Genomic DNA, 914586 nt, shown 5'->3' on the forward strand with positions numbered 1-914586 from the left:
GAATGCGGTCAAGGATGCCGGCACCGACGATCCGCTCAAGGTCGCGGCCAAGATGCGCGAGAAGCCGGTCGAGGATTTCTTCGCCCGCAACGGCAAGCTCCGCGAGGACAATCTGATGGTGCACGACCTCTGGCTGGTCCAGGTCAAGACCCCGGCCGAGTCGAAATATCCGTGGGACTATTACAAGATCCTGGCGAAGATCTCGGGCGACGACGCGTTCGGCCCGCCGGACCCGGCCTGCTCGCTGGTCAAGAAGTGACGACCGAAGGTCGTCATTCCGGGGCGATGCGTCAGCATCGAACTATGGTGCGCACTTGCGCACCTGAGAATCTCGAGATTCCGGGTTCGCGCTTCGCGCGCCCCGGAATGACCGCTGCATAGACGCGATGACGCGTCCATGCAGTGGTCATTTCGCTACCCCGATCTCGCGGAAATATCTGAGCACGCCGGGGTGGATCAGATTGATGTCAGGCGCAGCGGCGACGGTGTTCGCCGCTGTTGTCTCGCAGGCCTGGGCGAGCTTCGTGCAGAACGTCGCCTCGACGCCGTGCAGCGTCTTCGCCAGCCGATAGGCGACATCGTCGGGCAGGCTCTCGCGCACCAGGATGTAGCTCCAGGAGCCGACCGAGGAAATTGCTTCCGTCTGCTTCGGATAGCTGCCGGCGGGGATCGTCAGCGGCTTGAGGAAGGTGTGCTTGGCACGGATGCGGACAATCTCGTCGGCATCAGGCGCGATGAAGCGCGCACCGCTCGCGCTCTCGGCCATCTTGCTGAAGCCGGGCCAGCCGATGCCGGCGCCCCACAGCGCCGCGGTGCGGCCGTCTTCAACCATCGCCGGTCCATCGCCGGCGCGATCGAGATAGATCGACTTGAAGTCCTCGTCCTGCTTCAGCCCGATGCCGTCGAGGATATAGCGCGACAGGATCGGCAGGCCCGAGCCCTTGGCGCCGAACGCGACGGGCTGACCGACCAAATCCTGGATCGTCTTGTAGGGGCTGTCGGCGCGGACCACGAACATGCCCGGGCTCGAATACATCGCGGTGAGGATCTTCAGCTTGGTGGCCTTCGGCCGGCCGATGCCCATCAAGGCCTCATAGGACGGCTCGCCGGCGACGGTTGCGATATCGATGCCATCGGCCTCGAGCAGCGGGATGTTTTCGTTGGAGCCCTTGGTGTTGCGCGGCTCGATCGACAATGTCGGATCGGCCGCATTCATCACCTCGGCAAACGCGTTGCCATAGAGCGGAAAGCCGCCGCCCGGCGTCGCCGTGGCGAAACTGATCGTGGTTTTGGAAATGGTCTTGCCCCCCTCTTGCGCCGCCGCGCCGCCCGCGAGCAGCAGCGCGCCGGCACAAATCATAACAGCGAATTTCATCTCGGGCCTCAAGCATTGCACGTGAGCAAGACTATCGTCGCACGGGCGGGGTCGTAGGCAAAGGCAGCGTTTTGTGAAACCATGCCGGCAACAGTCACAAGAAAATGACGGGAAGAAATGATGATCCGATTTGCGCGTGCCGCGTTGCTTGGTTTGATGTGTTGCATTGCCTCCGTTGCCCCTCCTCCGCATCCGACTATCCGAACCGTCCGGTACGCTGGCTGATCGGCTTTGCCGCCGGCGGCCCGGTCGACATCGTCGCCCGCATCATGAGCCAGTGGCTGTCGGATCACCTCGGCCAGCAATTCGTGGTCGAGAATCGCGCCGGCTCCGGCGGCAACATCGCAGCCGCCGCCGCGATCAACTCGCCGGCGGACGGCTATACGCTGCTGTTCGTCGCGCCGAACAATGCGATCTCGACCTCGCTCTACAAGAAGCTGCCCTACGACTTCCTGCGTGACACCACCCCTGTCGCCAGCATCATGCAGCTTACCAACATGCTGGTGGTCTCGAACGCGATGCCGGTGAAGACGGTTCAGGAGTTCATCGACTACTGCAAGGCCAATCCGGGCAAGATCGCCTACGCCTCGTCCGGCAACGGCACCTCGGTGCACATGTCGGCCGAGTTGTTCAAGGCGATGACCAAGTGCGACATGCAGCACGTGCCGTATCGGGGATCAGCGATCGCCTTCCCCGACATCATCTCCGACAAGGTGCAGTTGATCTTCGACAATCTGCCGTCGGCGCTTGAGCAGTCGCGCGGCGGCAGCGTCCGTGCGCTCGGCGTGACCTCGCCGCAGCGCTGGCCAAGCGTGCCCGACGTGCCGGCGATCGCCGAGACCGTGCCGGGCTTCGAGTCGGTCGGGTTCTACGGCATCTCCGCGCCGAAGGGGACGCCGCCGGAAATCGTCGACATCCTCAACAAGGCGGTCGGCGAGGCCTTGAAGGACCCCAAACTGGTGGCGCGCCTCGCCGAGGTCGGCGGCATCCCGAAGCCGATGACCCCGGCCGAATTCGGCAAGCTGGTGGCTGACGAGACCGAGAAATGGCGCAAGGTCGTCGAGTTCGCCGGCGTCTCGGTCGACTGACGCGGACGGTCAGGGAGCGCGAGGTGCGGCATTGCCGAAACCCCGCGCACCCTGTAAACGGAGCCCGCACCGTTGCCGGCCGCGCCATGCGGCCCGCAAGGCGGCGGGGCCTGTAGCTCAATGGTTAGAGCCGGCCGCTCATAACGGTCTGGTTGCAGGTTCGAGTCCTGCCGGGCCCACCAATGAGATCAAAGGGTTGTAGCCAGTCCCGCACAAGCCAAAAAAGCGCCGCCACAGTTTTCGCCACAGATACGCGCTCTGTCCGTTCCGGTGTCATGCCTGGACGAGCCTGGTTGGACGGTTCTTGTTTTTCCAATCTCGCGAGCTCTCACGACGTTGAGCAACGCAATCACCATCTCTCAGGTCGATAATAGGCACGGGCCTACGAACGATTAACGACTCAACTCTATTCCACCCGACATGATGATCCGCAAGCTAGGTAAGCTGTTGCTTCAGGGTGGGGTGCGCGTGGCAGTCGCGAGCCTGGCGACGCTGTGTATCGCCGGTGTCCTCTACCTCGTTGCAACCCACGTACAATCTGAAAAGCGAACGTTCGTCGAAGTGTCAACAAAGCCGAGCTGCCTGCCCAGCCACTGCCGAGCGAAAGCGCCGGGCGGTCGATGATCGTCCGACATCTGCTCTGAAAATTCGTGTAAGCGAGGCCTTCCCTGGCCAATCGGCCCGAGCGGCACCAGGATTCGCACTTTCCAGTCTCGGCCCGCACAAAGTCAGAAGGCTATAACCGCACCCAAACGGATGTAGCCGATGTTACGGCTCCACACGAACCGCTATATCCAAACTGCCGGCTGGGCTTTCAACCTTCCCTGGATGACATTCTGTCCGGAGTGCAGAACCCGTCCGATTGCGCGGAGCGATTGCGATGAGGAAGGCTATGATGGATTTTTTACGGATGTCGGATGGAATCCGGCTGCATCACGCCTCTCTTCACCACGATGGGTACGATGGTGACGATGAACCGGGCCCTGCGCCGAGCGCCCCGTTCGCGACTGACGCGGTCGGCGGAGCTGCTGCCCTGGTTCATGGCACCGGCCCACTTGCAGGCCTTGGAGCGCACCCGGCGAGCGCGCATACCCAGCATCATGACTCCCATCCGGTTCAATCCGAGCATCCCACCACGTCCGCTTCCGGCGCATCCCATCCCGGGACGGACATTGCCAAGGTCGAGAGCGGAGCGAACACGGCCGGGAACGGCGGAGATGGCTATTTTTACGGGGGGATCATTCACGCGTCGGTGCTGATCTATGAACCGATCAACATCTCTGTAAGCTTGGGATACGGCTCGGTCGCCCTCGCCAGCCAGTCCAACAATCTGAATGTCGATCAATCCGCCTTTCAGATGGCCGGCGTCGGCGGCCATGGCGGCAATGACAACATTGGATCGGGAGGGAGCGTCAGTGCTTCCTCGGGCTTCGACGTGATCGCGACCGGCCACAACAGCGCCGGAAAAGGCGGCAGCGGCTATTTCTCGGGTGCGTTGGTGGACGCTCCTGTGGTGATCTATCATCCGATCAATATTGCGGTGGCGGGCCCGGGCGGAACTGCGCAAGCAAGTCAATCGAACACGGTCGACATCGATCAATCGGCCATACAGATCGCGGGCGTCGGCGGAAGTGGCGGAAATGGCAACGTGGCCGCCGGCGGCAGCATCATCACGCTCGACCCCGGTTGGGGATCAAACGGAGGGGGCGTCTCGGACCTTCAAACGGGCGGAAGCCAGGCCGGCAATGGCGGCGACGGCGTGTTCTACGGCGGACTCGTCCATACCTCCTTCGTGCTGTACGCCCCGATCAACATCGCAGTCGCGGGCTATGGCTCCAACGTTCATTCGGTCCAGACGAATGACGCCGACGTGGATCAATCCATAGTTCAGATCGCCGGCATTGGCGGACACGGCGGCAATGGCAACGCCGCGACGGGCGGCCATGCAAACCTTCTCTCTCACGGCTTGTGGGGCGGCTCCGACACGATTGCGACCGGTTCGAACGGCGCCGGCAATGGCGGCAACGGCTATTTTGCCGGAAGCCTGGTCGATGTCAGCGTCGCCATCTATGCACCCATCAACATCGCAATCGCAGGTCCCCATTCGACGGCCCTGGCCGATCAGGTCAACAACGTGCACATCGACCAGAGTGCGGTGCAGATCGCCGGACTTGGCGGAGACGGCGGCTACAGCAATCTCGCGCTGGGTGGCGATCTTACCGCCCACCTTCTGTCAGACCTTCACCTGATGGGATAGCGCAATATCAAACCGCGCGCGCCGGCCCGGTCGGAAGGCGGCCCTGTGCATACGAGCTCACCCAAAGGCGCCGTCCCCGGACGTTTCGAGCCCGGATGTTGCGGGAAGAATGACATACTTTCGTACGTAGATCGACCGAACCGGATGGTGTCCGATTTGACATCTATCGTCATCGCGCATGGGCGGATCAGACTTGCCGCGCGCGTCCGCCTGATCGGGATGGATGATGCGAGACAGCCAACAGAAGCACGGAGGCTCACATGTTGCCCAAGGCGATTCACATCTCGGATTCGATCGAATTCAAATCGATCAACACCGGTGGTCAAAGTGTCGGAAATGGCGGCGATGGTACCTTCAAGGGAGCTATCATCAGCAAGCCGACGGTCAACTTCGATCCGACCAACAAGGCAGAAGGCGCCGATGTGCATGTGAGCACCGGCGATCACGTGACTCAGAAGGCGGATTGGGACGCCGGCGGCGCAAACGCGACAGCCTCGTTGTTTGCGAAAGCCAACGGCGGAGCCGCCGAGTCGAACGGAAGCCAGAAATCCTACAGCGGCCATGATACTTCCAAGGTATACGCCAATACGGATGCCACTCAGATCAACAAGCTCGCGGTGGACCAGCATCAGGAGGTCCTGGCCGGCATCGGCGGCAATGGCGGAGACGGCAACGCCGCGTTGGGTGGAGAAGTGAGCTTCCATCTCGATACGCTCTGACCACCGGTTCGTCCGACTGGCAGGACCGGTGGCCACCGCCGCCGGTCCTAGAGTTCAAGCGAATGCCCCGCCGATGCCGTTGGCAGATGACGCCGACCATCGAGCAAGTGCGTCGGACCTCGATTTCAGGCGGTGACGATCATGCTGATGCCGCCCATTCAGATGCCGATCCTGCCGCAGATCCGGACACCACTGCATGCGGCCCTTTGGTGCTGCGCGGGACCGCTCGGTCTCGTATTCGCGTATAGTTGCAGCTACAATCTGCTTCTGTTTGCTCCCTCCATCTACCTTCTTCAGATCTACGACAGAGTCTTGTCGAGCCGGAGCGGCGACACACTGCTCCTGCTCACGCTCATTGTCGCGATCACGGTGGTGGTCGGAGGGGTGTTCGATGCATTGCGCCGTGCACTGCTGGCGCGCCTTGGCGCCTGGCTCGACGATCGGCTCCGTCCTTGCGTGCTTTCGGCCGGCCTCGAATCGGCGTTTCGCAGCGATTGGACGCAAGCATCCGGGACATATCGGGATCTCACCGTGCTGCGCCAATTCATTGAGTCCGGCGCATGTCCGATGCTGTTCGACGCGCTCTGGACGCCCTTGTTCCTTCTTGTCCTCTTTCTCATCCATCCCTTGCTGGGCGTAGTCGGTGCCTGCTGCGTAGCCTTCCTGTTCGCTATCACCCTTGTCGGAGATCTGGTCACGGAAGACGTTCTGCTCAGATCCGGCACCGCACTGTCCAGAAGCTACGGCCGCCTCCAGGCTGCCGCTGGCAACATCCACATGATCCGCGCCATGGGAATGCTCGATAGCGCTGCGCGCATGATCCATCACGACGCGCAGGAGGCGCGCAGGGAGCACGATGCGGCAATCCGGCGGGGCGAGATCGTCATGCTGGTCACCAAGCCGGTCCGCGCGCTGTCGCAGGTCTTGATCATGGGGGCCGCCGCGTGGCTTGTGCTCGATCACGGGAAGAGTCCGGCAATCATCTTCGCTTCCATGCTGATGTTCAGCCGGGCGCTCGCGCCGGTCGAAAGTGCGATCGCAGGCTGGAAGTCACTCGCGACAGCCGCGAGCGCCTGTCAGCGGCTCGGCGCGCTTCTCGCCGCATTCCCCGCCGCCGGGCAGCGAGATACGGAGATTTCGCCGCGGCAAGCCCGGAGCGGGCTCGTCGTCGAGAATGTCGGCGTCAGGCTTGCAGGGACCAACCATCTTCTGCTGAACGGCGTCTCGTTCACGCTCGCGCCCGGAGAATGCCTCGGCATTGTCGGTCCGTCCGGGTCAGGCAAGTCCCTGCTTGGCCAGGTGATTGCCGGGCTGTCGATGCCAACGCATGGCCGTGTTCTTCTCGACAATACCGACGTCTCGCTGCTTCGCGAAGGCCGAAACGGCCACCATCTCGGCTATCTTCCTCAGGACATCGACCTGATCGGCGATACGATCAACGACATCATCGCACGGCTCGATGATGCCGATCGGCGGAAGGTCTCCGAAGCGGCCAAGCTCGCCGGAATCCATGAGGCGATCATGCGCCTGCCGCAGGGTTACGACACGGTGGTCCACAGTGAGAAAGTCTTCTCGCGCGGATATCGGCAGCGCCTGGGTCTGGCCCGCGCCTTTTTCGGCAGTCCACGCCTCGTCGTTCTCGATGAGCCCAACGCCAGCCTCGACTACGGGGGCGAGCGAATGCTGCTGGATGCCATCCAGCGCATGAAGCTCGCAGGTGCGATCCTTGTCGTCGTTACGCACCGCATGGGTCCGCTGGCAGCCACGGACAAGATCGCCATCATGGAAGACGGTGCGGTCGTCGCGTTCGGCGACAGCGAGGAAATTTTCGAACGGCATCTGAGCCGTCCCCAGCTTACATCGCAGATTGCGCCATGATCTCGAGCTTTTCTCACTATCTGGCGAAACTTCCAGCGGTCTCGAGACTTCCCGTGATCTGGGACCAGGTCATGCGAACGCCTGCAAGGCCCCCGTTCGCCGGACGACTTGGAGCCGTGGTTACCGCAATCGATGATTTCGAGCCTCTTGAATATCCATGGTGCTCGACACCCACGCCGACATCTCCGCGCCGGAGGCTTCGCGGTATCATGCTCGCGGGCAATCTGCTGGTGGCCTTCTTCATGCTGGGGCTTGGCACATGGGCGAGCCTCGCGCCTCTCGAGAGCGCCGCGATCGCGTCCGGCGTCGTGGAATCAGAATCGAGCCGCAAGACAATTCAGCATCTGGAAGGAGGTATCGTGAGGAAGATCCTGGTTTCGGACGGCGATGTCGTGCGAAGCGGACAGATGCTGATCGCGCTGGACGACACCCGAGCCGGTTCGGAGGTGCAAAGCCTTCAAGGTCAGTTGTGGGATGCAATTGCCCGTGCCGCACGGCTTCAGGCCGAGCAGCAGAGATTTGAGAGGATCGCAATCCCCAGCGCGCTGGAACAGGACAGCAGGCAGAATGGAGTGGCCGCCGCAGCGCTGTCGGCGCAGCAGTTCATTTTTCAGGCACGTCGGCAGGTTCACGAGTCGCAGCTTGCGGTCATTCGCGAGCGAATGCTTCAAGTTGAAAGGGAGATCGAAGGTCTCAGGGCTCAGGAGAGCGCTACCAGGCAGCGAATCGATATCGTCCGGGAGGAACTGGACATGGTCACGACCCTCGTCAACAAAGGACTCGAACGGCGGCCGCGGCTTCTGAACCTGCAGCGCGAACTGGCCGACGTTGAGGGTCGCCGCGGCGAGATCACCGCACAGATTTCCCGCGCCGGGCAGGTCATCAGCGAGCAGCAGGCCACATTGTTCAAGCTAGAGAGCGAAAGGCAGAGCGAGATCGCGCAGTCGATTCGTGAAGCGCAGAACCAGATATTCCAGCTCCGCGAGCGGTTGCTTGCGGCCAGGGATCAGCTATCGCGAACAGAGGTCAAGGCGCCTGAGGATGGCGTGATAACCGACCTGCGGATCCATACAGCCGGCGGCGTCATCGGGGCGGGTGCGCCGCTGATGGACCTGGTACCCCGGCAAGACCGCCTCATCGTGACCGCCCGCCTGAGACCCGAGGACATTGATGTGGTTCACGCCGGCCTCAATGCCGAGGTGCATCTCGTACCGTACAATCAGCGTCGCGTGCCGCGACTGAAGGGGACTGTCGTGCATGTGTCCGCTGACCGGCTTCTCGACAAGCGTACCGACCAGCCATACTACGCAACCAGGATCCGGATCGACGACGCGCAGATCGCAGAAAACGACATCCGGATCGTCCCCGGTATGCCGGTTGAAGTGTTCATCACGACAGGGCGCGGCACCGTCGCACTTTACGCACTCAGGCCCCTGCTCGATAGCTTCCGCGGTGCATTCAGGGAGGATTGATCCTGGTCAAGGTGACTAGGTCTCCGTCGTCAGAGCTGCGCCCGGCTCGAGATCACGACTCTGCGCGGGCAACCGGCCGCGCCAACGGAGGACCGCTTCCGTGCGATTGTGGGCGGCACATTTCCTCATGATGTGCTGAATGTGCATTTTGACGGTGCTTTCCGAGAGGTTCAATTTGGCGGCGATAAGCTTGTTGGGCAGGCCGAGCTCCAGTTCCGCCAGAACGTGCTGCTCTCGAGGCGTGAGATCGGCCACGCTCCTGTCGATAGCCAGCCTGGCTGCCTCGTTGATCAGATATGCGGACGCGAGCCCACGCGCGTTCGGCGGCTCGAAATCCGGCATTTTGTTCATCCCGGCGACGGGCAACGGCCTGTAGACGCCGCCGACGAGAACAAGGCGCAGGCCAGCTATGGCGATCTCGATTGGTAGCGAGGTGGAAAGAAAGCCGCGCACGCCCCGCTGCATCGCGGCCTGCACGGTCGGCTCGTCGTCATGATTTGACAGGACTACAACGGCGGCGTTGGGACAGCACTCCGCAACGAAGGCAAAATCGTCCTCAACCGAGGGATCGCCGATGGGTTTGTCCGCGATACTGAGCACCACCAGACGAACATCACGGGCTGACGTGCAGTCCAGGCTTTGGACTGTCGCCATGTCAAGGATCTCGAGTTCGTCGAGTTCCCGCCTGAGGACGTTCAGAATGCATGTGCGAGGCAACAGGAGCGGCTCGACGATCACCAGAACCGGCAAGTGAAGGGATTCATTGAGCCGCTTTGAGGAGTGCGCTATGTCGTGCATGATTTCCCCGAAGTTAAAAGAATTTCCGCGATATTCCCATTTCGCCTCTCGTGATGCTGCATTCGTCCCGAATGCGGTACTACGAGAGTACAGCGCCAGTGTTGGTGCCGTATCCACTACGGGATCGCTTGGCACGGGATCACTTGGCGCTTGGCTGGAAATTCTTTCCGCTCAAATCATTTGGGCGCATACCGCGCAGTGACGCAGTCGACGCATTCCCTAATTGCAGATATTTCGATACGCGATTGAAGCCGCCGACCCTGACTTGCCGTCGACGACATATGCTTCATCCTCCTTCACGAGATACAGAAACGGCATATCTCCAGTCTCGCTGCCTGACGCGCTTCTTCCTTTTACACGCCCGCAGATCGTATCCACGGGGCGTCCAAGCGTGTTCTTTCGCATTGCGCGCTTCATATCGCTAAATTCGACCGATCCTGGATCCTCCATCCTCGTCGCGATCGTGACCTTTGCCTTGTCCAGGACAGGATCTGATGTGCCCGCGGGGCGTTCGGATGGCGAGACGCTGATCCTCGTTCGCGGAGCTGCCGCTTTGGTGAGGTCGGCCGATCCCCGCTTCTTCGGGGGTTTCTTGCCGGACCTTGCCGGAGTGGCAGAATTCGATTTGACGATCGCAGGATCTGGCGCCGATGCCGCTGGCATTGGCTGCGCGGGTTGGACGACGGCAACCCTGTCGAAACAGGGTTGTGACGCGCACCCAAGGAAATATCCTCGGGAAGGCGCAACCCAGCCAAAGCCGATCAAGACTCCTGCCAGCACTCCAACAAAAAGCAGTCCCATCCGATTCCCCTCCTCGGGAGCTCGGCTCGCACTCGTAACTAGGACTAATTCCGCGCTGGTGGCCTTATCTGTTGCGCAAAAGCGTTAAGCGCTCATTAAGCGCCCGTGCGGCTGTTCGGCACGTGCCGGGACCGGCTGACCAGGGCCGCCAGATCCGCGACGATTTGCTTCAAAGCCGATCGTGAAAGCAATCATGGCAGATTTGGTGCGCTCTAAGGCTCCTGCCATTACGTTCTGCCGCGGGCCCATCAAGGACATCGATCGCTCATTCGGTCCTGCCTGGCCCGATCCGGCGTCTCCTCCCTTGTTCGCGCAGCCACCAGCCTCTCTAGGCCGTCACCAATGGCCTCAGCTTGCCGATGTCGTCGATCCGCTCGAGATTGCCGATCTGCTCGATCAGCGTCTCGGTCTTCTCGCTGCCCAGCACCGGCGCGATCAGGTCCCGCGTCTTTGCCGCCACGGCTTCCGTGCTCACCGGGCTCTCCCTGGTGCCCGGCGGATATTTGGTGAAGTGATCGACCTTCCTGCCGTCGTTGAGCGTCACCTCGACAACCGCGCCGCGCGGCGCGGCGGGGTCCATCAGCGCCTTGTCGCCGGCCAACGTCACCTTGGCGCGTTGCTCGAGGATCTTCGGGTCATGCATCAGCGCGGCGTCGTGGCTATCGTTGAACGACACCGCCCCCTTCACCAGGGCGACGGCCACAAGGTGCTGGCAATTGACGTCCGGCATCGCGCTCTCGCCGACGATTCCCATCGCATCGCTCGGAAGCTTGACCAGAATGCTGCGCACGTTGTCCGGTGTGAGGCCATGCTGCTTGCGCAGCGTCAGCGTGGCATCCAGCGGCGATTGAATGGGATAGCCGACCGAAAAGGTCTTGATCGCCGTCTCGGTAACGTAGAAGCGGCTACCGAGATCCTTCACCATCTCCTCCGGCTTCGGATCGGTCGAGAGCGCGATGAAGAGATTGTGGGTGCCGTCGAGCACATCATCGACGCCGGTCAACCCGGCGCGGACCATGTCGACGGCCATCACGCCGTTGCGCGCGCCCATGCCCGCGAAGTCGAACGCCTTCTCGACATGGTCGTGATCCCTAACCCAGCTCCACAGGCCGGAGACCTGCTGCGACGAATAGGAGATCGCATAGCGCATCCCCTTCTCGTCAAGCCGCGCCAGCGACGCGGCGGCGCCGAGCGCACCGAAGGTCGACGAGGTTCCTTCGGCACTTCGATGCGAGCCACGCACGAGATCCGGCCCCAGCGCCATCAGCAGGCGGCGGCACAGGTCGTAGCCGAGCGCGACGGCGCGCATGACGTCCTGCCCACTGCGATGTTCCCGCTCGGCAAAGGCGAAAGCTGCCGGCACGACCGAGCATCCCGGATGCGCCTTGGTGACGGGCTCGAAGTCGTCGGTCTCGTCGGCGTGGGCGCACATGGCGTTGGCCAGCGCTGCGTTGACCGCCGTGGTCCGGAAATCGGATCCGACGACGGAGGCCTGGGCATCGCCGCCGAGGCTGCGGACATATTTCAGCGCCATGATGCCCGGATTCATGCGCGAGCCCGACACCATGGCACCGAGCGTATCGAGAATGCGGTGCTTGCAGGCCAGCACCGCCTGCTCGGGCAGCTCCTGATCGCGCGCGGCGACCATGTACCGCGCCAGCCGTTCGGTGACGCCCGGGCCCGCCGCGCGCACCGGGCGGCCGCCGGCGGCGGCCATCGCGGCAACCGAAGCGGCGGATTGCAGGAAACGGCGGCGTGACGGCATGCTGCTTCCTCCGCGATCAGGCCGAAACCGACATCTTGGCAATGTCCGCCGCGTTCGGCAGGCTCTCGACATTCCAGCAAGCATCCATGACGCGCCGGATCATCGCGGCGGGAATGATGCCGTCCGCGAGGTCGGAGAACTTGGTCTCGAGCTGCTTGTCGCTCATCGGCACCTCGACGCTGCCGATCGCGTGCTCGATGAAGCGGTTCAGCTTGCGTCCGTCCTTGAGCACGATGGTCAGATCGACCTGCTCCGGCTTGATGCCGGGCGTGATCGCCGGCACAACCTTGCCCCGCAGCGCGACGATGGTTGGATCGGTCACCGCGCGATCGCTGAACTGCTTCTCGCCGCCGGCACCCTCGACGATCGCGACCGCAACGGCATGGTAGATGCTGAACTTGCCTTCAAGCCCCTGCCGCGGCGTCTTCTTGCCGGTGAGCTCCAGCACCAGCGGATGGACCTTCAACTCGACGCGCTCGATCTGGTCCGCGGTCACCTTGTTCTCGTTGCGAAGCTGGATTGCCGCGTCGATCGCAGGATGCATCACGATCCCGCAGGCGAACGGCTTGTAGGTATTCAGCGCCGCCTCGTAGCGCTTGCCGAGGTCGCCCAGGATCTCGTTGTAATCCTGCTTGGTGCTGATCGTATTGGCCCAGCCGCGCTTGGCTTCGATCATCGCGTCGGACGAGGTGAAATTCTTCGAAGCCAGAATGGCGGCGAAGATGCCGCTGGACGCGGCGCGGCCGGGGTTAAAGCTCTTGTTCATGGAGCCGAAGGACTCGCGCAGGCCGACCGGCTGCGACGCCGCGAGGCCCAACGCCCAAATCATCTGCTGCTCGTTCAGCTTCAACAGCTTGCCGACGGCCGCCGCCGACCCGAACACACCGGCGGTGCCGGTGATGTGCCAGCCGACATTGTAATGGTTCGGATAGACCGAGTTACCGATCCTGCATTCGGTCTCGACGCCGAGCACCAGCGCGTTCAGGAACTCCTTGCCGGAGACCGGCTGCATTTCCGACAGCGCAAGGATCGCCGAGGCGACGGGACCGGCGGGATGGATGATGGTCTTCAGATGCGTGTCGTCATAGTCGAAGATGTGGCTCGACACGCCGTTGATGAAGGCCGCATTCATGATGTCGAACCGCTCGCGCCGCCCGAACAGCGAGGCCTGCTGCGGACCCGAGAACGGACCGAGCGCGGCGACCGCAATGTCGACGGTCTCGTGATGCGATCCGCCGATGGCGACGCCGACCCAGTTCAGGAGCGTCCGAACCCCCTCCTTGCGGACATTGGCCGGCAGCTCGTCATAGCTCGCGGTGACGAGATAATGCGCAAGCGCGCGGGTGACCTCCTTGGGCGGCGCGGCCGCCGGCGCTGGCGCGGAGGCTTGCGCGAAGGCCGCGCTGCTGCCGACCGCCGAGAGCGGAAGCGCGGCGGCGGCCCGGATCAGGGTCCTGCGATCAGTGGGCATGGGATGTCTCCAAAGACTTCGTCGAGGATTTCATCGAGGCCAACTGCGCCGCGAGGCGGACGGCGCTTTCGAAGGCGCCGGTCTTCGCGACGCCCTGGCCGACAATATCGAATGCCGTCCCGTGCGACGGCGTGGTGAACACGGTCTCGAGCCCGGCCGTGACGGTGACGCCGCGGTTGAAGCCGCGCAGCTTGGTCGCGATCTGGCCCTGGTCGTGATACATCGCGACGACGCTGTCGAACTCGCCGGCAAACGCCCGGACATAGACCGTATCCGCGGGATAAGGTCCGCTGCAGGCGATCCCTCTCTTCGCGGCCGCTTCGACCGTCGGGCGGATCAACTCGATCTCGTCACGGCCAAACAGGCCGCCCTCGCCGGCATGCGGATTGAGCGCGGCCACCGCGATACGCGGCCTGGCGACGCCGGCCCTGCGCATCATCCGGTCGACCAGCTCGATCGCATCTGCGATACTTTCCGCATTGATGCCGTCCAGCGCCTCGCGCAGCGACTGATGTCCGGTGACCCGCGACATCCATTGGCCGTCGAGCACGTTCATCTCGGAGAAGTAGCTCTTGTGCCCGAGCAGGTTCGCGAACATCTTGTGTTCGTCGGGGAATTTCCAGCCGCCGTCGAACATCGCCCGCTTGTTGAGCGGCGCGAATGCGATGGCGTCGATCTCGCCGGCCCTGGCGAACTCGATCGCGCGCGACAGCGTCTCACCGGTCAGCCGGCCGGACTCGGCGTTGGACTTGCCGAGCGGAAATCTCGCGGGATCGGTGTTGCCGAGATCGACGAGCTGCACGGTGCCCTGTCCCCAGCGAGCCGCCTTGGGCGAGCTGATCCGCTCGACGTCAAGCTTCACGCCGGCATGTGCCATGCCCATGTCCAGCACACGGGCGTCGCCTATCACGACGAGGCGCGCAGCATCGCTGAGCCGGTCGTCGGAGAGGATGCGCGCGGTCTGTTCGGGGCCGATACCGGTGCAGTCACCCGGGGTCAGCGCCACGATCGGCAGTTCATTTGTATTGGTAGCCATGGGTCCTTACTTTGCTGTCTGGATTTGAGCGGAAGACCGAGCCCAGTCTTCGCTGTTGAATTCGCCATCCCATTTCGCGACCACGATCGCGGCCACGGCGTTGCCGATGGTATTGGTGATGGCCCGCGCCAACGACATGAAGCGGTCGATGCCGAGCAGCAGCGCCAGTCCTTCCGCGGGCAACCCGGCCGCGACCACGGTCGTCGCCAGCGCCGCGAACGCGCCGCCGGTGACGCCGGCCGCACCCTTGCTGGTGAACAGCATCACCACGAACAGGCTGAGCTGTTGCGCGGCCGTCAGCTCGACACCGTAGACCTGGGCGACGAAGATCGTGCTCAGCGGCAGCGTCAGCGCGACGCCGTCGAGATTGAAGGAATAGCCGGAAGGAATGACGAGGCCAGCCACCGCCCGCCCGACACCCGCCTTCGGCAGTTTCTCCATCATCCCGGGGATGGCGGTCTCTGACGATGAGGTGCCGAGCACGACGAGCAGCTCGGTGCGCAACAGGCGCAGCAGGTCCATCAGGCGAACACCCGCGATGCGGCAGATCGTGCCGAGAACGACGAAGATGAAGAACGCCATCATCGCCCAGGCCGTGCCGACCAGAAGCGCCAGCGCATAAAGCGTGGTGGCACCGAACTTCGCGATCGTGAAGGCCATGGCGCCGAAGGCGCCGATCGGAGCCAGCGCCACCACGACATGGACGACGCTGAAGACGAGCTCGGTCACCCGCTCCAGGCCCGACCGCAGCGGCGGCGCCTTGTCGCCGAGCAGGACAAGGCCGATGCCGCACAACAATGCGAGCACGAGCACCTGGAGCACGTCGCCGCTCGCGAACGCGCCGACAAAGCTTTCCGGCACCATATGCTGGATGTAGGCCGACAGCGATCCGACATGGGCTTGCGCGTAGCGGGCAACCGTCTCGGCCTGCTGCGTGGTGGCATGGGCCACACCCGCGCCGGGCTGGACCCAACGCACCACGACGAAGCTGAGCAGCAGACACAGGGTCGTGACGACCTCGAAATAGACGAGGGCCTTGAGGCCGATCCGGCCCACCGCCTTCATGTCGCCGACCTGCGCAATGCCGGTGACCACGACCAGGAAGATCAGCGGCGCGATCGTCATCTTGATCAGCGAGATGAAGATATCGCCGAGCGGCTTGAACTCGACGGCAACAGCCGGGAACAAAGCGCCGAATAGCGCGCCAAGCGCGGCACCGGCCACCACGAGCACATACTGCTCGCGCCAGAGCGGCTTGCGCCGCCGCTCGGACGCGGGCCTCGAGACGGACTCGGACAGCGGAGTTGTGGCGACCTGCAATTCGTTTCCCCCAAAAGTGTGTTCGCGCCATGCCGGATCTGGATGGCGCCTTGTTCTGGTTTTGCGATGGCGCTTACATTGGACCAGCAGCCTGTCCGGCGCTAATGCCGTATCGGCATGATTTGAGGACAAAACGTCATTATGGACCTGATTTGGCTGGAGGATTTCCTTGCGATCGCCGAGGAGGGCGGGTTCTCGCGCGCCGCTGAGCGCCGCCATGTCACCCAGCCGGCGCTGAGCCGCCGGATCAAGGCATTGGAGGGATGGCTGGGTACACCGCTGTTCGAGCGGAGCACCCATGTCGTGACGCTCACCTCCGCCGGGCAGAGCTTCCGTCCGATCGCGGAGGATGTGCTGCGCAGAGTCCTGAACGGCCGGGAGGAGGCACTGGAGGCGGCGCGCCTGAAAGCCGAAACCATCCAGTTCATCGCCACGCACGCGCTCTCGCAGTCGTTCTTTCCGGACTGGATACGAAAGACGGATCGTGCCCGGACCGGTTCGGCGGTGCAACTCGTCGCATCCAACTTTGGCGGGTGTGAAAGACTCCTCCTCGAAGCACAGGCGCACTTCCTGCTGACTCACTATCACCCAACCCTCGTCACACGACTGGATACGGATCGCTTTCAACGCATCGAGCTGGACACCGACGTGCTGGTTCCGATCAGCGCACCGGCTTCCAAGCACACGCCGCGAGGTGGCCGCCGACGCAAGCCGATGCCTCGCTATCAGTTGCCAGGTTCCACCAAGGCTCCGCTGCCCTACCTTGCCTACCATCCAGGATCGGGTGTGGGACGGATCGTCAACTCGTTCCTTGCGGCAAAGGAGCCTGCGGCCGTTCTCGTTCCGAGTTTCTCGGCGCCAGTGATGTTGCTGGTCGACATGGCGCGTGAAGGCCGTGGCATCACCTGGGCGCCCCGCAGCCTCGTTCAGCGCGAGCTGCAGAGCGGCCGGCTGCTAAGAGCAGGCGGGGAGGAATGGGACATTGCGATCAGCATTTGCCTGTTTCGTTCCCGATCTCGCCTCACCAACGCGGCTGAAAGTTTCTGGAACGGGATCAAGAAGCAACGCAACGGTTACCTCGAAGCCGCGGCGCACACTCCCGGCATCGCACCGAAACAGTCGCGCAAATGACTGGCGAGATGGCCCTGATCGGCCATCTACGCGTTGGAACGCGTCGCATTCCATTCCCGGCCATGGTCACCGGGGGCTTCCCAGCCCGTCTCGGAGACGATCAGCGTGTCCTCCAGCTTGATGTAGCCGCGCGCCGGATGCAGCAACGCAGTTTCGACCGAAATCACCATCCCGCTTTCGAGCGGCCGATCGGCATCGTACGGCGAATAAGGCACCGGGCCGGTCGCGGTCAGACGCGGCGCTTCATGACTGACTAACCCAATTCCGTGCGCGGTGTAGTCGAGCACGGCACGATGGGGAGACGATTTGACGGCGGCCTCGCCTGACGCAATCACGTCGCCACCCATGGCGCCCGGCCGGATGACGCGGCGCGCGGCCTGCTGGATGTCCTCGATCTCCTGCAGCAATTCGCGAAGCTCGTTGTTGGGCTCCCCCAGGATGCCCATGCGGCTGAGGTCGCCGATATATCCCCGGTAGTTTCCTCCGGAATCGATCGAGATCACATCGCCCTCCGCAAGACGCTGACTCGACGGCGCACGGTTGTGGCTCTTTCCCGCGGCGATCAGGCAATACTCGAAGACGAGGTCGCGTTCCTGTTCCTCGCGCCGCAGGCGAGCGACGACATCGTTCTTGGTCATACCTGGTGCACAGATCTTGAACGTCACCAGCATCGCATCGACGACCCGTTCGGACGCTTCCCTGATCAGCGCGAGTTCGGCGGGAGACTTCACGGCACGAAGGCGTTCGAGCGTGAAGTGGGCCTCGCGGAGCTCGACCTCGTCGAGGCCGGCGATCAGATGATCCCTGGCGTCAGCCGGCAGAAAGCCTGCCTCGACGCCGACGCGCCTTGTCCCGCCCCCGAGCTTCCGCACATGATCGATCGCAAGCCCGATCGCATCGATCGTGCCCCAACTGCCGGTTTTGACAATCGGCGCCGCTATCCGCCCAAGTTCATGCTCGAACTTTTCCATGCCGTTCCCGATGTAGATGGAATTGTCTGGATGTCCCTTCTGATAGACGAACACCGGCAGATAGCGGCTGGTGCCGATCGCCTCCATGACGTCGAAGAAGAAGCAACGATAGCCACCAAGGAGATATTGCACATTGTGCCGCGAGGTCGCGATCAGCACGTCAATGCCCGCCTCCTCCATCAGCCGATCGAGTTTTGCGGTGTTGAACGGCGCCGCTGTTGCGATCGGTTCGAGCGCATTGTCCATGGTCTGACCTTCCATCTTCCACTCACGCTGCCGTTTTTGCCGCCAGCGGCTTCGCTGCAGCGTTTGAACCGGCGTTTTCACCAAACAGGGCCACCGGGCGCCCATGCGGCTCGACGCCGAGGAAAGTGAAGGCAAGCCCGATCAAGAGGCCCGCGCCGGCAAGAAAGAAGAACGCCGGCCTCACCGCCGAGGCGGTCGCGCCTGGATGCACCAGATTGTCCGCACCGGCGATCAAGGCGAGGCACAGCGGCCCGACGATCTTGCCAACCCCGTTTGCGAGCTGGGCAAGGCCGACCGCACGTCCCGAAAGTTGCACCGGAAAGATCTCCGCGGGATAAGGCCCGATGTTCGAGAACCCGCCGTCGAAGAACACGGCGCCGACAATCAGGAACACCAGGAACAGCGGGACCGAACCGGCAAAGTCATTGTGAAAATAGGCGGCCAGTGCCAGCGAAACGGCGGTGCCATAGCCCATCAGCTGGCCGCAGGGCTTGCGGCCGATCCGATGCGCCAGGAACGCGAAGCCGGTGCGGCCAAGGACACCGGCGAGGCTGACGTAGATGAACATCTTTGCTGCATCCTGCGGCGCGACGCCGAGCAGCAGCGCCACGATCGTCGGTCCCCACAGGAAGACGCCGTAGTTCGCCGTGCTGGCGCCGAACCAGATCAGGACCGTCAGCCAGAAGCGCCGCTGTTCGGCAAAGAGATCGGCAAATGTCGCGGAGTTCGCCGGCGGCAGCGTGGGCAGGACGAACGCATCGCCGCCGACCCGATAGAGTTTTCGGATACTCGCCTGCGCCTCGCGCACGCGGCCCTTGCTGATGAGCCAGCGCGGCGATTCCGGCATGATGATCATGGTCAGAATCCCGAGGATGATCGGCAAGAAGCCGACTGCCGCCAATCCGCGCCAGCCAACCAATGGCAGCAGGAAGCTCGCCGTGACCGACGCGGCGAGCACGCCAAAGGCGACCGGAACGACCACGAGGCTCGTGACCAGCGTGCGGTGGCGGGTCGGCGCAAATTCGACGATGGCAGGAACCGCCGCTGCCGCGCCGGCGGCAAGGCCGAAGCCCACGAAGAAACGCAGGATCGCAAAGGCAACCCAGCCGTCCTCCGGAATCAACGCGATCGCGCCCGAGCTCACGCCGCAGAGCATGACGCCGGCAACCGCCAGCGGCTTGCGCCCGAAGCGATCTGCGAGCGATCCGGAAGCGAACGCCCCGAGCATCGCCCCGATCCCGGCGCTCATCAGCATGATCGAGGTTTGCCCGAACGTCAGATGCCATTTCGGCGCCAGCACCGAGACCAGAAATCCGACCACAAAGAAATCGAAGAAGTCGACCACGCCGGTGACGGCGAAGATGATGATCGATAGCCAATAACGCGTCGTCACCGGCGCCTCGTCGAACGACACTGCGCTCACTTGCTCAGCCATGGTCTCCCCCTGTCGTTGTCAAGCCGTCTTATTGTTTTGAATGCAGAAATGCTGTCACTGCCTCCGCCACCCGCTCGGGGGCCTGGATCGACGCGACGTGGCCGACGTCCGCGATGGTCTTGGTCTCAACGCATGCAAGATCGCAGGCGAGCGCAAATGTCTCGGCATTCGGGATCAGCCGGTCGTCGCTGCCGGCCAGCAGGAGCGTCGGACGATCGAAGTTGGCCAGATCGGCGGCGACGGGCTGCGCCAGCAGCGCGCCACGCCGCGCCTTCTGGCCGTCGTCGCGGCTCGAGCCCCGGAAGATGTCGATCAGTTCGGGCCGCGCGCGCAGGTAATCCGGCGGAAAGAAGAACTCCGCAATCTTCGGTGCGTTGGCTATGGTGTCCGCGCGGTAGGACGCGAGCGTGCGGAACGCAGCCGCATTGACGTCGAGCGGACTCTTGTTGACCTTCCAGGTGCTGCTCAGGATCAGGCGGTCGATCCTGCCGGGATGCCGGGCCGCCAGCATTTGCGCGATCAGGCCACCCAGCGAGGTTCCCATGACATGGGCATGATCGTAGCCAAGCCCCTCGATCAAGGCCGCGGCATCATCGGCCAGATCGGCCAGCGAATAGGGCGACGGAGGATTTCTGGTGGCGCCGGAATCGCGCTGGTCATAGGCGATCACGGTGAAATGCGCGGCCAGCAGAGGCGCAAGGCCGTCGAACATCGAATGATCGGCCTCACCGCCATGCAGCAGCAGAAGCGGCTCACCACGTCCGGTTTTCTCATATGCCGTGACGACGCCATAGGCTTCGAACGATTGCATTGGAGCCCCCGCTAATGCAGCAGCGTTGAAAGCGCGCCGGCCAATTCCTTCGCCGGATCCGACGGCAGCCACGGCATGCGCCACGCCACATGCCCATCGGGGCGCACCAGCACGGCGCCGCGCATGCCCAGCTGGAATCCGTCCGCCGGGTCGGCCGCCGGCAATTGCTTCAACGCGAGCGGCAAGCCGGTCTTCTCGGAGACTTGCTTTCCTGCCTCCAGCCATTCGCTGCCGAGCGGCCCCGTGACGACGGTGAACTCCTTGTCGAACCAGTCGAGCGTCGATTTCTTGCGCGACGGTTCGAGCCACATATGCGGAAAGCGCGCGCCGGGACGGTCCGTCGGCGTGTAGTAGCGGGAGTTCAGCGCCTTCGCGACGGTGCCATCGGGGATCACCGCGCCCTCCTCGTAATTGTGGCCGAGGTTCTGGCCGATACTGTGCAGATGATTGTCCATATCGTTGATCCAGAACTTGATCCGGTCCGGATTCCGCGATCGCACGGCGTCGTCGGTCAGCCCAAATCGCAACCTGTTCCCATAGCTGAAATTGGCATTGGACTGCGCGATCGGGCGGCGCTCGCTGGAATAGCTGTCGAGCAACTTCTCATCCGCCAAGCCCTTCAGCACGAAGGCAAGTTTCCAGGCGAGATTGTGTGCGTCCTGAACGCCGGAGTTCAGGCCAAAGCCGCCGGTCGGCGGAAAACGGTGCGCGCAGTCGCCGACCAGAAACACCCTCCCCTTCCGAAAGGTCTCGGCCACCTGCATGCTGACGCGCCAGATCGAGCGGTTCAGAAGCGTGACATCGAGGTCGGGAATGCCGACATGGCCGCGCGCGATCTCGATGAACTCCTGGTCGGTCCACGGCCGCTCGCGATCGTCCTTGGTCTGGCCGATTTGGGTCACGGTCAACCAGCGATCCCTGCCATTGGTGTTCAGGATGCCGGCGCGCGGCAGATCGGGCCTGTCCGGGATGATGATGAAGCCGGCGGCCTCGCGCGCGATCGGCAGCCGCGACAGGTCGGCACGCCAATACTCGTTCGACATCACCGCCAGCGTGGGCGGTCCGACCATGTCGATCCCGGCGCTGCGTCGGGTCTGGCTGCCGGCGCCATCGGCGGCGATCAAATAAGTCGCCGTCCACTGCGTCACCTCGCCGGTCTTTTCGCAACGTGTCGTGACGCTGACGCCGCTGTTGGTCTCCTCGAACGATTCACAGGCGGTGTTGAACAGGACCGTGGCGTGTTTGGACTTCTCTACCACCCGCAGAATTTCTTCCTCGACGGCGTCCTGGGCGACGAGGCTCTTCCAGGCGGGGGTATGGCCGACATTCGGTTCGGGACGGGTGCGGCCGAATTCGTGACCTGCGATGCTGTCGAGGAACACGAACATGTCGGAATTGTCCTGCAGGCCGCGGTCGCGGATCGCCTGCTCGATCCCCCACTGCCGGAAGATCTCCATGGTGCGGACCCAGCAGCCGCGCGACTTGGGATGATCTGTCGTCGTCGGGCTCTTCTCGACCACCACGCAGTCGATGCCGAAGCGATCGAGCAGCAGTGACATCGCAAGGCCGACCGGCCCGCCGCCGGCGATGAATACTGACGTCTGGCGTGCCTCGTCGGTGGCGATACCCATCCTCGTCTCTCCTCCGTTTGATCGTTGGCAGGAGACTGCTCTCTTTTTGGTATCTCACAAGAATACGTTTGATATGGTATCCATCTCGATTTGAGATGGAGCCCTCATCATGGACTTGCGGCAGATTCGCTATTTCGTCGCCGTCGCCGAGCGTGGCGGCTTCGCCGCCGCAGCGAGCACGCTGAATGTCGCCCAGTCGGCGCTCAGCCGCCACGTCAAGGAACTCGAGAACGAATTGGGCGGCGCGTTGCTCGAGCGCGGTGCGCGCGGTGTCTCCGTCACCGAATCCGGCAAGGTGCTGCTCGCGCGAGGGCGCTGGCTGCTTGGCACAATCGACGACATCAAGGCCGAAGTGCGCACGGAGAACCGCGAGCCCAGCGGTACCGTGCGGATCGGCGCGCCACCGAGTCTCGGCGACATCCTCTACGCACCGCTTGCCCAGATATTCGTGAAGCAGTTTCCGCGCGTGCGGCTGGAGTTGAGTGAGGGCCTGACGGAGAACGCATCCGACCGCCTGTTACGGGGTGAGCTCGATCTGGCGATCGTGACGACGCCCTCCCCCAACGATCACCTCGACTATGAAACGCTGGTTGTCGAGCAGGTGTTCCTGATCGGTCCGTCGCGCGATCCGCTGCTGAAGCGCGGCAAACTCACCCGCAAGGAGTTCGACGCCCTGCCATCGGCTATCGCCCCGCTCAGCCGCAACCCGTTCCCGTCGACCATGCTCTGCGCAGTACGGGTCGACAACAGCACCCCAATGAAGCGCATGGTGGCCTCGGGCCTCGGCTATGCCTTGCTGCCCTTCTCCGGAATTCACCAGGAAGTGGCTGCAGGAAGCCTTTCGGCGGCGCTGTTGCCGTGGATGCGCGCCGAGCGCGTGCTGGCGCTGCCGCGCGGGCGGCCGGTCAGCCGGGCAACACGTGAAGCGATTGCCGCGCTGAAGAAGATCTGCCGCGCCCTGATCGATGAGGGAATTATCCTGACCGCGCCGGCGCGCAAAGCCTGAGCGCTCCTCACCACTCCGGACGACCTGCTCATTCCGCACTGCGGCCGTCCGGGCAGGCCACGTTTGCTGCACCACCGCGTCCAACTCCGGTCTCGGCGAACCAATCGGCTTGACGATAGTTGTCATGACAACTATAGAGTCGTTCCAAGATTGGCGATCAAGCCGGCTATTCCCGCTGCGAAGGACGGGAGCCGTGAAGCTGCAATGATGCCGCGGGCGACCTCGGGTTCGTCCGCTCCTTGCGCATCCGGCGGTACGTCGAAGGGAGGACGTGATGAGCGCTGCTTCGCAGAACCATGTGCTGAGCGAGATTTCTCGGCTCGTCGACGACCGGCCTGCCGAGCGCGTCTTCGAGGTCGATCGCCGGGTCTTCACCGATCCCGCCGTGTTCGACGCCGAGCTACGCCATATCTTCGAGGCCACGTGGAATTTCATCGGCCTGGAATCCCAAATCGCTCGGCCCAACGACTTCGTCACCACGCATATCGGCCGGCATCCGATTCTGGTGATGCGGGGCGCCGACGGAAAAGTCGGCGCATTCCTCAACACCTGCCGGCATCGTGGAACGATCGTCTGTCCCTTCAAGCAGGGCCGGCAGAAATTCCACGTCTGCCGCTATCACGGCTGGGCCTACGATTCGAGCGGCCGCAACATCTCCGTGACGGAGGAAGCGAGCGGGCAGTATCCGCCGTCCTTCTCGAACCAGAACCATGACCTGCTCCCGGTTGCACGCCTTGGCTCGTATCGCGGCTTCCTGTTCGCGAGCCTGTCGGCCGACGTTCCGCAACTGGAGGAGTTTCTCGGCGACACCCGCGCCTTCCTCGACCTCATCATCGATCAGAGCGACAGCGGCGAAGTCGAGTTCGTGCCGGGCGCCAGCACCTACACGTTCGACGCAAACTGGAAGCTGCAGTTCGAGAACGGTCTCGACTACTATCATTTCGCGACCACGCACAGCTCCTACGTCGATATCCTGAAGAAGCGCAATGCCAGTGCCGGACCGGACGCCGGCTTCACTGCGGAGCCGGAGGGCGAGCAGGAAGGCCAAGGCAGCTTCAGCTTCGATTACGGCCACGCCGTGAACTGGTCGATCAAGCGCACCCAGCTCTATGGCCGGCCGCTCGGCATGGATACGGCACGTCTGGATGCCGTGCGGCAGCGCGTCGGCAGCACCCGCGCCAAATGGATGCTTCGCCAGCGCAACCTCACGATCTTTCCAAACCTGCAGGTCATCGACATCCTGTCCGCGCAGGTGCGGACCTGGCGGCCGCTGGCGCCCGACAAGACCGAGATGGTGTCGCATTGCCTGGCTCCGGTCGGCGAAAGCGCCGCGGCGCGCACGCTTCGGATTCGCAATTACGAGGACTTCTTCAACGCTTCCGGGCTCGCAAGCTCGGACGACAACGTGATGTATGAGTTCTGCCAGACCGGCTACGACGCGGCGACCGCGCCACCGACGCAAGGCTATCTGCGCGGCATTGCAGACGTCGGCCGCGGCGAGAGCGCGCATGCAAGCGAGCTCGGCATCACCCCGTCCGAATGGTCGTTCGGCCCCACCAGCTTCGGCGGCGAGACGAACTTCCATCCCGGCTACCGCGAGTGGCGCAGGCTGTTGCGGCACGCCGCGGGGGAGACGGCGTGATGGCAGCCGCTGCAATCAGGGAAACGGATGCCCACGCGATCGCATCCGCGACCATCTTCCGCGAGGCCCGCCTGCTCGACGCCGGCGAATGGGCCGATTGGGTCGCGATGTACTGCGAGGATGCCGTCTACTGGGTGCCGGCATGGCTCGACGAATACAGCACCACCAATGATCCCAACACGCAGGTCTCGCTGCTCTATCACCATGCCCGGCGTGGCCTGGAAGAGCGGATCGGGCGCATCGAGTCGCGCAAATCGATCACCGCGCTGCCGCTGCCGCGCACGGTGCACCAGATCTCGAACCTGGAGGCGTCCGAAGCCGGACCTGAGCAGATCATCTGCCACGCGGTGTTTTCCGTCCACGTCTACGACCCGCGCGTGCCAAAGGAGCATCTGCGCCACGGACGCTATCAGCACACGCTGCGACGTGAAGGCGAGACCTGGAAGATCGCGCGCAAGATCATCACGCTGGTCAATGACCGCGTCCCGACCGTTCTCGATTTCTACAGCATTTGAGAGGGCACAATGGCAGACCAAGGAACCTGGCACGCGGCCGCAACACTCGGCGAGCTGAACGAAGGCGAACCATACGGCGTCGAAATCGCCGGCCACCACATCGCGCTCTATCGCGTCGGCAGCGAGTATTACGCCACGAGCAACATCTGCACCCATGAGGAGGCGCTGCTGTCCGACGGCGTTCTGGACGGTTGCGAGATCGAATGCCCGCTGCATATGGGCCGCTTCGACATCAAGACCGGCGAGGCGCTGACCAGTCCGGTCGAGATCGACATCCAGACCTATCCGGTGCGCGTGGCAGGCGACCGGCTGGAGGTCTGCCTGCCCGCATAAGGCGACCATCAACAAAAAGAATCGGGGGAAACCGGGATGACCGAAGTCGTGATGGACAAGGCGGCGATAACGACCGCCGATCCGGAGATCGAACGCACCACGATCCGCAAGGTCGCACTGCGCCTGATGTGGTTCGTGATGGCGATGTACTTCCTCGCCATTCTCGACCGCGGCAACATCTCCTTTGCCGCGCTGCAAATGAACAAGGAGCTCGGGCTCAATGCCGAGATGTTCGGCATCGCGGTCGGCATCATGTACTTCACTTATTCCATCTTCGAGATCCCGAGCAACCTCATCCTCAGCAAATACGGCGCACGCGTCACGCTGACGCGGATCGCGATCCTCTGGGGCATTGCCACGGTGCTGATGGCCTTCACGCAGGGCCCGCTCAGCCTCTATGCATTCCGCGGCTTTCTCGGCTTTGCCGAGTCGGGCCTGTTTCCCGGCGTGATGCTGCTGCTGAGCCTGTGGTTTCCGTTCAGCTACCGCGCCCGCTACAATGCGATGTTCAATTATGCGGTGCCGATCTCCTACATTTTCGCCTCGCTGATCTCGGGCGCCATCCTCGAGCTGAATGGGACGTTCGGCATCTCCGGCTGGAAATGGCTGTTCATCCTCGAAGGCCTGCCGCCCATCGTTCTGGGGATCGTCGGCATCTTCTATCTGACCGACCGGCCGCAGCAGGCGAGCTGGCTGTCGACCGCGCAACGCAACTGGCTGATCGGCGCGCTCGAGCGCGACGCCAAGGCAACCGGCGTGGTGCATGCCGAGGGCGTGCTCAAGACCATCACCAAGCCGATGGTGCTGCTGTTCGGCCTGTGTAATTTCGGCCTGTTCTGCGGGCTGGCGTCGCTGTTTCCCTGGCTGCCGCAAATCATCAAATCCTTCGGCCTGCCGAATTCGCAGGTCGGTTTCGTGACCGCGATCCCGCCGGTCGCCGGCCTGATCGGCATGATCGTGTTGTCGCGGCACTCCGATCATGTCGGCGAGCGCTTCTATTATGCCGCGATGACCTTCGTGATCGCCGCATCGGGCTTCGCAATTGCCGCCTTTTCAACGTCGCCGCTCTGGATCATCATCGGTTTCATGGTTGCCAATGTCGGTGTCTATGGTACGCAAGCCGTGTTCTGGACTATCCCGCAGTCCTACATGTCGCGGCAGAGCGCGCCGGGCGCGATCGGCCTGGTCAGCACCATCGGCAGCATCGGAGGCGCGACGATCCCGATCGTGATCGGACGCGCCAAGGACGCCTCCGACAGCTTCACCACCGGATTCCTCGTGGTGACGAGCGTGCTCCTCGTCGCGGCGGTGCTGGTCCTGATCGCACGCTCTCAACTCGTAAAAGAATGAAAAGCCGGACCGCCACACCTCGTAGCAGAGCCCCCGACCAGCGTCGCGCCCCGCGCGAGGACGCGCGCTCGGAACTGGTGATCGACTTCGAGCGCTACGTGCCGACGGTGCTGTCGAGCCTGGTCGCGAAGCTGCGTGCCAATGCCAATGCCTTCTTTCCGCAAGCCTACGGCGTATCGCTCGCGGAATGGCGGGTGCTGTCCTTTCTCAGGGAGCACGAGCCGGCCAGCGCCTATGACATCTGGACCAACGCGCAACTGGACAAGGCGGTCGTCAGCCGCGAGACGACGTCGCTCAGAAAGAAGGGGCTGATCGAGCTGACGCCGGTCCGAGGCAGCGCCCGAAACCGGACCGAGATCCGGCTGACCAGACTCGGCGTGGCGCTGCTCGACCGCAGCCTGGACGAGATCCTGCGCCGCCACGGCAACCTCACGGCCGGCCTCGACACCAGGGCACTGGACGCCTTCTTCCGCGTCGTGGCGCATATCGAGCAGCGCATTCCCCACATGGGCGATCCGTCGGACAATGCCAAGCCGGCCCATGCGCCGGTCAAACGCCTTGCGAAGCGCAGGCCGCCAACCGGCGCCTAGCGGCGGTGGCCCGAGAGCGCGGCGGCCGAGCGGACCTAAATTCTGGTCATCCACCGCCGGGTGCATGAAGGAACCGGCCGTAATTTATGTTTCAGTAAGCAAGTTGTAGCTAGGATCGACGCGTACGTTGCGTATGGGAGACTTCCAGTGATCGACTTTGACGAACTTCGTAGTATCGCCGCGGATGTTCGTATCTTCATCGACGCTTCGGAAGACAAGGGCGGCGCCTTGAAGGCCATCGTCGAGGCCTACGATGTCGTGCTGGGCATTTTCCCGGCCGGCCCGGGAATGGACCTTCACGTGGTCAAGGGCACTGAGGTCCTCAATCATATTGCGCAGACCCAGGCCTCGTCCGGCTTTACGCATACCGCGATCGCATTCCAGACCCGTGAGCAGGCTGTTGCGCTTGAGCAACTGATGGCGGCCTAGCCACTGGAGCTTCACGCTCCCGTGACGGGCATCGCATTTCGCTTTGAGATCAAGCGATTGCCTGACGCGCTGCCCGTTTGACGCGCACCCTTCGCCAATCTTGACGCCAATCCTGTCCTCAAGGCGCCGTCCCAGCGCAAAGACGCGCCAAGCGCGTCAATCCGGCGCCATCGTCCGCATTGCTTCGCAGCGCAAAACGAGCGAAAATCCGCACGTTTGTAGAACGAGATCATGGTCTCGCCACGCGAATCAAATCAATCTGGGCAAGTTGTCGCGGGCGCACTTTCTTCTGACGTCGAGTACTTGGTATTCGTGAACTAATCGCGCTACAGTTGTGGGCGTGGATATGGGCGAGCACCTGACGGTTAGCACCGGCGAGCTCGACGGCTTCGAGGGACTTCACGACGCCGTCAAAGGTTCGCATGTCGAGGTCATGCAGCTTGAGCGCGGCAGGCTGCGCGGTACGCTGTCTCACGTCGGGATCGGCAATTTTTCGCTCAGCATCGGCGCGTTCAATGTCGGGGTTCGCACCCAGCGCACGTCCGCCGATGACAAGCTGATCATCGGAATGCTGCTGAACGCCACCGACCGCGTCACGCATTGGGCTTTCGACATGCAGCCGGCCGACGTGCTGGTGATCCCTCCATCGGTCGAGCACGACGGCGTGTTTCACAAGGCCTCGTCCTACGCCGCAATTCGCTTCGACATGGCGGATCTGCCCGACATATTCGGCGGTGACCCGCGGCTCGCCGATGCCGAAACATGGCAAGCGAAGAACCACTTTCGCGCCGACCCCGCGATCGGCATGGTCGGGGCGGACCGGCTGCCGCAGATCGTCTCGCATCTCGCTCGCTATCCGGACGCGCTGTCGGACGCATCGGCCGAATTCTGGAAGCGCGCGATCGTCGACTGCGTGAGAGCGACGGCGATCACGTCGCTGCCTCCAGATGGATCGAGCTATCTGCCGTCGGCGATGAAGCTGGTCCGCCACGTCGAGGATTACCTGCACGCCGCGGGCGCCCGCCCCGTCCATGTCTCGGAAATCTGCGGCGAGCTTCGGCTGTCGCGACGCAGCCTGCACCGCGCCTTCCACGAGGTGTTCGGCGTCGGCCCGGTGACGTTCCTGCGCTACAAGCGGCTCTGCACGGTCCGCGAAATCCTGCGCGAAAGCACGCCGGACCAGACCACGGTATCCAGGGTTGCGATCGAACAAGGCTTCATCGAGCTCGGGCGCTTCTCGCAATACTACCGCGCGATGTTCGGGGAATACCCGTCGCAGACGCTCGGCTACGCCGGGTAGAACGATCAGCCCGCGCTCAAGCGCGATGACGGCGCCAGGCTCGCGCAAGCTCATTTTGATCGCCCCGGATCGCCGTTACCCGACAGCACCTGCGCCGCGCCGCCGACGCCGCGGCGGAAGGCCTCGTCGAACGTGACGCCGCGAAATTGCCATCTGTAGGCCTTGCCGCGCCACGCCATCTGCCATTGCGTCGCCCAGCCGAGATCCTTGTCGTCCCAGACCAGCCGTCCGACCAGCGTGGCCTCGCCGCCCTGCGGCGCGACGATCGAGGTCAGCTTCGCCGGCGGCACTTTCAGGAGCTCGGCTGCGGTGACGTTGGCGCTCGTCAACGCGGCCGCGCTTGGCAGCACGAAGCCCATGCCGCGCTTGCCGGCCGCGGCTGCGAGCGCGTCGCGCTGCAGATCGGACTGCGTCCCGTCCGCGGTGACGACGTAATCCTTCGGGCCGTGCTGCATCTCGGTGAACACGCCGAGCACCGGCCGCTGCGACCGCCACGGCTTGAGGCCGAGCTTGCCGAGAATGCCGTCGATCTTCTTGTCGTCGAAATCCACCGTCAGATCATAAGGCCGGTCGCGGGTGCCCTGCTCGTCATGATGCGGCTTGCCGGCATACTGGTCGTGATAGTCGAAGCCACTGACGAATTCTTTTGCTTTCGATTTGTACGCGGCAAGCCGGCGATCGCCTGCCAGCATCGGCTGCCCGGAGACCTTGATCAGGACGTCCTCGAGACATGCACCGAAGCCGATGATGCGGTTCGGCTCGCCCTGGCCGGTGACGACGGTCTGCGCGCGGTAGAGGCTGTCGTCGGCCGCAGCCATCGCGCCACCGCAACAGATCAATGCAGCGGCAAGTAGCGCGCGAGCGAACTTGGCAATCAGATTACGCTTCGTCTCAAGCAAGGCAGCCATGGTCACCTCCGCTCGGTCACGTCATTATCGGCTCAGATTGGTATTTTTCGGCAGCGCCAACGCGTCCGGACATGGGCGCCATCGCATCGGCCGCTCCACACGCTCTGGCCACGCACGACGGGGCTGGCATATGCTGAGCGGATGCGCGGCGGCGGCGGGAGCGCTGCCCATCACAACAACATCCAGCAGGAGACGCCCCATGAAATGCTATGAGTTGCAAGGCCCCGGTGGCGTCGACGCGTTGGCGCTGGTCGACAAGCCGGTTCCGCAAGCCGGTCCGGGCGAAGTCCTGGTACGGCTGAAGGCCGCGACGCTGAACTATCGCGACCTGCTCACGGTCAAGGGCGGCTACGGCTCGCGCCAGAAATTCCCGCTGGTGCCGGTCTCCGACGGCGCGGGTATCGTCGAGGCGGTCGGCGCCAGCGTGAAGACTTTCGCGGCCGGCGATCGCGTGATCGGCAGCTTCTTCGAAAGCTGGCTCGGCGGCGAACCGAGCGAGGCACGAATGCGCGCGGCGCTCGGCGGCAGCGTCGACGGCGTGCTGACCGAGTACCGGGTATTTCCGGCGCATGCGCTGGTGCGCACGCCGGACCATCTCAGCGACATCGAGGCTGCCGCGCTGCCCTGCGCCGGGCTCACGGCGTGGAGCGCGGTGGTCAAGCTCGGCGACATCAAGCCGGGCCAGACCGTGCTGACCCAGGGCACCGGCGGCGTCTCGCTGTTCGCGCTGCAATTCGCCAGAATGTGCGGCGCCCGCGTCATCGCGACCTCGTCCAGCGACGCCAAGATCGCGCGGCTGAAGCAGCTCGGCGCCGATGTCACGCTCAACTACAAGACCACGCCCGACTGGGGCAAGAAGGCGCGCGAGCTGACCGGGCGCGGCGTCGATCTCGTCGTCGAGGTCGGCGGCGTCGGCACGCTGAACGAGTCGATCCGCGCCACCAGGATCGGCGGCACGATTGCCTTCATCGGCGTGCTCGCGGGTCCGGCAACGGCGGACTCCCGGCTGCCGCTGATGGTGATGCAGCAGCAGCGGCTGCAGGGCGTCACCGTCGGCTCGATCGAGGACCTGCAGGCGCTGTGCGACGGCATCAGCATGCACGGCGTCAAGCCCGTGATCGACAAGGTGTTCGCCTTCGACCAGGTCAAGGACGCGTTCGCCCACATGGCGAGCGGTGCGCATTTCGGCAAGGTCGCGATTGCAATCGGGTAGGACCGCCAAGGCTTAGCGTCCCGTGAACTGCGCCTTGCGCTTCTCGACAAAGGCCTGGCGGCCTTCCCTCGCGTCGGCGCTTTCGCGGATCACCGACTGCAGCTCGATCTCGCGGCGGAACTGATCCGCGTAGCTCGCGTGCTCGCTCTCCTCGAGCAGCTGGCGCGTCGCGACCAGCGCGCGCGTCGGTCCGTCGGCGAGACGGCGGGCGAGCGCCTTCGCCTCGTCGAGCAGTCTTGCGTCATCGACGACCTCGCGCACCAATCCCCACTCCTTGGCTCGCTCGGCCGACAACGGCTCGTTCAGCAGCATCAGGTCGAGCGCGCGCTGGCGGCCGATCAGGCGCGGCAACAGCCAGGTCGAGCCGAGATCGGGCACCAGGCCGATCCGGCTGAACACCTGGATGAAGCTCGCCGAGCGCGCCGCCAGGATGATGTCGCCGGACATCGCGAGGCTGAAGCCGCCGCCGGCCGCAACGCCGTTGACCGCGACCACGACCGGCAGGCTGCATTCGCGCAAGGCGCGCATCGCCGGCCAGTAATGCGTCATCACGCCGGTCACGATGTCGTTGCCGAGCGACTGGAACGCCTTGAGGTTCTGCCCCGAGCAGAAGCCGCGCCCCTCCCCGGTCAGGACCAGCGCGCGGATGCCCGTGTCGCTGGTCATCTCGCCGACGGCGGCTGCGAGATCGCCGAGCAATTCCGGTGTCATGGCGTTCAGGCTTGCGGGGTCGTCAAGCGTCAGGATGCCGACCTTGCCGTCCCGTTCGCGCTTCACTGCGGTCATTTTCCTCTCCCTGGAATTGCTTGTTATTGAGCTTCTTGTGCCGCTCTCTTGCGCTTACTGTGCCATGCTTGGCATGCTACGCCAACGTGCCCCGCCCGCAACAAGAACAGCGAAAGCAACGCCATGTCCGACCAGTTCTCCAACTCGCAAGTGATCCGAAAACCCGCCGTCAGCGCCAAAGGCGGCATCGTCGCGGCGCAGTCGCGCAAGGCGGCCGAAGTCGGCGCGGAGGTACTGGCAGCGGGCGGCGATTGCGTCGACGCCGTGATTGCAACCACGTTTGCCCTCGGCGTGCTGGAGCCCTGGATGAGCGGCGCCGGCGGCGGCGGCGCCATGGTGCTGTACCGCGCCAAGGAAAACCGCGTCGAGGTGATCGACTACGGCATGCGCGCGCCGGACGGCCTCCGCCTGGAGGATTATCCGCTGACCGGCGGCGCGGCCTCCGACCTGTTCCCCTGGGCGCGGGTCAAGGACGACCGCAATCTGCACGGCCCCGGCTCGATCGCAGTGCCCGGCGTCGTCGCCGGCATGGAGGAGGCGCATCGCCGCCACGCCAAACTGCCGTGGAAGGAGCTGCTGGCGCCGAGCGTCAAGCTCGCCGGCGAGGGCCTGCTGGTCGATTGGTGGACCACCGCGATGATCGCAAGCTCGGCCATCGATCTGCGGCGCTATCCTGCCAGTGCCGCGGCCTATCTGCTGGATGGCCTGCCGCCGAATGCACCGTGGGGCATCAAGTCGAGCGTCCGCATGCCGCAGGACAAGCTCAAGGCTTCGATGGCGCAACTCGCCGCGGCCGGTCCGCGCGATTTCTACGAGGGCGATCTGGCGCGCAGCATCGCCGACGACATCCAGGCTGCCGGTGGCGCGCTGTCGGTGCGCGATCTCGCGTCGTTCCGCGCCCATCTGCGCGAGCCGCTCAGGATTCCCTATCGCGGCGGCACGGTCTATGCGACGCCGGAGATGACCGCGGGTCCGACCATGGCGCGCACGCTCGGCCTGCTGCAGAAGGCGTTCGAACCTGCACAAGGCGGTCCGGATGCGGCCGCCTATACGGCTTACGCCGAGGCGCTGCAGGCCGCCTATCGCGAGCGGCTGAAGGAGATGGGCGACATCGACGGCCGCCGCGCGCTCGGGGCGGATGCGATCGCGCCGGCCTGCACCACGCATTTCTCGGCGGTCGACCGCGACGGCAACATGGCCGCGGTGACGCAGACCCTGCTGTCGAACTTCGGCTCGCGATTCGTGACGCCGAACACCGGGCTGACCATGAACAACGGCATCATGTGGTTCGATCCGACGCAGGGCGCACCGAACTCGCTGGCGCCCGGCAAGCGCTGCCTGACCAATTACACGCCGGTCGTGGCGGAAACGGCCGACGGTCGCCGGCTCGCCGCCGGCGCATCGGGCGGCCGCCGCATCCTGCCCGCGGTGTCGCAGCTGCTTTCTTTCGTGATGGATTTCGGCATGGATCTCGACGCCGCGATCCATCAGCCGCGGATCGACGCCAGCGAAGGCAATGTGGTGATCGGCAACGTCAGGCTTCCCGCCACCGTGCGCGACGCGCTGCGCGGCCGCTTCGACTTCGAGGAAGCCCGTACCCAGACCCTGCCGATGAAGTTCGCCTGCCCGAGCCTCGTGCTGCGCGACGGCACCACCAACAGCGGCGCCACCGAACCGTTCCAGCCCTGGGGCGATGCGGTGGCGGAGGGGTAGGAGCGCGGGCGGCACATCAAATTCGTCGTCCCGGCGGAAGCTACCAGACCCGTCATCCTGAGGAGCGCGGAACGCGCGTCTCGAAGGATGCACGGCCCGGCTAGTGGCCGATTCATCCTTCGAGACGCGCGCAAGAGCGCGCTCCTCAGGATGACGGTGATAGAGTTGAGTACGCGGAAATCGCCTCATCGTCATTGCGAGGAGCGAAGCGACGAAGCAATCCATCGCTGCGCATATGCGGAGAACTGGATTGCTTCGCTTCGCTCGCAATGACGGTGTGGGTTTCTGATTCAACTGTCAAACAGCTCGTTCGGTGTCATCACCCGCGCATGCGGGTGATCCAGTATTCCAGAGACGCCGGTGTCTGAGCCGAGAGGCCGGGGCGTACTGGATCGCCCGGTCGAGCCGGGCGATGACGGCTGTGGGTGGGACGCAGTTCCGCATTCTCGCGACGTAAATTGCCCGAGCTTTGCATCTCGTTTCGCCCTCTTGAACAGAGGGCGCAGGGAAAGCCGGGTGCCGATCGCACCCATGGGCCCCGAGCAATGGGTAGAAACCTCGGGGGTAGGACCACAGGTGTAACCGGAAACAACCCGGCTTTCCCTGCGCGATGGGTTACGGCTTACTTCGTGCTCTCCCCGGCGAGACTGGGCTTGTTTGTCACCGCCGTCGCAACACGCCTTCGCGTTTCGCAAGGGGACACCGGCCACTAGGGCGTCAGGACCACACGACTTCACCGTCCGCTTCGCGTGCTCTCGTCAGTCACACGCTCGGCGTCCATCGCATCCCACACCGCGTTCGTGACGACCGCGAAGCGCCCCTCGATCGGGTGAGACGGGAGATCTATAACACTGAGTTGCATTTCTGATAAAGCGAAATATTTTTGCCGCGGGGGCTTGCGCCGTCGGGCAACTCAGTGATTGGCGTTTTCGCGATAGCGTCTCACGCGCGAGCCCGCTCAGGCGGCCGGGCGCAGTCGGATCAGCAGCGAGGTATCCGGAACGTGAATCGTGTTTCGGCAGCGGAGGACGTCACCTCAAGTGTGCCGCCGTGGGCGCGCGCAATTTCAGTGGCGATGTAGAGGCCCAAACCCAGGCCTTCGTAGCTCGACTGGTGCGCAACGCGAAAGAAAGGTTGGAACAGCTTCTCGATGACAGCCGGAGAGATCGGTGCCCCGCCATTCGCGACCGACAATTCAAAGCCCTCGCTGTCGGCTACGGCGGACACCGTGATCGGTGAATTGCCATCGCCATGCTTCAGGGCATTGCCGACCAGGTTGGACAACAATTGCGCGATCCGGGCGGGATCGCAGTTGATGCCGCGATTGATGGCGAAGTCGGTTTGGACCACGCGATCAGGCCACGCCGCACGCAATTCATTCACGACCTGCTCAAGCGCCGGCAGCAATTGCGCGTCGGCGCTGCGCTTCAATTTGAAGCCGCCGCCGAGACGGACGCGTGCGAAGTCCATGACATCGTCGATCAGGGTCGCCATCCGCTTCACACTGTTCTGAAGCAACCCGACATAGGTCATCGACTTTTCGTTGAGCGGCTCCTTCAGCAACAGCCTCATGCCGGCATCGATCGAGGCGAGCGGATTGCGCAAATCGTGCGCGAGCACCGCGATAAACTGCTCGCGAAGCTCATCCGTCTGTCGGTGGCCCAGCAGCGCAGCCTCGCTGGTCGCGACCCTCTCCTGCGCCTGCAGGTGAAACGCGATCAGCGAAGCGAACAACTTGAACATGTTGACGACTTCCGACGTGTTCACTTTCGCCGGATGCGGATCGATCGCACAGAGCGTCCCGAAAAACGTGCCGTCGGCCAGGACGATTGGAATCGAGATGTAGCTCTGAAATCCGTACATCGCCGGCGTGCGGTGGTCGCGAAAAGCCGGGTCCTCGGCAACGTGGTCGATGACAACCCCGTGTCCGCTCGCCCTTATTTCGTCGCAAATCGTGGTCTGGACCTCCAGCTCACCGCCGGGCGCAAGTCCGAACGCGATGTTGTCCCGGACCGCGCACGCAATCCAGCGGCTTTCCGTGACCCGCGCCACCGCGGCAAAGCCCATGCCTGTGGTGCGGCACACGACGTCGAGGATGGTCGGAACCGCATCAATCCGGCCGATCGCAAGAATGTCGGCCTTCAGGTCAGCGGGGAGCTCGTTCGTCGCGGCGGCTGACGAATCTTTCAAGTCCGTTGCAATCAATTCGGAAATTCGGGCTTACTCCACGCAAACGCCGGGAACAAAAAATGCCCCATCGCGGGTCGCACACCATGGGATAGTCAACAATCTCAAGATGGCCCGAAACTTCGACCGCTGTCCACATCAAAGATGGTTCCCGGATTCTCCCAAACCTTGGATCGCACCGACGCCGCAGGGCTTGCGCCGTCGGGCAAATCAGTGATTGGCGCTTTCGCGATGGGCGCGCCGGGAGACGTTGCAGGCCGCAAGCGGGCTGATACATTTGGCCGGACAACAACCGAGGTGACCGGCTTGAGTGATGCAAGTGCAGACGTGCCGCCCGGCGCTCAACTCCTTGGACGCGAGTGGCTGGGCTTCGACGGCGAAATCGCCTCGGTCCGCTTCGCTGCGCAGCCTTTATTCACTAACCGGCATGGAACGATCCAGGGCGGCTTCCTCGCGGCGATGCTGGATTCGGCTACAGGCCTCGGCGCCCTCGCAGCGCTTCCCTCAACCAAGACCGTGGTGACCAAAACCCTCACCACGCGGTTTCTCAAGCCGGCGCGCGTCGGTCCGATCACGGCCAAGGCCAAGGTCATCTCGCAGACAGAGCGCGACATGATCGTCGAGGCCGACCTGATCGACGCAGAGAACGTGACGATCGCCACCGCCACGGCCGAGCTGCGAATTCTGGACAAGCGATAGCCATGCGTTGTCCTTCCTTGGTGTTGTCAGCCCTGTTGTTGCTTGCGGTCTGCGCGGCACAGGCGGCCGGGCTACGACACTTCGATGTTCCCGCCGGCGCCGACGGGCCTGCGATCAGAGGGGTGGCATGGCATCCCTGCGCCGAGCCCCCGCACGAGATCGACGCCCGCGGCGGCAGATCCTTCTTCGGCGTCAACGACTGCCCGATCGTGGGCGACAAGCTGCCGCTGATCGTGATCTCGCATGGAAGGCGCGGATGGCTCGGTGGTCATCATGACACCGCCGCGGCCCTGGCAGACGCGGCTTCATCGTTCTGACGGTCAATCATCCGACCGATACCGGCAGCGACACCAGCGGCACCGACAGCCTTGCCGTGCTGGTCGAGCGGCCGGCCGACATCAAACGCGCGATCGACTACGCGCTCGGCAGTTGGCCCGATGCGGCGCGCATCGACGCCGGACGCATCGGTCTCTACGGCTTTTCCTGGGGCGGTTACACGGCCCTGGCTGCGATCGGCGGTGTGCCCGATCTCCGCAAGGGCCTGCCCAACTGCCAGACATCGAGCTTGCGGGCGTGCAAGGAGCTCGAAGCCGGAGACAAGCCGAGCGGACCGGTCGTCCACGATCCACGGATCAAGGCTGCGGTCATCGTCGATCCCTATCCGGTGTTCGTCTTTCCGACGGAAAACCTGAAGGGAGTGATCCCCATTCAGTTGTGGAGCTCCGACCCCGCACAGAATGCCGACGGCCTGTCCGGGTGCTGCGCCGCTGATGTCAAAGACAGGCTTCCGTCAAAACCCGACTATCATTTTGTGGCGGATGCAAAGCACTTCTCATTCCTTGCCACCTGCACGTCGACGGAAGCGAAGGAGATTGCCCGCATCTGCACCGACGCACCCGGCTTCGATCGCGTCGCCTTTCATCAGCGCTTCCACGCTGCGGCCATCGCGTTCTTCAGGACGCATCTGGGCGAGGGCGGAACGCGATAGCGCGAAGCTACACCCCGAGCCTGTCCCGCACGCGCCCAGTCAGCACCGCCGTGGTGACGCCGACCCGCCAGAACGCGTGCATCGGGATCGGCTTGATGCCGGTCACCGGCATGTCGATCTCGGCCTTGCTGCCACCGATCAGGCGGCGCGCCAGCTGTGCGCCCATCGCGGTCGACAGCGCGACGCCGCGGCCGTTGCAGCCGAGCGAGATCAGCAAGTTCTCGGCGGGCTCATGGACATGCGGATAGTGATCGGCGGTGATGGCGAGGCGGCTGTTCCAGCCATGGGTCCAGCTGACGCCTTTGAGCTGCGGCCACAGCCGCTCGGCGTAGCGGATCAGATAAGAGATATCGGACGGGCCCTTGATCCAGCGCATCGGGCCGCGGCCGCCCATCAACAGCCGATTGTGCTGGTCGATGCGGTAGTAGACCGTGATGTGGCCGCTCTCGTAGAGCACCGGCCGCATCGGCATGATCGTGCGCGCGATCGCGTCGGACAGCGGCGCGGTCGCCGCGATCGAGGAGAACACCGGCACGATGGTGCGGCGAAGCGCCGGCCAGAGATCATCGGTAAAACCATTGGTCGCGAGCAGCACCTTGTCGGCGTGCACGACCGCATGCGGCGTCTCGATCCGCCAGCTTCTGCCGTCACGGCGCAGCGATAGCGCCGGGGTCTCGCCATGGACGGCGGCGCCGGCGCCGATCGCGGCGCGCGCGAGGCCACGCGCATAGCTCAGCGGATGCAGGTCGCCGCCGCGCGCATCCAGCATCGCGCAGAGATAACGATCGCTGCCGGTCATCTCGCGCATTTCGGCGGCGTTGAGCAGTTTGACCGGCATGCCGCGCCGGATGCATTGCTGTGCCGTCGTCTCGATCGCCGCCGCACTGGCCTCATTGTAGGCGGCGCGCAGCGTGCCGTTCTGCCGCGCCTCGCAGGGGATCTGGTAACGGCGGATCAGCTCATGGGTGAAATTGGTGGTGCCGTAGGAGAAGTCGATCATGCGGCGGCCAAGATCGGCGCCGAAATCCTGCTCGATCTGATCGGGGTCGTGCTTCAGCCCGGGATTGGTCTGCCCGCCATTGTTGCCGGACGCACCCCAGCCCGGCTCCTGCGCCTCCAGCACGGTCGCAAGCACGCCCTGCTCGGCGAGATGCAACGCAGTGGAGAGACCGGTGAAGCCGCCGCCGATGATCGCGACCGGCACGCTCTTGTCCGATGTCAGCGGCGGTGTTGGCGTCGCCTCCACCGCGGTGTCGGCATAGAGGCTTGGCGGCAGCGGCAGGCGGGTGGGAGAGGTCATGCGGGTTACCAAACCAAGATGAGATGTTGTGGCGAAGACCGGAGCAGCCACGGGCTCCCCTTACCTCTCCCGCTTGCGGGGGAGGTCGGATTGCATCGCAGATGCAATCCGGGTGGGGGCTCTCTCCCCAATTTGACTCGCGGTGAGACCCCCACCCCAACCCTCCCCCGCAAGCGGGAGAGGGGGTGGAGTGCCGATGCGGCAGCAGCTCGATCGAACGACGTCATGATCACAGCGGATGCAGCACGCGGCGCAGAAAGTCCTGGGTGCGCGGGTGCTGCGGTTGGTTGAGAACGGATTTGGCGGCGCCCTGCTCGACGATGACGCCGCCGTCGATGAACAGCACGCGGTCGGCGACGTCGAGGGCAAAGCCCATCTCATGGGTGACGACCACCATGGTCATGCCGTCGTCGGCGAGCTTGCGCATCACCGAGAGCACCTCGCCGACCAGCTCCGGATCGAGCGCGGAGGTCGGCTCGTCGAACAGGATCGCCTTCGGCTGCATCGCGAGCGCCCGCGCGATCGCGACGCGCTGCTGCTGGCCGCCGGACAATTGCGGCGGGTGCACCTCGGCCTTGTCGGCGAGCCCGACCTGCGCGAGCAGTGCGCGGCCGCGCGCGACGGCCGCCTCGCGCGGCTCCTTCTTCACATAGAGCGGGCCCTCGATGACATTCTCGAGCGCGGTGCGGTGCGGGAACAGGTTGAAGCGCTGGAACACCATCGAGACCTGGGTGCGGATCGCCACGATCGAGCGGTCGCCCTGGTCGACGCGCGCACCCTCGACGCTGATCTCGCCGCGATCGTAGCTCTCGAGCCCGTTGATGCAGCGCAGGATAGTCGACTTGCCGGAGCCGGACGGGCCGATGATGCAGACCACCTCGCTCTTGGCGACCGAGGCGGTGATGCCCTTCAGCACCTCGACCTTGCCAAAGCTCTTGTGCACGTCGCGAAGCTCGATCATTTGCGGTTCGCCTTGTTCTCGAAGTGCCGAACCAGCAGGATGAGCGGAATACTCATGGTGAGGTACATCAGCGCCACCAGCGTGAACACGCTGGTGTTCTTGAAGGTCGAGGAGGCGATCAGCTTGCCTTGCAGCGCGAGCTCGGCGACCGTGATCGTGGACGCCTGCGAGGAATCCTTCAGCATCATGATCATGATGTTGCCGTAGGGCGGCAGGATGATCCTGACCGCCTGCGGCAGCACCACGCGGCGCATGGTGAGCCACCAGCCCATCCCGATGGTCTGCGCCGCCTCGATCTGCCCCTTGTCGATCGCCTCGATGCCGGCGCGGAAGTTTTCCGCCTGATAGGCCGAATAGGCGATGCCGAGCCCGATGATCGCGGCCTGCAGCGCCGAGAGCGCGATGCCGAAATCGGGCATCACGAAATAGATGTAGAACAGCAGCACGATGATCGGGATGCCGCGGATCACGTTGATCAGCGCGGCGCTGAGGCCTGTGAGGATGCGAATGCCGGACACCCGCATCAAGGCCCACACCAGCCCGAGCACGGTCGACAGCACCAGCGAGCCGACCGTGACGACGATGGTCAGCCAGACGCCCTGCAGCAGGATCGGCACGAACTCGACGGCGTCATGGAAGAATTTTTGCATCGGCTCAAACGTATCCAGTCCCGTCATGTGCTCGAAATATTATCTCCGTCACCCTGAGGAGCGCGTAGCGCGTCTCGAAGGGTCGACGGCCACCAGCCGGGCCGTCGACCCTTCGAGGCTCGCTCCGCCCGCACCTCAGGATGACGGATCACTTCGGAGCACACACTCTCTCACGACGCGCTGGCCTTCTGGCCCCATTTCTCGAGGATCTTTGCGATCGTGCCGTTAGCCTTCAGCTTCGCCAGCGAGGCATTGATCTTGGCGAGCAGCTCGGTGTCGGTCTTGCGGACGCCGATCGCGACCGTGCCGACGGTGACGGGCTTGTAGCCGTCGACCAGGCGGACGTCGGCGAAATTGCCCTGCTGCAGATTGTAGGCGAGGATCGGATAGTCGGCGAAGCCGGCCTTGAGGCGGCCCGCGTTCACGTCGCGCAGGATGTCGGGAATGGTGTCGTAGACCTTCACCTCGCTGAACAGCCCGGTCTTCTTCAGCGCGTCGACGAAGGCGGTGCCGACCTGGGCGCCGACCACGGTGCCCTTCAGATCCTCCTGCGAGGCATAGGCCTTGGTGTCGGCCTTCGGCACCACGAGGCCCTCGCCATAGCTATAGACGGGATCGGAGAAATCGATCACCTCCTTGCGCGCGGCGGTGGCGAACATCGCGGCCGCGATGATGTCGATCTTGTTCGCGGTCAGCGAGGGAATCAGCGCCGAGAACTGCATCGGCTCGATCTGCACGGAGAAGCCGGCGTCCTTGCCGATCTCGGTGGCGAGATCGACCATGATGCCCTGGATCGAGTTGGTCTTGGTGTCGAGGAAGGTGAAGGGGATGCCGGTCGGCGTCGAGCCGACCTTCAACACCTGCTGCGCCTGCGACGGCGCGCTCAAGCCGAGGGCGAGCGCCGCGACCGCGGCCTGGACGAGACGCTGAAACGACATCGCAACACCTCCCGAAGCTGGCCGCCGGCGCCGCGTCGTCCGCTGTAGCAGCGGTTTCGGTTGCGGGCGACGCCGTTCCGGCCTATTTTCACTAATATGAAATTGTGGTCACGAAACCGCGGCCAATGCAAGCGGTTTTCATGCACATGAAGGAAGCGGACTGACGTGAGCGGCGGCAAGAGAATGCGCAAAGGTGCGGCAGCGAGGCCCGCGGCAGCACGCCGCGCCGCCAAAAAACCGGCGGTGAAGCCGGCCGAGCCGGCGATGGATCTCGCGGTCGGACGCCGCATCCGCGACCTGCGGCGAGCCAAGGAGATGTCGTTGGAGGTGGTCGCCGCACGCACGGACTTGTCGATCGGCTTCATCAGCCAGATCGAGCGCGGCCTGTCGTCGCCCTCGCTGCGTGTGCTGGCGACACTCGCCGACGTGCTCGGCGTCGGCATCGCCGCGCTGTTCGGCGCGACGCCGCGGGATGACGGCGCCGGCGGCGTCGTGACCCGCGAGGTGCAGCGCGCCGAGCTGAAACTGTGGCGCACCGGAATTTCAAAGCAGCTGTTGAGCCCCGCCGGCAGCGAGAGCCGGCTCAACCTGTTCCTGGTGCATCTCGAGCCCGGCGGCAACACCGGCGACGAGTTCTATACCCATGACGGCGAGGAGGCCGGCCTCGTGCTTCAGGGCGAGATGATTCTCACGGTGGACACCGAGACCTGGACGCTGAAACAGGGCGACAGTTTCAGATTCGCCAGCCGCCGCCCGCACCGGTTTTCCAATCCGGCTGATGATGCCAAGGCCGTGGTGCTGTGGGTGAATTGCGTGACGGCGGCGGGGTAAGCCACCTGCCCCATCCAACGTCGTCCCGGCGAAAGCCGGGACCCATTACCACAGGGTCGTGTTGTTGAAGCAGGCTGTGGCCCCAGCGTCGCCCAACAACCAACATTTGTGGTTATGGGTCCCGGCCTTCGCCGGGACGACGACGATGGTTAGCCCGCCATCGTGTCGAGCCGTGTCACCCCAACCCCATCACCAATTCCTCGATCTTGATCGGGAAATTCCGCACGCGGATCCCCGTCGCGTGCCAGACGGCGTTGGCGACCGCGCCGGCGCTGCCGGTGATACCGATCTCGCCGACGCCCTTGATGCCGAGCGGATTGACGTGCGGATCATGCTCGTCGACCGTGATGACGTCCATCGGCGGCACGTCGGCATTCACGGGCACATGATATTCGGCAAGGTTCGCATTGAGGATGCGGCCGGACCTGTGATCCATCACCGCCTCCTCATGCAACGCGAAGGAGAGGCCCCAGATCATGCCGCCGCGCAGCTGGCTCTGCACCATCAGAGGATTGATGATGCGGCCGGCAGCAAACGCGCCGACCAGCCGGGCGGCGCGGATCTGGCCGAGCTCGGGATCGACCTTGACCTCGGCGAAGACGGCGCCATGCGCGTGCATCGCATATTGCGATTGCGCCGCAGGATCGGCCGCGCCAGTGCCGCTGGCCTCGACCTCGGCGACGCCGGCGCGCGCCAGGATCTTGGCATAGCTTTCGCTGCGCGCGTCGTCGTCGCGGCGATGCAGCCGTCCCGCGCGCGCCACCACGCCGGCATTGCCGGCGCCGAACAGCGGCGAGCGCTCGTCCGAGGTGGCGAGCTCGGCGAGTTTTGCGATCGCGGCGGCACCGGCATTGTGGATCGCGGCGCCCACCGTTGCAGTGTGCGCCGAGCCGCCGGCGATGCCGGCATCCGGCAGATCCGATGTGCCCGACAGGAACGAGATCTGATCGAGATCGAGGGCGAGCGCATCGGCCGAGATTTGCGTGAGCGCAGTCCAGGCGCCCTGCCCCATGTCATGCGCGCCGCTTTCCATCACGCCGCGCCCGTCGGCGCGGATCACGGCGCGGGCATTACCCTGGAACATCAGCGCCGGGAACGTCGCGGTGCCCATGCCCCAGCCGACCAGAAAGCCGTTGTCGTCGCGGATCTGCTTCGGTTGCAACGGACGTCCCGCCCAGCCGAAACGTTCGGCGCCCTTCGCGTAGCATTGGCGCAGCGCCTTGGAGGAGAACGGCTTGCCGGTGGTCGGCTCGACCTCGGCGTAGTTCTTCAGCCGGAACTCCAGGGGATCGATGCCGCAGGCGAACGCCGCCTCGTCGATCGCGCTCTCGAGCACGATCGATCCGGTGGCTTCGCCCGGCGCGCGCATGAACAGCGGCGTGCCGGTGTCGACGCGCACCGCTTCATGCGCGGTGCGGATCGCAGGGCTCGCATAGAGCGTGTGCGAGGCGTCGGCAGCGGGCTCGTAGAAATCGTCGAAGCTCGAGGTCGTGATGCGCGCCTCGTGATCGAGCGCGGTCAACAGGCCCACATCGTCGGTGCCGATCCGGATGCGCTGCCGGGTCGCTGAACGATGGCCGACCGGGCCATACATCTGGCTCCGCCGCAGCACCAGCTTGACCGGACGTCCGACCAGCTTGGCCGCCATGACGCCGAGCACCTGCGGGCCGGAAACCAGCCCCTTGGAGCCGAAGCCGCCGCCGAGGAACGGGCTGGTGATATGGATATTCGCCGGCGGAATGCCGAACAGCCCGCCGATTCGCAACTGCGCCATCGCCATGCCCTGGCTCGGCGTGTCGATGAACAGACGGTCGCCGTCCCACACCGCGACGATCGCGTGCGGCTCCATCGCGTTGTGATACTGCGCCGGCGTCTCGTACGTTGCATCGATCCGTTTCGAGGCCGCTGCAAGGCCGGCATCGATATCGCCGTGGCGGACTTCGGCGGGATTGCCGATCCCGACCACCGGCGGTGCATAAGCCTCGCCGGCGTCGAGGCCGACGCGGGCGATCTCGACCTGATAGCGCGGCGACAGCAGCGCAGCGCCTTCGGTCGCGGCCTCCAGCGTCTCGGCGATCACGACCGCGATCGCCTGGTTGGCGTAACGCACCTCGTCGCTCTGCAAGAGCTCCATGCGGAAGGCGAACGGATTGCCCTTGGCGTCGGGGTCTTCCGCAAGAGGCGGCTTATGTGCCGGCGTCATCACGTCGATGACGCCGGGATGGCGCTTGGCGGCGGCGACATCGAGCGCGGTGACGCGGCCGCGCGCGATGCAGCTGGTCGCGATCACCGCATAGGCCATGCCGGGCGGATGATTGTCCGCTGCATAGCGCGCCTTGCCGGTCACCTTGAGCACGCCCTCGGTGCGGGTCAGCGGCTGGCCTATATTCGAGCCATGGCGGAGATGGGCGGGGTCGCGGGTCAGATTGAGTTCAGCTGTCATGCGTCACGCTCCTGCAACGGATGAGAAGGGAGAGCCCGGCAGCGCGGCAATACGGTCCGGCGTGCCTGCGGCAGCAAGGGTGAGCGCGCGCACGACGATGCGCTGCGCGAGTTCGATCTTGAAGGCGTTGTCGCCGGACGGTTTTGCATCGGCGAGCGCGGCGCGCGCCGCCTCGCGATAGCTGGCCGCATCCGCCGCGCGACTGGCGAGCACCTGCTCGGCCTCGCGCGTCCGCCACGGCTTTGCCGCGACGCCGCCGAGCGCGAGCCGCGCTTCACGGATTTTGCCATCTTCGATGCGCAAGGCCGCCGCGGCCGAGACCACGGCGAAGGCATAAGAGGTGCGCTCGCGGACCTTGATGTAGCGGGCGTGCCTGGCAAAGGCCTGTGCTTCGGCCGGCAGGCGCAGCGCGACGATCAGGTCGCCACGCTCCAGCGCGGTCTCGCGTTCCGGCGTCTCGCCGGGCAACCGATGCAGCGCCTCGAGCGGCAGCTCGCGCCGTCCGCTTTTGCCCTCGATCTCGACCACCGCGTCGAGCGCGACCAGCGGCACGCAGAAATCCGACGGATGGGTCGCGATGCAGCCCTCGCTCCAGCCGAGCACCGCGTGCAGGCGGTTCTCGCCTTTCAAGGCGTCGCAGCCGGCGCCCGGCCAGCGCCGGTTGCAGGCGCTGCCGGCGTCGTAGAAATAGGCACAACGTGTCCGCTGCATCAGATTGCCGCCGACGGTGGCGGCATTGCGAAGCTGGGCGGATGCGCCCGACAGCAGCGCTTCGGCCACCGCGGGATAGGTACGGGCGAACTCGGCGTCATGCGCCAGATCGGCATTGCGCACCAGCGCGCCGATGCGCAGGCTCCCGTCGGCGAGATGTTCGATGCGATCGAGCCCGGGCAGCCGCGTGACGTCGACCAGGCGGCTCGGCCGGCTGACGCCGCCCTTCATCAGGTCGAGCAGGTTGGTGCCGGAGGCGAGATAGGTCGCGCCCTTTTCCGAGGCCGCCGCGATCGCATCGGCGACGCTGGCCGGCCTGACATAATCGAAATTCATCATGCGGAGCGCCTCTGTTTTGCGGTGGTCATACTGCTCTGTGCCTCGAGCACGGCCTCGGTGATCCCCTGATAGGCGCCGCAGCGGCAGAGATTGCCGCTCATGCATTCGCGCACGCGCTCCGGATCATCGCCGGCCTGCCCCTCCTGGATCAGGCCGATGCCGCTCATGATCTGGCCCGGCGTGCAGAAGCCGCACTGGAAGCCGTCATGGGCGATGAAGGCGGCCTGCACCGGATGCAGCTGATCGCCGCGCGCGACGCCTTCGATGGTCAAGATCTCGGCGCCGTCATGGCTGACGGCGAGCGCGAGGCAGGAATTGATGCGGCGGCCGTCGACCAGGATGGTGCAGGCGCCGCACTGGCCGCGGTCGCATCCCTTCTTGGTTCCGGTGAGGTCGAGCCGCTCGCGCAACAGGTCGAGCAGGGTGACGCGGGGGTCGTCGAGGACAATTTCCCGGCGGACACCGTTGATGGTGAGACTGAGTGGGAGATTCATGCGGGGCTCCGATCCGTGTATGGTCGGTTGAATCAGGGCAACGCCGTCCCGTGGCCGCCGATCGGTGATCGGCGCGCCTTGTCAGGCCGGGTGCTGGTCGCCATATACGGAGGCGCCCTCCGTTTACAAGGGAGGGCGAGAAGAAAAAACAATGGCCGGTCCATCAACAGAAATTGCTCGCAAGCCGCGCGCCGACGCCGTGCGCAATCGCGAGCGCGTGCTGGAGGCGGCGAAGGCCGTGTTCTCGGCCGGCGGCAGCGAGGCGAGCCTCGAGGCCGTCGCACGCCATGCCGGCGTCGGCATCGGCACGCTGTATCGCCACTTCCCGACCCGCGAGGCGCTGTATGAGGCGGTCTATCGCCGCGAGGTCGAACAGCTCGGCGACCTTGCCGAGCAGTTGCAGAGCGCGCCCGAGCCGGTCGACGCGCTGCGGCGCTGGCTGCGCGCCAATGTCGAATTCGTGGCTACCAAAAAAGGCATGGTCGCCGCGCTGGCGCTGGTCGCGGCCGGCTCGAGCGAGCTGCACGCCTATTCGTTCGATCGCCTGACCAAGGCCATCGGCACCCTGCTCGCGCGCGCGGCCGCGGCCGGCGCGATCCGCAACGACATCAGCGCCGAGGACGTGCTGCGCGCGCTGATCGGCATGTGCTACATGCACGACCAGCCAGGCTGGCAGACCACGGCGCTGCGGCTGCTTGATGTGTTCGTGGACGGCTTGCGGGTGCAGCCGGCGGGCACGATAACGAAGCCCCAAGGGCCTGGGCTGGACGCGAAGAAAGCCAACCGCAAACCGGCGCGCTGACGCGCCGAAATTCGTTCACGCTGCCAGATTGAAGAGAACGCCGAGCGGCAGCCGGGGTCCTGCCGGATTGACATGAAGCACGGCGTCGATGGTGCGCGCGGCAGGGGATGACGGCTTCATCCAGTCAAGATGATCCGCGAGCCAGGATCGCGGCTCCCCGGCGAGCACGATCGCCGATGCCCAGGTAGCAAGCGGATTGTCGCGGGCCAGCGCCTGTTCGCGGCCGGGAATGGTTGCGCCGGCCGCGCCCATCAGATGATGCAGCACCGCCTTGGCAAGCAGGTCATCGAAACATCCGTCATCGACCCGTTCGCTCCCAACGGCATCGATCGCAAACAGCGCGTCGGCTTCGGCGCGACTGACCGAGCGCCCCGTGCGACCGGCAACGCAGAGAATGCGTGCGCATAGCGTGGCATCGGCGGCGTCGATCGTTCGCGAGAAGTGCGCCCGGCCGGCCACGGTGGGTCCCTCGCCCGCAATGATGTCGCAGCACACCAGCGCGAGCGCCGCCGCGCTGCGTGCCGCAGCGTCGGACGTTGACCTCGCGACTGCGGCCACAAGATCGTCCGCGCCGCAGGGCTCCCGCCGGGGCAGTTCAAACTCAGGGCCACGCATCATCGCTCTGTTGTTGATTGCAAGTGGCGGCGCTCAAGGACGCCCGGTGCGCGGCCGCAGCCACCGCATGATGATCGCGTGCGGCGTTCGCCGGCTGCGCGGCAAATCGTGCCGCTGCAGCGCCGCCTTTGCAAAGGCTGCAGCCTGCTCGCTGGAGTGCCGTTTCTCGCGCGCCAGCGTCATCCATTCGCGAATAACCGCGCGTCGTACCTTGGACATCGGAGTTTCCTTTCGGGATCAACTGCGCCTCAGGCCGCCAGCTGCATCGGATGGGCTTGCGACCGCCGCGCCGACAGTGCGCAGCCGTATTGATGCACGATGCCCTGCTCGACGACGAAGCCGCGCTGCTCCAGCGACGCGCGCAGGCTCTGGTTGGCCGAGGCCTTCTGCGCATCGACCCAGACCACCGGCACCGCCCGGGCGCTGAGGAAATTCGCCAGCCAGTCCAGGGCCGGCTCGAGCGCAGGAAGCGTGCGACGCCGCCAGTCGACCAGCGCGGCGTCGTACTGGCCGGCCGGACGGCCACAATTGCCGGTTGCCGCCGCGCGCAGATAGCCGCGCCGGTGCAGCTCGAACATCAACTCCATGCTCTTCGAGCCGGCCACGACGATACGCTGCTGGGTCGTGCAGCCGGCCAGCGCGATCATCGGCTCGATGATCCGGTCGCCGGCGGTAATCTGAAGCGAAGACATGACATCACCTGTTCCCGTTCGCGCTCGCGCGTGCAGCCGAGCCGCGGCGGCCCAGCGTCCGCGGGAGCGCTTGCATCGGGATCAATATCTTCAGCGTGGGATATGAATTCGAGAGCGCTGCACACGCCGCGGCATATGAACCGCATAAGCCCGCGCAAGTGTGCTGAAGTGCACAGACCGGACGGCGATAATCTCGTTAGATGCCGGTATTGCAAACTAGTGAATATTCATGATCCAGCCCGGCCGTCGTGCCGGGCTGTTTCGCGATGATGCAACAAGAAACCCCTCTTGAAGCGGGGCGCCTGGGACCGTGCGGGTCGGCTACTACGACGAGGCCCTCACCCGAACCGGTGATCGTAGCGCTTGATCGACAGCTCCTTGGTGTCGATGTCGGGCTTCTTGCCGGAGAGCATGTCCGCCAGCACCCGGCCCGAGCCGCACGCCATGGTCCAGCCGAGCGTGCCGTGACCGGTGTTGAGATGCAGATTGGCAAAGCGCGTCGCGCCGATCACCGGCGGGCCGTCCGGGGTCATCGGGCGCAGTCCGCACCAGAAGGTGGCCTTGGGAAGATCGCCGCCGCGCGGGAACAGATCGGTCAGCGAATGGTCCAGCGTCGCGCGCCGCGCGGCGTAGAGTTTGGTCGAATAGCCCGAGATCTCGGCGGTGCCGCCGACCCGGATGCGATCGCCGAGCAGGGTGATCGCGACCTTGTAGCTCTCGTCCATCACGGTCGATTCAGGTGCGCCGGCGGCGTCCTTGATCGGCACCGTGATCGAGTAGCCCTTCACCGGATAGACCGGAAGCCGGATGCCGAGCGGTCGCACCAGATGCGGCGAGTAGCTGCCGAGCGCCAGCACATAGGCATCGGCGGTCATCATGCCGGCGCTGGTCGCAACGCCGGTGATCCGGGTCGTGTCCGCATTCAGGCCGTCGATGCCGACGTTGAAGCTGAAGCGCACGCCGATCTTCTCGGCTTCCAGCGACAGCGCCTGCGTGAACATGTGGCAGTCGCCGGTCTCATCATGCGGCAGCCGCAGCCCGCCGGCGAATTTCTGCTTCACAGAGCCGAGCGCAGGCTCGGCTTTGATGCAGCCCTCGCGATCGAGCACCTCGAACGGCACGCCATATTGCTTGAGCACCGCGATGTCATCGCCGGTGTGATCGAGCTGGGCCTGCTCGCGAAACAGCTGCAGCGTGCCGCGTGCGCGCTCGTCATAGCGGATGCCGATGTCATTGCGCAGCGCCTGCAAGCAGTCGCGGCTGTATTCCGCGATCGGGATCATCCGGCTCTTGTTCACCGCGTAGCGCGAGGTGGTGCAGTTGCGCAGCATCTTCAGAAGCCACAGCCACATCACGGGATCGAGCTTCGGGCGGATCACCAGCGGGCCGTGCTTCATCAACAGCCACTTCACCGCCTTCACCGGCACGCCGGGACCGGCCCAGGGCGACGAATAGCCCGGCGACACTTCGCCGGCATTGGCGAACGAGGTTTCGAGCGCGGGCTTCGGCTGACGGTCGATCACCGTCACCTCGTGGCCGGCGCGCGCAAGGTAATAGGCCGACGTGACGCCGATCACGCCACTGCCGAGAACAAGGACCTTCACTTTTCCTCACATCCTGCAGCAACAAACGCAATCGCCGCTGCGAAACCACTCTGCTCCGCAACGGCGACAGCAATTTGTAGAGCTAGCGATTATCTCGCTAGCAATTATCAGGCCACGCGCTTGATGGCGTCGCCCAGGATCGAGACCATGTCGTCGATGTGCTTCTTCTCGACGATCAGCGGCGGCGAGACTGCGAGCGAGTCGCCGCTCATGCGCAGATAAAGCCCGCTGTTGAAGCAATCGACCATGAGGTCGTAGCCGCGCGCGGCGACGACACCATCGCGCGGCGCGACTTCGACCGCGCCCATCAGGCCGATATTGCGGATGTCGACGACGTTCGGCAGTCCCTTCAGCGAATGCAGGCCATCGCGGAAATAATCGGCGAACTGCGCACCGCGCGTCAGCAGGCCTTCATCCTTGTAGATGTCGAGCGTGGCAATACCGGCGGCGCAGGCCACCGGATGCGCCGAATAGGTGTAGCCGTGGAACAGCTCGATCATGCCCTCGGGGCCGGTCATCAGCGCGTCATGGATCTGACGGGTTGCGAACACCGCGCCGCAGGGCACGCTGCCATTGGTGATGCCCTTGGCGGTGGTCATCATGTCGGGCGTCACGCCGAAGAAGTTGGCGGCGAACGGCGTGCCGAGGCGGCCGAAGCCGGTGATGACCTCGTCGAAGATCAGGAGGATGCCGTGCTTGGTGCAGAGCTCGCGCAGCCGCTGCAGATAATTCTTCGGCGGCGGCAGCACCGCGGTCGAGCCCGGCACCGGCTCGACGATCACGGCGGCGATGGTGTCGGCGCCATGCAGCGCCACCATTCGTTCGACGTCATCGGCAAGCTCGGCGCCGTGATCCGGCATGTCCTTGGCGAAGGCGTTGCGCGCCATATCATGGGTATGGCGGATATGGTCGACACCCGGCAGATGGGTTGCGAACTGGCGGCGGTTGGCGACCATGCCGCCGACCGACATGCCGCCGAAGCCGACGCCATGATAGCCGCGCTCGCGGCCGATCAGGCGGGTGCGGGTCGGCTGGCCGGCGGCGCGATGATAGGCCAGCGCGATCTTGAGCGCGGTGTCGACCGATTCAGAGCCCGAATTGGTGAAGAAGATGCGATCCAGCCCCTTCGGGGCAATCTCGGCGAGGCGCTCCGCGAAATCGAACGCCAGCGGATGGCCCATGTTGAAAGAGGGCGCGAAGTCCAGCGTGGTCAGCTGCCGCTCGACCGCGGACGCGATCTGCGGGCGGCCATGGCCAGCGTTGACGCACCAGAGACCGGCGGAGCCGTCGATCACCTGCCGGCCGTCGACGGAGGTGTAATACATGCCCTTGGCGGAGGAGAACAGCCGCGGCGCTTTCTTGAACTGCCGGTTGGCCGTGAACGGCATCCAGAGCGATTCGGTCTTGATGGTGTTCGGAATCTGATGAACGGTCACGGCGCGCTCCATTGCTGACGATGCCTAGTCGGACCACTCTTCCCGGCACTCAACAAGTCCTTTTCTGTCGCACGGCAAGCCATTGATCTTGTTGAGGCGGTCTGCGAAGATTTGTTCGATCCGCAACACCTGCAACAGCGATTTTGCCAAAGGGACTGTCATGAGCGTCGACATCGGCGGGCGGCTGCGATTCATCCGCGCGCGGCACAAGCTGTCGCAGCGCGAGCTCGCCAAGCGCTCCGGCGTGACCAATTCGACAATTTCGCTGATCGAATCCAACCAGATGAACCCGTCGGTCGGCGCGCTGAAGCGCATCCTCGACGGCATCCCGATGGGGCTCGCCGAATTCTTCGCGATCGAGCCGGAGCGGCCGCGCAAGGCGTTCTACCGCGCCGACGAGCTGACCGAGATCGGCAAGAAGCCGATTTCCTACCTCCAGATCGGCGACAGCCTGTTCGGCCGGGCCTTGCAGATCCTGAAGGAGCGCTACGAGCCCGGCAGCGACACCGGCCGGGTGCCGCTGGTGCATGAGGGCGAGGAAGGCGGTATCGTGGTCTCCGGCCGGCTCGAGGTCACGGTCGACGACGAGCGTCGGGTGCTCAACGCCGGCGACGCCTATTATTTCGAAAGCCGCCGCCCGCACCGCTTCCGCTGCATCGGCGCCAAGCCGTGCGAGGTGATCTCGGCCTGCACGCCGCCGACATTTTGAACCGGGCGCGCGCGGCCGGCGACCCAAGGCGCAAGGGCCGCATGCCGCGGCCTCGCAGGTTGTAGCCCATGCCTCGCTCCTCTCGGCTCGCGGCCATTGCCGCGGCCATCACGATCCTGGCGTCCGGCCCGTCCATTGCGATGGACGACTATCTGCGCGCATCGAGCAACGCGCCGACCGCGATCAGGCTGTGCGGTGATACCGGCGACAGCACGATCAAGACCGCCGACTGCAAGAAGGCCGGCACCGACAAGCTCGTGGCGCAGATCGACAAGGCGTTCGATGCGGCGCTTGCAAAAATGCCGGCGACCATCAAGCCGCTGTTGAAGCGCGACCAGGCCTGGTTCAACGAGATGATCATCGACGCCGCGGAGGTTTTGGCCGATGCCGATGCGGACGAGCTGAAGGAGAGTTTCGCCGAGGCGCTGCGCCGCCGCGCCGCCGCGCTCGACGGAATGGCAACCGGCCGGCATGGCCTCGCCGGCAACTGGGTCAACGCCTTCGGCAACATCACGCTGACGCCGGCCGAGGGCGGCGCCTATCGCCTCGCCGCCGATCTCCGTGGCGACTATGGCGGCGACCGGCGACGAAGCTGCAAGCTGACCGCGCTGGTCAAGCCTGCCGCGAGCGGCTGGCTGTCCGGCCCCGCACTCACCGACCCGGCCAAGACCGCCGAACCCGCAAAGCCACCGTCGTTGAAGGTCCGCCGCCAGGGAGAGAGCTTGCGCATCGTTGCGATCCTGGGCGACGACGAGGGCGGCCTCGCCGCATGCGAATCCATGGGGCAGATCACCGGCAGCTATTTTGCCGCCGGCAAGGACGCAGCGTCCGACAAGGCCGATACCACTTTCGTCACCCCGACCTTCGACTGCACCAGGCCGGAGACCGCGACCGATGAGGAAATCTGCGCCGACCCTGATTTGGCCGACAATGACCAGCGCCTGAACCGGGCCTGGAAAGCTTTGCAGCCGCGGCTCGACGAGGCGACGCGGCGCGCGCTGATCGACGACCAGCGCAACTGGGTGAAGAGCCAGACTGAGGAGTACCCGGAATTCCTGCATCCCGCCTGGGAGAAGCAGACCTCGCAGGTGCACGACACCGTCGGTGCCCGCGACCATGTCGACGGATTGCAGCGCGAACGCCTCGCGCTGCTCGAAGGTTTTGACGACAAGCGCAATGGGCTCACCGGCGTCTGGCTCGCCTATAACGCCGTCATCAAGGTCACCGCCGACAGCGACGGCACCCTGAGCGCCACGGGATGGAAGTGGGACCAGGGCGACTGGAAGGCGGGCTGCGACTACGACATGACGGGCAAGATCGTAACCGGCGTGTTTCGCTCCGACGAGCGGCGCAAGAACCCCGATACGCTCGAGCGCGACCACGCCATGCTGATCGTCAACCGGCAGGACGACGTTTTTGCCAAGAAACGCACCGGCAAGGACGGCGCCGAGGATAGCGCCGACGAGGCAAAGTGCCGGCGCCGGCTCGACATCTCCTCAACCGCGCGGCTGTTTCCCGCCCGCCCTTCGCCTGACATCGACAAATTCAAGGGCGCGATCCGCTAAAGCGCGGACAGCGTCACAGATCGCGCGTCTGGCGGTCGCCCCACGCAATGACGATGGCAATGGTGGCGAACATCGCGGTGACGGCGATCATGACAAGGATGGTGTCGAGAGGCATGGGTCGTCTCCTGCTGATGATGGAGAGACCTAGCGCGCCTGCGCGCGCATCGCCTTGTGCTGGATCAAAACCGATGCCGCAGCCTCAGCTCGCGCCGCTCAGCTTGAGCCGTTCGAGGTCGAGCAGCCGCACGCCATCGGGCACGATCAGCACCACCTTCTCGCGCGCAAGCCGGGTCAGGGTGCGGCTCACCGTCTCGATGGTGAGACCGAGATAATCGGCGATGTCCTGCCGGCTCATCGGCAGCGGCACGGTAACGGACATGCTTCCGATCCGGGCGTGTCGCGTCTGCATGTTGAGCAGGAACGCGGCGATCTTTTCCTCGGCACTGCGCCGCCCGAGCAGCAGCATCTGGTCCTGCGCGAGGCTGAGCTCGTGCCCGGCGAATTCATGCAGGCGGCGCAGCAGATGCGGCTTGCCGTCGACATAGGCGAGGAACGTCGATCGCGCGAAACGGCAAACGGCGACCTGGTTCACCGCCTCCGCGGTGACGCCGTAGCGGTCCTGCAGCGCAAGTCCGAGGAAGTCGCCCGGCAGCGCGAAACCGACGATCTGGCGGCGGCCGTCGGGCAATGACTTGTACAGCCGCACGACCCCGTCGGTGACGTTGAACACGCTCCCCGCCGGCGCACTCTGCTCGAACAGCGTCGTTCTTGCCGGGACCTGCTTGGCATGGCTGATCCGGTCGAGCTCCTCGAGCTCGGACGGCTCCAGTGCAGCGCAGACGCTGAACAGCCTGACCTTGCAGTCCTCGCAGCCATTGGTGGCGCGGCCGTGCATGCAGTCGCACGGCGTCGTGCCGGCACACGAATCCTGCAGTGGTTCGGCGATGCTCATGGCTTCGGGGGTCCGCATGGTTTCGATGTCGACACTATCAGCCGCGATTTGATCTGGATCAACCGCCGGGGTCATTGATGCAGATCAATGCTGCGCCGCCCGTTCCCCAGCAATTTCGCCCGTGTTCGGGGAAACCGACGATGAACGAGCATTTCCAAGCACTTCCGATCGACCATCAGCACGCGATCGCGGCCTATCCGCTGGTGTTCATGCATGATGCCAGTATTACCACGGAGCAATGGCTGCAGTTCGTGCGCCGGCGCAGCCGCGGCAGTTCGCCCGAGACCGGGCTGATCGCGATCCGCGATCGCCGTGGCGTCATCCATGCCGTCTTCAGCTACCGCGTCGACAGCGACCTGCGCGTCCGCAAGCGGCTCAGCATCAGCGACCTGATCGTCGCCCATCTGCCCGGCTCACGGATCGACGACGCGGTGTCGAGCGTCGTGGCCGACGTTTCGGCGCAGCACGGCTGCCAGATCGTCACCATCGAGCGGCCCTTCGCGGCGCCCTCAGCGCGGCGGGCCGGATGCCCGACCGCCGAGGCGCTGCTGCACCGCAACCGGCGCGTCAACTGATGTGGCTCCTCGATCTGGATCGGTGCACGCCCGATAGTGGGCGACAGCTTCGTTCGAACCTGAGGCGATCCGGAAAGACCAATCCATAACAGCCCGACGTCCCGCCCCGCGGAGTGCATCACCATGTCCGGCCGAAACGGCATCCTGTCGCGCCTTATCGTCGCGGCATTCGTGCTGTGCATCGGCACCGCCGTTCAGGCCGAGAAGCGGGTCGCACTGGTGATCGGCAATTCCGCCTATCGGAGCGCGCCGAAGCTGCCGAACCCGGCCGGCGATGCCAGGCTGATCTCGGACACGCTGTCGTCGCTCGGCTTCCTCGTGGTCGGCGGCGGCGCGCAGGTCGACCTGACCAAAACCGGCTTCGACGATGTGCTGCAGGCTTTCGGCCGCGAACTGGCCGGCGCCGACGTGGCGCTGTTCTATTATGCCGGCCACGGCGTCGAGACCCACGGCCTGAATTATCTGGTGCCGGTCGACGCCGATCCCGCCAACGAGGGTGACGTGTTCATGCAGGGCATCGCCATGGCCGGCGTGCTCGACCAGATGGAGAAGTCCGGCGCCAGGATCAATCTCGTGCTGCTCGATGCCTGCCGCAACAATCCGTTTCGCGACCGCGGCGTGCGCTCCGCCACCGGCGGGCTGGCGCAGATGCAGGCGCCGGCGGGCACGCTGATCTCGTTTGCGACCCAGCCGCGCAGCGTCGCGCTCGATGGCGACAACGGCCACAGCCCGTACACGCGCGCGCTGGCCGTCACCATGCGGCATCAGGGCTATGGCCTGTTCAGGACCTTCGACGAGGTCGGGCTCGCGGTGGAGAAGGCAACCCATGGCCGGCAATTGCCCTGGGTCGCCGCCTCGCCGATCGCGGACCGGTTCTATTTTTCCGGCGAGCCGGCGGCGGCCAGGGACACCGAGCCTGCACGGGACGCCGGACTAGCGGCCAGGCCGCCGCGGGGCGTGCCGCGCTGATGCAGGCGACGCCTTTGTCGCTTGCAGCGGAAACCAGCCTGGGGTGTCATGCGTAACACAGGTAATCCGACATGTAGCCCTGTGGAGCCCCGCATGCGCGCGATCGCCCTCATTGCCGCCCTTCTGTTCGCTCTCGCCTCATCAGCTGCCGCCGACGACGTCGGCGCCGCGCAGGACGTGATCCGCGCCCAGGAGCAGGCGTTCGGCCGCGACGATGCCGCTTCCGCCTATTCCTATGCCGCGCCCGCGATCCGGCAGATCTTTCCGCAGGCCGACATCTTCATGTCGATGGTGCAGAACCAGTACGCGCCGGTCTATCGCCACAGGAGCTTCGAGTTCGGCGCGGCGCAGAGCGACGGCGACCGGATCGCGCAGCGCGTCCATATCGTCGATGCCAATGGCGAGGCGTGGGAGGCGCTCTACACGCTGGAGCGGCAGGCGGACGGCAGCTTGAAGATCACCGGCTGCTCGCTGCTGAAGGCCGGCCAGGCGGTGTGATCTGCTGGCCTGCTCCCGAGGCTGGAAAACCTCAGGACAAGTCCTTTCTCAGCCGGAGCCTGTCTTCCAGCCAGTCGAATATGACTTCATTGGCCAATGTGGGGTTATCGATATGTCCCTGCATGGCAGCCGTTTCAGCACAGCGAAACAGGATCAGCCGGGCGTCATGATGAATGCTGTCCAATTGATTGCCGAATTCGGTCAGGGCGCCGGGGAGAAGCCAGCCGCCTTCACCCGCGGTGACAAGCAGCGGACAATCGATCCGCCGTGACATCGAGCTGGCGTCTTCAAGCCATCCAGGCTGCTCCCGGCCGGCGGCATGCTGGTAAAAGAAGCTTCTCTCGTGCGAGTCCCAAATGCCGGCGTCGCACACCGCCGCGGCAAATCGGGCGTCGCTTGCGGCGGCTCGCGCGACCAAAGAGGAATTCCATGCATCGGCCACGATCGCGATCCGGCTGCTGTCGACACCCGGCTTCTCCGCGAGATAGTCCAGGATACGGCTCATCGCAGTCTCGAACTTCTGGCCTTCGAGCCGCTCCGGCGACAGAGCCATTTGAGTACCCAAGAGATCCACGGTCAGCAGCGACAGTCCGCGCTCGTTCGCGTGGCTGGCGTATTTGGTGATCAATTCTTCCTTGTAGGAACCCGGCTCGCCAATGCATACGATGACGGGCCCATTGTCGCGGAAAGCCGACGGCAAATAGTAGGCTTGAAGAAAAAGATCTTCAGTCCAGGGAATCGAGAGCACCTGACCGGCTGGCATCCTGTTCTCCAGGAAATTCGTTGCACATCGCCGCATACCGTCGACGGCGCATTTCAAAAGATTGCTGGAGCACCCGGGAAGCCTTGCGGCGGCGTGAAAGTAGGTCGTGGCCCGCAGCCAGTTGTGACGGGCGGTGATCAAATTGCCGTTCAATGACGAAAGATCGGCTCTCGCCTCGTTCAGTTCCGCGGTCCTGATCCATTCTTCGGACCAGGAATTTTCCGAAGCAAGGTCGATCCTGCTCAATGTCAACCAGCATTCGGAAACAGTCGAACCTCCCTCCTGCGCGGCAGCCAGCAGTTTGATGAACTCCGCCGACAAATCCTCTCGGCCCGGCCAGGAAGGCCAGCCCTTGTCGTCAAACTCGACGCCGCTTGACGAGGCGCCGCGCGCCCCCCGGTGGTCATGCATATTCCATCAACTCGTTCGCTTCTCGGAAGGGTCCCTGATCCTGCTTACCGGCAAGCCAACGATTTCGCCTCTACAGCTGAGATCTACGCGTGCGGTTGGTCGCGACAGTTTGCGTTTGTGGTAGGCAGCGGCGGCGCGAACGATACACGAGACGTGACCGGCGAAGCAAAAGCGCCCGGCACATAAGATCAGCAAGCTCGCGTCTCGATGTTGTGCATCGTGACCACAATCTCGGCACTCTGTGCCGGGCACATTGCCGTCAGACCGACAATATCGCTTCGACGCGTCCGTAGCGCTGACGTAACCAATGTGGATGAATGGTGTGGCAATCTGCTCCCTCCTACGACCGGCCTGCTCCGCTGCAGATGTGCGTTCTCGCATGCGCCAATTCGCATCCACGAGCCGCCGGTTCAGTAGCCGCGGAAAGCTGGCGCCGAAATCGCAAACGCCAATCACCCCGCTCTCCCAAGAAAATACACGAGCGCGTTTCATATAATTGAAGTAATTCGTCGGCGGCAAATGTTGATATGGCGGCGCAGGAATGCATTGCGCTTATGCCTGATAGCTGATTGCTGATTGTTGCCGCCGCAATCGTTACCGAGCAATTGCTCGGCAAAAGCGCACCGAGTCATGTGGCGAGCTTGCCGCCGGCGCAAGTCCGCTCACAGAATTGCGAGCAGCGGGATGTTGCCGGTCACTCGACCGTGACCTGGTAAGGCAACCTGGCAAGTCATGCCGCTAGAACGAGACGATGTCGCTGTCCCTGGCCAGATAGTCTTGCATCGCCAGCGCTCGATCGCTTGACCTGATGAAGCGCTCGACGAGATCGAGAAAGATGGAGAATTCTTCATCATTCATGCAGTCCAGCCAGACGTCGTTGACATTCGACTGCATGGGCGCGAGCGAGTCGAGAAGGATGCTGCCGCCATGTGTGACGGTCAGCCTGGTCCGGCGGCGATCATCCAAATCCCCGGCCTTCTCGACCAGTCCAAGCTCGGTCAGGTGCTGGATCGCTTTCGTAACACCCGCGCTGGCCAAGCCGAGATACTCGGCGACGGTCACCGGGAAGACGTCGCCTTTGGTCTCGAGATAACGGATCGTGGTCAGGATCGTGTACTGAATGCCGGCGATGCCGACATGCGCTGCATAGCCTTGGGTCAGATCGTGGTGGCGCGATGCCAGGGAGTGCAGACAGCCCGTGAGGCGCTGCAGCTGCAGTTCCGTTGCTTTCGCGACACGATGGGTTCGGGCAGTCGAGCGAACCGCCGCCGGCAAATCGGCAGTCGAAGGTTTACGGTGACGGCTTGATTGTGCGTTTGCCTTCGGCATGCCGAGCACGCTCCCGCAATTCTATGATAAAGTCATATAACTGGCATAAGACTTCCCGTCCAGATGATCCTGCCGCCTTGGCCGTGCGGCAGATCACGATTTCGCGGCCGCCTTCGATCCCGGGCTTCACGAACACGTGCGCCGCGCCTGCGCGCACCGAAAGGGCTTTGCACCGCCGTGTCGGCCGCGCGTGCTGGAACTCGCCGACAGCGCAATCGGACCGCGCACAAACGAAAACCTCCGGCAGGGCATTGCCGGAGGTTCGGGAGGTTCGTTCATGAAGAGGTTAGTTATCTCTCCATCAACATCGGCGGCAAAAGCCGCTGAGGGTTTGTATATGATTGAATAATGTTAGTAAATCATACAGTGGGCTCGTTTCGACAACGCCTCATTGCAAAAACAGAACCCCGACGGTTGCCCGTCGGGGTCCTTTTTTAAAGGTCAGATCACGTCAGCTGGAGATTACCAGTTGCGCTGGGCGCGGAGCAGCAGGGTAACGGTGTCCTGATCCTTCAGCTCGTACACCGTGGCCGGCTTGCCGATCGCGGCGCTGCCGGGATAGGTGATCGTGCCGGCGTACTTCTGATCCAGATGGGTGTAGGTCAAGTCTGCCGAGAAGGTCAGGTTCTTGACCGGGGTCCACTGGGTCTGCGTGCCGATCTGCGCGATGTTGTAGTCCGGGTTGCACGAGGTCAGACCCGCGGTCCCGAACACAGCACCGAACGAACCACCGACGCCGTTGCCGCCCGGTCCGCAAATCGCGCTCTTGGCCGTATCGTTGTAGTGAATGCCGGCGTAGGCACCGTAGACGCTGGTGTTCCAGTTGGGATTCCAGTTGTGGATGAATGCACCGCGCATACCCCAAGTCTGGATCAACTGCTGCTGGCCGCCGTTGACGAACACGCTGTCCGGAGCCATGCCGAACCCGATGCTCTGATAGGCGCCGGGCAGGTTGGTCCCACCGAAGTAGGTGACAGCACCAGCGATCGACAGATCCTGGATGTTGTAGCGGGTCGCACCGTCGGTGTAGACGCCCTGGATGTTGATCGTGTCGCCCGGCCCGGTCGGGATGTTCTTGATCGACAAGGCCAACTGACCGGCCCAGCCCCACTTGTCGTCCGGATGACCGGTCAACTCGGTGCCGCCATAGTAGGCTGCGTGGTTGTCATGGGCCGCGAACGATGCCTGGAACAGACCCCAGGCCTGGTCGACGCGGAGAGCGGCGACGAGGTCCGGCGCGATCGTGCCGGCATAGTCGCTCGCACCATAGGCACCGAGAGCGCCGGTACCGAGCACGCCGAGATTCTGCACGCCAGCCTGGTAGTAGGCCGACTGATCCTGGGCCGACAGCGACAGCGACACGCCGTTGCCGAACTGCGCGGTGTAGGTGAACTGGTTCACGCCGGTGACCGTACCGCCGCCGCCGACGAGACCGTCGAAGTTGTTGCCCGGGTAGTTGGTCCACGGCGCCGAGAACTGCGAGACCGCCTTACCCATCGTGAAGCCGGCGAACTGGATGAAGGCGTAGTAGACGCCTAGCGTGCCGGCAGCGACGCCGCCCGAGGTTGCGTTGTTCGGAGCCGCCGCCGTTCCGATCGGCGAGTAAACGGTCGCGCCGTTACCCTGCCCACCGTAAGTGTCCGACGTCCAGCTGAAGGTCAGGTCGACATAGGTGCGAACCACACCGTACTCGGTCGCGGTGCGGGTATCGACGTTCAGATCTTCACGCGAACGCCAGGTGTAGCCGTTCGTGAAGCGGTTCTGTGCGCCACCGGCGCCCGACGTGTTGCCGGACGCGTCCGAGTTGGTGTTGGCCAGAACGTCAGCACGCAGATAGCCGCCCAGCTTGATGCAGGTATCGGTGCCCGGGATGAAGTAGAACCCGGGACCATACAGCGAGCAAACCTTCACATACTCAACCGCCTTGGCTTTGACCGGAAGGTCGGCCGCCTGCGCGCCGCTGCTCGCGATGAGCGCCGCCACCGAGCCCAACAGAAGGCCCTTTACCATCTTCATGCTATCCTCCAAGTGATGCCTTGCGCTGCTGGCAAAGCGACAAAAAGTACCCCTCTCGAAAACCGCTGCAGCGCAGCCATTTTCAAGATGCTCGTGGTCAACTCGGCCACTGCAGGCGTGAGATGGCGGATGCCCCCCATCTACGGCGGGAAACTATGCATCCGGCGGTCGCATGTTCAACTTATATTAGTTAATCATTCTATGTTTCGGCCGTCATGTGTCATTCAGGCAACGCCTGGGTGAACATTTTCACCAGACCACCGCTTCAAAAAAAACCAGATATGAGCGAAGATGAATTTTTGTTAAGGAACGCCATGAGCGAGCGCAGATCGACCGACAAACTGCAGGACGCGGCTGAGGGGTTGGCCTGGGAGATCGTGTCGACCAGTATCCGCCTGGAGGAGTTGCGCAGCATCTGGGCCAAGATGATCGGAATCACCGGTCCTCAGTGGATGATCATGACGGTGCTGGCGAATGCCGAAGACCGCCACATCGGCCTGCCCGTTGGTGCAGTTTCGCGGGCGTTGCGTGTCGATCAGTCGTTTGTGGTGACGCAGTCGAAATTACTCGAAAAGAAGAATCTCCTGCGCCGCAAGAGTTCGACCGCGGATGCGCGGGTCGTGAACCTGTCCCTGACCGACCACGCCAACAAGCAGATGGCAAAGCTGTCCTCGCAGCGTAAAGCGTTGAGCGAGTTCGTCTATGCCGACCTCGATCTGCGGGAACTGCAGCAGCTGACCGGCAAGATGAATTCCATCAAGAGCCGGCTGGAAAAAGCGATCTTGAAGGTCTCGGCCGACCTTTAACGAGTCACCGAGACGCCCATCTCGCGAGAGAGGTGAGCTTCCGCAGCAGCGCCTGATCAGGCCCTCATTTAAGCGTGATCTTTCCGGAAAACCGCTTCGCACTTTGCGCTAACGCGGCCGTTCCGGTCCGGATCACGCTATCGCCAGCCGCTGCCGCGCCCGCATCAGGAGCAGCAGGATGATGCTGACATTGAGCAGGTTCCAGGCGAGGCCATTGGCGAAGGCCGCGGCATAGGAGCCGGTTGCGTCGAAGATCACGCCCGAGATCCAGCCGCCAAAGGACATGCCGAACACCGAGGCGAAGATCACGATGCCGATCCGGGTCGCGGCCTCCGACGCCGGCATCGCCTCGCGCACGATGATGGCATAGCTCGGCACGATGCCGCCCTGGAACAGGCCGAACATCGCGGAGATGACGTAGAGCGAGGTCAGGCTGTCGAAGAACAGATAGAACAGCAGCGCGGAGCCCTGCGCGATCGAGCCGATCAGCAAGGTGCGGATACCGCCGATCCTGTCGGCGAGGAAGCCGGAGCCGATCCGGCTGATGATGCCGAAGCCGAGCATCAGCGACAGCATCTCGGCGCCGCGCGCCACGCCATAGCCGAGATCGCCGCAATAGGCGACGATGTGGACCTGCGGCATCGACATCGCGACGCAGCAGGAGATCGACGCGAGCGCCAGGATCGCGGTCAGCGCGTTGGTGGAGAGCCGCAGATCGACCCGCGGCGGCGCCGCGTTGACATGGCTGCGCCTGACAGCCGCGCCCATCAACAGCCGCAGCACCATCAGCGCGAGCGTCATCGCGATCGCGGCGAAGATGCCGATCGCGATATGGGTGGTGCGCCAGCCGACGCTCTGCATGCCGAAATTGACCAGCGGCGGCCACACCGTGCCGCCGACATAATTGCCGCTCGCGGCGATCGCGACCGCCAGTCCCCGGTAGCGCTCGAACCAGTGCGACGCCTCCGCCATCAGCGGGCCGAAGGTCGCGGCCGACGACAGGCCGATGGCGAAATGCAGCAGGATGAAGGCCCAGATCGACGGCGCGTAGCCCGCGCCGATATAACCGAGGCCGAGGATGCCGATCCCGGCGCCGATCGCCGCGACGATGCCGTAGCGGTCGCTGATCTTGCCGGTTACGACCTGGCCGATGCCGAAGCCGAGCATCACCATGGTGAAGGCGAGCGAGGCCGTTCCGCGGGTGGCGCCGAAGTCGGTCTGCACCACCGGCAGCGCCACCACCACGGACCACATGCCGACGCTGCCGAGCGAGCCGATCGCCACGGCCACGGCAAGGCGCAGCCACGCCCGGCGCGAGTCGGGAATGAACGTTGCGACTTCAGGGGAAAATTCAGAAGAAATTGCCACGGCAGGCGGAACTTCGTCGGCATTTGCCTCCCGGTCAAGCCACATTGCCGAGAGATTAGGCATGCGCCAGCAACGGGACGCGCACCCGCGCCGGCATGCGAGACGGATCAGTTCCCGAAATTGGGATCCTGCGACTGGAATGCGCCGCACTTCGCTTGCCTGGCGAACCGCTGGTCGAAGTCGACGGTGCCGCCGGCGACGGGAATCCGGGTCGGCGGCAGGCCACGGAGGTATTGATCGACGGTCACGGTCTTCTCGTCGGCGCTCAGGGTGACGCGCACCGGCTCAAGCGGCTTGCCCTTGTTCACATCCGTCAGGTCCAGCGTGTAGTAGCCGATCACCGATTGTCCGCCCCGCATATGGCGATCGACCGATAGCGGTAGATAGACCTCCATCCGGACCCCCTCGCCTTCGCAGGCGATCATGCGGATCATCACGGCCTCGGCACCGGGCGGTTTCGCGAACGCCGCGGTCGCAACGCAAAGGGATATGGCCGCGACAAGTCCCCGCTTGACGAACCCGCGCCTGTCAATCATCGCAATGGTGCGGCGCATCTGGTTTGGCATTCGGCATCCACAATGACCTTTACGTTGCATTTGGTCGGCGCCGGGTCCGGCAAGTTCAATTCTCCGGCTCCGCCGGTTCGGGAATATCGCTGGTCGAACGGTGATCCATGCTGACGAAGAAAGCTGCTATAATGCGAACCGGTTCACACTGGCGGCGCGCAACCCGAACTATCATTTCGCCGGGATGTCACGCAGTTCGCAAGGTAAAGGATCGAAGCGCATACTGTCGGAGGGTCATCATGCATTCGTCGTCTGCAGAGTGGTTGCCCGTTGCCATTGCGCCATCTGACCGGGAGCTCGAGGTCTGTGTCCTCGACTACGACGGCATGGTCCACGCGCTCATGTTTCCGTGCCACCGGGACGGCGCCGAATGGGTCGATCATGCCAGCAGCAGGCATCTCGATATCCAGCCGACGCATTGGCGCAGATGGATGCATTCGGCCAATTAGGTGACAGGGCGCCGACGCTCTGACGAGCGCAGCGTCATCGCGCCCAGCATCATCGCCGCATCGGGCGTCGTGCTCTGGGATCGGCTGCCGTGAACCCGCCTCCGGAGCGGGCGGGCGGTCCGACCTGCCCTCCGCGGCCCAAATCCCTCCTGCCCGAGGCCTGCGACGACCCGCGCGGTCCCATCAGCGGCACTTATTAACCCTTTGCTAACCATACACCCGGCAAGAATTGCCGAGTGAAGTCGAGTGTCGTCGAACGCGTATCGCGTATAACGGGTGGAGATCCCCGTGGACGCCAGCGCGGTGCCTCACTTTCGGAACGGCGGCCCTGCGGCCGTCGCGCAGACGCTTGGCGGCCGCAGCCGCCAGTCGCGGGGGAGAGCGGCTACCATGGTCGACGTCACGGCGGGTCAGGGCACGGCGGGCAAGAGCGGATTGCCGAGCCTCGGCGAGATCGGCGACATCTTAAAGCGCGGCGACCTCGCGCTGGCGCTCGGCGTTCTCACCATCCTGGTGGTGCTGATCCTGCCGCTGCCCTCGATCGTGCTCGACCTGTTCCTGGCGGTCTCGATTACGATCTCGATCCTGATCCTGATGACCTCGCTGTTCATCCAGGCGCCGCTGGAATTCTCGTCGTTTCCGACCATCCTCTTGATCTCGACCATGATGCGGCTGTCGCTGAACATGGCCTCGACCCGGCTGATCCTGAGCCACGGTCATGAGGGCACGGCGGCCGCCGGCCACGTCATCGAGGCCTTCGGCAACTTCGTGATGGGCGGCAACTTCGTGATCGGCATCATCGTGTTCGCGATCCTGGTGATCGTGAACTTCGTGGTCATCACCAAGGGTTCAGGCCGCATCGCCGAAGTCGCGGCACGCTTCCAACTGGACTCGATGCCCGGCAAGCAGATGGCGATCGACGCCGACCTGTCCGCCGGCCTGATCGACGAGAAGGCCGCCAAGGAACGCCGCAAGGCGCTGGAAGACGAGAGCGGCTTCTTCGGTGCCATGGACGGTGCCTCGAAATTCGTCCGCGGCGATGCCATCGCCGGCCTTTTGATCGTCGGCATCAACATCGTCGGCGGCATCATCATCGGCGTCGCCCAGCAGGGACTCTCCTTCAGCGAAGCCGCCCGCACCTACACCGTGCTGACGGTCGGCGACGGCCTCGTCACCCAGGTGCCGGCGCTGATCGTCTCGACCGCCGCGGGCCTGCTCGTCTCCAAGGCCGGCATCACCGGCGCCGCCGACAAGGCGCTGATGCGCCAGCTCTCCGGCTATCCGCAGGCGCTCGGCATGTCGGCCGGCGTCATGCTGATGCTGGCGCTGCTGCCGGGCATTCCGACGCTGCCGTTCCTGGCGCTGGGCTCCGGCGCCGCCGCGCTGGCCTGGAACGCGCGCAAGCACAAGCGGGCGGCGAAGGCCGCCGAGGCCGCCGAAGCCGCCGCCCCCGCTGCGGCTGCGGCCGCGGCAGCAGCCGCCGCGGAGGAGCCGATCGCCGCCGCGCTGAAGATCGACGACCTCAAGATCGAGCTCGGCTACGCGCTGCTGCCACTGGTCAACGGTCCTGACGGCACCGACCGCCTCACCGAGCAGATCAAGGCGCTGCGCCGCTCGCTGGCCATCGAGATGGGCTTTGTAATGCCGGCGGTGCGCATCCTCGACAACGTCCAGCTCGAGGCCAACAGCTACGTCATCAAGATCAAGGAAGTCGACGCCGGCACCGGCAAGATCTGGCCGAGCCAGTTCATGGTCATGGACCCCGCCGGCAACCAGGTACAGCTGCCCGGCATCCACACCATCGAGCCGACCTTCGGCCTGCCGGCGACCTGGGTCGATGCCGGCCTGAAGGAAGAGGCCGCACTGAAGGGCTACACCGTGGTCGACGCCGCCACCGTGCTGTCGACGCATCTCACCGAGCTGCTCAAGACCAACATGGCGGACCTGCTGTCCTACGGCGAGGTGCAGAAGCTGCTGAAGGACCTGCCGAAGGAGCAGGGCGAGCTGATCAAGGACATCGTGCCGAGCCAGGTCACGGTGTCGGGCATCCAACGCGTGCTGCAGCTGCTGCTCGCCGAGCGCATCTCGATCCGCGATCTCTCGACCATCCTCGAAGGCATCGCCGACGCGCTGGCGTTCTCGCGCAATCCGGCCGCCATGGTCGAGCATGTCCGGGCTCGGCTGGCGCGGCAGATTTGCGCCCAGAACACCTCGCCGAACGGCTATCTGCCGTTGATCGCGCTGTCGGCGCGCTGGGAGCAGGCTTTTGCCGAGTCGATCGTCGGTCAGGGCGACGACCGCAGCCTGGCGATGCAGCCCTCCAAGCTGTCGGAATTCATGACCGCCGTGCGCAATGCCTTCGAGCAGGCCGCGCGCGAAGGCGAGGCACCGGTGCTGGTGACGTCGGCCGCGATCCGGCCGTTCGTTCGCTCCCTGGTGGAACGGTTCCGCTCGCAGACCACCGTTTTGTCCCAGGCCGAGATCCATCCGCGCGCCCGGCTGAAGACGGTCGGCAGCGTCTAGCGCGAGCAAATCATTCGCGTTTTCGCCTGTGTTTTCTCGCCACAGGCAACTGATTTGTGTGGAACCACCCGAAACGGCCCTATCTTGGTGATTGTCACCCGGCATTCGATCAAGCTACTGATATTACGTGCAGTTAATGTGATTTTGGGGTGGTGGAGGCGAGTTTCGATCGCGGCGGATCACGTCTCATCACCAGCTTGTGATGGCCTCTAGGGAACGGAATCGGCAAATCCTACGTTGGTGGGGCACGAGACGTTGAACCGGGCATAAGACCAGACCGACAGATTTACAGAGCAGGAAGGCGGCAGGAGACTTCCATGAACCACTCGATCTACAGCGCCGATCGTATGACGCACCTGAAGATTGTGGTCGTGGCGTTGTTCGCCGGTATCCTGGTCGCCGGTTTCGGCATCGCGGCGCACAATTCGTCGGACGACGGTTATACGCAGACGGCGCGGGTCATGAAGGCCGGCAAGCCGGTCGCGATCACAAGCTCGAGCAACTCGATGGTCCGCTGACCAGTTCGCTCGCTAACAGGAGAGTTTCACGAATTCACGTAGTGTTCTTTACAGCCCCCCAAAGTCGCTGCGTGGATATTTAAGACCCCCAACTACCCCCAAGTTGACTACCGAAAACGCCCGCTCCCCACGGGCGTTTTCTTTTTGTGCGGATAGCTGACGCGACGTTCTATCCACGTCGTTGCGAGCGAAGCGAAGCTATCCATTCCCGCCAACCCTAGCGGATAGATGGATTGCTCCGTTGCTTCGCTCCTCGCAATGACGAGCTGCAACAGCATCTTCCGAGAGGCCTGAAGTTTACCGCGGCGTCGAACCCGGCGCGCCCGGCACGGTCTCGATCAGCTTGCCGGTGAAGATCGGTGCCGAGGTCGGCTGGCCATTTGGCGACCCGCCGGCCTGCTCGACGGTCACCGCGTAGGTGGCGCCGTTGATCACGTCGGGGTCATAGCCCGACAACACCGGGCGTGCGGTGAAATCATCAGCGCCGATCACGCCGAGCGAGCGCGGCTGCGGCAGCTTGTCGGAGATCAGCCAGAGCTCAAAACTCTTGCCGGGCTCCGACGGGGCGCCGACCTTGCGGACCGTAAAGTTCTTGGTCGCGCCGTCGATTGTGAGGATGAATGCGGGCCCGCCATTCTGCCCCTGCAACAGCGCTACATATTGCGCGGACGGCGCGAATGCCGGCGCCGGGGTCTTCACTTCCACGGTCTGGATGCGCGGCTTCGGCCGGATCGCGTTCGGCAAGGCGTCGGGCCGGAAGATCTGCAGGCTGAGCGTCACCAGCAGCGCGGCAGCGATCGCGGTCGCAGCCGACGCGATGCCGCGCCAGCGCTTCACGCGGCTTGTCAGCGCGACCACGTTGCTGTCACCGAAGGTGACCCGTGGCCGCCGGATCTCGGTTGGCTGCCGTATCGCCGGCGGCTGCTGCGGCTCGTCCGGATCGAACGCTGAGCCGAACTCGGAATCGTCCATGATCGGCTTCGGCGGCGGCGGTGTCACCGTCGCGGCCGGCGTCTCGGGCAGCACCAGCGGCGCCTGCGGCGCGCTCACATGACCGATCGCCGCCTTGATGTTGTCCCAGACCACCGGGCGCGGCTCGACCGAGCCAACCATCTGGTTGAGCGGCCCGAGCCTGAACTCCCAGGCCTGCACGAGGGCTGCGAACTCGGCGTCGACGGCCATCATGCTCTCGACCTGCGCGCGCTCCTCGGCGTCGAGCGTACCGAGCGCATATTCCGCGGCGAGCGCGATATGGTCTTCGCTAGTGGCCATCAATCAGAGTCCAAGACACTCCCGGATATCCATCAGGCTGCGGCGCAGCCAGGTCTTCACCGTGTTCACCGGCGTCTCGAACTTTGCGGCGAGCTGTTCGCGGCTCCAGCCGTTGTAATAGGCGAGCAGCACGAGCTTCTGACGATCCGGCTCCAGACGACCGACGCACTCCAACAACCGCTTCAACTCTTCCGTCATTTCCCGTCGCGCCAGCGGATCGGGTGAGTCGGCGGCGACTTCCATCGCGGCCGGCTCATCTTCCAGCGAGGACTCGCCTCGCTTGCGCACGACGTCGATGGCGCGGTTGCGCGCGATCGACGTCATCCACGTGATCGGCGACGACAGGGCTGGGTTGAACTGCCCGGCGCTGTTCCAGATCTTGACGTAAGCCTCCTGAATGACCTCCTCGGCGAGGTCCTGTCGCCGCAAGATACGGAGCACGACGCCGAAGAGTTTCGCGCGGGTCGCGGCGTACAGCCGCTCAAAGGCGGCCTCGTCCCCCCTGGCAACGGCGGCGATCAGCCAGACCAGCTCAGCCGGCGTCAGCATCTTGCGCCCCCCAAGCCTGCATCAAGCCTGCATCCCCCATTGCCACCGTGCCGCCGATCGTCCGGTCCGGACCGGTGGTAGCATATTTTGGGACACCACGATCCGCCAAGTAGGCGCCAAGTGGCCGGCTTGTGGACAGCGCCCAACAAAAAGCCCGGGCGATCGGCCCGGGCTCTCAATCTGGTCAGCGGAGGGAGCGAGATATCAGGCGATGACGCCGAGACGCGCCCGCATCAGGCCGATCGAATCCATGTCGGCCTGTTCGCGGGCACTCTCCTCCGCGCGTTCGCGCGCCTGGTCGCGCTCGTCGAGCAGTTCGACCTTCTTCAGCTCCTCGAACGCCTCCGACAGCAGCGCCTTGGCGTCGTCGAGCTGGGCGCGCAGTTCGTCGGCCGAGCGGGTCAGGTTCTCGCGGCGCTGGATCGCGGCCTTGGCATAGGTCGGATAGGCGAAGTGCGTGGGGTCGTTGATCCCGGCGCGCTCCTGTTCGGTCTGGATCTCGCGCTCGAGTTCGACGGACATGCGCTGGAAGTCGGCGATCATGCCTTCGATCTGGGTAACCCGACGGCGCTTTTCATCGACCTGAAACTTCTTCAGGCGGATCAGCGTTTCACGTGACTTCATCGACTCATACTCCCCAGAAGTCCCAATTCTGAACGCGGGACAGAACCGGCTCCCCCCTGGGCCCCGCCGGCATAGCTATGGTGTGCCGGAGATGATGGCCTGACAAAGTTAGCGTTCCGTTTCCAAACCCGACAGGATTTGAGCGAGTTGCCGGTAGCCGTCGCCAAGGCTGGTCGCCTCCTCCTTGGCCTGGCGCAGGTAGGCCTCGAGCGGCTCATGCAGCCGGATCGCCTCGTCGACCTCGGGGCTGGAACCCGGCCGGTAGGCCCCGAGCCGGATCAATTCCTCCATGTCGGCATAGGTCGCCATCACCTGCCGCGCCTTGTTGATGTAGGGCAGGAAGTTCGGATCGGCCGACCGCGGCATCGTGCGCGAGACCGATTTGAGGATGTTGACCGCGGGATAGCGGCCGCGCTCGGCGATCGCCCGCTGCATTACAATATGACCGTCGAGGATGCCGCGCACCGCGTCCGCGATCGGCTCATTGTGGTCGTCGCCGTCGACCAGCACGGTGAAGATCGCGGTGATGGTGCCGTCGCCGGTACCCGGCCCGGCCCGCTCCAACAGCTTCGGCAGCTCGGTGAACACGGTCGGCGTGTAGCCCTTGGCGGTCGGCGGCTCGCCCGCCGAAAGGCCGATTTCGCGTTGCGCCATCGCAAAGCGCGTCACCGAGTCCATCAGGCACAGCACATCCTGCTCCTCATCGCGGAAATACTCCGCGATGGCGAGCGTGAGGTACGCCGCCTGGCGCCGCATCAGCGCCGGCTCGTCCGAGGTCGCGACCACCACGACCGAGCGCGCGAGCCCCTCCTCGCCGAGGTCTTCCTGGAGGAACTCCTGCACCTCGCGGCCGCGTTCGCCGATCAGCCCGATCACCGAAATCGCGGCATCGACATTGCGCGCCAGCATCGACAGCAGCACCGACTTGCCGACGCCGGAGCCGGCGAAGATGCCGAGGCGCTGGCCGCGGCAGCAGGTCAGGAAGGTATTGAGACCGCGCACGCCGAGGTCGAGCGGCGGACCGACCCGCTTGCGCGAATGCGCAGGGGGCGGCGAGTTGCGGTAGGACATCGGTGACGCGCCCTGCGGCAGCGGCCCCTTACCGTCGATCGGTTCGCCCATCGCGTTAACGACGCGGCCAAGCCAGGCCGGCGACGGCCGCACCTGGCTCGCCGCATTGGCGATGACGGCGCGGCAACCGCGCCTGACACCCTCGAGCCCGCCGAACGGCATCACCGCCGCGTTCTCGCCGGAGAAGCCAACCACCTCGGCCGGGATGAAGCGGCCTACGCCGACATCGATCACGATGCGGGCGCCGACCGACATCGCGTGAATGGGCCCCGCGATCTCGACCATGAGCCCGCGAACGCCGACCACACGGCCATAAATATTGACGCCGTCGATGTCGCCGATCTGCTCCGCGAGCGCCTTCATTGCGAAAACCTTAAGTTTCCGCGATTTTGCTCCAGCCGCTTAACTTCGTGTTTACCCGCATCATTAATCATTGCGTCACTGTCTTTGGTGACTGAGGTCGCTTGCCCATCAGAAGAAGGGCGAGTCGCGAGAGTCGGTTAGGCCCGCCTCTTAATCTGGAATCTGAACGAGCGCGGTTAGGAAAACCTACTTCTACGCAATATCTTAGGGCGATTCGACAAAAATTGCACGGTTAGAGCTTGCGTGAAGGAATCAGTTTTTGTTAACCATATCTCGTCAGGATCCGAATCAGTTGTTCAAAGGCGTTTTGAGTGCCGCAAGTGCGGCCGACCTGACGCCCGGAGCGGCGACTATAGGGGACTGGCATGCGCGTTTTGCTGATTGAAGATGATAGCGCCGTCGCGCAGTCGATCGAATTGATGCTCAAATCCGAGAGTTTCAACGTCTACACGACGGATCTCGGTGAAGAAGGCGTCGATCTCGGCAAGCTTTACGACTACGACATCATCCTGCTCGACCTCAACCTGCCCGACATGTCCGGTTATGACGTGCTGAAGCAGCTCCGGGTCTCGAAGATCAAGACTCCCATTCTGATCCTCTCCGGCCTCGCCGGCATCGAGGACAAGGTCAAGGGTCTCGGCGTCGGCGCCGACGACTACATGACCAAGCCCTTCCACAAGGACGAGCTGGTCGCCCGCATCCACGCGATCGTGCGCCGCTCCAAGGGTCACGCCCAGTCGGTCATCCAGACCGGCGATCTCGTGGTCAATCTCGACACCAAGACGGTCGAGGTCGGCGGCCAGCGCGTGCATCTGACCGGCAAGGAATACCAGATGCTGGAGCTGCTCTCGCTCCGCAAGGGCACCACGCTCACCAAGGAAATGTTCCTCAACCACCTCTACGGCGGCATGGACGAGCCGGAGCTGAAGATCATCGACGTCTTCATCTGCAAGCTGCGCAAGAAGCTCGCCAACGCCTCCGAGGGCCGCAACTTCATCGAGACCGTGTGGGGCCGCGGCTACGTGCTGCGCGAGCCGCACGAGGCCGACGAGCGCATTCCCGCCTGACCTTCCGGACGCTGCAGCGAACCCAGGGTTCGCTCCTCCCGACCTCAACCCCGCCGCAAATGGCGGGGTTTTTGTTTGGCATGCTACACGACCGGCGTTGCCGCAAGCGCCGCGACGAGATCTGCGCCCTTCGGGACACCCAGACCCGTGCAGGCGTTCCAACCGCGACCTGCATCGTAACCCTTGCCGCGGACGCGGTTGTTGCCCTGCTCGATCGGGCTGAACAGCGCCTGGTTGGCATAGAGCGTGAAATTAACGAAGCCGAGCGGCGCGTCACGCCCCGCATTGGCGATCGCGATCAGTCCGGCCCATAGCGGCGCGACTGCGCTGGTACCGTCCTTGATCAATACCGCACCGTTGAGGACGATGCGGTAGCCCGGCGTGGCGGCCGCTGCCGCGGCGACGTCGGGGACACCGCGCCGCACGGCTCCGTCATTGACGGACGCCGGCAGCGCGAGGGCGGATTGATAGGCCGGCACCGGAAAAACGTCGCTGATCCCGCCGCCGGTGCCGCTGACGCCGTCATTCCAGACGATTTCCCCATTGAGCGTCGCATCGGCGTCGCCGGCCGCAGGCTGCGTGCCGCCACAACTGAGCACATAGGGACTCGACGCGGGAAACCAGACATGCGCCTTGCCATCGTCCAATCCGCCGGTCGCAAGCTCGTCACCGGCCGCGAACAGCACCGTGACCTTCAAGCGCTGGGCGTCGGCCAACACCGCCTGCATCGCGTCGCGAGCGGACGAGCTCCAGAACATCTCGGCGCTGCCCCAACTGACGGACAAGACCTGCGGCCGGTTGACGTCGTCGAAGATCGCCTGATTGATTGCGCCGACCAGGCTCTGAATGGTGTTGCCGGCGAAATAGACCACGATCCGCGCCTTCGGCAGCAGGCCGGCCAGGATCTGGAGATCGAGCGCGATCTCCTCGTCGGACATCGTGCCGCCACCAAATTGATTGCCAATCCCCGGCGCCGCAGCAGCCCCGGCCGTGCTTGTGACCGCTTTGTCGACAACTTCAGGCGGGTCGCGCCCCATCGCCGTCAGCGCCTTCGCCAGGTCGGTGGCAAGATAACCGCCGCCCAGTGCGATGATGCCGACACAGACTTTCGAAACATCACGATCGAGCGGAATGCCGTAGCGCGCGGCGACATCCGTCGGCCACAAGCCTGCACCGGCTCCGGCCCCCGCGAGTGCGCGCAGCCGCTCCGGCGGCCTCGACACCGGCCGCTGGTCAAAGCCGAGGATCGCGCGGGTCCAGGGCGCGATGTCCTTCGGTACGACCAAGGCGCCGACGCGGGCGCGGAAGCGGCAATGGCCGTCGTCATAGACGCGAAGCGTGGCGCCGAGCACTTCGCTCAACAGGCGTGCCGTAGCCTCCAGCATGACGGTTCGCTGCGACAGATCGATTTCAAGCACCGTGACGCGATACCGCGCCGCCAGCTTCCTGATGCGCGCAGCGGCGCGGCCGTGGGTGCGGCGGCGCTGCGTTGCCAGCGCGTGCCGCGTGATCGGCTTCGCCAGCCGGGCAAGATCGCCGGCGCTGCCCGGCTGGAACGCGTCGGGCGTGCGCCGCTTCAGGTAGATCGTGACGACGATGCGTTCGTCCGGATCGACCTCGCCGACATAGCTCGCACCCGGCGGCTCGGCGCGATAGCTGCCTGCAAGCTGGATCTTTTGCCCGGTCACCGGCGCATCCAACAGCCTATTTCCCGGTGCAGCCGCTCGGCTGCGGCGGAGTCTGGGTGTCGTCGATCGCGCAGAACGGGATCGACCAGACGAAGTCTGCGGAGGTCGCAATCTGCGTCAGGCCGGGCATGCCCTGGAAGATCGGCGGCTGCGTGGAGAAACGCCAGAACCAGTTGGGCTGGATCGGGCCGAGCGGCGCGCCGTTGTTGTCGAATCCGGCGCCGGTGGTCGCAGCACCCGTGTTGTCCCAGGCCGCGCGGCCGTGGCAAGTCATGCACGAGGATTGATCGACAAAACCCCGCTCGGTGACCGAATTGCCGACACGGATGTCGAGGCCGGTCGCATCGGTGAAATCGGTCTGCGATCCCTTGAGACAATAATTGGCGAATGCCGGATCCCAGTTGGCGGATGCGATCATCGCCGCCAGCGCCGGCGTCTTCACGCAATCAGGATAGGCCTGGTTCGGCTGCGGATTCGGGTTTACCGGGTTGGTCTGCGCGCCGAATGCGTCGTGGCAGCCGATGATGTCGCAGCGTCCGGGACTGAACTTGTGCTCGAAGGTCGCCCACGTCCAGTTCGGGACCGCCTTGGAGATGATGTGCATGGAGACGAAGGCGTATTGCTGGCCGTCGGAGCCGGTGTTGACGTGATAGAGCTTGGGCACGTCGGCGAGCGAGACCCTGCCACCGCTGAATTCCGGAATATCCGTCACCAGCATCCAGTTCGCCTTCACCTCCATCGCGGCAACCGGGAATGACAGCGCCTTGCCAAACGCCGTGCGAAGACCGGACACCTTGTACAGGTTGTTCTGGACGATGAAGTCGAACGACTCCTTGTTGCGGCGGGTTTCCTCGAGGAAGCCCGCGCCGGGCGGGATCGCCGGCAACAGCTTGCCCGACTGCTGCAGTGCCAGGCGGCCCAGCCTCGGCACCGCGGGCTGGCGCAGCGCGAGCGGCGCTGGCGCCGTCGGGAATTGCGGATTGGTCTTGAACGTATCGGAATCGCTGGCCCAGGTCTCGAACAGGGCATTGCTGCCGCCGGCGCTCGTATTGACCTGAATGAAGAACTGCCAGGCCAGTTGATCCGGCAAATTCATCGCCGGGTTCGGCGTCGTTTGCGACACGGCCGGACCAACGGGAAGCAGACACAAGCCGCAACCGAGTACGGCGTTGACCAATCGTCTCATCGTCAGCCTCCTCGAGTATCGCAGGGTTCAGACACGGTCTGCCGATTGCGGATCGGCACGCATGTGGCCGGCGCCATCACCGAGGGTGACCGCGCGCCAATCACCAAAGGTTGCATTCTGTATAGAGGACGATTGCTGATTTCCGTGTGAAGCGGCTCACAGGCGGGCTCGGCATGTGGGCCCCTGATGTCCCTCACTGCATCGCAAACGGGATTTCGAACCGAAGCTTCGCGAACTGCGACCAATGGGCTATACGACGACCGAGAAGCGGCAGTTCGGGCGCATCACATGATCCTGCAATCCCTCGCCGGCCTGCCGGCGTTCCTGGTCTATTTCTGCACGGCGCTGATCGCCGTGGTCGCCTACCTCTTCGTCTACACGCGCGTCACGCCGCACGACGAATTCCAGCTGATCCGCGACAATGATCCGGCGGCGGCGATTGCGCTCGGCTTGAGCCTGCTCGGCTTCGTGCTGCCGGTGGTCAGCGCCATCGCCCACTCCGCCAATGTGATCGACTGCCTGATCTGGAGCATCATCGCGCTGATCGTGCAGATCATCGTCTATTACATCGTGAAGATCCCGGTGCCGAACCTGTCGGCGCGGATCGCCGCAGGCGACCTCGCGCCGGCGATCTGGCTCGGACTGTCCTCGCTGGCCGCAGGCGCGCTGAACGCGGCCTGCATGATCTACTGAGCCAATGAGCTAACCATGGCGCGCAAACCGAACCCGGATTTCGGCAAACGGCGGCCGGTCGTGCCGGCGGTGCCGCCGCGGCCGGATCCACCCTCCAAGCGCTCCAACCATGTCGCGCTGCTGATCATGGGCACGCTCGCGGTCGGCGGCAGCGCCTACGCGCTGATGCCGCGGCCGAATTGCCAGCCCGTGCCGCCGCCGCCACCGGGCGTCACCGCACCGGGCACCACTGCGCCAGTGCCCCCGCAACCCGGCGTCGATTGCACGGCGCGCAGCTCGTCGTCCGGATCGGGCGGCAGCGGCGGCTCCTCGCGCAGCAGCTTCTACAGCAGCAGCTCCTCGTCGGGCGGCTCGTCCTCCTCGTCGAGTTCGTCGTCGACCTCCTCGGTCAGCCGCGGCGGCTTCGGCTCGTTCGCGCATGCGTTCGGCTTCGGCGGCGGCGGATGAGCATCTTGTGGTGTCATCGGCGCGTCATCGCGCTTTCGCTTGCCCGGCCATCCCGGCTGGTGGACACTCGGCGCGGCTCCGCAGATGACAGGGATTGCGTCGATGAAACGCTCGCGCCGCGTATGGCTGAAATTGATGGGAAGCGTCGCGATCGGCGCGGCGTCGATCGGCCTGACGCCAGGTCAAGCTCGCAGTCACCACCATGCAGGGCACAGACCGAAGAAAAAGCAGCCCGAGCAATTGTCGCCCTCCGGCGGCTTCGGCGGCGCGCCGCGCAGCATCGCCCGCTTCGGCGACGGCGATCCCTCGCATGGCGGAAGCTAGAGCATGATCCGAAAAAGTGGACACCGGTTTTCCGCGCGACAAACGCGAAGCGTTTGCGCGGAGATCATGCTCAAGCAAATCTGACACCAAGCTGACACGCGTCGTCTGAAGATCACGGGCCACCCTCATGCAACGCATCGCATGCCCCGAGCGCGACGATTGGCAAACGACCGCCGAGAACGCCGGCTTCACCTTCCACAGCATTGACGGGGAACGGTACTGGGACGAGCGTGCCTATTACGCCTTCACGCTGGACGAGATCGAGCGCGACATCGAAGCGCCGACCGGCGAGATCGAGGCGATGTGCCTCGAGCTCGCCGGCCGTGCGGTCAAGGACGAGCGCTATCTGCGCCGGCTGAAGATCCCGGAGGCGTACTGGGATCTGATCGCTGTGAGCTGGCGCCGCAAGAACCCGAGCCTGTACGGCCGGCTCGACCTCAAATTCAGCGGCAGCGGCCCGGCAAAGCTGCTCGAATACAACGCCGACACGCCGACCTCGATCTTCGAGGCGGCGGTGTTCCAATGGACCTGGCTCGAACAGGCGATCGCCCGCAACATCATCCCGAAGCGCGCCGACCAGTTCAACTCGATCCACGAGGCGCTGATCGAGGCCTGGAAGAGGATCGGCGCGACCCACCCGCTGCACCTCACCGGCCTGACCGGAAATGCCGAGGACGCCGGCACGCTCGCCTATCTCGAGGACACCGCAGCGCAAGCCGGGCTGAAGACCACGCTGCTCGACATCGAGCAGATCGGGCTGCGCAACGACGGCCAGTTCGTCGACCTCGACGAATGCCCGATCAGGCTGGCGTTCAAGCTCTACCCGTGGGAGTGGATGTTTCACGACGCGTTCGGCAAGAATCTCGCGGCCGCGCCGACGCAGTGGATCGAGCCGCCCTGGAAGGCGATCCTGTCCAACAAGGGCATCCTGCCGCTGCTGTGGGAGATGTTCCCAAACCACCCCAATCTGCTGCCGGCCTATTTCGAGGACGACCCTCAGGCCGCAAGCCTCGGCACCTCCTACGTGCGCAAGCCGATCTATTCGCGCGAGGGCGCCAACGTCGAACTGGTCAGCGCCGGCCTTACGCTGGTCGCGGAGGAAGGCCCCTACGGCGCCGAAGGCTTCATCCGCCAGGCGCTGGCGCCGTTGCCGAATTTTTCCGGGCAGTACCCCGTGCTCGGCAGCTGGCTGGTCGACCACACGCCGTGCGGGCTGTCGATCCGCGAGGACGAGAACCCGATCACCGGCAACACCTCCCGGTTTCTGCCGCACGCGATTTTGTAGCTGGCAGAGACGCGCACATCTCGATTCCCGTCATTCTGAGGTGCGAGCCCTTGCGAGCCTCGAAGGATGCACGGCCCGGCTGGTGGCCGTCGACCCTTCGAGACGCCGCTTCGCGGCTCCTCAGGGTGACGGAACAGGCGGAGTCGCCTTCCTGATCCGGAGAGATCTAGCTCAACGCGAAGCCGAAGCCACCGCCTTCAGCACATGAACCGCGGCGCCGGCACGCGCGACGGGAGCAACGCTCGGCTGATACAGCCCGCGCCGGTCGGGATAGGGCCTGAACAAAGTGGTGATACCGACCACGGACTCTGCAGCGCCAAGCGCCAGCACGCCGTCGGGCTCGAGCATCCGCGCGATCTTGCCGAAGATGCCGGCCTTGGTCTGCTGATCGAAATAGATCAGCACGTTGCGGCAGAAGATCACGTCGAAAGTGCCGAGATGCGACAGGTCCTGCAGCAGATTGAGCTGGCGGTGCTGCACCATGCCGCGGATATCGGCGTTGAGCTGCCAGAGCTCGCCCTGCTGCACAAAATACTTCACCAGCAGCTGGATCGGCAGGCCGCGCTGCACTTCGAACTGGCTGAACAGGCCGGCCTTGGACTTTTCCAGCACCGCCTGCGACAGGTCGGTGGCGACGATCTCGATGCGCCAGCCGGCGAGCAGCGCGGTCATTTCCTTCAGCAACATCGCGATCGAATAGGGCTCCTGCCCGGTCGACGAGGCCGCGCACCAGATCCGCAGGCTGCGGCGGGAGGCGCGCGCCCGCGCCAGCGCGGGCAGCACCGCGTCCTTCAGATGGTCGAACGGGATCTTGTCGCGAAAGAAGAAGGTCTCGTTGGTGGTCATCGCCTCGACCACCTCTGACGTCAGCGGCTCGGCACCGCCCTTCATCCGCTGCACCAGATCGGGAATGCCGGCGAGGTTCGACCGGCGCGCCAGCGGCAGCAGGCGGCTCTCGACGAGATATTGCTTGTCGGGCGACAGATCGAGACCGGACCGCTCCTTCAGCAGCTTACGCAGATACTCGTAGTCCAGCGGCGTCACGCACGATCTCCCGAAAACACGCGAACAAGTTTCGGTGCGATCTGATTGAGCGGCAGCACGGCGGCGCAGATTCCGGCATGGACCGCGGCACCGGGCATGCCCCACACCACGCTGGTGGCTTCGTCCTGGGCGATTACGCTGCCGCCGGCGGCGACGATATCCTTGCCGCCGCGCATGCCGTCGGAGCCCATGCCGGTCAGGATCACCGACATGATGCTGCCCTGCCAGACATCGATCGCGGAGGTGAACATCGGGTCCACCGCGGGCTTGCAGAAATTGACCGGCGGTCCGTCGTCGAGCGCGATGGTGGCATCGATGCCGTGGCGAGCGATGCGCATGTGGCGTCCGCCCGGCGCCAGATAGATCTGGCCCGGCTTGATGCTCTCGCCGTCGATTGCCTCATGAGCCGGACGCTTGCTGGCGCGCGCCAGATGCTCGGCGAGAATGGTGGTGAAGGTCGGCGGCATGTGCTGGGTGATCAGTACCGGGAAGCGATCGATCACCGGTCCGATCTCGCCGACCAGCGTCATCAGCGCCTGCGGGCCGCCGGTGGAGGAGCCGATCAGCAGCACCTTCGGCGGCAGCAGGCCGAACGCGCGGCGCACAATCGGCGCCGCCGCGACGGGTGCAGCGGGCGTTCCCGGAGCCGCCGTGCGCAGTCTGTCATGTCCGGGCGCAAGCGGCGGGCTCGCCGTCGTGTGCCCGGTGCCGCGTCGCGCCTTGGCGCCGAGATGACGGATCTTCTGGATCAGGTCGTGACGGAAGGTCTCCGCGGCGGTCGCCTCGCGCGTGCTTTCCGGCTTCGGAATGTAATCGGACGCGCCGAGCGACAGCGCCTTCAGGCTGATCTCCGCATTGCGGCGGGTCAGCGTCGAGGCCATGATGATGACGAGGTCGCGCTTCTTCGCCAGGAGCTGCGGCAGCGCCGAGATGCCGTCGAGCTCGGGCATCTCGATATCGAGCACCGCAACGTCGGGGTTGATGCGCTCGAGCTGGTTGACCGCATCGAGGCCGGTACGCAGCGATGCCACCACCTCCATGTCGGGCTCGGCACCGATCCAGCGCGAGATCATCCCGCGGATCACCACGGAATCGTCGACCACCATCACCCGCACCTTGTCGGTACGGGTCGATGTCGGGACCGCAGCACTTGTCAACGCAATACTCATGACTTCACCAGCGACGCAACACGACGCACAACAAACCGTTGAGCCGAAGGCTTCTGCCGCCGGATCGAACGATCGACTTAAATCAGACCGACTTCCTGGAACTTCGCGGTGACGATGTCCCGGTCGAACGGCTTCATGATGTATTCGTTGGCACCGGCATGCAACGCGCGTGCGATATGCGCGACGTCATTCTCGGTGGTGCAGAACACGACCTTGGGCTGATCACCGCCGGGCATGCGGCGGAGATTGCCGAGAAATTCGTAGCCGTCCATGACCGGCATGTTCCAGTCGAGCAGCACCGCTTCCGGCATCGCCCGCTTGCAGGCTTCGAGCGCCTTGGCGCCGTCCTCGGCCTCGATGATCTGGAAGTCGAGCCCTTCCAGGATGCGACGGGCGACCTTGCGAATGACGCTTGAGTCATCGACAACAAGACAGGTTCTCATTTGCGACCTCTACTTCCTCATCCCCGGTGGGATGTTTCAGTTCTTCAGTTCTGGCGGCCCTGTTCACGCCGCTTTGGCGTCGGGCACCAGTTCGAGCACGCGATCGATATCGAGGACGACCATGAGCTGGCCGTCGAGGCGGTAGACGCCGCCGGCGAGCTTGGCCATGCGGGGATCGAGGTTGACCGGGTTGTCCTGGCGGCTGTCGTCGGGCAGCCGCAGCACTTCACCGATCTGGTCGATCAGGAGGCCATAGGATTCGCCGCGCTGGTCGACGCCGACCGCCATTGGCGGCTGGCCGTCAGCGGCCTTCGGCAGCCCGAGCCGGGCGCGCATGTCGACCACGGTGACGATGCGGCCGCGCAAATTGAGCACGCCGGCGATCTCGGTCGACGACAGCGGAACCCGCGTCAGCCGCTCCGGCATGAACACGTCCTGCACCCGCGAGATCGGTAAGCCAAACAGCTGCCCGCCGATCACAGCGGTGACGTATTCGGCCATCGCGCCTTCACTGGTCTCGGTCTTGCTGGTCATCGATCCTGTTTCCTTCGGGTCCTTCGTTTGAGCATGATCTGATCGGAAAACCGGTTCCCACTTTTCCGGATCATGCTCTAGGCCGCCCGGCGCAGTTCGGCGGTCTGCTCTTTCAGCGCCGCGATCAGTCCGGGACGGTCAAACTTGGCGACATAGTCGTGGAAGCCGGCCTGCCGGCCGCGCTCGATCGCCGCCGGCGACACCATCGCCGACAGCGCGATGATCGGCAGCCCGATCAGATTGTGGTCGCTCCGGATGTTCTCGGCGAACTCAAAACCGTTCATCTCGGGCATCTCGATGTCGGTCAGCACCACGTCGAAGGCCTGCCCGGAACGCAGCGCGGCGAGCCCTTCCTGGGCGTTCGGCGCGGTCCGCACCTTGTAGCCGGCGGCTTTCAAGACCGGCGCCAGCATGTTGCGAAAGAACGCGCTATCATCGACCAGCAGCACCGACTGCGCTGACGCCGACGGCCGCATCTCCTTGCGCGAGAACCAGTCGGCAAACGCCATCGGCAGGAAGTGGCCGACGTCGATCACCTCGGTGGCCTGTCCCTTGATCACCGCCGAGCCCAGAATGCCGTCCTGGCTACCTGCGACCTCGATGTTGAGCCGCTCCTCGACGATGTCGATGATCTCGTCGACCACGAGCCCCATCGAGCGGCCGTCGTCGGCGAACACCAGGATCGGCTGCGACCCTTGGGTCTGCACCTCGACACCGGCCATCTGCACCAGCGGCATCAGCTGCTCGCGGTACTGCACCATGTAGCGACCGTTACTGAGCTCGATCTTGTCGGTTGCGATCTCCTCCAGCCGGGTGACGAGACCGAGCGGCACCGCCTTGGGCTGGCTCGAGCCGGCGCGGAACACCAGCAGCGAGGTCAGCTGCTCGCCGCTCGAGGCGTGCGCCGCGGCATTGTCTTCGGCCATGTCATGGGCCGAGGAGCCGGAGGCGCCGAGCGCCTTGGCGATGCCGTTGGGGTCGATGATCATGATCACGGCGCCATCGCCCAGAATGGTGTTGCCGGAGAACATGTCGATGTGACGCAGTTTCGTCGACATCGGCTTGACCACGATCTCCTCGGTGTGGAACACGCCGTCGACCACGATGCCAAAGGTCTGGCTGCCGACTTGCGTCACCACAATAAAACCGTTCTCGGCGTCGGTGGTGGTCGCGCCGTCGTCGATCTTGAGCAGCTTCTTGAGATGGATCAGCGGCAGCAGCTTGTTGCGCAGCCGCAGGACCGCGGTGTCCTTGATCCGCTCGATGCGGTGCTCGGAGTTGGCGCGGGCCCGCACCAGCTCGACCACGGACAATTGCGGGATCGCAAAACGGTCGCCGCCGGCTTCGACGATCAGGGCGGAGACGATCGCCAGGGTCAGCGGGATCTTGATGGTGACGGAGGCGCCCTCGCCGGCCACGCTCTTGATGTCGATGGTGCCGCCGATCTGGTCGATATTGGTGCGCACCACATCCATGCCGACGCCGCGGCCGGACACCGAGGTCACCTGCGCTGCGGTCGAGAAGCCCGGTGCGAAGATGAACTTGTGGATCTGGGCTTCGGTCATCTTCTCCAGTTCAGCCTCGGTGACGAGGCCGTTCTGGAGCGCTTTGGCCTTGATCCGCTCGGTGTTGAGCCCGCGGCCATTGTCGGCGATGCAGATGATGATGTGGCCGCCCTCGTGATAGGCACTGAGGCGAATGGTGCCCTGCTCCGGCTTGCCGGCTGCGACCCGCTCGGTGGTGGTCTCCAGCCCATGATCGGCGGAGTTGCGCACCATGTGCGTCAGGGGATCCTTGATCAGGTCGAGCACCTGGCGGTCGAGCTCGGTGTCGGCGCCGTGCATTTCCAGTTCGATCTGCTTGCCGAGTTCGCCGGAGAGGTCGCGGACGATGCGGGGCAGCTTCTGCCAGGCATTGCCGATCGGCTGCATGCGCGTCTTCATGACGCCCTCCTGCAGCTCGGCGGTGACGTTGGAGAGCCGCTGCAGCGGCACCTTGAACTCGGTGTCCTCGTTGCGCCTTGAGATCTCGAGCAGCTGGTTGCGGGTCAGCACCAGCTCGGAGACCATGGTCATGAGGTGTTCGAGGGTGTCGACATTGACCCGGATCGACTGGTTGGCGATCTTGTCGCCTTCCTGGACGTCCTCACCGGCGGCCTTGCGGGCCGGCTTCTTCGCGGGCTCGGCGGCTTCGGCCGCAGGCGCTGCGGGAGCAGCGGCGACGAGCTTCACGACAGGTGCGGGTGCGGCGACTTCGGTCGCGGTCTCGCGGAAGGCGCGCTCGAGCTCGTCGAGCGAGACCTCGCCCGGACGCAGCGGACGCTCCAGCGTCTGCACCACCAGCGTGCCTTCAGTCATTGCTTGGGTCATGTCAGCCTGCACCGACGGCGCTTCGACGACAGGCACGTCTTCTTCGGCAGTCTCACCTGCAGCCATTGCGGCCATGCCGCGCTCGACCATCGCTTCCAGCTGATCGATCAAATCGCGGTCGTTGCCCTCAGGCTCAGCCTCGGTGGCCTCCAGCCCTGCAAGGATCTCCTTGATGCGGTCGATCGAGGACAGGATCAGCGTCACGGCTTCCGCCTTCACCGGCATGCCGTCGCGGAATTTGCCCATCAAGGTCTCGCCGGCATGCGCCAGCGCTTCCAGCCGCGGCAGCCCGAGGAAGCCGCAGGTGCCCTTGATCGTGTGCACCAGGCGGAAAATGTTATCCAGGATCTTCGCGTTGTTCGGGTCCTGCTCGAACTGCACCAGCTGGTTGTCGACCGTATCCAGGCTCTCGCTGCTCTCCGTCAGGAACTCACGCAACAGATCGTCCATGAAACCAACCTTCGAAAACGCAGCGGCGCGCGACATCGACGCGCCTGACGGAACCGGGCCAGCTTCTCCGCAAAGCGTTTAAGTTTGGTTGAGCAAATGGAAAAGAACGGGATCAACAAAGAGATAAGGCCGCGCGATCGAATCGCGCGGCCGGTCGTAACCTTTGATTAATGATGTTCCCGCGGGCCGCGTTCAGGACGCGGCGATAATGACCTTGTCGCCGTCGAGCGTGAGCGTCACTTTCAGCCCGCAGGCGTCCGCCAGCAGGCGGGTGTAATGCGGCTGCACCGCATGCGCATCGACCGTGTTCGACGAGGTCGCATTCAGGAGATCGACGATGTTCTGCGGCACGCGCGCATTGAGGCCCGCGGCCGTGATGCGGAAGCTCATCGCCTCGCCGTCGCCGACCGGATCGATGATCAGCGTGCCGCCGCGCGGGATCGTCTGCTGCGCGATGACCAGCATGTTCAGCAGCAGCTTGACCCGGTTCTTGGGCAGCAACAGCCGCGGCAGATTCCAGGTCAGCGTCACCTTGCCGTCCTCGATGTGCCCCTTCGCCATGTTCTGGGCATCGCCGAGATCAATCTGCGCACCGGAGGAACCGGCCGCGCCGAACGCCAGCCGGCAGAACTGCAACCGGGCCGACGCGGTCTTGGCGCTCTTGCGAATGAGATCGAGCGCGAAGTCGCGATCTTCGGGCTTGGGATTGTCGTCAAGGACCTCAAGCCCATTGACGATCGCGCCGACCGGGCTGATGAGATCGTGACAGACCCGCGAGCACAACAGCGCCGCAAGTTCGAGTGCATCGGGAGCGGGACCGGGAGACGAAGTGCCAGACATCGATTGTTTCCTGGAAAGCCGCACGCCGCGGGAGGAGTGCGAATCACGCATGCCTGTCGGCTTGATACACCGCGCAGACGGATGCTGCCAGCTTGCGGCGGGACTGATAAAGCATGATCCGGACGGGAACCGCCGCGTTCACGCAAAGTGGAAACCGGTTTTCCGAAAAGACCATGCTCAAACAAGGAGATGAGATCATGATGCGAGGCCGTGTCATCGCATCACGATCTCTGGGGAAGACGAACAGGATATGAGACCCGCCCATGAATAAGGCACAGCCGCCCGTGATCGGCTGCGAGGCCGCCGCCACGCTGCTCGAATCGCTGACCGAGCTGGCGATCCGGGCCGGCGAGGCGATTCTTGCGGTCAACCGTTCCGCGATGAATGTCACCGGCAAGAGTGACGGCTCGCCGGTGACCGAGGCCGATCTCGCCGCCGACCATATCATCGTCGAAGGGCTGACGCGGCTGGCGCCGCACGTGTCGCTGCTGTCGGAGGAGCGTGTCCATCTGGCGACGCCGCCCTACAAGGACAGTTTCTTCCTGATCGATCCGCTCGACGGCACCAAGGAGTTCGTCGCCGGCCGCAACGAATTCACCGTCAATGTGGCGCTGGTCACGCACGGCGTGCCGCTGCTCGGCATCGTGGGCGCACCCGCGCTCGGCCTGATCTGGCGCGGCATCGTGGGCAAGGGCGCCGAGCGGTTGACGCTGCAGAACGGCGCGGTTGCGCAGGCCGTGCCGATCAGGACCCGTCTCTGCCCGCCGCGCGGCGCGCCCTGGACGGTTGCGGTGAGCCGCTCACATGGCGACGCGCGCACCGAAGCCTTCATCGACGAACGCGGCGGCGCGGTCCGCGCCGTGCTGGGCTCGGCCGTCAAGTTCTGCCGTGTCGCCGAAGGTCAGGTCGACATCTATCCCCGCCTCTCGCCCACATCCGAATGGGACGTGGCGGCCGGTCACGCGGTCGTCGTTGCCGCCGGCGGCAAGGTAACCGATGCGAACGGAGGCCCACTGCATTTCGGGCTGGGCCGCGAGGACTTTCTGGTGCCGGAATTCATTGCCTGGGGCGACCCGGCCGCAGCGTCGTGATCACTGCGCGAGATTTTCTGCCAGCTCCGGCCAGCGCGCCGCGGCTTCGTTCAGGAAGTGCGCGGGATCGGCGGCGAAGGCATCGCGGCTGCGTTCCCGGTTGAACAGATAAAGCCGATTCCCGACCACCGCCCAGAATCGCGGATTGCCTGCACAGGTGACGCCGCGCACCAGGTCGGTCGGATCATAGCCGCCGAACTGCGGTCCATAGATTTCGGGATGCGCCACGAACGAGGCGCGGTTGCCCGCGTTGCGGAAGCGCCAGACGACGCCACTTGTGGCGGCCTCGAATTCGGGCCGCCCCTGGGTCGCAGCGGAGTCGGTGAAATAGGCGACGGGATCGAATCCCTCGATCGCTAATCCCGAGTAGCGGTTCGTCACCACGCGCTCGGTCGTGGCGGCCCCAACAGGCAGTGGCGGCCAGGTAGCCGCCAAAATGCCCGCCAACAGGCCGAAAAACGCCATCCCCCGGCACGATCCATATCTTTCCTGCCGTTGTACCGTCATAGTTGATACCGATAACATCCGAGTCGAGGGGACACTGGACGCAACCTAGAGCCGTGCCTGTTGGCATCAGGTTAAAGGGCAACGCCCGGATTTCGATAGCAGGGGTTCTTTATGAGTTTCGCATCACGCCTTGCCGCGGTCGCGTTCGCCGCGCTGATGTGCTGGAGCGCGGGGGCATCGGCACAGCAGGGGCCGCCGCCGCAATATCCGCCGCCGCAGCGTGAGCCGACCCCGTATACTTACGGGCCCGACGAGCTGGTCGGAGCTGGGCACAAGTTCTTCGGCAATGTCTCGCGAGGGCTCGCCTCGGTCATCGAGCGCGCGGTCAGCCAATGGGGTCTGCCCAACGGCTATGTGCTCGGCGAGGAAGGCTCCGGCGCTTTCGTGGCTGGGCTGCGCTATGGCGAGGGCACGCTCTACACCAAGAATGCCGGCGATCTCCGGGTCTACTGGCAAGGTCCTTCGGTCGGCTTCGACTGGGGCGGCGACGGCGCGCGGACCATGACGCTGGTCTACAACCTGCCCTCGACGCAGGCGATCTACCAGCGCTTCGTCGGCATCGACGGCTCGGCCTATATCGTCGGCGGCTTCGGCATGACGGCGCTGACCGCCAACAACATCGTGCTGGTCCCGATTCGCTCGGGCATCGGCCTGCGGCTCGGCGCCAGCGTCGGCTATCTCAAATACACCCCGCGCGCGACCTGGAACCCGTTCTAGGTCGCGGCCCTGATCGGGTGATGACGCCGGCGCTCCGGCACGGTTAGCGATTCAGGTTAACGCGGCGAACGGGCTGGCCTTCGGCCGGCCTGCCGTGGCATTGTGATTAACAATTTCCTTCTTTCTTGGAGTGACCCTTCATGATCGAGCCGATCATGTACGCGGCGATCGGTTTCCTGATCTCGATGCTGTGCGGCCTGATGATCGTGCCCCTGGTGCATAACCGGGCGGTGCGGCTGACCACGCGCCGCATGGAGGCGGCCACCCCGCTGTCGATGGCCGAGATCCAGGCCGACAAGGACCAGCTCCGCGCCGAGTTCGCGATGTCGGCCCGCCGGCTCGAGATGAGCGTCGATCAGCTCAAGAGCAAGACCACAAGCCAGCTCGCCGAGATCGGCAAGAAGACCGACGCGATCAATCGCATGAAGATCGAGCTGGGCGAGAAGAACGCCGCGATCTTCGCGCTGGAGGCGCGCGAGAAGGCGATGAAGGAGCAGCTTCGCGCCACCGAGGAAGAGTTTACCGCCAAGACCGAGCTGCTGCGCACTGCCGAGCAGGCGCTGACCGACAAGCAGAGCGAGCTCGGCAAGATCAACGCCGCGCTCAACGACCGCTCGATGACGGCCGACAGCCGGCAAGTCGAACTGGTCGCGGTGCGGACCCAGGTCGAGGAGTTGAAGAACCGGGTCGGCGATGCCGCCAGGGAGTTCGCGGCGACCGAGGCACGCCTCGCCCAGGAGCGCAGCCAGTCGGAAACCGCTACGCGCGATCTCACCGATGCGCGCGGCCGGGTCGAGAATCTGAGCCAGCGCGTCACCGATCTCGACCGCCAGCTGATCGTCCAGGTGAAGGAAGCCGAGATGCTCGGCAACCGCGTCACCGACCTCGAGGCGCGGCTCGCGACCCAGGGCAAGCTGCTCGCCGAGCGTGAATTCGAGAACGGCCAGCTCAAGCAGGCCAACGCCGCCGCGGAGCGGACGGTGCAGGAGCTGCGCGAGGAGATCGCGGCGGCGGGCGGCGGCAAATCATCCGCACTCGAGAAGCTGCGCCAGGAAAAGGCGGCGGCCGAGGAGCAGCTACGCATCGCCCGCGACGAACGCGGCAAGCTGCAGCGCGACATCAACGCGATCCAGCAGCAGGCCGAAAGCTCCTGGGCGACCGAGCGGATGGAGAACGCGCTGCTGCGCGAGCGCATCAACGACATCGCCGCCGAAGTGGCCAAGCTCGCGATCCAGCTTGAGGGACCGAACTCGGCGATCGAGGCCATGCTGGCGGCCGAGCCGACCGTGCCGGCCAAGGCGACCGCCAAGCCCGCCAACGGTGCCGCCAATGGCGTCTCGCCTGGCAGCGCGATGCCCGAAGGCGGCGGGACGCTGGCCGAACGCATCCGGGCGCTGCAGTCGCACGCCTCCCGCGCCCGCCAGCAGGGCGCCTGATCCCCGCAGGGTTTGATGTCCTGCAGGCCTTGATTCCTGAAGGTCTTGGCTTGACACCCCTACCCGGCACTTCGTAAATCGCACGCTCTGACGAAGCGCCTCTATCGACCGGCCGCCGACCAGCGGCCTTTGGCACGTCACATCCCGGACGCATAGCTCAGCGGGAGAGCGTTCCCTTCACACGGGAGAGGTCCAAGGTTCGATCCCTTGTGCGTCCACCATTCCCCTTCCTGCCAGCAGATCAATTAACGTCGCGGCGGTCTGAGCGCGGTTCGCCCGGCATCTCCCTCATTGCCGGCGGCGGTGCGGGGCCGATGACGGCTTGGCGGTGCGGCGGCTGAGTTCGCCGAGCAGGTCACGGACGGCGCCGTCGAGTTCGTCGGGCGGGGTGGCGTGATCGGCCTGTTGCGTGCCGGTCGGCCGATACCGGCCGCGCGCGGAAATGTCGTCATTGGCGGCCCGCGCCTTCGGCGCGTGAATGCGCTGCGGCGACCGGCGTCGGCGGCGCGAGATCAGCTCGCGGACGCCATATCCCGATACGAACCCGATCCCGGCGACGAGAACGACAATCAGAAGCTCCAGCATTGTGCTGTCCCCAATCACCTTGCCGCAATGCAATAAGCGCGACAATGCGGCAGGGGCTTGACCGGGCCGGTTCCTTTTCACGGTATCGAGCAGAACGCCGCCCCCCACGGAGTCCTACGGTGTTCTATTCGCGAGCCTCCTCGGCTACCTTCCCGGAACTCGCGGAGGCCGGGACGTCTCGATGCGCAAGGGCAATGACTACATTCTGAAGCTGCGGCCGTGGTCGTTGTCGACGTTCGTGGTCGCCCTGCTGGCCGTGGTGCTGGCCACCGCGACCCAGGAGATGTTCGCGACCTTCGGCATGCAGCTCTATTTCGCAGGTTTTGTGCCGGCGATCCTGATCGCGGGCCTGATGGGCGGCGCACCGGCCGGCGCCTTTGCGACGATCATCACGGTTCCGATCGTCTGGTGGGCGTTCATGCCGCCCTATTTCGACTTCGCTTGGCCCACCGCCGAAGACTATGACAGCCTGGCGATGTTCCTGTTGTCGAGCGCGCTCTTGGTCTGCTTCTCGCAGCTCTACCGGGAAGCGCTGGTGATCTTGCGGAAGTGAGTCGCCGACGCATGCCGATGCTGCTTGCCGGTGCCGGCAAGCCGCTGGGCTGCAAGGACCGTTCGCTGTCAGATTCCGAACATCCAGACCGCAACGATGGTCGCCAGGGTCGCCACGCCGCTGACCGTCCAGCCCACCGCGTAGAAGGTGTCTTCGGGGGCGGTATCGAGCATGGTGCCGGTGGTTTCCGTCATCGATCGCCAGCGCATGGCGCGTCTCCTCGGAACTCCTGCCCAGCGACATAACGCAGCTCGAGGTTCCCGGTTCCGCGGCCTGCACGAGGGTTGCGCCGTTCACGTGCTGCTCGCGGACTGCTGATCCGGGTTGCGGAACCTGCGACATTCTGTCCCGTTGAGGGGCGCCGGAGAAACCAACTTGGGAGAACCATCCGATGCGAACACTGATCCTCGCCGCCACGGCGCTTGCCTTCGTCTCGTCCGCCGCACTCGCGCAGGACAAGGCGGGCACGAGCCCGGCCCCCGCCGCAAGCGGCGACACCGCGGCCAAGGGCGAGGCGTCCAAGATGGCGCCGAAGAAGAAGGCGAAGAAAGCCGCAAAGAAGTCGAGCGCCAAGACTAGCGAAAAGGCTGGGGAAAAGACCGGCGACGACGCGGCCAAGCAATAGACAGAAGCAATCGCCCACAGAAACAATCGCGCTTTGCGATCTCTTGGCGATCTCGGCGATCACGGAAAAGGCCGCCCGAGGGGGCGGCCTTTTCTGTCTCGGTTCGCGGGCTGTCTCGACCCGTCACGTCGCAATCGGCTGCGCCGCCGGTTTGGGGAGCGAGAGCGGAGCCCGTGAATTCAAGTGCAGGAGGGGGAGCGAAACAGTTGCGGAGCCGGTAATCCGCACCGCCATCGGATCGTTCTGAAATTGACCACCAGCCCCAGTAATTGCTCCACCTCCCGCGCCTTCTGTTCTGCCGCGCATGCGAAGGTGGCGCATGATCCAAACGGGCTATCACGGCAATGCGGAGAGAAGATTCATCCATCAACTTAGTGCTGAGCGCCATTGTCATGCTTGCCCGCAAGCCCGCCCGCGTCCAGCCGCTCGGCAAACCAGCGTGATGCGGTGCTGTCGATGACGCCGCCGGCATAGACCTCGGACAGGCTCACCCCGTCCTTTCCCACGATCAGCAGTACGCCGATCGCGTAGGCGAACCAGACATTCGGATCGGTCAGCGCCTGCAGCTTGCGCTGATCGTGCTCGAGAAGCTGGTGATTGCCGTCCTTGCGCAGCTCGATGGCCAGCAGATTGTTCGGGATGTCGCGCTGATGCACGACGATATCGGGATAGATCGACTTGCCGAGATGGTCATCGGTCGAGATCGTCGAACCGCGCGGCAGCCGCAGCGTGCGCTCGCCGAGCCGGTCGTAGTTGCAATCGACCTGCCAGCCGGAAAACTGCCGCTCGACATAGACGGCCAGCCGGTGAGTAAGCGTTCGCTCGCCGAGATCGCGCTCCAGCAGGAACGTCTCCTGCGCATAAAATTCCTCGATGGCGGCGATCACCTTGGTCAGCTCGGTCTGCATTGGCGCCTCCGACTGGACTAAAGCGCGATGAGTTTCATCGCGGGCCGCCGCCGCGGCCTTCTAAAGCGGTGTGTCTACATCTGCACTTCGATCAGCCGCGGTCCCGGCTCGGCAACGGCTTCCGCCAGCGCCTTGTTGAACTCGTCGGCCGTCGTCACCACCCTGCCCGGCACGCCCATGCCCCTGGCGAGCGCGACGAAGTCGAGCGTCGGGCGATCGATCTTGAGCATGTCCTGTGCCCGCTTGCCCGGCTCGCCGGCGCCGACGCCGTCGAATTCGCCGCGCAGGATCTGGTAGATGCGGTTGGCGAACACGATGGTCACGACGTTGAGGCCTTCGCGCGCCTGCGTCCACAGCGACTGGATCGTGTACATCGCCGAGCCGTCGCCGACCATGCAGATCACCTTGCGGTCCGGACAGGCGACGGCGGCGCCGGTTGCGACCGGGGTCGAGAAGCCGATCGAGCCGCCCATGTTCTGCAGCCAGTCATGCGGCGCTGAAGCCGCCGTCGGCGGGAAGAAGCCGCGGCCGGTGGTGACGGATTCATCGACCATGATGGCATTCTCGGGGATCGCACACGCAATCGCCTGCGCGATCGTGGCGTGATTGAGCGCGCCGGTCGGCTTGGCCAGATCCTGCAATTGCTGCGGCTTGACGTCGTGCACTATGGCATGCAGCGCGCCCGCGAGCGCCTCGAGGGCTGCGACAGAATTCTCGCCCCAGGCGGTCATGCGATGCACCTCGCAGCCTTCCGCCTTCAGCATGCTTGGCTTGTTCGGATAGGCGAAGAACGCGACGGGATCGTTGGCCTCGACCAGCACGATGTGACGGAAATTCTTCAGGATCGGCAGCGCCTGCTCGATCACATAGGGGATGCGGTTGATCGAGAACCGGCCGCGGCCGCGCGCCATGCGCGGATGATAGGTCTGGCCCATCACGGTGCAGCCGGTCTTGCCGGCAATGCGCTCGGCGAACACCAGCCCCTGCTCGGTCAGCGCGCTGCCGGTGACCAGCAGCAGCGTGTGCGCGGCGTCGTTGTGCAATATCTTCGCGGCCCGCTCGACCGCCTGCGGCGAGTAGCTCGGACGCTGGGTGTCGACAGCCACTTCGGCGATGCCGTCGGCCTCGTTCCAGGCGGTGTCGGCCGGCAGGATCAGGGTTGCGATCTGCGGCGGCGCGCTCCTGGCCGCGGCGATCGCGGCCGCGCCATCGGCTGCGACCGACTTGGCATCCGGCGACGTGCGCACCCAGGATGACATCGGCCGCGCTAGGCCCTCGATGTCAGAGGTCAGCGGCGCGTTGTAGCCGATGTGGTAGGTTGCGTGCTGGCCGACGATATTGACGATGCCGGAATGGGCCTTCTTGGCGTTGTGCAGATTGGCAAGGCCGTTGGCGAGGCCGGGCCCGAGATGCAGCAGCGTCGAGGCCGGCGTTCCCTTCATGCGGAAATAACCGTCGGCCGCACCGGTCACCACGCCTTCAAACAGACCGAGCACGCAACGCATGCCCGGGACCTTGTCCAGCGCCGCGACGAAATGCATCTCCGAGGTGCCCGGATTGGTGAAGCAGACGTCCACTCCGCCCGCAACCAATGTCCGCACCAGACTTTCCGCACCGTTCATGATCCCGCTCCCGCCAGAGATGTTTCTTGAGGTTGATCCAGATCAACCATTCTTCATCCGCTTCGTCAAAGGCTTGGCCGGACAATGCAGGTATCGCTTCCGATCTGTTGCCTTTTTAAACCGTGTCGTCGGAAAATGGCTGGTGTCACGGCTTCGTCGCTTGCGAAACGCCGGCGATTGTGGCCTTTCTGGCTGCATATTTGATTGTTCGCGAGGACGATGACGATGCGCCCGATTGCCTTGATGTTTGCCGCGCTCACGATCCTGGCAGGTGCCGGCCAGGCCCACGCCCAGTTGTTCGATTCCCGTGGCTACCAGTCCGAGCCCCCGAGCTTCTTCGGCAACGGCGCGAGCCCGATCCCGCGCACCACCGTCAACTACCCGACCAACTACGCGCCGGGCACCATCGTAGTGAACACCGCCGAGCGCCGGCTCTATCTGGTGCAGGGCAACGGCCAGGCGCTGCGCTACGGCATCGGCGTCGGCCGCGACGGCTTCCGCTGGGGCGGCGTCCACCGCATCTCGGCGAAAAAGGAATGGCCGTCCTGGACGCCGCCCAGGGATATGCTGCGCCGCCGCCCCGATCTGCCGCGTCACATGAACGGCGGGATCGAGAATCCGCTCGGCGCGCGCGCGATGTATCTCGGCTCGACGCTGTACCGGATCCACGGCTCGAACGAGCCGGAGACGATCGGCCAAGCGGTCTCGTCGGGCTGCTTCCGCATGACCAATGACGACGTGAAGGACCTCTATGATCGGGTCTCGGTCGGCACCACTGTCGTGGTGAAGAACTGATCGCGTCGGTTTCACCGGAACCAGGCGCCACCGTCCGGCAGGATCGCTGATCTCGCCGCCTTGATCCCGTCTTGCGCTGCCGCAAGCATTGCGGCAGCGTCGTCAGAATGCCCCAGCACCGCCCTTCGATCCTGCTCGTTCTCGCTGCAGCGCTCGCCGCTTGCCTCACTGACGCCACCGTGCCCGCGGCCGGCGCCGAGGTGCCGGCCGTTGTCGTGCGTCAGCGCAACGAGAAGAAGCTCTTCACCGACGCCGAGATCGTCGAGGGTTTTCTGAAGACCGCATTCGGTGCCGAATATCATCTCGCCGGACGGGTCGATCGCATCCGCAAATACGACAGCCCGGTGCGCGTGTTCGCCGACGGCAGCCGCGCCGACCGCAAGGCCCAGCTCGCCAAGGTCATCGCCGACATCCGAGCCAAGGTGCAGCATCTCGACATCGCGATGACCGAGAGCAGCGACGCTGCCAATGTCGTGGTCAAGCTGGTGCGCGACCGCGAGCTCTACCGCACCATCGCGACCTTCTACGGCCAGGACCGCGCCAAGGAAATCCGCTCCTCGCTCGATCCGCAATGCCTGTCCGGCTTCCGCAAGAACGAGAACTACGAGATCGAGCATTCCGATGTGATCCTCACCGTCGACAACGGCGATTTCGTCTTCCTCGACTGCGCCTATGAGGAGCTGCTGCAGTCGCTCGGCCCGATCAACGATACCGCGACCGTGCCGTGGACCATGTTCAACGACAGCGTCTCGATGGGCTATTTCGACGTCTACGACCAATATCTGCTCAATTTGCTCTACGACCCCCGGATCAAGCCCGGCATGACCGTGCAGGAGGTCAAGGCCGTGCTGCCCGACGTGCTCACCGACGTCCGCGCCTGGGTGGCGAAGGTGAACCATCTGGAGTGAGTCTTGGTTTGCACGGAGCGCGCCGCACAGATCCGAGTATTGCGATAGCCACAGCTTGCCAGGCGCTCCGTCGTCTTCCTGGCGAAAGCCAGGACCCACCACCGCAGTTGATGATGAACGGGATCGCGGCCCAAGCATCGCACAACAATTTGCATTCGGGGTAATGGGTCCTGGCTTACGCCAGGACGACGCTGAGGATGGTTATCGATTCAACCTCTCAAACAGCTTGTTCGGTGTCATCGCCCGGCTTGACCGGGCGATCCAGTATTCCAGAGGAGCCGGTTGCTAAGGTGAGAGGCCGCGGCGTACTGGATCGCCCGGTCAAGCCGGGCGATGACAGTGTGGGTGGGGACATAGCTTCGCGTTCTCGCGACATGAATCGTCCGAGCTTTGCTCTTCGGCTTGCCCTCCTATCGATCAGAGGGCGCAGGGAAAGCCGGGTGCCGATCGCACCCATGGGCCCCGAGCAAAAGGTAGAAAGCTCGGGGGTAGGACCACAGGTGTAACCGGAAACACTCCGGCTTTCCCTGCGCGATGGGTTACGGCTTATTTCGTGCTCTCCCCGGCGAGACTGGGCTTGCTTGTCACCGCCTTCGCAAGACGCAATTGCGTCTTACAAGGGGACACCGGCCGCTAGGGCGTCAGGACCACACGACTTCACCGTCCGCATCACATGCGTTCGTCGCTCGCATGATCAGCGTCCACCGCATCCCACACCGCGTTCGTGACGATCGCGAGCCGCCCCTCGTACCGGGTGAGACCGGCGAACCATACACTGAGTTGCCATTCCGATAAACGGAAATATTTTTGTTGTGGGGGCTTGCCACGTCGGGCAACTCAGTGATTGGCGCGTCAGGGACGCACCGGCGGCAGGGTTCCCTCTCCCTTGCGGGGGAGGGTTAGGGAGAGGGGTGCCACACGACGTGCTCCTTCGTTTCTGCGACGGCGACAAGCGAACAAGTTGCGAGAGCGATGCGCTCATCAATCATCTCGCCCGGGGCCACCCCTCTCCCCGCCCTCTCCCGCAAGGGGAGAGGCAGCCCGAGATACGTGCTCACCTCACCGCTATCCGATAGATGAGGATCACCACCCTCCCCGCTTGACCTTGCCCCTGCGGCCGCCTCCATAAGAGACGCGGTCAGACGATGCGAGGTGATTCGATGAATGCTGCCGCCCGTTTTCTCAGTCCGTCCGAAGCTGCGAGGCAGCTCGGCATCTCGGCCAAGGCGCTGCGCCTGTACGAGGAGCGCGGCCTGATCGCGCCTTCCCGCACGCCGGCGGGATGGCGCGCCTATGGTCCGGCCGAGATGGCGCGCGGCGCCGAGATCGTCGCGCTGCGTGCGCTCGGCCTTGGCATCGGTGAACTGGCGCGGGTCCTGAGCGGCGATGCCGCCGTGCTCGACCGCGTGCTGGCTGCGCACGAAGCCACGCTCGAAGCGCGCGTCCGGCAATGCGGCGACAGCATCGCCAGGGTGCGGGCGCTGCGCGCCGACCTCGGCCGCGGCAAGATGCCCGCGGCGCGCGACGTGATCGGCGCAGTCAGGGCGCGACCGGCGATCGCCGTCGCGTTCGATCTGCCGTGGCCCTGGGGCGGCGAGCGCTTCGAGCTGCGCGACGTCAAGCCGCTGAACTACATCGTCGGCCCGCTCGGCAGCGGCAAGACGCGCCTCGCGCAGCGGCTTGCGGAAGCGCTGCCCAACGCCACCTTCGTCGGCCTGGACCGCGCAGCCGATGGCGGCGCGGCGGTTCGCGCGCGTCTCGATGCCGATCCCGCCCACAAGGCCAGGGTCGATGCAAGCCTTGCCGCTCATCTCGCTGACGGCGCCGTGGAGACACCGGCATTGACCACGCTGCTTGCAGAGCTCGAGGCCGACGGCGACGCGATCCCCGTGATCGACATGCTCGAGCACGGGCTCGATGCGGCAAGCCAGGAAGCGGTGATCGCGCAGCTGCGTCGTCGCGGACCGGAGGCGCGGCCGCTGTTCTTCCTGACGCGCTCCAGCGCGATCCTGGATCTCGACGCGGTCGGCGACGACGAAGCGATCATCCTGTGCCCCGCCAATCACAGCGTGCCGGCCTGCGTCACGCCGGTGCCCGGCGCGGTGGGCTATGAAGCGGTCGCGACCTGCCTCGCCTCGCCGGAGGTGCGCGCGCGGACCGAAGGCATGATCGCGTGGCGGCCGGCCTGATTTCTCGTCTTGGTTGTATTCTGATAATATAATAGTGCACGATGCCGGTCGATGCGCGGCGAAAAAGTGTGCTATAAGCCCACTCAATGACCGACCTCCCCCGTACCCAGGCCTTGCGTTGCTTCATCACGGTTGCCCGTGAGGGCACCGTGTCGCGCGCGGCATCGATGCTGAAACTGACCCAGCCCGCGGTCAGCCTGCAACTGAAGGCGCTGGAGGAAAGCACCGGGCTGCAGCTGTTCAACCGCACACCGGGCGGTTTTACGCTGACCGAGGCCGGCGCCGCGCTGCTGCCGCTGGCGCACCGGGCGGTGGCGGCGGCATCCGACTTCAAGGCGACGGCGGACTCGCTGAACGAGGCGCAGCGCGGCACCTTGCGCGTCGGCACCATCCTCGATCCCGAATTCACCCGGCTTGGACCATTCGTGCGCAGCCTTGCGATGTCCTCGCAACGCACCGAAGTATTCCTGCGCCACGGCGTCAGCGACGACGTGCTGGCGCAGGTCGGCCGGGGCGAGCTCGACGTCGGCTACTATGTCGACGCCACACCGCCGGAGCAGCTCACCCATCACAGCTTCACTGAACGGACCATCGCCGACGGCCGCTACCAGCTGGCGCCGCTGCTCAGCTACGACTACCGGGTGATCGCGCCGATCGCCTGGCGGGAGCGGGTGATGGGCAAGGGCTGGGCCGAGCTTGCCGAGCTGCCCTGGCTCGCGACACCGCCGCATTCCGGCCACCGCCGTCTGCTCGACGACATCTTCCGCCCGCTCGGCCCGTTGCCGAAGCGCATCGGCTACACCGATCAGGAAGAGGCGATGATCGACTTCGTCGAATCCGGCCTCTGCCTCAGCCTCGCGCGCGACAGCGTGCTGGCGCCGCGGATGGCACGCCCGCATCAGTTCGTGGTCGTCGACAAAGTGAAGCTCACCTGCGATCTCTCTTTTGCCTGCCTCGCCGCGCGCCGCCAGGAGCCGGTGATCGCGCACGCCTTCGCCAGCGTGCGGGCCGTGTGGAATATCAAGCCGGCGATCACCGGTGCCGGACCGACGCGGACGCGAAAGGTCGCGAAGAACGTGTGACGCGGCGCGCGCGGGCCACGATCGAGGCCGGACGACCTAGAGACAAACCGGATAAAGCTGCCCTGCTACGTCTGCGACCTTTCCATCTGTCGTCTGCTCGATCGTAATGGCGTATCGTTCGTTACACGGGCCTGCATGGCGATTCCATAGAAGCGCGACCGAGTTCGGTCAATCTGACTTTTCAACCCGAAAGCCACCTCCGGTGATCTGGGCAATCGCGCCGTTCGCGTCCGAGCCGACCGGAAATGCGCTCTTCACGAATTGAGAGGAGGCGCGCTTCGTCTCGTCGTAAGAGCTATGGCCCTTTGCAAGAATCCTTCTCCATGAAGGCTGGATAGGCGTCCACCCGCGTCAGTTGGTAAGCGAAGAGAACTGTCCCGGCACCGATCACAACGACCGAACCGCCGAACAATATGCCGAGGATGATCAAAGCGCGTCTCAACGAGGCTTATCCTTTGCAGTTGCAGCCCGCCAGCCAGGGGGCCGGAAGGCGCCGCAAGTCTGCGGCGCCGCGATTTCGGCATAGGCCAGGCCCGACATCGGACTTTCGGACACGACTAATGTGTCCTCGTGCTCTCTACTTCAAAGCCAGGCTGGTGCAATACGCGGAGACTTCACCGCTTCTCCAACCGTTATTCAGTCCGGTTTCCGTGCACTGAGTATAGCTCTTGAAGGGGATGCCGCCGGGCCCGATGTTTCGGCACCCGGTGTATGCTGACGCGCCGGCAGACCAGGAGCATCCGATCCAGGGGCGGTCACCTGACTTCATGCTCGTCATGCAACCGCCGATGCAAAACACTGAGGTCGAAGCCGTACGCGAAGACGAGGTGCTGCGGGCCGCCGCGCGCTGCGTCGGCCTGTGTTGCGTGCTGACGTGCCTCGGCGCCTCGACCGAAATGTTGGGAAGCGGGTTGATGGCAGTGTCCGGGGCTGGCGTGGGTTGCGACCACGCCGGGCCATTTGATGCACATACTAGCGGCACGATCGACAACAGAGCGACAGCGAAATTCGTGACGAAGAGCGACGAGCCTTTCATAGCCGTGTCCTCCAAAAAAGGCCGAGATGGCAATTCCATCCCGGGATGCAGGGTAGCACAGTTTCAACTAACTCAAATTCCTATTCGGCGCTGTCGCTTGAACCGGAGCAACGGGCTCCTCACCTGAATTCGGCGCTACGTGATCTGCCTCCGATACAATCAGCAACATAATGCGCTCAGGGCCAGTCGGAAATATTGGCTCATGCGGGCCGGCACGCTATGGTCCGATATTAAGATTGTTGCCCTATGGCCTAGACGACAGCGGCGCGAGAAACTGTTCGTGAGAAGTTATCGAAGCTCACACTTCATCGCGTTCGGTGCCGCATGTGCGATGCTGGCCCTCGATCAGCTGACAAAGCATTGGGCGGTTGGATCATTGGAAATTGGCACCACCGTCAAACTACCAGGTCCCATTGACCTTACCCTTGCGTTCAATCGCAGCAACGCATTTGGTCTGATTCCAGACTACGGTGAGTTCTCGCGATGGGCACTCGCTTCCATCGGCCTTGCGGTAGCGTCAGTTTTGCTCGGATCCATACTCTGGCGACCGACATCGACCATCAATGCTTTTGGACTCGCCTTCATCGGCGCCGGAGCAGCCGGAAACGCTATCGACCGTCTTCGATTGGGTGCCGTCGTTGACTTGTTCGACGCCTCGAAACTTCGATTTGTCTGGATTTTCAACGTCGCCGACGTTTCAATCGATTTGGGGATCGCGCTCATTTTGCTCGCTGCGCTCCTGCCGTCTTTGGAGGCCGCCAAGGTAGACCACGGCAACAGCTAGGTTGAGATATTCGAATGCGACCCTTGAGCGAGCGGAGGCGACCGATGGAATGCACGATCCGGCCGGCGCGCCAAGACGACGCCGGCGACATCAGCGCGGTCATCCTGCGTGCACTGCGCGAAACCAATGCCAGGGACTATGCAAGCGAGATCATCGAGCGGGTCGAGCGCAGCTTCAGTCCGGACGCCGTGCTGCAGCTGATCGGCAAGCGCACCGTCTTTGTTGCCGCGATTGATGGTCGTGTGGTTGGAACGGCAAGCCTCGACGGAAACGTGGTCCGTACGGTGTTCGTATCCCCCGACGTTCAGGCGAGGGGTATCGGCAGGCTGCTGATGGAAGCGGTCGAGCGCACGGCACGCGAGAGAAGTATCCCCAACCTGGCTGTGCCCTCATCGATCAGCGCCGAGACCTTCTATGCGCAGCTCGGATACAGGGCCGTGCGCGACAGCTACCACGGTGAAGAGCGGACCATCATCATGGAGCGATCGCTGGCGGACGGTGATTAGGTTCGGTCGGGGCCCACAAGCCGCACAGGAAACGGCACTGTCCGCATGGACGACGAGGTCGTCACCTCCGGTGCAGAGGCGCATCTCCTCCATCCGTGGCCTCTTGCGACCTCAATACCAACGGCGTAGCCCATTTGGGAGTTCAGTCGTTTGGATATTTGAGGTGCAATAATAGCGGCGATTGATCTCGCAGGCGCAACCAGAGGCAGAGGCTCGCCCGCTACCGGCAAAGAGCCGACAGGAGGGGAAGTTGGTTACCTACACAGGAACTCTGGCGGCCGACAGCCATACCGGCAACGAAGACGTCATGTATGGCCTGGACGGAGGCGATACCCTGACCGGGAATTCCAGCGCGGTCCAGCCAACCATTTACGGTGGTGAGGGCGATGACATCCTGACCGCCGGTGCCGCTTCTCCCGGTGGTATAGTTTACGGTGGCTCCGGCAATGACACGATAGCCGGCTACGGGACATTCTACGGCGACGCAGGGAATGATCGGATCACGGTGTCCGACTTTGGACCGGGCTACGGTGGTGACGGCGACGACACCATCAACTCCGTTCTGACCGCATCCTACAATGGCGTTGCGTATGGCGACGGCGGCAATGATCTCTTCACCGGCTTCGCCGTGCATTGGGACGGTGGCGACGGCAACGACAGCCTTTACGGCTCCTACGATCACGACGATGGCCCGCAGCCAGTGGTGTTGGGCGGCAACGGCAACGACGTGATCGTATTCACCGGCGATGGGCAGGTTGGCAAAGCTCTTTTCTACGGCGGGTTGGGCAATGACAGCATCTATGGTGGCGCAGCAGAAGAAACCATCGTCGGCGATATCGGAGTAGACCTGTTGGAAGGCGGCGGCGGGGACGATTGGATCTATCTTCCAACGGGAGGCGGCAACGCCTACGGGGGAGCCGGCAACGACGTGCTGCTGGGGTCGCAGGTCTTCGACGTCCTGATCGGTGATGATGGCAACGACATCATGTACGGCTATGGCGGAAACGATTACGCCTATGGCGGCAACGGCGACGACGTGATGTACGGCGGCGATGGCGGCGGTCCGGGCACCGGTGTGGGCAACGACACTTTTGTCGTCAACGACGTTCCGGGAGTGCAGGTCGTGCAGGACTGGACGCCGAGCCTGGACGTCGTGCAATTGAACGGCTCCGGTTTCACGTCCTTTGCCGACGTGCTGTCGCACTCGTATCAGAACGGGGCCTATTTCGTGGTTCAGGTCGACGCCGACACGGCGGTGTGGCTGAATGGCGCTACGGCGAACACGGTCACGGCGGCAAATTTCTCCATCGTGAGCTGATGCGGATTCGGCGCGAGGCGCGCCAAGCGGTACCTTATCCGCGCGCCTTGTGCCGACGTCACCGTGCGCAGGTCATAAGCCTAGGCTGCCACAACCAGTGGTCCCGTCATGTCGTCCATCGTCGGCACCAGCGACGGTGCGTCGCACTCCTGCTGGGCGAGCTGGTCCACGAGCTCGCGCAGCCTTGGCGGCAAATCGGCGTAATCGCCGCGCAGCGCATGGCGCAGTCTCCAGCCGATCTCCTCGCAGATGGCGCGCGCGTGCTCGGGCGCGATCGGATGGTGCTGAATCATGGACGTAAGCTGCCAGGACTTGAACTGCCAGGACTCGAACTGCCAGGACTCGAACTGCCAGGACTTGGACCGTTTGCGGCGACCGCGCCGTCAAACTGCATTTCCGTCAACACGGATCCCGCATACGCACATGCGATCAAGACGAGGATCCGAACAATGCTGGACATCGCTCGTACTCCCTTTTCCTCTCCTTCAATAGCAGCAGGTCGTTGCCGCCCGATTAGGGAAACTGGTTCGCGCGGCCTTTAAGGGAATGGTAAACGTGAAGTTCACGAGCGATCGGTGACCCCGACGCTTGCCGCCCGCCAGCGTCCCGGCTGGATGAAAAATCTGCGGGGCGGTGTCGGCCCTCGAAAACCCCGTTCGTCGTTCCGATGCCCCATGAGGCGGGGCTCAGATAAGGAGACGGACGATGCGCGTGATGGTGCTCGTGAAGGCCACCGAAGACAGCGAAAAGGGGCTGTTCGACACGGCCTGGCAGGCCGAGATGATGGCGGCGATGGGCCGGTTCAACGACGAGCTGCGCGATGCCGGCATCCTGCGCGCCGCCGACGGCCTCAGGCCCTCCTCCCACGGCAAGCGTGTCGCATTCGACGGCAACGCCCGTACCGTCACCGACGGGCCCTTCGCCCCGGCGCGCGACCTGGTCGCCGGCTTCTGGCTCTGGGAGGTCAAGGACATCGACGAGGCGGTTGCCTGGGTGAAGCGTTGCCCCAATCCGATGCCGGGACCAAGCGAGATCGAAATCCGGCCGCTGTACGAGATGGCCGATTTCGGCTGAGGCTTCGATGCCGGCGGGCGCGCCGCCCCGCTGATGCCGTGCCCTGATGTCCCCAATCAGGGGGACAGACGTATCGGGCGGAATCAATATGATGCGGAACCGGACGCCGGTCGGCTATCATCGGCCGCGCATAAGAAGAACTTGCTGGGAGGATTTGCAATGAAGCTGGCCATGGCCGGACTCTGGGTACTCGCGAGCGCGATCCTGATGGCGCCGGACGCACATGCGGACATCAAGGTCGGCGTCGTGGTGTCCGCATCAGGACCGGGCTCGGCGCTCGGCCAGCCGCAGATGCGCACCATCGCCGCGCTGCCGAAGGAGATCGGCGGCGAGAAGGTGACCTATATCGCGCTCGATGACGAGTCCGATCCGACCAAGGGCACACAGAATGCGCGGCGCCTCGTCATCCAGGACGGCGTCGACATCCTGATCGGCTCCTCGCTGACGCCTGTGACCATGCCGATGCTCGACATCGCCGTGGAATCCAAGACGCCGATCATCTCGCTCGCGGCGGCGACCGCGATCGTGCAGCCGATGGACGACCGCCGCCGCTGGGCGTTCAAGGTGGTGCCCAATGACGATCTGATGGCGGCGGCGATCCTGAAACATATCGCGAAGTCCGGCATCAAGACGCTCGGCTATATCGGCGTGTCGGACGGCTATGGCGAAAGTTACTACAAGGAGGTGTCGCGGTTGGCGCCGACGCTGGGCCTCACCGTCACGACGCATGAGGTCTATGCGCGCGCCGATACCAGCGCGATGGGCCAGGCGCTGAAGGTGATCGCGACCAATCCGGAGGCGGTGTTCATCGCTTCCGCCGGCACGCCGGCCGTGCTGCCGCAGGAGGCGCTGCGCAGCCGCGGCTATGCCGGCAAGATCTTCCAGACCCACGGCGTCGCGTCGGAGGAATTCATCAAGCTCGGCGGCGCCAATGTCGAGGGCGCGGTCTTCACCGGCGAGGCCTTCACCATCGCCGATGATCTGCCGGCGAACGATCCGTTCCGCCAGGCGCGCGACGAATTCGCGTCGTCCTACGAGAAGGTCAACGGGCAGAAGCCGAACATTTTTGGCGCGCATCTGTGGGATGCCGTCACGCTGTTCAAGCGGGCGGCGGCCAACGCGCTGAAATCGGCGAAACCGGGCACGCCGGAATTCCGCGCCGCGCTGCGCGACGAGCTGGAGCGCGGCAAGGACGTCTATCTGAACAACGGCCTCTCGACGATGAGCCCGACCGACCACAATGGCTATGACGAGCGGTCCGCGTTCCTGATCAAGGTCGAGGGCGGCAAGTTCCGGCTGGTGAAGTAGGCGCTCGAAATTGGCTAGTCGCCGCTCCATCGCCATCGCGGCGGCTCGCCCTTCCACCAGCACACGCCGGTGAGCAGGACGCTCAAACCGAGCACATAGGCAATGAAGCCTGTGTGAGAGTGCGGAATGATCATCGCCGCCCCGACCGCGATCAGAATCACGAAGCCTGCGACGACCGCCCAGCCTTGCCAGGAGACCGGCGGTCCCCAGCCCCAGCCATACCGCTTGGCGGGAAACCAGTAGTTGCTGTCATGCTGCATGAGAGTGCTCCAGCAAACGACAAGAGACCCTTCACACCTTGCCCGGTCCGCAGATGCCCTTGAGCGCCTGCCATTCGGCCGGGGAAAGTAGCGGCTGGCCGGTCGCCGGGTTGGCGGCGTCCGCCTTGCTCATGCGCGCGAGGCGGTCTTCGGTCAGCGGATGGCTGGAGACGATCGAAATCCCCTTGCCGCCTTCCTTGCCGGTGACGCGGAACATCAATTCGCCCATCGGCTTCGCCGGACGGCCGAGCCGGTGCATGGTCTCGATCGCGAAGGTGTCGGCATTGGTTTCGGCGTCGCGCGAATAGGATGACGTCACCAGCGAGCGCGAGGCGAAGATCAGCGCGCCGGAGCCCGTGATGTCGCCGAACAGCAGCCCGATCAGGAACGAGGTACCGCCATTGTGGATCAGCTCGCGCATGTTGTCGCGATGGCGGAGATGGCCGAGCTCATGCGCCAAAACGCCGGCGATCTCGTCCGGGTTCTCCGCCTTCTCAAGCAGCCCCTTGAACAGAAAGACCTTACCGCCCGGCAGCGCGAAGGCGTTCGGCACCGGCGTCGCCAGCACGCCCGACTGCACCGAATTGTCGAGGCCTGCGGACTCCCGCAATTTGCCGACGAGCTTCTCGAATGCCGCTTGCCCCGCCGCGTCGCTGCACGGCTTGCCGTCGAACAGCACCTTGACCTGCGCCTCCGCGACATCGCCGAGGCGGCGTTCGAAAGAGTCAGGCACCAACGGCGTCAGCCGGTCGGCGGCGAGCGGCACGCCGAACAGCACCACCAGCACGATCGACACCGCCGCCGCGAGCGACCAGCCGACGATCGCGGCGACGCCCTTGCGGTTCGGCAGCCCCTCCTCGAGCGTGTCGCAGCGCGCGACGAGCGCGGCGATCAGCTGCGCGTCGCGGATCTCGAGCCGCGCCAATTGTGGTGCGGTGAGGCAGCTCAGCCGCAACAGGCCGGACGGGCTGTCGGCGCGGCGGATGTCGGCATAGGCCCAGCGCGCGAGCAGCTCGCCGTCCTCCCTGATCTCCAGCGCATCGGACAGTTTGAGCGCGACCAGACGCCTCCGGCTCGACGCGCCGTCGAAGAAGACGCCGCCTTGTGCAGGCGTCGACGCGGGGTTTGTCTGGCCGGAATCGGTATCCATGTCGCTAGAAGCCCGCGACGTCGAGGCCGTCGGCAAAGCCTTCGCCGAGCGCATTGGCGAGTTCGCCGCGGGCGGTGACGTTGGCCGCCGCCTGGATGTTGTGCACGATGGTCGACGACAGCACCCGGACCCAGAGATCGCGCATCAGATAGACGCGCATCACCACATTCATCGCCAGCACGAAGGCGAGATAACCGACGCCCGCGAGAGTGATCAGCGGAATGCTCTTGGCGAACGCCTCGGTTTTGAAGAAGGTCTCGATCGAGGAGCCGTCCATGCTGGCGACCAGGAAGGTGCACAGCACGAGATAGGCAAGGTACACCGTGCCGAGCAGCATGGCCCAGCCGATCACCTTCCAGTACAGCCCGATCAGCGCGCTGCGACGCATGGTGGATTCCAGCCTAACCCCGCCGAAGCGGATGCCCGACAGCCACCAGCGCCACTCGATCGCCTTGAACGCGGCATAGATGAACGGCGCGAAGATCGTCATGTACAGCGCGAACGGCGTGAGCAGCCAGAGCCACCAGCCCTGCTTGAAGAAATCCCAGCCGCGGCCTTCGAAGGAACCCCGCAGATCGCCGTAATAGGAATGCCGCATCTTGTAGCGTTCGAGCGCCGCCTCGCGCCATGGCAGCGCGAGGCCGAGCGTGATCACGACCAGCAGGCCCCATAGCGAAGCTTTCAGCGCATAGATCCAGCCCGAGCCGCTCATCCAGAAGCGGACGCCGCGCCACACCGTGCGGGTCAGCCGGTAACGCCGCGCGCGATAGATCGCGAACTGGCCGAACAGGTAGAAGAACGCGACCAGCGGCAGCGAGAAGAACGTCTTGACGTGCTCGGCTTCAATGACGAGCAGGGAGTAGCCGAGATAGATCGGCACCAGGATCGCGAGCGCGACCAGGAAGCCGATCAGCAGTTCCTTGGCGCGGCCGGTATATTCCGGCGCGTCGCCATCGATCTGGGTGTTCGACCAGAGGTGACGGCGGATGTCGGTGGTGAGCCAGAACCGGTAGAAGCCGACCGTGACGAGCTCGAGCCCGGCGCCGCGCGCGACCAGGCGGAAGAACTCCTGCCGCTTCCCTGAAAACCCCACCGGCATCGGCGGCGGGACCGGCGGCGGCTGCGGCGGCCCCAGCGGGGTCCAGCTCATGTCGTTCACGGGATAGCTCCAGGACGGGACAATCTCTGCGTATCAAAACCACAGGTTTGTCGCTGCGAGTGTGATCCAGGTTTCACACAAGGTCGAGAGCGTGGGGGTATTTTTGGCGGCAGGCGGTTGGCTTTACCTTAACGGGATCGCCGGAAAAGGGTGCAGCCTTTGCTGCGGACATCGGCCGCGGGCTGAGCAAAGCCGGCCTTCCTTCCGACCCTCGTCCCAATCCTTGCGAGCGAGCCCCGCTCGCCTCGAACCCCCGCCAGAGATAAACCGACAGAACGGCTAGCAAAGACACCGCCGCAAAAGCGAGGAAACCTGGCGATGAACAAGTGGATATTGTCGGCATGTTTTTTGGCGCTGACGGCAGCTCCCGCCGCTGCCGCCGACGTGCGCCTGGAGTCCTATCGCAATCCAGCGAATGAGAATTTTCGCATCTTCAATCATATGTACCTGGACGGCGCGCGGGGCGGCATGATGGCTTCCAATGCCTGGCTGAAACGGCATGGCGGCCAAATGTTGTTCTGCATGCCCGACAACCTCGCGCTGAGCACTGAGCAAACCGAAGAGATCATGCTCAAGTCCGCCGACAAGCGGGCCGCGAAAGGCGACATGGCCGTCGCTTCCCTGCTGCTACGGGGCCTGCAGGATACCTTCCCCTGTGAAAAACCCGCCAGCCAATAAGCGCCCTCTCCACCCGCATTGTTCGCAAGCGCATAGCCAAATCAACCGCCGTTTCAAACAGACCCGCACGCCGCGCCCGCCCGCGGCCGGTGCAAAAGGCCCGGATTCGGCCGCTTTGGCCTGACATCAATGCGGCCAAATGCGCGTTGAGCGCCCTTGCGCAAAAGCCCGAATGAGAATGTAATTCGGTAAAACATGCCGCGCCGGCGATGCCCCGGCTGCGAAACGGTTGAGGAGCCGCTCATGCACGGGACCGCCGATCTCGTCAAAGATGTGAATTTGGACACCGCACGCGAGCGCGCCAATGCGCTTCCACTTGCCGACTATGATCCCGGCGATCCCGAGCTGTTCAAGACCGATACATTCTGGCCGTATTTCGACCGGCTGCGCCGTGAGGATCCGGTGCATTACTGCAAGGACTCGATGTTCGGTCCGTACTGGTCGATCACCCGCTACAACGACATCATGGACATCGAGACCAACCACGCGATGTTCTCCTCGGCCGCCTCGCTCGGCGGCATCACCATCCGCGACGTGCCGCCGGACCTGCGCCGCGAAAGCTTCATCGCGATGGACCAGCCGCGCCATTCCGCGCAGCGCAAGACCGTGGCGCCGATGTTCACGCCGACCCACCTTGACGACCTTGCGCTCAACATCCGCAAGCGCTCGACCGAATGCCTCGACAATCTGCCGCGCGGCGAGGTGTTCGACTGGGTCGACAAGGTCTCGATCGAGCTCACCACGCAGATGCTCGCCGTGCTGTTCGACTTCCCCTGGGAGGACCGTCGCAAGCTGACGCGCTGGTCCGACGTTGCGACCACCCTGCCCGGCGCCGGCGGCCTCGTCGCCACCGAAGACGAGCGGCAGGCCGAACTGATGGAGTGCGCGACCTATTTCGCAAGGCTCTGGAAGGAGCGCTCCGGCCAGCCGCCGAAGAGCGACCTGCTCTCGATGATGGCGCACAGCGACGCCACGCGGAACATGGACCCGAAGAATTTCCTCGGCAACCTGATCCTCTTGATCGTCGGCGGCAACGACACCACGCGCAACACGCTGTCCGGCAGCATCTATGCGCTGAGCAAGCATCCGGAGCAGTACCGCAAGCTGCGCGAGAACCCGGCATTGATCGACAGTTTCGTTCCGGAGGTGATCCGCTGGCAAACGCCGCTCGCCCATATGCGGCGCACCGCGCTCGCCGACTACGAATTCCGGGGACGCCAGATCAAGAAGGGCGACAAGGTCGTGATGTGGTACGTCTCGGGCAACCGCGACGAGGAGGCGATCGAGAAGCCCTACGAGTTCTTGATCGACCGCGCCCGCCCGCGCACCCACATCTCCTTCGGCTTCGGCATCCACCGCTGCGTCGGCCTGCGGCTCGCCGAGCTGCAGCTCAAGATCATCTGGGAGGAAATCCTGAAGCGCTTCGACACGATCGAGGTGGTGGAGGAGCCGCTGCGGGTGTATTCCAGTTTCATCAAGGGCTACGAGACGCTGCCGGTGCGGATTGCCGCCTGACGCCTCTCGAGCCAACCGGGATCAAGAGCCATGAACGTCCAGACCGCCATCCGTGCCGATCGGGTCGAGCTAGAGCGCCAGGCGCGCGAGGAAGCCTATGCGACGCCGCTCAGGGATTTCCATCCCGGCGCGCCAAAGCTGTTCCAGAACGACACGCTGTGGCCGTGGTTCGAGCGGCTGCGCAAGGAAGAGCCGGTGCACTACTGCACCAATTCGCCGATCGAGCCGTACTGGTCGGTGGTGAAGTACAACGACATCATGCATGTCGACACCAGCCACGGCATCTTCTCCTCGGATTCCACGCTCGGCGGCATCTCGATCCGCGACGTGCCGCCCGGCTACGACTATCCGAGCTTCATCGCGATGGACCAGCCCAAGCACGCCCATCAGCGCAAGACCGTGTCGCCGATGTTCACCCCTGATCATCTCGACGAGCTGGCAAAGTTGATCCGCCAGCGCTCGGCCAGCGTGCTCGACAATCTGCCGCGCAACGAGACCTTCAATTTCGTCGAGCGCGTCTCGATCGAATTGACCACCCAGATGCTGGCGACGCTGTTCGACTTCCCCTGGGAGGAGCGGCGCAAGCTGACGCGCTGGTCCGACGTCTCCACCGCGCTGCCGAAGAGCGGCGTCGTCAACTCGCCGGAACAGCGCCGGCAGGAGATGGACGAGTGCTACGCGTATTTCTCAAAGCTCTGGAACGAGCGCGTCAACGCGCCGCCGAAGAACGACCTGCTGTCGATGATGGCGCATAGCGACGCCACCCGGCACATGGACCCCGACAATCTGATGGGCAACATCATCCTGCTGATCGTCGGCGGCAACGACACCACGCGCAACACCATGAGCGGCTCGGTGCTGGCGCTGCACGAGCATCCCGACCAGTTCCAAAAGCTGAAGGAGAACCCCGGTCTGATCGACACCATGGTGCCGGAGGTGATCCGCTGGCAGACGCCGCTCGCGCATATGCGGCGCACCGCGCTGGTCGACACCGAGATCGGCGGCAAGACGATCAAAAAGGGCGACCGCGTCGTGATGTGGTACGTCTCCGGCAACCGCGACGACGAGGTCATCGACCGTCCCGACGAGTTCATCATCGATCGCGCCCGGCCGCGCATCCATCTGTCGTTCGGCTTCGGCATCCACCGCTGCGTCGGCATGCGGCTCGCCGAGCTGCAGCTCAAGATCGTCTGGCAGGAGATGCTGAAGCGCTTCGACCGCATCGAGGTGGTCGGCGAGCCGAAGCGGGTCTATTCCAGCTTCGTGCGCGGCATCGAGAACCTGCCGGTGCGCATCCCGGGCTGACGCGCTCCCCCGAACATTCTGCAAATCTGACCAGAGCGAAGCGCCTGCCCACGGGGCAGGCGCTTAGTCGTTCAATTACTGGATACTGCGTCACAATGGCCGCGACGTGGACGCGGTTGACAAAGGCTTTGACCCGGTGCGATGTAAACGGCAACGACGCAACCTCGACGTGTTCACGCAAGCTTTTCCGGCCTCATGCTAGGACCGCAGGCATCCTCGCCTGCTGGCGACGAACAGGATCAATTTCAAGATCGATCGTATTTGGCAAGCGGCGGCAGGCCAGGACGCCTGCGGTCCGGGTGCCGCCAAAGGGAAAACGCCAATGTCATCTCCACGTGCAGCACCGACCGTACTCGACGTCTACACGCAGGGAGCCCCCTGGACCAACGCCACTCCGAACCGCATTCTGAAAACCACCGCTGTACCGGTTTCATTGCCTTATATCGGAATGACCGCGTGGGACGCGAACACCGCACGGTTCAGCGCGGTTTCCGCTCCCGATCCAACAACAGGAATACAGTATTTTTGTCTTGTCCTGGACGATGGCGGCACGCCAACCGGGATGCGCTATGACTTTAGCCTCAATCCGGTCGCCATACCTGATCATCCAGACACAGCAGCAGGCGTCTTCATGACCCTCACTGACGGCTGTCAACTCTCCACGTTCTACGGATGGACCTACATCATCGATCCGGCGAGCGGCGGCCATTACTTCGTCTGCGCTGCATCAGGCACAACACCATCTCCAACGAACGGGCTGTACTGGATTTGCCTGACTGAAACCTACAAATTGCTTCCGCCGAGCATGCAGCCGTACCAACCGGCCTCCGGAATAGAACCGCAGGGGGTCTGGTCGACCGGCGACACCGTCTGGTTCACAAAACAGGACGGCTCACTTTGGCAAGTCTTGCTTGCTGATGTGCTCGCGAACAAAACCACCTCGTTGCAGCAGGTCAGCTCAACGGGAACTGTTCAAGGCGTCATTTCCGACGGCGCAGCTGCTCCGACGTATTATGTGCTTTCGGCGGTTGCCACCAGCGGCGGCTACAGCCTTGTCCAGTTTCAAGCGGGCAACCCGGCAAGCGCCGTGACGATCGAGGCGGGATTTAATCCTGGCGGAATCAAGACGACCCCGGACGGCGCCGTCTGGAAGGTCATTTCCGATTTAAACCCCGGCGATCTTCAGCAGCCGAAGTCGGAAGTCCGCTTGCTTGTCCCCAGCTATCCCGTGCGAGGCCAGCTCCCTGCGTGGGTCGATCCGTTTCTCACCGCCGATCCATCGCTTTATGCCGCCGGACTGACGCAATCCATCATGGATGCGATCCCACTCTCAGCCACGAACATTTTGCTTTTAACGACCCCGAATGCGAGCTCCTACAGCCTGAATCCCACCGATCCGACCATGCTCTGGCAGATGACTCGCGTTGGAATCGGAGTCTTCGATCAACCGGCGATTCCCTTGAATGTATACACCGGCACAGCACTCACCGCTTACTCCCAGATCAGCCAGGACTTGATCAACGCCGGCCCAAGCGCAAACGACATCAGGGCGCAGTATAGCCAGATGTCTTCAGCGCAGGCCGCTGACTACATCGCCGCTCTTTCAACGATGACCGTGCCCCCGGCCTTCACGGAACCTGCTGTGTGGAACGGCGTTCAGACCGACCTTTACAACGAGTTGAGTAACCTGGTGTCGACGTCGTCGTTTTGGACCGCGATTACACAGCTCGTCTGGGTGCAAAGTCAGGTCGAAAGCCTGGCGGCAGGTTCCGTCTCAGGCAATCTCGCGATCAAGACAACCGCAACCTTGATCAACAGTACCTCTCGTCAGGTTAACGCCTTGAACATTGCCAGCCTGACGACGGGCGGCACAGCCTCTGTTCTCACGTTCATCGGAGGTATCCTGGCGGTCAGCGCGCCGGCAGGCGCTGCGACACTGGGCCTGGCCACAGCAGCCGCGGCGATCGTCGGGCTGATTTGTGCGTTCTTCGGATCTCGAAATACCGACTATTCCATCAGCGTGAGCGATCCGATGTACTACATCAGCGCCAAGCTCGGAGAGATAGACAACGCCCTCGGCAAAGTCTTCACCGCGACACAGGATACAATGACGGCTTACGCCGTGGCCAACACCAAGGACGGCGGGATGTTGGCGACAGTCGGGGCCCTCTACCGAAGCGGTCTATGGACGGCGAGCCCGCCCGACTTCACAAAGGGTTCAACTCTAGTCCCCTCCGATTTTGAGGCCTACTACAACGCGTGCGTACTAACCTATCTCCAAGCGTTCGTGCCCCTCATCACCGGGATGAATCTCATCATTATCGGCGACGGGGAAAAGTGGAGCACCTACAAGGGTCAACCGGTCTATGTAAGTCCTGCGCACACCTGGTGGAATACGATGGGTGACAACTATCAGGGAGCATTGCTGCAATACGCGTCAAAAGACAATCAAAGCAAACCACTCGGCCAGGATCTTGACGCACTGCTGTTCACGACCCTGGGCGTTTCTTATGAGGAAGTGTTTCAGCAATGGAATATTCCGACAACGCCGTCCTGGACTTCGAGCGAATAGACAATGACCCGATAGCGCAGCGCCGGAGCGCTTCGACGATCATCGCGCCGCCGGCGGCGAGAGCATTGGCCGCACCTTGCGAGGCGCATCGTTCATCAGCCACATGGTAGATTATCCTTGGCTGTCAGCGCGGTAGGCCCTATGTCTGCCGGGCATGGGTGATGCGCCACGACGAGCTGCCGCCTTTTCCGGCGTGCTGTTTCGGCGGCGTCTTGCAGCTTGGACCAGTTGACGAGACATGAACCGAAAAGAACGCCGCGCGGCCAATAAGCGACGTGACGACTCCACAAGCAGGCCCGCCGCGCCTGGCTTCGGCTCGGCGGTCATCAGTACCGCTGACCTCGCCGCTCAGGCGAGTCGCTCCTACGGCGCGGGCCGCGTCAGCGAAGCGCAGGAGATTTGCCGGCAAATTCTCGCCCGCGAGCCGGCCCATGTGCAGAGCCTGAATCTTCTCGGCCTGATGGCGCAGGCCTCCGGCGATCACCGCGCCGCAGCGAAGATGTTCGTGAAAGCGATTGCTGCGGACGAGGTGAACGCCGCTTGCCATTACAATGCCGGCTATTCGTACCAGGCACTGGGCAATCGCGCCAAAGCGGCGACGCATTTGAGCAAAGCGCTTGCACTCGGCATGGACGCGAAGGCCGGCAGCCTCATCCTGCAGAGCCCTGTCATTACCAGCCATCTCGGGCGGATTGATGCCAAGTGGCCGCTGCCGGTAACGAACGTCGAATTGTTCGGCACCGAAGGCGTCGCGCCGCTTGCGAGCGACCTCTTCCTGCGCTGTGCGATGGAGACGACGACGCTGGCCAGCATGCCGATCGAGGTGCTGCTGGGATATGCGCGCGCCGAGCTGCTGCGGCTCGCCGGCAATCAAGGCTCGGAGGATGAGGATATCGTCGCCTTTGCGTGCGCGCTCGCCGGGCAATGCTTCATCAACGGGTATGTCTATGGACGGACTGAGGCAGACGCCGAAGGTGCGAGCGCCCTGCGCGATCGGCTGCTGCAGGACCTGGCGTCCGGGGCCGCCATCACGCCGCTCACGCTGGCGGTGGTTGCGGCCTATTTCCCCCTGCATGCCCTGCCGGCGGCGGAAACGCTGCTGCGCCGGGACTGGCCCGCGGCCGTCACCGGCCTGTTGCGGATGCAGCTGCGCGAACCCCTTGAGGAAATGGCCGAGCGCAGCGCCATCACGGCGCTCACTCCCATCAAGAACAGCGTCTCGGTCGAGGTGATGCGCCAGTACGAGGAAAATCCCTATCCGCGCTGGACCATCAACCCGCTGACGGCCCTCGTCGCCGATCAGGCGCGGGGAAAGATCGCCCTGACGGCAGAGCGGCAAGCCAAGCTTGATATTCTGATCGCAGGCTGTGGCACCGGCTCGCACGCGATCCAGATCGCGCAGGTCTATCCGAACGCCCGCTTGCTCGCGGTCGACATCAGCATGACCAGCCTCGCCTATGCGCGCCGCAAGACGCGTGAGCTGGGCCTGCGAAACATCGAATATGCGCAGGCGGATATTCTGGAATTGGGCTCGATCGATCGCACCTTCGACAGCATCGAGTCGGTCGGTGTGCTGCATCATCTTGCCGAGCCGATGGCCGGCTGGCGCGTGCTGGTCCCGCTGCTGCGGCCGGGCGGCACGATGCGCATCGGGCTCTACAGCGATCTGGCGCGCCGCGTGATCGTTGAGGCCCGCGCCCGCATTGCCGCGCGCGGCTATCGCGCCACCGCAGAGGACATCAGAAGGTGCCGCCAGGACATCTTCCGCGAAGCCGAACAGTGGAAGCCGCTGATCGGCGCCAAGGATTTCTACAGCATGAGCGGCTGCCGCGACCTGCTGTTCAACATCATGGAGCATCGCCTGACGATCCCCGAGATCGCGGCATTCCTGAACGATCATGGCTTGTCGTTCACGGGCTTCGAACCGTTTGACGATCCGACGGTGATGGAAAAATTTCGCAAGCAGTTTCCGGGCACGGCCGACGAGGCCAGCCTCGATCAGTGGCACCGCTTCGAGATCGAGCATCCGGAGACGTTCTGGGATATGTATGTCTTCATGGTGGGCAAGAACGCGAACTGAGGCTTCAGGGCGCCATCATAAGCGCACGCGATGCCTCCGACCGGCCGCACGCTCAGTTCGTGCGCCAGCGGCTTACTCGATCACCTCATCCGCGCCGCTGACAACTGAAGCAGAGAACTCGCGGCCAAGCAGCTTGGCGGTCTTCAGGTTGATCACGAACTCGACCTTGGTCACCAGTTGCACCGGAAGATCGGCAGGCTTTTCGCCCTTCAGAACCCGGCCGGCATAGATGCCCGCGCGCCGATGCGACTGCACAAAATCACCTCCATAGCTCATCAACCCTCCAGCCAGGGGGAAGTCGCGGGTCTGCGTGATTGCGGGCACGCCATACTTCGTCGCGAGATCGGCCAGTCGCTGGCTACGAAATGCGAAATAGGGATCGGAGGTGAATACGAGTGCGTTTGCCTGCTCGTTCGCCACGGCAGAGAACAGCGATTCAAATTCATCTTCCTTGCTTGCACTCAGGATCTGCAGCTGAACCCCCAGGGTTTCGGCGGCGGAGCGCAGCCTCTGCACTTGTGAACCGGCAGTGGGACTTGTCGGGTTGGTGACGACCCCCAATGTGGTGGCCGCCGGCAGCAGCTCGTGCATCAACTCAAGCCGCTTCGGCGACACGTCGACGCTCAGGCTCGAGACTCCCGTGATATTGCCTCCCGGCCGCGACAGGCTGTCCACCACGCCCAACTGGACCGGGTCGCCGCCCATCTCGAAGACGATGGTCGTGGTGGTGCCGGTCGCTTTGGCGGCAAGTGCGACCGGGGCGCCGCCGGGTGCGACCATCACATCCACATTGCGTGCGACCAGCTCGGCGGCCAGAGCGGGCAAGCGAGCATATTGCCCGTTGGCCCATCGATATTCGATCGCAACGTTGCGGCCCTCCACGAATCCGACTTCGGCAAGTCCCTGGTGAAATGCTTTCAGCCGACTGCCAAACAGATCAGGCGATTCCGGGCAAAGATAGCCGATGACCGGCATGGACGATTTCTGCGCATGCGAGGATGTCGCCCAGGTCGCGGCGGCGGCCATCAACGAGAGGAAGTCGCGCCGTCTGGCACGTCCGCGCAACGTTGCTGCTCCAGCGTCAACGCATCTCATGCTCACGAACTCGCTGCTCGCCGTCGATCGAAGCATATCTCAGGGGGCTCAGCCAGTCGCCAACGGATTGCGCCGAGCACCCGCGAGCCGGCATCAGCTAGGGCACATCAAAGGAAATTTCGGAGACCGGAACGGCCTCATCGAAGCCCTTGATTTGTCGATTCCCGATCTCCTGCACAGCCCGCTTGCCGCGCACGCTTGCGGCGATCTCGGCGTCGACCAGGATTTCCCGGTCTGCGGCAGATGCGCACAGGCGGGCCGCCAGATTGACCACGCTGCCGATCGCCGTGTAGTCGAGCCGGTCCTCGTACCCGATGCGGCCGACGGTGGCCGGTCCGCCGGCGAGCCCAACGCCGAAGCCGACATGGTAGCCTCGCGATCGCCAGCCGGCGATCAGCCCTTGCACGCGCTTCTGCATTTCGATCGCAAGGTCGACGGCTCTTAACGCCGGCTGCTCGACCGCAACGGGTGCGTTCACCAGCACCATCAGTCCGTCTCCGGAGAAGCTGATGAGCGTTGCTTCGAACTGCGCAATGACCCGGCCCAAAACCTCATAATATTCGGACAGCACGCTCATGACTGCCTCGGGCGCGACGCCGGCGGAAAACGCGGTGAACCCCCGCAAATCGCAGAACACAACGACGACGTCGGTACGGCGGCCATCCAGCACGCTGTCGTCGCCGGCCCGATCGACGAGATCCGCGACCTGAGGCGCGAGAAATCGCTTGAGCTTCGTGATACGCTCCTGGTGCTGCTGTGCGAGCGCGAGTTCGGCGGCCATCCTGTTGAAGCTGTTTGCAAGACGCTGAAACTCGTCTCCGGTCTGGATCGAAATGCGGTGCTCAAACGATCCGGCGCCGATCCGTTCCGTCCCCTCCTCGAGCAGCTTGATCGGCTCCGTCATCCGGTGCGCAAATGCATAGGCCAGCAGCCCTGCAAATAGGGTGCTACCTGCGAGAAGCACTGCGGTCCGCCGCAGGGCGGCATAGATCGGCGCGTAGGCTTCAGAGAGCGGCTGTGCCACCACAACAGTCCAGTCGGGTCCCGCCACAGGAGCCGCGCTGGCGGCAACCTGACGTCCCTGTGCGTCCCGGCTCGTTGCAAAGCCTGCTCCCGGGCCGATCGCGTCGCGTATGGTGCGAAATGGCTGTGAGGTTCTCTCTTCCATCCCACGGAGGACGAGGCTGATGTCGGGATGGGCAATCAGGCGACCCTGACGGTCCAGGACAAAGGCGAGACCGGTCTCACCCACCTTGATCGCCGAAACGACATCCCAGATCAGCTTGAGATTGACTTCGGCGATGGCTGCGCCGACCGCGGTTCGGTTACCCACCAAAGCAACCGTCAAATAGGGTTCCGAGCCCCTGTGATAGCTGACATCGCTGAACCAAACCTGCCTCGCGTGGGCGCCGATCACCGCAGGATCATTCGACCGGTCTGTACGACTTTCAATCCGATTGAGGCCGACCCGCGAGACATAGAGACGCTCCAACCCCTTGTTGTCGATGAGAGTCACGCTGACAATGGCAGGCGCTTGGCGAAACAGACGCAAGGCATCGGTCCGCCGCTCTTCATCCGCCTCGTCGGTCCATGGCAGCTGGACCAGCCACCCAAGCTGGACTGAAATATCGGAAATGAAGTTATGAATTTCGGCGGCAGCGGACGTCGCCTGAACGCCAAGCAGTTGGTCCAGCCTCGCGCGCTGATCACGGTAACCGAACCAGGCTTCAATGCTGCCATTGATCGCAATCGGAAACGCGACGGCCAGGAAGAGCACGAGAAAGTACTTTGGGAAGAGGCCGCGAAAGCGATCTCGGACAATCATGCCCCGATACCTGAAAATGCGACGGGTCTATCAATATGCCGAAAATGAAGCCTTGAAATGAAGCATGCCCTGCGGCCCGGCGGCGCCCGCCATTTTGCATTCTGAAGATAGGGAGCCGCTTTTTTGGCTGCAATGAGGCTGTCTGCCGATCCGGCCAAAAGACGCTCCGTCCGCCCTCCCCGCTCGCTTGGCGGCTATACAATTCTGGCATAGCTGCGCAAAGCAGATGCGAAGAGAATATAGCCCCCATCTGGCCTAAAGCCTGTGACGTGAGGCCGCGCCCATGCGCGCCCCTTGTACTGACGCGTTTTTCTTCGCGAACCGATACCCGGTTCGCTCGAAAACGCTACCGCCGAGGCCATGATGGACCAGATTGCCGTTCACCAGGACAACGCGACCAGCACCGACTGGCCGGTTACGATCTACCGCACGCTGAAGGATTTTGGCGTGGCGCAGGTGTCCTATGTCCCCGATGCGGGGCATTCCAAGCTGATCAAGCTGTCGCATGCGGATGCCGACATCAAGACCACCGTGCTGACGACCGAGGAAGAAGGCGTGGCGCTGTCCGCCGGCGCCTGGCTCGGCGGCGATCGCGCGGTGCTGCTGATGCAGTCGAGCGGCGTCGGCAATTGCGTCAACATGCTGTCACTGATGGCAAGCTGCCGCTTCCCGCTGCTGACCCTGGTGACGATGCGCGGCGAATGGGCCGAGTTCAATCCCTGGCAGATCCCGATGGGCCGAGCGACGCCGCAAGCGTTCGAGATCATGGGCACCACCGTGCTGCGGCTGGACAACCCTGACGATGCCGAGGAAGTGGTCTCGGCCGCCGCCTCGCTCGCCTATGACGGCGACCAGCAGGTCGCGGTGCTGATCTCGCAGCGGATGATCGGCCGCAAGAAGTGGACCAAGGAGACGCATTGATGTCAGCTGCAACAGGCACTCTCGATCGCCGCGCCGCCGTGAAGGCGCTGCTCACTGAGCGCGGCGACCTGCTCGTGATCTCCGGGCTCGGCTCCTCGTCCTACGATGTGTTCGACGCCGGCGAGCACCCCGGCAATTTCTATCTCTGGGGCGCGATGGGCGGCGCCGCGATGGTTGGGCTCGGCCTCGCGCTGGCGCAGCCGAAGCGCCCGGTGCTCGTCGTCACCGGCGACGGCGAGCAGCTGATGGGGATCGGCAGCCTCTTGACCATCGCCACCAAGCAGCCCGGCAATCTCTCGATCGCGGTGCTCGACAACGGCCATTTCGGCGAGACCGGGATGCAGCTCAGCCACTCCGGCCTCGGCGCCAGGCTCGAGGTGATCGCGAGCGGCGCGGGCATTGCCAGCATTTCCGATATCGCCGACATGGCCGGCGTTGAGGCCTTCCGCGCCAGCCTGCGCGATCTCGGCGGCGGCCCGCGGCTGGCGCGCATCCGCATCGCCGCCGGCGAGGTCGAGCGCGCGCTGCCGCCGCGCGACGGCACCTACCTGAAAAACCGCTTCCGTGGCCATCTCGGCTTCGCGGTGAAGTGATGCGCAAGCCGCGCTCAGGCGAGCTGGATATCCCAGAGCCCCTCGGCGCGCAGCGCGGCGACCTCGTCGCGCAACAGCTTTGCGAGCAGCGTCATCGCATTGGAGCCGGGATGCTCGACCGGCGAGGCCAGCGTCAGCTCGCGCCGCGGCGCCGGCCGCGCAATGGAGGCGGTCTCGAGCCGCCCCTCCGCCACCTCGGCGCGCACCGAGGACGGCGGCAGCAAGGTATATCCGAGGCCCTCCTCGACCAGGCTGGTCAGCACGCGAAACGAATCCGCCTCGAGCCTGACGTCGAGATCGATCTTCTTTTTGGCCGCGGCATGTTCGAGCAGCGCACGGAGCCCGTGCGAATGACTGGGCAGCACCAAGCGCTGGCGCATCAGCCAGCCGAACTCGACCTGCTTCTTCTGCTTCAGCCCGCTGCCGCGCGGGCCGACCGCGACGATGCTATCGCGGCCGAGGCTCTGCACCGTCAGATGCAGATCGACCGACGGCCCGTAGATCACCGCGAGGTCCATCTCGCCGCGATGCAGCCACTCGATCAGATGGCCGCTGTAGCTTTCGACGATGCAGAGCGAGATGCCGGGATAGCGCTCCACCGTGCGCCGCGCCAGCCGCGCCGAGAGCACGCAGCTCACCGTCGGCACCAGCCCGAGCACGACGCGGCCGGACGGTGCGCCGCCGGCGGACTGGATGTCGTCCCGGATCTGGTCGATCTGCCGCACGATACCGCCGGTGCGCGCCAGCAGCAGCCGGCCGGCATCGGTCAGCACCATGCCGCGGCCGTTGCGCGTGAACAGTTCGGTGCGCAGCTCATGCTCCAGGAGCTTGATCTGCCGGCTCAGCGCCGGCTGCGCGACCCGCAGCGTATCGGATGCCTTGCTCAGACTCCCGAGTTCCGCGACACACGCAAACGTCCTAAGCTGGCGGAAATCCATACTTGCCAATCCTGGAAGGCAGGTTGATACGCTATAACAAAACAGCATAGGGAGTTTACCGGGGCCCCACAACAGCGGGCAATTGGCCTGCTTCAGGCACAACCTCTCGGCAAGATGAAACAATGACCACACACGATCAACACACCGACGACCACACAGACATCCGCGACGCGGTGGCAAAACTCTGCGCGCAGTTTCCCGGCGAATACTGGCGCAAGCTCGATCGCCAGATGGCCTATCCGAAGGAATTCGTCGATGCGCTGACGGAGGCCGGCTATCTGTCGGTCTTGATCCCCGAGGAATATGGCGGCGCGGGCCTGAAATTGTCGGCCGCGGCGGCGATCCTGGAAGAGATCCAGCGCGCCGGCTGCAATGGCGGCGGCTGCCACGCCCAGATGTACACGATGGGCACCGTGCTGCGGCACGGCAATGATGCGCAGAAGGCCAAGTATCTGCCGAAGGTCGCGACCGGCGAATTGCGGCTGCAGGCGTTCGGCGTCACCGAGCCGACCAGCGGCACCGACACCTCGTCGCTGAAAACCTTCGCGCGCCGCGAGGGCGACCATTACGTCGTCAACGGCCAGAAGATCTGGACCAGCCGCGCCGAATATTCCGACCTGATGGTGCTGCTGGCGCGCACCACGCCGAAGGAACAATCGAAGAAGCGCACCGACGGGCTTTCGGTGTTCATCGTCGACATGCGCGAGGTCAAGGGCAAGGGCCTGGAGATCCGCCCCATCAGAACCATGATGAACCACGCCACCACCGAAGTGTTCTTCACCGACATGAAGGTGCCGGCGGAGAATCTGATCGGCGAGGAAGGCAAGGGCTTTCGCTACATCCTCTCCGGCATGAATGCCGAGCGCATCCTGATCGCGGCCGAATGCGTCGGCGACGCCAAGTGGTTCATCGCCAAGGCGACCAACTACGCCAAGGAGCGCAGCGTGTTCGGCCGTCCGATCGGACAGAATCAAGGCATCCAGTTTCCAATTGCAAAAGCCTACGCCTCGATGCGCGCGGCCGAGCTGATGGTGAAGGAAGCCACCCGCAAATATGAAGCCGGGCTCGATTGCGGCGCAGAGGCCAACATGGCCAAGATGCTGGCGGCCGACGCCTCCTGGGAAGCGGCCAACGCCTGCGTGCAGACCCATGGCGGCTTCGGCTTCGCCGAGGAGTACGACGTCGAGCGCAAGTTCCGCGAGACCCGGCTCTACCAGGTGGCGCCGATCTCGACCAATCTGATCCTGTCCTTCGTCGCCGAGCACGTGCTCGGCATGCCCCGCTCCTACTGAGTTCTGTGATCATGCTGCCGCTTGAGGGATTGACCGTCATCGCCGTCGAACAGGCGGTTGCTGCGCCGTTCTGCTCGTCACGCCTGGCGGACGCCGGCGCCCATGTGATCAAGATCGAGCGGCCCGAGGGCGATTTCGCCCGCGGCTATGATGCCGCGGCGAAGGGCCAGAGCAGTTATTTCGTCTGGCTCAACCGCGGCAAGGACTCCGCGGTGGTCGATCTCGCCACCAAAGAAGGCCGCGCCACGCTGGAAGAGCTGATCGCAGGCGCCGACGTGCTGTTGCAGAACCTCAAGCCCGGCTCGATGGACAAGCTCGGCTTCTCGCGCGAGCGGCTGCGCAAGGACTATCCGAAGCTGATCATGTGCACGATCACCGGCTACGGCGACACCGGCCCCTATGCCGACCGCAAGGCCTATGACCTGCTGATCCAGGCCGAGAGCGGCCTCGCCTCGATCACCGGCGGCCCCGAAGGCGCCTCGCGCGTCGGCATGTCGATCGTCGATGTCGCGACCGGCGCTACCGCGCATGCCTCGATCCTCGAAGCATTGATTGGCCGCGGCCGCACCGGTGAGGGAGCCGACATCAGGATCTCGATGTTCGACGTGATGGCCGACTGGCTCACCGTGCCGCTGCTCAATGCCGAGGACGGCAAGTCGCCGAAGCGGATCGGCCTCGCTCATCCGTCGATCGCGCCCTATGGCGTATTCCGCTCGAAGGACGGCAAGGAAATCCTGATCTCGATCCAGAGCGAGCGCGAGTGGAAGACGCTGTGCGCCAAGGTGCTGGGACAGCCTGCTCTGCCCGACGATCCGCGCTTTGCCAACATGGTCGAGCGGGTGCGCAACCGCACGCTGACCGACCAGATCGTCAACGACAGCTTTGGCAAGCTCACGCGCGAGGAATTGCTGGCGAAGCTCGCGGAGGCCGACATCGCCTTTGCCGAGGTCAACAGCATGGACGACCTCGCCAAGCATCCGCATCTGCGTCGCATTGAGGTCGACACGCCGAACGGCAAGGTCAGCTATCCGGCGCCGGCCGCGATCGTCGTCGGTGAAGACAGGCACTACGGCAAGGTGCCCGCGATCGGCGAGCGCACCAAACGTTAGGCTGCAATGAGATCAGGCGCGATCGCAATCAAGAACGAGCTGCGCCCCCTCTCCCGCTTGCGGGGGAGGGTTGGGGTGGGGGCTCTCTCCACGAATCCCACCGTGGAGAGAGCCCCCACCCGGCGCTGCGCGCCGACCTCCCCCGCAAGCGGGAGAGGTGTGCCGAGTTTGCCGTCACACCGACGCCATCACGCTCAGATTTCTCTCACCGCGGGCAAAATCTCATGACCGATAAACTCGACCTCGATCATCTCCGCCAGTGGATCGGCCGCTCCCAGGAGGCCTCCGACGTCGTCACCAAATATCTCGTGATGGGGCTGCGCGCGACGCTGTTCCAGGAGATCGGCGAGCCAAAGGCCGGCGATGCCGCGCCGTGGACCACGCATTGGTGCCTGGCGCAGCCGGTGTTTCCGATGTCGCAGCTTGGCCCCGACGGCCATCCGACCCGCGGCGGCTTCCTGCCGCCGGTGCCGCTGCCGCGCCGGATGTGGGCCGGCGGCGAGCTCGAATTCTTCGACGCACTGCGCATCGGCGACGACGCCAAGCGCACCTCGCGCATTGCAGACGTCACAGTGAAATCGGGCTCGACCGGCACGCTGTGCTTCGTCTCGGTCAACCACGAGGTCACGACCTCGCGCGGGCTTGCGGTCCGCGAGCGGCAGGACATCGTCTATCGCGAGATGACGACGCAGGCCGCAGCGCCCGCCAAGGCGCCGCCGCCTCCGGTCGCGCAGCATCGCGAGAGCCACGTCTCCGACCCGGTGCTGCTGTTTCGTTATTCGGCGCTGACCTTCAACGGCCACCGTATCCATTACGACCGCGACTACGTCACCAAGGTCGAGGGCTATCCGGGCCTGATCTTCCACGGCCCGCTGCAGGCCTCCTTCATCGTCGAGCTCGCCGCCAAGCTGCGCGACGGCAAGCCGCCGAAGAAGCTGTCCTATCGCGGCGTGCAGCCGCTGTTCGAGGGCAGCGAGTTCTCGATCAATGCCAACGACAAGGACGGCGGCATGGAGCTGTGGACCGCCAACGCCGAGGGCCAGCCGACCATGAAGGGCACGGCGACCTGGTAAGGTCCGCACGCGGCGCTGCTGATTGCGACACAAGATGAACGGCCCGCTTTCGCCGGCGTCTCGCATCCTTTACTGTGATCGCATTCAGCCATGGATCAAGGGATCATGAGTCGCTTCTGGAGTTCGGTCGTCCACAATCTGTCGCCATACGTGCCCGGCGAGCAGCCGAAGATCGATGGCCTCGTCAAGCTCAATACCAACGAGAATCCCTACCCGCCGTCGCCGCGCGCGCTGGCTGCGATCGCCGCGACGACGGATCGACTGCGGCTCTACCCGGATCCCCGTGCAACCGCACTGCGCGAGGCGATCTCAGCGCGCTATGGCGTCACGCCAGACGAAGTGTTTGTCGGCAATGGCTCGGACGAGGTGCTGGCTCACGCCTTTCCGGCGCTCCTGAAGCACGACGCCCCGCTGCTGTTCCCCGACATCACCTACAGCTTCTACCCGGTCTACTGCCGCCTCTATGACGTCAGCTACGAGGTGGTGCCGCTCGATGCCGCGATGCGGGTGAACCTCGCCGACTACCGGCGGCCCGGCAGCGCCATCCTGCTGTGCAATCCGAACGCACCGACCGGGATCGTGCTGCCACGCGCCGCAATCGAGGCGCTGCTCACCGAACATCCCGACCGGCTGGTGGTGGTCGACGAGGCCTATGTCGACTTCGGCGCCGAGAGCGCCGTGCCGCTGGTCACGCGGCACGACAATCTGCTGGTGGTGCAGACGCTGTCGAAGTCGCGCGCGCTGGCGGGCCTTCGGGTCGGCTTCGCGATCGGCCAACGCCCGCTGATCGAGGCGCTGGAGCGGGTGAAGGACAGCTTCAACTCCTATCCGCTGGATTGCTTTGCGATCGCGGGCGCGGTCGCCTCGATTGAGGACGAGGCCTGGTTCGAGGAGACGCGGCAACGCATCATCCGGAGCCGCGAGGCGCTGGTCCGCGGCCTCGCCGAGCTTGGCTTCGAGGTGCTGCCGTCGCTCGCGAATTTCGTGTTCGCCCGTCATCCTGGCCACCGCGGCGCGGATCTCGCCGCGAAGCTGCGCGAGCGCGGCGTCCTGGTCCGGCATTTCCAGAAGCCGCGGATCGAGGACTTTTTGCGCATTACGGTCGGGACGGACGATGAGTGCGGCCGCCTGATCGGCCTGCTGCGCGGCATGGTCTGATCGCCGTCCGCAAGCCACGCAACTTGCGATCGATAGCGGCAACCCGCATAGTGAGCTTCGAGCCGGCGGCGCGGCAAAGCAACTGAACGACGACGACGCGCCCCGCGGCGAGATGGCACGGTTCTCCGGGAAGGAGCTGTCATGCGATTTGCGATCGGCGACGCGACCGTCGACGTCATCGTCGATGACGATGATTTTGCGCTTCCGCTCTCCGAGTTCCTGCCTGGGTATGATCGCGGCCTGATCGAAGCGAATCGCGATATCCTGGAGCCGGTGTTCATCGATCTCGCCCGGGACCAGGCGAAACACGCGATCCAGAGCTTTGTGGTGCGAACAGGCGGACGAACCTTGCTGATCGACTCCTGCATCGGCGAACACAAGGACATCCCCGAGATCCCGGCCTGGCACCGGCGGAACGGCAGCGGCTTCCTCGATCGGTTGCGCGCGAGCGGCGTCGATCCGGCCGACATCGATCTGGTGTTCTGCACCCATCTGCATGTCGATCACGTCGGCTGGAATACGCGCCAGGACAATGGTCGCTGGCAGCCGACCTTTCCCAACGCGCGCTATCTGTTCGGCCGCCGCGAGCTTGCCGACTGGATGACGCAACACGATACTGGCCGGGCCGCGCCGATCCACGCCCGCGCCCTGGAACAGAGCGTCATTCCGATCGTCGAGGCAGGCCGTGTCGATCTGGTCGACGATGGCCATGAGCTCGGTCCCGGTCTGCGGCTCGTGCCCCTGCCGGGCCACACCAGCGGGCAGATGGGCCTGCTCGTCGACTACCCGCAACATCGTGCGATCTTTTGCGGGGATGCCGTGCACAATCCGGTGCAGGTCTTCCAGCCCGATCTCTCGACGTCATCCTGTGCCGACCCGCAGCTGGCGGGCGAGACGCGCACGAAAATCCTGGCAGAGGCCGCAGACAGCGGCCGGCTGGTCATACCGGCCCACTTCCGTGGCTCGCGTTGCGCCCATATCCGTCGAGACGGCAACGGCTACGCGCCGGTGTTCGACACCGGGCATGGGTGAGACCGCGATGCGCGGCCGCGTGGCTTACCGCGATGGAGAGGATACTCCTGTTTGCTCGCTCACTCCGGCAACGGCTGGCCGGCCTGCTCGCGCACGATGTAGTCGGCGTACCAATCCGGCCAGTTCGCATCGTGCCCGCCGGTGCGTTTCTCGTGCTCGCCATGCGCGGCTGCCGCACGGCGGAGCGCGGCGGCGAGATCCGCCGATGACGAGAAGGTCGTGCTGCTGGTATCGACGCGGCCGGGCAGGCGCTGCGTGACCTGCTGCAGCAGCCAGACATTGCCGTCGGGATCGCTGAACGTGGCAAGCGAACCGTAACTCGGCCGCTCCGGATCGGGTCCCTTGATGCGGCCTTGCGGTCCGCGGTGGAACACCTCGCTGACATCGACGCCGCGCGCGATCAGCTCGGCGCGCGCCGCCGCGATGTCGTTCACGATCAGGAAGCGCGGCAGCGCGGATCCCTTGTCGAGATGAACAGAGGTCGGCGAGCCCGGCGGCGTCAATTGGAGGGCACGCGAGCCGTCCGCCCTGACGAAATCGGCGTCGAGCCGCCAGCCCAGGTTCTCATAGAAGCGCTTGGCGCGATCGACATCGGACACCGGGATCACGACGACTTCGAGCTTCATGTCGACGCCCGGCTTCGAACCCATGCTTTCGGCACTCATGGCTCGCTCCTTGAAATGTGAGGGACCGGGCGGAAGATGCCCGTTGCACCCGGATCCACGATAGCGCATATTACTATGAATATCATAGTTACTTCGGATGAAGAAAACGTGATGGCAAAGCCAAAGGGCAACCCTGCTGACCGAACGCTCTGTCCGGTGGCACGCGCGGAGACCGTCGTGGGCGATCGCTGGACGGTGCTGGTGCTGCGCGAGCTGTTCGCGCGCAACCACCGCTTCGAGGAGATTCAGGCCTACACCGGCGCGACGCCCCAGATGATTGCTGCACGGCTGAAGAAGCTGGAGGCCGACGGACTGGTGACGCGCCGCATCTACAACAGGCATCCGCTACGCCACGAGTATCATTTGACGGAGAAGGGCGCGGCGTTCTTCCCCGTGATGTTCGCGCTGCGCGCCTGGGGCGAGACCTGGTGCAAGTCGCCCAGGGACGGTCTTTCGATGAACTACACCCACCTCACCTGCGGCAATCCGGCCGGACTCGGTCCGGTCTGCCAGGCCTGCGGCGAGCCGCTGCATTGGGCCGACATGGTCGCCGAGCGAATGCCCAAATACCAGAGAGAGCGCGACGCGCGCTGGGAGGCCTTCAAGGCGACCCGCTGAATTCCCCGACGCCGCCGGCGCAAGCGGACGACGCGAACGCCTTCGCACCGTCGCAGCATCTCGATCACACGGGGCCGACCCGGCCGAGCCCCGCACAACAAACGGAGACCATCATGCCATTCGTTCGTATCGACCTGAAGCGCGGCAAGTCCGCCGAATACCGCAAGACCCTGGGCGAGATCGTCTACAAGGCGATGCTCGACGTGATCAACGTGCCGCAGAACGACAAGTTTCAGATCATCACCGAGCATGATCGCGGCGACCTGAACTACGCCGAAAACTATCTCGGCAACACTTACAGCGACGATCTGATCTTCATCCAGATCACGTTGAATGCCGGGCGTTCGGTCGAAATGAAGGAGGGCTTCTACAAGCGGATCGTGGACGATTTCCAGAGCCAGTTGCAGGGCCGCCCGGACGATATCTTCATCAGCCTGGTCGAGGTCGCCAAGGAAAACTGGTCGTTCGGCAACGGCATCGCCCAATACGCGAGCTGACCCCGGGGAACAGGGACGCGGCGGACGGTTCGCCGCCTGCATGGCGGCTCGGCAAAATGCCGGCCGTCCGCCGCTTGCGATCGGCATTGTCAGCCCGCATAGTGCGCCCGCACGAACAACAACAAACAGGGAGGCAACCATGAGGACGATCGCAGCCGCGCTGTGTGCGCTCGCGCTGATCGCAACCGGTGCGCAGGCACAGACGCTCAAGGAATTCATGGCCGCGGTCATGAAGAAATGGACCGCGCCGTTCGAACCGTTCCAGCTGATCGGCAACATCTATTATGTCGGCACTGACGGCATCGCGGTCTACATCATCAAGACGTCGCAAGGGCTGATCCTGATGGATACGGCGATGCAGCAGTCGACCGGCATGATCAAGGACAACATCGCCAAGCTCGGCTTCAAGGTCGCCGACATCAAGGACATCCTCAACACCCACGCCCATCTCGATCACACCGGCGGCTTTGCCGAGATCAAGCAGGAGACCGGCGCGCAGCTGATTGCCGGCGAACGCGACAAGCCGCTGCTCGAAGGCGGCTACTATCCCGGCGACGAGAAGAACACCGATCTCGGCTTTCCGCCGGTCAAGGTCGACCGCACCGTGAAGGAAGGCGACAAGGTGACGCTCGGCGACGTGACGCTGACCGCGCACACCACGCCCGGCCATTCGCCCGGCTGCACCAGCTGGGAGATGACGGTGAAGGATGGCAACCAGGAGCGCAACGTGCTGTTCTTCTGCAGCGGGACGGTGGCGCTGAACCGGCTGGTCGGCCGCCCCACCTATGCCGGCATCGTCGACGACTACCGCTCGACCTTCGCCAAGGTCAAGGGAATGAAGGTCGACGTGCTGCTCGGGCCGCATCCGGAGGTCTACGACATGCAGGCCAAGCGCGCGCAGATGAAGGACGGCGCACCGAACCCGTTCGTCAAGCCCGGCGAAAACGCCAGCTATGTGGCGGGCCTCGAGCAGGATTTCGACAAGCAGCTCGACAAGCAGACGGCGGCGTTGCAGAAGGCGAATTGATCACGCAGTTTTTCGGCCGTTGCCGCGGCAACTATCGGCGCAGCGGCTTGACATCGCCGGGCAATCCATCGACAGGTGGATTGCCTTTCCGCTTTTGCCGCGCGCAATGACGGAACATAACAAGACAGAAATGGGAACCGCTCGATGTCGTCCCGCAAGCCCGCCGCCACAGGCAAAGCCGTCACCGTCAAAGACGCCACCTTCGGCCTGCTGCGAGCGTGGGGCATCCAGAAGGTTTTCGGTAACCCCGGCTCAACCGAATTGCCGTTCCTGAGCGACTGGCCCGACGACATGGATTACGTGCTCGGCCTGCAGGAGGCCTCGGTGGTCGGCATGGCCGACGGCTATGCGCTGGCGACGCGCAATGCCGGTTTCATCAATCTGCATTCGGCGGCCGGCGTCGGCAACGCGCTCGGCAACATCTACAACGCCTATCGCAACCAGACCCCGCTCGTCATCACCGCGGGACAGCAGGCGCGTTCGATCATGCCGCTGCAGGCGTTCCTCTATGCCGAGCGCGCGTCCGAATTCCCGCGTCCCTACGTGAAATTCGCCGTCGAGCCGGCGCGCGCCGAGGACGTGCCGGCGGCGATCGCGCGCGCCTATTATGTCGCAATGCAGCCGCCCTGCGGGCCGACCTTCGTCTCGGTGCCGATCGACGATTGGGCGCATGCGACGCAGCCGCTCGATGCGCGCCAGATCAGCCGCGAGGTCGGCCCCGATACGTCCGCGATGCAGGCGCTGGTGGCGGCGCTCGGCGAAGCCAAGCGCCCTGCTTTCGTCGTCGGCCCCTCCGTCGATCGCGCGCAAGCCGTCGATCTCATGGTGAAGGTCGCCGAAAAGACCAAGGCTGCGGTCTGGGCCAGCCCGTTCTCGGCGCGCTGCTCGTTCCCCGAGCGGCATCCGCAATTTGCCGGCTTCCTGCATGCCGCACCAGGCCAGCTCTCCGACGCGCTGCGCGATCATGATCTCGTCGTCGTGGTCGGCGCGCCGGTGTTCACCTTCCATGTCGAGGGCCATGCCGCGATCTTCGACGGCGCGACCACGATCTTCCAGATCACCGACGATCCGGACGCTGCTGCGATGACCCCCACCGGCCACAGCATCGTCGCGACCATGAAGCCGGCGTTGTCGGCGCTGCTCGAGATGCTGCCCGAGACCAGGCGCGCCGCAGCCGCGGGACGCGTCCTGCCGCCGGCGCCCGCGGCCGGCGATCCGATTCCCGCCGAATACGCGCTGCACGCGCTCGCGGCCGCGATGGGGCCACACGATGCGCTGGTCGAGGAAGTGCCGTCACACCGCCCGCTGATGCAGAAGGCGATGCCGATGCGCGGCCAGGACAGTTTTTACACCATGGCGAGCGGCGGCCTCGGCTACAGCCTGCCGGCCGCGGTCGGCATGGCGCTCGGGCGCAGCGCGGGCCGCACGGTATGCCTGATCGGCGACGGCTCGGCGATGTATTCGATCCAGGCACTGTGGACCGCCGCACAGCGCAAGCTGCCGCTGACGGTCGTGGTGCTCAACAATTCCGGCTACGGCGCGATGCGCTCGTTCAGCCAGGTGATGCAGGTGCGCAACGTGCCAGGCCTCGATTTGCCGGGCATCGATTTCGTCAAGCTCGCCGAAGGCATGGGCTGCGATGCAGTGCGGGTGACGAAATCGGCCGAGCTCGCGAGCGCCTACAAGCGCGGCTTGTCGCATCAGGGCGCGAGCCTGATCGAGGTGATGGTGGATTCCGCCGTGCCGCTGCTCTACACGCAGAAGGCGTAAGATCGCGCCGATCAAGTGGCGGACTTCTGACGCACGCAGTGAGGAGGGCACCAGCGGAAGGGTTCCCTCCCCCCTTGCGGGGGAGGGTTAGGGAGAGGGGTGCCACACGACGTGCTCTCTCAGTATGAGTCTCAACGATGCGCGATCGAAGTTGCCAAAGCGCAACGCACTTCAATCATCTCGCCTGGGGCTTACCGCTCTCCCCAGCCCTCCCCCGACGCAAGTCGGGCCTGCCCGACTTGCGCAAATTTTTAATGCGCAACCGGGGTACACCCCGGTTGCGTTGGGGGAGGTTGCCTGACGAGCGTGCTCACCTCACGAGTGCAGGCTCCTGCTCCAGCGCAGGCGCTGATGGCGCCGGCACCTCGCAGCCGGTGGCGCAGCAGCGGCCGGGCTGCTTCGACACCCGCTGTCCCTCGTCGACGAGACCGCGGCCGAGCAGGTTCTCGACCAGCTCGGCCTTCTCCATCACCGGATAGTTGCGCCAGATCTCGCGCTTCATCGCCTCCGGCGAACCGCCGCCATGCAGCGAGATCACCGAGTACCAGCCGGCTTGGTGCGAGACCGTGAGGTCCTCGATCAGCCGCGCCACCTCGGCGCGCTGCTCGGCCGGGATGTCGGGACGTCCGCCCATGACAGCGGCGAGCGAGGCGCGCGTCTCCGGATTGTGGTCCTCATCGGGCCCCGGCAGCGCGACGATCAGACCGCCAGAGACGTAATGCGCCACGCGGTGCATGTCGTAGATCTTGGTCGCAAGCAAAAGCTTGCCGATGTTCGAGAACACCGCATCCGGCATCACCGAACCGGCGGGGTCCTTCGTGCAGTAGACCGAGGACGCGACGCCGCACGCGTAGAAGCTCTCGGTGATGGTGATGAGCTCGACCATCGCCTCGCGAATGTGCGCATGCTGCTCGGCATCGAGCCCGTTGGCCTCGATCATCAGGGCGCCGGCGCCGATCAGAAGATCGCCGAACCCGGCGCGCGCGCCGATGCAGGAGTGGCGGTGATGGGTGGCGTAGGACGTGGTGAGGAAGCCGCCCTCCTCGGTCTCGCCGGCGAGGAAGACACGATCATGCGGCACGAACACGTCGTCGAAGATCACGACACCGACCGACTGGCCGTATTTCGCCGAGAATTTCGCAGCGGCATCGCCGGGCCGGCCGGCCGGGCGCGCGACGATGGTGACGCCGGGCGCATCGACCGGCACCGCGCAACATACCGCAAAATCCCTGTCGTCGGGCACATGGGTGCGGCACGGCATGACAAGGAATTCGTGCATATAGGGCGCGCCGGTGACGATCGCCTTGGTGCCGCGGATCACGATGCCGTCGGCGCGGCGCTCCTTGATGTGGACATAGACGTCCGGATTGGCCTGCAGGCCCGGCCGCTTGGAGCGGTCGCCCTTGGCATCGGTCATGGCAACGCCGAGCGTCAGGTCCTGGTCCTGCACCTCGTGCAGGTAGTTGAGGAAGCGCTGGCTGTAATCGGTGCCGTGCCGATCGTCGGTCAGCTTCGTCGCCTGACAGAGGCCGTTGAGCGCATCATGGGTGAGATAGCGTTGCGCGCAGCCCGATGTCCTGCACACCAGCCGCACCGCCTCGAGCTTGGTGAGCAGGTCCTGCGAGCTCTCATTGATGTGGAGCATGCGGTTGACCGTCTTGCCCGAGGTGCCCTGCCGCGCCGTCATGATCGGCGCGTGCTCGGCGCGATGCGCGAAATCGTAGGTCACGCCGACACCCGCCACGCCCGGCGCCAGCAACGGCTCGTCGGCGACGCTCGCGACCGCCTCGCCATTGACGAAGACCCGCGGCTTGTAGCGGCGCAGGGATTCCCGGTAGTCCGCAGCCGTCATCAGCATGGCGTTCTCCCTTGCTCATTTATTCTAACACTGTTAAATTATCTAACGGTGTTAGAATTGAGTCAAGACGGATTCGCCTGAACATGCAGATGCGCGAGAGCAGGAAGGAAGCGGTCAGCCGCCACAAGCGGGAGCTGATCCTCGATGCGGCGCGCAGCGTGTTTGTCGAGGAAGGCCTCGAGGGCGCGAGCCTTCGGGCGATCGCGACCCGGGCCGGCTACACCCCGGCGGCGCTGTATTTCCATTTCGATTCCAAGGAAGCGATCTATGCCGAGGTGCTGCGGCAATCGCTGGCCTCGCTCGGCCAGGCGTCAGCGCCGCGGTCACGACGACGCGCGGCGCCAAACAGAAGTTGCATTCCGCTGGCATGGCTTTCTTCCGTTACTACGCGGAGCATCCACGCGACCTCGATCTCGGCTTCTATCTGTTCCGCGGCGGCATGAAGCCGGCCGGGCTCGGCCACGACCGTGACCACGAGCTGAACGCCGCGCTGGAGGCTGCGCTGCATCCGATTGCGGAAGCCGCCGAGGCGCTCGGCGCGTCCAGGCTAAAGGCGAATACGGTGATGGTGGATTGCTTCGCGCACGCGACCGGCCTGCTGCTGTTGCTGCACACCGGCCGCATCAGAATGTTCGGCGCCTCGGCGCCCGATCTGATGGATACGTATTTGCGCGACAGGATCGCGCAACTCGGCAAGGGGTGAGCCGCGCGAGGCCATTGCGCTAGGAGGCCACCGGCGGACGGGTTCCCTCCCCCCTTGCGGGGGAGGGTAAGGGAGAGCGGTGGCCGCACGGCGCGCCCTCTCAATAGGTACTTGAACGACGCGCTGCCGAAATTGCCAGAGCGAGGTTTGCGGCGATCATCTCGCCCGGGGCTTACCCCTCTCCCCAACCCTCCCCCGCAAGGGGGGAGGGAGCCTGACCAGCGTGCTCACCTCACATTGCAGCGACATGCGCGGCGAGCCTTCGGCTGCGAGTCACTTCCCGTGCGTCTCGCGCATCTTGGCCTGGATCTTGGCCATGCCGCCGATCCAGCGGTCGTAGTTCTCGGTCTTCTTGCGCATGTAGCCGAGCACCTGCGGGTGCGGCAGGATCAGGAAGGTCTCCTGCTCGATGCCCTTGATCGCGTCCTGCGCGACCTGCTCCGCGGAGAGATCGCCGTCGCCGGATTGCGGGCCCCTCGGGATCGAGCGCAGCATGTTGGTCTCGACGCCCTGCGGGCAGAGGATCGAGACCTTGATGTTGTCGGCGCGGTGCGAGATCGCGAGGTTTTCGGCAAAGCCGACGGCGGCGTGCTTGGTGGTCGAATAGGCCGGGCTGCCGACCTGCGACAGCAGGCCCGCCGCGGAGATCGTGTTGAGGAAGTAGCCGCCGCCGCGCGCCTTCATGCGCGGCACCAGATGCCGTGCGGCATAGACATGCGCCATCACATGGATCGCCCAGCTGCGCGACCACGGCTCGTCCGAGGTGCCGCCGGCATTTTTCGACAGCGGATCGAAGCCGCCGCCGATCCCGGCATTTGAACAGAACAGCGCGATCGGGCCGAACATGCGCTCGGTCTCGTCGATCACGTGCAGGATGTTCTTCTCCTGCCCGACATCGCATTTGAAGGCGGCGCCGCCGACCGAGGCCGCGACCTTCTCGGCCGCCGCGTGATCGAGGTCGACCACCACGACCTTGGATGCGCCCGCGGCGTGGAACGCCTCGCACAGCGCCTTGCCGATGCCATTGCCACCGCCGGTGACCACCACAACCTTACCCGCCACCTGCATGGCCATCCTCCCGATATCTTTAGCTGGCACGCTATCGCTTTGCCCACCCTATCCCGTGCGTCCCGTCATCCCCGCGCAAAGGCTGCGCCTTTGTCGCTGGAGGAGCGCGGAGCGCGTCTCGAAGGATGCACGGCCCAGCTGGTGGCGTCGACCCTTCGAGACGCGCGTACCGCGCTCCTCAGGGTGACGGGAGAGAGCGGGCGGGCCTATCGGGATCATGATAGCCCATCCGCCGCAGATGGCGAAAGGCTCAGCTCGCCAGCACGACGTCGAAGACCGCCGTATAGTGGCAGGCGGCCCCGAGCAGCACGAAACCGTGCCAGATCGCATTCTGGAAGCGCAGCCGCCGCCAGGAGTGGAAGATCACCCCCAGGCTGTAGAGGATGCCGCCGGCCAGCACAAAGCCGAGCGCCATCGCCGGCAGCGCCTTGACGACGCGGTCGTAGAGCATGATGCCACTCCAGCCCATCGCAAGGTAGAGCCCGACTGCGACCCGATCGAAGCGGCCCGGATAGCGCAGCTTGAGCCAGATCCCGACGATCGCCACGCACCACACCCCGACGAGCAGCGCGAGCGCGAAAGTGCTGTCCTTCAGTTCCACGATGAACGGCGTATAGGTCGCAGCGATCAAGAGATAGATCGCGGAGTGATCGAAGCGCCGCAGCACCCATTTGGCGCGCGACACCGGCCAGAGATTATAGGTCGCCGACAGCACCAGCATCGCGAGCAGCCCCGCGACATAGACCGACACCACGGCAACGTCGAACGGACCGGCATAGACCGCGGTCAGCACGATCAGCGCGGTGGCGGCAACCAGCCCGAAACAGACGCCGATGATGTGGACGACGCCGTCGGCGATCAGCTCGGCACGGTCGTAGTTCCACAGAGCGGCGCCGGCCGCGTGGATCGAGGTCGAGGCGAATTGCTTCAGGCGGAAGACCGTCATGCAGGCTTTCCTGTGGGCCGACAGATTATGGGTATCGCTGATGTCGCGGCACGTTCAACCCCTCGCCTGCAAAGGCGCCGGAAATGTGAAGCTTGATTTTGCCCTGATAATCGCCACCTTGCGGGTGATCGCCCGCCCCTTTTGGCTCCTCCTGCCGGGTCCTTTCGTTAACCCTCCATGCCCCCCAGGTTTCGAGATATCGTCGAGGAAGCGCGTCTCTCGGCGCGGGCGCTGCTCGACTATGGCGAGGGCTTCTTCAACCCGACGGTACGGCTCGGCGTCACCGGGCTGTCGCGCGCCGGCAAGACCGTGTTCATCACCGCGCTGGTGCACGGCCTGACCCGCGGCGGCCGCTTCCCGGTGTTCGAGCCCTATGCCTCGGGGCGGATCGCGCGCGCCTATCTCGCACCGCAACCTGACGATGCGGTGCCGCGCTTTGCCTATGAGAGCCATGTCCGCACTTTGGTCGAGGAGCTCAAATGGCCGAGCTCGACCACTGACATCTCCGAGCTTCGGCTGGTGATCGAGTATCAGCGGCAAAATGGCGCGGACCGCACGCTGACCCTCGACATCGTCGACTATCCCGGCGAGTGGCTGCTCGACCTGCCGCTGCTGGCCAAGAGCTACGAGCAATGGTCGGCGGAAAGCCTTGCGCTGTCGCGCGAGCCGCTGCGCGCCAAACTCGCGGCGCCCTGGCACGCGCATCTGGCAACGCTGAAGCCTGAGGGCAAAGCGGACGAGCAGGCCGCGCTCGCCGAGGCAAAACTGTTCACCGACTATCTGCGCGCCTGCCGCGACGAGCGCTTTGCGATGAGCCTGTTGCCGCCCGGCCGCTTCCTGATGCCGGGTAATCTCGCCAATACGCCGGCGCTGACCTTTGCGCCGCTCGACGTGCCCGTCGACGGCAGCGCGCCCGACGGTTCGCTGTGGGCGATGATGCGGCGACGCTTTGAGGCCTACAAGGACGTCGTGGTGCGGCCGTTCTTCCGCGATCATTTCGCGCGGCTCGATCGCCAGATCGTGCTCGCCGATGCGCTCGCCGCATTCAATGCCGGTCCCGAGGCACTGCACGACCTCGAAGCCGCGCTCGCCGGAATCCTCGACTGCTTCCGGATCGGCCGCAGCACGATCCTGAGCGCGCTGTTCCGGCCGCGCATCGACCGCATCCTGTTCGCGGCGACCAAGGCCGATCATCTGCATCACCAGAGCCACGACCGGCTGGAGGCCGTGCTGCGGCGGATCGTGGCCAAGGCCGCCGAGCGCGCCGAATATGCCGGTGCTGCGATCGACGTGGTGGCGCTTGCCGCGGTGCGCGCCACCCGCGAGGCGCAGGTCACCCGCGGCCGCGACAGGCTGCCGTCGATCCTCGGCACCCCGGCGCCGGGCGAGGTCGCCAATGGCGAGCGGCTTGACGGCGAGACCGAGGTCGCGACCTTTCCGGGCGACCTGCCCGACAATCCGGAGGAGCTGTTCAACGGCGGATTCCGCGGCCTCTCCAGCGCCGGCGCCGAGGCGGCCGACTACCGCTTCCTGCGCTTCCGCCCGCCCAAGCTGGAACGAAACGGCGATGCGGAGCCGGCGCTGCCTCACATCCGCCTTGACCGCGCCCTCCAGTTCCTGATCGGAGACAAACTGCAATGAACGAGAAGACGCCCCCGCGGCGTCCGGCGACGTTCAAGCTCGACGATCCCGGCGTGGTCGTGATGGATCCGGACGACAGCGGCCGCCTCAGCCGCGGCACGATCCAGATCGTACCTGAGGCCGAGCCCGCGCAGCTCCCGGTGCCAACAGATACGCCGCTGCTGCCGGAACGCCGCGGCTTTCGCTGGGGCACGCTGTTCTGGAGCGCGGTCGCGGGCCTCGTGGTGCTCGGCACCGGGCTTGGCGTCATCAATTTGGTCGAGGATCTGTTCGCGCGCAACGAGGGCCTCGGCTTCCTCGGACTGGGGCTTGCCGTCATCGCCGCAGTGGCGCTGGTGGTCGTTACAATGCGCGAGCTCATCGGTCTCGCGCGGCTTGCGACCATCGAGAAGCTGCATCTGCGCGCCGCCGAGGTGCTGGTCAGCGACGACCGCGCCGCGAGCCGGGCTGTTGTCGCCGACCTGCTCAAGCTCGCGCACCGGACCCCGCAGCTCGCCCGCGCCCGCAGCGCGCTGCAGAGCCACACCGACGACATCATCGACGGCGCCGACATGATCCGCCTCGCCGAACGCGAGCTGATGACGCCGCTCGACGAGGAGGCGCGGCGGCTGGTCTCGACCGCCGCGCAGCGCGTCTCCGTGGTCACCGCGGTCAGCCCGCGCGCGATGATCGACGTGCTGTTCGTGTTCGTGGCGTCATTGCGGATGATCCGCCAGCTGGCGCGGCTCTATGGCGGCCGGCCCGGCGCGCTCGGCATGATCCGCCTGCTGCGCCACGTCATCGCTCATCTGGCGATCACCGGCGGCATGGCCGCGAGCGACAGCCTGATCCAGCAGATGCTCGGTCACGGCATCGCGGCAAAGCTCTCGCAGCGGCTCGGCGAAGGCATGCTCAACGGCCTGTTGACCGCGCGGCTCGGCCTCGCCGCGATCGACGTGACCCGCCCGCTCCCCTTCAACGCCTTGCCGCGCCCCGCGCTGACCGATCTGGCGAAAGACCTGATCCGCAAGCGCGAGGAAGAGGAATAGCTCCTCGCCTTTTCAACGCAGCACGATGCCAGTTGTTGCGCCCTCTCCCCTTGTGGGAGAGGGCAGCTCAGATACTCGTCACACACTCGCTTGGGTGAGGGGTATCCATCCACGCGCACCGCTCCCGCGGAGAGAGACCCCTCATCCGGCAGCCTTCGGCTGCCACCTTCTCCCACAAGGGGAGAAGGTGATCTCGCAAGGCTCCAGACGCATCGCCAGCACGCGCCAGCGGAAGAATGTGGTGTCCGGCGTCGGCGACAGATCGGGCGTCCAGCCGTTGATCTTCTCCAGCGCATAGGTGTCCATCACCATGCCGCGCCAGCTCCGCGTCACGCGCTCCAGCGGCTGACGCACTGCTGATGTCTCGCTCCACAGCGGTAGATTGTTCTCTGGCTCGCGCCCGACATAGATGCCGACATGGTCGCGGATCGCGCTCATGCCGGGATCGGCAAAGCCCTGGAAGCGGCCGCGCTCGTTGACCTCGATGACCGGCACGCGCCCGCGCAACAACCAGCGCAGCATCGCATAGGTGCGGTAATCCGTGGTCGCGACCCAGGTCGCGCCAGTCGCCTGCACCTGCGCCAGGGTGCGCGCGGCCACCAGATCGTAGCCGGCCTCGGTGCCGATCGGATCGGTGCGGCCGATCAGATTCCACGGCGCGAACATGTAATAGAAGAAGACGCAGACGACGAACACGATGCCGGTGGTGACAGCGGTTCGGGCCCAATAGACCGTCGATTTGATTAAGCCAACCGACCAGCCCTCGAACGGCATCCGCGTCACATTGATCGCAACCGCCGCAAAGCCGGCCGGCCACAGGAACATCGGCCAGGTGTCGCCGACCCGCAAGGTCAGCGACTTCCAGAGAAAGTAGCCAAACGGCACCAGCACCGCCGTCGCCAGCAGGATCGCGACCGGCTCGCGCCTGATATAGCCGCGCCACGCCGTCAGCACTGTTCCGAACAGCGTCACCGGCAGCAGCACAAAGCCGACCAGCCCGAACTGCATGCCGATGAACTCGCCCAGGGTCCGGAGCGTCAGATCGCGCTCGGCGGTGGCGCGCACCGCCTGGAAGCGGAACGAGGCCCAATCGTGCTCGGCATTCCAAATCAAGACTGGCGAGAACACGACGATCGCGATCAGCGCGGCGAGGTAAGGATACGGGCTGCGCAGCCAGCGCCAGCGCCAGTCCGGCACCAGCGCGAAGGCGAGCACCGCCGGCGCGAACATGATCGCGGTGAACTTCGACAACAGCGCCAGCCCGGCGAACAGGCCCGCGGCGAGCCACCAGCGCCCGTCATTGCTTTGCGCGAGCCGCACCAGCGACCACAGCATCGCCACCGAAAACGGGATCAGCGCGGTATCGGGTGCCACCTTGGCCATCAAGAGCCCGTAATAGAGCGCCGCCTCCGGCAGCAGCAGCGCCAGCATCACGGCGCGGACATTGTTGGATGTCACGCGGCGGACGATGTCGGCGAGCAACAGCTGGGTCGCCAGCATCGCCACGATGCCACCGAGGCGGACGCCGAGATTGGTGTCGCCGAGGATCGCGGTGCCGAAGCGGATGAACCAGGCCACCATCGGCGGATGGTCGAGGAAGGACAGCACGTTTTCCTTCGACCAGGTCCAGTAATAGGCCTCGTCGGTGCGCAGATCGAGCGCATGGGCATAGACCAGCCGCATCGCGGTCATGGCAGCGATCACGGCAATGACGCGGCGCCAATCCGGCGCGCGCGACCGGGCCGGCTTAACGCTGTTGTTATCGGCTCCAGGTTGGGCTTGGGCTATCGTCACGGCGGGCTTTTTGTTCGACTCTTAACGGAGTGTCAACGTGCTGCAGTGCCCGTTGTCACGGCCCGTCCGGACCCGTGGTGGTGTTCAGCGTGGGAATTAAGCACTAGACTTGCCGATCATGAATCACATGGCCTCCGCCTCGCGCGAGCACCTGCAGGATATGGCCCGCGGCGTCGGCCTGCGGCAGATCCGCCTGGTCACGGGGGCGATCATGTTCGCCTACCTGATCAGCCATTTCCTCAACCACGCGCTCGGCAATATCTCGACGGAGGCGCTCGCGATCGGGGTGTACTACCACACCGAATTCTGGCAATTCCTGCCGGTCGCGATCACCTTCTACAGCTCCTGCCTGGTGCACACCGCGCTCGGCATCTGGGCGCTGTATCAGCGCCGCGAGTTCCACTGGAAGACGATCGAGCCGCTGCAGCTCACGCTCGGCCTCAGCGTCCCGATGCTGATCGTTGCGCACGTTGTAGGCGTGCGGCTCGGCCAGACCCTGTACGGACAGGAGAAGCTCTACCCGCAGGAGCTCTACACATTCTTCATCTCGTCACCGAACCGGCTGTGGCTGATGCTGGCGGTGCTGGTGATCGCCTGGGTGCATGGCTGCATCGGCCTGTACTTCTGGCTGCGGCTGCGTCCATTCTTTACGCGCGCCGCACCATACCTGCTCGCTGCCGCGGTGCTGATCCCGACCCTGGCGATGCTCGGCATCTATCAGGGCGGCCGCGCCACGATGGAAGACTATCAAGATCCCGACTGGCGGCGCGAGGAATTGTCGGTGCAGAAGCTCGGGACGGCCGCGCAGGCGACCACGCTCGAGAAGATCACGGACCGCCTGACGATCGGCTATCTCGGCCTGCTCGGCCTCGTGCTGCTGGCGCGCGGCGCGCGTGCCCTGCTTGAGCGCCGCGGCGGCATGATCGCGCTGTCCTACGGCAACGGCCGCACGCTGCGGGTGCCGAAGGGGTTGAGCGTGCTGGAAGCGAGCCTGCGCTACAACGTGCCGCATGCCAGCGTCTGCGGCGGCCGCGCGCGCTGCTCGACCTGCCGCATCCGCATCATCGGCGATCATGCAGCCCTGCCCGAGCCCTCGCCGCGCGAAGCCTTCGTGCTGCACCGGGTCGGCACTGACGATCCGTCGATCCGGCTGGCCTGCCAGTTGCGGCCGACCGCCGACCTGACCTTCTTCCAGCTGTTCCTGCCGCACACGATGTCGGCGAATGCGCACGCCGCCCATCCGACGCGGGTCGGCCAGGAGCGTTATCTCGTCAGCATGTTCGTCGACATGCGCGGCTCGACGCAGCTTGCCGAGAAGCGGCTGCCGTTCGACACCGTGTTCATCGTCAACCGCTTCCTCGGCGCAGTGTCGCAGGCGGTGCTGGAGGCCGGTGGACGGCCGAACCAGTTCATCGGCGACGGCATGCTGGCGCTGTTCGGGCTCACCACCGAGCGGCAGGTGGCCTGCCGCCAGGCCTTGCGCGCGGCAGCGCTGATCGCGGCCAATATCGACGAGCTGAACCAGTTCCTCAGCCACGATCTACGCGAGCCGATCCGCTTCGGCATCGGCATCCATGGCGGCGAGGTGATCGTCGGCGATATCGGCTATCGCGACCACATGGTGTTCACCGCGCTCGGCGATGCCGTCAACGTCGCGGCAAGGCTGCAGGACATGACCAAGGCGCTGGCCTGCGAGGCGGTGATCTCGGACGAGGTGCGCGTCACCGCAGGCCTCGCCGACGATGCGCTGCCGGCCCAGGAGGTCGCGATCCGCGGCCGCAACGAGCCGATGACCGTGCGCACGGTCGAAGCGACGCGCATCCTGTCGGCGCTGGTCGACGACCGTCGCGCCGTCGCGGCCTGACCGGGTTCATCTGCACCCCACTCCGAGTGTGACCTGCCGCACATCCAAGCGCGCGTCCAGCAGAGATGCTCGAACGTGCCCGATGCCGGATGCGACTGACTGGCGATGGGTAACACTGCAACCGCGCCGCGACAGAGTTCAACGCGCATCTGAAGGAGACGACCATGCTTCGCAAAGTCACGCTTGCTCTCGCTACTGCCGCAACCCTCGGTGCCGCCGCGCTGGCGCCGACCTCGGCCTCCGCCAAGCCGTTTTTCTGGCATCCGCATCACCATCACTTCTGGGGTGGCCCGGGCATCGCCGTCGGCTTCGTCGATACCGGCTGCTACGCCACCCGCCTGGTGCTGACGCCTTACGGCTATCGCTATCGCACCGTGAACGTCTGCTACTGATCGAACCCTCCGGTTGGATCGAAATGCCCCGGTCGCCAATGCGACCGGGGCATTTCGTTGTTGCGTCGCAACGCTGGTGGACGCTGCGAAAGCTCAATTGACTTGCCCTTGTCAGGTGCGACATTTGCGGCTGCGCGCATTCCATGATGCGAAGGCGCGCAAAGGCAAGGGTGAGCCTGGTGATGACCAGCTCACGACAGAACAGCTTCGGAGGAAGCGGAATGCTCGATCGACGAGACTTGATGAAGCGCGCCGGGTTGGCCGCGTTGGTGACGGGGCTGGGATCAAGGGGCGCATTCGCCCTCGACACGGTGACGCTGCCGTTCGGCAATGGCGAACGGCCGCTGGTGCGCTACCCGCAGAAGCGCCCGATGATCGGCCTGACCAACCGGCCGCCGCAGCTGGAAACGCCATTTGCGATCTTCAACGACGGCCCGCTCACGCCGAACAACGCATTCTTCGTCCGCTATCACCTCGCCGACCTCCCCTACAATCTCGATCCGGACAAGTTCACGCTGGAGATCAAGGGCAAGGTCGACAAGCCGCTCAAACTGTCGCTGACGGAGATCAGGAAGCTGAAGGCGACCGAGCTCGTCGCCGTCAACCAGTGCTCCGGCAACAGCCGCGGCTTCTTCAATCCGCGGGTCGCCGGCGGCCAGCTCGGCAATGGCGCGATGGGCTGCGCGCGCTGGCACGGCGTGCCGCTGAAGACCGTGCTCGACATGGCCGGCGTGCAGGCCGGCGCCAAACAGGTCACCTTCAACGGCATGGACGGTCCGGTCAGCGACAAGACCCCGGATTTCGTCAAGGCGCTCGACGTCGACCACGCGCGCGACGGCGAGGTGATGCTGGCCTGGGGCATGAACGGCGAGGACCTGCCGTTCCTCAACGGCTTCCCACTCCGCCTCGTGGTGCCCGGCTATTACGGCACCTATTGGGTAAAGCACCTCAACGAGATCAACGTCATCGACAGCGTGTTCGAGGGCTTCTGGATGAAGTCCGCCTACCGGATTCCGGATACGCCGAACAACGCGGTCGAGCCCGGCACCGCACCGAAGGCGACGATCCCGATCAACCGCTTCACCGTGCGCTCGTTCATCACCAGCGTCGCCGACGGCGCCAGGATCAAGGCAGGCCGCACCATGCTGCGCGGCATCGCCTTCGACGGCGGCAAGGGCATCAAGGAGGTCGCGGTCTCGACCGACGGCGGCAAGAGCTGGATGCCGGCCAGGCTCGGCAAGGATCTCGGCAAATACGCGTTCCGTGAATGGAAGCTGCCGGTAAAACTCGCGGCCGGCCCCTCAGACCTGAAGGTGCGTGCCACCAACAATGCGGGCGACACCCAGCCGATGGATCCGTTGTGGAATCCGGCCGGCTATCTGCGCAACGTCGTCGAAACCGTGCGCGTCACCGCAGCGTGAGAGAAGCATCATGACCAGCAAGCTGCTTGCCTCACTCGCCGCGATCGCTGCGCTGTCGATCGGCGCCGCGATCGCCGCGCCCGTGAACTATAAGGTTCCCGAGGAGACCGCGGCGTTCAAGCCGGGTCCCAACCTCGAGGTGGCGCAGAACAACTGCACCGCCTGCCACTCGGCCGACTACATCAAGACCCAGCCGCAGGGCGAGAAGTTCAAGAAGGACTTCTGGCAGGCCGAGGTGACCAAGATGATCAAGGTCTATGGCGCGCCAATCGACGATGCCGACGTCGGCAAGATCGTCGAATACCTCACCGCGACCTATTGAGATGCGGTCGATTTGAACCCTCGCGCGCCGGCGGAAGACCTACGCGCGGGGCCATTGATCCAATATGGGTCGGTGGAACCGACACTTTTTTGCAGCGCAAAAATTGACCACGAAACAGGCAAACCGGCATCAAATCCCTGCAAAGCGAGTTGTTTCCGGTCAAAATCACACCGTCGTTTGATCTACCCAGCTTTTTCCAAACTGCTATCCTGTAGTTACGGACAAGCCGGTTTGTGCGGGGACCGGCTGGTCTGTTTTCGATTGATTCCGCGGAGACGACTGGAATGCCCAAAGGTACAGTGAAGTGGTTCAACCCGACCAAGGGTTACGGATTCATCCAGCCCGCAACGGGCGGAAAAGACATTTTCGTGCATATTTCTGCGGTTCAGAAGGCTGGTCTTCAAAGCCTGAACGAAGGCCAGACTGTCGAATACGAAGAGATCGCCAATCGCGGCAAGACGTCAGCCGAGAACCTTAAGGTCTAGCGCAACAGCGCCAGACCCGGCGGCGCACTCTCGGACGTCATCCGGGAGTGGGGGCCGATCCACACCAGACCACGTGACGTTCGGCGGAGCGGGCACGGTGCCCGCGCGCCACGATATTGATTTTTGTTGCGGGCGCCATCGCCAGCGCGCCGACGTTCATCATTTGCTCCAGGACGCGGGTACTAGCCGAAGTACTACCGCAAGCATCTTCAAGATGATCTACAGGGATGCGCCAAGCGATGCTGACGGCATGCCTTGGTCTAAGAATTAAATGAAAGAGGCCGCCAACTGAGGTGTGTCCTTTGGAACTAGAGGCCAATAGATGTGGAGGAAGTTTCTCAAGGGCATCGTACGGCTCATTGAGGCAGTTCTATTTGTCGCGGCGGCTGCATTCTTCCTATTGGCCTGCTTGGCATGGTCCCCGTATTGGGGACCATCGTTGCTAATTTTGATGTTTGCAGTGGTCGCAGGCTTTTTTGGGTTGGTATTTGACCTTGTGCGACGCGCCCAAGAATAAAACTAGGCCACTACCAAACATTCCGCGCAGAACAGATCGGGTCCCATGGAAAATGATGGGGCCAGAACATCTAATGGGCCGTTCAGTAGGATTGCTGAGAACATCGGCCAACCCTTGGTTCCCGCAGGGTTAAACCAAACTAGGCCATTCCAAAGATCAAAGCAGGCCACTAGGAATGCTAAGCAAGTACCAGGTCGCTCGCATGGCGCCATGTCGTGGCCGCCCATCATGAGTCACAGACACGTGCCGCCCTGACCGGTGCCGCATGGCACCTTCTTCGACAATTCCTGGATCTTGCGTTTGGACTCGGCCTGCGCGAGCACGTCGAACACGCTCGACGGCGCGAGCTGGGTGGCTTTGCGGAAATCCTCGGTCGCCTTGTCGGTGTGGTTGAGCGCCTCATGCGCCTTGGCGCGCGCGAAGACACCCTCCACGGTCTCCTTCTGCGCAATCGCCCGATCGAGATCCTCGACCGCCTTGTCGTAGTTGCGCAGCGTCGACCAGGTGATGCCACGCAACGTCAGCGCCGCCTGATCATTGGGCCGTGAGCTGAGGACCAGATTGAGATCCTTCATCGCGTCATCCGGCTTCTTCGCCCCGAGATAGGCCCGCGCGCGCAGCACATGCGCGAAGGGATCGTTGGGCGCCCGTGCGACGATCTGGTCGAACGCGGCGATGGCGCGGTCGTACTGCGCTGAGGTCAGCATCGCGAGCCCGCGGCCGAGTTGCGCCGTGGGATTGTTGGGGACTCGCTCCAGCACGGCGTTGATGTCGACCAGCCCCTCGTCGGTGCGGCCCTTGAGCATCAGCGCAAGGCCGCGCCACGATTTGGCGATCAGATTGGTCGGCACCAGCGCCAGCGCCTGATCGAAATCCAATAGCGCCTTGTCGAGCTGATTGAGGTTGAAATAGGCGAGCCCGCGTTCGGTGAAGGCCAGCGTCTCCTTGGTGTTGAGCGAGATCGAATGATCGTAATCGGCGAGCGCGTCCTTCACCTTGCCGGTGTTGGCCTTGACAAGGCCGCGGGCGAGATAGGCCAGCGAGTTGTTCTGATCGAGCGTGATGGCGCGGGTGGCGTCGGCCGTGGCATCGTCGAACTGCCGCAAGCTCGCGGCGTTGAGCGCGCGGAAGGCGAGCAGCTGGGGATCGTCCGGCTTGAGCTTGAGCAGGTCGTTGAGATCGTTGCGCGCTTCCGCCAACCGGTTGAGCCGTGAATAGGCCTGCGTGCGCAGCCGCAGCGCCGCCTCGTTGCGCGGATCGCCGCTCAGCACCTGGCCGAGATTGTTGATCGCGCCAGCAAAATTGCCCTGTGCGATAAACTGCTTTGCCTGCTCGATCTGCTGGTTGCTGGAAGCCGGCACCGCGGCGGACGGTTGCGCCGCCGGCGCGGCGGGAGCCGGCGTGGTCGGCGATGGCGCGGCTGCGCCCGATTTGGCGAGCTCGGCCTGCATCGCGACCGCCTGCTGGCGCTGCTCCTGGATCTCCTTGTTGCCGGGAAGGACCGTCAACAGCCTGTCGAAGTCGGCAATGGCGCGCGCATAGTCGCCCTTGGCGCTGTAGAGCTGGGCGCGGGCGAAATAGGCGTTGCGCTCGGTCTGCGGCGCCTGCGCGATCGCACGCGAAAAATCCTCGATCGCGCGATCGATGTCGCCCTTGCGGCGATAGGCCTGGCCGCGCCAGTAGAACGCGTTCGGCGTGCTTGCGTTGACGGCAATCGCGGTGTTGGCGTCGGCCAGCGCCGCGTCGGGCTGTCCGGATTCGACATAGGCCCGCGCGCGCCCGACATGGGCTGCGGGGAGATCCTGCCGCAGCGTGATGGCCTGGTCATAGTCCGAGATCGCGTCAGTCCAGGCGCGCTGGTCGGCGCGCAGATTGCCGCGCGCAAGGTAGCCGAACGGGCTCTTCGGCTCAAGCTCGATCGCGCGATCGAAATCGGCGCGGGCCTGATCCAGGCTGCCCTTGCGCTGCTGCACATAGCCTCGCGCGATCAGCGCCGACACGAATTGCGGATTGAGCTGCAGCGCGGCATCGGCATCGCCCAAGGCCTGATCGATCTTGCCGCGGGCGATATAAAATCGCGAGCGGCCGGCAAAGGCCTTGGACCGATCGTCGGTGGACCGTGCGGCATCGCTGATGATGGCCGAGCACGCCGCCTCGGCCTTGTCCGTCGGCGGCCCCTTGCAGTCCTCGACGTCGCCGGCGCGGGCTGGGCCGGCGAGCGCAGGCAGCAGCGCAAGCGCCAGCAACAGTTGGAAACGAACACCGCTGACAGCGGCATCGGTGCAGGTCGGACGTAAGCGCATATCGTGCCTCGGGTTGACCGAATGCCGTTCGTCTTATCGCGTCACTTGGTTCTTATGGTGGTGGGCGTGGAAGGTATTTGTCGAAGCTTGTTTCGAACCTTGGAGCTCGGTTCCAGCGCCAATGACGCAGCTAACTATCCCTATAATCAATGCGAATGGAACACCACGGAACGCGCGCGCGGCAACACCAAGCCGTTCAATCTTCCGTCACCCATTGGGCGACCGTCATGACGTCAGGCGGTTGCAGATAGCCGCGGGGCCAGAGATCGACGACCCATTCCACCTTGGTGGCGCGCTCGACCAGAACGGCGGTGTTGTGCGGCGTTTGCCCCAGTGAAAATCCGCGATAGTGGGGATCGCCGACGTCATGGAACTTGAACAGGTTCCAGGCCTGCATCACCAGCATCAGGCTGGTCGTGTTGCGGGTGGTGTCCCAGCAATCGTAATTGTGCTTGTCGTCATTGGCGCGGAAGTCCGCTTTGGCCACGCGCTTGTCGGTGCCGAGGATCGGCCCCATCCGGCGATCGAACCAGATCACGGCCTTTTGCACCGCCGCGCGCTCGGCGGCAGCATTGGCGCGGCCGGTGGCCATGATCTTGCCCAGGGCCGCCCTGTCGGCCGCGCTGAAATCCAGCATCTCGCGGCGCCGGCAGACGAAGCCGTAGCAGACCGTCATCGTCGAGGCGGACGGCGGATAGATCGAAACCGACGTGAAGAGCTGCATGATTCCCGAGCTGAGCTCGGCCGCGCGGGCCGGCGCCGCTGTTGGCAGGGACAGCATGAACACCGCCAGCGCGCCGGCGAACCCGGCCCGCATCGTTCGTATCGGCTGATCGACGTCTTTCATCACCACGGCCCCCAACTGAACCAGAGGATTATCGCGGGTGCGGCGCGATGCCAATACATCCCGCGCATGGCTGTGGATCACGTCGGGCGTATATCAGCCGACCGGCAACGGCGCGTCGCGCTTGACTTCTTCCATGACCGCGTAGGTTCGCGTTTCGCGCACGCCCGGCAGCGCCAGCAGGGTCTCGCCGAGAAACCGGCGATAGGCGGTCATGTTGGCGACGCGCGCCTTGACCAGATAGTCGAAGCCGCCGGCCACCATGTGACACTCCAGCACTTCCGGCGCGGTCTGGACCGCCTTGGCGAAGCGCTCGAACACGTCGGGCGTGGTCTTGTCGAGCAGCACCTCGACGAACACCAGCAGGCCGAGCCCAAGCCGGTGCGGATTGAGCCGCGCGCCATAGCCCTCGACGAAGCCGTCGCGCTGCAGCCGCTTCAGCCGCTCGCCGACCGAGGTCGGCGACAGGCCGATCCTTTCCGCCAGCTCCACATTGGCAATCCGTCCATCCCCTTGGAGAATCGAGAGGATTCTGCGGTCTATCTTATCGATCTCTGTCATATCTACGGCAGTTTTCTAACTAGCCCTGATTTTCTAAGGCAAATCTTCTAATTTGTCTATCGAACTACGGTTCGTGTGCGCGTAGGTATTCCCGTGCAACCCCGAAGGAACCGCCAAGGAACCACCATGCCAGACCCGCTCCCGCCCCCGTTCAGCGCGCCCTACGCCCCCGACGACGCCGCCATTGCCGGCCGCCTGCGTCAGGGGGGGACACTCGGCGCGGAGGCGGAGGCACGGATCGATCGCACCGCGACGCGGCTGATCGAGGCGATCAGAGCGAACGACGATCCGCTTGGCGGGGTCGAGGACATGCTGCGGGAGTTCGCGCTGTCGACCAAGGAGGGGCTGGCGCTGATGGTGCTGGCGGAGGCGCTGCTGCGAGTGCCGGACGCGCGCACCGCCGACCAGTTCATCGAGGACAAGCTCGGCCAGGGCGACTTCGTCAACCACGAGACCAGATCGAGCGCATTCCTGGTCAACGCCTCGGCCTGGGCGCTCGGCGTATCGGCGCGCGTGATCCAGCCCGGCGAGACCCCGCAGGGCACGATCGGGCGGCTGACCAAGCGGCTCGGCGCGCCGGCGGTGCGTGCCGCGACGCGGCAGGCGATGCGGCTGATGGGCAGCCATTTCGTGCTCGGCGAGACCATCGAGGCGGCGCTGGCGCGCGCCCAATCGCACACCGCGCGCGGCTCGCGCTATTCCTTCGACATGCTCGGCGAAGGCGCGCGCACCGCCGACGACGCCCATCGCTATTTCGAATCCTACGCCCGCGCCATCGAGGCGATCGGCAAGGCGGCCGGCGATCAGGCCCTGCCCGACCGGCCCGGCATCTCCGTCAAACTATCCGCGCTGCATCCGCGCTTCGAGGCGGTGAGCAGGGCGCGGGTGATGACCGAGCTGGTGCCGCAACTGGTCGATCTGGCGCGCCGCGCCAAGGCGTTCGATCTCAACTTTACCGTCGATGCCGAGGAAGCCGACCGGCTGGAGCTGTCGCTCGATGTAATCGCTGCTGCGCTCGCCGACCCGTCGCTCGCCGGCTGGAGCGGCTTTGGGCTCGCGATCCAGGCCTATCAGAAGCGCGCCGCCGAGGTGATCGACTACGTCGACGCGCTCGCGCGCAGCCTCGACCGCAGGATGATGGTGCGGCTGGTCAAGGGCGCCTATTGGGACACCGAGATCAAGCGCGCGCAGGAGCGCGGGCTCGACGGCTATCCGGTGTTCACCCGCAAGGCGATGACCGACCTGAACTACGTCGCCTGCGCGCGCAAGCTCTTGGCATTGCGGCCGCGGCTGTTTCCGCAATTCGCCACCCACAACGCGCTGACGGTCGCGACCATCCTCGAACTGGCCGACGATCCCGCGAGCTTCGAATTCCAGCGGCTGCACGGCATGGGCGAAGCGCTCTACACCCAGCTCGGCGAGGACAGGCCCGAAATCGCCCACCGCACCTATGCGCCGGTCGGCAGCCACCGCGACCTGCTCGCCTATCTGGTGCGACGGCTGCTCGAGAACGGCGCCAACTCGTCGTTCGTGGCGCTGGCCGCGGACAATCGCGTGTCCATCGTCGACCTGTTGCGCCGCCCGGCCGAGATCGTCGGTGCCGACAACAATGCCGCGCATTCCGGAATTCCGTTGCCGGCTGACCTTTATCGTCCGCAGCGCGTGAATTCGCATGGCATCGAATTCGGCGAACGGAAAGCGCTCGACGCATTGACGTCAACGATTGCCGTCGAACGCAAGGCTGCGCCCGGCGCGGTCGCGACGTCGACAACCGAACAGGCGAACGCCGCGGTCGCCGCTGCGCGGCACGGCTTCAAGGCCTGGAACGCCACGCCCGCCGCACGACGCGCGGCGATCCTCAACAAGGCCGCGGACCTGCTCGAGCAGCGCCGCGCCCACTTCCTTGCCCTGCTGCAGAGCGAGGGCGGCAAGACACTCGACGACGCGCTCTCCGAGGTGCGCGAGGCGATCGACTTCTGCCGCTATTATGCGGCACAGGGGCAAAAGTTGTTCGGCGACACCGAAGCGATGCCGGGACCGACCGGCGAAAGCAACGTGCTGGCGTTACGCGGCCGCGGCGCCTTCGTCGCGATCTCGCCGTGGAATTTCCCGCTGGCGATCTTCCTCGGCCAGGTAACGGCGGCGCTGATGGCGGGCAATGCGGTGCTCGCAAAGCCGGCCGAACAGACGCCGCGCATCGCGACCGAAGCCGTCGCGCTGCTGCATCAAGCGGGCGTGCCTGAAACCGCCCTGCATCTGGTCCAGGGCGACGGCGCGATCGGCGCCGCGCTGGTGGCGCATCCGGCGATCGCCGGCGTCGTTTTCACCGGCTCGACGGAGGTGGCGCGGTCGATCAACCGGACGCTTGCGGCCAAGGACGGCCCGATCGTGCCGCTGATCGCCGAGACCGGCGGCATCAACGCGATGATCGTCGATGCCACCGCGCTGCCCGAGCAGGTCGCCGACGACGTCGTGACTTCGGCGTTCCGCTCCGCCGGCCAGCGCTGCTCGGCGCTGCGGCTGTTGTTCGTGCAGGACGACGTCGCCGACCGCATGATCGAGATGATCGCCGGCGCCGCGCGCGAATTGAAGATCGGCGATCCCTCCGATCCTTCGACGCATATCGGGCCGGTGATCGATGCCGAGGCCAAGCAGCGGCTGGATGCACATATCGCGCGGATGAAGCAGGAGGCGCGGGTGCATCTCGCCGGCGCGGCGCCATCAGGCAATTTCGTCGCGCCGCACATCTTCGAACTGTCGGCGGCAAGCCAGCTCACCGAGGAGGTGTTCGGCCCGATCCTGCATGTCGTGCGCTATCTCGCCGAACGGCTCGGCGACGTGCTGGCCGCGATCGAGGCGACCGGTTTTGGGCTGACGCTCGGCATCCATTCCCGCATCGACGACACCATCGAGCACGTGATCGACCGCCTCCAGGTCGGCAACATCTATGTCAACCGCAACATGATCGGCGCGGTGGTCGGCGTGCAGCCGTTCGGCGGCAACGGCCTCTCCGGTACCGGCCCCAAGGCCGGCGGCCCGCATTACCTCACGCGCCTCGCCACCGAGCAGACGGTGACGATCAACACCGCCGCCGCGGGCGGCAATGCCGCGCTGATGGCGGGGGTGGAGTAGGGTCATCACACGCACGTCATTCCGGGATGGTCCGAAGGACCAGACCTCAGATGCACAATTGTGCATCGGGGAATCTCGAGATTCCGGATTCGATGCTGCGCATCGCTCCGGAATGACTTGGGTTAAATGACTTGGTTGCATCGTGCCCCCGAGATGGGTCAAATGGCGGTCCGATCGGGATCATCGCCTGCGATAATTCCAGCTACCGGAAAAACACCAACAAGCGCCACGGGAGCGACGGCACGATGGAAAAAGGCATTTTTGACGGGCTCAAGGTCCTGGATTGCGCGAGCTTCATCGCGGCGCCGGCGGCCGCCACCGTGCTGTCCGACTTCGGCGCCGACGTCATCAAGATCGAGCCGCCGGGCGCCGGCGACCCCTACCGCAATCTGCCCAACCTGCCCGGCTATCCCTCGAGCGAGCACAATTTCGCGTGGATGCTGGAGGCGCGCAACAAGAAGAGCCTGGCGCTCGACCTCACCAAGCCCGAGGCGCGCGAGGTGCTCTACAAGCTCGTCGCCGAGGCCGACGTGTTCATCACCAACATGCCGCCGCAGGTGCGCCAGAAGCTCGGCATCACCCATGATCATCTCGCCCATCTCAACGACCGGCTGATCTACGCCTCCTTCACCGGCTATGGCGAAAAGGGCGAGGAGGCCAACAAGCCCGGCTTCGATTCGAACGCCTATTGGGCCCGCTCCGGCCTGATGGACCTGGTGCGCGCCGACGAGGACACCACGCCGGCGCGTTCGGTCGCCGGCATGGGCGACCACCCCTGCGCGATGGCGTTCTACGGCGCGATCGTCACCGCGCTGTTCCAGCGCGAGAAGACCGGCAAGGGCTCGCATGTCGCGACCAACCTGATGGCCAACGGCGTTTGGGCCAATGGCGTGCTGGCGCAGGCCAAGCTCGCCGGCGCCAAGTTCAAGAAGCGCAAGCCGCGCGAGGAGGCGTTGAACGCGGTCACCAATCACTACAAATGCAAGGACGGCCGCTGGCTGATCCTGTCGCTGCTCAACGAAGACCGGCAATGGCCGACGCTGGCGCGCTGCATGGGCCGCGAGGATCTGATCGCCGATCCGCGCTTCGCGACGAAGCCTGATCGCCATGCGCGCTCGGTCGAACTGATCAGGATCTTTGACGAAGTGTTCGCCGGCAAGGATCTCGCCGAATGGCGCAAGATCCTCGATGGCAACGGCCTGGTGTTCGGCGTCGTCGGCATCCTCGACGACATCCCGAACGACAAGCAGATGATCGAGAACGAGGTGCTGGTGCGCTTCGAGAACGACACCATGCTGACCGTCAACAGCCCGATCTTCATTGACGGTGCCAAAAAGGTGCAGCCGCGCAAGCCGCCCGAGGTCGGTGAGCACTCCGACGAGATCCTGCGCCAGGCCGGCTACGACGAGGCCACGATCCAGAAGCTGCGCGCTTCCGGCGCGGTGGCTTGAGGCCAGCTGACGCGACCGCTCGTTAGGCCTTTGCGCCGATCAGGCTCTTGATCAGCGCCAGCAGGCTCGCTGCCATCTCTCGCCGAAATCCGCGGCGGGGGATTGCGAGCTGCTGCAGCAACATCCCGATCAACGCGGACACGAACAATTCCGCATGGCGGCGCGGCTCTGCGGAGCCGCCTGCGCGCAAGGCGAGCTCCGCGCTTTGCCGCCAGGTCTCGAACCATTCTCCGACCACGGTCCGATAGCGCTCGTTGCGCGCGGCCGCGAGGAACGCTTCGTAGCAGGCGATGTGGATCTCGCCCCGCGTCTTCAGCTCCTGGTCGTACCAGCCCACCAGGAATTCGAGCCATGCCTCGACATCGAACGCTTTGCCTTGCAGGCTGAGCGCCAGCGCCTGCAGCCGCCCGGTCTCGCGGACCAAAGCGAAGCGAAGGGCGCCGTCGATCAGCGCATCTCGCGTCTTGAAGTGATGGGTGATCGCGCCGAGCGACAGGCCGGCCTCCGCCGCCACCGCCCGGTGGGTCACGCCGTCGAGGCCCTTGCGCCCGATGATCCAAAGCGTCGCCTCCATCACGGGACGTTCGCGGTTGCCGCTCCCAGGTTCAGTTCGCTTCATCAATTGTCGCTCAGTCCTGCTATGCAGAATCGGAAGAACAAATGTTCTGTTTTGCGAAGTATACGTACTGACGGCTAGATCGACAAGCATCTCAGGAACCCGATGATGGCCCGCTATCGCCTGCATTACTTCCCGGAATCCGGCAACAGCTACAAGCTCGCGCTGATGCTGACGCTGTGTGGCGAGACGTTCGAGCCGGTATGGACCGATTTCGGCGGCGGCGTCACGCGGACCGCGGAATGGCGCGCGGATGTCAACGCGATGGGCGAGATCCCGGTGCTCGAGGTCGACGGCGAGCGCCGCACCCAGACCGCGCCGATCCTGCTGCAGCTCGCCGAGCAATACGGAAAGTTCGGCGGCGAAACGCCGGCCGAGAAATTCGAGCTGTTGCGCTGGCTGTTCTGGGACAACCAGAAACTCTCCGGCTACATGGCGACCTATCGCTTCATGCGCACCTTCACGCCGTCAGCCGACCCGAAGGTGCTGAAATATTTCCGCGCGCGGCTCGACGACTTCCTCGGCATCCTCGACCAACATGTCGGCAACAGCGCCTTCATGATCGGGGCGCGACCGACGATCTCGGATTTCTCGATGATGGCCTATCTGCACTATCCTGCTGACGAGACCGGCTACGATTTCGCGGCCAGCCATCCCAATATCAGCGCCTGGCTCGGCCGCATCGCCGCGCTGCCCGGCTGGAAATCGGCCTATGACCTGCTGCCCGGCCCGCGCCTGAAACACTACGCGTGAGGGATTATCGCTTCATCCAGGCCCAGACGATGGCCACGACGATGATGCCGATGATGACCGCGAGCCCGATCGCCCAGCTGCTGACGCGCACGGCGCTGACCGCCTGACGCTCGGCCTCGTTGGCCGCGATCTCGCGGTTGCGCTGCTTGTCCTGCTCGGGAGCATTCATCGGCCGGTCTCCGTCAAGGCTGGGCTGTTCGGGTCGTGGTCGCGAACCGCAATGTAGCATCAAATAATGACGCCCGGGCACATCGGTTCCCGAGATCGCTACCGCCCCTTCACGAAGCACATTCCCATGCGCGAGGTCTTGCCGGCCATCTGGCATGCGAGGCCCTCGGCACAGGTCCAGCCACGGAAGCTGCGGTCGGTCTCGGCCGGCCTCGTGCCCGGCAGATAGCAATGTGCGCCCCAGCCGTCGCTGTATTCGGTGCCAGCCAACTCAGTGCCGCCGCGCAATTGCGGCCGGTTGGAGAAGCCGCGCGAAAAATCCGGCGCCTTGCCGTCGCGGAGGCTCGTGAGGATATCGCGGCGGCGCACCTGGTCGCCGAAGAAATGCGGCGAGGCCGGCACCACGGTGGAGTTCGACGGCTTCGCCGCCATCCAGTCGACGCCGGGGACATGGAAGCCGCCAATGCCGCGGGTCTGGTGGCAGCCGGCGCAGGTGACGTCGTTGAGGCGCCGCTCGAAGCCGGCCAATGACTGGATGTTCTGCAGCTTCGTTCCGTCAGCCGCGGCCTTCTGCAAGGCGCCGACGACATCGCCGTCCGAGAACACCGCATTGCCGGCGGTCCCCTCGCCCTGGACCATGCCGAATTCGGGCTGCAGATCGCTGACATCGAAACCGATCGGGGTCGGCGCCACCGCCGAGCTTGCGAGGAAGCGATCGGGGATCAGCAGGGTGCCGCGATCGAGCTCGGCAAAATGCGCAGGATTCAGCAGCCACGCCTTGAACTCGCGCCGCAGCGCCTCGTCCGCCAGAATGCGATCGCGATCGATCTGGTTCTCCAGCGGCGCTTCGGTGAAGCGCTTCGCTGCCCGGTCATAGTCGAACACTTTCAGCAGATAGTCGGTGCGGAAGTCGCGCACGGCGGATTTCGGCGCATGCGCGATCTGCAGATTGGTCTCGATGCGATCGATATTCCCGGCGCCGATCAGGCCGAGCGGGCCGTCCTCGCCGAACAGTTTCTCCATCGCCGGCGGCGCGCTGCCGGTCGCCAGCCAGCGCCGTGCAAGCTCGCGGCAGCTGAGCGACGCGTCGTTGCCGTCGCCCTTCGCCTTCAGCACCAGGTTCAGCGTCATCGGCAGCCGCTGCGAGACCGCATTCTCGCCGATCAGCGGCACATCGGTCCGCGTCAACCGATAGATCAGCCGGATCTCGCCGCAGTTGTTCGGCGCGACATAGGCGCGGTCCATGCGGTTGACGATGCCGGCCAGCACGAAGCGAACGTCGGAGGATTGAAACAGCGCGCGGTCGAACAGCTGAAAGGCAAAGCCGTCGCCGACGCCGATGCTCTCGTTCGGCAGGCTTGCCTGATGCTTTGCGACATAGCGATCGAACTCACGATCGAGCGCCTCGCGCACCGGCACCATCGAGGGCAACGCAAACAGATCGCGGTTGGACAGCGGCGTGTCGGCGGAACGCTCCGGCGCAAGCATCCGGCCGAGGCCGAAACGGTCGTGATCGAGCTGGCGCAGGATCGCGGGATCGATGATCGCTGTGCCGCGCTCGAGCGCGCGATCCTCGGCGGCGCGTGCAGGCACCGCGCCGCAGAGCAGAACGGACATCAGCAGGAAGCATTTCAGCGCGCGGCTCATGCCCCCACTAACACCGCGCGGCAAACCCTATTCAAGAAAAAAGGCGCTTCACATCGCGGTGAAGCGCCTTGGTGTTGTCGTGTTTCGGCAATCAGCGCGAAACGATCAGGCCCTTGCTGGTGACGACCACCCAACGGCCGTCCTGCTTGCGGATGGCGTCGACGCGGCCGAGGCCGGGGACGGGATCGCCGGCGTACACCTCGTAGATGCCGCCGCGGCCCTCGATCAGCGCGCCGCCATTGCCGACGTCGCGCAGCGACCAGCCGTCGACCACCGGCATGCGGCCGACCTCGGGCTTGGGGGCGGCCGGCACAGCCGCGGCAGTCGCAGGCGGGACCGAGCCCGTGACCTCGCGGACAGGCGTCGCAGCGGCGACGGTCGTCTGCGGCGTGGCGCGCAGCTTGTCGACGGTCTCGGTGAGCTTGGCGAGCTTGGCGTTCGGCTCCGCCTGGGCCTTCTCGACCTTCTCGATCCGGTCGTTGGCCTTGCTGAACTGGGCCTGGCCGGCCTTGGCGGTCTGCTCGACGCTGGCCTTCAGCGCGGCGATTTCGGATTCGAGCCGGGCGAGCGAGGCGTCGGCCGCTTCCTTTGCGGCGGCGTCCCTGGCAGCCGTATCCTGGGCGGAGGCAATGGCGGGGCTGGCGAGATGGCCGAGGCCTGCGGTCGCGAGCGCACCACCGATGGCCCCTGCCACGGTCGCCAGCGCAATCACCGCGGCCATCGCCCCGAACCGGCGCGTGCCGGCCGGCTTGGCTGCTGTCTTGGCCGCCTGCTCGGCGCCCGGCTTGGAGGCAGTCGCCTCATGGTCCCAGGTACGGTCACCGGGCGCCATGATCATCAGCTTGCCCGGAAAACGCGGCTCCTCACGCTTGCCGGTCTCGATCTTTGGCACGTCCATGTTGGTCGGCTCGACCTTAGGGTCGATCATGGGATCGATCTTGGGCTCAACCACGGCATCAACCCGGGGCTCGACCTTTGCCTCGACCTTGGGCGGCTCAACCTTCAGGGACTCGATCTTCGACGCGTCCATCCTGGGCGCGTCGGCCTTTGGCGACGTCTCTTCCTGCCCGGGCGCAAGCCGGGGAGCCTCGGCCGCGGCCATCACGGGCTCGGTTTTCGCCGCCGCTTCGACGCCGGTTTGACCGCTGACCGGCTCGCTCTGCTGCTCACTCACCTTCAAAGTCTCCAGACTAGGTTGACAATTCGGTAACTTTTATTGCTTGCGAAATGGTTACCCGGCCCCGGCATTACCTAAATTTTAGGGAGTTTTCCGGGCCGGATTGGGGCGGTGCCGCGCTGCGGCAATCTGCGCGGGCTCCGTTTGCGCGCGGCGCTTTCCCGACTAACATACCGCCATCTTCCAGCCAGAAGGCAGGAGAGCGCCATGACGATCGAGAAATGCATCAAGGAATTTGGTGTCGATGACGTCATTTTCGAGGAGGGCTCGACCGGCCGCGAGCTGTTTGTCGTGCTCGACGGCAAGGTCGACATCGCCAAGATCGATGGCGGAAACAAGACTGTTATCGTCAGCCTCGGCAAGGGCGAGTTCTTCGGCGAGATGGCGGTGATCGACGGCTCGGCGCGCTCGGCGACCGCCATCGCCTCCGCGCCTGCGACGCGGGTGATGCGGATCAACCACGCCCGCTTCGTCTATCTGGTCAGCCAGCAGCCGGCTTTTGCGCTGATGGTGATGGACGCGCTCTCGAAACGACTGCGCGCCTCCAACGCCGTCACTTACCGGTCGGCAGCCACCCCATGAGCGAGCGCCAGCCAAGCCCCTTCAAGACGCTGTTCGAGACCGACGTCGCGTCGCTGATCCAGGCCGCCGACGACGTTTACCAGATCCGCTTCAAGAACCGTGCGGCAAATGCCTATTTGGTGCGCGGCAGCAAGCGGACCATCATGATCGATGTCGGGCTGTCCACCAACTATCCCGCGCTCGTCGCCTGCCTCGATCACCTTGGGGTGACGCCCGAGATGATCGACATGGTGGTGCTGAGCCACGAGCATCTCGACCACATCGGCGCGGCCTATCATTTCCACGGCAGCGCCTATATCGCCGCGCACCGGCTCGCCGCCAACAAGATCATGTTGCGCGACGACTTCTCGATGCTGCGCAAGATGTTCAACGAGCCGAACGTGCCGATCGATGTCGACATCTGGCTCGAGGAAGGCAATCTCATCGACCTCGGCAATTTCCGCCTCAACGTGATGTACACGCCGGGCCATACCTCGGCCTGCATCACGCTGTTCGATCCGGACAAGGGCTTGCTGTTCGCCTCCGACACGCTGATGCCCGGCGGCGTGATGGGCGGCGTGTTCGGCTCCGGCTCGATTGCCGACTACATCCAGTCGCTGGAACGGCTGAAGGGCCTCAATTCGAAGATCCTGCTGTCGGGTCATGGCCGGCTGTCCGACACGCCGCAGGACGACGTGCGGATCGCGCTGCAGCGCTCGCATGCCCTGCTCGAGGACACCGCGCAATTGTTCGATGCGCTCGATGCGCGCGCGAATTTCGAACCGATCATGCAATCGGTGCGCGACCTCAACAAGCTCGACGACTGACGCCCGGCCCCAGCCAAAGCCGCCCGTTGTGGCCCGCCACGACTTTGCACTAGGATCGGCTCACAACGATAAAAATCATGGGCTCGGCGATGCAGCCGTTGCTTGCCGACAACGGGGGAGAGGAAACGGATGCAGGTTGACGCGATGGCGCAGATGCGCCGCCGGGTGGTGATCTCCTCCACGATCGGCAATGCGCTGGAATGGTTCGACTTCACCGTTTTTGGCCTGTTCGCCGGCATCTTGAGCAAGCTGTTCTTTCCGGCGGACAATCCGCATTCCTCGCTGCTGCTGACCTTCGCGACATTCGGGATCGCCTTTGCAGCCCGGCCGTTGGGCGGTCTGGTGTTCGGGCTCTATGCCGACAAGCACGGCCGCAAGAAGGCGCTGGTCGTGATGATATCGCTGATGGCTGTTGGCACCGGCCTGCTCGGCTTCCTGCCGACCTATGGCGCGATCGGAATCGCGGCACCGCTATTGCTGCTGCTGGCGCGGCTGATCCAGGGCTTTTCCGCCGGCGGCGAGTTCGGCAGCGCCAGCGCGATGCTGATCGAGTTCGCGCCGCCTGGCCGGCGTGGCTTCTACGGCTCGTTCCAGATGGTGTCGCAATCGCTGGCGTTTGGCCTCGGTGCCGCGATGGCGATCGGTCTCAATCTCGGCCTGTCGCCCGACGCCTTCGCGAGCTGGGGTTGGCGCGTGCCGTTCATCCTCGGCATTCTGATCGGGCCGACCGGATGGTATCTGCGCCGAAGGTGCGACGAGTCGCCCGAATTCCAGGCGTATCTCGCCGAGAAGGCCGCGACGGCGCAACCGCGCAGGCAGACCACGCTCGGCCAATTGTTCTCCGAACATCCACGCGAGTTGATTGCTTCGTTTTGCCTGATCGCGGCCGGTACGGCGATCAACTATGTCAATGCGATCTTTCTGCCGACCTATGCGGTCGCCGAGCTGAAGCTGCCGCTCCTGAACGCACAGCTCGGCCTGCTCGTCGTCAGCGTCGTCAATGCAGGGGTGGCGGTGGCCTGCGGCGCACTCTCCGACCGGATCGGCCGTCGCGCGGTCCTCGTTCCGGCGCTGATCGTCTACAGCTTGCTGTTCTATGTGATCTTGCAGCGGCTCGTTGCCGCCCCGACCACCGCGAACCTCTGGGAGTTGCAGATCGTCGCGGTGCTGCTCGGAGCCTTGGCCGGGCCGATGCCGGCCTTCATGACCGAGATATTTCCCGTCGGCGTGCGCTCGACCGGAGCATCGCTGATGTACAATCTCGCCGTGATGCTGTTCGGCGGGTTGGCGCCGTTCATCAACACCTGGCTGGTCCAGGTGACGGGCGACAAGGCTGCTCCTGTCTACTACATCCTGTTCGCGGCGGCGGTCGGTCTCGTGGGTCTGTCGGTCTATCGCGGGCGACCGTCCGTGCCGGGAATCGCAACTCAACCGGCGCAATGACCCTCGCTTAGCCATGCAATCGGTGCGCGACCTCAACAAGCTCGACGACTGACGTTCACGTGTGACCGGATTTGTGACATCACCTTTATTCCAGGCCTCAACCTGACATCCGCGTGAGCCCGGCGCGGCAGCAAGTCATTTGACAAATCCGCGCGCGGCCTGTTCAAACAGCCGCAACAACAACGCTGAAAAACAGGGAGCGAGGACATGAAGCTGTACGACTCGATCGGACCCAACCCGCGCATCGTGCGCATGTTCATGGCGGAGAAGGGCATCGAGATCCCCAGGCAGGCCGTCGACCTGCGCAAGGGCGAGAACCGCGAGGAAGCGCATCTGAAGCGCAATCCGCACGGCCAGATGCCGGCGCTCGAACTGGACTGCGGCAATTATCTCTCGGAGATCACCGCAATCTGCGAATATCTCGAGGAGAAGCACCCCTCGCCCGCGATGATCGGCACCACGCCGGAGGAGCGCGCCGAATGCCGGATGTGGACGCGCCGCGTCGACCTCAACATCGCCGAGCCGCTTGCCAACGGCTACCGCTTCGGCGAGGCGCTTAAATTCTTCGAGAAGCGCATTCCCGTCGCGCCCGAGGCCTCGCCGGGGCTGAAGATGATCGCAGCCAACCGCATCAAATGGCTTGATGACCAGATGGCCGATGGCCGCGACTTCATCTGCGGCAAACGCTTCACCCTCGCCGACATGCTGCTCTATTGCTGGCTCGATTTCGGCAACCAGGTCGGCCAGCCGCTGGACCAGGCGAACGGCAACATCGTCGCCTGGTTCAACCGCGTGGCTGAGCGGCCGTCGGTCAAGGCGTAGGTTCTCACCCGACCGTCATTCCGGGGCGCGCGAAGCGCGAACCTCAGGTGCGCAATTGCGCACCGGGGAATCTAGAAGTAATGGCGCGAGATTCCGGGTTCGATGCTGACGCATCGCCCCGGAATGACGGGCTCAAATCACCACCGGCTTGTCCGGCAGCTCGTTCGGGCCGCCCTCTGCATGAGGGAAATGCTTCGCCAGCTCCCGCGACACCGCCGCGACGCCGTTGATCACGCCCTGCTCGAACCGGCCTGATCGAAAATCCGCTTCCATGGCGCGGCAGATCGCTTCCCAGCCGGCGTGACCGACCTTGGCGTCGATGCCGCGGTCCGCGACGATCTCGACGTCGCGGTCGGCGAGCAGGAGATAGATCAGGACGCCGTTGTTGTGATGGGTGTCCCAGATCCGCAAATGCGAGAATACGTCCAGCGCCCGTTCGCGCGCCGGCTGGTTGCGGAACAGCGGCACACCGTCGAGCGCGCCCTCTACGACGAAACGGATCTGGCCCGAATGGGTCGCTTCACCTTCCTTGATCGCGCGCTCGATGGCGTCGAGCACGCGCGGCGGAAAGTCACGCCGCACCCGCCAGCGATGTTCGAGCAGATGCCTCCCGATGCGCTTGATGCTCATGTGCCTACCAGCTCCCCGAGGCGCCGCCGCCGCCGAAGCTGCCGCCTCCGCCGCTGAAGCCGCCGCTGTCGCTCGAGCTCGAGCCGCTGCTCCAGCCACCGCCGCCGCCGGACCAGCCGCCGGAATAACCGCCGCCGCGCCGGTACGGTCCGGAGCCCGCCGCCGGGCCGCCAAAATTCAATCCGCCGAAGATCAGCGCCGCGACACCAGCGAACAAGCCGACCACCACGGCGGTGGCGAGCGAGCCGGCCAACAACCAGGTGAAGACACCGACGATGCCGCCGGTTGCGGCCGAGCCCAACAGCCGCCCCAGCATCGCGCGCAGCGCGCTCGCCACGATGATAACGACGAAGATCGCCACCGGATTGGCGAAGTCGACCAGGTTCGGCGCCTGCCAATGCTCGGCCTCCGGCGCCGGCAGCTGCTCGCCATTGACCAGCCGGATCATCCGGTCGACGCCGGCCGAAATGCCGCCGGCGAAATCGCCGGCCTTGAATTTCGGTGTGATGTCCTCGTCGATGATGCGGTGGGTGACGACGTCGCTCAGCACGCCCTCGAGGCCGTAGCCGACCTCGATGCGCAAATGTCGGTCGTTCTTGGCGACCACGAGCAGCGCGCCGTCGTCGACCTTCTTGCGCCCGATCTTCCAGGCCCCGGCGACGCGGATCGAGAACTGCTCGATCGTCTCCTCGCCAGTGGTCGGTACGATCAGGACAGCAATCTGGCTGCCTTTTCGTTTCTCGAGATCCTCCAGCTTTCCGTTGAGCGCAGCAATGTCGCCCGACGACAGCGTCCCGGTCTGATCGACGACGCGGCCGGTGAGCTGAGGCACTGCGACCTCGGCCCGCGCCGGGCAGATGAGGCCCAGCAGGAAAGCGAACAGGATGACGCGAATGGCGGCCATTGCGGTCGGCGCGCGCCGCCGCTACTTCGACGGCGCCGGCGTTGGGTTGAAGTCGACCTTCGGCGCGGTCGAAATCTCCTTCTCGTTCTCGACCGTGAAGTTGGGCTTCTCCTTGTAGCCGAACACCATCGCGGTCAGATTGTTCGGGAAAGTGCGGATGCCGACATTATAGTCCTGCACCGACTTGATGTAGCGGTTGCGCGCTACCGTGATGCGGTTCTCGGTGCCCTCGAGCTGCGCCATCAGGTCGCGGAACAGCGCGTCTGATTTCAGCTGCGGATAGTTTTCGGTGACGACGAGCAGCCGCGACAGCGCGCTGGTGAGCTCACCCTGCGCCTGCGTGAACTTCTGGAACGCGGCGGGGTCGTTGAGCACTTCCGGCGTTGCCTGGATGCTGCCGACCTTGGCGCGCGCGTTGGTGACGCCGAGCAGCACGTCCTTCTCCTGCTGCGCAAAGCCCTTCACCGAGTTGACCAGGTTCGGCACCAGATCGGCGCGCCGCTGGTACTGGTTCACCACCTCCGACCAGCTCGACTTGACCTGCTCGTCGTTGGTCTGGATCGCGTTGTAGCCGCAATTGGTCAGGCTCAACGTCGCCAGCGCTGCCAGCACGGTCCAAAGCTTGCGCATGAAATTGGTCCTCCCGGTGGATTCTTTGCCAGCTTAGCAGATTTTCGTCCGTTAATCCCGTGTGGCGGTTTTCGCGCCACCTTTTGCGGACGATGGCCCTTGCCTATCCCTCCCCGCGCCGTTCATCATGGCGAAAAATCGATCCGGGGAGGATCCATGACGTCTGAACAATTCGAGACGATTGTCGTCGAGCGGCCGGAGCCCGCGATCGCGCGGATCGTGATGAACCGCCCCGAGGCCCGCAACGCCCAGAACCTGCAGATGACCTACGACCTCAACGCCGCCTTCGACCGGGCGGTGCAGGACGACGCGGTCAAGGTCATCATCCTCGCCGGCAAAGGCCCGCATTTCTCGGCCGGTCACGATCTGCGGCCGGGGGCTAAGAACCAGGCGGGCGTCGATTTCCCGCCAGTCGGAAATTGGGGCGGCTTCGCCGAGCCGAACGCGCACGGCCGCTTCGCGCGCGAGCAGGAGATCTACCTGCAGATCACCCGGCGCTGGCGCAATCTGGCCAAGCCCACCATCGCGGAGGTGCACGGCAAGTGCATCGCCGGCGGGTTGATGCTGGCCTGGGCCTGCGACCTGATCGTCGCGAGCAGCGACGCCGAATTCTGCGATCCCGTGGTGACGATGGGCGTCTGCGGCGTTGAGTGGTTCGTGCATCCCTGGGAGCTCGGCGCGCGCAAGGCCAAGGAGATGCTGTTCACCGCGGACGTCTGGAGCGCCGAAGAGGCGCATCGTCTCGGCATGGTCAATCACGTGGTGCCGCGCGGCGATCTCTCGTCATTCACGCTGGCGCTGGCGCGTCGGATCGCGACGAAGCCCGCCTTTGCGCTGAAGCTTTCCAAGGAGGCGGTGAACCGCTCGATCGACATCATGGGGCAGCCCGCTGCGATCGATCATGCCTTCGCGCTGCATCAGCTCTGCCACGCGCACAATCTTCAGGAATTCGGAATGGTGGTGGACCCCGCGGGTCTGCATCCCTCCGTCAAGAAAACCGCCAATGTGAAGTAGAGCAGATGGACCTCACTCTCAGCGACGAGCAGCGCCTGCTGCGCGAAAGTGCCGACCGCTTCGTGGCGGAAACCTTCACATCAGAGCATCGCAAGAGGACGGCGAACGAGCCGCTCGGCTATTCGCCCGCGATCTGGAAACAATTCGCCGAGCTCGGCTGGCTGGCGCTGCCGATCAGCGAGGCCTATGGCGGGCTTGGCGGCGGCGCGATCGAGATCGGACTGTTGATGGAAGCATTCGGTCGCGGCCTGGTGTCGGAGCCGTTTCTCTCCACGGTCGTGATCGGCGTCGCGCTGGTCGCCGAATGCGGCACCGAGGCGCAGCGGCAGGCGATCCTGCCCAAGATTGCGGAAGGCGCGCTCACTCTCGCGTTCGCGCATTCCGAGCGCGCCGCGCGCTTCGACCTCGGCCATGTCGACACCACGGCCACCAGGACCGCCGACGGTTGGCTTTTGAACGGCAGCAAGATCGCGGTGCTCGACGGTGCGTCGGCCAACCAGATCATCGTCTCGGCCCGCGTCGCCAACGCCAATGGCGCATCCGGCAAGCTCGGCCTGTTCCTGGTGCCGGCAGGCGCGCCCGGCCTCACCTTGCGCGATTACGCGCGGCTTGGCGGCGGACGCGCCTGCAATCTCGATCTGAAGAATGTACAGCTGCCCGCCGACGCGTTGCTCGGCGATGGCCAGGACGCGTTGCCCGCGATCGAAACCGTGGTCGACCGCGCGATGGCCGCGCTCGGCGCCGAGGCGGTCGGCATCATGCAGACGCTGCTCGACACCACGCTCGAATACACCAAGATTCGCAAACAGTTCGGCCGGCCGCTGTCGGCCAATCAGGTGATCCGCCATCGCCTCGCCGACTTCGCGATGCAGGTCGACGAGGCGCGCTCGATGGCGCTGCGCGCCGCGTTGATGGCCAATGCCGAGCCGGCGGCGCGCGGCCGTGCAGCGTCCGGCGCCAAGGCGAAGATCGGCAAATGCGCGCGCTTCGTCGCCGAGCAGTCGGTGCAGTTGCACGGCGCCATGGGCGTCACCGAGGAGCTCGATATCGGCGCCTATTTCAAGCGGCTGCTCGCCTTCGACACGCAGTTCGGCGGCAGCGCCCATCATTATCGCCGCCACGCCGCCTTGAGCGGCCGCGCCCACGCGTAAACGGAGAGCGCAACATGGATCTCACCTTCAGTGCCGAGGAACGCGCCTTCGAGCAGGAAGTCCGCGACTACATTGCCGCGAGTCTCACGCCGGAAATGAAGCGCGCCACCGCGCTGACGCCGTCGGTGTTCTCCGATCCCGACATCGGAATGGCCTGGCAGCGCACGCTGCACAAGAAGGGCTGGGGCGCGCCGGGCTGGCCGGTTGAGCATGGCGGGCCGGACTGGACGCCGGCGCAGCGCTGGATCTTCGAAGCCGAATGCGCCCGCGCCGGCGTGCCCAATGTCAACGTGATGGGCGTGAAGATGGTCGGGCCCGTCATCATCGGCTTCGGCTCGCCCGAGCAGAAGAACTTTTACCTGCCGCGAATCCTCTCGGGTGACGACTACTGGTGCCAGGGCTATTCCGAACCCGGCTCGGGCTCCGACCTCTCCTCGCTGAAGACCCGCGCCGTGCGCGACGGCGACGACTACATCATCAACGGCACCAAGATCTGGACCACGCACGCGCATCACGCCAACCGCATGTTCGCGCTGGTGCGCACCAATGAGGGCGAGCGGCAGCAGGACGGCATCAGCTTCATCCTGATCGACATGAAGACGCCTGGAATCACCACGCGCCCGATCCTGACCATCGGCGGCGACCACGAGGTCAACCAGGTGTTCTTCGACGACGTCCGCGTGCCCGTCGCCAATCGCGTCGGCGAGGAAGGCAAGGGCTGGACCTACGGCAAGTACCTGCTCGAATTCGAGCGCGGCTCCGGCATCGCATCCGCCAAGCTGCGCGAGGCGCTGAAGACGATCTCCGATCTCGCTGCGTCCGACGTCACCGGCCGCGCCATCGAGGACCCTGACATCGCGATGCGGATGTCGGAGGTCGAGGTCGACATCGATGCGCTCGAGATGACCGAGCTGCGGGTGCTGTCGGCGCTGCAGACCGGGCAGAATCCCGGCGCGGTGTCGTCGCTGATCAAGCTGCGGGTCAGCGAGATCCGCCAGGCGGTGACCCGGCTCGGCGTCGACGTGATCGGCAATGACGGACTTGCCGTCGAGCCGGCGCGGCCGTTCTACCGGCTCAACCACGAGCCGGCGATCCCGGAAGAACTGCTGCCGGTGGTGCCGGAATATCTCAACGGGCGGGCGTATACGATCTTCGGCGGCTCGTCAGAGATCCAGCGCGACATTATTGCGAAGATGGTGTTGGGGTTGTAGCGTTCCGGGCAGGCACCTGGCCTCTACTCGTCATGCCCGGGCTTGTCCCGGGCATCCACGTCTTGTCGCCAGAAAGGAAGTCGTGGATGGCCGGGACAAGCCCGGCCATGACGGCGTTGTTGTCTATGCCCCCACCTTCGCGTCCTGGATCGCCTGCCAGATCTTGGCCGGCGTCAGCGGCGTGTTGAGCTGGGTGATCCCGACCTCGCTCAGCGCATCCATCACGCCGTTGGTGATGCAGGGCGGCCCGCCGATCGCACCGGACTCGCCGCAGCCCTTGGCGCCCAGCGGATTGGTCTTGCAGGGCGCGGAGGGATCGAGCGTCACCGTGATCGGCGGAATGTCCGAGGCGCGCGGGATGCAATAGTCCTGATAGCTCGCGGTCAGCAGCTGGCCTTCCTCGCTGTAGGACACGCCTTCATACAGCGCCTGGCCGATGCCCTGCACAACGCCGCCATGCACCTGCCCCGTCACCAGCATCGGATTGACCGCGACGCCGACGTCGTCGACCGTGGTGTAGCGCACCACCCGTGTCACGCCGGTCTCGGGATCGATCTCGACCTCGCAGATATGCGTGCCGTTCGGCCAGCTCGGCCCGTCGACCTCACCCTCGCTCTCGACCGAAAGCTTGGCGCCTTTTTCCTTGCTTGCGATCTCGAACAGGCTGATGCGCCGGTCGGTGCCGACCACGGTGAGGAATCCGTCGCGATACTCGATATCCTCGACGGAGGCTTCCAGCAGATGGGAGGCCTTGTCGCGCGCCTTGTTGATCATATCGTTGCTGGAGACCGCAACCGCGGTGCCGCCGACGAACAGCGAGCGCGAGCCGACGCTGCCGAAACCGGTGGCCAAGTCCGTGTCGCCCTGCACGACGTCGATCTTGTCCATCGAGATGCCGAGCGTATCGGCGACCATCTGGGTGTAGGTGGTGGCGAGCCCCTGCCCCATCGCCATCGTGCCGGACCAAAGGATGACGCGGCCTTCGGCGGTCGCGTGCAGCGAGACCTTCTCGGTGTGGGCGCGGCCGCCGGTCCACTCGATGTAGCTGGTCAGGCCGCGGCCGTAGAGCAGGCCCTTCTTCTTCGCCGCCTTCTTGCGCGCGGCAAAGCCGTTCCAGTCGGCGAGGTCGGAGGCGCGCTCAAGCATGTGCGCGAAGGCGCCGGAGTCGTATACCTGCCCGACCGCGTTGGTGTAGGGCAGCTGCGCCGGCTTGATGTAGTTGATCTTACGGATCGCGCGCGGGTCCATGCCGATCTGGCGCGCGGCGGCGTCGAACAGCCGCTCGACGATGAACACAGCCTCGGGCCTGCCGGCGCCGCGATAGGCGCCGACCGGCGCGGTGTTGGTCATCACCGACTTGACCTCGAAATGCACCAGCGGCAGGTCATAGACGCCGGTCTGCACGAACGGGCCGAGCACCAGCGGGATGATGTTGGCGGTACCCGACGAATAGGCGCCGGTGCCGCCGATCGAGCGCACCCGATAGGCCAGCACGCGGCCCTTGGCGTCGAGCGCGAACTCGCCGGTCGAGGTCAGGTCGCGGCCATGAGTGCCGCCGACGAACTCGTCGGTACGGTCGCCGCGCCAGCGGATCTTCTCGTTCAGCTTGGTCGCGGCGTAGGCGACGATGCCGTCTTCCGGATAGAGGCTGGTCTTCTGGCCGAAGCCGCCGCCGATGTCGCCGACCAGCACGCGCACGCTGTCCTTCGGCCGCTTCAGGATGGATTCCGCGAGCAGATCGCGGGTCGAGCCCGGGGTCTGCGACTGCACGTGGAGGATCAGCCGCCCGGTCTTCTTATCGATCTCGGCGATCGTCGAGCGGGGCTCCATCGCCGACGGCACCAGGCGCTGGCTGACCAGATCGAGCGACACCTTGTGCGCGGCGCTGGCGAAGGCTGCCTCGACCTTGGCGGCATCGCCATAGCTCATCGCGGCCACGATGTTGTCGGGCGCCTCCGGCCAGACCGCCGGCGCACCGGGCTTGATCGCCTCGACCGGATCGACCACCGAGGGCAGCACCTCGTAGTCGATCTCGATCGCTTCGGCCGCGGTCTGCGCCAGCACGCGCGAGGTCGCGACCACAGCCGCGACACCCTCGCCCGCGTAGCGCACCACCTCATGCGCCAGCAAGCGGCGCGGCGGCACGGTCATCGGCGAGCCGTCGGGCCGCTTGAAGATCGCGAGCGTCGGCAGCGTGCCGATATCGTCCTTCAACAGGTCCGCGCCGGTATAGACCGCCTTGACGCCGGGCATCGCCAGCGCCGCCTTGACGTCGATCGACTTGATGTTGGCGTGGGCATGCGGCGAGCGCAGCACGTGCAGCCAGAGCGCGCCGTCGGCCGGCTTGTCGTCGATGAAATGCCCCTTCCCGGTGAGCAGCCGCTGGTCTTCGAGACGCTTGACAGGCTGGCCCGCACCAAAACGCATATTGCCGGGAAGAATGTTCATCAGAGGGTCCTTGGATTGCAGAAATTTCGGCGGGTTTTAACGGATTTTCGGCGCGAGACAACACGTGGCCGTCATTCCGGGGCGATGCGCGAGCATCGAACCCGGAATCTCGAGATTCCGGGTTCGCGCTGTCGCGCGCCCCGGAATGACCAAGTGGTGAGAATCAATGCATCGCGCAAGCCAGTTTCAGCCGAGATCGCGCAACGCTGCCTCGACCACCTGGCGCTGCTCGGCCGTGAGCGGCGCCTGCGGCGGCACCGGGTCGCCGACGTCGTAGCCCTGGATCGCAAGCCCGGCCTTGATGCAGGCCGCGAGGTTGAAGCGGGCGAAGGCCTCGTTGATGCGCCAGAGCTTGCGCTGTAGCGCCATCGCCTCGTCCCAGCGGGCGCGGCGGCACAGGTTATGGAGCTCGACGCTCTGCCGCGGGATGATGCAGGCCGGGCCCGCCATCCAGCCATGGCCGCCGATCAGCATCACCGCGGCCGGAATATGGGCGGAGGCCGAGAACACTTTCAGGCTGTCGCCGCAGCGGTTCATGATCGACAGCAGCCGGCCGGTGTTGGTCGAGGCGTCCTTGATGTAGCCGATCCGCGGATGCGCGGCGAGGCGCGCGATGACGTCGAGCGTGAGGTCGGAGCGCTGGAAATTCGGATTGGTGTAGATCACCACGGGAATATCGACCGCATCGGCGATGGCGCGGAAATAGGATTCGACCTGCGCGTCGCCGACCGGGAAATACGCCTCCATGATCGCGAGAATGCCGGCAGCACCCCGCTTCTGATAGGCCTTGGCCTGCGCCACCGCATCGGCCGTCGAGGTCGAGGCGACGCCCGCCACTACCGGCACCCGGCCCTGCGCGGCCTCGATCGTGGTCGCCACCACCTGCATGCGCTGCGCGTTGTTGAGATAAGCGAACTCGCCGGTCGAGCCGAGCGGCGTCAGCCCATGGACCCCGGCCTTGATAAGATCGTCGCAGAGCCGGCCCAGCACCTCGGTGCGGACATGGCCTGCGGGATCGACCGGGGACACCAGATAGGGAAAGACGCCGTGAAAATCAGCCATTTGCGAGCCTCGTTGACGGCGAGACATAGTCGGGATCGTGCGCAAAGGGAAGCGGCTCGCCGCTGCGCAAGGCGCTGAGCACCGCTGCAAAATCGGCTTTCGCGCGGAAGCCGAGCAGCCGTTCGGCCTTGGTGGAATCGTAGATCCGGCCGATCGATCGCGGCAGGCGCCAGCCGCGCTGCGCGAACAGCGCCGGCGCATCGGGGAAAGTGCGCGCGATCACGCCGGCCGCGTCCGTCTTCAGGTCCGCGACATCGCTGCGCGCAAACGGCGTCGGCGCGCTGATCACGAACACCTCGAAGCCGCGGATCCGCTCCAGCGCCGCGACATGGGCATCGGCGGCATCCTCGACGGTAAGTCGGCGGTAGAGCAGCTCGGTCGCCTTCAGGTTCTGCCATGGATGTCGCGGATGGTGTCGTCGTCCTCGGGGAAGAAGCGGCCGGTGCGCAGCACCGCGCAGTTCAGCCCATGCTCGCGACTGTACAGCCGGCACAGCCCCTCGGCGGCAAGTTTTGTAACTCCGTAGATGTTGCGCGGCTCGAGCGGCCCCGAGGTTTCGTCGAGCCGCACCGCCGCATGGCCTTCGTCGTCGCGGATCGCCTGCGAGATCATCAGCGACGTGGTCGAGGTGAAGACGAAACGATCATGGCCGGCGGCGGCTGCCGCCTGCAGCAGATGAGCGTACCGGACACGTTGACGTCGACAAAGGCCTGCGGCGAGAACCGCGCAATGTCAGGCTTGTGCAGCGCGCCGCCATGAATTACGGCCTCGATATTGTGATCAGCGAACACACGGTCGACCACCGATCGGTCGGCCACCGAGCCGACGACATCGGTCGCCTCGCCCAGGACGACGTCGAGGCCGACCACGTCATGGCCGGCCTGTCGCAGCCGCGGCGCAAGGAAACGGCCGAGCCAGCCGGAGGAGCCGGTCAACAACACGTGCATGAATTCCGCTCGGCCCCGCGCCTTCAGAACACCTTGGCGATCGCAGCCTGCGCGTCGCCCTGGATCTGCTTCAGATGATCCGGCCCGCGGAAGCTTTCGGCGTAGATCTTGTAGACATCCTCGGTGCCGGATGGACGCGCCGCGAACCAGCCGGCCTCGCTCTCGACCTTGATGCCGCCGAACGGCTGGTCGTTGCCAGGTGCCTTGGTCCTGACCGCGCGCACGGGATCGCCGGCGAGCTCGGTCATGTTGAGCTGCTCGGGCCCGAGCGCCTTCAATGCGTTCTTCTGCTTCGGCGTCGCCGCCACATCGATGCGCTCATAATAGGGAACGCCGAGCTCGGCGGTCAGCTCCTTGAACAATTCGCTGGGATCGCGGCCGGTTTTGGCGATGATCTCCGCCGCCAGCAGGCCGAGGATGATGCCGTCCTTGTCGGTGGTCCAGGCCGAGCCGTCGCGCTTGAGGAACGAGGCGCCGGCGCTCTCCTCGCCGGCAAAGCCGAAGCCGCCGCTGCCGAGTCCGTCGACGAACCATTTGAAGCCGACCGGCGTCTCCACCAGCTTGCGGTTCAGCTTCTTTGCGACGCGATCGATGATCGAACTCGACACAATGGTCTTGCCGATCGCTGCGCTCCCGCCCCATTGCGGCCGGTGCGCGAACAGATAGGCGATCGCGGTGGCGAGAAAATGGTTCGGGTTCATCAACCCGTTCGAGCGGGTCACGATGCCGTGGCGGTCGGCGTCGGTGTCGTTGGCAAAGGCGACATCGAACCGGCCGCGCATCCCGATCAGGCTCGCCATCGCGTAGGGCGACGAGCAGTCCATCCGGATCTTGCCGTCCCAGTCCGCGGTCATGAAGCGGAAGGTCGGATCGACCGCCTCGTTGACGATGGCGGCGTTGATGCCGTAACGCGCGATGATCGGCTGCCAGTAATGCACCGCCGCGCCGCCAAGCGGATCGATGCCAATCTTGACGCCGGCGGATTTGATCAGCGCGAGATCGACGGTGTTGCCGAGATCGGCGACATAGGGCGTGATGTAGTCGTGCAGATGCGTGGTCGCGGCCTTGCGCGCGCGGTCATAGGGCATCCGCGCGACGCCTTTGAGGGCGGCCTCGATATAGCGGTTGGCGTTTTTCTCGACCACGGCGGTGACGTCGGTGTCGGCCGGGCCGCCATGCGGCGGATTGTATTTGTAGCCGCCGTCCTCCGGTGGATTGTGTGACGGGGTGATGACGACGCCGTCGGCAAGGCCTGTGCTGCGTCCCTTGTTGTAGCTCAGGATCGCATGCGAGATCACCGGCGTCGGGGTGTAACCACCCTGCGCGTCGATCATGATCTCGACGCCGTTGGCGGCGAACACTTCCACCGCGCTCGCCAGCGCCGGCTCGGCCAGCGCATGGGTATCGATGCCGATGAACAGCGGACCGGTGAGCCCCTTCTCGCGCCGGTAATCGCAGATCGCCTGCGTGGTGGCGAGAATGTGGTCCTCGTTGAAGGAATTCTTCAGCGACGAGCCGCGATGGCCCGAGGTGCCGAACGCAACCCGCTGCGCGGGATCACTGGCGTCGGGCTTGCCTGCAAAATAGGCCGTGACCAGCCGCGGCACATTGGCGAGCGAGGCGGGATCGATGGGTTTGCCGGCGGCGGGATTTGGTGCAGTCACGTGACCTCTCAGATCTGGTATCGCCGATCATCAGCACAGGAGTGATGCACTGGCGTGCTACCATGATGGCTTGCGTTCAATCAAGCCGAGCGCTTTTCGTTCCTTGCGAAACGCAGCACTGCGCTACGACACGTCGATCTGCTGCACCCTCTCGCGCAATTCGTCGACCAGCACGCGCTTGTTCTCGGTATAGTCGATCGGCACCACGACGAGATGCACGCCGCCGCCGGAGAAGGCCCGCTCCAGGGTCGGGACGATCGCTTCCGTGCTCTCGATCCGCGAACCCTTGGCGCCGTAGCTCTCGGCGTATTTGACGAAATCCGGATTGCCGAACGTCAGGCCGAAATCCGGGAAATTGTCGACCGCCTGCTTCCAGCGGATCATGCCATAGGCGGAGTCCTCCAGGATCAGGATCACGAGATTGAGCTTGAGGCGAACCGCGGTCTCGAGCTCCTGCGAGTTCATCATGAAGCCGCCGTCGCCGCAGACCGCGAGCACCCGGGTCTTCGGATAGAGCATCGCCGCCATCATCGCCGACGGCAGGCCGGCGCCCATGGTCGCAAGCGCGTTGTCGAGCAGCAGCGAGTTCGCGAGCAGCGTGCGGTAGTTGCGCGCGAACCAGATCTTGTACATGCCATTGTCGAGCGCGACGATGCCGTCTTCGGGAATGACCTGCCGCACATCGTGCACGATGCGCTGCGGTGTCGGCGGCCAGCGGCCCTCGGTGGCGCGATCGGTGATCTTCGCCAAAATGCTCTCGCGCAGGCTGAGCAGTGCGCTGGCTTGCGGCAGCTTTCCTTCGACCCGGTCGGCCAGCAGCTCGAGGCTCGGACCGACATCGCCGATCACCTCACATTGCGGGAAATAGACCTGCTCGACATTCGCCGCGGTGTAGCTGACATGGATCACCTGCGGCCCCTTCGGGCCCATGATGAAGGGCGGTTTCTCGATGGTGTCGTGCCCGATCGCGATGATGAGATCGGCGCGGTCGATCGCCTCATGCACATAGTCGCGCTCGCTCAGCGCGGCGGTCCCCATGTACTGATTGGTGCCGCCCGACACCGTGCCCTTGCCCATCTGGGTCGTGAAGAACGGGATTTTGGTTCGGCGCACGAAGTCGCCGATCCCGGCGGTAGAGCGCGGGCGCGATGCCGCCGCGCCGAGCATGATCAACGGACGCTGCGCCTTCAGGATCATCTCGGCGGCGCGGTCGAGCGCGGCGGCATGCGCGATCGGAATCTCGATCGGATGCGGCGAGATCATGTCGACCGGCGCGGTCTCCTCGCGTGCGATGTCCTCCGGCAGTTCGAGCAGCACCGGCCCCGGCCGTTCCTGCGTCGCGATCCGGAAGGCGTCGCGGACCAGCGTCGGAATGGTGGCGCCGCTGACGATCTGCAGCGAGAGCTTGGTCAGCGGGCGGAAGGTGTTGACGATGTCGACGATCTGGAACTTGGCCTGCCGGCTGCTCAAGATGCCCTTCTGTCCCGTCAACATCACCATCGGCATCGCGCCAAGCAGCGCGTAGGCCGCGCCGGTGGTCAAATTAAGCGCGCCGGGGCCGAGCGTCGTCATGCAGACGCCGGGCTTTCCGGTCAGCCGGCCATAGGTCGCCGCCATGAAGGCCGCCGCCTGCTCGTGGCGCGTCACGATCAGCTTGATCGAGGATTTGCGCAGGCTCTCGACGACGTCGAGATTCTCCTCGCCGGGGACGCCGAACACCCGTTCCACGCCCTCATTCTCGAGGGCCGCGACCAGCAAATCGGAACCTTTGACCATGTCAGCCTCGCATCGTTGATTGCATGCCGCCCACGGAGCATAGCCGCATCGCGCGCCGCCGGAAACTCCCTCGCCAGCTCACGGCTTGTGCGCCCTGATCCAGGCGTCGGCGGCGGGTAGCACGCGCGTGGTCAGATCGGCCGAGATCGCGATTGCCTGCAAGGCTCGCGCCACCATCACCCGTCCGCCGCTGGTCGATTGCGACGGGGCGAACGCAGCGAGCTCCGCCGCGTGGGCCTGATCGGTAAGATTGGTCATGAAGTTCGGCACGAACTGGTCACGAAAGTTCGGCCCCTGCCTTGCCAGCAGCGTGTCGAAATTGGTCTGGACGAAATCCCAGGCCAGCTGCGGCTGCTCGCCTGCGGACGCAACCGTGCTGATCATCCCGGTCACAATCGTGTCGGGCAACTCATTGGTCAGCGTCAAAGCCAGCGTCGCGCGCGCCAATTCGGCGTCGCGGGCGCTGGCCGCGGCGAAATAATAGCGCAGCCGCTCATTGGTCGCCGTGCTGTTGCGCGCCAGCGCCAGCAGCCTGTCATAGGTCGCCCGATCCGCCGTGATGCCGACGACATGGGTGACGGCATCGCGCAGCGTGGTTGGAAGCGCGTTGGGATCATCGAGGAACGCAGCAAAGCGCCGCTTCGCCTCAGTCACAACAGCGGCGTCACCGAGGTCGCCAAGCGTCGAGATCAGGCTCGCGCGCAGCAGCGCAGTGTCGTCGTCGCCCGATCCGCCGCCATCCCATCCGATCCGCTCGAACACCGGGCGCAGCTTGGCGCGGGCATAGGCCTGGATCACCCGCCGCTCGGCGCGATCGCGCGACAGCCGGTTGAGCGCGGCGAAGGTCGAGATCACCTGATCCCAGACCGCGCGATGATCGCCGGCATCGAGCGCATCGAGCAGCGCGAGATAGGATGCCGGCTCGGCGCGGCCGGCCTGCACCAGCGCCCAGCTGTCGGTCACGACATTGAGCCGGTCATCGACTTGCATTTGCGGGAATGCGTTCAGCAACGCCGCACGGTTCTTCGGGCCATACTCGACCCTGTAGTATCCGATGTCGCCGAGATTGACCTTGATCGCATCGCCGCATGCGCCTGCCGGAATATCGGCGCTGCCCTGCAGCAGGATCTCGTCAAACGGCTTGCCGCGCGCGGGTCCGACCGCAACAGGGATCTGCCAGATGCGCGACGCCAGCGGCGCCGTATCGGCCGGCGCGATCACGAAACGGTCCTGTCGCAATGTCAGGTGCTGCGCGGCGCCATCGCAGGCGGTCTCGGCCACGACTAGCGGCACACCGTCCTGCGCAGTGAAGGAGGCAGCGATGCCGGTGATGGTCTTGCCGCCGGACGTCTCGAGCGCCTGCCAGAGATCGGCGGTGGTGGAATTGCTGTAGGCATGCGCGGCCATGTATTTTCGGATGCCGTCACGGAACGCCGCTTCGCCGAGATAGGTCTCGAGCATGCGGATCAGCGCCTGGCCCTTGTTGTAGGTGATGGCGTCGAACGCCGTGACCGCTTCGCTGTGATCGGCGATCGGCTGCTGCACCGGATGCGAGGTGCGGCGCGCATCGAGCGCCATGGCAAACTGCTTCGCGCCGTAGCCGTTCAGCCAGCTCTGCCATTGCGGATAGAACTGCTGCGAGGCCTTGGTCGCCATCCAGCTGGCAAAGCCTTCGTTGAGCCAAAGATTGTCCCACCACGCCATGGTGACGAGATCGCCGAACCACATATGCGCCATCTCGTGCGCGATGATGGCGAAGATGCCGCGCCGTGCGGTCTCCGCAGAGGTCGCGGGGTCGAACAGCAGCCGGCTCTCGAAGAAGGTGATGCCACCCCAGTTCTCCATCGCGCCGCCGAACCCACCGGGCACGGCGATCAGATCGAGCTTCGGCAGCGGATATTTGACGCCGAAATAGTCGTTGTAGTAGGCGAGCAGCTTCACCGCGCTATCGAGCGCGAACCGGCCCTGCCCGCTCTTGCCCTCCGTTGTCACCACGCCGATGGTGACGCCGCCGGCATCCGCCGTAACGCGCTCGAGCTCGCCGATCGTAAGCTCGAACAGATAGGTCGACATCTTCGGCGTCGGCGCGAACGTAACTTTCTTGAGATCGCCGGCGGCCGGCGCCTCGCTTGCGATGGGCATGTTGCCGACCGCGAGCAGATTGCGCGGGATTACGACGGTCAGCGCAAAGCTCGCCTTGAACGACGGCTCGTCCCAGCACGGAAAGATCCGCCTTGCATCGGCCGGCTCGAGCTTGCTCGAGATCAGCCGCTTGATCCCGGCCTTGGTTGGATAATCGACCGAGAACAGACCGGTGCCGAATTTGTTGATCTGCGCCGTGAAGGCGATACGCAGCCTGTGGCGGCCGGCCGCGAGCGGCTGGGCAAAGGTCAGCGTCGCCGTCTGCGCCGTGGCGTCGGTCGCGACTTCCGCGCGCTGCGTACCGTCGTCGATCGTAACCTCGGCGAAGGTCGTGCTGATCGCATTCAGCGTCACCTGCGCAACCGGCGCGCGCAGCTCGATGTCGACGGTCTCGACGCCGGGTAAGGCGAGGCTCGTGAAATCCGGCGTCAGCTCGATCGCGTAGTTCAGCGGGACGACCGTCTTCGGCAGCTTTCCGGGTGTGCTGTCGAATGAAAATGTCTGCTCGGCCTGTGCGCCGGCGGCCATTGCCAGCAGCAAGCCGATCGCCGTGGCAAGACGACGCAGCAGCGCCGTTTGGACGTGGGTTGCAGGCTTGTTCATCGCGCGCGGCTCACGATATCGGAAATTTCGGGGTGGCATTGCGGAAGGACCTCACGGGCAATCTAGAGCAGAAAGTGTCGCCACAGAACTGACAACTCCGCGACATTGACATCACAACGGTTCGCATCGATTGGTGCGCGCTCGCTTCGGCCTGCCGTGTTGCTCATCGGCGGGGTGGAAGGTTAACTTACGGCCGGCATTCCAGCCGCAGCGACCGGCGACGGGAGATAATCATGTTCGGTCAATTCTCGCGCCGGCAGTTTGCGGGCCTTGCAGGCCTCTCGGCGCTCGGCCTGTCGGCGCCTGCCGAGGCCGCAAACCGCGCTCCGCGGCCGAATGGCACCAGCTTTCCGGCGGGCTTCGTCTGGGGCACCGCGACCTCGTCCTATCAGGTCGAAGGCGCGGTCAACGAGGACGGCCGCGGCCCGTCGATCTGGGACACATTCACCCACACGTCGGGCAAGATCGAGGACGGCTCGACCGGCGACCGCGCCAACGATCATTATCACCGCTACAAGGAGGACGTCCGCCTCATCAAGGAGCTCGGCGCCCGGGCCTATCGCTTCTCGATCGCCTGGCCGCGGGTGTTTCCCGACGGCACCGGCGCGCCGAACCCGAAGGGCCTCGACTTCTACAACCGCCTGGTCGACGAGTTGCTCGCCAACGGCATCGAGCCCTACGCCACGCTCTATCACTGGGACCTGCCGCAGGCGCTGCAGGACCGTGTGGGCGGCTGGCGGTCCAGCGATACGTCGAAGGCCTTTAGCGACTACGCCGGCCATGTGGCGCAGCGCTTGACCGACCGGGTGAAGAACATCTTCACCCTCAACGAGGTCGGGCGTTTCCTGCCGTTCGGCTACGCGCTCGGCGTCGACGCGCCGGGGCTGAAGCTGCCGCCGGCCGAGGTGAACCAGGCGCGCCACAACGTTGCGCTCGCGCACGGCCTCGCGGTGCAGGCGATCCGCGCCAAGGGGCGCGCCGGCACGCGGGTCGGTCCCGCCGAGAACATCACCGCCTGCGTGCCCGCGATCAACACGCCCGAGAACATCCGCGCCACCGAGATCGCGACGCGCGAGTTGAACGCGGGCTTCCTCGGCGTGCTCCTCGAAGGCAAGTACACCGATGCCTTCCTGCAATATGCCGGCGCGGACGCGCCCAAGTTCACCGCGGAGGAATTGAAGATCATTTCGCAGCCGAACGATTTCGTCGGGCTGAACATCTACGCGCCGCACTGCTATGTCCTCGCCACCGACAGTGCCCCCGGCTGGAAGCCGCTGCCGATGCCAGCCTCGTTCCCGCATATGAGCTCGGATTGGCTGCGGATCGCGCCGGAGACTATCTACTGGGCGCCGCGGATTGCCGCCAAGCTGTGGAACATCAAGAGCATCTATATCAGCGAGAACGGCACCTCCGGCGAGGACAAGGTGCATCCGGACGGGCAGATCTACGACCTCGACCGCATCATGTTCCTGCGCAACTACCTCGCCCAGTTGCAGCGCGCGACCGCCGACGGCGTCCCGGTCCACGGCTATTTCCTGTGGAGCCTGATGGACAATTTCGAATGGATCTTTGGCTACGAGAAGCGCTTCGGCCTGTACCGGGTGGATTTCGAGACCCAGGCGCGCGTGCCGAAACTGAGCGCGGCATTCTACCGTGACGTAATCGCGCGCAACGCGATCGGGGTGTGATCTATCCGGCCTGCGGCCGCGCGCCGGACCACGCGCGGCTGAGAAGGTCGCCGATACCGCGCTCCTCGATCGGCCGCGGATTCCAGTAGGGATTTTTGGTGGCGAGCGCAGCGGCCTTTGCGATGCCGTCTTCGGGCATCCCGATCTCGGCGAGCGAGCGCGGCGCGCCGAGCTTTGCCGACAGATCGAACAGGCCATCGGCGGCGTCAGCGCCGCCAAGCGCCCGGGCGGCACGGCCGATCGCCGCGCGTGCGGCCGGCGTGTTGTAGGCGATGGTGTGCGGCAGCAGCACCGCGTGGGTTTCGGCGTGCGGCAGGTCGAACAGCGCGCCGACCGTGTGGCAAAGCTTGTGGTGCAGCGCCATGCCGACGGTGCCGAGACACACCGCGCACAGCCATGCGCCATAGAGCGCATCGGAGCGCGCGTCGAGATCGCGCGGTTGCGCCACGACGTCGGGCAGCGATGAGGCGAGCTTTGCGATCGCCTCCTCTGCCATCAGCGAAGTGATCGGGTTGCCGTCCCGCGCATACAGCGCCTCGGCCGCATGCGCGATCGCGTTGAGGCCTGATATCGCGGAGAATTTGGCCGGCATCGAGACTGTCAGGTTGACGTCGTAGATCACGGCCTCGGGCAATATCTTCGGCGACGATTGCGTGGTCTTGACGCCGTCCACGGTCTCGCCGAGCACCGGCGTCATCTCCGAGCCGGCATAGCTGGTCGGCAGGATCAGTTGCGGCAGGTCGGTGCGCAGCGCAATCGCCTTGCTCAAGCCGGTCGCGGCGCCGGCGCCGATCGCGACCACGCCGTCGGGCTTCACATCGCGCACCGCCTGCATCGCCTGGTCGGTCACCGCGACCGGCGTGTGCACCACGGCACCATCGAACACGCCAGCCACGCGGCCGCCGGTCAAGACAGCGAGATCGCCGAGCTCGGCCTGCTGCCGCCGGCTTGCAAGCACCAGCGCGCGGCTGATGCTGAGCCGGCCGAGTTCGTCCGCCAGCGCGGCGACCGTGCCGACCCCGAACACGACCCGCATCGGGCTGACCTGATAGGTGAAGGATTGTGCCATCGTGAATTCCGAACTCTGCGTCAGTTCCGGCGCCAGTCGCGCGGCGTGCAGCCGAAGCGATGCCGGAAGCGCCGCGTGAAATGCGACAGATCGGAAAAGCCCCAGTCGAACGCGATGTCGCCGATCGCGCGTCCGGCCATCGCGGGCTCCTTCAGGTCGCGCGCGGCGCCGTCGAGGCGGCGGTCCATCAGATAGCTGGCAAACGTGGTGCCGGCCCGCTCGAACAGCTTGTGCACATAACGCTCGCTGATGCCGATCCCGGCCGCGATGGCGGCAACGCCGAGCCCGGGCTCGCGCAGCCTGCGATCCATGGCGCGGCGCAGCGCAAGCCAGGTCGCATCGGCAAGACCGGCGCTCTCGGCAACCCCGGCGCGGCCGCTGCGCGACAGGCTGAGCGCGACGAGATCGAGCAACACGCCGAACAGCCGGGCGTTGTCCGTATCCGATGCGCGGAGCGCCGACGTGTTGAGGACCTGCGCGGTCTCGGCGATCAGATGGCCGACGAACGGATCGTCCGAGACCCGCGCCGGTGCGACGTCCGGCGCCGACGGCAGCCGTTCATCGAGCGCCTCGGCCGGTACCCAGAACGAGGCGACCTGCAGCGCGGGGCCGCGGTCGTGCAGCAGCGAGAACCGCTGCCCGCTGTCGAAGATTCCGACCTGGCCCGGCGACAGGCTGATCTCGCGCCCTGCCTGCTGGATCCGGCAGCGGCCGGCGAGCTTGAGATTGAGGTAGTAGCAGCGCCGGCTCGACGCGGCGATGTCGGCAGCCGAGCGCCGCACGACATGCTCGGGGAAGCTGACCCGGTTGACCGCGCCGTCGCCGAGCGCAACGGTCTCGACGCGGGCGAGGAAGCCCGGCGTCGCCGGAGGTTCCGGCGTCAGGTTCATGAAGGCCTGGCAAATTGCCTCGCGATAATAGGCGAACTGCTGGGCCGGCCTAGTGTCCGCGGTATTCCAGCTCAGCCTGCGCGAGCGATCCGCGGCGGCGATTTGCTGCATCAGTTCACTCCGAGCCCAATCCGGTTCGGTTACAGCCAAGCGCGTTCCGTAGGCCTGGGTCAATATCCATCAGGAACTGCTCGAACTCGGCGCGTATCCCTGGCCGTCCGGGACGCCGCGATCGATCTATCCAAACCACGCAGGGAGGTACAACATGTCGACCTATGTTCTCGTCCATGGCGCCTGGCATACCGGCGCCGAGTTTGAGCCGGTTGCGGCTGCCATCCGCAGGGACGGCCATGTCGTCCACACCCCGACCATCAGAGGCAACCGCCCCGGCGACAGGAAGGATTCGGGCCTCCCCGAGGCGATCCGATCGATCGTGGATTATCTCGCCGAGCATGACCTCAAGGACATCGTGCTGGTCGGCCACAGCTATGGTGGCATGATCATCACCGGCGTTGCCGACGCCGCGGGGGATCGCATCCGCCGGCTGGTCTACTGGAACGCCTTCGTGCCGAACAATGGCGAATGCCTCAACGACATGGTGCCGCCACACTATCGCGGCCTGTTCGATGCCATTTATGCCGAACGCGGCGACGGCTCGGTGGTGCTGCCGTTCCCGATCTGGCGCGAGGCCTTCATCAACGACGCCGACCTCGAAACGGCGCAGCGCGCCTATGACAAGCTCAACCCGCATCCCCTGAAGACCTTCCAGGACAAGATCGCGCTGAAGACCAATCCGGCCGAGATGCCAATCGCGAAATCCTACGTCAACTGCACCGAGGATACGGCGATGCCGCACAGCCTGCCCTGGCACCCGCGGCTATCGGAGAAGCTCGGGCTGTTCCGCCTGGTCCAGGTGCCGGGCAGCCACGAGCTGTGCTTCTCCAACCCCGAGCGCCTCGCGCAAGCCTTCCTCGACGCCGGCCGCGACTGAACAACATCATGCTTTAGGCCACCGCCCTGTACTCCGGCGCGGTCGCCAGGAAGCGCGCATAGGCGTCCGCGTCCGGCGGCGTGAATTTTTCGACGAGCGGGTTGCGGCGCGACGCCTTGGTGCCGATGTCGGCCAACAGCTCGTCGAAATGCTTGAAGTGGTAGGGCGCGACGCACAGCCCGCCATAGACGCCTGCCGCCGGACGCTCGACGCGCTTGAAGTTCAGCATCATCGCGATGTTGTCGTTCATCTCGGCCGCGCTCGGCTGCCGCGCGAGCTGGCCGTCGGCATAGCGCACCAGCCAGTTCGCGGCGAGATCAGCGCACAGCACGGTGCAGAAGCTCGAATTGAAGCCGACGAATCCCATGTCGGGCAGGTCGGGATTGGCGATCAGCCGATAGAGCCGGTACTGCCCGTCGGGCTCGACGAGCTTGTTCTGATACTCCTCGGGCAGGAACGGCACCCCGAGCTTGTAACCGATCGCGAGCACCGCGACGTCGGCCGCGACACGCTCGCCGCCGCTCATCACGATCGTGTTGCCGTCATAATGACCGAAGGTGCCGCGCACCGCCTTGATCCGGCCGTCGGCGACCATCGGATAGAAATCGGGGGTCGCGATCGGCACCGCGCAATTGACGCCGTCCTCGATCCGCTCCTTCGGTACCATGTCGCATTGCTTCAGCTTGAGCTGCATCTTCAGCATGCTCTCGAGCCCGCGCCAGTTCGCCCAGACCAACGGCTTTGCAACAGCATGCGCAAGCCGCGCCATCGGGCCGATGCCCCAGCTCGCGAACATCTGCTCCTGCGCGCGGATGTAGAGGATACGCTTGAAGTTGACGAGGCCGCCGACGAAATAGGGGATCCGCCAGACCGGCTCGCGAAACACGATGGTGACTTGGCTGGCGCCGGAATTGACCGCATTCACGGCAATGTCGGTCGCCGATTTCGAGCCGCCGAGCACGACGACCTTGCGGCCCTTGGCCAGCGCCGGATCGCTGTATTGCGACGAATGCAGGATCTGGCCGCCCTGCGCCTTGAAGCCGTCCTCGCCGGCGAGCGGCAGCGTCTGCGGCTCGTTGAACTGCCCGGTGCAGACCGCGACGAAGTCGAAATCCTCATGGCCGGTGGCGCCGTCGGTCGAGCGCAGTTCGAGCGTCCAGCCCGGTCTGCCGTCGGCGCGGCGCTTCATGGCCTCGACCCTGGTGTCGAACCGCATCGCGCCGTCGAGCCCGTGGCTGCGCGCGTAGTCGCGCAAGTAAGCATGGACCTGCGGGCCCTTCGGCCATTCCGGATAGGCCTCCGGCATCGCTCTGTCGGTGTAACGATAGAGATCCTTCGGGCTCTGGGTCTGCACGTCGGGATAGGAGCGCGCCGGCTCCCAGACCCCGCCGAGATCGCCGCTGCGCTCGATGATGGTCACCTTGTGACCGCGGCCGGCGAAGGCCTTGCCGGCGGCGAGCCCGGAAATGCCGGCGCCGATCACGCACACATGCTTCTGCTTGACCATGAAACCGCTCCGAATTGAATGAACAGGTCTGCTTTCCGAGCGCACGCCCTCCCGTCATCGCCGGAGCCAACTCCGGCGATTGCCGCCTTGCGCGCGTATGTCTGTTCGGTCGTCGTCCTAGTCGTTGGCTTCCGGTGGCAGAAAGTCCACCTCGTGCTGGGCGGAGATGCGCACCACCTCGGTGGGGTCCTGCAGATTGTGCAGCTTGTCGAACAGCGCCTCGAGCTTCTGCATCGGCGACACCCAGAACAGCGCCCGCGCCGGCTTGTCGGACTTGTTGAAATAGCCGTGCGGAATGCCGCGCGGCATGCGCACGAGGTCGCCGGCCTTGGCCTGCACCCAGACGCCGTCGAGCTTGAGGTCGAGCACGCCCTCCTGCACCAGGATGAACTCGTCCTGGGTCGGGTGGACGTGCACCGGCACGAACTGGCCGGGATCGCTGTTGGTCTCGAACGCGAAGGTCGAGTCGGTGACCGCCTTCGGATAGTAGACTTGGCCCAAAATATTCCAGGTCTTGCCGCCGTAGCCGGTGCCGGTTCGGGTAATGCCTTTCTCGAGCGTGCCCATGTCAACCTCTCCAGTTTTGATGCGTCTTGTGGACACGGAGCCTGTCGCCAGCCAGAAGGGCTGTCTAGCCGATAAACGAATCCGGACCCGACACGATCATGCTGCAATGCGGGAGCGCCGAGCCGGGCGTCTGCCCAATGCCGCCGCATCGGCCTGCGCGCCGATCGGGCAGATTGCGCGACGAAACGGCGTTCCCCTTTGCCCGCGAATGCACTAGGCTGCATAATGTTTTAGACCTCAAACAACTCCGGACGGCCGGCGTGACAGCGACGGGCAACGAGGTTTCGGCAAGGGCAAGTTCGACAAGGACGAGGCTCACTGGCTTCGCGCGCGTCGCAACGGCGCGCGTCGACGACGCGGCCGAAGCGATCGGCCGCATCTTCTGCCCGCACGAGCTGACGCCGGTCGATCACTCCGAGCGCGATTTCTCCGCGCACCATAATTGCGCAGGCTTCGACGGGTTTTCGGTCAACTATGTCTCCTATGGCGGTTCGGTCGCGATCAATCCCGGCTGCCTCGACCGCTTCTTCCTGTTGCAGATGCCGCTGTCGGGCTCGGCTGCGATCCGCACCGCTGCGCGCGAGCTCACCACCGGACCACGGCACAGCGCATCGCTGCTGTCGCCGACCATTCCGACCGAAATGACCTGGCGCGGCGACTGCGCCCAGCTCATCGTGCTGCTCGACCGCAAGCTGGTCGAGCATCGCGCCGCGGCGCTCGGCGGCGTGGCGGTCCGGCCGGTCGAGTTCGATCCGGCCGTCGCGCTGGGTGGGCCGCTTGGGCAGACGCTCTCGGCCAGGATCGAGCAACTCGTCACGGTCGCCGAGCAGCTCGGGCCGCGCAAAACCTTGTCCGCGATCGCGGCCGCCGATTGGCGCGAGTCGTTTCTCAATGTCCTGCTCAGCGAGCAACGGCACAGCTTGAGCTCCGCGATCGATGTCTTCAACGGCCGCACCGAGGCCCAGCCGGCGGCGTTGAAGCGCGTGCGGGCCTATCTGGAGACGCGCGCGACTGAACCGCTTGACCTCGCCGAGCTCGCGGAGATCGCCGGCACCGGCATCCGCGCGCTGCAACTCGGCTTCCGCCGCCACTTCGGCACCACCGTGTCCGAGATGCTGCTCGACATCCGCCTCGCCCATCTCAACGCCCGGCTCAAGACGGCGCGGCCGGGCGAACGCATCGTCGATATTGCATTCGACCTCGGCTTTACCCATCTGAGCCGGATGGCGAGCGCCTACCGCGCCAAGTTCGGCGAGAGCCCGAAGGCGACCCTGCAGCGGCTGAGCTGAGCGGCGGTTCCGAACGATGTGGCCGGGCCCTGCCCATCCGGCCAGTATCGCGGTCAGCCGCGACATCCCAGATTGCGGGAAGCCAACGGAGTTTCCCATGACCGAACCGACCACCCTCGCCTCGCTGTCGTCAGCCCTTTCGGAGACCATTGCGCGCGCCGCGCCCGCAATCGTCTCCGTGCATTCGCATCGCGCGCGCGCATCCGGCTTTGTCTGGAAGACGGGCCTCGTCGTCACCGCCGACGAAGCCCTTGCCGACGAGGGCGAGGTCGAAATCCAGTTCGCCGACGGCAGCCGCAGGCCGGCGACCGTCACTGGGCGCGACCACACCACCGACGTCGCGCTGCTGCGCGTCGGCGGCGATGTCGCGCCGATCAAGCTCTCCACAGAGATCCCCGCGCTGGGATCGCTCGCGGTGATCGTCGCCGCCGACCGCGGCGCGCCGTCCGCTCGGCTCGGCATGGTCTCATTATCAGGCGCGCCCTGGCGCAGCCTGCGCGGCGGCGAGATCGACGCGCGGATCGAGCTCGACGTCCGGCTGCGGCACAGCCAGCAGGGCGGAGTTGCACTGAATGCCGCGGGCGAGCCGTTCGGCATGGCCGTGCTCGGACCGCGCCGCGTGCTGACGATACCGGCCGCGACCATCGAGCGGGTCGCGACGCAGCTGGAGAAAAGCGGCCGCATCGCGCGCGGATATCTCGGCGTCGGGTTGCAGCCGGTCCGTCTCGACGACGGCCTCGGCGCGATGGTGATGAATGTCGACAAGGCCGGGCCCTCGGCCGCCGCCGGCATCCGCCAGGGCGACGTGATCGTTGCCGTAAACGGTGAGAAACTGTCGGGCGTGCGGGCGCTGTCGCGCGGTCTCGGACCGCAAAGCGTCGGCACCGTGGTTGAGCTCACCGTGCACCGCGGCGGCGAGCCGCTGAACGTCAAGGTCACGGTCGGCGAGAGGCCCGAGACGTGAGCAGTGAGCCGGCCTCCGACATCGTCATCGCGCTCGAGATCGACGATCCCGTGCTGGCCGACCGGCTGGCGACGCTGCTCGGCAGCGTCGCCGGTCTGCGGTTGGCCGCTCCGGGCGAGCAGGCAACGGCTGCGATCGTCGCCCGCAACCGGGAGGCCGCAGGCGCCGGCGACTTCGAGCTGACGCCGCGCGAACTCGACGTGCTGGCGCTGCTGGCCGAAGGCGCATCCAACAAGATGATCGCGCAGCGGCTCGGGATCTCGGTCCACACCGCCAAGTTTCATGTCGGCTCCCTGCTGGACAAGCTCGACGCGACCGGCCGCACCGACGCCGTCGCCCATGCCGCGCGGCGCGGGGTGATTAATTTGTGAATTCCACGTTTCCGTCGTTATTGCGAGGAGCGAAAGCGATATCCGCAACCGCGGTGTCATCACTCGCGCATGCGGGTGATCCAGTATTCCAGAGGCTTCGGTGCTTGAGCCGAGAGGCCGCGGCGTACTGGATCGCCCGGTCGAGCCGGGCGATGACAGTTAGGGTGGGGACATAGCTTCGCATTCTCGCGACATGATTTGTCCGAGCTTTGCTCTTCGTTCCGCCCTCTGTTGAACAGAGGGCGCAGGGAAAGCCGGGTGCCGATCGCACCCATGGGCCCCGAGCAAAGGTAGAAGGCTCGGGGGTAGGACCACAGGTGTAACCGGGAACATCCCGGCTTTCCCTGCGCGATGGGTTACGGCTTACTTCGTGCTCTCCCCGGCGAGACTGGGCTTGCTTGTCACCGCCTCCGCAACACGCCATCGCGTGTTGCGACGAGACACCTGCCGCTAGGGCGTCAGGACCACACGACTTCACCGTCCACTTCATGGGCACTCGTCAGTTGCCCATTCAGCGTCCACCGCATCTCACCGCAACACCCGTGACGATGCGCAGCGCCCCTCGATCGGGTGAGACCGGCAGACCATACACCGAGTTGTATTTCTGATAAAGCGAAATATTTTTCACGCAGCCACTGGACAACGACCCCAACTCAGTGATTTGCGAAAATTCCGCTTAGACCAATTGCGTAAGTAGTCGTCCGGATACAGACGCCGTCGCGATCTGGCTATGCAGGCTCAGCTCACAAAAAGAAACGGCATGAAGAAGCTGATCGATCGTCATCGGGACATTGAATACACGCTCATCAACATCGAACCTGACACCTGGAGTTGGTCGTTCGACATCAACGGCAAGACCAAGCGAGGGATCACGCGCGCCAGACTCGACCTGTTGGCGCAGCGCCGGGTCTGCACGCTGATCAATCGCGAATTGAAAAGCGCAAAGCGGACGAAGCCGAGAGAGCCCGGCTAGGCCGCTCGCTTTGTCAGTCAGCGCACGCTGAAGCTTTGCTCTCCTCCTCCCACAGAGCTGAAGCCACCGCATCCGCTCAAGACGATGCGATGACGGCAGCCGCAATCTCGAGCCGCGGCCCGGCATATCGCTGGTCGTCCGGCCCGCCCTCGCCGCAGCCGACGCTCCAGACTGCGGGCCAGGAAAAGCGCTCAAGCCCGGTCGCCGAAATCGCCGTGCACGACGTCCAGCGCGTGTCGCCGCTGCGTCGCCACAGCACGCCGCCCGGTCCCATATCGGGATAGAAGGCAACATCGAGCGCGAAATCGGCGTCCGCGCCGAGATCGGGACCGATCCAGTAATGAGGACTGCGCCCCTGCTCGCGTCCCAGGATCAAGGTCAGCGTCTGTTTCGGCCCGCGCAAGCCTAGCCAGAGCGGTGCGATCATCCCGGGCGCGGGCGTGCAGAGCAGCGTTTGAGGCGCAGCGATGTCGGCTGCGGTGCGGCCCGACAATTTCAGGGCGATCATCGTTGTGGGCGCCGGCGTTCCCGAGAGTGGCGCAGGGCTCGTCCCGCGCGGCAGTGGCGACCACGAAGCCTGGTCGAGCGACGGCAGCGGCCATGCGAGCCGCTCGCGCACGACGCCTTCGGTGTCGAGCACCTGGTAGCGAAGGCCGCTCTGATCGAGCGCGGCCTGCACGCAATGCAGATACTCGACGCCTTCGGGCATCCGGTGCGCGGTGCCCGCGCCGGCCGTGCAGAGCTGCAGCACGCCGCGATGGACCTGAACGTCGAAGGCGAGGATGTGGCTGCACAGATAGGCGGTCACATCGGCGCGCACGAGGATATCCCAGAAGCGCGCACTGTATTCGTGGCCGATCTCGCGCTGATAGGCGCCGCTGTAGCCATTGATGGGGAATACCGGATGATGGCCCAGCACCAGTTTGTGCCTGGCATCCGCGTGCTGGGCGAGAACCGCCTCGAGCCAGTCGGTCTCGACATGCCCCTCGCCACCGAGCCCGCTCCACAGCGTGTGGACGAACACCATCAAGAGATCGTCGCGGCGAACCCAATAGGACAGCCCTTCCTGACCGGGCGGGCCGTTGCGCGGCAGCTTCAGCACCTCGCGAAACACCGCCTCGCTCATCGCATCATAGGTGGTGTGGTTGCCGGTGGTGTGCCACATCGGCGTCTCGCGCCGGTCGAGCCAGCCCATCTCGGTCTCGAGCCAATGCCGCCATTGTGCGCGCAGCGCGTCGGCGTCCGCCGTGAGGCCGATGATCTCGTCGCCGGGAAAGAGGACGAATTCGGGCCGCGGATGCAACCGGCGCACCACATCATTCACCGAGGCAAAGGTCCGCTCATGCAGCGCGCCCGCTACCCCCGAGCAGGAATCGGCATAGAGCACGAACTGGTGGCCCGGATTTCTCGGCAACAGAGACGGAATAGCATCATGCATGGTCGGACCACGTCCTCGCGAGCTGCATCATAGAGGAAGGCAGACTGATCGCTCAAGGCAGACATTCGCGCGCGCGAGGTTGCGGCCGGCAGGCGGTTTTGGGATCGTGTCCGCGCAGTGCATCCATCCGACGATAAGGAGTTCCGGCGTGGCCATCCTCAAGGATTTCACCGTGGGATTCTACAAGATCCAGCTTCCGGTCGTGCTGAGCGACAGCACGCATGGCGAGATCAAGGCGTTCGAGCTCGTCACGATCCGCGCCCGCGACGCCGACGGCGCGGAAGGCACCGGCTACACCTACACGGTCGGCCGCAATGGCGGCGCCATCGCCAATATCCTGCGCCGCGAAATCCCCGAGATCGCGCGCGAGATGGAGGCCGACGACACCGAGCAGCTCTGGTACAAAGTATGGTGGGCGCTGCATTATGGCGGCCGCGGCGGGCCGGCGGTGCTTGCGCTCTCCGCGCTCGACATCGCGTTGTGGGATCTCAAGGCGCGCCGCGCGTCGCTGCCGCTGTGGCGGCTGCTCGGCGGCTTCGACCGCCGCGTGCCCTGCTATGCCGGCGGCATCGATCTCGATCTGCCGCTCGATGGATTGCTCAAGCAGACCGACGACAACCTCGCCAAGGGTTTTCGCGCCATCAAGATGAAGGTCGGCCGTGCCAGCCTCGCATCCGACGTGGCGCGCGTGAAGGCGATGCGCGGCCATCTCGGCGACGAGTTTCCGCTGATGGCCGACGCCAACATGAAGTGGACGGTCGAGGAGGCGATCCGCGCCGCGCGCGCCCTGCAACCGTTCGACCTGACCTGGCTCGAGGAGCCGACCATTCCGGACGACGTCGCGGGACACGCCCGCATCCTGCAGGCCGGCGGCGTGCCGATTGCGGCCGGTGAAAATCTGCGCAGCCTGTGGGAGTTCAAGTCCTACATCGCCGGCGGCGCGCTGTCCTATGCCGAGCCGGACGTCACCAATTGCGGCGGCGTGACCAGCTTCATGAAGATCGCGCGGCTCGCCGAGGCCTTCAACGTCCCGGTGACCAGCCATGGCGCGCATGACATCACCGTGCATCTGCTGGCAGCCTGCCCGAACCGTTCGTATCTCGAAGCGCACGGCTTTGGCCTCGACCGCTACATCGCAAACCCACTGGTTCTGGAGCACGGACTGGCGATCGCCCCGGATCGGCCGGGGCACGGCATCGCCTTCGACTGGAAGGGACTGGAGCGGCTCAGCGCGGGATGATGGGACAGCTGGCTCTGCTATCGGTTGCACTGGCGGATGAATGTTACATTCCTGGCGTACAGGTAAGTGTAAGGGTCCACCTGTTCGAGCGCGTGGTGCCGCATCACCCAGTCGCGAACCTCGGGCGCATAGGCCGACATCATTAATTGGGTCTCGCCGGGGTTAATGCTGCGATCGCCGTGATGTGCAGCGTGAAACATGAAGTAGCCGCTCGGGGTAATGCAGATCTTGTTGAGGGGAACGGTCCCCAGGACCGTCGTGCAGGACGACTTGCAGCGACCATCGATCACCACGCGATCATACTCCGCATTGACTTGCGAGTACTTGTAGATGTGCGCGGCGGTGTTCCCGCCAGGGTCGTGAAGATAGTAGATCTTCTCCGCGTAGGCGGAACCGGCCATTACCAACGTGAAGATGGTGATACTGACCACGGCGAGCATCCGATACATATTACTTCCCCTCTTGCTGTCCCCTCTACTTCAACGGGCATTTCGGGATGAGTACTATGCGTGGGTCGCTTTCGCAACTTCCGCCGTAGGACCCTTTGTTGGACCCTTCGCGGACACGGTTGGGCAAGCCGACGATATCCGCTCTTGAAGCCAAGCCGGAAGACATAGCTTCGAGTCGCGGATCGGGTCTGCAAGCAAGTGCCCTAGTCGCGCTCGCGGCAAGCTGCTAGCCTTTTGTGCTTCAGATTGCTCAAAGCGCGATGAGATTGGGTTGAATCGTCATCGCGCTTTGAGCTCATTGTTTGAGCATGATCTTTTCGGAAAACCGCTTCACACTTTTCCGGATCATGCTCCAGCGAGTTAAGGGACCGAAGCAAATGGACAACCGTAGTGATGTTTGGCGCAGCGTCGACACGATCAAGCCGCGATTCATCGAATTGAGCGACCGGGTCTGGGCGATGCCCGAGGTCTGCTACACCGAGGCACGCTCCTCCGCCGAACATCTGGCCGAACTGCGCCATCAGGGCTTTCGCATCACCGAGAATCTCGCCGACATTCCGACCGCGGTGATGGGCGAATGGGGTGAAGGCGGACCTGTGATCGCCTTCCTCGGCGAATATGACGCCCTGCCCGGCCTCAGCCAGGAGGCCGGCGTCGCCGAACCTCGCCCGGTCGAGAGCGGCGGCCACGGCCATGGCTGCGGCCACAATCTGCTCGGCTCTTCCGCTTTGCTGGCCGCGACCGCAGTGAAGGACTGGCTCGCCGCCAACAAGGTGCCGGGCCGGGTGCGCTATTACGGCTGCCCCGCCGAGGAAGGCGGCGCGGCAAAGGCCTTCATGGTGCGCTGTGGCGCCTTCGAGGATGCCGACATCGCCATCACCTGGCATCCGCACAGTTTCTGGGAGGTGGCGGTGACGCCATCGCTCGCCAACACAAGGGCCGATTTCAGCTTCACCGGGCGAACCTCGCATGCCGCGGCCTCGCCGCATCTCGGCCGCAGCGCGCTCGACGCGGTGGAATTGATGAATGTCGGCGTCAACTACATGCGCGAGCACATGCCGAGTGACGCGCGCGTGCATTACGCCCTGCTCGACACCGGCGGCATCGCGCCCAATGTGGTGCAGGCGCATGCCCGCGTGCGCTATTCGATCCGCGCCCGCGACCTGCCCGGCATGAACGAGCTGGTCGAACGCGTGCACAAGATCGCGCAGGGCGCGGCGCTGATGACCGAGACCAAGGTCGAGATGAAGATCATCTCCGCGGTCTCCAACATCCTGCCCAACACGCCGCTGGAGCAGACGCTGCACCGGATCATGGAAGATCTCGGCCCGCCGCATTTCGACGATGCCGACAAGGATTTCGCCGGTAAGATCCGCGCGACCCTGACCGACAAGGACATCGCCTCGGTGTATTACGCGATCGGCATGGAGCCGACCGACCGGCCGCTCGCCGATTTCCTGGTGCCGATCGACGCCAAGCGCAATCCGCTGATCGGCTCGACCGATGTCGGCGACGTCAGCTGGGTGGTGCCGACCGTGCAGGTCCATGCACCGACGGTTGCAATCGGCACGCCGTTCCACACCTGGCAGGTTGTGGCGCAGGGCAAGACGCCGGCCGCGCACAAGGCGATGGTGCAGGCCGCCAAGGCGATGGCCGGCCTCGGCGTCAAGGCGCTGCTGGAGCCGGAGCTGATCGAAGCCGCCAAGGCCGATCTCAAGAAGCGGACCACCCGAACTCCTTATATCAGTCCGCTGCCGGCGAATGTTGCACCGCCGTTGGACATGTCGGTCGCCTGACGCGCCACATTTGCTGGCCGGGCTCCTCGGGGCCCGGCCAGAGCGCCGTTCCGACTGGATCGGAACAGAGCTGGATTTTGTTTTGACGCGTTTTCTTCGCGCCAACCGGTATCGCTATCCACTTCGCTCGAAAACGCTCTGGATTTTGTTTTGGCGCGTGTTCTTGACGCGAACCGGTATCCACTTCGTTCGAAAACGGGCCTGCGTGACAAAAAAGCATCTCGGAACAAAGGATAACGAACAAATTTTCCGCACTGCGAGGCGCGCAGAGACGGGCTTTGGCACCGAAATGCCGAACCGATGTGCGGCCGCGCGAGGTTCTGCACAAGCGATAGCCAAAAGACCTATGCGCCGAGCCCCGGGAGGCGTTGACCTTGGCGGTCATTCGGTGTGCCATCCTGCCGCCAAGACGGCGGCCGGTTCCCCGGCCCGCCGCAATCACACGTGAGCCGGACCGAGGGGACTATGTTCGACAACAATCTGCGTGGCATGATCGACGACGTAAGGGACGGGCGGATGGATCGCCGCGCCTTCGTCAAGCGAATGATTGCCGTCGGCCTCACCGCTCCGATGGCGAACCAGATCCTCAGCCTCGGCGGCGTTGCGATGGCGCAGAGCCCCAGCCCCTACAAGCCGACCAAGCGCGGCGGCGGCGGTCCGCTGAAGCTGTTGTGGTGGCAGGGCCCGACCCTGCTCAACCCGCACTTCGCCACCGGCACCAAGGACCAGGACGGCTCGCGGATTTTCTACGAGCCGCTCGCGAGTTGGGATACCGAAGGCAAGCTCAACCCGATCCTTGCCGCGGAGATCCCGTCGATCCAGAACGGCGGGCTAGCCGCCGACGCCAAGTCGGTGGTCTGGAAACTCAAGCCCGGCGTCAAATGGCACGACGGCAAGCCGTTCACGGCAGATGACGCCGTGTTCAACTTTGAATATTGCAGCGATCCGGCGACGGCGGCCGTGAGCGTCGGCTCCTATGGCGATGTCAGCTCGGTCGAAAAGATCGACGACCTCACCATTCGCGTCGTGTTCAAGAAGCCGACCCCGTTCTGGGCGAACGCGTTTGTCGGCGCCTATGGCTGCATCATCCCGAAGCATCTGTTCGCGGAGTACAAGGGCAGCAAATCCCGCGAGGCGCCGAACAATCTGAAACCGGTCGGCACCGGCCCCTATAAATTCGTCGAGTTCAAGCCGGGCGACCAGATCCGCGGCGAGATCAACCCCGACTACCATATGCCGAACCGGCCCTATTTCGACACGTTCGAACTGAAGGGCGGCGGCGATGCCGTCTCGGCGGCACGCGCCATCATCCAGACCGGCGAATATGACTACGCCTGGAACATGCAGGTCGAAGACGAGGTGCTGCTGCGTCTCGAGAAGGGCGGCAAGGGCAAGACCGTCTACGCCCCCGGCGGCGACATCGAGTTCATCGCCATCAACTTCACCGACCCGAACACCGAGGTCGACGGCGAACGGTCGTCGTTGAAGACCAAGCATCCGATCCTGTCCGATCCGCGCGCGCGCCAGGCGCTGGCGCTGCTGGTCGACCGCGACTCCGTCAAGAAGGCGATCTACGGCCGCGCCGGCCGCACCACAGCCAGTTACCTCAATGGCCCCGAGGAGTTCGTCTCCAAGAACACCAAATGGGAATTCTCGATCGAGAAGGCAGCCGCGCTGCTCGACGAAGCCGGCTGGAAGGTCGGCTCGGACGGCATCCGCGAAAAGGACGGCAAGAAACTCAAGCTGCTGTACCAGACCTCGATCAACGGGCCACGCCAGAAGACCCAGGCGATCGTCAAGCAGGCCTGCCAGAAGGCCGGCATCGACGTCGAGCTGAAATCGGTGGTGGCCTCGGTGTTCTTCTCCTCCGACGTCGCCAATCCCGACACTTACGCAAAATTCTTCGCCGACATCGAGATGTTCCAGATCCCGATGACCCAGCCCGACCCGGCGCTGCACATGCGCCGCTATCATTCGCGTAACATCGCCACCAAGGAGAACAAGTGGCAGGGCGGCAACTTCCCGCGCTGGGCCAACAAGGACTTCGATGCCGCGGTCGATGCCGCCGAGAACGAGATCGATCCGCTCAAGCGCGCCGACCTTTACATCAAGTGCAATGACCTGATGTGGCAGGACAACGTGGTGATTCCGGTCATGCACCGCATCAAGGTCGGCGCCGCGTCGAATACGCTGCGCCCCGTCATCAGCGGCTGGGCCAACGACCTGGATAATTTGCAGGATTGGTACAGGGACGCCTGACGACGTCAGTCGAACGGATTGCTCCCTCATGAGTCAGTATATCCTTCGTCGCCTGCTGATCGCGATTCCGAGCCTGCTCGGAATCTCGCTGGTGTTGTTCGTCGTGCTCGCACTCGCGCCCGGCGACCCGTTCTCCGAGCTCGCGACCAATCCCAACGTGCCGCCCGAAGTGCAGGCCGCGCTTCGGGCCAAGTTCGGCCTCGATGACCCGATCTATCTCCGCTACCTCCATTGGCTGGCGGCGATGGCGCAGGGCGACTGGGGCTTTTCCTTCGTCAGCCGGATGAATGTCGACACGCTGATCCTGCAGCGGCTGCCGGCGACACTCTATATCATCGGCTCCGCGCAGCTGCTCGCGCTCCTGATTGCGATCCCGGTCGGCGTCTATGCCGCCACAAGGCCCTATTCGCTGTTCGACCAGATCGCCAACACCTTCGCCTTCATCGGCTTTTCGCTACCGACCTTCTTCACCGGCATCCTGTTCATCCTGGTGTTTTCGGTGAAGCTGGACTGGCTGCCCTTCGTCTACACCGACGTGCCGGGCAGCGGGATCAAATGGGCGCTGGAGATGATCCGGCAGGCCATCATGCCGGTGATGGTGCTCGGCCTGTTCCAGGCGGCGTCGATGACCCGCTTCGTGCGCTCGGCGATGCTCGACGTCATCCGGCTCGACTATGTCACCACGGCGCGTGCCAAGGGCCTCGGGCAGGCCAAGGTGATCGTCAAGCATGTGATGCGCAACGCGATGATCCCGGTCGTCACGCTGATTGCACTGCAAATGCCTGCGGTGTTCGGCGGCGCCATCGTCACCGAGCAGATCTTCCGGATTCCCGGCATCGGCTCGCTCCTGATTTCATCCATCCTCGCCAACGACACGCCGGTCATCATGGCCGTCACCTTCGTGTTCGCTTGTCTCGTGGTGCTGTTCAACCTGATCGCAGATGTGCTCTATGGCTGGCTTGACCCTCGCATCTCCTTCCGCTGAGCGGCGCGGCTATTCGCCCTGGCGCGAGACCTGGCGCCGCTATCGCCGGCACAAGCCGGCCGTGGTCAGCGCCGTGCTGCTGTCGGTGCTGATCCTGGCCGTCGTGATCGGGCCATTCATCTGGCGCGTCGCCATCAACGACGTCGACGTCGTGGCAGGCCTGCAGGGCCCCTCGCTGGCGCATCCGTTCGGCACCGACGATCTCGGCCAGGACCTGCTCGCCCGCATGATCTATGGCGGACGCATCTCGCTCGCGGTCGGCCTTGCCGCGATGCTGGTCTCGGTGTTCGTCGGCACGCTGATCGGCGCGCTCGCCGGGATGTCGCGCGGCGCGCTCGGCTACGGGTTGATGTGGCTCACCGACCTGTTCCTGTCGCTGCCGCAACTGCCGCTGCTGCTGCTGCTGATCTATCTGTTCCGCGACGGCCTGAGGGCAGTGTTCGGCCCGGAGGGCGGCATCTTCATCCTGATCGTGCTTGTGATCGGCGGCCTGCGCTGGATGCCGGTCGCGCGCCTGGTGCGCGCCCAGTTCCTGTCGCTGCGCGAGAAGGAATTCGTCGAGGCGGCGCGCGCGCTCGGCGCGAGCCCGGTGCGGCAGGTGGTGCGCCACATCCTGCCCAATGCGCTCGGACCCGTGATCATCGCCGGCACGATCGACGTTGCCGCCGCGATCATCGCGGAATCGACGCTGTCATTCCTCGGTCTCGGCTTCCCGCCTGACACCCCGACCTGGGGCCGCATTCTCTATGACGCCAAGGACTTTCTCGACATCGGCCCGCATTGGGCGCTGTTCCCGGGTGGCGCGATCTTCATCGCGGTGGTCGCCATCAACTTCATCGGCGACGGGCTGCGCGACGCGCTCGACGCGCGCAAGGTGATCTGATGGCTCTGCTCGAGATCAAGGGCCTGAAAACCCATTTCACCACCGACGACGGCATCCTGCAGGCGGTCGACGGCGTCGACATCAGCATCAACCGCGGCGAGACGCTGTGCGTGGTCGGCGAATCCGGCTGCGGCAAGACCGTCACCGCGATGTCGATCCTCAAGCTGATCGCGATGCCGCCGGGCAAGATCGTCGCAGGCGAGATCATGTTCGAAGGCCGCGACCTCGTGCCGCTGACTAGCCACGAACTCGACGACATCAGGGCCAAGGAGATCGGCTTCATCTTCCAGGAGCCGATGACCTCGCTGAACCCGGTGCTGACCATCGGCGAGCAGATCTCCGAGAGCCTGCGCCGCCACGAGGCGGTGACCAGGAAGCAGGCGCTGGAACGCACCATCGAGATGTTGAAGCTGGTGCAGATCCCCAACGCCGAAGGCCGCGTGCATCACTATCCGCACCAGTTCTCCGGCGGCATGCGCCAGCGCGTGATGATCGCGATGGCGCTGGCCTGCCGGCCCAAGCTCGTGATCGCCGATGAGCCGACCACCGCGCTCGACGTCACCATCCAGGCGCAGATCCTCGACCTGCTGCAGGACATGAAGGAACGCCTCGGCATGGCGGTGATGCTGATCACGCACGCGATGGGCGTGGTGGCGGAGACCGCGCAGCGCGTCGTCGTGATGTATGCCGGCAAGGTGGTGGAGGAAGCGGGGGTTGACGAATTGTTCGCCGATCCGCGCCATCCCTACACCCAGGGCCTGATCCGCTCGATCCCGCGCATCGATCTCGACGCCGAGCACAAGACCCGGCTGGAGGCGATCGGCGGCTCGGTGCCGATCCTGATCAATCCGCCGCCCGGCTGCCGTTTTGCGCCCCGCTGCAAGCACGCCATGAGCATCTGCGGCGAACAGGAGCCGCGGCTGCGCGAGATCGCGCCCGGCCATCGCATGGCCTGCCACCTCGGAGACGCGTCATGAGCGAACCGCTGCTGCGCGTCAGCAATCTGAAGAAGCATTTTCCGGTGCTCGGCGGCCTGTTGTCGCGCGAGGTCGGCCAGGTCTATGCGGTCGACGGCGTGTCGTTTTCGGTCAATCGCGGCGAGACGCTGGGGCTGGTCGGCGAATCCGGCTGCGGCAAGTCGACCACCGGCCGCTGCGTGCTGCGCCTGATCGAACCGACCTCGGGCGAGGTCGTGTTCGACGGAAAGAGCGTGATGGGGCTCGGCGGCGGCGATCTGCGCGCCATGCGGCGCAACATGCAGCTGGTGTTCCAGGACCCGTTCGCCTCGCTCAATCCGCGCATGACGGTTGGTACGATCCTCGCCGAGCCCTTGATCATCCATAACCTCGTGAGCTCGGCCAGCGAGCGCGAGGACCGCGTCGCTCGTCTGCTGGTCAAGGTCGGGCTGAAGGCCGACCACATGCGGCGCTATCCGCACGAATTCTCCGGCGGCCAGCGCCAGCGTATCGCGATTGCCCGCGCGCTGACGCTGGAGCCGAAGCTGATCGTGTGCGACGAGCCGGTGTCGGCGCTCGACGTCTCGATCCAGGCCCAGGTCATCAACCTGCTGGAGGATCTGCAGGCCGAGCTGAACCTCACCTATCTGTTCGTGGCCCACGATCTCTCGGTCGTGGAGCACATCTCGGACCGTGTCGCGGTGATGTATCTCGGCCGCATCGTCGAGCTCGCCAAGGCCAGCGATCTCTACCGCAACCCGCAGCACCCCTACACCAAGGCGCTGCTCTCGGCGGTGCCGGTGCCGGATCCCAAGGCAAAAAAGTTGCGCATCCGGCTCAAGGGCGACGTACCAAGCCCGATGAATCCGCCGAAAGGCTGCCACTTCCACACCCGCTGCCCGATCGCCGAAGAGCGTTGCCGGCAGACCGCGCCGGAGCTGCTGGAGGGCAGCAACGGCCACTCCGTGGCGTGCCATCTGGCGTAGCGGGGATTGCTCTGCAGCGCACTCTGCTCCCCGACCGTCACCCCCGCGCAAAGGCTTCGCCTTTGTCGCTGGAGGAGCGCGCTCTTGCGCGCGTCTCGAAGGGTCGACGGCCACCAGCCGGGCCGTGCATCCTTCGAGACGCCGCTTCGCGGCTCCTCCAGCGACAACGGCGGAGCCGTTGCGCGGGGATGACGGCATAGAAAGCAAGCTTGAAGATCAGCGGCTCCGCTTCTTCGCGGCGTTCGTCTTGGCCTTTGGCTTGGCCTTCGTTTTTGCCTTCGGCCGTGAGACAGGCGCATCCGTCCCCTCCTCCGTCTCTCTCGCATCCGCCCGCAGCGTGTCGAGCAGCCAGTCGCGGAAGGCACGCATGCCCGGCGTCACCTCCCGCGACTTCAGCCAGGTCAGCCAGTAGGAGCCCGCCGGAACCTCTGCCGCGAACGGCCGCAGCAGCCGGCCGGACGCCAGCTCATTGCCAAACATCGCGATCGGTACCAGCCCGACGCCGACGCCGCGCGCCGCGGCCTCGGCCATCGCCACCGAACTGTCGAAGATCGGCCCCTGGATTTTTGGGCACGGCGCGCCGGCCACCGCAAACCACAACGGCCATTCCTCGGCGCGGTAGGAGCGCAGCAGAAACTCCTGCGCGAGATCGGACGGCTTGCGCAACCGGCTTGCCGCATCGGGGCAGCACACCGGCGAGAGCGGCGCGGACAACAGATGGATCGCCTCGGTGCCGTGCCACGAGCCGTCGCCGAAGCGCAGCGCAAGATCGAGCCCGTCGCCCGCGATGTCGACGCGGTTGTTGTTGGTGAGCAGCCGCAGGTCGATATAGGGATGCGCGCGCTTGAAGCGGTCGACCCGTTGCAACAGCCATCCGGTCGCAAACGTCGTGACGCAGCCGACGGTGACGACCTCGCGCGTGCCCTTGGCCTCGATACGGTCGATCGCAGCTCCAATCCGGTCGAGCGCATCGGTCAACACCGGCAGCAGCGCCAGCCCTTCGTCGGTGAGCACGAGCCCGCGCGGCAGGCGGCGGAACAGGCTGGCGCCGAGCGACTCCTCGAGCTGCTTGACCTGGTGACTGATCGCGGTCTGCGTCACGCGCAGCTCCATCCCCGCCCGGGTGAAGCTCAACAACCGCGCGGACGCCTCGAAGGCGCGCAATGCGTTCAGTGAGAGATGCCGGCGCACGGCATCATGACCAAGTTTTTCTCATGCCTGGCTGTATAAATGATTGTTGGGCTGCCGTCACGCCGTTCGGCAGGTTCGCGCCGCCAGCAGCTCCATTCCTCGGTCGCTACAACTTCTCAAGTCTCATTCCCAATTGATCCATCAGTTTGTCGACCCATTTTCTCTCCGCTTTCTGCTGCGGGATGCCTTCTCGCATAAGGAGACGATAGGTGATGGCTCCGCTTAACAGTTCTCGCAACAGCTCCTTGTCAGGCAGACGAGGCAGTGCACCGGTTCTACGTGCCTTTTCCAGGACGTTAGAAATTGCCTGCCACCGCGGTTCGACGAACTCGTCGCGATAGATCGTCAGCACCTCCGAATGATCAGGAAGCAATCCGATCAGCCGTGCAACAAGCCTGGGCAGCTCAGGTCGGGTCAATGCAGCGACGAATGCGTCGCGCAAGAAGTGCAGCAGCTCGGAAGGAGACATGTTCGCGAACGCCTCCGGGCTGTCCCTTCCCGGTCCTTTCGTGTGGCGTATTGCTGTTATGAGTAGTTCGTCCCTGCTTTTCCACCGCCGGTAGATGGTCGCGCGAGTAATCCCCGTGAGTTTGGCAATTCGCTCAAAATTCACTGCCTCGGCTCCGTTCTCGATGAACAGCTCAACAGCCGCCCTCAAGATGGCTTCGTCGGCATCCGAATCGCGAGGCCGACCGCGAGCGCGGTCTTGTGCGACGCCCTTAGTCATTCAATCCGTCCGTTATGAGCCATCCCGGGTTCCTTAATGCGACGCTCGCGACCAAGAGGGAAGTAGACCACCGGAGGACCGCTCCGCCGATTTCCAACGGTATCGGGCCAGAGCGGTTCTTTACATTAAAATACAATGCATATATGTATTGTAATTGTGAATGTATCCTTGCTGGGATGGCGCGTAACAGCGGCCCGACCCACAAATTACGGGAACATGTCCAGTGGCCGCGAAAGGTGGGTTGTCGACGAGGCGATTGAAAATTCTGCACGAGGTGATCGAGTCCAATTTGACGGGTCAGCTAAATATCGAGAGACTCGCCCGGGAAGTTGGGCTGAGCGTCGGCTATCTCAGTCGGGCATTCAAGCTCAGCAAGGGACTTTCGCCCCACCAGTACATTCTGCATGTTCGTGTTGAGCGTGCCAAACATTTGATCGAAACCAGCGATTGGTCTCTCGTTGAAATCGCTGAGCAGGTCGGCTTTGCCGACAGCAGCCATATGGCAACGGTCTTCGCCAGATTGACTGGTGAACCACCGTCGCGATTTCGCAACAGATGGGAAGAAGATCAGATCTTTGCAAAGTTCATGTCACGAACAAAAAAGCGCATCATGAATGCAAAAGTCGATTGATCGGAATCTAAAATAGCTTCTCCCGCCAGTCCGCGTCCCAGCAATTGGGACTATCAGGACGCAAACATGGGGGAGACGATGTTCGGAAAACAACTGGCGGCTTTGATTGCAACGCTTGTCGCGGTCACCTTGCCTCAAGCTTCGGTCGGGCAAACACTCTTTCAGGGATATTTTCCGAGTCCGGATTCTGCCGTTTCACCGTCGGCACAGTCGGTCGTTCCCAATGGAGGGATTCCGCTTGCGAACATTCATGCCGTCACCGGCTTCGGAGCAGTCTACGGCTTCGGATCAAGCTCGACCCAAACGCTCGTCAGTCCACCCAATGGCAATACGCCAGCTCAGTACGAACAGCAGTTCTCGCCGCTTATCGGCGCCATAAACACTCCGGGCTCGAATTTCCCGCCGGCGACAAACTTTGCAGCGGCCGGAACGACCGCCCAAACCGCATTGCTCGGAAATCCCGTTGGTTGCACATTAAAAGTCGACTGCATCTATCAGCCGCAGGTTCAGCAATTTCAGCGAAACTATGGGAAATTTTCTCCCAATGACATTGTGCTCCAGTTTTCCGGAATCAACGATTTTAGCGTTTCAGCCTTTGGCCTCATCACGTCACAGGCTGTCCTGAACCAGGTTGTTGCTCAGGACGTGCTTTATCAGACGGCGATGGTGCAACAGAACCTGGCGTTGGGCGCCCGCAACTACATTTTTCTCGGGCTACCGGACCTTGGAACGTTCTCGGCCTTCTCGGCTCCGGCAGTGAGCCTCGCGCCATTTGGCCTGCCCGGCTTTCTCGGTGGCGGCGACCCTGCTCTGCTGACCCAGGGTTCACTGCAGGTGAACCAGCAGATGTTGGCTAACCTGATTACGCTGCACAACCAGACCGGAGCAAACATTCACTACTTCGACACCGACCTGCTCGTGAAGGAAGTTCGTTCAAATCCAACGCTCTACGGATTCACCGTGGCAGGCGTCCAACCCAATGTTTCCTGTCGGTCGCTATTTGTTGATACAGCCTGCTCAACCGGACCGTTTAATGTTCAAAACCAGTATCTCAGCTGGGACGGTATCCACTACACCTATCGGTTCCACAACATTTTGGCGCTCGCGATTACGAACCAGCTGCTGGCGCCGTATACGATGGCCACTCAAGCTGAAATGGCCCAAGCTGGCAGCCTTGCATTTGCCGGCAGCCTGCTCGGGCGGCTCGACGCCTATCGTTATTCCGATGCAGCCTCCGACGCTCAACAAACCGCCTACAATTCGTATGCGATGGCTTTGAAGGCGTCACCGAAGGTGCAACCTGCGGATCCGCTGGCGCGCTGGTCCATTTTTGCCATGGGTACGTACACGCACGCGAACCAGAATGATCGCTTGGGAGCCGCTGGCTACGACAATGATCTCGGCGCTGGAACCGTCGGATTTGATTACAGGTGGAGCCGGAATCTACTGCTCGGTGGCGCATTCAACTATTCGGACACTTCGTCGAACATCAATCTTGTCGGAAACGCCCATACCGAAGTGAAGTCGTATCAGTTCGCTGGTTTCGCATCAGCCAACTACGCAAGTTGGTTTAGCGATCTCGTGATTTCCTACGGCGTGAACAACTACAACATCAATCGGTCTGGCGTCGTCGACGTAATTTCAGCTTCACCGCACGGTAGCAATCTTGTTGCTGCGTGGAAGGCTGGATATCTATTTGACACTCCGGCTGTCAGGGTGGGCCCAATTGGCGGACTGACCTACAGCCACGTGTGGATCGATGCTTATGTTGAAAGCGGCGACCCATTGCTCACACAGGCCGTCTCGAAACAAGGTCTCGACGGATTAACCGGGAGCGGGGGCATTCAATTCCGTCTTCCAGCGCAGGCCATGCCTCGCGGGCTCAATCCGTTCCTTAACCTGACCGTTGAACGCGACTTCAATGGGAATGCTCGTGTTATCACGACGGCTCAAACCTATGCGCTCGGCCTTCCAATCGCGACCCAAGTGACAGACGGCCATTCACAGACCTACGGCAAGATAGCTGGTGGCACCAGCGTCGATTTGGGTGGAAGATTCAGCGCACTCTTCAACGCCGAATCGACTTTTGCGCGGCAAGGCGGGAATCTTCGCGCGGTTACGGCCGGAATCAGCGCGCGGTTGTAGCGCCTCCTGTTGAACCGGCATGGCGCACCCGAGAAAGCATAAGCGCATTCAACGGGAGATGCCGGCGCACGGCGTCATGACCAAGTTTTTCTCATGCCTGGCTGTATAAATGATTGTTTGTCGATCGTCACGCCGTTCGGCAGTTTCGCGCCGCCAACGGAGAACGAGAATCGACATGCTGACGAGACGGACATTTGGATTGCGCGCGCTGGGCCTTGCGATGTCCTGCACCCTGCTGCGGCCAAGCGCCGCGGCAGAACAGAGCGCCGCGGCAGGACAGAGTGCAGCGGCGGGACCAAGCGGGCCAGCGCTGCGGCTGCAGCAGGAATTTGCACGCATCGAGCTGGCGACCAGCGGCCGGCTCGGCGTCGCCGCGCTCGACATGGAGACGGGATTGCGCGCGAGTCAGCGCGGCGACGAGCGGTTCCCGATGTGCAGCACCTTCAAGGCGCTGGCGTCGGCCGCCGTGCTGCGTCGTGTCGATCGCGGCGAATCCAGCCTCGACCAGCGCGTGCAAATCGAGGCCAAGGATATCTTGGCCAATTCGCCGGTGACCAAGGAGCATGTCGCGTCGGGCATGACGCTTGCCGAAATCTGCGAGGCTGCCATCACGCGGAGCGACAACACCGCGGGCAACATGATCCTCCGCGAGATCGGCGGGCCAGCCGGCTTAACCAGCTTCTTCCGCACCATCGGCGACAATGTGAGCCGGCTCGACCGCTGGGAGCTGGCGCTGAACGAGGGAGTATCACGCGATCCGCGTGACACCACGAGCCCGACCGGAATGCTGAAGAATCTGCAGCGCGTTGTGATCGGCGATGTCCTGCAGGCCACCTCGCGCCAGAGGCTCATCGACTGGATGGTCGCCAACAAGACCGGCGACGCCCGGCTGCGCGCCGGCGTGCCGCGCGACTGGCGGGTTGGCGACAAGACCGGCACTGGGGAGCGCGGCACCTATAACGATATCGGCGTGTTCTGGCCGCCCGGCCGCAAGCCGATCGTGGTGACGGTCTACCTGACCGGGGCGAGTGCTCCCGTGGAGACATGCAACGAGGTGATCGCCAACGTCGCGCGCGCCGTTGCCAATGCGAGTACCGGACAGACCGGCTAGAGCGGCAGGACAACGCCGCGCGGCACAACGGCGCTGCGCGGCTCTCGATCGCTGCGCGGCTTGGCAGCAACGAAGGATCATGCGACGCTCAATCGAATGGCGATGCTGTCAGCAGGCCATACGGAGGACACGTCTTGTATCGCCGCATCGCCCTCGCCGCGCTGCTTGTTGCCGGCAGCGTCCACGCTGGCTTCGCGGCGGCCGACCCGGCGCGGTGCCGCGAGCTGATCCGCAAATATGAAACCGACAAGGCGCAGCTCAGCGCAGTCGAGATCTCGCTGACCTTGTTCGCGGCGGCCAATGCCGATTGCATCAACCTCGCCACCGAGCTGCTCGATGGCGGCGCCTCGGTCGATGCACGGGACCGGCTGGGCGCAAGGCCGCTGAGCCACGCCGCCCGCTCCGGCCATCTCGACATGGTCGACCTGCTGCTGGCGCGCGGCGCGCCGGTCGATGCACGCAACCTCGCGGGATCGACCGCGCTGTATTTTGCCGCCGAGCGCGGCCATGCCGCGATCGTGCAGCGCCTGATCGATCGCGGTGCCGACGTCAATCTCACCGGGCGCAGCGGCGCATCGCCGGTCGCGGCCGCCGCCTATGCCGGCAGGGACATGGCGGTGCGCATGCTGCTGGCACACGGCGCCGACGGCCGCAAGGCTGACGACACCGGCAAGCCACCGGTGGTGTATGCGGCGGCCGGCGGTCAGCTCGGCATCGTCAAGCAGCTGCTCGCGCTCGGTATCGACGTCAACGCGCGCTACGCCAACGATCTCACGCTCTTGATGTGGGCCGCCGGACCCGACGAGACCGTGCCGGAGGCGCAGGCGCTCGAGATCGTTTCGCATCTGCTCGACGCGGGCGTCAGGGTCGACGATCGCGATGCGCGCGGACGCACCGCGCTGATGATCGCCGCCGAAGGCAATCATCCCGCGATTGCCAAGGCGCTGCTGGCCCATGGCGCCGACGCTGCGCTCGCCGACAAGGCCGGCAAGCACGCCGCCGACCTCACCATCCTGTCGGCGCTGCGCGAGGAACTGACGCCGCGCTAGCAAGCGCGAAGGCGACGCGCCCCCTCGCCCGCGCCGCTCACAGCCCCGCCAGATACTCCACCAGCGCGGCGAGGTCGTCGGGTGACGTTGCCAGCATCAGGTCGGACATGCCGGGATTGTTGCCGCGCGCGCGGGTGCGGAAATCGGCGATGGTTTTCGCGAGATAGTCCCGTCCCATCCCGGCAAGCCGCGGCACCGTGCCGTCGCCCTGGAAGCGGTCGAGATGGCAGGCCGGGCAGCCGACCGAGCGGCTGGCGCTGACCGCCTTCTCCGCGACATCCTTCGGCGCACTGGGCTGGCCGAGATCGGGCCACGGCTTCTGCGAGAAGAATTCCGCGATCGCCAGCATGTCGTCGCGCTCGAACTGCGTCGCGATCGGCTGCATGATCTCGCTCTTGCGGTCGCCGCGCTTGAAATCGCGGAGCTGGATATAGAGATAGCCGGCCTGCTGGCCCCAGATCGTCGGAATGGTCTTGTCGATGGGTTTTCCGTTCTCGCCGTGGCAGCCGGCGCAGACCTGCACCTTCTCCTCGATCGTCTCCGCGCGTACCTCGGCCGCCATCAGCAACAGCGCGGCGCTACAAATCATCAATCTGCCGAACATCTGCTCATCCGAAGAAAACAGAAGCGGGACCGAACCGGTCCCGCCTCGCCGTCACCATTTGCAGGCGCAATTATGCATCACGCCTCAGTCGAGCGTGAAGGCGATGATGTTGTTGCCGCGCTTGAAATCGATCTGGGTGTTGCCACCCGCGCCGACCACGACATATTGCTTGCCGCCGACCATGTAGCTCGACGGCGGCGCGTTGACGCCGGCGCCGGCACGGAAGCTCCACAGCTCCTTGCCGCTCGACGAATTATAGGCCGCGAACTTGCCGTTGCCTTCTCCGGTGAAGACCAGGCCGCCGGCCGTGGCGAGGATGCCGCCGATCATCGGCTCGGGGGTCTTGACCTGCCACTTGATCTTGCCGGTGTTGTAGTTCACCGCCGTGATGTTGCCCGACTGCTTCTCGCTCGGGATCACCCTGAAGGCGCCGCCCAGCCACAGCTTGCCGTTCGGATAGGCCGAGCTCTCGACGTGGTAGGTCATCGGCTGGTGCAGGTTGATGGCGTAGGCCAGCTCCTGCCCCGGGTCGGTTGCGATCGGCGACCATTCGACGCCGCCATTGGCGCCGGGCAGCATGCGGGCGCCTTCCTTGGTCGGCAGCACCCACATGTTCTCCTGCGGCACCATCGCCTCGGAGAAGCGGATCAGGCTGCAGTCCTTGCGATCGTGCACATAGATGTGCCCGGTCTTGCCGGCATGGATGACGCCGGGAATGGTCTTGCCGTCCTTGTCCTTGACGTTAACCAGCACCGTCGGGCTGACCGCGTCGAGATCCCAGACGTCATGGGCGATGTACTGGAAGTGGCAGACATACTTGCCGGTGTCGAGATCGAGCGAGACCAGCGAGTTGGTGTAGAGGTTGTCGCCGGGCCGGTTCGAGCCGTCGAGATCGGGTGACGGATTGCCGACGACGAAGTAGATCCGGTTGGTCGCAAGATCGACCGAGGGATTCTGCCACACGCCGCCGCCGAGCTTGGCATAGGGATCGCCGATCTTGGCGAGCATGTCCTTCTCGGCCTGGATATTGCGATGCATGTCGCGGCCGGTGGCGTCCTTGGTTGCCCAGACGCCGACGGAGTTTTCGGGAATGGTGTTGAAATTCCAGAGCTGCTTGCCGGTCTTGGCGTCATAGGCGCGCACGAAACCACGGATGCCGTATTCGCCGCCATTGGTGCCGATCAGCACCTTGTCCTTGACCACGGTCGGCGCCATCGTCTCGCTGTAGCCGAGCTCGGGATCGGCGATGTTGGTGGTCCAGACCACCTCGCCGGTCTTGGCATTCAGCGCCATCAGCTTGGAATCGAGCGTCGCCAGATAAACCCGGTCGCCGAGCACCTGGACGCCGCGATTGTTGGGGCCGCAGCAATAGACGGTGATCGGGCCCATCTTGTGGGCATAGTGCCAGAGCTGCTGGCCGGTCTTGGCGTCGAGCGCATAGACGTGGCTGAACGACGTCGTGACATACATCACGCCGTCGACGACGATCGGCGATGTCTCTAGCGACTCCTTGACGTCGGTCTGGAAAATCCAGGCGACCTGCAGGTTCTTCACATTGTCCCGGCTGATCTGCTTGCCCGGATAGAAACGCGTCTGGGCATAATTGCCGTTGGTGAGCAGGAAGTCTTTTGCGTTCTTGTCAGCAGCGTTGAGCTGCTCCTGGGTCACCGGAGGGACATTGGCGTTCCCCAGGACCGACTGCTTCTCCTGCTTGACTTCCTGTCCGATGGCGGCGGTGGACAACAGGCCAACGCCGACCGCTGCGGCGAATGCCGCCAGCCCTTTTGCAGTCATGATTTCCCCCCGTTATTTCTTGGTTGCACTATCAGGGATGGAGTTTGCTACTTCCCCTTCGAGGCCTGGCCGCCGTCACGAGCGCGCACCGCTGATGGCCTGGTTGCGCTGCAATAGATGATGAAAAAAACAACGACAGGTATCGATGGACAGGCTTCATGTTAGCGCTGTCGTTCATAAAGACAATCGATGCGCTCAATGCGAAGCGGGAACAGCATAGGTTCGCACTGCCGAACCGCAGCGATCGCGCGTCGGCATCAATCCAAGCGATATCGGTAACTTCCGGCGCCTTCAGCGTTGGCTGGACGAATTCGCCTTCGCAGCCGCAGCACGCAAAATGAGACTGCGCGTCAAGCGACGGCACCGCGCGCGAGACAATCGCGCCGGTTGAGGCCGCGACCTCCTCCGGCGCGACGGCCTGCGCCCAAAACTACTCCCAGGACCACGTCGAGAAATCGTTCTCGAACTGCGGCACTTCCTTCCACACGCCCTTCAGCTTCTTGCTGGCGATCGAGATGAATTGCGGCTGAAACAGGAAGCCGGCCACCGCGTCGGTCGCCAGCATGCGCTGCGCGTCGCCGAGCAGTTTCGCGCGGTCGGCCTCAGCTGGCGTCGCCATGATCTGCTGGTAGAGCGCGTTGAACGCCTCGGACTTGTAGCCGAGATAATAGTCAGGCTCGGTCAGCTTCACGAGATCGAACGGCTCGACATGCGCGACGATGGTGAGGTCGTAATTGTGCGGGCCGGTGAAGACCTGCGACAGCCACTGCGCCCATTCCACGTTCTCGATCTTGGCTGTGATGCCGACCTTGGCGAGCTGGGCAGCGAGGATCTCGCCGCCCTGCCGCGCGTAAGACGGCGGCGGCAGCTTGAGGCTGAGCTCGAGCGGCGTCTTGACGCCGGCCTCGGCCAGCAGCTTCTTGGCGAGTTCCGGATCGTAGGGATTGATGCCGGTGGTATCGACATAGCCGAGCGATCCCGGCACATAGAAGCTGCCGATCGGCGTGCCGAAGCCATCGACGGCGCCGTCGATCATCGCCTTGCGGTCGATCGCGGCGAGGATGGCGCGGCGGACGCGCACGTCGTCGAGCGGCTTCTTGCGCTCGTTGATGCCGACGATGGTTTTGGCCCTGCTACCGCCGATCAGGACGTTGAAGCGCGGATCGGCCTTGAACTGCGCCAGGCTGCGCGCCGCCGCAACCCGCGGAAACGCGTCGACATCGCCGGACAGCAGCGCCGCGACCTGGGCTGCGGGATCGCCGATGAAGCGGATCGTCACCTTGGCGAGCTTGATTGCGGCGGCGTTGCGATACTCCGGCCATTTGACCAGCGTGATCGACGAGCCCTTGGTCCAGCTGCCGAGCGTATAGGGCCCGGTGCCGACCGGCTGCGTCGCATCGGTCGGCGCGCTCTTCGGCTCGACGATCGAGCCCGACGCCTGGCCGAGCAGGAACGGCAGATTCGGCTCGGAGTATTTCAGCGCGACGACGATGGTCTCCGCATCCGGTGCCGTCACCGACGTGAAGGCCTGGTACAGGCTCCTGTCCTTGTTGGTCGAGGCCGGCGCCGCGGCACGTTCGTAGGTGAACCTCACCGCCGCGGAATCGAACGGCTCGCCATTGTGAAATTTGACGCCCTTGCGCAGCTTGAAAGTGTAGGTCTTGAGATCGGGTGAGGCCTGCCAGCTCTCCGCGAGCAGCGGCGAGACCGAACCGTCCTCGTTGATCTTGGTCAGCGTCTCATAGATGTTGTAGAGCGTGACTTCGGCGATTGCGGCGGCTGCCGCGTTGGTCGGATCGAGCCCCGGCGGCTCCAGCGTCATGCCCATCACGACGCTGTCCTTCTTGCCCTGCGCGAGGCTCGGCAGCGGCGCTGCGGCGAGCGCGGCAGCCGCCGCGATGACGCATAATTTCCTCAACATCGGCTTGCTCCCCGGACGTGCTCTTCCATCGACTTGGGTTGGTCCCGCACAAAGGACTAACCGGCCTCCGCGACCACAGGCGGCTGCGCCATCACGGCTTCGGCGTGATGGCAGGCGGCCAGGTGGGCCTCTCCCACTGTGCGTAGCGCAGGCGCGGTCTCGCGACAATGCTGGTCGGCCAGGGGACAGCGCGGCGCGTAAGGGCACCCGGTCGCAGCCGATGCCTGCGAGCCGATCGCCTGCGCGCCGCGGCGGCGCCTGATACCACCGGCCCGGGCGCGCGGAACCGCATCGAGCAGCGCGCGCGTATAGGGATGAGCGCCGTGGGCGAACAGATCGGCCGGCCGCCCCTGCTCGACGATCCTCCCCTGATACATCACCGCGATCTCGTCGCAGAGCAGATCGACCACCGCGAGGTCGTGGCTGATCAGGATGTAGCTGAGACCAAATTCGTCCTGCAGGTCCTGCATCAGATTGAGCACCTGCGCCTGCACGGAGACGTCGAGCGCGGAGACCGGCTCATCGGCCACGATCAGCTTCGGCTGGGTGATCAGCGCGCGCGCGATCGCGATGCGCTGGCGCTGGCCGCCGGAGAATTCGTGCGGGAACTTGTCCATGTCGGCGTCGCGCAGCCCGACCTGGCGCAGCACCGCGGCGACGCGCTCGCGCAAGCCAGCGCGATCAATGCGCCCGAGCGCGGTCAGCGGCTCGGCAACGATCCGCGCAATGGTCTGCCGCGGATCGAGCGAGCCATAGGGATCCTGGAACACCATCTGGAAATCGCGGCGGGCGCGGCGCAGCTCATCCGGCGGCATCTGGTTGAGATCGCGGCCCAGCAAGGACACCGTGCCGGACGTCGGGCGCTCCAGCGCCATCACCAGCCGCGCAAAGGTCGATTTGCCCGAACCGGACTCGCCGACGACGCCGAGGCTCCTGCCCGGCATCACCTGCACTGAGACGCCGTTGAGCGCGTGGACCTGCGCCGCCGGCCTGAACAGGCTTTCACGCGGCAGGGTGTAACGTTGCGCGAGATCCGTCACCGCGAGCAGCGGCGTCGCAGGCGCGACTGATGTTCGATCCAGCACCGTCATGCGCCAACGCCCCCGGCGGCCATCGAGACATCGGTCCTGATGCAGCGCACGCCATGCGCGCCGCCGACATCCACCACGGCCGGCAGCGCCGCGCGGCAGCGCGCCTCGGCGATCGTGCAGCGATCGGCGAACGCGCAGCCCGCGGGCAGGTCGGCAAGCTCCGGCACGGTGCCGGCAATGGTCTTGAGCCGAGTCCCATTGCGCGCGCCGAGCCGCGGGCGGGCGCGGAACAGGCCCTGGGTATAGGGATGGCCCATCCACGTGAACACGGCATCGGTCTTGCCGTTTTCGACGACGGTGCCGCCATACATCACCATCATGCGCTCGACATTCTCGGCGATCACGCCGAGATCGTGCGAGATCAGGATCATCGACATGCCACGCTCCGCGACGAGATCAGCGATCAGATCGAGGATCTGGCCCTGGATGGTGACGTCGAGCGCGGTGGTCGGCTCGTCGGCGATCAGCACATCGGGCTGGCAGGCCAGCGCCATCGCGATCGTGATGCGCTGGCGCTGGCCGCCGGAAAACTGGTGCGGATAGGCATCGACGCGCTTGGCCGCATCGGGCAGACCGACGCGGTCGAGCAAGGCGATGGCTTCGCCGCGGGCTTCGGCCGCCGAGATTCCGGTGTGACGCCGCAACGGCTCGGCGACCTGACGCCCGATCGTATGCATCGGATTAAGCGCGGTCATCGGCTCCTGGAAGATCATGCTGATGCGGTTGCCGCGCAGCTTGCAGTAGGCCGCATCAGGCAGGCCGACGAGCTCGGCGCCATCGAGCCGGATGCTGCCGCTGATCACGGCGCTGTCGGGCAACAGCCCCATCAGGGCGAGCGCTGTCACCGACTTGCCGCAACCGGATTCACCGACCAGCCCGAGCGTCTCGCCGCGGCGAAGCGCAAAGCTGACGCCGCGGACGGCCTGCGCCGGGCCGCGGCTGGTGTTGAGCCTGACGCCAAGGTCCTTCACCTCGATCAGCGGCGCGCCTGCCTCACGCATGCTCAACGCTCCCGCGCCAGACGGGGATCGAGCAGATCGCGCAAGCCGTCGCCGAGCAGATTGAGCCCGAGCACCGCGATCGCGATCGCCATGCCCGGGTAGACCGCGAGCATCGGCGACTGGAACAGCAGCGTCTGCGCATCATTGAGCATGCGGCCCCAGGACGGCTGCGGCGGCTGGGTGCCGAGCCCGAGATAGGACAGTGCGGCCTCGGCAAGGATCGCGAGCGCGAACTGGATCGTCGCCTGCACGATCAGGATCGACAGAATGTTCGGCAGCACGTGCTCGACGGTGATGCGGAACGAGCCCTTGCCCGCGGCGCGCGCGGCCAGCACGAATTCGCGGGCCCAGATCGCATTGGCCGAGCCGCGGGTGACGCGGACGAAGGTCGGGATCTGGAAGATGCCGATCGCGGTGATCGACGTCACCATGCCCGGACCTGCGACGGCGGCCAGCATGATCGCCGACAGCACCGCGGGAAACGCGAAGGTGAAGTCGCTCATCCGCATGATGAGCTCCTCGGTCCAGCCCTTGCGCGCGGCGGCGATCAGGCCGAGGCAGACGCCGAAGCTCAGGCCGATGCCGACCGCGATGACGCCGACCATGATGGTGGAGCGCGCTCCGACCAGGAGCAGCGAGACGATGTCGCGGCCGAACACGTCGGTGCCGAGCCAGTGCGCCGCCGACGGCGGCCGCAGTTTCGAGGCGACGTCGATGTCATAGGCGGACCACGGCGTCCACAGTAGCGAAAGCAGCGCCGCGCCGAGCACGAGCAGGCTGAGCACTGCGCCAAGCACGAAGCTGCGATGACGCGATGCGCGGCGCCAGAAGCCGGTCGCCGGCCGCGTGCCCGCTGCGATGGCCGGCGTGCCGGCGGAGGCGGTCAGCGGCGTGCTCATAGATTGGCCACCTTGATGCGCGGATCGATGAAGGCGTAGAGCATATCGACCACGAAATTGACGATCACGACCATCGCAGCCAGCAGCATCACGCAATTGCGCACCACGATCAGGTCGCGGTTGGCGATCGACTGGAAGATCAGCCGTCCGAGGCCCGGCAGATAGAACACGTTCTCGATCACGATGGTGCCGGCCAGGAGATTGGCGAATTGCAGGCCCATCACCGTCATGACCGGGATCATGGCGTTGCGCAGCACGTGGCGCCACAGCACCTCGCGCTTCCCGAGCCCCTTGGCGCGCGCGGTGCGGACGAAATCCTCGCGCAGCACCTCCAGCACCGCCGAACGGGTGACGCGGGCGAGGATCGCGGCCTGCACCACCGCGAGCGAGATCGCGGGCAGCAGCAGCGACTTGACGCCCGGCCAGATGCCGTCGTCCCAGCCGGCAAAGCCGCCGGCGGAGAGCAATTGCAGCTTCACCGAGAACAGCAGGATCAAGAGGATCGCGAACCAGAAATTCGGCAGCGCGATGCCGATTTGGGTCAGCGACATCACGCCGACATCACCGATTTTGTTGTGGTTGGCCGCGGTGTAGATGCCGGCGGCGAGCGCCAGCACCACCGTGATCGACATCGACATGATCGCGAGCGGGATGGTCAGCACCAACCGCTCCGCGATCAGGGAAGCCACCGGCGTGCCATAGACATAGCTGTTGCCGAGATCGCCTGCCACCATGCCCTTGAGCCAGAGCAGATAGCGAACCGTGAGCGGCTGGTCGAGCCCGAGCTTGACGGTGAGTGCGCGCACCGCCTCGGGCGAGGCATCGGCGCCCATCAGCATCTGGGCGGCATTGCCCGGCAGTGCGTCGAGCACCAGGAAAATGATCAGCGACGCCGCGAACAGCGTCGCCACCAGGGTCAGGATCCGCCGCAGGAAGAAAACGCTCATGCGCGCCCGGGGTGCAAGGAACGGAGCGCAGGTTTCACCATGTTCGCGAACGAATGCAAGCCCCTCGCCGCGCAGTTCATGACGCAATCGCCGGCCAACGGCCCAGCAGATCGCTCGCCTGCTCGAACAGCGCCGCAACGCGCAGCAGTTCCGCATCGGTCCGGAAGCGGCCGACGAGATGCAGTCCGATCGGCAGGCCATCGCGGCCGAAGCCGGAGGGGATGCTGACCGCGGGATGCCCGGTCATGTTGAACAGCATGGTCCACGGAAACCAGTGCGGCCGCACGCTGTCAAAACTCTGCCCGTCGATCTCGATGGTGCCGAACAGATCCTGGTCGATCGGCAGCGCCGTGCGGGTCAAGGTCGGCATCGCCAGCAGATCGCCGCGCGCGAGCAGCGACTGCACGCGGCGGAACAGCGCGGTGCGGTCGAACATCGCCTGCTGGTACTCGACGCCGCTGACCTCAGCGGCCAGCGCGAGCTGTTTCAGGAACGTGGCGCTGAGGTCGTCGGGGTGATCGGCCGCGAGCTTCTCGAAGCGGGTGCGCCAGACGGTGTGATTGATGGCGCGCCAGATCGGCTCGACGTCGAAGCCATCGCCGGAGAATTCCTCGAGTTCCGCGCCAAGGACCGCCAGCCGGTCGAGGCTCGCCTTGAAGTCGGCGGCGACATCCGATGTCACCGGGCGGCCCGGCGGCGACAGGCAGAACAGCACCCGCTTGCCCCTGAGATCGCCGCGCGGCGCCGCACGATCGAGATAATCAGGCACCGGCACACCGATCGACCACGGATCGGACGGGTCCTCGCCGGCCATCGCCTGCATCATCAGCGCGGTATCCGCGACGGTGCGGGTGGTCGGCGTGACATAGGTCTGGTTGCCGAAGGCGTCCTGCACCTGGCTGTGCGGGATCACGCCGTTGCTCTGCTTGATCCCGACCACGCCGTTGCAGGCGGCGGGAATCCGGGTCGAGCCGCCGCCATCGGTCGCAACCGCCAGCGGCGCGATGCCGCTCGCCACCGCCACCGCCGCGCCGCCGCTGGAGCCGCCGCTGGAGCGCTCCGCGCTCCATGCATTGCGGGTGCGGCCGAACAGCGGCGAGTCGGTCAGGCACTTGCTGCCGAACTCCGGCGTCGTGGTCTTGCCGATCAATATTCCGCCCTGCGCACGAAGCCGCGCCACCGCCACGGCATCATGATTGGGCACGTTGTCCTGATACGGCACCGCGCCGAAGGTCGTCCGCACGCCCCTTGTGCTGACGATGTCCTTCACGGTGAAGGGGATGCCATGCAGCAGGCCGAGCGGCTCGCCCGCCATGAGCTGGCGCTCCGCGGCCTTCGCCTGCGCCATCGCCTCGTCGGCGCACAGCGTGATGAAGCAGTTCAGTTCGCCCTGCAGCCGCTCGGCGCGAGCAACCACCGCGGCCATGACCTCGACGGGAGAAATTTCCCTGGCGCCGATGCGCGCACGCAATTCGGTCGCCGGCAACAGGCACGGATCTCCGCTCATCCCCAAAACGCTCTCCAAAAGTCGGCCGGCAACGTTCGACCGCGTTGACAGCCAGAATGCCTCCCATGTTTACTCGGCGTCCAATACGAATTTGAAGGCCAACCCATACGTTTTCGGTATGCCTATGGATTTGCGTCGGCTTCGTTATTTCGTCGCGGTGGCTGAGGAGCGCAGCGTCGGCAAGGCCGCCGAACGGCTGCGGATGGCCCAGCCGCCGCTTTCCGTGCAAATCCGTAAGCTCGAGGCCGAGCTCGGCACGCCGCTGTTCCGCCGCGGCACGCGCGGCATGGATCTGACGGAGGCCGGCCTCGCGCTGCTGACACGGGCGAGCGAGGCGCTGGCGCTGGCCGAGGAAGGTGTCGAGGCGGCGCGTGCGATCGCCTCCGGGCAACGCGGACGGCTCGCGGTCGGCTACATGTTCGTGCTGGCAAGCGCAGTGCTGCCGCGCCTGGTGCCGGAGCTGCGCCGGTCGCTACCGGGCGTCGATCTCGATTTCGTCGAGCTTTCCGCATCGACCCGCGAGACGCTGCTGCTCGACCGCGCCGTCAGCGTCGCCTTGTGCATGCCCGCGATCCATCACCCGGAAATCCAGGTGGCCCAGATCAGCACGCAGCCGCTGATGCTGGCGATGCCGGCGCGCTCGCCGCTCGCTCGCCTCTCCGCCGTGCCGGTCGGCAGACTGCAGGGACGTCCTCTGATCGCCCTGCCTCGACCGGAAGAGCAACCCACCTCGTCGGCGGTGTCGGCGATGCTGCGCCGGCATCAGGTGGTGATGCCGATCGTCAGCCGGGTGGAGACCGTGCACTCGGCGCTCAGCCTCGTGCTCGCCGGCGAAGGGCTCGCGATCCTGCCGGCTTGCGCGAAGCTCGGCGCGCCACCGGGGATCGCGTTCCGGCGCTTCGTCGACATCACTGATGCGATCGAGATCGCGGCCTGCTGGCGGCGCGATTCCGCGAGCCCGTTGATCCGAAGCTTCCTCAAGAGCGCCGAGAAGGTCGTTGCGCACCTGTAAGCACGGTCTTTGCCGTGACGGAGCGACTACCAAGTGTCCGCGGGCAACTCCCAGCTCCGCGGCGGATCGGCGCCGGCGCGCGTGCAGGTGAAGGCGGCGCATTTGCAGGCAAACGACAGCGCGCGGGTGAGCTCGGCCGCGCTGATCTCGCGCAGTTGCTGCCGTGCGATCCGGTTCAGCCGATGCAGCGCGGCGAGCAGCGCGGCCTGAAAACTGTCGCCGGCGCCGATCGTATCGACGACCTTCACCGCCGGCGACTCGACCTCGATCGCCCCCGCCTTGCGATGCCAGGCGCTGGCGCCATTGTTGCCGCGCGTGATGACGACGAGCGATGCGCCGTCCGACAGCAGCGCCGCCGCCCTCTCAGTATAAGCCTCGTCGCCGAACAGATAGGCGAAGTCGACGTCGGACATTTTTACGATGTCGGCCGTGCCGCAGAACGCCAGTATCCGCGTGCGATAGGCGTCCTTGTCCTTGACCAGGTTCGGGCGGCAGTTCGGGTCGAGCGAGATCGTCACCTTCGGCCTGATATCTTCGATGAAGGCCAGCGTCTCGGCTGCACCCTTGTCATGGACCAGCGTGGTCGAGCCGGTGTGAAGGCAGCTGACGCCATCAAGCGCGATCGCATCGCGCCGATAGACCCAGTTCCGTGACGCGGTATCCGCGTCATAGAACGCGTATTGTGTCTCGGTACCGGTCACCCGCGCAAAGGCCAGCGTTGCCTGGTGATCGCTGCGCGTCGCGCGGCCGAGATCGACGCCCGAGGCCGCGGCGTGATCGGCGATCATCCGGCCGAACGTATCGGTCGAGATGCCGCCGACGAAGCCGGTGGGAACGTCGAGCCGGGCACTGCCGATCGCGATATTGAGGCAGGAACCGCCGACCGCGGGCGTCAGGGCCTCGCGTCCATCCGCCGTCCGTGACGGCAGGAAATCGATCAGCGCATCTCCGCAACTCAGCAGCATGGTGCAAACACCCTAACTGGGCGCCTCGCCGGGCGCCCGCTTCATCGCCTCGCGGCTGTCGCGATCAAGCTCCCGCAGCATCTTGTGCACGCCGCGCTTCTTGCGGTGGAACTCGGCCAACTCGGGCCTGGTCGGCTCACTCAATCGCCCGAGTGCCGACATGCCGGCCATCGCCGCGTTGATCGAATTGTGCACGCCGCTGGCGACCGCGCCCAGCATCGCGGCGCCGAGCAAGACGGGTTCCTGCGTCTGCGGCAACGCCACCGTGTAGCCGGTGGTGTCGGCCATGATCTGGCGTACCAGCGGGCTGCGGCTCGCGCCACCGCCGATCACGATGGTCTTGCCACTGACGCCGTGCGCCTGCAGCGCGTCGATGACGTCGGCAAGGCCATAGGCAAGCCCGCACAGGCCGGCGATGAACAGCCGCTCCAGCGCCGACACGTCGGTGTCGAGATCGAGCCCCGCGATCACGGCGCGCGATCCCGGATCGGCATAGGGCGACCGGTTGCCGAGAAATTCCGGCAGGACGTGAACATTGCGCGCAAGCAGCGCCGTCGTGCTTCGCGGCGGCCAAAACCTCGGCATGCGCCGGGTGCGATTTCAGCAGGTGATCGACCGCCGCTCCCGCCGCGGACTGGCCGCCCTCATTGAGCCAGAAGCCCGGCACCATGCCTTCGAAATACGGCCCCCAGACGCCCGGCACGAAACAGGGCTCGACCGTCGTCGCCATGATGCAGGCCGACGTTCCCATGATGTAGGCGAGCCGCTTGCAGACATCGACCTCGGCACCCGAACCATCGCGGCCGCCGATTGCGCCGACGCCGCCGGCATGCGCGTCGATCAGCGAGGCCCCGACCGCGGTTCCCGGCATCAGGCCGAGTTCGCGCGCGGCATCCTCCGACACCCCGCGGCCAAGCGGCGAACCGGGCGGGACGATCTCGGCGCCGATCCGAGCAAAGCGGTCGGCTGCAAGCGCCTCGAGCCCGACCCGCTTGAGGAATGATTCGCTCCAGCCGCCCTCGCCCGCGACATAGGTCCATTTGCAGGTGACGGTGCAGGTCGAGCGCGCCTGCGAGCCGGTGGCGCGGAACGAGAGGTAGTCGGCGAGATCGAAGAAGTGGCCGGCGGCTTCGAAGGTCGCGGGCAGATGCCGCTTCAGCCAGAGGATCTTTGGGATCTCCATCTCCGGCGAGATGGCGCCGCCGACATAACGCAGTACGCGATCACCGGTCGCGTTGACGAATTCGGTCTCCTCCATCGCGCGGTGGTCCATCCAGACCACGACGTTGCGCGCGGGATCGCCGGACGGGCTGACGGTGAGCGGCCGCCCCTCGCGGTCAAGCACCACCAGCGAGCAGGTGGCATCGAAGCCGATACCCTTGACCTGCTCGGCGGCAACCGCCGCCTCGCGCATTGCATTGCGCACGGAGGCGACGCAGGCCGCCCAGATATCGTCGGACGACTGCTCGACGATATCGCCGCTCTCATGCCAAACCCGGATCGGATGCCGGGCCGAACCCAACAGCTTCCCGGCCTCGTCGAATACCCCCGCCCGGGCGCTGGTGCTCCCGACATCCACCCCGATATAGGCTTGCCGCATGACCGCTCTATCTTTTGTTGAGCCTGATCGTTCGGCGCAACCCTACCAGCAAGTGTAGCCGCCATCGACAAGAACGATGCTTCCGGTCATCAGGCTCGCGGCGTCGGAGCCGAGGAACAAAACGACGGAAGCGATCTCGTCGACCTGCCCCATCCGCGCCATCGGGGTTCCGCCGATCCAGGCGTCGTACATTCTGGGGCTGTTCTTCACGAACGCGTTCAGCGGGGTCTCGATATAGGTCGGCGCCACCGCGTTGACGCGAACCCCGCGCGCTCCCCACTCGGCCGCGAGCGATTTGGTGAGATGGTGCACCGCGGCCTTGGAGGCATTGTAGAAGCATTGTTCCTGCGGCTTGTTGACGATGAAGCCGGACATCGAGCCGACATTGACAATCGCTCCGGACTTCGCCTTCAGCATGTGGTTGCCGAAGGCGCGGCAGCACCAGAAGGTGCCGTTCAGATTGACGTCGATGACGTTGAGCCAATGCTCGTCAGTCACGGTCTCGGCCGGAGTCTCGCTGCGCGCGATGCCGGCATTGTTGACGAGAATATCGACCTTGCCGTATTTGCGGACCAGTTCGTCGGCGACCGCGGTGACGCGGCCGGAATCCGTCACGTCCATCAGCGCGATGTCGGCGTCAAAACCCTTGGCCTTCAGCGCCGCCTGCGCGTCATTGGCGACCTTGGCGTCGCGGTCGCCGATGATGACCTTGGCTCCGGCCTCCGCCAGCGCTTCGGCGCAAGCAAGCCCGATGCCTTGACCGGCGCCGGTGATGATGGCGGTCTTGCCGTCGAGTTTGAATTTCTCGAGATACATTTTCTTCTTCCTTTGCCTGAAGCCCGCGTTCTGGCTTCTTTTGAGCATGATCTGTTCGGAAAACCGCTTCACACCTTTCCGGATCATGCTCTACGCGTGGATCGATTTTCCGCTGTCGTCGAACCGATGGATGCGCGCCGGATCCGGGATCAGCGACACGCGATCGCCGGGATGCAGGTCAAGCTCGCCGACATAGCGCGTGGTCAGCATGCCCTGCGGCCCGGCGTCGACATAGAGGAAGGTGTCGCTGCCGAGATGCTCGGCGACCGAGACCGTGCCGGGCCAGCCGCCCTGCCCGTCGCGCTCGACCTTCAGATGCTCGGGCCGCACCCCGATGGTCGTGGCGCCCTGCTGTTTCGCGGGCTCGCCGGTGACGAAATTCATCTTCGGCGAGCCGATGAAGCCGGCGACGAACAGGTTGGCCGGCTTCTCGTAGAGTTCGAGCGGCGAGCCATATTGCTCGATCTTGCCGCCGTTCAGCACCACGATCTTGTCGGCCATGGTCATGGCCTCGACCTGGTCGTGGGTGACATAGATCGCCGTGGTGCCGAGCTGCTTCTGCAATCGCGTCACCTCGAGCCGCATCTGCACGCGGAGCGCGGCATCAAGGTTCGACAGCGGCTCGTCGAACAGGAACGCCTTCGGCTCGCGCACGATGGCGCGCCCGATCGCAACCCGCTGGCGCTGGCCGCCGGAGAGCTCGCGCGGCTTGCGGTCGAGATAGGGCGTGAGGTTGAGCGTGGCCGCCGCGGCCTCGACCTTGCGGTTGATCTCGTCCCTGGCGATGCCCGCCATCTTCAGGCCGAACGCGATGTTGCCGCGCACGCTCATATGCGGATAGAGCGCGTAGGACTGGAACACCATCGACAGCCCGCGCTTGGCCGGCGGCACGTCGACCACGTTGCGCCCGTCGATCAGGATGGCGCCGCCGGTGACGTCTTCCAGCCCCGCGATCAGCCGCAGCAGCGTGGTCTTGCCGCAGCCAGAGGGACCGACGAAGACGACAAAGGAGCCGTCGGCGATCTCGAGGTCGGCGCCCTTGATGATATGGACCGGCCCGAACGATTTTTGCACACCCTGCAGCGTAATCTGACCCATGGCAAAAGCCTTTCTGCTACTTGACCGCGCCGAAGGTCAGGCCGCGGACGAGCTGCCGCTGACTGAACCAGCCGAGCACGAGAATGGGCGCGATCGCGAGCGTCGACGCCGCCGACAGTTTCGCCCAGAACAATCCTTCCGGGCTGGAGTAGGATGCGATGAACACAGTGAGCGGCGCGGCCTCGAGCGTCGACAGGTTGAGGGTCCAGAACGCCTCGTTCCACGCCAGGATCAGATTGAGCAGCAACGTCGAGGCGAGCCCCGGCACCGCCATCGGCGTCAGCACGTAGATCAGCTCACGCCCGATCGTGGCGCCGTCCATCCGCGCCGCCTCGAGGATGTCCTTCGGGATCTCCTTGAAATAGGTGAACAGCATCCAGATCACGATCGGCAGATTGCCGAGGCACAGGATGAAGATCAGGCCGGAGCGGGTGTCGAGCAGGCCGAAGGTCCGGAAGATCAGGTAGATCGGCACCAGCACGCCGACCGGCGGCATCATCTTGGTGGAGAGCATCCAGAGCAGCACGTCCTTGGTCCGCTTGGTCGGCGAGAACGCCATCGACCACGCTGCCGGGATCGCGATCAGCATCGCGATCAATGTCGATCCGCCGGCGATGATGATCGAGTTGAGCGCGTGATGAATGTAGTCGCTGCGCTCCTGCACGGTCGCATAGTTCTCCGTCGTCCAGTGGAAGAACAGGAACGATGGTGGAATCGCGAAGGCCTCCAGCTCGGTCTTGAAACTCGCCAGCACCATCCAGAGGATCGGGAAGAAGATCAGGAAGCCGACCAGCCAGGCCGCCGCCGTCGAGATCACCTTGTTCCGTGTCGTGACCTTCCGTGCCATGACGTTACGCCTCCAGATTCCGGCCGACGATACGAACGAGGAAGAACGCGACGATATTGGCGAGCACCACCGCGACCAGGCCGCCCGCCGAGGCGCTGCCGACGTCGTACTGGATCAGCGCCTGCGAATAGATCAGGAAGGCGATGTTGGTGGTCTGCAGGCCGGGGCCGCCGCCGGTGGTGACGAAGATCTCCGCGAACACCGTGAGCAGGAAGATGGTCTCGATCAGGATCACCACCGTGATCGGGCGCGCCAGATGCGGCAGCGTGATGTAGATGAAGGTCGAGATCGCGCTCGCGCCATCCATCTCGGCGGCCTCCTTCTGCTCCTCGTCGAGCGATTGCAGCGCGGTCAACAGGATCAGGGTCGCAAACGGCAGCCATTGCCAGGAGATGATCAGGATCACCGAGAACAGCGGCGCATCGTTGAACCAGTCGATCGCCGGCAGCCCGAACAAATGTGCGATCCAGGCGAACAGACCCGACACCGGATGCATCAGGAGATTCTTCCAGACCAGCGCGCTGACCGTCGGCATCACGAAGAACGGCGCGATCACCATCAGCCGGACGATGGAAAGCCCGACCACCTGCTGATCGAGCAGCAGCGCCAGCGGCACGCCAAGGATGATCGTGATTGCGAGTACCGAGCCGACCAGCACCAGGGTATTTTGCAGCGAGGCGAGGAAGGCCGGATCGGTCAGGAAGTAGCGGAAATTCTCCAGCCCGACGAATTGTTCGGAGCCGGGATCGAGCAGATTGTAGTGCAGGGTCGCGAAGTAGATCGTGAGCGCCAGTGGCACGATCATCCAGATGAACAGCAGCGCCACCGCGGGCGTGAGCAGTGTCCGTGCGAGCAGTTGGGTCTGCTGGGTCGCCATCCCCGCCTCCTTCTGTCGAAAGGAGCGACCATCCCGTTGCGGGACAGGATGGTCGCGAGTGGCCCAGCCCGGGAGGTTTGAGCTGGTCGGGCGGCCAAGGCGCGTGCTGCGCCCTGGCTTTGTCTGGTGTGGCTTAGTCTGGCGTGGCTTATTTGATGTAGCCCGCGCGCTTCATTTCGCGCTCGGTTGCGGACTGCGCGGCTGCGAGTGCGGCATCGACTGTGGTGGAGCCGGAGAGCGCCGCCGAGAATTGCTGCCCCACCTGGGTGCCGATGCCCTGGAATTCAGGAATCGCCGCATACTGCACGCCGACATACGGCACCGGCTTCACGGTCGGCTTGTTCGGATCGGCCGAGTCGATCGAGGCCAGCGTCAGCTTGGCGAAGGGGGCGACCTTCAGATAGTCGGGGTTCTTGTACAGCGAGGCGCGCGTGCCAGGCGGCACGTTGGCCCAGCCGTCCTTCGCGGCGACGAGCTTGGTGTAGTCCTTGCCGGTTGCCCAGGCGATGAACTTCTCGGCCGCCTCGACCTTTTTCGAGCCGGCGGGGACCGCGAGACTCCACGCCCACAGCCAGTTGGCGTTCTTGCCAAGCCCGGTGTTCGGCGCCAGCGCAAAGCCGACCTTGTCGGCGACCTTGGACTCCTTCGGATTGCTCACGAAGGACGCCGCCACCGTCGCGTCGATCCACATCGCGCATTTGCCGGCGTTGAACAGCGCGAGGTTCTCGTTGAAGCCGTTGGAGCTGGCGCCGGGAGGGCCAGCCTGCTTCATCAGGTCGACATAGGTCGAGAGCGTCTTCTTCCATTCCGGCGAGTTGAACTGCGGCTCCCACTTCTCGTCGAACCAGCGCGCGCCGAAGGAATTGGCCATCGCGGTCAGGAACGCCATGTTCTCGCCCCAGCCGGCCTTGCCGCGCAGGCAGATGCCGTAGACGCCGCCCGACTTGTCGGTCAGCTTCTTGGCGGCGTCGACCACGAAGTCCCAGGTCGGGCTCTCCGGCATCTTCAGGCCGGCCTTGTCGAACAGGTCGGTGCGGTACATCACCATCGAGCTCTCGCCGTAGAACGGCGCGGCATAGAGCTTGCCGTCCACCGAGACCGCGTCCTTGATCTTCGGCAGGAGGTCGCCGACGTCATAGTCGGCGCCGAGCTTGTCGAGCGGCACCAGCCAGTTCTTCTTGGCCCAGATCGGCACCTCATAGGTGCCGATGGTGAGCACGTCGAACTGTCCGCCCTTGGTGGCGATGTCGGTGGTCACGCGCTGGCGCAGCACGTTCTCCTCGAGCGTCACCCATTTGACGATGATGTCGGGGTTCTTCGCGGTGAATTCGCTGGAGAGCCCCTGCATGCGGATCATGTCGCCGTTGTTGACGGTCGCAACCGTCAGCGTGGTCTGGGCGATCGAGGGGGCAGAGATCAAAAGACTGGCCGCGCCCGCAACGGCGCAAAGGACGTTTTTCAAGGTGACCTCCCTTATGTCACGTTGAGCATATGCCCACGTGTTGGGCGTATGTTCAACCTGTCACCAAATTTTGTCAAGCGCGCGGGTGCGCCGTCCCACGCGATTGCGGGTTCCACTGCAGCCTGGAATGGTGGTTCTTGCGGAGGCGAAGAGAGCGGCCGACTGGAATTGGATCGAGCTGGAGCAGCCACCCAATGTGCACCTCTCCCGCTTGTGGGGGAGGTCGGATCCGGGTGGGGGCTCTCTCCACAATACGACTCGAGGATAGACCCCCACCCCAACCCTCTCCCGCAAGCGGGAGGGAGTGCACCCGACTCGTCGCGTCTAGCGATCCAGCACCGCGCGCGCGGTCGCCTCATCCGTGATCAGGCCGTTGATCACCCGGCCCGCCAGCGCGGCCTTGATCGACGGCACCTTGGCGGCGCCGACCGCCGCCGCGATCGTGGTTTGCTCCGCTGGAATCTGCGGCGGAATGCTGGTCAGGCGCTTGTTGGTGCCGCCCTTGATGAGGCGCCCTTTGGCGTCATAGGCCCAACCGGTCACCTCGCCGATCGCGCCGAGCCGCATCATCTCCAGCAATTCCTCACGGGTGACGAAGCCGTCGACATGGACCTGGGCCTTCTGGTCCATCTGGCCGATGCCGATCAGCCGGAGATCGGCCTTGGCGGCGACCGCCCTCACCCGCGCGATCGGGTCAATGCGCACCATGCGGTTGCGCTCGTCCTCGCTCGACATCAAGAACGGCAGCGGCATCGGGTAATGGCGCGCGCCGGTGCGGTCGGCGAGCCGTCCCACCGTGTCGTAGAAGCTCGCCGAGCCGTCGGCGGAGATGTTGCCGACCAGCGAGACGATCTGGTGATCGGGCCGCTCGATCGGCGAGACCCGCTCGACCGCGGCGCGCACCGCGCGGCCGGTGCCGAGCGCGACGATGACCGGCGTCTCCGAGCGCAGCGTCGTCTCCAGCAGATTGGCGCTGCGTTCGGCAATTCCTGCATTCGACAGCGGCGCCGCAGGATCTGATGGCACCACGTCGCAATGCACCAGATCGAACCGCGCCTTCAGCCGGGACGCCAGCTCCATGCAGGCGGCAATCGGGTGCTCGAGGCGAAAGGTGATCAGCCGCTCCGCTAGGCACAGCGACACCAGGCGCTGCGCCGAGGCGCGCGACACCTGCAGCATTTTTGCAATTTCGTCCTGGGTGTGGCCCGCGATGAAATACAGCCAGCCGGCGCGCGCCGCATCGTCGAGGCGAGACTTTTCATTGTCGGGCGCAGCCATAATCCTGTGTCAGCCTTCCATCCAGAAATCCGTCATCGCGGCGAAGATTCGATCCGCCCCGGCCTGCCGCAGCAGAGCACTGCCATCCGCCAACCGATAGTGGGCGCCGCCGACAAATCCCCACACTTTCATGCCCGCCGCCTTCGCGGCCGTCACCCCGCTGACGCTGTCCTCGATCACAAGGGTGCGGCGCGGCGCGGCGCCCATCGCGCTTGCCGCATGCAGAAACAGATCCGGCGCCGGCTTGCCGTGCTTGACCATTTGCGAGGTGTAAAGCCGCGGCCCAAAGCTTGCCGCAAGGCCCGTCAGCTCCAGCGAGAACCTCACCCGCGCGAGATCGCTCGATGAGGCGACACAATACGGCAGGCGCAAATCCGTCAGCACCGCCGCGACGCCTGTGATCGGCTTGAGCTGGGATCGGAAGGTCTCGCGGACCTGCAACGCCAGATCAGGCAGGAAGCTCGCGGGCAGCGACTTTCCTGCGGCCGCGGCATATTCGATCACGGCCGCGGTGCTGCGGCCGAGGAAGAGTTCGAGCGCCCGCCCCGTGCTCATCGCGATGCCGGCCTGGACCATCGCCTCGGCGAGGCAACGGCAGCTCAACTCCTCGCTGTCGACAAGCACGCCGTCGCAGTCGAAGATGACGAGATCGGTCTCGGGCAGCCGCGGATCCATTCCGACATGAGATCATATGCTCACGCTATGAGCAATAGATCACAATTTCCGCGCGTAATGCCGCGCCTCAAATGGTCGCGGTGCACCACTGGGTATGCTGTGCGACAAGGCGAAATGCCGCATGACACACCTCTGATCGCGACCATCGTCGCGGGACTTGGCCTCGCTTTCGTCTTCGGAACCATCGCCCAGCGCTTCCGGGTTCCGCCACTGGTCGGTTATCTGCTCGCAGGTGTCGCCGTCGGTCCCTTTACGCCCGGCTTCGTCGCCGATCAGGCGCTGGCGACCGAGCTCGCGGAGCTCGGTATCATCCTCCTGATGTTCGGCGTCGGCCTGCATTTCTCGCTGAACGACCTGTTGTCGGTGCGCGCGATCGCGGTGCCCGGCGCGATTGCCCAGATCGCGGTCGCCACGCTGATGGGCCTCGGCCTCGCGCTGTTGATGGGCTGGACCGTCGGCGCCGGCCTGGTGTTCGGCTTGGCGTTGTCGGTCGCGAGCACCGTGGTGCTGTTGCGCGCGCTGCAGGAACGCCGGCTGATGGACACCGAACGCGGCAAGATCGCGGTCGGCTGGCTGATCGTCGAAGACCTCGCCATGGTGCTCGCGCTGGTGTTGTTCCCGGCGGTGGCGAGCTTCCAGGGCGGCGACGGCGCAGCGCTCGTGGCCGATCCGCTCGCCACCCGCTTCGGCCTCGGGCTGACCGGCGTGCTGGTGCTGACGCTGGTCAAGATTGCCGTGTTCATCGCCTTGATGCTGGTGGTCGGGCGGCGGCTGATCCCGTGGGTGCTGCACTACATCGCGCACACCGGATCGCGCGAGCTGTTCCGCCTGGCCGTGCTCGCGATCGCGCTCTGCATCGCGTTCGGCGCGACCAAGCTGTTCGGCGTTTCGCTGGCGCTCGGCGCTTTCTTCGCCGGGATGATGCTGCGGGAATCGCCGCTCAGCCAGCGCGCCGCGCAGGAAACTCTGCCGCTGCGCGATGCCTTCGCGGTGCTGTTCTTCGTCTCGGTCGGCATGCTGTTCGATCCGCTCAGCATGGTCCGCGAACCCTGGCCCTTGGTCGCGACGCTGTTCGTCATCGTGGTCGGCAAATCGCTCGCTGCGCTCTTGATCGTCGTGCTGTTCCGTCACCCGATGGCGACCGCCCTGATGATCTCGGCGAGCCTCGCCCAGATCGGCGAATTCTCGTTCATCCTGGCGGAGCTCGGCGTTGCGCTCAATCTGCTGCCGAAGGCCGGCCGCGACCTGATCCTGGCCGGCGCGATCTTCTCCATCATGCTCAACCCGCTGGTGTTCGCGGTCGTCGATTGGCTGACGTCGCGGCTGGAGAAACCGCAAGCGGCATCGCCGACCGTTGCGACCTCAGAGGCGATCCCGGTTACCGAGCTGCAGGACCACACCATCCTGGTCGGCTACGGCCGGGTCGGCAGCATCGTCGGCGATTCCCTGCATCAGCGCAACGCGCCGTTCCTCGCGGTCGAGGCGTCCGACGACATGGTCGCGAAGCTCAGGCAGCGTGGCATCGAGGCCCTGATGGGCAACGCCGCACGCGCCAGCGTGCTGCGCGCAACCAATCCCATCGGCGCACGATCGCTGGTCATTGCGATTCCCGAAGCGTTCGAAGCCGGACAGATCGTCGAGCAGGCGCGCGCGGCGAATGCCGGTATCCAGATCATCGCGCGCGCGCATTCCGACGCCGAGGTCGATCATCTGAAGGGGCTCGGGGCCGACATCGTGATCATGGGCGAGCGCGAGATCGCCCGCGGCATGATCGAGGAGCTCGACCGGCGATATCCGGGCGCTGCCACACCAAATATGCGGACGGCCGAGCAAGACTCGGCGGCCTGAGGGCGCAGCGGACGCACTCAACCGCCAAGAAAGGCGGGCGCCAGATCTTCCTGCACGATGATGTTGGCGGCTTCCGTCGTCAGCTCGCTGCCGACGAGATCGAGATTTTTCGCCGCCTCGAACAGCATCGCGCGGACATCGTCCGGCGTCAGCACGCCCTTGGCGATCAGCTTGCGCACCAGCGCCTGCAGGATGAGAACGTCGATCTCGCCATGGGCCAGCGGTGTCGGCTTGTCCGTCATGATCGTCTCCCAGGCTGAGTTCGTCGTTCGACCCGCAAGCGGGGCTGCTAGCGCGGCGGTGACGCGATGTCCTTGTGCAATTGCTCGAACGCGCGGCGCAGGCCATGCAACTGATCGACCAGATGCAGGATGACGTCGATCCCCTCGTCGTTGACGCCGAAATCGCCCTTCAGATCCTGGATCAGATGCGCACGCGCCAAATCGGTGTCGGAGAAGCTGATCTCGCTCGCGGTCTCTTCCGGAACCAGCCATTGCTGCTCGATCCAGAACTCCAGGGTCTGCACCTCCAGACCCGCATCGATGAGGAACTGCTGCTTGTTCATGACGCACCTTCCTCGCGCGGATTGAATGCCTTGCGATCCCAATTCGCAACAAACGCCTCGAGCTCGGGATCGGGTCCCTTGGGCAGCACCACCTTGAGCTTGACGAGCTCATCGCCCTGGCCGCCACTGAGCCGGGGCGCGCCCTTGCCGCGCAGCCGCATCGTGGTGCCGGTGTTGGATCCCTTCGGCACCGTCATGGTGACGGCGCCGGTCGGCGTCGGAACGCGGACCTTTCCGCCGAGCACGGCCTCGGACAGCGAGATCGGCAATTCCAGCGTGATGTCGTCGCCCTCGCGGGCGAAGCGCGGATCGGGGCGGACCTCGACTTCGATCAGCGCATCGCCGGGACCACCTTTACCGCTGCCGGGCATGCCCCTGCCGCGCAGACGAATGACCTGGCCATCGACGAGCCCCGGCGGGATCGTGACGTCGAGCGTGCCACCATCCGGAAGCGTCAGCCGCTTGCTCGCACCGTTGATCGATTCCGCGAAGTCGATCGCGAGGCTGTAATGCAAATCGCGGCCGCGGCGGTTGGCGCGCGCCCGCTCGCTGCGCCGGAGCAATTCGGCGAAGGCGTCCTCCTGGTCCATATAGTCGGCATAGCCGGAACTGTCGGCGTAGGGATGCCCCTCATCCGCGGTGGCGAAATCCCGATAGTAACGATGCTGCGGCCGCTCGGCGCCGCTGGCGTCGATCTCGCCGGCGTCGAAGCGCTTGCGCTTCTCGGCATCCGAGAGCAGATCGTTCGCGGCCGCGACTTCCTTGAATTTTTCCTCGGCCGCCTTGTCGCCCGGGTTGAGATCCGGATGCAGCTTCTTCGCCAGCTTGCGATAGGCCTTCTGGATATCGGCCGCAGATGCCGCAGGCGCAACGCCAAGAACCTCGTACGGATTTCTCACAACCTGCTCCGCAACACCGTGAGTGCACCTGCAATCATGAGGGCGCAAAAGCAGGCGATTTGCAAGAGCGCTCGCGCGGCGCCCGGCCATGGGCGACGCAGCATGCGTTCATGTCGCGCGCGTCAGGACGTATGCCCGGGGTCGAGATATTTCGGGATGTTCTTTTCCTGCTGCGGCGTCATCCTGGCGGGATCCGGCTTGCCCGGCACGCCCCGCGGACCGAGCAGAGCGCGCTGCATATCGTCCTCGCTCAGGCGCGGCTTGCCGTCGTCAAGCTGTCCACTGCCACCGTGACTCTGTGCCATGACTGTCCTCCAGTGATGATCACTTGCCCGTAGCCGGAACAATACCGCGCTCCGCCGGAACGAGCCAGCGGAGCGCGGATCTATCTTAGCGTTGCTCCTGCCGCTTCTCCTCTGCGGGATGACCTGCGGCCGGCGCAGCATGCGGCGCGGCCTGAACGTGCGGCTCCGGCCGTGCCGCCGGCTGCGGATGCGCCTCAGGGCGCGCCATCGTCTCCGGCCGCGCTGCTGGCTCCGGCCGCGCTTCCGGCCTTGCTGCGGGCTCGGGTCGCGGCTCCTCCTTGCGCACCTCTTCGGGCTTCCGCTCCAGCAACGGCTTGTTCTCTTGTGCGGCAGGCCGCGCCACTTCGGGTGCAGGTCGCGGCTCAGCCTTGGGCTCAACCCTGGGCTCGGGCGGAGGCGCTGCGCGCTTCTCTTCGACCGCGGGCCTGTTCTCCTGCGCGGGTGGATGGGCCGGAAGCCCCTTCTCCGGGACCGGGAGCGCGTGCTGCTCAGCAGGTGCAGGCCGCGGTTCGACCTTCGGCTCGGCAACAGGCGCGGCGCGCTTCTCCTCGATTGCAGGCTTGTTCGCCTGGGCAGGCGGAAGCTCCTTGCCCGGGACCGGGAGCGCATGGGAGTCCGCCGGCGCAGGTGCGGGCCCCGGCCGCCGCGGCTCCTCGGCCACCGGCCGTGCAGCGGCGGCGGGCACCGCCTCGCCGGCCGGCCGTGCGCGAACCACGCCCGGCCCCTTCAGCTCGCCCGGACGCGCCGTCGCGGCGACAGCGGGCACGCCGTTGTTGGCGCGCTTGAACAGGCTCGGATCCTGGCTTGCGGTCTCGACCTGCTTGCGCTGCAACGGCGTCGCCGCGAAGTGCTGCTCCTTGGCGATCGTACGTTCGGCAGCGGTCGGCCGCACCTCGATGCCGCCACGGCCGCCATTGTAGCTGACGTTGTTGATAGTGGTCTGATTGATCGTGACGTTCTTCTCGTAGACGTTGGTGATCCGCGCGCCCTGCAGATTGTTCACGGTGCGATTGTAGAAGAAGTTGCCATGATCCCAGCGGCCGCCTTCATAGCCTGCACCGCCGTATCCGAAACCGTAATTGATGCCGCCGTAGAAGCCGACGCGATCACCCCAATAGCCCTGATGGAAAATGAAGCCGCCGCCGAACGCGCCCCAATAGCCCGGGGTCCATAGCAGCCCCACGCGCGGCGGCTGCACCCAGGTGCCCGGCACCCAGTAATAGTCGCCACGCTCGTCGTCCCACGACCAATTGCCCGGCGACCACATGTAGCCGGGCCCGGGCACCGGCGGCTGATCATAGGTCGGCAGCGGCGGCGGCGCCGTCTCGACGGCAGAGACCGGCGCGCATGCCGCATCTTGTGCGATCGCCGGTGCGGCGGTCGCATGGAACAGCGCCGTGGCGATCGCGGCACACGACACGGTCGAAAGAAGACGAGTGGTCATTGGGAGCCTCTTCGATGAACGTGAGAACCGGAACAAAAGTTCCAGGCATCGGCGCGAACCGACGCACGTCATCGCTAGCGCTTTGACCTTACACCAGCCTGAAACGCATCGACGCAAAGCGGAAACACACTCGCGCAGCTATTCATCGGCAGTTCAGAGTGTGCAGCGACGCAGTGTCGTGCGATTCAGTGACGTGACGCGCGACGCTCGCCCGCATCATTCGGCCGCATCATCATTGCGTCATGCAGAGTGCGACGTCACCAGTTCCGAAACCGTCTCGAACATGACTCTGGCATTCGCACGATTGTAACGATCCGGACCCGTCGAGCAGCTCGACGTCGCAGCGCGCGGTGATCGGCCGAGCCGATAACGGCGTGATGCTACCCTGACGCGTCGACGCGTCCGTAGCAGTGCCTCCGGATGAGTGCCAGAAGCGCGCATCTGCAGCCGCAGGACCTCGAACGTGGTAGGCCAGAGGCCGCGCTCGGCGATTGACACTCCCTTGAAAGGACCACACGATACGGAAAGCGGCAGCGTCAGGCCCGCGGTTTCCGCCGGCGCAATTGTACTCGGCTGCCGCATGATGGATGTCATCGTTCCGCCATCTGTCGCCGGCTGGAATGCGTGGCATACTGGATCTCGACGAGCCTCTGTTTGCCTTGAGGTGCCACGATGAACATAGAGAAGTATACCGACCGCCTTCGCGGCTTCATCCAGTCGGCACAATCGCTCGCCATGCGCGAGGGACATCAGCAGTTCTCGACGCTCTATCTCCTGAAAGTTCTGCTCGACGACAATGAAGGCCTCGCCGCCGGCCTGATCGACCGCGCCGGCGGCAACTCGCGCGCGATCCTCAAGGCAACCGAGGATGCGCTGGCCAAGGTGCCGAAGGTCAGCGGCGCAGGCTCGGGACAGATCTACATGGCGCCCGAGACCGCGCGGGCCTTCGCCGCCGCGGAACAGGCCGCCGACAAGGCCGGCGACAGTTTTGTCTCGGTCGAGCGCCTGCTGCAGGCGCTGGCCGCCGACAAGGACAGCGAGGCCGGCAAGCTGCTCGCCAAGGGCGGCGTCAACGCGCAGAATCTCAACGCCGCCATCAACGCGCTGCGCAAGGGACGCACCGCCGACAGCGCGTCGGCCGAGAATGCCTATGACGCGCTGAAGAAATATGCCCGCGACCTGACCCAGGCCGCGCGCGACGGCAAGCTCGATCCAGTGATCGGCCGCGACGAGGAGATCCGCCGCACCATCCAGGTGCTGTCGCGCCGCACCAAGAACAATCCGGTCCTGATCGGCGAGCCCGGCGTCGGCAAGACCGCGATCGTGGAGGGGCTGGCGCTGCGCATCGTCAATGGCGACGTGCCGGAAAGCCTGCAGGACAAGGCGCTGCTCGCGCTCGATCTCGGCGCGCTGATCGCGGGCGCGAAATATCGCGGCGAGTTCGAGGAGCGGCTCAAGGCGGTGCTGCAGGAGGTGACCTCCGCCGAGGGCGGCATCATCCTGTTCATCGACGAGATGCACACGCTGATCGGCGCCGGCAAGGGCGACGGCGCGATGGACGCATCGAACCTCTTGAAGCCCGCGCTCGCCCGCGGCGAATTGCATTGCATCGGCGCCACCACGCTCGACGAATACCGCAAGCATGTCGAAAAGGACGCCGCGCTGGCCCGGCGTTTCCAGCCGGTGTTCGTCTCCGAGCCGACGGTCGAGGACACCATCTCGATCCTGCGCGGCCTGAAGGACAAATACGAGCAGCATCACGGCGTGCGGATCGCGGATTCAGCGCTGGTCGCCGCCGCCACGCTGTCGAACCGCTACATCACCGATCGCTTCCTGCCCGACAAGGCCATCGACCTGATGGACGAGGCCGCGGCGCGGCTGAAGATGCAGGTCGATTCCAAGCCGGAGGAGCTCGACTCGCTCGACCGCGAGATCATCCGGCTCAAGATCGAGCAGGAGGCGCTGAAGAAGGAGACCGATCTCGGCTCCAGGAGCCGCCTACAGACGCTCGAGAAGGATCTCGTGGATCTCGAGAAGAAATCGGCGGACATGACGTCGAAATGGCGGTCGGAAAAGAGCAAGCTCTCCGATGCGCAGAAGATGAAGGGCGAGCTCGAGCAGTTGCGCACCGAGCTTGCCAATGCGCAGCGCAAGGGCGAATTCCAGAAGGCGGGCGAACTGGCCTATGGCCGGATTCCGGAGCTCGAGAAGAAGCTCGCCGCGGTCGAAGCCAGCGAGACTTCGTCGGCCGGCGAGACCGTGACCGCCGACAATATCGCGCAGGTGGTGTCGCGCTGGACCGGCGTGCCGGTCGACAAGATGCTGGAGGGCGAGAAGGACAAGCTGCTGCGCATGGAGGAAATGCTCGGCAAGCGCGTCGTCGGCCAGGCCGAAGCGGTCCGTGCGGTGTCGACCGCGGTGCGACGCGCGCGCGCGGGGCTGCAGGATCCCAACCGGCCGATCGGCTCGTTCATGTTCTTAGGCCCCACCGGCGTCGGCAAGACCGAGCTCGCAAAGGCGCTCGCCGAATATCTGTTCGACGACGAGACCGCGATGGTCCGCCTCGACATGTCCGAATACATGGAGAAGCACTCGGTGTCGCGGCTGATCGGCGCCCCGCCCGGCTATGTCGGCTATGACGAGGGCGGCGCGCTCACCGAAGCGGTACGGCGGCGGCCCTACCAGGTCGTGCTGTTCGACGAGATCGAGAAGGCGCACCCCGATGTCTTCAACGTGCTGCTTCAGGTGCTGGACGACGGCCGCCTCACCGACGGCCAGGGCCGCACCGTCGATTTCCGCAACACGCTGATCATCATGACCTCGAACATCGGAGCCGAGTACCTCGTCAACCAGCCAGAGGGCCAGAGCACGAGCGCGGTGCGCGAGCAGGTGATGAACATGGTGCGGGCGCATTTCCGTCCCGAGTTCCTCAACCGGATCGACGAGATCATCCTGTTCCACCGGCTGCAGAAGAGCGACATGGGCCGCATCGTCGAGATCCAGTTCTCGCGGCTGCGCAAGCTGCTGGAGGATCGCAAGATCGAGCTGGAGCTCGAGCCGAAGGCGCGCGACTGGCTGGCGGAGAAAGGCTGGGATCCAGCCTATGGTGCCCGCCCGCTGAAGCGGGTGATCCAGCGCAGCGTGCAAGATCCGCTCGCCGAAATGATCCTCGCCGGCGACGTGCGCGACGGCTCGCAGGTGAAGCTCTCCGCCACCAAGACCGGCCTCACCTTCAACGGCAAGAGGCCGGAGACCGCCGCGGCGGACGAATACGAACCGGTGTGAGACAAGCCCGGATTGCGCCGACGACGCGCCGTCATCGCCGCGTCGTCTCGGCGCTTCATATGCAAGCTGGCCTTCAACCAGGGAGAGCGCCATGACGCAGAACATCAAGGACAACATGGAGGTCATCGGTGCCGATGGCGTGCATGTCGGCACCGTCGATCGCGTCGAAGGCAACCGCATCAAGCTCAAGAAAAGTGAAAGCGACGGCTTCCACAAAGGCCATCACCACTATATCGAGCTCGGCTTCGTCGCCGGTGTCGAAGGCACCAAGGTGCGGCTGTCAGCCAACGCCGCGATTGCGGTGACGCTCGAGGAGGAGAAGTCCGGCAAGCCCGTCGATTGACGCAGACACCTCTGCATTCGAGGTCTTGTAAAGGTTCCAGTTGCATGCTCCTCTGCCTCTCTCTGAACGTCGATCCGACGTCCAGAACCAGATGTTTTGTCGTCGTGGACTAGCCGTTTAGTAAGGAGAGATGCGTGCCATCAGCCGTTCCGCAACCGGTCGCTGCGAAGCTGACGCGCGCGGCCATCTTCCTTGCGGTCACGATCAAGCCCAATCCGGAGTATGATGCAGTGGTGCGGTCGCTGTGCGCCGATCTGGCCGCGCTGGTGCGCGCCGTGGGCTTCCGCGATCTCGAGGGCCGGCTGTCCTGCGTCATGGGGATCGGCTCCGACGCCTGGGACCGGCTGTTCGGTGCGCCGAAGCCGCAAGGCCTGCATCCGTTCCGCGAGATCCATGGCGTCCACCACGCCATCGCAACGCCGGGCGACCTGCTGTTTCACATTCGCGCCGTGCCGATGGACCTGTGCTTCGAGCTCGCGACCCAGATCATGACACAGCTCGGCGATGCCGTCGCCACCTCGGACGAAGTGCACGGCTTCAAATATTTCGACGAGCGCGACCTGCTCGGCTTTGTCGACGGCACGGAGAATCCCGAGGATCAGGCCGCCCTGGAGGCCACCATCATCGGCGACGAGGACGCGGACTTCGCCGGCGGCAGCTATGTGATCGTACAAAAATACCTGCACGATATGAAGAAGTGGAACGAGCTGCCGGTCGAGATGCAGGAGAAGATCATCGGCCGGACCAAGCTGTCCGACATCGAGCTCGACGATGCGGTGAAGCCGAGCTACGCGCACAACGCCCTGACGACGATCGTCGAGAACGGCAAGGAGCTCGATATCCTCCGCGACAACATGCCGTTCGGCAATGTCAGCGAGGGCGAGTTCGGCACCTATTTCATCGGCTACGCCAAGTCGCCGCACCGGATCGAGCAGATGCTGGAGAACATGTTCGTCGGCAAGCCGCCGGGCAATTACGACCGGCTGCTCGATTTCAGCCGCGCCGTCACCGGCACGCTGTTCTTCGTCCCGTCGGCGACCTTCCTGGAGGATGTCGCGAGCGCGCCGCCCGCGGCCTCGCCCGCCGAGCCGTCCCTGGATGATGCCGGGGCTGCCGACGCACCCGCACCAAGAATACCGCCGTCCGACGGCTCGCTCGGGATCGGCTCACTGAAAGGAGAGGCTGGACATGAATAATCTGCATCGGGGACTTGCCCCTATCTCGGACGCGGCATGGGCGCAGATCGAAGAGGAAGCCTCGCGCACGTTGAAGCGCCATCTGGCGGCGCGCCGTGTCGTCGACGTCGATGGCCCGAAGGGCACTGATTTCTCCGCGGTCGGCACCGGCCATCTCAAGAAAATTTCGACGCCCGGCGACGGGGTCGAGGCGACGCAGCGCGATGTCCGTGCGCTGGTCGAGCTGCGCGTGCCGTTCGAGCTCTCGCGCCAGGCGATTGACGACGTCGAGCGCGGCTCCAATGATTCCGACTGGGACCCGCTCAAGGCGGCTGCGCGCAAGATCGCCTTCGCGGAGGATCGTGCGGTGTTCGATGGCTACGCCGCCGCCGGCATCCAGGGCATCCGTCAGGGCAGCAGCAACCCGGTGCTGACGCTGCCGGCGAGCATCAAGAATTACCCCAACGTGGTGGCGCAGGCGGTCAGCCAATTGCGGCTCGCCGGCGTCAACGGTCCCTATACGCTGCTGCTCGGCACCGAGCCCTATACCGCGATCGGCGGCGCGACCGATGACGGCTACCCGGTGCTGCAACACATCCAGCGCCTGGTCGACGGCAAGATCATCTGGGCGCCGGCGATCGAGGGCGGCGTGCTACTGACCACGCGCGGCGGCGATTTCCAGCTCTCGATCGGCCAGGACCTTTCGATCGGCTATCTCAGCCACTCTGCGACCTCGGTCCAGCTGTATTTCCAGGAGACCATCACCTTCCTGATGCTGACCAGCGAAGCGTCGGTGGTGCTTGCGCCGGAGGCGAAGAAACCCGCCTAGTCTTACCGGCGTTGACTCATCCGGGAAGTTTCCGGCCGTTGCCGGGGCTTCCGCTAAACGTGAAACGGAGAGGAGGCGCGCAATGGACTACGATCTCTACATCAACCCGAAGAAGGCGTCGGTCGGTCTCTACGTCCGCAAGGGCGCGGGTCTCCCCGACCTTGCCGATGCCAAGGACTGGGTGTTCGACGGCACCTCGGCCCAGGCCAATCTGCCGCCGCAGCTCGTGAAGGAGATCGAGACCAACGGCCACGCCTTTCGCGACATGGATTGAGCTCGTTCGTCGGCGCCTAGAGCCTTTTCCGTTCCGATTGAATCGGAACGGGGCTCTAGATTCTTGCTTTGACGCGTTTTCTTCACGCGAACCGGTACCCACTTCGCTCGAAAACGCTTTACTTCTCGCCGACCTTCACCGGGGCGGTCTCGGGCATCAGGCTCATCGCCACGATGCCGACCGCTGCCGCGAGCAGCAGATACCAGGACGGCGCCAGCGGATCTCCCGTCGCGTGCAGCAGCCACGTGACGACGAGCTGCGCGGTGCCGCCGAACGTCGCGATCGCAACCGCGTAGATCGTGGCGAACACGCCGCCGCGGATGTTCTGCGGCAGCGCTTCGGTGAAGGCGGCATAGAACGCGGTGAACGGCAGTGATCCGATGAACGACAGGATGCCGAAGCCGAACAGCAGCGACCAGGCGCCGGGGTCGTGGACGATCCAGAGGAAGGCCGGGTAGGTCAGCACCAGCACGACAAGCTGCGGCCAGATCATGATCGGCTTGCGTCCGAGCCGGTCGGCAAGCCAGCCGCCCAGCAACGCACCGATGATCTGCAGTCCGTTGCTGACCAGCGATACCGTGAACGCCAGCGACGGCGACACATGCAGCGTGTTCTTGGCGTAGGTCGTCATGTATTGCGTCACGTAGGTCGAGATCGTGCCGCTGGCCAGGATCATCACCGCCAGCACGATCACGCGGAGATGCGCCCGCGCCTGCGCAACATGGCTCGAACTCTCGGCGCTCCCGGCAGCACGCTCGCCGTGAGGAACGGTTTCCGGCAGCGTGCGGCGCATCCAAATGCCGAACGGCAGGCAGACCGCCCCGAGCAGGAATGCGACGCGCCATCCGTAGGCCTGCAGCATGTCGGGCGCCATGGTGCTGCTCAGGATGACGCCGACCAGCGCGCCGATCGTGGCCGCGATCTCCTGGCTGGCGGGTTGCCATGCCACCACCAGGCCGCGATCCCTCGGCGCCGCAATCTCGATCAGATAGGCCGTGGTCGGTCCGACCTCGCCGCCGAGCGCAAATCCCTGCACCATGCGCGCCAGGATCACGATGATCGGGGCCACGATGCCGATTGCGGCATAGGATGGCGTCAGCGCGATGGTCAGAATTGCGCCGCCCATCAGCGCGAAACTCAGCAACATTGCCGGCCGCCGGCCGACCCGGTCTGAGAAGATGCCGAGCACGATGCCGCCGATCGGGCGCGTCAGAAAGCCGGCGCCGAAGGTCGCCAGCGACAGCATCAGGCTGCCGTATTCGCTGTGCGCGGGGAAGAAGGTGCGGCCGATCTCGGTCGCAAAGAAGCTGTAGGTGATGAAGTCGTAGAACTCCAGCATGTTGCCGATGGTCGCGGCAAAGGCTGCGCGCTTGACATCGAACCCATCCCTGCTCGCAATGTCCGGCAATGCTCTCGGTTCCTTGTCCGCCTGTCCCGCGCGAGTATTATTCCTCGGACCATGCAAGGCAAGGCGCAGCGCACAGCGCGATCTGCATGCGACGCAAGCGACAGGAAGGACAGACCCGATGCCCGCCGACAAACTCTTCATCAATGCCAGGCTCGGTGACGGCGCCAGCAGCGACATGCTGGTTCGCGATGGCCGCATCGTTGCGATCGAAGCGAGGGCCGAGCGCCCGGCCGGGGTCGAGATCGTCGATCTCGGCAACGCGCTGGTCGTGCCCGGCTTCGTCGAGGGTCACATCCATCTCGATACCAGCTTCTATGGCGACACCTGGCGGCCGCACCGTCCCTGCACCGACGGATTCAACGTCCATGAGCGGGTGGCGTTTCAGGCCGAAAACCTTGCTGCTGCCGCGCCGATGGACGTGCGGGCGCGGAACCAGCTCGACCTTTGTATCGGACATGGCACCACGCAGATGCGCAGTCACGTCATGGTCGACGGTTCGGTGGGCCTCAAGTCGCTCGAGACTATCCTCAGGGTACGCGACGAATACCGGGATCTGATCGACATCCAGCTCGTGGCGTTTCCGCAAAGCGGGATTCTCAGCAGCCCCGGCACGCCGCAATTGCTCGATGAGGCGATCAGGCTCGGCGCCAATGTGGTCGGCGGGCTCGATCCCGCAAGCTTCGATCGGGATGTCGAGGGGCATCTCAATGTCGTCTTCGGCGTTGCGCACAAGCATGGCGTCGATGTCGACATCCATCTTCACGATGGCGGCATGCTCGGCGCCTTCGAGGTCGAGCAGATCGCGGCGCGAACGCGTGCGCTCGGCATGGAGGGCCGTGTCGCCGTCAGCCACGCCTACGGGCTCGGCGACATTCCTGCGGACGCGCTGAAAAAGACTGCCGACATCCTGGCGCGCTCTGGGATAGCGATCATGACGAATGCGCCGGGCAGCCGGCCGTTCCCGCCGGTCGCCACGCTCAGGAACGCCGGCGTCACGGTGTTCAGCGGCAATGACAATATCAGGGACAGCTGGTGGCCCTATGGCGACGGCGACATGCTGGGCCGCGCGATGTTGATCGGATACCGCTCGGGCTTCTACACCGATGACGAGCTCGCGATCGCGTTCGACATGGTCACCGCGGCCGGCGCCAAGGCGCTGCGGCTCGAAGGCTACGGCCTGCGTGTGGGGGACAAGGCCGATTTCGTGACCTTGAACGCTGCGCATATCCAGGAGGCCGTGGTCGCGCGGCCCTCGGGACGTTCGGTGTACAAGGGCGGCGTGCTTACCGCGCGCGACAATCGCGTCGTCAAGGACGTCGACCGATCCTGAGGCGAAGGCCGCCGCGCAGCAGGCGGACTAGCGGACCGACGGAATGATCGCGCGGAGAATATCGCGGTTCCAGCGTTGCCGGGCGCCATCGAATGCCGCGAAATCGTGATCGAACTGCCAATAGGCCCACGCCCACCCGAAACTTTCGGCGCGTCTCGCCACGAACGACAGGTATTTCGCACGGCTCTCCGCCGGCGCGCGCTCGTAGACGCCGAACTCGCCGAGATAGATCGGACGCATCTCCTTCTCCGACCAGGACCGGACCTTGTCGAAATCGGCGGCGGCCTTCGCCTCGTCTTCCGCAGAGCCCCAGTTGAGCGGGCCGATCTTCGAGAATGTTGCTGACCAAGGCGCACCCTGGTGGGTGAATCGTATCGGCGCATAATAGTGGAACGTAACGATGAGATTTCTGTCGCCGGGTGGCAGTGCCAATTCATCAACCGGCAGCTCATCGGTGTTCAGGACGGCCGCAACGACACTGCGCGTCGGATTCGTCCGCCTGATGATGGCGAGACAATCGCCGAGCAGCGCATTCCATTCGGCCGAAGTCATGTTGCCGCCGGGCTCGTTCAGGACCTCGAACACCAGCTTCGGATACTTTCTGGCATAGCGCGACGCGATCTGGCGCCAGAACGCCTTGAGCTTCACCGTGCATTCCGGCACGTCGCGCTGGCAGAGGTCGGTGTCGTGCTCATCGAGGATCGGGATCAGCTTCCGCGCCAGCACTTCCTCGATCACGCCATCGAGGCGCCGCAAGACGGCTTCATCCAGGATGTTTCCCGAATCCATGTGCCTGAAGCCGAAGAAGTTGATCCTGACATGCGAGAAGCCGGCCTGGCGGATCGTATTGAGGTTTTCCAGGCGGAAAGGCGCGTTCTGGTGTCCTTCCCAGATGCCGTCATAGCCGAGAATATTGATGCCGCGCCCCAGTGCCGCGACGTCCGGCGACGCGCCTTGCCCCGCGGCATTCGCCGGCGAGATCAGCACCGCAGACAGCGCCGCCGCCACGAGCGCGCTGAAGGTTCCCTGCAAAATCGATCGGAACGCCGTCATGGTTGCTCCAGCTCGTGCGCACGCGATGACGGCACCGGCCGACAGACGGCAAGGAAGAACGCAATCAGCAGCACCGATGTGAACATCGTCGAACGAAGGAACACCGTCTCGGTAAAGTTGGTCTGGCAGTTGAGAAACACGAACCCGATGATCAGTGCACAATGCAGACGATCGATCGCGCGCTCCGCGATCAGGCAAAGCACCTTGTAGGAGAACAGAAAGACGCTTGCCGTGAACAGGAAATAGCCCAGGAATCCGGTCTCGATCAGAATGGCGATATAGCCATTGTGATAGTTGTCGAGCACCCAGCCGTGGTTCTGGTTGAAATAATCGTAGATAGCCGGATTGGTCCAGAACCCGTTGATGCCAAATCCGAACAGCGGCGCGTCGTCGAAATGGCCGATGGCGTACTGCCAGATGAAGGTTCTTTCGGTGAAATCGATCGTCGTATCGAAGACGTGGATCGAGTCGTATCCGGTCGCATAGAAATACAGGATCAGCAGCACGGCCGCGACGCACATCACGCATGGCAGGATCGCGTAGACCTGCATGCACCTGACGGACCACAGCGACGTCAGCACCAGCGCACAGGCAACCAGCGCCAGGGCGCCGGCGCCGCGCGACTCCGAGAGAATGACGCAGGTCGAGGCGAGCGCGAAGGTGACGAGGAAGGGCAACCATCCCTGTCCGGTTATCTTGCGATAACAGGCAAAGAACATCAGATAGGCACCGGCAAAGCCCAGGGTCTGCTTCGATTCGAAGACACCCTGCCACTGCCCCATGTGCATCCAGCTGTCATCGACCCCGATATCCGGGAAAACCACGGCACAGAGCGCAGAGGCCGCGATCAGCACGAAGAGGCCGCGGGTCGTCGCTTTCACGATGTCGTCGATGTCGACGCGGGTGATCATACAGAACGCGCCGAGCGTCGTGATCGCGAGCGCCGCGGCCTTCATCAGGGCGGCACCGCCCAGATTGGTCCAGAACACCGAAATAGTGGCGAACGCGTAGAACGCGATGACCGCAAGCGTGTCGAGATTGAAGGCCAGCCGCAGGCACGGACGGATGAACAGGCTGGCATAGATCAGCACGCCCCACATCAAGAGGGCTATGGCCTGCTGCACCAGCGTCAACTCGGTCGGAAGCAACGCGGCGTGGAAGGTCCCCATCGACATGATCACGTTGATGGTGATCGACCAGTTGACGACGGTCCTTGCGAAATTTTCCGCCTCGACGCTGGGCGCCTGCCAGGTCGAGCTATCGAGCGCACGTCCGTCCATATCGGTTGTACTCCGCTCATCAAATGAGCTCGGCACTCCGGTGGATCGGGCCGGAGTGCATATTGCACGCGGTAGGCTTCAGTCTTTGCTAGACGAGGATCGGGTCCGGTTGAACAGCAGATAAAGAGCATGCGGATTGGTCGTCAAATAGCGCCAGAACAACCGGCGCGGCTCGAGCCAGAGCCGCCAGGCCCATTCGAGTCCCACGATCTGCATCCACCTCGGCGCGCGCGGCCGCGAGCCCGACAGGAAATTGAACAATCCGCCCGACGTCTTGATGACGCCGACATTGCCAAGCTGCGGCATGAATTCATCGACGAAAGCCTGCTCGTAGGGCACGCCGAGTGCGACCCAGAGGAAGTCCGGCGCCAGCGCATTGATCTCGTCCACCTTGGCCCGCAGCGCGTCGCCGCGCAGATAACCGTGGGAATGGCCGACGATCTTGAGGTCCGGATAGGCCCGGCGGACATTGGCGATTGCCGCCTTGTTTTCGGCATCGTCGGCGCCGAGTAAATAGAAGGTGAGCCCGAGCTCCTCCGCCTTGCGCGCGACGTTATGAAACAGGTCGGTGGTCGCGACGCGCTCGGGCAGCGGGTTCGATGACCGGAGCTTGGACACCATGACGAGCGGTTGCCCGTCGGCATTGATCAGGTCGGCGGTGCGGAACAACCGATCGGTCATCGGCTCGGTCGAGCAGCGCGACAGCACCTCGCCATTGGCCGAGGTCAGATACAGCGGACGGTTGACCCGCCGCTGCGGGTGCACCATCTCGACCATGAAACCCGCAGTCTGCTCGCGATCGAGCACGGCGAGCCGCAGCCCGCCAATGGTTGCCCGGGGAACGCCGGCGGTCGCAGCCCTGCCGACAGGATTGATGCGACGCTCCCGCATTCCGCCTGGCAGCGATGAACCGGCCCGCGGATCCGCCGATGCAGCCGGCTGCTGGTCACCCGAAGTGTTGCAAATCCGGACAGCTGGAGCAGCCGTGTCTGAATTGAGACGCCGCGTCCGCTCGCGATCGGCGCGCGCGGGCGAAATTGCATCCGAAATGCGGGCGTTTTGGCTGTTAGTCAACATTTCACCAAGGGCTCCAGTGCTTACCTGCCCATAACTGCAATATCCGGTCCAGCCGCGTGCCAGCCGCGCGATGCGTGATGATCTCAGGCCGCAACCGGATTATTAACGATACCGACAGATGAGGCGTCACACGCGATCGGTTCACCGCGGTGAACCTTCGATCAGCAACAATGCGCAAAGGTCGACGCACTACATTAATACAAATCGTATTCTACCGGTGCCCGACGTCATCAGCCTTTGCTATAAGGGTATCCACGCCGGCTCGATCGGCACTTTGAAAACCCGTTTGTTTGGTTTCGCATGAATAAGAATGATGACGCGTTCGATGTCTGCATCGACGACGCATTCGACTTCCTGTCCGAAGAATACGCGACGTTGTTTGAAGGATCGGACGCGACCGCCTTCCAACATCCGCTGTGGCTGGACAGCCTCTATCGCAAGCTCGCGCCCGCCGCGGCTGCGAAGCCGCTGGTCGTCGTTGTCAGGCATCGCGCAAGCAAGGCGCTGGCGGCTGTGCTGCCGCTGCTGCGCGTGCGCCGCGGGCCGATGCGCACGATCGAATTCGCGGACCTCCGTGTGTCAGACTACCTGTCGCCGGTCTGCAGCATCGCGACATTTGCCGAGCTGCTGCGGGACGAGCGGGCCTGCGAGAGACTTCGACACCTGGTCCGGCCATTCGATCTGCTGCGCATACCGAAGCTGCTCGATGCCAAGATGCCGATCGAGAATCTGCTCGGAGCGCCTCACCGCAGCTTGATGGATACCAACGCCTACGCGACGGTCCTGTCTGCGCCGTTCGAGCAATGGCAGATCAACGCGTTGGGGAAGTCCTATCAAAAGGAGCTGGCAAAGAAATGGCGCCAGATCCACAAGAAAGGCACCCTCACCTTCTCATGTTGCGACGACAGCGCTTCCATCGGCGAGGCCATGGAGGTGATGAAGAAGTTTCGCGGTCCGCGGTTCCAGGCGCATGGTGATGGCGACCTGCTGCAGCGTCCGGAATATTTCGATTTCTATTCGAGCGTGGCGCTGCGCGGCGCCGGCGCCTTTGCGCGGCTCTATGCCATGAAGATGGACGGCGAGGTCATCGCCACCGCCCTTGGGCTATCTCACCGCGACAGCCTCCTCGTCGTCATGACGGCATTCGATATCGAGGGATACAAGAGCCAGTCGATCGGCGCGCTGACGTTCGAACGGGTCGCGCGGGACTGCATCGAGCGCGGCGATCGGGTGCTCGATTTCACCATCGGTGACGAACCCTACAAGAAGCAGTTCGGGGGACAGCCGACGCCGATGTCGAGTGTGACGCAGGCCGGCAGCGCGGCCGGCTCGCTTGCCCTGTTTGCGCTGAAACAGGCGCCGTGGATCAAGCAGGCCGCCAAGCGGGTGACCGACATCAGGCCGATCCGCACCTCGACCGGCACGCGGTAGCGCCGCCAGGAGTTTGCCAAGAGCTAGCCAGGCGTTTTTTGCGGGCGCCTCGCGCTACAGTTCAGGAAAAACTCAGTCGTCGTCCCGGACAAGCCAACGGGTCGGCGCGAAGCGCCGCCCGATGACAGGCTCCGCGCGATCCGGGACCCATAACCACCGATGGCTGTCGTTAGAACAAGCTGGGGCCCCAGCCTTTGCGCCACAAATATTTGTGGTTATGGGTCCCGGCTTTCGCCGGGACGACACCGAGTGTGCGGCGCCATAGCTCTGGGTTCTTGCTTTGACGCGTTTTCTTCACGCGAACCGGTGCCCACTTCGCCCGAATACGCTTTAACGCAGCGCGCTGCGGACGCGCATCACCCATCCCGGATGAATTCGGTCCACCCGATGCGCGATCGCGCGGCGCAGGAAGTGCAGCTTCCGCTGCATCGTCCAGCGTGCATCGGTGTTCGATGTCAAGTCCTGCCGGTAGCGCGCCAGTTGCAGCGAAAGCTGGTCTGCGGCGAGCTTGTCTCGATCGGAATAGAACTGCGCAATTTTCTCCGTGCCCATGCCGTCGGTCTCGAGCCAGCGCGGCACATGGTGCGTGCAAAGACGTTCGACATCCACCAGCAGACGGCTGACGCCGGTTCCGGCGGCCGGACAATTGGTCTGATAGGCATCGCCGATCAACACGACGCCCGGCTGCAGGTGGCCCTCGGTCGCGGTCAGGTCCATGACCCAGTTCTGCACCGGGCCGACAACCTGGAAGTCGCCGAGATAGGTCTCCAACCCCGGCATCAGACGAAGCAGCGTCCGCCTGGTGTCGCGGCGCAGCTCGCGCATGATCGGATCGGTCGGATCGCGGAACATGAACAGGTTCGCCCGCATGCCTCCCGACATCGGAAACAGGCTGAGATAGTCGACGCCGTCGGCCGCCTTCTTGCCATAGCAGGTGAGGGCATCGAAATCGAACGGCGCGTTGTCCGGCCGCGCGATCGTGAAGCCGAACGAAACCGAGTGGCGCGCGGCAAGCATCTGCCGGCGCATGCCGAGACTGTAGCCAAGCGCGCCCGCCATGCCGGTCGCCAGAATGACGAGACGCGAGACGACGCGTTTACCGGAGGCAAGCGTCAACTGCTGCTGATCGTCGCTGCAGCTGACATTGGTCACCTGGTCGAGCAGGAAGCTCGACGTATCAGGCGTCAGGTCGCGGGCCATGTTGACGAGGTTGGCATAGGAAATTCCGTAGGACCGGCCGACGCCGATATCGATCAGCCTGCCGTCCCTGATGTTGAGCACCCTGTCATAGGGCGCGGCGACGGCCTCGACATCGTCGATGAAGCCGAGGCGGCGCAGGATGTCGATCTGCCGTCCCGCGATCTTTTCGACGCGGAATTCGTCCGGAGGAATCGCGCGCTTGTCGATCAGGACGACCCGGTAGCCGGCCCGGGCAAGGACGGCTCGCGCAAGCGAGCCCGCCAAACCGGCGCCCACGATCGCGACATCCGCTTCGATGACCTCGGCCTCGCAGGTCGCGATCGGCATGGTCGTGCTTTCCTCGGCAATCATGTTTGTCCGCTCCAACGGCTAATTGATCGCAGAACTGCAATTTCCCTGCCTGCCGTGTCGCCTTCCCCAACGAACACGACGAGTTCCATTATTGAGGTTAATGAAAACGTGCCGACTGCGATCGGCCGGCTCTCGGCACATGGCTTGCACCAAAGACCGTCATGAAACCGATCTCTTGGAGGCTTACCAGCAGGATGGCGGGTCTATCGCGTGGCCATGGAGCCTCGACGGACGCCCTTGGCACGCAGACGCGGCCTCACCCGGCGCGCTCCTCGCCTTTGGACCGAACTTCGGAGAAACGCCGATCTGCACCGTTTGGAGACAGCGCGCGCGACGCCGTTCCAGAATGGAGCAAGGCGACGGATTGACCTGGTTCACAACCGCGAGGCGCGCGGAGGCCAGCCGGAAGGAACGGAATCTTAGCAAGACAACATTAACACTCGCGACTTGACCGATTGCTACGGTCGACAGCCTGACTGGATATTGAGATATCTCTGGTGATTGCCTCTGTTCTCCAACTGCTACGGCGCGATGTGACGCGCGGCGTTGCCGGGACCATCCTGCTCAAGGTTGGTAGCGGCGGGTTGGCATTCGCGCTGTTCTCGCTGGCCGCGCGGACCATGACGGCCGACGCGTTTGGAGATTTTGCTACCTGGCTTTCCGTCGCCCAGATCGCATCGGTTGTGGGCCTGGTCGGCCAGGAATTGCTGCTCGTTCGCTTCCTCAACGAATACCAGGTGCGCGGCCAGGCCGATCTCACCAAGGGCGTCCTGCTGTCGAGCCTGAAGTACTCCGCGGTCGGCATGCTGATTTCGATCGCCGCGATCGCGGCGGCGGCGGTCGTTCGCGGCGAGTGGTGGCTGCTGGTCCTGTCGGTCTCGGCGTTTGCGGCCGTCAATGCCGGGCTCATGCTCGGCAGCCAGATCGCGCGATCCCTGGTCAGCATTCTGATGGGGGAAGGCAACCGCGAGTTCTTCTGGCGGGTTGCCGTTGTCCTGTTCCTGATCGCGGTGCTGCTCGGCCACCGGCAGCTCACCCCGGCCGAGCTGTTCACCGCGATGTCGGCCGCGATGGCGCTAGGGCTTGCCGTGCAGATCGTGTCCGTCGTGCGCGCGCTGCCGAACCTGCGCGCGGTCACCGCGCGCCTCGAGACCGCACGCTGGAACCGGAGCGCGTTCCGCTTCTGGCTCTCATCCATTCTTGAAGCGGCCAACCAGTATTTCGACGTCATCCTGGTCTACTGGATGCTCGATCCGGCCACGGCCGGCGTCTATTTCGCCGCCTCGCGTCTGGCGAACATCTTCGCCATGCTCTCGGCTGCGCTCTACACGTTCGGCGCGCGTCGGCTCCCCTCGCTGTATTTCAGCAAGAATCACGGCGAACTCGAACATACGCTGAAGCTGATGGCCGAGGTGACCGCGCTTTGCGTGCTCAGCGGCCTCGTCATCGTCTGGGTCGGCGCCCCCTATTTGCTCGGCCTGTTCGGGCCGCATTTCGCTGCGCAGCAGTGGGTGTTGATCGTGCTCGCAATCGGAACGGCGTTCCAGGCGGCGGGCGGACCGTCCGCCGCGGTTCTGCAACTGACCGGGCATGAACGCGACTATGTTCCGGTCGTCGCCGCCAACGTGGCGTTGCGGCTGGTGGGATTTGTCGTGCTGATCCCCTGGCTCGGCGTGCTCGGCGCTGCGATTGCGGCCACCGTGTCGCTCGTGCTTACCACCATCGCCCTCAACGTGCTGTGCCGCCGCCGGACCGGCGTCGATCCGTCAATCCTGGTGCTGACGCATCTGGCGTCGTCGAAGAGTGGCGCCTACGCAGTCCGCGTCGCCGATAGCAAGGACTAAAGCGTTTTCGAGCGAAGTGGACACCGGTTCGCGTGAGGAAAACGCGTCAAAAGAAAGTTGGAGCCTCTTCAGCTTGCCAATCCCAGGGCTTCGCCCTGACGGCCGCGAACCGCGGCATTGCCGGCCACGCGGTTGACGACGAGCGCTGTCGGCACCGAACCGGACCTCGATAGATCAGCTCTCGCCTTGGCGACGGATGCCGCGTTGGCGGCACCCTCGCGAACCACCAGGATCACCAGATCGGCATGGGCCGCCAGCGCCACCGCAGCCGGCTGCATCGCAAGCGACGATGCATCGACGATGATCAGGCCGAAATCGCCGCGAATATCGTCCGGCGGATATGGCGGCGCCCTGCTGCTGGCGCCCAGCAGCTCGACGACGGACGGCAGATCGGCCTTGATGATCCCCGAGCCTTGCGGCGGCGCGGCCTCGGCACGCCTGGATTCCATCTCGATCAGGACGCTGAGCGTCCCGTTCTTGACGGCGGACCGGTTCAGCGACCGTGCGACGGTGCTGCCGCCCGCACCGGCCTCGACCGACAGCAGCAGCGCCACCTTGCCGTGGTCTCCGGGAAGCTGCTCGATGTTCTCGATCAGCAGCTGGAGATGCGGGCTGAGATCGGGCTCGGCCGTCGTTGCAATCGGGGTCTGCCAGACGCTCCTGACGGCATCCGGCGACACCATGTTGGGAATGCGGGCCAGCACCGGCAATCCCGGCAGCAGCGCAGGCTGCGGCGCGGGCGGCGCTTCGGCGCGACGCGGCACGGGAACGGCCTTGATCGGAAACGGCTTCAGACCGGGAATGGCGACAATCGCCGTCGACGTCAGCAGCGAAACGATCGCGAGTGCGACGAGCAGCAGAGGCAGCGGCGGAAGCGTCGAACGCACCGGCGGCGTCGCCGGCGATGCAACCTTGGTCTGCGAGCTCTGCAAACCGCGCTGCTCGTCGGTCGTCCTGTAGCGCGAGAGGAACTGCTCGTAGATGTTCTTGTTGGCGTCGGCGTCGCGCTGCAATTCCTGCAGCTTAACGAGCGCCTGACCATCGACCAGGATCTGCTGCTCGGCCGCCTTCAGCTGGTCTTCGAGCGCCTTCTGCTGGTCGCGCTGCGCCTCGTATTCCGACTTCGCGGTGTCGATGTTCTTCTTTCGCTCGATCTCGATCTGTCGGTTGAGGTCGCTCAACTGGCTGAGCGACATCACGAGGTCGGGATGGCGATCGCCGAGCACGGCACGCTTCTGCGCGATCTGGTCGTTGAGGGCGGACCGCTGGGCACGCAGCACGCTCAGCAGATCCTGCTTGACCGGGCCGTCGACATTGGCCTTCAGGTCGCGTTGCGACTGCTCATAGCGCGCCTTGGCCTCTTCGGCGCGGGCGCGCGCGGCGGCGACCTGCTGCGTCAGATCGGTGACGCGCAATTGCTGCGTGGTCGATTCCTTGCCGGCGTTGACGATCCGGTGCTCGAGCTTGAATTTGGCGACGGCATCTTCCGACAACCGCAGGCGGTCGTTCAACGCCTTGAGCCGGCTCTTCAGCCAGTCGGCCGCCTCGTCGGTCGCCACGCTGCGGGTTCCGCGCTGGCTGGCGACGAACGCCTCGGCCACCGCATTGGCGTAGTACGCCGCGCGCTGCGGGTCGTTGGACGTGAACTTGATGGCGATCACATAGGTTAATCCGCGCCTGGAGATATCGAGCCGGTTGCGAAACCGGTCGAGCAGGCGGGTGGGATCGGTCCTGCCGCCGGAGATGTCGCTGTCCTCGGCGATCTTGAGCTGGTCGATCAGCGGCCCGAGAAATCCGTCCGATTTGGCGATCTCGACATAGCTCTGCAGCGCTGCGGCGTCTTGCCCGATCCCCGGCAGCACGTCCTGATCGGCGGTAACGCGCTGCTCGCGCGGGTCGACCACGACAAGCGCAGTCGCCGCGTAACGCGCCGGGATCAACATCAGCAAGATGACACCGACCGCGAAGATCACAGCGGCGAGCATCAGAATGCGTTGACCGTTCTCGCGAAAAAAGCCGACCACGCCGGCAAGGCTAAGCACGCCCTTGGTGATTTCTGCGGAAGATTGGCCGGCCGGCACGCCGGCATTTTCCCACGACGCTGCGGGTTCCGTGGCTTCGGAACGTCTCGGGCCTACGCGGCTACCGAACTTCATGGGTTCAAACTCGAATTCAACTGACAGTACTGCTCCAACGTAAATATCTATGGTTAATCTGCGGTTACCCCTCCTTACGCGGCCGTAACCAATTAGTTAACGAGCCAGTTGTACCCTATGTGTGAGACAATCCCTTTTGATTGCGCTTTTGATTGCTGACCATGTCCGATCGCACTAAATGAGCAGTAACCTCAACCCGCGCTACCCGGTGCACGAGCACGCTTCGCGTGATAGGAACGCGCGCAAAAATGAAGGGGGCGAATCCATTCCTTCAACGGGTGAGGAATCCGTGCTCCAATACACGCCAAGCACAGCATTGCGCGAGGCATCGGCCGCGTCGCGCGATCGACCGAACGAGAGCAGGAAGAAGCTGCGTGTTGTCCTGGTGCAGACCCAGGCCGAGAACGCCGGCGCGCAGGAGATATCGCGGCTGCTCGGTGCCGGCCTCACCGCGCGCGGCTATGACGTCGCCAACCTGTTCTTCTTCCGCAAATCGGATTCCTTCGACGAACCGCCCAATACGTTCTATTGCGCGTCGAGCCGCCCGGGAAATCCGGTGGCGCTGCTGCGGATGCTGTGGACGCTCGCCGGACATCTCAGGACCATCCGGCCCGATGTGGTCCTGACCTTCCAGCACTTCGGCAACGTGATCGGCGGAGGCGTGTCGCGCCTCATCAGCCGCGCCCCCGTGATCGCCAACCAGGTATCCTCGGCGATGTCGATGAGCATGCCGGTGCGCGCCGCCGACATCATCATGGGCTCTACCGGCTTCTTCCAGTGCATCACGCTGAACTCGCGGGATATGGAGCGTGAATACGCCCGCTATCCGGCGCCCTATCGCGCGCGGATGAAGCACGTGCCGCACGGCTTCGACGACAAGTCGCACAGCCTGCCGAAGGACGTTGCACGACAGCAGTTCAAGCTGCCGCCGGACCGTACCCTGCTCGGCTGCGCGGCAAGGCTGCACCCGCACAAGCGGCTCGATGCAGCACTTCGTCTGCTGGCCGCCGACCCGTCCTGGCACGTTGCGCTCGCCGGCCAAGGCGCCGATGAAGCACGGCTCAGGGCGCTGGCCGATGAACTGAAAGTTTCCGACCGGCTGCACCTCATCGGCGAGATTCCGCCGCGCCAGATGGCCGACTTCCTGGCTTGCCTCGACGTCTTCGTGTTTCCCACGCAGGCCGAAACCTTCGGCCTCGCCGCCGTCGAGGCCGCGAGTGCCGGCATTCCCTGCGTCGTCAACGATCTTCCCGTTCTGCGCGAGGTGCTGTCCTGCCAGGGACAGCCCGCGGCGGTGTTCGTTGACGCTGCTGATGAGGCGGAGTTTTCGGCCGCCGTATCGAAGATCCTGACCGATCGTGTATTGAGCGACCAGCTGCGGCAAAGCGCCGTGGGCCTGAAGTCGCGCTATTCGTTGGATGCCATGATAGAGGAATACGTCCGCATTCTCGCCAACGCCGTGGGGGCGGACGCGCACTAGGAAGTTGGGCTGGACATGATTATCGAGTTCCGCTGCGATCGCGAGCAGCCGCGGCTCTGGATGTGCCGCGAAAAGCTGCGCGTCAACGATCAGGATATTCCCGTTCAAATCGCCTGGACCACGACGCCGGAGCCTCGACCGACCGGCCTCGACATGCTGTTCGAGCTCGAACGCATCGTCCTGCGCAAGGGCAAGGCCGGCGGCGCCGACCGGCTGAAGACGCTTCCGGAGCGGCCGCGCGCGGGCAACCCCGACGTGGTGGTCGACTTCACCAGCGTCGGGCGCGATCCGGACTGCGCCGCCACGCTCTATCTCCGTCCGCGGTTCAACGGCGGCGCTGGAGAGCATGCGGCGCTGGCGGCGATTCTCGCCGGCGACCTGCCGGTGATTGAAATCGTCAACGAGCGCGACGGCACGGTCATGGACCGCGGCCATCCCTCCGCGGAAATCGCAGCCGGCTTAAGTGGCGGGCTCGAAACGGTGATGGCACGCACGCTGTCCATGCTGCCTCCGATTCTGTCGGGAGTTCCGCGGCTGGTGCCGCAGTTCGCTGCTCCGGCGAGCGCCGGCGCGCCGCGCAACCCCGCGCCGTTTGTCGTGCGTGGCGTGGCGACTTCGATCGCCAAGGAAATCTATCGGCTGTGCTGCTACGCGCCGCACTGGCATATCGGATGGCGCTACGCCGAGAACGCGGATGTCTGGCGCACCGGTGACCTGTCCGGCCCGGCCTGGAAGGTGCTCGGCGATCCCGGCAACCACTTCTATGCCGATCCCGTCCCGGTGAAATGGCAGGGCAGGACGTTCGTGTTCTTCGAAGATCTCGATCACCGGGTCGGCAAGGGCATCATCTCGGCGATCGAATTCGACGGCAACGGCCCGGTCGGCACCGTGATGCCCGTGCTCGAAGAGCCGTGGCACCTGTCCTACCCGTTCCTGATCGAGGACAATGGCGAGCTCTGGATGATCCCGGAGAGCACCGCGCATCGGGACGTCCCGCTCTACAAATGCATCCGCTTTCCGGACAAATGGGAGCGGCACGGCACGCTGCTGTCCGGGCTTGAGCTAGCCGACGTGACTATCACGCAGCACGATGGTCTGCACTACATGTTCGGCGCCTGGCGCGATGGCACCGGCGGATATTCCGACACGCTGGCGATCTATTACGCGGACCGGCTGCTCGGCCCCTGGCAGCCGCATGCGAGCAATCCGATCCTGATGGATCGTGCGAGCACGCGGCCGGCCGGAAACTTCGTGACCGTCGACGGAAAGCTGTGGCGCCCGGTGCAGGATTGCAGCAGCGGCTACGGCGCGGCGCTGGGACTTGCGGAAGTGCTTGAACTGTCGCCGACGACATACAAGCAAGCGGTCCGCCACCTGCTCAAGCCCGGGCCGCCGTGGAGCGGACGGAAGCTGCACACGCTCAACCGGTGCGGCCAGCTCGAGGTGATCGACGGCTCGCGGGTGCAGCCGAAGACCACGGCGTTCATGGCGAGCCTGCGGTCGAGCGACCGATCATCGCAATGGAACTGGCACAGCGCGCCAGCGAAGCCGATCGCACGACGGCTCCACTAGCGCACCGGCCATCGATGTAACGGCTCAGTTCGGCTCGGCGCTCAGCACGCCGCCGAACTGCTCCCAGGAGCTCCCGGTCCAGCGCTGCAGCTGAAGTTGCGTATAGGCCATGCTGTTGTCGGGCCCGGTGTTGACCGTGATGCCGGGCATCAGCGTCGGCAGCACAAGCCCCTTGATGTTGCGCGCCTGCTTCACGATGTTCTCGCGCGACAGGTCGTTGCCGCATTGCTTCAGCACCTGCTCCAGGATCTGGCCCTGCTGGGTCCCGAACAGATAGTTGCTGTCGCCGATATCGGCACCCGAAAGATACTTCTCGAAATGGGCGCGATACCATTTGATGCCGGGATCGTCGGCCCATTTCTTGTCGTTCGGATCCTTCGCGATGGTCGCGACGACGACGCCAACCGCCTTATCCGCTCCGGCCGGCACGATGGTCGAGGACACCGAGCTCGACACGTAATTGACGATGGTGAGCGGCGACCAGCCGATCTCGCTCGCCTTCTTGATCGCTTGCGCGGCGAATTTCGGCGTGCCGGCGATCAGGAATGCCTGGGCGCCGGACGACTTCAGCGTCACGACGCGGGAGTCAATCGTGGGCTCGGTGACCTCATAGGGAGATGTCACCACCTTCTTGTCGAACTCGCCCTTCAGGGTTTCCTTGAAGGCGGTCACGAAGTCACGGCCGAGATCGTCATTCTGGTAGAGGATCGCGATCTTCGCGTCGGGCGCCGTCTGGGCGATGTACTTGGCGTAGATCTTTCCTTCCGTATTGTAGCTCGGCAGTCCCGTGGTCGTCAGCGGAAACTCGGCGAAGTTGGCAAACTTGGTCACGCCGCTCACGACAAAGAGGTGCGGCACCTTCTTTGCGGTCACGTATTTGATGGTTGCGCCGATGCCGGGCGTTCCCAGCGGGCTGAACAGGAACGCGACCTCGTCGCTCTCGATCAGCTTGCGGGTCTGTTCCACCGCCTTGGGCGGTGAATAGGCATCGTCATAGGTGATGAGGTTGATCTTGCGGCCGTTGATGCCGCCGCGATCATTGATGGAGTTGACATAGGCGATGAGGCCCTTGCCGGTATTGCTGAGCGGAGATGCCGGGCCGCTGAACGGGAATGTCGCCCCGATCTTGATTTCCGATTCCGAGATACCAGGCGTTTCGGCGCGGACGGGAGCCGCGGCAAAGGCCGCGAGAACCGCAATGCAAACTGCAAACTTTCTCAACAACATGCAACTCCCCTTGGTTTTATGAGTTTGAGGCAACCCGTCGCGTCGGGCCTACCAGGCCTCGCCGAACGGCCTGATCTCGACATTGAACGACCACGCGCTGCGATCCTGGTGCGCGACGTGCCAGATCTCGTCAGCGATCGCTTTCGGCTTGATGAAGAAATCGTCCGGCCGCTCCGGCCAGCGCTTCCGCGTCCACTCCAGATCGATCACCGCATCAATGACGACGTAGGCGACGTGAACGCCTTGCGGCCCGAGGTCGCGCGCCATCGCTTCGGCGAGAATCCGCTGCGCCGCCTTGGTCGGCGCGAAGCCTGCGAAGCCAGCCTTGCCACGCAACGCCGAGGTGTTGCCGGTCGCAACGATGGCGCCCTTGCCTGCCCCGATCATCGCCGGGGTAAAGCGCCGTGCCAGATACAACAGCCCCATCGTGTTGACATGGAAGTTGCGATTGAGAATCTGCGGATCGATCTCGCGAAAGGTGCCGAACGCGCCGCCGACGGCGTTGTGGATCACGACGCCGGGATTGCCGAGATCGCGCTCCACCTCTGATGCCACCGCCTCGACCTGCGCGGGGTCGGACACGTCGCATCGAAAGGCCTTTGCGCCCGGCAGTTGCTTCTCGAGCGCGGCGAGGCGTTCCTCGTTCCTGGCGAGCAGCGCCACGCGATAGCCGCCTTCGGCGAATCTCCTGGCGAGCGCTGAGCCCGTGCCGGGTCCTACGCCGGAGATCAAACAAACAGGTGCGGTCATGCGATCACCCCTCCGCGTTGTGGCCAACAGGTTTCATGCTCAGGCGGCCGCCTTCGACCGCAGCTTCTCGACATAGGGCTTGAGCTCCGGCGCAAAATGCGCGTGCTCGAGCAACCGCGCAAAGTGGGCGAACATCAGCGGATAGTCATCCTGCACGCCCGGGTGCAGGATTCTCTCCAACCCCTGCTCGCGCAATTGCTCGGCCCGCCCGTGCTCGTTCGTGAACAGCGCGAGTTCGGCGGCAAGGCAGATGTCGGCAATCGAGATACCGGTTCCCACCAGCGTCTCGCGTCGCGGCGACAATGCCTGCTCGATCCCGGAAGCATAGATTGCGAACGCGTCCTTGGCGCGCGCATGAATCGCCGCATCGACGGTGCCACCCGACAACGCCAACAGATAGATCTGCGTGTCCCGTGCGAACACCAGGCTGACGTCAAGGAAGCTGTCGATCCTGGACGCCTCGTAGGCGTCGCGCCCATAGAGGGCGAACTTCGCCTCACCGAGCCGCGCCACCGCGCGCATGATGCTGTTCGATTCGAAAATGCCGACCTTGCCGTCGGCGCCGAATGCGGCGGGCACATTGCCGAACGGCTGTGCTGCCATGAACGCATCGGTCTTGAACAGCTGTGCGCCGGTCAACCCGACCCGGCCGGTCCGCGCCAGCGACGACAGCGAGGCGCGTTCGTGCTCCGTCAGCGGATGGGCATCGTAATCCCACAGCCAGTCGCGCAATTCCTTGCCGGAGGCACCACGGACCTCGACATCGACGCCGCAGAACCGCGCCGCGATGGTTGCTTTCCAGACGCGTGGGTTCGGCAAGTAAGAGAATATACGCAGGTCAGCCATTGTGGACTGCTCCCGTTGCGACAGGCCTCAGGCGGCGAGCTTCAGGATCTTAACGACATCGCCGGGCTCGCGGATCGGCTGCGGGTTGGCCCGGGTGAAGATCGACAGCATGGCGTTGCGGCCGATCAGCTCAAAACGGTCCTCGCCGACGCCGACATCAGCCAGCCGTCGCGGCAGGCCGAGCTCGGCGATAAAGCCGGCGAACGCCTCGCCGGCGTCACGCCCCGGCGCGCCGAGCGCGGCGGCGATCGTCTGCTGGGCGGCCTCCGTCGCGGGACGGTTGTAGCGCAGCACGCTCGGCATCATCACCGCGGTGCAGAAATAATGTGGAACGTCGCAGGTGCCGCCGAGGACATGGCCGATGGCGTGGCTTGCGCCCATCGGCACCCGCGACTGCAAGCCGAAGGCCGACAGCCACGAGCCCAGTTGGCAATTCAGCCGCGCCGCCTCGTCGTCCGGATTGTCCTTGGTGCGCAGCAGGCCGTCGTGCAGATAGCGCAGCCCCTGCTGGCACACTGCGTCGACGAGCACGTTGGGACGGCTGGAGCAGATCGCCTCGATGCCGTGGTCCATCGCGCGGGTGCCGGAGCCCAGCCAGAGCTTTTCGGGCGTGTATTTCGTGATCGCGGGATCGAGGATGATGCTGCGCGGCATCATCATCGGGTGGTTGAATATCTGCTTCAGCTTGCGGCTGGTGTCGGTGACCAGCGCGCCGGAATTGTACTCGCCCCCCGACAGCGTGCTGGGGATCGCGATCATCCGGACCTTCGGGTTGCGGAACGGCCCGAAGCGGCGCTCCGGCGTAGTCTCGAAGCCGTCGAGCCCGGCAGCTTCGAAGATCTCGTGCTCCATGCACATCAGCACGATCTTCGCCGCGTCGACCACCGAGCCGCCGCCGATGGCGACGACCAGGTCGGCCCTGGCTTCGCTCGCCTGTCGCGCGATCTGCGTCACCACATCCCGCGTGGTGTGCTGCGGCACGCCGTCGAAGGTCGCGGCATGGCGATCACCGAGCGCTTTGCGGATCTTCTCGACCTCGTCGGTCGTGGTGTTCAGCGTCCGGCTCGCGATCAGATAGACGCGCTTGGCGCCCAGCCGTTCGGCCTCCTCGCGCAGCGCCTCGGCCGCCGGCCTGCCGTAGATCACGGATTCCATGCTGGGGTATTGATGGCTGCCGACGAAGCCCATGCTTTCACTCCCTCGATGTGTCCGTGAGTTACGCCGCCGGTCAGGCCGACAGCTTGGTGAAGTCCGGCTGACGCCGTTCGGCGAAGGCGGCAAAGGCCTCGCGCGCTTCCGGTGTCGTCAGCCGCTCCTTGAACAGCACGCCTTCCTCGGCGATCTGCGCCGCGATCCGCTGCTGCTCGCGCATCAGCTGCTTGGTCATGCTGAGCGAACCCGCCGGCCGTTTGGTCAGCGCGACCGCGGCGTCGTGCGCTTTCTTGCGCAGATCGGCCTGCGGCACCACGGCATTGGCAAGGCCGGATGCCAGTGCGCCCTGCGCATCCATCGGCTCGCCGAGCGCAAACATCGCATAGGCGCGCGCATGCCCGATCCTCAAGGGCAGCAGCCAGCTGGATGCGGCTTCCGGAACGAGAGCGAGATTGACAAAGGGTGTGATCAGTCGCGCGTTCTCGGCGAGATAGACCAGGTCGCAGTGCAGCAGCATGGTGGTGCCGACACCGACCGCATTGCCCTGCACCGCCGCGACGATCGGCTTGCCGACCTTGCTGATGGTTTCGATGAAAGTGTGGGCCGGACTGTCGACAGTGCTTTCACCGCGCGCCTGGCTTGCGAAGTCAGCCAGATCATTGCCCGCGGTAAAGCTGTCGCCGTCGCCCTGGAACAGGATCACCCGGACAGAGGCATCCGCCTCCACCTGCTTGAGTGCCGCGGACATGACATTGTACATGGCGCCGGTCAGCGCGTTCTTCTTTTCCGGCCGCCGCAGCGTCAGCGTCATGACGCCGGCTGCGATCTCAACCTTGACATGCTCGGTCATGGCACTCTCCGGTTAGGCGACCGCACGGGCCGGCCTGGTTTCAAATTTGCCGTCGAGGAAGCCGGTCAGCCGCTGCCGGATGATCGCTTCCGCCTCGGTCATGATGCGGTCGATCAGCTCCTTGACGGTCGGGATGTCGTGGATCAGGCCGACCACCATGCCGCAGCTCCAGGCGCCGGCATCCATCTCACCGTCGATCATCACCTTCGGATAGACGCCGGCGACCTGCTCGTGGATGTCCGCGATCTTCAACGTGGCGCCCTTCTCGCGCTCGATTTCGAGCAGCTCGTCGACGCCCTTGTTCTTCAGCACGCGCTCGGTGTTGCGCAGCGCGCGCATCACCAGGCGGGTATCGAGCTCGTCGGCATCGAGCAGCGCCTGCTTCACATTGGCATGGACCGGCGCTTCCTTGGTGGCGATGAAGCGCGTGCCCATGTTCATGCCGGCAGCGCCCATCGACAGTGCCGCGACCAGGCTGCGCGCATCGGCCATGCCGCCCGAGGCCACGAAGGGGATCTTCAGCTCGTCCGCCGCACGCGGCAGCAGGATCATGTTTGGGATGTCGTCCTCTCCGGGATGGCCGCCGCACTCGAAGCCGTCGACGCTGACCGCATCGCAGCCGATTTTCTCGGCCTTCAGCGAATGCCGCACCGAGGTGCATTTGTGGATCACCTTGATGCCGGCTGCCTTCAGCGCCGGCATGTACTGCTCCGGGCTACGGCCCGCGGTCTCCACCGCCTTGACGCCGCCCTCGCGGATCGCCGCGATGTATTCCGGATAGGGCGGCGCGGTAAAGCTCGGCAGGAAGGTGAGGTTCACGCCGATCGGCTTGTCGGTCATGTCGCGGCAGCGCGCGATCTCCTTGGCCAGCAGCTCCGGCGTCCTCTGGGTCAGGCCGGTGATGATGCCGAGGCCGCCGGCGTTGGAGACCGCAGCCGCCATCTCGGCAAAGCCGACATAGTGCATGCCGCCCTGGATGATCGGATGCTGGATACCGAACAGTTCAGTGATTGCTGTCTTCACAAGTCTCTCCCGCGTTTCCGATCAATGGACGATTTCGAACAGGCCGGCCGCGCCCATGCCACCGCCGATGCACATGGTCACCACGCCATACTTCGCCTTGCGCCGACGGCCCTCGATCAGGAGGTGGCCGGTGAGCCGCGCGCCGGTCATGCCATAGGGATGGCCGATCGCGATCGAGCCGCCATTGACGTTCAGCTTCTCCGGATCGATGCCGAGCTTGTCGCGGCAATAGATCACCTGCACCGCGTAGGCTTCATTGAGCTCCCAGAGATCGATGTCGTCGATCTTGAGGTTGTGCCGCTTCAACAGCCGCGGGATCGCGGCGACCGGGCCGACGCCCATCTCGTCCGGTTCGACGCCGGCGGCGACGAAGCCGCGGAAGATGCCGAGTGGCTTCAGGCCCTTCTGCGCGGCGATCCTGTCGCTCATGATCACGCAGGCCGAGGCGCCGTCCGAGAGCTGGCTGGCATTGCCGGCGCTGATGGTCTTGCCCTCGAACACCGGCTTGATCTTCGCGAGACCGTCCGCCGTGGTGTCCGGCCGCGGACCTTCATCCCTGGCCAGCGTCACCTCTTGATAGCTGACGTCCTTGGTGTCCTTGTTGACCACGGCCATTTTGGTCGTGATCGGCGCGATCTCGTCGTTGAAACGGCCGCCCTGCAGCGCGGCGCCGACGCGGCGCTGGCACTCCAGGCTGTATTCGTCCTGCTTGTCGCGGCCGATCCCGTAACGCTCGGCGACGACCTCGGCCGTCTCCAGCATCGACATGTACATCTCGGGCTTCATGGCCATCAGCTCGTCGTCGACGGCATGGAACCGGTTCATGTGCTCGTTCTGCACCAAGCTGATCGACTCGATGCCGCCGCCGATCGCGATCTCGACGCCGTCAAGCATCACCGACCGCGCGGCAACCGCGATCGCCTGCAGGCCGGAGGCGCATTGCCGGTCGATCGTGGTGCCGGCAACAGTGACCGGAAGTCCGGCGCGGATCGCGCCCTTGCGCGCGACATTCATCACCATGGTGCCCTGCTGCATGGCGCAGCCCATCACCACATCCTCGACCTCGCCCGGCGCAATGCCGGCGCGCTTCACCGCCTCGGCCATGACGTGGCCGGCCAGGGTCGGGCCGTCGGTGTTGTTGAGCGCGCCGCGATAGGCCTTGCCGACGCCGGTGCGCGCGGTGGAAACGATGACTGCATCCTGTGACATGCTTGCCTCTCTCTGGCTTAGGCGGCCGCGTCGAGCTGCGCGAAGCGCAGCACGTGGTAGGCGGGATCGCCGAACTGGATGTTGATGGAGGAAATCCGCTTGAAGTAGTGGCCGACATTGAGCTCGTCGGTCATGCCCATGCCGCCGTGCAGCTGCACGGCCTGGTCCGCCACGAACTTGGCGGCATAGCCAATCTTGGACTTGGCGCCCGAGGCGAGCCGGGAAATGCCGGCCTCGCCCTCGTTCAGGCTAAGGCTGAGATGCTGCATCAGGGACAGCGTCTCCTGATGCGCGATGAACATGTCGACCATCCGGTGCTGCAACACCTGGAAGCTGCCGATCGTGACGCCGAACTGCTTGCGCGTCTTGGAATAGTCCAGGGTCGCCGCGTTCAGCTCGCCGATCGCGCCGACCGTCTCGGCGCAGAGCGCGCCGATCGCCTGGTTGCGGCACGCTTCCAGCGCCGCGACGCCCCCACCTTCCTGGCCAAGCAACTCGCCGCGCACGCCGCGCAGGCTGATTTCCGCCGCGCGGCGGCCATCGATCGTCTTGAAGCTCTGCAGATCGAGATTGGCGGCGCGGCGATCGACCGCGAACAGGCTGACGCCGCCGCGATCGTGACGATGGCCCGAGGTGCGGGCGGAGACGATCAGATGATCCGCCCAGGGCGCGGCCATCACCGCCGTCTTCTCGCCGGTGATGACATAGTCGCTGCCCTCCCGGCGCGCGGTCGTGGTGACGGTGGCGAGATCGAAGCGCGAACCCTTCTCAGTCCAGGCCAGCGCCCAGAGTTTTGATCCAGCGATGATGTCGGCGATGTAGGCCTGCTGCTGCGCATCGGAGCCCACTTGCTCGATCAGGCCGCCGGCCACCACGACCGTCTCGACGAACGGCTCGACCACAAGATGGCGGCCGAACTCCTGCATGATGATCATGGTCGACAGCGGCCCGCCGCCGAGCCCGCCGGCGGCTTCCGAGAACGGCGCCGCGAGCAGGCCGAGCTCGGCGAATTCAGCCCATTGCCTGCGGCCCAAACCCTCCTCGCTGGCGACGATCTTGCGGCGGGCGTCGAAATCATACTGGTCGCGCAGTAACCGCTGGACGCTGGACCGCAACAATTCCTGCTCTTCGGTGAACTGGATATCCATCCGATCCTCTCGTGCCGCTGTTGCGAAAGCGCGATGAGATGCGCTTTAGCTTCTTGTTTGAGCATGATCTCCGCTTGTCCGGATCAGAGACCGAGCACCGCCTTGGCGATGATGTTGCGCTGGATCTCGTTGGAGCCGCCGTAGATCGAGAGCTTGCGTGAGTTGAGATATTTCTCCGACGCCGTGTGGCCGTAGTCCGGGCCTGGCATGAAGTGGTTGGCGCTAGCCGGATGCTCGCGGATCGCAAGCCCGTAATTGCCGATCGCGCGATGCGTCAGCTCGGTGATGTCCTGGAAGATCTCGGTGCCGCGGATCTTGAACAATGACGCCGCCGGTCCCGGATCGATGCCGCGGGCCATCTGGGCGACGACGCGCAACTCGGTCGCCTCCAGCGCCAGCACGTCGAGCTCGACGCGGGCGATGTCCCTGATGAATTCCAGATGCGCCGGATCGTCTTCCGGGATCTCGGCCTTCACGATTGTCTTCAACCGCTCGATGTAGCGCGTCGAGCGGCCGATGCCGGCCATGCTGGTGCGCTCATTGCCGAGCAGGAATTTTGCGTAGGTCCAGCCCTTGTTTTCCTCACCGATCAGGTTCTCGGCCGGGACGCGGACGTCTTCGAGGAAGACGTCGTTGACCTCGTGGGAGCCGTCGATGGTGATGATCGGGCGCACGGTGACGCCCGGCGATTTCATGTCGATCAGGAGGAACGAAATGCCGGACTGCGGTTTCGCAGTGGGATCGGTACGAACCAGGCAGAAGATCCAGTCGGCATGCTGCGCCAGCGTGGTCCAGGTCTTGTGCCCGTTGACGATGTAGTGGTCGCCGTCGCGCACCGCCTTGGTGCGAACGGTGGCGAGATCGGAGCCGGAACCCGGCTCCGAATAGCCCTGGCACCACCAGTCCTCGCCGGAGAGGATACGCGGCAGGAATTTTGCCTTCTGCTCCTCGTTACCGAAAGTGTAGATGACCGGGCCGACCATGGTGACGCTGAACGCCAGTGGCGGCATCGTGCCGGCCCGCGTCGTCTCCTGCTCGAAGATGAAGCGGCGGGTGATTGACCAGCCGGGCCCGCCATATTCCTTCGGCCAGAGCGGCGCGATCCAACCCTTGTCGTGCAGGATGCGATGCCAAAGCAGCATCTGCTCCTTGGAGAGGTCGGTCTCCGGATTGGGGACGCGCATCTCCGCCGGATAATTGTCCTTGATGAAGGCGCGGACCTCGTCGCGAAACACCGCATCTTCAGGGGAGAGCGCGAGCTCCATCTGCCGAACTCCCTACCACTTTTCGCCGAAGGGCCGGATTTCCAGCTCGAAGGTCCAGGCGCTCTTCGGCTGCTGGTAGAGCTGCCAGTACGACGTGGCGACCGAAGCCGGCGGCATCAGCAGATCGGGATTGTCGAGCGCGTTCGGGCCGAGCGCCTCGATACGGCGCTGCCGCACCCATTCGGTGTCGACGCCGGAATCGATGATCAGATGCGCGACATGGATGTTCTTCGGTCCGAGCTCGCGCGCCATCGCCTGCGCCACCGCACGCAGGCCGAACTTGGCGCTGGCGAAGGCGGCATAGCCGCTGCCGCCGCGCAACGACGCGGTCGCACCGGTGAAGAAGATGTTGCCCTCGCCACGCGCCGTCATCAGCCGCGCCGCCTCCCGCCCCGCCAGGAAGCCGGAATAGCAGGCCATTTCCCAGACCTTGCGGAACACGCGCTCGGTGGTCTCCAGGATCGGGAAATTGACGTTGGCGCCGATGTTGAAGATGCAGACCTCGAGCGGCGCATGCTTGTCGGCGTCGTTGAGGAAGGAGATGATTTCCTCCTCCTTGCGCGCATCAAGCGAGCGCGCGTGGATCTCGCCGCCTGCCGCCTCGATCTCCTTGACCAGCGGCGTCAGCTTGTCGCCGTTGCGGCGGCCGGCGAAGACGGTAAAGCCCTCCGAGGCGAACTTCTTGGCGATCTCGCCGCCGATGAAATCACCGGCACCAATGACGGCAACCGTCTTGTTTCTCTTCTGCATGGTGGTCTCCGGTCTTGTCTGAGTGAACTGTTCTGCGGACGACGCGTCAGCTTCAACTGCGCAACGATTCCGCAAGCTTGTGCTTCAGCAGCTTGCCCGTCGACGTGGCGGGCAGAGCATCCATCAGGATAATCTCCGACGGACGCTTGTACGAGGTCAGTTGCGGAGCAACATGGGCCATCAGGTCCGCCACGGTGACGGTTGAGCCCTTGATCAGCTGCACGAAGGCGACAACCTCCTCATTGCCTTCGACCGCCCGGCCGACCACGGCGCACTGCACCACGGCGTCGTGCGTGCTCAGCACCGCCTCGATCTCGGCGGGATAGACGTTGAACCCGGAGCGGATGATCATCTCCTTGGTGCGCCCGACGATGTAGAGGGCGCCGCCCTGGAAACGGGCGAGATCGCCGGTGTTGAACCAACCGTCGGGGTCGATCGCCTTGGCGGTCAGATCGGGGGCGCGGTAATAGCCGCGCATCACATTCGGGCCGCGGACGTGAAGTTCGCCGACTTCGCCGTCGCCCACGGGCTTGAGATCGCGGCCGACCAGCTTGGCCTCCAGGCCCGGCATGACAGTGCCGACCGCGTGGTCGGCCCGCGGGTTGTCGGGCCGGACGCCGGAGATGCCCGGCGAGCATTCGGTGATGCCGTAGCCATTGAGCAGCGACAGCCCGAGCTCCTGCTCGACCCGGGATTTGAGTTCGAGATCGAGCGGCGCGCCGGCCACCGAGATCACGCGCAACCGGCCGCGATCGAGCTTCGGCAGGCCGGCATTGCGGCGATATTCCAGCAGACGCTGATAAGTCGCGGGCACGCCGTTCAGGATCGTGATGCCCTCCTCGGCCATCGCCTTGACCAGCGCGGCCGGATCGTACTTGGCGACCAGGCGCACGGTGGCGCCGACCATCAGGGTCATCGTCAGCAGCGAGATGCCGACGATATGCGAGATCGGCAGCACGCAATACTGCACGTCATCGGCCGCCATCTTGCGGAAGGCCGCGGTGCCGCGGGCGCTGAACAAGAGATTGCGATGGGTCAGCATCACGCCTTTTGGCGCGCCCGTGGTGCCGGAGGTGTAGATCAGGACCGCGACCTGGTATGCGCCATCGGCCTCGACCGGCTCGGCAACCGTTGCCAGATTCAGGCCCGTGACCGCGATGCCGCGGAGCGGACCGACATCCTGCACGGAAGCCTCATAGCGCGCGGCGTGCGTGGCCGCCTCTTGCGAGACGTCAGCAGTCAGCAGCACCCGGCGGGCGCCGCTGTGATCCCTGATCTGATCGAGCTCTCGCGGTGATAGCCGCGGATTGACCACGATCGACCAGACATCGAGCCGGCTCGCCGCCAGCAGCAGGCAGGCCAGCGGAATCGAATTCTCGCTGACGATCATCAGGCGGTCGCCGGCGCGGATGCCGAGTGCCTGCAAGGCTTCGGCGACGCGGCCGACCGTTCGATCGAGCTCGCGATAGCTCAGCCGCATCTTGTCGTCGACCAGCGCCGGATGATCCGGCGTCGCCGCGACATGGTGATCGATCACCTCGTGGATGCGGTTCGGCAAGCCTTCCACACTTCCTTCAGCCACCTGCGTCGACGCCTGCACTGAAACCTCCCTGTCGCAGCCCTTCGGGCTTGATTTGTTGGCTTGAGGAATTTGCCGCTCAGGCAGTCTTTCGCTGCGGCGCAGCCAGCTGCGCGACGATCTCCTCCTCGACTTCGCGCAAGCGATCCTTGCCGAAGAAGATCTCGTCGCCGACAAAGAAAGTCGGCGAGCCGAACGAGCCGCGCGCCACGGCGTTGCTGGTGTTCTCGATCAGCTTCTTCTTCACCTCGTCCTGCTGCGCGCGGGCGATGATGCGATCGATATCGACGCCGGAGGACAGGAACGCCTCGCGGAACACCTGCGGATCGTCCATCTTCTTGGGCTCGGACCACATGTGGTGATAGGCCGCGCGGAAATAAGGCTCGAACAGCCCCTCGAAATCGGCCGCAACGACGCCGCGCATCAGCATCAGCGTGTTGACCGGGAAGAACGGGTTCGACCTGAACGTCGTGATGTTGTGGCGCTGCAGGAAGCGCTCGGTCTCGATCGCGTTGTATTCCGGCTTGTTCTTGATGCCGCGCAGCGACTCGCCGGGCGACATGTTGCCGGTCGCCTTGTAGACGCCGCCGAGCAGCACCGGGACGTAGTCGAACTTCACGCCGGTGCGCTTCTCGATCTCCGGCAGCGCCAGTTCCGCGAGATAGGCGTTCGGACTTCCGAAATCGAAGTGGAATTCGACCTTGAGCGGAGCAGCCATGGAACGCCCTTCCCTTCGATTTGTCGGCGGCCGTCTGCTCGGCCGGGTTGATCGTGGTTCGGACCATAAGTTCTATTTTAGAACTGTCAATATGATATTTGTCATCCTATAGCCGAACCATGGGCCTGTACGCGGCATCCTATTGAAATGATGTTAGTTCTGTTTTAGAATTTTACTTCCACTGTCGTCGCAGAGCGCTGGAGACGCTGATGAAATGGGATACCCTCGAGGAGGAGCCGTGCTCGCTGGCCCGCACCGTCGCGGTGATCGGCGACCGCTGGAGCCTGTTGATCCTGCGCGAATGTTTCCTGCGCATCCGCAGGTTCGATGACTTTCAGGCGTCGCTCGGGATCACCCGCCATCTGCTCGCCGACCGGCTGAAGAAGCTGGTGCGCTTCGGCGTGCTGCGCAAGATTCCCTATCAGGAGGCGCCGAAGCGCTACGAATACATCCTGACCCAGAAAGGCCTCGACCTCTACCCGATCATCATGTCGATCGTGCACTGGGGCAATATCCACATGGTCGACGCGCGCGGCCGGCCGATGCTGCACGAACACAAGACCTGCAGGAAGATGTTCGACCCCGTCATGGTCTGTTCGGAATGCGGCGAACCGCTGAGCGCGAAGGATGTCCACGTCCATCCGGGCCCCGGCGCGCGAAAGTCCTCACCCGTGCACGCAAGGGCGCAGGAGCGGGCCAGACGGGTCGCCGAATCGACCTAGAAGTGACCGTCGACCGCCGCGCGTTTCAGCGTGACGGCACAGCCATCAGCACGACATTGCCGCCAAGCAGGCAGCCGACCGGCCGGCCGCCGGCGAAGCCGATGCGGACACGGATCTCCGACAGGCGCCCCATCGCCCTGCCCTGCAGGATTCGAATCTCGTCGTCATCAGGCGTGATCAGGCCGTAATCGAGCAAGCCGAACGCCAGTGCCGCAGCCGCGATGCCGGTTGCGGCGTCCTCGCGATAGCCGGATGAGCGCGGGAATTGCCGTGCCTCGAACAGGCGCGCCGCGCGGTCGACCACCGCGAATGGATAGAGCCCGGTCGATCCGATCCGCCCGCAGACCGCCTCGACGTCCCCGACCGCGGGATCCAGCGCATTCAGCGCCTCCGGCGAGCGCATCGGGATCAGAGTCTTGATCCGCGATGTCACGGCATTGCAGGGCGTTTCGTCACCGATCGCATCCGGCCCGACCGCGAGCGCCCGCAGCACGTCATCGCGCTGCCCTGCGTCGAGCGGAACGGTCTTTCCGGCCGGCTGGGTGATCTCGACACGGGGCTCGCCGTTGCGATCCCGGCTGATGAAGCCGGTGACGGGACCGCTGCGCGTTGCGATCCGGATCGTATCGCCCGGCAGTCGTCCCTGGCGTGCAAGCAACCAGAGCGCACCGATGGTGGCGTGGCCGCACATTTCCATTTCGTGGTTCGGAACGAAGAAGCGGAACGCGACGTCGAAATCGTCACTCTCCGCCGGCAATACGAAGCCGGATTCATGACCATGGCGGCGCGCGACATCCTGCATGTCGGATGCGCTCATGCCCCTGGCATCGACCACGATCGGACAGGGATTGCCGCCCTGCCCGTCCACCGTGAACACGCTAACCAGCTCGACTGTCGTCATGATGCCATCCCCGAGGCTGCTACTTGACCAGCGTCGCGCCGGTCTCCGGATGCTGCAGCCAGCCGAGCAATGCCTCGTGGAAGCGCGCCGGCGCCTGGATCTGCGGCGAATGGCCGAGGTCGGGGAATTCGATCAGCTGCGCATGCGGAATCCGCTTCGCCGCTTCCTTGCCGAGCACCGGATAATTGCCGAGCGTCTTGCGGATTTCCGGCGGCGCGGTGTCCTTGGCGATCGCGGTGGTGTCCTTGTCACCGACAAACAGCAGGGTCGGCGGCTTGATCTGCTCGAATTCGTAGAACACCGGCTGGGTCGCGATCATGTCGTAGAGCCGCGCCGAGCTTGACGCGACCGCCGCGCGGCCCGGGCCGCGATACATGCCGGCCAGCATCTGCACCCACGGCTCGTAGGACGGATCCCAGGTGTCGGCGTAATAGGTGGCGCGCTCATAGGCGCGGATGCCGTCGGCGGTGACGCGCGTCTCGCGCTGCATCCAGCCGTCGAGGCTGAGCCACGGCACGCCCTTGGCCTTCCAGTCCTCCAGTCCGATCGGATCCACCAGCACCAGCCGGTCGGTGGCGTCCGGATACATCAGCGCGTAGCGCATCGCCAGCATGCCGCCGGTGGAGTGGCCGACCACGATCGAATGCTCAATCCCGAGCGAGGCGAGCAGCGCGCGGCTGTTGCCGGCAAGCTGCTGGAAGGTGAACTGGTAGCGTTCCGGCTTGGAGGATTTGCAGAAGCCGATCTGGTCCATCGCGATCACGCGATAGCCGGCGCCGCTGAGCGCCTTGATGGTGCCGTCCCAGGTGGCAGCACAGAAATTCTTGCCATGCAGCAGCACCGCGGTCTGGCCGTTCGGCGTCGCCGGCTTGACGTCGAGATAGGCCATGTCGAGCTCCTGGCCCTGCGAGCTGAAGCGATAATGCTCGACCGGATAGGGATAGTCGAAGCCTTGCAGCTCCGGGCCATAGGCCGGCTCGGCGGCCGATTGCGCCGATGCGCTGGACGCACCGAGCGCGACGGTCGCAGCGACGGCAAGGTGAAACAGGGCTCTCAGATGCATCTCTCAAGGTCCGGAAATCAGGGCTGATCCGTGATGCGTTAGCCGAACGGCCGGGCGCCAGCCAGCGCTACAGCGATGATTTGTTCGTGATCGGCTTCGAGGCAGCTAATTGAGCATGATCTTCCCGGAAAACCGCTTCGCACTTTTCCGGATCATGCTCGACGCCGGATCGAACGCCCGGATCGGCGGCAGATTGCCGTTGAAACGCTCAACTTCGACCGTCGTGAGCTGCCCGGTGCAGCCCTGCGCGAAGGACGACGTGCCGATGTCGCGCGTCAGCACGTTCGGATTGCCGTGAACGCAGAGCGGAGCTTCCTCCTCGGGATCCATCGGGTCGTACCAGGCGCCGGTCGGCAGCTGGACCACGCCGGGCGCGATGCCGTCGGTGACATGCACCGCCGCGAGGCAGGCGCCGCGCGCGTTGAAGATGCGGATGATGTCGCCGTCGGCGATGCCGCGCGCCTTGGCGTCGCGCGGGTTCATGCGCGCGACCTCGCGGCCGCGATGCTTGGCCTCCAGCGAGTGACCGCCGAAGTCGAGCTGGCTGTGCAGGCGCGTCACCGGCTGGTTGGCGACCAGGAAGCACGGCGCGCCTGATGTCGGCGTGTCGGTCTTCTCGAGCCAGACCGGATGGCCCGGACAATCCGCATCGCCGTGGTCGGCGATCTTCTGCGAGAATATCTCGATGCGGCCGCTCGGCGTCGGCAACGGCCGCGCGACCGGGTCCTCGCGGAAGCGGCGCAGCGCGCCGCCGTCGTCGAGATGTTGCGGCAGGACCAGGCTGCCGCGCTGCCAGAATTCCTCGAAGCCCGGCGCCTCGAGCCCGCTCCCGGCGAGCGCCTTGCGGGTCGGCTCATAGAGATGCGCCAGCCATTGCCGCGACGTGCGCCCTTCGGTGAAGGGCTCGCGGGCGCCGAGCCGCTCGGCGAGATCGGCAAAGATGTCGTAATCGTCGCGCGCGAGGCCGAACGGCTCGGCGATCCGGTGCATGGCGACCATCAGCGGATCGTTGGTGGAGTAGCCGATGTCCTCGCGCTCGAGCGTCATCGTCGAGGGCAGCACGATGTCGGCGTGACGCGCCGTCGCGGTCCAGGCGAGCTCGTGCACCACCAGCGTGTCGAGCCGCGCAAAGGCCTTGCGCAGGCGGTTGAGGTCCTGGTGATGGTGGAACGGATTGCCGCCCGCCCAGTAGACGAGGCGGATATCCGGATAGGTTCGCGTCTCGCCATTGTAACGATAGGTGGTGCCGGGATTGAGCAGCATGTCGGCGATGCGCGCCACCGGAATGAAGTCGGCGACGCCGTTGCGGCCCTGCCCGAGCGTCGGTCCCGGCACCGCATTGACGCGCCGCCCGTAATAGCCGATCGCGCCGAGCGAATAGGCATAGCCGCCGCCGGGCAGGCCGATCTGGCCGAGGGCTGCCGCCAGCACCATGCCCATCCACACCGGCTGCTCGCCATGCTCGGCGCGCTGCAGCGAATGCGACACGGTGATCAGCGCGCGCCGCCCGGCAAGCCGCCGCGCCAGCGTCCCGATGGTGTCGGCATCGATGCCGCAGATCGCGGCGGCCCATTCGGCGCTCTTGGGTTGGCCGTCGCTCTCGCCGGTCAGATAGCGCAGGAACACCGGCCAGCCCTCGGTGTAGCGATCGAGGAAGGCCTGATCGTGCAGGCCCTCGCTGACCAGGGTGTGGACGATGCCGAGCATCAGCGCGGTGTCGGTGCCGGGCACCGCCGTCATCCACTCGGCGCCGGCCTCGACGGGCAGATCGTCGCGCAGCGGGCTGACCAGGACGAACTGGCAGCCGCGCCGGTGCGCCGCGTCCATCGCGCCGCGCTCGATATGCTTGCTGATCGAGCCGCCCGCCACCATCGAGTTCTTCAGCGCCATGCCGCCGAATGCCAGCACGATGTCGGTTTCGGCTGCGATCTGTTCCCAGGTGACGTTGCGCTTGGTGATGTCCTCGTAACCCGTCAGAATCTGCGGCAGCAGCACCGAGGACGCACCCGAGGAATAGGTGTTCACCGAACGCACATAGCCGCCGAGTGCGACGTTGAGGAAACGGTGCACCTGGCTCTGCGCGTGATGGAAGCGGCCCGCGCTCGACCAGCCATAGGAACCGCCGAACACCGCGCCGGGGCCGATCGTGTCGCGGATCCGCGTCAGCTCGCCGCCGAGCAGATCGAGCGCCTGCTCCCAGCTGACCGAGACGAATTCGTCGCGGCCGCGGCGATCATCAGGCCCCGGCCCGCGCTCCAGCCAGCCGCGGCGGATCGCCGGTTGCGCAATCCGCGCCTGATGGCGCAGTGCGCCGGGAAAATTGTTGATGATGCGGTTCGGATCGGGATCGCCGCCATAGGGCTTGACTTCGAGACCCGCCTTGCCGAAACGCGCCGAGAACACGCCCCAATGCGAGGTGTGCGGCTTGAACCCATCGGACAGATCGAGGCCGGGATCGGGGTAGCCAATGGTTTCGCTCATCGCGTGTCCTTCATCCGCAGGCCGGCGGTAAGGCCACGCCGGTCGCAACGCTCCGGCCAGTATAACGCACCAATCGGCGCAAGGTACCCGCTGCCACAGATATCGCACCGCACCTTGCCGGCATAACCGCCGGTGGCGGTGGTGGAACTCCCCGCCGCAGGTGCGCGCTGCCAAAATATCGAAAACAACCCCATGCACAGTAGCCGGCGGCGGCCGGCGTTCGACAGGGCAACTTGACACGTCGGGCAACTCACGGGTATTTTTCCAATATTCCGAAATCGAGAAAGCGCCCCCTCGCCCGCAATCGCGGGCGCGCCGGTTGCGATTGCGGCCGAAAATCCTCACCCACAATTGAAATTGCACCGGCTCCCGCAGCGAGCGATCGCCTGCGCGCTTGCCGCGCGCATGCCAGGGAATATCGACATGAATACCGCACCTGAAATCGCCGTACCGACGATGGTCCCCGCAACCGACCAGACCCAGGCCGCCGCAACCCCGCGGATAAAACTCTCGTCGCGCGGTTTCTCCATCGATCACCCCGACCCGAAGCTCGGCGAACAGCTGATGGCGAACGCACTGGGGGCCGCCGATCGCGACGCGATGGAGGGCATCCTGCGGCAATTGGTGAAGGCCAGCGTGAACGGCGGCAGTCCCGACGAGGTCAACCTCGCTTTCATGATCTCGATGGTGAAGAGCATTCGCCCACGGGATTCCGGCGAGGCCATGCTGGTGGCGCAGATGGTTTCGGTTCATGTGATGGCGATGCGATGCGCCCATCACCTCGCGCATGCCGACGACCTCGCCCAGCACGACAGCGCCGCGCGCGCGTTGGGCCGGCTCGCCCGCACGTTTCCCGCCCAGATCGACGCGCTGAACCGCTACCGGAGCCATGGCGAGCCCGCCATCACCGTGCAGAACGTGAAGGTGGAGGACGGCGGCAAGGCCATCGTCGGCAACGTCACGCAGCATGCGAGCGTGATCGTTTCCGACAAGACACCGGCATCCGCGGCGCGGCCGCCGAAGGCCGCGGGCGCCAGGCGGCGGCCTGATGCCGCCGATGCCGCGCAGGACGCACAGGCATGAGCGCTCACATCAGAACCACCGGGGCGATGCTGGCGAGCCCGCGCTGTGGCGCCAAAACCCGCACCAGTGGCGCGTGCCGCGCGCCGGCGGTGCACGGCAAGACGCGCTGCCGCATGCACGGCGGCGCACCGGGATCCGGCGCGCCAAGGGCAAACCGGAACGCGCGCAAGCACGGCCTGTTCACGGGGGATGCGATCGCCGAGCGAAGGCAGATACGGGAGTTGTTGGGGGAAGCGCGGAAGCTGCTGGGAGTGATGAAGTGATTAGCCTAGCAACTGGCGCCCGTCGGCCGCGTGCCGCGCCCCAAGGTCTCTTCCCTACCTGTCCCGCGTCGCCGTATGTCGCGTAGAGCACTCCGAGCGACGTGATCTGAACCAGCGCCGCAGCTCTGCGAGAAATCGCGCGGCCGCATTCAGAAACCGCCAAAGCCCCTTGTGAGCTTCCCATAGCTGGCTTGAAACTCAAACATTGCGCGAGGATGACGACAGGGGCGAGGCGGGGATGAGTATGATGCAAGCAATGGCATCGACATCAATTGAGTGCACTTTCACCGTAATTCCAGATTGTCATCGCCGAAGGAAGCAACGCGGCCGTGAACTCGGTCTGCGAAGTCGGTCGCCGTGTAGGCGATCCGCGGGGCCGTGTATGAAACTTCAAGTTATGTCGCAACGTTCGGCCGGCTTTGAACAGCCGGCCAACGCACGGCCATGAGGGGATGCCGCGAGCTCGGCCGCGCGCGCCGCGACTGAGTGTCGCAACAGGCGGATACACGCAACAATAGGACAGCGACGCTCCTGCAACCGTGGTCACCCTCCTGCTATTAAGATCGTTTTTGCAGGGAGGTTCATATGCGTATATGGCTTTTGTCATTGCCCTTGGCCGCTCTGTCCGTATCGACGGATGCCATAGCGCAAGAGCAGCCCGAACCGGCGAGGCTCGAGGCAGCGAAAGCCTTTTGGCAAGCGCGACTACCCAAGTGCGAAGAATTCGTTTCAAAGGAGTTTTCCGAGAAAAAAGAGGCTGACGGAGAAGTCTTCTTCGAACCATGTAACGATGGCGACACAATCTTATTCAGCGGCCTTTCCTGCTCAGTAGGCGACACTGGCGGCTGTGAAGCCGTCAAAAATTCGCAATCGTCCGACGGACGCTGGTGGCGATCACCACGAAAACTTCGGCTTGCTATACCCGACGGAGGATCCGAAACCACCTTCAGTAACGATCACGCCGCGGGCGTATGGGCATACATTGCCGAAAACAAGGATAAGGATGCGTTTAAGAGCTGGACGAAATGGATTGATGATAACAAGAAGACGTTCGACTTCATTCCGCGGTATTGCCAAGACTCGCGTTGCACGTTCAAGCTTTTGGACTGTCCCATGCTTGATCGCCTCGCGGTCGTGCTCGGAACTTCCAATCAGCTTTGCGATACCGTCCCTGGCATTGGCGGTGTAAGTGGTCCGAATCCGTCGGATGTCGTTCGTGAAACACGTACCGCGTTGAACAATATCGAGAATGCACTGAGGACGCTACCGGGAATCGGTGATGTGCTTTCACTTGTACCTGTCCAACTAGCAAATGCCGCTCTCAATGACCTAGAGAATGCTGCCAAGAAGGTTGAAGAAAGAGCATCTCACATTCGCGTATTGGCAAGGGTTGCAACTGATACTACGGGAATTGTCGGCAGATTGAATGCCGTGGTAAACGATCCCGGATTTTCCAGGCACAACATTGCTGTTGATGCGTACCTCCTTCAAAAATACACCGCGATCCCCTCACCACTTACCTTGGACGCGGCCAAAAAAGTGGCAGCAGTAGAGCCTGAGAACGCATTTCTGCATTTTGTGGCGAATGGTCCATCGAGCGAGATGCTTGAACTCATCTACAAGAAGTGCAGGACAAAGGAAGACACAACTCCTCATCCGCGCTTCCAATGGATTTGGGAACGTACCGACAAGGATCAATCAAATCCCGCAGCCTGAACCTCCTCCGAATTGATGGACACCTGTAGTAGGCTCGAAGAGCCAGGAGAGGTGTTGGATGGAAGGACGTCAGCGTAGGTCGTTTACGGACGACTATAAGCGGCAAGCGGTCGATCTGGTCGCTTCGAGTGGCCGCTCGATCGGATCGGTGGCCAAGGAACTTGGCCTGCGCGATTCAGTTTTGCGGCGCTGGGTGGAACTACGTGGAACTGGGCGAGAGCCGACGGCTGCGGCGCGGCGCCCCACAACGCAAGCGACGCTGCCGTCGGCGGACCACGCGGCGGAGATCGCTCGTCTGCAGCGAGAGAACGAGCGGCTGCGCATGGAGCGCGACATTTTAAAAAAGTCGATCGCGATCTTTGCTGGGGGGCCGAAATGAGATTCCGCTTCATCGAAGATCGCCGCGCCGACTATCCTGTGACGATCCTGTGCGACGTGCTCGGTGTCTCGCCGGCCGGCTATTATGCTTGGCGCTCCCGGCCGGAGAGCCAGCGATCGGTCGCCAACCGTGAGCTTGTCGACGACATCAAGCGCGTCCATCGCGAGACAAACGGACGCTACGGCAGCCCGCGTATCCATGTCGAATTGAAGGCCCAGGGCCGCGGGGCGAGCCGTGGCCGCATCGAGCGGCTGATGCGCCATCACGGTATCAGGGCCATCATGGCACGGCCTCGCCGGGTGCGGACGACCGATAGCCGTCATGACCTCCCGATCGCGGCGAACCTGCTCGAGCGCAACTTCACCGCCACTGCGCCGAACCGGATCTGGCTCGCCGATATCACCTACATCGAGACCGATCAGGGTTGGCTCTATCTGGCCACCGTCATGGATTTGTACAGCCGCAGGATCGTCGGCTGGGCGATGGCGGATCATTTGCGTGCCGAGCTGCCGCTGGCAGCCTTGCGGATGGCCGTCTCAGCGCAGCGGCCTGGCGCCGGTCTGATCCATCATTCCGATCGCGGCGTCCAATACGCATCGGCGGAATACCGCAAGGTCGTGCAATCTGCCGGCTTGAGGGCATCGATGAGCCGCAAGGCCGACTGCTATGACAATGCTCCAATGGAGAGCTTCTTTCACACGCTCAAAATCGAGCTCGTCTACCACACTCACTATGCAACACGCGCAGAGGCCACACGTGATATCTTTGCTTACATTGAAGGCTTCTACAATCGAACTCGTCGTCACTCCGCCATCGGCTATGTCAGTCCGATCGAGATGGAGCTAAAAGCAGCTTAACCTTGTCCATTTTTTCGGGGGAAGATCAGCCGACACGATGTACTGGGACTGCTTGTTCGTAGCAAAGTTGTATAGCGGTGGCCCCATTCAAAAGGTACCGCTTCCCGATCTTCCGGGGATGACCAAGCTGTACGAAATCGAACAAGCGGCGTTTGACGCGGCCAAGTCCCGAGCAAATCAGGCCATTCACGACCTCGAAGAGCTAAGAAGGAACCCAACGGCAAAGGGACTCGTGAAGGTGATTACTGCACCCGATAGCATTGCAAAAGAGGCCGCGGGCGCCGTTGGGGCAAAAGTCGGGGGCGAGGTCGGTAAAACAATCGGCGGCGAGTCCGGCGAGAAACTGGGCCAGGCTGTAGGCGAGACGTTGGCGAATCCAACTAAGCCGCTCATAAAGGAGGCCGAGAAAATCATTCCGGACGTCAAGTTGGAGCCCCCTAAGCTTCCCGAGCCGCCCAAGCTACCTGAGTTGCCTAAGGTCCACTCGCCTTTCTAGTTGAGCAATCTTACAACCATCCTGCCGGTCATAGAATAGCGTTTGAGTGCATCTGAAAAGCACTCCAACCCACTGCCGGCGCTTCGAACAACCCGATCCCAAAGGCGAGTTGCCGAAGCCGTTGAACGAGCCGAGCGGCCAGCGGATGCCGGTGTTGCGGTTGCGGATCAGCGTGTCTTGCTGAGGCTGTGTTTGCGTGGCCTTCAGGTTGCGTTACGGTGTTCTCGAAATGGTCCACGCGCGGCGTTGCCGCGCTGGGTGACGCGGTGTAGTTAGTCGGGAATAACGGACACGGGCGAGGCGGGATGAGTATGATGCAAGTGATGGGCATCAGGCATCAATTGAGAGCACTGTCACCGTAATTCCCTTGCCATTTTACAGACTTGGAAGCAGCCTCTCACTCGGCGCGCTATGGCACCCCGGGATTTCACTTCTTCAGCAGTTCTTCCTCGGCTATCTTGGCTCCTGATGGTGAAATGCGAGCTACCCCTTGTTCGGCGTTAAACTCAATCAGACGGTCTTTATGCAGTGGCCGCAGCACCTTGTTGCGAAACATGCTCGCGTTGGAGTATTCAACCCAACTAAGAAGATCTGTTGCTGAAACCCAACCCGTGCTGTGATGCAGCAGCACGAGCACTTGGTTCTTCGCAGTCATCTTGGACTCCAGCACGCGCTTGATTTCGCCAACCGCCCAAATGAGCGGTGACTTTGGTTCCACCAAGGCATCAACGGTCTGTTGTGCTTCATCGGTCTTCACGCCGTGGAAGATGCGCACGAGTTCCGCCATCACCCAACTCGCCATGGCCTGCACCGCTTCCGCGTCCATATGGTTGGGGTCAACATCTCCGCCGACATGCCCAACACCCCGGTTATTGCGGATCTCGTAAAGCACCGGCAGTAACCGCGGGATAAGCACTCGCAGGCTGCGGTCCCCAACACGGGTTGGATCAGGACTTTGTTTTTCGAGTGCTTGGCAAGCTGCCAGCATGTTGCTGGGCTTGCTGGCGTTGGCCGGGAAGCTTCCTTTTAGCGCGCCATTGACGATCGAATAGACTACCTCGCAGAACTTTCCACCATTGAGCTCGGAGGGCTCCCAGCGGCGCTCAAGGTAGTTCGACATGATCTTCTGGTAGCTATCAAGCAACTCCTCCCGGAGGGCCTGCGGCAGCGCTGCAAGCACGCGAGATGGTTCGATCACGTCAACCGCCTGCTACTTCTTTCACGAGCGCCGCACCGCGCTTCACGCCAACATTCGTCAACGAGTAGCCTTTGGTCTTGTCTCCGGTGAATTCCCCACCTTTGTTCTTCTTCAGGTAGGTGGCGTGATTGGTCGGGTCGAAACAGCCAATCGTTTCGCAGAAACTGCGCGCTGTAGCGTCATCAAATGATCTGTCGTTCGCCACTAGGTATTTGCCCAGACCGGTCAAGATGTAGGTGTTGACCGCCTGGTCCTTCTTCGTCTTGCCGGGTGCGTGGAGCAGTTCGAATGTGGCGTCCTGATTGAAATGGAATACCCGATCTAACTGTTCCGCTGTGACCTCATTCTGCTTCATCCATTTGGTGATCTGCGGCGGGTAGTCGCCTTCTCCATCTCCATCGCCATTGTTGTTGCCAGTGCTCTCCCTTGACTTCTCCTGCCTTGGCTTTTGCAACGGCGCTTCGCCCAAGAACATCATTGCCGCCGCTACGGTTCTCTGACGCTGTGCAGAAGACAGCGGCTCGAGAAGTTTGATAATGGCGGTCAACGTTTCCGGAGTGGCTTTGACGTCAGCAGGCTCTGCATCAGACGCCGCGACCGGTCGTTTGGCGGCCGTAGTGCTCGTTTCGCTTTGATCGTCCATAACTTAGTTGCCCCGCATGGTCCTCTGCCTACGAAAATGGCATGCAGAAACCGCAACTGGAAGGGCAACTTAGGGATACTCACAACCCCTGCCCCGGAAAGGCGCGATGTGCTCTTCCTTAATTGGCGAGGGCCGCCAGATCAGCAGAAACATTGCCAATCGATACCCAGTCTCTACTCAGTCGGCAATTTCGGGAGAGGACTGCGCGCAAGCTAAGCGATTGCTTTTGCTGAATAAAACTGCAAACTCTTACACTATTGGGATTGCGATATAAAGTTCGAGCGCCCTTTACCCATCGGCGCTGCCGTCGGCCATCGCGCTCTTATCCACGTCACGGCTTCGCCACGCTCGTCGATCAATAGCTTCGCCAGCGTGAACGCTGGCTGCGCCGGCCCCTCTTCCGACTGCTGGCCGGTGACGTAGATCCTTCGATGAGCAGCAGCAGGGCGTCGCCGAGCACGGCCGGGTGACGCGCGCCCATGGCACCGGCGAGTGCGCGCAGGCGCTTGCGAAAGACCTTCTTGCGCGGGGCGGAGCCGCCAGCTTGACGCCCGGCCGGTCGAGACAATAGATGATAACTGTCATATAAACCAGACCCGACGCCCAAACAGTCTCGAATCCCGGCCATGCCGGTTCGCAGGAAGGGCGCGACAGGAGAACCATGCGGCGAATTGTTGTGACGGGCCTGGGGATGGTGTCCCCGCTGGGCTGTGGCACCGAATTGGTCTGGTCAAGGCTGCTCTCGGGGCAGTCCGGGTTGACGGCATTGCCGGAGTGGGCGGCGGCCCTGCCGGCGCGCGTCGCCGGCATGGTTCCTGATAAGGCCGAGGATCCGGAGGGCGGCTTCGATCCCGATTCCGCTGCCCCACGCAAGGACCAGAAGAAGATGGACCGGTTCATCCTGTTCGCGCTGCTCGCTGCGGCGGAAGCCGTGGCGCAGGCCGGTTGGATGCCGGCCGAGGCGCGTGCCCAGGAGCGGACCGCCACGGTGATCGCATCCGGCGTAGGCGGGTTTCCCGCGATTGCGGAGGCCGTGCGCACGGCGGAAAGGAGCGGCCTGCGTCGCCTGTCGCCATTCACCATCCCCTCCTTTCTGGCAAATCTCGCGGCCGGGCACATCACCATCCGATACGGCTTCAAGGGTCCGATCGGCGCGCCGGTGACCGCCTGCGCCGCGAGCGTTCAAGCGATTGGCGATGGAGCGCGCCTGATCAGGTCCGGGGAAGCCGACGTCGCGATTTGCGGCGGTGCTGAAGCCTGCATCGATCCCGTGAGCCTTGGCGGCTTTGCGGCTGCGCGGGCACTTTCGACGTCCTTCAACGACACGCCCGCCCGGGCTTCGCGGCCGTTCGACCGCGACCGGGACGGCTTCGTCATGGGCGAAGGCGCCGGTGTCCTCGTCATTGAGGAGCTCGAACATGCCCTGCGGCGCGGCGCCAAACCGATCGCGGAGGTTATTGGTTACGGCACGACGGCGGACGCCTATCACATCACCGCGGGCCCGGAAGATGGCGACGGCGCCCGACGCGCGATGGAGGCGGCACTCCGGCAGGCCGGGTTGCGGCCCGACCAGGTCCAGCATCTCAACGCGCATTCGACATCCACGCCGGTCGGCGATCTCAGCGAATTGGAAGCCATCAAGCGCGTCTTCGGGCGCGAGGGAGGGGTTGCCGTCAGCGCAACCAAGTCAGCGACGGGACATCTGCTCGGCGCGGCCGGTGGCGTCGAGGCAATCTTCACAATTCTGGCGCTGCGCGATCAGGTCGCGCCGCCCACGCTCAATCTGGACAACGGCGATCCGGCTGCGCAGGGCATCGACCTGGTCGCGAACGTTGCGCGGCCGATGGCCATCGAACACGCGATCTCGAACGGCTTTGGATTTGGCGGCGTCAACGCGAGTCTCGTCTTTCGACGATGGTCTTGAGCCGGTTGCCGATCAAATCCGCGCTGAGCTGCTCGGACACGCCGCTGCGCCCGGCAGCGAGCGGCCCCTTCTCGGGGTGCCTGCGGCAGAGCACTAAAGCGCGATGATTTTCGGTTTAATCGGCCGGACCGCAGACTCGCTTCGCCTCTCCCGCTTGCGGGGTCGAGACGAGCGAAGCTCGCTCTTAGGCCGACGCGCTCGGCAGCGCTCTTGCGCGCCTGAGCGCGGCGGGTGGGGGCTCTCTCCACGATGCGACTCGTGTGTTCAACCGGCATGATTCCCGACATTTTGGACCGGCATGATCCCCGACAGTTTGGGTTAAGCGGTCTGTTCGCCCGGTTCGCGCAGCCCCTCACGAGGCGGAGCGAACCGGGTGAACAGGCCGCGGCGGTCGATGAGACCGACGTCGAGGTCGCAGAAGCGGACGACGTGGTCACCGGTATCGAGTTCGGCGATGCCGACAAGTTCGTTCACCAGCGCCTGACCGATAAAGACGAACTTGCCTTTCCATTTAATCTCCCCATTGCCGCGAACACGGCGGGCCTGGTGATCGGCGTCATACCAGGGGTCTTGCTCGCGATCCGGCATGGTGCGTTGAGATGCTCGATAGGCGTCCTCCGGCGGCCGTTGGCCCAGCGCTTCGTGAGGACGTTCCTTATTGTAATGCTCTCGGAAGGCGTCAAAGCGGGCCTGTTGCTCGGACGCATTATCTGCCGGTGGGCTCGATGTTTGCGCCTTCAAGGTGCGATGCATGCGCTCATGGCGACCGTTCTCCTGCGGCGAGGCCGGACGGATGAAGTGCGGCGTAATGCCGAGCTTCAGCCACCAGACCGACAATGTGGTGAGACCGCCGGCGCCGCGCGAGCCGAACGGCGAACCATTGTCGCAGCGGATTGCCCGCGGCAGGCCATGCTCGCGGAAAGCCCTCTCGAAGCGGGGGCGGACGCCCTCGGTCGTCGGTGCGACGATCTGCAGTTCGATCAGGAAGCGACTGTGGCTGTCAGCCACCGTCAACGGATCAATCCGGCACTGGTCGCGGGTGCGGAACCAACCCTTGAAGTCCACGCTTATAGCGCGACAATCAGGATGAGAGCGGCGCGTCAATCAAGATGAGACGAGGCGGCCGAGTCAGGAGATAATTGACGCTGGCCGCCTACTTGGCAAGCGTTGATTGACGCTGCGCGACAATCAAGCGGCGCTGCCAGCGTCAATCACAGTCTTGTCGAGTTCGTTGGGGGTCGTGTGAACAGGTGGCCGGCCTGGACCGCGCTTGCGATCGAGGGCAACTTTTCGACGGTAACTTTCGACGTTCATCTCGAGGATCGTGGCGTGGTGGACCAAACGATCGATGGCAGCCAACGTCATTGCCTGGTCCGGGAAGATACGCCCCCATTCGCCAAATGGCTGATTGGCCGTGATCAGCAGCGAGCGTCGTTCGTAGCGGGCGGCGATCAACTCGAACAGCACACTGGTTTCCGCCTGATCCTTGCTCACATATGTGATGTCGTCGAGGATCAGGAGGTCATAGCGATCGAGTTTGGCGATCGCGGACTCCAGCGCCAGCTCGCGCCGCGCGACCTGCAGCCGTTGCACCAGATCAGTGGTGCGCGCGAAGAGAACGCGCCAACCGTTCTCGACGAGAGCCAGGCCGATCGCCGTGCCGAGATGGGTCTTGCCGCCGCCCGGTGGACCGAACAAGAGCAAATTGGCGCCGGCCTTCAACCAGGCGTCGCCAGCGGCGAGCGCCATCGCCTGTGCCTTTGATAGCATCGGCACGCTTTCGAAGTCGAAGGTGGCGAGCGTCTTGCCGGCGGGCAAACGCGCTTCCACCATGTGTCGCTCGATCCGACGGCGGGTGCGATCGGCCGCCTCGTGCTCGGCAAGGGCGGCGAGGAAGCGGGCGGCAGGCCACCCTTCCTTGTCCGACTGTGCGGCGAGCTTCGGCCAGATCGCCTTGACGCCCGGCAGGCGGAGCTCATTGAGAAGCAGCTCGACACGGGCAGCATCGACGGAGGTAGCGATACCGGTCATGCTGCCTCTCCCAGGTTCGAGCGGCCCGACATGACGCTGACGGAGGCGAGTTCATCGTAGACGTCGAGCGGCGCCAGCTTGACGGCGACACGCGGGATCGAGGCCGCCTCGGGTCGGAAGCGGTCGCGCAGCGCGGCAAGATCGGGTAACTGTCCGGCGTCCAGATCCATCGCGATCACCTCGGCGAGTTCTGCTTCGCAGGCGCGCTCGTGAGCCAGCGCCAGAAGCTCGACCGTCACCTTGCAGGCGCGCCGGTCATCACCATGCTCCCGCAAGGTCTCGAACAGACGTTTGTAAGCTGCACGCGGGAAGAGTTGGTCGCGATAAACGAGATTGAGGAGCGCCATCGGCTTGCGCCGCAGGGCATGGATGACGTGCCGGTAATCCACAACATGACCGCCCTGGCTCTCGGACACAGGCCGACCGCGCCGCAGCGTCACGACCGGCGTGACGCCAAGGAAGCATTCGAGCCGGTCGTCGAAGATGCGCACACGCAGGCGATGGCCGATCAATCTTGAAGGCACGGTGTAGAATACGCGCCGCAGGATGAAGCCGCCTGACGACGTCACCGGGATCACTTTCTCCTCGAAGTCGGTCGTGCGGCCTTTTGGCAGCGGCGCCAAGGCCTCCTTCTCGAGCGCGATCGGCTTGGCGAGGTTGGCGTTGCGCCGGCCGACAATCTCGTCGACAAAAGCCCGGTACGCATCGAGACTGGCGAACTCGCGCGTCCCCCGCAGCAACAGCGCATCTTCCAGTGCCCGCTTGAGATGGCCGTGCGCGCTCTCGATCGAGCCGTTCTCATGTGCGATGCCCGCATTGTTGCGCGTTGGCGCCATGCCATAGTGGCCCATCAGCCCGGCGTAGCGCTGCGTCAGATCCCCCCGTGCGTCGGCGGCCAGATTGCGGAATGCTGCCGACAGGCTGTCGCTGCGATGCTCCCGCGGCACGCCGCCAAGCGCCCACAGCGCGTTCTGCAAGCCCTCCGCCAGGGCGACGAAGCTTTCGCCGCCGAGCACGACATGGACATGCTCGAAGCCGGAGAACGCCAACCGGAAGTGATAGAGCCGGTGATCGAGCGGCTCACCCGCGATGGTAATACCGAGCGCGCTCACGTCGGTGAAGTCGGACAGACCCAGGCGGCCGGGCTCGTGCTGCTGGCGGAAGATCACGTCCTGTTCGGGGCCGTTGAGCGCCCGCCAGGCGTTGATGCGCCGCTCCAGCGTGCGGCGGATGTTCGGGTTCAAGTCATGATGCCGTCGGCGCAGCTCGTCCAGCACGCCGATCACGCGGATGCCGGGCGCAGCCTTCAGGATCGGAACGATCTCGGCGTCCCAATACTGCCCGAGCGGATCGGACCGGCGCCGGCCCCTCGGCGTCTTCTTCTGCGATGGCGGGCGACAATCGCCCTCGATTCGATACGCGCTTGCCTTCGAGAACCCCGCCTTGGCCGCGGCGGCCTCGGGGGACAGTGTCAGTCGGTACGTCATGTACAGCCTCATCTGGTGGTCGGTGATGTGGAGGCCAGGCAAGGCATCGATTCCCTCTTGTCGAGACGAACCAACAGCTTGCACCAGCCGCACCCGGCCGCCAGACGGGTCCAAAAACGCGCGACGCCGATGGGGACGGTCCTCCGGTCGGGCTGCGCCCTCCCTTCGGTCCGTCCCCATCGGCGCAGTCTCACCTTGATTGTCGCTGGAGTCTCACCCTGATCGCCGCCGCGCACACGCTCCACTCGTCGTTCGGCTCCTGCACCGGCGTGCAGGGACGCCGCTGGTCGAGCGGACGGCGGCGGCGCTTCACCGGCGAGATCAGCCCCGCGCGCTTGAGAATGCTCCCAATCGTCGACGCCGCCGGCCAATCGATCTCCGGCGCCTGGCGGTCAAGCAGGGCGAGCAGCTTGCGCGGTCCCAGATAGGGAAAGCGCTGCCGAGCCGCGATCACCTTCTCTGCAATCGCCGCATCGGTCGTTTGTCGGCATTGCTGCGGCGCGTGCGAACGGTCCCTGAACCACTCCGGATCGCCGCTCTGCTTCCGCTGGCGCCATGCGTAAAACGTGTCGCGGCAGATACCGTGACGGCGGCACAACTCCGACACGCTCCAGTTCCCGCTCTCGTACTCCATAAGCATCCGGATACGCTCTTCCATCCGACTGGTCTCTCTGAACGGCATCGTCGGGCCCTCCCGCCGATGCTTCTAGAAACCTGTCGGCAATCATGCCGGTCTAAACTGTCGGGTATCTATCCGGTCTGTACCGTGGAGAGAGCCCCCACCCCAGCCCTCCCCCGCAAGCGCAGGGCTATCGCATATGAGAGTGGGGTGATGTGGGCAGTGGCGTTGGGCTCCCTCTCCCGCTTGCGGGGGAGGGCGGGGTGGGGGTGTCTCCGCATGTTCAACCGGCATGATTCCCGACATTTTGGACCGGCATGATCCCCGACAGTTTGGGTTAAGCGGTCTGTTCGCCCGGTTCGCGCAGCCCCTCACGAGGCGGAGCGAACCGGGTGAACAGGCCGCGGCGGTCGATGAGACCGACGTCGAGGTCGCAGAAGCGGACGACGTGGTCACCGGTATCGAGTTCGGCGATGCCGACAAGTTCGTTCACCAGCGCCTGACCGATAAAGACGAACTTGCCTTTCCATTTAATCTCCCCATTGCCGCGAACACGGCGGGCCTGGTGATCGGCGTCATACCAGGGGTCTTGCTCGCGATCCGGCATGGTGCGTTGAGATGCTCAATAGGCGTCCTCCGGCGGCCGTTGGCCCAGCGCTTCGTGAGGACGTTCCTTATTGTAATGCTCTCGGAAGGCGTCAAAGCGGGCCTGTTGCTCGGACGCATTATCTGCCGGTGGGCTCGATGTTTGCGCCTTCAAGGTGCGATGCATGCGCTCATGGCGACCGTTCTCCTGCGGCGAGGCCGGACGGATGAAGTGCGGCGTAATGCCGAGCTTCAGCCACCAGACCGACAATGTGGTGAGACCGCCGGCGCCGCGCGAGCCGAACGGCGAACCATTGTCGCAGCGGATTGCCCGCGGCAGGCCATGCTCGCGGAAAGCCCTCTCGAAGCGGGGGCGGACGCCCTCGGTCGTCGGTGCGACGATCTGCAGTTCGATCAGGAAGCGACTGTGGCTGTCAGCCACCGTCAACGGATCAATCCGGCACTGGTCGCGGGTGCGGAACCAACCCTTGAAGTCCACGCTCCACTCGTCGTTCGGCTCCTGCACCGGCGTGCAGGGACGCCGCTGGTCGAGCGGACGGCGGCGGCGCTTCACCGGCGAGATCAGCCCCGCGCGCTTGAGAATGCTCCCAATCGTCGACGCCGCCGGCCAATCGATCTCCGGCGCCTGGCGGTCAAGCAGGGCGAGCAGCTTGCGCGGTCCCAGATAGGGAAAGCGCTGCCGAGCCGCGATCACCTTCTCTGCAATCGCCGCATCGGTCGTTTGTCGGCATTGCTGCGGCGCGTGCGAACGGTCCCTGAACCACTCCGGATCGCCGCTCTGCTTCCGCTGGCGCCATGCGTAAAACGTGTCGCGGCAGATACCGTGACGGCGGCACAACTCCGACACGCTCCAGTTCCCGCTCTCGTACTCCATAAGCATCCGGATACGCTCTTCCATCCGACTGGTCTCTCTGAACGGCATCGTCGGGCCCTCCCGCCGATGCTTCTAGAAACCTGTCGGCAATCATGCCGGTCTAAACTGTCGGGTATCTATCCGGTCTGTACCGCATTGGGAATCCCACCGTGGAAACACCCCCACCCGCCACGCATCTTGCGATGCGTGTCGGCCTCCCCCTCAAGCGGGAGAGGCGAAGTGAGCCCGCGGATAGACTCCCGTGCTTCATCTGCGATAGCCCTGCCCTTTGCGGGGGAGGGAGCGCAGCGTCTTCGCGGCCACCAGTTCGACCTAACTTCATCAAGCTTTAACTTGAACGGTCGCGCCGTGATCCGGATAAACACCACGGCCCGGCGATCCGGCCAATACCGGCAAATCATGTCTCGCGCTAAACCCTGTGCACAGCGTTGTCGCCGGTGGTGACCTTGATATCGGCATAGCGACACGCGCCGTGGCGGCGCTGGAACGGCGCCACGGCCAGCAGCCAGATTTTCGCGATGGCCTTCGCCGATCCACCGATATGGGCGGCGTAGTCCGCTGCGATGTCGCGTTCCTGCGCTTGCCAGGTCCCGAGGTCCGCCTTCCCGGAACGGACGATCATATGCGTCTCGATCGCATTCCAGCCGGGCAACGGGCAGCGGAAAACCTTGCCTTCTGGCAAATGTTCGCTCCAGATGTAGGTCAGATCCTGCCCGTCTTCGAACTTCACGCCGATCGAAAGATAGTCGTGGGTCGCAGCCTGGTCTTCCGCGACGGCGGTTGGCAATTGATCGATCTTCCAGCGCCATGCGAGCCGCGGACGCGAGGCCAGCGGAAGCGACAGCGGCCGCTCGATGATACTGACGTAGCCCGTGGTGTCGCAGATGATCTCACCGTCCGCACCCTGGCTGAAGACTTCCTGCCCACCTCCAAAACCGAGCAGGTTCGACCAGCCTGGCGGCAGCTTGCCGCCACGCTCAAGACGCGCAAGCTCGGACTTGAGCAGACCGCCCACGTCGCCATGCGCCAGCAGGCTCTTGACGCCCACGCCGGCATCGGCGCGCCACAGCAGGGCGATACCGGTCACCTTGACATCCGCCTTCTTGTAGATGTCTTCCGGCGTCGCCAGCACCCCGTCCTCACTGGCCCATTCCGCGGCCGAACGCGCGACCTCGATCCGTCCGTCGTGGGAGGCCGTCATGGTCCCGGTATCCAGCATCGGATTGTAGATCGGCCGGAGCCCGCGCGTGCGCGCGTGGAAGATCAGGCCGGGACCGAACCAGAGATCGTGTTCGCGTGACAGCCACATCCGACCGCTCAAGAGGAACGTCACCTGTTGGCCCTGCGCCGCGTCGAGCCCGAGATCGGTCCATGGCAGATCGCTGCCGTTGATCTCGAAAACCTTGTAGGCAACCAGTTCCGGTGAACTCGCCTTCGCAATGAGATCCTTGATCCCGCCCACCAAATCCGCCGGAGCCGGACCGCTCTGCTCGGCCGCTTGCGCCGTCCGCAACGCAGGCCCGGCAAAGGGCAGCACCAGACCGAGCGCCGATGCACGCAACATGACATCACGTCGGGAAATTTTCCCGATACGGCCGGCCGCGGACGACACGCCGAAACAAGCAAAGCACATGCATTCCTCCCTGGTCCCGGTCGACCGCCGGCGTTTGGCCGTGTTTCATCGATCGGGTTTCGAATGCTATGCTTCGGCCGCGAATTCAGCCTGCCATGATGTGCCGAAATGGCGGCCTGTTTGGCGCGTGAGGGCAGATGCACCAGACTGGTTACACACGCGCGAGCACGCTTGGTCCGATTGCCGACGTCGTGACGGCGGCCGGTGGATCGATCGAGCGGGTGTTCCGCCGCGCCGATCTTCCCCTCGGATTGCTGGAGGCGCCGGACACGCTGTTGCCGCTGCGCGATCACTTCCGGCTGTTGATGGTGACCTCGCGGGAATTGCACGACGAAGTCTTTGCGGTCCGGCTTGGTCGCCAGACGTCGATGGCGGGCCTCGGGATTTTCGGCAGATGGGTGGCCCAGGCCCCGACCTTGCTCGAGGCGATCCATCGCGCAGGAACGAGCCTGCCGCACATGCTGCAGAACGCCACCCAGCTGGTCGTCCGCCGTCATGGCAGCGAAATTCACTGGTCGTATGAATTGACCGACCCCGCGCGCGACGGACGCCGGCAGAACGAGATGCTCGCCATCTGGTACATGATCGCCGTGGTCAGGCATTTTGCCGGCGCCTGGTGGCTGCCGAGCCGGATCATCTTTGGCGACCTGCCAAACCGGCTGCGATGCCCGATCGGCGAGTTGACGTGTACCGATACTTCTATCGGCAACGCCGCCAGCGCAATCGTGTTCGATCGGCGGCTGTTGACGGCCGTCAATCCAAATCTCGGACAAGGCGATGGGCTGACCGCGAGCGAACTCGGACGCATTTTCGACCTGCCGGATCCGGAGGACCTGCCGGGCCGTGTTTCCGTACTGATCGAATTGGAGCTGCTCGATCGGCGTCCGACCCTTTCACGCATCGGAAACCGGTCGGGACTCACGAGACGAACACTGCAACGCAGGCTCAGCGAAGTCGGACTGAGCTATAGTGACCTGCTGCGAAACGCGCTGCAGCGACGTGCGGTGAGACTGTTGTGCCAGACAGACCGATCGATCGGCGAAATTGCATCGGTGCTCGGTTATGACGACCCGGCCCATTTCAGCCGGGCCTTCGAGCGCTGGAGCGGCGCGGCTCCCACCCGTTGGCGGCGTCTGCTTGAAGCGCGCGGGCGGGGCGAAACAAATGGCGCGCCACTCAGAATAAAATCGCGAACCGATATGTAATTGAGATTGCTACACAATCCTTTACGCCGTGACTTATCAGATCCAGCGCCTGCGAGAGCTCCCCAGCTGCAAGCATCGGTCAAGGGCGAGGGATATTTCAGAAGACAATTCAAATGGTTAGCTTTGCAGGCACGCGGATTCCTGGCGGCTCGACGGCCTTGAATTCAAATCGCCGTGCGAGCCTTGCCGGCGTCAACCAAAGCCGCACATCGCGCGACTAATGCAAAGGACGCTTCACATCGATCCGGAAACCGGCACCCGAAGACTTAAATCGAACCAGACCGGCCACGCAGCGACAAAACAGCCACCGAAAAATAAAACAATGAGCTTCCTTCCGAGCTGAAACACACAGCAACGCTGAACGATGCATAAAGAATGTCGCGACTTCGTTTGGCTCACGGTTCGAATTGAACGCCCCTGTGGTTGTGCGACAAAGGACTCGCATCTAGGTTCCGCACCGGCCGGATTTCTCATGTTTGCCGCCTAAGGACGATTTCCCGCGACGCGGCCTGGACGCCTGCGCCGCCCACGCGGCTCCCCTTCGGAGCCGCCAGACCAGGAGACGACTGCATGTCCACCTCACAATCCCCGAAACTTGCGGAATCGACCGCGGTCAACGAGGCCGTCAAGGCACGGATGGCGCCGAAGCAGGCGACACAGGCCGCGCCTGTCGACATCACCGCCAATCCGGTGGCGAAGATCGTCTTCAATCCCGAAGCCGCGCCGGAGGAGCGCAGCCGCCAGGTCGGAGCCCTGCTCTCGCCTGATCTCGCCGAGGAGTGCAAGGCGTCGATCAAGCAGCTCGAGGCCTACAAGGAATATTTGGCGCAGCAGCGCACGCTGATGCAGCGCAAGCTGATCGAGTTGTCGTCGACGACCGTCTTCGCCAAGATGAAGCAGACGTTTGCCGACATGAACAAGGGCGTTCTCGACTTCCGCGAGATGATCCGGCCGCTGGTCGACAATCTGGATGCGCTCTACACCCTGCGCACGGCCGGCGACAATGTCGTGCTGGATACCTTCGCGGAGATCGAGGAGGATCGCAAGCGCGAGGCCGATTGGGACCGCCGTACGTCGGAGATCGAATCCGAAACGCGGCAGGTCAACTCCGACAAGGAGATGCTCGATCGCGACATCGCCAAGCTGAAGACGCAAACCGGCCTGTTCGGCGGCATCAAGAAATCCGCGCAGGCCGAAATCGCCGCCAAGGAGCTGCTGATCGCCAAGCGGATGGAGGGCCTGAAGGCCTGCCGCGACAAGGCGCTGGCGATCATCACGGAGAAGGCCGAGCACGACGCCAAGCAGGGCAAGTTCAAGGCCGAGAAGGATCAGGTCCGCAAGATGCTCGACATCTCCGGTCCCGAGCACGTCAAGCGCGTCGAGGGCATCATCAAGGCGGCGCTCGGCTATATCGACAAGTCGCAGGTCTCGGTCTCGGAGCTGCGCGACGAACTCGGAGGGATCGAGGGGCAAGCCGACAAGCTGGTCAAGATCAACTCGCAGATGATCACGGTGGTCGCTATCCTCGACAAGGGCATCGACCTCGCCAGCGCGGCGAACAAGGAGAAGGTGCAGGCGCTGTCGACCGCCCCGGCGGGCGAGGATACCCTTGCCCGTCTCGAGCGCGAGCGCAAGAAGAACGATTTCGAGCGCCACGTCACCACCCTGCTGGACAGCGGGCGGAGCACCAAGAAGACCGTGGCCGATCTCGAGAAGGACGCGGTCGACGCCAACACCTTCCACGACGCTCTCGGCAAGCAGAATGTCAACCTGCGCGAGCTCTCCAGCGACGGCATCGCCAGTGTCGCCACCAGCCTGAACACCACCATCCAGGCGCTCAACAACTCGGCGCTCAACGAGGCCTCGGAGAGCGTGCGCGATTCGATGCGGGCGATGAACGCGGTGACCGACGACGTCGCCAACAAGGAAGTCATCCGCCAGGCGCTGCAGGTCGACGAGGCATCCAAGCGGATCATGGAGAAGGTCGAGTCGATGTCGAACATCGCCGAATCGCTGCAGGCCGCCAACAAGCTGCGGGAAGACGGGCTCTCCAACATCCAGAGCCGACTCGGCGAGCTCAGCGATGTCACCGCCACCGTACGTGCGCGGCTGCAGGAGAGCATCGGCATGGACGCCAAGGATCCCGGCGCGCCGGCCGCTTCAGCGGCAGCGAAACCGGTCGACGACAAGGAAATCACGTTCGGGCAAATCTGAGCACAAGTCTGAGCCCGCCCCGGACCGGCGCTGCCGGTCCGGCCTCCCCACCTCCACGCCTGACCGATGGAAATCTGAAATGGCCGACAACTTCCTGATCACCGGCAGCGAGGCGCTCGCCAACCGGAAGAACTTCAAGCTGGTTGGCTGCACGGAGAAGTTCGAGGAATTGTGCACCATCCTGACGCGGATGGAAGCCAACAGCGTGATCGTCTCCGGTCCGAGCGGCGTCGGCATCACCACGCTGGCGCTGGCGCTGCAGGCGCGCAAGGTCGACCCCGACGCGCCGTTCGACATCGTCAACAAGCGGCTGTTCTGGCTCGACACCGACGGCCTGTTCGGCCTCGGCGACAACGACGCTATCGTCAAGCAGTTCAAGGCGATATTTGCGACCCTTAACCGCACCCCGGACAGCGTTCTGATTGTGGAGGATACGCTCGATCTGATCGATGCGCTGCGCAACAGCGGGCTGATGCACATCGTCAACGCGTTGACGTCGATGGTGAAGACGAAGAAGACGCAGGTCTTCCTCGAGGTGCGTGAGGCCGACCTGACCCAGGTGCTCAAGTGTCATTCCGACTTCCGCGATCATTTTACGCTGATGGATCTGACCGAGCCGGTCGGCGCCGAACTCGAGGAGATCGCGCTGCACGGCGCCAGAGACCTCGAAGAGAGCTACGAGGTCCGGATCGATCCGGCTGCGGTCAAGGCCGCCATCGACATGTCGAGCAAGTACCGTTCGCTCGACACCGGCCTCAGCGCGGCGCAGCCCGCGCGCACCCGCACGCTGCTCGATCGCGGCATGGCGCGCTATTTGCTGCGGGCGCATTCGACGCCGCCGCTGCTCGCGGAGCTCGAGGCGGAGCTCGCGCGTCTGATGGCCGGCGGGCCGTCCTCCGGAAACGAGGAAAAGGCCGCCACCGTGCGCGCCGCCATCGCCCGCCACAAGGCCGAGTTCGCCGAATATCAGGCCAAGATCAAGGGCTACTACGCGGCGCAACGCGAGGGCGAGAAGTCGATCGCACACATGGAGGCCCAGCTGCGCAGCCTCGAGGAAGACGAGAAGAAGCGTCACCTCGACGATCCCGCCGGCAAGGCCTCCGCCGGCGATGCCGACTTCGATCTGATCGCCAGGGCGTCCGGCTATGCAACGCCAGAGATTCTCAAGCTGCGCGGCGACATTGCGCAGACCCAGGCGGCCGTCGATGAAAATCGGGTGAAATACAAGGCCGTCACCAAGCAGATCAACGATCGGCTGCTGTTCACCGCAGACATGGTGATCGACGAATTCTCGCTGATCTCCGGTATCGACGCCTCCAAGCTCAAGCAGAACGACGCCGTCAAGCTGCTCAATTTGCACGGCTCGCTGAAGCGGCGCGTGTTCGGTCAGGATGCGGTGATCGATCATGTCGATCGTGCGGTCAAGGTCTGGCGGCGCGGGCGGCGCACCGACAAGCCGCTGCCGTTCCTGTTCTGCGGCGCCAGCGGCGTCGGCAAGACCGAGGTCGCCAAGGGGCTGGCGGAAGCCCTGTTCGACACCGACAAGGCGCTGAACCGCTACGACATGGGCGAGTTCATGGAGAAGAACGACGTCACCAAGCTGATCGGCGCGCCTCCGGGCTACGACGGCTTCTCGGCCGGCGGCGAGATGACCAACTCGGTGCGGGCCAATCCGTATCAGGTCATGCTGTGGGACGAGATCGAGAAAGCTCACCCCGACATCTTCAACATCTGCCTCAACATCCTCGACGACGGGCGCTGCCGCGACAATCTGGGCCGCAAGGTTGAGTTCGGCGACGTGGTGATGCCGATGACGACCAACATCGGCGCGGAGCATGCGCTACGGGTCGGCACCGGTCCCGGCGACCTGAGCCAGGATGAGGCCTATGAGCTCACCATCCGCGACCTGAAGAAGGCCTTCCGAACCGAATTCCTGAACCGCTTCGAGGGACGCGAGAACATCATCCTGTTCCACAAGCTCAACATGGACACGATCGAGAAGATCGTGTTCCGCGAAATCTCGCGCATCAACGCCTTCTACGCGGCACAATCGATCGAGGTACGCTTCCCCGAGGCGCAGCTGCGGGAGTTCTGCGACAAGACCTACTCGCCCGAGATCGGAGCGCGCGGCCTGCCGGGCCGCATCAAACGCATCGAGGCCATGATCGTCGAGAAGACGATGGCTGACGCCGCCTTCAGCGGCACGCTCGACATCGGCTTCGATGCCACGAGCCGCAATTTCACGTCGACCTGGATCCGCCATGACAGAAAAGCCGCATGACGACGCCGATGCGTTGCTGCACGGCATCGACAAGACGCTGTCCGAGTTCAAGACCAAGGCCTATGAGGCCAAGAAGTCCTACGACCAGTCCGACCTCGGGCGCGCCCACCGGGAGCTGAGCATGCTCGGCCGGTTCTGGTCGCAGTTCGTCCGCTCCTGCGGCTGGATCTACCTGAAGCTGATCGCTCCGGTCACCTGGCGGCTCTACCGCTTCGTGCGCTGGGCGTTCGCCCGCTACCGCGCGCTTTGGGCGCGCTGCGTCTACGCCAAGGACGCTTATGGCGATCCGGAATTCAGCAAGGCGCGCGGCGGAATCATGATCCTCGCGACGATCGCCGTCTGCTACATCCTCTACTGCGCCGCGGCGGTCGCCGCGACCTTGCCCTGGTACCTTGCGACCGTCCGGCACGACGAGCAGCTATATCTGTCCAACTCCCAGAACCTCTCGAGTTCGCAAACCGAGGGACCGGAGGTCCACGAGGTCTACGGTTGCGAGACGCTGCCCTGCACCGACCAGAACACGGTGACCTTCCGGGTGCGCGCGACCTGGTTCAACGAACTCTGGAGCGTGCTCCATCATGGTTCGCTGTTTTATCCCGGCTACGTCGCAGCCGCCGTCAGCCCGGTGCTGAACCGCTGTATCATCACCTCCTACGGTGTCCGCAAGAAAATCCTGGTGCGATCGTGGGATATCTATCCCGACCTCGTGCAGGTCGAATGCATGCCGACCGGCGCCGATGAGGGCAAGGACAGCAAGGTGATCAACAACAAGGACTATCGCTAGATCCACTTGGTGCACTTCAATAGACAGGCAATCTTTGGCGCGCCGCTCAGAACAAAACCGCAAACTCTTACTCAATTGAAATTGCTTGTGATTTTTCCCTCCCCGATGATTCGGCAGCCGCCGGCGCCGACTTCGGCCTCACGCGCTGCAGCAGGCATCTCGGCACGTCTCACGACAGCATGCGCCTTGGATAGCTTTGGGATCGGAGTATTGTCGTCGGCAGCAGTCGAAGCTTTGAGACCGGGGAATTCGCGTACGCGCTCGATCGCGATCAAGGCAGTGGCGCTCGAAGCGATGCACTCCAGAATCAAGCCGATGATCGCGACTGCGGTCGGACGGCGCGGCAAATGGAGGACATTATGGCTTGGCGTGACGATAAGGCCCGTGCAACCCTGATCCGCGATGCCGCGGGAAGCGTGCAGCCGGGCAAGGCTCCCCGGAGCTTTGCCGAACTTCTGTTCGGCTACACCAATGTCGAGGACCTCGCCAATCACGATGCCTTGTCGCTGGCCTTCCTGGCGGAACAAGCCTGGGAGCACGTGCAGCAGCGTACGGCGGGCAGCGCCGATATCCGTGTCGTCAATCCGATGATGCCGGACGGGCGCGAGATTTCCGTGCTCGAGATTCTCAACGACAACATGCCCTTCCTGTTCGATTCCACGACGGCGGAGCTGGCCGAGCAAGGCATCGAAGTCACCCTCGTCGCTCACCCGATCCTCGCGGTGGAGCGCGATGATCAAGGCAAGCTCCTGCGCTTTCACGGCGAAACACTGCCGGAGGGAGCGAAGGGTACGCGGGAAAGCCTGATTCATCTCCACATCACCCGCCTGGACGCCGATGCCGATCGCCAGAAGCTGATCGACGGCCTCACCAGGTCGTTGAACGACGTCCGCGCCTGCGTCACCGACTGGCGTGCCATGCGCGACCGGGTCGAGGACGCGATCAAGACCTTCTCTTCCAATCCGCCGCCGCTGCCGATCGACGAGGTCGCCGAGGCCAACCAGTTCCTGCAATGGCTCTGCGCGGACAATTTCACCTTCCTCGGCGTGCGCGAATATCGCTTCTCGCCCGACGGCGATGCGTCCGACGACATCACGACCGGCAAAGGCCTCGGCGTGCTCCGCGATCCGGATGCGAAGGTCCTGCGCCGCGGCGGCGAAATGGTGGTGATGACGTCGGAAATACGCGAGTTCATGCACGACCCTACCCTGCTCATCGTCATCAAGGCCAACGTCTCCAGCCGCGTTCATCGTCGCATCCGCATGGATTATGTCGGCATCAAGCTCTATACGCCCGACGGCCGGCTGGAGGGCGAATTGCGGGTCGTCGGCCTGTTCACCTCGGGCGCCTATACCCGCTCCGCACGGCAGATCCCTTATGTCCGCCACAAGGTGACGCGGGCGCTGCAACGCGCCGGCTTCGACCCGAACAGCCATTCGGGCAAGGCGCTCATGCATATTCTCGAAGAATATCCGCGTGACGAATTGTTCCAGGTCGACGTCGACACGCTCTACAATTTCGTCATGGAGATCCTGATCCTCTACGAGCGTCCGCGCGTCCGCGCGCTGGCGCGGGTGGACAAGTTCGATCGCTTCGTCTCCATCCTCACCTTCATTCCGCGCGACAAATACGACACCGACGTCCGCACGCGCGTCGGTGCCTTCCTGGCGCAGGTCTACAAGGGGACGCTGTCGGCCTCCTACGTTTCATTCCCTGAAGGGGCGCTTGTGCGCGTCCACTACATCATCGGACGCTATGACGGCAAAACTCCCGTCGTCGAACGCGCCACGCTCGAAGCCGGGATCAGCGCGATTGCCGCGACCTGGGCCGACAAGCTGAAGGCCGCGCTCACTGCCTCGACCGATGGCATGCGGGCACGCATGCTCACGACCCGATATGCCCAGGCCTTCAGCGGCGGCTATACCGAGGTGTTCGGCGCGGAACAGGCGATCACCGATATCGCCACCATCGAAAAGCTCACGCCGACCCGCCCCGTGGCGATTTCGGTTCACCGTGACGAAAGCGAGGCCGATCCCAAGCGCTTCGGACTGAAGGTATTCTCGCACGGCGCGCCCCTGTCGTTGTCCTACCGCGTGCCCGTGATCGAAAATCACGGCCTGCGCGTGGTCAACGAACGCACCTATCAGATCGCGCCGCGCGCCACGCCGGCGCCTCCGCCGGTTTGGCTCCACGAGATGACGATCGAGACCAGCGACGGCCAGCCGATCACGATCAACCCGGAATTCAGCCATCGCCTTGAAGCCTCGATCATGGCGGTGGTCCGCGATCACGCCGAACCCGATGGATACAACGGCCTGATCCTGCGCACCGCCCTGGGCTGGCGGGAAGTCTCGACCATCCGGGCGCTGTCCCGCTACCTGCACCAGATCCGCGCGCCGTTCACCCAGGATTACATGTGGGAGACCTTGCGCAAGAACGCCGCGATCACGGCCAGCCTCGTCGCGCTGTTCCAGACCCGCCTCGATCCACGCCTCGCCTCCACGGAGGCCGAGCGCGCGGCACGCGAGACGGCCCTGCTTGCCGAGGTCGAGGAGCAGCTCAAATCCGTCGCCTCGCTGGACGAAGACCGCATCCTGCGCCGATTCACCAACCTGGTGCAGGCGACGATACGCACCAATCTGTGGCAGATCGGCGAGGATGGACATCCGCGTCCGGTGATCTCCTTCAAGTTCGACGCGCGCCGGATCGACGACCTGCCGGCTCCACGACCTCTGTACGAGATCTTCGTCTACTCACCTCGCGTCGAAGGTATTCACCTGCGCTTCGGCAAGGTTGCGCGCGGTGGCTTGCGCTGGTCCGACCGGCCGCAGGATTTCCGCACCGAGATCCTCGGCCTCGTGAAAGCGCAGCAGGTCAAGAATGCCGTGATCGTGCCGGTCGGCGCCAAGGGTGGCTTCGTGCCCAAGCGCCTGCCGCCGCCTTCCAATCGCGACGCCTGGCTCGCGGAAGGCACCGAAGCCTATCGCATCTTCGTTCGCTCGCTGCTGGAGCTCACCGACAATCTCGACGGCGACATCGTCGTGCCGCCCGAATCCACCGTGCGCCATGACGGCGACGACCCCTACCTCGTCGTCGCCGCCGACAAGGGCACCGCCACCTTCTCCGACGTCGCCAACGCGATCTCGGTCGAGAAGAACCATTGGCTCGGCGACGCCTTCGCGTCCGGCGGCAGCCAGGGCTACGACCACAAGAAGATGGGGATCACGGCGCGCGGTGCCTGGGAGACGGTCAAGCGCCACTTCCGCGAGCTCGGCACCGACATTCAGACCACGCCGTTCACCGCGGTCGGGGTGGGCGACATGTCCGGCGACGTTTTCGGCAATGGCATGCTGCTCTCGCCGGCGACAAAGCTCGTGGCGGCTTTCGATCACCGCGACATCTTCATCGATCCCTCGCCCGATCCTTCGATCAGCCTCGCCGAGCGCAAGCGCCTGTTCGACCTGCCGCGATCGAGCTGGCAGGACTACAACAAGTCGCTGATCTCGCCGGGCGGCGGCGTGTTCTCGCGCCAGCTCAAGGCGATCCCGCTCACTCCGGAGATGCGCACCCTGCTGGATCTCGACAAGCCGCAAGCCACGCCTTTCGAGGTGATGACGGCAATCCTGAAGGCGCGCGCGGATCTCCTGTGGTTCGGCGGCATCGGCACCTATATCCGCTCCGCCGGGGAAAGCGACGATCAGGCCGGTGACCGCGCCAACGATCCGATCCGCATCACGGGCGGCGACGTGCGGGCCCGGGTGATCGGCGAAGGCGCCAATCTCGGCGTCACCCAGCGCGGCCGCATCGAGGCGGCGCAGAAGGGCGTCAAGCTCAACACCGACGCCATCGACAACTCGGCCGGCGTGAACACGTCCGACGTCGAGGTCAATATCAAGATCGCGCTGGCGCGCCTCGAGCGCGAGGGGCGCCTCAGCCCCGCTGACCGCAACAGCCTGCTGGCCGCGATGACCGACGAGGTCGGCACGCTGGTGCTGCGCAACAACTATCTGCAGTCGCTGGCGCTCTCGCTCGCCGAACGCAAGGGCGTGGCCGAGACCGGCTTCCTCACGCGCCTGATGCAGTCGCTCGAGCAACGCAGCTTGCTCAGCCGCGCGGTGGAGTTCCTGCCCGACGACGCAGCGCTCACCGAGCGCACACGGCGCGGCCAGTCCCTCGCACGGCCCGAGCTTGCCGTTCTGCTCGCCTACGCCAAGCTGACGCTTTACGATGACCTGCTCGGCACCAGCGTGCCGGACGATCCCTATCTTGCCCGAGAACTATCGCAGTATTTTCCGCGCGAGGTTCAGGACAAATACCCGACGGCGGTCGAATTCCACCGCCTGCGGCGGGAGATTATCGCGACCAGCCTCGCCAATGCGGTGATCAACCGCGGCGGCCCGGCCTGTGTCGTGCGCCTGATCGACGAGACGGACGCCGATATCCCGACCATCGTCATGGCCTATGTGGCGGTCGATGAATGCTACGGGCTGAAGTGGCTCAGCGACGCGATCGACGCGCTCGATACCTGCATCGACGGGCAGGTGCAGCTGTCGCTCTACGCTTCCGTGCAGGATCTCCTGCTCTCCCGCATGGTCTGGTACGTGCGCAATGTCGATTTCAAAGACGGGCTGGAGGCCGTCGTCGCGCGCTTCGGCCCGGCTATCCGCGAGATCGTCGCCGGGCTCGACGCCGCGTTGCCGACGGACTTGCAGGCCGCACGTGCCAAGCGGCGGCAGGAACTCACCGATGCCGGTGTCCCGGCCGGCCTCGCCGGCGAACTCGCCGATCTCGACGCTCTGGTCTCGGCGCCCGATATCGTGACGGTTGCGGAGCGTACCAACCGCCCCATCGGCGACGCCGCCGCGACCTTCTTCGCCGCCGAGGCGAATTTCCGTCTCGACCGGATCGTCGCCGCCGCGCGCAGCGTGCCGGCAAACGATTATTTCGAACGGATGGCGATCGACCGCGCCGTCGAGCAGATCGCCGGCGCCGAAAGAAGGCTGGCCGCGGATATGCTGGCAACCGGCCAGTCCGGCCAGCAGGCTGTCGAGACCTGGCTCGCGGCGCACCCGGAAGCTGCGCGCATCCGTCGCTCGGTCGAGGAGATCGCGGCCAGCGGCCTGACGCTCGCCAAGCTGACGGTGGCGGCGAATCTGCTGGGGGACCTGGTCAAGGCCTGAGGCGTGCGAGGCAGCGATGTGAAACATGCTAGCGCAGGTTGCTAGCCGGCGAACGGAGGACTCCAATGATCCACGCCACTTGCCATACCGCCGATAATGTCCGCTGTATCGAGTTCGATGCCACGCCCTGGTTCAGCGAGGCTGACGCTCCGAGCATTATCGATTTGGCCCAGCGAGGATGGGCCAGCACGGCGATTGCAGATTCCCTCGAGCGCCGACGGGGCTATGAAGGCTTGCACGACCTCGTTGAGTATGCGGCGAAGCGACTGCAACCTGAATCCCTGGAGGACCCAAGCTGGGAAACCTTCGCATGCGTCGTCGATGGACCCGACGCCGTGGCCTGGCTCGAGGGCAACCGGCCCGACATTGTGGCAAGGATCCGGAACGCCATGTGAGGCGCCAGCAATTGCGACGATTGACCGGCGGCATCGCACGCGAAGCGGAAATGGCGCTTCCCAGGAAGTAACGGGGGATGCTCACCCCCCGAATGCTAGGGCGTGTACTCATAAATCCGGTACCCGCGTGCGGTGATAGCGAGGTCCGGATCACCCTCGAAAGCAGGCGTCGGACGATGCGGAAGTGAATGTCCGCTAAGGGCCAAGAACAGACATCACGTAGGTGGACCATCCTTTACTTGGCGTTCCCCTCTGATCCGCCTTAAGGTGCCTCTTGGTTGGATTGTGTGCCATGGTGCAAGAGAGGCCAGTCCGGGTCGAGCGCAGATTGTCGGCGATAATGGCCGCCGACGTGGCTGGCTACTCGCGGCTCATGCATAGCGACGAAGAGGCCACGCACGCCAGATTGACCTCTCTTCTAACGGAGGCCGTCAATCCGTCAATCACTGAACACGGCGGCCGCATCGTCAAGAACACCGGCGACGGGTTCTTGGCGGAGTTTCCGAGCGCAGTGCAAGCGGTTCGAGCTGCTCTACAATTCCAGACCCGGGTCAAAGAACTTACAATCGCCGATGCGGAAGACACGCGTATTGGTTTCCGTGTCGGCATCAATGTCGGCGACGTGATTGTCGAGCCGCATGACGTTTTTGGCGACGGCGTAAATATTGCGGCACGGCTTGAGAGCATCGCAGAGCCCGGCGGTATCTGCATTTCGTCTTCTGCTTACGACCATATCCGAGGCAAAGTCGGCATCGAATTCACCGATCTGGGCGAGCAAGCCCTCAAGAATATCGAACGTCCCGTGCGCGCCTATGCTGCTGTGGTCCTGGAACGATCATCCACGCCGGCAGCATCGGCCGAGCGCGCGAGGCCCAGCGCACTTTCAGCGCCTCGTCTTTCGATCGTGGTGTTGCCGTTCGCTAACCTCAGCGGCGATCCCGAGCAGGACTATTTCGTGGATGGCGTGACCGAAAGTTTGACAACTGATTTGTCGCGTGTCGCAGGTTCATTCGTCATCGGCCGACACACCGCATTCACTTACAAAGGTAAGGCGGTCGATCTCAAGCAGATCGGCCGAGAGCTGAACATCCGCTACGTGCTCGAAGGGTCTGTACAGCGGAACGGTAACCGGCTTCGGGTGAACGTTCAGCTTATTGAAGCTGAAACCGCCAGTCACCTTTGGGCGGACCGCTTCGACAAACCCGTCGCCAATCTGTTCGATATGCAAGACGAAATCGTCGCGCGGCTCGCTAACGCACTGAATACCCAACTCATTGAGGTTGAGGCACGACGAGCGGGTCGCTCGCTAGATCCCGATGCAACGGACCTGAACTTCCAAGGTACCGCGTGGTTAAATAAGGGCGCGACCCCCGAGCACTTGAGGCAGGCGCGTGGTTTTTTCGAACGTGCCCTAACCATTGATCCCCGAAGTGTGGGAGCGCTGGTCGGCATGGCAACCCTCGATATGATAGTAGGAATTGCCGTACTAACCGACGACCGCATCGGACGCTTTTCGGCCGCCGAAACAAATGCGATCAAGGCGCTTTCATTGACCCCAGATGACGCCTCCGCTCATTTTATCTTGGGTTGCGTCTACATGTTCACCAACCGCCATGCCCGAGGGATTGCTGAATGCGAACAAGCATTAGTGCTCAATCCTAATCTTGCCGACGCTCATGCCGCGCGTGGTTTGGCCAAATTTTTAATCGGTCGGGCCGCAGAGACCGAAGGTCACATACTTGAGGCTCTTCGTCTCTCCCCCCGGGACACCTTTGCTAACTGGTGGATGCATTGCCTAGGCAGGGCCAAGATACAACTAGGTGCGAATGCCGAGGCCGTCAATTGGCTACGACGAAGCATTGAGGCCAACCGAAATTTTCCTCTCACTCATTTTCAGTTGGCCGCTGCCTTGGGCTTGCTCGGTGCGCTGGATGAGGCGCGAGCTGCTGCAAAAGAGGGGCTTGCGCTCGATCCCGGCTTTACTATCCGCCGCTTCAGCACCGCGAAATCAAGCGACAATCTGACTTACCTTGCTGGGCTGGAGCGGGTCTGTCAGGGCATGCGCCTAGCCGGGGTGCCTGAGGGGTGATGTCGCAGACGGGTCACAAGGCGACATCCTTGCGGTCGGGCCGCCTGTCCGCTTTGCCTCTCCAAAGCGGACATCCTGGATTTATGAGTACGCGCCCTAATGCTGCACGCGGTCCGGAAATGCCGTGTAGACGAACCAGGGTTCTGGATCCTCGGCCGTCGGAACATGGTTTTGCCTCGGCCTGATGACGATGGTCACGCCCTTCAAGTGCTCGTCCCAAAACACGCCCTTGTCGAGCACCTGATCGTTCGGGTTCTTGTAGACCTTCTTGAGCCATCCGCCGCCGGTTTCGTAACCGACGGCCTTGTTTTCTCGGACCCACTCCTTGCCGCCGGCCGTCGTTGTCCGGATCTCATCGATATTGTCGTGGATGATCTGTCCGATCGCCTTCATCATCGTGTCCTGATCGCGCCACCTCGAAGCTGCCTTGGTCTTGCCTTGACCCCGCCAGACACTGAAATTTGTCGGCTGACCGTTGGTTTCCGATGGTGGCACCGCGAGCTTCTTCTCGCCGACGACCCTCTCCAGGAGTTTCGTCTCGGTCAGGTGCTCGTTGTGTCGTCCCAAAAGGTGCCCTCCCTCCTTTTCCCATATCAGCAGCTCGCGCGCGCCGACCTGCTTGTATTGCTTCGGCAAGCGAGGGGTGACGCTCGGCGGTGCGCCAACCGGCTTCTTCGGTGGGCCGGGCTTCATCGCCTGCACGAACAGGCCGCCCGGCTCCGAGCCCGTCGCCATGCTGAAGTGCAGGAAGGAAACATTCATGCCGACGTAGCCCGCGAACGTATTGGTCAGCATCGCCAGTTCGAGAAGCTCGTGGCGGCGCCGGATGTTGAATTCGATCGTGGTTCGGAAATCGACCAGGTCCGGGGTGGTCGATCCGTTCAGCATCATCTCGTCGCGGGCGTTCATGGGGATGATGGTGCCGTTTCGCCGCACGTAATGATCGATGATCGGCGGCTCATAAGGCTTCAGCCGCACCAGCCGCATTCCGGGAATGCTGGTCCGGACCGGGACGTCGTCGAGCGAAAGCTCGAGCTTTCGTCCGTCGTCGTAGTAAACGACCATCGTATGGAATTCGAAGGTATTCGGATTCGGATCGCTGGTGACGTTCGAGATGTTATGGTTGACGAAGCGCTCCTGATATTCCGGGTCGGAATGGGCTATCGTGCGAACGGTCTTGGCGTCTTCATCGACCAGTCGATATTGCTGGCTCCGTGGCTCCGGCTTCGGCGCCGCCCCCTTCACCGCCGTCAGGATTGCGAGCAGATCGTTCCGCGCGCTCGGCGACACACGAGTGTTGAAAGCGGTGGCAAGCGCATCGCTCGCATCCGGCGTGGAGAGACGTTCGTACAGCTTCAAGGCCAGTGCCGGATCGTCGACCGCCTGAAAGGCCGTTTTCAGCGAATTCAGACGCCGCACCCCGTCCGGCCCCGAAAGCGGCGCGCGCAGCAGCGCCATCACATCGGTCTCGAATTGCTGCTCTGTCATCTCTGGTCTCCAACAACCGCCCGGCAACGTCCTTTGGACGTAGCGGGCGTTGCGTTGGTTCGAACGGTCGCGACATGTTGAACGGCCCGGAGGCTCTCGTTCTGTCTGTGATCTCGACGCACACTGAGGGCCACACGCGCGCGCGCCGAAGATCAGGTAGACGCGGCGAGACCGAGGAGTTTCGCGCGTGGACCGACGCTGAAATGATGGCGTTCGAGAAACGTTGGCGTTACGGCACGAAGCAACACGCCGCCTACGAACTCAAGCCTATCCTTCAAAGGGGCGCGCTGCCAAAATATCGAAAACAACCTCTGGATGGCGCGCCACTCAGAATAAAACCGCGAACTCTCATATCATTGAAAACTGCGACATAAAATTCAAGCGGGCCTGACCATCGGCTTTGCCGTTGGTCATCGGACCTTCATCCGCCTCACACCTTCACGCTCGCATCGATCAGCAGCTTGGCCACCGTGAACGCCGACTGCGCCGGCCCCTCTTCGGACTGCTGGCCGGTGACGTAGATGCCTTCGATGAGCAACAGCAGGGCGTCGCCGAGCACGGCCGGGTGACGCGCGCCCATGGCGGCGGCGAGCTCGCGCAGGCGCTTGCGAAAGACCTTCTTGTGCGCTTCGGCGACCTGCCGCGCGGGATTGTCCCGCGACGGGTATTCCACGGTCGCGTTGCTGAGGCCGCAGCCGCGATAACCCTTGCGCACGGCGCGCGTGGACAGCTCACGGATATAGGCGAGCACGTGCTCGCGCGCATCGCCGTAGGATTTTCCGCCGGGCTTCTCGAATTCCTCCCAGAAACGCAGGTCATAGTCGCGCATATAGGCGGCGGCGAGATCGTCCTTTGACGCGAAGCTGCGATAGAGGCTCGGCTTGGTGACGCCGGCTTGCTCGACCACCTCATCGACGCCGACGGCGCGGATGCCCTCGCGATAGAACAGCTCGCTCGCGGAGGCGCGGATCCGGTCGGCGGCCCGGACCGGGCGTTCCGCGGATGGTTCGACGGTTTTCTTCATGACGGCTTTTCCGGATTCTCCCGCACGGCAGGCTTGACAATGTTACTTACCGGTACGTATACACACCGCATCGCAATACGTACCGGTAAGTAACATGCCCAATGCCTCCATTCAACCCACCCCCGTCCCGAGACGCCCGTTCGGCCAGAATTACGTATTCGTCGTCGTCGCCGTGATCTTCCTTGCGCTGCTCTCTTCGGCGGGCCTGCGCGCGACGCCGGGCGTGCTGATGCTGCCGCTGCAACAGGCGTTCGGCTGGAACGTCGGCGTGATCTCATCGTCCGCCGCGATCGGCATCTTCCTCTATGGCCTGGCGGGCCCGTTCGCCGCGGCCGTGATGCAGCGCTTCGGCATCCGCCGCACGGTGCTGGGCGCGCTCGCGCTGATGTCGGCGTCGACCGGCGCCAGCTATTTCATGACCGCGCCGTGGCAATTGTTCCTGACATGGGGATTGCTCTCCGGCATCGGCTCGGGCGCGGTCGCCAACGTGCTCGGCGCCACCATCGTCAATCGCTGGTTCACCACCAATCGAGGCCTCGTCATGGGACTGCTGACGGCGAGCACCGCGACCGGCACGCTGATATTCATGCCGGGCCTCGCGGCGTTGGTGGAATGGGGCGGCTGGAAGCCGGTGGTGCTGACAGTCGCTGCGTGCTGCGCGGCACTCATTCCGCTGGTCTATTTTCTCGTGCCCGAGCGGCCGGCGTCGGTCGGCCTGCGCTCATTCGGTAGCCAGCACGACGATCATGCCGCGCCGGCGGCGCAGGGCAATCCGTTCACCGCCGCGTTCTTGAACCTCGCGCGCGCAGCGAAGACGCGGGCGTTCTGGTTCCTGTTCGCCACCTTCTTCATTTGCGGTTTCACCACCAACGGTCTCGTCGGCACCCATCTGATCGCGTTCTGCAGCGACCATGGCATCGTCGAGGTGCATGCGGCGAGCCTGCTCGCGTTGATGGGGTTCTTCGACCTGTTCGGCACCACCTTCTCAGGCTGGCTCACCGACCGTTTCGATCCGCGCAAGCTGCTGTTCCTGTATTATGGGCTGCGGGGCCTGTCGCTGATCTACCTGCCCTACTCGGATTTCTCGCTGGTCAGCCTGTCGGTGTTCGCGGTGTTCTATGGTCTTGACTGGATCGCGACCGTGCCGCCGACCGTGCGCATCGCCAACGAAGCATTCGGTGACAAGAACGCGCCGCTGGTGTTCGGCTGGGTGGTCGCCGGCCATCAGCTCGGCGCCGCCTGCGCCGCGTTCTTCGCCGGCTTCATGCGCTCCGCCCAGGGCGATTACCTGCAGGCCTTCATGATCGCCGGCGTCACCGGCATCATCGCGGCCGTCCTGTCACTGATGATCGTCCGGCGCCCGGCGCAAGCCGTGCTCGCCGCGGCGTGAGAAGGGGCACACAGTGGTGCGACGTACAGCCGCTATTCGGCGCGCACGTAAGTCGAACGGAAATAAATATCCGGACCGCCGGTCGGATCCTTCATCGGATCCGACGTCATCGTCAGGTCATTGCCCTCGATCTCGAAACCAAAGGTGATCGGCTGCAGGTACTGCACCGCGGACACTTCGGGATAGAATACCACCTTGTTGCCGCCGATCGACTCGAAGGGACCGGCGGCACTGGCCATGGTTTTCGACCATGCGATACGGTCGGCATCGGTCACGGCGCCGACGCTGGCTTTGCGATCCTCGGCGAAGAACATGTAGATCATCCGGTGACCTGTGGTGTGGATGCGATAGCCCTTGGGGTGCTCCCCGTAGGTCTTCACCACGGTCTCGACGCCGACCTGCCGCCGCTCGAAGCTGACCAGCTTCCAAACGCCGATGAATTGCAACGGCACGTCGTCGGTCATGGCGTCCATCAAGGCCCCCTGGTGGCGCTGAGCGTCCGGCTTCGTGCGCAGACGCTTATTCGTCGTCTATTCGACGAACGCGCCTCGGCATTCGAAAATCCTTGATTTTGCTGGCGCTCCCTAGGGGAATCGAACCCCTGTTTCAGCCTTGAGAGAATTGCATCGCGCACGTTGGCGAACGTCAGCGAACGAGAATAACACATTTGATTTCAATTGCTTAGTTCGTACTCGTTTGGTACTGTTCGTGACCATCTTCGACCGCCTGTTGAAGAAAACTTGAAGAAATGGGGAACGGCAGTTGGCACGCTCGGCGCGGCACTCGTCGCTTGAAACGCGCACCGCTCGCGCGAGACTGAAAGTACGCCGGACGCCCTACTTCGCCAAAATCGCGAAGGGCCTGCGTCTAGGCTACTACCGCGGTGCGAACTCCGGGTCGTGGGTCGCCAGCTTCTATTGTGGCGCCAAAGGCTATGTGACGAAGGCAATTGGTGCAGCCGATGACACCGTCGATGCCAACGGCGCAACTGTCTTCGACTTCTGGCAGGCCCAGGACCAATCCCGAACCTGGGCAGAACGACAACGTCTTGTCGTTGCAGGCATTGTTCGGAACGGACCGTATACGATCAAAGATGCAGTCGAAGACTACTTGTCGGGAACCGCCGCTGAAAAGAAGCCTGCTGCAGTCAAGGGCGCGAAGTACGTGTTCGACGCTTGGATCCTGCCCGAACTTGGGTCACTCAAGATCGACGAGGTGACGACCGAGAAGCTGGTTCGGTGGCGCAACAAGATCGCAACCGCGCCTAAGCGGGTGCGGACCAAACGCGGCGCGGCTGAACAGGCTACGCATGAAACTGCTGATGATGACGATGCGCGCCGTGGCCGCAAGGCGACCGCAAATCGAATTCTCACCATGCTGAAGGCGGCACTCAACCGAGCGTTTTATGCCGATCGCGTCGCATCGGACAGCGCCTGGCGCAAGGTCAAGCCGTTTAAGAATGTTGACGGGCCGATCGTGCGATATCTCAATTTGCGTGAGGCGCGTCGTTTGGTGGATGTCTGTCCGCAAGATTTTCGGAAGTTGATCGAAGCGGCACTATATACCGGCTGCCGCTACGCGGAGCTCGGCCGCCTCAAGTATGAAGATTACAACAATGACAGCGGCACCTTGTCGGTCAGGTTGAGCAAGGGCAAGAACCGTCACGTCTTCCTCACGGAGGAAGGAAAGCAGGCCTTTCGTCAATGGACGGCCAACCTCGAAGCCGGCAAGCGAATTTTCTTGAGGCGTGACGGCAAGCCGTGGGGCACCTCTCATCAACAGCGGCCACTCGATGAGGCCAGTGATCTTGCTGGAATAGCCCCTGCAGTTAACTTTCACATTCTACGACATACACACGCGTCCTACCTTGCCATGGCCGGCGTTCCGATGGCCGTGATCGCCAAACAACTAGGCCATGCCGATACACGAATGACCGAAAAACATTATGCTCACCTCGCGCCAAGTTATGTCGCGCAGACGATCCGAGAAAACTTCCCCGTGCTTGGCTTGAGCGCGTTCGGACAGGTTGCGCAGTTTCGAAGTCGAGCGGCCACGCAACCTAAGACCCCTGCGTCCCGAACGTAAGCATCAGTCGAAAAAATCAACAAAAACAATGAAGCTCGATCCTGATTGACCACCTTTGTCGCCCTTTGTTCACGGGGTTTCGGTGGTCAATCGGTGGTTGGCGTCTGATCCCAGACGCGAGAGTTGCTTGTCAAATCGGCTACCAACGAAGCCGATCGTGGACATAACGATCCGTCGGCACTTGCAAGTCCGTCGGGGGTTCGAGTCAGGAGACCGCTACATCGCTAGACCCATTATTTCGGAGGCCCTGTTTTCTTATCGACGCGCAGCGTAACCGGCACGGTGGGCGCTTCGAAAGTCCGCCAGATGCCACCTTTTGTGCGCGATCTAACTACGGCTTCGAAAGCTACCTTTGGACCACCTGGAGCCAGCACTAACGTTCCAGGGTCAACGGTACTGCTTCACGGGGACCTTCAATTTTGGTTGCCGCAAAGAATGCGAGCGCGCGGTCGCAGACCTAGGAGCCGAGGCGGGACCCCTAACTCAGAAAACGAGAGTTCTGGTGGTCGGCGTCTACGCGACCGACTCGTGGAAGCACTCCTCCTTTGGCAATAAGGTCATGAAGGCTTGCGAGTGGCGCGATAGCGGTTGGCCTATTTGCATCGTCTCCGAGCCTCATTCGAGGGGGTACCTTTCAATCTGATCGTGCAATCACTCAGCTTCAAGATCCATCGTCGCGACGGTAGGCTGCCGGTGAGACCACGATCCCCGCTACATAAATGGCGAGTTCGAACTCGCCTAATCGCGCTGGTGACCTAACGCAATGCAACAACATTAAGGTTCGATGCCGGACCAATGACTGTCCCTCTTCTCGTCGCCATAGTCCTATCGCTCTTTTTTGCAGGATCGGCAGCTGCGGAATACGGCGAACGAGGCGGTCCTGGTTATCGTGGCCCGAATAGTAAATGCGTCGGCTGGGCAGAGATGGGGCGCGTATGTGGCACCTGAAACTCGGTGCAGAGCCGAGGCTGTAGCACCGAATGCGTCCGAGGCCGCCGGTCACGGCGCCAAGATTGAAGAACTGCGCCAATTGCAGAAGAAATAAGATGTTCTTCATTGGCATCGGTCATTCCTACCGGAGGGCAGCCTAACTCGGGACGTCGTTGCCGCTATTTGTGCGCGGACCTTCGCCGAAAAAGTCGTCCCGGGTACGTTCAAATCCGGAGGATACCGGATTTGCGGATGGTGGCTTTGACGCCCTGATTGGGCTCATCACCACGAAGGAATCGAAACCGTAGCGAAATTGAATTTCGAGAGGTTTCGCCTCCATTCGATCAATAGGCTACAAGGCAGTTCAGAATGAACTTCGATCAACAAATTCCAGATTTGATGACAAGCCCCGATGACACCCGCCGGGGCACCAAACCGGCTGCGAAACTGAGGTCACCGACATAGCCAGCGGGCAACGCGGACGTGCAGGAGACAATAAACGCGGAGATTTCCTGCACCAAGCAATGCGCTTGGACGAGCTTCCGAGCACAACCGCCCTTGGCCGATCGTCTCTTTGTGATAGTCGAACGGCGCGAGATGTCCGGGCGCCAATTTGTCAACAGGGCCGTGACCGAAGTCGCCGACTAGTCAACGATGCGCTGAGAACAGTCGCTCGCGGTAGGGCGAACATAGCTTGGCGTTGTGAGCGCGGTGGCGTCTCGTTGGCGCACCCTCACGGCCCCAGTTGCCTCGAGGCGTTGGACATTGAACAGAGCAGAGGAGAATCCGGCCCGCGGCAACTTAATGGACTATCAGCGTGGATGCGTTTGCGGCTATCCACAATGCCCAGATAGCCAAGGCAAGCGACACGATCCACGTGCCCAGCGCGCCGATGAATTGCATGGTAAATTTGGGTCGCTCGATACCTAGCGCGTGAACGATTCGCGCGAGCACGTAGACAATTCCTACTGCTTCCAACACCCTTGATGAGCCACCGGCGTATTCGATCAGCGCCATCAGGATCAGGACGAAGGGCGTGTATTCGACAAAGTTGGCGTGTGCTCGCATGCGGGCCCGCAATATTGCGATCCCGAGATCGCCAACACCCCCGGGCCCCTTTAATCGAACTTGTACGCAACGATAGGCGAGCCACAAGTTGAGCAAGCCTAATGTCCCAGCGAAGACAAGGGCGATCGGCAACGGCATTACGGAACGTTTCCCTTTATTCGCCATGGTTGGCGCCCCCAGGGGCCCGAAAATTGCCGTGGTTCGCTCGGGCAGCTCGAAGCCGGGCCAGATCCCTGCGCACGTGAGCAGCGTACTTAACAGCCGTATAAGCACCGCCGTGAGCTACGCGCGGCGGCTAAGTCGTCCAGGATACATTGGATGGTGTATCATCCGTGTCTAGGAGGAGACATCTCTCATATATTACAGACATCATCTAATGACTACAAGCGCGATAATCGTTCACCGCAAGGATTTGGCTGCGGTGCATACTTCGCGCTGACCGGCGTGCTCCAGTTGCCTGGAAGAATCTCGCGATGAATCCATGACACAATCGCCCGCCCTGCCTTGAGCACTGCGCCATGTCCAGAAGCATTTACTGCTCATACCCCACGACGGCGGCTAACTTTGGCAAAAAATTGCAGGCAATGCTGTCTTGGATCAATGTCGCCTCGGGGGCTACGCGCGGGCTAGTACTCGGGCGGCGATCCACGGCGCTGCAGTTTTGCTAAACGAGCAGATCTGTCTGCCTTCGCGAAGCGTTTCCTGTTGAACGGAACCGCGCCGGCGCCTGCAACGACCTCGATATCCTCCAGGCGAAGCGTTCGTCCACCCGGCTTGAGCAATTTCGGCGACTTATCATCTTTGCCTGTCTCGCGGTCGCGGAACACCACCTGAGGTCCGTCGGATCCAGCGAGCCAGTCGTCACCCCATCGCTTCAGAGCAAGATAAGCCGGAAAGAAGTCGCGCCCCTTGTCGGTCAACAGGTATTCCCAACGAGTCGAATGGCCGGCCAGCGGAACGCGTCGCATGATACCGGCATCGACAAATCGCTTCAGCCGATTGCTCTGGATGTTGGAGGCAACGCCGACGTAGTATTCGAACTGGTCGAACCGCTTGATGCCGTAAAAAGCCTCGCGCAGTATCAAGATGGACCAGCGGTCTCCAACGATTGCCATTGCGCGGGCGACTGAGCACTCGGCGTTGGCAACACGGTTGTTTTTGCGGTTCGTATTGGGGCGCCCCATGTCTTGATCGGGGGAGCGCTACCAACGTTCCCCCCGCGCGCTTTCCGCTGAATGTTTTGTATCCGTGGCCTAAAGCGCGAGCCTCTAGCGGCGCGTTGCTTAATTTCGCATCCAGACCGGAGCACCAATCTAGAACGACAGCTCCACATTGAAACAAAATTTGATGGGATAAGTCTAAAAGACGACTTGATCTACTATCCTTCTTTGAGTGGCGACGTTCCAGCCATTCGATGGGTAAGTAGTGATGACCGATCAACAATTGGCTCTTCAGGCCGTCAGCGAAGCCCAATGCATCCTGAACGAATACCTTCAGCCCCGCCCCCACGACAATGAGCGCATCCTCGACAGGTTGGTGGAGGTTCTTGAGCGGCCCGGTTTGATAATTGCAGTGAGCCGGTTGCAGCAACGAAGTAGTCTCTGAGTGCTCAGATGACGAAACAATCTCCATTAATTCCTTTGGCCGCTTGCATCGCTACATTCTCGTTGGGGGGAACGCCAACTGCGCAGGCGAAACAACAATGCAGTGCCGCGATGCCACCAAATCGGCACGAGTATTGGTCTTGGCGCCTCATCGACGGACGAAAATGCTGGTACGAAGGCAAGCCCATGCTTTCAAAATCATTATTGGAGTGGCCTGTGCAGGTTTCGACGCAGCCGCGTCTCACTGAAGAGCTTGCAAGTGCCCTCATAGAGAAGCCTAGCGATCCGATAGATTCAGAAGAGTTGGCGCCGACGCACGAGAATACTTTCGATGCACTGTGGCGCACCAGGGTTGAACAGCGGTAGACCTTGACCTTCGACGTATGCCTACTTCCACAATGGCATTGCGGCGATGAAAGGTAAGCGTCGTTCTCAGGCCACAGCTTTGAGGTCTTGACGACAATAGGCCCACGGAAGCAGCTGATCGATGTCGCTGTTTGGATGGCCGTTGACGATCCTGGTGAGGGCGTCGGTCAGGTAAGCGAGCGGATCGACGTCGTTCAGCTTACAGGTTTCGACCAGGGAGGCGATGGTGGCCCAGTGCTCGGCGCCGCCGTCGGAGCCTGCGAACAGCGCATTTTTCCGGTTCAGCGTGATCGGACGGATCGAGCGCTCGACGACGTTGTTGTCGAGCTCGATGCGGCCGTCATTGATGAAGCGCGTCAGGCCCTCCCAGCGTGAGAGCGCATAGCGAATGGCGTCGGCCAACTTGCCCTTTTGGCTGATCAACGCGAGCTTTGCGCGGAGCCATCGCTCGAAGGCTTCCGCCAGCGGCCGGATTTTCTGCTGCCGAACGAGACGGCGCTCCTCGGCGCCGCGACCACGGATGTCCTTTTCGACGGCGTAGAACTCGGCGATATGCTTGAGCGCCTCGCTGGCAATGGGCGCGGGACCGGGTGTGGCAAGTTCGTAGAAGTTACGTCGCATGTGCGACCAGCAGAATGCAAGTTGGACATCGCCACGCTCGGCGAGCTTGCCATAGCCGGCATAGCCATCGACCTGCAGGATCCCTTCGAAGCCTGCGAGATGGGCGATCGGCCGATCGGCTTTGCGATCGGGGGCATAGACATAGGCAACGCCCGGCGGATCGGCACCGCCCCACGGCCGGTCGTCCGCTGCATAGGCCCAGAGCTGACCGGTCTTGGTGCGCCCGCGGCCGGGATCGAGCACCGGCATCGTCGTCTCGTCGGCGAACAGCTTTGGCCGTTGCCTGAGCTTGCCGAGCAGACGGTCATGCAGCGGACGCAGGTGGAAGGCAGCTTGTCCTACCCAGTCCGCCAGCGTCGAACGATCGAGCTCAATGCCCTGGCGGGCGTAAATCTGCGCCTGCCGGTAGAGCGGCAGGTGATCGGCATATTTGGAGACCAGGACGTGGGCGACGGTGGCCTCGGTCGGCAATCCGCCCTCGATCAGCCTAATCGGGGCCGGCGCCTGCATGACCCCGTCCTCGCAAGCCCGGCAGGCGTATTTGGGACGCCTGGTCACGAGGATCCGGAACTGCGCCGGGACCAGGTCCAGCCGCTCGCTTCTATCCTCGCCGATCCGGTGCAACTCGCCCTGGCAACAGGGACAGGTCTTGCCCTCGATGTCGACGACGACCTCGATCCGCGGCAGGTGCATCGGCAAGGCGCCACGGTTGCCGCGGCGCGTGCGAGCCCGCGCCTCACGGCCTTCAGGTGCGCTCACGTCCTGTGCCGTCTCGTTGTATGCGGCAACCTGCTCGACGTCTTCCAAGCCCAGCAGCATCTGATCTTCAGGCAGCGTCTCTGCCCGCCGGCCAAACCGATGCCGCTGCAATTCCTTGATGATCTGACGCAGCCGTTCGCTCTCGCATCGTTCGGCAAGCAGCATCGCTTTCAGCGTCTCGGGATCGTCAGGCAGGGCGTCGCTCACACCCAATTCAGAGCATATTCGCCGCCATCTGGCGACGCGTCCGACGCTCCTGATTCATTTCGCCGCAGCGCTGCCAACAGCTATCCGGCCTGCGTTGGCGTCGACGTCTCCCGCGCCTCATGCACAAGCCGCCAGTCGAGCCCTTCCAGCAGCGCCGACAATTGCGCCGCCGACAGGCGCATCACGCCGTCCTCGATCTTCGGCCAGCGGAAGATCCCATCCTCGAGCCTCTTGGCGAACAGGCACAGACCCGTTCCGTCCCAGAACACCAGCTTGATCCGATCCGCCCGCTTGGCCCGGAACACATAGACAGCTCCCGAGAATGGATCTGCCCGCATGCTCTCGCGCACCAGGGTCGCGAGCCCTTCCATCCCCTTACGGAAGTCCACCGGCTTGGTCGCCACCATCACCCGGACCGCACCCGACGGACCGATCACCGGCTCGCCTTCAGCGCCTGGACAATCGACGCAACCATCGTCGTATCCGCACCACGACCGGCCCGGATCATGATGCCGTCGACTTCGATCTCGATAATCCCGGCATCGCAACGGCGAGCCCGGGTATCCGCTTTGGCCTTGCAGCGCACCGCTTTGCGCTCCCGGTCAACAGCGGGCGCCGGCACCGCGGCATCCACCACCGCCGGCACAAACTGTACTTCTTCTATTGCGGAATGACCGCCTGCTGCTTCTCGCAACTGACGTCGCCAGCCAAACAACTGCTGCGGTGACAATCCATGCCGTCGGGCTACCGAACAGACCGAGTCGCCGCTCGCCACGATCTCCGCAACGATCCGCGCCTTGTCCCCATTGCTCCACTTCCGCCGACGGCCGGCTCCGGTGAAGACTTCAAGCCGCCGCACCGGCTCCGTGATAGCACTATGCTCTGTGTCCATTCTAAGCCTAACGGTCCAAACCGAACCGCAGACTCGCAGATCACCCCGTCATCCGGAAGGTGGCCGCTGAACAGCGCTTACGATGAAAGAGGCTCCCAGCGCTGAGAGCTAGGGTGCGGACTGGAGCACCAGCTGCCCTAGCCTGGGCGCAATGACCAGTGCGAGCCGGACGTGCCGTGAACCATTGGGCTGGTGCGCTCTGTGCGACACCTTCGGGGGATGAAGCCGCCGCGGTGGTTGTTTGTCCATGACCCGCGCTGAATCGAAACAGCCCCGGCAGGGCTTGGGGAGCACACCGGGGCCGCTTCGTGGGACGCCCCTTTCCGGAGGAGCGCAATTCACAGTATCGGGAAAAAGTGGCAATCGGTACTGCGCTAGCGGGCTACTCCGGAAGGTGTCCTAACGGTTCCGTCGCCGTAGAATTCCGTAAGGAAGGGCTGAAAGCTGAGTGAGAGCCTTGGCGACGACGTTGCCGGACGACACCACCAAGGCTCAACCACAAAACGGATAGCCCTTGAATGGATCGTGCCAGCATGCGGACCATTTCGGCCAAACTTTGGCAGCGCCGAAATAGGCCAAGCTGGCTGACCATCATATTTTAATGCGAGCTTCCGAGCGAAGCATGCTTCGTGATGAGCCTCTCTTGGCCTCGGCGTGTGCCCCCTCGCTGGGGCCATTCTTTGGGTAGGGCGGATCGCCAACCCCTCGCCAGCCTGCTGCTAATATTATCCTGATGGACCTCTTCCTCCGCCCCACCGTCATAGCCGGCGACATTGACCTAGTCCTTGTGAGCGGCCGCACGTTGCCCGATAGCCCTAGCGGCTTTTCCCTAGAGGGATAGGGCGCGATCATGGGGAATGGGATCCAAGTCTCGCGAATACATGTTCGGCGCGACGGTCAGGCACCGTAAGCGCTGTTTTCAGGCCACAGCTTTGAGGTCGTGACGGCAATAGGCCCACGGCAGCAGGTGATCGATCTCGTTATTCGGATGACCGTTGACGATCCTGGTGAGCGCGTCGGTCAAGTAGGCAAGCGGATCGACATCGTTCAGCTTACAGGTTTCGACCAGGGAGGCGATGATAGCCCAGTGCTCGGCACCACCGTCGGAGCCTGCGAACAGCGCATTTTTCCGGTTGAGCGTGATCGTCGTGCCGCCCTGCACAAGGAGAATGTGCTCCTAAGGACAATGCCGCAAGCTTCAGACCCTCCACGGTGGTCAGATAGGGGAAGATGGTGCTGGCAAGCTGTTGAACCGTCAGGCCATGGCGCGCAGCGAGTGCGCGCGACACCTGGTCAAGCCCGATCGTTGAGACGCGAACCGCGTATCCGGCGCCGCGCGCGGCAGCCTCTGTCAGTCCGACGCTTGCCACCTGTGGGTCGCTGAACAAGATACCGGGCATCGCGCTATTGTCGTGGCGCAGGCTATCACCGTTTAGGGCATTCTTCGCCGCGATTTTTGCGCTGTAGGCCGCCATGTAGACGAACTGATCGCGGCCGGTGACGTCGCCCGCTGCATAGACGCCATTCCGGCTTGTGCGCATTCGGTCGTCGACGACGATGCCACCCTTTGGCGAGACCGCTATGCCACATTCGACCAGCCCAAGGCGTTCGACATTAGGCGTCCGACCTGTGGCGATCAGCGCCCGTTCGGCGTCGATGGTCATGTCCTGGCCGTCGCGGATAACGTCAAGTGCAATGCCGGTTCCGGTCTTACGGATCCTGCGGTAGGTGACGCCGGCGACTACGGCGATTCCTTCGCCCAAGAAATATCCGGTCAGCGCCCCACTGATCTCGGGCTCAGCTTCGGGGAGCAGGCGGCGGCAAATGCCGGCTGACGTGTGGTTCGTGATGTCCTCCTGCTCGAGGGGCCATTCCGGGGTCTCGCTCGAGCTGATGCCGCAGATGACGTCCCTGCAGCGCAAGCGCTCATAGGGGCTTCTAACAAGAAGCACGGGGCTAGGCCTTTTTCACGAACTCTGATTTCAAATTCATCGCGCCGATCCCGTCTATCTTGCAGGCGATGTTGTGTCCGTCGGTCGCCTCTGTCAGGCGGACGTTCTTGACTTTGGTTCCTCCTTTGACGACCGATGACGACCCCTTGACCTTCAGGTCCTTGATCACGATGACGCTATCGCCGTCCGACAGCACGTTGCCGTGCGCATCGCGCACGCTCGTCTCTCTCGAGGTCGCCGCTATGCCGTTATTCTCGGCGCTCCATTCATGGGCGCACGCCGGGCAAACCCATAGACCGCGATCTTGATAAGCATGCACAGAACTACATTTCGGGCATATCATTCCATCGTCCATCATCGACCTCACTAGTAAATTGTCGGAATTTCGAAGACAGGATGGAGCACGTCCCAATTCGCTTCCGAGCAAAGGGCAAAATATGATTATAGTTCACTACTGATTTATGATGAAGATGTTGAGGCCGTTGACTACCGCGTTCTTGCTCGCAGCAGCGTTGCTGTTGCACAGCACCCGCGATGGACGTCGACGTCATGTAGCTGGCCCACTCGGCCAACAGGAACACTATCTTCGACGCCTCAAAGAGCATTTACGGGGGTTAGACAGTCTGGATCTATAACCAAGGTTGTTTTTGACTAATGGTCGGCCTTGTCTACCAATCTGAGCCATTCCGCTGCCATCTCGCGCAGATTGGCCCGAGACTCCCGATCATTTGTTTGTCTCGCCAACTTCACGCAATGCTCGGCGTAATCGACGTATTTCTCGCGCTCTTCAATTGTCGGAATTGCCATGCATGACCTCGCTCGATCTTGCGGTCCGCGCAGTGCGCCGCCAAGTTTCTCGAACTCCCATTAGCATTCTACGGGCCCCACGGCCGAATGTGTAATAGGATCGCACGCTCAATGTCTGCCTAGCCCCCAGATGTACCAGATGTCTATCCCGGCTCACGTCGTATGATGAGCGATACATTTTGGCCGCCGAATCCGAACGAATTCGACATTGCGGTAGCGATGCGCGCATCTCGTGCCTTGTTAGGCACGACGTCGAACGGAATGGCCGGATCCGGAATATCGTAGTTGATGGTGGGTGGAATGCGCTGGTGTTCAAGCGTCAAAAGAGTAAACACCGCTTCTATGATCCCCGCCGCGGAGAGAGTGTGTCCGATCATCGACTTGTTGGATGAGACCGGAATCTTTCGGGCATAATCGCCAAATACAGCGGCGACGCCGAGATATTCCATCTTATCGTTTTCTGGCGTACTCGTTCCGTGAGCGTTGATGTAGTCGATCTGATCGAAGGTCACGCTTGCATCGGCAAGAGCGATGCGGATGCAATCGGCGATCGGAACCCCGTCCGGCTTGGGACGGGTACGATGGAAAGTGTCCGCCAATTCGCCGCAGCCAGCGATCACGCCCAAGATATTTGCGCCGCGCGATTGCGCGGCGTCCAGGCTCTCCAGCACGAGCGCGCCGGCCCCCTCGGCCATCACGAATCCTTGCCGGCTCTTCGAAAAGGGCTTCGATGCCCTACGCGGGTCGTCGTTTTGGGTGGATAGCGCCGACAGGAGGGAAAATCGCACCATAGCCTCGGCATTGACGGAACCGTCGGTTGCGACGCATAGCGCGGCGTCGGTTTCTCCGCGCCGAATTGCCTCGACGCCAAGTTGGATCGCTGTTGCGCCTGACGCACAGGCCGTCGATACTGAGATGGGCGATCCCTTTGTGCCGAAGGTTTCGCTGATATGGTCCGCAACCGAGCCGAACAGATAGCGGGCGTGGACCTGCGTGAAACGCCCGCCGCCGCTCGTTCGCAGCAGGATGTCGTAGTCTATGGAGCCCGCTTCGCCGGAAGCCCGTGCGATTTCTTCACGTCGTGGCCACTCGACTTCGACCGGTGCCAGACCAAGAAACAACGGGCCTGGAAAATCGCCCTTTCGCCCAATTCCCGATTGGCCAACAGCCTCTTCGATGACGATATCTGCCAGACGCTCGGCCAACGTTGTCGAGGAGAACGGCTTGACCTCGACGAAGTCGATGGTGCCAGCGATGCGCGTCTTCAGTCCATGGGTGGAGAAGCGCCGGATCGTGCCTATTCCAGACTCTCCGGCAGTGATTTTCGTCCAATTCTCAGTCTTGCTCTCGCCAAGCGACGTGATCACTCCCATGCCGGTAACGACGACGATAGGACGATTGTGGCCGTCACGCATCGTTGTCTTCGCGTTACGGAGCTTTGTGGACGCCAAGCCGGAGTCAAGGAGCGTCGTCATGAGACGACCTCTATGAGCGCCATTCATTCGCCGCGCCAATGACCGACGCCGACGGCCACTATCTGGGCCGGCATCACGTCGATCTCGGTCTCTCGGCCAGATGTATCGTTTGGGGGGACCAACGCACCGCGGGATGCGCTTAACGAAGCAAGGGCCAATGCTAACGGGAATTGCGCCTCGCTGAGGTGTCCGAAGGACGTGCCGACGGCGCGGACGGGGACATCCCCGTGTGCCGACAGGAAGGCGGCCTCTTCGTCGGTGGCAACCGCCGCGCCTGTCGCTGCCGTGTAGATTGCGGTTGCATTCTCGGTGACCCCTAGGGACGCCCAGAGACCTTCCAGAACGCTTTTGATTCCGCCCGGGGCTGATCGGGACGAATGACCCGAGACGACGTTGACGAGCCGTGCAAACGGCTTGGCGCCTCGGCGCTCCGCATGAGGTCTCGACTCGATCACCAGGAACACGCCACCCGACCCCAAGGCAAAACCACTGCCGTTACGCGACCAGACCGATGCGAAGTCCTTCTTGAGATTGAAGCCGCCACATTCGTAGAGCATCAGCATTTCTTTGCGCTCGCCATTGTGCGCGGCGCCGACCAGGGCAATCTCGCTCTGTCCGGAGGCGATCTTCGCCCATGCAATCCGGACGGCGTCTACACCTGCGGCCTCCTCACCCATAAAGGTCCGTGACGATCCGGACACGCCGTGGACGATCGATATGTTGCCGGCAAGCAGATTGGATAGCTGCGCGAGGAACAGCGTAGGGCGCAGGTCGTTCATCAACCGTTCGTTGAGAGCCCCCGACCTTGCGTCCGCACGAGCGGTCAAGATCGCGGCGTCGACATCGAGGTCGCGCTCGCCGCCGCCGGCTGCGACGATCATGTCGGTCCGAGTCAGGATTTCCTTGTCGTCCTTGATGCCCGCAGAATCCAGCGCGAGGCCGGCTGCGTACGTGCCGATGCGCCGCCACGCTTCCATTTGGCGCTGGTCGCCCTTTTTCGGAATCTGGCTGTCCAAATTGAGTGGCGCCAAAGGGTGGATGATTCATGGCGCATATTTTTCCAGGTCGACGTTTACGCGGCCGCTGCGGAGGGCGCTCCAATTCGCTTCCAACCCGTCCCCCAGGGAGGAGACGAGCCCTATGCCGGTTATCCACGTCTCGCGTCGGCCTTCCGGAAGCTGCGACATTAGCGCAATCCAAGAGCGAGATCGCGGCTTCGCAATCTTCCCCGGCGGATCGCCCATCGTTCATGGCTGTGGCGCATCACGCGATCGAGCGCCGGCCGTGAACCCAACGTCTTCTCGGAGATGCAGGCGATAACTGCATTGCGATCCTCGATGAATTGCTCATCGACGATCCATGTCCGCAGGTCCTCACCGGCGAGCCTGGCTGCGATCCGATCAGGTGTCGGATCGATATCGTTTGATACCGTCACATTCATCACGATCCGACCGCCCGGTGCCAGCCGAGCACGGATGGCGTCGCAGGTCTCCGCATCAAATTCTTCCGCGTATCGGAATCCCGGTCCGCCGACGTCGATCGCAATGCCGTCATAGTAGGCGCCGTCATCGAACACGAATTTTCGAAAGTCGGAGACGATGCACGGCAATTCGTCCGGCAAATCGAAATACTTGTGTGCGAGCACAAAACTGATCGGGTTAATGTCGACGACGGTCAGTCTCTTCCCGCGACGCGACAGCCTTGTCGCAAGATTTCCTCCGCCGCAGCCCAAGACGAGGATTTGTTCGGAGCGCGATAGGAGTTCGTCCATGAGCTTGACATAGGTGAAGACGCTTTCGCCGTCGGGCGTTGCCTGACTTTGCCTTATGCCTTCTTCGAAATACACCCGTGTCCCATCCCATGAACACTCGACGATGTCGATCTGCCCGTTCTTTCCTTGATAACGCCCCAGCAATTTCACGGTAGGCAACTATCCCAAGATTAGAGTATTAGAACACATGCATTAAACATCTCTTATCATGTAATTTGTGGAGCGCCAACTGTTTCGGATGCTGCTGATAATGTTTCCGCATTTCGCCGAGCAAAATTCGGTACAAGTCTGCGGCCTGATCCGTTTCGAACAACGCGAACTGTGCGGTGATATATTTTGTATCTAGACTGATGCTTGAAACAGTAATTCGGATGGTGTAACTATATTTGACGAGAATCTTACTGGAGCCCGCCATTTCATGATCACGGCCAACCAACTTAGGGCCGCCCGCGCGCTTCTTAATCTAGACCAGCGGCAGACGGCCGAACTCGCTGATCTTTCGGTCCCTACCATTCAGCGCATGGAAGCAAGTGACGGAGTTATCCGCGGGAACGTCGATTCCCTGATGAAATTGGTTTCTGCACTGGAGAATGCCGGGATCGAATTGATCAATCCGGGTGTCGCGAGTTCTGCCGGCGGTCGAGGCGTTCGTCTCAGGGAGCACGTCACGAAGCCAAAAATGAAGAACGTGAAGCAGCCCAAGCATTCTTCGTCACGGACTTTGGAACGGACGCGATGACCCCCCCGGGCGATCCGCAAGATGGGTTTCCCGATCGAAGATGATGAAAACGCTGAAGACAAGTGTACTCGCAAGCGGATTTTCGTGCCTTGAGGCGCCTAGATGGCATCTGGGTGCCTTATGGGTATCCGACGTGCGCGCGGGAAAGATCTTCCGCATCGATCTAGACGGCAAGGTTACGATCGTTGCCGACGTACCAGGTCGCCCGTTCGGGCTGGGCTTTTTGCCCGACGGTAATTTATTGGCCGCCTCGATGACCCAGAGGGTCATCCTGAAATTCGGTGGCGAGAAGCCGGTGATCCATGCCGACTTGACCGATCTGGCGTCAGGACATCTACGGGACCTGGCCGTCGCTCGCGATGGAAGCGCCTACGTGACGTCTTTCGACGCGGATGCCTCCGGACCCGACGGTTTCGCGTCGGCTCGGGTTCTTTTGGCAATGCCCGACGGCAATATCCGATCGGTTGCCGACAACATCGCGCATCCAAACGGACTGGCGATCACAAGTTCGCATGACCTGTTGGTTGCGGAGACGCTCGGAAATCGCCTTCTTGGATTCGAAATCGACAGCGACGGGGCATTGCTGCATCGAAAGATTTTCGCCAACTTCGTGGGGATGAGCCCGCTCGGCATCTGTGCGGACGCTGAAGGCGCCGTCTGGGCGGCCGCAGCCCGACAGTCGCTTTTTGTCCGTGTGCAACAGGGCGGGCGGATCACACATCGCGTTCACGTATCGGGCAGACATGCAGTCGCGTGCCAGTTGGGCGGACAGGACGGTCGGACGCTTTTCTGCCTGACGGTAGCCTCCAATCTTGACGACTTCCCCAATCGTCAGCAGACGGCCCGCGTCGAGGCGACGGTGGTCGACGTGCCCGGAGCCGCGAGCTCCGTGCGCTTCGCGGAAACTGGTTCGCCCTAGCGTTCCGGGCTGGCTTGGTTAGTCGCCGCCCAATCGAAGTGCAGAAAGTCAAATATGGAATTCTCGGACAAGCAGTTCTCGGAAAGAACACCATCGCCATATGTAGCTGGGCTTCTGTGTCGATGTCCGCGCTGTGGCAAGGGAAAGTTGTTTGTGGGGTTCTTGACCTTAAAGCCCACGTGCAACGTGTGCGGCCTCGATTTCAGCTTTGCCGACGCCGGCGACGGGCCTGCAATATTCGTCATCATGATCGCCGGTGCGATCGTCGTGGGAGCCGCCTTGATCACCGAGGTCAAGTATCAACCGCCGTATTGGGTCCACGCGGTGCTGTGGATCCCTTTGATTCTGACAGTCACGCTTTGGCCCCTGCGAGGACTGAAAAGTCTTTTGATCGCATTGCAGTATCATCACAAGGCGTCGCAGGGAAAGCTCGTTCCGCGAGCCGAGGAATAAGCCAGCCTGAGCAGATCATGTATCGATAGGCGGCGACTCCTGCGAGGCGAGCCAAATATGCTCGGCTGCGCTCTCGTTCACATATAGAATTCCGAGAGCGGCAAGAACATCCGGCCACATCGTTCCTGACGCCCAAGTCAAAAAGGCGGCTACAACGACGACGGCGTTCATGATCGCATGATTGCGAACGTCAGAGAGCGAGCCCACCAGACGCGCGAACATACCGCGTTTGAGCATGACAAGACAGGCGGTGTTGGTCAGCAGGAACGCCGTACCGGTCGCGGCCAGCGGCGTCGCGAACGGGATCGCGGCGCCTTGATAGTTCGCCATAATCATCCAAAACAGAAAGCAGATCGGAATGAGAATGATCGTGCGGGAGAATCGCGCAAATGCCTCCCGGCCCGGCATGCTCCAGTTGCGTCCAGACGACAACAGGACGCTCACACTCGCACCTTCAAGAAAGGTGATACTGTCCGCGAAGAGCGACGCGGATCGAGTTTGGATGGCCAAAATGAATTCGAGGCAGAAAAACAGAAGGTTAGCCGCAGCGAGAGGCGAAAGAGACCTTGGGATGCGTCCTTGCTCTACGTCCTTGTTTTGGGTCATTCGGTCAGACCTCAAAATTGAGTCGTTCAAGCTGCGGCGCGCTTCGGAGCGATACTGCCGGGTCAACGCTCACGCGAGCTTTTGGGAGACCGGCAGTGTAGAAACCGCGAATACGCTGCTCGACCTTCCCTCCCCGGAACACGATTGCGACGAATTATGTGCTTTTAGCCACATCATTCGAAACCTGGAGCCTTCATCGCCCAGATAGCGGCGATGAAAATCGCCTTTGCACGTGGCAGAAGAGCCAATGTTAACGCCACCGCCGTCAGCGGCCAGACTGTTATGCTCACCCAAAGCGGCCAGCGAAAGACTGTCTCGGCATACAATACTGACGGCACCACCAAATGGCCGACAATGATGATTGTCAGCCATGCTGGCCCGTCGTCAGCATGAATTTTGCCGAAGTGCTCACCACAGGGGGAGCAGTTTTCCACCTGGTCCAGATAGCTCCGGAACAGCTTTCCCCGACTGTACGCGGGACACTTTCCGGCTACAACTCGAACGATTGCTGGCCAGATGCGCACGGGCAAATGTGAATCGCTCACGGACATCCGAGTTTTCCGGCTTGAGGCGACCGAGCAGCGCCCCTGGAGATTGATCGGCTAAAACATTCGATCGTTCCGTTCGAACTTACGTTGACTTCGCGACTGCCATGACGCCCGCTTGGAAGTCGCTTTTGAACTTCGCAAAATTATCCTGGAACATCTGGACAAGCTTCGTCGCAGCCGCGTCGTACGCCTCCTTGTCGCTCCATGTCTCCCGGGGTTTCAAGATACGGCCGTCGACGCCCTTGACCGACGCGGGTACTTGAAAGCCGAAATTCTTGTCGGTGTAGAATTCGCCGTCGTTGAGCGTGCCGTCGAGTGCGGCCGTCAGCAGAGCACGGGTCACCTTGATGGGCATCCGTTGGCCGACTCCATAACTTCCCCCGGTCCAACCGGTGTTCACCAGCCAGCAGTTTACGTTGTGCTCTGCAATGAGCGACCGCAGCAGATCGCCGTAGACTGAGGGCTGCCGGGGCATGAATGGGGCACCAAAGCAGGTCGAAAAGGTCGCTTCGGGCTCGACCACACCCTTTTCCGTTCCAGCAACCTTGGCGGTGTACCCCGACAGGAAGTGAAACATGGCTTCCGCCGCGGTCAGCTTGGCAATCGGAGGCATTACGCCGAAGGCGTCCGCGGTCAGCATGACAAGATTCTTCGGGTGCCCGGCGCGCCCCGTCTTCGAGGCGTTGGGGATGAAGTGCATCGGGTAAGCAGCGCGCGTATTCTCGGTCTTCGATCCATCGTCGAAATCGCAGACACGGGTAGCCGGATCGAAGACGACGTTTTCCAAGATCGTTCCGAAGCGCTGGGTGGTTGCATAAATAGCCGGCTCGGCTTCAGCACTCAGCTTGATTGCCTTCGCGTAGCAACCAACCTCGAAATTGAAGATGCCTTTGGAGCCCCAGCCGTGCTCGTCGTCACCGATCAGCGTGCGCTCCGGATCAGCAGACAAAGTTGTTTTGCCGGTTCCCGACAAACCGAAGAAGATGGCCGCATCGCCCTGCGGACCGACGTTTGCCGAACAATGCATCGGCATGACGTTTTGAGCTGGAAGAAAGTAGTTCAACGTCGTAAAAACAGCCTTCTTGATCTCGCCGGCATACGAACTTCCGCCTATCAAGACGATCTTTCGCGAAAAATCGATCGCGATCACCGTATTGCTGCGAACGCCATGGCGCTTGGGATCCGCCCTGAAGCTTGGGCAGGAATAGATCGTGAGCTCAGGAGCGAACGTCGCGAGTTCGCTGCGGTTGGGCCTGATCAATAGGGTGCGTATGAAAAGCGAGTGCCAGGCAAGCTCAGTGAAAACGCGCGTCCGCATCCCGAATTCCGGATCAGCGCCGGCGCGCAGATCCTGAGCATACAACGTCTTACCGGCAGAGTGAGCAACGAAATCCTGGTATAGGCGCGCAAACTGCGCAGGGGTCATCTTGCCGTTGTTTTCCCACCAGATGGTTTCCTCCGTCTGGTTGTCACAGACAATATACTTGTCCTTTGGGCTGCGGCCGGTGTGCACGCCGGTCTCTGCACACAACGCCCCACCCGACGTGAGTTGCGCTTCACCATCCTTGAGGGCGCACTCGTACAGTTCGGGTTCAAGAAAATTCCACTTGATCCCTTTGAGCTCTCTGAACCCAAATTTGTCCGCCCCGAATTCCGGGTTACGTGTGCCTTGTTCCAACATCTCGTTTCTCCCTGGGCGCGAATTAGGACGTGCATGCTATGTCGACGACGACAGCACCACTTTCCTGCGAGGGCCGGCGTGGGCGCCGCAACGCCCAACCACAGCCGACCGTTTTGGAAAACTTCGCCATATAGCGCCGATTGGCGGCCCGACGCACCCTTGGCAGGCAGGCGATGACGACATTTCGGTGTAGGCGACCCGGCTGGTCGAATATCCATGAAGCCATGTGGCCTTCGGACAGATCGCCGCCGATCAAGTCAGGCGCCGCGTCGAAATCGGTCGCGACAAGCATGTTCAGGATTGCGCGTCCGCTAGGTTTCAGCCGTGCCGTGATCGAATGGCAGGTTGCCGGATCGAACTGTTCCTCGAAACAAAATCCGGGCCCGCCGACGTCGATCGCTATACCGTCGAAACTACGCGTTTCGGCCAAGAGATAGTCCTTAAAATCCGCGACGACGCAGGGAATTGCCTTTGGCAAACCGAAAAAGCGCTCAGCGAGTTCGAAGCTGAGTACGTGGTGGTCGACGATGGTCACGCACTTGCCTTGGCGTGCCAGCATCGTCGCGAGGTTGCCTCCGCCACATCCTAGAAGCAGTATACTTTTCGCGTCGCTTAGGAACGCTTCCATCATCTTCACGTATGGAAGGCGGCTCTCCCCGGACGCTGAGCTTTGGCTCTGGAAAAGCTCGCCTTCGCGATACAGACGGTCGCCCGTCGACTCGCTTTCCCAGATTTCGATTTCGCCCAGCTTGCCTTTGTATCTGCCGAGGATCTTCAACGCAGGCTCTCGTTAATTATGATGTATCTGACATCAGTAACGATCTTCCATATTTGTATAGCCAACGATCAGAGTTGAGTCGAGTCGCATCTCCGGGATCGCGAACTGTGCGGATCCGGGATTCGGCGATGAGGAGCGGCAGAGGTCGACGTATGGGCGCATCCCGTTCCGTCGAAAGCGAAAATTTGCCAGCGCCAATTAGCTGTCAAATGGATACGCGTCGACGGCGGCATGCGCGTTTGCTCCGAAACTGGCCACGCAGACGCTCATTAGTGCCGACCACAGCAGGGGCGCCGCCGCGTGGGGGCCGAGATGCCAGTTCATAGCTACCAGAATGGCGGGAGGCGGCTGCAGGGCAAACGATGCGCAACCAATGGACGCATAAAAGAAACAGATGGCAAGCGTTCCGGTCGTGCGATCAGGCTGGGTCGGTGAGATAAGGCGCGATGCGCGGCGAATTCGAGTGCTCGTCCACGTAAGATAGCGGTGCTTCGTCATAGCCACCCCCGCAGCGAGCATGACGTAGATCAATGGCAGCAACGAGACCACTGACAAGTTTGGATCGCGGCCAGACGCGCCAGTATCATCGTCTCGATACTGAGCAAAAAGGATCACCAACGGCGTCGTCGCAAAGACGATTGCGGTTTGAACGCACCCTGCGATCAAACCGGCTTGGAAGAGCCGAACTCGTCCTCGAAGCCTCAAGTGGGCGTGGCGCTTTTGGCCGTCCGATCGAGCAGGGCGAGAAGTCCCTGCAGGATCGTAACGGGCGGTGGCGGGCAACCGGGAATATGAAGGTCGACCGGAAGGACTTGCGAGACCCCTCCAACCACCGCATAGCTGCCGGCAAAACACCCACCGTCCCGGGCGCAATCACCCACAGCGACAACCCATTTCGGATTGGGAACCGCATCGTAGGTACGCTCCAGCGCTTCGCGCATGTTCTTGGTCACTGGCCCGGTCACCATCAGTACGTCGGCATGGCGCGGCGAAGCAACGAACCGGAGGCCGAAGCGCTCCACATCGTAGTAGGCGTTGTTGAGCGCGTGGATCTCGAGCTCGCATCCATTGCAAGATCCGGCGTCGACCTCGCGGATCGAGAGACTTCGGCCGAGACGCCGCCGCGCAGCGCGACCAACCGCTGCTGCGATTTCGTATACTGCGGCGTCGTTCGAAGACGGCGCTTGCTCTGTGAATGGCCGGCGAAACAGACTTTCAAAAAGCAGCTTGCGCATCCTGTACGTTCCTTAGAGATCTTGGCCCGAATAGGAGCAGTTGAACGATTTATTGCAGAGCGGAAAATCCGCAACGATATTGCCCTCGATTGCAGCTTCAAGAAGCGGCCATTGAAACCACGACGGGTCGCGCATGTGACATCGTTCGACGCGCCCGTCCCGCAGGCGGAGCCAAACCAGGATGTCACCGCGAAATCCCTCGACGATCGCCATGCCCTCCCGCGCCTCCCGCCTATGCCCCGCATGTGTTCCTAACGGGCCATCGGGAAGCCGGTCCAATATCTGGTCGATCAGCAAAAGTGACTGCTCTACCTCGCGCACGCGAATCCAGACGCGTGCGTTGACATCGCCGTCGTTCAGGACCGGTACTTCGAAGCGCAGTGCGTCATACGGCGGATACCCAAGTGTGCTTCGCGCGTCGAAGGACCGACCGGATGCCCGGCCTGTGTAGCCTCCAGCGGCATATTGTTTTGCCAGTGCCGGTTTGAGCACACCCGTATTGACCGTACGATCCTGCAGCGATGCAGTATTGTCGTAGAGCTCGACTAAAGCAGGAAACCGCAAGCGAATGGTATCCAGCGTCGCCTGGATGACTTTTTTCCCTTTATCGCTGAGGTCACGAGTCACGCCACCGGGCACGATAACATCCCGCATCAATCGATGACCGAATGCGGTATGGGACGCGCGCAGAATGTTCTCTCGCAACACGCTGCAAAGAGCGTGCATCAGCGCAAAGGAGGCGTCGTTGCAGATTGCGCCGATGTCGCCGAGATGATTGGCAAGCCGTTCCAGTTCAGCAAGCAACGCCCGCAGCCAAACCGCCCGATCAGGCACGGCAAGCTCCAAGGCTGCTTCGGCCGCCCGCGAAAATGCAAAGGCATAGGCAACTGTGCTGTCGCCTGACACGCGCCCGGCGAGCTGGACAGCCCGTTCAAGATTGGCTCCAGTCATGAGACCCTCAATACCCTTGTGGGTATATCCAAGCCGCTGTTCCAGCCGGACGACGGTCTCACCGCTCGCCGTAAACCGAAAATGTCCGGGCTCGATAATTCCTGCGTGCACCGGACCGACAGCGATTTGATGCAGGCCGTCCCCCTCCACCGGCAGGAAGTGATAAGGCGACGCCTGCGACAACGCGATGATACGGTTTCCCAACGGGAAGCGTACGCCCCAACGGTTGTGATCAAGCCACGGGCGAGTATCCGGCAAGCCTTCCGCTGACAATCCGAACAGATCGTTGACGGTGCGCTCCAATCGAAGCGCCGGCGGGTGATGCTTGCCGACTGAAGGATAGCGGTGATCAGGACAATCCAGGCTGATGGTGCCGATTTCTGCCGTATGCCCATCCATGATGGCCATGTGCACCGCTGAGGGTTCTCCCCAAAGGCCAAGAAGGCTCCACCGTCCGTGTGCCAGTTCGCTTGCCGCAAATGTCCAAACCGAAGCATCAACTGTAACCCGCGGCCACGGGCTGTGTTGCTGGACCTGGCGGCCCTCAAGCATGAGATCGATCAGCGATGGCATATCAGGCTAATCCCCGAACTATCCCAAAAGGCGAGCTACGTGCTGGAACCAGACGACAAGCGGCGCGGGAAGATAGATGCCTGCCATCAGAACCAGTGAAAGATGCGCAAACATCGGCACATAGGAAGCCTCGGCTGACTTGGTGCTGCCGCGAGGCTCGCCGAAGGCGACGCTCGTTAGGCGCAACGTCAATGCGCCGAGCGCCAGCAACAGCCCGAACACCAGTACAATCGCGAGTAGCGGCTGACGTACGAAGGTCGAGCTTACAACCAGGAATTCGCTCATGAAGATGCCCAGCGGCGGCAAGCCGGCGATCGCGACGACGCCCATCACCAGACCCCAGCCGAGCGCCGGATGGGTCACGGTCAGGCCCCGGATCCTACTGATCCGCTGCGTTCCCTTGATCTGAGAGATGTGGCCGACAGCGAAGAAGATCGCCGACTTGGTGAGGCTGTGCATCACCATATGTAGAAGCCCGGCGAAATTGGCCAGCGGTCCGCCCATCCCGAACGCAAAGACGATGATACCCATGTGTTCGATCGAGGAATAGGCGAACAGGCGTTTGATGTCGCGTCGGCGGTAGAGCATGAACGCCGCGAACACGAGTGAAAGCAGGCCCATCGTTACCATCAGGGGCCCAGGAGCAATTGCCGCCGGATTTGCGGCAAGCAGTATCTTGAAACGCAAGAGAGCATAGAGCGCGACGTTCAGCAGCAGGCCCGACAATACCGCCGATATTGGAGTCGGGCCTTCGGCGTGAGCGTCGGGCAGCCAGGCGTGCAGCGGCGCCAGACCGACTTTGGTCCCATAGCCGAGAAACAGGAACACGAAAGCGACGTTGAGAAGAGCAGGATCGAAGTTCGCAGCATGTTCGATCAGCAGGGTCCAGACCATGCCGTCCTGGCCCTCGCCCACGACCGGACGCGCTGCCATGTAGACCAAGATCGTGCCGAACAGGGCGAACGCTATTCCGACGCTACCCAGAATGAAATATTTCCATGCCGCTTCCAGAGCTGCGTGGGTACGATAGATGCCGACCATCAGCACCGTGGTCAGCGTGGCGATCTCCACCGCGACCCACATCAGACCGATGTTGTTCGACACGAAGGCGAGATTCATGCCGAACATCATGGTCTGATACATGGCATGGTAAAAGCGCAGATAGGCCGGTGTTAACCGGCCAGTTTCCAGCTCGTGAGCGATGTAACTGGCGCTGAAGATACTGGTCGTAAAACCCACGAAGGTGTTGAGCACGATGAAGACGATGTTCAGATCGTCAACAAGAACGTACGGCCCCGGCTGCGGACGTTCGATGACGAACAGCGAGAGGGCGGAAAGAAATGTCGCCAAGCTCGCGACGACGTTCAATTGCGCCGTCAGCCGGTAGCCAGGCAATACAGCCAGCAACGCGGCTGAGCCGATCGGGATCAGAAGGACGGCAGCCACCGGGTCGAAGGACTGCACGTTCATCGCCGTTCGCCCCGGTAGTCGTCGAGTGCGGAGACATCAACAGAATCGAAGCGTTCACGGATTCGAAATAAGAATATGCCGATGACGATGAAAGCGATCAGGATCGAGAAGGCTACGCTGATCTCGACGACGAGCGGCATGCCCTTGGCGCCGGTAGCCGCCAAGACCAATCCGTTCTCAAGTGACATAAATCCGACGACCTGACTGACGGCATTGCGGCGTGTCACCATGACCAGAAGCCCAAGCAACACCACCGATAGCGCGAAGGCCAGATCCTCGCGCGCCAAGGGGTCGGCGTCCGCGGTCACCCGCAGCATCAGCACCATGGAGAGGGCGACCAGTCCCATCCCGGCCAGCATGGTCGGGCCAATCCCCACGGCCGACTCGATGTCGCGGTGAATGCCAAGCTGCTTGACGATGCGGTGAAGCGCGACGGGAATGACGATTGCCTTGAACACAAGCGCAATTGCCGCGGTTACGTAAAGATGAGGTGCGTTCTGCACGAAGGCCTGCCAAGCGACGGAAAGCGCCAACACGAGGGCGTGCAGCGCAAACACATTGAGCAGCGAATAGAGCCTGTCCTGGTACAGCATCAAGAAGCTGATCAGGACGAGCCCCCCTGCGAGCATATGCGAGATGTCGAAGTCGAGGCTGTGCAACTGCATCAGAAGCTCTTTGACACGAATAGAAGGAGGGTGCCGAGCAGGCCCAGCATGAGGGCCGCGCCGAGAAATTGCGGAACGCGAAAAACTCGCATCTTTGCCGTGGCGGTCTCGAACAGTGCGAGGAAGAAGCCGGCAGCCGCGAGCTTGACGAGGTAGGCGCCGGCGCCGATGGCGTAGGACAAGGGGCCGGCACCGAAGGCTGCCATCTTCCAAGGTAGAAACACGCATGCGATCAGCGAGATATAGAGCAATAGCTTGAGGAAGGCGCCGAATTCGATCATCGCGAGGTGACGACCTGAATATTCGAGAACCATCGCTTCGTGCACCATGGTGAGCTCCAGGTGCGTGGCGGGATTGTCGACCGGAATTCGCGCGTTTTCCGCGAGCGCCACCATGATGAGCGCTATCATCGCCATTCCCAGCGATACCCGTAAGCCGACATAGGACGAGGCCATGAAATTTGCGACCGTCGTAAGTTGAGTCGAGCCGGCAACCAGCGCCATGCAAAATACAAACAGCAGCATCGCCGGCTCCGCAAGCGCCGCAATCATGACCTCGCGGCTGGAGCCGATGCCGCCAAAACTGGTGCCGACGTCCATTCCGGCGAGCGCAAGGAAGAAGCGTGCACTTCCGAGCAGCGCCACGATGGCAATCAGGTCCGCCGTCCAGTTGAAGAGGAGGCCCGTGGCGAAGGTCGGCACCAGAGCGGCGGCAACCCAGATCGCGGCAAAGGTCACATAGGGCGTCACGCGGAACAGCCAGGAGGCGTTGTCCGCCAGCACCACTTCCTTGCGGAGCAATCGCAGGAGATCCCGATACGGTTGAACGACCGACGCTCCCTGGCGACGCACCAGGCGGGCCTTCATCTTGCGCACAAAGCCGGTCAGCAGTGGCGCCAGCAGCAGCACAAGAAGCATCTGCAGGCCTTGCACTAGAATGTCCGACATCATGACCATATCGCGAGGACCAGCAGGAGTGTGACGAGGGTGACAAAGACCAGGCTGAGATACCGCCGTATGGTCAGGAACTGCAGGCGATTGAGTTTACCGGCGGAGAAGTCAATCACGCCCGCAACCGGCTCATACATTCTCTCCCAGATCAGATCGTGCAATTCGATTCGCAGCCGCGCCGGCCTAATATCTCCGGGGGCCGGCATCTCGACATGATCGCGGGCACGGAACACGAGCGTACCGAAAACGCGGCGAATGGGCTGGGCGAAGCTTCCGGCCGAATATTGGGCCGCGGGTGTCGGTTCGGAAAAGCCGCAGCCCCAGGCCGGGCCCCGTCTCAGCGCGTGCGAGGCGAAGCGATGGATGAAATAGACGGCCAGCGATGCGGATATCGTGATGAATACCATCACCAGCAGTCCGTTATACGAGCTCCGGCTCTCTGCGATCGGCGCAATCGAAAGCCAGGGCTCGTTGACCTGGATCGGCATGCGGCCACCGAGAATCTGCAGCGTGATCGGCGAAAGCGCGTCGATCACCAGCCCTGGCAGAATTCCGGCCAGCAAGCAGAGCGCGGCGAGGATGAACATTGCCGAAAGCGAGTAACGGTCGACTTCCCCCGCGGTTTCCGCCGCTAGGCTGCGCGGCCGCCCGAGAAAGGTCACGCCGTATGCCTTGACGAAACACGCCGCTGCCAACGCAGCAGCCAACGCCAATAGCGCGCCGACCGCAGGCACAGTGATCTTCAGCGCCCATTGCGGCAATTCCGGACTCTGCAGCACGGCCTGGAACATGAGCCATTCCGAGACGAAACCGTTGAAGGGCGGAAGCGCCGAGATCGCGACACAGCCCACGAGAACGACGAAGCTCGTAAAAGGCATCCGGTGAATGAGGCCTCCCAATTTTTCCATGTCCCGTTCGCCTGTCGCGGTCAGGACGGCACCAGCGCCAAAGAAGAGCAGACTCTTGAAGAAGGAATGATTGAGAACGTGAAACAACGCCGCGGTGAAGGCGAGCGCTGCCAGTAGTTTCAGCCCGTTGGCCTGGAAGGCCAATGCAAGGCCGAGGCTCGCGAAGATGACGCCGACATTTTCGATTGTGCTGTAAGCGAGCAAGCGTTTGAGATCGCTTTCCATCATGGCGTACAAAATCCCCATGACAGCTGTGATGCCGCCAAGAATGAGGATGACCACACTTGCCGGCCACGATGGCGGTCCCAGCAGATCGAACACAACGCGAATAAAGCCATAAATCGCGACCTTGGTCATGACGCCGCTCATCAGCGCCGAAACGTGGCTCGGAGCAGCGGGATGAGCGAGCGGCAGCCAGACATGCAATGGCACCAGGCCGGCCTTTGAACCGGCTCCGAGTAACATCAGGATCAACACCAGCGTGGCCACGTAGGGCGGATGTTGAGCCGCGCGAATGGCGGTAAATCCGTAATCGCCCGCCGGTCCCGCGAGCAAGCCAAAGGCCAGCAGAAGTGCGAGCGTGCCGAAGCTTGCCATCACCAGGTAGACGTAGCCGGCCTTTGCGTTGCCCGCTTCACGGTGGTGCGCCATCACCAGCGCCCAAGAGACCAGCGACATGAATTCCCAGCACAGTAGATAGGAAAACGCATCATCCGCCAGCACCACGAGATTCATGCCGGCCAGAAATGCGGGGAAAAAGGGAAGCACACGGTGCGGCACCGGCTCGTGGTGACCGTAGCCGAGACCGTAAAGGCTTGCCGCAGTTCCTCCGAGATTGACAACAACAAGGAAAAACGAGGTCAGCGGGTCGAGGCGGAAATGGGCGCCAAGCCATGGCAATCCGATCGGGAGGGTCAGATCGGTGGTGTTCGCCGTGCCGCCAAGCAACCAGTGGATGGACCCAAACAATGCGATCGCAGACGCGGTCAACGTCGCGCAATACATGATGGTCGTGGCAATCTTTAAGCGACTCAGAACAATCGCCAGAACTGCCGATCCAAGCAATCCAGCAACACACAGCATTTGCAAAACGACAGCTGACATTACGTGCGCGCCTTCGTCCCGCTTGACGCTCTGTTTTCTATCTGATTGTCCAAATAGATATTTGCTGATCCGGCATTGAGTTTTAGCCGCACCCCGCGCCCATCGGTGCTACTGACTGCCCCTTCGTCTATCAACTCAATGCCGGCGGCGTTGAGAGCTGTAATCAGCTTCACTAGTGAATTGACGTTGCCCCGAACCATTGCCTCACTAGCCTCCATACGCTGGATGGTTGGCACCGAAAGCCCGGACAGTTCTGCGAGCCGGCGCTGATCGATGCCGAGGAGCACCCTGGCCGCCCGCAATTGAGCCGCTGTGATCATCGGATTGACCCGATACCCGGATTCGAACGAGCACCAAACATCATCCTTGTATCCTAACTAGTCATGTTGTATTGTCAATTAGTGATATTTAAAACATCTAATCTAAGTATCCCGCGAGTTGTCGGCATCCAATCCTAGTGAGTCGAGGGACAACGTGAGTTCGACACGCGCCTACGAATTCATCGACCGTACGTTTGATGTGGTTGTCGTCGGCGCCGGGGGGGCGGTTTACGCGCCACCCAAGGTGCCGTCGAAGCTGGCTTGACGACTGCCTGCATCACAAAAGTGTTTCCGACACGCAGCCATACGGTCGCGGCCCAGGGCGGCATTGCCGCCAGTCTCGGCAACCTCGGCGAAGACAGTTGGCAATGGCATATGTACGACACGGTCAAAGGGTCCGACTGGCTCGGCGACCAGGACGCCATCGAATATATGTGCCGACAGGCCGTCCCGACCGTCATCGAACTGGAGAATGCGGGGATGCCCTTCTCCCGCACCGACGATGGAAGGATCTATCAGAGGCCGTTCGGCGGTCACATGAGTGACTTCGGCAAGAAGCCGGACCCCGCGCTTGCGCAGCGGCGGATCGAACGGGGCACGCTTTGATCCACACGCTATATGGCCAAGCCCTGCGGGTCGGAGCCGAGTCGTCTATGTCGCCGCCGAAGATGTTTATCGCTGTCCCGCCGGCGAGCGATTAACTTATCACTACACGAACGTAGAGGACGGAAAGACACTGCGCCGCTATTGGACAAGCAACTGCAAAACCTGCGCGCTCAGAGTTCAGTGCACGACAGGCCCCGAGCGCCGCATCTCACGCTGGGAGCATGAGGCCGTTCTGGAAAACGTTCAGGATCGGCTCGACCACAACCCCAATGCAATGGGTGTCCGCCGCCGGACAGTGGAGCATCCGTTCGGCACGTTGAAGTGTTGGATGGGAGCAACGCACTTTCTCACGAAAAAGCTGCCAAAGGTGGCCGCCGAGATGGCGCTCAACGTGCTCGCCTACAACATGAAGCGCGTGATGATGATCCTGGGCGTAGGCGGATTGCTGGAGGCGATGCGGGCGTGAGGCCGACGTCCGCGCTACCAAGTCCGCGCCTACGTGAAGTTCCTTGAGGTCGCTTCCACCGAATTAGAAGCTCGGCGGCCGCGAAATGCACCAGTGCGCCGCAGGTTACACGATTTTCACACGGCCTGGGCCAGAAGCCGACGAAAACACCTCGCCTTCCGTCAGCATCGCACATGTTGGCGCAGTGGTACATTATACTACAAGTGGGCAGCGAAGGAACGAGCGGATCGCCGGTTATTGGAAGGCATTTGTCGGCTTTGCCAGGATTCAGCTCGGTGCCCGTGACGAAGCGGTTGATGGCTCAGGAATGGCCTGAAAGACAACTATAATTATCTGCTTGCGCATTTCCATCGCGCCGCCGCGCTGGCACTTCAGGGCTCGCTGGGCGAAAGCACGAGAAGCGGCCCAGGATGGACTTGCGCTTGATCCGACCTTTATCATCCAACGACTGCGGGCCAATGCCGAGCTAAAATCCTTCGGGGCGCGAACGTCTCTATGAGGGCATACGCTTATCCGGTGTACCGGAACGATGATGCCTGCTTCAGGTCACTCCCGTCGATTTGACAGTCGAGCAATCACTCCCAATCTACCCACAACTCCGGACATGACGCTGCGCCGCGACAATTGTCGCTTTGGCCCAATAGCCGACGCCTCGAAGAGGAAAATTAGGACACAGAACGTCGGTCGGTAGCCACCCGCTTCGGGCTTGGGATTTTTGATCGTGGTCAAGTTCTGTCGGCACCGATGGCCTAGTTTATCCTTTATGATTTGGCACCAGATTGAAACCGCGCCCTTTAACCGCATTCTGGAATTGGCCGTAGTGGACTCGGACGGCCTGCACTCGCTTATTTTTCCCTGTTGCCGAGTTCTCGGCGGATGGGTCAAGGCCGATTCAAATCGACCCGTGCTGGTTCATCCGACCCATTGGAGAGAGTGGAACATCGGCCTGACTACTCCCTATTCGACCTACCACTGATCCATCCTTTGTGGGCCGCGCGTGAGCGGCTCGGCGCCTTTGATTGCCACCGCGTCCGGATTACTCCACCTTCTGCCAAGTCTGTTCTGACTTGGAGGCTAGTGGTGAGCGATTTTAGGGACCCACCCCGGTCCGCTACGATCGTCAATCCCTGCAGTCACGGCCTCGAAAGGGCGAGGCGGAATCATCTCCCCGTCTGCCTGTTTCCCAGGGCGCGTGTCCATCACGGCTCCTGCCATGGTGACGCTCTGGCGCGGCAAGACGGCGAGTGCCGCGAAACAAGTAACGCCGCCAGCCCGGGGCGAGAAGCAAGTGTCTCGATGCCCTAGGTGTTTAGTCCCGGCATTTGCTGGAGCGGATTGAGGGTGAATCGTTCGGGCTCTTTTGTCCAGGCTTTGCAGATGTATTCGTAGGGCGTGAGGCCCTTCAGGGTCTTCAGCCGCCGAGCGTAGTTGTAAGCGTTAATGAAGTCGGCAAGGTGTGCTTCGAGCTGATCGTGTCGGTCGTAATGATAGCGTTGGACGGTCGCTTCCTTGATCGTGCGGTTCATGCGCTCGACCTGCCCATTAGTCCAGGGATGCTTGATCTTGGTCAGCCGATGTTCGATGCCATTCTCTTGGCAGCGCATATCGAACATATGTGTCACGTATCTTGCCGTCGGGCCGTCCGCGTAGCGCGGCAAGAAGGTGAACTGGATCCCATTGTCGGTGAGAACCGTATGGATCTTGTAGGGCACAGCCGCGATCAGAGCTTCGAGGAAGGCGGAGGCGGAGGTCCTTCCCGTCTTCCTGACCAGTTGCACGAAGGCGAACTTGCTGGTGCGATCGATGGCGACGTAGAGATAGAGCTTGCCTTCAGCGGTCTGGAGCTCAGCAATGTCGATGTGGAAATAGCCGATCGGATAAGCCTTGAACTTTTTCTTCGGAGGCTTACTGCCTTCGACCTCCGGCAATCGACTGATGCCGTGGCGCTGGAGACAGCGATGCAGGGATGATCGCGTCAGATGTGGGATGGTCGGCTGAAGCGCATAGAGGCAATCGTCGAGCGGCAATAGCGTATGCCGCCGGAAAGCAACAATGATCGCCTCCTCCTCGATGGAAAGCACGGTCGATTTGGCTTCCGTTGGGCCTGTCGGGAGATCGGCGACTGCCTCGCGACCCTTCCACTTCCCGACGGTCTTTTGGTTGATCCCGTAGCGCCTGGCGAGCGCTCTCAGGCTCTCTTGACTATTATGTATTGCTCGACGGATTGCCTCCGTCGTGGTGGCGCAGCCGTGTAAAACCTGTCCCATAGCGCATCCTTCGAATCGTGCGATAAGAATGCACCATCAAAGCTCGGGACTAAACACCTAGCACTTTTGACATTTGGGGTCATCCCGGCGGACGGGACGAGTGCCACCCCTCACACTGCTCTTTCTTTCGGAAAGGAGTGCGGGACGGCGGTGACCCTTACGAGAACGAAGCAAGCAGCGGGGCAGGCCGTGAACATCCACTACCGGGCATTATCTCCGGCGCGTTTAGTTGACCCATCGAGCGGTCTGCACATTCATTGACAAACCAATACGGGGGTTTTCGCATGCGTCAGCACCTTGTTTGTCACACTGCCGATTAGAAGCGCGGAAAGTTCGCTGCGCCCATGCGATGACATAACAATGAGATCGCAGCCTCTGTCCTCGGCTGCTGCGATAATGGCTTGATGAGGTTGCCCGTTCTCCACTTGAATTGTCTTGCAGGAAACACCAGCCTCCCTGGCCGCATTTGCCGCGCGATCCAACACGCTGGTGGCCTGTTCCTGGCGCAGCTCAGCATATTTTGCGAGTGTTTCAAGGAACGGAGACCCTCTTCTCATTTCTGAAAGCGGTTCCACAACGAAGATTACAGATACTTTGGCTCCAAGGGATTTCGCCAGCGCCAACCCCTGCGCCACCCCATGCTCCGCAAGCTCCGACCCATCTGTCGGAATGAGAATATGCCGGTACATGCTTCACTCCCGATTGTCTGGACGTATCGCTGCCTTCCGAATGTAAAGCTGGGCCCGCGTTTCGGATACGTCCTTGAGATAGATCAATCTATCGGCCCATCGTGGCGCGAACAGATGTCCACACATGGGGAGCGGCTCACGCGCGTCAGGCAAGCGTGGTAACTGCTTCGCTTTCGCCATTTCCTCGGCAAGCAACGTCAGCGGCATTGCATGCCAGTCCTCAACCCGTCACGGATCGCTTTCGCTTTCCGCGATCAGCTTGCGGTAAAGCGCTAGTTTTCGTCGTGCAAGAAGGAATTCATTCCGACCTCCCAACAGAGGGTAAGGTGTGGGCCCCAAGCGGCCATAGTGTCTGGTTCCCGACACAACGCAAGGCTTATTAAGGGACACGGCAAACAAGATGGAGCAGCATTACTGTCGAGTCGCGTTCTACCAACGCCTCGTCATGTCTCTCCCTCCCGGAGACATCGCGGAGTCGCGAGGCCCACAGAAACCTAACAAATTATGGCACTTCGCGAACAACACCGATCGCTGCGACCGCCTGCGGGCGAGGCCTAGAATCCGACGAGCAGTAGCTCGACGAAGTGCAGCACCAACGGCGGCGGGTTCAAGCAGCGGCGCCGATGTGTCGTGAAAAAGCTGGAAGGTCGGGCTGACTAACGCCTTTTTGAACCGTGTCAACTCGGCTCGAACCGTCGCGTGTCATTGCGTTGCCGAGCGGCCAAAAAAATACGTCGCGTGACGGCGAGATGCGAAACGTGGCATCCATTGGATGTCGAATTCGGCCACACGCGACCTTATCGATTCGGGCACCATGAGCCTATCAAGGGTAAACATAACTCACGAATTATGAACGCGTGGAGGGTTCAAACAGCCCCTGAGGCTATCGCGGGAATGCGCGGTTGTGGAGTGATCGCGAAGCAGTCATTGGCAAACAGCAATTTGGGCTAACGGGGTGGATGTACGGCGGACTCATTTGAGGAACGCTTAGTTCGAACTGCTATCTCTGCGGCCCCGACAAGTTCAATTCGCGTTCTGCCCGAAACACATTGCTGTGCATTGGCGATCCATTGCCGGCCACGGGACGTGATGTTCAGATAGCGGATCGCAAGCCGGATCTGCGGTGCGACGTTGGTCCAGTAGAATTGCGGGAATTTATAAACGATATCGGCGGGCGTAGCGTACCCCCAATGTCTTGTTCAGCCCGATCTCCTCGAACTCGTAGAACAGCGCATTCGACTTCCGCATGTAATTTGGGTCGCCGAGCTGGCCGATCAGATCGGCGGCGCGCAACAGCACCCCTTCCTCTTCGGTGAGATCGTCTGTGTCGGCCTTTGGTGTCGTTGTATAGGGAAAGCGCGTGTACGCGTCGACTTCCTCCACGGCGTCGAGCCGCTCAATCACGAACAACTTTGAGCGGTCAACATGGTAAGGCGCGAGCGCGGCATCTGACGACCCAACCGGCAACCGAACCTTCCGGCCCTTGAGGTCCGCAACATAGGCATCATCTTCGTCGCCCTGGACGATGCCGCGGATATATCCGATGTCGTGGCTGAGGCAGGCCAGAATGAAGTTCGCATAATCGTCGGCCGTGACGGTCCGCTGCAGCGCCCGCCCAGCCAGGATGTCATGCCCAACGAGCATCACGAGCATGGTATGCTCGATGTCGTGGTAAAGTGCATCGCTATTCCCAACAGTTTCGCCAGATCGGAGTGGGAGGAGCGGAACTGGCCCTCTGTTTCTCGCGATAGGAACGAACCCAGGGCTTGTGCGGTCAGTTGCGGAATCGTGATCATCGGCACCTCTCCGGTCCGGCTGTGGTTCGCGTCATAGTCAAAACCGGTTTGGCCCCATCAATTTCCATTGGACGCTATTCGTTCTTGATCCAAATCAATGAGCAGCGCGGCAACAGCTTCAGCGTTCACGGAATGAAATGGGACGGGATAACGATAGCCGGTTGCGTCACAATCGCACTTTCCGTGCTGACCCAAATGTCATCCTTATGATGCAGGCGGGCGCCCCCCTGCAAGGGAGGAAAAGTGAGCAATTTTGCTCAGACGAAAGCTAAGCCGTGTGCTGATCCAGCAAGTGCCGGAGGATTGCTCGATTCGGGCTAGCCCAACCACCAGCGTCCGCATAACTGCAATTTGCGCTCCTTGCATTCTCTAGACCGGGGTGAGCTCTATGCGAGAGATTGTTTTTTGCATCGGCGTTGTCGTGCTGGGAGTTTGCCCGGTCGCCCTTACTGCATTCGCTTTCTTCGTCTGACCACCTGGGCCGCCTGCTCCGAACGGGTTGGTAGACGGCCCCAGCACTGCCTGCCCCCTACACAGGCCCCCAAGGTTGCTGGGGCCACTCTCAATGAGAGACCGCCTCAGTTGCTGGACTCCTTTTCGGCTAGGAAGTTGTGCTGCGTCAACCGTTCAAGCGAGCGACCATGCGAGGATCAATGCTTGAGCGGAGTAATTTACAACATGCGTCGGCTTTTCGCTTCATTGATTGGACGACTGACGTTTCTAGGATGGCACGCCATTGCGTCTGCCCCGTTCGGCTGCGCGATCGAGCTCGCAGTAATCGATGACGATCAACATCCGCTCGGCTTCCCCTGCATTCGGCAGGCCGGCGGATGGCTCGATGCAGCGACCATGCAACCCGTCGCAGTGTCGGCGACGCATTGGCGCTATTGGCAGCCCGACGCGCTGCCCATGTGTTGTTGCTGATGATGGCGCGGTTCGGTTCCATCAACCGGCTGGTGTCGACCCTGCTCTTCTCTTCGCGTGTTTCGCGGTCGCGGTGGATCGACTGGACACTCGCGCTGGCGCTAGCCTGCACGGCGCTGACCGTCGCATCAGCCGTATCACTGATGCATTTCCACTACTTGGATCGGCCCTGACCGCGGACGGGCTCATCGTCGGCGATGGCGCGCCAGGCCGCGCCATCGAGATCGTCATACTGGCCGCTCTTGAGTGACCAGAGAAAGCCGAGTAGGCCGGCAAAGCCGAGCGCGAGCGCCAGCGGCACCAGAATAACCAGAATTTCCATTAGACTGCCTCCCTCGTTCGCGCTCGCAGCGCATTGAGCATCACGATCACCGAGGAGCCTGACATGGCCGCTGCGGCGATCAGTGGTGTAACCAGGCCGGCGATCGCGATCGGCACAGCCAGCACATTGTAGATCACAGCGAGCCAGAGATTCTGCCGCATCAGCCGAAGTGCCTTGCGGGACACCCTGACGGCTGCCAGCACCGGCGCGAGGCGTTCACCAAGGAAAACAGCGTCCGCGACCGCCTGGCTGACATGCGTGGCCGTGACGGGCGACATCGAGGCGTGCGCCGTAGCCAGCGCCGGAGCATCGTTCAGGCCGTCACCGACCATCAGCACCTTGCAGCCCTGGCGTGCCAATTCCTCGATCCGGGTGATCTTGTCGACTGGAGAGACCTCGGCGCGCCATTCATGCACGCCAAGCATCTGGGCCGCCAGCCGAACCGCAGGCTCACGGTCCCCCGACACGATCTCGACGGCGAAGCCCATGCGCGCCAAACCAGCCACCACATCGGCGGCGTCTGGCCGCAACCGTTGCCGAACCGCGAAAGCGTATCTGGTCTCGCCATGGCTGAATGCGACGACGGATGCTTCCGGATCGTGGCACAGGATTTCGTTGGCGAGGTCATTGGCGCCGCAGAATGACGGGCGGCCCAGCCGGATCGGACGCCCCTCGTGAAAGCCGTGGACGCCCTGGCCCGGCTCTTCCTGAATATCAGGCAGTGGTGAGGCCGCGCCCGCCTTGCGCGCCACCGCGGCAGCGACCGGGTGCCGGCTCGCAAGCGCCAGCCGGCCGGCGAGCCTCACGACATCGTCGGGAATGTCCGAGAGATTGGCCACATCGAGCTCCGGCTGAGTCAGGGTTCCCGTCTTGTCGAAGATCACCCGGTCAATCTCGGCGATCCGCTCGATCGCATCGCCGGCGTTGAGCAACACGCCTGAACCGAACAGCGCGCCGGACGCCACGGTCTGCACCGCCGGAATGGCAAGGCCCAACCCGCAGGGGCAAGTGATGATCAGGACTGCAATCGCCGTCACGATCGAATCATGAAAGCTGGCGCCATACGCCAGCCAGCCGAGCATCGTCAGGAGCGCGGTCGCGTGCACGACCGGAGCGTAGAGCCTTGACGCGCGCTCGGCCAGACGCAGATAGCGCGAGCGCGCCTGCAGCGCGTGCTCGAGCAGGCCGGAAATCTCGTCCAGCAGCGTGCCGCCCGAGGCTGCCGACGCACGGACGCGCAACGTGCCGGAACGCAGCAGCGTGCCGGCGAACACCGCGCTGCCGGGCGCGACCATCGCCGGCAAGGTTTCGCCGGTGATCAGGCTCTGATCGACTTCGGAGCGGCCCTCGATCACGTTGCCGTCCACCGCGCAGCGTTCGCCGGGTCGTAGCAACACGATATCGCCCGGCCGGATCGCGGCCGCCGGAACGGTTCTGATCTCCGTTGGGCTGACGAACTTCGTCGCAGTTTCCGCCTTCAGGGCCGCCAGGTTTCCGGCAAACGCGCGGGTGCGCCGCCGCATGTTCTGATCGAGGTACCGGCCCGCAAGCAGAAATGCGATCAACATAATCGCGGCATCGAAATATGCATGATCGGCGTGATTGACGGTCTCGATCACCGAGGTTGCCAGCGCGAGCACGATACCGATGCTGATCGGCACATCCATGTTGACACCGCGCGCTCGCAGGGCTGACAACGCCGACGAGAAGAACGGCTGCGCCGAATAGGCCGCCGCCGGCAGCACGATCAGCGCCGACAGCCAGTGGAAGAAGTCGCGCTGCTCCGGCAGCATGTCGGAAACATTGCCAGACCACACGGGAATCGACAGCATCATCACGTTCATCGCGGCAAAAGCGGCGACGCCCAACCTGCGCAACAAGCCCTGCGCCCGCTGCCCTTCCCGTGTTTCGGCATCGTCCCGTTCGAATGGATAGGCCTTGTAGCCGAGCTCCGCGAGCCGATTCACAAATAGCGACGGATCGAGCGCGCCAGCCTTCCATTCCAGCGCAAGGCGGCTGTCGGTCAGATTCACGCGGGCCAAGGTGACGTCCGGTATGTTGGTCAGACTGCGCTCGATCTTGGCCATGCAGCCCGCACAATTGATGCCCTCGACCGCGAGATCGAGATGGACGATCCCGGTGCCCGCGTTCTTCAGATAATGGGAAAAATCGATATCGGCTTGCATGCGGATCGCCCTCAGTTCAGCAGAACACGATTTCTGGACAGGAACATGCGGTGGCCGTCGGCATCGCCTTCGATCACAAGATCCCACTGCCCTGCCGCGACGCCGTCGACGCGACCACGATAGCTTCCAAAGCCGGCCTCACTGACCTCGATTGATCGATCGGCGCGACGATCGATCGGCCGCTCGAGCCGAGCCAGAAACTTCATCCCCATCAGAGGTGCGCCGGCGTGGTCATGTGCCTCGAGGACGATTGCGGCGGCGCCATCAGGCCGTCGATCAATGTGCGCCTGTACCTGCCAGTCGCGCTCGTTCTGCTGCCTCGCCGCCACGATCTCGCGCTGATAGGCGAGGCTGGCGCTATAAGCGCTGTCGACCTCGGTTCCCGACAGCGTCGTGATGGCAAAGCGCATCATGACCATGTTCACGCTGATCACGACCGCAAAGAACGCGATCGTCGTGACCAGGACGAAACGTCCGGTGATGGGGCGAGCGGCTGTACTCGAGGCTGCCATGGTGACAATCCGTCGTTATGGAAGAACAAAATGGTCGGTCGCGGAGGCGACTTCTCCGAGACCAATGTCAGTGATACGGAATGTGATCGGCACGGACTTCTCTGCCTTTTCATCGATCGGCGCCGTCACCAGCACTCGCAACTCGGTGGTAGTGTCGCGCGCAAGGACGATCATCGGCCGATCCGGTGTTACAGAGTCCGCGCCGATGACGTGCAGCTTTGCATCGGGCGGACCGTCGACATCGATTGCGATCACACGGTCAAAGCCGCGCTTGTTGAGGAGGCGCAACGTGTACCCGTTGCGGATTCCTCCGTCGCTGAGACGGACCGCGACCGGATTGCGGTCGTGCAGCACGTTGACGTCGAGCAGGGTCCGCGACATCAGAGCGTAGAGCATCACCGCGCAGACCACGGTGATCAGGCTGGCATAGACGACCGTCCGTGCACGAACGGGCTTGAAGATCTCTTTCTTGCCGGCGAGACGGTGCTGGATATTGATGTCGTTGTCGTAGCCGATCAGGCCGGCCTTGCGGCCGACCTTTGTCATGACTGCGTCACAGGCATCGATACAGAGGCCGCACTGGATACAGTCGAGCTGGGCACCATCGCGGATGTCGATACCGGTCGGACAAACCGCCACGCACTGGTTGCAATCGATGCAATCGCCTGCCTTCTCGCCAAGCGCGCGGATGTCAAACGCCTTCTTCACTGAGCAACGCGGATCGCCGCGATCATATTTATAGGTGACGTTGAGCGCCCATTCGTCGGTCAACGCGGCCTGGATCCGCGGCCACGGGCACATATAGACGCAGACCTGCTCGCGCATGTAGCCGGCCAGAAAATAGGTCGACGCGGTCAGGCTCGCGATCCACATATAGGCGATCGCCGGGGCCTGAAAGGTCGCCAGATCGCGTACCAGGGTCGGCGCATCAGCGAAGTAGAGCACCCAGGCTCCGCCGGTCCACCACGCGATCATCAGCCAGATCGCGTGCTTTAACACACGGCGACCAGCGCGCTTTACGGTCATCGGCCCGGCGTCGGCCTTCATTTGTGCGCGGCGGTCGCCTTCAACCAGGCGCTCGACGGCGTAGAACAGATCGGTCCAGACCGTCTGCGGGCAGAGATAACCGCACCAGATCCGGCCGCCGAGCGCATTCATCAGGAACAAGATCAACGCTGCGAGCACCAGAAGGCCGGTGAAGTAGTAGACTTCCTGTGGCCACAGCTCGATGAAGAAAAAATAGAAGCGGCGGTTTGGAAAATCGATCAGCACCGCCTGGTTGGGCGCACCGAGGCCCCGATGCCAGCGTACGAAGGGCAGCAGGTAGTAGACGCCGAGACAGACGGCCATCAGCCGCCATTTGATCGAACGGAACCGACCCGAGACGCTCTGCGGATACACCTTCTTGCGCGCCGCGTAGAGCGGCCCGTCTTCGTCGGTTATGAATTCATCAGGCGACACGGGCTTGTTCATGGGTCTGCTCGAATGAGGCTCCTGTTCAAGCCTACAGCCCCGCGCAGGGCTCGGATTTGACCTTGGTCAACGATCCGAGGCTCAGCCCGCGACGGCGGCTACTTGCCGCCGCCTAGCGAGTGCACATAGACCGCCAACGCCTTGACTGTGACCGGGTCGAGCCGGCCGACCCAGGCCGGCATGACGCCGGCACGGCCGTTGGTGATGGTCTCGACCAGCGTCTCCTCGTCGGAACCGTAAAGCCATATCTGGTCGGTCAGGTTCGGCGCACCGAGCTCCGGGTTGCCCTTGCCGTTGTCGCCGTGACAGCTAGCGCAATTCTCGGCAAAGACCTTCTTCCCTGCGGCGGCGTCGAACTTCGGTGCGGTGGAAAGGCCAGAAAGCGAGCGCACGTAATTGGCGACGGTGACGATCTCGTCCTTCTTGAGAACCCCGTCGCGACTGAACGCGAGCATCTGCCCTTCGTGGGTCTTCGCGTGCCCTGAGCGTGCGCCGAACTGGATCGTCTGCATGATCTGGTCAAGCGACCCGCCCCACAGCCAGTCGTCGTCGTTCAGGTTCGGGTAGCCCTTCGCGCCCGCGCCACCGCTGCCATGGCAGGGCGCGCAATTGTCGGCGAACACGGTCTTGCCGCGGGCACGCGCCAGCGCCAGCAGAGCCGGATCCTTCTCGATGTCGGCAAGCGACGCGTTGCCTAGCACGGCCATCTTCTCGCCGCGCAGCTTTTCCAGATCGGCAAGGTCGGTCGCGACGCTCGCCCGGGTCGAATATTGGAACAGACCCGTCGTGTAGCCCGAGACCAGCGGCCAGGCCGGGTAGACGACCCAGTAGCCGATCGCCCAGATGATCGTCGCATAGAACGTCAGGACCCACCATCGCGGCAATGGCGTGTTCAGCTCCTTGATGCCGTCCCACTCGTGACCGGTTGTGCTGCGGCCGGATACACCGTCGATATCGTTGCGCTCGCTCATGTCCATCAGTCCTCACGCAGCGGCATACGCGCTGCGGCATCAAAGAGAGATTTGTTGCGTGGCCAAAGCGCGTAGGCGACGATGGCGATGAAGATCCCGACGAAGATCGGGGTCCAGAGCGTACCGACCAGGCTCGACGCGAAACTCTCGATTTGAATGATCGCTTTCATCTTCATGCCTCGTCAGCGCAGATTGGCTTTTTCGTTGTAGAGCTTGAAGTCGACGAGCGTGCCGAGCATCTGCAAATAGGCGATCAGGGCGTCGAGCTCGGTTGGATTGCCGGCCTTGCCATCAAAGTTGCGTACCAACGCCTTCGGGTAGCGCTTCTGGAACGCATCGGAGCCGGGGCTGTCGGGGTCGACCTGCACCTTGAGATCGGCGGCCGCGTTGGCAATCTGCTCGCCGGTATAGGGCACACCGACCGCACGATTCGTTCGGAGGTGGGCCGCAGCGTCCGACGGGTCGAGTTCCGTCTTCGCAAGAGCCGGATATCCGGGCATCACGGATTGCGGGACGATCGATCGCGGGTTGATCAGGTGCGTGACGTGCCAATCGTCGGAGTACTTGCCACCGACGCGCGCGAGATCTGGCCCGGTGCGCTTGGAACCCCACTGGAACGGATGGTCGTACATGCTCTCCGCGGCAAGCGAATAGTGGCCGTAGCGTTCGACCTCGTCGCGCAGCGGTCGGATCATCTGCGAATGGCAGAGGTAGCAGCCCTCGCGGACATAGATGTTGCGACCGGCGAGTTCGAGCGGCGTATAGGGCCGGACGCCATCGACCGCTTCGATCGTGCTCTTCAGATAGAACAGCGGGGTGATCTCGACGAGTCCACCGATGGCAATGACGACGAGAATGCCGGCGATCAGGATGATCGAGTTCTTCTCAAATATCTTGTGTCGATTCCGGAGAGACATGTCGTGACCTATTCGGCAGGCTGGAGGACAACGGCGCCCTCAGATTCGCTGGCTTGGCCGGCATTGACCGTCATCCAGAGATTGAAGGCCATGATCAGGGCACCGGCCAAGAACAGCGCGCCTCCGGCCGCACGGATGATGTAGAACGGATGCATGGCTTCGACGGACTCGATGAAGGAGTATTCGAGGAAGCCGAGCGAAGTGTACGCACGCCACATCAAGCCTTGCAGGATCCCCGACACCCACATCGCGGAAATGTAGAGCACGATGCCGATGGTCGAGATCCAGAAGTGCCAGTTGACGAGCTTCAGGCTATAAAGCTGGCGATTCCAGAGCCACGGGACGAGGCAGTAAAGTGCGCCGAAGGAGACGAAGCCGACCCATCCCAGCGCGCCGGAATGCACGTGACCGATGGTCCAGTCGGTGTAATGGCTCAGCGAATTGACCACCTTGATCGACATCATCGGGCCTTCGAAGGTCGACATGCCGTAGAAGGCGACCGACACCACCATCATGCGCAGCACGGGATCGGTGCGCAGCTTGTCCCAGGCTCCCGACAGCGTCATCAGGCCGTTGATCATGCCTCCCCAGGAAGGCATCCAGAGCATGATCGAGAATGTCATACCAAGGGTTTGCGCCCAGTCCGGCAGCGCCGTGTAGTGCAAGTGATGCGGGCCAGCCCAGATGTAGAGGAAGATCAGCGCCCAGAAATGGATGATCGAAAGCCGGTACGAATAGACCGGACGCTCCGCCCGCTTCGGAATGAAGTAGTACATGATCGCCAGGAAGCCGGCAGTCAGGAAGAAGCCGACAGCGTTGTGGCCATACCACCACTGGAACATGGCATCCTGCACGCCGCCCCAGGCAATGTAGGACTTCGAGCCGAGGAAGGAGACCGGAACCGCGGCGTTATTGCCGAGATGGAGCACCGCGATCGTGACGATGAACGCCAGATAGAACCAGTTGGCGACGAAGATGTGCGGCTCCTTGCGCTTCACCAACGTCATCAGGAACACGAGCAGATACGTCACCCAGACGATCGTCAGCCAGAAGTCGGCATACCACTCCGGTTCGGCGTATTCCTTCGACTGGGTGACTCCCAACAGATAGCCGGTGCCGGCGATCAGGATGAAGAAGTTGTAGCCGACCACGACGAACCAGGGCGCGAGGTCACCAGCAAGGCGCGTGCGGCAGGTCTTCTGCACGACGTAGAACGAAGTTGCGATCAGGACGTTGCCACCGAACGCGAAGATAACAGCCGATGTATGCAGCGGCCGCAACCGGCCGAATGTTGTCCAGGGCAAGTCAAAATTGAGCGCGGGCCACGCCAGTTGCATTGCGATGATCAGACCCGCGGTGAAGCCGGCAATGCCCCAGAACATCGCTGCGGCGGAGGCAAACTTGATCGGTCCGAAGTTGTAGTTGGGACGCCCGCCGATCTCCGCCGGCGGCAATGCTGCGGGACGGTCAAGGTAGCGATTGCCGATCACGACCACAGCGATCAGGCTGGCGGCACAGGCTAGGAATGCATGAAACGAAAATGCCGTATCGCGCCCCATCGCGGCCCAAGAAAGCTGGCGCAGGCAAAAGCCGCGAGTGCCAACAACAGGCCGGCCTCGCCCATCGTCATCGACTTTGAAACAGAGGATGGACTTATCATGTGGAAGCTTTTCCCTGGATGCGGTGACGTCATGGAAACCACGATCTCGCTGGCAGCCGCTTGATCGGCATCAATTCCTGCGCTAGGTCGCGCGCCACTGGCACCGCGACTCAGAGCGGTGAGTGTCAATTCGTTCGGACAGTACCGGGCCGGACTGGCTCGCCTTTCCCGCGCGAGGTCGGTAGCGCAGCGCCTCTTCTCTTGGCACAGGCCACACACCCGCTGCAGATCGCGCAGCACATCACTGTGAGACGTAGCGAGCGCCTCTTCTGACAAACCTGCATGTTTGAAACGCTCACTCAGCGATTCAGGCGAACCCCGGCCTCGAGCCAGCGCTCGAAGGTCCGATGTGGAAAGATTGAGCTCGTGGGCAATCTCATCGACCTCCCGAGCAGTCATCAGATCGAACTCGTGTCGACGAGCAAAAAGCGCTCGCAAACGGGCGAGAAGATTCTCGAATTGCGGCGAGTTATTGCCAGCTGATCGATCGGTCATGGCCCACACACCTTTTTGCTTTCCGTAACCTTGCCGATTTGATCTTCGTCAATTGCGCAATGTCGCGGCGATCAAACCTGATCGCCACTCAAGGCCACTAGCCACCCCATGCGGACGGCAAAGACGACGGCATTCGAAGCTCCATCGAATCGGCAAAGATCGTCCAATCGCGGATGCCCTTCTGTCTGCAGAAGTCGGCTTCCGCGAGCTGTGCGGCCACGGACAGCGAAGCGGCATCGACCTTGAATGCGGCCTGACAGGCGCGATGTTCATGGCCGGTGTCGTCGCAAACGGTCTTGATGAAACGAACGTCAAATGATGGCATGGCACCCTCACGTGGGCTGATTCCTTGATGCCACGTTGCCATTGATGCAAGAGGCCCGTATTGACCTGTCGCAACTTTGCTCTGAGGTGCAGCCGTCGTATTGCGGAGGATATCGAAACCGAGCAGAGCTTTGAGCGACCACGAGGACCACGAGCGGCACGATTTTCGCGACGTGCGGCTCGCATGATCCGCAACTGCGACCGGACGAGGTACTATTCGTGGTGAGATTTCCAGTCTGAGGATGACGGCCGGACTGCCGGTATTGACGTCGTCTTGCTGCTGACGGACCATCCAGAGGCGGCGATCGCGAAGCCAACGATCGCGCAGATCGTAAGCAGCGTTGCCGCGAATCCCAGGACATCTGCGCTGACCACAGCGGTCACGATCAACGGGATCAGCAGGATTGCGGGGCGAGCGATCATCCTGCCGTCTCCTGCGCAGTTTTGGCGGCAGCCGCTCGTTCGTCTTCCGCGGATTGGATGTAGAAGCCGGAATAGGTGTCGACATAGCACAGATGGTCGTGCAATTCCCTGACGCCGGAGGTATTTTCCCCGGCAACGATAGCCGCTTGCCTCGCCCGCTCATCCATGATGATCCCTCGGAGGTGCACCACGCCATTGCGTACCGAAACCTGCAGACCAAGCGGACACCAGTTTGCGGAGTCGAGCGCCCGCACGATGCGGTCGTGGATGTGCTTGTCATCCGCCGTGGGGTCCGGGATCTGGTGTGCGATAGACGCAACTGCCCGTAGCAGATCGGCGCGTGTGACGATGCCGACGAGACGCCCGTCGCGCATCACCGGCAGCCGTTTGACTCCCTTCTTCTCCATGAGCTCGACTAAATCCGGCAGAGGCGTTTCTTCCGTGACGGTGACCGGATCATAGGACATGATATCTCCGACCTTACGCCCGCGTTCATGGGCAAAGTCCGTGGCCGCATGGCCGGAGCCGAGAAGGAACTGAAGCCAGCGGGCGCGCCGGCGCCGCGTCCCGATCTCGCTCCGCCGCAGAAAGTCACCTTCCGACAGGATGCCAACTAATCGTCCGGCCGCATCGACCACCGGGAGGCCGCTGACTCGGTGATCCATCATCAGTTTGGCGGCGTCCATAATCGATGTGTCGGTTCCGACGGTGACGACATGTCTTGCCATGATCTGATGTGCGCGCATTGCCAGTTTCCCTTTCTCGCCAGGCACGTTCGCATCAAATCGGCTTGTCGGTGTTGATCTCCCTCAACGGCCTCGTTTGACGGGGATCAAGGCGTAGCGACGTTAATCGGACGTACATGTCACGTTGTCAGGAGAAGAGGATCATGCTGCAGAACCTGCTTGCCTCAATCGGAGTACTCACGATAATTATCGTGACTTTTGCACGGATGACCTTCCAGGCAAGGCGCCCCCCGCAAGAGCAGTTGGCCAGGTCAAAGACGCTGCAAACGCTTCGTCGCCGGCGGCCGTTCTAGGGCCCTTTCACCTGTCGTAACCACCTGTCCGAAATTTGACCTGCATCAATGCGGGGCGAGTGCCGCCGCTTGAGATTGTCCGTCCGTCAGGATCGTGCAAATGGCAGACAGAAGGGCTTGGCGCCCCATTATCTTTTCGTGTCCAACTACCGGCGATCGGGTTCAAGGCCTGCTTCCCGACGACACGTCCGAGCCAGCGGCTGACGATCTGCACTCAATCTCCTGCGCCGCGTGCGACGGCGTCCATTTCTTCAACCTGAGGACCGGGAAAGTCATCGGTCCCAAGCCCGTTTGAGTAGATCGTTAGCTCCGGTGCAGGCCAGAAGCTGGCCGGTTGACACATATCAACACACCCGCACCGGCGACATGGGAGATAGCAACTTCCCTCAACAAAGGATGTTGAACATGACAGATCTTAGCGATTCCCGTCCCATTGCCGACGCCATCCAGAGCTGCGCGAAGCGGGCAATGGTCGTCCAGTCGAATTTCGCGGAAAAGCTGATTGAGGCAAACCGGCACTGGTTCGAACAGGTCCAGATCGAATCGACCGAAGCCTGGGAGCTCTTCCGCAAGTTCAATTCCGTTGCTACCGTGGCTGAAAAAATCACGGCTTTGCAAGACTGGACCAAAGGTGTCACCGCGCGCAGCGCAGAAGACGCGACGTACGCGATCGAGACCGCGCGTTCATTGGGCACCATCGAGCTTAACCTAGTTGCTCGAAAGACCGGCGGTGCCGACGAGGCAACTCAGAAAGCTGCCTGACGTGCCGACACACGACGCCCCAGAGCGCCCGGAGGCCGGCGTCAGCGAAACATGGGAGGGGGTCGCGACCGCCCCCTTCGATCGAGACCTTGAGCTCGCCGTGATTGAGGGCAACGCCATTCACAAGCTCGTCTTTCCCTGCCGCCGCATCCTGGGTGGCTGGCTGAAGGCGGAGACTGCTGAACGCATCTTGGTCCAGCCGACACATTGGCGCGCTTGGGTGAAGTAGCTCGCGACCCTTGCCCTGGATAGAACCGCCAGTGGCTTCGAGCGTCCGAACGGTGTAATATCTCACGGTTTGAGGGCTCTGCCCGGGGGAATATGTCTGACCGCATCTGGTACCGCTATGGCACTGCTGCAGCAGCAGCCGCGCTCGTTTTCGCAGTGCGCGCGGGACTCGATAACTATTTCGAAGACCGGACCTTCACGATCATATACGTTCCGGCGGTGCTGTTTGCCGCCTTCGGCGGCGGCCGTGGCCCGGCGATTCTCACCACCCTACTCTGCCTCGCCATCAGCGCTAAATTCCTCGGCAGAAGTCTGGTCACCGAACCTGCCAATCTCATCGACATCGCATGTTTTGCGGTCCTCGGGCCCATTCTTGGATTCATGGGCGACCGGCTACTGAGGGAAAGCGATCAAGCGCGAAATCGCCAGACCCATCTGCAATCCATCTTGGACACGGTCCCTGACGCCATGATCGTGATCGATGATCATGGCATCATTCGCTCCTTCAGCGCAGCCGCGGAGCGCCTGTTTGGCCGAAAGACCGACGAGATCGTCGGAAAGAATGTTTCGAGCCTGATGCCCCAGCCGTATCGCGGCGAGCACGACCGGTATCTCGAGCGTTACCTTACGACCGGCGAACGGCGTATCATCGGTATCGGCCGCATCGTGGTCGGAGAGCGGAGTGATGGCTCAACCTTCCCAATGGAGCTTGCCGTTGGGGAGGCCCGGGTGCGCGGCGAACGTTTCTTCACCGGCTTCATCCGAGACCTCACCGAGCGTCGCGCGCAGGAGCGACGGCTTCAGGAGCTGCAGTCCGAACTGGTCCACGTGTCGCGGTTGACCGCAATGGGCGAAATGGCGTCCTCCATCGCCCATGAGATCAACCAGCCGCTGTCAGCCATCACAAACTACATGCGCGGCGCAAAGGTATTGCTGACGTCAGAGACGCCGGACCCTACGCGAATTCGCGACGCACTAGAGCGGGCCGCGCTGCAAGCGTTGCGGGCCGGCGACATCATCAAGCGCCTGCGCGAGTTTGTTGCCAAGGGCGAAACCCAGCATTCCCTGGAGAACCCTGCTACCCTGCTGGAAGAGGCCGTGGCGCTTGCACTACTTGGCGCCAAGGAGCAGGGAGTCAGGGTAGCGATCCGCAGCGACCGGGACATGCCCTCGATCGTCGTCGACAAGATCCAGATCCAGCAGGTCGTGCTGAACCTGATTCGCAACGCGATAGAGGCTATGGCCTCCGGTCCGCGCCGCGAATTGACCGTCGGAGTTGCCAAGATTGACGGCGATGCGACGTTCACCATTTCCGATACCGGTCCGGGCATCAGCCCTGATATCGCCGATCGCCTGTTTCAACCCTTTATCACGACCAAGGAGCATGGCATGGGAGTCGGCCTCTCGATCTGCCGGACCATCGTCGAATCCCACGGCGGGCGCATCGACGTGATGCCAAACGCTGGCGGCGGCACGGTTTTTCAGTTCACCCTCCCATTTGCGGAGGACGGAGACGCATGACTACGCGGCGCACGATTCTTGTGATTGACGATGACCCTGCGATGCGTGACTCGCTCGCCTTCCTTCTCGACGTCAACGGCTTTGCCGTAATGACTTACGAGACGGCCACCGATTTTCTCGATCATTTCGCCAGCAGTACGGTCGACTGCATCGTATCTGATATCCGCATGCCCGGCATGAGTGGTCTCGAACTGGTCCGAAAACTGAAGGCAGACGCGGCGGCATGTCCCGTCATTCTGATGACTGGCCATGGTGACGTCGCACTTGCGGTCGAGGCGATGAAGGCCGGTGCGGTCGACTTTATTGAAAAGCCCTTCGAGGACGAGACGCTGCTGCGTGCAATCGGCGAAGCCTTGCGAACACAGTCGGCAGTGCCAGCCGACGGCTCGGCCAGGCGTGAGGCTGAAGCTCGCCTGGTGGACCTCTCTCCACGCGAGCGCGACGTCCTGCGGGGGCTCGTGGCGGGAAAGATCAACAAGGTGATCGCCCACGACCTTGGCATCAGCCCCCGAACCGTCGAGGTTTACCGGGCGAACCTGATGGCCAAGACCAATGTGCGCAGCATGTCGGAACTCATGCGCATCGCGATCGCTGCCGGGCTCTAGACGTTCGCAGAAAGCGATCATTCAAAGCTTTTTGTCCACGGAAATTGAAGACACGCCAAGCTCCCGTCGGTGAGGCAGAACATCGCCAAGCGTATCCTGGAATTTGAACCAAGGGCCGCCGCTCGCAGAGGCATAGGTAGTTATACGTAATTCCAACTGGAAGCAGACGGTACGATAGTGCGCGGATTGATTGAATCGAGTTGCAGGGAATGCTCTTCAACGCGCTGTCGTCGTCGCCCGCGCTCGACCTGCAGGCCTATGCCGACATCGATCATTTCCGTAAAAGCTAGCGTTACTTGCAGGCTTCGAGCATCCCGCTCACGGCGGCACTGTTTTCCATCCTACGGGCCAGCCTGTCGTTGCCCTCATCGGCCGCCACAACCGCGAAACCGCCGCCAGCGATCCCGGCTCGCGCTGCTTCGATCGTGGCATTCAATGCCAGGAGGTTTGTCTGGCCCGCGATTTCGCTGATTAGGCTCGTCACAGTTCCCACCTTTAACGCAGCTTCCGACAGCTTGGCGATTGTGGCCTGGGCTTGCGTCGATGCCGTCACGGCCTCCAGCGTCAAGGAACGCGACGTCCCCACCTGATCGGCGATCTGCGATATCGACGCGGCAGCTGCGAGGATGCTCTTGCGACGGTCTGGGCGTTTGTAAGTGCCTCTTCGGCAGCCGCAGCGACACTGCCGCTGTTTCTCTCCACAGTGAGTGCCGTATCCCTCATCATCGAAGCGTTTCTTGCCATCCGATCCGTACCGGAGGCGACTTCGCCGACAGCGACTTTTGTGGCATTCTCGACATTTGCTGCCATCTGAGCCCGCGCTTCCTCGGTCGCACGCCGTCTCTCTTCGTCTTGCCTTAGCTCGTCGCGTGCCCTTTCGGCTGCCCTGCCCCGGAATTGTTCGATTGAACGCGCCATGTCGCCCAGTTCATCGTGCCGGTCGAGTCCCGGGAGCTTCATGTCAAAATCTCCGCCGCTCAAACGGTCGAGGGCGCCCGTCATTGTGACGAGAGCTTTGGATACTCGTCGAGCAAGCAGCAGTGTTACCAGCCCGACGGACACTACGACCGCGGCAGCAATCATGATGATGCTTTGTGCCCGTGCCCAAACTTGAGCCTGGAGATCGTCGACATACACTCCTGTCCCAATGACCCAATTCCACGGTTGAAATCCCGCAACAAACGATAGCTTGGGCTGAGGCGCATCCAGCCCCGGCTTCGGCCATTGATAGTCGACGAACCCTTCGCCCTTCCGCTTAACGATCTCGGCAAACTCGACTAAGAGCCGCTTGCCGGTCGGATCCTTGATGTCACGCAAGTCCTTCCCATCGAGTTCCGGCTTGATCGGATGCTTGACCATCGTGGGGCCGAGATCGTTGATCCAGAAGTAATCCCCGTTCCCGAACCTTAGTGGGCCGATTCTGGCGGCGCGTTGCGACGGGCAGTGTCTCCATCTGTCCCGCGGCCTGCGACAGCGACATGCTCTTCCTGTGCAATGCTCAGAGCCTTCAGCTCGCTCTGCCGCTGCCCGCGCAAAGCGTCCGCCAAATTGCTTATTTGGATAGCGGCCAGGCCGGTGAGCCCGCGATGCGTCCGAAATGCGCCGCTTCCGCATTGATCTGGATCACGCGAATTGAGCCGATAAGGATGAGATAGATCAATGCGGCCATCGGCCTTCCCTGCCTTTATAAAGGAAGAAGAGCGGAGAACAGCAATGTTCATATTGGCGCGCATCGTCGTGACGGGCTCCGCGATAGACCCAGGTCATCTGACAGCCCTCCGTACGAGGATAGGAGAAGCATCGATGGACGAGATCACACATTTCATCGCGGTGCCTTACGATCGCGCGGATTGCCGCCTCATTCCCGGCCAACAGCTCAAATGCGCCAATCCGTCTTCGGCAATAGAACACGCCAAGCACATGTGGAAAGTACTGGGCCACGCCGGCGCTGCTGCAATCATCCGTGCCGGCCATCCGGAGACCGAAACCACCGTGCTGAGGACATACGGGATGGTGCCAAACGACCTGGAACATCTCCAGCGTTAGACCGAGCCACCTGCAGGAGCACCTACGTATAGTTACGTAGGTGGATTCTACTTAGGGGAAACATCCAAATTTTCTACGGCCCCAATTGCGATCAATCTGCACCCGTCATCCACGATGGAGTGCCGCTATGCAGACCCAGGCCGCCGTTTCCTTCGAGACCGCACGTCATCCGGTCAGAGCCATTCCAGCAGCAACTCCCGCGACCGGCCCGTTCGGCGCGATGGGTACCCCAATGCGGTTTGCCCGCTGCACCGAGATCTACGGCGAGGACGAGGACGCGGAGTATCTCTATCAGGTCATCGCCGGCGCAGTGCGGACCTACAGGATCCTGGAAGACGGACGCCGCCAGATCGGCGCCTTCTATCTGCCCGGAGACATTTTTGGTCTCGAGGCCGATGAAATCCACATATATTCCGCCGAGGCGGTCTGTGAGACCCGCCTCGTGGCAGTGAAGCGCAGCGCGCTGATCGCCCGTGCCGCCCAAGAAAAGGAGCTTGCGCGCCAGCTCTGGAATGAAACCGCGCGCGAGCTGCGCCGCTTCCAGGAGCATCTGAGTCTCCTGATCAGCACCGCTGAAGAGCGGGTCGTCGGCTTCCTGCTCGACATGAAACGCCGCGTCGCTAAGAATAACGTCGTCGAACTGTCGATGTCGCGGCAAGACATCGCCGACTACCTTGGTCTGACGATCGAGACCGTATCGCGCACCTTCACCCAACTCGAGCAAAGCGGTGCGATTTCGCTGCCGACCTCGCGTCGTGTCGAGCTGCATAGGCATGCGACGCTGAATCGTCTGGCCGCAGCGTAGGAACAGCGAGCGGCCATCGCGACCAAGGCAAGCACGAAAACCGGCCGCCAAGCCGCAATGCGACACCCCGCCAAATGGGGGTCGTGAGCAAGTCACGAACACCGATTGCGGTGTCCGCGTTGTCGAAGGCGCGCATCGCGCCTACATGACCGACTTCATCCGGGATCCGAAGTCGGGCGGCTGCGCGGCCGGCGTTCAGCCGACCAACTGGGCTTCCGGCTGGTCGTTGAGCGCCCCGGCACCGTCTTGGCCAACGCAATCCGGAAGGCCGCGAAACTGGTGCGTCGGACGTAGACGATGCGCACGGCGCGTCTTCGGTTTTGAGCTGGCGCAAAGTATCGGCACGATCCAGGCCATAAAAATGGGTATCGGCGTAACCAACGGGCCACAGCGTCACTAATAGCGCGGAAAGACATGACACGTAAGCAACGGCGGCCGGTGATGATCGGCAGTTCCCTAGCGGTACTCGGCATCGCGGCGGGACTGGTTCTCAGCGGGCCTCGTGATTCCATCGTGTTCTTCACTACTCCCACGATGGCAGCCGAGCGGCACATCGGAGCGGGCAAGCGCTTCCGGCTCAGCGGCTTGGTCCAGCCGGGCTCGCTGGTGCGGGAGGGACGGTCTGGCGACAACGTTCCTTATCGCTGACGGCGGAGCCAGCGTCCCGGTCAATTACGGAGGGATTCTGCCGGATCTGTTCAGAGAGGGACAAGATGTCGTCGCCGAAGGCGCGCTCGACGCATCGGGCGTGTTCCGCGCCGACACGGTTCTGGCGAAGCACGACGAAACTTACATGCCCAGGGAAGTTTTGCTGATGCCTTGAAGAAGCAGGGCCATTAGAAAGACGATAACCGTTAACCCCAGGTGGAAATGTGCTCGGTCGTGATCCGCGTCGTCGCCAAATCCTTCCCAGCTTTGCCGAAGTTGACCTGACGCAACGTTCGCGAATGCGATTTCCTGCAACGTTCGCCCCAGAGGAAAGGCAGACAATGCGCTCAGATCTCGCTAGACGATACGGACCGGACCGGCTCCCCCGCTACACCAGCTATCCCACGGCTCCGCACTTCAATCCGACGATCCGCGGGGTTGACTACCGTCGATGGTTGAAGTCGATAACGCCGCGGCACCCCGCCTCGATCTACCTACATGTTCCGTTCTGCCGATCCATGTGCTGGTACTGCGGTTGCCACACCTCGGTCACCAAACGCGACGATCCTATCGCCGTCTACGCGTCGAGCCTACTTACCGAAGCGCACCTGGTTGCGGATACCATCGGTCATCGGCAACCGATCTCGCACATCCACTTCGGTGGCGGCACGCCGACGATCATGACGCCGGAAACCTTCGCCGATCTCGTCGGCGCGTTGCGCTATTCCTACTTCGTGCTGCCCGACGCCGAGATCGCCGTGGAGATCGACCCGCGGACCTTGACCGAACCCATGTCGGAAGCTCTGGGTTTCAGCGGCGTCAACCGCGCGAGCCTCGGCGTTCAAAGCTTCGATCCGGCGGTCCAATGCGCGATCAATCGCCTCCAGAGCTTCGATCAGACTACCAGGTGCATCGAATTGCTGCGACGCGCGGGTATCGGGAAGCTGAACTTCGACTTGCTGTACGGATTGCCGCTACAGACGGTGGATTCGTGCCTGGACACCGTCGCCAAGTGCATCGAGCTGCGCCCGGACCGGTTCTCGGTGTTCGGCTACGCGCATGTTCCCTCGTTCAAGAAACACCAGCGCAAGATCGACGAGGACGCCCTGCCCGACAGCATCGAGCGTCACCTTCAGTCCGACGCGATCGCGGATGCACTCGTCGATGCCGGCTACGTGCGGATCGGCTTCGACCACTTCGCCCTTCCCCATGACAATCTCGCCATCGCAAGACGGGAGGGCCGGCTACGGAGAAACTTCCAGGGCTATACCGACGATGTTGCGGACACGCTGATCGGAATCGGAGCAAGCTCCATAGGCCGCATGCCGCAAGGGTTCGTGCAAAACGCGGTGGCCACCCGCGACTATCTGGCACGCGTCGCCGACGATCGGCTTGCAACCATCAAGGGCTACGCCTTCACGGAAGACGACCGCTTCCGCGCCGACATCATCGAGCGGGTCATGTGCGACATGGCCGTGGATCTATCCAGAATAGCGAGGTCGCATAATAGGGACCCGGGGACTGCCGTCATTGATCGGGCGCGCTTTCTCAGCCTCATCGCGGACGGTGCCGTGAGCATGAAGGACGATCGGATCTCCATGAGCGACGGAGCCGAATTCCTGGTCCGTAGTTTGGCTTCCACCTTCGACGCCCATCTGGCTCGATCGAGCGCGACCCACAGCCGCGCTGTCTAGCGTCACGCTAATTACGATCTCAGCGCGTCTCTTCGGCGGAGTGTTCTTACGACTTCGGTGCGCGACGTGCCGACGAGCCGAAGCCGACACTCGACAGCCGGGGGATCGGTTTATCGCGATCGTGCTTGCCCGGCGGCGGTTGTGCGGCCCATGCATCGAACGCCCCCCAGAAGCGTGTCCAACCGCAGCCCCGACTTACATTGAATCCTTTTGCGCAAGCTCAAAAACTTCGAAGGACCGGGTGGGGTTAAATACCTGTCACGAGGCGAGCGACCCATCCTCCCTTGCGGTTGTCTCGAGCGCGCCAAACTTTCGCAAGGTCGGCTACCATAGATCGAATACATCACCGCGACGCGGCGCCTCGACCCGCTGTCCCGACAATTGGTCGGAGAGCAGCTGCATCGCGGGTTCTTCGCCATGGACAAGAAACGTTGTTTCGCATCCCTCGATGCGCCGCCGCCATGCAAGAAGTTCGCTCTGATCCGCATGGGCCGAAAATCCATTGATCGTGTAAATCGTACTGCGGACAGGAATGTCCTCTTCAAACAAGCGCACGGACTTGGCTCCATCGATGATTTGCCGCGCGATCGTGCCGGATGCGGCGAATCCCACGAATATGATTGCCGCTTCCTTTCGCCAGATGTTGTGTCGGAGATGGTGGCGAATCCTGCCCCCTGTGCACATGCCCGATCCGGCCATAATGACAGCACCACCAGATATCCGGTTGATCGCCACAGAATCGGCGCTCTCGCGAACGAGGTGCAGATTGGCAAGGTGCAGCGGGTCTTGCCCTTCACGAAACAGACTAGCCGCCTCGGAGCTGAGGCATTCGAAATGCCGCTTGAATATCTCGGTTGCCTCGATCGCCATTGGCGAATCCAGGAAGACCTGCATGGTGGGCGGAAGCCGGCTGCGCTCCACGCTCTGGCGCAGGATATAGAGAATTTCCTGGGCCCGCTCGAGCGCGAACGTCGGAATGATGACGTTGCCACCTCTCGACAACGTGCTGCTGATCGCGCCGTGCAATTCCTCGATGGAGTCCCCGATGGATCGGTGAGGTCGGTCTCCATAAGTCGATTCCATCACGACAATGTCGGCCCGAGCCGGTGGTTGGGGGGGACGCAGGAGCGGACGGCCGGCATTGCCGAGATCACCTGAGAACAGGATCGATCGGGTGCCGCCGTGGTCGCCGACCTCCATCAGAATGCTCGCGGAACCGAGAATATGTCCGGCATCGAAGAATGTCGCGCGAAGGTCCGACGCAAGCTGCAGCGGCTGGCCATACTCGGCCGTTCTTCCAAAACGATCGAGGCAATTGAACGCATCGAGAACGGTATAGAGCGGCGGTGGCGCGTCCTCTTCTCCGCGCCTGCGACGTTGGCGGGTTCGCCGCCGCGCCTCTTCTCCCTGCAGATGCGCGGCATCAACGAGTACCAGGCGCGACAGCTCACGGCTGGCCGACGTCGTGATCACCTCGCCCTTGAATCCCCGTTTGACGAGCAATGGAAGCCTGCCGCAATGATCCAGATGAGCGTGAGTCAGGAGAACATAGTCTATGGTCGCGGGATCGAAACCAAAGTCGGCGGCATTCTCTTCACCGACGTCTCGGCTACCCTGAAACAGGCCGCAATCGATGAGGATGCGCCGGTCCAGGCATTCAAGCAGATGACAGGATCCTGTCACTGCCCGATCGGCGCCGTGGAAGGATAATTTCACGATTGCGGCTCCGGGCCGGTGGATTCGGCACTTGAAGCGCCCTCTCGAGCCGGAAGAAGCGGCCGGCCCGCAGTCTCATACCAAAGTAGAATGTCCTGCCACGCTTGCTCGGCCGACTCTGCAAACCAAAAGAGATCTCGGTCTTCCGGATCGATGACTCCCTCATCCACCAGGAAGTCCGGATCAAACGCGCGACGCCAATACGACTCGCCAACCAATATGACCGGCACCAGTGCGATCTTTCGCGTTTGGGCCAACGATAATACCTCGAACAGCTCGTCCATGGTTCCGAACCCGCCAGGAAAGGCCACGAGCGCCCGGGCACGCATCAAAAAATGCAGCTTTCGCATCGCGAAATAGTGGAATTTGAAGCAAAGCTCCGGCGTGACATATGGATTCGGGTACTGCTCTTTCGGAAGAGAGATGTTGAGTCCGATCGATTCGGCACCCGCATCGTGCGCGCCCCGGTTGGCGGCCTCCATAATCCCAGGTCCGCCGCCGGTCATGATCATGGTACGGCCGCCGATCGTCCTTTCGCTTGCGGCACCGACGATCTGGCCGAACCTACGTGCCATCTCATAGTACTTGGCTTTTCCCGCGATGCTTCTCGTGCTCTTGAGACGACGCCGCAGCCCTTCATCTTCGGGATTCGACAACAGCCGTCCAGCTATCGCTTCTACCGTCCGTTGGGCCGCTTGCGCCTCACAAACGCGCGTGCTGCCAAAGACGACGATGGTATGGGCTATCTGTCGCTCCCGGAGCAGGGCTTCTGTCTTGAGGAAATCGAGCTGAAGGCGGACGCCGCGCGTCGCCTCGCTCTGCATGAAATCGGCATCCTGATCCGCCTCCTGATAGCTTGGCGACATCAGTATCCTGCGCAAGGCCTCGGGCGCGCGCGAATCAACTTCAGCGCTCTCGGGTTGTTGACCTGGAAGCGCATCAGCTCTGTCGACGTGATGCTCGGGGCTCGGCATCGAACCGGAGCGAGCGGACCGGGGACCGGTCATATGCCCCCTCCTATCCACTGTTTCGCTCAAGCACCGCCCCAACCTGTTCTGTGTGGCAAGGGGCGAGTGCCGCGCTGCCTTTCAGGGCCTCGCGAACTTCGTCATCTTCCAATTTGTCCAGGAACCAGTGGCGATCAGCGGGCTGCTCCGCGCGACTGACAGTTGGAGTGTCTTGGTGAGGCTCTGCTTGTTCGACAATGGGCAATTTCGCTTGATCGGCCATGGTGACGCTCGTCAGGAGGATGAGAATACTGGCAGCATCCGCGATTGCCCGAACAGACGCATTGAGCAGGGTCAATCCGCAGCAGAAGACGACGGGAACTTTCCGGAGGGGCAGCGTGGGGCCTGTCTTTTCCACTTTCGGCCGTCGGCCGTCTGAGCGGCTTCGCGAAGGCGTGATAGCCCACCGTTGCCGGGAACAATGAGGCTCGGGCGAGCATTGGCCAGCATCTTTGAGCTGGCTCAAGCTATTCCCGTCACATTGGCCTTTTAACTCGGAACCGATTAGCAGATTTTGAGGTCATTCCTGACCCCTTCCTCGGGAGAGCGGCATGCAATCAGTCACGGGTCCAAATGAGCGAGCGCAGGTCAAAGATCTCGAGTTGCTCGACCGTTACTGGCGAGCCGCCAATTTCCTTTCCATTGGCCAGATCTACCTGCTGGCAAACCCACTTCTGAGCGAGCCGCTTAAACCCGAGCACATCAAGCCGCGATTGCTTGGTCATTGGGGCACCACACCGGGGCTCAACTTTATCTACGCTCATCTCAATCGTGCGATCCAAGCGTCCGATCTCAACGTCATCTATGTCTGCGGTCCCGGGCATGGCGGTCCCGGCATGGTCGCCAATACCTATCTGGAGGGCACATACACGGAAATCTATCCGGAGGTGACGCGCGACCTGGATGGCTTGCAAAAGTTGTTCCGTCAGTTCTCCTTCCCCGGAGGCATTCCGAGCCACGCGGCGCCGGAAACGCCGGGTTCAATTCACGAAGGCGGCGAGCTGGGATATGCGCTGGTGCACGCGTATGGCGCAGTGTTCGACAACCCTGATTTGATCGCCGTTTGCGTCGTCGGCGACGGCGAGGCGGAAACCGGCCCACTCGCGGCGTCCTGGCACTCCAACAAGTTCTTGAATCCGATGCATGACGGCGCAGTGCTGCCGATCCTGCACCTCAACGGCTACAAGATTGCAAATCCTACCGTGCTGGGGCGGATGGATGACGAGGAAGTCCGCAGCCTCTTCATCGGCTACGGCTACGAGCCGCTGTTCGTCGAAGGTGACGATCCGCACGCCATGCACCGGCTGATGGCCGACACGCTAGACGTAGCGCTCGCCAATATCCGTTCCATCCAGCAACATGCACGCCAACAGGCTGCGGGCTTTCGGCGCGCCAAGTGGCCGATGATCGTACTGCGCAGTCCAAAGGGCTGGACGGGCCCGAAAGAAGTTGATGGATTGAAGGTTGAGGGATTTTGGCGCGCCCATCAGGTGCCGATCACCAATCCGCGAGGCAATCCCGAGCATTTGAAGCTGCTTGAGCACTGGATGAGGAGCTACGAGCCGGGCAAGCTGTTCGATGGGGACGGCCGGCTCGAACCGGATTTGCAGGCGCTCGCTCCGGCTGGCAACCGCCGGATGGGGGCCAATCCGCACGCCAATGGCGGCATGCTCAAGCGTGAGCTCAAGCTACCGGATTTCCGCAGCTATGCCGTCGACGTTCCGAGCCCCGGGGGCGTGGTCGCCGAGGCCACTCGCGAGCTCGGCAAGTTTCTGCGCGAAGTCGTGAGTCTCAATGCGAACGCCCGCAACTTCCGTATCATGGGCCCGGACGAAACCTCGTCCAACCGGCTGGACGCGGTGTTCGAAGCCACCGACCGGGTCTGGATGGAAGGGATCGAGCCCTACGACGTCCACCTCGCGCACGACGGCCGCGTGATGGAGGTGCTGAGCGAGCATCTCTGCCAGGGCTGGCTCGAAGGCTACCTGCTCACCGGCCGTCACGGCTTCTTCTCCTGCTATGAGGCTTTCATCCACATCGTGGATTCGATGTTCAACCAGCACGCCAAGTGGCTGAAGGTTTCGCGCGCGCTGCCGTGGCGGCGTCCTATCGCCTCGCTGAACTATCTCCTGACCTCGCATGTCTGGCGACAGGATCACAACGGTTTCAGCCATCAGGATCCCGGCTTCGTTGATCTCGTCACCAACAAGAAGGCCGATATCGTCCGCGTCTACTTTCCACCCGATGCCAATACTCTGCTGTGGGTCTCCGATCATTGCCTGCGCACCTACGATCGCATCAACGTGATCGTCGCGGGCAAGCAGCCCGCTCCGCAATGGCTTTCGATGCGTGAGGCGATCAATCATTGCGAGGCGGGCATCGGCATCTGGAAATGGGCCGGCACCGAGCCGCCCAACGCCGAGCCGGATGTGGTAATGGCTTGCGCCGGCGACGTTCCAACGCTGGAGACACTCGCCGCAGTCGATCTGCTGCACAAGGCGCTGCCGGACCTAAAGATTCGCGTGGTGAACGTCGTCGACCTGATGACGTTGCAGCCGAAGGAGCAGCATCCACACGGGCTGTCCGACCGCGACTTCGACAGCCTGTTCACGCGAGACAAACCGGTGATTTTCGCCTATCACGGCTATCCCTATCTGATCCACCGCCTGACCTATAACCGCGCCAATCATGCCGGCATGCATGTGCGCGGTTTCGCTGAGGAAGGCACCACCACGACACCATTCGACATGGTGGTGTTGAACGGGCTTGACCGCTTCCATCTTGCGATCGAGGCGATCGAGCGGGTGCCGGGGCTCGACATCAGCGCGGCCCACGTCAAGCAGGGATTCCGCGACAGGCTGACCGAGCATTCGCGTTACGTGCGCGAGCACGGCGAAGATATGCCGGAGATCCGAGACTGGGCGTGGTGCAACGGCGCAGGTGGTACGACACTGCGGTGATCGAGGATTTGAAAGGCCGCATCTGCAGCGAGCACGAAAGAGACCGCCGATGTCCGATCATGTCCTGGTGCTGAATGCAGGCTCTTCCAGCATCAAGTTCGGCTTGTTCGACATTGAACCCGTCGAGCCGGAACTGAAGTGTAAGGGCCTGATCGACGAGCAGCAAACGGCGCCACACATCGTGGTGACCGATGCGTCCGGAACACAGCTGTTCAAGAAAGGCCTTCCCGGCGGCGAAGGACAGCGGGTCGATCTGCTCAGCGGCATCTTGACCTGGATTGCTGACGGGCATCTCGCCGGGAACAGGCTTGTCGCGGTTGGCCATCGTGTCGTGCATGGCGGACGCGACTTCTTTCGCCCCATCATGATCGACGACCAAGCTCTCGCCGCGATGGACGCGTTGACCCCGCTCGCCCCGCTGCACCAGCCGCGCTGTCTGACACCGGTTTGTGCGGTGCAGTCGCTGCGGCCAGGCCTCGCGCAAATCGCCTGCTTCGATACAGCCTTCCATCACAACCTGACGCCGCTTGCGAGCCGCTTTGCCATTCCGCGCCATTTCGAAGACTGCGGCATCCGGCGCTATGGTTTTCACGGGCTCTCTTTCGAATATGTCGCGGGCCGCCTCGCCGCACTCGCACCGACGCAGAAGCACACGGTGGTGGCACATCTCGGCAATGGCGCCAGCCTCTGTGCCTTGCACGAGGGCAAGAGCGTCGACACCACCATGGGACTGACCCCACTCGACGGTCTCGTCATGGGAACACGCTGCGGCACGATCGATCCGGGCGTGCTGCTCTATTTGTTGCAAGAAGCGAAGATGTCCGCCGACGAGGTCCAGCATTTATTGTACGAAAAGTCGGGCCTGCTTGGCGTGTCCGGCATCTCGGCCGATATGCGCGCCCTGCTGGCAAGCCCGGAAGCCGCCGCACGCGACGCGATCGATCTCTTCACGTTCCGGGTTGCCGCGGAGGTCGCTGTGATGGCGACCTCGCTCAGCGGACTTGACGGCCTCGTGTTCACCGGCGGCATCGGTGAACACGCCGCTGAAATAAGGCAACGCATCTGTGATCGTCTCGCCTGGCTTGGCGTCAAGATGGATATGGCCGCAAATGCGCTGAGCAAGCAGCGTATCGCTGCGAAGGGCAGCCCGGTGGATGTGCTGGTCATTCCCACCAACGAGGAGATCAGCATTGCGCGGCACTGCCGCAGCCTGCTGTCTGCAGGTTGCTAGGTTGCGCCCACTACAACCGCCCTATTCAATCCGTCGCCGCAACCCACATCACGAGCTCGCGTGCGAGCGCGCCGAAGGCCCGATCAAATGCGGCTGCCGCCTCAGGCGGCGTCAGTGAGGTCATCTCTTCGGAGTCATCGAGAATCTTTGCAACCTTTACCTGACCATTCTGGTCCACTATCTTCGCAGAGAAGGAGATGATCGCGCGCGGCTGGGTTCCGAGCACGATTTCAAAACGACGGAGATCGATCAGCAGACGTGACGCACCTTCTACGCCGCTGTCGGCGCGGAACGGCGCATGTGCGATGTCGTAATTCTCGAAGCTCTGCAGTAGTCGCGCCTGCACCAGCGCCGGAAGGCTGTCGCTCCATTGCACGGCCTCAAACCCTTGATTTTCTTCATCCGGCGAGAACAGAAAACGCTGGGTCTGCAGGTGGGTAATCGCGGTCGGCTCAGCTATGATCAACGGCGCAGGCAGAGCTGCATGGTGTTGCAACCCGAAGCTGTCCACGGCGTGAAGGTCGTAGACTACCTTGCGCGGCGCGGGCGTACCGCCGCCCGTCATGCGCTCCAGCCCTGCCACGATGCCGTCAAGCTTGGAGGTGTTGCGCGCGAGTCCTTCAGCAAACGTACTTAGATTATCGATCGTGCTATGCAGCGGCGCCGCATTTTCAGACAGAACGGCATCCACCCGGCGCAGGGCATCGCGCGCGGCCTGCGTCATGCTCCGAACGGCGCCCTTTTCGGCCACCAGCGGCCCGCGCGCCGGCGGCGACGCGGGATCATCACCACCTTCCAGCGCAATCACGGGAACACCAGTCAACCCCTGGAAATCGAGACCAACGCGCGTGTCGCTATGCACCGGCGTGTGCTCAGCGACCGCGATCTTGGCGCGAACCTCGCGCGGGCGTTCCGGCACCAGCTCAAGTGCAGTCACCTCGCCGACGCGGATACCGTTGAAGAGGACGCCTGCACCAACGAGGAGCCCAGACACGGGATCGGTGAAAACAAGCTGATACGTCTCCCGCTTGCCAATGCCACCGACATTGTTCAGCCAATAGACAAAGCCGAACACCGCGACGATTGCCGATAATACGAATGCACCGACAATAATGTAGGGCGCGCGAATTTCCATGTGTTTCTCTCTCGTCTAGCTGCCCAAGCCGAGCATTTGCGCGCGGGCACCATGAAAGTAGGCCTTGACCCAAGGATGATCGGACTCGAGCACGGAGGGCAGCGATCCGATCGCTGCGATCCTGCCGTCTGCGAGCGCGGCAACGCGATCGCAGACGGCTTGTAGGCTGTTCAAATCATGCGTCACCATGAAGACAGTGAAGCGCAGCGTCCGGTGCAACGTCCGGATGAGGGCGTCAAACTCGCCGGCCGCGATCGGATCGAGGCCGGATGTCGGCTCATCGAGAAAGAGCAGCGCTGGATCGAGCGCCAGTGCCCTGGCAAGCGCAACACGCTTGGTCATGCCGCCCGAGAGCTCGGACGGAAACTTGTCCCCGTCTTCGCGCGCGAGGCCGACCATCTCGAGTTTTGCGTCCGCAATTTCGTCAAGCAGCCGCGGCGAAAGCCGCGCGCGCTCGCGCAGAGGAAACTGAATGTTCTGTCGAGCCGTCAGCGCCGAGAACAGCGCTCCCTGCTGGAACAGGATGCCCCAACGACGTTCAAGGCTGCCGCTTGCGAAATCGATCTGCCCGCTGCGCTTTGGCAGCAATCCCACCAACGTTCGCATCAGTACAGATTTTCCGCCACCGGATGCCCCTACGAGGCCAAGAATTTCCCCGTCCTTCACATCGAGGTCGAGGTGATCGAGGATGATCTTCTTGCCAAAGCCGACCACGAGGTCCCGTATGTGTATCGCCGGGGCGTCGGTCATGGCTACATCCCGATCGAGGCGAAGAAGACTGCAAACAGTCCGTCGAGCACGATCACCAGGAAGATCGATTTCACCACCGAGGCGGTCGTTCGCTCCCCGAGCGACTCCGCGCTGCCCTTGACGCTCAGCCCCTCCACGGCCGCGACAAGCCCGATCACGAGCGCCATGAACGGCGCCTTGATGATGCCGACCTCAAAATGCCTGACGGAAACCGCCTCATGGAGACGTGCGATGAAGATTGCAGGGCTCATGCCGCCATAGAGCCAGGCGATGAGCCCGCCGCCATAGAGCGCCGCGAGCGAGCCGAGAAAGGCAAGGATCGGCAACGCCACCACGAGCGCCAGGATTCGTGGCAGGATCAGGACTGCAACCGGATCGAGCCCCATGGTGCTGAGGGCATCAATCTCCTCACGCATCTTCATTGCGCCGATCTCGGCGGTATAGGCACTCCCCGATCGTCCCGCCACCATGATGGCGACGATCAACACGCCGATCTCGCGCAGCACGAGGATGCCGACCATGTCGACGACATAGGATTCCGCGCCGAAGCGACGGAAATGGAAAATCCCTTGCTGGGCGATGATGGCCCCGATCAGGAACGTGATCAGGGCTATGATCGGTACCGCTTGCCACCCCACTCGGCCGAGCTGGTAGACGGTTGATGTCAGCCGAAACGACCGCGGATGCCTGAGAATGCCTAGCAGGGCTGCGCTGACGGTACCGAGCATATGGAGGAATGCCCCCGAATCGGACGCCAGCCGCCGGCCGCCGCGGCCGAGCTGATCGAGCCTCTGCAGCAAGGGGTTGAACGATTTGCGTTCCGCAGGGCCGCCGCGGTTCAGTCCTCGCACCTCTTCCAACAAGTCATCGTGCGGACCGTCGGCACCGGTGAGGGCTGCTCTGGTTGCGCCACCGCGGGCCAGCTTTTCAAGCAGCCAAGCCCCGACTGTGTCGAGCGTGGTGATGTGACGCAGATCAATCGCCCCGATGTCAGTGCGCGCCGCCCCCTCGCACAGCTGCTCCAACTGCTCGACATTGGCAACGTTCCAGGCGCCGCATGCTGTTAGCAGGCGTGGATCGTCTGCGTTCGCTGTCAATGCCGGTACGCTGAGCAAGGGAACCAACTCCAAGTTTGCCTATCAAGCATAGGAGGCTGGCGGCGGCGGTGTTTGACACAACGCAATTTGCTTCAACGGCCTCCAGGTCGTTCTTGACGCAAATCAAACGGCTTTGCGGGCGGGAGGCCTATGATTTGGCATGTTTGGCCCGTCAGCACCGGGCACGCTCAGGAAGATTTCGATGAACCGCCCCGCTTTCAAGCCTTTGCCGAATACTGCGTTACCGCACTCATTCAGACAGGTCCGGCTCGAACGTGCACGCGAGCACGATCACCCCGAGGGCGCCTCCGCGATCGGCTATATCATCGTCGCTCCGCTAGACACGGCGTCGCGGATCGATGTCGAGACTTGGAAAACCCATCGCGAGGCCTGCCGTGTCGTTCGTCAGCGGCCCGACGAGGACGATGAACTCGGCCACCTTGTGCACGGACCGAGCGACAGCTGGCGATTCCACTACGACGTGGCAGGGGCAGCCGCCGATGAAGCCGGATATCATTTCGGCAACGAGCGCTTTCGCCTCGGCGAATATGTCTCTGTCCGCGAGGCGGATGGCATGCATCCCTATCGGATCGTTGCGGTCTCGCCGCTTTGATCGCGCCCACGCCGGATCAGGATGTCGGTCCCCAAGGCATCCATCGCCGGAAGGGAGAGGTCTAGGACGACATTGATGATCCTGTGGTCGGTGGGCACTGCGGCGGCCGTGAAACCGAGCTCATGGCACATGTTCAGCATGGTCGTGTTCTCGGCCAGCACTTCGCCGGACAGCCGCTTGAGTCCTTCCGACCTCGCATAATGGATCAGGAGCTGCATCAACGCCCATCCCAGTCCTTTGCCCTTGAGGTCTGACTGCAGCAGGATAGCATATTCGGCATTCTCGTAGAGCGAGTCCGAATGAAGCTGGACTGCTCCCACCATCGCGCCAGTACTCGGATCCAGCGCCGCAAAGGCCATCGCACGCGCATAGTCGAGCTGAGTCAGCCGTGCAATGAACGTGTGCGAAAAATTCTTCATTGCCTGGAAGAAGCGAAGCCTAAGGTCCTCGGCGGTCACTCGCCTGAAGAAGTTCTCGACCATTAGCTCATCTTCCGGCCGCAACGGCCGTATCACGACGCGCGAGCCGCCCCTGAGGGCAAGCTCTCCTTCCCATTGAGACGGGTAAGGCCGCACCGCGAGCCGCGTCTGGCCGGCAAACAGCCGCACTGGTCTGCGGACTGCCACGCGCGCGTCGAGCGCAATCACGCCGCTCTCGTCTGCCAGTAGCGGATTGATGTCGAGCTCTGCGACTTCCGGAATATCGGCCGCCATCTGCGCCAGCTTGACGAGGGTGAGCGGCACGGCGTCGCCGGGGACAGCGGGCACGTCGCGATAGGCCGCAAGCAGCCGCGAGACCCGAGTCCGCCCCACCAGGTCGCGCGCCAGGTTCATGTCGAGCGGTGGCAGCGCCAGCGCCTTATCGTTGATCACCTCGACCGCGGTGCCACCGCGGCCAAACACGATCACGGGGCCAAAGGTAGGATCGTCGGCAATGCCGACGATCAGTTCGCGTGCCGCCCTCCGCTCGATCATCGGTTGGATCGTCACCCCCTGAAGGGTGGCATCGGGACGCGCGTTCCGGGCACGCGCGAGCACCGTCCGGGCCGCCTCGGCGATGCTTTCGCGAGTCAGCAAGCCGAGAATGACGCCGCCGATATCCGACTTGTGACGGACGTCGCGGGAAAGCAGCTTGACGGCCACCACAAGTCCCCGGGCCAGGAACGGCACGGCCTTCTCCGCGGCATCGTCGGCATCGCGCGCGGCAATCGTCGGCACCATCGGAATATCGTAAGCCTCAAACAGGGCGGCGATCTCGGCCGGGTCAAGCCATTCCCGCCCTTCGGACAGCGCCTTCGCGATTATGCGCCGCGCCGCAGCCGTTTCCGGCTTTAAGGTCGAGGCGATACCGGGCGGCGTTGCGGCCAGTGCGACGGAGGCTTCGCGGAATCTCACCAGATACGTGAAGGCGCGCACCGCATCATCCTCGGTCGGAAAATGCGGGATGTGGGCAGCTTCAAAGGTCGCCGCCGTGCGGTCGTCGGCACCATCCCACGATGCAAGCACCAGCGTGCCAACGTCGCTCTTCCTGGTCCGACGATCAAGAACACATTGTGCCACCGCTTCGGCGATTCCTTCGGCCGGCGCGACCGCCGTTTCCACGTTCATGACCAGCACCGCGTCACTGTTCGTGTCCTCGAGCAATGCGTCGAGCGCGGACACGTAGCGAGTGGCATCGGCGTCGCCGGAAATATCGACGGGATTGGCGCGAGACCAGCCTCGCGGCAGAACCCGATCGAGCCGAGCAATGATCTCCGTCGTCAAGTTCGCCGGAGTGCCCCCGAGTTCGGCAAGCCGGTCGATCGCTAGGATACCGAGCCCGCCGCCATTGGTCAAAACCGCCAGCCGGTTGCCGCGTGGAACAAAACCGCGGCCGAGCAACTCGGCGCAATCGAACAGTTCGCGCAGGTCGTACACACGCAGTATACCAGCACGGCGGAATGCTGCATCAAAGACGGCGTCTGAACCGGCCAGCGCGCCGGTGTGGGTGGCAGCGGCCTTGGCGCCCTGGGCCATCCTCCCCGCCTTGACGACGATTACCGGCTTGAGCCGCGCCGCGGAGCGCGCTGCGGACATGAACTTGCGCGCATCCTTGATGGCCTCCACATAGAGCAGGATCGCGTTGGTATGGTCGTCCAATGCGAAATAGTCGAGCAGGTCGGCAACGTCGACGTCGAGCTGGTCGCCGATCGAGACAATGCCGGAAAAGCCAAGCCGCCGTTGCGCAGCCCATTCGATCATCGCGGCAGCAATGGCGCCGGACTGCGAGATCAGGGCCATCCGTCCGTCGAATGGACGATGGGCCGCGAAGCTCGCATTGAGCTTCGCCTGCGGGACCATCAGCCCGATACAGTTGGGCCCGATCAGGCGTATGCCGTGCTTGCGCGCCGTCCGCGCAACCATTTCGGCAAGCGAGCCCGCGCCGTGCCCGAGACCCGCCGACAGGATCACCGCGCCGCCGACGCCGACCGCGGCGGCGTCCGAGATGATCACGGGTATCGCAGCCGCCGGCGCCGCGATCACGAGGAGATCCGGAACGAACGGTAGCGACTTGATGTCCGGGAACGTAGCTTCGCCGCCGATCTTAGCGTAGTTTGGATTGACCACGGCGATCCGGCCGACAAAGCCGCTCGCCTTGAGATTCCTGAGAACAGCCCCGCCCAACGACGACGGACGCGAGCTACCGCCGACAAGTGCTATTGTTCGCGGCAAAAGAACCCGCTCTAAGCCAAAAGTAGACATCGAACGGTCTCGCAGGGAACCAGCGGAGGCGCCTGTCGATTCGTGCAGCGCGCCAGAGCCCGCATGACGTCCTCGCGAGCGATAATTCCGAGCAGGTGGTGATGTCCGTCAACCACGGGCAGGCTCTTGAGCCGATGTGCGACCATCAGCTGCAGAACACGCTGCAGATTTGTGTCCGGCTCGACTGCAATCACATCGCACGACATGATCTCGTCGACTGTCGTCCCCATGCGATCGTCATAATGTGGCAATATGTGATCCGTCGTGAGCGCGAACACCTTAAGGGCGTCGAGTTTCGTGACGAACCCAACCACGATATCGTCGCGCAGGACGGGATAGGCATCATAGTCGTCTCTTGCGAACAGCCGGTAAAGATCGCCCACGCTCATCTCGGGAGCGACGCTCCGGACCGACTTCGTCATATTGCTCGCGACGGTTTCCTGAAGAAACTCGTACATGGCTGATCCCCTGGGTTGGATGGCACTTCGCGGAGGCACCGCGCCTGAGCAACTACCCCGCGAAGCGCTTACGCCACCGTCTTGATGTCGATCGCCTGTTCTACTTGGCGGCCAGCCTCTTGACGGTGGTCTTGAGCAGGCCCTTTTGGGTCTTGATTGCGAAGCAAAGCTAATCCGGAAGAGCCAATCGGCCGTTGACCAGGATCAAAACGGAGTCAAATGATGTGATCAAAGAATGGTCATCGAGCTAAAGCGAGTTTCGGTATGCACGCCATGATCTTGACCGCGCGCGGCGCGACGCTGCAACAAGTGCAACGGCCAGACCCAGTCCCTCGTCCCGGCGAGGTCCGCGTGAAAGTCAGCGCCTGCGGCGTTTGCCGCACCGATCTGCACGTCGTCAACGGAGAATTGCCAAACATTTCCTATCCGATCGTTCCCGGGCACGAAGTGGTCGGCCGCATCGACGCGATTGGTGACGGCGTAAGCGGCGCGCAGCTTGGTACGCGCGTTGGCGTTCCCTGGCTCGGGTCGACCTGCGGGCACTGCCCTTATTGCCGGGAGGGTAAGGAAAATCTCTGCGATGACCCACTGTTCACCGGTTATACGCGGGACGGCGGCTTTGCCACCCACCTGGTGGCAGACGCGCGTTACTGCTTTCCGCTCGGTGAAGACGGCGAGGACGCGGAGCTTGCACCGCTGCTCTGCGCCGGCCTGATCGGCTGGCGCTCCCTGGTGATGGCTGGCGACGGCCGCAAACTCGGCATCTACGGTTTTGGCGCGGCGGGACATATCGTCGCACAAGTGGCGCGTTGGCAAGGGCGGGATGTGTACGCTTTGACCCGTGCGGGCGACACCGAGGCCCAGCACTTGGCTTTGTCGCTCGGCGCATGCTGGGCCGGCTCTTCGGGCGATCGACCGCCGGCCGAACTTGATGCCGCGATCATCTACGCACCCGCGGGGCCCCTCGTCCCGCTTGCATTGCGCGCGCTGCGCAAGGGCGGACGCGTGGTCTGCGCCGGCATCCACATGTCTGATATTCCGAGCTTTCCCTACAACATTCTCTGGGGTGAACGGCAGATCATCTCCGTCGCCAACCTCACCCGACAGGATGGCGTCGACTTTCTCAGGATCGCGGCGAAGGCCGCGATCCGAACGCACGTCACCGTCTTCCCCTTGAATCAGGCGAACAAAGCGCTTGCGCGCCTGCGCGACGGCAAGCTGGTCGGCGCTGCTGTGCTGAGACCGTGATGACAGCGGAATCGCCTACCGACGCGGCCACGGGTGAAGCCAGCCAGGACGCCGTATTGTCGTTTCTGGCCGGATCGGATCGACCGAACGTTGCCGTGCGGCGGATCGACACGCATTGTTCGAGCGTATTCCTGGAGCCGTCGCGCGCCCTGAAGATCAAGCGAGCGGTCAAGCTTCCTTACCTCGACTTCTCGACGTTGGAGAGCGGCGCTTGCGAAGATGAGATTGCCATCAACAAGCGCCACGCCCCCGCAATCTATCACAGGGCGGTCCCAATCACGCGCGGGCGCGAAGGTCTTGCGATCGGGGGGACCGGACCGGTTGTCGAATGGGCCGTCGAAATGGCTCGCTTCGACGAAAACAAGACGCTCGATCATCTTGCCGAGCAAGATCCAATCCGGCCGGAGCTTGGCGAGAGACTGGCCGCCATCCTGCTCGAATCCCATCGGACCGCAACCGGACGCGAAGGATCCCGATGGCTTGCCTCGCTCCCTGTCATCATCGATCGCAATACGAAGCAGTTTTGCGCCGAGCCAGTTCTCTCCCGAGAGGAAATCGATAGATTGCACGAACTGAGTCATCAGGCCCTCGCACGCAACCTCGAACTGCTGCGCCGCCGCGCCGCCGCTGGACAGGTCCGGCACTGTCACGGCGATGCACATCTCGGCAACATCGTCCTGCTCGACGGCCGGCCCGTTCTATTCGATGCATCGAGTTTGATCCGGTCATCGCGACAACCGACGTCCTTTATGACCTCGCGTTCCCCGTGATGGATCTGCTGTACTTCGGGCAAGAGCCGACAGCCAACAGACTGTTCAACAGCTACGTGCAAACCACTTGGGATGCACAGTCGAACGCGCTGTCGTTGCTGCCGCTGTTCCTGTCGATGCGCGCAGCAATACGCGCCAACGTGCTCTTCACCACGCGGCGGCAACACCAAAGCGACCAAACGATCACCGCCTACGCAAAACGGTATTTCCAGCTTGCACGCCGGCTCATTGAACCGAGGCCGTCCCGCCTGCTTGCAATTGGCGGGAAGTCCGGTACCGGCAAGAGCGTGCTTGCGCGCGACATGGCGTATCTGATCGTGCCACCTCCGGGCGCCCTGGTTCTGCGATCCGATGTCATTCGCAAGCAACCCAACCAGGTCACCGAACACACCACACTGCCGCCTGAGGCCTACACTCCCGAAGCATCTGACCGCGTTTACCAGGCCATGCTCGATCGTGCCGGCCACGCCGTGGCGCAAGGAATCTCAGTTATCCTCGACGCAGCATTCCTGCAGCAAGCCGAACGCGACGCCGCAAAAGCGGTTGCCCGCAGCGCCAAAGTCGAATTCAGCGGGATATTTCAGACTGCCAATGACGCCGCGCGGCTGCAACGTGTCGCATCGCGACGGCACGATGCCTCCGATGCGACGATCGACGTTGTCAACGCCCAAGCGACGATTGATACCGGCCACGTCGATTGGGAAATCGTGGACGCCTCCGGTTCGCCCGCCACGACTCTCCGCCGCAGCATGTCCTGTCTGCGAAATGCATCGTGCCCTTCCGGCGTGCGGACCGCCCCCTAAGGGAAGATCCGGAATTGGTCGAGCCGGCGAAGTCTGTCAGCATCCTTTCGCCAGAACAGGAGGATGCTATGAGCCGCGCACTGGGTCTTCTTTTTGCCGGAAGCGCCATCTCGACGGCGGCGCTTCTTCTATTCTACAACTGGTTCTTCCCCGACGCGATTCCGCTTGCCTCAACCGAGCCGCTTCTGGCTTGGCGATTTGAGGCGGCCTTTGTCGTATCGGCGGCAGCTTGGACCGCAGCCTTTATGGCAGCGACGTCCGCGCTGTCGTTGCTGCTGATAGCCTTCACCGGTCGGGACGAAGGGCGCTAGAATTCGGGCTTGGAATGCAAGATGAGTGCATTCGCTTAACTTGCCTTGACATCTGCTATGAATCGAGGGTGACCTTGCAGGGCCGGCCCTCAATGCCTTCGCATGAAGCATCATCCGCAGGCTAGCGATCGGCCGCTGCGCTCGAAGCTGACGTTCAGGCCTCGCCTGACATAAGCCGATCCGGCGGCGCCGCCAAGCGCAACGGCTATGCAGGATTCAGCGAGCTGAGCGGCCATGTTGGAACGCCACCGCCACTCGCACCGGAAGGTCACGCCTGCCGCCGCCACACACTCCAGAAAGCACCAACCATCAGAAGCCCGGTTACGAAAAGGACGACGACGAACATTTGCATGATGTCGAAATTGAGAGTATCGCGCGCGACAAACAGCGCTGCGATGAACCCTGCTATTATGAAGAGAATTCGAATAATGAGACTCATGGCTCCCTCCTGCAGACGAGCGCGGCTCATTGACCCGCGACTTTTGCCCTGAACCACCGGGCCGACTCCTCAACCCCTGCGGCGTCGCCGCTACCATAGAGACCGGACACCGGTGGAGCCTTGCGGCAGATCAAGCCCGTCCACGGCAACAACTGGCCGGCTCAATGCTGCAGGACGTACCGTCCTGGCGCATCGTCGAGCGGCGGCCCGCCCTGGGGCGCGTGAAGCGCCGACTGCGCCGGCTCCCAGGCTCCCGAATGCGCGATGAGGAAACGAACCCACTCCAGCCACCGATTCGCCGCGATTCATCGCCTTCTGCAGCCACTCGTCGGGGCCGACATAGGGTTGATCCGCCCTCTTTTCCAGCAGCTGATAGCTGTGCCCCTCCTCCGACGGCGGAGCAACGATGCCGGCGTTGTGACCGCCGCTCGCCAGCACGAAGGCGATATCGGCATCAGCCAGCAGGTGAATCTTGTGAACCGACCGCCAGGGCGCGACGTGATCACGAACGGTGCCGACCACGAACATGGGGACGCGAAGGTCGGAGAGTGCCACCGGCTGCCGGTCCGCCAAATAACGGCCTTCGGCAAGGTCGTTGTTGAGAAACAGCTTGCGCCGATAGTCTGAATGCATCCGGTATGGCATGCGAGTCGCGTCCGCGTTCCATGACATCAAATCACTCGGTGCGGCGCGCTCGCCCATGAGATAGTCGCGGACCAGGCGCGACCAGATCATGTCATTCGAGCGCAGCAACTGGAACGCACCGGCCATCTGCGCCGTCTCGAGCACGCCGCGCTGCCGCATCATATCCTCGAGGAACGCGACCTGGCTTTCATTGATGAAGAGCGTCAGCTCGCCAGCCTCGGCGAAATCAACCTGGGCTGCCAAGAGCGTCACCGAGCGCAGGCAGCCGGGCCGTTCCTTTTGCAGCCGAGCAGCCGCAATTGCCAGTACCGTCCCGCCAAGGCAGTAACCAGCCGCATGGATTGGACGTCCGGGACCAAGCTGATCGATGACGTCTATGGCGGCGTCGATCCCGAGCTTGCGATAGTGATCAAGACCAAGTTCGCGATCGGCCGGCCCGGGGTTGCGCCATGAGATCATGAACACCGTAAACCCGCGTTGAACCGGGAAGCGCACGAGCGAATTTTGCGGCGAGAGATCGAGGATGTAATACTTCATGATCCACGCCGGCACCACAAGTATCGGTTCGGGGCAAACGGCGGCCGTCTGGGAGCGTATTGGATGAGTTCGGTCAGCTCATTCCGGTAGACAACCTTGCCCTTGGTAGCGGCAACCTCCTTGCCGATTGGCGGACGGTGAAATCCACAATTGCCGCATTTCCCTTCGAGACGCCGTGCAGGCCGCTCGCCGCCGAATGCCACCACTGGTCGCCCAGCAGGAATGCCTGCGCCATGACGTTAAAGGGCCGGTAATGTCCAATCCCGGCCGGCGAACCGGTTGTCACCCGGTTGAGGCTTGACCATGAACCAGGGCTGCCAGACAGCATGCGGCGTCGACACCATCCGCGCGAAGCGCCAGCCGTCAGCAACCGCGTTCAGCGCCAGCTGAAGCCGTTTGCTGGGTGAGGCCGCGAGATGGAGTTGCCAATCGGCGAATGCGAGCGCAGGCTGGCGCCTGAAAGCCCCCCGGTCCATCGCGCCATTGCCGCGTGGACCAATTGGTCGATCGACTCGCCACCCGCTATTGCCTGGCTCTCGGATGGCACCGACGCAGGCGCTCTCGCAGTCGCCACATCGTCGTTAGCGGCAGATGTGGGCTGGTCGAGAACTGCATGGACTGTCATCGCTCGCCTCCAACTCGAGCCGGATGGGCTCGGGCGCAATCTATCTTTTCGACCTGGCAGCTGTTCAGACGCCGGGCCTTTGCCGCTCAGCCAAGGTGGAACCGCTTCCGACCCAGCGCCACGATCTCCGCGTCGGTCGGATGATCGCTCGGCTCAACATGCAACTGGAGGTCGGGCCGCTCGGCCCTGAGATACTGCGTCAGCTCGGCCTTCTCGATGCCTGGACCGATGACGAGCAAATCGCTGCAACCGCTTACGGCCTCGCCCACCCTGGCAAGAAATGTCGCATCGGCCTGGACGAGACCATCGCCAGTATTCGCCTTATGATGCAGGTGCTGCGACGCCAAATGCACATGGACGGCCGTCGCGCTGACGCCTGTTAACCCAATGCCGAAAACCTTCGCAACAAGGTGATCGATCCAAACGACGGCGTGCGCATGTGACTGCAGGGTCATCTCGCTCATGAAGTAACTCCAATGCTTTCTTTTTCTGCTTCTCTCAATCGGCGCGCCAATGCCGCAAGCAGTTCCCTGCGACTGATAATACCGACGACGGTTCCGGCGCCGAGCACCGGAATCTGGGCGACGTTGTAAATATCCATCTGCGCGACGACGTCCTCGATCGATGCCTCGACATCGACGGTGATCGGCGCGCCACTCATGAGCGAGCCGACCTGCAGCGTGCGCATGCGCTCGCGTTCAGGTGTATTCTCCGCAATGCCAAGCAAAGACTCCAGCCAGTTTCCTGATGGCGGGCTGATGCCAAGCTCATCGCGGTGGAGGAAATCGCCCTCCGAAACCATGCCGACGAGGTCGCCGGCGTCGTCGATCACTGGCAGGCCACGCTGATCGGTTTCAAGCAGCAGCTCGACGGCATTGAGTACTGTGGCAGTCGGCTTGATCGTTGCGAACGAACTGCGCATCACATCGGTTGCGAGCATTGTCATGTCTCCCATTCACTATGCTGGCCGCCATTGATTGACAGCGTCGACCCGGTGATGAACCCTGCTTCGTCGGCAGCAAGAAAGGCGACGGCACGGGCGATCTCCTCCGGCTGCCCCAGCCGCCCGACCGGAATCTGCGGCAGAATAGAGTTCTGCATGACATCGGCCGGCACCGCAGCCAGCATCTCGGTGTTGATGTAACCGGGGCAGATTGCATTAACAGTGATCCCAAACCGCGCGCTTTCGAGCGCGAACGCGCGGGTGAAGCCGAGCTCGGCGGCCTTCGCCGCGGCATAGTTCGTCTGGCCGATCTGGCCCTTCTGCCCATTGATCGACGAGATGTTGATGATCCGCCCGAACTTGCGCGCCCGCATGCCCTCGATGAGGGGCCGGCACATGTTGAACAATGAATCGAGATCGGTCCGGATCACCGCATCCCACTGCGGCTTGGTCATTCGATGCAGTGTGACGTCGCGCACAATACCGGCGTTGTTGACCAGGATGTCGATTGGGCCCAGCGCCGCCTCCACCTCGCGGACACCGGCTGCACAGGCCTCGTAGTTCGCGACATCCCACTGGAAAACGGGAATTCCGGTCTGATCCTGAAAAGACCACGCGGCTCCTGCATTCCTAGCATAGCAGGCCGCAACGCGGCATCCGGCAGCAGCGAGGGCGCGCGCAATGGCGGCCCCAATTCCCCTACTTCCACCCGTAACCAATGCGACGCGCGCCATGCCGGCTCCTGCAAGCTGGGGCACAACATTTGCGCGAAAAGCACGCTCGATGAATTGATCTCGCTCAATCAGAATCCACGAACGCGCATGAGGCAGATCAAATTGGCCCGCCTCGACCGGTGCTTTGATGGCACTTGCTCTTACCTCTTTGGAGAACGGCCCATGTTCAAGAACATCTTGGTCCACATTCCGACGGATCTGTCGCCGCGCCCCGCAGTCGACGGATCGGTCTCGCTCGCGCTCAGCACCGGCGCGCATCTTGACGCGATGGCAATCGGCTATGAGACTGCCAATGTCCCGATCGTAGTCGGGGGTGGAGTGGCCGTCGCCTCGCTGTTCGAGGTCGAACATGCACAGGCCCTGGAGCGCGCCGAGGCGGCGCTGCGCGTCTTCGACATCGAGGCTCGGAATGCAGGGATATCCTACGCGACCCGCGCCGTGGGCGCGCTCCCCATCGATGCTCGCGGGATCATCTGCGCGAGCGCGCGACTCCACGACCTGACCGTGGTAGTGCAGCCGCGCGGCGAATACGACAGCTACGACGACGTGATCCCGCGGGAGCTATTGTTCCAGAGCGGCGGTCCCGTCCTGTTCATGCCTTACACGTTCCACGGCGCATTTTCGGCGAAGCGAATCGGGATTTGCTGGGACGGCAGCCGGCTTGCTGCCCGCGCCCTCCATGACGCAATGCCGCTGTTGCACGCAGCCGATGCTCTCGCCGTCATCACTATCGATGGTGCTGATCCGATTCCCTCAGAAAGCTCCACCGACCATCTGGTGCGTTATCTTGCAAAGGAGGGGCTTCCGGCCGAGATCACGTCGTTGCCGGCGTCCAAGTCAGAAGTTCAGTCGATCCTGCTGTCGATCGCGGCTGATGAGAGCCTCGACCTTCTGGTAATGGGTGGATACGGCCACTCCCGGCTGCAGGAAACCGTGCTCGGCGGCGTGACGCGCGATATGCTTCGTGCGATGACCGTCCCGGTCCTGATGTCTCATTAAACGCCAATCAACGTGAGGCATCCCGCCATGACGTTCCGGCATACTATTGGTTGCGGCCTCGTCATCGCCAGCGCGATCTGCGCCGCGCTGGCTCCAGCCGCCGCGGACCAGGAGCAAGGCCGTCGCCTTGCGCAGTTCTATTGCGCCCGCTGCCACGCGATCGATCGGGTGAGCCCCAGCCCGCTGAGGATAGCGCCGCCGTTCCGGACGCTGCACGAGCGCTATCCGGTCGAGATGCTGCAGGAAGCATTGGCGGAAGGAATCATCACTGGCCATCCGACCATGCCCCAATTCAGCTTCGATGCGGACCAAGTGGGCGACTTCATGCTGTTCTTGAAGTCTCTGGAGCGCGGCCAAGCAGTCCGTTGAGCCACGTCAATATGCAGGGCGCAAAGAGCTTTAATATTTGATTTTCAACATGGAGATTCGACATGCGCGCGCATCAGATCATGACCAAACATATCATCGCCGTCAGCCCGCACACGAAGATTCTGGACGCGGCCAACATCATGCTGCGATGTCACCTCAGCGGTCTGCCGGTGATGGACGAAGATGGTACGCTCAGGGGCATGATATCGGAGGGAGATTTCCTGCAGCGCGCCGAGATCGGAACAGGACACAAACGATCGGCCTGGCTCGAGCTTTTCACCGGGGTCAGCCGTGCCGCGACCGATTTCGTGCACGAGCGCGGCCGTAAGGTCGAAGATGTCATGGCTACGAATCCGATCACCGTCGGCGAGCAGACGCCGCTCGACGAGATCGTGCATTTGATGCACAAGCATGGCGTGAAGCGGGTACCGGTTGTGAATGGCAAGACCATGGTTGGGATCGTCACCCGAGCAGACATCCTGCAAGCCGTCGCGTCGCTGGCGCGCGAAGTGCCTGACCCGACGGCCGATGATACCCATATCCGTGAACGAATGCTGCGCGAAATCAACGCCACCGGTTGGCGTCCCGCCGGCTTCCAGGTCTGGGTGCGCAACGGTGTCGTGCATCTGCACGGCCTGATCTTCGATGACCGCGCGCGCCAGGCCGTGATCGTGCTCGCCGAGAACACCTCGGGTGTCAAGGAGGTCCATGATCACCTCTGCTTCGTCGGCGGCTATTCCGGCTACTATGTGGAATCGCCGGAAGACATCAAAGCGGCCGGCTGATCAGATCGAGGAGCCCAACATGGCAATGAGCACACTGCTTGTCGTCGCAGCCGTCTGTCTCCTCCTCTCGATCTTTGCGCTCGTGCTCGTCCTCGCCGATCGCAGCACGACGCGCTGGCGTCAGGAACAAGACGAGAATCGAGCCACCACACGCGCTGCCTATCCCGACAAGAACGGGACCTAGCGTCGCTTTTCGCCCCGCGCGCCGAGACACTGAATCTGGGCGTACGAACACCGTCTATTCCTCCTCTGTATCTCCTGGACTTACGTACAGATACGTAAGTGGCTTCTACTTAGGGGAAACATCCAAATTTCCCAATCCAGGAGATGCGATCAATCTGCCTCCATCGATCTTCCCATCCATGGAGCGTCGCCATGCAAACCCAAGACGCCATTTCTCGCGAGAGCAGCCGTCACACGACCAGCATCCTCGCCCGACAGGCGCATGTCGAAAAGCCGTTTGGCATGATCGGGGCGCCGATGCGGTTCGCACGCAACAGCGAGATTTACGGCGAGGAGGAGGCTGCGGAATACCTCTACCAGGTCGTCTCCGGTGCCGTCCGCACCTACAAGATCCTGGAAGACGGACGCCGCCAGATTGGCGCGTTCTATCTGCCCGGAGATATCTTCGGCTTCGAGGCCGGTGAAAGCCATATCTCCTCGGCCGAGGCCGTCTGCGAGACGCGGGTCGTCGTCGTAAAACGCGCCGCCCTCATGGCCCGCGCCGCGCACGAAAAGGATCTGGCGGGACAACTGTGGGACGCGACGGCGCAGGAGCTGCGCCGGTTTCAACAGCATCTGATGCTCCTGATCTGTAGCGCCGAAGAGCGTGTCGTCGGCTTCCTGCATGACATGGCGCGCCGCGCCACCAAGAATGCCGCCGTCGAGCTTCCGATGTCGCGACAGGACATCGCCGACTATCTTGGCCTCACGATCGAAACGGTCTCGCGCACCTTTACCCAGCTCGAGCGGAACGGCGTAATTTCTCTTCCGACCGCGCGCCGGGTCGAGTTACGAAACTGCGTGAAGCCGAATCGGCTCATGGTGGCGTAAGCGGCAGGATTGATTGTCTCCTACAAGCGATCGCGGGACAGAGACGAGAAGCATCTCTTACAGCAGTTTCGGATGTTGCCGGCTTCGTTTGCCGATCCAGGCCATGCATGTCGCAAACAGGACGAGCGTCGCGACCCCTGTGGCGCTCACCACGAACTGCGCCGCGATGCTGTCGGATACTTCAACGAGATACCAACTTGCCAGCAGGGAAAGCACGACGGCTGCGCAGTAGGTTTCGAGCGAACGTTCGCCGCAATGAATCAGGCCGACCATAGTAAATCCCCGCCAATTCGGTGGCACGAACTTCGCCACGACGATGGCAATGGCCAGGAAATGCAGGAGCCGCAAAAGGCCCAGGTCCGGCTTGTCGATCGGATAAATTAACCGCGTAATATAGCCTGGAATCGCGGCTGCCAATGGCTCGACCTCCCAGCTCAATGTGATCATGAGGCCAAAGCCGAGATACGCTGTCGCGAGTAAAACGACGGGCCACGACACGATTTTTGGCCAAAACATCCGATAGCCCCGGATCGCCCACCACGCCCCAAGGACGACCAGGAATTGCCAAGCAAGCGGATTGAAATACCACTGATTGACAGGCCACTCCGGCAAGTTCCAGCCGTACAATTGCACCAGCGCATAGATGGACGCGGAGGTCAGCAGGGACGCATTGGGAAACTTCAGTATTCCCCAGAGGGCGGGAGCAAACGATAGATGGAAGAGCACAAAGGTCGGCAGAACATCCGTGTTCATCGGGCGATACATCAGGATGGCAGCATGGGTCAGTGCGGCACCCGGCTGTTGCAACAGAATCTTCACGTTGGCTTCGTCCGCGAATCGATCGCTGCCCGAGGCGTGCACGACCACGACAAGCGTAATAGTCAGGATGAGAAAGGCCGCATAGATCTCCCAGCCTCGCAGCAGCGTATGCGCGAAGACTGCCCACCACCCCTCGCGACGGCGGACAGCGCCGTAGCTCAGCGCGCAGGTCACGCCGGACACGAACATGAAGACTTCAGCCGCATCGCTGAAGCCATAGTGCCGCAGGGTCAACCAGCTGAAGACATTGTTGGGGATGTGATCGAGGAAGATGCACCAGAGAGCAATCCCTCGGCATACATCGAGCCGGAGATCGCGCCCCAAGGCCAAGCCGTCGCCTCTCCCCGGATCTTGAGGGGAGTTCTTGTCGTTCAGGCGAGCGGTCAGGCTGTCAGGAACCATAGGCGGTTACCAGCTGTCGGCGTCATTCCGGCCCGGCGCCCGCCGCGCCGGCGGCATATCAGCGTGATTAGCCGACCGCTTGGTTGATAAGGATCAACGCACCTCATTGTTTCCGGGAGTTAGCTGAACGTGTCAGCGCCATTGGGAGGAATTTCGCCGTGCACGTACGGGAGATCATGTCACGGAACGTCATCACAATCGACGCTGACGCATCGGTGATCGACGCTATCAAGACGATGCTGTCCCATGGCGTCAGTGGCCTTCCGGTCACCGATCGGGATGGAGTGCTAGTCGGAATCCTGTCAGAAGGAGATTTCATCCGACGCGTGGAAGTCGGGACGGAAAGGCGCCGCGGCCGCTGGCTTGCGATGCTTGCAGGCGCGAACCAGGTCGCACTCGACTTCGCCCGCCAACACGGCCGCAAGGTTAGTCAGATCATGTCGCCCAGTCCGATCACGGTCGAGGAGGACACACCGCTTGAACAGGTCGTCCAACTCAAGAAATCGCACGGCGTCACACGATTTCCTGTGATGCGCGATAAAAGGCTGGTCGGGATGGTCACGCGCACTGACTTCATCACCGCCATCGCGAACCTCCGCCTCGATCGGCCATCCCCTTCCGCCAACGACGACCAGATCCGCGCGTCGGTTATTGCCGCACTGGCGCGTGCACCTTGGCGGCCCAACGCGCTGCATGTCAGCGTGCATGACGGGGTCGTAGGCTTGCGCGGCGGCATCCGGAGCGACAACGCCCGCAAAGCCGCTGTCATCGCCGCGGAGAACGTTGCCGGCGTGAAGCGGGTCGAGGATCAGCTCTCGAAAGTCCCGCCGCCAGAGGAGGACTATGGCGGCGGTGACTTTGTCTCGCTGCAGGAGGAGCCCTCGACGGAGGACGATCAGCCATTATAGCACTCGTGCTGCCTGACTGGCACTGCCGTCTACACTACGTCGGTACAGCGAGCACTTGGCTCAGGCCTTACCTGAAGAAATCGGCTCCCGATGGATCTCCCTACCCGGCTCATCGATGACCGCGACATAATGATCGACAGATGCGGTCGGATTCTCATGTCGGATCTTGCTCGCCGTTTGCTTGCTGTGTGTGATCACAGCTGTATCGGCTTGCGAACTCCAGTCCGATCCGATCACAGACCGGGACACCATCCTTCAGGTCGAAGTAATAGGTTGCCATCGGGAGCTTCGCGGGACCCGCGTGCCTGCGATCAAACAGTTGAAGCTGCCAGCTATTGGCAACCGGCAAGTTCAGGGAAACGAATGACGAAGGAGCCGACCTTGGTCCAGGTCAATCGGCCTTGCGATCCTCTTTCGCGTTATGCGGCGCAATCTGCCTCGCCTCCTCATCCGCCAGCAGCTTGTGCACGATCTTGCGCTCCCCGTCCGTAAGCCGCGGATCAGCGAGCTTCTTCCTGAACAAGGCCAGGTTCTTGTTGTGAACAAACTGCTCCATGGGACGGTCTTCTGCTCCCATTCACGTACAGGGTCCGTCATCCTAGCTGTGCGTACGCAGGTTAACAAGTGACGGGCGCTGTCCGATCCTGGCGTGGCAGCCCCTTGAAGCGGGTTTGCGAGCCTGACCAAGGGATTAGCTTCGTCGGAATAAGGCATACGCGGTCCGGACGGCTTGAGCCACATCAACCTCGAGCCCATGCGGCCGCGCTATGACTTGCCGCAAATCCTTTCCAGCATCGCGAGACTCTCATGCCGCTCAAGCCGTCAACGTATGGGCCAGCCGTTGAGGCGTTCTGGCGGGAGCCAACCAGTTCGCTGTTGCGTACTCTCGATGCACCACGGCGCGGCCTGCGCCAACAGGAGGCCGAAAGACGGCTGGCGCAAATCGGTCCGAACCTCGCCGAGCCTTCCCAGACGCGATCGATGCTGCAAAAGGTCGTGCACCGTCTGATCAATCCGCTGATTGCCATCCTGATCGTGGCGGCAGCAGTGTCAGGATTCAGCGGCGACCTGGGAAGCTTTGCGATCATCGTCCTCGTGGTGGGCCTGTCGCTGACGCTGGATATTGTGCAGGAACATCGCGCGGAAGTCGCTGTCGATGCCTTGCGACGATCGGTTGCGATCCAGGCTGATGTCATTCGCGATGGCGCGATCGTTGCGCTGCGGGTGAGTGAGCTCGTCCCCGGAGACGTCGTGCAGCTCCGGACGGGCGATCTCGTGCCGGCCGACGGGGTCGCGCTTGAGGCCCGCGATCTCCGACTGAACGAAGCCCTTATGACAGGCGAACCGTTTCCGGCCGCCAAGACGACCGAGCCCTGTATCACCAGTCTGCCCGCGGAAGCTAGCAATGCCCTGTTCGCCGGCACCAGCGTCGTCGGCGGCAGCGGAACCATGCTTGTCGTCGAGACCGGGCGCCGTACACGCTTCGGCATGATCAGCGCCGCGCTTTTGGCGAACGATCCGCCAAGTGCGCTCGAGCAGGGCGTGCAGAAGCTCGGTATGCTCATTCTGAGACTGACGATTTTCCTCACGCTGTTCGTGCTGCTCGCCCATCTCGTGGCGCATCGGGCGGCCATGGAATCGTTCCTGTTCGCCGTCGCGCTGGCCGTCGGCCTGACACCTGAGCTGTTGCCGATGGTGATGACAGTGACGCTGGCGCGCGGAGCGCAGCGGATGGCCAAGAGACAGGTGATCGTCAAAAGGCTCTCCGCGATCCACGATCTTGGCGCGATGGACACGTTGTGCGTCGACAAGACCGGCACGCTGACGGAAGCGAAAATAACGCTTGCGGCGCATATCGATCCCGCGGGGCGCTGTAGCGAGCGAGTGCTCCAACTGGCCCGATTGAACAGCGCGTTCCAGACCGGCATCCGCAGCCCGCTGGATGAGGCCCTGCTCGCCGTGGATATCCCGTCGGGAAGCAGCGCCTGGACCCGGCTCGCTGAAATCCCCTTCGACTTCGAGCGCCGCTGCCTCTCGGTCCTCGCGGCACGCGGCAATGGCCGATTTCTGATCGTCAAGGGCGCACCGGAAGCCGTCATGGCTCGTGCGGTCGCGGTCGAGGTCGACGGCTTAGCGCGACCGCTGGATGACAGCCATCGCGCCGAGCTTGTTCGCCTGCAAGATGACCATGCCCGGCAGGGCTTTCGGCTGCTAGGCGTCGGCATTCGGACTATGGCTCCGAATCAAGCGGATGTTACGACGGAGGACGAGGGTGTCCTTACGCTGGTCGGCTTCTGCGCCTTCGCCGACCCACCCAAGCGCGATGCAGCTGAAGCCGTCCGGGAACTCATGGCACTCGGCGTCCGCATCAAGGTGCTCTCCGGTGACCACGCGGCGGTGGTCGCTCACGTCGCGGATGCCGTCGGATTACCCTCACGCCGCATCCTGACCGGCAACGAGATCGCCGATTTGAGCGATCGGGCGCTCGCCGCGCAGATCGAGGATGTCGACCTGTTCGCCAGGGTCGATCCGGAGCAGAAGAGGCGGATCATCCGGGCCTTGCGCCAGCGTGGTCACGTTGTCGGCTTCATGGGCGACGGCATCAACGACGCTCCGGCAATTCACACGGCCCATGTCGGGATTTCCGTGGCCGGCGCGACCGAAGTGGCACGCGCCGCGGCGGACATGATCCTGCTGGCTCCGGATCTCTCGGTGCTGGGCGCCGGCGTGATCGAGGGACGGCGAACCTTCGCGAACATCCTGAAATATGTCCGCATGGGAACCAGTTCGAATTTCGGCAACATGCTCTCGATGGCGCTGGCGTCCATCATCCTCCCGTTCCTGCCGCTCTTGCCGCTGCAGATCCTGCTGAACAACCTGCTCTACGATCTCTCCGAAATCGGCATTCCCTTCGACGAGATCGACGAGGAGGATGCCGAGAGGCCGCAATCGTGGAATATAGCCGGTATCCTGCGATTCACGGTCGTCATGGGTTCGATTTCATCGCTGTTCGACGCCGCGACGTTCATCATTCTTCTGAAGGTCTTTAACGCTGACGCGGCCGCGTTCCAGACCGGCTGGTTCCTGGAATCCATCGCCAGCCAGATCCTGGTCATCTTCCTGATCCGCTCACGGCGACTGCCATGGTGGTCCAACCGGCCGCATCGCGTGCTGGTCCTGGGCTCGCTGGGCGCCCTTGCCGCCGCCGCCTTCCTGGCGCTGGGGCCCGTCCGATCCTTATTCGGGTTCGCGGGCCTGCCGCCTGTGCTTCTAGGCGCTATTATTCTGATAACGCTCGGCTACCTCGCCGCCGCTGAGGCCGGAAAACATTTTGCGCTTCCTGCGGTCGCTCGGCGCGAGCCAAATCGCGCCGCATTGGGACGACAACATCCTGCCGGCGATGCCGCCTTGAATGGATGACGACAATCTGGCGTGCCGGCGTGCGGCCGGACCACAGTTGATCCGCATTTGCGATCCTTCATGTCATTTGGTGCAGGGCTGGCCGGCAAATGGATCGACCACGGCAGCAGAACCGGCAGAGGTTTGAAGAGGCAGTTGGCGGCAGTGATCGCGTCGCTACGGCGGACGCTTCGATGCCGACGTTCGAAGACTCCGCGCGGCGTCTCGTCAGTGCTCCATCTGCGGAAGTACACCGCATCTGCGCCCGGGATGCTCACGCAACGATTCGTCCCGGCAAACTGCGCGACCTTGGCGGCAGCGACCTCGTTGATTCCAAACAACCGCTCATAATCGTGCTCGGAGAGACTCAGAACAGCGCCGGGGTCGAGGCGATCGAGCCGTGATCGCAGCTCAGCAAGAGTAAATTCTATGCTCATCAACGTTGCCAGATCTCTAGACCGAGCTGGGATTCTGCCGGGTGTTCACTCCCAGCAACGTGTAGAACGGACAATACGAGAAGAATGCGGTCGCGATCAGGATGAAGCCGAGGGTCCCGGCAACCAGCCAGCCTATCCCGAACGAGCCATCCTTCACGGTATAAGCGGTCAGAGCCAAACCGATGATGATTCGGGCATCTGATCAACGCGTCCGACGTTCCGGGTCATCATGGTAGCCTCCTTGCCTGTGAACCGCATCTAACGTCGGCCAGCGTGCGCTGGAGTTGATCCGGATCAACCGCGCGTTGCCACCCGGTGGGGCGCAGCTCAATCCGTCGTCGATCTGCTGAGGCTTTGCTCGAGCGCCAGGAGCAACTGCGCACGGCCCACAATGCCAACGACCCGCGTGTCGCGAAGTACCAGCACCTGCGAGATCTGATGATTGTCCATTTCGGCGACGATCTCGTCTACCGTTGCATGCTCGTCGACGAAAACGGGCTTGCGGCTCATGACAGCATCAACACGGAGAGCCCGGGTCCGCTCGCGTACGAGCCTTCCCTCCTCCTTGCTGAGAAGCCATTCGAGCAAGAACCCTTCGGGGCAATGCACGCCGAGTTCCCTGCGATGGAGAAAATCGCCTTCCGAAATCACGCCGACTAGAGATCCGGAGCCGTCGAGCACGGGCAAGCCTCGTTGACCCGTTTCCAGCAGCAGCCGAACAGCATCAAGCAACGCCGCGCCCGACTCGATTGTCGCGAACGAGGCGCGCATCACATCTTTTGCGAACATGCGCTATCTCCATTTAGCGATTCTAGTCTAGGATGGGCACAGCGCGCCGGCCTTGATGCACGTCAACCTTGAGACTGTGGCGGGTCGATGCTTCCGGGCCGACGGCGAGCGGCAATCAGCCCCACGGTTGCCGACCTGGCGCGGCAAGCATCACCTGCCGACGCGGCCTGGCGGATTGACGCGGATCAAGCACCAGTCGCCCTGCAACGCTTATCAGTTCAGAGATCAGCTACGGGAGGTTTCTGTGCGAGTTCATCAGATCATGGCTCGGAACGTCATTTCGATCGCTCCCGAAGCCGATATGGCGGAAGCCGCAAGCCTCATGGTCCGGCATCACATCAGCGGGTTGCCGGTTGTCGACGGGCGGCACGCGCTGGTTGGCATCCTGTCCGAGAGCGATTTTCTGCGGAGAAGTGAAATCGGCACGCAACGCAAGCGCGCCCGCTGGCTCGAATTGATCCTTGGCGCAGGCGAAGCCGCCGAAAACTACGTTCACGAGCGCGGTTGCAAGGTGGCCGAGATCATGACCGCCGCTCCGATCACGGTGGACGAACAGGTCACCTTGGCTGAGGTCGTCGAGATCATGGAGAGAAACAACGTCAAGCGCGTTCCGGTCGTGCAAGACGGGAAGCTCGCTGGAATTGTGACCCGGTCAGACCTGATGCAGGCAGCGGCAAGCCTGGCCGGCCGGGTGGCGGACCCTACCACTGACGATGAACGTATTCGCGCACAAGTCGTCGAGGAGATCGAGAACAAGGACTGGTGCCCGTCCGGACTGAACGTGATCGTCAAGGATGGAATCGTTCATCTCAGCGGCACGATTTTCGAAGAACCTTGTCGGACGGCCTCCATCGTTGCCGCAGAGAACGTCAAGGGCGTAGTCAAGGTCCATGATCACCTGCGGCGGTTCGGTTCCGTATATGGGCTCGTGTCTGCGCGCTCGCCCGAGGTCGAGGAGTGGGCGCAGGTGGATTGACGGAGATCAACATTCCTTATCACTCGAATGATACCTTCCGCTCCCGATCCAAAATCATCTGCCACGCCACGCCCAGGAAATCTATCGCGAGGCCCTCAATCACGGATTTGCCGCGCATGCGGACGACCGCAGGCAGGAAAAACTCGCGTACCGGACCGCGTGGTCGGCGGTCAAGCGATCCCATGTCAAGGATGGTGATCATTGGGTTGCGCGCGCGCCTCCCCGATGGCCCGTCAGGCCGATACGCTACAACTACTCAACGGGGAATTGCGCTGACTGTGGTGATCAACCAGCGTCGGAGGGTGGCGAGAACAGCCGCTCCTGCGGCTCCCGACTTAAGCGATTAGTGCGACATCAGCAGGCAGATTGGAGCTTGCTGCAGCAAGCGCGCGTCATGCCACCGAACATCCATTCACCCAGTCGAGTGTGCCCATAGCCACCCGTAACGATAAGATCGGCGCCTTCGGTCCTGGCCAGCCTGATGAGGTACTCTGCGTCTGGCTCCGCGGTGTGGACGCGAACCTCGAACTGGCAATTGACGCAGTGCCGTTCAAGGTAGCCCGCGACATCGCGCAAGCGGTGCGCGGCTACATCTTGCTCATCCGACGCGCAGATTTCGGCGATTGTCACCTTCGAAGCCCGGATCAGGAAGGGCGACGCGTCTCGAACCGCCTGACGTGCCGCGCGGGTGTCTTTCCAACCGATGACGACGCGGTCGGCCGATAACTTGTACCTTCCGGCACTGACAGCGTGGGACGCCCCATCCGCAGAATGGCCTCATCCGAATCGAGGTAGTGAAAGTAGTCGGACTGAATTTTCCTGCGTTTGAAAACAACGAGATCTGCCGCCACGGCCTGCTCCGCCAGGAACGCGGTCGGGGATTCCAGCGCACGCTGCCACTCCACCTTATCGCGCTCCCGCCCGCACCTTCCTCAACCATTCGCTCTTCGCCGCAAGATCAGCGCGCATCCGCTTGATATCCTCTTCAGTAGTCTGATCGATGATCACCCCCTCGGCGACAAAGGGAGGATCGATGGCGGACGCTGAAACGCCGATCATAGATGCGTGAAACTTATCCGCGATGCTTTCGGCCACGCGAATCTGTCCCTAATCCTGCCGCTGTGGGTCCGCGTGAATGGGCATCCCCTGCACGCCGGGGGCACGCTTGCCGCAACAGCAACACCCGGGCGGCATACGAAGCTGGCACTTCTCTGACCAAGAGCGGAGTTTTCTTTGCGCTACATCAAAAACACGGTTGCCGTATCACGCTAGACAAGCGGTGTAGCCGAACAACCTGCCTGTCTAAAGCTGTTGAGGCTATGGGCTCGGGCCAACAGGTACTCCGAGTCCGCTACGTCCGAGCAGGAGGCGCGCATGTCCGGAACCTATTACGCGGATGATCTCGGTTCAGCCGTACACTACGCGCTGGAAACGACCCATGCCATAGCGGTTTGCCCTTTCCACCTGGACCAGACGATCCGTATTGGCGACGACGCGGCTGAACGCCATGCTTTCGCGCGCGCCAGAAAGCTCGTCAAGCGCGATGGCACGACGTGGCAGGGAGAAGCCCTTCGGAAAGAATTTGGATGCCAACTCGGCAAGGCCGCCGACCGGTACTGTCCTCGCTGCGTCCTTAAGGACGATCCGGGGCAAAGCCACGGGCTTTTCGGTTCCAGTCCTCCCGGTCCTGCTTCCGGCCATGGATATGAGTACGCTTTGCCGGGCCCTCACGACGAACCACAATTTGCCTGCGAGGGCTGCGGTGATCTCGTTACGCTTGAGAAGGCGAAGCTGCGAGAATAGTCAGCCGCAATCGTAAACTCTTGATCTAACGCAAATGCCGACTTGACTGCACGAGCGAAGGCTTTCGATACCGGATGTCGCCGATCTTTAAGTGCGCGGCAATTATCGCGCGGCTCATCTCTCACGAGCAATCTTGATACAGATCATTCCGAAACTACCAGGAATGGCACGCTGCACAATGCGAAACGAAGGAGGTTCCACATGACATTGATCTCAACACCACAGTGTCCTCGGTGTGGTTCTGGGTTAGTCCATCTCGAATGGTATGAACGCGCCAACGCGCAGGAAGTCCAGGATCTTTGGCACTGCTGGAACTGCAAAAACGAATTTGTCACCGTTGCCGCTTCTAACGAGAAGGAGCCGTCAGTCAGTGAGGTCACCGAATCATTCTTTACGAGCCTGCTAGTCTGATCGATGAGACCTGAGCAGGTCCGATCTTATTAGGAAATCGTTCGATGCGATGTGGCCGATCCGTCGCGACATCGCCGACCTGGTACAGCCGGTTCGCCGGGCCGCACGCGACAAGCAAGTCGCCTTGTAAGGATTGCGGTGCGCGCCGGTGCGTGGCCCTCGAGCGGTTCCTGCGATTGCGGACGGGCAAGCCGCTCAAACCTGGATCCGGGTTTCGCGGAAAACGCGGAAGAGGCTGTCGAACACCGGCTTCAAATGGCACTTTGGTCGCAAAGGCGCCGCTTCTAAGTGCAGCAGCGATCGACGCGCATTTTGGATCCGACACATGATCATCGGGACACCAAGCTTCGGCAGATGACCAGAATGTCCTCGTCTTCGGCATAACACTTGACGGTCTCGCCATCGTAAGTTTCTTCGAGAGGATGCCTTGTTCTTGTGGTGCTCGGCGAAAGTAGAGATGGCGTGGAGCAATTGGAGATTTTCGGTATCCTGCGGATTGGCGATGCTGCGTCCGGCTGGACGCGTGCGAGCGCCAATCCCCGCGCGAAGGTGCGGCAGGCCTGCGGATGATGCTCGAGATGCTGTTCGAGGAGGTCAGCGTTCAACGGGGCGCCGACTTCGGCTCGGGCATGAGGGCGGGTGGCATAGGTCGAAGATTGAGTCCATGACGGTCTAAAGTAGGTGTATCCCTACTGATCGCCAGCGGTCTTTCGGTAAGCTGTTTCGCCACACTTCGATCTTGTAGTTTCAGGTCGGCACGGATGGTGCGCTCAAGCCGAGCGGCCAGTTCAGTTTCTAGAGCGGCCGCTGGCGGAATTTGTTTAGCGTTGTTCATCCAAATCAATAGGCCCGGCGCTTGCCTGTTAGGGCTGTTGCCGGTTCTCGCAATGGAGTGACAGCCGGCGCATAGCTTTTGCAACATCTCTTTGCCATGCCGCTGCTCCTCAGCCCGCGCATGGGCGACGGCGCCCGACAAGAGACACATTGTCAGTACCAGCAAGGATCGCTCTATCGCAGTCTTTCCGCGGTTCTGTCGCATGCTTCGCCTTCCAAATGTTCGCAACGTGACAAAACGGGTGGGTGAAGCTGTGTCCTGAACTCAACAGGATGGCCCTGCGCAGTCCAAGTAATCATTTTCACTCAAGAGCCAAGCCAATCCCAAGTTTTCGCGACCCGAAGCTAAGCCCGCTTGTTGTCGTGAGGGATGTGCCGCTGCCTCCGCCGTTAGAGTGCGCTATTAGCTCACAATGCTAAAGTTCGCTGCCGTTAGCGTGTCCGCTGTGGCTCCATTGAGCCAAACCGCCGTGTCGGCATCGACCTGAACCACGAAATAGGCGCCGTTCTGGTAGGAATGTGAGAGCACATCGGCGAATGAACCGAAGCCGGAGCCGTTCAGTTGCACCGCGTCCGTTGCGGCAGCCCAGTCCTGGACGACTTGCACGCTCGGGACACTGTTCGAGACGAAGGTGTCGCTGCCGCCGCCTCCAAAGTAATAGTTCACGCCGGTTCCGCCGTCGAAATAGTCGTTGCCCGCGCCGCCGAGAAGCACGTCGACCCCATCCCCGCCGAACATCTGATCATTGCCATCCCCCATGTAGAAGTAGTCCTGGCCGTCACCGCCGTAAGCAAGATTGCTTCCGGACTGCATGACGAAGATGTCGTTACCCGCCTCGCCAGACGCCGTGGTGCTGGGGCCGCCATACGCATAGAAATAGTCGCCGCCATCACCCCCGAACATGCTGTCGTTCGTCCCTTCGGAGATCAGCACGTCGACGCCGTCCTCGCCGATCAGGATATTTGTGCCACTGCCTCCGTATACATAATCATCACCGGGACCTGCATACAGTTCATCGTCGCCCTCCTGACCGAGCAGGACATCGCTTCCGCTGCCGCCGACCATGATATCTCGGCCCGGACCGCCGTACAGCCAGTCGTTGCCGTCGTCTCCCCACATCCAATCGTCACCTTGTCCTCCGACAAGAACGTCACTGCCCGGGCCGCCACTCAGCAAATCGTCGCCGTCGAGACCGGAAATATGATCATTGCCGGAATTGCCAGTTATGACATTTCTAAGCAGGTCCCCAATGACGGTGTCGTCGCCCAAGGAACCCACGACGTTTCGGAAGCTGTCGACCACGTCGTGGCCGATCGTAGCACCTTGTGCGAAGCTGTTAAGCAGGTCGAGCCAGATGCCGGTGCCGGTGCCTGAATAGCTGATCGTATCGGCTCCAGCGGCGCTGTCGCCGGTTCCGATCCCGCCGCAAAAGACATCATTGCTGCCATCGTCGGTCCCTGCGGAAATGTAATCGTCTCCGGTGCCGCCGAACACGGTGTCGCTGCCCTGGTTCGCGAATATGATGTCATTGCCGTCACCGCCCGATAAGGTTTGTGCGAGTGCAGCGCCCGCGAGAATGTCACCTCCGGCTGAGCCGGTGATAGAAGAACCTGAACCACTCCAAACAAACTGATGCAGCGATGTGTCGGCTGCAAAGAATTGATTAAAGAGATAACCCGTGCCGCCAACGCCGCCCGGCGCCGCAAGCTCTGAGACAGCGGTGCTGCCATCAAACACCGAAATATCGCGACGGGTCCGCCCGTCAGGTGGATCCAGCCAATCGATCATGGTGGAGATCTGGAACAACGAGCCAAGAAATTCGACCGTTGGATTTGCAGGCGCGCCGCTAAACACAAACCAGGACATGAGCATCTCCTCACATTGCACAATGTCGCAAACGCGGCCCCGGCAGTGACCCGGATCAAGAATACGGGCCGCAGATTGCTACTTGGAGGTCTAGCTCTGGCAAACCTGTGGGGCTGCTCCGCAGACTACTTCGGCGCCGAAATCGGCGCTGCCGGAATCGGCGCACTCGCCTTGAATCCCGTCCAGAACGCCCAAACGCCGCCGCTCGCGGCCGCGCCAACCACACCGGCTCAGATGGCGCGCCGCGTAGCATGTCGCAGGAAGGAGAATTGCCCCTGCACGGAGATCACCGCCAAAGGTACGATGCCAGATGCGGCTGGCTTGATATCGCTCAGCGTGCCGTTCAGCTAGCTTGGCGCGCCCCTCCGCGATCAACTTCTGGATCAAGCTACCAGCACCTAAGCCACTGGGCCGACGGCCTTACTCTGCCGCATTTGGTTTTGGGTGAATGTCCGCTGGCTCGGCCAATCAACGCGCCACTTTCGTGCAAATAGGCCTATTCTTCCTCCATCCCAACATTGCGGATGTCATTCTCGGCGGCGCTCAATCCCACGCGCGTTTGGTCGTCAGTTCGAACTTCGGCTCCACCACCTGTATCATCATCCCGACGGTCAACATGGACTCTCCTCATAGGTCAACCGTTCGCTCGCCAACGTAAGAGTGCGACAGCCGCTAAGAAGGAAATTCCGCATCCAAAACACAAATTCGGTCTGCATGGATCGACCAATTCTTTAGATGCTCCGTTTCGCAAAATTTCGTTTTCGCCAGTTCGGCCGCGCTGCTTTTATCTGGCGCGTCCACCTCAACGAAGCGTTGGCAAATTTCGGCTTCGTGCCCGTTGTCGCCCGAAACGGTCTTCATAAATCGCACAACATATCGAGGCATTATGGTCTCTCCTTACCCGAACCGCCTTGCGTTTCTGTACAATGTCGCTCCGTGGCGACGTGCGCGGCCGCAAACGCGTCGTACCTGAGCAGGGCCTGCAAGGCAGAGGTCTCCTGGGACAGTCGGCGCTCCACGTAACGGCGCTCTATACCCGTGACAGACGTTCTCAACAATCGCCGGTACCGTTCAATGCAATCTTTGTGAACTCTAACACGACCATAATCGACGACGCTCATCGACACCTCCCGCTCCATTCATCGCAAAGTCTAGTCCACACCAACGCACGGCAGATTGATGCGCATCAAGGGCGCCCATATTGCTCGCGCATCTGCTTCTTTGCCAGCACGCCCTCCTGTTCCACGGCGACCAAGAGCGAATCTTCCCGAGGATTCACGGTCATTTGAGACGCCGAAACGGGCAACGGCCTCTGTTTTGCTTCAGAGTGACCTGACTTAAAAAAGCAGTGGCCGCATTTGATAGGGGTCAAGGGGAGGCCGCCGAAGGGGCGCTAGAGATATCTCAAAGCCAACGGTGATGTGAAGCATGGCCTCTGGATCGTACAAGGGAATTGAGTACTCAATCATTCAGTCGATTAATCCGAGAGGGTGGCGATGGACGATCCAGGTCAGTCCCGATCGCGTTCAATGCGGCACCGCTCTTACGCAGCACGACGCTAAAGTGGAAGCATTTCGGACCGTTGACCAGGTTACAGCGCCCCCGCGTTGCGGCGATTTGGACCTGCAGCATTACTATGTATCGCGCGTTTAGCATCCTAAAAGCGTTACAGCTGTTTGCCCGAGGCGATGGTCCGAACTCGGGTTCCGTTGCAGGCCAGACCGCAACGAAGGCCGCTCCTTCGGAGCGAGCGGCTTACCTCCCTAGGCAATTGGTTAGGGATGAGGCAATTGCGTCTACCGCAAGCGCCCCCTGAAGCGTAGGCCATTTACTTCGGCCGCTTGATCCCGATCAAAGTCCATCCCCTCGCATGAGTAGAGTATGTCGCTCCAACTCCCAATTGCGGCGAGACATTATCGACGAACTCGACCTCGACCCGAACCGCGAGCAACCATCGTGAATTTCAAGGATGTCCTATTGGTCTTAACTACTTATCCCAACGCATCGGATATTGAAGCCGTGAAGTGGGCCACCTCGTTCGCAGAACTCGTCAATTGCCGGATAGCGGCCTTCGTCGCCGACGTGAAAATTGAGATTCCCGGCAGTTTACTTGGGAACTCTCTAATGAATGTCTCGGCGCTCGTCGGCGCTGAGATGAACAAAAGCAAGGAGAACGCCAGGAGCCTGCTTGCGACCTTCGGAGAAGAAGCTGACAAGCGTGGCGTGATGCATGAACCCATCCACGAACGCTGCCTGGCCGGCGCAGTCCCCGATCTGATGGCTGATTACGCACGCTTGAAGGATCTGACGATCATTCCGGTTCCAGCGGACGACAGCGCCAACCCAGGTTATGCGGAAACGGTCGTTTTCCAATCGGGTCGACCTGTTCTCATCGTTCCCCAGGAGTTGCCATGCACTGAAGCTAAACTCGATGCAATCGCGGTAGCCTGGGATTTCAGTCGGACCGCCGTCCGCGCGGTCGCTGATGCTATTCCGCTTCTTGAGCGAGCAAAAACAGTACGGATTGTTTGCGTGGTCAACGAGAAGTCTTTCAATTCTTCTCGCGCCAGCTCTGAACTGGCCACGCATTTGGCCCGACACGGGATCAACGTCATTGTCGACGAGGTTGATTCCGAAGGCCGGGCCATCGGCGACGTTCTGACGCAATTTGTTTCCGCTAACAAGGTCGATCTCCTGGTCATGGGTGCATACGGTCACTCCCGCTTTCGCGAGTTCATTTTGGGTGGCGCCACCAGGTCGATCATGTCGAGACCATCGGTGCCAACGCTCCTTTCGCACTGATTTTTTCTGGAGTCGTCATGAGCCAGGACTCCTCGGACGCCCCCCGAAGACAAACGGGTCTGACCGAAGCAGAAGCCAAGCTGCTGATCGCGCAGGTCGGACCGAACGTTATTCGTACCGAACAGATTCGCACAGTCTTTCACATCATCTTCGAGACGTTGCGGGAGCCAACATTCGTTTTGCTTCTCGTTGCTGCCGGCCTTTACCTCATTCTCGGAAGCCTTGGCGAAGGCCTGTTTGTAAGTGCGGGTGCGCTCGTGTCGCTCGGGATGGTAATCCTCCAGGAAACGCGAAGCGAGCACGCGTTGCAGGCCCTGCAGGCACTCTCGGAACCCGAGGCGAGGGTCATCCGCAACGGCCGCGAACGGCGGATCCGCTCTCGCGAGCTGGTCCCCGGAGATCTCATGCTCGTAACCGCGGGTGAACGCGTCGCGGCAGATGGACGGATCACGTCCGCCGGTGTCATTACAGTCGACGAATCTTTGCTGTCCGGGGAATCCGTGCCGGTATCCAAGTCTGCGCGGATCAGCACTACTCCCGATCAATCCGGCGCGCTGGTCTTTGCGGGTACGCTGGTCGTGGCCGGCGAAGGTATGGTCGAGCTAATAGCCACCGGCATGGCCACGAAATTGGGACAGATCGGCTCGTCCCTGCAATCGATCCAGCCTGAGCCGACGCCACTGCAGCGCGTATCGGCGCGCTTGGTCGCGCGGCTTGGGATCTTCAGCGTCGTCATTTGCCTTTCGGTAGTTCTCGCTTATGGCATTCTGAGGCATGACTGGATAGCGGGGCTGCTTTCGGGCATTACGCTGGCGATCGCCATGGTGCCGGAAGAGTTTCCGATGGTTCTAGCGATCTTCATGGCCCTCGGCGCCTGGCGGCTGGCCCAAAACAAAGTTCTCGTCCGACGTGCCGCGGCGGTCGAAACACTGGGAGCTATAAATTTCCTTTGCGTCGACAAGACGGGTACGTTGACGGAGAACCGGATGACGGTGGCCGCCATCTGGGCCGGTAGCAAGATGCACCTGCCTGATGACCGGTCCTCCAATCCGGACGTCACCAATGTGCTCACCATGGCCGCCCTTTCCTCGGCGGTGTACCCGGTAGATCCAATGGATGTCGCGATCCGCTCATTGGTTCCGAACGTCCAACGGGATAACAACATTGTCGGCGATACGCCACACAAAACCCAGCCACTTCGCCGGGACCTACTCGCGGTCATCAATGTTTGGAGAAGCACGGACGATCTGGTGTTCGGGGCCAAGGGAGCTCCCGAGGCAATCTTCCGGATTTGCCGGCTTCAACCGGAAGTCCAACAACAAATGCTTGCCGTTGTCGCGGAGATGGCGGATCGCGGCCTGCGGGTGCTCGGGGTCGCATTCCATAGGCAGAGCGAGCCCGCGCCGTCGGATGTGACGGACGCGCCCTTCCAATTCGCTGGTCTGATCGGATTTCGAGATCCGGTTCGTGACGGCGTGCATGACGCCCTCGCGATTGCGCACCAGGCCGGTATTTCAGTCGCCATGATCACCGGAGACTATCCGGCAACCGCCTTAGCGATCGCCCACGAAGCGGGTATTCCGATTGAAGCTGGCGTACTCTCGGGGCACGAGATCGCGGCGATGGATCCGGCGATCCTTCGCGAGCGTTGCAAAACCGTGCGCGTGTTCGCTCGAGTGATGCCGGAACAAAAGCTGGCATTGGTGGAGACGCTGAAGGCGAGCGGGATGATCGTGGCGATGACCGGCGACGGCATCAACGACGCACCAGCCCTTAAAGCGGCGCAGGTCGGCCTCGCGATGGGCAAACGGGGCACGGACGTGGCGCGCGAGGCCGCCGACATCGTCTTGCTCGACGACAGCTTCTCATCCATCATCGGCGGCATCCGGCTTGGGCGTCGGATTTTTGCCAATCTGCGCAAGGCGCTGATCTTCATTACCGCAACCCACATTCCCATTGCGGGACTGGCATTGCTGCCTATTCTCTTTGCGCTGCCTCCCCTGCTCTTTCCCGTGCACGTCATTCTGCTAGAGCTCGCTATCGATCCCGTGTGTTCACTTGTGTTTGAAGCCGAGCCATCAACACCGGAGATCATGCGACAGCGTCCACGCAAGAATACGTCGCTGTTCGGTCGACGAGAACTGCTGCTAAGCGTTGCCCAGGGATCGATGATTCTGATCACCGCGTTCTCCATCTACTATGGCCTACTTGGGTTTGGATATCAAACGACTGAAGCGCGCGCCGCTGCCTTCATCGCTACTATTCTTGGGAATTTGACGCTGGCATTTGCCAATTCAGCTGAGGTCGGAACGTCGTTCTTCGACGCTCGGCGCTTCGTGTTCTGGAGCATATTTGCTTTGACGACCTTCGTCGTTACGATCTTGCTGACGATTCCCCAGGCGGGCGCGCTTTTTCAAATCACCGCGCCGCCGCTCCCAGTGCTCGCTTTCACCATCCTCGCTGGCCTCGCCGCCGGCAGCTGGTTTGGCTTTGGGAAGCTCCTTACCCGCCCGGCGCCATAGCGAATCACCAACTCTCGCCTTTTTCATGCATCGAGCGCTTCCAAGAGCGAGTTTGCTACCTTGTTAATCGATTGCAGACCATTGATGCTCTTCAGAAGTCCTTGGCCACGGTAATAGTCGGCGAGCGGTCTGGTTTGGCCGCGATACTCCTCCAGGCGCATTCTCAGTGCAGCTTCGGTATCATCTGCTCTTGCGAAGCCGTTAACTTTTGCTTCGTCCGCCCGGTTGAGGATGCGGACCAGCAGAGCGGCTTCGTCAACGTCCAATTCCAGCACGCGGTCAATTCGAAGGTCTGCCGCTCGCAAAATGTCGTCGAGTGCTGTCGCCTGAACAACGGTGCGGGGAAAACCGTCCAAAATAAACCCCGATTTGGCATCGGGCAGCGATATGCACTCGGCAACAATGGCCACGACAAGGTCGTCGGGAACAAGTTCGCCGCGTTCCATTGCCGCCTTTACCCTTGTCCCGATTGGTGTTCCTTCGGATACTGCCGCTCGCAACATATCGCCGGTCGACAGTCGGGGAATGGCCAACCGCTTGGCCAGCCGCGCCGCTTGAGTACCCTTCCCGGATCCAGGAGCTCCCAACAGAACTAATCTCACAGCGTCATAGGTTTAGACATCTGGCGTTTCGTGGTCCCGCGGGTAGCTTCCTAGATGTCCCGATCTTGCGGTCGCCGGATTACTTCTTGTTCTGCCGGTTCTGCACGAGGTCATCGACCACGGCGGGATCGGCCAATGTCGAGGTATCGCCGAGGCTCGACGGCTCGTCCTCGGCGATCTTGCGCAGGATACGGCGCATGATCTTGCCGGAGCGCGTCTTCGGCAGGCCCGGCGCGAATTGAATGAGGTCCGGCGAGGCGATCGGGCCGATGTCCTTGCGGACCCAGGCGACCAGCTCCTTGCGCAGCGCTTCCGTCGGCTCGGTGCCCTTCATCAGCGTGACATAGGCGTAGATGCCCTGGCCCTTGATGTCGTGCGGATAGCCGACCACGGCGGCTTCCGACACCGCCTCATGCGCGACCAGCGAGCTCTCGACTTCGGCGGTGCCCATGCGGTGGCCGGAGACGTTGATGACGTCGTCGACGCGACCGGTGATCCAGTAATAGCCGTCGGCGTCGCGCCGGCAGCCGTCACCGGTGAAGTACTTGTTCTTGTAGGTCGAGAAGTAGGTCTGCTCGAACCGCGCATGATCGCCATAGACCGTGCGCATCTGGCCGGGCCATGACTTGGTGAGGCAGAGGTTGCCCGAGGTCTCGCCGTCCAGGGTCTTGCCGTCGGCGTCGACGATCTCCGGCACCACGCCGAAGAACGGCCGCGTCGCCGATCCCGGCTTCAGCTTGGTGGCGCCGGGTAGCGGCGTGATCAAAATGCCGCCGGTCTCGGTCTGCCACCAGGTATCGACGATCGGGCAACGGTCGTCGCCGACCACGCGGTAGTACCATTCCCAGGCTTCCGGATTGATCGGCTCGCCGACCGAGCCGAGCAGGCGCAGCGATTTGCGCGAGGTCTTCTTCACCGGCTCGTCGCCGCCCTGCATCAGCGCGCGGATCGCGGTCGGTGCGGTGTAGAAGATGTTGACCTTGTGCTTGTCGACCACGTTCCAGAAGCGCGAATTGTCCGGATAGTTCGGCACGCCTTCGAACATCAGCGTGGTCGCGCCGTTACAGAGCGGTCCGTAGAGGATGTAGCTGTGACCGGTGACCCAGCCGACGTCGGCGGTGCACCAGTAGATGTCGCCGTCGTGATAGTCGAACACGTATTGATGCGTCATCGAGGCGAACACGAGATAGCCGCCGGAGGTGTGCAGCACGCCCTTCGGCGTGCCGGTCGAGCCCGAGGTGTAGAGGATGAACAGCGGATCCTCCGCGTGCATGTGCTCGGCCGGGCATTCCGTCGTCACCATCTCGGCGGCCTCGTGATACCAGAGGTCGCGGGTCGGGTTCATGTCGATCGCACCACCGGTGCGCTTCACCACCACGACCCAGTCGACGCCGCCGGTCTTGGCGATCGCGGCATCGACATTGGCCTTCAGCGGCACCTTCTTGCCGCCGCGCAGGCCTTCGTCCGCGGTGATGACCACCTTGGAATCACAGTCCTTGATGCGCTGGGCGAGGCTGTCAGGCGAGAAGCCGCCGAACACCACCGAATGGATGGCGCCGATCCGCGCGCAGGCCAGCATGGCGTAGGCGGCTTCCGGAATCATCGGCAGATAGATCGTGACGCGGTCGCCCTTCTTGACGTTCCGGGTGCGCAGGATGTTGGCCATCTTGCAGACTTCGTCGTGCAGCTGGCGGTAGGTGATGTGCTTGGATTCGGAGGGGTCGTCGCCCTCCCAGATGATCGCGGTCTGGTCGCCGCGCTTCTCGAGATGGCGGTCGATGCAATTCCAGGCGACGTTCAGCACGCCGTCCTCGAACCATTTGATCGAGATGTTGCCGGGCGCGAAGGAGACGTTCTCGACCTTGGTGAAGGGCTTGATCCAGTCGATCCGCTTGCCGTGCTCGGCCCAGAAGCCGTTGGGGTCCTTGACCGAGTGCGCGTACATCTCGCGATATTTGGCGTCGTTGACGTAAGCGCGCTTGGCCCAATCGGCCGACACGTCATAACTCGCTTCCGGCGAAACAGTATTCGCTGACTTTGCTTCCATAAGCCCATTCCTCCGAGATCGTCTTCTTTACGACGACAACCATTCACAAGACCAGGTAAGTCTGCGCTCTCTTCTCGGAGGCTAGGTGGACCGCACGCACCGCACGGGCAGCCGGTTTTGCTTCTTCCAGCTTGCTACTCACACGTTTACATATGGCAATGTGGTCGATGCCCGTTTGATCTTTATCAAGAAGCACCGGTTTAGGGGTTCGCTCTTGGACCACGGCAGACATCTCTGCATCCAACACCTGCAAATGAACGGGACGACGCAACATTTTTGATCTGCGTCAAGATCTCCTTATTTCGATCGTACATACGTAGCTTGAATAGCAATTTCGGTGAGCTTCGCTCGGCTCACGTCTACACGTGCCCGACACTGAATACGCAGGAAATGGACGCTGACTTCTGCGGACCGATATTCCTCCACTCATCCTGAAGGGACCAAAACATTGAGCACCTACGAAAAGATTGAGCAAGACCCAAACTATCAGGAACTAGTTCGTCGACGTTCGTCGTTAGGCTGGACCCTGTCGGTGATCATGCTGTTCGTATACTTCGGCTTCATCCTGCTCGTCGCCTATGCTCCACACTTCCTTGGCACACCAATGGGGACAGGCGTCACGACCATTGGCATTCCGATCGGCCTATTGGTTATTGTTTCGGCATTCCTGCTGACGGGCATCTACGTCAGCAAAGCGAACTCAAAATACGACCCTCTGATCCGCAAGATTGTTGGAGCGCGCCGCCAATGAAAAAGATACCCCACCTGTTGGTGACGCTGTTCGTTTGCATTCCTTCGGTCGCACTTGCGGCTGGGACGATTGATGGCGGTACCAAACAAGCGGTTAATTGGGCCGCCATTGGTATGTTCATCGGATTCGTATCCCTGACCCTTGCAATAACCTATTGGGCATCGAAACGGACGGTGTCGGCAGCGGATTTCTACTCCGCAGGTGGCGGCATCTCGGCCGGCCAAAATGGGCTTGCGATCGCCGGCGACTACATGTCGGCGGCATCCTTCTTGGGCATCTCTGGCCTTGTTTACACCTCAGGGTACGATGGCCTGATCTATTCGGTAGGCTGGCTTGTTGGTTGGCCTGTCGTCACATTCCTGATTGCCGAGCAACTCCGCAACCTCGGCAAGTTCACATTCGCCGACGTCGCCTCATTCCGGCTCGGCCAGACGCGGATACGCATCCTGGCGGCGTGCGGTTCGCTGGTGACTGTCGCTTTCTACCTGATCGCGCAGATGGTCGGCGCCGGCAAGCTGATCCAACTGCTCTTCGGATTGGATTATTGGATAGCCGTCGTCCTGGTCGGTGGCCTCATGATGATCTACGTGACCTTTGGCGGCATGAAAGCCACGACCTGGGTACAAATCATCAAGGCTGTGCTGCTGCTGCTCGGCGCAACGTTCATGGCGGGAGCTGTGCTTTACAAATTCGGGTTTAGCCCGGAAGCACTGTTCGCCAAGGCAACCGAGGTACATCCCAAGAAGCTCGCCATCATGGAGCCCGGCAGCCTGATCTCAAATCCGCTATCGGCAATTTCGCTCGGCTTGGCCCTTATGTTCGGCACCGCCGGCCTGCCACACATCCTGATGCGCTTTTTCACGGTGAAAGACGCCCAGGCCGCACGCAAGTCGGTATTCTACGCAACCGGCTTCATTGGCTATTTCTACGTCTTGACCTTCATCATCGGATTCGGTGCCATCACGCTCGTCTCGACCGATCTGGCGTTCCTCGACGCAGGGATTCTTGAGAAGACCAAAAGCGGGATCGCCGCGATCAAGGGCGGGTCGAACATGGCCGCGATCCATCTGGCCGACGCAGTGGGCGGCAATCTGTTCCTCGGCTTCATTTCGGCCGTCGCCTTCGCCACGATCCTGGCAGTCGTTTCCGGCTTAGCGCTCGCAGGAGCATCCTCCATCAGCCATGATATCTACGCCATGGTGGTCAAGGGCGGACATGCCAATGAACAGGACGAAATTCGTGTCTCCAAGATAGCGACCCTGTTCTTGGGGGGGCTCGCAATCGTGCTTGGCATCATCTTCGAAAACCAAAACGTCGCTTTCATGGTTGGCCTTGCCTTCGCCATCGCGGCGTCTTGCAACTTCCCGGTGCTCGTGATGTCGATCTTCTGGAAGAATCTCACGACAAGAGGCGCACTGATTGGAGGTTTGCTCGGCCTGGTAAGCGCTGTGGTCGGCGTCATTCTGTCGCCAGCGGTGTGGGAAGCGACTCTCGGCTTTGCAAAGGGATCGGCCCCAATCAAGCTGGACAACCCCGCTTTGTTCTCGATGGCTATTGCATTCGTATCCATCTGGCTGATCTCGGTCCTGGACCGTAGCGCGCGTGCCGGCAAGGACCGCGACGGATTCGACGCGCAGTTCGTGCGGAGCCAGACTGGCATCGGAGCAGCAAGCGCCACCAGTCATTGAAATTTACGCTTTGCGGAACCGATAGGCACAACGGCGAATGCCCAAGGCTTTTGATGCCACGAATCCACCGTTCGATCGATTGACGCCGCATGAAGTGGAGACGCTTCGTGCGGCGCTGGACATTGTCTACTTTCGTCCAGGCGAATCAATCATCGATCAGGGCGGCTCGTCTCAGGCGCTCTTCGTCGTCATCAAAGGCACAATAGAGGAACGCGACGGGACCGATCTTCTGGCTTTGCTCGGCCCCAACGATAGCTTCGATAGCCGTGCCCTCGTGCACGGTAAGAGCGGGCATGCCTTTCTCGCGCGTGATGAAACGCTGTGCTACTCCGCTCCGAGACCTGCGGTTCTCGACCTGATCCAGAACAATCCGAGGTTCGCCTCATTCTTCTACCGCGATATCGCGCGCAAGTTGGATGAGTTTGTCAGGGACCAGGATGAGCAGAGGCACGGATCGATGATGCGAGCTCGCATATCAGAGCTTTTTCTGCACCCTGCCGCCTTCATTGGCGCTGACGACACTATAGAATCGGCGGGCCGCAAGATGCAGGAAGTCAACAGCAATGCTCTGTTTGTTCGCGACGGGGAGCGGACTGGCATCATCACCGGAATGAACTTGTCAAAAGCCGTCGTGCTACAGCGCAAATCCACTCAAGCAGCGGTTCGCGATCTTGCACACTTTGATCTGGTTACACTGCGGTACGACGACTTCGTTTCTTCAGCGCTTGTGCTCATGACCAAGCTCAACAAACGTCGGGTCGCCATTCGCAACGACGAGCGCTTCGTGGGCATCTTGGAGGACATCGATCTACTGGGTTTCATCGCCGGTAGCGCCCAGGTCGTTGCCGGCCGCATAGAGCGCGCCTCGAATGAGGACGACCTCGCGGCTGCCGCACGCCAAACAGCGGCGCAGGTGCGGATTTTGCGTCGCCAAGGGATCGGTGTCGAGTTGATTGGTGAAATCGTCTCCGATTTGAATCAGCGCCTATTTTCCAGATTGTTCGAGTTAGTGGCGCCAGCCGAAATTCGCACGAGTGGATGCCTCATGGTTATGGGAAGCGAAGGCCGGGGTGAGCAAACCGCCCGCACAGATCAGGATAACGGTCTCATCCTGTCAGGGACAGTCGAAAAGGTGAAGCTGGATGCGTTTCGAGCCGCATTCTCCCGCGAACTGGCAGGCTTTGGCTTCCCCCCTTGCCCCGGACACGTGATGGTGAGCAATCCAGCTTGGTCCAAGCCACTGTCCGATTATGTCGCAGATATCCGCAATTGGGTCACACTGCCTGATGACACCGCTCATCTGAACGTTGCCATACTCTTTGACGCGCGCTGCGTGGCCGGCGACGCAGCGCTGCTAACCAAAGCCAAGACAACGCTGATCGACATGGTGCGCGGGGAGCAGGCCTTCCTGGCGCATTTCGCGCGATCCATAGACCTCTTCGCGACTCCGATTGGCTTGTTCAAGAACTTGATCACGTCTGCCGGCAATGGCGACGCGATCGACCTGAAAAAGGGCGGTCTATTTCCGATTGTACATGGCATTCGCAGCCTTGCTCTCGAACGTGGTTTGGTGGAGACCGCAACGGATAAGCGCATCAATCGCCTGCGCGATATGGGCGTGCTGCATGCAACATCCGCCCGCGAGCTTCACCAAGCTTTCCACTTCATGCTGATGCTGCGTCTCGACGGACAATTGGCGGAGTCTGCCGGCACGGCGGGTACGCTGGTACGACCTTCATCGTTGTCAAGTATGGAGCGTGACCTGTTGCGTGACGCATTCTACGTCGTCAAGAAGTTTCGTGAGTTCATTCGCCATCACTTCAATCTCAGTATCTTCTGACGTGATCCCGCGTGCAATCAAACGGCTGTTCCATCAAGCGTCGATAGGCGACCAGTCATACCGGTTCATGTTCAAGCGCGAGCCCGCGGACGAAGTTGTCGCTATCGATTGCGAGACCACCGGGCTAAACGTACGTACGGACGAGATCATAAGCATCGGTGCAATCAAAATCAGAGGCAACCGCATCCTGACAAGCGAACGCTTCGAGAGGGCGGCACGCCCTGATGCCAGCATAGGGGCAGATGCTATTAAGATACACCGTCTTCGTCGAGTCGACGTTGAGCATGAAGCGCCGATCCGGAAGCTATTGCCTGATTTCCTGCATTTTGTCGGCGGACGGCCGCTGGTGGGATACTATGTCGATTTCGACATCGCGATGCTGGACAAGTATATCCTTCCCTTCATTGGAATCGAACTACCAAATCCTCGCATTGATATCTCCAACCTCTACTATGAGCGGAAGTATGGGAATGCGCCGCCGAACGTCGCGATTGATCTCTCCTTCTCAGCAATTCTTGCGGACCTCCAAATCCCTTCGCTTCCGCAACATGACGCGTTCAACGATGCGTTAATGACCGCCATGATGTACGTCATCCTACGTGACAAGAAGAAGAGAGGAATGCGGATCTCACGGTCAAACAGTCAAGCCGTTCTCTATCCGACCGGCGCTTAGAGTCTGTTACAGGGTCAGAAGACGCCTCGCCTCCAGGTAACCATCTTGGCTGTCCGTCGTCAGATAATTTGAGACTAATCAGGCTTTTCGAGAAGGGAGGCTCTGGCTCATCTGTTGTTGGAGTTTAAGCGGCCTGCAGTTGGTGCTGCAAGCGGCGGTTTGCGATGGTCTCACGCTTGATGCGCTGTCGTTCGGTTAGGATGGTCTCGGCTCTGCCGAAGTAGACGTCAGCCGGGGTCAGGTTTTTGATGCTCTCATGATAGCGGACGTGGTTGTAATGCTCGACGAAGGCGCCGATCTGCCGTTCGAGGTGGCGAGGTAGATAATAGTTCTCGAGCAGAATGCGGTTCTTCAGGGTCTGATGCCAGCGCTCGATCTTTCCCTGGGTTTGGGGATGATACGGAGCGCCGCGCACGTGCTGCATGCCCTTGTATTCGAGCCACCTGGCCAGATCGTCCGCGACGTAACTCGAACCATTGTCGCTGAGAAGCCTCGGCCGGTGCGCGACGGTGATGTGGTCAAGGCCGGAGGCCGCGAGTGCCTGGTCGAGTGTGGCCGTGACGTCGGAGGCACACATCGTGGGACCAAGCCTCCAGGCGACGATGTAACGCGAGAAGTCATCGAGCACGGTCGACAGGTAGTACCAGCCCCAGCCGGTGATCTTGAGGTAGGTAAAGTCGGTCTGCCAGAGCTGGTTGATGGCGGTGGTCTTGTCCTTGAACTCGTTCGCCGCCTTGATCACCACATAGGCGGGGCTGGTGATGAGGTCATGCGCCTTCAGCAGCCGATAGACCGATGCCTCGGAGACAAAATACTTCCGTTCGTCGGTGAACCGCACGGCCAGCTCGCGCGGCGACAGCTCGGGCAGCTCCAGCGCCAGGTCGATGATCTGGCCCCGCACATCGTCGGGGATGCGATTCCATATCCGGTCAGGTCGAGACCGGTGGTCAGCCAGCGCCTCGACGCCGCCATCACGATAGCGATCATACCATCTATAAAACGTGGCGCGTGGGATCCCGAGCTTGTCCAGCGTGCGCTTGGCCGGCAGGTGCGACTGCTCGACCAACTGGATGATCTCGGCCTTCTCGGACGCAGGATATCTCATGCCTCGTCCTCCCCATCCCCGTTCATGCTTTTTTTGAGTAGGCGGTTCTCAAGGGTGAGGTCGGCCACGACTTCCTTCAATGCGGCCGTCTCACGACGGAGATCCGTCACCTCGCCGGAGGTCGCCGCACGCGCCGTATCGCCCGCCAGGCGGCGCTTACCGGCTTCGAGGAACTCCTTCGACCAGCCGTAATACATTGAGGCGGCAATGCCCTCACGCCGGCAGAGCTCGGAGATGTTCTCCTCGCCCCGCAGTCCTTCCAGCACGATGCGGATCTTCTCTTCCGCCGAATACTGCCGGCGGGTCTGGCGCCGAATGTCCCTTAGTACCTGTTCTGCCGGCGCTTTGCCCGGTCCGGATTTCTGCTTCATCTTCGCTCCTGGTGGCTACGATGAACCAGAAATCCTCCCTCCGCAAAATCCTTCAATTTGTCTCACACGCCCTGACGGCAAACAAGGACGCCCTGATCCGCTCCGTCAGAACACTCGAAGAAACGCAGATAGGTCATCGATCTATCGGCACAGGCCGAGCCGCAGATTGCCCGTCCTTTGGCTCCGTTGACGAGGTCAATCGCTCAGCCTCGGCGGCGACCTAGCGTTATAAAATGCGGAGCTACCTCCAGATTTGAGGCGACACACTCTTCTGATATCCACATTCCCGAGAGATCCGTAGTGGATCGACAGGATCTAGCCAACGCATCATTCTTTCAACCGTGCCCTCACCATCCTTGGGCGTTCGGGCACCTTGATCAGCCTCTTTCACAAGCGCATTGAAAAACTCCGGCGCACTCCACATACGTTCTCCCACGAGATAACCTGTCACGCCCTCAGCAAGCAACCGTATCAGCACCTTTCGCACGACGGCGGGTCTGCGTGTCGTGGCCAGAACAGTCAATTTCACCAGAATTTCTTGAGAAAGAAGCGAGAGAGTATCGAGCAATAGCTCCATATGCCCTAGATGCCGCTCCCGATACTGCTTCCACTCTCCTCTCTTGTATGTGCGGGGGAAACACGCTCGCCACAGCTCATCCGCACGGACTTGATCAAGCGCGACCGCACCGTAGTAAGCCACTAACAACGCCGCAATGTCGTCACGAGTAAGGAGGGGACCAGAAAGTTCTTTCGCGAGCGCACTGTTTGACTCTGTACTCATTTGAAGCTCTCATCATGTGAATGCTTCTCATTAGAGAAGTGAAGCACCGTGCTTCGGCCATCATTTACAAGATGGACGCGCGCAACACTTTCGATGACTCCTTGAGTTACAACCCTGTTGGCCAACGTGCGGCACTTGATTCATGATTTCAGCTCCAGGATTGCGTTGAACTGATTTTCATGAAATGCGCCACGCGAGATGATACCAAAATCATCATCTCGCTGACCGCCGTCGCGTATCGCTTCGTCACACGGGCTTTGCAGGGCCAACGGATGAGCACACTCTCATAATCTTATCAGTTTACGGTGCGGTTCGTTCCGTATCGCACAAGGCAACCTAGTTGGTTAGCTGCACGCCGCCCAGACGCGCGAAACGATCTACGACTAGCATGAGCGTTTTCTTTGCACGCGCCGCCACAGCCTACTCAAGAATTGCTGTCATTTAAATTCATCTTCCGCGCATCCTGACGCGGAGCGTAAAGTGCTGGCTCCTGAGTCAGCGGATCCATTGTTAATTCCAAATTTGAATACTGTCGGCATCAACGCGGCCATGCTTGAACGTTTTCAGCATGTAATCGGCCATGGTGCCCTCAGTGATCGGCGTAGCGTGAATCCGAGCCAAGACGTCGTTGCTGTAGAATTTCGGCTGCGCTCGAAAATGCTCGTCGAGCGGCACCGTCAATCGCGATTGTTTGCCCCACAGCAGCTCCTGCACCTTTATGTGCATGTCAGTTCGTGCTGGCGGCCGAGTGAGGGCTATGGCGTTGAAGTGCCATCCATTATTGATGAGGAAGTCCCGAATTGGTCCCTTGGTATGCTTCCACACCGGTAAATCGTGGCAACCTAGAAAGATCGGCCGTAGAAATTGCCACGCTTCGGCATTCGGCCTCCGAACCATGTGCCTGCACAGAATATCGTGCACCCTCGTTACTTGCGAGACCATAATTTCCTGTCGTTGACCGTTGCTGGCTGCAATTGGATTAAACATGAAGTTGAGAAAGAACGGCTGGTAGCCATCGACAACGTAATTCTCAATGAGCTCGTTGTAGCCTCTGACGATACTTTCGCGAATCTGACGGTTTCTCATGTGCGTTCAGTTGGATGAGTGAGATTTTGTTGAGCCTTGAAGACAAGTGAAGTCATATGGAGAGTGCAAATCTCCACGTTGTCGTACGTTCCGCTCCGTGGGCAACCATCGGCGCTTCGGCTATGTTCTCAAGAATTAGTATTTTACAAGTTGGTCCGGCGCGCCTCGCGAACCACGCATCAAGCCCGGCTACTCACAAGGGTGAGCAACTTGCTCACCCTTTGAACCGTGACCCGGTTGGGCGACGCGCCCGGCACCTCCGGGTCACGGTTCCAAAATTATAAGCCGCCGGCATCGCGCACATCGCGAAGTCGCGCACAAAATCTTATCAGTCAACATTTGCTGAACTTCCGCTTGCATGACAACACTTGGCCGTTAAACTCTTCTCTGCACGTAGTTGAGAAAGATGGCAGGCAAGCAGGCAAAGATTCTTTCGGCAGATCACATCGACGATCTCTTGTTCTTCGTCGCACAGTCTCGGCATCCACTTCGTAACCGCCTCATCGTCTTGTTTTCGGTACGCGCTGGTCTGAGGGCCGCTGAGATCGCTCAGCTCACCTGGCAAATGGTCTTGAATGCCAGCGGCGACGTCGGCCCTGCCCTTGAACTCGAAGATAAGATCGCCAAAAAGCGTAGCGGCAGACGCGTCCCGTTGCACGCAGAGTTGAGACAGGCTCTCATTGAGGCGCGTGAGCTGTGCGATGGCACTGGTCCGATCATCAGATCGGCGCGCGGCGGTCCAATGACGCCTCTCAGCATCGTCGTGTGGTTCAATCGCGTTTATCGCATCGCGAGCTCGGGTTTGCTGGCTGTTCGTCTCACTCCGGTCGCCGAACCTTTATCACCCGTGGCGCGCGGCTCGTTCATGAAGCGGGTGGCTCGCTCCGCGACGTGCAGCTCCTCGCAGGTCATCGATCAATTCAAACCACGCAGCGGTATGTTGATGGCGACAGCGATGCCCAGAGAAAGCTGGTGTCGTTGCTATGACGGTCACGCTGCTCCCCTACCCTACCCCCCTTTACAAGTTGGTTGAGCCACTATCGTCCGACCAACGCGCAGAACAGCTGCTGACCGCGACCTGCATGCTGGCTGGCTCGATGTCGTTTCTTGACGAAATCGACGACGAATTTCGCTCGAACGGGTTAGACCGCGCCATAGCAACGAACAACTCTGCCCCGATCTTCGATTGGCTTCTGACGATCTTTAGCTACCAAGGCATTTCGGACCGCGTGGCGCGTGACTATGCTGCGAAGCACGGCACCGCCAGCTGGTCGAATATACAGAAGAGCTTTGGCCGCAGTGGCACTTGCCCAAAGCTTCGTAGCTACTGGCAATATTCAGAATGCCGGTTCGACAAGACGAGCCAGACCTGCGCCGAGCCCGATCATTTTGATAGTTGCTCCTTGCCGCGGCTTCGGCTGCGCAATGGCCGGTTGAACCAGACGGCTTACAGCTTTTTCTTGTTTGTCCGCGATGTCGCGGGCGGCGACTTGTTGGGTTGGATCAATCATCGCCTGCAGACCGCGATAGCAGGGCCAGAGCTGGACTTGCAGGCCGCGCGCCAGGAGGCACTATTGGGTCCGCTGAGGAACGTCTACGGCATCTCCGATAAGGTGCTATCGATGGCACTCTCTACTCTGCTGATCGGCGCTCGCCACCGGCGCCCGAAATGGTTTGAGACTGGCAGATCGATGGTGACAATTGACACGCTCGCCCACAATTTTTTGCACCGGACAGGTATTTTACAAGAGTGCGGAACGCCACATGCTTATGGTCGCGGATGCTATGCCAGGGACGGTTGCGCCTCGATCATTCGTAACATCGCCAGCCTGATCGACTGCCGCAGATTCAACCGCGCCTTTCCTTCGGATTTTCCGAGATTCGTGCAACATGCGATTTGGCGCTATTGCGCGGCCGACGGCCTCAATGTTTGCAACGGCAACCAAATTGACGACCGGTTGGCCTGCCAAGACTGGTACTGCCGCCTTGGCCAAAAATGCCGACGAAAACCATTAAAATAGGCGTTTTATCAATGCCTTACGCTTCGTTTTGCACTTGACGGTATTATATTACTCCGGTATTATACATCGCCGACGTTTTTCGGCACGACGCAGCAACCAAACAGGTGAGCAACATGACCGCAGTTTATCGAAGACGGCCACGACCGCGCACAACGCAGAGATTTTCGATCCAGCCAAAGGGCCCCACCTCCGGGGCCCTTCGCTTTTTCGGGAGGGTGCAATGAAGAAGAAGCAAGACAAGCCAAAAATCGAAGAGCTGTTCGTAGTCGGCTTTGACCTCGACAAGAAACCCAGAGGTGGCCGGTTCGAAGGTATCGACGAGCGCGCAGCGAATGTTGCGTTCGACCTCGGCCTCACCGCCGTGATCAAGGCATCGTCAGACTTTGCCGAGGCAGCCAAGAAACTGCCAGTCGGTCGCGTCTACGCCAGCGGCAAAGCGTTCATCCCGAACATCAAGGAAGCGCTTGTAACCGAGCTGATGGCCATTCTGCGCAAGCCTGGCGACTGTTCCGAGGCTTACCGCCTCGATAAGCGATCAAACATGAAAGACGGTACTGAAGGCGACACATCGCAGGTCCGATGCAAGTCGCCGATTACGTCGGGACTGCCTCGATCTTGGAACGATATTGACGCCGGTCACCTGGTTCTAGCCCATGCCGGTTATGAGGACGGTTGGTGGGAGGCCGTCGTCGTGAATCGAGAAGACGACATTCTCACTCTTCGTTACCGAGATGCACCCAAGCTGCCGACGTTTGTGCGGCACCTCAATACGGTTGCCCTGATCAATCCGGGCCCGCTCTGCGACAACGATTAGCTGAACTGGGGAGGCTTGGTCTCAGCACCAAGCCTCCCGGCTCCCGACCTTTCCCATAAAATTTTGGAGAAACAACCATGTCCAAAGGCACGGATCGGATTCGCACGCTCAACGACGACCTTCGCAAGGATTTGTTCGGCGGCCACGCCATCATAACGACAGGATAGCAGCACTAGGCCCTGAAGCCTTCTTACGCTTGGCAAAGACAATTGCTGTGTTCGACGATTTTCATCACGCGAACGATCCGCACTCAGAGCACGACGCCGGCGTATTTTCCTTCGATGGCCAGCAAATATTCTTCAAGATTGACTATTACGACAAGTCGCTGTCGTTTCATTCGCCCAACCCGGCGGATCCCGCCGTTACGGAACGCACAATAACGATAATGCTCCTCGAAGAATACTGACGCGCGTCACTCGCTCACGAGCTTGACCAACGACACTGACAATGCGTCCGCAATCCTGGCCATCGCAAGTAGGCTAGGGTTGCGCTTACCTCGCTCGATGCCGCCGATATAGGTCAGATCAAGATCGGCCTCGAACGCGAGCTTTTCCTGCGTCATCCGACGCTGCAGCCGAAACTGCCGAACATTCCTACCGACAATCGTGCGCCAGTCCCGCATTGCAGGATTGGACATGATCGGGCATATAGTCTCTATGGATTATAGTCCTTATCAGCATTTCAGCCAAGGCGTCGGACCAATTTTCATCATGTCAAAAGGAAAACAGAATGACCGACGGACAAGTTATGCCACCCCCACTCCCACGCAGTGAGACCGCCGCCGAGTGGTTCGTCATCAAGGATGGCGCACGGCTCGGGCCCGTCACAGCATCCGCGATCAGAGCGATGATTGGGCGAAAGGAGATCGAAGCAGACGCCCAAGTATGGCGCAGCGGCATGCCGGAATGGAAACGGATCCGGGACAGCGAGCTGGCTGATCTAGTCGCTGCGGAGCCGCCGCCGATATCGTCAATGCACATCGGCAGCGGTTATGTCTGGGTACTGGCGTTCCTGCCGCTGGTGTTTTGCTTCATCGAAGCATCTATCGCGGCGAGCAATCAGCAGGCCGCGGCCCGCACGGTACGCATCGGGCGAAGGCCCCTGGCTAGGCCTTTTTTGGCGGAAGGCTGATCGCGCTTAAGCGGCGTGAGCGACGCTCTGAGGCCGCCAATTCCAAGGCAGCAGTTGGTCAATGCGCTTGGCAGGGTGATCCGGTAGGCGCGCCAGCACGTCGGCGAGCCAAGCCTGTGGATCGATGTCATTGAGCCTGGCGGTGGCGATGAGGCTGTAGATGGCAGCCGCACGCCGGCCGCCCTCATCGGACCCGGCGAAGGTCCAATTTTTTCGTCCCACGGCGACCGCCCGTAGCTCACGCTCAGCAGCATTGTTCGACATGCAAAGCCGTCCGTCATCAAGGAAGCGGCTAAATGCATCCCAGCGGCTGAGGCAGTAATTGATCGCCTTGGTCGTGTCGTTGTTCCTGGAGAGCTTGGCGCGCTGCTCGCGCAACCACGCCTCCAGCTCGACCATCAGGGGGCGGCTACGCTCCTGGCGCACACGCAAACGCTCCTGCGCGGTAAGACCGTTGATCTCGCGCTCAATGGCGAACAGAACATCGACGCGCTTGACCGCCTCGGCCGCGATCGGCGCCTTGCTGAGCCGCGCGAGATCAAAGAACTTGCGCCTGCCGTGCGCCCAGCACGCGGCCTCGATGATCGGGCCGCCCTTGCGATTGGCCTCGTAGAGTCTGCCAAAGCCGGCGTAGGCGTCGGCCTGCATCAGTCCGGCATAGCCCGCCAGATGCTGCTCCGGATGCGCACCGCCACGATCGGGCGAGTAAAAGAACACGGCCGCCGGCGGATCTGGGCCGGCAAACGGACGGTCGTCGCGCACGTAGGTCCAGAGCCGGCCGGTCCGGGTCTTGCCCTTGGCCAGGACCGGCACCGTAGTGTCATCCGCGTGGATGCGCTCGGCTGCAAAGACGTGGCTCCGGATCGCATCTACCAAAGGCATCAGGGTTGCCGCGGAGGCACCTACCCAGTCCGCGAGCGTCGATACGTCGAGGTCGATGCCTTCACGCTGGTAGACGTCGCTCTGACGATTGAGCGGCAGGTGTAGGCCGTACTTGGCAAACAGAACATGGGCCAGCAGTTTGGGCCCTGCACGCCCGCGCGCAATCGGATGCGAGGGAGCCGGCGGCTGGGTGATCGCTTCGCAGGCCCGGCAGACGAGCTTCTCGCGCACGTGCTGGATCACCTTCCACTGGCGCGGAACGAGCTCCAGCGACTCGGTCACGTCTTCGCCGATCTTGCGCAATCGGCTGTCACCACAGCATGGGCAGATCGCAGGTGTCGGATAGACGATGCGCTCCCGTGGCAGATGCTCCGGCAGCGGCCGGCGGGCTGGCTTGCGGCGCTCGAACGATGGCACCGCAATCTTCTCGGCTGCCATCTGCGCCGTGGTCTCAGCTTGCGCGGCGTTCTCCTCCAGGTCGGCGAGCTGTAGCTCGAGCTGGTCCAGCAATGCGCCTCGCTCGGAGGACTGTCCGAACTGCTCGTGCCGGAGCTTCCTGATCGTGAGTTTGAGCTTCTCGATTAGCAAGGTCCCCGCCTGGGCCTCGGCTTCCGCGGCCAACCGGGCCGCTCGCTCGGCGCGCAGCATCGCCTGCAGCGTGGTCACATCGTCGGGAAGAGAATCATCAGCGCCCATCGCCGACCACAGAATCACAAGACGCGGTCTCTGTCCGAACCGCTGATCGTGCCACCGATTCAAATCCCAGCGATCAGCCGGCCGCCTGCGGTCGCCAGGTATGTTGCGGCATCCGCCAGTCGATGCCCTCCAGCAGGTAGCCAAGCTGGGCGGGGGTGATCGTCACCACGCCATCAGCCGACGACGGCCACAGGAAGCGGCCGCGCTCCAGCCGCTTGGCATAAAGCGACATGCCCAGTCCATCGTGCCAAAGGATCTTAATCAGCTTGCCGCTTTTGCCACGGAACACATAGAGGTCGCCGCCGTGCGGGTCTCGCGTGAACGCTTCCTGCACCAGCAAGGCCAGCGAGTTCATGCCGCGACGCATATCGGTGTGGCCGGTCGCAATCCACACCCGCACGCCCGACGCAATGGGGATCACCGTAAGCGTCCATCTGCCAGCACCGCCACGGCGGCCTTCAGCGTCGCCGCGTCGACCGGACCCGTGATCCGCATCCGAGCCCCGGCAGCAAACTCGATCTCGATCGACCCGCCGCTGTTGGCCGGCGCGACTGGACAAGGCGGCGGCCCAGATTCCGCGACCACCATCGCCGGTACGAAGCCAGGTTGACGGGCGGTATCCTTCGGCTCAGGCCGAAACGAGCGTCGCCATCGCAGCAGCAATGAGCGCGAAACGCCATACCGCCGCGCTGTTGCCGCGACTTGGCGCGGCGCCTGTAAGCTCTCCAGGACGATCTTGAGCTTCTCATCCTCGGACCAGCGCCGTCGCCGGCCCGTGTCCACCACTTCAAGCCGTTCGACTTGGGCACTGCGCCTATCACTGTCCATAAGGACAGTACTCAACAACTCGCCTCATTCGGCAAGGCGGCCTTCACCGGACGGATACCCCGCACGCTGTCGTTAGGCTTTCCATATACCCCTTACCGAGGGCTGCCACCACAGATCCCGCTGCTACTCAACGCCTTATTAGGCTGGCTAGACTATCGGCGGCTTGAGAAAGCTGGCTACAAGTCTTGGGGACTGCGCGCAGCCGCGGTGCTTTTGACGCCAGTCTATCTGTTCATGAGAGCAAGCCGTCTGAAACAGCGGCCGTCCTACGCCATCCTCTGGCTGGTCTGCCTTTTTGTCGGCGTCCTCACCTATGGCGCGAGCTAACGTCATCGAAATTGGACATCAGTGCGGCCTCGGGCTGAACAACTCAAGGCCGCACTGATGTCAAAGCAGCCCAATATCTATCTGAGGAGCTTTAGTGCTGTCTTCAACGCCTTGAGGTGCTCTTTTGTCTCAAAGACGCAGTCGCCAACGCCGACACTATCGAACGCTTTCTTCTCCGCATTCGCCGCATTGTTGAACGCTATCAGCCGCTTCAATATCAAAGCGATCTTGTTTCGATTTTCGGGCTCCAGATTCTCTCCTGCGATCTTGTATGCATCCTTAACGTCATAGAACGTACTATTAAATTTAAGGGCATCCTCCGAAAGGTCGGAAAGTGATTCGCGCAAATCATCAATCCAACCAATGACCATTCCTTGATCTGCGATTGAAATCAGTCGTTTCAGCTCTCTGTGAGAAATTACACCACCGGCTTTTTGTCGCGCCAACATTAGTCATTCTCCTTTCTTACGAGCATCTGCCCACTCGCGGATACTTCTGATCAGATCTCCTGAATGCTCGATAGCTCCAAACTCCGTTTCGAGGTCGAGGCGGCTCTGTGAGCAGCCGGTGGCGTCAAGCCAATTGAAATCGACGTGCGCTTTGCTGAACGCTTCTAGCCCAGTGAGCTTGGCCAACACATCACGGCAGGCCGCACGCGTTAACTGCTCCGCTGGAATCTGCTGTATGTTGAACCGCATGTCTTGCAGAATCTTTTTCGTTCCTTTCGTCCGCTTTCCAAGGAACTCGAATTCCTCGCAGTTTCGGATGAAGGCTGTTCGTTCGAATGCTTTTTTCGCTAGATTCAAACGTTGAAGTAGCAAATCCTTGCCAGTCGGGAATTCTTTCATGAATAGTCCTTTCACCCATCTCTCGCTTATTCATTTACAAGACATCGTTAGATCCGCTCTCAGCGTACGCGAACTCACCAATCGCACCGCCAATTGTATTCTCGCGATGTCTTCCTGTCGCTTCCACTCACCCTGCCGCGACGTGGTCACATGATCACCGTTGTCCGCTGCAACCTGTCCAGAGACTTTCGCTTCAAATGCGGTCGTGGTAATCATTTGAAGGTGACCAGACGCTCTTCGCTGTCATCGAACGTCTCTTCGGTGCAAATGGTACTGGCCAGAACCACTCAATCGACGAAATCACTTATCCAGCTCCGCGTCTTCGGGGTTTGTCGTACTCTGGAGTACAAACAAACTCGTGCGGCGAGTTCTCGCAGCATTCCAAGATGACCTGTGCAGATTCACACAATGACCGCTTAGATTCAGCTCGATAGTCATCGCGCGATCTCCTCTATGAATCCCGATGCGAACTCCGCAGATTGTGCCAAGGCGGCAATGTGCGATCACGACGTCATTTACAAGATCGATCTTGGTGGGAAGGTCGAGCCGACCACGATGTTCCGCGGCGATGCGAAAAGAACTCGCGCCAATACACGCAGTTCGGAACACCCGGCGAGGGCGTGCGAGGTGGTCGAGCAGCGCGCTTGGCTGCGGCCAGTAGTCCTCGCCCCTCCCCGCCAGCCAGCGCGAGTTCATCGAGGTACAGGTGGCGCATAGTGAAATACAGCGTCAGCCGCTCACCGGGTCGAAGTTCTGATTTGGTCTGCTTGAACTTGCGCTGCACCACGCCGTTCTTGTCGACCACCGATTTTCCGTCTCGGATCCAGTCTACTGCTGAAACCCGATAAGCTGAGATTGGCGATTTGAGCAGGTAACCAACTGTCCTTGGAAGTCGCCCCAGCTGGACTACTTTCACGTGGGTTGGCCTCAGGCCACGTTCGAGCCGCTCGTACCACCCCTCCCTTCTGAGCTCGCGCAATCGCTTCTGCATCCGGCTTTTCGAGATCCCCCACACGAGACCGTGCAGATGCCATGAGACACACTGTTTCTTCTCATCACGCTGGTAGGCGATCTTCCAGTTGAGATAGAGAGCAGGCTCGACGACTGCGAAATAATGGAGTCCGCGCAGTCCATACCGAAGCCGATCCTTGATCCTCGACAGGTCCTCCTGGGTCAGAGATTCCAGAGAGCGCACACACTGCCTATCGCACAAGGTGACGAAAAGGATCCCCTGGTTGTGCTCAGTGCCGTCACCGTCATCGCAAAAGAACCGGGCCAGCTCTCCGCAAATTGCCCGACCCCAATTAATCCTGGAGCGGCTATTGACGGCTAGTAGCTGGTCGAGCCCATGAGGTTTTATACGGTGTCGATCTACAGGCGTTAATCTGTGCCGATTCCGAGCCACCTCAAACGCAGTACGCTGGTTTCTACGCTCGATGCCCTGCCACTGAGCTATTCTGGTGTTGTCGAAGAAGGTAGGCATATTCGATATCTCGGTGTGTGGGACTGAGCATCATTTACAGGATGGTCGCGAAACCGAGATTCGGCAGTTGAGGCCTCTAACTCCGGAATTGAGGGTTCTAACTGGTGAATTGAGCTGATTGAGTGTGTAAGCAGCAGCAGCGGCAACAGGACCACCAGCAGGAGCCTGTTCTGCCGCACTCGTCCAAACGCGCAAGTGGCCGACGAGTGAAAATATTTTCTCTTTAAGAGAAGAGCTGGCGGCATTCTCTTAAAGAGAAACGTAGTCAGAATTCACAGATTCATACGATTCACACCGCACATCGATCAGCGCGCGCAGATGTGCTTGGCCAGCATCGTCGACCGCATAGATATGCAGTGTTCTAGTGTTCTACAATTGATCGACCAAAACCCTTATTTCAAGCCACTAACTCCCCACTTGACGGCCCCAACTGAGCTTTCGTCGTGCATTTCTCATTGACAGCTCGCCACACCAATTCAAGCGCCATCTTCGCCGCTTTGATCAATCACACGACCTTGTAAAGGACTGGGTGTGAATAATTCAGAGGTTGGCTCAATGGCGAACTCAACATCACGGGCTCTCGACAAGATCGAGATTGTGGGTCACGGCGTTGACGATCATCGCCAAAAGTACTGGAAGCTCAAAGTAGCAGGTTCGCGAATTGACTTGCCACCCTATTCATCGTTGGAGTTGCTCGAACCCAGAAAACGGCTCTATCCGGAATTAGCGGACGCAGGTTGCAGCTTGCTATCAAGTGGCTCGCAAAAAGCCCTGCTGCATATGCTGGAGAACTACGAGCACGGCGCAACGCCAGACTTTTACGTGGTGCCACGGTTAGGTTCGTTCGGCGAATTTTACGTCCGACCTCGTTCAATAATCGGCAACCTCGCCCAGCCGGTCGAACGCGCTCTTGGTTCTCTCGACGCCGATATGCTGCAAAAATATCGGTGGCGGGGATCGCTTCGACGGTGGCAAGAGCAAATTGGCTCGCTATGCGACGGCAATTCTCGGCTTATGTTCGCAGCCAGCATGGCGTGCACGGGCCCGATCTTGCCTTTTGTCGCTGGCCCTCGCACCGGCGGCTTCCAGATCACCGGCCCTGCCGAGACCGGCAAGACGACCGCCGCGATGGTAGCAGGTTCGATTTGGGGCTGCCACCGAGACTCGGCACGGGCGGACAAGGGGTTTGCTGAGAGCTGGAACACCACCATCAACAAGCTTGATGAGACCGCGCAAGCTCATTGCGATGCGCTGCTTATTCTCGACGAAACCAACCTCGCCGGTACTGATGACAAGAGCCGCGCCCATGCTGTTTTCAACGGGGCGTTCCGACTCTCGGAAGGAACGAAAAAGAAGCGCTTCAACGAGCCAGAGACGGCCGCGTGGCGGCTGTACTTCTTGAGCACCTCGAACCTCAGCCTTGATCAACTGGCCGCGGCCGGTTGCGTCGCCCTTGATGACCAGCACCGCGGCCGTCTTACTGATGTCGTTCTTCCCCGCGGTGCCGATACTCACGGCATCTATGAAGACCTGCATGGCTATCGTGATGGCGCCGCCCTGACTGACGCGATCAAAGACCGGTGCCGAGCAGTATTTGGTGCGCCTGGCTATCAGCTCGTCCGCCGGATCTACAAGAACAAGACCAGCCGGTTCGTCGCCAAGAACTTTGTCGCTAAACGACGTAACGTCTACATCGAACTTGCCCGCCGCAAGGCCGCCAAGACCGGCAGTAAGCCGCTTGAGCGTGCCACGGCGCGGTTCGCCACCGTCTACGCCGCGGGCTGCCTGGCCATTCACTATGGTATTTTCACCTGGCAACGAGCAGACCTCCTACGTGCCGTTCTTGCCTGCCAGTTCGACAGCTTGAGCTCGAATACGGTCTCTCTACCCGGTTCGCCCCTGCAAGCACGCCTGACTGAGTACTTTGCCAAGAACCGCGCGAACTTCGTCGATCTCGATCAGGGCAAACTTGACCGCGCCCGCCACCAGTTTGGCTCGGTGCCCGGCTATCTGCACACCCACAAACGCACGGCGTGGCTCTACCTCACCGCCGACCAGCTCAAGCGCATTATCGGCACCGGGCGCGCCGCAGACGAGTTCAAGCGTCGGCACGTCAACGACGGCACCTTGGCGGCAAGTGGCAGCCGTAGCCTAGTGCAGCGCCCGGTGTTCAAGGGGAACGGCAACAAAGGCTATGAATGGGTTCATGCCTTCCGCCTGTTCTCCGTCAACTTGATGGTCGGCCCGTAGCGCCGTGCGTTGAATAGGAACAGGTGATCGGTGAACTCGTGCTGCGCCATCCAGCTCAGCAACTCGTAGTGCTCCGAGGGGTTCAGCGGCACTGCTGGCGACTTCTCGGGACCCGTCTGCTGAAAGGGCCGATGATAGGTGGTGAACTTCAGCAAGTACGACAGCTGCTCAGCCGCGTCCATTAGCTCGACCGTCTCCACCGGGCGATACAGCCCGGTGTCCGAACACGCCGCTTCGAACGCTGCTAGGGCGTCAGGGTCGCCACCAAAAATGGCTAGGTTGATGTGCAAGACCCAGATTTTCTCTCGAGCGCGATAGCTGACCTCAAACCCACCGATGACGGCTGCATCGCCAAGGCCAGCACGAACAAAACGCTTGCGCAGCGCATGGCCGTGTCGCGCAATTTCCAGAGTACCCAGCTCGCCCTTCGTCACCGTCGCCAACAGCACCGTGCTGATCTTGATGCCGCCGTTGAACTTGCTGCTGAGGCGCAGCAGTTCACCAATGAGATGCCGACGGAAAGCGCGGGCACACCTCGGACAGTATGTCCGTTCGCAGCTGTAATGACCTTCTCGGCATTCGGAGAGGTAGACGGCGAACTCGGTGCGCGGTCGTTGGCCGACGAGAACCCTCTCGCTGCGGATACTCTCGATATCGACGTCTGCTTCGGTCTCAAAACGCTCGGCCTTTTGGAGAGAACTCGGCAGGAGCCCAACAATGTCGAACTCGGCAGCGGGATTCAATCGCCTCCAAAACGGAACGTTGCGGCGAGGGTTGGTCATTTCGGCATCTCTTAGTTGGCCCAGGTGACACGGCCGAGCTGCTCTCCAACAGTGCCCCCGGCCGCTTTCTTTTATTTCTTGAGTCGACGGACCCTTTGGATTTCAGCTACGGCTGGGGACGAAGGGTCATGGTCGAGGCGCGTACAAATCAACTTGATACGACGACTGGCTTTGACGCCCATCACCTCGGCGAGCAGCTTGGTATTAAGCTGCAACGTTACGGTTGTTAAATCCTGCTTTTCGTCGGTATCTAGCTCGTCCCAATCGTCCTGTTCCGCTTTGCTTTTCTTTGACTTGGCAATTCTGTTTCGCCGTGGGCTATCTTGTGCGGCTGCCTTCACAATCGCTTCAATACCTCCGCGCTTAGGAATTTCGGTGGCAATATCCTTCGGGTCAACACCTTGGTCATCGATCAGATAGTCTAAAGCACGTGCCTGTTTCCAAACCTGCTTGACGGCATTTTCGGACTTAGCGCAAGTGACGTAGCAGATGAGGGCAGCGGTCAGATTTTTGCGTAGATTGCTGCCCGGCACTTTCGGCAGCTTCTTGTCAGCCAACTCATAGAATGCCTTTGTTTCGGCGGCGTCTCCTCGAAGTTGCACGACAAGCGCCATAGCCTCTGCGAGCCTGCGATATTTCTTTTTGCGATAGCCCGCACGGTCTTCCTTGTATTCGCGCCGCAACGCTTTGACGTCATCGCTGATCACGAGATCGCTCCTTCATCGCAGGAGCGGGTCTTGTGCGTCAGCTTCTTGGTGCCTTCCGCGGTACCGAGGAATGCTTCAATAGACCTCGCGCTGATAAGGGTTCGGCGGCCAACCTTTATGACGGTTAGCTTTCCATCGGCGATGAGTGTGTACAAAGTTGTGCGCCCAACGCTGAGGAGGCCGCAGACTTCCTTGACGCTGTAGGTTAATTTCATAGTACCTCGCGTGTGGTTGAATCACGGTCGTGCCGTGACGACAACCATTCACCGAGGTCCATCGGCGTTCAACGAATCAGAGGGCTCAATTGAGCTCAACGAGGGGGCCTGGCCAACGCTCTTTCGGCGCGCACCTTTTCAAATGCGCGTTTGATCGTGGCATCTGATACTTTGGTGTACCCATTGCAGGACAGCCATTCGTTGATGCGATCGTTGCGCTGCTGCCAGTACATTCCTGCTTCACCGTCTGGCCAAAGGGCGGAGATTGCTTGTTTCACGGCGTTCTTCCGCCAAGCACCAGCGCGCTTTGGAACGAGCCCATTCTTGCTCATCCATGTATCGAAGGTAGACCGCCAGACGTAGACCTCGTCCATAGCTGTTCGGAGGTAATCGCCATCAGCGCGCGCCACGCTAAAGGGATGGCACAACGGGAATAGGAGAGGGAGTTTTTCGGCGTCCGCTGAACTCATCCAGTGCTCCGGCTCTACGCGGACCTCTCGATCAAAGTCAGGATCGCGAACGAAGGCGGGAAGTTGACGCCGCTCGAGCGCAAGCCGCAGAAGAAGCCCGGCCTTAACAGAAAGAAGTGACTTTGCAGCATTTGCGTGATCCAAACCAGATTGCCTTAGGTCGCGATATTCGGCTTCCAATTTCCTCTTCCAAGGCTCATCCCAAACTGGCTCATTTTCCTCAATACGCCTCTTTAGTTCTACTGAGGCGGTTGTCAGGAAGATGATGTTAAGGGTGATATAGCTAGGCATCTGCGTCCACTTCCATGCTCAGAGCTACATAATAAAAAATGATCCGCTGTCTGATCGATACCTTTCTATTTGGCGGTTGCGTCTGCCTCAGTGTTTTTGCCTCCGTTGAATCGCTGAGCGCGCGTTCTCGGTCCAGGCACCAGCGTGTGCGGGACCAACGCTAGTAAAGAACTCGAAAGCTCAGATTTGACTTGAAGAAAACTTGAAGAAGCCAACTTCGCAGCGCGCTCGATGGCCGCTAACACATTGAATTTATTGGCGCTCCCTAGGGGAATCGAACCCCTGTTTCAGCCTTGAGAGGGCCGCGTCCTAACCGCTAGACGAAGGGAGCGTTGAGGGGGAAGGCAATAGCCTTGAAATCGGCCTGCCGCAAGATGGCTTGTGCATTGCGGTGGGGATTTTGTCGGCCATGCTTGACGCGCCGGGCCGCTATTTCCCGCGGAAGCAGCCCCAAACCGGCCTGCCATGAGGGACCCCCGGCGCGGCCCGCCTGCACGGACCAGCGATGCGGCCGGGCCGATCGCATGACGGCCACCTCCGGATGTCACGTCTCCATCGTGCACGGCCCTGCTTTCGCCAAACGGAAATGCAAAACACTTGCCTGTGAAGTCACGCGGCGCCCGGCTCTGCTAACATCGCAGCCATTCACCACGCTGCGCGCCCGGCAAGGCGCTCGAGAAGCAAGAGGAGTGCTTGGAACAAAGCGCAAATCCTTGGCGCACGGCAATTTGGCTCACCAACATCTTGGCAAAACAAACATCATCGCGGCCGCAGGCCATGGAAGACGTTCCGCCCTGCCCGCATCGGTCAATAGCTTAAGCAGAGCGAGGACAGACCATGATCAAGCTAAAAATCAACGGCCAGGAACAGAATTGGGATGGCGACCCCGACCTTTCGCTACTCTGGTATCTCCGTGACGAAGCCGGCCTCACCGGCACCAAGTACGGCTGCGGCCAGGCGCTGTGCGGTGCCTGCACCGTGATCGTCGACAAGGAGGCGGTGCGCGCCTGCATCACCTCGGTCTCCGACGTCGTCGGCCGCGAGGTCACCACCATCGAGGGCCTGCACCCGACCGGCGATCATCCGGTGCAGAAGGCATGGCGCCAGGTCAATGTTCCGCAGTGCGGCTTCTGCCAGGCCGGCCAGATCATGCAGGCCGCAGCGCTGCTGGACCAGAACCCGAAGCCCAACCACGACCAGATCCGCGAAGCCATGGCGGGCAATATCTGCCGCTGCGGCTGCTATCAGCGGATCGAGAATGCCGTGCACCTCGCATCGACGGGGGTGTGACATGAACATTCGCACCAATCCGGGTAAGCTTCGCGGCTTCGAGAAGCACGTGAAGGTCGAGAACGTTTCGCGCCGCAGCATCCTCAAGGGTCTCGGCATCGCCGGCTCTTTCGTGCTCGCCGCGCCCGTGATGACGCGCCAGGCGTTCGCCGCCTATGAGACCGGCGCTGGCAAGATGCCGCATGGCGTCGTGGTCGACCCGCGCGTGTTCGTCGCGATCGCCCCCGACGGCATCGTCACCATCGTGGCACACCGCTCCGAGATGGGCACCGGCGTCCGCACCAGCCTGCCCCTGATCGTCGCCGAGGAGATGGAGGCCGACTGGTCGCGCGTCCATGTCCAGCAGGCGCATGGCGACGAGGTCAAGTTCGGCAACCAGGACACCGACGGGTCGCGCAGCACGCGGCACTATCTGATCCCGATGCGCCAGATCGGCGCCTCGGCGCGCTCCATGCTGGAAGCCGCCGCCGCCAAGAAATGGGGCGTGCCGGTGACCGAGGTGAAGGCGCAGAACCACGAGGTCGTCCACAGCGCGAGCGGCCGCAAGGCCGGCTTCGGCGAACTCGCCGCCGACGCCGCCAAGCAGTCGGTGCCGAGCATTGAAGGCCTCAAGTTGAAGGATCCGAAGGACTTCCGCTATCTCGGCAAGGGCCAGGTCTCGATCGTCGACCTGCACGACATCACCACCGGCAAGGCGCATTACGGCGCCGATATCCGGCTGCCCGGCCTGAAATACGCGGTCATCGCCCGTCCGCCGGTCACCGGCGGCAAGCTCAAATCGTTCGACGACAGCGCGGCGATGAAGATCCCCGGCGTCGAGAAGGTGATGGAGGTCAAGGGCTGGCCGTGGCCGTCCAAGTTCCAGCCGCTCGGCGGCGTGGCTGTGATCGCGCGCAACACCGGCGCCGCGATCAAGGGCCGCGACCAGCTGAAAATCGTCTGGGACGACGGCGCCAATGCCAAGTACGACTCCGTCACCTATCGTGCGTCACTCGAAGAGGCCGCGCGCAAACCGGGCCTCGTGGTGCGCAAGGAGGGCGACGTCGATGCTGCCCTGAAGAGCGCCGACAAGGTGATAACCGGCGAATATTATCTGCCGCATCTCGCCCATGTCAGCATGGAGCCGCCGGTCGCGGTTGCCGACGTCAAGGGCGACAAGGCCCAGATCTGGGCGCCGGTGCAGAGCCCCGGCGGCACCCGCGAGGACGTCGCCAAGACGCTCGGCATCCCCGAGGACAATGTCACCGTCAACGTGACGCTGCTCGGCGGCGGCTTCGGCCGCAAGTCGAAATGCGACTTCGCGCTCGAGGCGGCACTGCTGTCGAAGGAACTCGGCGCGCCGGTCAAGGTGCAATGGACCCGTGAGGACGACGTCCACAACGGTTTCCTGCACACGGTCTCGGTCGAACGCATCGAGGCTGGCCTCGACAAGAGCGGCAAGGTGACTGCGTGGCGGCACCGCAGCGTGGCGCCGACCATCGCCTCGACCTTCGCCGCCGGCGCCAATCACGAGGCGGCGTTCGAGCTCGGGATGGGGCTGGTCGACATGCCGTTCGAGATCGCCAACATCCAGTGCGAGAACCCGGAAGCCGCCGCGTTCACGCGTATCGGCTGGTTCCGCTCGGTCTCCAACATCCCGCGCGCCTTCGCGGTGCAATCCATGGTGGCGGAGATCGCGCAGGCGACGGGGCGCGACCCGAAGGACATGCTGCTGGAGCTGATCGGGAGCTCCCGGATCGTCAAACTCGATTCGGTGAAGGACCTCTGGAACTACGGCGAGCCCTATGACAGCTACCCGATCGACACCGCGCGGCTCCGCAAGGTGGTCGAACTGGTCGCGGAAAAGGGCGAGTGGGGACGCAGCGTGCCCAAAGGCCACGGTCTCGGCATCGCGGTGCACCGCTCCTTCGTCAGCTACATCGCGACCATCGTCGAGGTGGCGATCGACGACAAGGGCAAGTTCACGGTGCCGCGGGTCGACACCGCGATCGATTGCGGCACCTACGTCAATCCGGAGCGGATCCACTCGCAGATCGAAGGCGCCGCGATCATGGGGCTGAGCCTCGCCAAATACGGCGAGATCAGCTTCAAGGACGGCAAGGTGCAGCAGAGCAATTTCGACGACTTCCCGGTGATCCGGATGGACGAGTCACCTGCGATCACCAACGTCCACATCGTGCCGCCCGGTCCGGACACCCCGCCGAGCGGCGTCGGCGAGCCCGGCGTGCCGCCGTTTGCACCGGCATTGATCAACGCGATCTTCGCCGCAACCGGAAAGCGCATCCGCGCCCTTCCGATCGGCAAGCAGCTGGAGACCTGAGGAACGTTAGGCAAGACGGGAAGTTCTCATCGATCTGAGGCATGATCCGGAAAAGTGCGAAGCGGTTTTCCGAAAAGATCATGCCCCAACAAACAGCTAAAGCGCGATGAAGATCGCGCTTTAGAGGAGCAGACCGATGAAAACCCCACCCGTGAAGTTTCAAGCGCTCGCGGCAACCGTGGCCGCGGGCGCTTTTCTTTTTGCGACGCAGACAGCGCTCGCGCAGACCGCTGCGCCGCCAAGCACAGCGACGCGGCCGGCCAAGGTGCTGCCCGACCAGACCTCGGTTCCGAGCAACGCCCCGCCGGCGACCACCGGCCAAGCCACCGGCGAGGCCAGCCGTGACCCGATGATCAAGAAAATGAATGAGGACGAGAAGCAGAAGGTCGACACCAAGGGCAAATAGCGGGAACAAGCAGCGGAAGCGGACCGGGAAGCGGCGGTCTCCCCAGCCGCCGCTTCCCGATCGCATCGCCCCCTGTCTGCTAAAGCGTTTTCGAGCGAAGTGGACACCGGTTCGCGTGAAGAAAACGCGTCAAAACAGAAAGCCAGAGCTTCGGTTCTGATCAGAACCGAAGCTCTGGTCGCGCGCCTTACTTCTTGTTGAGCGCGAACACCCAGATCACGCCGCCTTGCGGCACGTTGTTCTCGAAGCCCGCGACCTTGCCGGCAAGCGCGTCCTGGATGCGCTGCGCGTCGACGCCCCAGCCCGACTGGACCGCGATGTATTGCGTTCCATCGACCTCATAGGACATCGGCATCGCCATGATGCCGGAGTTGGTCTTCTGCTCCCACAACAGCTCGCCGGTCTTGGCATTGAAGATGCGGAACATCCGGTCGTTGGTGCCGCCGGCCAGAACAAGGTCGCCTGCGGTCGCCGTCACCGATCCGAACAGCTGCGAGGTCTTGAAGTCGTGCTGCCAGACCTTCTTGCCGGTGGCCGGATCCCACGCCTGCAACTCGCCAAAATGATCGGCGTTCGGTGCCGGCGTCAGTCCGATGTCCTCCGGCTTGGTGCCGAGCCAGAGCTGGCCAGGAACCAGCGGTTGCTTCTCGCCGGTGAAGCCGCCGCAGAAATTCTCGTTGGCGGGAACATAGACGAGCTTGGTGCTCTGGCTGTACGCCGCCGACGGCCAATCCTTGCCGCCCCACAGCGACGGGCAGAACTCGACGCGCTTGCCGATCACCGGCTTGTGGTCGGGATCGACGATCGGCCGGCCGGTCTCGGCCTCGATGCCTTTCCAGACATTGGTCTTCACGAACGGCCAGCCGGACACGTAGTTGATCTTGTCGGGCTTGTTCTCGAGCACCCAGAAGATCGCGTCGCGACCCGGGTGGATCAGGCTCTTGAACGAACGTCCGTCACGCTGCAGGTCGACCAGCATCGGCGCATCGACCTCGTCCCAGTCCCAGGAATCGTTCTGGTGATACTGGAAGTGCTTCTTGATCTTGCCCGTCTCGGGATCGAGGCCAATCACCGAACTGGTGTAGAGGTTATCGCCGGCGTGAGCCGAGCCCGGCCACGGCGCAGCGTTGCCGACGCCCCACAGGATCGTCTTGTTGTCCCTGTCGTAGACGCCGGTCATCCAGGCCGATCCACCGCCCGACTTCCAGTCGTCGCCGGTCCAGGTCTCATGGCCGGGCTCGCCTTCGCCGGGGATGGTGAAGGTGCGCCAGAGCTCCTTGCCGCTGTCGGCATCGTAGGCGACGACATAGCCGCGCACGCCGAACTCGCCGCCGGAGCCGCCCACGATCACCTTGCCGTCAACCACCAGCGGCATCAGCGTCAAATATTGCCCCTTCTTGTAATCCTGGACCTTGGTGTCCCAGACCACCTTGCCGGTCTTGGCATCGAGCGCGACGACGTGGTCGTCGGTCGTGGCAAAGTAGACCTTGTCCTGCCACAGGCCGACGCCACGGCTGGTCGGGTGCAACTGGAACAGATCGTCGGGAAGCTGGCGCTTGTAGCGCCAATATTCCTCGCCGGTCTTGGCGTTGAGTGCGATCACCTGTCCCATCGGGGTCGCGGCGAACATCACGCCATTGTTGACGATCGGCGGCGCCTCATGGCCCTCGATGACGCCGGTGGAGAAAGTCCAGACCGGCTTGAGATCCTTGACGTTGGAAGTGTTGATCTGATTGAGCGGACTATAACCCTGTCCGTCATAGGTCCGGCGATAGAGCATCCAGTTGCCGGGTTCGGGATTTTCGAGACGCGCTGACGTCACCGGACTGTAGTTTTCGATCGGCCCTGCGACGGCGTAGGTCGAGACGAGACACGTGAATGCGACGCAACCCGACAGTAACCACTGCTTGCTTGTCATGAGATGCTACCTCCCTGCTCTGTTTTGTTTTTTCAGCTTAGGTCATGCAGAAATCCCGGTGTGGCCTCATCCTCCTTGCTGAGCACCCACCTTCCCAACGAATGGCGCTGCGACCGTGATCGCGCCGTCGGCCACCGTCAGCGGCAATGCCGCGAGGCGACGTGGCGCCGGCCCGAACACGACTTGCGCATTCTGCCGCGGATCGTATTCGGAGTTGTGACAGAGGCATTTCAGGACGTTCTTGTCGCCCTGCTCTTCCTTCACCCAGGCGGTGATCGGACATCCGGCATGCGAGCAGATGATGGAGTAGCAGACGATGCCGTCAGGCGCGCGGGCACGCGTCGCATCGTCCAGTTCGTTCGGATCGAGCTTGACCAGCACGACCTCATTCAGCCGCGAACCTTTGCGGACGACGGAGGATTTCGGATCCTTCGGCCAGGCGCGAATGGGCGGTCCACCGAGCGTCAGATCATCCGACTTGATGACCTCGCCGGCCTTGTCGCCTTCGGCGCGCACCAGGAGGTCGGCCTTTTGCGGTCGCTCACTGGCGCCAGGCTGATCTTCGTCGTCGGCGGCTGCAGGCTCGATCGCGGCAAGACAGGCGCAACCCGCGAGCGCGGTCAACAGCGCGCGGCGCGTCGGGTCGGCGCACGAGCCCGACGCATCGGACTCACTGGTCTGTTCGACGGAAGCGCTGGGATTGGACTCCGACATGGCGCAAGCTGAGCGTGCAACTCAGCCGAAAAGATGGCGGCACACCTTCTCGATGCACGAACGCATGCGCAAAAAATACGCTGCAGCTTTTGGTTGATTTAACTGCGCCGCTTCGCGGTTGCGTCGATCAGGGTTCGTTGACGAAGGTCAGCCTGCCGACAGGTTTCAGCGTCTTTGCATCAAATGTGCGGATCTCTGTTGCACCGCCTATATCAAGCGTCAGCACCAACCGCTCGCCGGCGACGCCGGTCGAGACGATGCGGGCGTCCTTCGGCAGCGCAGCAGTGACGTCGGACACCGAAACAGGGCTTCCCTCGCTGCGATAAAGGCGGTAGCCGATGGCGATCAACACGACGGCCACGGCCAGTGCCGAGGTCAGCCCCGCGATCAGCATCATGCGCCGCACCCGCGCGATCAGCGCGGCCTGGTCGGGGGTCGGTTCGGTCACAGCGGTGTCGGTCATCACAAGGCTCTATATCTTTGCAACACGTCTCTTCGAATGGCGGTCGGAAGCTGGAGGTCATCGTCGCGGGCGACGAGGGCTCGGCCCGGCTTGACCGCGTGCTCGCGCAGCGCACCCCGGAGCTGTCGCGGTCCCGTCTGAAGGCGCTGATCCTCGCCGGTTCCGTGACCGTCAAGGACGCCGTCGTCCGCGACCCCGCTTATCATGTCGCCAAGGGCGATACGATCATAATCGACGTGCCGGAGGCCGCCCCTGCCGAGCCCCAGGGCGAGGACATCGCGCTCGATATCGTGTTCGAGGACGACGACATCATCGTCATCGACAAGCCCCGCGGCCTCGTCGTGCACCCCGCGGCCGGCCACGCCACGGGAACGCTGGTCAACGCGCTGATCGCGCATTGCGGCAGCAGCCTGTCCGGTATCGGCGGGGTCAAGCGGCCGGGCATCGTGCACCGGCTCGACAAGGACACCACGGGACTGATGGTGGTGGCCAAGAACGACCACGCCCACCAGTCGCTGACCGCGCAGTTCGCCGACCATGGCCGCACCGGCCCGATGGAGCGCGGCTACATGGCGTTCGCCTGGGGCGTGCCGAACCGGCCCCACGGCACCATCGACGCGCCGATCGACCGCCATCCGCACGCCCGCGAGAAGATGGCCGTCCGTCAGAGCGGCCGCGAGGCGATCACGCATTTCGAGGTGCAGCGGAGCTTTGCCGGCCGCGACGGCAAGCCGGTCGCCTCGCTCCTGGCCTGCCAGCTCGAGACCGGCCGGACCCATCAGATCCGGGTGCACCTCGCCCATCTCGGCCATCCGCTGATGGGCGACAGCGTTTACGGCGCCCACTTCAAGACCAAGGCCGGGCAGCTCAGCGCGGAAGGTAAGGACGCACTCACCGCCCTCGACCGGCAGGCCCTGCATGCCTATCTGCTGGCTTTGGAGCACCCCCGGACCGGGGAACTTTTGCGCTGGGAACAGCCTTTGCCGGAGGATTTGCTTCTCCTGCGACGGGCGCTGGAAGCGGCGGTATGACGCACCCCCTGATGAAAAGCTTCGTTATGACAACAGGTTATACCAGCCACACGGGGACGTGACGTCAGCAATCCTTCCCTATCACGGACAGTTTGGTGTATGTTGCACCTGCGTTGAATATCCAACGCGGAACATCGCAGCATGGCCGGCTTTAACCCAGCGGCCACCTGCCTGGCCCGCCGCTATCGGGGGCCTGAACCACTGGAGGGCGCAAGTAATGGCCCGTACAGCTACCTTACCGGTTCTCAATGGAGAGTCCGGTCTTTCCAGATACCTCGCCGAGATCCGCAAGTTCCCCATGCTGGAGCCGCAGCAGGAGTACATGCTCGCCAAGCGTTGGCGCGAGCATGACGATCGCGACGCGGCGCATAAGCTCGTCACCAGCCATCTCAGGCTCGTGGCCAAGATCGCCATGGGCTATCGCGGCTACGGCTTGCCGATCTCCGAGGTGGTCTCGGAAGGCAATGTCGGCCTGATGCAGGCGGTGAAGCGATTCGAGCCCGAGAAGGGCTTCCGTCTCGCCACCTACGCCATGTGGTGGATCAAGGCGTCAATACAAGAGTACATTCTGCGTTCCTGGTCGCTCGTGAAGATGGGCACCACCGCGAACCAGAAGAAGCTGTTCTTCAACCTGCGCAAGGCGAAGAGCAAGATCTCCGCTCTGGAAGAGGGTGATCTCCACCCCGACCAGGTGAAGCTGATTGCCAAGCGCCTCGGCGTGACCGATCAGGACGTGGTCGACATGAACCGCCGCCTCGGCGGTGACGCGTCGCTCAACGCCCCGATCCGCGACGACGGCGAAGCCGGCGAATGGCAGGACTGGCTGGTCGACAACTCGCCCAACGCCGAGGCCGTGATGGCCGAGAGCGAGGAGTTCGATCATCGCCGCCAGGCCCTGAACGGTGCGATCGGCGTGCTCAACCCGCGAGAACGCCGCATCTTCGAGGCGCGGCGCCTGGCGGATGAGCCGATGACGCTGGAAGACCTCGCCGCCGAGTTCGGCGTGTCGCGCGAGCGCGTGCGGCAGATCGAGGTCCGCGCGTTCGAAAAGGTGCAGTCGGCCGTCAAGGGCACGATTGCCCGGCAGGAAGCAGCGCTCGAGGCCGCGCACTAAGCGCGCGGTGGGCGAGCCAACAGACACGAAAGCCGGCGGCAACGCCGGCTTTTTTGTTGTTTGCAAAGTGGTGCTCGGCACGCACCTCGATCCAGGACGTATACCCATAGATCCGCCTGCCGACGAATGTCCGCATCAGCCTCGGGATCGGACAAACGAGGCGCACTTCGTCATGTCGCCTTCGGGTCAAACTCGGAAGTCAGAACGCGCAATCGTGACGTCCGCTCCACCCCCGACATCGGACTTTCGACAGCCAGCGCGGCACTTCCGAAAAGGGCCAATAACGGACTCATCCACCGCAACAATCCTTTGATCTAACCGAGGGTGTCATTTTTCGGAAAAATGCCAGACCCCGTCCCAACCGGCTGGCGGCGGAATGCTGCGCAATTGGCAGACGCGGTCGACAAATAGCCGCGAAGGTCCATCCTCCGCATCATGGAGGAGGCACCTTTCGAAGCACCCCTGCGCCTCGTCCCAATCCTGCCGGCGATAGCTGGCGAGACCGTCCGAGAACATCTCGCGAAGCTGAATCCGCTCCGGCTCGAGCTCGCCAACGCGACCCATTGCTTCGAAGATACGGACCGGCTCGGTCTTGCCGGCGACAGTGATGAGGTCAAGTTCGCGTGCCTCAACGACTTGTTGGGCCATTCGATAGGTCTCCTCGCTGAGGATGAGCGAGGTGCCATAGAGTTTGTTGATGCTCTCGAGACGCGAGGCGAGGTTCACCGTATCGCCGATCACGGTATAGGATCGCGCCGCATCCGAGCCAATGGTCCCGACCACGGCTTCGCCGGTGGCGATTCCCATACGGATAGCAAGTTTGGGTGGATTGCGTCGCATCCCGGTGATCTCAGGCAACTGGGCGCGAAGCAGGGTGATCGCATCCTGTTGTGCAAGCGCCGCGAGGCAGGCATCGCTGGCATGATCGTCGCCAGCAGAGAAAGGCGAGACCCAGAACGCCATGACAGCGTCGCCGATATATTTGTCGATGAAGCCGTGATGCGCATGAATAACGTCGGCGACCGTTCCGAAATAGCTGTTCAGCAGGTTGACGACGGCGCTGGCGGTTAGTTGCTCGCTGATGCCGCTGAAGTCCTTGATATCGGAAAAGAAGATAGTGAGCGTGCGGCGCTCGGCCTGTTCGGCACCGCTGCCGATCAAACGAGTGACGATGCGTGGGTCGACAAACTTGCCGAACGTATCCTTGATGCGCTCCCGCGAGCGAAGCTCCTCGACCATGCGATTAAACGATAGAGCGAGTTCACCAACCTCGTCGCGCGTGAGAATCGACAACGGCTCCGAATCCGTACCGGACTCGATTGCACGGGTGCGGACCACAAGCTGGCGCAAACCTCCAACCACACGGGCCGATCCCACTGCGCTTATGCCGAGGCCGATTCCACAGGCGGCCAAGAACAGGCCAAAGCTCAAGTAGGTATTAAGCCGTTGTCTTGCGAGAACAGTGCGGGTTGCCCGATCTGTAAGACTGGCAAGGCTACGGCGAATCTCGGACAGGTCCGGTCCGAAAGCTTGTGCAAACTTGCTGAAGCCAAGTGAGGCCGTCCGGGCATCCTCGCGTCGGCCATCGGCTAGGGCCGCCATTGTTAGCTCACCGGTGGCTAGAAATTCCTCGAGGCTGCGGCTGAGGTATTTGAACGATCCCTCTATGCGCGCCAGCTCGATGCGTTCAGTGGTCTGGTAGCTCGGGTCTTGAATGGCCTTAGCGAGCAACGCAGTGGCCTTGTCGACGTCGGTGCGCAATTCCTCCGTCATCGCCTGCTTGGTGGAAATTGCCGCTGCGAGTTCTGGAGGATTCAAGGGATCAAGGCGCAGCGCACGCAAAATGCCGAGTTCGTACCTGTCGGTATCGACATCGATCTCTGCGACCAGCCGCGTCAGCGGCAACTCGTATTCGACAATGTTGCCTATTTGATCGCTGTCCAGCTTTTGAATAACGGCGAGTACGCCGACCACGACGCCAAACAGCGCAAGCAGAATCCCGGCGAGAAGAAAGATTTTCTTGCGGATCGTCATTAGGGCGGGTCCGGGCAGAGCATGACGTAGGTCGCATAGTTGGGCTTAGGCAGGGAGCCCCCAATAGGCGACATCGCTTGATCACCTCGCAAGGGCTGCGGAGCGCTCTGCTGTGCGGCGACGGGCATTACGGCCACGAAGCAACTTCCCAGACCTGCGAGCACAGAGGCCACCGTGAAGTGTGTTGCCCTCATATCGTGATCCCCTTCACAGCCTAGGTCAAACCCAGAAGTCCTGGAGAGCAACCGGGAAGTCCGCTTCGCCCTCACGAACGGACATGGTCAGCCTGGCCTGTCAGGTCGGAAAAGTGACACAAGCGGTCGTCAACGTCACAATCAATCTTGAAGACCCGGCTGGAGCATATCGATCGGCCCGCGCTGAGACGCCTGGTGCTGGGTGACATTGCCCGGCTGAAGGCACGGCGGCTCGCCCAGATCCGTTACCTTGCCAGGCAACTACGCGCTCACCGCGATCTCGCTGCCCGCCTTGACCTCGTGCTCAGCATTCCCGGGATCGGCGAACGCGCCGCACTCGTGCTCTTGATCCGCATGCCCGAGCTCGGCCGTGTCAGCCGCGAGGAGGCTGCGGCCCTCGCGGGGCTCGCGCCCTTCGACAACGACAGTGGGCAACATAAAGGCCAACGGCGCATCGCCGGCGGTCGGGCTCGGCTGCGACGTTCGCTGTTTGCTGCGGCGCTTCCGGCGGCATTCCGCTGGAACAAGGCCCTCATTGTGCTCTACACACGCCTAACCGCAGCCGGAAAGGCCCACAACGCAGCTCTCATCGCTTGCGCGCGAAAGCTGCTGATCTATGCCAACACTGTCATCCAGCGCGGAACGCCTTGGCGCGAACAGGCGTCCGCGACTTAATGGTTGCTACGGGGCTGGTTTTTGGCATGATCCTTCGGCACGCACCTCGATCTAGAACGTATGCCCAAAGATCCGCCTGCCGACGAATGTCCGCATTAGCCTCAGGAGCGGACAAAAGAGGCACTCTCGGCCATGTCCGCTAAGGGCCCAGGAGTGGACTTTCACAACTCTAGCTGGAGGTGATTATTGCGTCATTCCGGGAGACCCGCCTTGCGAAGGGCGTCTCGGAAACGTTCCGCGTCCGTTGCATTTCTGAATGGTATTGGTGGCAAATTGCTCACGGTTGTGCTCGGGATCGCGAGAAGCCAATCACCGATCGCCGCGCGCGCCGCATCTTGCTCGCCTAGCAGCGCAAAGCTAACGGCAAGAAGGGCATGGCCTTGCCACCAGTCTCGCTTACGCTGCACGGCTTTTTCGGACCACTCGCGAGCTTTGACGTAGTCCTGGGCAACAAAATATGCCAGCGCAAGCCCAGAGAAGCGGAAAAAGTTGCCCGGTTCGCGCGGGTTCAATCTGAGGCATGTCTCCGAATTTTGGATACTCTCTTCTGCCCGTCCAGCGAGGGCAAGCACCGTGCCGAGACTGCCAAAAGCAATCAAGAAATTTGGATTGAGCTCAAGGGCTCGTCGATAGGCCGCGATGGCCTTGTCATGGTACCCAAGACCCTGACCCAGAATACCACCGAGCATCCAATACGAATATTCATCGGCATCATCGAGCCGGATCGCTTGTTGGGCTGACTGCAAAGCTGCCTCAAGCATTTCCCGTGGGTTGCTGGAAAAGCCCATCAACGCCAAATGATATGTCGCAGCAGCAAGAAGCTGATGACCCTTCGCAAATGATAGATCGATGCGCGTGACTTCGACCCCGATCTCGCGCGCTCTTGCGATGCTTTCCGACGTCAGCCCGTAAATTTCCTTCCACCCGCGCTTGGCGAGATCCCAAGTGCGAAAATCCGGTCTCTCGCTTCGTTCAGCCAGAACCCCTTCGCTAAAGACAACTTGACATTGGGTCGAGCCCACGACGCTGCGCGTGATTTCGTCCTGTATTTCAAAGATGTCAGCGAGATCGCGGTCGTATTTCTCGGCCCATAGGTGGCGCCCCATTGCGGTCTCGACTAGCTGCGCAGTGACACGAACACGCCGGTCTATGCGCCGGACGCTGCCCTCAAGCACGTAACGGGTACCGAGGTCGCGTCCAACCTGCTTCACGTCGACAGCCTTGCCCTTGTAGACAAATGTCGAGTTGCGAGCGATTACCGACATCGTGCTGGTATGGGCCAGTTCTGTTATAATATCTTCTGTGAGCCCATCAGCGAAATATTCCTGCTCGGGATCGCCGCTCATGTTCTGGAACGGCAGCACGGCGATGGATGGTTTGTCGGGAAGCGAGAGCACCGGAGGCTGGCTCACAGCCGAACCTGATCTTACTTCGGAAGGGGTTTGACCAGACGGCCGAACCCGCCACGCCCGCATAGGCTCGGCAATGTTTTTGAGGGACTGCTGTCCTATGTCATCATAGGCAATTTCAACTTTGCCCCGCACCTGCCGATAAGCATCATCGGACATGCAGATCCCGCCCGGTTCGGCGATGCTCTCAAGGCGGGCGGCAATGTTGACACCATCGCCGAAGATGTCGTTGTCATCAAAAATGACGTCACCGACATGAATACCGATCCGGAATTCGATCCTTTGATCGGGCGGCACGCCGGCATTCTGCTCGGCCACACTGCGCTGGATTTCAACTGCACCGCGCACCGCATCGACGGCGCTGGCGAACTCGATCAGCATGCCGTCACCGGTCGTCTTGACCACGTGGCCTCGATGGGAGGCTATGGTGGGGTCAACGGTGGTCTTCCTTACAGCCTTTAGCCGGGCCAGCGTCTCTTCTTCGTCGGCCCCCATCAGCCGACTATATCCCGCAACATCCGCCGCCAGCACCGCTGCCAGTCGCCGTTCCACGCGCTCGTTGCTCAAGACGCACCTCGGACCGGAAAATCAAGGGCCAGCTTAGCAGAAAAGTGGGCCAATGTCCGATAGGTCCAGTGTCCGAGATGGGTCAGAAGGCGATAGGCCTGAGGTCGGATCGGGTTTCTGCTTCGTCTCCGAAAGCGGGCCTCCCGGATTTTATTGGAGTACGCGCCCCACTCGCCCCACTGCCGCGCCATCGCCGCGAGCGCAGCCCTCGCAGTAGCGGGCGTCCTTGAAGTCGATCCAGTTGTCCCGCGCGTTGGAGAAGGTGTAGCCCGCCGTCAAGGGCACGATTGCCCGTCGGAAAGCTGCTCTCGGAGCCGCGCACTAACGCGCGGAGTCGAGCCAAGAGACGCGAAAGCCGGCGGCAACGCCGGCTTTTTTGTTTGGGCGTGATTTTCAGCACGCGCTTCGCCGACGCCCACGAACCTCCGCTCCCCCTCGATCGACCAATCGGGAAGCGATCGCCACGGGGGCGGGCGCGGATGCGAGGTTGTGATGCCGATCACACTGCAATCGACCGTCGGCGGCTTCTCCGCCGAGTTCACGAGCAAGCTGCCCGCACTGGAGCGGGCGATGACCGAGGGCGGGCTCGAGCCCTCCGACTTCGTGTTCTCGAAGGACTCCGCCGCGCCGGCGGCGATGCCGTTCGTCGGTCCGTTCTTCTACGACTACACCGTGTTCACCGGCGGCGAGAGCTTCACCGTCACCGAGCCGAACGACATGCAGTTCCTGGCCTACATCTCTGACCGCTTCCTCGCGGCCGAACGGCCCGATGAGCCGGAGGTGGCGCGGCCGCCCGGCGCCATCAGCCGGTTCTTCCGCTGGATGGCGCAGCCGATCTGAGCGAGCGTCGCATCTCCGAGGCGCGGCCTCCAGTCGGCGCGCTTGTCGCAAGACGGCCGCTGGTGTATGTCCTGCGCCCCCGGCGCGACATCGCGCCTTTGTTCAACGCTCGCAAAGGGAGGCGGCATGAAATGCAGATCGACACGTTCTGAACGCCGCCGCCCATCGGTGATCGGCGACCGGTCATGAGTTGAACGCCGCGTTGCGGCTGTTCTTCCGTTCATCCAATTTGGCTACGAGGGGCGTGACGCAACACGGCGTCGCGCCGTGTCGTCATGTATTTGCGGTTCGTTACACCGCTCATCCACCCGCACAGCCGCGTGGAGAGCGGCTTCTTTCGTGCGTCCTGGCATATCTATCGGAACGACTGTCCCGACTGGATCCGGCAGGAGCTGTCGGACCAGTTCGACTGGTTCGGAGAGCATCTGCCGATCCCGGGACGCATCGCGCGGCACTTCAAGCGGCGCGATTCGATCTGGGGCATCTGCTGGTTCGATCCTCAAGCCCGCGAGGCGGTGAGCCGCGCGCGTTACTGCGCGTGGCTGCTTGAAGAGGGCGGCCTGCCGGTGCGCACGATCACCACCTCGCGCCAGCGTGAGGTACTCTGGCGCGATGCGCACCAGATCGTCACCAAGCCCTCGGCCGACCTTCCCAAGGCATTTTCCTGAGGAAGGCCCGGCGGGCTTGGATCACGACCAAACTCGATCGTGGTCGCTTTTGATCGCCGTCCGGGCACCGGTGGTTTCGGCCCCCGGTTGCCCGGACCCGCCCTGCGGAGGAATCCAGTCTGTAGGATGGGTGGAGCGCAGCGATACCCATCATCTCACCGCGCAGCACAAGGTTGATGGGTATCGCTTCGCTCCACCCATCCTACGAAGCTCGTTTTTGCCATGATGCTTCGGCACGCACCTCGATCCAGAACGCATGCCCAGAGATCCGCCTGCCGACGAACGTCCGCATCAGCCTCGGTAGCGGACAAACGAGCCGCACTTGGTCATGTCAGCTAAGGGCCAGTGCGGACGAATTATTGCGCTCCGGCGCGGAGACGGCTTGGCCAACCGACACGGACCAATGTTTCATCTGGGTCAGAGATCGCAAATTCGTACATCCCCCACGGCTTGTCTTCGGGTGATTGCTGAAATTCGCGCGCCGCAGCATCAACACTCTCGAGGTATAGATAAAGCCCAAAAGGGTTTCTGCCCGGCGTTAGCCATCCCTCGACCGCGTCCGTCAGATGTAAATATCCGCCCTTCCCGTTCGACAGCATGCGATAGGTGTCCGGCTCTCCCGGAGCAGGCCTTTCGCTGTCCGGGCGCGCAAAGCCCAGCCGATTGTAGAACCGCTCCGACGCATCAAGGTCATTACACGGCAGGATCGCGATCAAAGCTCCAGAAGGGCTCATTAGTACACTCCGACGTCATGCAACAACTTCGTCCGCTCTTCTCAATGCGGGCGTCCTTGAAGTCGATCCAGTTGTGCGCGTAGACGCGCTCCAGCGGAATGCCGTAACGCGCGCGCAGCACCTGCACCTGCACCCGCCACGCCGCGAGACCCGGGACAGAGGAATCAAGTTACTGGGCCTCGGCCATCTTCGGTCGAGATGATTGCATCTGCGCGCTGGTTGCCGAGGGCCGGTTCGACGGCGGTACCAGATCCGGTGATCGGACGGCGGCGTCGGGCGGCGCGCCCTGGGACGGCCGATTGGCCGCGGGGGCCGGAAGCACGATGACTTTCGCTCCGACTTTCACTCGTTCATAAAGGTCCACGACGTCCTCATTGGTCAGCCGGATACAGCCGGACGAAACCCGCTTCCCGATCGTATCGGGCTTGTTGGTGCCGTGAATTCTGTATTCGGTATCGCCCAGATACATCGCCCGGGCGCCGAGCGGATTGCCGGGCCCCCCTGCCATGAACCGCGGCAGATAAGGCTGGCGCGAAATCATCTCTCCCGGCGGACGCCAATCCGGCCATTCTGTCTTGCGGGCTACGGTCTGTTCACCGGACCATGTGAAGCCTTCGCGACCGACACCGATGCCGTAGCGCATCGCCTGTCCGTCGTTCAGAACGAGGTAGAGGAACGTGTTTCCGGTATCGATGACGACGGTGCCGGGCGCCTGGTGACTGGCGTAATCAACCACCTGCCGAACAAATTTTCCAGGAGCGTCAGCGGCTTTTGGCGTTTCGATCCGGGGCGCGGGGACCGGGATTGGAACCGGAGCTGGCGCAGGAGCCTGAACCGGCGCCGCTACGTGAATAGGAGCCGATGGCACCGGAGCCGATGGCGCCGGGACCTGGTGCGCGGCTTGCTTCCGTATCGGTTGGACGCTCGCCGGACGCCACAGCAAACCGTACCCCAATGCGACAGCCGCCACGGCGCCAATTGCAACTCTTCCCGCCACCGGTAGCGCGAGCGCCTCAGTCTTCCCACGTTTGGCCCGCTTGCCCATATCTTCTCTTCCCCTGATCCCTTGCTGGCAGAGGTACCCAGCAAATTTTAACAAGCTTCGAAGCGATTTCGCTCAGGCTGGAAATCGCCAAGCGTCGTTAACGCGAGCGCTTGTTCCGTAAGGTTGAGCGAAATCCGGGCAGTCGGTAGGATGGGTGGAGCACAGCGATACCCATCATCCCACAGCGCGGCACGAAGTTGATGGGTATCGCTTCGCTCCACCCATCCTTGTATTAGCGCGCTGGGTTAGACTGGCCTCGTTCCGTGAGGAATGGCCCAGCTCGGGTGGCCGCCCGGGCTGGGCCGCTGATCGATCGGATCGTTACCCATCGAAGCCTTGAGGGCTGTTATTCGTAGCAAGATCGCGATCGGCACTTCATCGGGACCCGCATGGTTGAACGAACTTTAGGTTCGCATCACAAGGGAGGGTCGAGGAAGATGGCCAAGCGTACCACAATCTGTGCCGGGATCGATACCGGCAAACGGAAGCTCGACGTGGCGCTCGATGACGGCTCGGAGCAGCTGCAGGTGGAGAACACGGCGGAAGGTTACAAGACGCTGTTGGAGTGGCTTGGGCGCCATAAGGTCAGGCGAATTGGGATCGAGGCGAGCGGTGGCTATGAGCAAGCCGTCGTCGCCGAGTTACGGCGCAAGCGGTTTGTCGTCGTGGTGTTCCAGCCGGCGCAGGTGCGTGCCTATGCCAAATACCGCGGGCAACGTGCCAAGAACGATCGGATCGATGCCGCGCTGATCGCCGCCTGCGCCGCTGCGGTCAACAAGATCCACCCGGCCCCTGACGCAAGGTTATCGCCCTTGGCCGGGCAGCTGACACTGATCGATCAGATCGGAGAGGATATCACGCGGTTCAAGAACCGGCTCGAGAGCTGTCGCGATGCGCGTATCCAAAAGCTCTGGAAGGAAGATATCGTCCGCCTGGCCAAGCGCGAACGCGTCGAGTTCAAGGCTTTGGTGGCAGCGATCCGCGAACAGCACGATCTCGCTGCCCGGCTCGATCTGATCTACAGCGTCGGCGGGGCCGGGCTGCCGACTGCGGTCGCCATTCTGGTGCGCATGCCGGAGATCGGCCAAATCAGCCGCGAGCAGGCCGCAGCTCTTGCGGGCCTTGCGCCTTATGATGACGACAGCGGAGAGCATATTGGCGCTCGTCACATCATCGGTGGACGCAAGCGCCTGCGAGAGGCGCTCTATGCTGCAGCGCTGGCGGCGTCGTTCCGCTGGAATCCGCAGCTCATCGCCCTTTACAAGCGACTGATCGCCGCCGGTAAGGGTCACAAGCGCGCGCTGATCGCCTGCGCCAGGAAGCTGCTTGTCTTCATCAACGCCGTGGTGGCCCGAGGCACCCCTTGGCAAGCTGACATGTCAGCTGTTCCAGCAGCCTGAAGCGTTTCTTTGTTCGACCGGGGCGCCGTTTCTTCGTCCCGACCTGCCGTCACCAGGACGTCGCGCACAGCGGCCGTCAAGGATGGCCGTCGCTCAAATGCCACCACATCCTCATCCTCAACAGGCCACGCCTTGATGGCCGCGAGCACGGCGTCAGTCTCAACGGCGATCGGACAATTCAATCGCACACAACCGAAAGAGCTCATGGTTGCTACGAAGCTGTCGTCCTGCTGCGAAAGCGGGGGACCCCGTACGGCGCGGGGTCGAGAGAGGACGCGCAATAACTGCTGTCTCTGGAATACTGGATCGCCCGGTCGAAGCCGGGCGATGACAGCTGTTTGCTAGCCCGGGCGTCCTCGTCCACACATGACGCGTACGCGCCCCTACTCGCCCCATTGCCGCGCCATGGTCGCAAGCGCGCAGCCCTCGCAGTAGCGGGCGTCCTTGAAGTCGATCCAGTTGTGCGCATAGACGTGGTCGAGCGGGATGCCGTAACGCGCGCGCAGCACCCGCACCAGCACCCGCCACGCCGCGATCTGTGCATCGGTCGCGCCCTTCGTGACGTCGGGATAGTTGCCGGCGAACTCGACGCCGATCGAGGTGTCCTTGTTCACCTGCCGATAGGTCTTGCTGTTGTCGACATACTTGTTGTCATTGCGGTCGGCGCCGTCGGTGTGGGTCGGGACCAAATTGTCCGCGACCGACCAATAGACCGTGCCGTCGGTTTCGACCCAGACCATGACGCCGCGCCGGGTCGGGTTGTTGTGCTGCTCTGCTGCGCCAAACCGCGCCGAGCCCTGCGGGCCCTCGGTCTGGTGCACGATGATGTTGCGCCAGGGATGGGACTTGGCGACGTCACCCCAGGGCGACAGCCAGACCATTTTCAACCCGGGAATCTCAGGCGTGCCTTGCGATCGCGCGATGGTCGCGAGATCGGACATTTGAGCTGATGCCGCGGAGGACAGCACGAGCGCAGCAAGTACGGCGAGCAGGCGAGACATCATCACGGAAGGATCCAGTGTCGTCCCTCGATAGCATGCTCAGGCGCGCTTGCGCAGGGTCGCTTCCACGAGATCGGCGATCTCGGGCGGCAGCTTGGGCTCGTAGGTCGCATAGCCGTTCTTGCCGCCTTTCTTGGCGTCGTACAGCGCGTGGTCGGCGGCGGCGATCAGGCGGTCGGGATGCATGCCGATCTCGCGGCTCCATTGCGCAACGCCGATCGACACCGCGATCGGAATGTCCTGGCCGGTGCACTGCTCGGCATCGGCGCGGCAGACCTCCAGCACGCGGCGGGCAATCATCGCGCCCTCGCGCAGCGTCGAGGACGGCAGCACGATGCAGAACTCGTCGCCGCCGGTGCGGGCCAGCATGTCGCCGGGGCGGAGCCTGGTCTGCGCCATCAGCGTGAAGTGCTGCAGGCAGGCGTCGCCGGCGGCGTGGCCATGGGTGTCGTTGATGCCCTTGAAGCCGTCGAGGTCGATCACCAGCAACGCGAACGCCTCGCCGTTGCGGTCGGAGCGCGCGCATTCCTCGGTCAGCCGCTGCAGCAGATGGCGGCGGTTGCCGACGCCGGTCAGGTCGTCGAGCAGCGCGAGGTCGGCGACCTCGTTGCGCAGCCGGTCGATCGCCATCAGCAGAAAGCCGAAATTGAGCGCCATCGACAGGAACACCATCAGCAGGATCACCAGCGACTGGCCGGCACTGAAGCGGACGAAGGAGAATTCGCCGGGCTGCAGCAGGGCGCCGACTAGGCGCAGCGCATAGATGCCGATCAGCAGCGAAGCGACGATGCCGGCAAGCCGCGCGCCGGGACTGACGCGGCCGTTCTCGGGCGACAGCAGCAGCTTCAGCGTCAACGCGAACGGCGTGACCTGCGCGATGGTGTAGACCAGGATGCGCATCGGCATGCTGTCATAGGCAAAGATGAAGACGGTAAGGCCGGCGAAGGTGAGCGCGGTGGTCAGCATGGTGCTGCGCCAGCCCACCGGCTTGCCGTAGAACCGCTCGATGCCCATCGCGGCAAGGCCGGCGGCGAACACCATCAGCGTCCCCGCCGCCAGCAGCGGCAGCAGCGAGTCCGTCAGCACCACGCGGAGCATGGCACAGGCGGCACCGGCCGCCGCGGCGAACGCCGACGCGGTCCAGAATTGCGCTGTACCGAAGGCAGGATAGCTGCGCGCGACATAAGCCCAGATCAGGCCGAGCGCGAGAAAATTGATAACGAATACCGTCCAAAGCGTCGGAACGCTCAACATCGCCCCTGTTCGAGACCCCTATCGGTCTCGCCTCTCCTGAAATGACCGCCGCCCCTAGGGCGCTTCCCCAATGACAATCCCCGTTGTCTTGCGGGACAGGATGCGGCCGCGCCGCTTAACGGACTGTCACCCGCAATGCTCCAATCCAAGCTGTGGTTTTGAATTGATGAAGATGCGCGCATCGGCCGTTTGCGCATCGTTAAGCATGACGGATGTGACGCGCGGCGCACGTAGCGCGGCAAAAAGCTGGCGAAAACAGCTAACAACTGTGGATAACACAATGACAGCGCCGTGACAGCACGCGGCAGCCGCCTCCGAATCTGCTGAGTTTGCTACTGAGGATGTTGCGAGGCTGGCCCTCCGCCAAGCATGCCTCGGAGTCGCGTTTCAATCCATGAAACCTTGAGAGGATACTATGGCTAAGAAAGCGAAGAAGGCGAAGGCGAAAAAGGCCCCCAAGAAGAAGAAGGCCGCCAAGAAGAAGTAACCCGTTTCTTGCCCGGGTAGCGGCTCTGCCCTGCCCGGGCACCCAGATCGGGACATCCAGATCAGGACCACCGGTCGCAACAATATCAACTTCAAATACACCATCCAAATGAGTCGGCCCCGGACGGATGGGGCAACACCGCAGGCGCAAGGCCTGCTTTTTTATTGCCTGCATCAGCGCAGGCTAGGCGCAGTCAGCGCTCCGCGAAGGCAAGCTTGGCGCCGAGCAGGGCAAAGCCCGCGGCAAAGCTCCGCCGCAGCCAGGCCATCACCTTCGGCCGGGTGATGACGCGGTCACGCACCGACGCCGCGAACAGCCCGTAGACCGCGAACACGGCAAAGGTCATCGCCATGAACACACCGCTGAGCTCGACCATCCGCGCCAGCGGATGCGGCTCGTCGACGGCGATGAACTGCGGCAGGAAGGCCAGGAAGAAGATCGACAGTTTTGGATTGAGGATGTTGATCAGGATGGCCGTCACGATCACCCGTCCGCTCGATCGCGGCTTGATCTCGGTGTCGACGGCGAGCGCGCCGCGCTCGCGCAGCGCCTGCCAGGCCATGTAGAGCAGATAGACCACGCCGCCCCATTTCAGCGCCGCGAACGCCAATGCGCTGGTGTGCAGGATGGCGGCGAGCCCCAGCATCGCCGCGATCATCTGCGGCACGATCCCGAGCGTGCAGCCGAACGCCGCCGCCACGCTCGCCCGCGAGCCCCGGGTCAGCGCGACCGCGAGCGTATAGAGCACGCCGGTGCCGGGCGAAGCGACCACGATCAGGGTGGTCAGCAGGAAGGACCAGGTCATTTCAAATCCTCACGGGGGCACGTCATTCCAGATGTTGCTTCAGATAGTCCAGCACGCGGGGAAAGGCATCCTTGCGCGCTTCGGGATCGGTCCCGATCACGGGAATTGAGCCGTCGTGCATCTGATATTGCGGCAGCTCGGTGCGCGGCAGGTTCGGCGCGTCGAAGGCGTGCACCGCGCCGGGATAGCTCTTCAGCTCGACCGGATTGCCGCGCGCCTTGGCCGCCGCGATGAAGGCGTCGCACGGCTTGAACGGCGTCCAGACGTCGGCCTCGCCGATCAGCACCAAGAGCGGCACCCTTGTGGTCCAGCTGTCCGGCTCGACATTGGTGTACGGCCTTGACTGGTAGATGTCGGCGCACACGCCGGGATAGAACGACACCGCGACCCGAAAATCCTGCGCCAGCGTGGCGGGCCGGCCGATGCTCTTGTCGTTGATCGAGAGCAGCGCCACCCCGCCGCCCTGCGACCAGCCCATCAGCGCGATGCGGTCAGGCTTCACGAACGGCTGCCCCTGCAGATATTGCAGCGCGCCGTAGGCGTCCTTCGGCCGGTCGCGCCACATCCGGCGGGCGTCCGGCCCGCGCGAGCAGGTCTGGCCGAGACCGCGCGGCGTCGCGCTGTCGACGATCAGCGTGACATAGCCCTGCACGGCAAGCGCGCGCGCCCAGGCGCGGTAGAGACCGAAGATGCGGCCCTTTTTGTCGTTGAGGCCGGAGCAGCCGTGCATCAGGACCACCGCCGGCCGCGGCGCGTCGCCCTCGGGACGGGTGAGATGGCCGATCAGGTCGGTCGCACCGTCCAGCGACGGGAAATTGACAATCGCCTCCGCCGCCGCGGCAGGAGCCGCGACCGCGAGCACGAACCAGGCCAGTGCGATGATTGACCACGGGCGGGACATCAGCCGCCAATATCACGGCGTCCGGGGCGGCGGAAGCGGCGGCCGGCCGGCCGCAGCTCGCCCGCGCTGACAACTCCGTTATGACGACCAGCGTTATGAAGACCCGCGCGGCCCACGGCCGGACAGCGCCGACGCCGTCGTCTCGGCAAGGCGGATCACATCCAGCGGTGCCCAGGGTTTGGCCCAGAACAGCGCGCCATCGGGCAGGCGCTGCCGCAGCGGCCGGCCCGAGGTGACGACGACATCGAGATCGGGGTTGTATCGCTTGGCGGCATAAGCGAGCTCGACGCCGGTCATGTTTCCGGCCAGCTCGACATCCGTCATCATCAGCACGACATTGTCGCCGTTGCCCTGCAACACCAGTTCGGCGGCTTCCGCGCTCGCGCAGGCGATGACGTCGAACTCGCTCTCCTCCAGCAGTAATTCGATCATCTCGCGCTGCATCGGGTCGTCCTCGACGACCAGGGCCTTCGCACGGTGGGGCCTCGACTGTCCCATAGAATATCCCATGGCTGGGCCTCCCTTTTGATTGCAGTTTTTCAGAGCGAGCACGGGTTCAATGCCTAAAATCACTGGATGGTTCGGTTCCAATTTGAGAAAAGTGGGGACAGCCGCCGTGTTCCCGCACGGCCACCGCGCCCCCTGTTGAGATGGAGCTGACCCGACATGACCGCGATCGCTGGATCCGCCGCCGCCGTGACCGGAGCCGCCAGCGGCATAGGCCGCGCGCTTGCGCTCGAACTTGCGCAGCGCGGCTGTGATCTGGCGCTCGCCGACCGCGACGAGGCCGGCCTGCAGTCGGTGGCTGCCGAGATCGCGAAAGCAGGCCCGCGCAAGGTCAGCGTGCACCGTCTCGATGTCAGCGAGCCGGAGCAGATCACGGCGTTCGCGCACGCCGCCGTATCAGCGCATCCCGGCCTCAACATCCTCGTCAACAATGCCGGCGTCGGGCTGCTCGGCGAGTTCGGCGAGATCGGGCAGGCGCAGATGGAGTGGCTGTTCAACATCAATTTCTGGGGCGTGGTGCACGGCACCCGCGCCTTCCTGCCGCTTCTGTCGCGGCAGCGCGAGGCGCATATCGTCAACATCTCCTCGATCTTCGGCATCCTCGCCCCGCCCGGCCAGAGCGCCTATTGCGCGGCCAAGTTCGCGGTGCGCGGCTTCTCGGAAAGCCTGCGCCATGAGCTTGCGGTGGGGAACAGTCCCGTCCGGCTGTCCGTGGTGCATCCCGGCGGCGTCGCCACCAACATCGCGCGCAACTCGCGCACCGGAAGCGGCATCACCGACAATGCCCGCCGCGCGCAATCGATCGAGCGCTTCGATTCGCTGGCCAGGACCACGCCGGCCGACGCCGCGCAATGCATCATCACCGGCATCGAGAAAAACCAGCCGCGCATCCTGATCGGCAAGGACGCTCGCCTGATGGACCTTCTGCAACGCTTCCTCCCCGGCACCTACTGGAAGGTGATGCAGCGGCAGATGGAGAAAACCGCAGCGCGGCGGATGGCGCGGGATGCGGCGCGAGCGAGTTGAATGCGCGACGGCAGCGCGCAAGGGCGCCGCGTACACCATCGTCGTCCCGGCGAAAGCCGGGACCCATAACCACGGGGGTTGGTTGTTGAAATCCGCTGGGGCCACAGCGTCGTACATAACGGGCATTCGTGGTTATGGGTCCCGGGTCGCGCTTCGCTTGCCCGGGACGACGCTCAGGGTGTTGCAGCATGTGAGTCACGCCCCCGCAGCTCGCCTCACCCGCCCAACTGCTTCTTCACCCCAAGCGCCAACCGGAACAGCGGATCGCTCTTCTCCGACGGATAGAGCGCGCTCTTCGTCACCTGCGGAAAATTGTCGTTCTTCCAGAACGACGCCGGCGCGAACGCGAATTTTGCGACCAGCCGCCGGCCGAAATCCATCTCATAGGGAAAATAGTTTTCCTTCTGCGCGGTGCCTGACATCTCCGGATACTCGCCGAGCAGATAGCCCTCCTGGATATGCGGCCGCACCGCCGACGGCGGGCAGACGCTGGAGAGGCGCACGATCTGCAGGCCGGCCTCGGCGCTGGCGGTGATCGCGCCGCTCAAATTCGGCACGCCGAGCACATAGAGGAACGCGGTGCCGGTCTCCGCCAGCGAAGCGAACGACGCAGCGATCCGGATCGAATGGGTGACGTCGAGCAGCGGCGTGGTGCAGACCTCGTAGTGCTGCAGGATCGACCAGCGCAGGATGCGATGCCGCTTCAGCCGCTCCAGCCCGAGCAGCTTTGCCTTCGCATACTCCGCGATCAGGACCTGCTCGGCACGAGCGAGCGTCGCGAACCGCGCCACCAGCGTCGCCTGATCCGGATTGCCATGGCCGCTGCGAAACAGCGTCGGCTTCAGCGACGAGTTGCGCTTGACGTTCCTGAAGTCGGCGCCCTGGCCGCGAAACAGCAGCACATGGTCGCGGTTGAGGAATTGCAGCTCGGCGATTTTTGTGGCGAGTTCGAGATAGGAGCCGACGCGATGGCCCGGCCCCTCCCGCACCGCCGCGTTCTTCGCGATCTGGCATCCGCGGCGGTCGAAGAACGACCAGATCTTTTGGCTGCCGATGGTTTCCATGGAGGGCCACTCATTCCGTCATTCCGGGGCAGCCCGCAGGGCTGAACCCGGAATCTCGAGATTCCGGGTTCGCGCTTCGCGCGCCCCGGAATGACGACGGCGGGATATTCCTCACCGCCCCACGAGCTGATCGGCAAAATACCCGATGGTCTTGCGGTAGATCACCGCCCTGTTCCACTCGCGCATCGCCTCGAAATTGGCGCTGCCTTCGCCATAGGGCGCGCCCATCTTGAAGCCGTTGGTGTGCAGGAGGTTCGCGGTCGAGGCCAGCACGTCGGCGACCGAGTGGCGCAGGTCGACGTGGCCGTCGCCGTCGAAATCGACGCCGTATTTGATGTAGGACGACGGCAGGAATTGCGTCTGCCCGATCTCGCCGGCATAGGCGCCGATCATGTCGTTCAAACGAAGATCGCCGCGCTGCACGATCTTGAGCGCCGCCAGCAGCTCGCCCTGGAACAGGTCGGTGCGGCGGCAATCATGCGCCATCGTGGCGAGCACGCGGAACACCGGCAGCTTGCCCATGTCGCCCTTGCCGAAATCGGTCTCCAGCCCCCAGATCGCGACCAGGATCTGGCGCGGCACGCCGTATTGCTGCTCGATCTTCGACAACAGCGCGGCGTGACGCTGCAGCATGGCGCGGCCGCCATTGATGCGCCCGGCACCGACGCGGGTTGCGACATACTGCTCAAAGGTCTTGTTGAAGGTGTAGCGCTGCCGCCGGTCGAAGGCGAGCACCCCGCCATCCTGCTGCACCCCGCCGAGCGCCGACGAGATCACGTCCTGCGAAATGCCGGCCGCCGCCGCCTCCTGCGAGATGGACTGGACGAAGGTGGGAAAACTGCCGCCGCAGCGGGCAGCATAGGATGGGGTGGCAAGCAGCAAGGCGCCGAACACAACCGCTAAACGACACCTGAGCATGCAAAAATCCCCCTGCTTCGAATGGCCGATCATGCCCGGTAAAACCAGGCCCGTCAAAATAGTCGCTGTGCAAACCAGCGCGGTCGATCTCCCTACCAACCTTCGGTCACGAGATAGAAATGACCGTCGAGTTTCCTGACTGTAATTGAGAAACCTGAAGAGGGGTCCAACGCTGAGCACAGGGGCGTGCCTGGGCATCGCCGGTTCGCCCGATCGTGCCACGCAAGCGAGCGCTGTGCAGGCGCGCGGGCGATTTCGTCAGCCTCGTCAAAAACGAGCGTATAGATGAAGTTTGCAACGCCGACCCCGCCGGTTTGCCCCCAATCGAACGTCGCCAGGCGGGGCTCACCCGCCTGTGGGAGCTTCTCGACCTGCGCGATATAGTAGTGCCTTCCGATCTCAAAGCGTATCAGCTCGGAGCTAATGCCGGCCGCTCGCGCGCCCGCGAAGATGAGACAGGCAGCGATCGGCGCCACAAGGATTGAGGTCACGCGCCGCCACCGCCACCGCCAAAGATTGCGGATCAGAGCGGCCGTGCAATAGACCGTGACGGCGATAGCCGGCAAGAAAAGCACCGGTACCAGTGCCAGATAAAGATTGAAGATGCGGTCCAGATCGCGACCGAATGCAAAGAGAAGCCCGACCAGCATCACCCATATGAAGTATGTCAAGCTGAACCGGTCGGCCGCACCCGGCTTTTGATACGAGATGTTGCGCGTCATGGGTTCGGGACGGTCGGATGGCTGCGCCGGTCGGTGATGCACGCCGCGCAGGCTGGCGGCGGATCAGGGTCGCAGCGCGGCGGAGTTGTGCAGATTTCCCTCAATCCCTGAGCTGCTGCTCCAGCCCGGCGAAATCAATCTCGGCCCAGCGCTCGGAAATCCTGCCGTCCCGGATGCGCCAGAACGTCATGCCGCGGAATTCGACGTGGCGGCCGGTTGGGGCAATGCCGCGCCACGGGCTGCGGTGCCGGCCGCGCCAGACGAAGCGGCCGGCGACGATGTCGCGGTCGGCCACCAGGCATTCCGCCACCGCCGACAGGTCGCCGAAGGTCTCGTGCAGCGCAGCCGAATGCGCGATCACCTCCTCGGCGCTCATCCGCTTGCCCGCCGCATGGTCGAAGAAGTCGGGCGCCAGCTGCGCGCAGATCGCCTCGGGATTATGCCGGTTCGTCACGGCGTCATAATGCGCAAGCACGAGCGCCTTGTTGGCGTCGAGGGTGGCGTTGGACATCGGCGATCGGCTCTCAAAAATGAGAAGTTGTAGTAAAGGCAGGATGCGCCTCATACGCGAATCGGACGTAGACACGCAAGTGACGATGGTCAGAAAGATCGGGGCTTTCGGCCCGCGCGCGTTTCGAGCCCGATGCGAAAGGCGGTTGCCGGCAGGCCGTTCATCTGCGGGCGGTAACATCGTCCGATGGCAGGCAGCGCCGCCGGCATGCAAGCGACGCCGCGCCCAACCAACTGGGAAACCGTTCGGGGCACGGCGGATGAACGCCGAAGGCACCGTCCGCGACCAACGAGGACACATGCGGCGAGACGGTTCCGCGCTAACGCGCGACCGTCCGCCGTGTCTTGTTCATGCAAGGCTGCGCCGCTAAAGCAAGGCCGGCTGGCTGCAACGACGCTGTCATTCGGGCGACACCATCCGATGACGGACTTCACGACGAGGATGTGCTGCCGATGACATCAGCCGGAGGATTTGTGCGCGCGCGCCGGGCTGCCGCATCCGTCGGCATCGTCCTCGCGCTCGGCGCGACCTTCGCCGGAGCAATCGACACCGCCGCCGCTCAGGACTCCCCCGCCAAACGCGCGCCGGCGCAGAGCGCAGGCAGCGCCCAGGCGATCACCGCGCAAATGAACAACGCCATCGCGCTGACGCGCGGCGGCAAGATCGACACCGGCTATGCCCAGCTCAATGCCGCGCTCGACGCCGCGGACAGACTCGACGACGCCCAGTTCGTCATGAGGCAATATTACCAGGCGACCGCCACGCTGCGCGCGGTGAAGCGCGACGATCTCGCCGAGAAATTGTTCGCACGGGCGCTGCAGGGCAAGGCGGCGGCGCAATCGCCGCCCGGCAATGCCGACGTGCTGCTGTCATACGCCATCCTGATATCCGACCACGCCAGGATCGCGGAAGCGGTGCCGCTCTACATGAAGGCGATCGCGGCCTACAACGCCTATTGGGGCGAAGGCTCGGAGGAATCGCTGATCGCCAACGACAAGCTCGCGGTCGCGCTGTCGGCCAACGGCTCGGCCGCTTCGGCGACGAATTTGGGCCGGCACAATTTCGAGCTTTCGGAGAAGGCGCTGGGGCCCGACCACCGCACCACCTGGAAGCTCGCCAACAATTATGCCGACATGCTGCGCGAGATCGGCGCGCCGGCGAAGGCGCTGGAGCTCGATCTGTTCGCGATCGAGAAGCGCGCCAAGCATTATGGCGAGAACCACCTCAACACGCTGGTGACGGTCAACAATGCCGGGCAGGATTTTCTCAATCTCGGCCGCTTCGACGACGCCCGCCGCTATTTCCGCCGGCATCGCGCGATCGCGACCGTGCTGGCGCCGAAGGATCCGACGTTTGCGGGACAGGCCGACGCGTGGCTGTTCTACACCGACATGCTCGCGGGGCGATGCCGCGATGGCCCCGACCGATCTGGAGCGGCTGGAGGCGATCGTTGCCAACGAGGAGAATTTCGCGGATTTCCTGCGCATCAAGGCAGCTGGGCTGGCCGCCGGCAAACGCGAGCAGCGCGGCGAGCCCGACAAAGGCATGCGGCTGCGCGAGACCGCGCTTGCGATCTCGACGCGGGCCTTCACCGCGCAGCATCCGGTCAGCTTCGAGATCAAGCTCGGCATCGCGACCGCGCTGATCGCTGTTGATCCGAAGCGCGCGCTACAGGCCTTCACCGCGCTCGATCGCGAGATGTTCGACTGGATGAAGCGCGAGGTCGGCACATCAGGCGATCGCGCCGTAGCCGAAGCGATCCGCGCCCATGCCGACCATCTCTTGTTCGCGTTCGGCCGCTTCGCCGCCGGCGCCGATTCAGCGGTGGCGCAGCCGGCCTTTGCGAGCGCCGTGCTGCGCTGGAAGTCGCTCGGCGGCGGCGACGCCACGGCGCTGCGCCGGCTCGAGACGGAGGTCGCCGGCAAGGATGCGGAGACCGCGGCGCTGGTGCGCACGGCGCTGCAGCTCAATGGCGAGAAGCAGGAGCTGTTCTCCTCGGGCAATATCGACGACTGGGCGCGATCGGCGTGGCAGCGGCAGGACGCGGCCGAGAAGGCGCTGAACCAGCGGCTCGATGCGATCGGCGCAAAATTGCCGCGCGATCCGCTCCGCCCCGCCCAGTTGCTCGCGGGCGATGAAGCTGTCGTCAACTATTTCATCACGCGGCAATGGAAGGCGGATCGCCAGTCGAAGCAGCCGCTGGCGGCGACCGTGCTGTACGCCATCGTCGAGACCGCGCAGGGCGCGCCGCGCGTGGTCGATCTCGGCGATCCCGGCCGGATGGTCGATACCGGGGTGCGGACCGAGATCGCGCGGCTGCGCGCGACAAAGACGACCGTGCCTGATCTCGATGCCAGGCCACTCGATGCCAAGCCACTCGATGTCAGGGGCCGCTTCCAGAACCTGCGCGAGCGGCTGTTCGCGCCGCTGGAGCCGCTGCTGAAGGACAAGACCACGCTCTACGTCGTGCCTGATGGCTTCCTGTTCGCCGTGCCGTTCTCGCTGCTGCCTGATGCCGACGGCGGCCTGCTGGAAGACCGTTACACGATCCGGATGCTGACCAGCCCCGACGCGCTGATCGCGATCCATGCCCGCGAGAAGCTCGACACGACCGGCGCGATGCTGCTCGCCGGCGGCATCGAATACGGCCAGCCGGGGCCGATGCCGCTGCCCGGCACAAAGATCGAGATCGAGGCGATCGCAAAACTTGCCCGCGGACGCGGCGCGCCGGTCGAGATGCTGAGCGGACGCAGCGTCAGCGAAAGCACGTTGCGCGAGACGATCGGCAAGGTCCGCATCGCGCATCTGGCGACGCACGGCTTCTATCATGACAGCACGGCCTCCGGCCTCGACACGCTGTGGCAGAGCGGCATCGTGCTGTCGGGCGCCGGCGACAGCCGCTTTCCGCTGCGCGACGACGGCGACGGCTATCTCTATGCCTTCGAATTGATGGACTGGGATCTGTCCGGGCTCGATCTGCTGGTGCTGTCGGCCTGCGAGACCGGCCGCGGCGACGAGAGCTTTGTCAGCGGCCTGCGCGGCCTGCCGACCGCGCTCGGCATCGCCGGGGCGCGCCGCGCGCTGCTGACGCTGTGGCCGGTCGCCGACGAAGGCACCGCGAATTTCACCGTGCGCTTCTATGAGCACCTCGCTGATGGACTGACCTATTCGGACGCGCTGCGCCAGACCCGGCGCGACGCGCGCGACGGCAAGATCGCCGGCGCCCGGGATTCCAGCGTGTGGGCGGCGTTCGTGCTGTTCGAGGGCTGAGGCGGGCGCCTGATCGCACGGCTGGCGCGCGGTCCGAAATGAGCTGTGGGTTGCGGTTTACATGTCGCAAGACCGTCACCGTGCAATGGTGCAAGGCAGATCGGCGCGGAAATCCGCGTGATTTGCTTTGACAGCGCTGCCGGTATCGGGGACAAGCCGCCATGCCGAAAAAACCCGGAACCAATCCCAAAGGCGAATTCGCCTTCTTCAACGTCTTCTATGAAGACGGCTCGCAGCGCTCCAACCGCCGCGTGCCATCGGAGCTGCTGGGCGGGCTCGACGGCGACGAGCCGGTTCGCGCCTTCCTGCGCGACCAGGACCGCGAGATCGCCGAAAAGGGCGGCCGCCCGCCGCTCGAGATCAAGACCATCGAGCGGGTCGGGGCGAAGAAGAAGTAGCCGACGTCCTGAAGCATCAAGGCCGCTCGCCTTCAACACTTGGTGGACCCATCGCTCGGACGATTTCAGGCCGACGATCGAGACTTACGGCAGCATTTTGCGTGAGAACCCATCTAGTTAGGTAGTTCCTAGTCAAGGAACTGAGAGGGCGTAATATTCATCGGTCAGCGCCCAATTGTGCACCTTCTTGAGGTTAGCGACCGCCGTGGGCGCAATATCGGGATTATTCAACAATGATAGCAACATCAGAAATTTTGGATGAGAGATTGCGTTCGGTAGAGAGGAGTTCTTAGCCAGAATGAAAGCCTTGATTGCGCCGTACCCGACCGTCCCACTGGAAAGATCATTGTGAAATTGCAGAACGGATGCAGACCAAGCGTTTCCAGCTCGACGGACGATGGCCTCGAATTTTATTCGAAGCGGAGAACCAACAAACCGCGGGTAAAGCCCGGCAACCAATCTCGAGAGATGTTCTTGCGTTACCCAAAGTGAAACCGTGCTCTCGACCAAACTCATGACCTCGGTATCAGAGCCATATTTCGAAAGTAACCAAAGCTTTGAATAGAGACCCCAGCTAGAGGTGTGACCCGAATCTCGGCCCAAAGCGCATCCGAGAGCGTTTGGAGTATTAGCGCGTCCTTGACTGATGGAATGACTAGCTGACGGCAAAGCCCTTTGGATTTCTCAGAAAGAAAGCGGGTCGGGCTATTTGGAATGTATGCGCCCGTCAGGACTTCGGCCTCAATAGTCGTACAGATCGCATTCAGACGAACGTGAAAGTCTAAATTCTCGATCGAATCTGGAATTGGCTGGCGTCGCATTGCATCACGCACCCTCGCCTTCCAAGTAGTTTTGAGCCGCGAAACGTTTATGACGTCACGCAGGCTTTTTGCTTTGATAGGAAATTTGGGCGAATGCATCCTATGTCAGTCGCGGTAGAATTATTAATGCTCAACTTTTGCGTGCAGCTAACCAGAAAAGAAAGACGGGCCGAAGCCCGCCACTTTGATCGCGAACTACATTGTCTTGCTCCCAGACGCCGCACTTTGCGCGCGGCGCTGGAAACCTAATCGAATCAGTTATCCAGGAAGCTCCGCAGCTTGCGCGACCTCGACGGGTGCTTCAGCTTGCGCAGCGCCTTGGCTTCGATCTGGCGGATGCGCTCTCTGGTGACCGAGAATTGCTGGCCGACTTCTTCCAGCGTGTGGTCGGTGTTCATGCCGATGCCGAAGCGCATGCGCAGCACGCGCTCCTCGCGCGGGGTGAGCGAGGCCAGCACGCGCGTGGTGGTCTCGCGCAGGTTGGACTGGATCGCAGCATCAATCGGCAGGATCGCGTTCTTGTCCTCGATGAAATCGCCGAGATGCGAGTCTTCCTCGTCACCAACAGGGGTTTCGAGCGACAGCGGCTCCTTGGCGATCTTGAGGACCTTGCGGACCTTCTCCAGGGGCATGCCGAGCTTCTCGGCGAGCTCTTCCGGGGTCGGCTCGCGGCCGATCTCGTTCAGCATCTGGCGCGAGGTGCGGACGATCTTGTTGATCGTCTCGATCATGTGCACGGGGATGCGGATGGTGCGGGCCTGGTCGGCGATCGAGCGGGTGATCGCCTGCCGGATCCACCAGGTAGCGTAGGTCGAGAACTTGTAGCCGCGGCGATATTCGAACTTATCGACCGCCTTCATCAGGCCGATATTGCCTTCCTGGATCAGGTCGAGGAACTGCAGGCCGCGGTTGGTGTACTTCTTGGCGATCGAGATCACGAGCCGGAGGTTGGCTTCCACCATCTCCTTCTTGGCCTGACGGGCCTCGCGCTCGCCCTTCTGCACGCCGTGCACGATCTTGCGGAATTCGCCGATCTCAAGGCCAGTGAGCGCCGCCAGCGACTGGATTTCGTGGCGCAGGTCCTTGATGCGGTCCTTCTCGTGATGGACGAAGTTCTTCCAGCCCTTGGCCGACAGCTTCGAGACACGGTTGAGCCAGCGCGGATCGAGCTCCGAGCCCTGATAGTTGCGAAGGAAATCCTCGCGCGCCACGCCGTGGCTGTCGCCGAGACGCAGCAGGCGGCCTTCGAACGAGACCAGCTTCTTGTTGATGTCGTAGAGCTGCTCGACCAGCGAATCGATGCGGGCCTGATTGAGGCGCAGCGACTTCACCTCGACGATGATCTCGTCCTTCAGCTTCTTGTACTTGCGCTCCTGCGAGGGCGACAGCGACTCGCTCTGCAGCTGGTTGGCGATGTCCTGCTCCTGCAGGCGGCGCAGCTTCTTGTATTCGGACGCGATCTTGTCGAAGGTTTCGACCACCTTCGGCTTCAGCTCGGCCTCGATGGCGGCGAGCGACATCTGGTTCTCGAACTCGTCGTCGTCCATGTCGGCTTCGGCCGCGGCCTCGCCGGGATCCTTCTCCTCGGTGGCGGCTTCGCCACCAGCAGGCGCGGCGCGGAACGGGGTCGGCGACGGCGGCGCGGCGGGCGGCGCGACAAGGGCGGGCGCGGCCGCGTCAGCGCCGTTGGCTTCGGCGGCAGCGCCCTCGCCGGCGTTGTTGCCGATCAGGTTCGGATTGATGCCGCCCTTCGACTCCGGCCCGGCATAGGTGGCTTCGAGATCGATGATGTCGCGGAGGAAGATCTTTCCTTCGTTGAGCTCGTCGCGCCAGATGATGATGGCCTGGAAGGTCAGCGGGCTTTCGCAGAGGCCCGCGATCATCGCCTCGCGGCCGGCCTCGATGCGCTTTGCAATTGCGATTTCGCCCTCGCGGGAGAGCAATTCCACCGTGCCCATCTCGCGCAGATACATCCGCACGGGATCGTCGGTGCGCTCGCCGGGCTCCGATTTCTTGACCTCGGTGACGGCCTTCTGCGTGACTTCGACAAGCTCGTTGTCGGTCTCGTCGTCGCCGTCGTCCTTCTCGTCCTCGCCTTCGGAGTCGTCAGCCTCGGTGACGTTGATGCCCATGTCGGACAGCATCGACATGATGTCTTCGATCTGTTCGGGCGAGGTCGTATCGGAGGGAAGCACTTCGTTTAGCTGATCGAAGGTCACGAAGCCGCGCTTCTTGGCCTGCTTGATCATCTTCTTCACCGCGGCATCCGACAGGTCGAGCAACGGCGACGGCGCGTCAGCGGAATCCTTCTCAGGAGCGTCCGCTGCCTTGTCGTCTTTTTCCTTGTCCTTAACCTGAAGCGTCTTTGCCTTGGTGGCCATTCACTAAGCTCCCGAAACGCGGTCGTGCAAAATGGTGCCACGCACGCATGTTTGCACGCTATCTAGAATTACTCTCGACGCACAAAGGGCGGCGCAACAAATCGCCACCCCTGTCATCCGTCTCGATGGTTTCCATCTGCAATAGCCGCGAGGCTATTAAGTTTCGCTTAACCCTGTTTTTGCAGCCAAACCATGGATTTGGCGAGTCTTTTTGCGGGTTCGGCCGGCGCCGTCCGCAGCATTTTTGTTATCAGACATTACGCTGGAACCGGCCCGATAATTCCCCGAACCCCTCGATCAGGGCTTCGGTCCCATCGGCTTCTGCCATCCGGGCCTGGATATCCTGCAACCATGCCAGATTGGCCTCGCTGGAGTCCTCAGCCAAGGCCACTTCCGCATCTTTTCTCTCCCTAAGTAGGGCGTGGGTTTTCTGATGCAAGGCAACGAGTTGACGCCAGGTCGATAAAACATCCTCGCGCGCTGCGCCGATCTGCGCGCCCCACACCGCCTGGGTTGTGATTGATCGATCAACCCTTTGAAGAATCTGTAATAATCCGCCTGCTTCGAGGTCGGCCCGCATCTTTTCGGCCTGCTCCTCGACATCAGGGGAGTGGTGATGGTCGTGGGCAAAGGCCGCGATGATGGCCGCCCGCAGCTTGTGGACCTCGGGATGGGCGAGCTCGAGGGCGGCGACCTCCTCAAGATGGTCGTGCAGCAGCCAGGGGTGGTTGATCAGGGATTGCAGGATCAGCGCCTCGCGGCGGGAGATCGCGCTGCGCTGGCCGCGCATGATCGGGCTGTTGGCAAGCTGAGGGCTCGCCGCCTGATAGGGCCCCCGTGAAATCCCGGGGGTGACGCCGCCTTTGGCGCCAAACCGGCTAGCTTGGCCCCCTTGGGCCGGGCCGCGGGGGGCAAACTGGCGGGGTGATTCGCCGCCCCGGCCGCCGCCGAAATTGCCCCTGCCGTAGCCGCCGCGGCCATAACCGCCGCGGCCGCCCTCCGGGGCAAAATTGCGTTGCAGCCGCTCCTGCAGGTCCTGGCGATAATAGCGGCGCACCACCTCGTCGCGGATGCCGTTGGTCAATTCGCCGATCCGCGCCTCCAGTGCCGCGCGGCGCTCCGGCGTGTCGAAATTGCCACCCTCGATCTCGCGCGACCAGATCATCTCGGCGAGCGGCCGCGCGGCTGATATCACGTCCTCGACCGCGCCACGTCCGCCGGAGCGGGCGAGATCGTCGGGGTCCTGGCCTTCCGGCAGCAGCGCGAAGCGCAGGCTTTTTCCCGGCTTGAGCTGCGGGAGGGCAATGTCGGCCGCACGATAGGCCGCCTTCTGCCCGGCGCGGTCGCCGTCGAAGCAGAGGATCGGCTCGTCGACCATCTTCCAGAGCAGGCCGAGCTGGTTCTCGGTCAACGCTGTGCCGAGCGGCGCGACGGCGCCGGGAAAGCCCGACGTGACCATCGCGATGACGTCGACATAGCCCTCGACGACGATCAGCTGTGCGCCGTCATGCGCGGCCTGCCGCGCGGTGAACAGATTGTAGAGATTGTCGCCCTTGTGAAACAGCGTGGTTTCCGGCGAGTTCAGGTATTTCGCCGGAACGTCCTTCTCCAGCGCGCGGCCGCCGAACGCGATGACGCGGCCGCGGGCATCCGTGATCGGGAACATGACGCGGTCGCGGAAGCGATCAAACGGCACCGGCTTGTCCTCGCCGGACACCAAAAGCCCGGCCTCCACCATGTCCTCGGTGGAGATGCCCTGCCCGCCGAGATGCTCCTTCAGCGCGAAGCGGTCCGGCGGCGCATAGCCCATCCGGAACTGGAGCTGGGTTGCCGGCGAGATGCTGCGGTCGGCGAGGTAGCCGCGCGCCTTGGCGCCGTTGCGCGAGGCCAGCGTGTCGGCGAAGAATTTTGTCGCGAGTTCCATCACGTCGTGCAGGGTGCGGCGATGCTGCTCGTGCCGCGCCGCATCGGGCGTCACAGCCGGCAGCGGCACACCGGCCATCGCGGCAAGGCGTTCCACCGCCTCGGGGAACGTCACGCCCTCGGTCTTCATCAGGAAGTCGAAGATGTTGCCGTTCAGCCCGGACGAAAAGTCGAACCAGGCCTGCTTCTGGTCGTTGACGAAGAACGACGGCGTCTTCTCCTGCTGGAACGGCGACAGCCCCTTCCACTCCCGCCCGGCCTTTTTGAGCTTGACGCGCCTGCCCACGACTTCCGAGACCGGAAGCCGGGCGCGCAACTCATCGAGGAATTCGGGCGTGAAACGCATCAGTTTGATTCTGGGCTCGGGCGACGAATCGCGAACAACCGGTTAGCCATATAGCGGGACGGCCCGGCATGACGAACAATGTGGGGCTTTTCCGGGCTATTCACAGGCTGGTCTGTCGGGCCCGGTCGAGCGGGCTACCCCCAAATCCACGGTGGAGAGCCGTTTCGGCCAACTTGAACCTTCCCCGCTTCCGGGATTGGATAGCGCCATGTTCACGACGTTCAGAGGCGGACAGAGCGGCGGCTGGAAGGTCACTTCCATCACGCGGGTGAAGGGCGAGACCTTGCCGAAGGTCGAGGCGCTCTCGGTGATCTCGAGTGACGCGATCGCGCTGCCGCTGTTGCCGGCGCAGACCTCCTGGCGGCTCGCCGGCGTCGCAAGCCATCTGCGCTACACCGAGAAGGAGGAGCGCGAGAAACTCATCGCCGTGCAGGCCGCACTCGGCCGCAGCGAGGCGACGCATGCGGCGCTGATCCCGATCAGGAAATCGGCTGCCTGGTGGGAGCTCACGCAGGAGGAGCGCCGCAAGATATTCGAGGACAAGTCGCACCACATCGCAGACACCATGAAATTCCTGCCGGCGATCGCCCGCCAGCTGTTTCACGCCCGCGACCTCGGCATGCCCTTCGACTTCCTGACCTGGTTCGAATTCGCGCCCGAACATGTCAGCCTGTTCGACGAACTGGTCGGCGTGCTGCGCGCGACCGAGGAATGGACCTTCGTCGAGCGCGAGGTCGACATCCGCGTGGTGCGGGAAGTGTAAGCCCTTGCCCCGGACGCAGCGCGGCACGCAGTGATGCGCTGCTGAGCCGGGGCCCATGATCGTGACACAAATGGGCCCCGGTTCTGCACAGCGGCACTTCGCGCCGCAGGGCGCCCGGGACACGAGCGTCAATGCTCGAGAAACTTTCCTGACGCGATCCGCGGCAACTCCGTGACCGGCCAGTTGTAGAAATAGGTCCACGCCTCGCTCGCGCTGCCGTCGGCGCGCGTGACCTTCAGCATCTCGCGGACATATTCGGTCGGCGGCGGAAACCCTTCGCCGCAGGCTTCGTACATGTCGAACTCGCGCAGCATGGCCTCGCGCTCGCGCAAGCGGAACAATTCACCGTGTACGATGTCGGCGGGATCGTCCGATGCCACGAGGCCCGGATAATGCTTCACCAGATAGAGCCGGCCGCAGCACTGCGCCGGCCCGAGGAATTCGGCATTGCCCGCGAGCAGCTTCGCCATCGGATGGTCGAAGCCGCGCATCAGCGTGCCATAGACGAAGAGAAGATCGGAGATCATGTGAGTTCTATGTCATTGCGAGCGAAGCGAAGCAATCCATCGTGCCACGAAATGGATTGCTCGCTGGCGATCTCCCGTCATCCTGAGGAGCGCGGAACGCGCGTCTCGAAGGATGCACGGCCCGGCTGGTGGCCGTCGACCCTTCGAGACGCGCTTCGCGCTCCTCAGGGTGACGGCTCTACATCAAGCCGCCGCCACCTCATCGGTCATGACGACGAACTTCGCCAGCGTCATGCGGCCAAAGCTCGTGGTGAGGGCTACGTCGGCGGCGTCGCGGCCGGTCGCCATCAGGATGCGGCCGATCCGCGGCGTGTTGTGGCGGGCATCGAAGGTGTACCACTGGCCGGACAGATAGACCTCGAACCAGCCGGAGAAATCCATCGGCGCGGGATCCGGCGGCACGCCGATGTCGCCGAGATAGCCGGTGCAGTAACGCGCCGGAATTCCCATGCAGCGGCAGAAGGTGAGCGCCAGATGCGCGAAGTCGCGGCAGACGCCGGCGCGGCTTTCATAGACGTCGTGCGCCGACTTCATGTGATGGGCGTGCTCGTAGCCGAACGTGACGTGGCGATGCACGAAATCGGTGATCGCCTGCACCCGGGCCCAGCCGGGCTGTGTATTGCCGAACAGCGACCAGGCGATATCGGTCAGCTTGTCGGTCTCGCAATAGCGGCTCGGCATCAGATAGAGCAGCATATCATCAGGCAATTGCTCGATCGGGACCTGCTGCGCTGCCGGATTGACGACGTCAGCCAGCCCGGAATCGCGCACCAGTGCGCTGCCGCGGAAGGTGACGCCACCGGCGGGCGCGACCAGACGCCCACAGACATTGCCAAAGCCGTCGCGATACAGGCCGAACGGCACGTCTGGCTCGGTCACGATCTGCTCTGTACCTACGATGTCAGCGTAGCGCGACGGGTGGATCGACAGCATCATCACCATCGGCGTCGGCTGCGGAGCCGTGTAGGTGATCTCGAAGCCGACCCTGATCTGCATCGTCAGACTGTCTCCCGTTCTGCCGCGTCCTCACCGACCGACACGACCTTGATGTCGACGTCCATGCGCCGGAAAGCGTCAGGCGGACCAAGATAGACCCCGTGCAGCGGGACCGCCTGGCGCGGATCGCGCGCCACCGCGACGCGGATCAGGTCGCGCGTGCCGACGATGCCGTTGGTCGGATCGAACTCGATCCAGCCCGCGCTCGGCAGATAGACCTGCACCCAGGCATGGGTCGAGCCGCCGCCGACATAGCCATGCGCGCTGTCTGTGGGCATCGCGAGATAGCCGGAGACGAAGCGCGCGGCGAAGCCGAGCCGGCGCAGCGCCTCGATCATCAACAGCGCATAGTCGCGGCAGGTGCCGGACTTCGTCTGCAGCGTGTCGAGCGGATGCTGGGTGCCATGTTCGTGGCGCTTGCGATAGCTAAAGCTCTCGCGGATACCATGGGTCATGCCGCTCAGGATATTGAAAGTCGGCGTCGGAGCCTCGACATCCAGGAAGCGCCGCGCCCAGGCCGACAGCTCGCCGTTCGGGTCGCCATATTGCGGCGTGACGAACTGCTGCAGATCAGGGAATTCCTCATCGTCGTAGAGAAACGGATAGAAGTAGGCGGCATCGTCAGGCGTCAGCGCGAATGTGTCGGCCGGATTATGCTCCACCGTCGCGGTCGAGACGAATGTCAGCGTGTCGGCGCGCTCGTCGAAGGCGGCGATCGCCGTACTGTTACCGAACACATCGTGGATCCAGCGCAGCGACATCGGCTGCGGATCGATCACAAGCGCACTGTCGAGCACGCGCAGATCGTGGCCGTCGCGGGGACGCAGCATGATGCGGTGTTCGCCGAACGCCACCGGGCGCGCGTAGCGATAAACGGTCTTGTGATGAATGGTCAGCAGCGGCATCTTCAAACAATCATCGTGATTTCGGACCGCTTAATCTATAGAGAATGCTGCTCGATTCCAGACCAGCATGCCCCTTGAATAGGCAAAGTTGAGGAAAAGGCCCTTGAATTACGGCGGTGATCCATCGTTCCTGCTCGCAAGCACCGACGTTTCACCGGTTCTTGAACATAATGCCTCCGGCCGCTCGCCGTTCCTGTTCACCTGCGACCATTACGGCAGGCTGATTCCCTCTCCGCTCGGCGACCTCGGCCTGCCCGAAAGCGAGCTCGTGCGGCACATCGCCTGGGATGTCGGCATCGCCGGCGTCGCGACCCAGCTCTCCGACCGGCTCGATGCGCATCTGATCGCGCAGCGCTATTCGCGGCTCGTGATCGACTGCAACCGTCCGCCGCATGTCGCAAGCGCGATCCCGCTGATCAGCGAGGCCACCACCGTTCCCGGCAATGAGGGCCTGTCGCGCGAGGCCGCCGAGATGCGCCGCGCGCAGATCTTCGATCCCTATCACCGGCGCATCGACGAGATCATCGACGCACGTGCGCACCAGGGCATGGCGACAGTGCTGGTGTCGCTGCACAGCTTCACGCCGGTTTATGCCGGCATCGCCCGTCCCTGGCACATCGGCACGCTCTACCACCGCGACACGGTGCTGCCGCCGCGGCTCTTGAAGCAGCTGCGCAACGAGGGCGATCTCGTGGTCGGCGACAATGAGCCCTATGCGGTCAGCGACGAGACCGATTACACGATCCCGGCGCACGGCGAGAAACGCGGCCTGATGAATTCCGGCATCGAGATCCGCCAGGACCTGATCTCCGATCAGGCCGGCGAGACGGCGTGGGCCGAGCGGCTGGCGCGCGTGCTCGGCGAGATCGAGACGGCGCTACGCGCGGAGGCGCTGATCTAAGACGTAGAACGGGCAGCTAGGGCGTGTATTCATAAAGGCCCGCTTCTGAGGGTGAAGCGGATGCTACTCGGCTCGACCGTCATCGGCGGCTTTTGACCCACGGCGGACTTCCGGCCAGCTACGGAAATGGTTTTGGAAGATGTTCTGGGGCCCCAGCAAAGTGTGAGTCGACTTACTCAAATGAAAGGCGCCTAGTGCCCGGATCATCGCCCGCCCTCGGCATCCATCGGTGACTGAGAGTTTTGTGCTCCCGCCCATACCGCGAGAGCATTCATGCCGAAAAATGCGCCCCACCTCTCGCATTTGTCCGTGTGGCGCCCGTTGAACCAGTAACGCCTCGTTCGGACGTCGCGATATCGCTGGCTGGCCAAGAACCGATTGTATTTTGCCAAATCGTGCTTAGTTAACAAGCATCGTCTTTTGTCAAAGACGGCCGAGAGTTCGGCGCTCCCACAGCAGAGTGACTTCCTCAGAATGGGGCAAAAAATGACAGAACTTCGAATTGACGCGGGCAAAGCAGAACGAATAATCGCGCAAACCTTGCGCGCCGAAAAGGGCATACCCCCAGCCGATGCAGCCGCCATGGCTGCAAATATTTGTCGGCGGCTTACGATGGCGATGCCGACGAGCCCGTCATTGGATCGCTATCGGATCATTTCGAGAGAGCCTCCAGTCGGCGACGGTTTCGCGAGTGCAGTGGCCAAAAAGCTCACTGAAGGGAAGAGTGAGCTTTGGAACGCCAGCGAGCTTTGGGAGCTTGTTTACAATCAAGGTCGCCATCTTCGGACGAACTAGTAATAAACCGCGTTCAATGCCTGCTACTGCTCGGACCCAACTGCGCGAAAGCATCGCCCACCAGACGCCGCGGCTCGACGACATCGCGATATCGCTTCAGGCGTTGGCCCTGCATAGTACGCTCTAGCATGATAGTGCCTGCGCAGGTGCACCACGACCCGGACATCAGCTCCAAGTTCCGACTTCCGAGTTTGACCCGAAGCGGACTTCCGGCCAGCTACGGAAAATGGTTTTGGCCGATGTTCCGGGGCCGCAGCAAAGCGTGAGTCGACTTACTCAAATGAAAGGCGCCTAGTGCCCGGATCATCGCCCGCCCTCGGCATCCATCGGTGACTGAGAGTTTTGTGCTCCCGCCCATACCGCGAGAGCATTCATGCCGAAAAATACGCCCCCACCTCTCTGCAGGAAGTGCAGCGAGCCCATGAGATGGCTGCTAGCGAAGACGGGCGGTCGGGAGTTCCGCTGCAGTGATTGTGACGGTCCATATCCACTAAAGTCGCCCGAAACAATGAGACTGATCTTAGGCCCATTGAAGCCACCCCACTAAGATGAGTAGGCCGCCTCATGCTGAGGGCCATGGACAGGCCCGGCCGGAAGTGAGCGGCCCGGCCGGGCTTGGGGGCTGAAAGCCGGGACCGCCCGGATCAGGCACGCCCAGCGCGGAAGGCACCCAACTATTCTAACGGTTCCCCGAGGGTTCCAAAGAGGAGCCATGCAGAGAGAACGATGCCGGGTTAAGCAGATTCATTCTCTCGAAGAGCGCCTTGCCGAGGAAGCCAAAGACCTGCAAGAGCGCGCCAACCAGCTTCCACCAGGTCCAGAACGAGAGTCGCGACTGCGGAGAGCGCGGCACGATGAAGCCGCCGCCCACATGACTGAGTGGCTGGCATCTCCCGGACCAAGATCACCCTTCTAAAAATGAAAAGTGAGCAATTTTGCTCAGACGAGAGCTAAGCCGAGTGCTGATTTAGCAAGCACCGGAGGATTGCTCTATCCGGGGCTAGCGCAACGCCACCAAGCACTATTCGGCTTGGGGGCGTTGTGAGCCTCCCTAGGTGGTGAGTTGTCCCGCATATATCTGCAATCTGCCCTGCGTGGTCATTCGCAGCCTGCCCGATAATTCGACCATGTAACCCATTGCGATCAGCCGGGCGCTGTGTTCGGCCGGGATCACTGCTGGAGGGCTGGTTACGCCAGACGTGTTGCCGACTATAAGCAAGGAAGCAAACTCTTCCGGGCTAAGCGGTTTCGTTTTTGAGACCATGTTCGAGTATGGCCATATCTCGGCAGTTCCGGACGTTCAATTTTGACCATATCAGCAAATAAGGCCGCCTCAGTTGGCGACCTCTTTCATTGATTGATGCGATACCATTTCGCCTCGTGGCCCGAGGCCGACTTGCATTCAGACCGGATTCTATGTCGCCTTTTTGAGGGCTAGCGGACGCGCCCTTCATGAGTACACGCCCTAGTCGCTCGGACGTCGCGGACGAAGCCGCCGCTTTTTCGGCGAACGGTTGACCGACCTCGCCTTGCGCTTTCGGACGGCTGCGCGCGCGACTCTGGACTTGCGAACGGCCTCGATCGCGGCGGCCGTGCCGATGCAGCCGTGGCAGATGATCCTTGGGGCTCGCACCGGCGCAATCCCGCACGCCAGGCATTTGCGCGGCGGCGAGCGCTTGTTCGATTGCTTGTTCGATTTCTTCCGCATCTCCGCGGTTGAGACACCACAGAGATGCGCATATTCCGATCAATCCGTCCGGCGCCGCCAGATGAACGCCAGATAGAGCAGCACGGGCAGGCCGAGCGCCGCCCATGAGACGGCATCCCACCAGCCGTCACCGACGAGTGCGCTGACCAATCCCACCGTGCTCACGATCGCGATGACGAGAGGCGCGGCGAAGATCTGGGTCACGGAGCGATGCGAGACCATGCTGATCACGACGAGAGCGCAGGGGTATCGATCGAGGCGGCGTTGGCGATGGCGCGTTCCTGGCTCACGCCCGCCTTGCGGCGGCGCCACCACAGATAGACGCCGGTCACGAGGATGAAGATGGTGAGGATGTCGAGCAGCGCCCAGACGATCTTGAGCGGCATGCCGCCATAGTCGCCGAAATGCAGCGGCTGCGAGACGAACAGCGTCGTCACATACCAGGGCATGTCGCGGCTGTCGGTCAGCTTGCCGGTTTCCGCATCGATCAGCGCCGGCTTCAGCAGCCGTGAGGTCAGCGGCGTATCGCCGCGCAGGAAGACCGCGTAATGGCTCTTGCTGCTGAAGGTCGTGCCTGGGAACGCGACGAAGCTCGGCGTCATTCCGGGCACCGCATGCTTGGCCACCTCGACCGCCGCATTCAGCGAGGTCAGTTTCGACGGCACCGGCCGGTCGCGATACTGCGCGGTCATTTCGGCGAGTTGGCCGAATTGCCACATCTTCACGACGAGATCGGCCCAGGTGTTGATGACCCCGGTGAAGCCGACGACCAGCGTCCAGGCGACCAGCAGGATGCCGGCGAGGTTGTGGACATCGAGCCAGCGCACGACGCGGGTGCGCTGGGCACGGTAGGCGCCGAAACGCAGCTTCCGCATCGACGGCGCATAGACCACGATCCCGGAAATGATCGCGACGCAGAACAGGATCCCCATCAATCCGAGGAACAGCTTTCCGGGCAAGCCCGCGAACATGTCGGTGTGCAGCTTCAGCATGATGTAGGTGAAGCGGCCGGTCACATCGGGGGAATCGAGATAGGCGCCGCTATGCGTGTCCATCCGGATCAGCAGGTTGTTGGTCGGATCGGCATCGATCGTCGGACCGACGCTGACCCACATCGCGCCGGGTTCGTCGCGATCCCAGATCAGGAAGTGAGGCACCTTGCCCGGCGCCCGCGCCAGCGCGTTGCCAAGCAGATGGTCAAGATTGGCCGGCGGCGTGCCTGCCGGCACCTCGGCCGGCTTGACCTGGTTGTGCAGGAGGTCATCGATCTCTTCGTGGAAGATCAGCGGCAGGCCGGTGATGCACAACAGCAGCATGAACAAGGTGCAGATCAGGCTGGTCCATTTGTGGACGGCGCCCCATCGCCGCAGGGAAGTGGTGGTCGCAGTCAATTTCCGTCGCCTAATTCCAGGTACGCTTTTGCTCGCCGTCACTAACACGACGAAGGATGCGCACAGCCGCTTGCGGATTAGAACTCGTCCAGTGTTGGACTTATCGTTGATCGTGTTGCGATCTCGCAACGAGAGCATCAGGGAACTGCGACGATGCGTCCCGTCTTTCAATGCAATTCTTAGGATTGTTCTAAACTGAATCGAGGCGAGCGACGAACGACAACCGCGCAGCGAAGCGACCCTGCGCGCGAGAGCGGCGTGCATGCGGATCCCGGGTGCGACCTCGACCGCAGTCACCGCACCGCGATCGCAGCGCACGCCAGTGCCGCGGGTAGCGACCAGGTCCAATCTCCGGCCAGCGAAACCGCCGCCGCGGCAATCACACAGCCCAGAAGGAACCCGGCCAAGCGGCCAAGCGAATGCTTCAACGGCGTCGCATCACGCGGCATCAGAGGATGACGGACCGAAAGCAGGTCCATCACCGACAAGACGGCATTGGCCAGATTGCCGGTCATCACGGCAGTCGAGATCGCGCCCCGCACCGCGAGGCGCAGGGCGCGTACTGACAGGCCATGGCGGACACCGCCATCATCGCCGCCGTGCCCGCCAACCATCCAGCCGGATCGATGGATGGCCTGGCGATGATGCTGAAGGCCAGCAACGCTGCAAGGATCAGAAACTGAACCAGCAGCAATAGCCGCACCAGTCTTGCACCGTGCAAGCGTGATGCGCGAGCAATCAGCCAGACGGTTGCCAGCGCCAGCATGAAGACCGGGATGGTCAACAACTGCGCCCAATGGAACGAGCCGCCGTCGACGGCAACGCCCGCTGCCAGCACGAGGTTGCCGGTCACGTGAGCCGTGAAGACGTGACCCAGCGTGAAAAAGCCGGTACAGTCGACCATTCCGGCGATCACGCTGAGCAAAGCCGGCAGTCGCGCCTCCATGCGCGACAGCTCCATGGTGTCATCCGCGGAATCATCCGGCCCTTGGAAGGCGAGCAAGCCTCTGGCGAGCAGTGACATGGGCGATGGCCATGCGCTATCGCGCCGTCCAGCCGCCATCGACCGAGATCGCGGTTCCCGTGATCTGGTCGGCTGCGCCCGAGCACAGGAAGGCGACGGTGCCGCCAAGCTGTGCCGGAGAGACGAACTCGAGCGACGGCTGCTTTTCGGCGAGCATATCTCTCGCAGCATCCTGCTGGCTGATGCCGCGCTCCGCGGCGATGTCGTTGATCTGCTTGTCGACCAGCGGCGTGCGCACCCAGCCGGGACAAACCGCGTTGCAGGTCACGCCGCTGCCGGCGGTCTCCAGGCCTACCACCTTGGTCAGGCCGATCAGACCGTGCTTGGCCGCGACATAGGCCGCCTTGTGCGTCGACCCAACGAGGCCGTGGGCGGAGGCGATGTTGACGATACGGCCCCAGCGCTGCTTCTTCATCTGCGGCACCGCGGCGGCAATGCTGTGGAATGCAGCCGACAAATTGATCGCCAGGATGGCATTCCAGCGGGCGGCCGGAAATTCCTCGACCGGCGCGGTGAACTGGATGCCGGCATTGTTCACGACGATATCGAGGCGGCCGAACTTGGCAACCGTCGCGGTGACCAGGCCGCGCACGGCATCTTCCTTCGACATGTCGGCGCCGTCGTAGCTGACGCGCACGCCATGCTCGCGTTCGATGCCGCCGCGGATCGCCTCGATCTCGCTGGCGTCGCCAAAGCCGTTCAAGACGATGTCGGCGCGCAGTCTGGCGAGTTCCCTGGCAATGCCGAGCCCGATGCCGCTGGTCGATCCGGTGACGATGGCAACCTTGCCTTTCAACATGGGAGTTTCCTTTCGATGCTGTGAGGATGTGAGGCGCCGCAACTCAGTCGCGGCGGTGGATGTCGTGGGTGACGATGCCGCGCTCGGGCGCCGGCCGGTCGAGGCGGCTCGGATCCGCCAGGGTGCGGCGGATATCCTCCAACCCGCTTTGCCAGTGCGCGCGCATCGCGCTCAACCCGAACTCGTAGTCCTTGGAGTGACGCTCATGGATCTTGGACTGGTAGATCAGGTGAATGATGTTGCAGGAGCGATGGCGGGCCATCTCGGCGATCTCGCGAATTTCCGGATCCTGCCTGACACTCTCGGGCAGCAGTGCGAGCGTCCGCTGCAACGCCTGACGCATCTTCTGCATTCGCAGCGCCTGGTCGGTGATGGCGCGAGTGCGGCTGGAATACTGGATGTCCTTCTGCCGGCTCGATACCTCCATCAGGTCGTTGGGCACGCGGCCCTTCGCCGACCACAGATCGATCTGGAAGGTCAGCGTGTCGCGCGGCTCGCTGGACAGCACGCGGGACAAGGGCGTGTTCGAAACCACGCCGCCATCCCAATAGTGCTCGCCGTCGACCTCGACCGCTGGGAAGCCTGGCGGCAGCGCACCCGACGCCATGAAGTGCTTCGGTCCGAGCCGGCGCTCGGCGGTGTCGAAATAGGTCAGATTGCCGGTGCGCACGTTGACCGCGCCGACGCTGACGCGCACTCCTCCCGAGTTCAGCCGATCGAAGTCGACGAGCTGTTCCAGCGTCTGGCGCAATGCGGAGGTGTCGTAGAAGCTTGTCGCGGCGGCGCCCGAGAATGGCGACAGGAACGGCGGCGGGAAGCGCGGCTTGAAGAAGCCGGGCTGCCCCTGGAACAAGGCGCGCATCGCCGCCAGCGCATTGTGCGCCGAGCGCATGTCGAAGGCGAACGGCAGGGCATTGGCGAGCCCCTCGCCGGCCAGCCATTCCACCGACGCGGCACAGATGCCTTCCCAGAATTTGCGCAGCCGCTCGACGCGCTCTCCCTCGGGCGAGCCGGCGATGATCGCGGCGTTGAGCGCGCCGATCGAGATGCCGGCGAGCCAGTTCGGCCGGATGCCCGCCTCGTGCAGGCCTTCATAGACGCCGGCCTGATAGGCGCCGAGCGCGCCGCCGCCCTGTAGCACCAGCGCCACGACATCGTAGGGCAGCGACATGGTCTGCTGCGACAGCGGATTGATCTGCTCGCGCATCACGTTCAGCATTGCTGGATCTCCTGATGGACGGGTTGCGGCCGGTCAGCCGGCATTCGCGGCGGTCAAGACGTCGCCGCCGCGATGCGGTGTCGCCTGGCTCGTGGCGAGATAGTCGTGCACCACGTCGCCAAGCCCGAGCGTGAGGTCGGCAAGTATGTGCTTGGCGGAGAGAACCTCCAGCACCGGCAGCTCGGCGACAGGCGCCAGCGCATGCGAGTACAGGTCGAGCGCAGCCGGTCCGGTCCAGGCGCCCTTCACTGTGACGTCCTCGAGGTGGTAGCGCACCAGCTCGCAGATGCGCGGCGTGCCATCGACATGCGGAATGATCTTGAGGAGGAAGTTCGGCGCGGCGAGCTTCTTGGCTTCGGCAGCGATGTCGAGCGCGCGGTGCTTGTAGCCCATGGTTCCGGTCGCGATCCGCACCGAACCGTAGTTCAGGGTGCCGACCAGCGTGTCGATCTCGACCTCGAGCTTCGGCTGCGCCAGCTTCTTGGGAAAACCCCACAGCTCACGCCCGCCCGCGATCGGCGGATGATCGTTGAGGAACATCTGATGAGTGAAGCCGCCGAGCTGACCGTTGTACGACACCGGAATGACCTGGCCGCTCTCGGTGTAGTCGCCGAAGCCGGTCGAGTCCGGCATGCGGATAAACTCGTAGTTCACCACCGGATCGGTCAGCTGCAGCGGCTCAGGCACCACGCGGCGCAGCGCGTCGGGATGGGTCCGGTACTGGATGATGAAATACTCGCGGTTGATGAAGCGGTACGGCCCGGGCGGAAAGGCCGGACTGGTCAGCGGCATCGCGAACGACGATGTACGCACGGTCTCGTGTTTCACTTTGGTGAGCTCCAGATATGGCGGTCGAGGGTGGCCGCGCCCCGTGCAGGGCGCGGCCGATGTCGGGAGTGTTAGACTTCGGTGACGTGCTCCGGATCGGCGGATGCGAGCGCGGCGGCGCGCTCGGCGCGCGGCGGATAGATCCAGACGGTGTTGATCTCCCGCTTGGTCTTCTTGGCGACGTCGCCGACCATCTCGACCTTGCGCTCCCAGCCGCGGGTGAACAGCGCGCCGGCCTCGCCGAGATCGAGGCAGGTGACATAGGCCTTCTGGTGATACGGCTTGGTCGGGACGCCGAGCAGCTCGGCGGCGGCGTTGTTGCCGGCAAAGGCGCCCATCCGCGTGGCGTGCTGGCATGACATCAGCGCGTAGTTGCCGTCGTCGTCGCATGCGGCGCGCGCCGCATCGCCGGTGGCGAACACGCCTACGACCGCCGGCACGCGCAAATCGCGGTCGACCAGCAGCCGGCCGGAATTGTCGCGCTCGGCCGGGATCTGCGCGGTCAGCGGCGCGGCGCGGATGCCCGCCGCCCAGACCACGGTCGCGGCCTCGATATGCTCGCCGCTGGAGAGCGTGACGCCGGACTTGCTGACCTCGGCGACGCCGGCGCCGAAGCGGCCCTCGACGCCGAGCTTGCGCATCGCCTCCTCGATGATCGGACGCGGCTCCTCGCCCATGTCGGGCGCGATCGCGGCGTTACGCTCGACGATGATGACGCGCGGCCTGGCGTCGTTGCCGAGAATCTCCTTGAGCCGCGCCGGCATCTCGGTCGCCGCCTCGATGCCGGTGAAGCCGCCGCCGGCTACGACCACGGTGTCGCGCGCCACCGAGGCCGGCTGCTTGGCGAGACCATGCAGATGACGGTCGAGAGCGATCGCGTCCTGAAGGTTGTCGACGCTGAAGCCATGCTCAACAAGGCCCGGCACGTTCGGGCGGAACAGCCGGCTGCCGGTCGCCACCACCAGCCGATCGTAGGGCAGCGTCTTGCGTGCGTCCTTGGCGGTGACGATCTGCACGGTACGCGCCTTGGTGTCGACGGCCTCGGCGCTGCCCTGCACATAGACGACGTCGATCGCGTTGAAGACGTCGAGCAGCGGTGCGGTCAGCGTCTCCGGCTTGGGCTCGTAGAGCCGCGGGCGGACCACCAAAGTCGGCTCCGGCGCGACCAGCGCGATCTCGAGCTCCTCGGGCGAAACGCCCTTGATGTCGCGCAGGCGGGCTGCGGAAAGTGCGGCGTACATGCCGGCAAAGCCGGCGCCAATGATGACCAGTCGCATGGGATATCTCCTCTGGGTTGACAGTCTCTGATGTCCGCGCGTCGCCGCCGCCGCTTGCCGCTGACGGTCAAACCTGTCGCGAGCTGCGACGCGAAGCTGTGAAACGAACGTGAGTGCCTATTGACGGACTGCGCAGCCCGATACGAACGGCGTGCGCGGCGCCGGCCCACGCGCCGCACGACAGCCGCGCGTACCGGGTAGCGAACCGCGGTGAAAGCTGATCGGCTGCGCGGCGCCCGGATAGAGGTTCCGGGTGAGCCCCTGAGCCGCGTCGTTGATCATCACCGAGGTCATCGGATGGACGCCGTGAGCGGCCTGCGCCGGGGCGTCGGCATCGTCGCCGGTTGCCGTGGTGAAGCGGACGGTGAGCGTAAGCCCGTACATCAGTGCGGTCGCGACGGCCCGGCGTCGCCGCGTGATTGCGAGGGAGCCGCCGAAATCCTTCCAGGCCATCGCTTGTCTCCGTTGTTGGCGTGGGCGCCACGGTGATCTAGCGAATTGGGCTTGTCGGTGCCCCAGAGCGATTGCCCGACCTGAAGAGCGATTGCTGCTACCGCAGACGACGACGCCAATCGCTCGGGGTTTCGCCGGTCAGCTTCCTGAATGCCGCGGCGAACGCGGTCTGCGAGCTGTAGCCGAGCGCCGCCGCGATCGAGACGACGGATGTATCGGTGTCGCGCAGCATGTTCATGGCCTGCTCGAGCCGGTGCTGGCGCAGCCAGGCATGCGGCGAGAGCCCGGTGCTTTCCTTGAAGGCACGGCAGAAGTGAAAGCGCGACAGGCCGGCGTCCATGGCCAGCGCCGCAAGCGAGACGTCCGCATCGCTGTCCGAGCGCAACCGCTCGGTGGCGCGGCGCAGCGCGGTCGGCGACAACCCTCCCATGGTCGCCTGAACGGCGGCGGGCACGCCGGCATGCGCCGACAGCAGGCGGTTCGCCAGAAGATCGGTCAGCTGGTGTCTGAACAGCGCATCCAGCGCCTGGCCGCCGTCGAGAGCGTCGGCGGCGCTCAACAACAATCGCGATGTAATGGGATCGGGATGCGCAGTGCGCTCCAAGAGATCGCCAGGCGCGGCAGTGTCGGCTTCGCCGGCCACGCGCTGCAGCGTCGCATGCGGAAGATAGAGCTGAACGACATGCATCGACTGGTGGATGTCCCATCGCGAGGTCGAGCCGGCCGGAATGATCGTCACGACGCCTGAACGCGCCGTGCCGATCGAAGTCACCTTGCCGGTGCGCCGCTCTAGCTGCTGCGAGCCGGCGGGATAGGTCATGATGACGTGGTCGACCATCGGCCGGACGACGTCGTGCAGGGCCTCGTGCTTCCAATAGGCGATCGCGCCGCTCGACGGGTCGGCCGCGATGCGCAGCGGCCGCGTGTGGAGCACACGGGCCATCTCCTGGTCGGCGGGAGCGCGCGGGCCGACCGGCGTCTCGGGCGGCTTGGCATCGGATGCGGCGGACGAATCCCGCAAAGGATCGTGCAGGATCGGCTTAGTCATGACCTGTGCTCGCGTTTGAAAGCTCATGCGCTACCTCCCTGCGGGCAGGGTCTACGGACCGATAAGGCGCGGAACTGTCGGCGGGAACTAAGCGCCGCGCAGTACGAATGTCTTTCCTGAAACGGCCACGCTTTATCCAATCCTGCTGCAAGCGCGCCGCCGCGACATTCTGCATCCCACAAAGTCGATCGTACCAAAGCAATTGAAATTGTTCTGGAATAGCACTGCCGTGATCGACGCGGTGCGGGTCGTTCATCATCGCGTGAGGAACTGGACGGCACCGCAGCAATCCGGATAATAAGCCACGACCACGCGAGATGACGGTGACGGTATCCGAGGTCACCCACTACAGTCGGACTTGATCGATATGGCACAGGCAGGCGTCTACGGACGGAGGCTCGGGCGGCCGCTGCAATTGGCGGAAGCGCCCTCGCTGATCACGCGCTCGCTGCGCAGTGCGGAGCTCGCGGTCACCGAGACGCGGAACGACAACCCGGTGCGCGACCTGTCCGGGTCGCTGCCCGCCGACGATGCCTATCTGCTCAGCCTCAAGTTTCGCGATTATCCGGACTGCGAGTGCTGGGAACGCGGCCGGTGCGTCATCAAGTCGGATATCCGCAGCGGCGCAACCTACCTGTACGACCTGAAGCGCGATCCGCGTTATGTGATCGACAAGCCGTTCCACTCGATCTTTTTCTATCTGCCGCGCTCGGCGCTCGACGACATTGCCAGGCAGGCCGGCGCGCCGCGCATCGATGAACTGGCTTATCAACCCGGTATCGGCCATGACGACGCCATCGTCCGTCATCTCGGCGCTTCGCTGCTTGAAGCATTGCGCCGGCCGGAGGAGACCAACCAGCTGTTCATCGATCACATGATGCTCGCCTTCACCGCGCACGTCACACAGACCTATGGCGGACTGCGGAGCATCACCGCCCCGACCCGCGGAGGCCTGGCCGCCTGGCAAGCGAGGCAAGCTTGCGAACGGCTCGAAGCCGACCTCGGCGGAAAAATCCCGCTGAAGCAGATCGCGGCCGAGTTCGGCTTCTCGGTCAGCCACTTCTCGCGCGCCTTCCGCATCTCCACCGGCCTGCCGCCGCACCAATGGCTGCTGCGGCAACGGGTGACGGCGGCCAAGCAATTGATGGCGGTGCGCGACCTGTCGCTGTCCGAGATCGCGATTTCGGCCGGCTTTGCCAATCAGAGCCATTTCACGCGGGTGTTTTCGGCCGTGATCGGCGTCAGCCCAGCGGTGTGGCGCCGCGAGACGCATCGCCCGACGAAAGGCGAGAGCTGAACCGGTCTGCGTTCAACCGGCCGGGGCGGCTTGGACGGCATGCTTGGCATGCCATTTGGGGCCCGGCCCGCGCATGTAGTGGCGCTCGGGCCGGTAGGGATCGCGAATTCGCTCGATCAGATTCTGCCAGCCGGTCGTGATCGCGTGCAGGCCGCGGCGAAAGGGCAGCAATGCTGGCTGCAGCGACGGCATGGCGTCCTCTCAGTGTGGTTTGCCGAGAACGGATGCGAAGGACAGGATGACGATCTCGTCGCCGGCCTCGTCGCTGACATGCACGGCCCAGTCGCGCCAGTCTTCCAGGCTGGCCGTTGCGACCAACGATCGCATCATGCACGTCGCCGCCTCGCAGGCCTCGGAAAGGCTGGTCACCGCGGTGCCGCGGCGATCCATCAACACGCCGCGCGTAGTCGAGCAATGGAAATAAACCTGGGCCATGTCAGTGTCCTTGCAAGCTCCGGGCGAGCAGGCTCGCCTTTAACAAGCTCTACGTTTCTTGGACGCGACCATCCGTGATGCGGTTCACACCGGTGCCGGCGGCGCGGCGACCTCGCGGAATGGTGATCAGGGGCGCCAGCACCACCCTCACCAAATCGCGATTTGACAGTTCTTCTATATTTGTCAAAATCGTCAAATGGGACCGAAGACCCGCATTCTCGATGCCACGATGCTGGTGTTCCGCCGGCACGGCTTTCGCCGTTCCTCGATCGAGCAGGTCGCCGAAGCGGCCGGCCTGACGCGGCAGGCGCTCTATCACCATTTCGAATCCAAGGAAGCGCTGTTCCGCGCCGTGATCGAGCGGGTGCATGAGTCCGCGATCGCGGCCGAGGACGCCGCTGTTGCCGAAGCGGAGACGGCGGGCGGCGATCTCGGCGACATTCTTGCCGCGGGCATGATCGCGCGGATGTCGACCATGATCGCGTCGCTGGACGGCTCGCCGCATCTCGAGGAGCTGTATTCCGAGCACCTCGTGCACGCGCGCGACCTCTACCAGACCTATGCCGCGCGCTACGCGGAGCGCATGGTCGCGACGATTTCACGGATCGTGCGCAAGCAGCAGCTTGTGCTGCCGCAGGGCCTGTCGCCGGCCGAATTCGCCCGGCTGGTCGAAATGGCGATGTACGCATCGAAGTCGCAGTACCCGGCGATGCAGCCGGCCGATGCGTTCCTGAAGGACATGGCGATGATGGTGCGGACGCTCTGCGCGGGCGCCGTGCCGAAATCCATGCCGAAATCGCAAAAGCCGCCCGTCAAGAAGGCGGCGATGAGGGAAAAGCCGACACGCAGGACGACAGGAGGACATCCATGAGCACGACGACCATCAACGGCCGCGTTGAATCCCTGCCCGACGATCCCGACGCGCTATTGATCGACGTCGTGCGCGACCAGCTCAAGCTCACCGGCACCAAGCTGGTGTGCGGCGCCGGCGTCTGCGGCGCCTGCACGGTGCTGGTCGACGGCGCGCCGGTCGCAAGCTGCCTGATGCCGGCGCAGGCCGCCGCCGGCAAATCGGTGACGACGGTGGAAGGCATCGGCGCCGCAACGCTACATCCGGTGCAGAAGGCGTTCATGGCGCACGACGCGCTGCAGTGCGGCTTCTGCACGCCGGGCTTCATCGTGGAAGCGACCGCGTTCTGCGACCGCTGGCGTGCAACCAAGGGAACGGCCGTGCCCTCGCGCGAGGAGATCGGCGTGGCGCTGTCCGGCCATCTCTGCCGATGCGGCGCCTATGACGGGATTTTCCGCGCGGTGGCGGATGCCTGCGCCGGCCGCTTCGACGGCGACAATGTCACAGCGCCCCGCATCGAGGCGCGCGACAAGGTGACGGGCGCGGCAAAGTACACCGTCGACATCAACCATGATGGTCAGCTCGAAGGCGTGATCTTGCGCTCGCGCGAGGCGCATGCCCGCATCACCGCGCTTGATCTGGCTCCGGCGCGGGCGCTTTCCGGCGTCACCGCGGTATCGCTGCTCGGCGACGACCGTATCGTGCGCTATGTTGGCGAGCCCATCGCGGCGGTCGCAGCGAGGGACCGCAAGACCGCGCATGCCGCGCTCGCCGCGATCAAGCTGACCAGCGAACGCCTGCCCGCGGTGATCGGGCTCGACGCGGGACGCAAGGATGGCGCGCCCGTCGTGTTCGACAAGGCGAGCCGCAAGCGGGCCGGCAATGTCTCGGAAGCGGCCGGCGGGCCGGCGCCCTGGAAGCAGAACATCCGCGGACCGACCGCAGTGTTCTCGACACGCGCCAAAAAGGCCCGCAATTGGGTGGACGAGGCGCGCCAGGCCAACAACCGGCTGCTCGTCGAGGCAACCTTCCGCACCGCCACGCAACAGCACGCGTGCCTCGAGCCGCATGCCGCGGTGGCGCGCTTCGACGGCGACCGGCTGACCCTGCACGCCTCGACCCAGCAGGTGTTTCACCTGAAGGAGCAGATCGCAAAACGCTACAAGCTCGGTCACGACAAGGTCCGCGTGATCGCCGATCACGTCGGCGGCGGCTTCGGATCGAAGGCGAGTCTCGGCGTCGAGACCATCGCAGCGATCGAGCTCGCGCGCGAGGCGCGGGCGCCGGTGCGGGTCGCCTACGACCGCCAGGAAGAGCTTTCCGTCGCCGGCTATCGGCCGGCCGCGGAACTGAAGGTCGCGCTGCTTCCCTCCGAGAAAGGCGGCCTGAAAGCGCTCTCCGTCACCGCGCATGCCGATACGGGGGCCGCGACCAACTCGACGATCGCGGGCCTGGCGCGGCTGATCTACCCCGCGGAGGCGAAGGACCTTTCGGATTTCGACGTCATCAGCAATTTGCCGCCCGGCGCGGCCTTCCGCGGCCCCGGCGGTCCGCCGATGGCATTCGCGGTGGAGCAGGCGATCGACGAGGCCGCGCTGCGGCTCAACGTCGATCCGATCGCCCTGCGCAAGCGCTGGGATCCTGACCCCAACCGTCAGCGGCTCTACGACTGGGCATCCGGGCTCGAGATCTGGCGCAACCGGAAGCCGGCGCAGACCGGGCGCTATCGCCGCGGCGTCGGGATCGCGACGGGTTACTGGCTCTATCTGTGGCAGCCCAATGTGAAGGTCGAGGTCGCGGTCAAGGCCGGCCGCATCATCGCCAGCACCGCGACGCAGGACATCGGCACCGGCACCCGCAGCGTGCTTGCCGACACGATCGCGCGCGAGTTCGATCTCGAACCCGGCGACATCGAGGTGCGGATCGGCGATTCGTCGCTGCCCGAGGGGCCCGGCTCCGGCGGCAGCCGCGTCACCGCCTCCGTGCTGCCGCCGACGCAGCAGGCGGTGCGGAAACTGAAGGCCGCAATCCTCGAACAGGCCACGCGAAAGCCCGCGCCGGGTTCGAACGCGCCGTGGCGCGAGCTGATCGCGCGCTCGCCCGACATCGCTGTCACGGAGACGCGCGGCGAGGACGGCAAGAACACGGCGCCCGGCATCCGCTCGCCGCTGCGCGAAGTCGGCCTGATGGGATTTGTGTTCGGCTGGATGATGCGCCGCTTCTCGAACATCGCGGTCGGCGCCGGCGTGCCGAGCTCGGTGCAGGTGATCGAGGTCGAGGTCGACACCTGGCTCGGCCATGTGCGCGTGCTCAACGTGCATACCGGGATTGCGGTCGGCAAGATCGCAGCACCCGCGCTGGCGCACAGCCAAGCCTGCGGCGCGGTGATCCAGGGCCTTGGCTACGCGCTCTATGAGGCGCGCGAGCTGGATCCGACCAGCGGCGACGTCCTGACCGCGGGGATGGAGGATTATCGCATCCCGGGCATCGCCGACACGCCCGAGATCGATGTGCATTTCGACGAGGCCGGCTTCGACCATGTGCTCGGCAACAGCGTCGGCATCGGCGAGGCGTCGACGGTGCCGACCTCGGCGGCCGTCGCCAACGCGATCCACAATGCGATCGGCGTCCGCCTCACCGAGATTCCGATCCGTCCCGACCGCATCGTCGCCGCGCTGAAAGAGAGGGCTGCCGCATGAGTGCCGCAACCGCAGAGGCAATGTACGCGCCCGAATTCCGTGCCGCCGGCACCGACCTGTCGGAGCGCCGCCGCAGCGGCCTGTCGTGCGGGTCGATCATCGATCTCGCCGCCAGTCCCGATACGATCGGGATCGCGTGGAACGCCGACGGCTCGGCGCGCATCGGCGCCCTGACTGCGATCGCGACCATCGCATCCGACGGGCGGCTGGCCCAGGCCTATCCCGGCATCGCTGCCGCGGCACAGGGCCTTGCCACGCCGCAGATCCGGCACATGGCGACGCTCGGCGGCAACCTCGCCCAGCGTTCGCGCTGCTGGTATTTCCGCAATCCGCAGATCGCCTGTCTCAAGAAGGGTGGCTCCGACTGTCCGGCGCGATCGGGCAACCATCTCTATCACGTCGCGTTCGATCTCGGCCCTTGCGTGGCGCCGCATCCGTCGACGATGGCGATGGCGCTGTTGGCTTATGATGCGAAGGTCACCACGGACCGGCGCAGCGGATTGTCGATCTCCGACCTGCTCGGCGACGGCAGCAACGGCACGGCCGACAATTTGCTTGCGGCAGGCGAACGGATCGAGCGGATCGAGCTCCCCGCCCCGCTGGCCGGCGAACGCGCGCTCTACAAGCGCGCCATCAGCCGCTCGCATGCGGAATGGCCGCTGGTCGAGATCTGCGTACGAACCGTGATATCCGGCGGTGCATTCCAGCAAGTCTATATCGCCGCCGGCGGCATCGCTCCGGTGCCGCTGCGGCTTGCGGCATGCGAGGCGGCGCTACAGGGCAAGCCAGCCAACGCGGCGACCATTGCGCAAGCCGCCGAGCTCGCGACATCAGGCGCAAAGCCGCTGCCGATGACGGGATACAAGCTCGATCTGCTGGTGGGTTTGCTGCGCGATGTGATGGAGCGGACGCTCAACGTCAACGAGACCGCGCGCTAGAGCTTCGATTCTGATTGAATCAGAACCGAAGCTCTAGATTCTTGGTTCGACGCGTTTTCTTCACGCGAACCGGTGTCCACTTCGCTCGAAAACGCTCTAGCCGCCACGGGTGGCAGCAAACAGCGCGGCCGCGAAAAAGAGTGCTGCGATGGTCCACAGCACCCAGGCGAGCCGGCCGTCGCCGCGCGCGTCGAGCGACGCTTCGGCGGGATTGGCGGGATTGACGTAGACCTCGACGGCGGCGCCATCCTGGTAGCGCGACATCAGGCGCTGCAGCATCTTGTTCGAACTCGCGGCGGATTCCGCGCCGACCCGCGCGCATTCGTTGGTGTAGCTGACGTTCTCGTAGGTGTAAGTGTAGGACACGCGCTTGCCGAACATCTCCATCCCGCGCCCGTCGCCATCGGGGGCAGCGCCACGATACTCCTCCATCTCGGACACATGGATGATGCCTGATACCACCGGCCAGTGGCTGGCCGTCGACGCCTGCCGCCGCACGGCGAGCGCAAACAGCCCGACGACGACGCCGAACGCACCGAAGCCGATCACCATCCCCGACAAATCGGGCCGCGCCATGTGGTGCGAGAGAACATCGTGGATCCGGTTGAGACCGAAAGCCGAGCCGAACACGATCGCGAGCACGATCGCACTGCCGATGCCCAGACATCCCCAGATGCCCTTCGGCAAGTCACGCTCCAGCACCGCCTGATCGGGATGTCGCGGATTGTAGTAGACGGTCACGATACTGCCGGCCGGATACTTCGCCAGTGTCTCCGCAACCTGGAAATTGCCGAGGTCCTCCCCGATGCTGACGCGGTTGTTGCGCAGCTTCCTGCCGTCCACCTGGTATTCGTAGACCACGTTGGCGAAGTTGCGCTGCTCCATCCGATAGCCGTCCTCGCGCTCATCGTCGGAGACCCTGACCTCACGTACCTCCGCGGCCGCGGTCACGACCTTGCCCGATGTGTCCGGCCAGCCCCTCGCCTCGCGCACCTGCCAGGTCTTGACGGCGGCGGCGATCAGGATCAGCCCGAGCGGCGCGAGCAGCATCGCATAAACAAGCCAGGGCAAATCGGGCACGGGTCGGGTCCTTCATCGGTGGCGCCGCCGGTTTGACGCGCCACCCCTGTGAAGGGTTCAACCAGCCGGCGAGGTTTATCGAGCCCTGGTCAGCGCCAGCCAGATGCCGCCGCCGATCATGAAGCCGCCGGACACGCGCGACATCAGTCGCGTCCGCTCCTTGGAGAAGAATTTTCGGGCGCGGCCGGCCGCCAGCGCGTAGGCGGCGTCGGTCAGCACAGCGGTCGCCATGAAGGTGACGCCGAGCAGCGCGACCTGCGGAATGTGCGGCTTGTCCATGTCCATGAACTGCGGAATGAAGGCGCCGAAGAACACCAGGACCTTCGGATTCGAGAGCAGCACCAGAAAGCCCTGCAGGAAGAAGCCGCCGCGCGGCGGTGGCGGCGTCTCGTCGGTGCCGACGCCCTCGACCGGCGAGCGGATCAGCTTGATGCCGAGCCAGACCAGATAGGTCGCGCCGGCAAAGCGCACCCAGTCGAACCAGTACCCCATCGTCGCCATCAGCGAGGTCAGGCCGACCGCGACGATGCCGATCACGATGGTGAGTCCCACCTGCGCGCCCAGCACGTTGGTGAGCGCGGCGCGCGTGCCGTAGCGCAGGCCGTTGGCGATCACCATCGTGACGATCGGACCGGGCAACAGCGCCAGCGCCATGCAGGCGGCGACGAAGGCGAAATAGGCTTGCAGGGACATGGAAATCTCACTGACGGTGAGGCTGAATTATGCACGTAGGACGGGCAAAGAGGAAGCGGTTCCTGCTCATCTCTGTCGTACCCCGCGAAGGCGGGGGTATCCAGTACGCTGCGGCCTATCTGCTGAACGTCAGGGCCTCTGGAATACTGGGTCACCCGCTTTCGCGGGTGACGACACCATTTCCGCAAGCGAGAGACGGGCTCCTCAATGGCCCTCCATGGCCGCAGTCATCCATTTCCGAATTTCTCGCGTATCCAAAAACTTCAGCATCGCCCGCTGCACACCTGCAGCATCGCCGCTGCCCTGCGCCGCCACCGCCATCAGATCGCAACGATGCGAGGCCGCGATGCCGATCGCGGTGCGTTTCCCGTCGGGCATGTCGAGATCGTACGCCCTGATCCGCCCGGACATGCCCGCGACATCAACCACATCGCCCGCCCTTAGCGGCACGAAGCGCGGGCTGATCATGTCGACATCGGAAACGCGATCGACCTCGTCGTCATCGGCGACGCCGCTGTCGCAGTTGCAGAAGCCGAGTTTTGGCCTGAGATAGACCTCGACGTCGGCGCCGCACTCCGCCACGCCGCAACGGAAGGCACGGCCGGCAGGCCAGCCGTCGCGCGGGAACGGCCAGGCGATCTCGCGCCACGCGGCTGCCCGCGGCGGTGCCATTTCGTAGCCCGCCACGGCCGAGAGGCCGCCGAGCGCCAGGAACATCGCCGCGATGATCGGCCACGCGCGCATCAACGCGCTCACGGCGGACCGGCGATGGCGCGCGCCTCGCCGGTCAGTTCGAGGATGTGCAGGCCGGTGTTGGCGCGGTCGACCGCGTAGATGTAGCCGCGCTCATCGGTCTCGACATTGTTGGTCTGGATCGCGACCTTGCAGCGCTCCTTGCCGCCGATGGTGACGCAGCGCTTGTCGGTCGCCGACGTGATCGACGGGATGAAATAGCCGACTTCCTTGGGGTGATAGGGATCGCGGATGTCGAGCGCGCGGACGCCGGCGTTGAAGAAGGCGATGAAGGCCATTTTCTTGTAGTAGACCGGCGCCATGCTCTCGTTCGATGAATGCGAGCCGAACCTGCCGCCGCGCTCGCAGAACGCGCTGGAGGCTTCCGGTACCGTGTAGCTCGAGATCAGCATCGGCCGCGCTTCGGTGGTAATATCGGCGAACCACACCATCTGCCGCGCCTCGCCGCATTCGTTCTGGATCGCCTCGTCGACGATCATCACGATGTCGCGGGTCTTGCCGTCCTTGTCGTGCGCAAACTCGGCGATCGGCATGTCCGGCATCGGGAACACCGTGTGTGCGCCATTCATCGCCGACAGCGGCATCCGCGCGATCTCCGGAAATTTCAGATTGTCCGGCGTCGGCTCTTTCGGTCCGTTCAACAGCTTGTCGCGGTCGACGATCTGCAGGAAACCGCCCTTGTTGGTGCCGTAGCCGAAATAGACGCGGTTGCCCGTCGGCCCGGTCGAGATCGGCCCGTGCAGTTCGGTCGGCACCGCGCCGGTGGCGCCCGGCTCCTGCCCGGGCAGGCCAAAATCCCTGATCTTCTTAGGCTGTGCGGGATCGGAGAGATCGTAGACCTGCGTCATCCGCCGCGTGCGCCAGTCCGGCGCGCCCGACACCAGGAAGGCAATGCCGGTGCCGCATTCCCAGAAATTCTTGTGCGTGTCCTTCAGCCCGCCGATCCGGGTCACGAGCACGGGATTGGCGGGATCGGCGACGTTCCAGATCTCATGCGCCTCGCTGCCGAAGGTACGCAGCATGTAGACCGCGTTGCGATCGCCCTTCGGCAGATCCTTGCCGTCGCAGATCCGCACCATCTGCGCGCCGCCGGATTCGTATTTGCCTTCCTGCCCGGGAATGTGCCGCAGATATTTCGGATGCGCGGGATCGGTGACGTCGACGATCGAGGTGCCGTTCGGCTCGGCCTTGCCGGTCATCGGATTGACCGGACCGGGAATGTCGTCGGTACCGCCGTGATGGCCGATATAGGCGATCCACCTGTCGCCCTGATGATGAATGGTCGGCTGATAGGCGCTGCGCGCCTGCAAATCGCTGGTTCCAACCAGCCTCATATTGGAGGCTTCGGGCGGGTCGCCGATCTTCGGCTGCTGGGCGCCCGCAGCATTTGCGAGCAGGACAAGAACAAACGTGCAGCAAACTGCCGTAACGCGACCACCCATGCGCACCACCTCGTATTCCCTGCCAATCTGCGTTGGCTGTCAGTGACGATAGCATGGCGAAATGACCGCCCAAACACACGCTCTTGACATGCAACTGTTTGGTTGCCTATTATCCGAGCCATGGATGAAGTCTTCAAAGCCCTCGCGGATGCCTCACGGCGGACGCTGCTTGACCGGCTTCACGATCAGAACGGGCAGACGCTCGGTGAGCTCTGCGACGGCCTCGACATGACGCGTCAGGCGGTCACCAAGCACCTTGTGATTCTCGAGGAGGCCAACCTCGTCACCACGATCAGGCATGGCCGCGAGAAGCTGCATTACCTCAACCCAGTTCCGATCCATCAGATCGGCGAGCGGTGGATCAGGAAGTTCGAGCGCGGGAAACTTGCCGCGCTGAGCGAATTGAAAAGACAGTTGGAGAAGCGTGATGAGTAAACCGGAATTCGTCTACACCATCTATATCGCCTCGACACCGGAGAAGGTGTTTGCCGCGCTGACCGACGCCAAAATGTCGGAGCAGTACTGGCACGGCAGCTCCGTCGTCTCGGACTGGAAGATCGGCTCGCCATTCGCGATCCGGATGCCCCGGCACAACAAGGAAATCACCGGCGAGGTGCTCGAATACGATCCGCCGAGGCGGCTGTCCTATTCGTTCCTTGCCCATGACGGCTCCGATGGCGGCAAGGCTTCACGCGTCACCTTCGAGCTGGAACGTCAGAGAGATCAAGTCAGGCTCACGGTGATCCACGACCGCTTCGAACCCGGCAGCGTGGCGCTCGAAAAGATCAGCCTCGGTTGGCCGCTGATCCTGTCGAGCCTGAAGAGCTACGTCGAGTGCGGCCGGGTGCTGCATGCGCCCTGGTACGAGAACGAGGCAACGACGGAGCAGGCGCGATGAGCAGGCCCGAATTCGTTTACGTCACCTATATCGAGACCACGCCGGACAGACTGTGGGATGCGCTGACCGACAGCGCGTTCACCAGGCAATACTGGTTCGACACCGAGGTCCGATCCGATTGGAAGGTTGGCTCGCCGTTCGCATTGGTGATGAGCGGCAAGATCACCGACACCGGCAAGATCCTCGAGGCGGACCGGCCGCGGCGGCTGTCTTATACGTTCAAGCACGAGATGTTCGACGGCATGCGCGACGAGCCGGCGACGAAAGTCATCTTCATCCTGCAGCCGTTCGGCGATCTCGTGAAGTTGACCGTAACCCACGAAGGCTTCTCCGCCGGCAGCAAACTGCTCGGCGCTATCTCCAAGGGTTGGCCTGCGATCCTGTCCGGGCTCAAGAGCCTGCTCGAGACCGGCAAGGTGTCACCGATTCCGCCGGAGGCGCTCGGGATCGAGGGCTTCGAGTGACCATGAGAATCTATCGAAGGACACGTGCGGACATGAACGTCGAAAAATTCAAGCCGGCGATCGTCTATGCGATTTACATCGCCGCCACGCCCGAGAAGGTGTGGCAGGCACTCACCCAGGCCGAGTTCAGCCGGCAATATTTCTCCGGCCACGCGGTCGAGGTCGATCTGCGGGTCGGCGGCGCCTACATCGTGCGCACGCCTGACGGCGCGCTGCATATCTCTGGCGAAGTGATCGAATGCGATCCGCTGAAGCGGCTGACCGTCACCTTCAACGTCAACTGGCCACAGCTGGTCGAAAAGCTCGGGCCGACACTCGTCACCTACGAGATCGAGCCAGCCGGCGACGGCGTGAAGCTGACCTTGCTGCAATCGCATGACCGCCCGATCAGCGACGACATCCTCGAAGGCGGCCGCACCGGCTGGCCGGCGATCCTCTCCAGCCTGAAGAGCCTGCTGGAAACCCGCAAGGCCATGGTGATCCCGATGCAGCCCCCGCAACGCATGATGGCCGCGCTGAAGGAATTGGGAATCGCGCTGCCGTGAACATACTCCGCCGTCGTCCCGGCGAAAGCCGGGACCCATGACCACCGCTCTAAGCGGTTAGAGCTCGCTGGAGCCACGGCGTTGCGTAACAACTTCACCCTGTGGTTATGGGTCCCGGGTCGCGCTTCGCTTGCCCGGGACGACGGTGGAGGAAGTTATCTCAATGCCCGCAATGGCGCGCGTGAGTGGCTAGACGAGCAAGAGGGCGACAACAAGATTGGCCACGAACAGCGTCGCATCGATGACGAAGATCCTGAGCATCGGGCCGGTCAACACGGGCCAGTAAGCCACCCCGACGCGTCCGCCGCGCATCAGGACCGGAAGGTTGTAGGCGAACTGGCTGAAGTGACATGCGGCGAAGAACAGGAACAGCGCGAGCTGCGCGTCGCCGGCCTGGAAGAACGGTGGCCTCGCCGCGAGGAGATACAGCGACAGCAGCCCGATCGGCAGATTGATCCCGCCCAGGAACGCCACGCTGGCCGACAGGGTTGGCGCGATCGGATTTGCACGCTCTTGCCGCGGCACCAGGATCTTCAGCGTATTGCCCTGGGCAATGCTGAACTGGATGAATGCGCCGCCGAACCAGAGTACGTTGAGCAGCAGGACGAAATCTGCAAATCGCATGGCTATTTTCCGTAGAACGCTTCGCTGCGCACCACACGGCCGGCATCGTCGAAGTCCATGAACTCGCTGGCGCGGGTGTCGCCCAATTGCCACCACACCGTCAGCCGCGCGATGGTGTCGTCCCAGCTCCAGTTCAGGATTTTGAGGTCTGCGCTCTCGATGCTTCCATAAGCTTGGCGCCAGTAGGCGCGGATGTTCTCCGCACCGGAAACCACGGGGGAATCCGTCAATTTAAGTGCCAGGGGGCTGCGCATCTCGGCGTTCTCAGCGAAATGCGCGACCACGGCGTCGATATCGACCTTGCACCAGTTGGCGCACCACGCCGCGACAAAGCGTCCGACGGCTGCCCGGTCCATTGCCTGTTCGCCCACGCTCCCGCCCTCCTCCGCTGCTTCTGACGGAAGTGTGACACGGCGAGATCCTAACGTCAACTATATTGACGTGAAGCGCGATCAGGTGCTGTCGGCGATGGCCTCCATCACGGCCATCCAGGCGGCGGCGCCGGACTGGCCGACACGATCGAACGCCTCGCGCATCACCTTGCGTTCGTAGCCCGATGCGCGCTGCTCGATGCGTTGTCCGGCCGGCGTCAGGCGCAGCAATTTGGAGCGATGCTGCTCGGGCGACCGTTTCGATGTCATGAGTTCACGCTGCAGCAGCAGGCCGAGCGGCCGATTCAAGGCCTGCTTGGAAATGCCGAGAACGTCGATCAACGAGCCGATCGAGATGTCGGGTTGTCGCGCAACGACGTAGAGAATGCGGTGGTGCGGGCGCGACAGGCCAAGCGCGGCAAGATACTGGTCGGCCGACAGCGTCATCCCGCGCCAGCCGTAATACATCAGCTCCAGCGCGGCGTCCAAATCGTGGACCTTGTTGAGCGAGGCGCGATGCAAGCCCGCGGCGCGCGTGGCGGCTTTCTTCATTGATCCCCCGAACCGAACTTATCCCAGCGCCCGCAATTCCCTTCGCAGGACTTTTCCCGTCGCCGTCATCGGCAGGCTGTCGGCGAACTGCACGAAGCGCGGATATTCGTGGGCGGCGAGCTGGATCTTGACGAACTCCTGGATCTCGCGCGCCAGTGCGTCGCTCGGCGCGTAGCCCGGGCGAAGCACGATCCAGGCCTTGATCGACTCGGTGCGGATCGGATCGGGGATGCCGACCACTGCAGACATCGCAACCGCCGGATGCTTCATCAGCGTGTGCTCGATCTCGGACGGGCCGACGCGATAGCCAGCTGTGGTGATGACGTCGTCCTCGCGGCTGACGTACCAGAAATAGCCGTCCTCATCCTGCATGCCGAGATCGCCGGTCAAAAGGAATTCGCCGGCATATTTCTTACGCGTCGCCTCAGGATTGCGCCAGTACTCGATCATGGTGCAGGGGCATGGCTGGCGGACGCCGATGATGCCGCGCTGTCCGCGCGGCAATTCCTCGCCCTTGTCGTTGACGATGCGGACGTCGAAGCCGGGCGTGGCGCGGCCCATCGAGCCCGGGCGGATCGGAAACAAATTGGAGTTGCTGCCGATCACGAGATTGCATTCGGTCTGCCCGAACACCTCGTGGGCATCGATGCCGAAGGTATCGCGCACCCAGCCAAGCAATTCGCCGCCGAGCGACTCGCCGCCGGTGAAGATGCTGCGCAGCTTGACGCCCGAATTTTTCACATCGGCCTGCCGCATCAGTTTCAGCGCGGTCGGCGGCAGGAACACGTTGCGGATGCCGAGCTCGGCCATCATCTGCATCGCCGCCTGCGGCTCGAACTTGCGGGCGCGGTGCCCGACCATCGGGATGCCGTGGTACCAGAACGCGAACAGGCCGTTGATCAGGCCGCCGATCCAGGCCCAGTCGGCCGGCGTCCACATCAGATCGCCCGGCTTGGGGAGGAAGTTGTGGCACATCTCGACATTGGGCAGATGGCCGAGCACGACGCGATGCGCATACAGCGCGCCCTTCGGATTGCCCGTGGTGCCCGAGGTGTAGATGATCAGCGCAGGATCGTCTGCCGATGTGTCGACGGTGGCCAACTCGGGAGATGCCGATCCGATCGCGCCCCAGAAAGATTTTGCGCCGGCCGGCGTCTTTTCGCCGACGATGTAGACGCTCTTCAGCTCGGGCAGGCGATCGCGGATCTTTGCGACCTTCTGCCAGCCGACCTCATCGGTGATGATGGCCTTGGCTGCGGAGTTCGACAGGCGGAAATCGAGCGCATCTTCGCCGAACAGTGCGAACAGCGGGATCGAGATCATCGCCGCGCGGAATGCCGCGAGATGCGCGACCGGCAGTTCGAGCGATTGCGACAGGAACACTGCAACGCGGTCGCCGCGCACCAGGCCGTCGGCTGCGAGCACATTGGCGAAGCGGCGCGAGGCGTCCGCGACTTCGTCGAACGAGGTACGCGCGGTGCCGCCATCCTCGTCGACATAGACCAGCGCGAGCCGGCCGGTGCCGTCCGCATGACGATCGCAGCAGGCGGTCGCCATGTTGAAGCGCGCGGGAACGTCCCAGCGAAAGTTGCGATAGAGCTCGTCGTAGGTTTTGGCTTCCTGAAGCATGGCTACAGAGTAGACCATCGCCGTCAGACCACAAACCCCTCCTTGAGGGGAACGCGGTCAGGCTGCCGCCCGCTCCATTGCGACCTCGACCTTGAGGCTTTCGAGGTCGCGATAGATCGACGCGACCGCGAGCACGCGCCCGCCGCGCTTGTAGCAGAGCACGCAATCCCTCGCGGCAATGCTGCCGTCCACCGCGATCTCGTCCCACTGTTCGGCGTGGCCGACATAGTTGATCGGCACGTCGTAATGCTGGCTCCAGAAGAACGGCACCGCGTCGAAGACCTCGCGGTGCCCAAGCATATTCCGCGCGGCGGTCTGGCCCTGGCGCTCAGCCACCACCCAGTGCTCGACCCGGATATTCTCGCCGCTGTGCCGATCGGGCCAGCGCGCGATATCGCCGGCCGCGTAGATGCCGGAAACACTGGTCTCGAGATAGGCGTCCACGTTCACGCCGCGATCGATTGCGAGCCCAGCCCCTTCCGCCAGCGCCAGCCGCGGCTTCACGCCGACACCGACCACGACGAGATCGGCATCAAGCACGGGCCCACTCTTCAGGCGGGCGCGGTTGCCGTCGATCGCGGTCACGGTGTCACCGAGGTGGAATACGACGCCATGTTCTTCGTGCAGCGCGCGGACGAAATCGCCCATGTCAGGCCCGAGCACGCGCTCCATCGGCCGCTGTTCCAGCCCGACCACGTGAACCTCGATCTCCCTCGCGCGCAACGAGGCGCAACCTCGAGCCCGATGAAGCTTGCACCGATCACAACCGCGCGGCGTGCTCCGCTGGCCGAGGCGATGATCGCCCGGCAATCGTCGACGGTGCGCAACACATGAACGTGGGGCTGGTCCGCGCCCGGGATCGGCAGCCGTACCGGCTCCGCGCCGGTCGCCAGCAGCAGCCGGTCATACGGCAGCGCTTCGCCGCCGGCGAGCACGACATTGCGGCGGCCGGCGTCGATCGACTTGACCTCGGTCCCGAGTTTTAGCTCGATCGCCGCGTCAGCATAGAAATTGTCCGGCTTCAGCGGTAGCCAGTCTTCCGGCGCGCTGCCCGCGAGGAAGTCCTTTGACAGGTTCGGTCGATCCACCGGCGGCGCGGCCTCGCCGCTCAGCATGACGATGCTGCCGCGATAATCCTGCCGTCGCAGCATTTCGGCCGCGGCAAAGCCTGCCGCGCCTCCGCCGACAATCACGATCCTGCCGGGTGCATCGACCGGGCCCTTGATGCGGGGCTTCGGCTGCTCGCGCTTCTCCCGCACGATGATGCGATCGCCCTCGCGCTCGACCTTCCAGACGGCGAGCGCGTTGAGCGCGGGCGCGGCGGTCGCTTCACCGGTGCGAACATCAAAACAGGCGTGATGCCAGGGGCAATGGACAGTCTCGCCCTCCACCAGGCCTTCGGCGAGCGGGCCGTGGTAATGGCTGCAATGAGCATCGATGGCGAAGATATCCGCCCCCGAGCGCACCAGCAGCACGTCCTCGTCGCCGACATGGCCGAGCAACATCGTGCCCGGGAATTCGGAGAGTGCCACGCCTTGTGTCAAATCTGGACCGGAAGGGGCTTGCTGATCGGCCATGGCCTATCTCCAGTTTATCCAGAACTTCACCCCGATGGCGCCGCTTTCACGGGGCCCCGCCCCTTTTCGGCAAACTGATATCAGCTTCCCTGCATATAGCGGACCGGGTTCTCCTTATCCGCCTTGAAGATGTCGGCGGCCTCGGTGAACAGCGCCGCAACGGCAGGCGCCTTCAGATCAACAAACGCCTCAAAGCTGAAATTGTTGCCGCCTGTCCGCAATGCGCCGAGCTGGCCGGCGTAGCAGGACACCAGCGGCTTGCCGCCACGGGTCAGCGCGACATAGACGCTGATATAGTTCTTCTGCAGCGCCACCCCGATCACGGGCCACGTTGCCGTCTTGCCGGATTTGATCGCATAGCGAAACTGGCCGTAGCCGATCATGCACATGCGCATGCCGGCCTCGCCGGCCGGCGAGCCCGCATGAAAGTGCCGCTTCAGCGAAGGCGCGGCCTTTCGCATCACCGCATGCAGTTGTTCGAAATCCGCGGTCCGGGCGGGATCAAAGGCGAGGTAGGCTTCCAGACTGTCCGCGGCGACACGAAACATCGGAAGCCTCCGCCGCTATCCCGCAAGCGCCGCCTTCACCAGGCCGCTGGCCTTGCCGAAATCCATCTGGCCGGCATACTTCGCCTTCAGCGCCCCGATCACCTTGCCCATGTCCTTGATCCCGGCGGCACCGGTCTCGGCGATGATGGCCGAGATCGCGGCCTTCACGTCGTCGTCGGACATCTGCTTCGGCAGATAGGCGGAGATCACCGCGATCTCCTCGCGCTCCTGGGCGGCGAGCTCGGCGCGGCCGCCCTTGTCGTAGAGCTCGACCGACTCCTGGCGCTGCTTGATCATCTTCTGCAACAGGCCGAGCAGGTCGGCGTCCGCAAGCGGCGGCTTGCCCTGCCCGCGCGCGTCGATATCGGCGTTCTTGATGGTCGAATTGACCATGCGCAGCGTGGAGAGCTTGCGCTCGTCCTTTGCCTTCATCGCTTCCTTGACCGCAGTATTGATGTCGTCGCGCAGCATCTCGGTGTCCTTAAACTGGCAATTCCCTCATGTAGGCAGTTTGCAGCTGCCGAACAACCTAGTTGCGCAACCATTCGACCAGCGCGTCGGCGCAGGCCTGCGGCTGCTCCAACTGCGGAAGATGACCGCAATTGGCGAGCACGACGAGCTTGGCCCCGGGAATGCCGTTGGCCATCTCGTCCGACAGCGCGTTCGGAACGGTGTTGTCGGTGTCCGATGTCAGCACCAGGGTCGGGCACTTGATCCAGGCCATGCTCGGCCGCGAATCCGGCCGGCCGAGCACCGCGTTTTGCTGGCGGATGAAGGCCTCGGCGCCGACGTCCTCGCTCATGTCATTTACAATCTGGCGCAGGCTTGCGTCGCCCTGCCGCGACGGATGCACGAAGCCCGGAAACAGCTCGTCGACCACGCTCCGGTATTGGCCGCCTCTCGCGCGCTCGATCATGCCACGGCGGCGGGCGGTCGCTTCCGGCGTGTCGGCGCGCGCCTGGGTGCTCATCAGCGCCAGTTTCGCCACCCGCTCCGGCGCCTGCCGCATGATCTCGAAGGCGATGTAGCCGCCCATCGAGTGCCCGGCGAGCGCGAAGCGCGGCGGCGCCTCGGCCAGGATGCGGCGGGCGATCGCCCCCATATTGTCGTCCCTGACGTGGTTAGCGACCGTGACCGGCCCGAACCGCCACAGCGCCGGGATAACCGGGGCAAAAATCCGCGGCGAGCAGATGAGGCCCGGGACGAGCAGGATCGGCATCGTGTTGTCCATGCGGGGCTCCGGATCGGGTTATTTTCGGCAAGCAAACGGCCGCTTCAGGGAACTTTAGATTAAAAGGCCGTTCCGGCCTGTCAAATCGACCGGGATTGCCGTGTGAATCCGCGCCGTTTCGCTTTGACGCCGCAGGGTGCGGCGACTATTTAAAGGGCTCATGACAACCCCTGAAAACGCTCCCGCCTGGCCGGACCATAAACCGACCGCGCTCCTTGTGCTCGCCGATGGCACCGTGCTGGAAGGTTTTGGCCTCGGCGCGGAAGGCCACGCCGTTGGCGAAGTCTGCTTCAACACCGCGATGACCGGCTATGAGGAGATCCTCACCGATCCGTCCTATGCCGGCCAGATCATCACCTTCACCTTCCCGCATATCGGCAATGTCGGTACCAACGAGGAAGACATCGAGACGGTGAACATGGCCGCGACGCCCGGTGCGCGCGGCGTGATCCTGCGCTCGGCGATCACGGATCCTTCAAACTACCGCGCCACCCGCCACCTCGACCAGTGGTTGAAGGCCCGCGGCATCATCGGCCTCTCCGGCATCGACACCCGCGCGCTGACCGCGCTGATCCGCTCCAAGGGCATGCCCAATGCCGTGATCGCGCATGCCAGGAACGGCGAATTCGACCTGCACGGCCTGAAGGAAGAGGCCCGCGAATGGCCTGGCCTCGAGGGCATGGACCTGGTGCCGATGGTCACCTCCGGCCAGCGCTTCACCTGGGATGAAACGCCCTGGGAGTGGGGTAAAGGCTTCGGCCAGCAGACCGCTCCGGAATTCAATGTGGTCGCGATCGACTACGGCATCAAGCGCAACATCCTGCGCCTGCTCGCCGGCGTCGGCTGCAAGGTCACCGTGGTGCCGGCGACGACCACAGCCGAAGATATCCTGGCGATGAAGCCGGACGGCGTGTTCCTGTCGAACGGCCCCGGCGATCCGGCCGCGACCGGCAAATATGCGGTGCCGGTGATCCGGAAAGTGATCAATTCGGGCACACCGACCTTCGGCATCTGCCTCGGCCATCAGATGCTCGGCCTCGCCGTCGGCGCCAAGACCATGAAGATGCATCAGGGCCATCATGGCGCCAACCACCCGGTCAAGGACGAAACCACCGGCAAGGTCGAGATCACCTCGATGAACCACGGCTTCGCGGTGGACCAGGCGACGCTGCCTGCTGGCGCGACCCAAACCCATATCTCGCTGTTCGATGGCTCCAATTGCGGCATCGCGCTCGACGGCAAACCGGTGTTCTCGGTGCAGTACCACCCCGAGGCCTCCCCAGGCCCGCGCGACTCGCACTATCTGTTCCAGCGGTTTGCCGATCTGATGCGGCAGAACAAGCGCGCGGCGTAAGGTACTCTGCAGGCCATCTCCAAGATCGTCATGCCCGGGCTTGTCCCGGGCATCTACGTTTTTGGCGCCCAAGACGCGGATGGCCGGGACGAGCCCGGCCATGACGACGTGCTATGTTGCTTAGCGCCTTGGCAGGATGGCGCGTTGTTTATGACCAACCACGATCAAATCACGGGAAATGCCCACATGACCGACAGCGCCGCCCCGAAGCCGGAATACGGCGTCTCCTCGCTGGAGGTGATGGCGTCGATGTCCGGGCTCGACTTCGTGCGCGGCATCTTCGCCCGCACCCTGCCGGAGCCGCCGATCATGGAGAACGTCGAGCCGTTCGACTGCACCGCCGAGACCGGCCATGTCGTGATCCACAGCGTGCCGGGCCTGCGCCACTATAACCCGATCGGCTCGGTGCATGGCGGCTACGCCGCGATCCTGCTGGATTCCGCGATGGGGCTCGCGGTGCAGAGCACGCTGCCGAAGGGTTTTGGCTACACCACGCTGGAGTTCAAGATCTCCTTTGTCCGCGGCATGAGCCAGGACACCGGGACGATCCGCACCGAGGGCCAGGTGCTCAATGCCGGCCGTCGCGTCGCAACTGCTGAAGCGCGCATCACCGACGACAGGGGCAAGCTGATCGCGCATGCCACGACAACCTGCCTGGTGTTCGAACTTCCCAGGAATGGCTGAAGGCAATCGCGTCTTGGCATAAGGTCTTGGCGCATTGGAGGCATGACGAACAGCGCTGGATTGGCGCCGGCGTTCTGTGATTGAGTTTCCGTCTCCGAGATCAGGCAAACCTGATCCGGCCAGAAAAGGGAAACGCCCGATGATGTCAGCCAGTTCAGACATGACCATCCGCGACATCCGTGTCACGATGCTGCGGCTCCCCTGGGCCGATGATCGCTGGCTGAAGGGCGCAGCGCTGGGTGAGACGCGCGACATTCTGATCTGCGAGGTCGAGACCGCGGGCGGCATCACCGGCATGGGCTATCTGTTCGTGTTCCGCCCGGCGATGAAGTCGATTGCGGCCTGTCTGGACGAGTGCATCATCCCGCGCGTGAAGGGCAAGGACGCCACCGCGATCGAGGCGATCTGGCGCGATCTGTGGACGGCGACGATGACCTATGGCCGCGGCGGCATCGCCGCGATGGCGATGTCGGCGCTCGACATCGCGCTGTGGGACGCGGTGGGGAAGCGCGCCGGCCTGCCGCTGCACCGGCTGTGGGGGCATTATCGCTCCGAAATCCCGATCTACGGCTCCGGCTGCTTCCGCGGCGCCGGCGGCGACGGCATGATCGAGAAGGCGCTGCATTTCGTGAAGCAGGGCTACAAGGCGATCAAGATGCAGGTCGCGCATGTTCACACGCCCGCGCAAGACCTCGACAATGTGCGCCGCATGCGTGAGGCGCTCGGGCCCGACATCGACATCATGATCGATGTCAACATGGGCTGGAGCGCCGATGTCGCCATCGAGATGGGACGCAAGTTCGAGAAGTACGATATCTACTGGCTCGAGGAGCCGGTGCCGGCGGACGATTTCGCCGGCTATCAGCGTATCGCGGCGGCACTCGACATGCGCGTCGTCGGTGGCGAGACCCATTTCACGCGCTACGATCTGCGGCCGTTCTTTCTCAATCCTTGCCTGCCGATCCTGCAACCCGACCCGATGCGCGGCGGCATGACGGACCTGCGCAAGATCGCAGCGCTCGCGGACACCTTCGGCATCACCATCGCGCCGCATCTGTTTCCCGAACTCAATGTGCACCTGCTGGCCTCGATTCCGAACGGCATCTGGTGCGAGAACATGGCGCTGATCGACGACCTCTGGGTTGATCCGCCGGAGGTTGCCAATGGCATGATCACGGCGCCGGAACGGCCCGGGCACGGGCTCAGATTCAAGGACGAGGTCCTGAAGTTCAAGATCTAGCGGGAACGGTTTCCGGACCGACGGCTTGGTTTGTCCGGAGACCACTGCCCTCAAAACCACGGAGAGCCACCATGTCGGTCGTCAGGCCCGATGCCGAACCCCTGACCTTTGTCTTTCAGGACGACGGCCTGGTGCCAAACAATCCGATGCCGTTCCTGGTCTACAAAGGCGCGATCGACGTCCGCAAGAATCCCGAGGCCACGATCGAGCAGCTGTTCGGCGGCAATGGCTGGGGCGCGATGTGGCGCAACGGCGTCTACGACTTCGCGCATTACCACGCCACCGTGCACGAGGTGCTGGGCGTCGCCCGCGGCAGCGCGCGCGTGCAATTCGGCGGCGCGCACGGGCGAGCGCTGGAGATCGCCGCCGGCGACGTCGCCATCCTGCCGGCCGGCACCGGACATCAATGCCTGGCGGCGAGCGACGATTTCAGCGTCGTCGGCGCCTACCCGCCGGGCCCGCCGATGGATCTGCAGCGGCCGACGCCGGAGAACCACGCCAAGGCGCTGAAGACGATCCCGCTGGTGGCGACCCCCGCGACCGATCCGGTGATGGGCAAGAGCGGGCCGCTGCTGCAGCTGTGGAAGCAGTAGGATGATTGTCGAACGGGCTGCTCTTCCCTTCTCCCCCTTGGAGAAGGTGACGGGATACAGGCAACTTAAATTGATAATCGGAATTGCATAGCCCAATCTTTATGCGTGCGACGTTTTTGCGCGCTCAACGGTTTCCCGAAACGGGGCCGCTGACCATTCGGCCTGTCGCCATATTGAGCGCTACTCGCTCCCGCTTCCTGGCCATGCTAGAGTGCCACGCGTGGAGGTAGTGCAGGCCCTCTTCAACGTTAAGCCTGCTGGCATCACTTTTCCAAGAACCTTGATTTAAATCAGCATGCGCCGCGGCGATTTATGCCGCTGATGACACGTTAAGACACGCGATTCATCTGCGGGAGTTACAGACTTCCGCGTCCACTGCCGCATTTCTTGCAGGAGCAATGGAGGTCATACGCATCACCTGACGGCATCCGATGCTCCGCGCTTCCCACAAGCAACCACAACAGACATCAGAAGAGGAGAATTCGATATGTTTCGAGGAATTCTGACGCTGACATTGTCTCTCTGCATCGGCACCGCGGCCGCGCCTGCAGCGCTGGCCCAGACGGCCCCGGCAATCAACGAGCAGGAGGCGCACGCGATCGCGGTGGACGCCTATATTTACTTCTACCCGCTCCTGACGATGGACATCACGCGAAAGCAGTTCACCAACGTCGAGCCCGGCAAAGACAGCTTCAAGGGCCCAATGAACACCTTCGTCAACGTGCCCGAATACCCACCGGCGAATTTCAAGGGCGTGGTGCGGTCCAACTTCGATACGCTCTATTCCGTTTCATGGCTGGACATGACCAAGGAGCCGATTGTCGTCTCCGTTCCCGATACCGATGGACGCTTCTATTTGCTGCCCATGCTGGACATGTGGTCGGATGTGTTCGCCTCACCCGGCTGGCGCACCACGGGGACCAAAGCGGGGACTTTTCTGGTGACGGCCCCGGGCTGGCGGCCCGATCTGCGCGACAGGTTTGCGGAGGAGTTCAAGCTTCCGAAGGACACCCAGCGCATCGACGCGCCGACGCCTTACGTCTGGGTCATCGGCCGCACCAAGACGGACGGCCCGCCGGATTATGATGCGGTCCACAAGATCCAAGCCGGTTACAAGGTCGCGCCTCTTTCCGAATTCGGCAAAACGCCAAAGCCGATCGAGGTCAGGATCGATCCCGGCGTCGATATGAAGACGGCGCCAAAGCTGCAGGTCGACACAATGTCGGCCGGCGTCTACTTCGCGCAGGCCGCCGAGTTGCTCAAACTTCACCCGCCGCACATCACCGATGAGCCGATCATCGCGCAGATGAAGAAGATCGGCATCGAGCCCGGCAAGAGCTTTGAAATCAGCAAGCTCGACCAGGTCCTGCAACGGGCACTGGAGACAGCGCCGCAGGACGGGCAGAAGCTGATGGCGTGGAAGGTGCCGACGCTGGCGCGCGTTGTGAACGGCTGGTCGATGAACACCGACACGATGGGTGTTTACGGCAACTACTACTTGAAGCGTGCCATCGTCGCGCAGGTCGGGCTAGGCGCCAACCTGCCGGAGGACGCTATTTATCCGCTCAATCTCGCCGACAGTACCGGCAAACCGCTCGACGGCGCCAACAAGTATACGATCACGTTCGAGAAGGGCGCCACCCCGCCGGTCAATGCCTTCTGGTCGATCACGCTCTACGACCAGGACGGATTCCAGGTCGGCAACCCGCTGAACCGGTTCGCGGTCAGCAGTTGGATGCCGTTCAAATCCAACCCGGACGGTTCGCTCGAACTTTACTTCCAGAACGAGAGTCCGGGCGCGGACAAGGAAGCCAACTGGCTTCCGGCGCCAAAAGGAGCCTTCAATCTGACCATGCGCCTCTACGGTCCGAAATCGGAGGCGCTGACCGGAAAGTGGAATCCTCCGCCGATCGAGAGATCGCAGACGACGGTGGGTCTGTCGGCTCAGTAAGCTTCAACCGCACTGACCGCTGCCGAGCGGCAAGACGGCGAGTTTAGCGAAGCAATCCGGAGCAAAACAGCTCTGGATTGCTTCCTCGCGGGTGTGGGCGCGCAGCTTACGCGGCGTTGCTGCCTTCCTGGCGGCTGGCCTCGAACAGGAACCAGGTGCGCCGCTCGGTTTCGTCGATAAAGGTTTCGAGCAGGCCGGCGGTGCCGGAATCCTCGTGGTCGTCGGCGATCTTGTGCGCCTTGCGCATCGCTGCCGCCATATGCTTGTTGTCCTCCATCAACTCGCGCAGCATCTCGCGCGGCGGCACATAATCCTCGTCATTGTCCTTGACGGTCTGGTGCCTGGCGATGTCGCCGATCGACCTCAACGTCGCGCCGCCGAGCTTGCGCACCCGCTCGGCGAGCTGGTCGGTGGTGGCGAAGATCGCATCCGACTGCTCGTCCAGCAACAGATGGTAATCATGGAAATGCCGGCCGCTGACGTGCCAGTGGAAATTCTTGGTCTTGAGGTAAAGCGCGAAGGCGTCCGCCAGCAGCGTATTGAGCGAGGCCGAGATCGTGTCCACCGCAGCCTGCGGCAGGTCGCTCGGCGTGTCGAGGTCGGGGGAGATCTTGTCAGTCTTGGCTTTGCTCACGTTGGACCTTCCTGTTAGGAACCCGTATTTCGGCGCATTGAACATTGGCCGCCGGACCGCTAACGCATCATCAGCCCACCCGTTCCTGGGGCCAGGAACCCGTTCTGCCGGATACCAAACGCGATGGATGAATGGATCGATTATTACGATTCCACGCATACGATCTATGCAAGCCGACTGCACCGCGACCTGCATTTCCAGGTCATCGCAAACGACATCGTCGGCTACATCACCTCACCCGACGCGGTGGTGCTGGACTATGCCTGCGGCGAGGCGCTGTCGGCCACCAAGGTCGCCAATGCCTGCGCCCGGCTCTATCTGGCGGAGCCGGCGCCCGGCGTCCGCGGGCGCCTGGTCGCGCGTTTCGCGCACGACACCAGGATCCGCGTTCGCTCGCTCGATGATCTGAAGAACATGGAGGCGGATTCGATCGACCTCGTGGTGATGAACTCGGTGGCGCAATACATGACGCCGCAGGAGCTCGACAACGCATTCGACGTGATCCACCGCCTTCTGAAACCGACGGGCCGCTTCGTGCTCGGCGACATCCTGCGGCCTGAGGTCGGCATGCCCAGGGACGTCGTGGCGCTGCTGCGCTTTGCGGCGACCCACGGCTTCCTGCGCGATGCCTTGATCGGACTGGCTTCAACCGCACTGTCTGATTACCGGCAGTTGCGCACCAAGATCGGGCTGCAGCGCTACCGCGAGGACGAGATGATCGCGAAGCTCGGCGCCGCGGGGTTCAGCGCAACGCGCGCGCCGCGCAACATCGGACACAATCCGTGGCGGATGACGTTCGTGGCGCACCACTGATCAAGGGTTGCACCAAATATTAACCTTAACCAAAGGTAAACGTGGCCGGCCCTGAAATAATCGGCAATGATCCACTCGGCCCGGTGGCGGAAGCGTCGACGCGGCAGTGGTGCAACACTGTTTATCCTGGTTCAAATCCAGGCCGGGCCTCCACGCTTCGCCCTGACGGGCTACGCGTGGCGCAGCCACGCTGGACCGGCGGGGCAAAGCGTGTCCGGCGTAGCTTGAGCCTAGCGAAAGCGTAGACGGACTGGGCAGCGAGCCCGCAGGGCGAAGCCGGGCCCCGGCAAGCCCTCCCCGCATCCCGAGCCTCCCCAATGGGCCTCCCTTCAATGAGGAATTTCCCCCAGAATCGCGGTTGATTGGGCGTTTTTGGGGGTTTCGCAGGTGCGGAAACTGGTCTAAAGACCACCCGCGCGCGAGGGATCGCGCTTCCTGCGCTACAAGATGTAGCGCATGGCCCGAGGGACGCGCGACCAGCGCGCCCTTTTTTTGTGCCCAGAATCCAGTCCGCGAGAGCTGATGCCCAAAAGAACCGACATCTCCACCATCCTGATCATCGGCGCCGGTCCCATCGTGATCGGCCAGGCCTGCGAATTCGACTATTCCGGCACGCAGGCGGTGAAGGCTCTGAAGGAGGAGGGTTACCGCGTCGTCCTCGTCAATTCCAATCCGGCCACCATCATGACCGATCCGGAACTGGCGGACGCCACCTATATCGAACCGATCACACCCGAAATCGTCGGCAAGATCATCGAAAAGGAACGCCACGTCATTCCCGGCGGCTTCGCCCTGCTGCCGACCATGGGCGGCCAGACCGCATTGAACTGTGCGCTGAGCCTGCGGCGCCAGGGCACGCTTGAAAAATTCGACGTCGAGATGATCGGCGCGACCGCTGATGCCATCGACAAGGCCGAGGACCGCCAGCTGTTCCGCGAGGCCATGACCAAGATCGGGCTGGAGACGCCAAAATCGCGGCTCGCCAACGCCTCGGCGCTGAAGAAGTCCTACCGCGACAAATACCACGCCGAGCGGGAGAAACTGTCCGGCGAGGCGCTGGAAGAACTCGAGCGACAGTGGACGCTTGGCGAGAACGATCGCCGCAAACGGTATCAGGAGCACGCGTTCGGCGAGGCGCTGATGGCGCTGTCGGAGATCGGGTTGCCCGCGATCATCCGGCCCTCTTTCACGATGGGCGGCACCGGCGGCGGCATTGCCTACAACAAGGAAGAGTTCCTCGACATCATCGAGCGCGGGCTCGATGCCTCGCCCACCAACGAGGTGCTGATCGAGGAAAGCGTGCTCGGCTGGAAAGAGTACGAGATGGAGGTGGTGCGCGATAAAAAGGACAATTGCATCATCATCTGCTCGATCGAGAATCTCGATCCGATGGGCGTGCATACCGGTGATTCCATCACCATCGCGCCGGCCCTGACGTTGACCGACAAGGAATACCAGGTGATGCGCGACGCCTCGCTGGCGGTGCTGCGCGAGATCGGGGTCGAGACCGGCGGTTCCAACGTGCAATTCGGCATCAACCCCGTCGACGGCCGGATGGTCGTGATCGAGATGAATCCGCGCGTGTCGCGCTCGTCGGCGCTGGCTTCGAAAGCCACCGGCTTCCCGATCGCCAAGGTCGCGGCCAAGCTTGCAGTCGGCTACACGCTCGACGAAATCGCCAACGACATCACCGGCGGCGCCACCCCCGCCTCGTTCGAGCCGACCATCGATTACGTCGTCACAAAGATTCCGCGCTTTGCGTTCGAGAAATTCCCCGGCGCCTCCTCCACGCTGACCACATCGATGAAGTCGGTCGGCGAGGTAATGGCGATCGGCCGCACCTTCCAGGAAAGCCTGCAGAAGGCGCTGCGCGGGCTCGAGACCGGGCTGACCGGCCTCGACGAAATCGAGATCGAGGGGCTCGGCCGCGGCGACGACAAGAACGCGATCCGCGCAGCGCTGGGCACGCCGACGCCGAACCGCATCCTGCAGGTCGCGCAGGCGATGCGGCTCGGCTGGACCGACGAGGAGATCTTCAACTCCTGCAAGATCGACCCCTGGTTCCTCGCGGAGATGCGCGCCATCGTCGAGATGGAGGACAAGGTCCGCCGCAACGGCCTGCCGGCGAACGCGTTCGCGATGCGGATGCTGAAGGCGATGGGCTTTTCCGATGCGCGGCTCGCCGTGCTCACGCAGACCACCGAAGCCGACGTCACCGCCAAGCGCCACGGGCTCGGGGTGCGCCCGGTGTTCAAGCGCATCGACACCTGCGCGGCGGAGTTCGCTTCGCCGACCGCCTATATGTATTCGACCTATGAGCGGCCGTTCGCGGGCAAGCTTGCCGACGAGAGCGCGCCGTCGGACCGTAAGAAGGTGATCATTCTCGGCGGCGGGCCGAACCGCATCGGCCAGGGCATCGAGTTCGACTATTGCTGCTGCCACGCCTGCTTCGCGCTCGAGGACGCCGGCTACGAGACCATCATGGTCAACTGCAATCCAGAGACGGTGTCGACCGACTACGACACTGCCAATAGGCTCTATTTCGAGCCGCTCACCGGTGAAGACGTGCTTGAGATCATCGCGACCGAGCGCAAGAACGGCACGCTGCATGGCGTGATCGTGCAGTTCGGCGGCCAGACCCCGCTGAAGCTTGCCCGGGCGCTGGAAGCCGCCGAAGTGCCGATCCTCGGCACCTCGCCTGACGCGATCGACCTCGCCGAGGACCGCGACCGCTTCAAGCGCGTGCTCGACAAGCTGCGCCTCAAGCAGCCGAAGAACGGCATCGCCTATTCGGTCGAGCAGGCCCGCCTGGTGGCCGCCGATCTCGACCTGCCGCTGGTGGTGCGTCCGTCCTACGTGCTCGGCGGCCGCGCGATGCAGATCATCCGCGAGGAGACCCAGCTCAACGACTACCTGCTGGGAACGCTGCCTGAGCTGGTGCCCGCCGACGTCAAGGCGCGCTACCCGAACGACAAGACCGGGCAGATCAACACCGTGCTCGGCAAGAACCCGCTGCTGTTCGACCGCTATCTGTCGGATGCGACCGAAGTCGACGTCGACTGCCTCTCCGACGGCAAGGACACCTTCATCGTCGGCATCATGGAGCACATCGAGGAAGCCGGCATCCACTCCGGCGATTCAGCGTGCTCGCTGCCGCCGCATTCGCTCGACGCGAAGACCATCGAGGAGCTGGAGCGGCAGACCCGCGAGCTCGCGCTCGGCCTCGACGTGGTCGGCCTGATGAACGTGCAATACGCCATCAAGGACGGCGAGATCTACGTGCTTGAGGTCAACCCGCGCGCATCCCGCACCGTGCCGTTCGTCGCCAAGGTGATCGGCATGCCGGTCGCCAAGATCGCGGCGCGGATCATGGCCGGCGAAAAGCTCGCCGACTTCAAGCTGAAGAAGAAGAAGCTCGGCCATGTCGGCGTGAAGGAATCGGTATTCCCGTTCGCGCGCTTCCCGGGCGTCGACACCGTGCTCGGACCGGAGATGCGCTCGACCGGCGAGGTGATGGGCATCGACCGCTCCTTCGAGGTCGCATTCGCAAAGAGCCAGCTCGGCGGCGGCACCCGCGTGCCGCGCCAGGGCACGGTGTTTGTTTCTGTGCGTGGCGACGACAAGATGCGGATCGCGGATGCGGTGCGGCTGCTGCACTCGCTCGGCTTCAAGGTGATGGCAACCTCGGGCACGCAGCGCTACCTCAGCGACAACGGCGTGCCGACGGAAAAGGTGAACAAGGTGCTCGAAGGCCGGCCGCACATCGTCGACGCCATCACCAATGGCGACGTCCAGCTGGTCTTCAATACCACCGAAGGTCCGCAGGCGCTGGCCGACAGCCGTTCGCTGCGGCGGGCTGCCCTCTTGCATAAAGTGCCATATTACACCACTCTTTCGGGTGCGGTGGCGGCCGCACGGGGGATCCGGGCCTATCGGGACGGGGACCTTGAGGTCCGCACGCTTCAGAGTTACTTTTCCGAAAGCTGACCGCTGCCCGGGCTGAAGGCTTGACGCGGTCAATTAGCCGAATGGCTGGAACTCACCGCGCGATTGGATGTTGTCACGGCCCTTAGCGGGGCCGAATATCACTAGGCTTCCGGGCGCGTTTGGCGCCCTGATTCCTGCGTTAGCTGAACTGGATATTCGTGCACGCCGCCGGGTGCGCACGATGAAGGACCAAGATGATGGATAAGGTTCCGATGACCGCGGGTGGATACGCCGCGCTGACGGACGAGTTGAAGCATCGCCAATCGGTGGATCGTCCGCGCATCATCGAACACATCGCGGAGGCGCGCTCGCACGGCGATCTCTCCGAGAACGCCGAGTATCACGCCGCCAAGGAAGAGCAGTCGCACAACGAGGGGCGCATCGCCGAGCTCGAGGACAAGCTCGCGCGCGCCGACATCATCGACATTTCGAAACTGTCCGGCGACACCATCAAGTTCGGCGCGACGGTGACGCTGATCGATGAGGACACCGAGAAGAAAGCCGTGTGGCAACTCGTCGGCGAGGTCGAGGCCGATGCCAAGAAGGGCCGCATTTCCATCACCTCGCCGCTCGCGCGCGCGCTGATCGGCAAGAAGAAGGGCGCCACCGTCGAGGTGATGGCGCCGGGCGGCGCCAAGGCCTACGAGATCACCAAGGTCGAGTGGCGATAGTTACTCTCAAGTGACTGATGTAAAAAGGCCGCGTGTCGCACGCGGCTTTTTTGTGCGCGCGTTTTTGCGCCCGTCTGACAGCAATGTGAGTGGAGGCCGTGACATGTTTATGAAGTATAATCATGTCGGAGACTGGAATCAGACTGATGATTGCGCCGCAACAGGTGTCGCTGCGCGCGTCACCCTGTCGCTCTCGCGGTTTCGATCACGCGAGGAATGATTCCAGATGCAAGGTGTTGACATCACACTCTGGTGGCGAACACCGTGCGCTTCCGCTTCGTGCAATGTTCCAGCGTGTCACAGGGGGTAAATGACAATGGACCAGATGTTCTCCAAATGGCAGCCGACGGTGCTGAGCCTGTTCCGGTTCATCACCGGGCTGCTGCTGTTTCAGTACGGCGTCGCCAAGATCTTCAAGTTTCCCGTGGTCGCGTACTTCGCCAATATCCCGCCATTGATCCAGGCTGCCGGCTGGCTCGAACTGGTGCTCGGCGCGCTCTTGATGATCGGCCTGTTCTCGCGGCTGGTCGCATTCATCCTGTCGGGCGAGATGGCGTTCGCCTACTTCCTCGGCCACATGTTCAAGAACCCGGCCGAGCCGCAGTTCCTGCCGCTGCTCAACAACGGCACCGCGGCGATCCTGTTCTGCTTCGCCTGCCTCTACCTCGCGACCTCGGGCCCAGGTCCGATCAGCGTCGACGCCGCGATGGGCAGGAAGTGACAACGCTGAGATCCGTCCCGCTCAGCCGGGACGGATTCTTCGCGGCGGCGCCATACGACCGACAGCGGCAATCCCGTCGAACAATGAAGGAATAAGCCAAGAGAGCCTGAGGAGGCTGTCCAAGCGCGATGGGAGCAACCCGAGGAGGGTTGCAATGGGCAGGACCCCGGGGCCGATCTTCCAACCGGCCCAGACAGCGCCCGAACCATCCTTGACGAGAAAGCTAACGGTCCGAAGCGAAACGGTCCGAAGCGAGTTGCACCGTCTGGCGCCCGTCGTTCATGTCTCTCAACTGGTTTACGTAGTCCTCAGGCTTCTGCAAATGAAATGGAGTCTTCAAGCCCATGAAGCTGGCTATGCGACCAATAAAAGCCGTGCAATTGGTCGTTTCCGCGTTCCAGAGGGGCGAGGTCGCCTGAAGATGCTTGATGTACGCAAAGACCTTCTTCGCGTCGGCCTCACTTAGGTACACGCGATAGCTGGCCAACAAATACTGCACGTCAAGGTCGCCGTAACTTGCCCCCGTCTCGGAGGGCACCCAGGTCAGATGTCCCAGCATATAAGGCAGAACGTCGCCCGCCGGGTGCAGCCCGGCGACGTCGACCATCTTCTCGCTTGTCTTGCCGTACCAAACGAACGCATGCCCGTAAGAGGCAGCGGTTCGGGCACGAAAGTCCACATAGTACGGCCCTTTGGCCGCAGACCTTCGAACCGGTTTCGCGTCTGCTCCAGAAACGGAAGCACCCGGTCCAGCAACGGCCGCCGCCACAACCGACCTTGACGATGGTTTGCGCGGCTTTTCCTGCTGCAGCGGGGCTTGATCCGTTTGCGCAGCCAATTGCTGCGCGTGGCTGATGCCGCCCCCCAAAGTCACGGAAGCCGCAACGATACCGATTCCGGCAAGCAGCCGCAGGCCGATCCGTGTCCGCTTCGATTTTGGCACCTTCAGACCCTCACAAGGGCAAAGACATCCCCCAGACAGCGCCGTCCGCAAAAGCTGCAGGAATGCGCTGCCCGGGCGATCCTCGGATTAACCCTTGGTTACGATCGGGGCCGGAGCCTTGCCGACCGGGTACTTGCCGACCGGGGACTTGCCGACCGGGTACTTGCCGATTGGCGCCTTGCCAATCGGAGCCTGTTCGGCGACCGGCTGCGGGCGGGGGAGGTCGGCCGCACTGGCAGCAGCCACGAAACCAAATGTCGCAACTCCAGCAACCAGAAACTTCAGCATCGTCATCTCCGAGATGGAAAACTTGAGTGTGAACACCATACCCTCTGACGGGTGCGGTGTAATTAACGCTGTGCCGAAGGTTGTGGTCGTGCGGTCGTTTCTTTGCCGGATGTGGCAAAATCGACACGGACGATTGCTTGGCCTCGGTATCTGAATGCAGATTCGGGCAAGACTCGACCTGGTACAGCCGGCTTAGAACAACCTCGGCATAATGCGCCCGGTCCGGGCCATATACTCCCGATACTCGTTGCCGAACGTTTCCAGCATCATCTGCTCTTCTCTGGCAACACGGCCGAAAAACAGCACGCCAAATCCGATCAGGCCGGCAAAACCGGCTACCAAATTCGGCAACAGCAATGCCTGGGCGACAGCCCAAAGCCAGAATGCGGAATACATAGGGTGCCGAATCTTTCGATAGATCCCGATTGTGATCAGGTGATGATTTTCCCGCACGTCGAGGCTTAACGACCAGTTTCGACCGAGAGCGCGATGGGTTAGCCGGAACATGACCAGCGCTGCGATCGCCACGACAACGCCCAGCCAGGCTTGAGCTGGCTGGAAGTCGTACGATGCGAAATGAGGTATGGCCGTTGCCACATAGATGAACGGCACAATGCCAAGACCCGTGAGCGATATCAGCAGCAGGGTGTTCTCGCGAGCGCCGCGGACGCTCCGCACGACCTTTTCACGGCGAGCACGACGCGCGTATCTGTAGCGGATCAGATACCAACCAACCGCCATCATAACGAACACGAACTTGGCAATGCCAGGCGTCATCGTGGGCCAAGGGCTCGCTTCGCTGGCGCGCCATCCTTGCCGACCATCGAAACGGCGCCGTCCTTAGCGAGCGTCTGAGATTTGACCGAAACAGATCCACCGACCAACATGAAGCAATCATACAAGGCTTGCAGGTCGTTGCCACTGATAACTTGACAGTGGACGGGTAGAATCCAAGGCGGACGCGTCGCCGGCTTCGCTCTTTTGGGACGGTTGACCCAACGCGGCGGGCGGCGGTGGTCGTGTCAGCTCTTTCTATCTCGCCTGCGGCGAAGCCACGATGGCTCTCCGGTCTATCATCGCCAACACGCGCGGGAGTAACCGCGACGCAATGAAAGCATGGCCGTCAGCCGTGAGGTGGATGAAGTCAAAAGCGTAGTACTGTGGAGGAATTTCTTCGTCATACACGATCACTTTGATGGCGCGATCACGCAATCGCCGCTCCATCGCCGCGATATTGGCCGCCCGCTGCTCTTTCGTAACAAGGAAACGCCTGTCATTGCCCCCGGGCTGCAGGATGACGATGTCGGTTCCCCTTGGCACGTCGCTGTCGATGCGCTTGAGCATGCCGGCCGTGGTATCAAATGGAACGCCGGCATTGACGACGTTCGCACTGACGCCCTTCTCTCTCAGCAGGACCTCTAACTTGGCTGGGTAAGCGCCCTGCTTCCCGACGTACCAGCCTTGCGTGTTGCTTGCGCCGACCGCCACGACACGAATCGGCTTTGTAAAGCCGGCGCACACGATCGCCAGGATACACATGGCTATGGCAATCGAGACTTTCCTGAACGTCATCACCAGTTGCCTCACCGGCTGAAGCCTAAAGAAAAATATACACCGACACCGGGCTTCAGCAGAGGTGCGACGTCCAGCCCCGCTCGTTGCGTCGAACAGCGCCTTCAAACTGCCTTTCGGACGTCATGCTAGGAATTGGAGGAAGCTCCGGTTGCAGGCAAAACCAGGTTCGAAGGACTCTGGTGTTGCCGCGGGCGGGCGGATCCGATCGCCCTGATCTTTCGTATGACCATGCTATGCAGCGCCGCGCTTTTGTCGATGTTGAAGTGACTGACGTTTGCATCACGAACATAAAAGTTTGTAAGCTCGCCACGGAAGCCGGGGCCGCGGCTTATTCGGACGCCTTCATTCTTGTACAAATTCAGAACCCGCGCGACATTCGCCGTCGCCACGTGAGGCGATGTTCCGTCGAATGGCACAACCAAGGCGACCGGCACGCCCATTTGGCCAAGGTACTCCGCCATCGACATCACGGCATCCGCACCAAGAGAGTGCCCGACCAGTATGATAGGCCCACGCTGGCCCGCTCGATATTTTGCGACGATGTCGTCGGCAACGCTTCTCCACTGAGTGTGATTGGCGACAGCCGCGGCGATGCCAGCCGCTCGCAGCTGGGCGGCAAGGCCGTCCATGCCCAAGGAAAAGACGTTCAATAACCCGCGGAACAAATAGACGTGCGCCGTGGAAGAATGCAGTCGAGCGGGCGAACCGGTCGATCTCATTGCAACGGATATTGCAGGACTCGCCTGAGCCGCGCCGTTCAAATGCAAGCTGCTCGCAAAAAGAACCGCCAAGACGGCGCATACCAGCGCCGCGCTGTAACGCAATCTCTCCATTTCTGGATTCCCCGCCAACCCCAAGTCCAGCGGCATTAGATCAGACTTTGGAATCGGACAATCAAGAAACCATTGCTGGAAACGTGTTGAGGCACGCCAATTGGCTGGCTGTCACGGATTTGCCACACCGAAAGAAGCGATCAAGCGACGACCGTTCGTCACCACCCGGCTGTCACTTGGCTCTCATTCTAGCGCCGTCAGCCGTATTTTTTCAGTCAAGGCCAATCTCCATGGGTGCACCAAGCAGATCGAGTGGTAAATTCGTAGGCTGAGATCCACATGATCCATGTCAAGTTCACCTGGGATTTCAGGATCAGCGTCGTAAGATTTCCCGGTAAACTATCGATCCGTTTGCAGATTCGAGTTGCTGGATGATTCAACGACGGCACGTCTTCCACATTGGTGGTTACGATCCAATCACTCCAGAAGAGCAGGTTGAACGCTTGCGCCGCTCGCTGTCGAGCTTCGAAAAGATTTGGGGCGCTTCTTCACGGCTGTCGGAAATCTCGAACGCATCTGCAATCAATGCTTCATGCAACCTGGAAGCATGGGGACCGAACTGGAAAACCTGCATCACCTTCGAGATGCTCCGCTGGGACGATCTCATCCGGCGCGATTCCGGAGTCGGGATGGTACCTCGGCTGGTTCAGTCCACGGTCGCGCTATTCGACTTCATCTTGACCGGAACAATATTCAGATATGCGATCGCAAGCTGGAAATACGCTCTCTTCTTCCTCTTTCCATATTGCTGTTTGCTGTTGATTGCACTTTGCAGCGCCGGGCTATCCTATCTGGTGGTCAGGCCGATACCCGCTACATTCTGGGTAGAACAGTTGCTGCTTGGCATTTTTCTATCACTTGCCATCTTCATCAGCGCGGTGCTCTGGATTGGACCCAAGCGTCGGATAAATCACATTCTCGACGACGCTATTTTTTCCCACCAGTTTCTTTACGGGCAAAGAAGCGAAGTTGATGAACGACTCAACGATTTTGCGGCCGTGATATCAAGAAAAGCTCGGGCCGCAGACGTTGATGAAATTCTGATTGTTGGCCATTCCCTCGGCGCTGCGCTCTCGATAGCGGCGGTCGCGCGCGCGCTAAAGTTGGATCCTCTGCTTGAAACGCGAGGACCGAAGTTGTGCATTCTCACTATAGGCGCCACTATTCCCAAATTCTCGTTGCATCCGATGGGCAACCAAATACGGGAAGCGGCACAACTTGTAGCTGGAACGCCTGCCGTCGGCTGGGTCGAATATCAGGCACGAGATGACGCAATCAGTTTCTATCGCTTCGACCCCGTCACGCTGAAACGTATCGGTCGAGACCATTCAGAAGGGCGCCCAAAGATTCGGCGCGTCCAAATACATTCAATGGTGGATCCGATCCGCTTCAGACGTCATCGATTCAACTTTATGCAGATGCATTATCAGTTCTTGATGGGAAACGACCGGCGCTCGGTCTACGACTACTGCGTGATTACTTGCGGCCCGCTCGAGTTCAACGTCGCGACTTCACCGTCCGGGGCTGTTGAACTATTCGAGGCAAACGGTTCGGTGATGACAGCCCGAAATTGAGTAGACTCTTCGCTCCAGCCAACGCATCGCCCCGAAATGACGCGCCACGGCGCTAGCCCGCCGCCTTCAGTCCCAGCGGCACTGCGGCTTCGTACTTCGAATTGTGCAGCACCAGCGAGGTCCTGACGTTGCGCACATGCGGCGCGGCCGTCAGGTGCGTGACGAAATCCTGGAACGTCGCCATGTCGGGGGCGACGCATTTGAGGATAAAATCAACTTCGCCCGACAGCATCCAGCATTCCCGCACCAACGGCTCGGCGCGCACGAAATTCTCGAAGGCGCGCAGATCGGCATCGGCCTGGCTCGACAGATGCACCGAGGCGAACACCGTGACGTCGTAGCCGAGGCGGCGCGGATCGAGCAGACCGCGATATCCCTGGATGTAGCCTTCCTCCTCCAGCGCCCGGACCCTGCGCAGGCAGGGCGGCGGCGAGATACCGACGCGTTTGGCCAGTTCCACGTTGGTGATTCGGCCATCAGCCTGGATCTCGGCGAGGATTTTGAGGTCGATCTCGTCAAGGTTCTTCGACACGCGACTACAGTTCCCCTGGGGTTTGGAAGGCTTGGCAGGTCTGCCGGTAACTCTCATAGCGCAGCCAGCCCACCTTGCGCAATTTTATTGCGCGTGCAGCGCAGGATTTCGCGATTGTGACCTTCAGTTCCGGGGAAAAATCGCTGCCATGGATTGCAAATCTTGCATAGCTTCCCAGATATCCTAGACTTGGATTTGACACTTTTGGCGCCGCCGTGACCGTTTCCGGGGCGCTTCCCGCACAAGTCCTTGATCAAAATCCCCAAAAGAGAGGGATCTCGCAATGCCCGCGCCTACCCATGCCAAGGTCGTCATCATCGGGTCCGGCCCCGCCGGTTACACCGCAGCGATCTACGCGGCGCGCGCGATGCTCGAACCGATCCTGATCCAGGGCATTCAGCCGGGCGGGCAGCTCGTCATCACCACCGACGTGGAAAACTATCCCGGCTTCGCGGACGTTATCCAAGGCCCTTGGCTGATGGAGCAGATGGAGAAGCAGGCAGCCTATGTCGGCACCAAGATCGTCACCGACCTCGTCACCAAGCTGGAGCTCGGCCAGCGGCCGTTCCGCCTGACCTGCGACTCCGGCGACGTCTATCTCGCCGAGACCGTCGTCCTCGCCACCGGCGCCCAGGCGCGCTGGCTCGGGCTACCCTCGGAAGAGAAATTTCAGGGCGGCGGCGTGTCGGCCTGCGCGACCTGCGACGGCTTCTTCTACCGCGGCAAGGAGGTCGTGGTGGTCGGCGGTGGCAACACCGCAGTCGAGGAAGCGCTGTACCTGACCAACCACGCCTCCCAGGTCACCATCGTGCATCGCCGCAATCATTTCCGCGCCGAGCGCATCCTGCAGGAGCGGCTGTTCAAGCATCCCAAGATCAAGGTGGTGTGGAACTCCGCGATCGACGAGATCTGCGGTTCGGAGAATCCGAGCAAGGTCACCCATGTGCGGCTGAAGAACGTCAAGACCGGCGCGCTGACGAACCTCAAGACCGACGGCGTCTTCGTCGCGATCGGCCATGCGCCGGCGACCGAGCTCGTCAAAGGCCAGATCAAGCTGAAACCGTCGGGCTATGTCGAGGTGGCGCCGAACTCCACGGCGACTTCGGTGCCCGGCCTGTTCGCCGCAGGCGACGTGGCGGACGAAACCTTTCGGCAGGCGGTCACCGCCGCCGGCCTCGGCTGCATGGCAGCGCTCGAGGCGGAACGCTTCCTGGCTCTTCGCGCGAGCGATCGCGCAGCGGCGGAATAATCATGGCACGATCTCGCGACGGATTTACAGATATGGATTGGGACAAGCTGAAGGTCTTTCACGCAGCGGCTGAGGCTGGCAGCTTCACGCATGCCGGCGAACAGCTCGGCCTGTCGCAATCGGCAGTCTCCCGCCAGGTCAGCGCGCTGGAGCAGGAGCTCTCGGTTTCGCTGTTTCACCGCCATGCCCGCGGCCTTATCCTCACCGAACAGGGCGACCTGTTGTTCCGCACCGCGCATGACGTGTTCATGCAGTTGCAGGCGGCCCGCGCCAAGCTCACCGACAGCCGCGAGCGGCCGAGCGGCGACCTCAAGATCACGACGCCGCCCGCGCTCGGCATCAACTGGCTGATCCCGCGGCTCGACGAGTTCGTTGCGCTCTATCCGGACATCCGGATTTCGCTGATCGTCACCGACGAGGATCTCGACCTGTCGATGCGCGAGGCTGATGTCGCGATCCGCACCCGCAAGCCGACCCAGCCGGACCTGATCCAGCGCAAGCTGTTCTCGATCGGCTTCCATGCCTATTGCTCGCCGGAATACATCAAGCGCTTCGGTACACCGCGGACGCTGGATGATCTCGACTCGCACCGCATCATCATGCTCGGTGACTCGCAGGTGCCGCCGCATCTGCAGAACCGCAGCTGGCTGATCGATGCCGGCCGCAACGGCTCCGGTCCGCGCGAGCCCTACTTCAAGGTCAACAACATCCTCGGCCTCGTGCGCGCCTGCCAGCAGGGCCTCGGCATCGCCGCGCTGCCGGACTATCTGGTCGAACAGAACAACCTCGTGCAGCTGTTCGGCGAGTCCGACTCGATCGCGCTCGACACCTACTTCGTCTATCCAGAAGAGCTGAAGACGGTGGCCCGGGTGCAGGTGTTCCGCGACTTCGTGGTCAGCAAGGCGCAGCGCTGGCCGTCCTGATTAAGCCGCCCTTATGGGCTGGGTTATGGGCTTTCCGCGCTGCCCCAAGAGGCCCCTGAATCTCCGCATGACTGACATGCGACCTGGATAGTTGCTGCAGGGCGCCGATGGGGATCATATTGTTTACACGCTGAGCGGTCGCGTCGCGCATATGTCCCCCTCCTCCAGTGGCGCGGAAGTTCAGTAATCCCTCTTGGAAGGTGATTGTGTCGGCCTCACGTGGCCAATACCTTAAGCCGGGCTCTCTCGAGCCCGGCTTTTTTTCATCGCCGTGTCTTTTCATCGCTATGTCACGCTCAACCCTGCCGCACGCCCCGGTCAGCGCGTGCATTGACAACAACCTCGCAGCGCAGCATCATTGTCCCATGATCACGACTTCGTGCGCCGCTCTGTCGTCGAAAAAAGGTCCCCTCCCGGGGACACGAGATCGCGCGCGATAAGATCACCTTCGCATTCAAACCGATCCCGAAACCCCGCCGCCTGGACGGGGTTTTTTGTTGGTCCCGTCTCCGGCTTTGCCCCCTTAGGAGATGGAACATGACTGACTTACACCAGCAATTGCAGGGCCTCTGGCTGCCCCTGATCACGCCGTTCCGCGACGGCGAGCTCGACGTCACCTCGCTGCGCCGCCTCGTGCGGCACTACGCCAGCGGCCCAGTCGACGGCTTCATCCTCGGCGCAACGTCCGGTGAAGGCATGGCGCTCAGCACGGATGAACTCGAGGAGCTGGTGAGCGTCGTGCTCGCCGAGCTCAGTGCCAGCTCCCGCCATTTGCCGGTCGTTCTCGGGCTCTCCGGCGCCTCAACCGCCCGGATGAAGCATGCGCTGGATGACACCGCCGACTGGCCGATCAACGGCTATCTGATCGCGAGCCCCTACTACACCCGCCCGTCGCAACGCGGGCTCGTGCAGCACTTCAACGCGCTCGCCGATCATGCGGCATGGCCCATCGTGCTCTACAACATTCCCTATCGCACGGCGGTGAACCTCACCAACGAGACGTTGCTGACGCTCGCGGAACATCCCAACATCGCCGGCATGAAGGATTGCTGCGCCGACCGCGCGCAGTCGATCGACTTCCTCAGCCGGCGGCCGTCGGGCTTCCGCGTGATGACCGGCGAGGATGCACAGACGTTCGATGCGCTCTCTGACGGCGCCGACGGCGCGATCCTGCTGTCCGCACATCTGGAAACAAATATTTTCGCTTCGATCCGCACGTTGTTGCGGCAGGGCCAGCGCGACGCGGCGCTGGCCGCCTGGCAGAGCGTGGTCGGCCTGACCCGGCTGCTGTTCGCCGAGCCGAGCCCCGCGCCGGCCAAGCACTGGCTGTGGCGGCAGGGGCTGATCGACAGTCCCGAGGTGCGGCTGCCGATGGTGGAGGTGAGCGAGGATCTCGCAACCTGGCTTGATGCCGAGATGGAGCGGCGCGCACAGCTTCTACTGCCGGCGTGAATGCTCTTCTCCCTCTCCCCGTTCTTACGGGGAGAGGGTCGGGGTGAGGGGCCGTCTCCGCGAACGTCGTGAGAGACGGACTCGGGGAGATCTCGCGATGCGATCCGACCTCTCCCCGCAAGCGGGGCGAGGTACGAGACGCCTAGTCCAGCTTGACGCGTGAAAGCCTCAGCGCGTTGCCGATCACGCTGACCGAGGACAGCGCCATCGCCGCGGCGGCGACGATCGGCGACAGCAGGATGCCGAACAGCGGATACAGCACGCCGGCCGCGATCGGTACGCCGGCGGCGTTGTAGACGAAGGCGAACGCCAAATTCTGGCGGATATTGCGCATGGTGGCGACCGACAATCGCCGCGCGCGGACGAGGCCCATCAGGTCTCCGGTCAAGAGCGTGATGCCGGCGCTCTCGATCGCGACATCGGTGCCGCCACCCATCGCGATGCCGACATCGGCGGCGGCCAGCGCCGGCGCGTCATTGACGCCGTCGCCGGCCATCGCGACGACACGGCCCTCGCCGCGCAGCCGCTGCACGACCTCGCTCTTGCGCTCCGGCAACACGCCGGCCTCGATTTCGTCGATCCCAAGCCTGTGCGCCACCGCGCGCGCGGTGGTCTCATTGTCGCCGGTCAGCATCACGATGCGCAGGCCCTCAGTGCGCAGCGCCTGCAGCGCGTTGGCTGCGGACGCCTTGACCGGATCGGCAATCGCGATCGCGCCGGCGATGCGGCCGTCGACCGCGACATAGATCGCAGTGGCGCCGTCCCGGCGTGCCGCCTCGGCGGCCTGGTCGAGCGCTGCCGTGGCGATCTTCAGGTCGCCCATCAGTACGGCGTTGCCGAGGGCAATCTGCCTGCCCTCGACGGTGCCAGTCGCGCCCTTGCCGGAGGGCGAGGCGAAGTTGCTCACGGTGACGGAACCGAGCTTGCGCTCCTTCGCCGCAGAGATGATCGCCTGCGCCAGCGGATGCTCGCTGCCCTGCTCGACGCCGGCGGCAAGGCGCAGCAGATCGTTCTCGTCGAACCCTTCGGCGGCAATGATGCGCACGACCTTCGGCTTGCCCTCGGTCAGCGTGCCGGTCTTGTCGATGACCAGCGTGTCGACCGCCTCCATCCGCTCCAGCGCCTGCGCGTCGCGGATCAGGATGCCGGAATGCGCGCCACGGCCGACGCCGACCATGATCGACATCGGAGTTGCCAACCCGAGCGCGCAGGGGCAGGCGATGATCAGCACGGTCACGGCAGCAACCAGCGCAAAGGTCAGGCGCGGCTCCGGACCGAACACCGTCCAGGCGATGAAGGCGAGCACGGCTGTGGCGATCACCGCCGGCACGAACCAGCCGGCGACACGATCGGCGAGCCGCTGGATCGGCGCGCGCGAGCGCTGCGCCTTCGCCACCATGTCGACGATGCGCGACAGCATGGTATCGCGGCCGATCTTCTCGGCACGCATCACGAGGCCGCCGCTCTGGTTGACGGTGCCGCCGATCACGCTCTCGCCCTCGGCCTTCGTGACCGGCATCGATTCACCCGTCACCATGGATTCGTCGATCACCGCGTTGCCCTCGATGACGACGCCGTCGACCGGAACCTTCTCGCCCGGGCGCACGCGCAGCCGATCGCCGACCTTGATCGCGTCAATGTCGATGTCCTCGTCACCGTGATCGGTGATGCGCCGCGCCGTCTTGGGCGCAAGGCCGAGCAGCGCGCGGATCGCGCCCGAGGTCTGGGCGCGGGCGCGCAATTCCAGCACCTGGCCGAGCAGCACCAGCACCGTGATCACGGCCGCCGCCTCGAAATACACCGCGACCGCGCCGTGCATGCCGCGGAAGGCCGGCGGGAACAGCTGCGGCGCCAGCGTGGCGACCACGCTGTAGACATAGGCGACACCAACACCCATCGCGATCAACGTGAACATGTTGAGATTGCGCGTGACCAGCGACTGCCAGCCGCGCACGAAGAACGGCGCGCCGGCCCACAGCACGACCGGCGTCGCGAGCACGAAGGAGATCCAGTTCGACCAGTCCTGCGGCACCAGATGCCCCAGCCCGAGATGGCCGCCCATCTCGAGCACGAACACGGGCAGCGTCAGCGCCAGCGCGATCCAGAACCGCCGGACCATGTCGATCAATTCGGGATCCGGCCCGTCGTCGAGCGAGATTTGCTCGGGCTCGAGCGCCATGCCGCAGATCGGGCAGGAGCCGGGGCCGACCTGACGTACCTCGGGATGCATCGGGCAGGTGTAGATCGTGCCCGCGGGCGCCGGCGGCTCCGGCTCGCGCGGCTTCAGGAATTTCTCCGGCTCGGCCTCGAAGCGCTCGCGGCAGCGGCCGCTGCAGAACAGATACTCCTCACCCTTGTAGCTGAAGCGGTGCTTGGCGGTCGCCGGGTTGACCTTCATGCCGCACACCGGATCGATCGCGAACGCCGTCTCGGCCGGCGCGGCGTCGTGATCATGCTTGCCGCCGCAGCAGGCATGCGCGGCCGCCCCATGATGGTGATGATCCGCGTGCGAATGGTCGTGCTCTGCGTGTGCCACGAGACTCTTCCCGGCCGGTATCCCGGCCTCTTGATTAATATACCCTAGGGGGGTATATGAGACCTATGAGAGAAGAGGTCAAGACATCCTGTTTAAAACGGCTCAAACGGATCGAGGGTCAGATCCGCGGGTTGGCCGCCATGGTCGAGGACGACCGCTATTGCATCGACGTGGTGACGCAGATCGCCGCCGCGCGCGCGGCGTTGCGCCGCGTCGAGGAGGAGGTCCTGCGCGATCATGTGGCGCATTGCGTGGAGCATGCGATCTCGTCCGGCGACAAGGCCGACCAGCGGCGCAAGATCACCGAGCTGATGGACGTGATCGGCCGCGCGGACCGTTAGGGCGCAGCCGTTCTACGGGCGCTAACCTCGCCGCTTCCGACGGAGTCGAGAGCGGCGCCTCACATTCCGTGTCGTCCCGGCGAAAGCCGGGCGGTGGATTCACACTCGAAGTGCAACACTTGGGAGAAGGCCTCGGCGGGAGTTTGGAAGTCAAGAGATTTGCGCGGGGTGTTGTTGTAGGCGTTGAAGGACTGATGGAAGCGGCGGGTCGGGAGGGTTGCGAGGTCGGTTTTGCGCGGGATGAAGCGCCGCATTCGACCGATCGCATTCTCGATGCCGCCCTTCTGCCAGGGCGCGTGCGGATCGCAGAAGAAGGTCTCGATCGCGAGGCGGTGCAGCGCCGTGTGGCAGGCGAACTCGGTGCCATTGTCGAAGGTGACGGTCTGGCACAGGTCCTGTGGCAGGGATGCGAACAAGCGAACGAGATGACGGGCGACCCCGCGCGCAACCTTGCTGGCGAGGCGGATGCCGAGCAGCAGGCGCGAGGTGCGCTCATGCACAGTCAGGACGGCCTGACCGTATTTGGAGAACATCATCAGGTCGGCTTCCCAATGACCGGGAGTGCTGCGATCGGCGGCCTCGATAGGCCGTTGATCCAAGGAAACACGGCCTTCGATGAAGCTTGCGGGGCTGCCGCCCTTCTTGCCGCGGTAACCGCGCTTGCTCTTGCCGCGCGGCAGATAACGCCGCCAGCTGAAGTCCGAGGTGCGTCGGATCTGGGCGTAGATGAAGCGGTAGATGGTCTCGTGGGAGATCACCTTGCGGCCGTGTTCGCGGGCCAGCCGGCCGGCGACCTGCTCGGGCGACCAGCCCCGACCCAGGCGTTCCAACACCGCACGGCGCAGGCCGGGCTCCCGTTCGAGGCGTACGCCCGTCCAGCGCCGTGCTCGCATCTGTTGCTGGGCATAGCTGGGTTTGTAGCCGACCTGGACGCCTCGATTGCGGGTCAGCTCCCGAGAGATCGTTGATGGCGAGCGATCCAGAGCTGCCGCGATTTGCCGGACCGAGCTGCCATTGGCCGAAAGCCGGGCAATCTCGCATCGCTCGTCCAGGGATAGCTGCTCGTAACTCCGCCCCATCGCAACACCTCCTCAAGGAAGTGTTGCACTTCGTTTGTGAACTCAGGGGCCCCATAACCACAGGGAGTGGTTGTTTGTGCGAGGTGGGGCCCCAGCGTGCTTCATAACCACGGCCGGTGGTTATGGGTCCCGGGTCGCGCTTCGCTTGCCCGGGACGACGTGGGAAAGATCAAGCTCAGGTGTTGAAGCGGAAATGCATGACGTCGCCGTCGGCGACGACGTAGTCCTTGCCTTCAAGCCGCAGCTTGCCTGCATCGCGCGCACCGGCTTCGCCGTTGCCGGCGATGTAATCCGCGTACGCGATGGTCTCGGCGCGGATAAAGCCCTTCTCGAAATCGGTATGGATCACGCCGGCGGCGGCCGGCGCCTTGGTGCCGCGGTCGATGGTCCAGGCACGCGCTTCCTTCGGGCCGACGGTGAAATAGGTGATGAGGTCGAGCAGCTGGTAGCCGGCGCGGATCAGCCGATCGAGCCCGGCCTCTTCGAGGCCGAGCGTCTCCAGGAAGTCGACACGCTCCTCGCGCGACAGCGTCGCGATCTCGGATTCGATCTTGGCCGAGATCACGACCGCGACCGCGCCCTCCTCCTTGGCGCGTTCGAACACCGCCTTCGAGAAATTGTTGCCGTCCTTCGCCGAGCCTTCCTCGACGTTGCAGACATAGAGCACCGGCTTCGAGGTCAGGAGCCCGAGCATGCGGAACGCACGCTCCTCCTCCGGCTTGCGCTCCAGCCCGCGCGCCGGCTTGCCGTCGCGCAGCAGCACCAGCGCGCGGTTGACGAGCTCGAGCTGCTCCTTGGCTTCCTTGTCGTTGCCCTTGGCCTTCTTCGACAGGTTGTCGACGCGCTTCTCGAGGCTGTCGAGGTCGGACAGCATCAGCTCGGTCTCGATGGTCTCGATATCGGCGAGCGGCGCGATCTTGCCTTCGACATGGGTGATGTCGGAATCCTCGAAGCAGCGCACCACATGAGCGATGGCATCGACCTCGCGGATGTTGGCGAGGAACTGGTTGCCGAGGCCTTCGCCCTGCGACGCGCCGCGCACCAGGCCCGCGATATCGACGAAGGTCAGCCGGGTCGGGATGATCTGCGCGGACTTGGCGATCGCCGACAGCTTCTCCAGCCGCGGATCGGGCACCGCCACCTCGCCGACATTCGGCTCGATGGTGCAGAACGGATAGTTCGCCGCCTGGGCAGCCGCCGTCTCGGTCAGCGCATTGAACAGCGTCGACTTGCCGACGTTAGGCAGCCCGACGATCCCGCATTTGAATCCCATGTCTTCCTCAACGTTCTCTGGTTTGTCATGGCCGGGCTCGTCCCGGCCATCCACGTCTTTCTGCGCAACTGGCACCAAAGACGTGGATGCCCGGCACAAGGCCGGGCATGACGACAAGGGAAATCAGGCTGGCTCGCCGCCGTTCTCACCCTTGTCGAAAAATCCCTTGGCCTGCATCGTCAGATGCACCTTGTTGGCGAACGAGGCGTCGTGCCCCGTCGCCAGCAGGCCGGCATTGTCGGCGATGGCCTGGCACAAGGCCTCCACCCACGCCCGGTCGCTCTTGGCGAAGTCCGACAGTACGTGGCTGTGCACGAGCTCCCTGACGCCGGGATGACCGATCCCGATCCGCACGCGCCGATATTCGTTGCCGATATGCGCGGAGATCGAGCGCAGCCCGTTATGGCCGGCGATCCCGCCGCCGATCTTGACGCGCACCTTGCCGGGCGGCAGTTCGAGCTCGTCCTGGAACACGGTGATGTCGGAGGGGGCAAGCTTGAAGAAGTTCGCCGCTTCCTGCACTGCGCGCCCGGAGTCGTTCATGTAGGTGGTCGGCTTCAGCAGCACGACCTTCTCACGGTCGACCACGCCTTCGGAGGTCTCGCCCTGAAAGCGACGGCGCCATGGTGCGAAACCATGACGCCGTGCAATCTCGTCGACCGCCAGGAAGCCGATATTGTGCCGGTTGCTGGCGTATTTCGCGCCGGGATTACCGAGACCGACAAAAAGGCGCATGGCGCGGCATCCCGCGTCGGCGCGCCATCAGATGATTGCGCGCCGACCTGATCGATTACTTCTTCTTGTCGCCACCGCCGGCGGGAGCCTTGGCACCCGCGGCCGGGGCCGCAGCACCTGCAGCCGGAGCCGCCGCAGCGGCCGGAGCAGCACCCGCGGCCGGAGCCGCAGCGCCACCTGCAGCCGCCGCAGCCGCGGCCTTCTGCTCTTCGGCGTAGCCGGACGGCGGCACGATGGTGACCAGCGTTGCGTCCTCGCGGGTCAGCGACTTCACACCCGCGGGCAGCTTGACCTCGGAGAGATGCAGCGAGTAGCTGATCTCAAGCGCGCCGACATCGGCCTCGATATATTGCGGGATGTTGTCGACCGAGCACTCGAGGTCGAGCGTGTGGGTGACGATGTTGACGGTGCCACCGCGCTTGACGCCCGGCGAGCTTTCGCCGTTCACGATGTGCAGCGGCACGCTGACGCGGATGGTGGCGCCTTCGCCGAGCCGCATGAAGTCGACATGGAGCGGGAAGTCCTTCACCGGATCGAGGTGGAAGTCGCGCGGAATCACGCGGTGCTTCTTGCCCTCGAGGTCGATGTCATAGATCGTGGTCAGGAACCGGCCCGCCAGGATGCGCTGGCGCAGTTCACGATCGTCGACCGAGATGGTGACGGGGGGTTGGTTGTCTCCGTAGATCACTCCGGGAACTCTCCCGGCGCGACGCTCTGCCCGGGCGGCCCCCTTGCCGCTCTTCGGACGCGCGGTCGCCTTCAATTCCTTGACGGTCGCCATAGCGTTAAGTCCTTGTATTTAAAAAGTTAAAGGCCGCAGCGCGGCCCATGCTCAGGTCCACAGCAAGCCTCCAGGGGTGCGGGGGCCGCGGACGTGGCGGGCTTTTAGCCCCAAAGGGCCGAAATGACAAGGAAATGAAGGGATTTTTCTGCGGGCCTAGCTGCGCCCCCAATCTGTCATGCCCGGGCAGAAGCGCGAAGCGCGTCTTCGCACTAGATGACCCGGCATCCATCAAAAAGAGGACTCTCTCGTAGGAGGATGGATGGCCGGGTCAGGCCCGGCCATGACGATCGGAGCAAGATCAGCTCGCGCCGCCTACCCCGAGCTTGGCTTCCAGCGCCGCGATCCGGGCCTTCAGCGCCTCGTTCTCCTCGCGTGCCAGGCGGGCCATGTCCTTGACCGCGTCGAATTCCTCGCGCTTGACCACGTCGAGGTCGCGCAGGATGCGTTCGGCCTGGTTGCGCATGACGGTGTCGACCTCGCGCTTGACGCCCTGCGCGGCGCCGGCGGCGTCGTTCATCAGACGGCCGATCTCATCGAAAAACCGGTTGCTGGTCTGGGTCATCTCGCAAAACTCTCCGCGTTCACTGGATTGCCAGAAGACAATGGCGATCCCCGCCATCCGGTTCAAGTCCGCCGCGAATGGCAGACCTTGCGGCAGCTTGCCTTGTCATGCTCCGGTTTCCTTGCAATCGTATGAACTCACAACAGAAATCGCACACATAACGCGAGCAGGAACGCCATGATCGAGCATACCGTCGAGATCGAGACCAAGGACGGCAAGACCACCACCTTCATCACCCATCCGGAGCGCGGCGGCCCCTTCCCTGTCGTCATCTTCTACATGGATGCGCCGGCGATCCGCGAGGAGCTGCGCGACATGGCGCGGCGGCTCGGCACGTCAGGCTATTATGTGATGCTGCCCAACATGTATTACCGCGCCGGCGTGATGGAGCTCGGCCCAATCAATCCCGATCCGGAATCGCCGGAGCGCAAGCGCATGTTCGAGCTGATGCACTCGCTCAACATTCCGCTTGTCATGGAAGACACCAGGGGCCTGCTCGCCTATGCCGAGACGCAGAAGGCCGCCAACACCAAGATCATCGGCACGGTCGGCTATTGCATGAGCGGCCGCTACGCCGTGAACGCGGCGACGCATTTTCCCGACAAGGTCAAGGCCGCCGCCTCGGTCTACGGCACGCATCTGGCGACCGATCAGCCCGACAGCCCGCATCTCGCCGCGCAGAAGACCAGGGCCGAGCTCTATTTCGCCTGCGCCGAGACCGACATCTACGCGCCGGCGGAGATCATCGAGCAGGTGAAGGCCGGCATGAAGGGCACGACCAACGAGGTCGAGATCTATCCCGGCACCCATCACGGCTTCGCCTTCCCCAAGCGCCCGGTCTATGACCGCGACGCCGCCGAACGCCATTGGGAGCGGCTGCTCGCGCTCTATCGCCGCAATCTGGTTTGAGGCCTGAACCACGCGGATGGCCGACAGCGTACGAATTCGAGATTATCGAAGCTCCGATGCTGACGAGGTGAACCGGCTTGCGGTTACAGCCTTCGACCAATTCCGCGATGCCTTCCACGACTGGCCGGCGATGCGCACCGGCCTGTCAAAAACCTCCGAGCTGAGTTCCGGCGGCGAGATCATCGTCGCCGACCTTGGTGACCGGCTTGCCGGCGCGGTGGGCTATTTTGGGCCCGGCGTCAAAAAGGCCGCATTCTTCGATCAGGCATGGCCGATCATTCGCATGCTGGTCGTCGACCCCGTCGACACAGTCGACAGGAGGAAAGGACTCGGGCATGCGTTGACGTCGGAATGCTTTGCCAGAGCGCGGCGCGACCGGTGCCAGACCATCGCGCTTCACACGAGCCCCATCATGACGGTCGCCCTGCCGATGTATCTCAGGATGGGCTTCAGCAAGCTGCATGACGCCCCGCCCATTCACGGCGTGCCCTACGCCGTCTACACGAAAGCGCTCTGATCAAAATGCCATTCCTGCTGATCGACTTTCCGGTGTTCAACCCCGTGGCGCTCTCGCTCGGGCCGATCGTGATCCGCTGGTATGCGCTCGCCTATATCGTCGGCATCGTGCTGGGCTGGGTCTATGCCCGCTCACTGATCAAGAAAGAGCGGCTGTGGGGCGGCCCGGCGCCGATCACGCTGCCGCAGCTCGACGATTTCATCCTCTGGGTCACGATCGGCATCATCGTCGGCGGCCGCACCGGCTATGTGCTGTTCTACAACCTGCCCTTCTTCATGGCGCATCCGGGTGAGATCCTCGAATTGTGGAAGGGCGGCATGTCGTTCCACGGCGGCTTCCTCGGCTGCGTCGCCGCGGTGATGCTGTTTGCCCGCCGCAACAACATTTCGATCCTGTCGCTCGGCGACATCACCACCGCGGTGGCGCCGATCGGGCTGTTCCTCGGCCGGCTCGCCAATTTCATCAACAGCGAATTGTGGGGCCGTCACGCCGAGGCGAGCCTGCCCTGGGCCATGATCTTCCCCAATGGCGGACCGCTGCCGCGGCATCCGAGCCAGCTCTACGAGGCCGGGCTTGAGGGCATCGTGCTGTTCGTGGCGCTGGCCATCATGATCCGGATGGGGGCGCTGAAGCGGCCCGGCCTGATCCTCGGCAGCTTCATCACGATCTATGGCATTGCCCGCATCATCGGCGAGCACTTCAGGGAGCCCGACCCGCAGCTCGGATTCCTGTGGGGCGGATTAACCATGGGTATGCTGCTGTCGGTGCCAATGATTATTGTAGGCGTCATCATCATCAGGGCCTCCGTCCGTCGCAAGGCGAACGGACCGGCCCCGACTGCAACCTAAGCAAGTTCAATCCAAGGAACGCCGTGAGCGAACCCTCCCCGTTGCTGGACGAGATCAGGAAGCTGATCAAATTGTCCGGGCCGATGCCGGTCTGGCGCTACATGGAATTGTGCCTGATGCATCCGCAGTACGGCTACTATTTGTCGCGCGATCCGCTCGGCCGCGAGGGCGATTTCACCACGGCGCCCGAGGTCAGCCAGATGTTCGGCGAACTGCTCGGGCTGTGGAGCGCCTCGATCTGGCGCGCGATCGGCTCGCCGGAGACGCTGCGCCTGATCGAGCTCGGGCCCGGCCGCGGCACCATGATGGCCGACGCGCTGCGGGCGCTTCGCGTGGTGCCGCCGCTCTACCAGTCGCTCAGCATCCACCTCGTCGAGGTCAATCCGGTGCTGCGGGAGAAGCAGTACGAGACCCTGACGGGCGTGCGCAACATCACCTGGCACGACAGCATCGACGACGTGCCCGAGGGGCCGGCGGTGATCCTCGCCAACGAATATTTCGACGTGCTGCCGATCCACCAGATGGTCCGCCGCGAGACCGGCTGGCACGAGCGCACGGTCGGGATGGATGCCAATGGCAGCCTGTATTTCGCTCCCGCTCCCGAGCCGACGCCGCACTTCGAGGTGCTGCTGCCGCCGCTGGTGCGCGCCGCCCCGCTCGGCGCGGTGTTCGAATGGCGGCCCGACAACGAGATCATGAAGCTCGCAACGCGGGTGCGTGACCAGGACGGCGCCGCGCTGATCATCGATTACGGCCATCTGCGCAGCGACGCCGGCGACACCTTCCAGGCGATCGCGCGCCATAGCTTCGCCGACCCGCTGAAGAACCCGGGACAGGCCGACATCACGGCGCATGTCGATTTCCAGGCCCTGGCGCGCGCCGCCGAGGATGTCGGCGCGCGCGTCCACGGGCCGGCGACGCAGGGTGACTTCCTCAAGCGCCTCGGCGTCGAGGCCCGCGCCGCCGGACTGATGGCGAAGGCAAGCCCCGAAATGTCCGCCGACATCGCCGGTGCGCTGAAGCGCCTGACCGATTCCGGGCGCGGCGGGATGGGCTCGATGTTCAAGACGATAGCCATCTCCGACCCGCGCCTCACCTCGATCGCCGGACTGAGCGATCAGCCTGACGAGACCGAACAATGACATTGGGATCACCGCTGCTGTCGGCCATTCCGGGCCTGCGCCACGCCTTCTTCTCGCGCGAGGGCGGCGTCTCGGAGGGCATCTATGCCGCCCTCAACGGCGGGCTCGGCTCCAACGACGATCCGGCCAGGGTCGCGGAGAACCGGCGGCGGATGGCCGCGCAACTCGGCGTCCCGCTGGATCACCTGATCAGCGTGCATCAGGTCCACTCGCCCGACGTCGTGGTCGTGGACGGCCCTTGGAACGGCGCACCGCGCCCGAAGGCGGATGCGCTCGTCACACGCACCGAAGGGCTTGCGATATCGGTCACGACCGCCGACTGCGGCCCGATCCTGTGCGTCGATCCCAATGCGCGGGTGATCGGCGCTGCGCATGCCGGCTGGAAGGGCGCGCTGACCGGCATCCTGGAATCGACCATCGATGCGATGGAGAGGCTCGGCGCCCAGCGCAGCGGCATTGTCGCGGCGATCGGGCCGATGATCCGCAAGGAGTCCTACGAGGTCGGCAACGAATTCGTCGAGCGCTTCATCGAGGCCGATGCCGAGAACGGCGTGTTCTTCCTGCCCGGCGAGCGCGACGGACACGCGATGTTCGATCTCGCCGGCTTCATCCGGATGCGGCTGGAGAATGCCGGCGTGCTGATGATCGACGATCTCGGCATCGACACCTATTCCGACGAACGCTGCTTCAGCTACCGCCGCTCGGTGCATCGCAAGGAAGCCGATTACGGCCGGCACGTTCACGCCATCGCGCTGGAACGCTGAGACGAGCATTTTTAGCCGTCGCTGTGCGATAACGTCTTGACTCTCCACCTGCTGGAGACCGGACAAGCGGCGCATGACACAACGCACCTACAGCATCGGCGAGGCGGCGCGGCTCAGCGGCATCAGTGTCCGCAAGCTCCGCTTCTATTCGGACCAGGGATTGCTGCCGCCGGCCGGCCGCACCGCGAGCGGCTATCGCGTCTTCACCGACGACGAACTGGTTCGCCTCGACCTGATCCGCTGCCTGCGTGATGCGGGGCTCGGTCTCGACGCCATTCGTGAGGTCCTGACCAAGGAGCTCTCGCTGGTCGAGGCGCTCAAGCTCCGCCTCGAGACGCTGGAAGCGGAGATCGCGGCACAGCGCCGCGTCGCCTCGGCCCTGCGGGCTGCGTTGCGTTCACCGCAACTCACCGAAGCAGACTTGAGGAGATACCTGACCATGACCCAGCTGTCCCGCGCCGAGCGCCGCAACGTCGTCGAACGCTTTTTCGAGAAAGTGTCCGACGGCATCAACATCGACCGGAATTGGGTCCGGCAGATGATCGAAACCAGCGTGCCCGAATTGCCCGATGAGCCGACGCCCGCGCAATGCGACGCCTGGATCGAGCTTTCGGAGATGCTCAATGATCCCTCCCTTGTCGCCAACATCCGCGCCAACGCGGAGGACGTCTGGAATCACCGCGTGCTGGATCTCACCGCCTGGCAACAGGCCAACGAGGCCGTGCTGGCGAGGGCCAAAGAGATCATCGCGCGCGACCTCGGACCGACGTCGGAGGCGGGCCAGGTGCTGGCGCGCGATTGGCTCGAGACGTCGGCGCGATTGCTGAAGCGCGAGCCCGATCTGGAATTCCGCAACTGGATCCGCGGCAAATATGCGCTGCACGACGACCGCGCGGCCCGTTACTGGGAGCTCGTCGCCATCATGCGCGGGCAGTCGCCGGACGCCAGCCCGAACCGGGAATGGGCCTGGATCACCGCAGCCATGCGGCACCATCTCTCTGACTGAGCAAGGAAATCCGAAACCTCGTGGCGCAGCCGCCGGATCGGTTAAGGGCTGTGGCCGTCCTGCCCTAGACGTTAAGCCATTTTAACGATATCGCAGGACGCAATGAGGGAAGCGTCAAACCACCAGTTTCAAACTGGGACAGCCGTGCGCGCCGCGCTCGCCGTCACGTGGATTGCGATCGCGTGCGCGCTTGGCGGATGCGCGGCCGGCGGCAATGTGGCCGATTCCTATGCCATGGCCACACCGGCGACGAGTGGCGCGACCGTTTCGTTCGAATCGATCGACGGCCCGCCGCCCCAGGTGTTCGACCGCATGGTCGGCGTGCTCGATAGCGAATCCAAGCTGCGCAGCCTGTCGGTCGTGTCGCGCCAGGGCGCCGCGGCCTACCGCGTGCGGAGCTATCTGTCGGCACAGGTGGTGCGCGGCCGCACGATGATCGCGTGGGTGTGGGACGTCTACGACAGCAATCAGCAACGCGCCCTCCGCCTCTCCGGCGAGGAGCCCGCAGGCAAGCCCGGCCGCGACGCCTGGGCCGCCGCCGACGATCTGGTGCTGCGCAGGATCGCCCAGGCCGGGTTCAGCGGCCTGTCCAGCATGATCAATGGCGGCCCGGCGCCCGCCCCGGCCCCGGAGCTCCGCGGGCCGACCGTCGCGAGCGCCCCGGCCCCCGCCATGGCCGAGACCGTGGCGCTCGGCTATTCCGCCAATTAGACCCCGTTATGTCCCGGAGACAGGCGTTTTTGCCCAGGAAAACGGCGGCGAAAGCGGGCTAATGGGTTGCCAGCCAAGCCGCCTCCCTGATATTCCCTCGCGCACCGAAAACCCGCCGGTTCTGTAAGGACTTGAGATGCTGAACGTCGTATCCAGCAAGGCGCGGGGGGAAGCATCGATGTCGGCAAAGAACGGATCAATCAAGCTCGTCGCCGGCAACTCCAATCCTGCGCTGGCGCAGGACATCGCCAAGGGCCTTGGCATCGAACTGACCAAGGCCGTGGTCCGGCGCTTCGCCGACATGGAGATCTTCGTCGAGATCCAGGAGAACGTCCGCGGCTCGGACATGTTCATCCTGCAGTCGACGTCGTATCCGGCGAACGACAATTTGATGGAGCTTTTGATCATCACCGACGCACTGCGCCGTTCCTCGGCGCGCCGCATCACCGCGGTGGTGCCCTATTTCGGCTACGCCAGGCAGGATCGCAGGTCCGGCTCGCGCACGCCGATCTCGGCCAAGCTCGTCGCCAATCTGATCGCGCACGCCGGCGTCGATCGCGTCATGACGCTCGACCTGCACGCCGGCCAGATCCAGGGCTTCTTCGACATCCCGGTCGACAATCTGTTCGCGGCGCCGCTGATGGTGCGCGATATCAGAGAAAAGTTCGACCTCGCCAAGGTGATGGTGGTGTCGCCGGACGTCGGCGGCGTGGCGCGCGCGCGTGGGCTCGCCAAGCGCATCAACACCCCGCTCGCGATCGTCGACAAGCGCCGCGAGCGCCCCGGTGAATCCGAAGTGATGAACGTGATCGGCGACGTCGCCGGCTACAATTGCATCCTGGTCGACGACATCGTCGATTCCGGCGGCACGCTGGTGAACGCGGCCGAGGCGCTGATCGCCCACGGCGCCAAGGAGGTCTCGGCCTACATCACCCACGGCGTGCTGTCGGGCGGCGCCGCCGCGCGCATCGCATCGTCGCGGCTGAAGGAGCTGGTCATCACCGACTCGATCCTGCCGACCGAAGCCGTCAACAAGGCACCGAACATCCGCCAGATCTCGGTCGCCGGCCTGATCGCCGAAGCGATCGGCCGTACCGCGGCGGAAGAGTCGGTCTCCAGCCTGTTCGATTAAGGTCCATACTTGCTGTCGTCTTGGCGAAAGCCAGGACCCATTACCCCAACTGGAAAATGCTTTGCTCCGCTGGGGCGATAACCCCTTTCACTCCCTAGAACGGTGGTTATGGGTCCCGGCCTTCGCCGGGACGACACCGAATTTGTGGCAGCGGCCCCCAACTCAAAACCCCGGCCGCGGCACGTGGCTCATCAGCGTCCGCGCATAGCCGCCATCGACGATGATCTCCTCACCATTGACGTAGGACGAGCGGTCGCTCGCCAGGAACAGGATCGCATCCGCCATATCCTGCGGCGCGCCGATCCGGCGCATCGGCACCACGGCGGTGCGCCGCTCGGTGACGCCAGGCGTATCGTAAAAGGCCTGGCTCATCGGCGTCAGGACAAGACCCGGGCTAACCACATTGCTGCGGATGCCGTGCGGGCCCCATTCGGCGCCAAGCTGCTGCGAGAGCATCACGACGCCGGCCTTGCTGACGCTGTAGGCGCCGCTCTGCCCCTGCGCATTGCTGGCGGCGATCGAGGCGACGTGGATGAGGCTGCCGCCGCGCGCTTTACGCATCCGGCCGCCGAATGCCTGCGCGCAGATGAAATAGCCGGTGAGATTGACCGCCAGCACCGCGTTCCATTCTGCGAGCGGGAGCGTATCGAGCCCGCCCGGGCGCAGCACCGCCGCGGTGTTGACGAGGACGTCGCAAGCCCCAAGCGTGCGCTCGACGGCGCCAGCGGCCGCCGCGACACTTTCAGCGCTGGTCGTGTCGCAGCGCGCGACGAGGTGACCATCGCCGAACTCGCCAAGCTTTGCCTTGGTCTCGGCAAGCCCGCGCTCGTCGCGATCGAGGGCTGCGACCCTGGCGCCCGCGCGCGCGAAGCTGACCGCAGTGGCGCGGCCGATGCCGCCGCCTCCGCCGGTGACGACGGCAACGCGTCCCGACAGGCCGAGCCAGTCGGAGGAGCCTTCCTTGGTCATGGTCCGATCACTCCCATCCAGTGAGTTTGTTACCGGACAGCTTAACCGAAGATGCGATCAGACCAAGGCCGCTGTACCAGCTCAGACGCCGACCGCCGCTGCCCCGCCGACGACCTCACCAAAGGATTTGAAGAACTCGCCGGCAAGCTTCCTCGCGGTGGAATCGATCAGCCGGCCGCCAAGCTGCGCCAGCTTGCCGCCGATTTGCGCGTCAACCGCGTAAGCCAGAACGGTCAGGTCTGGCGCTTCCGACGTCAGCGTGACGATCGCGCCCCCCTTGGCGAAGCCGGCGATGCCGCCAGAACCTTCGCCGGAGATGCGATAGCTGTTCGGCGGATCGAGATCAGACAGTGTCACCTTGCCTCCGAAGGTCGCTTTCACCGGCCCCACCTTGAGCACGACGGTGGCGGTCATTTCTGTAGGTGAGGCCATCTCGAGCGACTGGCAGCCGGGAATGCACCGCCGCAGAATCTCGGGATCGTTAAGCGCGGCCCACACCTTTTCTTTTGAGGCCGGGATACGCTGGCTGTCGTTCATCTGCATATTGCGGCTTACCTCCCTGCAATGGAACCGGTGGAACGCTGGCCACGGCGGCGTTCAATGGTGATTTCGGCAAGGATCGACATCGCGATTTCTTCCGGCGTGATGGCACCGAGATCAAGCCCGGCCGGCGCCTTCACGCGATCGATCACGGCGGCCTCAAGACCGTCGGCAATCAACTTGTCGCGCAGCGCCGCCATCTTGCGTTTGCTGCCGACGAAGGCGTGATAGGCGGCGTCGATCGCGACCGCCATCTTCAGCGCGATCTCGTCACCCCTGCCCTGGGTCGAGACCACGACGAAGCGACGAGCCTGATGGAGATCTTTGGGTTCGAAACCGTCGAAGATCACATCAGCATCCGGCTGGACAATGAGGTCGGACGCGGGTGCGGCAAGCGTCACGTGATAGCCGAGTTGGCGCGCTTGGGCGGCAAGCGACAGCGCGACCGGACTTGCGCCCAGGATGACCAGCGAGGGATGCGGCACGACCGGCTCCACGAAAATGTCCATCGTCCCCTTGCTCGGGCACATATTCGAGGCGAAGCGCACGCCGTCTCTGCTCTCGCCAGCCTTCACGCCGAGTTCGGCGAGCAAATTCTCCGGCTGCACCGAGACCATGCGCGGCTCGCCATCGATCAACGCCTCGCGCGCCGCCTTCAGGACTGCTCCTCTGGCACACCCTCCTCCGATCCAGCCCGCCACGATCGTGCCGTCCGGACGGATGATCGCCTTCGCCCCCGCCTTGGCCGCGGTCACCGAGACCGTCCGAACGACGGTCGCCAATACGAACGACTGCTCCGCGGCCTTCAGCTGCGCGACCAGATCCATGATCTCGACATGCACGCCCATCAAAGCCTCGCCAGATAGGGCTCGAGCGCCGTCAAGCTCGCAAGCGTGTTGGCCGGCGCATAGAGATCGACATGCGGCAGCGCCGCCTTGATGCCGCGCGCCTCGGGCGCGTAACCTTGCCATCCCATCATCGGGTTGAGCCAGGCGATACGGCGGCAACGCCGGCCAAGCGCCGCCATCTCGCGGCCGAGCAATGCAGCGTCGCCCGTCTCGTAACCATCGGAAACGATCATCACACAGGTGCGCGAATGAACCACCCGCGCTGCGTGCCAACGATTGAATGTCTGCAGACACTCACCGATCCTGGTGCCGCCACCCGCTCCCTGCGCCATGATCGAGAGCCGGTCGAGGGCGCGGCCGGCATCCCTCTCCTTCATCGCGTCCGAGACGTGAGCCAGCCTGGTATGAAACAGGAACGCCTCGGCCTCACGAAATTCGTCGAGCACGCCGTGGATGAAGCGGAGGAAAACGCCCGTGTACATGCTCATCGAGCCGGAGGCGTCGAGCAGGACCACCAGGCGTAACGGCTTCGGCTTGCGCTGGCGCCTCACCAGACTGAGCGGCACGCCGCCGTGACTGATGTTGCCGTGAATCGTGCGACGCAGATCCAGACGATAGCCCCGGCGACGCGCCAGATCGCGCCGCGTCAGCCGCGTGCGCATGACGCGCGCCAGCTGCGCCGCAGCGAGATGGGCCAGCTCAACCTGCTGCGGATCGGCCAGATTGCGGAAATCCACCTCGGCGAGATTGTCCGCGCGCGACGCGCCTTCCATGCGCCCATCGCCCGAGCGTTCATTTTCGACCCCATCAACCGAGGGAATCTGATCGATCGCCGTGTCGGCACCGGCTCGGGGCTCGGCCGATTGGTTGGGCAGACTTTTCAGCGACGGATTGTTCGCGGGTTTCGCGGCGCCCGTCGTGATCGAACGCGACCGCACCCGCTTGCCGAGCCAGAAAGCATCAAAAATTCCGTCGAACCTGTCCCAATCGGCCTTGCGCGTCGAAAACAGATGCTTGAGTGCCGCACGCAGCAGGCCCGGCCGTGCTGCGTAGCCCGCAGCCATCAGGGCGGCGGCGTCCTGGCCCTCGGCAAGACCGACGGCGAAGCCGCCATCCCGCAGGGTCCGCAGAAACGCCGCGAGCTTGCGGGACACGAGACGGGACACCTCGTTGATGTCGTCAAGATCGGGCGGTGCGCCGCAGCAACTCATGCGACCCTTCCCAGCAAACGTTGCGTGACCTCGCGCGAGACCCGCGCCTTGTCTTCCTGCGTCTTGAGCAGGCACATCAGGGTTTCGTGCACGGTCTCGGGCGCATCGTGCAGATCCTTCACCTCGAGCCCGACCAATGCAGCGGCCCAATCGAGGGTCTCGGCGACCCCGGGCACCTTTCGCAATTCCTCTTTCCGGATGCACTCGACCATGCGCGCGATCTGCAGCGCCAGCGAGGCGCTGGTGCCTTCGAGCCGCGTCGTGATGATGCGCGCTTCCCGGTCGACGTCGGGATAGTCAACATAGTGATAGAGACAACGGCGACGCAGCGCATCCGAGAGCTCCCGCGTACCGTTCGACGTCAGCACGACATGAGGAATTGCAGTCGCCCTGATCGTGCCGAGTTCGGGTATCGTGACCTGGAAATCGGACAACAACTCAAGCAGAAATGCCTCGAACTCATCGTCGGCGCGATCGATCTCGTCGATCAGCAGAACCGGCGATCTCTCTCGGCGAATCGCAGCGAGCAATGGCCGCTCGAGGAGATACTTCTCGGAAAAGATCTGGTCCTCGACCGCATCCGCATCGGCGCCGCGGTGCGCCTGGATCGACAGCAATTGCCGTTGGTAGTTCCATTCATAGAGTGCCGCGGACTGGTCGAGCCCCTCATAGCACTGCAGGCGAATCAATTCGGTAACGTGAACGGCGGCCAACGCCTTGGCGACCTCGGTCTTGCCGACGCCCGCCTCGCCTTCCAGCAGAAGCGGACGCCGCAATTGTTGCATCAGCGCGATCGCAATCGCGAGCTCGCCGTCGGCGATATAGCCGGCGTCGCCGAGTGCGCGCGCGATCTCGTCACGGGTCTTCATGGTGCAGCGAACACGCCGAGGTTCTTCGCCGCCAACCAGTTCCGCCAGAAATCATGCGGCATCTGGATGTGGGTCGAGCCAAGAAACGAGAATGCGTCGTTGACCGCGTTCGAGAACGCGGGCACGCCGCCGACATTCGGGCTTTCACCGACACCCTTTGCGCCGATCGGGTGATGCGGTGACGGAGTGACCGTGAAATCCGTCTCCCAATGCGGCGTCTCGACCGCGGTTGGCATGAAGAAATCCATGAACGAGCCGGTCACGACATTGCCCTCGGCGTCGTAGCGAATCTCCTGTCCCATCGCGATCGCAAATGCCTCGGTGAGGCCGCCATGCACCTGGCCCTCGATGATCATCGGGTTGATCCGCGTGCCGCAATCATCGAGCGCATAGAAGCGCTTGACCTTGTACACGCCGGTGTCGACGTCGATGGTCATCACGCAGATATAGGCGCCGAACGGATAGGTCATGTTTGGCGGATCATAGTAGCTGACCGCCTCCAGCCCCGGCTCCATGCCCGGCGGCACCGAATTGTACGCGGCCCAGCAGATATCCTTCATCGACATGACTTTCTCGGGCAGTCCCTTGACGCGGAAGCCATCGATGTCCCATTCGAGATCGTCCTCGTGGACCTCGAGCTTGTAGGCCGCAATCATCTGCGCCTTGGCCCTGATCTTGCGCGCGGCCATCGCAATCGCGGCACCCGCGACCGGGGTCGAGCGAGAACCGTAGGTGCCGAGGCCGTAAGGCGCGGTGTCCGTGTTGCCTTCCTCAACCATGATGTTGTCGGCGGGGATACCGATCTCGGTGGCGATGATCTGTGCCCAGGTCGTCTCGTGCCCCTGGCCCTGGCTTTTGGTGCCCATCCGCGCGATGCCTGCACCGGTCGGATGCATGCGTATCTCGCAGGAATCGAACATCGCAATTCCCAGGATATCGCAGTTCTTCGACGGGCCGGCGCCAACGATCTCGGTGAAGAAGGAGACGCCGAGACCCATGATCTCGCGGGTCTCGCCGCGCTTGAACGCCGCGCGCTGCTCCGCCTGCTGCTTGCGCAAGCCGGCGTAGTCGACCGTCTCCATCATCTTGCGCATCGCGGTGTGGTAGTCGCCGGAGTCATATTCCCAGCCGAGTGCGGAGTGATAAGGGAATTGCTCCGGCTTGATGAAATTCTTCAACCGAAGTTCGGCCGGATCCATCCCCAGCTTCTGCGCCAGGATATCCATCGCGCGTTCGATGCAGTAGGCCGCCTCGGTGACACGGAATGAGCAGCGGTAGGCAACCCCGCCCGGGGCCTTGTTGGTGTAAATGCCGTCGACCGCGAGATGCGCGGTCGGGAAATCATACGACCCGGTGACGATGTTGAAGAAACCCGCCGGCCATTTCGACGGATCGGCACAGGCGTCGAATGCGCCGTGATCGGCCAGCACATGGACACGCAACCCCGTAACCTTGCCCTCCTTGGTCGCGGCGATTTCCGTCGTCATGTGATAGTCGCGCGCGAACGACGTCGCGGTGAGGTTCTCGATGCGATCTTCAACCCATTTCACGGGCTTGCCGGTGACGATGGAAGCGACCGCGGCGCAGATATAGCCCGGATAGGCCCCGACCTTGTTGCCGAAGCCGCCGCCGATGTCAGGCGCGATGACGTGGATCTTCTGCTCGGGAATTTTTGCGATCAACGCCACGACGGTGCGGATCACATGCGGCGCCTGGAAGGTGCCCCAGATCGTCAGTTCACCCTTGATCTTGTCGAAGGAACAGACGCACTGGCAAGTCTCGAGTGGCGACGGATGGGTGCGATGGTAGGAGATCATCTCCTTGATCGTCACCTCGGCCTTCTTGAAGGCGGCATCCGTCAGGTCCTTGTCGCCGACGGTCCACTCGAAAATGTGATTGTGGTGCTTGCGCGGGCCGTGGGCGCCGGTGGTCTTGCCGGCGAGATCTTCGCGCAGCACCGGTGCATCTGCGTCCATTGCCTTGAAAGGATCGATCAGCGGCGGCAGTGGTTCGTACTCGACCTTGACCTTGTTGACACCGTCATCGGCGGCGTAGCGGTCCGTCGCGACGACGAAGGCCACCTCCTGGTTCTGGAACAGCACCTTGCCGTCGGCCAGCACCATCTGCACATCGCCTGCCAAGGTCGGCATCCAGGCAAGATTCACCGTCTTCAGCGTCTCGGCGGTGATCACCGCGAGCACGCCCGGCACCTTCAACGCCTCGGAATCGTCGATCGACTTGACGCGCGCATGCGGATGCGGCGAACGCACGAAATCGCCATGCAGCATGCCCGGCAGCTTCACGTCGTCGACGTAATTGCCTTTGCCCTGCGTAAAGCGGATGTCTTCGACCCGCTTGCGCTTGCAACCCATACCTTCGAGCGCAGCGCTGCGTTGTTCCCGCGTGGGAGTCATATCGTTCATTCTGCGGCCTCCCGGAATTCCACGCCGTTGATCTTGGCTGCGGCGTATTGAATGGCTTTGACGATGTTCTGGTAGCCGGTGCAGCGGCAGAGATTGCCGGAGATACCCATCCGGATCTCCTGCTCGGTCGGCGACGGATTCTCCTTCAGAAGCCGATGCGCGCGCATGATCATGCCCGGCGTGCAGAAACCGCATTGCAGACCGTGCATCATGCGGAAGCCCTCCTGCAGCGCCGAGAGCGAACCGTCGGGGTTCGCCATGCCCTCGATCGTGGTGATGTCGGAGCCGTTGGCCTGTATCGCGAACATGGTGCAGGACTTCACCGACATGCCGTCGATATCAACCGTGCACGCGCCGCAATGCGTGGTCTCGCAGCCAATATGGGTGCCGGTCATCTGCAGGTTCTCGCGGATGAAGTGCACCAGCAGGGTACGTGGTTCGACGAGGCCTTCGACCTCGGCGCCGTTCACCTGCATCGTGATATGCGTCTTTGCCATCTGGTCCCTCCTCAGGCCGCATTGGCGGCGGCGCGCTGCAGCGCTCGCATCACCATGATGCCGCCGACGTGCTTGCGGTATTCGACGGGCCCCCGCGCATCCGCGGCTGGAGCCATGATCGCCTCCGCCGCGGCCGCAGCCTTCCTGAGCGTGGCTGCGTCGAGGCTGGTGCCGATCACCACCTGGGCGGCGGCATCGGCCAGTAGCGGCGTTTCCGAAAGATTGGTCAGTCCGATCGTGCAGGTCGCAACCTTGCCGCTGGACATCGTGAGCACCACCGCCGCGGCAGCGGTGGCGTAGTCCCCGACCTTCCGCTTCAGCTTCTCGTAGGCGTAGCCGTGACTCGCGGGCGGGACCGGGATGGAGATCGAGGCCAGAAGCTCGCCTGGCTCGATCGCTGTGAAATAGGCCCCCTGATAGTAATCGGCGGCTGCAACCTCACGACCGCCATGCGGCCCCTCGAGATGATAGGTCGCGCCAAGCGTCATCATCAGCGCCGGCATGTCGTTGCCCGGGTCGCCATTGGCGACATTACCGCCCACGGTGCCACGGTACCGCACCTGAGGATCAGCGATCAGAAGCGCGGCCTCATGCAGAATGGGGATGGATTGGGCGATCTCGACGGAGGTAAGCAAGTCGTGCTGGGTGGTCATGGCCCCAATCAGGACCTTGCTGCCTTCGCGACGGACGCCTTTCAGGTCGGCGATGTCATGCAGGTCGACAAGGTGCTCGGGGGCAGCCAGCCGCAGCTTCATCATCGGGACCAGGCTGTGGCCACCAGCCAGCGGACGAACCTCATCGCCAAGTGTCGAAAGCAGTTTCACCGCGTCAGCCAGCGTCGCCGGGCGGTGATAGCTGAACGAGCCGGGAATCATCGTTTCCTCCATGTCGTGCTGCGGCCCTTAGGGTCCGGCGGACGTTGGAGGGAGGCTGGCTGGGCGCGGATTCGCCCGCAACAGATGCGGCACGGGCACGCAAAATTCGCACGAAATGCCGTCCGATGCGCACGAAATGCGTCAGCGCCTACGTCCCATCGGGCCAGGGAGGCGTTCAGGCGGTGCGGCGGGCAAGCCCGAGTCGGGCCTTCACCTCAGCGATCTTGGCTCGGCTCACCGGAACGCGATGTGGCGACGGACCGTCCAGTTCAATGACCGCGCCATCGCCCTCCTTCCGAACCAGGGTCACATGCGGTATCGCCACGATATGGCTGCGGTGCACACGCAGAAACAGGCGGGGATCGAGCAGCGCCTCGGCCTCCGAGATCGACCAGGGGCACATCCTCTCCCGGGTCCCGTCATGCACCTTGGTGTAGTGGGCATCCGCCGTCACGCTGCGAACGTCTGCGGCATCGATGAAATGGGTGCCGTCCGCCCCTTCTAGAGGCAGCCGACGTGCCGGCGGGGCGCGGGGCGGCTGGCCAATTCCACCCAAGGGGGTCGGCCGAAGCGGTGGATCGGCCTGAACAGTGGCGGCACCCGCCAGTTCGGCTGAATCGGAGCTTCCCCCGGCGGCGCCGGCAATTGCCACGGCCGTTTTCCGCGGATCAGGCACCAACGACAGCAGGAAGCCTGCGGCAATAACGAAGCACAGCAACGTCACGACCAGCGACAGCATCTGCGACGACGCCGCCAATCCATCCATGTGGTGATGAGCCTCGCCGCCAGATGGAGCTATCTGCATGCCGGCCATTGCCGTGTAGTGCATCCCGGAGACGGCAAAGCCGAAGGCCACCGCACTCAACATCAACTGGACGCCCCCGTGCCGCGCCAGGAATGCGCGTAAGCCGCCATAGGCCGCGGCGATCGCGATCGCGATCGAGAGCACAACCAGTCTCGGAGCGTGCGTCATCGCGAAGTCGCCGGACAGCCCGTGCATGCCGACATAGTGCATGCTGGCAATGCCAAGGCCGAGCAACACGGCCGATGAAACAACGCGGAGCATCGACGGCTCGCCGACGCTGACGAAGAACAGCGATATGCCGACCACCAGCGCGCAGATCAGAAAGGAGATAATGGTCGGCAACACCAGATAGACAGTGCCCACCGGCAATGGTGCGGCCAGCATGCCGACAAAATGCATCGTCCAGATGCCGACGGCGAAAAAGAATGCTGCACCCGCGAGCAACAGGCGATGAGCGGAATCCGGTCCGCCGCGGATGCGCGCGGCCAGGCCGAAACCGGTGTAACCTCCCAGAATCGCGATCACCACCGAGAGCGCGACGAGATAGGGATCGTGTCCTTCGAACATGATCGTCTCGGCCAAGCCGTCGTCACGGCGAGGCCTCCTCCCACCGCCGACTTTATAGAGGCGGCGGTGGGAATGACAATCAGACGATTGGAAGGCGCTAGCCGGGGATCCCCGCCGCGACCTGGCCGCGCAGACGCTCCAGGCTGAGCAGCGTGTTGGCGCAGGCTTCCGCGACCTCGATCCCCTTGATGACGAAGTGCTTGCGGAAGAAGTCGTAATGCACCTCGGTCTCGTGGAATTGCTGCGGCGTCAGCACTGCCGAGAACACAGGCACCTCGGTGCGCAGCTGCACGTCCATCAGCGCCTTGATCACGGTGTCGGCGACGAATTCGTGGCGATAGATGCCGCCATCGACGACGAGCCCGGCCGCGACGATCGCGGTGTAACGGCGGGTCTTCGCCAAGAGTTGCGCGTGCAACGGGATCTCGAACGAGCCCGGCACCTCGAACACGTCGACATTGGTGATGTGGCGCGCCTCGATCTCCTTCAGGAAGGAGATGCGGCACTCTTCCACCACATCGCGATGCCAGGACGACTGCACGAAGGCGACGCGCTGCGGCTTGGCGAAGTGCGGATGCTCCGGCGCCGGCGGAATTGCCGGCGTATCGGAAGCGCTATCTGCTTCGGAGGTTTGGACTTGAGAAGCTTGAACGTCTTGGTCTTGCAACATCTGATTCATGGCTTTCCTCTTTCAGGACCAGAATCAGGGCACACGGACAACGACACGAGCCGACGCGAAAATCGCGTTGGCCGCCGCAACCGTTCTCTTTCATCCGGACTGTAACCGTCGGCTTCGGAATTGCACCGAATCTGCTGACCCTTCTCCCGGCTTCGCGGAAGAAGGCGCTCGCGGGCTTGGGCTCATCACCCTTACCGCCGGTGGGGATTTTCACCCCGCCCTGAGAACATCGGCACGCCCGGGATGGACGTGCCTGAGACGAAATATGACCAAACCGCGACAGCCGGGCAAGGTCCTTTGGCATGGGGAATCGGCATGTCCCCATGAGCACGATGCGGCTCTTGCAGGGAGGGTGCGAGCGCTCGAAGGCTGATTCACGCGTGCGGCGAAGCGCCTGCAAATGGTTAACAAATCGTTACGCGCGCACCAAGATTCCGATTTGTTCGCAAAATCACAAGTGTGGCGGAGATCAGCTGTGGACGATGCGCGCTTTGGCTGTGGACGGACTCGGCGTGCGGTTGCGCGGATTCCGCAAATCACATCACTTCATCGGCGTCAGGTCCAGGAGCATCCGGAAGCCCGGTCAAGGAACTGCACTCGGCCACGACGCAGTATGTCGCAGGTGCCGGCTTCCGTGTGCGTATCAAGCGATCATAAGAACAAGGTCCGAGACGGCATGTCCCTCCTCGAAAGCATTATCGATTCCCGGAACAACCCGCTTGCGGTGGTCGAAGATATCGCCACCGACAACAACTGGGCGTTCGAGCGTTCCGGCGAAGACGAGGTGACGATCGTCTCCAAGGGAGACTGGATCGATTATCAGCTCTCGTTCACCTGGATGGGCGAGATCGAGGCGCTGCATCTCGCCTGCGCCTTCGACATGAAGATGCCGCAGGCGCGACGCGCCGAAGTGCAGCGACTGGTTGCCGCGATCAACGAACAATTATGGGTCGGCCATTTCGACCTGTGGACCCACACCGGCATGGTCATGCACCGCCAGGCGCTGGTGCTGCCCGGCGGCCTCACCGCCTCGACCGCGCAATGCGAGAGCATGGTGGTCAACGCAATCCACGCCTGCGAGCGCTACTACCCGGCGTTCCAGTTCGTGGTGTGGGCGGGCAAGTCGACCGCCGAGGCGATGGCGGCTGCGATGTTCGATACCGAGGGCGAGGCGTAAGCCTCAACGGATTCAATCGTCATGCGCGGGCTAGACCCGCGCATCCATCCGGCAAAAGCTGCTTTCGTTCCGATGGATTGCCGGGTCGAGCCCGGCAATGACATCTGGGTGCTTGTGGCTCGCTCCCTGCTTCACTAGAACCCTTGTGGTTATGGCGCCCGGCCTCCGCCGGGACCACGAGCGGTGACACCTGTGAACGCAAGCAGCGCATTGACAAACACGACCGGCACCATCGCGCTTGCGGGCGCGGGCAAGATGGGCGGCGCGATGCTGACCGGCTGGCTCGCACAGGGCCTCGCGCCCAAGCAGGTCGCGGTGATCGATCCGTATCTCTCGCCGGAGATCTCCGCGCTCGCCGCAAAGGGTGTGCAGCTCAATCCGCAGGCAAAGGATCTCGGCACCGTCGATACGCTTGTCGTCGCGGTGAAGCCGCAATCGTTCCGCGACGCTGGCGCCGCGCTGAAGGCGCTCGTCGGTCCGTCGACGCTGGTGGTCTCGATCATGGCCGGCACGACCATGTCAGCGCTGGAAGAGGTTGTCGGCGGCGCGGTGGTGCGCGCGATGCCGAACACGCCGGCGGCGATCGGCCGCGGCATCACGGTCGCGGTGCCGTCAAAGCGAGTCACCGCCGCGCAGCGCGCCACGACCGATGCGCTGCTGAAGGCAACCGGGCTCGTCGAATGGGTCGACGATGAGAGCCTGATGGACGCAGTGACCGCGGTCTCCGGCTCCGGCCCGGCTTACGTGTTCCTGCTCGCCGAGGAGCTGGCCCGCGCCGGCGTCGCGGCCGGCCTGCCCGAGCAGCTTGCGACCACGCTGGCGCGGGCGACCGTCGCCGGCTCCGGCGAGCTGCTACATCGCTCGGATCTGCCGTCGGCGACCTTGCGGCAGAACGTCACCTCGCCCGGCGGCACCACGGCTGCTGCGCTCGAGGTTCTGATGGCGAACGACGGCATGCAGCCGCTGATGACCCGCGCCATCGCCGCAGCAACCCGGCGCTCGAAGGAATTGGCGAAGTAGCCGTCTGTTAATCCCGTCACCCTGAGGTGCGAGCGAAAGCGAGCCTCGAAGGGTGCACGGCCCGTGGCCCATTCTTCGAGGCTCGCCCAGCGGCGCAAGTGCGCCGCAAGGCTCGCACCTCAGGATGACGCGGAGTATTTGGCCTAAGCCGCCCCAAGCCTTTTGTTGAAACGCTCCACATTGATCAGGCCGCGGGCGTGGCGGCCTTCGCCGAGCTTGCGCGGGCCTTCAAAGGCCTCGACCTCGAAACGGATCACGCGGCGCTCGACCGCAATGACCTTCGCTGTGGTTCGCACCGTGGCACCGACCAGCGCCGCCGCGAGGTGGCGGATGTCGACCTCGGTCCCGACCGTGACCCAGCCGGGCTGCAGCGCGCCGCGGATGGCGTCGCCCGAGGCCATCTCCATTTCGAGGATCATCATCGGGGTCGCATAAACCATCGGCATATCAGGCACGAAATGCCCGACCGTGCGCTCCGGCGGCACCACGAGCGTGCGCTCAGCGCTCATGCCGACCTTGATGAAGTCGCGTGCGTCCATGTGGCCTTGCTCGTCATTCCGGGGCACGCGAAGCGTGAACCCGGAATCTGGAGATTGTTGATCGAGATCCCGGGTTCGCGCTCATGCGCGCCCCGGGATGACGCGCTTTCGCGCGTCATTTCTTCGCCGCGGCAGCGCGCTCGACGAAGGACTTGCCGCCCTTCATCTTGTGATGCAGCGGCGCTTCATTGATCTGGATCACGACCGCGTCGGCATCGACGCCGAGATTCTTCACCAGCGCCTGGGTGATGTCGCGCATCATGCCGAGCTTCTGCTCGTCGGTGCGGCCGGCGGCCATGCTCACGGTAATCTCAGGCATTGGAAGAACTCCCTTGTTATTGTTGACGCGCAACTGCAGCTGACCGGGCTTGGCCGGACGCGCCATCTTTTTGAAGATGGATGCGCGGGTCAAGCCCGCGCATGACAATCCAGCTATCCCCAGGTCACGTCATGCCGCGCCAGGACCTCGCGGACCTTGGCGACCAGATCGGCCTCTGCGCAGGAGAACTGCGCGGGACGTGTCTCGCGCCATTCCTGGTTCGAGGCGATCGCCGCTGCGGCCTTGGCGCCCTCGATCAGATCCTTGATCTGCAGCTCGCCGCGCGCCTTCTCGTCGGAGCCCTGGATGATCACGCAAGGCGAGTTGCGGCGGTCGGCATATTTGAGCTGGTTGCCCATGTTCTTCGGATTGCCGAGATAGAGCTCGGCGCGGATGCCGGCCTGCCGCAGCTCGGCGACCATCTTCTGGTAGTCGGCGACACGGTCGCGGTCGAACACGGTGACGACGACGGGGCCGAACCCGGCCTGCGTGTCGAGCTGGCCGAGCATCGTGAGCGCCGCCTGCAGGCGCGACACGCCGATCGAGAAGCCGGTTGCCGGCACCGGCTCGCCGCGGAAGCGCGAGACCAGGCCATCGTAGCGGCCGCCGCCACCGACCGAGCCGAACCGCACGGGACGGCCCTTCTCGTCCTTGGTATCGAGCAGCAGCTCAACCTCGTAGACCGGGCCGGTGTAATATTCGAGGCCGCGGACGACGGAGGGATCGATGCGGATGCGATCTTCACCATAGCCCGCCGCCGCCGCAAGCTTCGCTATCTCAACCAGTTCAGACCTTCCCTGATGAAGCAGGTCTGTTCCCTCCTGGCCTTCGAGGAAGATGCTTGGCGCATCGATCACGAGAGATTGTCTCTGAATTCCGTCAGAACTTTCGCTAGTCTCGACTCTGAACTTTAAGGCCTGAAAGACGGTCTCAATCTGAGCCTCGTTGAGCTGGGCTCCCTTAGTAAAATCCCCGCTCTCGTCCTTACGCCCCTCGCCGAGCAGAAGGCGAACTTCTTCTGGCTTAAACTTATCAAGCTTATCGATGGCTCGGAGTACCGTCAGCCTGCGAGACGCATTCTCCTGTCCGCTAAGACCGATGCGGTCTAGAACTCCGTCGAGCACCTTGCGGTTGTTCACCTTCACCACATAGCTGCCGCGCGGAATGCCCAGCGCTTCCATCGTGTCGGCCGCCATCATGCAAATCTCGGCGTCGGCCGCCGGCGTCGCCGAGCCGACCGTGTCGGCATCGAACTGCATGAACTGGCGGAAGCGACCGGGACCGGGCTTCTCGTTGCGGAACACGTAGCCGAAACGATAAGACCGATACGGCTTCGGCAGCGCGTCGAAGTTTTCCGCGACATAGCGCGCGAGCGGCGCGGTCAGGTCGTAGCGCAGCGAGATCCACTGCTCGTCATCGTCCTGGAACGAGAACACGCCCTCGTTGGGACGGTCCTGATCGGGCAGGAACTTGCCGAGCGCGTCGGTGTATTCCATCGCCGGCGTCTCCACCGGCTCGAAGCCGTAGAGCTCATAGACGGCGCGAATCTTCTCGACCATCCGTCGCGTGGCATTGATCGCGGCGGGACCACGATCTTCCAGCCCGCGCGGCAGGCGCGCCTTCAGTTTCTGGGGTTTTTTGGGTTTCTCGGCCATGAGCGGCCGTTTACCAGCCGGCGCGCAAGGCGGCAACCGGTGCAGTCTATTCGTCCGCCGTCATTCCGGGGCGCGTCGAAGACGCGAACCCGGAATCTCGAGATTCCCCGATGCGCAATTGCGCATCTGAGGTGTGGTCCGGCGGACCATCCCGGAATGACGCCAAATAACATATCCGGCGGTATCGAGTAGGCGCCAATTACTGGACGTTTCTGATCCAGTTATGCGGGTCGTTGGTGCGACCGTACTGGATGTCGACCAGCTTCTTGCGCAGGCCCATCGCGACCGGGCCGGCCGCGCCGCCGCTGATCTGGAAGTCGCCGCTCGCCGAGCACACCTTGCCGATCGGCGAGATCACGGCCGCGGTGCCGCAGGCGAACGCTTCCTTCAGCTTGCCGCTCGCGGCATCAGTGCGCCACTGCTGGATCGTGTAGGGCTCCTCGCGCACGCGGGTGCCGGCATCCTTGGCAAGCGCGATGATCGAGTCGCGGGTGATGCCGGGCAGGATCGTGCCGAGCGGCGGCGTCAGCAGCGAGCCGTCGTCGAACGCGAAGAAGACGTTCATGCCGCCGAGCTCCTCAATATAGCGGCGCTCGACCGCATCGAGGAACACGACCTGGTCGCAGCCACGATCGATCGCCTCGGCCTGCGCGCGCAGGCTTGCCGCGTAATTGCCGCCGCATTTGACTGCGCCGGTGCCGCCGATCGCGGCGCGCGTGTAATTTTCCGACACCCAGATCGACACCGGCGCCGGGCCGCCCTTGAAGTAGGAGCCGACCGGCGAAGCGATCACCGAGAAGATGTATTCCGCCGACGGCTTCACACCGAGGAAGACCTCGCTCGCGATCATGAAGGGCCGCAAATAGAGACTGCCCTCGCCGCCCGGGATCCAGGCGCGATCGATCCGCACCAGCTGCTCGACCGCGTCGATGAACACGTCCTCGGGCAGCGGCGCCATCGCCATGCGCTCGGCCGAATTATGGAAGCGCCGGGCATTGGCGTCGGGACGGAACAGGTTCACGCCGCCATCGTCGCGCTTGTAGGCCTTGAGACCTTCGAAAATCTCCTGGGCGTAGTGCAGCACCGCGCCGGCCGGATCGAGCGGGAAATTCGCGCGTGCCTCGATGCGCGCGCTGTGCCAGCCCTTGCCCTGGCTGTAGCGGACGATCGCCATGTGATCGGTAAAGACCCGGCCGAAGCCTGGGTCCACGAGCCTGGCCGCGCGGTCCTTGTCGGGCGTCGCATTCGGCGAAGGCTGGATGTCGAAGTTCAAAGTCATTTTTCTTGCTTTCCGCTGTCGGAACCGACGCAATGTCCGGCGCCGGCCTGTTTCCCCCGGAGCCTCCCGGCTCGGCTTGGCCCGAACTTCACCACCACCGGCCCTGCGGCCGGTTGCCTGCGCCAACATGCCGTTTAGACATGCTTTTGCGGAATGCTGAAGTCCAGTATGTTTGCCGAAATGCCGCTCGACAATCGCACGGTAGTCCAATTTGCGGTCCAAACCGCCTCACAGGCTCTTTCAGGCCGCCTCAAACGCTGTCGAAGACAAAACGACCTAATGTTTCGTCGTGACAGGCAGTTTTGTAACATTGAACCCAAGATACGTCAATATGACTGACATAAATTTCTCAGGCATGGCTGCCAAGCCCGATTCGCAGGGAGACGACCACGCTCCCGCGGCGGGCGGGCGCGACCTGCGCTGGGACATCATCGAGCTCTTGTTCTTCGCCTACCGCGACTTTGTCGGCGACGCCGACCAGGAGCTGGAGGCGTTCGGCTTCGGCCGCGCCCACCACCGCGTCATCCACTTCGTCACCCGCTATCCCGGCCTGAAGGTTGCCGACCTGCTCGACGTCCTGCGCATCACCAAGCAATCGCTCGGCCGCGTGCTCAAGCAGCTGCTGGACGAGGGCTACATCGTGCAGAAGACCGGCAACAACGACCGCCGGCAGCGCCTGCTCTACGCCACGCCGAAGGGCGAGGCGCTGGTCGCCAAGCTCGCTGGACTGCAGACCGACCGCATCAACCGCGCGATCGCCGGGATCGATCCGGCCGGCGTCGAGACCGTTCGCCAGTTCCTCCGCGCGATGATCGACCGCGACGATCCCGACAAGGTGCTCGAAGCGATCTTCGGCGTCGGCAAAAAAACAAGGGAGTGAACCTGGTGCAGGCTGCAACCATGCTGCGGACACCGGCCGAGCCGGCCGACGACGCACCGCATCTCCTTTTGGTCGACGACGACCGGCGTATTCGCGACCTGTTGTCGCGCTTTCTGTCCGGCGAGGGCTATCGCGTCACCACGGCGATGAGCGCCACCGACGCCCGTGCCAAGCTGCTCGGGCTGCATTTCGACCTGCTGATCCTCGACGTGATGATGCCTGGCGAAAACGGCTTCGACCTCGCCCGCTTCATCCGCAGTTCCTCGACGGTGCCGATCATCATGCTGACCGCCCGCCACGAGGCGGAAGCCCGCATCGAGGGCCTGCAAATCGGCGCCGACGATTATGTCGCCAAGCCGTTCGAGCCGCGCGAGCTCGTGCTTCGCATCGGCAATATCCTCAAGCGCACCACGCCGCCGCAGGTCGTAACCGTCGAGCAGATCGCGTTCGGCCCCTACATCTTCCACATCGAGCGCAGCGAGCTGCGCCAGGGCGAGGAAATTATCCATCTCACCGATCGCGAGCGCGAGATGCTGCGCATCCTCGCGAGCGCGCCCGGCGAGACCGTGCCGCGCGCCGAATTGACCTCTGGCGGCACCGTCAATGAGCGCGCGGTCGACGTGCAGATCAACCGCCTGCGCCGCAAGATCGAGCACGATCCCGCCAATCCGCTGTTCCTGCAGGCGGTGCGCGGCATCGGCTATCGCCTGGTGGCCTCGCCGTAAGATACAGCCATGAGCACGCTCGACACCGGCCTGACCCTGATCAAGAACGCCTCGCAGCGCGTCTCGAAGGCGAACGGCTGGATGGGCAATGCGTTCAAGAGCTGGATGCCAACCGGCCTCTACGCCCGCGCGCTGCTGATCATGATCGTGCCGATGGTGATCCTGCAGACCGTGGTCGCGTTCGTGTTCATGGAGCGGCACTGGAACACGGTGACGCGGCGGCTGTCGGCCGCGGTGGTATCCGACATTGCCGCGCTGATCGACGTCTACAAGACCTATCCGCAGGACAAGGATCGCGCCCAGCTGCGTCGCATCGCCCAGAAGCTGCAGCTGGTGGTCGACTTCCTCCCCACCGGCGACATGCCGCCGCCGGGACCGAAGCCGTTCTTCTCGCTGCTCGACCAGACGCTCTCGGTGCAGCTCGGCCGCCAGATCAGCCGTCCGTTCTGGATCGACACCGTCGGCAAGTCCAACCTGGTCGAGATCCGCGTGCAGCTCGACGATTCGGTGATCCGGATCTTCGCCCAGCGCAGCGCGGCCTACGCCTCCAATTCGGAGATCTTCATCTTCTGGATGCTCGGCACCTCGACGATTCTGTTGATCGTCGCAGTGCTGTTCCTGCGCAACCAGATCAAGCCGATCCTGCGGCTTGCCGACGCCGCCGAAAGTTTCGGCAAGGGCCGCGAAGCGCCGAACTTCCGGCCGCGCGGCGCGCGCGAGGTGCGGCGCGCGGCGCAGGCCTTCATCGAGATGAAGGCGCGCGTCGAGCGCTCGATCGAGCAGCGCACCGCCATGCTCGCCGGCGTCTCGCATGATCTGCGCACCATCCTGACCCGCTTCAAGCTCGAGCTCGCCTTGATCGGCGAAGGCCCCGAGATCGACGCGATGCGCAAGGACGTCGACGAGATGTCGATGATGCTGGAGGATTATCTCGCCTTTGCGCGCGGCGATTCCGGCGAGGTCGCGCAGCCGACGGACATGGCGCTGGCGCTTGAGGAATTGCGCAGCGACGCCGAGCGCCACGGCCACACCGCAACCGTCGCATTCCACGGCCTGCCGGTCGTCACGGTGAAGCCGGCCTCATTCAAGCGCTGCCTCGGCAACCTTGTCTCCAACGCGGCGCGCCACGCCAACACCATCTCGATCACCGGCCACCGCGACCATCGCTATCTCAACGTCACGATCGACGACGACGGGCCCGGCATCCCCGCCGCGATGCGCGAGGAAGTGTTCAAGCCGTTCCTGCGGCTCGACGATGCGCGCAACCAGGACGAGGGCGGCAGCGGGCTTGGCCTTGCGATCGCCCGCGACATCGCCCGCTCGCATGGCGGCGACATCTTGCTCAGCGAAAGCCCGATGGGCGGCTTGCGGGCGGCGGTGCGGGTGCCGGTGTAGCAAAGCTCTGCCTTCGGCTCGAAGCTCAGGAATGGCCGCTACCAGCGATAGGACAAGGTGCCGATGACCTGACGCCGTTCGCCGGCATAACAATAGCCGGACTGGCAGGTCTGATAGTGCTTGTCGAACAGGTTGGTCGCGTTCAGCCGCATCGTGGCTCCGAGCAATCGCCGGTCCAGCTTGCCGAGATCGTAATCGATCACGGCATCGAACAACGTTGTCGCCGCATTCTGGAACGTGTTCTGGTCGTTGCCGAAGTTGGTCCCGATGTAACGGACACCCAGGCCGAGCCCGAGCCCTTCGACGGGGACACCGGACTGGAACGTGTATTTGCCAAAGGCGGCGAAGGAATTCCGCGGAATGCCGGAGAGCTCATGGCCGGTCGTATCGGGATTGCCCTGGGTGATCACCACGTTGAGATGGGTGTAGGCAGCGGTGAGATCGAATCCCTGCTTGAGCGCGAGCTTCGCCTCGAGCTCCACGCCCTTCGATTCGACCTGACCGGTTGCCGCCTGGAATGCCATGTTGTTGGGATCGGTGCGCAGCACATTGTCCTGCGTGATGTCGAACACCGCGGCGGTCAGCAGCACCGGAACGTGCGGCATCTGGTACTTGATGCCCGCTTCCGTCTGCTCGCCGGTGGTCGGCTTGAACGGCAATCCCGATGCGTCGACGCCGACCTGCGGGCTGAATGCCGTCGCGTAGCTGACATAGGGCGCAAGGCCATTGTCGAAGACGTAGCTGAGGCCCGCACGGCCGGTAAAGGCGGTCGCCGTTGACGGAATGCCGTCGAGACCTGCGGTCGTGGTCTGCGATACCCAGCTCTGGCGCCCATTGAGCGTCAGAATGAAGCCTCCGAGCCTGGCCTGCTCCTGGCCATAGACACCGACCTCGTCGGTCGACTGCTTGTTGAAGATCGAGAAAGCCGGCGTCGCGATGGCCTGAGCGCCGTAGTTCATGGTCGAAAGATTGAGATCGGGCGCCGCTCCGTAGCCGATCTTGTCGCTGTAGTAGGAGTGGCCGTAGTCAACGCCGAACAGCGCCGTGTTCCTGATCGCGCCAAGCATGAACTTGGCTTCGGCCTGATTGTCGAGCGTCACGGTATTGAAGCTGTCCAATATGCGCCAGGCGGAGCGCGACGCGAGATTGGTGCTATAGTCGATCGAATCGATCTGGGTGTATTTCGCGTCCACGTCGACCTGATAGAAGCGAAAGTTCTGCCGCACCGTCCACACGTCGTCGACATTGTGCTCGAACGCGTAACCGATCCGATACTGCTTCTGGTCCATGGCGCTGAAGGCCGGATCATTCGAGTAGATGTTGGTCAATTGTCCGTCAGCCGTGCGGAAATTGCCGATGCTCGCGGCGGTGCGGCTGGTTTGATATTCGCTCAGGATGGTGAAGGACGTATCGGCGTCCGGCCGCCAGGTCAAAGCAGGCGCGATGTAGGCGCGATCGTCGTCATTGCCGGGATACCACGTCTTCGCGTCGCGGAGCAAACCGGTCAGCCGGTAGTACAGTTGATCGCTGCCGGGCACCGGACCACCGATATCGAAACTGCCCTGGTAACGGTCATAATTGCCGGCCTGCAACTGCACCTCGCCGAACGGCGTCAACGTCGGCCGCTTCGTAGTGACATCCACGATGCCGCCCGGAGAGCCAAGGCCGTAGAGGCCCGAGGCAGGACCACGGAGGATCGACACGCTGTCGAGACCGTAGGGTTCGATCTTCGGAATGGCGAAGTTGCCGCCGCCCTGGCGCAGGCCGTCCCGATAGATCCCCGTGTAGGTCGCATCGAAGCCACGGATGTAAAAACTATCGAACCGCGGATCATAACCGAATGCCGTGGTCGTGACGCCGGGCGTGTAGTTGACGGCGTCCTTGAGTGTCTGAACGTTGCGATCCCTGAGCTCCTTCTGCGTCACGACCGAAAGCGATTGCGGCGTCTCGAGCAGCGGCGTATTGGTCTTGGTGCCGGCGGTGCTGTTGGTTGCCACGTATCCGGTCGTCACGCCGATCGCGCCTCCGGCGCCTTGCGCCCGCGGAGCCTGGCTCTGAACGGGCGCCGCATTGCGGCGCTGGTTCACAGCAGTCGTTCGCGAAGTCCTGGTGCGCTGACTTGAAGCGACGGCGCCGCGCTTCTTTGCCACATCAGGTTGATTCACCGTCACCGGAGGGAGCACGCTTACATTGTTCGGCGGAGCACTGGTTTGCGCCTGAGCGTTGGCGACGTTTGCCCCCGCTGGCACGAGCAACACCGAACCGAGAAACGCCGCATTGATCGCAGCCGTTGATCCGAGCAAGCCGCGCTTGCTCCGCGACGAAGCCATTCCCACCAAACAATCCCCACACTGCCCAGGAAATCTTGACCGAGCCGCGCGTTCGCAACTCAGCGGGCATCGATTGGGGCGGACTTCTATCGGCGGGTTGAGCGAAATTCCACACGCGCAAAATAGAATCCATTGAAGCGCACACGATGCGAAACACTGGAACGATTCAAGATGCGCAACACTGGAGCGATTCAAAACGACATGCTGTCGCAGCACGCTTGCAGCGCGAAGAATTCGATGCGCGTCTTCGCTTTCTCAGATTGCTCGAGCGCGAGGCACGCAGCGATCGTTCAATGATGTTGATTTCGTCCTGCAATACCCTTGGCATTGTGCGCGATCAAAGCCAACACCTCGCAAGTGATGCGCGCTATCCATGTCATCGCATCTAACGGGGCGAGCGAACGTGCGCTCGATGTTAGGCTGCGCGAAGCAGCCATCGCTCCTCGACAAGCAAGCTGCGAATTGGATTGCGTCCGCCTTCGCCGAGCTTCGGCGGACAAGTCGTCGCTTCAGCGCAAAATTGCTTTGCAATTTTGTCGCGAGCTTCTCGCAATGGAGGTGGTGCAAAGCGTCACAGCCTCTCGAGATGAGAGGCGATACATTCAGGCGCGCGACGTCAATGCGCTGCGCCCTACTTCTGCTTGGGCAGCAGGCCCTTCAGCTTTTCCATGTCCTTGACGTTCATCTTCATGCCGCCGGGCATGACGATGTCACCGGGCTTCTGGTCGGCCTTGCAGGCGCCAAGCCATTTCGCCTCGATGGTCATCGTGGTGTCGCGGGTGCCGGCCGCGCCGCCCTCGGAATGCGAGGTGCTCTTGACCGTGTAGGCGGAATTGAAGTCGCCGACGATCTCGGCGTGGCTCTGCACCGTCATGCCGGCGACGCTGCAGATGGAATCGCTGACATAGCCGGTCGCGGTCTTCTGGATATCCTGCTTGGAGCAGACTTCCTTGGCCATCGGCGATGCCGCCGCGCTCATTTCCTTGTCGGTGGTCTCGTCGGTGCAGTGCTGCATGGTGATTTCCGGCATCGGCCCGCCGGTACGCAGCATCTTCATCTCCCACAGCCCGGCCTTGCGGGTCGGCAGGTCGACGGCACTTGCGGCGCCGGCGGACAAGACGAGGCAAACAGCCGAACCAAGCAAGGCAAGCTGTCGGGTCATGCGGTGAGCTCCCGGCTGAACGATCGGAGAATGGAGCGGCGCGCTCAGTAGAGCGTGCGCACTGGCCTCTCGGCCGCGCCGTAGGGCACCCAGCGGCAGGCAAAGGAGAGATAGCCACCCGGATAGCGCTGCACCGCAAGGAACTTCACCACCTTGCCGTAGGAGGCGCAGTGATCGACGGCGAGCTGCCGGGCGTCGCTCTGGACCGCCAGCGTATAGGCGATGATACCGCCGGTATCATTGCCCTTGAACGGCGGCACCGGCTGCAACCAATCGGCCCGCGCCGGTACAACGGCCAGCATCCCGCAAACGGCAACCAGGCACGCGGCCAATTTCCTTCGCATCGCAGACTCCATTTCGCTTGAAGCAACATAGAGTGCGCCGGCCACCGTGAAAAGAACGAGCCGGCCGCTAGAAGTGGACTTCTCTGCAGGTGTTGCCGCGCTGCACTTGACCTTGCCAGGGCTTCGCGGCACCGTCCGCGCATCGGATCATCGGGTGGATTCCCATGCGCAACCTGTTCAACTCCCGCAATAAACTCGGCCAAAAGCTTGGCCTCGGCGCCGCACTCGTGGTCGGCCTGCTGGCTTTCGGGGGTACGGCCGAGGCCGCCAATCCGTTCGAGCTGAATTTCTGGCTGTCCGGCCCGCGCTATGACGGCAATGTGGCGCCCTGCGAGAGGGCGCTGAGGGTCATCAGCGAGCAATTCCAGGAAAAGGAAGCCACTTTCTGGAATTCGCCGCTCGTGATCACCGGCTTCAACCGGATCCACGAAACCGCCTTCCGCCCTTGGCAGGCCGACAATATTCCGCGCCGCTATTGCTCGGGCGACGTGATGTTGAGCGACGGCAAGGTGCGCGGCGTACACTATTCGATCATCGAGGACGGCGGCTTTGCCGGTGTCAGCGACTCTCTCAGCCTCAGCCCGGGCGTCGAATGGTGCGTGACCGGCCTCGATCGCAACTGGGCCTACAACCCGTCCTGCAAGGCCGCCCGGCCCTGATCTCCGACCAGATTGCTGACAGCAGAAGCCGCCGCCATTCAGACGGCGGCTTTTGTTCTTGAAATGTTCCGGTGGCCTGCTAGGCTCCGGGCGGTCGAGTGAGGGGAGCGTTTGATGCCGCGGTTGGTCACAATTTCCCGATTTCTGATTTCGATTGCCTTTGTTCTATGCGGTGCGGTGGGGGCCTCGGCCCAGGATCGCCGCCAGAATGCGCCGGGTGAGTTCGATTTCTACGTATTGTCGCTGTCGTGGTCGCCTTCGTTCTGCGAGGCGGCGAGCGAGCGCGGCAACAATGGCCGCGGCACGCAGGCCCAGTGCAGCGGGCGGCCGTATTCCTTCGTGGTCCACGGCCTGTGGCCGCAATATGAGCGGGGCTTTCCCGAATACTGCCAGCGGCCCTCGCCGCGGCTCGCCCGCAACATCATGACCTCGATGCTCGACCTGATGCCGGCGCCCGGGCTGATCTACAACGAGTGGGACAAGCACGGCACCTGCTCCGGCCTCGGCGAGCGGGCCTATTTCGAAGCCATCCGCAAGGCCCGCGCTGCGGTGAAGATCCCCGAGGAATTCCTGCAATTGTCGGAGCCGAAGACGATCGCGCCCGACGAGCTGGAGGCGGCGTTCATCAAGGTCAATCCGGGACTCAGCAGCTCGGCGATCGCGGTGACCTGCGACAGCAGGCGGCTCAGCGAGGTGCGGATCTGCCTCAGCAAGGACCTGCAATTCCGTTCCTGCGAGGAAACCGACCGCCGCGCCTGTCGCCGTGATCAGGTGCTGATGCCGCCGGTTCGCGGCGGCTAGCGCGTTTTCGAGCGAATTGGGCACCGGTTCGCGTGAAGAAAATGCGTCAAAACAGGAAGCTGGAGCTTCGGTTCTGATCTCAATCAGAACCGAACATGCTCCAGCCCATCGCTTCCCGTCATTGCGAGCAACTCGCGACAAAATTGCAGGGCAATTTTGCGCTGAAGCGACGACTTGTCCGCCGCAGCCTCGGCGAAGGCGGAGGCAATCGATACTTTCTCGTGGTGAGATGGATTGCTTCCGCCTACGCTCCCCGAGCTTCGGCGGACAAGTCGCTCCCCCCGCAATGACGTGGTAATTGCTATCCCATGAACTACCGTCACGCCTTTCACGCCGGCGGCTTTGCCGATGTCATCAAGCACATCGTGCTGGTGCGCATGCTCACCTATCTGCAGGAAAAGCAGGCGCCGTTCCGCGTCATCGACACCCATGCCGGCGCCGGGCTCTATGACCTGACATCGAGCGAAGCGCAGCGCAGCGGCGAATGGCTCACCGGCATCGCGCGGCTGATGCAGGCGCGACTCTCCGACAAGGCGCTGCCGCTGATCGCGCCGTATCTCGACATCGTCAGGGCATTCAATTCGAGAGGCGAACTGAAAACCTATCCCGGTTCGCCGCTGATCGCGCGTGCGCTGCTGCGGCCGCAAGACCGCCTCACCGCCTGCGAGATCGAACCGACGGCGCGCAAGCAACTGATCGATGCGTTGCGGCGTGATGCGCAAGCGCGCGTCGTCGATCTCGATGGTTGGACGGCGCTGCCCGCATTCGTGCCGCCGAACGAGCGGCGCGGTCTGGTGCTGATCGATCCACCGTTCGAGGCAAAGGATGAGTTCGAACGACTGGCCCATGCTTTCACTGAAGCGTTCGCGAAATGGCCGACTGGCGCGTATCTTTTGTGGTACCCCGTAAAATCCCGGAGGGCCACCGACGAGCTCGCGCACAGCGTCGCTGCAGCGGCAGCAACAAGCCGGCCTGCCGGCAAATGCTTGCGTTTGGAATTCAGTGTGGCACCGCAAGAAACCGACGGCGGCCTCGTATCCACCGGCCTTTTGATGGTGAATCCGCCGTGGACGTTGGCAGGTGAGCTGAAGATCATCCTGCCCGAACTCGAGAAGCCGCTTGGTCAAGGCGGCGCTGGCCGCTTCAGACTCGAGACGCTCAAGGCTTAATCCGCAGCACCCACTGAAAAGTTCGAATTGATCGTAGGCAACGCGCGCGGAACCGTATTATGCTCATCCTGTTACGACTGGCTTTACGTTCCGCTTCCGCGAATGGTTGCGGCGGAGTGACAAGGCCGAAATAAATCCAGGCAGACCGGCGGCGTGACACCGGCCTGTTCAGGTGGCCAAGCTTCCGACAAGCGAATGTCGGTCAACCGTTACGCGGCGTGCGCGTAGCGGTGGAGCAATACGGGGGAGGAGTTTTCCCGATGGCCATGACTGGGACAGTCAAGTTCTTCAACGGAGAGCGTGGCTACGGCTTCATCAAACCTGACGATGGCGGCCGCGATGTGTTCGTTCACATCACAGCTGTCGAGCGTGCGGGATTGAAGGACCTGACTGAAGGACAGCGCATTACGTTCGAGGTTGAACCGGACAAGAAGGGCAAGGGCCCGAAGGCGGTCAACCTGGTGGTTTCATGAGGAGCGCTTGCGGCGCGCGGCTCGTGATGAACGCCAAATGAAGCGTTGCGTGTGAGTTGACTGCCGGGCGCGCGGCTCGCGCTCGCTGCGTGACCACCTGCATGATGCGGACGCGACTGGCGGTGCCCGCATAACCGACACGTGCGGCGCGATTGGCTTCGCGAACGCCGTGGCGCGCGTGCCGCTGCGCATGATGTCCACGTCATCAGCACGAAGAAAAACCCGGCCGCGCGAGGCGCGACCGGGAGTTGATATCTAACGTTTTCTTGTTCTCAGAAGTGATAGTTGATGCCGGCGCGAACCAGGCTGAAGCTGTAGCCGTTCGACGCGCCGCCGGTGATCGTGAAGTTGCTGTTGGCGAGATCGACGTAGAGATACTCGATCTTGGCGCTCCAGTTCGGGGCAAAGCCCATTTCGGCGCCGGCGCCGACGGTGAAGCCCGCATTGGTATGCGTCTCCGAAATGCCGAAGGTTTCGCCGCGCAGCTCGCCGAAGGCGAGACCGCCGGTTGCGTAGAACAGCACGTTGTTGACCGCATAGCCGGCGCGGCCGCGCACCGTGCCGAACCACGGGTTGGAGAACTTCCAGGGCGCGAACCGATCGTCCGCGGCGGAGCCCTGGATATCGGCTTCGATACCGAACACCCAGGGGGTGCCGTTCTGGAAATTGTAGCCGGCCTGCACGCCGCCGGCGAAGCCGGACGGCTTGGTCGGGTTGTTCTCGACCGAACCCCAGCCATAGCCGATGTTGCCGCCGAGGTAGGGGCCGGCCCAGCTATAGGCGTTGAGCGGCTGATGGACGGTATAGGGCGATCCGTAGTTGAGGTCGGCCGACGCCGCCGAAGTCGTCCAGCCTGCGACGATCAGTGCCAGCGCACGCGCAACCAACCGGGTCATTGTACTCTCCACCACGCAACTGCCGTAGCCCGCCGGCCAAGGCCAGCGTGGTTACGGAATTCCACTTTTTTCGCTAAGGTTTATCGAGAGTTTTAAGTTAAAGGGCTGTTAAGCCCCGTTACCGGCCCGCTCATCAATCTTAACAATGTGTTACCCACCCGCCCGGGTCAGCCCGCAGGGTCGGTAACCTCCTGCGATCGGGGTTGTTTTTCCAGTAACGCCAACGCTGGCGAGCGGTCGCCCGAGCGCTTAATTTACGGCCCATGGTTCACGATTCTCCCGAACGTCCGACGCCGGCCCCGAAGCCACGGCGCGGTTCAAAGTCCGACCTGCCGCAGGACGATCTGACGCTCGACACGAGCGACGTCGATCCGGAAACCTCCGCAGCCGAGGAGGAGGATGAGGCGCGTCTGCCGGACGCTTCGGACGACGCCACCGAGGCGGTTGCCGAAGGCACGCTCTCGGTCGGCCATGCCGCGATCGAGAACGCGGTTCGCCTCGCGCCGACCTCGCCCGGCGTCTACCGCATGCTCAACGCCGCCAACGACGTGCTCTATGTCGGCAAGGCGAAGAACGTCAAAAAGCGGCTGTCGTCCTATGCGCGGGCCAACGCGCCGCTGCCGGCGCGGATCCTGCGCATGATCGCAGCAACCACGCATGTCGAGATCGTCTCGACCACGACCGAGACCGAAGCACTGCTGCTCGAAGCCAATCTGATCAAGCAGCTTCGCCCGCGCTTCAATGTGCAGCTACGCGACGACAAGTCGTTTCCCTATATCCTGATATCAGGCGATCACTGGGCGCCGCAGATCCTCAAGCATCGCGGTGCGCAGTCGCGGCCCGGACGCTATTTCGGTCCGTTCGCCAACGCCGGCGCGGTCAACCGCACCATCACGGCGCTGCAGCGCGCCTTCCTGATCCGCTCCTGCACCGACGGCTTCTTCGAAAGCCGCACCCGGCCCTGCCTGCTCTATCAGATCAAGCGTTGTGCCGGCCCGTGCACGCGCGAGATCGATTTCCCCGGCTACACCGAACTGGTGCGCGAGGCGACCGAATTCCTCTCCGGCCGGAGCCACGCCGTGAAGGAGTTGCTCGCGGCCGAGATGGAGAAGGCCTCCGGCGAGCTCGAATTCGAGACCGCGGCACTGTATCGCGACCGTCTCGCGGCGCTGTCGGCGATCCAGTCGCAGCAGGGCATTAACCCGCGCACGGTCGAAGAGGCCGATGTGTTCGCGATCCATCAGGAAGGCGGCTATTCCTGCGTCGAGGTGTTCTTCTTCCGCACCGGCCAGAACTGGGGCAACCGCGCCTATTTCCCGCGGGCGGAAAAGACCTTCACGCCCGAGGAGGTGCTGTCCTCGTTCCTCGCGCAATTCTACGACGACAAGCCGCCGCCGAAGCTGATCCTGCTGTCGCACGAGATCGAGGAAAGCGCGTTGCTCGCCGACGCGCTGTCGGTCAAGGCCGGATCCAAGGTCGAGGTCTCCGTGCCCAAGCGCGGCGAGAAGAAGGAGCTGATCGGCCACGCGCTCACCAACGCGCGCGAGGCGCTCGGCCGCAAGCTCGCCGACACCGCGACGCAAAGCCGGCTGCTCGAGGGCATGGTCACCACGCTTGGCCTGCCGCACACACTGAGGCGCATCGAGGTCTACGACAACAGCCACATCCAGGGCACCAACGCGGTCGGCGCAATGATCGTGGCCGGGCCCGACGGATTCATGAAGAACCAGTACCGCAAGTTCAACATCAAGTCCGAGGGCCTGACGCCGGGCGACGACTACGGGATGATGCGCGAGGTGCTGGAGCGCCGCTTCAAGCGGCTGCTGAAGCCGCCGGAGGGCGAGGCCTCCGCCAAGGACGGCGCAAAAACTAAGGCGGACGACGATTCGTTCCCGCAATGGCCCGACCTCGTCATCATCGACGGCGGCCGCGGCCAGCTCAACGCGGTCAGGGAAATCTTCCAGAACCTCGGGCTGACCCAGGTCTCGCTGATGGCGGTGGCCAAGGGACCGGAGCGCGATGCCGGGCGCGAAACCCTGTTCATGCCGGACCGCGAGGCCATCAAGCTGGAGCCGCGGGACCCGGTGCTCTATTTCATCCAGCGGCTACGCGACGAGGCCCACCGCTTCGTAATCGGCTCGCACCGCAAGCTGCGCAAAAAGGACATCCGCGAGGCCGGCCTGCAGGAGATTCCCGGCATCGGCCCATCGCGCAAACGTGCCCTGCTGCACCACTTCGGAACTCTCAAGGAGATCGAGCGGGCCTCGATCGCCGACCTCGGCAAGGTTCCCGGCGTCAGCGCCGAAAGCGCCCGCAAGATTTTCGAGTTTTTCCACGCCCAGCCGGGTTAAACGAAAGACGAGTCATCAGGGCGTCGCCTGCGACGGGGCATCTGGGGCATGATGCGGGCAATGTTCCCTCGCGACAAACGCGAGGCGTTTGCGCGGAGATCATGCATAAACAAGGAGCTAAAGTGCCATGAGGATTCGGCGTAATCTCACCGCGCTTTGGCCTGCGCACGGTTGACCTTCTTGCTTCAGCGGTATTGGTAGAACGGATGAACATCGCCACGACCCGGGGACAGCCCAAGACCTTGTCCCTCCCGAATATCCTGACCTATGCCCGGATCGCCGCCATCCCGGTGGTGATCGGCTGCGTCTACTGGCAATCGATCCTGGACGGCCCGCTTTGGCTGCGCTGGGTGGCGCTGGCGGTATTCATCGCGGCGGGGATCACCGATTATCTCGACGGTTACTACGCCCGGATGTGGGACCAGCAGTCGGCGTTCGGCCGGATGCTCGATCCAATCGCCGACAAGCTTCTGGTCGCCTCCAGCCTGTTGATGCTGGCCGCCGACAACTCGATCCATGGCTGGACGCTGTGGGCGGCGATCGTGATCCTGTGCCGCGAGATCCTGGTCTCGGGCTTGCGCGAATATCTCGCAGGACTGCGGGTCAGCGTTCCCGTCACCAAGCTTGCGAAATGGAAGACGACTATCCAGCTGGTGGCGATCGGTTTCCTGATCGCCGGCGAAGCGGGCGAGCAGGTCGTTCCGGCGACCACCCTGATCGGCATCGTTTTGCTTTGGATGTCGGCGATCTTCACCATCTACACCGGCTGGGATTACTTCCGCGCCGGCATCCATCACCTCATCAAGGAGGATGAGGGATGAAGCTGAAATATTTCGCCTGGGTCCGTGAACGCGTCGGCAAGGCCGAAGAGGTCATCGAGCCGCCGGCCGAGGTGCGCACCGTCGGCGACCTGATCGGCTGGCTTGCCGCGCGCGACGATGCCTACGCCTATGCCTTCGAGAAGCCCGCGGTGATCCGCGCCGCGATCGACCACGCCCACGTCAAATCGGACGCAGCGATCTCCGGCGCCCGCGAGATCGCGTTCTTCCCGCCGATGACCGGCGGCTAAATCTCATCATGGCTGTCGCAGCGACCATCCGCATCCAGGAAGCCGACTTCGATGTCGCGCGGGAGATTGCGGAGTTGAGCATGGGGCGCACCGATGTCGGCGCGGTCGTCAGCTTCAGCGGCATCTGCCGCGGCAGCGAACAGGGCGAGCCGATCGCGGCGCTGACGCTCGAACATTATCCTGAGATGGCGGAAGCCGAGATTGCACGCCATGCCGACGAGGCGCTGTCGCGCTGGCCCTTGCAGGGCCTCACCATCATCCATCGCTTCGGCCGCATCGCGCCGGGCGAGAACATCGTGCTGGTCGTGACCGCCTCGGCGCACCGGCAAGCCGCGTTCGAGGCAGCCGAGTTCCTGATGGACTATCTCAAGACCAACGCACCGTTCTGGAAGCGCGAGGAAAGCGCGCGCGGCACGAGCTGGATCGAGGCGCGCGACCATGACGACGCGGCCGCCGCGCGCTGGACCAAATCCTGATGGCCAAGCGCAGCAAAGTGCCGGCCAGGCGCGGCCCCGTCGCGCCGAAAGCGCCCAAGGTCGGCGCCGGCGAGCTTCACACCCTGTTCGATTTCCTGCGCTACGCGGTCAGCCGCTTCAACGCGGCCAAGCTCGTGTTCGCGCATGGCACCACCGATCCGGTGGCCGAGGCCGCGTTCCTGATCTGCGAGTCGCTGCACCTGCACCCCGACCAGTTCGAGAACTTTGCCAACGCACGCGTCACCATTGCCGAGGCCAAGCAGATCCTCGACCTGATCGAGCGGCGGATCGCGACGCGAAAGCCGGCCGCCTACCTCGTCAACAAGGTCTATATGCGCGGCCTGCCGTTCTATGTCGACGAGCGCACCATCGTGCCGCGCTCCTTCATCGGCGAATTGCTGGACTCGCATTTCGGCGGCGACGAGGACGGCACCTCATTGATCGGCGACCCAGAGGACGTCGAAAGCGTGCTCGACCTCTGCACCGGCTCCGGCTGTCTTGCGATTTTGGCCGCCAGGCATTTCGCCAACGCCGCGGTCGACGCGGTCGATATTTCGAAGGATGCGCTGGAAGTCGCCGCGCGCAACGTCGCCGACCACGGCCTCGACGATCGCCTGACGCTCCATCGCGGCGACCTGTTCAAGCCGCTCGGCAGCCGCCGCTACGATCTCATCATCTCGAACCCGCCCTATGTCGACGCTAGAGGCATGGCGGCGCTGCCGCGCGAGTGCCGCGCCGAGCCGAAGATCGCGTTCGATGGCGGCACTGACGGGCTCGATATCGTCCGCCGCCTGCTCGACCAGGCCAGGCAACATCTGACCCCGCAGGGCGGCCTGCTCTGCGAGATCGGCCGCGGCCGCGACAATCTCGAGGCTGCCTATCCGAACCTGCCGCTGCTCTGGCTCGACACCGAGGACTCCGAGGGCGAGGTATTCTGGATCGCCGCCGCGGACCTCTGACCGGCGCGCCGCGGCCGGGTCCGGATTATTGCGGAGCCCGGCTTCCCGAGCCCGATCTGGACGAAGCGAAAATCGTGTGCAGTTCCAGCCGGTTCCGAAGATCGCAGGCCCGTCGAATCAACAATGGTGCTAAGGTTGCGGTCCGGGGACATTCGGAGAGAGGGCGCGGGCGCGCGACATGATTCGCATTTCGACGATCTTCATCGCCATCTGCATGGTGCTCCTCGCAGCCTCGCTGGGCTTCGTGCTGTATTCGGTGGCGGGCATCAGCGGATCGGAATCGGCGATCGTGGCGCTCACCGCCCTCACCTGCCTGATCCTCTACAACGCCGTCTCGATGCGGTTGCGCGACCGCAGCGATGTCGGCGGCCAGATCGCGGATCTGTCGCGCGGCACCGCCGACCTCGCCCGCCAGGTCGCCGAATTCGGCCGCCGGCTGGCCGCGGTCGAAGGCCGCGTCGCTTCGGCCAACTCCACCGGCGCCGACCGGATCCAGGGCATGGCCGGCGAGATCAGCGAGCTTGGCGGACTGGTGAAGCAGCTTGCGGCGTCCGTCGCCCATCATGAGGATCTGCTGGCGGCAGGTCCCGTGGCGCAGCCGGTTGCATCATTGCGCGACGATCTGCTGCAGCCGGTCCCGCCGGCACCGACCGTCGTGTTTGCGCCCCCGCCGCCACCTGCACCTCCGTCAGCGATCTCACGCAGCCAGACCCAACTCATCGGCGCGATCAGGCACGCCCTCGATGAGAACCGCCTCGACATCTACCTGCAGCCGATGGTGACGCTGCCGCAGCGCAAGGTGCGCTACTACGAGGCGGTGACGCGACTGCGCGACGAGCGCGACCAGGTCCTTGCCGCCGACGATTTCATCGAGGCCGCCGAGGCCGGCGGCCTGATCGGCCGTATCGACCACATGGTGATGCTTCGCTGCGTCCAGGTGCTGCGACGCCTGATGATCCGCAGCAAGGATGTCGGCGTGTTCTGCAACGTGGCGTCGGCGACGTTGTCCAACCCGGCGGATTTCACCCAATGCCTCGATTTCCTCGAGGCCAACCGCGCGCTGGCGCCGTCCTTCGTGCTCGAGTTCAAGCAGGCGACCTTCCGCAATCTCGGCCCGGTCGAAAGCGAGAACCTCGCAGCGCTGGCGCAGCGCGGCTACCGCTTCTCGATCGACCATGTCAGCGACCTCCGCCTCGAGCCGCGCGAGCTCGCCGATCGCGGCGTCCGCTTCATCAAGGTGCCGGCCGCGCTGCTGCTCGACGCCAGGCAGAGCGCGACCACCGATATCCATCCCTCCGATCTGTCCGACCTGCTCGGCCGCTACGGGATCGACCTGATCGCCGAACGGATCGAGGGCGAGCGCTCGGTGGTCGATTTGCTCGACTTCGATGTCCGGTTCGGCCAGGGCTTCCTGTTCGCCCCGCCGCGGCCGTTGCGGCCGGAAGGGGCATCTGCTACCGCCGAGACTGCACAGACCAAGCCCCAGGACCTCAATGGCGCCAGCACTTCCGCACCCGTCTCCAGCCCCGCAGCGCCACCGCGCACCACCGGCAGCGCTGCGCTGGCGCGCCGCGCGCTCGGTCCGAACTAACCAACGGTTCGCCTCATGACGCTGCGTTTTGTGGAGCGGCTGCGCGATCTCGTCGACGGCGTCGACGTCGTGCTGTCGGACATCTGGGGCGTCGTGCACAACGGCCTCGAATCCTTTCCCGAGGCCTGCGCGGCGCTGCACACCTTCCGCCAGCAGGGCGGCACCGTCATCCTGATCACCAACGCGCCGCGGCCGGCCGATTCCGTGCAGCGGCAGTTGCGCAAGCTCGGCGTCGCCGACGAGACCTATGACGCGATCGTCTCCTCGGGCGACCTGACGCGTCATTTTGTTTCTGATCATCCCGGCCAGAAGATCTTCTGGATCGGCCCGGAGCGCGACAGTTCGATCCATCGCGGCCTCGACGCCACCATGGTGCCGCTGGAGCAGGCCGACTACATCATCTGCACCGGCCTGTTCGACGACGAGACCGAGTCCGCCGAAGACTATCGCGACACCCTGCTGAAGGCACTCGAGCGCAAGCTCACGCTGATCTGCGCCAATCCCGACATCGTGGTCGAACGCGGCGACCGGCTGATCTATTGCGCCGGCGCGGTCGCCGAACTCTATCGCGAACTCGGCGGCGAGGTGATCTTCTACGGCAAGCCGCACCGGCCGATCTATGAACGCGCCATGGCGCTGGCCACTGAGCGCCGCGGGCGTCCGACCGAACTCAGCCGCGTGCTCGCGATCGGCGATTCCGTGCGCACCGACCTCACCGGCGCCCATGGCTTCGGCATCGATCTGCTGTTCGTCACCCGCGGCATCCATTCCGATCAGTTCGAGGGCATCGAGCAGCTCGATCAGGCCTCGGTGAAGGAATTGTTCGGCCATCCGCCGCGCGCGCTGATGCGCGACCTGAAGTGGTAGCGGCGCTTCACAGCCAAAATATCGAAAACAACCCCATGCAAAGTAGCCGCCGGCGGCTGACGGTCGACCCGGCGACTTGACACGTCGGGCAACTCAGGGACATTCTTCCAATATTCCGAAATCGTGCAGGCACACCCTCCCGGCAGGACTATCGCATTGGCATTTGACGCAAATGCCCGGGACATCTAGCGCGAAGACGCGCTTCGCGCTTCTGCCCGGGCATGACGAGATATTCAGTTGGTGCGATGAACGGTGCTTACGCCGTCGCCATGTCCGGGAAAACCGCCTCGATCTTGGTCTTCAGCGTGGCGGCGTTGAACGGCTTGACGATGTAATTGTTCACGCCGGCCTTCTTGGCCGCGATCACGTTCTCGGTCTTGGATTCCGCCGTGATCATGATGAAGGGCGTGGTCGCGAGGTTGGGATCGGCGCGGACTTCCTTGAGCAGGTCGTAGCCGGTCATCGGCTCCATGTTCCAGTCGGAAATCACCAGGCCATACTTCTTGCCGCGCATCTTGTTCAGCGCCGCCGAGCCGTCGGAGGCATCGTCGATATTCTCGAATCCAAGCTGCTTGAGAAGATTCCGGATGATGCGGATCATGGTGCTGTAGTCATCAACCACCAGAACCGGCATGGACAAATCAACCGCCATCTTTTCCCCCAAAACAACTGACGCAACTGGCTTCTGCGCAAACGCAGCTTTCCGCCAACGACTAACAGCAGGCGTTAAACAGCGCGTTAACCGGCTGAATCCGGATTGTTACGGATTTGACGCGATTTTCGCTACGCTTGACTTCCACGCCGCCGCCGCGTCACGGTCCGGCCCGCAACAATCATGCTTAAGAATCCTTGAAGAATCCCTGAAATGAGCACCGGCTTTACCGTTATCCGCGACAACACCCCCGCCAGCGCCATTCCGAAGGGCGCCGTGGTCGCGATGGGAAATTTCGATGGCGTCCATCTCGGTCACCGCGCCGTGATCGGCGCGGCGCTCGCGATGGGCAAGGCACATGGCGTGCCCGCGCTGGCCGTCACCTTCGAGCCGCATCCGCGCTCCTTCTTCAGCCCGAACACCCCGCAATTCCGCCTCACGGACGAGACCAACAAGCTGCGGCTGCTCGCGGCCACGGGGCTTGCCGGCGCGGTCGTCATGACCTTCGACAAGGCGCGCGCCGGCACCACGGCACAGGACTTCATTCATCATGACCTGATTGACCGGCTCGGCATCAGCGGGATCGCGGTCGGCTACGACTTCCATTTCGGCAAGGGCCGGGTCGGCTCGCCGAGCCTGCTGGTCAGCGAAGCGCCGCGGCTCGGCATCGAGGTCGATGTGCAGGCCCATGTCGATATCGAGGAGCGTCCGGTTTCCTCCAGCGCCATCCGCATGGCGCTCGCCGAGGGCCAGGTCACTGACGCCACCACGATGCTGGGCGGACCGTGGTTCGTCACCGGCAAGGTGATCCACGGCGAGAAGCGCGGCCGCGACCTCGGCTACCCCACCGCCAACATCCGCCTCGACAAGCATTGCGGCCTGAAGCACGGCATCTATGCGGTGCGGGTCGGCAAGGGCTCGCAACGTTTCGACGGGGTCGCAAGCTTCGGGCGGCGTCCGACCTTCGACAACGGCGCGCCGCTGCTCGAAGTGTTCCTGTTCGACTTCAAGGGCGATCTCTACGACACGGTCCTTGATGTCGCATTCATCGGTTTCATTCGCGAAGAGCTGAAATTCGACACCATCGAGGCGTTGATCCGCCAGATGGACGACGACAGCGCCAAGGCGCGCGCGGTGCTGGCCGCGGCACCCGATGCGTTCCCGCAGCTCGGAGCGATTGGTTGAACAGGACTGAGAAGCAGAAGATGCTGGCGGGCGAACTGTATCGCCCCGATGCCGAGCTCGCCGCCGACCATACCGCGGCGGAACATTGGATGACGCGCTACAACGCGTCAGGCGCCTCTTCCGCAAGCGAGCTGCACGCGCTGCTCGCCGAGCGCTTCCGCAGGGTCGGCAAGGATGCCGTGATCCGCCCGCCGTTCTTCTGCGACTACGGCAGCAATATCAGCCTCGGCGACGGCGTGTTCCTGAACTTCAATTGCGTCATCCTCGACGTGGTCGAGGTCGCGATCGGCGATCGCACCCAGATCGGGCCCGCGGTGCAGATCTATACCGCCGACCACCCGCGCGACGCCGCGACCCGGCGCGCCGGGCTGGAATTCGGCCGCCCGATCCGGATCGGTAGCGACGTCTGGATCGGCGGGGGTGCCATCATCCTGCCCGGCGTCACGATCGGCGACGGCGCCCTGGTCGGGGCCGGCAGCGTGGTCACCCGGGACGTCGCCCCGGGCGCCATCGTGGCCGGAAATCCGGCCCGGCCGCGGCAGGCCTAGAACACCCCGGCGGTCCGGATTTGCCGGCGGCGGGGGGCTTTGCGATTTCCCTGCCCGGCTGCTATGGAAACCCCATGTTTTCGCGGCGCATCATACGGATTAGCGGCCCGGCTTCCGCCTGAGCCTGAAGGCTCGGCGCAAGACCGGGACTTTCGCCGTTTCACCCGCGATTGATCGCGTATCCGCGCCCTCACCTGCCAAATCAGAGCCTTCATGTCCGACAAGCCGCAAAAGACCGACGCCAACGACTATTCCAAGACCCTTTACCTGCCGCAGACGGAATTCCCGATGCGCGCCGGCCTGCCCCAGCGCGAGCCGGAAATCCTGAAATACTGGAACGACATCGGCCTCTACACCAAGCTCCGTCAGGAAGCCGAGGGCCGCGCCAAATTCGTGCTGCATGACGGCCCGCCCTACGCCAACGGCAACATCCATATCGGGCACGCGCTGAACAAGATCCTCAAGGACGTCGTGACCAAGAGCCAACAAATGCTCGGCTTCGACTCCAACTACGTGCCGGGCTGGGATTGCCACGGCCTGCCGATCGAATGGAAGATCGAGGAGGAGAACTACCGCTCCAAGGGCAAGCAGAAGCCCGACTTCCGCGACTCCGCCGCGATGGTCGCATTCCGCAAGGAATGCCGCGCCTATGCGACGCACTGGATCAACGTGCAGCGCGAGGAGTTCAAGCGGCTCGGCATCATCGGCGACTGGGACCATCCCTATCAGACCATGAGCTATCCGGCGGAAGCTGCGATCGCCCGCGAGCTGATGAAGTTCGCCGCCAACGGCACGCTCTATCGCGGCTCCAAACCCGTGATGTGGAGCGTGGTCGAGAAGACCGCGCTCGCGGAAGCCGAGGTCGAATACGAGGACTACACCTCCGACATGGTGTGGGTGAAATTCCCGGTCACCTCGCCGGCGCATGGCGCGCTGGCCAATGCCTCGGTCGTGATCTGGACCACCACACCGTGGACGCTGCCCGGCAACCGCGCGATCTCGTTCTCGCCGAAAATCGCCTACGGTCTCTACAAGGTCACGGATGCGCCGGCCGACAATTGGGCCAGGAACGGCGATCTCCTGATCCTGGCCGATGCGCTCGCCGCCGAGGTGTTCAAGCAGGCGCGCGTCACGGCCTATGAGAAGGTCCGCGATATCCCCGGCGACACGCTCGACGCCGTGGAATGCGCCCATCCGCTGCGCGGGTTCGGTGGCGGCTACGAGTTCACCGTGCCGCTGCTCGCCGGCGAGCATGTCACCGACGACACCGGCACCGGCTTCGTCCACACCGCGCCGAGCCACGGCCGCGAGGACTTCGACGTCTGGACCGCCAACACCCGCGAGCTCGACGCGCGCGGCATCCCGACTGCGATCCCCTACACGGTCGACGAGAACGGCGCCTACACCGCACAGGCGCCGGGCTTCACCGGAAAGCGCGTGATCAACGACAAGGGCGAAAAGGGCGACGCCAACGAGGCCGTGATCAAGGCGCTGATCGAGGCCGGCAAGCTGCTGGCGCGCGGCCGCCTCAAGCACCAATATCCGCATTCCTGGCGCTCCAAGAAGCCGGTGATCTTCCGCAACACGCCGCAATGGTTCATCGCGATGGACAAGGACATCGCGGAGAACGGCCATGCGAAGAAGGGCGACACGCTGCGCGCCCGCGCCCTGCACGCGATCTCGGTCACGCAATGGGTACCGCCGGCCGGCGAGAACCGCATCAACGGCATGATCGCCAACCGTCCGGACTGGGTGATCTCGCGGCAGCGCGCCTGGGGCGTGCCGATCGCCGTGTTCGTGCGCGAGAACAGCGACGGCTCGGCCGAGATCCTGCAGGACGAGGTCGTCAACCAGCGCATCGCCGAGGCGTTCATGGAAGAAGGCGCCGACGCCTGGTACATGGACGGCGCCCGCGAGCGCTTCCTCGGGGCCCGCGCGTCGGAGAACTGGAAGAAGGTCGACGACATCTGCGACGTCTGGTTCGATTCCGGTTCGACGCACGCCTTCGTGCTGGAAGACCGCCAGAACTTCCCGCAGCTCGGCAACATCGTTCGCAAGATCGATGGTGGCGACGACACCGTGATGTATCTGGAAGGCTCGGACCAGCATCGCGGCTGGTTCCACTCCTCGCTGCTGGAAAGCGCCGGCACGCGCGGGCGCGCGCCGTACGACATCGTGCTCACCCACGGCTTCACGCTCGATGAGAACGGCCGCAAGATGTCGAAGTCGCTCGGCAACACGGTCGAGCCGCAGAAGGTGATCAAGGATTCCGGCGCGGACATCCTGCGGCTGTGGGTTTGCGCCACCGACTATGCCGATGACCAGCGCATCGGCCCGGAGATCCTGAAGAACACCATCGAGACATATCGCAAGCTGCGCAACTCGATCCGCTGGATGCTCGGCACGCTGCATCACTTCAAGCCGAGCGAGAAGGTCGGCTTTGCCGAGATGCCCGAGCTCGAGCGGCTGATGCTGCACGAACTGGCCGGGCACGCCGAGACCATCCGCAAGGCCTATGCGGAGTTCGACTACAAGACCGTGGTTGCAAGCCTCGCGGCCTTCATGAACTCCGAGCTGTCGGCGTTCTATTTCGATATCCGCAAGGACACACTGTATTGCGATCCGCCGTCGTCGGTGGCGCGCAAGGCGGCGCTGACCACGATCGACCTGTTGTGCGACGCGATCCTGAAATGGCTGGCGCCGATCCTGAGCTTCACCACCGACGAAGCCTGGCGGATGTACCGACCGAACGCGGAGCCCTCGGTGCACCTCACGCTGTTCCCCGAAGGCCTCGAGCAGTTCCGCGACGACGCCCTCGCCGCAAAGTGGGAGACGACCCGCAACGTCCGCCGCGTCGTCACCGGCGCGCTCGAGCTCGAACGCGCCGCCAAGCGGATCGGCTCGTCGCTCGAGGCATCGCCGGTGATCTACGTCGCCGACCGGCAGATGTTGGCAACGCTGTTCGACATCGACCTCGCCGAAGTCTGCATCACCTCGAACTACGAGGTGCGCGAGGGCGAGGCGCCGGCCAATGCCTTCCGCCTCGATGCCGTGCCCGGCGTTGCCGTCGTGGTCGAGAAGGCGGTCGGCACCAAATGCGCGCGCTCGTGGAAAATCCTCCCGACAGTCGGCGAGGATCGCGAATATCCCGACGTTTCGCCGCGCGACGCGCAAGCGCTGCGCGAATGGAAGGCGCTGGGGGTCAGCATCTCCTGACTGTCCGTTGTCCCGGCCTAGTGCGCAATTGCGCACGGGGGCCGGGACCCATAACCACCGCTGTCTCGAATGGACGAAGGTTGATGACCCCAAGTCATTCAAACAATACCCGGCACGGCGTATGGGTCCCGGCCTTCGCCGGGACGACGCCTTTGGCGGCAAGCCGATGACCCCTGCTGTCCGCACCGGCGTGATCGCGGCAGTCATCACCCTGATCGCCGACCAGGCCTCCAAGCTCTGGCTGCTGTACGTCTTCGGCATTGCCCACCGCGGCGCGGTGCAGGTGACGCCGTTCTTCGACCTGGTGCTTGCCTGGAATCCCGGGATCAGTTTCGGCTGGTTTCAGAGCGAGACCCCGGCGGCCCAGATTCTGCTGATGGTGGTCAAGGCCGCCGCCGTGATCGCCCTGGCGATCTGGATGGCGCGGTCGCGGACCCGGCTGGCGACGCTGTCGCTGGGGCTGATCATCGGCGGCGCGATCGGGAACGGCATCGACCGCTTCGCCTACGGCGCCGTGGTCGATTTCGCCCTGTTTCATGTCGAGATCGGGGGAAAAACCTTCAATTGGTACGTATTCAACCTCGCCGATGTGGCGATCGTTGCTGGCGTGGCGGCCCTATTGTATGATTCCGTGATGGGGACCCCCGCCGTAAAAGCGCCCTGATCCCGGCCGATACGAGCCGGTCGGCGGCCGACTTGCACCCAGCGGAACTGAGCGCTAAGCCAGTGATCGCTCGGGCGAATTTTGAGATGGGAATAGCGCGATGCGCAACACCAAAGCCCGCGGTTACCTGATCGAGACCTCCCGGATGCCGCTGATGCGCGGCCTCCGCCTGGCGTTCGTTGCGGCCGGAATCGGCCTCGTCATGACGGCCGGCCCGGTGCGCGCCGGCGACGATGACGACGATGGCGATGACGGCCTGACCTTCGAAGAGCGGATCGTCGACAATCTGATGACCGGGCTCGGCGCCAAGAGCGCGGCCAGCAAGGGCATCGACTACCGCGAGCGCTCGCCGCTGGTGGTGCCGCCGAAGCTCGACCTGCCACCGCCCGCTTCGGCCGCCCAGGTCAATGCGCCGAACTGGCCGAAGGACCCCGATATCGCCAGGCGCAAGGCCGCGATCGCGGCGCGCAAGAAGGAAGTCAAGAAGGAGTCCTGGGAGTCGGCGATGCCGCTGACGCAGGCCGAGATCGAGGCCGGCCGGAAGCAGCAGACGGCCACCGACGGCCGGAAAGAGCCGCTCGAGCCTGGCGTGAGCACGAATCCGGCGCTGTCGCCGAGCCAGCTCGGTTACAATGGTGGCCTGCTCGGCATATTCAAGGGAAACAGCAGCGAGTCCAAGCCGTTCAAGGGTGAGCCGACGCGCGAATCCCTGACCGAGCCGCCGCCCGGCTACCAGACGCCATCATCGGGCTTTGCCTATGGCACTGGACCGATGCAGCCGGTGGCGAAAGAGGGCCAGTACGACGTCATGTCCGGAAAACCGGTGCAGTGATCGATTGGCCCGATCACTTGGCCTCTGCGGGCGAAGGCTGACATGAGCAAAGCTTAATGCGGGGTGACGCGTGTCTCTCCGCTTCGTGACGACGGGCACGGATGCGACCGTGTACGATGGCTTGCTTTCGCGCCCCGGCTGTGTGTCCGGGCTTCAACAAGGATCATGATGCCCTCACGCCGATCGATTGCCCTGTTTGCTGCCGCATTTGTTTCCACGATCCCGCTGTCGGGCGCCAGCCTCCGCGCCCAGACCACCGTCACCTCGGAACGCCCCGCCAGCTTCACGCTCGATAACGGCCTGCAGGTCGTGGTGATCCCCGATCGCCGCACGCCGGTCGTCACGCAGATGATCTGGTACAAGGTGGGCTCCGCCGACGAGACGCCCGGCAAATCGGGGCTGGCGCATTTCCTCGAGCATCTGATGTTCAAGGGCACCGCCAAGCATCCGGAGGGCGAGTTCTCGAAGACCGTGCTGCGGGTCGGCGGCAACGAGAACGCCTTCACCTCGGTTGACTATACCGGCTACTTCCAGCGCGTGCCGCGCGAGCAGCTCGCCTCCATGATGGAGTTCGAGGCCGACCGCATGACCGGCCTGATCCTGAAGGACGAGAATGTGCTGCCCGAGCGCGACGTCGTGCTCGAAGAGTACAACATGCGCGTTGCCAACAACCCGGACGCCCGGCTCACCGAGCAGATCATGGCCGCGCTCTATCTCAACCATCCCTACGGCCGGCCGGTGATCGGCTGGCACCAGGAGATCGAGAAGCTTGACCGCGAGGATGCGCTCGCCTTCTACCGGCGCTTCTACGCGCCGAACAACGCGATCCTGGTCATCGCCGGCGACGTCGACGTCAAGGATATCCGACCGCTGGTCGAGAAGAATTTCGGCCCGATCGCGGCGCAGAAGGCGATCCCCGAGAAACGCGTCCGGCCGCAGGAGCCGACGCCGGCCGCACCGCGCACCGTGACGCTGTCCGATCCGCGTGTCGAACAGCCGGGCCTTCGCCGCTATTATTTGGTGCCCTCGGCGACCACAGCCGCATCGGGCGAAAGCCAGGCGCTCGATGTGCTCGCGCAGTTGATGGGCGGCGGCGCCAACTCCTACCTCTATCGCTCGCTGGTGATCGACAAGGGCCTCGCGATCTCGGCCGGCGCCGGCTACCAGGGCACTTCGCTCGATCCGTCGCAATTCTCGATCTCGGTGACGCCCAAGGCGGGCGTCGAGTTCGCCCAGATCGAGGACGCGATCGACAAGGTGATCGCCGACCTCGCGCAGAACCCGGCCCGCGCCGAGGACCTCGAACGGGTCAAGACCCAGCTCATCGCGGAAGCGATCTACGCCCAGGACAATCAGGCGACGCTGGCTCGTTGGTATGGCGGAGCGCTGACCACCGGGCTCAGCATCGACGACATCAGGAGCTGGCCGGATCGCATTCGCGCCGTGACCGCCGAGCAGGTGCGTGCCGCGGCCGCCACCTGGCTCGACAAGAAGCGGTCGGTGACCGGCTATCTGATCAAGGATACTGCGCCGAAACGCGAGGAGAAGCGCTCGTGATCTATTCCCTGACCCGCCGTGCAGCGCTGATCGGTGGCGCCTGCGCCGCGCTGCTTTCGCTGTCATCGGCGCCCTCGCAGGCCGCGGCCAAGATCCAGCGGCTGGTGTCACCCGGCGGCATCGAGGCGTGGTTCGTGCAGGATGCGACCGTGCCGCTGATCGCGATGGAATATTCCTTCAGCGGCGGCGCCAGCCAGGATCCGCCCGGCAAGCCCGGCGTCGGCAATCTGGTCGCCGACCTACTCGACGAGGGCTCCGGCGATCTCGATTCCAAGACCTATCACGAGCGGCTCGAGCGCCGCGCCATCGAGCTCAGCTTCCAGTCGAACCGCGATCAATTCCGCGGCTCGCTGCGCATGCTCAAGGACAACAAGGACGAAGCCTACGACCTGTTGCGGATGGCACTGACCTCGGCGCGGTTCGAGCCGAAGGACGTCGAACGCATCCGCGCTCAGGTGATCTCGAACCTGCGCCGCGAATCGACCAATCCGTCGTCGCTGGCCGGCCGCAAGTTCCTCGAGCTCGCATTCGGCGATCATCCCTATGCCAGGACCGCCACCGGCACGCTCGAGAGCGTACCGACCATCGAGATATCGGACCTGAAGGACTATGTCCGCCGCATCATCGCCAAGGATACGCTGCGCATCGCCGTGGTCGGCGACGTCGACCCTGAGACGCTCGGCAAGCTCCTGGACAAGACCTTCGGCGGCCTGCCCGCGAAGGCCGAATTGGCGCCGATTCCCGACGTCGCGGCGACCAAGCCGCCACAGCGCGCCTTTGTCCCGCTCGACGTGCCGCAGACCGTCGTCACTTTCGGCGGCCCCGGCATCAACAGGCACGACCCGGATTTCATGCCGGCCTATGTGGTGAACCACATTCTCGGCGGCGGCGGGTCGTCGTCGCGGCTCTACAAGGAAGTGCGCGAGAAGCGCGGGCTGGCCTATTCGATCTATGAAGCGCTGGTCTGGATGGATCACTCCGCGCTGTTCATCGGCAACACCGGCACCCGCGCCGATCGCGCCGGCGAGACCGTCGATGCGATCGACGCCGAAGTCCGCCGCATCGCCGAGGAAGGCCCGACGCAGAAGGAACTCGACGAGGCGAAGTCCTATCTGAAGGGCTCGCAGATGCTGGCACTCGATACCTCCTCCAAGCTCGCGCAGGCGATGCTGCAGTACCAGCTCGACAAGCTGCCGATCGATTACATCGAGAAGCGCAACGCCATCGTCGATGCGGTGACGCTCGACGACGCCAAGCGGGTCGCCAAAAAGCTCTGGGGCAACGGCCTGCTCACCGTGATCGTCGGCCGCTCCCCGCAAGCCGCGGCGCAGCCGGTGTCGGCGCCGCCGAAGGCGAACTGACGCGCTTCGGCACGTACCGACTTCACACCTCCGTTGTGGCCACCCCTCTCCCCAACCCTCCCCCGCAAGGGGGGGAGGGTTGGGGAGAGGGGTGGCCCCGCACTCCGGTAGCAGACGTCACGAACGCTGCATCAACCTAGGCCAAGCACAGCCAAACCCGCTATCCTGCGGCCGCCGATTCTTGCCCACCGGGTGATGTCATGCTGCGGGTGTCCCGCGACCTTACGATCGACGAGAACGACATTGAGATCGTGTTTGTCCGCGCCTCCGGACCGGGCGGACAGAATGTCAACAAGGTCTCGACCGCAGCGCAGCTCCGCTTCGACACGCACAAGATCACGCTGCCGCCGGACGCGGCGCAGCGGCTGGCGCGCCTCGCCGGCAGCCGCATGACCAAGGACGGCGTGATCGTGATCCAGGCCTTCCGCTTTCGCACCCAGGACCGCAATCGCGCCGACGCGATCGAGCGGCTGCTCGAGATGCTGAAGGAAGCGATGGTGCGGCCGACACCGCGGCGGCCGACCAGGCCGACGCTCGGCTCCAAGCAGCGCCGGCTCGAAGGCAAGAAGCACCGCAGCGACATCAAGGCCGGCCGCGGCACCCGCCGTTTCGATGATTGAAGAGCACCGGACGCAGCGCACGCGCGGCGCTGCATCCGGTATCCGATCATTGCGGGATCAATATTTTTTGGTCCCCGGCGCCATCTCGGAACCGCTGGACTTCGGCGTGGCGTGGCCGCTGCCGACCGTTCCCTTGCTGCCCGCCTTGGCGTTGGCCCCGCTCTTCTGCGTCGGAGCAGTCGGTTGCGCTGCCATCTCCTCATCGCCGCTGCCGGACATGCCGCCGCCTTGCTGCATGGTACCCCTGCCCTGTGCACCGCCGCGAAGCTGGGTATCCGATGCAGCCCCTTGCGCCAGAACGGGGCCGGCCATCGCGGCTGAGACGGCAAGGGCGAGCACGCTGGTTTTCACAAACGTCATCCATTTCTCCTGGACTTTAATTGACGATGGACGGAGCGGCGCAGGACGTGCGCCGTTTGCAGCGCCGACCCTGAACCCCATCGCGCGAGACTGAATTTTCCGCAAACGGCGCACGCGCAATGCAAGCTGCGTCGTGTGGTGATCGTGCAGGGATTTCGCGGTCATTTTGCGGATTTGTCGTTCGCATATGCGGCAACGATCGGTTCCGCGCCAGATCACCGCCCATCTTTGTTCTGCGGTGAAACAGCCCGCTACTACCAATGGCCGATTTCAGCCTCCTACAGTCACCGCACAGAGGCGGTGATGTATATGACAAAGCTGCGGGCCAAGTGGACGTTGGCGCTGGGATTTTGCAGCGCGATGTTTGCAGTGCAAATGGCCGGCGCGCAAATGCCATTGCCTGCCGCCAAGCCGCCCGACGGGGCGACGCTGTTCAAGCAGCAATGCGCGACCTGCCATACCACCAACACATCGGATCCCGTCCGGCAGGGACCGTCGCTCTTCAAGATCGTCGGCCGCCATGCTGGCCAGGCCGACGGCTTCAAATATTCCGCGGGCTTTACCAAGGCTGATTTCGTCTGGGACGACGCCAGACTCGATGCCTGGCTGGCCAATCCGCAGGAGGTGATCCCTGGCGCCGTGATGGCCTATCGGCAGGCCAAGCCGGAAACTCGCGCCATGATCATCGCCTATCTGAAGGAGCTGAACTGAATGGCGAAACCCGTGCACTCGATGATCCGCGTGTTCGACGAGGCCAAGGCGCTCGACTTCTACAAGCGCGCGTTCGGCCTCGAGATCGCGGACAATCTGCGATTTCCCGATTTCGCGCTGATCTATCTGCGCCATCCCTCCTCGCCGTTCGAGGTCGAGCTCACGGTCAATTTCGACCGCAAGGAGCCCTATGCGCTCGGCGACGGCTACGGCCATCTCGCCGTCGTGGTCGATAACGTCGACACCGAGCACGCACGCTTCGAAAAGGAGAAACTGTCGCCCGGGCCGCTGCGCGACTTCAAGCATGACGGCAAGACGCTGGCGCGCTTCTTCTTCGTCTCCGATCCCGACGGCTACAAGATCGAGGTGATCCAGCGCGGCGGGCGGTTCGGTTAGAGCATGATCCGGAAAAGTGGGTACCGGTTTTCCGGCAAGATCATGCCCAGACAAAATGGTTCAATTACAAAAAATGTTGACGGAGGAAACCCATGAGAGAAATCGATCGACGCAGCAAATATGACCGGCGTGTCTTCCTCAAAGGCGCGGCCGCGACCGCACCGGCAGTCGCGATCGCGACCTCCACCGGGCTCGGCATCACCGATGCGTGGGCCGATGACGCCTCGACGCTGACGCCGGCCACGCTGAAGACGCTGTTGAAGATGGCGCGCGACATCTATCCGCACGACTTCCTCGGCGACAGCTATTACATCACCGCGGTCAAGCCGTGGGATGCCAAGGCGGCGAAGGATCCGGCGGTCAAATCGCTGATCAATAACGGCGTTATCAGGCTCGATCAGGCGGCCAACGACCGCCACAAGATGCCCTATGTCCAGGTCGCCTGGGAGAACGATCGCGTCGCGCTGCTGCAGCAGATCGAGGGAAGCGCGTTCTTCCAGCAGATCCGCGGCGACCTCATCGTCTCGCTCTACAACAACAAGGAGGTGTGGCCGAGGTTCGGCTACGAGGGCTCCTCCGCCGAGCATGGCGGCTACATCAAACGCGGCTTCGCCGATATCGACTGGCTGCCGAAAGCCTGAATCGGACAACGAACGCTCGGGAGGAAACAATGGCAAAATTCGATCTGAATGACAGCGGCGTTGTCGTGATCGTCGGCTCCGGCGCCGGCGGCGGAACGCTCGGCAATGAACTGGCGCAGAAGGGCGTCAAGGTCGTGATCCTGGAGGCCGGTCCGCGTATCGAGAACCAGGACTTCATCAACGACGAGTGGGACAGCTTCACCCAGCTCGCCTGGGCCGACGCGCGCTCCACGTCGGGAAGCTGGCGCGTCGCCAAGGACTTTGCGGGCCTGCCGGCCTGGATCGTGAAGGCGGTCGGCGGCTCGACCACGCACTGGGCCGGCGCATCGCTGCGCTTCGACGAGCATGAGTTCAAGATCAAGTCCGCCTACGGCAACATCCCCGGCGCCAACTTGATCGACTGGCCGATCACGCTCGCCGAAATGGAGCCGTGGTACGCCAAGGCCGAGGACAAGATGGGCGTCACCCGCACCAACGGGATCCCCGGACTTCCCGGCAACAACAACTTCAAGGTGATGGAGGCCGGCGCCAAAAAGCTCGGCTACAAGGAAGTCCACACCGGGCGGATGGCGATCAACAGCGAACCGCGCGATGGCCGCGGCTCCTGCCAGCAGATCGGCTTCTGCTTCCAGGGCTGCAAGTCGGGCGCCAAATGGTCGACGCTCTACACCGAGATTCCGAAGGGCGAAGCCACCGGCAATCTCGAGGTGCGGCCCAGCAGCATGGTGATCAAGATCGAGCACGACCAGTCCGGCAAGGTCACCGGCGTGGTCTATGCCGACGCAACGGGCGCGATGCAGCGCCAGAAGGCACGCGTGGTCGCGGTCGCCGGCAACTCGATCGAGAGCCCGCGGCTCTTGCTCAACAGCGCCTCCAGCATGTTCCCTGACGGGCTCGCCAACTCGTCCGGCCAGGTCGGCCGCAACTACATGCGGCACATGACCGGCAGCGTGTATGCGAGCTTCGAGAAGTCGGTGCACATGTATCGCGGCACCACGATGGCCGGCATCATCCGCGACGAGGCCAAGAACGATCCGAAGCGCGGCTTCGTCGGCGGCTACGAGATGGAGACGCTGTCGCTCGGCCTGCCCTTCATGGCGGCGTTCCTCAATCCCGGCGCCTGGGGCCGCAGCTTCACCAGCGCGATCGAGGGCTATCCGCGGATGGCCGGCATGTGGCTGGTCGGCGAGGACATGCCGCAGGAGACCAACCGCGTCACGCTGGACCCGAAGATCAAGGACAAGTTAGGCATGCCGGTCGCCAGCGTGCATTTCGACGATCATCCGAACGACGTCGCGATGCGCGATCACGCCTACAAGCAGGGCTCCGCGGTCTATGAAGCGGTCGGCGCCACCGTGACCTATCCGACGCCGCCCTATCCCTCGACCCACAACATGGGCACCAACCGGATGAGCGAGAAGCCGCGCGACGGCGTGGTCAACAAGTTCGGCCAGACCCACGACATCAAGAACCTGTTCGTCTCCGACGGCAGCCAGTTCACCTCGGGCGCGGCGTGCAACCCGACGCTGACGATCGTGTCACTGGCGATCCGGCAGGCCGACCACATCGCCGGCGCAATGCAGCGCAAGGAGATCTAGAGCGTTTTCGAGCGAAGCGGGCACCGGTTCGCGTGAAGAAAACGCGTCAAAACAAGAAGCTAGAGGTTCGGTTCTGATTCAATCAGAACCGAACCTCTAGCACGAAAATCCAATTCCCCTCTCACTGAAACGGCCTTGCCCAACAGGACAAGGCCGCTTTTCTCTTGCGTGATGGGTTGGCGCGAACGCCTATTCCGCCGCGTCCAGGATCGCCGCTGCCGTGCCGCGATAGTCGGGGACGACCGCCGGCGCATTCGCCTTGGCGCGGTAGATCAGGCAGGAGCAGCGCAGCAGCGACGCGAAATTGTTCACCTCGCCGTGGTGGTCGAGCACCTCGTTGTGCAAGGTGGTGAGGAACTTGGCCAGCGTCATGCCTTCCTTGGCCGCGATCTCCTCCAGCGTGTCCCAGAACGACATTTCCAGCCTTATCGAGGTGCAATGGCCGTCGATCCGCAACGATCGGGTGTGCGATTCATAGTCGCGTTGCGGCTGGTGCGCGAAAAGATGGCACATGGCGTTCCTCCGGCAAGAACTTATAATTTTTCTAAACGATATACCGGCGCGCGCGGCCCCACAATCGCGACGTAGGGGGTAACGCGCCGGTCGCTGAAGATGAGCGTCTTCAAGGCGATAGGCCGGAATCGTCCCCAGCTGGATCGGGCAGGCGCAGCGCTCCCATGCATTTGCCGGCGCGGCCATTTATAGTGGCGACCAGGCTCGAATCGCTCATCCGACATCCAATCCATGCCCGTCCGCCAGCTCCCAGAACAGCTCGTCAACCGCATCGCCGCCGGCGAAGTGGTCGAACGCCCCGCGAGCGTGGTCAAGGAACTGGTCGAGAACGCGATCGACGCCGGCGCGAGCCGGATCGATGTTTTCACCGACGGCGGCGGGCGGCGCCGGATCGGCATCACCGACGACGGCAGCGGCATGACTCGCGCCGACCTTGCGCTGGCGGTCGACCGCCACGCCACCTCCAAGCTCGACGACGAAGATTTGCTGCGCATCCGCACGCTCGGGTTCCGCGGCGAGGCGCTGCCGTCGATCGGCGCGGTCGCAAAACTCGGCATCACCACGCGTCATGCCAGCGAGCCGCACGCCTGGTCGCTGTCGGTCGAGGGCGGCGAGAAGACGCCGATCATGCCGGCTGCGCTCGGCCAGGGCACCCGCGTCGAGGTCAACGAACTGTTCTACGCAACGCCGGCGCGGCTGAAGTTCCTCAAGACCGACCGCACCGAGGCGGAGGCGATCCGTGAAGTGGTGCGGCGGCTGGCCATGGCGCGCCCCGACATTGCCTTCACGCTGGCCGGCGAAGAGCGCGCACCGGTGACCTGGGCCGCGGCGCTGCCCGGGGCGGCCGGCCGGCTGACGCGGCTCGGCGATATCCTCGGTGCGGATTTCCGCAGCTCCGCCATCGAAGTCCGCTCCGAGCGCGAGGGCGTCGTGGTCGAAGGTTTCGCCGCCGCGCCATCGCTGACCCGCGCCAATGCGCTCGGGCAGTATCTGTTCGTCAACGGCCGCCCGGTGCGCGACAAGCTGATCCTCGGCGCCGTGCGCGCGGCCTATTCCGACTATCTGCCGCGCGACCGCCATCCCGTCGTGGCGCTGTTCGTGACCTGCGACCCGCAAGAGGTCGACGCCAATGTGCATCCGGCCAAGACCGAGGTGCGCTTCCGCAATGCCGGCCTGGTCCGCGCGCTGATCGTGCACGCTTTGAAGGATGGCCTCGCGCGCGAGGGCAGACGCACCGCGGCCAACACCGCCGACGGCGCGACGTTGCAGGCGTTCCGGCCTGCCTTCACGCCGCCGCGCCCGGGCAATTGGGACTGGCGCGGCTCGCCGTCATATCCGGTCAATCCGATGCGCGCGTTCGAGGGGACGGCGGCGCCCGCGTTCGCCGAGCCCGGACAGGCCGCCTTCGATGTCGGCACGCCGAGCGCCGATGTGCGTTTCGAGGCGGCGCCCGCGCCCGATCTGCTCGACCGTCCGCTGGGCGCCGCGCGCACCCAGATCCATGAGACCTATATCGTCTCGCAGACCCGCGATGGCCTGATCGTGGTGGACCAGCATGCGGCGCATGAACGCATCGTCTATGAGAGACTGAAGGCCTCGCTGGCGAAGAACGGCGTGCAACGCCAGATCCTCTTGATCCCCGAGATCGTCGAGCTTGATGAGGCGACCGTCGAGAAGCTGCTCGACCGCGCCGAGGAGCTGGCGTCGTTCGGGCTTGCGATCGAGTCCTTCGGTCCCGGCGCGGTCGCGGTGCGCGAGACACCCTCGCTGCTCGGCAAGGCCAATGCGGCGGGCCTGTTGCGCGACCTCGCCGAGCACATGGCGGAGTGGGACGAAGCGCTGCCGCTGGAGCGCCGGCTGATGCATGTCGCCGCCACCATGGCCTGCCACGGCTCGGTCCGCGCCGGCCGCCGCCTCAAACCGGAAGAGATGAACGCGCTCTTGCGCGAGATGGAAGACACGCCGAATTCCGGCCAGTGCAACCATGGCCGGCCGACCTATGTCGAGTTGAAGCTGAGCGATATCGAGAAGCTGTTCGGGCGCAGGTAGGACTGCACACTCCGCTGTCATCGCCCGGCTTGACCGGGCGATCCAGTACGCCGCGGCGATCGTGATCAGTCGAGAGGCCTCGGCGTACTGGATCACCCGCATGCGCGGGTGATGACAGCACAGCAAGCGGTAACATCACGGCCTGCGCAAAAACACGAACTCGGTGTCGTCATACACACGGCGCTCGAGCTCCTCGAAACCCGCGGGCGGCGCGAACGCTGCGGCCTTCGCCTCCTCGACCACGAGCAGCGCGCCCGGCGTCAGCCAGCCGCCATCGCGCAGCGAGGCGAGCGCCTTGTCCGCGAGCCCCTTACCGTAGGGCGGATCGAGAAACACCAGCGAGAACGGCTCGACCGGATGCGCCGGTCCGAGATCGGTGGCATCGCGGCGATAGACCTTGGTCGTGCCGCCAAGCCCGAGCGACTCGACATTGTTGCGCAGCAGCGCCCGCGCCTCGGCGCCATTGTCGACGAACAGCGTGAACTTCGCGCCGCGCGAGACGGCCTCGATACCGAGCGCACCGGTGCCGGCAAACAGGTCCAGCACGCGCGCGTCCGCGATCGGATTGTCGTAGGCGTGGATCAGGATGTTGAACACGGACTCGCGCAGGCGATCCGCGGTCGGGCGGATCTCGCGGCCCGACGGCGACGCGAGATTGCGGCCCTTCAGCCTGCCCCCGACGACGCGCATCGACCGTTACTTGTCCTTCGGCGTGAGATCGCGCTTGCCGTGATAGCCGCGCTTGGGACGGCGCGGCGGGCCGTAGCCGCTGGCCTCGTCCTCGTTGCGCGCGCGGGCTTCCTCGCTGCCGGTGCGCTGCACCAGCACGCGGCGGCCCTTGCGGTCATTGATCACCGCCCGCTTCGCCACCGGCTTGGACGGCTTGCGCGTATCGTCACCGTCGCCGGCGTCGCGCTGCTCCGGCCGCGCGAAATCGGCGCCTGCGACCTTGGCGATCTTCTCGCCGAGCTGTTCGCGCAGCACCCGCGTCTTGACCTCCTCGACCTTACCCTCCTCGAGCTCGCCGAGTTGGAACGGACCGTAGGAGATCCGGATCAGCCGGTTCACCTCGAGCCCGAGATGCGCCATCACGTTGCGCACCTCGCGGTTCTTGCCCTCACGGATCGCGAACACCACCCAGACGTTGGAGCTCTGGTCGCGCTCCAGCGTTGCATCGATCGGCCCGTATTTGACACCGTCGACCTCGACGCCGTTCTTGAGCTGGTCGAGCTGGCCCTGCGTCACCTCGCCATGCGCGCGCACGCGGTAGCGGCGCAGCCATCCGGTGTCGGGATGCTCCAGCGTCCGCGCCAGCCCGCCGTCATTGGTCAGCAGCAGCAGGCCCTCGGTGTTGAAATCGAGCCGGCCGATCGAGATCAGCCGCGGCAGGCCCTCGGGCAGATTGTCGAACACGGTCGGCCGTCCCTCGGGATCGGCATGCGTCGTCATCAGCCCGCGCGGCTTGTGATACATGAACAACCGCGTCCGCTCGCGCGGCGGCAACGGCTTGCCGTCGACCGCCACGACATCGTTGTCGGTGATATCGAGCGCCGGCGAATTGATCACGCGTCCGTTGACGGTGACGCGCCCCTGGGTGACGATCTCTTCGGCATCGCGGCGCGAGGCGAGACCGGCGCGTGCCAATACCTTGGCGATGCGCTCGCCGAATTTCTTCGGCTTCGGCTCGGGACGCTCGCGGCGATCGTCGTAGGAACGTTCACGATAGGCGCCGCGGCCGCCGAAGGCCGGACGCTTCGCAAAAATCTCGCCGTCGTTTTCATTGTCGCGGCGCGGGCGATCGCCGAAACGGCCCTCGCTGCGCGGATGCTCCTGCCAGTCGGTGCGGCCTTCGGGCCGTTCGCGTCGGCGCTCGCCGCCTTCCTCGTCACGACTCCAGCGCGGCCGGCTGAACTTCGGCCGCTCATGACGGTCACCTTGCTCGCGATCGTCGCGGGAACGCGAGAACCTGGGCCGCTCGCCGCCGCGATCATCGCGCGGCTTGTCGTAACGCGGCTTGTCGAAATTGCGCGGGCCGTCGCGGAACGGACGCGAACCACGCTCGGGACGATCGGAGCCGCCCTCGCGCTTCTGCCACGGCTTGGATTCGCCGCGCGGCGGCCGATCGCCAAAGTCCTTGCGCGGGCCGCGGTCACCACGATCACGATCGCCCCCGCGATCCGCCGCACCGCGCTTGAACTTGCTGTCGCCGCCGAATTTCCGTTCGGGCCGATCGCCGCCGCGCGAAGGACGGTCGCCAAACGATCGCTCGCCACGCGGCGTATAGGGCCGCTTCTCCCCGTCACGCTCGCGCGATGCGTAAGGCTTCTTGTCACCGAACTTCCGATCGGAAAAGCGCCCCGCCGCGCGGGCGTCATCGCGATCGCGACGCGGCGCGCGGTCGTCGCGATTAAAGTTCGGGCGGTCGCCACGCGGCGTGTAGGGGCGCTTTTCGCCGCCGCGGTCGTCGCGCGGTTTGAACGAACGCTTTTCGCCATCGCCGCCGCGATCAAATCTCGGCCGGTCGCCACGCGGCTTGAAGCTGCGCTTCTCGCCGTCGCCGTCACGCGGCGGCCGATCGCCGCGGGGGCGGTCGTCGCGGTTGAATCTCGGCTTGTCGCCGAACTCGCGGCGCGGCGGACGGTCCTCGCGGTCGCCGCGATAGGGCCGCTTCTCGCCATCGCCCTTGCCGGCAAACGTCTTGTCGCCAAAGCCGCGCTTGGCGAATTTCTTGTCCGGTCCGCGGGCAGCGCCGGAGCGGCCCTTGCCGCCGCCGGGCCGATCACGCCGGCCGCGGGAATCGTTGTTTTTGTCGCTGTCGCGGGGCATGAATAATCTCGCTGGACGTTCAATTGGGGTGCAAGGGGACGGGCCGTACGCGCCTGTTGGCAGCGCATTTGACGCAAAACCGGCATCCACTTTTGCTGAAGGCGAAGCTACTAGCAGGTTTCTGGCAATGATACGAGGCATGACAGCCCCTTCTTTCATGGATTTGGCGCTGAAAACGGCCGAAAACGCCGGAAAATCGGGCGAAGTTCCGATCGGATGCGTGATTGTCAGGGGTTACGAGGTGATCGCCACCGCCGGTAACCGCACCCTGACCGACCGCGACCCCACCGCCCATGCCGAAATCCTGGCGATCCGGCAGGCCGCGGACGCGATCGGCACCGAACGGCTGGTCGACTGCGACCTCTACGTGACGCTGGAGCCCTGCACCATGTGCGCCGGCGCGATCTCGTTTGCCCGCATCCGCCGACTGTATTACGGCGCCGCCGACCCCAAGGGCGGTGCGGTCGAGTCAGGTGTGCGGTTCTTCGCGCAGCCGACCTGCCACCATGTGCCTGAGGTCTATGGCGCCGTCGGCGAGCGTGAGGCCGCGCGCCTCTTGCGCGAGTTCTTCAGGGAGCGGCGCTGACGGCTCGTAGCCCGGATGGAGCCAACGGGTCGCGCGAACGCGCGCCCGATGACAGGCTCCGCGCAATCCGGGGGAAGTTCCTCCGCGAAGACGATCCCGGATTTCGCTTCGCTGCATCCGGGCTACGCAATTCTCCGCATACAAAATATCGATCCCGTCATCCCCGCGCAAAGGCTTCGCCTTTGTCGCTGGAGGTGCGAGCTCTTGCGAGCCTCGAAGGATCGACGGCCACCAGCCGAGCCGTACATCCTTCGAGGCTCGCTTCGCTCGCACCTCAGGATGACGGTGCTAGAGCAGATTCATCCCGGCAGGAAAAACTCCCGCAGCAGCTTCGCCGTCACCTCCGGATTTTCCTCAGGCAGAAAATGCCCTGACGCCACCGGCGCGCCGCAGACATTGGTCGCCCAGTTCTTCCAAGTGTCGAGCGGCGTCGTTGCGGCGCTGGCAACCCCCGCATCGCCCCACAACGCCAGCATCGGGATCGTGATCTTCTTGCCGGCGTCGACATCGGCCTTGTCGATCTCGTAGTCGGCATAGGCGCCGGCACGATAGTCCTCGCACATTGCATGGATGCGGGCGGGATCGCGGAACGGCGCGAGGTAATGCTCGAGCGCGCGCGGATCGATCGCATCGAGCGTCTTGCTCCTGGTCTGGCTCGCCATCTTCTCCTTGAGGAAGAATTCGCCGTGGCCGGAGATCAGCGTCTCCGGCAGCGGATAAGGCTGCGCCAGGAAGGCCCAGTGGTAGATCTTCAGCGCCGAGAGGCGATTGAGCTTCTGCCAGTAATCATAGGTCGGCGCGATATCGAGCACCGCGAGCTTCGACAGCCGACCGGGATGATCGAGCGCGAGCCGATACGACACCCGGCCGCCGCGGTCGTGACCGGCAAGTGCGAAATGCACATGGCCGAGCCGCTCCATCACCTCGACCATGGTCTTCGCCCAGACCCGCTTGGTGTAGGGCGTATGGTCCTTGTCGCTGTCCGGCATGTCGGACCAGCCATAGCCCGGCAGGTCGGCAATGATCAGCGTGAACTTGTCGTCGAATTTCGGCGCCACCGTGTGCCACATCACATGGGTCGAGGAGAACCCGTGCAGCAACAGCAGCGGCGGCCCCTTGCCGCCGACGCGGGCGAAGATGCGGCCCTGCGAGGTGTTGACCCATTCGGAGGCATAGCCGGGAAAAAGATCAGCGAGATCAGGCATCGGTGGCTCCCTTCCCTGTCGCGGCCGCGCTGCTTCAAACTTTGTTCGGCGTTGCCGCTGCTTTCGGCGAGGTTTATGCCATCCTCAAGCCAAGCCAACAACAACATGAAACGAGGAAGTGCCATGTCGATCGATTTCGAGATTCCAGCCGAAGCCAAGGCGATCCGCGAGAAGGTCCGCAAATTCGTGCACGACGAGTGCATTCCGGCGGAAAAGGAACTCGACACCAAGCCGCTTGCCGAGGTGCTCGGACCGCTGCGCAAGAAGGCCCGCGCGCAGGGTCTGTGGTGCCCCTTCGTGCCGAAGGAGTATGGCGGCATGGGCCTCGGCCCGCTGGCGAACGCCCTGGTGCAGATGGAGCTCGGCGAGAGCATGCTCGGCGCGCTCTCGATGAACACGCAGGGGCCGGACGACGCCTCGATGATGACGATCCTGGCGCACGGCACCGAGTACCAGAAGGAGAAATTCCTTAAACCCCTGTTGAACGGCGAGAAGCGCATCTGCTTTTCAATGACGGAAAAGGCCGCCGGCGCCGATGCCACCGGCATGCAGACCACGGCCGTGAAGGACGGCAACGAGAACTACATCCTCAACGGCGAGAAATGGTTCTCGTCGTCGGCGAGCGTCGCCGACATGGCGCTGGTGATGGCGAAGACCGATCCGAACGCGCCGCGCCACAAGCAATACTCGACCTTCATCGTCGAGCTGCCGAATCCCGGCTACCGCATCAAGCGCAACGTCGCGAACATGGCGATCGAGGGTCCGCACGACGACGTGATCCATGGCGGCCACTCCGAGATCGAGATCAAGGATCTGAAGGTGCCGGCCGACAATCTGCTCGGCGGCGAGGGCAACGGCTTCAACATGGGCCAGCACCGCCTCGCCTACGGCCGGCTGCGGCACGGCATGCACAACGTCGCCAAGGCGCAGCGCGCGCTCGACATGGCGGCGGCCCATGTCACCAAGCGCTCGACCTTCGGGCAGTTGCTGGCCGACCGCCAGGCGGTGCAGTTCATGCTCGCCGACTGCGCGAGCGAGCTCTATATCGGCCGGCTGATGCTGCTGCACATCGCCTACAAGGCGGAGAAGGGCCTCGATATCCGCCAGGAGAACTCGATCGCAAAGATCTTCCACGCCCACATGGTGCACAAGGTGATCGACACCGCGATCCAGCTGCACGGCGCGCTCGGATTCAGCCAGGATACGCCGCTCGCCAAATGGTACACCCAGGTGCGCTCGCAGCGGCTGGTCGACGGCCCCGACGAGGTGCACAAGTGGAAGATCGGCAAGAACGTCATCAAGGCGTTCCGCGAGCACGGCACCACCGCATCAGCGGCGGGCGGGGATTTGCTGTAGTTCGCTCTGTCATTCCGGGGCGCCGCAGCGCGGCGAACCCGGAATCTCGAGCTGAGGGACGACGGTGCTTACAACATCGAGATTCCGGATCGACGCGCGATGCGCGTCGTCCGGAATGACGAGTTAGCCCCTCTCCGCCTCTACCGCCTGCCACGCGATGTCGCGGCGGCAGAAGCCGTCGGGCCACTTGATGCGATCGACCGCCTGATAGGCGCGGTCGCGCGCCTCGGTGACGGTCTTGCCCATCGCACAGACGTTCAGCACCCGCCCGCCGTTGGCGAGAATGGCGCCATCCTTCGCCACCGTGCCGGCGTGGAAGATCTCGACGCCCTCGACAGCTGCGGCGTCATCAAGGCCTTCGATCCGCGTGCCCTTGATGTAGTCGCCGGGATAGCCCTTCGCCGCCATCACGACCGTTAGCGCCGGTTCGTCGTACCAACGCAGATCGAAATGTTTCAGCTGCCCCTCGCAGGCGGCGAGCAGCGCCGGCACGATGTCCGACATCATCCGCAGCATCAGCACCTGGCACTCGGGATCGCCGAAGCGGACATTGTATTCGAACAGTTTTGGGCCCTGCGCAGTCAGCATCACGCCGGCGTAGAGCACGCCCCTGAACGGCGTACCGCGGCTCTTCATCCCGGCAACCGTCGGCAGGATGATTCGCGCCATGATCTGGTCGTGCACCTCAGGCGTCACGAACGGCGTCGGCGAATAGGCGCCCATGCCGCCGGTGTTCGGCCCCTTGTCGTGATCGAACACCCGCTTGTGGTCCTGCGCGGTCGCCAGCGGAATCGCGGTATCGCCGTCGCACAGCGCGAAGAAGCTGATCTCGCGCCCCGACAAGAATTCCTCGATCACCACCTCGGCGCCGGCCGAGCCGAACGCGCCCTCGAACATCATTGCGATCGCGGCTTCCGCCTCGGGCAGCGTCTGCGCCACCACGACGCCCTTGCCGGCCGCAAGCCCGTCTGCCTTGACCACGATCGGCGCGCCCTGCGCGCGGACGTAAGCCACCGCGTCCCTGGCATTGTCGAAGCGGCGATAGGCGCCGGTCGGAATGTTGAACTCGCTGCAGAGGTCTTTTGTGAAACCCTTGGAGCCCTCGAGTTGCGCGGCCTGCTTGCTGGGCCCGAATGCCTTGATGCCGACAGCGGCTAGATCATCGACGATGCCGGCAGCGAGCGGCGTCTCCGGACCGACCACCACCAGATCGACCGCATTGCGCCGGCAGAATTCGATCACAGCGGCATGGTCGGCGACATCGAGCGCGACGCATTCCGCCTCGCGTGCGATCCCGGCATTGCCCGGCGCGCACCACAGTTTCGTCACCAGCGGGGATGCTGCGATCTTCCACGCCAGCGCATGTTCGCGGCCGCCGGAACCGAGCAAAAGGATGTTCATCTGATACGGGCTCGAAAGGGTGCAAGAAACGGGTGCAAGACCCGTGTCGGTCGCACGAATCCCCGCCGGCCTGCAAGGGGCGAGGCGGCCGATTCCCCGTCATTCCGGCTCACGGCTGCTTGCCGGCGATGATCTCCTGCAAGGTCGCGACATGGCGGGCGAAGGCGCCACGGCCGGCCGCGGTCGCGGTCACCGTGGTCTGCGGCTTCTTGCCTACGAAGGCCTTGTCGACCGAGACATAGCCGGCCCTGGCCAGCGTCTCGATATGGGCGCCGAGATTGCCGTCGGTGGCGCCCGTCAGCTTCTTCAGCCGGGCGAATTCGAGCCCGGTCGAGACCGGCAAGGCGTTGAGCGCCGCCATGATCCGCAGCCGCAGCGGCTGGTGGATGATCTCGTCGAGTTCGGCCATCGCGTCAGATCCGGCGCATCCAGAGGCCGCCGAGCATCAGGCCGCCGCCATGCACCACCGCCATCCATAACAGGAACGCCGGCCCGATATAGTAGTAGCCGATCAGCGTCAGCGCGCTGGTGCAGGCCGCGATCACGATGAAGGCGTAACCGAACCACACGCCGGCGATGGCGTAAAACAGCATGCCGTAGAGCACCCAGAACACGATCATCTGGCGCGGTCCGAAATGGCCGAGCATGACCGAACAGTAGACGCCGAATACACCGATCAGCAGGAAGCTGATCGTCGAACGGATCGGAAAGGTGCGATTGCCGGAGCGGAGGTTGATGACGAAGCCAACCGCGGTGCTGAACGCAAGGCCGCTGAGATTGGTGACGGTCCAGATCGTGTAACCCTGCCGGGGCCAGAGATGGTTGGCGATGTAGGCCACAAATAGCAGCACGCCCCATAGCGTGATGATGATGCTCGCGATCTGATAGATCTGCGACTGACGGACGCGCTGGACGACGTCGTTGATGTCGGCCAGCGCCGCGCTGGCCTGCTTGCTGTCGATCATATCGGCGCCCCGCTTTGCTCGGCGAGTTCGGCGGACACCGGCGGCGCCTCCGCCGGCGGGCGATATTTGCCGATCAGGATATAGCCGATCGTCATCGTCACGATCGACAGGACGAAAGCCATCAGCCCAATTTGCCCGCGCGTCATCGGCGGCAGCAGACGCACCACGATTTCCGTCGACGCCGCCGACATCAGCGACACATAGGACCAGGAGATGAAGTAGTAGTGCTTCAGTTTCCAGTTCGCCGGCCGCGGGCTGCGCAGCAGCGGAACAATCGCTGCCACGATGCAGGCGAAGTTCACGATCGCGCCAACATGGAACAGGTTGAAGCGGCCGCTGAACTGATAGACCAGCATCGCCGTCCCGTCGGCGACCAGCATGGCGTAGACGTAGAGATAGCCGCGCGCCCGGTGGCCCGCACCGCGCTTCGGGCGCAGGAACTGGATCAGCCCGACACCGATGCAAAGGATTGCCACAACGGCATGCACCGCGCCCGCCGCGGAATGGACAAAACCTGCCAACGTGACATGCGGGATCATCGGTCTGCCCCCCAAACGAGGATCGTCATCGGCTTTATGCAGAGAACTCTGTATCACAGAGTATATGGACAAACAAGCCCTCGGATTGGCGATGTCGGGCAAAAGTCCCTACGTTGCGTTGAAGCTCACAAACAGCCGAATCACCTGCAAATGACTGCTGCCGCGCCTAATCTCGTCAACGCGCCTGAATTCACCGTCTCGGAACTCTCCTCCGCCCTGAAGCGGACGGTGGAGGACCGGTTCGGCCATGTCCGCGTCCGCGGCGAGATTTCCGGCTTTCGCGGCCCGCACTCCTCCGGCCACTGCTATTTCGCGCTGAAGGACGAGAACGCCAAGATCGAGGCCGTGATCTGGAAGTTCGCCCACGCCCGGATGCGCTTCAAGCCGCAGGAAGGGCTTGAGGTCATCGCCACCGGCAAGCTGACCACCTATCCGAACTCCTCGAAGTACCAAATCGTCATCGACTCGCTGGAACCGGCCGGCGTCGGCGCGCTGATGGCGCTGATGGAGGAACGCAAGAAGAAGCTCGCGGCCGAAGGCCTGTTCGACGAGGCGCGCAAGCAGCTGCTGCCGTGGCTGCCCGAGGTGATCGGCGTCGTCACCTCGCCGACCGGCGCGGTGATCCGCGACATCCTGCATCGCCTCGAGGACCGCTTTCCCCGCCGCGTGCTGGTCTGGCCGGTCAAGGTGCAGGGCGACGGCTCGGCCGAACAGGTCGCGGCCGCGATCCGCGGCTTCAACGCGCTGCCGGAAGGCGGCAGGATTCCCCGGCCTGATCTGTTGATCGTCGCACGTGGCGGCGGCTCGCTGGAGGACCTCTGGTCGTTCAACGAGGAGATCGTGGTCCGCGCTGCGGCGGAGAGCCATATCCCGCTGATCTCGGCGGTCGGCCATGAAACCGATATCACGCTGATCGACTTCGTCGCCGACAAGCGCGCCCCAACGCCGACCGCCGCCGCCGAAATGGCGGTGCCGGTGCGCAGCGAGCTGTTCGTCGAGGTCGAAAGCCTCGCCCGCCGCACCATGGTGTGCTGGCAGCGGGCCCAGGAGGCCCGCCGCACCGAGCTGCGCGCCGCCGCGCGTGCGCTGCCGGCGGCGAACGAGCTGCTGGCGATCCCGCGGCAACGGCTCGATCATCTCGGAGCCGGGCTGCCGCGCGGGCTGAAGGCCAATACGCACGCGCATTTCCGCCGCTTTGCCGCGACGAGCTCCCGGCTCACCATCGGCGTGCTGCGCGGGCAGGTCGCGCATGCCAGGCAGCGGCTCACCGCCTCCGGCGAACGCATCACGCTGTCGGCGCGCGCGCTGCTGCATCGCCGGCGCGAGCGTTTTGGCGGGCTCGAGATCCGGCTCAAGGCCTCGAAGCTCGCCAATGCCAAGGCCCAACGCAACGCGATCGCGCGCGATCTCGAGCGCACCCACCGTCTCGCCGAACGCGCCCGGCGCGCACTGCTGACGACGATGCAGCGGCTGGAGGCGCGGGTCGTCCATCGCGGCCAGCTGCTGTCGGCGCTGTCCTATCGCGGCGTGCTGGCGCGCGGCTTTGCGCTGGTGCGCGACGATCAGGGCCACGCACTGCATTCCGCCGCGGCGGTCGGCCCGAATGCCGGCCTGTCGATCGAATTCGCCGATGGCCGCGTCGCCGCCACCGTGAATGCCGATCAGCCGCCGGCGACGGTGGCGCCCGAGAGCCAGGGCAAGCCGCAGCCGCGCGAGGCAAAACCTGCTGCGCCGAAGCGGGTCGCAAAGCCGGTCGATCAGGGCAGCTTGTTTTAGCGCGCCAGCCACTCGGCGACTTGCTTCTGCGCGTCCTTGCGCGCGTCGGTATCGGTGCCGATGTGACCGCGCTCGGCGATGTCGGCATCGGAGGCCGCGACCGCGTGCAGCGGCAGGTTAGCGCGGTCGAAGTCGTGATACGCCTCGGGATAGACCACGATCCGCGCCAGCGCGCTGCGGCCATGCGCGGCCTCGACCATCTGGTGGCAGGCCGATGGCGATGTGACATCGTCGCGCGCGCCGATCAACACCAGCGTCGGCACCCGCGCGCTCCAGCCGAGACCGAACGAGGCGCGGCAATCCGGATAGAACGCGACCGCCGAGCGGAAATCCGGCTCGGCATTGCGCGACCCTAGCTGCGGCCGCACCGCCCACAGCAAGGCGGCCGCGCCATTGCCCCAGCCGATCAGGCTGATGCGGCTCTTGGCGACCCATTTCTGCTGCACCAGCCACTGCCGCGCCGCATTGATGTCGGCGACCCGCGCGCGGCGGGTCTGAACCTGATGCTCCCTGATGCGGCACTGCGGACCAAGCTCGCGCGAACCGTAGCTGTCCGGCAGCAGCACCGCGTGGCCGGCGGTCAGCAGCTGTTCGGCCCAGTCGCGATAGCGCGGTGCAACCTGCTCGGAACGGCCAGCGAGACCGCCGCAGCCATGCAGCGCGATGACCGTCGGGAACGGTCCGTCGCCATCAGGCCGGTAGAGCTGCGCGTGCAGCGTGACATTGCCATCTGGAATCTCGACCTGATGCGGAGCCGGGAGCGGCGCTGCGGCCGCAGCCGGCGCGGCAAGCATCGCGAGACACATGAAAACTGACTTGAGGCGCATCCGATCCGGCCGGCTCGTCATGGCGCTGCAAACGCGGCGAACCACGCGTGCAACGCTACCATGCGCTTCCGCCGCCAAATCATCACAAGTCGGTGGTTTAACGGGCGGACATGCCCGCCTATCTGTGATAGACGGCTTCATGAACATTTAAGGCTGCCTCGTCAGAGGCAAGGCGGAGAGCTCAATCGTGCTGAACAAGTTCGGTCCCTCGGGCCATGGCGAAGCGCAGGTGCAATATCTTGACGGCGATTTCCGCGTGATCTCGCCCGGCACCTTCGTGCGTTGTGCGATCACCGATGTCCGGATTCCGCTCGACGAGTTGAAGTACTGGAGCGTCGACCTGCAGGAGGCCTACGCCACCCCGACCGCCGTGCTGCAGCGCCACCATCCCGGCGTGCTCAAGCCGCAGGCCTAAGCTCGAGGCCAGGTTCACTTGCGCAGCCTCCTGTCCCGCGCCTTGAACAGCTGATCGGCCACCAGGCGCCGCAGCGCGCCAACGTCGGCGAATTGCAACGTCACCGCGAACGGCACGATCGTCTTCGCCGCATCGGTGCCGCGCAGGCGCGCGAAATCCTTCTCCGTCGTCACCAGCGTCAGGCCATTATCTCGGGCATCAGCGACGAGCTGATCGATCTCGTCCTTCGTGAAGGCGTGGTGATCGGCGAAAGCCCTGCTGCGCACGACATCGACGCCGCTCGACCGCAGCGAATTGAAGAAGCGCGCGGGATCGCCGATGCCGGCAAAGGCGAGCGCACGCGTGCCGCGCAGCGCCGCCAGCGAAGCCGCGTCCGGCGTCAGATGCGCCGGCAGCACCGGCTTGCCGCGGGAGGCGATCTCGGCCGCGATGTCCTGCGCCGCACGCCCCTCGCCGACCACGATCAGCGCGTCGGTCCGCTCCAGCTGCGGCGGCAGCGGCGCGCGCAACGGTCCGGCCGGAATGACGCGGCCGTTGCCGATGCCGCGCGTGCCGTCGACCACGATCAGGCAGCAATCCTTCGCGACCGACGGGTTCTGGAAGCCGTCATCCATCAGGATCACGCTGGCGTTCTGCGCCCGCGCCAGCGCCAGACCCGCGGCGCGGTCGCGCGACACCACGACCGGCAGGCTCGCCGCCATCATCAGCGGCTCGTCGCCGACATCTGCCGCGGTGTGGCTGTCGGAATCGACCTTGACCGGGCCGGCAAGCCTGCCGCCATAACCGCGGCTGAGCACGACCGGCCGTTCGTCGAGCTCGCGCAGCAGTTTTGCCAGCGCCAGCACGGTCGGCGTCTTGCCGGCGCCGCCGACGTGGTAATTGCCGACGCAAAGCACGGGGATGCCGGCGTCGATGCCGGCGCGCTGCATGCGCCGCGCGGCCACCGCGCCGTACAGCGCGGCAAGCGGTCTCAACAGTTGCGATATCCAGGACGACGGCCGGTGCCAAAAGGCCGGCTCACGCATTGGCGGCTCCCATCTCGAGCCGCAACTGCAACAGATAGGGCTCGAGAGCGGTCACCGTGCGCTCCAGCGCACCACCGAGTTGTTCGACGACGCGCTCGGAGGCACCCAGCGAGGTGTCGCGCGCCGCGGGATCGGCGAGGAACTGGCCAAGCTGCTTGACCAGCGCCTCGCGATCGTCGGCGCGCCGCGCGCCGCCGGCACGATCGAGCGCGTCATAGACGTCGGTGAAATTGAAGACGTGCGGACCGTGCACGATCGCAGCGCCAAGCTTGATCGCCTCGATCGGATTCTGGCCGCCATGCGCAACCAGCGAGCCGCCCATGAACACGATCGGCGCCAGCCGGTAGAACAGGCCGAGCTCGCCCATTGTGTCGGCGACGTAGATATCGGTGGTCGCAACCGGCAGGTCCTCATGCGAGCGCATGCCGGGGCGCAGGCCAGCCTCCGTCACCAGCCGCGCCACCGCCTCGCCGCGCGCGGCGTGCCGCGGCACGATCACCGTGAGCAGCCCGGGGAAGAAGCCGGCGAGCGATTTGTGCGCCTCGATCAGGATTTCTTCCTCACCCGGATGGGTCGAGGCGGCGACCACGATCGGGCGGCCGCGCGTCACCGACATCAGCCGCTCCAGCTCGGCGGGATCGGCCGGCGGCGCCGCGACGTCGAGCTTGAGGTTGCCGGTGACGACGACATTGGGGCTGCCGAGCGCGGCAAAACGCTCGGCGTCGGTGTTCGACTGCGCGAGGCAGATATCGAAGCGTCCAAGCAGCGCCCCGATGGTGTTGGAGACCCGGCGCCAGCGCGGGAACGAGCGCTGCGACATCCGCCCGTTGATCAAGACCATCGGCAACCGACGCGCCGCGCACGACAGGATCAGGTTCGGCCACAGGTCGGACTCGATGAACAGCGCCAGCGACGGATGCCAGTGATCGAGGAAACGCGTGACATAGCGCGGCGAGTCGTACGGCACATATTGGTGGATCACGTCGGGCGGGAAGCGCTTGGCCACGATCGCGGCCGAGGTCACCGTGCCCGAGGTGAGCAGGATGCGCAAATTGAGCGCGCGCAACCGCTCGATCAGCCCTGCCGCCGCCAGCACCTCGCCGACGCTGGCGCCGTGGATCCACACCAGCGGCCCCTGCGGCCTGACATCGGCGCTCATGCCGCGCCGCTCGCCGACGCGCTCGGGATCTTCCTTGCCGAGCTTGAGCCGCCGCTTGATCAGGGCAGGCGCGAGCGGCACCATCGCGGACGACAGCTTGCGGTACACACGCAACGTCATCGGTAGCGAGCTAGCCAAGCGTTGCCTCCGGCCGCCCGACGGCTGCATAGGCGCGTCGGGTCGCTTCGTTGAGAAGGTTCTCCACGTGCTGCCGAAGCTTCTCCATCGTCGCGGCATCGGCATCGGGCGGCACATAGACCGGCTCAATACCTACCACTGCGCCGCGCCCGAATGGCAAATTGATGGTGGTCGAATCCCAGTTTTTCAACCGGATGAATCGGCTGGTGACCATCGCAAAGGGGATGATCGGCCGGCCGCTCTCCCGCGCCAGCATGATGGCCCCGAGACCCGCCACCCGCGCCCGCTTCGGCACGTCGGCCGTGGTCGCCATGTTGCAGCCGTCTTCCAGCGTCCGAACCATCTCCAGGAAAGCGCCGACACCGCCCTTGCGATGGAACGCGCCGGAATGGTCGCCGGAACCTCTGATCGTGCCGATCCCGAGCCGCTCCACCGCCAGCGCGTTGAACTCGCCGTCGCGGTGGCGGGAGATCAGCACCTTGGCGCGGTAGCTCTCCTTGGTCTTGATGAACGGCGTCATGAAGTGCTGGCCGTGCCAGAACACGAAGATCGCGGCATCAAGGGCTCGACGATCCCATACACGTCAGGCGGCTGGTAGCTGAAGCGGTTGGTGTGCCAGACCAGCCGCAGATACTCGGCCGCAAGCACACCCAGCACGCGCTGCACGAAGCCGCTGCGCAGCAGATCGCGAAGTAGTCGTTTCAATGGGAGTGCTTTGCGTCCTGCTCAGGATCGAGCAACCGGTGGAGGTGAACGACGAAATAGCGCATCTGGGCGTTGTCCACGGTCTGCTGCGCCTTCGCCTTCCAGGCCGCATGCGCGGTCGCATAGTTCGGATAGACGCCGACGATCTCGACTTCGTCCAGGTTCTTGAAGGTGTTGTGCTCGAGATCGGTCAACTCGCCGCCGATGACGAGGTGGAGCAGCTGCGGCTGGGCATTGTCTGACATGATGGTTTTTCCTAACGAGATGCCCGGCAAAGTCGTGGTCGTCACAAGTCTGGTCGTCACAGGTCTGTCGTAACAAGTCTGTCGTAACGTCTGGTCACAATCGGAGGAACGGCGCGGATCGGCGGGGTCTCACGGCAATGGACGGTTGCGAAAATGCTCGACAATGCGTGCATGACGTTCGCGTCCTGCTGCCACCAGCACCCCATGCGTCACCTCCCGGCGATTGTACTCAATCGCTTCCCCCGAGAGCGCGGTCATCTTACCATCCGCTTCCTGCACGATCAAATTCGCGGCGGCAAGATCCCAGTCGCGGCTTTGCCCGCCCGCAAAGGCGGCGTCAAGTCGACCTTGTGCTACACGGCACAACCGAAGCGCCAGCGATCCGATCCGCGGAAACAGCGTGATCTCGTCCGATGTCGGGCTGAGCCGCTGCACCAGCGGCTTCGGTCCGGCCATGCGGGGGAAATCGAATTCAGTGCCTGCGGTTGCATGCACGGCGCTATCGTTCAGCGTCGCCCCCTGCCCGCGGGCGGCAAAGAAGAATTCCTCGCTCACCGGCGCATACACCGCCGCGAGCACCGGAGCTGCATTTTCAACCAGCGCCACACTGACGCACCAGTCCTCGCGGCCGGCGAGATAGGCGCGGGTGCCGTCGATCGGATCGACGATCCAGGTGAAGCGCTTGCCGAGCCGGGCCGTGTTGTCGGCGCTTTCCTCCGACAGCCAGCCATAGGCTGGCGTTGCCGAACGCAGCTGCTGCTCCAGCAGGTCATTGACCGCGATGTCGGCCTCGGAGACCGGCGAGGACGCGCCCTTGGTCCAGTTCTTCAATTCGGTGCGGAACAGCGACAGCGCGAGCCGACCAGCCTCCTGCACCGACCGGGTCAGCAAGGCAGCATCGCGCGCCTTGGTCCAGTCGTCCGTATCAGCGTCCGCCAAGCGTCAGGCCCTCGATGCGCAGCGTCGGTGAATTGACGCCGTAGCGGAATTCCAGATCGTTGGCGGCGACCAGCGACTTGAACATCGGCAGCAGATGCCCGGCGATGGTCACTTCGCTGACCGGATAGGTGATCTCGCCGTTCTCGATCCAGAAGCCGGACGCGCCGCGGCTGTAGTCGCCGGTCACGCCGTTGACGCCGGAACCAATCAGGTCGGTGACGTAGAAGCCCTGCTTGATGTCGGAGATCAGCTCCTTCGGCGTCACCGCACCGGGCTCGAGATGCAGATTGTAGGTGCCGGGCGACGGCGAGGACGACACGCCGCGATGCGCATGTCCCGTCGTGACCAGGCCGAGCTCGCGCGCGGTCGCCGAGTCCAGCACCCAGGTGGTCAGCACGCCCTCGTCGATCAGCGCCGTTCGCTTCACCTTGACGCCTTCGGCATCGAAGGTCTGCGAGCGCAGGCCGCGTACGCGCAGGGGATCGTCGATGATGCGGATATCTTTGGAGAACAGCTGCTCGCCGAGCTTGTCCTTCAGGAAGCTGGTCTTGCGCGCGATCGAGGCGCCGTTGATGGAGCCGACCAGATGGCCGACGATCGAGCCGGCAACCCGCGGATCGAACACGACGGGCACCTTGCAGGTCTCGACCTTGCGCGGATTCGACCGTGCCACTGCGCGCTCGCCGGCCTTGCGGCCGACGGAAGCGGGTGAATCGAGATCGGACCCATGCGGCGCGCTGGTGAAATCATAGTCGCGCTCCATGCCGGTGCCCTCACCGGAAATCGCGGTCGTCGAGATGCCGTGGCTGGAGCGCAAATAGGAGCCGTGAAAGCCGGTCGACGTCACCAGCACCATGCCGCCGATCCCGGTCGAGGCCGACGCACCGCCGGACTTGCTGACGCCCTTGACCGCGAGCGCCGCAGCCTCCGCCTCGATGGCACGCTGCTCGAGCTCGGCCGTGGTCGGGACCTTGCGATCGAGCAGATCGAGATCGGGGAAATCATGCGCGTGGAGCGCAGGATCGGCCAGACCGACATATTTGTCGTCGGGCGCCACGCGCGCCATCGCCACCGCACGCTCCGCAAGCTTTGCGATCCCGTCGCCGCTGATATCGTTGGTTGACACCACCGCCTGGCGCTGGCCGACGAACACCCGCAACCCCACGTCATCGCCTTCGGAGCGCTCGGTTTCCTCGACGCGGCCGTCGCGCACCTCGACGCCTTGCGAGACGCCGCGGACCGCGATCGCATCGGCCGCGTCCGCGCCGGCGCGCCTCGCGGCCTCGACGAGACGATGCGCGAGGTCGCTGAGGCCGGATTGGTCGAACAGATCGGTGGAATCGCCGTGTCGCGACGACGATGCAGATGGTGAAGGGTTCACGAACGAATTCCTGCGGATTGAGGGGAGGCCCGGAACGAGGTCGACAGACCCACCAGATGTGCAGGATTCACAGGGATTTCAAGCACTTTGCACCGGCGGGCAACAAAGATTTGAGTGATCGGCGCAACGCTTCGTCAATCATGCGGGCCAACCTCTTGTCAATCATGGCGCCAGGTGAGGATGGGTTAACCAGGCTTTTTAAGCCGAAACGGCCATCGCTCGGCTAGGCTCTCACACATCGACCGGGAACATAATCCCGGCGGGGAGATAAGGCTTTGAGGCGTCAAACACCAACAAGCGGAATCAATTCCGCCGGGTCGAGCTGCGCGTTGCGGCTCGACCCTCTTTCCCTTCCGCTCTCTTTCCACGCGCAGGATGCGCGCGCGGATGGCGGCACGCGGCAGGTCGAGCTTCATCGCGAACATGTCGTGCTGCGCCGTGCCGTTCTCGGCATGCGGATGGCGGTCAATGTTCGCGTCAGCGATTTCCTCGGCGTCGCGTTGCGCGGCATCGACGACGCGCAGATGCTGGTGCTGGTTCACCGCGATCCCGCGCTCTCCATTCCGCTCGGCACCAGTTCGGATGCCGAGGAGATCACGTCCGCCTGGCAGATGTGGAGCGACATCTTCCGTCTCCCGCAACTGACCGAGCCGGCGCCGCGCCAGCCGGCGGCGCGCCGCCGTCGCCGCAACGCGATCCGCGCCCGCCGCCCGAAATTCCTGGTCCGCCGCCGCGCCGGCGTCCAGCTCAACGAAGCCAGCGTGCATCGCGACGAGCGCGAGATCATCGCGCGGAATTGAGGTCGTTTCACAGCGCTCCACGCCATTCACCATCGCTGTTGTGCAAGCAGGGATAACGCGTCGTTGCAGTTCGGATCTGCATTTCAAGCATCGCGGTGTCATCACCCGCGCATGCGGGTGATCCAGTATTCCAGAGACGCAGCGATTGAAACGATAGGCCGCGGCGTACTGGATCGCCCGGTCGAGCCGGGCGATGACACCCGTCCGCTTCACATGCTTCGTCGCTTGCATGATCAGCGTCCACCGCATCCCACACCGCGTTCGCGACGATCGCGAGCCGCCCCTCGATCGGGTGAGACCGGCGAACCATACACCGCGTTGCATTTCTGATAAAGCGAATTATTTTTGCTGCGGGGCTTGCGCCGTCGGGCAACTCGGTGGCACACGCGCGTGAGGAACGCACCGGCGGAAGGGTTCCCTCTTCCCTTGCGGGAGAGGGTTAGGGAGAGGGGTGCCACACGGCAAGCTCTCTCCACTCGATCGAGCACGCACGACACGCGGTCGAATTGCGCGTGCGAGTTTCACTTCGATCATCTCGCCCGGGGCCACCCCTCTCCCCACCTCTCCCATCGCAAGTCGGGCCTGCCCGACTTGCGCAAATCAATGATGCGCAACCGGGGTAAACCCCGGTTGCGTGGGAGAGGGAGCCTGAGTAGCGTGCTCACCTCACTCGTCACTCCCCGTCGCGCAATTGCGCACCGGGGAATGACGAGGGATGTGCGTCACCCCGCCCGCATCACCGCATCGACGACCAGGCTCGCGAACAGGATGAAGCCGGCGTCGCGGTTGGACTTGAAGATGCGCAGGCAGAGCGCGGGATCGCTGGTGTCGAGCCGGCGGACCTGCCAGGCGAGATGCAGCGCAAATGCGGCAAGGCCGATCCAGGCCGGCCAGCGTGCGCCCGCGAGCGCGAACGCCGCGCCGATCAGCAGCACGGCGAGACCATAGAAGATCACCAGCGCGCGGTGGGTGCGTGCGCCGAACAGGCGCGCGGTGGATTTGACGCCGATCAGCGCGTCATCCTCGGCGTCCTGGTGGGCGTAGATGGTGTCGTAGGCGATCACCCAGGCGATCGATCCGGCATAGAGCGCAATCGCCGTTGCATCGATGCGTTCGAGCGTCACCGCAAATCCCATCAGCGCGCCGTAGGAGAAGGCGAGGCCGAGCACGACCTGCGGCCACCAGGTGATCCGCTTCATGAACGGGTAGATCGCAACGATCAGAAGCGAAGCGATGCCGGTCATTACCGCAAAGCGGTTGAACTGCAACAGCACCGCAAGCCCGATCAGCGCCTGCAGCACCATGAAGACGACCGCCTGCGTCACCGTCACCTGCCCGGCCGGGATCGGCCGCGACCGCGTGCGCTCGACCTTGGCGTCGAGATCGCGATCGGTGATGTCGTTCCAGGTGCAGCCCGCGCCGCGCATCACGAAGGCGCCGATGAAGAACAGCAGCACGACGAGCGGCAGCGAGCGGACATCATGCGCGACGCCAGCGGCGAGCGCAGCCGACCACCAGCACGGCATCAATAGCAGCCAGGAGCCGATCGGCCGGTCGTAGCGCGCAAGCCGCAGATAGGGTCGCGACCAGACCGGCGCATGGGTGTCCACCCAGTTGCCTGTGGAGTCGGCAACGCGGGCGGAGACATCGCTCATGAGCAGTCGATCATCGGGCGGTCCCTTATCGGGTGAGGACGTTGCCGTTCAGCGTGTCGAAGGTGCTGCCGCCCTTCTTGGTCGGGGTCGCTTCGGGCAGCGAAGCGGACGAACCCAGCACGTCGCTCAGCGACGGCCCAGCGGGGCCGCGCGGCTGCGCCGCCGCCTGCTCTGCGACATTGCAGACCTTCTTCAGCAGCGCTTCCGTGTTCTTGTGGCCGTCCTTGAGCTGGTTGGCGATCTGCGGCGGAATTCCGCACTTGGCCGCGTTGGTATCGACATATTTGATCATCTTGACCTCGGCCTGGCTGTAATTGCCGATCAGCTTGCAGGCCTCCTGCGGGCTGGCGTGGCGATCGCTCGCGGCCTTGATCGCCTTGCCGCGCTTCTCAGCTTCCTCACGCAGCGGCACGAAATTCTTCATGCAGGCCTCGCTGGCGCCACCCGCCTCGCTCGGCGGAGGCGGCGGCGAGGACAACCCGCCACCGGCTATGGGCGCCGCACCATTGCTCGGGAACGCCGACGGCGCCGCGCCGACCCTGGCTGCCGGCGCGCCATTAACCGGCGGGAATGCGGAATCCGAGGCGGTTCCGGCCTGGCTTGGACGCATACCATTGACCGGCGGAAACGCCGGATCGGACGCGGTGCCAGCCTTGCCGGCCTGATTGGGCAGCGGAGCCGGAAAGGCGCTCTGGGCAGCGGCCTGCCCCACAGACAGGGCGGTCGCGGCAACGGTCAGCACGATCAGGCGGCGGATCATCGAGGGTGTCTCTCCGGCAAAAGGTCCAGGCAACCCCAGCGCAACAAAAACGAAGCAACCAATTTGGGGGCGTTTTACGATTCCTGTGGCGCCTTAACAACCCGTCGATTTGGGCGACAGCGCGGCGTAGGGCCACGCCGGCCACATTAAATTGTTCCTCGTTTATAAGCCTTTAGGCTACGAACGGCGGTAAAACCGGACCATCAAATATACCTGATCCCGATTTTCGGTCATGCCACAGTCTGGATTTGCGACCCCACGCCGCGCAGAGGTGACTGAAAAGCAAAAGGGGCCGCGTGCAAGCGACCCCTTGGACTTAAGAACTTTGGACTTAAGAACTTAACCAATGACTTGGTAACAGAAGCAATACGTCGACAGGTCCTTACTACGCTGGTCGGCGAGTTCCTGACGAGTCCGCGGGACTACGGTCTTGCTCAGCTTGGTAAATTTGCCACGGAGCAATAAGGCCGCCTTGCCTTTTGGGCTAAAGCGCGGTCCAGAATCGGACATGCCCGAACTCGATTTTCGCAGCCCCCGCCTGTTTGTCGATGCGCCGCTTGGCGCCGGCGCGACCGTCGCGCTCGAACGCGACCAGAGCAACTATCTCGGCAATGTGCTGCGGCTTGGCGCCGGCGACAGCGTGCTGGTGTTCAACGGCCACGACGGCGAATGGCGCGCCGAGATTGGTGGCCGTAAGCGGCCCGATACACTCGCGATCATCACGCAGACCCGCGCGCAAGACCGCCTGCCCGACGTCGCTTACGTGTTCGCGCCGCTGAAGCATGCGCGGCTCGACTACATGGTGCAGAAGGCGGTCGAGATGGGCGCGGCGCGGCTGGTGCCGGTGCTGACACGCTTCACCCAGGTGTCGCGGGTCAATGGCGAGCGGATGCGCGCCAATGTGGTCGAGGCCGCCGAGCAGTGCGGGATCATCTCGCTCGCCGAGGTCGCCGATCCGCTCCCGCTGGAACGTTTCCTCGCGGGGCGCGACCAGGCGCGCCTGCTGGTGTTCTGCGACGAGGCCGCCGAGGTCGCGAACCCGGTGCAGGCGCTGCAGGCGGCAACGGCCACGAAGGCCGGGATCGATGTTCTGATCGGCCCGGAAGGCGGCTTTGCCGAGGAGGAGCGCGCCCTGCTGCTGCGCCAGCCCAGCATCCTCCGTCTCGCGCTCGGCCCGCGCATCCTGCGCGCCGACACCGCTGCCGTCGCCGCACTGGCCCTGGTGCAGGCGGCGCTCGGGGATTGGGGGGCGAACTCGTAGCCAAGAAGGGACTGCGCCCCCTCTCCCGCTTGCGGGGGAGGGTTGGGGTGGGGGTCTCGCCGCGGTACAGACCGGATAGATACCCGACAGTTTAGACCGGCATGATTGCCGACAGGTTTCTAGAAGCATCGGCGGGAGGGCCCGACGATGCCGTTCAGAGAGACCAGTCGGATGGAAGAGCGTATCCGGATGCTTATGGAGTACGAGAGCGGGAACTGGAGCGTGTCGGAGTTGTGCCGCCGTCACGGTATCTGCCGCGACACGTTTTACGCATGGCGCCAGCGGAAGCAGAGCGGCGATCCGGAGTGGTTCAGGGACCGTTCGCACGCGCCGCAGCAATGCCGACAAACGACCGATGCGGCGATTGCAGAGAAGGTGATCGCGGCTCGGCAGCGCTTTCCCTATCTGGGACCGCGCAAGCTGCTCGCCCTGCTTGACCGCCAGGCGCCGGAGATCGATTGGCCGGCGGCGTCGACGATTGGGAGCATTCTCAAGCGCGCGGGGCTGATCTCGCCGGTGAAGCGCCGCCGCCGTCCGCTCGACCAGCGGCGTCCCTGCACGCCGGTGCAGGAGCCGAACGACGAGTGGAGCGTGGACTTCAAGGGTTGGTTCCGCACCCGCGACCAGTGCCGGATTGATCCGTTGACGGTGGCTGACAGCCACAGTCGCTTCCTGATCGAACTGCAGATCGTCGCACCGACGACCGAGGGCGTCCGCCCCCGCTTCGAGAGGGCTTTCCGCGAGCATGGCCTGCCGCGGGCAATCCGCTGCGACAATGGTTCGCCGTTCGGCTCGCGCGGCGCCGGCGGTCTCACCACATTGTCGGTCTGGTGGCTGAAGCTCGGCATTACGCCGCACTTCATCCGTCCGGCCTCGCCGCAGGAGAACGGTCGCCATGAGCGCATGCATCGCACCTTGAAGGCGCAAACATCGAGCCCACCGGCAGATAATGCGTCCGAGCAACAGGCCCGCTTTGACGCCTTCCGAGAGCATTACAATAAGGAACGTCCTCACGAAGCGCTGGGCCAACGGCCGCCGGAGGACGCCTATCGAGCATCTCAACGCACCATGCCGGATCGCGAGCAAGACCCCTGGTATGACGCCGATCACCAGGCCCGCCGTGTTCGCGGCAATGGGGAGATTAAATGGAAAGGCAAGTTCGTCTTTATCGGTCAGGCGCTGGTGAACGAACTTGTCGGCATCGCCGAACTCGATACCGGTGACCACGTCGTCCGCTTCTGCGACCTCGACGTCGGTCTCATCGACCGCCGCGGCCTGTTCACCCGGTTCGCTCCGCCTCGTGAGGGGCTGCGCGAACCGGGCGAACAGACCGCTTAACCCAAACTGTCGGGGATCATGCCGGTCCAAAATGTCGGGAATCATGCCGGTTGAACACACAACGAGATTCTTTGAGTGGAGAGAGCCCCACCCGGATTGCATCTCCGATGCAATCCGACCTCCCCCCGCAAGCGGGAGAGGTGGACCGCCCGTGCCGCAGCGCGTAGCCAGGATGAAGGAAAACATCTTTCCCTAGCCAAGCCGTCGCAAAATCGTTAACGAACCCAATCATTAAGCCACTTGGCCGATCCCTGTCGAAAGCCCGGGCCGACCATGCTAAGGGCTCCGCCAACACCACCCATGGAACCCGCTCTGGAACCGCGATTTCGGGGCGAATTGGACACTGAGATGACCGAAGCTGCCGCACCACGATCCGCCGCCGGATCCGCCGACTGGGCGAATGCGTTGCTGGCCTCGTTCGCGCAGGCTGGGTATCTCAGGTCCGAGCCGGCGATCCTGCAGCCGGCCGAGCCGTTCCTCGACCTCTCGGGCGAAGACATCCGCAAGAGCCTGTATCTGACGACCGACCCGAGCGGCGAGGAGCTCTGCCTGCGTCCGGACCTCACGATCCCGGTGGCGCGCGACTACCTCGCCTCCAACAGGGCCGGCCAGCCGGCGGGCTTCAGCTATCTCGGGCCGGTGTTCCGCTATCGCGGCGGCCAGCCCAGCCAGTTCCTGCAGGCCGGCATCGAATCGTTCGGGCGGCAGGACCGCGCCGCGGCCGATGCCGAGATGCTGGCGCTGGCACTGGAGGCGACCACGGCGTTTGGCTTGAGCGATGTCGAAATCCGCACCGGCGACGTCGCGCTGTTCAATGCGTTGATTGATGCGCTCGAGCTCTACCCGGTGTGGCGGCGCCGGCTGATCAAGGATTTCAACCGCAAGGTTTCGCTGACCGACGACATCGAGCAGCTGACCCTCGCGACCGCGCCGGGCCGCAACGAATATGAGGGCGTGCTCGCAGCTCTGGCCGGCTCCGACCGCAAGGCGGCGCTGGCGCTGGTCACCGATCTGATGTCGATCGCCGGCACCACCAATGTCGGAGGACGCACGGTCGCCGAGATCGCCGACCGCTTCCTCGAGCAATCGACGCTGAAGGCCGGCGCGCTGCCGCGCGACGCGGTCGCCATCATCAAGCGCTTCCTTGCGATATCCGGCGATCCCGACGACGCGGTGGCGCAGCTGCGCACGCTGGCCGACGACGCGAAGCTGAATCTTGCCGCCGCGATCGACCAGTTCGAGAGCCGGGTCGGCTTCATGGCGGCGCGCGGCATCGACACCAGGAAGACGCGGTTCTCGACCGCGTTCGGCCGCGGCCTCGACTACTACACCGGCTTTGAGTTCGAGCTGCACGCCAAGGGCAACGGCGCCGAGCCGCTGGTCGCGGGCGGCCGCTACGATGGGCTGATGACGCAGCTCGGCTCGGCGAGCCCGATCCCGGCGGTCGGCTTCTCGGTCTGGATCGAGGCGATGACCCGGCATGGCAAGGCCGCCGGCCGCGGAGGCGCCCCATGAGCACGCCGTTCGTCGTCGCCGTCCCCTCCAAGGGACGCCTGCAGGAAAACGCGGAAGGCTTCTTCGCCCGCGCCGGGCTGACGCTGTCGAAGGCCGGGGGCGCGCGCGACTATCGCGGCACCATCTCAGGCGTCGACAATGTCGAGATCGCCTATCTCTCGGCGAGCGAGATCGCGGCCAATCTGGCGCGCGGTTCCGTGCATCTGGGTGTCACCGGCGAGGACCTGGTGCGCGAGAGCATTCCGGATGCCGACAAGCGCGTGCTGATGATCGAAGGCCTCGGCTTCGGCTATGCCAATGTCGTGGTCGCGGTGCCGCAGGCCTGGATCGACGTCCGCACCATGGCCGACCTCGACGACGTCGCCTCCGGCTTCCGCGAGCAGCACAATCACCGTATGCGGGTGGCGACCAAATACATCAATCTGACGCGCGGCTTTTTCGCCAAGCACGGCGTCGGCGACTACCGCATCGTCGAGAGCTCCGGCGCCACCGAGGGCGCGCCCGCGGCCGGCACCGCGGAATTGATCGTCGACATCACCACGACCGGGGCGACGCTCGCCGCCAACGGGCTCAAGGTGCTCGACGACGGCGTCATGCTGCGCAGCCAGGCCAATCTGGTGGCGTCGCGGGATGCCGACTGGTCGACCGGCGCCCGCGAGACCGCGCGCGTCATCCTCGACCACATCGCCGCGCGCGCCCGTGCCAGCAAGTATCGCGAGGTCCGCACCCGCTTTGCCGGCTGCAACGATGCGCTGCTCTCCGAGGCGCATCACCGTTTCGGCGTGGTCGCCCCGTTCGGGGGGCCGACCTCGTCGGGCATGCTTACGCTGCACTGCCCACCGGGCAAGCTCTACGCGCTCGGCAGCTTCCTGCGCGACCACGGCGCGGAAACCGTGTCGGTGGTGTCGCTGGACTATGTGTTCGACCGCGAGAACCCGCTCTTCGCCAGGCTCGAGGCGTTCCTGCGACAATGAGCCGGCAAGGCCATTCATCTTGGCGACAGCTGCCCCGCGGTACCATATTCTGTTCAAGCTCTCTTGTTTGACGTGTTTTCCTCACGCGAGCCGGATGTCCGCTTCGCTCGAAAACGCGCTTAGTTCTGGAACCTGACCGATGATGCTGGGCTCTGACGTTTCCAGCCTGACCACAACCGCCAAGACCGCCGCCGCGCAGGGTCTGTCCATCGTCGTGCCCGTCTACAACGAGGCCGCCGGGCTTGCGGCGCTGCACCAGCGGCTGATCGATCTCGCCAAGTCGCTGCGCGCCCGCTACGGGCTTCCTTGCGAAGTGGTCTATGTCGACGACGGCAGCGCCGACAGCACGCTCGCCATCGCCCGCGGCCTGCCCGCCGATGGGCTGGACCTGCAGGTGGTGTCGCTGTCGCGCAATTTCGGCAAGGAGGCGGCGCTGATGGCCGGCCTCGACCACGCCCGCCGCGGCGCGGTGCTGTTCATGGACGGCGACGGCCAGCATCCGCCCACGCTGGTGGAGCAGCTGGTCGCACACTGGATCGATGACGGCTACGACGTCGTCTACACGGCGAAGGCGCATCGCGACAATGAATCGGCGTTCCGGCGGCTGGCCGGGCGCGGCTTCTACGCGCTGATCAACTGGGGCGCGCGGCAGAAGATCCCGGAGGATGCCGGCGACTTCCGCCTGCTGTCGCCGCGCGCGGCCGCGGCGCTGCGGCAATTGCCGGAACGCAACCGCTTCTTCAAGGGGCTCGCGAGCTGGATCGGCTTCAGGCAGATCCGCGTCGACTACGAGCCGGCGCCGCGCGCGCATGGCGTCACCACCTTCAATGCCGGCCGGCTGATCGGCCTGTCGATCGAAGGCCTGACCTCGTTCTCGGTGGCGCCGCTGCGCTTCGCCAGCCTGCTCGGCGCGCTGCTCGCGGGCGCGGCCTTCCTGTTCGGTCTCTCGATCCTCTGGGAAGTGTTGACTACCGGCAAGCAGGTTCCCGGCTATCCGTCGCTGATGATCGGCGTGATGACGATCGGCGGCGTGCAGCTGATCATGATCGGCATCGTCGGCGAATATATCGGCAAGATCCTCTCCGAATTGAAGGCGCGGCCGATCTACTTCGTCGCCGAGCACACCGAGAAGCACGCCGACGGCGGCGCGGCGCAAAGCGCCGCCGAGCGGACCGCCGCCGAATGAGCGATGCCGCTGCGCCACGCCGGATCTGGCTGTGTGCTGACGATTACGGCCTGAGTGACGGCGTCAACCGCGCGATCCGCGACCTGATCGAGCGCGGCCGCCTCAACGCAACCTCGGTGATGACGGTGACGCCCGCGATCGGCCGCGAGGCTGCGGCCGCGTTGCAGGCTTCGGTCGCGAACAGCCCGCGCTGCGCGATCGGGCTGCATGTGACGCTGACCGCGCCGTTCCGGCCGCTGACGATGCATTTCCGCCCGCTCGACGGCGACATGTTCCTGCCGTTCGCAAAACTGTTGCGCGCCGGGCTGATGCGGCGGTTGGATGCCGAGCTCGTGCATGCCGAGGTGCTGGCGCAGCTCGACGCCTTCCACGACCTGTTCGGCCGCGCGCCCGATTTCGTCGACGGTCACCAGCATGCGCAGCTGTTCCCGCAGGTGCGCGACGGCTTCCTGCGCGCGGTGAAGGAGCGCGCGCCGCAGGCCTGGGTGCGGCAGTGCGGACGCGACGGTCCGCTGGCACGGCTGGTCGGGCCGAAGGCTCTGGTGCTGAACGTGCTCAGCACGCAATTCCGGGCGAAAGCGACCCGCGCCGGCCTGACGTTCAATCCGGCCTTCGCCGGTGCCTATGATTTCATGCGCGAGCATGATTTCGCGGCACTGATGCGCGGCTTTCTGGATGGCATGCCCGACGGCGGCCTCGTGATGTGCCATCCCGGTTTCGTCGATGACACGCTGAAAAACCTCGACCCGCTGACGACGCAGCGCGAGACCGAACATGCCTATCTGGCAGGCGACGATTTCCCGGCCCTGCTCGCCCTGAATAAAGTTACACTGGCCTGACAGGGTTCAGAAAAAACCGACGGTCGTATTGTCGCATACATAAATTTAATTCGGCCCCCCACTCCTTGCGCCACAAAGCCCGTCCTACATCTCGGGCGCGGCGATTCGATCGACGCGATGGAGAACGCCATGACACCGCAAGAACGCCAACTGATCGACGATCTCTTCGACCGGCTCGCCAAGCTGGAGAATGCCCCGCGCGACAGCGAGGCCATGTCTGCGATCATACAGGGCCTGCGCAGCGCGCCGAATGCAGTCTACGCGCTGGTACAGACCGCATTGGTGCAGGACGAGGCGTTGAAGCGCGCCCATGATCGCATCCAGGAGCTCGAGGCCGCGGTCGGCCAGCAGCAGGGTGCACAGCAGCAAGGCGGCGGCTTCCTCGATTCGATGCGCGACGCGATCTTCGGACAGGGCCAGCCGCACGGCTCGGTGCCCCCGGTCCGCGCCCCCGATATCGGCGGCAGCCGCCCGGTCTGGAACTCGGGCCAGGCGACGCAGCAGGCGGGCGGCTACGGCCAGAACTACGGCCAGCCGCCGCAGCAATACGGCCAGGGCCAATACGGCCAGCCTTACGGCGGCCCGCAGCCCCCGGCCTTCGGCGGCGGCACTCCCGGTAGCGGCGGCGGCTCGTTCCTCGGCACGGCGGCTGCAGCCGCGGCCGGTGTGGTCGGCGGCGGGCTGCTGCTCTCCAGCATCCGCGGCATGATGGGTGGCGGCAGCCATCAGTCGCTGGCCGATGCCGGCGGCCTGGGCAGCGGTTCGCGTCCCTGGGGCGGCGACCAGTCGTCGAGCGACCTCGCACGTGACGCCGGGATCAACGACGTCGGTTCATCCGGCCGCGGCAACGACAATTCCAGCTCGCGCTCAGGCCTGTTCGACCAGGCCTCGAACAACAGCAACAACAGCAACAACAGCAACGACGACAACTACAACACCGACCACGATTCCGACGGCTTCGACAATGATGACGATGATGACGGCGGATTCGACGGCGGAAGCGATGACAGCAACTACGCGTAAGCGCGTGCGCGTCGTCTAAACGCAAACGGCCGCTCTCATCGAGCGGCCGTTTTATTTTGATCAATCCGTAGCCCGGATGCAGCGAAGCGAAATCCGGGGAAATCTCTCAGCTTGCACAACTGTCCCGGATTACGCTGTGCTGCATCCGGGCTACGCAGACAATCTCACATCACGACGACCTTGGCGCCGACATTGACGCGGCCGTAGAGGTCGATGACGTCCTCGTTGCGCATCCGGATGCAGCCCGACGACACGTTGGTGCCGATGGTCCAGGGCTCGTTGGAGCCGTGAATGCGGTACAGCGAGGAGCCGAGATACATCGCGCGTGCGCCGAGCGGATTCTCCGGCCCGCCCTCCATGTGCCGTGGTAGATCGGGGCGGCGCGCCAGCATTTCCGGCGGCGGCGTCCAGGCCGGCCACTCCTTCTTGGCCGAGATCGTCTTGACGCCGGCCCAGGTGAAGCCGGGCCGGCCGACGCCGATGCCGTAGCGCATCGCACGGCCATCGCCCTGCACCAGATAGAGGAACTTGTTCGGCGTATCGACCACGATGGTGCCGACGCCTTCCTTGCCGTGATAGTCGACCAGCTGTTTTTCATATCGCGTATCGAACGGACGCTGCGCCGGATCGCCCGCGGCCTCTTCCTGCTGGCGGATCATCTGCTGCTGCGGATCCATCGGCGGCAGGCGGTTGCCGTAATAGCCCGGCTGCTGCTGATACATCTGCGGCGAATATCCCTGCGACGACGGAGCATCGCCGAACAGGAATTCGATGAAGCCGCCGCCCATGCTGGAGCGCTGCGGCTGCACATAGGCGGTGCGCATCGGCGGCTGCGGCGCGCCCTGGTTGGCGTAGATCACGGTGGGCTCGGCGGGCGACACCGCGTCGATCGCCATGGCGTGATGAGGGACGGCAATAAGAGAAGAGGCGCCGGCAAGCAGCGCAAGCGTGGTTTTCCTGAACATCGACGTACTCTGTACTGGTTTCGTCGTGAGGTGATGCGCGAGGGCGCGACGAGCGCCGTTGCACGTGGTCAATAAGCAATGAAAACCGCATCGGTTTGGTAAACGGATCGGCGGTTTCGATTCACCATCCCGGCAATAGCGCGCGGTTTTGCCGGGTAGCGTTTATTTTGCGTGAACGCCGCGGCAACATGGTTAATCGCCGGTAGCGCTGGCCGCCGCGCGCCGTGCGCGCAAATTGTTCCGCGTGAACCTGACGTTAAATCACCTCTCGCTAGAACGGACCTCAGTGAAGGGGCGGGAATGAAATCATGTCAGTGAAGCGCAAGCGTTTTCGTGTCGAGCAGGCGATGGGCGAAGTGGTGATGGCGGAGCCGGAGGCCATCGGCGGCGCCGATCTTGGTCCGATGCATCGCGAGATCATGGCCGAGCTTCGCTCGATCCGCGCCCAGATGGCCGCAGCACCGGCGCAGCGCACCGCCGACAGCGTCGATTCCATCGTGGCCCGCGAGGTCGCCGAGACGCATAAGATGCTCGAGACCTATCGCGCCCAGGTCGAACAGTGCGAGAAGCTCAAGGTCGAGCTCGACCTGATCCACGACGCGATCAGCCGCACCAAGCGCGAGATCGCCGTGCTGCACGGCAAGAGCTTCAACGGCGAGGAGATGGCCAAGGTCAATGGCGAGCTCGGCGCCGTGGTCGGCGGCACCGAACAGGCCACCCAGCAGATCCTCGAGGCTGTCGAGGCGATCGACCAGGCCGCGTCGGCGCTCGCCAACAACGTCACCCCCGACCAGCAGAGGCGGCTCAGCGAGGATATCCAGGAACGCGTGGTCTCGATCTTCGAGGCCTGCAACTTCCAGGACCTCACCGGCCAGCGCATCAACAAGGTGATGCAGACGATGAAGTTCATCGAGCAGCACATCAACGAGATGATGAACATTTGGGGCGGAGTCGACGCCATCAAGACGCACGTCCCGCCTGTTGTCGACACTCGCGAGGGCGACGCCCGCCTGCTCAACGGCCCGAAGCTCGACGGCGACGCCGGCCACGCCTCGCAGGACGACATCGACGCGATGTTCAACTGAGATTTGTCGGATCCGAATAAAAAACGCCGGCCTTCGGGCCGGCGTTTTTTATTCGGGCTGGCGGCGACCCTTCTTCCCTTCTCCCCTTGTGGGAGAAGGTGGCATAGGCGGCCTTCCGGCCGCCGTCTTTTGAAACGCCGATGCTTCGCATCGGCTATGGCGCCGGATGAGGGGTCTCTCTCCACGCACTCAGATCGAAGAGATTCACTCGCGGAAACAGACCCCTCACCCGGATCGCATCTATCGATGCGATCCGACCTCTCCCACAAGGGGATGAGATGCACCGTCATTGCAGCATGGATTGAATGCGAGGTGACGCATTAGTCAGAACCTCTGTCACGACAGCATGCAGTTTGTGCCAATTGCGACACTTGGAAATTGCGACTCTTGGAAATTGACTGGCAGGTTTGCTGTCGCGGACGCATACTGTGTCTGAGGGAAATTGTCATGCGTATGCCGGAAGCCAACATTTGGTGCCGGTTGCATGGGACTTCCGGAGTGAATCCGGTCGCCCCCGAGCGGGTTTTGTACTTCCACAAGCACACAGACAGGTTCGCGGCCACTCGCCGCGCGCATCCGACGAGGGCAAGCTGGCTTCTCTCGAGCGATGCCGTACGCCTCGTTATCGGATCACTGATTGGGGGGAGCCACCGGAGTACTCAACGCTGGAGATTGAACATGACGCAAAGAATGGTCAGAAATATTGCAATTGCGCTCTCGACTTTCGCTTGTGCGACACTGTTCTCCATCACCTGGTCTGAGCGGGGCGGCGTTTCGGCGTCAGTCGAAAGCGCCCAGGCGCGTGTGGGCCGACCGCTGACGCCCATGAGCGTCGCAGGCGTTGCGCGTCGCCAAACCCGGCGCGCTGCGTATGGATACGGGGTTGGCGCGGGGGTCGCCGCTACGGCGGCGGTCGCCACGGCGGCCGCTACCACGGCGGCCTATTCCGGCTGGGGCACAAACAATTGGACCGATGCATATGCCGCCCAGACGGATCCCCGCTTTGGCCAGCCTTACTATCCGGCACGAGCCTATCAACGGGTCAGTCCGTATTACGGTTATTCCGGATGGGCAGACTACAAGGCCGCCAATGGTATCGCCTGCGAACCCGGTACGATGACGAAAATGCCTGACGGGAACATGTACGTCTGCCAGTGAAAGCGGCGCAACGGCACCGCACGAGGGCGGCTCCTTGAGCCGCCCTCTTGATCTTCATGACGGACCAGGACGTGTACTCATAGCGTCGGCTTCCAACTACGAGGCAGAACTCGCCGGGATCGATCGTCATCGGCGGCTTGTGACCCCGAGCGCACCTGACCTCCGGCTAGGCCCGGGCCGGTATCCCGCTCTATTATCACGAGACCTCAAGCGCGCTTTCATCCGGCCATTCTTTGGACAAAACTGACGGGAGTGCTGGGGGCTGATCGACCCTAACGGATAGCCGGGTCGGCATGCTTGGGTGACATTGGACGGAAAGGGAAACGTCAGTGAACTCCACACCCACTCCGAACGCAGTTGAATCGAACGATAGCCTGACCGCGCCCGCCGACGAAAGACTCGCGGAAGCCCGCAAGCAAATCGCGCGCGCCGATGAAGAGCTCACGCGTTTGAGTGAACAGCTTGCAAGAATGGAACGCGATGCCGCGTCCCCACCTTCGGCGCAACCTAACCCCCCTACGGCCGGAACTAACCCTGCTTCTTCCGGGCCTAGCCCTGCCTCTTCCGCGCTTGGCTCGCAATCGCCGCCTGGAAGGCCGGCGTTCCGAGCCCTCGCCGGCTTGTCGCTGGCAGCCTGTATCGTTATCGCTGCCCTGGCTTTGCAGTCGTCTTATGGTGGGGAAGCCAAGCTGATTGCTGCCCGTTGGGCGCCGCAGCTTGTCTCAACTCCATCATTGCCGCCTGATGATCCGCCGCTCACGGCGCGGCCCGCTCCACCCACCGTTCAGGTCGCCGCGGCGGACGCCGCTCCGCCCCAAGCGACGCCCATGGTTCAAACCGCACCGCCGCAGGACGCCGCGCCGACAGCCAACACAGCCCTTCCCGATCAGACGCAGTTGCTGCAAACGATCGCGCGCGACCTCGCAAATATGGAGCGAAATATCGAACAGCTGAAGGCGGACCAGCAACAAATGGCCCGCGAGAACTCCAAGGCCATTGAGGAACTCAAGGCGAGCCAGGAAGAAATGAAACGGGCGCTCGCGAAGGCTTCTGAGCAGAGGGCGTTACCGCCTCCGACACAGCCGGCTCCGGCCGTGCGCAAGCCCGAGCGGACGTCTCAGCCACCGTACGCAAGATTGCGGCCTCGAATCCCAAGGGAGTGGTTCTACGACGAATGGTGACCGTCGATGCAGTGATCATCGACGTCTTGTCCCGCAACAACGCCTCGATTTAGAATGCGGCGCGGTGTCACTTCCGGTTTTGGCCCAGGCAGACATTGGGCCCGATAACGAGGGTGGCCTAAAGCCCCAAGCGGACCGAAGCGCGCATGCAACCGCCCCTGCCTCCCCACTTCCGTCAATTTTGATCGCCATGTCAGATGTGGAAATTTTCGCCGAAGCGTGGCTACAAGAGTCACGCAATCAATTCTTTTGTCCAAGTGATTTGCAGGACGGCAATGAAAAACGCTACGCTGTTTGCCCTTGGTTTATTGGCGGCGGGAGTTTGGTCACACGACAGCGCGAGATGTCAGACGTCGCTGTCCCCGCCGCTTTCGCTTGCGCCGCCGTCTCCGTCGAATGAGGGGTCGGCATCTCCGGCCGCGACCAACAGCGTTTGGCCGCCGATGGCGGCACCCAGCGTGTCGCCGCCGCGGGCGGCGGCCGAAAGTCCCACACCATCGGCAAAGAGCAATGTTGGTTCGTCACGGGCGACGGATGACGTTCCGCCGCCGACGGCGACCGCCAAGGGAGCCAAGGGTCCGGTGCCGCCCCGAGCCGCTAAAGATGTGCCGCCACACACCACCGCCCCACGATCTGCCACTGTCGAGCACACGCCGTCAGGGTCCGACAGTGTTTCGCCAGCACAAGTGATCGACAGGTCGCCGCCGTCGGCCAAGCCGGCCCCCGATTACGATGGCTTTAGCGTCGGCATCGACGACGACAATGACACGTCAAGCCGGACGACACGCCCCGTCAGGTCGCGCCGGGCAAAGCAGCCCAAACTCAATCAAGAAGCAGATCGTGTCTCTGGGCAGCAATCGGTCGATCCCGGGGAAGATGACAAGCTAAAGGGCAAGCTTACGATTTGCCGCGGCTGCAAGTAGCAAGTGCCACTCCGGGCGGACGATTAGATTGGCGCGTCATTTTTGGGGGACTTCTTGCGATGCAAGAGTCCGGAAATGGCCCAGGGCCGACATCCAGCGATGCCGGCTTCAATGTCAGCTTACGAGACCAAGGCGGACGCGACGAATTTGTGAGTACACGCTCTGGATCGATCTCGCATGGCGACGGGGCGCGCCCGGCGTTGATCCATGTCAACATCACTCATCCTTTGCCACCGACAATATGTTGGGCCGCATCTGCAGCGGCTTCATCACCTTCGGTTCGCGTGCGACGAGGAGGATCACCATGTGTCGGACGAACATTTTTTCGACCAGATCAGTGACCGTTGCGGGAATTGCGGCCAGCCTCGTGCTGGGGTTTGCAGGTGTTACTCTCAGTCCGGCACCGGCTAAGGCCGTCATTTATTGCCAGTACGTCGGGTATCCGGTGGGTTGCGTGGCGAGAGCAGGCGTGGTGCTCAGGCCTCGTCCGGTGGCGCGTGCTGCGGTTCGTCATAACGCCGGCGGCAATTTGAATGGCGGCGTCAATCGCGTCGGAGTGCGGCGGTAGCAGCTGTTTGCGGGTCACGACTTTGGGCGGCAGACGGCAAGCCAGGTTCGTCCGTGTCCCCCTGAAGTTCGTTCATAGACAGACGAAAACGCCGGCCCTCGGGCCGGCGCTGGATGCGGTAATCAGCGACTTCAAAGAAACCTGAAGGCGCGGCGGAAGTGCCCGACCTGATTCCGAATGGCCTCGACGTGCAACATCGTCGGGCCATTGCTTATCTCAAAATGCAGCATTGCGTGTGATACTGCTGGCGCCTCAGTCCGCGAAACATCACGCATCATCCCAGTGCGGTTGAGTGAGGCTCTTCGTCAACGACGCTGACCCATCTGCGTCAATTGGTCGAATTCGTCAACTTGTATGGAGCAATGCAGGGTTGTACGTTCCGCTGCGTGCTCCACGAACAGGAGCGCCTGCAATTTACTGCAAGCGGTTCGTTTGCCAATCAAGTTATCGCTCGACGCAATTAGTTCTCAAACGCCATTATGGGAGGGAACAATGTCAATTACTCACGTACTTGTCGCGTTGTCCTCGATTGCTGCTGTTCTCACGGCTGGCAACGCCCAGGCTCAGAGCATGCCACCGGAAGGGCCCGTCTCGGTGACATTTACTGCGACACCAATCCCGCCACCAAAGCCGATGCCGATCGGCGGCGGTAGAGAGTTTGACCTGCTGAACCAAGCGATGGCAGCAATGAACGACGCGGGAAACCCGGTGCTCAATAACATGGGTGGACGATGCCAGTTTAGTCGGCTCAGAGATACATCGGCGAAGACCGTCGAAGTCCGCGGGTTCTGTACTTACGTCGACAAGGACGGCGATCAAACATTCGAACAATGCGATTTCCTGCCGGGGCAACCCAACAAGTGCAACATAACCGGCGGGACCGGCAAATTCGAAGGGCTCCAAGCCGAACTCATCATTTCCATCGAGCCTCTTAAGAGCAATTTCGAAGGCATCGGTCAGGTCATTGGCCACAAGAAGGGCACGTATCGGATTGCAAAGACAAACTGATGCATCCGGCCGCGTTCTGGTTGGCGCAAGCGCGAGCTGGCCGCGAGCCGCTTTCGCACGGAATGTGATTACCTCGATGGAGCGATTGCCACATCCAGCCCTGACCAAGTACCGTGATCAGCGACGCTTATGATCGGATGGTCCGGCGGATGTACCCGTGGCCGATGATCTCGAATGGCCCCGACGTGGATATCGTCGGGGCCATTTGTCTAAGGGCGTAATCCCATAGGCAAGTGCTGATTGGGGGCTCGCGACTCAAAGCAATCTATCGCGGCGGCATGGATTGCTTCGTCGCCTCGCTCCTCGCAATGACGACAACCTTCCCTTCTCCCCTTGTGGGAGAAGGTGGCATAGGTGGCCTTCCGGCCGCCGTCTCGTAGAACGCCGATGCTTCGCATCGGCTATGGCGCCGGATGAGGGGTCTGTCTCCACGAGTTCAAATGACAGAGTTGGATTCGCGGAGAGAGACCCCTCACCCGGATTGCATCTGGCGATGCAATCCGGCCTCTCCCACAAGGGGAGAGGCGGACTGCCGATGTGGCGCTAGCCGGAGATAAAACGGATGCCCCGCCGTTACGCCCGTGGCGCGCAGCGGACGTAGACCATGTTGCCGTAGCGGGTGGCGGCGTCCTTGTCGACGAAGCGGGTGATCAAGACCCGGCCGTCGAACGAGATGATCTCGCGGTCCTGTTCGCCGGGCACAGGTCCTGGCGGGCCGATATAGTTCTTGCCGCCGGGGGAACCCTTCAGCCGCAGTTCCTGCGGGGTGGCCTGGTCGGCCAGATGCATGATGACGCCGCCGTTCTGGCCGGCGCCGATCACGTAAGGCTGCTTGCACTGGCCGCGCGCCGCGGCCTCGGTGCGGGCGCGGTCGGCGGGATTCTGGAACGAGGCGAGACCCCAGCGGCCGACGATCTCATCGGGGCGGATCGACGCAGGCATTTCCGGGGCCACCCCGGGTTCGGAGGGCGCCGGCTCGGGGTTCGACGACAACGACGGCAGGCTGAAGCTGCTGCACGCCCCCAAGAGTGCCGTCAGCGCCGAGACAGCCGCGAATCGTGCGACCAATCGCGCGTTGAGTGACCTGATCATATGCATCCCCCGACTATGTCCCGGCCGCACCCGTCCTGCAGCCAAGCGTAAAACTTAAGGCGGAGCAACGACGTCTGACAAAATTACGTCATCGCTACGATTTGGTTTCCGGTCCACCATCCTATATTGGCCTCACCAAGGCCTTAACCACTTTGCTTGACAGAAAACCCGCCAAGCCATATTTCCCGGCCCGCAATTGGCACTCTCGCACCACGATTGCTAAATGCGCCGGGCGTCCTGCCTGGCGCCGACCGGGCCGGCATTCAACGCCGGTCTCGATGAACCGGACCTGAAACCGAGCCTCCAAGAGGGAAAGTCATGGCTAAATCCACCTTCCGCCCACTGCATGACCGCGTCGTGGTCAAGCGTATCGATGCCGAGGAGAAGTCCAAGGGTGGCATCATCATTCCGGACTCGGCCAAGGAAAAGCCGTCCCAGGGCGAGATCGTCGCCGTCGGCCCGGGTGGCCGCGACGAGGCCGGCAAGCTGATCCCGATCGACCTCAAGGTCGGCGACCGCGTGCTGTTCGGCAAATGGTCGGGCACCGAGGTCAAGCTCGACAACCAGGAGCTCCTGATCATGAAGGAGTCCGACATCATGGGCGTGCTGGCTTAAGCCCACCTCTTTTTCCGTCACCCTGAGGAGGCAGCGAAGCTGCCGTCTCGAAGGGTGAACATCCACAAACTCATCCTTCGAGACGCAGGCCAAGGCCCGCTCATCGAGCAATAACGGCAAAGCCGTTATGCAAGGGATGACGGCTTTCCAGGAGTTGAAAACAATGGCTGCCAAGGACGTAAAATTCGCCGGAGACGCCCGCGAGCGCATGCTGCGCGGCGTCGACGTGCTCGCCAACGCCGTGAAGGTGACGCTCGGCCCGAAGGGCCGCAACGTCGTCATCGAGAAAAGCTTCGGCGCGCCCCGCATCACCAAGGACGGCGTCACCGTCGCCAAGGATATCGAGCTCGACGACAAGTTCGAGAACATGGGCGCGCAGATGCTGCGCGAGGTCGCTTCCAAGACCAACGACACCGCCGGTGACGGCACCACCACCGCAACCGTGCTGGCGCAGGCCATCGTCCGCGAGGGCGCCAAGTCGGTCGCCGCCGGCATGAACCCGATGGACCTGAAGCGCGGCATCGACACCGCGGTCGCCGCCGTGATCAAGGACATCGAGAAGCGTGCCAAGCCGGTCGCCTCCTCCTCCGAAGTCGCCCAGGTCGGCACCATCTCGGCCAATGGCGACGCCGCGATCGGCAAGATGATCGCGCAGGCGATGCAGAAGGTCGGCAATGAGGGCGTGATCACCGTCGAGGAGAACAAGTCGCTCGATACCGAGGTCGACATCGTCGAGGGCATGAAGTTCGATCGCGGCTATCTCTCGCCCTACTTCATCACCAACGCCGAGAAGATGACCGCCGAGCTCGAGGATGCCTACATCCTGCTGCACGAGAAGAAGCTGACCGGTCTGCAGTCGATGCTGCCGGTGCTGGAAGCCGTGGTGCAGTCGGGCCGTCCGCTCCTGATCCTCGCCGAAGACGTCGAGGGCGAGGCGCTGGCGACGCTGGTGGTCAACCGCCTGCGCGGCGGGCTCAAGGTCGCTGCCGTCAAGGCGCCGGGCTTCGGCGATCGCCGCAAGGCGATGCTGGAGGACATCGCGATCCTGACCGGCGGTCAGTTGATCTCCGATGACCTCGGCATGAAGCTCGAAAACGTCACGGTGAACATGCTCGGCCGCGCCGGCAAGATCGTGATCGACAAGGAGAACACCACGATCGTCAAGGGCGCCGGCAAGAAGAAGGACATCGACGCCCGCGTCGGCCAGATCAAGGCGCAGATCGAGGAGACCACCTCGGACTACGACCGAGAGAAGCTGCAGGAGCGCCTTGCCAAGCTCGCCGGCGGCGTTGCGGTGATCAAGGTCGGCGGTGCGACCGAGATCGAGGTCAAGGAGAAGAAGGACCGTGTCGAGGACGCGCTGAACGCGACCCGCGCCGCGGTGCAGGAAGGCATCGTGCCCGGCGGCGGCGTCGCGCTGCTGCGCGCCAAGAAGGCGGTCGGCCGTCTCACCAACGCCAATGCCGACGTCCAGGCCGGCATCAACATCGTGCTCAAGGCGCTGGAAGCTCCGGTCCGCCAGATCTCGGAGAATGCCGGCGTCGAGGGCTCGATCGTGGTCGGCAAGATCCTCGAGAACAAGTCGGAGACCTTCGGCTTCGACGCCCAGACCGAGGACTATGTCGACATGGTCGACAAGGGCATCATCGACCCCGCCAAGGTGGTGCGCACCGCGCTGCAGGACGCCTCCTCGGTGGCCGGCCTGCTGGTGACCACCGAAGCCATGGTCGCCGAACTGCCCAAGGACGCTGCGCCGGCGATGCCGGGCGTCGGCGGCATGGGTGGAATGGGTGGCATGGGCGGCTTCTGAGCCCGGTCAGCGCATCAATATCGAGATCGAAGGCCGCCTCCGGGCGGCCTTCTTTTTGTCAGAGGCAGCAGCCTCCCTCACCTCTCCCGCTTGCGGGGGAGGTCGGATCGCATCGCAAGATGCGATCCGGGTGGGGGCTCTCACCGCAATATGACTCGCGGTAAGACCCCCACCCCACCCTCCCCCGCAAGCGGGAGAGGGAGCCCAGCATCGAGCCAACCTCACCGTGCGCCTACGCGACGCAGACGCCCGGCACCGCCACCTTCCGGAACAGATGCGGCGACGCCACCGCGGACGCCGGATAGGCCGAGAGCTTGGCCCTGAACTCGGGATTGGCGAAGGCAGCCCGAAAAGCCGCGGTCGATTCCCAGACCGCGTAATTCAGATAGGCCGGGCTGTCGCCGAGCGCGCGGTGCAGCTGGGTCGAGATGAATCCGGGCTGCCGCTTCATGATGACGGCGTCGTCCTGCCACGCCTTGAGGAACGTGTCCTCGTCGGCAGCATCGAGCGTGAAGAGGTTGACGAGCACGACGGCGGTGGCATCGACCGCGAGCTGGCGGTCGATCGGGAATGCGGGGTCGAGGGGGCGCATCTGCGGCATGGCTGGCTCCGTGATATGGTGCTATGATGTCATTCCGTTACGATGGATACATATCAATATTGACATCATGATGTCAATATACTCTTATGGTGACAAATGCCGCAGACCAAGCGCACCCCGGCCGGCGAGGCCCTGAGCAACCTGATTCTCGACCTGTTCAGGCTCAACAGCCTGCTGTTCACTGCCGGCGACCGGCTGGTGGCCGGGCTCGGGCTGACCAGCGCGCGCTGGCAGATCCTCGGCGCCATCATCGCCGCCGAACGCCCGCAACCGGTGGCGTGGCTGGCGCGCGACCTCGGCGCTGCCAGACAGAACGTGCAGCGGATCGTCAACGACCTCCAGCGGGACGGGCTCGTCACCTTCGAGACCAACCCGCATCACCGCCGCGCCCAGCTCGTGGTGCTGACCGGCAAGGGACAGCAGGCCTTCGACGCGGCCATGCGCCTGCAACTGCCCTGGGTAAACGGCCTCGCCGACGGTCTCTCGACAAAGGACATCGAAACCGTGAGCCGCGTCGTGACCGCGCTGCGCGGCAGGCTGGAAAGCAGTGAGGAGCCCGGTGCACGCGTATGACGCGCACCGGTACCCGCTTCGCATGAAAACGCTCTCAGGCCGCCGTTAGGCGGCCTTCTTTTTGGCCAATGACACACAGGTTTGCTAGTTACGACGGAACCGATTCTGCCCTTCGAGGACTTATCGTATGCGCGCGCTCCCGCTCCTGCTGCTCGGTCTTGCCGTCGTCTCGGCGCCCGCTCTCGCCCAGATGAAGCTGCAGCCCAAGGCGGCGCCAGGCGGCGGCCCCGAGACGCGCTACTTCAACTCGATCATCGGCCTGATGGACGGCAATGCCGACGTCATCCTGAAGGAAACCCGCCAGGGCAAGACCGTGACCGCGGCCGTGCTCGACGTCTGCTATCCCGTCGAGAAGGGCTCCGACCGCAAGGACCGCTTCATCGCCAACCTCGCCGTCAGCGGCCAGACCCTCGCCGGCACCAGCCAGAGCATCGCCGACAAGCAGCCGGTCACCGTCAAGCTGACCCGCAAGCAGACCGGCGACGATTTCGAGTTCCGCGGCCAGATCACGATCGGCCAGGCCGTGACCGAGGTCGCCTCGACGGACAATTCCGATCTCAGCGAGAAGGAATTCCAGGACAGCCAGGCCAGCCAGGACGACATCACGCCGCAGCCAAAGGATTTCACCGACGTCTCGCCGGAATCGATCGGCGTGCGGGTAAAGCTGGATGCGGCGGCCGAATTCCTGAAGAGCCTGAAGGGCGAGGCGGTCGAGATCGGCACCTCCAGCCTCGCGGTGACCTGCGACGAGATCCGCGCCGGCGAGCAGACCATCAACCTCACCGTCGATCCCGAGCGCGCAAGCGCGCTGCTCGCCAAGGCCAAAAGCACGCCCGGCGTGACCGCAGCCGGCTGGACCAGCGGCGCGTTCGAGATGGACCGCACGATCCGCTTTGCCGCCGCCGACTGGCGCGACGGTGACAAGATCAACAAGGACAAGCTCGCCTCCGCCGTCGCCGGCGTTCTGGCGAAGACGCTTGCTGCGAAGCCTGCCTCCGCCACATGGAACGCGAATACCGGCAAGCTGAAGCTGGTGCTGAAGCGGCCGAGCGCGGTCTATCCGGCGCTTGGCCTGATCCAGAACTACGAGGTCACCGCCCTCGTCTCGCCCGACAAGCCCGGCAGCTCGGACAAGCTGATGCTGTGGGTCTCGACGCCGACCGTCTCGACATCAGACGACAGCAGCGGCGCCAAGCTCAATCTTTCAGACGATTCCAGCGGCAGCGACGAGGAAGGCAGCGAGCCGAAGGACGACAACGGCGCGATCGACGCCCTGATCAAGGAATTTCGGGGCCAGCGCTGGGACGCCGACAAGTCGGTGTGGCGCTAACGCCGGCGCGCTAGACCGGGATGACTTTTCTTCGAGTCGTCATCCCGTTCCAGGTCTTTGATTTGAGCATGATCTCTTCGGAAAACCGCTACACACTTTCCCGGATCATGCTCTGGTGATTCAAGCCGCCCTGCTCTTCAGCGGCACGACATTGTCGCGCGCCGCTTTGGGCGTGGCGTCCGGACCGGACTGAAGCATCCCGTCGCTTCTGACGAACAGTTCAGAGCGAGGCTCGATCGCAACGCGATCGAGTAGCGCCCGCAGTTCGGGACGAAGTCCGTCGCCGCGCAGCGCGGCGATCGCATCAAAATTGCGCATGATGTTATCCATTGTATTTGAGACGATGATTTCGCGTTCGCGTTTTGCGGACCACCCGTTTCCCGATTGAGCGACGACGCACAAGAATCTGCGCCAAGCACCATGCCGACACAGCGGAATCTCGCTCGATGTCCGAGCGCACGCCCGATCTGGAATCGGGTGGCACGACACGCGTCTTCGAATGCTTATTGCGCGCATCGAGACAGCGCCGGTCGCGATACCGGCAACGCGCAAATGGAGACGATCCGATGTCAGAGGAAAACAAGAACGTGGTAGGCCGGTGGTTCAAGGAATTCTGGGGCAATCCCTGGAATCCGCGCATCATCAACGAGCTCGCCACATCAGACATTGTCGTGCACTACCCGATGCACGAGCCGAAGCGCGGCCGCGCCGCGGTCACGAAATTCATGACCGAGTTTCGCGAAGCCTTTCCGGATCTCAATTTCTGGGGCGTCGGCGATCTCATCGCGGAAGGCGACCTCGTCGTCGGTCGCTGGGAAGGTGGCGGCACCCACACCGGACCGGCGTTCAGCGACTTCCGCCTCGGCTCGCTGCCCGCAGCCTCGGGCCGCAAGATGACGTTCGCCGGCACGACCGTGCTGCGCGTGCGCGAGGGACGGATCGCCGAAGAGCTCGGGCAGGAAGATGCGCTGACCGCCATGTTTCAGCTCGGCCTCATTCGCTTGCCTGAACACAATGGCACAGCGACGCGGCCCGGCGGCGAGTTGCCTGCCGGATGGAACAACATGCCGGGATATCCGGAGGGACCGCGCTGAGCACGGCTGTGCGGCGTGGCTTCGTCGACGATCGCATCCTGGCTACCCGAACGCTATTCCCATAGCGTTCGGGTAAGCCAATCGATCGGTTCAGTGAAATTGAAGGTCTCTAAGTCGGTGCCTCGCTGGACACGTTCCAATGTTGCTGCGCCGGTATCGCATCTACAGATGCAGGCCGGCGCAGCCTCTCCGCGCGAACAGCGTTGCTCTACGACGGGAAGATCAGGCACGTCGTCGTGCCATGTGCAAGCAACCGTCCCTTGGTGTCGGTGACCCTGCCCTCGGCGGTGCCGATGCGGCGGCCGCAATTGAGCACCCGGCCTTCCGCCCGGATCGCGCCGGTGTCCGGCGTGATCGGACGCACCAGCGAGATCTTGAATTCGAGCGTGGTCTGGCTCGTGCCGGCGTCGAGCGTCGACTGCACCGCAAGCCCCATGCAACTGTCGAGCAGCGTGGCGGTGAGCCCGCCATGCACGGTGCCGGCCGGATTGAGATGCGCGTCCGTCGGCTCTAGCGTGACCACGACGCGGCCGCGCTCGGCCTCGGCGACGTCATAGCCGAGGGTCTGCGCGATGGTGTTGAGCGGTAGCGCGCCGGAGGCGAGCCCCTGGACGAATTCGAGGCCGCTCATCTGCGCTTTGCGTTCCGCACTGACGGTGCCGTAGCTCTTGGCCATTGCTGATCTCCATCGAGGTTATTGCATCAAGACGCGTGGCTGCCGCTTGCCTCGCAGCGAGGCGGGCGAGCGGCCGTAGAGCCTTGCGAACGCAGCGTTCATGCGCCTTGCACTGGAGAAGCCGGCGCGCTGCGCCACCAGAGAGAGCGGAAGATCGCTGCCATCGATCAGGCGCTTGGCGCGCTGCACGCGCAGCGACAACGCGATTTGCAGCGGCGAGGCATCGAGATGCTCGGCAAACAGCCGCGACAGATGCCGCGTGCCGATGCCGAGCCGGTCGGCCAGCGCCGCGACATCGCCGCGATCGAGTGCGCCCTCTTCGATCAGCGCCAGCGCGCGCTCGACCGTCGTCCGAGTGCCCCTCCACGCCGGACAGAACGGCGCCGCCTCGGGACGGCAGCGCAGGCAGGGCCGGAAGCCGGCGCGCTCCGCCGACGCGGCGCTGCCATAGAATTTCACATTGCGCGCCAGCGGCGTGCGCGCCCGGCAGACCGGGCGGCAATACACGCCGGTGGTCTTGACCGCGACGAACACGATGCCGTCCCAGGCCGGGTCGCGGCGCTGAAAGGCGGCATATTGTGCGGCGAAATCGAGCATGCGATCGCTATAGCCGCGCACGCACGCCGCGACGACCCGGTTTGCGGAGACGACGTCCGGAAACGACCGCTGCGTCCTGAGCCCCGCACTTTTACGGGGACTGCGACCAAAAGACTTCGTGCTGCCGCAGTTCGGTCACTGAAAATTAAGGCTCGATTTAGTTTCGGGGATCATCCTTTGCGTCACCGAACACAGGTCACGCCATGCAAGACCGCGAGCCGATCAGTGCTGCGAGCATCTGGCCAACAGATGTGACGGAGGGTCATTCGCCGGCGCAGACGGCGGACCTCTGGGACGTCTCCAACGAGAACCACGACGCCGCCCTGCTGCTGCGGGAGCCATTCGCCGATCGCATCGGCACCGCGCTGCTGGCAGCCACGGCCCTTGCCGCAAGCTTCGTGCTGGGCTGGACCGGCGGCGCCAACTGGCACGACTTTGCGGCGCCCGCCCCGGTCTCGGTGGCTCAGAAGGAAGCGCCTGTCCCCCACGTCGCGGAGACGCGGCCGAGCCCCAAGATCGAGGGGAGAATCGAGAGCCCGCGGCGGACCGCGTCCAACGCGGACCCCGCCGTCACCGGCAGCATTCCCAAATCCGTTGCCAATCCGCGCCCGCAGGTGCTCGGTGCCGCGCCCACGACGTTGAGCGCGCAGGCCATGGCGCTCGGGCCGAAGCAGCCGCTTCCGGCAGCACCCGAGACGCGGCCAAGCACCATCCCCGGCTGGTCAGTGGTGGAGGTTCGCGACGGCACCGCCGTGCTCGAAGGGCCGGAGGGTGTCAAGATGGCCGCGCGCGGCGACGTCGTCCCCGGACTGGGACGGGTCGATTCCATCGTACGCTGGGGCAACCGCTGGATCGTCGCCACCGCCAGCGGATTGATCGCGACGCCCTGAGCGGGTGCGCTCGACGCGCCAGCGCGTTACGCCGCCATCAGTTACTGTTGATCACGAAACGCAGCGACTTGCTGCCGATGAACGTGACCTGATCACCCTGCCGGCGCCAGGTCGTCATATCGCCGAGTGCTGCGAGCAGATCCTTGTCGGCCTGCGCCCGCTCCGGCGCGCAGCTGCGGTTCTCCATCGCGCCGGGAACGAAGACGATGGTGTTGCCGGCTACCGAGAACTGGCCCTTGCCGCCGTCGCACCACAGCTCGAGGATCACCTCGCCATTGTCGCCGACCTCGATCGAGGGGATTCGCTTGGAGCCCGGCATGCGCGCGGCATCGAGCGTCATCACGAAGCCGAACGGGAATTCCTCCTGAGCCTCGGCCGGAACCGCGACGACAGCCGCGGCAAGCAGCGCCAACGCGGCGATGCCGCCATTCAGAATCCGTTTCATCGACATCATGCCAGTCCTCGAAATACCCGCGCAACGCCGCCCTTGTATGGGACGAGGCTGCGATTGACCAGAATGGCGGCGCCAGAAAAAGCGCTTGAAACGCAAAATCCCCGCGGGCTCGCCGCCCGCGGGGATCTCTGGTCCGACGACGCGTCGCGATGCTATTTCAAAACCATCGCCGTGAACGGATAGACATAGGCCTGCAGGGTCACGAACAGGCCGACCAGGCACGCCAGCACGATCGAGTGCAGGAACACGTAGCGCAGGATCGAGCCCTCGTGGCCGTACCAGTTGGTCGCGGTCGAGGCGACGACGATCGATTGCGCGTCGATCATCTTGCCCATCACGCCGCCCGAGGAGTTCGCCGCTGCCATCAGGATCGGCGACAGGCCGAGCTGCTCGGAGGTGATCTTCTGCAGATTGCCGAACAGGATGTTCGAGGCGGTATCCGATCCGGTCAGCGCCACGCCCAACCAGCCGAGCAAGGTGCCGAAGAAGGGATAGAGCACGCCGGTCGCCGCGAAGGCGAGACCGAGCGTGGCGTCGACCCCCGACAGCCTGGTCAGCGTGCCGATCGCCAGCATCGCCGAGATCGTGATCAGCGATATCGCGCACAGTTTGATGGTGCGGCCATAATCGGCGATCATCCGTAGTGGCGAAAAGCCCGCCAGGAACCCGGAAATGATCGCGGCGATGAGCATGCCGGTGCCGGTGAACGACAGATAGGTGAAGCCGAACACGGCGCCTTCCGGGGTCGGCTTGGCCGCCACCGGCGGCATCTTGTTGATCATCTTGTCGAGCTCGGGGATCGGATAGTTCACCGTGAAGATCGAGTTCGCCCAGGTCTTGAAGGCGCCGTTGCCCCAGATCAGCATCACGATGCAGACGATGATCCACGGCAGCAATGCGGTCCAGAGCTCGCGGTTGGTGAGCGGCGTCTTGTCCATCGGCTTCGGTGCGGTCATCGTCGCCGCCGATTCATCGCGCCCGCGCAGCGCCGGCGACAGCCAGAGCTGCTTCGGCTGCCAGATCTTGAGGAACAGGATCAGCGCGCCCATCGAAATCAGCGAGGCGCCGATGTCGACGATCCAGGGGTTGATGTAGTTCGAGATCACAAATTGCGGGACCGCGAAGGAGACGCCGGTGACCAGGATCGCTGGCCAGACCTCCTTCATGCCGCGCCAGCCCGCGAATGCCCACACCACCCAGAACGGCACGATCAGCGAGAACAGCGGCAGCTGCCGGCCGACCATCGCGCCGAGGATGTAGGGATCGAGCCCGGTGACCGAGGCGAGACCCTGGATCGGCGTGCCGAGTGCGCCATAGGCAACCGGGGCGGTGTTGGCGATCAGCGACAGGCCGGAGGCCGCGAGCGGTGAGAAGCCGAGCCCGATCAGCACCGAACCGGTGATCGCGACCGGGGTGCCGAATCCCGATGCCCCCTCGAAGAAGGCGCCGAACGAAAACGCGATCAGCAGCAATTGCAGGCGGCGGTCCTCGGTGACGCCGCCGACCGCGCGCTTCAACAGCTCGAACTGGCCGGTTGCAACCGTGAGCTGGTACAGGAAGATGACGTTGAGAACGATCCAGCCGATCGGGAAGAAGCCGGAGACGATGCCGAGCACCGAGGCGCGGATCGACATGTTGGCCGGCATCGTGAAGATGAAGATCGCAATCAGATTGGTCAGGATGACCGCAATGATGGCAGCGATATGCGCCTTCACCTTTCCGCTGGCGATCAGGATCAGCAGCGTGACGACGGGAATGGCGGCCGCGATCGTCGACAGTGCCGCATTACCCAGCGGATTGTAGATTTGATTCCAGGTATTCATCTCGGGTCCTCCCCATGTTCTTATGCAGCGCGCCGGCCTGCCAGCAGGCCGGGCGCTGGTGCGATTGCGGGAGTCCGTCTACAAAACTTGAAGCCCCGGCTCGCGAATGAACGATCGGTAAGGATCGCTCACATCCTCGCGAAAATCGAAGGTCCCCCGCCCCTCGCCGTTGACTGCCATGCTAGGGTTGACTCGCTCGCCGGGACAAGCCAACGCTTGCATGCCAGGCTTACGACTTTAGTCGATGTCCACTCCGATTGTCCCGATTCTTCAGGCCTTTGCGGCCCCCTTCCCCGGAGACGATAATCTGTGAACAACATTCGCTCGACACTCGCGACGGTGTGGCGCATCGCATCGCCCTTTTTCAAATCCGAGGACAAATGGGCCGGCCGCATACTGCTTGGCGCGGTCGTCGCGATCGAGCTGTCGTCAGTCCTCATGGACGTGCTGATCAACCAGTGGCGCAACCGCTTCTACACCGCGCTGCAGAACAAGGACTGGGACACGTTCAAGCGCGAAATGCTGGTGTTCTGTGCGATCGCAGCCGTCTCGGTGGCCCTCGGCGTCTACCAGCTCTACCTGAATCAGTGGCTGCAGATCCGCTGGCGCAAATGGATGACCAGTAAATATCTGCGCGACTGGGTGCATGACGCCAACCACTACCGCATGCAGCTCGCCAACGATGCGGCCGACAACCCCGACCAGCGCATCACCGACGACGTCAAGCTGTTCGTCGCCCAGACGCTGGCGCTGGGCCTTGGCCTGTTGAACGCGGTGGTTTCGCTTGCCTCCTTCGTGATCATCCTCTGGGGGCTCTCGGAACTGCTGCCCCTGACCCTGTTCGGCATCGATCTCTCGATTCCCGGCTACCTGGTCTGGGCCGCCTTGGTCTACGCCATCTTCGGCACCATGCTGACGCAATGGATCGGTTCGCCGCTGGTCGGTCTCGATTTCAACCAGCAGCGGCTGGAAGCGGACTTCCGCTTCAACCTGGTGCGGGTGCGCGAAAACTCCGAGCAGATCGCGCTGCTCAAGGGCGAAGGCGCCGAGCGCGGACGGCTGCTGGATCGGTTCGGCCGCGTCGTCGCCAACTGGTATGGCATCATGAGCCGCACCAAGCGGATCACCGCCTTCACACAAAGCTATGCGCAGGCGTCGGTGGTGTTTCCCTTCGCGCTGGCGGGCCCGGCCTATTTCGTCAGCAAGACGGTGCAGCTCGGTTCCCTCATCCAGATCGCCGAGGCCTTCGGCAAGGTGCAGGACTCGCTCTCGTTCTTTGTCTCGGCCTACCGCACCTTGGCGGAGTGGCGCGCGACCGTCGCCCGTCTCGACGGCTTCGAGAACGCGATCGCGGCCGCAGAAAAGCTGGCCGACGATCCTGCCGCGATTCACGAAAAGCCCGCGGCCGGCGGCGAGATCGCGCTGCCGCAGCTCTTGGTCAAGCTGCCGAACGGTACGCCGCTGGTCGCGGCCGAGCATTTCAGCTTCCGTCCCGGCGAGCGGACACTGGTGACCGGCCCCTCCGGCGCCGGCAAGTCGACGCTGTTCCGTGCCGTGGCCGGCATCTGGCCATTCGGCAACGGCGCGGTCGAGATCCCGGCCAATGCCAGCCTGATGATGCTGCCGCAGCGTCCCTATCTGCCGATCGGGTCGCTGCATGACGCCGTCGTCTATCCGGGCGAGGCCACGCAATTCGAGGCGGGCCGGGTTCGCGACGTCCTCACCGCGGTCGGACTGCCTCAGCTCGCGGCGCGGCTCGAGGAAGAGGCGCACTGGAACCGGATGCTGTCGCTCGGCGAGCAGCAGCGCCTCGGCATCGCGCGGGCGCTGTTGCATGCGCCGCAATTCCTGTTCCTCGACGAGGCGACGGCCTCGCTCGACGAGCCGTCGGAAGCCGCGCTGTACAGGCTGATCGCCGAGAAGCTGCCCAACACCACCGTGGTTTCGATCGGCCACCGCTCGACGCTCGGCGCCTTCCATGAGCGCAACGTCACGCTGGTCCGCGATGGCGACCGCTTCAGCTTGCGTGACACGGTCAAGGTCGCCGCGTCGTAGCGGGGACTACTGGCTCAGCCGCGGCCACGGCCTGCGGCTGACCCAGCGGTGCCAGCCATAGGCGAAGGCCGCCAGCATCAGGACGCCGGCGAGCACCGGTGCGAGCAGGAACGCCCACGGCAAATTGCCGGAGACGATCAGGAGCGGACTGATTCCCGCCGGCGGGTGGAAGGTGTCGGTCACGACCATCACCAGGATTGCAACCCCGACCGCGGCGGCGGCCGCCCAGGCATGCGGCCCGGTCAGGCACAGCACCGCAAAGCCGGCCAGTGCGGACACCAGGTGTCCACCGATCAGGGCGCGCGGCTGGGCCGGCTCGGCCTCCGGCGATCCCACCACCAGCACGATCGAGGTTGCGAACGGGATCACGCCCAGCGGATATCCGGCCGCAACGGAGAACCACTCCATCGTGCCGATCGCGATCGCGCCGCCGAGGCCCGCCACCGCGCCCGCAAGCAGGTCGCGCCGCCCCACCCGCATCAATGCCTTCACCGCGGTCCGGTCCGATGCCATGAGCCCTGCCCACAAAAACAAAGGGGCGGCAGATTACTCTGCCGCCCCGCGATCTCCGAAAGGAGAAATTACTTCAGGCTGGACGCCGCCGTCAGGTCGACCGAGAGCTTGGCGATGCCTGCCGCGCCGCACCAATTGGAGCCGGTGCCGAGCGGGTTGATCGGGGTCACGTTGGTGGTGCCGCCCGCGGTAAAGTCGCTGGTGAAGGCGCTGCAATTACCCTTCGACAGGTCGGTGTCGGAGTAGCGCAGATCGAGCGTGAACACCTTGTAGGTGAAGCCGATGCCGATGTTCCAGGTGTTGTAATCGGCATACTTGATGCCGTTCGGGAACGCCGGAACGCCGTAGAAGCTGTCCGAGGTGCCGAGCCACTGGCGGCCGAACTCGCCCGAGACATACATGCCGACGCCGCTCGACCCGAACGTGGTGCTGGGCGCGGTGTACTTGCCGATGATCGAGGAGTAGTTGCCCCAGGCGCCGGTGTTGAGGAAGTTCGGCGAGTAGTATTCGTTGATGGTGAACGCCCAGTTGTCGTTGATGGTCCAGGTCGCCTTGCCGTAGACTTCGAAGAACGAGACGTCCTTCTTCATGACATTGCCGTTCGGCAGGAAGTTGGCGGCGCACTGCGCGCTGAGCGGGTTGCCGGCGGTGTCGAAGGGGCCGCCGAAATAGCAGGTTCCACCCGGATACAGGTAACCCCAGACACCGATGTCGAAGGCGAAGGCGCCGAAGGTCGGGCGGATACCGCCGTAGACGTCGACTTCGGCCGCGGCGCGGTTGGCGAAGGAGATGCTTTCGGTCGAGGTACCGATGTAGAGCTGTAGGTCCTTGTTGACGTTGTAGCGCGGCTCGAAATACGCGGTGACCGACGGATTGTGGTTCGACTGGGTGACGCCGCGGAAGATGTAGTCGTTCATGATGCCGGCGCCGAAGGCGATGTCCCAGGGATCGAAGGGAGCCGGCGGCGGCGCCTTGACGGCCTTCACCGCCATGTCAGCTGCCATTGCCGAGCTCGAAATCATTGCTAGCGCCGTTGCTAACAAGGCCAGTTTCTTCATGACGATCCCCATCTACTTGTCCAGACAGCCCAGCTCCGTGGCCCCCCAGGGCGCGCGATAACGGACTGCAACTAAATCGCGTGGGTTCAATCTGCAGGTCGTGCACGGTACCGTGAAGCAAAAAAGACATGCATGTGCCGACTTTTTAGGCGTTCCAGCCATTTCGCCGCACGTTGACTTGCGGGTGTTGCATTTGCACCACAAAACAGTCGCTCCCGTAGCGGTTGAGCCGGGCACCGGAAGTGGGGGATGAGCAACAGCCGGCCTGCAGCGAAAGCGCCAAAGCGAATCGCCGTACCCGCAAAAACACGGGCCGCCGTCGTGGAACGGAATCGTGGAACGGAAAAAGCCGCAGCGGCGTCCGCTGCGGCTTCGGTCAGGTGAACCTCTCCGGGAAAGCTGCGGCTAGTGGTGCTCGCCACTATCAGAGCTGCCGGCGCTCCAGCCCGGCGCGGGTTCATGGCTTGGCGTCGCCCAGCTCGGGGCCGGCTGCGGCGCGGGCTCGGGGGCCGGGGGCGCTGCGACCGGCGCAGCCGGCTTCGGCGCGGCGGCCTTCTTCGGAGCGCTCTTCTTGGCGGCTTTCTTCGCAGCCTTGGGGGCGGCTTTCTTGGGGGCCGCCTTCTTCGGAGCAGCCTTCTTGGCCGCTTTCTTTGCAGTCTTCTTGGCCGACTTCTTGGCTGACTTCTTCGCTGATTTCTTCGCCGCCTTCTTGGCGGATTTCTTCGCGGCCTTCTTGGCCGACTTCTTCGCCGCTACGGCCTTCTTGGCCTTTTTGGCCTTCTTGCTTTTCTTCGCCTTCTTCGACTTCGCCATCGTGGTCCTCCTGTTGCCGCTGATTTGAGTCCACCGGGCGTATTGAAGTGATCGCTTGCCGGTCGTTGGCTGCGCCTCGGAGAGAGGCCCCTCCACTTCGCTTGTCGGGCATGATGGCCGCGCGATCGCTTCGCGTCTGTGGCAAGGAAGCGCCGGTCCTTCACGTTGCATCAGGGCAAGGCTGGGGTCCGGATCATGCTCGAGTGGCAGTCGATCAATTCAATCCTGGCCGGGGACCTCCTGTCGCCCAATCGAGAAGCTCAATCGTGTGCACCACAGGAACTGACGTACCGCCGGCAATCTGAACCATGCACCCAATATTGCCCGCAGCGATCATGTCCGGTTTGACAAGCGCAATATTGGCGACCTTGCGATCGCGCAATCTGCTCGCAATGTCGGGCTGGAGAATGTTGTAGGTCCCCGCCGAACCGCAACACAAATGGCTCTCAGGCACATCTTTCACCACGAATCCATTCTTGGAAAGCAATTCTTTCGGTAGCTGAGTTATTTTCTGTCCATGCTGCAACGAACAAGCCGAATGATAGGCGACGGTGACGTCGCCTATCTGCGTTGAAGGCGCGAGCTCGAGGCCAGCGAGATACTCGGTGATATCCTTTGCCAGCGCCGAGATTCGCGCGGCAGGCTCAGCGAATGTTTTGTCCTCGCGCAGCAGGTAGCCGTAGTCTTTGACAACTGTCCCACAGCCCGAGGTCGTCACCAGGATGGCGTCGAGCCCGTTCTGGTCCGCTTCCCTTTGCCACACCGCGATGTTGGCTTTCGCGCGCGCCAGCGCGTCGTGATCCTGCCCCATGTGATGGGTCAGCGCGCCGCAGCATTGCTCGTCCTTGACCAGCACCACCTCGACGCCGTGCCGGGTCAGGACGTTGATCGCGGCCTGGTTGATACGCGGCGCCAGCACCTGCTGGGCGCAGCCCTGCAGCAGCGCGACCCGGCCGCGGCGCCGGCCGGTCGGCGCAAACACGGTTCCGGCTGATGGACCCGGCTGCGGCAGGCCGCGCGGCGCGAGCGCCAGCATCGCCTTGATCCGCCGTAAGAGGCCGGGGTTCGACGCGCCGACCGAAGGCGTCGGCAGCAGCGCCGCGAACGGACGGGCGAGCCCGGCGAGGATCATGCTGATCCGGAACAGGCCCGGCCGCGGCAGCACGAAGGCGAGCACCGACCGCAGCAGCCGCTCGGCCAGCGGCCGCTGGTAGTCCCGCTCGATCCTGACCCGGGCCTGGTCGACGAGGTGCATGTAATTCACGCCCGACGGACAGGTGGTCATGCAGGCGAGGCACGACAGGCAGCGGTCGATATGCTTGACCACGTCTGCTGTCGGCGGCTTGTTCTTCTCCAGCATCTCCTTGATCAGGTAGATGCGGCCGCGCGGGCTATCGAGCTCGTCGCCGAGCAGCACATAGGTCGGACAGGTCGCGGTGCAGAAGCCGCAATGCACGCAGGCACGCAGGATCTTGTCGGCTTCCTTGATGTCGGGATCGGCAAGCTGCGCCAGGGAAAACTCGGTCTTCATGCAGCCCCGCCTCGCCTCATCCGGCCGCGGTTGAGGATCGACCTCGGATCGAAACTCGCCCGGACCCGTTCGCCGAGCGCGGCAAGGCCGGCCGCCTGCGGCTGGAACACATCGACCGCACGGCGCACCTCCTCGCCGGCGCGGATCAGGGTGGCGTGCCCGCCGATCGCCTCGACCTGGCCGCGGACCAGCGCGGCGTGCGCGTCGGCGCTCTGCGGCAGTGCAGCCCAGATCAGCCCGCCGCCCCAGTCGTAGATCACGTCGCCGCCGGTTGCGCGCGACAGCGCCTGGCCCAGCGCGCCGCCAGCGGCCGGCGGGCAAACGATACGCCACACCGGCCAGGCCCCGAGCGCGCCGTTCGCCGCAAACGGCACCACGTCGCGCAGCGCGCTCCAGATCGCAGCCGAGGCGTCGTCCGCGAGGAAGTCGACCGCTCCATAAGAAGATAGTGTCTGGGTCAGCGAGGCCGCCCGGTGTGCCACTGAGGCCGAAATGCCCTCGAGCCGCACCAGCGTGACTGCCTGGCCGGAGGCGCCAAGGCTGCCGAGCGCACCGATCCCGGACCGCAACGCTGAGCCCGGCAGATGCGCGGCGCCTGAAACGTCGAACGGCGAGCCCAGTGCCGTGGTCATCGCCCGGTTGGCGGTGACGTCGTCGAGGGAGCGCAGCACCAGCGTCCGCTCGGCTTCCGGCTTCGGCATGACCTTGAGCGTCACCTCGGTCATGACCGCGAGCGTGCCCCAGGAACCGGTGAGCAGCTTGCAGAGGTCGTAACCGGTGACGTTCTTGACCACCCGTCCGCCGGTCTTGAAACTGTCGCCGAACCCGGACACCGCGTGCGCCCCGAGCAGATGGTCGCGGGCGCCGCCGGCCTTGATGCGGCGCGGACCGGCCAGCCCAGCGCCGATCATGCCGCCGATCGTGCCCGCTCCCGCAGTGCCGAGCAGCACCGATGTGTCCATCGGCTCGAAGGCGAATTGCTGGTTCTTGGCGTCGATCAGGGATTGCACGTCGGCGAGCGGCGCGCCGGCCTGCACGGTGATGATCAGTTCGTTCGGCTCATAGGAGGTGACCGCGTTGAGCACCGAGACGTCAAGCACCGCATTGGTCGCCATCGGATGACCGATGGCGCGCTTCGTTCCATGGCCAATGACCTCGAGCGGCTGCTCGCCGGCGACAGCCGCGCGCACCACCTCTTCGACGTCCTGGGCATCCCTGACTTTGAGCGTTTCCACACGCTAGGCGGTATCGAAATTCGGCTCCGAAATCAAATGCGCGCCGAACAAATCTCTGAATGCGACAAGCCCGGCCTCGGTGATCTCGACGGAACGGCCCGGTGGCGGGGGCCTCGACCGTGGAAACGGCGTCACGCCGCCTTACCCGGAACGTCCCGCTCAGCTCAATAATCCGCCGCCCTGCGAAAGGCAGGAACACGATATTTCCGCCTGCTGGTCGGCACCGCAAGCCCCGATGTCGGGACGCTCGCAGTGGTGCGGTTTCCGCCGCGACACTTCGGCCATGGTCGAAGCATTTTCACGACATCGACATTTCGGTCACCACCGAACTGAGTTCGCCGGAAGGTCCATTATCTCTCGCGTCGCGGTTCGGCCCGGCAAGACGGTTGGTACGAACCATCTGGAGGCGATCATGAAACGTTCGGAAGTCACGACCACGACGATGATGCTTACCCGGCGATCGGCCATCGGCTCGTTCGCGATCATGGCGATCGCCGGCGTCTCGCCCTGGGTCGGATCGCAAGCTCGATCGGAGCAAAGCAACGGAGGAATGCAAATGAAGCACTATGCGATGAGCACGAGAACCATCAGCGATGCAATCAACACATCAGGCCTTCTGGTGGTGGCGCAATGGGAGGCAAAGGAGGGACAGGCCGACAAGGTCGCGGCAATTCTCGACGGCTTCCTGCCCGAAGCGCAGAAGGACGCCGGCACCAAGCTGTTCCTGATCGGCCGCGGCAAGGACAATCCGGCACAATTCCTGTTCTACGAATTGTTCCAGGACGAAGCGGCGTTCAAGGCGCATCAGGAGAGCGCCTACTTCAAGACCTACATCGCGGAGCAAGCGCTGCCGCTGCTCGCCAAGCGCGAGCGGACGCAATACGCCCTCCTGTAACGGGACGCCGCCGCGGGGAGGAAGCTAAGCGTTTTCGAGCGAAGTGGACACCGGTTCGCGTGAAGAAAACGCGTCAAAACAAGAAGCCAGAGCTTCGGTTCTGATTCAATCAGAACCGAAGCTCCATTCCTTCCCGCGGACGCGGATCAGATCGATGCGCTGCTGTTGCCGAGCCTTGCGCGCAACTCGACCCGCTCGGGCGAGCGGCGCCAGAAGCCTATGATCGAGCTCCGCGCCAGCGCTGCCGCCTCGAGCTTCTCGACCTGGCCGCGGAGCCGGAGTGCGTGTTTCTCGACCAGGTGCCAGGACGCGACGGCGACGCCGAAGGCGAGCGGCAGGCTGATCAGGATGTTGAGATACCAGTGCTGAACCAGCGGGCCGAAGGTCGCAATGCACTGCTGGATGACGAAGCCATAGAGATAAAGCCCGTAGGAGTAATCGCCCGACGAGACGATCCAGCTCCGCCGCGGGTTCATCAGGCCGAGATAGCACGCGACATAGGCGGCCGGCACCGCCGCCAGCGCGTCGCCGCGCCCGGTGGCCATCGCGGCGGCGCACAGCACCAGCGCGAACAGGAAGACGGTCCGGTTGAACGGCACCTTGTCGCGCCAGAGGTAGAAGCCGACGCCGGCGAGGAAGCAGAACACCAGAAGATGCGGGCGAAGCTGGATCGGCACCTCGTCCCAGCGGTAGAGGTCGTAGCCGGCGAGCCCGATCTGGGTGATCACCATGAACACAAGATACGCCACCCTGTTGAAGCAAATCGTGGTCACCGCGAGCAGCGCCAGGATGACGTAGCACCACAATTCATACGGCACCGTCCAGAGCTGGGCATTCACCAACTCAGGCAGCGGATTGTGCAGGAATACGCCCGGCAGTTCGTAGTGGATGTCGCCGACGATATTCAGGAAATAGGCGTGGAATTTCGGGTCGGCGAGATATTGCGCCAGCGGCAGCTCAGTGAAGAGCGAACCGATGATGACGGCCGACAGCGTGGTCTCGACCGCGAGCGCCGGTCCGATCCGCAGCACGCGCAGGCCGAGGAAGGAAATCAGGCTCTTGCACCTCAACAGGCTCGCCGTCACCAGAAAGCCGCTCAGGGCAAAGAACAGCGCAAGGATCATCGCGACGCCGATGCGAAGCGTGCTCTGGATTTCCAGCGCGCGGCCGAGCCCGAGCGTCACGTTGAGGCTGTGCAGGCCGATGATCGACACCGCCAGCGCAATTCGCATGTAGTCGAACCCTGCGGGCCGATTGCGCGAAAGCGCCAGCTGATCGGCCAGGCTGGGCATCGATGTGTTGCCGAAGACATGCATCTTGGGAAAATACCGAGGAACAGTCTAAGGCCGTGTAAACGGTCCCCGCTGCAAATTGCAGCGACGCGCGATGGGCCCTGTCGGCCATCGCGGAAAGCATCGGTTAAGGTTATCGGCTGGTGAGCGCGATCCGTCGAATTGTATCGACCGGCCTCGCGGCTGATACATCTCCTGATGCCCGAAGGAACAGACTTGCGTCATCGTAACTCGGCAACCCCGTGATCACGGCTCAGCGGCCGCAGGCAGAACGACCATGAAGATCAAAGTGCCAGCCATCGCACTGCTTGCGATGATCGCACCAGGACAGGCGCGCGCCCAAATGCTCACCGATGCCGAGGCGACGTTCCTCGACCAGCTTGTCACCGCGGCCGCGGTGCTCGAACAACGATGCATCGGATATGAGGCCGATGGCGCCGGCGGCGTTCAACTCGGCGCCAGACTGCTCGGCAGCCCCAATGCAGCGATGGCAATGATCAGCGCCTTCGACGCGGCCATCAAGGCCAACGACGGCAATGACTACGATCCGCGTAAATTCCGCCCCGAGGTGACCGAAGCGGCCGGCAAAACGTTCAAGCGAGTCCGGGCGGAGTTAATCAAAGACCCGGAAGGAGCCTGCGCCGAATATGGCGATACCAGCGCGGCGCTGGGTCTGCTGAGACGCTACTAGAACCGCGGGATATCCGGAAACGCCAGCTTGCCGGCGTGGACATGGACGCGGCCGAGTTCGGCGCAACGGTGCAGGGTGGGAAACACCTTGCCGGGGTTGAGCAGCCCCTCCGCATCGAACGCGCATTTCAGCCGCTGCTGCTGGTTGAGGTCGATCTCGGTGAACATCTCCGGCATCAGGTCGCGCTTCTCGATGCCGACGCCGTGCTCGCCGGTCAATACGCCGCCGAGCTCGACGCAGCAGCGCAGGATGTCGGCGCCGAACGCCTCCGCCTTCTCGATCTCGCCCGGCTTGTTGGCGTCGTAGAGGATCAAGGGGTGCAGATTGCCGTCGCCGGCGTGGAACACATTGGCGACGCCGAGGCCGTATTTCTCCGAGAGCTCGCGGATCCGCGCCAAGGCCTTGGGCAAGGCGCCGCGCGGGATCGTGCCGTCCATGCAGAGATAGTCCGGCGAGATGCGCCCGACCGCGGGGAATGCCGCCTTGCGGCCGGCCCAGAACAGATTGCGTTCGGCCTCCGAGTTGGAAATCTGCAGCGTTACCGAGCCGCAGCCCTTTGCGATGGTCTCGACCCGCGTGATCAGCTCGTCGACCTCGATCTGGGGACCGTCGAGCTCGATGATCAGGAGCGCCTCGACATCGAGCGGATAGCCGGCATGGACGAAGGCTTCCGCGGCATGGATCGCGGGCTTGTCCATCATCTCCATGCCGCCCGGGATGATGCCGGCGCCGATGATGGCAGCCACGCATTCGCCGGCGGCTTCCACCTCGGCGAAGCCGACCATCAGCGCGCGCGCGGTCTCCGGCTTCTGCAGGATGCGCACCGTGATCTCGGTGATGACGCCGAGCAGCCCCTCGGAGCCGGTGATGATCCCCATCAGATCGTAGCCGGCATTCTCGGCCGACTTGCCGCCGATGCGCAGGATCTCGCCCGACATCAGCACGATCTCGCAGCCCAGCACGTTGTTGGTGGTCATGCCGTATTTCAGGCAGTGCACGCCGCCGGAATTTTCCGCGACATTGCCGCCGATCGAGCAGGCGATCTGCGACGACGGATCGGGCGCGTAATAGAAGCCGGCATGGGCGACCGCCTGGCTGATCGCGAGGTTGGTGACGCCGGGCTCGGTGACAACAACGCGGTTGTCGAAGTCAATCTCGCGAATCCGCTTGAACTTGCCGAGCCCGAGCAGCACGCCGTCGGCCAACGGCAGCGCGCCGCCGGACAGCGAGGTGCCGGAGCCGCGCGGCACCACCTTGATGCCCTGCCCGTGGCAATATTTGAGGACCTTTGCGACCTGTTCGGTGGTATCGGGCAGCACAACAACCATCGGCGGCTGCCGATAGGCGGTCAGGCCGTCGGATTCATACGCCAGCATCTCGGCGGCGCTGTCGATCACGCCCTCGCCAGGGACGATTGCGCGCAAGGCGGCCACGATTTCGGCGCGGCGGGCAAGGACGGCCTGGTCGGCCGCCGGCATCATGATGGACATCGTTGTTCCCTCGGAGGGCTTTTGCCCTTTGCCGATTTTGTTACGACAAATCAAGCACGTCTGCACCTGTTTCAGTCAACCGGCCGAAGGTCGGATTGCCCCGCCCCGCAATGGCGAGTTCTCTCTGGGACAAGCGGGCGGCCATGAAACCTGTCAAAGTTTCGTGGCTTGTCCTGTCCAAGCCGGACATGCCACAAACGATCACTACCCCCCGGGACGAAACGAAGAGAACCCCATGAACCTAAAGACCTTGAGCGCGCTGGCGGTCGTCACATCGCTGGCCACCGCATCCTCCGCGCTGGCGCAGGATGCCGCCGCCGGCAAGACCTCGTTCAACAAATGCCTCGCCTGCCACGCGATCGGCGAAGGCGCCAAGAACAAGGTCGGCCCCGAGCTCAATGGCCTCGACGGCCGCCATTCCGGCACCGCGCCGGACTACAATTATTCCGACGCCAACAAGAATTCCGGCATCACCTGGAACAAGGACACCTTCCTCGAATACATCAAGGATCCGAAGGCCAAGATCCCCGGCACCAAGATGGCGTTCGCCGGCGTCAAGAACGAGACCGAGGCCAACAACCTCTGGGCCTACGTGTCGTCGTTCGACAAGGACGGCAAGCCGAAGTAATCGACCGTAACGGTCTGAACTCCGCCTCAAACCCGCCCTGGCGCAAGCGTCAGGGCGGAGTCACCATCGCGATCAGCGCGGCAATTGGTCTTGGCGAGATCGACCACCTCGTCGCCGCGGCCGCTCATCACGGCGCGCAACACCCACAGGCTGAAGCCCTTGACCTGCTTCAGCGTGATAATCGGCGGCATCGACCGTTCCTGGGTCGCGGTGACGACGTCGAGCTCCCCAGGGTCCTCGACCCTACATCAGACTCCGCCAGATCACGCGGAGCTTGTTTGGCACGTTACGCCGTCCGAAACGGCCGCGCCGCCTCCACGGCCCAGTCGCGCAGATGATTCAGCAGGTGGAGGGTTCGGGCGTTGGGCACGTTGACAAAATAGTAGCCGGTCTGGAGTTGCAGGGGACGTTCCGCGAGCTTCTCGAGCCTGCCTTCGTCCACGGGCGTCGTAATATAGGCCATATCCATCAACGCAACGCCGGCGCCGGCCATTGCGGCATCGAGCGCCTGCGCGCGGGTTTCCACCGTCAACCATTTGATCCGCCGTTGGGCCAGCGTACGATCGTGCTGCTGCCAGATCGACCAATCCGCGAATCGCGATCGGGCCCTAATCAGTGGTGTGCCGTGCCAGATCTTTGCAAAATTTGTCTTGGCAGAATTTGCCGGTTTGGCGCTCGTCGCGGCACGGGCCACGACATCAGGTCTGGCAACGGGCATCAGGGTTTCCCGGAACAGTAGCGTCGAGGAAAGCCCTTTCCACGCCCCGCGGCCGTGGCGGATGGCGCAATCCATGTCTTCCGTTTTGAGGTCGACAGCTCTCGTCGTTGTAGAGATAGCGACCTCGATCAGGGGATGCCGCGCCTGAAATTGCGAAATGCGCGGGATCAACCAGTGAGAAGCAAAGGTCGCGATCGTGCTTACACGGATCTGCCCGCGATAACGTTGAAATGGTTCAACCGCCGCCTCCAACCGGTCGAGCGCGTCGCCCATGCCGGCGACCAATCGTTCGCCGTCCTCGGTCAGCGAAATTCGCCGGCCGACTTTTCTCACCAATGCCACGCCGAGGCGCTTTTCCAATTCGGCAATCCGGTGCGACAACGCCGACCGGGTAACGCCCAGTTCTTCGGCCGTCTCGGTCAGGGTGCCGAGCGTGGCGAACAGCGAGAGCGCTGTGAGTGCACGCGCCGATGGTGGAACCGACCGTCCCATCGAGTCCTCCTGATTGGTGAGATATTTTCACCAATTGGGGGATGTGGGCAAGTTATCATCCGCTATCGTTTCGAACAGGACAGCAAGATGGGAACCGAAAACTTCCGGCAGCTCGCGGCCTATAATCATTGGGCCAACCTGCGGCTCTACGGCGCCGCGCTTGAACTGCCAGAGGAAGCCTATCGCCGTTCAACCGGCGTGTTCTTTGGCAGCCTGCACGGGACGCTCAATCATTTGCTGCTGACGGATCGGATATGGTTGAAGCGATTGACCGGCACCGGCGAGCATCCGGATCGCCTCGACGCGATTTTGCACGACGATCGCCGCGATCTTCTTCGCGCCCGGATGGCGGAGGATGCGCGCTTGAATGAGTTGGTCGAAAGCTATACCGGCGCCGATCTCATGGAGCCCATCGCCTATCAGACAACGTCGGGCAAACCCTATCGCCAGCCGCGGCAGGATATCCTGCTGCATCTCTTCAATCATCAGACCCACCACCGCGGCCAGGCGCATGCGTGCTGCTCAATCCTGACCGGCAGCGAGCCGCCCTCACTCGACCTCTTAGCCTTTCAGCGCGGCGTGCCTGCGCCGAATTTAGGTTGAGCCGACGCAAGAACGGGGCGACGGTCAACCCTAAAGCGCGATGAGATCAGGTAGAATCGTCATCGCGCTTTAGATTCTTGTTTAAGCATGATCTCTTCGGAAAAACCGCTTCGCACCTTTCCGGATCATGCTCTAGCTAGCGCGGCAGCAAATTGGTCTTGGCGAGATCGACCACCTCGTCGCCGCGGCCGCTCATCACGGCGCGCAGCACCCACAGGCTGAAGCCCTTGACCTGCTCCAGCGTAATGGTCGGCGGCATCGACAATTCCTGGGTCGCGGTCACGACGTCGAGCACCGCCGGGCCGTCATGCGCGAGCACGTTGCGGATCGCGCCCTCGAGCTCGCCGGGATCCTCCACCCTGACGCCGTGAATGCCCATCGCGCGGGCCATCGCCGCGAAATCGGGATTCTTCAGATCGACCCCGGTCTCGATGAAGCCGGCGGCCTTCATCTCCAGCGCCACGAAGCCGAGCACGCTGTTGTTGAAGATCACGACCTTCACCGGCAGCTTGGCCTGGGTCAGCGTGATCAAATCGCCCATCAGCATGGCAAAGCCGCCGTCGCCGGACATCGACACCACCTGCCTGCCGGGCTGCGCCGCCTGTATGCCGATCGCCTGCGCCATCGCATTGGCCATCGAGCCATGGACCCAGGAGCCGATTAGCCGGCGCCGGCCGTTCATCTTCAGATAGCGGGCGGCCCAGATCGTCGGCGTGCCGACGTCGGCGGTGAACACCGCATCCTCGGTGGCCTGCTCGCTGAGCAGGCGCGCCAGATATTGCGGATGGATCGGCTTCGAGCCGGGCTTGCCGCGGGCCAGATCGTCGAGCCCGGCGCGGGCGTCCTTGTAATGCGCGAGGCTGGCGTCGAGGAACTTGCGGTCGGTCTTGACCGTGAGCTTCGGCAACAGCGCGGCGATGGTCTCGCCGACGTCGCCGACGATGCCGAGGTCGAGCTTGCAGCGGCGGCCGAGATTTTCGGGACGGAGATCGACCTGGGCGATGCTGATGCCGGTCGGGAAAAACTGCTTGTAGGGAAAGTCGGTGCCCAGCATCAGCAGCACGTCGCAGCCATGCATCGCGGCGTAACCGGAGGAGAAGCCGATGAAGCCGGTCATGCCGACGTCATACGGATTGTCGTACTCGACATATTCCTTGCCGCCGAGCGCGTGCACGATCGGGCTCTTCAGCGTCTCGGCGAGCTTGAGCAGACCGTCATGCGCGCCGGCGCAGCCGCGGCCGCAGAACAGCGTGACGCGCTTGGCGCCATTGAGCAAAGCGGCCAGCGCGTTCAATTCGGGTTCGGCCGGACGCACCACCGGTGCCGGCGGCAGCAGGCCGGCATTCGGCGCGATGTCGCGCTTCGGCGCCGGCCGCATCGCGACGTCGCCCGGCAGCACCAAGACGGCAACGCCGCGCTTGCCGATCGCGGCGCGGATCGCGTTCTCCAGCATGTAGGGCAGTTGCGACGGGTCCGACACCAATTCGCAATAATGGCTGCATTCGCGGAACAGGTCCTGCGGATGGGTTTCCTGGAAATAGCCGCCGCCGATCTCGGCCGACGGGATCTGCGCCGCCAGCGCCAGCACCGGTGTGCGGCTGCGATGCGCGTCGAACAGGCCGTTGATGAGATGGAGATTGCCCGGGCCGCAGGAGCCCGCGCACACCGCAAGGCCTGCCGTGATCTGGGATTCGGCGGCGGCGGCGAAGGCGGCCACCTCCTCATGGCGCACATGCAGCCAGTCGATCGTGCCGCGCTTGCGCAACGCCTCGGTGAGGCCGTTGAGGCTGTCGCCGACGACACCGTAGATGCGCTTCACGCCGGCCTGGGCAAGGGTTTCAGCGATGAGGTCGGCGACGTTGTCGATCCGCATGGGGCTTATCCTTTGGGTGAGATCTGAAGAACCGCGCGGCCGCATGATGTTCGGCGCGATGGACCCGCGCAAGCCTTAGCCGATCACAGATTCGCGGGGGCGGTCTTGTCCTTTGCTGCTGCCGGTTGGACCAACTTGCCCGCCACCGCCTCGACCTCGGACGCCACAAGATCGGGCACAGCGTACTGCACCATATGACCAACGCCCGGCATCACGATGAGCTTGGCGTTCGGCGCCGTGGCTGCAAGCGGCCGCGAATGGATGCGGGTCGAGACCGTCTTGTCGACGTCGCCCGCAATGATTGTGACCTGTGCCTTGATCTCCGCGTAGCGCGGCGCCTGCTCGACGACGGCGGCCTTCAGCGTGACGAGGTCGCGTGCATTGGCGATGAACTCGCGCGGGCGCAGCAGGAGCAATGTCGCGCTGTCGCGGACGAAATCGTCCGGCATCTCTTGCGGCGCGAACACGCCGCGCGAGCCTGAATTGGCGACGAGATAACCGAGCGGCAGCGTGACCGTGTGCGCCAGCATCGGCCCGATCAGCGGCGTCGAAATCACGTCATTGTAGCGGCCGGCGCCGCCGCGCCACGGATAGGCGACGGGGGCGAGCAGCACGAGGCCCGCGACGCGGTCCGGATGATCGAGCGCAATGCGCAGGCCGAGCGCGCCGGCCCAGGAATGCGCCACCACGATCGCCCTGTCGATGCCGAGCCTGGTCAGCGCCTCCATGATCATCCGGCCCTGGACCGCGGGCGTCGAATCCGCGACGCGCTCGCGGGTGCTCCAGCCATGGCCCGGCCGGTCGATCAGGATCACCCGGCGCGTCCTTGCGATGCGATCGCCGAGCGGCTGCATCGCGCGGAGGTTGGAGCTCGCGCCATGCAGCAGCACGACCGGCGGCCCCGCGGCATCGCGCGGGCCGAGCTCGACGACATGCAGCCGCGCGCCGGCCACCTCGATCATGCGGCCCTGAGGCGGAAAGGCGCGCTGGATCAGCGTGACGCCGATTTGCGTTGCCAGGGCCAGCGCCAGCCCTGCGGCCGCCAGCGCGATGATCACGGTTAACATCGAGGGGATCCGAAGGGTGTTGGGCACCTGGTAACTACGAGGTACCTAAAGCCAGGTTTCGCCCGATACTGGATTTGCGTCCTCCCGAGCATGCTTTTGTCCGGAAAGCCAATTGTCGATTTTCCCGGTCGCGCCCCGGCGCGGAGTTGTCCACAGCACGCCCAGCCTGTGGATAGCGGGTTCATACCGGCGTCATTAGTAATTTCATAGTTTGGCGGTGGCAATTTCGCCATCAGGCGCGAGGCTTCATCCAAACCGGGACGCACCCGGAAACACTTCTTGGCTTGTGCACAAGATCCACAGGAACCTGCGTCCGCACGACGAGTTCAACGGGAAGTAATCGGAGGAGTACCATGATTTCCGACCCTAGCGATGCGGACATCGATCAGATCGTGGCGAGCTGCAATGGCGACCTGCGCGGTGCGCTGAAGGCGCTGTTGCTCGTGAACGAGCACCTGGAAGCCGAGCTTCAGCAATTCTATGCTGCCGTGGCCGAGGACTGCGCGTCCCGCGGCAAATTCCTGCACTAGCCTCCTGCGCGGGACCGTATCGCGGGCAAGTCCCAGCTCGCGAGTCACGTGCCCATTCGCGGCCATCCGACCGCGATCGCGATCAATCGCACGCAATCAGATGTCGCGGCCTTCGACCTTCTCGGTCAGCTGCTTGACGATCTGCGGCACTTTCTCGAGGTAGGGATCGACAGCCAGCGCCTTGCGGAAGGCGTTCAGGGCGCGCTTTTCGTCGCCCATGTCCTGCATGATCATGCCGACGCCCGCCAGCGCGCCGAAATGGCGGGGCTCACGGGTCAGCACCTGCTGCAGGTCTGCGAGCGAACGGACGTAGTCGTTCTTCAAATAGTAGATCGTCGCACGCCGGTTCCAGGCCTCGACATAGTCGGGCCGGAGCTTGATCACCGCGTCCAGCAGCTGCAGCGCGACATCGATGTTCTGGGCGTCGATCGCGGCCTTGGCGCGCACCATCAGTAGCGCCGCGGTATCGCTCGGGGTTTGCAGCCACAGCGCCCAGATCCGCGCCTCGACATGGCGGGCACTGTCCTCATCGGGCGCGGCCTTCAGCGCGCCGAACAGGAAATCCAGCCCGCGGGTGCGGTCGGCCGGCACCTTCGGCAGCTTGGTCGGCGCTTCCGGCAGTTTCTTCTGGGCCCGCGGCGGCGGGACCACCCGGGGATCGTCCTGCGCGGCGGCCGCGCCAGGCAAAGTCAAAACAGGTCCGGCCAGAAGCGCGGCGATCAAGATCGCCAGCCGGCGGTTGGGGGGGCCAAAGAAGTTTAATCCCATGACCGAAGTCTAGACGCACAACGCCGCACTGCAAAGCAGCACGGCGTCAAAGACCTGTGAAAGAGATGTGTTGGATCAGCGCAGCGGGCCGATCCGCGCCGAAATCAACCCTGGCGCGCCTTGAAACGGCGCTGGACCTTGTTGATCACGTAGACGCGGCCCTTGCGGCGGACCAGACGGTTGTTGCGATGGCGGCCGCGCAGCGACTTCAGCGAGTTACGGACCTTCATGGGACAATCCTGTTACTTCGAAAGGCCCGTGTTGGAGGCCGTGCCTGATCAATGCCGAAAGGTGGCAAAATGGGATCTATCCCGACAAGCGGCCAACCGCCCGGGACGGCCGCCTTCTAAGCCATCGGACCGTTAAATGTCAACCGAGACGGGCCGATTTTCGGCCCGTGCCCGGCATGGAACGGGCTTTTGGCTCCCAGCCATGCCATTGAGATCGCTTTGGAAACGGCGGCAAGCGCGATTATCCTGTACCGCGATCCCGTCCGCCGTCACATCATGTCTGCAGCGGCGCGAGAGCGAATCGTGCGTTCCCACCCGGCTGAAGCCCACCGCACGCCACCGACCGGACCGGACCGGACCGGACCGGGAGTTTGCGGCTGCGACCCAACCTCGCACATCCGGCCTTCCCAAACACCAGCGCGCTTGCGAAAATCGTTATATCCTATAATTATTTTCCATCGCCAACAAACCGGCCGCCGGGGAAACCGCAATGCCCAAGCTCAAACTGCCCGACATCGAAAAGGTCACAGCGATCGACATCCACACCCATGCCGAGGAGCCGTGCGGCATGCATGGCGACGACGGCTATGACGACTTCCAGGCGCAGATGGCCGATTACTTCAAATCGCCGCACAAGCATCCGCCGACCGTGCCGGAGACCGCGGCCTACTACCGCGCCAAGAACATCGCCGCGGTGATCTTCCCGGTCGATGCCGAGCGCGAGACCGGCTTCCGCCGCTATAAAAATGAAGAGATGCTGGAGATTGCCTCCGATCATCTCGACGTCTTGATCCCGTTCGTCTCGATCGACCCGCACAAGGGCAAGCTCGGCGTCCGCGAGGCGCGCAAGCTGATCGAGGAATACGGCGTCCGCGGCTTCAAATTCCATCCGACCATGCAGGGCTTCTACGCCAACGACCGCATGGCCTATCCGCTCTATGAGGCGATCAATGAGGGCGGCGCGATCGCGCTGTTCCACACCGGCCAGACCGGCGTCGGCTCGGGCATGCCAGGCGGCATGGGAATGCGGCTGAAATATTCCAACCCGATGTACATGGACGACGTCGCGGCCGACTTCCCCGACCTCAAGATCATCCTCGCGCATCCTTCCTTCCCCTGGCAGGAAGAGGCGCTGTCGGTCGCGACCCACAAGCCGAACGTCTATATCGACCTCTCCGGCTGGTCGCCGAAATATTTCCCGCCGATCCTGGTGCGCTACATCAACTCGATCCTGCAGGACAAGATGCTGTTCGGCTCCGACTGGCCTGTCATCACGCCGGACCGCTGGCTCGCCGATTTTGCAAAACTCGACATCCGCGAGGAGATCCGCCCCAAAGTCCTGAAATCCAACGCGCGCAAGATTTTGGGGATTTAAGGGAGTATCATCGGCCGCACGCTTGCGGGGCGGCCGATGACGAACTGCGCCGGACTTGCCACCGTCCTCGCCGTGCTCCTGATCGGAAGCGCGGGCGGCAAGCCTGCGGCGACAGCCGAAGCGCCTTCCGTGCTGGTCGAGTTCGAAAGCCCGCTTGCGAGCGCGCAGCCGCTGCAGGGCCTGTTGCGGCGGCCGGAGCGACCGGGTCTCCTGCCCGCCGTGGTGTTGCTGCACGGCTGCAGCGGGCAGTGGCGGGAACTCGACGAGCGCTGGGGCAAACGGCTCGCGGCCTGGGGCTATGTCACGCTCACCGTGGACCGGTTCGGCCCGCGCGGCATCAGCGACACCTGCACCGGCGGTGTCCCGGCCGCAACGGTTCACGACGCCTATCGCGCGCTGAGCTTCCTGAGCCGGCAATCCCTGGTCGATCCGACACGCATTGCGGTGATCGGCTTTTCGCAAGGTGGCTGGCTCGCATTGTTGTCGGTCGAGCGCGGCGCGATCGAGGTCAACGCGACGGAAAAATTCCGCGCCGCCGTCGCCTTCTATCCGCGCTGCCTCGGCATCAAGGGCAACATGACCGTGCCGACCCTGATCATGGTCGGCGAACTCGACGACTGGACGCCGGCGCAAGAGTGCCGGAACCTGGCGGAAGGCCACGACGATGACGGCATCTCGCGGCAGCAGGGCCTCGGCTATCCGATCGAGCTGATCGTCTATCCCGGCGCCCATCACGATTTTGACGTGCCGCAATATCGCACGCCGGGGCGGCTGCTCGGTCATCACCTCGAATTCAACGCGCAGGTCCTCGATCAGTCCATCGACGCTCTCAGGAAATTCCTGTATGCGACCATTGGCGGACAAGAGAAAACCCAATGACCATCAAGGCAATCGTGTTCGACGCCTACGGCACGCTCTACGACGTCCAGTCGGTGGCCGATGTCACCGAGGATGCGTTCCCCGGTTATGGCGACATCATCACGCAGATCTGGCGCCTCAAGCAGCTCGAATATTCCTGGCTGCGCTCGCTGATGCGGCGCTACCAGGATTTCGCTGCCGTCACCCGCGACTCGCTCGCCTACACGCTGCGCTGCCTCGGCCTGCAGTATGACGAAGCGACCTTTGCCCGCATCATCGACAAGTATCAGCATCTCGCGCTGTATCCGGATGCGGTCGCAGCCCTCGAGGCGATGAAGGACAAGAAGCTCGCGATCCTCTCCAACGGCAGCCCTGACATGCTGAATGCGCTGGTGCGCAATTCGGGGATCGACCGCCTGCTCGATGCGACCATCAGCGTCGATGCCCACAAGGTGTTCAAGCCGGCGCCCGAGGCCTACACGCTGATCGAGGAGGTGCTGAACGTGCCACCCGCGGAAGTGCTGTTCATTTCCTCCAATCCGTGGGACGCCTGCGGCGCCAAATCGTTCGGCCTCACCGTTGCCTGGATCGAACGGGTGACGCCGGAAGCGATGGCGCTCGCCTGCGTCGAGAGCGAGACGGTCGCCCCATTGACGATGTTCAAGGCGCTGCGTACCCAGATGGACGAGCTCGGCGTCGTGCCCGATCACCGGATCCACGGTCTCTCCGAACTCCCTGCCCTGGTGTCTGCAAGGTCCTGAACCGTATGAGTCTCGCCTCTGTCCGCGCCTTCTTTGCCGAGAAGGCGCCCGAAATTCCCGTGATCGAATCCACTGTGAGCTCCGCGACCGTCGTGCTGGCGGCGGAGGCCTATGGCGTCGAGCCGGCGCGGATCGCCAAGACGCTGAGCCTGCGCGTCGGCGACCGCGTGGTGCTGATCGTCGCCAGCGGCACGGCGCGGATGGACAACAAGAAGGTGAAGGCGGCGTTCGGCGGCAAGCCGAAGATGCTCGGCCTCGACGAGGTCGCCGAGATCACCGGCCACGAGGTCGGCGGCGTCTGCCCGTTCGGGCTGAAGACGCCGCTGCCGGTCTATTGCGATGTGTCGTTGAAGGCATTCGACGTCGTGGTGCCGGCCGCAGGCTCGACCCACAGCGCGGTGCGCATCACGCCCGACCGGATGGCGGAGCTGACCGCGGCCGAATGGGTCGACGTCTGCGAAGTCCGGTCCCAGACAGAAGTCACTGCCTAAAGCGCGATGAGGTTAAATAGAAGCCCCGACGGGGCTGCGACTCCCTCTCCCGCTTGCGGGGGAGGGCTGGGGTGGGGCTCTCTCCACGAGTCACATTGTGGAGAGAGCCCCCACCCGCATCGCATCTCCGATGCGATGCGACCTCCCCCGCAAGCGGGAGAGGTGAAGCCAGTCTGCCGCAAGGTCGATTCGACCTGACTTCATCAGGCTAGCCGCTAATCCTCATCGTAGTCGGGCGACGGCCGCGGCGGCGCGAGCGGGGCCGGCTGCATCTGCTGCGGCGCGCGTTGCCGCTGTTGCATCTGCGGCTGCGGTGCGCGCCCCTGGGTCTGCGCCTGCTGCGCATTGGACTCGAACACCGCGCGGCAGGAACTGCCAAGCAGCGCCGTGTTCTGCCGCAGGCATGCGACGATCCGGTTGGTGTCGGGAATCTGATCGCTGCACAGGCGCATCACGTCCGGCGTGCACGCCATCTGCTGTTCCCAGGTGCCACGATACTCCTGCGACGACGCAGGCCCCGCAGCGCCGAGGCCGCCGATCGCAATCGCTATGCTCAGGACAATCCGCTCCGTCTGCATGCCAAATGCCCTTGTTTGATTTGATCCGCGCACGCGCGGGTTCCGCGCCGCGATTTGCCTGAAATTGGCAAATGAATGCGGCCAAGGATCGTTCTCGCAGACAACTAAATGTGAAGGCAAGGGAGCCAGGTTCCCTACTCGACCTTGCCGATCTTCTTCACCGCCGCAATCAACCGCGCGCTGTCGTCTGCAACAAATTTTGAAAACTCCGGCGCGTCCAGATAGGCGACGGGACTGCCCGCGGTCTCGAAGGTCTTGATCACCTCCGGCGCCTTGACCGCGTCGGCCATCGCCGCGCGCAGCCGCGTCATGATCGGCGTCGGCAGCGCGGCCTGCGCGAACAATCCCGCCCAGATGTAGAACTCGACGTCCTTGCAGCCGAGCTCCTTGAAGGTCGGCAGATCGGGGAAACTCGCGATCCGCCCGGCGCCCCAATTGGCTAGCACGCGCATCTTGCCGTCTTCGACCTGCTGCTTGAGCGTGCCCGGCGCCGACGCCAACGCCTGCACGGTGCCCGAGAGCAGCGCGGTGAGCGCGGGACCTGCGCCACGGAACGGCACATGCAGCAATTTGATTCCTGCGCTCGCCGCGAACATCTCCATCGCGACATGCAGCGTGCCGTAGGGGCCGGACGAGCCATAGGGGATCTGTCCCGGGCGCTTCTTCGCGTCGTCGACGAACTCCTGCAGCGTTGTCCACGGCGCCGAGGCCGGCACGGCCAACAGCGTCGGGTCCGCAAGCACACGCGCGACCGGCGCGAACTGCGACACTTCGTAGGCAACCGGACGATCGAAAAGCCGGTCGGCCTCCGGCAGCACCGCAAGCGAGGACAAGGTCATCAACAGCGTATAGCCGTCCGCCTCGGCGCGCGCGGCCTGCGCATTGCCGATCGATCCGCCCGCGCCGCCGGCGCGATTGTCGACGATGACAGGCTTGCCGAGGATCCGCTCGAGCGCCAGCGCCACCGGACGCGCCGCGAGATCGGCCTGGCCGCCGGCCGGAAACGGCACGATCATCGTGATGTTGCGGCTGGGATAGGCGGCTTGCGCGAAGGCGGAATTGGCGAGCGCAGTGTGCGCGAGCGGCAAAGCTGCAGCGGCGCGCAGGAGTTCGCGGCGGTTCATCGAGCGTTTCTCCCCGGTCGTCTTTTTTGGCGATCGCAGCCGATCGCGATGCCGCGGTCAAAGCCGCGGCTGGTCGCATCGTGCAGGAGCGGGACGCCGATCTCAAGCGTCCCGCTTGCCGCATCCGATGCGGCCTGACCGACGAGGAGGATCAGGCCTGCCAGATTAGGTCCTAGTGCTTGCGCGACGCCTTCCGCGTCTTTGCGACGGATCGCTTCCTGGCGGCGCCGCGCTTGGTTGCGGTCTTCTTGCTGACAGCGGCGCGGCGGACCGGAGCAGCTGCAGCCGGACGCTTGCGCGCCACCGCCTTCTTGAGCGGTTTCCTGGCCGTATTCCTGGCTGCCTTCTTGGCCCCTTTCTTCGCCGCCTTCTTCGCAGCTTGCGGGCGTGCGCGTCGTGCCGTCGTCGCGCTGCGGCGCCGTGCACCGCCGCTGCCTCCGATCGGAACGATGTGGTCGTCGGCATCCAGCGTGAGCTGCTGGAGCGGATATGCCGGCAGGAAGCTCGGGTCGTTGTAGAGCTTGCTCAAGCTGTCCTGGTCGAACTTGCCGCCCTGCCCGCGGTCCTCGCCGGCGCCGGCGCGCCAGGCGGCCTCCCAGACCCGGGCCAGGGTTTTCGCGCCGTCCTGCATGCAGGCCGCCGTCGCATCCTTCAGCTTCGACCACAGCGTTTCGACCTGGCCGCTGCCCATATGCGAGTTGAACAGGTTGACGATGGTCATCGGCGGCAGCCGCTTCACGGTTCGCTGCATCAGCGCGACCACGGCGACCGCGGCGTCGCGCCCGGTCGGCGTTCCGCCCGGCGCAATCTCCGCGACGTCGCTGGTCCTGGCATCAGGGATCATCTTGATGAGATCCTTGCCGTGGCGGCCGATCATCGTGGTCTCGTACACGCTGTGCACCTTGGCGTGCGACTTGTCGCTCGGATCGAGGCCGTGGTGGAATTGCGAGATGTGCAGCGGCTGGCAGGCATCGCCGATGTAATGCGCGACAATTCCGGCGGCGCAGACGAACTCCAGCTTCTTGTTGGCGGCGGCGTACTCGACCATCTCGTCGAAGATCTGCCAGACCCGGAACGGCAAGGCACCGCGCCGGTCCTCGCCGATCCCCTGGTAATAGTCGTTCCAGACCTTCGGATCGACGTTGCGCGTGGACTCGGCGCAAAGATCGAGCAGCGTCTTTCCGTCGCTGCCCGGCTTGTCCATGTCGGCGAAATGGTTGCTCTCGTCGGTGTGCCGGGTGAAGCGCCAGACCAGGTCGGCGACGTCGGCCAGCGGCGAGAACGTGCCTTTCTGATGCGGCTTGAGGTCCTGCAGCAGCTTGTCGTCGAGGCCGATATTGTCGGAGTTGGCTTCCATCATGGTGGCGAGCTTGGAAAGCTTCGCATCGATCAGGCCGGTCGCGTAGGCGCCGATCTTGACGTGTCCCCATTCGCCCCAATACTCGGTATGACCGGCGTTCCAATCGCCGATCAGCTCGACGTCGAGCTCGCGGCACAGTGTTGCCATGCAGATGCCGAGCGCGACCTGCATCGGGACCTTGCCGCCCGATCCGAACAATTCCTGGCCGCCCCATTCCAGCGCCACAGGGCTGAGGATGCGCGCGCCGCCGGCGTTCTTCTTGGCGTCCGGATCGTCGAGAAACCAGACCGTGCCGGAGTCGCCGGGATAGTTGTTGAGCGGCGTGTCGCCGTCGCGCGGACCGATCACGAAATCGCTGACATACTCCAGGCCGCCGACGGTCTTGTAGCGATAGAACAGGCCAAGGATCTTGCCCTTCATCAAGCCGCTGGTCGCACCGAAGGCAATCAGCGGCTGGTCGATGATGTCGAGACGGAAAGTGCCGACATTGAGATCGACAACGTCGCCGACCTGGCCGACGCCGTAAACCTGCGCGGTCCAGCCCTTGACGTCATCGACGCGGATCAGTCCGGCATCGAGATTGGCCACCACGCGCGAGCCGGGCCAGCCGGGATAGACCTCGCTGAAGGCGCGCTTGCCGAGTTGCAGCGTATCGCTGACTCCGAGACGCCGATCCGTGTTCTTGAAGCCGGCAAAGATCTCGCGTCCGGCCGCGCCGACCACGTGACGGTTGGACAACGCAAACACCGTCTCGCCATTGGTGACCAGACAGCCGATCGAACCGCGATGGATCTTGCCCTGGATCGTGGTTTGAACCGGAAAGCCGCCGCCGACCAGATCGCTCTTGAACACCGGCGGGTCGACGGTGCCGGGGCTTTCCTCGTTCGGATCGACCTTGACCACACAGGTGGGCACGACACGACCATCAGGCAGATACAGGAACGGCGGCACCAGCTGATCCTGCTTCTCCGGATGGTTCTTCAGCTCCGAGCGCTTCATCCAGTCGCGGACAAAGACCAGGATGCAGGGCCACGACCAGTCCTTGACCGACGAATTGAACAGCGTGCGCGGTCCGAGCGCCTGCGGTTTGGAGTGGGCCTTTCTTTCCGTCGCGTTGCGATCGTTGTCGCGGATCAGATAGCGGCCGATCGCAGTGGCGTAGACCGACTGCAGATGGGCGAGATGCACGTGATAGGCCTCGCGGGCATCGAGCAGGTCCTTCACCGACAATGACGTGAAATCATGCTTGGTCAGGTCAATCATCTGGTTCCTCCGAAAATGCGCTTTGTGGCAGCACCGGCTCAGGACGCAGAAATAGACGATCGCAGCCGCCCGCGATCGTGGGTTAGTTCACACAAGTTATACAATTTAAAAGGGATGACACGAATGTGACGGGTCACACGGCCTTCGGCCGGTCCGCGTGCGGAGTTCTATTTCCGCTGAGCGTGCCGCTCTATTTCCGCTGAGCGCGGCCCTCTATTTCCGCTGGGCGCGGCTCTCTATTTGCGCTGCGCGCGCCCTTTGGCGAAATGCCGGGCGAGGAAATCCGCCAGCACCTCGACACGGGCGGGCCGCGGGCCGCCGGGCGGGGTGACGAGATGCACGGCGCCTTCCGGCTGCTTCCAGCCCTTCAGGATCACCTCGACCTCGCCGCTTGCGATCGCATCGCCGACGATGAAGTCGGGCAAATCGGCGATGCCGAGCCCGGCCAGCAGCGCCGGCATCACGGCCTCGCCATTGTTGACCCTGAGCTGGCCGGCGGGCCGCACGCTCGCCTGCTCGCCCGACGCGTTGGTGTAGTGCCAGACGCCCTGGGTCGAGAGATAGGCGTAGCCGAAGCATTTGTGCTCGGCGAGATGCATTGGATGGGTCGGCCGGCCGTGGCGCTTCAGATAGGACGGTGCGGCCACCGTGTAGCGCGGCATGCCGCACAGCCGCCGCGCGATCAGGGACGAATCCGGCAGCCGCGCGATGCGCAGGCCGGCGTCAAAGCCCTCGCCGATCAGATCGACCGTCGCGTCACTCAGATGCAGGTCGATCGCGACCTCCGGATAGGCCTCCATGAACTCGGGCAGCAGCGGCGCCACCGTCTTGATGCCAAAGCTCATCGGCACCGCGAGACGCACCAGGCCGCGCGGCGTGGTCGATTGCGCCAGCGCCTCGTTCTCGGCGGCCTCGCCATCGGCCAACAGCCGCGCGGCGCGCTCCGACAATTTCTGGCCGGCATCGGTCAGCGCCAGCCGCCGCGAGGTGCGGTTGAACAGCCGCGCGCCGAGCCGCTCCTCCAGCCGGCTGACCGCCTTGGACACCGTCGCCTTGGACAACGAGAGCTCGGTCGCGGCCGCCGCAAACGACCGTAACTCCACGACTTTTGCGAAAATCGCGAGCGCCTCGAAGTCCGGAAGTTTCGCCATGGGCCGCTGTCCTGATTGCTCAATAATAGAAACAATGAGTTTCAATAGTTTCTATTTCTATACCACAGCTGGAGGCATATCCAAGTGCCATCAAGTTCAACCGCACTTCAATCGATGGAGAAATCCAATGACCAAGAAGCTCTCGGGCAAGGTTGCCCTCGTCACCGGCGGTTCGCGCGGCATCGGCGCAGCCAGCGCCCGCGCGCTCGCCGCGGAAGGCGCCAACGTCGCGATCAGCTACGTCGCCTCTCCCGAGAAGGCCGAGGCCGTCGTCACTGAACTGAAAGCCAAGGGCATCAACGCCCGCGCCTACAAGGCCGACCAGGCCTCGTCATCCGATGTCGACCAGCTGGTGAAGACGGTCGCCAAGGATTTTGGCCGGCTCGACATCCTCGTCAACAATGCCGGCGTCGCATCCGGCGGTGCGGTCGACGATCCCAAGGCCGATACCACCACGCTCGCCCGCCAGGAAGCGATCAACATCGACGGCGTCATCACCGCGATCCGCGCCGCCTCGAAGCTGATGGGTGAAGGCGGCCGCATCGTCACCGTCGGCTCCATGCTGGCCGACCGCGCCTCGTTCCCGGGCCTTGCCGACTACGTCGCCACCAAGGCGGCCGTCGTTGGCTACACCAAGGGCGCGGCGCGCGACCTCGGACCGCGCGGCATCACCGTGAATGTGGTGCAGCCCGGCTCGATCGACACCGACATGAACCCGAAGGACGGCGGCGAGTTTGCCGAGACGCAACGCTTGCAGCATGCGCTGCAACGCTTCGGGCGGCCGGAGGAAGTCGCGGCCGGCGTCGTGTTCCTTGCGAGCCCGGACGCCTCGTTCGTGACCGGCACCGTGCTCAACGTCGACGGCGGCTTCGGCGCCTGATCGCAGAATTTTCTGGAGACGCCGGGTGAAGCCCACCCGGCCGCTCCGCAACATCGAAAATCAAAGAGGAATAACCATGATCGAACTGAGACCATTTGCTGAGCTTGGCGGTGCCGACCACGGTTGGCTGAAGGCGAAGCATCACTTCTCGTTTGCGAGCTACTACGATCCCGACAATGTGAGCCACGGCGCGCTCCGGGTGTGGAACGATGACGAGATCGCACCCAACTCCGGCTTCCCGGCGCATCCGCATGCCAACATGGAGATCATCACCTATGTCCGCGAAGGCGCGATCACGCACCAGGACTCGCTCGGCAACAAGGGACGCACCGAAGCCGGTGACGTTCAGGTGATGAGCGCCGGCAGCGGCATCCGCCACTCCGAGTACAATCTGGAACCGTCGAAGACCAAGATCTTCCAGATCTGGATCGAGCCGACGACGAAGGGCGGCCATCCGACCTGGGGCTCAAAGCCGTTCCCGAAGGCGGACCGCTCGGGCAAGCTCGTCACCATCGCCTCCGGTATTGACGGCGACAACGACGCGCTCCCCATCCGCGCCAACGCGCGGGTGCTCGCCACCACGCTGAAGGCCGGCGAGAGCGCGGAATATTCCGCCGACAAGGCCCGTCACCTCTACCTGGTGCCGGCGGCCGGCAGCATCGAGGTCAACGGCGTCCGCGTCAATGCACGCGACGGTGCCGCGATCCGCGACGAGGCCAAGCTGAAGATCACCGCGCTCGAAGATGCCGAGCTGGTGCTGGTCGACGCCGCCTGATCACCACTCACCCATGCGCGGACGGGTGTCCGCGCATGCCCCTCCCCCAAACCAACTCCCCGATCCTCAACCTAAAAGGAGGCCATCATGGCCAAGGTTCTCGTCCTCTATTACTCCGCCTACGGTCACATCGAAGCCATGGCGAATGCCGTCGCGGAAGGCGCGCGCGAAGCCGGCGCCACCGTCGACATCAAGCGCGTGCCCGAGCTCGTGCCGGCCGAAGTCGCGAAAGCCTCGTACTACAAGCTCGACCAGGCCGCGCCGGTCGCAGAGATCAACGATCTCGCCAACTACGATGCGATCATCGTGGGCACCGGCACCCGCTTCGGCCGAATGGCCTCGCAGATGGCCAACTTCCTCGACCAGGCCGGCGGGCTGTGGCTCAAGGGCGCGCTGAACGGCAAGGTCGGTGGCGCCTTCACCTCGAGCGCGACCCAGCATGGCGGCCAGGAGACCACGCTGTTCTCGATCATCACCAACCTCCTGCATTTCGGCATGACGGTGATCGGATTGAACTACGGTTTCGCGGGTCAGATGAAGCTCGACGAGGTCACCGGCGGCGCGCCCTACGGCGCCACCACCATCACCGGCGGCGACGGCAGCCGCCAGCCGAGCGAGAATGAGCTCGCCGGCGCACGCTACCAGGGCCGCGCGATCGCGGAGGCTGCCAGGAAACTGCACGGCTAAGCTCCACGGCCAAGCCTCACGGTTGGGTTTCACGCCTGGCTGGAGGGCTATGCGATAGGGCGGCAGTCGCTGAAGATTGCCGCCCAATCTGCTGCTTTTGGAAGCGATGATTCCCGAGGTCATCGGGACTATTTTCGTGATATGCCGCAAGGCTTCTTGTCGGCGCAGCCCTGGGGTTTGCCATGACCAACACACAGAAGACCCGCTGGCCGGAACTGCCGACCGCGGCGTGGCGCGACAGCTGCGCTACGGTCCAGCTCTTCACCCAGATCGCCGGCAAGATCCGGCTGGCGAAATCGCCCTGGCTCAATCACTCCTGGCACGTCACGCTCTATGTCACGGCGCGCGGGCTGACGACCTCGCCGATCCCCGACGGCGACCGCACGTTCCAGATCGACTTCGATTTTATCAATCACATGCTCCGCATCTCGACCAGCGACGGTACCGAGCGGCAATTCGCGCTGGCCGGTCAATCGGTCGCGAGCTTCTACGCGGCGACCACGACCAATCTGAAGGACCTGGGAATCGACGTCGTCATTGACGAGATACCGAACGAAGTCGCCGACCCGATCCGCTTTTCTCAGGATACGCAGCATGCCTCGTACGACGCGGATGCCGTGCGCCGCTTTCACCAGATCCTTGTGAACTGCGACCGCGTGTTCAAGCAATTCCGGACCGGCTTTCTCGGCAAGGCGAGCCCGGTGCACTTCTTCTGGGGCAGCTTTGATCTCGCGGTGACGCGCTTCTCCGGCAGGACGGCACCGCGGCATCCCGGCGGTGTGCCGCATTTACCCGACGAGGTGGCGCACGAAGCCTATTCGCACGAAGTGAGCAGCGCCGGCTTCTGGCCAGGCGGCGGCGCAGTCGATTATCCCGCATTCTATTCCTACGCCTATCCGGAACCCGCGGGCTATCGCAGCACGCCGGTGCGGCCCGACGCTGCATTCTTCAGCGAGGCACTCGGCGAATTCATCCTGCCCTATGATGCCGTGCGGACGGCTGCAGATCCGGACAAGGCGCTGCTCGAATTCCTGCAATCGAGCTATGAGGCGGCGGCCATCAACGCCAACTGGGACCGTGCTGCACTGGAATGCGCACAGGGCCAGCCGGGCGTGGTCAGGGGGGCCTAGCGCTGGCGCGCCGCACCAGTGGCTCAGTCCTCTTCGCGCGACGGCGTCGACTTGCCGAGCGCCTCTTTCAGCCGTGCTGAGAGTTTTGGATAGTGACGCACCGCCAGCACGGCACGGTCACGCAGCGCCTGGGGTTGTCCGCGCCAGCTCAAGGCGGCACCAAGATCGACCAGCGGCGTACGCTGCGGTCCGAACCGCCGCTTGTAGCTGTAATTGCCGACCGAGAACTCGAACTCGCGCACGCCGTCTTTGTGCAGCGCCTCGATGGTGCGATCGATGATCAGCCGACCCGGCGAGCACATCGACCACTTCTCGCCCGCATTGCTGATGCGGATCATGATGTAGCGCGAGCCGGTGCGGATACCGAGCAGCGTCGCCACCACCTCGTCGCGCGTCGTGAGCGCAGTCATCAGCGCATAGCCGCGGCCAGCGCCCTCGCGCACGAGGTCGCGATAGAAGGCGGTGGTGTCCGCATTGTCGAGCACGTAATTGAGCCCAAGGCCCAGCAGCCGATCGCCCTGCTGCGCCTCCGTGACCGAAAGAAGCTGCAATGCCGCGTCGGTGTCGGCAGCGAATCTGAAGGCCGCGGACGGTTCACGCGTGAACACGCGCCAGCTCCGTTCCAGCTCCTTGCGGACCTTGCGGTCCAGCTCGTAGCGCCAGGCGTTGTGGTCGTCGCCGATGGTCAGCAGATTGCCATTGACGAGCGACGGCCCGACGCCATCGAGCAACGCCAGCGGATTGGATCGCGCCGCGAGCCTGACCGGCATCTTGCGAAAACGAATGAGGTCGGCACCGCCCTGCACCTTGCGGAGCGCCGCCTTCAGGTCGCGCCAGAACTGCCTGGCGGCGACGTCGTCGCGAGGGGCGGCCGGGCCGAGCAACGGCGCGTTGAAATCGGTGAGGTTCAGATCGGCGAATTCGATGATGCGGAGGCTGGCGTGGCGGTGACGGATCAGCGGCAGCAGCGCGGCGCGCTCGCCGGTCGCAGCATCGCTGACGATGGCGATCAGCGGCTCGACGCCGTCGGTCGTGGCAAAGGCCCGGTACCACGACGTGTACCATTGCGGATGCTGGAACGCGGTGAGCGGATCGAATGCCCCCCAACGGGCGGCGGCCTGCGCCCAATCGTCAACCAGCTCGACGCGATAGCCGACCGCATAGGAGGAGACCCGCGCCCCGGATTTCTCAACCGCTGTCGTCAATACTGTCATTCCAGCACCTGCTTCCGGCGCAACGTTGTTACGCCGCTTCCAACGCCGCCTTGGGCAGGTCGACGATCTTGCCGAGATCGCTCTCGTCGAGACGGAAATCGATCGTGCGCCGCACCGCGCGTTCGCGCTTCACCCATTTACCGTCGCGCAGCAGCTTCTGCATCACCTGCTTGGCGAAGAAAGTGGGACCGCGGATGCTGCGGCTGCGCGGCGCGTAGCCGAAGCGGTGACGCAGCATGCCGTTGGCGAGGTGCAGGATCTGGGCACGGCGGATGTCGTCGTTGACATAGGAGATCGTCATCGAGATGTTGACGGTGTCGAGATTCTCGACGCGGTGCAGCGCATTGAGCGGCCAGTTCAGCATCTGGCCGGGTTCGAGATCGATCACCTGCGCGTGCCAGTCGTACCAGGGCTCATAGGGGATATCGACCTCGACATCGAACAACGCGATGTTCTCCAGATGCTCGGGCCGGATGAACGGCTGCGTGTTGGGATAGATATAAACCCGCTTGCGGCCGGCGATCTGCACCAGGCCCTGCCCCGGCAGATCGGCGTGGTAATAGACCTGCGCGTCGGGCGACGAAATCAGGATGCCGGCCTGATGCGTCGGCGCGTCGAAACCCGGGACCTTGGCGGCGATCTCGCCGAACATCCGCTCGATCATGTCGCGGTAGCGATGATCGACCGCGGTGACGTTGCGCAGGTTCAGCCACAGGCCGCCGCGCGAGATCGCCTCGATCACCTGCTGGCCGCGCAGCCTGCCGATCTCGCCCTCGCGCCAGACGCGGCTCGATCCCCTGGCGCCGGTCTTGACCAGGCTGTAATGCTCGCGCGGATAGTGCTCGATCAATTTCGCCAGATCGTCCATCGAGAACGCCGGCTGCTTGTGCATGGTGTGCTCGAGCCGGATCGGCTGATGGCTCCAGAGCTTGGAATGGTTGTCATCCCAGTTCGTGAAGATCTTGCCCGTCGTCATGGTCGCACTCCTGGCTGCTGCACCGTTTCGCTTCATCCGATGTCCCGTTCCGGGACGCGCCGGCAGCTCTTGAGCGGGAATTGGCAAGAAGGATGCCGTCGCGTATGTCCGCGCGGTTACCCGAAGCTAATGTCTCGCCGATATGGCTAACCGCGATTTTTCCGGAGCCGGCCGCCAAGGCCGACAGCACTGAATGGCCGAAAAACCCCGATATCGCGCGCTGTTTCTCGGCGCCGGACCGCAGATGCACTGCGGCGTCGGGCAATTCACCCGCCTGCTGCAGCAGACGATCGAGAAGATCGAGCCCGGCGCTAGCACGGCGTTAACCCTGACCCAGACCGACGGCAGGATCGCCGAGACCTGGCGCGCGGTCGGCAGCGCCGACAGCGTGGTCTGCAACTTCCCGATCGTGGCCTGGAAGCGGGTGATCCTGCGGCCGCTGCTCGCGCTGCTGTTCGCCCGGCTGCGCCGCCGCAAAGTTGTCCTGATCCAGCACGAATGGGCCGGCCTCAACGGGATCCGGCGGCTGACCTATATCCCGGCATTGTGGCTCGCCAATACCATCGTGATGTTCTCGCCGCTGGTGCGCCGCGAGCTCGCCGACGATCCGATCATGCGCGGCATGGTGCGGAAATGCGTGCTGGCGCCGCTGCCGCCGAACATCGCAGCGCCGGCGGACACCGCGGATTCGACCCTGCTGCAGCGGCTGGTCGCGGCACGCGGCGACGGCCAGCTCGTCATCGGGCATTTCGGCTCGATCTATCCCGGCAAGCAGCCCAACGGGCTGCTCGAGATCGGCGCGATCCTGAAGCAGCGGGGCTTACGGCCGCTGATCGTCTATGTCGGCTCCTTCATCCGCGGCGTCGAAAATATCGAGCAGAAATTCCACGTCCGCGTTGCCGAACTGGGCCTGAAGAGCGACGTCATCGTCTCCGGCTACGTCGCTTCCGATCTCGAGGTGTTCGGCCTGCTCAGTGAGATCGACGTGTTCTGCTACTCGCTAGCCGAGGGCCTGAGCGCGCGGCGGTCGAGCATTCTGGCCTGCGTGCAGTCCGGCCGGCCGCTGATCGTCACCGGCCCGGCGCTGCCGGACGAGTTCGATCACCATCCGCGCTTCAGGGAGCTGATCGACCGCGGCGCGATCCTTTTGGTGCCGCGCGACGCCAACAGCGCGGCCTATGCCGACCAGATCGTCGCGGCGCTGAATCGACCGACCGCGCAGGTGCCGTTCGATTTCGAGGGCTGGTGGACGGACGTCGCGAACGCAATCCGGGCGCAGCTTTAGGCCCGCATCCGGAACCGGGCAAGATAGTGCAGCCCGAACACCGCGATCAGGAACGTCACCCAGATCGTATCGGCGCGATCCAGAAAGAAGCTCTCCATCGACGACAGATAGAGGCCGAACAGCCAGATGCGCAGGAACAGCATCGTCAGCGGCGCATCATTGCCGCCGAGATCCGCGGCCTGGAAGTCGCGCAGCGGCTTGATGACAACGGCCGCGATCAGCAGCACGAGACCCGGCAGGCCGGTTCCGAGCGCGGTGTCCAGATAGCCATTGTGGCTGTGCGAGGCGTAGCCCGCCCACTCCTTGCCTTCCTGCAGGTTCTGGATCGCGTTGCTGCCCCAGAACGCTTCGAAGCCATAGCCAGTCCATAGCCGCTGGTGCAGCGAATCGAGCGCGAACGCCCAAATGTCGGCACGGCCGGTGAAGGAGGTGTCGAGCGGCATCCGGTCGGCGATCGCAGCCAGCGCATCGCTCATGACAGTGCCGACGCTGAACAGATTGAGCAGCACGAGCGGCGTCAACAGCAGCAGCGCCCGCCCCCAGAGCGAGCGGATCACGGGCAGCAGCGAGGTCAGCATCAGCACTGCGACGCACAGCACGATCGCGCTCTTGCCGGCGGTGAAGAACAGGAAGATCGCGGCCAGCACGGCGACGGCGATGCCCGACAGCCAGCCGCCGGCCCGCATCAGATAGATGCCGAGGAAGATCAGCATCGCCATCATCGCGGCGGCGACGTTCTTGTGGCCGAACGCGCCGCGCCAATTGCCGGCGAGCGCCGGCTCCTGCGGGTCGGTGGCCTGGTGGATCGACAGATTCGGCGCCAGGAAGACGCCGAGATAGCAGGTCACGAGCAGCACCAGCGCGGCGATGCCAAACCAGCGCATCAATTCGCTCTGCGACTTCGGCAGCAGCAGCAACGTCGCCGTCACCACGATGACGAACACCGAGAGCGCCAGCCGGCGCAGCGAGGTGGCCGGATCGAACGACAGCACGACGGTGACGCAGATCCAGCCCGCGAACAGCAGGAAGGCCGGCGTCAGCAGCGACTTCAACGCCGGCAGATTGTCGCGCAGGGTCAGCGCCAGCATCGCGACCATCAGCACGCCGAACAGGCCGTAGAGAAACGCTTCCTTGCCCGAAGTCACCTCGCCGACATAGAAGCCAGAGAGATCGGCGAACGGACGCAGCGAGATCCAGACCAGCAGGAGAATGCCGACGAAGAAAGCGCAGCGCACGATATCCATCACCGGCCGGCGCGCGATGTCGGCGATCAGCGCCCGGCTTTCGGCGGTGGCGGACAAATCGCTCACGACGCGATCTTGGAGGCCGCGTAGGGCTGCGGCTCGATGCCGAGCACCGCAAGCGCGCTGCCGATGGCGACCACCATCGGGTGCATGGCGATCACGGCCTGATGCTCGCGCAGCACGATGCGCGCGAAGCGATACAGCGAGAATGGCACGAGGCCGAACATCTTGGCCTTCACGGCGGCGCGCGACCACACCGTCTCCGCCGCCTTGCGCTCGATATGATAGTTGATCGCACCGATCCGCAAGCCCCGCCGCACGATCCAGCCGAGATTGGTCCGGGTCGAGGGCACGGTCTCGCTGATTGTGGCCTCCGTCACCCAGAAGAAGCGGAAGCCCGCGCGGCGCGCCCGCGCGAAGAAATCGTGGTCGCCGCCGCCGAGGAAGTTGAAGCGCAGGTCGAAGGCAGGACTGCCGAGCCGCTCGAACACCACGCGCCGGATCAGGCAATTGCCGCAGCCATAGATCACCGGGACCGGGCCGCTCGCATGATAGGCCGGCGCGAATGCCGGATGGCGCTTGAGCCCGCCCTTGTGCTTGTCGTCGAAGTCAGGCCACACCGGCCCGCCGATGATGTCGGCGCCGGAGGTCCCGGCCGCCTGCACCATCCGCTCCAGCCAATCCGGCGCGGCGACCTCATCGTCGTCGATCATGAGGAAATTCCTGGCACTCGGGAAGGTCTCGAGCGCGGTCTCGAACGCCGCGTTGATCGCCTGGCAATTGCCCTGCCGGGGCTCGACGATGCAGATGCCGCTGAGACGCCCGGAGTTGAGGAATTCGGCCGCAACCGGCGCGCTTTCGCATCGTGCGCATCGTTCTCGACCACGACGACCGCGAAGCCGCGTTCGGTGCGCTGCGCCGCGACGGATGCCAGCGTCAGCCGCAGGTGCTTCGGCCGGCGGAAGCTCGGAATGCAGATGACGGTTTCGACGGAGCAATCTAGCGCGGGCGAGGCAGTGACCCAGGCGCGTTCCACGGCGGCAAGCTCTGTCGACATCTCGATGCCCTCCTGGCAATCGCGATCCGCAAAGCGCGCATCATCCCGGCACGGATCGGAATGGGACATCGCCGTCCCAAAGTGACCGACACTGGCGGCAATACGGTCGCGGATCGAACGTTACGGCGACCTCATGGCAAAATCCGCTCCAGCCGCGGCGCGCTTCACCGCAACTTCGTCGCAAGGTTAATTTGAAGTCTAATGAAGCAATTTACGCGAGGAGACGGCCGCGCGAGAGCCATGGCTCGCGATCGCGGCTACGCCGTTAGCGAGTCCTTATGGTTAAGGGCCGCCACGCGCTGGCGAGGCGCGCTTCAAGTCTCCGGCTGGCATCCAATTTGCTGATGAACCTATAAATCGTCCCTCGATCCGACCGCGGCAACGATAACAACCATCTGAGGTTCACCTTGAAAGCCCTCGACCTCGTCTCGCTCGGCACCAAGCATGTTCGCAACGCCCTCTCGGAAGAGCTCTATCTGCGTACCGGACGCGACGTCACGCGCCCGGCCGCGATTTTCGCGGAGGTGGTCGAACGCTGCAATTACAAGTGCCGCTATTGCGACTATTGGCGCCGCCCGAACTACCGCGACGAGATGTCGATCGGCGAATGGCAACGGGCGCTCGCGAGCCTGAAGGAATTCATCGGCGCCTATCACGTCGAGTTCGCCGGCGGCGAGCCCTACATCAAGAAGGGCTTTCTCGATCTCTTGCGGTTCTGCCGCGACAACGACATCCATTGGGGCGTCACCACCAACGGCGGCGCCTATCTCAACAAGAAGATCGTCGCGCAAACCGTCGAGGCGCGCCCGTTCAACATCAATATCTCGATCGATTCCACGGACCCCACCATCCACAATTATTCGCGCGGCGTCGAAAACTCCCTGAGCGACATCGTGCAGGGCATCCGCAATGTCGCCGAGCAGCGTCGCGCCGAAGGTCTGGACTTCCCGATCATCATCAAGCCGGTCGTGCACAAGCTCAACTTCCGTCGCCTGCCCGAGATGGTCGACTGGATCCAGCAGATCGGCGCCACCGCGCTGAGCTTCCAGCCGGTCGAGCAGGGCACGCAGGAGGTCGAGGACGAGCTGTGGATCGGCGAGAGCGAGATGGACGATCTCATCAAGGTCCGCGACGAGCTGCTACGCCTGAAGCGCGCGGGCGCGCCGATCCTCAACGGCGAGGCCGTGCTGCGGGCCTGGCCGAACCATTTCCGCCGCGAGAAGGCGCCGAAGGAAGTGATGCCGTGCCGGGTCGGCATGCGGAACTATTTCATCCGCTCCGACGGCCGCCTCGAAGTGTGCTGGTTCTTCAAGCCGATCGGCAACGTCCGGACCCAGACCGCCCGCGAGATCTGGTACAGCGAGGAAGCGCAGGCCCGCCGCAAGGAAACCATCGCCTGCGACAAGCTGTGCCTGTTCACCTGCCTCGCCCAGCGCACGCTGCAGGACAAGCTGAAGATGGGCCTGACGCTGCTGACCAACACCAAGGCAGCCTGACGCCGCAAGAGAGAAACAACAAAGCCCGATCGGTCCAGCGGACGGATCGGGCTCTTGCTTGAGCGGATGAACGCAGCCGGTCAGCCCGCAAACAATTTCCGAAACAGGCTGGCGGATTCCGGAAACTGGCCGTTGTCGATCTGCGTCGGCCACAGGCCATCGACATCGAAATAGGCCGCATAGGCGATGGCGGCCTGATTGGCGGCGAACCAGTCGTGCATCTGCTGCACGAAACTGGCGTTGTCGCCGGAATGGCCGACGCCCCATTCCGGATAGCTCATCAGCTTGCCGTGCTTTGCCGCGAACGCGCGTTGCCATTCCAGGCCGAACGGAGCCTTAAGATAGGAATTGGTCCAGCGCTCGGCCGCGCTACTCTCCGATTTGAAGTCGTAGACGTCGAGGCCGATGAAATCGACGACGTCATCGCCGGGATAGGCTGTAGCGGCCGGCATGTCCTGCGGCCCCCAGCCCGGGCACCAGTCGAACTTGAAGCTGCTTGAATGCCGACGGAAGATTCCCACCACACGGCGGAACGCCTTGACGTAGTCGTCCTCATGCCCCCCGGCGAACCAGCCCATGTTGGAGATGTTCATCTCCCAGCCGAGGCGAATGATCGCCTTCGGATGTGCTGCCGCGATCGCGAGCGCGGCCGCCTCGAACTCGGCGTCGTGCGCGCCGCCGGCGACATCGGCGAGCGGCGTGCCGGTGATGGTGAGCGGCACCGACCAGACCACATTGCGCGCCGGATTGAGCTTCTTCCAAAGCCCCGGCACCCAATCCAGTTTGTGAAAATCCTCCCAGCTGGCCTGACCATAGAAGTCGACGCCGAGCACCGACGAGCGCGGCCGACCGAGCCATGTCTCCCAGGCCTGCAGCACGTGCTCGCGGCCGGTCTCGCCCCAGTTGACGAACGCACCGGCGAAGCGTGCTGAATTCGACCCAAGCCACGACCGGCCTGACGGAGCGGCGCGCGCAGTCGACAGTCCGCTCAGGGCAAGCGCCGCGACGGCGAAGACGTCGCGCCGCGTGAGTCCGCGATCAGTTGGCATGACGTGCTCCGACAAACTCGCGCGCAGCGCGCGTCCCAAAAGCGCACAGCGCCGACAGCGCGGCTGTCTCGAAATGGACTGATGGCGCCGCCTGCGGTCTGACCGCGCCACTCGTCCGCTGGAAATGCCACCAAATCTGCATGCGCACCTGCCTGCGCCGACCTCGTCGGCAATCGAGCCAGTAACACTGCAATATCCGGGCAACGTCGCGATCCAGCGTCAAAATCGCGCAGCCGGACGTTTCCTTCCGATCCGTTAACCGATGCTGCGCGCCGCCATTTACCATTGCTTAACCATCAGCGCCGTCGATGGGGTCATCAAAATCCTCCGGCACCGATCTTGCTGAACTGGGGTTCAGGACAAGTCTGGCGGCCACGATGTTCCGCCCTGAAACGGTGACGCCGGAGAGAGTTACAAGATGAACCCTGTCGCGTTGCTGACCCCGACCTACGGGCGCGATCTGGAAATCTGCACGCTGCTCTGCGAGAGCGTCGATCGCCACGTCACGTCCTTCTCCAGGCATTATCTGCTGGTGCCGGATTGCGATCTGCCGCTGTTCGCGCCGCTCGCCAGCGAGCGCCGCATCATCATCCCCGCTTCCTCGTTCCTGCCCGACTGGCTGCGGCCGCTGCCGCGCATGATTCAGCGCAAGCGCCGGCAGTTCTGGTGGTCGCTGCGCGCCAAGCCGGTGAACGGCTGGCATGTGCAACAGATCCTCAAGATCGCGGCGACGATCGCACTGCCCTATGAGCGGTTCTGCATCCTGGATTCCGACATCGTGTTGTTCCGCGATTTCGATCTCGCGCGCTTCCAGTATCCGAACACGATCCCGCTCCTGAAAATGGCCGACGCCGTCACCGCCGACCAGCCGCGTCATTCGCGCTGGCTCGCGACCAGCCATCAGCTCATCGGCCTGCCGACGCCGCCGTTCCCGGCGCCGGACTTCATCGGGCACATCATCTTCTGGGACAAGCAGACCACCCGCGCGCTCGCCGAGCGGATCGAGGCCGTCTCCGGCATGAGCTGGATCGAGGCGCTGTGCCGGACCCGCGAGTTTTCCGAATATCTGCTGTACGGCTTCTTCGTCGAAAACGATGAGGCGTCTGCGCTGCGTCACTCCGTCGTGCCCAAGACGCAATGCGTCAGCTACTGGGATGATCCGACCCTGAGCAAGGACGAGCTCACACGGCTGCTGCTGCGTGCCAACAGGGACGACGTCGCGTTCTCGATCGCGTCGTTCTCGGGCACGCCGGTCGCGACGATTCGCGAGGTGGTGGCCGAGAGCGACGCCATCCTGGGCTCAATGGCGGCGACACGGCCTGCGGAGCTCGCCGCATCATGCTGATCGGACAGGCCAGCATCAATTTGACCGCCAACGTGCTCTCGGCGCTGCTCGGCCTGTTCAGCGTGTTCATCTTCACGCGGTTGTTCGCGCCGCATGATTATGGCGTCTACCTGCTGGGTGTCGGCTTCGCCTCCGTCATCTCCGTCTTCCTGGTCGGCTGGTTTCGCAACCTGATCCTGAGCGGCCACGGCCGTGACGACGGCACCAATGTCCGCGGGCCGGTGGCGTCGGGCTATCTGATTTGCTGCCTCACCGCGCCGATCGCCTATCTGCTCGCCCGTCTCGTCGGCCTCGATGGGACCGCTGCGCTGGCCGCGGTCGTTCTCGCAATCGCGATCGGCCTGTTCGAGCTGACGCAGGACCTGCTGCGCGCCCGGCTGCAGGCACTCTCGGTGATGAAGGCGACGCTGGTCCGCGCCGGCGCCCTGCTCGGCTTCGGCGCCGTCGTCGCGCTGGTCAGCCCGACCGGCATCCTGCTGCTGCTCGCGGCCGCCGCGGCCTATCTTGTCGCCGTGATCGTGCAGTCGCGCCGCGCATGGCGCGGCACCATCGTGAGTTTCGACCGCACCGACCTGCGATCGCTGGCCCGCACCGGCCTGCCGTTGACCGTCTCGCTCACACTGCTTGCGATCTCGAGCGTGACCGACCGTTTCATGATCGCCAACCTGATCGGCGCGGCCGATGCCGGCAAATATGTCGCGGCGCTCGACCTGGTGCGCCAGACCCTGATGATGCCGGCGATGAGCATGGCCGCGGCGTTCTTCCCTATGGCCGTGCAAATCCAGGCCCGGCAAGGCGACGCCGCGGTCAGGAGCCACCTCGCCGACTGCCTCGAACTGCTCGCCGGCGTCACGCTGCCGGCCTGCCTCGGCTTTGCGCTGATCGCTCCGCATGTCGCCAACATCATCCTCGGCGTCGATTTTCGCGCGATCGCGGGCGAGATCATGCCGATCATCGCGATCGCCGTACTGTTCCAGGTGCTGACGCAGCAATATCTGCATGCGAGCTTCCTGCTGTCAGGACGCAATTCCTTCTATCTGATCAACACCGCCTCGATCATCGCGGCGAATGTGATCCTGTCCTACGCGCTGGTCAGCCTTGACGGCACGGTCGGCGCAGCCTGGGCGCGGCTCGGCGCCGACATCACCGGCTTTGCCTGCGCCCTGATCCTGAGCCGCTCCGCTTTCCGGATTCCAATCCCGCTTGGCCGCCTCGCTTTGATCGTCATCGCCGCACTCGCGATGGCGCTCACCGTCGGCGCGCTGGACCGCGCTCTGCACCTCGCCGATCTGCCCGCCAGCATCGTGCTGATCGGCGCGGGGTTCGCCGTCTACGCCGCGCTCTGCTGGCTGTTCGACATCGCGCGCCTGCGCAGCCGGCTGAAGCAGGGCCTCGCCAAGTTCCGTACCAAATTCGCAAACAGCAATGTCGGGTGAGCCGATGAACAAATCCCTTGCGCTTGCTACACGTCCTGCCTCGCGCGCCGAAATCGCGGCGCCGGTTCCCGCTGAGATCCATCCGGAATCGCTGCTCGCCCTGCCGCCCGGCGAGGCCAAGCAGAGCCTGCTCACGGTTCACAGCATCCTTGAAGCCCGGTTGCCGGCCGGGCCGCTGTCGATCTACGAAGCCGGCGGCGGCTCGACCAGCTATCTGCCGCTCGGCGTGCTGCGCCGTGCGCATGTGACCGTCGTCGACATCGACGCCGATCAGATTCGCAACAACAGCTATGCGCAGGAAGCCGTCCTGGGCGACATCCAGACCTATCGTTTCCCGCCGCAGCGATTCGACCTGATCATCTGCTACAACGTCATCGAGCACATTCCCGACGTGGAGGCCGTGCTGAGCGGATTCTGCGAGGCGCTGAAGCCGAACGGGCTGTTGCTGATCGGCGCGCCGAACCCGAAGTCGCTGTCGGGCATCGTCACGAAGTATTCCCCGCACTGGTTTCACGTCTGGTTCTATCGCACCATCCGCGGCGAGAAGAATGCCGGGCTGCCGGGCGAGGCGCCGTTCCCGACCCATTTCCATCCGCTGGTGACGCTGGCCAATCTCGAAGCGTTCGTGGCCGACCGCGGGCTGCAGGTCATCTACCGGAAGAAATACGAGAGCCCGCGCTATCCCGAGATGCGCCGGCGCAAGCCTGTTCTCGCGGCCGTGATCGACGCGGCGGCGAAGGCGATGAATGCATTGCTGCCGGGCAAGATCGACGTCCGGCACGGCGACTATCACGTGATCTTGCGGAAGCTCGGATCATGAACGCACTGTGGTCAGAAGCCAGGGTCAAGGTCAGCCATCGGCTGGCGATGCATGTGCAGGTCGAGCGTTTCCGCCTGAACAATGCGACGCCGATGGTGACCTTCACCTTTGATGATCTGCCGAAGAGCGCGGCGACGTTCGGCGCCGACATCCTGGAATCCTACGGCGCCCGCGGCACATTCTACGTGTCGGGCGGATTGGTCGGGCTCGACGCGCCGGACTGGAGCAGCGGCAGCGCCGACGATGTCGTCTCGCTACATCGCCGCGGCCACGAGATCGGTTGTCACACCTTCTCGCACCGCCGCGCCTGCGATCTCGACGAGACCTCGCTGGCCGCGGAGATCGCGCGCAACCGCACCTATTTCCATTCGCTCGATCCGACCATGCCGGTCGAGACCTTCGCCTACCCGTTCGGCTACGGCTCCTATGCTCGGAAGCACCAGCTGAAGTCCGAATTTCGCACCTGCCGCAGCATCGTGCCGGGCGTGAACAGCGGCGAGGTCGATCTGCAATTCCTCCGCGCCATGCCGCTGATCGACCGCCAGATGCCGCGCGAGCGGATCGACATGGCGTTCGCCGAGGTGGCAAACATGAACGGTTGGTTAATTTTCTACAGCCACGACGTCGCCGACGTGCCGAGCCTCTACGGCTGCTCGCCTGACCTGATGACTTACGCGCTGGAAGCCGCGGCGCGGCGCAATGTCCCTGTCTTGACGATGGCGGAGGCATTTCGATGCGGCCGCGCTTAAACCCTTTGTTTGCCTTTCTGGTGAATAGTTGGCGAATGAGTATGGTTAATTTTTCGTGTTGCGTTTTTTCCGCGTCGTCTCGTGCGCGTTGCGTGGCCCGAAAGAGTGCTCCTCAGCCGATGCGTGCGGCCATTCAGATGGAAGCTGGGGTCGATGCTTAGCTATGACCAGCCGATCAACCGGGCCAGTCCGGAGCCGCGCCGGGCCGCAATCCCGGCCGGCTTCAACGTGCTCGAACTGATCCGGTTGTTGTGGGCGCGCAAGGTCGCGATTGTCTCAGTCGCCCTGCTCTGCGCCTGCATCGCGGTCGCGATCGGCAAAAGCCTGACACCGAAATATACCGCCGGCGCCCAGCTCTATGTCGACCCGCGCGAGTTGCAGCTCGTCGAGCGCGAACTGACCCCGCGCGCCCAGGACGTTTCCGGCCTCTCGATGGTGGTCGAGAGCCAGTCGCGCCTGATCACGTCAAACAATGTGCTGCTGCAGGTGATCCGCGACACCAACCTGGTCAAGGATCCCGAGTTCGGTGGCGGCGCCGCAAGCAAGGGTCTGCTCGCAGCGCTGCTCGGCCTGTTCGGCATCGAGCCGCGGCAGACCGCGGAACAGCAACAGCAGATCGAGATGAACACGCTCGATACGCTGAACCGCCATATCAACGTCAAGAAGACGGATCGCACCTTCATCGTCGACATCGATGTGTGGTCGCACGACCCGGTCAAGGCGGCGATGCTCTCGAACGCGATCGCCAAGGCCTATCTCACCGAGTCCAAGAAGTCGCAGGCCGACGCTGCGCGGCGCGCCACTCGCGACCTGTCCGGCCGCCTGAAGGAGCTGCAGCAGCGCCTGCGCAACGCGGAAGAGGCACTCGCAACCTATAAGGCACAGAACAATTTCTTCGGCTCGCAGGATAATCTGCTCACCGACCAGCAGCTCTCGGTCGGCAACCAGCGGCTGGCCGGGGCACGCGCGCTGACGCTCGATGCCCAGGCCAAGTACGACCAGATCGAGGCCAGCCGCCGCGGCTCGATGGATCCGGGCGCGATTCCCGAAGCCCTGCAGTCGCCGACCATCGCCAATCTGCGCTCGCAATATGCCGATGTGAAGAAGCGGCAGGCCGAGCTGCAGGGCGAGCTCGGGCCACGGCATCCGGCGCTGCGTCAGATCGAACAGCAGGTCGAGGATCTGCGACGGACCATCAAGGAAGAGATCGACCGCGTCGCGCTGTCGGCGAAGAACGATCTGACCCGGGCACGCGACTACGAGGCCTCGCTCAACAAGGCGCTGGATGTCCAGAAGCATCAGAGCGTGCAGATGAGCCAGGCGTCGGTGCGGCTGCGCGACCTGGAACGTGAGGTCGATGCCAGCCGCGATGTGTACCAGTCCTTCCTCAAGCGCTCGCGCGAGACCGAGGAGCAGGAGAGCCTCAACACCTCCAGCGCGCGCGTGATCGGCGATGCCACGATCCCGCAGCAGCGGACCTTCCCGCCGGCGATGAGCCTGCTCGCGATGATCGGCTTCATATTCGGCGGGCTCGCCGCCGCGGCCTGGATCGTTGCCGCCAGCCAGCTGGCGCCCGGCGCCGATCCGGTCCGCGCCAAGCTCCAGCCGAAGCAGGACGCCGCACCGGAACGGCAGCCCGTCATCGCCAAGGTGAAGCCGCCTGTGCAGGCACCGTCCGCGGCACAGCCGGCGGCCGTCGCGATCGACAAGCCCGTGATCGAGAAGCCGCTGATCGCCGAGCTGCAAGAGACCGACGTCATGCGCACGCTTGGCGTAATCCTGACCGGCGACCATCCTGCCGACGTCACGCATTTCGGCTGGCCGACGCTGCGCACCAGTTCGGCACTCGGCCCGTTCTCGAACACGATGCGCCAGATCCATGCAGCACTGGCTGCGGGAGTTGCCCCCAAAGCCGTCCCCGTGCTGGCCGTGATCGGCACGGGCGACGACCCGGATCGCAGCGTCGTCGCGTTGAACATCGCCCTCGTCGCCGCGCGCGACGGCGCCCGTGTCCTGCTGATCGATGCCGACACCACCGCCCACACCCTGACCGACTGCGTCGCGCATCCCGGCCAGAGCAAGCCGAGCCGCCTCGACTGGCTCACCATCGGCAGCAAGGCGTCCCGCGCCGTCAACACCGCAAACGGCATCGCGATCCTGCCGGCGATCAAGGACAATCCCGCCAAGGCCTGCGAGGCGATCCGGAAGGCGATTGCGCAGGCGCGCTCCGCCGGCGGCCATGACCTCGTGATTCTGGACGGGCCGTCCATGACGTGGGGTGCCGACGAACGGCGGCTGTTCGAGGTCGCCGACGGGTTGATCGCCGCGCTGCCGGTGGATCGCGACATCAACGCGTCGATGGAAGACATCATCGCCGCGCTCGGCGAAGCCGAACGCAAGCTCGCCGGCGTCGTTCTCAACGAATTGCAGTCCACCGTCGCAAGTCGGCAGCACGACAAGCAGTATGCCTGAGCGACGCGCCGGCCGCGTCGCGTTGTGCTCCGCCCCTGCAACAGCGATCGCGAGTTGATCGTCAATGACACGACCGTCGATATCAGCCATCATCGCCGCAGCTTCCATCCTGCTTTGCAGCGCGGCACAAGCTTGCCCTGACCTGATCGCGGGCGTCCCGGCGGATCGGCTCAAAGCCCTGTCACGCGGCGTCAACGCCGATGGCTGGATCGCCGATCCGCGGTCAGCGCCGCCGCGCCGCCTGCTGCTGCAACTGCGCAAGGCCGGCATGACCCATATCCGGCTGCCGGTGCCCGCCGACTTCGTCATGCCGCGCTTCGCGGCGAAGGCGGATATCGACCGGCGCCTGCACACCGTCGACGCCGCGCTGAAGACCCTGCTCGCGCTCGGCTATGCGGTGTCGGTCGACCTGCATTCCGGCGAGCGCTTCAACGCCCTGCACAGGGACGATCCGCCCGGCGCGATGAGCGAAATGAAAAGCGCATGGACCGGGTTCACGAGGCTGATGCAGCGCTATCCCTCCGATCGCGTCTTTGCGGAGCTGTTGAACGAGCCTGACATCGACGCCACGCAGTGGCAGGGCGAAGTCCGGGAGCTGGCCGGCTTCATTCGTGGGCTGCTTCCGCAGACGACGCTGATCACAGGGCCGGTCAACTGGCAGCGCGCGGATTCCCTGCCGGGCTTCACTCCGCTCGACGATCCGAACGTCGTCTACGCCATCCACTTCTACGATCCGATGGTGTTCACCCATCAGGCGCATTGGGATCCAGCCGAGCCGCTCCACGACGTCACTGGACTGCCCTATCCGATGCGGGCCGACGATCCCAAGGTTCAACAGTTGCGGGAGCAACTCGCCGCGCTCGACAAGCGCAAGGCGCTCGCCATGCTGGACAGGGCAATTCCCGATCGCGGAATCGACAAATGGCTCGCGCCTGCAGCCGCCTGGCAGCAGCAATATTCGCGTCCGATCATCATCAACGAATTCGGTGCGCTCAAGGCCGGGGCTCCGCGCGACAGCCGTCTGCGCTGGCTCGCCGGCGTGACGGACTACGCCCGGCAACATTGCTGGGGCTGGACCCATTGGGAAATGATGCAGGGTTTTGGCCTCGCCGTCACCGGCAAGGCCGACCCCGAAACGCTGAAAGCGTTGCTCGGGACGCGCTAGCTCACTTGGTTAACTTGATCTTACACAATGCACGGCTAGATCGACGATGCGGAATTGGCACGCCGGACGTCCGGTCATTTTAGGTCAGAGCTCGTGCGCGCAGAGATAGCCCCGCGGCCGCTGTTGGCCGGCGACCTCGTTCCTGCACTCGGCATCGCCGTGGCATCGATCGCGTTCGCGCCGATCCTGCAGGCGGCCAACGCCGGGCTCGCAATCGCCGTCGAAAGCCTGATCGGCTGCGCCATCGTGCTCGCGGCGCCGGCCTATGCGCCGTCGATCGCCATCTTCATCATCTTCTTCCAGAATCTGTTCGTCTCGATTCTGTCGTCCTACATGACAACCGAGCAGGAGATGGATTTCGTCAAGGGCTACAATTTCCTCGTTTGCGCGATGATGTGGCTGGTCACGCTGGCGCTCTATGCGCTGCGCGAGCGCAAGCATTCGCCGGAGATCGACCGGATCATGAAGTGGGGGTTAGCTACCCTCGCGGTCGTGACGGCGTATTTCCTGCTCGGCGCCGTGCAGGACTCGCATGCGGCACTGGTCTATCTGCGCAACATCGCGCTGCCGCTGTTTCTGTTTCAGCTGTCGCTGCTCACGGCTGCAACGTTCGAGATCCGCATCACGCCCTTCCTGGTGACCGTCGCCACGCTGCTGATCGTCTGCGGATATGTCGAACTGCTGTTCCGCGATTTCTGGCTCTCCATCACCAACGGCTACACGTTCTGGCACTTCGACGAGTTGAAGGCGAGCCGCTCCGGATCCTGGGAAGCCGAGATGCGCGCAACCGGCAACGTCCCGGTGGATCTGATCGACCGCTTCCGCTTCAGCTTTCTCAACAGCCCGCTGTTCGAGGATCTCGGACTCTCATCGTTGCTGCGCATCTTCGGGCCGAACATGAGCCCGATCAGCTTCGGCTACGGCGTGGCCTTCTCCATCCTGTTCCTGTTCGCGGTCGGATATCGCTGGCTGGCGCTGGCCGCGGTCCCGCTGCTGATCTGCTGCAGCGTCAAGGGCGCGCTCGTCCTGGTCATCTTCGTAGGCCTGGCTTGGACGGCAACCTGGCTGCTCGGCGCGGTCAGCACCCTTGCCGTCGCGCTCGTTGGGCTCGTGCTGTACGCCATCGCGGCCATCCATATCGGACTCGAGATCGGCGATTTCCACGTGATCGGCTTCATGGGCGGATGGGATGGCTTTCTGCAGAACCCGATCGGCCGCGGGCTTGGCGTCGGCGGCAATCTCTCCGAGGGTTACTTCTCGATCGACTGGAACGCCGCGCAGGCGGCCGGCACGATGGACGGCGCGGTGGAGAGCGCCGTTGGCGTCTTGCTCTACCAGATGGGCATCGGCGCAGTGGCGCCGCTCGGCTTCTTCTTCGCGATGGCGCTGAAGGCCTGGCGCCTTTACGCGTCCTCCGGAATTCTGATCCAGGGGCTGGCCGCGTTCGGCACGATGGTCGTGCTGGTGAACGGCATCTTCCAGGAAGAAGCCCTGTTTGCGCCGCCGGCGCTCGGGCTGTTGCTGTGCCTGACCGGGCTCGTGCTCGGCCATCATTTGCGCACGCAAGGCGACGAGGGGAACGCCTCCGCGCGATAGCGCAAGGCACGCAAGCAAAAGCCCGGCCGCACGGCGACCGGGCTTTTCTCGACTTGCGCCGTCAGAGCGCCTTGATCTGCACCTTGCGGAACTTGACCACGCCCGAACCATATTGGAGCGCGACATAGCCGTTGGCGTGCTTGGAGTCCTGGGCGTCGACAGTTTTCTGGCCGTTCAGCGTCACCACGAAATGCGGGCCCTGCGCCGTGATCTCGTAGACGTTCCACTTGCCCGCCGCCTTCGGCATCGGATCGACCTTGCCGACGTCGACGATCGCGCCGGTACCGTAGGTCGGATCCGGCCGCTTGTCGAAGATGTTGACCTCGTAGCAGACCTTGGAATCGATCACCTTGTTGCCTTCGCAGCGGATGAAGACGCCGCTGTTGGCGTCCTCGTCGGTCCAGAACTCGGCTCGTATCTGGAAGTCCTTGTATTGCGTCTTGCTGACGAGATAGGAGAGATCCTTGCCGTCGAGCTTGTCGGCGACCAGCGCGCCGTCCTTCATTTCCCAATTGGCCTTGCCGACCTCGTCCCAGTCGCCCTTCCTGGAGCTGTCGAGCAGCGTGACCCAGCCGTCATCGCCCGATGCGGTGGTGGAAAATTGCAGCGCGGCAGCACCGATCACAAGTCCTGCGGCAAGTATCGACAGATGCTTCTTCAAGGTCATCCTCCCGTTTTTGTCGGCGCGCAACCTATCATCGTCTGCAGCGGCGTAAATCCGTTTTTCATGTTGCAGCTGCGTTGTGTCACGGACCGATGTCGCAATCTTGAGAGCAGACATGCGCGGACGCGTCTTGTCCGGCGCAAGCGAGAGCGACTAGCATCGTGCGACATACGGGCGCGGCAGTTGCCCGGCTGACGAGAAACTGATCTGGGAGAATGCAATGACGGCGTCGAACCGGGCCTGGCGATACCTGATGATGCCGCTGGGCCTTGTGATCTTGCCGGCGCTTGCCGGGATGCTGAGCGTCAGCTCCGCGGCTGAGCTCAATCCGGCCGCCGTCACCTACACGCTGCCGGACCAGATTCCCTGGAGCCCGGCCGATGCGCGCGGCGCGCAGAATGCCGTCGTGGTCGGCGATCCGTCGAAGCCCGGTTTCTACATGGTCTACACCAAATGGACCAAGGGCAATCATTTCAGCCGTCCGCATTTCCATCCCAACGATCGCTACATCGTCGTGCTCAAGGGCACCTGGTGGGTCGGCTCGGGCCCGAAATTCGATCCCGATCACGGCACCGTGGCGATGCCGGCTGGAAGCTTCGTCACCCATTTCGGCAAGCAGGTGCATTGGGACGGCGCCAAGGACGAGGACGCCGTGCTGCTGATCATGGGCGAAGGCCCGGCCACCTCGACCGAAGTGGAACAGAAGTAGCCGCGTTGCGCGCGGTGGCGGCGATGCTATCATCGCGGCCCGAGGAAGGGCTTTCGATGCATCCCGCCGCCAAGCTGCAATTCGCCCGCATTGTCGACGAGTTCGCGCGCTGGCGCGCCATTCCCGAACCGGAACGGCCGCCGGCGCCGGCCTGGTGGTGGGGCCCGGCGTTCGAAATGCGCGATGCCGCCGAACCCCTGCCGGCCGCGTGGAGCCGCCGGTTCCGCCTGCCCGACGGTGCGCGCTTTGCGGAGGCCTCGGTGGCACTGCGCCAGACACTGGCGGGCCAGGCAACACCGTCCTGGCCGTATGATTTCTCGCGCATGATCGCTTCGACCGATTCCGACGTCCGCGACCTGCCGGTGCAGCCGTCAGACGACAGCGCGTTTCCGCCCTAGATCGGGCTCGGCCTCGCTCATCGCCGCCTCATCCAGCGCCGGCTGCAGCGGCGGCGACACCAGCGCCGGCGACGTCTTCAACAGCTCGGCGAGATCGCGCGGCGGCAGCGGCCGGCTGAACAGGAAGCCCTGCATCTCGTCGCAGGCGTGCGCGCGCAGAAACTCCTGCTGCTCGGAGGTCTCGACGCCCTCGGCGACAATGGTCATGCCGAGCGCCTTGCCCATGCTGATGATCGCCTGCGCGATCGCGACGTCCTCGGAGTCATTGGGCAGATCGCGCACGAAAGAGCGGTCGATCTTGATGGTGTCGATCGGGAACTGCTTCATCAGCGACATCGACGAATAGCCGGTGCCGAAATCGTCGATCGCCAGCCGGATGCCGCGATTCTGGATCGCGTCGAGCACGCGGACCGCGCGCGTCACGTTGCGCATCACCATGCTCTCGGTGACCTCGAGCTGCAGCAGCGACGGCGGCATGCCGCTCGCCGCCAATGCTTGGTCGATGTCGTCGAGCAGATGCGGGTCGCCGAACTGCCGCGGCGAGAGGTTGACCGCCATGGTCACCGCCTTGAGACCGCGGTGCTGCCACGCCATGTTCTGCGCGCAGGCTTCCTTCAGCACCCAACGGCCGATCGGCACGATCAGCCCGACTTCCTCGGCGAGCGGAATGAATTGCCCCGGCGAGACCTTGCCGAGCTCGGGATGGGTCCAGCGCAGCAGCGCCTCGACGCCGCTGATCTGCCCGCTCGCCATGTCGATCTTGGGCTGATACTCGAGCGAGAATTGGTCGCGCTCGAGCGCGCGGCGCAGCGCGCTCTCCATCGTCAGGCGCTCGATCGACTGCGCCCTGACCTCGTTGGAGAAGAAGCGGAAGCCGTTCTTGCCATCCTCCTTGGCGAGATACATCGCCATGTCGGCATTCTTGGTCAGCGTCTGCACGTCGGAGCCGTCGGCCGGATACATCGCGATCCCGATCGAGGCCGTGGTGTGGCACTCATGCCCGCTGAGCTGCAGCGGCTGGCTGAGGGAGACCAGGAGATCGCCGGCAATACGCTCGACGTCGTGACGTTCGGTGGTCTCCTCGAGGATGACCACGAACTCGTCGCCGCCGAGCCGCGCCACCACGTCGCTCGCGCGCAGGGATCCGCGCAGCCGCTCGGCGATCGCCACCAGCAGCATGTCGCCGGCGTCATGGCCGAGCGAGTCGTTGATGATCTTGAAGCGGTCGAGATCGATGAACAGCACCGCGAGCTGCCGGCGATGGCGGTCCGCCGCGGAGATCGCGTGACGCAGCATCTCGTTGAACGTCTCGCGGTTCGGCAGATTGGTCAGGCTGTCGTGCGAGGCGAGATATTCGATGCGCTCGTCGGCCTTGTGCTTCTCGTCGGCGCGGTCGAAGCTTTCGAGCGCGAACGCCAGATTGTCGGCGAGGCGCTGCAGCAGTTCGGCGAACTCCGGCGTGAACGTGTCCTTCTCGATCGCGACGAAGATCATGACGCCGACCACCCGCCCGCTGACGATCAGCGGGAACGAGGCGCCGGACTGCGTTCCGTCGAGGCGAGCCCGCTCATGGAAAGCGGCGGTCTCGCTATCCGCAAAGTAGTCGTTGATGATGCAGGCCTTGCCGGAGCGGAACGCCCGGCCGCAGGCGCCGCGCCCCTCGGGATGCGCCTCGCTGGTCGAGAGCGTCACCTGGCGCGCGCCCTCCGCCGCCGGGCCCGCGATCGCAACCATCCGGAGATAGTCGCTTCCGGGCTGCGCCAGCACGATGGTGGTCGAGGTGAACTTGCCGCCGGTCGCCGCCGCCTCGCAGACCAATTGATAGAGCTCGGCGCGGGACTTCGCCCGCATGATCGCCTCATTGGTCGCGCTCAGCGCCGCGAACATCCGTGACAGCCGCTCCTTCTGCTCGTCGGCCCGCGCCTTCTCGTCGGCGCGGTCGAAATTGGCCAGCGCAAACGACACGTTTTCCGCGAGCCGCTGCAACAGCGCCATCATCTCCGGGCTGAACGTGCCGAATTCGCTGGACAGGAACACCAGCGCGCCGATCGCCTCGCCGTTCTTGAGCAGCGGCAGCGCCGCGCCGGACTTGCTGCCGCTGTCGCGGACGACCGGGTAGACATGCGAATCGGGGCCGAAATCGCTGAGATAGTCGTTGCTGATGCAGGGCCTGCGGGTCCGGATCGCAACGCCGGTCAGCGTCTGCCCCTCCGGACGGGTCGCGTCGGCCGACAGCAGAACCTCGCGCGCCCGCACACGGTCCGGGCCGGAGGCCGCCACATTGTCCAGGAAGGCTTCGCCCGGGCGCACCAGCCTGATGGTGGCCGAGATGAACTGACCGCCGACCGCCGCAGCATCGCAGACCAGATCGAACAGCTCGCTGCGGGATTTCGCCCGCATGATCGCCTCGTTGGTCGCGCTCAGCGCCGCGAACATCCGCCGCAGCCGCTCTTTCTGCTCCTCGGTTCGCGCCTTCTCGTCGGCGCGCTCGAAACTGCCCAGCGCATAGGAGACGTTGTCGGCGAGCCGCTGCAACAGCTCGCCGAACTCAGACGAGAAGGTGTTGCGCTTGGCGGAGATGAACAGCATCACGCCGACCGGCTCGTCGTCGACGATCAACGGAAATGCCGCGCCGGATCGCGCATCCTCGCGGTCGATGACGTCGCGGAACGGGTTGTTGGCGACGTCGCCCAGGAAATCATTGTTGATGCAGGCACGCCGGGAACGGTACGCCCTGCCGCAGACGCCTCGTCCCTCGGGCCGCGCCTCGCTGCGCGAGACGTTGAGACGGCGCGCATTCTCCGCGGTCGGTCCCGCGACCGCCATCATCTCCAGGTAATCGTCGCCGGGCTTGGCGATCAGGATGCTGGTGGAATTGAAGCCGCCGCCATGCGCCGCCGCCGCGCAGACCAGCTCGAACATCTCGAGCCGCGACCTCGCACGCATGATCGCCTCGTTGGTCGCGCTCAGCGCGGCGAACATCCGCGACAGCCGCTCGCGCTCGGCATCGGCCCTGGCCTTCTCGGTGGCGCGGCCGAAATTGTCGAGCGCGACCGAGACGTTCTCGGCGATCCCGGCCAGCAGCGTGATGATCTCCGGGTCGCGCGCCCAGGAATTGCCGGTAAAGAAGATCAGGACGCCGACGCTCTTGCCGAACCGGGTCAGCGGCAGCGCGACGCAGGCCATCAGGCCGCTGCCGCGGGTCGGCGCCGCGCTCGCCGAGATCGGAATGTCGTGCTCGACGCACGGCCGCTGGGTCCGGAACGCCTCGCCGCAGATGCCTTTGCCGTAGACATTATCCGGATCGGCCGAGAAGCGCGTCTGCGTGATCAGCTCGAGCGCCTCGCCGGTGCCGGCGACGGGCTCGAGCCAGTGCGCGTCGGGTTCGGCCAGCAGCACCACCGTAGCGAAGGATTTTCCGCTGAACACCGCGGCATCGCAGACCCGCTGATAGAGATCGTGCTCGGTCTTGGCGCGAAGGATGGCCTCGTTGGTCGCGCTGATTGCGCCGAACATGCGGTTCAACCGGCGCATCGCCCGCTCGCCGCTCTTGCGCGAGGCCTCATGGTCGAAATTGTCGAGTGCGTAGGACACGTTTGCGGCCATGCGCTCAAGCAGCGAGACGATCTCCTCGCTGAGCGAATTGACCTCCCGCCGCGTCACCATGAAGACGCCGACGCTGCGTCCGTTGCAGACCAGCGGCATCGCCGCCGCCGCCCCGACGCCGGCCGCCGCGGCGCCGCGGCGCCAGGCCACTGAGCGGGCATCGTTGACATAGTCGTTGCTAACGCAGGCGCTCTGATCGCGGAACGCCCGCCCGGCAACGCCTTCCCCTTCCGGCGCGTTGGCGAGCGTGGAAATCGTGATGCTGCGCAGACGCGCGACATCGTCGCCGTAGCCGGCCGCGAAGGTCAGCAAACCGGTACCCGGCTCCAGCAAAAACACGGTCGCAGCCAGGAAGCCCCCGCTCGTGAACGCGGCTTCGCAGACCTGTCCGTACAATTGTTCTGGTGATTTCGCGTACAGGATCGCTTCGTTGGTGGCGCTCAACGCCGCGAATGTACGCCCGATGCTCGACTGCACGTTCCCTGAAGGCCCCGGGGCCCACCCCTCCAATCTGGCGGGGAACATTGCCCGCGAGAGGCCTAAGTGGTGGTTAGCGTATCCGGCAAGTTGCGCGACAAAGTAAACGGCTGACGAACGCGCCAAGCCGTTTTCAGGGATAATACGGACCCCCGTGTACCAGGCTGAGGCGGAGGGCCGCGAGGCGCGGATTGCCGCCCGGCCCGGGCCGTCGGAGCCGTCAAATTCCGCATCGCGACCGCGCCCGTTCCATTCGGTGAAATCACGCCTACGAGCACCCTGCTCCCGGTATGGCGGACCGGATTTTCTGGCCTTGCTCGGTAAGCCGCGCTTTGACAGCATGACGGCGACAACAGCAAGCAAGACCCGCGCATCACGCGGGCAGACCGCGAGGAAAGCCCCATGCCGATCGTCCAGGCCGACCGTCTCACGCGCATCGGCGCGGCGCTCCTCAGGGGCGCCGGCGCATCGGAGGAGGAGGCCAGCGCGGTCGCCTCCGGCTGCGTCAACGCCAACCTCGCCGGCCACGATTCCCACGGCGTGATCGCAATCCCGACCTATATCGACCGCATCAAGGCCGGCCACATCGTCCCCGGCGCCAAATGGACCGTCGTGCAGGAGACGCCGACCACGACCGTGATCGACGGTCATTGGGGGTTCGGCTTCCACGTCAACGCCAAGGCGATGGAGATGACCATCAACAAGGCGAAGACCGCCAATGTCGCGGCCTGCACCGTGTTCCGGCAGAGCCATGTCGGACGGCTCGCGCATTATCCGCTGATGGCGATGCGCGAGGGCATGATCGGGATCGCCGCCGCCGATTCCGGCCGCTCGCCGAAGCATGTCGCCCCGTTCGGCGGCCGCGAGGCCCGGCTCGGCACCAACCCGCTGTCGATCGCGGTGCCGTCCGATCTCGAGGCGCCGTTCTATCTGGATATGGCGACCTCGGCGGTCGCCGCCGGCAAGATCCAGCTCGCGGTGGCGCGCGGCGAGACCATCCCCAAGGGCTGGATCATCGATGCCGACGGGCGCGACACCACTGACCCTGCGGACTACCGCAAGGGCGGCGCGCTGCTGCCGCTCGGCGGCACCGAGGGTTACAAGGGTTCGGGCCTCGCCGCGATGGTCGAGGTGCTGTGCGGCCTGCTCACTGGCCTCGGATTCGGCGTCGAGCCGACCGGCCGGCACAATGACGGCTGCTTCATGGCGGTGTTCAACGTCGCCGCGTTCCGCCCGCTCAAGGACTTCAGACGCGAGGTCGCCGACTTCGCCCGCTATCTGAAATCGACCCCGCCGTCGGAGGGAAGCCGCGGCGTGTTCTACCCGGGCGAGATCGAGCATCTGCGCGAAGTCGAGCGGCGCAAGAGTGGCATCGAGATCGAGGACGCGACCTGGGAGAAGCTGAAGGCGCTCGCCGCCGATTACAAACTCACCGAAGAACTCGACCTGCGCTGACACGTCGGGCCACAGGAGAACGACATGACACGGCAAATGGCGCTGGTTGGCTTCCTGCAGGCGCAGAACTGCACCAATCTGCCGGGTTCCTGGCGTCACCCGGAATCGCGCGACGATTCGATGTCGGCGGACTACTACCAGGAGATCGCGCGCATCCTGGAGCGCGGCAAATTCCACATGGCGTTCTTCGACGACCGCCTGGCGATGCCCGACCGCTACAACAACGATCACGCCCACACCGTCGAATACGGCATCCGCTGCGTGAAGATGGATCCGATCGTGGTGCTGACCACGATGGGCATGGTCACGACCAAGCTCGGCCTCGCCTCGACCGCCTCCACCACCTATTTCGAGCCGTTCGACGTCGCCCGCCGCTTCGCCACGCTCGACCTGATGACGAACGGCCGCGCTGCCTGGAACGTGGTGACTTCGGTCAATGACGGCGAAGCGCTCAACATGGGCAAGGCGCAGCATCTCGAGCACGATCACCGCTACGATCGCGCCGACGAATTCATGGAGGTGGTGCTCGGCCACTGGGATTCCTGGGAAGACGGCGCGCTGGTGATCGACAAGACAAGCGGCCGGTTTGCCGATCCGACCAAGGTGAAGCGGCTCGACCACAAGGGCGAGTTCTTCGCCTCGCGCGGCCCGTTCACGGTGCCGCGCTCGCCGCAGGGTCATCCCGTCGTCATCCAGGCCGGCGCCTCCGGCCGCGGCCAGCGCTTTGCCGGGCGCTGGGGTGAGGTGATCTTCACCGCCTCGCGCAACCTCGCCAGCGCCAAGCAGGGTTACGACGCAATCCGCGGCGAGGCCGTCAAGGCCGGGCGCGATCCGGACCAGATGTTCCTCTGCAATTTGATCACGCCGATCGCCGGCGCCACCAAGGCCGAAGCGGAGGATCGCATGGCCGTGATCCAGAAGCTGCCGCTCGAGATCGACGCGCTGTCGCTGCTCGCCGAAGCGCTCAATTTCGATTTCGGCGCCAAGCCGATCGACGAGCCGCTGACGACCGAAGAATTGCAGGGCATGCAAGGCATGATCGGCATGCGCGACGGCGTGTTGCGCGCCTCCGGCAAGAGCAATCCCTCGACCCGCGATTTCATCACCTTCTCCGGCCGCGCCCAGGTGCAGGACGCCATCGTCGGCGGCCCGAAGGAGATCGCCGACCGGCTGGAAGAAATGTTCGTCGGCCGCGGCTGCGACGGTTTTGTGGTCGCGGCGAGCTATGTGCCGGGCTCCTATGCCGACTTCGTCAACCACGTGGTGCCCGAGCTGCAGAAGCGCGGCCTGTTCCACAAGGACTACGCCGGCACGACGCTGCGCGAAAATCTCGGGCTCAAGCGCCCCGCTGCGGGCGCCTGGAAGATGCGCGCGCAAGCCGCCGCAGAATAGAAGGACATCATCATGCGTTGGCTGAAATTCACCGCCGCAGGCACCACCTCCTGGGGCCTCGTCGAAGGCGACACCGTCATCGCCGTCAACGGCGATCCGTTCGGTGAATGGAGCAGGACGTCGAAGACCCACGCGCTTGATGACGTCAAGATCGAGCTGCCGCTGATCCCGCGCACCTTCTACTGCGTCGGGCTGAACTATTTCAAGCATCTCAAGGAAGCCGCCGACAAGGCCGGCACGGTGCCGAACGTCCCTGATCGTCCCGAGATCGGCTATCGCGCGCAGAACGCGCTGATCGCCCACGACGATGATGTCGTGATCCCCGCAAGCGCGACCGAGAAGATCCATTATGAGGGCGAGCTCGTCGTGGTGATCGGCAAGAAAGCCAAGCATCTGACCGAAGCCAACGCGATGGACTGCGTGTTCGGCTACACCATCGGCAACGATGTCTCCGAGCGCAGCTGGCAGAAGGCCGATCGCGGGCTGTGGCGATCGAAGAACGCCGACACCTTCAAGCCGATGGGCCCGTGGATCGAGACCAATGTCGATCTCGACCGCATGGAGACCGCGATCCGCGTCAACGGCAAGGAGACCGGCCGCTTCCACACCAACGACATGATCTTCGGCATCGTCCCCTTCCTGGTCGAGCTGACGAAATATTTTACGCTGTCGCCCGGCGACGCGATCTGGATGGGCACCGACGGCGCGTCGCCCGACCTCAAAGACGGCGACGTGGTCGAGATCGATATCACCGGGATCGGGACATTGCGGAATCGGTTCGTGAAGGAGACGGTGTGAGGGCGGGTGGCTTGACCACCAGAGTCCATCGCGCACAATTGCTCGTCCCGTCATCCCCGCGCAAAGGCTTTGCCTTTGTCGCTGGAGGTGCGAGCCTTGCGGCGCACTTGCGCCGCTGGGCGAGCCTCGAAGGATGCACGGCCCCGCTGGTGGCCGTCGACCCTTCGAGACGGTCGCTTCGCGACCTCCTCAGGGTGACGGTGGTAGAGCCCAAGTGCGCGCTTCTCTCCATCTCGTCGTCCCGGCGAAAGCCGGGACCCATAACCATAGGGTCGCGTTGTTGAAGTGAGCTGCGGCTCCGGCGTCGCTCAAAGAATTACCATTCGTGGTTATGGGTCCCGGGTCGCGCTTCGCTTGCCCGGGACGACACTGTGTGTGGTCGCTTGTGAGTCACACGTCCACATTCTCGCGACATGATTTGTCCGAGCTTTGCATTTCGTTTCGCCCTCTCTCGTGAAGAGGGCGCAGGGAAAGTCGTATCCGCGGCACGATGATAGGTATCGCTGCGCTCCACCCTTCCTACATTTAGGCTAGCGCGTAGCCCTCGGCCGGCTCTTCACGTGATCGATGAAGGCGCGCAGCTTCGGCATGATCTGGCGATGGCCGGGATAGTAGAGGAACACGCCCGGCGTCAGCGGCGCGAACGGCTCCAGCACGCGGACGAGCTTCTTCTCCTTCACGGCGGCGGTGACCAGCGGTGCCGGCACCTGCGCCAGCCCCACACCTTCGATGGCTGCGCCGACCAGCGTCGGGAAGTCATGGCCGATGAAGGATCCCGATACGGCAAGCTCGATCGAACGTCCCTGGTCGTTTAGCGACCATGGCGCCAGCCCGCCGTTCGATCGCCGCAGCCGCAGGCAGGTGTGATCGCGCAAATCGTCCGGACGCCTGGGCCGGCCGCGGCGCGCGAGATAGTCCGGACTGCCGACGATGGCAAAAGGGAACGGCTTGGTCAGGCGCACCGCGACCATGTCCGGGTTGATGAACTGGCCCATCCTGATGCCGGCATCGAACCCTTCGGCGGCGATGTCGACCAGTTCCTCGCTGGCGGCGAGCTCGACCTCGATTTCGGGATACGCCTTGCAGAATGAGGCGATCAGTGGCTCCAGCAGGATCGGCACCACCGAGCGCGGCACGGTGAGACGCAACAGCCCGGCCGGCTTCTGCCCGAGCTCACGCGCCGCCCCGCTTGCGGCGACCAGTTCCTCGAAGGCAGGCCGCGCGCGCGCCAGAAATCGTTCGCCGGCTTCGGTCAGGCCGACGCTGCGGGTGGTGCGGATGAAGAGCACGGCGCCCACGCGGGCCTCGAGCGTGCGCACCGCCTGACTGATCGCCGACGGCGTCACCCCGAGCTCGGCGGCGGCGCGACGGAAACTGCGGTGCTGCGCGACGGCCAGGAACGCCTCGACCCCGTCAAGGGCACCGTGCCGGACTGTGAAGTTCTGCTTCATGGCCCGTCAACATTATCGCGAATAGTCGCCCACGGAAAGCGGTCGTACATCGGAGCCACAAGCAGCCGCACCGCGACGCGCGCTGCTCCATTCGACATCACGACATCCGTCGTGAGCGGAGACATGCGACCGATGAAAGCATTCCCTCACACCCTCCTCGCCCTCACCCTCACTTTGACAGGCGCCACTTCCATGACCGCTCCTTCCCTTGCCCAGGCACAAGCCACCTCCACCATCACCACCGGCGTGATGGTCATCCTCACCGTCAAGCCGGGCGTCACCCGCGAACAGGTGATGGCCGTGATGCCGGATGAAATCCGTCAGACCGTGCAGCTCTATCTCAATGGCAAGGTCCGCGAATGGTACTCGAAATCCGACGGGCGCGGCGTCGTCCTTTTGCTCGATGCCAAGGATACCGCCGAGGCGCACGCGATCATGGAGGGCCTGCCGCTCGCCAAGCAGGACCTGATGGACCACGACTATATCGCGGTCGGCCCGCTGCTGCCGCTCCGCCTGCTGTTGGCCAAGCCTTGAACGTCAAGGTCTTGAACGCAAGCCAACCGAACCGGATCGACAATCACCCAGGAAACCGACCGTGCCCCCCAGCTTCAACCTGCCATTCGTCCTCAGCGTCGCTGGCGCCTTCCTGACCAGTGCCGTGGTCGCCGTCATTTATGTCTGGCCCGCGCTCCGCGCGATGCCGCGTTATGACGCGTTGAGACTTCTCGCGGCTTTCCATGCGTTCAGGTTTTTAGGCATGAACTTCATGGTGGCCGGGTTCGTGTCTCCGCAGTTGAACGCGGATTTCGCCGGCCAGGTCGGCTGGGGTGATCTCATCGCTGCCGCCCTCGCGCTCATTGCCATGGCGGCACTGTCCTGGCGCTGGTCGATTGCCATTCCGATGGTCTGGATCTTCAACGTCTGGGGCACGCTGGATCTTCTCAACGCCTACTATATGGGCGTGAAGATCGGCGATCCCGGCCTGTTCGGCGCCGGCATCTATATTCCGGCGCTCTACGTGCCGCTGCTGCTGGTCAGCCATGTCATGGTGTTCATGATCCTGGCGAGGGGTGCATCGGCAGAGGCGCGGGATGGATCGAGCGATGCGACACCGGTCAACGCATCCGCGGTCCGATGATGGGTTTCGCTTCCGCCTTCGCTCTTCGAGCCACGGCGGACAAGTCGCTCTACCTGGACCGTCATCCTGAGGTGCGAGCGGAGCGAGCCTCGAAGGATGCACGGCCCGGCTGGTGGCCGTTCGCCCTTCGAGACGGCCGCTACGCGGCCTCCTCAGGGTGACGGGACTAAGAGTTGAGCCCGCGGCCCGGTCGTCGCCATGGCAGCACTTCCATCAGAACGGCAGCGCCACGCCGGTCTTGATCTCCTTCAGGATCACGTTGGTGCGGACGTGGCGGATGCCGGGGATGCGGAACATGAACTCGTCCAAGAATCTATTGTAGGCGTCCATGTCGCGCACGACGACGCGCAGATGATAGTCGGCGTCACCTGTTGTCGCGAAGCATTCCAGCACCTCGCGGCGCTTCATCACCCGCGCGACGAACTCGTCGACGAATTTGACGTCGTGCCGCTCCAGCGAGACGTGCAGGATCGCCGAGGTCGCAAAGCCCGCCTGCTGGCGCGCGACCAGCGCGGAATAGCCGGAGATGACGCCGGACTCCTCAAGCGCGCGGACCCGGCGCCAGCACGCCGAGGTCGACATGCCGACGGTCTCCGCAAGCTGCTGGTTGGTGGCGCGGCCGTCCCTCTGCAGCTCGGCGAGGATTTTTTCGTCTTGCTCTTCAACCATTGGGCAACTCTCGTTTCGGTAGAAAATACCGATACTCCTTCAATTTCGGAATAATCTACCACAATTGGTCCTCGCAGAGAATAGATGGGTAAGACCTACCAGGCATCCGGGCATAGCGTTGTCGGATCAGACATTGCGATTCCAGGAGGCTCAGTCATGGGCCAGATGCCGCTGCTCGACGCCTACCAGCTCTCCGAGCGCTACAGCCGCGAACGCGGCCGCGTCTTCCTCACCGGCACGCAGGCGATCGTCCGCATCGAGCTCGACCAGATCAGGCGCGACCGCGCCGCAGGCCTCAACACCGCGGGCTTCATCTCCGGCTATCGCGGCTCGCCGCTCGGCGGCGTCGATCTCGAACTGTGGAAGATCGGCGAGCGGCTGAAGCAGAGCCGCATCGAATTCCTGCCCGCGGTCAACGAGGACCTCGCGGCAACGGCCGTGCTCGGCTCGCAGCAGGTCGAGACGCAAAAAGACCGCGAGGTCGATGGCGTGTTCGGGCTGTGGTACGGCAAGGGCCCCGGCGTCGATCGCTCCGGCGATGCGCTGAAGCACGGCAATGCCTATGGCTCCTCGCCGCATGGCGGCGTGCTGGTCGTGGCCGGCGACGACCATGGCTGCGTGTCGTCCTCGATGCCGCACCAGTCGGATGTCGCCTTCATGAGCTGGTTCATGCCGACGCTGCATCCGGCCGATGTCGGCGAATATCTTGCCTTCGGCGAGTATGGCTATGCGCTGAGCCGCTTCTCCGGGATGTGGGTCGGCTTCAAGGCGATCTCGGAGATCGTGGAATCCGGCGCCTCGGTCGAGCTTGCGCCGCCGCGCGTCTTCGCGCTGCCGGAGTTCGTGCCGCCGCCCGGCGGCTTGCATTATCGCTGGCCCGATCTGCCGGGGCCGCAGATCGAGGAGCGGCTGGAGGCCAAGAAGCATGCGGTCTACGCTTTCGCAAAAGCCAATCCGATCGACCGCCGCATCTACGACATCAGGAACGCGACCTACGGCATCGTCACCACGGGCAAGGCGCATCTCGATCTGATGGAAGCGCTGGGGCTGGTCGGCCTCGATGAAGCCGCCTGCCGCCGCTTCGGCATCGACATCTACAAGGTCGGCATGGTGTGGCCGTTGGCGCTACACGATGCGATGGAGTTCGTGAAGGGCAAGCGCGAGATCCTGGTGGTCGAGGAGAAGCGCGGCATCATCGAGAGCCAGTTCAAGGAGTATTTCTACGACTATCCCGGCTCCAAGCCGGAGCGGATGGTCGGCAAGCATGACGAGCGAGGGGCGCGGCTGATCTCCTGGATCGGCGAATTGTCGCCGCTGATGCTGGCCGACGTGCTGGCGCGGCGGCTCGATCCGATGTTCCCCGAGCTGCAACTCGCCCGCCGCGTCGCCGCGCTCGCGCCCGAACGGGATCGCACGATCGCCGTGCCGGGCGCGACGCGGACGCCGTATTTCTGCTCGGGCTGCCCGCACAATACGTCGACGAAAGTGCCCGAAGGATCGAAGGCGCTGGCCGGCATCGGCTGCCATTTCATGGCGAGCTGGATGGACCGCGAGACCTCGTCGCTGATCCAGATGGGCGGTGAAGGCGTCAACTGGGCGGCGTCGTCGAGATTCACCGGCAACAGCCATGTGTTCCAGAATCTCGGCGAAGGCACCTACTATCACTCGGGCTCGATGGCGATCCGCCAGGCGATCGCCGCCAAGGCCAACATCACCTACAAGATCCTGTTCAACGACGCGGTGGCGATGACCGGCGGCCAGCCGGTCGACGGCCCGGTCAGCGTGCAGGCGATCGCGCACAGCGTCCGCGCCGAGGGCGTCGCGCGGATCGCGCTGGTGTCGGATGATCCCGCGCAGTTCGCTCCGGCGGATTTGCCCGGCGGCGTCACCATCCATCCGCGCGAGGAGATGGACGCCGTGCAGCGCGAGCTGCGCGAGATATCAGGCGTCACCGTGCTGATCTATCAGCAGACCTGCGCCACCGAAAAGCGCCGGCGACGCAAGCGCGGCACGATCACGGATCCCGCGCGTTTCGCCTATATCAACGACCTCGTCTGCGAGGGCTGCGGCGACTGCTCGGTGGAATCCAACTGCCTCAGCGTCGAGCCGAAAGAGACGCCGCTCGGCCGCAAGCGCAAGATCAACCTCTCGACCTGCAACAAGGACTTTTCCTGCCTCAACGGCTTCTGCCCGAGCTTTGTCACCATCGAAGGCGGCAAGCGGCGGGCGAAGGGCGCAAGCGCGATCGATCCGCTCGCGCGCGCGGCGGCGCTGCCCGCGCCGGAGCTTGCGGCACTCGACAAGCCCTACGATCTGCTGGTCACCGGCGTCGGCGGCACCGGCGTGATCACGGTCGGCGCGCTGATCGCGATGGCCGCGCATCTCGAGGGCCGCGGCGTCTCGGTGCTCGACTTCACCGGCTTCGCGCAGAAGTTCGGCCCGGTGCTGAGCTATCTGCGGCTTGCGGCGGCGCCCGAGGCGCTGCATCAGGTGCGGATCGACCAGGGCGCGGCCGACGCGCTGATCGGCTGCGACCTCGTGGTCAGCTCGTCAGCCAAGGCCTCCGGGACCTATCGCAGGGGCATGCGCGCCGCGGTGAATTTGGCTGAAATGCCGACCGGCGATGTGGTGCGCTTTCGCGACGCCGACCTCGCCTCGCCGGTGCGGCTGCGCGCCATCGAGCGGGTGATCGGATCAGGCAACCTCACCGCGATCGACGCCAATGCGCTGGCCGAGCGGCTGCTCGGCGACAGCGTGTACGCCAACATCATGATGCTCGGCTTCGCCTGGCAGCAGGGCCTGGTGCCGGTCTCGCTCGACGCGCTGACCCGCGCGATCGAGCTCAACGGCGTCACGGTCGAGCGCAACAGGCAGGCGCTGGCCTGGGGCCGGCTAGCCTTTGCCGACCCGGATTTCTTGCCGAAGGCCGAGAATGCCGACGCCAACGCGCCCGAGACGCTCGACCAAATGATCGCGCGGCGCGCCGATTTCCTGCGCGATTACCAGGACGAGGCCTATGCCGCGCGCTATCGCGCGACAGTCGATCGGGTGCGGCGTGCCGAGGTGGCGCTCGGCAGCGACCGCGAACAAGGTGCGCTCCCTCTCCCGCTTGCGGGGGAGGGTTGGGGTGGGGGTTTCTCCACGAGTCGTATCGCGGAGAGAGCCCTCACCCCTAACGCATCTATCGATGCGTTACGGCCTCCCCCGCAAGCGGGAGAGGCCGACCGAGCTCGCGGCGAGGCTAAACTCCCCCTGACCGACGCCGTGGCGCGGTCGCTGTTCAAGCTGATGGCGTACAAGGACGAGTATGAGGTGGCGCGGCTGCATATGCAGACGGGCTTCCTCGACGAGCTCAGCAAAGAATTCGATGGCGACTTCACGGTACAGTACCATCTTGCGCCGCCGTTGCTGCCGGGCCGCCACGATGCCCGCGGACGACCGCGCAAGCGCGCGTTCGGCCAGTGGATCCAGACGCCGCTGCGGTTGCTGGCACGGCTGAAGGGGCTGCGCGGCACGCCGTTCGATGTGTTCGGTTACACCGCGGAGCGCCGCGCCGAGCGCGAGCTGATCGGCTGGTACCAGACGCTGATCGATACGATCATCGGCAATCTCGACAAGACCCGCCTGCCCGATTTCGTCGCGATTGCAAAAGCGCCGATGGAGATCCGCGGCTATGGGCCGGTGAAGGACGCCGCGATCGACAAGACCAAGGCGGAAGTCACGCGGCTGACCGCGCGACTTGTCGCCATCCCACCGGATGCCGGCGACGGCTCAGGCCGCCGCGCTGCGCTTGGCGGGTGATATCAGGCCGACCACGACCGTCGCCGCCACAGCGACCACGATGTTGAGCAAGAGCGCGCCGAGCCCGACATAGAAGCTGTAGCTGGAACCGCCGAGCGAGATGCTGGCGAGCGGCTTCAGCCCGTTGCTCCATGACGTGTACGTCCCCCAGCCGATGCCGACCGCCCAGCCGAGCAGCAGGCCCTCGGCGCGGAACCAGACGGTGAACAGGCCGAACACCAGCGCCGGCAGCGTCTGCACGATCCAGAGGCCGCCGAGCAGTTGCAGGTCGAGCGCATATTGCGTCGGCAGGAACAGGATGAAGGCGAGCGCGCCGACCTTCACCACCAGCGAGGTGATCTTGGCCACCGACGCCTCACCGGCATGCGAGATGTCCGGATTGACGTAGGACTTCCAGACATTGCGGGTGCCGGCGTCCCGTCATCAACGACCCCAGGAGCAGTTCGTTGCGTCTAGAATCACAGTTGCTCATGGCGATGCTAAAAGGTGTGATCGCTGTGCTGTGCATGCCGCCTATTCGGCCTTGATGCCGGCGTCCTGGATCACCTTGCGCCAGCGCGCCTCCTCGCCGGCAAAGTAGCGGTCGAGCTCGGCCGGCGGCTGGGCCACCATCACGAGGCCCTCATTGACGCTGAGCCTCTTGAAGGCCTCCGCCTGCACGGCCCTGGCCGCGGACTTGTTGAGGCGGTCGATGACATCTGACGGCGTGTTTGCTGGCGCGTAAAGGCCGTACCAGGATTCCGCGGCGTAGCCGGATACGCCGGCTTCCGAGACCGTCGGCAGTTGCGGGAACGAGGCCGAACGCTCGGCCGAAGTGACTCCGATCGCGCGCAGCTGCCCAGCCTCGACCAGCGAGGCGCAGCTTGCGACCGTGGTGAACATCACCTGGATCTGGCCGCCCATCAGGTCCGTGATCGCGGGCGCCGCGCCCTTGTAGGGAACGGTGGTGAAATTGACGGACGCCATGTGCTTGAACAACTCGCCGGCCAGATGCGCCGAGGTGCCGGTGCCATAGGTCCCGTAGGAGAGCTTTTCCGGATCGGCCTTCGCGGCCGCGATCAGGTCTGCGATCGACTTGATCGGCGAAGCCGGATTGACCACCACGACGTTGAACGAGCGCGCCACCAGCGCCACGGGCGCAAAGTCCTTATGCGCGTCATAGGGCAGCTTGCGGTAAAGGCTCGGATTGACGGCGTTGGCGAAGGTCGCCATCAGCAGCGTGTAGCCGTCGGCCGGACTGGTCGCGACGCTCTGGGTGCCGATGATGGTGCCCGCCCCCGGCTTGTTCTCGATGATGATTGTGACGCCGAGATCCTTCTGCATCTCCTGCGCCAGCGTGCGCGCGACGACATCGGTGCCGCCCCCCGGCGCGAACGGCACCACGATTTTCACGATATGGTCGGGATAGCCGGGGAGCGCCGGCGCCTGCAGCAGCACATTTGCTGCGATCGCGAACAGGATGGTGGTCAGGTATCGCAACATCATCAACGGCCCCGGCGCAGCTGCTGCGTCCTTCATACACGCAGTGGCCATGCAAGGGATGCCGGGCGGTCATGACGCGGAAGGAAACGCTGTGCTGCCAGACCCGTCATCCTGAGGTGCGAGCGGAGCGAGCCTCGAAGGATGAACGGCCCGGCTGGTGGCCGTCGATCCTTCGAGGCTCGCAAGAGCTCGCACCTCAGGATGACGGAGATAGATTTGGGATCGTAGTGTTAGCAAGCACGAACACACCGCTCCTCACGAATACGGATTGATCAGCTTCTGCTGCTCGGTGGCGTGATGCACCAGGAGGTCGATGAAGGTGCGGACCTTGGCCGAGAGATGATGGCGGTGCGGATAGACCGCGTTCATCGTCAGCTCGACCGGCCGGTACTCCGGCAACAGCCGGACCAATTCGCCTGACTCCAGCTCGTCGCGCACCAGGAAGCCGGCCGCCAGGTAAACGCCGACGCCCGCCATTGCGGCGAGCTTCAGCGTCTCGCCGCTGTTGGAGATCAGATTGCCCGAGGCCCGGACCGATGCCGGCGCGCCCTTGCGGTCGACGAAGCGCCATTCGTCGAAGGGATAGCTGATGTGACGGATACAGTTGCGATCAGTGAGGTCGGCGAGCTGCTCGGGCTTGCCGTGCTGCGCGATGTAGCTGTGCGAGCAGCACAGCACGTGCCGCCAGGTTGCGATGTTGCGCACGATCAGGCTGGAATCGGGCGGCGGGATCATCCTCACCGCGAGATCGAAATTCTCGTCGATCAGGTCGACATTGCGCTCGCCAATCGCGAGATCGACCTTGACGTCGGGATACGTCGCCAGGAACTCGACGACCGCGGGCGAGAGGAACTGCACGACATGGGTGTTGGTGTAGATGCGCAGCGTGCCGCGCGGCACCGATTGCTGCGCACTGGCGACTTCATCGGCCTGCTCGATATCGGCGAGGATCTGGACGCAGCGGTCGTAATAGGCCTGGCCGATTTCGGTGAGGCTGACCTTGCGCGTGGTGCGGTTGAGCAGCCGCGCGCCGAGCCGGTCCTCCAGCGACTGCACGTGGTTGCTCACCATGGTGGTGGACATGTTGAGCTTGCGGCCGGCTGCGGAAAAACCGCCGGAATCCACGACCCGGACGAAGGCGGTCAGGCTGGTCAGGCGATCCATTCGGCAGGTCCGGATTATCAGCGCTGGCTTGATAATGCTTCCAGTTTTATCGGGATTATCACAGCCGGGAGGATATTGCATCTAGGGGGCCTGGCAGGCGCCCTTTCTGGAAGGACGCAGATTTCGACCAGGAGGACGCCATGTCGACCACGACCTATATCCCTGAAGAATCTCCTAAAATTGGTCTTCGCCCGTCCCGCAAGGCGATCAAGCGGGTGGCGCTCGGCCTCGCCGCGGGACTGGGCATCATCGCCGCCGCCGACTTCGGCTACGACTACCTCACCACCGGCCGCTACCTCGAATCGACCGACGACGCCTATGTGAAGGCGGACTCCACGATCATCGCGCCGAAAGTGTCGGGCTACATCGCCCGCGTGCTGGTCACCGACAACCAGCCGGTGAAGGCCGGCCAGTTGCTGGCCCAGATCGATGATCGTGACTACCGCACGGCGCTCGGCCAGGCCAAGGCCGATGTCGACGCCGCTGGAGCCTCGGTGCGAAATCTCGATGCCCAGCTCGAGCTGCAACAGCCGATCATCGATCAGAGCACCGCCGATGTCGAAGCCGCCGAGGCCAATCTGAAATTCGCGCAGGAAGAGCAGACCCGCTATGACGGGCTGATGAAGTCCGGCTCCGGCACCATTCAGCGTGCGCAGCAGACCGACGCGGCGCTGCGCGCCAACACCGCGCAGCTGCAGCACGCCAAGTCGGCGCTGTTGGCGGCGCAGCGCAAGGTCGACGTGTTGACCACGCAGCGTGCCCAGGCTGTTGCGCAGGTGGATCGCGCCCGCGCAGTCGAACAGCAGGCTGAGCTCAACCTGTCCTACACGAAAATCACGGCGCCGGTCGACGGCACAGTCGGCGCCCGCACGCTCCGGGTCGGGCAATATGTCCAGGCCGGCACCCAGCTGATGGCGGTGGTGCCGCTCGATGCGGTCTATGTGGTCGCCAATTTCAAGGAGACGCAGCTGACCCATGTGCGCAACGGCCAGCCGGTCGAACTCACCGTCGACAGTTTCCGCGGCACCACGCTGAAGGGCCATGTCGACAGCCTGTCGCCGGCCAGCGGTCTCGAATTCGCGCTGCTGCCGCCCGACAACGCCACCGGCAATTTCACCAAGATCGTGCAGCGCGTGCCGGTCAAGATCGTGCTCGACGACCGCAGCCTCACCGGCCTGCTGCGTCCGGGCATGTCGGCGATCCCGACCGTCAATACCAAGGCGACCGTGCTGGCCGATCGTGAAGAGAAGCGGCGGCTGGCATCAGTGACGCGGCCGAGTGGCGGGTAGGACTTTCCTTTTCTTCGACAACCAAACGCGATCGATCGTAAAGATTGGTCGCGTTTTTGCTGTGTTCGTTCCACAGCGTCCCTTCTTCGTGCCGCGATCACCGGCGACAGGGCTCCCTCCCCCCTTGCGGGGGAGGGTTGGGGAGAGGGGTACCGCTTGCTCTGACGTCAGACGGATCGCGACTGCCGCTGCTAGTAACGCGTCAGCAGGATTGAAGCGGCTCGCGTAGTCTCCGGCACCAATGCCCGGGGCACCCCTCTCCCCACCCTCCCCCGCAAGGGGAGAGGGAGCCTGAGAGGCGTGCTCACCTCACGAACCAATCGCCTGCGCGAGCTGAGCCCGTGTTGCAGTGGCCGCTGCCGCAGTCACGAGCGCAAACCACAGCGCGATTATCAATTACAAGAGGACAATCCTTCCAGTCTTTCCCGGATTATCGAAACCGGCCGCCTAATGCATCTTGCGCGGGCAAGCAGGAAACACTCCGATGACCGCGCTCCAGCCCACCGTCAATGCAGCCGACGCTGCTACCCTCACCCCGCCCGCCGCGCCGGCGACGCCTGCGATCCCCACGAAAACCTGGATCGCGGTGATCGGCGCCACGCTCGGGGCGTTCATGGCGGTGCTCAACATCCAGATCGTCAACGCCTCGCTTGCCGACGTGCAGGGCGCGATCGGCGCCGGGATCGACGACGGCGGCTGGATCTCGACCTCTTACCTGATCGCCGAGATCGTGGTGATCCCGCTCTCCGGCTGGCTCGCGCAGGTGTTCTCGGTGCGCATCTATCTGCTCACCAATGCGTTCCTGTTCCTGGTGTTCTCGGCGGCGTGTGCGCTGGCGCAGGACCTGCCGCAGATGATCGCGCTGCGCGCCATCCAGGGCTTTACCGGCGGCGTGCTGATCCCGATGGCGTTCACGCTGATCATCACGCTGCTGCCGAAGGCCAAGCAGCCGATCGGGCTCGCGCTGTTCGCGCTGTCGGCGACGTTTGCGCCGGCGATCGGCCCGACCATCGGCGGCTATCTGACAGAGAACTGGGGCTGGCAGTACATCTTCTATGTCAATCTGGTGCCCGGCGCCGTGATGATCGGGATGCTGTACGTCTCGCTCGATCCGAGCCCGATGAAGCTGTCGCTGATCCGCCGGGGCGACTGGCTCGGCATCATCACCATGGCGATCGGGCTTGCCGCGCTGCAGACCGTGCTGGAAGAAGGCAACAAGGACGACTGGTTCGGCTCGCCCTTCATCGTCCGCCTGTCGGTGATCGCCGCCGTCGCGCTGACAGCCTTCCTGATCGTCGAATTCACCGTCGAGAAGCCGCTGCTCAATCTGCGCCTGCTCGCCCGCCGCAATTTCGGCTTCGGCATGCTGGCCAACTTCCTGCTCGGCATCGCGCTGTACGGCTCGGTGTTCATCCTGCCGCAGTATCTGGCGCGCATCCAGGGCTACAACGCCGAGCAGATCGGCATGGTGCTGGCCTGGACCGGCCTGCCGCAGCTGCTGCTGATCCCGCTGGTGCCGCGGCTGATGCAGCGCTTCGATCCCCGCATCATCATCGGCATCGGTTTTGCGGTCTTCGCCGGCTCCAACTTCATGAACATCTTCATGACCAACGATTACGCCACCGATCAGCTGTTCTGGCCCAACGTGGTCCGCGCCATCGGCCAGGCCCTGGTGATGGCTCCACTGTCGGCGGTCGCGACCGCGGGCATCGAGATGGAGAACGCCGGTTCCGCCTCCGCTCTGTTCAACATGATGCGGAACCTCGGCGGCGCCGTCGGCATCGCGGTGCTGCAGACGCTCTTGACCAAGCGCGAGCAGTATCACTCCAATGTCCTGATGCAGTCCGTCTCGCTGCTGGAGCAGGCAACCCGCACCCGGATCGAGCAGATGACGCAGTATTTCATGAATCACGGCGTCGCCGATCAGGCCACCGCCGCCCACCGCGCCATCGCCGCGATCGGCAACGTCGCGCAGAAGCAGGCCTACATCCTCGCCTTCAGCGACACCTTCTATCTGCTCGGTGTGGCGCTGATCGTAGCGCTGGCTGCGACACTCTTCCTCAAGAAGCCGGGCCAGCTTGCTGGCGGCGGTGCACATTAACTACCCCAACCCCAACCAAGGAGAAGGACCATGAAGCCCCGCATGAATTTCTACCAGGCCGCACCCGAGACGATCAAAGCGCTGGTCGCGGTGGAAACCCAGATCACTGCGAGCGGTCTCGAGCAATCGCTGATCGAACTCGTCAAGACCCGCGCATCGCAGATCAACGGCTGCGCCTATTGCATCAACATGCACACCGAGGACGCCCGCAAGCACGGCGAGACCGAGCAGCGGCTCTATCTGCTCAACGCCTGGCGCGAGTCGCCGCTGTACTCCGAGCGCGAGCGCGCGGCGCTGGCCTGGACCGAAGCGCTGACGCTGGTATCGGAAACGCACGCGCCCGACGCCGACTATGAAGCTGTGCGCGCACAGTTCTCGGACAGCGAGCTCGTCAACCTGACCACGCTGATCGGCGCCATCAACGCCTGGAACCGGATCGCGATCGGCTTCCGCGCGGTGCATCCGGTGAAGGTGAAGGTCGCGGCGTAAGGGGCGGCCGCAACCCTTCTCCGTCATCCTGAGGTGCGAGCTCTCGCGAGCCTCGAAGGATGCACGGCCCCGCCGGTGGCCGTCGACCCTTCGAGGGCCGCTAAAGAAGCGGCCACCTCAGGGTGACGGGTTTGGCCTCTGCGCTAGCAGCAAGCCATCTATCGAAGCGCAATGGCTTGCCGGGTCAAGCCCGGCAATGACGGATCAAACCGCCGTCGCGCGCGCGAACTCGACATAGATCTCGCGCAGGCGGTCGGTGATCGGGCCGACCTTGCCGGTGCCGACCTTCTTGCCGTCGATCGCGACCACGCCCTGCACGAACACCGAGGCGCTGGTGATGAAGGCTTCCTTCGCGGCGAGCGCTTCCTCGACCGTGAAGGCGCGTTCCTCGATGCGAAGCTGGCGCTCCTCGGCGAGCTTGACCACCGCCTTGCGGGTGCAGCCGGGCAGGATCTCGTTGCCGTTCTGCCGGGTCACGATGACGTCGTCCTGGGTGACGATGAAGGACGAGGACGAGCCGCCCTCGGTGACCTTGCCGTCCTCGATCATCCAGGCCTCGCCGGCGCCGGCCGCGGCCGCCGCCTGCTTGGCCAGCACCTGCGCCAGTAGCGCCACGCTCTTGATGTCGCGCCGCTCCCAGCGGATGTCGGGCACCGTGATGACGTTGATGCCGGTCTTGGCCGAGGGCGCGTTGATGATGTCCTTCTCCGAGGTGAACATCACCAGCGTCGGCTTGACGTCGGCCTTCGGGAACGGGAAGTCGCGCCCCTTGTCTGCGCCGCGGGTGACCTCGAGATAGACCATGCCGTTGACGAGGTTATTGCGCGCAACGAGCTCCTTCTGGATCGCCTCGATCCGCTCCAGCGTCTCCGGCAGCGCGAGCTGGATCTCGCCGACCGAACGCTTGAGCCGCGCCAGATGCGAGGCGTTGTCGATCAGCTTGCCCTCGAGCACCGCGGCCACCTCGTAGATGCCGTCGGCAAACAGGAATCCGCGGTCGAACACCGAGACCTTGGCCTCGGAATGCGGCACGAACGAACCGTTGACGTAAGCGATCTTTTCCACGCGAGTTCTCCTGCGGACGAAGGACTAGTTTCAGGCCTTCGTATACGCAAATTGTTAACGGGGATAAACCCCGGCCGCCGTCATTCCGGGATGGTCCGAAGGACCAGACCCGGAATCTCGAGATTCCCCGGTGCGCAATTGCGCACCTGAGGTTCGATGCTTCGCATCGCGCCGGAATGACGGCTGAGAGATCAGTGCTGCAAGATCTTCGACAAGAACTTCTGCGCGCGGTCGCTGCGGGGCTTGCCGAAGAAGTCGACCTTCTTGGCGTCCTCGACGATCTCGCCGCGGTCCATGAAGATCACGCGGTCGGCGACCTTGTTGGCAAAGCCCATTTCGTGGGTCACGACCATCATGGTCATGCCCTCGCTGGCGAGGTCGACCATCACGTCGAGCACTTCGCTGATCATCTCGGGGTCGAGCGCCGAGGTCGGCTCGTCGAACAGCATGGCGATCGGGTTCATCGCGAGCGCGCGAGCGATCGCGACGCGCTGCTGCTGGCCGCCGGACAATTCTGCGGGGAATTTCTTGGCGTGGTCCTTCAGCCCGACGCGATCGAGCAGCTTCATGGCGGTGACCACGGCGTCGTCATGCTTGCGTCCCAGCACCTTCTCCTGGGCGAGGCAGAGATTGTCGATGATCCGCAAGTGCGGAAACAGCTCGAAGTGCTGGAACACCATGCCGACGCGCGAGCGCAGCTTCGGCAAATCGGTATTGGGGTCGTTTACCTTGATGCCGTCGAGGATGATGTCGCCGCCCTGGATCGGCTCCAGCGCGTTGACGCATTTGATCAGGGTCGACTTGCCCGAACCGGACGGGCCGCAGACCACCACCACCTCGCCCTTGGCGACACTGGTGGTGCAGTCCTTCAGCGCCTGGAAGCTCGGCCCGTACCATTTGTTGACGTGATTGATCTCGATCATGATGGCTCAACTTGTTTGTTCAGCGAACAATGGCAATACGCGCCTGCAGGCGCCGGACGAAGAACGACGCGACACAGGAAACGACGAAGTAGACCAGCGCGGCGAACAGGTACATTTCGACCAGACGGCCGTCGCGCTGCGCGACCTTGCTGGCGGCGCCGAGGAAATCCGGGATCGACAGCACGTAGACCAGCGAGGTGTCCTGGAACAGCACGATGGTCTGCGTCAGCAGCACCGGCAGCATGTTGCGGAATGCCTGCGGCAGCACGACGTAGCGCATGGTCTGGCTGTAGGTCAGGCCGAGCGCGTTGGCGGCGGCCGGCTGGCCGCGCGAGATCGACTGGATGCCGGCGCGCATGATCTCGGAGAAATAGGCCGCCTCGAAGATGATGAAGGTGATCAGCGAGGAGGCGAATGCGCCGACCGTGATCGGCCGCGACGCACCGGTCACCCACTGCCCGATATAGGGGACCAGGAAGTAGAACCAGAAGATCACCAGCACCAGCGGCAGCGAGCGGATGAAGTCGACATAGAAGCCGGCGATGCGCCCGAGCACCTTGTAGCTCGACAACCGCATCAGGGCGATCAGCGTGCCGAACACGAGGCCGCCGAACGCGGCGAGCGCCGTCAGGGTCAGCGTGAAGCGCATGCCCTCGAAGAACAGATAGGGCAGCGAGCGGCGGATGACGTCGAAATCGAAACTGCCGAGCATGGTCATTTGCCCGTGATGTAGCCGGGGATCGCGACGTAGCGCTCGAGGAAGCGCATCGCGGTCACCACGACGAAATTGAGGAGAAGATAAAGCACGGTGGCCGCCGTGAAGGCCTCGAACACCTGGAACGAGAATTCCTGCATCGAACGGGCCTGGCCGGTCAGCTCGATCAGGCCGATGGTGATGGCGACCGCGCTGTTCTTGATGGTGTTGAGGAATTCGGAAGTCAGCGGCGGCAGGATGATGCGGAACGCCATCGGCAGCAGCACGTAGCGATAGGTCTGCAGCGTGGTTAAGCCCAACGCCGTTGCGGCCTGCTTCTGGCCGCGCGGCAGCGAGCCGATGCCGGCCTGCAATTGCACGGCAACGCGCGCCGACATGAAGAAGCCGACACCGATCGCGGCGGTCCAGAACGGCGCATTCGGCAGCTGCTTCATCCAGAGCCCGGCAGCCCTCGGCAAAAGTTCGGGCAGCACGAAGAACCACAGGAACAGCTGCACCAAGAGCGGCATGTTGCGGAAGAACTCGACCCAGCAGAAGCCGATCCACGACGCGGTCTTCGACGGCAGCGTGCGCAGCACGCCGACCACGGAGCCGAACACCAGCGCGATGATCCAGGCGAGCACCGACACCTTGATGGTGACCACCAGTCCCGCCAGCAACATGTCGAGATAGGTGCCGGTCCCCATCGGGTTCGGCTCGAGAAAGATGTGCCAGTTCCAATTGTAGTTCACAGGTCCCCCGCGCTCCCGCGCCAATCACGCATTACGCCGACATCACGCGCGGCGTCTACGTCGCGCTTGGCGACTATGCAAATGTCCGGCCATTCTCCTCCAAAAATGGCCGGACATACTTAACTCTCAGGATCCGCCGCCGAGAGGCGACGGGTCAAACGCAGCATTACGATCAGTTGACCAGATACGCATCCGGATCGGGCGAGTCCGACGGCTTGGTGAACTGCTTCTTCAGCTCCGGCCCGAGCGGCACGTTGAGGTTCAGGCCCTTCGGCGGGATCTTCTGGTTGAACCACTTGGCGTAGATCTTCTCACCCTCGGCGCTGGTGTAGAGCGCGGCGGTGGCGGCATCGACGACCTTCTTGAACGGTGCGTCATCCTTGCGCAGCATGATGCCGTAGGGCTCCGGCTTGGAGAACGCGTCCTTGGAGATGACGTAGTCGTCCGGCGACTTCGAGCCGGCGACCAGGCTCGCGAGCAGGATGTCGTCCATCACGAAGGCCACGGCACGATCGGTCTCGACCATCAGGAAGGCCTCGGCATGATCCTTGGCCGGGATGATGTTGACGCTCAGCCCGCGCGCGAGGTTGGCCTCGGTGAGCTGCTTGATATTGGTGGTGCCGGCGGTCGAGACCACCGTCTTGCCCTTCAGGTCGTCGATCGAATTAATCTTGCTCGCCTTCTTGGTGACGTAGCGGCTCGCGGTCAGGAAGTGCGAGTTGGTGAAGGCGACCTGCTTCTGGCGCTCGGCATTGTTGGTGGTCGAGCCGCACTCGAGGTCGACGGTGCCGTTGGCCATCAGCGGAATGCGCGTCGCCGAGGTCACCGGGTTGAGCTTGACCTCGAGCTTGTCGAGCTTCAGCTCCTTCTTCACGGCATCGACGATCTTGTAGCAGATGTCCATGGCGTAGCCGATCGGCTTCTGGTTGTCGTCGAGATAGGAAAACGGGATCGAGGAATCGCGGTAGCCGAGCGTGATCGCGCCGGTGTCCTTGATGTTCTTCAGCGTTCCGGTCAGATCCTCTGCCTGCGCCTGGCTCGCGCCGAGCGCGGCGGCGAGCGCGAAGCCGATGAGATAGTTGCGTGTCATACGTCTACTCCTTGCGTGGAAACGATCGATTTACTGCATGAGAATGTCGGCGAGGACGGGTGCGATATAGCGGCGAAACTGTTCGGGATTCTCGCTCATCGGAAAATGACCGAGCTTCTCCATGATCGTAACGCTGGCGCCCCCTATTGCCGCTGCCGTCCGCCTCGTGTCCTCAGGCGTGCAGGAGAAATCATACTCGCCCGTGAGCAGGTACAGCTTGCATACTTTAGTATCGATTGACGCGACCCGACCGCGCAGGTCGCCATCGACACGGTAGAAATACAGGTCGCCCTTGAACACGCCGGGGCCGCCCTGCTTGTAGGCCCACAGCGTTTCCATCCGCGCAGGCTGCGGGCTCTGCGGGGCAATGAGCCCGGACACCAGCGCAGCGCAGACTTCGCCGCCGTGGACGTCCGGACGGTTCAGCCAGTTCGTATCATACCACGGCGCCTGGAAATCGGCGGCCTCGAGCCCGATCAGCGCGCGGAATTCGGCGGCATGTTCGATCGCGAGGTTGAGCACGATGCGGCCGCCGATCGAGCAGCCCATCACGACAGGCTTCTCCAGCCGCAGCGCACGGCAAAAGGCGCGGATGGTCTCGGTGTAGCGCGCAGTGGTGAGTTGGTATTCATCGCCGGTCCAGCTCATCGGCGGATTCGACTTGCCATGCCAGGGCATATCGAAGGCAATGATGCGGAAATTTTCGGCAAATTGCGCGTCATCGAGCAGATGCCGCCACTGCCGCGCGTCGGCGCCCGCCGTGTGCAGGCAGACCAGCGGGATGCCCTTGCCGTTCTCCTCGAAATAGATCCGGTGCAGTTCGCCGCCGATCTCGACGTGAACGTAGCGGCCGACCATCGGCTCGATATGACCGTTCATGGGACGGCCGCTCATGATAGGACCGCCGCAAAATGCTGCCGCGGCAGCGCCAGCAGGTCCTTGAAATATTGCAGATGCGCCATGAAGGGATGCAAATCGCCTTCCAGCACCGCCTCGCCACGCTTGGTCAGCGCCAGCAGATCGTGCCAGCCGGGTTTCGGCTCGACCTGCCAAAAGACGGCCCAGGCCTGCGGCGTCGCGCGATAGGAGAAGCGCCACGAGCGCATCAGGACCGGCGATGGCGTGAGCTCGACGATGCGGCCGCTGCGGATCGCGGCATGAAACGGCCGCGCCATCTCCCCGATCAGGCAGTCGCAATCGAGCAGCCGTCCCCGCGAGACCAGCGAAGGTGCCTGGTCGAGCAATGCGGCAAGGCCGGCAAACGCCCTCGTCACAGCGTCGTCGGTGGCGTCAGGCGATAGCGTCATCTGTCGGGCGGCGTTCCTGCAGCGGGGCGGCACCATGATGACGGCAAGCGCGCGATCCCGCAAGGCACCGATGCCCTTGGGTTCCCTGGATTATTCGCTTGACCAAACGCGGCTTGCGAGTCCATGGCGCGGACCTCCGCGCCCTCCCCGCACGCCTTGTTCACTGCTGTCTGAGCGGCGTAGAATGGCTGTGCCCCGCACGGCCCCACAAAATGACCCGGATCAGCATCCGCTTTCGCCGCTCGCATTGAAGATCAGGATCGCGCTCCGCGAGACGGGCGCGCGCTTCGAGACTGCGCCCTTCACCCAGGCCGCAACCAGGCCGAAAGAGAGCAAGTCATGACGGCAGATCAAAACGCCCTGATTCTTCACCAATACGACATCTCGCCGTACTCGGAAAAAATCCGCGGCGCGCTCGGCCTCAAGGGCCTCACCTGGTGGGCCTGCAACCAGCCGTCGATCATGCCCAAGCCCGAACTGATCGCGCTGACGGGAGGATACCGCCGCATCCCGGTGCTTCAGATCGGCCGCGACGTCTATTGTGATAGCGAGCTCATTCTGGACGAGATCGAGCGCCGCTTTCCCGCCCCGTCGATCTTTGCATGCGGCCGAGCCACCGCGGAGACCTATCGTCTGTGGGCGGACGAGAAGCTGTTTCCGACGGTCGTGGGCTTGCTGTTCTCAGGAGATTGGGATGTCAGCGAGGCCTTCATCGCCGACCGCTCGGCGCTGCGGGGCCGGCCGTTCGATCCCGAGGCGTTCCGCGCGGCAGTACCTGGCTTGACCGAAGCGCTGCATCGGCACTTGAGGCTGCTGGAGATGCAGCTTGAGAACGGCAATGCCTTTCTGGCGGGCGAGCAACCGGGTGCAGCCGATCTTCAGGTCTTCCACAATGTCGCGTTCATTCGCTGGGGGAAGGGGCGTACGACAGCGTTGCTGGACCAGCATCCGGGCCTGCGCGCCTGGGAGGCGAAAATGCGCGCGATTGGACATGGCATACGCCATGACATCGGCAAGGACGACGCGCTCAGAGTAGCCCGCGAAGCACCGGTGTCTGCGGCCGTTGGCGGCGCACGCGTGAGCTACCAGATCAACGACGCCAATTCGCCGCCGATTGCGGGCAGATTGGTTGCGGAGGACCCGCAGCGGGTGTCGATCCTGCTGGAAAATCCGTTTGCCGGCACCGTCGTGGTCCACCTGCCGACGACCGGCGGCCGGCTGCACCGCCTCGACTGAACCGCTTGCGTTCCTGACAAAGCGCGACGTTGATCTTGCGCGGGTTTGCTTGGTGCTCACCGCGCCAGCCCGGCGCTCGCGTGGCGTTGGATGAAGGGGCTCTGCGGAAAGTCGAGCTGCAGCCGCGTCGACGCTGTGCTCCCTCGCCCCGTTCTTACGGGGAGAGGGTTGGGGTGAGGGGCTGCCTCCGCGAGTCGTGCACGCCGTCGGACCTGTACCCCCTCACCCGGAGCGCATCTGACGATGCGTCATAGCCGAAGCTTCGCTTCGGCGTCTCTTTTTACGAACGGCCGCCTAAGGCGGCCTATGCCTCTCCCCGCAAGCGGGGCGAGGTGAAGCCCCGGCTAACCCGCCTTCACCACACGCCCGTTCTTCGGCGCCTGGGCCATCGCACGGGCCAGCACCTGGGCTTCCTTCTTCAGCATGTCGGCGAGCTCGCCTTCGCGGCGGCGGATGCGATCGCTCGCGGCACCGATCGAGAGCGCGGCGACCACCTCGCCGGCATCGTCGCGGACGGGAACGCCGACGCCGCCCATGCCGGGGAATGCGGCGTCGATCAGCACGGTGTGGCCGGCCTTGCGCGCCACGGCGATCCGCTCGCGCAGGAATTTTGGCGTGATGCGCGGCGATTTCGCGAGCCGCGGCACGATCACCTCGATCACGGCCTCGATCTCGGCATCCGGCAGCCAGACCAGAAGCGCCAACGCGCCGGCGCCGACGCCGAGCGGACGGCGGCTGCCGATCTGCAGATAATTCGGCTGCAGCGGATGGCTGCCAACCGAGCGCGCCAGATAAAGCGCCTCGACACCGGAGCGCACCGACAACAATGCCGTATCGGCTGAGCGCTCCGACAGCCGCAACAGGCTCGGCTGCGCCAGCTCAGCGATGTCGACCGAACGCCGCGCGCCGACCGCCATCACCCGCGCCTCCTGGCCGAGCTCATAGGTCTTGGCGCCGGCGACCCTGGAGACAAAACCTTCCTCGATCAGCGAATTGAGGATGCGCAGCGCGGTCGCCTTGTTCAGCGAGGTGGTGTCGGCGATGTCGGTGAGCCGCAGCGGCGAGCGCTGCGCCAGCACGCGCAGGATCGCGCAGACCTTCTGGATCGCGTTGAACTTGTCGGGTTGGCCCGGCTCCGGCGGTGGCCTCTTGCGGCTGGTCCGTGCGGTCGCAGTCGTGGAGGCGTTCATGCCTTGGCCTTCCTTGCCCTCAATCCGAATTCTGAACCGGACACGACCAATGGAACGCGTCCGGCGAAGCGTCATCCTAAAACGGATGACGCTCGCCGGACATCGTATACTTTCGTCAGATGAAACTTTGATTTCAACTATCTACGGTGCTGTGCAGCAACAAAGATTTTCGAATTTCGCATCACGAAATCAAGCCAACCGCAAGGATGCACGGCCCCGGTGGTGGCCGTCGACCCTTCGAGACGCCGCTTCGCGGCTCCTCAGGGTGACGGGGAAAAATGCAGATGCCCGGGTCGTCTCGCGAAGCCGCGCTTCGCGCTTTGGCCCGGGCATGACGAAAGCAAAAATACGGGCGAGCCCTTCAACCCTTACGCGCCGTCTCGCCGAGATCCCAGAACAGGCCGGCCATGATGGTCAGCGCCTCCTCGGTCACCGGCAGCAGGATGTGCTCGTCGGGGGCGTGCTGCGAGCAGCCCGGATAGGAATGCGGCACCCAGATCGTCGGCAGGCCGAGGCCTTCGGAGAACACGTCGTTCGGCAGCGAGCCGCCGAAGTTCGGCAGCACCGCCGGCGCCTTGCCGGTGGTGGTGCGGATCGAGTTCGCCGCCCAGTCGATCCACGGGCTGTCCATGTCGGTGCGCGAGGCGCCAAAGCGCTGCGCGCCCGAGACTTCGACCATCGGGAAACCGTTGTTGTGCAGATAGTCGCGCACCCCATCGATCACTTCGAGATATCTTGTGCCGACCACGAAGCGGAGCTGCAGCACCGCGTTCGCCTTGCCGGGAATGGCATTGGCCGGCTTGTCGATATTGCCCGACGACATCGCCAGCACTTCCAGCGTGTTCCAGGCATAGAGCCGCTCGGCCGCGGTCAGGCCCTCCTCGCCCCAATCCTCCGCCAGCTGCGGTTCGTCCGCCGTCGGCTCGACCTTGACGTCGGCCAGCGCGGCGCGAACGCGGTTGGAGATCGGCGGCGGTTTGAGGATCTCGAGCTTCATGCGGCCCTTGCCGTCGACCAGGCTCGCGATCGCGTTCACCAGGATCGTGGCGGGATTGGCCAGCACGCCGCCCCAATTGCCGGAATGATTGCCGCCCTCGCGCAGATTGACGTCGAGATGGATGCGGTTGCCGCCGCGGCAGCCGAGGAAGATGGTCGGCCGCTCCGCCGACAGCCGCGGCCCGTCGGAGGCAATGAACAGATCGGCCTTCAGCTCCTCGCGATGCGCCTCGCAGACCTCGCGCAGATCCGGCGAGCCGATCTCCTCGCCGGTCTCGATGATGAATTTGGCGTTGAACCCGAGCTTGCCGCCGCGCGCCTGCTTCACCGCCCGCAGCGCCGCCATGTTGATCGAGTGCTGGCCCTTGTTGTCGGCGGTGCCGCGGCCATAGACGCGATCGCCCTTGACCGTGGCCTGCCAGGGATTGAGCCCGTCACGCCATTCGCCGACCATGCCGTCGACGACGTCGCCATGGCCGTAGGTCAGCACGGTCGGTCGCACGGCGTCTTCCTGATAGCCGGCGATCAGATAGGGCCCGCGGCCGGTCGGCGATTCGATCAGCCGGGTCGTGAAATCGAGCTCGGCGAAGGCCGGCTGCAGATTCTCGACCAGATAGGCGCGCAGCGCATTGGCCTTGTCGGCATTCAGGCTCTCGGTCTGGTAGCCGACCCTGCGGTCCAGCTCCCGCAGGAACTGTCCCGATTGAAAATGCTCTCGCACCGTTGCGATTGCGTCGGCCCGTGTCGCCATGATTGTTCCTTCGTCCGGTCCCGTCTTGGCATGATCCCGCCGGACAGCTGTGTTGCACATCCGGATCATGCTCTGGAGAGGCGCAACCTATCGGGATCGGATCACGTCCGGAAGGGCGTGAAATGCGAATGGGCCTTGCCAAAACGTGGGAAGTCGCAACAAGTTGATGCAGGGACGCCCGGCATCCGACCGGGCAGCAATCGAAGCGACGCGCTCAAGGTTTCGACAATGACAAAGCAAATCCGGCTCAACGCCTTTGCCATGAATTGCGTGGCGCATCAGTCGCCGGGGTTGTGGACTCATCCGCGCGACCGCACCAAGGACTACAACAAGCTGTCCTACTGGATCGATCTGGCGAAGACGCTGGAACGCGGGCGGTTCGACGGGCTGTTCCTTGCCGACGTGCTCGGCGTCTATGACGTCTATGCCGGCAATCCGGATGCGGCGCTGCGCAACGCGGCGCAGACCCCGGCCAACGAGCCCTTGATGCTGATCCCGGCGATGGCCGCGGTGACCGAAAATCTCGGCTTCGGCGTCACCAGCAATCTGTCCTTCGAGCCGCCCTACCCGTTCGCCCGGCGGATGTCGACGCTCGACCATCTGACCGGCGGCCGGGTCGGCTGGAACGTGGTGACCGGCTATCTCGATTCCGCCGCGCGCGGCGCCGGCAAGGACAAGCAGACCGCGCATGACGACCGCTACGAGCTCGCCGACGAATATATGGAGCTGGTCTACAAGCTCTGGGAAGGCAGCTGGGAGGACGACGCCGCGATCCGCGACGTCGCGCGCGGCATCTTCACCGATCCGAGCAAGGTGCATCGCGTCGAGCACGAAGGCAGCAATTACCGGCTCAACGCGATCCATCTGTCGGAGCCGTCGCCACAGCGCACGCCGGTGCTCTACCAGGCCGGCACCTCGCCGCGCGGCCGGCAGTTCGCTGCCGAGCACGCCGAATGCGTGTTTATGTCGGGGCCTTCAGCGAAAGTGATTGGCCCGCGGGTCTCGGCGATCCGCGAACTCGCCGCCGAGAAGGGCCGCAACCCGGCCGAGATCCTGATGTTCTCGATGATGTGCGTCGTCGTGGCCCCGACCGAAGCCGAAGCCAAGGCAAAGTACGACGAGTATCGCAGCCATATCAGCCATGAGGGCGCGCTGGCGCTGATGTCGGGCTGGACCGGCGTCGACTTTTCGACCTATTCGCTCGACCAGGAGGTGCGCCACGTCCAGAACGACGCCGGCCGCTCCGCGATGGACAATGTCACCCGCGCCGATCCCGATCGGGTCTGGACCGTGCGCGAGGTCGCCGAGCATGTCGGCATCGGCGGCGCCGGCCCGGTCGTGGTCGGCTCACCCGAGCAGGTCGCCGACAAGATCGAGCAATGGTTCGAGGACACCGACGTCGACGGCCTCAACGTCGCGTTCGCGATCTCGCCCGGCGATTTCGAGGATATCGCCGACATGCTGGTGCCGGAGCTGACCAAACGCGGCCGCTACAAGCGGGAGTACGCCAAGGGCACGTTGCGCGAGAAGCTGTTCGGTGCGGGGCGTGCAAGGCTCGACGCGACGCATCCGGCGAGCCGATATCGGGTGAAGCCGCGGGAAGCGGCAGAGTAGACACTGTTCGTCCCGTCATCCTGAGGTGCGAGCTCTTGCGAGCCTCGAAGGATCGACGGCCACCGGCCGGGCCGTCGACCCTTCGAGACGCGCTTCGCGCTCCTCAGGGTGACGGTGAGAAAGCAATCGCGCGTCGTACGCTCAATTCACCGAATTGCTCACCATCACCTCGATCAGCTTCGCGCCCGGCCTGCTGAACGCGGACTTCATCACGCCCTTCAGGTCCTGCGGGTCGGTGACCTTGATCGCCTCGAGCCCGAGCGAGCGCGCGACGCCGGTGAAGTCGACCGGCGGATCGATGAAGTCCATGCCGACGTAATTGTCGTCGCCATGGAAGGCGAGCAGGCGCTGCTTGATGATGCGGTAGCCGCCATTGTTGACGATGACGAAGGTCAGCGGCAGCTTGTGGTTCGCTGCGGTCCATAGCGACTGGATCGAATACATCGAGGAGCCGTCGCCGGAATAGCACACCACCGGGCGCTGCGGATTGGCGAGGCTGACGCCGACCGCGGCCGGCAGGCCCCAGCCGATGCCGCCGGAGGCGAGCGCGTGATAGCCGTAGCGGTCGCGATGCGGCCGCAAGCCGATGATCTGCCGCGACGAGGTCAGGCCCTCGTCGACCAGGATCGCATTGTCGGGCATCGCCTCCACGACCTGCAGCGCAAGCCAATCCGGATCGATCGGTGATTTCTGGCTCGCCTTCGAGATCTGCTCGACCAGCGCCTTGCGCTTCGCCGCCCAGTTCTTCGTCGACAATGCCGCGAGCCCCTGCCTTGCACGCGTCTCAAGCGCGCCACCACCAAGCTCTTTCAGAGCTGGTACCAGCGCGCGCAGCGTTTCCTTGACATCGGCCTTCACCGCGATCTCGGCGCCATAGTTCCTGGCAAGATCGCTGTCGACCAGCCCGACCTGCACGATCGAGAGCCCGTCCGGCAGCGGATCGACCTCGCTGTAGACCGACATCCGCAGGGGATCGCCGCCGAGCGCAATCAACAGATCATGCGGCGCCAGCACGTCGCGGGCGACCTTCTGCAGCCGCGCGATCGCACCCATGAAGCTCGGGCTTTCGGAGGGGAAATGCGAACCATAGGGCGTCGGCGATTGCCAGGCCGGACAGCCCAGCGTCTCGGCCAGATCGGCGGCCTCGCGCAGCGCATCGCTCTTCACGATCTCGTCGCCGACGACGATCACCGGACGCTCCGCTTTCAGGATTCGCGCGGCCAGCGCTTTGAGCGAATCCTCCGACGGCCTGACGCGGGTGTCGATGCGGGTGGAGCGTCCGAGCTCGATGCCGGCCTCGGCATTGAGGATGTCGCCGGGCAGCGAAATGAACACCGGCCCGGTCGGCGGCGTGGTCGCGATCTTGGCGGCGCGGCGCACGATGCGCGGCAGGTCTTCGAGGCGCGTCACCTCGACCGCCCATTTCACCAGCGGCGTTGCCATCTGCACCAGCGGGCCAAACAGCACCGGCTCGGTCAAGCCGTGGCCCTGCTCCTGCTGGCCGGCGGTGAGGATCAGCGGCGTGCCGGTGAAGCTTGCATTGTAGAGCGAGCCCATCGCATTGCCGAGGCCCGGCGCGACATGGACATTGCAGGCCACCAGCTTGCCGGAAGCGCGGCTGAAGCCGTCGGCCATCGCGACCACCAGGCTCTCCTGCATCGCCATCACATAGGTGAGGTCGGGATGGTCCTTCAGCGCGTGCATGATCGGCAGTTCGGTGGTGCCGGGATTGCCGAACAGATGGGTGACGCCTTCATCCTTCAGCAGCGCCAGAAATGCCGAACGGCCGGTGATGCGATTCTTCATGTTCCCTCCGAGCCCATCAGCGCGTTGGCCGATGGGACCGGGGGAGATGACCAAACTTGCGCTGTGGGAGCAATCGAGCCGCCGGTCATGGCTGCATTCCGCAGGCGCGCGCCTGAGGCAAAACGCTCTCTAGAACATCCCCTCGCGATCGCTGCGCTTCTTCTTTTTAGAACGCTGCCAGACCACGCCGGGATAGCCTTTCAGCGGCACCAGCGGCTCGCCGGCATAGGCCCATTCCTGCAGTTCCTCGATCGCGATGTGATAGAGCGGCTGCCGGCCGGTGCGGCCGGAGAACAGCGCGCGTGGGATGTTGACCATGTGCGGCGAACGTGCGCGTTCGTAGGAAATCGGCGTGCCGCAATTGGCGCAGAAGCTGCGCACCGTTTTGCTGGCGGCATCCTCGTAGCGCGAGAGCTCGCTCTCGCCTTGCGTGATACGGAAGCGCTTCTTCCAGCTGCCGACATAGGTCGCGTAGGCCGCGCCATGGGCGCGGCGGCTGGCGGCGGTGTGATCGTGCCAGGCCCAGCGCGCCGGCACGTCGATCTCGAACCGCACCTTGCCGCACAGACATTGCCCTGCCGCGGGCTTTGCGAGTGCGACGGGTTTTGGCTTTTTGCTCGATGCGAACTCGTCGTCTTCCGGAAACATCGGGGTCTCCCATCAAGCCATTGTAGCCCGGATGCAGCGAAGCGACATCCGGGAACGGCCTCACGTTCGGCCCCGGATATCGCTTCGCTCATCCGGGCTACGAGAACAACCGCGCGTCTATGCCTGCGCCATCTCGTCGTGGGCAGGATAATCCGTGTAGCCCTTCTCCTCGCCGGCGTAGAAGGTCGGGCGATGATACGGGGTCAGCGGATAGCCGCGCTGCAGGCGGCGCGGCAGGTCGGGGTTGGAGATGAAGTAGCGGCCGAAGGCGATCGCGTCGGCATGACCTTCAGCGAGCGCGCGCTCCGCGCTGTCACCGACAAAGTTGCCGGCTGATATCAGCACACCGCTCCACATCGGGCGGTACAGCACCATCGCCGACGGCACGTTCTGCCAGTTGACGTCGGCGCGGCCGGTGCCCGACGCGCGCGGCTCGATGAAATGCAGATAGGCGAGCCCGAGCTTGTCCAGCGCCTTGATGGCGTGGCTGTAGAGCGGCATCGGATCGGCCTCGCCGCTGCCATTGGCGATGCCGTAGGGCGACAGCCGCACGCCGACGCGGTTGGCGCCCCACACCTCGGTCACCGCCTGCGTCACTTCCATCAGGAAGCGGACGCGGTTCTCGATCGATCCGCCATATTGGTCGGTGCGCAGATTGCTGCGCGATTGCAGGAACTGCTCGATCAGATAGCCATTGGCGCCGTGGATCTCGACGCCGTCGAAGCCGGCGGCGAGCGCGTTCTTCGCGCCCTCGCGGTAGGCCTCGACCATCAAGGCGACCTCGCCGGTCTCGAGCGCGCGCGGCGTCTCGTAGTCGACCACCTTGCCATCAGCAGTCATCGCCCTGAACTCGGGCAGGATCGCCACCGCCGACGGCGCCACCGGCAGCGCACCATCGGGCTGGAACGAGGAATGCGAGACGCGGCCGACGTGCCAGAGCTGCAGGAAGATCAAGCCGCCCTTGGCGTGCACCGCATCCACCACCTCGCGCCAGCCCGCGATCTGGGCCTCGCTATAGATGCCGGGGACGCCGGGATTGCCGAAGCCGCTGGCGACCACGGGTGAGGCTTCCGCGATGAGCAAACCGCCCGGCGTGGCGCGCTGCGCATAATATTCCGCGTTCAGCGGCCGCGGCGCGAGACTCGGCCGCGCCGCCCGCATCCGCGTCAAGGGCGCCATCACGACACGGTGCTTCAGCTCATAGGGCCCGACCTTGAGCGGCGAAAACAGCGACGGAGAACTCATGCCTACCCCGATTATTCTTTGTATTGGACCGTTATCTCACGGGTTCATCTTGTTCGCAAAAGCAGGTAGTGGCAATCTGTCGAACAGACTAGCAGGCTTGCCATGTCGAAACAGAGCGCCACATTGCTCCCCTCGTTGAGCGTCCGCATCGATCTCGATGCCGAAGACCGGATCGGGCCGGGCAAGATTCTGCTCCTCGAACGGATCAAGGAGTGCGGCTCGATCTCGGCTGCCGGCCGCGCCATGGACATGAGCTACAAGCGCGCCTGGGACCTGGTCGACGAGATCAACCGCATCTGCCGGCAGGCGGCGGTGGAACGGCAGACCGGCGGCAAGAATGGCGGCGGCGCGGTGCTGACCCCGTTCGGCCTCTCCCTGGTGGCGCGCTACCGCAAGATCGAGCGCGATGCGGCGACCGCCGTGCGCAAGGACCTCGAAGCGCTGCGCAGCGACATCGGCAAGCCGAAGAAGGCCGCGGGGCGGTAGACGCAAGAACCGGCGGCCGTCGCAGGGACACGCTACGAAAATATCGAAAACAACCCCATGCAAAGTAGCCGGCGGCGGCCGGCGTTCGACAAGGCAACTTGACGCGTCGGGCAAATCAGGGATATATTTCTAATATTCAGAAATCATGCAGGCATTGAGGTGAGGGGCTTCCCTCCGCGCATGACCTATTGGCGAGACCTGTACCCCTCACCCGGATTGCATCTGGCGATGCAATCCGACCTCTCCCCGCAAGCGGGGAGAGGTAAGAAAAAAGCGAGCGCTAACCCGTCTTGATCCAGACCGCCTTGACGTTGAGATATTCCTCGACGTGCTGCTTGCCGGACTCGCGGCCGTAGCCGCTCATCTTGTAGCCGCCGAACGGCACCGCCGGATCCATCGCCTGGTAGCAATTGACCCAGACCGAGCCGGCGCGCAGCGCCTTGGCGACCTGGTGCGCCTTGCTGACATTGGTGGTCCAGACGCCGGAGCCGAGGCCGAAGGTGGTAGCGTTGGCGCGCTTGATCAGCTCGTCCGGATCCTTGAACGAGATCGCCGAGATCACCGGGCCGAAGATCTCCTCCTGCGCGATGCGCATGTTGTCCTGCACATTGGCAAACACCGTCGGCTGCACGAAATAGCCCTTCGACAGCGCGCCCTCGGTGAGGCGGCCGCCGCCGGCGAGCGCCTTGGCGCCTTCCTTCTGGCCGATGTCGAGATAGCCGGACACCCGCTCCATCTGCTGCTGCGACACCAGCGGGCCGATCTGGGTGTTGGGATCGAGGCCGTTGCCGACCTGCAGCTTCTTGCCGAACTCGGCGACACGGCCGACGAACTCGTCATAGACCTTCTGCTCGACGAACAGCCGCGTGCCGGCGCTGCAGATCTGGCCGGAATTGGCGAACACCGCCATCGCCGCACCCGGCACCGCCGCGTCGAGATCGGCATCGGCGAACACGATGTCCGGCGACTTGCCGCCGAGCTCGAGCGAGACGCGCTTGAGGTTGCCGGCCGAGGCGCGGATGATCGACTGGCCCGTGATGTGCGAGCCGGTGAAGGCGACCTTGTCGACATCCGGATGCGAAGCGAGCGCGGCGCCCGCGGTCTCGCCATAGCCCGGCACGACGTTGACGACGCCGGGCGGGATGCCGGCCTCCATGCAGAGCTCGCCGATGCGCAGCGAGGTCAGCGGCGATTCCTCCGCCGGCTTCAGCACCACGGTGCAGCCGGTCGCGATCGCAGGGCCGATCTTCCAGATCGAGGCGGTCAGCGGCCCGTTCCACGGGATGATGGCGCCGACCACGCCGATCGGTTCCTTCAGCGTGTAGGAGAAGATCTCGCCGGGCAGCGAGTTCTCGATGGTCTCGCCGTGGATCGCGGTCGCCTGTCCGGCATAGTAGCGCAGCATGCCGAGCGCGCGCAGCTTGTTGCCGCGGGTGCGGCTGATCGGCGCGCCCATGTCGAGCGTGTCGAGCTGGGACAATTCCTCGAAATTGGCTTCGACCAGCTCGGCGAGCTTGAGCAGCAGGTTCTGCCGTTCGAACGGCTTGACCTTGCTCCACGGCCCTTCGAAGGCGCGGCGCGCCGCCGCGACCGCACGGTTGATGTCCTCGGCATCGCCCTCGGCGACGGTCGCGAGCAACTCGCCGGTCGCGGGATTGTGTGTCTCAAACTTCTTGCCGGAGGCGGCGTCGACCCATTTGCCGTCGATCAGCATCTTCTTGTAGGAGCCATCGGCATAAGGATGGCGCGTGATCGGAATAGCCTGCGAAACAGCCATGTTTGCACTCCCTGTAAAATGTCGGCTGAGGTCTTTTGGAAGCGTTATATCGGCGATTCTACAGCGCAGGCGCGAAACCGTAAAGCGCAGCCGGCGTTGTCGAGGGCGGCACGCATGAAAACCTCCCATGCGCCAGCGCATATGGTTCGCGCGCTATGATAAGATTTGAACGTCAGCCACACATGTGTCCGGAGACCGCCGATGCCCCACCCCGTGATATCAGCCAATCATGTTGCCGTGATCACCGGCGGCGCGTCCGGCATCGGGCTTGCCGCCGCGTTGCGGTTCGCCGAGGCCAGTATGAAGGTGTGCATCGCCGATCTCGGTGATGACAGGCTGAAGGCGGCTGCGACAAAACTGTCATCTGCAGCGCCGGGCGGCGCAGCCGATATCATGACGGCTGCTGTCGACGTCAGCCGCGCGGAGGCGGTCGCGGAGCTCGAGGCCAGTGTCGCCAGGAAATTCGGCGGCACCGATATCCTGATGAACAATGCCGGCATCCAGCCCGGCAGCGCGATGTTCGGGCCGGCGGACAATTGGCAGCGCATCCTTGGCGTCAATCTGTGTGGCGTGATCAACGGCACGCAGGCCTTTGCGCCCAACATGATCAAGCGCGGCCGGCCGGGGCTGATCATCAACACCGGCTCCAAGCAGGGCATCACCACGCCGCCGGGCGATCCTGCCTACAACGTCTCCAAGGCCGGTGTGAAGGCGTTCACCGAGGCGCTCCAACATGAATTGCGCAACACCGACGGCTGCAGGATATCAGCGCATCTGCTGATCCCGGGTTTCGTCTTCACCGGGCTGACCGCGCGCGGCCGCACTGAGAAGCCGGCCGGCGCCTGGACGGCAGAGCAGACCGTCGACTTCATGATCGAGCGCCTCGATGGCGGCGATTTCTATGTCCTCTGCCCCGACAATGACGTGCCGCGCGCGCTCGACGAACGCCGCATCCTCTGGGCCGCCGGCGACATCGTCGAGAACCGCCCGCCGCTGTCGCGCTGGCATCCGGATTTCGGCGACGCGTTCGCCGCCTTCGTGAAGGGGGAGTAAGAGGCAGGGAATCGTAGGTGGGTAGAGCGAAGCGAAACCCATCATCTCGCCTGCGGCCCGCTATCTGATGGGTATCGCTTCGCTCCACCGATCGGCTATTTATCCCGTCATCCTGAGGTGCGAGCGGAGCGAGCCTCGAAGGATGCACGGCCCGGCCGGTGGCCGTCGATCCTTCGAGACGCGCGCAAAAGCGCGCTCCTCAGGATGACGGTGATAGTCCGGAGCGTGGGTTGGCCGAGCGTAACCCACCAACCCTCCGCGTAACGAAAGAAGACGGTGGGTTACGGCTTCGCCTAACCCACCCTACGCACCTTGCTCAATTCGCCCGCACGCGAACCGGCGTTACCGGCTGCGCCACCAGCGCCTCGCCGAGCTCGCTTTGCTGCGCGCGTGGGATCGAGAAGCAGACGCTGAAGCCGTCCGATGTCTTGAGCGTCACCATGCCCTGGGCCGGATCGGTCGACTGCTCGATCACCCATGAATCCAGCGGATAGGCGTAACGCAGGGTCTGGTCGCCGAAGCGGGTCTGCAGCGCCTTGCTGATCAGCCCGGGCAGCGTCATGACCAGCGCGCCGACCTGGTTGATCGACAGGCGGATGGTTGCGGGGTCGCCCTTGCCGTCCACGAAGCCAAGCGAAATGGCGCAGCCGTCGGGCGCGACCTCGCAGGTGGTGAGCTCCTGGGTTTCGATCTGCATACCGGTACTCCGGATCATCGTTATATTCCGTTCAATATATCGCTGGGACGGCCAGCGTCCAGCCCCAATGTATCCTGCGACCCGTCCGGCGCAGTCGCGCGCGGCGTTAGAATAGATTGAAGCTCGCGGCTGCCCCGTTGACGCTGGGCCGGCAACCGCGAATAAATCACCACAAAGATCAGGCTGATTTTTTCTTCGTCATTTTCCAGAGAATTGACTCGGTTCGGCAGTGAGGGGCGGGCCGTGGATGGCCGTGGCTTCCTTCCTGCGACCGTGATATATACACGGATATAGCGAGGCCTATAAGGGCCCGTTTGACCAGGGAGAGCAAAGCCTATGAGTGATTACAAGCTTCTCATCGACGGCAAGATGGTACCCGGCGACCAGACCATGCCGGTGCTCAATCCGGCGACCGAAGAGGTGGTGGCGCAGTGCCCGCGCGCCTCCAAGGACCAGCTCGACAAGGCAGTCGCCGCCGCGAAAGCCGCCTACCCCGCCTGGGCCGCGCCCCCGATGGAAGAGCGCCGCAAGCTCATCATCAAGATGGCCGAGGCGATCGAGGCCAACACCAACGAGCTCGCCCACATCCTGACCAGCGAGCAGGGTAAGCCGCTCGCGGATGCCACCGGCGAGGTCATGGGCATGGCCGGCTTCTTCCGCTATCTGGGCTCGCTCGATCTGCCGATGCGCGTGGTCGAGAATTCCGGCGACCGCAAGGTCGAGGCCTACCGCCGCCCGCTCGGCGTGGTCGGCGCGATCATTCCCTGGAACTATCCGCTGCTGATCCTTGCGTTCAAGCTGCCGTCGGCGCTGCTCGCCGGCAACACGCTGGTGGTGAAGCCCGCGCCCACCACGCCGCTGGCCTCACTGCGCTTTGCCGAGCTGATCAAGGATATCCTGCCGAAGGGCGTGCTCAACTTCATCGCCGACGCCAACGATCTCGGCGATCACATGACCAAGCACCCGGACATCCGCAAGATCTCCTTCACCGGCTCGACGGCGACCGGCCAGAAGGTGATGGCGAGCGCATCGCAGACCCTGAAGCGGATCACGCTCGAGCTCGGCGGCAACGATGCCGGCATCGTGCTCGACGACGTCGATCCGAAGAAGGTCGCGCCCGGGATCTTCGAGGGCGCGTTCCAGAACTCCGGCCAGGTTTGCCTCGCCATCAAGCGGCTCTATGTCCACGATTCGGTCTATGACGAAATCTGCAACGAGCTGGTCGCGATCGCCAAGAACACCGTGGTCGACGACGGCTCCAAGCAAGGAACGAAACTCGGGCCGCTGCAAAACAAGATGCAGTACGAGAAGGTGAAGGCATTTCTCGACGACGCCCGCAAGAACGGCAACGTGATCGCCGGCGGCGCCGCGATGGACCGTCCCGGCTATTTCATCGAGCCGACCATCGTGCGCGACATCAAGGAAGGCTCCAAGCTGGTCGACGAGGAGCAGTTCGGTCCGGTGCTGCCGGTCATCAAATACTCCGACAAGGATGACGTGATCCGCCGCGCCAACGCCACCACCTATGGCCTCGGCGCGTCGGTGTGGTCGTCGAACATCAAGCGCGCGCATGAGATCGCGACCCAGATCGAGGCCGGCACGGTGTGGATCAACAAGCACCTCGACATGGCCCCGAACATTCCGTTCGGCGGCGCCAAGCAGTCGGGCATCGGCACCGAATTCGCCGAGGAAGGCCTGGCCGAATTCACCCAGCTGCAGATCATCAACGGCCCGCCGGCCGCCTGATCGCCCAACACGCGGCCGCGACGCCCTGGCGCCGCGGCCGCCTTCCCCGTCCACAACGAACAGAGCCCATCATGTTCGACGCCCAATGCGATCTTGCTGCCCTGGTCTATGACGAGCACGACGATCCCGATGCCATCCTGCGCGACTTCGCCTGTCATCTGAAGGCGCAGGGCGCGCGCGTGGTCGGCATGGTGCAGACCGGCCAATGCGCTGACGCCAGCCTGTCGGCCGTGCTGGTCCATAGCGGCGAGACGCTGCTGCTGGCGCAGCCGCCGAGCCCAAGTACCACGAGCCCTGGTGCCAGCGGCTGCAAGCTCGATCTGTCGCGGCTGCAGGATGCCGGCCTCCGGGTCGCCGACGCGCTTTCGGCCGGCGCCGATCTCGTCATCGTCAACCGCTTCGGCAAGCGGGAACGTGACGGCAAGGGCCTCGGCTTCCTGATCGAGCGCGCGCTCGACGCCGACATTCCCGTCGTGATCGCGGTGTCGCGCTCGAGCTTTGCCGACTGGGTCAAGTTCGCCCGCGGCATGAGCGTGAAGCTTGCCTGCGACCGCCACGCGCTCGACGCCTGGTGGCGCAACGTCTCGCTGCGGACCGCGGCCCGGGTCGCGCCGGATCACATCACGGTGTGCGAAGCGTTCAAGTAACTTCGGGTGGGTGAACCGTAGGCGTAACCCAATCTCCGCACTGTCACCGTCATCCCCGCGCAAAGGCTTCGCCTTTGTCGCTGGAGGAGCGCGCTCTTGCGCGCGTCTCGAAGGATCGACGGCCACCGGCCGGGCCGTGCATCCTTCGAGGCTCGCTCCGCTCGCACCTCCAGCGACAAAGGCGAAGCCTTTGCGCGGGGATGACGGGACAACGGAATCGGAGGATGGGTTAGCTAACCCACCCTACAGATCACGGCCGCGTTCACAGCGTCTCCTGCTTGTGGCCGCACTCCTTGCAGGCGAACTTGACGCGGGACTGGCCCTTTTCCGCCTGCACCCGGTTCGGCGCACCGCATTTGCCGCAAACGGCCTCGATCCGGGTCGTGCCCTGCTTGATGACGAGGTTCCGCTTTTCCATGGTCTCGCGGATCAGGCGCTCGGCCTCCTCGCGCAGCGATTGCTTCGACATCATACCCACCGGTCATTGGTTAGCGGGCGGCGTCATAGCACGACCCGATGAAGCTTTGACAGCGGGTATCGCAGCTAATTTTCGGCAATGCTAGACGATGAGACGGTCGACCGGCAGGCGAAAATGCCGAGGTTTCAGCGGTTTCGGCGGCCGACCGACGCGGAACACATTGACGAGGCGCAGATCGCCGCCAACCTTGCCGAGTTTTCGCAGCCGATCGTTGAAGTCAGGATGGTCTGATAGCGCCGAGATCGGGCACGCCGCGAACCCGGCGCGATCGATCTCCAGCCAGATCCGATAGAAATGCCGTCCCGTCGTGAGTGGATCCTCACCGACCGGGCGGCAGAACAGAACGATCGCCGATGCCGACGCGGTCTTGGCGCGGTCGGCGAGCAGCGATGCGGCGATGCCGAGACGATCAAGCGGCCTGAACAGGCCGCCAAGCACGAAGCGGGCTGCGGTCGCCTCGACCGCATTCATGGCGAGCGCGTCGCGGTTGAGACCGTCCAGCAGGTAATGCGGATGGCTCGGCGACAGCCGCATCCATGCGAGCAGCTCGCCGCGGTAGTCGTCGTCGCGGACAAAGGAGAACTCGGCCTGGTCGGCCCAGCCGGCGATATCAGCGATCACCTGGCGATCCCCAATGCAGATCACGTCGTCGCGCGCGGCGGCAAGCTGCGCCAGCGTCGCCGCATCATCAGGCGCCCCTACGAACCTGCCGCGCCACGACATGCGGTGCGTCACATGGCCGGCTAGCGGATCGGGCGCAACGCCCTGCCGGACCGCAAAGCTGCAGAGCGCGGTAAATTGCGGCGACAGCGGCTGCTCGATCGTCGTCATACCGGTGATGGCAAGGCCGCGGCGGTTGAGCGCGAGGCTCATGCCTTCGAGCGCCGCGCCGTGCGATACCAGCACGTCGTGCCCCGCGGGGTCGGCGACCGGCGCGCGTACGCTGACGTCGTCGACCAGCGCCAGCCGCCCGTCGGCAAGCAGCCGCCAGCGCGTCGGCTGGATATTGTGGACGCTCGGCGCCAGCCGCGCCTCCGCGACCAGCTCGCGCAACAGATCCGGCGTCAGCTCGCTCATGCCGCCGCCAGCCGTTTGGAGAACAGATGCAGCCGGTGCAGCGGCTGGGCGCCGACCTTCTCGACCTGGCGCAGCGACGGACCGTTGATATCGGCGATCCAGGTGCCGCCGAGCGTGCGGTAGCCGGCCTCCTGCAACGCCAGCGCCGTGCGATAGAGCATCGCGCCGTTGAGACCGCGATTGTGCAGGTCGCGGCAGACCGACTGATAGATCAGCACGGCGCGCGTGTTCATGATGCGGTGCTGCACGAACCTGAACAGCGCTGATAGCCCGATCCGGCCGCCGATCGCCTTGATCAACGGATTGAGATCGGGGATCGCGATGATCGCGCCGGCGGGCCGGCCGCGGTGATAGACCACGGTCGAAATCCGCTTGTCGATGATCCACATCATGTCGCCGGCCTGGAACAGATATTCGGCCGCGGTCGGCGGCACGAACATCGGGTTGTCGGCAAAGCCGTCATTGAGGATGAGGCGGGCGTCCTCCAGCCGCGCCTTGAAGGCGGAACGCCTGATCGGTTGCCAGACGAAGTCCTTGTCGGCAAGCACCGCGCGCTGCCTGTCGCCGAGCAATTGCTCCGGCTTGCCGCCGTCGAGCGCGATCTCGAACGTCGTCATCGGGAAGGTGGCGGCATAGCCGGCGCGTTCGAGGTGGCGCGCGATATGCGGCGGCGACCACATCATGTCGGCGAATGGTGCATGGTCGAATCCGTCGGTCATCACGCCGATCTGTTGCATCGCCGTCAGATTGAAATTGCCGGCGACGCGGCTCATGCCGCGCGCGGACAGCCATTGCTCGGCGGCGCGCAGCAGCGCGTCGGCCACCTCCGGCTCGTCGATGCAATCGAAGAAGCCGAATGCACCACGGCGGGTGCCGTGCTTGCGGTTGGAGGCGTCATGAATCGAGGCGGCGATGCGGCCGACCGGCCGTCCGTCGCGATGCGCGGAGAACAGCGCGTAGCGGCCGTGGCCTTCGGTGACGAACGGATTCTTCGCGGGATCGAACATCCGCTCGAAATCGCTCCACAGCGGCGGCACGTAGAGGCTGTCGGGTCCATAGGCATTGAGCGCCGCGTCGAATGCCGCTTTGCGGTCACCCTCCCTGATCTCGAGCGTCATTTGGCCTCCGGGGTCAACGCCAACAGCCGCCGCACCAGCGCCAGCGCGGTTTCGGTGGCAGGATCGGCCGCGGTCACCGGCACGGCGAGCACGATCAAGTCGAGCGGATCATGCGCGAGCACGATGACATGGGAGGCGCTGTTGGCCGTCATCAGCGAGACCATGCGTTCGGCCGCAGGATCAACCGCCGCCAGCCCCCACGGCGCATCGGACCGGCGCAGCACGCGCCTTTCCGACAGGAAATCGCGCAGCAGCGGCGGATCGTAGATCCCGAGCTCGCTCTCGCGAAAGTGCCGCGCGCTTTCGAAGATCGGATGCCGCGCGAGCTCGGCGATCAACTGCTCCCTTGTCTGCGCCGGCGACGCCGCCACCGAGTTGAGCACGCCGGGCTCCTGCGATTCGAACAGCGCGCGCAACGCGTCCGTCATCAGCCCGATGGTCAGCACGCCGGCAATCGCGACCGCGACGAACCGGACGATCTGCGCGGCGTCGACGTCGGGCGCCATGAAGGCGGCGGCGAGGCCCAGCAGGCCCGAAGAGATCAGCCGCAGCGCCATCATCGCTAGCCCATGGCGGCGGGTCTCGGCGCCGCCGCCGGCGATCAGCATCACGGTCACGGTGAGCAGCGCACCCAGCGCGCCGAGCCGGACTGGAATGTCCGGGAACAGCGTGCGGAAGTCGGTCAGGATGAACGGGATCACGACCAGCGCGCCGACCGCCATGCGGCCGATGCTGCGGTTTTCCGAGGCCATCAACGATGCGCGATCGCGCGTCGCCAGCAGCAGCGCGCAGGTGGCGAAAGCAAGCAGCTGAAACAGCGCAAGCGTGATCGCGTAAGGCATCGCGAAGCGCTGCAGCCCGAACAGGCCGCCGAGGCCGAGCAGGATGCCGCCGCCGAGCGCTGCGATCTTGACTGCGCGCGGCGCGTGGCGCCGCAGGATGCCTTCGGTGACGATCAGGGCGCCGAGCGGGATCAGTGCGGCCGGGATCACCGAGAGGCGGTCGAGCAGGCGGCTTCCGGTCCACCACGCAAGGCCGCGGTCGAGGAACAGGATCGCGATCACGCCGAGCGCAAGCAGCAGGCGGCGGGTCAGCGGGCTCCTTGGATCGCGCCGGTAGAACGTCATCATCGCCACCGCAAGGCCGATGGCGCCGCAGAGATTGACGATGGAATCGGCAATCGCCCCCGAGGTCATGTGCTGCCCGTCAATTGCTCGATCGCCCGGCGCACCAGCGGGCGCATCAGGGCGGCAACCAGCGCATTGCGCGGCCGCTCGATCGCAGGCCGGTGCGGATTGAGGAACCAGCCGCGGCAATCGGTGCCGGAGGTGCGGCCCAGGATCAGCGCCACCGCCTCATAGGCCATCAGCATGCCGGTCGAGATCACCATCGGCGCGAACGACATCCGGCTGCGGCGGCCGGCTGCGACTTCGCCGGCAATGGCGAGGTCGACATAGTTGCGCGACGAGGAGTGCAGCATCACGTGCTCGATCTCGGCACGCATCGCGGCGCGGCGGTCGTCCTCGGTGATATCGGTCCAGTCCTTGCCCGTCGTCGGATAGCCGAGGCGTTCCTCGGGCCTCGGATCGTGCGGCCGCACCACGATCACCGACGGCAGCGGCGACATATAGGCGTCGATCACGGTTGCATCAGCGGCTTTCGCGGTCCGGTACAGATGCACGCCGGCGGCGATGTCGTCCATGCCGTTGACGATCACAGGGCAACGCGCGGCGATCCCGGCGAGCTCATCGGTCCAGTTCTCGCCGAGCACCTCGATCTCGATGGTCGGGTTGATGCGTTTGGCGGCTTCGGCGGCGACCGCCGCCTTCTCGCGTCCGACCTCGTCGGCGAAAGCGAACACCTGGCGGTTGAGGTTGGAGACCTCGAAGCGGTCGATGTCGGCGATCACGAACTTGCCGACGCCGGCGCGCGCCAGCGCCATGAAGGCCGCGCCACCCATGCCGCCGACGCCGCAGACGAACACCCGCGCCTGGCGCAGCAGCTGCTGCTCGTGCTCGTCGATGAAGCCGATGTTGCGGCCGGTGAAGGAATAATAGTCGAAATTCATCGTGCCCCCCCGCTCTCCTGCCTGCGCGGCCGCAGCGTGCCGAAGGCGCGGCTGTCGTCCAGCCAATAGACCACCGGCAGCACCAGGCGCTGCAGCGCCAGCATCGCGGACGCCGCGAGCAGCGCCGGCAGCGAGCCCGACGGCACCTCGCGCATCAGGTAACGGCGCGCGCCGGCAAGATCGACGCGGCCGAGCTGCAGCACATCGTCGCCGCGGCCGTAATCCAGCTCGCGCGCGCAAAATTCGTTGTAGACGGCGTCGCGATGTTTCGCTGCGATCTCGAAGGTCTTCTTCAGCGCGTCCGAGCCGCCGGTATAGGCATTGGTGATGACCGAGCGCGCCTCGTCGAAGCCGGCCTCCTCGCCGACGCCGAATACCGCGCGATGCCGTGCCATGATGCCGCGCGCCAGCTGCAGATGCGCAAAGCTCTGCCGCGCGCCCGGCTGCGGCGACGGGAACACGTCCGAGAACGTGTCGCTGACCATGCCGACCACCGCCGGCACCTGGGTGACGTTGGAAATCCATTTCGGCCGCAGCCCGTCGCGGGCGAACAGCACCAGCGCGGTCAGGCCGTAAAGCACCCAGGACAGCCCCTGCCCGCGCACATCGGGATCGACCATGACGAGGCCGAGATGGGTGACTTCAGCGGGTTCGCCGTCGAGCGGCACGTCCATCACCGACAGCGCGTTGAAGGCGATCGGCCGCCCGCTGTCCTCCTCGGAGATCAGGGTGACGACGGCGCGCGACAGCCGCTCCGGCTCGCCGGAAAAGATGCCGTAGGTCAGGCTCTCCTCGGGCAGCGTCTTGGCGGCAACGATGCGCAGCTGCGCGACCAGTGCGTCGAGCTCGTCCTTCGGCAGCGACACGCCGGGCGATTCGACGATGCGGGTGCGCTGGCCGGCCTGGGTGCGCAAGGTGAGATCGATGGTCGGCTGCGACAACGCCTTCAACCAAAAGCCGGCATGGCTGCGCAGGCCGTCAAAGGCCGCGCGCGCCTTCGCAAAGCCCCTGCCGCCGCGCGAGGCCGGGGTCGGATCATCCGTGGACGCCATTTCTCTGTCCCTCGGGCGCGATCTCTGCACTCAGGCTTGTTAAAGAGCCATGAGCGCAACCTGCCGCTGTTGGCCGCAGGGTAAACAAGCCGTTCCGGAAACGGAACGAGTTGACCGCAACGGGTGGCGGCCTGTCTCGTCGTCATCGCGACGAGTGAAGCTCGTTGCTGCAACGGCGCTCGCTCCTTCACTGTCACCCCCGCGCAACGGCTTTGCCGTTGTCGCTGGAGGAGCGCGGAACGCGCGTCTCGAAGGGTCGACGGCCCGGGTGGTGGCCGTGCATCCTTCGAGGCTCGCTCCGCTCGCACCTCAGGATGACGGGACTACCAGGTCTGGCGCCCGATCGGCGCAAAGCGTCTGAGGCAAAAGCGGCGGGTGAAAGACACCCGCCGCTTCCGTCCTGCTCCGGCTCACGCTGCCTTGGAGACTTCCATCAGCAGGCGCTCGGCCTTGGCGTCCTCGATGCGGTTGACGAACTTGCTGCTCTCGTAATTGTCGCGCACGGTCTTGGTCATCGTCACGCAGGTCTGGATCAGCATCACGATGCCCATCGTCAGATAGCCCTTCATCCAGAGATCGATCGGCAGGAAGAACACGCCGATGCCGACGAGGAAGGCGGAGCCTGCGAAGGACGCGTAGGTGAAGGTGACCCAGGCGCCGCTGTGGGGTTGGATGGTCGGGTTCATGGTCGTCTCCTTGATGATAATTGGTTTGAAGTTGGCTTGGTTTCAGGCTCGAGGTTTCAGATTTGGGGCGGGCGCTTGGCTTTCAGCCGCGCCAGCACGTCGTCGGCAGTCGATTTCATGCGCGGGCCAAAGCCCTGCTCGGCGAGCCTCTCGGCGACGACAAGCGGTCCCGAGGCGGTATCGATTTCGAACAGCGCGTCGTCAGCCGCCTGGATCTCGATCTGCCGCTCGCGCAGCCGCTTCAGCGTGGCTTCCGCTTCCGGCAGCGTCGATTCGTAGGGGCGCGCCGCCTCGATGCCGCTCCGGCGCAGCGAGCGCACCGCCTCCGAGGCGCGGGCGAGGCGCCGGCCGCGATCGAGCTCGGCGATCCGCGCCTCGGCGCTGCCGACGTGACGCTTCAGCCGTGTGATCTCGGTGGCGAACAGGGTGCGCGCGGTCATCGCGGCATCGCGTTCGGCTTCGAGGTTGGCGATCGCCTGCGCGGCTTCGCGGGCGAGGTCTTCCCGGCCGCCCTCGAGCGCCGCTGACGCGCGCACCTCGAGATCGGCGATGCGGGCATTGGTGGCGTCAAGCCGCCGGCCCTCCTGCTGGTCGCCGGCGATCGCCAGTGCCAAGGTCCGCTTCGAGCGGTCGACGGCGGCGGCCGCATCGCGCATCTGCTGGTCGAGGATGACCAGCGCGGTCCGGTCTTGCAGTTCCTCTTCGGCGACCGCCACGCTGCCGCGGAAAAGTGTCAAAACAGTTTTGAACATTTGGTCACTCCCTGTTATGAGCATCGCTCATGAATCTCTTGTACCACATACTGAGCATTGCTCAAGTATTATTTGAGCGTCGCTCAAGCATGTGGTTAACGGCGGGTAAAACATGTCCAAAGCATTGGAACGACGTGCGAAACTGCGGGAAGCGCTGATCGAGGCGGCGGAACGGGCGATTGCGACAAAGGGTCTCGGCGGCCTGAAAACGCGCGAACTGGCCCAGGAAATCGGTGTCGCCAACGGCGGCGTCTACAATCTGGTCGAGGATGTCGACGAGCTGATCCTGCGCGTCGGCTCGCGCACGCTCGCCCGGCTCGACGCCTCGCTGTCGCTGGCCGAGATCGGCGGGGCGGCGGCGCCGCGCGAGATGCTGGTGCGCATCGCGGTGGCCTATTGCGACTTCGCCGCCGACAATCTCGAATTGTGGCGGGCGCTGTTCGAGCACCGCATGCAACCCGGCAAGCTGGTGCCGGAATGGGCCATCACGGAGCAGATGGAATTATTCCGCCACATCTACAAGCCGCTCGCCGCACTGTTCCCGCAGCGCTCGCCGGCGCAGCTCAGCGTCACCGCGCGCAGCCTGTTCTCCGCGGTGCACGGCATGGTCGCGCTCGGGCTGGAGCATAAGCTGATTGCGGTGCCGATCGGCGCGCTGCGCAGCGAGATCGGCACCCTGACACGCGCGATGGTCGACGGGCTGACGGCGAAGAAGGAGTAGCGCACCCGCCCGATGCCCCCGCTGTGCGGTCAAGCAGACGACTTGCCGCAGGGAGACGTGGATTTCAGCTGTTGCCCCAGGAGCAAGGGCGACGTAGCGATTGAGGTCAGGACGGCAGAAACCACTTGCGGAATGATCGGATAGTAGCCATTTACCTCAGATGGAGTTTCGGCCGAACGACTTGGCCTCGCCGCTGATAGCGCGCCTGACTGACGACCCTCCCCCCAAAACTTCGAACTAGAGCGTTTTCGAGCGAAGTGGCTACCGGTTCGCGTGAAGAAAACGCGCAAACGCGCATCTATTGAAGGACGAACTCCCATGAATACGGGAACTGTGAAGTGGTTTAACAGCCAAAAGGGTTTCGGCTTCATTCAGCCGGACCAGGGAGGCCAGGATGTTTTCGTTCATATCAGCGCCGTTGAACGCGCCGGCATGAGCACCCTCAACGAGGGGCAGAAGGTTTCTTTTGAAGTCGTTGCAGACCGCCGGACTGGCAAATCTGCTGCGGACAATCTGCGCGCCGCGTAAGCTGCCGCAATCGGCGCCATGCTGCTTTGACCACGGATGTACTGGCAGAGCCTCTGGTTTCGCGACCCCGCGACTGGTCACCCAGCCGCGGGCTTCTCTTTATCGCACCGCGCGCAATGCCCGCCAAGACCAGGACCTGAGCCGTCCGCTGGCGAGACGGCCCGCACATTGAAGCAATCGAGGTCGCGAGCGTGTCCACCAATATCGATCCAGTGTCGCAACACGACGACATCATGTACCCGCAGGTCCTCCCGTTCCTGCTGGTCCACGCAGGGTGTCTGGCGGCGATCTGGTCGGGCATCTCATGGCAAGCGATTACAATCTGCGTTGTTCTCTATTGGCTGCGCATGTTTGCGATCACGGCGGGCTATCATCGGTACTTCTCGCATCGCGCTTACTCAACAAGCCGGGCCTTTCAATTCATCCTTGCCTTCCTTGCCCAAAGCAGCGCCCAAAAAAGCGTGCTTTGGTGGGCTGCGAAACATCGGCATCACCATCTCCATTCCGACACCGAGCAGGATGTGCATTCCCCTCTGCACACGGGCCTCGTGTACAGTCATCTCGGCTGGATCTTCTATCGACAGCACGACGCAACCGATCTGACGAAAATCTCGGATTTTGCCGCGTATCCAGAGCTGATGTGGTTGCACAGATTCGAGGTTTTGCCAGCGGTCGTGGTCGCGGGCCTGTGCTTCCTCATTGGCGGATGGCCGGGGCTCGTGGTCGGTTTCCTCTGGAGCACCGTGCTGGTGTATCACGCCACGTTCTGCATCAACTCCCTCGCACATGTTCACGGAGGCAAGCGGTATGTGACGGGCGACGACTCCCGCAACAACTGGCTGCTGGCCCTGATTACGATGGGTGAGGGTTGGCACAACAATCATCACGCCTACCAAAGCAGTGCGCGGCAAGGCTTCCGCTGGTGGGAGATTGACGTGACCTATTATGTTCTGGTGGCCTTGTCCTGGCTCGGCGTTGTCTGGGATCTGAAGGCGCCGCCCGCGCTGGTTCTCCGCAACGAGCAGCGCCTGGGATCACGTGTGATCAAGCGAACGGCCGAGCAACTCGCGGGTCGCTTTAATCCCGAATACATCGCGCTGGCGATCAAATCGTCGGTCCATGAGACCGGAATGTCGGTGCGGGACGCGCTTTTCCTGTTGCAGCATCGTGCCGACCTGCATCTGCCCAGCATGCCAACGCGTGACCAGTTGCTGGCTGAAGCCCAGGCCATGTTCGCGAAGACGCCATCGCTGGACGATATCGTCGACCGTGCCCATGAACTCCTGGTGGAATCGGTTTGTTTTCTTCTGGCCGTTCCGCCTCCGGTGGCCGCCGTAAATCCGAAACCTTGAGCGGACGGTAGCATTTTGCCTCGGGCATCCCATATAGGGTCAATGACCAACTGGCAAAAGCCGAGCAAGCGAGAACCACCCAAGACCAAGGCTGAATTGCGCGAGATGCTGACCGAGGCTGTGCGCAACACGCCGAGCCCCGACCAGGTGCCGCAGCGGCGCCCGGCAAAGGCCAAAAAGATCGCGGCCGGGACGGCTGACGACTAACCCTCGCCCGCCACCCGACCGGATCGCCCGGCCCGGGATACGACCGTACTCCATTGGCGACGAGCGCGAAGATTTTCGCGAAGGAGTAGTATGCGCAAATTTCCCAAGCCGACCGAACAAGAGATCAATGAGGGACCCCAAGCGGTGTCTTTTCAGATCGCGAACGGAAACGCGCGGCAAGACTGCATCCTGCAAACCACATTCCCAACGAGGATGCAGGCGCACAAGTATCTGCTCACGAATTGGCCGACCATCGAAAAGATGGCTCGCGACGCCCTTGCGGCGGGAACCATCGAAGGCGGCCAGATCAAGCTCGTGATGATCTGAACAGCCCGTGGGAAACGCCTGAGCCTCACGGCTCCATCGTGTAGGCGCGCCCGGGTTCGAGCGCGTAGATCGTCAGAAAGCGCAGCGGACGTTCCGGGTCGCAGTTGCGAAACAGCGTGTGCGGAAGGTCGGGGCGATCCTGCAAGGTCTCGCCTGCCCGATACCGGCGCGGAGCCTCACTGCCATAGGCGGACTCGGCGACACCTTCGACGATGAAGATAATTCCCCCAACCGGATGCCGGTGCAGCGGCGCGACCCCGCCGGGCGGATAGGTCACCTCGGCAACGACGAGCTCGCGATCATCGCCGGGCAAAGCGAGACGCTCAAGGGTCTTGCGCGTCACCCCGGCAAACCCGGTCCGTTGGGCGTTTGCCTGACCGTCCTTGCCATCAGCCATTGGAATCCCTTTTCTCGTCACGTGAGCCGTCCCCCCGATCAAGTCGCGATGACCATGAGGGCGCCTCACCACGGCAACAAGATGTCGGAGCGACGGTTCAGCACGTCGGCTCCCGAGCAACACAGAATGGCCGAAGGCCTTGCCACCCTCGCTCCGACGTTGCAGGATTCTTGCACCGAAGAAACCTTCAGCAGTGGGCCTTGCATGGGAATGAGCATCGTGACGACGCGGTTGCCGGGGATCGCCGCCCTGGCGCTCAGCATTGCAGCATCAAGTGTCATGCCGGCGTTTGCGGCGCAAGCCGTATCCGAATGCTCGATGTCGGTCACATTGGCGGATTGGGGCGAGAACTCGACCGGCGATATCGACGTCGCGTCAGGCCAAAGCTGCCTGATCCCGATCGGGATCCGCGGCACGGTGACGGACTCCGCGATCTCGCAAAAGCCGACCTACGGCAAGTTGAAGAAGATCAACGCATTGACCTTCGAATACAGGGCGAAGGCCAAGTACAAGGGCAGCGACACCTTTGCCATCAAGGCAACGGGTCAAGGACCGAAGACTTCAGGCACCTCGGTCATCACCGTGCGCGCGACGATCAAGTAATTGCCCCCTTCGCGCGCCGAACAAGCACGGCGCGCGACAGATTCCTTGATGAACGGGCGTCAGGCCGGACGCGCGCCGGTGCGGATGATCGACCCGACATGCTGGCCGCGCAGTGCCGCGGTGAGCCGGCCGGGAACGAGGCCGTTCACGACCTGCACGCGCTCGATATGGCGGGCGTTCTTCATCACCTCGAGCAGCGCGGGATCGAACGGCAGCGTGCCCTTCAGCTTGGCAAGATCGGCGACGCTGGTCTCGCGCAGCAGCTGCGCCTTCTTGCCGTCGGGACCGTTCGGATCATCGGTATACACGCCGTCGACGTCCTCGACGATGGTGAGACCGGCCGCGCCGAGCGCATCGGCGAGCAGGAATGCACCGGTGTCGGCCCGATGCAGCGGGATGCGCGAGTCCGGAAATTCGTGATGGTGATAGGGCGGAAAGCCGCTGCCCACCACCGCGCGGGCCGCGGAGAGGTGGATCGCAAGCTGGCTCGCGATGGTCGGGTGCTCGATATAGGAGACGCCTTCCGGCGCGAGCAGGCAGGCCAGGATATGACCGTTCTGGCCGGCCTCGCTCGCCGCGAGCGGCGCGAGCGAGCCGACCGGCAGACCGAGGTCGAGGCCGACGCTGTAGAGGTGGCGGGCGCGGATGCCGGCGCCGGTCAGGATCAAGAGGCGGTGCTCCGGCAACAGCGAGCGCAGCTCGTCGACGATCGGCAGGATCGCTTCATGGCCGCGATCCATGATCGAGCGGCCGCCGATCTTCACCACCTGCACCCAGGGCAGCAGGGGTATAGGGCGTCCGCCGGCAACGGGACGGGTAAGATCGCTGTCGAGCAGGGTCTGGCGCGCGAGCGGCGAGGCGACGTGCTTGGTGGTATCATCCATGGTCGTGTCTCTCTCAGCTCGCGGTGATGATGGTGCCGACATGCTCGCCCGCGAGCGCGCGGGTGAGATTGCCGGGGACAAGGCCATTGACGACCTGCACCTCGCGGACATGGCGTGCGGCGGCGAGCAGATCGAGCACCGGGAATTCGAGGATCGAATCCTGCAATCCCTTCGCCTTCATCTCCGCGACCGAGATTTTCGGAATGAAGGTGGCGCCCTTCGAGGTCTTGGGGTTCGCGGTATAGAGGCCGTTCTCGTCCTTCACATAGATCATCGCCTTGCAGCCGAACTGCTCGGCGACCAGGAAGCATCCGGCGTCGGTGCGGTACGGCGGGATCATGCCTTCGGGTGCGGGGCGCATCCACAAGCCATAAGGCGGCATGCCGCTGAAGATCACCGCATTCACCTCGGCGAGATAGAGCGGCACGGCCGATAGCCCGGCGCCGCTGACCGCGGAGATGCCGTGCTTGGCAAGCAGCTGCCCCAGCATCACGGCGTTCTGATCGGCGACCGAGGCGCCGAGTTGCGACAGCACGCCGGCCGGCAGGCGAAGCCCGGCCGCGATCGAATAGAGATGCCGGGCGCGGGTGCCCGCGCCGGTCCCGATCAGGAGCTTGTGGGCCTTGCGGGCCGCGACGATCTCGTCGACCAGCGGATAGACGGCGGCGCGGCCGCGGTCGATGACGCTCTGGCCGCCGATCTTGATCACGGTCGCATCCGGCAGGATCCGGAAATCCGACGCCGCTTCCGCCGCCGCCAAAAGCTGCGGATCTGTCAGCGACCGCTGCATCAGGAGCCCTTCAAGCTCTGCCGTCGTGTTTGCCATGAGAAACGTTCCTTTTCCGATGCGCCTGGCATCGCTTCCGAATTGCACTGGTAGCGGTAAGCCGGCCGGGTCTCAAGATGCAATGGCAATGATGGCGCACCCCGGCGGTCGTGGCGCTGACGTGCTAAGCTTAGATAATCACATGACCATCCCCGCCTGGCGCGACGCGCGGTCAGCCAAACCGAACGGTGATGTCTTCGAGGGGAATGCCGCCGGCCAAGCGTGATGCCGCCAGGCCGCGAGGAGAATGTCGGGATCTGGGAATGATTGTTCAGGGAGGCAATGACCTCCCCGGCAATCGCTTCGAAGTTGGCTTGCGCCGTCATGCGACATGTCTACACCGGGGTGCCTGATCTTCCCCCGAAAAAATGGACAAGGTTAAGCTGCTTTTAGCTCCATCTCGATCGGACTGACATAGCCGATGGCGGAGTGACGACGAGTTCGATTGTAGAAGCCTTCAATGTAAGCAAAGATATCACGTGTGGCCTCTGCGCGTGTTGCATAGTGAGTGTGGTAGACGAGCTCGATTTTGAGCGTGTGAAAGAAGCTCTCCATTGGAGCATTGTCATAGCAGTCGGCCTTGCGGCTCATCGATGCCCTCAAGCCGGCAGATTGCACGACCTTGCGGTATTCCGCCGATGCGTATTGGACGCCGCGATCGGAATGATGGATCAGACCGGCGCCAGGCCGCTGCGCTGAGACGGCCATCCGCAAGGCTGCCAGCGGCAGCTCGGCACGCAAATGATCCGCCATCGCCCAGCCGACGATCCTGCGGCTGTACAAATCCATGACGGTGGCCAGATAGAGCCAACCCTGATCGGTCTCGATGTAGGTGATATCGGCGAGCCAGATCCGGTTCGGCGCAGTGGCGGTGAAGTTGCGCTCGAGCAGGTTCGCCGCGATCGGGAGGTCATGACGGCTATCGGTCGTCCGCACCCGGCGAGGCCGTGCCATGATGGCCCTGATACCGTGATGGCGCATCAGCCGCTCGATGCGGCCACGGCTCGCCCCGCGGCCCTGGGCCTTCAATTCGACATGGATACGCGGGCTGCCGTAGCGTCCGTTTGTCTCGCGATGGACGCGCTTGATGTCGTCGACAAGCTCACGGTTGGCGACCGATCGCTGGCTCTCCGGCCGGGAGCGCCAAGCATAATAGCCGGCCGGCGAGACACCGAGCACGTCGCACAGGATCGTCACAGGATAGTCGGCGCGGCGATCTTCGATGAAGCGGAATCTCATTTCGGCCCCCCAGCAAAGATCGCGATCGACTTTTTTAAAATGTCGCGCTCCATGCGCAGCCGCTCGTTCTCTCGCTGCAGACGAGCGATCTCCGCCGCGTGGTCCGCCGACGGCAGCGTCGCTTGCGTTGTGGGGCGCCGCGCCGCAGCCGTCGGCTCTCGCCCAGTTCCACGTAGTTCCACCCAGCGCCGCAAAACTGAATCGCGCAGGCCAAGTTCCTTGGCCACCGATCCGATCGAGCGGCCACTCGAAGCGACCAGATCGACCGCTTGCCGCTTATAGTCGTCCGTAAACGACCTACGCTGACGTCCTTCCATCCAACACCTCTCCTGGCTCTTCGAGCCTACTACAGGTGTCCATCAATTCGGAGGAGGTTCAGCCGACAGCGTCCAATCAACGGCGAAGTGCTAGGGCAAGATGAGTTTACTTCAAATCGAGCAACGGACTCCACCTCGCCCCGCGTGCGGGGAGAGGTCGGAACGCATCGTTAGATGCGTTCCGGGTGAGGGGGAGCCTCCGCAAGCGCAGCTATCGCCGAATACGCGGAGACGGCCCCTCACCCCAACCCTCTCCCCGTTAAGAACGGGGAGAGGGAGCGCAGCGTCTTCGTGGTTGCTATCCAACCTAATCTCATCACGTCCTAGTTGGGCGTGAAGATCACCTTACCCTTGAACGCCGCGGCCTTGGCGATCGCTTCCGAAAATCCCTCGAGGCCGTAGGTCCCGACGACCGGCGCGCTGATCGCGCCGGATGCGACCATCGGCACCAGATGATCGTACATCGTGGCCAATGCCTCGTCGGTTGCGGTCTTGCCCCAATGTCCGAGCCAGAAGCCGCGCACCGACACCTCATTGAAGATCACGCTCAGGGCCGAACCTGAGAACGGCTGTCCGCTCATCGCGCTGTAGATGACCAGCACGCCCTTCGGCGCGAGGCAATTCATCAGGTTCAAGGCCGACGTGCCGCCGACGACGTCGAGCGCGAGCTGGATCGGCGCCTTGCCGGTCTCCCTGGCGACGCGCTTGGCGAGATCGGGTCCATCGACCAGCACGATATCGCCGCCGATCGCCTTGACTTCATCCACGACCTCTTCGCGCCGCACGACGTTGACCGTCTTGAGGCCGAGCGACTTGGCGATACCGATCACCGCGCGCGCGGTCGCCGAGTTGGCGCCGTTCTGGATCACCCAGCCGCCGCGCGCGACTTTGACGAAGTCGGTCAGCAGCAGATAGGCGGTCGCCGGATTGACCCCGATCATCGAGAGCTGCTGCACATCAGCGCTTTCGGGCAGCGGGCGCTGCCACGACGCCGTGAACTTGACGCGTTCGGTCCAGGTCGGGACCGTGAACGGAATCAGCGTGCGGTCGCCCGCCCTGAGGTTCTTCACCTGCGGCCCCGCCGCGATCACCCGCCCGACGCCCTCGATCCCGAGCGTGGCCGGCGGCGACGGCAGATAGCCGTAGCGCCCCGCCATGATCATGAAATCCGAGTTGTTGATCGGCGCCGCCTCGACGGCGACCACCACCTCGTCGGGGCCGGGGCCGCCGACGTCAGCCACCTCGTTGAGCTTGACCACATCAGCAGGACGTCCGAACGCAACAACCTGAACCGCCTTCATGGCACCATCTCCCGATTTCGTTATGTACCAATAAGTACATAATGAGGCTCGCGTCAATGGCTCGGACTGCCCTCACAGCAAGGTGAAGGCTTCACATCCGACGCGGGAGTACATAAAACAGCGGTATGGCAAGGCCGCGCAGCTTCGATCCGGACGATGTCCTGGAAATCGCCCGTCAGGTGTTCTGGCAGAAGGGGTTTCAGGCAACCTCACTCGACGAGATCACGGCGGCGAGCGGCATCGCCAAGCCCAGCCTCTACGCGGCTTTCGGCGACAAGAGCGCGCTATTCCTGAAGGTGCTCGATCGTTACCACGATGGCATTCTGGGCTGGGCCGAGCGCACCCTGGCGCAGCCGGGGCCCGCGCGCGAAGTCGTCGGGCAGTGGCTCACCGGGTTCATCCCCTATTGCTCGGGCGAGAAGGGACAACACGGCTGCCTGTCGATCAATTCCGCGACCGACGGCTCGCTCGATCAGGCCGAGGTCCGCAAGAGCATCGAGCGCTACAACAGGCGGCTCGAAGAGCTGTTGCGCACGCGGCTGCGCGCCGATCGCGCCCAGTTCAGGAAGGGTTTTGACCCCGACGTCACCGCGCACACCATCATGGTGGTGCATGCCGGCCTGCTGGCGCTCGCGCATCAGAGGCCGGATTCGAGGCAGGTGAAGGCCGTGATCGACCAGGTGATGGGCCTGCTCGCCTGACTTTTGCCGGCATCCGGGCTGGCCCCGGGGCACGCCGCGCCCTCGCATGAATGTGAATATATGACACTCATCATCTTATTGATGTAAAATTCTCGATGACCATTTCCGGATTGGCTGACACGGGCTTTTCGGATTTGGGGATCAGATGAACAAACCGTTTTTGCGTGCGACGCTCGTTTTATTCACCGCGCTGCTGGCGACGCCGGCGTTCGGTCCGGCTCAAGCCCATGATCACCAGCGTCCCGAGCTGAACGCCTGGTATGAGAGCTTGCAAAGCGGCAAGGGACCCTGCTGCGACGGCAGTGACGCGCGGCGCGTCGATGATGCCGATTGGGACACCAAGGACGGTCACTACCGCGTGCGCCTCGAGGGCGAGTGGGTCGACGTTCCCGAGGACGCCGTCGTATCCGGACCGAACCGCGCCGGCCGCACCATGGTCTGGCCGTATTATCTGGATGGTCACCCGCGACCGCGCTGCTTCATGCCGGGCAGCATGGGCTGAGCAATCGCGATGGCCCTGCGCGGGCCGAGTGGTCGGCGAACGCGGCCGGTCAGAGATCGAGCTGGATCCGGCCCTCGCCCTCGGCGTCCGGCTGCGCCGGCACGGCGCAACAGATCAGCACCTCGTCATCGGCCACCTCGGCGGTGGGCTCCTTCACATAAGTCACCGCGCCTGCCAGCAATCGGGTTCGGCACGTTCCGCAATTGCCTTCGCGGCAACTGAACACGGGGCTGAGACCGCGCTCTTCCGCCAGTTCGAGCAGCGTTCCCGACTCCGGCGTCCAGCGCGCCTCCTTCAGCGATGCGGTGAAGACCACCGGGACCGGCATGGTCGCGGGCGGCCGGCGCGGTGGTGCGGCCGTGACCACGTCCGGCTTCCGCACCAGCGACGACGGACCGAACGCCTCAGCGCGAATCCTGTCGTCGGCAATGTTGTAGCCGCGCAGGGCGTCATAGAGTGACTGCGTGAACTGCGGCGGCCCACACAGATAGAAGTCATAGTCGTTGAACGGCAGGACGCGCGACAGCAGCGCCATGTCGATCCGCCCGGCGGCGTCATAGTCGGCACCCTGTTCGGCGCCATCGACGTCGCCGAGCACGCGGATGATGCGGACGGAACCACCGGCGGCCTCAGCCAGTTGCCGCAATTCGTCGCCGAACGCACGATCCTGCTTCGTGTGCGCGGCCTGGAACAGGAAGGTCGGCCGGATGCCGCGGGTGCGCAGGCCCTCGTAGACCACGTGGCGCAGCATCGCGAGCATCGGCGTGATGCCGACGCCGCCGGCGAGCAGCACCGCGGGCCGCTTCTCGCGCGCATCGATCGTGAAGCCGCCGCTCGGCGCGCCCGCTTCGATGATGTCGCCGACATGGATGTGGTCGTGGAGATGCTGCGACACCAGGCCGTCGCGCTTCACGCTGATGCGGTACTTGCCGTCGGACGGCGCGACCGAGACCGTGTAGGTGCGGATGACGGGCTTGTCCGTCCCGGGGATCGAGAGGCGGATCGGCAGATGCTGCCCCGCCGCGTGCGGAAGCAACCCTGCCCCGTCATCCGGCTGCAAATGAAACGAGCGGATCGAGCGGCTCTCGTCGACGATGTCAGTCACCTTGAACGGACGCCATTGCGTCGCAAGCTCGGCCGCGCGGATGCGGTCGGCGGCCTGCGCCCAGTTGCCGGTCATCAACGCATTCGGCGACCAGCCGTCCGCCCGGAACGCCCAGCGCAGCGGCAGCGCGCCGCGCCGGCGCACCACACGGCGGGCGCGGAAGCTCCACAGCCGTTCGGCGCCCTGGAACGCCGCGACCTCCGGCGAGTCCAGGATCACCTCGGCGTCACCGCTCAGTTGCAGCAGGTCGCCGGTTTCGAAATCGGCAAACACCAGCCCGGCCTTGCCGTTGAGGTGGATGTTGCCGAGCGTGTTGAAGAACAGATTGCCGGCGAAATCAGGAATCGTCAGCGTGCCGTCGTCGCCAACCCGGACGAAGCCCGCTTTGCCGCCGCGATGCGAGACGTCGACCTGGCGGCGGTCCTCGCGTTCGGCATAAGACGCCACGAAGAACGTGTCGGCCGCCTTGATCATGTCGCGCGCGGCCTGATCGAGCGTCGCGCTCCGCTCGATCTCCCCGGTGAACGGCTGATTCGGCTCGCGCACGAAGCGGAAATCGCGCAGCTGGATGTACTGCGGACAATTGCCGAAGCTCTGATCGAGTTCGAAGTTGAGCACCTTGCCCGACGATTCACCAAGCAACCCATTCGCACGGTTGCGGCGCCGCGTGTGCAACTCGATCCCCAGCAATCCGATCGCATCGCCGTCGCGCATGCCCTCGCTGACGGGATCGCTGGGGTCGGGCCGCGCATCGATCTCGAGGCTGTGTGGCGTCGGCGACGAAATGAAGCCGGGCCGGCCGGCGAGCAGCGAGGCCCATGCGTCGCCGCTGCGGTCGACGCTGCCGACGACGATGAAGGGGATTTGCGCGAAGAAGTCGCGGTGCTGGTCGGGCATGAAGTCGCGCACCGCGCGTTGGCCGACGGCCTCCATCTTCTCGGCTACGCCAACCCTCTGCTGGATCGCCTTTTCGCCGGCGTGCCAGGTGGCCAGCTTGCTCTTGGTTCGCCTGTCGCTCATCTCACAGCCCTCCCCTTCGGGGGTTGGACGGGCGCGCCCGAAGGCGCGCCCGGTCGGCACGTTACGCTGCCGTAGCCAGACCGACGCGGGTCTTGGCGAACGGCACGAAGCCCGGCAGCGCCTCGATCCGGCGCAGCAGCGCGTTTACACGCGAGTAGGCGGAGAGATCGACATTGCCCTCGGGCGCGCTCGACAGATAGCTGTAGAGCGCGACATCGGCGATCGTCGGCCCCGTGCCGACCAGCCAGTCGCGACCCGCGAGATGCGCCTCGAGCCGCTTCAGCAGGAGGTGGGCGCGGGCGATCACGTCGTCCGGATTATGCTTGGCACCAAACACGGTGATGAGCCGCGCCGCAGCAGGTCCGAACGCGAGATCGCCGGCGGCGACCGACAGCCAGCGCTGCACGGCGGCCGCACTCTTCGCATCCTGCGGCAGCCAATCGGTGCGGCCGAGCTTGGTCGCGAGGTAGACCAGGATCGCGTTGGAATCGGCAATGATGGTGCCGTCATCGTCCAGCACCGGCACCTGGCCGAACGGATTGAGCGCGAGGAATTCCGGCGTCTTCTGCGCGGCGGACTTGAGGTCGACCTCGACCAGCTCGTGCGGAATGCCCAGCAGGGAGATGAACAGGCGGGCGCGATGCGCGTGGCCGGAAAGAGCAAAGTGATAGAGCTTCATGATGCCGTTCCTGATGTCGTGGACGGGATCCATTCCCGACCGCGTCCTCAAGGTGGCCCATTGCACGTCACATTATAATCTCCGACAACGGCACTTCATTATTGCAAATAGTGCAACTATCTCATTTCTCGTCATGGCCGGGCTCGTCCCGGCCACCCACGTCTTTTCCATCAACCAAGCAAAGACGTGGATGCCCGGCACAACGCCGGGCGTGACGGTTTCGTGGCGGCGGCCCTTACACCTCGACGATCACGTAATTGTCTTCGATGTGCACCGGGAACGTCTCGGCGACGTACGGCCCCTTCTGCAACTCCGCGCCGCTTTCGACCGCGATCGGATAGGAGCGGATCTTGAACCGTTTCGGATCGAACCAGGACTGGCCGTTGCGCATGTCGAATTCCCAGCCGTGCCAAGGACAGCGCAGCATCTCGCCGACGCGGTCGCGCTGATAGATGCCGGGCTCGGGCGAGGTCAGCCGCGCGACGCAGGCCGCCTTCTCCAGCGGCGCGCCCTCGTGCGGGCAGCGATTGAGCAACGCGAAGAACTCGCCATTGACGTGGAACACGACGATATCGCGGCCCTCAAGGCCGAACACTTTGTTTCCGCCGGCGGGAATTTCGCTGGTGCGCGCGACGATGTGGCGGGTCATCTGAATCCTAAAGCGTGATGAGATTAGGTCGAATAGCGACCGCGACGGCACTGCGCTCCCTCGCCCCGTTCTTACGGGGAGAGGGTTGGGGTGAGGGGCCGTCTCCGCGCATACGGTGGTAGTTGTATTCGCGGAGGCTCCCCCTCACCCGGAATGCATCTAACGATGCATTCCGACCTCTCCCCGCGCGCGGGGCGAGGTGAAGCGGAGTCCGCCGCTCGGTTCGAAGCACAGTCATCTTGTCTTAAAACTTGTAGACCGCGCGGGCGTTGCTGTTGAAGATCTTGCGTCGCTCGGCCTCCGTCAGCGGCGTCTTGAACGCGTAGCGCGCGTCGTCATAGTCCCAGTGCGGATAGTCCGACGAGAACAGCAGCCGGTCGATCCCGACCCATTCGATCAGCTGACGCAGATGCCTGGCGTCATCGGGCTCGTCGATCGGCTGGGTCGTGAACCAGAAATGCTCCTTCACATATTCGCTCGGCTTGCGCTTGAGGTGCGGCACCTCGCTGCGGAAGCGCTCGAAATGCTGGTCCATCCGCCACATCGTCGCGGGAATCCAGCCGAAGCCGCCCTCGATGAACACGATCTTCAATTTTGGGAAGCGCTCCGGAACGCCTTCCAGAACAAGGCTCGTGAGGTTCGAGGCCACCGTGTGCGCGTTCGACTGATGCTCCTCGCAATAATAGGACGGCCAGCCGCCGCCGGTCGGCGCGTGCCCGCCATAGCCGCCGACATGGATGCCGAGCGGCAGATCGAGCTCCTGCGCGCGTTGATAGATCGGCCAGTAGCGGCGGCGGCCGAGCGGCTCGTTGGCCCGCGGCGAGACGTTGATCTGGATGTATTCGCCGGTCTTGGCGCAGCGCTCGATCTCGGCGAGGCCGAGGTCGGAGCCATCCTGCCCGACCAGGATCGAGGCCTTTAGCCTGGGATCGCGATGCGCCCAGAAGGCGAGCTGCCAGTCGTTGATGGCGCGCTGGATCGCGGCGCCGAATTCCAGATTCTGCTGCGAGAAGATGAAGAGGTCTAGCACCTGCAGAATCCCGAACTCGACGTCGAAGGGATCGAGGTGCTGCTTGCGCATGAAATCGAGATCGGAGCCGGGCACGCCGCCGGTCGGCGGCCAGGCATCGCGCCGCGCGATCAGCGGCGAGGAGCGCGGATACGGCGTGGTGCCGATATAGGGCGTGCGCAGATGGCTGCCATATTCCTTCAGATGCTGCTGCCAGCGTTTTGGCAGGAACTCGTTGAGGTCGCTGTGCGCATGGATGCTCGGATGAATGTCGCAATCGATGATCTTCAGCCGCGTCGCGGCGGTGGTCTCCTGGTCGAGCATCGGACGGTCGATGACATCACTCATGCGATCCTCGTTTTTGTTTGGCGCATGATCTTATCGGAAAACCGGTTCCCACTTTTCCGGATCATGCGCGCGAACTAGGAATCGAGCTTCAGGCGCGGAAAGGTCTCCAGCGGATTATCCTCGCACATCCGCTTGACGATACTGTCAGGCAGATATCGCGGGATCGGATCGCCGCCGTCGAACTGCCAGTGCGGATAGTCGGATGCGAACAGGAACATCTTGTCGGAGCCGATCTGGTCGATGACGTCGGCGACACCGGTGGCATCCGGCGGGCCGTCGAACGGCTGCATGGTGACGCGGAAATGGTCGCGGATGATCGCGGCCGGCTCGCGCTCGACCCACGGCACCTCGACACGCACGCCGCGCCAGGTCTTGTTCGCCCGCCACATGAACGCCGGCAGCCAGCTGACGCCCGACTCCATCAGCACCACAGTCAATCCGGGATACTTCCCGAACACGCCCTCATAGATCAGGCTCAGCGCCTGCGCCTGGAACGCCTGCGCTTCCGCGAGATAATATTCGTAGCGATAGGACGGCCAGCCGATCGAGCTCGGCGCGCCGCGGTAGGCGCTGCCGGCGTGGATTGCGATCGGCAATCTGTACTTCTCCGCGGCCTGATAGATCGGCCAGTAATGCCGCCGCCCGAGCAGCGCCTCGCCTTGCGAGGGCACCAGCACGGAGACGAAGCGATGATCGCCGGCCCTGCGCTCGATCTCCTCGACCGCAAGGTCCGGCGCCTGGATCGGCACCACGATCGAGGCGCGCAGCCGCGTGTCCCTGGCAAGCCACTCGGCGGCGATCCAGTCGTTGATCGCCTTGCAGAAGTCTGCCGCCATGTAGGAATCGAACACCGCCTGCGCGCCATAGACGACGTTGCAGATCGCATGGCTGGCGCCGAGTTGGTCGAACGCGCCGCGCTGCACCATGGCGAGATCGCTGCCAGGCTTGCTTCCGTCGGAAGGCCGCCAGTCGGCGCGGCCGGACAGCGGCATCGACGGCGGATAGGAATTGAGGTCGAGCCCGTCGATGGCGCGGCTGACGACCTGTTCCTTCCAGTGATCGCTGAGATAAGGCAGCAGCGTGGTGCGCGTTCCCCCCACCGCGGGATGGATGTCGCAGTCGATGCGCGTGGCCACCATGGCGCTCCTCGGAATATCTTTGTCTTCATTGTTGGCGGCATCGCTACCGCAGAGGGGACTGTGCCGCCGATGGCGCGATCGCGCAAGCCGATCCGCGCGGGGCCGCCCTGCCCTGTGCGCGCACCGTCCCTCACACGAAGTTGCAGGATGGCCGCTGAATGGAGTCACCCATTGAGGCCGCAAGGCGTGGTAGCGATTCCGCGCCGCGGAAGGCGCAGCGACAGGAGACTGGAATGAGGCTTGGAATGAGACTTGGCCGATTGACTATCCTCGCATGTTCATTGTCGCTGGCCGCGTCCGCCGCAGCGGCTGCGCCCGCGACCACTACCGGCTCGGTCGCGCTGGCGCTGGCAGGCGTGGTGGCGCCCTATTCGCCGCTGCTGCCTGCGGAGAAGGCCGCGGTCGCCGCGTTCTTCAACGGCGACAGCAATGTCCCCGCCACGACGAAGATCACCGTCACCGCAGACAAGGTGGTCTGCCGCGCCAGCAATGTCGACATCACCTCGCGCTCCTGCGAACTGACCTTCGGCAGCAAGACCCACACCGTGAAGGGAAGCGCAGCCAACGCGATCTTCGCCACCGTTGCGCTCGCCGGCGTGCCGCCCGACGGCGCCGCCGGCACGATCTACGAGGCGCTGTCAAAACTGTCCTGCACGCTCGATCCCGCCGTGATCAAGGACAAGGCCGGCGGCGGCGCCGACTGCAGCTTCGAGCCGGGGAATTAGTTTTCTCCAACGACAACACCCAGCCTGGCAGCCACACGGCGTGCGGTCTCTTCCCGCTGCGCCGTGATCGCGCGTGTCGCCTGGCGCGTCTGCTGCAGGATTTCGGGCGGCGCAGTCTCCGGCGTGCCGCTGTTGAAGGGTGGCTCCGGCGCATACGCCATGTAGAGCTGGATCGCCCGCGCGGCATCGTCGCCACGTAATTCGGCCGCCAGCCGCAATGCGCCGTCGATGCCTGCGGTGACGCCGGCAGCGAAGACATAGCTTCCGTCCACCACCACGCGCTCGTTCACGGGCACAGCGCCGAAGAACGGCAGCAGATGAAACGACGCCCAATGCGTCGTCGCCCTGCGTCCCCTGAGAAGCCCGGCCGCTCCGCAGATCAGGGCCCCGGTGCAGACCGAAAAGATGCGGCATGCCCCCGCGGCCTGCGCGCGGATCCAGTCGAGAACCTCGCCGTCCTCCATCAGCGCCTCCTGACCGAATCCGCCAGGCACATGCAGCACATCGAGCGGCGGCGCGTCGGCCAGCGTGGCGTCCGGCGTCAGCCGCAATCCCTTGATGTCGCGCACCGGCTCAGCGGTCTTGCCGTAGATGCGGTAGGTCGAATTCGGAATCCGCGACAGCACCTCGAACGGGCCGGTCAAATCGATTTGATCGACGCCTTCGAACAACAGCGATCCGATCCGGAGATGGACATCGTGAGCAATCATCGAACTTCCCTCGAACTTCCGTTGCGCTATGGACAAAGCGAATCTAGCGCGGCACGTTCCGGCGATGACGCCAAAGCCCCCACATTTTCCGCCAAAAGGCCGACGCCTGATCGAAGTGCTGGCGTACCCGGCGGTGCAGCTGCTCGATGTCACCGGGCCGCTGCAGGTGTTCGCGTCCGTCAACGCGCAGATGGCCAAGGCAGGCAACGCCGAGCCCTATGAAGTCCGCGTTGTCGGCAAGGACGGTCCCACCATCGAAGCATCGGCCGGTGTCGGCGTTGCGGTGCATCCGCTTTCCGCGATCGATGCCGCCGTCGACACGCTCGTGATTCCGGGCGGCGACGGCGTCAACGCCGCAACGGCGGATGCCGTGCTGGTCGACTGGGTGCGCAGACGCACCACGCAAGCGCGCCGCACCGCGTCGGTCTGCACCGGCGCGTTCCTGCTCGCCGCAACGGGTGCCCTCGACGGTCGACGCGCCGCGACTCATTGGCAATTTTGCGCAGAACTCGCCGAGCGCTTTCCCGCTGTCCGGGTCGAGCCCGATCCGATCTTCGTGCGCGATGGATCGTTCTGGACCTCGGCGGGCGTCACGTCGGGGATCGACCTCGCGCTGGCGCTGGTGGAGGAAGATCTCGGCCGCGCGACGGCACTCGCCGTCGCGCGCTATCTCGTGGTGTTCTTCAAGCGGCCGGGCGGGCAGGCTCAATTCAGCGAACTATTGTCCCTGCAAGCAACCGACGACCGGTTCAGCGCGCTGCATGACTGGATCGGCAATCATCTGGCCGAAGACCTCTCGCTTGCAACGCTCGCCAGGCAGGCCGGCATGAGCGAACGCAGCTTCAGCCGGCACTATGCCGATGCGACCGGGTTGACGCCGGCGCGCGCGATCGAGCGATTGCGGGTCGAGGGCGCCAGGCATCTGCTCTCGGAGACGCACCTGCCGATCAAGCGGATTTCACAGCGCTGCGGCTTCGGATCGGAGGAGACGATGCGCCGCAGCTTTATGCGATTGCTGTCCACCACACCGCAGGACTACCGCGCCAGATTTGCGCGCTAGAGTCACGCTAGAGTAGAGTAAGGTGAAGTCAGGTTGAAGCGGCCTCGCGGCAGACTGGCTACACCTCTCCCGCTTGCGGGGGAGGTCGGATCGCATCAAAGATGCGATCCGGGTGGGGGCTCTCTCCACGATGTGACTCGTGGAGAGAGCCCCCACCCCAACCCTCCCCCGCAAGCGGGAGAGGGAGCGCACCGCCGTCGCGACCGCTTTTCAACCTAACCTCATCACGCACTGGTCCAGGCCTGCAGTACAGAGATCATAGACGCGCGCCGGCCTCGGGGGCCGGCGTGCAGTGCTCGGCGCTCAGGCGAGATCGGCTCAGCCATTCCAGGCATGCGCCTGCAATGCGGCCTCCAGCGGCGGGTTGGTCACGCTGCCGGTGTAGTTGGTGATGGTCGATGCCGCCACGATGGTGATCACTTCAAGCACGAGGTCCTTGTAGAACCCGGCCGCCAGGAATCGTTCGATCTCCTCGTCGCCGAGCCGCCCGCGCTTTTCGATCAGCGACCTCGCCAGCGTCGAGAGTGCACCGAGTGTTTTGTCGGCAGGCGAGCGGCCGGCACGCATCGCCTCGACATCGGCCGGAGCAAGACCGGCCTGCAAGCCGAGCGCGGAATGCAGCGCGACCGCCCAGGTGCAGCCATTGGTCACCGCGTCGGTGAGCAGCACGGTCTGGATCTGCTGCTCGGTGAAGCTGCCGCTGTGAACCTTGTCGAAGATGCCGATGAAGCTCTGGATGAGCACGGGCGACGTCGCCATCGCCGCCGCAAGGTTGGGGATCATGCCAAACCGCGCCTCGACGTCGCGCAACGCGGGCCTGGAGGCTTCAGGCGCGGAGTCGCGCGTATGGACCGGAAAACGTGCCATCGGAATTGCCTTTCGCTGTGTTGATCGACCCCGAGGCCTCGGCGTGCAGCTGAGCTGTTGCGACCAGCGTGCGGGCAACCGGGTTCGATGCAGGTGATCTAGCTGCGCCCAGACGCCAGCGTTCGCCAAACACCCCACATTCCGCGCCATCCGCGGGGCCTGCGTTGACGCTCAGCTACGTCGCGCAACACTCTCTCAAACCCCGGCACGGTCCTTTACCCGCCGCGTCACAATGCCGAGCAGGCGGCCCAGCGTGCCGCCGGCGGGGCCCTTCTTGCGGGCCAGCGCGAGCGGCGCGACCAGGCCGGCGGCGCGATCAAGGCGGAGATAGGACACGCCCGCGGTCTCCAGCCGCGCCATCGATTCCGGCACGATCGAAATCCCGAGCCCCGCCGCGACGAGGCTGAGCGTCGACACCATCCGCGTCGCCTCCTGCGCCACCTTCGGGCTGAAGCCCGCGGCGCGGCAGGCGGCGATGATGCTGTCATAGAGGCCCGGCCCGGTCGGGCGGCGGTAGAGGATCAGCGGCTCGTCGGCGAGCGAAGCCAGTGCAATCCGGCGGCGCGTGTCCTTGCGGGCGCGCGGATGATGGTCTGGCAGCGCAACCAGCATCTCCTCGTCGAGCAGATGGGTGATCGTCAAATTCTCAAGCCGCTCGCTCGGCGAGCGCACGAAGGCGGCATCCAGCCGGTCGGCCTCGACGGCCTCGATCAGCTCGCCGGTCGAAGCCTCCTCGAGCGAGAGCGTGATCGCCGGCGCACGCTCGCGCATTTCGCGCATCACGCCGGTGACGAAGGGATGGAAGGCGGCCGAAGAGGTGAAGCCGATCGCAAGCTGGCCTTCCTGGCCGCGGCTCGCCCGCCGCGCGGCCTCCACGGCGAGGTCGGCGTCGCGCAGGATCGCGCGCGCCCTGTCGACGAAGGCGCGGCCGGCGGCGGTCAGCTCGACCCCGCGCGGGTGCCGGCGAAACAGCGGCGCGCCGATTGCGGTCTCCAGCGCGCGGATCTGCTGGCTCAGCGGCGGCTGCTGGATGCCGAGCCGCGCGGCGGCGCGGGTGATGTGACCTTCCTCGGCCACCGCGACGGCATAGCGGAGATGGCGCAGCTCGATCATCGGATGCATCCATATCTAGAATATATGACAATTACCTGATCCATATATTTGATATTTGGAGCATCGCAAACTAGGTTCGGATCGAACACGACAAGAAACGGAGCCGATGCGCCGATGGATGCAGCACCCGCCACCCTCACCACCAAGCACGAGGCGCCCGATGTCGGCGAGTTGTTCATGGGCTTCTTCATCCTCGGCCTGACCGGCTTCGGCGGCGTGCTGCCGCTGGCGCGGCACATGATGGTGGAGAAGCGCGGCTGGCTCTCCAGCGCCGAGTTCACCGACCTGCTCGGGCTCTGCCAATTCCTGCCCGGCGGCAACATCATCAACATGTCGGTTGCGGTGGGCTTGAAATTTCGCGGCATTCCCGGCGCGCTCGCGTCGATCCTCGGCCTGATCGCGGTGCCGACCGCGGTCGTGATCGGCCTCGGCGTGATCTATGGCCGCTTCGCGAACGATCCCGTGGTCCGCCATCTGTTCGGCGGCCTGGCTGCCGCCGCGGCCGGTCTCCTGATCTCCACCGCGATCAAGATCGCCTGGCCGTTGCGGCGTGATGTCCTCGGTCTGTTCATCGGCGCGCTCTGCGTGCTCGCGATCGCGGTGTTGAGGTTGCCGCTGCTGCCGACGCTGCTGACGCTTGCACCGCTCAGCATCTTTCTCCGATCGAGGCAGGCGTCATGAGCGGAACCCTCGTCACGCTCGCACTGATCTTCGCCCAGCTCTCGCTGCTCGCCTTTGGCGGCGGCAACACCATCCTGCCGGAGATGCAGCGTCAGGTGGTCGACATCCATCACTGGATGACGGCGCAGGAATTCGGCGCGCTGTTCGCGCTGGCGCAGGCCGCACCTGGACCGAACATGATGGTGGTCCCGCTGGTTGGCTGGCATGTCGCCGGCTTCTCCGGCGTGCTGGTGACCTCGCTCGCCAAGTTCGGGCCGTCGTCGCTGGTCACCGGCTTCGCGCTCCGGCTTTGGGAGCGCTTCAAGGACCGGCCCTGGCGACGCACCGTGCAGGGCGGGCTCGTGCCTGTCACCGCCGGCCTCGTCACCGCGAGCGCCATTGTCATCACCCACACCTCGGTCTCAGGCTGGGGCACGGCCCTGATCGCGGCTCTGGTCGCGATCGCCACCACGACGACCCGCATCCATCCGCTGCTCGCGCTCGCCGCTGGCGCTGCGCTCGGCCTCACCGGCATCGGCCAGCCCTGACGCCTTACAGCGATAGCGCGCCATTCCCCGCAGCACATGCGCGCTTTCGCCGCAATGGATGCGGCGTCACCAGCGGTTATGTTGATGGTGCCATGATCGACATGTTGAGCATCGACACCCGCATTGCGCGCCTCGGATTGCGCGCCGGACGTCTGCACGCAGGCAATTAGCCGGCCGGCGATTGCGCGCCGTCCGGATTCTCAGCGTCACCCAAAAATCATAACGTCATCAAAATCATTTCGGTCCGTCGCGTCGCGCGAGGCATCTGCGCGCACCCCCGATCAATCGCAAGGTCAAGCCAACATGACCAGAACCATTCAGACTAGCTTTACCGCCCCTGCGTTGCCGCCGATCGTGATCACCGCGAGCGAGGCGCATCGCCTCAGCGTGCTGGCCGATTCCAGCATGGCGGTGTTTCCCAGCGTGGCCGAGTTCCTCGCGCGCGAGACCGACCGGGCGCAGCTCGTCGCCGATGATGCCGAGTTGCCCGACGTGGTCCGTATGGGCTCGCTCGTGCGCTATCGCGACGACGAGACCGGCGACGTCAGGGAGGTCGTGCTGGTGTACCCGCACGAAGCCGACATCGCGCTCCGGCGCATCTCGGTGCTGACGCCGGTCGGCGCCGCGCTGATCGGGCTCTCGGTCGGACAGACCATCGATTTTCAGACCCCGAGCCACCAGACGCGTTCGGTGACGATTTTGGCTGTGAGGCATCACGGCTAGCGGCGCGGCTTCGCCAAGTGCAACGGCCCGTCGACGTAAGGGAGCCACCAACGGAAGAGCTCCCTCCCCCCTTGCGGGGGGTTGGGGAGAGGGGTGCCACACGGCACACTCTCTCGGCTCAATCTTGAACGGCACGCGATCGGCGTTGCGATAGCGACGTGCACACAAATCATCGCGCCCGGGGCCACCCCTCTCCTCACCCTCCCCGCAAGGGGGGGAGGGAGCCTGAGAAGTGTGCTCACCTCACAAGATCGAGTCGGATACGCGAGCGCATCGCGCTGCTACTCACGCCGCGAGATGGCACTGGCCCATCTCGAGACCGTGCCGGCGGCCGCGTGCGATGCCTTCGGCGATCGCTTTCACGACGATCTCGGCCGTATCGGGGGAAAGCTGATCGAGCGGCTGCCAGGCGCGCATGATGTCGCGCGCGCGGTCGAGGTCGCCGTAGATTGCAAGGAGAGGAAGCGATTTGATCGGCATGTCCGTGGCTCCCAACCGCAACTGCGCGAGCCTACCTCAGCTGGATCGGCCGAGCCATGCTTTTGGGAACCGCGTTTTACGTTTTACCGATCGCCGGTGCATGGCGAGGGCGCTATCGCCCCCGCCATCGATGCGCGTGTCACTCCGCGCCGGAGCCGCCCTGCACGATCTTCTCGTTCAGCTTCTGATCGACGGTCTCGACGGTGCGGTCGATCTCGGCGCTGGGCTTGCCGAGCTGGTGCGAGATCAACTTCACCAAGAGGTCGACGCGCTCGATGAACGGCGCGCCGGCGGCGACCGCACGGGCCGCCGAGGACGGCTTGAGCAGGCTTTCCGCCGCCTTGGCGTATTTCGCGAACGGCACCTGGTCAGCAGGATCGGCGCCAAGCTGGCGCGCGATCGAATCGACATGGTCGTAGATCGCCTGCGAGCGCGTCAGGTCGCCGTGCACGGCGTCGCGGATCGATTGCGGCTCCTTCGGCGTGATGCAGCGATAATTGCCGGTCAGCAGCATCGACCACTTCGCCAGCGGCACGAACAGCGACGAGAACACTTTCAGCTTCACCGGCACGTCCTGGCCGTCGAGCGTCACCGCGTCGATCTCGGCTTCCAGCTCGCGCAGCACCTTGTTGTGCTTGTCGTCGGCGAAGGCGGAGGCCTTGAAGTTGGTCGGCAGGCCGACATGCAGCACGTTGGCCTTCTCTTCCGGCGGACGGAAGGCCTGCGGATCCGGCGAGCAGAGCGTCACCAGTCCCGGCTCGAAGCGCTCCCACACCTGCGCGTTGGTGTAGGCCTCCTCGAGGTTCATGCCGGCGAGCGCGGGAATCCGCTTCAGATAGGGCAAAGGCGGCATGTTCATGATCGACAGGCAGGGCAGCTTCGCCGCCGCGATCTTGATCATCAGCACGCGAACCGTGTGGTTGGTGTATTGCGGCTCCTGCATCGCGAGCCCAACCATGTCGTAGCGCGACACGTCGACATCGGCTGGTGTCACGGCGTCGAGCTTGCCCGGCAAATCGCGCGAGAAGATCGAGCGGTGCTCCTTTTCGTCGCGCAGCTTGATGCGGACCTCGGTGCCGTCGCGGTTGATCAGGTCGGCCGTGTTCTTCCGGCACACCAGGGTCACGTTGTGACCCGCCATCAGAAGCTTGGTCCCCAGCAGGGAGCCGTAGGAAGCTCCCAAAATCAGAATGTTGCGCGCCATGCTCTCTCTTTCAAAGCCAATGCTGGAAGTCTCTCAACGCCCGAGCCAGACCCGTCCGGGTGACTGCCGCCGGTCCGCACTTGGCGGACAACGGAGAATGCCAGGCCGTGGTATACCACGGAAGCAACCCCTTACCGCAAGCCACGCCGGTGTCCAGCACAAAGTGCAAGGGCGCGACAATGAGGGGTGCGACAATCGCGCCGCTCGAGACGCGGGTTGACGGCGGCGATCGGCGCCCGGCGCAACCATCCTGATCGGAGACGTTAATCACCCAATCGGTGAAATCGGTCGGGAACAGCGACTTAGGTCTAACGCCTATCGAGATCGCGCGAGGCGTTATCCCGCACCACGGGATGAAGCACGTGCGTTGCACTATTTACCGAGCGCTTGCTCACTTTTCCGGATGGTCGGGCACAAGCCATGCCCGAACCAGACTTGTCAATGCGTGGGCATTCGCGCAGTATCGCCGCGCTGTTGCGCTGCAACGATCAGCAAAACAAACTTCAATCAAAGTCAATCTTCAACGAGGAAACGACAGGATATGCGTCATCTTCCCTTTGCCGTGGCTGCGGCCTTCCTGATGCTTGGCGGCGCGGCCTTCGCGCAGGAAAACATCAAGATCGGCTATATCGATCCGCTCTCCGGCGGCGGTGCGAGCGTTGGTGAAGGCGGCCTGAAGACGTTTCAGTACCTCGCCGACGAATTGAACGCCAAGGGCGGCATCCTTGGCCACAAGGTCGAGATCGTTCCGCTCGACAACAAGACCAATCCGCAGGAAAGCCTGGTGCAGGCGCAGAAGGCGGTCGACGCCGGCATCCGCTACATCACCCAGGGCAACGGCTCGTCGGTCGGTGCGGCGCTCGAGGATTTCGTCACCAAGAACAATTCGCGCAACCCCGGCAAGGAAGTGCTCTACTTCAACTACGCCGCGGTCGATCCGGCCATGACCAACGAAAAGTGCAGCTACTGGCACTTCCGCTGGGATGCGAACTCGGACATCAAGATGGAAGCGCTGACCAGCTACATGAAGGGGCTGCCGTCCATCAAGAAGGTCTATCTGATCAACATGGACTATTCGTTCGGCCAGTCGGTGCGATCACAGGCGCGCAAGATGCTGGGTGAAAAGCGACCGGACATCGAGGTCGTCGGCGACGAATTGCACCCGATGCTCAAGGTCACCGACTTCTCGCCCTACATCGCCAAGATCAAGGCGTCCGGCGCCGACAGCGTCGTGACCGGCAACTGGGGACAGGACTTCGCACTGCTCTTGAAGGCGGCGGCCGACGCCGGCCTCAAGGTCAACTGGTACACCTATTATGCCGGCGGTGCCGGCGGACCGACCGCGATCAAGCAGACCGGCCTCGAGAACCAGGTGTTCCAGATCAGCGAAGGCGTGCCGAACTCCGGCAACAAGGCGGCGATGGATTTCGAGAAGGACTTCCGCGCCAAGACCGGCATTTCCGTGTGGTATCCGCGCGCGGTCAACGAGATGCGGATGTTCAAGGCGGCCGCCGAGAAGGCCAACTCGATCGATCCCGTCAAGGTCGCGGCCGCGCTCGAGGGCATGAAGTTCGACGTGTTCGACGGCGGCGAAGGCTTCATGCGCAAGGACGACCACCAGTTCTTCCAGCCGATCTATATCTCCTCGTTCGGCTCGCTGGCCGACAAGGCCAAGGAGCCCTACGACGAGGAAAACACTGGCTGGGGCTGGCGCATTGTCTCTAAGATCGACACCGCGCAGACGATGCTTCCGACCACCTGCAACATGAAGCGGCCCTGATCGGCTATTTCAGTCATTCCGGGATGGTGCGTAAGCACCAGACCGCAGGTGCGCAACTGCGCACCGGGGAATCTCGAGATTCCGGGTTCGCTCGCTGACGCGAGCGCCCCGGAATGACAGGCAGTTCATTTCGTTCGACAGGTCCTTTCTCTCGTGAACCGTTCGAGTTTTCAGCGGGTGCGCCATGGCTGAGCTGATCGTCATCTCGACGCTCAACGGCGTCTTGTTCGGCATGCTGCTGTTTCTGTTGTCCAGCGGGCTGACCGTCATCTTCAGCATGATGGGCGTGCTCAACTTCGCGCATGCGAGCTTCTACATGCTCGGCGCATTCTTCGGCTTTCAGCTCACGCGCTGGATCGGCTTCTGGCCGGCGCTGGTGATCGCACCGCTGCTGGTCGGCGTGGTCGGCATGGGCGTCGAGCGCTACGGCCTGCGCAACACCCACAAGCATGGCCATGTCGCCGAACTGCTGCTGACCTTCGGTCTCGCCTTCGCGATCGAAGAGATCGTCTCGATGATCTGGGGCAAGAGCCCGGTCGACTACCGGGTCCCGGCGGCGCTCGACTTTCCGGCCTTCACCATATTCTCCACCAACTACCCCGCCTACAAGATCTTCATGCTGGTGGTCTCGGTCGTGATCTTCATCGCGCTCCTGGTCACGCTGAAGAAGACGCGGGTCGGCCTCATCGTGCAGGCCGCGCTGACCCATCCGAGCATGGTCGGCCATCTCGGCCACAATGTCGGGCGTATCTTCATGCTGGTCTTCGGCGTCGGCAGCGCGCTTGCCGGTCTTGCCGGCGTCATCGCCGGTCCCTCGCTGGTGACGCAGTCCGACATGGCCGCGCTGCTTGGCCCGATCCTGTTCGTCGTCATCGTGTTCGGCGGCCTCGGCTCGCTGCCCGGCGCCTTCATCGCTTCGCTGTTAATTGGTTTGATCCAGACCTTTGCGGTCGCGTTGAACGGCTCGCTTGCCAGCGTGTTCGGCCCGCTCGACCCGAGCCTTGGCGCCTCGCCGCTCACCGATATCTGGAACGTCACGATCGCGCAGATCGCGCCGATCCTGCCCTATGTGCTGCTGGTGCTGGTCCTGATCTTCCGCCCCATGGGCCTACTGGGGACGCGCGAGTCATGACGAACGCTGTGACCCCCGCTCCCGCCGTTGCCAAGGAAGAGTCCAGCGGCGCCCTCGGCTTCTATGGTGTCTGGCTGCTCGCCGCCATAGCGCTCGTCGTGCTGCCGCTGATCTTCTCCTCCGGCGGCTCGCTGACCTCGTTCAGCCTGATCGGCATCGCGATCATCTTCGCGCTGTCTTACAACATCCTGCTCGGCCAGACCGGGCTATTGTCGTTCGGACATGCGGTGCAGTACGGCCTCGGCGGCTTCCTGGCGGTCCACGCCATGAACGCGGTCGCCAGCCACAACTGGCCGATCCCGCTGCCGGTGATCCCGCTGGTCGGCGGCATCGGCGGCATGGCCTTCGCGTTGGTGGTCGGCTGGGTCATGACCAAGCGCGCCGGCACCGTGTTTGCGATGATCTCACTCGGCATCGGTGAACTGGTGGCCTCGTCGTCGCTGATCCTGCGCAGCGTGTTCGGCGGCGAATCCGGGATCACCACCGACCGCACCGCCCTGATGCCGATGTTCGGTTGGACCTTCGGGCCGCAGATTCAGGTCTACTATCTGATCGCGTTCTGGGTGCTGATCTCGGCGATCGCGATGTACGCGCTGACCCGCACGCCGCTCGGGCGCATCTGCAACGCGGTGCGCGACAATCCGGAGCGCGTTCAGTTCATCGGCTACGATCCGCATGTGGTGCGCTATCTCGCCTACATGTTCGCTGGCTTCTTCGCCGGCATCGCCGGCGGGCTCGCCGCGATCAATTTCGAGATCGCGAACTCCGCCTATCTCGGCGCGACGCAGTCGGGCCTGGTGCTGTTCGCCGCCTTCATCGGCGGCACCGCCTATTTCTTCGGTCCGATCCTCGGCGCCATCCTGGTGACCTATCTGCAGCTCGGGCTGAGCAACGTCACCTCGGTCTGGCAGCTCTATTTCGGCATTATCTTCATCGTCATCGTGATGTTCGCGCCGGGCGGCATCGCCGGCATCCTGATGAAGCACCGTCCGCTGATCCGCGCCGGCACCCTCGGCACCGTGATCCCGTCCTACCTGGTCGCGGCGATCCCGACACTTGCCCTGGTGCTCGGTATCATCCTGACCATCGAAACCGTCGCCCGCTTCGCGAGCGGCGACGCGATCAACCTCCTGGGCATTGCCTTCGTCCCGACCGCGCCGACGACCTGGGCGGCCGCCGCGGTTCTCGTCGTCGGCGGCTTCCTGGTCGCGCGCATCACCTGGCGGCGCGTCGCCGAGGCCTGGGATCGTGCCGCGACGGTGGCCCGTGATCGGGGGTATCTGGCATGACCGCTGCCATCCAAGTCAACGCCGTCGAGAAGAGCTTCGGCAATGTCGCCATCATCCGCGATCTCAATCTGAGCGTCGCCAAGGGCGAGCGCCACGCCATCATCGGCCCGAACGGCGCCGGCAAGTCGACGACCTTCAACCTGATCAGCGGCCACATCAAGCCGACCTCGGGCGAGATTCGCCTCAACGGCGAGCTGACCTCGGGCTTGCGGCCGTTCGAGATCAACCGGCGCGGGCTGTCGCGCTCGTTCCAGGTCACCAACGTGTTCGCCCGCATGACGGTGTGGGAGAACGTCCGCTGCGCCGTGCTGTGGGCGACCGGCCACCGCTACGCGTTCTGGAAGAATGTCGACAATCTGCCCGAGGTGAGACAGCGTACCGCGCAGATCCTCGACGACATCCATCTCAGCCATCGCCGCGACGTGCCGGCGGGCCTGCTCACCTACGCCGAGCAGCGCGAGCTCGAGATCGGCATCACGATCGCCGGCGGCGCCAGCGTCATCATGCTGGACGAGCCTACCGCGGGCATGAGCCACGCCGAGACCGAGCGCGCCGTCGCGCTGATCCGCCGCCTCACCGAGGGACGCACGCTCGTCATCGTCGAGCACGACATGAGCGTGGTGTTCGGCCTCGCCGACCGCATCTCGGTCCTGGTCTACGGCCACATCATCGCCTCCGGCACGCCGGAGGAAATCCGCGGCAACCCGAAGGTCAAGGAAGCCTATCTCGGCGAGGAGGTTGACTGATGCTCGAGGTCAGGAATCTCCACGCCTATTACGGCAAGAGCCACATTTTGCAGGGCGTCGATCTCGACATCGCAGCCGGCGAGGTAGTCAGCCTGCTCGGGCGCAACGGCGTCGGCCGCTCCACCACCGTCAAGGCGATCATGGGCGAGGTGCCGCCGCAGGGCACCATCCGCTTCAAGGGCCAGGACATCGCAGGGCTCCCGAGCCACAAGATCGCGCGCCTCGGCCTCGGCTATGTCCCGGAGCATCGCGACATCTTTCCGGGCTTGACGGTGCGACAGAACCTGATCCTCGGCATCAAGGACCCGCGCCGCCCCGGCAAGTGGCGGCTGCAGGAGATGCTCGACATGTTCCCGAACCTCGCCGCGCGCGCCGACACGCCGGCGGGCGTGCTGTCCGGCGGCGAGAAGCAGATGCTGACCACCTGCCGCACGCTGCTCGGCGACCCCGAATTGATGATGATCGACGAGCCGACCGAAGGGCTGGCGCCGCTGATCGTGCAGCAGGTCGGCGAGCTGATCGCGCGGATCGCGAAAGCCGGCGTCGCGATCCTTTTGGTCGAGCAGAAGCTGTCGATCGCGATGAAGATCTCGAACCGGGTCTACATCATGGGCCACGGCCGCGTCGTGTTCGAAGGGACCCCCGACCAGCTCAAGTCCAACGCCGCCATTCGCGAGGAATGGCTGGAGGTGTGAGGCGGGACGCCCGGCCGGGCCAGCCTGCCGTGGTCCTCGCAGAATCCACGAATGTCGGCGTCGCGATACCGGGTCAATTCACGAACACGACCCAAATCAGCGCAATCAAGAGGCTGTGAAACAAAATTATCGAAGCCAGGAACAGCCAGTCGTCCTTGCTCATGAAGCCGAACACCGCGTCCCTAGCGCGGCACCAGCGAAGCGCGAGTCGAGACAAGAAGCTTGAACGCATGGCACTCGCCTAGCGGAATACGATCCGCCAAGTCTTGTTATCCTGTGCCAGGTATTTGAGGCTTTGTGTCAGCCGATCACTGAACGTCGTTCGAAGCACGGTACGCCTTTGGCGTGACGCCGGTCCAACGGACGAAAGCATGTGTGAAGGAAGAGAGCTCGCTGTAGCCCAATAGCCATGCGATCTCGGAAATCGGCCGTTCTGCTTCTTCGAGATAACGGCGCGCATGTGCAATTCGAAACGCCTCGAGGACATTCGAAAAGCCCACACTCTCAGACGACAGGGCCCGAGCGAGAGTTCTCCGGCTCATGCCAAGACGGCGCGCGACTTCCTCAGCGTTGGCTTTGCCGTGCGGTAGCAGCTGGGCGATCTGGTCTTCGACCCGAGACCGCACGCTGGTCCGTCTGGATGCCCGGTTGCTCAGCGCTTCGTCGGCATACTGAAGCAATATCTTGTTGAGATGCAAATCAGCTCCCACGGAGGGTAACGCGGCGATCTGGGAAGGAAACAGCATCTCATCCCTGTCCGCTGCGAATTCGATGTCGCATCCGAGGAGAGATCGGACATCCAAGGGTGTTTCTCGTCTGTAGTGCTTCAGTTTGATTTGCATTGGGGCCAGCCTGCCGTCAGTCAGCGCGCGGCAGATACGGAGAAGCGCAATCAGCCAGAATTCCGCATGGTGGCGATCTGACGACCTGTCGATGTTGACATATTCGAATCCGATGGCGAATCCGCGCTCCAGAGACGCCCGTAGCCGCACCCCCTCGTTGTTGATCGCGCAGTAACGTCCCCCAATTTGCAGGGCGTCACCGAGGTGCTCCGATGAAGCCATGACGTAGTACAGAAGCCCGATCTCCCCCAGTTCGAAGCCTTGAGCCAAATGGAAACCAAAGCAGTCGTCCTGCAATTCCCTGGCAGCTAGCTCAAGCAGTCTTATCTGTGCTCGCGCGTCGATGCGGCGCTTGCGGTCTTCAACATCGTCGATTGTCAGGCCTGCGGCTGACACGATCGGAGCCAGCTCAATTTGTGCATCCCGCATTCGGGCACATGCGAGACGCGCTATGCCCCCGGCAGAGCTTGGTATCGATGGCAAGGTGCTTGCAAGGCGTTTGGCGATCTTCATCCGGCACCGAACTGTGTTATCGCCAAACGTCGAGGGCTTCGAGCACCGCATTTTGACCTATGTCAAACAAGCCCATCCGTTCGAGGCATCCAGCCTGACAAGATCTCGCAATCAAATGACCCAGGATCACAAGACGTTGGGGAGGCAAATCATCTAGCCGATTGCTTCGCGGCCGTTCCATTTCTGCCTTGAACCGACGGCAGTTGGCTCCAACCGGGCCCGCGCAAGGGTGAACTTATGATGGGCGCGGTCATGGATCGGGAAAAACTTCAGGTGGAACGGGTGATTGACGCCAGTACGAGCGGCCATATGAGCTAAGTCGTGGCCGGACAAGGACGTGCTCAACAGAGCGGAATTCATCGATCAATTCATTACCTGATCACCGAAGCCGGAGCTCCGGGCACTTGGCATTACTCGTTCTTCATCGGCGATCGCAACTTCACGGGCAAGGTCCAGGCAGTTTTAGGATTGCTGGCGGCACGCCGCGTAAGGATGAAGATCGATCGGCTGTTAAAGCACCATGCGTCAATGGCGACTCATACCGATGCCGCAGTCGAACCGGATGTCTCTCAGCGCCCGCCCCCACCTATTGCGAGTGACGCCTCTTCAACCACTTTCCCCGATAGTCCGGAGTTGGCGCCGCTAAAGGCCGAAGCTTCAAGCACTGTGGCGTTTACCTGCGAGGCTTGCAAGTTCGTTTACGAGGCCGTGCAGGTTCGCGCTGCCGCAAGGGGGGTCTTTCGCTGCACCGCCTGTTGGTGGCCAGTCCATCGATGGGATGGCGAGTATGATTATAAGGGCTGGCGGCGGCTCGAGAAAGACGTCGAGCCGCCGCCTCCGCTCGTCCCGCCCGCCGATCCCAAGGAATAGCGCAGCAGGCGTACCCACCTAACCCGGCCGGATCAACGCCACGACATCCCCCGCGCGCAGCGTCTGCCCGGGCTTCACCGGCACCGATGCAATCCAGCCCGCTGCCGGCGAGAGCACGCTAATCTCCATCTTCATCGACTCGATGATGGCCAGCACATCGCCGGCCACAACCGCGGTGCCCTCCTCGACCAGGATCTTCCAGATGTTGCCCGGCACCTCCGAGAAGGCGCCGATCTGGCCGTCGGGAATACCCGTCGCGACGGCACCCGCATCGATCGACTCCACTGGCGCCTCGTCGAGCTTCATCTCGCGCCAGCGCTGGCGTTCGGCATCGAACGCTGCCTGCTGGGTTGCCTTGAACGCCGCGATCGATGGGCGCGCTTCCGTCAATGTCTTGGCATAGTCGGCGTAGGAGAATTCGCCCTGCTCGATCCTGACGTCGTATTGCCCGTGCGGGAATGCGGCGCGGGCGTCGAGCAGTTCATCGGCGTCGACCGGGAAGAAGCGGATCTTGTCGAAGAACCGCAACAGCCACGGATGACCAGGCTCGAACACCCGCGTCGTGCGCCAGCTGTTCCAGACCTGGATGGTGCGGCCGAACAGCTGGTAGCCGCCCGGCCCTTCCATGCCGTAGATGCACATATAGGCGCCGCCGATGCCGACCGCGTTCTCCGGCGTCCAGGTCCGCGCTGGATTGTACTTGGTGGTCACCAGCCGGTGCCGCGGGTCGAGCGGCGTCGCCACCGGCGCGCCGAGATAGACGTCGCCGAGGCCGAGCACGAAATAGTCCGCATCGAACACGATGCGGCGGACATCGTCCTCGCTGCCGAGCCCGTTGATGCGGCGGATGAACTCGACATTCGAGGGACACCATGGCGCATCTGCCCGCACCAGCTCCTGATACTTGCGCATCGCAAGCTCGGCCTGCGGATCCCGCCATGACAGCGGCAAATGCACGGTGCGGCTCGGCACCCGCATCGCATCGACCGGCGGCAATTCGCGCTCGATCCGCCTGAGCATGTCGAGCAGTTTTTGCCGTGACAACGTCGTGCCGTCATAATGGATCTGCAGCGAGCGGATGCCGGGCGTCAGATCGATCAGGCCGCCGAGTTTTTCCGCCTCGAGCGCCTGCGCCAGCACATGCACGCGCAAGCGGAGCGCGATGTCGAGCTCCATCGGGCCGTATTCGACCAGCAGATTGTCGTCGCCGGCGCGCCGGTAGACCACCGGGATCGGGCCGTCATCATGACGTCCAACCACCGCCGAACCGAGCTCGGGCGCCCGCAGCACCGTGGGTCCGGCGACCGGATCGTCGCGTTTCACCGGCACGAAGCGGACGGTGTCGCCGGGCCTGAGCTGGCCGATCTTCCAGAGCTCGTCGCGCGCGACGACCGCCGGACAGACGAAGCCGCCGAGACTCGGCCCGTCGGGGCCGAGAATGATCGGCATGTCGCCGGTGAAATCGATCGAGCCGACCGCATAGGCGTTGTCGTGGATGTTCGACGGATGCAGTCCGGCCTCGCCACCATCGGCGCGGGCCCAGCGCGGCTTCGGACCGATCAGCCGCACGCCGGTGCGGGCGCTGTTGAAGTGCACCTCGTAGCTCGACGCAAACAGCGTCTCGATGTCCTCGTCGAGGAAGAAGTCCGGCGCACCGTGCGGGCCATAGAGCACGCCGATCTGCCAAGCCGACGCGAGCTCTGGCCGCTCGCTTTCCTCTGCGCGTCGCGGGGCTGCAAGGCTCGACGTCTCGGCACCGATATGCAGCACGTCACCCGCCTTCAGCGACCCCGTCGCATGGCCGCCGAAGGCACCGAGCGCAAACACCGCGCGCGATCCGAGAATCTCCGGCACGTCGATGCCGCCGCGCACGGCGAGATAGCTGCGCTGGCCCGCGCCCTGAATGCTGCCGATGACGAGCGTCTGGCCGCCGCGCACCGCGACCGGCTCGTGATACGCAACCTCGGCGCCGTCGAGCGATGCCTTCATCCGCGCACCCGAGAGCGCCACGATCGCATCGGTGTTGAAGCGCAAGGTCGGGCCGTTGACCGTCAGCTCCAGCGCGGTCGTCGTCTCCGGATTGCCCACCACACGGTTGGCGAGGCGGAACGACCGTTCGTCCATCGGACCGCTCGGCGGCACGCCGACATGCCAGAGATGCAGGCGGCCGGGCAATTCCTGCACCCCGCTCTGCGCGCCGGGTGCGACGACGTCGATGGTGCGGGGACGATAGGCGAACGCGCCGAGCACGCTGGTCGCGACCTGCCCGCTGCGGAACACGTCCGACGCCGCGATCGCACGCAGATAGGCGAGATTGGTCTCGATGCCGGCCACGACCGTGTCATCCAGCGCCTGCGTCAGCTTCGCGATCGCGGCCTCGCGGGTCTCGGCGGACACGATGATCTTGGCCAGCATCGGATCGTAGAACGGTGATACTTCCGTGCCGGTCTCGATCCAGCCGTCGATCCGCGCGTCCGGCGAAAAGCTGACCTGCGTCATGCGGCCCGCGCTGGGGCGGAAGCCGGCGCCCGGGTTCTCGGCATAGAGCCGCACCTCGATCGCCGCGCCCTTCGGCGTGAGCGCGCCGGCTTGGCCCAGCACATCCTCGCCGGCCGCCTGCCGGATCATCCATTCGACCAGATCGACGCCATAGACCTGCTCGGTGACCGGATGCTCGACCTGCAGACGGGTGTTCACCTCGAGGAAGTAGAAATCCTCGCGCTCGACGTCGTAGATGAACTCCACGGTGCCGGCGGATTCGTAAGCGACCGTCTTGCCGAGCGAGACCGCCGCCGCATGCAGCCGCCGCCGGATGTCTGCTGAAAGCCCCGGCGCAGGGGTCTCCTCAAAGACCTTCTGGTTGCGCCGCTGCAGCGAGCAATCGCGTTCGCCGAGCGCCACAACGTCTCCCTTGCCGTTGCCGAATATCTGCACCTCGATGTGGCGCGCCTGCGCAACGAACCGCTCGAGATAGACTCGCGCGTCGCCAAAGCTCGCCCGCGCGGTGCGCTGCACCGATTCGAATCTCTCGCGCAGCGTCGCCATGTCGTGGCAGAGCTGCATGCCGATGCCGCCGCCGCCCGCCGTGCTCTTCAGCATCACGGGAAAGCCGATCACGTCAGCCTGCTGCACCGCCTCATCGATGGTCTCGAGCAGGCCGGAGCCCGGCAGCAGCGGCACGCCGCTGCGCTCGGCGATCTCGCGTGCCTTGTGCTTGAGGCCGAAGGCGTCGAGATGCTCAGGCCGGGGCCCGATGAACTTGATGCCGTGCTCGGCGAGCCGCTCGGCAAAGCGGCGATTCTCCGACAGGAAGCCATAGCCGGGATGCACCGCCTCCGCGCCGGTCGCAAGACAGGCCGCCATGATCGCATCGACGTTGAGATAGCTCTCGGCGGCCGGCGCGGGGCCGATCCGCACCGCCTCGCCGGCGTCGAGCACCGGCCGCGTGAAGCGGTCGGCGTCGGAATAGACCGCGACCGAGCCGATGCCCATGCGGTGCAATGCTTTGCCGATCCGCGCGGCGATCTCGCCGCGGTTGGCAATGAGGACCTTGCTGAACATGCCTCACGCCTCCGGCTCGAAGATCGTGACCTGAACCGGCGTCGGGAAGAAACCGTTGCAGGGATTGTTGATCTGCGGACAGTTCGAGATCAGGCACAGCACGTCCATCTCGGCCACCAGCTCGATCGCGTCGCCCGGCTTGGAGACGCCATCGACCACGGTGAAATTGCCCGCGGGATCGATCGGCACGTTCATGAAGAAGTTCAGGTTCGGCACGATGTCGCGCTTCGACATGCCGTATTTCGCGGCCTCCAGCACGAAGTTCTCGCGGCAGGCGTGCTGGTAGCGGGTCTGGTGCCCGAACCGCACCGTGTTGCTTTCGCAGGAGCAGGCGCCCGCCGACGTGTCGTGCAGGCCGCAGCTGTCCGCCGTGACGCGCAGCATCACGCGGCCTTCGTTGGACATGATCTTCGTGCCGAGGCCGACATAGGCCGAGCCCTGCGCACGCAGCGTATCCTGGCCGCTGTAGCGTTCCTGATAGTCGTCGGCACGATAAAACAGCGTATCGACCGCCTGCTGGCCATGGGTATCCGTGATCCGCAGCGTCTGTCCCTTGCGGATGACAGCCGACCACGGCTTGCGTGCTGGAATTTCGGCGTCGAGAACGATGCGGCCGGCGGAGCGAGCGGATTGCGTGGTCATCGCACGGCTCCTTCCAAGGTCTCGCCGAAATACAGCGCATTGTTCTCAAAGGCACGGATCGCCTCCGCGGTCGCGGTACGGCACAAATCGTCGGCCGCGGGCGCACCGGCGCGGTAGCGCACGACCTCCACGCTCGCTTGCGGATAGGTTTCCGCCGGATCGAGCGGATGCGGACAGTTCGACAGCGCGATCAAGAGATCCATCTCCGCACGCAAATCGACGAAATCGCCCTTTTGCCGGCGCGCGCCGGACCAGACAAACTTGGCTTCCGCGTCGATGGCGACCGGTGCAAAGAAGCTGACGCAGGGGTGGACGTCGCGGCGATCGAGCCCGAGCTTGGCGGCGGCCAGGATGAAATTGTCGCGGGTGTTGCGGAAATTGCCGTCGCCGTACTTCGCCTGGTTGGTCGCCGCGGTCGAGCCGCCGACCACGGCATCATGCGCGGCGCTGGTGTCCTCGGTGATGCCGAGCAGCGCGCGCCCCATGTCCGACAGCAGCACCCGCCCCTTCTGCAGCCGCGCCGCCCACTGCACTTTGATGGTGTCGGCATGGTTGAGCCGCTCGATCGGATCGGCGCTGTTCCAGGCGAGCAGGCTGACGGTGGATGTCCCTGACGAGTTCACGATGCGCAGTGCCTCGCCGCGGTTCAGCCGCGTCGTCCAGTACCAGCCGGCCGGAATCGTCTCCCGGTGAATGATGGCCTCAGTGGCGATCGGCGCGGCGTCGCGCGAGGTCGGCTGCGGCAGGGCACGCGGCGCGTGCTCCTGCCCCGCCGCCTTCAACTCGTTGTAACGTCGGGTATGCGCCGCGACCTCGGCCTTCTGTTCCTCTGTGAGGATCATGGTTGCTCCTTCAAGACGAGAGCGCCGGGCCGTCCCGGCTGATGCTCCTTGCCTGACCGGGTCGTCCCGATCGGAGCTGGCTAACTGATGACCGCAGCTCGGCGCTGCGGCGCGGGAATATCTCGAGGTCGCGCGACACCGTGGCGCCGTAGCGCTCGCGCTCCTCGGGCCGGTTGCGCTGCCGCTCCAGCGCGATCACGCGCGTTGCGAGCCCGAACGCTTCACTGAGGTCGTGCGTCACCATCACGACGGTCAGATGGGTCTCGTTCCAGAGCCGCTTCATCAAAACATGGATGTCGGCGCGGATTCCCGGATCGAGCGCGCCGAACGGCTCGTCGAGCAGCAGGATTCTTGGCTCGCGCATGATCGCCTGCGCCAGCGCGAGGCGTTGCTGCATGCCACCCGACAGCGCGGAGGGATATTTGTTCTCCTGGCCGGCGAGCCCGACCTCGGCAAGCAGTTTCATGGCATCATCGGCGGCGGCGCGGCGCGCGGCGCCGAACAGCCGGGCGGTGAATTTGGCGTCGCGCAATTCGCGGCCGAGCATGACGTTCTGCAACACGGTCAGATGCGGAAACACCGAGTAGCGCTGAAACACCACGCCGCGGTCGGCGTCCGGCTCGCCGGGCAGCGGCTTGCCGTCGACCAGGATCTGGCCGCGGCTCGGCTGCTCCTCGCCGAGCAGCATACGGAGCAGCGTGGTCTTGCCGCAGCCGGACGGGCCCACCAGCGCAATGAAGGCGCGCGGCTCGACCTCCATCGTGATGCGCTCCAACACGATGTGGTCGCCATATTCCTTCCAGACGTCGTCGAAACGGATCGCACTCATTCCGCCCTCACCGAGGCAAACCAGGGAAACAGCCTGCGTTGCATGACGCGCAGGCCGCCATCGATCAGGAACGCCAGCAGCGTGATCCAGGCGACGTAGGGAATGATGACATCCATCGCGAGATAGCGGCGCACCAGGAAGATCCGGTAGCCGAGCCCGGAATCCGAGGCGATCGCCTCGGCCGCGATCAGGAATAACCACGCCGGCCCGAGCTGCAGCCGCAACACGTCGATCAGCCGCGGCAGGGTTTGCGGCACCGCGACGCGCAGCGCGATCTGCCAGGTCGAGGCGCCGAGCGTCTGCGCCTTGACGATCTGCTCGCGCGGCAGCTCCTGCACCTTCATCGCGAGGTCGCGGATCATGCAGGGCAGCGTCCCGATCACGATCAGCGCGATCTTCGAGTTCTCACCCAATCCCATCACGATGAACAGGATCGGCAGCAATGCCAGTGGCGGCACCATCGAGGTCACCGACACGAACGGCCCGAGCAGGACGTTAGCGCCCGGCAACAGCCCGATCACGATGCCGAGCACCAGCGCCGCCACCGTCGATATCGCCAGCGCCGACCCCAGCCGCCCCAGGCTGGCGACGGTATCGGAGGCCATCAGATAGCTGCCGGTGCGCGGGTCGACTTCAAACGCCATCTGCTTGACGGCCTGCACCATGCTGGGCAGCGCCGGCAGCAGCTTGTCGTTCGGGTTTTGCGTGAGCCGCGCGCTGGAGCCGGCGAAGTAGGCGATTGCGACCAACAGGAACGGCAGCGCGAGCAGATAGAATCGCGTCTGCCGTCCCGGCCGTATGTTCACAAGTCGCATGGTCGGCTCCTGCCTGAGGCGGGCGATACGTCAGAGCTTGGCGTCAGAGCTTGCCCTTGGCGGCTTCGTCCATGTAGGTCGGGTCGAAGCGCAGCTTGACGTTCGATTTGTCGCCCAGCACCGACTTGTCGGCGAGCTCGATGCCGACGGCGTCGACCGATTTCGCGCCCTTGCCGAGCAGATCCTTCTCGAACAGGAACTTGCGCACCCGATCCATGGTCGCCCCAACCGTCTTGCTGCGCGTAAAAGCTTCGGCATCGGTGGCCTTGTCGAACAGTTTGGTGGTCGAGAGCTGGCTGTCGAAACCGGCGAGATCGGTGCCGGAGGCCTTGGCCATTGCCTCCTTGGCGGCCCTCGCGGCGGGATCGTTCGCCGTCATCTTGGAGATCGTCTCGTACCAGATGCCGACCAGCGCCTTGGCGAAGTCGGGATTGTCCTTGGCGACCGCCGTGTTCACCACCATCAGGTCCATGATCTCGCCGGGGATCTGCGAGGAATCGAACACCTTCTTGGCGTCGGGCGAGCCAAGGACTTCGGTCACAATCGGATTCCAGGTCACGACTGCAGTGACATCAGGTGTCTTGTAGGCCGCCGCGATGTCGGCATCGGAGGTGTTGATGACCTTGACGTCCTTCTCGCTCAACTTGCTGGTCTCGAGCGCGCGCGCCAGCAGATAATGCGACACCGAGAACTCGACCAGGTTGACGGTCTGCCCCTTGATCGCCGCGAGGTCCGGCTTGTTCTTGAGGATCACGGCGTCGTTGCCGTTGGAGAAGTCGCCCATCACGACCGCGGTGGTATCGACGCCGCCGGCGGCGGGAATCGACAGCGCGTCCATGTTGGTGATGGTGACGGCGTCATAGCCGCCGGCGGTGTACTGGTTGATCGATTCGACGTAGTCGTTGAACTGCTTGACCTCGATCGCGATGCCGTATTTGTCGGCCCACTTCTTGACGATGCCGGTGTCGGCCGCATAGCCCCACGGCATCCACCCGACATAGATCGACCAGGCGACCTTGAAGCTTTTCTTCGGCGCGGCGTCGGCGCCTGATACGGCCGCGAGCGCAACTGCGCAGCCGACGACAACAGAGCGGAGGAAGAAACTGAATTTGTGCATTGCCGATCCCTCTTGCGAAACTTCACAAAAAGGGACTGGCGAAAAGACCATCGCTCCGCCAAGCCCTTGGCTAACGAGGTCTCCCGGGCTTTTATCCCGCCGTGCACCTGCGGGGATGTCTCCCCCGCAAGCGGCTGCTCTCGGACCAGCACCTTGTCTCTCAAGGTCGGAACCCTAGCGGCCAACTCGACGCCTTCGATGCATGAGGCGTGCCACAGCGCCGGTATTTGAATCTCATAAGATTTTTTGGCGCGGGTCGCTCCGACGCGATGGCCGTTTGCTCAAAAACTGCGCAGGCCTGCCCAGAAATGGCTCTGTCATTTCGCCGGCGACCTCCGCAGGATCCGCTATCCTGATGTCGAGAGGGACGTTCGATGCGCAAGCTCTTGAGTGCCCTCTGGCGCGGACTGCATGGCCGGTACGGCCTGACGCCGCGATGCGACGTCGGCGGTCCAAAACGGACCGGGACGCGGGCTCACTGATGCGCAGCCATACCCTTATCGATGCGAGTTGGACGAGCGTAGGGTAGATGGCAGCAAGCCTGTCCTATCGCGTCGCGGCCCGACGACGGGGCTTGATTCTATTGACCTGAGGCTCGCAGATCGAACGACGTAGCGTCTGTTCTCGCGCTCAGCCCGTCAAAGACTCGCCGGGCATTGGGGCTACCCCTTCTGAGCCGATTAGCCTGGTGGCAGAAACGTTCTTGATTGGTTGGCTGCAAGATTCGCTTCTGGAATGGCGGCCAGTCCGCCCTGCCGGAGGACTGCCCCGCGGATGATCGGTCAATCTGGCACTTGTAGGACTCCCGATCCGCTGTCATCTTGGAGCATGCGGAACTCGCATGGCTGCTGCCCGAAACGGGCCGGCGTCACCATAAGCAGGGGCGAACCAACGCGCCGGTTTTTGGGATCGAGACCGACATGGCCGGTGGCGGATCGTTTGACACGTTCCCCAAATTGCTGCTGCGGAATGCAGCGCAGTTAGGCACGCGTCCGGCGTTTCGGCACAAGGATCTTGGCATCTGGCAGAGCTGGACCTGGGCTCAAGTTGCCGGGATCGTCCGTGCCTATGCCGCGGGTCTGCATCGGCTTGGTTTGCGGCAGGGTGAGATAATCGCGGTCGTTGGCTCCAATCGGCCGAAGCTCTACTGGACCATGATGGCAGCGCAGGTGCTGCGCGCGATTCCCGTTCCGGTTTACGCTGATGCAGTGGCCGACGAACTTGCTTTTGTGCTCGCCCACGCCGAGGCGAAGCTGGTCGCGGCGCAAGACCAGGAGCAGGTCGACAAGATCCTGTCGGTGTCCGATCGATTGCCGCAACTCGACAAGATCGTCTATGACGAGCCGCGCGGCCTTGATGGCTATGATGACGGTCGACTGATCGCAATCGGCGATGTCATCGAAGACGGCCGCGTAGCGCTTGCGGCTGACATGGCGATTGGCGAACGGATCGATGAATACGTGCAGGCGGGCAACGGTTCGGACATCGCAGTCATCCTCTACACTTCGGGAACGACCGGCGCGCCGAAGGGAGTCATGCTGTCCTCGCGAGGCTGCATCGATGCTGCGACCGACACCACGCGGTTCGACAGACTGACCGACAGGGACGTGGTGCTCGCCTATCTGCCGCTGGCCTGGGCCGGCGATCATTACGTCAGCTACGTGCAAGGCCTCGTGGCTGGATTCTGCATGGCGTGTCCCGAGAGCGGCGACACGATTGAGCAGGATCGGCGTGAGATCGGACCAACCTTCTACTTAGCCCCACCACGCGGTTTTGAGGCCATGCTGACGCGGCTGATGGTCCGGATGGAGGACGCGGCGCCGATCAAGCGGCGATTGTTCAGCTACTTTCTGGACGTCGCGCGGCGGTATGGCGAGCCAGTCTTGACGGGACGTCCGGTGCCGCTGTCAGGCCGATTGCTCTATGCGCTCGGACGTTGGCTGGTCTACGAGCCTCTCAAGAACGTTCTTGGCCTGTCTCTGGTGCGCATTGCATACACTGGAGGTGAAGCTATCGGTCCGGAACTGTTCGCGTTCTACCGCTCGATCGGTCTGAACCTGAAGCAGCTCTACGGCCAGACCGAAGCGTTCCTCTATGTAACGTGCCAGCCCGATGGCGAGATCTACTCGGATACGGTTGGTCCGCCGGCGCCCAATGTTGACATTCGCATAGCGGAATCGGGCGAAGTGCAGTTTCGCTCGCCCGGCATGTTCCTCGGATATTTCAAGGATCAGGCAAAGACCGCGGAAGCTATGTCGTCCGACGGATACGTCAGGACTGGTGATGCAGGCTTTTTCGACGAGAAGACCGGGCATCTGAAGATCATCGATCGTGCGAAGGACGTCGGTCGGCTGGCGGACGGCACGATGTTTGCCCCGAAGTATCTCGAGAACAGACTGAAGTTCTATCCAAATATCAAGGAAGCGGTCACTTTCGGTGACTCCCGAGATTTTGTTTGCGCGATGCTCAACATCGACCCGGTCGCCGTCGCGAATTGGGCGGAACGCAACAACGTCGCCTACGGGTCGTATCAGGAACTGGCCGGGCATCCGCTGGTCTACGACATGGTCGCGAATCACGTTGCCGAGGTGAACCGCTCGCTTGCAAAGGAAACGGTGCTGGCGGGCGCGCAGGTTCGCCGCTTCCTCATCCTGCACAAGGAGCTCGACGCGGATGACGGTGAATTGACCCGCACGCAGAAGGTGCGCCGCCGGTTCATTGCCGAGCGCTATGCGCCGCTGGTCACGGCGCTCTACAACGGCTCGCAGGAGGCCGACATTTCCACCGAGGTCACGTTGGAGGATGGTCGCAAAGGTACGATCGCGGCACGGGTCAAGGTGCGCGACATGCAAGTCATCGGTCCGACAGAATCGCTGGGACGAGCAGCATGAGAGCGCCGGACACCAACGAAATCCTGCTCCAGGTCGAGGGCGTGGCACTGGCCTTCGGCGGCGTCCAGGCGCTGCGGGACGTTTCGTTCAACGTCAGAAAGGGTGAAATTCGAGCCATCATCGGCCCCAACGGCGCCGGCAAAACCTCGATGCTGAACGTCGTCAACGGCTTCTATCATCCCAACCATGGCGCCATCACCTTCAAGGGGCGCACCCGGGCCAGAATGCAGCCTTTCGAGGCAGCACGCGGCGGCATCGCGCGCACCTTTCAGAATGTCGCCCTGTTCAAGGGCATGAGCGCGCTCGACAACATCATGGCAGGCCGCAGCCTGAAGGTGCGCCGGGGGCTGTTGTGGCAGGTGCTGCGTTATGGCCCTGCCCTCGCGGAGGAGGTCGAGCATCGACGCAAGGTCGAGGAGATCATCGACTTTCTGGAGATCGAGACAATCCGCAAGGTACCGGTTGGGCGTTTGCCATACGGCTTGCAGAAGCGTGTCGAACTCGGTCGCGCTCTCGCGATGGAGCCCGACCTTCTTCTCCTCGACGAGCCGATGGCAGGCATGAACCTCGAGGAGAAGGAGGACATGTCGCGGTTCATCACTGATGTGAACAACCATTACGGCACGACCATCGCCTTGATCGAGCACGACATGGCCGTGGTCATGGATCTGTCGGATCGCGTAGCGGTGCTTGATCACGGCGTAAAGATCGCCGACGGCACGCCTGATGAAGTCAAGAGAAGTCAAGCCGTCATCGACGCATATCTTGGCGTCGCGCATTGAGGTGCGTCCATGATCGCACTGGGTCAGTTTCTCGAGGTCCTTATCGGCGGATTGATGTCCGGCGTGCTCTATTCGCTGGTCGCGCTCGGCTTCGTGCTGATCTTCAAGGCATCCGGCGTATTCAATTATGCTCAGGGAGCAATGGTATTGCTCGCGGGATTGGCGTTGGTTCGCTCCCTCGACCTCCTGGTCGCCAACGGCTTTCCGCTTTGGGTCGCGGTCGTCCTCGCTGTCGGGTTTGCCGCCGTGATCATGGCGGCAACGGCCTGGCTCATCGAGCGGTTCGTGATCGGACCTCTGGTCAACCAGGACGGCCTGACGCTGTTCATGTCGACGATCGGCGTGACATTCGTCATCGAGGGCGCCGCGGAGATGATCTTCGGATCGGATGTCTACCCGTTGCGGCTGTTCCCGACCGACGCATGGTTTTTGTTTGAAGGCTTGTTCCCGGGTGGGATTCTGGTCAACAAGCTGGATGTCTGGGGCGCACTGATCGCAGGCATTCTGGTCGCTGGCCTCGCAATTTTCTTTCAGCGCACCAAGACCGGTCGCGCACTCAGGGCCGTGGCCGACGACCATTTGGCCGCGCATTCAGTCGGTATCCCGATCAGTTGGATCTGGTTCGTCGTCTGGCTTGCCGCCGGCCTCGTTGCGCTGGTCGCGGCGACCGTGTGGGGAACCAAGCTCGGCGTGCAGTTCTCCATCACTTTTCTCGCCCTGAAGGCGCTTCCGGTTCTGATCATCGGAGGCCTCACCTCGATTCCGGGAGCCATCGTCGGCGGGCTCATCGTGGGGGCGGGCGAGAAGCTTGCCGAGGCGTATCTAGGGCCATCCATCGGTGGCGGTATCGAATATTGGTTTGCGTTTGTGTTGGCGTTGGCGGTGCTTCTCGTGCGGCCGCAGGGGCTGTTCGGCGAGCGGATCATCGAACGTATCTGAGACAAGGAGTTCGTCGTGCTTTATCGCGAGGCCGGCCAGTTCAAGACGAGCTACGCGGAGGACATGGCGATCTTTCCGATCCGTCAGGACCGTATTGCGCTCGCCGTCTTGCTCGCGATCGCTTTCGTTGGCGTGCCGCTGTTGGCCACCTTCCGCATCTGGCCGTTCCGCACCGACTATCTGTTGTGGGCGATCTTGCTGCCCTTCCTTATCCTGGCGCTCGCCGCCATCGGCACGAACATACTTGTCGGCTATTGCGGCCAGATTTCGCTCGGCAGCGGCGCGTTCATGGCCATCGGCGCCTATTCCGCCTACAAGCTGGCGACAGGCGTTCATATCCCGCTTGCCTGGCTTGGCTTCGCGATCTCGATGCCGCCGTTGCCAGTGCTGGCATCCATTCTGCTTGGTGGGTTCACGGCGGCTTGTGCCGGAATCCTGTTCGGCATTCCCAGTCTGCGGATCAAGGGTCTCTACCTGGCGGTCGCAACGCTCGCCGCGCAGTTCTTCTTCGATTGGGCGTTCCTGCGAATTCCGTGGTTCACCAACTACGCCCCGTCGGGATCGGTCAATGCACCGGCGCTGGATTTCTTCGGCATGGTCGTTCGCACGCCGGTCGAGCGCTACCTGCTGTGTCTGCTCTTCGTGACCGTGATGGCGGTGTTGGCGAAGAATCTCGTTCGCGGCAATCTCGGCAGGCAGTGGATGGCGATCCGCGACATGGATATCGCCGCCGAACTGATCGGCATCCGGCCGCTCTATGCCAAGCTCACAGCCTTCGCGGTCTCTTCATTCATCATCGGGGTGGCGGGTGCGCTCTGGGCGTTCGTCTACCTCGGTTCATGGGAGCCACTTGCGTTCTCGATCGACCGCTCGCTGGAGCTTCTGTTCATGGTCATCATCGGCGGGCTCGGATCGATCATGGGTTCGTTCATCGGGGCGGCTTTCATCCTCATCGTGCCGATCATGCTGAATGTGATTCCAACCGAACTCGGCCTGCCACTGTCGACGCAGACGATCACTCACCTCCAGTTCATCATCTTCGGATCCCTGATCTGTTATCTGCTGATCAAGGAACCCCATGGCTTCGCCCGGCTGATATCGATCGGCAAGGAGAAGCTCCGACTTTGGCCGTTTCCATATTGAAGGAGCGATCGCGCCTCGATCGCGACGTGGATGGCGGCCGCTGACAACCGAGAGGAAAGAAGCATCGCAGACGGAAAAGAGGGGCTTTAAGGAGGAGGATATCAATATGGCAAGTATTGCACGCAGTGTACTGATACTGGCGACCGCCTTGGCCGGCGCGGCGTTCAGCGCACCGGCCGCAGCGCAAAACGAGCAGTTCATTCCAATTCTGTCCTACCGGACTGGACCGTACGCCGTGAACGGCGCGCCCTACGCAAACGGCGTTGCCGACTACTACAACCTGATCAACGAGCGCGACGGCGGCATCAACGGCGTCAAGCTTCTGGTCGAGGAGTGCGAGACCGCCTACGCGACCGACAAAGGCGTCGAGTGCTATGAGCGTCTCAAGAGCAAGGGACCAACCGGCGCGGCCTTCATCAATCCGCTGTCGACCGGCATCACCTTCGCGCTCACTGAAAAGACCGTGACCGACAAGATCCCGATCATCACGATGGGGTACGGCCGTGCCGATTCCAAGAACGGCGCGGTGTTCGCATATAATTTTCCGTTGCTCGGCACTTATTGGTCCGCGGCCGATATCGCGATCCAGCACGCCGCCAAGGAGCTCGGCGGGTTCGACAAGCTGAAAGGCAAGAAGATTTCGCTGCTGTATCACGACAGCCCCTATGGCAAGGAGCCGATTCCGATGCTGCAGGTGCTGGCGCAGAAATACGGCTTTGAGTTCACGCCGATCCCCGTCACGCATCCCGGCGTCGAGCAGAAGTCGCAATGGCTGGCGATCCGCCAGAATCGGCCGGACTATGTGCTGGTCTGGGGCTGGGGCGTCATGAACAGCACGGCAATCAAGGAAGCGGCGGCCGTTGCCTATCCGCGCGACAAGATGATCGGTGTTTGGTGGTCAGGCGCAGAGCCGGATGTGACGCCCGCGGGCGATCAGGCCACGGGTTACAAATCGTTGATGCTGCAGCATGGCGCGGGAAAATTCCCGGCACACGCGGACATAGAGAAGTACGTCTACGCCAAGGGCAAGGGTTCGACAGAACCTGGCAAGATCGGCGAAGTTCTCTACAACCGCGGCATGACGAACGCCATGCTCGGCGTGGAGGCGATCCGCAAGGCGCAGGAAAAGTTCGGCAAGAAACCGCTGACGGGCGAGCAGGTCCGTTGGGGGCTTGAGAACCTCATCCTCACCGCTGATCGGATCAAGGAACTCGGCTTTGAGGGGATGTTGAAGCCGGTCAGCATTTCCTGCTCCGACCACGAGGGCGCGCGCTACGGGCGCGTCCAGCAATGGGACGGCAAGGGTTGGAAAGTGATCTCCGACTGGTACACGGCCGACGAATCGCTCATCGAACCGCTCGTGGCCGATGTGTCCGCGAAGTATGCCGCGGAGAAGAAGATCACGCCGCGCGACTGCGCGAAAGAAACCTGAGCCCGTGCAAGTGATCCGGGAGGCAGGTTTGCCTGCTCCCGGATCCCGGCCCCTGCTACAGTTTGGAGGTCTGCGCGTGTCAATCGCCAAGGTCGTCACCGCTGCGACGGAAGCGGCAGCTCTGATTCTATCGGTCAACAATATCGAGGTTGTCTACGATCACGTCATCCTCGTGTTGAAGGGCGTCTCGCTGGAGGTCCCGCGAGGCGGCATTGTCGCGCTTCTCGGCGCCAACGGCGCCGGCAAGACGACGACGCTGAAGGCGATCTCCAATCTGCTGCACGCAGAGCGCGGCGAGGTCACCAAGGGCTCGATCCTGTTCAACGGCGTCGAGGTGAAGTCCCTGTCGCCAAACGACGTGGTGCGACGCGGCTGCATTCAGGTGATGGAGGGGCGGCGCGCCTTCCCTCATCTTACGGTCGAAGAGAATCTCCTGACCGGCGCCTTCACGCGCAGGGATGGCAAGTTCGCGATCGCGCAGGATCTGGAACGGGTCTATACCTATTTCCCCCGTCTCAAGGAACGGCGCGGTTCCACCGCCGGCTATACGTCCGGCGGGGAGCAACAGATGTGTGTGATCGGGCGCGCGCTGATGTCGCGCCCGAAGATGATCCTGCTCGACGAGCCTTCGATGGGCCTCGCGCCCCAAATCGTCGAGGAGATCTTTGACATCGTGAAGGATCTCAACGTCAAGGAAGCTGTATCGTTTCTTCTCGCCGAACAGAACACCAATATGGCGCTCAGATATGCGAGCCACGGCTACATCCTCGAGAACGGCCGCGTGGTGATGGATGGCGAAGCGCGCGCCCTCGCCGCCAACGAGGACGTCAAGGAGTTCTATCTTGGCATCGCCGGCGACAAGCGAAAATCATATCGCGATGTGAAGCACTACAAGAGGCGCAAGCGTTGGCTCGCTTAGCCGACGGCAACGTTTGCCTTTGAGCGGCAAGGGATGGCCCTGACACGTGTCACCGCTCAGATCTTCACGGTGTTGACCGCGACGCTCTCCTTGTAGGCCGGCCTTGCTGTGACGCGATCGAGATACGGCGTCGCGACGTCGCAGACCCCGACGCCGTAATCGATGGCCCACACCAGACAGGTGGTCAGCAGGATATCCGCGCTGGTGAACTGATCGCCCATCAGATACTGGCGACCGTCCGACAACGCGACTTCGACGTGCCGCAGTTGCTGGCGGAAATACTCCGCGGCCTTGCCGACCACATCGGGAGCGTGGCCGTAGATATGCGCGAGGCCCTTGAGGCCGTGGCGGCGCATCACGTAGAGGCTGGTCGAGTCCAGTTCGGCCACGATGAAGAAGCACCACTCCAGCCATCGCGCGAAGTCGTGCTCCTCGACCGGGACAAGAGAGATGTTCGGATTGGAATAATGGCGCGCCAGATAGGCGACGATGGCGGCACTCTCGCCGATCGTGAAGTCGCCATCCTGCAGCAGGGGTATTTTCTGACGCGGATTGAGCAACGTGTATTCCGGCGTCTTGGTCTCGCCCGAGCGCGGCAGGATCGGCTTGCAGTGATAATCCAGCCCCAATTCGTGCAGCGCCCAATGGGCCCGAATCGTCCGCGATGTCCCTACCCCCCACAGCGTCAGCGTTTCCGGCATGGCGTCACCATTTCTCGACGGAGGGACGCAGATCCAGCTCGTGGCTCCAACCGTCGCGGCTTTGCTGGTGCACGAACCAGTAGGCTTCCGCGATCGAGGACGTGCGGGTCAGCGTGTCAGGCGGGATCGCCGACGCGTCGATGCCCGTGGCGGCCTTCATCCGCTGGTGGATGGCCGGGCTGTCGACGCCGGCATCGATCAGGAGATGGGCGACATGGATGTTCTTCGGCCCGAGCTCGCGCGCCATCGCCTGAGCGACCGCGCGCAGGCCGAACTTGGCGGATGCGAATGCCGCAAAGCCGCTGCTGCCGCGCACGCTGGCGGTTGCGCCGGTGAACAGCATGGTGCCGCGGCCATGCCGCAGCATGTGCCGTGTCGCCTCGCGCCCGACCAGGAAGCCGGCGAAGCAGGCGAGCTCCCAAGCCTTGAAGAACAGTTTTTCGCTGGTCTCGTGCAACTCCTTCTTGACGTTCGATCCGGCGTTGAACAGGCAGACCTCGATCGGCCCGAACTCGCGCTCGACCCGCTCGCAAAGCTCCTGCACCTCGGTCTCGCGCCGGGCGTCGACGCTGAGCGCATGCACCTGGCCGCCGGCGCCGGTCAGCTCCTCCAACAGGGCGCTCGATTTCGCCGCATCGCGCCGCGCGATGCAGACGGTGTAGCCGCCTGCCGCGAAGCGCCGCGCCACCGCGGCACCGATCGCATCGCCCGCGCCAACCAGCAAGGCAGTCTTGTTTGTCTCGGCCATAGGACATCTCCCACCGACGGCGGTTGTTCAGTTCAAGGATGGTGACGTTGCGTGGCGCGATCGCTCAGACCGCGCGCACGGCCCTCTCGGCGATCATCTGTTCGATGGCCGCATCGCCGTAGCCGAGATCGCGCAGCACCTCGCGGCTGTGCTGACCGATGCGCGGCGCCGGGCCGCCGATCGCGGCAGCATCGACATCGAACCGCGCCGCGGGTTTTGGCTGCCGCACGGTGCCGACCCCGGGCTGCTCCAGCTCGGCGATCAGCCCGCGGGCAACCACCTGCTCGTTGGCGATGATCTCGCCGCGCCGCAGGATCGGCGCGCACGGCACGTCGGCCGCATCGAGCCGCGCCAGCCATTCGGCGGTGCTGTGCTGGCCGATATAGTCCTGCATCCTGTTGATGCGCGCCGTCGCATTGACCGAGCGCGAGGCCGGCGTGGCGAAACGCGCATCACTGGCCAGTTCCGGATCGCCGGTGGCCCTGCAGAAGCCTTGCCACTCGGAATCGGAGATGGTCCCGCAGGTGAGGTAACCGTCCGAGGTCTGGAACACGAGATCGGGACGGTCGTTCGGATCCGACGTGGTCTGCTCGCGGCCGACCACCGTGTATTGCATCATGCCTTCCGGCCAGAGATAGGCGATCATCGCGTCGAGCATCGCGACCTGGATATGCTGGCCGCGGCCGGATTTCTCGCGGGCGTACAGCGCCGCGGTGATCGCCTGCGCGGCATAGACCGCCGTCGTCTTGTCGGCCACGATGGTCCGGATCATCTGCGGACGGTTGGTGACCGGCTGCGCCTGGATATCGCAGAAGCCGGACAAGCCCTGCACGATCGGGTCGTAGACCCGCTTCTTGGCGTAAGGCCCGTCTTCGCCGACGCCGCTGATCGAGACATAGATCAGCCGCGGATTCTTGCTGCGCACCTCGTCCGGACCGAGCCCGAGACGTTCCATCGTGCCGGGCCGGAAATTCTGCACCAGCACGTCGGCCTCGAGCACCAACTTGCCCAGCACGTCACGGCCGGCATCGGTTTTCATGTCGATCGAGAGCGAGCGCTTGCCGCGGTTCGACGAGATGAACAGCGCCGAGAATTCGCCGGTCTTGTCGACATTGGCCCGGCTGCGGCGGGTGATGTCGCCGCCGATCGGTTCGACCTTGAGGACATCGGCGCCCTGATCGGCCAGGAACATCGTCGCGAACGGGCCCGAGACGACACCCGTCAGATCAAGTACGCGAACTCCCGCCAATGGCCCTGACATGCGCTGCTTCCTTCTCCGATTTACGCCATGCCGGCGTACGATGGAGCATGGGCCCGCGCTTCCGGGAAACCGCCGCGACTTGCAAAAAAGCGCCGAAACTCAGGCCCGGCACTGCTGGCGGAACAGCGACGGGCTCATGCCGGTGGCCTGCCTGAACGCCGACGAGAAATGCTGGGCGTGGCTGAAGCCCGACGCCAGCGCGATGCTGGTCACGCTGTCATCGGTTTCGCCGAGGCGGCGCTTGGCCTGGTCGATGCGCAGATCGAGCACATAACGATGCGGGCTGGTGCCGGTGCTCTCCTGGAAGGCGCGCAGGAAATGCCGCTTGCTCAGGCCGGCCACATCTGACAGCGCCGATAGCGAGATGGTCTCGCCAAGATTTGCCCTGACGAACTCCTCGATCCTGCGCAGCTTGAGCGCCGGCAATCCGCCGCGGCTCAAGGGCTTCGCCGGCTCGGCGCTGCGCGACAGCCGCGCGATATGGGCCAGCGCCTGACTGGCCCAGCCCTCGGCGAACAGATCGAACAGATTGTCGGGCGCGGTGGCCTCCTGACTGAGCTCGGCGAGGCCGCGGCAGAGCTGGTCATGGCCGAACGCAAGCGCCGGCCGTTCAATCACGCCATTGAGGCGGCTCTGCACGAACTTTGGATCCAGGAACACGACCACATAATCGAACGCCGGCCCGACCGACCATTCGCCCTCGATCTCGGTGCCGGCGGGAAACAGCGCGAGATTGGCCGCTTCGGAGAACTCGGATTCGACCGGCCGGCCATTGATCGTGGCGCGCAATTGCGAGCAGCCGTTGCGGAACCAGAACAGCGTCAGTTCAGGCTGGCGAAAATGCCAGTTCATGCGGGGCCGCGAGGTCCGGCTGAGCAGCTCGACCCGGATCGGCTTCGACCGCGCGATGACGGAGGACACAAGTTCACCGCCGACCTGGCGGACATACCGCTCGGTGCGCGCTTCCTCCATGGGATATCTCCTCCGCGTTTGGCACGGATGGGTGAGTTCTGAATCAGAATTGACTATCCCGGAGAAAAAATCCAGCCCCTTCTCGCTGGACTGTCGCGGCGCACGGAACCGTGATGCGGCCTATTGCGGCTAACGCGATCGTCGCGCCGACCGAAGCGGCGCGGCCGGGCGGGTGTGACTCAGCGCCGATCAACCGCGCGTCATCCCCCGGCGGCGACCCGCAGCGCCGTCACCGCGACGCAGGCATTGCCGAACGGAATCAGCACCACTTGCGCGCCGTTCGGCAGCGCGATGGTCAAGAGCTCGCCCAGCGTGCCATTCTGCCCATTGAGCTTGGCGAGCTCGGCGGCAACCGTTGGGCAGCTTTCCGTGCGTGGCGTCACCCGCACCAGATTGCCTTCGCAGGACGATCCAACCGGTGCGGCAAACACGATTCCGGCGGCCTGCTGCGCCGCGCTGCCTTGCGCGTTTCCTTGCGCGTTGGCCTGCGCGGCCTGGCCGGGCGCGAGCGCGACCAGCGACTGCACCGAATGGGAATTGCCGGCCTTGGCGTCCCATTGCGACTGCGCGGTGTAGTTCGAGTTCATCGCGAGACCGCGGCCGAGCGTCGCGAACAGATTGGCGCAGGTCACGATGTTGCCCTGCCGCGCATGATCGTCGAACACCGTCGGCTGCTGCGCCGCCTGCTGCGGCGGAGCCGATACCGCAGGCGATTGCGGCTGCGCTTCCTGCGGACGCGACTTGTGCGGCTGCGGCTTCGCGGCGACGGCGGGCTTCTTGGCCGGCGCGGGCGCGCCCTGCTGCAGCGGCAGCGGCTGCGCCTGGGCAGGCTGCATCTGCTGGGCATATCCCACGACGCCGGCCGCGCTGAGCGCCGCCACGACGACCGCCGCGAAAATCAGGATGGGGGTCTTCAGTCGCATCGGCGTCTTCGTCCTCTTGTCGATCATTTCAATTTCGCCAGCACGCCGGACAGTCCGTCCAGCGGCGCCGTCAGCACGATCGGCCCTGCTTGCGGAAGCTGATAGGACACAAGGCACGGCGTTGCCGCGCGGATGTGCCGGCGGAGCACATTGCCGATCGCAATCGTGGCGAAGCAGAAACTGGCATCGCAGCGATCGGTCTGCGCGACGATGCGGTCCGGCGTTTCACCCATGGCGAGCTCGATCTGCGCACCGACGCCGGCGGCTGCGGGGATGCGCATCGCCATCAGCGGCTTGCCGTCGGCGGTCGCAATCAGCGACCAGTTGAAGGCGACGGCGCCCTGCGCGTTGACGATCGACTGCGTGACGTTGCAGACCCGGCGCTTCGATTTCAGGCTCTCGTCGCAGATCAGGGTCCAGTTCTTGAACGGCTGGATCATACGCCTGAACTCGCCGAGCGTCTCGCCTTCGGGCACCACGACGTCCGACGGCTTCACGGCGTAGGCGGACGGCGGCGCGCCCTGCGCGGCCGCACTCCCCGCTGCGCAGAGCCAGATTGCCGTAGCCAGACATGCCAGCCGCCTCGTCGACGCCAGGGTCAATTGAGTGTCAAGCTCACGCCGGCACTGACGCCCCAGTCGCTGCCGGCGGTGGTTGCCGCCGCGTTGCTGCGCAGCCGGCCGTTCTCGCTGGTGTAGCCGATGCCGAAGGCGAGCGCGCCCTGGCTGCGCCAGACGCCGCCGCCGGCCGATGCGCTGATCTTGCCGGGCCGGTCGTCATAGCGTAGCGACGCCGCCGCCATGCCGATCGCCGCCGCACGCCAGGCGTCCTGCCGCACCTCGCCGATCTGGCCGTTGAGCTGCTGGAACGCACTGTTGAGCTGGTTAACGTTGACCGCATCGGTGCCGGCGACGCCCGCCGCCACGTTGCTGATCGTCACCGACCCGCTACCGCCGCTGTTCAGCGTCACCTTGTTGGTGGTGTTGCCGGAGGCATCGGTGTCGTAGCGGATCGAGCCGCTCGCAACCGCCTGGAGCTGGCTGACGTTGACCGCATCGGTCGCAGCCGAGCCCGCGGCGACATTGGTGACGCGGCGTTCGGCGCCGGACGAGCCGACCGAGACTTCGCCGGTCGCTACGCCCGCCACGGTCTTGCCGACGACAGGCGTATAAGCCGCATCGCTCAGATTGGCCGTGGTGGTCGAGTTCGCACCGAGCGCCAGCGAGTTGGCCTGGGTCGCCTTGGCGCCGGCGCCGATCGCGACCGAATTGTCGGCCGACGCGGCGGAGCCGTTGCCCATCGAGATCGCGTTGGCGCCGCTGGCGACCGATTGCGGTCCGATCGCGACGCTCTCCGCACCGGTGGCGGAGGAATCCGCCGCGGTCGAATTGGCGTGGAAATACTTGATGCCGCCACTGCCGGTCGAGATGTTGTTGACGGTGGTATAGAGCGCGTCGAGCGAGGTGTTGGTGGCCCACAGCTGCGAGCCGTTGATCGCATCCGTTGAGGTCGCGCTGATCTGCCCCGCGGCCAGGTTGGTGAGGGTACGCTCCGAACCGGCGCTGCCGATACTGACGGTCGAGGTCGGCGTCGCGCCGGCGAAGGCGTACGTGGTGCCACCGATCGTGGTGTTAGCGGTCGCCACCACGGTCGAGGTGGTCGAATTGGCGCCGAGCGCGACATCGCCGGCCTGCGCCGTCGCCTTGGCATTCGGACCGAGCGCGACACTGGTCGGATTGGTCGTCTGGGATCCTGCGCCGATCGACACCGACTGGATGCCGCTGGCCTGCGCATTGGTTCCGAACGCGATCGAATCGGCAAAGTTGGACACCGAATTCTGGCCGATCGCAATGCCGCCGGGCGCGGTCTGCGCCACGGTTGCACCAAAGCCCATGCCGATGCCGTTGTCGCCATTGACCACGGTCTGCGGCCCCACCGCGACCGAGTTGTTGCCGACCGCCAGCGAATCCGCCAGCGTCGAATTTGCGTGGAAGTATTTCGTCGTCGTGGTCGCGAACGAGGTCAGCGCGCCGGTCAGCTGCCGCACGGTGACGGCGTCGCTCGACTGGGTACCGTCGGCCACGTTGGTGATCTGCCGGTAGCTGGTCGCATTGCCGACCGACACCGCGCCGAGCAGCGTGAGATCGGTGGTGTTGTAGGGGATGATGGTGCCGCCGATGATGCCGGATGCCGGCGCCACCGCGCGGTTGGATATTGAACCCGAGCCGATCGCAACGCCGTCGGCCACCGTGGCCTGGGTGTTGAAGCCCACCGCCGTCGCATTCGTGGCCGTCGCCGACGCGGCGACGCCGGCCGCCATCGAATTGGTCCCGGTCGCACCGTTGTTGGTGTAGTTGGCCTGCTGGGTGCCGCCGTCATTGACACCATAATAATGCGTCAGGCCGTTGCTGACGACGGTCGAGAGGCTGTCGATCGCCGACGTCGCGGCAAACAGCTGCGAACCGTTGATCGCGTCGGTCGAGCCGTTGCTGACCCGGCCCGCTGCGACGTTGGTGATGGTGCGCTCGTTGCCGACCGTGCCGACACTGACGGTCGAGGTTGGGGTGGTGCCGGCGAAGCTGTAGGTGGTGCCGCCGATGACCATGTTGGCGGTTTGAACCGCCGTGCTGGTCTGGCTGCCCGAGCCGAGCGCGATGTCGTTGGCGTTCGCGGCGGTCGCGCCGTTCCCGATCGACACCGAGCCGCTGCCGGTCGCAGTCGACACCGGTCCGATCGCAACCGAGTTTGTTCCCGCGGCAGACGAATCGGCCAGCGTCGAATTGGCGTGGAAATACTTGATGCCGCCGCCATTGTTGATGTTGTTGACGGTGGTGCCGATGGCGTCGACAGCCTGGTTGGTGGCAAACAGCTGCGAGCCGTTGATCGCATCGGTCGAGGACCCGCTGATCCGCCCCGCCGCGACATTGGTGATGGTGCGCTCGTTCCCGACCGTGCCGACGCTGACGGTCGAGGTCGGTGTTATGCCCTGGAAGTTGTAGGTGGTGCCATTGATCACCGTGCTCGCCGTGCTGACCGCCGTGGAGGTCTGGCTACCCGAGCCCAGCGCGATATCGTTGGCATTCGTGGCGGTCGCGCCATTGCCGATCGATACCGAGCCGGCGCCCGTCGCGGTCGACACCGGTCCGATCGCAACCGAGTTCGTACCCGCGGCGGAGGAATCGGCCAGCGTCGAGTTGGCATGGAAATACTTGATGCCGCCGCCGGTGTTGATGTTGTTGACGGTGGTGGCGAGGCCGTCGACCGCCTGGTTGGTCGCAAAGAGCTGCGAGCCGTTGACCGCATCGGTCGAGGATCCGCTGATCCGCCCCGCGGCGACATTGGTGATGGTGCGCTCGGCGCCGGGTGCGCCGACGCTGACGGTCGAGGTCGGCGTCGTGCCCTGGAAGGTGTAGGTGGTGCCGTTGATCACCGTATTCGGCGTGCCGACCGCCGTGGTGGTCTGGCTGCCCGAGCCCAGCGCGATATCATTGGCATTCGCCGCGGTCGCGCCATTGCCGATCGACACCGAACTGCTGCCGGTCGCGGTCGACACCGGGCCGATCGCAACCGAGTTCGTACCCGCGGCAGACGAATCGGCCAACGTCGAATTGGCATGGAAATACTTGATGCCGCCGCCATTGTTGATGTTGTTGACGGTGGTGCCGATGGAATCGACAGCCTGGTTGGTGGCGAAGAGCTGCGAACCGTTGACCGCATCGGTCGAGGATCCGCTGATCCGCCCTGCGGCGACATTCGTGATGGTGCGCTCGGCACCGGGCGCGCCGACGCTCACCGTCGAGGTCGGGGTGGTGCCCTGGAAGGTATACGTGGTGCCGTTGATCACCGTATTTGGCGTGCCGACCGCCGCGGCGGTGACGCTGCCGTTGCCGAGCGCGACGGCGCCCGCGTTGGTCGCGATTGCGCCCGCACCGAGCGCGATTGCGTTGGCGGCCGACGCGTTGGCCTGGCTGCCCAGGGCAACCGCGCTCGCGCCATTGGCCACGTTGCGGTCGCCGATCGCCACCGCGCCCTGGCCGGTCACTGTGTTCTGATAGCCGATGCCAACCGCGCCCTGCGCCGGCGTGCCCGCGGTGCCGACGGCCTGGCCGCCGCCGCCCACCATGTTGGTGTTGCCCATCGCGACTGCGCCGTCGCCCGTCCCGGTGTTGTTCAGGCCGCTCGCAATGGCGCCATTGCCGGTCGCGGTGTTGGGATCGCCGATCGCGACCGCGCCATTGCCGCTGGCGACGTTGCCGGCGCCGACGGCGACCGCCTGGCCGTTGGTCGCAAGCGTATTGGTGCCCACCGCAACGGCGTTGGCGGAATTGGCGACGGCGCTGGTGCCGACCGCGATCGCGCTTGCAGCGCTGGCGGCAGACTGTCCGCCGATGGCGATGGCGTTGTTCCCCGATGCATTCGCGCCGGCGGTGGCATTACCGCCGATCGCCAGTGACCCGACGCCCGAGGCGGTCACCCGCGTCGCAAGCGTGGTCCCGCCGGAGCCATATGCGTTCGCATACGTGCCAGTGGCCTGCGCCAGGGTGCCGACGGCTGTGGCATTCCCTCCGGATGCGGTAGCCCCGACACCGATGGCGGCCGCCGAGACGTTGGTGGAGCTCGCATTGTTGCCGAGCGCAATACCACCAGTCGCCGTGTTGCCAACGATGGCGCCCGATCCAATCGCGACCGCGCCCCCGGCAGCTTGCGCCTGCGCCTGGTTGCCCACAGCCACGGCGAAATCTCCGGCCGCGGTGGCGGAGCTACCCCCGGCGAATGAGTTGATCCCCGACGCGACCGATTGTTTGCCAAGAGCAACAGCGCTGTCTGCCGAGGCGACGGACGACCAGCCTCCGGCCCATGAATAGTTGGCGCTGGCCGTGGAGCTGACGCCGACCGCGGTGGCATTGCCGCCGGTGGCACTGGCGAATGTGCCCAAGGCGCTCGTGCCTGCTCCCGTGGCATTGGCGGAAACGCCGAGCGCGACCGAATTGACGCCGCTCGAGACCGTGCCCTGGCCCAGCGCCATCGCGCCGCCGGTGCCCGTGGCCTTCGCGTTCAGGCCGAGCGCCACCGAGTACTGTGCCGACGAAACGGATGAACGTCCAATCGCAATGGCGTCGGCCTGGGATGCTGTCACGTCCGTGCCAATGCCGATGGCACTTGCAGCGGTGGCACCTGTTCCCGCAACAGTGCGCGAGCCAAGGTAGACGGAGTTCAACTGGGACGCGATCGCCTGGAAGCCGATCGCGACGGCATTCTGAGCACCTGCGCTCGTGCTCGTGCCTTGGGCGATGGAATCGAGTCCCGACGCCGCTGCTCCGCTTCCAAGCGCGATGCCGCGCAGCCCGCTGGCCGTCGAGCCAGGTCCGACCGCCACGGCATTGCCGCCTGTCGCGGAACCTCCGCCTGCCTGATAGGCCTGCGCGTTCGCGGTCTGAGGGATGGCAGCAAAACTCGCCGCAACCAGCACGAACGACGCCCAACCCACGAACCCGCCGCTGAACAACCGTGGTGTTACGGCTCCCGAGACGCCCAGCGTCCCGAGCCCGAGCCGGTCACGCTTGACGCCGAGTCTCCGATGCGCCTGGCGCAGCACTGTCATCAGCCGGCGCCGCAGCGAACGGCTGTCCGCATCGCCGGATGCGACCCAGCTCCGGACGAAGCCTTGCGATCTCACGCGTGCAACAGAGGTCCGTGTGACAACCATGGCGTGTCCCCTTTATGACATCTTGTCCAGACGTCGGGGGTGCTACGCCGCGGACTGTGCCCACATGCGTGCCCATCAAGAACGCATGTGGAGAAGTAAAGACAGCGCGTTGCGCGCTCGCCTTTCGGTCCTGGCCAACGATGTGTCGAGTTTAGCGAGCGCACTCTTGCCACCCCGCGCTCGCTCGACTGCCCCATCAATGTGCCCCGAGTCGTCATAAACGAAAATGATAGACACATATTTGACAACGTCACTCAGCAGGCCGTCCAAATAGCGCGCAGATCGTCTCACAAGTTGAATGATTTGCCCGATGCACCGTGTGGTATTTTGCGCCTCTTCAACCGGCAGTTGATCAACGGCGCGCGCGTTCGCGTGCCTCGCGCGGGCTGACACCGAACTCGCGGCGGAAGGCGCGGGTGAAATCCGACGCCAGCTTGAAGCCGTGCCGATAGGCGACCTCCTGCACCTGCCGGTCGGTGATCGCGACGAGCTCTGCATGCGCCGCGCGCAGCCGCTTGCGCATGATATAGCCGGCGACACCACCGACGCTCTCGAATGCACGGTAGAGTGCAGAACGCGAGATCCGCAATTGCTGCGCAATGCGATCCGGCGTGAGGTCGAAGTCGCCGAGATGCGCCTCTATATAACGGCGCGCGCGCTCGAACAGGATGGACTCGATGGCGCCCTGCCCTTGCTCCACCCCGTCAGCCGACAGCTCGATGCACGCGGCGATCATGTTCGCGGTCGCCCGTCCGGCCTGCCTCAGCTCGTCCGGTGACATCTGAATCAAACGCATCTCGAGCCGGTCCAGATAATCCGCAAGCAGCTCGATCAGATTGCCTGAGAGAATGGTGTTGCAGACGCTGTCGAGTTGCTCGGCGACGCCCGCGAAGGCGCCGCGCCGCAAGCCAATCACCAGGCCGTCATAATCCGTGATGCGGCCGCGGAAGTCGTCGTCAAGCGAGATCATGAACATCGCGCCAGGCCCGGCAAGGATTTGCCGCTCGCCGGTCTCGAACCAGGCTTCTCCCGAGCGCACGCGGAACAACCACCAGATATCGACCGGGGGACGCTGCGACGACTCGGACATACGCGCAAAGGTCTGACCGGCAAACTGCCCGGATGAGAACACGATGTCAGCCATGTTGCAGGTGAGGTATTCGACCTCGAACCCGCGTGCAGGGTCGTGGCCGTCCGGTGGCGCCACGTCGAGCAGCGAGGCCATGCGCGTCTTCCAGACCTCAAACTGTTCCGGCGCCGGATAGGGTCTGGTCGAGAAGAGCCGCGGCGGCGCCGGCGTGATGTCCCTGATGTCCCGGGGCTCGCGTGGCAGGGGAACCTGTTCCAGGAGCTTGGCTGCGCTCACCGGCCTATTGTCGTCTTCTTGCATGTAATTTCGTCCCCCGTTGTCGCAAACGACGAACGTCGGCTCAACGGAGGTGCATTCCCAAGGTTGCGTCGCCGGCCTCTGACGGACCGGCGAATTTTCAGGCAGACGGAGAAGCGGGATTTTCTGGATGCGGGCATGTCATCCTGCTTACGATGGCCGCTCCTGATAGGGCCGATGCAGGTTCCTGCGGCACTCGTGCTCACACATGGCATTCATCATTGTCGCGAATTGTCGCGTGGTTGCCGGATCCGGCTCGAGAACCCATCGCCGAGATCGCTCGAGTGATCTAGAGAACAATCTGCGCGAGAACCAGAGGAGCGGCAATGCGCATCGTGAAGAAATCCAAAATTGCTTTCGTGCGATGCGATCGGGCAACGCATCGTCGCGGCGTGTTCAGAAAATTTTCGCGATCTTCGCGCTGAGACGAAACGCACGTAGCGGCCGAGAACAGACGTAAGCACGGTACATGACATATCGAGAATCCAGCGCACCGGATTCCCGTCGACCGCGACTGAAGACGTGTGCCTAATCATGTGGCAATCCACCGCGCGCGACGTGAATGCGATCCATGCGAACAGAACACGCGGGCTGCGCGAGCCGCACATGTTGTCGCAGGTTGCGGCATCCTCATATGAACGTCGAGATGACGAAGGTCATAACGGTTCGTCACATTGCGCGGCGACCCCAGCCCTCATCATCGATGGCGGACACGACCTCTGCTCGGGCGTCGCCCGCGGCTATGCCTTGCTTTGCCCGATCTGGTCGAGCCACGCCGCAAAGCGCGGATGTTTCACGAACCTCACTTTCACCACCGCCAATTCCTGCTGGAAGACAGGCAGGGAGAGCACCCTTTCGATATCGGGCTCCCTGATCTTCCAGATCCCCGGCGGAATGAAGCCATGGACCTTGAGTTCAAAGAGCTAGAAGATCGAGAAGATAACTTCATGCACGATCCGGCGCTCGTCCGGCGTCATCTCAATGGTGCCGGCGGCGCCCTCGTCATGGAACGCCGCCGTTGGCAGGCGGCGTCGCAGGTCGGAAATGCGGTCGGAATATCTGAGGAAGATGTCGGCGCCGAGCCGCCGGTTGTTGGTGTGGAGCGCAGTGTAGATCGCCGTGATGCCGACGATGATGGTCCCGAGCGTCATGAATTTCAGGATGTGATCGAGCACTGCGATTTCTCCTCCGACCTTCCATGATCGCGCGAGAGGCCCTGTGCGCCCTCTGGTTCCCGTCCCTTTATTACCGCAGCCGCAGCGATCGTCGAGATGCCGATCACTGAGTTGCCTGACGGCGCAAGCCCCCGCAGCAAAAATATTTCGGTTTATTGGAATGACAACTCGGTGGTGTGGTTTGCCCGTCTCACCCGATCGAGGGGCGCTTCGCGGTCGTCACGAACTTTCCCTGCGCCCTCTGCGAGAGAGGGCGGAACGAAGAGCAAAGCTCGGACGATTCATGTCGCGAGAATGCGATGCTGTGTCCCCACCCTCACTGTCATCGCCCGGCTCGACCGGGCGATCCAGTACGCCGCGGCCTCTCGATTGAGCTCAGGCGTCTCTGGAATACTGGATCACCCGCATGCGCGGGTGATGACACCGAAGCTAGCTGTTTGACAGGTTGAATCGGAATTTTGCAGCAGCGGTCTCGGCGTGGCCGTGCCATACGAGATCTAGCAAGAGAATGGAGATCGTGTTTGCCCAGCCGTAGCCTGCGGCGACAGTCCGTCTTCGCTTTCGCAAGCTCAAGCTACGCCGGACACGCTTCAACCTGAAGGTCTCCGCGTGGCTGCGCCACGCGAAGCCCGAAGTAAGAAGATAATGAAGCGTGGCTTGCCGAGCCGTAGCTCGCGGCCAAAGGCCCGCCTACGCCCGTCGGGCTTCGGCGTGGCATCCTTCTCTCGCTTCGCGAGCGAAGGATGGTGGGTGCGACAGGGATCGAACCTGTGACCCCTACCATGTCAACGAAGCGGCGGGGCCAATAAACGCATTCCGATCAGTTGCTTATGCCACCGTTCACGGTGGAACGTCGGTAGACCAGACCGCGAACAGAGCAGGTGCAACGCGCAAACCGCGCGCAAATTCCGGCCCCCCTGAAAGCGAAGGGGCCGCCCTGCCAGGCGGCCCCCGCAACAACTTGGATATCTCGAGCACCGACAACATACACGCCCACGATGATGTAGCCAACAGGCAAGCATCACGCATAGCCCGGTCGTTTCTGGTCGGCTACGCCCTTGCCGCCGCGATTGCCCAACTGGCGTTTGGGTTTGCGCGATGACCGGATCTCCTCTTCTACATCAAACTGAGATTCCGGACCTTGAGGTCGAGATCGCAGCCGACGCGCTACGCGTGCTCTGGGAAAGCGATCGGAACCGACAGGCTATCAGAGAGACCGGTCACGGTGCCTCGTACCTGTATATGGCCATCGTGGCCCTCGAGGCCGCCGCAAAGGTCCGTGGTCGAGCCGCAGTAAACTCGGAGGGAGTGCCCCTCCAATGACAGTAAGCAAAACTCGCGTCGAGTTCTTCATGCGCAAGCTGAAGTGGCTCGATGCCGTCGGCCTGGCAGCGGGCAAGGACCACATTGCGGCCCATGTGGCGATGGTTATCGCCAAGCACATGAATAGCGACACCGGGGAGACCTTTGTCGGCCGGGAGACGATCGCCGACTTGATCGGGGTTCACGTCCGGACTGCGGAACTCTCAATTCAAAAGATCGAGGCGCTGGGCTTCCTGAAGGTGCAGCGAGCGCGCGGTCGCGGGCACGTCAACACCTACACCATGACCTTCCCAGAAAAGGCGGTCTCCGAACCGCCTTTTACCGACGAAAAGGCGGTCCCTACACCGCCTATTCGGGAGCCAGAAAAGGCGGTCGACGACCACCTAAAAGGCGGTGAAGGCGCCCCTAAAAGGCGGTCCCCAGACCGCCCTAACCTTAAAGAATATAACCTTGAAGATTTAACCTTAGGAAAATCTGGGAACGAAACGGCTGCTGTGGCGGCACCTCCGCCACCTCCTCGGCCACCACCCGCGGCGCGACCTCCGGTTCTCAGACCGATGGTCCAGCCGCGACCCAAAACGTTCGAAAACCGTGGCGGCTTTGAGCAGCGCTTGGCCGAGCTAATCACCGAGGCGGGCGGCGACGGCTGGGAAATCCTAATGGACCTTGACGAGGTCAGGGTCGCGGCACTTTGTCGGCGGTTGAAGAACGGCGTCCTGACACAGATCGAGATCAACGAGCTTTGTGGGCCGCGCAATCGGGCGGGAGGCGCGCATGCCTGATGCCCCGCGCCGCAGCCGCAGTATGCGCCGATTAACCCGTATGGGCGGCACTGTTCGCGTGACCCCTATCCGGAGCCGGTTGGCGGATGAGGAGCCGGCGTTCGCCGTCACCTGGCATTCGTCCGGCGGCGAACTCGGCTGGATGTCTCCGCGCATCCACTCTGAGGACGCTGCTGATGCCGCAGCAGCCTGCCTGGCTGATTTCGCGCACGCGGTGCTGGCGCGATGAGCCGAACTGAAAGCCTGCTGCCATGTGACGCCGTCGCAACGAAAAAACAACGGCATGCTCGTCACTCACAGGAGTCCCGCCTTCGCAAAAAATTGGGCTTGATCCGGATCTGGGTCACCGTTCCGCGCACGACCGCAGATTTTCTGCAGGATCGTGGCTACCTCCCTGAGTGGGACACGGAAGATCGCGAGGCCATCAGCGCCGCGGCCTCGAAATTCATTCTGGCCAACCGATTGTTCGGTGATGACGCGTGACAGCACACGCAGTCAGTGGAGCGACGTGAGTTATGATTCGGAAACTACTGAATTGGGCATTGAGAATGCAGTTACCAGACCGGGAAGCGATCAGGTTGGCAGCGCGCGGCGTGATGCCGGCCGACATGGTCGCTGCAGAGACCGAACTTGCCAAGATCCAGCAAGCGCAGGCGGATTTGTGTTCACGGATCCAGGCGGAGAAAGATATCGCGAGCGGCGTTTACGGTTCCTCCTTGAAATTTATCACCGAGGACGATCGCCGCGCAGCACAAATTCGCCTCAACGGTCTCAACGCTGAGGCAGCGCGGCTCGACCGATTGGCAGCGACTACTCGCGAGCGCATTCGGTCGTCGAGCGCAGAGAACGCCGATGCTGTCCGACACGCGATTGTCCCTCTTCGAAAATCTGCAGCGGAGGGCATCATTCGCAACATCAAAGAACTATCGACGGCGATCGACGCGCTCAACGCATCAGGGCTCGCCTTGAAGGAAGCCGGGATCCCCGCGGTCCTAATGCCCGCGCCGCTGCTCAGCGGGATGCTGGCTATCGCGCAATCGATTATCTCGGCGAATGCGCCGGAAGAGGAGAGAAGCTAAGATGCCGCCCGTATTTAAGCTCTTGAAGCGGTCGAAGCCGGTAAAAATCTTGCCGGAGATCGAAGACCTGCACAGGATCAAAAAGCTGCAGAAAGAACTCGCCCGGGATCTCGACCTATCGAGGGTCGGCGAGGACCGGCCGATGTCGTTTCGTGCCCGGCACCTCGCCCGATTGAAGATCGAATTCGAGCGGCGGTACGGCCACGAGCCCGATATCCGGAAACTCGGGAAGTAACGCGATGACTCGAAAATATCTTATCGACGGCGCGCTCCTGACTGCGGAACAGGTCGGTGAGATTAAGAACCCGACCGAGTCCCAGAAGCGGCAGTTCATCCAACAGAGCGGTATTAGCGATCAAAAGCTGCAAGATATCGAGGCGATGATGGATGCGATAGCTCCTGTCATCCGCGACTATGTCGTCAAGGCGGCGACGCCGCTGGTGGATCGAATTTGTGAGCTGGAGCAGAAGGTGGCCGAGCTTGCAGATCGCCCGCTTGTGCCTTGGCAGGGCGTTTGGGACGCCGAGAAGGAATTCAAAAGGAATACGTTTTGCAGTGACAAGGGCGCGATGTGGATTGCGATGTGCGATTCAAAGGGCATTCGTCCTGGATCTGGCGACGGTGTCTGGCGCCTTTGCGTTAAAGCCGGCCGCGATGCGAAGGATGCGCGATGACCAAGGTCAACGATATCGATGCGATCATCGCTAAGGCGCGTTCAGAAATCTCCAATATCATTTCTGAATCCGAAGAAAAATTCATCGTCGACACTGTGGAAAGGGGCGCGTTGACAGTCGATGAAGCCCTCGCCGTTTTGCACGATAATCGCGGGACGGTGCGGGACGCTTCCGAAGAGATCGTGACTAACCTTCGCGAGTGGTTAGAGCGCGGTGCGACTGATTTGCACTAGGTGACAACGATGATGATCTTTTACGATGTGAACATCGAGCTATGCCGGCACCGCGATGCGGCTTTGACGGCTTTCGGCAACCAACTTGCCGATGCCGGAATTGAAATTCAGGGCGAACGATTCCGGACCGAGATGTTGGCCTACGCGGCTCGGCTGGAACAATGGCGATATGAGGCACTCGTCAGGATCGGCAAGCGTATCGGCGTGGTCTCAGGGGAGCGGGCCAGTGCGGCGCTCCATTAAATTTAGATCGAGTTCGCGCCGCGGACGTACCGGCGCCGACAACGAGACTGAGCAAGGGCAGAGAATGCCTTGCTCGGTCTCGTCATTACCTCCAGCCATCATTAAAACGGACATCCTAATATGAGTTTGGTTGCACTCGACGGAACGCCGCTCACCATCGTTGGCTGTCCGCTTCGTCGCTTCGTGCCGAATTGCGCTTCACTAACGGGCAATGCGATCAGCGCAGCCAATGATTCCTTACTCATGATTGGCTACGTCTTCACGGAAGATGGCGCATCTCACACGATCGATACGACCGGCTCATCTTCATTCGGGTGGAGATGCGGACCAAGCCTGACTTTCGCTAACGCCGGCACCACGGTTAAGGTGGGGCTGGCCGCTGTGGATACAGCCAACGGGCCTCCGGTTCGGGCGGTAAATGTTGCCAACGCCATCACGTTTGACGTCGCCGCCGTCTTCACTGGGGGCGGAGGAGGCATCACGGGGAGCGCTTGGCAGACCAGCGTTCCGACGACTGGAACTAAGACCGTCGCAAATGGCGACTTCCTGGCGTTTGCTGTGCAGATGACAGCGAAGGGCGGCTCGGATTCGCTCCAGGTTCAGTGCGCCAGCCAAGGCGGCATTGTTGGCGTTATGCCGACCGTTACGACTGGCTCGTCCTATTCAAACACCACACAGCTCCCGAACGCGGTAATCACCTTTTCGGACGGCGTGAGGGGCTATTTTTACGGTGGCTATGTCGCGAGTTCCTCAACGACGCAGACGTGGAGTAGCGCGGACACCTTAAAAGAATACGGCAACATGATCCAACTGCCGGTCCCCGCTAAGGCTTACGGCATCGTTTTCAACGCCGCTTTGTTCGGCAACACCGACGCGATCCTCTATTCCGATCCGCTCGGTACGCCGGCAGCCCAAAAGACGGTATCTATCGATCTCAATACGATTGGTGTGGCATCGGCCGGGCCAATTGTCGTGCTGTTTCCGTCACCTTACTCGATGAGCGCGAACACACCTTATGCGGCCATATTGAAGCCGACGACCTCCACGTCAATTCAGGCTGACTTCAAGACGTATGCCTCATCGGCCCATCAGTCGTCAGAAAGCGGTAGCAATGGCTATGCAATCAACCGCAACACGGGCGCTTTTGCCGCGCAGAACTCTTCGAAAGACCGGTTCGGCATCGGTCTTCTAGTCGGCGCCTTCGATAGCGGTGGGGGCGGAGGCAGTTTCTCTGTGGGCGTGATCGGGTGTTGAAATGGTCATGAAATCCAATGCGATTTGGGTCGCGGGAAACTGGGCGGTGGGACTAGTGACCGGCAGTCCGACCCATCCGGGGCTCAACGAAGACGGTCCAGCTAAGCCCACTTTCCTTCAGATCCAGTTCAATGACCGGGAACCGATCGTCCTCGCGATCGTGGCTCAAGAGGCGGTGGCAATCGCGCGGTCGATACTAGACCAGTATGAGAACCCGCCGCCGTCGCCAGATCGTTACAGCTGAAGACAACAATGAGCACAACAGCAAGCCAAGCCCGGCCGTGGACTCGGTGGTACTGGTCCTCGCGGTGGCGAGCTATTCGCGCTGCGCAGCTAAAGGCAGAGCCGTGGTGTAGGTTCTGCCTAGATGCCGGCGAACTCGTGCGCGCGACCGTGTGCGATCACATCGAGAGGCATAACGGCGACCAGGTTAGGTTTTGGTCGGGGCCGTTTCAAAGCTTATGCGAACCTCACCACAACTCCTCAAAGCAACGGGCTGAGCGGCGCGGGTACAGCAGTGCAGTTGACGAGGCTGGCTGGCCCACGGACCAGCGGCACCCTGCGAACAGCGGCCAGCTAACTAAAAGACATGGGTAATATCAATGGCATACCGGGGGGGGTCGTGTTTTGAAAATCGTAGGCTTACTTCCGCCACCGCATGCTTCAGCCAGCTTAGCATCGCGTCCAGAATTCTTGCCATCCATGGCCAGGTAAAAGCAGTCCCAGGAGTCCTTATTTGAAGTCGGGTAGAAAATCGCAGAACGAGCTCGCCACCATCGTCGTAGGCGCAGGCAAACGTATGCCTTCCCCGCCGCCGGCTGAGCTGACCGACGCGCAAGCGATGGTATGGCGCGATTCAGTGGGCTCGATGCCCGGAGAGTGGCTGACGCGCGCTGCGTATCCGATCTTGATCGCTTATTGCCGGCACGCGTGCCGGGCCCGCCTGCTTGAGATGCAGATCGCGAAGTTTGAACCGGAATGGACGCGTGTCGATGGTGGACTGGAGCGCCTCGACAAGATGCTGGCAATGGCAGAGCGGGAGACGCGGGCAATTTCCGCCTGTGCCCGGGCGCTGCGTCTCACGCCTCAGGCACAGATGCACCCTAGGACGGCTGGCCGCCGGCTTAACGATGCTCCGCAGGGTGCGCGCCCGTGGGAGTGAGGAAACCAGCCAAAAGACAAAAGCGGGTCACGCGGGCGCAGCGAAACATTGCCTGGGTAGAGAAACATTGCCGGATCCCGGAAGGCAAGCATGTGGGAAAGCCTCTGAAGCTCGCTCCGTTCATGCGAGAAGACTTCGTCGCGATCTACGACAATCCAGCGGGCACTCGCCGGGCGATCATCAGCCGTGGGCGGAAGAACGCGAAGACGACGGAAGCGGCCGTCATCCTGCTCCTGCATTTGTGCGGTCCCGAGGCCAAGCCGAACTCTCAACTCTTCAGTGACGCACAATCCCGCGACCAAGCAGGAATTCTATTTAATCTCGCCGCGAAAATCATCCGGCTTTCGCCATCCCTGATCGATTACTGCGGCATCCGGGAGAGCGGCAAACAGATCTACTGCGAGGAGTTGGGAACGCTCTACCGTGCCTTGTCGGCGGACGCGCCAACTGCGCATGGGCTCTCGCCCGCGCTTATCGTGCATGATGAGCTTGGCCAGGTCAGAGGCCCTCGGTCTGAACTTTACGAAGCGCTAGAAACTGCGACGGCGGCCCAGGAAGACCCGCTCTCGGTGATCATCTCGACGCAGGCGCCGACCGATAGCGACCTACTGTCCATTTTGATCGACGACGCCAAGGCCGGCCACGACAAACGCACCGTCCTGCGATTCCATGCTGCGCCAGCCGAGCTCGATACTTTCTCGAAGGAGGCAATCAAAGCCGCGAACCCGGCGTTCGATCTATTCATGAACAAACGCGAAGTGCTTGCAATGGCGGCCGACGCGGAACGTATGCCTTCGCGCCAGTCCGAATACGAGAACCTGGTTCTTAATCGGCGCGTCGAAGCGGCATCGCCTTTCATATCGCGCGACCTCTGGAAATCCTGCGGCGGTCCGGTCGGGGAATTCGACAAAAAGACACCACTGTACGGCGGGCTCGACCTATCTGAGGTGAATGACCTGACCGCTTTCGTGCTGATCGGAAAGATTGATGGCATATGGCACGTCAAGCCGACTTTCTGGCTTCCGGGCAACGGACTTGCGGAGCGAGCAAAGAAAGATCGGGCGCCGTATGACCTGTGGAAGGATCAGGGTTATCTGCTCGCGGCCCCGGGCAACAGCATAGACTACGAATACGTTGCGGGCTGGCTACGCGGCGAGTTCGATCGATACAACATCCGTACGATCGCGTTTGACCGTTGGAATATGCGGCACCTTAAACCGTGGCTGGCAAAGGCCGGCTTCACCGAGAAGTTCATCGATGATCACTTTAAGGAATTTGGCCAGGGCACGCAGAGTATGTCGCCGGCACTGAGAGAACTTGAGGCCGACATTTTGAATGGACGGATTGCGCACGGCAATCACCCGGTCCTTTCGATGTGCGCGGCCAATGCTGTCGTCGACGGGAAAGATGCGTCGAACCGTAAGCTATCAAAATCACGAAGCGCTGGACGGATCGACGGCATGGTGGCGCTCGCGATGGCAAAAGGCGCGGCTCCGCTTGATGACATTAAGCCGCCGCGGAAATATCAGCTACTTTTTGCATAGGAGATTTGGAATGAAGTTATTCGATCTGCATCTAGAATTTGGCCAATCGAACATCAGAACGCGATGCGATTCCGACAAGATTGACGGCGTCTTAGCCTACTGGAACGCGACTCTCGATGAGAACGGCTTTCAAGGGGAAGAGCAGCGCCGGTCAAAATCGTCGGAATTCATCGTTGATCGATTGGGTGAAGACCTGCACCACAATAATCACGAGGTCTCCTATGATTGCATCGCTGCGGCGCTATTTCTGATCTCAACGGGGCCAATTGGCACAACGGCCATGCCGCATCTTCGCCAAGGTGGCGTCACCGTGATAAATGAAATCACCGAAGTTGGAGAGCGGAAGTACAATTTCCGAACCAAGTTCGATGCTAAGACTTCCGCGGCTATGCAGCTGTGACGATCGCCCTTGTTGGGCGGTGGCTTTTCATATGCGCCGCCTCTTGCCATCTGGATCTATCGGCCATTTCCAAACAATGAACGGATAAGTCTTCACGCCTTGGGGCTTGGCCAGAATTTCAGTGATCGTTTCACCATACATGCAGCGCCAGCCGTCATCAGTGAGTCGCCAGCCGATCTCTCCATAGTGACGAGCATTCGGACCAGCTTCAATCAGCCCCAGCGCTAGCAAGCTATCGGTGGTTTTCGTGCCGACGCTAGTGCCGAGCTCGGCCTTGATATGGAAGCTGCGGTGATCCAACGCCATGCGGTTAAGCGCTTGCCGCTCCTTTGACGTTAGGTTTCTGCTCATTGCTTCACCAGTGATCAATAACGAACCCGTCGCTTTGCAAAATTCTGTAGGTCACGATTTCTATCGTGAAGAAATTTAACATAATCATCCAACGTCTTTAGGACGTTGATCCCGTCAGCTGTCTGCGAACCTGCTTCATCGACTGGATATGCGAGCAGGTAATCCAACTGCTCGAGTTGCGTCACGCTCTCTACTCGGTTTCTGACGCTGAGTATCTGTTGGTGATGTTGCCAAAGACTTCCGCTAGTCATGGCCCGAAACTTACCGTGCAAGCCGGCTAACGATTCGACGTAGCTGCGAATCATGGGTTTCAGCGGCAGTTCGTCGGGCCCCTGTCTAAGCTCGTCTATGGTTTTCCGACGGAACGTCGGATCTCTGGCTAGATCTGTCACTCGGATGTAAGGCTTCATTTCAAAGTCCAGAAAGTCACCGCTGGGATTCCAGGACCTGCCAATGGAATAACCATGGACGGCTAGAGCGCTATGTTGCGCGTAGTTTCGCAGACCGGCCATGATCCGATAGTGTACGCTCCCATCAAACACATGGTGGGTTAGGTGCTCGACGTGCGACCATGCATCCTCTTTTCCAGTTATCCCCTTAGAGTGATGCTGTATAGAATCTTGATACAAGCGGACTGAAGCCAAGAAATTAAGCAGTTGGCGAGATAGGTCGGTCCGGAATTGATGCGCTTCAACATTGCTGCGGTCCTCGCCCATCAGCTCTCGCAACGTGTAATCAAATATCAATCGCTCGATGTCCGCATAATTCAGGATTATGCCGTTGAACTTCTCTTCAATATCAACAGAGTGAATCAACGCCTCGACGGCCGTAACCAGGTCGTCGTATTCTTGCGGGGTTATCTCGACCTTGAACGCTGGCCCCGCAGGCATGGGGACCACGACATATTTTTGTTCTGACGTCGACTTCGCTACATCCGGTCCGGCTGCATCTTGATCACTCATACCGCCCCACTATCGATCGCCTACAGGCCCTTATTGGATGCCGTCAACCTCGGTTGGTATTTCACGCTCACCAAGGCTTTGTAGATCAGCGAAAACTCGACTCTTTCCGTGTCGGTGAGCCAGACGGTCGTCCGCGTGACTGAAACGTCCATGTTTGATGCCGGCCGGCCATACTTCGCTTTGAGTTCGTCCTGAAGTCTGAAGGCTTGGTCTACATCTTTGAGATAAAGAAGCACCGACGAAAGTCTACTAGTCTTCCTGTCAAAATATGCGACGGCCTTAAAATCGAACGGTCCGGATTGATAGGGGCCGGTTGCCCCAGCAAATTCAGCGTCCGTGCTCAACTTCGCGCATGCGCCGTCGCAGCGCTCCATCTGGAGTTTTGACGCGGCGATCACTTCGTCGAGGCTCATGCCCCATTTCGTATATTGCCAATCAGCCTTGGCGGCCGAGACGGACTGCACGACGGCAAACAAAAGGGCTGCAATTGCCCAAACTGAGCGGTTCATGGAAATATCCCATAAAGAAAGGGATGATCGTACCGCAACCTAAGCGGGCGGGGAAGCAGGGTTCGGACGGACTGCAGCCCGTGTTTTTACGGTGGAGAAACGCCGGCTGGGCATGGGGACTGAGCCCCGAGCTTGCGGGCTTCATGCAATTCTTTCGGCGCGATAATGTCCGCAGCTGAAGCCTTTTCCCGTGTTGGAAAAAAGCTTGTTGTCGCGCTGCGCGCGAATCTCGCCGCTCTCTTGCGCGGCGTCGTATTCGTCTGCAAGTCGGCGCTTGGCAGTCGCCTCTGTAGACGAGGCGCGCGCCTGGCGCCTCGTCTCACAAATCTCGCTTCACTTATCTTTAAGGTACTTTTCGACCTTGGCGACTGATTTGCCAACGGCGCGAACTGCGCCCGCGAGCTGCTGGCCGGAAACATCGAATTTCTTCTTCCAATACTCCTTCTCCCAGTCCTCGTTCATGTTGATCGTCTTGCTGTCCGGCGATCCGCGCTTCTTTAGGTTATCGGCCATTTGGTCGCTCTCTCACGTTGTGAAGGCGCGACAGCGTATCGCAACCTAAGCGCGCAGGGAAGGCGGAGGCATCGAGGGCGAGAATTGTGGATCGCCCGCGCGCTACGGCTCCACGATGATCCGGAAGGCCTTCCTCAGTTCGGCCGTAGCCCGGGCCCGATCCAGAGCGGCCGGGTAGATCAGCTGCTCGTTGAGTTTGACCTCATATAGGATCGCGCCGGTCTCCGAGACCAGCGTGAACAGCCAGAACCGGCGCCCGGCTGGCGGGTGCCCATGTTCGCGTTCATAGCGGGCGGTGTAGACTTCGACGTCAGCCATCGGCCTTTGTTCCTTCCGAAGCGCCTGTTGGCCGCGTCCTGGGTTTGGTGCCAGAGCAAATCACTAGTGGTCGATATTAAGTTGCCGCTTCGGCTCTCGGAAGAGACAGCCTTCCGCAATCGCCGATGGAGGGCAAGGCCGGGCTTTTACGGGGCGCTGAATCAGCCGGAAACGCCCTTGTTAAAGTCGACCACTTCGCTCCAGTCGAGCCGGGTATCGACCCAACCGACCTTCCCGCAAGCGGTGCACTTCAGGTGGGCCGAGATGTCGTGCCAGTCCCAATCCGGAAGATCGGCAAGCTTTAGCCGGCCGTTGATCTTTAGAGGTCTTCAATCGTCGCAATTTGCGCCGAATGAAAAGCAAAGCGAGGTGGCGCAATCTTATCGCATCAAATGAAACAGTTCGAGCACGTCTGCCAGTCGAAGCTTCGTGCCGTTAGGCATGTGTTGCAGCAACAAATGGCGCGTATCGGCCGCTATTTCGTCGCGCTTGAGCGGATCACGCTCGGCATGAAAGAGACGCATTTTTTCGGCGAACGACCGTGCAACGTCCGGCGGGATCTCTAGCGGTTTTCGCCTGAATGGCATTTACCGGGTTTTCCAATCTTTGCTGAACGGCACGGCGCGCCCGGCAATATCATGCCAGTTGGGGACGATATTCACCGCACCGGCAACGCCACAAGTCCTGCAGACCATCCGCCAGCCGACACGGGACCACGGCTGATCCTGGGGTAAAGCGTCCAGTCGGAAATCCACCATTCGGCCGCAGCCGCCGTGACATTGGATATTACAAGTGACGTGGCCGTCAGCGAGCCATTCCGCGAGGCTGCCGGGCGGGAAGGTGCGGCCGGACCATTTCGTATATCGACGCTGGCGCATGCGCCGATGATTGCGTAGGTCGCGGGTTTAGAACAGCCGCTAGAGCTTGATGCGGTTTGTTGAATCTCGCTATAAATTGGTCAAGGTCGCAAGCTATGGTAGTCCGCGACGAAGCATTTCGACAGCGGTGATTTGATCGACGAGCGGAGTACGCTCGATTGCGATCTTGAGCCGCCCCGCCAGTATTGTCGTAACTTCAATATAGCGGCTGCGTGAGGCTTGCGAGACTCCAGCTATCCGGATCCTAACCATTGGCTGGAGTGAAAAGAGCTTGCACATCTCAGCAACCTCCTGTGTTTTGAAAGAGATCGCTTGGAGCGAATGAGCAAAAGCGTTTCGAACCTCTCGAATTAGGTTGAGGTCCTTTTTTGTCTGCGGCCCGAATAAGCCCAGCACATAACCAATTTTTATTTTTGCGGCGAAGTCGGACGCGGGTCCGTTAGAATCGTAGCTGAATATCTGCCGGTTCGCTTCTTCGTCGAATGGAGCAAGTTTCGCTAGAATGGCCAACTCCAGAGCTCTTTCCACGAAAGTCTGTCCGATGAGTGCAACCGAATAGTCTGCGAGGTCCGTTTCTGTATGTTCGAGCGCGTTGAGTAGCAATCTAATGGCGTCTTCGTCAGGTACTAACTTGGCGTACCTTTTGAGGCGCTGCTGCGGCGTCTCTTTTGGCATATTAGTGCACCTGCGGTGCTGCACCACCGCTCATGGTAGGTGGTGACAATCCACGGAAGCTATTCAAGCTCTTGAAAGCGTCTTTCGCCGCCAGAAGGCCGCCGACAAAACAAGCGATGGACAGCGCTACAGCAAGCACGCTAACGCAGCGGAAGGCTTCAGCAATTACCACGCGACGTCGTGAAGCCGCTGTTGGCCGAACGAATGGCGGCACATACTCACGGGCGCGACGATTGGACCCATCGGCAATGAACAGGTTTGTGAAATATGCCGCAGCGGCGGCAACTACTGAGTTGGCAACGCCGCCACCAAACCAAAGAAGCGGCTGAACGATTTGAGTCAGCTGAGTTGATGACAATGCATCTTTCGAGGCCAGCGTTCCGACAAACGCCAGCATCGCGACGCTACTGCCGCCATTGACAAGCATGGCCGCCTTGATTGCTTCTTCGCCGGATTTGGTCGCAGCATCGTTCGCCTTTGCTCCGAATGCCGTCTCATCAGCGTGCGCGCGCTCGGCAGCCTTAATTTGTAGTTCGAAAGCCTGCTGGGGACTAAGCGGCGCGTTTGGTTGTGCGGTGGTGGGACTGGTGGGCGTAGCGGAATTTTGCGGTGAGCTACCCATGATGAAACCATTATAGAAACGGCGCGGACTTTCGGGCTCCGCAATTACCAAGTCGGTCGTAACGAGGTTTGGTGTTCTTCTTTTGTGGGGACGGGACCTAAAGCTTGAACGCACGCCGCCTAGGTATCCGCGACCAAATGTTGGCATCAAAATGGATGCGGAAATTCCCGGTGTCTTTATTTTTTCGATTCCAGCGCCTCTTGAAGGTCGGCTATGGCCTGAGCGGTCTCTTGCAGCGTTCCAATCAGCCCGCGCAACAGATCATTGGTCGTGTCTTGAGACACCTTCTGTTGCACGATCGCAGCCCTTAGATCGATCAGGGCATCGTACACTTGGTCATCCATTCATCCCGCTCCCTTTGGTGGTGCGGCATGGATAATCTCTCAACCTCAGCGGGCGGGCAAGGGCGCGCGAAAGCCGCCCCTAAGATGGGGCTTGGCAAATCGCGGGTTTGGTGGTGTTGTGAAGGCGGAGCGTGACAACTCCCGCCAAAGGCCTTGCCGGGCCAGTTTGGTACCAGAGCGATGGCAGGGCGATCCTTGCCTGGATCATCCGTCGCCATCGAAAAGCGACCGTGCCGATAGCCGTCGGCGCGAACCGGCGCACTATGCCGGGAGAGCGGCGGCTATACAATACCCGCAAGGGAAAGGCCGTTGCGCATCGTCTCTGGCGGTGTTGTCACCCTCCCGGCGCCAGCGCTGTCCGCTGGCACCCGGCCGTGACAAGCCGGCAATTCCAGAGAAGCACTATGCAAACCACCATAGAACGGCCAGCGGACTCCGCTGGTGAGCTTTACGTCAAGACCGACATTTCCCCCGAGCAGATCTTCCAGGCTATAGGGCGCCTCCGCAAAGAGGCCCGCGATGAAGTAAATCGGCTCCTCGAATTTTTGGACCGAACGGACGTCAGCCGGGAGCTCGAGGAAGATGGTGACGCCGAGCCGAGCCTTGGCTGCCAGGAGGCGTTCCCAGGCCAAGGCCGTGGCGGAGGTGGCGACGATCGCGAGCCGGATCTTGGAAGCTTTGACCGGATGACCGATCAGCGTCTGTCCAACCGGCAAAACCATCTTGGCGAAGAACGACTCGAAGTCGACGCCGAGCAGGATCTTGCCGACCGCGAGCCCAGTCTGGCCGCGACCGAGACCCACGTCACGCCGCCATACCCGGGCGTCGACCTCATGGGGGGCCGTCAATATCGAGATTGCTCGGCGAACCAGGAATATTGGGCTTCATCCAGGTCAGACGACCGCGAGCACGACGACGACAACGGTATAGGCGATCTGGACGGCTTGCTCGAGCAGGTTGGCGGTTGGATCGGCGGGGGGATGGCATGAAACCGGTAACGCGAAGATTCAGCCTGAGCATGATTGCGGGCGCAGCAGCCGCCTCAACGCTTCGCGGATCAGCCGCGAGCAACGATCTGGCTGATCCGGCCTTGGCGGCCATTGCCAAGCATCGTCAGGCGTCGGCCGATCATCTGTCATCAATCTACGCAGTCGACGACACCCATCCGCGCACGGACGAGCGTTACGACGCCGAAGACCACAACGAGGCATGCTGCGTCGCGGCGTGGGATGCCGCATGGGATCTAGCCACAACGATCCCCACGACGCTAGCAGGCGTCGCCGCTGTGCTTCGCTACGCCAACGAGTGCGAGGACCACGGCGAGGAGTGGCCCGACACCGACGCAATCGGCCGGGACGGCTGGCATTACCAGCTCCGCCAGTCCGCAGCGAGAGCGCTGGAAGCGCTGCAGGGGATGGTCTGATGGCAAAAGAGGAATCTTGGCATCGCCGCCAAGCCGTAATGCTGGCAAGCCAGCTTCCGGAAAAAACGGAGGACGCGTTGCTGGTATTGCGCTTGGCAACCCAGCTCGTCGCGGACTTCCTCACCGTCGACGAGGAGGAGAAGAAGTCGGCTCCCGTGATCGCTTTGATCGGTGGCAACGACCGCGCCTGATCGCGGCGCTGAGGAAAACGAGGCTCGCCGGGTTCACCCCCGGCGGGCATCGTTTCTGATTTTCTGGCATGAACGCAGTAACGCCAGCGTGAAACTGGCCATATTCGGCTACGAATTTCGGGGACGGCCTGTTGATAACAGAGAGTTTCCGTTGCGATCAGTCTGCGTCGCGAGCAGATATTGGGACGTCAACGGCGGATGCGTGGGGCACCCCAAAAAAGATAACTCATTGATCGGGAGCTAACCGAGCGATGAGACCTTTTTTGGGAGGTCAAGGAACCCTGCCATGGTTGATAGTGATCCGTTTCTAGAGATCGACGCGGTCGACGGTCTTTCTCATCTTTCCGACATCACCCGCAGGCGGCTGGAGCGCAAGCAGCGCTTTCCAAAGCGGATTAAGCTTTCCACCCGACGCTGCGTCTATCGCCGATCTGAGATCGAAGCCTGGGTGCGTGATCCTGAATCTTGGAGACCAGTGCCAGCCCTCGTTGAGGCTGCGTCATGATCGGCTCTATTTCCGCCGGCTCCGCCGCAAGTCCTTTAGCGCCATTCGACGAACTTTTGACGGAGATCGAGGTTTGCGAGCGATACTCGCACCTGTTGGGTGAGCGCGAACTGCGAGAAGCTAGGCGCGACCGCCAGATCGCCTTCGTCACCGGCAAGAAAGGCGCAATTCTTTATCGACCTGCGTGGGTCGCAGATTATCTCAACCGAAAGATTACACCATGCCAGCCCCTGCACAGCGGATCTGGGAATACAGAGACTATTGGATCGACCGCGTCGCTGGGTCCGATTACCTCTACGCACATTGGTGGGACCGTCGAGCAAGACGAACTCGTCGCCGAAGTCTTGACACGAAAATACTTGCCGAAGCTAAAGAGCGTCTAATTGCGCTTGCTGGCAGCGCTCAAGTCCGCGGCAATCGCTCCGCGGACTCGGTGCTGTTGGTCGAGGCACTCGACTTCTACTATGAGAACGAGGTCAAGCATAAGCCGTCCGCGAAGCCGGCCTTTCGCGCCATTCAGATCGTCACCCAGTTCGCCGCCGAGAAGATCGGCGCGGCGGCGCGCGTTTCGGCCTTTTCGGTGATGCGGCAGAGAGACTTCATGCGCTGGTGCGTCGAGAAGCATGACCACAGCGCGGGCACCATCGCTCGCAATCTCTCGGTTGTATCGGCGGCTCTCAAGTTCGGCTGCAAGGTGCAAATCGTTCGCGACGGATTCGGCAATGAAACCGAAGTGCTACTGCTGGACAGTGCGCCGAATATCTACACCCAGGCAAAAGACGTCGCAGAGCTGACTAATCTCCCTGATTCGACGCCGCGAGATTGGCTGCCCACATTTGAGCAGCTAGGTCACTTCATCGATGCGATCGACGTGAGGCAGGAAAACCTGTTCCGATTCGTTATGCTGGCCCTGAACACATGGGCGCGGCCTGAAGCGATTATCGACCTTCGCGCCGACAAGCAGGTTCAATGGAACCATGGGTTGATTGATCTTAATCCGCCCAGCAGGCGCCAGACCAAGAAATATCGGCCAAAGGTGAAACTGACCGAAAACCTGCGCGATTGGCTGAGGCATTGGGACCAGTCCGCGCCCATGATCTGGGACGATCAGCCGATCACCACGATGAAGCGGACCTTCAAGCGACATGCCGTCGCCTGCGGGCTTCCACTATTCACCCAGTATACGATCCGCCACTTCATGGCGACGTCAGTGCGTCGCGCCAAGCCGCCGGTGTCGAAGGAGCAGCGCGACGTGTGGCTCGGTCACGACGATGGCCGCACCGCCAATTGGTACGAACACCACGATCCGGACTTCCTGGAAGACGCTCGACGCGCAACCGATGAGATCATCGAAGAGCTTCAGCGCTTCACTAAGCGCCCGCTCTCAACGCGCAAACTGCGCGCAAAATCACCATTACGGCTAATTCACTCGAAAAAGGAGGCCAGTTAAATGACTGATCCGACTTTCAAAAGTGGTGGGTGCGACAGGGATCGAACCTGTGACCCCTACCATGTCAAGGTAGTGCTCTCCCGCTGAGCTACGCACCCAAAGCGCTGTTTGGATCGGGACCCTATAACGGACCGCGGCGGGGCAGGCAAGGACGCAAAGTGAAGCTTTTTTGGCGAATCAGGCCGCCAGCAACTTGTTCACTTCGCTGACCAATTCCCTGAGGTGCACGGGCTTGGCCAGTACCTTGGCGTTTTTCGGCGCCTCCGAATCGGAATTGAGGGCGACCGCGGCGAAGCCGGTGATGAACATGATCTTGATGTCGGGATCGAGTTCCGAGGCACGGCGCGCCAGCTCGATGCCGTCCATCTCGGGCATCACGATGTCGGTGAGGAGCATTTCGAACGGCTCCTCGCGCAGCCGCTGGTAGGCCGACATGCCGTTGTCGTGCGGCGAGACCTTGAAACCCGCGTTTTCGAGCGCCTTGACCAGGAAGCGGCGCATGTCGGTGTCGTCTTCGGCGAGGAGAATTTTCGGCATGACTGGAATCGTCGAATCCGGCTTGGAGGATCTGTCCGAACAGTAGGCACGACAGACGGTAAATTTCGGGTGAAATTTGCGGCCGGCCTGAGGCGGCAAGCACCACCTATTTGTGGACCGAACCCCGCAGCGAAGCAACCTTGGTTGGCATTTCCTGCTTTTAAGACCCGTTCCAGCGGAAACCACACTCTTTTCACTTGGCAGAATGATCGCGATTACCGACAATGCCCGCCCATAAATCTCCGCTTTTCCGGCAGAATCAATTCTTGCGGGGCGAGGCGGACGCAAGGGACGGCGCCAAGGGAATGAGCGAATTTGCTGGCGAGTTGTCGCCCCCGTTCGAGATCGTTGAGCCGCAGGCCTGGCGCGCGCCGATCATCTTCAATTCTCCGCATTCGGGTTCGGTCTACCCCACCGAATTCCTCGAAGCCTCGCGCATCGATCTGACCTCGCTGCGCCGCTCCGAAGATTCCTTCATGGACGAGTTGATCGCGGGCGTGAGCGATCGCGGCTTTCCGATCGTCCGGGTCAACTTCCCGCGCTCCTATGTCGACGTGAACCGCGAGCCCTATGAGCTCGACCCGCGGATGTTCACCGGACGACTGCCGAGCTTTGCCAACACGCGCTCGATGCGGGTGGCCGGCGGGCTGGGCACCATTCCCCGGGTGGTCGGCGACGGCCAGGAGATCTACCGCGAGCGGCTCGACGTCGACGAGGCGCTGCGACGGATCGAGGTGCTCTACAAGCCCTATCACCGCGCGCTGCGCCGGCTGATCAACAAGGCGCACCAGGCATTCGGCGCCGTGATCGTGGTCGACTGCCATTCGATGCCGTCGGTCGGGGTGTCGCGCGACGAGCCGCGCCGGCCCGACGTCGTGATCGGCGACCGCTACGGCACGAGCTGCGCGCCGCTATTGCCCGACCTGGTCGAGGAGATGATGAGCTCGCTCGGCTATTCGATCGGCCGCAACAAGCCCTATGCCGGCGGCTTCATCACCGAGCATTACGGCAACCCGGCGAGCGGCCTGCACACCGTGCAGATCGAGCTCAACCGCGCCGTCTATATGGATGAGCGCCACCGCGAGCGCGGGCCACGCTTCGCCCAGGTCGCGGCCGACTTCGCGACGCTGGCGGATGCGCTCGCGAAAATTCCGTTCGGGGATCTCGGCCCGTTCCAGGCGGCGGCGGAGTAGACAAGTCTCGGACGGGCACTGCGGTGCCCGTCGAAGTCATGAACAGAGAATCCATTTCGCGACGGGAGCCGAGCGCCGAACTGGATTCCAGGTTCACGCGTGGAGATGTCGGCCCAAGAAAAAAGGGCCGCTTGAATGAACAAGCGGCCCAAGTCTAGGGAGGAAACGCCCAAGGAGGGCAGCGATAGCGCGAGGCGCTACCGCACCGCAACAATATGCGGCCGCGCTGCACAAAACGCAAGAACTTTCGAAACATTTCCTCTGCAATGTTGGTAAATCTGGCGAAACTGCAACAGGCCGCATGCTTTGATTTTTGTCATTTAGCTTCAATGGCTTATGGCAAAAATCTGGGGCGCTCAGCGCCCTGCGCATAGCTTGTATACCAGGACTCGCAACTTCGTGATCCGCCGCCAAGCCCAGGAGACTTTCGAATCCGAAGCCAAACGAAAGTGGGGAACCCCGTCATCAGGCCGGGATAACACTCCGTTAATCGTGCGCGCCGCGCCGGATTGAGCTAGGCAGATCGCAACCGATTTCTACCGCGTCGTTTGCGCATTTCAGGGACATGCCGTGACGGTCATCGACTTCACCGCCTTCATCGGCCGCCTCGCGACCGCATCCGGCGAAACCATCCTTCCGTTCTTCCGGACCTCGCTCTCGGTCGACAACAAGAGCTCGAACGATTTCGATCCGGTCACCGAGGCGGACCGGGCCGCGGAAGCCGTGATGCGGCGGCTGATCAAGGCGAACTTTCCCCAGCACGGCATTGTCGGCGAGGAATTCGGCAATGAGCGCGAGGACGCCGACTATGTCTGGGTGCTCGATCCGATCGACGGCACCAAATCCTTCATCGCCGGCTTTCCGATCTGGGGCACGCTGATCGCCCTGCTGCACAAAGGTACGCCGGTATTCGGGATGATGCACCAGCCCTATATCGGCGAGCGCTTCTCCGGCGACAGCGGCTCGGCGCATTACTCCGGCCCGTCGGGCCAGCGGCGGCTGTCGGTGCGGCGCTGTACCGCGCTGAAGGAGGCGACCGTCTTCACCACGAGCCCGCTGCTGATGAATCCGGATGATCGCGCCCGCTTCGGCCGCGTCGAGAATGCGGCGCGCCTGTCGCGCTACGGTGGCGACTGCTACTCCTATTGCATGCTCGCGGCCGGCCATCTCGACCTCGTGGTCGAGACCGAGCTGAAGCCCTACGACATTGCCGGCCTGATCCCGATCGTCACCGGGGCCGGCGGCATCGTCACCACCTGGGACGGCAAGCCGGCGCAAAGCGGCGGCCGCATCATCGCCGCCGGCGATCCGCGCGTGCACGAAGCGGCGATGAAGCTGCTCAACGCCTGATTTCCTGGCCTGATCTCTTGGCCCGATTTCTTGAGTTGCCGCGCGATTGATCTGCGCCCATCCTGACGGCAACGAGAAAAGTCAGGGATGGATGGGCGCACATGACGATTTGCGGCAGGTTGCTGGCGACCCTTCTCCTGCTTCTCGCGCCCGGCGCAGCCTCGGCCCAGGATTTTCCGGCCAAACCGATCCGGCTGATCGTGCCGTTCCCGCCCGGCGGGCCGAACGACATCATCGCGCGGGTGATCGGGCAGAAGATGTCGGAGCTGGTGAGGCAGCCGATCATCGTCGACAATCGCGCCGGCCAGGGCGGTGTGCTCGGCACCGACGCGGTCGCGAAGGCTGTGCCCGATGGCTACACCGTTGCGATCGCGAGCGCCGGCGCGCTCGCCATCAGCCCGAGCATGGAGAAGGTCGCTTACGACACGCTGAAGGATCTCGCGCCGGTGACGCTGGTCGCAACCGTGCCGGAGATGCTGGTTGTCGCCACCGACGTGCCGGCAAAGAATATGAGCGAACTGGTCGCGCTCGCCAAAGCGCAGCCGGGCAGACTCAACTTCGCCTCCTCCGGCCCCGGCAGCCTGCCGCATCTGGCCTGCGAATTGTTCAAGCTGACGGCGAAGATCGACATCGTGCACGTGCCTTATCGTGGCGCGGCGCCTGCGGTGAACGATCTGCTCGGTCAGCAGGTGCAGATGACCTTCCTCGACCTGTCGGTGATCCTGCCGCAGATCAAGGCGGGCGCGCTGCGCCCAATCGCGCTCGGCGGGCGCGAGCGCGCCCCGACCGCGCCCGACGTGCCGACCACGGCAGAAGCCGGCATGCCCGATCTCGTCATCGAGAACTGGTACGGCATGGTCGCGCCCGCCGGAACGCCACCGGCAATCGTCGCGAAACTGAACAGCGTCGCCACCGCGGCGATGGCCGACCCGGCGGTGAAGCAAAAGCTCGCCGAGCAAGGCCTGACGCTGGTCGGCGACACGCCGGACCATTTCCGCGACTTCGTCGCCGCCGACATCAAGAAATGGGGCAAGGTGATCCAGGATGCCGGCGTCGTGACGACCAAATGAGCGTGCCGTCAGCGCTGGGCTTCGGCCCGTAAATATTCCACGAGCTGCTTGGCCGCCCGCGGCAGCGCCTTGAAGCTGCGGGCGCAGATCGTCAGCCGGCGGTTGGCCCAGGCGTCGCGGATCCGGATCGTTGTGATCGGCATCGACGCCGCGCAGCGCCGCGCCGCGGTTTCCGGGATCACGGCGATGCCGACGTCGGCAGCGACCATCTGGCAGATGGCGTCGAAGCCGCGCAGCCGGGCGCGAAAGCGCAGCCGCGCGCCGAGCTTGGCCGCGTGGCGGGAAATATGGACCTGCAGCGCCGACGTCGCGGTAAGCCCGACGAAATCGCGGCCAACCACTTCCTGGAAATCGATCTGGCGACGGCCGCCGAGATCGCTGCGCCGCGACGCCACCAGCATCAGGCGATCCTCGCTGAACAGGAAACGCTCGACGCTGTCGGGCAGCGCGTGTTCCGCGGCGAAGCCGAGATCGGCGGCGCCGCTGGCGATCGCGGTCGCGATATCGGTGCTCTCGCGCTCCTCGACATCGACGCTGATGTCGGGATATTCGTGCAGGAAGGCCGCCAGCGCCCGCGGCAGGTGCTCCGACAGGCCCGAGGTGTTGGCGAGCAGCAGCACGTTGGCGCGGACGCCGCTGGCATAGGCGGCAAGATCGCTCTGCAACGCCTCGACATTGTGGATCACGATGCGGGCGTGGCCGAGCAGGCTCTCGCCCGCCGCCGTCAGTTCGACGCCGCGGCGGCCGCGCTTGAGCAGCGCGACGCCGAGCGCCTCCTCGAGGCCCTTGATCCGCTCGCTGGCCGAAGCCAGCGCCAGATTTGCGCGCGCAGCGCCCTGGGTGATGCTGCGCGCATCCGCCACCGCGATGAACAATTGCAAGTCGATCAGGTCGAACCGCATGATTTTTCCCGCCCCATACCTTCGCCCTGTCCGAAGGCTAACTCCGTAACCTCCAGATTGTGCCGATCGGATCGATCGGTCAATGTGCCGCTATGGTCGACCATCTCCTGATCTTCATCGCCTTCGCCTTCCTGCTCGCCGGCTTCGTCAAGGGTACGCTCGGCCTCGGTCTGCCGACGGTCGCGATGGGGCTGCTCGCAACCACGATGCCGCCGGGCCAGGCGATTGCGATCGTGATCGTGCCGGCGATCGTCACCAATATCTGGCAGACCTTCGTCGGCCCCTATCTGCGCGACATCATCAAGCGGCTGTGGCCGCTGATGCTCGGCACCGTGGTCGGGATCTGGATCAATGCCGGGCTGTTGACCGGGCCATATGCGGCCTACGGCACCGTCGTGCTTGGCGTGCTGCTGGTGATCTACGCGATCGTTGGCCTGAGCCGGTTCAACTTCAAGGTTGCGCGCCGCAACGAGAAATGGATCGGCGGCATCGTCGGCGTCATCACCGGGCTGATCTCGGCCGCAACCGGAGTTCAGGTCATCCCCTCGATGCCGTTCATGCAGGCGATCGGCATGGAGAAGGACGAGCTGGTGCAGGCGCTCGGCGTCTTCTTCACCACCGCAACGATCGCGCTCGCCTTCAACCTCACGGCCTCGGGCCTGCTGACGGCGGCCACCGCACTGCCGGGCGCGGTCGCGATGGTCGCATCATTCACCGGCATGTTCATCGGCCAGGCCGTCCGCACACGGATGCAGCCGGACGTCTTCCGCCGCTGGTTCCTGATCGCGATGATCCTGCTCGGCGTCTATCTCGCCGGCAGCGCGCTGCTCAAGATCCACGGCTAGGGCATGATCCGGAAAAGTGCGAAGCGGTCCGAAAAGATCATGCCCAAACTAAAGGGCTGAAGCGCGAGGACGATTCACCCCAATTTCATCGCGCTTAGCGCGCCTCCAGCATGGCGACGCGGACGCCGAGATAGATGAAGAGCGCGCCGAGCGAGCGGTTGATCCAGGCGATCACGCCGGCGGATTGCCTGATACGGCCGGCGGCCCTCGCCGCAAAGGCGGCGAGGCCGAAGCACCACAGCGTGCCGCCGGTGATGAAGATCAGCCCGAGCACAAGGAAGGCCAGCGTCTTGCGCGGCGCGTCCGCCGCCACGAACTGCGGCAGGAAGGCCAGGAAGAACAGCGCCACCTTGGGATTGAGGATGTTGGTGAGCGCCCCCTGCCAGAACACAAGCGAGATCGAGGTCTCACCGCCCTGCCCGGTGATCTCCGCGATCGGCTTGGCGCGCGACAGCAGCATCTGCAGGCCGGTCAGCACCAGATAGGCCGCGCCGATCAGCTTGACGGCCAGGAAGGCGGTCGACGACGCCATCAGCAGCGCCGACAGCCCAATCGCCGCCCCCAGCACATGGACCAGGCAGCCGCAGCTGATACCGATCGCCGCAGCGGCGCCGCCACGCCACCCCAGCTGAATCGTGCGCCCGATGATATAAGCGGTATCCGGCCCCGGCGTGATGTTGAGCAGCAGGCCGGACAGGACGAAAAGCCAAAGTTCGTGAATTCCCAGCATGTCAGCGTGATTAACCCATGTAAGTAATTGCCCGGACAGGATGACCAGCCAACCGGCGCCATCCCGGCGACACACGAATTCAGTAGAGAAACGGACTGTACGATCCGTTGGTCGCATGCCAATTCTTGCTACTATGCATTATAGGTGCCTGCAAACCGAGCTTCCGCCGAACCCGGCCTGTCTTGTAAGTATCGGATTCGGTCACCTCGGCTGAGTGGCCATTCCAGGGCACAGGAAATATGGAAAGACGGCTCGCTGCCATTCTTTGCGCCGACATTACCGGCTATTCCCGCATGATGGGCGCCGACGAGGCGGGGACGCATGCCTCGTTCAAGGCGCACCGCAGCGCGATCTACCCGATCATTCTCAACCATGGCGGCCGCATCGTCAAAAACACCGGCGACGGCTTCCTGCTGGAATTCCCGAGCATCATCGGCGCCATCGAGGCTGCCGTCGCCATGCAGACCATGATGGCCGAGCGCAACGAGCATCTGCCGGCCGACCGCGCCATGCATTTCCGGATGGGCGTCCACATGGGCGACGTCATGGCCGACGAGGACGAGGTGTTCGGCGACGACGTCAACATTGCCGTCCGCCTCGAGACGGTCGCAGCGCCCGGCGGCATCGCGGTTTCGGACAAGGCCCGCACCGAAGCGGGGCGGCGGCTTGCCGTCAGCCTGGTCGACGCCGGCCCACACCGCTTCAAGAACATCGCCGAACCGATCCATGTCTGGACCTGGGCACCGGCCGGATCCGATCTGCAGGAGAAGACCCCGGATGATGGCCCGCATCTGCCGGGGCAATACCGGACCGCAATCGTCGGCGTGCTGCCGTTCGACAATCTCAGCGGCGGCGCCGACGAATATTTCTCCGACGGCCTGACCGAGGATCTGATCCACGCGCTGTCGCTGCAATCCTTCTACCGCGTGCTGAGCCGCAACTCGACCTTCGCCTACAAGGGCAAAAGCGTCTCGACCCGCCTGATCGCGCGCGAGATCGACGCGACCTATCTGATCCAGGGTTCGGTGCGCCGCGCCGGCAACAAGATCCGCGTCTCCGCCGAACTGATCGCGCCCGAGAAGGGCGAGCAGCTGTGGACCGGCCGCTATGATCGCGACATGGGCGACCTGTTCGCGATGCAGGACGAGATTACCGCCAACCTCTCCGCCGCGGTGGCCCAGGAGATCTACCGTGCCGAGGCCTCGGCACCGGCGCGCTCGCCGAACGCCGAACTGACGGCGTGGGATCGCTTCCTAAAGGGCCTGTCGCACTACTATCACCAGACCAAGGACGACTGCGACACCGCGATCGCGCTGTTCAAGGAGGCGATCGAGCTCGACCCCGCGCTGTCGATCGCGCGCGCCTATCTGGCGCTGATCCAGATCCAGAGCATCCAGTTCGGCTGGATCCCGAGCACGCGCGAATTGTGGGCCTCGTCGGTCAGCCTGGCCGAGAGCAGCGTCCGGCTCGACCCGCGCTCCTCGTTTGCGTTTTCGCTGCTGGCCTATCTGCATGCGATGCAGGGCCACTACGAAGCCGCGATGGACGCCATCAAGCGCGCGATCGAGCTCAACCCCTACGACATGGGCGCGCGCGGCGTGCTCGGAATCTGCCACATGGTGATCGGCGACCACCGCAAGGCGGTCGACCTGTTCTCGACGGCGGTCCAGCGCGGCAACAGCGACCCGCGCTACCAATGGGCCGGGCTGAACGCGTTCAGCCACTATCTGCTCGGACAGTATGACGCGTCGCTGTCGTGGTCGCGCGAGGGGCTGTATCTCAATCCGAACCATCTGCAGTGCCTTGCGGTGCGCACCGCGGCGCTCGCCCAGCTCGGCCGCGCCGACGAGGCCGCGCAGGCGGCAGAGGCGCTGCTCGCCAGTCACCCCGATCTGACGGTCGAACGTCATTTGCGGAATTTCCACTGGAAGAACCCGGCCGACATCGCGCATTACCGCGAAGGCCTCTTGAAAGCCGGCCTGCCCTTCGGCAAACTCGTTCTGGTTGCATCTACGCCGAAATTCGCCGCTGAATCCTGAGCGAATTCATCCGCTGGTAATGGATGCTTTTTAGGCTGAAGCTTTTCAGGATGTGGTTTGATGTCCGATATGCCTGCAAGCGAGGCCGCTGCCCCGCAGGTTTCCCCCAATAATCCCTGCCCGTTCCTGCGCGCACTCGTCGCCGGCAACTATGTCGGCGGGCATATCGTGCCGCTGCCCGAACTGACCGGGACGATCGGCCGCGCCACCGGCAAGACGGGCCTGGCGGGTGCCGACGCAAAGGCGAAGATCTTCATGGTCGCGCAGATGGCCAACGGCATCGGCCCGTTCAGCCAGTTGCGCAGCCGGACCCAGGGCGCGATCCTCGACGAGCTGCGCAACGGCCCGCTCGACAAGCACGGCGCCGGCTCACGCATCCTCGACCAGCATGCGGTGGTGCATGAGGACGAGATCGCCCGGCTCGCCACCTTCGGCAAGGACTATCCGAATCCTGACGGTGGCACCGAACGCGGGCTGTCGGCGTCCGACATCAAGACCTTCATGGCCGCGAACTTCCAGCGCGCCAAGGACGAGCATCCGCCGTCCTACGCGATCCTGCACGGCTACTATCCGCTCCTGATGCTCGGCGAGTGGCCGGTGCTGCTCGACATCATGGGCAAGGGCCACGGCAACGACCGCTATCTCAGCGTCGCCGAGGTCGGGACGCTGTTCGTCGAACGGCGCTTTCCGGACCGCATCGTCGCGTTGCTCAACGGCTGAGCCACAGGCCTTCCGCAAACAGGTGGATCACTTGAAAAGCGGCGTGCCCGGCACGAAGGCGTCGAACGCCGCCCAGAATTGCGCGCGATAGCGATCCTGCTCCTGCAGGATCTCGTGCTTGGAGCCGGCGATCACGAGATGCGAGCCGGCGCGCAGATGATAGGCGAACTCCTCGATCGCCGCTGTCGACACCACCTCGTCATTGCTCGCCGCCAGCATCAGGATCGGCTGACGGATTTCGGACGGATACGACATGCCGCGGAAGGTGCGCATCGCCTTGAACGCGGTGTCGGCCCAGGCAATAGTCGGCGCCGCGATCCCGAGCGTCGGGTCTTCCTCCAGGATCGCCGCGTTGCGGGCGTGGCGCACCAGATCGCTGGTCACGGGATTGCCGATGAACGGCGCGAGGCCGACCAGCTCGCCGCCGCCGCCCGGAATGTAGCGGCCGCCCTGCCCGGCCAGGCGCATGATCCGGAGCAGCGCGCTCGGAAAGAACGACACGCGGCGCCGCGGCAGGTCGATCATCGGCGCCGACAGCACCATGCGGTCGAACCAGCGCTTGCCGGCATGCGCAAGCCGCAGCATCACCGCACCGCCCATCGAATGCGCCAGCGCGAAATAGGGCGGCGGGCAATCCGGCAGCACCACCTGCTGCACGAAGGTCTCGACGTCGACCTCGTAGTCGGCAAAGTCGCGCACATAACCCTTGCGCGGATCGCGCAGCCGCCGCGACGAGTGGCCCTGCCCGCGCCAGTCGATGGTCGCCACCGCAAAGCCGCGGTCGCGCAAATCGCGCACGGTCTCGAAATATTTTTCGATCATCTCGCCGCGCCCGCCGAACACGCAGACCGTGCCCTTGCGGCGGGGCGGCGGAGCCCAGCGCGCAAAGCGCAGCTCGGCCCCGTCGGGGGTCTTGATGGTGCCACTGACCACGTCGTCCGGAACCGGATTGGCGGGAATCGAGACGAGCGTCATGCGGGGAACCGGTAGGTGGGACGGAGTGGAGATCAAGGGCACGGGCGTCAAAAGCGACGCTGTTTCCGTCCCTTGAACGCGACGTAACCCCTCCCATATCACCTCAGTGCAGGCCGCTACCAGTGTTTCGGAACCGGAACATCAGGCTGCACACATCTAAGCCCGGCCCGATGGCGGGCGGGTAACTGAAACAGTCGCTCACTGGAGGACTAGCTCTATGCGTACCTACGACCTCACTCCGTTCTATCGTTCCACCGTCGGCTTCGACCGCCTCTTCAACCTGCTCGATCAGGTGACCTCGGACGGCAGCCCCGGCTACCCCCCTACAACATCGAGCGCACCGGCGAGAATGCTTACCGGATCAGCGTAGCGGTCTCCGGCTTCTCGCAGGCCGAGCTTTCGATCGTCGCGAAGGAGAACACGCTGACGATCAAGGGCGAGAAAACCGCCAACGAGAACTCCGGCAACACCTCGGAAGTGCTCTATCGCGGCATCGCCTCCCGCGCCTTCGAGCGCGTCTTCCAGCTTGCCGACTTCGTGCAGGTGAAGAACGCCTCGCTCGAGAACGGCCTGCTCCACGTCGATCTCGTCCGCGAGATTCCCGAGGCCAAGAAGCCCCGCAGCATTCCGATCGGCGGTGGCGAGAAGGCTCCGCAGGTTGTTGACGGCTCGGCGAAGGTCGCGGCCTAAGCAACACGTCCCGCGTCAGCAGATATTGGCTGCACGCGAAAACGCCCCGGGAAACCGGGGCGTTTTTTGTTGGCTTCGTAGCCCGTCACTCCAACCCCTGCACCTTGGGCATGTCCTGGGTCGGCAGGATCGCGGGCGCGGGTGGCGCCGGCGGCGGAGCGGCCTGGCCGACGGTGGGGGCCTCGGCACGCTGAACGGCCTGCGGCGCCGCCTGGGCCTCGGCCGGCTTCGGCGCTGCAGCGGCCTGCTGGGCAGGCTCAGGCGCCGCCGGCTGGGTAGGCGCGGGCTGCGGGACCGCGGCCGGGACAGCCGCCTGGGCCGCCGGAGCCGGAGTATCCGCGGGAACCTGCGCCTTGGCCGCAAGCGGACTGCGCTTCGGCACCGGCACGCGGCTCGCGACATGGGGGATCGGAGCCGGCGGCCGCGGCACCCGGGCCTGGATCGCCCGCGGCATCGGGCCGACCGGACCGTAGGTCGCGCTCAGTTCCTCTTCGTAATTGTCGCCGAGCCGGTAGGCCGGGGTGAAGTGGAGAATGTGCCCGTCGCGGGCGTCGATCACCAGCCGGCCGTCGTCGCCGCCCTGATCGATCACCGAGATCGTGTAGACGAAACCGCGCTGCCGTGGGGCGCCAAGCGGCAAATAGCCGTTCTCGCGGAGCACGGTGTAGACCTCGACCGGCGGCAGCAGGCTCGGGACACGGCCGAAGCGCGGCGGTGGCGGAACCTCGGGCATGGCGGCATAGGGCCCGCCCATGTCGGATACCTTAATCAATACCGGGCTGCCGATCCGGGCCGATGTCGCCAGCTGGGCCTGGGCCGAGAGTGCGCTGAGCGCGAGGGCGGCGGCTGCAACCGAACCTGTGAACAACTTCATCGCCGTTACTCCTGTCTTGCCCACGCCCTTGAGGAGCTTCCCGCTCTCTGGCCGGCTTGCCCGGAGTAAAATTTCAGTTTGAAATCCGGCGGTCCTTGGTCGCTCCTTGGGCCAGATCACGGCGTGTTTGCTTCGAATCAGGGGCGCGGCGGGCCGGCCGAGCCGTTCGTTCCAAGCATGCGGGCGAGGACTTCCTCGCGCTTGTGTGATAGACAAAAATTTGGCAAGGTCGAAGTTAGGACAGCAAGACTGTCTCAAATTCGAGGCCATTCCGGCATAGGGATTGCAACGAAACCTCGGCGCCCCGGGCTCCGAGAATGCTGCAGGCAGGGCCGTTCCGCAGGGGACGTTGAAACGCCCGACGTCTGAATTTAGGAAAATGCGGCTCGCGGCGGACGAGCGGTGGCCCGGTGGGTGCCGCAACGTCCAAGGTGCGCCAAATACGGTGAGGCCCCTGACGCAAGGGAGAGGACACATGAGCGGGTCGGAATTCGAGCGCGAAATCATCGTGGCAGGTACGCTGTCGGCGACCGCGGACTCGAAAGCCGCTGATGCCGCGCATGACGCCTCATATGATGCGTCTTTTGGGCCGCACACTCCCGAGCTGCACACCTGGCGTCCGCAAGCCGAAGGCCTCTACGACCTCAGCCTGGAAAAGGATTCCTGCGGCGTCGGCTTCATCGCCAACATCAAGGGCCAGAAGTCGCATCAGATCGTCTCCGACGCGCTGAGCATCCTGTGCAACCTCGAGCATCGCGGCGCCGTCGGCGCCGACCCGCGCGCCGGCGACGGCGCCGGCATTCTGGTGCAGATCCCGCATGCCTTCTTCGCGCGCAAGGCCGCGGAGCTCGGCTTCAAGCTGCCGCAGCCCGGCGAATACGCCATCGGCGCGCTGTTCATGCCGCGCGATGCCGCGTGGCGGAACGTGATCAAGAGCATCATCGCCGACGAGATCAAGAACGAGGGCTTCAAGCTGCTCGGCTGGCGCGATGTGCCGTCTGACAACTCGTCGCTCGGCGTCACCGTGAAGCCGACCGAGCCCTATCACATGCAGGTCTTCATCGGCCGCAACGGCGCCGCCAAGACCGAGGACGATTTCGAGCGCCGGCTCTACATCCTGCGCAAGTCGATCTCGCAGGCGATCTATCAGCGCCGCGACCGCGGCATGGCGGGCTATTACCCGTGCTCGCTGTCGTGCCGCACCGTGATCTACAAGGGCATGTTCCTGGCCGACCAGCTCGGCAAGTACTATCCCGACCTGCATGAAGCGGATTTCGACAGCGCGCTGGCGCTGGTGCATCAGCGCTTCTCGACCAACACCTTCCCGACCTGGTCGCTGGCGCATCCGTACCGAATGATCGCCCATAACGGCGAGATCAACACGCTGCGCGGCAACGTCAACTGGATGGCGGCGCGGCAGGCCTCGGTGCATTCCGAAGCCTACGGCAAGGACATCAGCCGTCTCTGGCCGATCTCCTATGAAGGCCAGAGCGATACCGCCTGCTTCGACAATGCGCTCGAATTCCTGGTGCAGGGCGGTTACTCGTTGCCGCACGCCGTGATGATGATGATTCCGGAAGCGTGGGCGGGCAATCCGTTGATGGATGAGCAGCGCCGCGCCTTCTACGAATATCATGCCGCGCTGATGGAGCCGTGGGACGGCCCGGCCGCGATCGCCTTCACCGACGGCCGCAAGATCGGCGCCACGCTCGACCGCAACGGCCTGCGTCCGGCGCGCTATCTCGTCACCAAGGACGACCGCATCGTGATGGCGTCCGAAATGGGCGTCTTGAAGATTCCGGAGGACCAGATCGTCACCAAGTGGCGGCTGCAGCCCGGCAAGATGCTGCTCGTCGACCTCGAGCAGGGCCGCCTGATTCCGGACGACGAGATCAAGGCCGACCTCGCCAAGAGCCACCCCTACAGCGACTGGCTGCATCGCACCCAGATCCAGCTCGAGGAGCTGCCGGATGCGGCGGCCAAGGGCGTGCGCTCCAACCTGCCGCTGCTCGATCGCCAGCAGGCGTTCGGCTACAGCCAGGAAGACATCACGATCCTGATGACGCCGATGGCGGCCACCGGCGAGGAAGCCGCCGGCTCGATGGGCAACGACACGCCGATCTCGGCGCTGTCGGACAAGCCCAAGCAGCTGTTCACCTACTTCAAGCAGAACTTCGCGCAGGTCACCAACCCGCCGATCGACCCGATCCGCGAGGAGCTCGTGATGAGCCTCGTCTCGATCATCGGGCCGCGGCCGAACCTGTTCGACCTGCAGGGCCTGGCCTCGACCAAGCGCCTCGAAGTGCGCCAGCCGATCCTGACCGACGCCGACCTCGAGAAGATCCGCTCGATCTCCGACGTCGCCGAGACCCATTTCAAGTCGCGCACGCTGGACACCACCTTCCACGCCGGCTTCGGCGCGGCGGGCATGGAGCAGGTGCTCGACGAGCTCTGCGCACGCGCCGAGGGCGCGGTGCGCGAGGGCATCAACATCATCATCCTGTCGGACCGCATGACCGGCACCGACCGGATTCCGATCCCGTCGCTTTTGGCCTGCGCTGCCGTGCATCATCATCTGATCCGCACCGGCCTGCGCACCTCGGTCGGCCTGGTGGTGGAGTCGGGTGAGCCGCGCGAGGTGCATCACTTCGCCTGTCTCGCCGGCTACGGCGCCGAAGCGATCAACCCCTATCTCGCGTTCGAGACCATCCTCGCGATGAAGGACCGGCTGCCCGCCGCGCTCGACGACTACGAGATCGTCAAGCGCTACATCAAGTCGATCGGCAAGGGCCTGCTCAAGGTGATGTCCAAGATGGGCATCTCGACCTACCAGTCATATTGCGGCGCGCAGATCTTCGACGCGGTCGGCCTGAAGGCGGACTTCGTCGCCAAGTATTTCGCCGGCACCCACACAAGGATCGAGGGCGTCGGCCTCGCGGAGATCGCGGAAGAGACCGTGCGTCGTCACGACGACGCGTTCGGTGACGGCCAGATCTACAAGAGCGCGCTCGATGTCGGCGGCGAATATGCCTACCGCACCCGCGGCGAGGACCATGCCTGGACCGCGGAATCGGTCTCGACGCTGCAGCACGCCGTGCGCGGCAACTCGCTGGAGCGCTACCGGGCGTTTGCCAAAATCCTCAACGAGCAGTCCGAGCGTCTGCTGACGCTGCGCGGCCTGTTCCGGATCAAGAGCGCCGAGGACGACAAGCGCAAGCCGGTCAAGCTCGAGGACGTCGAGCCGGCCAAGGACATCGTCAAGCGGTTCTCGACCGGCGCGATGTCGTTCGGCTCGATCTCGCGCGAGGCGCACACCACGCTCGCGATCGCGATGAACCGGATCGGCGGCAAGTCGAACACCGGCGAAGGCGGCGAGGAATCCGATCGCTTCAAGCCGCTGCCCAACGGCGACAGCATGCGCTCGGCGATCAAGCAGGTCGCCTCGGGGCGGTTCGGCGTGACGACGGAATATCTCGTCAACTCCGACATGATGCAGATCAAGATGGCGCAGGGTGCCAAGCCCGGCGAAGGCGGCCAGCTGCCCGGCCACAAGGTCGACGCGACGATCGCGCGCGTACGGCATTCGACGCCGGGCGTCGGCCTGATCTCGCCGCCGCCGCATCACGACATCTACTCGATCGAAGATCTCGCCCAGCTGATCTACGACCTCAAGAACGTCAATCCTGACGGCCAGGTCTCGGTCAAGCTGGTGTCGGAAGTCGGCGTCGGCACGGTTGCCGCCGGCGTCGCCAAGGCGCGTGCCGACCATGTGACCATCGCTGGCTTCGAGGGTGGCACCGGTGCCTCGCCCTTGACCTCGATCAAGCATGCCGGCTCGCCGTGGGAGATCGGTCTTGCCGAAACCCATCAGACGCTGGTGCGCCAGCAGCTGCGCAGCCGCATCGCGGTCCAGGTCGACGGCGGTTTCCGCACCGGCCGTGACGTCGTGATCGGCGCGCTGCTCGGCGCCGACGAGTTCGGCTTCGCCACCGCGCCCCTGATCGCGGCGGGCTGCATCATGATGCGCAAGTGTCACCTCAACACCTGCCCGGTCGGCGTCGCGACCCAGGATCCGGTGCTGCGCAAGCGCTTCACCGGCCAGCCCGAGCACGTCATCAACTACTTCTTCTTCGTCGCCGAGGAAGTCCGCGAGATCATGGCGCAGCTCGGCTACAAGACGTTCGACGACATGGTCGGCCAGGTCCAGATGCTCGACCAGACCGCTTTGGTCTCGCACTGGAAGGCCAAGGGCCTCGATTTCTCCAAGCTGTTCGTGCGGCAGAAGGAGGAGAAGGGCCAGACGATCTATCACTCGGAAACCCAGAACCACCATCTGGACGCCGTGCTCGACCGCCGGCTGATCGACAAGGCGCAGGCCGCGCTCGATCGCGGCGCGCCGGTCAGGATCGAGGAAGAGATCAACAACACCGACCGTTCCGCCGGCGCGATGCTGTCGGGCGCGGTGGCCAAGATCTACGGCCATGCCGGCCTGCCGCTCGACAGCATCCATGTCAGCCTGAAGGGCACTGCGGGACAGGCGTTCGGCGCCTGGCTCGCCAAGGGCGTCACCTTCGATCTCGAGGGTGAAGGCAACGACTATGTCGGCAAGGGCCTCTCGGGCGGGCGCATCATCGTCAAGCCGCCGAAGATCTCCGGTATCGTGCCGGAAGAATCGATCATCGTCGGCAACACCGTGATGTACGGCGCGATCGCGGGTGAGTGCTATTTCCGCGGCATCGCCGGCGAGCGTTTTGCCGTGCGTAACTCCGGCGCAGTCGCGGTCGTCGAAGGCGCCGGCGATCACTGCTGCGAATACATGACCGGCGGCATCGTGGTGGTGCTCGGCAAGACCGGGCGCAACTTCGCGGCCGGCATGTCCGGCGGCATCGCCTATGTGCTCGATGAGGCCGGCGACTTCGCCAAGCTCTGCAACCTGTCGATGGTCGAGCTCGAGCCGGTGCTGTCGGAGGAGCTGATCAACGCCGGCACCTACCACCACTCCGGCGATCTCGAGGCGCATGGCCGGGTCGACGTGTTCCAGAACCTGCTCGACTCCGATGTGGAGCGGCTGCATGTCCTGATCACGCGTCACGCCAAGCTGACCGGCTCGAAGAAGGCGGCCGAGATCCTCGCCGACTGGAAGACCTGGCTGCCGAAATTCCGCAAGGTGATGCCGGTGGAGTACCGCCGCGCGCTGAAGGAAATGAAGGCGAACGCCGACGCCGAGCCGAAAATCGCGATCGGCGCGTAATATCACCAGGCGTCATTCCGGGGCGCGAAGCGCGAACCCGGAATCTCGCCAACCGACTTCGGGACCTTCGGGTCTGCGCCTCGCGGCGCAGCCGGAATGACGGAACAACTGAGATGCAGGGGCATCGGGTTTCAATGGGTAAGATCACAGGTTTTCTCGAGATCGAGCGGCATGACCGCAAGTACGAGCCGGTCGCCGAGCGGCTCAAGAACTTCAACGAGTTCGTCATTCCGCTGAGCGAGAAGGACACCCGCGACCAGGCCGCGCGCTGCATGAATTGCGGCATCCCCTATTGCCACGGCACCGGCTCGACCGCGCCGGGCACGCCGGGCTGCCCGGTCAACAACCAGATCCCCGATTTCAACGACCTCGTCTATCAGGGCAACTGGGAAGAGGCCTCGCGCAACCTGCACTCGACCAACAACTTCCCCGAGTTCACCGGCCGGATCTGCCCGGCGCCGTGCGAGGCGTCCTGCACGCTCAACATCGACGACAACCCGGTCACCATCAAGACGATCGAATGCGCGATCGTCGACCGCGCCTGGGACAATGGCTGGGTGAAGCCGGAGGTCGCGGCCAGCAAGACCGGCAAGAAGGTCGCCGTGATCGGCTCCGGCCCCGCCGGCATGGCCTGCGCGCAGCAGCTCGCGCGCGCCGGCCACGAGGTGCATCTTTACGAGAAGTTCGCCAAGGCCGGCGGCCTGCTGCGCTATGGCATTCCCGACTTCAAGATGGAGAAGAACGTCATCGACCGCCGCGTGGCGCAGATGGAAGCCGAGGGCGTCACCTTCCACTACGGCAAGGCGGTCGGTGGCTCAACGCCCGGCGCGATCGATCCGCAGGAGCTCGCCAAGCAGTATGACGCCGTGGCGCTGACCGGCGGCGCGGAAGCCCCGCGCGACCTGCCGATCCCCGGCCGCGACCTCGCCGGCATCCACTTCGCGATGGACTTCCTGCCGCAGCAGAACCGCCGCGTCTCCGGCGAGCCGCTGGACGGCACCGCCGACATCCTCGCCGGCGGCAAGCATGTCGTTGTGATCGGCGGCGGCGACACCGGCTCGGACTGCATCGGCACCTCGTTCCGGCAAGGAGCGCTGTCCGTGACCCAGCTCGAGATCATGCCGGCGCCGCCCGAGCACGAGAACAAGGGCGTGACCTGGCCGAACTGGCCGCTGAAGATGCGGACGTCGTCGAGCCAGGCCGAAGGCGCGGTGCGCGAATACGCGGTGCTGACGACGAAGTTCGAAGGCAAGGACGGCAAGGTCAGCAAGCTGCATTGCGTCAAGGTCGACGACAAGTTCAAGCCGCTGCCCGGCACCGAGTTCACGCTCGACGCCGAGCTCGTGCTGCTGGCGATGGGCTTTGTCCATCCGGTGCACGAGGGCCTGCTCAAGACACTCGGCGTCGAGCTCGACCAGCGCGGCAACGTCCGCGCGTCCCTGCACGACTACCAGACCTCGCGCGCCAAGATCTTCTCCGCCGGCGACATGCGCCGCGGCCAGTCGCTGGTGGTCTGGGCAATCCGCGAAGGCCGCCAGTGCGCACGGTCGATCGACGGCTTCCTGATGGGGAAGACGGATCTGCCGGGGTAAAGGCCCGGCGATCTCGCCGAACTGCATCTCACAAACTCTGCTGGATCGCCCGCGAAAGCGGGCGATCCAGTATTCCAGAGACGTCAGAGCTTGAACGCACTGGCCGCGGCGTACTGGATGCCCGCATGCGCGGGCATGACGACCGATAGGTGATGTAGCTACAGCGAACTCCCCGTCACGCATTCCCGCATTGTCGTACCCATCACGTTGACGTTCCGGCACACTGCACCGGAGCCCGGGATTTCCGGATTATCGCAATCGTTGTGGCACACCCGCATTCCGTTCTCGGTGTGCCAACCGACCGACGGGTCCCGCGAGTCGCGATTGTAAACGGTCGCGGGCCGCTCACTGCGCTTCAGCGTGTCGGACATGAAGCGGTATCCGAAACCACGCATGCAGTCCTTGAAGGCCTCGGGAATATAGCCCTGATCCGGTTCGCCCAGTCGCTGGTTGCAGGCGCTCACGGCGGCCATGCCGACGGCATTCGGCCGCTTGTGTCCGTGCGGTCTGATGGTGTCGTACCACCTGACCGTGAGTTGATCGGCGTGGGCTTGAACGGCGGCGCTCATCAGCAATGCGGCGACGATGACGATGCGTTTCATGTGACTCTCCAGCTCTGCAGAGAGTGGTGGGTCCCAGCGCGCGCCTCGTTCAAGGCCGACGGATTACAAGTTGGCAATAACGCGGCGACGACATCCTATCCGGGCAGAAGACGTTAGTTCTGCACCCGCACGCCCAGCATCACCACGGTCGACGCCGAGCTCTGCCCCGGCTGGTTCGAATCCAGCCAGTCGCGGCGCACGGTGCCCTTGATCCAGAGGCTGCGGGTCATCTTGTAGATCAGATCGGCCGACACCGAGTAGATGGTGTCGTTGCGGTTGTCGCCCTGGTAGTCGAGCGTGCCGTAGGTGAACTTGCCGATCCCGGTCAGCCAGCGACGGAAGTCGTGGTCGACCTCGACGGTGTAGGTGCGCGACAGCACGCCCGAGGTGCCGGGCAGCGTGGTCTCGCCGAGCTGGGTGGCGGAATAGAATTTGGCCGTGGTCAGCGGCGTCGCGGTCCAGGTCAGCGAGGCCGTGGTGAGCAGGCCTTCGAGCGGGCTAAGCCGCGGGTCGACATAGTCGCGCCTGGCATAGCCAATCGAGACCTCGCCGAACAGCAGCCGGGTGAACTCGAACGACGTACCGACCTTGGCATAACCGCCCGACGAATTGCGCGCGTAGCCGGAGCGGTCGAGATAGAGATCGTGGAAGCGGCTGTCGCCCTCCATCTCGACGAACGCCTTCACGGCCGGATTCAGCTCATAGCTGACGCGGCCGACGCCGCCATATTGCGTGAAATTGCGGTCGTCGTTCGACGACGAGGTGCCGTCGGTGAGCTTGGACCATTGGTAGTCGGTACGGTCGACGGTGGCACCGAGCGAGACCTGCAGGCGGTTGAAATGCTGGTCGATGCCGAAGGTGCCGCCGACCGTGGTGTAGATCGGATATTTGGCGAGGCCAGCCTGCACGTTCGGGCTGCCGGGATTGTCTGTCGAGACCAGCAGGCGGGCCTGCCCCAACAAATGCGTGTCTCTGGAGACGTCGAGACGGCCGTCGATATGGCCGGTGAAATTCGGACGGTCGACATCGAGCGGCGCCGACAGCGGCGTGCCGTCGGCGTTCGGCGTCAGCTGCGAGCCGTAGCCGGTGAAGGAGCCGCGCAAATCGGCGACGATCGCATGACGCTCCCAATCCGACACCGCGAGGAATTCCGGCGCGACCATGTAGAACGCCCTGCCCTGCGGCGAATTGAGACGGCCGGGATTGGTGTCATAGCCGGCCATCACCTCGACCGCAGTTTTGACCATGAACGAGCCGGCGTAGTCGCCGACCGCGCCGAACGGATCGTCGTCAATCCTGAGTCGCCTGCGCGGCGGCTGGCCGACGATGGTGCCGGCCATCGTCGGCGGCAGCGGCGGCTTGCTGGCGGTTTCCGACGGCGGGATCGACAGCCGCAACTGACCGCTCGCGCTCAGCGGCGGCGGTGTAGGCACCGGCGAGCCGGGTCCCGGCGGCGGCTTCGGCTTGGCCTGGCCCGGATAATATTTCGGCTTCAGGCGTTTGCGGTTGAGCGAGTCATAGCCCGAGGTCGCGGCGCCGTTCGCAGCCGGCAGACCGTAGGTCGGGACCTGCCCGATCCGCTGTGACGTCGACGTCGATGAGGACGACGAACGCCGGTCGCGATCGGCGTCCGGCAGCCTCAAGCCATTGAGCGGATCGAGCGCCTCGGCCGTGGTCCGGCGCAGCGGCGAATCCGGTGTGATCACCTGGCTCTGGCGGCTCGGGCTGAACAAATCCGGCGTCACGGTCTGGGCCTCGGCGAGCCCGCCGCTAGCGGTCAGCGCAAGGCATGGCAAAACCACGCGAACGAGGCGTCCGCGCCGATTTGGGCCGCTTGCTGGCCGCCGCCACACGATGGAAATACCCCAACGAATTCATGCACTTGACGTACGCATCCCGCCGGGCGGCGGAAAACGTCCTTAATGGAGTTAAAACAATTATGGTTAATGACCCGTTGAGGATCGGCCGCCGCGCGTCGCATCGCGGAATCGAACGTGCTAAGGGAGACGCCCGGGTGCAAAACCCCTCCCCTGGAATGCGAAATGGCCAAACCGAAACCGCTGATGACCAAATCATCCGGCCCCGATGACGGCGCCATCCAGTCGGCGCTCCGCACCCTCGATGCCGAAGCAAGCGGCGTCGCAGCCCTTTCCGCCGCCCTGAAGTCCCACCTCGGCGCGCCGTTCGCGGCAGCGGCCGAGCTGATCGGCAAGGCCAAGGGACGCCTGATCGTCACCGGGCTCGGCAAGTCGGGCCATATCGGCCGCAAGATCGCCGCCACCTTCGCCTCGACCGGCACGCCGGCGTTCTTCGTACACGCCGCGGAAGCCAGCCACGGCGACCTCGGCATGATCACGATCGACGACGTGATCCTGGCGCTGTCATGGTCCGGCGAGCAGCCGGAGATGCGCAATCTGATCGCCTATGCCGCGCGCTTCGGGATTCCGCTGATCGCGATGACGGCCGACAAGGACTCGACGCTGAGCAAGGCCGCCGACGTGCAGCTGACGCTGCCGAAGGCCCGCGAAGCCTGCCCGCACAATCTGGCGCCGACGACGTCCTCGCTGATGATGCTGGCGCTCGGCGATGCGCTGGCGATCGCGCTGCTCGAAGGCCGCGGCTTCACCTCGACCGATTTCAGCGTGCTGCATCCGGGCGGCAAGCTCGGCGCGCTCTTGAAATATGCCCGCGACCTGATGCATAGCGGCGATGCGCTGCCGCTGAAGCCACTCGGCACCAAGATGTCGGATGCGCTGGTCGAGATGACTTCGAAGGGATTCGGCTGCGTCGGCATCGTCGACCGCCACGGCCATCTCGTCGGCATCGTCACCGACGGCGATCTGCGCCGGCAGCTGCGTCGACCCGACCTTCTGGCGCTTTCCGTCGACGAGGTCATGACCAAGACGCCGAAGACGATCAGCCGCGACACGCTGGCCGGCGAAGCGCTTGAGCTGCTCAACGCCTCGAAGATCACCACGCTGATCGTAACAGATGCGAAGAAGCCGGTCGGCATCATCCATCTGCACGATCTGCTGCGCGCGGGCGTGGCGTAATTTCCCTCCGTCATTCCGGGGCACGCGAAGCGTGAACCTCAGATGCGCAATTGCGCATCGGGGAATCTCGAGATTCCGGGTTCGATGCTACGCATCGCCCCGGAATGACAGCGATTATTTCGGAAACCGCGCCGCGGTCGCCTCCAGCGGCAGGGCCAGCGCGTTGGCGAGGTAGGAGACGGTGCGGTAGAAGCCGCATAGCAGGATGATCTCCAGCACCTGATTGTCATCATAATGCGCCGACAGCGCCGCGTACTCGGCGTCATCAAGCGTCGCCCGCGCATGCAGCGCATCGACCGCCGCGATCATCGCCTGTTCGGCCGGCGACCAGCAATCGGCGTCGGCCTTGCCGCGCACGGTAGCGTCGACCTGCTGCTCCGACAGCCCCGCGGCGGCGCTGAACGCCGTGACATGCACGCCCCACTCATATTCGCAGGCGTTGAGCGCGCAGGTGCGGTCGATCACGATCTCGCGCTCCCGCAACGGAAGCGGCCCGCGGTCGAGCAGGCTGCCGCCGCGAAACTTCTCCCAGGCGCGCGGATGGCCCGCCATGATGCGGAACAGCACCAGCGGCGGCTTGCCGCGCATGATGCGGTCGAAATGCTGTTGAACATCCGCCGCATAGGGCGGATCGAGCGGCGCGATACGTGACATGACCTGATCTCAGTGCTACATTTACTGTAGCACAACGCTACAATATCTGTAGCGGCCAACGCAAGAGAGATTCAAGAGAGATTCGCGACATGGCAAAGCAGGCTCCCGCCACAAGACCCGGCGCCCGCGGCTCGCGGAGCGGCCGCCCGATCATGGCGCTGCTCGATCTCTTGGGACGGCGCTGGACCTTGCGCATCATCTGGGAGCTGCGCGAGACCGCGCTGACCTCGCGCGCGCTGCGCGCCGCCTGCGACGAGGCCTCGCCGACGATCGTGCAGACGCGATTGACCGAGCTGCGCGAGGCGGGGTTCGTCGAGCTGACGGACGATGGTTACGGCCTCACCGCGCTCGGCAGGGAGCTATTCCAGACCTTCACGCCGCTCAATCGCTTCGCCGAGCGATGGAGCAGGCAGCACGCCGGCTAGACCCCGGCCACCGTCAGGCTCGCGCCATCGGCGCGGACCACCTTGACCCGGCTGCCGGCCGGCGCATCGGGGCCGGCGACACGCCAGACCGTGTCGTCGATCCGCACCGTGCCCGCGCCGTCGACGATCGGCTTCTCCAGCGTGAATTCGCGGCCGACCAGGGCTTCGTTGCGGCGGTTGAGGAATGGATTGCTCTTGCTCGCCTCGGTCGCGCCCCTGGCGAAATGCCGCCAGACCGGCACCGCGAGCGCAGCAAACACCGCGAACATCAGGAGCTGCGTCTGCCAGGACGGCGTGAAGACGAACGACAACAGCCCGACCAGCAGCGCCGCGAGCCCAAGCCAGAACAGGAACACGCCTGGCGCCGCAAGCTCCAGCGCCATCAGGATGAAGCCGAAGATCAGCCAGTTCCAGGTACCCAATGTCGAAAACATCTCGGCCATGACATGACCTCTATCATTGCGGGCGTGATGCCGTCACGCCCTCACCGCTGCGGCGGCACCGGCGGCGGCGGCGTCGGACCTGCCGGCGGCACCGAACCGCGTCGCGCGGCGGCCGCGGCGGAGGCAGCGCTCTCACCGAAGGTGGCCTTGGCGATCTCGCCGATGCCGGCGAGCGAGCCGAGGATGCTGGTCGCCTCGATCGGCAACATGATGATTTTCTGGTTCGGCGAGTCGGCCAGTTGCCCGAACGCCTTGATGTACTTGTCGGCGATGAAATAGTTCAGCGCGGCAACGTCGCCCTTGGCGATGGCATCGCTGACCATCTGGGTTGCCCTCGCCTCGGCCTCGGCGGAACGCTCGCGCGCCTCGGCGTCGCGGAACGCAGCCTCCTTGCGGCCTTCGGCCTGCAGGATCTGGCCCTGCTTGGCGCCCTCGGCGCGCAGGATTTCGGACTGCCGCTGGCCCTCGGCCTGCAAAATGTCAGCGCGCTTGACGCGCTCGGCCTTCATCTGCCGGCCCATCGCCTCGACGAGGTCGGCCGGCGGCACGATGTCCTTGATCTCGATGCGGTTGACCTTCAGGCCCCAGGGCGAGACCGCGGCGTCGACCACGCGCAGCAGCCGCTCGTTGATCTCGTCGCGATGCGACAGCACCTGGTCGAGATCCATCGAGCCCATCACCGAGCGGATGTTGGTCATGGTCAGCACGATGATCGCCTGGTTGAGATTGGCGACCTCGTAGCTCGCCTTGGCGGCATCGAACACCTGGAAGAACGCGACGCCGTCCACCGTCACGGTGGCGTTGTCCTTGGTGATCACCTCCTGCTCGGGGATGTTGATCACCTGCTCCATCATGTTCATCTTGCGCCCGATCCGATCGAAATAGGGCACGATCAGATTGAGGCCCGGCGACAGCGTGCGGGTGTACTTGCCGAACCGTTCGATGGTCCAGTCATAGCCCTGCGGAACGGTCTTGATCCCGGCGAACAGCGTGACGATGACGAGAAGAACAAGCGCGATCGCGAAAATATCGAAGCCAGTCATAAAGTCCTCCAGGGCCCGCGAGACCATCGCCAGGCACGGTCCGTGCATTGGTCGGCAGGACCGCTCCGCCGGTTCAGCCGGCGGTTGTTCTCCCTAGCACATAGGAAGCTGTTGTCGGATGACCAGATGCGAGCGAATGGCCGTGTCCGGTGTCACGGTTCGTTAACAATCAGGCCCAGGCGTTCCTAGATCCAGCCTTGCTAGATTCCAGCCTTGTTAAATCCACCCTTGCAGCTCGCGCAGCACCAGCTGGCGGATCACGTCCATGCCGCCGTCGCTGTCGTTGAGGCAGGGGATAGCGGCGAACTGCTCCCCGCCATTGTGCCGGAAGATTTCGGCGTTCTCCTGCGCGATCTCCTCCAACGTCTCCAGGCAATCGGCGGAGAAGCCGGGCGTGACCACGGCCATGCGCCGCACGCCGTCCTTGGCCAGCTTCTCGACCGTCTTGTCGGTATAGGGCTGCAGCCACTCGGCATTGCCGAAGCGCGACTGGAAGGTGAGGATCAGCCTGTTGGCATCGAGCCCGAGCCGCTTGCGCAGCGCATTGGTCGTGGCAATGCACTGGGCCTGATAGGGATCGCCCTTGTCGACATAGTCCTTCGGCATGCCGTGGAACGAGGCGAGGATGATCTCGGGCTGGAACGACAGCGTCGCCAGATGCTCATTGATCGAGACCGCGAGCGCCTCGATGTAGTCGGGGTCGTCGTAATAGGGCGGCGTCACCCGCAGGATCGGCTGCGCGCGCATGGCGGCCAGCACGCGAAACGCTTCGTCGCAGACGGTCGCCGACGTCGCCGCGGAATATTGCGGATAGAGCGGCACCAGCAGCAGCCGGCCGCAACCTTGCGCCGCCAGCGCCTCGATGCGCTGCTTGATCGAGGGATTGCCGTAGCGCATCGCCCAGTCGACCACGACATGGTCGTGATCGGCGATCGCCTCCGCGAGCTTGTCGGCCTGCGAGCGCGTGATGGTCTTCAGCGGCGACTCGTTCTTCTCGGTGTTCCAGATCTTCAGATAGTCGCGCGCCTTGCGGGCCGGGCGGACGCGCAGGATGATGCCGTTGAGGATCAGCTTCCAGAGCAGGCCCTGATCCTCGATCACCCGCGGATCGGACAAGAATTCCTTGAGATAAACCCGTACCCCCGTGGCATCCGCGGTATCCGGCGTGCCGAGATTGACCAGCAGCACGCCGACGCGTTCCGGCTTCGGCGCCGCGGCAGGCTTCGCGCTCTCGAAGGGGATGACCGTGCTCATGATCGCCTTGCGCTTGGGGTAGTTGGGCTTCGCGCGTTGCTCCAACCTTGTCAAGCCGAGTGCGGGTTGGCTACGTTCCCGTCCGGAATATGGGGAGGAACCATGACGATCGCCGAATGGTGCGTCTTCGGGACGCTGATGCTCTCGCTCCTGACGATCGTGTCGGTGAAATGGGCCGGCATCCGCGGGTTCGACAATTCGAAGCCGCGCGATCCCGACTTCTACGACGACCCGATCCGCGCGCGGGCGCTCGGCGCCCACCAGAACGGCATCGAGGCCTTCCCGTTCTTTGCATTCGCCGTGCTGCTCGCCGAATTCCGCGTCGGCCCGCTGCGGCTGATCGACGAGCTCGCGGTGCTGTTCCTGATCGTGCGGATCGCCTACGTCTTCACCTATATCGGCAACCGCCCGACTCTGCGCTCGATCCTCTGGAGCATCGGCTTCGCGATCAACATCGCGATCTTTTTCCTGCCCGCGATAAGGGGATATTTGACGAGTTGAGCGCGGCTCTCCGTTATCCTGTTATCCGTCATCCTGAGGAGCCGCGTAGCGGCGTCTCGAAGGATGCACGGCCCGGCTGGTGGCCGTTCATCCTTCGAGGCTCGCTTTCGCTCGCACCTCAGGATGACGGATCGTAGGGATGCGCTAGACTAACGACCTCAAAGGCACGTCGCCCGTTCGGCCGCGACATAACCGAGCAGCAGCCCGAGCCCGAACAGCAGCACCAGACCGGCGGCGGCGAACTCCAGGCCGCGCATGATGACCATGCCGCCGCCATCGCGCGCCGCGCTCAGCCGCTCCGCCAGGCCGCGCGCCGACACCGCGACCAGCGCGATCGCGGCCACGGTGATGGCGGTGCCGAGCCCCATCACGAAGGTCGCGGCAATGCCGGCCCAGAACAGGCCCTGCGCCAGCGCGAACACCAGCACCAGGATCGCACCCGAGCAGGGCCGGATCCCGACCGTGAGGATCGCGCCGAGGCCGCGCCGCCAGCCGCCGGGACCGGCGAGCTCGGCCGGCGTCGGCCCGTGCGAATGGCCGCAATGCTCGTCATGGACATGCTGCGCGTCATGATCATGATCGTGGCCGTGATGGTGATCGTGGTGATGATGGCCGTGATCGTCATGAGCATGGTCTTGGGCGTGACGATGATGGTGATCATGGCCATGGTCGTGGTCATGGTGGTCGTGATGATGCGCGCCGGCCATCGCCAGCGCCGGGCGCGGCACCTGCAGCGCGCGGAAGAAGCCGCCGCCCTTGACCCAGACCAGCCGGGCGCCGAACGCCGCGATCAGCGCGTAGCTTGCGATCTCGATCCCCTTCTCCGCCCCGCACATGGTCTTCGCCGTCGCATTGAGCAACCAGGCGCAGACGCCAACGATGAGAACGGCGACCAGCGACTGCATCAGCGCCGAGGCGAACGACAGCACGATGCCCCGTCGCGCAGTCTCGCGATTGGCGACCATGTAGGATGAGATCACCGCCTTGCCGTGGCCGGGGCCGGCGGCATGGAAGATCCCGTAGGCAAACGAGATCGCAAGCAGCGTCCAGACCGCCGAACCGTCGGATTTCGCGGCGCGGATGGTCTGCGATATCTCGCGATAAAACTCCGACTGCTTGGCCAGCAGCCAGCCAACCAGCCCGCCCTGGGGCTCCGCCGCACGCGGCGCACCGAACGGACTTTGTGCCAGCAGCGCATGAACGGCACCATCGAGGAGCGCCAATGCCGCCAGCACGGCAGCGGAGACGGCGAGGCCGCGGGTCACGCGGGAAACGATCGGCGTCATGGGCACTCCACCGTGATCTTGTTGGCGAACATCATGGCGAAGTTGCCGGCATTGCCGTCGAGGAAGTTCTGCTCGCCGAGCTTCGCCGCGGCGGCGGTGCCGTCATTCGGCCGCTCGAACTGCAGCTTGCAGTCCGCCGCGGTGCCGACCAGCTTGACCGGCTCCTTCTCGGCGAACTGGAAGTCGATGAAGTAGGTTGGGTCGAACACTTCGAGCGAGAGCTGCCTGGCCTTGAACGGCGTCTTCACCGGCAGGGTGAAGTGCAGCGTCAGCGCCGAATCCTTGTATTCGAGATAGTAGTCGACCGGCTCGGTGAACTTCTGCTTCTTGCCGTCGCCCTTGGCGAAGGTGAAGTAGGCGTATTCCTTCAGCGATTCGACGTTGGTCTGCGCCAGCGGCGCCAGCTCCTCACGGCTGTAGGCGCCTTTCACCTTGGTCTCGATGCCCTGCAGCGCGTAGGTCGAGAACATATCGTCGAAGGTCCAGGCGTGGCGGACCCCGCTGATGGTGCCGTCGGGCGCGTAGATCAGCTCGCTCCGGGCGGTGATCCAGACATGCGGATGGGCCTCGGCGGCCGCCGTGCCGAGCACGACAGATACCGCAAGCACCAGCCAGGCGATCAGGCGGCTGAAGGCGGGCCGCACCTTCAGGCCGCCTCGGGCGTTTCGAGCAGGCCGCGACGACGGAGTAGCGCGTCCGGCTCGGGCTCGCGGCCGCGGAAGGCGACATAGGCCTCCTCCGGATCGCGCGAGCCGCCCGACGAATAGATGTCGTCATGCAGCCGCTTGGCGGTCGCCGGATCGAAGATGTCGCCGGCCTCCTCGAAGGCGCCGAAAGCGTCGGCGTCCATCACCTCCGACCACATGTAGCTGTAATAGCCGGAGGCATAATGGTCGCCGGAGAAGATGTGGCCGAACTGGGTCGGCCGGTGCCGCAGCGAGATCTCGGCGGGCATGCCGATTTTCTCCAGCTCCTTCTGCTCGAAGGCCCTGATATCGCGGCTCGCCGCCGCCGGCTGGGTGTGGAATTCGAGGTCGACCAGCGCCGAGGAGACGAACTCCACCGTGGCGAAGCCCTGGTTGAACTTGCGCGCCGCGAGGAAGCGCTTGAGCAGGTCGTCCGGCAGCGCCTCCCCGGTCTGGTAGTGGCGTGCGAAGCGCTGCAGCACCTCGGGCCGCTCCTGCCAGTGCTCGTAGAGCTGCGAGGGCAGCTCGACGAAGTCGGTGAACACCGATGTCCCCGACAGCGACGGATAGGTCACGTCGGAGAGCATGCCGTGCAGGCCATGGCCGAACTCGTGGAACAGGGTCCGCGCATCGTCGGGCGACAGCAGCGACGGCGCGCCGTCGGCGCCCTTGGCGAAGTTGCAGACATTGATGACCAGCGGCGCGACGGCGCCATCGAGCTTCTGCTGGTCGCGCAGCGAGGTCATCCAGGCGCCGGAGCGCTTCGAGGGCCGCGCGAAGTAGTCGCCGTAGAACAGCGCCTTGTGCTTGCCGTCGCGGCCCTTGACCTCCCAGACCCGGACGTCCGGGTGCCAGACCGGCACGTCCTTGCGCTCCTCGAAGGTGACGCCGAACAGGCGGGTGGCGCAGTCGAAGGCGGCCTCGATCATGTGGTCGAGCACCAGATAGGGCTTGATCGCGGAATCGTCGAAATTGGCGCGGCGCTGGCGCAGCTTCTCGGCGTAGTAGCGCCAGTCCCAGGACGCCAGGGTGAAATTGCCGCCCTCTTCAGTGATCAGCGCCTGCAACGCGTCGCGGTCGGCGAGCGCCCGCGCCCGCGCCGGCTTCCAGACCCGCTCCAAGAGGCCGCGCACCGCCTCCGGCGTCTTGGCCATGGAATCCTCGAGGCGATAGGCGGCGTAGGTCGGGAAGCCCAGGATCTTCGCGGTCTCCTCGCGCAGCGCGAGGATCTCGACGATGGTCGCATTGTTGTCGTTGGCGTTGCCATTGTCGCCGCGGGCTGTGAAGGCCTTGTAGACCTTCTCGCGCAGGTCGCGCCTGCCGGAGCTCTGCAGGAACGGCTCGACCGAGGAGCGCGACAGCGTCACGATCGCCTTGCCGGGCATGCCGCGCTGTTCCGCCGCGGCCTTGGCGGCCGCCACGAATGTGTCGGAGAGGCCGGCGCGGTCGTCCTCGCCGAGCTCCATGGACCACTCCTGCTCGTCGCCGAGCAGATGATGGCTGAACGAGGTCCCGAGATGGGCGAGCCGCTCGTTGATCTCGGCCATGCGGGCCTTGGCCGCGTCGTCGAGCCCGGCGCCGGAGCGGTGGAAGCGGGTATAGGTGCGCTCCAGCAGCCGCATCTGCTCGCCGGTCAGGCCGAGCGAAGCGCGCTTCTCGTGCAGCATGGCGATGCGGCCAAACAGCACAGCGTTCATCATGATCGGATTCCAGTGCCGCGCCATCCGGGGCGAGACCTCCTTGTCGATCTCGAGGATCGCGGGGCTCGAATGGGCCGAGACCAGGTCGTAGAACACCGCCGAGACCTTCGACAGCAGCTTGCCGGAGCGCTCCAGCGCCGTGATGGTGTTGTCGAAGTCGGGCAGCGCCGGATCATGGGTGATCGCAGCCACTTCAGCCGAATGGTCGGCGAAGGCCTGCTCGAAGGCGGGGAGGAAATGCTCCGGCTTGATCTCGGCGAAGGGCGGCGTCTCGAGCGGCGTCTGCCATGCCTTCAGGAGGGGGTTGGCCAAATTCTGGACCTCGGCTTCTGCGCTGGTTTCTGACATCGAATGTCCCGTCTTTCGCCTTGAAAATGCGGCCCAATCTATATCACGCGATACGGCATTTTTGGGCCTTTTGCGCTTGAAAGATGGGCACTTTTCGGAGAGATTGCGCCCCCTGAACAGGACCTATTCCATGACCATGCAGCCCTCCACCTCAGGCAACCGCACCATCGCCTGGCCGAGCGTCATCACCGTCATCTCGGCGGCGATCCTGATCGGCGCGGAAGTGTTCGGCGCGGCGTTCGCCGGCGGCTGGGCGCTCGCGATCCTGCTTGGGCTCAGTGATGTCGGCGCGCACATCCTGCAGGCCGTGCTGTTCGGCATCGGCGTCCTGATCATAATCGCCTTCATCCGCGCGGCGCAGCGCGTCGAGCCGTTCACGCGTCGCGCCTGACCGCTGCGATTCAAGAAAGCGCTGCGGCACAGGGCTAAAACGCCACACGCTTCCTTAGTCATTCTTAACAGCCGTTCATCTTCACCGCCCCGACCGTGTGCTGCGCGCGAGATCGCAAGCACGCGTTAGGGAAATTTGTCGCTACCGCAAAAAAAATCTTGCACCCCGAATTCAAAAGATTTATTTCCTGCCTTGCCCAATTTCGCACGTGCCTGTGGTCGTGTGTCAGTCGGTAGGTATCCGGACAAGAGGCCGGACAGCCGCCAAGGGGTGGAAGAACCGAGGGTCGCTTACGTCCATCAGGACACGAGGCGGCCAGCCTCCCTCTCCAGGGATGCCGTTGAAGGTCTCACCACTCTTTGCAACCGTGACTGGCAGCCGGAGGCGAACCGGCGCACCCCGCTCTCAACGGGGGACGCGACTTAAAGCAACGACGGATCGGGCTTTTTTGGTCTCTACCGGCAGTCCAACGCCGGCGCGGGCTACTGAAAAGGCTTGTCCTTCATTGCCAGGTGAGCGGGCGGGAAACTCTCCCAACCAATCCACGGCAGCACAGTCTGGTTTGAGTCTTTTGGCTTCGTTGCGCCTCCATCGCGCAATGTGGCCAGAGCACTCCTATCCGACGTCACGTTGATGCGGATCCCGTCGCTGGGGCCGTTGGAGAGTGCCATGACCGAACGTATCCAGGAATTCCTGCGTCACCGCCGCAGCGAAGGTCGCGACACCGAGCCGTGCCTCGTCGTCGACCTCGACGTCGTGCGCGACAATTACCAGACCTTCGCGAAGGTGCTGCCGGACAGCCGCGTGTTCTATGCGGTCAAGGCCAACCCGGCGCCCGAAGTGCTGTCGCTGCTCGCCTCGCTCGGCTCCTGCTTCGACACCGCGACCGTCGCGGAGATCGAAATGGCGCTGGCCGCCGGCGCGACGCCGGACCGCATCTCCTATGGCAACACGATCAAGAAGGAGCGCGACATCGCGCGTGCCTTCGCGCTCGGCATTCGCCTGTTCGCGGTCGACTGCGCCGCCGAGGTCGAGAAGATCTCCCGCGCCGCTCCCGGCGCCAAGGTGTTCTGCCGCATCCTCTATGATTGCGCCGGCGCCGAGTGGCCGCTGTCGCGCAAGTTCGGCTGCGACCCGGAGATGGCGGTCGACGTGCTCGACCTCGCCAAGCGCCTGGGGCTGGAGCCGTGCGGCATCTCGTTCCATGTCGGCTCGCAGCAGCGCAAGGTGAAGGCGTGGGACCGCGCGCTCGCGATGGCCTCGACCGTGTTCCGTGACTGCGCCGAGCGCGGGATCAACCTCACCATGGTCAACATGGGCGGTGGTTTCCCGACCAAGTACCTCAAGGACGTTCCGCCGGTCCTGCAGTATGGCCGGTCGATCTTCCGCGCGCTGCGCAAGCATTTCGGCAACCAGATCCCGGAGACGATCATCGAGCCGGGCCGCGGCATGGTCGGCAATGCAGGCATCATCGAGACCGAAGTCGTTCTGATCTCGAAGAAGAGCGACGAGGACGAGGTGCGCTGGGTCTATCTCGACATCGGCAAGTTCGGCGGTCTCGCCGAGACGATGGACGAGTCGATCCGCTACGCCATCCGCACCCCGCATGACGGGGCGGACATGACGCCGTGCGTGCTCGCGGGCCCGACCTGCGATAGCGCCGACGTGCTGTACGAGAAGCTGCCGTATCCGCTCCCGGTGACGCTCGAGATCGGCGACAAGCTGCTGATCGAAGGCACCGGCGCCTATACGTCGACCTACTCGTCGGTGGCGTTCAACGGCATTCCGCCGCTGAAGACCTACCACATCTGACCTGCCTCCTTTTCGAGGCCTGATAAACCGGGAGCCGGCCCCGCCGGCTCCTTCCCGATCATTTTTGATTTTCTGAACGACGCTTGCCGCGGCGTACGACACGCCGTTGCAAGCGGGGACTGACGTGCCATGACTGCAAAACGGAACACCCCCGTTGCCCTCATCCGACAAGCCGCTCCGTTCGCGATCCGTGCGGAGCGAGCCTCGGACGTCGTCGCGCGTGAGGCGCTGCTGGATGCCTGCTTTGGCGAAAATCGCCATGCCCGCATTTGCCAGCGCCTGCGCGACGGACGCGCGCCCGCCGAAGGCCTGAGCCTTGCGGCCGTGCGCCAGGACGGCCGGTTGGTTGGAACCGTGCGGTTGTGGCACGTCAGCGCGGGGGGCCGCAGCGCGCTGATGCTGGGGCCGCTGGCAGTCGACGACGACTGCCGCGGCCTCGGCGTCGGCGCCGCGCTCATGCAGCGTGCGCTGGCCGTGGCCAAGGCGCGTGGCCATGGCGCGGTGATCCTGCTCGGCGACGCGCCCTACTACGCCCGTTTCGGCTTCTCTGCCGGCAAGACCGGCGAGCTGTCGCTGCCTGGTGCTTTCGAGCGCGACCGGCTGCTCGGCCTCGAGCTTGTCGAGGGCGCGCTGGATGGCGCCTGGGGCATGATCACGCCGACCGGCGCTGTGCCTAAAGTGAAGGCATCGCGGAGCCGGAAGGCACCGCTCGCCGTGCCGCACGCGGCGTAGGGCGGGCCGCCATGTCGGAGCACATTCCCGCAACCGATGGCGCGCGCCCGCGTTGGCGCGGCCTGGTCACCACGGTCATGCTGATCCTGATCTCGGTCATGATCGTCAGGGACATCCTGATCCGGCGCTGGATCGGCACGCCGCCGTCCCCGCCGGACACCACGCAGCAGTCGCACTAGCGCCGGCTCGCAGGGCCAAAACCCAAGTCAGAATCTCAAGTCAGAATACCAGGTCAGAATCCGGGGGTTGCGCGGGCGGCAAAAATGCCCGTAAACCCCGCGCAAAGCCATTTTCAGCCGAGGTCCGACATGTCCCGCCACCTGATTTCCACCGGCTCTCCGTTCGAGAAGACCGCCGGCTACAGCCGTGCCGTGATCGACGGCGACTTCGCCTTCGTCGCCGGAACCACCGGCTACGACTACAGCACCATGACCATGCCCGCCGATGTCACGAGCCAGTCACGGAACTGCTTCAAGACCATCGAAGCTGCCCTCAGGGAGGGCGGCTTCGCGATGGCCGACATCGTCCGCGCGACCTACTACCTCACCGACGTCAATGACGCGGACGCCCATTTCGCGGTCTGCGGCGAGGTTCTCGGCGACATTCGCCCGGCGGCGACACTGCTGATCGTCGCGGGGCTCTACAAGCCCGAGATGAAGGTCGAGATCGAAGTCACCGCGAAGCGTCGCAACCCCTGATCCACTCTACCCGCCGCTAGGCACTCTCCTGGAGAAAATGATGAGTCCCTCCTCGCAGATCTACGCGAAGATCACCGGCCCCATCGTGATGGTCGGCTTCGGCTCCATCGGCAAAGGCACGTTGCCGCTGATCGAGCGGCACCTCGACTACGACAAGTCGCGCGTCACCGTGATCGATCCCAAGGACGAGGGCCGCAAGGCACATTGCGAGCAGCACAATGTACGGTTCATCCAGAAGGCCGTGACCAGGGACAATTATCGCGAATTGCTGACCCCGCTGCTCACTGAAGGCGGCGGCCAGGGTTTTTGCGTCAATCTCTCGGTCGATACCGGCTCCACCGACATCATGGAGCTCTGCAACGAACTTGGCGCTCTTTATATCGACACCGTCAACGAGCCCTGGCTCGGCTTCTATTTCGATTCGTCGAAGGGCCCGGAAGCGCGCTCCAACTACGCGCTTCGCGAAGTGACGCTGGCCGCCAAGAAGGCGCGCCCGGCGGGCTCGACGACGGCCGTCTCCTGCTGTGGCGCCAATCCCGGCATGGTTTCCTTTTTCGTCAAGCAGGCGCTGCTCAATGTCGCCGCTGACCTGAAGCTCAATGCCCCCAAGCCGAAGACCAAGGCCGAATGGGCGGACCTGATGCGGCAGGCTGGTATCAAGGGCATCCACATCGCCGAACGCGACACCCAGCGCGCCAAGTTGCCGAAAGAGCCTGATGTCTTCGTCAACACCTGGTCGGTGGAAGGTTTCCTGTCGGAAGGCGTGCAGCCGTCCGAACTCGGTTGGGGCACCCATGAAAAATGGATGCCCGAGAATGCGCGTACCCACGAAGCCGGCTGCGGCGCAGCGATTTATCTGATGCAGCCCGGCGCCAACACACGCGTGCGGACCTGGTGCCCGACCCGCGGCGCGCAGTATGGCTTCCTCGTCACGCACAACGAGTCGATCTCGATCGCCGATTACTTCACGGTGCGTGACGCATCGGGCAAGGCGATCTACCGGCCGACCTGCCACTATGCCTATCACCCGGCTGACGATGCCGTGCTGTCGCTGCATGAAATGTTCGGCCGCGCAGCGAAGATGCAGGAAAAGCACCACATCCTCGACGAGAACGAAATCGTCGACGGCATCGACGAACTCGGCGTGCTGCTGTTCGGCCATGACAACAATGCCTACTGGTACGGCTCGCAGCTCTCGATCGAAGAGACCCGCAAACTCGCGCCCTATCAGAACGCCACCGGCCTGCAGGTGACCTCGGCCGTGCTCGGCGGCATGGTGTGGGCGCTGGAAAACCCGAACCAAGGCATCGTCGAAGCCGACGAGATGGATTTCGATCGTCTGCTGGAAATCCAGCTGCCGTATCTCGGCCCGGTGAAGGGATTCTACACCGACTGGACCCCGCTGACGGATCGTCCGGGACTGTTTCCGGAAGATATCGACACGAGTGATCCCTGGCAGTTCCGGAATATCCTGGTGCGGTGATCGACCACCACGCCTTGAGAACGAATGCCCGGCCTCGCGCCGGGCATTTTGCTGTCAGCCGCCGCTCACTTCGCCATGTAGTCGAATGCCACCGAGCCGAGGCCGAGCGTCAGGTCCGCCTTGTAATGCAGCGCCGAGACCACCTCGCGCACCGGCAGGCGGGCGACGTCGCACAGCGCGTGCGGAAACAGGCCGAGCGCGGCGGGACCGGTCCAGGCTTCCTTCAGCACGACATCGTCGAGATGAAAGCGCACCAGCTCGCAGATCCGCGGGGTGCCGTCGACATGCGGGATGATCTTCAGGATGAAGTTCGGCGCCTTCATCGCATTCAGCACGGTGTCGTGGTCGACCTTGCGGTGCTTGTAGCCCATGGTGGCGGAGGCGCAGAGCACCGAGCCGTAATGCAGCGAGCCGACCAGGACATCGCTTTCGATCTCGATCTTCGGCCGCGCCAGCTTCTTCGGAAATCCCCACAGCTCGCGGCCGCCCGCGATCGGGGCCTCGTCGTCGAGATACATCGCGTGGGTATAGGCCCCGAGTTCGCCCTTGAAGCGGACCGGGATCACCTGCCCGGTCTCGGTGTAGTCGCCGAAGCCGGTCGAGTCGGGCATGCGGATGAATTCATATTTCACCACCGGCTCGGCGACCTCGAGCGGCTCCGGCACCACGGCCGCGAGCGCTTCCGGGTCGGTCTTGTAGGTGATGATGAAATATTCGCGGTCGAAGAACCGGTACGGCCCCGGCGGGAACGACGGGTTGGTGAGCGGCATCGAATAGGCGGTGCGGCGGACGTCCTCGATCTTCATGAAAGGCCCCGATCTGTCGTTGGCGAGACGGCAGATTATGGCGGGCGCCGGCGGCGGAGGCGAGACCGTATAAGCGGCAGCGTTCGTCAAATGCGCGTCACAATGCGCTGACCGGCAGCGCCTATTTCTTCTCGATCGGCGGCGCAGTCTTCTCGGCGGGTGCCGGCGGCAATGCCGGCCTGGCGCCGGCCTTCTGCGCGTCGGCGTCGGGACGGGCCGGCTGCGGCGCCGGCGTGGTCGGCCGCTCGCCGCCCGGCTTCGATTCGGCCGGCGGCGCGGTCTGCTGCGGCTCGGGCGACGGCGTGGTCTGGAGCGGCTGGGTCGCCTGCGCCATCTCCTGCGGCGGGGCCGCGTTGATCGCGTGCAGCGACAGCACCGCGATCGCGACGCCCGCCACCACCAGCGTGGAGGCGATCATCATGTCGTTCCGCAGCCTGGTCCGATCCGCAGCCATCTCGTTCACCTGCATTGTCAGCGAGGTCAACGATTCCGTCACGGCATGGTTCCGAAGTGTCCGGTTACGGAACCCAGCGTCAATCCGTGGTGCTGATCTCCCAGGTCGCGTGCCGCACGCCGGGCTGATGCTGCAGGTCGACCACCACGGCATTCAGCTCGTTGGGGTCGACCGCGGTGGAGACTAGTGTTGCCACGATCTCCAGGAAGTCGTCGCCGGCCTCGACCACATTGACATCGGCGACCGGATAGTTCGCGGCCTCGAGCTTTTCGACCACGCGGTCGCGCATGTCGGGCAGCGCCTCGGGAGTGACCGCGAGCTTGAAGTAGTAGGTCGCCTCCGAGGCCTTCTCGTTCAGCGGGATGCGGTTGATGGCGTTGACCAGCGGGCGCAGCAGCGTGTTGCCGGCGATCACGAACACGGTCAGCGCCGCCGCCTGCGCGACCAGATCGGCGCCGGCGCAGGAGCCGACCGCGGCCGAGGCCCACAGCGTCGCCGCGGTGTTGAGGCCGCGCACATCCATGCCCTGCTTCATGATGACGCCGGCGCCGAGGAAGCCGATTCCCGACACCACATAGGCGATCACCCGCACCGCGCCGTCGGCACCCGCCAGATGCATTGCGAGATCGACGAAGGCGGCCGCGCCGACCGCGACCAGCACGTTGGTGCGCAGCCCCGCAGTACGCTGCCGGTACTGCCGCTCGGCGCCGATCAGCGTGCCGAGCACGAAGGCGGTCGTCAGGCTGACCAGCGTGTCGATGAAGTCGGCGAGCTGGAATGTCGTGAGAAACCGCATGACGCTACCCCGGCCTAGCGCTTCGGATGCCGCGATCTCTTACATTTCCAGGATGCCCGCGTCACCATCTTCCGTGCCGAAGGCGAGCAGCGTGCCCTTGGCATTCCATCCGAGCGCAGACACCGCAGTGCCGGCGTTCCGCCGCACCAGGATCTCGGCGCCGTCTTCGAGCCGGACCATCAGCACGGTGCCGTCGGCATAGCCGACCGCCATGACGTCGTTCTTCGGATGGCAGGCGACCACCGCGACTCGCGCCGGCATCGGCGCCAGCATCGCCGGCTCCTTGCCCATCGGCCCGTCCTTGCTGGTGAACGGCCAGACGATCACGGTATCGGCGCCCGAGGTCGCGAGCCCCTTGCCGCCGGCGCTCCATGACATCGAGCGCACCCGGCCGGGATAGCCGCTCATCCGCATGTGCCTGTTGTCGGCGAGCCGCCAGCCATGCATCGCCGGCTCGTGCATCGCGGTGACGAGGAATTTGTTGTCCGGGCTGAACATGACGGCGAGATGCGAGCCGGCCCATTCCAGGAATTCCGGATTGGCCGCCATGTTGGGAAACCACAGTGTCACGCCGTTGTAATGCGCGATCGCAAGCCGCAGGCCCTTCGGCGCAAACGCCAGCCCGCCGACGGTCGACGGCACCTCGAAGGTTTTGGCCTCGCCCTTGGCGCCCTGGACGAACGCGGTCTTGCCCGCCGACCACGCCACGGTGCCGTCGCCATGCAGCGCGACATTGTCGATCCAGCGCCGCTTGGCGTCGGTCGCGAGCGTCGAGGTCTCGCCCTTGGCGTCGATCGCGATCAGCTTGCCGTCGTCACCGCCGGTGACAATCCGCTTGCCGTCGGACGCCGCGCACAGGATGGCGCCGAAATGCGTCTCTGTCCGCGTGATCTCACCGTCGGCGGTCGCGATCGCGACACCCTCCTCGGCGCCGACGAAGAACGCGCGGTCCCCGAGGAAATGCACCGAGCTAACAGCCGCGCCGAGCGGGAGCTGCTTGACGCGGTCGGTGATCGAAACGATGGAAGAAGGGGCCTCGCCCGGATCGAACTCTTTCATCACGTGGTGATGCACTGCTCGAAGCCGTCGCGGATCGCCTGCTCGGGCAGTTCGCGACCGATGAACACGACGCGGCTCTCGCGCTTCTCGCCGTCCTTCCATTTCCGCTGGTGGTCGCCCTCCAGCATCATGTGGACGCCCTGGAACACGTAGCGGTCGTCATCGCCGGTGAAGGCGAGGATGCCTTTCGAGCGCAGGATCTTCTGGCCCTCGGTGGCGACGAGCTGTTGCAGCCAAGGCATGAACTTGGTCGCGTCGAGCGGCTTCTCCGAGCGCAGCGACAGCGATTGCATGTCCTCGTCGTGATAGTGCTTCAGCCCATGGCCATGGCCATGGCCGTGATCATGATGATGGTGGTGATCATGGTCGTGATGATGATGATCGTGGTCGTCGCCGGCCTCGAGGAAATCGGGCTCGATCTCCAGGATGCGGTCGAGGTCGAACGCGCCGCGCTCCAGCACGTCGGCGATTCCGACCTGGCAGCGCTCAGTGCGATGCAGCTTGGCATACGGATTGATGCCGCGGATGCGGGCCTCGACCTCGGCAAGCTCGGGCTTGGAGACGAGGTCAGTCTTGTTCAGCACGATGACGTCGGCGAACGCGATCTGGTTCTTGGCTTCCGGCGCGTCCTTCAGACGGTCGCTCAGCCATTTGGCATCGGCGACGGTCACGACAGCATCGAGCCGGGCGTTCTTCTGCACGTCCTCGTCGACGAAAAAGGTCTGCGCGACCGGCGCCGGATCGGCGAGGCCGGTGGTCTCGACGATGATGGCGTCGAACTTGCCCTTGCGCTTCATCAAGCCGTCCATGATGCGGACGAGGTCGCCGCGCACCGTGCAGCAGACGCAGCCGTTGTTCATCTCGAACACTTCCTCATCGGCGCCGATGATGAGGTCGTTGTCGATGCCGATCTCGCCGAATTCGTTGACGATGACGGCGTATTTCTTGCCGTGGTTTTCCGACAGGATGCGGTTGAGCAAGGTGGTCTTGCCGGCGCCGAGATAGCCCGTCAGCACGGTCACAGGAATTTTTTGCGAAGCTTCAGCCATAACAACTCCGGGAACTTGGGTCCGCGCTCAATCCCCGGCAGGGAGGCCCCTGCCCCTAGTCGGCGAGCGCGCTGGTCAGGGCCTTTATATTGTGCCTGACCATATCAATGTAAGTGGGGACTTGGCCCTTTTCGCCGGTCAAACTGTCCGAATACAGGGTGCCGCCGACCCTGGTCCCGGTCTCGGCCGCGATCCGCTCGATCAGGCGCGGATCGCTGATGTTTTCGAGAAAAACTGCTGGAATTTTTTCAGCTCTGATCTGGGAAATGATGGCCGCGATATCGCGTGCGCTGGGCTCGGAATCGGTGGAGACCCCGAGCGGGGCGATGAAGGCGACGCCATAGGTATCGGCGAAATAGCCGAAAGCGCCGTGGGTCGAGATCACCTTGCGCCGGCCTTGCGGTATTTTCGCCACCGCTTCCCGCACCTCGCGGTCCAGCGCGTCGAGCTTCGCCAGATAGGCCTCGGCGTTGGCCTTGAAGGTCGCGGCATCGCTGGGGGACGCGGCGACCAGCGCCTCGCGGATGTTGCCGACATAGATTTTTGCATTGACGACCGATTGCCAGGCATGCGGATCCTCATGGCCGCCACGCTGGCGCGGCGTGATCCCCGTCGTCGCCACCACGACCGGCGCCTTGCTGCCGGAGGCCTGCAGCAGCCGAGGCATCCAGCCCTCGAAGCCGAACCCATTGACGACAAGCAGCCGCGCAGAACCGACTCTCTTGGCGTCCGCCGGCGTCGGCGCATAGACATGGGCGTCACCGTCGGGCCCGACCAGCGCCGTGACATCGACCCTGTTACCACCGACGTTGCGCACCATATCGGCAAGGATCGAGAAGCTCGCCACCACGTTGATGCGTTCCGCGGCGTGCGCCGGACCGCTCGCCACCACCAGCGCCAGACAAATCAACCCAAGCAAACGCCGCATCGCACTCACGCCTCGAGATGGCGGCCGGGGAACAGCTGCCGCACCAAACCACTGACATTGCCGAACAGCAGCGACACCAGATAGAGCCCGGCCGCGACCAGGATGATCGCGGGGCCGGAGGGAATCCGGGTCTGGTACGACAGCACCAGCCCGGCATAACCGGACACAATCGCGCTCGCGACCGCGATGCAGATCATCGTGGTGATGTCGCGCGACCAGAACCGCGCGATGCCGGCGGGCAGGATCATCAGCCCGACGCCGAGCAGCGTGCCGAGCGCATGGAAGCCGTTGACGAGGTTGACCACGACCAGCGCGAGGAAGGCGAGATGCGCCGGCGCGCCGGCCCGGCTCACAGTGCGCAGGAACACCGGATCGACGCATTCGATCACCAGCGGACGATAGATCACCGCGAGCACCAAGAGCGTGATGGTGGCGTTGAACGCGATCACCAGCAGGGTCTGGTCGTCCATCGCTAGGATGTTGCCGAACAGCACATGCAGCAGGTCGATATTGGTGCCCTTGATGGAAACAATCGTGACACCGAGCGCGAGCGAGACCAGATAGAAGGTCGCAAGCGAGGCGTCCTCCTTCAGCTCGGTGGTGCGGGCGACCAGGCCCGCGAGCAGCGCCACAGTAAAGCCCGCGATCAGGCCGCCGGTCGTCATCGCGAACAGATTGAGCCCGGATAGCAGGAAGCCGATCGCTGCCCCCGGCAGGATCGCATGCGCCATGGCGTCGCCGACCAGGCTCATCCGCCGCAGCATCAGGAACACGCCAATGGGCGCGCCGCCGAGCGACAGCGCGATCACCGCCGCGAGCGCGCGGCGCATGAACTCGAATTCGGTGAAGGGCGTGATCAGCGCGTCTGAAAGCATTGGCGTCAGGCGGCCCGTGAACTTGGATCGGCGGCGCAAGCGCCGGCGCTATCGTCGAACGCCTCGCACATCCGCATCGCGACCATCAGATTGTCTGCGGTCAGCGCCTCTGCGGTCGGGCCCCATTCCACCGGACCGCGCGCCAGGAGCAGCGTCTCCGGGAAATTGTTGCGCACCATGTCGAGGTCGTGCAGCGCCGCCAGCACCGTGCGCCCCTCGCCGTTCCAGCGCTTCACCAGCGCCAGCAAATCGGCCGTGGTCTTGGCGTCGATGGCGTTGAACGGCTCGTCGAGCACGATCAGACGGGCGTCCTGCAGCAGCACGCGCGCGAACAGCATGCGCTGCATCTGGCCCCCCGACAGCGTGCCGATCGGGCGGTTCTCAAAACCGTTGAGGCCGACGGCGGCGAGTGCCGCCAGGATCTTGTCGCGCGCGCCCTTGCCGATTCCGCCGAAGAAGCCGGTCGAGCGCCACAGCCCGGTGCCGACGAAGTCGAACACCGAGATCGGGAAGGTGCGGTCGATGTCGGCGGACTGCGGCAGATAGGCGATGTCGCGATGGTCGAGCCCGTCGAGATCGATCACGCCCGACAGCGGCTTGAGCACGCCGGCGATGCCGCGCAGCAGCGTCGACTTGCCGGCGCCGTTCGGGCCGATCACGGCAAGCAGCGCGCCCGCCTCGACGGCACCGTTGAGATGATGCACCGCCGGGTGGCGGTCATAGCCAAGGGTAACGTCCCGGAATGTGACAAGCGCACCCATACTCACCTCATCGCCAGCCAGACCACGCCCCACAGGCACGCAGAGACCGCAACCGCCGCGGCCAGCCGCGCCGGCACGGTCATGCGCAGGATCGACCAATGCGCGGCCTGGGCCGGATGCCCCGCCGGGCCGTGACTGTGGGCGTGCGGATGGGGGTGGTCGTGGTGGTGGTGCTCGTGGGTATGTGTATGCGCCATGGACAGACTGTTATATTATAACATAACGCGAGTCTACAAACGAGGAACTCATGGCGGATGCGCAAAACCGGGAGAGATTCGAGCTGCGCCGGCAGAGTGACGACCTCGTCTATCTCTTCGTCCGCAAGACCCGCCCCGATGGAACCGTCGGCTACCAGCGCCAGGATCAGGATCTCTGGATTGAGCACCGGCCGGATTGGGGCTGGGTCGCCTGGGACCCGGAAAGCCAGTCCTGCACCGGCCGTCCCTGGAACGTGCTGCCGGCCGACCAGGTCGACCACCCGCCGGAAGGCGACTGGGTGAGCCGCAAGGGGGCGAAGTCGTATGTCTATCGGCTGGTGTATGTGAGCTAGGCGAAGGGTCATCGCGGCGCGGGCCCTCCGTTCGTCGCGGCGGCGCAGACGGAGACGGAAATGGGGATATTGCTCGATTCAAGATGTCAAACACGCGGTGTCATCACCCGCGCATGCGGGTGATCCGGTAATCCAGAGGCGTCGGTGATTGAATCGAGAGGCCGCGGCGTACTGGATCGCCCGGTCAAGCCGGGCGATGACAGTTGTGGGTGGGACGTACCTTCGCATTCTCGCGACATGTTTTGCCCGAGTTCTACTCTTCGTTTCGCCCTCTCTCTCGCAGAGGGCGCAGGGAAAGCCGGGTGCCGATCCCATCCATGGGCCCCGCCTTTCAGACCGCAGCGAGCGGCAGGCGGCCTGACGCCGATCCGGCTTCACTGCGCCTTCGTTGCAGCGTCGGTGTCGTAGACCACACCGCAGACCCTGTGCGCGTAGCAGGAGCGCAGATGACATCGTTGGTCCAGCGCACAGCCGCCGTAGATCAGGGCGAAATAGCCGAGCACGGCGAAGGCGGTCACGCCAAGAAGGCATCTGGTCCAGATATCCATCGACGACGACCTTAATCCATTCGGCAGCGAGACCGCCAAGGGCTCGGCTCCTTTTTGTGCACCCCAACCGCAAACAGGTTCGGGCCGCCGGCCCTGCTGACACCATGCTGTCAGCAGGACGGGCGTACGCAGACCTTGCACGGGTGCAACCCCGGGCAGGGATTGGGAGGAAGCGCGGCATGCACGATCGCTCGTCTCAGATCGCCCCACAGCGACCGAGCTTGATCACGTCAGTTCTTGGCCTTGGCGTATTCCTGATCCCGTTCGATGTGACCGCTGTCGTGGTTGCGCTGCCGGGCATTGCTGGGGATCTCGGGTTTGCCGTTGCCGGAGCCGCCTGGGTCATCGACGCCTACAGCCTGGCACTCACCGGCGCGCTGCTGGCATCGGGCGCACTCGCGGACCGCTTCGGTCGCCGGCGTGCGATGCTGGCCGGCAACATCGTGTTTCTGCTGGGTTCGATCGCCTGCGGTGCGGCGACGAGCGGTCCGCTGCTGCTCGCTGCACGGGCCCTGCAGGGTATCGGCGCGGCCTTCCTGATCACGGGCGCGATCGCGCTGGTCGCCGGGGCATTTCCCCATCAGGGCCAACGGGCAAGGGTCTTCGGCACCATTGGGGTGATCTCGGGCGTTGCCATGGCGCTTGGCCCAACCTTGGGGGGCCTGCTCGCTGCCTGGTGTGGCTGGCGCTGGATCTTCCTTGCCAATATCCCGTTTTGCCTGGCGCTCGCGCTCGCCGTGCCACGGATTATCACCGAGACGCATGAGCCGGGCGGGCGCCCGCTCGATCCTGTTGGCATCGTGCTGCTGACGCTGTCGCTGGGTCTCGCCATCGACGCGTTGTTGAGACATGACGCCTCGCCGATCGTGAGAGCGACCGGCCTGATCGCAGGCGTGGCGACCGCCTTCGGGTTCGTCTGGCAGCAGTGGCGCAGCCTCAATCCGGTGCTCGACCCGCGCGTGTTCGCGACAGCACCGATGATCGGGGTCGGCGTGTCGTTGACCGCCCTCCAGTTCGGTTACTGGGCAACACTGGTCTATCTGCCCCTGTTCTTGAGCGCCGGTCTGCATGTCAGCATGGACGTGGCGGGTGTGGCGCTGCTTGCGGCAACGTTGCCAATGCTGCTGGTCCCGCTGCTGGGTGGGCGCTTTGTCACCCGATGGGGCTGGCGGCGCTTCTTCATGGCGGCCCTTGGTGTTGTCGCTTCGGGAGACGCGCTGCTTGTGGTTGCCGCGCTGTCTGCCGACGCCGCGATCCGCGGCATCGCGACGTCGGCCGGCATGCTGACGATCGGCATCGGAGCAGCACTGGCGAACCCGCAATTGGGAAACGTCGCCTTGGCCCTCGCTCCGCCGGCGCAGGCGGGCATGGCCTCCGCCATGACAATGATCGTCCGTCAGGCCGGCTTTGCCGTCAGCATTGCCGCGCTGGGGGCGATGCTCAAGACAACGGATATGGCGTCGGCATTCGCGGCTCCATTCGTGCTCTCGACAATCGGGGCCATCGTCGGCGCGGTCGGTGCCGCGACGCTGTTTCCTGGTGCGCAGACCGAAATCTAAGAAGGCCAGGCGGGTCAGCGCTAAACGCGCGCCCTATCCCTTTGTCATTCCGGGGCGCGCCACTTGGCGCCGGCCCGGAATCCATTCCTCCATGGAGTATGCGGCCCGATGGATTCCGGGCTCGTGCTTCGCACGCCCCGGAATGACGAAAGCTGTTCACGCCTCCCGCGCGTAGCTCTTCAGCCTCGCCTCGAGCACCGCCATCACCTGGTCGCGGACCGGATCGCGGGAGCCTTTCAGCCAGGCGGCGGCGAGCGGCAGGCGGCCGGCGGCGCTGCCGCGCTTGAGTCTGAGGGGAACGAAACGCACGCCCGGGATCGCCATCCGTGCGGTCCATCGCGGCACGATGGCAACGCCGAGCCGCGCCGCGACCATGTTGACGATGGTCTGCTTCTCGTCGGCGATCTCCTGGATGCGCGGCGTCAGCCCGGCCTCGTCGAACAGCTTTGTCGTGAGATCGTGGCTGTGCGGCCGCGAGCGGCGCTCCGGCACGATCAAAGGCTGATCGGCGATATCGGGCAGCACGATCTGCTTGCGCCGCGCCAGCGCATGTGTGTGCGACAGCGCCACCACGGCGGTTTCCTGCAGCAGCGGAGTGAACTCGATGCGCCGATCGGGCCGCTCCGGCGGGCGCACGAAAGCGAGATCGAGCGCGCCCGACAGCAGTTTTGGCAATAGCCGGATGGTCTTTTCCTCGAGCAGTTGCACAGCGACTTCGGGATGGATCGCGCGGAGGTCGCGCAGCAGCGGCGGCAGCAGGCCGGCCGCGGCGCTGTCGATCGCGCCGATCCGGAACCGCCGCGCCTGCGGCTTGCGCAGACGGTGGCGAAAGCCGTCCTCGATCGCCTCGGCGCGACCGAGCAGCGCGCGGCCCTCGCGCAGCAGCACAGAGCCGTCCTCGGTCAACGACACCGCACGCGTGGTGCGCGCAAACAGCCGCACTCCGAGATCTTCTTCCAGCAGCTTGATGTGGCGGCCGAGCGCCGACGGCATCATTTGCAGGCGCTGCGCAGCGCGGCCGAAATGCAGTTCCTCGGCAGCCGCGACGAAGCAGCGAAGCTGGTGCAGTTCCAAGATGCTGGCTCCTTTAGACATCGATTCCGTCATGCCCGGCCTTGTGCCGGGCATCCACGTCTTGGCGGCACGAAGAAAGACGTGGATAGCCGGGACGAGCCCGGCCATGACGACCCGGTGAGAAGACGGAGACCCGATTATATCATTTTTTTGTATAAACCGGCGCGGATTGAAGCGGAAGGGCGCGAGCCTCTAGGCTTGCCAGTGGTGCGGCGAAATGCGCCGTCCCAACAAACAAGACGAACCCCGGGGAAGCCCATGGAAAGCGAGCTTGGCACTCGCGTGTTGCGCAAGATCTCACTGCGCATCGTGCCGTTCATCATGCTGCTGTACTTCGTGGCCTTCATCGACCGGGTCAATATCGGCTTCGCGTCGCTGACCATGAACAAGGACATCGGCCTGTCGCCGACCGTCTACGGCTTCGGCGCCGGTATCTTCTTCTGGGGCTATTTCCTGTTCGAGGTGCCCTCCAACATCATCCTGCACAAGATCGGCGCGCGGATCTGGATCGCGCGGGTGATGATCACCTGGGGCCTGGTCTCGGCGGCGATGGCGCTGGTGCAGGGCGCGACCAGTTTCTACGTGCTGCGCTTCCTGCTCGGCGCCGCAGAAGCCGGCTTCTTCCCCGGCATCATCCTCTATCTCTCCTACTGGTTCCCGGCACGGCAGCGCGCCGCGGTCACCGCGCTGTTCATGGCCGCGGCGCCGCTCTCGACCGTGCTCGGCTCGCCGGTGTCCGGCGCGCTGCTGGAGATGGACGGCCTGTTCGGCTTCAAGGGCTGGCAATGGCTGTTCGTGCTGGAAGCGGTGCCCGCCGTGCTGCTCGGCTTCGTGGTGCTGGGCTTCCTGACCGACCGGCCGGAGCAGGCCAGATGGCTTGCCGACGACGAGCGCGCCTGGCTGGTCAAGACCATGAAGGCGGAGAACGACGGCAAGGCCGCGACCGCGAGCCACAGCATCTGGCGCGGCCTTGCCGACCCGCGCGTGCTGGCGCTGTCGCTGGTCTATTTCGGTACCTCGGCCGGGCTCTACACGCTTGGTGTGTGGGCGCCGCAGATCATCAAGGCGTTCGGCCTGTCGTCACTCCAGGTCGGCTTCCTCAACGCGGTGCCTGCAACCATTGCCGTGATCGCGATGGTGCTGTGGGCGCGGCATTCCGACCGTACCGGCGAGCGCACCTGGCACGTGGTGCTGGCCTGCCTGATGGCATCAGCGGGCCTTGCGCTGGCCGGCCTGTGGACCGGCCTTGCCGCCGTGATCGCGGCGCTGACCTTGGTCAATATCGGCATCTCCTCGTCCAAGCCGCCGCTGTGGAGCATGCCGACCATGTTCCTGTCGGGCTCGGCCGCCGCGGCCGGGATCGCCACCATCAACTCGATCGGCAATCTCGGCGGCTTCGTCGGGCCGGCGATGATCGGCTGGATCAAGGAACGCACCGGCAGCTTCGAGGGCGGCCTGTATTTCGTCGCCGGACTGCTGGTGCTGTCAGCCGTGCTCACGCTGCTGCTGTCGCGTGCGCAAGGCGCACCTGTGCCCGCCGAACCGCAACCCAATCCCGTGCAAACCCGCTAACAACAGATCCGGAGACAACCCATGCGCACCCATTCCATCGCCGCCATCCCCGCCGACGGCATCGGCCCCGAAGTGATCTCCGCTGGTGTCCGCGTGCTGGAGGCGCTGGCAAAGCGCAGCGGCGACATCAGCTTCAACGTCAAGACCTTCGACTGGGGCTCGGACTATTACAAGAAGCACGGCGTGATGATGCCGGCCGATGGCCTCGCGGAGCTCAAGAAGTTCGACGCGATCTATTTCGGCGCGGTCGGCGCGCCCGACGTGCCCGACCACATCACGCTGTGGGGCCTTCGCTTACCGATCTGCCAGGGTTTTGATCAATACGCCAACGTGCGGCCGACAAAAATCCTGCCCGGCGTCGCCTCGCCGCTGCGCAATGTCGGCGTCGGCGATCTCGACTGGGTGATCGTGCGCGAGAATTCCGAAGGCGAATATGCCGGGATGGGCGGCCGTGCGCACAGAGGCCTGCCGGAAGAGGTCGGCACCGAAGTCGCGGTCTTCACCCGGGTCGGCGTGACGAGGATCATGCGCTACGCGTTCCAGCTCGCGCAGTCGCGGCCGCGCAAATTCCTCACCGTGGTGACCAAGTCGAACGCGCAGCGCCACGGCATGGTGATGTGGGACGAGATCGCGGCCGAGGTGGCGCGGGAGTTCCCCGACGTCACCTGGGACAAGATGCTGGTCGACGCCATGACGGTGCGGATGACGCTGCATCCGAAGAGCCTCGACACGATTGTGGCGACCAACCTGCACGCCGACATCCTCTCCGATCTCGCCGGCGCCCTGGCCGGCAGCCTCGGCGTGGCGCCGACCGGCAACATCGATCCGCAGCGCCGCTTCCCCTCGATGTTCGAGCCGATCCACGGCTCGGCTTTCGACATCACCGGCAAGGGCATCGCCAATCCAGTGGCGACCTTCTGGACCGGCGCGCAGATGCTGGAGCATCTCGGCGAGAAGGACGCGGCCGCGCGATTGATGGCGGCAGTCGAGAAGGTCTGCGCGGCCGGCGTGCTGACGCCCGACGTCGGCGGCACGGCGACGACGAGGGAAGTCACGGACGCCGTGATCGACGCGATCCATGGATCGAATGTGTGAGGGGCAGGCGCACCAGCTATCCGCGAACTCCGTTCGCCTCTCCCGCTTGCGGGGGAGGCCGGATCGCACCGTAGATGCGATCCGGGTGGGGGCTCTCTCCACAGCACGACTCGCGGAGGGAGCCCCCACCCCACCCTCCCCCGCAAGCGGGAGAGGGAGCCCTACCAGGGTGCTCACCTCACGAGAGCAGCGCGCTCACCTCGCCGACGTCCCCGCCTCCGCGCAATTTGTCAGCCGCGCCGGCACGCCGACGGCGGTGCAGCCGGCGGGCACGTCCGACGTCACCAGCGCGCCGGCGCCGATCTTGGCGAAATCGCCGATCGTGAGATGTCCGATCACCGTTGCGCCGGCACTGAGCAGCACGCCGCGGCCGATCGTCGGAGCGTGGCGCGGGTCGTCCTGATGGCGCGCGATGGTGACGTTCTGCAGGATCGTGACCTCGTCGCCGACGGAGGCCAGCGCGCCGATGATGATGCCGGTGCCGTGATCGAGGAATACCGCGGTTCCGACCCGGGCCGACGGGTGAATGCTGATCTGCAACTGGTCCGCCGCCGCACTCTGCATCAGCAGTGCGAGGTCGGGGCGGTCCTGGCGCCACAGCCAGTTCGCGATCCGCCAGGCCTGCAGCGCGGCGTAGCCCTTGAAGTTGAGGAGCGGCGGCAGGAAGCCTGAGATCGCCGGATCGCGGCGCACGATCGCTGTGAGATCAACTGCCGCGGCATCGACCAGCGCGGACTCGGCCGCATACGCCTCGCGGGCCGCACGCGCAAACTGCGCACGATCGGCCTCGGCGCGGCCGATGCGCCGGCCGATCAGGAACGCGAGCGCGCCGCCGAGTTCGCCCTGATCCAGGATGAAGGCGGCCGATGCTTCGAGAAAGGGATCGGCGACAACAGCGGCTTCCGCTTCGCGCCGGATCGAACGCCAGAGGTCGTCAGAACTCGCCGTCACGTGCGTCGCCATGATCTTCGCCTCATCGTCCGGGTCGCCGACGATAGAGTGGGCGCGACCGCCCCAAAACGCAACCAATTGCGTCTGCTTCGAGGCGCGGCGCGATTTCCATTTGCGCTTCGCTCACATTATGCTTGTGCTTCTCTCACCGTAAGCTAATTGTCCCGATGCTCCATCCGCTCATGAACAATACGAAGTGGGATGAACTGCGGCTCGCAATGTACGCCATGGTACCGGCGCCCCCTCTGGAGCACGCTCTGTACGAATGGCTACCGTTCGGCTCCGGAGAACGGGTGGTACTATCATTTTCGCAGCGGCGGATATGGAGACATCGTCTACGTCGACATTTTCGCCAACGATCCAGAGCATCGAGAACGTATCCGTCAAGTGATCAAGCAGATCCATCTGCCGGGCGAGGAAATCGAGAGCGGTTTCCGCATCTATGGCTACGCAGAGACGGGACAAGCGGTCGACTATCTCTGACCGCCCCAAAATGCAAACCGCCCGCTTGCTCATCGCAAACGGGCGGCTCAGGGCCATCAGGTGTTATGGGGGCACATCGCCTGAAGGCTCAGCGCTTGCCTTCCGTGATCAGCTCTGCGGCGGCTGGTCGTTCGGCGGGGTCGGACGGGTCTTGTGTTGCGCCATGAAGGCGTCGAACTCTTCCTTGTCCTTGGCGTGGCGCAGGCGATCGAGGAAGTTCTTGAACTCGACCTGCTCCTCCTCGAGACGGCGCAGCGTGTCCGTGCGGTACTCGTCGAAGGCGCGGTTGCCGCTCGAGGGCGAACCGAAGCCGCCGAACGGGAAGCCGCGGCGCTCCATGCGGCTCTTCATCCGCTCCATCCTGTCCTGCATGCGCTCCATCTTGTTCTGCCAGCGATCCATGTCGTTGTGACTCCAACAGGCCATCTTTCTGCTCCCGAGTGTGAAAAAGAGAAGGGCGAGACCGATCGGCCACCAGATCATGAAACCAAGGATGATCCCGGCGATCTTCAGGGGATGCCACGGCGTCGCGTAGAAGTAGGGGCGGTAGGGTTCTTCGACGGGGCCGCGCCAGCGATTGACATCAGCGGTGTAGGCCATTTCCTTCTCCATGACGGCATCACGCCGTTGTGAATGTAAATAACATTTACATAGATAGCCGACCCCTTGGGAAAGTCAAGCAGCGCGGATGACGCACCCCTGGGATTATTTTTGAAATTTTATTTCGGCTTGCCCCAGGGACCAGGCTTGTCACCGGCCGACTTGTCGTCGGCGGGCGCCTCGGCACCCGGCCTGCGATCGGTGAGGAAGCCGAGGCCGCGCAGATAGATCAGCACTTCGGCTTCGAGCAGATCCTCCGGCGACATCGGCAGCTTGCGCCGTGCGGCATCGCCGCGGCCGAACAGCGAGGCCACACCATGCGACATCGACCAGATGTGCAGCGCCATCATCATCGCCGGTGGGCGCGGCGTGCCGGGCGGCGCCAGCGCCGCGAGCCGCTCGGCGGCGGCGCGGATGATCGCAAACGCGCGTTCGCTCGCGGCCATCAGGGTCGGATTGGAATCGACCGGCAGGCCGGATTCGAACATCGCGGAGTAGAACGCGGGCTCCTCGCGGGCAAAGGCGAGATAGGCCTTGCCGACCCGCTCGAACGCCGAGACGGTGTCGGGGCGGCCGTCGTCCCAGGCTTGCGTCAAGAGCGATTCGAACTGCTCGAAGCCGCGCTGCGCGATGCTGGCGATCAGCTCGTCGCGGTCGCGGAAGTGCCGGTACGGCGCGGCGGGGCTGACGCCGGCCATCCGCGCGGCGTCGGCGAAGGTGAAGCCGGCCGGCCCTTTCTTCGTGATCAGGTCGAGGGCTGCCTGCAGCAACGCCTCTTTGAGATTGCCGTGATGATAGCCGCGCTCGGCGCGGCCTTGGTCCTTGCGCCAGCTCATGTGAACGGCTTTTACATGAGCCGGCGGTAAAGGTCACTAGGCCACCGGTCCTGGTCGACCCAGGACAGGTGGCCTAGATTCTTGCTTCAACGCGTTTTTCCGCTGGAAAACGCTGGGCGCCGGGACGCGGGGTTAATCAAGATTAACGGATAGGTGGCGCGGGGGCTCGCTGCTCTCGCTCGACCAGAGCAGCCCGGCTCAAGCCAATGGCTCCATCTTCCCCTTCCCCCTGAAAGGGGGAAGGTCGGGATGGGGGTCAGCCGCAGCCGACGCTGTATGCGGGGAGAGCAGATCCCCACCCGCTTTGCTCTCGCGAGCAAAGCGACCTCCCCTTTTCAAGGGGAGGTGGTCCCGCCTCAGCGGCCCGGGATCGGCAGCACCGGCATGATCTCGACGGCCTCGCCCGGGAAGATCGCAAAATGCGGGTGGTTCTCGAACAGCTTTGCGGCCGCCTCATGCGACGCCGCGCGCACCACGGTGAAGCCGGTCATCAGATTGGCGATGTCGGCGGTGCCGTCAGCGGCGACCTTCTTGGTCTTGCCGAGCGGTCCGCCCATCTCGACGATCACGTCGTGGTGCTTCTCGACCCAGGCGCCCCAGGCGGCCATGCCCTGCTGCTCCTTGGCGCGCCGTTCGGCCTCCGGCATCGCGTTCCAGGCTGCCATCCGCGAACCGTCTTTGCCGCCGCCGAGATAGACGGCGAGGAAGGTGTTGGTGCTCATCTTGCGTCTCCGTTGTGGTGGTTGGTTGATCGTCGTGCGTGGCGCGATGACGCTCTGAAGCGGCACCGCTGTGTTGGTTAGCGCAGCGCCTTGCCCCAGCCGCCCTGCGGGTGCTCGAAGGTGGCGGCGGCCTGTTGCACCTCCTCGGAGAAATCGCCCATCTCCTGCACCTGGCGGATCTCGATCATCTCGTTGGCGGAAGCTGGGCACTTCTTGGCCCACGCGATCGCTTCAGCACGCGAAGCGACGTCGATCATCCAGAAGCCGCCGATCACTTCCTTGGCCTCGGTGAACGGACCGTCGGTCACGACGGGCAAGCCGCTGTCGAACCTGACCCGCGCGCCGGTCGCCGGCGGATGCAGGCCTTCCAGCGTGATCAGCACGCCGGCATCCTTCAGCGCCTGATTGTATCGCATCATCGCGGCGACCCGTTCCGGGTCGAGCTCGAGCTTGGCCGGCGCGGACTCGTAGCCCTGCGGGATCATCAGCATCATGAAACGCATTGGTCGATCTTCCTTGCTTGTTGAATTACTCGCCTTCGTCATCTCGGGCATGCGCCGTCGGGCGCAAGCCCCGCAATGACGAAGACGTCACTTCTTTGCGGCCTGTGCGCGCATCCGCTCTCCCCGCTCGCGCAGCTCGGGCGTCAGCGCCTCACCGAAATCCTCCGCAGCAAACACCTGGCGGATCTCGATCTCGGAGCCGCCGTCGAACGGCGCGCGCTTCATCCAGCCGATCGCTTCATCGAGCGATTTGGTCTCGATCAACCAGAAGCCGCAGACGAGATCGCTGGTCGGGCTGAACGGTCCGTGGCTCACGGTGCTCTGCCCGCCGGCATATTTGACGCGGGCGCCCTTGTTGGTCGGATGCAGGCCCTCGCCGGCCTGCATCACGCCGGCCTTGACCATCTCCTCGTTGAACTTGCCCATCGCGGCGAGCAACTCGGTGCTCGGCATCACGCCGGCCTCGGTATCCTTGTTCGCCTTCACGATCACCATGAACTTCATCGTCCTGCTCCGTTGTGGTGGACCGGCCGTTGCCGGTGCTCGCCAGAAAGACGACGCCGCTCTTGCCACGCCGACAGGTCGAACGAAATTATTTCGGAGGTCATTGCATCGCGCGCCACGGCCTTCAGCGCTCCTGCCTGACGAGTTCACCGTCCTGATGCGACGGACCGAAATAGACGTCGATGCGCGACACCTTGTCGCCGTCGAACACGACAAACTCGGTGTTGCGGAAGCTCTTGCCGTCGCGGCCGACGCAGCGATAGGTGACGAAGGCCTCTCCTCCGTTGACCATGATGCGCTCGATCTCGTGGCGGCCGATCCAGCTGGAGTCGCGCCAGCACTCGGCGAAATAGCGCGGCTTGTCGATGTTCTCGCCGTAGGGCGTCGAGAAGCGGAAATCCTCCGCAAATGCCGCTTCGACCGCCGCGCGGTCATTGGCGAGATAGGCGGCGAAGAGCCCGCGGATGATCTCCGCCCTGTTGCCAGCTGCAGCCATGTCATCTCCACACAATTCGCCCGGGCCTCCGGAGCGCGCTCCAGAACCCGGGCCTCAGGGAGATGACGAACGGGGCGGCGCGAAAGCGACATCGCGCCGCAATTTATTTTCAGGCCCGGCTGGGACTTCAGCCTTCCCTGGGGAACATGCCGAAATAGGGTTCGGCCTCCCTGAGCACGCGCGCGAAGGACGGCCGCGCCTGCAGCCGCTCCAGATAGCCGGCCAGATGCGGATGGCCGTCGCCGAACGGCTCGACCTTGTTGCCGTAGAACAGCGCCGGCGCGGCGGCACAATCGGCCAGCGAGAAGCGTTCGCCCATCATCCAGCCGCCATGCGCGAGTTGCTGCTCGAGAATGGCATAGGAGGTGCGGAGCTGCGCCCGTGCCTCCGCGACGCCATGAGGGTCCTTGCTGTCCGCCGGCCGCAGCCGGTCGCCGACGATCCGCTGCATCGGCAGATGGACATAGAGATCGAGGAAGCGGTCGCGCAGCCGGGTCTGCAGCGCGAGCCCCTGATCTTCGGGGATCAAGGCGACGGTGCCGGGATAATGCCGGTCGAGATATTCGATGACGATGCTCGATTCCGGCACCGTCTCGCCCCGCGTCTCGTCGCGGAGCACGGGGAAACGGCCGATCGGCCACAGCGCGAGCAGCGCCGCGCGTTGCGCGGCATCGCCGAGATTGACCAAATTGGGCGTGAACGGTGCGCCGTTCTCGTAAAGCGCGACCAGCGCCTTCCAGCAGAACGAGGACAGCGGGTGGTAATGCAGGGTGAGCGACATCAGAACTCCATCATGAAACCGGTGCCCGGAGGACGAAGCGGAGAACGCGCCGCCGACATCCGGCATAGTAATTATTTTTCGCCGTCGCCGGGCATGGATATGAGCCTGGACATTGAGCATCGACGCGACACGCATTCGTCGAGCACGCGAATCAAGATGCTGGATTGCTTTGCGAAGCGGTCAGCAATATCAGCCTTCGTAATAGGTCTATCAGCGTTGCTGAAGTGCACGCGTTCCGATCATCTGCATCAGACGAAAGTTGTCGTCGCTTTTCGTCCGTAGGATTACGGTGAACATCACATGCCGACTATGAATGATAACGTGCACATCGGAATATTTCTTCGCAAGTTGAAATAGATGCGCGCACGACGCAACGCGTTGTGCAGTCCGTGCCAGGCCCGCGCGAGTATCAGGCTTTACCGATGCTAAACGGCTCGCTGCAACCTTTCCGTGAGTTGCCTCGATCCGCTTTTCCGAATCCCGTTTCTTTTGAACCCTTCACGGAGCCCTGATGTTCAGTTTCCGCAACAAGGCAAACATCGACAGTGCGCTGGCGCAAGCCGCCGCGATCGGCAAGTCGCAGGCGGTGATCGAGTTCAAGCTCGACGGCACCATCGTCACCGCGAACGAGAACTTCCTGAACGCGATGGGCTACACGCTCGACGAGATCAGGGGCAAGCACCACAGCATGTTCGTCGAGCCGGCGTATCGCGACAGCCACGACTATCGCGCGTTCTGGGCGAGCCTCAACCGCGGCGAATTCCAGGCCGCGCAGTACAAGCGCGTCGCCAAGGGCGGCCGCGAGATCTGGATCCAGGCCTCCTACAACCCGATCCTGGACAAGAGCGGCAAGCCGGTCGGCGTCATCAAGTTCGCCACCGACATCACCACGCAGAAGATCCACAGCATGGAAGACGCCGGCAAGATCGCCGCGATCGGCCGCGCGCAGGCGGTGATCGAGTTCAACATGGACGGCACCATCGTCAATGCCAACGAGAACTTCCTCGGCGCGATGGGCTATTCGCTCGCCGAAATCCAGGGCAAGCATCACAGCATCTTCATGCCGCCGGCCGACCGCGACAGCCCGGCCTATCGCGATTTCTGGGCGCGGCTGAACCGCGGCGAGTTCGAGGCCGGCGAATTCAAGCGCCTCGCCAAGGGCGCCAAGGAGATCTGGATCCTCGCCACCTACAACCCGATCCTCGACGACCGCGGCAAGCCGTTCAAGGTGGTCAAATTCGCCACCGACGTCACCCAGCAGAAGCTGAAGGCCGCCGACAATGACGGCCAGATCGACGCGATCAGCAAGTCGCAGGCGGTGATCGAGTTCAACATGGACGGCACGATCCGTACCGCCAACCCGAACTTCCTCGGCGCGATGGGCTATCTGCTTGCCGAGATCCAGGGCAAGCATCACAGCATGTTCGTCGAGCCGGTCGAGGCGAGTTCGGCCGGTTATCGCGAGTTCTGGGGAGCGCTGAACCGCGGCGAGTTCCAGGCCGCCGAGTACAAGCGCATCGACAAGGGTGGCCGCGAGATCTGGATCCAGGCCTCCTACAATCCGATCCTCGATCTCAACGGCAAGCCCTACAAGGTGGTGAAATACGCCACCGACATCACCGCGCAGGCGATCGGCCGCAAGAAGGCCGACAGCGCGCGCGGCCTGATCGAGGCGGTCGCCGCCGGCAGCGAGGAGATGAGCGCCTCGATCCGCGAGATCTCGGAAACCATGACCAAGTCGAAGCAGAACGCCGCGGTCGCGTCTGGCCGCGTCGAGGCTGCCGACGGCCAGGCGCAGAAGCTCAATGCCGCAGCTCAAGCGATGAGCGGCATCGTCGAGATGATCTCGAGCATCACCGGGCAGATCAACCTGCTCGCGCTCAACGCCACGATCGAATCGGCGCGAGCGGGCGAAGCCGGCCGCGGCTTCGCGGTGGTCGCCTCCGAGGTGAAGAGCCTCGCCAACCAGGCCAAGCAGGCGACCGACACGATCTCCTCGGAAATCGACGCGCTGAACTCGATCGCCGCCGAGGTGGTGACCTCGCTGTCCGAGATCAAGGCCGCGATCGCCGGCGTAAACGAATACATCACCTCCACCGCCGCCGCGGTCGAGGAGCAGAGCATCGTGACGCAGGACATGTCGACCAACATGCAGCGCGCCTCCGCCGAGCTCGCAGCGTAAGCCACGGTGCGATCCTCGAAGGGTGCACGGCCCAGGCTGGTGGCCGTGCATCCTTCGAGACACCCGCTTTGCGGACTCCTCAGGATGGCGGGGAGAAGCCCAAGGGTGCCGTCGGAAACCGACACTCCACTCTTCTATTGACCTGGATAGCAATTGCTTCACTCTTGGTCCGCGTCAAATGCGAGCGGTCAATTGCGATGGGCATTTTTGTCTGCATGCTTCGCTGCGCCGACAACTCCTTCTATGTCGGCAGTGCCACGGGCGACGATCTCGCGCCACGGATCGATCAGCACAATGCCGGCGCCTATCCGGGTTATACGTTCAATCGACGGCCGGTCGTTCTCGTCTGGTCCGAACATTTCGACCGAATCACCGATGGCATCGCTGCTGAGCGACAGATCAAGGGGTGGAACCGCGCCAAGAAGGAAGCTCTGACACGCTCGGACTGGAGTTCAGTTAGCCGTTTCGCACGCCGTCGAGGCGGTAGACTACGCACCACGCCGGATACCAATCCCTCCCCGTCATCCTGAGGTGCGAGCCCGGCGGCGCACTTGCGGCGCTGGGCGAGCCTCGAAGGATGCGCGGCCCGGCTGGTGGCCGTCCACCCTTCGAGGCTCGCTCCGCTCGCACCTCAGGGTGACGGGAAACAGGGGCCCGGTTGACAGGGCGAACCAAAGGTCGCAGACGCTGCTTTCATCAAAAGCACGCCGCTCGCCCAAACAGCTGGACTCGCATCATGACCTCGTCTTCCCAAAAAGTCGCACTTGTGACCGGCGCCGCGCGCGGCATCGGGCTTGCCGCCGCGAAACGCTTTCTTGCGGACGGCTGGCGCGTCGCGCTGCTCGACATCGAGGGTGAATTGCTGGCGAGCGCCGTCGCGGCGCTGAAGCAGCCCGACGCTACGCTGGCGCTGACCTGCGACGTATCCGATGCTGCCGGCGTGACCAAAGCGATGGCGACGATCGCTGGCCGTTTCGGCCGGCTCGACGCGCTGGTCAACAACGCCGGCATTGCCGTGTTCACGCCGGTGCTGGAGACCTCGGACGCCGACTGGAGCCGGATCATGGCGGTCAACCTCACCGGCCCGTTCCTGTGCACCAAGGCGGCTGCGCCCTTGATGCGCGAGCATGGCGGCGGCGCGATCGTCAACATCACCTCGATCTCGGCGGTGCGCGCCTCGACGCTGCGCTCGGCCTACGGCACCAGCAAGGCGGGGCTTGCGCACCTCACCAAGCAGCTCGCGGTCGAGCTCGCCTCGCTCGGCATCCGCGTCAACGGCGTGGCGCCCGGGCCGGTCGAGACCGCGATGGCGAAGGCCGTGCACACGCCGGAGATCCGCGCCGACTATCACGACGCCATCCCGCTGAATCGTTACGGGCTGGAAGAGGAGCTGGCGGAAGCGATCTTCTTCCTGTGCTCGGAGCGCGCCAGCTACATCACCGGACAGATCCTCGCCGTCGACGGCGGCTTCGATGCCGCCGGCATCGGCCTGCCGACGCTGCGCGGCCAGCGGAGGAATGGGTAGCTCCTCCGCTTTCTCACCGTCATCCTGAGGAACGCGTCCTTACGCGCGTCTCGAAGGATGGACGGCCCGACTGGTGGCCGATTCATCCTTCGAGGCTCGCCCAGCGGCGCAATTGCGCCGCAAGGCTCGCACCTCCAGCGACAAGGCGAAGCCTTTGCGCGAGGATGACGGGTTGAAAATCAGCGGAAAAGTCTACCGCCCGTTCACCGCAACCACGCGCCAGGCGCCGGCCAGCCGATCGATCCGCGTCAGCGATAGGGGATCGATCACGAAGCGCAGCGCGAGCTCCGGCGCGAGATCGAGTGCGATTGCGAGCACCGCGCGGATGGTGCCGGAATGCACGACCAGCACGACATCACCGGCCGGCAGACGCGCGAGCCCTGCTTGTGCCCGCGCAATCTGATCCGCGAAACTTTCGCCGCCGGGCGGCCGGTTGGTCCCCGGCGATTGCCAGAACGCGCGATAGCCTGCCGCGCCGAGCTCTCTCTCGATCTCGCTGTGGCGCCGGCCGGTCCAGCCGCCAAAATCCTGCTCGCGGAAGGCGTCGTCCTCGGCCGCCGTGAGGCCGAGCCGCGCGGCGGTCTCGCGGGTGCGCCGCGCCGGGCTGCAAACGGCGAAGGCGCCAGCCGGCAGCCGCGCCTGCAACGCCGCGAAGGCCGCGGCATCGCCGAGCTCCGCGGGCGCATCGGGCGCGTGGATCACGCCGCGCGGTCCGTCGACCGGCGCGTGGCGGATCAGCCAGAGATGCGTTTCGCCGTCCATCTTCGGCTTACCCCAACCGTGCCGCGAGCAGCACCAGGATCGCGGTCTCCGCAACCTGCTCGGCGCCGCCGAGCACGTCGCCGGTCTGGCCGCCGATCTGCCGCTTTGCCAAAAGCGCCATGACCAGCGCGCTCGCGCCGGCCGCGATCGCCGCCAACAGCGCGCTGCCAAATGGCAAGGCAAGGATCGCGATCAGCAGCGCGATACCGGCCGCGACCGCCGCAATCGTGCCATCGGGCCGGCCGGCATTGGCGGCAAGACCATCCTTGCGCGCGTAAGGCAGGCTGATCGTGATCCATGGCAGCACGCCGCGGCCAAGCGCATGCGCAGCGATCAGGCCCTGCACCACCAGACCGTTCGGAAGTGCCGCGAGCGCCGCAAGCTTGGCGGCAAAGCTCACCACCAGCGCCAGCGCGCCATAGGTACCGAGCCGGCTGTCGCGCATGATCTCGAGTTTTGCCGCGACATCGCGGCCGCCACCGAAGCCGTCGGCGACATCAGCGAGCCCGTCCTCATGGAGCGCGCCGGTCAGCAGCGCACCGCCGCCGAGCGCCAGCGCCGCTGCGGCGAGATCCGGCACACCGACCGCCCGCAACAGCAGGCAGAACAGGCCGATCGCCGCCCCGATGCCGGCCCCGACCAGCGGGAACAGCCGCTGCGCCCGCGCAAAACTCTCCGGCCGCGCGCCGTCCCGATGCGGCATCGGCAGGCGGGTCAGAAAGGCCGTGGCGGTCCTGAGATCGTCGAGCCATTGATTCATGGTGAAGGCCTGGAAATTGAACTATTTTGCGGCCCGCTCGACGAGGGAATCGCATGCAGTTCAGTACTCTAGACGACATCCGCAGCTTTTGTCGCGACCTGCCCCCAGGCGACGAGGCGAGCGCTGCGGCAGCTACCCTGCGCCAACAGAACCTGACCAAGCCGCCGGGAAGCCTCGGCCGGCTCGAAGAGGTCGCGGTCTGGCTGGCGCGCTGGCAACGGCGCGAGATCCCCCGGCTCGACCAGGTCACCATTGCCGTGTTCGCCGGCAATCACGGCATCGCCGAGCGCGGCGTTTCCGCGTATCCGTCCGAGGTCACCGCGCAGATGGTGGCGAACTTCGCCGCCGGCGGGGCTGCGATCAACCAGATCGCGAAGCTTGCCGGCGCCGCGCTGCGCGTCGAGCCGCTCGAGCTTAAGCGCCCAACCCGCGATTTCACCATGGCGCCGGCAATGGATGGCGCCGATTACCTGGTCGCGCTCGACACCGGCTGGCGCACGGTGCCCGAACAATGCGACCTGCTCGTGGTCGGCGAAATGGGCATCGCCAACACCACCGTGGCAGCAACGCTGTGCGCGGCGTTGATGGGCGGGCGCGGCGCGCGCTGGGCCGGCCGCGGCACCGGCGTCGACGATGCCGGCCTGCTGCGCAAGCGCACGGTGATCGACACCGCGCTGAAACTGCATCGCAACCTGCTCGACGATCCCTTGGCCGTCGCAGTCGCGCTCGGCGGGCGCGAGCTCGCAGCGATCGCAGGCGCCGTGCTGGCGGCGCGTGCAAGATCGATCCCGGTGCTGCTCGACGGTTTCGTCGCGACATCGGCGGTGCTGCCGCTGGCGCGGCTTGCACCCGACAGCCTCGTACATTGCCGCGCCGGGCATGTGTCGGCCGAACTCGGCCACCGCGAATTGCTGCGCGAGCTCGCGCTCGCTCCCCTCCTCGATCTCGAGATGCGGCTCGGCGAAGCCTCCGGCGCGGGCGTGGCGATCCTGCTGCTGCGCGCGGCGCTCGCCTGTCACGGCGGCATGGCGACCTTTGCCGAGGCCGGCGTTTCCCGCGCGGACTGAAGCCACGCGTTAGAGAAATTTCGGTTCTGATTGAATTAGAACCGAAGCTCTGGCTTCTTGTTTTGACGCGTTTTCTTTACGCGAACCGGTGCCCACTTCGCTCGAAAACGCTCTAACAGGACAGTTCCCTCAAAAAGCCGGTGCATACCGGCTGATGCGGGTCACAATCTTCGCGTGCGCAGCATGACCACTGCGCGCGAAAGGCCTAACCTGTGCGTCGGCGGGCGCCGGCCGGCGCCTCGGCCATGCTGAAACCAGATACCGGGGAGAATCACGTCATGTCGGGTGTTCTCATCAATCTGATCATTCAAATCATCAGCGGAGCCGTCGGCGGCAATGTCGCGGCGGGAGCGGCCAAGAACATCGATCTGGGCACGCTCGGCAACACCATCGCCGGCGCCATCGGCGGCGGCGCCGGCGGACAGCTGCTAGGCATGCTGATCCCACTGCTCGCCAATTCAGGCGCTGCGCCTGACATCGGCAGCATCATCGGACAGGTCGCCGGCGGCGGTGTTGCCGGCGCGGTGCTCACTGCGATCGTGGGCGCGCTCAAGAACCGGGCAGCCTGAATCGACTGCCGTCGCGGAACGGGCATCGGTCTTGACGATGCCCCATTCCGGCGCGAGCCTTGCGATATCCGATGCGGCGAACCCTTGATCGCATCGGCGGCAGGGATTGCGTTCATGAAGGCACTTGTCGCAGCGGCAGCTCTCTGTGCAACGGTTTCCTGCGCACAGGCCGACGTTCGCATCCTTGCCAGCCCCGGCGGGCAGGTCGGCCCGTTCATCGACCTGTTCGACAAGGTGCGCGAGTCGGGCGAGCGCGTGGTGATCGACGGGCCGTGCCTGTCGGCGTGCACGCTGGTGCTCTCGATGGTGCCGGGCGACCGCATCTGCGTGACGCGCCGCGCGGTGCTCGGCTTTCATGCCGCGCGCTCGATCGACCAGCGCGGCCGGACCTATGCGGAGCCGGAAGCCTCCGTCGCTGTGCTGGAAGCCTATCCGGCGCCGGTGCGCAGCTGGATCGTGCGCCGCGGTGGCCTGACCTCACACCTGCTGCTGCTGCGCGGCCGCGAGCTGGCGGCCATCTATCCGCGGTGCAGGTGAGAATCTGTAGCTTGCAGAATGGGCAAAGGCACGTCTGCGTCATGCCCACTCCGCGATCCCAAACCCGTCATCCTGAGGTGCGAGCCCTTGCGAGCCTCGAAGGATGAACGGCCACCAGCCGGGCCGTCGATCCTTCGAGGGCCGCTGAAGGAGCGGCCACCTCAGGATGACGGTGATAGAAAGCACGCCGGGATTAAAGGCTCTGCGCCCTACATCTGCTGCGGGCAGTTCACCATCCAGGGGATGCCGAACTGATCGACGCACATGCCAAAACCGTTGGAGAAGAAGGTCTTGCCGAACGGCAGGGTGACGGTGCCGCCTTCGGACAGCGCCTTGAAGCGGCGTTCAGCATCAGTGGGATCCTCGACCTGCAGCGCGACGTGGAAGCCCTGCGGCTTCTGGAAGTGGCCGGGCGGGGCGTCGGAGGCCATGATGATCTCGCCGTCGATCGTGAGGCGGGCGTGCATGATCTTGTCCTTCCAGCCGGGCGGCGTCTGCATCTCCGCATTGCCCTCGCCGTAAGGGAAGGTCTCCTCGATCTGCGCGCCGAGAACCGTCTGGTAGAATTTCAGCGCGGCGTCGCAATTGCCGTCGTAGGAAAGATAGGGGTTGACCTGCATGACATGCTCCCTGTGATAGATTCTCGTTTTGACGCGTTTTCTTCACGCGAACCGGTAACCACTTCGTTCGAAAACGCTCTCTATTTTTCCGTCAGCTTCTTCAGATTGGCGAGACCGATCTCGAAATCCCTGCCGATCATGCGATCCAGGTTCATGAATACCTGCATCACCTTCGACATGAAGACGGCCGGACCATACATGGTCCATGTGACGCTGGTCGCATCTCCCTGCGGCAGCATTGTGAATTCCGCGGTGTTGTGGCCCTCGAACGGCTTGATGAAATCGAGCTTGATGACGATCTTCGACGGCGCGGAGGACTGCAGGATCTCCATGCGGCCGGCGCCGACATTCTTGTTGCCATCCCAGGCATACACCGCACCCTGCCCGCGCTCGGCGCCGCTATAGATGCGCTTCATGTCCGGATCCCGGTTCTCGTAGGGCGACCACACCGTCCACTGATGGAAATCGTTGATCAGCGGAAACACCCGCTCCGCCGGCGCGTCGATGCTGATCGCACGCGTCACCCGGAGCGTGCCCGGCTTGGTCGCCGCGAGGATCAGGATGACGGCAATCGCGAGCGCAAGAATGACGGCGATGATGGCAATGGTCTCGAACATGACGGTCTCCAGGTGGATGAATTTACCGACTACGCGTCGGCGCTTACCGACTGATGGTCGGTAAGTCAATTGGCTGTGGGCTAGCTAGCGGCGAAACGGAAGCATTGCGCGCAGATTGCCGTCGCGCAGATAGAGCCCGCCCCACACCATCAGGCCGAGATAGAGCCCGAACAGCGTGTGGGTGAACAGCGGACTATCGATCCGCACATGCGATGCGATCGCACCGCCGAGATAGCCGGTGAGCAGGATGGCGCCGAGGATCGAGGTCGGCGGCACCGAATACAGCAGCGTGCAGACGATGGTGATGATGCCGAGGCTGCGCGCCAGCGTATCGCTCGCGCCGTACCCCATCTTGTCCATGGTCTCGGTAACGACCGACAGCGGCACCAGCTTGATCGCGCCGTCGAACAGCAGGAACAGGACGACCACGCCGCTCATGACGCGGCCGGTGATGCGGGCGGGCTTTGAGATCTCGGCATCGACGATCGTCGGCATGGCTTGCTCCCCAAGGTGTGGTGATGCTCTGCCTTCATGACGAACGGGGTGATGTGCGGCCGACAGGGGCGGTGAAGATTTTTCCGGGAGAGCGCGATGAGATGCGGTCATACCGCGACCGCGGCGGGACTGCGGCTCCCTCTCCCGCTTGCGGGGGAGGGCTGGGGTGGGGGTCTCACCACGAGTCCTATTGAGGTGAGAGCCCCCACCCGTATCGCATCTACGATGCGATACGACCTCCCCCGCAAGCGGGAGAGGTGCAGCGTGCGTGCGGCGATGTGGATGAGACTACTTCGCCTTCACATTGCGCGGCTTGCTGTCGCGCATCAGGCGGTCGATGTGCATGCGGATGTGGGCGGCCTCCGCGGTGGTGTTGGCGAGCGCGATGGCGCGGTCGAAGGCGATGCGGGCCTCCTCGTTGCGGCCGAGTTGCATCAGGAAGGCGCCGCGCACGCCGAAATAATGGAAGTAATTGGCAAGCCGCGGCGCCAAAGGCTCGATCATCTCGAGCGCGGCCTCAGGCCCCTTCACCTTGGAGACCGCAACCGCGCGATTGAGCGTGATCACCGGCGACGGCTGCATCACCTCGAGCGCGCCGTAGAGCAGGTCGATCTGGGTCCAGTCGGTATCCTCGGGCTTTTCGGCGCGGGCGTGCAGCGCTGCGATCGCCGCCTGCACCTGATAGGGCCCGCTGCGGCGGTGGCGCATCGCCTTGTCGATCAAGGCGAGGCCCTCGGCGATCAGCTTCTGGTTCCACAGGCTGCGGTCCTGGTCGTCGAGAAGGATCACCTGGCCGTCGGCATCGAAGCGCGCGGCGGCGCGGGCGTGCTGCAACAACAATAGCGCCGTCAGCCCCATGATCTCGGGCTCGCTCTGGAACAGCCGCAGCAGCAGGCGGGCCAAGCGGATCGCCTCCTCGCACAGCGGCGAGCGGATTTCGGCGGTGTCGCCGCTCGCCGAATAGCCCTCGTTGAAGATCAGATAGATCATCGCCGCGACCGAGACCAGCCGCTCGCTGCGCTCGACCGCGCCCGGCGTCTCGAACGGCACATTGGCATCGGCAACGCGCGTCTTGGCCCGCGTGATGCGCTGCTCCATCGCCGCTTCCGACACCAGGAAGGCGCGCGCGATCTGCTTCACCGACAGGCCGGAGACGATGCGCAGCGCCAGCGCGATCTGCTGCGTTGCCGGCAGGTCCTTGTGGCAGCAGATGAACAGCAGCCGCAGGATGTCGTCGCGGTAATGCGAGCCGTCGAGCCGCTCGGCGATCTCGTCCTCGGCATCGTCGAGGTCGGAGATCGCCTGGTCGTCGTCGGGCAGCGGCTCCTGCTTTTTGCTGCGCCTGATATCGTCGATCGCGACGTTACGGCCAACCATGATCAGCCACGCCGCGGGATCGCGCGGCGGGCCGTTCTGCGGCCAGCTCTTCAGCGCCCGCAGGCAGGCGTTCTGAAAGGCCTCCTCGGCGGTATCGAGATTGCGGAAGTAGCGCAGCAGTGCGCCAACCGCCTGGGGACGCGCCGACGTCAGCGCGGCATCGATCCAGGCGGCGTCGGTCATGCTCACGCTTTTGGACTCCCCTGATTGAAGTAGCCGACCGGGCGGATCTCATAGGTGCCGCCCGGATTGGCCTCGCCAAGGTCGCGTGCGATGTCGAGCACCTCGTCGAGGTTCTTGCCCTCGACCAAATAGAAGCCCAGCAGCTGTTCCTTGGTTTCGGCGAACGGGCCGTCCAGCACGACCGGCGGGTTTTCCTTGCGCAGCGTGGTCGCGGCGGTGGTCGGCAGCAGCCGGGCCACTGGGCCGAGCCGGCCCTGCTTGGCGAGCTTGTCCTGCACCACGGACAGTTTCTGCATGACCGAGGCGTCGTGCTCCTTGCTCCAGGAACCGACCATGTCTTCGTCATGATAGCAGAGGATGGCGTACAGCATCGAAAAGGCATCTCCGTTCATTGAAAGAACGAACGATTATGCCCGCTGCCGACAGGGGGAGCGAAAGAAATTTAGGTTCCTGATATCGGCGATGGATTTCGCCGAAGCTGCATGGCGAGCCGCGACAGACCAGCGCCGAGGCGCGGCGATGGCGCGTCAGGTCACCACCGTGACGATCATGCTGCGATTACCAGGTGACGCCGTAGCGGGCGGCGATCCGGCGCGCCTTGGCTTCGTCGCTCTCGCGGCGGCGGGCATGGCTTTTGGTCACAGGCCGGGACGGCTGCTGCGGCGCGGCCTCGGCCGACTGGGCCTGCGACGGCGCCGGCTGGGCGTCGGCCTGAGATGCAGCAGCGGCCGGTTGCGCCTGGGCCGGCGCATCCGCGGCGGCGAGCACGAGGCCGCGGCACTGACCGGCATGGGCGGTGGCGATGGAGGCGAGGACGAAAGCCGGGATCATCAGTTTGCGCATGGAAGTTCTCCCCTGTTGGTGGCAGGAGACTGGGGGCGGGCCGGACCCGCTCTGTGATATCAGTCACATTGACGCTGGAGGTATCTGGATGGGCAAGGGCGTGCTCGCGCTGCTGATCAATGGCGGCTCTGAAAACTGGTCGTCGGCGCGCTGGAAGGCGCGGTTCGACGCCGCCTGCCCGGATCGCCGCGTGGTGCTGCTGCCGGACGGCACGCTCGATCCGGCGGAGGTGCACTATACCGCGGTGTGGAAGCCGAAGCCGGGCGAACTCGCCGCGTTCAAGAACCTGCGCGTCATCTTCAATCTCGGCGCTGGCGTCGACGCGCTGATGGCCGACCGCTCGCTGCCCGACGTGCCGCTGGTGCGGGTTTCGGTCGGCGACCTCACCGACCGCATGACCGAATATGTCGTGCTGCATGTGCTGATGCATCACCGCCAGGAGCTCTATCTGCGCGAGTCACAGCGCGCCAGGCGCTGGGCGCCGAAATATCAGTGGGCGGCGGGCGCGATCACCGTCGGCATCATGGGCCTCGGCACGCTCGGCGCCGCCGCGGCGCATGCGCTGCGCGCGCTCGGCTTCCGCGTCGTCGGCTGGAGCCGCAGCGAGAAGCGGATCGACGGCATCGCCTGCCACCACAGCACTGAGGGGCTGGATGCGTTCCTGCGCGAGACCAACATCCTGGTCTGCCTGCTGCCGCTGACGCCGGACACAAGGCACGTGCTGGACCGCGACGTGTTCGCGAAGCTCAATCGTAGCAGCCCGCTCGGTGCGCCCGTCATAATCAATGCCGGCCGCGGCGGCTTGCAGAACGAAACGGACATTTTGCGCGCGCTCGACGACGGTACGCTGGGCGCCGCCTCGCTCGACGTCTACGAGACCGAGCCGCTGCCCGAGGGGAGCCCGTTCTGGAGCCATCCCAAGGTGGTGCTGACGCCGCACAACGCCGCCGACACCGACGCCGACGAGATCTCGAAATACGTCGCGCAGCAGATCGCGCGCTTCGAGGCCGGCGGCGCGCTGGAGAACCTGGTCGATCGCAGGCGAGGGTATTGAGACATCGTCGTCCCGGGCAAGCGAAGCGCGACCCGGGACCCATAACCACAGGCGTTCGTGATCAAGAAAGCTGTGGCCCCAGCTTACCATAACAACGACAAGCCGTGGTTATGGGTCCCGGCTTTCGCCGGGACGACAGGTGGAGAGGGCGCTCGTCAGCCCATCCCCGCGACGATCTCGGCGAGCCGATCGTAGGCAGGCTCGACGCCCTTCTCGATGCCGGAATTGAGGTGGCCGTCGCGCGCCTCCTTGGTGGGATGGCGAATGGTGGTGGTCAGCGTGGTCGTGCCGGCTTCCTCGACGAAGGTCGAGGTGACCAGGTACTCGTCGCTGGTGAAGCCTGGCATCGAGAAGGTCTCTCCGAAGGCGATGCGATCCGGGCGCACGACCTCGCGGAATGTGCCGGTGAGGACGTGCTCGATGCCATCGGACGAACGGAACACGTAGCGATAGCGGCCGCCGACCCGCAAATCGACCTCGCAGACCGGCATCGCCATCGCGTCGCAGCCGAGCCAGCGAACCAGATATTCCGGCTTGGTCATCGCATCGAACACCAGGTGCCGCGGCGCGTCGAACTGGCGCGTCATGGCGAACTCGATATCCGACGGGGTGGTGATCCTCAACGTCTTATCCACGCGTGCGTCCACGTTGCTTCTCCTTTTTTACTCTGACTTTACTGGTGCTGCGCGGCGGGGCCTTGGCGGCCTCCTCCGCCTTCATCTCCTCGAGCAGGCCGTCGAGGCGGTTGAAGCTCTCGTCCCAGAAGCGGCGGAAATTCCCGAGCCAGAAATCGACCTTCCTGAACGAGTCGGGCGCGATGCGGCACGGCCGCCACTGCGCCTCGCGCCCGCGCGCGATCAAGCCGGCATGCTCGAGCACCTTCAGATGCTTGGAGATCGCCGGCAGGCTCATGTCGAACGGCTTTGCCAGCTCCATCACCGAGGTCTCGCCGAGCGCGAGCCGCGCCAGGATCGCGCGCCGGGTCGGATCGGCCAGCGCCGCGAATGTCGAACTGAGGGGGTCGGGCAGCATCTACTTAGCTCATTGGTTAAATAACCTTTGGGTTAAGTACGACCAAACGGCGCCCACGTCAACGGCGGATTCGTGCGGCTGACGCAGGCGTGAGCGGTTCAGGACTTGCGCGCGAAGGTGACGTGCGTGGCGTACGGGCTCGCGACATGCGAGACGACGGCATAGCCGAGAGCGGGCAGATCGAGGCCCGCGAACAGGCTCTCGCCGGCGCCGAGCACGACCGGCGGCAGCACCAGCTGCAATTCGTCGAGCAGACGCGCCTGCAGGAATTGCCGCACCACCGAGACGCCACCACCCACGCGGATGTCCTTGTCCCCCGCAACCGCGCGCGCCCGCTCCAATGCGGCAAGCATGCCGTCGGTCACGAAATGGAACGTGGTGTCGCCTTCCATCTCGATGTCGGGCCGCGCATGATGGGTCAGCACGAACACCGGCGTGTGGTACGGCGGATTGTCGCCCCACCAGCCCTTCCAGGAATGATCCGGCCATGGCCCGCGGATCGGGCCGAACATGTTGCGGCCGAGGATCCAGGCGCCGATATTCTCCATCGACTTGCGCGCGATCTCGTCGTCGAGCCCGGTCGTCCCGCCATCCTGGCCGGTCATCGCGCGAAAGGCCCGCGTCTCGAACAGCCAGGCGGCGGGCAGCGCCAGCCCGCCCTCGCCGAATGGATGTTCGGGGCTCTGGCGCAGGGCCGCGCCAAATCCGTCGATCGAGACCGTGAATACTGAAGTCCTGACTTTTCCCATGATATTCCGCTTCCGTGGTTGAGAGACCTTACGGAGGACGGGCGGGGAAACCAGCGCCCGACATTTGCTGCGGAGGAAATTTCGCGAGCCGCTATTTCGGCCCGCACATCACGTCGACGGCGCCCTTCACGATCGCCTCGAGCTCCTTGCGCGGCACCCGGGCGCGGGCACGAATCGCAATCGTGTGGATGGTGGCGGAAGCGAGATGCGCCAGCGCGGCCGGATCGGCGCCGTCAGCCAGCTCGCCGCGCTCCTTGGCATGGCGGAAGCAGATGCCGAACGCCTTGTCGAGCTCGGTCAGGCCCTCCACCACCATGCTGCGGATGCCCGGATCCGACACCGCCTCAGACGCCGCGGTCATCACCGTGAAGCAGCCGCGCGGGCCGGACTCGCCGGAGAGATAGATGTCGAGCGCGATGCGGTAGATGCGCTCGAGCCGCTCGCGCAGCGGTGCCTCGGCGCGGAAGATGTCGACCATCGCGGCGCGCGCGTCGTCGCGATAGCGCTGGTAGCTCTTGATGTAGAGCTCGCGCTTGTCGCCGAACGCGCCATAGAGGCTCGGCCGGTTCATGCCGGTCGCAGCACTGAGATCGTCGAGCGAGGTCGCGGCAAAGCCGTCGCGCCGGAACAGATCGAGCGCCTTGCCGAGCGCGACATCCGGCTCATAGGCGCGCGGCCGTCCGCGGCGCTTCGGTGCGACCGGCGCCTCGATTTTGGCAGCAGATGGCGGCTTCTTACTTTTCTGTACCATTTCGCATTAAATTCCTTGACGTCACTAATATTATCCAAGACAGTACAAAAATCAACAACGGCCGGGACACCCGCGCCAGACGCCCCAAGGAGGCACAAATGGACCTTTATTTCTCGCCGCTTGCCTGCTCGATGGCGACCCGCGTCGCGCTCTATGAGGCCGGCCAGCCGGCCAACTATCTCGAGGTCGATCCGAAGACCAAGCAGGTGCGCAACGACGGCACCGACTTCAACAAGGTCAACCCGCTCGGCCTGGTGCCGACGCTGCGCACCGACGACGGCGTGGTGCTGACCGAGAACGCCGCGATCCTGCAATATGTCGCCGATCAGTTCCCGCGCGCCGGCCTCGGCACCGTGTCGAACGCCGAGCGGTCACGGCTGCATCAATGGCTGTGCTTCATCGGCACCGAGCTGCACAAGGGCCTGTTCCTGCCGCTGCTCGACAAGAAGGCGCCGCCGGACGCCAAGACTTACGCGCTGGAAAAATACGTCTCGCGGCTCGACTATGTCGAGGACCATCTGAAGGGCCGCGACTATCTGCTCGATCATTTCAGCGTCGCCGACGCCTATCTCGTCACCGTCATCAACTGGACCATGGCGACGCCGCCGATCGAACTCGCGAAATGGCCGGCGCTGAAGGCCTATTACGAGCGACTGCGGACGCGGCCATCGGTCGCAAAGGCGGTCGCGGAGGAGTTCGAACTCTACAAGGCCGAGATCGCGCGGCACAAGGCGGCGGCGTAGGGATTGACGCACAAGGTGTAGCGGCTCCCGAACGGGGGCCGTTCATCCTTCGAGGCTCGCAAGAGCTCGCACCTCAGGATGACGGAGATGGACTTGCGCGCCGAATGCCGGCCGCTCACTCAGCCCCATCCCCGTCATGCCCGCGCAAAGGCTTCGCCTTTATCGCTGGAGGAGCGCGGAACGCGCGTCTCGAAGCACGACTGCCCGGTTCGCGCCTCACCCGTAGCCCGGATGGAGCGCAGCGCAATCCGGGACGGACTTAGCCGCAGGTGAGACTGTCCCGGATTTCGCTTGGCTTCATCCGGGCTATGCCGCAATCAGAACGGCTCCTGCCCCAGTCCCGGCACATCGGCCGGACGCGGGCCCGGCGCGGGCCAATGGAAGCGGCGGTCCTTCTCTGAGATCGCGATGTCGTTGATCGAGGCCTCGCGGCGGCGCATCAGGCCGTGCTCGTCGAACTCCCACTGCTCGTTGCCGTAGGAGCGAAACCAGTTGCCGCCCGCATCGTGCCATTCGTATTGGAAGCGCACCGCGATGCGGTTGTTGTCGAACGCCCAGAGATCCTTGATCAGGCGATACTCCAGCTCCTTCTCCCATTTGCGGGTCAGGAATGCCACGATCGCCTCGCGCCCCCCGAACACCTCGGAGCGGTTACGCCAGCGGCTGTCCTCCGTATAGGCGCCGGCAACCCGAACGGGGTCGCGCGAATTCCAGGCATCCTCCGCCATGCGCGCCTTCTGCGCGGCGGTCTCGCGGGTGAAAGGCGGCAGCGGCGGACGTGACATCGGCGATCCCTCGCGGTTGTTTGTCGCGCAAATCTATCGCCCCGCCGCGCAGAGTCGATGGGGCATTTCCGATCGGTCAATAGTCAGGCCATATCGGCCTTCATCAGTGTGCGGATGCTCTTCGGTATAGGCTGTGCCCTGCCCTGACTGACGAAGGCAACACGCACCTGTGCCTTCACAAGCACGTCATCGCCGCGCCTGACCTCCTGCGCGAGCATGATCGAGGCGCCCTTCACCGCGATCGGCCAGGTCACGATGTCGAGCATGTCGTCCATCCGCGCGGGCTTGAGGAAGTCGAGCGTCATCGAGCGCACGACAAAGGCAAAGCCGCCGGTCTCCGCCTCGGCCTCCTCGAACAGCGCGTTCTGCTCGGCGCCCATCAACCGGAGATGATTAGTGCGCCCGCGCTCCATGAAGCGCAAATAATTGGCGTGGTAGACGATCCCGGAAAAGTCGGTGTCCTCGTAATAGACGCGGACCTGCATATGGTGGCGGCCATCGCGGATCGCGCCGTCGATATGGGGTAAGGTCATCTGGAAAACTCTCGCTCAATATCTCCGCGACCGTCGAGAACGCGAACGATCACGATCCGATCCGTCTCTACCAAATAGAATGCAATGTAGCCCTTGATCAACGGCCCACGTAACGACGGCCGCAACCAACTTCGATTGCCTCATCGTGAAACGAACACGGAACCATAATATCCGTGCTTCACTCCGACTTGTCGACGTTCCAGAAGATCGGCGTGGCAGGGCCGTCAAGCACGCCTGAGAGCGATTTTCGCCACGCGCCGACCCCGCGCCATTGCCCGAGGGGGACATAGATCACCTGGTCATAGACGACCGCCTGGATATCTGCGGCGATCTTCTTCCGCTCGGCCGGCGTGGATGCACGCGCGAACTGGTCTTTCAGCGCTTCGAGCCGGGCCGATTCCGGCCAACCAAACCAACCACCGTTCCTGCCTCGACCGTTGACCAATATGTTGACGACGGGGTCCACCACATCGGCAATGATGAAGTTGGTGAAAAACAAGTTCCAACCGCCCTCTTTGGGCGGCTTCTGGCTAGCGCGACGGGAGACCACTGTTTGCCAATCGGTCGCCTGGAGGTCCACGTTGAACCCAGCCCTACGCAGCAGTTGCGCCGCGACGATCGGCTGTGCCTTGAAAACCAGGACGTCACCGGGCGCCATGATCACAACAGGCGTGCCGTCGTAGCCGGACTCGGCAAGGAGCTTCGTCGCTTGTGCGATGCCATTGCCCTTCACCAGCGAATCCGAGCCGGCGTCGGTGGCCAGCGGCGTGTCACAACCGAAAACCGCGCCACATACCCGGTAGTATTCTGAATTGCCAACCAATGCGTCCAGCACGTCCTTCTGGTTCAGCGCCAGCAACGCCGCGCGGCGCACCAGCACGTTATCGAACGGCGGGTAAAGAAAATTCATGCGTCCGACGATCTGGAAGCCATGCTTGTCCAGGGTCTCAAGCTTCAAGTCCTTGTTGGCCGCCAACTTCGTCACGAGATCGAAGGGAATATTCTCCACGAAGTCGATGTCGCCGGATTGCAGCGCGTTCACGGCGGTCTGTGCATCTGGCATCCTGATCCATTCGACCCGATCGACCTTCACGACCTTGCCGCCCGACGTCCAGTTCGGCGGCTCCTTGCGCGGCACGTAGTCCGTGTTTTTCTCATAGACGGCCTTTACGCCAGGCTGGAATTCAGACTGAACGAACTTGAAGGGACCGGAGCCGATCTGCTCCTTGATTTGCTGGCCCGGCGGCGTTTCGGCCAGACGCTTGGGCATCATAAACGGAACAATCGATGAAGGTTTTCCAATCGATTCCAGCACCAACCCGTAAGGCTCTTTCAGTTTCAGCGTGATGGTTCTGTCGTCAGTGGCCTCAATGCTGGCTGTGAAGTCCATGAGCGTCTGGCCCATGGTCTCGTTCTTGCTCCAGCGCTTGAGCGACGCAACGCAGTCTTCCGCGGTGACCGGGCTGCCGTCATGCCATTTAAGTCCGTCGCGGAGGGTGAAGGTGTAGGTGAGCTTGTCGTCGGAGACCTTCCAATCCGCCATCTGAGGCTGGATCTTGAAGCTGGAGTCGGTGGCGAGCAAAGTGTCAAAGATCATGTAGCCGTGATCGCGCGTGATATACGCCCCGGTGAAGCCCGGGTCGAGAATGCGCAGATCGGAATGCATCACCGCAATGAGAGTCTTCGCATGCACCGGCGACGAGATTGGTTGCGCCGAAGCGAACACTGCCGACAAGGCGCCAACTGACACCACAGTGCAAAGTTTCCGACATGATATCTGAAGCATTGGATGTCTCCTGATATCGGCTGGTCAAATCCTCAAATTCGGGCTTAGCTGAGCGTGCAGGCTTGATATGGCGGAGCACCGCACCAGCGACCACATGCAGAGATGTCCGCCCGGCGCCCTACCCGCAATCATCCCTCGGGTGCTGCGCTGGACAGCGCTCGTTGCGCCGCGAGCGAAATGAGTACCGATGAGCCGACCTTGTCGATCGACTGCGATTATTTCATTCCCGCCTGCTGCAATCCCTTGAAGAGTTCATTCAAGGTACTCTGAAACGCCAGATGCTGATTTGGAATTTCCTGGGAATAGATGTCGCGGATACGCGCCAGTGTGTAACCCGGCAGCGCGCTGTTGAAATCATTCAGCTCGTCGACCGCTTCGGTTTGCTTTCCGGCCAGCGCAAAGGCGCTCACCAAATGCGCGCGACTGAACCAAACCGTGCGTCTCTCCTCAACCGCTCTACGAAGCCAGACAATTGCATCGTCGTAGTTTCCCATCGCGAAGTACGCGCGCCCCAGGACCCAGGAAAATACACTCCTGGCAGGATCGCGAGGACTGAGTCTGATCGCCTTCAACACCAGCGGAGGCGCTTCCTTGGGACGCCCCGTCAGGACAAGTTGATTGGCCTTTTGAGCATATGCGAGGGCAAGATTGGGATCGAGGGCAAGCGCCCGTTCGAAAGCGTCCAGGGCTCCTTGATGATCCCCCTTCGCACGGCGAATAAAGCCATCATCCATGTGGCTCAGAGCAATGGTCGGGTCGAGACTGAATGCCTGTTGCAGCGCATGCTCGGCCTGGCTCAGCAGCTCAATTCGTGCGTTGGAATCCGTTCCAGCAGCTTCGTTCCAGCGATTCAAATAGTCACGCATCAAGACATCTGCCAGTTGGCTCCAGGCGATGGCCGATTGCGGGCTGAGCTGCAGAGAATCCTGAAGATACTTGCGTGCGATAAGATTGTGCTGCGGAGTAATCGATTCAATGAGAATAGCCATGGCGCGTAACCTCATATCAATCGCATTGGAATCTCCCGATCGATTACGTCGACGGCTCTCGGCCTTGACCAGTTGAAGTCCGAGTGACGATGCGATTCGACCAGTTACAACTTCCTGCAATTCGAAAAGGTCTGTAACATCCGTATCAAATTGATCCGCCCAAATAGCCGTGGCGGAACGCGCATCTACCAGGTGCGCGTTCGCTTGCACCTTGGTACCGACTTTCCGGATGCTGCCTTCCAAGAGATATCGAACGTCGCAGTCCTGTCCGATTTGTCGAGGGTCGATATCTTTCCCTTTGTAAGTGAAAGCCGTTGCACGCGCAATCACCACGGTATCAGCCAAGCGGGAAAGGTGCGTGGTTAGATCATCGGTGACCGCGTCGGCGAAATAGCCCTCCTGCGGATCATTGCTCATGCTGCGAAACGGCATGACCATGATGGAAGCTTGAGCAGACTGCGCTTTTTGGCCATGCCAAAGCGGCACTGTGCCCACAATCGTCGCGATGGCTAGTAAGACAGCAAATGCAGCGACCACCGGACGACGCATCGGAGGAAGCGCGATAACTCGGCGCGCGGCGAGACGCATTCGCCCCAGGAGAGATTTGTCTTGCTCCTGGGCCTGGGTGACCCGAAAGACCTGAATCGGAGGGTCAATGTTCTTGACCCGGTGACGGCCCCTGTCCTCAAATGCGAGATCCGGATGACCCAGGAGCTGATCCCGAACGGTATTGGTAACAAATAGCTCGCCCGGCTCGGCGAGAGTTTCCAGCCGTGCTGCAATATTGACGCTGTTTCCGTAGATATCGCGCTCGTCGAAAATGACGTCGCCGGCATTTACGCCGATGCGCATTTGGAAGCGGCGCTCGGGGGCGGCACCGGCATTGCGCTTGCTCAATTCCTGCTGAATTTCGATACCGCAACGTACGGCATCCAGAGCGCTGCCAAATTCGACAAGCAATCCATCGCCGCTGGATCGGATAAGGCGACCATCATGCTCGGAAATTTTGGGTTCGATCAGGCTGCCGAAACATTCGGCCAGCATCACGTGTGTGGCGTCCTCGTCGGTCGACATGAGCCGACTGTAGCCAACGACATCTGCCAGCAGGACGGCTGTCATCCTGCGTTTCACAGGGCACCTCCTTCCCGCGGCATCGGGGCTTAATGTTTTTACAGGAGCGGGCGGCTGTTGTCACGCGCCGAGGTCGGCGTGGCCGCACAACACCCGTTTGGGTGATGAACGTGCGTACCTCGCTAAAGGATGCCGCGTTTCAAGGCACTTCCCATGCAGCCTGATCTCCAAACGCCGACGTCCGCGCCTTTATGAGTGCACGGCCGGGCTCGTCAGGACACCACCGGCCCCTTTGCGCCGAGCGTCACCTGCACGATCTCGGGCGGCACGCCGAGGCGGAACGGCATGATGCTGCAGCCGAGGCCGCCGGAGACGACGACGTCGCATTTCAACTTCAGATGGCCATAGGCCAGCCGCATGCCGTGCTTGACCGGCACCGCGGGCGACCAGCCGAGCAGCCGGACCTGGCCGCCATGGGTGTGGCCTGACAGCTGCAACGCGACGCGCGGGGGCACGCGAAGCGCAACGTCGGGTTCATGCGCGAGCAGGATCACCGGCGCGTCGTCGGTGACCTTTGCAAGCGTCGCGTTGAGATCGTCGACGCCGATGCGGGTGACCTGGCGATAGTGCCGCGCCGGCAGATAGGCGAGCTGGTCGCCGAGGCCGGCGAGCCAGAACGCATGGCCGTCCTTGACGAGCCGCACCGCGTCGTTCTCGTAGACCGGGATGCCCGCCCGCTCCAGCGCGCGGCGCGCGACCGGTGTGCCCTGCCCCAGGCGCTGCACCGCCTTGTCCTCCCAATAGTCGTGATTGCCGAGCACGGCATGCACGCCGAGCGGCGCCTTCAGGCCCTTCAGCACCGCGGCCCATTCGGAGGCCGGAATGAAGCGCGTGACGTGGCGCAGCCCCGCGACATAGTCGCCGAGCAAAACGATGATGTCGGCGTTCAACGCATTGGTGCGCTCGACGATTGTCTCGATACGATCGAGCGACATCCAGGGATCGCAGGCGTGGATGTCGGCGAGCACGGCGATCTTGAGCGGAAAGTCCGCCGGCCATTGCCGCGGCGACAGATCGTAACGCGTGAGCGTGAGCCGGGCGACCGGCTCGCTCAGGCCGTAGGCCGCGGTCGAGGCCGTGACGGCGGTCAATCCGCCGAACCCGCGAAGCAAATGACGACGTGAAATCATGGACGTTTGATCGGTGATGCCTGACGCTTCCTGGAAACGCTCCGACCAATCATAAGCCCTTTGATTGGAGCGGAATTGGGCCGCGTTTGTGCAGACGGCCTGCAGAGACCTCGCAAGGGTTAGCGGGCAAGGTTACCCGGCTGCGCGATGCGCTGCACCAACACGTCTTTTCACGACTTCGGGAGCAGCTCAGTCCTCGTCGCCATTGTTGCCGAACAGGCCGAACTGCGAGGGATCGCGGTTCGGCTCGGCGAGGCCGAGATGACGGAAGGCATGCGAGGTCAGCAGCCTTCCGCGCGGCGTGCGCTGCAGATAGCCGCACTGGATCAGATAGGGCTCGATGATGTCCTCGATCGCATCGCGCGGCTCCGACAGTGCCGCCGCCATGGTCTCGACGCCGACCGGCCCGCCGCCATAGTTCAGGGCGATGGTGGTGAGATAGCGCCGGTCCATCGCATCGAGCCCGGCACTGTCGACCTCGAGCGCGCTCAGCGCGCGGTCGGCGATGCCGCGGTCGATGGCGTCGGCGTCCGCCGCGGAGGCAAAGTCGCGCACGCGGCGCAGCAGGCGGCCGGCGATGCGCGGCGTGCCGCGGGCGCGGCGCGCGATCTCGTTGGCGCCGTCGGGGCTCATGCCGATGTTGAGCACGCGGGCGCCGCGGGTGACGATCTTCTCCAGCTCGTCCTCGGTGTAGAAATTCAGCCGGATCGGAATCCCGAAGCGGTCGCGCAAGGGATTGGTGAGCAGGCCCGCGCGCGTCGTCGCGCCGACCAAAGTGAATTTCGACAGCTCGATCTTCACCGAGCGCGCCGCTGGGCCCTCACCGATGATCAGGTCGAGCTGAAAATCCTCCATCGCGGGATAGAGCACTTCTTCCACCGCCGGACTCAGGCGATGGATCTCGTCGATGAACAGCACGTCGCGCTCTTCCAGATTGGTGAGCAGCGCCGCGAGATCGCCGGCCTTCGCGATCACCGGACCCGAGGTGGCACGAAAGCCGACGCCGAGCTCGCGCGCGACGATCTGCGCCAGCGTGGTTTTGCCGAGGCCAGGGGGACCGACGAACAGCACATGATCGAGCGCCTCGCCGCGCTTCTTCGCTGCCTCGATGAAGATCGAGAGATTCTTGCGCGCCTGGGCCTGGCCGACGAACTCCGTCAGCGACTGCGGACGCAGCGCGGTGTCGCCGACATCATCGGAGCGGCGTTCGGGCGTGACCATGCGCGAGGGCGTGTTCATGATGCGAAACTAGCACGAGATCGTTGTTCTCCCTCGCCCCGCCCTTGCGGGGAGAGGGTCGGGGTGAGGGGCTCCATCCGCGAGCAGGGTGTGTTTTGAGACCTGTACCCCCTCACCCGGATCGCATCTGCGATGCGATCCGACCTCTCCCCGCAAGCGGGGCGAGGTGAAGAAAAAATCCGCTCCGGCGCATCACTCACTTCGACAATTCCTTAAGCCCCAGCCGGATCAGCTGCGCGGTCTCGGCCTGCTCACCGGCGCTGCGCGAGGCGGTGGCGATGGCGGCGGCAGCCTGCGGCTGGCCGTAACCGAGATTGACCAGCGCGGAGATCGCGTCCGTCACCGGGCGCGGCGCGCGGTTGTTGTCGATCGCGCCCGACAGCTGCACCACCGCGGGATCGACATCGGCAAAGGCCGGCGCCTTGTCCTTCAATTCGCTGACGATGCGCTCGGCGACCTTCGGCCCGACCCCCGGCGTACGCGCAACCGCCGCCTTGTCGCGCAGCGCGATCGCGTTGGCCAAATCTGTCGGCGGCAGCGTGCCGAGCACCGCGAGCGCGACCTTGGCGCCGACGCCCTGCACGGTCTGCAACAGGCGAAACCATTCGCGCTCAAGATCCGAGCGGAAGCCGAACAGTTTGATCTGGTCCTCGCGGACATAGGTCTCGATCGAAAGCACCGCCGCTGCGCCCGGCGACGGCAACGCTTGCAGCGTGCGGCTCGCGCAATGCACCTGATAGCCGACGCCGCCGACGTCGAGGATCACGTAGTCCTCGCCGTAGGAGTCGATCAGGCCCTTGAGCTTGCCGATCATCGCGCGCCCCCAAGTTCGGCGCTCGTGGCTCGCACGATCGTTTCGACTTCGGTGAGGGAGGCACCAGCGGAAGGGTTCCCTCCGCCCTTGCGGGGGAGGGTTAGGGAGAGGGGTGCCGCTTGCTCAGTTGGCTGACGCATAACAACGCTCGCACCGCACTCACTTGTCTCGCGCGCTTCGTTGATGCCTCGTCGTCGCACATCGCGCACCGTCGCCCGGGGCTTACCCCTCTCCCCAAACCTCCCCCGCAAGGGGGGAGGGAGCCCAACCAGTGTGCTCTCCTCACTTCGCGATACGTCAGAAGAGTCCCTCATAGGCTCGCCACCCTGAGCCGCAGCGCGGTGCTCTGGCGGTGATGGGCGTGGGTGATCGCGACCGCGAGCGCGTCGGCGGCGTCGGCGGACCGCGGCTCGGCTTTCGGCAACAGGATCTTCAGCATCACCTGGATCTGGTTCTTCTCGGCGTGTCCGGCGCCGACCACGGTCTTCTTGACCTGGTTCGGTGCGTATTCGGCGACCGAGATACCAAACATTGCTGGCGCCAGCATGGCGACCCCGCGGGCCTGCCCGAGCTTCAGCGTGGCGACGCCGTCCTTGTTGACGAAGGTCTGCTCGACCGCCGCCTCCGCCGGCTTGTAGTCGCCGAGCACGGCGGCCAGCCCCTCATGGATTGCGAGCAGCCGGTTCGCCAGCGGCACATCATCCGGCGGCTCGACCGAGCCGCAGGCGATATAGACGAGACGATTGCCTTCGGTCTCGATCACGCCCCAGCCGGTGCGGCGGAGACCCGGATCGATACCGATGATGCGGACGGGAGAGCGAATCGGCTGCGATGTCATGGGGTAGTGATACCGCCTGCGCCGGGAGAACGAAACACAAACGGGCGGGTCATCCCCTGCCGCGGTCGTAGCAGCGAGCCTCGCTCGTCATCCCCGCGAAAGCGGGGATTCAGTACGCCGCGGCTTCTCGGATCAAACTCGGGTCTCTGGAATACTGGATCGCCCGATCAAGTCGGGCGATGACAGCGGAACAAGTGGATCAGCCGCCCATCTTCGCGATCAGCGCGTCGGACACCTCGAAATTGGCGAACACGTTCTGCACGTCGTCGTGCTCGTTGAGCAGGTCCATCAGCTTCAACAGCTTTTCGCCGGTCTCGTCGTCGACCGCGACGGTGTTCTGCGGCTTCCAGGTCAGCGCCGCCTTGCGCGGCTCGCCGAACTTCGCTTCCAGCGCCTTGGCGACTTCGCGGAAGGTGTCCTGCGAGGCGTAGACCTCGTGGCCGGCCTCGCTGGAAACCACATCGTCGGCACCTGCCTCGATCGCAGCGTCCAGCATGGCATCGTCGGAGGCGACCTTGGCGTCGTATTCGATGATGCCGGTGCGGTCGAACATGAAGGCGACCGAGCCGGTTTCGCCGAGATTGCCGCCCGACTTGGTGAAGAAGGAGCGGATGTCGGAGGCGGCACGGTTGCGGTTGTCGGTCAGCGCCTCGACGATGACGGCGACGCCGCCGGGGCCATAGCCCTCGTAGCGGATCTCGTCATAGTTCTCGCCCTCATTGCCCGCGGCCTTCTTGATCGCACGATCGATGTTGTCCTTGGGCATGTTCTCGGCGCGGGCCGCAACCACGGCGGCGCGCAGGCGCGGGTTCATCGCAGGGTCCGGGGTGCCGAGCTTGGCCGCCACGGTGATTTCGCGGGCCAATTTGCCGAAAAGCTTCGACCTCTGGGCATCCTGCCGGCCCTTGCGGTGCATGATGTTCTTGAATTGGGAATGGCCGGCCATGCGACGTCTCTTCGAAAGCGTAGGGTCTGAACGGGTGGAAAACGCGGCCTTATAGGCCCCTGGCGGTCAAAATCAAAGATCGGCGGGGGCCGTCCGGTCCCGGAATACTACCGCATCCCGGAATATGAGGCACTTGTTAACCATGACTTCACGCCCGGATGCGAAGATCGCCCCGTCCCGCCGTAACTTTCCAAGGCAACTTCCAACAGCCCCCACAGAGCCCACATGGCGTTCGGTTTGTTTCGAAAGCAAGTGCCGGAGCCGACTTCGCCCGCCGTCGCGCCGAAGGTTCCAACTGCGGCGGCTGCACCCGACAGCCCCTCCTCGACCGAGACTGATTCGGCCCGGGAAATCCTCGAACTGCTGGAACTCGAGCTCGGCGCGATGATCCGCCAGCTCGAGCGCGCCGCAGGCTCGGTCGCCGACGGCGCCGAAGCGACGGCCGCCAAGCTTGCGACCATCCGTGCCCGGACCGACGCGCTGAGCGGCCGCAGCAGCGACGCGCAGAACACCGCGACGACGTTCTCGGAAGCTGCCGGCCGATTCACCCATTCCGCCGAGGGCATCGGCCAGCAGGTGCGCAGCGCGAGCCAGCTCGCCGACGATGCCGCGGCGGCGGCGCGCGAGGCCACCGCCAATGTCGATCGCTTGCGCGAATCCTCGGCCGCGATCGGCAACGTCGTCAACCTGATCGCGCAGATCGCGCGGCAGACCACGCTGCTGGCGCTCAACTCGACCATCGAGGCGGCGCGCGCCGGCGCGGCCGGCAAGGGCTTTGCGGTGGTTGCCACCGAGGTCAAGGCGCTGGCGGTGCAGACCCAGAGCGCGACCGAGGAGATCTCGAGGAAGATCGAGGCGCTGCAGAAGGATGCCACCGGATCGGCCGACGCCGTGCACCGCATCTCGCAGGCGATCGAGGCGATCCGCCCGGTGTTCGAGAACGTCAACGGCGCGGTCGCCGAGCAGAATGCGATCACCGGCGAGATGGGCCAGAACGCCGCCTCCGCCTCCAGTTTCATCGTCTCGGTCGGCACCAGCGCCGGCGAGATCGACTCTGCGACACGCGAAGCCGCCGCGCATGGCGACAATGTCGCGAAGGCCGGCAAGGCGGTGACAGCCTTTGCCCAGAAGCTGAAGGCGCGCTGCGCGGTGCTGCTGCGCCAGGACGAGCGCGGCGATCCGCGCAAGAACGAGCGCCTGCCCTGCAGCCTCAAGATCGAGATCACGACCGCGCGCGGAATCATCACCGCGCCGGTCTACGAGATCGCGATGGACGGCATCCTGATCGGCGGGCCCGATGCCGACAGACTGCCGGCCCATGAGACCCTGAGCGCGACCTTGCAGGATGTCGGCGCGTGCCGGATCAGGATCGCCGACCGCACCAAAGCCGGCGCACAGGCGCGCTTCGAGGGCGCGATCGCCGCGCTGCGCGAGACGATCGAAGACCGGATGTGGGCGATCCACGAGGAGAACGCCGAGCTGATCACCCGCGCGATGGAAGCAGGCAGCGCGCTGACCAAGGTTTTCGAGAGCGGCCTTGCGAGCGGCGCGATCACGATCGACGACATGTTCGACACCGAGTATGTCGAAATATCCGGCACCAATCCGGTGCAATACCGCACAAGGATGCTTGATTGGGCGGATCGCGCGCTGCCCGCTCTGCTCGAGGCGTTCCTCGCCAAGGACAAGCGGCTGGCGTTCTGCGCGACGGTCGACCGGAACGGCTATCTGCCGGTCCACAACAAGATCTACTCGCATCCGCAGCGGCCGGGCGATGTCGCCTACAACACCGCCAATTGCCGCAATCGCCGCATCTTCAACGATCCCGCGGGCCTCGCCGCCGCGCACAATCAGCGCGCCTATCTGGTGCAGAGCTATGCGCGCGACATGGGCAACGGCACAACCGTGATGATGCGCGAGATCGACGTGCCGATTCGCGTCCGCGGCCGGCACTGGGGCGGCTTCCGCACCGCCTACAAGCTTTGATTGGAATTTCTGTAGATGGGGTAACGGGCCGGCCGCCCGCTCGCTACGGCGCGATTTGGAAGCGCGCTCGCGAGCGGCCTGTTGGTTGGAAGGCGGTCGTCCCTCAAACTGATGGTGTCAATAAACGGAGTCGGGCAAGCCCGCTCCAAGCATCATTAAGGGACGACCATGTACCACTATGCAGGAATCGACGTGTCTTTGGAATGCTCGAGCGTCTGCCTTGTCGATGGGACAGGTAAGATTTTGCGCGAGGCGAGGGTTGCGAGTGAGCCGGAGGCCTTGATCACCTGGTTGCGGTCGCTGGGGTTGGTGCTGGAACGGATCGGGCTGGAGGCTGGTCCGCTGTCGCAATGGCTCTACGCAGCGATGCGGGATGCGGGCCTGGCAGTCGAACTGTTGGAGACGCGGCACGTCCGCGATGCCTTCAAGGCGATGCCGGTGAAGTCGGACCGCAACGATGCCCGCGGGATCGCGCAACTGATGCGGCTGGGCTGGTTCCGGCCGGTGCACTGCAAGTCGATCGAAGCGCAGGAGACGCGGGCGGTTCTGACGGCACGCAAGCTGCTGCAGTCCAAGCTGCGCGACATCGAGAACAGCCTGCGCGGCGTGCTCCGCGGCTTCGGTCTGAAGGTCGGCACGACCACCGAGCGCACGTTCGCCGAACGCATCCGGGAGCTCGTAGCGGGCCATCCCGGACTTGAGATCGTGGCACAGGCGCTGCTCGAAGCCCACGCCGTGCTGCGGCGCGAGTTCAATGGCCTGGATAAGCACACCCAAAAGCTCGCCAGGTCGCACCCTCAAGCCCGCCTCCTGATGACGACACCGTCCGTCGGCCCGATCGTGGCGCTTACCTACGCCTCGGCGGTCGACGACCCGAAGCGCTTCCGGTCCTCGAAGGCGACGGGAGCGCATTTTGGCCTCACCCCGAAGAAGTACCAATCGGGCGAAACCGACTATACCGGCCGCATCAGCAAGATCGGCGATGCCTCCGTGCGCGAGGCGCTCTATCAGGCGGCTCACGTCATGCTGACCAAGCCGGTCAGGAACTGCTCGGCGCTGAAAGGCTGGGCGATGCGGATCGCCCGGCGCGCAGGCCTGCGCAAGGCCAAGGTGGCGCTCGCACGCAAGCTCGCCGTCGTTCTGCATCGCATGCTCGCCGACGCCAAACCGTTCAACCCGATGGCCAAGGCCTCGGCAACCTAAGCAAGGAGCAGCAATCGGTTCTGGGCGGGCCACGACACCAGGCTCTCCCTGAGCGAGGTCCCTGCGCCGGGACGATGGATCCGGTCAGGCCGCCATCCGGGAAGTGGCTCACAACCACGCTTCCGTAGATTGGCCGGCCGGCTCCTCAATGCACCCCATCAGGCGACGGCCTTCGCGCCGATCCCGTACAGAAGCAAGTGCCCGGCGAGTGGATCACGCAAAAAGGGATTGACTTACAAAGGCCCGTTACAGAAGCCCGGATGCGGCGAAGCGTAATCCGGGACGAGCGTGCCCACGGGCGGGAATCCCGGATTTCGCTGCGCTGCATCCGGGCGACGGAGTGCACGCTCAGGCAAGACCGGCGGCGCGAATCACGTTTTAGCTTGAAATGGGGAATGCTGCGGCGGCTCAACCGACCGCTGTGATAGAGGAAGCGCTGATATGTCGGCCGTGCAGCTTGCAGTTCTGGACACCTCATCGAACCGGACGCTGGCCGAACGGCTCGTTGACCAGCTTGCCGACCGCATCGGCGGCCTCGGAGTGGAACTCGCCGACATCGCCGGCAACGTCCAGGAGGTCGCCAACCGCGTCAGCAACCAGTCGGAGCGGTTCCATCATTTGCAGGCGACGGCCGAGACGATGGTCTCGGCCAATCACGACATCGCCAACGCATCGCAGGCGGTGCAATCGACCGCGTCCGCCGCGGTCGGCCAGATCGCGGAGTCGCGCCATGCGGTGGACACTGCGGTCAGCCACATCTCCGAGCTCGTCGCCGCGGTCGCGCGGATCGAGGCGCGGCTTGCCGCGGTCGGCTCCGCGCTGAGCCAGGTCGCCAAGGTTTCCGGTTCGATCGAGGCGATCGCCAAGCAGACCAATCTGCTGGCGCTCAACGCCACGATCGAGGCCGCGCGCGCCGGCACCGCCGGCCGCGGCTTTGCCGTGGTCGCGAGTGAGGTGAAGAGCCTCGCGGAGGCGACCCGCCAAGCGACGCATCAGATCTCCGACACCGTGCGCGATCTCGACGGCCAGATCGGCAGCCTGATCGGCGAGAGCAGCGACGCCTCGCTGCGCGCCAAGAGCGCCGGCGAAGGCGCCCAGCAGATATCCGGCATCATCATGCGCGTGCAGGAAGGCTTTTCATCTGTTGGTGCCGAGATCGACAACGTCGCGCGCGCCGCGACCTCCAATCTCGGTCATTGCGACACCGTGATCGCGGAGCTGAACGAGCTCGCCAAGGGCGTCGATCTCTCGTCGCGCGACCTCAAGCACGCCGACGGCCGCGTCGCGAAGCTGCTCGAGCTGTCCGAGAGCCTGATCGTGACCATCGCCGACAGCGGCGTGGAGACCAGTGACGCGCCGCTGATCCGCGTCGTGATCGACACCGCGAAGCAGATTTCCGAGCTGTTCGAGACTGCCGTCACGCGTGGCGAGATCACCCTCGCGCAGTTGATGGACGAGAATTACCGCGAGATCGCGGGTAGCAATCCGAAGCAATATCTGACCAACTATGTCAGCTTCACCGACCGCGTGCTGCCGGCGATCCAGGACCCGATCCAGAAGACCGATCCGCGCATCGTGTTCTGCGTCGCCTGGGCACGCGGCGGCTATCTGCCGACCCACAATCCGAACTACCGGCTGCCGCAGGGGCCCGACCCGGTCTGGAACAACGCCAATTGCCGCAACCGCCGCCTGTTCAACGACCGCGCGGTGAGCAAGGTCGCAGCCAATACAAAGCCGTTCCTGCTGCAGACCTACCGCCGCGACATGGGCGGCGGCAATTTCGTGCTGATGAAGGATGTGTCATCGCCGATCGTCGTGCACGGCCGCCACTGGGGCGCGTTCCGGATGGGCTTCCGGCAGTCGTAAATCCGTAGCCCGGATGCAGCGCAGCGCAATCCGGGATCAGCCCCTCAACCCGCGAGCCCCCGCATTTCGCTGCGCTTTATCCGGGCTACAACGTCCAAAACCCCGGCACCGCGGGCTCGAGCCGTCCGCCGGCGCGGACCGGGGCGACCTTCACCGCAAGCCCGGTCGTGTCGTCGGTCTCGACCGCGATGCCGCTCAGCGTGGCTGTGCCCGCAGCCGGCTCGAAACGGCCGGAGGGAATGCCGGTGAGGAAGCGCTGCAGCGGCTCCTCCTTCTGCATGCCGATCACCGAATCATAATCGCCGGTCATGCCGGCATCGCTCATATAGGCGGTGCCGCCCGGCAGCACCTGGTGATCGGCGGTCGGCACATGGGTATGGGTGCCGACCACGAGGCTGACGCGGCCGTCGCAGAAGAAGCCGATGCCCTGCTTCTCGCTGGTCGCCTCGGCATGGAAGTCCAGCACGATGGCGTCGGCGCCTTCGCGCAACGGGCAGGCCTCGAGCTCGCGGTCGATCGCGGCGAACGGATCGTTGGACGACGGCTCCATGAACACGCGGCCGATCGCGTTGATGACCAGCGCGCGCTTGCCGTTCTTGGTGTCGATCAGGGTCGAGCCGCGGCCGGGCGAATGGCGCGGGAAATTCAAGGGGCGGATCAGGCGCGGCGCGCGCTCGATGAAGACCAGCGCCTCCTTCTGATTCCAGGCGTGGTTGCCGAGCGTGATCGCATCGGCGCCGGCGTCGAGCAGCTCCTGGTAGATCGCCTCGGTAATGCCGAAACCGCCGGCGGAATTCTCGCCATTGACGATGACGAGATCGAGCGACCAGTCCCTGATCATGCCGGGAAGGTGGTCGGCGATGGCGGTGCGGCCGGTCCTGCCGACGACGTCACCAACGAACAGAATACGCAATGCTAGGGGCTCCGGAAATCGAACGTCTTGCGCTCGGTTAGCACATAATCCAGCGGGACGTCGTGCGACAACGCCGGAATAGCCTTGCTTTCCTGTGCAGCGAAGGCAATCCCGACCCCGATCACATGCTTGGCCTTTCGCAGATGCGCAAAGGTATAGTCGTAATAGCCGGCGCCATAGCCGATGCGGTGGCCGAGCCGGTCGAATGCCGCAAGCGGCACCAGCATCACGTCGGGATGCACCTCGGGTGACGCCGGAGACGGCTCGGGAATGCCGAGCGGGCCGAGCATCAGCCGGTCCTGCGGCGACCAGCTGCGGAAGGTCAGCGACTGGCCGCGCGCATTGATGCAGGGCAGCGCGAGCCGCGCGCCCTTCTCGGCCAGCTTCTTCATCAAGGGCGCCGGATCGAACTCGCTGCGGATCGGCGCATAGCCGGAGACGATCATGCCTTGCGTGATCTCGAACGGGGCGCCACGCTTGGCAAGCGCCTCGGCCGCCGCCGCGCGCTGCTCGTCGCTCAGCGCATCACGCTTGGCGAGGGCAAGCGCCCGAAGCTCGGCCTTCGATGGAGCTGCGTGCATGATCCATCTTCCGCTGTCGTCGTCCGCGACAACGGACGATCCATCATTCCAGAGACGCTAAAGCGCGAAGAGCGCTTTAGCGTTCTTGTTTAAGCATGATCTTTTCGGAAAACCGCTTCACACTTTTCCGGATCATGCTTCAGCACCGTATGGCCAGGCCGCGGCGCACTGGACGCCCCGCTTCGCAGGGGACAGCGCTGCACCACAATCGAACCGCCGCCGCGCGACGACAAGGCAACAGCAAAATACAGTGCGAAGCCGCAGAGGCCGTTGGAGCGCTCGATCCCGGAGTTCCCTACGAAAGTAGGTGGGCACCATATGTCCGGGTCCACGGACCCGGCCAGGGACAGTTCCCTAAAGGATCGATAAGGCCCCGGGGATATATGGCTCCTGACGCACGACGCAGCTTCGCAGGGTCAATGTAGCGACGAAGTGCCGGTTCCGCTAGCGGCAAGAAACCGCGATCAAGGCTCGGGCTCTCTCCGCCGTCATGGCCGGGCTTGACGAAATCTCGCAGGGGATCACATCACCCGATCGCGATGCCGCCGCCGATGGTGCGGTTGAGCACCTGCGTGGTGCGCTCGATCCGCTCGGCGGCGGCGTTAAGCGCATTGGAGACCGCGGTCTGGGTCGCGCGGGCGCGGTCGGTGGCGGCGACGCGTGCATTGCGCAACTGCTCGACCTCTTCCTCAAGGCTGCGGAGGCGTGCGCTGGCATCGGCCAGCTCGTCGCAGGCAGTCAGCGCCGCCATCACCGTGAGCCGCGCATCGCCGATCTCGCCGAACTTGCCGCGCAGCGATTCGACGCGCTGCTCGAGGTTTTCCGCGAGCTTCAGCAGCCGCACCTCCTGGCCCTCCTCGCAGGCCATCCGGTATTGCCGGCCATTGATGGTGACGTTGATGTGGCTCATCTCTTGTCTCCGCCCTCGAGCACGGCGCGAATGGTGCCGATCGCCGCGTCAAGCTTTTCCGCGATGTCGCGATTGACGCGCTCGAGCTTGCGCGTCTTGACCAGCGATCCGTCGAGTTCGTCGGCAAGTCTGGAGCGATCTGCGCCGAGCGCCTGGATCCGGCTCGCCAATTCGTTTTCGTCGCGGTCGGCCTCGCGGCGCCGCTCCACCGAGCTTTCCAGCGCATCGAGCGCAGCCATCAGCCGCTTTGTCGCAGCATCGATATCGGCAAGCGGTGCCTCGGTATTGCCAGACCCGTTGGCGAGACGATCACTCATGACACGCGGCGTGGACCCTTCTTGGGTTGGCTGGGTAGCCTGCTGGAGATAAGCCTGCCGCACGGCAAAACTGGCGGTTCGGCAAGCGCTTACGGGACGAAATTTACGTGGCAAGCGAGCCGAGCGCAACGGCGGCGCAGAACTATGCACCGTTGAATGAAATTGGGCCATTTCGGGCAACTTTTCCCCGTTTTGGGGCGTTTCATCGCCTTGGACTTGCGGAATTGAGGTGCTAATCCACCCTCCAACCCGTAAGGCCATCCACGCGCGTATCGCGGCTGCCCGCCCCGATGCGTCCAGCAATCAGCTCCTCATTTCAGGCGGATTTTTCATCATGTCGCAGGTCGATCACACCCGTATGGCCAATGCGATCCGTGGCCTTGCCATGGACGCCGTCGAGAAAGCGAAATCCGGTCATCCCGGCCTGCCGATGGGCGCCGCCGATATCGCGACCGTGCTGTTCACCCAGTTCCTGAAATTCGACGCCGCCGATCCGGCCTGGCCCGACCGCGACCGCTTCGTGCTGTCGGCGGGCCACGGCTCGATGCTGCTCTATTCGTTGCTGTACCTCACCGGCAACAAGGAGATGACGCTCGACCAGATCAAGCATTTCCGCCAGCTCGGATCGCTGACGCCGGGACATCCGGAGAATTTCTACACCAAGGGCATCGAGACCACCACCGGCCCGCTCGGCCAGGGCATTGCGACTGCGGTCGGCATGGCGCTCGCCGAGAAGATGCTCGCCGCCGAGTTCGGCAAGAAGATCGTCAGCCACCACACCTATGTGCTCGCCTCCGACGGCGATTTGATGGAAGGCATCTCGCAGGAAGCGATCGCGCTCGCCGGCCACTGGCGCCTCAACAAGATGATCGTGCTGTACGATGACAACGGCATCTCGATCGACGGCCCGACCTCGCTTTCCGACTCCGTCGACCAGGTGAAGCGCTTCAAGTCCGCGGGCTGGGCTGCTGAATTGATCGACGGCCACGATCCGAAGGCGATTGCGGCTGCGATCACCCGCGCGCAGAAATCCAGCAAGCCCTCGCTGATCGCCTGCAAGACCACGATCGGCTTCGGCGCACCGACCAAGGCCGGCACCGCGAAAGTGCATGGCGAGGCGCTCGGCGCCGAGGAGCTCAAGGGTGCCAAGGAGAAGCTCGGCATCTCGCTCGAGCCGTTCTCGGTGCCCGACGACGTGCTGAAGGCCTGGCGCGAGGCAGGTGCCCGCGGCGCCGCCGAGCACAAGGCCTGGGACGAGCAGTTCGCGCAGCTCGGCAACCGCAAGCGCGCCGAGTTCGAGCGCCGTCTGCGTCACGAGCGGCCGGCCTCGCTCGCCAAGGGCCTGCGCGCGTTCAAGAAGGGGCTCCTGGAAAATCCGCTCAACGTCGCGACCCGCAAATCGTCGGAAGCCGCGATCGAGGTGATCGCGGCTGCGATGCCGATGGAGTTTGTGGCCGGCTCCGCCGACCTCACCGGCTCCAACAACAACAAGGCGAAGTCGGCGGTGGGGTTTGCCGCCAAGACGCCGAAAGGCCGCTTCATCCATTACGGCATCCGCGAGCACGGCATGGCGGCGTGCCTCAACGGCATCTTCCTGCATGGCGGCTTCGCGCCGAACGGTGCCACCTTCCTGGTGTTCACCGACTATGCGCGCGGCGCGATGCGGCTGTCGGCGCTGATGGGCACCGGCGTGGTCTATGTCATGACCCATGACTCGATCGGCCTCGGCGAGGACGGCCCGACGCACCAGCCGGTCGAGCACCTCTCCGCGCTGCGCGCGATGCCCAACATGCGCGTGTTCCGTCCCTGCGACGCGGTCGAGACCGCGGAGTGCTGGGAACTGGCGCTCAACCGCATCGACGGACCGACGGTGCTGGCGCTGACCCGCCAGAACCTGCCGCAGCTCCGCACCACGGTGCCGAATGACAGCCCGTGCAGCCACGGCGCCTACGAGCTGGTCGCGGCGCAGGGTGACGCAAAAGTGTCATTGTTCGCGTCCGGTTCCGAGGTCCAGATCGCGGTCGAGGCGCAGAAGCAGCTCGCCGGACGCGGCATCGCGACGCGGGTGGTCTCGGTGCCGTCGCTGGAGTTGCTGCTGGCACAGCCCGCCGAGCGGCAAAATGCCATTATCGGCAACGCCCCGGTCAAGATCGCGATCGAGGCCGCGGTGCGCTGGGGCTGGGATGCCGTGATCGGGCACGATGGCGAATTCATCGGCATGCACGGTTTCGGCGCAAGCGCCCCGGCGAAGGACCTTTTCCCGCATTTCGGCATTACCGCGGAGGCCGTCGTTAACGCTGCCCTGAAGCGCGTCTGACGCTGGCCTGACACCCGCCGGTCAAAGGTTGAGCTTGCCGCAAAAAAGGATTACCAAAGCTCCATCTTTTCCGCTCGCGTCCGGCTGAACCGGGCGTTCCGCCGTAAAAGCTTCGTGGGAGCCCTCCCGCGGGGCTGGCAGCAGCTTTTAGAGGAGACAACAGCATGGCAATCCGCGTCGCGATCAACGGGTTTGGGCGTATCGGCCGCAATGTGTTGCGCGCCATCGCCGAGTCCGGCCGCAAGGACATCGAAGTCGTCGGCATCAACGACCTCGGTCCGGTCGAGACCAACGCGCATCTGCTGCGCTTCGATTCCGTGCACGGCCGCTTTCCCGGCACCGTGACCGTCGACGGCGACTCGATCAGCCTCGGCGACAACAAGATCAAGGTCTCGGCCGAGCGCGATCCCTCCAAGCTGCCGTGGAAGGCCCTCGGCGTCGACATCGCGCTGGAATGCACCGGCATCTTCACCGCCAAGGACAAGGCCTCTGCGCACCTCACCGCCGGCGCCAAGCGCGTGCTGGTCTCGGCGCCCGCCGACGGCGCTGACGCCACCATCGTCTACGGCGTCAACCACGACACGCTGACCAAGGATCAGCTCGTCGTCTCCAACGGCTCCTGCACCACCAACTGCCTCGCGCCGGTTGCCAAGGTGTTGAACGAGACGGTCGGCATCGAGACCGGCTTCATGACCACGATCCACGCCTATACCGGCGACCAGCCGACGCTCGACACCCTGCACAAGGATCTCTATCGCGGCCGCGCTGCGGCGATGTCGATGATCCCGACCTCGACCGGTGCCGCGAAGGCGATCGGCCTGGTGCTGCCGGAACTGAAGGGCAAGCTCGACGGCGTCTCGATCCGCGTGCCGACCCCGAACGTCTCGGTGATCGATCTGAAGATCGTCGCCAAGCGCGCCACCGACGCCAAGGAAATCAACGAGGCGATGAAGCGCGCCGCCGAGCAGCAGCTCAAGGGCATTCTGGGCTTTACCACCGCGCCGAACGTCTCGATCGACTTCAACCACGATCCGCACTCGGCCACCTTCCACATGGACCAGACCAAGGTGCAGAACGGCACGCTGGTGCGGGTGATGGCGTGGTACGACAATGAGTGGGGCTTCTCGAACCGCATGGCCGACACGGCCGTCGCCATCGGCAAGCTGATTTAAGTTCGACTGTTCGTGATGCCCGGCCCCGCGCCGGGCATCCGCGTCTTTGCCCCGCATTCGCGACGTGAATGGCTGCGACATAGGCAAGCGAAAGCGACGCCGTCCTTCGGACGGCCATGTCCGGCCGTGGCACAGGAAACGCCCGCACAGGAAACGTCCATGACAAAATCATTCCGCACCCTCGACGACGTCGACGTGAAGGGCAAGCGCGTGCTGCTGCGCGTCGACCTCAACGTCCCCATGGAAGGCGGCCGCGTCACCGACGCCACAAGGCTCGAGCGCGTCGCCCCGACCATCACCGAGATTTCCGACAAGGGCGGCAGGGTGATCCTGCTCGCACATTTCGGCCGGCCCAAGGGACGCGACCCCAAGGAGTCGCTGAAGCCGGTCGCTGAAGCGCTGTCGAAGGTGATCAAGCGCCCGGTCGCCTTCGCCGAGAACTGCATCGGCGATCCCGCGGCCAACGCGGTCGCCGCCCTCAAGGACGGCGACATCCTCTGTCTGGAAAACACCCGCTTCCATAAGGAAGAAGAGAAGAACGACGCCGGCTTCGTCGCTGAACTCGCAAAGCTCGGCGACATATGGGTCAACGACGCCTTCTCCGCCGCGCATCGCGCCCACGCCTCGACCGAAGGCCTCGGCCACAAGCTGCCGGCCTATGCCGGCCGCACCATGCAGGCCGAGCTCGACGCGCTCGGCAAGGCGCTGGAAGCACCGACCAAGCCTGTGATCGCGATCATCGGTGGCGCCAAGGTCTCGACCAAGATCGACCTTCTGGAAAATCTCGTGAGCAAGGTCGATGCGCTGGTGATCGGCGGCGGCATGGCCAACACCTTCCTGCACGCGCAAGGTATCAACGTCGGCAAGTCACTCGCCGAAAAGGACCTCGCCGCGACCGCGCTGCGGATCATGGAGAAGGCCAACGCCGCGAACTGCGCCATCATCCTCCCCGTCGACGCCGTCGTCGCCAACCAGTTTGCCGCCAATGCGCCGTCGCATGCCTATGGCCTCGATGCGATCCCGGCTGACGGCATGATCCTCGACGTCGGTCCGCAGTCGATCGCGCGGATCCATTCCGCGATCGACGACGCGGCGACGCTGGTCTGGAACGGTCCGCTCGGCGCCTTCGAGCTGACGCCGTTCGACCGCGGCACCGTGGTGTCGGCCAGGCATGCCGCCGAGCGCACCAAGAGCAAGAAACTGGTCTCGGTCGCCGGCGGCGGCGATACCGTCGCGGCGCTGAACCAGGCCGGCGTGGCGGGCGATTTTTCCTACGTCTCGACCGCGGGCGGCGCGTTTCTTGAATGGATGGAAGGCAAGCCGCTGCCGGGCGTCGAAGTTCTGAAACACGGCTGATTTAGAGCATGATCCGGAAAAGTGTGAAGCGGTTTTCCGAAAAGATCATGCTCAAACAGAGAGTTAAAGCGCGATGACGATTCAACCTAAGCTCATCGCGCTTCAAACCCGCGAACGCGCTTTACAGGGAGAAATGGAATGGCTCGCATAACGTTGCGGCAACTGCTCGATCACGCGGCCGAGCACGATTACGGCGTACCTGCCTTCAATATCAACAACATGGAACAGGCGCTGTCGATCATGGCGGCGGCCTCCGAGGTCGACGCGCCCGTCATCATCCAGGCCTCGCGCGGCGCGCGATCCTACGCCAACGACGTCATGCTCAAGCACATGATGGACGCCGTCACCGAGATCTACCCGCAGATCCCGGTCTGCGTGCATCTCGACCATGGCAACGAGCCCGCCACCTGCATGACCGCGATCCAGGCCGGCTTCACCTCGGTGATGATGGACGGCTCGCTGAAGGCCGACGGCAAGACCCCGGGCGATTGGGACTACAATGTCGGCGTCACCCGGACTGTGACCGGTATGGCCCATCTCGGCGGCATTTCGGTCGAGGGCGAGCTCGGCGTGCTCGGCTCGCTCGAGACCGGCATGGGCGACAAGGAAGATGGCCATGGCGCCGAGGGCAAGCTGTCGCATGACCAGCTGCTGACCAACCCGGACGAGGCCGTGAAGTTCGTCCAGGAGACCAAGGTCGACGCGCTGGCGATCGCGATGGGCACCTCGCACGGCGCTTACAAGTTCACCCGCAAGCCCGACGGCGACATCCTCGCCATGAACGTGATCGAGGAGATCCATCGCAAGCTGCCGAACACGCATCTCGTGATGCACGGCTCCTCGTCGGTGCCGCAGGAGCTGCAGGAGATCATCAACGCCAATGGCGGCAAGATGAAGCCGACCTGGGGCGTGCCGGTCGCCGAGATCCAGCGCGGCATCAAGAACGGCGTGCGCAAGATCAACATCGACACCGACAACCGCATGGCGATGACCGGCCAGATCCGCAAGGTGCTGAAGGACAATCCGGAAGAGTTCGATCCGCGCAAGTACCTGAAGCCCGCGATGGAGGCGATGACCAAGCTGTGCAAGCAGCGCCTGCAGGAATTCAACACCGCGGGCCAGGCCAGCAAGATCAAGAAGGTGTTGACCACGGCTGAGATGGCCAAGCGCTACGCTGCGGGCCAGCTCGACCCCAAGGTCGCCTAAAGAAGTTGCCCGAAGAGATTGCCTGACACCATATTGCCCGAAACATTAAGGCGGGACACCGGCTCCGACGCAGTTGGAAACGGTGTCCCGGGGCTTGATCGCCGGCTGCGACAAACAGCGGCCGCGACGAACGTTTTCTAGGCATTTGCCCGAGAACCGCCTATTTTGGTTTGCAAAGGCAATGCGCTCTGGAGAACGTTTCCATGAACCTCGCTGACCTCAACAAGATTGCCCTCGCCATGGTCACCCCGGGCAAGGGCATCCTTGCCGCGGACGAATCCTCCGGCACCATCAAGAAGCGGTTCGATGCCATCAAGGTCGATTCGACCGAGGACAATCGCCGCGACTATCGCGAGATGCTGTTCCGCTCGCAGGAGGCGATGAGCAAGTACATCTCGGGCGTGATCCTCTACGACGAGACGATCTGGCAGAATGCCAAGGACGGCACGCCGCTGGTCAAGCTGATCGAGCAGGCCGGCAGCATTCCAGGCATCAAGGTCGACGAAGGCACCCAAGCCCTGCCGAACTGCCCGGGCGAACTCGTCACCGTCGGCCTCGACAAGCTCGCCGAGCGGCTGAAGAAATATTACGAGCGCGGTGCGCGCTTTGCGAAATGGCGCGCGGTGATCGATATCGGCTCGGGCGCCGGCAGCCGCGGCATCCCGACCATGACCGCGATCCGCGTCAATGCGCATGCGCTGGCGCGCTACGCCGCGCTGTGCCAGGCCGCGCAGATCGTGCCGATCGTCGAGCCGGAAGTGCTGATGGACGGCGATCACGACATCGACCGCTGCTACGAGGTGACGCAGCGCGTGCTGAACCGCACCTTCCAGGAATTGCGGGTGCAGCGCGTGGCGCTCGACGGCATGATCCTGAAACCGAACATGGCGATCTCGGGCAAGAAGTGCCCGAAGCAGGCGTCGGTGCAGGAAGTCGCCGAGAAGACCATCCGCCTGCTCAAGAGTTGCGTCCCGGCCGCAGTGCCCGGCATCGCCTTCCTCTCCGGCGGGCAGAGCGACGAGGAAGCGACCGCGCATCTCGACGCCATGAACAAGATCGGCCATTTGCCCTGGCGGCTGACCTTCTCCTATGGCCGCGCGCTGCAGGCAGCGCCGCAGAAGGCGTGGTCCGGCAAGCCCGACAACGTCCCTGCGGGCCAGCACGCCTTCTCGCATCGCGCCCGGATGAACGGGCTGGCAAGCACCGGCAATTGGGAAGCCGGCCTCGAAAAGCAGGCGGCATAGTTGGCCACCAAGCCCGTTCCGCCGCGGCCGGCGCCGCGCCTCTATCTGGCAACACAGCCGCTCGACGAGCCCGCGCCGCTTGCGGCCGAGCTTGCCGAGCTGCTCGCCGCCGCCGACGTCGCGGCCGTTCTGGTGCGGCTGCGCGAGAGCGACCCGCGCAGTATGATCTCTTACGTCAAGGCGCTGGCGCCGACGGTCCAGAACGCGGGCGCAGCGCTATTGATCGACGGCCATCCCGATATCGTGGCCCGCGCCGGCGCCGACGGCGCGCATCTGACCGGCGTCGCCGCGATGGAAGAGGCGATGCCGTCGCTGAAGCCCGACCGCATCGTCGGCGTCGGCGGGCTCGCGACGCGCCACGATTCCATGGCCGCGGGCGAGGCTGGCGCCGACTATGTGCTGTTCGGCGAGCCCGATCCCCGGGGACAGCGGCCCTCGACCGAGGCGATCGCCGAGCGGCTAGGATGGTGGGACGAATTGTTCGAGCCGCCCTGTGTCGGCTTTGCGACCTCGCGCGAGGAGGCCGAGGCGTTCGCGTCCGCCGGCGCGGATTTCGTGCTGGTCGGAGATGTTATCTGGTCCGATCCGCGTGGCGCCAAGGCGGCGCTCGTCGAGGTCGGCGAGGCGATTGCGCAGGCCCATGCCAGCACATTCGGCGCGGCCAGGGCCGAGGGATGACGCCGGAATGAAATGGCTGCGTCCGATAGGTGTTGCGCTCGGCTGCACGATGCTGGCGAGCGGCGCGATGGCGCAGCTCTCGATCACGCCGCCGGCCCAGACGCCGCCGCCTGCGAAGAAAGAGGCGCCGAAAGAGAAGCCGAAGGTGCATGCGCCGGTTGCGAAGAAGCCCGTGCCGAAGCCGGCTGCCTCGGCGACGCCCAGCCCGACGCCCTCGCCGACCCCGACGCCGGACGATCCCAATGTCGACCTCGTCTACGGCGCCTATCAGCGCGGCATGTACAAGACCGCGTTCGACCTCGCGACGGCGCGCGCGCAGAACAACAACGATGCCAAGGCGATGACGATGCTGGGCGAGCTCTATGCCAACGGGCTCGGCGTCAAGCGCGACTACGTCAAGGCCGACGAATGGTACAAGCGCGCCTCCGATGCCGGCGACCGTGAGGCGATGTTTGCGCTCGCGATGATGCGGATCGCGGGCCGCGGCGGCACGGTGGACAAGGATTCCGCGGTCAAGCTTTTGGCATCGTCGGCCAAGCTCGGCGAACCCAAGGCGGCCTATAATCTCGCGCTGCTCTATCTCGACGGCCAGACCCTGCCACAGGACCTCAAGCGCTCCGCCGAGCTGTTGCGGATGGCCGCCGACGCCGGCAGTCCGGAGGCGCAATACGCGCTCGCGACCTTCTACAAGGAAGGCACCGGGGTGCCGAAGGACCTCGAAAAGGCGGCGCGGCTGCTGCAGGCCGCCTCGCTGGCCGACAACGTCGATGCCGAGGTCGAATATGCCATCGCGCTCTATAACGGCTCCGGCACGCCGCGGAACGTGCCGGCGGCGGTGGCTATGCTGCGCAAGGCGGCCCGGCAGAACAGCGCGATCGCGCAAAACCGCCTCGCCCATGTACTGGCGACCGGCGCCGGCGCCCCGGTGGACAAGGTCGAGGCGCTGAAATGGCACACCGTCGCCAAGACCGCCGGCAAGGGCGACCCCGATCTCGACGACATCCTCGCCGATATGAGCCCGGAAGACCGCGCCAAGGGCGAGGCAGCTGCCCGGAAATGGATCGGAAACAACGTCAAATGACGCCTTGACGGGGCGGCCTCCAGAGGGCACCCAGTCCAGCAATCTCCGACGCCGCAAGCCGTTCCCCGTCATCCTGAGGTGCGAGCGGAGCGAGCCTCGAAGGATGCGCGGCCCGGCTGGTGGCCGTTGATCCTTCGAGACGCGCGTTCCGCGCTCCTCAGGATGACGGGACCACTTTGAACCCGCCGTCAGCTCAATCGCACCGAAGAAGCCGCCATCATGCTCTACTCCGCCCTCATCAATGTCATGGTCAAGGCCGCGCGCCGCGCCGGCCGCAGCCTCAAGCGCGACCTCGGCGAGATCGAACATCTCCAGGTGTCGCTGAAGGGGCCGGCGAACTTCGTCTCGCTCGCCGACAAGCGCGCCGAGGAGATGCTCTACACCGACCTCGAAAAGGCCCGGCCCGGTTACGGGTTCCTCGGCGAGGAAGGCGGCAATCGCGAAGGTTCGGACAAGAGCCACACCTGGATCGTCGATCCGCTGGACGGAACCACCAACTTCCTGCACGGCATCCCGCAATTCGCGATCTCGATCGGGCTGAAGCGCGAGGACACGATCATCGCCGGCGTGATCTACAATCCCGCCAATGACGAGCTCTACATCGCCGAGCGCGGCAAGGGCGCGTTCCTCAACGACCAGCGGCTGCGCGTCGCCGGCCGCCGCCAGCTCAACGAATGCGTGGTCGCCTGCGGCCTGCCGCATATCGGCCGCGGCAATCACCAGCTGGCGCTGCAGGAAATGGCCGCGCTGCAGACCAAGGTCGCGGGCTTCCGCCGCTTCGGCGCCGCCTCGCTCGACCTCGCCTTCGTCGCCGCAGGCAGGCTCGACGGCTTTTGGGAGCGCAATCTGCAGCCCTGGGACATCGCGGCGGGCCAGATCATGGTCAGGGAAGCCGGCGGCACCGTCTCCGGTATCCAGGGCAATGACGACCCGCTGCAGACCGGCCACGTCGTCTGCGGCAACGAGTTCGTGCACGGCGAGTTGATCAAGATCCTGAAGCCGCTCGGGCAGTAGCACGACGGCACGATCTAATCGTCATCGTCATCGTCGTTCTCCCCGTCGCGAAATTCACCGCCGAGGGTCAGGCCCTCGATGGCCGTGGCGCCCTTCGCCTTGATCACCCGGCGAAGCGGGACCGAACTCTCGCTTTGCAACGCCTCCATCAGCTGTTCCGAATGGGTGACGATCCAGATGCCGGCGCGGCGCGACGCCTTTGCGATCAGCCGGGCCAACGGCGCAAGCAGCGACGGATGCAGGCTGGCCTCGGGTTCGTTCAGCGCGATGAACGGCGGCAGCCGATAGCCCATGAACACGGCGAGCAGGCAGATATATTTCAGCGTCCCATCGGATAGTTCGTGCGCCTTAAACGGACGCGGCATGTCCGCCAGTTGCAGCTCGAATTCGCACCGCCCGTTCCCTTCCCATGCCCGAAGCTCGGCGCCTGGGAACGCATCCTCGATCGCATCCTGCAGGTCGGCGGCATCTTCCCTGATCGCGTAGAGGGTTGCCAGGGCGGCAGCCAGATCGCTGCCATCGGCACCGAGCGCAGGCGTCGTGATCGCGAGACAAGGCTTTCGGATCGGCGACGCCGGATCGGTGCGAAAATCGTGATAGAATCGCCAGCTCTGCATTGCGTTTCTGATCAGGTCGACTTCGGGGCACGTCTTGCCGTCGAGGAATCCGGCGAGCGCGGTTTCCGACGGCAGCACTGCATCCTTGTGCTCGCTCCAGGCTCCGCTCTCGCCGCGCACGCTGACATGTGAATTCGTCCGCTCCATCAGCAGTACTTTGCGCTTGCCGTGGGCCACCTCGATGCGCTCGGACTTGATCATCGGCTCGCCGGAAAATGCCGCCTCGAGCGGGCCGGGAAATCCGAGCTCGATAGCGTATCTGATGTCGTCGAATCTGGCCGCCAATCGCAGTCGTCCATCCTCGCCCCGCCTGCGGACGCCGGACCAGCAGACGGAGTTCAATCCGCCTTCATCGGCGATCGTGCGCGTGATCCGGCCCGTCGCCGCGTCGCGCAGCAGCGACAGGGACTTGTAGAGATTGGATTTGCCGACACCATTCTCGCCGACGAATACCGACAGCGGTTCGATGGGCATGAGGAGCCGCCGAATGGAGCGATAATTCGAGATCGCAATATCGGTCGGCCGCATCACATGCCCTCAATCCACGGGTTGCCTGCAAGCTCCCCGTTCAATCCAGAGATGCAATCTGGATTGGTCGGCTTGTGAAAGCAAGCCGGAGGCGGCGCCAAGCCCTGATGAGATCGGCGCCGATCTCGGACATTAGTGGCCGCCCCTTGCCGGCGCAGGCGGCCGATACGCCTCGGCCTTGTCGGCGACCTTCTCCCGATCCCCCGCCAGCACGCGCTGCACGCTGACGAAGAACACCGGCACCAGCAACAGCGCCAGGATCACGACCGCGATCATGCCGCCCATCACCGACGTGCCGAGCGCCTGCTGGCTGGCGCCGCCAGCGCCGGTCGCGATCGCCATCGGCAGCACGCCGCAGACGAAGGCAAGGCCGGTCATCAGGATCGGGCGGAATCGGAGGCTACACGCCTCGATGGTCGCCTCGACCAGCGGCTTGCCCTGCGCGCGCAGATCCTTGGCGAATTCGATGATCAGGATCGCGTCCTTGGCGGCGAGACCGATGATGGTGATCAGGCCGACCGTGAAATAGACGTCGTTGGACAGGCCGCGCATCGTTGCGGCCACCACCGCGCCGAGAATGCCGAGCGGAATCGTGAGCAGCACCGCGAGCGGAATGGTCCAGCTCTCATACAGCGCGGCGAGCAGCAGGAACACCACCAGCACCGACAACGCGAGCAGGAACGGCGCCTGCGAGCCCGACAGCTTCTCCTGCAGCGACTGGCCGGTCCACTCATAGCCGAAGCCGCGCGGCAGCTTGTCGGCGAGCCGCTCCATCTCGGCGATCGCATCGCCCGAGGTGAAGCCGGGCCGCGCCTCGCCGGAGATGCGCACCGCCGGATAGTAGTTGAAGCCCGCAATTTGAGTGGGCCCCTTCGACCATTCGATGGTGGCGAAGGCCGAGAACGGCACCAGCTGGCCGCGGCTGTTCTTGACGTTGTAATTCAGAATGTCGTCCGCGTTCATGCGGCTGGTCTTGTCGGCCTGCACGATGACGCGCTGCATGCGCCCGCGGTTCGGGAAGTCGTTGATGTAGTTCGAGCCGAGATTGGTCGAGATCGTGTTGTTGATGTCTTCGAAGGTGAGCCCGAACGCGCCCGCCTTCTCGCGGTCGATCATCAGATTGACCTGCGGCGCCGGCGGCAGGCCCTCGACATAGACCTTCTGCAACACGGGACTGGCATTGGCCTCCGCGATCAGGCGGTCGGACGCGGCGATCAGCGCCGCATAGCCCTTCTGGCCGCGGTCCTGCAGGCGGAACGAGAAGCCCGAGGAGTTGCCGAGATTGTCGATCGGCGGCGGCTGCAGCGCCGAGATCCTGGCGTCGCGGATCGACGACGACAGGTCGCGGTTGATGTCCGCGACGATCGCGGCAGCGGAATCCTTCGGGCCGCGTTCCGACCAGTCCTTCAGCGTGATGAAGGCCTGCGCGGTGTTCATGCCCTGGCCGAGGAAGCTGAAGCCGGTCAGGAACGTGACGTTCTCGATCCCGGCGCGGGTCTTCAGGTATTTTTCGACCTGCTCGACCGCAGCTTCGGTGCGCGCATAGGACGATTCCGACGGCGTCTGCACGTCGGTCGTAATGAAGCCCTGGTCGTCGACCGGCAGGAAGCCGCCGGGCAGCCGCACGAAGCCGTAGGCGACGCCTGCGAACAGCACGAGGTAGATCGCCATCAGCCGGCCGGTGCGCTTCAGCCCGGCCTGCACCGTGCTGACATAGCCGGCGCGGCTGGAGTCAAGCACGCGGTTGAACCAGCCGAACACGCCCCTGCGGGCATGGCCGTGGCCCTTCTCGACCGGCTTGAGCAAGGTCGCGCACAACGCCGGCGTCAGCGACAGCGCAAGCAGCGCCGAGAACGCGATCGCCGCCACCATGGTGACCGAGAACTGGCGATAGATGATGCCGACCGAGCCGGGGAAGAACGCCATCGGCACGAACACCGCCATCAGCACCAGCGTGATGCCGATGATGGCGCTGGTGATCTGCGACATCGCCTTCTTGGTCGCCTCCTTCGGCGGCAGGCCTTCCTCGGCCATGATGCGCTCGACGTTCTCGACCACGACGATGGCGTCGTCGACCAGGATGCCGACCGCCAGCACCATGCCGAACATGGTCAGCATGTTGATCGAGAAGCCCACGACCATCAGCGTGGCGCAAGTCCCGAGCAGCGCCACCGGAACAACGATGGTCGGAATGATGGTGTAGCGGATGTTCTGCAGGAACAGGAACATCACGATGAAGACCAGCACCACCGCCTCGACCAGCGTCATCAAAACCTTCTCGATCGAGGCCTTGACGACGGGGGTGATGTTGTAGGGGATCTCGTAGCCGATATTGGCCGGGAAGAAGCGCGACAGCTCCTTCATCTTGGCCTCGACCGCGCTCGCGGTCGCCAGCGCATTGCCCTTCGGCGACAGCAGCACCGAGAGACCCGCGGTCGGCTTGCCGTTGAGGCGGGTGTTGAACTGATAGCTGAGGCCGCCGATCTCGATCCGCGCGACGTCGCGCAGGCGGACCGTCGAGCCGTCCGGGTTGGCGCGCAGGATGATCGCGCCGAACTCGTCGGGCGATGACAGCTGGCCCTTCACCAGCACCTGCGCCGAGATCTTCTGCGTGTTCGTGCTCGGCTCGGCGCCGATGCTGCCGGAGGCGACCTGGGCGTTCTGCGCCGTGATCGCCTTGTTGACGTCGTCGGCGGACAGGCCGTAGCCGACCAGCTTGGCCGGATCGATCCAGATGCGCAGGCTGCGCTCGGTCGAATACAGCGTGGCGCGGCCGACGCCGGGGATGCGGCGCACCTCGCCCAGCACGTTGCGGATCATGAAGTCGCCGAGGCCCACTTCGTCCAGCGAGCCGTCGGTCGAGTTCAGCGTGATGATCTGCAGCACGGCGGAGGATGCTTCCTCGACCAGGATACCCTGCTGGATCACGGCACGCGGCAGCCGCGCCTCGACGCGCTTGAGGCGGTTCTGCACCTCGACCGAGGCCTGGCTGGTGTCGGTCCCCGGCTTGAAGTTGGCGATGATCTCGACCTGGCCGAGCGAGTCGGAGGTCGATTCGAAGTTCAGGATGTTGGCGGCGCCGTTGAGTTCCTCCTCGATCAGCCGCGTCACGCTGTTGTAGAGGTTTTCAGGCGACGCGCCGGGATAGCTCGTCGAGATCGAGATCGAGGGCGGCGCGATGATCGGATATTGCGCGACCGCGAGCAGCGGAATCGAGATCGCGCCGACCAGACAGATGAACAGCGCGACGACCCAGGCGAAGATCGGCCTGTCGATGAAGAAGCCGGGCATGTCGGATCACCGCACCGCGTGCGCGGTCTGCTGCGAATCCGTCATTGCAGCAGCGTCGACATCACGCCAGGCCTGCGGCCGCACCTTGTCGCCGGCGGCGAATTTCTGGAACCCCTCGACCACGACCATGTCGCCGGCCTTGAGGCCTTCGGTCACGAACCAGTGGCCACCCTGCAGCGAGCCGGTACGCACCGGCTGCACCGCGACGAGGTTGTCGTCCTTGACGACGAACACCTCGCTGCCGCCGCCACCGTTGCGCTGGATCGCCTGCTGCGGCACGGCGATCGCGTCCGAGTCGATGCCCTGCTCGATCAGCACGCGGACATACATGCCCGGCAGCAGGATGCGATCGGGATTCGGGAACTCGCCGCGCAGGGTCACCTGCCCGGTATGGGCGTCGACCTTGGCATCGGAGAACAGCAGCTTGCCCGGTATCGGATAGATCGAGCCGTCGTCGAGCACGAGGCGGACCTTCATCGCGTCCGACGCAATGCGGTCGAGGTCACCGCTCTCGAAGGCGCGGCGCAGCTGATTCATCTCGGTGACCGACTGCTGGAAGTCGGCATAGATCGGATCGAGCTGCTGGATGGTCGCAAGGCTCGCGGCGTCGTTCTGCACGACGAGCGCGCCCTCGCTGACCAGCGCGGCACCGATGGTGCCGTCGATCGGCGCGCGGATCGTTGCATAATCCAGATTGAGCTTGGCACGCGCGACATCGGCCTCGCGGCCCTGCACGTCGGCTTCGGCCCCCTTCAGGGTTGCGATCGCCTTTTCGTTCTCGGCTTCCGGCGCTGCGCGCTGGCTGGTCAAGGTTGCGATGCGGCGGGCCTGCAGCGTAGCCTGCTCCTGCACGGCCTTGGCGCGCGCCAGCGCCGCCTCGGTCGATTGCAATTCGACTTCGAACGGGCGCGGATCGATCTGGTACAAGGGATCGCCGACCTTCACCTCGCTGCCCTGATGGAACATGCGGTTCACGACGATGCCCGAGACGCGCGGGCGCACCTCGGAAACGCGGGTCGGCGCGATACGGCCCGGCAGCTCGCGCACCATCGCGCGCGCCTGCGGCTTCACGGTGACGACACTGACGTCCGGCTCGGGTGATGCTTGTACGGCGGCGGTTGCAGTACTCGGCTCGTCGCAGCCAGCAAGCAGTGGCGCCGTCACGGCCAGCATCAGAGCAATGCATGCCGATTGCGCGCGAAGTCCAGACATTGAGATGATCGCCCCTGTGGGTTGTAATAAACAAACGGCGGCGTCACACCGACACCGCTTCTGTTGCTGAAAGTAAAACCCGCTTGCTGCGATGCAAAGCGTTTGTCAGGCGGCTCAATGTCACACAAACCTATCGCACTGATTTCGCGGCACCTTTTAGCGAGTCACCGGATTGTGAGCGGGTTCCATCGCAGGCTGTGGGAATGCATTAACGACTGCGTGAGCGGGAATAGGCCAATTGCCTGCGCAGGAATGCCGCACATCGCAACATCGGCGAACGAATCACCGGTCACGGCACTTGCCTCACCCGATGGTGCGTGCGGCCCGCACGCGATCTGCTGACCGGACCGGCTTCGGCGCCAATGGTGATGCGCGGACTGGGCTGAAAGCTGGGCGAAGCGGCAGCAACCCGCCCGGTTTCAACCCAAGGTTCTGCGCGCCCGCTTTGGATTCGGCTTTCCTCACTCCGCCGCTGTGCCATATTGCTGGCAGATGCGGCCTTCGCGAACGGATGATCCGGCAATGCCCCCTTCCCGCTCCGATATGGAGATCGAACTGAGCAAACTGTCCTCGCCCCGGATCTTCCTGGTGCGGATGCTGGTGTTCCTGGTGCTCTGCGGCCTGGTCGGGGTCGTGCTGTACAAGCAGATCGTCACCGCCTTCTTCGCCAATCCCGGGCTGAACGCCCTGATCGGCGCGGTGCTCTTGATCGGCATCATCCTGGCGTTCCGCCAGGTGATCCGGCTCTATCCCGAGGTCGCCTGGGTCAATAATTTCCGCATCGCCGATCCCGGGCTTGCGATCGACCGCCGCCCGAAGCTCCTTGCCCCCATGGCCGCCATCCTCGGCGGCGAGCGCTCGGGCCGGATGTCGATCTCGCAGCAGACCATGCGGCATCTGCTGGATTCGATCGCGACCCGGCTCGATGAAGCCCGCGATATCTCGCGCTACATGACCGGCCTTTTGGTGTTCCTCGGCCTGCTCGGCACCTTCTGGGGCCTGATCGAGACGGTGGGCTCGGTCGGCAAGGTGATCGACGGGCTCAAGGTCGGCGGCGATTCCGGCGCGCTGTTCGATACGCTGAAGGAGGGGCTGGCCGCCCCGCTCGGCGGCATGGGCATCTCGTTCTCGTCGTCGCTGTTCGGCCTCGCGGGCTCCCTGATCCTCGGCTTCCTCGATTTGCAATCGAG

857 protein-coding genes, 5 tRNA genes, 1 other RNA gene, 20 pseudogenes and 2 riboswitches (2 of these 885 only partly in view) are annotated in these 914586 nt (G+C 63.8%); of the genes and pseudogenes, 404 read left to right on the forward strand and 479 right to left on the reverse strand.

All coding sequences use genetic code 11. The features are described 5' to 3' along the window. Positions 1 to 259 carry the final stretch of an ABC transporter substrate-binding protein gene (locus tag V5279_RS34125; protein WP_414645866.1) on the forward strand. Its footprint begins 953 nt before the window's first position, so the window shows 259 of its 1212 coding nt (coding positions 954–1212); the start codon falls outside the window, past its left edge; the stop codon is at positions 257 to 259. A gap of 147 nt (positions 260 to 406) precedes the next feature. Here the strand turns inward: V5279_RS34125 and V5279_RS34130 are convergent, their stop codons facing one another. Continuing rightward, the gene (locus V5279_RS34130) at positions 407 to 1375 is read right to left on the reverse strand and encodes a TAXI family TRAP transporter solute-binding subunit (protein ID WP_338691441.1); all 969 of its coding nucleotides are present in this window, start codon (positions 1373 to 1375) and stop codon (positions 407 to 409) included. Positions 1376 to 1495: 120 nt separating this feature from the next. Between V5279_RS34130 and V5279_RS34135 the strand changes: the two are divergent. The 6 genes and pseudogenes from V5279_RS34135 (at position 1496) to V5279_RS34160 (ending at position 8789) form a co-directional block, all read left to right on the forward strand. Next, positions 1496 to 2463 (forward strand): annotated as a pseudogene (locus V5279_RS34135) (Bug family tripartite tricarboxylate transporter substrate binding protein). Between the two features lie 106 nt (positions 2464 to 2569). Then, positions 2570 to 2645, forward strand: a tRNA-Ile gene (locus V5279_RS34140). 710 nt (positions 2646 to 3355) lie between these two features. Beyond that, positions 3356 to 4720, forward strand: coding sequence for a hypothetical protein (locus V5279_RS34145; protein ID WP_338691442.1), 1365 nt, complete (start codon positions 3356 to 3358; stop codon positions 4718 to 4720). A 260-nt stretch (positions 4721 to 4980) separates the two neighbouring features. Next, positions 4981 to 5439 carry a hypothetical protein gene (locus V5279_RS34150; protein WP_166298369.1) on the forward strand — a complete coding sequence of 153 codons (459 nt, stop codon included), beginning with the start codon at positions 4981 to 4983 and terminating at the stop codon, positions 5437 to 5439. A 141-nt stretch (positions 5440 to 5580) separates the two neighbouring features. Beyond that, the gene (locus V5279_RS34155; RefSeq protein ID WP_338701542.1) at positions 5581 to 7317 is read left to right on the forward strand and encodes a type I secretion system permease/ATPase; all 1737 of its coding nucleotides are present in this window, start codon (positions 5581 to 5583) and stop codon (positions 7315 to 7317) included. 209 nt (positions 7318 to 7526) lie between these two features. Next, the gene (locus V5279_RS34160) at positions 7527 to 8789 is read left to right on the forward strand and encodes an HlyD family type I secretion periplasmic adaptor subunit (protein ID WP_338691443.1); all 1263 of its coding nucleotides are present in this window, start codon (positions 7527 to 7529) and stop codon (positions 8787 to 8789) included. A 15-nt stretch (positions 8790 to 8804) separates the two neighbouring features. Here V5279_RS34160 and V5279_RS34165 read toward each other — a convergent pair whose 3' ends face one another. From V5279_RS34165 to V5279_RS34190, 6 genes are all read right to left on the reverse strand, one after another. Next, positions 8805 to 9587, reverse strand: a complete 783-nt coding sequence (locus V5279_RS34165) for a response regulator transcription factor (RefSeq protein WP_414645966.1) — start codon at positions 9585 to 9587, stop codon at positions 8805 to 8807. A gap of 219 nt (positions 9588 to 9806) precedes the next feature. Then, complete coding sequence (locus tag V5279_RS34170) at positions 9807 to 10388, reverse strand: hypothetical protein (protein WP_338691445.1); 582 nt, start codon at positions 10386 to 10388, stop codon at positions 9807 to 9809. 328 nt (positions 10389 to 10716) lie between these two features. Further along, the gene (locus V5279_RS34175; RefSeq protein WP_338691446.1) at positions 10717 to 12153 is read right to left on the reverse strand and encodes an MmgE/PrpD family protein; all 1437 of its coding nucleotides are present in this window, start codon (positions 12151 to 12153) and stop codon (positions 10717 to 10719) included. A gap of 16 nt (positions 12154 to 12169) precedes the next feature. Next, the gene (locus V5279_RS34180; protein WP_338691447.1) at positions 12170 to 13624 is read right to left on the reverse strand and encodes an MmgE/PrpD family protein; all 1455 of its coding nucleotides are present in this window, start codon (positions 13622 to 13624) and stop codon (positions 12170 to 12172) included. After that, on the reverse strand, positions 13614 to 14660 hold the full coding sequence (locus V5279_RS34185; RefSeq protein WP_338691448.1) for a PdxA family dehydrogenase: 1047 nt from the start codon (positions 14658 to 14660) through the stop codon (positions 13614 to 13616). Before V5279_RS34185 ends, V5279_RS34180 begins: the two co-directional genes overlap by 11 nt. Positions 14661 to 14666: 6 nt before the next feature. Beyond that, positions 14667 to 15980, reverse strand: a complete 1314-nt coding sequence (locus tag V5279_RS34190; protein WP_338691449.1) for a cation:dicarboxylate symporter family transporter — start codon at positions 15978 to 15980, stop codon at positions 14667 to 14669. A 141-nt stretch (positions 15981 to 16121) separates the two neighbouring features. Here V5279_RS34190 and V5279_RS34195 point away from each other — a divergent pair, with 141 nt between their 5' ends. Continuing rightward, positions 16122 to 17111, forward strand: a complete 990-nt coding sequence (locus V5279_RS34195) for a LysR family transcriptional regulator (protein WP_338691450.1) — start codon at positions 16122 to 16124, stop codon at positions 17109 to 17111. A gap of 26 nt (positions 17112 to 17137) precedes the next feature. Here the strand turns inward: V5279_RS34195 and V5279_RS34200 are convergent, their stop codons facing one another. Genes V5279_RS34200 through V5279_RS34215 form a run of 4 tightly spaced genes read right to left on the reverse strand, consistent with a single transcriptional unit; the run spans position 17138 to position 22205 of the window. After that, a complete protein-coding gene (locus tag V5279_RS34200) occupies positions 17138 to 18343 on the reverse strand; it encodes a M24 family metallopeptidase (RefSeq protein ID WP_414645867.1) in 1206 nt (401 codons plus the stop codon). Between the two features lie 7 nt (positions 18344 to 18350). Continuing rightward, positions 18351 to 19763, reverse strand: coding sequence for an MFS transporter (locus tag V5279_RS34205; protein WP_338691451.1), 1413 nt, complete (start codon positions 19761 to 19763; stop codon positions 18351 to 18353). Between the two features lie 28 nt (positions 19764 to 19791). Then, positions 19792 to 20574, reverse strand: a complete 783-nt coding sequence (locus tag V5279_RS34210) for an alpha/beta hydrolase (RefSeq protein WP_338691452.1) — start codon at positions 20572 to 20574, stop codon at positions 19792 to 19794. Positions 20575 to 20585: 11 nt separating this feature from the next. Next, on the reverse strand, positions 20586 to 22205 hold the full coding sequence (locus tag V5279_RS34215) for an FAD-dependent monooxygenase (protein WP_338691453.1): 1620 nt from the start codon (positions 22203 to 22205) through the stop codon (positions 20586 to 20588). A gap of 109 nt (positions 22206 to 22314) precedes the next feature. Here V5279_RS34215 and V5279_RS34220 point away from each other — a divergent pair, with 109 nt between their 5' ends. From V5279_RS34220 to V5279_RS34255, 8 genes are all read left to right on the forward strand, one after another. Then, positions 22315 to 23211, forward strand: a complete 897-nt coding sequence (locus V5279_RS34220; RefSeq protein WP_338691454.1) for a LysR family transcriptional regulator — start codon at positions 22315 to 22317, stop codon at positions 23209 to 23211. Between the two features lie 274 nt (positions 23212 to 23485). Continuing rightward, the gene (locus tag V5279_RS34225; RefSeq protein WP_338691455.1) at positions 23486 to 24853 is read left to right on the forward strand and encodes an aromatic ring-hydroxylating dioxygenase subunit alpha; all 1368 of its coding nucleotides are present in this window, start codon (positions 23486 to 23488) and stop codon (positions 24851 to 24853) included. Further along, a complete protein-coding gene (locus tag V5279_RS34230; protein ID WP_338691456.1) occupies positions 24853 to 25368 on the forward strand; it encodes an aromatic-ring-hydroxylating dioxygenase subunit beta in 516 nt (171 codons plus the stop codon). Before V5279_RS34225 ends, V5279_RS34230 begins: the two co-directional genes overlap by 1 nt. Positions 25369 to 25377: 9 nt before the next feature. Further along, positions 25378 to 25701, forward strand: coding sequence for a non-heme iron oxygenase ferredoxin subunit (locus V5279_RS34235; protein WP_029083648.1), 324 nt, complete (start codon positions 25378 to 25380; stop codon positions 25699 to 25701). Positions 25702 to 25737: 36 nt separating this feature from the next. Further along, on the forward strand, positions 25738 to 27051 hold the full coding sequence (locus V5279_RS34240) for an MFS transporter (RefSeq protein WP_338691457.1): 1314 nt from the start codon (positions 25738 to 25740) through the stop codon (positions 27049 to 27051). Beyond that, positions 27048 to 27641, forward strand: coding sequence for a MarR family winged helix-turn-helix transcriptional regulator (locus V5279_RS34245; RefSeq protein ID WP_338691458.1), 594 nt, complete (start codon positions 27048 to 27050; stop codon positions 27639 to 27641). The genes V5279_RS34240 and V5279_RS34245 overlap by 4 nt, the downstream gene beginning before the upstream one ends. A 147-nt stretch (positions 27642 to 27788) precedes the next feature. Continuing rightward, a complete protein-coding gene (locus tag V5279_RS34250) occupies positions 27789 to 28070 on the forward strand; it encodes a hypothetical protein (protein WP_029083651.1) in 282 nt (93 codons plus the stop codon). Between the two features lie 346 nt (positions 28071 to 28416). Further along, positions 28417 to 29370, forward strand: coding sequence for an AraC family transcriptional regulator (locus V5279_RS34255; RefSeq protein ID WP_166298383.1), 954 nt, complete (start codon positions 28417 to 28419; stop codon positions 29368 to 29370). 50 nt (positions 29371 to 29420) lie between these two features. Here V5279_RS34255 and V5279_RS34260 read toward each other — a convergent pair whose 3' ends face one another. After that, positions 29421 to 30278, reverse strand: coding sequence for a DUF2066 domain-containing protein (locus V5279_RS34260; protein WP_338691459.1), 858 nt, complete (start codon positions 30276 to 30278; stop codon positions 29421 to 29423). Positions 30279 to 30477: 199 nt separating this feature from the next. Here V5279_RS34260 and V5279_RS34265 point away from each other — a divergent pair, with 199 nt between their 5' ends. Then, the gene (locus V5279_RS34265; RefSeq protein WP_338691460.1) at positions 30478 to 31491 is read left to right on the forward strand and encodes an NAD(P)-dependent alcohol dehydrogenase; all 1014 of its coding nucleotides are present in this window, start codon (positions 30478 to 30480) and stop codon (positions 31489 to 31491) included. A gap of 12 nt (positions 31492 to 31503) precedes the next feature. On the opposite strand, the gene V5279_RS34270 is transcribed toward V5279_RS34265, so the two are convergent. Then, positions 31504 to 32277: an enoyl-CoA hydratase-related protein gene (locus tag V5279_RS34270; protein ID WP_338691461.1), complete on the reverse strand. Its 774-nt coding sequence runs from the start codon at positions 32275 to 32277 to the stop codon at positions 31504 to 31506. A 123-nt stretch (positions 32278 to 32400) separates the two neighbouring features. On the opposite strand from V5279_RS34270, the gene V5279_RS34275 reads away from it, so the two are divergent. Further along, positions 32401 to 33990 carry a gamma-glutamyltransferase gene (locus V5279_RS34275; RefSeq protein ID WP_338691462.1) on the forward strand — a complete coding sequence of 530 codons (1590 nt, stop codon included), beginning with the start codon at positions 32401 to 32403 and terminating at the stop codon, positions 33988 to 33990. A gap of 981 nt (positions 33991 to 34971) precedes the next feature. On the opposite strand, the gene V5279_RS34280 is transcribed toward V5279_RS34275, so the two are convergent. Next, positions 34972 to 36180 carry a GAF domain-containing sensor histidine kinase gene (locus V5279_RS34280; RefSeq protein ID WP_338691463.1) on the reverse strand — a complete coding sequence of 403 codons (1209 nt, stop codon included), beginning with the start codon at positions 36178 to 36180 and terminating at the stop codon, positions 34972 to 34974. A 165-nt stretch (positions 36181 to 36345) separates the two neighbouring features. Here V5279_RS34280 and V5279_RS34285 point away from each other — a divergent pair, with 165 nt between their 5' ends. From V5279_RS34285 to V5279_RS34295, 3 genes are read left to right on the forward strand one after another with little or no spacing between them, the layout of a single operon-like run. Further along, complete coding sequence (locus V5279_RS34285) at positions 36346 to 36876, forward strand: PaaI family thioesterase (RefSeq protein WP_224741443.1); 531 nt, start codon at positions 36346 to 36348, stop codon at positions 36874 to 36876. 35 nt (positions 36877 to 36911) lie between these two features. Then, a complete protein-coding gene (locus tag V5279_RS34290) occupies positions 36912 to 37193 on the forward strand; it encodes a hypothetical protein (protein WP_338691464.1) in 282 nt (93 codons plus the stop codon). A 56-nt stretch (positions 37194 to 37249) separates the two neighbouring features. Further along, positions 37250 to 37864: a dienelactone hydrolase gene (locus tag V5279_RS34295; protein ID WP_338691465.1), complete on the forward strand. Its 615-nt coding sequence runs from the start codon at positions 37250 to 37252 to the stop codon at positions 37862 to 37864. A gap of 7 nt (positions 37865 to 37871) precedes the next feature. Here the strand turns inward: V5279_RS34295 and V5279_RS34300 are convergent, their stop codons facing one another. The 4 genes from V5279_RS34300 to V5279_RS34315 all read right to left on the reverse strand — a co-directional run bounded on the left by V5279_RS34300 (position 37872) and on the right by V5279_RS34315 (position 41713). Then, a complete protein-coding gene (locus tag V5279_RS34300; RefSeq protein ID WP_338691466.1) occupies positions 37872 to 39164 on the reverse strand; it encodes an FAD-binding oxidoreductase in 1293 nt (430 codons plus the stop codon). Positions 39165 to 39393: 229 nt separating this feature from the next. Next, on the reverse strand, positions 39394 to 40125 hold the full coding sequence (locus V5279_RS34305; protein WP_338691467.1) for an amino acid ABC transporter ATP-binding protein: 732 nt from the start codon (positions 40123 to 40125) through the stop codon (positions 39394 to 39396). After that, positions 40122 to 40775, reverse strand: coding sequence for an amino acid ABC transporter permease (locus tag V5279_RS34310; RefSeq protein WP_338691468.1), 654 nt, complete (start codon positions 40773 to 40775; stop codon positions 40122 to 40124). The genes V5279_RS34305 and V5279_RS34310 overlap by 4 nt, the downstream gene beginning before the upstream one ends. 170 nt (positions 40776 to 40945) lie before the next feature. Further along, positions 40946 to 41713: an ABC transporter substrate-binding protein gene (locus V5279_RS34315; RefSeq protein WP_338691469.1), complete on the reverse strand. Its 768-nt coding sequence runs from the start codon at positions 41711 to 41713 to the stop codon at positions 40946 to 40948. A gap of 183 nt (positions 41714 to 41896) precedes the next feature. Here V5279_RS34315 and V5279_RS34320 point away from each other — a divergent pair, with 183 nt between their 5' ends. Further along, the gene (locus V5279_RS34320) at positions 41897 to 42544 is read left to right on the forward strand and encodes a cupin domain-containing protein (RefSeq protein WP_338691470.1); all 648 of its coding nucleotides are present in this window, start codon (positions 41897 to 41899) and stop codon (positions 42542 to 42544) included. Positions 42545 to 42719: 175 nt separating this feature from the next. On the opposite strand, the gene V5279_RS34325 is transcribed toward V5279_RS34320, so the two are convergent. From V5279_RS34325 to V5279_RS34335, 3 genes are read right to left on the reverse strand one after another with little or no spacing between them, the layout of a single operon-like run. Beyond that, entirely contained in the window at positions 42720 to 44987 is a 2268-nt protein-coding gene (locus V5279_RS34325) for a xanthine dehydrogenase family protein molybdopterin-binding subunit (RefSeq protein WP_338691471.1), read from the reverse strand. Between the two features lie 3 nt (positions 44988 to 44990). Beyond that, on the reverse strand, positions 44991 to 46037 hold the full coding sequence (locus tag V5279_RS34330; protein ID WP_338691472.1) for a xanthine dehydrogenase family protein subunit M: 1047 nt from the start codon (positions 46035 to 46037) through the stop codon (positions 44991 to 44993). Continuing rightward, on the reverse strand, positions 46034 to 46531 hold the full coding sequence (locus tag V5279_RS34335) for a (2Fe-2S)-binding protein (protein WP_029083667.1): 498 nt from the start codon (positions 46529 to 46531) through the stop codon (positions 46034 to 46036). The genes V5279_RS34330 and V5279_RS34335 overlap by 4 nt, the downstream gene beginning before the upstream one ends. Before the next feature lie 151 nt (positions 46532 to 46682). Here V5279_RS34335 and V5279_RS34340 point away from each other — a divergent pair, with 151 nt between their 5' ends. Continuing rightward, positions 46683 to 47333, forward strand: coding sequence for a TetR/AcrR family transcriptional regulator (locus V5279_RS34340; RefSeq protein WP_338691473.1), 651 nt, complete (start codon positions 46683 to 46685; stop codon positions 47331 to 47333). 15 nt (positions 47334 to 47348) lie between these two features. Here the strand turns inward: V5279_RS34340 and V5279_RS34345 are convergent, their stop codons facing one another. From V5279_RS34345 to V5279_RS34365, 5 genes are all read right to left on the reverse strand, one after another. Next, entirely contained in the window at positions 47349 to 47891 is a 543-nt protein-coding gene (locus V5279_RS34345; RefSeq protein WP_338691474.1) for a hypothetical protein, read from the reverse strand. 90 nt (positions 47892 to 47981) lie between these two features. Next, positions 47982 to 48167 (reverse strand): hypothetical protein, encoded by a 186-nt coding sequence (locus V5279_RS34350; protein WP_338691475.1) that lies wholly within the window; start codon positions 48165 to 48167, stop codon positions 47982 to 47984. Between the two features lie 29 nt (positions 48168 to 48196). Beyond that, positions 48197 to 48640: a hypothetical protein gene (locus V5279_RS34355; RefSeq protein ID WP_338691476.1), complete on the reverse strand. Its 444-nt coding sequence runs from the start codon at positions 48638 to 48640 to the stop codon at positions 48197 to 48199. A gap of 338 nt (positions 48641 to 48978) precedes the next feature. Next, positions 48979 to 50244, reverse strand: coding sequence for a D-amino acid dehydrogenase (locus V5279_RS34360; protein WP_338691477.1), 1266 nt, complete (start codon positions 50242 to 50244; stop codon positions 48979 to 48981). A 107-nt stretch (positions 50245 to 50351) separates the two neighbouring features. Next, positions 50352 to 51692: an aspartate aminotransferase family protein gene (locus V5279_RS34365; protein ID WP_175619344.1), complete on the reverse strand. Its 1341-nt coding sequence runs from the start codon at positions 51690 to 51692 to the stop codon at positions 50352 to 50354. Between the two features lie 148 nt (positions 51693 to 51840). Between V5279_RS34365 and V5279_RS34370 the strand changes: the two genes are divergently transcribed. Together V5279_RS34370 and V5279_RS34375 are read left to right on the forward strand one after the other, a co-directional pair. Then, positions 51841 to 52389 carry a cupin domain-containing protein gene (locus V5279_RS34370; protein WP_018273259.1) on the forward strand — a complete coding sequence of 183 codons (549 nt, stop codon included), beginning with the start codon at positions 51841 to 51843 and terminating at the stop codon, positions 52387 to 52389. A 68-nt stretch (positions 52390 to 52457) separates the two neighbouring features. Beyond that, positions 52458 to 53954: a lysozyme inhibitor LprI family protein gene (locus V5279_RS34375; RefSeq protein WP_338691479.1), complete on the forward strand. Its 1497-nt coding sequence runs from the start codon at positions 52458 to 52460 to the stop codon at positions 53952 to 53954. A 199-nt stretch (positions 53955 to 54153) separates the two neighbouring features. Here V5279_RS34375 and V5279_RS34380 read toward each other — a convergent pair whose 3' ends face one another. Continuing rightward, positions 54154 to 54906 (reverse strand): Crp/Fnr family transcriptional regulator, encoded by a 753-nt coding sequence (locus V5279_RS34380; protein WP_414645868.1) that lies wholly within the window; start codon positions 54904 to 54906, stop codon positions 54154 to 54156. Positions 54907 to 55046: 140 nt separating this feature from the next. On the opposite strand from V5279_RS34380, the gene V5279_RS34385 reads away from it, so the two are divergent. The 3 genes from V5279_RS34385 to V5279_RS34395 all read left to right on the forward strand — a co-directional run bounded on the left by V5279_RS34385 (position 55047) and on the right by V5279_RS34395 (position 56948). Then, complete coding sequence (locus V5279_RS34385; protein ID WP_338691480.1) at positions 55047 to 55481, forward strand: hypothetical protein; 435 nt, start codon at positions 55047 to 55049, stop codon at positions 55479 to 55481. Between the two features lie 123 nt (positions 55482 to 55604). Beyond that, entirely contained in the window at positions 55605 to 56450 is an 846-nt protein-coding gene (locus tag V5279_RS34390) for a caspase family protein (RefSeq protein ID WP_338691481.1), read from the forward strand. 93 nt (positions 56451 to 56543) lie between these two features. Further along, positions 56544 to 56948: a DUF4864 domain-containing protein gene (locus V5279_RS34395; protein ID WP_338691482.1), complete on the forward strand. Its 405-nt coding sequence runs from the start codon at positions 56544 to 56546 to the stop codon at positions 56946 to 56948. 31 nt (positions 56949 to 56979) lie between these two features. Here the strand turns inward: V5279_RS34395 and V5279_RS34400 are convergent, their stop codons facing one another. From V5279_RS34400 to V5279_RS34410, 3 genes are all read right to left on the reverse strand, one after another. Further along, entirely contained in the window at positions 56980 to 58122 is a 1143-nt protein-coding gene (locus V5279_RS34400) for a dienelactone hydrolase (protein WP_338691483.1), read from the reverse strand. A 738-nt stretch (positions 58123 to 58860) separates the two neighbouring features. Beyond that, entirely contained in the window at positions 58861 to 59451 is a 591-nt protein-coding gene (locus V5279_RS34405; RefSeq protein ID WP_338691484.1) for a MarR family winged helix-turn-helix transcriptional regulator, read from the reverse strand. 462 nt (positions 59452 to 59913) lie between these two features. Continuing rightward, complete coding sequence (locus tag V5279_RS34410) at positions 59914 to 61467, reverse strand: porin (RefSeq protein WP_338691485.1); 1554 nt, start codon at positions 61465 to 61467, stop codon at positions 59914 to 59916. 239 nt (positions 61468 to 61706) lie between these two features. Between V5279_RS34410 and V5279_RS34415 the strand changes: the two genes are divergently transcribed. Next, positions 61707 to 62273, forward strand: a complete 567-nt coding sequence (locus V5279_RS34415) for a MarR family winged helix-turn-helix transcriptional regulator (protein ID WP_338691486.1) — start codon at positions 61707 to 61709, stop codon at positions 62271 to 62273. 132 nt (positions 62274 to 62405) lie between these two features. On the opposite strand, the gene V5279_RS34420 is transcribed toward V5279_RS34415, so the two are convergent. After that, positions 62406 to 63686 (reverse strand): MFS transporter, encoded by a 1281-nt coding sequence (locus V5279_RS34420; protein WP_414645967.1) that lies wholly within the window; start codon positions 63684 to 63686, stop codon positions 62406 to 62408. Positions 63687 to 63748: 62 nt separating this feature from the next. After that, entirely contained in the window at positions 63749 to 64207 is a 459-nt protein-coding gene (locus tag V5279_RS34425; RefSeq protein ID WP_338691488.1) for a hypothetical protein, read from the reverse strand. Between the two features lie 239 nt (positions 64208 to 64446). On the opposite strand from V5279_RS34425, the gene V5279_RS34430 reads away from it, so the two are divergent. The 3 genes from V5279_RS34430 to V5279_RS34440 all read left to right on the forward strand — a co-directional run bounded on the left by V5279_RS34430 (position 64447) and on the right by V5279_RS34440 (position 67697). Next, complete coding sequence (locus tag V5279_RS34430; RefSeq protein WP_176399234.1) at positions 64447 to 64656, forward strand: hypothetical protein; 210 nt, start codon at positions 64447 to 64449, stop codon at positions 64654 to 64656. 390 nt (positions 64657 to 65046) lie between these two features. Then, positions 65047 to 67179, forward strand: coding sequence for a flagellar biosynthesis protein FlhA (gene flhA / locus V5279_RS34435; protein WP_338691489.1), 2133 nt, complete (start codon positions 65047 to 65049; stop codon positions 67177 to 67179). A gap of 317 nt (positions 67180 to 67496) precedes the next feature. Further along, positions 67497 to 67697: a hypothetical protein gene (locus V5279_RS34440; protein WP_166298416.1), complete on the forward strand. Its 201-nt coding sequence runs from the start codon at positions 67497 to 67499 to the stop codon at positions 67695 to 67697. 297 nt (positions 67698 to 67994) lie between these two features. On the opposite strand, the gene V5279_RS34445 is transcribed toward V5279_RS34440, so the two are convergent. From V5279_RS34445 to fliI, 4 genes are all read right to left on the reverse strand, one after another. Beyond that, positions 67995 to 68969, reverse strand: a complete 975-nt coding sequence (locus tag V5279_RS34445) for an anti-sigma factor (protein WP_338691490.1) — start codon at positions 68967 to 68969, stop codon at positions 67995 to 67997. Between the two features lie 3 nt (positions 68970 to 68972). Next, on the reverse strand, positions 68973 to 69518 hold the full coding sequence (locus V5279_RS34450; protein ID WP_029083680.1) for a sigma-70 family RNA polymerase sigma factor: 546 nt from the start codon (positions 69516 to 69518) through the stop codon (positions 68973 to 68975). Positions 69519 to 69722: 204 nt separating this feature from the next. Continuing rightward, positions 69723 to 70142, reverse strand: a complete 420-nt coding sequence (gene fliJ, locus V5279_RS34455) for a flagellar export protein FliJ (RefSeq protein ID WP_016848565.1) — start codon at positions 70140 to 70142, stop codon at positions 69723 to 69725. Between the two features lie 108 nt (positions 70143 to 70250). Then, positions 70251 to 71576 carry a flagellar protein export ATPase FliI gene (gene fliI, locus V5279_RS34460; RefSeq protein ID WP_338691491.1) on the reverse strand — a complete coding sequence of 442 codons (1326 nt, stop codon included), beginning with the start codon at positions 71574 to 71576 and terminating at the stop codon, positions 70251 to 70253. 365 nt (positions 71577 to 71941) lie between these two features. Between fliI and ctrA the strand changes: the two genes are divergently transcribed. Then, positions 71942 to 72643 carry a response regulator transcription factor CtrA gene (gene ctrA, locus V5279_RS34465; protein WP_016848562.1) on the forward strand — a complete coding sequence of 234 codons (702 nt, stop codon included), beginning with the start codon at positions 71942 to 71944 and terminating at the stop codon, positions 72641 to 72643. 83 nt (positions 72644 to 72726) lie between these two features. On the opposite strand, the gene V5279_RS34470 is transcribed toward ctrA, so the two are convergent. Then, entirely contained in the window at positions 72727 to 74331 is a 1605-nt protein-coding gene (locus V5279_RS34470; RefSeq protein WP_338691492.1) for a S53 family peptidase, read from the reverse strand. Between the two features lie 16 nt (positions 74332 to 74347). Beyond that, entirely contained in the window at positions 74348 to 75517 is a 1170-nt protein-coding gene (locus tag V5279_RS34475; protein WP_338691493.1) for a hypothetical protein, read from the reverse strand. Positions 75518 to 75805: 288 nt separating this feature from the next. Between V5279_RS34475 and V5279_RS34480 the strand changes: the two genes are divergently transcribed. From V5279_RS34480 to V5279_RS34495, 4 genes are all read left to right on the forward strand, one after another. Further along, a complete protein-coding gene (locus tag V5279_RS34480) occupies positions 75806 to 76210 on the forward strand; it encodes a DUF350 domain-containing protein (RefSeq protein ID WP_338691494.1) in 405 nt (134 codons plus the stop codon). Between the two features lie 15 nt (positions 76211 to 76225). Next, the gene (locus V5279_RS34485; protein ID WP_338691495.1) at positions 76226 to 76657 is read left to right on the forward strand and encodes a hypothetical protein; all 432 of its coding nucleotides are present in this window, start codon (positions 76226 to 76228) and stop codon (positions 76655 to 76657) included. Between the two features lie 102 nt (positions 76658 to 76759). Next, positions 76760 to 76981 (forward strand): hypothetical protein, encoded by a 222-nt coding sequence (locus V5279_RS34490; protein ID WP_338691496.1) that lies wholly within the window; start codon positions 76760 to 76762, stop codon positions 76979 to 76981. Positions 76982 to 77108: 127 nt separating this feature from the next. Continuing rightward, on the forward strand, positions 77109 to 78266 hold the full coding sequence (locus tag V5279_RS34495; RefSeq protein WP_338691497.1) for a glutathionylspermidine synthase family protein: 1158 nt from the start codon (positions 77109 to 77111) through the stop codon (positions 78264 to 78266). Between the two features lie 171 nt (positions 78267 to 78437). On the opposite strand, the gene V5279_RS34500 is transcribed toward V5279_RS34495, so the two are convergent. The 6 genes from V5279_RS34500 to chpT all read right to left on the reverse strand — a co-directional run bounded on the left by V5279_RS34500 (position 78438) and on the right by chpT (position 85115). After that, a complete protein-coding gene (locus tag V5279_RS34500) occupies positions 78438 to 79310 on the reverse strand; it encodes a protein-glutamate O-methyltransferase CheR (protein ID WP_338691498.1) in 873 nt (290 codons plus the stop codon). Further along, entirely contained in the window at positions 79307 to 80479 is a 1173-nt protein-coding gene (locus V5279_RS34505; RefSeq protein ID WP_338691499.1) for a chemotaxis response regulator protein-glutamate methylesterase, read from the reverse strand. The genes V5279_RS34500 and V5279_RS34505 overlap by 4 nt, the downstream gene beginning before the upstream one ends. Positions 80480 to 80556: 77 nt before the next feature. Next, positions 80557 to 80922 carry a response regulator gene (locus V5279_RS34510; protein WP_029083688.1) on the reverse strand — a complete coding sequence of 122 codons (366 nt, stop codon included), beginning with the start codon at positions 80920 to 80922 and terminating at the stop codon, positions 80557 to 80559. A gap of 63 nt (positions 80923 to 80985) precedes the next feature. Then, positions 80986 to 81456 carry a chemotaxis protein CheW gene (locus V5279_RS34515; protein ID WP_166298427.1) on the reverse strand — a complete coding sequence of 157 codons (471 nt, stop codon included), beginning with the start codon at positions 81454 to 81456 and terminating at the stop codon, positions 80986 to 80988. A 77-nt stretch (positions 81457 to 81533) separates the two neighbouring features. Beyond that, complete coding sequence (locus tag V5279_RS34520) at positions 81534 to 84275, reverse strand: hybrid sensor histidine kinase/response regulator (protein WP_338691500.1); 2742 nt, start codon at positions 84273 to 84275, stop codon at positions 81534 to 81536. Between the two features lie 192 nt (positions 84276 to 84467). Continuing rightward, a complete protein-coding gene (gene chpT / locus V5279_RS34525; protein ID WP_338691501.1) occupies positions 84468 to 85115 on the reverse strand; it encodes a histidine phosphotransferase ChpT in 648 nt (215 codons plus the stop codon). A gap of 263 nt (positions 85116 to 85378) precedes the next feature. On the opposite strand from chpT, the gene cysQ reads away from it, so the two are divergent. Beyond that, complete coding sequence (gene cysQ, locus V5279_RS34530; RefSeq protein ID WP_338691502.1) at positions 85379 to 86206, forward strand: 3'(2'),5'-bisphosphate nucleotidase CysQ; 828 nt, start codon at positions 85379 to 85381, stop codon at positions 86204 to 86206. Here cysQ and V5279_RS34535 read toward each other — a convergent pair whose 3' ends face one another. Then, positions 86207 to 86671, reverse strand: a complete 465-nt coding sequence (locus V5279_RS34535) for a YHS domain-containing (seleno)protein (protein ID WP_166298430.1) — start codon at positions 86669 to 86671, stop codon at positions 86207 to 86209. 153 nt (positions 86672 to 86824) lie between these two features. Here V5279_RS34535 and V5279_RS34540 point away from each other — a divergent pair, with 153 nt between their 5' ends. From V5279_RS34540 to V5279_RS34550, 3 genes are all read left to right on the forward strand, one after another. Continuing rightward, positions 86825 to 87430: a DUF1134 domain-containing protein gene (locus V5279_RS34540; RefSeq protein WP_029080279.1), complete on the forward strand. Its 606-nt coding sequence runs from the start codon at positions 86825 to 86827 to the stop codon at positions 87428 to 87430. 140 nt (positions 87431 to 87570) lie between these two features. Continuing rightward, positions 87571 to 88866: a hypothetical protein gene (locus tag V5279_RS34545; protein WP_338691503.1), complete on the forward strand. Its 1296-nt coding sequence runs from the start codon at positions 87571 to 87573 to the stop codon at positions 88864 to 88866. A gap of 146 nt (positions 88867 to 89012) precedes the next feature. Then, a tRNA-Val gene (locus V5279_RS34550) sits at positions 89013 to 89087 on the forward strand. A 67-nt stretch (positions 89088 to 89154) separates the two neighbouring features. Here the strand turns inward: V5279_RS34550 and V5279_RS34555 are convergent. Then, positions 89155 to 89451 (reverse strand): hypothetical protein, encoded by a 297-nt coding sequence (locus V5279_RS34555; protein WP_338691504.1) that lies wholly within the window; start codon positions 89449 to 89451, stop codon positions 89155 to 89157. Between the two features lie 181 nt (positions 89452 to 89632). Here V5279_RS34555 and V5279_RS34560 point away from each other — a divergent pair, with 181 nt between their 5' ends. Continuing rightward, the gene (locus V5279_RS34560) at positions 89633 to 90004 is read left to right on the forward strand and encodes a DUF4118 domain-containing protein (RefSeq protein ID WP_338691505.1); all 372 of its coding nucleotides are present in this window, start codon (positions 89633 to 89635) and stop codon (positions 90002 to 90004) included. A 68-nt stretch (positions 90005 to 90072) separates the two neighbouring features. On the opposite strand, the gene V5279_RS34565 is transcribed toward V5279_RS34560, so the two are convergent. Continuing rightward, the gene (locus V5279_RS34565) at positions 90073 to 90213 is read right to left on the reverse strand and encodes a hypothetical protein (protein ID WP_165125659.1); all 141 of its coding nucleotides are present in this window, start codon (positions 90211 to 90213) and stop codon (positions 90073 to 90075) included. Positions 90214 to 90395: 182 nt separating this feature from the next. Between V5279_RS34565 and V5279_RS34570 the strand changes: the two genes are divergently transcribed. Then, positions 90396 to 90629, forward strand: a complete 234-nt coding sequence (locus V5279_RS34570) for a hypothetical protein (RefSeq protein ID WP_338691507.1) — start codon at positions 90396 to 90398, stop codon at positions 90627 to 90629. Positions 90630 to 91000: 371 nt separating this feature from the next. On the opposite strand, the gene V5279_RS34575 is transcribed toward V5279_RS34570, so the two are convergent. Together V5279_RS34575 and V5279_RS34580 are read right to left on the reverse strand one after the other, a co-directional pair. Continuing rightward, complete coding sequence (locus V5279_RS34575) at positions 91001 to 91537, reverse strand: hypothetical protein (protein ID WP_338691508.1); 537 nt, start codon at positions 91535 to 91537, stop codon at positions 91001 to 91003. 74 nt (positions 91538 to 91611) lie between these two features. Next, a complete protein-coding gene (locus V5279_RS34580) occupies positions 91612 to 93159 on the reverse strand; it encodes an acetolactate synthase large subunit (protein WP_338691509.1) in 1548 nt (515 codons plus the stop codon). A gap of 225 nt (positions 93160 to 93384) precedes the next feature. Here V5279_RS34580 and V5279_RS34585 point away from each other — a divergent pair, with 225 nt between their 5' ends. The 7 genes from V5279_RS34585 to V5279_RS34615 all read left to right on the forward strand — a co-directional run bounded on the left by V5279_RS34585 (position 93385) and on the right by V5279_RS34615 (position 101777). After that, the gene (locus tag V5279_RS34585; RefSeq protein WP_175619345.1) at positions 93385 to 93954 is read left to right on the forward strand and encodes a L,D-transpeptidase; all 570 of its coding nucleotides are present in this window, start codon (positions 93385 to 93387) and stop codon (positions 93952 to 93954) included. Between the two features lie 107 nt (positions 93955 to 94061). Beyond that, positions 94062 to 94862, forward strand: coding sequence for a DUF2927 domain-containing protein (locus V5279_RS34590; protein WP_338691510.1), 801 nt, complete (start codon positions 94062 to 94064; stop codon positions 94860 to 94862). Positions 94863 to 96022: 1160 nt separating this feature from the next. Next, positions 96023 to 97051 carry a MerR family transcriptional regulator gene (locus V5279_RS34595; RefSeq protein ID WP_338691511.1) on the forward strand — a complete coding sequence of 343 codons (1029 nt, stop codon included), beginning with the start codon at positions 96023 to 96025 and terminating at the stop codon, positions 97049 to 97051. An 86-nt stretch (positions 97052 to 97137) separates the two neighbouring features. After that, complete coding sequence (locus tag V5279_RS34600; protein WP_338691512.1) at positions 97138 to 98133, forward strand: LysR family transcriptional regulator; 996 nt, start codon at positions 97138 to 97140, stop codon at positions 98131 to 98133. Between the two features lie 1238 nt (positions 98134 to 99371). After that, positions 99372 to 99953 (forward strand): signal peptidase II, encoded by a 582-nt coding sequence (gene lspA, locus V5279_RS34605; RefSeq protein ID WP_338691513.1) that lies wholly within the window; start codon positions 99372 to 99374, stop codon positions 99951 to 99953. A gap of 44 nt (positions 99954 to 99997) precedes the next feature. Next, entirely contained in the window at positions 99998 to 100459 is a 462-nt protein-coding gene (locus V5279_RS34610; RefSeq protein WP_338691514.1) for a GNAT family N-acetyltransferase, read from the forward strand. Positions 100460 to 100709: 250 nt separating this feature from the next. Then, the gene (locus V5279_RS34615; protein ID WP_338691515.1) at positions 100710 to 101777 is read left to right on the forward strand and encodes a calcium-binding protein; all 1068 of its coding nucleotides are present in this window, start codon (positions 100710 to 100712) and stop codon (positions 101775 to 101777) included. 80 nt (positions 101778 to 101857) lie between these two features. Here V5279_RS34615 and V5279_RS34620 read toward each other — a convergent pair whose 3' ends face one another. Next, positions 101858 to 102070, reverse strand: a complete 213-nt coding sequence (locus tag V5279_RS34620; RefSeq protein WP_338691516.1) for a hypothetical protein — start codon at positions 102068 to 102070, stop codon at positions 101858 to 101860. Between the two features lie 412 nt (positions 102071 to 102482). Here V5279_RS34620 and V5279_RS34625 point away from each other — a divergent pair, with 412 nt between their 5' ends. Together V5279_RS34625 and V5279_RS34630 are read left to right on the forward strand one after the other, a co-directional pair. Further along, positions 102483 to 102851 (forward strand): YciI family protein, encoded by a 369-nt coding sequence (locus V5279_RS34625; RefSeq protein ID WP_338691517.1) that lies wholly within the window; start codon positions 102483 to 102485, stop codon positions 102849 to 102851. 159 nt (positions 102852 to 103010) lie between these two features. Beyond that, positions 103011 to 104159 (forward strand): ABC transporter substrate-binding protein, encoded by a 1149-nt coding sequence (locus V5279_RS34630; RefSeq protein WP_338691518.1) that lies wholly within the window; start codon positions 103011 to 103013, stop codon positions 104157 to 104159. Positions 104160 to 104173: 14 nt separating this feature from the next. On the opposite strand, the gene V5279_RS34635 is transcribed toward V5279_RS34630, so the two are convergent. The 3 genes from V5279_RS34635 to V5279_RS34645 are packed head-to-tail and all read right to left on the reverse strand — an operon-like array spanning position 104174 to position 106719. Next, complete coding sequence (locus tag V5279_RS34635; protein WP_338691519.1) at positions 104174 to 104419, reverse strand: hypothetical protein; 246 nt, start codon at positions 104417 to 104419, stop codon at positions 104174 to 104176. 31 nt (positions 104420 to 104450) lie between these two features. Next, on the reverse strand, positions 104451 to 105569 hold the full coding sequence (locus tag V5279_RS34640; RefSeq protein ID WP_338691520.1) for a M48 family metallopeptidase: 1119 nt from the start codon (positions 105567 to 105569) through the stop codon (positions 104451 to 104453). Between the two features lie 4 nt (positions 105570 to 105573). Continuing rightward, entirely contained in the window at positions 105574 to 106719 is a 1146-nt protein-coding gene (locus V5279_RS34645; protein ID WP_175619678.1) for a DUF898 family protein, read from the reverse strand. Positions 106720 to 107046: 327 nt separating this feature from the next. Here V5279_RS34645 and V5279_RS34650 point away from each other — a divergent pair, with 327 nt between their 5' ends. The 5 genes from V5279_RS34650 to V5279_RS34670 all read left to right on the forward strand — a co-directional run bounded on the left by V5279_RS34650 (position 107047) and on the right by V5279_RS34670 (position 114878). After that, on the forward strand, positions 107047 to 107406 hold the full coding sequence (locus tag V5279_RS34650) for a Rap1a/Tai family immunity protein (protein ID WP_338691521.1): 360 nt from the start codon (positions 107047 to 107049) through the stop codon (positions 107404 to 107406). 243 nt (positions 107407 to 107649) lie between these two features. After that, positions 107650 to 108921 carry a cytochrome P450 gene (locus V5279_RS34655; protein WP_338691522.1) on the forward strand — a complete coding sequence of 424 codons (1272 nt, stop codon included), beginning with the start codon at positions 107650 to 107652 and terminating at the stop codon, positions 108919 to 108921. Positions 108922 to 108951: 30 nt separating this feature from the next. Then, complete coding sequence (locus tag V5279_RS34660; protein ID WP_029080296.1) at positions 108952 to 110226, forward strand: cytochrome P450; 1275 nt, start codon at positions 108952 to 108954, stop codon at positions 110224 to 110226. Between the two features lie 322 nt (positions 110227 to 110548). Continuing rightward, the gene (locus V5279_RS34665; protein WP_338691523.1) at positions 110549 to 112798 is read left to right on the forward strand and encodes a hypothetical protein; all 2250 of its coding nucleotides are present in this window, start codon (positions 110549 to 110551) and stop codon (positions 112796 to 112798) included. A 238-nt stretch (positions 112799 to 113036) separates the two neighbouring features. Beyond that, the gene (locus V5279_RS34670) at positions 113037 to 114878 is read left to right on the forward strand and encodes a class I SAM-dependent methyltransferase (protein ID WP_338691524.1); all 1842 of its coding nucleotides are present in this window, start codon (positions 113037 to 113039) and stop codon (positions 114876 to 114878) included. Between the two features lie 72 nt (positions 114879 to 114950). Here V5279_RS34670 and V5279_RS34675 read toward each other — a convergent pair whose 3' ends face one another. Both V5279_RS34675 and V5279_RS34680 read right to left on the reverse strand, forming a co-directional pair. After that, positions 114951 to 115904, reverse strand: a complete 954-nt coding sequence (locus V5279_RS34675) for an ABC transporter substrate-binding protein (protein WP_338701550.1) — start codon at positions 115902 to 115904, stop codon at positions 114951 to 114953. 166 nt (positions 115905 to 116070) lie between these two features. After that, positions 116071 to 117798, reverse strand: a complete 1728-nt coding sequence (locus V5279_RS34680) for an adenylate/guanylate cyclase domain-containing protein (RefSeq protein ID WP_338691525.1) — start codon at positions 117796 to 117798, stop codon at positions 116071 to 116073. A gap of 360 nt (positions 117799 to 118158) precedes the next feature. Between V5279_RS34680 and V5279_RS34685 the strand changes: the two genes are divergently transcribed. Both V5279_RS34685 and V5279_RS34690 read left to right on the forward strand, forming a co-directional pair. Beyond that, positions 118159 to 118719, forward strand: a complete 561-nt coding sequence (locus V5279_RS34685) for a phosphonopyruvate decarboxylase (RefSeq protein WP_338691526.1) — start codon at positions 118159 to 118161, stop codon at positions 118717 to 118719. Then, positions 118719 to 119312, forward strand: a complete 594-nt coding sequence (locus tag V5279_RS34690) for a thiamine pyrophosphate-dependent enzyme (RefSeq protein ID WP_338691527.1) — start codon at positions 118719 to 118721, stop codon at positions 119310 to 119312. The genes V5279_RS34685 and V5279_RS34690 overlap by 1 nt, the downstream gene beginning before the upstream one ends. Positions 119313 to 119326: 14 nt before the next feature. Here the strand turns inward: V5279_RS34690 and V5279_RS34695 are convergent, their stop codons facing one another. Next, positions 119327 to 120250: a LysR substrate-binding domain-containing protein gene (locus V5279_RS34695; RefSeq protein ID WP_166298456.1), complete on the reverse strand. Its 924-nt coding sequence runs from the start codon at positions 120248 to 120250 to the stop codon at positions 119327 to 119329. Between the two features lie 122 nt (positions 120251 to 120372). On the opposite strand from V5279_RS34695, the gene V5279_RS34700 reads away from it, so the two are divergent. From V5279_RS34700 to V5279_RS34720, 5 genes are all read left to right on the forward strand, one after another. Continuing rightward, the gene (locus V5279_RS34700) at positions 120373 to 121542 is read left to right on the forward strand and encodes an acyl-CoA dehydrogenase family protein (RefSeq protein ID WP_338691528.1); all 1170 of its coding nucleotides are present in this window, start codon (positions 120373 to 120375) and stop codon (positions 121540 to 121542) included. 11 nt (positions 121543 to 121553) lie between these two features. Further along, on the forward strand, positions 121554 to 122651 hold the full coding sequence (locus V5279_RS34705; RefSeq protein WP_338691529.1) for a CaiB/BaiF CoA-transferase family protein: 1098 nt from the start codon (positions 121554 to 121556) through the stop codon (positions 122649 to 122651). Positions 122652 to 122875: 224 nt separating this feature from the next. Beyond that, positions 122876 to 123724, forward strand: coding sequence for an FAS1-like dehydratase domain-containing protein (locus V5279_RS34710; protein WP_166298460.1), 849 nt, complete (start codon positions 122876 to 122878; stop codon positions 123722 to 123724). 105 nt (positions 123725 to 123829) lie between these two features. Then, complete coding sequence (gene hisC, locus V5279_RS34715) at positions 123830 to 124882, forward strand: histidinol-phosphate transaminase (protein WP_338691530.1); 1053 nt, start codon at positions 123830 to 123832, stop codon at positions 124880 to 124882. A 141-nt stretch (positions 124883 to 125023) separates the two neighbouring features. Then, on the forward strand, positions 125024 to 125914 hold the full coding sequence (locus tag V5279_RS34720; RefSeq protein ID WP_166298462.1) for an MBL fold metallo-hydrolase: 891 nt from the start codon (positions 125024 to 125026) through the stop codon (positions 125912 to 125914). A gap of 59 nt (positions 125915 to 125973) precedes the next feature. Here the strand turns inward: V5279_RS34720 and V5279_RS34725 are convergent, their stop codons facing one another. Then, entirely contained in the window at positions 125974 to 126579 is a 606-nt protein-coding gene (locus tag V5279_RS34725) for a VOC family protein (protein ID WP_166298463.1), read from the reverse strand. A gap of 111 nt (positions 126580 to 126690) precedes the next feature. Between V5279_RS34725 and V5279_RS34730 the strand changes: the two genes are divergently transcribed. The 4 genes from V5279_RS34730 (at position 126691) to mdlC (ending at position 130491) form a co-directional block, all read left to right on the forward strand. Then, positions 126691 to 127197 carry a helix-turn-helix domain-containing protein gene (locus V5279_RS34730; RefSeq protein WP_338691531.1) on the forward strand — a complete coding sequence of 169 codons (507 nt, stop codon included), beginning with the start codon at positions 126691 to 126693 and terminating at the stop codon, positions 127195 to 127197. A 113-nt stretch (positions 127198 to 127310) separates the two neighbouring features. Then, positions 127311 to 127694: a tautomerase family protein gene (locus V5279_RS34735; protein WP_338691533.1), complete on the forward strand. Its 384-nt coding sequence runs from the start codon at positions 127311 to 127313 to the stop codon at positions 127692 to 127694. Positions 127695 to 127833: 139 nt separating this feature from the next. Then, positions 127834 to 128721 (forward strand): BJP family subclass B3 metallo-beta-lactamase, encoded by an 888-nt coding sequence (gene blaBJP / locus V5279_RS34740; protein WP_338691534.1) that lies wholly within the window; start codon positions 127834 to 127836, stop codon positions 128719 to 128721. A 144-nt stretch (positions 128722 to 128865) separates the two neighbouring features. Next, positions 128866 to 130491, forward strand: a complete 1626-nt coding sequence (mdlC, locus tag V5279_RS34745) for a benzoylformate decarboxylase (protein WP_338691535.1) — start codon at positions 128866 to 128868, stop codon at positions 130489 to 130491. Positions 130492 to 130801: 310 nt separating this feature from the next. Here the strand turns inward: mdlC and V5279_RS34750 are convergent, their stop codons facing one another. Beyond that, complete coding sequence (locus V5279_RS34750; protein WP_338691536.1) at positions 130802 to 132349, reverse strand: 4-hydroxyphenylacetate 3-hydroxylase family protein; 1548 nt, start codon at positions 132347 to 132349, stop codon at positions 130802 to 130804. An 89-nt stretch (positions 132350 to 132438) separates the two neighbouring features. Here V5279_RS34750 and V5279_RS34755 point away from each other — a divergent pair, with 89 nt between their 5' ends. Together V5279_RS34755 and V5279_RS34760 are read left to right on the forward strand one after the other, a co-directional pair. Then, positions 132439 to 132792: a helix-turn-helix domain-containing protein gene (locus V5279_RS34755; RefSeq protein ID WP_338691537.1), complete on the forward strand. Its 354-nt coding sequence runs from the start codon at positions 132439 to 132441 to the stop codon at positions 132790 to 132792. Further along, entirely contained in the window at positions 132717 to 133052 is a 336-nt protein-coding gene (locus V5279_RS34760) for a hypothetical protein (RefSeq protein ID WP_338691538.1), read from the forward strand. Before V5279_RS34755 ends, V5279_RS34760 begins: the two co-directional genes overlap by 76 nt. Before the next feature lie 273 nt (positions 133053 to 133325). Here the strand turns inward: V5279_RS34760 and V5279_RS34765 are convergent, their stop codons facing one another. Next, positions 133326 to 134120: an SDR family oxidoreductase gene (locus V5279_RS34765; protein WP_029080314.1), complete on the reverse strand. Its 795-nt coding sequence runs from the start codon at positions 134118 to 134120 to the stop codon at positions 133326 to 133328. Positions 134121 to 134370: 250 nt separating this feature from the next. Next, on the reverse strand, positions 134371 to 135066 hold the full coding sequence (gene trhA, locus V5279_RS34770) for a PAQR family membrane homeostasis protein TrhA (RefSeq protein ID WP_338691539.1): 696 nt from the start codon (positions 135064 to 135066) through the stop codon (positions 134371 to 134373). Between the two features lie 177 nt (positions 135067 to 135243). Between trhA and V5279_RS34775 the strand changes: the two genes are divergently transcribed. Both V5279_RS34775 and V5279_RS34780 read left to right on the forward strand, forming a co-directional pair. Next, complete coding sequence (locus V5279_RS34775; protein WP_338691540.1) at positions 135244 to 136707, forward strand: YcjX family protein; 1464 nt, start codon at positions 135244 to 135246, stop codon at positions 136705 to 136707. Then, on the forward strand, positions 136704 to 137735 hold the full coding sequence (locus V5279_RS34780; protein ID WP_338691541.1) for a TIGR01620 family protein: 1032 nt from the start codon (positions 136704 to 136706) through the stop codon (positions 137733 to 137735). Before V5279_RS34775 ends, V5279_RS34780 begins: the two co-directional genes overlap by 4 nt. A 141-nt stretch (positions 137736 to 137876) precedes the next feature. On the opposite strand, the gene V5279_RS34785 is transcribed toward V5279_RS34780, so the two are convergent. Beyond that, complete coding sequence (locus V5279_RS34785) at positions 137877 to 139427, reverse strand: glycosyltransferase family 39 protein (protein WP_338691542.1); 1551 nt, start codon at positions 139425 to 139427, stop codon at positions 137877 to 137879. Positions 139428 to 139656: 229 nt separating this feature from the next. Between V5279_RS34785 and V5279_RS34790 the strand changes: the two genes are divergently transcribed. The 5 genes from V5279_RS34790 (at position 139657) to V5279_RS34810 (ending at position 144013) form a co-directional block, all read left to right on the forward strand. Further along, the gene (locus V5279_RS34790) at positions 139657 to 141393 is read left to right on the forward strand and encodes an adenylate/guanylate cyclase domain-containing protein (protein WP_338701552.1); all 1737 of its coding nucleotides are present in this window, start codon (positions 139657 to 139659) and stop codon (positions 141391 to 141393) included. A gap of 164 nt (positions 141394 to 141557) precedes the next feature. Beyond that, a complete protein-coding gene (locus tag V5279_RS34795; RefSeq protein ID WP_338691543.1) occupies positions 141558 to 141785 on the forward strand; it encodes a hypothetical protein in 228 nt (75 codons plus the stop codon). A 221-nt stretch (positions 141786 to 142006) separates the two neighbouring features. Beyond that, complete coding sequence (locus V5279_RS34800) at positions 142007 to 143206, forward strand: molybdopterin-dependent oxidoreductase (RefSeq protein ID WP_338691544.1); 1200 nt, start codon at positions 142007 to 142009, stop codon at positions 143204 to 143206. Positions 143207 to 143216: 10 nt separating this feature from the next. Further along, the gene (locus tag V5279_RS34805; RefSeq protein WP_175612297.1) at positions 143217 to 143528 is read left to right on the forward strand and encodes a c-type cytochrome; all 312 of its coding nucleotides are present in this window, start codon (positions 143217 to 143219) and stop codon (positions 143526 to 143528) included. Positions 143529 to 143812: 284 nt separating this feature from the next. Then, positions 143813 to 144013, forward strand: a complete 201-nt coding sequence (locus V5279_RS34810; RefSeq protein ID WP_029080322.1) for a cold-shock protein — start codon at positions 143813 to 143815, stop codon at positions 144011 to 144013. A 750-nt stretch (positions 144014 to 144763) separates the two neighbouring features. Here V5279_RS34810 and V5279_RS34815 read toward each other — a convergent pair. The 3 genes from V5279_RS34815 to V5279_RS34825 all read right to left on the reverse strand — a co-directional run bounded on the left by V5279_RS34815 (position 144764) and on the right by V5279_RS34825 (position 148238). After that, entirely contained in the window at positions 144764 to 146833 is a 2070-nt protein-coding gene (locus V5279_RS34815) for a tetratricopeptide repeat protein (protein ID WP_338691545.1), read from the reverse strand. Positions 146834 to 147029: 196 nt separating this feature from the next. Continuing rightward, a complete protein-coding gene (locus V5279_RS34820; protein ID WP_338701554.1) occupies positions 147030 to 147650 on the reverse strand; it encodes a hypothetical protein in 621 nt (206 codons plus the stop codon). A 123-nt stretch (positions 147651 to 147773) separates the two neighbouring features. Beyond that, positions 147774 to 148238 (reverse strand): Lrp/AsnC ligand binding domain-containing protein, encoded by a 465-nt coding sequence (locus V5279_RS34825; RefSeq protein ID WP_166298476.1) that lies wholly within the window; start codon positions 148236 to 148238, stop codon positions 147774 to 147776. Positions 148239 to 148364: 126 nt separating this feature from the next. Between V5279_RS34825 and putA the strand changes: the two genes are divergently transcribed. Further along, positions 148365 to 151370: a bifunctional proline dehydrogenase/L-glutamate gamma-semialdehyde dehydrogenase PutA gene (gene putA, locus V5279_RS34830; protein ID WP_338691546.1), complete on the forward strand. Its 3006-nt coding sequence runs from the start codon at positions 148365 to 148367 to the stop codon at positions 151368 to 151370. A gap of 245 nt (positions 151371 to 151615) precedes the next feature. After that, complete coding sequence (locus V5279_RS34835) at positions 151616 to 152821, forward strand: CoA transferase (protein WP_338691547.1); 1206 nt, start codon at positions 151616 to 151618, stop codon at positions 152819 to 152821. A 22-nt stretch (positions 152822 to 152843) separates the two neighbouring features. On the opposite strand, the gene V5279_RS34840 is transcribed toward V5279_RS34835, so the two are convergent. Next, on the reverse strand, positions 152844 to 153440 hold the full coding sequence (locus tag V5279_RS34840; RefSeq protein ID WP_224741193.1) for a TetR/AcrR family transcriptional regulator: 597 nt from the start codon (positions 153438 to 153440) through the stop codon (positions 152844 to 152846). A 105-nt stretch (positions 153441 to 153545) separates the two neighbouring features. Here V5279_RS34840 and V5279_RS34845 point away from each other — a divergent pair, with 105 nt between their 5' ends. Beyond that, positions 153546 to 154190 (forward strand): glutathione S-transferase family protein, encoded by a 645-nt coding sequence (locus tag V5279_RS34845; RefSeq protein ID WP_166298480.1) that lies wholly within the window; start codon positions 153546 to 153548, stop codon positions 154188 to 154190. A gap of 4 nt (positions 154191 to 154194) precedes the next feature. Here the strand turns inward: V5279_RS34845 and V5279_RS34850 are convergent, their stop codons facing one another. From V5279_RS34850 to V5279_RS34860, 3 genes are all read right to left on the reverse strand, one after another. Next, positions 154195 to 154359, reverse strand: coding sequence for a hypothetical protein (locus tag V5279_RS34850; RefSeq protein ID WP_166298481.1), 165 nt, complete (start codon positions 154357 to 154359; stop codon positions 154195 to 154197). A gap of 98 nt (positions 154360 to 154457) precedes the next feature. Then, entirely contained in the window at positions 154458 to 156005 is a 1548-nt protein-coding gene (locus V5279_RS34855) for a hypothetical protein (protein ID WP_166298482.1), read from the reverse strand. A gap of 91 nt (positions 156006 to 156096) precedes the next feature. Next, positions 156097 to 157185, reverse strand: a complete 1089-nt coding sequence (locus V5279_RS34860) for a hypothetical protein (RefSeq protein WP_338691549.1) — start codon at positions 157183 to 157185, stop codon at positions 156097 to 156099. Between the two features lie 204 nt (positions 157186 to 157389). Between V5279_RS34860 and V5279_RS34865 the strand changes: the two genes are divergently transcribed. The 4 genes from V5279_RS34865 (at position 157390) to V5279_RS34880 (ending at position 160835) form a co-directional block, all read left to right on the forward strand. Beyond that, a complete protein-coding gene (locus V5279_RS34865) occupies positions 157390 to 157764 on the forward strand; it encodes a Crp/Fnr family transcriptional regulator (protein WP_029080332.1) in 375 nt (124 codons plus the stop codon). Beyond that, complete coding sequence (locus tag V5279_RS34870; protein ID WP_338691550.1) at positions 157761 to 158570, forward strand: MBL fold metallo-hydrolase; 810 nt, start codon at positions 157761 to 157763, stop codon at positions 158568 to 158570. Before V5279_RS34865 ends, V5279_RS34870 begins: the two co-directional genes overlap by 4 nt. A gap of 129 nt (positions 158571 to 158699) precedes the next feature. Then, the gene (locus V5279_RS34875) at positions 158700 to 160013 is read left to right on the forward strand and encodes an MFS transporter (RefSeq protein ID WP_338691551.1); all 1314 of its coding nucleotides are present in this window, start codon (positions 158700 to 158702) and stop codon (positions 160011 to 160013) included. A gap of 207 nt (positions 160014 to 160220) precedes the next feature. After that, positions 160221 to 160835 (forward strand): glutathione S-transferase family protein, encoded by a 615-nt coding sequence (locus V5279_RS34880; RefSeq protein WP_338691552.1) that lies wholly within the window; start codon positions 160221 to 160223, stop codon positions 160833 to 160835. Positions 160836 to 160967: 132 nt separating this feature from the next. Here the strand turns inward: V5279_RS34880 and V5279_RS34885 are convergent, their stop codons facing one another. From V5279_RS34885 to V5279_RS34895, 3 genes are read right to left on the reverse strand one after another with little or no spacing between them, the layout of a single operon-like run. Continuing rightward, positions 160968 to 161465, reverse strand: coding sequence for a TPM domain-containing protein (locus V5279_RS34885; RefSeq protein WP_166298486.1), 498 nt, complete (start codon positions 161463 to 161465; stop codon positions 160968 to 160970). 4 nt (positions 161466 to 161469) lie between these two features. Next, a complete protein-coding gene (locus V5279_RS34890) occupies positions 161470 to 162369 on the reverse strand; it encodes a YgcG family protein (protein ID WP_338691553.1) in 900 nt (299 codons plus the stop codon). Positions 162370 to 162390: 21 nt separating this feature from the next. Further along, the gene (locus V5279_RS34895; RefSeq protein WP_166298488.1) at positions 162391 to 162999 is read right to left on the reverse strand and encodes a LemA family protein; all 609 of its coding nucleotides are present in this window, start codon (positions 162997 to 162999) and stop codon (positions 162391 to 162393) included. A gap of 156 nt (positions 163000 to 163155) precedes the next feature. Here V5279_RS34895 and V5279_RS34900 point away from each other — a divergent pair, with 156 nt between their 5' ends. The 3 genes from V5279_RS34900 to V5279_RS34910 are packed head-to-tail and all read left to right on the forward strand — an operon-like array spanning position 163156 to position 166375. Next, complete coding sequence (locus V5279_RS34900; RefSeq protein WP_338691554.1) at positions 163156 to 164013, forward strand: enoyl-CoA hydratase; 858 nt, start codon at positions 163156 to 163158, stop codon at positions 164011 to 164013. Positions 164014 to 164018: 5 nt separating this feature from the next. After that, entirely contained in the window at positions 164019 to 165164 is a 1146-nt protein-coding gene (locus V5279_RS34905) for an acyl-CoA dehydrogenase (protein ID WP_338691555.1), read from the forward strand. 14 nt (positions 165165 to 165178) lie between these two features. Beyond that, entirely contained in the window at positions 165179 to 166375 is a 1197-nt protein-coding gene (locus V5279_RS34910) for an acyl-CoA dehydrogenase family protein (protein ID WP_338691556.1), read from the forward strand. 123 nt (positions 166376 to 166498) lie between these two features. On the opposite strand, the gene V5279_RS34915 is transcribed toward V5279_RS34910, so the two are convergent. From V5279_RS34915 to V5279_RS34950, 7 genes and pseudogenes are all read right to left on the reverse strand, one after another. Beyond that, entirely contained in the window at positions 166499 to 168823 is a 2325-nt protein-coding gene (locus V5279_RS34915; protein ID WP_338691557.1) for a xanthine dehydrogenase family protein molybdopterin-binding subunit, read from the reverse strand. A gap of 186 nt (positions 168824 to 169009) precedes the next feature. Next, positions 169010 to 169885: a dihydrodipicolinate synthase family protein gene (locus V5279_RS34920; protein ID WP_338691558.1), complete on the reverse strand. Its 876-nt coding sequence runs from the start codon at positions 169883 to 169885 to the stop codon at positions 169010 to 169012. After that, positions 169878 to 170174: a hypothetical protein gene (locus tag V5279_RS34925; RefSeq protein ID WP_338691559.1), complete on the reverse strand. Its 297-nt coding sequence runs from the start codon at positions 170172 to 170174 to the stop codon at positions 169878 to 169880. The genes V5279_RS34920 and V5279_RS34925 overlap by 8 nt, the downstream gene beginning before the upstream one ends. Before the next feature lie 95 nt (positions 170175 to 170269). Continuing rightward, positions 170270 to 170832: pseudogene (locus V5279_RS47125) on the reverse strand (NAD-dependent epimerase/dehydratase family protein). A 23-nt stretch (positions 170833 to 170855) separates the two neighbouring features. After that, positions 170856 to 172496: a phosphoglucomutase (alpha-D-glucose-1,6-bisphosphate-dependent) gene (pgm, locus tag V5279_RS34940; protein WP_338691561.1), complete on the reverse strand. Its 1641-nt coding sequence runs from the start codon at positions 172494 to 172496 to the stop codon at positions 170856 to 170858. 123 nt (positions 172497 to 172619) lie between these two features. Further along, positions 172620 to 174272: an acetolactate synthase large subunit gene (locus tag V5279_RS34945; RefSeq protein WP_338691562.1), complete on the reverse strand. Its 1653-nt coding sequence runs from the start codon at positions 174270 to 174272 to the stop codon at positions 172620 to 172622. 78 nt (positions 174273 to 174350) lie between these two features. Continuing rightward, on the reverse strand, positions 174351 to 177017 hold the full coding sequence (locus V5279_RS34950; protein ID WP_338691563.1) for a M1 family metallopeptidase: 2667 nt from the start codon (positions 177015 to 177017) through the stop codon (positions 174351 to 174353). Positions 177018 to 177250: 233 nt separating this feature from the next. Between V5279_RS34950 and V5279_RS34955 the strand changes: the two genes are divergently transcribed. Next, positions 177251 to 178705, forward strand: a complete 1455-nt coding sequence (locus tag V5279_RS34955) for a GH1 family beta-glucosidase (RefSeq protein ID WP_338691564.1) — start codon at positions 177251 to 177253, stop codon at positions 178703 to 178705. Position 178706: 1 nt separating this feature from the next. Here V5279_RS34955 and V5279_RS34960 read toward each other — a convergent pair whose 3' ends face one another. Together V5279_RS34960 and V5279_RS34965 are read right to left on the reverse strand one after the other, a co-directional pair. Next, positions 178707 to 179774, reverse strand: coding sequence for a maleylacetate reductase (locus tag V5279_RS34960; RefSeq protein WP_224741190.1), 1068 nt, complete (start codon positions 179772 to 179774; stop codon positions 178707 to 178709). Between the two features lie 20 nt (positions 179775 to 179794). Then, the gene (locus tag V5279_RS34965) at positions 179795 to 180775 is read right to left on the reverse strand and encodes a helix-turn-helix domain-containing protein (protein WP_338691565.1); all 981 of its coding nucleotides are present in this window, start codon (positions 180773 to 180775) and stop codon (positions 179795 to 179797) included. A 154-nt stretch (positions 180776 to 180929) separates the two neighbouring features. On the opposite strand from V5279_RS34965, the gene V5279_RS34970 reads away from it, so the two are divergent. Continuing rightward, positions 180930 to 181655: an alpha/beta hydrolase gene (locus V5279_RS34970; protein ID WP_338691566.1), complete on the forward strand. Its 726-nt coding sequence runs from the start codon at positions 180930 to 180932 to the stop codon at positions 181653 to 181655. Positions 181656 to 181668: 13 nt separating this feature from the next. Here V5279_RS34970 and V5279_RS34975 read toward each other — a convergent pair whose 3' ends face one another. Next, positions 181669 to 183162, reverse strand: coding sequence for an NAD(P)/FAD-dependent oxidoreductase (locus V5279_RS34975; RefSeq protein WP_338691567.1), 1494 nt, complete (start codon positions 183160 to 183162; stop codon positions 181669 to 181671). 117 nt (positions 183163 to 183279) lie between these two features. Further along, positions 183280 to 183729 (reverse strand): cupin domain-containing protein, encoded by a 450-nt coding sequence (locus V5279_RS34980; protein WP_166209191.1) that lies wholly within the window; start codon positions 183727 to 183729, stop codon positions 183280 to 183282. Between the two features lie 260 nt (positions 183730 to 183989). Between V5279_RS34980 and V5279_RS34985 the strand changes: the two genes are divergently transcribed. From V5279_RS34985 to V5279_RS35000, 4 genes are all read left to right on the forward strand, one after another. After that, positions 183990 to 185018: an AraC family transcriptional regulator gene (locus V5279_RS34985; protein ID WP_338691568.1), complete on the forward strand. Its 1029-nt coding sequence runs from the start codon at positions 183990 to 183992 to the stop codon at positions 185016 to 185018. Between the two features lie 97 nt (positions 185019 to 185115). After that, on the forward strand, positions 185116 to 185982 hold the full coding sequence (locus V5279_RS34990) for a S1C family serine protease (RefSeq protein WP_338691569.1): 867 nt from the start codon (positions 185116 to 185118) through the stop codon (positions 185980 to 185982). After that, positions 185979 to 186353: a response regulator transcription factor gene (locus V5279_RS34995; RefSeq protein ID WP_029080353.1), complete on the forward strand. Its 375-nt coding sequence runs from the start codon at positions 185979 to 185981 to the stop codon at positions 186351 to 186353. Before V5279_RS34990 ends, V5279_RS34995 begins: the two co-directional genes overlap by 4 nt. Before the next feature lie 760 nt (positions 186354 to 187113). Further along, positions 187114 to 187326, forward strand: coding sequence for a hypothetical protein (locus tag V5279_RS35000; protein ID WP_338691570.1), 213 nt, complete (start codon positions 187114 to 187116; stop codon positions 187324 to 187326). Positions 187327 to 187402: 76 nt separating this feature from the next. Here the strand turns inward: V5279_RS35000 and V5279_RS35005 are convergent, their stop codons facing one another. After that, a complete protein-coding gene (locus tag V5279_RS35005; protein WP_338691571.1) occupies positions 187403 to 188764 on the reverse strand; it encodes a hypothetical protein in 1362 nt (453 codons plus the stop codon). 148 nt (positions 188765 to 188912) lie between these two features. On the opposite strand from V5279_RS35005, the gene V5279_RS35010 reads away from it, so the two are divergent. Continuing rightward, a complete protein-coding gene (locus V5279_RS35010) occupies positions 188913 to 190004 on the forward strand; it encodes a mandelate racemase/muconate lactonizing enzyme family protein (RefSeq protein WP_338691572.1) in 1092 nt (363 codons plus the stop codon). Between the two features lie 17 nt (positions 190005 to 190021). Here V5279_RS35010 and V5279_RS35015 read toward each other — a convergent pair whose 3' ends face one another. Then, positions 190022 to 190453: a hypothetical protein gene (locus V5279_RS35015; protein WP_338691573.1), complete on the reverse strand. Its 432-nt coding sequence runs from the start codon at positions 190451 to 190453 to the stop codon at positions 190022 to 190024. 377 nt (positions 190454 to 190830) lie between these two features. Here V5279_RS35015 and V5279_RS35020 point away from each other — a divergent pair, with 377 nt between their 5' ends. The 6 genes from V5279_RS35020 to V5279_RS35045 all read left to right on the forward strand — a co-directional run bounded on the left by V5279_RS35020 (position 190831) and on the right by V5279_RS35045 (position 198318). Further along, the gene (locus tag V5279_RS35020; protein WP_338691574.1) at positions 190831 to 192249 is read left to right on the forward strand and encodes a M20 family metallopeptidase; all 1419 of its coding nucleotides are present in this window, start codon (positions 190831 to 190833) and stop codon (positions 192247 to 192249) included. 465 nt (positions 192250 to 192714) lie between these two features. After that, positions 192715 to 194508: a peptide ABC transporter substrate-binding protein gene (locus tag V5279_RS35025; protein WP_338691575.1), complete on the forward strand. Its 1794-nt coding sequence runs from the start codon at positions 192715 to 192717 to the stop codon at positions 194506 to 194508. A gap of 28 nt (positions 194509 to 194536) precedes the next feature. Further along, positions 194537 to 195493 (forward strand): ABC transporter permease, encoded by a 957-nt coding sequence (locus tag V5279_RS35030; protein WP_029080430.1) that lies wholly within the window; start codon positions 194537 to 194539, stop codon positions 195491 to 195493. After that, positions 195459 to 196376, forward strand: coding sequence for an ABC transporter permease (locus tag V5279_RS35035; RefSeq protein ID WP_029080358.1), 918 nt, complete (start codon positions 195459 to 195461; stop codon positions 196374 to 196376). The genes V5279_RS35030 and V5279_RS35035 overlap by 35 nt, the downstream gene beginning before the upstream one ends. Next, on the forward strand, positions 196373 to 197353 hold the full coding sequence (locus tag V5279_RS35040) for an ABC transporter ATP-binding protein (protein ID WP_338701560.1): 981 nt from the start codon (positions 196373 to 196375) through the stop codon (positions 197351 to 197353). The genes V5279_RS35035 and V5279_RS35040 overlap by 4 nt, the downstream gene beginning before the upstream one ends. Next, entirely contained in the window at positions 197350 to 198318 is a 969-nt protein-coding gene (locus V5279_RS35045) for an ABC transporter ATP-binding protein (RefSeq protein WP_248114312.1), read from the forward strand. The genes V5279_RS35040 and V5279_RS35045 overlap by 4 nt, the downstream gene beginning before the upstream one ends. A gap of 216 nt (positions 198319 to 198534) precedes the next feature. On the opposite strand, the gene V5279_RS35050 is transcribed toward V5279_RS35045, so the two are convergent. Further along, a complete protein-coding gene (locus tag V5279_RS35050; RefSeq protein WP_338691576.1) occupies positions 198535 to 199509 on the reverse strand; it encodes a LysR family transcriptional regulator in 975 nt (324 codons plus the stop codon). A 106-nt stretch (positions 199510 to 199615) separates the two neighbouring features. Then, on the reverse strand, positions 199616 to 200236 hold the full coding sequence (locus V5279_RS35055; RefSeq protein ID WP_338691577.1) for a TetR/AcrR family transcriptional regulator: 621 nt from the start codon (positions 200234 to 200236) through the stop codon (positions 199616 to 199618). A 223-nt stretch (positions 200237 to 200459) separates the two neighbouring features. On the opposite strand from V5279_RS35055, the gene V5279_RS35060 reads away from it, so the two are divergent. The 4 genes from V5279_RS35060 (at position 200460) to V5279_RS35075 (ending at position 205172) form a co-directional block, all read left to right on the forward strand. Beyond that, entirely contained in the window at positions 200460 to 200867 is a 408-nt protein-coding gene (locus tag V5279_RS35060; RefSeq protein WP_338691578.1) for an AraC family transcriptional regulator, read from the forward strand. A gap of 66 nt (positions 200868 to 200933) precedes the next feature. After that, positions 200934 to 203012 carry an autotransporter domain-containing protein gene (locus tag V5279_RS35065; RefSeq protein ID WP_338691579.1) on the forward strand — a complete coding sequence of 693 codons (2079 nt, stop codon included), beginning with the start codon at positions 200934 to 200936 and terminating at the stop codon, positions 203010 to 203012. A gap of 175 nt (positions 203013 to 203187) precedes the next feature. Next, on the forward strand, positions 203188 to 204123 hold the full coding sequence (gene bla / locus V5279_RS35070; protein ID WP_338691580.1) for a class A beta-lactamase: 936 nt from the start codon (positions 203188 to 203190) through the stop codon (positions 204121 to 204123). A 134-nt stretch (positions 204124 to 204257) separates the two neighbouring features. Further along, positions 204258 to 205172, forward strand: coding sequence for an ankyrin repeat domain-containing protein (locus V5279_RS35075; protein WP_338691581.1), 915 nt, complete (start codon positions 204258 to 204260; stop codon positions 205170 to 205172). Positions 205173 to 205209: 37 nt separating this feature from the next. Here V5279_RS35075 and V5279_RS35080 read toward each other — a convergent pair whose 3' ends face one another. The 8 genes from V5279_RS35080 to V5279_RS35115 all read right to left on the reverse strand — a co-directional run bounded on the left by V5279_RS35080 (position 205210) and on the right by V5279_RS35115 (position 214936). Next, positions 205210 to 205776, reverse strand: coding sequence for a c-type cytochrome (locus V5279_RS35080; protein ID WP_338691582.1), 567 nt, complete (start codon positions 205774 to 205776; stop codon positions 205210 to 205212). An 84-nt stretch (positions 205777 to 205860) separates the two neighbouring features. Further along, the gene (locus tag V5279_RS35085; RefSeq protein ID WP_338691583.1) at positions 205861 to 207570 is read right to left on the reverse strand and encodes a pyrroloquinoline quinone-dependent dehydrogenase; all 1710 of its coding nucleotides are present in this window, start codon (positions 207568 to 207570) and stop codon (positions 205861 to 205863) included. A 430-nt stretch (positions 207571 to 208000) separates the two neighbouring features. Next, the gene (locus tag V5279_RS35090) at positions 208001 to 209491 is read right to left on the reverse strand and encodes an ABC transporter substrate-binding protein (protein WP_338691584.1); all 1491 of its coding nucleotides are present in this window, start codon (positions 209489 to 209491) and stop codon (positions 208001 to 208003) included. Between the two features lie 56 nt (positions 209492 to 209547). Next, positions 209548 to 210582 (reverse strand): oligopeptide/dipeptide ABC transporter ATP-binding protein, encoded by a 1035-nt coding sequence (locus V5279_RS35095; RefSeq protein WP_338691585.1) that lies wholly within the window; start codon positions 210580 to 210582, stop codon positions 209548 to 209550. Continuing rightward, positions 210579 to 211583 carry an ABC transporter ATP-binding protein gene (locus tag V5279_RS35100; RefSeq protein ID WP_338691586.1) on the reverse strand — a complete coding sequence of 335 codons (1005 nt, stop codon included), beginning with the start codon at positions 211581 to 211583 and terminating at the stop codon, positions 210579 to 210581. The genes V5279_RS35095 and V5279_RS35100 overlap by 4 nt, the downstream gene beginning before the upstream one ends. Positions 211584 to 211585: 2 nt before the next feature. Further along, positions 211586 to 212482, reverse strand: coding sequence for an ABC transporter permease (locus V5279_RS35105; protein WP_338691587.1), 897 nt, complete (start codon positions 212480 to 212482; stop codon positions 211586 to 211588). Continuing rightward, a complete protein-coding gene (locus V5279_RS35110) occupies positions 212479 to 213429 on the reverse strand; it encodes an ABC transporter permease (RefSeq protein WP_338691588.1) in 951 nt (316 codons plus the stop codon). The genes V5279_RS35105 and V5279_RS35110 overlap by 4 nt, the downstream gene beginning before the upstream one ends. 76 nt (positions 213430 to 213505) lie before the next feature. After that, positions 213506 to 214936 (reverse strand): amidase, encoded by a 1431-nt coding sequence (locus tag V5279_RS35115; RefSeq protein ID WP_338691589.1) that lies wholly within the window; start codon positions 214934 to 214936, stop codon positions 213506 to 213508. A 124-nt stretch (positions 214937 to 215060) separates the two neighbouring features. Between V5279_RS35115 and V5279_RS35120 the strand changes: the two genes are divergently transcribed. Further along, positions 215061 to 215948, forward strand: coding sequence for a LysR family transcriptional regulator (locus V5279_RS35120; protein ID WP_338691590.1), 888 nt, complete (start codon positions 215061 to 215063; stop codon positions 215946 to 215948). A gap of 26 nt (positions 215949 to 215974) precedes the next feature. Here V5279_RS35120 and V5279_RS35125 read toward each other — a convergent pair whose 3' ends face one another. From V5279_RS35125 to V5279_RS35165, 9 genes and pseudogenes are all read right to left on the reverse strand, one after another. Next, entirely contained in the window at positions 215975 to 216913 is a 939-nt protein-coding gene (locus tag V5279_RS35125) for a carbohydrate kinase (protein WP_338691591.1), read from the reverse strand. Between the two features lie 12 nt (positions 216914 to 216925). After that, positions 216926 to 218513, reverse strand: a pseudogene (locus tag V5279_RS35130) (FGGY-family carbohydrate kinase). A 42-nt stretch (positions 218514 to 218555) separates the two neighbouring features. After that, complete coding sequence (locus V5279_RS35135; RefSeq protein ID WP_338691592.1) at positions 218556 to 219329, reverse strand: SDR family NAD(P)-dependent oxidoreductase; 774 nt, start codon at positions 219327 to 219329, stop codon at positions 218556 to 218558. Positions 219330 to 219419: 90 nt separating this feature from the next. Further along, the gene (locus V5279_RS35140; RefSeq protein ID WP_224741248.1) at positions 219420 to 220427 is read right to left on the reverse strand and encodes an ABC transporter ATP-binding protein; all 1008 of its coding nucleotides are present in this window, start codon (positions 220425 to 220427) and stop codon (positions 219420 to 219422) included. Between the two features lie 16 nt (positions 220428 to 220443). After that, positions 220444 to 221274: a carbohydrate ABC transporter permease gene (locus tag V5279_RS35145; protein ID WP_029080375.1), complete on the reverse strand. Its 831-nt coding sequence runs from the start codon at positions 221272 to 221274 to the stop codon at positions 220444 to 220446. Between the two features lie 4 nt (positions 221275 to 221278). After that, positions 221279 to 222151, reverse strand: a complete 873-nt coding sequence (locus tag V5279_RS35150; protein ID WP_029080376.1) for a carbohydrate ABC transporter permease — start codon at positions 222149 to 222151, stop codon at positions 221279 to 221281. Positions 222152 to 222299: 148 nt separating this feature from the next. Next, complete coding sequence (locus V5279_RS35155; protein ID WP_338691593.1) at positions 222300 to 223613, reverse strand: sugar ABC transporter substrate-binding protein; 1314 nt, start codon at positions 223611 to 223613, stop codon at positions 222300 to 222302. A gap of 324 nt (positions 223614 to 223937) precedes the next feature. Further along, a complete protein-coding gene (locus V5279_RS35160; protein ID WP_338691594.1) occupies positions 223938 to 224891 on the reverse strand; it encodes a sugar-binding transcriptional regulator in 954 nt (317 codons plus the stop codon). A 9-nt stretch (positions 224892 to 224900) separates the two neighbouring features. Beyond that, positions 224901 to 225566 (reverse strand): HAD family hydrolase, encoded by a 666-nt coding sequence (locus V5279_RS35165; protein ID WP_338691595.1) that lies wholly within the window; start codon positions 225564 to 225566, stop codon positions 224901 to 224903. A gap of 114 nt (positions 225567 to 225680) precedes the next feature. Between V5279_RS35165 and ybaL the strand changes: the two genes are divergently transcribed. Then, positions 225681 to 227414: a YbaL family putative K(+) efflux transporter gene (gene ybaL / locus V5279_RS35170; RefSeq protein ID WP_338691596.1), complete on the forward strand. Its 1734-nt coding sequence runs from the start codon at positions 225681 to 225683 to the stop codon at positions 227412 to 227414. A gap of 17 nt (positions 227415 to 227431) precedes the next feature. On the opposite strand, the gene V5279_RS35175 is transcribed toward ybaL, so the two are convergent. From V5279_RS35175 to V5279_RS35195, 5 genes are all read right to left on the reverse strand, one after another. After that, the gene (locus V5279_RS35175) at positions 227432 to 227656 is read right to left on the reverse strand and encodes a hypothetical protein (protein WP_021081495.1); all 225 of its coding nucleotides are present in this window, start codon (positions 227654 to 227656) and stop codon (positions 227432 to 227434) included. A gap of 47 nt (positions 227657 to 227703) precedes the next feature. Next, complete coding sequence (locus V5279_RS35180; protein WP_166209274.1) at positions 227704 to 227979, reverse strand: chaperone modulator CbpM; 276 nt, start codon at positions 227977 to 227979, stop codon at positions 227704 to 227706. Further along, the gene (locus tag V5279_RS35185) at positions 227976 to 228878 is read right to left on the reverse strand and encodes a J domain-containing protein (protein ID WP_338691597.1); all 903 of its coding nucleotides are present in this window, start codon (positions 228876 to 228878) and stop codon (positions 227976 to 227978) included. The genes V5279_RS35180 and V5279_RS35185 overlap by 4 nt, the downstream gene beginning before the upstream one ends. A 122-nt stretch (positions 228879 to 229000) precedes the next feature. Next, positions 229001 to 229183, reverse strand: a complete 183-nt coding sequence (locus tag V5279_RS35190; protein WP_338691598.1) for a hypothetical protein — start codon at positions 229181 to 229183, stop codon at positions 229001 to 229003. 85 nt (positions 229184 to 229268) lie between these two features. Next, positions 229269 to 230627: a hypothetical protein gene (locus V5279_RS35195; protein ID WP_338691599.1), complete on the reverse strand. Its 1359-nt coding sequence runs from the start codon at positions 230625 to 230627 to the stop codon at positions 229269 to 229271. 672 nt (positions 230628 to 231299) lie between these two features. Between V5279_RS35195 and clpB the strand changes: the two genes are divergently transcribed. From clpB to V5279_RS35220, 5 genes are all read left to right on the forward strand, one after another. Then, a complete protein-coding gene (gene clpB / locus V5279_RS35200; protein WP_338691600.1) occupies positions 231300 to 233912 on the forward strand; it encodes an ATP-dependent chaperone ClpB in 2613 nt (870 codons plus the stop codon). 91 nt (positions 233913 to 234003) lie between these two features. Continuing rightward, on the forward strand, positions 234004 to 234255 hold the full coding sequence (locus tag V5279_RS35205; RefSeq protein ID WP_166209284.1) for a DUF2171 domain-containing protein: 252 nt from the start codon (positions 234004 to 234006) through the stop codon (positions 234253 to 234255). Between the two features lie 134 nt (positions 234256 to 234389). Further along, positions 234390 to 235451: a Dyp-type peroxidase gene (locus V5279_RS35210; protein WP_338691601.1), complete on the forward strand. Its 1062-nt coding sequence runs from the start codon at positions 234390 to 234392 to the stop codon at positions 235449 to 235451. Next, the gene (locus V5279_RS35215; protein WP_338691602.1) at positions 235444 to 236259 is read left to right on the forward strand and encodes a family 1 encapsulin nanocompartment shell protein; all 816 of its coding nucleotides are present in this window, start codon (positions 235444 to 235446) and stop codon (positions 236257 to 236259) included. Before V5279_RS35210 ends, V5279_RS35215 begins: the two co-directional genes overlap by 8 nt. Before the next feature lie 82 nt (positions 236260 to 236341). Next, entirely contained in the window at positions 236342 to 236533 is a 192-nt protein-coding gene (locus V5279_RS35220; protein WP_338691603.1) for a hypothetical protein, read from the forward strand. Positions 236534 to 236651: 118 nt separating this feature from the next. Here the strand turns inward: V5279_RS35220 and V5279_RS35225 are convergent, their stop codons facing one another. After that, positions 236652 to 237941 carry an MFS transporter gene (locus V5279_RS35225; protein ID WP_414645869.1) on the reverse strand — a complete coding sequence of 430 codons (1290 nt, stop codon included), beginning with the start codon at positions 237939 to 237941 and terminating at the stop codon, positions 236652 to 236654. A gap of 118 nt (positions 237942 to 238059) precedes the next feature. On the opposite strand from V5279_RS35225, the gene V5279_RS35230 reads away from it, so the two are divergent. Then, positions 238060 to 239271 (forward strand): amidohydrolase family protein, encoded by a 1212-nt coding sequence (locus V5279_RS35230; RefSeq protein ID WP_338691604.1) that lies wholly within the window; start codon positions 238060 to 238062, stop codon positions 239269 to 239271. 27 nt (positions 239272 to 239298) lie between these two features. Here V5279_RS35230 and V5279_RS35235 read toward each other — a convergent pair whose 3' ends face one another. The 3 genes from V5279_RS35235 to V5279_RS35245 form a co-directional block, all read right to left on the reverse strand. After that, positions 239299 to 240324, reverse strand: coding sequence for a glycoside hydrolase family 5 protein (locus tag V5279_RS35235; RefSeq protein ID WP_338691605.1), 1026 nt, complete (start codon positions 240322 to 240324; stop codon positions 239299 to 239301). After that, positions 240321 to 241604 carry an O-antigen ligase family protein gene (locus V5279_RS35240; protein WP_224741259.1) on the reverse strand — a complete coding sequence of 428 codons (1284 nt, stop codon included), beginning with the start codon at positions 241602 to 241604 and terminating at the stop codon, positions 240321 to 240323. Before V5279_RS35240 ends, V5279_RS35235 begins: the two co-directional genes overlap by 4 nt. A 78-nt stretch (positions 241605 to 241682) precedes the next feature. Next, positions 241683 to 242495, reverse strand: coding sequence for a WecB/TagA/CpsF family glycosyltransferase (locus V5279_RS35245; protein ID WP_338691606.1), 813 nt, complete (start codon positions 242493 to 242495; stop codon positions 241683 to 241685). A gap of 486 nt (positions 242496 to 242981) precedes the next feature. On the opposite strand from V5279_RS35245, the gene V5279_RS35250 reads away from it, so the two are divergent. Continuing rightward, complete coding sequence (locus tag V5279_RS35250; protein WP_338691607.1) at positions 242982 to 244112, forward strand: GNAT family N-acetyltransferase; 1131 nt, start codon at positions 242982 to 242984, stop codon at positions 244110 to 244112. Positions 244113 to 244442: 330 nt separating this feature from the next. On the opposite strand, the gene V5279_RS35255 is transcribed toward V5279_RS35250, so the two are convergent. After that, positions 244443 to 245663 (reverse strand): FAD-dependent oxidoreductase, encoded by a 1221-nt coding sequence (locus V5279_RS35255; protein WP_248114300.1) that lies wholly within the window; start codon positions 245661 to 245663, stop codon positions 244443 to 244445. Between the two features lie 497 nt (positions 245664 to 246160). Between V5279_RS35255 and V5279_RS35260 the strand changes: the two genes are divergently transcribed. Further along, positions 246161 to 247507 (forward strand): lipopolysaccharide biosynthesis protein, encoded by a 1347-nt coding sequence (locus V5279_RS35260; protein ID WP_248114299.1) that lies wholly within the window; start codon positions 246161 to 246163, stop codon positions 247505 to 247507. A 68-nt stretch (positions 247508 to 247575) separates the two neighbouring features. Here V5279_RS35260 and V5279_RS35265 read toward each other — a convergent pair whose 3' ends face one another. Next, positions 247576 to 249663 carry a GumC family protein gene (locus V5279_RS35265; protein ID WP_414645870.1) on the reverse strand — a complete coding sequence of 696 codons (2088 nt, stop codon included), beginning with the start codon at positions 249661 to 249663 and terminating at the stop codon, positions 247576 to 247578. 289 nt (positions 249664 to 249952) lie between these two features. Between V5279_RS35265 and V5279_RS35270 the strand changes: the two genes are divergently transcribed. Continuing rightward, positions 249953 to 251143, forward strand: coding sequence for a glycosyltransferase family 4 protein (locus V5279_RS35270; RefSeq protein WP_338691608.1), 1191 nt, complete (start codon positions 249953 to 249955; stop codon positions 251141 to 251143). 15 nt (positions 251144 to 251158) lie between these two features. After that, the gene (locus V5279_RS35275; RefSeq protein WP_338691609.1) at positions 251159 to 252715 is read left to right on the forward strand and encodes a glucosamine inositolphosphorylceramide transferase family protein; all 1557 of its coding nucleotides are present in this window, start codon (positions 251159 to 251161) and stop codon (positions 252713 to 252715) included. Positions 252716 to 252739: 24 nt separating this feature from the next. On the opposite strand, the gene V5279_RS35280 is transcribed toward V5279_RS35275, so the two are convergent. The 12 genes from V5279_RS35280 to V5279_RS35335 form a co-directional block, all read right to left on the reverse strand. Continuing rightward, the gene (locus V5279_RS35280; RefSeq protein ID WP_338691610.1) at positions 252740 to 253942 is read right to left on the reverse strand and encodes an ABC transporter substrate-binding protein; all 1203 of its coding nucleotides are present in this window, start codon (positions 253940 to 253942) and stop codon (positions 252740 to 252742) included. Between the two features lie 48 nt (positions 253943 to 253990). Further along, positions 253991 to 254692: an SDR family NAD(P)-dependent oxidoreductase gene (locus V5279_RS35285; RefSeq protein WP_338691611.1), complete on the reverse strand. Its 702-nt coding sequence runs from the start codon at positions 254690 to 254692 to the stop codon at positions 253991 to 253993. Positions 254693 to 254731: 39 nt separating this feature from the next. Then, positions 254732 to 255538, reverse strand: coding sequence for a glutathione S-transferase (locus V5279_RS35290; protein WP_338691612.1), 807 nt, complete (start codon positions 255536 to 255538; stop codon positions 254732 to 254734). 27 nt (positions 255539 to 255565) lie between these two features. Continuing rightward, on the reverse strand, positions 255566 to 256726 hold the full coding sequence (locus tag V5279_RS35295; protein WP_338691613.1) for an iron-containing alcohol dehydrogenase: 1161 nt from the start codon (positions 256724 to 256726) through the stop codon (positions 255566 to 255568). A gap of 40 nt (positions 256727 to 256766) precedes the next feature. Continuing rightward, positions 256767 to 257540, reverse strand: a complete 774-nt coding sequence (locus V5279_RS35300) for an enoyl-CoA hydratase-related protein (RefSeq protein ID WP_338691614.1) — start codon at positions 257538 to 257540, stop codon at positions 256767 to 256769. Between the two features lie 12 nt (positions 257541 to 257552). After that, positions 257553 to 258563 carry a nitronate monooxygenase family protein gene (locus V5279_RS35305; protein ID WP_338691615.1) on the reverse strand — a complete coding sequence of 337 codons (1011 nt, stop codon included), beginning with the start codon at positions 258561 to 258563 and terminating at the stop codon, positions 257553 to 257555. A 21-nt stretch (positions 258564 to 258584) separates the two neighbouring features. Next, positions 258585 to 259772 (reverse strand): acetyl-CoA C-acyltransferase, encoded by a 1188-nt coding sequence (locus tag V5279_RS35310; RefSeq protein WP_338691616.1) that lies wholly within the window; start codon positions 259770 to 259772, stop codon positions 258585 to 258587. Positions 259773 to 259789: 17 nt separating this feature from the next. Next, entirely contained in the window at positions 259790 to 260920 is a 1131-nt protein-coding gene (locus tag V5279_RS35315; RefSeq protein ID WP_224741151.1) for an acyl-CoA dehydrogenase family protein, read from the reverse strand. An 83-nt stretch (positions 260921 to 261003) separates the two neighbouring features. Then, complete coding sequence (locus tag V5279_RS35320) at positions 261004 to 262185, reverse strand: acyl-CoA dehydrogenase family protein (protein WP_338691619.1); 1182 nt, start codon at positions 262183 to 262185, stop codon at positions 261004 to 261006. Between the two features lie 12 nt (positions 262186 to 262197). Next, positions 262198 to 262935: an SDR family oxidoreductase gene (locus tag V5279_RS35325; protein ID WP_338691620.1), complete on the reverse strand. Its 738-nt coding sequence runs from the start codon at positions 262933 to 262935 to the stop codon at positions 262198 to 262200. 52 nt (positions 262936 to 262987) lie between these two features. Then, positions 262988 to 264535, reverse strand: a complete 1548-nt coding sequence (locus V5279_RS35330; RefSeq protein ID WP_338691621.1) for a class I adenylate-forming enzyme family protein — start codon at positions 264533 to 264535, stop codon at positions 262988 to 262990. A gap of 58 nt (positions 264536 to 264593) precedes the next feature. Then, positions 264594 to 265232 carry a 2-hydroxychromene-2-carboxylate isomerase gene (locus V5279_RS35335; protein WP_338691622.1) on the reverse strand — a complete coding sequence of 213 codons (639 nt, stop codon included), beginning with the start codon at positions 265230 to 265232 and terminating at the stop codon, positions 264594 to 264596. 209 nt (positions 265233 to 265441) lie between these two features. Here V5279_RS35335 and V5279_RS35340 point away from each other — a divergent pair, with 209 nt between their 5' ends. Next, entirely contained in the window at positions 265442 to 265954 is a 513-nt protein-coding gene (locus V5279_RS35340; protein ID WP_338691623.1) for a helix-turn-helix domain-containing protein, read from the forward strand. Positions 265955 to 265979: 25 nt separating this feature from the next. On the opposite strand, the gene V5279_RS35345 is transcribed toward V5279_RS35340, so the two are convergent. The 3 genes from V5279_RS35345 to V5279_RS35355 form a co-directional block, all read right to left on the reverse strand. Continuing rightward, positions 265980 to 266855: a PhzF family phenazine biosynthesis isomerase gene (locus V5279_RS35345; protein ID WP_338691624.1), complete on the reverse strand. Its 876-nt coding sequence runs from the start codon at positions 266853 to 266855 to the stop codon at positions 265980 to 265982. A 19-nt stretch (positions 266856 to 266874) separates the two neighbouring features. Further along, positions 266875 to 267918: an alpha/beta hydrolase gene (locus V5279_RS35350; protein WP_338691625.1), complete on the reverse strand. Its 1044-nt coding sequence runs from the start codon at positions 267916 to 267918 to the stop codon at positions 266875 to 266877. Positions 267919 to 268023: 105 nt separating this feature from the next. Further along, entirely contained in the window at positions 268024 to 270399 is a 2376-nt protein-coding gene (locus V5279_RS35355) for a molybdopterin guanine dinucleotide-containing S/N-oxide reductase (RefSeq protein ID WP_338691626.1), read from the reverse strand. Between the two features lie 423 nt (positions 270400 to 270822). Here V5279_RS35355 and V5279_RS35360 point away from each other — a divergent pair, with 423 nt between their 5' ends. The 5 genes from V5279_RS35360 to V5279_RS35380 all read left to right on the forward strand — a co-directional run bounded on the left by V5279_RS35360 (position 270823) and on the right by V5279_RS35380 (position 275193). Further along, a complete protein-coding gene (locus tag V5279_RS35360) occupies positions 270823 to 271482 on the forward strand; it encodes a hypothetical protein (protein WP_338691627.1) in 660 nt (219 codons plus the stop codon). Continuing rightward, positions 271479 to 271745, forward strand: a complete 267-nt coding sequence (locus V5279_RS35365; RefSeq protein WP_338691628.1) for an HGGxSTG domain-containing protein — start codon at positions 271479 to 271481, stop codon at positions 271743 to 271745. Before V5279_RS35360 ends, V5279_RS35365 begins: the two co-directional genes overlap by 4 nt. Positions 271746 to 272330: 585 nt before the next feature. After that, positions 272331 to 273461, forward strand: coding sequence for a hypothetical protein (locus V5279_RS35370; protein ID WP_338691629.1), 1131 nt, complete (start codon positions 272331 to 272333; stop codon positions 273459 to 273461). A gap of 58 nt (positions 273462 to 273519) precedes the next feature. Continuing rightward, positions 273520 to 274697, forward strand: a protein-coding gene (locus V5279_RS35375) for an IS3 family transposase (RefSeq protein WP_414645828.1) whose coding sequence is annotated in 2 segments (ribosomal slippage) — positions 273520 to 273811 and positions 273811 to 274697 — 1179 coding nt in all. Because the reading frame shifts where the segments join, the coding sequence is not laid out codon by codon here. A 118-nt stretch (positions 274698 to 274815) separates the two neighbouring features. Then, on the forward strand, positions 274816 to 275193 hold the full coding sequence (locus V5279_RS35380; RefSeq protein ID WP_338691630.1) for a hypothetical protein: 378 nt from the start codon (positions 274816 to 274818) through the stop codon (positions 275191 to 275193). 427 nt (positions 275194 to 275620) lie between these two features. Here the strand turns inward: V5279_RS35380 and V5279_RS35385 are convergent, their stop codons facing one another. Further along, on the reverse strand, positions 275621 to 276391 hold the full coding sequence (locus tag V5279_RS35385) for a hypothetical protein (protein ID WP_338691631.1): 771 nt from the start codon (positions 276389 to 276391) through the stop codon (positions 275621 to 275623). A 1-nt stretch (position 276392) separates the two neighbouring features. Beyond that, entirely contained in the window at positions 276393 to 277034 is a 642-nt protein-coding gene (locus tag V5279_RS35390; RefSeq protein WP_338691632.1) for a hypothetical protein, read from the reverse strand. A gap of 661 nt (positions 277035 to 277695) precedes the next feature. Here V5279_RS35390 and fabF point away from each other — a divergent pair. Next, entirely contained in the window at positions 277696 to 278958 is a 1263-nt protein-coding gene (gene fabF, locus V5279_RS35395) for a beta-ketoacyl-ACP synthase II (RefSeq protein WP_338691633.1), read from the forward strand. 318 nt (positions 278959 to 279276) lie between these two features. Here fabF and V5279_RS35400 read toward each other — a convergent pair whose 3' ends face one another. From V5279_RS35400 to V5279_RS35430, 7 genes are all read right to left on the reverse strand, one after another. Next, entirely contained in the window at positions 279277 to 280023 is a 747-nt protein-coding gene (locus V5279_RS35400; protein ID WP_338691634.1) for an integrase core domain-containing protein, read from the reverse strand. 123 nt (positions 280024 to 280146) lie between these two features. After that, positions 280147 to 280989, reverse strand: coding sequence for an IS21-like element helper ATPase IstB (gene istB / locus V5279_RS35405; RefSeq protein ID WP_176535476.1), 843 nt, complete (start codon positions 280987 to 280989; stop codon positions 280147 to 280149). Continuing rightward, a complete protein-coding gene (gene istA, locus V5279_RS35410; protein WP_422389058.1) occupies positions 280986 to 282518 on the reverse strand; it encodes an IS21 family transposase in 1533 nt (510 codons plus the stop codon). The genes istB and istA overlap by 4 nt, the downstream gene beginning before the upstream one ends. Positions 282519 to 282666: 148 nt before the next feature. After that, on the reverse strand, positions 282667 to 283158 hold the full coding sequence (locus V5279_RS35415; protein WP_338691635.1) for a helix-turn-helix domain-containing protein: 492 nt from the start codon (positions 283156 to 283158) through the stop codon (positions 282667 to 282669). A gap of 274 nt (positions 283159 to 283432) precedes the next feature. Further along, a complete protein-coding gene (locus V5279_RS35420; protein WP_338691636.1) occupies positions 283433 to 283702 on the reverse strand; it encodes a hypothetical protein in 270 nt (89 codons plus the stop codon). A 15-nt stretch (positions 283703 to 283717) separates the two neighbouring features. Further along, a complete protein-coding gene (locus tag V5279_RS35425) occupies positions 283718 to 284623 on the reverse strand; it encodes an integrase core domain-containing protein (RefSeq protein WP_338691637.1) in 906 nt (301 codons plus the stop codon). Between the two features lie 361 nt (positions 284624 to 284984). Beyond that, positions 284985 to 286139, reverse strand: coding sequence for a DUF3047 domain-containing protein (locus V5279_RS35430; RefSeq protein WP_338691638.1), 1155 nt, complete (start codon positions 286137 to 286139; stop codon positions 284985 to 284987). Positions 286140 to 286399: 260 nt separating this feature from the next. On the opposite strand from V5279_RS35430, the gene V5279_RS35435 reads away from it, so the two are divergent. From V5279_RS35435 to V5279_RS35450, 4 genes are all read left to right on the forward strand, one after another. Further along, a complete protein-coding gene (locus V5279_RS35435; RefSeq protein WP_338691639.1) occupies positions 286400 to 287413 on the forward strand; it encodes a helix-turn-helix domain-containing protein in 1014 nt (337 codons plus the stop codon). Between the two features lie 570 nt (positions 287414 to 287983). Then, a complete protein-coding gene (locus V5279_RS35440; protein WP_338691641.1) occupies positions 287984 to 289627 on the forward strand; it encodes a hypothetical protein in 1644 nt (547 codons plus the stop codon). 79 nt (positions 289628 to 289706) lie between these two features. Continuing rightward, positions 289707 to 291908, forward strand: coding sequence for an AAA family ATPase (locus tag V5279_RS35445; protein WP_338691642.1), 2202 nt, complete (start codon positions 289707 to 289709; stop codon positions 291906 to 291908). Then, positions 291889 to 292692 carry a hypothetical protein gene (locus V5279_RS35450; RefSeq protein ID WP_338691643.1) on the forward strand — a complete coding sequence of 268 codons (804 nt, stop codon included), beginning with the start codon at positions 291889 to 291891 and terminating at the stop codon, positions 292690 to 292692. The genes V5279_RS35445 and V5279_RS35450 overlap by 20 nt, the downstream gene beginning before the upstream one ends. A 71-nt stretch (positions 292693 to 292763) precedes the next feature. Here the strand turns inward: V5279_RS35450 and V5279_RS35455 are convergent, their stop codons facing one another. Then, entirely contained in the window at positions 292764 to 293039 is a 276-nt protein-coding gene (locus tag V5279_RS35455) for a hypothetical protein (protein WP_029080426.1), read from the reverse strand. Between V5279_RS35455 and V5279_RS35460 the strand changes: the two genes are divergently transcribed. The 3 genes from V5279_RS35460 (at position 293040) to V5279_RS35470 (ending at position 300356) form a co-directional block, all read left to right on the forward strand. Further along, a complete protein-coding gene (locus tag V5279_RS35460; protein ID WP_338691644.1) occupies positions 293040 to 297872 on the forward strand; it encodes an NAD-glutamate dehydrogenase in 4833 nt (1610 codons plus the stop codon). Between the two features lie 65 nt (positions 297873 to 297937). Further along, positions 297938 to 298267 carry a hypothetical protein gene (locus V5279_RS35465; protein WP_338691645.1) on the forward strand — a complete coding sequence of 110 codons (330 nt, stop codon included), beginning with the start codon at positions 297938 to 297940 and terminating at the stop codon, positions 298265 to 298267. Between the two features lie 292 nt (positions 298268 to 298559). Further along, entirely contained in the window at positions 298560 to 300356 is a 1797-nt protein-coding gene (locus tag V5279_RS35470; RefSeq protein ID WP_338691647.1) for an adenylate/guanylate cyclase domain-containing protein, read from the forward strand. Between the two features lie 96 nt (positions 300357 to 300452). Here the strand turns inward: V5279_RS35470 and V5279_RS35475 are convergent, their stop codons facing one another. After that, positions 300453 to 301844: a hypothetical protein gene (locus V5279_RS35475; protein ID WP_338691649.1), complete on the reverse strand. Its 1392-nt coding sequence runs from the start codon at positions 301842 to 301844 to the stop codon at positions 300453 to 300455. 430 nt (positions 301845 to 302274) lie between these two features. Beyond that, positions 302275 to 302868, reverse strand: coding sequence for a TetR/AcrR family transcriptional regulator (locus tag V5279_RS35480; RefSeq protein WP_224741133.1), 594 nt, complete (start codon positions 302866 to 302868; stop codon positions 302275 to 302277). A 94-nt stretch (positions 302869 to 302962) separates the two neighbouring features. Between V5279_RS35480 and V5279_RS35485 the strand changes: the two genes are divergently transcribed. Beyond that, entirely contained in the window at positions 302963 to 304258 is a 1296-nt protein-coding gene (locus tag V5279_RS35485; RefSeq protein WP_338691651.1) for an MFS transporter, read from the forward strand. Positions 304259 to 304290: 32 nt separating this feature from the next. Here V5279_RS35485 and V5279_RS35490 read toward each other — a convergent pair whose 3' ends face one another. After that, positions 304291 to 304731, reverse strand: coding sequence for a lipocalin-like domain-containing protein (locus tag V5279_RS35490; RefSeq protein WP_338691652.1), 441 nt, complete (start codon positions 304729 to 304731; stop codon positions 304291 to 304293). A 289-nt stretch (positions 304732 to 305020) separates the two neighbouring features. On the opposite strand from V5279_RS35490, the gene V5279_RS35495 reads away from it, so the two are divergent. Continuing rightward, positions 305021 to 306343, forward strand: a complete 1323-nt coding sequence (locus tag V5279_RS35495) for a tyrosine-type recombinase/integrase (protein WP_338691653.1) — start codon at positions 305021 to 305023, stop codon at positions 306341 to 306343. 1731 nt (positions 306344 to 308074) lie between these two features. On the opposite strand, the gene V5279_RS35500 is transcribed toward V5279_RS35495, so the two are convergent. Together V5279_RS35500 and V5279_RS35505 are read right to left on the reverse strand one after the other, a co-directional pair. Then, the gene (locus V5279_RS35500; protein ID WP_338691654.1) at positions 308075 to 308506 is read right to left on the reverse strand and encodes an MAPEG family protein; all 432 of its coding nucleotides are present in this window, start codon (positions 308504 to 308506) and stop codon (positions 308075 to 308077) included. 461 nt (positions 308507 to 308967) lie between these two features. Continuing rightward, the gene (locus V5279_RS35505; protein ID WP_338691655.1) at positions 308968 to 309525 is read right to left on the reverse strand and encodes a helix-turn-helix domain-containing protein; all 558 of its coding nucleotides are present in this window, start codon (positions 309523 to 309525) and stop codon (positions 308968 to 308970) included. Between the two features lie 244 nt (positions 309526 to 309769). Between V5279_RS35505 and V5279_RS35510 the strand changes: the two genes are divergently transcribed. Together V5279_RS35510 and V5279_RS35515 are read left to right on the forward strand one after the other, a co-directional pair. Next, complete coding sequence (locus V5279_RS35510) at positions 309770 to 309946, forward strand: hypothetical protein (protein WP_338691656.1); 177 nt, start codon at positions 309770 to 309772, stop codon at positions 309944 to 309946. A gap of 8 nt (positions 309947 to 309954) precedes the next feature. Then, positions 309955 to 310311 (forward strand): hypothetical protein, encoded by a 357-nt coding sequence (locus tag V5279_RS35515; protein ID WP_338691657.1) that lies wholly within the window; start codon positions 309955 to 309957, stop codon positions 310309 to 310311. Between the two features lie 66 nt (positions 310312 to 310377). Here the strand turns inward: V5279_RS35515 and tnpC (V5279_RS35520) are convergent, their stop codons facing one another. The 10 genes and pseudogenes from tnpC (V5279_RS35520) to V5279_RS35565 all read right to left on the reverse strand — a co-directional run bounded on the left by tnpC (V5279_RS35520) (position 310378) and on the right by V5279_RS35565 (position 318945). Continuing rightward, positions 310378 to 311856, reverse strand: coding sequence for an IS66 family transposase (tnpC, locus tag V5279_RS35520; RefSeq protein ID WP_338701230.1), 1479 nt, complete (start codon positions 311854 to 311856; stop codon positions 310378 to 310380). Positions 311857 to 311978: 122 nt separating this feature from the next. Beyond that, positions 311979 to 312335: an IS66 family insertion sequence element accessory protein TnpB gene (gene tnpB / locus V5279_RS35525; RefSeq protein ID WP_176529066.1), complete on the reverse strand. Its 357-nt coding sequence runs from the start codon at positions 312333 to 312335 to the stop codon at positions 311979 to 311981. Beyond that, positions 312332 to 312757, reverse strand: coding sequence for an IS66-like element accessory protein TnpA (gene tnpA, locus V5279_RS35530; protein ID WP_224924235.1), 426 nt, complete (start codon positions 312755 to 312757; stop codon positions 312332 to 312334). The genes tnpB (V5279_RS35525) and tnpA (V5279_RS35530) overlap by 4 nt, the downstream gene beginning before the upstream one ends. Before the next feature lie 952 nt (positions 312758 to 313709). Then, a pseudogene (locus V5279_RS35535) lies at positions 313710 to 313934 on the reverse strand (transposase domain-containing protein); the annotation flags it as partial. Positions 313935 to 313944: 10 nt separating this feature from the next. Further along, positions 313945 to 314616: pseudogene (locus tag V5279_RS35540) on the reverse strand (FAD-dependent oxidoreductase); the annotation flags it as partial. Positions 314617 to 314746: 130 nt separating this feature from the next. After that, on the reverse strand, positions 314747 to 315097 hold the full coding sequence (locus V5279_RS35545; RefSeq protein WP_338701566.1) for a zinc ribbon domain-containing protein YjdM: 351 nt from the start codon (positions 315095 to 315097) through the stop codon (positions 314747 to 314749). 296 nt (positions 315098 to 315393) lie between these two features. Further along, positions 315394 to 315549, reverse strand: a complete 156-nt coding sequence (locus V5279_RS35550) for a hypothetical protein (RefSeq protein WP_338691658.1) — start codon at positions 315547 to 315549, stop codon at positions 315394 to 315396. 143 nt (positions 315550 to 315692) lie between these two features. Further along, positions 315693 to 316964: a beta-ketoacyl-ACP synthase gene (locus V5279_RS35555; protein ID WP_338701568.1), complete on the reverse strand. Its 1272-nt coding sequence runs from the start codon at positions 316962 to 316964 to the stop codon at positions 315693 to 315695. An 83-nt stretch (positions 316965 to 317047) separates the two neighbouring features. Beyond that, a pseudogene (locus V5279_RS35560) lies at positions 317048 to 318211 on the reverse strand (beta-ketoacyl-ACP synthase). Beyond that, complete coding sequence (locus tag V5279_RS35565) at positions 318211 to 318945, reverse strand: class I SAM-dependent methyltransferase (RefSeq protein WP_338691659.1); 735 nt, start codon at positions 318943 to 318945, stop codon at positions 318211 to 318213. Before V5279_RS35565 ends, V5279_RS35560 begins: the two are co-directional and overlap by 1 nt. Positions 318946 to 319213: 268 nt before the next feature. Here V5279_RS35565 and V5279_RS35570 point away from each other — a divergent pair, with 268 nt between their 5' ends. From V5279_RS35570 to V5279_RS35580, 3 genes are read left to right on the forward strand one after another with little or no spacing between them, the layout of a single operon-like run. Continuing rightward, positions 319214 to 319534 (forward strand): helix-turn-helix transcriptional regulator, encoded by a 321-nt coding sequence (locus tag V5279_RS35570; RefSeq protein ID WP_338691660.1) that lies wholly within the window; start codon positions 319214 to 319216, stop codon positions 319532 to 319534. Positions 319535 to 319574: 40 nt separating this feature from the next. Next, complete coding sequence (locus V5279_RS35575) at positions 319575 to 320453, forward strand: SMP-30/gluconolactonase/LRE family protein (protein ID WP_338691661.1); 879 nt, start codon at positions 319575 to 319577, stop codon at positions 320451 to 320453. A gap of 54 nt (positions 320454 to 320507) precedes the next feature. Next, positions 320508 to 320906 carry a DUF983 domain-containing protein gene (locus V5279_RS35580; protein ID WP_338691662.1) on the forward strand — a complete coding sequence of 133 codons (399 nt, stop codon included), beginning with the start codon at positions 320508 to 320510 and terminating at the stop codon, positions 320904 to 320906. A gap of 15 nt (positions 320907 to 320921) precedes the next feature. Here V5279_RS35580 and V5279_RS35585 read toward each other — a convergent pair whose 3' ends face one another. The 11 genes from V5279_RS35585 to V5279_RS35635 all read right to left on the reverse strand — a co-directional run bounded on the left by V5279_RS35585 (position 320922) and on the right by V5279_RS35635 (position 332695). Further along, the gene (locus V5279_RS35585; RefSeq protein ID WP_338691663.1) at positions 320922 to 321512 is read right to left on the reverse strand and encodes a hypothetical protein; all 591 of its coding nucleotides are present in this window, start codon (positions 321510 to 321512) and stop codon (positions 320922 to 320924) included. A 173-nt stretch (positions 321513 to 321685) separates the two neighbouring features. Then, positions 321686 to 322063 (reverse strand): DUF983 domain-containing protein, encoded by a 378-nt coding sequence (locus V5279_RS35590; protein ID WP_338691664.1) that lies wholly within the window; start codon positions 322061 to 322063, stop codon positions 321686 to 321688. Between the two features lie 79 nt (positions 322064 to 322142). Continuing rightward, entirely contained in the window at positions 322143 to 323741 is a 1599-nt protein-coding gene (locus V5279_RS35595; RefSeq protein WP_338691665.1) for a phosphoenolpyruvate carboxykinase, read from the reverse strand. Positions 323742 to 323763: 22 nt separating this feature from the next. Beyond that, positions 323764 to 324519: a class I SAM-dependent methyltransferase gene (locus tag V5279_RS35600; protein WP_338691666.1), complete on the reverse strand. Its 756-nt coding sequence runs from the start codon at positions 324517 to 324519 to the stop codon at positions 323764 to 323766. Between the two features lie 701 nt (positions 324520 to 325220). After that, positions 325221 to 325754, reverse strand: a complete 534-nt coding sequence (locus V5279_RS35605; RefSeq protein WP_338691667.1) for an NADH-quinone oxidoreductase subunit NuoB — start codon at positions 325752 to 325754, stop codon at positions 325221 to 325223. 12 nt (positions 325755 to 325766) lie between these two features. Further along, positions 325767 to 327278: an NADH-quinone oxidoreductase subunit C gene (locus V5279_RS35610; RefSeq protein WP_338691668.1), complete on the reverse strand. Its 1512-nt coding sequence runs from the start codon at positions 327276 to 327278 to the stop codon at positions 325767 to 325769. Between the two features lie 18 nt (positions 327279 to 327296). Next, the gene (locus tag V5279_RS35615; protein ID WP_338691669.1) at positions 327297 to 328748 is read right to left on the reverse strand and encodes a hydrogenase 4 subunit F; all 1452 of its coding nucleotides are present in this window, start codon (positions 328746 to 328748) and stop codon (positions 327297 to 327299) included. Continuing rightward, complete coding sequence (locus tag V5279_RS35620) at positions 328745 to 329413, reverse strand: hydrogenase-4 component E (RefSeq protein ID WP_338691670.1); 669 nt, start codon at positions 329411 to 329413, stop codon at positions 328745 to 328747. The genes V5279_RS35615 and V5279_RS35620 overlap by 4 nt, the downstream gene beginning before the upstream one ends. Continuing rightward, positions 329413 to 330369 carry a respiratory chain complex I subunit 1 family protein gene (locus V5279_RS35625; RefSeq protein WP_338691671.1) on the reverse strand — a complete coding sequence of 319 codons (957 nt, stop codon included), beginning with the start codon at positions 330367 to 330369 and terminating at the stop codon, positions 329413 to 329415. The genes V5279_RS35620 and V5279_RS35625 overlap by 1 nt, the downstream gene beginning before the upstream one ends. Then, positions 330360 to 332375, reverse strand: a complete 2016-nt coding sequence (gene hyfB / locus V5279_RS35630) for a hydrogenase 4 subunit B (protein ID WP_338691672.1) — start codon at positions 332373 to 332375, stop codon at positions 330360 to 330362. Before hyfB ends, V5279_RS35625 begins: the two co-directional genes overlap by 10 nt. Continuing rightward, positions 332375 to 332695, reverse strand: coding sequence for a helix-turn-helix transcriptional regulator (locus V5279_RS35635; RefSeq protein ID WP_338691673.1), 321 nt, complete (start codon positions 332693 to 332695; stop codon positions 332375 to 332377). Before V5279_RS35635 ends, hyfB begins: the two co-directional genes overlap by 1 nt. A 154-nt stretch (positions 332696 to 332849) precedes the next feature. Here V5279_RS35635 and V5279_RS35640 point away from each other — a divergent pair. Beyond that, positions 332850 to 333342: pseudogene (locus tag V5279_RS35640) on the forward strand (FAD-binding protein); the annotation flags it as partial. Next, positions 333330 to 333767: pseudogene (locus V5279_RS35645) on the forward strand (transposase); the annotation flags it as partial. The pseudogenes V5279_RS35640 and V5279_RS35645, both read left to right, overlap by 13 nt. Positions 333768 to 335068: 1301 nt before the next feature. Here the strand turns inward: V5279_RS35645 and V5279_RS35650 are convergent. The 13 genes and pseudogenes from V5279_RS35650 to V5279_RS35710 all read right to left on the reverse strand — a co-directional run bounded on the left by V5279_RS35650 (position 335069) and on the right by V5279_RS35710 (position 349472). Next, positions 335069 to 336034, reverse strand: a complete 966-nt coding sequence (locus tag V5279_RS35650) for an IS481 family transposase (protein WP_338691674.1) — start codon at positions 336032 to 336034, stop codon at positions 335069 to 335071. Positions 336035 to 336288: 254 nt separating this feature from the next. Then, a complete protein-coding gene (locus V5279_RS35655) occupies positions 336289 to 336723 on the reverse strand; it encodes a universal stress protein (RefSeq protein WP_338691675.1) in 435 nt (144 codons plus the stop codon). A 1000-nt stretch (positions 336724 to 337723) separates the two neighbouring features. After that, positions 337724 to 338519: pseudogene (locus V5279_RS35660) on the reverse strand (metal-dependent phosphohydrolase). Between the two features lie 1078 nt (positions 338520 to 339597). Next, a complete protein-coding gene (ccoS, locus tag V5279_RS35665; protein WP_338691676.1) occupies positions 339598 to 339765 on the reverse strand; it encodes a cbb3-type cytochrome oxidase assembly protein CcoS in 168 nt (55 codons plus the stop codon). Beyond that, a complete protein-coding gene (locus V5279_RS35670) occupies positions 339765 to 341951 on the reverse strand; it encodes a heavy metal translocating P-type ATPase (protein ID WP_338691677.1) in 2187 nt (728 codons plus the stop codon). The genes ccoS and V5279_RS35670 overlap by 1 nt, the downstream gene beginning before the upstream one ends. A gap of 11 nt (positions 341952 to 341962) precedes the next feature. Then, positions 341963 to 342463 carry a FixH family protein gene (locus V5279_RS35675; protein WP_338691678.1) on the reverse strand — a complete coding sequence of 167 codons (501 nt, stop codon included), beginning with the start codon at positions 342461 to 342463 and terminating at the stop codon, positions 341963 to 341965. A 15-nt stretch (positions 342464 to 342478) separates the two neighbouring features. Further along, positions 342479 to 343936, reverse strand: coding sequence for a cytochrome c oxidase accessory protein CcoG (ccoG, locus tag V5279_RS35680; protein WP_338691679.1), 1458 nt, complete (start codon positions 343934 to 343936; stop codon positions 342479 to 342481). A gap of 98 nt (positions 343937 to 344034) precedes the next feature. Beyond that, the gene (gene ccoP, locus V5279_RS35685) at positions 344035 to 344907 is read right to left on the reverse strand and encodes a cytochrome-c oxidase, cbb3-type subunit III (protein ID WP_338691680.1); all 873 of its coding nucleotides are present in this window, start codon (positions 344905 to 344907) and stop codon (positions 344035 to 344037) included. 5 nt (positions 344908 to 344912) lie between these two features. Next, positions 344913 to 345077, reverse strand: a complete 165-nt coding sequence (locus V5279_RS35690) for a cbb3-type cytochrome c oxidase subunit 3 (protein ID WP_338691681.1) — start codon at positions 345075 to 345077, stop codon at positions 344913 to 344915. A gap of 12 nt (positions 345078 to 345089) precedes the next feature. Continuing rightward, positions 345090 to 345824, reverse strand: coding sequence for a cytochrome-c oxidase, cbb3-type subunit II (ccoO, locus tag V5279_RS35695; protein WP_338691682.1), 735 nt, complete (start codon positions 345822 to 345824; stop codon positions 345090 to 345092). Positions 345825 to 345832: 8 nt separating this feature from the next. Then, a pseudogene (gene ccoN, locus V5279_RS35700) lies at positions 345833 to 347454 on the reverse strand (cytochrome-c oxidase, cbb3-type subunit I). Positions 347455 to 348076: 622 nt separating this feature from the next. Continuing rightward, the gene (locus V5279_RS35705; RefSeq protein WP_338691683.1) at positions 348077 to 348595 is read right to left on the reverse strand and encodes a hypothetical protein; all 519 of its coding nucleotides are present in this window, start codon (positions 348593 to 348595) and stop codon (positions 348077 to 348079) included. Positions 348596 to 348722: 127 nt separating this feature from the next. Beyond that, a complete protein-coding gene (locus V5279_RS35710; RefSeq protein WP_338691684.1) occupies positions 348723 to 349472 on the reverse strand; it encodes a CBS domain-containing protein in 750 nt (249 codons plus the stop codon). Between the two features lie 698 nt (positions 349473 to 350170). Here V5279_RS35710 and V5279_RS35715 point away from each other — a divergent pair. From V5279_RS35715 to fixJ, 3 genes are all read left to right on the forward strand, one after another. After that, positions 350171 to 350527, forward strand: coding sequence for a hypothetical protein (locus tag V5279_RS35715; RefSeq protein ID WP_338691685.1), 357 nt, complete (start codon positions 350171 to 350173; stop codon positions 350525 to 350527). Between the two features lie 321 nt (positions 350528 to 350848). Beyond that, positions 350849 to 352276 (forward strand): PAS domain S-box protein, encoded by a 1428-nt coding sequence (locus V5279_RS35720; protein ID WP_338691686.1) that lies wholly within the window; start codon positions 350849 to 350851, stop codon positions 352274 to 352276. Then, positions 352273 to 352881: a response regulator FixJ gene (gene fixJ, locus V5279_RS35725; protein WP_338691687.1), complete on the forward strand. Its 609-nt coding sequence runs from the start codon at positions 352273 to 352275 to the stop codon at positions 352879 to 352881. The genes V5279_RS35720 and fixJ overlap by 4 nt, the downstream gene beginning before the upstream one ends. Before the next feature lie 292 nt (positions 352882 to 353173). Here the strand turns inward: fixJ and V5279_RS47130 are convergent, their stop codons facing one another. Continuing rightward, on the reverse strand, positions 353174 to 353449 hold the full coding sequence (locus V5279_RS47130) for a methyl-accepting chemotaxis protein (RefSeq protein ID WP_414645871.1): 276 nt from the start codon (positions 353447 to 353449) through the stop codon (positions 353174 to 353176). Further along, positions 353446 to 354480 (reverse strand): cache domain-containing protein, encoded by a 1035-nt coding sequence (locus tag V5279_RS35730; protein ID WP_414645968.1) that lies wholly within the window; start codon positions 354478 to 354480, stop codon positions 353446 to 353448. The genes V5279_RS47130 and V5279_RS35730 overlap by 4 nt, the downstream gene beginning before the upstream one ends. A 204-nt stretch (positions 354481 to 354684) precedes the next feature. Here V5279_RS35730 and V5279_RS35735 point away from each other — a divergent pair, with 204 nt between their 5' ends. From V5279_RS35735 to hemN, 4 genes and pseudogenes are all read left to right on the forward strand, one after another. Beyond that, complete coding sequence (locus V5279_RS35735) at positions 354685 to 354927, forward strand: hypothetical protein (protein WP_338691688.1); 243 nt, start codon at positions 354685 to 354687, stop codon at positions 354925 to 354927. Positions 354928 to 355054: 127 nt separating this feature from the next. Then, complete coding sequence (locus V5279_RS35740; protein WP_338691689.1) at positions 355055 to 355732, forward strand: helix-turn-helix domain-containing protein; 678 nt, start codon at positions 355055 to 355057, stop codon at positions 355730 to 355732. A gap of 414 nt (positions 355733 to 356146) precedes the next feature. After that, a pseudogene (gene ccmE, locus V5279_RS35750) lies at positions 356147 to 356572 on the forward strand (cytochrome c maturation protein CcmE). A 149-nt stretch (positions 356573 to 356721) separates the two neighbouring features. Then, positions 356722 to 358074, forward strand: coding sequence for an oxygen-independent coproporphyrinogen III oxidase (hemN, locus tag V5279_RS35755; protein ID WP_338691690.1), 1353 nt, complete (start codon positions 356722 to 356724; stop codon positions 358072 to 358074). Positions 358075 to 358398: 324 nt separating this feature from the next. On the opposite strand, the gene V5279_RS35760 is transcribed toward hemN, so the two are convergent. Genes V5279_RS35760 through V5279_RS35770 form a run of 3 tightly spaced genes read right to left on the reverse strand, consistent with a single transcriptional unit; the run spans position 358399 to position 361155 of the window. Continuing rightward, positions 358399 to 359790, reverse strand: a complete 1392-nt coding sequence (locus V5279_RS35760; RefSeq protein ID WP_338691691.1) for an MBL fold metallo-hydrolase — start codon at positions 359788 to 359790, stop codon at positions 358399 to 358401. After that, a complete protein-coding gene (locus V5279_RS35765; RefSeq protein ID WP_338691692.1) occupies positions 359787 to 360797 on the reverse strand; it encodes an LOG family protein in 1011 nt (336 codons plus the stop codon). The genes V5279_RS35760 and V5279_RS35765 overlap by 4 nt, the downstream gene beginning before the upstream one ends. 10 nt (positions 360798 to 360807) lie before the next feature. Beyond that, complete coding sequence (locus V5279_RS35770; protein WP_338691693.1) at positions 360808 to 361155, reverse strand: hypothetical protein; 348 nt, start codon at positions 361153 to 361155, stop codon at positions 360808 to 360810. A gap of 193 nt (positions 361156 to 361348) precedes the next feature. Here V5279_RS35770 and V5279_RS35775 point away from each other — a divergent pair, with 193 nt between their 5' ends. Next, entirely contained in the window at positions 361349 to 363757 is a 2409-nt protein-coding gene (locus V5279_RS35775) for a phosphoketolase family protein (protein WP_338691695.1), read from the forward strand. A gap of 49 nt (positions 363758 to 363806) precedes the next feature. Then, positions 363807 to 364988, forward strand: a complete 1182-nt coding sequence (locus V5279_RS35780; protein ID WP_338691696.1) for an acetate/propionate family kinase — start codon at positions 363807 to 363809, stop codon at positions 364986 to 364988. Between the two features lie 25 nt (positions 364989 to 365013). Here the strand turns inward: V5279_RS35780 and V5279_RS35785 are convergent, their stop codons facing one another. Genes V5279_RS35785 through V5279_RS35795 form a run of 3 tightly spaced genes read right to left on the reverse strand, consistent with a single transcriptional unit; the run spans position 365014 to position 367988 of the window. Next, positions 365014 to 366123: an ABC-type transport auxiliary lipoprotein family protein gene (locus V5279_RS35785; RefSeq protein ID WP_338691697.1), complete on the reverse strand. Its 1110-nt coding sequence runs from the start codon at positions 366121 to 366123 to the stop codon at positions 365014 to 365016. Positions 366124 to 366138: 15 nt separating this feature from the next. Further along, on the reverse strand, positions 366139 to 366873 hold the full coding sequence (locus V5279_RS35790) for an ABC transporter ATP-binding protein (RefSeq protein WP_338691698.1): 735 nt from the start codon (positions 366871 to 366873) through the stop codon (positions 366139 to 366141). Between the two features lie 2 nt (positions 366874 to 366875). Continuing rightward, positions 366876 to 367988, reverse strand: a complete 1113-nt coding sequence (locus tag V5279_RS35795) for an MlaE family ABC transporter permease (RefSeq protein ID WP_414645872.1) — start codon at positions 367986 to 367988, stop codon at positions 366876 to 366878. A 184-nt stretch (positions 367989 to 368172) separates the two neighbouring features. Here V5279_RS35795 and V5279_RS35800 point away from each other — a divergent pair, with 184 nt between their 5' ends. Then, positions 368173 to 368583: a hypothetical protein gene (locus V5279_RS35800; protein WP_165128243.1), complete on the forward strand. Its 411-nt coding sequence runs from the start codon at positions 368173 to 368175 to the stop codon at positions 368581 to 368583. Here V5279_RS35800 and V5279_RS35805 read toward each other — a convergent pair. Both V5279_RS35805 and V5279_RS35810 read right to left on the reverse strand, forming a co-directional pair. After that, positions 368553 to 371324, reverse strand: a complete 2772-nt coding sequence (locus V5279_RS35805; RefSeq protein WP_338691702.1) for a bifunctional acetate--CoA ligase family protein/GNAT family N-acetyltransferase — start codon at positions 371322 to 371324, stop codon at positions 368553 to 368555. The genes V5279_RS35800 and V5279_RS35805 overlap by 31 nt on opposite strands. After that, the gene (locus V5279_RS35810; RefSeq protein WP_165128239.1) at positions 371306 to 371782 is read right to left on the reverse strand and encodes an HPP family protein; all 477 of its coding nucleotides are present in this window, start codon (positions 371780 to 371782) and stop codon (positions 371306 to 371308) included. The genes V5279_RS35805 and V5279_RS35810 overlap by 19 nt, the downstream gene beginning before the upstream one ends. A gap of 264 nt (positions 371783 to 372046) precedes the next feature. On the opposite strand from V5279_RS35810, the gene V5279_RS35815 reads away from it, so the two are divergent. The 4 genes from V5279_RS35815 (at position 372047) to V5279_RS35830 (ending at position 374914) form a co-directional block, all read left to right on the forward strand. Beyond that, positions 372047 to 373030 (forward strand): zinc-dependent alcohol dehydrogenase family protein, encoded by a 984-nt coding sequence (locus tag V5279_RS35815; RefSeq protein WP_338691703.1) that lies wholly within the window; start codon positions 372047 to 372049, stop codon positions 373028 to 373030. Beyond that, entirely contained in the window at positions 373030 to 373800 is a 771-nt protein-coding gene (locus V5279_RS35820; protein ID WP_338691704.1) for a phosphotransferase, read from the forward strand. Before V5279_RS35815 ends, V5279_RS35820 begins: the two co-directional genes overlap by 1 nt. Continuing rightward, the gene (locus V5279_RS35825) at positions 373800 to 374603 is read left to right on the forward strand and encodes an AAA family ATPase (RefSeq protein ID WP_338691705.1); all 804 of its coding nucleotides are present in this window, start codon (positions 373800 to 373802) and stop codon (positions 374601 to 374603) included. The genes V5279_RS35820 and V5279_RS35825 overlap by 1 nt, the downstream gene beginning before the upstream one ends. 68 nt (positions 374604 to 374671) lie before the next feature. Next, the gene (locus V5279_RS35830) at positions 374672 to 374914 is read left to right on the forward strand and encodes a hypothetical protein (protein ID WP_338691706.1); all 243 of its coding nucleotides are present in this window, start codon (positions 374672 to 374674) and stop codon (positions 374912 to 374914) included. 268 nt (positions 374915 to 375182) lie between these two features. Here V5279_RS35830 and V5279_RS35835 read toward each other — a convergent pair whose 3' ends face one another. From V5279_RS35835 to phbB, 5 genes and pseudogenes are all read right to left on the reverse strand, one after another. Further along, a complete protein-coding gene (locus V5279_RS35835) occupies positions 375183 to 375353 on the reverse strand; it encodes a hypothetical protein (RefSeq protein WP_338691707.1) in 171 nt (56 codons plus the stop codon). 161 nt (positions 375354 to 375514) lie between these two features. Further along, a pseudogene (locus tag V5279_RS35840) lies at positions 375515 to 377160 on the reverse strand (PHA/PHB synthase family protein). A gap of 86 nt (positions 377161 to 377246) precedes the next feature. Further along, positions 377247 to 377624 carry a hypothetical protein gene (locus V5279_RS35845; RefSeq protein WP_338691708.1) on the reverse strand — a complete coding sequence of 126 codons (378 nt, stop codon included), beginning with the start codon at positions 377622 to 377624 and terminating at the stop codon, positions 377247 to 377249. Further along, complete coding sequence (locus tag V5279_RS35850; RefSeq protein WP_338691709.1) at positions 377621 to 378100, reverse strand: CBS domain-containing protein; 480 nt, start codon at positions 378098 to 378100, stop codon at positions 377621 to 377623. The genes V5279_RS35845 and V5279_RS35850 overlap by 4 nt, the downstream gene beginning before the upstream one ends. A 2-nt stretch (positions 378101 to 378102) precedes the next feature. Then, the gene (phbB, locus tag V5279_RS35855; RefSeq protein ID WP_338701569.1) at positions 378103 to 378837 is read right to left on the reverse strand and encodes an acetoacetyl-CoA reductase; all 735 of its coding nucleotides are present in this window, start codon (positions 378835 to 378837) and stop codon (positions 378103 to 378105) included. Between the two features lie 162 nt (positions 378838 to 378999). Between phbB and V5279_RS35860 the strand changes: the two genes are divergently transcribed. The 5 genes from V5279_RS35860 to V5279_RS35880 all read left to right on the forward strand — a co-directional run bounded on the left by V5279_RS35860 (position 379000) and on the right by V5279_RS35880 (position 382043). Then, a complete protein-coding gene (locus V5279_RS35860; protein WP_029084188.1) occupies positions 379000 to 379836 on the forward strand; it encodes a universal stress protein in 837 nt (278 codons plus the stop codon). A 27-nt stretch (positions 379837 to 379863) separates the two neighbouring features. After that, positions 379864 to 380205, forward strand: a complete 342-nt coding sequence (locus tag V5279_RS35865) for a c-type cytochrome (RefSeq protein WP_029084189.1) — start codon at positions 379864 to 379866, stop codon at positions 380203 to 380205. A 62-nt stretch (positions 380206 to 380267) separates the two neighbouring features. Next, positions 380268 to 380990, forward strand: a complete 723-nt coding sequence (locus V5279_RS35870) for a CBS domain-containing protein (RefSeq protein WP_338691711.1) — start codon at positions 380268 to 380270, stop codon at positions 380988 to 380990. A 25-nt stretch (positions 380991 to 381015) separates the two neighbouring features. Continuing rightward, positions 381016 to 381174 carry a hypothetical protein gene (locus V5279_RS35875; protein ID WP_338691712.1) on the forward strand — a complete coding sequence of 53 codons (159 nt, stop codon included), beginning with the start codon at positions 381016 to 381018 and terminating at the stop codon, positions 381172 to 381174. A 281-nt stretch (positions 381175 to 381455) separates the two neighbouring features. After that, positions 381456 to 382043: a helix-turn-helix domain-containing protein gene (locus tag V5279_RS35880; protein WP_338691713.1), complete on the forward strand. Its 588-nt coding sequence runs from the start codon at positions 381456 to 381458 to the stop codon at positions 382041 to 382043. Between the two features lie 57 nt (positions 382044 to 382100). On the opposite strand, the gene V5279_RS35885 is transcribed toward V5279_RS35880, so the two are convergent. After that, positions 382101 to 383264, reverse strand: coding sequence for an OpgC domain-containing protein (locus tag V5279_RS35885; RefSeq protein WP_029084192.1), 1164 nt, complete (start codon positions 383262 to 383264; stop codon positions 382101 to 382103). 176 nt (positions 383265 to 383440) lie between these two features. On the opposite strand from V5279_RS35885, the gene V5279_RS35890 reads away from it, so the two are divergent. Next, positions 383441 to 384172, forward strand: coding sequence for a CBS domain-containing protein (locus tag V5279_RS35890; RefSeq protein ID WP_338691714.1), 732 nt, complete (start codon positions 383441 to 383443; stop codon positions 384170 to 384172). A gap of 391 nt (positions 384173 to 384563) precedes the next feature. Here the strand turns inward: V5279_RS35890 and V5279_RS35895 are convergent, their stop codons facing one another. Next, a complete protein-coding gene (locus V5279_RS35895; protein ID WP_338691715.1) occupies positions 384564 to 384749 on the reverse strand; it encodes a hypothetical protein in 186 nt (61 codons plus the stop codon). 230 nt (positions 384750 to 384979) lie between these two features. Here V5279_RS35895 and mgtA point away from each other — a divergent pair, with 230 nt between their 5' ends. Both mgtA and V5279_RS35905 read left to right on the forward strand, forming a co-directional pair. Then, positions 384980 to 387592 (forward strand): magnesium-translocating P-type ATPase, encoded by a 2613-nt coding sequence (mgtA, locus tag V5279_RS35900; protein WP_338691716.1) that lies wholly within the window; start codon positions 384980 to 384982, stop codon positions 387590 to 387592. Between the two features lie 173 nt (positions 387593 to 387765). Then, positions 387766 to 387975, forward strand: a complete 210-nt coding sequence (locus V5279_RS35905; RefSeq protein ID WP_338691717.1) for a hypothetical protein — start codon at positions 387766 to 387768, stop codon at positions 387973 to 387975. A gap of 49 nt (positions 387976 to 388024) precedes the next feature. Here V5279_RS35905 and V5279_RS35910 read toward each other — a convergent pair whose 3' ends face one another. Then, positions 388025 to 388186 carry a DUF2892 domain-containing protein gene (locus V5279_RS35910; protein ID WP_338691719.1) on the reverse strand — a complete coding sequence of 54 codons (162 nt, stop codon included), beginning with the start codon at positions 388184 to 388186 and terminating at the stop codon, positions 388025 to 388027. Positions 388187 to 388335: 149 nt separating this feature from the next. Beyond that, on the reverse strand, positions 388336 to 388797 hold the full coding sequence (locus tag V5279_RS35915) for a CBS domain-containing protein (RefSeq protein WP_338691720.1): 462 nt from the start codon (positions 388795 to 388797) through the stop codon (positions 388336 to 388338). A gap of 244 nt (positions 388798 to 389041) precedes the next feature. On the opposite strand from V5279_RS35915, the gene V5279_RS35920 reads away from it, so the two are divergent. From V5279_RS35920 to V5279_RS35930, 3 genes are all read left to right on the forward strand, one after another. Beyond that, positions 389042 to 389773, forward strand: coding sequence for a CBS domain-containing protein (locus tag V5279_RS35920; RefSeq protein ID WP_338701571.1), 732 nt, complete (start codon positions 389042 to 389044; stop codon positions 389771 to 389773). A gap of 79 nt (positions 389774 to 389852) precedes the next feature. Continuing rightward, positions 389853 to 390209 carry a ChaB family protein gene (locus V5279_RS35925; RefSeq protein WP_338701573.1) on the forward strand — a complete coding sequence of 119 codons (357 nt, stop codon included), beginning with the start codon at positions 389853 to 389855 and terminating at the stop codon, positions 390207 to 390209. Then, positions 390140 to 390499, forward strand: a complete 360-nt coding sequence (locus V5279_RS35930; protein ID WP_338691721.1) for a hypothetical protein — start codon at positions 390140 to 390142, stop codon at positions 390497 to 390499. Before V5279_RS35925 ends, V5279_RS35930 begins: the two co-directional genes overlap by 70 nt. Positions 390500 to 390679: 180 nt before the next feature. Here the strand turns inward: V5279_RS35930 and V5279_RS35935 are convergent, their stop codons facing one another. Next, the gene (locus V5279_RS35935) at positions 390680 to 390868 is read right to left on the reverse strand and encodes a hypothetical protein (RefSeq protein WP_338691722.1); all 189 of its coding nucleotides are present in this window, start codon (positions 390866 to 390868) and stop codon (positions 390680 to 390682) included. Positions 390869 to 391147: 279 nt separating this feature from the next. Here V5279_RS35935 and V5279_RS35940 point away from each other — a divergent pair, with 279 nt between their 5' ends. Further along, positions 391148 to 391576: a hypothetical protein gene (locus V5279_RS35940; protein ID WP_338691723.1), complete on the forward strand. Its 429-nt coding sequence runs from the start codon at positions 391148 to 391150 to the stop codon at positions 391574 to 391576. Between the two features lie 1648 nt (positions 391577 to 393224). Here V5279_RS35940 and V5279_RS35945 read toward each other — a convergent pair. Beyond that, positions 393225 to 394688, reverse strand: coding sequence for a calcium-binding protein (locus V5279_RS35945; RefSeq protein ID WP_338691724.1), 1464 nt, complete (start codon positions 394686 to 394688; stop codon positions 393225 to 393227). Positions 394689 to 395360: 672 nt separating this feature from the next. Next, positions 395361 to 395549: a hypothetical protein gene (locus V5279_RS35950; RefSeq protein WP_414645873.1), complete on the reverse strand. Its 189-nt coding sequence runs from the start codon at positions 395547 to 395549 to the stop codon at positions 395361 to 395363. A gap of 1095 nt (positions 395550 to 396644) precedes the next feature. Here V5279_RS35950 and V5279_RS35955 point away from each other — a divergent pair. Both V5279_RS35955 and V5279_RS35960 read left to right on the forward strand, forming a co-directional pair. Continuing rightward, entirely contained in the window at positions 396645 to 397490 is an 846-nt protein-coding gene (locus V5279_RS35955; RefSeq protein ID WP_338691726.1) for a universal stress protein, read from the forward strand. A gap of 17 nt (positions 397491 to 397507) precedes the next feature. Continuing rightward, entirely contained in the window at positions 397508 to 400012 is a 2505-nt protein-coding gene (locus V5279_RS35960; RefSeq protein WP_338691727.1) for a cation-translocating P-type ATPase, read from the forward strand. A 23-nt stretch (positions 400013 to 400035) separates the two neighbouring features. Here V5279_RS35960 and V5279_RS35965 read toward each other — a convergent pair whose 3' ends face one another. The 3 genes from V5279_RS35965 to V5279_RS35975 form a co-directional block, all read right to left on the reverse strand. Next, complete coding sequence (locus V5279_RS35965; protein WP_338691728.1) at positions 400036 to 400614, reverse strand: adenylate kinase; 579 nt, start codon at positions 400612 to 400614, stop codon at positions 400036 to 400038. A 79-nt stretch (positions 400615 to 400693) separates the two neighbouring features. After that, positions 400694 to 402661 carry an acetate--CoA ligase gene (acs, locus tag V5279_RS35970; protein WP_338691729.1) on the reverse strand — a complete coding sequence of 656 codons (1968 nt, stop codon included), beginning with the start codon at positions 402659 to 402661 and terminating at the stop codon, positions 400694 to 400696. Positions 402662 to 402704: 43 nt separating this feature from the next. Next, positions 402705 to 402893 carry a hypothetical protein gene (locus tag V5279_RS35975; RefSeq protein WP_338691730.1) on the reverse strand — a complete coding sequence of 63 codons (189 nt, stop codon included), beginning with the start codon at positions 402891 to 402893 and terminating at the stop codon, positions 402705 to 402707. A gap of 216 nt (positions 402894 to 403109) precedes the next feature. Between V5279_RS35975 and V5279_RS35980 the strand changes: the two genes are divergently transcribed. The 4 genes from V5279_RS35980 to V5279_RS35995 are packed head-to-tail and all read left to right on the forward strand — an operon-like array spanning position 403110 to position 407613. Further along, on the forward strand, positions 403110 to 403412 hold the full coding sequence (locus tag V5279_RS35980) for a DUF485 domain-containing protein (protein ID WP_338691731.1): 303 nt from the start codon (positions 403110 to 403112) through the stop codon (positions 403410 to 403412). Further along, the gene (locus tag V5279_RS35985; protein WP_338691732.1) at positions 403409 to 405100 is read left to right on the forward strand and encodes a cation acetate symporter; all 1692 of its coding nucleotides are present in this window, start codon (positions 403409 to 403411) and stop codon (positions 405098 to 405100) included. Before V5279_RS35980 ends, V5279_RS35985 begins: the two co-directional genes overlap by 4 nt. Before the next feature lie 37 nt (positions 405101 to 405137). Further along, positions 405138 to 406940 carry a putative nucleotidyltransferase substrate binding domain-containing protein gene (locus V5279_RS35990; RefSeq protein ID WP_338691733.1) on the forward strand — a complete coding sequence of 601 codons (1803 nt, stop codon included), beginning with the start codon at positions 405138 to 405140 and terminating at the stop codon, positions 406938 to 406940. Further along, the gene (locus tag V5279_RS35995) at positions 406900 to 407613 is read left to right on the forward strand and encodes a 3'-5' exonuclease (protein WP_338691734.1); all 714 of its coding nucleotides are present in this window, start codon (positions 406900 to 406902) and stop codon (positions 407611 to 407613) included. The genes V5279_RS35990 and V5279_RS35995 overlap by 41 nt, the downstream gene beginning before the upstream one ends. A gap of 124 nt (positions 407614 to 407737) precedes the next feature. On the opposite strand, the gene V5279_RS36000 is transcribed toward V5279_RS35995, so the two are convergent. The 3 genes from V5279_RS36000 to V5279_RS36010 form a co-directional block, all read right to left on the reverse strand. Beyond that, a protein-coding gene (locus V5279_RS36000) for an IS3 family transposase (RefSeq protein WP_338691735.1) occupies positions 407738 to 409089 on the reverse strand; the annotation gives its coding sequence in 2 pieces (ribosomal slippage) (positions 407738 to 408753 and positions 408753 to 409089; 1353 coding nt in all). Positions 409090 to 409330: 241 nt separating this feature from the next. Next, the gene (locus V5279_RS36005) at positions 409331 to 409870 is read right to left on the reverse strand and encodes a hypothetical protein (protein ID WP_338691736.1); all 540 of its coding nucleotides are present in this window, start codon (positions 409868 to 409870) and stop codon (positions 409331 to 409333) included. A gap of 510 nt (positions 409871 to 410380) precedes the next feature. Next, positions 410381 to 410956 carry a hypothetical protein gene (locus V5279_RS36010; protein ID WP_338691737.1) on the reverse strand — a complete coding sequence of 192 codons (576 nt, stop codon included), beginning with the start codon at positions 410954 to 410956 and terminating at the stop codon, positions 410381 to 410383. Positions 410957 to 411362: 406 nt separating this feature from the next. On the opposite strand from V5279_RS36010, the gene V5279_RS36015 reads away from it, so the two are divergent. The 4 genes from V5279_RS36015 (at position 411363) to V5279_RS36030 (ending at position 414197) form a co-directional block, all read left to right on the forward strand. Continuing rightward, positions 411363 to 411989, forward strand: coding sequence for a tyrosine-type recombinase/integrase (locus V5279_RS36015; protein ID WP_338691738.1), 627 nt, complete (start codon positions 411363 to 411365; stop codon positions 411987 to 411989). After that, positions 411940 to 412977, forward strand: coding sequence for a hypothetical protein (locus tag V5279_RS36020; protein ID WP_338691739.1), 1038 nt, complete (start codon positions 411940 to 411942; stop codon positions 412975 to 412977). The genes V5279_RS36015 and V5279_RS36020 overlap by 50 nt, the downstream gene beginning before the upstream one ends. Positions 412978 to 413197: 220 nt before the next feature. Beyond that, entirely contained in the window at positions 413198 to 413791 is a 594-nt protein-coding gene (locus V5279_RS36025) for a hypothetical protein (protein WP_338691740.1), read from the forward strand. A gap of 196 nt (positions 413792 to 413987) precedes the next feature. Continuing rightward, complete coding sequence (locus V5279_RS36030) at positions 413988 to 414197, forward strand: DUF3768 domain-containing protein (protein WP_338691741.1); 210 nt, start codon at positions 413988 to 413990, stop codon at positions 414195 to 414197. A 6-nt stretch (positions 414198 to 414203) separates the two neighbouring features. Here the strand turns inward: V5279_RS36030 and V5279_RS36035 are convergent, their stop codons facing one another. Further along, positions 414204 to 414353: a helix-turn-helix transcriptional regulator gene (locus V5279_RS36035; protein ID WP_338691742.1), complete on the reverse strand. Its 150-nt coding sequence runs from the start codon at positions 414351 to 414353 to the stop codon at positions 414204 to 414206. 167 nt (positions 414354 to 414520) lie between these two features. Here V5279_RS36035 and V5279_RS36040 point away from each other — a divergent pair, with 167 nt between their 5' ends. Further along, a complete protein-coding gene (locus V5279_RS36040) occupies positions 414521 to 414922 on the forward strand; it encodes a DUF4339 domain-containing protein (protein ID WP_338691743.1) in 402 nt (133 codons plus the stop codon). A 6-nt stretch (positions 414923 to 414928) separates the two neighbouring features. On the opposite strand, the gene tnpC (V5279_RS36045) is transcribed toward V5279_RS36040, so the two are convergent. The 6 genes from tnpC (V5279_RS36045) to V5279_RS36070 form a co-directional block, all read right to left on the reverse strand. After that, a complete protein-coding gene (tnpC, locus tag V5279_RS36045) occupies positions 414929 to 416500 on the reverse strand; it encodes an IS66 family transposase (protein ID WP_338691744.1) in 1572 nt (523 codons plus the stop codon). A gap of 73 nt (positions 416501 to 416573) precedes the next feature. After that, the gene (gene tnpB, locus V5279_RS36050; RefSeq protein ID WP_104465416.1) at positions 416574 to 416921 is read right to left on the reverse strand and encodes an IS66 family insertion sequence element accessory protein TnpB; all 348 of its coding nucleotides are present in this window, start codon (positions 416919 to 416921) and stop codon (positions 416574 to 416576) included. Next, the gene (gene tnpA / locus V5279_RS36055) at positions 416918 to 417343 is read right to left on the reverse strand and encodes an IS66-like element accessory protein TnpA (protein WP_245284953.1); all 426 of its coding nucleotides are present in this window, start codon (positions 417341 to 417343) and stop codon (positions 416918 to 416920) included. The genes tnpB (V5279_RS36050) and tnpA (V5279_RS36055) overlap by 4 nt, the downstream gene beginning before the upstream one ends. 389 nt (positions 417344 to 417732) lie before the next feature. Next, a complete protein-coding gene (locus V5279_RS36060) occupies positions 417733 to 418104 on the reverse strand; it encodes a hypothetical protein (protein ID WP_338691745.1) in 372 nt (123 codons plus the stop codon). 3 nt (positions 418105 to 418107) lie between these two features. Further along, on the reverse strand, positions 418108 to 418503 hold the full coding sequence (locus tag V5279_RS36065; protein WP_338691746.1) for a hypothetical protein: 396 nt from the start codon (positions 418501 to 418503) through the stop codon (positions 418108 to 418110). 511 nt (positions 418504 to 419014) lie between these two features. After that, positions 419015 to 419986 carry a hypothetical protein gene (locus V5279_RS36070; RefSeq protein WP_338691747.1) on the reverse strand — a complete coding sequence of 324 codons (972 nt, stop codon included), beginning with the start codon at positions 419984 to 419986 and terminating at the stop codon, positions 419015 to 419017. Positions 419987 to 420541: 555 nt separating this feature from the next. Between V5279_RS36070 and V5279_RS36075 the strand changes: the two genes are divergently transcribed. After that, complete coding sequence (locus tag V5279_RS36075; RefSeq protein ID WP_338691748.1) at positions 420542 to 422236, forward strand: DUF927 domain-containing protein; 1695 nt, start codon at positions 420542 to 420544, stop codon at positions 422234 to 422236. Here V5279_RS36075 and V5279_RS36080 read toward each other — a convergent pair. The 5 genes from V5279_RS36080 to V5279_RS36100 form a co-directional block, all read right to left on the reverse strand. Next, positions 422191 to 423018, reverse strand: a complete 828-nt coding sequence (locus V5279_RS36080; RefSeq protein WP_338691749.1) for a hypothetical protein — start codon at positions 423016 to 423018, stop codon at positions 422191 to 422193. The genes V5279_RS36075 and V5279_RS36080 overlap by 46 nt on opposite strands. A 71-nt stretch (positions 423019 to 423089) precedes the next feature. After that, the gene (locus tag V5279_RS36085) at positions 423090 to 423725 is read right to left on the reverse strand and encodes a hypothetical protein (protein WP_338691750.1); all 636 of its coding nucleotides are present in this window, start codon (positions 423723 to 423725) and stop codon (positions 423090 to 423092) included. Beyond that, entirely contained in the window at positions 423722 to 423940 is a 219-nt protein-coding gene (locus tag V5279_RS36090; RefSeq protein WP_338691751.1) for a helix-turn-helix domain-containing protein, read from the reverse strand. Before V5279_RS36090 ends, V5279_RS36085 begins: the two co-directional genes overlap by 4 nt. Before the next feature lie 95 nt (positions 423941 to 424035). Beyond that, entirely contained in the window at positions 424036 to 424701 is a 666-nt protein-coding gene (locus V5279_RS36095; RefSeq protein WP_338691752.1) for a hypothetical protein, read from the reverse strand. 256 nt (positions 424702 to 424957) lie between these two features. Next, positions 424958 to 425032: transfer RNA gene (locus tag V5279_RS36100), tRNA-Glu, on the reverse strand. A gap of 506 nt (positions 425033 to 425538) precedes the next feature. On the opposite strand from V5279_RS36100, the gene V5279_RS36105 reads away from it, so the two are divergent. From V5279_RS36105 to V5279_RS36115, 3 genes are all read left to right on the forward strand, one after another. Next, a complete protein-coding gene (locus V5279_RS36105) occupies positions 425539 to 425991 on the forward strand; it encodes a (2Fe-2S)-binding protein (RefSeq protein ID WP_338691753.1) in 453 nt (150 codons plus the stop codon). A 1-nt stretch (position 425992) separates the two neighbouring features. Beyond that, the gene (locus V5279_RS36110; RefSeq protein WP_338691754.1) at positions 425993 to 428311 is read left to right on the forward strand and encodes a xanthine dehydrogenase family protein molybdopterin-binding subunit; all 2319 of its coding nucleotides are present in this window, start codon (positions 425993 to 425995) and stop codon (positions 428309 to 428311) included. Positions 428312 to 428447: 136 nt separating this feature from the next. Further along, the gene (locus V5279_RS36115) at positions 428448 to 428717 is read left to right on the forward strand and encodes a hypothetical protein (protein WP_166298560.1); all 270 of its coding nucleotides are present in this window, start codon (positions 428448 to 428450) and stop codon (positions 428715 to 428717) included. Between the two features lie 187 nt (positions 428718 to 428904). Here the strand turns inward: V5279_RS36115 and V5279_RS36120 are convergent, their stop codons facing one another. The 3 genes from V5279_RS36120 to V5279_RS36130 form a co-directional block, all read right to left on the reverse strand. Then, a complete protein-coding gene (locus tag V5279_RS36120) occupies positions 428905 to 430635 on the reverse strand; it encodes a methanol/ethanol family PQQ-dependent dehydrogenase (protein ID WP_029084386.1) in 1731 nt (576 codons plus the stop codon). Between the two features lie 66 nt (positions 430636 to 430701). Continuing rightward, positions 430702 to 431349 (reverse strand): Rieske (2Fe-2S) protein, encoded by a 648-nt coding sequence (locus tag V5279_RS36125; RefSeq protein ID WP_338691755.1) that lies wholly within the window; start codon positions 431347 to 431349, stop codon positions 430702 to 430704. Between the two features lie 127 nt (positions 431350 to 431476). Continuing rightward, on the reverse strand, positions 431477 to 431812 hold the full coding sequence (locus V5279_RS36130; RefSeq protein ID WP_338691756.1) for a hypothetical protein: 336 nt from the start codon (positions 431810 to 431812) through the stop codon (positions 431477 to 431479). A 50-nt stretch (positions 431813 to 431862) separates the two neighbouring features. Between V5279_RS36130 and V5279_RS36135 the strand changes: the two genes are divergently transcribed. Both V5279_RS36135 and rpoH read left to right on the forward strand, forming a co-directional pair. Further along, entirely contained in the window at positions 431863 to 432843 is a 981-nt protein-coding gene (locus V5279_RS36135) for an RluA family pseudouridine synthase (protein WP_338701575.1), read from the forward strand. A gap of 217 nt (positions 432844 to 433060) precedes the next feature. After that, a complete protein-coding gene (gene rpoH, locus V5279_RS36140) occupies positions 433061 to 433957 on the forward strand; it encodes an RNA polymerase sigma factor RpoH (RefSeq protein ID WP_029084390.1) in 897 nt (298 codons plus the stop codon). 327 nt (positions 433958 to 434284) lie between these two features. Here rpoH and V5279_RS36145 read toward each other — a convergent pair whose 3' ends face one another. Beyond that, positions 434285 to 435991 (reverse strand): adenylate/guanylate cyclase domain-containing protein, encoded by a 1707-nt coding sequence (locus V5279_RS36145; RefSeq protein ID WP_166298564.1) that lies wholly within the window; start codon positions 435989 to 435991, stop codon positions 434285 to 434287. A gap of 341 nt (positions 435992 to 436332) precedes the next feature. Here V5279_RS36145 and V5279_RS36150 point away from each other — a divergent pair, with 341 nt between their 5' ends. Continuing rightward, positions 436333 to 436860: a transposase gene (locus V5279_RS36150; protein ID WP_338691757.1), complete on the forward strand. Its 528-nt coding sequence runs from the start codon at positions 436333 to 436335 to the stop codon at positions 436858 to 436860. A gap of 191 nt (positions 436861 to 437051) precedes the next feature. On the opposite strand, the gene V5279_RS36155 is transcribed toward V5279_RS36150, so the two are convergent. After that, positions 437052 to 438836 carry an adenylate/guanylate cyclase domain-containing protein gene (locus tag V5279_RS36155; protein ID WP_338691758.1) on the reverse strand — a complete coding sequence of 595 codons (1785 nt, stop codon included), beginning with the start codon at positions 438834 to 438836 and terminating at the stop codon, positions 437052 to 437054. A gap of 492 nt (positions 438837 to 439328) precedes the next feature. Between V5279_RS36155 and V5279_RS36160 the strand changes: the two genes are divergently transcribed. Next, the gene (locus tag V5279_RS36160) at positions 439329 to 439676 is read left to right on the forward strand and encodes a hypothetical protein (RefSeq protein WP_338691759.1); all 348 of its coding nucleotides are present in this window, start codon (positions 439329 to 439331) and stop codon (positions 439674 to 439676) included. 275 nt (positions 439677 to 439951) lie between these two features. Beyond that, a complete protein-coding gene (locus V5279_RS36165; RefSeq protein WP_338691760.1) occupies positions 439952 to 440344 on the forward strand; it encodes a hypothetical protein in 393 nt (130 codons plus the stop codon). A gap of 356 nt (positions 440345 to 440700) precedes the next feature. Here V5279_RS36165 and V5279_RS36170 read toward each other — a convergent pair whose 3' ends face one another. The 3 genes and pseudogenes from V5279_RS36170 to V5279_RS36180 form a co-directional block, all read right to left on the reverse strand. Next, positions 440701 to 441078 (reverse strand): VOC family protein, encoded by a 378-nt coding sequence (locus V5279_RS36170; RefSeq protein ID WP_166209588.1) that lies wholly within the window; start codon positions 441076 to 441078, stop codon positions 440701 to 440703. Beyond that, positions 441038 to 441226: pseudogene (locus tag V5279_RS36175) on the reverse strand (hypothetical protein); the annotation flags it as partial. The pseudogene V5279_RS36175 and the gene V5279_RS36170, both read right to left, overlap by 41 nt. 21 nt (positions 441227 to 441247) lie before the next feature. Further along, positions 441248 to 442123 carry a L,D-transpeptidase gene (locus tag V5279_RS36180; RefSeq protein ID WP_338691761.1) on the reverse strand — a complete coding sequence of 292 codons (876 nt, stop codon included), beginning with the start codon at positions 442121 to 442123 and terminating at the stop codon, positions 441248 to 441250. A gap of 437 nt (positions 442124 to 442560) precedes the next feature. On the opposite strand from V5279_RS36180, the gene V5279_RS36185 reads away from it, so the two are divergent. Beyond that, complete coding sequence (locus tag V5279_RS36185; RefSeq protein WP_338689915.1) at positions 442561 to 443523, forward strand: IS110 family transposase; 963 nt, start codon at positions 442561 to 442563, stop codon at positions 443521 to 443523. A 383-nt stretch (positions 443524 to 443906) separates the two neighbouring features. Here the strand turns inward: V5279_RS36185 and V5279_RS36190 are convergent, their stop codons facing one another. The 5 genes from V5279_RS36190 to V5279_RS36210 all read right to left on the reverse strand — a co-directional run bounded on the left by V5279_RS36190 (position 443907) and on the right by V5279_RS36210 (position 448469). Continuing rightward, complete coding sequence (locus tag V5279_RS36190) at positions 443907 to 444527, reverse strand: peptidoglycan recognition protein family protein (RefSeq protein ID WP_166307297.1); 621 nt, start codon at positions 444525 to 444527, stop codon at positions 443907 to 443909. Positions 444528 to 444563: 36 nt separating this feature from the next. After that, on the reverse strand, positions 444564 to 445778 hold the full coding sequence (locus V5279_RS36195; protein ID WP_338691762.1) for a GGDEF domain-containing protein: 1215 nt from the start codon (positions 445776 to 445778) through the stop codon (positions 444564 to 444566). A 680-nt stretch (positions 445779 to 446458) separates the two neighbouring features. After that, positions 446459 to 447070, reverse strand: coding sequence for a LysE family translocator (locus V5279_RS36200; protein ID WP_338691764.1), 612 nt, complete (start codon positions 447068 to 447070; stop codon positions 446459 to 446461). A gap of 22 nt (positions 447071 to 447092) precedes the next feature. Then, positions 447093 to 447971: a dienelactone hydrolase family protein gene (locus V5279_RS36205; RefSeq protein ID WP_338691765.1), complete on the reverse strand. Its 879-nt coding sequence runs from the start codon at positions 447969 to 447971 to the stop codon at positions 447093 to 447095. Positions 447972 to 448064: 93 nt separating this feature from the next. Next, positions 448065 to 448469, reverse strand: coding sequence for a response regulator (locus tag V5279_RS36210; RefSeq protein ID WP_338701577.1), 405 nt, complete (start codon positions 448467 to 448469; stop codon positions 448065 to 448067). Positions 448470 to 448637: 168 nt separating this feature from the next. On the opposite strand from V5279_RS36210, the gene V5279_RS36215 reads away from it, so the two are divergent. After that, positions 448638 to 449504, forward strand: coding sequence for an SDR family NAD(P)-dependent oxidoreductase (locus tag V5279_RS36215; protein WP_338691766.1), 867 nt, complete (start codon positions 448638 to 448640; stop codon positions 449502 to 449504). A 215-nt stretch (positions 449505 to 449719) separates the two neighbouring features. Here V5279_RS36215 and V5279_RS36220 read toward each other — a convergent pair whose 3' ends face one another. From V5279_RS36220 to V5279_RS36235, 4 genes are all read right to left on the reverse strand, one after another. Further along, the gene (locus tag V5279_RS36220) at positions 449720 to 450568 is read right to left on the reverse strand and encodes an FRG domain-containing protein (RefSeq protein ID WP_338691767.1); all 849 of its coding nucleotides are present in this window, start codon (positions 450566 to 450568) and stop codon (positions 449720 to 449722) included. A 111-nt stretch (positions 450569 to 450679) separates the two neighbouring features. Beyond that, a complete protein-coding gene (locus V5279_RS36225) occupies positions 450680 to 451486 on the reverse strand; it encodes a lytic murein transglycosylase (RefSeq protein ID WP_338691768.1) in 807 nt (268 codons plus the stop codon). A 92-nt stretch (positions 451487 to 451578) separates the two neighbouring features. Further along, the gene (locus tag V5279_RS36230; protein ID WP_338691769.1) at positions 451579 to 452208 is read right to left on the reverse strand and encodes a hypothetical protein; all 630 of its coding nucleotides are present in this window, start codon (positions 452206 to 452208) and stop codon (positions 451579 to 451581) included. Positions 452209 to 452308: 100 nt separating this feature from the next. Further along, the gene (locus tag V5279_RS36235; protein ID WP_338691770.1) at positions 452309 to 452719 is read right to left on the reverse strand and encodes an ester cyclase; all 411 of its coding nucleotides are present in this window, start codon (positions 452717 to 452719) and stop codon (positions 452309 to 452311) included. A 452-nt stretch (positions 452720 to 453171) separates the two neighbouring features. Between V5279_RS36235 and V5279_RS36240 the strand changes: the two genes are divergently transcribed. The 3 genes from V5279_RS36240 to V5279_RS36250 all read left to right on the forward strand — a co-directional run bounded on the left by V5279_RS36240 (position 453172) and on the right by V5279_RS36250 (position 456387). Continuing rightward, positions 453172 to 454374, forward strand: a complete 1203-nt coding sequence (locus V5279_RS36240; RefSeq protein ID WP_338691771.1) for a tetratricopeptide repeat protein — start codon at positions 453172 to 453174, stop codon at positions 454372 to 454374. A 625-nt stretch (positions 454375 to 454999) separates the two neighbouring features. Next, entirely contained in the window at positions 455000 to 455989 is a 990-nt protein-coding gene (locus V5279_RS36245; protein ID WP_338701579.1) for a CHAT domain-containing protein, read from the forward strand. Positions 455990 to 456150: 161 nt separating this feature from the next. After that, entirely contained in the window at positions 456151 to 456387 is a 237-nt protein-coding gene (locus V5279_RS36250; RefSeq protein WP_338691772.1) for a hypothetical protein, read from the forward strand. A gap of 132 nt (positions 456388 to 456519) precedes the next feature. Here V5279_RS36250 and V5279_RS36255 read toward each other — a convergent pair whose 3' ends face one another. From V5279_RS36255 to dnaG, 3 genes are all read right to left on the reverse strand, one after another. Then, on the reverse strand, positions 456520 to 456903 hold the full coding sequence (locus tag V5279_RS36255; protein ID WP_338691773.1) for a hypothetical protein: 384 nt from the start codon (positions 456901 to 456903) through the stop codon (positions 456520 to 456522). Between the two features lie 559 nt (positions 456904 to 457462). After that, on the reverse strand, positions 457463 to 459589 hold the full coding sequence (gene rpoD, locus V5279_RS36260; RefSeq protein WP_338691774.1) for an RNA polymerase sigma factor RpoD: 2127 nt from the start codon (positions 459587 to 459589) through the stop codon (positions 457463 to 457465). Positions 459590 to 459839: 250 nt separating this feature from the next. Continuing rightward, complete coding sequence (gene dnaG / locus V5279_RS36265; protein ID WP_029082031.1) at positions 459840 to 461858, reverse strand: DNA primase; 2019 nt, start codon at positions 461856 to 461858, stop codon at positions 459840 to 459842. A gap of 208 nt (positions 461859 to 462066) precedes the next feature. On the opposite strand from dnaG, the gene V5279_RS36270 reads away from it, so the two are divergent. Beyond that, positions 462067 to 462621 (forward strand): chlorite dismutase family protein, encoded by a 555-nt coding sequence (locus tag V5279_RS36270; protein WP_166298578.1) that lies wholly within the window; start codon positions 462067 to 462069, stop codon positions 462619 to 462621. A 128-nt stretch (positions 462622 to 462749) separates the two neighbouring features. On the opposite strand, the gene V5279_RS36275 is transcribed toward V5279_RS36270, so the two are convergent. The 3 genes from V5279_RS36275 to V5279_RS36285 form a co-directional block, all read right to left on the reverse strand. Beyond that, positions 462750 to 463148 (reverse strand): gamma-glutamylcyclotransferase family protein, encoded by a 399-nt coding sequence (locus V5279_RS36275; RefSeq protein ID WP_166298579.1) that lies wholly within the window; start codon positions 463146 to 463148, stop codon positions 462750 to 462752. A gap of 183 nt (positions 463149 to 463331) precedes the next feature. After that, positions 463332 to 464144: a transglutaminase-like domain-containing protein gene (locus tag V5279_RS36280; protein WP_166298580.1), complete on the reverse strand. Its 813-nt coding sequence runs from the start codon at positions 464142 to 464144 to the stop codon at positions 463332 to 463334. Between the two features lie 2 nt (positions 464145 to 464146). Next, on the reverse strand, positions 464147 to 465049 hold the full coding sequence (locus tag V5279_RS36285; RefSeq protein ID WP_338691775.1) for a transglutaminase family protein: 903 nt from the start codon (positions 465047 to 465049) through the stop codon (positions 464147 to 464149). Between the two features lie 103 nt (positions 465050 to 465152). On the opposite strand from V5279_RS36285, the gene V5279_RS36290 reads away from it, so the two are divergent. Together V5279_RS36290 and V5279_RS36295 are read left to right on the forward strand one after the other, a co-directional pair. Then, a complete protein-coding gene (locus V5279_RS36290) occupies positions 465153 to 465950 on the forward strand; it encodes an N-formylglutamate amidohydrolase (RefSeq protein ID WP_338691777.1) in 798 nt (265 codons plus the stop codon). Between the two features lie 486 nt (positions 465951 to 466436). After that, positions 466437 to 466745 carry a hypothetical protein gene (locus tag V5279_RS36295; RefSeq protein ID WP_338691778.1) on the forward strand — a complete coding sequence of 103 codons (309 nt, stop codon included), beginning with the start codon at positions 466437 to 466439 and terminating at the stop codon, positions 466743 to 466745. Positions 466746 to 468492: 1747 nt separating this feature from the next. Here V5279_RS36295 and V5279_RS36300 read toward each other — a convergent pair. The 9 genes and pseudogenes from V5279_RS36300 to V5279_RS36345 all read right to left on the reverse strand — a co-directional run bounded on the left by V5279_RS36300 (position 468493) and on the right by V5279_RS36345 (position 476492). Further along, entirely contained in the window at positions 468493 to 468675 is a 183-nt protein-coding gene (locus tag V5279_RS36300) for a hypothetical protein (RefSeq protein ID WP_338691779.1), read from the reverse strand. A 5-nt stretch (positions 468676 to 468680) separates the two neighbouring features. Further along, on the reverse strand, positions 468681 to 469769 hold the full coding sequence (locus tag V5279_RS36305; protein WP_338701581.1) for a PepSY-associated TM helix domain-containing protein: 1089 nt from the start codon (positions 469767 to 469769) through the stop codon (positions 468681 to 468683). Positions 469770 to 470137: 368 nt separating this feature from the next. Further along, a pseudogene (locus V5279_RS36315) lies at positions 470138 to 470907 on the reverse strand (DUF1275 family protein). Then, positions 470885 to 471667 carry a 3-hydroxybutyrate dehydrogenase gene (locus V5279_RS36320; RefSeq protein ID WP_338691782.1) on the reverse strand — a complete coding sequence of 261 codons (783 nt, stop codon included), beginning with the start codon at positions 471665 to 471667 and terminating at the stop codon, positions 470885 to 470887. The pseudogene V5279_RS36315 and the gene V5279_RS36320 overlap by 23 nt, the downstream one beginning before the upstream one ends. A 43-nt stretch (positions 471668 to 471710) precedes the next feature. Next, positions 471711 to 472886, reverse strand: a complete 1176-nt coding sequence (locus V5279_RS36325; protein WP_338691783.1) for a patatin-like phospholipase family protein — start codon at positions 472884 to 472886, stop codon at positions 471711 to 471713. A 33-nt stretch (positions 472887 to 472919) separates the two neighbouring features. Beyond that, on the reverse strand, positions 472920 to 473714 hold the full coding sequence (locus tag V5279_RS36330) for an acetoacetate decarboxylase (protein WP_338691784.1): 795 nt from the start codon (positions 473712 to 473714) through the stop codon (positions 472920 to 472922). A 71-nt stretch (positions 473715 to 473785) separates the two neighbouring features. Then, on the reverse strand, positions 473786 to 474991 hold the full coding sequence (locus V5279_RS36335; protein ID WP_338691785.1) for an NAD(P)/FAD-dependent oxidoreductase: 1206 nt from the start codon (positions 474989 to 474991) through the stop codon (positions 473786 to 473788). Positions 474992 to 475108: 117 nt separating this feature from the next. Next, the gene (locus V5279_RS36340) at positions 475109 to 475444 is read right to left on the reverse strand and encodes a hypothetical protein (RefSeq protein ID WP_338691786.1); all 336 of its coding nucleotides are present in this window, start codon (positions 475442 to 475444) and stop codon (positions 475109 to 475111) included. Positions 475445 to 475541: 97 nt separating this feature from the next. After that, entirely contained in the window at positions 475542 to 476492 is a 951-nt protein-coding gene (locus V5279_RS36345) for an AraC family transcriptional regulator (protein ID WP_338691787.1), read from the reverse strand. A gap of 367 nt (positions 476493 to 476859) precedes the next feature. Between V5279_RS36345 and V5279_RS36350 the strand changes: the two genes are divergently transcribed. Continuing rightward, entirely contained in the window at positions 476860 to 477789 is a 930-nt protein-coding gene (locus V5279_RS36350; RefSeq protein ID WP_338691788.1) for an AraC family transcriptional regulator, read from the forward strand. Between the two features lie 12 nt (positions 477790 to 477801). On the opposite strand, the gene V5279_RS36355 is transcribed toward V5279_RS36350, so the two are convergent. Both V5279_RS36355 and V5279_RS36360 read right to left on the reverse strand, forming a co-directional pair. Then, on the reverse strand, positions 477802 to 477981 hold the full coding sequence (locus tag V5279_RS36355; RefSeq protein WP_166303761.1) for a hypothetical protein: 180 nt from the start codon (positions 477979 to 477981) through the stop codon (positions 477802 to 477804). 9 nt (positions 477982 to 477990) lie between these two features. Next, positions 477991 to 478224: a DUF6894 family protein gene (locus V5279_RS36360; RefSeq protein WP_029082016.1), complete on the reverse strand. Its 234-nt coding sequence runs from the start codon at positions 478222 to 478224 to the stop codon at positions 477991 to 477993. Between the two features lie 196 nt (positions 478225 to 478420). Between V5279_RS36360 and V5279_RS36365 the strand changes: the two genes are divergently transcribed. The 3 genes from V5279_RS36365 to V5279_RS36375 are packed head-to-tail and all read left to right on the forward strand — an operon-like array spanning position 478421 to position 482711. Further along, positions 478421 to 479095, forward strand: a complete 675-nt coding sequence (locus V5279_RS36365; protein WP_166303758.1) for a TetR/AcrR family transcriptional regulator — start codon at positions 478421 to 478423, stop codon at positions 479093 to 479095. Beyond that, positions 479092 to 481773, forward strand: coding sequence for a molybdopterin-dependent oxidoreductase (locus tag V5279_RS36370; protein WP_338691789.1), 2682 nt, complete (start codon positions 479092 to 479094; stop codon positions 481771 to 481773). The genes V5279_RS36365 and V5279_RS36370 overlap by 4 nt, the downstream gene beginning before the upstream one ends. Beyond that, entirely contained in the window at positions 481770 to 482711 is a 942-nt protein-coding gene (locus V5279_RS36375; protein ID WP_338691790.1) for an FAD binding domain-containing protein, read from the forward strand. The genes V5279_RS36370 and V5279_RS36375 overlap by 4 nt, the downstream gene beginning before the upstream one ends. Before the next feature lie 96 nt (positions 482712 to 482807). Here the strand turns inward: V5279_RS36375 and V5279_RS36380 are convergent, their stop codons facing one another. The 4 genes from V5279_RS36380 to V5279_RS36395 form a co-directional block, all read right to left on the reverse strand. After that, positions 482808 to 483791, reverse strand: coding sequence for a DUF3592 domain-containing protein (locus V5279_RS36380; protein WP_338691791.1), 984 nt, complete (start codon positions 483789 to 483791; stop codon positions 482808 to 482810). Positions 483792 to 483866: 75 nt separating this feature from the next. Continuing rightward, positions 483867 to 484484 (reverse strand): LysE family translocator, encoded by a 618-nt coding sequence (locus V5279_RS36385; RefSeq protein ID WP_338691792.1) that lies wholly within the window; start codon positions 484482 to 484484, stop codon positions 483867 to 483869. Between the two features lie 204 nt (positions 484485 to 484688). Then, positions 484689 to 485228, reverse strand: coding sequence for a hypothetical protein (locus V5279_RS36390; protein WP_338691794.1), 540 nt, complete (start codon positions 485226 to 485228; stop codon positions 484689 to 484691). 8 nt (positions 485229 to 485236) lie between these two features. Further along, the gene (locus tag V5279_RS36395; protein WP_338691796.1) at positions 485237 to 486679 is read right to left on the reverse strand and encodes a hypothetical protein; all 1443 of its coding nucleotides are present in this window, start codon (positions 486677 to 486679) and stop codon (positions 485237 to 485239) included. A gap of 120 nt (positions 486680 to 486799) precedes the next feature. Here V5279_RS36395 and V5279_RS36400 point away from each other — a divergent pair, with 120 nt between their 5' ends. The 4 genes from V5279_RS36400 to V5279_RS36415 are packed head-to-tail and all read left to right on the forward strand — an operon-like array spanning position 486800 to position 488586. Next, positions 486800 to 487114 (forward strand): ArsR/SmtB family transcription factor, encoded by a 315-nt coding sequence (locus tag V5279_RS36400; RefSeq protein ID WP_028333124.1) that lies wholly within the window; start codon positions 486800 to 486802, stop codon positions 487112 to 487114. Continuing rightward, complete coding sequence (locus V5279_RS36405; RefSeq protein WP_338691797.1) at positions 487107 to 487577, forward strand: SRPBCC family protein; 471 nt, start codon at positions 487107 to 487109, stop codon at positions 487575 to 487577. The genes V5279_RS36400 and V5279_RS36405 overlap by 8 nt, the downstream gene beginning before the upstream one ends. Continuing rightward, on the forward strand, positions 487574 to 488041 hold the full coding sequence (locus V5279_RS36410) for an SRPBCC family protein (protein WP_338691798.1): 468 nt from the start codon (positions 487574 to 487576) through the stop codon (positions 488039 to 488041). The genes V5279_RS36405 and V5279_RS36410 overlap by 4 nt, the downstream gene beginning before the upstream one ends. Positions 488042 to 488073: 32 nt before the next feature. Further along, on the forward strand, positions 488074 to 488586 hold the full coding sequence (locus V5279_RS36415) for an SRPBCC family protein (RefSeq protein ID WP_338691799.1): 513 nt from the start codon (positions 488074 to 488076) through the stop codon (positions 488584 to 488586). Between the two features lie 189 nt (positions 488587 to 488775). Here V5279_RS36415 and V5279_RS36420 read toward each other — a convergent pair whose 3' ends face one another. The 8 genes and pseudogenes from V5279_RS36420 to V5279_RS36455 form a co-directional block, all read right to left on the reverse strand. Then, a complete protein-coding gene (locus tag V5279_RS36420; protein WP_338691800.1) occupies positions 488776 to 489210 on the reverse strand; it encodes a hypothetical protein in 435 nt (144 codons plus the stop codon). A 2-nt stretch (positions 489211 to 489212) separates the two neighbouring features. Continuing rightward, positions 489213 to 489566, reverse strand: a complete 354-nt coding sequence (locus V5279_RS36425) for a nuclear transport factor 2 family protein (RefSeq protein WP_338701583.1) — start codon at positions 489564 to 489566, stop codon at positions 489213 to 489215. Positions 489567 to 489662: 96 nt separating this feature from the next. Beyond that, complete coding sequence (locus V5279_RS36430) at positions 489663 to 490133, reverse strand: MarR family transcriptional regulator (protein WP_338691801.1); 471 nt, start codon at positions 490131 to 490133, stop codon at positions 489663 to 489665. Positions 490134 to 490151: 18 nt separating this feature from the next. Beyond that, positions 490152 to 491762, reverse strand: coding sequence for an acyl-CoA synthetase (locus tag V5279_RS36435; RefSeq protein WP_338701585.1), 1611 nt, complete (start codon positions 491760 to 491762; stop codon positions 490152 to 490154). 57 nt (positions 491763 to 491819) lie between these two features. Continuing rightward, positions 491820 to 493339 (reverse strand): annotated as a pseudogene (locus tag V5279_RS36440) (FAD-dependent oxidoreductase). 80 nt (positions 493340 to 493419) lie between these two features. Next, the gene (locus V5279_RS36445; RefSeq protein WP_338691802.1) at positions 493420 to 493887 is read right to left on the reverse strand and encodes a hypothetical protein; all 468 of its coding nucleotides are present in this window, start codon (positions 493885 to 493887) and stop codon (positions 493420 to 493422) included. Between the two features lie 15 nt (positions 493888 to 493902). Continuing rightward, complete coding sequence (locus V5279_RS36450; protein WP_338691803.1) at positions 493903 to 494358, reverse strand: GatB/YqeY domain-containing protein; 456 nt, start codon at positions 494356 to 494358, stop codon at positions 493903 to 493905. Positions 494359 to 494416: 58 nt separating this feature from the next. After that, positions 494417 to 495118, reverse strand: a complete 702-nt coding sequence (locus V5279_RS36455; RefSeq protein WP_338691804.1) for an alpha/beta hydrolase — start codon at positions 495116 to 495118, stop codon at positions 494417 to 494419. Positions 495119 to 495278: 160 nt separating this feature from the next. Between V5279_RS36455 and carA the strand changes: the two genes are divergently transcribed. The 5 genes from carA to V5279_RS36480 all read left to right on the forward strand — a co-directional run bounded on the left by carA (position 495279) and on the right by V5279_RS36480 (position 500940). After that, positions 495279 to 496472, forward strand: a complete 1194-nt coding sequence (gene carA, locus V5279_RS36460) for a glutamine-hydrolyzing carbamoyl-phosphate synthase small subunit (RefSeq protein WP_338691805.1) — start codon at positions 495279 to 495281, stop codon at positions 496470 to 496472. Between the two features lie 186 nt (positions 496473 to 496658). Next, a complete protein-coding gene (locus tag V5279_RS36465) occupies positions 496659 to 497156 on the forward strand; it encodes a PaaI family thioesterase (RefSeq protein WP_338691806.1) in 498 nt (165 codons plus the stop codon). A 139-nt stretch (positions 497157 to 497295) separates the two neighbouring features. After that, complete coding sequence (locus tag V5279_RS36470; RefSeq protein ID WP_210297527.1) at positions 497296 to 498396, forward strand: mandelate racemase/muconate lactonizing enzyme family protein; 1101 nt, start codon at positions 497296 to 497298, stop codon at positions 498394 to 498396. A gap of 71 nt (positions 498397 to 498467) precedes the next feature. Next, a complete protein-coding gene (locus V5279_RS36475; protein ID WP_166303705.1) occupies positions 498468 to 498989 on the forward strand; it encodes a cupin domain-containing protein in 522 nt (173 codons plus the stop codon). A 487-nt stretch (positions 498990 to 499476) separates the two neighbouring features. Further along, entirely contained in the window at positions 499477 to 500940 is a 1464-nt protein-coding gene (locus V5279_RS36480) for a DUF1254 domain-containing protein (RefSeq protein WP_166303702.1), read from the forward strand. 106 nt (positions 500941 to 501046) lie between these two features. Here the strand turns inward: V5279_RS36480 and V5279_RS36485 are convergent, their stop codons facing one another. Continuing rightward, positions 501047 to 501574 carry a Dps family protein gene (locus tag V5279_RS36485; RefSeq protein WP_166303699.1) on the reverse strand — a complete coding sequence of 176 codons (528 nt, stop codon included), beginning with the start codon at positions 501572 to 501574 and terminating at the stop codon, positions 501047 to 501049. Between the two features lie 123 nt (positions 501575 to 501697). On the opposite strand from V5279_RS36485, the gene V5279_RS36490 reads away from it, so the two are divergent. The 5 genes from V5279_RS36490 (at position 501698) to V5279_RS36510 (ending at position 507766) form a co-directional block, all read left to right on the forward strand. Then, positions 501698 to 502387 carry a class I SAM-dependent methyltransferase gene (locus V5279_RS36490; protein WP_338691807.1) on the forward strand — a complete coding sequence of 230 codons (690 nt, stop codon included), beginning with the start codon at positions 501698 to 501700 and terminating at the stop codon, positions 502385 to 502387. A gap of 77 nt (positions 502388 to 502464) precedes the next feature. After that, positions 502465 to 502540: transfer RNA gene (locus V5279_RS36495), tRNA-OTHER, on the forward strand. Between the two features lie 369 nt (positions 502541 to 502909). After that, on the forward strand, positions 502910 to 506374 hold the full coding sequence (gene carB / locus V5279_RS36500) for a carbamoyl-phosphate synthase large subunit (RefSeq protein ID WP_338691808.1): 3465 nt from the start codon (positions 502910 to 502912) through the stop codon (positions 506372 to 506374). A 197-nt stretch (positions 506375 to 506571) separates the two neighbouring features. Then, complete coding sequence (gene greA / locus V5279_RS36505; RefSeq protein WP_156928677.1) at positions 506572 to 507045, forward strand: transcription elongation factor GreA; 474 nt, start codon at positions 506572 to 506574, stop codon at positions 507043 to 507045. 316 nt (positions 507046 to 507361) lie between these two features. Continuing rightward, complete coding sequence (locus tag V5279_RS36510) at positions 507362 to 507766, forward strand: DoxX family protein (RefSeq protein WP_166209731.1); 405 nt, start codon at positions 507362 to 507364, stop codon at positions 507764 to 507766. A gap of 223 nt (positions 507767 to 507989) precedes the next feature. On the opposite strand, the gene V5279_RS36515 is transcribed toward V5279_RS36510, so the two are convergent. The 5 genes from V5279_RS36515 to V5279_RS36535 all read right to left on the reverse strand — a co-directional run bounded on the left by V5279_RS36515 (position 507990) and on the right by V5279_RS36535 (position 511405). After that, entirely contained in the window at positions 507990 to 508709 is a 720-nt protein-coding gene (locus V5279_RS36515; protein ID WP_414645874.1) for a hypothetical protein, read from the reverse strand. Positions 508710 to 508796: 87 nt separating this feature from the next. After that, a complete protein-coding gene (locus tag V5279_RS36520; protein ID WP_165127768.1) occupies positions 508797 to 508997 on the reverse strand; it encodes a hypothetical protein in 201 nt (66 codons plus the stop codon). Positions 508998 to 509189: 192 nt separating this feature from the next. Then, the gene (locus tag V5279_RS36525) at positions 509190 to 509774 is read right to left on the reverse strand and encodes a protein-S-isoprenylcysteine O-methyltransferase (protein ID WP_338691811.1); all 585 of its coding nucleotides are present in this window, start codon (positions 509772 to 509774) and stop codon (positions 509190 to 509192) included. A gap of 255 nt (positions 509775 to 510029) precedes the next feature. Continuing rightward, complete coding sequence (locus tag V5279_RS36530) at positions 510030 to 510569, reverse strand: GDSL-type esterase/lipase family protein (RefSeq protein WP_176422228.1); 540 nt, start codon at positions 510567 to 510569, stop codon at positions 510030 to 510032. A 128-nt stretch (positions 510570 to 510697) separates the two neighbouring features. Further along, positions 510698 to 511405, reverse strand: a complete 708-nt coding sequence (locus V5279_RS36535; protein WP_166303661.1) for a thioesterase domain-containing protein — start codon at positions 511403 to 511405, stop codon at positions 510698 to 510700. A gap of 371 nt (positions 511406 to 511776) precedes the next feature. Here V5279_RS36535 and V5279_RS36540 point away from each other — a divergent pair, with 371 nt between their 5' ends. Then, complete coding sequence (locus V5279_RS36540; protein ID WP_338691812.1) at positions 511777 to 512979, forward strand: alpha/beta hydrolase; 1203 nt, start codon at positions 511777 to 511779, stop codon at positions 512977 to 512979. Between the two features lie 52 nt (positions 512980 to 513031). On the opposite strand, the gene V5279_RS36545 is transcribed toward V5279_RS36540, so the two are convergent. Continuing rightward, entirely contained in the window at positions 513032 to 513511 is a 480-nt protein-coding gene (locus tag V5279_RS36545) for an Lrp/AsnC family transcriptional regulator (RefSeq protein ID WP_029081984.1), read from the reverse strand. Between the two features lie 283 nt (positions 513512 to 513794). Here V5279_RS36545 and trxB point away from each other — a divergent pair, with 283 nt between their 5' ends. The 3 genes from trxB (at position 513795) to V5279_RS36560 (ending at position 517135) form a co-directional block, all read left to right on the forward strand. Then, positions 513795 to 514760 (forward strand): thioredoxin-disulfide reductase, encoded by a 966-nt coding sequence (trxB, locus tag V5279_RS36550; RefSeq protein ID WP_338691813.1) that lies wholly within the window; start codon positions 513795 to 513797, stop codon positions 514758 to 514760. Positions 514761 to 514762: 2 nt separating this feature from the next. Further along, positions 514763 to 515683: a LysR family transcriptional regulator gene (locus V5279_RS36555; RefSeq protein WP_029081982.1), complete on the forward strand. Its 921-nt coding sequence runs from the start codon at positions 514763 to 514765 to the stop codon at positions 515681 to 515683. Positions 515684 to 516220: 537 nt separating this feature from the next. Further along, the gene (locus V5279_RS36560; protein ID WP_338691814.1) at positions 516221 to 517135 is read left to right on the forward strand and encodes a 4-hydroxy-tetrahydrodipicolinate synthase; all 915 of its coding nucleotides are present in this window, start codon (positions 516221 to 516223) and stop codon (positions 517133 to 517135) included. A gap of 142 nt (positions 517136 to 517277) precedes the next feature. Here the strand turns inward: V5279_RS36560 and V5279_RS36565 are convergent, their stop codons facing one another. Beyond that, complete coding sequence (locus V5279_RS36565) at positions 517278 to 519671, reverse strand: heavy metal translocating P-type ATPase (RefSeq protein ID WP_338691815.1); 2394 nt, start codon at positions 519669 to 519671, stop codon at positions 517278 to 517280. A gap of 65 nt (positions 519672 to 519736) precedes the next feature. Between V5279_RS36565 and V5279_RS36570 the strand changes: the two genes are divergently transcribed. Continuing rightward, entirely contained in the window at positions 519737 to 520012 is a 276-nt protein-coding gene (locus V5279_RS36570; protein WP_029081978.1) for a metal-sensitive transcriptional regulator, read from the forward strand. Between the two features lie 59 nt (positions 520013 to 520071). Here the strand turns inward: V5279_RS36570 and V5279_RS36575 are convergent, their stop codons facing one another. From V5279_RS36575 to V5279_RS36595, 5 genes are all read right to left on the reverse strand, one after another. Then, positions 520072 to 521091 (reverse strand): IS30 family transposase, encoded by a 1020-nt coding sequence (locus tag V5279_RS36575; RefSeq protein ID WP_338691816.1) that lies wholly within the window; start codon positions 521089 to 521091, stop codon positions 520072 to 520074. Between the two features lie 175 nt (positions 521092 to 521266). Further along, positions 521267 to 522364 carry a redox-regulated ATPase YchF gene (gene ychF / locus V5279_RS36580; protein WP_166303649.1) on the reverse strand — a complete coding sequence of 366 codons (1098 nt, stop codon included), beginning with the start codon at positions 522362 to 522364 and terminating at the stop codon, positions 521267 to 521269. A gap of 123 nt (positions 522365 to 522487) precedes the next feature. After that, positions 522488 to 523099 carry an aminoacyl-tRNA hydrolase gene (gene pth, locus V5279_RS36585; protein ID WP_166303646.1) on the reverse strand — a complete coding sequence of 204 codons (612 nt, stop codon included), beginning with the start codon at positions 523097 to 523099 and terminating at the stop codon, positions 522488 to 522490. A gap of 55 nt (positions 523100 to 523154) precedes the next feature. Next, positions 523155 to 523880 (reverse strand): 50S ribosomal protein L25/general stress protein Ctc, encoded by a 726-nt coding sequence (locus V5279_RS36590; protein WP_338691817.1) that lies wholly within the window; start codon positions 523878 to 523880, stop codon positions 523155 to 523157. A gap of 301 nt (positions 523881 to 524181) precedes the next feature. Continuing rightward, positions 524182 to 524445: an accessory factor UbiK family protein gene (locus tag V5279_RS36595; RefSeq protein WP_166308225.1), complete on the reverse strand. Its 264-nt coding sequence runs from the start codon at positions 524443 to 524445 to the stop codon at positions 524182 to 524184. A 177-nt stretch (positions 524446 to 524622) separates the two neighbouring features. Between V5279_RS36595 and V5279_RS36600 the strand changes: the two genes are divergently transcribed. The 8 genes from V5279_RS36600 to V5279_RS36635 all read left to right on the forward strand — a co-directional run bounded on the left by V5279_RS36600 (position 524623) and on the right by V5279_RS36635 (position 531474). Next, entirely contained in the window at positions 524623 to 525354 is a 732-nt protein-coding gene (locus tag V5279_RS36600) for a dienelactone hydrolase family protein (protein WP_338691818.1), read from the forward strand. Between the two features lie 130 nt (positions 525355 to 525484). Then, a complete protein-coding gene (locus V5279_RS36605; RefSeq protein ID WP_338691819.1) occupies positions 525485 to 525871 on the forward strand; it encodes a GNAT family N-acetyltransferase in 387 nt (128 codons plus the stop codon). A 5-nt stretch (positions 525872 to 525876) separates the two neighbouring features. Then, complete coding sequence (gene lgt, locus V5279_RS36610; RefSeq protein WP_166303634.1) at positions 525877 to 526719, forward strand: prolipoprotein diacylglyceryl transferase; 843 nt, start codon at positions 525877 to 525879, stop codon at positions 526717 to 526719. 83 nt (positions 526720 to 526802) lie between these two features. After that, a complete protein-coding gene (locus tag V5279_RS36615; RefSeq protein WP_338701591.1) occupies positions 526803 to 527861 on the forward strand; it encodes a class I SAM-dependent methyltransferase in 1059 nt (352 codons plus the stop codon). Further along, positions 527858 to 528625, forward strand: coding sequence for a peptidoglycan editing factor PgeF (gene pgeF, locus V5279_RS36620; RefSeq protein WP_338691820.1), 768 nt, complete (start codon positions 527858 to 527860; stop codon positions 528623 to 528625). The genes V5279_RS36615 and pgeF overlap by 4 nt, the downstream gene beginning before the upstream one ends. A 73-nt stretch (positions 528626 to 528698) precedes the next feature. Further along, a complete protein-coding gene (locus tag V5279_RS36625; protein WP_338691821.1) occupies positions 528699 to 529631 on the forward strand; it encodes a MerR family transcriptional regulator in 933 nt (310 codons plus the stop codon). Positions 529632 to 529733: 102 nt separating this feature from the next. Continuing rightward, on the forward strand, positions 529734 to 530342 hold the full coding sequence (locus tag V5279_RS36630; protein ID WP_338691822.1) for a hypothetical protein: 609 nt from the start codon (positions 529734 to 529736) through the stop codon (positions 530340 to 530342). A gap of 178 nt (positions 530343 to 530520) precedes the next feature. Further along, positions 530521 to 531474, forward strand: a complete 954-nt coding sequence (locus V5279_RS36635; protein WP_166303623.1) for a ribose-phosphate pyrophosphokinase — start codon at positions 530521 to 530523, stop codon at positions 531472 to 531474. A gap of 162 nt (positions 531475 to 531636) precedes the next feature. Here V5279_RS36635 and V5279_RS36640 read toward each other — a convergent pair whose 3' ends face one another. The 10 genes from V5279_RS36640 to V5279_RS36685 all read right to left on the reverse strand — a co-directional run bounded on the left by V5279_RS36640 (position 531637) and on the right by V5279_RS36685 (position 541757). Continuing rightward, positions 531637 to 532443, reverse strand: a complete 807-nt coding sequence (locus tag V5279_RS36640) for an SDR family oxidoreductase (RefSeq protein ID WP_338691823.1) — start codon at positions 532441 to 532443, stop codon at positions 531637 to 531639. Positions 532444 to 532524: 81 nt separating this feature from the next. Further along, positions 532525 to 532986 carry a carbon monoxide dehydrogenase subunit G gene (locus tag V5279_RS36645; RefSeq protein WP_338691824.1) on the reverse strand — a complete coding sequence of 154 codons (462 nt, stop codon included), beginning with the start codon at positions 532984 to 532986 and terminating at the stop codon, positions 532525 to 532527. Between the two features lie 8 nt (positions 532987 to 532994). Next, a complete protein-coding gene (locus V5279_RS36650) occupies positions 532995 to 533831 on the reverse strand; it encodes an XdhC/CoxI family protein (protein WP_338691826.1) in 837 nt (278 codons plus the stop codon). After that, on the reverse strand, positions 533831 to 535042 hold the full coding sequence (locus V5279_RS36655) for a VWA domain-containing protein (protein WP_338701593.1): 1212 nt from the start codon (positions 535040 to 535042) through the stop codon (positions 533831 to 533833). The genes V5279_RS36650 and V5279_RS36655 overlap by 1 nt, the downstream gene beginning before the upstream one ends. After that, a complete protein-coding gene (locus V5279_RS36660) occupies positions 535039 to 535911 on the reverse strand; it encodes a MoxR family ATPase (protein ID WP_338691827.1) in 873 nt (290 codons plus the stop codon). Before V5279_RS36660 ends, V5279_RS36655 begins: the two co-directional genes overlap by 4 nt. Further along, positions 535908 to 538334 carry an aerobic carbon-monoxide dehydrogenase large subunit gene (locus tag V5279_RS36665; RefSeq protein WP_338691828.1) on the reverse strand — a complete coding sequence of 809 codons (2427 nt, stop codon included), beginning with the start codon at positions 538332 to 538334 and terminating at the stop codon, positions 535908 to 535910. Before V5279_RS36665 ends, V5279_RS36660 begins: the two co-directional genes overlap by 4 nt. Continuing rightward, entirely contained in the window at positions 538331 to 538831 is a 501-nt protein-coding gene (locus V5279_RS36670) for a (2Fe-2S)-binding protein (RefSeq protein ID WP_029081959.1), read from the reverse strand. The genes V5279_RS36665 and V5279_RS36670 overlap by 4 nt, the downstream gene beginning before the upstream one ends. Before the next feature lie 11 nt (positions 538832 to 538842). Then, positions 538843 to 539706 (reverse strand): FAD binding domain-containing protein, encoded by an 864-nt coding sequence (locus tag V5279_RS36675; RefSeq protein ID WP_029081958.1) that lies wholly within the window; start codon positions 539704 to 539706, stop codon positions 538843 to 538845. A 175-nt stretch (positions 539707 to 539881) separates the two neighbouring features. After that, positions 539882 to 541078 carry an MHYT domain-containing protein gene (locus V5279_RS36680; protein WP_029081957.1) on the reverse strand — a complete coding sequence of 399 codons (1197 nt, stop codon included), beginning with the start codon at positions 541076 to 541078 and terminating at the stop codon, positions 539882 to 539884. 97 nt (positions 541079 to 541175) lie between these two features. Further along, positions 541176 to 541757 carry a 6,7-dimethyl-8-ribityllumazine synthase gene (locus V5279_RS36685; RefSeq protein ID WP_029081956.1) on the reverse strand — a complete coding sequence of 194 codons (582 nt, stop codon included), beginning with the start codon at positions 541755 to 541757 and terminating at the stop codon, positions 541176 to 541178. Between the two features lie 78 nt (positions 541758 to 541835). Then, a riboswitch (FMN riboswitch) is annotated at positions 541836 to 541989 on the reverse strand. A gap of 444 nt (positions 541990 to 542433) precedes the next feature. Here V5279_RS36685 and V5279_RS36690 point away from each other — a divergent pair. Beyond that, positions 542434 to 542934 carry a YbjN domain-containing protein gene (locus V5279_RS36690; RefSeq protein ID WP_029081955.1) on the forward strand — a complete coding sequence of 167 codons (501 nt, stop codon included), beginning with the start codon at positions 542434 to 542436 and terminating at the stop codon, positions 542932 to 542934. Positions 542935 to 543189: 255 nt separating this feature from the next. Further along, entirely contained in the window at positions 543190 to 543954 is a 765-nt protein-coding gene (proC, locus tag V5279_RS36695) for a pyrroline-5-carboxylate reductase (protein WP_245284722.1), read from the forward strand. A gap of 143 nt (positions 543955 to 544097) precedes the next feature. On the opposite strand, the gene V5279_RS36700 is transcribed toward proC, so the two are convergent. From V5279_RS36700 to V5279_RS36715, 4 genes are all read right to left on the reverse strand, one after another. Beyond that, positions 544098 to 544493, reverse strand: a complete 396-nt coding sequence (locus tag V5279_RS36700; RefSeq protein ID WP_338691829.1) for a thioesterase family protein — start codon at positions 544491 to 544493, stop codon at positions 544098 to 544100. A gap of 115 nt (positions 544494 to 544608) precedes the next feature. Then, entirely contained in the window at positions 544609 to 544812 is a 204-nt protein-coding gene (locus V5279_RS36705; protein ID WP_018269806.1) for a tautomerase family protein, read from the reverse strand. A gap of 113 nt (positions 544813 to 544925) precedes the next feature. Next, complete coding sequence (gene hisS, locus V5279_RS36710; protein ID WP_338691831.1) at positions 544926 to 546467, reverse strand: histidine--tRNA ligase; 1542 nt, start codon at positions 546465 to 546467, stop codon at positions 544926 to 544928. A gap of 199 nt (positions 546468 to 546666) precedes the next feature. Further along, positions 546667 to 547746, reverse strand: coding sequence for a branched-chain amino acid aminotransferase (locus tag V5279_RS36715; protein ID WP_166303590.1), 1080 nt, complete (start codon positions 547744 to 547746; stop codon positions 546667 to 546669). Positions 547747 to 548077: 331 nt separating this feature from the next. On the opposite strand from V5279_RS36715, the gene V5279_RS36720 reads away from it, so the two are divergent. From V5279_RS36720 to V5279_RS36730, 3 genes are read left to right on the forward strand one after another with little or no spacing between them, the layout of a single operon-like run. Then, complete coding sequence (locus V5279_RS36720) at positions 548078 to 548626, forward strand: MarR family winged helix-turn-helix transcriptional regulator (protein ID WP_414645645.1); 549 nt, start codon at positions 548078 to 548080, stop codon at positions 548624 to 548626. A 20-nt stretch (positions 548627 to 548646) separates the two neighbouring features. Further along, positions 548647 to 549351, forward strand: coding sequence for a response regulator (locus V5279_RS36725; RefSeq protein WP_414645783.1), 705 nt, complete (start codon positions 548647 to 548649; stop codon positions 549349 to 549351). Between the two features lie 9 nt (positions 549352 to 549360). Next, complete coding sequence (locus V5279_RS36730; RefSeq protein WP_166303587.1) at positions 549361 to 550746, forward strand: ATP-binding protein; 1386 nt, start codon at positions 549361 to 549363, stop codon at positions 550744 to 550746. A 38-nt stretch (positions 550747 to 550784) separates the two neighbouring features. Here the strand turns inward: V5279_RS36730 and V5279_RS36735 are convergent, their stop codons facing one another. The 3 genes from V5279_RS36735 to V5279_RS36745 all read right to left on the reverse strand — a co-directional run bounded on the left by V5279_RS36735 (position 550785) and on the right by V5279_RS36745 (position 554582). Next, on the reverse strand, positions 550785 to 552758 hold the full coding sequence (locus V5279_RS36735; RefSeq protein WP_338691832.1) for a TonB-dependent siderophore receptor: 1974 nt from the start codon (positions 552756 to 552758) through the stop codon (positions 550785 to 550787). A gap of 949 nt (positions 552759 to 553707) precedes the next feature. Next, positions 553708 to 554238, reverse strand: a complete 531-nt coding sequence (locus V5279_RS36740; RefSeq protein ID WP_338691833.1) for a DUF3617 domain-containing protein — start codon at positions 554236 to 554238, stop codon at positions 553708 to 553710. Positions 554239 to 554282: 44 nt separating this feature from the next. Next, entirely contained in the window at positions 554283 to 554582 is a 300-nt protein-coding gene (locus tag V5279_RS36745) for a hypothetical protein (protein WP_166303579.1), read from the reverse strand. A 164-nt stretch (positions 554583 to 554746) separates the two neighbouring features. Here V5279_RS36745 and V5279_RS36750 point away from each other — a divergent pair, with 164 nt between their 5' ends. The 4 genes from V5279_RS36750 (at position 554747) to V5279_RS36765 (ending at position 557684) form a co-directional block, all read left to right on the forward strand. Beyond that, positions 554747 to 555241, forward strand: a complete 495-nt coding sequence (locus V5279_RS36750; RefSeq protein WP_166303576.1) for a hypothetical protein — start codon at positions 554747 to 554749, stop codon at positions 555239 to 555241. A gap of 114 nt (positions 555242 to 555355) precedes the next feature. Beyond that, complete coding sequence (locus tag V5279_RS36755) at positions 555356 to 556042, forward strand: ribonuclease T2 family protein (protein WP_414645646.1); 687 nt, start codon at positions 555356 to 555358, stop codon at positions 556040 to 556042. 308 nt (positions 556043 to 556350) lie between these two features. Beyond that, a complete protein-coding gene (locus V5279_RS36760; protein WP_338691835.1) occupies positions 556351 to 557211 on the forward strand; it encodes a 23S rRNA (adenine(2030)-N(6))-methyltransferase RlmJ in 861 nt (286 codons plus the stop codon). Between the two features lie 260 nt (positions 557212 to 557471). Continuing rightward, positions 557472 to 557684 carry a cold-shock protein gene (locus V5279_RS36765; RefSeq protein WP_016844477.1) on the forward strand — a complete coding sequence of 71 codons (213 nt, stop codon included), beginning with the start codon at positions 557472 to 557474 and terminating at the stop codon, positions 557682 to 557684. Positions 557685 to 557956: 272 nt separating this feature from the next. On the opposite strand, the gene V5279_RS36770 is transcribed toward V5279_RS36765, so the two are convergent. Then, on the reverse strand, positions 557957 to 558580 hold the full coding sequence (locus tag V5279_RS36770) for an outer membrane protein (RefSeq protein WP_166209848.1): 624 nt from the start codon (positions 558578 to 558580) through the stop codon (positions 557957 to 557959). A gap of 263 nt (positions 558581 to 558843) precedes the next feature. Between V5279_RS36770 and uvrC the strand changes: the two genes are divergently transcribed. The 7 genes from uvrC (at position 558844) to V5279_RS36805 (ending at position 565893) form a co-directional block, all read left to right on the forward strand. After that, positions 558844 to 560931, forward strand: a complete 2088-nt coding sequence (gene uvrC / locus V5279_RS36775) for an excinuclease ABC subunit UvrC (protein ID WP_338691839.1) — start codon at positions 558844 to 558846, stop codon at positions 560929 to 560931. Positions 560932 to 561137: 206 nt separating this feature from the next. Beyond that, positions 561138 to 561752 carry a CDP-diacylglycerol--glycerol-3-phosphate 3-phosphatidyltransferase gene (gene pgsA, locus V5279_RS36780; RefSeq protein ID WP_029081939.1) on the forward strand — a complete coding sequence of 205 codons (615 nt, stop codon included), beginning with the start codon at positions 561138 to 561140 and terminating at the stop codon, positions 561750 to 561752. After that, positions 561749 to 562000, forward strand: coding sequence for a molybdopterin converting factor subunit 1 (gene moaD / locus V5279_RS36785; protein ID WP_166303564.1), 252 nt, complete (start codon positions 561749 to 561751; stop codon positions 561998 to 562000). Before pgsA ends, moaD begins: the two co-directional genes overlap by 4 nt. An 8-nt stretch (positions 562001 to 562008) precedes the next feature. Further along, positions 562009 to 562476, forward strand: a complete 468-nt coding sequence (locus tag V5279_RS36790; RefSeq protein WP_338691841.1) for a molybdenum cofactor biosynthesis protein MoaE — start codon at positions 562009 to 562011, stop codon at positions 562474 to 562476. Continuing rightward, a complete protein-coding gene (gene prmB, locus V5279_RS36795; protein ID WP_338691842.1) occupies positions 562476 to 563435 on the forward strand; it encodes a 50S ribosomal protein L3 N(5)-glutamine methyltransferase in 960 nt (319 codons plus the stop codon). Before V5279_RS36790 ends, prmB begins: the two co-directional genes overlap by 1 nt. Positions 563436 to 563613: 178 nt before the next feature. Beyond that, entirely contained in the window at positions 563614 to 565026 is a 1413-nt protein-coding gene (locus V5279_RS36800) for an EAL domain-containing protein (protein WP_338691843.1), read from the forward strand. 15 nt (positions 565027 to 565041) lie between these two features. Next, positions 565042 to 565893, forward strand: a complete 852-nt coding sequence (locus tag V5279_RS36805) for a TIGR01459 family HAD-type hydrolase (protein WP_029081934.1) — start codon at positions 565042 to 565044, stop codon at positions 565891 to 565893. Between the two features lie 256 nt (positions 565894 to 566149). Here the strand turns inward: V5279_RS36805 and V5279_RS36810 are convergent, their stop codons facing one another. Further along, entirely contained in the window at positions 566150 to 566545 is a 396-nt protein-coding gene (locus V5279_RS36810; RefSeq protein ID WP_016844467.1) for a response regulator, read from the reverse strand. A 213-nt stretch (positions 566546 to 566758) separates the two neighbouring features. On the opposite strand from V5279_RS36810, the gene V5279_RS36815 reads away from it, so the two are divergent. The 8 genes from V5279_RS36815 to arfB all read left to right on the forward strand — a co-directional run bounded on the left by V5279_RS36815 (position 566759) and on the right by arfB (position 576528). Then, positions 566759 to 567730 (forward strand): bifunctional riboflavin kinase/FAD synthetase, encoded by a 972-nt coding sequence (locus tag V5279_RS36815; RefSeq protein ID WP_166303552.1) that lies wholly within the window; start codon positions 566759 to 566761, stop codon positions 567728 to 567730. After that, positions 567727 to 568278, forward strand: a complete 552-nt coding sequence (locus V5279_RS36820) for a sugar O-acetyltransferase (RefSeq protein ID WP_338691844.1) — start codon at positions 567727 to 567729, stop codon at positions 568276 to 568278. Before V5279_RS36815 ends, V5279_RS36820 begins: the two co-directional genes overlap by 4 nt. Before the next feature lie 213 nt (positions 568279 to 568491). After that, positions 568492 to 571494: an isoleucine--tRNA ligase gene (gene ileS / locus V5279_RS36825; protein WP_338691845.1), complete on the forward strand. Its 3003-nt coding sequence runs from the start codon at positions 568492 to 568494 to the stop codon at positions 571492 to 571494. Between the two features lie 166 nt (positions 571495 to 571660). Further along, positions 571661 to 572158 (forward strand): signal peptidase II, encoded by a 498-nt coding sequence (gene lspA, locus V5279_RS36830; protein WP_338701603.1) that lies wholly within the window; start codon positions 571661 to 571663, stop codon positions 572156 to 572158. 100 nt (positions 572159 to 572258) lie between these two features. Then, positions 572259 to 572990 carry a hypothetical protein gene (locus V5279_RS36835; protein WP_166303543.1) on the forward strand — a complete coding sequence of 244 codons (732 nt, stop codon included), beginning with the start codon at positions 572259 to 572261 and terminating at the stop codon, positions 572988 to 572990. A 165-nt stretch (positions 572991 to 573155) separates the two neighbouring features. Continuing rightward, positions 573156 to 574547, forward strand: a complete 1392-nt coding sequence (locus V5279_RS36840) for a pitrilysin family protein (RefSeq protein ID WP_338691846.1) — start codon at positions 573156 to 573158, stop codon at positions 574545 to 574547. Beyond that, positions 574544 to 575908 (forward strand): M16 family metallopeptidase, encoded by a 1365-nt coding sequence (locus V5279_RS36845; RefSeq protein ID WP_166303537.1) that lies wholly within the window; start codon positions 574544 to 574546, stop codon positions 575906 to 575908. Before V5279_RS36840 ends, V5279_RS36845 begins: the two co-directional genes overlap by 4 nt. A gap of 200 nt (positions 575909 to 576108) precedes the next feature. Next, positions 576109 to 576528 carry an alternative ribosome rescue aminoacyl-tRNA hydrolase ArfB gene (gene arfB, locus V5279_RS36850; protein WP_029081926.1) on the forward strand — a complete coding sequence of 140 codons (420 nt, stop codon included), beginning with the start codon at positions 576109 to 576111 and terminating at the stop codon, positions 576526 to 576528. A gap of 57 nt (positions 576529 to 576585) precedes the next feature. Here arfB and V5279_RS36855 read toward each other — a convergent pair whose 3' ends face one another. Further along, complete coding sequence (locus V5279_RS36855) at positions 576586 to 576888, reverse strand: hypothetical protein (protein WP_166308201.1); 303 nt, start codon at positions 576886 to 576888, stop codon at positions 576586 to 576588. A gap of 390 nt (positions 576889 to 577278) precedes the next feature. Between V5279_RS36855 and V5279_RS36860 the strand changes: the two genes are divergently transcribed. From V5279_RS36860 to V5279_RS36875, 4 genes are all read left to right on the forward strand, one after another. Then, entirely contained in the window at positions 577279 to 577599 is a 321-nt protein-coding gene (locus V5279_RS36860; protein ID WP_029081924.1) for a c-type cytochrome, read from the forward strand. Next, entirely contained in the window at positions 577600 to 577995 is a 396-nt protein-coding gene (locus V5279_RS36865; protein WP_338691848.1) for a VOC family protein, read from the forward strand. A gap of 92 nt (positions 577996 to 578087) precedes the next feature. After that, positions 578088 to 578636 carry a gluconate 2-dehydrogenase subunit 3 family protein gene (locus V5279_RS36870; protein ID WP_338691849.1) on the forward strand — a complete coding sequence of 183 codons (549 nt, stop codon included), beginning with the start codon at positions 578088 to 578090 and terminating at the stop codon, positions 578634 to 578636. Between the two features lie 29 nt (positions 578637 to 578665). After that, a complete protein-coding gene (locus V5279_RS36875) occupies positions 578666 to 580234 on the forward strand; it encodes a GMC family oxidoreductase (RefSeq protein WP_338691850.1) in 1569 nt (522 codons plus the stop codon). Between the two features lie 189 nt (positions 580235 to 580423). Here the strand turns inward: V5279_RS36875 and V5279_RS36880 are convergent, their stop codons facing one another. Continuing rightward, positions 580424 to 580747, reverse strand: coding sequence for a ribbon-helix-helix domain-containing protein (locus V5279_RS36880; protein ID WP_338691851.1), 324 nt, complete (start codon positions 580745 to 580747; stop codon positions 580424 to 580426). A gap of 231 nt (positions 580748 to 580978) precedes the next feature. Here V5279_RS36880 and mutL point away from each other — a divergent pair, with 231 nt between their 5' ends. Then, a complete protein-coding gene (gene mutL, locus V5279_RS36885) occupies positions 580979 to 582796 on the forward strand; it encodes a DNA mismatch repair endonuclease MutL (RefSeq protein WP_338691852.1) in 1818 nt (605 codons plus the stop codon). A gap of 135 nt (positions 582797 to 582931) precedes the next feature. Here mutL and rsmD read toward each other — a convergent pair whose 3' ends face one another. Both rsmD and V5279_RS36895 read right to left on the reverse strand, forming a co-directional pair. Beyond that, positions 582932 to 583486 carry a 16S rRNA (guanine(966)-N(2))-methyltransferase RsmD gene (gene rsmD, locus V5279_RS36890; protein ID WP_338691853.1) on the reverse strand — a complete coding sequence of 185 codons (555 nt, stop codon included), beginning with the start codon at positions 583484 to 583486 and terminating at the stop codon, positions 582932 to 582934. Positions 583487 to 583492: 6 nt separating this feature from the next. Further along, on the reverse strand, positions 583493 to 585622 hold the full coding sequence (locus tag V5279_RS36895) for a pseudouridine synthase (RefSeq protein WP_338691854.1): 2130 nt from the start codon (positions 585620 to 585622) through the stop codon (positions 583493 to 583495). A gap of 127 nt (positions 585623 to 585749) precedes the next feature. Here V5279_RS36895 and V5279_RS36900 point away from each other — a divergent pair, with 127 nt between their 5' ends. Further along, positions 585750 to 586208, forward strand: a complete 459-nt coding sequence (locus tag V5279_RS36900) for a nucleoside deaminase (RefSeq protein ID WP_166303511.1) — start codon at positions 585750 to 585752, stop codon at positions 586206 to 586208. Positions 586209 to 586507: 299 nt separating this feature from the next. On the opposite strand, the gene V5279_RS36905 is transcribed toward V5279_RS36900, so the two are convergent. Continuing rightward, the gene (locus tag V5279_RS36905) at positions 586508 to 587413 is read right to left on the reverse strand and encodes an alpha/beta hydrolase (RefSeq protein WP_338691855.1); all 906 of its coding nucleotides are present in this window, start codon (positions 587411 to 587413) and stop codon (positions 586508 to 586510) included. Positions 587414 to 587536: 123 nt separating this feature from the next. On the opposite strand from V5279_RS36905, the gene V5279_RS36910 reads away from it, so the two are divergent. Further along, entirely contained in the window at positions 587537 to 588769 is a 1233-nt protein-coding gene (locus V5279_RS36910; protein WP_076864913.1) for an acyl-CoA dehydrogenase family protein, read from the forward strand. Positions 588770 to 588892: 123 nt separating this feature from the next. Here V5279_RS36910 and purD read toward each other — a convergent pair whose 3' ends face one another. The 4 genes from purD to V5279_RS36930 form a co-directional block, all read right to left on the reverse strand. Further along, positions 588893 to 590170, reverse strand: a complete 1278-nt coding sequence (gene purD / locus V5279_RS36915; protein ID WP_338691858.1) for a phosphoribosylamine--glycine ligase — start codon at positions 590168 to 590170, stop codon at positions 588893 to 588895. Between the two features lie 109 nt (positions 590171 to 590279). Next, positions 590280 to 590579, reverse strand: coding sequence for a winged helix-turn-helix domain-containing protein (locus tag V5279_RS36920; protein WP_166303496.1), 300 nt, complete (start codon positions 590577 to 590579; stop codon positions 590280 to 590282). Positions 590580 to 590583: 4 nt separating this feature from the next. Continuing rightward, positions 590584 to 591135, reverse strand: coding sequence for a hypothetical protein (locus tag V5279_RS36925; RefSeq protein WP_338691859.1), 552 nt, complete (start codon positions 591133 to 591135; stop codon positions 590584 to 590586). Then, positions 591132 to 591674, reverse strand: coding sequence for a DUF2306 domain-containing protein (locus V5279_RS36930; RefSeq protein ID WP_338691860.1), 543 nt, complete (start codon positions 591672 to 591674; stop codon positions 591132 to 591134). The genes V5279_RS36925 and V5279_RS36930 overlap by 4 nt, the downstream gene beginning before the upstream one ends. Positions 591675 to 591824: 150 nt before the next feature. Between V5279_RS36930 and xseA the strand changes: the two genes are divergently transcribed. Next, complete coding sequence (gene xseA, locus V5279_RS36935; protein ID WP_338691861.1) at positions 591825 to 593450, forward strand: exodeoxyribonuclease VII large subunit; 1626 nt, start codon at positions 591825 to 591827, stop codon at positions 593448 to 593450. On the opposite strand, the gene V5279_RS36940 is transcribed toward xseA, so the two are convergent. Continuing rightward, entirely contained in the window at positions 593447 to 594277 is an 831-nt protein-coding gene (locus V5279_RS36940) for a dienelactone hydrolase family protein (RefSeq protein WP_338691862.1), read from the reverse strand. The two genes, xseA and V5279_RS36940, sit on opposite strands and share 4 nt — an antisense overlap. 187 nt (positions 594278 to 594464) lie before the next feature. Here V5279_RS36940 and V5279_RS36945 point away from each other — a divergent pair, with 187 nt between their 5' ends. Further along, positions 594465 to 594692, forward strand: coding sequence for a DUF2093 domain-containing protein (locus V5279_RS36945; protein ID WP_016848019.1), 228 nt, complete (start codon positions 594465 to 594467; stop codon positions 594690 to 594692). 14 nt (positions 594693 to 594706) lie between these two features. Here V5279_RS36945 and lpxK read toward each other — a convergent pair whose 3' ends face one another. The 6 genes and pseudogenes from lpxK to V5279_RS36975 form a co-directional block, all read right to left on the reverse strand. Further along, entirely contained in the window at positions 594707 to 595717 is a 1011-nt protein-coding gene (lpxK, locus tag V5279_RS36950) for a tetraacyldisaccharide 4'-kinase (RefSeq protein WP_166298625.1), read from the reverse strand. Then, on the reverse strand, positions 595710 to 597044 hold the full coding sequence (locus V5279_RS36955; protein ID WP_338691863.1) for a 3-deoxy-D-manno-octulosonic acid transferase: 1335 nt from the start codon (positions 597042 to 597044) through the stop codon (positions 595710 to 595712). Before V5279_RS36955 ends, lpxK begins: the two co-directional genes overlap by 8 nt. Continuing rightward, positions 597007 to 597719, reverse strand: a pseudogene (locus tag V5279_RS36960) (lysophospholipid acyltransferase family protein). Before V5279_RS36960 ends, V5279_RS36955 begins: the two are co-directional and overlap by 38 nt. Next, positions 597716 to 597964 (reverse strand): DUF4170 domain-containing protein, encoded by a 249-nt coding sequence (locus V5279_RS36965; RefSeq protein WP_029079221.1) that lies wholly within the window; start codon positions 597962 to 597964, stop codon positions 597716 to 597718. Before V5279_RS36965 ends, V5279_RS36960 begins: the two are co-directional and overlap by 4 nt. 129 nt (positions 597965 to 598093) lie before the next feature. Beyond that, entirely contained in the window at positions 598094 to 598903 is an 810-nt protein-coding gene (locus tag V5279_RS36970) for a 3'(2'),5'-bisphosphate nucleotidase CysQ (RefSeq protein ID WP_338691864.1), read from the reverse strand. Next, positions 598890 to 600284 (reverse strand): TldD/PmbA family protein, encoded by a 1395-nt coding sequence (locus tag V5279_RS36975; RefSeq protein ID WP_338691865.1) that lies wholly within the window; start codon positions 600282 to 600284, stop codon positions 598890 to 598892. The genes V5279_RS36970 and V5279_RS36975 overlap by 14 nt, the downstream gene beginning before the upstream one ends. 275 nt (positions 600285 to 600559) lie before the next feature. On the opposite strand from V5279_RS36975, the gene V5279_RS36980 reads away from it, so the two are divergent. Beyond that, entirely contained in the window at positions 600560 to 601084 is a 525-nt protein-coding gene (locus tag V5279_RS36980; RefSeq protein WP_166298630.1) for a DUF6101 family protein, read from the forward strand. A 722-nt stretch (positions 601085 to 601806) separates the two neighbouring features. Here the strand turns inward: V5279_RS36980 and ubiA are convergent. Together ubiA and V5279_RS36990 are read right to left on the reverse strand one after the other, a co-directional pair. Continuing rightward, positions 601807 to 602739, reverse strand: a complete 933-nt coding sequence (ubiA, locus tag V5279_RS36985) for a 4-hydroxybenzoate octaprenyltransferase (protein ID WP_338691866.1) — start codon at positions 602737 to 602739, stop codon at positions 601807 to 601809. Positions 602740 to 602764: 25 nt separating this feature from the next. Then, entirely contained in the window at positions 602765 to 603499 is a 735-nt protein-coding gene (locus V5279_RS36990) for a hypothetical protein (RefSeq protein WP_166298632.1), read from the reverse strand. Between the two features lie 508 nt (positions 603500 to 604007). Between V5279_RS36990 and V5279_RS36995 the strand changes: the two genes are divergently transcribed. The 7 genes from V5279_RS36995 to V5279_RS37025 all read left to right on the forward strand — a co-directional run bounded on the left by V5279_RS36995 (position 604008) and on the right by V5279_RS37025 (position 611635). Then, complete coding sequence (locus V5279_RS36995) at positions 604008 to 604760, forward strand: 16S rRNA (uracil(1498)-N(3))-methyltransferase (protein WP_338691867.1); 753 nt, start codon at positions 604008 to 604010, stop codon at positions 604758 to 604760. A 147-nt stretch (positions 604761 to 604907) separates the two neighbouring features. After that, complete coding sequence (locus tag V5279_RS37000) at positions 604908 to 606098, forward strand: integrase core domain-containing protein (protein WP_166203831.1); 1191 nt, start codon at positions 604908 to 604910, stop codon at positions 606096 to 606098. A 348-nt stretch (positions 606099 to 606446) separates the two neighbouring features. Further along, positions 606447 to 607613: an ATP phosphoribosyltransferase regulatory subunit gene (locus tag V5279_RS37005; protein ID WP_338691868.1), complete on the forward strand. Its 1167-nt coding sequence runs from the start codon at positions 606447 to 606449 to the stop codon at positions 607611 to 607613. Further along, a complete protein-coding gene (gene hisG, locus V5279_RS37010) occupies positions 607610 to 608587 on the forward strand; it encodes an ATP phosphoribosyltransferase (protein ID WP_338691869.1) in 978 nt (325 codons plus the stop codon). The genes V5279_RS37005 and hisG overlap by 4 nt, the downstream gene beginning before the upstream one ends. A gap of 139 nt (positions 608588 to 608726) precedes the next feature. Further along, positions 608727 to 609773 carry a glycosyltransferase family 2 protein gene (locus V5279_RS37015; protein WP_166298636.1) on the forward strand — a complete coding sequence of 349 codons (1047 nt, stop codon included), beginning with the start codon at positions 608727 to 608729 and terminating at the stop codon, positions 609771 to 609773. Next, positions 609770 to 610612 (forward strand): ChbG/HpnK family deacetylase, encoded by an 843-nt coding sequence (locus V5279_RS37020; protein ID WP_338691870.1) that lies wholly within the window; start codon positions 609770 to 609772, stop codon positions 610610 to 610612. Before V5279_RS37015 ends, V5279_RS37020 begins: the two co-directional genes overlap by 4 nt. Before the next feature lie 129 nt (positions 610613 to 610741). Next, entirely contained in the window at positions 610742 to 611635 is an 894-nt protein-coding gene (locus V5279_RS37025; RefSeq protein ID WP_338691871.1) for a DUF2076 domain-containing protein, read from the forward strand. 164 nt (positions 611636 to 611799) lie between these two features. Here the strand turns inward: V5279_RS37025 and V5279_RS37030 are convergent, their stop codons facing one another. Then, positions 611800 to 612600: a L,D-transpeptidase gene (locus V5279_RS37030; RefSeq protein WP_338691872.1), complete on the reverse strand. Its 801-nt coding sequence runs from the start codon at positions 612598 to 612600 to the stop codon at positions 611800 to 611802. A 308-nt stretch (positions 612601 to 612908) separates the two neighbouring features. Here V5279_RS37030 and V5279_RS37035 point away from each other — a divergent pair, with 308 nt between their 5' ends. The 3 genes from V5279_RS37035 (at position 612909) to V5279_RS37045 (ending at position 616024) form a co-directional block, all read left to right on the forward strand. Continuing rightward, positions 612909 to 613685, forward strand: coding sequence for a protein phosphatase CheZ (locus V5279_RS37035; RefSeq protein WP_166298640.1), 777 nt, complete (start codon positions 612909 to 612911; stop codon positions 613683 to 613685). Between the two features lie 678 nt (positions 613686 to 614363). Further along, positions 614364 to 614843, forward strand: coding sequence for a hypothetical protein (locus V5279_RS37040; protein ID WP_338691873.1), 480 nt, complete (start codon positions 614364 to 614366; stop codon positions 614841 to 614843). Between the two features lie 620 nt (positions 614844 to 615463). Continuing rightward, a complete protein-coding gene (locus V5279_RS37045) occupies positions 615464 to 616024 on the forward strand; it encodes a hypothetical protein (protein ID WP_338691874.1) in 561 nt (186 codons plus the stop codon). A gap of 346 nt (positions 616025 to 616370) precedes the next feature. Here V5279_RS37045 and V5279_RS37050 read toward each other — a convergent pair whose 3' ends face one another. Continuing rightward, positions 616371 to 616589, reverse strand: a complete 219-nt coding sequence (locus V5279_RS37050; protein ID WP_338691875.1) for a hypothetical protein — start codon at positions 616587 to 616589, stop codon at positions 616371 to 616373. Between the two features lie 662 nt (positions 616590 to 617251). Between V5279_RS37050 and V5279_RS37055 the strand changes: the two genes are divergently transcribed. Both V5279_RS37055 and V5279_RS37060 read left to right on the forward strand, forming a co-directional pair. Continuing rightward, the gene (locus V5279_RS37055) at positions 617252 to 617515 is read left to right on the forward strand and encodes a hypothetical protein (RefSeq protein WP_338691876.1); all 264 of its coding nucleotides are present in this window, start codon (positions 617252 to 617254) and stop codon (positions 617513 to 617515) included. A 492-nt stretch (positions 617516 to 618007) separates the two neighbouring features. Next, complete coding sequence (locus V5279_RS37060) at positions 618008 to 618523, forward strand: hypothetical protein (RefSeq protein ID WP_338691877.1); 516 nt, start codon at positions 618008 to 618010, stop codon at positions 618521 to 618523. A 573-nt stretch (positions 618524 to 619096) separates the two neighbouring features. Here V5279_RS37060 and V5279_RS37065 read toward each other — a convergent pair. After that, positions 619097 to 619615, reverse strand: coding sequence for a hypothetical protein (locus V5279_RS37065; protein ID WP_338691878.1), 519 nt, complete (start codon positions 619613 to 619615; stop codon positions 619097 to 619099). A 318-nt stretch (positions 619616 to 619933) separates the two neighbouring features. Between V5279_RS37065 and V5279_RS37070 the strand changes: the two genes are divergently transcribed. Further along, positions 619934 to 620230, forward strand: coding sequence for a co-chaperone GroES (locus V5279_RS37070; RefSeq protein WP_018269780.1), 297 nt, complete (start codon positions 619934 to 619936; stop codon positions 620228 to 620230). Between the two features lie 163 nt (positions 620231 to 620393). Continuing rightward, positions 620394 to 622040: a chaperonin GroEL gene (groL, locus tag V5279_RS37075; protein ID WP_338691879.1), complete on the forward strand. Its 1647-nt coding sequence runs from the start codon at positions 620394 to 620396 to the stop codon at positions 622038 to 622040. Between the two features lie 232 nt (positions 622041 to 622272). Here the strand turns inward: groL and V5279_RS37080 are convergent, their stop codons facing one another. Beyond that, complete coding sequence (locus V5279_RS37080) at positions 622273 to 622641, reverse strand: antibiotic biosynthesis monooxygenase family protein (RefSeq protein ID WP_338691880.1); 369 nt, start codon at positions 622639 to 622641, stop codon at positions 622273 to 622275. Positions 622642 to 622737: 96 nt separating this feature from the next. Between V5279_RS37080 and V5279_RS37085 the strand changes: the two genes are divergently transcribed. Both V5279_RS37085 and V5279_RS37090 read left to right on the forward strand, forming a co-directional pair. Continuing rightward, positions 622738 to 623214: a MarR family winged helix-turn-helix transcriptional regulator gene (locus tag V5279_RS37085; RefSeq protein ID WP_338691881.1), complete on the forward strand. Its 477-nt coding sequence runs from the start codon at positions 622738 to 622740 to the stop codon at positions 623212 to 623214. 127 nt (positions 623215 to 623341) lie between these two features. Further along, positions 623342 to 624544, forward strand: a complete 1203-nt coding sequence (locus tag V5279_RS37090; protein ID WP_338691882.1) for a hypothetical protein — start codon at positions 623342 to 623344, stop codon at positions 624542 to 624544. Positions 624545 to 624664: 120 nt separating this feature from the next. Here V5279_RS37090 and V5279_RS37095 read toward each other — a convergent pair whose 3' ends face one another. After that, positions 624665 to 624862: a hypothetical protein gene (locus V5279_RS37095; RefSeq protein WP_338691883.1), complete on the reverse strand. Its 198-nt coding sequence runs from the start codon at positions 624860 to 624862 to the stop codon at positions 624665 to 624667. Between the two features lie 128 nt (positions 624863 to 624990). Here V5279_RS37095 and V5279_RS37100 point away from each other — a divergent pair, with 128 nt between their 5' ends. Next, positions 624991 to 625638 carry an ester cyclase gene (locus V5279_RS37100; RefSeq protein WP_338691884.1) on the forward strand — a complete coding sequence of 216 codons (648 nt, stop codon included), beginning with the start codon at positions 624991 to 624993 and terminating at the stop codon, positions 625636 to 625638. Between the two features lie 208 nt (positions 625639 to 625846). Here the strand turns inward: V5279_RS37100 and V5279_RS37105 are convergent, their stop codons facing one another. Then, positions 625847 to 626314 (reverse strand): PaaI family thioesterase, encoded by a 468-nt coding sequence (locus V5279_RS37105; protein ID WP_338691885.1) that lies wholly within the window; start codon positions 626312 to 626314, stop codon positions 625847 to 625849. A gap of 18 nt (positions 626315 to 626332) precedes the next feature. Continuing rightward, positions 626333 to 626911, reverse strand: coding sequence for a bifunctional transcriptional activator/DNA repair enzyme AdaA (locus V5279_RS37110; protein WP_338701606.1), 579 nt, complete (start codon positions 626909 to 626911; stop codon positions 626333 to 626335). Positions 626912 to 627162: 251 nt separating this feature from the next. Between V5279_RS37110 and V5279_RS37115 the strand changes: the two genes are divergently transcribed. Then, positions 627163 to 627801 carry a hypothetical protein gene (locus tag V5279_RS37115; RefSeq protein ID WP_338691886.1) on the forward strand — a complete coding sequence of 213 codons (639 nt, stop codon included), beginning with the start codon at positions 627163 to 627165 and terminating at the stop codon, positions 627799 to 627801. Positions 627802 to 627838: 37 nt separating this feature from the next. On the opposite strand, the gene V5279_RS37120 is transcribed toward V5279_RS37115, so the two are convergent. Together V5279_RS37120 and V5279_RS37125 are read right to left on the reverse strand one after the other, a co-directional pair. Then, a complete protein-coding gene (locus tag V5279_RS37120) occupies positions 627839 to 628255 on the reverse strand; it encodes an META domain-containing protein (RefSeq protein WP_338691887.1) in 417 nt (138 codons plus the stop codon). Positions 628256 to 628407: 152 nt separating this feature from the next. After that, the gene (locus V5279_RS37125; RefSeq protein WP_338691888.1) at positions 628408 to 630078 is read right to left on the reverse strand and encodes an L-lactate permease; all 1671 of its coding nucleotides are present in this window, start codon (positions 630076 to 630078) and stop codon (positions 628408 to 628410) included. A gap of 309 nt (positions 630079 to 630387) precedes the next feature. On the opposite strand from V5279_RS37125, the gene V5279_RS37130 reads away from it, so the two are divergent. Continuing rightward, the gene (locus tag V5279_RS37130; protein ID WP_338691889.1) at positions 630388 to 632133 is read left to right on the forward strand and encodes an ABC transporter ATP-binding protein/permease; all 1746 of its coding nucleotides are present in this window, start codon (positions 630388 to 630390) and stop codon (positions 632131 to 632133) included. Positions 632134 to 632139: 6 nt separating this feature from the next. On the opposite strand, the gene V5279_RS37135 is transcribed toward V5279_RS37130, so the two are convergent. The 5 genes from V5279_RS37135 to V5279_RS37155 all read right to left on the reverse strand — a co-directional run bounded on the left by V5279_RS37135 (position 632140) and on the right by V5279_RS37155 (position 637283). Further along, positions 632140 to 632646 (reverse strand): HPP family protein, encoded by a 507-nt coding sequence (locus tag V5279_RS37135; protein WP_338691890.1) that lies wholly within the window; start codon positions 632644 to 632646, stop codon positions 632140 to 632142. A gap of 68 nt (positions 632647 to 632714) precedes the next feature. Continuing rightward, complete coding sequence (locus tag V5279_RS37140; RefSeq protein ID WP_166298654.1) at positions 632715 to 633704, reverse strand: TorF family putative porin; 990 nt, start codon at positions 633702 to 633704, stop codon at positions 632715 to 632717. Positions 633705 to 634109: 405 nt separating this feature from the next. Continuing rightward, positions 634110 to 634517 (reverse strand): histone, encoded by a 408-nt coding sequence (locus V5279_RS37145; RefSeq protein WP_338691891.1) that lies wholly within the window; start codon positions 634515 to 634517, stop codon positions 634110 to 634112. 214 nt (positions 634518 to 634731) lie between these two features. Then, positions 634732 to 636048, reverse strand: coding sequence for a glycolate oxidase subunit GlcF (gene glcF, locus V5279_RS37150; protein ID WP_338691892.1), 1317 nt, complete (start codon positions 636046 to 636048; stop codon positions 634732 to 634734). Next, entirely contained in the window at positions 636045 to 637283 is a 1239-nt protein-coding gene (locus V5279_RS37155) for an FAD-binding protein (RefSeq protein ID WP_338691893.1), read from the reverse strand. Before V5279_RS37155 ends, glcF begins: the two co-directional genes overlap by 4 nt. 412 nt (positions 637284 to 637695) lie before the next feature. Between V5279_RS37155 and V5279_RS37160 the strand changes: the two genes are divergently transcribed. Beyond that, entirely contained in the window at positions 637696 to 638178 is a 483-nt protein-coding gene (locus V5279_RS37160; RefSeq protein ID WP_245284563.1) for a putative quinol monooxygenase, read from the forward strand. 146 nt (positions 638179 to 638324) lie between these two features. On the opposite strand, the gene V5279_RS37165 is transcribed toward V5279_RS37160, so the two are convergent. Continuing rightward, positions 638325 to 639470: an acyltransferase gene (locus V5279_RS37165; protein ID WP_338691894.1), complete on the reverse strand. Its 1146-nt coding sequence runs from the start codon at positions 639468 to 639470 to the stop codon at positions 638325 to 638327. A 277-nt stretch (positions 639471 to 639747) separates the two neighbouring features. Between V5279_RS37165 and V5279_RS37170 the strand changes: the two genes are divergently transcribed. After that, complete coding sequence (locus V5279_RS37170; protein ID WP_338691895.1) at positions 639748 to 640161, forward strand: hypothetical protein; 414 nt, start codon at positions 639748 to 639750, stop codon at positions 640159 to 640161. On the opposite strand, the gene V5279_RS37175 is transcribed toward V5279_RS37170, so the two are convergent. After that, the gene (locus tag V5279_RS37175; RefSeq protein ID WP_338691896.1) at positions 640158 to 641651 is read right to left on the reverse strand and encodes an FAD-linked oxidase C-terminal domain-containing protein; all 1494 of its coding nucleotides are present in this window, start codon (positions 641649 to 641651) and stop codon (positions 640158 to 640160) included. The two genes, V5279_RS37170 and V5279_RS37175, sit on opposite strands and share 4 nt — an antisense overlap. A 235-nt stretch (positions 641652 to 641886) precedes the next feature. On the opposite strand from V5279_RS37175, the gene cycA reads away from it, so the two are divergent. Continuing rightward, on the forward strand, positions 641887 to 642279 hold the full coding sequence (gene cycA, locus V5279_RS37180; RefSeq protein ID WP_338691897.1) for a cytochrome c-550 CycA: 393 nt from the start codon (positions 641887 to 641889) through the stop codon (positions 642277 to 642279). A 26-nt stretch (positions 642280 to 642305) separates the two neighbouring features. Here the strand turns inward: cycA and V5279_RS37185 are convergent. Further along, a pseudogene (locus V5279_RS37185) lies at positions 642306 to 642524 on the reverse strand (hypothetical protein); the annotation flags it as partial. 41 nt (positions 642525 to 642565) lie between these two features. After that, a complete protein-coding gene (locus V5279_RS37190; protein WP_338691898.1) occupies positions 642566 to 643489 on the reverse strand; it encodes a LysR substrate-binding domain-containing protein in 924 nt (307 codons plus the stop codon). 87 nt (positions 643490 to 643576) lie between these two features. Here V5279_RS37190 and V5279_RS37195 point away from each other — a divergent pair, with 87 nt between their 5' ends. After that, positions 643577 to 644092 (forward strand): DinB family protein, encoded by a 516-nt coding sequence (locus V5279_RS37195; RefSeq protein ID WP_338691899.1) that lies wholly within the window; start codon positions 643577 to 643579, stop codon positions 644090 to 644092. A 136-nt stretch (positions 644093 to 644228) separates the two neighbouring features. On the opposite strand, the gene poxB is transcribed toward V5279_RS37195, so the two are convergent. Together poxB and V5279_RS37205 are read right to left on the reverse strand one after the other, a co-directional pair. Then, positions 644229 to 645965, reverse strand: coding sequence for a ubiquinone-dependent pyruvate dehydrogenase (poxB, locus tag V5279_RS37200; protein ID WP_338691900.1), 1737 nt, complete (start codon positions 645963 to 645965; stop codon positions 644229 to 644231). An 83-nt stretch (positions 645966 to 646048) separates the two neighbouring features. After that, positions 646049 to 647032 carry an alpha/beta hydrolase gene (locus V5279_RS37205; RefSeq protein ID WP_338691901.1) on the reverse strand — a complete coding sequence of 328 codons (984 nt, stop codon included), beginning with the start codon at positions 647030 to 647032 and terminating at the stop codon, positions 646049 to 646051. Positions 647033 to 647385: 353 nt separating this feature from the next. On the opposite strand from V5279_RS37205, the gene V5279_RS37210 reads away from it, so the two are divergent. Continuing rightward, positions 647386 to 647562, forward strand: a complete 177-nt coding sequence (locus V5279_RS37210) for a hypothetical protein (RefSeq protein ID WP_338691902.1) — start codon at positions 647386 to 647388, stop codon at positions 647560 to 647562. Between the two features lie 96 nt (positions 647563 to 647658). On the opposite strand, the gene V5279_RS37215 is transcribed toward V5279_RS37210, so the two are convergent. Beyond that, the gene (locus V5279_RS37215) at positions 647659 to 648330 is read right to left on the reverse strand and encodes a tetratricopeptide repeat protein (protein WP_338691903.1); all 672 of its coding nucleotides are present in this window, start codon (positions 648328 to 648330) and stop codon (positions 647659 to 647661) included. 104 nt (positions 648331 to 648434) lie between these two features. Beyond that, positions 648435 to 648560, reverse strand: coding sequence for a type B 50S ribosomal protein L36 (ykgO, locus tag V5279_RS37220; RefSeq protein WP_002718645.1), 126 nt, complete (start codon positions 648558 to 648560; stop codon positions 648435 to 648437). A 490-nt stretch (positions 648561 to 649050) separates the two neighbouring features. On the opposite strand from ykgO, the gene V5279_RS37225 reads away from it, so the two are divergent. The 4 genes from V5279_RS37225 to V5279_RS37240 are packed head-to-tail and all read left to right on the forward strand — an operon-like array spanning position 649051 to position 652045. Continuing rightward, on the forward strand, positions 649051 to 649935 hold the full coding sequence (locus tag V5279_RS37225) for an amidohydrolase family protein (protein WP_166298792.1): 885 nt from the start codon (positions 649051 to 649053) through the stop codon (positions 649933 to 649935). Positions 649936 to 649971: 36 nt separating this feature from the next. Beyond that, the gene (locus V5279_RS37230; RefSeq protein WP_166298793.1) at positions 649972 to 650814 is read left to right on the forward strand and encodes a dienelactone hydrolase family protein; all 843 of its coding nucleotides are present in this window, start codon (positions 649972 to 649974) and stop codon (positions 650812 to 650814) included. Continuing rightward, positions 650811 to 651554 (forward strand): haloacid dehalogenase type II, encoded by a 744-nt coding sequence (locus tag V5279_RS37235; protein WP_166298794.1) that lies wholly within the window; start codon positions 650811 to 650813, stop codon positions 651552 to 651554. Before V5279_RS37230 ends, V5279_RS37235 begins: the two co-directional genes overlap by 4 nt. Before the next feature lie 5 nt (positions 651555 to 651559). Next, on the forward strand, positions 651560 to 652045 hold the full coding sequence (locus V5279_RS37240; protein ID WP_166298795.1) for a YbaK/EbsC family protein: 486 nt from the start codon (positions 651560 to 651562) through the stop codon (positions 652043 to 652045). A 215-nt stretch (positions 652046 to 652260) separates the two neighbouring features. Here the strand turns inward: V5279_RS37240 and V5279_RS37245 are convergent, their stop codons facing one another. The 4 genes from V5279_RS37245 to V5279_RS37260 all read right to left on the reverse strand — a co-directional run bounded on the left by V5279_RS37245 (position 652261) and on the right by V5279_RS37260 (position 657521). Then, complete coding sequence (locus V5279_RS37245) at positions 652261 to 652623, reverse strand: hypothetical protein (RefSeq protein ID WP_166298796.1); 363 nt, start codon at positions 652621 to 652623, stop codon at positions 652261 to 652263. A 134-nt stretch (positions 652624 to 652757) separates the two neighbouring features. Continuing rightward, on the reverse strand, positions 652758 to 653747 hold the full coding sequence (locus tag V5279_RS37250; protein ID WP_338691904.1) for a tripartite tricarboxylate transporter substrate binding protein: 990 nt from the start codon (positions 653745 to 653747) through the stop codon (positions 652758 to 652760). Between the two features lie 172 nt (positions 653748 to 653919). Further along, the gene (locus V5279_RS37255) at positions 653920 to 656370 is read right to left on the reverse strand and encodes a hypothetical protein (RefSeq protein WP_338691905.1); all 2451 of its coding nucleotides are present in this window, start codon (positions 656368 to 656370) and stop codon (positions 653920 to 653922) included. A gap of 236 nt (positions 656371 to 656606) precedes the next feature. Beyond that, entirely contained in the window at positions 656607 to 657521 is a 915-nt protein-coding gene (locus V5279_RS37260) for a LysR family transcriptional regulator (RefSeq protein WP_338691906.1), read from the reverse strand. Between the two features lie 127 nt (positions 657522 to 657648). On the opposite strand from V5279_RS37260, the gene V5279_RS37265 reads away from it, so the two are divergent. From V5279_RS37265 to V5279_RS37280, 4 genes are all read left to right on the forward strand, one after another. After that, positions 657649 to 658401, forward strand: coding sequence for an SDR family NAD(P)-dependent oxidoreductase (locus tag V5279_RS37265; RefSeq protein WP_029079271.1), 753 nt, complete (start codon positions 657649 to 657651; stop codon positions 658399 to 658401). 76 nt (positions 658402 to 658477) lie between these two features. Then, positions 658478 to 659176 (forward strand): pirin family protein, encoded by a 699-nt coding sequence (locus V5279_RS37270; protein WP_338691907.1) that lies wholly within the window; start codon positions 658478 to 658480, stop codon positions 659174 to 659176. Positions 659177 to 659263: 87 nt separating this feature from the next. Next, positions 659264 to 659863 carry an NAD(P)H:quinone oxidoreductase gene (gene wrbA / locus V5279_RS37275; RefSeq protein WP_338691908.1) on the forward strand — a complete coding sequence of 200 codons (600 nt, stop codon included), beginning with the start codon at positions 659264 to 659266 and terminating at the stop codon, positions 659861 to 659863. A 182-nt stretch (positions 659864 to 660045) separates the two neighbouring features. Further along, entirely contained in the window at positions 660046 to 660993 is a 948-nt protein-coding gene (locus V5279_RS37280; protein ID WP_338691909.1) for a DUF5996 family protein, read from the forward strand. A gap of 23 nt (positions 660994 to 661016) precedes the next feature. Here V5279_RS37280 and V5279_RS37285 read toward each other — a convergent pair whose 3' ends face one another. Next, a complete protein-coding gene (locus V5279_RS37285) occupies positions 661017 to 662198 on the reverse strand; it encodes a GNAT family N-acetyltransferase (protein WP_338691910.1) in 1182 nt (393 codons plus the stop codon). Positions 662199 to 662235: 37 nt separating this feature from the next. After that, positions 662236 to 663183, reverse strand: coding sequence for a cupin-like domain-containing protein (locus V5279_RS37290; protein ID WP_338691911.1), 948 nt, complete (start codon positions 663181 to 663183; stop codon positions 662236 to 662238). A gap of 193 nt (positions 663184 to 663376) precedes the next feature. Here V5279_RS37290 and V5279_RS37295 point away from each other — a divergent pair, with 193 nt between their 5' ends. Beyond that, the gene (locus V5279_RS37295; protein ID WP_338691912.1) at positions 663377 to 664468 is read left to right on the forward strand and encodes a hypothetical protein; all 1092 of its coding nucleotides are present in this window, start codon (positions 663377 to 663379) and stop codon (positions 664466 to 664468) included. Here the strand turns inward: V5279_RS37295 and V5279_RS37300 are convergent. Both V5279_RS37300 and V5279_RS37305 read right to left on the reverse strand, forming a co-directional pair. Beyond that, on the reverse strand, positions 664465 to 665778 hold the full coding sequence (locus tag V5279_RS37300; RefSeq protein ID WP_338691913.1) for an O-antigen ligase: 1314 nt from the start codon (positions 665776 to 665778) through the stop codon (positions 664465 to 664467). The genes V5279_RS37295 and V5279_RS37300 overlap by 4 nt on opposite strands. Continuing rightward, positions 665775 to 666769: pseudogene (locus V5279_RS37305) on the reverse strand (glycosyltransferase family 2 protein). The gene V5279_RS37300 and the pseudogene V5279_RS37305 overlap by 4 nt, the downstream one beginning before the upstream one ends. Positions 666770 to 667176: 407 nt before the next feature. Here V5279_RS37305 and V5279_RS37310 point away from each other — a divergent pair. Then, a complete protein-coding gene (locus tag V5279_RS37310) occupies positions 667177 to 668265 on the forward strand; it encodes a radical SAM protein (RefSeq protein WP_338691914.1) in 1089 nt (362 codons plus the stop codon). Between the two features lie 80 nt (positions 668266 to 668345). Here the strand turns inward: V5279_RS37310 and V5279_RS37315 are convergent, their stop codons facing one another. After that, the gene (locus tag V5279_RS37315) at positions 668346 to 669314 is read right to left on the reverse strand and encodes a hypothetical protein (protein WP_338691915.1); all 969 of its coding nucleotides are present in this window, start codon (positions 669312 to 669314) and stop codon (positions 668346 to 668348) included. A 418-nt stretch (positions 669315 to 669732) separates the two neighbouring features. Here V5279_RS37315 and V5279_RS37320 point away from each other — a divergent pair, with 418 nt between their 5' ends. The 7 genes from V5279_RS37320 to V5279_RS37350 all read left to right on the forward strand — a co-directional run bounded on the left by V5279_RS37320 (position 669733) and on the right by V5279_RS37350 (position 678897). After that, positions 669733 to 670659 carry a DUF6492 family protein gene (locus V5279_RS37320; RefSeq protein ID WP_338691916.1) on the forward strand — a complete coding sequence of 309 codons (927 nt, stop codon included), beginning with the start codon at positions 669733 to 669735 and terminating at the stop codon, positions 670657 to 670659. Beyond that, positions 670653 to 672095: a lipopolysaccharide biosynthesis protein gene (locus tag V5279_RS37325; RefSeq protein ID WP_338691917.1), complete on the forward strand. Its 1443-nt coding sequence runs from the start codon at positions 670653 to 670655 to the stop codon at positions 672093 to 672095. The genes V5279_RS37320 and V5279_RS37325 overlap by 7 nt, the downstream gene beginning before the upstream one ends. Positions 672096 to 672099: 4 nt before the next feature. After that, positions 672100 to 672915: a class I SAM-dependent methyltransferase gene (locus tag V5279_RS37330; RefSeq protein WP_338691918.1), complete on the forward strand. Its 816-nt coding sequence runs from the start codon at positions 672100 to 672102 to the stop codon at positions 672913 to 672915. Next, a complete protein-coding gene (locus V5279_RS37335; RefSeq protein WP_338691919.1) occupies positions 672912 to 673664 on the forward strand; it encodes a polysaccharide deacetylase family protein in 753 nt (250 codons plus the stop codon). The genes V5279_RS37330 and V5279_RS37335 overlap by 4 nt, the downstream gene beginning before the upstream one ends. A gap of 153 nt (positions 673665 to 673817) precedes the next feature. Further along, on the forward strand, positions 673818 to 676136 hold the full coding sequence (locus tag V5279_RS37340; protein WP_338691920.1) for an exopolysaccharide transport family protein: 2319 nt from the start codon (positions 673818 to 673820) through the stop codon (positions 676134 to 676136). A gap of 64 nt (positions 676137 to 676200) precedes the next feature. Beyond that, a complete protein-coding gene (locus tag V5279_RS37345; RefSeq protein WP_338691921.1) occupies positions 676201 to 677301 on the forward strand; it encodes a glycoside hydrolase family 5 protein in 1101 nt (366 codons plus the stop codon). A 93-nt stretch (positions 677302 to 677394) separates the two neighbouring features. Beyond that, positions 677395 to 678897: a hypothetical protein gene (locus V5279_RS37350; RefSeq protein ID WP_338691922.1), complete on the forward strand. Its 1503-nt coding sequence runs from the start codon at positions 677395 to 677397 to the stop codon at positions 678895 to 678897. A 61-nt stretch (positions 678898 to 678958) separates the two neighbouring features. Here the strand turns inward: V5279_RS37350 and V5279_RS37355 are convergent, their stop codons facing one another. Beyond that, positions 678959 to 679558: a 3-keto-disaccharide hydrolase gene (locus V5279_RS37355; protein ID WP_414645647.1), complete on the reverse strand. Its 600-nt coding sequence runs from the start codon at positions 679556 to 679558 to the stop codon at positions 678959 to 678961. Between the two features lie 223 nt (positions 679559 to 679781). On the opposite strand from V5279_RS37355, the gene V5279_RS37360 reads away from it, so the two are divergent. Together V5279_RS37360 and V5279_RS37365 are read left to right on the forward strand one after the other, a co-directional pair. Next, positions 679782 to 680270 (forward strand): cupin domain-containing protein, encoded by a 489-nt coding sequence (locus tag V5279_RS37360; RefSeq protein ID WP_338691925.1) that lies wholly within the window; start codon positions 679782 to 679784, stop codon positions 680268 to 680270. A gap of 23 nt (positions 680271 to 680293) precedes the next feature. Continuing rightward, the gene (locus V5279_RS37365) at positions 680294 to 680668 is read left to right on the forward strand and encodes a hypothetical protein (RefSeq protein ID WP_338691926.1); all 375 of its coding nucleotides are present in this window, start codon (positions 680294 to 680296) and stop codon (positions 680666 to 680668) included. Here the strand turns inward: V5279_RS37365 and V5279_RS37370 are convergent. Then, positions 680642 to 684751, reverse strand: coding sequence for a bifunctional diguanylate cyclase/phosphodiesterase (locus tag V5279_RS37370; RefSeq protein ID WP_338691927.1), 4110 nt, complete (start codon positions 684749 to 684751; stop codon positions 680642 to 680644). The genes V5279_RS37365 and V5279_RS37370 overlap by 27 nt on opposite strands. 402 nt (positions 684752 to 685153) lie before the next feature. On the opposite strand from V5279_RS37370, the gene V5279_RS37375 reads away from it, so the two are divergent. From V5279_RS37375 to V5279_RS37385, 3 genes are read left to right on the forward strand one after another with little or no spacing between them, the layout of a single operon-like run. Further along, positions 685154 to 686206, forward strand: a complete 1053-nt coding sequence (locus V5279_RS37375; RefSeq protein ID WP_338691928.1) for an Ldh family oxidoreductase — start codon at positions 685154 to 685156, stop codon at positions 686204 to 686206. 24 nt (positions 686207 to 686230) lie between these two features. Next, complete coding sequence (locus tag V5279_RS37380) at positions 686231 to 687598, forward strand: LLM class flavin-dependent oxidoreductase (protein ID WP_338691929.1); 1368 nt, start codon at positions 686231 to 686233, stop codon at positions 687596 to 687598. A gap of 12 nt (positions 687599 to 687610) precedes the next feature. After that, positions 687611 to 688396 carry a fumarylacetoacetate hydrolase family protein gene (locus V5279_RS37385; protein WP_338691931.1) on the forward strand — a complete coding sequence of 262 codons (786 nt, stop codon included), beginning with the start codon at positions 687611 to 687613 and terminating at the stop codon, positions 688394 to 688396. A gap of 530 nt (positions 688397 to 688926) precedes the next feature. On the opposite strand, the gene V5279_RS37390 is transcribed toward V5279_RS37385, so the two are convergent. Further along, positions 688927 to 689847, reverse strand: a complete 921-nt coding sequence (locus V5279_RS37390) for a LysR substrate-binding domain-containing protein (protein ID WP_338691933.1) — start codon at positions 689845 to 689847, stop codon at positions 688927 to 688929. Positions 689848 to 690039: 192 nt separating this feature from the next. Here V5279_RS37390 and V5279_RS37395 point away from each other — a divergent pair, with 192 nt between their 5' ends. Together V5279_RS37395 and V5279_RS37400 are read left to right on the forward strand one after the other, a co-directional pair. Next, a complete protein-coding gene (locus tag V5279_RS37395) occupies positions 690040 to 690381 on the forward strand; it encodes a muconolactone Delta-isomerase family protein (RefSeq protein WP_224741382.1) in 342 nt (113 codons plus the stop codon). A 61-nt stretch (positions 690382 to 690442) separates the two neighbouring features. After that, a complete protein-coding gene (locus tag V5279_RS37400) occupies positions 690443 to 690985 on the forward strand; it encodes a hypothetical protein (RefSeq protein WP_338691934.1) in 543 nt (180 codons plus the stop codon). Positions 690986 to 691198: 213 nt separating this feature from the next. On the opposite strand, the gene V5279_RS37405 is transcribed toward V5279_RS37400, so the two are convergent. Further along, a complete protein-coding gene (locus tag V5279_RS37405) occupies positions 691199 to 691654 on the reverse strand; it encodes an Lrp/AsnC family transcriptional regulator (RefSeq protein ID WP_166298824.1) in 456 nt (151 codons plus the stop codon). Positions 691655 to 691810: 156 nt separating this feature from the next. Here V5279_RS37405 and V5279_RS37410 point away from each other — a divergent pair, with 156 nt between their 5' ends. Beyond that, entirely contained in the window at positions 691811 to 695455 is a 3645-nt protein-coding gene (locus V5279_RS37410; RefSeq protein ID WP_338691935.1) for an indolepyruvate ferredoxin oxidoreductase family protein, read from the forward strand. On the opposite strand, the pseudogene V5279_RS37415 reads toward V5279_RS37410, so the two are convergent. The 3 genes and pseudogenes from V5279_RS37415 to V5279_RS37425 all read right to left on the reverse strand — a co-directional run. Then, positions 695426 to 695863, reverse strand: a pseudogene (locus V5279_RS37415) (sodium:solute symporter); the annotation flags it as partial. The gene V5279_RS37410 and the pseudogene V5279_RS37415 sit on opposite strands and share 30 nt — an antisense overlap. 105 nt (positions 695864 to 695968) lie before the next feature. Next, positions 695969 to 696940, reverse strand: a complete 972-nt coding sequence (locus V5279_RS37420; RefSeq protein ID WP_338691936.1) for a tripartite tricarboxylate transporter substrate binding protein — start codon at positions 696938 to 696940, stop codon at positions 695969 to 695971. Between the two features lie 252 nt (positions 696941 to 697192). Beyond that, positions 697193 to 698101, reverse strand: a complete 909-nt coding sequence (locus V5279_RS37425; RefSeq protein WP_166298826.1) for a LysR family transcriptional regulator — start codon at positions 698099 to 698101, stop codon at positions 697193 to 697195. Between the two features lie 140 nt (positions 698102 to 698241). On the opposite strand from V5279_RS37425, the gene V5279_RS37430 reads away from it, so the two are divergent. The 3 genes from V5279_RS37430 (at position 698242) to V5279_RS37440 (ending at position 701980) form a co-directional block, all read left to right on the forward strand. Further along, positions 698242 to 699390, forward strand: a complete 1149-nt coding sequence (locus tag V5279_RS37430) for an HlyD family secretion protein (protein WP_338691937.1) — start codon at positions 698242 to 698244, stop codon at positions 699388 to 699390. Between the two features lie 484 nt (positions 699391 to 699874). Further along, positions 699875 to 701491 (forward strand): MDR family MFS transporter, encoded by a 1617-nt coding sequence (locus V5279_RS37435; protein WP_338691938.1) that lies wholly within the window; start codon positions 699875 to 699877, stop codon positions 701489 to 701491. A 30-nt stretch (positions 701492 to 701521) separates the two neighbouring features. Continuing rightward, complete coding sequence (locus tag V5279_RS37440; RefSeq protein ID WP_029079321.1) at positions 701522 to 701980, forward strand: carboxymuconolactone decarboxylase family protein; 459 nt, start codon at positions 701522 to 701524, stop codon at positions 701978 to 701980. A 204-nt stretch (positions 701981 to 702184) separates the two neighbouring features. On the opposite strand, the gene V5279_RS37445 is transcribed toward V5279_RS37440, so the two are convergent. The 7 genes from V5279_RS37445 to V5279_RS37475 form a co-directional block, all read right to left on the reverse strand. Further along, on the reverse strand, positions 702185 to 703045 hold the full coding sequence (locus V5279_RS37445; protein ID WP_338691939.1) for a D-amino-acid transaminase: 861 nt from the start codon (positions 703043 to 703045) through the stop codon (positions 702185 to 702187). A 191-nt stretch (positions 703046 to 703236) separates the two neighbouring features. Further along, positions 703237 to 703968: an amino acid ABC transporter ATP-binding protein gene (locus V5279_RS37450; RefSeq protein ID WP_338691940.1), complete on the reverse strand. Its 732-nt coding sequence runs from the start codon at positions 703966 to 703968 to the stop codon at positions 703237 to 703239. Positions 703969 to 703987: 19 nt separating this feature from the next. After that, complete coding sequence (locus V5279_RS37455) at positions 703988 to 704680, reverse strand: amino acid ABC transporter permease (protein WP_029079324.1); 693 nt, start codon at positions 704678 to 704680, stop codon at positions 703988 to 703990. A 2-nt stretch (positions 704681 to 704682) separates the two neighbouring features. Further along, complete coding sequence (locus V5279_RS37460) at positions 704683 to 705414, reverse strand: amino acid ABC transporter permease (RefSeq protein ID WP_166298832.1); 732 nt, start codon at positions 705412 to 705414, stop codon at positions 704683 to 704685. A gap of 172 nt (positions 705415 to 705586) precedes the next feature. Next, a complete protein-coding gene (locus V5279_RS37465) occupies positions 705587 to 706504 on the reverse strand; it encodes an amino acid ABC transporter substrate-binding protein (RefSeq protein WP_338691941.1) in 918 nt (305 codons plus the stop codon). Between the two features lie 30 nt (positions 706505 to 706534). Continuing rightward, entirely contained in the window at positions 706535 to 707398 is an 864-nt protein-coding gene (locus V5279_RS37470; RefSeq protein ID WP_338691942.1) for an alpha/beta hydrolase, read from the reverse strand. Next, positions 707395 to 707811, reverse strand: a complete 417-nt coding sequence (locus V5279_RS37475; RefSeq protein WP_338691943.1) for a hypothetical protein — start codon at positions 707809 to 707811, stop codon at positions 707395 to 707397. Before V5279_RS37475 ends, V5279_RS37470 begins: the two co-directional genes overlap by 4 nt. Positions 707812 to 708150: 339 nt before the next feature. Between V5279_RS37475 and V5279_RS37480 the strand changes: the two genes are divergently transcribed. Further along, positions 708151 to 709047 (forward strand): glutathione S-transferase family protein, encoded by an 897-nt coding sequence (locus V5279_RS37480; RefSeq protein ID WP_338691944.1) that lies wholly within the window; start codon positions 708151 to 708153, stop codon positions 709045 to 709047. A gap of 344 nt (positions 709048 to 709391) precedes the next feature. Here V5279_RS37480 and V5279_RS37485 read toward each other — a convergent pair whose 3' ends face one another. Beyond that, positions 709392 to 710237, reverse strand: coding sequence for an IclR family transcriptional regulator (locus tag V5279_RS37485; RefSeq protein WP_338691945.1), 846 nt, complete (start codon positions 710235 to 710237; stop codon positions 709392 to 709394). 361 nt (positions 710238 to 710598) lie between these two features. Next, positions 710599 to 711984, reverse strand: coding sequence for a M20 family metallopeptidase (locus V5279_RS37490; RefSeq protein WP_338691946.1), 1386 nt, complete (start codon positions 711982 to 711984; stop codon positions 710599 to 710601). A 228-nt stretch (positions 711985 to 712212) separates the two neighbouring features. Between V5279_RS37490 and V5279_RS37495 the strand changes: the two genes are divergently transcribed. Then, positions 712213 to 713598 carry an LLM class flavin-dependent oxidoreductase gene (locus V5279_RS37495; protein ID WP_338691947.1) on the forward strand — a complete coding sequence of 462 codons (1386 nt, stop codon included), beginning with the start codon at positions 712213 to 712215 and terminating at the stop codon, positions 713596 to 713598. A gap of 141 nt (positions 713599 to 713739) precedes the next feature. Here the strand turns inward: V5279_RS37495 and V5279_RS37500 are convergent, their stop codons facing one another. The 3 genes from V5279_RS37500 to V5279_RS37510 form a co-directional block, all read right to left on the reverse strand. Beyond that, the gene (locus V5279_RS37500) at positions 713740 to 715404 is read right to left on the reverse strand and encodes a thiamine pyrophosphate-binding protein (RefSeq protein WP_338691948.1); all 1665 of its coding nucleotides are present in this window, start codon (positions 715402 to 715404) and stop codon (positions 713740 to 713742) included. 129 nt (positions 715405 to 715533) lie between these two features. Next, complete coding sequence (locus V5279_RS37505) at positions 715534 to 716052, reverse strand: GFA family protein (protein WP_338691949.1); 519 nt, start codon at positions 716050 to 716052, stop codon at positions 715534 to 715536. A gap of 117 nt (positions 716053 to 716169) precedes the next feature. Next, positions 716170 to 717297: an alkene reductase gene (locus V5279_RS37510; protein ID WP_338691950.1), complete on the reverse strand. Its 1128-nt coding sequence runs from the start codon at positions 717295 to 717297 to the stop codon at positions 716170 to 716172. 102 nt (positions 717298 to 717399) lie between these two features. Here V5279_RS37510 and V5279_RS37515 point away from each other — a divergent pair, with 102 nt between their 5' ends. Continuing rightward, a complete protein-coding gene (locus V5279_RS37515; protein WP_166210251.1) occupies positions 717400 to 717783 on the forward strand; it encodes a winged helix-turn-helix domain-containing protein in 384 nt (127 codons plus the stop codon). Between the two features lie 280 nt (positions 717784 to 718063). Here the strand turns inward: V5279_RS37515 and V5279_RS37520 are convergent, their stop codons facing one another. Then, on the reverse strand, positions 718064 to 719560 hold the full coding sequence (locus V5279_RS37520; protein WP_338691951.1) for an aldehyde dehydrogenase family protein: 1497 nt from the start codon (positions 719558 to 719560) through the stop codon (positions 718064 to 718066). A gap of 201 nt (positions 719561 to 719761) precedes the next feature. On the opposite strand from V5279_RS37520, the gene V5279_RS37525 reads away from it, so the two are divergent. Further along, positions 719762 to 720613, forward strand: a complete 852-nt coding sequence (locus tag V5279_RS37525; protein ID WP_338691952.1) for an SDR family NAD(P)-dependent oxidoreductase — start codon at positions 719762 to 719764, stop codon at positions 720611 to 720613. A gap of 316 nt (positions 720614 to 720929) precedes the next feature. On the opposite strand, the gene V5279_RS37530 is transcribed toward V5279_RS37525, so the two are convergent. After that, entirely contained in the window at positions 720930 to 721310 is a 381-nt protein-coding gene (locus V5279_RS37530; RefSeq protein ID WP_338691953.1) for a hypothetical protein, read from the reverse strand. A gap of 336 nt (positions 721311 to 721646) precedes the next feature. On the opposite strand from V5279_RS37530, the gene V5279_RS37535 reads away from it, so the two are divergent. Continuing rightward, positions 721647 to 723056, forward strand: coding sequence for an aldehyde dehydrogenase family protein (locus V5279_RS37535; protein WP_338691954.1), 1410 nt, complete (start codon positions 721647 to 721649; stop codon positions 723054 to 723056). A gap of 71 nt (positions 723057 to 723127) precedes the next feature. Then, positions 723128 to 723703 (forward strand): DUF2478 domain-containing protein, encoded by a 576-nt coding sequence (locus V5279_RS37540; protein ID WP_338691955.1) that lies wholly within the window; start codon positions 723128 to 723130, stop codon positions 723701 to 723703. 262 nt (positions 723704 to 723965) lie between these two features. On the opposite strand, the gene V5279_RS37545 is transcribed toward V5279_RS37540, so the two are convergent. The 8 genes from V5279_RS37545 to V5279_RS37580 all read right to left on the reverse strand — a co-directional run bounded on the left by V5279_RS37545 (position 723966) and on the right by V5279_RS37580 (position 730934). Next, complete coding sequence (locus V5279_RS37545; RefSeq protein ID WP_029079341.1) at positions 723966 to 724172, reverse strand: hypothetical protein; 207 nt, start codon at positions 724170 to 724172, stop codon at positions 723966 to 723968. 90 nt (positions 724173 to 724262) lie between these two features. Continuing rightward, on the reverse strand, positions 724263 to 725258 hold the full coding sequence (locus tag V5279_RS37550) for a hypothetical protein (protein WP_338691956.1): 996 nt from the start codon (positions 725256 to 725258) through the stop codon (positions 724263 to 724265). After that, complete coding sequence (locus tag V5279_RS37555; RefSeq protein WP_338691957.1) at positions 725255 to 726376, reverse strand: GNAT family N-acetyltransferase; 1122 nt, start codon at positions 726374 to 726376, stop codon at positions 725255 to 725257. Before V5279_RS37555 ends, V5279_RS37550 begins: the two co-directional genes overlap by 4 nt. After that, positions 726373 to 727572, reverse strand: a complete 1200-nt coding sequence (locus V5279_RS37560) for a hypothetical protein (RefSeq protein ID WP_338691958.1) — start codon at positions 727570 to 727572, stop codon at positions 726373 to 726375. The genes V5279_RS37555 and V5279_RS37560 overlap by 4 nt, the downstream gene beginning before the upstream one ends. Beyond that, a complete protein-coding gene (locus V5279_RS37565; protein ID WP_338691959.1) occupies positions 727569 to 728444 on the reverse strand; it encodes a ThiF family adenylyltransferase in 876 nt (291 codons plus the stop codon). Before V5279_RS37565 ends, V5279_RS37560 begins: the two co-directional genes overlap by 4 nt. Then, a complete protein-coding gene (locus tag V5279_RS37570; protein WP_338691960.1) occupies positions 728441 to 729496 on the reverse strand; it encodes a hypothetical protein in 1056 nt (351 codons plus the stop codon). Before V5279_RS37570 ends, V5279_RS37565 begins: the two co-directional genes overlap by 4 nt. 410 nt (positions 729497 to 729906) lie before the next feature. Beyond that, positions 729907 to 730182, reverse strand: a complete 276-nt coding sequence (locus V5279_RS37575) for a YiaA/YiaB family inner membrane protein (RefSeq protein ID WP_338691961.1) — start codon at positions 730180 to 730182, stop codon at positions 729907 to 729909. A 56-nt stretch (positions 730183 to 730238) separates the two neighbouring features. Then, positions 730239 to 730934, reverse strand: coding sequence for a PspA/IM30 family protein (locus V5279_RS37580; protein WP_338691962.1), 696 nt, complete (start codon positions 730932 to 730934; stop codon positions 730239 to 730241). A 112-nt stretch (positions 730935 to 731046) separates the two neighbouring features. Between V5279_RS37580 and V5279_RS37585 the strand changes: the two genes are divergently transcribed. The 5 genes from V5279_RS37585 to V5279_RS37605 all read left to right on the forward strand — a co-directional run bounded on the left by V5279_RS37585 (position 731047) and on the right by V5279_RS37605 (position 734069). After that, positions 731047 to 731655, forward strand: a complete 609-nt coding sequence (locus tag V5279_RS37585; protein ID WP_338691963.1) for a TetR/AcrR family transcriptional regulator — start codon at positions 731047 to 731049, stop codon at positions 731653 to 731655. Positions 731656 to 731973: 318 nt separating this feature from the next. Next, positions 731974 to 732183 (forward strand): cold-shock protein, encoded by a 210-nt coding sequence (locus V5279_RS37590; RefSeq protein ID WP_029079350.1) that lies wholly within the window; start codon positions 731974 to 731976, stop codon positions 732181 to 732183. A gap of 233 nt (positions 732184 to 732416) precedes the next feature. After that, on the forward strand, positions 732417 to 733535 hold the full coding sequence (locus V5279_RS37595) for an acyl-CoA desaturase (RefSeq protein ID WP_338701608.1): 1119 nt from the start codon (positions 732417 to 732419) through the stop codon (positions 733533 to 733535). A gap of 42 nt (positions 733536 to 733577) precedes the next feature. Beyond that, positions 733578 to 733742, forward strand: coding sequence for a hypothetical protein (locus tag V5279_RS37600; RefSeq protein WP_166298851.1), 165 nt, complete (start codon positions 733578 to 733580; stop codon positions 733740 to 733742). Positions 733743 to 733832: 90 nt separating this feature from the next. After that, entirely contained in the window at positions 733833 to 734069 is a 237-nt protein-coding gene (locus V5279_RS37605) for a hypothetical protein (RefSeq protein WP_338691964.1), read from the forward strand. A gap of 25 nt (positions 734070 to 734094) precedes the next feature. Here the strand turns inward: V5279_RS37605 and V5279_RS37610 are convergent, their stop codons facing one another. Then, on the reverse strand, positions 734095 to 734466 hold the full coding sequence (locus tag V5279_RS37610) for a cupin domain-containing protein (protein ID WP_338691965.1): 372 nt from the start codon (positions 734464 to 734466) through the stop codon (positions 734095 to 734097). Between the two features lie 219 nt (positions 734467 to 734685). Between V5279_RS37610 and V5279_RS37615 the strand changes: the two genes are divergently transcribed. Beyond that, positions 734686 to 735069, forward strand: coding sequence for a hypothetical protein (locus tag V5279_RS37615; RefSeq protein WP_338691966.1), 384 nt, complete (start codon positions 734686 to 734688; stop codon positions 735067 to 735069). A gap of 59 nt (positions 735070 to 735128) precedes the next feature. On the opposite strand, the gene V5279_RS37620 is transcribed toward V5279_RS37615, so the two are convergent. From V5279_RS37620 to V5279_RS37635, 4 genes are all read right to left on the reverse strand, one after another. Then, positions 735129 to 735953, reverse strand: coding sequence for a molybdenum storage protein subunit alpha (locus V5279_RS37620; RefSeq protein ID WP_338691967.1), 825 nt, complete (start codon positions 735951 to 735953; stop codon positions 735129 to 735131). 13 nt (positions 735954 to 735966) lie between these two features. Then, positions 735967 to 736779 (reverse strand): uridine kinase, encoded by an 813-nt coding sequence (locus tag V5279_RS37625; protein WP_338691968.1) that lies wholly within the window; start codon positions 736777 to 736779, stop codon positions 735967 to 735969. Between the two features lie 378 nt (positions 736780 to 737157). Then, a protein-coding gene (locus V5279_RS37630; protein ID WP_414645828.1) for an IS3 family transposase occupies positions 737158 to 738335 on the reverse strand; the annotation gives its coding sequence in 2 pieces (ribosomal slippage) (positions 737158 to 738044 and positions 738044 to 738335; 1179 coding nt in all). A gap of 323 nt (positions 738336 to 738658) precedes the next feature. Beyond that, positions 738659 to 739636 (reverse strand): zinc-dependent alcohol dehydrogenase family protein, encoded by a 978-nt coding sequence (locus tag V5279_RS37635; protein WP_338691969.1) that lies wholly within the window; start codon positions 739634 to 739636, stop codon positions 738659 to 738661. A 125-nt stretch (positions 739637 to 739761) separates the two neighbouring features. On the opposite strand from V5279_RS37635, the gene V5279_RS37640 reads away from it, so the two are divergent. Then, entirely contained in the window at positions 739762 to 740337 is a 576-nt protein-coding gene (locus tag V5279_RS37640; protein ID WP_338691970.1) for a TetR/AcrR family transcriptional regulator, read from the forward strand. A gap of 145 nt (positions 740338 to 740482) precedes the next feature. Next, positions 740483 to 740839 (forward strand): hypothetical protein, encoded by a 357-nt coding sequence (locus tag V5279_RS37645; RefSeq protein WP_338691971.1) that lies wholly within the window; start codon positions 740483 to 740485, stop codon positions 740837 to 740839. A gap of 49 nt (positions 740840 to 740888) precedes the next feature. Here V5279_RS37645 and V5279_RS37650 read toward each other — a convergent pair whose 3' ends face one another. The 5 genes from V5279_RS37650 to V5279_RS37670 form a co-directional block, all read right to left on the reverse strand. Next, complete coding sequence (locus V5279_RS37650; RefSeq protein ID WP_338691972.1) at positions 740889 to 742964, reverse strand: pyridoxamine 5'-phosphate oxidase family protein; 2076 nt, start codon at positions 742962 to 742964, stop codon at positions 740889 to 740891. A 61-nt stretch (positions 742965 to 743025) separates the two neighbouring features. Further along, the gene (locus tag V5279_RS37655) at positions 743026 to 743643 is read right to left on the reverse strand and encodes a glutathione S-transferase (RefSeq protein WP_338701610.1); all 618 of its coding nucleotides are present in this window, start codon (positions 743641 to 743643) and stop codon (positions 743026 to 743028) included. 235 nt (positions 743644 to 743878) lie between these two features. Then, a complete protein-coding gene (locus V5279_RS37660) occupies positions 743879 to 744292 on the reverse strand; it encodes a Rieske (2Fe-2S) protein (RefSeq protein ID WP_338691973.1) in 414 nt (137 codons plus the stop codon). Positions 744293 to 744536: 244 nt separating this feature from the next. Then, a complete protein-coding gene (locus tag V5279_RS37665; protein ID WP_338691974.1) occupies positions 744537 to 745649 on the reverse strand; it encodes an amidohydrolase family protein in 1113 nt (370 codons plus the stop codon). Between the two features lie 74 nt (positions 745650 to 745723). Continuing rightward, positions 745724 to 746788: an amidohydrolase family protein gene (locus V5279_RS37670; RefSeq protein WP_338691975.1), complete on the reverse strand. Its 1065-nt coding sequence runs from the start codon at positions 746786 to 746788 to the stop codon at positions 745724 to 745726. 245 nt (positions 746789 to 747033) lie between these two features. On the opposite strand from V5279_RS37670, the gene V5279_RS37675 reads away from it, so the two are divergent. Further along, positions 747034 to 747513, forward strand: coding sequence for a hypothetical protein (locus V5279_RS37675; RefSeq protein ID WP_338691976.1), 480 nt, complete (start codon positions 747034 to 747036; stop codon positions 747511 to 747513). Here the strand turns inward: V5279_RS37675 and V5279_RS37680 are convergent. Further along, the gene (locus tag V5279_RS37680) at positions 747510 to 748223 is read right to left on the reverse strand and encodes a DJ-1/PfpI family protein (protein WP_338691977.1); all 714 of its coding nucleotides are present in this window, start codon (positions 748221 to 748223) and stop codon (positions 747510 to 747512) included. The two genes, V5279_RS37675 and V5279_RS37680, sit on opposite strands and share 4 nt — an antisense overlap. 64 nt (positions 748224 to 748287) lie before the next feature. Here V5279_RS37680 and V5279_RS37685 point away from each other — a divergent pair, with 64 nt between their 5' ends. Next, complete coding sequence (locus tag V5279_RS37685; protein ID WP_338691978.1) at positions 748288 to 749283, forward strand: GlxA family transcriptional regulator; 996 nt, start codon at positions 748288 to 748290, stop codon at positions 749281 to 749283. A gap of 318 nt (positions 749284 to 749601) precedes the next feature. Here the strand turns inward: V5279_RS37685 and V5279_RS37690 are convergent, their stop codons facing one another. Both V5279_RS37690 and V5279_RS37695 read right to left on the reverse strand, forming a co-directional pair. After that, positions 749602 to 750150 (reverse strand): carboxymuconolactone decarboxylase family protein, encoded by a 549-nt coding sequence (locus tag V5279_RS37690; RefSeq protein WP_338691979.1) that lies wholly within the window; start codon positions 750148 to 750150, stop codon positions 749602 to 749604. 195 nt (positions 750151 to 750345) lie between these two features. Further along, the gene (locus V5279_RS37695; protein WP_414645969.1) at positions 750346 to 751260 is read right to left on the reverse strand and encodes a LysR family transcriptional regulator; all 915 of its coding nucleotides are present in this window, start codon (positions 751258 to 751260) and stop codon (positions 750346 to 750348) included. A 117-nt stretch (positions 751261 to 751377) separates the two neighbouring features. Between V5279_RS37695 and V5279_RS37700 the strand changes: the two genes are divergently transcribed. The 3 genes from V5279_RS37700 to rnk all read left to right on the forward strand — a co-directional run bounded on the left by V5279_RS37700 (position 751378) and on the right by rnk (position 753194). Next, a complete protein-coding gene (locus V5279_RS37700; protein ID WP_338691981.1) occupies positions 751378 to 751944 on the forward strand; it encodes a chromate transporter in 567 nt (188 codons plus the stop codon). Next, a complete protein-coding gene (locus V5279_RS37705) occupies positions 751941 to 752471 on the forward strand; it encodes a chromate transporter (protein WP_338691982.1) in 531 nt (176 codons plus the stop codon). The genes V5279_RS37700 and V5279_RS37705 overlap by 4 nt, the downstream gene beginning before the upstream one ends. A 303-nt stretch (positions 752472 to 752774) precedes the next feature. Continuing rightward, positions 752775 to 753194 (forward strand): nucleoside diphosphate kinase regulator, encoded by a 420-nt coding sequence (gene rnk / locus V5279_RS37710; RefSeq protein WP_338691983.1) that lies wholly within the window; start codon positions 752775 to 752777, stop codon positions 753192 to 753194. Between the two features lie 285 nt (positions 753195 to 753479). Here rnk and V5279_RS37715 read toward each other — a convergent pair whose 3' ends face one another. Then, positions 753480 to 753674 (reverse strand): hypothetical protein, encoded by a 195-nt coding sequence (locus V5279_RS37715; RefSeq protein WP_166210342.1) that lies wholly within the window; start codon positions 753672 to 753674, stop codon positions 753480 to 753482. Between the two features lie 139 nt (positions 753675 to 753813). Beyond that, positions 753814 to 754878, reverse strand: a complete 1065-nt coding sequence (locus V5279_RS37720; protein WP_338691984.1) for a ketopantoate reductase family protein — start codon at positions 754876 to 754878, stop codon at positions 753814 to 753816. A 541-nt stretch (positions 754879 to 755419) separates the two neighbouring features. Here V5279_RS37720 and V5279_RS37725 point away from each other — a divergent pair. The 5 genes from V5279_RS37725 to V5279_RS37745 all read left to right on the forward strand — a co-directional run bounded on the left by V5279_RS37725 (position 755420) and on the right by V5279_RS37745 (position 760520). Then, complete coding sequence (locus V5279_RS37725; RefSeq protein WP_338691985.1) at positions 755420 to 756658, forward strand: branched-chain amino acid ABC transporter substrate-binding protein; 1239 nt, start codon at positions 755420 to 755422, stop codon at positions 756656 to 756658. A 184-nt stretch (positions 756659 to 756842) separates the two neighbouring features. Continuing rightward, positions 756843 to 757790: a branched-chain amino acid ABC transporter permease gene (locus tag V5279_RS37730; RefSeq protein ID WP_338691986.1), complete on the forward strand. Its 948-nt coding sequence runs from the start codon at positions 756843 to 756845 to the stop codon at positions 757788 to 757790. Further along, positions 757787 to 759079 (forward strand): branched-chain amino acid ABC transporter permease, encoded by a 1293-nt coding sequence (locus V5279_RS37735; RefSeq protein ID WP_338691987.1) that lies wholly within the window; start codon positions 757787 to 757789, stop codon positions 759077 to 759079. The genes V5279_RS37730 and V5279_RS37735 overlap by 4 nt, the downstream gene beginning before the upstream one ends. Then, positions 759076 to 759825: an ABC transporter ATP-binding protein gene (locus tag V5279_RS37740; RefSeq protein WP_338691988.1), complete on the forward strand. Its 750-nt coding sequence runs from the start codon at positions 759076 to 759078 to the stop codon at positions 759823 to 759825. The genes V5279_RS37735 and V5279_RS37740 overlap by 4 nt, the downstream gene beginning before the upstream one ends. Beyond that, complete coding sequence (locus V5279_RS37745) at positions 759825 to 760520, forward strand: ABC transporter ATP-binding protein (protein ID WP_338691989.1); 696 nt, start codon at positions 759825 to 759827, stop codon at positions 760518 to 760520. Before V5279_RS37740 ends, V5279_RS37745 begins: the two co-directional genes overlap by 1 nt. A gap of 308 nt (positions 760521 to 760828) precedes the next feature. Here the strand turns inward: V5279_RS37745 and V5279_RS37750 are convergent, their stop codons facing one another. Next, entirely contained in the window at positions 760829 to 761791 is a 963-nt protein-coding gene (locus V5279_RS37750; protein ID WP_338691990.1) for an AraC family transcriptional regulator, read from the reverse strand. Positions 761792 to 761813: 22 nt separating this feature from the next. Between V5279_RS37750 and V5279_RS37755 the strand changes: the two genes are divergently transcribed. Beyond that, a complete protein-coding gene (locus tag V5279_RS37755) occupies positions 761814 to 762032 on the forward strand; it encodes a hypothetical protein (protein WP_338691991.1) in 219 nt (72 codons plus the stop codon). A gap of 164 nt (positions 762033 to 762196) precedes the next feature. Beyond that, on the forward strand, positions 762197 to 762745 hold the full coding sequence (locus tag V5279_RS37760) for a hypothetical protein (protein ID WP_338691992.1): 549 nt from the start codon (positions 762197 to 762199) through the stop codon (positions 762743 to 762745). A gap of 18 nt (positions 762746 to 762763) precedes the next feature. On the opposite strand, the gene uca is transcribed toward V5279_RS37760, so the two are convergent. The 6 genes from uca to V5279_RS37790 are packed head-to-tail and all read right to left on the reverse strand — an operon-like array spanning position 762764 to position 770551. Further along, the gene (uca, locus tag V5279_RS37765; RefSeq protein WP_338691993.1) at positions 762764 to 766306 is read right to left on the reverse strand and encodes an urea carboxylase; all 3543 of its coding nucleotides are present in this window, start codon (positions 766304 to 766306) and stop codon (positions 762764 to 762766) included. A 3-nt stretch (positions 766307 to 766309) separates the two neighbouring features. Continuing rightward, positions 766310 to 766948, reverse strand: coding sequence for an urea amidolyase associated protein UAAP2 (locus tag V5279_RS37770; protein ID WP_338691994.1), 639 nt, complete (start codon positions 766946 to 766948; stop codon positions 766310 to 766312). After that, on the reverse strand, positions 766945 to 767790 hold the full coding sequence (locus V5279_RS37775) for an urea amidolyase associated protein UAAP1 (RefSeq protein ID WP_338691995.1): 846 nt from the start codon (positions 767788 to 767790) through the stop codon (positions 766945 to 766947). The genes V5279_RS37770 and V5279_RS37775 overlap by 4 nt, the downstream gene beginning before the upstream one ends. Before the next feature lie 10 nt (positions 767791 to 767800). Next, the gene (locus tag V5279_RS37780; RefSeq protein WP_338691996.1) at positions 767801 to 768619 is read right to left on the reverse strand and encodes an ABC transporter ATP-binding protein; all 819 of its coding nucleotides are present in this window, start codon (positions 768617 to 768619) and stop codon (positions 767801 to 767803) included. Further along, entirely contained in the window at positions 768616 to 769434 is an 819-nt protein-coding gene (locus V5279_RS37785) for an ABC transporter permease (protein ID WP_338691997.1), read from the reverse strand. The genes V5279_RS37780 and V5279_RS37785 overlap by 4 nt, the downstream gene beginning before the upstream one ends. A 43-nt stretch (positions 769435 to 769477) precedes the next feature. After that, positions 769478 to 770551, reverse strand: a complete 1074-nt coding sequence (locus V5279_RS37790) for a putative urea ABC transporter substrate-binding protein (RefSeq protein WP_338691998.1) — start codon at positions 770549 to 770551, stop codon at positions 769478 to 769480. Between the two features lie 78 nt (positions 770552 to 770629). Then, positions 770630 to 770740, reverse strand: a riboswitch (guanidine-I (ykkC/yxkD leader). A gap of 731 nt (positions 770741 to 771471) precedes the next feature. On the opposite strand from V5279_RS37790, the gene V5279_RS37795 reads away from it, so the two are divergent. The 6 genes from V5279_RS37795 to V5279_RS37820 all read left to right on the forward strand — a co-directional run bounded on the left by V5279_RS37795 (position 771472) and on the right by V5279_RS37820 (position 778657). Continuing rightward, positions 771472 to 773442: an AMP-binding protein gene (locus V5279_RS37795; RefSeq protein ID WP_338691999.1), complete on the forward strand. Its 1971-nt coding sequence runs from the start codon at positions 771472 to 771474 to the stop codon at positions 773440 to 773442. Continuing rightward, complete coding sequence (locus V5279_RS37800) at positions 773439 to 774224, forward strand: ABC transporter ATP-binding protein (RefSeq protein WP_338692000.1); 786 nt, start codon at positions 773439 to 773441, stop codon at positions 774222 to 774224. Before V5279_RS37795 ends, V5279_RS37800 begins: the two co-directional genes overlap by 4 nt. 9 nt (positions 774225 to 774233) lie before the next feature. After that, positions 774234 to 775163 carry a branched-chain amino acid ABC transporter permease gene (locus V5279_RS37805; protein WP_084518351.1) on the forward strand — a complete coding sequence of 310 codons (930 nt, stop codon included), beginning with the start codon at positions 774234 to 774236 and terminating at the stop codon, positions 775161 to 775163. A gap of 15 nt (positions 775164 to 775178) precedes the next feature. Continuing rightward, on the forward strand, positions 775179 to 776306 hold the full coding sequence (locus tag V5279_RS37810) for a branched-chain amino acid ABC transporter permease (RefSeq protein WP_338692001.1): 1128 nt from the start codon (positions 775179 to 775181) through the stop codon (positions 776304 to 776306). Positions 776307 to 776412: 106 nt separating this feature from the next. Beyond that, positions 776413 to 777738: an ABC transporter substrate-binding protein gene (locus tag V5279_RS37815; protein ID WP_338692002.1), complete on the forward strand. Its 1326-nt coding sequence runs from the start codon at positions 776413 to 776415 to the stop codon at positions 777736 to 777738. 76 nt (positions 777739 to 777814) lie between these two features. After that, positions 777815 to 778657, forward strand: a complete 843-nt coding sequence (locus V5279_RS37820) for an ABC transporter ATP-binding protein (protein WP_338692003.1) — start codon at positions 777815 to 777817, stop codon at positions 778655 to 778657. A gap of 56 nt (positions 778658 to 778713) precedes the next feature. On the opposite strand, the gene V5279_RS37825 is transcribed toward V5279_RS37820, so the two are convergent. The 8 genes from V5279_RS37825 to V5279_RS37860 all read right to left on the reverse strand — a co-directional run bounded on the left by V5279_RS37825 (position 778714) and on the right by V5279_RS37860 (position 790194). Continuing rightward, positions 778714 to 779358 carry a glutathione S-transferase family protein gene (locus V5279_RS37825; RefSeq protein ID WP_029079390.1) on the reverse strand — a complete coding sequence of 215 codons (645 nt, stop codon included), beginning with the start codon at positions 779356 to 779358 and terminating at the stop codon, positions 778714 to 778716. Positions 779359 to 779362: 4 nt separating this feature from the next. Beyond that, a complete protein-coding gene (locus V5279_RS37830; protein ID WP_338692004.1) occupies positions 779363 to 780106 on the reverse strand; it encodes an SDR family NAD(P)-dependent oxidoreductase in 744 nt (247 codons plus the stop codon). 64 nt (positions 780107 to 780170) lie between these two features. Next, complete coding sequence (locus V5279_RS37835) at positions 780171 to 781367, reverse strand: CaiB/BaiF CoA transferase family protein (RefSeq protein ID WP_166298869.1); 1197 nt, start codon at positions 781365 to 781367, stop codon at positions 780171 to 780173. A 99-nt stretch (positions 781368 to 781466) separates the two neighbouring features. Further along, positions 781467 to 782339, reverse strand: a complete 873-nt coding sequence (locus V5279_RS37840; RefSeq protein WP_338692005.1) for an AraC family transcriptional regulator — start codon at positions 782337 to 782339, stop codon at positions 781467 to 781469. Positions 782340 to 782539: 200 nt separating this feature from the next. Beyond that, positions 782540 to 783289 carry a hypothetical protein gene (locus V5279_RS37845; RefSeq protein WP_338692006.1) on the reverse strand — a complete coding sequence of 250 codons (750 nt, stop codon included), beginning with the start codon at positions 783287 to 783289 and terminating at the stop codon, positions 782540 to 782542. Next, complete coding sequence (locus V5279_RS37850; protein WP_338692007.1) at positions 783286 to 783864, reverse strand: invasion associated locus B family protein; 579 nt, start codon at positions 783862 to 783864, stop codon at positions 783286 to 783288. The genes V5279_RS37845 and V5279_RS37850 overlap by 4 nt, the downstream gene beginning before the upstream one ends. Next, entirely contained in the window at positions 783861 to 788864 is a 5004-nt protein-coding gene (locus V5279_RS37855; protein WP_338692008.1) for a calcium-binding protein, read from the reverse strand. The genes V5279_RS37850 and V5279_RS37855 overlap by 4 nt, the downstream gene beginning before the upstream one ends. Positions 788865 to 789321: 457 nt before the next feature. Further along, positions 789322 to 790194: a helix-turn-helix domain-containing protein gene (locus V5279_RS37860; RefSeq protein WP_338692009.1), complete on the reverse strand. Its 873-nt coding sequence runs from the start codon at positions 790192 to 790194 to the stop codon at positions 789322 to 789324. Positions 790195 to 790890: 696 nt separating this feature from the next. Between V5279_RS37860 and V5279_RS37865 the strand changes: the two genes are divergently transcribed. Next, positions 790891 to 791283, forward strand: a complete 393-nt coding sequence (locus V5279_RS37865; protein ID WP_338692010.1) for a hypothetical protein — start codon at positions 790891 to 790893, stop codon at positions 791281 to 791283. Here V5279_RS37865 and V5279_RS37870 read toward each other — a convergent pair. Next, entirely contained in the window at positions 791280 to 791531 is a 252-nt protein-coding gene (locus V5279_RS37870; protein ID WP_338692011.1) for a hypothetical protein, read from the reverse strand. The genes V5279_RS37865 and V5279_RS37870 overlap by 4 nt on opposite strands. A gap of 1319 nt (positions 791532 to 792850) precedes the next feature. Between V5279_RS37870 and V5279_RS37875 the strand changes: the two genes are divergently transcribed. The 13 genes from V5279_RS37875 (at position 792851) to V5279_RS37935 (ending at position 800225) form a co-directional block, all read left to right on the forward strand. Continuing rightward, on the forward strand, positions 792851 to 793636 hold the full coding sequence (locus V5279_RS37875) for a hypothetical protein (protein WP_338692012.1): 786 nt from the start codon (positions 792851 to 792853) through the stop codon (positions 793634 to 793636). Next, the gene (locus tag V5279_RS37880; protein ID WP_338692013.1) at positions 793629 to 793865 is read left to right on the forward strand and encodes a hypothetical protein; all 237 of its coding nucleotides are present in this window, start codon (positions 793629 to 793631) and stop codon (positions 793863 to 793865) included. The genes V5279_RS37875 and V5279_RS37880 overlap by 8 nt, the downstream gene beginning before the upstream one ends. Further along, the gene (locus tag V5279_RS37885) at positions 793862 to 794119 is read left to right on the forward strand and encodes a hypothetical protein (protein ID WP_338692014.1); all 258 of its coding nucleotides are present in this window, start codon (positions 793862 to 793864) and stop codon (positions 794117 to 794119) included. Before V5279_RS37880 ends, V5279_RS37885 begins: the two co-directional genes overlap by 4 nt. 65 nt (positions 794120 to 794184) lie before the next feature. Next, on the forward strand, positions 794185 to 794715 hold the full coding sequence (locus V5279_RS37890) for a hypothetical protein (protein WP_338692015.1): 531 nt from the start codon (positions 794185 to 794187) through the stop codon (positions 794713 to 794715). A gap of 1 nt (position 794716) precedes the next feature. Continuing rightward, the gene (locus V5279_RS37895) at positions 794717 to 794950 is read left to right on the forward strand and encodes a hypothetical protein (protein WP_338692016.1); all 234 of its coding nucleotides are present in this window, start codon (positions 794717 to 794719) and stop codon (positions 794948 to 794950) included. Positions 794951 to 794954: 4 nt separating this feature from the next. Continuing rightward, positions 794955 to 795389 carry a hypothetical protein gene (locus V5279_RS37900; protein ID WP_338692017.1) on the forward strand — a complete coding sequence of 145 codons (435 nt, stop codon included), beginning with the start codon at positions 794955 to 794957 and terminating at the stop codon, positions 795387 to 795389. Further along, positions 795386 to 795622 carry a hypothetical protein gene (locus V5279_RS37905; RefSeq protein ID WP_338692019.1) on the forward strand — a complete coding sequence of 79 codons (237 nt, stop codon included), beginning with the start codon at positions 795386 to 795388 and terminating at the stop codon, positions 795620 to 795622. Before V5279_RS37900 ends, V5279_RS37905 begins: the two co-directional genes overlap by 4 nt. Before the next feature lie 9 nt (positions 795623 to 795631). After that, positions 795632 to 795865, forward strand: coding sequence for a hypothetical protein (locus tag V5279_RS37910; RefSeq protein WP_338692020.1), 234 nt, complete (start codon positions 795632 to 795634; stop codon positions 795863 to 795865). Between the two features lie 120 nt (positions 795866 to 795985). Further along, positions 795986 to 797119 carry a hypothetical protein gene (locus V5279_RS37915; RefSeq protein ID WP_338692022.1) on the forward strand — a complete coding sequence of 378 codons (1134 nt, stop codon included), beginning with the start codon at positions 795986 to 795988 and terminating at the stop codon, positions 797117 to 797119. Positions 797120 to 797126: 7 nt separating this feature from the next. Continuing rightward, positions 797127 to 797363, forward strand: coding sequence for a hypothetical protein (locus tag V5279_RS37920; RefSeq protein ID WP_338692023.1), 237 nt, complete (start codon positions 797127 to 797129; stop codon positions 797361 to 797363). A gap of 492 nt (positions 797364 to 797855) precedes the next feature. Continuing rightward, entirely contained in the window at positions 797856 to 798281 is a 426-nt protein-coding gene (locus V5279_RS37925; RefSeq protein ID WP_338692024.1) for a hypothetical protein, read from the forward strand. A 92-nt stretch (positions 798282 to 798373) separates the two neighbouring features. Then, complete coding sequence (locus tag V5279_RS37930; protein WP_338692025.1) at positions 798374 to 799825, forward strand: terminase large subunit; 1452 nt, start codon at positions 798374 to 798376, stop codon at positions 799823 to 799825. A gap of 10 nt (positions 799826 to 799835) precedes the next feature. Then, positions 799836 to 800225 (forward strand): hypothetical protein, encoded by a 390-nt coding sequence (locus V5279_RS37935; protein WP_338692026.1) that lies wholly within the window; start codon positions 799836 to 799838, stop codon positions 800223 to 800225. A 27-nt stretch (positions 800226 to 800252) separates the two neighbouring features. Here V5279_RS37935 and V5279_RS37940 read toward each other — a convergent pair whose 3' ends face one another. From V5279_RS37940 to V5279_RS37985, 10 genes are all read right to left on the reverse strand, one after another. Beyond that, positions 800253 to 800576 (reverse strand): hypothetical protein, encoded by a 324-nt coding sequence (locus V5279_RS37940; RefSeq protein ID WP_338692027.1) that lies wholly within the window; start codon positions 800574 to 800576, stop codon positions 800253 to 800255. Between the two features lie 14 nt (positions 800577 to 800590). After that, positions 800591 to 801538, reverse strand: coding sequence for a hypothetical protein (locus tag V5279_RS37945; RefSeq protein WP_338692029.1), 948 nt, complete (start codon positions 801536 to 801538; stop codon positions 800591 to 800593). A 20-nt stretch (positions 801539 to 801558) separates the two neighbouring features. Further along, positions 801559 to 802047 carry a hypothetical protein gene (locus tag V5279_RS37950; protein ID WP_338692030.1) on the reverse strand — a complete coding sequence of 163 codons (489 nt, stop codon included), beginning with the start codon at positions 802045 to 802047 and terminating at the stop codon, positions 801559 to 801561. A gap of 333 nt (positions 802048 to 802380) precedes the next feature. Then, positions 802381 to 802560 (reverse strand): DUF3606 domain-containing protein, encoded by a 180-nt coding sequence (locus tag V5279_RS37955; protein WP_338692031.1) that lies wholly within the window; start codon positions 802558 to 802560, stop codon positions 802381 to 802383. Positions 802561 to 802662: 102 nt separating this feature from the next. Continuing rightward, positions 802663 to 802878 carry a hypothetical protein gene (locus V5279_RS37960; protein ID WP_338692032.1) on the reverse strand — a complete coding sequence of 72 codons (216 nt, stop codon included), beginning with the start codon at positions 802876 to 802878 and terminating at the stop codon, positions 802663 to 802665. Positions 802879 to 803258: 380 nt separating this feature from the next. Then, on the reverse strand, positions 803259 to 803465 hold the full coding sequence (locus tag V5279_RS37965) for a hypothetical protein (protein ID WP_338692033.1): 207 nt from the start codon (positions 803463 to 803465) through the stop codon (positions 803259 to 803261). Between the two features lie 384 nt (positions 803466 to 803849). After that, a complete protein-coding gene (locus V5279_RS37970) occupies positions 803850 to 804431 on the reverse strand; it encodes a hypothetical protein (protein WP_338692035.1) in 582 nt (193 codons plus the stop codon). 1 nt (position 804432) lies between these two features. After that, on the reverse strand, positions 804433 to 805053 hold the full coding sequence (locus tag V5279_RS37975; RefSeq protein WP_338692037.1) for a hypothetical protein: 621 nt from the start codon (positions 805051 to 805053) through the stop codon (positions 804433 to 804435). Positions 805054 to 805229: 176 nt separating this feature from the next. Continuing rightward, positions 805230 to 805397, reverse strand: coding sequence for a hypothetical protein (locus tag V5279_RS37980; RefSeq protein ID WP_338692038.1), 168 nt, complete (start codon positions 805395 to 805397; stop codon positions 805230 to 805232). Positions 805398 to 805678: 281 nt separating this feature from the next. Then, entirely contained in the window at positions 805679 to 806200 is a 522-nt protein-coding gene (locus V5279_RS37985) for a hypothetical protein (protein WP_338692039.1), read from the reverse strand. Between the two features lie 182 nt (positions 806201 to 806382). Between V5279_RS37985 and V5279_RS37990 the strand changes: the two genes are divergently transcribed. The 5 genes from V5279_RS37990 to V5279_RS38010 all read left to right on the forward strand — a co-directional run bounded on the left by V5279_RS37990 (position 806383) and on the right by V5279_RS38010 (position 808966). Further along, positions 806383 to 806820 (forward strand): hypothetical protein, encoded by a 438-nt coding sequence (locus tag V5279_RS37990; protein WP_338692040.1) that lies wholly within the window; start codon positions 806383 to 806385, stop codon positions 806818 to 806820. Continuing rightward, on the forward strand, positions 806820 to 807011 hold the full coding sequence (locus V5279_RS37995) for a hypothetical protein (protein WP_338692041.1): 192 nt from the start codon (positions 806820 to 806822) through the stop codon (positions 807009 to 807011). The genes V5279_RS37990 and V5279_RS37995 overlap by 1 nt, the downstream gene beginning before the upstream one ends. A gap of 286 nt (positions 807012 to 807297) precedes the next feature. After that, positions 807298 to 807516, forward strand: a complete 219-nt coding sequence (locus V5279_RS38000) for a helix-turn-helix transcriptional regulator (RefSeq protein ID WP_338692043.1) — start codon at positions 807298 to 807300, stop codon at positions 807514 to 807516. Continuing rightward, the gene (locus tag V5279_RS38005) at positions 807513 to 807899 is read left to right on the forward strand and encodes a hypothetical protein (RefSeq protein WP_338692044.1); all 387 of its coding nucleotides are present in this window, start codon (positions 807513 to 807515) and stop codon (positions 807897 to 807899) included. Before V5279_RS38000 ends, V5279_RS38005 begins: the two co-directional genes overlap by 4 nt. A 56-nt stretch (positions 807900 to 807955) precedes the next feature. Then, positions 807956 to 808966 (forward strand): hypothetical protein, encoded by a 1011-nt coding sequence (locus tag V5279_RS38010; RefSeq protein ID WP_338692045.1) that lies wholly within the window; start codon positions 807956 to 807958, stop codon positions 808964 to 808966. A 23-nt stretch (positions 808967 to 808989) separates the two neighbouring features. On the opposite strand, the gene V5279_RS38015 is transcribed toward V5279_RS38010, so the two are convergent. Together V5279_RS38015 and cpdR are read right to left on the reverse strand one after the other, a co-directional pair. Then, a tRNA-Val gene (locus tag V5279_RS38015) sits at positions 808990 to 809064 on the reverse strand. 79 nt (positions 809065 to 809143) lie between these two features. Then, positions 809144 to 809503, reverse strand: coding sequence for a cell cycle two-component system response regulator CpdR (gene cpdR / locus V5279_RS38020; RefSeq protein ID WP_016843340.1), 360 nt, complete (start codon positions 809501 to 809503; stop codon positions 809144 to 809146). A gap of 305 nt (positions 809504 to 809808) precedes the next feature. Between cpdR and V5279_RS38025 the strand changes: the two genes are divergently transcribed. The 3 genes from V5279_RS38025 to V5279_RS38035 all read left to right on the forward strand — a co-directional run bounded on the left by V5279_RS38025 (position 809809) and on the right by V5279_RS38035 (position 813116). Next, positions 809809 to 810696 (forward strand): N-formylglutamate amidohydrolase, encoded by an 888-nt coding sequence (locus V5279_RS38025; protein WP_338692048.1) that lies wholly within the window; start codon positions 809809 to 809811, stop codon positions 810694 to 810696. 570 nt (positions 810697 to 811266) lie between these two features. Beyond that, positions 811267 to 812046, forward strand: coding sequence for a histidinol-phosphatase (gene hisN, locus V5279_RS38030; protein ID WP_338692049.1), 780 nt, complete (start codon positions 811267 to 811269; stop codon positions 812044 to 812046). Positions 812047 to 812147: 101 nt separating this feature from the next. Further along, positions 812148 to 813116, forward strand: coding sequence for a tripartite tricarboxylate transporter substrate binding protein (locus V5279_RS38035; protein ID WP_338692051.1), 969 nt, complete (start codon positions 812148 to 812150; stop codon positions 813114 to 813116). Between the two features lie 8 nt (positions 813117 to 813124). Here the strand turns inward: V5279_RS38035 and V5279_RS38040 are convergent, their stop codons facing one another. Continuing rightward, positions 813125 to 814018 (reverse strand): LysR family transcriptional regulator, encoded by an 894-nt coding sequence (locus V5279_RS38040; RefSeq protein WP_166210418.1) that lies wholly within the window; start codon positions 814016 to 814018, stop codon positions 813125 to 813127. A 92-nt stretch (positions 814019 to 814110) separates the two neighbouring features. On the opposite strand from V5279_RS38040, the gene V5279_RS38045 reads away from it, so the two are divergent. After that, on the forward strand, positions 814111 to 814863 hold the full coding sequence (locus V5279_RS38045; protein WP_338692052.1) for a sulfite exporter TauE/SafE family protein: 753 nt from the start codon (positions 814111 to 814113) through the stop codon (positions 814861 to 814863). Between the two features lie 94 nt (positions 814864 to 814957). Here the strand turns inward: V5279_RS38045 and V5279_RS38050 are convergent, their stop codons facing one another. Continuing rightward, positions 814958 to 815593 carry a LysE family translocator gene (locus V5279_RS38050; RefSeq protein WP_338692053.1) on the reverse strand — a complete coding sequence of 212 codons (636 nt, stop codon included), beginning with the start codon at positions 815591 to 815593 and terminating at the stop codon, positions 814958 to 814960. A 239-nt stretch (positions 815594 to 815832) separates the two neighbouring features. Between V5279_RS38050 and V5279_RS38055 the strand changes: the two genes are divergently transcribed. Continuing rightward, on the forward strand, positions 815833 to 817632 hold the full coding sequence (locus V5279_RS38055; protein ID WP_338692054.1) for an adenylate/guanylate cyclase domain-containing protein: 1800 nt from the start codon (positions 815833 to 815835) through the stop codon (positions 817630 to 817632). 60 nt (positions 817633 to 817692) lie between these two features. After that, the gene (locus V5279_RS38060; RefSeq protein ID WP_338692055.1) at positions 817693 to 818352 is read left to right on the forward strand and encodes a hypothetical protein; all 660 of its coding nucleotides are present in this window, start codon (positions 817693 to 817695) and stop codon (positions 818350 to 818352) included. Positions 818353 to 818379: 27 nt separating this feature from the next. On the opposite strand, the gene V5279_RS38065 is transcribed toward V5279_RS38060, so the two are convergent. Next, complete coding sequence (locus tag V5279_RS38065) at positions 818380 to 819327, reverse strand: alpha/beta hydrolase (RefSeq protein ID WP_338692056.1); 948 nt, start codon at positions 819325 to 819327, stop codon at positions 818380 to 818382. A 217-nt stretch (positions 819328 to 819544) separates the two neighbouring features. Between V5279_RS38065 and V5279_RS38070 the strand changes: the two are divergent. Next, a pseudogene (locus tag V5279_RS38070) lies at positions 819545 to 820017 on the forward strand (Hsp20 family protein). Between the two features lie 85 nt (positions 820018 to 820102). Here the strand turns inward: V5279_RS38070 and V5279_RS38075 are convergent. Then, complete coding sequence (locus tag V5279_RS38075; protein WP_338692057.1) at positions 820103 to 820891, reverse strand: hypothetical protein; 789 nt, start codon at positions 820889 to 820891, stop codon at positions 820103 to 820105. A 475-nt stretch (positions 820892 to 821366) separates the two neighbouring features. Here V5279_RS38075 and gltB point away from each other — a divergent pair, with 475 nt between their 5' ends. Then, complete coding sequence (gene gltB / locus V5279_RS38080; RefSeq protein WP_338692058.1) at positions 821367 to 826142, forward strand: glutamate synthase large subunit; 4776 nt, start codon at positions 821367 to 821369, stop codon at positions 826140 to 826142. Positions 826143 to 826276: 134 nt separating this feature from the next. Then, the gene (locus V5279_RS38085; protein WP_338692059.1) at positions 826277 to 827734 is read left to right on the forward strand and encodes a glutamate synthase subunit beta; all 1458 of its coding nucleotides are present in this window, start codon (positions 826277 to 826279) and stop codon (positions 827732 to 827734) included. A gap of 158 nt (positions 827735 to 827892) precedes the next feature. On the opposite strand, the gene V5279_RS38090 is transcribed toward V5279_RS38085, so the two are convergent. Together V5279_RS38090 and V5279_RS38095 are read right to left on the reverse strand one after the other, a co-directional pair. Then, positions 827893 to 828336: a hypothetical protein gene (locus tag V5279_RS38090; protein WP_338692060.1), complete on the reverse strand. Its 444-nt coding sequence runs from the start codon at positions 828334 to 828336 to the stop codon at positions 827893 to 827895. 113 nt (positions 828337 to 828449) lie between these two features. Next, complete coding sequence (locus V5279_RS38095) at positions 828450 to 830132, reverse strand: outer membrane beta-barrel protein (protein ID WP_338701612.1); 1683 nt, start codon at positions 830130 to 830132, stop codon at positions 828450 to 828452. Between the two features lie 246 nt (positions 830133 to 830378). On the opposite strand from V5279_RS38095, the gene V5279_RS38100 reads away from it, so the two are divergent. Next, positions 830379 to 831389 carry a KpsF/GutQ family sugar-phosphate isomerase gene (locus tag V5279_RS38100; RefSeq protein WP_338692061.1) on the forward strand — a complete coding sequence of 337 codons (1011 nt, stop codon included), beginning with the start codon at positions 830379 to 830381 and terminating at the stop codon, positions 831387 to 831389. A 114-nt stretch (positions 831390 to 831503) separates the two neighbouring features. On the opposite strand, the gene V5279_RS38105 is transcribed toward V5279_RS38100, so the two are convergent. Beyond that, entirely contained in the window at positions 831504 to 832043 is a 540-nt protein-coding gene (locus tag V5279_RS38105; protein ID WP_338692062.1) for a carboxymuconolactone decarboxylase family protein, read from the reverse strand. Between the two features lie 89 nt (positions 832044 to 832132). On the opposite strand from V5279_RS38105, the gene V5279_RS38110 reads away from it, so the two are divergent. Next, positions 832133 to 832468 (forward strand): helix-turn-helix domain-containing protein, encoded by a 336-nt coding sequence (locus V5279_RS38110; protein WP_338692063.1) that lies wholly within the window; start codon positions 832133 to 832135, stop codon positions 832466 to 832468. Here V5279_RS38110 and V5279_RS38115 read toward each other — a convergent pair. From V5279_RS38115 to hemH, 3 genes are all read right to left on the reverse strand, one after another. Continuing rightward, positions 832465 to 832911 (reverse strand): NfeD family protein, encoded by a 447-nt coding sequence (locus V5279_RS38115; RefSeq protein ID WP_338692064.1) that lies wholly within the window; start codon positions 832909 to 832911, stop codon positions 832465 to 832467. The genes V5279_RS38110 and V5279_RS38115 overlap by 4 nt on opposite strands. A gap of 41 nt (positions 832912 to 832952) precedes the next feature. Beyond that, the gene (locus tag V5279_RS38120) at positions 832953 to 833954 is read right to left on the reverse strand and encodes an SPFH domain-containing protein (protein ID WP_029077532.1); all 1002 of its coding nucleotides are present in this window, start codon (positions 833952 to 833954) and stop codon (positions 832953 to 832955) included. Positions 833955 to 834170: 216 nt separating this feature from the next. Further along, complete coding sequence (gene hemH / locus V5279_RS38125) at positions 834171 to 835208, reverse strand: ferrochelatase (RefSeq protein ID WP_338692065.1); 1038 nt, start codon at positions 835206 to 835208, stop codon at positions 834171 to 834173. Between the two features lie 102 nt (positions 835209 to 835310). Here hemH and V5279_RS38130 point away from each other — a divergent pair, with 102 nt between their 5' ends. Beyond that, positions 835311 to 835709, forward strand: coding sequence for an MAPEG family protein (locus tag V5279_RS38130; protein WP_029077534.1), 399 nt, complete (start codon positions 835311 to 835313; stop codon positions 835707 to 835709). A 158-nt stretch (positions 835710 to 835867) separates the two neighbouring features. Here V5279_RS38130 and V5279_RS38135 read toward each other — a convergent pair whose 3' ends face one another. The 3 genes from V5279_RS38135 to V5279_RS38145 are packed head-to-tail and all read right to left on the reverse strand — an operon-like array spanning position 835868 to position 839729. After that, positions 835868 to 836995 carry a nickel/cobalt transporter gene (locus tag V5279_RS38135; protein WP_338692066.1) on the reverse strand — a complete coding sequence of 376 codons (1128 nt, stop codon included), beginning with the start codon at positions 836993 to 836995 and terminating at the stop codon, positions 835868 to 835870. Next, on the reverse strand, positions 836992 to 837618 hold the full coding sequence (locus V5279_RS38140) for a DUF1007 family protein (protein ID WP_338701614.1): 627 nt from the start codon (positions 837616 to 837618) through the stop codon (positions 836992 to 836994). The genes V5279_RS38135 and V5279_RS38140 overlap by 4 nt, the downstream gene beginning before the upstream one ends. A gap of 23 nt (positions 837619 to 837641) precedes the next feature. Further along, positions 837642 to 839729, reverse strand: coding sequence for a M3 family metallopeptidase (locus tag V5279_RS38145; RefSeq protein ID WP_166298918.1), 2088 nt, complete (start codon positions 839727 to 839729; stop codon positions 837642 to 837644). 130 nt (positions 839730 to 839859) lie between these two features. Between V5279_RS38145 and V5279_RS38150 the strand changes: the two genes are divergently transcribed. Then, positions 839860 to 840120 (forward strand): hypothetical protein, encoded by a 261-nt coding sequence (locus V5279_RS38150; protein WP_338692067.1) that lies wholly within the window; start codon positions 839860 to 839862, stop codon positions 840118 to 840120. 482 nt (positions 840121 to 840602) lie between these two features. On the opposite strand, the gene V5279_RS38155 is transcribed toward V5279_RS38150, so the two are convergent. Beyond that, the gene (locus V5279_RS38155; RefSeq protein WP_029077539.1) at positions 840603 to 840791 is read right to left on the reverse strand and encodes a hypothetical protein; all 189 of its coding nucleotides are present in this window, start codon (positions 840789 to 840791) and stop codon (positions 840603 to 840605) included. Here V5279_RS38155 and V5279_RS38160 point away from each other — a divergent pair. From V5279_RS38160 to V5279_RS38180, 5 genes are all read left to right on the forward strand, one after another. Further along, complete coding sequence (locus tag V5279_RS38160; RefSeq protein ID WP_338692068.1) at positions 840790 to 841932, forward strand: type III PLP-dependent enzyme; 1143 nt, start codon at positions 840790 to 840792, stop codon at positions 841930 to 841932. The genes V5279_RS38155 and V5279_RS38160 overlap by 2 nt on opposite strands. A gap of 129 nt (positions 841933 to 842061) precedes the next feature. Beyond that, entirely contained in the window at positions 842062 to 842664 is a 603-nt protein-coding gene (locus V5279_RS38165; protein ID WP_338692069.1) for an N-acetyltransferase, read from the forward strand. A gap of 11 nt (positions 842665 to 842675) precedes the next feature. After that, positions 842676 to 842843 (forward strand): hypothetical protein, encoded by a 168-nt coding sequence (locus V5279_RS38170; protein ID WP_338692070.1) that lies wholly within the window; start codon positions 842676 to 842678, stop codon positions 842841 to 842843. A 129-nt stretch (positions 842844 to 842972) separates the two neighbouring features. After that, positions 842973 to 843362 (forward strand): RidA family protein, encoded by a 390-nt coding sequence (locus V5279_RS38175; protein ID WP_338692071.1) that lies wholly within the window; start codon positions 842973 to 842975, stop codon positions 843360 to 843362. A 40-nt stretch (positions 843363 to 843402) separates the two neighbouring features. Then, complete coding sequence (locus V5279_RS38180; RefSeq protein WP_175619363.1) at positions 843403 to 844845, forward strand: homospermidine synthase; 1443 nt, start codon at positions 843403 to 843405, stop codon at positions 844843 to 844845. Between the two features lie 65 nt (positions 844846 to 844910). Here the strand turns inward: V5279_RS38180 and V5279_RS38185 are convergent, their stop codons facing one another. The 9 genes from V5279_RS38185 to V5279_RS38225 all read right to left on the reverse strand — a co-directional run bounded on the left by V5279_RS38185 (position 844911) and on the right by V5279_RS38225 (position 851770). Then, positions 844911 to 845651, reverse strand: coding sequence for an acetoacetate decarboxylase (locus tag V5279_RS38185; protein WP_029077544.1), 741 nt, complete (start codon positions 845649 to 845651; stop codon positions 844911 to 844913). 121 nt (positions 845652 to 845772) lie between these two features. Next, a complete protein-coding gene (locus tag V5279_RS38190; protein ID WP_338701616.1) occupies positions 845773 to 846105 on the reverse strand; it encodes a hypothetical protein in 333 nt (110 codons plus the stop codon). A gap of 79 nt (positions 846106 to 846184) precedes the next feature. After that, the gene (locus V5279_RS38195) at positions 846185 to 846901 is read right to left on the reverse strand and encodes an MgtC/SapB family protein (RefSeq protein WP_338692072.1); all 717 of its coding nucleotides are present in this window, start codon (positions 846899 to 846901) and stop codon (positions 846185 to 846187) included. A 39-nt stretch (positions 846902 to 846940) separates the two neighbouring features. After that, a complete protein-coding gene (locus tag V5279_RS38200) occupies positions 846941 to 847960 on the reverse strand; it encodes a WD40 repeat domain-containing protein (RefSeq protein ID WP_338692073.1) in 1020 nt (339 codons plus the stop codon). Further along, positions 847960 to 849009, reverse strand: coding sequence for a GTP-binding protein (locus tag V5279_RS38205; RefSeq protein ID WP_338692074.1), 1050 nt, complete (start codon positions 849007 to 849009; stop codon positions 847960 to 847962). The genes V5279_RS38200 and V5279_RS38205 overlap by 1 nt, the downstream gene beginning before the upstream one ends. 55 nt (positions 849010 to 849064) lie before the next feature. Continuing rightward, positions 849065 to 849937, reverse strand: a complete 873-nt coding sequence (locus tag V5279_RS38210; RefSeq protein ID WP_338692075.1) for a metal ABC transporter substrate-binding protein — start codon at positions 849935 to 849937, stop codon at positions 849065 to 849067. 5 nt (positions 849938 to 849942) lie between these two features. Continuing rightward, positions 849943 to 850812 carry a metal ABC transporter permease gene (locus tag V5279_RS38215; protein WP_338692076.1) on the reverse strand — a complete coding sequence of 290 codons (870 nt, stop codon included), beginning with the start codon at positions 850810 to 850812 and terminating at the stop codon, positions 849943 to 849945. A 5-nt stretch (positions 850813 to 850817) separates the two neighbouring features. Continuing rightward, positions 850818 to 851573, reverse strand: coding sequence for an ABC transporter ATP-binding protein (locus tag V5279_RS38220; protein WP_338692077.1), 756 nt, complete (start codon positions 851571 to 851573; stop codon positions 850818 to 850820). Between the two features lie 2 nt (positions 851574 to 851575). Further along, entirely contained in the window at positions 851576 to 851770 is a 195-nt protein-coding gene (locus V5279_RS38225; RefSeq protein WP_338692078.1) for a hypothetical protein, read from the reverse strand. Between the two features lie 50 nt (positions 851771 to 851820). On the opposite strand from V5279_RS38225, the gene V5279_RS38230 reads away from it, so the two are divergent. Continuing rightward, the gene (locus V5279_RS38230; protein WP_338692079.1) at positions 851821 to 852123 is read left to right on the forward strand and encodes a hypothetical protein; all 303 of its coding nucleotides are present in this window, start codon (positions 851821 to 851823) and stop codon (positions 852121 to 852123) included. Between the two features lie 374 nt (positions 852124 to 852497). Here V5279_RS38230 and V5279_RS38235 read toward each other — a convergent pair whose 3' ends face one another. Further along, positions 852498 to 852710: a hypothetical protein gene (locus V5279_RS38235; protein ID WP_338692080.1), complete on the reverse strand. Its 213-nt coding sequence runs from the start codon at positions 852708 to 852710 to the stop codon at positions 852498 to 852500. A 140-nt stretch (positions 852711 to 852850) separates the two neighbouring features. Here V5279_RS38235 and V5279_RS38240 point away from each other — a divergent pair, with 140 nt between their 5' ends. Continuing rightward, entirely contained in the window at positions 852851 to 854230 is a 1380-nt protein-coding gene (locus V5279_RS38240; RefSeq protein WP_338692081.1) for an MFS transporter, read from the forward strand. Positions 854231 to 854386: 156 nt separating this feature from the next. Here V5279_RS38240 and V5279_RS38245 read toward each other — a convergent pair whose 3' ends face one another. Next, complete coding sequence (locus tag V5279_RS38245) at positions 854387 to 855304, reverse strand: LysR family transcriptional regulator (protein WP_338692082.1); 918 nt, start codon at positions 855302 to 855304, stop codon at positions 854387 to 854389. A gap of 258 nt (positions 855305 to 855562) precedes the next feature. On the opposite strand from V5279_RS38245, the gene V5279_RS38250 reads away from it, so the two are divergent. After that, positions 855563 to 856876 (forward strand): MFS transporter, encoded by a 1314-nt coding sequence (locus V5279_RS38250; protein WP_338692083.1) that lies wholly within the window; start codon positions 855563 to 855565, stop codon positions 856874 to 856876. 21 nt (positions 856877 to 856897) lie between these two features. Beyond that, positions 856898 to 857971 carry a tartrate dehydrogenase gene (locus V5279_RS38255; RefSeq protein ID WP_338692084.1) on the forward strand — a complete coding sequence of 358 codons (1074 nt, stop codon included), beginning with the start codon at positions 856898 to 856900 and terminating at the stop codon, positions 857969 to 857971. Positions 857972 to 858166: 195 nt separating this feature from the next. On the opposite strand, the gene V5279_RS38260 is transcribed toward V5279_RS38255, so the two are convergent. Beyond that, positions 858167 to 858934 (reverse strand): serine O-acetyltransferase, encoded by a 768-nt coding sequence (locus V5279_RS38260; RefSeq protein WP_338692085.1) that lies wholly within the window; start codon positions 858932 to 858934, stop codon positions 858167 to 858169. A 189-nt stretch (positions 858935 to 859123) separates the two neighbouring features. Between V5279_RS38260 and V5279_RS38265 the strand changes: the two genes are divergently transcribed. Further along, entirely contained in the window at positions 859124 to 859405 is a 282-nt protein-coding gene (locus V5279_RS38265; RefSeq protein WP_338692086.1) for a DUF6678 family protein, read from the forward strand. Between the two features lie 108 nt (positions 859406 to 859513). Here V5279_RS38265 and V5279_RS38270 read toward each other — a convergent pair whose 3' ends face one another. From V5279_RS38270 to V5279_RS38300, 7 genes are all read right to left on the reverse strand, one after another. Continuing rightward, the gene (locus V5279_RS38270; RefSeq protein ID WP_029077557.1) at positions 859514 to 860005 is read right to left on the reverse strand and encodes a DUF2852 domain-containing protein; all 492 of its coding nucleotides are present in this window, start codon (positions 860003 to 860005) and stop codon (positions 859514 to 859516) included. A gap of 119 nt (positions 860006 to 860124) precedes the next feature. Further along, positions 860125 to 860841 (reverse strand): TetR/AcrR family transcriptional regulator, encoded by a 717-nt coding sequence (locus V5279_RS38275; RefSeq protein ID WP_166298937.1) that lies wholly within the window; start codon positions 860839 to 860841, stop codon positions 860125 to 860127. Between the two features lie 356 nt (positions 860842 to 861197). Then, positions 861198 to 861563 (reverse strand): YciI family protein, encoded by a 366-nt coding sequence (locus tag V5279_RS38280; protein WP_166298938.1) that lies wholly within the window; start codon positions 861561 to 861563, stop codon positions 861198 to 861200. 77 nt (positions 861564 to 861640) lie between these two features. Beyond that, entirely contained in the window at positions 861641 to 862066 is a 426-nt protein-coding gene (locus tag V5279_RS38285) for a YciI family protein (RefSeq protein ID WP_166298939.1), read from the reverse strand. 87 nt (positions 862067 to 862153) lie between these two features. Next, positions 862154 to 862570 (reverse strand): YciI family protein, encoded by a 417-nt coding sequence (locus V5279_RS38290; protein ID WP_338692087.1) that lies wholly within the window; start codon positions 862568 to 862570, stop codon positions 862154 to 862156. 124 nt (positions 862571 to 862694) lie between these two features. Further along, complete coding sequence (locus tag V5279_RS38295; protein WP_338692088.1) at positions 862695 to 863066, reverse strand: nuclear transport factor 2 family protein; 372 nt, start codon at positions 863064 to 863066, stop codon at positions 862695 to 862697. A 127-nt stretch (positions 863067 to 863193) separates the two neighbouring features. Then, on the reverse strand, positions 863194 to 863847 hold the full coding sequence (locus V5279_RS38300; protein ID WP_338692089.1) for a glutathione S-transferase family protein: 654 nt from the start codon (positions 863845 to 863847) through the stop codon (positions 863194 to 863196). A gap of 511 nt (positions 863848 to 864358) precedes the next feature. On the opposite strand from V5279_RS38300, the gene V5279_RS38305 reads away from it, so the two are divergent. The 3 genes from V5279_RS38305 to V5279_RS38315 all read left to right on the forward strand — a co-directional run bounded on the left by V5279_RS38305 (position 864359) and on the right by V5279_RS38315 (position 867554). Next, positions 864359 to 866029 carry a PAS domain-containing methyl-accepting chemotaxis protein gene (locus tag V5279_RS38305; RefSeq protein ID WP_338692090.1) on the forward strand — a complete coding sequence of 557 codons (1671 nt, stop codon included), beginning with the start codon at positions 864359 to 864361 and terminating at the stop codon, positions 866027 to 866029. A gap of 197 nt (positions 866030 to 866226) precedes the next feature. Continuing rightward, a complete protein-coding gene (locus V5279_RS38310; protein WP_338692091.1) occupies positions 866227 to 866559 on the forward strand; it encodes a GIY-YIG nuclease family protein in 333 nt (110 codons plus the stop codon). A gap of 206 nt (positions 866560 to 866765) precedes the next feature. Further along, positions 866766 to 867554, forward strand: coding sequence for an SDR family oxidoreductase (locus tag V5279_RS38315; protein WP_338692092.1), 789 nt, complete (start codon positions 866766 to 866768; stop codon positions 867552 to 867554). Between the two features lie 192 nt (positions 867555 to 867746). Here the strand turns inward: V5279_RS38315 and V5279_RS38320 are convergent, their stop codons facing one another. Further along, positions 867747 to 868316 carry a histidine phosphatase family protein gene (locus V5279_RS38320; RefSeq protein WP_338692093.1) on the reverse strand — a complete coding sequence of 190 codons (570 nt, stop codon included), beginning with the start codon at positions 868314 to 868316 and terminating at the stop codon, positions 867747 to 867749. A gap of 7 nt (positions 868317 to 868323) precedes the next feature. Further along, the gene (gene cobS / locus V5279_RS38325) at positions 868324 to 869076 is read right to left on the reverse strand and encodes an adenosylcobinamide-GDP ribazoletransferase (RefSeq protein WP_338692094.1); all 753 of its coding nucleotides are present in this window, start codon (positions 869074 to 869076) and stop codon (positions 868324 to 868326) included. A gap of 53 nt (positions 869077 to 869129) precedes the next feature. Here cobS and cobT point away from each other — a divergent pair, with 53 nt between their 5' ends. The 3 genes from cobT to V5279_RS38340 all read left to right on the forward strand — a co-directional run bounded on the left by cobT (position 869130) and on the right by V5279_RS38340 (position 871249). Next, positions 869130 to 870143 (forward strand): nicotinate-nucleotide--dimethylbenzimidazole phosphoribosyltransferase, encoded by a 1014-nt coding sequence (gene cobT, locus V5279_RS38330; RefSeq protein WP_338692095.1) that lies wholly within the window; start codon positions 869130 to 869132, stop codon positions 870141 to 870143. A 278-nt stretch (positions 870144 to 870421) separates the two neighbouring features. After that, on the forward strand, positions 870422 to 870712 hold the full coding sequence (locus V5279_RS38335; protein WP_021080156.1) for a hypothetical protein: 291 nt from the start codon (positions 870422 to 870424) through the stop codon (positions 870710 to 870712). Positions 870713 to 870826: 114 nt separating this feature from the next. After that, positions 870827 to 871249: a hypothetical protein gene (locus V5279_RS38340; RefSeq protein WP_166298945.1), complete on the forward strand. Its 423-nt coding sequence runs from the start codon at positions 870827 to 870829 to the stop codon at positions 871247 to 871249. A 209-nt stretch (positions 871250 to 871458) separates the two neighbouring features. Here the strand turns inward: V5279_RS38340 and V5279_RS38345 are convergent, their stop codons facing one another. The 6 genes from V5279_RS38345 to V5279_RS38370 all read right to left on the reverse strand — a co-directional run bounded on the left by V5279_RS38345 (position 871459) and on the right by V5279_RS38370 (position 875384). Continuing rightward, positions 871459 to 871869, reverse strand: a complete 411-nt coding sequence (locus V5279_RS38345) for a VOC family protein (protein WP_166298946.1) — start codon at positions 871867 to 871869, stop codon at positions 871459 to 871461. Positions 871870 to 871949: 80 nt separating this feature from the next. Then, positions 871950 to 872486, reverse strand: coding sequence for an SRPBCC family protein (locus V5279_RS38350; RefSeq protein WP_338692096.1), 537 nt, complete (start codon positions 872484 to 872486; stop codon positions 871950 to 871952). 84 nt (positions 872487 to 872570) lie between these two features. Then, entirely contained in the window at positions 872571 to 872981 is a 411-nt protein-coding gene (locus V5279_RS38355; RefSeq protein ID WP_029077572.1) for a DoxX family protein, read from the reverse strand. A gap of 288 nt (positions 872982 to 873269) precedes the next feature. Then, positions 873270 to 874547 carry an RNA polymerase sigma factor gene (locus V5279_RS38360; RefSeq protein WP_338692097.1) on the reverse strand — a complete coding sequence of 426 codons (1278 nt, stop codon included), beginning with the start codon at positions 874545 to 874547 and terminating at the stop codon, positions 873270 to 873272. Further along, positions 874544 to 874912 (reverse strand): YciI family protein, encoded by a 369-nt coding sequence (locus tag V5279_RS38365; protein ID WP_029077574.1) that lies wholly within the window; start codon positions 874910 to 874912, stop codon positions 874544 to 874546. Before V5279_RS38365 ends, V5279_RS38360 begins: the two co-directional genes overlap by 4 nt. Positions 874913 to 875099: 187 nt before the next feature. Continuing rightward, positions 875100 to 875384 (reverse strand): hypothetical protein, encoded by a 285-nt coding sequence (locus tag V5279_RS38370; RefSeq protein WP_338692098.1) that lies wholly within the window; start codon positions 875382 to 875384, stop codon positions 875100 to 875102. 88 nt (positions 875385 to 875472) lie between these two features. Between V5279_RS38370 and V5279_RS38375 the strand changes: the two genes are divergently transcribed. Further along, positions 875473 to 876438: a glyoxylate/hydroxypyruvate reductase A gene (locus V5279_RS38375; protein WP_338692099.1), complete on the forward strand. Its 966-nt coding sequence runs from the start codon at positions 875473 to 875475 to the stop codon at positions 876436 to 876438. 155 nt (positions 876439 to 876593) lie between these two features. Here V5279_RS38375 and V5279_RS38380 read toward each other — a convergent pair whose 3' ends face one another. From V5279_RS38380 to V5279_RS38395, 4 genes are all read right to left on the reverse strand, one after another. Then, entirely contained in the window at positions 876594 to 877073 is a 480-nt protein-coding gene (locus tag V5279_RS38380; protein ID WP_338692100.1) for an SRPBCC domain-containing protein, read from the reverse strand. Beyond that, the gene (locus tag V5279_RS38385) at positions 877066 to 877470 is read right to left on the reverse strand and encodes a metalloregulator ArsR/SmtB family transcription factor (RefSeq protein WP_338692101.1); all 405 of its coding nucleotides are present in this window, start codon (positions 877468 to 877470) and stop codon (positions 877066 to 877068) included. Before V5279_RS38385 ends, V5279_RS38380 begins: the two co-directional genes overlap by 8 nt. Positions 877471 to 877568: 98 nt before the next feature. Continuing rightward, positions 877569 to 878219: a dihydrofolate reductase family protein gene (locus V5279_RS38390; protein ID WP_338692102.1), complete on the reverse strand. Its 651-nt coding sequence runs from the start codon at positions 878217 to 878219 to the stop codon at positions 877569 to 877571. A 91-nt stretch (positions 878220 to 878310) separates the two neighbouring features. Next, the gene (locus V5279_RS38395) at positions 878311 to 878970 is read right to left on the reverse strand and encodes a TetR/AcrR family transcriptional regulator (RefSeq protein ID WP_029077580.1); all 660 of its coding nucleotides are present in this window, start codon (positions 878968 to 878970) and stop codon (positions 878311 to 878313) included. 98 nt (positions 878971 to 879068) lie between these two features. Between V5279_RS38395 and V5279_RS38400 the strand changes: the two genes are divergently transcribed. Further along, a complete protein-coding gene (locus tag V5279_RS38400; protein WP_338692103.1) occupies positions 879069 to 879713 on the forward strand; it encodes a glutathione binding-like protein in 645 nt (214 codons plus the stop codon). A 317-nt stretch (positions 879714 to 880030) separates the two neighbouring features. On the opposite strand, the gene V5279_RS38405 is transcribed toward V5279_RS38400, so the two are convergent. From V5279_RS38405 to V5279_RS38445, 9 genes are all read right to left on the reverse strand, one after another. Next, positions 880031 to 880498, reverse strand: coding sequence for a nuclear transport factor 2 family protein (locus V5279_RS38405; RefSeq protein WP_338692104.1), 468 nt, complete (start codon positions 880496 to 880498; stop codon positions 880031 to 880033). 83 nt (positions 880499 to 880581) lie between these two features. After that, positions 880582 to 881031: a tol-pal system-associated acyl-CoA thioesterase gene (ybgC, locus tag V5279_RS38410; protein WP_166298958.1), complete on the reverse strand. Its 450-nt coding sequence runs from the start codon at positions 881029 to 881031 to the stop codon at positions 880582 to 880584. Positions 881032 to 881209: 178 nt separating this feature from the next. Next, on the reverse strand, positions 881210 to 882817 hold the full coding sequence (locus V5279_RS38415; RefSeq protein ID WP_338692105.1) for an ABC transporter substrate-binding protein: 1608 nt from the start codon (positions 882815 to 882817) through the stop codon (positions 881210 to 881212). A gap of 215 nt (positions 882818 to 883032) precedes the next feature. Continuing rightward, positions 883033 to 884925: an adenylate/guanylate cyclase domain-containing protein gene (locus V5279_RS38420; RefSeq protein ID WP_338692106.1), complete on the reverse strand. Its 1893-nt coding sequence runs from the start codon at positions 884923 to 884925 to the stop codon at positions 883033 to 883035. A 224-nt stretch (positions 884926 to 885149) separates the two neighbouring features. After that, complete coding sequence (locus tag V5279_RS38425; protein WP_338692107.1) at positions 885150 to 886067, reverse strand: metallophosphoesterase; 918 nt, start codon at positions 886065 to 886067, stop codon at positions 885150 to 885152. 189 nt (positions 886068 to 886256) lie between these two features. After that, positions 886257 to 887306 carry a Holliday junction branch migration DNA helicase RuvB gene (ruvB, locus tag V5279_RS38430; protein ID WP_338692108.1) on the reverse strand — a complete coding sequence of 350 codons (1050 nt, stop codon included), beginning with the start codon at positions 887304 to 887306 and terminating at the stop codon, positions 886257 to 886259. A 196-nt stretch (positions 887307 to 887502) separates the two neighbouring features. Next, positions 887503 to 888120, reverse strand: a complete 618-nt coding sequence (gene ruvA, locus V5279_RS38435) for a Holliday junction branch migration protein RuvA (RefSeq protein ID WP_338692109.1) — start codon at positions 888118 to 888120, stop codon at positions 887503 to 887505. Between the two features lie 310 nt (positions 888121 to 888430). Next, entirely contained in the window at positions 888431 to 888958 is a 528-nt protein-coding gene (gene ruvC, locus V5279_RS38440) for a crossover junction endodeoxyribonuclease RuvC (RefSeq protein WP_338692110.1), read from the reverse strand. 199 nt (positions 888959 to 889157) lie between these two features. Further along, a complete protein-coding gene (locus V5279_RS38445; protein ID WP_338692111.1) occupies positions 889158 to 889904 on the reverse strand; it encodes a YebC/PmpR family DNA-binding transcriptional regulator in 747 nt (248 codons plus the stop codon). A 225-nt stretch (positions 889905 to 890129) separates the two neighbouring features. On the opposite strand from V5279_RS38445, the gene V5279_RS38450 reads away from it, so the two are divergent. The 3 genes from V5279_RS38450 (at position 890130) to V5279_RS38460 (ending at position 894959) form a co-directional block, all read left to right on the forward strand. Further along, positions 890130 to 891890 (forward strand): methyl-accepting chemotaxis protein, encoded by a 1761-nt coding sequence (locus V5279_RS38450; protein ID WP_338692112.1) that lies wholly within the window; start codon positions 890130 to 890132, stop codon positions 891888 to 891890. Positions 891891 to 892058: 168 nt separating this feature from the next. After that, complete coding sequence (locus V5279_RS38455) at positions 892059 to 893093, forward strand: IS110 family transposase (RefSeq protein WP_166294930.1); 1035 nt, start codon at positions 892059 to 892061, stop codon at positions 893091 to 893093. A 441-nt stretch (positions 893094 to 893534) separates the two neighbouring features. Further along, positions 893535 to 894959: a methyl-accepting chemotaxis protein gene (locus V5279_RS38460; protein WP_338692113.1), complete on the forward strand. Its 1425-nt coding sequence runs from the start codon at positions 893535 to 893537 to the stop codon at positions 894957 to 894959. Between the two features lie 85 nt (positions 894960 to 895044). On the opposite strand, the gene V5279_RS38465 is transcribed toward V5279_RS38460, so the two are convergent. From V5279_RS38465 to V5279_RS38485, 5 genes are all read right to left on the reverse strand, one after another. Next, the gene (locus tag V5279_RS38465) at positions 895045 to 895872 is read right to left on the reverse strand and encodes a TIGR00282 family metallophosphoesterase (RefSeq protein WP_338692114.1); all 828 of its coding nucleotides are present in this window, start codon (positions 895870 to 895872) and stop codon (positions 895045 to 895047) included. A 2-nt stretch (positions 895873 to 895874) separates the two neighbouring features. Continuing rightward, positions 895875 to 896453: a 5-formyltetrahydrofolate cyclo-ligase gene (locus tag V5279_RS38470; protein WP_338692115.1), complete on the reverse strand. Its 579-nt coding sequence runs from the start codon at positions 896451 to 896453 to the stop codon at positions 895875 to 895877. 251 nt (positions 896454 to 896704) lie between these two features. After that, a non-coding RNA gene (gene ssrS, locus V5279_RS38475) (6S RNA) lies at positions 896705 to 896865 on the reverse strand. 114 nt (positions 896866 to 896979) lie between these two features. Beyond that, positions 896980 to 897363 carry a cell division protein ZapA gene (locus V5279_RS38480; protein WP_029077595.1) on the reverse strand — a complete coding sequence of 128 codons (384 nt, stop codon included), beginning with the start codon at positions 897361 to 897363 and terminating at the stop codon, positions 896980 to 896982. Next, positions 897360 to 897680: a DUF4164 domain-containing protein gene (locus V5279_RS38485; RefSeq protein ID WP_166298970.1), complete on the reverse strand. Its 321-nt coding sequence runs from the start codon at positions 897678 to 897680 to the stop codon at positions 897360 to 897362. Before V5279_RS38485 ends, V5279_RS38480 begins: the two co-directional genes overlap by 4 nt. A gap of 334 nt (positions 897681 to 898014) precedes the next feature. On the opposite strand from V5279_RS38485, the gene tkt reads away from it, so the two are divergent. The 8 genes from tkt to V5279_RS38525 all read left to right on the forward strand — a co-directional run bounded on the left by tkt (position 898015) and on the right by V5279_RS38525 (position 907748). Next, a complete protein-coding gene (gene tkt / locus V5279_RS38490) occupies positions 898015 to 899997 on the forward strand; it encodes a transketolase (RefSeq protein ID WP_338692116.1) in 1983 nt (660 codons plus the stop codon). A 164-nt stretch (positions 899998 to 900161) separates the two neighbouring features. After that, positions 900162 to 901169: a type I glyceraldehyde-3-phosphate dehydrogenase gene (gene gap, locus V5279_RS38495; RefSeq protein WP_029077598.1), complete on the forward strand. Its 1008-nt coding sequence runs from the start codon at positions 900162 to 900164 to the stop codon at positions 901167 to 901169. A gap of 159 nt (positions 901170 to 901328) precedes the next feature. Further along, positions 901329 to 902525 (forward strand): phosphoglycerate kinase, encoded by a 1197-nt coding sequence (locus V5279_RS38500; RefSeq protein WP_338692117.1) that lies wholly within the window; start codon positions 901329 to 901331, stop codon positions 902523 to 902525. A gap of 138 nt (positions 902526 to 902663) precedes the next feature. Next, the gene (gene fba, locus V5279_RS38505) at positions 902664 to 903731 is read left to right on the forward strand and encodes a class II fructose-bisphosphate aldolase (protein WP_026192208.1); all 1068 of its coding nucleotides are present in this window, start codon (positions 902664 to 902666) and stop codon (positions 903729 to 903731) included. Positions 903732 to 903934: 203 nt separating this feature from the next. Next, on the forward strand, positions 903935 to 904975 hold the full coding sequence (locus V5279_RS38510) for a class I fructose-bisphosphate aldolase (RefSeq protein WP_338692118.1): 1041 nt from the start codon (positions 903935 to 903937) through the stop codon (positions 904973 to 904975). Continuing rightward, the gene (locus V5279_RS38515) at positions 904976 to 905653 is read left to right on the forward strand and encodes a thiamine phosphate synthase (protein WP_166298974.1); all 678 of its coding nucleotides are present in this window, start codon (positions 904976 to 904978) and stop codon (positions 905651 to 905653) included. 7 nt (positions 905654 to 905660) lie between these two features. Further along, positions 905661 to 906734: a tetratricopeptide repeat protein gene (locus tag V5279_RS38520; RefSeq protein ID WP_175619366.1), complete on the forward strand. Its 1074-nt coding sequence runs from the start codon at positions 905661 to 905663 to the stop codon at positions 906732 to 906734. Positions 906735 to 906953: 219 nt separating this feature from the next. After that, a complete protein-coding gene (locus V5279_RS38525; RefSeq protein WP_338692119.1) occupies positions 906954 to 907748 on the forward strand; it encodes an inositol monophosphatase family protein in 795 nt (264 codons plus the stop codon). Between the two features lie 14 nt (positions 907749 to 907762). Here V5279_RS38525 and V5279_RS38530 read toward each other — a convergent pair whose 3' ends face one another. The 3 genes from V5279_RS38530 to V5279_RS38540 all read right to left on the reverse strand — a co-directional run bounded on the left by V5279_RS38530 (position 907763) and on the right by V5279_RS38540 (position 913396). Further along, on the reverse strand, positions 907763 to 908893 hold the full coding sequence (locus tag V5279_RS38530) for an AAA family ATPase (protein ID WP_338692120.1): 1131 nt from the start codon (positions 908891 to 908893) through the stop codon (positions 907763 to 907765). A 132-nt stretch (positions 908894 to 909025) separates the two neighbouring features. Beyond that, the gene (locus tag V5279_RS38535) at positions 909026 to 912184 is read right to left on the reverse strand and encodes a multidrug efflux RND transporter permease subunit (RefSeq protein WP_338692121.1); all 3159 of its coding nucleotides are present in this window, start codon (positions 912182 to 912184) and stop codon (positions 909026 to 909028) included. A gap of 6 nt (positions 912185 to 912190) precedes the next feature. Continuing rightward, on the reverse strand, positions 912191 to 913396 hold the full coding sequence (locus tag V5279_RS38540) for an efflux RND transporter periplasmic adaptor subunit (RefSeq protein ID WP_338692122.1): 1206 nt from the start codon (positions 913394 to 913396) through the stop codon (positions 912191 to 912193). Between the two features lie 522 nt (positions 913397 to 913918). On the opposite strand from V5279_RS38540, the gene V5279_RS38545 reads away from it, so the two are divergent. Then, a protein-coding gene (locus tag V5279_RS38545) for a flagellar motor protein MotA (protein ID WP_166298977.1) crosses the window boundary here: on the forward strand, positions 913919 to 914586 show its 5' portion. It continues 325 nt past the right edge of the window; 668 of the gene's 993 nt are visible here — the first part of the coding sequence; the start codon lies at positions 913919 to 913921; its stop codon lies beyond the right edge, outside the window.

The sequence above is a fragment of the Bradyrhizobium sp. 26S5 genome (genome assembly GCF_036923295.1).
Taxonomy (GTDB): Bacteria; Pseudomonadota; Alphaproteobacteria; order Rhizobiales; family Xanthobacteraceae; genus Bradyrhizobium; species Bradyrhizobium septentrionale.

Bases quoted from the DNA above. Each gene is read 5' to 3' on its own strand.
- V5279_RS34130 (WP_338691441.1), bottom strand. From the start codon at position 1,375: ATGAAATTCGCTGTTATGATTTGTGCCGGCGCGCTGCTGCTCGCGGGC.
- V5279_RS34145 (WP_338691442.1), top strand. From the start codon at position 3,356: ATGATGGATTTTTTACGGATGTCGGATGGAATCCGGCTGCATCACGCC.
- V5279_RS34150 (WP_166298369.1), top strand. From the start codon at position 4,981: ATGTTGCCCAAGGCGATTCACATCTCGGATTCGATCGAATTCAAATCG.
- V5279_RS34155 (WP_338701542.1), top strand. From the start codon at position 5,581: ATGCTGATGCCGCCCATTCAGATGCCGATCCTGCCGCAGATCCGGACA.
- V5279_RS34160 (WP_338691443.1), top strand. From the start codon at position 7,527: ATGCTCGCGGGCAATCTGCTGGTGGCCTTCTTCATGCTGGGGCTTGGC.
- V5279_RS34165 (WP_414645966.1), bottom strand. From the start codon at position 9,587: ATGCACGACATAGCGCACTCCTCAAAGCGGCTCAATGAATCCCTTCAC.
- V5279_RS34170 (WP_338691445.1), bottom strand. From the start codon at position 10,388: ATGGGACTGCTTTTTGTTGGAGTGCTGGCAGGAGTCTTGATCGGCTTT.
- V5279_RS34175 (WP_338691446.1), bottom strand. From the start codon at position 12,153: ATGCCGTCACGCCGCCGTTTCCTGCAATCCGCCGCTTCGGTTGCCGCG.
- V5279_RS34180 (WP_338691447.1), bottom strand. From the start codon at position 13,624: ATGCCCACTGATCGCAGGACCCTGATCCGGGCCGCCGCCGCGCTTCCG.
- V5279_RS34185 (WP_338691448.1), bottom strand. From the start codon at position 14,660: ATGGCTACCAATACAAATGAACTGCCGATCGTGGCGCTGACCCCGGGT.
- V5279_RS34195 (WP_338691450.1), top strand. From the start codon at position 16,122: ATGGACCTGATTTGGCTGGAGGATTTCCTTGCGATCGCCGAGGAGGGC.
- V5279_RS34200 (WP_414645867.1), bottom strand. From the start codon at position 18,343: ATGGAAGGTCAGACCATGGACAATGCGCTCGAACCGATCGCAACAGCG.
- V5279_RS34205 (WP_338691451.1), bottom strand. From the start codon at position 19,763: ATGGCTGAGCAAGTGAGCGCAGTGTCGTTCGACGAGGCGCCGGTGACG.
- V5279_RS34210 (WP_338691452.1), bottom strand. From the start codon at position 20,574: ATGCAATCGTTCGAAGCCTATGGCGTCGTCACGGCATATGAGAAAACC.
- V5279_RS34215 (WP_338691453.1), bottom strand. From the start codon at position 22,205: ATGGGTATCGCCACCGACGAGGCACGCCAGACGTCAGTATTCATCGCC.
- V5279_RS34220 (WP_338691454.1), top strand. From the start codon at position 22,315: ATGGACTTGCGGCAGATTCGCTATTTCGTCGCCGTCGCCGAGCGTGGC.
- V5279_RS34225 (WP_338691455.1), top strand. From the start codon at position 23,486: ATGAGCGCTGCTTCGCAGAACCATGTGCTGAGCGAGATTTCTCGGCTC.
- V5279_RS34230 (WP_338691456.1), top strand. From the start codon at position 24,853: ATGGCAGCCGCTGCAATCAGGGAAACGGATGCCCACGCGATCGCATCC.
- V5279_RS34235 (WP_029083648.1), top strand. From the start codon at position 25,378: ATGGCAGACCAAGGAACCTGGCACGCGGCCGCAACACTCGGCGAGCTG.
- V5279_RS34240 (WP_338691457.1), top strand. From the start codon at position 25,738: ATGACCGAAGTCGTGATGGACAAGGCGGCGATAACGACCGCCGATCCG.
- V5279_RS34245 (WP_338691458.1), top strand. From the start codon at position 27,048: ATGAAAAGCCGGACCGCCACACCTCGTAGCAGAGCCCCCGACCAGCGT.
- V5279_RS34255 (WP_166298383.1), top strand. From the start codon at position 28,417: ATGGGCGAGCACCTGACGGTTAGCACCGGCGAGCTCGACGGCTTCGAG.
- V5279_RS34260 (WP_338691459.1), bottom strand. From the start codon at position 30,278: ATGGCTGCCTTGCTTGAGACGAAGCGTAATCTGATTGCCAAGTTCGCT.
- V5279_RS34265 (WP_338691460.1), top strand. From the start codon at position 30,478: ATGAAATGCTATGAGTTGCAAGGCCCCGGTGGCGTCGACGCGTTGGCG.
- V5279_RS34270 (WP_338691461.1), bottom strand. From the start codon at position 32,277: ATGACCGCAGTGAAGCGCGAACGGGACGGCAAGGTCGGCATCCTGACG.
- V5279_RS34275 (WP_338691462.1), top strand. From the start codon at position 32,401: ATGTCCGACCAGTTCTCCAACTCGCAAGTGATCCGAAAACCCGCCGTC.
- V5279_RS34300 (WP_338691466.1), bottom strand. From the start codon at position 39,164: ATGACCTCTCCCACCCGCCTGCCGCTGCCGCCAAGCCTCTATGCCGAC.
- V5279_RS34305 (WP_338691467.1), bottom strand. From the start codon at position 40,125: ATGATCGAGCTTCGCGACGTGCACAAGAGCTTTGGCAAGGTCGAGGTG.
- V5279_RS34310 (WP_338691468.1), bottom strand. From the start codon at position 40,775: ATGCAAAAATTCTTCCATGACGCCGTCGAGTTCGTGCCGATCCTGCTG.
- V5279_RS34315 (WP_338691469.1), bottom strand. From the start codon at position 41,713: ATGTCGTTTCAGCGTCTCGTCCAGGCCGCGGTCGCGGCGCTCGCCCTC.
- V5279_RS34320 (WP_338691470.1), top strand. From the start codon at position 41,897: ATGCGCAAAGGTGCGGCAGCGAGGCCCGCGGCAGCACGCCGCGCCGCC.
- V5279_RS34325 (WP_338691471.1), bottom strand. From the start codon at position 44,987: ATGACAGCTGAACTCAATCTGACCCGCGACCCCGCCCATCTCCGCCAT.
- V5279_RS34330 (WP_338691472.1), bottom strand. From the start codon at position 46,037: ATGATGAATTTCGATTATGTCAGGCCGGCCAGCGTCGCCGATGCGATC.
- V5279_RS34335 (WP_029083667.1), bottom strand. From the start codon at position 46,531: ATGAATCTCCCACTCAGTCTCACCATCAACGGTGTCCGCCGGGAAATT.
- V5279_RS34340 (WP_338691473.1), top strand. From the start codon at position 46,683: ATGGCCGGTCCATCAACAGAAATTGCTCGCAAGCCGCGCGCCGACGCC.
- V5279_RS34350 (WP_338691475.1), bottom strand. From the start codon at position 48,167: ATGTCCAAGGTACGACGCGCGGTTATTCGCGAATGGATGACGCTGGCG.
- V5279_RS34355 (WP_338691476.1), bottom strand. From the start codon at position 48,640: ATGTCTTCGCTTCAGATTACCGCCGGCGACCGGATCATCGAGCCGATG.
- V5279_RS34365 (WP_175619344.1), bottom strand. From the start codon at position 51,692: ATGGAGCGCGCCGTGACCGTTCATCAGATTCCGAACACCATCAAGACC.
- V5279_RS34370 (WP_018273259.1), top strand. From the start codon at position 51,841: ATGAGCGTCGACATCGGCGGGCGGCTGCGATTCATCCGCGCGCGGCAC.
- V5279_RS34375 (WP_338691479.1), top strand. From the start codon at position 52,458: ATGCCTCGCTCCTCTCGGCTCGCGGCCATTGCCGCGGCCATCACGATC.
- V5279_RS34380 (WP_414645868.1), bottom strand. From the start codon at position 54,906: ATGAGCATCGCCGAACCACTGCAGGATTCGTGTGCCGGCACGACGCCG.
- V5279_RS34385 (WP_338691480.1), top strand. From the start codon at position 55,047: ATGAACGAGCATTTCCAAGCACTTCCGATCGACCATCAGCACGCGATC.
- V5279_RS34390 (WP_338691481.1), top strand. From the start codon at position 55,605: ATGTCCGGCCGAAACGGCATCCTGTCGCGCCTTATCGTCGCGGCATTC.
- V5279_RS34395 (WP_338691482.1), top strand. From the start codon at position 56,544: ATGCGCGCGATCGCCCTCATTGCCGCCCTTCTGTTCGCTCTCGCCTCA.
- V5279_RS34400 (WP_338691483.1), bottom strand. From the start codon at position 58,122: ATGCATGACCACCGGGGGGCGCGCGGCGCCTCGTCAAGCGGCGTCGAG.
- V5279_RS34405 (WP_338691484.1), bottom strand. From the start codon at position 59,451: ATGCCGAAGGCAAACGCACAATCAAGCCGTCACCGTAAACCTTCGACT.
- V5279_RS34410 (WP_338691485.1), bottom strand. From the start codon at position 61,467: ATGAAGATGGTAAAGGGCCTTCTGTTGGGCTCGGTGGCGGCGCTCATC.
- V5279_RS34420 (WP_414645967.1), bottom strand. From the start codon at position 63,686: ATGTGGCTTGACCGGGAGGCAAATGCCGACGAAGTTCCGCCTGCCGTG.
- V5279_RS34425 (WP_338691488.1), bottom strand. From the start codon at position 64,207: ATGCCAAACCAGATGCGCCGCACCATTGCGATGATTGACAGGCGCGGG.
- V5279_RS34430 (WP_176399234.1), top strand. From the start codon at position 64,447: ATGCATTCGTCGTCTGCAGAGTGGTTGCCCGTTGCCATTGCGCCATCT.
- flhA (WP_338691489.1), top strand. From the start codon at position 65,047: ATGGTCGACGTCACGGCGGGTCAGGGCACGGCGGGCAAGAGCGGATTG.
- V5279_RS34440 (WP_166298416.1), top strand. From the start codon at position 67,497: ATGAACCACTCGATCTACAGCGCCGATCGTATGACGCACCTGAAGATT.
- V5279_RS34445 (WP_338691490.1), bottom strand. From the start codon at position 68,969: ATGGCCACTAGCGAAGACCATATCGCGCTCGCCGCGGAATATGCGCTC.
- V5279_RS34450 (WP_029083680.1), bottom strand. From the start codon at position 69,518: ATGCTGACGCCGGCTGAGCTGGTCTGGCTGATCGCCGCCGTTGCCAGG.
- fliJ (WP_016848565.1), bottom strand. From the start codon at position 70,142: ATGAAGTCACGTGAAACGCTGATCCGCCTGAAGAAGTTTCAGGTCGAT.
- fliI (WP_338691491.1), bottom strand. From the start codon at position 71,576: ATGAAGGCGCTCGCGGAGCAGATCGGCGACATCGACGGCGTCAATATT.
- ctrA (WP_016848562.1), top strand. From the start codon at position 71,942: ATGCGCGTTTTGCTGATTGAAGATGATAGCGCCGTCGCGCAGTCGATC.
- V5279_RS34475 (WP_338691493.1), bottom strand. From the start codon at position 75,517: ATGAGACGATTGGTCAACGCCGTACTCGGTTGCGGCTTGTGTCTGCTT.
- V5279_RS34480 (WP_338691494.1), top strand. From the start codon at position 75,806: ATGATCCTGCAATCCCTCGCCGGCCTGCCGGCGTTCCTGGTCTATTTC.
- V5279_RS34485 (WP_338691495.1), top strand. From the start codon at position 76,226: ATGGCGCGCAAACCGAACCCGGATTTCGGCAAACGGCGGCCGGTCGTG.
- V5279_RS34490 (WP_338691496.1), top strand. From the start codon at position 76,760: ATGAAACGCTCGCGCCGCGTATGGCTGAAATTGATGGGAAGCGTCGCG.
- V5279_RS34495 (WP_338691497.1), top strand. From the start codon at position 77,109: ATGCAACGCATCGCATGCCCCGAGCGCGACGATTGGCAAACGACCGCC.
- V5279_RS34505 (WP_338691499.1), bottom strand. From the start codon at position 80,479: ATGAGTATTGCGTTGACAAGTGCTGCGGTCCCGACATCGACCCGTACC.
- V5279_RS34510 (WP_029083688.1), bottom strand. From the start codon at position 80,922: ATGAGAACCTGTCTTGTTGTCGATGACTCAAGCGTCATTCGCAAGGTC.
- V5279_RS34515 (WP_166298427.1), bottom strand. From the start codon at position 81,456: ATGACCAGCAAGACCGAGACCAGTGAAGGCGCGATGGCCGAATACGTC.
- V5279_RS34520 (WP_338691500.1), bottom strand. From the start codon at position 84,275: ATGGACGATCTGTTGCGTGAGTTCCTGACGGAGAGCAGCGAGAGCCTG.
- chpT (WP_338691501.1), bottom strand. From the start codon at position 85,115: ATGTCTGGCACTTCGTCTCCCGGTCCCGCTCCCGATGCACTCGAACTT.
- cysQ (WP_338691502.1), top strand. From the start codon at position 85,379: ATGAATAAGGCACAGCCGCCCGTGATCGGCTGCGAGGCCGCCGCCACG.
- V5279_RS34535 (WP_166298430.1), bottom strand. From the start codon at position 86,671: ATGGCGTTTTTCGGCCTGTTGGCGGGCATTTTGGCGGCTACCTGGCCG.
- V5279_RS34540 (WP_029080279.1), top strand. From the start codon at position 86,825: ATGAGTTTCGCATCACGCCTTGCCGCGGTCGCGTTCGCCGCGCTGATG.
- V5279_RS34545 (WP_338691503.1), top strand. From the start codon at position 87,571: ATGATCGAGCCGATCATGTACGCGGCGATCGGTTTCCTGATCTCGATG.
- V5279_RS34555 (WP_338691504.1), bottom strand. From the start codon at position 89,451: ATGCTGGAGCTTCTGATTGTCGTTCTCGTCGCCGGGATCGGGTTCGTA.
- V5279_RS34560 (WP_338691505.1), top strand. From the start codon at position 89,633: ATGCGCAAGGGCAATGACTACATTCTGAAGCTGCGGCCGTGGTCGTTG.
- V5279_RS34565 (WP_165125659.1), bottom strand. From the start codon at position 90,213: ATGCGCTGGCGATCGATGACGGAAACCACCGGCACCATGCTCGATACC.
- V5279_RS34570 (WP_338691507.1), top strand. From the start codon at position 90,396: ATGCGAACACTGATCCTCGCCGCCACGGCGCTTGCCTTCGTCTCGTCC.
- V5279_RS34575 (WP_338691508.1), bottom strand. From the start codon at position 91,537: ATGCAGACCGAGCTGACCAAGGTGATCGCCGCCATCGAGGAATTTTAT.
- V5279_RS34580 (WP_338691509.1), bottom strand. From the start codon at position 93,159: ATGAACGGTGCGGAAAGTCTGGTGCGGACATTGGTTGCGGGCGGAGTG.
- V5279_RS34585 (WP_175619345.1), top strand. From the start codon at position 93,385: ATGCGCCCGATTGCCTTGATGTTTGCCGCGCTCACGATCCTGGCAGGT.
- V5279_RS34590 (WP_338691510.1), top strand. From the start codon at position 94,062: ATGCCCCAGCACCGCCCTTCGATCCTGCTCGTTCTCGCTGCAGCGCTC.
- V5279_RS34595 (WP_338691511.1), top strand. From the start codon at position 96,023: ATGAATGCTGCCGCCCGTTTTCTCAGTCCGTCCGAAGCTGCGAGGCAG.
- V5279_RS34600 (WP_338691512.1), top strand. From the start codon at position 97,138: ATGACCGACCTCCCCCGTACCCAGGCCTTGCGTTGCTTCATCACGGTT.
- lspA (WP_338691513.1), top strand. From the start codon at position 99,372: ATGCGGGCCGGCACGCTATGGTCCGATATTAAGATTGTTGCCCTATGG.
- V5279_RS34610 (WP_338691514.1), top strand. From the start codon at position 99,998: ATGGAATGCACGATCCGGCCGGCGCGCCAAGACGACGCCGGCGACATC.
- V5279_RS34620 (WP_338691516.1), bottom strand. From the start codon at position 102,070: ATGATTCAGCACCATCCGATCGCGCCCGAGCACGCGCGCGCCATCTGC.
- V5279_RS34625 (WP_338691517.1), top strand. From the start codon at position 102,483: ATGCGCGTGATGGTGCTCGTGAAGGCCACCGAAGACAGCGAAAAGGGG.
- V5279_RS34630 (WP_338691518.1), top strand. From the start codon at position 103,011: ATGAAGCTGGCCATGGCCGGACTCTGGGTACTCGCGAGCGCGATCCTG.
- V5279_RS34635 (WP_338691519.1), bottom strand. From the start codon at position 104,419: ATGCAGCATGACAGCAACTACTGGTTTCCCGCCAAGCGGTATGGCTGG.
- V5279_RS34640 (WP_338691520.1), bottom strand. From the start codon at position 105,569: ATGGATACCGATTCCGGCCAGACAAACCCCGCGTCGACGCCTGCACAA.
- V5279_RS34645 (WP_175619678.1), bottom strand. From the start codon at position 106,719: ATGAGCTGGACCCCGCTGGGGCCGCCGCAGCCGCCGCCGGTCCCGCCG.
- V5279_RS34650 (WP_338691521.1), top strand. From the start codon at position 107,047: ATGAACAAGTGGATATTGTCGGCATGTTTTTTGGCGCTGACGGCAGCT.
- V5279_RS34655 (WP_338691522.1), top strand. From the start codon at position 107,650: ATGCACGGGACCGCCGATCTCGTCAAAGATGTGAATTTGGACACCGCA.
- V5279_RS34660 (WP_029080296.1), top strand. From the start codon at position 108,952: ATGAACGTCCAGACCGCCATCCGTGCCGATCGGGTCGAGCTAGAGCGC.
- V5279_RS34665 (WP_338691523.1), top strand. From the start codon at position 110,549: ATGTCATCTCCACGTGCAGCACCGACCGTACTCGACGTCTACACGCAG.
- V5279_RS34670 (WP_338691524.1), top strand. From the start codon at position 113,037: ATGAACCGAAAAGAACGCCGCGCGGCCAATAAGCGACGTGACGACTCC.
- V5279_RS34675 (WP_338701550.1), bottom strand. From the start codon at position 115,904: ATGGCCGCCGCCGCGACCTGGGCGACATCCTCGCATGCGCAGAAATCG.
- V5279_RS34680 (WP_338691525.1), bottom strand. From the start codon at position 117,798: ATGATTGTCCGAGATCGCTTTCGCGGCCTCTTCCCAAAGTACTTTCTC.
- V5279_RS34685 (WP_338691526.1), top strand. From the start codon at position 118,159: ATGATGGACCAGATTGCCGTTCACCAGGACAACGCGACCAGCACCGAC.
- V5279_RS34690 (WP_338691527.1), top strand. From the start codon at position 118,719: ATGTCAGCTGCAACAGGCACTCTCGATCGCCGCGCCGCCGTGAAGGCG.
- V5279_RS34695 (WP_166298456.1), bottom strand. From the start codon at position 120,250: ATGGATTTCCGCCAGCTTAGGACGTTTGCGTGTGTCGCGGAACTCGGG.
- V5279_RS34700 (WP_338691528.1), top strand. From the start codon at position 120,373: ATGACCACACACGATCAACACACCGACGACCACACAGACATCCGCGAC.
- V5279_RS34705 (WP_338691529.1), top strand. From the start codon at position 121,554: ATGCTGCCGCTTGAGGGATTGACCGTCATCGCCGTCGAACAGGCGGTT.
- V5279_RS34710 (WP_166298460.1), top strand. From the start codon at position 122,876: ATGACCGATAAACTCGACCTCGATCATCTCCGCCAGTGGATCGGCCGC.
- hisC (WP_338691530.1), top strand. From the start codon at position 123,830: ATGAGTCGCTTCTGGAGTTCGGTCGTCCACAATCTGTCGCCATACGTG.
- V5279_RS34720 (WP_166298462.1), top strand. From the start codon at position 125,024: ATGCGATTTGCGATCGGCGACGCGACCGTCGACGTCATCGTCGATGAC.
- V5279_RS34725 (WP_166298463.1), bottom strand. From the start codon at position 126,579: ATGAGTGCCGAAAGCATGGGTTCGAAGCCGGGCGTCGACATGAAGCTC.
- V5279_RS34730 (WP_338691531.1), top strand. From the start codon at position 126,691: ATGGCAAAGCCAAAGGGCAACCCTGCTGACCGAACGCTCTGTCCGGTG.
- V5279_RS34735 (WP_338691533.1), top strand. From the start codon at position 127,311: ATGCCATTCGTTCGTATCGACCTGAAGCGCGGCAAGTCCGCCGAATAC.
- blaBJP (WP_338691534.1), top strand. From the start codon at position 127,834: ATGAGGACGATCGCAGCCGCGCTGTGTGCGCTCGCGCTGATCGCAACC.
- mdlC (WP_338691535.1), top strand. From the start codon at position 128,866: ATGTCGTCCCGCAAGCCCGCCGCCACAGGCAAAGCCGTCACCGTCAAA.
- V5279_RS34750 (WP_338691536.1), bottom strand. From the start codon at position 132,349: ATGCTGATGACGGCTGCGGACTACCGGGAATCCCTGCGCCGCTACAAG.
- V5279_RS34755 (WP_338691537.1), top strand. From the start codon at position 132,439: ATGCGCGAGAGCAGGAAGGAAGCGGTCAGCCGCCACAAGCGGGAGCTG.
- V5279_RS34760 (WP_338691538.1), top strand. From the start codon at position 132,717: ATGGCTTTCTTCCGTTACTACGCGGAGCATCCACGCGACCTCGATCTC.
- V5279_RS34765 (WP_029080314.1), bottom strand. From the start codon at position 134,120: ATGCAGGTGGCGGGTAAGGTTGTGGTGGTCACCGGCGGTGGCAATGGC.
- trhA (WP_338691539.1), bottom strand. From the start codon at position 135,066: ATGACGGTCTTCCGCCTGAAGCAATTCGCCTCGACCTCGATCCACGCG.
- V5279_RS34775 (WP_338691540.1), top strand. From the start codon at position 135,244: ATGCCCCCCAGGTTTCGAGATATCGTCGAGGAAGCGCGTCTCTCGGCG.
- V5279_RS34780 (WP_338691541.1), top strand. From the start codon at position 136,704: ATGAACGAGAAGACGCCCCCGCGGCGTCCGGCGACGTTCAAGCTCGAC.
- V5279_RS34785 (WP_338691542.1), bottom strand. From the start codon at position 139,427: ATGACCGCGATGCGGCTGGTCTATGCCCATGCGCTCGATCTGCGCACC.
- V5279_RS34790 (WP_338701552.1), top strand. From the start codon at position 139,657: ATGGCCTCCGCCTCGCGCGAGCACCTGCAGGATATGGCCCGCGGCGTC.
- V5279_RS34795 (WP_338691543.1), top strand. From the start codon at position 141,558: ATGCTTCGCAAAGTCACGCTTGCTCTCGCTACTGCCGCAACCCTCGGT.
- V5279_RS34800 (WP_338691544.1), top strand. From the start codon at position 142,007: ATGCTCGATCGACGAGACTTGATGAAGCGCGCCGGGTTGGCCGCGTTG.
- V5279_RS34805 (WP_175612297.1), top strand. From the start codon at position 143,217: ATGACCAGCAAGCTGCTTGCCTCACTCGCCGCGATCGCTGCGCTGTCG.
- V5279_RS34810 (WP_029080322.1), top strand. From the start codon at position 143,813: ATGCCCAAAGGTACAGTGAAGTGGTTCAACCCGACCAAGGGTTACGGA.
- V5279_RS34815 (WP_338691545.1), bottom strand. From the start codon at position 146,833: ATGCGCTTACGTCCGACCTGCACCGATGCCGCTGTCAGCGGTGTTCGT.
- V5279_RS34820 (WP_338701554.1), bottom strand. From the start codon at position 147,650: ATGCGGGCCGGGTTCGCCGGCGCGCTGGCGGTGTTCATGCTGTCCCTG.
- V5279_RS34825 (WP_166298476.1), bottom strand. From the start codon at position 148,238: ATGACAGAGATCGATAAGATAGACCGCAGAATCCTCTCGATTCTCCAA.
- putA (WP_338691546.1), top strand. From the start codon at position 148,365: ATGCCAGACCCGCTCCCGCCCCCGTTCAGCGCGCCCTACGCCCCCGAC.
- V5279_RS34835 (WP_338691547.1), top strand. From the start codon at position 151,616: ATGGAAAAAGGCATTTTTGACGGGCTCAAGGTCCTGGATTGCGCGAGC.
- V5279_RS34840 (WP_224741193.1), bottom strand. From the start codon at position 153,440: ATGAAGCGAACTGAACCTGGGAGCGGCAACCGCGAACGTCCCGTGATG.
- V5279_RS34845 (WP_166298480.1), top strand. From the start codon at position 153,546: ATGGCCCGCTATCGCCTGCATTACTTCCCGGAATCCGGCAACAGCTAC.
- V5279_RS34850 (WP_166298481.1), bottom strand. From the start codon at position 154,359: ATGAATGCTCCCGAGCAGGACAAGCAGCGCAACCGCGAGATCGCGGCC.
- V5279_RS34855 (WP_166298482.1), bottom strand. From the start codon at position 156,005: ATGAGCCGCGCGCTGAAATGCTTCCTGCTGATGTCCGTTCTGCTCTGC.
- V5279_RS34865 (WP_029080332.1), top strand. From the start codon at position 157,390: ATGACGATCGAGAAATGCATCAAGGAATTTGGTGTCGATGACGTCATT.
- V5279_RS34870 (WP_338691550.1), top strand. From the start codon at position 157,761: ATGAGCGAGCGCCAGCCAAGCCCCTTCAAGACGCTGTTCGAGACCGAC.
- V5279_RS34875 (WP_338691551.1), top strand. From the start codon at position 158,700: ATGCAGGTTGACGCGATGGCGCAGATGCGCCGCCGGGTGGTGATCTCC.
- V5279_RS34880 (WP_338691552.1), top strand. From the start codon at position 160,221: ATGAAGCTGTACGACTCGATCGGACCCAACCCGCGCATCGTGCGCATG.
- V5279_RS34885 (WP_166298486.1), bottom strand. From the start codon at position 161,465: ATGAGCATCAAGCGCATCGGGAGGCATCTGCTCGAACATCGCTGGCGG.
- V5279_RS34890 (WP_338691553.1), bottom strand. From the start codon at position 162,369: ATGGCCGCCATTCGCGTCATCCTGTTCGCTTTCCTGCTGGGCCTCATC.
- V5279_RS34895 (WP_166298488.1), bottom strand. From the start codon at position 162,999: ATGCGCAAGCTTTGGACCGTGCTGGCAGCGCTGGCGACGTTGAGCCTG.
- V5279_RS34900 (WP_338691554.1), top strand. From the start codon at position 163,156: ATGACGTCTGAACAATTCGAGACGATTGTCGTCGAGCGGCCGGAGCCC.
- V5279_RS34905 (WP_338691555.1), top strand. From the start codon at position 164,019: ATGGACCTCACTCTCAGCGACGAGCAGCGCCTGCTGCGCGAAAGTGCC.
- V5279_RS34910 (WP_338691556.1), top strand. From the start codon at position 165,179: ATGGATCTCACCTTCAGTGCCGAGGAACGCGCCTTCGAGCAGGAAGTC.
- V5279_RS34915 (WP_338691557.1), bottom strand. From the start codon at position 168,823: ATGAACATTCTTCCCGGCAATATGCGTTTTGGTGCGGGCCAGCCTGTC.
- V5279_RS34920 (WP_338691558.1), bottom strand. From the start codon at position 169,885: ATGGCTGATTTTCACGGCGTCTTTCCCTATCTGGTGTCCCCGGTCGAT.
- V5279_RS34945 (WP_338691562.1), bottom strand. From the start codon at position 174,272: ATGGTCAAAGGTTCCGATTTGCTGGTCGCGGCCCTCGAGAATGAGGGC.
- V5279_RS34950 (WP_338691563.1), bottom strand. From the start codon at position 177,017: ATGAACAAGCCTGCAACCCACGTCCAAACGGCGCTGCTGCGTCGTCTT.
- V5279_RS34955 (WP_338691564.1), top strand. From the start codon at position 177,251: ATGTTCGGTCAATTCTCGCGCCGGCAGTTTGCGGGCCTTGCAGGCCTC.
- V5279_RS34960 (WP_224741190.1), bottom strand. From the start codon at position 179,774: ATGGCACAATCCTTCACCTATCAGGTCAGCCCGATGCGGGTCGTGTTC.
- V5279_RS34965 (WP_338691565.1), bottom strand. From the start codon at position 180,775: ATGCAGCAAATCGCCGCCGCGGATCGCTCGCGCAGGCTGAGCTGGAAT.
- V5279_RS34970 (WP_338691566.1), top strand. From the start codon at position 180,930: ATGTCGACCTATGTTCTCGTCCATGGCGCCTGGCATACCGGCGCCGAG.
- V5279_RS34975 (WP_338691567.1), bottom strand. From the start codon at position 183,162: ATGGTCAAGCAGAAGCATGTGTGCGTGATCGGCGCCGGCATTTCCGGG.
- V5279_RS34980 (WP_166209191.1), bottom strand. From the start codon at position 183,729: ATGGGCACGCTCGAGAAAGGCATTACCCGAACCGGCACCGGCTACGGC.
- V5279_RS34990 (WP_338691569.1), top strand. From the start codon at position 185,116: ATGACCGAACCGACCACCCTCGCCTCGCTGTCGTCAGCCCTTTCGGAG.
- V5279_RS35000 (WP_338691570.1), top strand. From the start codon at position 187,114: ATGAAGAAGCTGATCGATCGTCATCGGGACATTGAATACACGCTCATC.
- V5279_RS35005 (WP_338691571.1), bottom strand. From the start codon at position 188,764: ATGCATGATGCTATTCCGTCTCTGTTGCCGAGAAATCCGGGCCACCAG.
- V5279_RS35015 (WP_338691573.1), bottom strand. From the start codon at position 190,453: ATGTATCGGATGCTCGCCGTGGTCAGTATCACCATCTTCACGTTGGTA.
- V5279_RS35020 (WP_338691574.1), top strand. From the start codon at position 190,831: ATGGACAACCGTAGTGATGTTTGGCGCAGCGTCGACACGATCAAGCCG.
- V5279_RS35025 (WP_338691575.1), top strand. From the start codon at position 192,715: ATGTTCGACAACAATCTGCGTGGCATGATCGACGACGTAAGGGACGGG.
- V5279_RS35030 (WP_029080430.1), top strand. From the start codon at position 194,537: ATGAGTCAGTATATCCTTCGTCGCCTGCTGATCGCGATTCCGAGCCTG.
- V5279_RS35035 (WP_029080358.1), top strand. From the start codon at position 195,459: ATGGCTGGCTTGACCCTCGCATCTCCTTCCGCTGAGCGGCGCGGCTAT.
- V5279_RS35045 (WP_248114312.1), top strand. From the start codon at position 197,350: ATGAGCGAACCGCTGCTGCGCGTCAGCAATCTGAAGAAGCATTTTCCG.
- V5279_RS35055 (WP_338691577.1), bottom strand. From the start codon at position 200,236: ATGACTAAGGGCGTCGCACAAGACCGCGCTCGCGGTCGGCCTCGCGAT.
- V5279_RS35065 (WP_338691579.1), top strand. From the start codon at position 200,934: ATGGGGGAGACGATGTTCGGAAAACAACTGGCGGCTTTGATTGCAACG.
- bla (WP_338691580.1), top strand. From the start codon at position 203,188: ATGCTGACGAGACGGACATTTGGATTGCGCGCGCTGGGCCTTGCGATG.
- V5279_RS35080 (WP_338691582.1), bottom strand. From the start codon at position 205,776: ATGTTCGGCAGATTGATGATTTGTAGCGCCGCGCTGTTGCTGATGGCG.
- V5279_RS35085 (WP_338691583.1), bottom strand. From the start codon at position 207,570: ATGACTGCAAAAGGGCTGGCGGCATTCGCCGCAGCGGTCGGCGTTGGC.
- V5279_RS35090 (WP_338691584.1), bottom strand. From the start codon at position 209,491: ATGTTGAGGAAATTATGCGTCATCGCGGCGGCTGCCGCGCTCGCCGCA.
- V5279_RS35095 (WP_338691585.1), bottom strand. From the start codon at position 210,582: ATGACGGTGCTGGATCGAACATCAGTCGCGCCTGCGACGCCGCTGCTC.
- V5279_RS35100 (WP_338691586.1), bottom strand. From the start codon at position 211,583: ATGCGTGAGGCAGGCGCGCCGCTGATCGAGGTGAAGGACCTTGGCGTC.
- V5279_RS35105 (WP_338691587.1), bottom strand. From the start codon at position 212,482: ATGAGCACGCCGCTGACCGCCTCCGCCGGCACGCCGGCCATCGCAGCG.
- V5279_RS35110 (WP_338691588.1), bottom strand. From the start codon at position 213,429: ATGAGCGTTTTCTTCCTGCGGCGGATCCTGACCCTGGTGGCGACGCTG.
- V5279_RS35115 (WP_338691589.1), bottom strand. From the start codon at position 214,936: ATGAGCGGAGATCCGTGCCTGTTGCCGGCGACCGAATTGCGTGCGCGC.
- V5279_RS35120 (WP_338691590.1), top strand. From the start codon at position 215,061: ATGGATTTGCGTCGGCTTCGTTATTTCGTCGCGGTGGCTGAGGAGCGC.
- V5279_RS35125 (WP_338691591.1), bottom strand. From the start codon at position 216,913: ATGCTGCTGAGTTGCGGAGATGCGCTGATCGATTTCCTGCCGTCACGG.
- V5279_RS35135 (WP_338691592.1), bottom strand. From the start codon at position 219,329: ATGTATCTCGAGAAATTCAAACTCGACGGCAAGACCGCCATCATCACC.
- V5279_RS35140 (WP_224741248.1), bottom strand. From the start codon at position 220,427: ATGGGTCAGATTACGCTGCAGGGTGTGCAAAAATCGTTCGGGCCGGTC.
- V5279_RS35145 (WP_029080375.1), bottom strand. From the start codon at position 221,274: ATGGCACGGAAGGTCACGACACGGAACAAGGTGATCTCGACGGCGGCG.
- V5279_RS35150 (WP_029080376.1), bottom strand. From the start codon at position 222,151: ATGGCGACCCAGCAGACCCAACTGCTCGCACGGACACTGCTCACGCCC.
- V5279_RS35160 (WP_338691594.1), bottom strand. From the start codon at position 224,891: ATGGCTGCGCCCGACAATGAAAAGTCTCGCCTCGACGATGCGGCGCGC.
- V5279_RS35165 (WP_338691595.1), bottom strand. From the start codon at position 225,566: ATGGATCCGCGGCTGCCCGAGACCGATCTCGTCATCTTCGACTGCGAC.
- ybaL (WP_338691596.1), top strand. From the start codon at position 225,681: ATGCCGCATGACACACCTCTGATCGCGACCATCGTCGCGGGACTTGGC.
- V5279_RS35175 (WP_021081495.1), bottom strand. From the start codon at position 227,656: ATGACGGACAAGCCGACACCGCTGGCCCATGGCGAGATCGACGTTCTC.
- V5279_RS35180 (WP_166209274.1), bottom strand. From the start codon at position 227,979: ATGAACAAGCAGCAGTTCCTCATCGATGCGGGTCTGGAGGTGCAGACC.
- V5279_RS35190 (WP_338691598.1), bottom strand. From the start codon at position 229,183: ATGGCACAGAGTCACGGTGGCAGTGGACAGCTTGACGACGGCAAGCCG.
- V5279_RS35195 (WP_338691599.1), bottom strand. From the start codon at position 230,627: ATGACCACTCGTCTTCTTTCGACCGTGTCGTGTGCCGCGATCGCCACG.
- clpB (WP_338691600.1), top strand. From the start codon at position 231,300: ATGAACATAGAGAAGTATACCGACCGCCTTCGCGGCTTCATCCAGTCG.
- V5279_RS35205 (WP_166209284.1), top strand. From the start codon at position 234,004: ATGACGCAGAACATCAAGGACAACATGGAGGTCATCGGTGCCGATGGC.
- V5279_RS35215 (WP_338691602.1), top strand. From the start codon at position 235,444: ATGAATAATCTGCATCGGGGACTTGCCCCTATCTCGGACGCGGCATGG.
- V5279_RS35220 (WP_338691603.1), top strand. From the start codon at position 236,342: ATGGACTACGATCTCTACATCAACCCGAAGAAGGCGTCGGTCGGTCTC.
- V5279_RS35230 (WP_338691604.1), top strand. From the start codon at position 238,060: ATGCCCGCCGACAAACTCTTCATCAATGCCAGGCTCGGTGACGGCGCC.
- V5279_RS35235 (WP_338691605.1), bottom strand. From the start codon at position 240,324: ATGACGGCGTTCCGATCGATTTTGCAGGGAACCTTCAGCGCGCTCGTG.
- V5279_RS35240 (WP_224741259.1), bottom strand. From the start codon at position 241,604: ATGGACGGACGTGCGCTCGATAGCTCGACCTGGCAGGCGCCCAGCGTC.
- V5279_RS35245 (WP_338691606.1), bottom strand. From the start codon at position 242,495: ATGCGGGAGCGTCGCATCAATCCTGTCGGCAGGGCTGCGACCGCCGGC.
- V5279_RS35250 (WP_338691607.1), top strand. From the start codon at position 242,982: ATGAATAAGAATGATGACGCGTTCGATGTCTGCATCGACGACGCATTC.
- V5279_RS35255 (WP_248114300.1), bottom strand. From the start codon at position 245,663: ATGATTGCCGAGGAAAGCACGACCATGCCGATCGCGACCTGCGAGGCC.
- V5279_RS35265 (WP_414645870.1), bottom strand. From the start codon at position 249,663: ATGAAGTTCGGTAGCCGCGTAGGCCCGAGACGTTCCGAAGCCACGGAA.
- V5279_RS35275 (WP_338691609.1), top strand. From the start codon at position 251,159: ATGATTATCGAGTTCCGCTGCGATCGCGAGCAGCCGCGGCTCTGGATG.
- V5279_RS35280 (WP_338691610.1), bottom strand. From the start codon at position 253,942: ATGTTGTTGAGAAAGTTTGCAGTTTGCATTGCGGTTCTCGCGGCCTTT.
- V5279_RS35285 (WP_338691611.1), bottom strand. From the start codon at position 254,692: ATGACCGCACCTGTTTGTTTGATCTCCGGCGTAGGACCCGGCACGGGC.
- V5279_RS35290 (WP_338691612.1), bottom strand. From the start codon at position 255,538: ATGGCTGACCTGCGTATATTCTCTTACTTGCCGAACCCACGCGTCTGG.
- V5279_RS35295 (WP_338691613.1), bottom strand. From the start codon at position 256,726: ATGGGCTTCGTCGGCAGCCATCAATACCCCAGCATGGAATCCGTGATC.
- V5279_RS35300 (WP_338691614.1), bottom strand. From the start codon at position 257,540: ATGACCGAGCATGTCAAGGTTGAGATCGCAGCCGGCGTCATGACGCTG.
- V5279_RS35310 (WP_338691616.1), bottom strand. From the start codon at position 259,772: ATGTCACAGGATGCAGTCATCGTTTCCACCGCGCGCACCGGCGTCGGC.
- V5279_RS35315 (WP_224741151.1), bottom strand. From the start codon at position 260,920: ATGGATATCCAGTTCACCGAAGAGCAGGAATTGTTGCGGTCCAGCGTC.
- V5279_RS35320 (WP_338691619.1), bottom strand. From the start codon at position 262,185: ATGGAGCTCGCGCTCTCCCCTGAAGATGCGGTGTTTCGCGACGAGGTC.
- V5279_RS35325 (WP_338691620.1), bottom strand. From the start codon at position 262,935: ATGCAGAAGAGAAACAAGACGGTTGCCGTCATTGGTGCCGGTGATTTC.
- V5279_RS35335 (WP_338691622.1), bottom strand. From the start codon at position 265,232: ATGGCTGCTCCGCTCAAGGTCGAATTCCACTTCGATTTCGGAAGTCCG.
- V5279_RS35340 (WP_338691623.1), top strand. From the start codon at position 265,442: ATGAAATGGGATACCCTCGAGGAGGAGCCGTGCTCGCTGGCCCGCACC.
- V5279_RS35345 (WP_338691624.1), bottom strand. From the start codon at position 266,855: ATGACGACAGTCGAGCTGGTTAGCGTGTTCACGGTGGACGGGCAGGGC.
- V5279_RS35350 (WP_338691625.1), bottom strand. From the start codon at position 267,918: ATGCATCTGAGAGCCCTGTTTCACCTTGCCGTCGCTGCGACCGTCGCG.
- V5279_RS35355 (WP_338691626.1), bottom strand. From the start codon at position 270,399: ATGAGCGAAACCATTGGCTACCCCGATCCCGGCCTCGATCTGTCCGAT.
- V5279_RS35360 (WP_338691627.1), top strand. From the start codon at position 270,823: ATGAATACCGCACCTGAAATCGCCGTACCGACGATGGTCCCCGCAACC.
- V5279_RS35365 (WP_338691628.1), top strand. From the start codon at position 271,479: ATGAGCGCTCACATCAGAACCACCGGGGCGATGCTGGCGAGCCCGCGC.
- V5279_RS35370 (WP_338691629.1), top strand. From the start codon at position 272,331: ATGCGTATATGGCTTTTGTCATTGCCCTTGGCCGCTCTGTCCGTATCG.
- V5279_RS35380 (WP_338691630.1), top strand. From the start codon at position 274,816: ATGACCAAGCTGTACGAAATCGAACAAGCGGCGTTTGACGCGGCCAAG.
- V5279_RS35390 (WP_338691632.1), bottom strand. From the start codon at position 277,034: ATGGACGATCAAAGCGAAACGAGCACTACGGCCGCCAAACGACCGGTC.
- fabF (WP_338691633.1), top strand. From the start codon at position 277,696: ATGCGGCGAATTGTTGTGACGGGCCTGGGGATGGTGTCCCCGCTGGGC.
- istB (WP_176535476.1), bottom strand. From the start codon at position 280,989: ATGACCGGTATCGCTACCTCCGTCGATGCTGCCCGTGTCGAGCTGCTT.
- V5279_RS35415 (WP_338691635.1), bottom strand. From the start codon at position 283,158: ATGCCGTTCAGAGAGACCAGTCGGATGGAAGAGCGTATCCGGATGCTT.
- V5279_RS35420 (WP_338691636.1), bottom strand. From the start codon at position 283,702: ATGCCGGATCGCGAGCAAGACCCCTGGTATGACGCCGATCACCAGGCC.
- V5279_RS35425 (WP_338691637.1), bottom strand. From the start codon at position 284,623: ATGCCGTTCAGAGAGACCAGTCGGATGGAAGAGCGTATCCGGATGCTT.
- V5279_RS35430 (WP_338691638.1), bottom strand. From the start codon at position 286,139: ATGTTGCGTGCATCGGCGCTCGGTCTGGTGCTGCCCTTTGCCGGGCCT.
- V5279_RS35440 (WP_338691641.1), top strand. From the start codon at position 287,984: ATGTCCACCTCACAATCCCCGAAACTTGCGGAATCGACCGCGGTCAAC.
- V5279_RS35445 (WP_338691642.1), top strand. From the start codon at position 289,707: ATGGCCGACAACTTCCTGATCACCGGCAGCGAGGCGCTCGCCAACCGG.
- V5279_RS35450 (WP_338691643.1), top strand. From the start codon at position 291,889: ATGACAGAAAAGCCGCATGACGACGCCGATGCGTTGCTGCACGGCATC.
- V5279_RS35460 (WP_338691644.1), top strand. From the start codon at position 293,040: ATGGAGGACATTATGGCTTGGCGTGACGATAAGGCCCGTGCAACCCTG.
- V5279_RS35465 (WP_338691645.1), top strand. From the start codon at position 297,938: ATGATCCACGCCACTTGCCATACCGCCGATAATGTCCGCTGTATCGAG.
- V5279_RS35470 (WP_338691647.1), top strand. From the start codon at position 298,560: ATGGTGCAAGAGAGGCCAGTCCGGGTCGAGCGCAGATTGTCGGCGATA.
- V5279_RS35475 (WP_338691649.1), bottom strand. From the start codon at position 301,844: ATGACAGAGCAGCAATTCGAGACCGATGTGATGGCGCTGCTGCGCGCG.
- V5279_RS35480 (WP_224741133.1), bottom strand. From the start codon at position 302,868: ATGAAGAAAACCGTCGAACCATCCGCGGAACGCCCGGTCCGGGCCGCC.
- V5279_RS35485 (WP_338691651.1), top strand. From the start codon at position 302,963: ATGCCCAATGCCTCCATTCAACCCACCCCCGTCCCGAGACGCCCGTTC.
- V5279_RS35490 (WP_338691652.1), bottom strand. From the start codon at position 304,731: ATGGACGCCATGACCGACGACGTGCCGTTGCAATTCATCGGCGTTTGG.
- V5279_RS35500 (WP_338691654.1), bottom strand. From the start codon at position 308,506: ATGGCGAATAAAGGGAAACGTTCCGTAATGCCGTTGCCGATCGCCCTT.
- V5279_RS35505 (WP_338691655.1), bottom strand. From the start codon at position 309,525: ATGGGGCGCCCCAATACGAACCGCAAAAACAACCGTGTTGCCAACGCC.
- V5279_RS35510 (WP_338691656.1), top strand. From the start codon at position 309,770: ATGACCGATCAACAATTGGCTCTTCAGGCCGTCAGCGAAGCCCAATGC.
- V5279_RS35515 (WP_338691657.1), top strand. From the start codon at position 309,955: ATGACGAAACAATCTCCATTAATTCCTTTGGCCGCTTGCATCGCTACA.
- tnpC (WP_338701230.1), bottom strand. From the start codon at position 311,856: ATGCTGCTTGCCGAACGATGCGAGAGCGAACGGCTGCGTCAGATCATC.
- V5279_RS35545 (WP_338701566.1), bottom strand. From the start codon at position 315,097: ATGGACGATGGAATGATATGCCCGAAATGTAGTTCTGTGCATGCTTAT.
- V5279_RS35550 (WP_338691658.1), bottom strand. From the start codon at position 315,549: ATGGCAATTCCGACAATTGAAGAGCGCGAGAAATACGTCGATTACGCC.
- V5279_RS35555 (WP_338701568.1), bottom strand. From the start codon at position 316,964: ATGCGTGACGGCCACAATCGTCCTATCGTCGTCGTTACCGGCATGGGA.
- V5279_RS35570 (WP_338691660.1), top strand. From the start codon at position 319,214: ATGATCACGGCCAACCAACTTAGGGCCGCCCGCGCGCTTCTTAATCTA.
- V5279_RS35575 (WP_338691661.1), top strand. From the start codon at position 319,575: ATGATGAAAACGCTGAAGACAAGTGTACTCGCAAGCGGATTTTCGTGC.
- V5279_RS35580 (WP_338691662.1), top strand. From the start codon at position 320,508: ATGGAATTCTCGGACAAGCAGTTCTCGGAAAGAACACCATCGCCATAT.
- V5279_RS35585 (WP_338691663.1), bottom strand. From the start codon at position 321,512: ATGACCCAAAACAAGGACGTAGAGCAAGGACGCATCCCAAGGTCTCTT.
- V5279_RS35590 (WP_338691664.1), bottom strand. From the start codon at position 322,063: ATGTCCGTGAGCGATTCACATTTGCCCGTGCGCATCTGGCCAGCAATC.
- V5279_RS35595 (WP_338691665.1), bottom strand. From the start codon at position 323,741: ATGTTGGAACAAGGCACACGTAACCCGGAATTCGGGGCGGACAAATTT.
- V5279_RS35605 (WP_338691667.1), bottom strand. From the start codon at position 325,754: ATGCGCAAGCTGCTTTTTGAAAGTCTGTTTCGCCGGCCATTCACAGAG.
- V5279_RS35610 (WP_338691668.1), bottom strand. From the start codon at position 327,278: ATGCCATCGCTGATCGATCTCATGCTTGAGGGCCGCCAGGTCCAGCAA.
- V5279_RS35615 (WP_338691669.1), bottom strand. From the start codon at position 328,748: ATGAACGTGCAGTCCTTCGACCCGGTGGCTGCCGTCCTTCTGATCCCG.
- V5279_RS35620 (WP_338691670.1), bottom strand. From the start codon at position 329,413: ATGCAGTTGCACAGCCTCGACTTCGACATCTCGCATATGCTCGCAGGG.
- V5279_RS35625 (WP_338691671.1), bottom strand. From the start codon at position 330,369: ATGGTCATGATGTCGGACATTCTAGTGCAAGGCCTGCAGATGCTTCTT.
- hyfB (WP_338691672.1), bottom strand. From the start codon at position 332,375: ATGTCAGCTGTCGTTTTGCAAATGCTGTGTGTTGCTGGATTGCTTGGA.
- V5279_RS35635 (WP_338691673.1), bottom strand. From the start codon at position 332,695: ATGATCACAGCGGCTCAATTGCGGGCGGCCAGGGTGCTCCTCGGCATC.
- V5279_RS35650 (WP_338691674.1), bottom strand. From the start codon at position 336,034: ATGGGACAGGTTTTACACGGCTGCGCCACCACGACGGAGGCAATCCGT.
- V5279_RS35655 (WP_338691675.1), bottom strand. From the start codon at position 336,723: ATGTACCGGCATATTCTCATTCCGACAGATGGGTCGGAGCTTGCGGAG.
- ccoS (WP_338691676.1), bottom strand. From the start codon at position 339,765: ATGGAAATTCTGGTTATTCTGGTGCCGCTGGCGCTCGCGCTCGGCTTT.
- V5279_RS35670 (WP_338691677.1), bottom strand. From the start codon at position 341,951: ATGCAAGCCGATATCGATTTTTCCCATTATCTGAAGAACGCGGGCACC.
- V5279_RS35675 (WP_338691678.1), bottom strand. From the start codon at position 342,463: ATGGCAGCCTCGAGTACAGCCGCTCGCCCCATCACCGGACGTTTCGTC.
- ccoG (WP_338691679.1), bottom strand. From the start codon at position 343,936: ATGAACAAGCCCGTGTCGCCTGATGAATTCATAACCGACGAAGACGGG.
- ccoP (WP_338691680.1), bottom strand. From the start codon at position 344,907: ATGAGCGAGCGCAACGATATCGACGGTGTATCCGGCCGCAGCACAACC.
- V5279_RS35690 (WP_338691681.1), bottom strand. From the start codon at position 345,077: ATGAAAGCGATCATTCAAATCGAGAGTTTCGCGTCGAGCCTGGTCGGT.
- ccoO (WP_338691682.1), bottom strand. From the start codon at position 345,824: ATGTCTCTCCGGAATCGACACAAGATATTTGAGAAGAACTCGATCATC.
- V5279_RS35705 (WP_338691683.1), bottom strand. From the start codon at position 348,595: ATGGTCCGTCAGCAGCAAGACGACGTCAATACCGGCAGTCCGGCCGTC.
- V5279_RS35710 (WP_338691684.1), bottom strand. From the start codon at position 349,472: ATGCGCGCACATCAGATCATGGCAAGACATGTCGTCACCGTCGGAACC.
- V5279_RS35715 (WP_338691685.1), top strand. From the start codon at position 350,171: ATGACAGATCTTAGCGATTCCCGTCCCATTGCCGACGCCATCCAGAGC.
- V5279_RS35720 (WP_338691686.1), top strand. From the start codon at position 350,849: ATGTCTGACCGCATCTGGTACCGCTATGGCACTGCTGCAGCAGCAGCC.
- fixJ (WP_338691687.1), top strand. From the start codon at position 352,273: ATGACTACGCGGCGCACGATTCTTGTGATTGACGATGACCCTGCGATG.
- V5279_RS35735 (WP_338691688.1), top strand. From the start codon at position 354,685: ATGGACGAGATCACACATTTCATCGCGGTGCCTTACGATCGCGCGGAT.
- V5279_RS35740 (WP_338691689.1), top strand. From the start codon at position 355,055: ATGCAGACCCAGGCCGCCGTTTCCTTCGAGACCGCACGTCATCCGGTC.
- hemN (WP_338691690.1), top strand. From the start codon at position 356,722: ATGCGCTCAGATCTCGCTAGACGATACGGACCGGACCGGCTCCCCCGC.
- V5279_RS35765 (WP_338691692.1), bottom strand. From the start codon at position 360,797: ATGACCGGTCCCCGGTCCGCTCGCTCCGGTTCGATGCCGAGCCCCGAG.
- V5279_RS35775 (WP_338691695.1), top strand. From the start codon at position 361,349: ATGCAATCAGTCACGGGTCCAAATGAGCGAGCGCAGGTCAAAGATCTC.
- V5279_RS35780 (WP_338691696.1), top strand. From the start codon at position 363,807: ATGTCCGATCATGTCCTGGTGCTGAATGCAGGCTCTTCCAGCATCAAG.
- V5279_RS35785 (WP_338691697.1), bottom strand. From the start codon at position 366,123: ATGGAAATTCGCGCGCCCTACATTATTGTCGGTGCATTCGTATTATCG.
- V5279_RS35790 (WP_338691698.1), bottom strand. From the start codon at position 366,873: ATGACCGACGCCCCGGCGATACACATACGGGACCTCGTGGTCGGCTTT.
- V5279_RS35800 (WP_165128243.1), top strand. From the start codon at position 368,173: ATGAACCGCCCCGCTTTCAAGCCTTTGCCGAATACTGCGTTACCGCAC.
- V5279_RS35805 (WP_338691702.1), bottom strand. From the start codon at position 371,324: ATGTCTACTTTTGGCTTAGAGCGGGTTCTTTTGCCGCGAACAATAGCA.
- V5279_RS35810 (WP_165128239.1), bottom strand. From the start codon at position 371,782: ATGTACGAGTTTCTTCAGGAAACCGTCGCGAGCAATATGACGAAGTCG.
- V5279_RS35815 (WP_338691703.1), top strand. From the start codon at position 372,047: ATGCACGCCATGATCTTGACCGCGCGCGGCGCGACGCTGCAACAAGTG.
- V5279_RS35820 (WP_338691704.1), top strand. From the start codon at position 373,030: ATGACAGCGGAATCGCCTACCGACGCGGCCACGGGTGAAGCCAGCCAG.
- V5279_RS35825 (WP_338691705.1), top strand. From the start codon at position 373,800: ATGGATCTGCTGTACTTCGGGCAAGAGCCGACAGCCAACAGACTGTTC.
- V5279_RS35830 (WP_338691706.1), top strand. From the start codon at position 374,672: ATGAGCCGCGCACTGGGTCTTCTTTTTGCCGGAAGCGCCATCTCGACG.
- V5279_RS35835 (WP_338691707.1), bottom strand. From the start codon at position 375,353: ATGAGTCTCATTATTCGAATTCTCTTCATAATAGCAGGGTTCATCGCA.
- V5279_RS35845 (WP_338691708.1), bottom strand. From the start codon at position 377,624: ATGAGCGAGATGACCCTGCAGTCACATGCGCACGCCGTCGTTTGGATC.
- V5279_RS35850 (WP_338691709.1), bottom strand. From the start codon at position 378,100: ATGCTCGCAACCGATGTGATGCGCAGTTCGTTCGCAACGATCAAGCCG.
- phbB (WP_338701569.1), bottom strand. From the start codon at position 378,837: ATGGCGCGCGTCGCATTGGTTACGGGTGGAAGTAGGGGAATTGGGGCC.
- V5279_RS35860 (WP_029084188.1), top strand. From the start codon at position 379,000: ATGTTCAAGAACATCTTGGTCCACATTCCGACGGATCTGTCGCCGCGC.
- V5279_RS35865 (WP_029084189.1), top strand. From the start codon at position 379,864: ATGACGTTCCGGCATACTATTGGTTGCGGCCTCGTCATCGCCAGCGCG.
- V5279_RS35870 (WP_338691711.1), top strand. From the start codon at position 380,268: ATGCGCGCGCATCAGATCATGACCAAACATATCATCGCCGTCAGCCCG.
- V5279_RS35875 (WP_338691712.1), top strand. From the start codon at position 381,016: ATGAGCACACTGCTTGTCGTCGCAGCCGTCTGTCTCCTCCTCTCGATC.
- V5279_RS35880 (WP_338691713.1), top strand. From the start codon at position 381,456: ATGATCGGGGCGCCGATGCGGTTCGCACGCAACAGCGAGATTTACGGC.
- V5279_RS35885 (WP_029084192.1), bottom strand. From the start codon at position 383,264: ATGGTTCCTGACAGCCTGACCGCTCGCCTGAACGACAAGAACTCCCCT.
- V5279_RS35890 (WP_338691714.1), top strand. From the start codon at position 383,441: ATGTCACGGAACGTCATCACAATCGACGCTGACGCATCGGTGATCGAC.
- V5279_RS35895 (WP_338691715.1), bottom strand. From the start codon at position 384,749: ATGGGAGCAGAAGACCGTCCCATGGAGCAGTTTGTTCACAACAAGAAC.
- mgtA (WP_338691716.1), top strand. From the start codon at position 384,980: ATGCCGCTCAAGCCGTCAACGTATGGGCCAGCCGTTGAGGCGTTCTGG.
- V5279_RS35905 (WP_338691717.1), top strand. From the start codon at position 387,766: ATGCCGACGTTCGAAGACTCCGCGCGGCGTCTCGTCAGTGCTCCATCT.
- V5279_RS35915 (WP_338691720.1), bottom strand. From the start codon at position 388,797: ATGTTCGCAAAAGATGTGATGCGCGCCTCGTTCGCGACAATCGAGTCG.
- V5279_RS35940 (WP_338691723.1), top strand. From the start codon at position 391,148: ATGTCCGGAACCTATTACGCGGATGATCTCGGTTCAGCCGTACACTAC.
- V5279_RS35945 (WP_338691724.1), bottom strand. From the start codon at position 394,688: ATGTCCTGGTTTGTGTTTAGCGGCGCGCCTGCAAATCCAACGGTCGAA.
- V5279_RS35950 (WP_414645873.1), bottom strand. From the start codon at position 395,549: ATGAAGACCGTTTCGGGCGACAACGGGCACGAAGCCGAAATTTGCCAA.
- V5279_RS35960 (WP_338691727.1), top strand. From the start codon at position 397,508: ATGAGCCAGGACTCCTCGGACGCCCCCCGAAGACAAACGGGTCTGACC.
- acs (WP_338691729.1), bottom strand. From the start codon at position 402,661: ATGGAAGCAAAGTCAGCGAATACTGTTTCGCCGGAAGCGAGTTATGAC.
- V5279_RS35975 (WP_338691730.1), bottom strand. From the start codon at position 402,893: ATGTCTGCCGTGGTCCAAGAGCGAACCCCTAAACCGGTGCTTCTTGAT.
- V5279_RS35985 (WP_338691732.1), top strand. From the start codon at position 403,409: ATGAAAAAGATACCCCACCTGTTGGTGACGCTGTTCGTTTGCATTCCT.
- V5279_RS35990 (WP_338691733.1), top strand. From the start codon at position 405,138: ATGCCCAAGGCTTTTGATGCCACGAATCCACCGTTCGATCGATTGACG.
- V5279_RS36005 (WP_338691736.1), bottom strand. From the start codon at position 409,870: ATGAGTACAGAGTCAAACAGTGCGCTCGCGAAAGAACTTTCTGGTCCC.
- V5279_RS36010 (WP_338691737.1), bottom strand. From the start codon at position 410,956: ATGAGAAACCGTCAGATTCGCGAAAGTATCGTCAGAGGCTACAACGAG.
- V5279_RS36015 (WP_338691738.1), top strand. From the start codon at position 411,363: ATGGCAGGCAAGCAGGCAAAGATTCTTTCGGCAGATCACATCGACGAT.
- V5279_RS36020 (WP_338691739.1), top strand. From the start codon at position 411,940: ATGACGGTCACGCTGCTCCCCTACCCTACCCCCCTTTACAAGTTGGTT.
- V5279_RS36025 (WP_338691740.1), top strand. From the start codon at position 413,198: ATGAAGAAGAAGCAAGACAAGCCAAAAATCGAAGAGCTGTTCGTAGTC.
- V5279_RS36035 (WP_338691742.1), bottom strand. From the start codon at position 414,353: ATGACGCAGGAAAAGCTCGCGTTCGAGGCCGATCTTGATCTGACCTAT.
- V5279_RS36040 (WP_338691743.1), top strand. From the start codon at position 414,521: ATGACCGACGGACAAGTTATGCCACCCCCACTCCCACGCAGTGAGACC.
- tnpC (WP_338691744.1), bottom strand. From the start codon at position 416,500: ATGGGCGCTGATGATTCTCTTCCCGACGATGTGACCACGCTGCAGGCG.
- V5279_RS36060 (WP_338691745.1), bottom strand. From the start codon at position 418,104: ATGTTGGCGCGACAAAAAGCCGGTGGTGTAATTTCTCACAGAGAGCTG.
- V5279_RS36065 (WP_338691746.1), bottom strand. From the start codon at position 418,503: ATGAAAGAATTCCCGACTGGCAAGGATTTGCTACTTCAACGTTTGAAT.
- V5279_RS36070 (WP_338691747.1), bottom strand. From the start codon at position 419,986: ATGCCTACCTTCTTCGACAACACCAGAATAGCTCAGTGGCAGGGCATC.
- V5279_RS36075 (WP_338691748.1), top strand. From the start codon at position 420,542: ATGGCGAACTCAACATCACGGGCTCTCGACAAGATCGAGATTGTGGGT.
- V5279_RS36080 (WP_338691749.1), bottom strand. From the start codon at position 423,018: ATGACCAACCCTCGCCGCAACGTTCCGTTTTGGAGGCGATTGAATCCC.
- V5279_RS36090 (WP_338691751.1), bottom strand. From the start codon at position 423,940: ATGAAATTAACCTACAGCGTCAAGGAAGTCTGCGGCCTCCTCAGCGTT.
- V5279_RS36095 (WP_338691752.1), bottom strand. From the start codon at position 424,701: ATGCCTAGCTATATCACCCTTAACATCATCTTCCTGACAACCGCCTCA.
- V5279_RS36105 (WP_338691753.1), top strand. From the start codon at position 425,539: ATGATCAAGCTAAAAATCAACGGCCAGGAACAGAATTGGGATGGCGAC.
- V5279_RS36110 (WP_338691754.1), top strand. From the start codon at position 425,993: ATGAACATTCGCACCAATCCGGGTAAGCTTCGCGGCTTCGAGAAGCAC.
- V5279_RS36115 (WP_166298560.1), top strand. From the start codon at position 428,448: ATGAAAACCCCACCCGTGAAGTTTCAAGCGCTCGCGGCAACCGTGGCC.
- V5279_RS36120 (WP_029084386.1), bottom strand. From the start codon at position 430,635: ATGACAAGCAAGCAGTGGTTACTGTCGGGTTGCGTCGCATTCACGTGT.
- V5279_RS36125 (WP_338691755.1), bottom strand. From the start codon at position 431,349: ATGTCGGAGTCCAATCCCAGCGCTTCCGTCGAACAGACCAGTGAGTCC.
- V5279_RS36130 (WP_338691756.1), bottom strand. From the start codon at position 431,812: ATGACCGACACCGCTGTGACCGAACCGACCCCCGACCAGGCCGCGCTG.
- rpoH (WP_029084390.1), top strand. From the start codon at position 433,061: ATGGCCCGTACAGCTACCTTACCGGTTCTCAATGGAGAGTCCGGTCTT.
- V5279_RS36145 (WP_166298564.1), bottom strand. From the start codon at position 435,991: ATGACGATCCGCAAGAAAATCTTTCTTCTCGCCGGGATTCTGCTTGCG.
- V5279_RS36160 (WP_338691759.1), top strand. From the start codon at position 439,329: ATGCCGATCACACTGCAATCGACCGTCGGCGGCTTCTCCGCCGAGTTC.
- V5279_RS36165 (WP_338691760.1), top strand. From the start codon at position 439,952: ATGTATTTGCGGTTCGTTACACCGCTCATCCACCCGCACAGCCGCGTG.
- V5279_RS36170 (WP_166209588.1), bottom strand. From the start codon at position 441,078: ATGAGCCCTTCTGGAGCTTTGATCGCGATCCTGCCGTGTAATGACCTT.
- V5279_RS36180 (WP_338691761.1), bottom strand. From the start codon at position 442,123: ATGGGCAAGCGGGCCAAACGTGGGAAGACTGAGGCGCTCGCGCTACCG.
- V5279_RS36185 (WP_338689915.1), top strand. From the start codon at position 442,561: ATGGCCAAGCGTACCACAATCTGTGCCGGGATCGATACCGGCAAACGG.
- V5279_RS36190 (WP_166307297.1), bottom strand. From the start codon at position 444,527: ATGATGTCTCGCCTGCTCGCCGTACTTGCTGCGCTCGTGCTGTCCTCC.
- V5279_RS36195 (WP_338691762.1), bottom strand. From the start codon at position 445,778: ATGTTGAGCGTTCCGACGCTTTGGACGGTATTCGTTATCAATTTTCTC.
- V5279_RS36200 (WP_338691764.1), bottom strand. From the start codon at position 447,070: ATGACCTGGTCCTTCCTGCTGACCACCCTGATCGTGGTCGCTTCGCCC.
- V5279_RS36205 (WP_338691765.1), bottom strand. From the start codon at position 447,971: ATGTCCCGCCCGTGGTCAATCATCGCACTGGCCTGGTTCGTGCTCGCG.
- V5279_RS36210 (WP_338701577.1), bottom strand. From the start codon at position 448,469: ATGGGACAGTCGAGGCCCCACCGTGCGAAGGCCCTGGTCGTCGAGGAC.
- V5279_RS36215 (WP_338691766.1), top strand. From the start codon at position 448,638: ATGACCGCGATCGCTGGATCCGCCGCCGCCGTGACCGGAGCCGCCAGC.
- V5279_RS36220 (WP_338691767.1), bottom strand. From the start codon at position 450,568: ATGGAAACCATCGGCAGCCAAAAGATCTGGTCGTTCTTCGACCGCCGC.
- V5279_RS36225 (WP_338691768.1), bottom strand. From the start codon at position 451,486: ATGCTCAGGTGTCGTTTAGCGGTTGTGTTCGGCGCCTTGCTGCTTGCC.
- V5279_RS36230 (WP_338691769.1), bottom strand. From the start codon at position 452,208: ATGACGCGCAACATCTCGTATCAAAAGCCGGGTGCGGCCGACCGGTTC.
- V5279_RS36235 (WP_338691770.1), bottom strand. From the start codon at position 452,719: ATGTCCAACGCCACCCTCGACGCCAACAAGGCGCTCGTGCTTGCGCAT.
- V5279_RS36240 (WP_338691771.1), top strand. From the start codon at position 453,172: ATGACATCAGCCGGAGGATTTGTGCGCGCGCGCCGGGCTGCCGCATCC.
- V5279_RS36245 (WP_338701579.1), top strand. From the start codon at position 455,000: ATGGTCGATACCGGGGTGCGGACCGAGATCGCGCGGCTGCGCGCGACA.
- V5279_RS36250 (WP_338691772.1), top strand. From the start codon at position 456,151: ATGCCGAAAAAACCCGGAACCAATCCCAAAGGCGAATTCGCCTTCTTC.
- V5279_RS36255 (WP_338691773.1), bottom strand. From the start codon at position 456,903: ATGAGTTTGGTCGAGAGCACGGTTTCACTTTGGGTAACGCAAGAACAT.
- rpoD (WP_338691774.1), bottom strand. From the start codon at position 459,589: ATGGCCACCAAGGCAAAGACGCTTCAGGTTAAGGACAAGGAAAAAGAC.
- dnaG (WP_029082031.1), bottom strand. From the start codon at position 461,858: ATGCGTTTCACGCCCGAATTCCTCGATGAGTTGCGCGCCCGGCTTCCG.
- V5279_RS36270 (WP_166298578.1), top strand. From the start codon at position 462,067: ATGTTCACGACGTTCAGAGGCGGACAGAGCGGCGGCTGGAAGGTCACT.
- V5279_RS36275 (WP_166298579.1), bottom strand. From the start codon at position 463,148: ATGATCTCCGATCTTCTCTTCGTCTATGGCACGCTGATGCGCGGCTTC.
- V5279_RS36280 (WP_166298580.1), bottom strand. From the start codon at position 464,144: ATGCAGATCAGGGTCGGCTTCGAGATCACCTACACGGCTCCGCAGCCG.
- V5279_RS36285 (WP_338691775.1), bottom strand. From the start codon at position 465,049: ATGCCGCTGCTGACCATTCATCACAAGACCGTTTATCGCTACGCGCGC.
- V5279_RS36295 (WP_338691778.1), top strand. From the start codon at position 466,437: ATGACAGAACTTCGAATTGACGCGGGCAAAGCAGAACGAATAATCGCG.
- V5279_RS36300 (WP_338691779.1), bottom strand. From the start codon at position 468,675: ATGGTCTCGCATCGCTCCGTGACCCAGATCTTCGCCGCGCCTCTCGTC.
- V5279_RS36305 (WP_338701581.1), bottom strand. From the start codon at position 469,769: ATGCTGCTGTTGTGCATCACCGGCCTGCCGCTGATCTTCCACGAAGAG.
- V5279_RS36320 (WP_338691782.1), bottom strand. From the start codon at position 471,667: ATGTTGAAAGGCAAGGTTGCCATCGTCACCGGATCGACCAGCGGCATC.
- V5279_RS36325 (WP_338691783.1), bottom strand. From the start codon at position 472,886: ATGCTGAACGTGATGCGCGAGCAGATCAATCCGCTGTCGCAGCAGACC.
- V5279_RS36335 (WP_338691785.1), bottom strand. From the start codon at position 474,991: ATGCGACTGGTCATCATTGGCGCCGGCTTTGCCGGCATGTACGCCGCA.
- V5279_RS36340 (WP_338691786.1), bottom strand. From the start codon at position 475,444: ATGGCCTGGAAGGATTTCGGCGGCTCCCTCGCAATCACGCGGCGACGC.
- V5279_RS36345 (WP_338691787.1), bottom strand. From the start codon at position 476,492: ATGACTAAGCCGATCCTGCACGATCCTTTGCGGGATTCGTCCGCCGCA.
- V5279_RS36350 (WP_338691788.1), top strand. From the start codon at position 476,860: ATGGCACAGGCAGGCGTCTACGGACGGAGGCTCGGGCGGCCGCTGCAA.
- V5279_RS36355 (WP_166303761.1), bottom strand. From the start codon at position 477,981: ATGCCGTCGCTGCAGCCAGCATTGCTGCCCTTTCGCCGCGGCCTGCAC.
- V5279_RS36360 (WP_029082016.1), bottom strand. From the start codon at position 478,224: ATGGCCCAGGTTTATTTCCATTGCTCGACTACGCGCGGCGTGTTGATG.
- V5279_RS36365 (WP_166303758.1), top strand. From the start codon at position 478,421: ATGGGACCGAAGACCCGCATTCTCGATGCCACGATGCTGGTGTTCCGC.
- V5279_RS36370 (WP_338691789.1), top strand. From the start codon at position 479,092: ATGAGCACGACGACCATCAACGGCCGCGTTGAATCCCTGCCCGACGAT.
- V5279_RS36375 (WP_338691790.1), top strand. From the start codon at position 481,770: ATGAGTGCCGCAACCGCAGAGGCAATGTACGCGCCCGAATTCCGTGCC.
- V5279_RS36385 (WP_338691792.1), bottom strand. From the start codon at position 484,484: ATGTCCCTGCAAGCCTATTTCGCCTTCGTCGCCGCCTGCATGGCGCTG.
- V5279_RS36390 (WP_338691794.1), bottom strand. From the start codon at position 485,228: ATGCGCGCGTGGCCGATCATCGCGGCGATGTTCCTGGCGCTCGGCGGC.
- V5279_RS36395 (WP_338691796.1), bottom strand. From the start codon at position 486,679: ATGGGTGGTCGCGTTACGGCAGTTTGCTGCACGTTTGTTCTTGTCCTG.
- V5279_RS36400 (WP_028333124.1), top strand. From the start codon at position 486,800: ATGGATGAAGTCTTCAAAGCCCTCGCGGATGCCTCACGGCGGACGCTG.
- V5279_RS36405 (WP_338691797.1), top strand. From the start codon at position 487,107: ATGAGTAAACCGGAATTCGTCTACACCATCTATATCGCCTCGACACCG.
- V5279_RS36410 (WP_338691798.1), top strand. From the start codon at position 487,574: ATGAGCAGGCCCGAATTCGTTTACGTCACCTATATCGAGACCACGCCG.
- V5279_RS36415 (WP_338691799.1), top strand. From the start codon at position 488,074: ATGAACGTCGAAAAATTCAAGCCGGCGATCGTCTATGCGATTTACATC.
- V5279_RS36420 (WP_338691800.1), bottom strand. From the start codon at position 489,210: ATGCGATTTGCAGATTTCGTCCTGCTGCTCAACGTACTCTGGTTCGGC.
- V5279_RS36425 (WP_338701583.1), bottom strand. From the start codon at position 489,566: ATGGACCGGGCAGCCGTCGGACGCTTTGTCGCGGCGTGGTGCGCCAAC.
- V5279_RS36430 (WP_338691801.1), bottom strand. From the start codon at position 490,133: ATGAAGAAAGCCGCCACGCGCGCCGCGGGCTTGCATCGCGCCTCGCTC.
- V5279_RS36435 (WP_338701585.1), bottom strand. From the start codon at position 491,762: ATGCTTCAGGAAGCCAAAACCTACGACGAGCTCTATCGCAACTTTCGC.
- V5279_RS36445 (WP_338691802.1), bottom strand. From the start codon at position 493,887: ATGTTTCGTGTCGCCGCGGACAGTCTGGAAGCCTACCTCGCCTTTGAT.
- V5279_RS36450 (WP_338691803.1), bottom strand. From the start codon at position 494,358: ATGCTGCGCGACGACATCAATACTGCGGTCAAGGAAGCGATGAAGGCA.
- V5279_RS36455 (WP_338691804.1), bottom strand. From the start codon at position 495,118: ATGGACAACACGATGCCGATCCTGCTCGTCCCGGGCCTCATCTGCTCG.
- carA (WP_338691805.1), top strand. From the start codon at position 495,279: ATGACAACCCCTGAAAACGCTCCCGCCTGGCCGGACCATAAACCGACC.
- V5279_RS36465 (WP_338691806.1), top strand. From the start codon at position 496,659: ATGACCGACAGCGCCGCCCCGAAGCCGGAATACGGCGTCTCCTCGCTG.
- V5279_RS36470 (WP_210297527.1), top strand. From the start codon at position 497,296: ATGATGTCAGCCAGTTCAGACATGACCATCCGCGACATCCGTGTCACG.
- V5279_RS36475 (WP_166303705.1), top strand. From the start codon at position 498,468: ATGTCGGTCGTCAGGCCCGATGCCGAACCCCTGACCTTTGTCTTTCAG.
- V5279_RS36480 (WP_166303702.1), top strand. From the start codon at position 499,477: ATGTTTCGAGGAATTCTGACGCTGACATTGTCTCTCTGCATCGGCACC.
- V5279_RS36490 (WP_338691807.1), top strand. From the start codon at position 501,698: ATGGATGAATGGATCGATTATTACGATTCCACGCATACGATCTATGCA.
- carB (WP_338691808.1), top strand. From the start codon at position 502,910: ATGCCCAAAAGAACCGACATCTCCACCATCCTGATCATCGGCGCCGGT.
- greA (WP_156928677.1), top strand. From the start codon at position 506,572: ATGGATAAGGTTCCGATGACCGCGGGTGGATACGCCGCGCTGACGGAC.
- V5279_RS36510 (WP_166209731.1), top strand. From the start codon at position 507,362: ATGGACCAGATGTTCTCCAAATGGCAGCCGACGGTGCTGAGCCTGTTC.
- V5279_RS36520 (WP_165127768.1), bottom strand. From the start codon at position 508,997: ATGCTGAAGTTTCTGGTTGCTGGAGTTGCGACATTTGGTTTCGTGGCT.
- V5279_RS36525 (WP_338691811.1), bottom strand. From the start codon at position 509,774: ATGACGCCTGGCATTGCCAAGTTCGTGTTCGTTATGATGGCGGTTGGT.
- V5279_RS36530 (WP_176422228.1), bottom strand. From the start codon at position 510,569: ATGACGTTCAGGAAAGTCTCGATTGCCATAGCCATGTGTATCCTGGCG.
- V5279_RS36535 (WP_166303661.1), bottom strand. From the start codon at position 511,405: ATGGAGAGATTGCGTTACAGCGCGGCGCTGGTATGCGCCGTCTTGGCG.
- V5279_RS36540 (WP_338691812.1), top strand. From the start codon at position 511,777: ATGATTCAACGACGGCACGTCTTCCACATTGGTGGTTACGATCCAATC.
- trxB (WP_338691813.1), top strand. From the start codon at position 513,795: ATGCCCGCGCCTACCCATGCCAAGGTCGTCATCATCGGGTCCGGCCCC.
- V5279_RS36555 (WP_029081982.1), top strand. From the start codon at position 514,763: ATGGCACGATCTCGCGACGGATTTACAGATATGGATTGGGACAAGCTG.
- V5279_RS36560 (WP_338691814.1), top strand. From the start codon at position 516,221: ATGACTGACTTACACCAGCAATTGCAGGGCCTCTGGCTGCCCCTGATC.
- V5279_RS36570 (WP_029081978.1), top strand. From the start codon at position 519,737: ATGAGAGAAGAGGTCAAGACATCCTGTTTAAAACGGCTCAAACGGATC.
- V5279_RS36575 (WP_338691816.1), bottom strand. From the start codon at position 521,091: ATGGGGCGGAGTTACGAGCAGCTATCCCTGGACGAGCGATGCGAGATT.
- ychF (WP_166303649.1), bottom strand. From the start codon at position 522,364: ATGGGATTCAAATGCGGGATCGTCGGGCTGCCTAACGTCGGCAAGTCG.
- pth (WP_166303646.1), bottom strand. From the start codon at position 523,099: ATGCGCCTTTTTGTCGGTCTCGGTAATCCCGGCGCGAAATACGCCAGC.
- V5279_RS36590 (WP_338691817.1), bottom strand. From the start codon at position 523,880: ATGGCGACCGTCAAGGAATTGAAGGCGACCGCGCGTCCGAAGAGCGGC.
- V5279_RS36595 (WP_166308225.1), bottom strand. From the start codon at position 524,445: ATGACCCAGACCAGCAACCGGTTTTTCGATGAGATCGGCCGTCTGATG.
- V5279_RS36600 (WP_338691818.1), top strand. From the start codon at position 524,623: ATGATCGAGCATACCGTCGAGATCGAGACCAAGGACGGCAAGACCACC.
- V5279_RS36605 (WP_338691819.1), top strand. From the start codon at position 525,485: ATGCGCACCGGCCTGTCAAAAACCTCCGAGCTGAGTTCCGGCGGCGAG.
- lgt (WP_166303634.1), top strand. From the start codon at position 525,877: ATGCCATTCCTGCTGATCGACTTTCCGGTGTTCAACCCCGTGGCGCTC.
- V5279_RS36615 (WP_338701591.1), top strand. From the start codon at position 526,803: ATGCCGGTCTGGCGCTACATGGAATTGTGCCTGATGCATCCGCAGTAC.
- pgeF (WP_338691820.1), top strand. From the start codon at position 527,858: ATGACATTGGGATCACCGCTGCTGTCGGCCATTCCGGGCCTGCGCCAC.
- V5279_RS36625 (WP_338691821.1), top strand. From the start codon at position 528,699: ATGACACAACGCACCTACAGCATCGGCGAGGCGGCGCGGCTCAGCGGC.
- V5279_RS36630 (WP_338691822.1), top strand. From the start codon at position 529,734: ATGAGGGAAGCGTCAAACCACCAGTTTCAAACTGGGACAGCCGTGCGC.
- V5279_RS36635 (WP_166303623.1), top strand. From the start codon at position 530,521: ATGTCGGCAAAGAACGGATCAATCAAGCTCGTCGCCGGCAACTCCAAT.
- V5279_RS36640 (WP_338691823.1), bottom strand. From the start codon at position 532,443: ATGACCAAGGAAGGCTCCTCCGACTGGCTCGGCCTGTCGGGACGCGTT.
- V5279_RS36645 (WP_338691824.1), bottom strand. From the start codon at position 532,986: ATGCAGATGAACGACAGCCAGCGTATCCCGGCCTCAAAAGAAAAGGTG.
- V5279_RS36650 (WP_338691826.1), bottom strand. From the start codon at position 533,831: ATGGGCGTGCATGTCGAGATCATGGATCTGGTCGCGCAGCTGAAGGCC.
- V5279_RS36655 (WP_338701593.1), bottom strand. From the start codon at position 535,042: ATGAGTTGCTGCGGCGCACCGCCCGATCTTGACGACATCAACGAGGTG.
- V5279_RS36660 (WP_338691827.1), bottom strand. From the start codon at position 535,911: ATGAAGACCCGTGACGAGATCGCGCGCGCACTCGGCGACGCCGGCTAT.
- V5279_RS36665 (WP_338691828.1), bottom strand. From the start codon at position 538,334: ATGAACGATATGACTCCCACGCGGGAACAACGCAGCGCTGCGCTCGAA.
- V5279_RS36670 (WP_029081959.1), bottom strand. From the start codon at position 538,831: ATGGCAAAGACGCATATCACGATGCAGGTGAACGGCGCCGAGGTCGAA.
- V5279_RS36675 (WP_029081958.1), bottom strand. From the start codon at position 539,706: ATGATTCCCGGCTCGTTCAGCTATCACCGCCCGGCGACGCTGGCTGAC.
- V5279_RS36680 (WP_029081957.1), bottom strand. From the start codon at position 541,078: ATGTTCGAAGGACACGATCCCTATCTCGTCGCGCTCTCGGTGGTGATC.
- V5279_RS36685 (WP_029081956.1), bottom strand. From the start codon at position 541,757: ATGAATCAGATGTTGCAAGACCAAGACGTTCAAGCTTCTCAAGTCCAA.
- V5279_RS36690 (WP_029081955.1), top strand. From the start codon at position 542,434: ATGTCCCTCCTCGAAAGCATTATCGATTCCCGGAACAACCCGCTTGCG.
- proC (WP_245284722.1), top strand. From the start codon at position 543,190: ATGGGCGGCGCGATGCTGACCGGCTGGCTCGCACAGGGCCTCGCGCCC.
- V5279_RS36700 (WP_338691829.1), bottom strand. From the start codon at position 544,493: ATGGACGCACGCGACTTCATCAAGGTCGGCATGAGCGCTGAGCGCACG.
- V5279_RS36705 (WP_018269806.1), bottom strand. From the start codon at position 544,812: ATGCCTGAGATTACCGTGAGCATGGCCGCCGGCCGCACCGACGAGCAG.
- hisS (WP_338691831.1), bottom strand. From the start codon at position 546,467: ATGGCCGAGAAACCCAAAAAACCCCAGAAACTGAAGGCGCGCCTGCCG.
- V5279_RS36715 (WP_166303590.1), bottom strand. From the start codon at position 547,746: ATGACTTTGAACTTCGACATCCAGCCTTCGCCGAATGCGACGCCCGAC.
- V5279_RS36720 (WP_414645645.1), top strand. From the start codon at position 548,078: ATGACTGACATAAATTTCTCAGGCATGGCTGCCAAGCCCGATTCGCAG.
- V5279_RS36725 (WP_414645783.1), top strand. From the start codon at position 548,647: ATGCTGCGGACACCGGCCGAGCCGGCCGACGACGCACCGCATCTCCTT.
- V5279_RS36730 (WP_166303587.1), top strand. From the start codon at position 549,361: ATGAGCACGCTCGACACCGGCCTGACCCTGATCAAGAACGCCTCGCAG.
- V5279_RS36740 (WP_338691833.1), bottom strand. From the start codon at position 554,238: ATGACCCGACAGCTTGCCTTGCTTGGTTCGGCTGTTTGCCTCGTCTTG.
- V5279_RS36745 (WP_166303579.1), bottom strand. From the start codon at position 554,582: ATGCGAAGGAAATTGGCCGCGTGCCTGGTTGCCGTTTGCGGGATGCTG.
- V5279_RS36750 (WP_166303576.1), top strand. From the start codon at position 554,747: ATGCGCAACCTGTTCAACTCCCGCAATAAACTCGGCCAAAAGCTTGGC.
- V5279_RS36755 (WP_414645646.1), top strand. From the start codon at position 555,356: ATGCCGCGGTTGGTCACAATTTCCCGATTTCTGATTTCGATTGCCTTT.
- V5279_RS36760 (WP_338691835.1), top strand. From the start codon at position 556,351: ATGAACTACCGTCACGCCTTTCACGCCGGCGGCTTTGCCGATGTCATC.
- V5279_RS36765 (WP_016844477.1), top strand. From the start codon at position 557,472: ATGGCCATGACTGGGACAGTCAAGTTCTTCAACGGAGAGCGTGGCTAC.
- V5279_RS36770 (WP_166209848.1), bottom strand. From the start codon at position 558,580: ATGACCCGGTTGGTTGCGCGTGCGCTGGCACTGATCGTCGCAGGCTGG.
- uvrC (WP_338691839.1), top strand. From the start codon at position 558,844: ATGGTTCACGATTCTCCCGAACGTCCGACGCCGGCCCCGAAGCCACGG.
- pgsA (WP_029081939.1), top strand. From the start codon at position 561,138: ATGAACATCGCCACGACCCGGGGACAGCCCAAGACCTTGTCCCTCCCG.
- moaD (WP_166303564.1), top strand. From the start codon at position 561,749: ATGAAGCTGAAATATTTCGCCTGGGTCCGTGAACGCGTCGGCAAGGCC.
- V5279_RS36790 (WP_338691841.1), top strand. From the start codon at position 562,009: ATGGCTGTCGCAGCGACCATCCGCATCCAGGAAGCCGACTTCGATGTC.
- prmB (WP_338691842.1), top strand. From the start codon at position 562,476: ATGGCCAAGCGCAGCAAAGTGCCGGCCAGGCGCGGCCCCGTCGCGCCG.
- V5279_RS36800 (WP_338691843.1), top strand. From the start codon at position 563,614: ATGATTCGCATTTCGACGATCTTCATCGCCATCTGCATGGTGCTCCTC.
- V5279_RS36805 (WP_029081934.1), top strand. From the start codon at position 565,042: ATGACGCTGCGTTTTGTGGAGCGGCTGCGCGATCTCGTCGACGGCGTC.
- V5279_RS36810 (WP_016844467.1), bottom strand. From the start codon at position 566,545: ATGGCGGTTGATTTGTCCATGCCGGTTCTGGTGGTTGATGACTACAGC.
- V5279_RS36815 (WP_166303552.1), top strand. From the start codon at position 566,759: ATGAGCACCGGCTTTACCGTTATCCGCGACAACACCCCCGCCAGCGCC.
- ileS (WP_338691845.1), top strand. From the start codon at position 568,492: ATGTCCGACAAGCCGCAAAAGACCGACGCCAACGACTATTCCAAGACC.
- lspA (WP_338701603.1), top strand. From the start codon at position 571,661: ATGACCCCTGCTGTCCGCACCGGCGTGATCGCGGCAGTCATCACCCTG.
- V5279_RS36835 (WP_166303543.1), top strand. From the start codon at position 572,259: ATGCGCAACACCAAAGCCCGCGGTTACCTGATCGAGACCTCCCGGATG.
- V5279_RS36840 (WP_338691846.1), top strand. From the start codon at position 573,156: ATGATGCCCTCACGCCGATCGATTGCCCTGTTTGCTGCCGCATTTGTT.
- arfB (WP_029081926.1), top strand. From the start codon at position 576,109: ATGCTGCGGGTGTCCCGCGACCTTACGATCGACGAGAACGACATTGAG.
- V5279_RS36855 (WP_166308201.1), bottom strand. From the start codon at position 576,888: ATGACGTTTGTGAAAACCAGCGTGCTCGCCCTTGCCGTCTCAGCCGCG.
- V5279_RS36860 (WP_029081924.1), top strand. From the start codon at position 577,279: ATGCCATTGCCTGCCGCCAAGCCGCCCGACGGGGCGACGCTGTTCAAG.
- V5279_RS36865 (WP_338691848.1), top strand. From the start codon at position 577,600: ATGGCGAAACCCGTGCACTCGATGATCCGCGTGTTCGACGAGGCCAAG.
- V5279_RS36870 (WP_338691849.1), top strand. From the start codon at position 578,088: ATGAGAGAAATCGATCGACGCAGCAAATATGACCGGCGTGTCTTCCTC.
- V5279_RS36875 (WP_338691850.1), top strand. From the start codon at position 578,666: ATGGCAAAATTCGATCTGAATGACAGCGGCGTTGTCGTGATCGTCGGC.
- V5279_RS36880 (WP_338691851.1), bottom strand. From the start codon at position 580,747: ATGTGCCATCTTTTCGCGCACCAGCCGCAACGCGACTATGAATCGCAC.
- mutL (WP_338691852.1), top strand. From the start codon at position 580,979: ATGCCCGTCCGCCAGCTCCCAGAACAGCTCGTCAACCGCATCGCCGCC.
- rsmD (WP_338691853.1), bottom strand. From the start codon at position 583,486: ATGCGCGTCGTCGGGGGCAGGCTGAAGGGCCGCAATCTCGCGTCGCCG.
- V5279_RS36895 (WP_338691854.1), bottom strand. From the start codon at position 585,622: ATGCCCCGCGACAGCGACAAAAACAACGATTCCCGCGGCCGGCGTGAT.
- V5279_RS36900 (WP_166303511.1), top strand. From the start codon at position 585,750: ATGATACGAGGCATGACAGCCCCTTCTTTCATGGATTTGGCGCTGAAA.
- V5279_RS36905 (WP_338691855.1), bottom strand. From the start codon at position 587,413: ATGCCTGATCTCGCTGATCTTTTTCCCGGCTATGCCTCCGAATGGGTC.
- V5279_RS36910 (WP_076864913.1), top strand. From the start codon at position 587,537: ATGTCGATCGATTTCGAGATTCCAGCCGAAGCCAAGGCGATCCGCGAG.
- purD (WP_338691858.1), bottom strand. From the start codon at position 590,170: ATGAACATCCTTTTGCTCGGTTCCGGCGGCCGCGAACATGCGCTGGCG.
- V5279_RS36920 (WP_166303496.1), bottom strand. From the start codon at position 590,579: ATGGCCGAACTCGACGAGATCATCCACCAGCCGCTGCGGCTGCGGATC.
- V5279_RS36925 (WP_338691859.1), bottom strand. From the start codon at position 591,135: ATGATCGACAGCAAGCAGGCCAGCGCGGCGCTGGCCGACATCAACGAC.
- V5279_RS36930 (WP_338691860.1), bottom strand. From the start codon at position 591,674: ATGATCCCGCATGTCACGTTGGCAGGTTTTGTCCATTCCGCGGCGGGC.
- xseA (WP_338691861.1), top strand. From the start codon at position 591,825: ATGACTGCTGCCGCGCCTAATCTCGTCAACGCGCCTGAATTCACCGTC.
- V5279_RS36940 (WP_338691862.1), bottom strand. From the start codon at position 594,277: ATGCGCCTCAAGTCAGTTTTCATGTGTCTCGCGATGCTTGCCGCGCCG.
- lpxK (WP_166298625.1), bottom strand. From the start codon at position 595,717: ATGCGTGAGCCGGCCTTTTGGCACCGGCCGTCGTCCTGGATATCGCAA.
- V5279_RS36955 (WP_338691863.1), bottom strand. From the start codon at position 597,044: ATGCAGCCGTCGGGCGGCCGGAGGCAACGCTTGGCTAGCTCGCTACCG.
- V5279_RS36965 (WP_029079221.1), bottom strand. From the start codon at position 597,964: ATGTCAGACAATGCCCAGCCGCAGCTGCTCCACCTCGTCATCGGCGGC.
- ubiA (WP_338691866.1), bottom strand. From the start codon at position 602,739: ATGAGCGATGTCTCCGCCCGCGTTGCCGACTCCACAGGCAACTGGGTG.
- V5279_RS36990 (WP_166298632.1), bottom strand. From the start codon at position 603,499: ATGATCCGCCGCCTGATCGTGCTGACCGTTGCCGCGACCGCCCTGTCT.
- V5279_RS36995 (WP_338691867.1), top strand. From the start codon at position 604,008: ATGCCCGAACTCGATTTTCGCAGCCCCCGCCTGTTTGTCGATGCGCCG.
- V5279_RS37000 (WP_166203831.1), top strand. From the start codon at position 604,908: ATGCCGTTCAGAGAGACCAGTCGGATGGAAGAGCGTATCCGGATGCTT.
- V5279_RS37005 (WP_338691868.1), top strand. From the start codon at position 606,447: ATGACCGAAGCTGCCGCACCACGATCCGCCGCCGGATCCGCCGACTGG.
- hisG (WP_338691869.1), top strand. From the start codon at position 607,610: ATGAGCACGCCGTTCGTCGTCGCCGTCCCCTCCAAGGGACGCCTGCAG.
- V5279_RS37015 (WP_166298636.1), top strand. From the start codon at position 608,727: ATGATGCTGGGCTCTGACGTTTCCAGCCTGACCACAACCGCCAAGACC.
- V5279_RS37020 (WP_338691870.1), top strand. From the start codon at position 609,770: ATGAGCGATGCCGCTGCGCCACGCCGGATCTGGCTGTGTGCTGACGAT.
- V5279_RS37025 (WP_338691871.1), top strand. From the start codon at position 610,742: ATGACACCGCAAGAACGCCAACTGATCGACGATCTCTTCGACCGGCTC.
- V5279_RS37030 (WP_338691872.1), bottom strand. From the start codon at position 612,600: ATGTTCAGGAAAACCACGCTTGCGCTGCTTGCCGGCGCCTCTTCTCTT.
- V5279_RS37035 (WP_166298640.1), top strand. From the start codon at position 612,909: ATGTCAGTGAAGCGCAAGCGTTTTCGTGTCGAGCAGGCGATGGGCGAA.
- V5279_RS37040 (WP_338691873.1), top strand. From the start codon at position 614,364: ATGACGCAAAGAATGGTCAGAAATATTGCAATTGCGCTCTCGACTTTC.
- V5279_RS37055 (WP_338691876.1), top strand. From the start codon at position 617,252: ATGTGTCGGACGAACATTTTTTCGACCAGATCAGTGACCGTTGCGGGA.
- V5279_RS37060 (WP_338691877.1), top strand. From the start codon at position 618,008: ATGTCAATTACTCACGTACTTGTCGCGTTGTCCTCGATTGCTGCTGTT.
- V5279_RS37065 (WP_338691878.1), bottom strand. From the start codon at position 619,615: ATGATCAGGTCACTCAACGCGCGATTGGTCGCACGATTCGCGGCTGTC.
- V5279_RS37070 (WP_018269780.1), top strand. From the start codon at position 619,934: ATGGCTAAATCCACCTTCCGCCCACTGCATGACCGCGTCGTGGTCAAG.
- groL (WP_338691879.1), top strand. From the start codon at position 620,394: ATGGCTGCCAAGGACGTAAAATTCGCCGGAGACGCCCGCGAGCGCATG.
- V5279_RS37080 (WP_338691880.1), bottom strand. From the start codon at position 622,641: ATGCCGCAGATGCGCCCCCTCGACCCCGCATTCCCGATCGACCGCCAG.
- V5279_RS37085 (WP_338691881.1), top strand. From the start codon at position 622,738: ATGCCGCAGACCAAGCGCACCCCGGCCGGCGAGGCCCTGAGCAACCTG.
- V5279_RS37090 (WP_338691882.1), top strand. From the start codon at position 623,342: ATGCGCGCGCTCCCGCTCCTGCTGCTCGGTCTTGCCGTCGTCTCGGCG.
- V5279_RS37095 (WP_338691883.1), bottom strand. From the start codon at position 624,862: ATGCGCAATTTTGATGCGATCGCCGCGCTGCGCGGCGACGGACTTCGT.
- V5279_RS37100 (WP_338691884.1), top strand. From the start codon at position 624,991: ATGTCCGAGCGCACGCCCGATCTGGAATCGGGTGGCACGACACGCGTC.
- V5279_RS37105 (WP_338691885.1), bottom strand. From the start codon at position 626,314: ATGGCCAAGAGCTACGGCACCGTCAGTGCGGAACGCAAAGCGCAGATG.
- V5279_RS37110 (WP_338701606.1), bottom strand. From the start codon at position 626,911: ATGCTCGATTTCGCCGCACAATATGCCGCCTTTCAGCGCCGCGACCCG.
- V5279_RS37120 (WP_338691887.1), bottom strand. From the start codon at position 628,255: ATGATGTCGATGAAACGGATTCTGAATGGCGGCATCGCCGCGTTGGCG.
- V5279_RS37125 (WP_338691888.1), bottom strand. From the start codon at position 630,078: ATGAATACCTGGAATCAAATCTACAATCCGCTGGGTAATGCGGCACTG.
- V5279_RS37135 (WP_338691890.1), bottom strand. From the start codon at position 632,646: ATGGCATCGGACCGGACCGCGGTGAAGGCATTGATGCGGGTGGGGCGG.
- V5279_RS37140 (WP_166298654.1), bottom strand. From the start codon at position 633,704: ATGAAGAAACTGGCCTTGTTAGCAACGGCGCTAGCAATGATTTCGAGC.
- V5279_RS37145 (WP_338691891.1), bottom strand. From the start codon at position 634,517: ATGGCGAAGTCGAAGAAGGCGAAGAAAAGCAAGAAGGCCAAAAAGGCC.
- glcF (WP_338691892.1), bottom strand. From the start codon at position 636,048: ATGAAGACCGAGTTTTCCCTGGCGCAGCTTGCCGATCCCGACATCAAG.
- V5279_RS37160 (WP_245284563.1), top strand. From the start codon at position 637,696: ATGAAACGTTCGGAAGTCACGACCACGACGATGATGCTTACCCGGCGA.
- V5279_RS37165 (WP_338691894.1), bottom strand. From the start codon at position 639,470: ATGCCCAGCCTGGCCGATCAGCTGGCGCTTTCGCGCAATCGGCCCGCA.
- V5279_RS37170 (WP_338691895.1), top strand. From the start codon at position 639,748: ATGAAGATCAAAGTGCCAGCCATCGCACTGCTTGCGATGATCGCACCA.
- V5279_RS37175 (WP_338691896.1), bottom strand. From the start codon at position 641,651: ATGTCCATCATGATGCCGGCGGCCGACCAGGCCGTCCTTGCCCGCCGC.
- cycA (WP_338691897.1), top strand. From the start codon at position 641,887: ATGAACCTAAAGACCTTGAGCGCGCTGGCGGTCGTCACATCGCTGGCC.
- V5279_RS37190 (WP_338691898.1), bottom strand. From the start codon at position 643,489: ATGGGACGGTCGGTTCCACCATCGGCGCGTGCACTCACAGCGCTCTCG.
- V5279_RS37195 (WP_338691899.1), top strand. From the start codon at position 643,577: ATGGGAACCGAAAACTTCCGGCAGCTCGCGGCCTATAATCATTGGGCC.
- poxB (WP_338691900.1), bottom strand. From the start codon at position 645,965: ATGCGGATCGACAACGTCGCCGACCTCATCGCTGAAACCCTTGCCCAG.
- V5279_RS37205 (WP_338691901.1), bottom strand. From the start codon at position 647,032: ATGTTAACCGTGATCATCGCGCTGGCGGCCGCAGGGCTGGCGCTGGCC.
- V5279_RS37210 (WP_338691902.1), top strand. From the start codon at position 647,386: ATGATTTCCGACCCTAGCGATGCGGACATCGATCAGATCGTGGCGAGC.
- V5279_RS37215 (WP_338691903.1), bottom strand. From the start codon at position 648,330: ATGGGATTAAACTTCTTTGGCCCCCCCAACCGCCGGCTGGCGATCTTG.
- ykgO (WP_002718645.1), bottom strand. From the start codon at position 648,560: ATGAAGGTCCGTAACTCGCTGAAGTCGCTGCGCGGCCGCCATCGCAAC.
- V5279_RS37225 (WP_166298792.1), top strand. From the start codon at position 649,051: ATGCCCAAGCTCAAACTGCCCGACATCGAAAAGGTCACAGCGATCGAC.
- V5279_RS37230 (WP_166298793.1), top strand. From the start codon at position 649,972: ATGACGAACTGCGCCGGACTTGCCACCGTCCTCGCCGTGCTCCTGATC.
- V5279_RS37235 (WP_166298794.1), top strand. From the start codon at position 650,811: ATGACCATCAAGGCAATCGTGTTCGACGCCTACGGCACGCTCTACGAC.
- V5279_RS37240 (WP_166298795.1), top strand. From the start codon at position 651,560: ATGAGTCTCGCCTCTGTCCGCGCCTTCTTTGCCGAGAAGGCGCCCGAA.
- V5279_RS37245 (WP_166298796.1), bottom strand. From the start codon at position 652,623: ATGCAGACGGAGCGGATTGTCCTGAGCATAGCGATTGCGATCGGCGGC.
- V5279_RS37250 (WP_338691904.1), bottom strand. From the start codon at position 653,747: ATGAACCGCCGCGAACTCCTGCGCGCCGCTGCAGCTTTGCCGCTCGCG.
- V5279_RS37255 (WP_338691905.1), bottom strand. From the start codon at position 656,370: ATGATTGACCTGACCAAGCATGATTTCACGTCATTGTCGGTGAAGGAC.
- V5279_RS37260 (WP_338691906.1), bottom strand. From the start codon at position 657,521: ATGGCGAAACTTCCGGACTTCGAGGCGCTCGCGATTTTCGCAAAAGTC.
- V5279_RS37265 (WP_029079271.1), top strand. From the start codon at position 657,649: ATGACCAAGAAGCTCTCGGGCAAGGTTGCCCTCGTCACCGGCGGTTCG.
- V5279_RS37270 (WP_338691907.1), top strand. From the start codon at position 658,478: ATGATCGAACTGAGACCATTTGCTGAGCTTGGCGGTGCCGACCACGGT.
- wrbA (WP_338691908.1), top strand. From the start codon at position 659,264: ATGGCCAAGGTTCTCGTCCTCTATTACTCCGCCTACGGTCACATCGAA.
- V5279_RS37280 (WP_338691909.1), top strand. From the start codon at position 660,046: ATGACCAACACACAGAAGACCCGCTGGCCGGAACTGCCGACCGCGGCG.
- V5279_RS37290 (WP_338691911.1), bottom strand. From the start codon at position 663,183: ATGACGACGGGCAAGATCTTCACGAACTGGGATGACAACCATTCCAAG.
- V5279_RS37295 (WP_338691912.1), top strand. From the start codon at position 663,377: ATGGCCGAAAAACCCCGATATCGCGCGCTGTTTCTCGGCGCCGGACCG.
- V5279_RS37315 (WP_338691915.1), bottom strand. From the start codon at position 669,314: ATGCCAACTGATCGCGGACTCACGCGGCGCGACGTCTTCGCCGTCGCG.
- V5279_RS37320 (WP_338691916.1), top strand. From the start codon at position 669,733: ATGAACCCTGTCGCGTTGCTGACCCCGACCTACGGGCGCGATCTGGAA.
- V5279_RS37325 (WP_338691917.1), top strand. From the start codon at position 670,653: ATGCTGATCGGACAGGCCAGCATCAATTTGACCGCCAACGTGCTCTCG.
- V5279_RS37330 (WP_338691918.1), top strand. From the start codon at position 672,100: ATGAACAAATCCCTTGCGCTTGCTACACGTCCTGCCTCGCGCGCCGAA.
- V5279_RS37335 (WP_338691919.1), top strand. From the start codon at position 672,912: ATGAACGCACTGTGGTCAGAAGCCAGGGTCAAGGTCAGCCATCGGCTG.
- V5279_RS37340 (WP_338691920.1), top strand. From the start codon at position 673,818: ATGCTTAGCTATGACCAGCCGATCAACCGGGCCAGTCCGGAGCCGCGC.
- V5279_RS37345 (WP_338691921.1), top strand. From the start codon at position 676,201: ATGACACGACCGTCGATATCAGCCATCATCGCCGCAGCTTCCATCCTG.
- V5279_RS37360 (WP_338691925.1), top strand. From the start codon at position 679,782: ATGACGGCGTCGAACCGGGCCTGGCGATACCTGATGATGCCGCTGGGC.
- V5279_RS37365 (WP_338691926.1), top strand. From the start codon at position 680,294: ATGCTATCATCGCGGCCCGAGGAAGGGCTTTCGATGCATCCCGCCGCC.
- V5279_RS37375 (WP_338691928.1), top strand. From the start codon at position 685,154: ATGCCGATCGTCCAGGCCGACCGTCTCACGCGCATCGGCGCGGCGCTC.
- V5279_RS37380 (WP_338691929.1), top strand. From the start codon at position 686,231: ATGACACGGCAAATGGCGCTGGTTGGCTTCCTGCAGGCGCAGAACTGC.
- V5279_RS37385 (WP_338691931.1), top strand. From the start codon at position 687,611: ATGCGTTGGCTGAAATTCACCGCCGCAGGCACCACCTCCTGGGGCCTC.
- V5279_RS37390 (WP_338691933.1), bottom strand. From the start codon at position 689,847: ATGAAGCAGAACTTCACAGTCCGGCACGGTGCCCTTGACGGGGTCGAG.
- V5279_RS37395 (WP_224741382.1), top strand. From the start codon at position 690,040: ATGACCGCTCCTTCCCTTGCCCAGGCACAAGCCACCTCCACCATCACC.
- V5279_RS37405 (WP_166298824.1), bottom strand. From the start codon at position 691,654: ATGGTTGAAGAGCAAGACGAAAAAATCCTCGCCGAGCTGCAGAGGGAC.
- V5279_RS37410 (WP_338691935.1), top strand. From the start codon at position 691,811: ATGGGCCAGATGCCGCTGCTCGACGCCTACCAGCTCTCCGAGCGCTAC.
- V5279_RS37420 (WP_338691936.1), bottom strand. From the start codon at position 696,940: ATGATGTTGCGATACCTGACCACCATCCTGTTCGCGATCGCAGCAAAT.
- V5279_RS37425 (WP_166298826.1), bottom strand. From the start codon at position 698,101: ATGGATCGCCTGACCAGCCTGACCGCCTTCGTCCGGGTCGTGGATTCC.
- V5279_RS37430 (WP_338691937.1), top strand. From the start codon at position 698,242: ATGTCGACCACGACCTATATCCCTGAAGAATCTCCTAAAATTGGTCTT.
- V5279_RS37435 (WP_338691938.1), top strand. From the start codon at position 699,875: ATGACCGCGCTCCAGCCCACCGTCAATGCAGCCGACGCTGCTACCCTC.
- V5279_RS37440 (WP_029079321.1), top strand. From the start codon at position 701,522: ATGAAGCCCCGCATGAATTTCTACCAGGCCGCACCCGAGACGATCAAA.
- V5279_RS37450 (WP_338691940.1), bottom strand. From the start codon at position 703,968: ATGATCGAGATCAATCACGTCAACAAATGGTACGGGCCGAGCTTCCAG.
- V5279_RS37455 (WP_029079324.1), bottom strand. From the start codon at position 704,680: ATGCTCGGCAGTTTCGATTTCGACGTCATCCGCCGCTCGCTGCCCTAT.
- V5279_RS37465 (WP_338691941.1), bottom strand. From the start codon at position 706,504: ATGACACGCAACTATCTCATCGGCTTCGCGCTCGCCGCCGCGCTCGGC.
- V5279_RS37470 (WP_338691942.1), bottom strand. From the start codon at position 707,398: ATGAGCGGCCGTCCCATGAACGGTCATATCGAGCCGATGGTCGGCCGC.
- V5279_RS37475 (WP_338691943.1), bottom strand. From the start codon at position 707,811: ATGACGCTATCGCCTGACGCCACCGACGACGCTGTGACGAGGGCGTTT.
- V5279_RS37480 (WP_338691944.1), top strand. From the start codon at position 708,151: ATGACGGCAGATCAAAACGCCCTGATTCTTCACCAATACGACATCTCG.
- V5279_RS37485 (WP_338691945.1), bottom strand. From the start codon at position 710,237: ATGAACGCCTCCACGACTGCGACCGCACGGACCAGCCGCAAGAGGCCA.
- V5279_RS37490 (WP_338691946.1), bottom strand. From the start codon at position 711,984: ATGGCGACACGGGCCGACGCAATCGCAACGGTGCGAGAGCATTTTCAA.
- V5279_RS37495 (WP_338691947.1), top strand. From the start codon at position 712,213: ATGACAAAGCAAATCCGGCTCAACGCCTTTGCCATGAATTGCGTGGCG.
- V5279_RS37500 (WP_338691948.1), bottom strand. From the start codon at position 715,404: ATGAAGAATCGCATCACCGGCCGTTCGGCATTTCTGGCGCTGCTGAAG.
- V5279_RS37505 (WP_338691949.1), bottom strand. From the start codon at position 716,052: ATGTTTCCGGAAGACGACGAGTTCGCATCGAGCAAAAAGCCAAAACCC.
- V5279_RS37510 (WP_338691950.1), bottom strand. From the start codon at position 717,297: ATGAGTTCTCCGTCGCTGTTTTCGCCGCTCAAGGTCGGGCCCTATGAG.
- V5279_RS37515 (WP_166210251.1), top strand. From the start codon at position 717,400: ATGTCGAAACAGAGCGCCACATTGCTCCCCTCGTTGAGCGTCCGCATC.
- V5279_RS37520 (WP_338691951.1), bottom strand. From the start codon at position 719,560: ATGGCTGTTTCGCAGGCTATTCCGATCACGCGCCATCCTTATGCCGAT.
- V5279_RS37525 (WP_338691952.1), top strand. From the start codon at position 719,762: ATGCCCCACCCCGTGATATCAGCCAATCATGTTGCCGTGATCACCGGC.
- V5279_RS37530 (WP_338691953.1), bottom strand. From the start codon at position 721,310: ATGCAGATCGAAACCCAGGAGCTCACCACCTGCGAGGTCGCGCCCGAC.
- V5279_RS37535 (WP_338691954.1), top strand. From the start codon at position 721,647: ATGAGTGATTACAAGCTTCTCATCGACGGCAAGATGGTACCCGGCGAC.
- V5279_RS37540 (WP_338691955.1), top strand. From the start codon at position 723,128: ATGTTCGACGCCCAATGCGATCTTGCTGCCCTGGTCTATGACGAGCAC.
- V5279_RS37545 (WP_029079341.1), bottom strand. From the start codon at position 724,172: ATGTCGAAGCAATCGCTGCGCGAGGAGGCCGAGCGCCTGATCCGCGAG.
- V5279_RS37550 (WP_338691956.1), bottom strand. From the start codon at position 725,258: ATGAGCGAGCTGACGCCGGATCTGTTGCGCGAGCTGGTCGCGGAGGCG.
- V5279_RS37555 (WP_338691957.1), bottom strand. From the start codon at position 726,376: ATGACGCTCGAGATCAGGGAGGGTGACCGCAAAGCGGCATTCGACGCG.
- V5279_RS37560 (WP_338691958.1), bottom strand. From the start codon at position 727,572: ATGACCTCGGGGGCGATTGCCGATTCCATCGTCAATCTCTGCGGCGCC.
- V5279_RS37565 (WP_338691959.1), bottom strand. From the start codon at position 728,444: ATGAATTTCGACTATTATTCCTTCACCGGCCGCAACATCGGCTTCATC.
- V5279_RS37570 (WP_338691960.1), bottom strand. From the start codon at position 729,496: ATGGCGTCCACGGATGATCCGACCCCGGCCTCGCGCGGCGGCAGGGGC.
- V5279_RS37575 (WP_338691961.1), bottom strand. From the start codon at position 730,182: ATGAACCCGACCATCCAACCCCACAGCGGCGCCTGGGTCACCTTCACC.
- V5279_RS37580 (WP_338691962.1), bottom strand. From the start codon at position 730,934: ATGTTCAAAACTGTTTTGACACTTTTCCGCGGCAGCGTGGCGGTCGCC.
- V5279_RS37585 (WP_338691963.1), top strand. From the start codon at position 731,047: ATGTCCAAAGCATTGGAACGACGTGCGAAACTGCGGGAAGCGCTGATC.
- V5279_RS37590 (WP_029079350.1), top strand. From the start codon at position 731,974: ATGAATACGGGAACTGTGAAGTGGTTTAACAGCCAAAAGGGTTTCGGC.
- V5279_RS37595 (WP_338701608.1), top strand. From the start codon at position 732,417: ATGTACCCGCAGGTCCTCCCGTTCCTGCTGGTCCACGCAGGGTGTCTG.
- V5279_RS37600 (WP_166298851.1), top strand. From the start codon at position 733,578: ATGACCAACTGGCAAAAGCCGAGCAAGCGAGAACCACCCAAGACCAAG.
- V5279_RS37605 (WP_338691964.1), top strand. From the start codon at position 733,833: ATGCGCAAATTTCCCAAGCCGACCGAACAAGAGATCAATGAGGGACCC.
- V5279_RS37610 (WP_338691965.1), bottom strand. From the start codon at position 734,466: ATGGCTGATGGCAAGGACGGTCAGGCAAACGCCCAACGGACCGGGTTT.
- V5279_RS37620 (WP_338691967.1), bottom strand. From the start codon at position 735,953: ATGGATGATACCACCAAGCACGTCGCCTCGCCGCTCGCGCGCCAGACC.
- V5279_RS37625 (WP_338691968.1), bottom strand. From the start codon at position 736,779: ATGGCAAACACGACGGCAGAGCTTGAAGGGCTCCTGATGCAGCGGTCG.
- V5279_RS37635 (WP_338691969.1), bottom strand. From the start codon at position 739,636: ATGAAGGCGGTTCAGGTTGTTGCGTTCGGACGTCCTGCTGATGTGGTC.
- V5279_RS37640 (WP_338691970.1), top strand. From the start codon at position 739,762: ATGGCAAGGCCGCGCAGCTTCGATCCGGACGATGTCCTGGAAATCGCC.
- V5279_RS37645 (WP_338691971.1), top strand. From the start codon at position 740,483: ATGAACAAACCGTTTTTGCGTGCGACGCTCGTTTTATTCACCGCGCTG.
- V5279_RS37650 (WP_338691972.1), bottom strand. From the start codon at position 742,964: ATGAGCGACAGGCGAACCAAGAGCAAGCTGGCCACCTGGCACGCCGGC.
- V5279_RS37655 (WP_338701610.1), bottom strand. From the start codon at position 743,643: ATGAAGCTCTATCACTTTGCTCTTTCCGGCCACGCGCATCGCGCCCGC.
- V5279_RS37660 (WP_338691973.1), bottom strand. From the start codon at position 744,292: ATGACCCGCCACATCGTCGCGCGCACCAGCGAAATTCCCGCCGGCGGA.
- V5279_RS37665 (WP_338691974.1), bottom strand. From the start codon at position 745,649: ATGAGTGATGTCATCGACCGTCCGATGCTCGACCAGGAGACCACCGCC.
- V5279_RS37670 (WP_338691975.1), bottom strand. From the start codon at position 746,788: ATGGTGGCCACGCGCATCGACTGCGACATCCATCCCGCGGTGGGGGGA.
- V5279_RS37675 (WP_338691976.1), top strand. From the start codon at position 747,034: ATGAGACTTGGCCGATTGACTATCCTCGCATGTTCATTGTCGCTGGCC.
- V5279_RS37680 (WP_338691977.1), bottom strand. From the start codon at position 748,223: ATGATTGCTCACGATGTCCATCTCCGGATCGGATCGCTGTTGTTCGAA.
- V5279_RS37685 (WP_338691978.1), top strand. From the start codon at position 748,288: ATGACGCCAAAGCCCCCACATTTTCCGCCAAAAGGCCGACGCCTGATC.
- V5279_RS37690 (WP_338691979.1), bottom strand. From the start codon at position 750,150: ATGGCACGTTTTCCGGTCCATACGCGCGACTCCGCGCCTGAAGCCTCC.
- V5279_RS37700 (WP_338691981.1), top strand. From the start codon at position 751,378: ATGGATGCAGCACCCGCCACCCTCACCACCAAGCACGAGGCGCCCGAT.
- V5279_RS37705 (WP_338691982.1), top strand. From the start codon at position 751,941: ATGAGCGGAACCCTCGTCACGCTCGCACTGATCTTCGCCCAGCTCTCG.
- rnk (WP_338691983.1), top strand. From the start codon at position 752,775: ATGACCAGAACCATTCAGACTAGCTTTACCGCCCCTGCGTTGCCGCCG.
- V5279_RS37715 (WP_166210342.1), bottom strand. From the start codon at position 753,674: ATGCCGATCAAATCGCTTCCTCTCCTTGCAATCTACGGCGACCTCGAC.
- V5279_RS37720 (WP_338691984.1), bottom strand. From the start codon at position 754,878: ATGGCGCGCAACATTCTGATTTTGGGAGCTTCCTACGGCTCCCTGCTG.
- V5279_RS37725 (WP_338691985.1), top strand. From the start codon at position 755,420: ATGCGTCATCTTCCCTTTGCCGTGGCTGCGGCCTTCCTGATGCTTGGC.
- V5279_RS37730 (WP_338691986.1), top strand. From the start codon at position 756,843: ATGGCTGAGCTGATCGTCATCTCGACGCTCAACGGCGTCTTGTTCGGC.
- V5279_RS37735 (WP_338691987.1), top strand. From the start codon at position 757,787: ATGACGAACGCTGTGACCCCCGCTCCCGCCGTTGCCAAGGAAGAGTCC.
- V5279_RS37740 (WP_338691988.1), top strand. From the start codon at position 759,076: ATGACCGCTGCCATCCAAGTCAACGCCGTCGAGAAGAGCTTCGGCAAT.
- V5279_RS37745 (WP_338691989.1), top strand. From the start codon at position 759,825: ATGCTCGAGGTCAGGAATCTCCACGCCTATTACGGCAAGAGCCACATT.
- V5279_RS37750 (WP_338691990.1), bottom strand. From the start codon at position 761,791: ATGCGGGATGCACAAATTGAGCTGGCTCCGATCGTGTCAGCCGCAGGC.
- V5279_RS37755 (WP_338691991.1), top strand. From the start codon at position 761,814: ATGCCCCCGGCAGAGCTTGGTATCGATGGCAAGGTGCTTGCAAGGCGT.
- uca (WP_338691993.1), bottom strand. From the start codon at position 766,306: ATGTTCAGCAAGGTCCTCATTGCCAACCGCGGCGAGATCGCCGCGCGG.
- V5279_RS37770 (WP_338691994.1), bottom strand. From the start codon at position 766,948: ATGACCACGCAATCCGCTCGCTCCGCCGGCCGCATCGTTCTCGACGCC.
- V5279_RS37775 (WP_338691995.1), bottom strand. From the start codon at position 767,790: ATGATCCTCACAGAGGAACAGAAGGCCGAGGTCGCGGCGCATACCCGA.
- V5279_RS37780 (WP_338691996.1), bottom strand. From the start codon at position 768,619: ATGAGTGCGATCCGTTTCGACGACGTCTGGAAGGAATATGGCGACCAC.
- V5279_RS37785 (WP_338691997.1), bottom strand. From the start codon at position 769,434: ATGCGACTTGTGAACATACGGCCGGGACGGCAGACGCGATTCTATCTG.
- V5279_RS37790 (WP_338691998.1), bottom strand. From the start codon at position 770,551: ATGCACAAATTCAGTTTCTTCCTCCGCTCTGTTGTCGTCGGCTGCGCA.
- V5279_RS37795 (WP_338691999.1), top strand. From the start codon at position 771,472: ATGGCCGGTGGCGGATCGTTTGACACGTTCCCCAAATTGCTGCTGCGG.
- V5279_RS37800 (WP_338692000.1), top strand. From the start codon at position 773,439: ATGAGAGCGCCGGACACCAACGAAATCCTGCTCCAGGTCGAGGGCGTG.
- V5279_RS37805 (WP_084518351.1), top strand. From the start codon at position 774,234: ATGATCGCACTGGGTCAGTTTCTCGAGGTCCTTATCGGCGGATTGATG.
- V5279_RS37815 (WP_338692002.1), top strand. From the start codon at position 776,413: ATGGCAAGTATTGCACGCAGTGTACTGATACTGGCGACCGCCTTGGCC.
- V5279_RS37825 (WP_029079390.1), bottom strand. From the start codon at position 779,358: ATGCCGGAAACGCTGACGCTGTGGGGGGTAGGGACATCGCGGACGATT.
- V5279_RS37830 (WP_338692004.1), bottom strand. From the start codon at position 780,106: ATGGCCGAGACAAACAAGACTGCCTTGCTGGTTGGCGCGGGCGATGCG.
- V5279_RS37835 (WP_166298869.1), bottom strand. From the start codon at position 781,367: ATGTCAGGGCCATTGGCGGGAGTTCGCGTACTTGATCTGACGGGTGTC.
- V5279_RS37840 (WP_338692005.1), bottom strand. From the start codon at position 782,339: ATGGAGGAAGCGCGCACCGAGCGGTATGTCCGCCAGGTCGGCGGTGAA.
- V5279_RS37845 (WP_338692006.1), bottom strand. From the start codon at position 783,289: ATGATCGACAAGAGGACGAAGACGCCGATGCGACTGAAGACCCCCATC.
- V5279_RS37855 (WP_338692008.1), bottom strand. From the start codon at position 788,864: ATGACAGTGCTGCGCCAGGCGCATCGGAGACTCGGCGTCAAGCGTGAC.
- V5279_RS37860 (WP_338692009.1), bottom strand. From the start codon at position 790,194: ATGGCCTCGCTGCTCGACGTGGCGCCACCGGACGGCCACGACCCTGCA.
- V5279_RS37865 (WP_338692010.1), top strand. From the start codon at position 790,891: ATGTGGCAATCCACCGCGCGCGACGTGAATGCGATCCATGCGAACAGA.
- V5279_RS37875 (WP_338692012.1), top strand. From the start codon at position 792,851: ATGACAGTAAGCAAAACTCGCGTCGAGTTCTTCATGCGCAAGCTGAAG.
- V5279_RS37880 (WP_338692013.1), top strand. From the start codon at position 793,629: ATGCCTGATGCCCCGCGCCGCAGCCGCAGTATGCGCCGATTAACCCGT.
- V5279_RS37885 (WP_338692014.1), top strand. From the start codon at position 793,862: ATGAGCCGAACTGAAAGCCTGCTGCCATGTGACGCCGTCGCAACGAAA.
- V5279_RS37890 (WP_338692015.1), top strand. From the start codon at position 794,185: ATGCAGTTACCAGACCGGGAAGCGATCAGGTTGGCAGCGCGCGGCGTG.
- V5279_RS37895 (WP_338692016.1), top strand. From the start codon at position 794,717: ATGCCGCCCGTATTTAAGCTCTTGAAGCGGTCGAAGCCGGTAAAAATC.
- V5279_RS37900 (WP_338692017.1), top strand. From the start codon at position 794,955: ATGACTCGAAAATATCTTATCGACGGCGCGCTCCTGACTGCGGAACAG.
- V5279_RS37905 (WP_338692019.1), top strand. From the start codon at position 795,386: ATGACCAAGGTCAACGATATCGATGCGATCATCGCTAAGGCGCGTTCA.
- V5279_RS37910 (WP_338692020.1), top strand. From the start codon at position 795,632: ATGATGATCTTTTACGATGTGAACATCGAGCTATGCCGGCACCGCGAT.
- V5279_RS37915 (WP_338692022.1), top strand. From the start codon at position 795,986: ATGAGTTTGGTTGCACTCGACGGAACGCCGCTCACCATCGTTGGCTGT.
- V5279_RS37920 (WP_338692023.1), top strand. From the start codon at position 797,127: ATGAAATCCAATGCGATTTGGGTCGCGGGAAACTGGGCGGTGGGACTA.
- V5279_RS37935 (WP_338692026.1), top strand. From the start codon at position 799,836: ATGAAGTTATTCGATCTGCATCTAGAATTTGGCCAATCGAACATCAGA.
- V5279_RS37940 (WP_338692027.1), bottom strand. From the start codon at position 800,576: ATGAGCAGAAACCTAACGTCAAAGGAGCGGCAAGCGCTTAACCGCATG.
- V5279_RS37945 (WP_338692029.1), bottom strand. From the start codon at position 801,538: ATGAGTGATCAAGATGCAGCCGGACCGGATGTAGCGAAGTCGACGTCA.
- V5279_RS37950 (WP_338692030.1), bottom strand. From the start codon at position 802,047: ATGAACCGCTCAGTTTGGGCAATTGCAGCCCTTTTGTTTGCCGTCGTG.
- V5279_RS37955 (WP_338692031.1), bottom strand. From the start codon at position 802,560: ATGGCCGATAACCTAAAGAAGCGCGGATCGCCGGACAGCAAGACGATC.
- V5279_RS37960 (WP_338692032.1), bottom strand. From the start codon at position 802,878: ATGGCTGACGTCGAAGTCTACACCGCCCGCTATGAACGCGAACATGGG.
- V5279_RS37965 (WP_338692033.1), bottom strand. From the start codon at position 803,465: ATGCCATTCAGGCGAAAACCGCTAGAGATCCCGCCGGACGTTGCACGG.
- V5279_RS37970 (WP_338692035.1), bottom strand. From the start codon at position 804,431: ATGCCAAAAGAGACGCCGCAGCAGCGCCTCAAAAGGTACGCCAAGTTA.
- V5279_RS37975 (WP_338692037.1), bottom strand. From the start codon at position 805,053: ATGGGTAGCTCACCGCAAAATTCCGCTACGCCCACCAGTCCCACCACC.
- V5279_RS37980 (WP_338692038.1), bottom strand. From the start codon at position 805,397: ATGGATGACCAAGTGTACGATGCCCTGATCGATCTAAGGGCTGCGATC.
- V5279_RS37990 (WP_338692040.1), top strand. From the start codon at position 806,383: ATGAAACCGGTAACGCGAAGATTCAGCCTGAGCATGATTGCGGGCGCA.
- V5279_RS37995 (WP_338692041.1), top strand. From the start codon at position 806,820: ATGGCAAAAGAGGAATCTTGGCATCGCCGCCAAGCCGTAATGCTGGCA.
- V5279_RS38000 (WP_338692043.1), top strand. From the start codon at position 807,298: ATGGTTGATAGTGATCCGTTTCTAGAGATCGACGCGGTCGACGGTCTT.
- V5279_RS38005 (WP_338692044.1), top strand. From the start codon at position 807,513: ATGATCGGCTCTATTTCCGCCGGCTCCGCCGCAAGTCCTTTAGCGCCA.
- cpdR (WP_016843340.1), bottom strand. From the start codon at position 809,503: ATGCCGAAAATTCTCCTCGCCGAAGACGACACCGACATGCGCCGCTTC.
- V5279_RS38025 (WP_338692048.1), top strand. From the start codon at position 809,809: ATGAGCGAATTTGCTGGCGAGTTGTCGCCCCCGTTCGAGATCGTTGAG.
- V5279_RS38035 (WP_338692051.1), top strand. From the start codon at position 812,148: ATGACGATTTGCGGCAGGTTGCTGGCGACCCTTCTCCTGCTTCTCGCG.
- V5279_RS38040 (WP_166210418.1), bottom strand. From the start codon at position 814,018: ATGCGGTTCGACCTGATCGACTTGCAATTGTTCATCGCGGTGGCGGAT.
- V5279_RS38045 (WP_338692052.1), top strand. From the start codon at position 814,111: ATGGTCGACCATCTCCTGATCTTCATCGCCTTCGCCTTCCTGCTCGCC.
- V5279_RS38050 (WP_338692053.1), bottom strand. From the start codon at position 815,593: ATGCTGGGAATTCACGAACTTTGGCTTTTCGTCCTGTCCGGCCTGCTG.
- V5279_RS38055 (WP_338692054.1), top strand. From the start codon at position 815,833: ATGGAAAGACGGCTCGCTGCCATTCTTTGCGCCGACATTACCGGCTAT.
- V5279_RS38060 (WP_338692055.1), top strand. From the start codon at position 817,693: ATGTCCGATATGCCTGCAAGCGAGGCCGCTGCCCCGCAGGTTTCCCCC.
- V5279_RS38065 (WP_338692056.1), bottom strand. From the start codon at position 819,327: ATGACGCTCGTCTCGATTCCCGCCAATCCGGTTCCGGACGACGTGGTC.
- V5279_RS38075 (WP_338692057.1), bottom strand. From the start codon at position 820,891: ATGAAGTTGTTCACAGGTTCGGTTGCAGCCGCCGCCCTCGCGCTCAGC.
- gltB (WP_338692058.1), top strand. From the start codon at position 821,367: ATGAGCGGGTCGGAATTCGAGCGCGAAATCATCGTGGCAGGTACGCTG.
- V5279_RS38085 (WP_338692059.1), top strand. From the start codon at position 826,277: ATGGGTAAGATCACAGGTTTTCTCGAGATCGAGCGGCATGACCGCAAG.
- V5279_RS38090 (WP_338692060.1), bottom strand. From the start codon at position 828,336: ATGAAACGCATCGTCATCGTCGCCGCATTGCTGATGAGCGCCGCCGTT.
- V5279_RS38100 (WP_338692061.1), top strand. From the start codon at position 830,379: ATGGCCAAACCGAAACCGCTGATGACCAAATCATCCGGCCCCGATGAC.
- V5279_RS38105 (WP_338692062.1), bottom strand. From the start codon at position 832,043: ATGTCACGTATCGCGCCGCTCGATCCGCCCTATGCGGCGGATGTTCAA.
- V5279_RS38110 (WP_338692063.1), top strand. From the start codon at position 832,133: ATGGCAAAGCAGGCTCCCGCCACAAGACCCGGCGCCCGCGGCTCGCGG.
- V5279_RS38115 (WP_338692064.1), bottom strand. From the start codon at position 832,911: ATGGCCGAGATGTTTTCGACATTGGGTACCTGGAACTGGCTGATCTTC.
- V5279_RS38120 (WP_029077532.1), bottom strand. From the start codon at position 833,954: ATGACTGGCTTCGATATTTTCGCGATCGCGCTTGTTCTTCTCGTCATC.
- hemH (WP_338692065.1), bottom strand. From the start codon at position 835,208: ATGAGCACGGTCATCCCCTTCGAGAGCGCGAAGCCTGCCGCGGCGCCG.
- V5279_RS38130 (WP_029077534.1), top strand. From the start codon at position 835,311: ATGACGATCGCCGAATGGTGCGTCTTCGGGACGCTGATGCTCTCGCTC.
- V5279_RS38135 (WP_338692066.1), bottom strand. From the start codon at position 836,995: ATGACGCCGATCGTTTCCCGCGTGACCCGCGGCCTCGCCGTCTCCGCT.
- V5279_RS38145 (WP_166298918.1), bottom strand. From the start codon at position 839,729: ATGTCAGAAACCAGCGCAGAAGCCGAGGTCCAGAATTTGGCCAACCCC.
- V5279_RS38150 (WP_338692067.1), top strand. From the start codon at position 839,860: ATGACCATGCAGCCCTCCACCTCAGGCAACCGCACCATCGCCTGGCCG.
- V5279_RS38160 (WP_338692068.1), top strand. From the start codon at position 840,790: ATGACCGAACGTATCCAGGAATTCCTGCGTCACCGCCGCAGCGAAGGT.
- V5279_RS38155 (WP_029077539.1), bottom strand. From the start codon at position 840,791: ATGGCACTCTCCAACGGCCCCAGCGACGGGATCCGCATCAACGTGACG.
- V5279_RS38165 (WP_338692069.1), top strand. From the start codon at position 842,062: ATGACTGCAAAACGGAACACCCCCGTTGCCCTCATCCGACAAGCCGCT.
- V5279_RS38170 (WP_338692070.1), top strand. From the start codon at position 842,676: ATGTCGGAGCACATTCCCGCAACCGATGGCGCGCGCCCGCGTTGGCGC.
- V5279_RS38175 (WP_338692071.1), top strand. From the start codon at position 842,973: ATGTCCCGCCACCTGATTTCCACCGGCTCTCCGTTCGAGAAGACCGCC.
- V5279_RS38180 (WP_175619363.1), top strand. From the start codon at position 843,403: ATGAGTCCCTCCTCGCAGATCTACGCGAAGATCACCGGCCCCATCGTG.
- V5279_RS38185 (WP_029077544.1), bottom strand. From the start codon at position 845,651: ATGAAGATCGAGGACGTCCGCCGCACCGCCTATTCGATGCCGCTCACC.
- V5279_RS38190 (WP_338701616.1), bottom strand. From the start codon at position 846,105: ATGGCTGCGGATCGGACCAGGCTGCGGAACGACATGATGATCGCCTCC.
- V5279_RS38195 (WP_338692072.1), bottom strand. From the start codon at position 846,901: ATGCGGTTTCTCACGACATTCCAGCTCGCCGACTTCATCGACACGCTG.
- V5279_RS38200 (WP_338692073.1), bottom strand. From the start codon at position 847,960: ATGAAAGAGTTCGATCCGGGCGAGGCCCCTTCTTCCATCGTTTCGATC.
- V5279_RS38205 (WP_338692074.1), bottom strand. From the start codon at position 849,009: ATGGCTGAAGCTTCGCAAAAAATTCCTGTGACCGTGCTGACGGGCTAT.
- V5279_RS38210 (WP_338692075.1), bottom strand. From the start codon at position 849,937: ATGCGGCGTTTGCTTGGGTTGATTTGTCTGGCGCTGGTGGTGGCGAGC.
- V5279_RS38215 (WP_338692076.1), bottom strand. From the start codon at position 850,812: ATGCTTTCAGACGCGCTGATCACGCCCTTCACCGAATTCGAGTTCATG.
- V5279_RS38220 (WP_338692077.1), bottom strand. From the start codon at position 851,573: ATGGGTGCGCTTGTCACATTCCGGGACGTTACCCTTGGCTATGACCGC.
- V5279_RS38225 (WP_338692078.1), bottom strand. From the start codon at position 851,770: ATGGCGCATACACATACCCACGAGCACCACCACCACGACCACCCCCAT.
- V5279_RS38230 (WP_338692079.1), top strand. From the start codon at position 851,821: ATGGCGGATGCGCAAAACCGGGAGAGATTCGAGCTGCGCCGGCAGAGT.
- V5279_RS38240 (WP_338692081.1), top strand. From the start codon at position 852,851: ATGCACGATCGCTCGTCTCAGATCGCCCCACAGCGACCGAGCTTGATC.
- V5279_RS38250 (WP_338692083.1), top strand. From the start codon at position 855,563: ATGGAAAGCGAGCTTGGCACTCGCGTGTTGCGCAAGATCTCACTGCGC.
- V5279_RS38255 (WP_338692084.1), top strand. From the start codon at position 856,898: ATGCGCACCCATTCCATCGCCGCCATCCCCGCCGACGGCATCGGCCCC.
- V5279_RS38260 (WP_338692085.1), bottom strand. From the start codon at position 858,934: ATGGCGACGCACGTGACGGCGAGTTCTGACGACCTCTGGCGTTCGATC.
- V5279_RS38265 (WP_338692086.1), top strand. From the start codon at position 859,124: ATGAACTGCGGCTCGCAATGTACGCCATGGTACCGGCGCCCCCTCTGG.
- V5279_RS38270 (WP_029077557.1), bottom strand. From the start codon at position 860,005: ATGGCCTACACCGCTGATGTCAATCGCTGGCGCGGCCCCGTCGAAGAA.
- V5279_RS38275 (WP_166298937.1), bottom strand. From the start codon at position 860,841: ATGAGCTGGCGCAAGGACCAAGGCCGCGCCGAGCGCGGCTATCATCAC.
- V5279_RS38280 (WP_166298938.1), bottom strand. From the start codon at position 861,563: ATGAGCACCAACACCTTCCTCGCCGTCTATCTCGGCGGCGGCAAAGAC.
- V5279_RS38285 (WP_166298939.1), bottom strand. From the start codon at position 862,066: ATGCGTTTCATGATGCTGATGATCCCGCAGGGCTACGAGTCCGCGCCG.
- V5279_RS38290 (WP_338692087.1), bottom strand. From the start codon at position 862,570: ATGAAGTTCATGGTGATCGTGAAGGCGAACAAGGATACCGAGGCCGGC.
- V5279_RS38295 (WP_338692088.1), bottom strand. From the start codon at position 863,066: ATGGCTGCAGCTGGCAACAGGGCGGAGATCATCCGCGGGCTCTTCGCC.
- V5279_RS38300 (WP_338692089.1), bottom strand. From the start codon at position 863,847: ATGTCGCTCACCCTGCATTACCACCCGCTGTCCTCGTTCTGCTGGAAG.
- V5279_RS38305 (WP_338692090.1), top strand. From the start codon at position 864,359: ATGTTCAGTTTCCGCAACAAGGCAAACATCGACAGTGCGCTGGCGCAA.
- V5279_RS38310 (WP_338692091.1), top strand. From the start codon at position 866,227: ATGGGCATTTTTGTCTGCATGCTTCGCTGCGCCGACAACTCCTTCTAT.
- V5279_RS38315 (WP_338692092.1), top strand. From the start codon at position 866,766: ATGACCTCGTCTTCCCAAAAAGTCGCACTTGTGACCGGCGCCGCGCGC.
- V5279_RS38320 (WP_338692093.1), bottom strand. From the start codon at position 868,316: ATGGACGGCGAAACGCATCTCTGGCTGATCCGCCACGCGCCGGTCGAC.
- cobS (WP_338692094.1), bottom strand. From the start codon at position 869,076: ATGAATCAATGGCTCGACGATCTCAGGACCGCCACGGCCTTTCTGACC.
- cobT (WP_338692095.1), top strand. From the start codon at position 869,130: ATGCAGTTCAGTACTCTAGACGACATCCGCAGCTTTTGTCGCGACCTG.
- V5279_RS38335 (WP_021080156.1), top strand. From the start codon at position 870,422: ATGTCGGGTGTTCTCATCAATCTGATCATTCAAATCATCAGCGGAGCC.
- V5279_RS38340 (WP_166298945.1), top strand. From the start codon at position 870,827: ATGAAGGCACTTGTCGCAGCGGCAGCTCTCTGTGCAACGGTTTCCTGC.
- V5279_RS38345 (WP_166298946.1), bottom strand. From the start codon at position 871,869: ATGCAGGTCAACCCCTATCTTTCCTACGACGGCAATTGCGACGCCGCG.
- V5279_RS38350 (WP_338692096.1), bottom strand. From the start codon at position 872,486: ATGTTCGAGACCATTGCCATCATCGCCGTCATTCTTGCGCTCGCGATT.
- V5279_RS38355 (WP_029077572.1), bottom strand. From the start codon at position 872,981: ATGCCGACGATCGTCGATGCCGAGATCTCAAAGCCCGCCCGCATCACC.
- V5279_RS38365 (WP_029077574.1), bottom strand. From the start codon at position 874,912: ATGCTGTACGCCATCCTCTGCTATCATGACGAAGACATGGTCGGTTCC.
- V5279_RS38370 (WP_338692098.1), bottom strand. From the start codon at position 875,384: ATGCGCAAACTGATGATCCCGGCTTTCGTCCTCGCCTCCATCGCCACC.
- V5279_RS38375 (WP_338692099.1), top strand. From the start codon at position 875,473: ATGGGCAAGGGCGTGCTCGCGCTGCTGATCAATGGCGGCTCTGAAAAC.
- V5279_RS38385 (WP_338692101.1), bottom strand. From the start codon at position 877,470: ATGCTGCCCGACCCCCTCAGTTCGACATTCGCGGCGCTGGCCGATCCG.
- V5279_RS38390 (WP_338692102.1), bottom strand. From the start codon at position 878,219: ATGGGAAAAGTCAGGACTTCAGTATTCACGGTCTCGATCGACGGATTT.
- V5279_RS38395 (WP_029077580.1), bottom strand. From the start codon at position 878,970: ATGGTACAGAAAAGTAAGAAGCCGCCATCTGCTGCCAAAATCGAGGCG.
- V5279_RS38400 (WP_338692103.1), top strand. From the start codon at position 879,069: ATGGACCTTTATTTCTCGCCGCTTGCCTGCTCGATGGCGACCCGCGTC.
- V5279_RS38405 (WP_338692104.1), bottom strand. From the start codon at position 880,498: ATGTCACGTCCGCCGCTGCCGCCTTTCACCCGCGAGACCGCCGCGCAG.
- ybgC (WP_166298958.1), bottom strand. From the start codon at position 881,031: ATGACCTTACCCCATATCGACGGCGCGATCCGCGATGGCCGCCACCAT.
- V5279_RS38415 (WP_338692105.1), bottom strand. From the start codon at position 882,817: ATGCTTCAGATATCATGTCGGAAACTTTGCACTGTGGTGTCAGTTGGC.
- V5279_RS38420 (WP_338692106.1), bottom strand. From the start codon at position 884,925: ATGACAGCCGTCCTGCTGGCAGATGTCGTTGGCTACAGTCGGCTCATG.
- V5279_RS38425 (WP_338692107.1), bottom strand. From the start codon at position 886,067: ATGATTTCACGTCGTCATTTGCTTCGCGGGTTCGGCGGATTGACCGCC.
- ruvB (WP_338692108.1), bottom strand. From the start codon at position 887,306: ATGAACACGCCCTCGCGCATGGTCACGCCCGAACGCCGCTCCGATGAT.
- ruvA (WP_338692109.1), bottom strand. From the start codon at position 888,120: ATGATCGGCAAGCTCAAGGGCCTGATCGACTCCTACGGCGAGGACTAC.
- ruvC (WP_338692110.1), bottom strand. From the start codon at position 888,958: ATGACATCGCAGCCGATTCGCTCTCCCGTCCGCATCATCGGTATCGAT.
- V5279_RS38445 (WP_338692111.1), bottom strand. From the start codon at position 889,904: ATGGCCGGCCATTCCCAATTCAAGAACATCATGCACCGCAAGGGCCGG.
- V5279_RS38450 (WP_338692112.1), top strand. From the start codon at position 890,130: ATGGCGTTCGGTTTGTTTCGAAAGCAAGTGCCGGAGCCGACTTCGCCC.
- V5279_RS38455 (WP_166294930.1), top strand. From the start codon at position 892,059: ATGTACCACTATGCAGGAATCGACGTGTCTTTGGAATGCTCGAGCGTC.
- V5279_RS38460 (WP_338692113.1), top strand. From the start codon at position 893,535: ATGTCGGCCGTGCAGCTTGCAGTTCTGGACACCTCATCGAACCGGACG.
- V5279_RS38470 (WP_338692115.1), bottom strand. From the start codon at position 896,453: ATGCACGCAGCTCCATCGAAGGCCGAGCTTCGGGCGCTTGCCCTCGCC.
- V5279_RS38480 (WP_029077595.1), bottom strand. From the start codon at position 897,363: ATGAGCCACATCAACGTCACCATCAATGGCCGGCAATACCGGATGGCC.
- V5279_RS38485 (WP_166298970.1), bottom strand. From the start codon at position 897,680: ATGAGTGATCGTCTCGCCAACGGGTCTGGCAATACCGAGGCACCGCTT.
- tkt (WP_338692116.1), top strand. From the start codon at position 898,015: ATGTCGCAGGTCGATCACACCCGTATGGCCAATGCGATCCGTGGCCTT.
- gap (WP_029077598.1), top strand. From the start codon at position 900,162: ATGGCAATCCGCGTCGCGATCAACGGGTTTGGGCGTATCGGCCGCAAT.
- V5279_RS38500 (WP_338692117.1), top strand. From the start codon at position 901,329: ATGACAAAATCATTCCGCACCCTCGACGACGTCGACGTGAAGGGCAAG.
- fba (WP_026192208.1), top strand. From the start codon at position 902,664: ATGGCTCGCATAACGTTGCGGCAACTGCTCGATCACGCGGCCGAGCAC.
- V5279_RS38510 (WP_338692118.1), top strand. From the start codon at position 903,935: ATGAACCTCGCTGACCTCAACAAGATTGCCCTCGCCATGGTCACCCCG.
- V5279_RS38520 (WP_175619366.1), top strand. From the start codon at position 905,661: ATGAAATGGCTGCGTCCGATAGGTGTTGCGCTCGGCTGCACGATGCTG.
- V5279_RS38525 (WP_338692119.1), top strand. From the start codon at position 906,954: ATGCTCTACTCCGCCCTCATCAATGTCATGGTCAAGGCCGCGCGCCGC.
- V5279_RS38530 (WP_338692120.1), bottom strand. From the start codon at position 908,893: ATGCGGCCGACCGATATTGCGATCTCGAATTATCGCTCCATTCGGCGG.
- V5279_RS38535 (WP_338692121.1), bottom strand. From the start codon at position 912,184: ATGCCCGGCTTCTTCATCGACAGGCCGATCTTCGCCTGGGTCGTCGCG.
- V5279_RS38540 (WP_338692122.1), bottom strand. From the start codon at position 913,396: ATGTCTGGACTTCGCGCGCAATCGGCATGCATTGCTCTGATGCTGGCC.